The sequence below is a fragment of the Nocardioides massiliensis genome (genome assembly GCF_030811215.1).
GTDB classification, from domain to species: Bacteria; Actinomycetota; Actinomycetes; order Propionibacteriales; family Nocardioidaceae; genus Nocardioides_A; species Nocardioides_A massiliensis.
This window is the reverse complement of the sequence record NZ_JAUSQM010000001.1, coordinates 334,602-1,241,036: the sequence shown is the minus strand read 5'-3', so window position 1 is coordinate 1,241,036 and position 906,435 is coordinate 334,602. Positions and strand designations below refer to the sequence as shown.

Below are 906,435 nucleotides of genomic sequence, written 5' to 3'. Positions count from 1 at the left end.
ACCATCGGCATCGGCACCTTGCCCTGGCTGCGGAAGTGCAGCTTGGCGACCTGGCTGACGATCTGGTCGTAGGCGGGGTAGACGAACCCGTCGAACTGGATCTCGCAGACGGGGCGGTAGCCGCGCATCGCCATGCCGACCGCGGTGCCGAGGATGCCGGACTCCGCGAGCGGTGAGTCGATCACCCGGTCCTCCCCGAAGTCCTTCTGCAGACCGTCGGTGATGCGGAAGACACCGCCGAGCCGGCCGACGTCCTCCCCCATCACCAGGACCTTCGGGTCGTCCTCCATCGCGGCGCGCAGGCCGGCGTTGAGCGCCTTCGCGAGCGTCATCTTCGTCGTGGTGGTCATCGTCCGGCCTCCTCGAAGGAGCCGAGGTAGGCCGCGAACTCGTCGCGCTGGGCTGCGAGCTCAGGGGTCTGCTCGGCGTAGACGAGGTCGAAGATGCCGCGTGGATCCGGATCGGCCAACGCCCGGACCCCGGCGCGCAGGTGCTCGCCCATCCGGGCCGCCTCGGCCTCGACGTCGGCGAAGAAGCCCTCGTCGGCGAGGCCGTTGCGGACGAGGTAGACGCGCACCCGCTCGATCGGGTCCTTGAGCTTCCACCGCTCGAGGTCGTCGTTGTGCCGGTAGCGCGTCGGGTCGTCGGTCGTGGTGTGGGCGCCCATCCGGTAGGTGTAGGCCTCGATGAGCGTCGGACCCTGGCCCTCGCGCGCCCGCTGCAGCGCCGCCTGCGTCACGGCGTACGTCGCGAGCACGTCGTTGCCGTCGACCCGCACGCCGGGGAAGCCGAAGCCCAAAGCCCTTTGATAGAGCGGGATCCGCGACTGTCGCTCGATCGGCTCCGAGATCGCCCACTGGTTGTTCTGGCAGAAGAACACCACCGGGGTGTTGTAGGACGCGGCGAAGATGAAGGCCTCGTTGACGTCGCCCTGGCTGCTGGCCCCGTCGCCGAAGTAGGCGATCACGCCGGTGTCGCGGTCGTCGTCACCCGTGCCGACGGCTCCGTCGCGCTGCACCCCCATCGCGTAGCCGACCGCGTGCAGGGTCTGCGCGCCGATGACGATCGTGTAGAGGCCGAAGTTGTGGGCCGCCGGGTCCCACCGGCCGTGGTCGACACCGCGGAAGAGACCGAGGAGGTCCAGCGGGTCGAGACCGCGGCAGTAGGCGACGCCGTGCTCGCGGTAGGTCGGGAAGACGAAGTCCTGCGCGCGCAAGGCGCGTCCGGAGCCGATCTGCGCGGCCTCCTGACCGAGCAGCTGGGCCCAGATGCCGAGCTCACCGTGGCGCTGGAGGGCGGTGGCCTCGGTGTCGATGCGCCGCGTGACCACCATGTCGCGGTAGAAGCCGCGGATGGTCTCGGCCTCCTGCTCCGGGCTGCCGAGGTCGAGCGCGATGCCGGGGTGCTCGACCCGCTCGCCCTCCGGCGTCAGCAGCTGGACCAGCTCGGGTCCGCCTCCGTGCCAGGCGGCTTGAGAGGCGTGGAAAACGTCGGGGACGGAAGTCATGCTGCTCTCCCTGCAGTCCGGGGCCGGGAGCAGGGTCGCCGCCGCCGGCCGAGGGGGTGTGCCCCTGGACTTGTGACCCGGGACACACGGTGCGTCTACCGTACCCAGAGGTCCCGGCCGCGGGAAATCGGGTACGCCGCGGCGTGGCCGGCGCCGGCACGGGGTAGGACGTGCGCCGTGACCGCGCCTCAGGGAAGCCCCGCCAGCTCAGCCGGCTCCGACCGTAGGGTCTCGGCCAGCATCCGGATCGCCGCGGCGCCGGCGACCGTCTTCGCCATCGTCTCCGATCCCGAGCAGCACCCGCGGATCGACGGGTCGGGCTCGGTGCGCAGCCTGATCGAGACCGCCGGGCCGATCACCGCGAAGGGCCAGACGTTCTCGGTGAACATGAAGATGTTCGGCCTGCCCTACAAGATCACCAACACCGTCGTCGAGTTCGAGCCCGACGCGCTGGTCGCGTGGCGGCACTTCGGCGGTCACCGCTGGCGCTACGCCATCGCGCCCACCCCCGACGGGTGCGAGGTCACCGAGACCTTCGACTACTCGATGTATCCGATGCCGGGGCGCAAGCTCATCGAGCTGGCCGGCTTCCCCGCCCGCAACGGCAGGGGCATCGAGCAGACCCTCCAGCGGCTCAAGCAGGCGGCCGAGGCGGACGCACGTTAGCGCCGGTCAGCTGGGGTCGGGCGCGAGCTCGGGTTGTGGGGCCGGCGCCGTGGCGGTCTCCCCCGGCCCCTTGCGGGTCCACACGAAGATCGCCCCCGCGACGCAGATGCCGGTGCCGACCGCGAACGGCAGCCAGTCGTTGATGCCATACAACGCCGAGCCACCCAGCGGGCCGATCATGAAGGTCGAGCCGGTGACGGTCTGCACGAGCCCGGCCACCCGCCCCTGCTCGGCAGGACCGACGAGCAGCGTCGGCGCCGAGACATAGCCGGGGCCGACCGTGCCCATGCCGACGGCGAGCACTGCCATGCAGGCGGTGACGAGCACCAAGGTGTCGGCCACCATGAGGCCGGCGGCGCCGAGGGCGACCAGCGGGATGCCGCTGCGCAGCATCCGCCACGGCGGCCAGCCCAGGCGCGGGACGACGAACGCCTGCATGGTCACCATGACTAGGCCGACGACGGTCGAGACGAGCCCGGTCATCCGGACGGCGTCGGCGCCCTCGTAGCCCAGCCGGTCCTGCACGACGAAGCCGACACATACCACGACCAGCCCGAGGGTCAGGAACGAGCCGAACCCGCCGAGCATGACCGGCCACAGCCGCGGGTCCCAGGGACGCAACGGCTTCGACGGCGCGGCCGCCTCCGCCTGCTCGGCCTCGGCGGCTGCCGCGGCACGCGCCCGCCGGCTCGGCCCCTTGGGGAGGAGGACCGCCACCGCGACCAGGGCGAAGGCGATGACGGCCGGCGCCGCCCACACCGGTCCGAGGAAGCCGGCGAACGCCAGCACGAACCCGCTCGCGGGGCCGAGGGCCTGCGCGAGCCCCTGGACCGCGCCGATCTGCGCGAGCCCCTTGACGCGCTCCTGGGTCGTCGAGGTGTTGGCCGCGACCCAGGCCATCGCGGCGGTCGGGACGGCTCCCATGGCGACACCGAACAGCAGCGAGCGCGTGCCGATCATCAGCGCCATGCCGAGCTCGCCAGAGATCACGCCGCTCACCGCGAGCTGGCACACGATCGCGAAGCCGGTCATCCCGACCAGGCCGAGACTCAGTCCGCTCAACAGGACGGTGCGGTGGCCGACCCGGTCGACGGCACGCCCCCAGGGGCTGCTGGTCAGCGTGAACATCACGGCCGCACTGGTCATCAGCAGGCCGAGGGACCACTCGGGGAGCTCGAGGTCACGCGCGAGCGGGGCGAGGACCGGGACGATCGCCTGCTGAGCCGCCATGACCACGAGCACCGCACCGGCCAGGACCGGCATCGGGTTGTGAGCGCGGGCAGCGGCGGACACGGATCTCCTCTCGGTCTCCCCTGCGTCGAGTCGCTCGGCGTACCCGCACAAGTAGTGGGAAGTTACAAGCGTAACGGCACCCTCAGGCCGTTGCCGACGTGTTCCGCGTCACGAGCGACGGGCGCAGGCTCAGGCCGCGAGCTTCTCGCGCCCGTGCGGCTCGTGCCAGCTCGCCAGGTCGGGTCCCTTCGGGATGACCTGCGTGGGGTTGATGTCGGTGTGGACCACGTAGTAGTGGGCCTTGATCTGGTCGAAGTCGATCGTGTCGCCGAAGCCGGGAGTCTGGAAGAGGTCGCGCGCGTAGGCCCACAGAGCCGGCATCTCGATCAGCTTGTTGCGGTTGCACTTGAAGTGACCGTGGTAGACGGGGTCGAAGCGGGCCAGGGTGGTGAAGAGGCGGACGTCGGCCTCGGTGATGGCATCGCCCATCAGGTAGCGCCGATCCGTGAGCCGCTCCTCGAGCCAGTCGAGCGCGGCGAAGAGCCGGTCGTAGGCCTGGTCGTAGGCCGCCTGGGTGCCGGCGAAGCCGCAGCGGTAGACGCCGTTGTTGACCTCGGTGAAGATCCGCTGCATGACCTCCTCCATCTCCTCGCGCACGTCGTCGGGCCAGAGGTTCGGCGCGTCGGGGCGGTGGTGGTCGCGCCACTCGAAGAAGAAGTCTTGCGTGATCTGCGGGAAGTTGTTGGTCACGACCTGCCCGCTCGGGACATCGACCATCGCCGGCACCGTGATGCCGCGCTCGTAGTCGGGGATCCGCGCGAAGTAGGCCTCCTGCAGGCGCTCGATGCCGAGCACCGGGTCCACGCCGCCGGGGTCGAGGTCGAAGGTCCAGCTGCGCTGGTCGTGGACCGGCCCGGCCAGGCCCATCGAGATGACGTCCTCGAGACCGAGCAGCTGGCGCACGATGATCGCGCGGTTGGCCCACGGGCACGCCCGCGCGGCGATCAACCGGTAGCGGCCGGGCTCGACCGGCCACGTCGCGGAGTCACGCGTGATCCGGTCGGCGATGTAGTTCATGTCGCGGTTGAACTCGGGCTCGACGTAACTGCCCTTGCCGCCATCGTTGTTCATGATTCAACTATGCCCTACGCGAGGGAGTCGACCCAGGCGCGGTGCAGGTCGGCGTACCGCCCGTCGTCCGCGGCGACCAGATCGGCCGGCGTGCCGTCCTCGATGACGCGACCGTGCTCGAGGACGAGCACCCGGTCGGCGATCTCGACCGTGGAGAGCCGGTGGGCGATGATCACCGCGGTGCGCCCGGCGAGGACGGTGCGCAGCGCCTCCTGCACCAGCCGCTCCGAGGGGATGTCGAGCGACGACGTCGCCTCGTCGAGGATGAGGACCGCCGGGTCGGCGAGGAAGGCCCGGGCGAAGGCGATCAGCTGGCGCTGGCCGGCGGAGAGCCGGCCGCCCTGGTTGGCGACGCGGGTGGCGTAACCGCGGGGCATCGCGCGGATCAGCTCGTCGGCGCCGACCGCCCGCGCGGCCTCCTCGACCTCGGCCGGGCTCGCGTCGGGACGGCCGAAGCGGATGTTGTCGGAGATGGTGCCGGAGAAGAGGTAGTTCTCCTGGGTCACCATCACGACCGCGCGCCGCAGGTCGTCCTCGGCGAGGTCGCGCAGGTCGACGCCGTCGAGCAGCACGCGACCGCCGGTCGGGTCGTAGAACCGGGCCAGGAGCTTCGCGATCGTCGTCTTGCCCGCGCCGGTCGTGCCGACCAGCGCGACGGTCTGGCCGGCCGGGATCGTGAGGTCGAGACCCGGGATGACCGGGGCGTCCTCGACGTACGCGAACTGGGTGTCCTCGAACCGGAGCTCGCCCGGCGTGCGACCGGGCTGCAGCGCGACGGGGTGGGTCGGCTCCGGCACCGACGGCTCCTCCGCCAGGACGGTGGACACCTTCTCCAGCGCCGCGGATGCGCTCTGGAAGGTGTTGTAGAACTGCGAGATCTCCATCATCGGCTCGAAGAACTGGCGCAGGTAGAGCAGGAACGCCGCCAGCACGCCGACCGTGACCTCGCCCTCGAAGGCGAGGTAGCCGCCGTAGAGCAGCACCACGCCGATGGTGAGGTTGCCGACCAGCTTGATGCCGGGCATGAACCACACGATCAGCCGGAACGCCTTGAGGTTGGCGACCCGGTTGTCCTCGTTGAGCTCGGCGAACAGCTCGGCGTTGCGGGGCTCGCGGCGGAAGGCCTGGACGGCGCGGACGCCGCCGAGGGTCTCGACGAAGTGCACGATGACGCCGGCGATCGTCTCCCGCGTCTGGCGGTAGGCGCGGGCGGATGCGAGGCGGAACCAGTTGGTCAGCAAGGCCAGGAACGGCAGGCACAGCAACGCGACGAGGCCGAGCTCGACGTCGAGCACGAGCAGCAGGACGGTCGTGCCGAGCAGGGTGAACACGGCCGAGACGAGACCGTCGAACCCGGTCTCGAGCATCTCGTTGATCGCGTCCATGTCGGAGGTCTGTCGCGAGATCGCCCGGCCGGATGTGTAGTCGTCGTGGAAGCTCGGGCTGAGCGCACCGAAGTGGCGGAAGGTACGCCGGCGCAGCTCGACGAGCACACCCTGTCCGATCCGGCCCGACATCCGCAGGAACATCTGCCGGGTCACGGCCTGCAGGACGGTGGCCGCGAGGACGGCGGCGACCACGGCGTACAACACGCTCGAGTCGCCGGACTCGGTGATCGGCGGGATGCCGGAGTCGATGCCGACCTTGACCAGGTAGGGGATCGCGAGGCGGGCGGCGTTCTCGACGATCACGATGGCCAGGACCAACAACAGCAGCGACCGGTAGGGGCGCAGCAGGTCGCCGAGCAGCGCGCGCGAGGCACGGGCGAGGCGACCGACCTCGACCTTGTCGGGGTCGGTCTGGTCGAGGCGGCCGCGCCAGTCGGCGCTGGGCGGCGTGGACACCGGGGCGCTCATCGGGCGGCTCCGGCCAGGGCGTCGTCGGAGGTGAGCAGGGCGCGGTACGCCGGCACCTCGGCAAGCAGCTCGCGGTGCTGGCCGACGTGGGTGATCCGGCCCTCCTGCAGCAGGGCGACCTTGTCGGCGAGCAGCACGGTGGAGGCGCGGTGGGCGACGACGATGCCGGTGGCGTCGGCGAGGACGCGGCGCAGCGCCTCCTCGACCAGTGCCTCCGTGTGGACGTCGAGGGCCGACAGGGTGTCATCGAGCACGAGGATGCGCGGCTTGGCGACGACCGCGCGGGCCAGCGCGAGCCGTTGGCGCTGACCGCCCGACAGGCTCATGCCCTGCTCGCCGATGCGGGTGTCGAGCCCGAACGGCAGGTCGTGGACGAACCCGGCCTGGGCGACCTCGATCGCCTCAAGCACCTCGGCCTCGCTTGCGTCAGGACGCCCGAGGGTGAGGTTCTCCCGCGCGCTCATCGAGAACAGCACCGGCTCCTCGAACGCCGTCGCGACCAGGGAGCGCAGGTGGGGGAGCCGCAGCTCGCGGACGTCGACGCCGTCGATCGTGATGCGACCGGCGGTCACGTCGTACAACCGCGGCACGAGGGCCGTGAGCGCGGTCTTGCCCGAGCCGGTCGACCCGACCACAGCGACGGTCTCGCCGGGCGCGACGTCGAGGTCGACACCGCGCAGGATCGCGGGCTCCTCCGGCGACTGGTCGGGGAAGCGGAACTCCACGCCCTCGAAGCGCAGGTGGCCGCGCGGGTCGGCGATCTCCGCCTCACCGCCGACGATCGCCGGCTCGGTGTCGAAGATCTCCCAGACGCGGGCCGAGGCGGTCATGGCCTCCTGCGCCATCGCCAGGATCACCCCGAGCACCGTGACCGGCCAGACCAGCGACAGCATCAGCGTCACGAAGGCCACGAGGGTGCCGTAGGTGATCTCGCCCTCGCCGACGGCGCGCGCGCCGAGCAGCAGCACGACGACCACGGCGAGGTTGGGGATGACCCCGAGGAAGGACCAGAACCGCGCGGAGATGCGCACCTTCTCCAGCGAGGTGGCATACAGCTTGCCGGCGGCCCGGTCGAAGCCCTCGGCGGCGTACGACGCGCGCCCGAAGGACCGGATGACCCGGTAGCCGACGGCCGCCTCCTCGACCAGGGTGGCGACGTCGCCCTGCTCGTCCTGCACCTGGCGGGTGACGACGGTGTAGGCCTTCTCGAAGCGCATCGACAGCCACACGATCGGGACCGCGGAGGCGGCGACCACGAGACCGAGCGGCCAGTACATGTTGAGCAGCAGGATCGTGACGGTGATGAGCTGCAGGATGTTGACGACCAGGAAGATCGCGCCGAAGCCGGCGAACATCCGGATCGCGGTGAGGTCGGTGGTGACGCGCGAGAGCAGCTGCCCGGACTGCCACTTGGCGTGGAACGCCATCGGGAGCTCCTGCAACCGGTCGTAGAGGTCACGGCGCAGCGAGCGCTCGATGTCGAAGATCGCTGCCGACTGCACCCACCGGCGGAACCAGATGAAGGCCGCCTCGAGTACGCCGAGCACGATCGCCAACGCGCCGAGCCACCACAGCCCGTCGCGGTCGCCGTCGGCGATGGGACCGTCGATCAGCTCGCGGATCACCAACGGGATGCTCAGCGAGAGCCCGATCGCGATGCCGGCAGCCAGCAGGCTGAGCACCATCGCGGTGAGATGGGGACGCACATAGGCACGCAGTCGCCACAGTGCCTTCGCGCTCGCCGGCGGTGGCCGGAGCGGGTCGGGCTCGGTGTGGAGCTGCGATTCAGTGCGGGTGGGCTGGTGAGCCGTGGCCGACATGAGTCGCGGGGGTCCCCTCGCTTGGTGTGTGCAACGAGGTTACGTGGCGCGTCCGACAACCCACGAACCGTTTTCGGGTCGGCTCCGTCACCCCCGCCAGACCCCGGCTGCTCCGACCTGCTGTCGTTCTGATGCTGGTGCTGCTAAAGTCGCTGCATGGGCGTGGCGGTGACGGTGCGCGACGTGCCGCGCGAGGTGCGCGATGAGCTGGCGGCACGCGCGGCACGGTCCGGGATGTCCCTGCAGGAGTACGTGCGGCGCCTGCTCGTCCAGAGTGCCGAACGGCCGGCGGTCGACGACCTCATCGCTCGTGCTCGGTCCCGCGTCGTGGCGACCGACGTGCGCGTCGACGCCGCCTCGATCCTCGCCGCCCGCGACGCAGACCGCCGATGAGGCCGCGCGTCGTGTGCGACGCGTCGGCGGTGGCAGCTGTCCTGCTGGACGCCGGCCCTGACGGGCGATGGGCCACCGACGCCCTCACGGGCGCCGACCTCGCGGCGCCGAGCCTGCTCGCGTTCGAGACGGCCAACATCATCCGCCGCCACGAGCTCGCCGTGCTCATCACGGCCGACCAAGCCGCGCAGGCGCACTCCGACCTCATGGAGCTGGCGATCGAGCAATGGCCCTACGAACTCCTCGCGACCCGGGCCTGGCAGCTACGGCCGAACCTGACGACCTACGACGCCGACTACGTCGCGCTGGCCGAGCTCATCGGCGCACCCCTCGTCACGCTCGACCGCAGGATCGAACGCGCACCGGGACTGCGGTGCCGGATCCTCACCCCGTGAGGCGGCCCGCCAGCCGTCACCAGCGCGCCGCCAGCTCCAGGAAGCGGGTGTTGGCTTCCGGCTCGCCGATCGACACCCGGACGCCGTCACCGGCGAACGGCCGCACCACCAGCCCGGCCTCGTCGGCCGCGGCGGAGAAGTCGAGCGCCCGGTCACCGAGCCCCAGCCAGACGAAGTTGCCCTGGGCGTCCGGGACGTCCCAGCCCTGCGCGACCAGCCCGGCGTACACCCGCGCCCGCTCTGCGACGAGCGCCTCGACGCGCTCGAGCAGCGCGTCCTCGGCGTCCAGCGAGGCGATCGCCGCGGCCTGTGCGACCGACGACACCCCGAACGGCAGGGCGCACGCCCGGACCGCCGCGGCGACGTCGGCATGCGCGAGGGCGTAGCCGACCCGGAAGCCCGCGAGCCCGTAGGCCTTCGCGAAGGTGCGCAGCACGACCACCCGCGGGTGCGCCCGGTGCAGCGCGACGCCGTCGACGGGGTCGGGGCTGCGCACGAACTCGCGGTAGGCCTCATCGACCACGACGAGGACGTGCTCCGGCGCGCGCGCACAGAACGCCTCGACCTCGGCGTGGGTGAGCGCGGGGCCGGTCGGGTTGTTGGGGGTGCAGAGCACGACGACCCGGGTGCGCTCGGTGATCGCCGCCGCCATCGCGTCGAGGTCGTGGCGACCGTCGGCCGTCAGCGGCACCGGCACGGCGCTGGCGCCGGTCACGGCGACGGCGATCGGGTAGGCCTCGAAGGACCGCCAGGCGAAGACGACCTCGTCGCCGGTCTCGCAGTAGGCCTGCAGCAGGTGGTAGAGCACGGCCACCGACCCCGTGCCGGCGGCGAGGCTCTCGGGCGCGACGCCGAGCCGGTCGGCGAGGGCGGCGTACAGCTCGGTGCAGCCCATGTCGGGGTAGCGGTTCATCCGCTCGACGGCCCGCGTGGCGGCCTCGACGACGCCGGGCAGCGGCGGGTACGGGTTCTCGTTGGAGCTGAGCTTGTAAGTCGTCAGGCCCGGCCGCGGGGTGGGCGGCCGACCAGGGACGTACGGCGGCAGCGCGGTCACCGCTGCGCGCGGGGTGGGGAGGTGGGTCATTGCGGCACCCTAGTCGCGCGGGGGCGCCGTGAGCGTCTCCTCGGGACCGGCGTAGGGGACCATCCCGGCCTCGATGCGGGTGCGCAGTTCGCGCACGGCCGCGGGCACGTCCTCGAACGTGATGCCGTCGAGCTGGTTGGGCGAGAACCGCCACCATCGGAGCTCGAGCAGCTGCTCGACGGTCGCCGTGTCGAACCGCGACCGGATCTCCCGTGCGGGCACTCCGCCCACGATCGCGTACGGCGCCACGTCGCGGGTCACGACCGCACCCGCGCCGATGACGGCCCCGTCGTGCACGGTGACACCGCGCACGATCACGACGCCGGCGCCGATCCACACGTCGTTGCCGATCGTCACCGCGCCCCGGCGGAAGTTGCCCTGGGGCGCCCGAGCGGGGACCCGCGGTGCGCACGCGTCGGCGGACGTGTGCCAGCCGAAGCGGGCGGCGTCGTACTGGAACGGCGAGGTGCTCAGCCAGTCGGTCGGGTGGTCGGGTTCGCCGATCCGGACCCCCGCGGCGATCGAGCAGTAGCGCCCAATCGAGGCGCAGTGGTCGATCGTCCCGCCGACGAAGTAGCTGAAGGCGCCGATGCGGGTCGGACCGGCGAACGTCGTGGGTGCCATGAACCGCACAGGCGCCTCCACGGTCACCTGAGAGGCTCGCTTGTGCCGCACGTTTCCCCGGCCACGGATCGTCATCCGGTCCTCCTGCACTGAGCGCCGACGCAGTCGCGCAGCGCGCGGGTGAGCTTGCGCAGCCGGCGCAGGGCGGGGCGGTACGCCGGGTCGTCGGCGACGTTGTCGAGCTCGTAGGGATCCGCACGGAGGTCGTAGAGCTCCTCACCCGTGCGCAACCGCGCGTAGTTCCACCGCTCGCCGACCCGGATGCCGCGGTAGAGCGGCCGTGCCGCCCCGAGGACCGGGTGGGCCAGGGTCGGGACCGCGCGGCCCGGCATCGGCTCGCCGCGCAGCACCGGCCGCAGGTCGATGCCGTCGACGGCCCGCCCGGGTTCGACCCCCGCCCAGGCGGCGATGGTGGTCGGCAGGTCGACGTTCGCGGCCAGGGTGGCGACCGTCCGCCCCTGCGGGACACCCGGCCCGCGGATCACGGTCGGCACCGTCTGGGAGTCGCGGTAGTGCCACAGCTTCCCCGCGAGGTTGTGCTCGCCGAGCATGGTGCCGTTGTCGGAGGTGAAGACCACGACCGTGCGGGCGAGCTGCTTGGTACGGCGCAGCACCCAGACATGCTCGCGTACCGCCTCGTCGACGGCCTGCAGCGACTCGACGCGCTGCTGGTGCGCCTCGCGGAGGGCGGCGCGGGCCTCGGGTGTCCACCGCGCACGGTCGTGGGTCGCGCGCATCGCCTTGTCGCCAGGCCGCTGCTCGAACATGTTCGGCTTGTCCGGCAGCGGCAGGTCCTCGAACAGGTCGCGGTGCCGCTGTGCCGGGACGGTGGTCATCATGTCGACCGGGTCGTCGGGCTCGATCGGGTCGCCGTGGTGCGGCGCGACGTAGTTGACGGTGAGGTACCACGGGTTCTCGTGGCGCTCGGGCGCGCTGAGCATCTCGGTGACGTTGTCGGCGAAGACGTCGGTGTTGTAGTCGGGCGTGCGGACGACCTCGCCGTTGACGCTGAGCTCGGCGGAGGGGAAGAAGTAGGTCGACCAGTCGATGCTGCCCCGCCAGTCGCTCCACCCGGGCGGCACGTAGCGGCGGGTCTCGCCGGCGCCGTACCCGTTGAGGTACTTGCCGACGAGCATGGTGTCGTAGCCGGCCTGGCGCAGCCACACCGGCAGCGTGCGCCGGTCGTCGAAGGAGGCGAAGCCGCCGCCCTCGCCCTGGATCGTGAGCGCCCCGTGGTTGTGGGCGTACTGGCCCGTCAGCAGGCTCGCGCGGGCCGGGACGCAGATCGGCGTCGGGGCGACGAGGTTGGTCATCGTCACGCCCCGGTCGGCGAGCAGCCGCTTGACGTTGGGCATGTGCTCGAGGTCGCCGGGCGCCGCGTCGTCGGTGGTGATCACCAGGAAGTTGGGGCGCTGCTCGTCCGGCCGGCGTGCTCCGGAGCCCATGCCCGGCGACACCGACGGGGCGGCGATCGAGGGCGTGGGCGAAGCGGGCCCACCGGCGCCCCTGAGGGGTTCGGCCGGACCGAGGCTGCAGCCGGTGACGCCCAGTCCCGCGGCCGCGATCAGCGCGACGGCGCTGCGCGTGCTGCGGTTCCCGCGCCGGACTGAGCCCCCCACGGCGCCGAGGGTACGGGGTCAACCGTCCCCGGCACACCGGAAGCCGAGGTTGCCCGCGGTCGCGTCACCGTGGACGCGGCAGGACGACCTCTCCCCCGGCCACGGACGGCAGGTCGCGGCCGATGACGACATCGAGCGGGTTGGTCAGGCAGCGCACGGAGCCGCCGCCCTTGTGGAACTCGCCGAGCTCGAGCAGGACGACCTCGAAGCCCCACGCCTCCAGCTGGGCGCGCACGCGCGGCGGGCACGCGGGCATGACGACGGTGCGCCCCACGACGACGGAGTTGGCGCAGAACGTCAGCGCCTCGGCCTCGTCGATCACCAGCGGCTCGGGCACGAGGTCGAGGAGCGCCTGTGCGGACGGCTCGTCGAAGGCGGCCGGGCAGACGATCGCGCGCCGGTCGTCGAGCGGACAGAAGGCGAGGTCGAGGTGATACATCGCCGGGTGGGTGATCCGCACCCCCCGCACGCGTACGCCGATCTCCGCTGCGAGCGCCTTGAGCCCGAGCTCCTCCGTGCGGGGTCCGTACCCGACGACCAACGCGTCGCCCCAGGCGAACGCGTCCCCCGCCTCGAAGCACGGCCCGACACCGTCGACGCCCACCTGGCGCACGGCGTACCCCTGCGCCGCGAACCAGGGACCGGCACTGCGGCGCTCGGCCCGGCGCTCGGCGTACCGCATGTGGCTGAGGACGACCTGCTCGGGCCGACCCGCCTCGTCGGCGAGAGCCAGGCCGAGGTTCATCGCATAGACCATGTCGGGTGAGTCCGGGCGCTGCGCCAGCACGTCGACCCGCGCGCCGAGAGCGCGTAGCACGTGGACCATCACCTGCCACTGCTCGCTCGCGCGCGCCGGGTCCGGCTGGTCGGCGGGGTCCATGAAGGGGTTGATCGCGTAGTCGATCCGGTACGCCGTCGGCTCCACCGCCAGGTACTGCCGTCCCCAGCTCAGCTCCACCAGGTCGCCCATCGCTGTCCACCTCCTCCACGGCCCGACTCGATTGTCGGACAATCTGACAAGGAGTGTGGGGCCGCGCGGCCCGGCGGTCAAGCCGGATCGCGCCGATGGCGGACACGCGCTGATGGCGGACAATGGGAGCCGTGCCGCCCCCTGCCCCGATGCGCCCACTGCCGCCGCTGCACTTGAGCGCGCCCGCCTCGACCGTCGACCGGGTCGTCGACGAGCTGCGGCGCGCGTTGTTCGCCGGGGAGATCACCGCCGGCACGCCCCTGCGCGAGCAGGCACTGACCGAGGCGATGGGGGTCTCCCGCTCGACGGTGCGCGAGGCGCTGGGGGTGCTCGTCGCCGAGGGCCTGGCCGAGCGCGAGCCGCATCGCGGGGTGCACGTCACGTCGCTGGAAGCCGATGCCGTCCACGACGTCGTGACCACCCGCCTGGTCCTCGAGTCGGCCGGTGTGCGGGCGTGGCCGGACGCCGACCCGGCGGACCAGAGCGCCGTCCGCACCGCGCTGGAGGCGTTCGTGGACGCCGCGCGCTCCTCGGACGCCGATCCCGTACGCGTCACCGCCACCCACCTCGCCCTGCACCGTTCGGTCGTCGCCCTGACCGGGTCGGCACGTCTGCTCGGCCTCGCCGACGCGGTCTATGCCGAGATCCGGCTGGCGCTGGCCAAGGTCGACCGGATGCGCCAGGACGCCGCGCAGCAGGTGTGCAACCACGAGGAGCTCGTCGCGCTGCTGGAGTCCGGTGACACCGACGCCACGTTGGCCGCGCTGCGCGTCCACCTGGAGGAGGCGGCCGAGTCGATGCTGCTCGCGCTGGAGCTCGGGGACTAGCGGCCGCAGCCGACGTCCGGCAGTCCGACGTCTGGCACGATCGACGTCGTGAACTTCCTGCTCAAGGTCCTCGCCAGCGCCGCCGGCCTCACGGTCGCCGCCTGGCTCCTCGACGGCATCACGATCACCGGCGACTCCGACAACGACCGGGTGCTGACGCTGGTCATCGTCGCGGCGATCTTCGGGATCATCGACTCCTTCGTCGCCCCGGTGATCAAGGTGCTGTCGATCCCGTTCATCATCCTGACGCTCGGACTCTTCCTGCTCGTCGTGAACGCGTTGATGCTGATGCTCACCTCGTGGGTCGCCGACCAGGTCGGCCTCGGTTTCGCCGTCGACGGCTTCTGGACCGCGGTGGTGGGCTCGGTGATCATCACCGTCGTCAGCTGGATCGCCCATCTGATCCTTCCCGACGCCCGATGAGGCGTACGCCGTACACCGTCGCGCTGGTGTGCCTGGGCAACATCTGCCGCTCGCCGATGGCCCATGTCGTGCTCGAGCGGCGCATCGCCGAGGCCGGCCTCGACGACCGGGTGCGCGTGGTCAGCGCCGGGACAGCCGAGTGGCACGTCGGCAAGGCGATGGACCCGCGGGCCGCGGCGACGCTCACCGGTGCGGGGTACGACGCGAGCCGGCACCGTGCCCGGCAGATCCACGACGCGTGGTTCACCGGGGAGGGGGACGAGGGCGACGAGCACGTCGACCTGGCCCTGGTGATGGACGAGGCCAACCACGCCGACGTGGTCTCCATGGCCGGGGTCCACGCCGAGCGGGTGCGGATGTTCCGGGAGCTGGACCCCGAAGGACCTGGCGAGGTTCCGGACCCCTATTACGGTGGCGACGAGGGATTCACCGAGGTGCTCGCGATGGTCGAGCGGTGCGCACAGGCCTGGGTCACCGAGATCGCCCGCACCCTCACCGAGCAGCACGAGTAGCAGGAGCAGAGGAAGGAGCAGCCGATGGCGCGACAGGCGACGGTGGCCCGGCGCGCCGAGGAGCTGCTCGATGTCGCCGTCGTCTCCACCCAGCCGGTCGCCGGCGGGGACATCTGCACCACGACGCGGTTGCGACTCTCCGACGGCACCCTCGCGGTGATGAAGACCAAGCCGCACGCGCCACCCACGTTCTTCCGCACCGAGGCACACGGCCTGCGCTGGCTGGCCGAGGTCGACGGGGGTGCGCCCGTCCCCGAGGTGCTCGCGGTCGAGGACGACTGCCTGCTGCTGCGCTGGATCGAGCCCGGCCGTCCCGGCGGTGACGCCGCCACGGCCTTCGGCGCGCGGCTGGCCCGCACCCACGCCGCGGGTGCTGCGGCGTACGCCGGGCCCGACGGCAGCGAGGCCGACGGCTGGATCGGCACCCTCCCGCTCCCGCAGCGGTCGGCGCCGACGTGGGCGGAGTTCTACGCCGTACGCCGGGTCCTGCCCTACCTGAAGCTGGCTCGCGACCGGCACGCCATCGAGCCCGAGCACGCCCAGGTCATCGAGGACATCGTCCGGGTGCTCCCCGACCGCGCCGGACCGTCCGAGCCGCCGGCGCGCCTGCACGGCGACCTGTGGTCGGGCAACGTGGTCTGGGCGGGCGACGGCCAGGTGTGGATGCTCGACCCCGCGGCGTACGCCGGGCACCGCGAGACCGACCTGGCGATGCTCGCGCTCTTCGGGCTGCCGCAGCTGGAGCAGGTGCTGACCGGCTACCAGGCCGAGGCGCCGCTCGCAGAGGGCTGGGAGGAGCGCGTCGGGCTGCACCAGCTCTTCCCGCTGCTCGTGCACGCGTGCATGTTCGGTGGGGGGTACGGCGCCCGCGCCGCGGCGGGCGTCGAGCACCTGCGCTGAGCTTTTTCTCAGCCTGGGCTGGCACCCTGGGAGCGTGAACGCCGACAAGTCCGCTCCGCGCCCGCACGTGCTGGTGGTCGACGACGACCGGGCCGTGCGCGAGTCGCTGCGCCGGTCGCTGGAGTTCAACGGCTACTCCGTCGCGCTCGCCTCCGACGGGGCGGAGGCGCTGGCCGCGATCGGCAAGGGGGGCCCCGACGCCCTCGTGCTCGACGTGATGATGCCGCGCCTCGACGGGCTGGAGACGACCCGGGCGCTGCGCGCAGCGGGCAACGACCTGCCGATCCTGGTGCTCACCGCGCGCGACTCGGTCGGTGACCGGGTCGAGGGTCTCGACGCCGGTGCCGACGACTACCTCACCAAGCCGTTCGCCCTCGAGGAGCTGCTGGCCCGGCTGCGGGCGCTGCTGCGCCGGGCCCGGCCCACCAGCGACGACCTGGACTCCGAGGAGCTGGTCTTCTCCGACCTGCGGCTCAACCCCGCCACGCGCGAGGTGCACCGCGGCGAGCGGCTGATCGAGCTCACCCGCACCGAGTTCACGCTGCTGGAGATGTTCCTGCGGCGCCCGCGCCGGGTGCTGGAGCGGTCGTTCATCCTCGAAGAGGTCTGGGGCTACGACTTCCCGACGACCGCCAACTCGCTCGAGGTCTACGTCGGCTACCTGCGACGCAAGACCGAGGCGGAGGGCGAGCCGCGGTTGATCCACACCGTCCGGGGGGTCGGCTACGTGCTGCGGGAGCTTGCGTGAGCGAACAGCCGTTCGCCGCCCGCGTCCGCGAGGCCACCCACTACCGGCGCTCGCTGGCCAGCCGGGTCACCATCCTCACCACCGTCGCGGTCGCGCTGACCGTCGCCGGCGTCGCGGCGTCGGCGTACTTCACCGCACGCGTCCAGATGCAGCAGTCCCTCGACGGCTCGCTGCTCAGCCGCGCCCAGCAGGCCGCCGAGTCCAACGCACTGAGCAGCCTCACCGCCCAGGAGGTGCCGTCCTGGGCGCTGGGCGCCGCCGACGTGCGCATCGCGTTCGTCGTGCCGGGACGCCGCCAGCCGGTGATCAGCGCGGAGCGGGGCGCAGCCGAGGAGCAGCTCGTCCTGGGCGACCCTGAGGTGGCGGTGGCGGTCGGCCAGAGCACCCGCTCCATCCGGACCGTGCGGACGCCCAACGGCGCCCGCTACCGCGTGGTCGCCGTACCCACCGACGGCCAGGGCGCACTGGTGCTCGCGCAGTCGCTGCGGCCCACCGAGCAGACCCTGGGCCGACTCGGGCTCGTCATGTTCCTCTTCGGCCTGCTCGGCGTGGTCGGTGCCGGCCTGACCGGGTGGGCGGTCGCGCGCAACGGCCTGCGCCCCGTGCGCCGCCTCACCGCCGCGGCCGAGGAGATCGCGCGCACCGAGAAGCTCACCCCCATCGACGTCGAGGGCAACGACGAGATCGCCCGGCTCGCGACGGCCTTCAACGCGATGCTCACCGCGCTCGCCGCGTCCCGCGACCGGCAGCGCCAGCTCGTCGGCGACGCCAGTCACGAGCTGCGGACGCCGCTGACGTCGCTGCGCACCAACATCGAGCTGCTGCGCCAGGCCGATGCCGCGGGCGGGCTCGACCACGACGCCCGCGACGAGCTGCTGGCCGACGTCGGTGCCCAGCTGACGGAGATGACGACCCTCATCGGCGACCTGGTGGAGCTGGCGCGCGACGAGCCGCTGCCGCACGCGGTCGGACCGGTCGACCTCGCCGAGGTCATCGACCAGGCCGTACGCCGCGTGCGCCTGCGCGCGCCCGGCATCGGCTTCGTCGTCGAGACGTCGTCGTGGTGGCTCACCGGGGAGCAGGCCTCCCTCGAGCGGGCGGTCACCAACCTGCTCGACAACGCCGCGAAGTGGAGCCCGCCCCTGGGGCAGGTCACCGTGACCCTGGCCGACGGCGAGCTCAGCGTCACCGACGAGGGCGACGGAATCGCCGCCGAGGACCTCCCGCACGTCTTCGACCGCTTCTACCGATCCCGGGAGTCCCGGTCGCTGCCCGGCTCCGGGCTGGGGCTGGCGATCGTGCACCAGGTCGTCACCCGGCACGGCGGGACGGTGGCGGCGACCAACGCGCCGGACGCCGGGGCACGCTTCGTCGTACGCCTTCCGGGAAGCCCGACGCCGCCCGCACCGGACCGCGCCGCGGACGATCTTTGGGAGAAGTCTGCTCCGCCGTTCAGTTCAGGCTCAGGTTCCGTGGGCACGCTGGAGTCATGACCGAGCACGACACCCCCCAGCACGACGCCTCCCGACCCGACGAGCGCGCCCACCGCTACCCCGAGACCGCAGCGGAGCAGGAGCGCACGACGGCGTTCCCCGACGGCTTCGCCTTCGCGGCGCCCGCCGCTGCACCGGCACCCGGCAAGGAGCGGGGTCGGCGTACCGGGATCGGGCTGCTGGCGGGCGCTCTCGTCCTGGGCGGGCTCGGCGGACTGGGCGGGGCGGCGGCCTACGACGCCTTGAGCGACGACCCGGAGACGCCCGCGGCCAGCCGCTCGGCGGCGCCGAGCACCAACACCGCGTCCGTCGCGCCGCTCGAGCCGCTGGGGTCGGTCCAGGACGTCGCGTCCTCGGTGCTCCCGTCGGTGGTGAAGATCAACGTGCGCGGCGGCGGCCAGGGTCCCGGAGGGGGCGCCGGGTCGGGCTCGGGGATCATCTTGTCGTCCGACGGCGAGATCCTGACCAACGAGCACGTCGTCGGTGTGGCCGAGGGCGGTGGCGCGATCACCGTCGCGTTCGACGACGGGTCCACTGCCCCGGCGACGATCGTCGGCACCGACCCGCTGACCGACACCGCGGTGATCAAGGCCGAAGGGGTCTCCGACCTGACCCCCGCGGAGCTCGGCAGCTCCGACGCGCTCCAGGTGGGCGAGCAGGTCGTCGCGGTCGGTTCGCCGTTCGGCCTCGAGGCCACCGTCACCAGCGGCATCGTCAGCGCGCTCGACCGCCCGGTCTCGGCCGGCGAGCCGGGCGGGTCGCAAGCGACGATCTATCCGGCGATCCAGACCGACGCCGCGATCAACCCCGGCAACTCCGGCGGTCCGCTGGTCAACATGGCCGGTCAGGTCGTCGGCATCAACTCCTCCATCCGGACCACGACGTCGTTCGGAGGGGAGGCCGGCTCGATCGGTCTCGGCTTCGCGATCCCGATGTCGAAGGTCGTGCCGATCGTCGAGCAGCTGCGTGCCGGCGAGACCGCGACCCACGCCCGGCTCGGGGTCACTGTCTCGGCCGCGACCGACGACAGCGGGGCGACAGTCGGCGCCGAGGTCGAGGAGGTCACCGACGGTGGCGCGGCGGACGACGCCGGCCTGCAGACCGGTGACGTCATCACTCGGGTCGACGACACCCTGATCTCCGACAGCGACGCGCTGGTCGCGATCATCCGCGGCTACCGCCCCGACGACGCGGTCACGATCACCTTCCGCCGCGGCGGCGAGGAGCAGACCGTGGACGTGACGCTCGGCTCCGACGAGGGTGAGCAGCCGCAGGCCCCGGCGCAGGGCGAGCAGGGTCAGGAGGGACCGCCACAGCAGCCCGAGCGCAAGCGGCAGCTCCCGCCGTGGCTCGACGAGTACTTCGGGAACTGACCGCCCCGGAGTCGTGTGTCCGAGGACGCGCTACAGCGCGTCACCGGGCACACGACCCAGGACGCGCAGCAGCCGCTCGGCCTTCCAGCGCGACTCGGCGTACTCCTCGACGACGTCGGAGGCCACGGTGATGCCCCCGCCGGTGCCGAGCGTCCAGGAGCCGGTGGCGTCCCGCATCCAGGAGCGGATGACGACCCCGAGGTCGGCGCGTCCGTCGCCGGCGATCCAGCCGAAGGCGCCGGCGTACACCTCCCGCGGCGTGTCCTCGACCTCGGCGATCACCTGCATCGTGCGCAGCTTGGGCGCCCCGGTCATCGACCCGGCCGGGAAGAGCGCGCGCAGGGCGGCGACGGTCGAGATGCCCTCACGCAACCGGCCGCGCACCGTCGAGACCAGCTGGTGCACCGCGGCGTAGGACTCCACCGCCATCAGCTCCGGGACGCTGACGGTGCCGGGCTCGGCGACCATCGCCACGTCGTTGCGCAGCAGGTCGACGATCATGAGGTTCTCGGCGCGGAACTTCGGGTCCGCGGCGAGCCGGCCGGCCTCCGCGGCGTCGGCCTCCGCGGTGGCGGCGCGCGGTGTGGTGCCCTTGATCGGCTTGGTCTCCAGCATGCGGTCCGCGGTGATCCGCGCGTAGCGCTCCGGTGACGCGCTGAGCAGGTGCACGCCCGCGCCGGCCACGTCGTGCTGGAGGAAGCCGGCGTACGGCGCCGGGTCGAGCGCCCGCAGCCGGAGGTAGGCCGCAAACGGGTCCTCGGTCGTGGTCGGACCGGCCACCCGGTAGGTCAGGTTGACCTCGTAGGAGTCCCCGGCGTGCAGGCGCTCCTGCACCTGCGCGAAGGCCTCGGCGTACGCCGGGGGCACCTGCGGCACCGCGGTCCGCAGCCACGGCGTCGGGGTCTGCTCCTCGTCGTCGTGCACGAGCTCGCGCACGTGGCGCGCCCGCATCCAGACGGCGTCGGGCAGTCGCCCCGGACCGGCGGGGGCGTGGCGGGCAGGCAGGTCGGGGCGGGCGGCGTACCCGAAGTAGCCGACCCAGGAGAACTCCGTGCTACGGCCGGCGTCGGCGTCGGCGCGCAGCTGCTCGTCGAGCACCCCGAAGACGTCGGTGCCGACCACCTCGCTGCGGCCGCGCCGATGCGCCCGCACCTCACCGGCGGCGGCGTCGTAGGTCAGTGACAGGTCCTCCGGCTCCAACCACCCGACCAGCGACCGGCGTACCTCTCCGGGGCGCGCGCCACCACCATCGAGCCAGAACATCCGCGGGTGCGCCCGCGCGACCTGGGCGGCGATCTCGGCCGGCGTCATGCGAGCTCCAGGAACGCCGCGATAATCCGGGCGCCGTGCTCGGTCAGGATCGACTCGGGGTGGAACTGCACGCCGTGCAGCGGTCGGGTCCGGTGGCGCACGCCCATCACCACCCGGGAGCCGTCCGGCTCCTCGGCCCACGCGCACGCCTCGACCTCGGCGGGCAGGTCGAGGGCTGCGAGCGAGTGGTAGCGCACGGCAGCGAAGCCCTGCGGCAGTCCGGCGAAGATCCCGGTGTCGTCATGGGTGATCGCGGCGACCTCGCCGTGGGCCGGACGCGCGCGGTCGACCCGCCCGCCGTACGCCGTCACCAGGCCCTGCATGCCGAGGCAGACCCCGAGCACCGGGACCCGCGCCTCCCGCAGGATCCGCTCACCGACTGCGAAGTCGTCGGCCACCGCCGGGCTGCCCGGCCCCGGCGAGAGCACCAGGTGCGTCCAGTCGCCGGCCAGCACGGCGTCGACGGCGACGGTGTCGTGCTGGACCAGGTCCGGCAGCCGGCCGGTCACCTCGGCGAGGAGGTGCAGCAGGTTGTGGGTGTAGGAGTCGTGGTGGTCGACGACCAGCACCCGCGGTTGCTCTGGGCGGTCGAGCGGGGGCGAGGCCACAACTCAGCCGAGCAGCTCCACGACCAGGTCGTGGACGAGGTCGTAGCCGCGCTCCGTGAGGATCGACTCGGCGTGGAACTGGATGCCGCGGTAGTGCGGGCCGCGCACGAGGTGGACGTCACCGCTCGCAGTGTCGATGGCGACCTGGACCCCGTCCGGCACCGCACCCTCGGCCGTCGGGTCGGGCACCCGCGCGACGAAGGTGTTGTAGAACCCGACCGCCTCCTGGCGGCCGAACAGGTCGACCTTCGACTGCGTGCCCTGGAAGACGATGTCCTTGTAGGCCAGCTCCAGACCCAGCCGGTCGCTGAGCACCTGGTGGCCCAGGCACACCGACAGGAACGGCTGATCGCCGGCGAGCAGCTGCTCGGTCGCGGCCCGGAACGCCGTGATCTTCGGGTGGTCACCGTCGCGCGGGTCGCCGGGGCCGGGGCCGACGATGACGAGGTCGGCACCGGTGAAGGAGTCCGGCGTCCAGTCCTCGTGGCGCACGACCCGCGAGCGCATGCCCATCACGGCCAGCAGGTGGCGCAGCATGTTGACGAAGTCGTCCTCGCCGTCGAGGATCACGACCTCGCGGTCCTTGAGGATCGGGTCGGGCGTGGCGTCGCCCTGGTCGGTGAGCCAGAACCCTGACAGCCGGCGGTTGCGGCTGTTGAGCGTGAGCAGGACGTCCTCGTCGTTGACCAGCTCGAGCATGTCGACGGCCGGCACCGGAGCGGGCGGCACGAGGCCGAACGCGCTGAGGATGCCGCCGGCCTTGGCGTGCGTCTCCGCGGTCTCGTACGCCGGGTCGGAGTCGCGCACGAGGGTGGCACCGGCGGTCACGGTCAGCGTGCCGTCGGGCGACACGTCGGCAGTGCGGATGACGATGGGGCTGTCGACGACCGGTTGGCCCTCGTCGTCGCGGCCGAAGATCGCCAGCGCCGCGCCGTAGTAGCCCCGCCCGACCGGCTCGTACTTCTTGATCAGCCGGCAGGCGTTCTCCACGGGCGAGCCGGTGACCGTGGCGGCATACATCGTGTCGCGCAGGACCTCGCGCACGTCGCGGTCGGTGCGCCCGGCGAGGAGGTACTCGGTGTGGATGAGGTGCGTCATCGGCTTGAGGAACGGGCCGAGCACCTGGCCACCCTCCTGGCACAGGTCGCACATCATCTTCAGCTCCTCGTCGACCACCATGAAGAGCTCGTAGATCTCCTTCTCGTCCTTCAGGAACGCGAGAAGGTCGCGCCGCAGACCGCTCCCCTGGTTGGTCGAGCGCCCCTGGTTGGTCGAGCTTGTCGAGACCCCCCGGGGGATCCGGAACGTGCCGCTGATCGGGTTCATCCGCACGTCGCCGCCGTGGACGCTGACGTGCCGCTCGGGCGAGGCACCGATCAGGTAGCGGTCGCCGGTGAAGAACAGGTAGGTCCAGTAGGCGCCACGCTCCCGCTCGAGCAGGCGGCGGTAGACGCTCAGCGCGGTCTGCGCGTCCCAGCCGGCGACGACGGCGCGGTAGTGGCGACCCACGACCAGGTTGGCGCCCTGCCCTTGGCCGATCTCGTCGTCGATGATCGCGCGCACCAGCTCGCCGTACGCCTCGTCGTCGACCTCGAACCCGCCACGGTCGGTGAACTCGATCGGCTCATCCGGCAGCGCCGCGAGCACGTCGGCGACGGTGCACTCGATCTCGGTGTCGACGTCCACGACCACCAGCGGCGTGCCGTCGTCGTGGGCCTCGAAGCCGCGCTCGGCGACCTGGCGGAACGGCACCGCGACGAGCCGGTCGCACTGCCGGTCGGCGGCGGGCACGCCCTCTTCGAGCGGGATGTCCATGATCGACTCGGCCACCCAGCGCCGACCGCCGAGCAGGCCGACGGTGTCCTTGCCGCCGATGCGCGTGGAGCGACGGATGATCGCCCACGCCGCGTGCCCCTGGATCGCCTCGATCCCAGCACGAGCACGGTCCACGGCCTCGGTCATGGACGAGAGCCTAGTGACCCCTCGCCTCCGCGCCCGCGGCGTCCCGGTGGGCGGCGACGTGCGCGGTGATCAGCGACGTCAGCGTGGCGAGCTCGCGCGAGGGGTCCAGCGGCTCGGGCACCAGCATCTGCACCATCACGAGACCGCGCAGCGTCGCCCAGACGAGGCGGGCCAGCCGGACCGACTCGGGAGCAGCGAAGAGCCCGGCACCGAGTTCCTCGAGGCGGCGCCAGTGCTCGCCGAGGTCGGCGCCGCTGCTGCGCATGCCGCGGGTGGCGATGAGGATCTCGAAGGATGCGACCGACAGCGGGTGGGCGAACGCCTCCCAGGCGGCGTCGACGACGCGCCGGACCTGGTCCGCATCGCCGGGGTCGGCGGGGCCGACCTCGGCGAGCCCGGCGACGAGCTGGTCGGTGCCGGCCTCGACGACCGCGACGAGCAGGCCCTCCCGGTTGGCGAAGTGGTACTGCACGACGCCCCAGGTCGCCCCGGCCCGCTCGAGGATCCGCGGCGTCGTCGCGGCGGCGTACCCCTCCTCGACGACGCAGCGTGCGGTCTCGTCGATGATCCGCTGTCGGGTGCGGGTCGCGCGGGCCTGGCGCGGTTGCGGCGTACGACGAGGGGTCGGCACGGGGCTCAGCCTCGCATCGGGCCCCGCATCAGGCCCTGCGCCTGGGCGAGCGGGAGGTCCTGCTGGCCGATCAGGCCGGGGGCGGCGGCGCAGACGGCGGGTACGGCGTTGACCGCGGTCGCCGCGGTGGCCACGATCCCGCCGAGGTTGGTGTCGCCACCGGGCTCGAGGTGGACGTTGACCTCGATGCCGGGGCGGCCCTCGACCAGGACGCGATGGACGCCGGGGTGGCCGGCCGGCGGGTAGGGCCAGTCGGGCGCGGCGGCCTCGGTGAGCCGGTTGACGTGCTCCATGACGATGACCGGCTCGCCTCCGACGAGGCCCTCGACGCCGAACCGGATCGCGGCGACGTGGCCGGGCTCGACGGTCATCATCGCGCAGTCGATGCGCTCGGGGGTGACCCAGGTGTCGTGGGACTCGCGCAGCTCCTCGACCTCCACGCCGAGCGCGTCGGCGAGGCCGTGCACCAGTCCGCCCCACGTCGAGGCCAGCACGCCGGGCCAGAAGAGCACGGGCGGTTCGGCGTCGGCGTGCTGGCCGAACCCGAAGGTGACGCCGGTGAACTCCGCGTCGTCGTACGTCGCGTAGTCGAAGATCTCCTGCACGGTGACCTTGTCGACCCGCTGGGAGAGCCGCATCGCGGCCAGGGGCAGGACGTCACCGGAGAAGCCGGGGTCGATGCCGGTGACGAGCATGGTGGCGCCGCCCTCGCGGCAGGCGGCCTCGAGCGGCTCGCGCAGCCAGGCCTCGCCGTGGGCGGGGTGGATGAGCCAGATCAGCGCGGTCGAGACGACGTTGGTGCCGGCGGCCAGGAAGGCGGTCAGGTCCTCGAGGACCTCGCGTGGGCGGGTCTCGCCCTGGGCGGTGTAGAGCACGCAGTCGGCGCCGAGGGCCACCAGCGCGTCGCGGTCGTCGGTGGCGACGACGCCGGTGGGTGCGTCCAGACCGCAGAGCTCAGCGGCGTCACGGCCGATCTTGGTCGGATTGCTGGCGTGCAGCCCGACGAGCTCGAGGTGCGGGCTCTCGATGATGTGGCGCAACGAGTGCTCACCGACGTGGCCGGTGGAGAACTGGACGACGCGCAGGGGCTGGGACGGGGTCTGGGTCACGGGGCGCTCCTTCAGAGCAGGTCGGTGATGGTCTTCAGGCCGGCGTCATAGAGCACGCCCTGGAGCATCCCGCCGTCCATCTCGATCGTGGTGCCGTTGATGAAGTCGGCCTTGCCGCTGCTGAGGTAGACGCACGTGCGGCCCACCTCCTCCGGCTCGCCGGCACGCTTGAGCGGGACGTCGCGGAAGTAGTCGGTCGGGTCGTGGTCGCCGAGGACGAAGCTGTTGAAGTTGTCGGTGCTCGTGGGTCCGAGCGCCAAGCAGTTGACCCGGATCTTGGGCCCCCACTCGATCGCCAGCGAGCGGGTGAGGTGGTTGAGGCCCGACTTGGCGGCGCCGTACGACACCAGCGTCGGCGACCCGACCGGGTGCCCGGCGCCGCTGGAGATGTTGATGATCGACGCGGTGCCGTCCTGCGTCAGCATCTGCCGGGCGGCGCGCAGGGAGAACCACAGCGGGCTGATGAGGTTCATCTGCACGGCGTAGGCGTGGAAGAGCGCGCTGCGGGTGAAGGCGTCGTCGCTGCGCGGGGAGCCCTGGATCTTCTGCACCAGCTCGGGCACGTCCTCCGGCGTGGGCGAGGGGACGGTGCCACCGGCGTTGTTGACCAGGATGTCGATGCGCCCGTAGGTCTCCACCACCCGCGTCACGAACGCCTCGATGCTGGCCACGTCGCCCTGGTCGCACACCCACTGCGCCGAGCGCTCCTGCCATGCGGGGTCGCCGTCGGCGGCGGGGAGTCCCGGCAGCTCGCTGCGCGAGCAGCCGACGACGGTCGCGCCGGCACGCAACAGCTCGCGCGCGATCCCGACCCCGACGCCACGACTCGTCCCCGTGACCACTGCGACCTTGCCTGCGAGGTCCATCCGTGTCCTCCTCTAACTCGTAGGCGGCTAAACATAGAGTGATCAATGTTTTTTGGGAAGGGGATCCGGCAACGGTCCCGGAGGTGGCCCCCTCCGACCGACCCCGCCAGACCCGGGCGATCCGCGGACGGCTCGTGACGTTCGGTCATGGGACGGCCGACGGCGACGAGCTCGCCGCACTGCTCACCACCGCCGACGTCGGGTACGTCGTCGACGTACGCCGGTTCCCGGGCAGTCGGCGCAACCCGACGGTGGCGCGCGACGCGCTCGAGCAGACGCTGCCGGCGGCCGGCGTGGACTACCGCTGGGAGCAGCGGCTGGGGGGTCGGCGGCGCGTGGCAGCCGAGGAGCAGGAGGTCGACCGGTGGTGGCGGGTCGAGGCGTTCCGCGCGTACGCCGCCCACACCCGCTCAGACGAGTTCGGCGAGGCGATGGCCGAGCTGCTGGTGCAGGTGCGCAAGCGCCCGGCGGCGACCGCGGTGATGTGCAGCGAGTCGCTGTGGTGGCGCTGCCACCGACGGCTGATCAGCGACGTCGCCGTGCTGGTGCACGACGTGGGTGTCGACCACCTCGGGCACGACGGGAGGCTCACGCCGCACCGGCCCGCCGACGGCGCCCGGGTCACCGAGCGGGGGCTGGTCTACGACCGCGACCCGGACTGACCGCTGAGGGTCAGCCCTCGCGCACCGCGACCATTCGCTGGGTGGCGCGGGTGTAGACGACGTAGAGCGTCGCGCGGCCGGTGCTCGACTCGGTCTCGATCTCGTCGGGCTCGACTACGACGATCGCGTCGAACTCCAGGCCCTTGGTCTCCAACCCGACGAGCACCGGGATGCGAGCGTTCGCCCCGCCCGCGGCGTCGTCGGCGTGCTCGGGCCAGCTCTCGAGCCACTCCTGGACCTGACGGCGGCGCGCGTGCGGGACCACGATCCCGACGGTGCCGGCGACCTCCGCGGCGAGCTCACCGACCGCGGCGCGCACGCCGTCGGCGAGGTCGTCGACGGTGCGCTCCTCGGGGTGCACGCCGGTCGAGCGCACCGCCTCGGGCAGGTCGGCGTCGAGGCCGACGCGGTCGGCGTAGGCGGCGGCGAACTCGTAGATCTCCGAGGAGTTGCGGTAGTTCTTCGACAGGTGGAAGGCGTGGATCGGCTTGCCCTCCAGCGCGGCGTCGCGGGCGGCCTGTGCCTCGCGCGGCTCGGGCCACGACGACTGCGCCGGGTCTCCCACGATCGTCCAGGTGGCGCGCCGGCCGCGGCGCCCGACCATCCGCCACTGCATCGGGGTCAGGTCCTGCGCCTCGTCGATCAGGACGTGGGCGTAGCCGTCGTCCTCGATCTTGTGCTGCGGCGGAGACCACCCCGGACGACCCGCCAGCTCGCGGTCGGACACGGTCGTGACCTCCTCGCGGGTCGGCGCCTCGTCCTCGTCACCGCGCGTGCCGATCAGCGACCGCTCTCCGTGCTCGACCACCGTGGGCAGGTCCCCCACGGCGTACCGGAGCTCGTCGATGAGCGCGACGTCCTCGACCGACCAGTGGGTGGCGCGCACCTCGGACCACGACTTCGTCAGGAGCGCCTGCTCGTCGGCGCTCAGGATGCCCTCGGCCACGCGGGCGCGCACCTCGGGGTCGCGCAGCCAGCCCAGCACCGTCGGGCCGTCGACCGCCGGCCACCAGGCCAGGGCGAACTCGACGAACGCGTCGTCGGAGAGCAGGTCGTCGACGAACTCGCCGTACCCACGCTCACGACCGCGCTCGCTGCGCACCTGGCGCCACAGCGCGTCCGCAAGGGCCCGCGGCACCTGGTTGATCTGCCGGTTGCGACGGCCCTTCGACAGCAATTGGCGGCGGACCGCGCCGAGCTCCTTGCCGCTGAGCTGCAGGACGTCATCGCGGTAGAACATCCGGAAGTGGCGCGGCGCGCCCGGGACGGCCTGGCGGGCGAGGCGGCGCATCAGCTCGGCCATCCGCGCCGAACCCTTGACGTCGGCGACGGCCGGCTCGTCGCGGCGCTCGGCGCGCAACCCGTCGACGACCTCGCCGAGCGAGCGCAACGCCACGGCGGTCTCGCCGAGGGAGGGCAGCACGCGCTCGATGTAGCGCATGAAGACGCCGGAGGGGCCGACGATCAGCACCCCGCCGGTCTCGTAGCGGCGGCGGTCGGTGAAGAGGAGGTACGCCGCGCGGTGCAGCGCGACGACCGTCTTGCCGGTGCCGGGTCCGCCGGAGATGGTGACGACGCCCTTGAGCGGCGCGCGGATCGCCTCGTCCTGCTCGGCCTGGATGGTGGCGACGATGGAATGCATCGACCGGTCGCGGGCCCGGGACAGCTGCGCCATGAGCGCGCCCTCGCCGAGGATCGGCAGGTCGGTCTCGACCGAGTCGTCGAGCAGCTCGTCCTCCACCCCGATGACCGTGGTGCCGGTGCTGCGCAGGACCCGTCGGCGTACGACGCCCTGGGGGGTCGCGGCCGTGGCCTGGTAGAATACCGACGCGGCGGGGGCACGCCAGTCGATGAGCAGGGTGTCGCGGGCCTCGTCGCGCAGGCCGAGCCGGCCGATGTAGCGGGGTTCGGGGTCCAGCTCGGGGTCGAGGTCGAGGCGCCCGAAGACCAGGCCCTCGTGCGCGGCGTCGAGCGTCGCGAGCCGTTTGGCCGCCTGGAAGACCATCGCGTCACGCTCGACGAGCCCACCCTCGTGGCCGAGTCGAGCCCGGTTGTGACCCTCCTGCGCGAGCTCCTGGGCGCTGCGCGCGGCGGCCTCGAGGCGGGTCTGGACCCGGTCGACGAAGCGCTGCTCGGCGGCGACCTCGCGCGCGTAGAGGTCCTCGTCGCCCTGGTTCTGCTCGGTCACTGGTCCCCTGACTCCGCTTGCTGCTGACGCTCGGCAAAACTGCGAGCAGACAACTCTATCGATCGCGGGCAGGCGGGCGTGGGTCAACCCGGATCGTCCGGATGTCGACACCCTCCACGAAGGTCCGGGTGAAGCCACCCGTCCGTTTCTCGCGTCGCGTCCACGTCATTTGATCAGGTGCCCGTCCTCTTCCCTCGACAATTCACGGCGCCTCGGCGCCTCATCTGGAGGAGATCTCGGTGCGTACCTTCACCACGTCGATCGCTGCACTCGCCCTGCCCGCCACGCTGCTACTCGCCGCCCTGCCGGCCAACGCCGCGAGCGTGACGATCAAGGACGGTGCGGGCGACGTCCGTGTCGCCACCCTGTCCGACGCCATCGACCCGAAGAAGATGCGCAATGCGCCGATGGACAAGGCGCTCAAGGACCACGACATCCTCAAGACCAAGGTCGCCCACACCCGCAAGCAGCTCGTCGTCCAGACGAAGTTCCGCAGCCTCGCCGGCGAGAAGATCGTGCAGATCAGCACGCTGGGCATCAAGACGCCGAAGCAGACCTTCGCCTACCAGTGGAGCAAGACCTCCATCAATGGCGACGACCAGGTGACGTCGATCCTCGTCAACAGCAAGGAGAAGAAGGTCGCCTGCAAGGTCGCAGTCAAGGACAACGCGAAGAAGGCCGTCCGCACGATCCGGATCCCCCGCAAGTGCCTGAAGAACCCCGCCTGGGTGCGGGTCTCGTCCACCGCCACCACCGGCACGATGAGCCACACGCGCATCGACGGCGCGCACGGCAAGAAGGTCAACGGCCTGACCAAGAAGATCGCCGTCGGCTGATCCTCGTCCGTTCGGCTCAGCCCTTGGCGCGCGAGAGGAACGCCGCCATGGCCTCGCGCGCCTCGGGCGAGCCGAACAGCCGCGCGCTCTGCGCGATGACGGTCTCGGCGTGCTGGTCGATGCCGGCCAGCAGGTCGCGGGTCAACAGCGCCTTGGTCTCCCGCAGGCCCTGGGGCGCTCCGGTCGCGAGGCTCGCCACCTGCGCGGCGACCGCGGCGTCGAGCTCATCGGTCGGTACGACGGTGGTGACCAGGCCGTAGTCGCGGGCGGCGTGGGCGTCGAACACCTCGCCGCCGAGACAGGTGAGCGCAGCGGCGCGGGAGGTCATCCGCGGCAGGACCGTCAGCGAGATGACGGCCGGGGCCAGGCCGAGCTTCACCTCGGTGAGGGCGAACGTCGCGCGCTCTGCCGCGACGACGACGTCGCTGGCAGCGACGATCCCCGTGCCGCCCGCGCGCACCGCCCCCTGCAACCGGGTCACCACCGGCTTGGGCAGGGCCAGGATGCGGCGCTGCACCTCGACGATCCCGCGCGCCCCCTCCTCCATCGGCACGCTCGACGCCTCCGACAGGTCGGCGCCGGAGCAGAACACGGACCCGGTCGCGCCCAGCTGCACCACGCGAACGCCGTCATCGTCCCCGGCCCGCTCGAGCGCGGCGAGCAGCTCGGTCACGAGCTGACGCGACAGGGCGTTGCGATTGTGCGGGGAGTCCAAGGTGATCCGGGCGAGCGGCCCCTCGACGTCGTACTGCACCAGTGCGGTCATGCGCCGATCCTCCCGCACCGGGACACTGGACGGGTGCACCGTCTCCTCGTCGTGGTCCTCGATGCCGTGGTCGTGCTCGTCTTCGCCGTGCTCGGCCGGCGCTCGCACGAGGAGGGCGGTGGGCTGACGGGCATCGGCGACACCGCGTGGCCGTTCCTCATCGGACTGCTCCTGGCCCACCTCGCTATCCGCGGCTCCGCGACCTGGCGCGCCGGGCTGCTGGTGTGGGTGTGCACGCTGGTCGTCGGGATGGTGCTGCGCCAGCTGAGCGGCGACGGTACGGCGTTCAGCTTCGTGCTGGTCGCGACCGGGTTCCTCGGCGTCGGACTCGTGGGGTGGCGGTTGCTGGCCAGACCGCTCTGCGGACTTGCGACATCTGACACCGACAGGAGGCGCTGATCGGTGCCGGATGTCGCAGGTCTCGCAGCGGTTCAGGCAAACACGTCAGTGATGTGACGTCTCGCAGGTTCTCGAGCGGTCAGAACCTGCGCGATGTCACACGCGTCCGCTCAGTAGGACTTCGGCAGTCCCAACGAGTGCATCGCGACGAAGTTCAGGATCATCTCCTTGCTGACCGGGGCGATGCGCATGACGCGGGTGGCGACGAGGAGGGCGGCGACGCCGTACTCCTGGGTGACGCCGTTGCCGCCGAGGGTCTGGACGGCGCGGTCGACGGCGTTGCAGGCGGCCTCGGCGGAGGCGTACTTCGCCATGTTGGCCGCCTCGCCAGCACCCATGTCGTCGCCGGCGTCGAGGAGCGCGGCGGCCTTCTGGGTCATCAGTCGCGCCATCTCGATCTCGATGTGGGCCTGCGCGAGGGGGTGGGCGATCGCCTGGTGGGCGCCGATCGGGGTGTCACGGAAGACGCTGCGCTCCTTGGCGTAGGCCGTGGCCTTCTCCAGCGCGAGCCGCGCGACGCCGGTGGCGAAGGAGGCGGCCATGATCCGCTCGGGGTTCAGACCGGCGAAGAGCTGGATGATGCCGGCGTCCTCGTCACCGACGAGCGCGTCGGCGGGCAGCCGCACGTCGTCGATGAAGACGGTGAACTGCTGCTCGGGGCTGACCAGCTCCATGGGGATCGGCTGGTACTCGAAGCCCGGCGCGTCGGTGGGGACGACGAACAGGCAGGGTTTGAGGTTGCCGGTCTTGTGGTCCTCGGTGCGCGCGACGACCAGCACGTGCGTGGACTCGTCGACGCCGGAGATGTAGATCTTGCGGCCCTTGAGGATCCAGTCGGTGCCGTCGCGGCGCGCGGTGGTGGTGATCCGGTGGGAGTTGGACCCGGCGTCGGGCTCGGTGATGGCGAACGCCATCGTCTCGGTGCCGTCGGCGATGCCGGGCAGCCAGCGCTGCTTCTGCTCCTCGGTGCCGAAGCGGGCGATCACGGTGCCGCAGATCGCCGGCGACACGACCATCAGCAGCATCGGGCATCCCTGCGCGGCCAGCTCCTCGCAGACCGCGGCAACGTCGCCGAGGCCACCCCCACCGCCGCCGTACTCCTCGGGCAGGTTCACACCGAGGTAGCCGTTCTTGCCGAGCGCGAGCCACAGATCGGTGGTCTTCTCCCCGGCGCGCGCCTTGCCGGTGAAGTAGTCCTGACCCCACGACTTCGCGAAGGCGCGGACCGCCTTGCGCAGCTCGGTGCGCTCCTCGGACTCGGTGAACAGGCTCATGCGGGCTCCTCGTGGGTGGGATCGACTTCGACGGCCTCGACGACGGCGAGGACGTCACCGGCGGCGACCTGCTGCCCGGCGCTGACCGGGAGCTGGCTGACGACGCCGTCGGTGGGGGCGGACACGGTGTGCTGCATCTTCATGGCCTCGAGGACCAGCACGGGGTCACCGGCACGGACCTCCTGTCCGGCCTCGACCGCGACGCGCACCACGCTGCCCGGCATGGGTGCCAGCAGGGAGCCGGCCGCGACCTGGTCGGCGGGGTCGGTGAAGCGGGGACCGACGACGAAGGCGTGGTGACCGTGCGGTCCGTCCACGTCGTAGCGCGCGCCGTCCCCGTCGGGGGCGAGCGACTCGGCGACGACGTAGGTGTGGGTGATGCCGTCGTGCACCAGCGCGACGGTAGCCGTGGCGGCTTCGACGCGTGCCGTGAGGACCTCGACCACACCTGGGTCCTCGCTGCCCTCGATCGCGACGCTCAGCAGGGTGTACGCCGGACGGCCGGCTCCCGGTCCGTGCCAGGTGACCTCGCCCGCGTCCAGCACCAGCCGGTGCGGAGCGGACAGCACGTTGCGCCACCCGGCCGGGATGCGCGGCTGCGTGCACCGGCGAGCGGCCTGCAGCTCGGTGCGGGTGACCGCGACCGCGTACGCGGCCAGCGCTGCGGCGTACGGCGGCTGGGAACGGGCAGCGGCGGGTTCGGCGAGGAACGCCGTGCTGACCTCACCGGCGAGGAACCGGTCGTCCTCGAGCACCGCGAGCAGCTGGTCGCGGTTGGTGACGACACCGTGGATGCGGGCACGCCGGAGCGCTCCGTGGAGCCGGCGGACGGCCTGCTCGCGGGTGGGCGCCCAGCTGATCAGCTTCGCCAGCATCGCGTCGTAATGCGTGCCGACCTCGTCGCCGGAGCCGAAGCCGGCGTCCAGCCGGAGGCCCGGGGCGGCGAGGGGGCCGAAGCGAACGTCGACGTCGGGCACCTCGAAGGTGTCGAGGCGACCGCTCTGCGGCTGGTAGTCGTGTGCCGGGTCCTCGGCGTAGAGCCGGACCTCGACGGCGTGGCCGTTGGTCTCGACAGGCTCGACCGACGAAGATGCGCGCGCGACCACCGGACGCCCCTCGGCCACTGCCAGCTGCGCCTCGACCAGGTCGATGCCGAAGACCGCCTCGGTGACCGGGTGCTCGACCTGCAGGCGGGTGTTCATCTCCAGGAAGTAGAAGCGTTCGGTCGCGGCGTCGTACAGGAACTCGACGGTGCCGGCGCCGCGGTAGTCGATCGCCGCGGCGGCTGCGCGCGCGGCCTCGTGCAGGGCGGTGCGCACCTCGTCGCGGATCCCCGGGGCAGGCGCCTCCTCGACCACCTTCTGGTGACGGCGCTGCAACGAGCAGTCCCGGTCCCCGAGGACCAGTACGCCGTCAGCGGTCCCGACGACCTGCACCTCGACGTGCCGGCCGCGTTCGACATACGGCTCCACGAAGACCGCTCCGTCACCGAACGCCGATGCCGCCTCGTCCCGCGCGGAATCGACCGCGGTTGACAGGGACTCGAGGTCACGGACCACGCGCATACCCCGCCCGCCTCCGCCCGCGCTGGTCTTCACCAGCACGGGCAGGTCGGCGTCGCTGAGGGCGCTCGGGTCGAGGTCGTCGAGGCACGGGACCCCGGCAGCGTTCATGAGCTGCTTGGCGGCGATCTTCGAGCCCATCTGCTCGATCGACGCAGGCGCCGGACCGACCCAGGTCAGCCCGGCGTCGATGACGGCGCGGGCGAAGTCGGCGTTCTCCGACAGGAACCCGTAGCCCGGATGGATGGCGTCCGCACCGGTACGCCGTGCGGCGTCGAGCACCAGGTCGGCGCGCAGGTAGGTCTCGGCGGGGCTGTTGCCGGGCAGGCGGACGGCGAGGTCGGCCTCGGCGACGAACGGCAGACCCGCGTCGGCGTCGGAGTGGACGGCGACGGTGCGGATCCCGAGGCGCCGGCAGGTGGCGAAGACCCGGCTGGCGATCTCGCCGCGGTTGGCGACGAGCAGCGTGCTGATCGTGGCTCGCTTGATCACGTGCGGAACACCCCGAATCGGTCGGTGCCCTCGATGGCGGTCTGGGCGATGACGGACAGGCAGATGCCCAGCACGGTGCGGGTGTCGCGCGGATCGATGACCCCGTCGTCGTAGAGCATCCCGGACAAGAAGAACGGCAGCGACTGCTCCTCGACCGACGCCTCGATGAAGGCGCGCATCTGCGCGTCGCCCTCCTCGTCGTACGCCGTCCCCTTCGCCTCGGCCGCTGCGCGGGCGACGATGGACAGGACGCCGGCGAGCTGCGCCGGGCCCATGACAGCGGACTTCGCGCTGGGCCAGGTGAAGAGGAACCGCGGGTCGTAGGCGCGTCCGTTCATGCCGTAGTTCCCCGCGCCGTACGACGCGCCCATGATCACCGTCAGGTGCGGGACGCGTGAGTTGGAGACGGCGTTGATCATCTGCGAGCCGTGCTTGATGATCCCGCCCTGCTCGTACTCGCGCCCGACCATGTAGCCGGTGGTGTTGTGCAGGAAGAGCAGCGGGGTGTCGCTCTGGTTGGCCAGCTGGATGAACTGCGTGGCCTTCTGCGCCTCCTCGCTGAACAGCACCCCCTGGGCGTTGGCGAGGATGCCGATCGGGTGGCCGTGCAGCTGCGCCCACCCGGTGACCAGGCTCGAGCCGTAGAGCGGCTTGAACTCGTCGAAGGCGACCCGGTTGGCCGGGCTCACCCCGTCACAGATCCGCGCGATCACCTCGCGCGGGTCGAACGGCTCCTTGAGGTCGCTCGGGATCAGGTCGAGCAGCTCGTCGGGGTCGGCGTCGGGTTCGGCGTAGGCCCCTTGGTGGTCGAGGGGTCTCGACGAGCTCGACCGACGGGAGGGGCGATTCAGTCGCGCCACGATCCGTCGCCCGATCCGGATGGCGTCGTGCTCGTCGACGGCGAGGTAGTCGGCCAGGCCGGAGGTGCGTGCGTGCATCTCGGCGCCGCCGAGCGACTCGTCATCCGCCTCCTCGCCGGTGGCCATCTTCACCAGCGGCGGTCCGCCGAGGAAGACCTTCGCCTGCTCCTTCACCATCACGGTGTAGTCGCTCATGCCCGGCACGTAGGCGCCGCCGGCGGTGGAGTTGCCGAAGACCAGCGCGATCGTCGGCTGCTTGCGGGCGCTGGCGCGGGTGAGGTCCCGGAAGAGCCGCCCGCCGGGGATGAAGATCTCCTTCTGGGTCGGCAGGTCCGCCCCGCCCGACTCCACCAGCGAGATCATCGGGAGGTCGTTCTCCTCCGCGATCTGGTTGGCGCGGAAGATCTTCTTCACCGTCCACGGGTTGCTCGCCCCGCCCTTGACGGTCGGGTCGTGCGCGACGATCAGGCATTGGACGCCCTCGACCACACCGATCCCGGTGACGACGCTGGCGCCGACGGTGAAGTCCGAGCCCCACCCGGCCAGTGGCGAGAGCTCGAGGAACGCGCTGCCCTCGTCGATCAGCAGCTCGATGCGCTCACGCGGGAGCAGCTTGCCGCGGGCCCGGTGACGCGCGACGCTCTTCTCGCCACCTCCGGCAACCGCCTTCGCGTGCTCGGCGTCCAGCTCCGCGAGCTTCGCGAGCATCGCCTCGCGGTTGCTCATGACGTCGCTCATGCCTCCACCACCGTCCGCATCCGCTCCAGCGTCGTACGCATGCCGCGCTCGTTGGTGCGTCCGCGCAGCCGGCCGAGCAGCAGCCAGTACGCGCGGATCGGCAGGCTCGGCTCGAGCCGGAAGTACTCCGTCACGACCGTGCCGTCACCGTCGGGCCGGAGCCGGTAGCCCCAGTTGTTGACCGTCATCGACGACGTGCCGACGGAGAACTCGAAGACCTGCTGCGGCTCACAGCGCGTCACCGTGCACGGCACCCAGTACGTCGGGCCGACGCCGTTGCGCTTGACGTGACCGGCGAAGGTGGCGCCGAGCTCGGGGCCGGTCGAGCCGCGCGTCCAGCGCGCCTCGAAGGTCTCGGGGGAGAACTCGCCGATGCGCGTGACGTCGCTGACCAGGTCCCACACCGTCTCCGGTGACGCCGCCATCCGTACCGACACCTCGCCGCCGAGCGGCCGCAGCAGGCCCATCAGGCGTATCCCAGCAGGCGTACGGCGAGGTCGTTGAGCACCTCGGTGGCGCCGCCGCCGATGCCGATGATCCGCTGGTCGCGGTAGTGCCGCTCGACCTCGGACTCGCGCATGTAGCCCATGCCGCCGTGCAGCTGGACGGCCTGGTCGACGACGAACGAGCTCGCCTCGACGGCGGCGTTCTTGGCGAGGACGGCCTCGGCGATGACGTTCTCCCCGGCAGCATGGCGACGGGCGACCTCGCGGGTGTAGGTCCGCGCGAGCTCGACCTTCTGCCGCATCTCGACCAACCTGTGGCGCACCACCTGGCGGGTGTTGAGCGGCTTGCCGAAGGTCTCGCGCTCCTTGACGTACTGCACGGTCAGCGCGAGCGCGCGGTCGGCGATGCCGTAGCCGTGCACGGCCAACCCGATCCGTTCGCTGACGAACTGCTCGGCGATCTGGTAGAAGCCGGTGTTCTCCTCGCCGACCAGGTTCTCGACCGGCACCCGCACGTCGTCGAAGGTCAGCTCCGCGGTGTCGGAGCACTGCCAGCCCATCTTGCGCAGCGGCTGGCTGACGCTGAAGCCGGGTGTGCCCTTCTCGATCACGAGCAGTGAGATGCCGCCGTGGCCCTCCCCGCCTGTGCGCACCGCGCAGGTGACGAAGTCGGAGCGCACCCCGGAGGTGATGAAGGTCTTCGCGCCGTTGACGACGTAGTGCTCGCCCTCACGGACCGCGCGGGTGCGGATGCCCGCGACGTCGGAGCCGCCGTCGGGCTCGGTGATGCCGAGCGCGCCGATCTTCTCGCCGGCCAGCGTGGGGCGCACGAACCGGTCGATCAGGTCGGGGTTGCCGCTGGCCGCGATATGCGGCAGCGCGATGCCGTGGGTGAACAGCGTCGACATCAGGCCGCTGCTGGCGCCGGCCGCGAAGAACGCCTCCTGCAGCGCGAGCATGTCGAGCCCGTCGCCACCGGAACCGCCGACCTCCTCGGCGAAACCGACGCCGAGCAGACCCTGCTTGGCTGCGGCCAGGTGCAGCTCGCGCGGCACCTCACCGTCGTCCTCCCACTGCGCCAGGTGCGGGAGGATCTCCCGCTCGACGAAGATGCGCGACGACTCCTGCAGCGCACGCTGCTCGTCGCTCCAGAAATCGGCGTGGGACTGGGTGCTCACACAAGCTCCTCGGGTACGTCGACATGACGGGCGCGCAGCCACTCCCCGACGGCTTTGGCCTGGGGGTCGAAGCGGGTCGAGGCCGCCACCCCCTGGCCCAGCAGACCGCGCAGGAGCACGTTGACGGCGCCCAGGTTGGGCAGGTCATGGACCTCGATCGCCAGCGACTCGGCCTCGGGCAACAGGCGGCGTACCTGCTCCGGCGTGATGACCTCACGCAGCCAGGCGTGCCGAGCGACGTACTGCTCCTCGCTCGACGCGTCGGCGCGCGAGACCCACAGGCCGACGTTGGCGTCGCCGCCCTTGTCGCCGGAGCGGGCGTGGACGAAGGTGCCGAGGGGGATGCGCATCGTGGGACCGGTGGTCTCGACTTCGCTCGACCGACCAAGAGGCTCGGTCTCGACTTCGCTCGACCGACTGATATGTGGATCCGCGACGACCTCCCGCCGACCGTCGCCGTGGACGACGGTGTGGGTGACGGTGTCGCGGTCGACGTACGCCGCCCGGTAGACGCCGTACGGCGAGGGCTTGGCCGGCGGGCCGGTGAGGGTGAAGCCGGGGTAGGAGCCGAGGGCCAGCGCGACGCAGGCGCCGGTGAAGGACTTCCCCACGGGCTCGGGCGAGGGGTCGAGCACGGTGCAGCGCAGGCGAGCGCTCGCAGTCTCCTGGGTGTCGGCGTCGGGGGTGTCGGTGCGGGCGAGGGTCCAGTCGACGACCGCCGGCCGAGCGTCGCCCCACGCCGCTTCGACCTGGGCCTGCACCCACTGCGCCTTGGCGTCGATGTCGAGACCGGTGAGGACGAGCTCCGCCGCGTTGCGCCACCCACCGAGCTCGTTGACGCAGACCTTGAGCTGCTCCGGGGGCGGGGCGCCGCGGACGCCGGCGATCCGGACGCGGTCCGGCCCGTCCTGGGTCAGCCGCAGCGAGGTGAGGTCGACGCTGACGTCGGGGTTGAGGTAGGTGGCGGTCTGGATCTCGTAGACCAGCTGCGCGGTGACGGTGTCGACGCTGACCAGACCCGCAGTGTCGTCCTGCTTGGTGATGACGCAGCTGCCGTCGGCGTGGACCCCGGCGACCGGGAAGCCCAGCTGGCGCGCGTCGCGGGGCAGGGCCAGGAAGCCGGAGAAGTTGCCGCCGGTGGCCTGGGTGCCGCACTCGATGACGTGCCCGGCGACGACCGCGCCCGCGAGCGCGTCGAGGTCATCGGGGGTCCAGCCGAAGTGGCTGGCGGCGGGACCGACCACCAGCGAGGCGTCGGTGACCCGACCGGTGACGACGATGTCGGCGCCCTCGTCGAGCGCAGCGGCGATCCCGAAGCCGCCCAGATAGGCGTTGGCGGTGAGCGCGCCGTCGAGGCCGAGCTCTGCTGCGCGGGGCAGCAGGTCGTCGCCCTCGACGTGGGAGATGACGGGGTCGAGTCCCAGGCCCCGCGCCACTTCCCGCAGCTTGTCGGCGAGTCCGGCGGGGTTGAGGCCGCCGGCGTTGGCGACGATGCGGACGCCGCGCTCCATCGCCGTACCCAGGGACTGCTCGACCTGGGTGACGAAGGTGCGGGCGTAGCCCAGGTCCGCGTCGCGCATGCGGTCCTTGCCGAGGATGAGCATCGTGAGCTCGGCGAGGTAGTCGCCGGTGATCACGTCGACGCCGGGGCTGCCCGCGAGCAGCTCGGCCATCGCGGAGAGCCGGTCGCCGTAGAAGCCCGAGCAGTTGCCGATGCGCAGCGGTGCGGTCATGGGGTGGCTCCGGCTGCGCGTCCGCCACCGGGCGGGCCAGCGAACGCCTGGGCGATGGTCATCCAGTGCGCGGCGTCCTCACCGGTGGCGACCAGATCGAGTTCGCTGCGGTGGCGGCGCTGGGTGACGAGCAGGCAGAAGTCGTACGCCGACCCGACGATGCGCTGCTCGGCGTCCTCGGGCCCGTAGGTCCAGGTCTCCCCGTTGGGCGCGACGAGCTCGACGCGGAACTCCTCGGCCGGCGGCTCCTGCTCGTGGACGGCGTAGGCGAAGTTGCGGGTGCGGACGCCGATGTGGACGACGTGGCGGATGCGGTCGGTCGGGCGGACCAGCAGTCCGAGGGCGTCGTACACATCGCGGGCGTGGGCCCAGGTCTCCATGAACCGGGCGCTGCCCATCGAGGTCGGGCTCATCGGCGGGCCGAACCACGGGAGCTTCTCGCCGGCGGGGTGCGCGCGCAGCGTCTCGACGAGCCGCGCGCGGCCGTCCTGCCAACGCACCATCAGCTCCTCGCGCGGGGCCTGCGCCCACTCCGCGGCGCTGGCGTCCACGAAGCCGGTCGGGTCCTCGATCGCCTGCAGTACGACGGCGTCCCAGGCCTCCTTGGCCTCGGGGCCGCTGGCAGCACCGGCGGCGAGCACGGCGACATGGTCGGTCCAGGCGAGGTGGGCGACCTGGTGGGCCACGGTCCAGCCCTCGGCGGGGGTGTCGAGGTGCCACTGCTCCTCACCGAGCCCGGCCAGGTGAGCGGCCAGCTCGTCGCCCTCGGCGACCAGATCGGTCAGGACCTGCTCGAGCGCGCTCACGGTGCCTCCAGGTGGTCGTCGAGGACGCGGGCCCAGGCGTCGAGGATGCGGGCCCGGCGGGCGGAGTCGTCGGTGAGGGTGTTGGCCAGGCCGAGGCCGCGCACCATGTCGAGGGTGCCCTGCACGAGCTCGCGGGCGCCCGGCCGGGACTCGTCGATGCCGAGCGCCTCGACGGTCAGCCGGTGGACCTCACGGCCGATGTGGCCCTCCAGCGGTCCGACCGCCTCGCGCAGCGTCTCGTCGGTGCGCGCCGCGACCCACAGCTCCAGCGCGGCCGCGAAGACCGGACCGGTGAAGTGATCGGCCAGCACCTGCAGCACCTCGCGCGTACGCCGTTGGCCACCGCGCAGCGCGCCGGCGGCCTGGGCCACCTCCGCCCCACGGACCTCGGCGAGGTGGACGACCGCCGCCAGCACCAGGTCGTTCTTCGTCGGGAAATGGTGCAGCTGCGCCCCGCGGCTCACCCCGGCGCGCTGGCTGACCAGCGTGGTCGACGTCCCGCCGTACCCCTTCTCCACCAGCAGCTCCACCGTCGCCTCGAGCAGCCGCAGCCGCATCGCGCGCGTGCGTTCCTCCTGGGGAACGCGAGTCGGGGTCGCCACGCCCCCATCCTCCGTCGGCAGCCAACAAACAGTCAAGCCTGACTTTTTTGAGGTCGGGCAGTTTCACCGCCCGACTAACGACACGCCCGCTTGCCTGTCCTGAGTAGCCGAGGGACGAGGCGTATCGAAGGGTCGAACGAAACTGCCGCCCCGAACGCCCGGTTTCGTTCGACCAGTGGTGCAGGTGGGGCGAGGTATGGATTCGCGCGCACGTCGCTGCTTCACTCGACGGATGTCGACATCCAGCATCGAGGCGGCGTTCGCCGCGATCGCGCGGGCTGACTTCCTCCCCGACGACGCGCGCGACCGAGCCGATCACGACGGTCCGCTCCCGATCGGCCACGGCCAGACGAACTCCCAGCCCCGCACGGTCGCGGCCATGCTCGAGCTGCTCGACGTACGCCGCGGGCAGCGGGTGCTCGATGTCGGTTGCGGGTCCGGGTGGACCACCGCGCTGCTGCAGCACCTGGTCGGTCCCGGTCCGCGTGTGATCGGCGTCGAGGTGGTGCCCGAGCTGGTCGACTTCGGCTGCCGCAACCTGGCTCGCGCAAGCGTCGATGCCCGCATCGAGCAGGCCGCGTCCGGCGTGCTGGGCTGGCCCGAGGAGGCGCCGTACGACCGGATCCTGGTCTCGGCGGAGCCCCGCGAGCTCCCCGAGGAACTCGTCGCGCAACTGGCACCCGGGGGACGGATGGTGATCCCGGTGGCCGGCACGATGCACACGGTCGACGCGGTGCCGGAGGGGCCAAAGGTGCGCACCCACGGTGCCTACCGGTTCGTTCCGCTGGTCTGAGCGAACGTTCCACCGGGCAAACGGGCCGCGACGCGCGATGTCAAGCTGCGTGGAGTCGTTCCAGTTCGGTTTGCGGTTCTTCTGCCTTCGGGAGGTTGATACCCACGACCTCCGATGGCGCGGGTGTGCGGGGTTGCCGCCGGAATCGTTCGGGGTGCTTCTCGTAATACGCCTGTTGGGTCTGCTCGCGTCGTGCCCAGGCGTGCCGCCAGGTGCCGTCGTGGACCTCATCCGGGGAGAACAATGCGATCCCGGAGTGCTTGTGGTTCTGGTTGTACCAGGGCACGTACCAGTCGACGTAGGCGCGCGCCTCGTCGATCGTCGCGAAGACGCCGGGGTAGTTCGGCCGGTACTTCATGGTGCGGAACTCCGACTCGGAGAACGGGTTGTCGTTGCTCACGCGCGGCCGATTGTGGGTCTGCGCGACCCCGAGGTTGTGGAGAAGGTCCTTCAATACCCCGGAGCGCATTGCAGGCCCGGAGTCGGCGTGCACCGCGTCGGGGATCCCGTGCTGGCCGAACGCGTCTTCGAACATCTCGACGGCGAGGTCGTCGACCTCGCGTTCCTCGACGCGGCAGCCGACGAGCTTGCGGGAGAAGATGTCGATGATCGAGTACGCCTTGAATGCGACACCGCGCCACGGGGTGCGCAGGTCGGTGATGTCCCACGACCACACCTGCCCAGGGCCAGTCGCTTCCAGCACCGGCGCCTCCCGTGCCGTCCGGCTGCTGCTGCCGCGCCGGGTAGGCGCGACCGGGCGGGCGGACTGATCCTCGATGTCCGCTGCGATCCGCCACCACGAGCGGCGGGAGGCGAGCATCACCCCGTCATCCCACGCGGACGCGAACGAGTGATCCACCGAGTGTCCCGCCGTCCAGCCGGCCATGATCCGGCGCGCGATCTGGGCGCGGTCGGCCTCACTGACCCGAGACGGGCACGCCCGGTCTTTGTGCGGTATCGGTTCGGCGACCTGCTCTCGCGGTTTCGACCGGTAATGCCACGTCGATCGAGCGACCCCTGCAAGTTCGAGCGCCTGCCGCTGCGACCCCATGATCGCCGTCAGCTGTCCGACGAGGTCGTTCTCGGCGTCGAGGAATCGGACGGATCGGTCGTCGGCCGGTTCACGGCGGGCTCTTGCTCGCTCATCTGATGCAAGAGCCCGATAGCTTTTCCCAGCGCCTCGTTCGTCTGCTCCAGTTCACACACTCGCGCGTTCAGCCGCGCGAGCTCTGCTTCCTGCGCTGCGCGCTCCCGGGCTCTCTGCTTCTCGATGCCGGTGCGCTTCTCCGGAGGGACGGTCACAAGGCCACCATCTCGCGGGATCAGCCCACGATCGAGATCCCCGTCGAACACCGCTGACCTCCATCGTCGGAGGCGGTCATAGGAAACTCGCTGACTCTTGAGCCAGATCGCCTTCTGCCCATGCGGCTGGATCTCGTACTGATGCACGAACTCACGGATCTGCTCCGTCGTGAACCCCGCACTGATCGACATAGCCGCCAACTCCCTCGCTGATCGTGAATGACTCACGACCAGCCTGGCGAAGAGGGCGAATCCCCGATCAGGGCCAGTTTCGGCCACGTTTGCCCGGCTGAACGGCCTCCGACGAGACTGGAGACGTGTTCCGCGACGCCACTCCTGCCGACGCCGTCGCGCTGCGCGACCTCGAACGCGCGGCCAACCTCGCCTCGCTGGGTCACGTCTTCCCGCCCGACCGCTACCCCTATCCGGCCGACGACGTGCTGGCGCGCTGGACGCTGGTGCTGCAGGAGCCGGGCGCCCGCACCCTCGTGCGCGACGGCGTGGCCGCGGTCTGCCACGACCTCGGGACGCTGCGCCACCTCGTGGTGCACCCCGACCACTGGGGCGAGGGCTGGGGCCGGCGCTGCGTCGAGGTCGCGGTCGCGGCGATGGCGGCAGCAGGTACGACGCACCCCCGGCTATGGGTGCTGACCGAGAACCACCGCGCGCGGGGGCTCTACAAGCACCTCGGCTGGCGCCCGACCGGCGTCACGCAAGAGGCCGCGTGGCCGCCGTACCCCGAGGAGCAGGAGTATCAGCTCGGCTGACCGGGCTCCGCCTGGTCGTCCTGGGCTCGGCGTGCGGCGTCGCGGATCTCGAAGACCTCCGTCGCGAACCCGCCGAGCGTGCGTGCGATGTCGCGCACGGCGCCGGTGATGATCGTCGTGACGCCGCCGACCGCGGAGGCCGTGGCCTCCACCGTCGACTGCACGGCGTCCTTGCGGATCTCGGCCTTGCTCAGGTGGTCCTTGACCATGCTGCCCTCCTGATCACTCGCGGGGAGCCGGCGACCGGGCTCAGGCAGCAGTATCGACCCGCGCAGCGTCCGGCGCACCCGGACCTTCGTCACGCTTGCCCGGCAGCGCGAGCCGGCAGATCTTCTTGGCGACGCTGAACAGCTGCTTGCCGAGGGGGCCGGTGTTGTAGTCCAGCCCGTAGCGCTCGCAGATCTCCCGCACCTCGGCGGCGACCTGCGGGTAGCGACGGGCGGGCAGGTCCGGGAAGAGGTGGTGCTCGATCTGGTGCGACAGGTTGCCGGTCATGAGGTGGAAGAGCTTGCCGCCGGTGATGTTGGCCGAGCCCAGGAGCTGGCGGAAGTACCAGTGTCCGCGCGACTCGTCCTCGCTCTCGGCCTCGGTGAACGTCTCGACGCCGGCCGGGAAGTGGCCGCAGAAGATGATGTTGAACGCCCAGATGTTGCGCACGAGGTTGGCGGTCGCGTTGCCCAGCAGGGTCGGGACGAACAGCGGACCGGTGAGCGCCGGGAACAGCACGTAGTCCTTGAGTGCCTGACGGCGGATCTTCCTCAGCAGCCCCGGGTAGAGCGGTTTGTTGTCCGCGATGCTGCGCTTGCCCGCGACGATGTTCTCGACCTCGAGGTCGTGCAGCGCCACACCCCACTCGAAGAACACCATCAGCAGGAACGCGTAGACGGGGTTGCCCAGGTAGTACGGGCGCCACTTCTGGTCCTCGTCCATCCGCAGGACGCCGTACCCGATGTCGCGGTCCTTGCCGAGGATGTTGGTGAACGTGTGGTGGATGTAGTTGTGGGAGTACTTCCACTGCTCCCCGGGGCAGACGTTGTCCCACTCATACATGCGCGAGTTCAGGCCGGGGTCGCCCATCCAGTCGTACTGGCCGTGCATGACGTTGTGGCCGATCTCCATGTTGTCGAGGATCTTGGAGACGCTCAGGGCGGCCACCGCCAGCGGCCAGGCGGGGGGCAGGTAGAACAGCGCGCGACCGGCGATCTCGAAGCCGCGCTGCGCCTTGACCACGTTGCGGATGTACGCCGCGTCCTCCTCGCCGAGCTCGGCGATGATCCGCTTGCGGATGGTGTCCATCTCCTCGCCGAACCGCTCGAGGTCGGCGGGGCTGAGGCCGTACTTGCCGGCGACGGTCGTGGGGTCGAGCTGCTGGTCGATGGCGCTCTCGGACGCGGCCGCCTTCGGGCGGGTGCCGGAGCCGGTCTGGTTGATCGGGGTGACGGTCATCGTTCGCTCCTCTGATCGGGCGATCTGTGTGGATGGCTCGTCGAACGGAACTGGGCGTTCGGGGCGGGAGTTTCGGTCGACGAGCGGGCGTGTCGTTAGTCGGGCGGCCCTTCGATATGCCTCGTCCCTCGGCTACTCAGGACAAGCGAAACTGCCGCCATGCGCGAGGCCGGGCTCACAGCTCGACGGCGCAGTCGCCGACGGGGGCGGAGACACAGATCCGGACGTCCTCGTCGGGCAGGGACGACTCCTCGCCGGTGAGGACGTTGCGGATGGTGCCCTCGCTCTTGCGGGCGGTGCAGGAGAAGCAGATGCCCATGCGGCAGCCGAACTCCGGGCGCAGGCCGGCGGCCTCGGCCTGCTCGAGCAGGGTCGCGCCGGAGTTGGCGGCCTGCTCGCCGGCGCGGGTGAAGGCGACGGTGCCACCGGCCTCGCCGGTGGCGACCGCGGGGGTCTTGAAGTACTCCACGCGCAGCCGGTCGGTGCCGGCGTACGCCGCCTGGACCTGCTCGATCAGTCCGGCGGGGCCGCAGGCGTAGGTGTCGACGTCGGGCCAGTCCGGGGCGATCCGGTCGAGCGCGGCGGGGCTGAAGAACTCTCCGCCGGCCTCGGGGTGGACCAGGTGGACGTCGACGCCGTTGTCAGCCGCCCCGAGCGCGGCGAGCTCGTCGCGGTAGATCTGGTGGGCAGGCGTCTGGGCGTAGTGCAGGAACGTGATCGCGCCGTCGTACCCGTCGCGCAGGAGCGTGCGGGTCATCGCCATCACCGGGGTGATGCCCGAGCCGCCGGACAGGAAGACCAGTCGCGACGGCAGCGGGTCGGGCAGGACGAACTCGCCGAGCGCCTGCGACAGGTGCAGGATCTGGCCGGGCCGTGCCTTCTCGACGAGGTACGACGACACGGTGCCCTCGTCGTTGGCGCGGATGGTCAGGGTGAAGCGCTCGCCGGGGCCGGACGCGGCGCTGGAGATGGTGAAGACGCGGGTGTAGCGGCGCGCGCCATCCAGCTCCAGGCCGACCTGCACGTGCTGGCCGGCCCGGTGGCCCTCCCAGGTCGAGGTCGGCTGAAGGGTGACGGTCGCGACCGGGTTGGGCGTGTGGGTCTCCCGCTCGATCGACACGACGCGGGCGCGCACCTCGCGGGCGGCCCACATCGGGTTGACGAGCTCGAGGTAGCGGTCGACGCCGTGCGGGGCGGTCAGCGCGGCGAGGGTGCGCGAGCCGAGGACGGCGCGAGCGAGGCTGCGGGTCGGAGCCAAGGGCCACCTCCTGGTGGGAGTTCAGTGAACATCTGTACACACCACGGTGCCGCGCCACCCCCGAAGGGGTCAAGGCATCCGCCCGGTGATCGTGCCCACATCGGTGCACGCCTGTGCACCGGTGTGGTGGGCGCCACGCGGCCACCCGGGTCCTACGATGGGAGCCGTGTCGGAGATGGTGCGAGGCGCTGGGGCGGAGGTCGAGGGACCCCTGACCCGGGCCGAGCGCAAGGAACGCACCCGCCAGGCGCTCCTGGACGCCGCGCTGCGGCTGTCGGCCGAGCACACGCTCGCCGCGGTCTCGCTGCGCCACATCACCCGCGAGGTCGGGATCGTGCCGACCGCGTTCTACCGGCACTTCGAGTCGGTCGAGCAGCTCGGGCTCGAGCTGGTCGATGCGTCCTTCGCCTCGCTGCGCGCGATGATCCGCGCCGTCCGCGCGGGCGACCCCGCGATCGACGCGATCGTGCGCAACTCGGTCGAGGTGCTCGTCGAGCACGTCCACGCCCAGCGTCCGCACTTCCAGTTCATCGCCCGGGAGCGGTTCGGGGGCCTCACCCCCGTGCGCGAGGCGATCGGCCACCAGCTGCAGCTGTTCGAGCGCGAGCTCGCCACCGACCTCGCCCGGCTGCCCACGATGGACACCTGGTCCAGCGACGACCTGCACGTGCTCGCCAACCTGATCGTCCACGCGATGGTCGCCACCGTCGAGCAGCTGCTCGCCACACCCGACAACCGGCGCGACCTGGAGCAGGAGATCATGCGTACGGCGCGCCGGCAGCTGCAGATGATCATCGTCGGCGCGGCGAACTGGGGCGCGCGATGAGCACGGGCCTCCCGCACGTCGCCGGTCACGAGCACCCCGACGTCGCTGGCGGTTGGCTGCGGCCAGCGGTGTTCGGCGCGATGGACGGCCTCGTCTCCAACGTCGCGCTGATCGCCGGCGTCGCCGCCGGAGCGAGCACGGCCGGCGCCGACCAGTCGCAGAGCGTGCTGCTCGCCGGGCTCGCCGGACTGTCCGCCGGGGCGCTGTCGATGGCCGCCGGCGAATACACCTCCGTCGCCAGCCAGTCCGAGGCCGCGCAGCGCGAGATCGCCCGCGAGCGCGAGGAGATCCGGCGCCATCCCGCCGAGGAGGTCGCCGAGCTCGCCGCACGGCTGGAGGTGATGGGGGTCGACACCGACCTGGCCGACCGCGTGGCCGACCAGATCCACCGCGACCCCGAGATCGCGGTCACGGTCCACGCCCGCCAGGAGCTGGGCATCTCCCCCGACGACCTCGCCTCGCCCACCGTCGCAGCGGTGTCGTCGTTCCTGTCCTTCGCCGTCGGGGCAGCCATCCCGCTGCTGCCGTGGCTCCTCGGGGTCCCGGAGCTCTGGCTGGCCGTGGCGCTGACCCTTGTCGCGCTCTTCGCCTGTGGCGCGGTCGTCGCGCAGGTGACCGTGCGCAGCTGGTGGTACGGCGGTCTGCGCCAGGCGCTGCTCGGCGGTGTCGCTGCGGCGGCGACGTACGGTCTCGGTGCCCTGGTCGGCGTGGGGCTGGGCTAGAGCTAGCCCGGATCAGGCCGTCAGGCCGGCTCCCACAACCCCATCTGGTTGCCCTCGGTGTCCTTGAAGTAGGCCGTCTTGCCGTAGTCGGCGACGTGCTGCGGGGAGAGCACGACCGTCCCACCGGCCTCCTCGATCTTCGCCAGCGCCGCCTCGATGTCGTCGACCTGGATGGTCACCATCGGCCGGTCGGTGGGCGACTCGCGGCGGAGCAGCCCGCCGTTGATCGAGCCGGGGTGGACCGGCCTGCCGTCCTCGTCGACGGGCCCCGGCTCGACGTTGACGTAGTGGCGGCCCAGGGCGTCGTGGAACCTCCAGCCGAACGCCTCGCCATAGAACGACCGCGCCCGATCGCCGTCGTCGAAGGGCACCTCGAAGTGCACGACCCGGTTGCTCATGGCCTGCACTCTAGTCACGGCGCGGAACCCTCGTCGCCCGCCCGACGATGATCAGACCATCCGGCGCAGCAGCGGCACCGGCAGCACCTTCATCACCGGACCGAGGACGGCCCACGGCCAGCCGGGGACGTAGGCCGAGCCCTTCTCCTTGAGGATCGCCTCGACCATCGCCGCGACCCCCTTCTCCGTGCCGACGATGAATGGCGCCTTGGTCCCCTCGGGGTTCATCTCGGAGTTGATGTAGCCCGGATAGAGCACGGTGAACTTGATCGGCGAGCCGTAGAGCTCCACCCGCAGCCCCTCGACCAGGCGCGCGACCGCGACCTTCGTGGCGGCGTACGTCGCGGTGGCCTTCGGCATCCCGCGCATCGCCGACATCGACGACACCATCACCAGCTGGCCGGAGTTCTGCGCGCGCAGGACCTCCATCGCCGCCTCGGTCTGGGCGAGGGCGGCGACGAAGTTGGTCATCGCGGTCTGCCGGTTGGCGTGTTGCATCCCGGTGCCGATCGGCGCACCCTTGCCGATGCCGGCGTTGAGCACGATCCGGTCGAGCCGGCCGAAGTCGGACGCGAACGCGCGGAAGACCTCGAAGACCTGCTCCTCGTCGTTGACGTCGAGCGCCCGCACCTCCACCCGGCGGCCGGGGTGTGCGGCGGCGATCTCGGCCTTCAGCTCCTCCAGGCGATCAGTACGCCGTGCGCACAGCGCGAGGTCCTCGCCCTTCGCAGCGAGCTGGCGGGCCATCTCGGCGCCGAGGCCGGAGCTGGCGCCCGTGATCAGGGTGACGGACATCGGGTTCCTTCCAGTCGTGGGGCCGAGCCCTCCCCATGGGAAGGCGTCAGACCCACGACTCGTGGGGGGGTCAGCGGTAGGTCAGCAGGTGGGCGGCGTCGCCCTCGAAGTGGCTGTGGTCGTTGTAGGTGAGCAGCGTAGGTCCGGCCTTGCCCGACAGGACCTTGGTGACCGAGGCGTTGGCGGTGACGAAGTTCAGCCGCCGCCACATCAAGGGATCCCCACCGCCGAGCAGGCGCGTGACGACCCAGGAGATCGTGCCGCCAGAGGTGAACACCACCGCCGTACGCCGCCCGCCGGCCACCGCCTCGACGGTCCGCTCCAGCGCCGCCTCGACGCGCGTGGTGAAGTCCGTGAACGTCTCGGCGTACTCGTGGTCGAACTCCCCGCCCACCCAGCGGTCGACGGCGCCGTCGAACCAGGTGCGGAAGGCGACCTCGTCGGCGAACGACTCACCCTCCGCCAGTCCCGTGGCGTGCCGCTCGAAGATGTCGCTGTGGCCGAACTCGTCCCAGTCGGTGTCGACCGTGACGTCGAGGTCCCAGCCGGAGCCGTCGAGCACGCCGTCGGCGGTCTGGGCGTGGCGGCGCAGCCCACCCCGCACGAGGTACGCCGGCTCCACCCCCCGCGCCGCGAGGGTCTCGCCGAGCGCGCGCGACTGGGCGCCGCCGAGCTCGGAGAGCTGGTCGTAGTCCGCGGCGCCCCAGGAGGCCTGACCGTGGCGGACCAGCAGGATCTGGCCCATCAGGCGCTCGACCCCTGCGCCCGCGTGGCGTTGCCGTCACCGGTGGCGATCAACCGCTCGCAGCGCGCCTGGAGCTCGTTGACGACGGTGCCGAAGACCGCGAAGGACGGGTTGGTCGTCTGCTTGTGCACGTAGCGGTAGTAGATCTGCTGCGCGATCACGGCCAGGCGGAACAGCCCGAACGCCTCGTAGAAGATCCGCTCGCCCTCGCCGACGGCCCGGCCGGTGCGCGCGGCGTAGTGGTCCCACACCTGCGCGCGGGTCAACATGCCGGGCAGGTGGGTCGGCTGACGGCGGAAGAGCTGGAACATCTCGTCGTCGTCGCCTTGCGTCCAGTAGGCCACGACCGCACCGAGATCCATGAGCGGGTCGCCGACGGTGGCCAGCTCCCAGTCGAGCAGCCCGACGACCTCGAGGTCGGGTCCGAGCACCACGTTGTCGAAGCGGTAGTCGTTGTGGATCAGGCACATCCCCGCGTCGGGCGGCTGCTCGGCGGCCAGCCACGCCGCGACCTCGGCGAAGTCGCCGACGTCGTCGGTGCGGGCGCGGGCGTAGCGGTCGGTCCAGCCGGTGACCTGGCGGGCGACGTACCCCGGTCCGCGGCCGAGGTCGGCGAGCCCGGCCGTCTCGACGTCGACGTCGTGCAGGTCGACGAGCGTGTCGATCATCCGCGTCGACAGGGTGCGCGCCTGCTCGCGCGTCAGGCTCATCCCGGCCGGCAGGTCCTGGCGCAGGATCGTGCCCTCGAGCTTCTCCATGACGTAGAACTCGGTGCCGGACTCCGCGCCGAGGATCTGCTCGCCGGTCGCGGGATCGGCGTACGCCGCCATCCGCGGCACCCGTCCGAACACCGGGCGCAGGGCCGCCTGGATGCGGTGCTCGCGGCCCATGTCGTGGGCGCTCTTGGCCTTCACGCCGCGCGGGGGTCGGCGCAGGATCAGCTGCCGGCCGCCCGGCGGCTCGCCCCAGGTGAGCTGGTAGGTCAGGTTGGACGCGCCGCCCGGGAACTGCCGGACCTCCGGCACGCCCTCCGGGAACGGCTGCGCCCAGTCGGCCGCGTGCTCGCGCAGCCAGGCGTCGACCGCCGCGGCGTCGAAGGCGTCCTCCGCGCGGACCTCGCGCGCGCCGTCCCTGTCCTCGCCCCGGTCCTCACTCACCCGCTGCCTCCTCCAGCTTGACCGCCTGCGCGCGCATCACGGCGTCGTAGCCGGCGCGGTCGCCCGTCTTCAGTCCGTACGCCAGCTGCGCACCCTCGTCGGGCAGCACGATCTCGGCGCCCTCGTCGATGCCGGCCAGCACGGCTGTGGCGACGTCGTCGGCCGAGACCGGGGAGCCCTCGACGAGGTGGCGCATCACCGTCGCCAGGGCGGCGTCGCGGCCCTGCAGGCTCTCCATCAGGTTGGTGCGGAAGTAGCCCGGGCAGACCACGGTGCACCCCACGCCGTACGCCGCCAGCTCGTGACCCAGCGTCTCCGAGAGCGCCACGACGGCTGCCTTCACCGCGTTGTAGGAGGCCATCCCTGCGGGGTGCACGAGCCCGGCCAGCGAGGCGACGTTGACGATGCGCCCCGAGCGCTGCGCCTTGAGCATCGGCGTGAACGTGCGACACCCGCGCACCATGCCGAAGAGGTTGATGTCGAAGATCCACTGCCACTCGTCGAGGTCGGCGACGTCGATGCGGCCGCCGCCGGCGACACCGGCGTTGTTGACCAGGACGTCGAGCCCGCCCCAAGTCTGCTCGACGTGGTCACGGGCGGCCTCCCAGTCGTCGCCCGAGGTGATGTCGAGCGCCAGGTCGATGCCGTCCCGGCCCGGCAGGTCGGTGGCGAGCACCTCGTCGCCGCGGGCACGGAAGGCGGTCGTCAGCGCAGCGCCGAGCCCGGACGCGGCGCCGGTGATCAGGACGCGGCTCACCTGTAGCGCCCCAGCTCGAGCCGCGCGACGACGCCGCGGTGCACCTCGTCGGGCCCGTCGGCCAGGCGCAGCGCGCGGGCGGTGGTCCACATCGCGGCGAGCGGGAAGTCGTCGCTCAGTCCGCCACCGCCGTGCAGCTGGATGGCCAGGTCGACGACCTGCTGGGCCATCGCGGGTGCGGCGACCTTGATCTGGCTGACCTCGCTGAGGGCGGCCAGTGGTCCGCCGGTGTCGAGCAGCCAGGCGGTCTTGTGCACCAGCAGCCGCACCTGCTCGATGGCGATGCGCGCCTCGGCGATCCGCTCGCGGTTGCCGCCGAGGTTGACCAGCGGCTTGCCGAACGCGGTGCGCTCGAGCCCGCGCCGGCAAGCGCGCTCGAGCGCCTCCTCGGCGAGACCGATGAGCCGCATGCAGTGGTGCACCCGTCCCGGGCCGAGCCGGCCCTGGGCGATCCCGAAGGCCTCGCCGGGGCCGACCAGCACGTTCTCGCGCGGCACCCGCACGTCGGCGAAGGACACCTCGCCGTGGCCGAACGGCTCGTCATACATCCCCATCGTGGTGAGCATCCGCTCGACCTTCACGCCCTCGGCGTCCGCGGGCACGAGCACCATCGTGTGCTGGTGGTGCCGATCGGCGTCGGGGTCCCCGGAATGGCCCATGAAGATGAAGATCTTGCAGTCGGGGTGGCCCACGCCGGTCGACCACCACTTGCGCCCGTTGATGTGCACGGAGTCACCGTCGACGACGGCCGTGGCCTCCATGTTGGTGGCATCGGAGGACGCCGTGCCGGGCTCGGTCATCGTGAACGCGCTGCGGATCCGCCCGTCCAGCAACGGCTCGAGCCACTGCGCGCGCTGCTCGGGGGTGCCGTAGCGCAGCAGCACCTCCATGTTGCCGGTGTCGGGAGCGTTGCAGTTGAAGACGTACGGCGCCAGGAACGACCGGCCGGTCTCCTCCGCGATCGGCGCGTAGTCGGCGTTGGTCAGCCCGTCGCCACCGTCGGGTCCATAGGTCTCGGCGTACTCCAACACCTTCGGCTCGTGGGAGGAGTGCGGTAGCCACAGGTTCCACAGGCCCTGCTCGCGGGCCTTCGCCTGCAGCTCGGCCAGCACCGGCAGCTGCTGCCAGGCGTCCCCGCCGCTCTCGCGGGTCTCGCGGATGGTGCGGTGGTAGTCGGCCTCGATGGGCGTGACGTGCTCGGCGATGAACGCGCGCACGCGGGCGGTGAGGTCGGCGGCGCGAGGTGAGGGCGCGAAGTCCATGCCGGGACAGTACCTGCGGACTGTGGGGACCTGTCGGCGTCCTCAGCCGGCGACGGTCGCCACGACCCGTCCCCGCACGGCCGGGTCGTCCCAGCGCCGCGCGACCCGATACAGCCGCAGCGCCCCGAAGCAGACGAAGGGTACGGCGAGCAGCACCGGCACCCACCAGTCGTCGAGGCGGGAGGTGGCGGCGAAGAGCAGGCTCACCAGGGTCGTCACCGACGCCAACCGCACGGAGTAGCCGAACATCGCCGCCGGCGGGGCCGGGGTGGCACGCGCGCTGCGCAGGTCGGCGGCGTACGGCGTGGTGACGGACCACTGCAGGGCGCGACCGGTAACCATCAGCGTGACCACGACGGTGGCGCAGACCAGCGCGGCGAGCTCGGTGGGGGCGGGCCAGCCGGCGCGCAGGCCGGCGAGGAACACGGTGACCCCGGTCGCGATGAGCAGCACCTCGGCGAGCACGATCGCCCGCGCGGCGAGCGCGACCCCGGGCCGCACCGGCAGCGTCTCGCGCCAGAACCCACCACCGCCGTCGAGGCACCACGCGTTGACCCCGAAGAGCAGCGCACCACCGGAGCCCACCAGGCCCGGCATGATGAGCAGGGTGTCCCAGCCCAACCCGCCGGCGAGCGCGGCCGCGCCCGGCAGCACGGCGAGCACCGCCACGCCGCGGCGCAGCGGCACCGAGCGCCACACCCCGGCGCGGTCGAGGCGCAGCATCATCCGCAGGTCCGCCGCCCAGGCGTGCGGGGTGGCGCGAGGCGCATAGTGGCTGGTCTCCAGCGCCGACTCCTCGCGGGTCGGCATCCGTGCGAGCCGGTGGGCCGGCACGGCGCCCAGCGCCACCAGAGCGACGAGCGCCAGGACCAGCAGGAGCAGGCCCGGCGCGTAGTCCGCCCACCGGCCGTCCCGCGCGGCGCCACCGAGCAGCGCGAGCCGGATCGTCGGCGCCTGGTCCAGCAGCGCGGTCACCCGGCCGGCGGCCACGACCAGCGACGCCAGGCCGGCGCCGGCCACCACGATCGCCAACGTCGCGAACCGGCCGTGTCGCGAGCGGCGTACGCACTCATAGGACCAGGCCAGCACCTGCGCGGCCGCGGTCGCGACCAGCACCCACAGCACGATCGGCAGCTGCACCCACAGCAGCCGGTCGGGACCCCAGGCGTACGCCGTCGCGCCCAGCACCGCCCAGGTCTGCAGCAGCCAGGCGATGTTGAGCGGGGCGAGCAGCAGGCTGCCGAGGTGGTCGGTGGTCGGGCTGACCGGGAACGTGACGCCCTCGTCGCGCAGCAGCAGCTCGCGGCCACCTCCGGCCGCCGCGGCCGAGACGATGGCGATGCCGAGGACACCGAGGTAGGCCGAGGGCAGCAGCAGGAGCAGCTCGCCGGCCCGTCCCTCCTGGCCGGCGTCGGCGACGTACGCCGGGACGATGGCGGCCGCGAGGGTGCAGCCGAGCAGGACGCCCGCCACGATCGCCATCCGGCGCCGGGCGTGACCGCGCAGCGTCGCGGCCCGGAAGCGCAGCAGCGGTCCGACGTCGGCGACGGAGCGGCGGACGCGTTCAGTCCAGGAGGGCACGGTAGGTGTGAGCACCGCGGTCCCCTTCGAGCTCCGCCGACGGCAGGCTGCCGACGATCCGGCCCCCGCGCATGACGTGGGCGTCGTCGCAGGCGAGGACCGCGAGGTCGCGCAGGTGGGTCGAGACCAGGACAGCCGCGCCCGATGCGCGCGCCTCGGCGATCACCTTGAGCGTCGCCTCCACCCCGAGCGGGTCGACCCCGTCGAACGGCTCGTCGAGCAGCAGCACGCGGGGCTGGTGGAACGCCGCGAGGACGACCGAGAGCCGCCGCCCCATCCCGTGACTGAAGCCGGCCGTGACGCGATGGGCGACGTCGCCGAGCTCGAAGACCTCGAGCAGGTCACGGGCCCGCTCCTCCCAGTCGCGCATCCGGCGCAGCCGGGCGGAGAGCTGGAGGTGCTCCCACGGCGTCGCGCGCGGGACGAGGCCGCCGACGTCGGGGCAGTAGCCCACCAGCTGCTTGACGGTCAGCGGGTCGCGGCGCTGCTCGATGCCGGCGACCAGCACCGTGCCGTCGGTGGCCGGGAACACCCCGGCCAGGACCTTCATGGTCGTCGACTTGCCCGCACCGTTGCGCCCCAGCAGGCCCACCGCGGCGCCGGGCTCGACCGCGAACCCGATCCCGCGCACGGCCTCGACCTCGCCGAACCGCACCCACAGGTCGCGGACGTCGACGGCAGGCGGTGGTGCGGGCGGGGGGAACACGGCGTACCTCGGGTCCGACGGACGGTGACCCTCCCAGTATCGGTCCCGCGGCACGGGTCCTGAGCCCCGACAACGCGATACTCCCCACCCTGAGCGCGCTCCGCGGGGGCGGAGGACGACGCTCGGGGTGGGGAGTAGGAGGCCTCAGGCGGGGAAGGACTCGCCCTTCTCCGCCATCTGCACGAGGTACGGCGTGGGCTCGAAGCGCTCGCCGTACTTCTTGGCCAGCTCCTGGGCGCGGTCGACGAAGCCCGTCAGGCCGCGGCGCCCGGAGGTGTCCTCGTAGCCGACCATGAACTGCACGGTGCCACCGGTGGGCGGCGGGTAGCCGATGCCCATGATCGCGCCGATGTTGGCCGCGGCCGACGAGGTGATGACGCCCTCCTCGAAGCACTTGGCGGTCTCGAGCGCCTCGATCGCCATGAGCCGGTCGCGCAGGTCCTCGATCGGCGGCTGCTCCTCGGCGGTCGGGAACTTGTCGGTGAGCTCCTCCCAGAAGCCGAGGCGCTTGCCGTTCTCGTCGTAGTCGTAGAAGCCGGCGCCCCGCAGGCGACCCGGACGGCCGGCCTCGATCATCGTGTCGATGATCGCGTCGGCCGGGTGGGCGACGTAGGCGTCGCCCTCGGCCTCCTGAGTGGCCTTGCGGATCTTGGCCATCAGCTCCATGTTGAGCTCATCGGAGAGCTGGAGCGTGCCGACCGGGTAGCCGGCCTGGGTGGCCGCGCGCTCGATCGTGTGCGGGCTGACGCCCTCGGCGAGCATCGCGATGCCCTCGTTGACGAAGGTGCCGATGACCCGGCTGGTGTAGAAGCCCCGGCTGTCGTTGACCACGATCGGGGTCTTCTTCAGCTGCTGCACCACGTCGATCGCCTTGGCGATGGCCTCCTCGGAGGTCTGCTCACCGCGGATGATCTCGACCAGCGGCATCTTGTCGACCGGCGAGAAGAAGTGCAGCCCGACGAAGTCAGCCGGGCGGTCGACGCCGGCCGCGAGCTCGGTGATCGGCAGGGTCGAGGTGTTGGAGCACAGCAGCGCGTCCTTGTTCACCACGTCGAGCACCTCGGCGAAGACCTTGGCCTTGAGTGCCGGGTCCTCGAAGACGGCCTCGATCACGAGGTCGCAGCCGGCGAGGTCGGCGGCGTCGGCGGTCGGGGTGATCCGCGCGAGCAGCTCCTCGCGCTTCTCGGGCGTGGACTGGCCGCGGTCGACGGCCTTGTCCATGATCTTCTGGCTGTAGGCCTTGCCCTTCTCGGCGTTCTCGACGCTGACGTCCTTGAGGACGACCTCCATGCCGGCCCGCGCGCAGGAGTACGCGATGCCCGCGCCCATCATGCCGGCGCCGAGGACGCCGACCTTCTTGGCGGTGTAGCGGTCGTAGCCCTCCGGGCGCAGCTTGGTGCCGTTGAGCGCCTGCAGGTCGAAGAAGAACGCCTGGATCATGTTCTTGGCGTTCTGGCCCGTGACCAGCTGGGTGAAGTAGCGCGACTCGATCCGCGAGGCGGTGTCGAAGTCGACCTGCGCACCCTCGACCGCGGCCGACATGATGGCGCGCGGCGCGGGGTAGTTGGCGCCCTTGAGCTGCTTGCGCAGCATCGCCGGGAACGCCGGAAGGAAGCCCGCGAGCGCGGGGGACTTCGGCGTACCACCGGGCATCTTGTAGCCCTTGCGGTCCCACGGCTGGACGCCGGCCTCCTCGTCGCCGGCCTGCGCCGCGATGTACTTCTTGGCGGCCGGGACGAGCTCGTCGGCGCTGGCGACCAGCTCGTCGACCAGACCCTTCTCCTTGGCCTTCGCGGCCTTGAACTGCTTGCCTTCGAGCAGCACGTCGAGCAGCGCGGACTGCAGGCCGAGCAGGCGGACGGTGCGGGTCACCCCGCCACCGCCGGGCAGCAGGCCGAGGGAGACCTCGGGCAGCCCGACGACGACACCGGGGCCGTCGACGGCGATGCGGTAGTTGGTCGCCAGCGCGATCTCGAAGCCGCCGCCGAGCGCCGCGCCGTTGATGCAGGACACGACGGGGACGGGCAGGCGCTCGAGGCGACGCAGCTGGGCCTTGACGGCCTCGCACATCGCGAACGCCTCCTCGGCCTGGTCGGGGCCGACCTCGAGCAGCTGCTTGAGGTTGCCACCGGCGAAGAAGGTCTTCTTGGCCGAGGTGATGATGACGCCCGCGAGGCCGTCCTCGGCCTCGAGCTTGGCGACGACCTCGTCCATCGACGTGCGGTAGAGGTCGTTCATGGTGTTGGCGCTGGCCGTCGGGTCGTCCAGGACCAGGGTGACGATGCCGTCGGAGTCCTTCTCGTAGCGGATCGCGCTCTGCGTGGTGTCGCTCATGGGTCTCTTCTCTGTCTCGAAAGTTCGTGGGGCAGCCGGCCGAAGGGCCGCCGGTGATCTCACTGGGTCTCGATGCGCTCTGCGCGGCTTCGTTCCTCAGCCGCGGTCGCTTACTCGACCACCCTCAGCGGGGCTGACGTCGTACCTCCGTCAGACCCGCTCAACAATCGTGGCGATGCCCATGCCGCCGCCGACGCAGAGCGTGGCGAGGCCGCGGCGCAGGTCGCGCCGCTCGAGCTCGTCGACGAGGGTGCCGAGGATCATCGCGCCGGTGGCGCCCAGGGGGTGACCCATGGCGATGGCGCCGCCGTTGACGTTGGTGATCTCGTCGCTGATGCCCATGTCGCGCATGAAGCGCATGGCGACCGCGGCGAACGCCTCGTTGATCTCGAACAGGTCGATGTCGCCGACCTCGAGGCCGGCCTTGGCCAGCGCCTTGCGGGCCGCGGGCGCGGGACCGGTGAGCATGATCGTCGGGTCGGCGCCGGAGACGGCGGTGGCGATGATGCGGGCGCGCGGGGTGAGGCCGTTCGCCGTGCCTGCCGCCTCGCTGCCCAGGACGACCAGCGCGGCGCCGTCGACGATGCCCGAGGAGTTGCCGGCGTGGTGGACGTGGTTGATCTTCTCCACCCAGTGGTACTTCTCGAGCGCGACGGCGTCGAAGCCGGCCTGGTCACCGATGCCGGCGAAGGACGGGTTCAGCTTCGACAGCGTCTCGACGGTCGTGCCGGGACGGATCAGCTCGTCGTGGTCGAGCACGGTCAGGCCGTTCTTGTCCTTGACCGGGATCACCGAGTTGGCGAAACGGCCGTCCTCCCACGCCGCGGCAGCGCGGACGTTGGACTGGGCGGCGTACGCGTCGACGTCCTCACGGCTCCAGCCCTCCAGGGTGGCGATCAGGTCGGCGCCGATGCCCTGCGGGACGAACCCGGCGGCGAACGCGGTGGCCGGGTCGGAGGCCCAGGCGCCGCCGTCGCTGCCCATCGGCACGCGGCTCATGGACTCCACGCCACCGGCGAGGATCAGGTCCTCGAAGCCGGAGCGGACGCGCTGCGCGGCCTGGTTGACCGCCTCGAGGCCGGAGGCGCAGAAGCGGTTGAGCTGCACACCGGCGACGGTGTCGGGGTAGCCGGCGGCGAGCGCCGCGGTCTTGGCGATGTCGCCGCCCTGGTCCCCGAGCGGGCTCACGACACCGAGCACGACGTCGTCGACGTTGTTGGGGTCGAGCCCGGGGTTGCGCTCCTTGACCGCGTCGAGGAGACCGACGACGAGGTCGACGGGCTTGACCTCGTGCAGCGATCCCTTCGCCTTGCCGATGCCACGGGGCGTGCGGAGGGCGTCGTACACGAATGCTTCAGGGGCCTGCGCCATGGAACGTCCCTACTCTCGGGGGGTTGGTGTGCCACTCGATTGTGACACCAATACTGTTAGCGTCGTCAACAGGGTCCAGGTCACATCTGTTCCCGCGACCGTCAGAGGAGCACGCCGATGAGCAGCCAGTCCCCAGCGCCGCAGGATGCGGACGAGCGGGAGCTGCTGACCCTCGAGGAGCTCACCGAGCGCGCGGCGACGAGCGTGCGCAACGTCCGCTTCTACACCTCCAAGGGACTGCTCCCGGCGCCGATCCGGCGCGGCCGGTCCGGCTACTACACCGCCGACCACCTCGCGCGGCTGGAGATGATCCGCGAGCTGCAGGTGCACGGGTTCACGCTCGCGGCGATCGAGAAGTACCTCGCCCGCCTCCCCGAGGACGCGACCCCCGAGACGATCGCGCTGCACCGCACCCTGCTCGCGCCGTGGATGCCCGACCTGCCCGAGACCGTCTCCCGCGAGGAGCTCGACCGGCGCGCCGGCCGCACGCTGAGCGACGAGGACCTCGACACCCTCGGCGCCTTCGGCATCGTCAGCCGCACCGACGACGGCCAGTTCCAGGTCGCCACCGCGCACCTGTCGGTCGGGGTCTCCATCCTCGAGCTCGGGATGCCGCTCGAGGCCGCGCTCGTGTCCCACGAGATCTTCCAGAAGTACGGCCGCGCGATGGCCGAGGAGCTCACCGAGAACTTCCGCACCCGCGCCTGGCCGGCCTACAAGGCGGCGTACGCCGAGGGCGGGGTGCCGCCCGAGCAGCTGCAGCAGATCATCGAGCGGCTCAAGCCGGTCACCGTCCAGGCGCTCGTAGCGGCGTTCGAGGGCGCCGTGGACGAGCTCAAGCGCGAGACGATCGCCAAGCGCGCGCAGTAGGGCGTACCGCCAGCCGGGCAAACGGCGTCGGATCCGGCGATTTCAGCTGGTTCTCGCTGCGTCTGCCCGGTCGACGGTCCGCTCAGACGAGCACGAACCGCACGCAGACGATCGCGGTGTCGTCGGTGACCGGGGTGCCGGTGCGCTCCCAGTAGCCGCGGTGCCCGGCGCGCCACTCCTCGAGGTCGGCGTCGCCCTCGCCCTCGGCGGCCGCGAACTCCCACGGCACGTCGGCGAAGCGCAGGACCTCGATCGCGGTGACCTCGACGGTGGCGACCCGGCGACCGTCGTCGTCCAGCAATGCGAGCCTCTCGCCGACGTGCTCGAGCGGCTCCTGCTCCTCGGCGTACTCACTCAGGAGCCCGGCGGTGGCCTGCTTGCGTCCCGCGAGCACCAGAGCGTTGAGCTCCTGCCGCAGCGCCCCGGGCGTGCCGAGCTCGAGTGCGCGCAGGCCGTCGACGACCGGCCAGGTCATGCCTGGACCGCGACCCCGTCCTCGATCAGCTTGTCGACACCGGCGATCCCCCACGCCTCGAGGGCCTCCCGGGTGTCGGTGCCGGCCTCCGGGCTGGGCGGCGAGCTCAGCGTGGCGCGGGTGCGGGAGAAGCGCGGAGCGGGCTGCGGCTGGACGACGCCGGCGTGCTCGATGAAGGTCTCGCGCGCCTTGAGGTGCGGGTGCTCGATGGCGTCGGTGAACGGCAGGATCGGCGCGACGCAGGCGTCGGTGCCGTCGAAGACCTCGGCCCACTCGGCCTGGGTGCGCGACGCGAACCGCTCGGTGAACAGCGCACGCATCTCGTCGTAGCGATCCAGCTCGAACTGCCCCGGCACGACGTCCGCGACGCCCAGCAGATCCACGAAGGTCGCGAAGAACTGCGGCTCGAGCGCGCCCACCGACATGTGCTTGCCGTCGGAGGTCTCGTAGACGTCGTAGAACGGGGTGCCGCCGTCGAGCAGGTTGGCGGCGCGCTCCTCGGTGAACTGCCCGCCGGCGAGGAAGCCCGCGGTCATGGCGTTGAGGTGGGCGGTGCCGTCGACGATCGCGGCATCGACCGTCTGGCCCTTGCCGGAGAGCTTCGCCTCCAGGAGCGCGGCCAGGATGCCGATGACGAGGTACGTCGAGCCGCCACCGAAGTCGCCGAGCAGGTTCATCGGGAAGTGCGGCCGCGCCTTGTCCTGCCCGGAGGCATAGAGCGCGCCGGTGATCGCGATGTAGTTCATGTCGTGCCCGGCCGCCTGGCTCCACGGACCGTCCTGGCCCCAGCCGGTCATGCGCCCGTAGACGATGCGGGGGTTGCGGGCCAGGCAGTCGTCGGGACCCAGACCCAGGCGCTCGGTGACGCCGGGCCGCATGCCCTCCACGACGACGTCGGCCTGCTCGACCAGCTGCAGCACGGTCTCCACGGCCTCGGGCCGCTTCAGGTCCAGCGCGACGCTGGGCCGGCCACGGTTGAGCACGTTGTGGGCGCCGCCGGCCATGAACTGCCCTCCGGGCCGCTCGACGCGGATCACGTCGGCGCCGAGGTCGGCCAGGATCATGCACGCGTGCGGGCCGGGCCCGATGCCTGCGATCTCGACGACCTTGACGCCCGCCAGCGGTCCGGTTCCCTTGCCCAGCTCGATGCTCATGGCCGACATCCTGACAGCACTGCTGTCAACGTGGCGAGGGGGCGTCCCGCACGGCGGGAGGCGCGGCACCCGCAGGCTCAGGCGGCCGACGTCCCGAAGGCGTAGCGCGCGAGCACCTCGCCGTCGGCTGCGCGCAACCAGACCTCAGCGGCGTGGCAGTGCACTGGCAACCGCTCCAGCAGGCCCTGGCGCGGACCGGGTGCCGTGGGCACGGCGAGGTGCGGCACCAGCGCGTGGCCGAAGTCGCCGAGCGGGGTCTGCTCACGGAACTGCTTGTGCAGGTGGTGGCCCAGGCGGCGAAATCCCGCTCCGGGCGCGGGCGGGACGTACTCCGTCCCGTCGGGGAAGGTGCTGAGCGTGGTGAGGGCGTAGTCGAAGCCGGCGCGGTCGCCGACGTACGCCGCCAGCTGGCGGTCGAGCGCGGCGTCGAGCTCGCCGGCCCAGCTCAGGAATCCGATCACGGCATCGCTCAGGACCGCCGCGAGCTCGGGCACGGGGACGACGAGCTGACCGGTGAGAGAAGGTGTCGGCCCGAGTGGACGACGCTCGCCGAGCTCAGCCATCGGCGCCTCGCGCCACGTCGCGGGTCTCGCAGGTGCCCTGCGCCGACAGGCTGCGCGCACCAGTGCAGGTCTTCACGCGCTCGTCGATCTCCGAGACCAACACCGCGCGGTGGTCCTCGGTGATGGTGAGCTGTCCCGGGCCCTCGACGGTGAAGAGCGCGAAGACCGCCTCCCCCTCGAGCGACTCGGTCACCAACCGGAAGGTCGCGGGCTGGCCCGTCGCCAGCGCGTTGGCAACGCACCGGTCGGAGTCCGCGAAGCCGTCGGTCGCCCCGTCCTCCGCCGCATCCCGGCGCTGGTCCAACAACCCACAGTCGATGCCGGTGACGACGAAGCCGCTGGGGGCCGCCGTGGGATCCGGGGTGGTCGGAGCGGCGCTCGACGGGCCGGCCGAGGTCCGCGCGCCGGGGGTGGGGTCCGCCTCGGGCGCACCGGAGTCGCTGCACCCACCGAGGACGCACAAGCCCACCCCGACCACTGCCACGACCACCGGTACGCCTCGCACGCGCCTCATCCTGCCCGACGCACGCGGGTCGACCGAAGTGGTTGCATGGACCCGTGCCCCGCCCCGACCCGCCGACCCCGCTGATCCACCGCGCCGCCGACCGCTTCACCACCGAGGCCGAGGGTCGGCGTACGCACCACGCCTTCTCGTTCGGAGCGCACTACGACCCGGCCAACCTGGGCTTCGGACCGCTGCTGGCCTACAACGACGACACCGTGCTGCCCGGCCACGGCTATCCCGAGCACCCCCACAGCGACGTCGAGATCGTGACCTGGGTCCTCGGCGGCGGCCTGCGGCACGAGGACAGCCGCGGCCACGGCGGACTGGTGGTCCCCGGCACGGCCCAGCGGCTGTCGGCCGGTGACGGCGTCCGGCACACCGAGACCTGCGACGCCGGCGCCAGCAGCGCCGTGCGATTCGTCCAGATGTGGCTGCGGCCCGACGAGCCCGGGGGTGAGCCGACGTACGCCGCCCACGACGCCGGCGACGCACTCGCGACCGGCGAGCTGGTGCCGGTGGCGGGTGCGGGCACCGCGGCTCCGGTGGGCACGCGAGGCGCGGTGCTGCACGCCGCCCGGCCTCGGGCCGGGGCACGCCTGCGCCTCCCCGATGCCCCGACCCTGCACGTGCACGTGGCGACCGGGGCGGTGGAGCTGGAGGGTGCCGGCCCCCTGACGGAGGGCGACACCGTCCGGTGGCCCGGTGGCGGGGGTGCGGGGGTGCGGGTCCTGCGCGACGACACCGAGCTCCTGGTCTGGACCCTGCCGTGACTCAGTCGTCGGCGTGCGCGTCGCGGTGGACCCGCAGGCCCAGCACCGAGCCGGTGAGCAGGATGAGCCCACCGACCAGCAGGACCCCCGCGACGCCGAGGGTGCCGTCGGTCCAGTCGAGCAGGATCTCCGGTACGACGACGGTCACCAGCCCGACGCCGAGGACCAGGTAGGGCCACGCCCGGAGCCGGACGTAGGCGCCGAACGCCGCCGCGGCCGCCAGCAGGCTCAGGAGGTAGCCGAGCTCGTTGGCCACCCCGAAGATCGGCCACTGCGCGCCGAGTGCCACGAGACCGCAGCCGACCACCCGACCGGCAAGCCGTTCGCGCCATACCCGCCGCTCGGCGAGGACCAGCCAGCTCACGCCGGCGAGCAGCATGACGGCGGCGAAGGCGAGCGACTCCGCGACGCCCTCGAGCTCGATGATGGTGCCGAAGAGCAGCATCGCACTGCTCTGCACCACACCCCAGACGATCACCAGCTGTCCGAGGACGCTGGGTGCCCATAGGTAGCCCAGGACGCCGAGGGCCAGCAGGGTCAGCGCGAACGCCGCACCGGGCCAGTCGCCCCAGTCCGCGCCGTCGAGCTCATCGACCAGCAGCCCCACCGCGCCCGCGGCGCTCAGCGCAGCGCCGGCGCACAGGGTGGCGCTCAGCCGGCGCCGTACGTCGTCGACACCGTGCGCGCCAGTTGCGTGAGGCGCGCGAGCGCGGCCTCGCACCAGCACGCCGCCCACGGCCAGCACGGCGGCGGCCACGCCGAGCAGGATGATCTGCGCCGTGACACTCAGCTCGTCCCAGGTCTGGAGGAAGAACAACAGCACCGCCCCGACGACGAACGCCCCGCCGACGTAGCCCGCCAGCTCGGGCAACCAGCGTCGGTCGTCCTCGCGCCGGGCGGACCCGTCGAGGACTTCCGAGACCACGTCGGCGGCAGCACCGCGGCGTACGGGATCGAGGAGGTCGGCGCGGATCAGCGCGTCGACGACCGCCCGCGAGCGGGGCGAGGTGGCGCGGTGTGCCTCGGCGGGGTCGGGCCGGGCGGTCGGTGTGCGGGTCATGGGCTCATCGTGGACCCTCGCAGGGCTTTCGCGCGTGAGGCGAAGTACCTATCTTCTGACGACTTCCGCCGATCTTCTGCTGGCAGATCTTGCTGCTGCCGGCGCTGGGTCAGCGCTCGCTGGTCAGCTCGCCGGCCGCGACCACCGCCGCGATGGCGTTGCCGGCCTCGCGCAGGGAGGCGCAGGAGCGGCCGAACGCCACCCGCGTCTGCCATCCGCCCTCGCGGTCGATGACGCGCAGCTCCACGCCCTCGGGATCGATCGTCACGATCTCGGCGGACGCGACCCGCGCGGGGTCGGTGCGCCGCAGTCCGGCGGCCAGCGCGCGCAGGTCCGCGCCGTGGTGGGCGTTGAGGTGGCGGGCGAGCTGCCAGCCGCGGGCGAGCACCTCCTGCGGTCCGGCCTCCCAGTACGCCGCCAGGTCGAGGCCGGCGGGACCGTCCTCGTCGTAGATCACCACCGCGTCGATGACCAGCTGCAGCAGGGCGGTGCGGCCGTCGCGCGCGGGGAGCCGGCGGCTGGCCGCGACCGCCGCGGTGCGCGCGTCGCCGCTGAGCAGGTCGCACGTGAGCGGCGCGAGGCTCCCGCTCAGCACGACCGAGGCCCCACTCGCGTGGCTCAGCCGCAGGCAGACCATCCGGTCCTCGCCCAGCAGCGCCGCCATCCCGGCGGGCAGCACCAGCATCGGCGCCCCGTCGAGGTCGACGTACGGGACGGCGACGGCCGTGCCAGCCACGTCGACGTGCACGTCGGTCGCCGCGGCGACGATCGTGCGGGCCCGCGCAGCGAGGTCGAGCGAGGAGAGCAGGTCGGCCATGAAGTAAGGCTAGCCTCACCTACGCGGTCTTGGCCAGAGGCCGTCTCACAGCGCCGCCCTTCCGCCCGCCCGACGACGTGCCTATCGTCGACGAGTGACTCGGACCCGCGCCCTCCCCCTCCTGCTCGCCACGGCCGTCGCGCTCGCGCTCGCCCTGGTCGCCGGTGCCCTGACCGGACCGGCCCACGCAGCGCCGCTGCCCAAGGTCCGCGGGTTCAAGGCGGCGCAGGCCGTCGGCGCCACGCCGCTCCCCCAGGGCGTGATCCAGCTGTCGTGGGGTCAGGTCCGGCGGGCGAAGAGCTACCAGGTGCGGTGGGCACGCAACGCGCAGTTCCGCCAGGCGAAGAGCCGGCTGGTCGCCACCCCGCGCACCCGTCTGCGCGGGCTCGCGATCGGCAAGAGGCACTGGATCGCCGTCCGCGCTGTGCGCGGCACGCAGCGCGGGCCGTGGTCGCGCATCATCGCCACCGTGCCGCGGGCCAAGCGCCCCGGACCCTTCCCCGCGGGCAGCGTGCGGAGCACCCCGGTCAACGGGGGTGTGCAGGTGTCGTGGGGCCGGTCGGTCAATGCCACCCGCTACCGGGTGAAGGCCGGGCCGTACGGCGGCGCCAGCAGCGTCAACAGCCGGTGGTTGCCGGCCTCCGCGCGCAGCTTCGTGGCCCGCGGGCGCGAGGTGGACCTGACCACCGCCGCCTTCGGCAACCCGCTGGTGACCAACGTCGAGGCCGGCAACGCGTTCGCCCCGAAGACCTCGCGCCGCGGTCCGCAGTGGCACACCCGGCTCCCCGGCGCCCCCGCGCCGGCAGCCGCCGGTGTCGGCGTCACCGTCGGCACCTACAACATCCTCTGCGACGGGTGCGGTGGCGCCCGCCCGTGGAGCCAGCGCAGCCGCGAGATCGCCCAGCGCATGAAGGACGCCAAGATCGACGTGGCGGTGCTGCAGGAGGTGCAGAACGACACCGGCGCAGGACAACTCTACACGCGCTTCGTCCAGACCGTGGCGCCCGTCCTCGGCGGGAGCTGGGCGCTCAACAGCGACGCCAGCTACGGCGGCGGGGTCGAGGGCAGCCGGATCCTCTACGACGCCGACAAGTTCACCCAGGTCGCCACCGGCACGCTCCGGGTCCGCAACCGTCGCGACCCCGGCCACACCAACGTGCCGTGGAGCCTGCTGCGCACCACGGCCGCGCCCCGCGTGGAGTTCCTCGTCATGTCGTTGCACCTCGGCCACGGCAAGGCTGCGACCGACCTCGACGGGCTGAGGACGCTCGGCGAGGACGTCGCCGGCCTCGACGAGCGGATCGAGACGCTGCGCAAGCGACACGCCACCGGCGGCCGGCTGCCGGCCGTGATCCTCGGCGGCGACCTCTACTCCAACCAGGCCGCCGAGCGGAAGCGTGCGGTCGGGCCGGTGCGGGCGCTGGGCGGCGCCGGATGGTGGGACAGCCGCCAGACCCGGTCGCGGACCACCGCCGGGTTCTCCTCGACCAACAAGTTCCGGGCGCAGAAGCCGCACAAGTCCGGCTTCGGGGACCGGGTCGACTACCTGTTCAGCAAGGGCATCGGCACCAAGACCCGGGCGTACGGCGTGCACCCCGAGCGCACCGCCGGGGCACCCTCGGACCACAACCTGGTCTGGGCGACCTTCGCGCTGCCGACCGGTTGACCGGAGGTCAGACCGGCGCCGGGTCCTGCTCGTCGACCTGACGGTGCACGACCTTGCTCAGGCCATAGCCGACGATGGCCGCCGCCGGGAACATGATCAGCGAGTAGACCGCCGCCGGGACGGCCAGGGTGACCGAGTCCAGGACGCTGACCGCGATCGCGATGGCCAGCGTGCCGTTGTGGACGCCGATCTCCATCGAGCTGGCCAGGGCCTGCTTGGGCTCCACCGCGAGCAGGCGGGGGACGGCGTACCCGATCCCCAGGCTGCACAGGCAGAACAGCAGCGTCACGAGGCCGACGTCAGCGAGGTAGTCGGTGACGTTCTCGCGCTCGGCTGCGATGGTCCCGGCGATCACCGCGGCGAGGACGAAGACCGAGACCAACCGCACCGGCTTGTCCATCGAGTCGGCGAACCCGGGCTTGCGCGAGCGCACCAGCATGCCGATCGCGACGGGGATCAGGACGATGGCGAAGACCTGGGCGGCCTTGTCGAACTGCAGGCCCACCTGGCCGTCGAGGTCGGGCTCGAAGTAGGCGAAGGCGAGGTTGGTGACGATCGGCAGCGTGACGACAGCGATGATCGAGTTCACCGCGGTCAGGGTGATGTTGAGCGCGACGTCACCGCGGAAGAGGTGGCTGAAGAGGTTCGCCGTCGTGCCGCCCGGCGACGCCGCGAGCAGCATCATCCCCACCGCGAGGACGGGCGAGAGGTCGAAGGCCAGCACCAGCCCGAACGCCACGACGGGCAGCAGGACCAGCTGGCAGACCAGGGCGATCAGCACGGCGCGGGGCTGACGCCCGATGCGACGGAAGTCGTCGACCGTGAGGCTCAGACCGAGCCCCAGCATCACGATGCCGAGGGCGACCGGGAGCAGCACGGTGGTGAGAGCGGAGTCCATGACAGGTCGCCTTCGCAGCCGGGGGTGAGGTGCGCCACACCCTAGGGCAGCAGCCGCCGCGGACGAGGGGATACGGCCCAGGTCATACGCTCGGAGACATGGCCACCGATGCGACCACCGGCCCCGCCGGCGACCCGACTCCCGACTCGCTCCGCTCGATCACGCTGACCCGCACCGCGCAGGGCGAGTACCGCGCCGAGAACGGCCGTGGCGCCGTCCTCGACCTCGGCACCGGCGACACCGAGCGGTTCACGCCGGTGGAGCTGCTGCTGGTGGCCATCGCCGGGTGCAGCTCCGTCGACGTCGACTTCCTGACCAGCCGCCGCACGGAGCCGGAGCGCTTCGTCGCGACCATGGAGGGCCACAAGGCCAAGGACGCCGGCGGCAACCACATGACCGGGCTGCGACTGACCTTCGACCTCGCCTTCCCCGAGGGCGAGGCCGGCGACGCGGCGCGCTCGGTGATCGACCGGGCGATCCAGCAGTCCCACGACCGGTTGTGCACGGTGAGCCGCACCGTCGAGCTCGGTACGCCGATCGAGGTGCGGGTCAGCGACTGACCGCGAGCGCCACGACCAGGTCGCGTACGAGCGCGGGATCCTCGAGCCGCTCGCCGTACAGCTCGCGCAGCTGTCCCATGCGGTAGCGCACCGTCTGCGGGTGGACGAACAGCGCCGCGGCGACGTCCTCACGCCGGCCCTGGTGCAGGAGCCAGGCCCGCAGGGTCTCCGCGAGCTTCTCGCGGGCGGCCGGACGCAGGTCGGCCAGCGGTGCCAGCACCCGCGACCGGAGGTCGGCGAGCGCCTCGGGGTCGGCGGTGAGCACCAGCTCGGCGAGGTGGTCGTCGGCATCGATGGGGCTGTCGGCGGGCTCGGGCTCGAGCAGGCTGACCCGCAGCGCCCGCTCGTACGACGCCCGCGCCGCCTCCCACGGACGGACCGGCCCGATCACCGCGCGGTGCGACCCGAGGGCGCGGCGCAGCACCGCACGTCCCGAGCCACCCTGGTCCGGGACGAGCAGGACCGTGAGGTGGTCGCGGTCCTCCAGTCCCGGGGGTGACTCGCCGGCGCGCAGGGTCGCGGGGTCCAGCCGGGCCGCGACGTCACCCACCGCCGCGACCGGGAGCACGACCGCGGTCAGGGTCTGCGGGGGCACCCAGTCCGCCCGCTCGGCCAGCTCCAGCAGCCGCTCGCTGGTCGCGCCGGCGAGAAGGCTCGCGGCCAGCTGCTCGCGACGGCGCTGGCGCATCCGTCCGGTGGTCGTGGACTCCTCGGCGTGTCCGGAGACGCTGACCGCCGAGAGCTGGTCGATGAAGTCGAAGACGAGCTCGGCGAACTTCGCCACCTCGCTGGCGGGCAGTCCGGCCTCGACGGCGATGGCGCTGAGGTCGTGCCAGGCGACGCGCGCCCCGACGCGGTAGGCCGACACCAGCGCGTCCATCGACCGGCCGCTGCGGGCCTCGCCGCGGCCGAGGGAGTGCGCGGCCTCGAAGACGGTCCCGACCCGGGCGCCGAAGCCCACGCCCTCGGCGCTGGAGGCCAGGTCGAGGAAGCCGCCGAGCGTCATCGTGACCGCGACCTCGATGTTGCGCCCCATCCGGCCACGGAAGGGCTCGGAGTACGACGGGACCTCCCGCATCACCGAGTCGATGACGCGCTCGGCCACCTCGGGCAGGCGCTCGCGCATCGCGGAGACCACCGGAGGGGGGAGTCGCAGCGCGCTGCTGCGCACGGGCCGTACGCCGGCGACGGCGGGAAAACCCTCAGGCATGAGGTCATCGTACGCCGGATCTTGTCCTGCGCGAACAAAAGCGGACCGCCAGATTCACGCTCGCCGGGCAAGTGTTCGTACGCCGTAACGGACAAACTGGAGTCATGACGTCCCCCGCTCCCACGCTGCGCGCCGTCGGGCCCGCGCGTGCGGACGCAGCCACTCCCTGGGGCCGGCTGCGCCGCGAGGTCGGTGCCACGCTGAGCAAGGCCGCCGAGGTCCTGGCGACGCCGCTGGTGCCGGCCGACTACCTCGACGTGTTCGCCCCGCTGCGCAAGGGTGCCGACCTGCGCGCCCGGGTGGTCGCCGTCGAGCCCGAGACCGCGGACGCCGCCACCCTGGTGCTGCGGCCCGGTGCGGACTGGGCCGGCCACGTGCCGGGGCAGTACATCCGCCTCGGCGTCGACGTCGATGGCGTACGCCAGTGGCGCGCCTACTCGCTGACCCACGGCCCCCGGGCCGACGGGCTGATCAGCGTCACGGTCAAGGCCGTGGCCGACGGCGTCGTCAGCCCCTACCTCGTGCACCGGCTGCGCCCCGGCGTGCTGGTGCACCTCGAGCAGGCCAGCGGCGAGTTCGTGCTGCCCGCGCCCGGGACGCCGAAGCACCCGACAAAGCTGTTGTGCGTCACCGCCGGCTCCGGCATCACGCCGGTCATCGGGATGCTGCGCAACCTCTACCCGTCCACCGACGCCGGCGTCGTGCGCACCACGCGCGGCACGACGTACGACATCACCGTCGTGCACCTCGCCCCCAGCGCGCCCGACACGATCTTCGCCCGCGACCTGCAGGCCCTCGCCGACGCCGGCGTCATCCGGCTCGTGAGCAGGTACGACGACGTCCACGGCATCTTCGACGTCGCCCAGCTGGCCGAGCTCGTCCCCGACCTGGCCGAGCGCAGCACGCTCGCCTGCGGCCCGGGCGGCCTGCTCGACGCCCTCGCGGCCCACCACGAGAGCGCCGGCCTGCCGCTCAGCACCGAGCAGTTCCGTCCCACCACCGTCGTGGCGGGCGAGGGCGGCACGGTCGCCTTCTCCCGCACCGGCGCCGAGGTCGACGCCGACGGCGCGCAGAGCCTGCTCGACGCCGGCGAGTCGGCCGGTGTCCTCATGCCCAGCGGATGCCGCATGGGCGTCTGCTTCGGCTGCGTCGTCCCCCTGCGCTCCGGCGCCGTCCGCGACCTGCGCAACGGCGCCCTCACCACCGCCGTCCCCGGCGAGACCGGCCCCGAGGGCATTCCCATCCAGACCTGCATCACCGCTGCGGCTGGTGCATGTGAGATCGACGTCTAGGAGTCCCCATGACCGTCATCACCAAGCAGCCCGTCAACCCCACGGCTCACCTCACCCCTGAGGACATCGAGGCGATCGGCTACGAGCTCGACGCCATCCGCCAGGAGGTGCTCGACACCCGCGGCGAGCGGGACGCGGCCTACATCCGCAAGGTCGTCGACGTGCAGCGCAAGCTCGAGCTCGGCAGCCGCGCCGTGCTGCTCGGCAGCTCCTTCGCGCCCGCGTGGATCCTCGGCACGATCGGCCTGTCGGTCGCCAAGATCCTCGAGAACATGGAGATCGGCCACAACGTCATGCACGGCCAGTGGGACTGGATGCGTGACCCGAAGATCCACTCGACCACCTGGGAGTGGGACAACGCCTCGACCGCCGAGGGCTGGAAGCACAGCCACAACGAGGTGCACCACACCTACACCAACATCGTCGGCAAGGACAACGACCTCGGCTACGGCATCATGCGCGTCGACGAGGACCAGCGCTGGTACCCGATGTACCTCGGCCAGCCGCTGTGGAACTTCGTCAACGCCTGCTTCTTCGAGTACGGCATCGCGGCCTACGACCTCGAGCTGGGCCGCAACCTGCGCCTGCCCAAGGAGAAGCGCTCGCCCGACTTCACGCGACGCGCGAAGAACACCCTGGCCAAGATCCGCCGCCAGGCCACGAAGGACTACGTCGCCCACCCGCTGCTGTCGCTGCCGACCGGTTCGTTCCTGCCGACCCTGGCCGCCAACCTCACCGCCAACCTCGTGCGCAACCTGTGGACGCACTCGGTGATCATGTGCGGCCACTTCCCCGAGGGCGTGGAGACGTTCGAGAAGGCAGCGATCCCGGAGAAGGAGACCCGGGGCGAGTGGTACCTGCGCCAGATGCTCGGCTCGGCCAACATCTCCGGCTCGAAGCTGACCCACATCATGACCGGCAACCTCTCCCACCAGATCGAGCACCACCTCTTCCCGGACCTGCCCAGCAACCGGTACGCCGAGGTGGCGCCGAAGGTGAAGGCACTGTTCGAGAAGTACGACCTCAACTACCACGAGGCCCCGCTGCCGCAGCAGGTCTACTCCGCCTGGCACAAGGTCGTGCGGCTGTCGCTGCCCAACGGCTGGCTGGCCACGACCAACCGCAAGAACCTCCCCGCGCAGCTCAAGCTGCTCTACGCGATGAGCACGAAGGGCGCCCGCGTACGCCGTGCGGCCCAGGCGCGCCTGGAGCAGCAGGCGCGCCGACAGGCCGCTGAGCAGGCCTCCCCGCAAGCGGCCTGAACACCCCGGACGCGATTGTTAGGGTCCCCCCGAGAGCACTACTCGGGGGGATCTTGCATGGGGCACACACGCGTCACCGGTCGCCTGGCTGCCGGCGTCCTCAGCATCCTGCTGCTGGCCGTGGCCGGGTGCAGCAGCGACCCGGACCCGACCCCGGGCGACGCCGCGGACCCGGGGAGCCCGTCGGCGTCCGCGGACCCGTCGCTGGCCGGCAACCCCGAGGACCGCTTCGCGGCCCTGCTCGAGGAGCACCGCGAGGTCGACCACGACCCCGGCGAGGAGCCCAGCGGTGACGAGGCGTACGCCGCCGCGATGGCCGAGCACGCCGCCGACCTCTCCGACTGCGGCCTGACGCCCAACACCACCGCCGAGGACTGCGAGCGGCCCGACTCCCTGGGCGAGGACCTGGAGGAGACCATCAACATCCAGCTCCTCCTGGACGCCTCGGGCTCCATGGCCGACCCGGCGCGCGGCGGCACCAAGATGCAGGTGGCCCAGCGGGTGCTACGCGACTTCGTGGCGACCCTGCCGGAGAACGCCAACGTCTCGCTGCGGGTCTTCGGCCACGTCGGCACCGGCAGCGGCGCCGACAAGGCGCGCTCGTGCGCCGCTACCGAGCGCCGGGTGCCGTTCGTGCCGGCGACGTCGCCGCGGTTGCGGCGCGGGATCGGCTCGGTGCGTCCGGCCGGGTGGACGCCGTTGGCGACCGCCATGGACGAGGCGCGCAAGGACCTCGACCGCGTCGGGTCCGAGGCCTCGAGCAACTTCGTCTACGTGCTCTCCGACGGCATCGAGACCTGCGAGGGCGACCCGGTGTCCGCCGCGCGCCGGCTCTCCACCGCCGGGGTCGGGGTCGACGTCAACATCGTCGGCTTCGACGTCGACCGCGACGCGGCCCGCCAGCTCGAGCGGGCAGCGAAGGCGGCGGGCGGCTCCTACACCGACGCCCAGCAGGCCGACGACCTCGAGGACGCGTTCAGCTCCTACGACTGGGCGGCGTGGACGCGCTACTACAACTGTCGCTCCGGCACCGCCATCCGCAACTACAACACCGAGGCCGGCACGGCGATCCGCAACTCCAACTGCATCACCGGCGCCGTGATCCGCGAGGCCAACACGATCACCGGCGAGGCGATCCGTCGCTCCAACGAGATCTCGGGCGGAGCGATCCGGGAGTACAACGCGATCAGCGCCGCGCTGCGGTCCGGTGACGACGATCCGGAGCTGCACGCCCAGGTGCAGGAGCTGGCGCGCGAACGCCGCGATGCCCTCCTGGCCACCGCACGCGAGATCCGCGACCACGTCGTCGACGAGGCGCGGGAGCGGCGCGACACCTTGGTGCAGGCGGCTCGCCAGGCCCGCGACGGGCTGGTGGCGCAGGCGCTCGAGGAACGCGACGCCGTGCTGGCCGAGGCGCAGGCCGCGCGCGACGCCGCACGACCCTGACCGCTTGAGGCGAATTCGCCCGTTTCGCCTCACCGCGGCGCCGCCGCGGCCGATAGTGGGGCGTGCGCTCCTTGATCCGCCCGCTCCAGGTCCTCGTCCTGTGGATGGTGACCGTCCTCCTCGTGCTGCCGGCGACGGAGGGGACGGTGGTCAGGACCGCCCCCGCCACCGGTACGGCGGACTCGGCGGACGTGGCGACGATGAGTGCGCGGACTGCTGCCTCGGGTCCGACGCAGCTGGGCCCGAAGCGCCGCTGGGTGACCAGCGACGGCACCGCCCGGTTCCGGCACCGTGGCGCCGTGGTGCGGCCGGCGGGTCTCACCGCGCTGCCGCCGCGGGTGCGGATGCGGTCGTGGATCGTCGTCGACAGTGCGACCGGTGAGGTGCTCGGCCACAAGCTGGCCAACCAGCGGCTGCCGGTCGCCTCGCTGACCAAGCTGCTCACGGCGATCACCGCGCTCGACCGGGTGCCGGCGCGTCCCGTCACCAAGGTCCCGCGGTGGGCGGCTCGCCAGACGTGCTCGTGCGCCGGCATCAAGCCCGGTCGTCGCTACGACCGCCGCTCGCTGCTGACCGGCGCACTCCTCACCTCGGGCAACGACGCCGCCGAGGCACTCGCCGCAGCGGATCCGGCCGGGCGCTGGGCGTTCTACGACGCGATGAACGCAGCCGCGTTCGCGCTGGGTGCGACCCGGACCCACGTCGCCAACGCCTCCGGTCTCACCGTGCCCGGCGCGCACTCGACGGCGGCCGACATGGCGCGCGTGCTCGACGCGGCGATGGCCCGCCCGGCCCTGGCCCGACTGCTCGGCACGCGCGGGTCGGGGGTCGTGCGCAACGGGGCCGGCAAGGCCCACCGGGTGCAGCAGAAGACGCACTACGTGCAGACCTACGCCGGCGCCGCCGGGAAGTCGGGGTACACCTCAGCGTCCCTGAACACCCTCGCGGTGCGCACCACCATCGCCGTACCCGATGGGGCGGGTGGTGTGGTGGAGCGGACGGTCGACGTCGTGACCCTGGGTGCGCCCGGTGGCTACTCGACCACCGGGACGCGGGCGCTGGCGACCTGGGCGGCCACCTGGCGCGACCAGCTGCTGCCCGTGGGCCGGCTGCCGCGCGCCGCCGTCTCGCCGTAGCGCACCCGGTCGGGAGCGGGGGGTCGGACTGACTACAGTCCGACTCGTTTGTCCGCCTGCGAAGGAGCCAGCCGTGCACCTGTCCGACACGTCCGCCATCGTCACCGGTGGGGCCTCCGGCCTCGGCGCCGCCACGGCTGCCCGGCTGGCCGCCGACGGGGCGCGGGTCTTCGCCTTCGACCTGGCCGGCGCGATCGACCAGGCGGCTGCGGTCGACGGTGTCACCTACCTGCCCGTCGACGTGACCGACCCCGCGCAGGTGCGCGACGCGGTCAAGGTCGCCGCGGAGGGTGGCCCGCTGCGCAGCGTCGTCAACTGCGCCGGCATCGGACCGGCCAGCCGGATCCTCAGCAAGAAGGGCGTCCACGACCTCGAGCTCTACGCCAAGACGATCCAGGTCAACCTGATCGGCTCGTTCAACGTGCTGGCGCTCGCGGCCGAGCAGATCGCCGAGACCGAGCCGCTGGAGCACAATGTCCGCGGCGCGGTCGTCAACACCGCCTCGGTCGCGGCCTTCGAGGGCCAGGTCGGCCAGGCGGCGTACTCCTCCTCCAAGGGCGGCATCGTCGGCCTGAACCTCCCGGCCGCCCGCGACCTCGGCCAGTACGGCATCCGGGTCAACACGATCGCCCCCGGCATCGTCGAGACCCCGATGCTCGCCTCGGTCTCGGAGGACTTCCGCGCGGGCCTCGCCGCCGGCGTGCCGTTCCCCCAGCGCCTCGGGCGCCCGGAGGAGTACGCCGACCTCGCGCACTTCCTGCTCACCCACGACTACATCAACGGTGAGGTCATCCGGATGGACGGTGCGCTGCGGATGGCGCCGCGCTGACCTCACCCCGCCCGTACGATCGCGGGGTGAGCAGACCCCGGAGCGCGGCTGTGGTCGGTGCGCTGCTGAGCGCGGCGCTGCTGCTGCCGACGTCGGGATCCACGGCCCGAGCCGCGGCGGCGACCTCCGAACGTCCCACCGCCACCACGGCGACCACCGCCGTCGTCAGCACGGCACAGCGGGTCGACGTGCGCCGCACCCGACCGCTGTACGCCGACCCCACCAGCGCCGCGGCGCGGGCGGCCAAGCGCGACAAGCGGTTCCGCCCGCTCGCCACGGCGCCGCAGGCGAAGTGGCTGCTCGACTCCCACGGCACAGGCGTCGGGAAGGTCGCACGCGACTACGTCGCCGCCGCCACGCAAGCCGGGCGTACGCCGATCGTGGCGCTCTACGCGATCCCGGCCCGCGACTGCGGCTCGCACTCCAGCGGCGGCCTCACCCCGCGCCAGTACCGCGCCTGGGTCCGGCGCGTCGCCACGCCCCTGCGCGGCGCCCGCGCGATCGCGATCGTCGAGCCGGATGCGGTGGCCATGCTCGACGCCTGCGCCGGCCAGGGACCCCGCCCGGCGCTGCTCCGGTACGCCGTCGACCGCCTGCGCTCCGCGGGCGCGTGGGTCTATCTGGACGGTGGCCACAGCAGCTGGATCTCGCCGGCCACGATGGCCGAGCGCCTCAAGCGCTCCGGCATCGCGAACGCCCGCGGGTTCATCACCAACGTCGCCAACTTCCAGCGCACCGCCGACGAGGACGCCTACGCCCGTGCGGTGCGCGCGGAGCTGGCCGCGCTCGGCGTCCGCAAGGTCCGCTACGCGATCGAGACCGCGCGCAACGGTGCCGGCCCCTCCGTCGAGGGCGTGTGCAACCCCCGCTCGGCCCGCGTCGGGCAGCGGCCGCGGATCCGGCTCACCGGTGCGCGCGACGGCTACCTGTGGGTCAAGCGCCCCGGGGAGTCCGACGGCGAGTGCGGTCGGGGCGACCCGCCGGCCGGCCAGTGGTGGCCCCGCGCAGCCCTGCGGCTACTCGGACGGTGACCGGCCTCGCCGTACGCAGTCCTCAGTCGCCGAGCGCCCGCGCTGCTCAGTCGCCGAGCGCCCGCTCGATGTCGGCGGCGATCTTCGCCGGCGCGGTCGTGGGGCTGTAGCGCTTGAGCACGCGCCCGTCGCGCCCGACGAGGAACTTGGTGAAGTTCCACTTGATCGCATCGCCCAGCAGCCCGCCCTGCTCGGAGCGCAGCCACGCGAACAGCGGGTGCGCCTCGGAGCCGTTGACGTCGACCTTCGCGAACATCGGGAAGCTGACGCCGTAGTTACGCTGGCAGAACTCCCCGATCTCGTCGCTGTCGCCCGGCTCCTGGTGGGCGAACTGGTTGCACGGGAAGCCGAGCACCGAGAAGCCGCGGTCCCGGTAGGTCTGCCACAGCTCCTCCAACCCCGTGAACTGCGGCGTGAGACCACACTTCGAGGCGGTGTTGACGACCAGCACGACCTGGCCGCGATAGGCCGCCAGGTCCTGAGGGGTGCCGTCGAGGGAGATCGCGCTGAAGTCGCCGAGGGTCGTCATGGGCCGATTCTCCTGGGTGTGCTGAGGGGGCGCGGCGGTTATGCTGCGTTCGTCGAGCGTCGCACGGGGGCGGCGCCACTGACACGCACGGGGGACCCATGGGCGGCAATCTGGTGGTGAACGGCGTCGAGCTCGAGGAGAGCTACGGCAAGCTCACCTGGCTGAAGTCGGAGTTCGACTCGATCGAGTCGCGCAACTCCGACACACGCGGGATCTGGGGCAACGACAAGCTCCGCGACGCGATGCACGAGTTCGCGACGAACATGAAGCATCACCGCAAGGAGCTCTCGCAGAAGATCGAGGACACCCGCAAGAAGATCGAGACCTCCCAGGAGGCCTTCGAGGAGGCCGACACCAAGCTGCGGTCGGAGCTGGAGAAGAACACCTCCGACAACCCCGACCACGGGAGCGATTCCTGATGGGGCGCCCCGGGGACTGGAGCGTCCTGGGCTACGGCAGCGACCCGATCGACGCTGACGTCGACGAGTTCGTCGCGGAGGCCACGCACTACGAGCTGATGGCCGACGCCATCACCTCGCAGATCGCGACATTGCGCCACCTGTCCAACAGTGGTGAGGGGGAGTACGCCGACGCGTTGCGCTCGTCGTGCGACGACCTCGCCGACAACCTCGAGAAGGCCGAGGGCCGGTTCCGCACGGTCGCCGACGAGCTCAACGACCTCGTGCCCAAGCTCGAGGAGGCCCTCGACGAGACCTGGCAGGCGCGCATCCAGGCCCAGAACGCCCAGGACGACATGGACACGGCCGTCAACCAGGGCCACCGGCCCGGCATCCCGGCCTCGACGCGCGCCGACGAGGAGCTGCCCTCGGGCAAGGACCCCGCAGCTCTCGAGAACGACTACGACAACGCCGTCACCGCCCGGACGCAGGCCCGCACCCGCGCCCAGAACGCCGTGACGGCCTGGGACACCGCGGCCGAGGCGGCGGCCTCGCGGATCCGCAAGGCCGCCGACGACGACCTGAAGGACGGCCGGTTCGAGGGGTTCAAGGCGTGGGTCAAGGCCAACGCCGACCTGTTGCGTGAGATCTCGAAGTGGCTCGGGCGGATCGTCCTCGTGCTCACCATCATCGTCCTGATCGTCGGCAGCGGCGGCGCCGCGTTCATCCTTCTGGTTGCCGCGAGCGTGGCGCTGCTGGCCGTCGACACGGTGCTCGCCATCGCGGGCGAGGGTTCGTGGACCGACGTGGCGTTCAGCGCACTCGGCGTCCTGACCCTCGGGACCGGCGGTCTCTTGGCGCGCATGGCTCGCTCGGGACGGGCGGTCACCGCTGCACGCGCCGGACGCGCCCAGGGGTTCCGCTCCGGGATGCAGACGCTGCGCAACGCCTTCAACAATCCGGGACTGCGCGGCGGCTTCACCAACCTGCGCAATGTGTTCCGGCCCTCGACCTACCTCAACGCCTTGGACGACGCGGGTCGGGTGTCCCAGGCGATCCGGAGTGCGCCGATCAATCCGGGGTCGATGTGGCGCGGGCGCAACCTCATCTCGGGGCGCGACGCGCTCACGCTCTCCGACGACCTGGCCGACCTCGCCCAGTTCGCCCGACCGGGCCTCCAACATCGGTTGGGTGTCTGGTCGTCGTTGCGGCACACCGAGATCGCGACCGGTGCGACCTACTTCGACGGCGCGCTCGACGAGTTGCAGAACCTCGGCATCGACCCGTTCGGGATCGATCGGCGTACGACGCGGGAGGTCAGCTCCTTGTGACCGCGACCGTTCCGCGCCTCGACCTCGACCTCGACGGACTGCCCTGGCTGATCGGGCCGACCGAGCACAGACCTGCCGAGCAGTGGGTCGCCGAGGCACACCCCGTCCTGCTCCGGCTGCTCCAACTGGAGGACGGCGAGGAGGCCGCCAGGCTGAGCACCTACGTGCGACGGGTGTTGGAGCGCGTCTCGGACACCTCCGGAGCCGCCCTCCCCTACCGCCTGCTGCGGTGGGAGGACGTCGCAGCACGCCCGCTGGTGGCGTCGTTCGGTCTCAGCGAGCCGGGTGACGAGGACGCGTACGCCGACTTCCTGGGCGCCTACGAGATGCGGCCCGTCGAGCCGGCGGTCGTCGAGGAGCTCGGCACGGCCGGGGGCGGCCCCCGCATCCGCCGCGCCCTCTCCTACAGCCAGCCCGACGAGCACCTGTTCGTGGAGCTGCGCTACCTCATCGAACCTGCGGACACCGACGTCGTCGTGCTGCTCACCGCAGGCTCCCGTGATCCCGCCGACCTGGTAGCGGTGCAGGACGAGCTCGATGAGCTCGCCACCCGGATGCGGGTGCGGTCATGACGACGTACTCCCTCGTCCTGCCCTTCCCGTGGAAGCGTCTGCCCGTCGAGGACCCGGCCGAGGCGCATGCAGCCGCGCGGGCGTTCGCCCGCCACGCGACACGCCTCGCCCCGCCGGACGTCGCGCCGGACGAGCGCACCCGTGTCGTCGTCGAGCTGGAAGGCAGGCTCCGCGGCTGGCTCGACCAGCTCCGCGACAGCGGCACCGTCGACCTCTACCTCCCCGCAGCACCGCTCGGCGGAGTCTCCCTCAACGCGAGCTTCGTCGTGGCGTCGGTGATCCCCAACGCGACCGCGGATGCGAGCTGGGTCGGTCCCGTCCACCAGGCACTGCGCGCGGAGGGTGCGACCGAGGTGCTCATCGACGGGCACGCCTGGACCCGCACCGACGAGACCATCCGCAGCGACGGGGAGGTCCTCATCGAAGCCGGCCTTCCGGCGCGGAGGATCAGCTACACCACGGCGGTGCCCGGCGACGAGCGGCGCTGGGCGATGGTGACCGCGACGGTGATCGGCGACGGCGACCCCACGAGTGACCAGACCGGTCTGGTCGTGGAGCTCTTCGACGCGATCATGTCCACCTGGAGGTGGGACGCTGTGCCCGTGGAGACGCACGACCGCGACGACGCTGGCGACGCGCACCCCGTCGAGACCTCGAGCTGATGCGCGCACACCCCGCCGAGGACGACGCGCTGGTCGCAGGGCCCGACACGTTGCGGGTCGACCTGCATCCGGCCGGGCAGCCGTGGTTCGTCGGTCCGACCCCGGAACTCGACGAGGAAGCCTGGTTCAAGCGGGCCCGCAAGCTCGTCAGCAGCCGCGTCACGAACACAGCGGCCCTGCCCTTCGCTCTCGAGCAGCCCTACATCGCAGCCGTGGTGGAGCGGGTCGGCACCGTCCTCCCGGGCGAGCCCCGCCACCGGTTGCTGCGGTGGCTGGACCTCGCCGAGAACCCGGTCATCATGGAGGTCACGGCGTGGGCGCGCGGGGCCGAGGCCGACCTGCGCACCCGCCTCCTCGGCCGGCAGCGGCCGGCCGAGGAGGACCGCAGCGACCGTGGCGGCACTGTCGTGCTGCGGCTTCACCGGGTGCCGCCCGTCCAGGATCCGCGCATGCGCGAGGAGTGGGTCGAGCTGCGCTTCCTCGTCGACCACGGGCATCCCGACGGCGTCATCGTCGCGTCGGTCGCGGTTCCGCGTGCGCGTCTGGACGCCCTCCTGCCCGAGATCGAGGCGATCCTCCTCGCTGCCCGGGTCCGGCGTACGACCGATCCGCTCGAGGCACAGGTACGGCGCGCGCAGCGACTGCGCCCGGTCGGCCACGCCCGGGTGACGGGTTGGTTCGTCGCCATCGTGGCGATACTGGCGCTCTGTGTCCCCTACGGGCTCGCTCTGTCCGGGCCGCTCGAGGCGGACTGGACCGAGACCTTGGAGGTCCGTCCGATCGCGCAGGCCCGTGCGATTGCCGGCTGGTTGCTGACCCTCGCGCTGGTGGCTCACCTCGTGAGTCTGGTCCGCGACCGTCACCTGGTCGCCGAGCCAGGCGATCGCGACTTCGCCACCTACATCGTCGCCGGCGTGGCGCCCGGCCTCATCGCCGGCGCGATAGGGCATGTCGGGGCGCTGGCAGCCTCGCTCGTCCTCACCGGAGCCGTGCTCGCGCTCCGGCTGCGTGCCTGGCGCACGGCACGGCCCGACGTCCTCGTCCGCACCGCTTGGGTGGGGACGTTCGCGCTCGGTGCCCTGCACCGTTGGGCGCTGCTCGAGATGCCGATGACCCGGGCCGGATGGACCCTCGGCCTCGACGCGCCGGAGGCGGAACGCGAACGGTGGGCGGCCGAGCACACCCTGCCCGTGCTGGAGGTCGCCTCCCTGGTGCTGCTGAACGCCGTGACCCTGGTGGCCGTCTTCCTGGCGTGGCGCTTCCTTCCCCTCGTCCGCACGCGCTTCGTGCCCATCGCAGTCCTCCTCGTCGTGCCCTGGCTGCTGTGGTTCCAGGCGTGGGCGGCGGTCCTCGTCGTTCCGCTCGCCCTCATCGCGCTCGTCCGCCGGCGCGAGCCCGCGGAGTCGTCGGGCAACCCGTTCCTCGACGTCCACCGCTGAGGCGCGGCGCCGGCGTCGTAGGCGATTCACCCGCACGCGCGGCGGGTAGAACACCAGGGCTCGAAAGGAGCCCTGTCGTGATCGAGTCCGCTCCGATCCTCACCCTGGTCCCGCCGCTGCTCGCGATCGTCCTGGTGATCGCCACGCGCAAGGTCCTGCTCAGCCTCGGCCTCGGCGTCGTGTCCGCGGCCTTCCTGACCGCCGACCTCGATCCGCTCGAGACCGCACGCCTCGTGCTCACCTCGTTCACCGACATCTTCTGGGTCGACGGCGCGGTCAACACCGACTACGTGTTCATCCTCGTCTTCACGATCCTGCTCGGCGTGATCGCGGCGTTCATCATGATGTCGGGTGGGACGCGCGCCTTCGGCGACTGGGCCGCGCAGCGGATCCGCACCCGCCGTGGGTCCCTTCTCCTTCCCACCGTCCTGGGCGTCGTCATCTTCATCGACGACTACTTCAACGCCCTCGCCGTCGGTCAGGTCAGCCGCCCGCTGACCGACAAGCACCGCGTCTCCCGCGCGAAGCTGACCTACGTGGTCGACTCCACGTCCGCGCCGGTCGCGGTGCTGATGCCGTTCTCGAGCTGGGGTGCCTACATCCTCGGCGTCATCGGACCGATCGTCGCCGCGTCCGCGCTGAGCATGAGCGCCGTGCAGGCGATGTTCAGCACCGCGGCGCTCAACTACTACGCATGGGCAGCCCTGCTCAGCGTCGTCCTGACCGTGGTCCTCACGATCGACTTCGGCCCGATGCGCGCGGAGGAGCGCCGCGCGCTCGTCGAGGGTGACGTCCACGGCGACGACGCCGACATCCCGGGCCAGCTCTCCGAGGACCTGCCGATCCACCGGCACGGTGCCGCCAACGCGCTGGTCGTCCCGTTCGTCCTGCTGGTCATCGGCGTGCTGGGCGGGATCACCTGGACCGGGTACGCCGCCTCAGGGTCCTGGTCGGTGATCGACATCCTGGCCGAGGCCGATGTCGGGATCGCCCTGGTCGCGGGTGGTCTCCTGGGACTGGCGGGCGCGCTCTACTACTACGTCCGCGACACCGCGGAGAACCCCAAGTTCGGCCGCGGCACGTTCGGCCGGGGCTGGGTCGAGGGCGCGAGGTCCATGTGGCCGGCGATCAGCATCCTGCTGCTGGCGTGGATGCTGGGCGGACTGGTCGAGCAGCTCGGCACCGGCGACTATCTCGGCGGCCTGGTCGAGGACGCTCCGTTCGACACGGCGTGGCTGGTGCCGGTGATGTTCCTCGTGGCAGCCGGCATGGCGTTCGCGACCGGCACGTCATGGGGCTCGTTCGGACTGCTGCTCCCGATCGCCGGCGGCATCATGAACTCCGTTGACGCGCCCGAGCTGCTGCTGCCGGCGTTCGGTGCGGTGCTCGCCGGGGCCGTCGCGGGCGACCACGCCTCCCCCATCTCGGACACCTCGATCCTCTCGGCCACCGGTGCCGGGTGTGATGTCGTCATCCACGTCGTCACCCAGCTGCCGTACGCCGTCCTCGCCGCGCTCGCCGCGGGTGTCGGCTACGTCGCCTTCGCCCTCACCTCGAGCGGCACCCTCGGGCTGGTGCTGACGCTGGCGGTCACCGCGGGGCTCGCGCTCGGTGTCCGCGCCGTACGCCCTCCCGTCACCTCCGAGGACGATGCCGTGGCCGACGCCGGCGAACACGCCGACGACCCCGCTGCGAGCCCCGCCCCCTGACCAGACCCGGACCCCAGGAGAGCCATGCCCGACACCCCGCTGCCCGACGATGCCCGCGCCTTCCTGGAGAAGCCCAACCCGTGCACGGTGACCACGCTGCGCTCCGACGGCACACCGGTGTCGGTCGCGACGTGGTACCTGCTCGAGGGTGACCGCATCCTGCTCAACATGGACGAGGGCAGGGTGCGTCTCAAGCACCTCGAGCGCGACCCGCGCGTGAGCCTGACGATCCTCGACAACGACAACTGGTACACCCATCTCAGCGTCATCGGCCGCGTCGTCGAGATGCGGCCCGACCCGGACCTGGCCGACATCGACCGGCTCTCGCACCACTACCGCGACCAGCCCTACCCGGTGCGCGACCGGGGCCGGGTCAGCGCGTGGGTCGAGGTCGACCGGTGGCACGGCTGGGGTGCCATGAAGGACTGAGGTCCAGCACCGGCCAGTCGCCCAGGTCGCGCAGCAGCTGCCGGTCGTGGGTGGCGACGACCACCGCGGCCGCCGTACGCCGCAACCCGTCCGTCAGGTCGTCCACGAGGGCCGCGGCCAGGTGGTTGGTCGGTTCGTCGAGCACCACGAGGTGGGGGCGGGTGGCCAGCATGGCCGTGAGCGCCCGGCGGCGCCGCTCGCCCGCCGAGCCCCCGTCGCGTGCGGCCGTCTCCTGCGGCAACCAGCCGATGCGCACGCCCTCGCCCCTCCGGTGGGTTCCGGCGCTCGGCTCCAGCGCGCCGACCAGCAGCTGCAGCAGGGTCGACTTCCCGGCACCGTTCGGTCCGCGCACGACGAGTCGCGCACCGCCCGTCACGATCAGGTCGACCGGGCGGGCGAGCCGGTCGGCATACGTCGCGGAGGTTAGGCGCACGAGCAGCCCCTCGCGCGCCGGGAGCACGGGCACGGTCAGACGAGGGGGTGGCGGTGGGGCGGTGACGGCGTGCTGCTCCAGGGCCTCCTGGCGTCGTTGCACCGAGCGCACCGCCCCCGGAGCCCGGGTCGCGCGCTGGTGCCGCGGGGTGCCCTTGTCCGGCCGCCATCCGGTGACCAGCCGGCCCCGCGCTGCGTCGAGGTCCGCGCTCAGCCGTTGGTGTTCGGTGACCTGGCGCCGGTGCTCGTCCTCCCACTGCTGCAGCGCAGCCTCCTTGCCGGTGCGGTAGCCGGCGTACCCGCCGCCATAGATCCGGGGGCGGCCGTCGACGCTCGGGTCGAGGTCGACGAACCGCTCCGCGATATCCGCCAGCAGCGCCCGGTCGTGGCTGACCAGCACCAGACCGGCCCGGGTCGTGCGCAGCTCGCGGGTGAGGAACGCCAACCCGTGCGCATCGAGATGGTTGGTGGGCTCGTCGAGCAGGAGGAAGTCGTGGCCCGCGCCGAGCAGGGCGGCCAGGCGCACGCGGTGGCGCTGCCCGACCGACAGCGTGTCGAGCTCGCGGGCCCGGTCGGTGACGGTGCCCAGCGCGTCGAGGGCGACGTCGACCCGACGGTCGGCGTCCCACGCGTCGAGGCGGGTCGCGCGGGTGAGGGCGTCGTCGTACGCCGCCGCGGCGCCGGGCTCCTCGGCCGCGAGTGCTGCGGTCGCCGTGTCGAGGTAGGCCAGCGCGCGGCGGACAGCCACCAGCTCGAGGTCGACCAGGTCGCCGACGGTGCGGTGGGTGCTGGTATCGATCTCCTGGGCGGCGACGCCGAGCGTGCCGGTGCGGCGTACCTCCCCGGCGTCTGGGAGGCGGGTCCCGGCGAGGACCTCGAGCAGGGTGGACTTGCCGCGGCCGTTGGCGCCGACCACGGCGAGGCGATCGGCGGGGTTGACGGTGAGGTCGAGCTCGCGCAGCACCTGGCGTGCACCGCGGTGGACGTGGATGCCCGTGGCGACGAGCTGGGCCGGGCGGGGGGTCGGGTCGGACATGGGGTCTCCTCGGCGCACGCGGACGCGCGAGGCCGATCCAGCGTGTGCCCGATCGCAGGGACGGGTGCACAGTGCCCACGCAGGGCGACGCCCGCCCGAGCACGCGGCCGCGACCCAAGGGGCCAGCAGCTCACGCGACGCTCGAGGGCGGGCGCGCCGGATCAGAGGAAGAAGTAGTGCACGAGACCACGGTAGGCCGGTCCACCAGGGACGACAACCGGTTAATCGTCGGCGAGCAGCGCGCGCACGCGCGGGACGACCTCGGTGCCGTAGAGCTCGATGCCCCGCATCAGGTCGGCGTGCGGCTGCGGTCCGTTGGCGTACTTGAGGTCGAAGCGCGAGAGCCCCAGGGCGCGCACGGTCGCCGCGATCTTCGCCGCGACGGTGTCGGGCGAGCCGACGAAGAGCGCGCCGTGGTCGGCCTCGGCCTCGAACTGGTCGCGGGTCACCGGGCCCCACCCGCGCTCGCCGCCGATGCGGTCCCGGTTGGCCTTGAAGTGGGGATAGAGCAGCTCGCGCGCCTCGGCATCGGTGGCCGCGACGTAGCCCGGGGCGTGGACGCCGACGGGCAGCTCCGGCGTACCGAACTCGGCGAGCGCACGCCGGTAGAGGTCCGCGAACGGGACGAACCGCTCGGGGGAGCCGCCGATGATCGCCAGCTGCAGCGGGAGGCCGTAGCGCGCGGCGCGCACCACCGACTCCGGCGAGCCGCCGACGCCGACCCAGATCGGGATGGGTCCGTGCTCGGGGCGCGGGTGGGTCTGCGCGTGCTGCAGGGGCGGGCGGATGGTGCCCTGCCACGAGACCGGTCCGTCGGCCTGGAGCGCGACGAGCAGGTCGAGCTTCTCGGCGAAGAGCACCTCGTAGTCGGCGAGGTCGAGGCCATAGAGCGGGAACGACTCGGTGAAGGACCCGCGACCGACGGTGACCTCGGCGCGGCCGGGCGCGAGCGCGTCGAGGGTGGCGAACCGCTCCTGGACCCGCACGGGGTCATCGGAGCTGAGCACGGTGACGCCGGTGCCGAGCCGGATGCGCTCGGTCTGGGCGGCGATGGCCGCGAGCAGGACGTCGGGCTGGGACACGGCGTAGTCGTCGCGGTGGTGCTCGCCGATGTTGAAGACGTCGACGCCGACGCGGTCGGCCAGCACCCCCTGCGCGACGACGTCGCGGATGACCTGGGCGGGGTGGACCGGGCGACCGTCGCCGTCGACGGTGACGTCGCCGAAGGTGTCCAGCCCGAGCTCGACCTCGCTGGGACGCTCGACCGGGCGGGGTCCGGACGGGGTGGCGGTGCTCATGGCCCTCCTCAGATAGTTGAAGCCAAAACTACCTGGTGGACTCCAACCGTGCGAGGGCGGCGGCCTCGGTGGCCGGGTCGGGGACGGCGCCGGCCATGGTGAGCACCTGCCGCAACGGCATGGAGGCGACCATCGCGAGCAGGGACTCGTCGAGCTCGGGCATCGCGACGTCGTCACCGATCGCTGAGGAGAACAGACCGAGCATCACGTCCATCGCACCCGGGCGCTCGAGCCACTCGCCCATCGGTGAGTCGAGCGTCAGCGGGCCCAGGACGCGGGGCACGTCGAGCTCGAGCTCGACGCTCATCGGCAGGGCACGCGACGAGGACCCGACCTCGACCCGGAACGCGCCGGGCTCGACCGCCCACTGTCCGGCCGTGGCGTCCCAGAAGGCGAAGGCACGCTCGTCGAGTGCGATCTCGACCCGCTCCGACTCCCCGGGCGCGAGCCGGACCTTGGCGAAGCCGACCAGCTCGCGCACCGGACGGTCGACCGAGGCGGCCAGGTCGGACAGGTAGACCTGGACGACCTCGGACCCCTCGCGCTCGCCGGTGTTGGTCACCGTCACCGAGACGGTCGCGGCCGCCACGGTCGGGTCGGGCACGGCGACCGTGAGGTCGGCGTACGCCCAGGTCGTGTAGCCCAGGCCGTGACCGAAGGGGTGCGCGACCGCGCGTTCGACCCGGTCGTACCACCGGTAGCCGACATAGACGCGCTCGCCGTAGTGCACGTGCGTGGCCGTGCCCGGGAAGTTGACGTACGCCGGGGTGTCGGTCAGCGCGAGTGGGACGGTCTCCGCCAGCCGCCCACCGGGCTCACGGACTCCGAACAGCACGTCGGCGATCGCCCCACCCACTGCCTGCCCGCCGAGCCACGTCTCGAGCACGGCGTTGGCGTGCTGCTCGACCGGTGCGGTGAGCACCGCACCCCCATTGCCGAGGACGACGACCACGCGCGGGTTGACCGCAGCCACCGCCGCGAGCAGCGCGAGCTGGTCGGCCGGCAGGTCGAGGTGTGTGCGATCGAAGCCCTCGGACTCCTCGGCCGCGGGCAGGCCGAGGAAGAGGACGACCGTGTCGGACGCCTCGGCGAGCGCGACGGCGGCGCCGACGTCCGAGCCGTCGTCGTGGCACACCTGCGTCCCGCCCCCGCGGGCGGCGAGAAGCGTTTCGATCTCGACGACGGGGTCGTCGACACGTGGCGGGTTGATGTGGGAGCTACCGGCGCCCTGGTAGCGCGGCGTGCGGGCGAACGGGCCGATGAGCGCGAGTCTCTGGGCGGCACTCGGGTCGAGCGGGAGGATCCCGTCGTTGGTCAGAAGCACCGCGGAGTCGGCAGCGGCGCGGCGGGCGAGCGCGTGGTGGGCGTCGAAATCAACCGTCACCTCACCAGCGGCGGCGCGGGCCGCGGCCGCCCGCTGCACCAGCGCCACGACCGCGGCCGCGGCGCGGTCCAGCTCGGTCTCGGCGAGCGTGCCGTCGGCCAGTGCCGCGAGCAGCCGCTCGGCGCTGGCGCCGGCGGTGCCGGGCATCTCGAGGTCAAGGCCCGCGGCGGCGGAAGCCGCCGGGTCCGTGACCGCGCCCCAGTCGGAGACGACCGCGCCGCTGAAGCCCCACTCCTCGCGCAGCACCGCGGTGAGCAGCCACGGGTGGTGAGCGGTCGGCGTGCCGTTGAGCGCGTTGTAGGCGCACATCACCGTGGCGACGCCAGCCTCGACGACCGTCTCGAAGGCGGGCAGGTAGATCTCGCGCAGGGTGCGTTCGTCGACCTCCGCGCTGACCCGCATCCGGTTGGTCTCCTGGTTGTTGGCCGCGAAGTGCTTCACGCAGGCGGCCACGCCGTTGTCCTGCAGGCCGCGCACCCAGGCTGCGCCCAGCGCGCCGGACAGCCGCGGGTCCTCGGAGAAGTACTCGAAGTTCCGGCCGCACAACGGGTGCCGCTTGATGTTGACGCCGGGGCCGAGCAGGACGTCGACCCCCAGCGCGCGCGCCTCGACTGCCAGGGCCGCACCGATCTCGCTCAACAGGGCCGGATCCCACGACGAACCGGTCGCGGCAGCGGTCGGGAACGCGGTGGCAGGGAGCGCGTCGTTGATGCCGAGGTGGTCGGCGTCGCCGGCCTGGCGACGTACGCCATGAGGGCCGTCGGTGAGCACCACCGGTGCGATGCCGGCGTGCTCGACCCCCACGGTCTCCCAGAACGACGCCCCGCTGAGCAGCGCGACCTTCTCGTCGGTCGTCAGCGTCGCGACGACCTCGGCGGCCGCGGCCAGGTCCTCGGGGCGCGGGACGACCCGGCTCAACCGCTCATCCCGGTGTCGACCAGTCGTCCGCACTCGAAGGACCCCTTGGAGACCTGCTGCCACTTGCCGCTCTTGAACTGGATGATCTTCGCGCACGCGGTCGTGGTCTTGGTGCCGACGGCTTGTTTCACGTGCAACCCGTTGCCGTCCCACTCCTTGACCCGGCCCAGCGCCTTGACCAGCTCGGCGCGGCTGAGATTCCCGCCGAGCTTGGTGGCCTCCTCGACGAAGAGCCGCGCCGCCGACCACGCGTAGAGGCCGTAGCCGGTGGGGATCGCGCCGGGCGAGACCTGGTTGAGCCACTGGCGGTAGAGGTTCATCTCCGGCAGCTTGAGGTTGTCGTACATCTCCCACGACAGGTAGGCGTAGGTGCCCTCGGCGACGTCGCCGGCCTGCTGGACGTAGCGCTCGTCGTAGACGGTGCCGTCCTGGAGGAAGACGTCGGGCTTGAAGCTCTGCTGCTTCATCGCCTGCTGGAGCTTGACGGTGTTCTGGTAGTTGCCGATGTAGACGACGAGACGGATGCCTTGGCTCTTCATCTTCTGCACGTAGGGCGCGTAGTTGAACTCCGCGACGTCGATGCCCTGGATGTAGGGCACCTTCCACCCGGCCTTGATGAAGGCGGCGCGCTGGCTCTCGGCGTTGCCCTTGGCGGCACCGGCGTTGATGTAGAGCACCGCCGCCTTCTGGGTCGCGGCCTTGTGGGTCCGCAGGAAGTAGTTGGGCATCGCCGTGCCGACGAGGTTCGGGGAGACCGGCTGTGCGGAGAAGCAGGTCTTGCAGTTGCCGCGCTCGGTGGTGACGCTGGTCGAGCGGATGTCGGGCAGCCCGCACTTCTCGGCCACCGCGGCGCCGCCGGCGTCGAAGGCCGACATCGAGCCGACGACCGCGAACGTCTCCTGGCACGCGCGCGTGTAGGCCTGCTGATCGGCACCGGCATCGGCCCGACTGTCGAGCTGGAGGATCTCGAGCTTGCGGCCGCAGAGCTTGTTGGTGGCGTTGAAGTACGCCGCGTAGGCCCGCGCGCCCTCGCGCGCGGACTGGAAGATGCCCGGCACCGGTCCGGAGACGTCGGCGGCGTTGCCCAGGAGGATGCGCTCGTCGTTGATGCCGGTCTGGTTCTTGAACCCCTCGCAGCTGGCCGCCTTCAGGCCGCCGGTCGCGGAGTTCTCGCCCTTGCCGCCGGGTGCCGCGGGTGCGTCCGACCCGGAGCCGCCGGAGCCGCTCGAACCGGTGTCATTCACCGGTGCGGTGCCGGGTGCTGCGCCGGAGCCGCCGTCCGCGACCGGGACGTCGCCCGGAGCGCCATCACCCGAGGCTGCGTCCGGCGCGGTCCCGGGGATGCCGGGCAGCCCGCCGGCCTCGATCGACGTACCCCCTTGCGTGCCGGCGGTGGTGCGCCCGATCACGTCACCTGGAGCCAGCTGCGACCCACACGCGGCAAGCGTCGTGGTGGCCACGACGACCACCGCGACCAGCCGTGCCCTGCGCACTTTCGTGCTCCGCCGCGCTTCCCGGAACGAGAACATGTTCCACTCAACGAGGTCGGCGGGGAAAGGGCACGCCCGCGGGCGCGCACGCTGGCGGCGTGGTCAGCCGAGCGCGGGGTGTCCGAAGAGGCCGGGGAGGCCGCCGGTGTGCATGAGCACCGTCTTGGCGCCGGGGCGGATCAGGCCCGAGCGGACGCCCGCGACCAGGCCGGCGGCGGCCCGGCCGACGTACGTGACGTCGAGGAGCACGCCCTCAGTCCGCGCGACCAGCTCGACCGCCTCCCGCACGGTCGGGACGAGCGCCCCGTAACCCTCACCGACGTGGTCGTGGTCCAGGCGCAGCGAGGCGGGCTCGAGTCCACGGCCCATCTCGGCGAGCAGGCCGGCGACCGTCGCGCGGGGGTCCGCGACGGCGCCGGTGTCCACGCCCAGCACCTTGGTCGGGCCGAGCTGGCGCACCAGCCCGGCCATCGTGCCGCCCGAGCCGACGGCGACCACGACGTGGGAGAGGTCGGGCAGTTGCTCCTCGAGCTCGCGTGCGGCCGCGACGTACCCCTCCGCGGTCGTGGGGCTGGTGCCGCCGTACGGGACGAGGTACGGCGTGCGCCCGCTCTGCCGCAACTCGGCGACGACCTCGTCGGCACGCGCCGACAGCCCCGCGCCGAGGTCGGAGCCCTCGAGCTCGCCGGCCCACACGACGTGGGCGCCGAGGAGCTCGTCGAGGAGGAGGTTGCCGCGGCGATCCGCGGGTTCGTCGCCCGCCAGGACCAGGACCGCATTCAGACCGGCGCGAGCGGCAACGGCAGCGGTGAGTCGGGCGTGGTTGCTCTGCGCGGCGCCGGTGGTCACGAGGATGTCGGCGCCCACCTTGCGGGCTTCTGCCAGCGACACCTCCAGCTTGCGCAGCTTGTTGCCGCCGCCGCCGAGGCCCGCGAGGTCGTCACGCTTGAGCCAGACCTGGTCCGGGGAGAGGCCGAGCGCCTGGGACAGGCGAGGTGCCGGCTCGAGCGGGGTGGGGGTCAGCACGAGTGGTCGGCCGGCCTCGACCTGCGGCGGCTGGTCGCGCGGGGGGTCGACGTACGACGGGTCGGCGGTCGCCATGGCGCCTCCTGGGGTCGGGGGCCCGGCGACGCTCCGCGCCGGGACACGGACACCGACCTCGGTACCCGGCGATCGCGAAGCCATGCCGGGGCACCGTCCGGTCTCGCGTGGTCGTTAGCCTGCCAGGCATGAGGCTGTCGATCGTCGACCTGGGGACCGTCGCACCGGGTACGACGGAGACCGACGCCCTCGCCGACGCGCTGGAGACAGCTCGGCACGCCGAGCGCCTCGGCTTCCACCGGATCTGGTTCGCCGAGCACCACCTCAGCCGCTCCGGGGCCTCGCACCATCCCGAGCTGCTGATCGCGGCGGCCGCGATGGTGACCGAGCGCATCCGCCTCGGCTCCGGAGCGGTGCTCATGAACCACTACAGCCCGTTCAAGGTCGCAGAGATGTTCCAGCAGCTGGAGGCCCTCGCGCCCAGGCGCATCGACCTCGGCATGGGTCGCGCCACCGCGGGCCCGGTCCTCGACCTTGCGCTGCAGCAGAACCGCGAGCACCCCGCCCGCGCCGACCACGGCCAACAGGTGCTGGAGACGCTCGCCTGGTTGCACGATGGCTTCCCCGACGACCACCCCTTCGCCGGGCACCCGCTCATGCCGAGCGTGCCCGGGGTCCCGCAGACCTGGCTGCTCGGGTCGAGCCCCAGCGGCTCGCACCTCGCCGGCGGCCTCGGCATCGGCATCGGCTACACGTTCGCCGGCTTCATCAACCCGCAGGGCGCGGCACCCGCGCTCCGCAACTACCGCGAGGTGTTCCGGCCGCGCTTCGCGCTCGAGTCGCCGCGCGCGATCCTCGCGGTGAACGTGACGGTCGGCGAGACCGAGCCGGACGCACAACGGCTGGTCTGCTCGCCCAAGGGCTTCTACTCGCGCCTCATGCGCGCCGGCCGTGGCGCCGGTTCGGTCATGGTCCCGGCACCCGACGAGGTCGCCGACGAGCTCAGCGCGAACGAGCGCGAGGAGCCGACCACGATCGTCGACGGCCGTTGGCCGCGGTTCGTCGCCGGCACCCCGGCCCAGGTGCGCGCGACGTTGGAGCAGATGGTCGAGGAGTCCGGTGCGGACGAGGTGATGGTGCAGGACCTGATCGCCGACCCCGTCGACCGCCGGCGATCCCACGAGCTGCTGGCCGAGGCCTTCGCACTCTGAGCGACTGCGGGTCCTGTGCGTAGTCGAGCCGGTGTTGGTCGAGTGCCGGACGAGGCGCCAGCCGAGCGCGGGGCTCGTGTTGGTGGTCGAGTGCCGGGCGAGGCGCTAGCCGAGCGCGGGCTGGTGTTGGTGGTCGAGTGCCGGACGAGGCGCCAGCCGAGACCGGCGTATCGAGACCACAACCGGGACTTTCCCTGTCAACCACCCGTCTCGATACACCCCTCACTTCGTTCGGGGCACTCGACGAACCTTCACGGTGCGCGCCGCCACGGGGATGGTCGAGTGCCGGACGAGGCGCCAGCCGAGACCGGCGTATCGAGACCACAACCGAGATCTTCGCTGTCAACCACCCGTCTCGATACACCCCTCACTCCGTTCGGGGCACTCGACGAACCAGGACGGCCGAGGAGGGTGCGTGCCGCGATGTCGGTGGTCGAGTGCCGGACGAGGCGCCAGCCGAGACCGGCGTATCGAGACCACAACCGAGACTTTCCCTGTCAACCACCCGTCTCGATACACCCCTCACTCCGTTCGGGGCACTCGACGAACCAGGACGGCCGAGGAGGGTGCGTGCCGCGATGTCGGTGGTCGAGTGCCGGACGAGGCGCCAGCCGAGACCGGCGTATCGAGACCACAACCGGGACTTTCCCTGTCAACCACCCGTCTCGATACACCCCTCACTTCGTTCGGGGCACTCGACGAACCAGGACGGCCGAGGAGGGTGCGTGCCGCGATGTCGGTGGTCGAGTGCCGGACGAGGCGCTAGCCGAGACCGGTGTATCGAGACCACGACCGCATCGCTGCGGGACTTTCGCTGTCAACTGCGGCCGTCTCGTGGTCTCGATACACCGCTCACTTCGTTCGCGGCACTCGACCAACCCGGTGACCGGTGTATCGAGGCCAGGGTGACTGTCGGCGCCGCCTGTTTCACTAAGACCATGCTCGATCGAGGCGACCTGGAGAACTTCGGCAAGGCCGAAGCCTGGGAAACGCTGCGCTCGAACCGCGCCACGCGCGACCGCCTCGACGTCGACGACCTGCTCATCGCCGACCACCTCGCGGGCCTGTACGAAGCCGGCACGTTGGCGAAGGCCACGAAAGCGTTTCGTCACGACCCCGAGCGCATGGTCGCCCTGGCGGGCGAGGGCGCACCGATCCTGAGTGAGTACGCCGCCGGTGAGCTCTCCGGCCACCTCCGGATCCCGTTGCAGTCCGCGCGCCAGTTGCTGGGGGACGCGATCGAGATCGCCCACCGCCTCCCGCGCCTGTGGCAGCAGATGGTCGAGGGGAAGACCGAAGCCTGGCGCGTCCGGGCCGTGGCCAAGGAAACCCGCAAGCTGTCCTTCGAGGCCGCGTCGTGGGTGGATGCGCAGCTGACGCATCGGTTGCAGAAGCGCAAGCCCAACAACGCCGCCCCCGAACTGGTCGACGAGGCGATCCGCCGGTTCGACACCGAGCTCTTCGCGAAGCGCGAAGAACGTCGCCAGGACGGCCGCGGAGTCTGGCTCGACCCCGACACGTGCCAAGGCCTGTTGCGTGGGGTGCACATGAACCTCGACGCCCCCGACGCCGAGCTGCTCGATCGGACCCTCGACACCATCGCCGCAGGGTTGAAGGCCGCCGGCGACACCGACGACCACCAAGCCCGTCGCGCCAAGGCCGTCGGGACGCTGCTCGACCCGCAACTGGCGATGGACTTCCTCAACGGCACCCTGCCCGACACCAGTTCGGGCGGGACCACGAAGACGAAGTCGCCAGGCACAACGACCCGAGTCGCGAACATCTACATCCACTGCTCACTGGCAGACCTCGCGATCATGACCAGCGCCGGCGTCGACCACGGTGCGAGCATCGAGAAGCTCGGACCCATCACGCTGGCCCGGATGGGCGAGTGGTTGACCCGTCCGGGTGGTGTCGGATCCGGACGCATCGTCCTGCGTCCGGTGATCGACACCAACACCGACCAAGCCGTGGATCAGCACGATCCACCGGCGTGGATGCGCGAGGCGATGATCCTGCGCGACGAGGTCTGCGTGTTCCCCGGCTGCACCACCACCGCCCGAGCCTGCGATGCCGACCACATCGAGCCCTACGTCCCGCTCGAGGACGGCGGCCCACCCGGCCAGACGTCACTGGCGAACCTGGCTCCGCTCTGCCGTTCGCATCACCGGCTCAAGACCCACATGGGGTGGACCTACCAACGCCGCCGCGACGGGACCTATGCGTGGCGTGACCGGTGGGGTCGACCCGTCCGAGACGATCACGACCTCGTCCAATCAGATGCTCGTGATCTCGACCCTTCGACAAGCTCAGGACATCGCTCCGCTCGATCGACAAGAGAGCCGTCTCGATCGAGCGATCCCGCGACGCACTCGATCGTCGAGCTCTACCTCCACGACTTCCTCATCGAGTACGTCGCCGGCCCCGGCGGCACCGACCCGCCCACCTAACGACCCCGCCCCGACGCCCGCGCGGTCTCGACAAGCTCGATCAACGATGAGCAGCTCGACCAACGATGACCCGCGCGGGCGCACCGGCATGCCCGGAACCGGTGTGGACACCGGAACTCCCTAGACGACGGCCGAGAACCCGGTCACCATGTCGACATGGACCCGATCTACCGCGACGACGACGAAGCGCCGACCGCCGGCTGGACGGCCGTGCCCGGCCAGCGCTCGGCCGACGGCGCGGCCCCGGCGTTCACGCTGGAGGTCGACGGGCAGGTCTTCGCGCTGCGCCCTGACGCCCGCGGCGGGATGGGGTACGACTGGCTCACGGGCCCGAACGCGGGGTATGGCTTCGGGTTGTCCCCGGCGGCGGGGCTGACCACCGAGCAGCACGTCGGCCACATCCGGGACTTCCTGGCCGAGGTCGACCCGGCGACCGGCTACCTCGCCGACGCTGACGGCGACTGAGCCGCCCCGGGCTCAGCCTCCACGCCCGCACCCTCATCCCAGCCCGTTGGCCTCGGTCCAGGCCGGCCGGCTCGGTGACCGCAACCAGGCGGTGAAGAAGTCATCGAGGTCGGTCCCGGCGACGTCCTCGGCCAGGGCGACGAAGTCCGCCGTCGAGGCGCTGCCGCCGCCCCGCTCGGCCGCCCAGGAGCGCACGAGCCCCCAGAACTTCTCCTCGCCGATGCGGTTGCGCAGCGCCTGCAGTGTCATCGCACCCCGGACATAGACGGCCGCGTGGAACATCCGTCCCGGACCCGGGTCACCGATCCGCACGCGCCACGCAGCCCGGTCGGGCCCGACCCGGCGCCAGGTCCGTCGCAGCCAGGCATCGGCGGACGCACCAGCGCGGGTCTCGGCCCACCGCAGCTCCATGAAGGTCGCGAACCCCTCGTTGAGCCAGATGTCGGACCAGTCGGCCACGGTGACGTGGTTGCCGAACCACTGATGCGCGATCTCGTGCACCAGGAGCGACGTCGGGATCCCCCCGGCGCCGTACGTCGGACGCGTCTGGTTCTCCAGCGCGAAGCCGGTCTCCAGCGCGCTCGCGACACCGCCGGTGGCGGCGTACGGGTAGGGACCGACCTGCTTCTCGACCCATCGCGTGATGGCGGCGCTGCGACTCAGCTGGCGCACCGCCCGCCGTTGGGCGCGTGCCGGCAGCCGCCGCGACACCGCCACCACCTGGTGCAGCCCGCGGACTCGGCTGGTGCGCACGTCGAAGCGACCGACGGCGAAGAAGGCGAGGTACGGCGCCATCGGCTCGGCCGCTCGCCAGCGCCAGACGGTCGTGTGGCGACGCACGCGCTTGCCGATCAGCCGTCCGTTGGAGATCGCCTGCTGTCCGCGGGGTACGACGACGGTGACGTCCATCCGGGCACGGTCGCGCGGGTGGTCGTTGGCGGGGAACCACCAGGCGGCGATCTGCGGCTGGCCCATCGCCACTGCCTCGTGCCGGTCGGCCTGCCAGGGCCGCTCGCCGCGCCACCCGAGGCGACCAGGGCGCCCGGCGTACCGCACCACGACGCGGAAGGTCTCACCCGCCGCGATCGGCCGCTGCGGGACGACCCGCAGCTCGCGGCCGGTGGGCTTGCCGAAGCTCGCGGGCCGGCCGTCGACCGTGACGCTGCGCGGACGCAGCCGGAGGTCCAGGTGGAACCGCGCGAGCCGCTGCTCGGCGCGGGCCGTGACCACTGCGCGGCCGGCGAGCTCCTTGCGGGCCGTGCGGTAGTGGATCCGCACCCGGTAGCGCTGGACGTCGTACCCGCGGTTGCCGTCGGCGGGGAAGTAGGAGTCGCCGCCGTGACCGGGTCCGGACACCCGTGCCCGGGCCTCGGCGACAGCGGTGGTCGAGGGCGTCGCCCCGGCCAGCAGACCGAAGGCAGTCATCGCCACGACCGGGAGGAGGATCTTCCGAGAGAGGTGCACAGGCCCAGTGTTACCGGACCGGGCCTACGGCAGCTCCCCCGTCAGCCGCCCGTGCCGCTCGGCACTCGAGGGGTTGAGACCCGTGATCTCCACCGTGGTGCCCCGCCGGGCGTACTTCGTCGTGATGGCATCCAGCGAAGCGACCGTCGAGGCGTCCCAGATGTGAGAGTCGGAGAGGTCGATGACCACCTGGGCGGGGTCCTCGGCGTACGCGAACTGCGTGTAGAGGTCGTTGCTGGAGGCGAAGAACAGCGCGCCGGTCACCCGGTAGACCGCCACCGGGTTGCCGTCGCGATCGACGGTGACCTCGCGGTGCGTCTCGGTGAGGTGGGCGACCCGGCGGGCGAACAGCGTCATCGCCACCACCACGCCGACCCCCACTCCGATGGCGAGGTTCTCCGTCACCACGGTGACGACGACGGTGGACGCCATCACGATCGTCTCCGACTTCGGCATCCGCCGCAGGGTCGCGGGAGCCACGCTGTGCCAGTCGAAGGTCGCGACGGACACCATGATCATCACCGCGACCAACGCCGCCATGGGGATCAGCGCGACGACGTCACCGAAGCCCACGACGAGAATCAGCAGGAACAGGCCGGCCAGGAAGGTCGAGATCCGGGTGCGAGCCCCGGAGACCTTCACGTTGATCATCGTCTGACCGATCATCGCGCAGCCACCCATGCCGCCGAAGAATCCGGTGATGACGTTGGCGGCGCCCTGGCCCCACGCCTCACGGGACTTGTCGGAGTGGGTGTCGGTGATGTCGTCGACGAGCTTGGCCGTGAGCAGCGACTCGAGCAGGCCGACGAGCGCCATGGACACGGCGTACGGCGCGATGATCTGCAGGGTCTCGAGGGTCCACGGCACGTCGGGGACGAACAACGACGGCAGGCTGTCGGGCAGCTCGCCCTCGTCACCCACGTCGGGCACGCTGAACCCGCCGACGAGTGTGAACGCGGTGAGCAGGACGATCGCCACCAGCGGCGCCGGGACCACGGTGGTCAGTCGCGGCCACATCACGATGATCGCCAGACCGACGGCCACCATCGGGTAGACGAGTGCGGGTACGTCGACCAGGTGCGGGATCTGTGCGAGGAAGATGAGGATCGCCAGCGCGTTGACGAAGCCGACCATCACCGAGCGGGGGATGAACCGCATCAGCTTCGCCACCCCGGCCAGGCCGAGGACGATCTGGATCAAGCCACCCAGAAGCACCGTGGCGATCAGGTAGTCCATCCCGTGCTCGCGCACGACCGGTGCGATGACGAGCGCGATCGCGCCGGTGGCCGCCGAGATCATCGCCGGACGGCCGCCGAGGAAGGCGATCGAGACCGCCATCGTGAACGACGCGAACAGGCCGACGCGCGGGTCCACCCCGGCGATGATCGAGAACGAGATCGCCTCGGGGATCAGGGCCAGCGCAACGACCAGGCCGGCCAGCACCTCGGTGCGCAGCAGGCGGGGTGAGCGGAGTGCCTCACGGACCGTCGGCGTCCGCGGCTCGGCCGGAGGGGCGGAGGAAGGCGCGGGGGTGCTCACGGAGTCAAGACGGTACGCGATCGTGCACTTCGCCCGTGTCACACGGTCGCGCCTGGGACGATCTGCGCATGGTGCCCTCCCGCCTGTCCTGGTCGCTATTCACCGCGAGCCTGGTGCTCAACGTGCAGTACGCCGCCCTCGCGACCGTCGTCGTACCCGCGCTCCTCGCCCGCGCCGACGAGGCCTCGAAGGAGACCGCGCTGGCGGTGGTGATGACGCTGTCGTCGTTGGTGACGCTCGTGGTGCACCCGCTGGTCGGTGCCTGGTCGGACCGGTCGCGATCGCGGTGGGGCCGGCGTACGCCGTGGATCGCGCTCGGGGCGGTGGCGTCGGCGATCGCGATCGCCGGGCTCGGGCAGGCCGCAACCGTCGTCGCGGTCGGGCTGGGCTGGCTGCTCGTGCAGCCGCTGCTCAACGTCGTCGAAGCGCCGCTCGACGCGGTGCTGGCCGACCGCGTGCCGGAGTCCGGGCGGCCCCGGGTGTCGGCGTACTACGGTGCCGGTGCGGCGCTGGGGCTCGCGGTCGGCGCGATGGTCGCCGGGGTGCTGATCAACCGGATCTCCCTGCTCACTACGGTCCTGGCCGGCGTGCTCGTCGTGACGATGATCGGGTTCGTCGTCGTCAACCGCGACCGCACCGAGGCGCCCGCGCGGGCGTCGCTGTCATGGCGGCACGCCTGGGGGGACCGGGACTTCCGGCTGGTCTTCGTCGCGCGCCTCGCGCTGGTGCTGGGCAACCAGCTGGTCCTGGGCTACCTGCTCTACGTCGTGATGGACCGCACCGGTCGCGACGTCGACGACGCCGGCAGCCTCGTGACAGTCCTCGTCGGGGTGCACATCCTGTCCATCGTGGTCGGCGCCGCCATCGCTGCCCGGGTCGTGCGGGGTCGGCGGGTGCCGGCGGTCATCGCTGCGACCGTCGTCGTCGCGTGCGGCCTCGCCCTCCCGATCGTCGTGCCGGGCGTGGCCGGGATCGCGGCGTACGCCGTGGTGTCGGGGGTCGGGCGCGGGGTCTACCTGACGGCCGACCTGGCCTTGATGCTCGACGTGCTGCCCTCGAGCGCCGACCACGGCCGCGACCTGGGCGTGCTCGGCCTGGCAACGATCCTGCCGCAATCGGTCGCGCCGGCCGTGGCAGGCGCGCTGCTCGCGGCGACGGGCAACACCTACACGGCGCTGTTCGTGGTCGCCTTGGTGCTCGTGCTCGCGTCGATCCCCGTCATCAGCCGGGTGCAGGTCGGTCCCGCGACACCGCGGGAGGGAGCGGCCATGATGGACCGATGACCGACCTCGTCGACGCGTTGACCCGGTGGGAGTCCTCCGGTGGGCACTGGCGGGTGCTCACCGACGCCGACACGACGATCACCGTCGGCCTCTACACCTGCGACGGTGGCGAGGAGATGGAGCGGGTCACGGGCGAGCCGGACCCCGCCGTACGGGCGTTCCTCGCTGGGCGCACGCGCAGCGACGGGTGAGCCCGGCTCGGGCGGATCACCCGGTGGTCGTCACCAGGACAGCTCGATCTCCAGCTCGTTCTCCTCGCCGATCTCGACCTCGACCGAGAGCTCGACCTCGTCGGGCACGTCGACGGTGATGCGGTGGCCGTTGCGCTCGAACTCGACGGAGTTGTGGCGCGCGAGCGCGTCGGCCAGGGCGTGCAGCCGCTTGGCCGCCTCCTCGCGCGAGACGCGCTGGGTCTGGTCGAGCTCGAACAGCTCCATGGGTGCTCCCTGGGATCAGTGGGGGATCAGTGGGTCGGGAGGTCGAACCTAGCCGCCCGGTCCACGAGCAGCGACGGGACGCCGGTGGCGAGGTCGCCGAACTGCGCGAGCTCGGCCGATGGGAGAAGCATCAGCGGGCTGCGCATGCCGTGGGTCTCGACCAGCGCCGCGGCGGTCGACACGGCTTCGTCGGCTTCGTGGTCCCGCCCGGTGCGCCGCATGACCACAGCCGTCAACGTCGCGCAGACGAGCTCCTCGCCCGGGGTCTTGGATCGAACCGTGCCCAGCGTCGCGGCAGCGAGGGTGTCGTCGCCGGTCCAGAGTGCGACCCGGGCAGCTTGGAGGACCATTCGTGCCGCACGGCCCCCGGACACGCACCGGCGCGCGCCGGTGTGGTCGCCGGTGGCGAGCAGCAGGAGGCTCTCGGTGACGTTGAGACGCGACCGGACGGACTCCGGCGTGCTCCACCGTCCGGAACGCTGACGGCGCAGCACCTGGAAGCGCTCGAGGGCGGCCTCGGGCGGCCCGGCGTACAGGTCAACGAGTGCCTGCAGGTGGGCGAGCAACGGCCAGTGCTCAATCGTGTCGATGATCGGCCAGATGGACACGATCTTCTCGGCCGCGTCGGCGAAGTCGCAGCGCTCGATCGCCAGATGCGCCTGGGCGACGCGCAGCAGGCTGCCGGGGTACTCGTCGAGCTCGTGGTCCGGCCAGGTGTGCTCGGTCGCCTGGGCGACGCGTCCGGTCGCGGTGGTGATGTCACCGCGGAGGGCGGCACTGGTCGCACGTGCACCGAGCACGGCCAGGTGTTGCGAGCTACGCCGCGTCACCGCGGCCGCGCGCTCGAGCAACCGGTCCGCGTCGGGGTACACGTCGCCGTACAACAGACTGATGGCGGTGTGCAGCAGCAGGTCGGCCTCGAGCTCGCTGAGCGTCGCGCGCTCGCGGGGCGAGAGGTCGCCGAGCAGGGCGGCGGCCTTCTGCGCGGTTGCGACCCCACCGTCGGCCAGTCCGCTGACGCGCAGCGCGACGCTCTCGACCACGCGAAACAGCGCGCGCTCCGCCGAGCCCGGCGGCTTCAGTCGGGCGCCGGCGACGGACAGACCGAGCAGCTCGACGGCCCGCAGTCGGTGCTCGCGGCGGGCGTTGAGCACGATCGCCAACGCGAAGGCGGCGACCGGGTGACGCCCGAGGCGGACGGCCGAGACCGGCATCAGGAGTGAGGCGATCATGCGGCCGTGGTTGCGGAGCAACGGGATCCCGCCCTGGCGGATCGCGGCGTCGACGAGCGCGAGCCGGTCCGCGCGGGCGGCCTCGACGAACGCCGCCAGGCTGGCGCCGCGGGTGAGGAAGTGCTCGGCGGCGTGGAGGCGCAACTGCCGGTCCTGGTCGGGGTCCGCGCTCCTGGCGGCGCGGGTCGCCTCGCGCACCGGGGGCACGAACGTGAAGACCTGCCGGTCACGGTCCGCCCAGTAGCCCAGACCCGCGCGCTCGGCGTCGGCGAGGACCTCCGGCGACGCCCCGAGGTGGGCGACCAGGTCGGGGGTGAGGTGGTCGGTCACGACGAGCCCATGGTGCTCGGGAGGCAGTGCCCGCTGCGTGCCGACGGCGGCGAGGACGGCTGGCAGCTCCTGCGCGCTGACCTTGCCGGCTCCGGCAACAATCACGATGCTCGCGGGATGGCCCGCGGTGAGAGCCACGGCGGCAGTCCGATCGAACGGGGAGTCGACGGCGTCGAGCAACGCGAGGGTCTCGTGCACCGTCATCGGGGGGAGGTCGAGCGCCTCGAGGGTCCAGCCGTCCGGGACGGTCGCGACGGTGTGGGCGGCGATCCGCACGCAGAGGTCAGGGTCGTCCTGCAGGCGCGCGTCGAGTTCCTCCCAGAGGCTGGCTGGTTGGTGCTCGGCGTCGTCGACGATCACGGTCGTGGCGTCGCCCGGGACCGTCCCGTCCGTGACCCACGCCGTATCCGGCCGGTCCGCAGCCCATGCCGCGAGCAGACTCGTGCGCCCACTCCCCTGCGGCCCCACGAGGACAAGCACGCGGACGTCGTCCGACAGCCGGGCGAGCAGCCCGGGCCGGTCGACCCACGGTCGTGGAGGGCGTGGCGACATGAGCGTCAGGGTATGCACTCACGGCGCCACGGCGCGCCGTTCCGCGGAAGGTGGTCGATCACGATGGCTGATGGTCCTGAGCGGACCCCCGACGGCAGGTACGTCGTGATCGACGGCCGGCGGTGGCGCGCCACCGACCCGGCCATCCCGGAGGACCGCCGCGCCGAGCTCACCCGCATCCTCATGGCCTGGCGGCGCGACGTACGCCGGACCAAGGGAACCGACGACGAGGCCCGCTCGCGCGCTGGCGTCCAGGCGGCCAAGGTCGCGCTCGGTGAGCGGGGTACGCCGTGGTGGGAGCAGAGCGACGAGGAGCGGCAGGCGCGGTGGAGTGCGCAGGTGCCGAAGCCGGAGGAGTCGTGACGGTCCAGCGGCCCGCCGCTACGGTGCGATGGTGACGAGCAGGGTGCGTGACGGACGACGGGTGGCGATGCTGCTCGCCGTCCCCGGCCTGCTGGTCGTGGCACTTCTGGTCCCGACGTTCGTGATCGCGGGCCTGTGGGATCCGGCTTTCTTCGTCGGCGGGATCGTCGCCGTGGGTGCCGTGGCGATCCCGGTGGCCGTCGTCGGCGTACGGCGCAGGGCATCGGCTCCGCACGCCCGCAGGGGCGATGCTTGGAGCGAGCCCGACCCGCGTCCGTTCGGCGCTCTCGGCCTGGGGTTGGCGATCCTCAGCGCACTCCTGGCGCCGACGTACTTCTTCAGCGCGTACGCGTACCTGGCCGCAGCGCTGGCCATCACGCTCGGCCTCATGGCCCGGGGCATCCCGCGAATCCGCGCGATCGGCACCGCCGCCGTGATCCTTGCGGTCGTGGCGACCGTCGTGGCCACAGTGGCCCTCGTCGTGTTCTAGCTCCGAGCTCAGCGTGCCGGCTCGTCGGCGCAGGCCTCGAAGCCGTCCATCGCGTAGAACCGGCCGAACTTCTCGATGCGCAGAGCGGCGACCGCCGTGCCGTCCTCGCGGAGAACCCACGCAGTGTGCTCATCGGCCGACAGGGCGTAATCGGTGCCCCACCCGAACGCTTGCGCCATGCCGCTGGACAGCGTTCTCTCCACGGCTTGTGCCGGCGTGGTCGCCTCGTGCGGCTCCTCGGACCTGAACGGGGGCGACATGACGTTCCGCTGGTTCGACGTGCATGTGAGGTCCCGCGGAATCGTTGAGACCCCGAATGTCGAGGATTCCGGTGCCGGGGCCGCCGTGGGGTCAGCGGCTTCAGCACACCCGCCGATCAGTTGTTGGGCGACATGTACCTGACAGTGGTCACGTCAACTGATGTCAGTGCTGACACGTTTATGTTGTTCCTCCACAGGCATCGGCCGGTGCTGCCATGACTGAGGTACCGGCGAACCTGGGGATTCAGGCCGCGGCCGACTGCTACGCCGGTGTTGCGCATTCGGGAGGTCAGTGAACAGCAGCCCTGTTTCAAGTTCGGCGTCGGGGGCCCGCCGACCGGTTCGGTCTCACACACCTTGCCGGTGCGATTAGCGCAGGCGTCGCATGATTGCCCAGCCGGTCTCGACGCTCGCGGCTACGGCGAGGCCGAACACTAGGAGCGCGATGAACCCGCGAACGTTGGTGCTGAGTGGGTACTCCAGGTTGGGCGCGGAGAACCCGAACGCGCTAGCGCTGTGATGCCACCAAGTCCGACCGCTAGCAGCACTGCATGCCCGGCGCAGCAACAACCATCGCGAGGGCTCCGAGAGCGGCGGGCCGGGCCGGGTCAGGCACAGCAGGAGGTGGGTAGTTCGTTACGGAACAGTCCGGCGGCGATCCGCAGGCTCTCGGCCATGGTCAGGTACGGAGCCCAGGTCTCGGCGAGGTCGTCGACGGTCATCTGCGCCTTGATCGCGTAGGTAGCGGCGAGCATGATCTCTCCTGCTCCGTCGGCGACTGCGTGGACGCCCAGGACCTTGCCGGTGCTAGCGTCGGCGACGAGTTTCAACGCGCCACGGGTGTCGCGGTTCACCAGCGCCCTGGGGACGTCTTCCAAGGCCAGGATGCGGCAGGCGCATTCGTGGCCTTGCTTGAGTGCTTCTTCCTCGGTGAGTCCGGCGGAGGCCAACTGTGGCCGGGTGAACATCACCGATGGCAGACCGGTGTAGTCAACGGTCTGGGGGGCGTTGTGTCCGAGCGCGTTGGCTGCGGCGACTCGTCCGGAGTCGGCGGCGACGTACACGTACTGCGGGGTGCCCGCTACGTCGCCTGCCGCGTACACACGCGGGTTTGACGTGGCCTGGTGTTTATCGATCACGACGAAGCCCCGCTCGTCGGTGTCGACTCCGGCTGCCGCCAGGTCCAAGGCGGACGTGTCGGAGTGTCTGCCGGTCGCCACCAGCAGCCGCTCGGCGCTGACTTCCTCCCCGGACGCGGTCATCACCCTGACGCCGCCGTCCTCGGCGGCCTCGACACCGGTTGCGTGTTCGGCGAGCACGGTGATGCCGTCATCGGCGAACACCCCGGCCATCACCTGCCGCAACTCCGGCTCCGCATGCGGGGCCAATCGTCCGACCACGGTTACGCGAGCACCGAGGTGGGCGAACAGTTGCGCCTGCTCCATCCCGACGTAGCCGCCGCCAATGACCGCGAGCGACTCGGGCACCTCGGATAGTTCCATCGCCGTGGTCGACGTCAGGTAGTCCACATCCTCGATCCCGGCGATGCCACGGACCGTGGGCTGCGAGCCGGTCGCAATCACGTAGGCACGTGCCCTCAGCGGCTTCCCGTCGACCTCCAACGTGTCCTTGTCGGTGAACCGAGCCTCACCGGAGATCACCGGGAACCCCCACGCGTCGGCGACCTCGGCGTACTTGTGCTGCTTGAGCCGGTCGATCAACTCAGCCTTCTGCGCCACAAGCGCTCCGAGGTCAACCGCAGCGGCGGAGGTGGGGACGCCGTCGAACGGGTTCGCCAGTGCACCGTGCCGGGTCCCGGCAGCAGCCAGCAGGGTCTTCGACGGAACGCAGCCGACGTTCACACATGTCCCGCCCAGAGCGCCGCGTTCGACGAGCACCACCTTGGCGTCTGCCTTGCGGGCTGCGATCCCTGCCGCCATCGCGGCTCCTCCCGACCCGATGACGGCCAAGTCAACGTCGTACTCCGCGCTCATCTGCATCTCCTTCGGTTGGTGTTCGCCTGTTCGTTCATCCACCATGGACGTTCCAGCGCACTAGAAGGTCAAGTCGTCAGAGCGGAGATCGGCATGCGCATCGGAGAACTGGCATCCCTCGCCGGGACCACGACGAAGACGCTGCGCTTCTACGAGGACAGCGGCCTGCTGCCGCCCGCTGAACGCACCGCCAGCGGATACAGGGATTACGGCGACGACGCCATCGCCCGGCTCGACTTCATCCGGCGTGGCCGCGCGGCCGGGCTCACACTGGCGGAGATTCGCAAGGTGCTCGACATCCGGGACGCCGGGACCGCTCCCTGTCGTCACGTCGCCGAACTCCTCGACGACCGCCTCACCACCCTCGACCAGCAGATCGCCGACCTGCACGCGCTCCGCGCAAACGTCGCCCAACTACGAGCCGACGCCACGCATGCCAATCCGGCCGAGTGTCAACCCGAAGATGTATGCCGCTACCTGTGAACCGGTTGACCGGCATGTTCACGGGTAGCCCGAACCTCCGCGACACGCCGCGTAGCCGGTGCCGTTGGTCCCATCGTCGGTCATGACTGGCGTGCTTTGACGGCGGCGTGGGCGACGGCGAGCGGAATGCGTTCTTGTTCGATGCGGCGGTGTCCGGTGTGGGCAGCGTCGAGGACCCGTTCGTAGACGGCTCGCTCGTCCGGGGTGAGGCACGGCAGCGCCTTCGGCACACCGGGTCGGAGGGGCTGGTTGTTCTTGTCGGTGTTGGTGCCGAACGGTTCGTAGGTCTCGTAGGTGTCGGGGTCCATGAGGATGCTGGTGACGGGTACTCCGTCGGCGCGCCACCCGTTGAGGATTTCGTAGCCGTGGGCGTCGATGTCGCCCCAATAGTAGAGGTGCGGTGCGCTGGTGAGCCAGGGGAACGCGGCGGCGGTCTTGCCTCCGAACCCGTCGCCTTCGACGGCGATGCCGCCGGGGATGGGCGGGAAATGGATGGCAGTGTCCTTGTTCTCGGAGATCACCACGACCTGCGGTGGGTAGGCCGGGGCGAATGCGTCGTCGACGGTGGCGGAGTCGTGGACCCGTCCGCCTGCGGCCCGGTGGTCGGGGTCGAGGTAGGTGAAGTGGATGCGTGGCGGGTGTTCGGGGAGGAGTCCGAGGGTCTCTCGTCCGGTGAGGGTGAGGAGGAGTGAGCGGTGGCTCTTGAGCCATTTGGCGTGGACGCCGGGGATGGGGACCTGTCGTGGGGTGGGGCCCGTGGCGTCGTTGCGGCTAAACCAGTCGGCGACGGTGAGAAGTAGCCCGAAGTCGGTCTCGGTGTACCGGTCGACGGCTCGGAGCACTTTGCTGGGATTGACCAGGTCAGGGTGACGTTGGCGGAGTGTTGTGAGGCGGTGGGTGGCACGTTCCAGTCGGGTGGGCCAGTCTTCTCCGGCGAGGCGGGCAGCCGCGTCGATGGTGGTGATGGTTAGGCCGACGGGGAGGTCCTGGGTGGTGGAGTAGACGCGTTTTGGTTCGGTGTGGAGTGTGGTGGCGGGGTGTTTCCGCGCCCAGTCAGCCCAGGTGCGGCGCAGCGGCTGGTAGGTGTCTTGCCATTCTGCTTCGAGGACGCTTTTGGAGTCCGTGCCGAGGGGGAACCGGTGTGGCCACGCGGGTTGGCCTGCGAGGTGGTCGGCCCAGGTGTTGTCCAACCGCCGCCTGATGTCGGCGAGGACCGCCTCTGGGGTCTTCATCCGGTGACCTCGGAGCCCGCAGCCCTGGTAGCGGCGGGCTTGCTGGTGGGTTGGACCGGCTTAACGTAGGAGATGCCCTTGTCGCTCTTGGACATGTAGAGAATCTGCTCGGCGTGGGGTTCGAGGGCGGTGAACTGTCCGTACGGGGCACCGATGATGAGTTGGAACCCGAGCCCCTTCCACGCGTCGACGGCTCGCCCGGCGAACTCGCTGTCGGCCTTCACGAATCCTTCATCGAGGAAGACGGGAGCGAACCGGGGCCGGGTGTTGGTGTCGTCGCCCAACTGGAACCGCAGCGCTGCTCCAACGATGAACGCGACGAGTTCCTGGGTTTCGCCGCCGGACTTGCCGCCGAGGGCGGCGTAGGTGGACCGGTCGACCTTGGTGATGGGGTCGTAGGCGACGGCGGTGATTTCGATGTGGCGGTTTACGTCGAGGAAGTAGTCGCGGTCGCGAGTGGACTTCCCGGTGGTGTCCTTGCGGATGGCGGACATGAACTTGCGGAGTCGTTTGAACCAGTTCTGAATCTGCTCGTCGGTGAAGTCGTCGGCGTTGACGCGGGACAGGATGCGCAGTTCCTTCTTGAACTTCACGATGTCGTCGCGGTGCAGTTCGCGCAGGTCGATGCGGAGCCGGTCGCGGTGGGCACCGAAGGGAAGTCGTTCGAGGATGGTGTTGACCGGGTCGAGCCGTTGGCGGATTTCTTCGATGGCCATGCTGAATGCGCCAGCGAGCGGCACGAGGTCTTGCCCGGACCAGTCGGTGAGGCGCTTGGACCATTCGGCGCGGCGGTCGGCGAGACCTCGGGCCATGATGTCGTCATAGATGCGGCGGAACGTGTCGTAGTTCTCCACCGACTCGGACAGGTTGGGTTCTTCCCACCGGTCCAGGTAGCGACGGAAGGTGGCTTCGAGGGCGCGGGTCTTGTCGTTGACCTTGTCGTTTGCGCCCTTGAGTTGGTCACCGAGGCGGGTCTTGAGCCTGGCCCAGCCGCCGTGGCGGAACTCGTGAAGGTCGCCTTCGTTGGCGACTTGGCGGTATTCGGTGTCGAGGTAGTCGACTTGATGGTCGGTGAGCACGACTTGCTGGGCGCGGTCGATGCGTTCGATTTCGCGGCCGACCTGGTCCTTGCGGGCCATGACCTCGCTGGTGGTGTCCGCAATGGCGGTGAGTTTCTCCTCCGCCATCCGCATGTCGCCGGTGACCTCCTTGAGCGCGGAGACGATGCGCCCCTGCTCTTCCTTGAGGGCGCGCAGGTCATCGTCGTCGTCCAGGATGCGGTCGCGCTGCTGGGTTAGGTCGTTGATGCGTGCGCTGATGCCGTCTTCGTCGATGAGCGCCCAGTCGGTGGCGACGATGTGCTCGTGGGCGGACTTGTCGGCGAGCAGCGCGTTCGACTGCTGGGTGAGCGCTCGTTCTTGCTTGCCGAGGTCGCCGATGATGGCGTCGAGGTCGCGGATGCGGTCGTCGATTTCGCGGAGTCGGTCGGCGTTGGAGAACCCGATGACGTAGGGGGCGTTGTTGGAGCCGTGTGCACCTGAGCGGCCCCGCCGGGTTTGCCCGTTCACGGTGACGCGCTGCCCGTGCCCGGAGAGTTCGTCGGGGGTGTTCACGCACAGAGCGTCGGTGTTGTCGTCGGTGAGCCGGTCGAGGACCCAGTTGGTGAACGGGGTGTCCTTGTAGTCCAGTTTCCCGGAGATGTAGCGGGCGTCGAGATTCTCGGCCTGGAAGTCGGACAGGTCGACGCCTTGGAAGTTGACACGTGCCGGGATGTCGGCCTGGTCGACGGCGCGGGAGAACCGGTCGAGGTGGTTGGCGTCGACGAGCATGACTCGGGCGATGCCGAACAGGGTTGTTTCGATGGCCTTGCGCCACCGCTGCTCACCGTCGCGTACGTCGATGAGTTCACCGACGAACGGGAGGTCTTCGGGGCGCATCCCGGCAGCCTGCGCCATCGCCAGCCTCGCGACGTGGAGGCGGTGGTCCATGCGGCCTTTGCGGTCCTTGAGGGACTCTCGCTCGGTCACGAGGTCGTCCTTCTCGGTCATGGGTGCGGCGACCTGCCGATTCAGCAGCGCCTTCTGCCGGTCCAGGTCGTCGAGGGTGGTTTGGAAGTCGTCGAGGAACGCCTTCGAGGTCGCTTGGGCGGTGGTGAAGTCGGCTTCGGTGTCGATAGTCAGGTTGAGCCGGGCGGTGGCACGGTCGAAGGTGTCGCGGCGGATGCGTGCAGCGTTCTGGTCGAGGCCGAGCCGGTCGATGTCGGCGTCGAGCCGGGCGATGGTGCCGTGTGACTCGTTCTCGGTGAGGTCGGCTTCCACGTTGGCTTTGCTGATGTTGAGGTCGGCCTCCCGCTGCTGCGCGGTCCGCTTGGCCTTCTCGAAGGTTTCGCGCTCGGCACGAAGGTTGTCCTCGGCGGCTTCGAGGAGCCGGTCTTCGGTGGTGAGTTTCCACAACCCGAACGGGGTGTCCCCCTGGGAGTATCCGAGTCCGAACGTGTCGATGAGGCGGACCTTCTTCCGTGCGGCCTCCCGTTCCTCCCACAGGTCGGGGATGGGCGCTAGGACTTCGGCCTTCTTTGCCTCGGACTCCATGGCCTCGTAGGCGTCTTCGAGGTCCTTGAAGTGCTCGACGGCGGCGTCGGCTGCCGCGTAGGTGCCGGGTTGTTCGAGGACGAGTTTCTTGTACAGGTCGTCCACGGTGGGAATCTGGTGACCGGCTTGGATGCGGGCCAGCAGCCGGAGTGCCTTGGCTCCGTCGCCGTGGGGGCCGATGCCGAGGCGGGTGCAGAACGCTTGCGCGAACGCGGTGTAGGAATCGTGCATCTTGAGGTTCGCGAACCGGCCTTCGACGGCGCGCTTGTCGAACTTGCCTGCCGCCAGGGGTTCGAGGTCGGGCAGGTGGATGGTGCCCTCGATGGTGCACATCTTGCGGACCAGGTCGCTGTCCTTGGTGGCGGAGCGGGGCACGTAGTAGAGGCGGGCGACCGTGTACCGGCGGTCGTGGTCGTCGATGAAGGTGACCGCGAGTGCACCCCAGGTGGCTGAGTCGCGTCCTCGTAGCACTTGGTCTTCGAGTTCCCCGGCGGCGCTGCGGTTGGTGTCCATCTTGCCGCGCAGGTAGGAAACGAGGCTGCGTTGTTCGGAGCCGCGTGCCCTGCCGATGGTGGCGTCGTTGGAGGCCCCGTTGAAGGGGGTGCCCGAATCCATCAGGAGCGCAATGTAGGCGTCGAGGAGGGTCGACTTGCCGGTGCCGGATGCGCCGGAGAGCAGGGTGACGGTGGGTGCGAACTCGACGACGGTGTGGTTGTGGAAGCCGCCCCAGGCGAGCAGTTGGAGTTTCTCGACCTTCCATTGGGTGGTGCCTTCGGTGGCCCCTGGGAGGTAGAGGAGCGCGTCTTGGGTGGTGGTCATGACAGGGCCTCATCGGTGTCGCGGTCAGTGTCGAGGTCCCCGGCATGGTCGGTGGACTCGTCGGACGGGGTGCCGTTCTGGGACATGAGCCACTCGAACAATTCATGGAGCCGGGGCAGCGGCAGGAGCACCGCGATGACCGGGGAGACCCGGAGCCGGTCGCTGTCGTTGGTCTTGCGCAGGACCTTCGCTTTGATGAGGTTGTCGACGGCATTGTTGGCCTTGGCGGCGTCACCGGACCGGTTGGTGGCGTGGGCCGGGCGGAACGAGGCCACGTGGGTGAGCATCTCGTCGCGGTCCACGGTCACGTCCTCATGGCCCGAGGCGCGCTCGCTTTGGAAGCGCATCCGCAGGAACGCCAGCAGGATGGTCTCTTCGCGGGTGTAGGCGATGTCGTGCAGGAGGGTGGGAAACTCTCGCGCGCCGCCGTCGGTGGCTGCCTGCCGCTTGAACGCCACCTCGTGCTGCAGGTCGAGGTGCAGGTCGAGGAACATGTCGTTGAGCCGTGACTTGAACGGCTCGGGGTCTTCGCGGATGACCCGCCACTCCACTGGGTTGTCGATGGCGGAGACGAACCTGTTCTTAAGCAGGCAGACGAACGCGCGGCGCTGCGGCAAGGAGAGTCCGCCGGAGTCGTCGGGGAAGAGCGCGAGAGTCGATTCCTGTGCCTCGTCGGCGTCGGTGAAGTCGTCGTCGAGGTCGGGGAAGACGTCGTCGGTGTCGTGGGTGAAGTCGTCGAGGTCGTCGCCGTTGAAGTCAGTCATGGGGTGGTTCCTTCACCTTCAAGGTCTGCGGCGGGGTCGTCGAGGTCCGCGAGACGGGCGAGAGCGTTGGCCTCGTCGGTAGTGAGCGGTACGGCGGGGACAAGGAAGTGGCGAAGTTCTCCGTTGGGCCGGATGGCTTCGAAGACCTCCGTGTCTGCAACCTGGTCGAGGGCGTTCACGCGGGAGGCCAGATGCAGCAGCCCGAGGATTTCCACGGGACGGCGCAGGTCGTCGGGCAGGGCATGGAACAGGTCGCCGATGGTCTCGGAATCGCCGCTGTTGAGGGCTCCGACGAGCGCGGCCCGGAGGTCGTCGAGCGAGGGGCCGCCCTGCATGCGGAGTTCCTCCACGGTCGGCGGCTCGGGGACGTCATCCTCGATGTCTTCGAGCGGAGGCGGTGGTGCGGCGGAGGCGGGGTCCCAGAGCCGTTCGCGGAGGTGCCCGACCTTCATGGTGGGCGGCAAGAGTTCCACGGGGACCGTGGCTCGCGGACCGGCAGACTCCATCCACTTGGCCAGTTCCCGGTTGATGCCACGCAGCACCCGGTCGAGTTCGCGTTCGTGGAGCACGTCGTTGTTGACGATGTGCTCTTTCAAGGTGGCGGTGAGGCGTCGGCGCTGCGCGAGCACGTCCTTGGTGCCTTGCCGGATGATGGCCTCCGCGCCCCGGAGTTCGGCCATGTCGGAGGAAACGAGCGCAGCGGAGGCGGGGTGGTCCATCAGGACCTGCACGTTGGTGCGCAGTTGCAGAAGCATGTCATCGTCGCGCAGCAAAACGAACGCCCCGTCGAAGGCCCGCCCTTCGGCGGTGTCCTTCACCAGGGTGTCCTGCTTGTGCAGGTACTCGTCGAGCACGTCGGTGACAGGTCGCTCTTCCTCGCGGAAGTCTCGGAGAATCTTGCGGTGCATGTCGAGCACGGACTCTTCGACCCGCTTGAAGTCCGACGGCAACTGCCCGATGAGGTCGATGAGGTTGGCGTAACCGTCGAGCATCCGGTCGTCGGAGGCCAGCATGACCTCTCCCCCGTTGGCGAGCCGGTCACGCTCGACTTCAAGTTCGCGAATCTGAGCGTTGAGCCGGTCCACACGCGCCTGCGCGTCCGGTGAGGCTTCGAGCGCCCACCGGCGCACCGTGTCCAAGATGGTGGTCAGCCGCGATTCGGACACCAGCACCCGGTCCCGGGACAGGGTTGCCACCAAGTCGAGCGCCTCCAGCGCAGAGGACGTGAGCGAGTACACCAGCGCGCCGTCGGCGTCGTTGTCGCGAAACAGCCACTGGTCGTTGACCCAGGTGTTGCACAGCGCTCGCCCGTTCTGCACCGGCGGCACGTCCAGCCCTTCGCGAAGCAGTTCGCTCAGGTAGGTGTCGACTTGGGCGTGGAGGCGGTCGGCGGGCACGCTGCGCCGGTCGCGTGAGAACGCGGCCCGGAACACGGCGACGCGGAACGCTGCCCACTTGCCGTCGAGTAGGCGCAGCGTCGGCTTCTCGAAGGCTTCGGTCACCCTGGCGATTTCGCCCACGATGTCGCTCATGCTCACCCCCGTTCACCTGCCGACGACTCGTCCACGGCAGGTTAAGCCGTCGCACCGACAGGTCGGGGTGATTCGGAGACGGAGGGTGCCCGACCGGTGCTAGGGGCCGGGGTGCAGGCTCCGCCTCGGTGGCGGACGAGCGTGGCCCGAGCCGCCTGCAACAGCGGCTCGGGCTCACGTGGTCGGCCGTGTCTGGGTCGAGGAGCCTGTCAATACTCCTCGCATCCGAACCATCCCGGCCAGCCTCAGTATGTGCGTGGACATGAGGTGGCCGCCACCGTTGCGCACGGGCTCTACGGTCGGCGGCTGGTGCTCCGACCGTGTCGTCTAGTGCCCGTATACGTCGCCGAAAGACGCTTCGGTGTGGCTGCGCTGACTCTTGACCTATTGGTTGCCGCCCGAGCGGTGGCGGGCAGGATGAGGTCAACATCGGCGCGAGCAGAATCATGCCTGCGACCGCCGACAGTGCGCTGTACTCCTCCTCCGTTGACTGGAAAATGTTGTGCAACATGTTGCGCAAGACGCTCCGGTAGCCGATACTGGACGTGTCTCACGACCACCACGACCCGAGAGGAGTCCGGCATGGATGTCACCCGCCTCAGCGGTCTCACGGATGCCAAGAGCCTCAAGCCGCGAGGCCGCTTCGTCGCGGCCGGAACGGATAAGCGGGTCTCGGCCAGCACGTTGCATCAGAAGACTCGCCCGACGCTGGACATGCTCCGCACCAGCGAAGCGGTCGCGGTCACCCATTACAACGAGGTCGAGGGTTATCTGGTGGCCCCAGACCGCTATGACGGTCTGGTTGAGAATGCGACGCGCGCTGCTGAGCGGGAGAACGAACTGCGCGCAACGCTGCCGATGCTGTTGGCTGCCGCACGCACTGGTGTTGCCATCCCGTCGGAGACGTTGGAGCGCGTGATGCCGGGTCACGGGAGTGACGACTGGCGCGCCATCGCCGAGTTTGCAGCCACCTTCCCGGTGCGCCTGTCGGCGGGCGAGCACGGCGAGCACATCACGCGTGCTCGTTTGTCGGCCCACGCTGGACCCATCGAAGAGTCTGGGAACGACGACGACCTCAATCTCGACTGATGGCGGAGGGTTCTCAGCGCGACGCCATCATCACCGATGCGTGGTACCCCCGCCCAAGCGACTATTGGGTGCCTGCCGATGAGGCCGAGCAGCCCGGGGCCTGGCCGTACAGGTTCGGCGACCTATTCAATGCCCCACCGGTCGACGAGCATGGAGTGCCCCTGACGGACAAGCAGGGTGAGCCGTGGCACGCCGTCATGGTGGCCTCTCCCAGTTGCGAAATGGTCTCGAAGGCTCGCGACAACGACAGCATCGAGGTGGTCCGAGTGCTGCGGCTCGACACCCAGGACCCCAAGGCTCAAGCCGCGATTGTGGCGGGTTGGCAGGAGAAGGGGGAGCGTGTCACGGTCGCGTTTGCGCACACCGTGTTCCTCGCCCCGGTACCGAGGCACGGCACCCACGCCGAGCCCATGTTCGCTCATCTCAAGAGCACCCGCCGCGTCCCACTGGCTTCACTGCGGGAGGCCGGTCGCGTCGCGGCGTTGACCCACGAGGCTCGGGTCTGCGTCATTCGTCGCGACCTGTACTACCGATACCGGTGGCTGGTGCCGATGAGCGATGTCGCAGAGGCGGAGCGGGTCCGTATCAGCAACGACCCCTTCTTCACGCCTCCGCGACCCGACTGGGCACCGCTGGACCCCGACGCCTGACCAGCATCTGCCCCGCATACGCCTCGTCAACCCCTAGCCTCAGGCGCTGTGACCACACCGACTGCGCCCCGAGCAAACCGGAACGTGTCGGGACCACAGAAGTGGTGTCGGCTCGTCCCACGTCGGGACTTGCTATTTCACCGGCACACCAAGCAGCGACGCCGACTAACTACGACGGTGTAACTACTAGATGTAGTGGTCACCTTACCGGCCGACACCGACAAAGTGCCGCGCTCGTCCTCAGGACCCCTCGTCGGTAGCCCAACGAACGATGCTTCGCAGGGTCGCCCCCGGCGAGCCCAGGCGCGCGCATCTCAGCGAACGGTTGTCGACCAGTCCCCTGTGGAGAAACGACAAGCGATGTCACTACTGACACCTCATGTCGTTTGTCCACAGGGCTACTGACACGTCGTGTCGCGTCACTGACAAGAAGGTGTCGCCGTCCTACTGACATCGGGTGTCGCGACCACTGACATCAAGGTGTCGCGTCTCATCAGTGCGCCATGTCGACGAACCGCGAGTAGTGGCCCTGGAACGCCACGACGACGTCGCGGGTCGGACCGTTGCGGTGCTTCGCCACGATCAAATCGGCCTCGCCGGGGCGGGTCGACTCCTTCTCGTAGGCGTCCTCGCGGTGGAGCAGGATCACGACGTCCGCATCTTGTTCGATACTGCCCGATTCGCGAAGATCCGACAGCATCGGGCGCTTGTCGGAACGCTGCTCCGCCCCACGGTTGAGCTGCGACAGCGCGATGACCGGGATCTCGAGCTCCTTGGCCAACAGCTTGATCTGACGCGAGAACTCCGAGACCTCCAGCTGGCGCGACTCGACCTTCTTGCCCGAGCTCATCAGCTGCAGGTAGTCGATGACAACGAGCTGCAGGTTGTGGCGCTGCTTGAGCCGCCGGGCCTTGGAGCGGATCTCCATCATCGTGAGGTTGGGGCTGTCGTCGATGAACAGCGGCGCCGAGGAGACCTCGCCCATCTTGCGGGCGAGCTTGGCCCAGTCGTCGTCGTTCATGTCGCCGTTGCGCATGACGTTGAGCGGGATCTTCGCCTCGGCCGACAGCAGACGCATCGTGATCTCGTTGCGCGTCATCTCCAGGCTGAAGATCGCCGCGGTCATGCCGTGGTGAATGGACGCCGACCGGCAAAAGTCGAGTGCAAGGGTTGACTTGCCCATAGCGGGACGCGCCGCGATGATCACCATCTGCCCGGGGTGCAGGCCGTTGGTGAGCTCGTCGAGGTCGGCGAAGCCGGTGGGGACGCCGACCAGCTGGCCGTCGCGGTTGGAGATGGCCTCGATCTCGTCGAGGGTGCCCTCCATGATCTCGGCCAGGGGCGCGTAGTCCTCGTTGGCGCGCTTGTCGGTGACCCGGTAGACGGCCTCCTGGGCGCGGTCGACGACGTCGTCGACCTGGCCCTCCCCGGCGTACCCCATCTGCGCGATCGAGGTGCCGGCGTCGACGAGCCGGCGCAGGATCGCCTTCTCGCGGACGATCTCGGCGTAGTAGCCGGCGTTGGCCGCGATCGGCACGGAGGCCGAGAGCGTGTGGAGGTAGGGCGCACCGCCCACCCGCTGCAGCTCGCCGCGGCGCTGCAGCTCGGCGGCGACTGTCACCGGGTCGGCCGGCTCGCCACGGCCGTAGAGGTCGAGGATCGCGTCGTAGATGACCTCGTGGGCCGGCCGGTAGAAGTCCGTGCCGCGGATCGCCTCGACCACGTCGGCGATGGCGTCCTTGCTCAGCAGCATCGACCCCAGGACGGACTGCTCTGCCACGTTGTCCTGAGGAGGCATCCGGTCGCCACCGGAGGGCGCGTAGTCCTCCTCGGGCTCGAAGTTGCTGCGCGCGAACTCGGCCACACTCACAGTTGATGCCCTCCACTTCACCACCCCCGCGACCCGCGGCGCGGGCGCGTCGATCACCACCAGATCTCGGCCAGACCTGCCAGATCCTGCGGGGGTGACGCTAGGTGCGGGCACCGACAACGCCGGTGCCAGGTCCACGACGAACCGTGACCGTACGGCGCCGGACAGCCTCGGCACCACTCAGTTGTCCACAGGCACCTGGGGATAACTGGGGACAGCCTGTGCAACCCGCCGACGAACGTGTGCACAGCCTGTTGACCCCGCTGGGGAGAACTTTTTCACTGAACCGCGAAACATGCCGCTGACCTGCACAAACGCCGATGTTCGGGTGTGGAACGCAGAAACTCCCGGGCGTGTTTCGTCCACCTTCTCGTCACCGGCGTGTCACCGGTATCCATGTCGACAAAGCGTCCCGGCGTCGAACCCGTGGAGGACTATCCACAAAAGGGGCCGAGTTCTGCACAGCCTGTAACCGCCGCACCCAGCCGGCCGCAATGATCCGATCGGGCCATCTCCGCGGCCACCGGACCGGCCCGGTCGGACCCCCTGGTGCCCCCGGTCGGGGGCGGGTCCACCATGGGGCGGTGCGCCGTCCTGCCAATCGCGAGCTCGACCGGGAGATCCGCCGGTTGGCCGTCCCGGCGTTCCTGGCGCTGATCGCCGAGCCGCTCTACCTGCTCGCCGACGCCGCCATCATCGGCCACCTCGGCACCCCCCAGCTGGCCGGGCTCGGCATCGCCGGCGCGATCCTCCAGACCGTCGTCGGCCTGTGCGTGTTCCTCGCCTACGGCACCACCGCCGCGGTGGCGCGCCTCCTGGGTGCCGGCGACCTCCGCGCGGCCCTGAGCCAGGGGATGGACGGCATCTGGCTCGCGGCGGTGATCGGCGTCCTCGCAACCGCCCTCGGTCTGGTCCTGCTCGGCCCCCTGGTGACCGCCTTCGTGGCCGACGCCGCCACCGCCGCCCACGCGATCGACTACCTCGCCTGGGCTCTGTGGGGCATCGTGCCGCTCCTGGTCGTCCTCGCTGGCACGGGGATCCTGCGCGGGCTGCAGGACACGCGTACGCCGCTCTACGTCGCCGTCGGCGGCAACGCCCTCAACGTCGTGCTCAGCCTCGCCCTCGTGCACGGCGCCGGGTTGGGCATCGCGGGCGCGGCGATCGGCACCGTCGTCGCCCAGAGCCTCTCCGCCCTCGGGCTCCTCGTCGTCGTCGTCCGCGCCGCGCGCCGTGAGGGCGCCCGGCTGGCTCCGGTCCCGCTCGGCATCCTGCGGGCCGGGCGCGCCGGCGTACCCCTGCTCGTGCGCACCCTCACACTGCGCGCCTCACTCCTGCTCACCACCGTCGTCGCCACCGGCGCAGGTACGACGTCCCTGGCCGCGCATCAGCTCGCGATGACCCTGTGGGGCTTCCTCGCCTTCGCCCTGGACGCCATCGCGATCGCCGCCCAAGCGCTGACGGGCCGGTCGCTGGGAGCCGGCGAGATCGAGCAGACCCGGCGGATCACCGCCAGGATGGTGCGGTGGGGCTGGTTGAGCGGCATCGTCACCGGTGTCGGCCTCGCCGCGCTCTCCCCGGTCCTCGGACCACTCTTCACCGGTGACACCGCGGTGCACGAGGCGCTCGTGCCGGCCCTGCTGATCGCCGCAGCCGGACAACCGCTCGCCGGGATCGTCTTCGTCCTCGACGGCGTCCTCATCGGCGCCGGTGACGGTCGCTACCTCGCCTGGGGCGGGCTCGTCGTGCTCGCGGTCTTCGCGCCGTTCGCCTGGTGGAGCCCGCACTTCCCCGGACCGGCCCTCGTCGGGTTGTGGGTCGCGTTCGTCGGGGTCTTCATGACCGGGCGTGCCGTGGTCCTCGTCCACCGCTCCCGCGGGGACCGGTGGTTGCTGGTCGGCGCGACCCGCTGAGCCGTACCGCCCATGCCCGGGCTCTATGCTCAGCCCCCATGACGCCCCTGCAGCAGATCGCGCTGGGGCTCGTCGTCATCGTCCTCACCGCGCCCGTGGGCGAGATCGACCTGCTGCTCGACCCCGTCGGGTGGCTGCTGGTCCTGGGTGGCGTCGCGCGCCTGCGCACCGGCGCACCTCGTCCGTTGCCCCGCAGCGGGTTGGTCACGCTCGCCGCGGTCGTGGCGGCCCTCGCCTCGGTCGTCCTGGCCGTCCCCGTCATGGTGCGCGACGCCTCGCCGGCCCAGCTGGCACCGCTCGTCGTGTGGCAGCCGCTCTTCTGCGCCGCGCTCAGCGCCAGCCTGGGCGGGCTGGCCCCCGCGGCCTCGCCCTGGTCGCGGCGCCTGCGCTGGCTGGCCTACGCCTTCTGTGTCGTGGCCGCGCTCCCGTTGGTGGTGCTGGCCGACGTCGAGGAGGCGTACGGCGCCGTGGCGTTCGCCGGCGCCGTCGCGATGCTGGTCCTCATCGTGGTGCTCTTCGTCCTCCACCGCGCGCCCTGGGTCCACCGCGCGCCGGCCACCCCGACCGCGAGCCGGCCGTGACCGCCGTGGTCGACACCCCCGCGACGTCTGTGGGCAGCACGCGCATGCGCCGCGGGCTGCTGTGCGCCGGCATCGGCCTGCTGATGCTGACGGTGCGCCTGCCCTGGGCCGGCGGCGACCTCACCCCCGACCTCGTCGCGCTCGTGCTGCTCGTCCTCGCCGGCCGCGCCCTGGGCACACCCGTGCTCACCGTCGCGGCGGCACTCGCCGTACCCCTGGAGGTCGTCGGGTACGGCGGGCTGCTCGCCGTCGTGCACGACGACGGCTACGGATGGTGGTACGCGACCGCCGCGGCGTCGTGGGTGCTCGAGGCGGTGATCACGCTGTGCGTGCTCGCCGCCGTGCTGCGGGACCCCCGGGTCGGCCGGTGGCGCGCGCCGACGCTGGCTCTCGCTGCGGCGTACGCCGTCGGGGTGCTCACCGCCGCGGGGCTGCTCGGCGCCGGCGACGTGGGCGGCTACGCCGCCGGCAGCGGCCTGGCCCTCCTCACGCCGCTCATCGACCTGGGCCAGCTGGTCGTGGCTGTGACGGCGATCGCCCTGGCCGGGAACACCGAAGGGCGCCCCCGCCGGTAGCGGGAGCGCCCTTCGTGGACGTGCTGGTGATGCGCGTGCGTCAGGCGGAGACGACGTTGAGCTGGACGGTGGCCGCCACCTCGTCGTGGACCCGGACGGTCACCTGGTGCGAGCCCAGGGACTTGATCGGGTTGCCGAGCACGATGGTGCGCTTGTCGATGTCGGTGCCGCCGGCCTTGATCGCCTCGGCGATGTCGGCCGGGGTGACCGCACCGAAGAGCCGACCGCCCTCGCCCGCGCGGACGCGGACGCTGACGACGCCGTTCTCGAGCTGCGCCTTGACCTGCTTGGCGTGGTCCTGGTCACGGACCGCGCGGGCCTGCCGAGCCGACTTGATCGAGTCGACGGTCTTCTGGCCGCCCTTGGTCCACCGCGTGGCGAAACCGCGCGGGAGCAGGTAGTTGCGGCCGTAGCCGTCCTTGACCTCGACGACGTCGCCGGGGCTACCGAGGCCGTCGACCTCCTGGGTGAGGATGAGCTTCATGCGTCAGTCCCCTCTCAGTTCCGGCCGGAGGCGCTGTAGGGCAGCAGCGCCATCTCGCGGGCGTTCTTGATCGCGATGGCGATCTTGCGCTGCTCCTGGACGGAGACGCCGGTGACCCGACGCGCGCGGATCTTGCCGCGGTCGGAGATGAACTTCCGCAGGAGTGCGGTGTCCTTGTAGTCGATCGTGGTGATCTTCGCAGCCTTAAGAGGATTCATCTTCTTCTTCGGCTTGCGAACGACTGGCTTCGCCATGGTGCTCTCTTTCGTGTTCGTTCCCGCTCACGGCACGCGCTGCGTGCCGAGCGGGGGATGCGGCCCTCGCGGACCGACGTGGGATCAGAAGGGGGGCTCGTCGCCGCCCGCGGGCCCACTGGCCCACGGGTCGTTGCCGCCACCCTGGGGGGCGCCACCCTGGCCGCCGTACCCGCCGCCACCCGACGGCGCGCCGCCGGTGGCCCACGGGTCGTTGCCGCCCTGGGGTCCACCCTGCTGGCCGCCGCCGAACCCGCCGCCGCCCTGCGGGGCGCCGCCGAAGCCACCGCCCCCACCGCCGGAGCGGTTGGCCTTGGTGACCTTGGCGGTGGCGTACTTCAGCGAGGGTCCGACCTCGTCGACCTCGATCTCGAAGACCGTGCGCTTCTCGCCCTCACGGGTCTCGTAGCTCCGGGACCGCAACCGGCCCTGGACGACGACCCGCATGCCCCGCTGGAGGGACTCGGCGACGTTCTCCGCCATCTGCCGCCAGGCGTTGCAGGTGAGGAAGAGCGCGTCGCCGTCCTTCCACTCGTTCGCCTGTCGGTCGAACGTGCGGGGAGTGGACGCGATGCGGAAGTTGGCCACAGCCGCCCCCGAAGGGGTGAACCGCAGCTCGGGGTCGTCGACGAGGTTGCCGACGACGGTGATGACGGTCTCGCCTGCCATGTGGAGGCCTTTCGGGTCGCGAGCGGAAGAGAGTCGATCGAGACGTTAGAGACTCGGACCGACACTCGCCAGGGGTGCAGCTTGCTCTGTGCACGGAACTCCGGGGAGCCCGCGCGGCAGATCAGCTGGCGTCGACGCGCATGACCTTCGTGCGGATGACCGTCTCGTTCAGGCCGAGCTGGCGGTCGAGCTCCTTGACCGAGGCGGGCTCGGCCTTGAGGTCGATGACGGCGTAGACGGCCTCGGACTTCTTGTTGATCTCGTAGGCCAGGCGCCGCTTGCCCCACACGTCGACGTTCTCGACGGTTCCGCCATCGTTGCGGATGACGTTCAGATAGGTGTCAAGCGAAGGCGCGACGGTGCGCTCGTCGGTCTCGGGGTCGAGCATGACCATGACTTCGTATGCACGCAAAGCGATCTCCACCTCCTTCGGACTCAGGCGGTCACGGCGTTTCCGTGACAGGAGGGCGTTGCGTCCGGGACAGGTCCCGGGTGGTCCGCGCAGCGGCACCGTGTCGGACGGGCATGCGCAGGACCGCGCAAGACTACCAGCGGGCCGGGGTGCAGCCGAAATCGTCGCGCGGCCTAGCCTGGGAGCCATGAGCGCCACGACGAGCCTGCGCATCGGAGCCCACGTCGACCAGACCGACCCGGTCGCGGAGGCCGAGGCCCGCGGCGCCGATCTGGTGCAGATCTTCCTGGGCGACCCGCAGGGCTACAAGGGTCCCGAGGTGCGGTACGCCGACGGCGCGGACGCGCTGCGGGAGCGGCTGGCTGCGGCCGGGGTGGACCTCTATGTCCACGCGCCCTACATCATCAACGTCGCCACCACCAACAACCGGATCCGGATCCCCAGCCGCAAGCTGCTGCAGCAGCACGTGGACGCCGCGGCCGCGCTCGGCGCCAAGGGCCTGATCGTCCACGGCGGCCACGTCAACAAGGCCGACGACCCCGCCCAGGGCTTCGACAACTGGCGCAAGGCCATCGAGGCGACCGACCTCAAGCTCCCGCTGCTGATCGAGAACACCGCCGGCGGCGACAACGCCATGACCCGCTACCTCGAGCGGATCGAGGGCGTGTGGGCCGCGATCTCGCAGGCCGACGGGTTCGACAACGTCGGCTTCTGCCTCGACACCTGCCACGCCCACGCCGGCGGCAACGGGCTCGCCGACGTCGTCGACCGGGTCCGGGCGATCACCGGGCGCATCGACCTCGTGCACGCCAACGACTCGCGCGACGCCTTCGACTCCGGCGCCGACCGGCACGCCAACTTCGGGGCCGGCCAGATCGATCCCGACGCGCTCGCGGCCGTGGTGCGGCAGGCCGGAGCACCGGTGGTCTGCGAGACCCCGGGTGGTCCCGACGAGCACCGCGCGGACTTCGCCTGGCTGCGGGAGCGGCTCTGAGCGTCCCGGCAGCCCCGCGATCGCACCGCGGCTAAGGTCGACCCCCGTGACCGCCCCCCGCCTCGCCCTCGCCCCCATCAGTCCCGAGGAGCACCTCGCCTTCCTCGAGGACCGGGCCGCCGCGGGCGGTGAGGTGAGCTTCCTCCAGACCCCGGCCTGGGCCCGCGTCAAGAGCGAGTGGAAGGCCGAGTCGCTCGGCTGGGCCGCGGTCTCCCCCGAGGGCGGCACCCGGCTCGTCGGCGCCGCGCTCGTCCTCTACCGCCAGCTGCCGAAGGTCAAGCGCTACCTCGCCTACCTGCCCGAGGGCCCGGTCATCGACTGGGAGAGCGACGACCTCGGCGCCTGGCTCGCGCCGTTGGCCGCGCACCTCAAGAAGCAGGGCGCCTTCGGCATCCGCATGGGCCCTCCGGTCGTCGTACGCCGTTGGGACGCCGCCGCCGTCAAGGCCGGCATCGCCGACGACGCCGTACGCCGCCTGGGCGATCTGCCGCCCACGGAGCGCAGCCAGACCGGCGCGCGGGTGGTCTCCCAGCTGCGCGAGCTCGGCTGGCGACCGCAGGCGGTCGAGGGCGGCTTCGCCGCCGGCCAGCCGCAGTTCAACTTCGTCGTCCCGCTCACCGACGCCGACGGCACCGCCCTCACCGAGGAGCTGGTGCTCAAGGGCATGAACCAGCAGTGGCGGCGCAACATCAAGAAGGCCGACAAGGCCGGGGTCGAGGTGACGGCGTACGACGGGGACGCGGTGGTCTCGACAAGCTCGACCGACCGGGGTGACGTGCTCGCCGCGTTCCACGACCTCTACGTCCACACCGCCCAGCGCGACGGCTTCACCCCGCGGCCGCTGACCTACTTCCGCACGATGGCCGCAGCGCTCGGCAGTGAGGACGCGGACCGGTTCCGCCTCTACCTCGCCCACCACGAGGGCGACCTGGTCGCGGCGACCATCGCGATCCGGGTCGGGCAGCGGGTCTGGTACTCCTACGGCGCCTCCTCCACCGAGAAGCGGGACGTCCGCGGGTCCAATGCCGCGCAGTGGCAGATGATCCGCGACGCGATCGCCGCCGGGGCGCGGGTCTACGACCTGCGCGGCATCACCGACACGCTCGCCGAGGGCGACGCGCAGCTGGGGCTCATCCAGTTCAAGGTCGGCACCGGTGGCGAGGCGATCGAGTACGCCGGGGAGTGGGACCTCCCGCTCAACCGTGCGCTCTACGCCGCCTTCGACCTCTACATGAAGCGGCGGTGAGGAGGTGCTCAGCCTCTACGTCGACGGTGAGCGCTGGCGTTCCCACCTGCGCACGACCTACGACGCGCTGCCCGGGATCGTCCCGGTCGCGAAGGGCAACGGCTACGGCTTCGGGCTGGGTCGGCTCGCGCGCCGCGCCGGCTGGCTCGGTGCGGACACGCTGGCGGTCGGCACCTACGGGGAGCTGGCCGAGGTCTCGTCGCGCTTCGACGGCGACCTGCTCGTGCTCACGCCGTGGCGGCCGTTCGTCGACGAGCAGTACGGCGACGCCGTCCGCGACCGGCGGGTGATCCACACCGTCGGCCGGCTGGAGGACCTGCAGGCGCTGATGGCGCGCGGCGACCGTCCGCGGGTCGTCCTGGAACGACTCACGTCGATGCTGCGCCACGGCCTGAGCGCACGCGACCTGCGCACCGCCGTCGCCGCCTGGGCCGAGCACGGCGGATGCCGGCTCGAGGGCGTGAGCCTGCACCTGCCGCTGGCGCAGGGCTCGCACCTGAGCGAGGTCGAGCGGCTGATGACCGACGTCGTCGCCGCCGGCATGCCGGCCAAGCGCGTCTGGGTCTCGCACCTCGACGACACCGAGCTGGCCGCGCTGCGGGCGGCGTACCCCGACTTCGAGATCCGGCCCCGCGTCGGCACCCGGCTGTGGCTCGGCGACCGCGACGCGCTGAGCGTCCGCGCGACCGTGCTCGACGCCCACGCCGTCGAGCGCGGCGACGAGTACGGCTACCGCGGGCGTACGGCGCCGCGCAACGGCACCATCCTGGTCGTCTCCGGCGGCACCGCGCACGGCATCGGCCTCGAGGCCCCGACCGGCCCGAGCGACCTGCGCTCGCGCGCGGCGTCGCTGGCGAAGGGCGGGCTCGACGCGGCGGGGTTCGTGCGCTCGCCGTACCTCATCGACTCCAAGCAGCGGCTCTTCGCCGAGCCGCCGCACATGCAGGCCTCGATGCTCTTCCTGCCCGCCGGGTCGCGGGTGCCGGACATCGGCGAGGAGGTCGACGTGCGGGTGCGGTTCACCGCCACCAGCTTCGACCGGACCGTCGTCAGCTGACGTGAGTTGAGTACTTCTGCCCTGCCGCATTGATTTCGTGGGCCCCAAGGTGGAGCCATGGAGCTCTCCCCGACCGGTGACGACCGGAAACGCCACTCGCTCGCCGTCACCGCCCTGACGGTCCTCGCCCACGTGATGCTGGTGGTGCTGGCACTCGACCGGGCCGCCGGCGTCGTGCTGCTCGACGCGCAGACGTCGAGCTGGGGCGTGGAGTACGTCGACACCGGCTTCTGGAACGCCGCCTGGCTGCTGGTGCCGCTCGCCGGCGTGGCGGCCGCCCTTTGGGTCTGGGGCGGCGTCCTGACGGTGGTGCTCGCCGTGGCCGCCCACACCGTGGCCGCGACGACCACGATCCAGCGCTACCACGCAGACGACTGGGGCAGCGGGTTGGAGGAGCTGAGCTACTTCTGGCCGCTGGGCCACCTGGTGCTCGGCGTGATCGTCGTCGCGGTCGGCGCGATCATCGGCCGTGCCCACCGGCGCTCGCGGGCGCGACTGGATGCAGCGGGTCGTCGGTGAGCCCGTCGCGACGCACCGGGTCGTGCCAGGGTCGCAGCACGTCGCGGACGACCACCGCCCCGAGGTAGACCTGGGCGGCGATCCGGACCACGATCGCCAGGGCGTACGCCGCGTCCGGCGCCCCGCTGGTCGCGGCCGCGGTCCACCCGCCCAGGTGCAGCCACACCATCGCGAAGTAGAAGACCTCACCGGCCTGCCAGACGGCCAGGTCGCGCACCCGCGGACGGGCGAGCACGGCCAGCGGAAGCAGCCACAGCACGTACTGCGGCGAGTAGACCTTGTTGATCAGCAGGAAGCCGAGCACGACGAGGAACGCCAGCTGCGCGACCCGCGGCGTCCGCGGCGCCACGAGCCCGAGCAGCAGCACCAGCAGGCACACGCCGGCGAAGAAGATCCACGACACGTTGTTGACGACCGCGGTCGAGGCCTCTGCCCCCATCGTCGACAACGCCAGCCAGACCGACCCGAGGTCCCCGGCGCGGTCGGAGTTGAAGCGCCAGAAGACCAGCCACTCGTCCCAGCCGGTCAGCGCCACGGGCACGTTGAGCGCCAACCAGCTGAGCACCGCCGCGACCAGGGTCCGGGCGCACCGGCCCAGCTCGCGCCGGCGCAGGCACACCACGAGGAACGCACCGAGCAGGAACAACGGGTAGAGCTTCACCGCGACGCCGACCCCGACCGCGACACCCGCCAGCCACGGCCGGTCGCGCGCCCACGCCCACAGCGCCGCGGCGACCGTGAGCAGCGCCCAGGCATCCCAGTTGATCAGCAGGGTCAGCACGAGCACCGGTGAGCAGACGACCAGCGCCGCATCCCACGGCCGCGTGGGCTGGGCACGCACGAGGAGGTACGCCGCCGCGAGGACCGCAAGACCCAGGGCGATCGCGTTCAGCGCGACGAAGAGCGCCAGCTCGCCGTGACCCGCGCCCACGGCACCCCACAGGTCTTCGACCGGGAGGAAGGACCGCGCCTCGAGGTCGGCGCCCGCGAGCCGGTGGGTCAGCGCGGCCAGCAGCCAGACCAGCACCGCGATGCCGACGGGGTACTCCATCCCGGGGTAGCGGCCGTCGGTCGCGGCGTAGGGCCAGACCCCCTCGGCGTACCCCCGGCCCGTGTAGAGGTAGCCGATGTCGGAGTAGCACATCCGCGCGTAGCGCAGCGATCCTCCGCCCCAGCCCGCCGCGACGCAGGGTGCTTTCTGCAGCATCGCCAGCACGACCGCGACGACGCCCAGCGCGAGCACCACCCGGACGGGGCTCCACCACCGGTGCCCCGCGGCGTGCCGGCCGCTCGGTCCGCCGACGCCCTCGCTCCACGCCCGCAGTGCCGGGTCCTCGTGGGTCGGCCGGACGCGGGACGTGGGCAGGGCGGTCACCTCCGTCGAGTCAGTGGCGCGGGTCAGGCCGCGCGGCGACCGCGTCCCGACGGCGTACGGCGTCCGCCGGTGCCGCCGGACCCCTGTCCGGGGGGACGACCCGCGGTGGACCCGTCGGTCGGCTCACCGGTGGGCTCGCCGGTCGGCTCGGGGTCGGGCTCGCACGGTCGCAACGGCCCGCCGCAGTTGTCGGTCGGCCCCGTGGTGGGCTCGTCGGTGGGTGTCGGCTCCTGCGTGGGCGTCGGCTCCCGGGTGGGGGTCGGCGTCCGGCTCGGCCGCGGCTTCTTCGTGGGCTCGGTCTCCTCGGTCTCCTCCGGCTGCGCGGGTGCCGGGGCGGGCGCGACCGGAACCGGCGCGTGACCGTCGCTGGGCGGGTCGCCGTCGACGAAGACCGGGGGCGGGAAGTCCTCGAACGGCTTGTCCTCGTGCCAGGCATCCATCGCCGCCTTGAACGTGCGCGCGGGGTAGGACCCGCCGAAGAACTCGGGCATGTAGCCCTCGAGCTGCTCGTTGCCCTTGCCCCGGACATACATCACCGCGGTCGACAGCTGCGGGGTGTAGCCGATGAACCACGACGAGGAGACCTCGCCCTTGGCGTTGGTCGCGGTGCCGGTCTTGCCCGCGGTCGCGCGGCCGCCGGCGAGCTGGGCGTTGCGACCCGAGCCGGCGGTGACGACCTGCTGCAGCGCGTACGACGTGTCGGCGGCCAGGTCGGTGTCGAGCACCCGCTTGTTGCGCTTGGGCGCGCTGTATTCCACGTCGCCGCGGCGGTTCTCGACCCGCTCGATCACGTGCCAGCGTCCACCGACGCCACCGTTGGCGACGATGCCGTAGGCGTTGGCCATCGAGATCGGGCTGGCGATCGAGGAGCCCAGCGCCACGCCGATGTTGTCGTCGATGGAGCCCTTGGGCAGGCCGAAGGACTCGGCGAGCTTCACGATCGACTGCGGACCGTCGTCCATCGCCATCGTCAGGTCGATGAAGGCGGTGTTGATCGAGTCGGCGGTCGCCCGGATCAGGTCGACGCGGCCGTAGGAGCGGGTCCCCTGGTTGTTGATGGGCCGCTCGGCCCCCGGGACGGTGTAGCCGGAGTTGCCGTCGAAGGTGTCGCGCAGGCTGAAGCCCTGGCGCAGGCCCTCCATCAGCGCGAACACCTTGAACGTCGAGCCCGGCTGACCGCCGGCCGCCGCCCAGTTGATCTCGCTGCGCAGGAAGTCCTGGCCGCCGTACATCCCGCGCAGGGCACCGGTGCTCGGCTCGACGGAGGCGACCGCGACGTGCAGCTCGGGCAGGCCCTCGGGCTTGTTGTCGCGCACCGCCTCGCGGGCTGCTCGCATCGCGTCGCGGGTGAAGGTCGTGGTGACGCGCAGGCCCTGGGTGTCGATCTGCTCCTCGGTGAAGCCCTGGCGCACCAGCTGCTGGCGCACGAAGCGCATCATGTGGCCCTTCTGCCCGGCGAACCGGTTGGAGGCCTTCTGGCGCGGGAACTTCGGCAGCCGCTCGGCGGCCTCGTCGGCGTCGCTCTGGCTGACCTGCTCCAGCTCGACCATCCCGTCGAGCACGTAGCGGTAGCGACGCTCCAGCCGATCGCGCGCGGTGTCGCCGTTGGCGGGGTCGAGCCGGTTGGGCTGGTTGACGATCGAGGCGAGCGCAGCGGACTGGCGCAGGTTGAGGTCGGCGGCGTCGACGCCGAAGTACGCCTTCGCCGCGGCCTGGACGCCGTAGGCCCCGCGGCCGAAGTAGATGGTGTTGAGGTAGCCCTCGAGGATCTCGGACTTGTCCTTCTGCCGGTGCACCTTCAAGGAGAGGAACGCCTCCTTGATCTTGCGCGACCAGGTGCGGTCCTGGGTCAGGTAGAGGACCTTGACGTACTGCTGCGTGATAGTGGACGCGCCCTGCGTGGAGTCGCTGGTGGCGTTGGAGAACGCCGCGCGCACGATGCCTCGGGGGTCGAGGCCCTGGTTGGACCAGAAGGTGCGGTCCTCAGCAGCGATCATCGCGTCCTGCATGTGCTCGGGCACCCGCGACAGCGGGATGCTGACGCGGTTCTGCACGGCGAAGCGCCCGATCTCGGTCTTGCCGTCGGCGTAGTAGACGAACGTCGTCTGCGCCTCGAAGTCCTCGTTGGGGTCGGGGATCTCCACGGCGGCGTACACGTAGGCGAACGCGCCCGCGCCCAGGACGAACAGTCCGAGGAGGGTGAGCAGCAGGCCGCGGACGATCCTCGCCCGTCGGCTACGCTCCTTCTTCGGCTTGCCGTTGCGCTTGGTCGCCGGGGCGTTGTTCTTGCCCGCCTTCGCCGGCGTGCTCGTGGCAGCCCGACGCCCACCCCTGGGCGCCGACCGCTTCCCGTGGTCGCTCACGAGGTTCGAGGGTACGGGATCCGACCGCGGACGACGGTCCTCCCGTGGCGCGACTCACCTGCACCGCCGACGCGCTCGTGTGGCGGTTCGATATATCGATGCGATAGATTCGCCCGCTAGGTCGTCCCGCAGGCCGTCGCCGTACTCCCGTCCCGCCCTCCCAAGTCACACCCGTGAGGAGACCCGTGGCCCGTCGTGGTGAGTCACTCGAGCTCGCAGTCCTCGGACTGCTGCACGAGGTCCCCATGCACGGCTACGAGCTGCGCAAGCGGCTCAACCTCATGCTCGGGTGGGGCCGGGTCCTGTCGTACGGCACGCTCTATCCGGCGCTGAAGAAGCTGCTGCGCGCCGGGCTCATCGCCGAGACTCCCGTCCCGGGTGGTGCCGCTGCCGTCGTGAGCCGGCGTCAGCGCATCGTCTACGAGATCACCGACGCCGGGGAGCAGCACTTCAAGGAGCTGGTCAACGAGGTCGGACCGTCGGCCTGGGAGGACGGCTCGTTCGACGTACGCTTCGCGTTCTTCTCGCGCACCGACCTGTCCAGCCGGCTGCGGATCCTCGAGGGTCGCCGGTCGCGGCTGCAGGAGCGGCTCGACCGCGTGCAGGCCCAGATCGACCGGACCCAGCGCGACGTCGACCGGTACGCCGTGGAGCTCCAACGCCACGGGTTGGAGTCGGTGCAGCGGGAGGTGAGCTGGCTCTCGGAGCTCATCGCCGCGGAGCACGCCCGCCAGCTTGCCCCTGAAGGCCCGCAACAGCAGGCCGACCAGACCAGTCAGTCCACCAAGCCCACCGCAACACAGGAGTAGAGGAGAGCCCTATGGGTTCGGTACGAGTAGGGATCGTCGGAGTCGGCAACTGCGCCACCTCCTTGGTCCAGGGTGTCGAGTACTACAAGGACGCCGACCCCGACGGCACGGTCCCCGGGCTCATGCACGTCGTGTTCGGTGACTACCACGTGCGTGACGTCGAGTTCGTCGCCGCGTTCGACGTCGACGCCAAGAAGGTCGGCTTCGACCTCTCGGATGCGATCAACAACTCCGAGAACAACACCATCCGCATCTGCGACGTCCCGCCGACCGGCGTGACCGTGCAGCGCGGGCCCACCCTCGACGGTCTGGGCAAGTACTACCTCGAGACCATCGAGGAGGCCGACGCGCCGGCCGTGGACGTGGTCCAGGCGCTCAAGGACGCGCAGGTCGACGTGCTGGTGTCCTACCTCCCGGTGGGTTCGGAGGAGGCCGACAAGTTCTACGCGCAGTGCGCGATCGACGCGGGTGTCGCGTTCGTCAACGCCCTGCCCGTCTTCATCGCCTCCGACCCGGAGTGGGCGAAGAAGTTCGAGGACGCCGGCGTCCCGATCGTCGGTGACGACATCAAGTCGCAGGTCGGTGCCACCATCACCCACCGCGTGATGGCGAAGCTGTTCGAGGACCGCGGCGTCGCGCTGGACCGCACCTACCAGCTCAACGTCGGCGGCAACATGGACTTCAAGAACATGCTCGAGCGCGACCGCCTGGAGTCCAAGAAGGTCTCGAAGACCCAGGCCGTGACGTCGAACCTCACCGGCTCGCTCGGCGGCAAGACCGCCGACGACCGCAACGTGCACATCGGCCCGTCGGACTACGTCGCCTGGCTCGACGACCGCAAGTGGGCCTACGTGCGCCTCGAGGGTCGCGCGTTCGGTGACGTCCCGCTGAACCTGGAGTACAAGCTCGAGGTCTGGGACTCCCCGAACTCCGCCGGCATCATCATCGACGCCGTCCGCGCGGCGAAGATCGCCAAGGACCGCGGCATCGGCGGTCCGATCCTGTCCGCCTCGGCCTACCTCATGAAGTCGCCGCCGGTCCAGATGCAGGACGACCTCGGTCGCGCCGAGTTGGAGAAGTTCATTAAGGGCGAGGTGTGAGCGCGAGGCACGAGCGCACACCCTCTGGCCCGAAGGTTGAGTAAGCCCCGCGGCTGAGGAACGAAGCCGCGACGGGCGCACCGAAACCAGGCGCAGCCTGAGCCCGCCGTACGCCGCTTCATGCGCACTGCCGAGCGCCCGTCCCCTCTGTGGGGGCGGGCGCTCGGCGCTCTTCGCGCCCCCCGGGGCCGGATACAGTGAGCGCATGTCCGACCCCGCGCCCGACGCCCCGGCTCCCTGGGGCGGTGCGGTGACCGCCGAGGCGGAGCGGACGCCGGTCCCGCCGCTCCCCCCGCCGGGCTGGTACGCCGACCCCAGCGACGACTTCGAGGTCCGCTGGTGGAGCGGGTCGGTGTGGACCGACCACGTCTCGACCCAGGGCTACACCGGCCTCTCCCCGCTGGTCCTCGACCCCGTGCCCGCCGAGGAGACGACCGTCTGGTGGGGCCCCGAGCCGCGGATCCGGTTCACCACCGAGCGCGCCTACCTGCTCCACCCGGGACCCGACGGCTGGCAGGAGCTGGTCGTGCCGTGGCGCGCGGTCCGCGCCGCGTGGTGGCAGCCGACCGCCCACACCACGAGCCCGACCCCGAGTCCTGCGGGACCGCTCGTGCACGTCGGCCTGCAGCTCGACCAGGCCGGACTGCCCGACCAGGTCTGGATCCCCGCGCTCCCCGACGGCGCGCGGGTCGCGGCGGTCGCCCGCATGTGGGCCCGCCGGCACCAGCGGTGAGCCCCGCACTCCCCGTCCGCCCGCCCGTCCGCGCTCCTCGCACCGGCCTCGGTCAGCTGCTGCACCTGCTCGGCGGGAGCGGCTTCCGGCGGCTCTTCGCCGTCCGCGTCACCAGCCAGTTCTCCGACGGCGTCTTCCAGGTCGCGCTGGCTTCTTATGTCGTCTTCGCCCCCGAGCGCGCGCCCTCGGCCTGGGGGATCGCCGCTGCCCTGGCCGTCGTGCTGCTGCCGTTCAGCGTGCTCGGTCCGTTCGTGGGCGTGCTGCTCGACCGGTGGTCGCGCCGCCAGGTGCTCGTGTGGGCCAACCTCGTGCGCGTCCCGATGCTGCTCGCGCTCGCCGCCTGCTTCGTGGCGGGCGTCGACGGTCCGGGCCTGTTCGTCCTGATCCTCGCCTGCCTGTCGGTCAACCGGTTCCTGCTCGCGGGGCTCTCCGCAGCGCTCCCCCACGTCGTCGATGCCGACGAGCTGGTGTGGGCCAACGCCGTCACCCCCACCTCCGGGACAGGCGCCTTCGTGCTCGGTGCTGCGGCAGGGGCCGCCGTACGCCCGGTCGGGGAGGTGGTGCTGCCGGGCGTCGGCGACGCCGGCGACGTCGTGGCGGTGCTGGTCGCGACGCTCGGGTACGTCGCCGCGGCCCTCGTCGCGGCCGGGTTCGCCCGATCCGCGTTGGGCCCGGACTTCGACCCCGCCCGTCCGGCCGTGCGCGCCGCGGTGCGCAACGTCGTCGACGGGCTCGTGGCGGGGTTGCGCCACCTCGGCGCACGCCGGGACGCGGCGTACGCCCTGGCCACGATCGGCGCGCACCGGTTCTGCTACGGCCTCACCACCGTCGGCCTGATCCTGCTCTACCGCGAGCACTTCCACCCCGGCGACACCGACGCCGCCCTCGCAGGGTTGGCGACGACCGTCGTGGTCGCGGGAGCGGGCTTCGTGACCGCCGCGGTGATCACGCCGATGGTGACGCCGCGGCTCGGCCGGCACCGGTGGGTCCTGCTGCTCCTCGTGCTCGCCGCGGTCGTCCAGCTCTTCCCGAGCGCGCTCTACACCCAGCCGGCGGTCCTCGTGGCGGCGTACCTGCTCGGGGTCGTCAGCCAGGGCGTGAAGATCTGCGTCGACACCCTCGTCCAGTCGGGCGTCGACGACGCCTTCCGCGGGCGGGTGTTCGCGTTGTACGACGTCATCTTCAACGCCGCCTTCGTGGCCGCGGCTGCCGCCGCCGCGCTGGTCCTGCCCGCCGACGGGCGGTCGGTGCCGGTGCTGGTGGCGTGCGCGCTGGGCTACCTCGTGACGGCGGTGGCGTTCGCCCGGCTCACACGGCGTACCCCCGCGGACGTGGCGCTCAGCGCTCCGCGTCGGCCTTGATCGCCGCGAGGGTCTGCGCCATGCCCGCCTGCAGCTCGGCGGTGAAGGTCTCGGTGCCGCCGAGAACCCGCTTCGTGAGCGTCGTGGAGAGCTTCGAGATGCCCTGGGGCGCCTCACGCCGTTGGGTGATGCGCGTGCCGGTCGCGGTCGGCTCGAGCTCGAAGCTCCAGACGGTGTAGTTCTCCTTCACCCGGAAGGCGAACTCGCGGTCCTCGACGAACCGGACGATCTTCGCCTGCGTCGGCCAGAACAGCGGCCCGCGCCGGTTGATGTTGACGAAGGTCGCACCCTGCTTCGGCACACCGCCGCGCAGGAACGTCTTCACGACCTGCGGGCTCCAGCGGGTCATGTGGCGCGGGTCGGCGAGCAGCTGCCAGACCGTGCTCGGCGGCGCCGCGACCTCGATGGTGGCCTCGAGCTCGGGGGTGGCGGTCTGCGTCATGGAGGGCTCCTGCGTGCGGGCGGCGTACGGCGTACTGGCGGGTAGGAACGTGCGTACGCTCCCATCCCCGCGCGACCGTGTCGAGAGGTCGGCGTCAGGCGGGACGTCACGCGCGTCACACTGCCCGCTGCTCCCACCACGCGAGGAGGGCGGCGCGGGCCTCGTCGGCGGACTTCGGGCCCTCCTCGATGCGCAGGTCGAGGAGGAACTGGTAGGCCTGGCCGACCTCGCGGCCGGGGCCGATGCCGAGGATCTCCATGATCTGGTTGCCGTCGAGGTCGGGGCGCAGGGAGGCGAGCTCCTCGGCCTCCGAGAGCCGCTCGATGCGGGCCTCGAGGTCGTCATAGGTACGCCGCAGGCGCTCGGCCTTGCGCCGGTTGCGGGTGGTGCAGTCGGCGCGGGTGAGGACGTGGAGGCGCTCGAGCTGGTCGCCGGCGTCGCGGACGTAGCGGCGCACGGCGGAGTCGGTCCACTCGCCGGTGCCGTAGCCGTGGAAGCGCAGGTGCAGCTCGACGAGCTTGGCGACCGCGTCGATCTCGTCGCCGGAGAACCGCAGTGCCTTCATCCGCTTGCGGGTGATCTTCGCGCCGACCACGTCGTGGTGGTGGAACGTCACCGTGCCGTCGTCGAGGAAGCGGCGGGTGCGGGGCTTGCCGACGTCGTGCATGAGCGCGGCGAAGCGGGCGACGAAGTCGGGGCCGTCGCCGAGGCGGTGCTCGAGGTCGATGGCCTGCTCGAGCACCGTCAGGGTGTGCTCGTAGACGTCCTTGTGCCGGTGGTGCTCGTCGCGCTCCAGTGCCAGCGCGGGCAGCTCGGGCAGGACGTGGTCGGCCAGGCCGGTGTCGACGAGCAGCGCCAGCCCCCGACGGGGGTACGGCGCACACACGAGCTTCACCAGCTCGTCGCGCACGCGCTCGGCCGAGACGATCGAGATCCGCTCGGCCATCGCGGTCATCGCGGTGACGACCTCGGGGGCAACGTCGAAGCCGAGCTGCGCGGCGAAGCGCGCCGCGCGCATCATCCGCAGCGGGTCGTCGGTGAAGGAGTCCTCGGGCGTGCCGGGGGTGCGCAGCACCTGCTGCACGAGGTCGACGACTCCGCCGAACGGATCCTCCACCTCCCGCCCGGGCAGCCGGACCGCCATCGCGTTCACGGTGAAGTCGCGCCGGCCGAGGTCGCCCTCGAGGCTGTCGCCGAAGTCGACCTCGGGCTTGCGCGAGGACGGGTCGTAGGACTCCGAGCGGTAGGTCGTCACCTCGACCACCCAGTCACCGCGGCGCGCACCGATCGTGCCGAACGCCCGCCCCATGTCCCAGGTCGCACCGCCGGCGAACTTCTTCAGCAACCGCTCGGTGACGTCGGGACGGGCGGAGGTCGTGAAGTCGAGGTCGTGGTGGGACCGACCGAGCATCGCGTCGCGCACGGGTCCGCCGACCAGGGCGAGCTCCTCCCCGGCCTCGGCGAAGAGCCCACCCAGCTCGTCGAGCACGTCACCCATCGCGTCGAGCGTCGCGGCGACGCGACCAGGCACGTCGGCGACGCGGACGACGGCCGGGCTGGGGGTCGGCCCGGGGGCAGGGCTGGGGGTCGGCACGGCCGACGAGTCTAGACGCGCCCCGGGGCGTGCCCGACGGCCGAGGCGGACCTCTACCCTGGGCGCCGTGACCTTCCGTGCCGCGCACCGCTTGCTCGCGCTCGCGCTCGGTGCCGTGCTCGGGGGTACGACGCTGCTCACCGCCCCCGCCGCGCACCCCGCGCCGGGCAGCGCCCAGTCGGATGCGGTCCGGGTCGCCCAGGAGTCCGACGAGACCCCCGACCCCGAACCCGAAGCCGATGCGCTGACGGTCCGGATCGACTCCCTCACTCCCAGCGCCGTGCCCCGCCGCGGACGGGTGACGGTCACCGGCACGGTGACCAACACCTCCGAGGAGCTCTGGCAGAACCTCCAGGCGTCGCTCGTGGTCTCCCCCGAGCCGCTGCGCACCCGCGCCGCGCTCGCCGAGGCGGCCGCCAGCGACCCCGACCTCGTCATCGGCCGACGCCTGCTCGACGACGGACAGTTCGTCAACGTCGGCACCCTGGCCGCCGGCGCCACGGCCCCCTTCCGCCTGAGCATCCCGCGCCGCGAGCTGCCGATCAGTGGCGCACCGGGCGTCTACTGGCTCTCGGTCCACGTGCTCGGCACCGACACCGACGGCAACCGTGACGACATCGCCGACGGCCGGGCCCGGACCTTCCTGCCCCTGGTCCCGGCGGCCCCGCGGACCGAACGGACCCCCGTCACGACCTCCCTCGTGGTGCCGTTGCGCGAGCAGGTGCTGCGACGCGCCGGCGGCACCATCGCCGAGACCGCCTCCTGGGACGAGCTGCTCGACGACGACGGACGGCTGGCCCGCCTGCTCGAGTTCGCCGAGGCGACCGCTCCCGCACCGCTCACCTGGCTCGTCGACCCCGCGGTCCTCGACGCGGTGGCCCGGCTGGCGGCGAACAACCCCGGCTTCGACACCGGCCCGAGCGAGGAGACGCCGTCGGGCGGCACCGGCGGTCCCGACCCCAGCCCGAGCACGCCGACCGACGAGACCGGCAGCGGCAACGGCGGCGAGGCTGGCGCCGACGGCACCGCGCCCCGGACCCCCGACCCCGAGACGGTCAGGCGCGCCGAGCTCGCCGGGACCTGGCTCGAGCGCTTCCGCGAGGCCGTCGCCGACGTACCTCTCCTGACCCTGCCGTACGCCGACCCCGACGTCGCGGCCGCATGGCGCCACGGACGCCTCGACCTCGTCGCCGACGCGGTCGCCCAGAGCGGCATCGCGCTGGCCGACCTCGGCTTCCGTGCGGCCCCGGTGACCGTCGCCCCGCTCGACGGTCTCCTGCCCGGCCAGGCGCTCGGACCGCTCGGCGACCTGCTCGCGGAGACCGCCGAGGACGCGACGGTCCTGCTCTCCGACGCCGCTGCACCCGAGGCGACCTCGAGCACCATCCGCGCCGCCGACCACCGCGTCGTCCTCAGCGACGCCGCTGCCGGCAGCGGCGGTCCGGCACCGGGCGACCCCCACGACTCCCTCGCGATCCGGCAACGGGTCCTCGCCGAGGCCGCGCTGCGGGTCGAGGGCGTCGGCACCGACCAGCCGCCGAGCGACGCGACGCCGGAGGAGGCCGCGGCCGTCGGCGGCACCGGCCGACCGCTCGTCGTGCAGCTGCCCGACGACTGGGACCCCGGCACGGGCGACGCGGGCGACTTCCTGGGCGGGCTCGACGTCGACTGGCTCGACCTCTCGGCATTGCGCACCGCGGTCACTGACCGGGGACGCGACGAGGACTACCCGACCGACCTGGCCTACCCCCGCTCCGCGCGGCGCGCCGAGCTGCCGGCGCGCAACCTGGAGACCGCCGCCGACCTGCGCGAGGCCGGGCGCACCCTGGCATCACTGCTCATGCTCAACGACACGGTCGACACCGAGATCGACCGCGCCGCGCTCAGCGCGGCCTCGGCGCAGGCGCGCGAGCTGCCCACCACCCCGGTCAGCCTGGCGCGGGCCACCGCCGCGACGGTCGGCGAGCTGCTCGACAGCATCCGGGTCGAGGGCCCGGAGTTCGTCACGATGTCCAGCGGCGAAGGCCACTTCGCCGTGACCGTCGTCAACGACCTCGACGAGCCGGTCCGTGTGGCCGTGCTCTCGACGACCGACGACGACGAGCTCACGATCAGCGCACCCGCCCCGCTCGAGCTCACCGGGGGCGCGCGGGTCTCGCTGCGCCTGGGGGCGCGGTCATCGGGCTTCGGCGTCAGCGAGGTGCGCCTGACGCCGGCGACCGCCGACGGTTCCCTGCTGCCCAACACCACCACGATCAACGTCCGTCGCAGCCAGGTCGGAGTCGTGATCTGGGTCGTGATGGGTCTCGGTGCCGCTGTGCTCGTCGTCGCCCTCGTGGTCCGGGTCGTGCGCCGTCGGCGCGAGGCCGAGCCGGATCCGGAGCCGTCCGCGTGAGCGACGACGCCGCCCGGGAGCGCAGCAGCATCCTCGCCTCGAGCGCCGTGATGGCCGCGGGCACCGTCGTCTCCCGGATCAGCGGCTTCGTCCGGGCGGCGCTGCTGGCCGCGGCACTCGGCGCGTTCCTGCACGCCGAGCTGTTCACGATCGCCAACACGATCCCGAACATGCTCTACATCCTGCTCGCCGGCGGCGTCTTCAACGCCGTCCTCGTGCCCCAGCTGGTCCGCGCCATCGAGCGGGGACCGGAGAGCGGAGAGCGCTACACCAACCTCGTCATCACGGTCGCCGGCCTGTTCCTCGCCGGCGTCACGGCGCTGCTCGTGCTGTGCGCGCCGTGGATCATGCAGGTGCTGCTCAGCGACCAGTTCTTCGAGCCGGCGTACGCCGAGCACCGCGAGTCGATCATCAACCTCGCGCGCTACTGCCTGCCGCAGGTCTTCTTCTACGGGATGTTCACGCTGGTCGGCCAGGTGCTCAACGCCCGCGGGGTGTTCGGCCCGATGATGTGGGCGCCGATCGCCAACAACGTCGTCTCGATGGCGGTGCTGGGCGGCTACCTGTGGGTCTTCGGCCCGACCTCCGACGTCAACGCGGCGTACTCCTCCTCCCAGGAGCTCGTCCTCGGCCTCGGCTCGACGTTCGGCATCGTGGTCCAGCTGGCGGTGCTGGTGCCGTTCCTGCGCGCGGCCGGGGTGCGCTACCGCCCCCGCTTCGACGTCCGCGGCTCCGGCCTGGGACACACCGCCCGGCTGGCCGGCTGGACGATCGGCTTCGTCATCGTCAACCAGATCGCCTACACGGTCGTGGTCCGGGTGGCGTCGTCCGGAGCCGCCGCCGGCGCCGTGGCCGAGACCGGCACGGGCTACACCGTCTACTCCCAGACGTTCCTGCTGATGATCCTCCCGCACTCGGTGGCCACGGTCTCGCTGGCGACCGCGATGCTCCCGCGCCTGTCACGCCTCGCCAACGCCGGTGACCGCCGCGGGCTCGGGAGGGAGGTCGCCTCGACCCTGCGGATCGCGCTGACCCTCATCGCCCCGGCAGCGGCCGCCCTCGGCCTGGTCGCCCTGCCGGTCAGCGAGCTGGTCTTCGGGTACGGCGCGGCCGCCGACAGCGCCGACGCCTACGCGCCATCCCTCGCGCTGTTCGGACCCGGGCTGTTGTTCTTCACCATCCACTACCTGATGCTGCGCGGCTTCTACGCGATGGAGCAGACGCGCACGGTCTTCTGGATCCAGTGCATCGTCGCGGTCGTCAACATCGCCGCCGCGGTCGGCTACACCCGCGGGATCGACCCCATCGACACCGCGCCGCGCCTCGTGCTGGCCTATGCCAGCGCCTACCTGGCCGGGGCGATCGTCTCCTTCGCCGTCCTGCGTCGTCGTACGACGACCGACGGTGTCCCGGGCCTGGCGCTGCGCCCGCTCGGCGTCTTCGCCGCGCGCATCGCCGCCGCGCTGGTGCCGGCGGTGCTCGCGGCGGCCGGCGTGATGATCGGCCTCGAACGCCTGCTCGACGACACCACGTGGGCCGACAGCAAGTTCGCGGCGATCGCCGTCCTGGCCGCCACCATCGGTGTCGAGCTGGTCGTCTACCTCGTCGTGGCCCGCGCGCTGCGCGTTGCCGAGGTGCAGGAGATGACCGCGCTGGTCGCGCGACGCCTTCCCGGCCGGTCTCGCCGCTGAGGGACCTACCATGGCTCCACGACACCGAAGCCGACGAGCTGGGGAGGGCAGTGCCAGGTGGCCGATGACGCACCGCCGCGACCTGGGGACCCGTGGGGCCACGGTGCCGTGCTGGCGCGTCGCTACCGGCTCGAGGACCTGCTCACCGACCACGACGGCGCGCGGTTCTGGCGGGCGTCGGACCAGATCCTCGCCCGCGACGTGGCAGTCCACGTCCTGTCCGCCGACGACCCCCGCGCCCGACCGGTCATCGCCGCCGCCCGTGCCTCGGCCGCCGTCTCCGACAGTCGCTTCCTGCGCGTCTTCGACGCCGACATCGTCGGCGACGTCGCCTATGCGGTCGTCGAGTGGGGATCGGGGATGTCCCTCGACCTGTTGATCGCGGAGGCGCCGCTGCCGCCGCGCCGCGCGGCGTGGCTGGTCAAGCAGGTCGCCGAGGCGATCAGCGCAGCGCACGCACACGGCGTCGCGCACGGCCGGCTGATCCCCGAGAACGTCCTCGTCACCGAGACCGGCTCGGTCAAGCTGATCGGGTCGGTGATCGACGCCGTCCTGGCGCAGCCGCGCGAGCCCTGGGGCCCTCAGGGCGCCGCACTGGGCGACCACGAGTCCGACGTGGTCAACCTGGCCGCCCTGCTCTACGTCTCGCTCACCGGCCGGTGGCCCGGCACGTCCGGCTCGGCGCTGCCGCCCGCCCCGGCCGAGCAGGGACGCCTGCTGCGTCCGCGCCAGGTCCGCGCCGGTGTCCCGCGCCCCCTCGACGCGCTGTGCCAGCGCGCCCTGCAGCCCGAGGCGGATCCGCAGGGGTACGCCGTGGAGACGGCCCACGAGATCGCGGCCGCCCTCAGCGACTTCGTCGGCGACCCCACCGGTCTGCACCAGCCCGAGCGCGCGTGGACCGCGCCCGCCGTGCCTGTGGCCGACCTGTCCCCGGCAGGGACCGAGGACCCGGAGGCGACCCAGGCGGGCGCCCCGATGTTCTTCGACGACGACACCCGGGTCGGGTGGGACGGCCGATCGGACGCAGCCGCGGACGGGGGCGCGGACGGGGACGGCGACGCTCCGACGCTCGGCGACACCCGGCGGACGCCGCCGCCCCCGCCACCGCCACTGCCCGAGCCGGAGCCGCGACCTCTCTTCAGCCCGGACGCGCCCCGGCGGCCGCAGCCGGTCTCCGGCTTCTCGACCTCCACCGGGACGGGGACCGGCACCGGATCCGGGGTGAGCCCCGACGGCTTCTGGCGCTGGGACGACCCCGGGGCCGACGACACCGCCCACGGAGGCTCCACGACACCGGGCCGCGGGTGGCTGCGGGTCGCCGCCACCGTCGGCGTCCTCGCGCTGCTCGTCGTCGCCGTCGTCGTCGCGTTCACCCTCGGTCAGCGCGGTGGCGGCACGCCCCGCGCCGACTCGGGGGAATCGCCGACCGAGAGCCCGTCGGCCACCGGTGCACCGCTCGACGTGGTGGCCGTGCAGGACCTCGACCCGCCCCCGGCCGGCAACGGCGAGGAGAACGCCGAGCTGGTGGGCAATGTCGTCGACGGCGACCCCGGCACCACCTGGATCACCAAGGAGTACTTCGACCAGTTCCCGGCGCTCAAGCCGGGCGTCGGGCTGGTCCTGGACCTCGGTGAGGTGCAGGACGTCGGGTCCCTGGGGATCCGCTTCGTCGGCGCCCCCACGTCGGTGTCGATCTATGCCGCGACCGAGGAGCCGTCGTCCGTCGACGGACTCGAGGAGGTCGCCTCCGGGACCTATGACGAGGCCGCCCGGATCCAGCTCGACGAGACCGTCTCCGCGCGCTACGTCGTCGTGTGGCTGACCGCGCTGCCCTCCAGCGGCTCCCGGTTCCGCGGCGAGATCGCCGAGATCGTGGTCCGCGGGTGAGCCCTCCGGCCGCCCGGTCCACCCGGGACGCCGAGCAAGATCCGCGCGACGACCCGCGCGACGACCGCGCGCTGCTGGCCGCCCACCTGACCGGGGACACCGACGCCTTCGGCGTGCTCTTCGCCCGCCATCGCGCCCGGCTCTGGGCGGTCGCCCTGCGCACCCTCGGCAACCCCGACGACGCGGCCGACGCCCTGCAGGATGCGCTGATCTCGGCCTATCGCCGCGCCGGCTCCTACCGCGGCGACGCCGCCGTCACGACCTGGCTGCACCGCGTCGTGGTCAACGCGTGCCTGGACCGCGTACGCCGTGAGCAGGTGCGCCACGCCGACCCCCTTCCCGACGACCTCGACGCCGGCGGCGCCGCCCACGTACGGGGCACCGTCGGCGGCCCCGACGCGGCCTGGGGCGACCCCGTCGCCGCCGCCGAGACCGACGAGCGCCGCCGCCTCGTGCTCGACGCGCTGGCCCGACTCCCGGTCGACCAGCGGGTCGCGCTGGTCCTCGTCGACATCGAGGGTCGCAGCGTGCAGGAGGCCGCGACGATCCTCGACGTCGCCACCGGGACGGTGAAGAGCCGGTGCTCGCGCGGGCGGTCCCGGCTCGCGGCGCTGCTGCAACCGGTGCTGGGGAACCCCGATCCGCCACCGGACGTCCGATCCCCGGACAGCGACATCACGACAGGAGGTGAGCAGCATGCGTGACCGACCCGAGGACCACGACGCCGTGCGTGCGCTGCTCGGTGACCTGCCCACCCCGCCGCTGCCGGCCGAGGTGAGCGCGCGGCTGGACGGCGTACTCGCGGACCTCGCCGCAGAGGAGCGTGACCCGACCGTCGTGGCGCTGGCGCCCCGCGACACCACCCGCCGGCGGCGCTGGGGCGCCGTGCTGGCCGCCGCCACGGTCGCGAGTGTCGTGGGGCTCGGCGCCGTGCAGGTCCTCGGCTCGGGTGCGGACTCGGACTCCGCGACCACCGCTGCCGGCACCACAGCCGGCTCGGAGGCCGAATCGGACGGCGCCGGGCGATCCGGCGGGTCCGAGCTCTCGTCCGCGGGTCCGCAGGCGCTGACCGACGACAGCGAGGACCTCGCCCGCGGTGACGGGCTTCGCGTCCCGATGAACGCCGCCTCGGCGTACGCCGTCCCCGCCCTGCGCACCGCCACCTTCGCCGTCACCGCCCCCGGCACGGTGACGGTGCTGGAGGCACAGCTGGAGCGGCGGGACGGCCCGGCCGCCGACGCCCCCGAGCCGGAGCTCACCACCAGCCGGACGAGCGGTGCCTGTCCCGTGCCGGACCTGGCCGACGGTGACCGTGCCTGGCGGGTGCGGCTCGACCGACGCCCCGGCGTACTCGTCGCCCGCCTCCCCGGCACCCGGGGCGCGGGTGCCGACGAGCGGGTCCTCGAAGCCTGGCAGTGCCGGGAGCTGGCGCGCGACGCGAGCGTGGCGCCGCGGGCGAGCGTGATCGCGCCCGCATGACCCGAGACACGCTCGGCGTGGGAATGCCCTCTGCCTAGGATCGGTTGAGGCCCGTAAGCCCCCCAACCCGCAGGAGTCCCGCATGAGCGACCACCCGTCCGACATCCGCGACGTCATCGTCGTGGGCTCCGGCCCGGCCGGATACACCGCCGCCATCTACGCGGCGCGGGCGGCCCTCTCCCCCCTGGTCTTCGAGGGCTCGGTCACGGCCGGCGGTGCGCTGATGAACACCACCGAGGTGGAGAACTTCCCCGGGTTCCGCGACGGCATCCAGGGCCCCGCGCTGATGGACGAGATGCGCGCGCAGGCCGAGCGGTTCGGTGCCGAGCTGGTCTCCGACGACGTCATCGAGGTCGACCTGACCGGACCGGTCAAGACCGTCCGCACCGCCGAGGGCTCCTTCGCGGCGCGCGCGGTGATCCTGGCCACGGGCTCGGGCTACCGCAAGCTCGGTCTCCCGGACGAGGAGCGGCTGTCCGGCCACGGCGTGAGCTGGTGCGCCACCTGCGACGGCTTCTTCTTCCGCGAGCAGCACATCGCCGTCGTCGGGGGCGGAGACTCGGCGGTCGAGGAGGCGACCTTCCTGTCGCGCTTCGGCTCCAAGGTCACCCTGATCGTGCGCCGCGACGAGCTGCGGGCCTCCAAGATCATGGCCCAGCGCGCCTTCGACGACCCGAAGATCGAGATCGCCTGGAACTCGGCCGTCGACACCATCCACGGCGAGGACAAGCTCACCGGCCTCACCCTGGTCGACACCGTGACCGGCGAGAAGCGCGAGCTCGACGCCACCGGGCTGTTCATCGCGATCGGCCACGACCCGCGCTCGGAGCTGCTGACCGGACAGGTCGACCTCGACGCCGAGGGCTACGTCCTCGTCGACCACCCCACGACCCGCACCAACGTGCCGGGCGTCTTCGCCTGCGGCGACCTCGTCGACCACCGCTACCGCCAGGCGATCACCGCCGCCGGCACCGGGTGCGCAGCCGCGCTCGACGCCGAGCGCTACCTCGCCGACCTCGCCCAGGCGGGCGGCAACGGCGCCCCGGACGCCGCGAGCGTCGCGGCGACCGCCCTGATCACCGAGAACGCGCTCTCCTGAGCCGTCCTCCCCGAATCCCTGCACCACCGATCGAGAGGAAACCCCGTGGCTGACATCCAGGCCGTCACCGACGCCGACTTCGAGAGCACCGTGCTCAAGTCCGACAAGCCCGTCCTCGTGGACTTCTGGGCCGAGTGGTGCGGACCGTGCCGCCAGGTCGCCCCGATCCTCGAGGAGCTCAACGCCGAGCACGGCGAGAAGCTGACGTTCGTGAAGATGAACGTCGACGAGAACCCCGCCACCCCGGCGTCGTACCGCGTCACCGGCATCCCGACGCTCAACGTCTACTCCGGTGGCGAGCTCGTCAAGCAGATCGTGGGCGCCAAGCCCAAGGCTGCACTGGCCAAGGAGCTGGCCGACTACCTGTGAGCCGTCGGCTCACTCCTGTCGTGGCTGTCTACGCCCTCGGAGACCGGGGTCCCGCCGTGCGCCAGATCGCGCACCTGCTGCGGAACCTCGGTCTCTTGGCGTCCCCGGACGGCCCCGACGAGCCGGCAGACGTCTTCGACGAGGCGCTCGACCGCGCGGTGCGCGCCTTCCAGCAGGATCGCGGGCTCCTGGTCGACGGCATCGTCGGTCCGCACACCTACCGCCGCCTCGACGAGGCACGCTGGCAGCTCGGCGACCGGGTGCTGACCTACCGCTCCGGCCAGCCGCTGGCGGGCGACGACGTGCTGGCGCTGCAGCGCCGCGTCCTCGAGCTGGGCTTCGACGTCGGGCGGGTCGACGGCGTCTTCGGTGCCCAGACCGAGCGCGCCGTCCGGGAGTTCCAGCGCAACATCGGCGTCCCCGACGACGGCACGTGCGGGCCCGCCACCCTGCGGGCCCTGCGCCGGCTCAACCCGTTGGTCAGCGGCGGCGCCCCCAACACGCTGCGCACCGAGGCGCGGATCCGCGAGGCCGGGCCCCAGCTGGCCGGCAAGGTCGTCGTGATCGACCCGGCCGACCACGCCTGGGGTGGCACCCTCGGTGCTGCCCAGGTCCGTGCCGCCGACGACGCCGTGCTCGACCTGGCCCGGCGGGTCGAGGGTCGCCTGGTCCCGCTCGGGGTCCAGGCCCACCTCACCCGGGGCGCCGAGCCGACCGGGACCGCGCGCGGAGGCCGTCGCGCCGGCGGCAACGAGGGCTTCGCCGAGAGCGACCGGGCGGCGTTCGCCAACCGCGTGCGTGCCGACCTGACGGTGACGCTGCACATCGACGACTCGTCCCACCCCGAGGCGTCCGGGGTCGCGACGTACTTCTACGGCATCGAGGGGCACGGCGCCTGGTCGGCCGCTGGTGAGCGCTTCGCCGGCCTGGTCCAGCGCGAGATCGTCGCGCGCACCGACCTCCTCGACCTGCGCACCCACCCCAAGACCTGGGACGTCCTGCGGCGTACGACGATGCCCGCGGTCCGCATCGACCTCGGCTACATCACGAACCCGTCCGACGCCGCACGCCTGGCCGACCCCGCCTTCCGCGACGTGGTCGCCGAGGCCATCACGGTGGCCGTCCAGCGGTTCTACCTCAGCCCCGAGACCGACGCGCGCACCGGGATGATGAGTCTCGGTCAGCTGCGCGAAGCACTGGAGCGGCTCGACCGCTGAGCCTCCGGCACGGCCGCCGGTCGTCCGCGGATGCCGGCCACCCGGCCCCAGGCGTGCACCGCGCCGTCGCGCCACGCCGGCAGCGCCCGCAGGTCGACGCGCACGCGCGGACGGACCGGGTGCGGACGGACCACGGTGAAGCCGAGCTCGCGCCACTGGCCGACGTCTCCCTCGCACGGGTCCGCTCGGCCGGCCCAGGCCTCCACCGCCTGCACCCGGCTCCCGTCGGGACCACCGCGCATGCCCGAGACGCCGGCGCGCAGCAGCATCCGCCCGACCGCCGCGTCGCGCGGCTCACCCGTGCGCAGCCCGAGGACGACCCACGCGTCGGGGCTCGGCTCCCCGGGGATCCACGCGCAGCGCGCGGCGAAGGTCGGTGCCGCCAGCACGACGAGCGGGGCGTACGGGTCCAGGTGGTCGGACTCGGCGCCGGTCGCGACGTACGCCGCCGCCTCGTGCGCATCGATCGCCGCGAGCAGCGTGGTGTGGTCCAAGGCGGCCAGCCCGCAGGCGGGGCCACACGGGTCGAGCCGCTCGAGGTCCGCGGCCCGCAACGGGCGCGTGCGCAGGCTCCCGGCCCTCGACGAGCCCGGTTGAGGAGTCCTACGGCGGGGTCGGCCCACGCATTCATCGTAGATCCGCCTACCCTGGGAAGGTGAACCGCGACGTCCAGCACGGCAGCTCCACCCGGCTCGACCAGTACGTCGATCGCTACGCCGCGCGCACCCGAGGGATGACCGCATCCGAGATCCGCGCGCTGTTCTCCGTCGCGTCGCGACCCGAGGTGGTCTCGCTCGCTGGCGGGATGCCCAACATCTCCGGCCTGCCGCTCGACGTCGTCGGCGACGCGCTGGGCGACCTCGTGCAGGAGCAGGGCACGGTGGCGATGCAGTACGGCTCCGGCCAGGGCGTGCCGGAGCTGCGTGAGCAGATCTGCTCGGTGATGGCGCTCGAGGGCATCGAGGCGCATCCCGACGACGTGGTCGTCACGGTCGGCTCCCAGCAGGCGGTCGACCTGGTCACCCGGATCTTCTGCGATCCCGGCGACGTGGTGATCTGCGAGGCTCCGTCGTACGTCGGCGCGCTCGGCGTCTTCCGCGCCTACGAGTGCGACATCGTCCACGCCGAGATGGACGCCGACGGTCTGGTGCCCGAGGCGCTGCGCCAGGCCATCATGGCGACGAAGGCCGCGGGCAAGACCATCAAGTTCCTCTACACGATCCCGAACTACCACAACCCCGCCGGCGTCAGCATGAGCCCGGAGCGACGCCCCGAGATCCTCGAGATCTGCCGCGAGGCCGACATCCTCGTGCTCGAGGACAACCCCTACGGGCTGCTCGGCTTCGACCGCGAGCCCTACCGCGCGCTGCGCGCCGACGAGTCCGAGGGCGTCATCTACCTCGGGTCGTTCTCGAAGACGTTCGCGCCGGGCTTCCGGGTCGGCTGGGCGCTGGCCCCGCACGCCGTGCGCGAGAAGCTGGTGCTGGCGCAGGAGTCGGCGACCCTGTGCCCCCCGCAGTTCTCCCAGATGGCGGTGTCGGCCTACCTGTCCCGCCACGACTGGCAGGGACAGATCAAGCAGTTCCGGGAGATGTATCGCGAGCGCCGCGACGCGATGGTCGAGGCACTCAGCGACCTGATGCCCGCCGCATGCCAGTGGAACGTGCCCGACGGCGGCTTCTACGTCTGGCTGACGCTCCCGCCCGGCATCGACGCGAAGCTGATGCTGCCGCGGGCCGTCACAGCGCGGGTCGCCTACGTGCCGGGCACGGCGTTCTTCGCCGACGGCTTCGGCAGCTCGAGCATGCGGTTGTCCTACTGCTACCCCGACCCCGACCGGATCCGGGAGGGCGTACGCCGTCTCGCCGGTGTGCTCGAGGCTGAGATGGAGCTGCGCGAGACCTTCGGCGCGGTGACCGACCCGACCGGCGGCCGTGGGCTGCCGGCCCGCAGCGACTACGAGTCGCCCTCGACCGACCTCACCTGAGCCCCAGCCCCTTCCTCGACCGGCGACCGACCGCCAGGAGTCCGCGATGACCGCCACCCCCGACGCCGTACCCGACCCGACCAGCACCCCGGCACCCGCGCTCGCGGGCCGGGTCGTCGTCCTGGCCGGCGGGCTGTCCCACGAGCGGGACGTCTCGCTGCGCTCGGGGCGTCGGGTCGCCGAGGCGATGCGGGCCATCGGTGTGGAGGTCGAGGAGCGCGACGTCGACGCCTCGCTGCTGCCCGCGCTCGCCGAGCACCCGCCGGCCTGCGTGGTGCCGCTGCTGCACGGCGAGTCCGGTGAGGACGGTGCGATCCGCGAGGTGCTGGAGCTGCTCGACCTGCCCTACGTCGGGTCCCGACCCGCTGCGTGCCGGGTGGCCTTCGACAAGCCCGTCGCCAAGTCGGTCGTCGCCCGCGCCGGGTTGAACGTCCCTCCCGGCGTCGCGCTCCCGCACGAGACGTTCCGCGAGCTCGGCGCCACTGCGGTCATGGACGCCCTCGTACGCCGCCTGGGCCTGCCCCTGATGGTGAAGCCCGCCAAGGGCGGCTCAGCGCTCGGGGCATCGGTCGTGCACGACGCCGCCGAGCTTCCCGGAGCGATGGTGAGCGCGTTCGCCTACGGCACCACCGCGCTCGTGGAGCGCTTCATCCCAGGCATGGAGGTCGCGGTCGCGGTGGTCGACGACGGCGGCGCACCCTGGGCACTGCCCGCGGTCGGCATCGAGCCCGACGGCGGGGTCTACGACTACACGGCGCGCTACACCGCCGGCAGCACGAAGTTCAGCGTTCCGGCGAAGCTCGACGACGACGTGGCGGCGGCGTGCGCCCAGGCCGCCCTCACCGCCCACACGGCGCTCGGACTGCGCGACGTCTCGCGCTCGGACCTGATCATCGACGCCGACGGCACCGTGTGGTTCCTCGAGGTCAACGTCGCTCCCGGACTCACCGAGACCTCCACGGTGCCGCTCGCGGCGCAGGCGGCCGGCCTCGACCTGGGCGAGGTCGTCGCCCGGCTGGCGCGGCGCGCGGTGGATCGCTGTCAGACTGGCCCCAGCTGACCTGCTCCACCACACTTCCCGCCGAGGACGTCCCATGCCGCTCGATCTGCCGTACCGCGCCACCATCCTGACCGGTCTCGCCTGGTTCAAGGCGATGGACTTCCGCTTCCAGATCAGCGGGCAGGAGAACGTGCCGCGCACGGGCGGTGCAGTGCTCGCGATCAACCACATCTCCTACCTCGACTTCATCATGGCGGGGTACGGCGCCCACCCGTCGCGTCGGCTGGTGCGGTTCATGGCCAAGCGCGAGACCTTCGACCACCCCGTGTCGGGCCCGCTCATGCGGTCCTACCACCACATCTCGGTCGACCGGTCCGAGGGCGTGGCCTCCTACCGCAACGCGGTGGACTACCTGCGTCGCGGCGAGGTCGTGGGGGTGTTCCCGGAGGCGACCATCTCGCGCTCCTTCGAGATCAAGGACCTCAAGTCCGGCGCCGTCCGTCTGGCTGCGGAGGCCGAGGTGCCGCTGATCCCGCTGATCCTGTGGGGCTCGCAGCGCATCATGACCAAGGACCACCCCAAGGACTTCAGCCGCGGCAAGACCATCGCGGTCACTGTCGGTGACCCGCTGCACCCCACCGGGGAGAACGCCGTGGCCGAGACCGCCGAGCTGAAGGCGACGATGGCGCGGCTCCTCGACGACACGATCGCGGCCTACCCGGCGCAGGAGCAGCCGCCGGGATCCTGGTGGCTGCCCGCTCGGCTGGGGGGATCGGCGCCGACGCCGGAGCAGGCGAAGGAGCTCGACGCCGCCGAGCTGCGGGAACGCGCGGCGAAGCGCGCCGCCAAGCGCACGAAGTAGCGCCGCGGCTCGGCCCGGCAGAGCGCCGCTCGGTCGATTAGACCTTTTGTCGACTTATTGCTAAGTCACTTAATCGGTCTAGCGACTTGTGGAGAGGTCGCTAGATCGGCCGGTCCGTGCGGTTGCGCGGGTCGAGGATGTCGATGATGCGCTGGAGGTCAGCCATCGAGGCGAACTCGACGGTGATCTTCCCCTTGCGCTTGCCGAGGTCGACCTTCACGCGGGTCTCCAACCGATCGGAGAGCCGGTCGGCGATCTCCGTCAGGCCGGGTGCGGTGGGCCGAGCCCGACGCACCGACCCGGTCGCGCCGGACCCGGCGTCCCCGACGGCGACGATCTCCTCCAGACCGCGCACGGAGATGCCCTCCGCCACGACCCGAGCCGCGAGGCGGTCCTGGATGTCGGCGTCCTCGACGGCAAGCAGCGCGCGCGCGTGGCCGGCCGACAGCACCCCGGCGGCGACGCGGCGCTGCACGGCCGGGGAGAGGCGGAGCAGCCGCAGCGTGTTGGAGATCTGCGGGCGGCTGCGGCCGATGCGTTGGGCCAGCTCGTCGTGCGTGCACCCGAAGTCGTCGAGGAGCTGCTGGTAGGCGGCCGCCTCCTCGAGCGCGTTGAGCTGGGAGCGGTGGAGGTTCTCCAGCAGCGCGTCGCGCAGCATGTCGTCGTCGCCGGTCTCGCGCACGATGGCCGGGATCGTCTCCAGGCCGGCCTCCTGGGTCGCACGCCAGCGCCGCTCACCCATGATGAGCTCGTAGGGGTGGTCCTCCCCCTCGATCGGCCGCACGACGACCGGCTGCAGGAGACCGATCTCGCGCACCGAGTGCACCAGCTCGGCCATCGCGTCCTCGTCGAAGACCTGGCGCGGCTGGCGCGGGTTGGGCCGGATGTCGGCGACGGGGAGCTCGGCGAAGTACGCGCCGATCGTCGTCGCCGGCACGGCGGGCGACGGACCGGCACCAGGGGCGCCGTCCGGCGCGCCGGCGGCGGGGTCCGGTGTCTCGTCCCGTACGTCTGGGCTGGGCGAGACCGGGGCCGGCTCGGGTGCCGTGGGGATGAGGGAGCCCAGTCCGCGGCCGAGACCGCGTCGGGCCGGCTTGTTCGTCATGACGTCTCCCCACTCTCGCTGTCTGCCGTATTGGAAGGAGCCACGTCCTTGTGCACCATCTCGCGCGCCGCCTCCCAGTAGCTGAGCGCTCCGGGCGACCCCGGGTCGTAGGTCATCACCGTCTGGGCATAGCTCGGCGCCTCGGAGACCCGCACCGAGCGGGGGATCACCGTCTTGAGCACCTGGTCCCCGAAGTGCGACCGCACCTCGTCGCCCACGCCCGCCGCGAGCCGCGTACGGCCGTCGTACATCGTCAGCAGGATCGTGGAGATCCGCAGGTGCGGGTTGAGGTGGGCCTTGACCATGTCGACAGTCTCGATCAGCTGGCCGAGCCCCTCGAGGGCGTAGTACTCCGCCTGGATCGGGATCAGCATCTCCTCTCCGGCGACGAGGGCGTTCAAGGTGAGCAGACCGAGCGAGGGCGGGCAGTCGATGAGGACGAAGTCGAAGCGCTCGTCCGCTGGGACCTGGTCAAGGTAGGCGGCGATTGCCTTGCGCAGCCGTGACTCCCGAGCGACGAGGCTCACCAGCTCGATCTCGGCGCCGGCAAGGTCGATCGTGGCGGGTGCGACGTACAGGTCCGGGATCTCCGCGCACGGTTGCACGATCTCGGTCAGCGGGCGCTCCTCGATCACGGCGTCGTAGATCGACGGCGTGCCGCGGCGGTGCTCGATGCCGAGGGCGGTCGAGGCGTTGCCCTGTGGGTCGAGGTCGATGACGAGCACGCGCAATCCCTGCTGGGCGAGCGCAGCACCCATGTTCACCGTGGTTGTCGTTTTGCCGACGCCGCCCTTCTGGTTGGCGACCACCATCGTGCGCGTCCGGTTCGGGCGCGGCAGCGGCGCCCGGGTACGCAGCCCCTTGCGGACCAGGAGCTCCTGCTCGACCGATCGCGCCAGGGGCGTGCTGGCATCCCCGAGACCGGCGCCGTGGCCCGCGTAGTCAGCCGCGGTGCGGACCCCGGGGCCGGGTGCCGGGTGCGGACCGAACTGACGTGCGTCCAGCTCGTTGCGCTGACGTTCCACCTGGGACTCCCTGCCTTGCTCACCGGATTGCGGTCGGACGTGCCCGCCGCTCTCGACCCTCGCACCGCCGGCGGGGCCGGGGCACCGGAGGAGTGTTTCACGTGAAACGGCCCGCTCCCAACCGGTAGCGGCGCCCACACGACGTCTGTGGATGCGCCTGGGGAGAACTCGCGAAACCCCGCGTGGTCCGGGGAATCTGCCTGTGGATGAATCGGGCAACCGGGTCGTCCGCGGCATATCCCCTCGACGGCGTCGACCGGGTGTCGGGGGACTCAGCGCCCGGAGCGCACGACGCGGATCGCCCGCACCGTGGGAACGCCCTCGCTGCCACCCAGCTCCACGACCTCGACCGCCTCTGCGGCAATCCGGTGCTTGCGCAGCTCCTTCAGGGACCCGGCGATCTCCTCTTCGGCCGAGGACCCCTTGAGCGCAAGCACACAGCCACCCGGTGCGACCAGCGGCCAGGACCATCCGAGCAGGCGACCCAGCGGGGCGAGTGCGCGGGAGGTGACCACGTCGAACGTGCGCGCACCGTGCAGTTCCTCCGCACGGCCGCGCACCACCTCGACGTTGGCGAGCCCAAGGTCGTCGACCACTTCCTGAAGGAACACGGTGCGGCGCAAGAGTGGCTCGACGAGGGTCACGGAGAGGTCGGGTCGCGCCAACGCCAGGACCAGCCCCGGGAGGCCGGCACCACTCCCGAGGTCGGCGACCGTCGCGTCGCGCCTGATCGCCTCGCCCAGCGGCGCACAGTTCAGCACGTGCCGCTCCCACAGGCGCGGGACCTCGCGGGGACCGAGGAGCCCGCGCACCGTGCCGGCGCCGGCAAGCCATTCGACGTACCGCTCGGCCAACGGAAGCCGGTCAGCAAACACCCCCCGTGCCGCGAACGGCACGGGGGGCGTTTCACGTGAAACGTCGTCGGACACGGTCAGTCCGCCGGCAGGATCACCACGTGCCGGCGGCGGTCGGTGCCCTCGGACTCCGACCGCAGCCCCGCGGCCGCGACGGCGTCGTGAACGACCTTCCGCTCGAAGGGCGACATCGGCTCGAGGTGAACGGGCTCACCCGACTCCCGCACCGCGGCAACCTGCTCCGCCGCCAGCGCCTCCAGGGTCGACCGCCGGTTGGCCCGATAGCCGGAGATGTCGAGCATCAGCCGCGAACGCTCGCCGGTCTCGCGGTAGACAGCGAGCCGGGTGAGCTCCTGCAGTGCTTCGAGCACCTCGCCTTCCCGACCGACGAGGTGCGTGAGGTCCGCGCCCACGATCGAGACCAGCGCGCGGTCGCCCTCGACGTCCATGTCCAGGTCGCCGTCGAGGTCGGCGATGTCCAGGAGCTCCTCGAGGTAGTCGGCGGCGATGTCGCCCTCGTTCTCGAGGCGCTCGATCTTCGCCGACCGGTTCTCCACCGGCCCGCCCGCGTCAGGTGCCCCGGCGTCCGCCGTCCCGGGCTCCACGGTCTCGGTCTCGTTCACGTCTGCTTCTCCTGTCGCTCGTCGGCGCCACCGCCGGCTGTCTCGCCTCGCGCTCGTGCGCGTGCGCGGCCGAAGCCGCGCGGGGTCTACTTCTTCTTGCCGCCGCCGGACTTGCGCTGGCTGCGCGGCGCCTTCTTCGGCTGGACGCGTGCGGGACGCGGCGCCTCCTCGACCGCGGTGGCCACCTCGCCGGCCGCCGTGCCAGCTGCGCCCGGTGCGATGCCCTTGCGTGCCGCCTTCGCGGCGTCGCGGTCGGCCTTCGCCTTCGCCGCCGGCGTACCCGGAGCGGGGTTGCGGCGGATGACGTAGAACTGCTGGGCCATGGTCCACAGGTTCGACGTGGTCCAGTACAGGAGGACACCGATGGGGAACGCGACGCCGCCGACGGCGAAGACCAGCGGGAGGATGTAGAGCAGCATCTTCTGCTGCTGGGCGTACGGACCGGTCATGGCGTCGGCCGGCATGTTCTTGCTCATCAGCTGGCGCTGGGTCAGGAACGTCGTGGCCGTCATCGCCACCACCAGTACCGCCGCGAGCAGCATGACCGTGACATCACCGTCGGCACGCAGGAAGGTGTCAGCGATCCGGCCGCCGAACAGCGTGGCCTCACCGAACTGCGTCGCCTGCTCCTGGCTCAAGATGCCCTTCGGACGGCCGTTGGCCGCCTCGTTGAGGAGCCGGAACAGCGCGAGGAAGATCGGCATCTGCAGCAGGATCGGCAGACAGGACGCGAACGGGTTCGTGCCCGTGTCCTTGTAGAGCTTCATCGTCTCCTGGGCGAGACGCTCCCGGTCGTGCTTGTACTTGTTCTGCAGCTCCTTGACCCGCGGCTGCAGCAGCTGCATGTTGCGCGAGCTCTTGATCTGCTTGACGAACAGCGGGATCAGCGCGGCGCGGATCACCAGCGTCAACCCGACGATCGACAGTGCCCAGGACGCACCACCGGCCGGATCCATCACGTTGCTCAGCAGGTTGTGGAACCCGACCAGCACCACCGAGGTGATCCAGTACAGCGGCGTGATGATGAAGCTGCCGATGGAAACGAAGAAGTCGATCACTCAGGCTCCTGTGCGCAGAGGGTCGGTGTGCCGCGCGGTCCGCGCGGGAGGAACGGGGTCGTAGCCACCGGCGGCCCAGGGATGGCAACGCGCCAGTCGGCGGACGGCGAGCCAGCTGCCCCGTCCCGCGCCGTGGTGCGTCACGGCGTCGAGGGCGTACGCCGAGCAGCTCGGGTGGTAGCGACAGACCTGGCCGTACAGCGGGCTGATCAGCAGCCGGTAGAGCCGCAGCAGTCCGATCAGCACCCAGCGGACGGGGTTGTAGACCCGGATGGTCTCCCGGAGTCCGGGACGCTCGCTGCTCACGCTCCGGCCCCGGCGCGGTCGCGACCGGACATCCGGTCCAGCGCCCGGTCGAGGTCGCGGCCCAGCGCCAGCGAGGAGGCGCCCGCGGCAGATGGCAGGGCTCGAACGGCGACGACCGCCCCCGCAGGGAGGCGGTCGAGACGCTCGGCGACCAAGGCCCGCAGCCGGCGCTTCACCCGGTTGCGGTCGACGGCCGTGCCGACCGCCTTACTCACCACGAAGCCCACCTGGGCGTCCGCACCGTCGGCGGGCTGATCCGCCGGCGGCTCCCACAGGTGCACGACCAGCGTGCGGGCAGGCGAACGCCGCCCCCGGCGTACGGCGAGCGCGAACCCTCGCCCGGAGGTCAAGCGGTGCGCGCGCGGCAGCACGAGCGCCGGGGTCAGACAGCCAGGCGGTTGCGGCCCTTGCGGCGGCGCGAGGACAGGATCGCCCGGCCGGCGCGGGTGCGCATGCGCAGACGGAAGCCGTGCGTCTTGTGACGGCGACGGTTGTTCGGCTGGTACGTACGCTTGCTCACAGGTATCTCCGATGCATCGAGCGGGTGCAGGTCTGCGGGGAGCCGGGTCGCGCAGGGCGCGCGTTCGACTACCACCGCGCGGCCAGCGCCCGCTCAGGGAAGTGGACATGCGGCACCGGTCGACACCGGTCCGACCGCCCAACGGTACGCGGGGCCGGGGAAGCCGGTCAAACCGGCCTACCACGTCGGGGCGCGCCTGCTCGGACGACACGCATCCCTGCCCGGTCACCGAGTTGTCCACAGCCTGGGTCCGACCACGGCGCGGGACCACCCGCGCCTGTGGACAACTTGTTGCTGCTGACAGGATCGCCTTGTTAGCGTCGCGGCTTCCCGACCGGACCTCTGCATGCACATCTTGTGGACAAACGTGTGGAAGCACCGCGACGGCCGGCAGCATCGTCGGCCGGACGGCGCTGGCAGATCGGGCACCAGCTGCAGCACCGACCAAAGGGGACCTCCGTGGGCACCGAGCAGGCACAGGGCGCGTCTCCTGAGGGACGACCGGACCTCGCCACGGTCTGGACCTCGCTGATCGGGGACCTCCCCGCAGCCCAGCGCGGGTGGTTCGCGAACTCCCAGCCGGTCACCCTGCACGAGGGCACCGCCATCGTGGCCGTCCCCAACGACTTCACCCGCAACCAGCTCGAGGGGCGGTTGCGCACCCGGTTGGAGGACGCGCTCACCGAGGCGTTCGGCCAGCGCATCCGGCTCGCGGTCACCGTCGACCAGCAGCTCGACACGTCCGTGGTGTTCGCCGGCCAGGACCCGCACGCCACCCGTGAGCCGACCGATCCCGGGTTCGATGGGGGATTCGAGAGTCGACCTACCGACTTGTCGACAAATGGACTTAGCAACGAGTTCGGGGGCGTGGAGCACAGCGGGCCCGCCGGCGGCGCCCCCGGATTCGACACCGGCTTCGGCGGCGAGGCGCACGCCCAGCTGGGCTCCTCGCAGTACGACGGCAGCGGCCAGGCCGCCCACCACGCGTTCGACCCGGCGCCGCACGGCGGTCAGTCCCGACCCGGCAGCGCCATGGAGACCCGCCTCAACCCCAAGTACACCTTCGAGACCTTCGTCATCGGCTCGTCCAACCGCTTCGCCCACGCCGCGGCCGTCGCCGTGGCCGAGGCACCCGGCAAGGCCTACAACCCACTGCTCGTCTACGGCGACTCCGGACTCGGCAAGACCCACCTGCTGCACGCGATCGGCCACTATGTCCGCAGCCTCTTCGGCGGAGCCCGCGTGCGCTACGTGTCGTCGGAGGAGTTCACCAACGAGTTCATCAACGCCATCCGCGACGACAAGGTCCCCGGCTTCCAGCGCCGCTACCGCGAGGTCGACGTCCTGCTGATCGACGACATCCAGTTCCTGGAGGGGAAGATCCAGACCCAGGAGGAGTTCTTCCACACCTTCAACACCCTCCACAACGCCAACAAGCAGATCGTCATCAGCTCCGACCGTGCGCCGAAGCGCCTCGAGGCGCTCGAGGACCGGCTCCGCAACCGCTTCGAGTGGGGACTGCTCACCGACGTCCAGCCACCGGACCTCGAGACCCGGATCGCGATCCTGCGGAAGAAGGCCGCCACCGAGCGCATGACCGCGCCGCCGGACGTGCTGGAGTTCATCGCCTCGAAGATCCAGACCAACATCCGCGAGCTCGAGGGTGCGCTGATCCGCGTCACGGCCTTCGCGAGCCTCAACCGCCAACCGGTCGACCTCACCCTCGCCGAGATCGTGCTCAAGGACCTCATCCCCGAGGGCGGGGAGCCGGAGATCACCGCGGCGCTGATCATCGCGCAGACCAGCGCCTACTTCGCGCTGTCGATCGACGACCTGTGCGGATCCAGCCGCAGCCGGGTGCTGGTCACGGCCCGCCAGATCGCGATGTATCTGTGCCGCGAGCTCACCGACCTGTCGCTGCCGAAGATCGGGCAGCAGTTCGGCGGGCGTGACCACACGACCGTCATGCACGCGGACAAGAAGATCCGCCAGCTGCTCGCCGAGCGCCGCAGCGTCTACAACCAGGTCACCGAGCTCACCAACCGGATCAAGCAGCAGGCCCGCCAGGGCTGACCACGCGGGTTCAGCGCCGGATCCGGCTGTCCCGGGCTGTCGACAACCCTGTGGACAACTGCCAGAAATCGTCCGCGGACCTGGGGGCGGGGCACCTCGACCCGGGGACGGACCGCCCGTCGTCCCCGGACCACGCCACTTCTCCCCAGGCCATCCCCAGGCACACGGGACGACCAAACCCGGGCTGACCTGCATAAAGAAGAGTTGTCCACAGTTTCCACCGTGCCTATGACGAAGACGAGTCTTCACGGATCCGGACGAGAGTCCACAACCTGCCGGCCGCCGATCTGTGGACGCCCGGTCGGCGCACCGTCGCCCAGCACGACAAGTTCGGCCCGACGTTCCCCTCGGACGCCGCGACGTGGCAGGATGCGGCTCCCCGCCCGGTGTGCAAGCCAGGCGGGGCACTCGTGTCATGCGCAAGCCGACCCGTGCTCGGGACGGCGTACGCCAACCCACCACCCGACTCACCACCCGACCCGTCGTGGAGGTCTGCTGTGAAGTTCACCGTCGAGCGCGACCTGCTCGCTGACGCGGTCGCGTGGGCCGCGCGCAGCCTGCCGGTGCGGCCGAGCGTGCCCGTTCTCGCCGGTCTGCTCATCGAGGCCGGTGACATCGACGGCACCGAGGGCCTGCGCCTGTCGACGTTCGACTACGAGACCTCCGCCCGCGCCGTGCTCAACGCCCACGTCAGCGGCGAGGGTCGCGCCCTGGTCTCGGGGCGGCTGCTGGCCGACATCTGCCGCAGCCTGCCCAACAAGCCGGTCGAGTTCACGATCGAGGGCAGCAAGGTCTCGCTCACCTGCGGCTCGGCCCGCTTCAGCCTGCAGACGCTGCCCGTCGACGACTACCCGACGCTGCCGCCGATGCCGACGGCCAGCGGCACGGTCAGTGCCGACCTCTTCGCCCACGCCGTCGCCCAGGCCGTGACCGCGGCCGGCCGCGACGACATGCTGCCGGTGCTCACCGGCGTGCGCCTCGAGATCGACGGCTCCTCGATCGCGCTGCTCGCCACCGACCGGTTCCGCCTCGCTCACCGCGAGCTCACGTGGAACCCGATGACCCCCGACGTCACGGCCGCCGCCCTGGTCCCGGCGAAGGTGCTCGCCGACACCGCGAAGTCGTTGGCGTCCGGCTCCGAGATCAGCATCGCCCTGTCGGCAACCGGCAGCGGCGAGGGCATCATCGGCTTCGAGGGCCAGGCCGGTGGCGGCGTACGCCGGACCACGACCCGGCTGCTCGACGGCGAGTTCCCGAAGGTGCGCAGCCTGTTCCCCGCCGAGCACCTCACCGTCGCCCGCGTCGACAAGGCCGCGCTGGTGGAGTCGGTCAAGCGCGTCGCGCTCGTCGCCGAGCGCAACACCGCCGTGCAGCTCGCCTTCGCCGACGGGTCACTCACCCTCGACGCGGGCAGCGGCGATGAGGCGCAGGCCACCGAGCTCATCGAGGCCAGCGTCAACGGCGGCGACATCACCACCGGCTTCAACCCGCAGTACCTCCTCGACGGCCTCACCGCGCTCGAGGCGCCGGTGGTCGAGCTCGCCTTCACCCAGGCGTCGAAGCCGGTGGTCCTCTCCGGTGCCGACTCCATCGACGGGGACGCCACGACCGACTTCCGCTACCTGTTGATGCCCCGTCGCCTGCTCTCCTGACCGCACCGCCGCTAGCCTCGGGCCCATGGAACTCGGACTCGTGGGCCTCGGCAAGATGGGCGGCAACATGCGCGAGCGGCTGCGCCGCGGTGGACACACCGTGGTCGGCTTCGACCGCGACCCGGACATCTCCGACGTCGCCAGCCTCGAGGAGATGGTCGAGCAGCTGTCCGCGCCTCGCGTCGTGTGGGTGATGGTGCCGGCCGGAGAGGTGACGCACGCGGTCATCCGCGACCTCGGTGAGCTGCTCGCGGAGGGCGACATCGTCATCGACGGCGGCAACTCGCGCTGGACCGACGACGAGCAGCACGCCGCGGAGCTCGCCGAGCGCAACATCGGCTTCGTCGACTGCGGCGTCTCCGGTGGCGTATGGGGCTTGGAGAACGGCTACGCCCTCATGGCCGGTGGGTCGAAGGAGGACATCGCGGTCGTCCAGCCGATCTTCGACACCCTCAAGCCTCCCGGCGAGTTCGGGTGGGTCCACGCCGGCAGCGTCGGCGCCGGTCACCTGTCGAAGATGGTCCACAACGGCATCGAGTACGCCATCATGCAGGCCTACGCCGAGGGCTACGAGCTGCTCGAAGCGGTCGACGCGGTCGACAATGTCACCGAGGTCTTCCGCTCCTGGCGTGAGGGCACCGTCATCCGCTCCTGGTTGCTCGACCTGCTGGTCGCCGCGCTCGACGAGACGCCCCACCTCGAAGGCATCCGGGGGTACGCCGAGGACTCCGGTGAGGGCCGCTGGACCGTGGAGGCCGCCATCCAGCACGCCGTACCCGCTCCCGCGATCGCGGCGTCGTTGTTCGCGCGGTTCTCCTCGCGCCAGGACAACAGCCCGTCGATGAAGGCGGTCGCGGCGATGCGCAACCAGTTCGGCGGGCACGCCATGCGCACCGACGCGCCGCCCACGACCGACGACACCCACGACTGAGCGCGACCACACCAAGGCTGGCCCACCCATGCACGTCGCGTCGCTCTTCCTGCACGACTTCCGGTCCTACCCGGAGGTGCACCTGACCCTCGAGCCGGGTCCGTGCGCGTTCGTGGGCCGCAACGGGCACGGCAAGACCAACCTGGTCGAGGCGATCGACTACCTGTCGCGGCTGTCGTCACACCGGGTCGCCTCCGACGCCCCGCTCGTGCGGGCCGGAGCGCAGCGCGCGGTGATCCAGGCCGAGGTCGTGCGCGAGGGGCGCACCGCGCTGCTCGAGGTGGAGATCCATCCCGGCTCCGCCAACAAGGCGCGCATCAACCGCTCGGTGCTCCCCCGCGCCCGGGAGCTGGTCGGGTTGGTGCGCACGGTCGTCTTCTCCCCGGAGGACCTCGCGCTGGTCAAGGGCGATCCGGGTGATCGGCGGCGGTTCCTGGACGACCTGCTGGTGCTGCGGGCGCCGCGGTACGCCGGGGTGCGCAGCGACTACGACCGGGTGCTGCGCCAGCGCAACACCCTGCTCAAGACCGCCGGTGGCGCTCGGCGGGGCGCGGGCTCACGAACCGAGGGGGCGCTGGCCACCCTCGACGTCTGGGACTCCCATCTGGCACGCGCCGGTGCGGAGATCCTGCACGGACGCCTGACCCTGCTCGACGCGCTCGCGCCGTTCGTGGGCAAGGCCTACGAGCTCATCGCGCGCGGGGCCCGTCACGACGACGCCACCCTCGGCTACCGCACAGCGCTGGCCGTGCCCGGCCACGAGGGACCTGACCCGGTGCCGCCGGGCCCGGTCCCGGCGCGCGCGGACCTCGAGCAGGCCCTGCTCGACGCGCTCGCCGAGCGGCGCAAGGACGAGCTCGACCGTGGGGTCACGCTCGTGGGCCCGCACCGCGACGACCTCGTGCTCAACCTCGGCCCGCTGCCGGCGAAGGGGTACGCCAGTCACGGGGAGTCCTGGTCCTACGCGCTGGCGCTGCGGCTCGCGTCGTACGACCTGCTGCGCACCGAGGGCGATGACCCGATCCTCGTGCTCGACGATGTCTTCGCCGAGCTCGACAGCATCCGTCGCGACCAGCTCGCCGAGCGCGTCGCCGACGCCGAGCAGGTGCTCGTCACCGCGGCGGTCGACGGGGACGTCCCCCCCGGGCTGTCCGGGACCCGGTTCCGCGTCGCCGACGGGACGGTGACCCGTGAGTGACGAGGTGGAGCTGCCGGCGCCCGGCGGCACCGCACCCGACTCCGACGCACCGTCAGCCGACGTCCCCAAGCCCGAAGGACTCGACCTGGCACGCAGCATCGCGCGCGGGCTCGCCGGCTCGACCCCGAAGCGCCGTACGCCGAACCCGAGGCGGCGCCGCTGGACCGGCGCGCCGGGCGCGAGCGGCGCTGGTCCCGACGAGCGCGACCCCCAGACCGTCGACTCCACCATCGGGCGGTTGATTGCCGAGCAGGGCTGGACCGCCGATGTCCGCGTCCACGGCGTCTTCACCCGCTGGGACGCGATCGTCGGGCGGGAGGTCGCCCAGCACTGCCGGCCCGAGTCGTTCCGGCCCGGGGATCCCTCGGCCACCGACCCCCGCGAGCGCACCGGACGGCTGGTGGTCCGCACCGACTCCACGGCGTGGGCGACCCAGGTCCGGCTGCTCGCACCCACCGTCCTGCGCCGGCTCAACGAGGAGCTCGGCGACGGCACGATCGGCTTCATCGAGGTGGAGGGACCGCGCGGTCCGACGTGGCGCAAGGGCAGTCGTCGCGTCCGCGGGGGGCGGGGTCCGCGGGACACGTACGGCTGAGTCGACCCCGCCCGGCGGTTTGCGCCCGGATCGACCCGGTCGACGTGGGGGGCATCAGGCGCGCCCCTCCGAAGCCTCCTCGGGAGCCTTGCAGCGGCTCTGACGGCCCCCCTGGCACAAACGGACCCCCACTGCGGGGTGTGGATAGCCGCTCAGAGGCTCTCAGCGGGCTATACTCGCCCGTGGTCGTCCTGACGGGGGCACGCGTCGGTGATTCCGGGCCGAGGACGACCTTCGTTGTGTCTGGTGTACGCCCAACCGCCTCATCGCCCGCTCGCCGCGCCCCCGCGCGCGATCCGGAGCGGTGAGCACCGAGTGACGAGAGGCCGCCCGTGGTCCCTGACGAGCCGAACCCGAACCCGAGCGTCACTCCACCCGACCCCTCCGACCCCGAGGACGTGGCCGCCGCGGCGGCCGCCCTCGCGCCCGCGGGCGAGGGGCATGCGGTCGAGAAGGGTGCCTACGACGCCTCGGCGATCCAGGTGCTCGAAGGTCTCGAGGCGGTCCGCAAGCGCCCGGGCATGTACATCGGCTCCACGGGCGAGCGCGGCCTGCACCACCTCGTGTGGGAGGTCGTCGACAACTCCGTCGACGAGGCGTTGGCCGGCTACTGCGACAAAGTCGTCGTCAGCGTGCTGCCCGACGGCGGCATCGAGGTCGTCGACAACGGTCGCGGCATCCCCGTCGACGTACCCCCCGGCCAGGAGCTCCCGGCCGTCACGGTCGTGCTCACCGTCCTGCACGCCGGCGGCAAGTTCGGCGGCGGTGGCTACAAGGTCTCCGGTGGTCTGCACGGCGTCGGCGTCTCGGTCGTCAACGCGCTGAGCAAGCGGCTCGAGGTCGACATCAAGCGCGACGGCTACCGCTGGACGCAGTCCTTCACGTACGGCGTCCCCGACGGCCCGCTCGAGCGGCACGAGGAGACCAGCGAGACCGGGACGACCACCCGGTTCTGGGCCTCCGACGACATCTTCGAGACGACCCGCTACTCCTTCGAGACGATCGTCAACCGGTTCCGCGAGATGGCGTTCCTCAACAAGGGCCTCGAGATCGTCGTCCGCGACCTGCGCCCCGACGCCGTGCAGATCGCCGAGGCGGAGGCAGCCGAGCCGGTCGAGGGCGACGACGGCCTCGACGAGGCCGCCATGCCCGACATCGCGAGCGACACGGCCGAGCAGCCGGACGCGGAGCCGGGATCGGGCAAGGTCCTCGAGCGGCGCTTCCGCTACGACCGCGGGCTGGTCGACTTCGTCGAGCACCTCAACCGCTCCAAGGCGCCCGCCAACCCGACGGTCATCAACTTCGAGGCCGAGCAGCCCGAGGTCGGGATGAGCCTGGAGCTGGCGATGCAGTGGAACACCACCTACAACGCCTCGGTCCACACCTTCGCCAACACGATCAACACCCACGAGGGGGGCACCCACGAGGAGGGCTTCCGCTCGGCGCTGACCACCCAGGTCAACCACTGGGGTGAGCAGTGGGGCCTGATCAAGAAGCGTGAGGACCGGGTCTCCGGCGACGACATCCGTGAGGGCTTGACCGCGATCATCTCGATCAAGCTCGGCGAGCCGCAGTTCGAGGGTCAGACCAAGACCAAGCTCGGCAACACCGAGGCGCGCAGCTTCGTCCAGAAGGTCGTCAACGACCAGCTCGGCGAGTGGTTCGAGAAGAACCCCGCCGAGGGCAAGGACATCCTGCGCAAGTCCCAGGCCGCTGCGTCGGCGCGCATCGCCGCGCGCAAGGCGCGCGAGCTGGCCCGCAGCCGCAAGGGTCTGCTCGGCGGTGGCGGTCTCCCCGGCAAGCTGGCCGACTGCCAGTCGACCAACCCCGCCGAGTGCGAGGTCTTCATCGTGGAGGGTGACTCCGCGGGTGGTTCGGCCAAGCAGGGCCGCGACCCGCGCGTCCAGGCGATCCTCCCGATCCGCGGCAAGATCCTCAATGTCGAGAAGGCCCGCATCGACCGGGTCCTGGCCAACGCCGAGGTGCAGGCGATCATCTCTGCTCTCGGCACCGGCATCCAGGAGGACTTCGACATCGACAAGCTGCGCTACCACAAGGTGGTGCTGATGGCTGACGCCGACGTCGACGGCCACCACATCAACACCTTGCTGCTGACGCTGCTGTTCCGGTTCATGCAGCCCCTCATCGAGCAGGGCTACGTCTACATGGCCCAGCCGCCGCTCTACCGACTGCGGTGGAACAAGCCCCACGAGCACGAGTTCGTCTACTCCGACGCCGAGCGCGATGCCCTGACGCGGGCCGGCATCGAGGCCGGCAAGAAGCTGCCCAAGGAGAACGCCGTCCAGCGCTACAAGGGTCTCGGCGAGATGAACGCCGACGAGCTGTGGGAGACCACGATGGACCCCAGCCAGCGGCTGCTGCTCCAGGTCACCCTCGACGACGCGGCCCAGGCCGACGAGATCTTCTCGGTGCTCATGGGTGAGGACGTCGCCCAGCGACGCTCCTTCATCCAGCGCAACGCAAAAGACGTCCGCTTCCTCGACATCTGATGCGTCTCGATACACCGCTCGCAGGCTCGCGGCACTCGACCAACGATGCGATTCGGTGGTCGAGTGCCGGTTGAGGCGCTAGCCGAGAACGGTGTATCGAGACCCTCCGCTCCGCTCCAGAAACTCCACTGATCCCCACACGGTCAGGAAGAAGACATGACTGAGACCCCCACCGACGGCACGGGCCCTGGCGGCCGCATCGAACCCGTCGAGCTGCAGACCTCCATGCAGCGCGCCTACATCGACTACGCGATGGCCGTGATCGTCGGGCGCGCCCTGCCCGACGTCCGCGACGGCCTCAAGCCGGTGCACCGGAGGGTGCTCTACGCGATGTTCGACGGTGGCTACCGCCCCGACCGCGGGTTCTCCAAGTGCAGCCGCGTCGTCGGCGACGTGATGGGTCAGTACCACCCGCACGGTGACTCCGCGATCTACGACACCCTCGTACGCCTCGCGCAGCCGTGGGTGATGCGCGCACCGCTGGTCAACGGGCAGGGCAACTTCGGCTCGCCCGGCAACGACCCCGCCGCCGCCATGCGCTACACCGAGTGCCGCATGGCGCCGCTGGCGCTGGAGATGGTGCGCGACATCGACGAGGACACCGTCGACTTCCAGGCCAACTACGACGGCCGCGGACAGGAGCCGACGATCCTGCCCAGCAGGTTCCCCAACCTCCTGGTCAACGGCTCGGCCGGCATCGCGGTCGGTATGGCCACCAACATCCCTCCCCACAACCTGCGCGAGGTCGCCGACGCCGCCCGATGGGCGCTCGAGCACCCCGACGCCACGCGGGAGGAGCTGCAGGACGCCGTCATCGAGCGGGTCAAGGGACCCGACTTCCCCAACGGCGCGCTCATCGTCGGCCGCCAGGGCATCGAGCAGGCCTACCGCACCGGGCGCGGGTCGGTCGCTCAGCGCGCCGTCATCGACATCGACGAGGACAGCCGCGGACGCACCCAGCTGGTCATCAGGGAGCTGCCGTACCTCGTCAACCCCGACAACCTGGCGCTGAAGATCGCCGAGCTCGCCGACTCGGGTCGCGTGCAGGGCATCGCCGACGTCAAGGACAACACGTCCTCGCGCACCGGGCAGCAGCTCGTCGTGGTCCTCAAGCGGGACGCGGTCGCGCGGGTGGTGCTCAACAACCTGCTCAAGCACACCGAGCTGCAGACGAACTTCAGCGCCAACATGCTGGCCCTGGTCGACGGGGTGCCGCGCACGCTGACGATCGACCAGTTCATCAGCCACTGGGTGACCCACCAGATCGAGGTCATCCAGCGCCGGACGCGCTACCGGCTGCGCAAGGCCGAGGAGGACGCCCACCTGCAGCGTGGACTCGTCATGGCGCTCGACGCGTTGGACGAGGTGATCGCGCTGATCCGGCGCTCGCCCGACGTCGAGCAGGCCAAGACGGGCCTGATGGAGCTCCTCGGCGTCGACGAGATCCAGGCCGACCACATCCTCACGATGCAGCTGCGCCGGCTGGCGGCGTTGGAGCGGCAGAAGATCATCGACCGCCTCGCCGAGCTCGAGCGGATCATCGCGGACCTCGAGGACATCCTCGCGCGTCCGGAGCGGCAGCGGCAGATCGTGATCGACGAGCTCAACGAGATCGTCGAGAAGCACGGCAACGACCGGCGTTCGCAGATCATCGCCGCCGACGGTGACCTGTCGATGGAGGACCTGATCCCCGACGAGGAGCTGGTCGTCTCGATCACCCGAGGGGGGTACGCCAAGCGGACCCGCGCCGATCTCTACCGGACCCAGAAGCGGGGCGGCAAGGGCGTACGCGGGGCGACGCTCAAGGGCGACGACGTGGTCGAGCACTTCATCGCGACCTCCAATCATCACTGGTTGCTGTTCTTCACCACGGCCGGCCGGGTCTACCGGACGAAGGCCTACAACCTTCCGGAGGCCTCGCGCGACGCCAAGGGCGGACACGTCGCCGGGTTGTTGTCGTTCCAGCCCGACGAGCAGATCGCCCAGGTGCTGGCGATCCGGGACTACGACCAGGCGCCGTACCTCGTGCTCGGCACGCGCAGTGGCTTGGTGAAGAAGACTCGCCTCGCCGACTACAACTCACCGAGGCAGGCCGGCGTCATCGCGATCAACTTCCGCGACGAGGACGACGAGCTGATCGGTGCGGAGCTCGTCGACGCCGAGGACGACATCTTGCTGGTCTCCCGCAAGGGTCAGTCGGTGCGCTTCCGCGCGGACGACTCCCAGCTGCGACCGATGGGTCGCGCCACGAGCGGTGTGACGGGCATGAAGTTCCGCGACGGCGACGCGCTGCTGTCGCTCTCGGTGATCACGGCGTCGCAGGTCGCCGCCGAGGAGGCCGCTGCCCAGGAGGCCGCGGCCGAGGGCGCGTCCACGGAGCCGGGCGACCTGCCCGGTGTCCGCGAGCAGTACGTCTTCACCATGACCGACGGTGGGTACGCCAAGCGCACGCCGATCGGTGAGTACCGCCTGCAGTCGCGCGGTGGCATCGGCATCAAGGCGATGAAGCTCGCCAACGAGGACCGTGGCTCGCTGGTCGGTGCATTCATCGTCGAGGAGGGTGACGAGATCCTCTCGATCACCGCCCAGGGCCAGGTCGTGCGCAGCCCGATCAACGAGGACTTCCGGGTCACCGGTCGTTCGACCATGGGTGTGCGGTTCGTGAACCTCAAGAAGAACGACTCCGTCGCGGTCGTCGCGCGCAGCCCCGAGCGGGTGCTCGCCGACGACGAGGAGGAGGTTGAGGGGAACGCCGAGGGTGCTGAGGTGAGCACTGAGGTGGGCGCTGAGGTAGGCGCCGACGTGGACGCGGGTGCCACAATCGGGCAGGTCGCCGACGACGAGGAGTCCTGATGTCCGACCGGACACCCTTCCACGAGCAGGTGCGCGCTGCGCTCGAGGCCGACCGGCCGGACGGCGGGCCCGCCCGGTCGTCGGAGTCGGCCACGACCTCGACGAGCCGCTCGAGCGGCAAGTCGGCAGGCCCGGCGAAACAGCCGCAGAACCGGGCCGAGGCCCCGCAGGCGGCGCGGTCCAGTGCCGCCGGCCAGTCGGCGCCGCGACGGCCGTCGGCGGCCAAGGGCAGCACGCGCTCGGCCCGCCTGCGGTTGACCCGGGTCGACCCGTGGTCGGTCATGAAGACCGCGTTCCTGCTCTCGATCGCCCTCGGCGTCGTCACCGTCGTCTCGGTCGCGATCGTCTGGGGCGTGCTGGGCGCAGCCGGGGTCTGGGATTCGATCAACACGAGCATCCAGCAGGTCGTGGGCGACTCCGGCACGTCGTTCGACGTCGAGGACTACCTCGGCACCGGACGGGTGCTCGGCTTCACCATGCTCGTGGCCGTCGCCGACGTCATCCTGCTGACCGCGATCGCCACGCTGGGGGCCTTCCTCTACAACCTGTCCGCCGCACTGCTGGGCGGCCTCGAGGTCACCCTGGCCGAGGACGAGCGCTGAGACGAGGCTCCCACGGGGTCGATTTCGACCCTGCCACCACCGTGCGGTAATCTTCCGCGTCGGTGCTTGCACCACCCGCACCACCCCGGGCCTATAGCTCAGTCGGTTAGAGCGCTTCCCTGATAAGGAAGAGGTCACAGGTTCAACTCCTGTTAGGCCCACTCACCCCCCGGAAAGGTCGGCCCCGTGAAGAAGATCCTGCTCCTCGCCATCGCCGCGGGTGCCGCGGTCGCACTGGGCAAGAAGGCCCAGGCCCAGAAGTCCGAGCAGGCGCTCTGGGCAGAGGCGACCGACAGCGTCACCGCAGACAACCAGACCGCGGGTCACTGACACCGACCCACACCTGAGCCGGCGCAGCCGGCTCACGCGGGGCCTTGGCGCAATTGGTAGCGCACCTGCTTTGCAAGCAGGGGGTTAGGGGTTCGAGTCCCCTAGGCTCCACCACCAGGGGTTGATCAGCCGACTGCCTTGAACTCCTCGAAGCGCGCTGATAGCCGCCCCCGATCCGGCTGGTCACGGGGTGAAGCGCCCCAGGTTTGATGCCGCATCCTTTTGAGTTGGAAGGATGCAAGCCATGCCGAAGAAGATTGATCCCGCGGTCAAGGAGCGGTGCGTTCGGCAGGTGCTGGAGCACTTGCCGGAGTACCCGTCGCTGACCGCGGCCGCCGAGTCCGTTGCCCGACGCGAGGGGCTGGGCAAGGAGACCGTCCGCCGGTGGGTCGTCCAGGCTCAGATCGACGGCGGGCAGCGCCAGGGCGCGACCAGCGAGGAGCTGGCTGAGATCAAGGAGCTGAAGGCCAAGGTCCGCCGGCTCGAGGAGGACAACGAGATCCTCCGACGGGCCTCAATTTTCTTCGCGGGGGAACTCGACCCCCGCAACCGCTGATCGTCGCGTTCATCGACGAGATGCGCACCGAAGGCCACGCGGTCGAGTCGATCTGTCGGGTCCTGCGTGAGCAGGGCTGCCAGATCGCCGCGCGGACCTACCGCGACTGGGCACGCACCAACCGACCCGTTGCCGCCCGCACGGTCACCGACGCCAGCGTCACCAACCTGGTCCGTGACCTGGCCTGGACGGTCAACCACGAGGGCGTACGGCGGATGACCCCGGAGGGTTTGTACGGGCGTCGCAAGATGACCGCGCTCGTCCAGCGCACCAGCCCCGACGCGTCGCCCGGCGCGGTGGACCGGGCGATGAGATCCCTGTCCCTGCAAGGGATCCGACGCTCCAAGGGCATCCGGACCACCATCCCTGCCAAGGACGGCAAACGGGCCGGCGACCTCCTTGATCGGGACTTCACCGCCCCCGCACCGAACCGGACCTGGGTCATGGACTTCACCTACGTCCGCACCTGGGCGGGGTTCGTCTACGTCGCGCTCATCCTCGACGTGTTCGCTCAGAAGATCGTTGCTTGGAACGTCGCACCGACCAAGGCCGTCGAGCTGGTCGACGTCCCGCTGCGGATGGCACTGTGGCAACGCGACCGCGAAGGCCACCCTGTGGTGCCCGGTGAGCTCATTGGTCACGCCGACGCCGGGTCGCAATACACATCGATCGCGTTCACTGAGCACCTCGCCGAGGAAGGGATCCGGCCCTCGATCGGGTCTGTTGCCGATGCCTACGACAACGCCCTGATGGAGTGCGTGATCGGGCTGTACAAGACCGAGTGCGTCCGCACAACGGTCTTCCACGCCGGCCCCTACCGGAGCCTCGGAGACGTCGAGTACGCCACCGCTGGATGGGTCGATTGGTACAACAACCGACGCCTGCATGGCTCTCTTGGGATGATGACCCCAGTGGAGTTCGAGCAAGCCCACTACGCGGCCCTCAACCGAGAGCCGCAACCCGCATAGGAGCGGCGGAGAACCTGGGGCGCTTCAGGGACGCACCGGAAGCCACAGCGGCCGCTGGTCCATCTCTTGTAAGCCGTACTTCAGCATCGGTCCGTCGACTTCGTTGAGGACCCCTGTGTTGATGTGCGCCACGTAGTCGGGAGAGATCCCGAGAATCTTCTCGTCGTACGCGGCACTAGCGCAGTACCAGGACTACCGCAGCGAGGTTCGCGAGCGCGATTGACGCAAGCAAGAGGTAGATGATCTCAGTGACGCTGATCTTTCGGTCGCTGCCGCTCAATTTCGAGGTCGTGTCGACTCGGAGGTTGGGTGCAATCGCCAACTGCTCCTCCACGCGACGCATTCGGTCGCGAGCCTTGCGGTAGTACTGGTGTTGAACCTTATGAACGAGTCCGGTCATCACGCAGGCCAGGATGCCGAGGCAGAAGACAACCACCGACAGCCTCCCCGACGAGTTCGCTAGTGCTACACCAGCCGCGAGTATTCCCGCATTGAACGCGAGCAGATACTGCACGCGGCTCCAGTTGAACTGCGCCTGGAAGCGATATTCGTCGACGGCAATGCGGTAGATCTCGCCGTCGCTGTTGCTTGCCTCCACGGAAGTCATCGTCTCTCACGATAGGGCGACCGGTCGATGCATGTCTGTGGGCGCGCGCAGAGGGGGTTCCGCGCTAGCGCAATATCGGAGCTGCGCCCGGACTCGCTCCTGGTTGCCTGGGGTCCGTCCGTCCCGTGCGGCACGTCGGCGCTTATCTGCGTCGGTAGAACCTGAAGCTGCCGTCGGGATGTCGCTCGTGGTCGAACGCGGGGTCGTGAACGATGTGGTGGTGGTGGCTGCAGAGCGCGACGCCGTCCTTGACCGACGTCTTGCCGCCCTCGCTCCACGGGACCAGGTGGTGGATCTCGCACCAGGTGGCGGGGATGTCGCAGCCGTCGGCGCGACACGTCTTGTCGCGGAGGCGGATGGCTTTGCGCATCGCGGGGGTGTGCAGGCGGCTGGCGCGCCCGAGGTCGAGGATCTCGCCGGCTTGGCCGAGGACTGCGGGGATGATCTGTGCTTGGCAGGCCAGGCGGCGGGCGTGCTCGGGGGTGATATGGGTGTCGTCGCCGTCGGGGTCGAACCCGAGCCCGGCTTTGCCGAGCCCCTCACGCAGCTCGTGGAGGGTGATGGTGACGACGACGGTGGTGGCGTCTCCGCCGTGATCGGGGATGCGGGTGGGGTCGAGGCGTTCGAGGAGGTCGCGGAAAGCGAGTGCCATGAGGCGGGGGCGGGGGATGAGTTTGCCGTCGGCGGCGGCTGCTTGTTTGCGGGGTTGGGCGAAGGCGTTGAGGATGGTCTCGAGGCGGTGGGCGACGTCGTCACCGATCACCCCGGTGAGGCGGGTGGTGCCGTCGCCGAGGGATCGCCAGGACAGGCGTTGGGTTTTGTTGGCGTGGGCTTCGGCGTCGCGTAGGCGGCGTTCGTCGCGGGCTTGGGTGCCTTCGGGGTCGAGGTGTTCGAGGATGCGGCGCCCGAGGATGCGCAGCTCGCGGGGTCCGAACTTGGTGGCGTGGTCGATCAGGGTGTGTTCGGCGCGCTGCACCAGTTCGGGGTCGAGGTCGTCGTTGCCCTCGACGAGCTCGTCGAGGGCGCGGGCGATGACGCGGACCTGGTCGAGGTTCACTGCGCCGGCGGTGAAGGCGTCGGTGAGGTGGTGCCAGCGGGTGTCGAGGGCGCTGGCGAGTTTGTCGTCGAGGCGGGCGTTGCGGCGTTCGAGGCGTTGGTCGCGGGCCAGCCAGGATCCGGCGTCCTTGTCGCCGGATTCCTCGGCCAGGTCGGCGGAGAGGGCGAGGACCTGCAGCTTCATCGCGGTCACGCGGGCTTCGGCGCGGGCCAGGTCGCGCAGGACCTGCTTCTTGGCCTCGGGCGGTAGTGCCCAGGCTTGGGCGACCCCGACCTGGTCGAGTGCGGCGTGCAGCACGGCGAGGCTGTCGGTGATGGGGTGTTGACTGTTCATCACGGGGGCCTCCCTTCGCGCAGCGTGATGATCGATGAACTGATCTACGCGGCGACGCCGGGGGCCCATCCACGCTCTCGGGTGGGGCAATTACTAACCGTGGTGCGTCTGTCCGTCCGGTTTCGACCAGCGCTGGATGCGAGGCCTCGTCGCCGGTACGGCGTACCACTAACCGTATACCAGTTCGAACACGCTGACAACCCCTGACGGTGAGGTTCTTGCGGCGTTCTTGCGCAAATCCGGACCTTCGGAGACTCCCCACCTTGAGCGCCATCGGCGAGGCTGTACTGATCTTCCCCAGATCCCGGAGGCACCAGTGATGGCAGCCGTGTTGCGCGACGAGAGCACGCTCCCTGCGTTCGATCCCGCGGTGCTTGCCGCGCTCGTCGACGCGCTGCAGGACCCGAGCGCGACCGAGCGCTTCGCCCGGGCGTACCTCTTCATGCTGCCGCGGCGGGTCGAGCGCATCCAGGCCGCGGTGAGCGGGGACGACGCCGTCGCGGCGATGGACGCGGTCCTCAGCCTGAAGGTGTCCTCCGCGACCGTGGGTGCCCGTCAGCTCCAGGCGCTGGCCGCTGACCTCGAGGACCACTTGCGCGAGCACGTCGCCGTCGCGGCCTGCGAGCTCGCGTCCCGTCTGACGGCAGCGGCCGAGCGCGTTCGAACCGACCTCGAGCGCCACCTCGGACAGGTCGCCTGACCCGCGGCGCGCCGGCGCTCACTCCATCCGGTAGCCCACACCGCGCACGGTGTGGATCAACCGCTGACCGTCGCTGGCCGCGGCGAGCTTGCGACGCAGGTTGCCGATGTGGACCTCGACGAGGTGGGTGTCGCTGGTCCACTCGTCGCCCCAGACCGAGCGCAGCAGCGCCTCGCGGCTCCAGACCCGAGCCGGCGTCCGCATCAGCTCGGCGAGCAGGTCGAACTCCGTGCGGGTCAGCTCGAGCTCCTGACCGTCGACCTGGACCCGACGGCCGTCGACGTCGACCCGCAGGATGCCGTGCTCGAGGACGTCCTGCTCCGGCTCGCTGGCCACGACGGCTCGCCGGGGGCGGCGGAACATCGCGTTGACGCGCGCCTTGAGCTCGCGCGGGGAGAACGGCTTGGACAGGAAGTCGTCGGCCCCGGTTTCGAGGCCGATCAGCTTGTCGACCTCCTCGTCGCGCGCGGTCACCATCATCAGATAGGCGTCGCTGAACTCGCGGATTCGCCGGCACACCTCGATGCCGTCGAGCCCGGGCAGGCCGAGGTCGAGCGTGATCAGGTCGGGATCGAGGTCGCGCGCCGCGGTCACGGCCTCCCGGCCGTCACCGACCTGACTGACCGTGAAGCCCTGGGCCTCGAGCGAGAAGACGATGAGCTCCCGGATGTCGGCATCGTCCTCCACGACCAGCGCACGGCGGTCATGGTCAGGGCTGAGGCTCATGTCCGTCATCTTGCCAGAGCACTGGTGCCATCACGGTTTCACGCGCGCGAGCGCAGCGAACTCCTTGGCATCGTGCGCGCAGAACATCGTCACCGCGGGGCTCGCACCCGTCCCGTGGGTCGCGTGCAGCGCGCGCAGGCACTCCTGGTTCTCGTGGCGCAGCTTCCCCGACACCTGCATCGCCGTCTGCAGCACGCGGATGCCCCGCGGGGCTCGGCGCGGGTCGGTCTTCTCCTCGGTGGCGAAGTAGGCATCGCCGGCGTGCAACAGCCACCCACCCCCGGGGCGACGTACGCCGATCCCGGCGTGGCCACGGGTGTGGCCGGCGAGCGGGACCATCACGATGTCATCGGTGTCTGGCAGCACGGGCACGGCGGTCAGGCCGTACCAGTCGATGCCGGTGTCGGCACGGTGCTCGACCCAGTGCGGACCGTGGGCCCACTGTGCGCGGCGGTAGCGGTTCTTCTCGGCTGGCGTCCGGCGGGCGCGCGCCGCGGCGAGCTCGTCGTCGCGCACGTGGATCCGCGCGGTCGGGAAGTCGGAGATGCCGCCGGCGTGGTCGAGGTCGAGGTGGGTCACGACGACGTCGGTCACGTCGCGCGGGTCGTGACCGAGCGCGCGCACCTGCGCCGCTGCGGTCTGTCGCTCGTCCAGACGCGCGCCGGCCACGCGAACGAACGCAGGCCCGAGCCGGCCCCGGGGGTCGGCGACGTCGGCGCTCCCGAATCCGGTGTCGACCAGCACCAGCCCGTCGCTGCGCTCGAGGAGCAGGCAGTGCGCCACCAGCCGCTCCGGCAGCACCCGTCCGGCCAGCAGCGGGACCATGGTGCCGCAGTCGAGATGGTGGACGCGCGCGATCATCGCGCCAGACTAGGGTGCGGGCCGCCCATCGTGCGTTCGCTCGAACCGGGGCTCGACCGCGTGTCGCGCAGGTCACGCCGTACCGTGGAGAGGTGGCCCCCGACCCGTTCGCCGAGGACGTCTCCCCGCTTCGCGCGCTGGTGACGCCACGGATGTTGGGGGTCCATGTGATCGGCGTCCTGGCGGTCTCGATCGCGCTGATCGCCGGCGTCTGGCAGTACGACGCCTGGGCCCAGCGCCGCGAGGCCGAGGCCCGCGACCTGTCCCAGTCCGAGCCGGTAGCCCTGCTGGCGGTGATGGACGGCGACGACCCGTTCCCGGGCCAGGACCTCGGACGACCGGTCGAGCTCACCGGTCAGTGGCGTACCGGTGAGACGTTCTTCGTCGCCGACCGCGACGATCCGCGCCAGGACCCGTCCGCCGAGGCTGTCACCGCACCCGACGTCGGCTGGTGGGTGGTGACCCCGGTCTCGGTCGACGGCACCGACTCCGCCATCCCGGTGGTGCGCGGCTGGGTCGACGCGCCGACCGACCCCGCTCCCCCCGCGGACGGCACGCGAGTCGACGTCGTCGGTTGGCTGCAGCCGTCGGAGGGCAGCGGGATCGTCGACGAGGACCCGCACGACGACGTCCTGCCCGAGCTGCGGATCGCCTCGCTGACGCAGCGGGTGGGCATCGACCTGTTCAGCGGGTACGTCGTGGCGCGCGAGGTCGACGGCGCCGAGCTGACTGACACCGACAGCCCCGTCGCGGTCGGCCCCAGCGACCTGCCGGAGGTCGGTGTCTTCACCGCCCTGCGCAACCTGCTCTACGCGATCGAGTGGTGGGTGTTCGCCGCGTTCGCCGCGTTCATCTGGTGGCGCTTCGGGCGCGACGAGGTGGTCGCTGCCCGCGAACTGGCCGAGCAGGGCAGTGCAGACGGTGACGACCCGGGTGACGAGGAGAGCGACGCCACACGGCGTTCACCGAACCGGCCGGTAGGTTCGACGTCGTGAGAGGTGCGTTGCTGCGGTACCAGGTCATGTCCGCGATCGTCGGAGTCCTGCTGATCATCCTGTGCCTGATCGGGCTCCCCCTGCACTACGGACACCTGCTGCACCCGGACCTCTTCCCCGAGGGCGGCCAGGCCAACGAGCTCGGCGACTGGATCAGCGCGACCCTCGGCGTGGCCCACGGCTGGCTCTACATGGTCTTCCTCTTCACCGCCTTCGACCTCGCCCGCCGGGCGCGGTTCGAGATGGGCTTCACGGTGGTGACGCTGATCTGCGGGACCGTGCCGATCCTGTCGTTCTGGTCGGAGCGGCGTGCCACGAGGCGCGTGCGTGAGGAGTACGCCGCCGAGCTCGTCGGCTGACCGGCCGCTGTCGCGCGGCCGGTCGCCGGCGAGCGTCCGGCCTCAGCCCTTCGACCCGCTGGGGCCGGAGTCCTCGATCTCCACCGAGGCGGCGGGGTTGTCGGGGTCCGTCGCCGGGTGCGGTGCCTCGACGGCGTCGGCGAGGGCCTCGTCCGGCGTGGCGGCGGCCGTGTCGTTGCCGGAGTCGGTCGGCGGCGCGGGGGCTGCGGGCGACGTGGTCACCGGAGCCGCCGGCGTGGGCTGGTAGGAGCTCTCCCAGGCCTGCGAGCCCTGGCCGGTCAGCTTGCGGACGGCGGCGAACGCGATCCCGCCGAGACCGAGCAGGAGCAGGATCTTGCGCTTGCGGCCCTTCTTCTTGGGCGCGGGAGCCTCGACCTCGCCCTTCAGCGCGGCAGCCGTGGCCGCACCACGACGCATGGCCTCTTCGCGGTAGTCCGCGGTGGCCTCGTCGGCCGCAGCCGCGGCGGCGGTCAGCACCGGCAACACCTCGGCGTGCCACTTGCCCTTGGCCTCGGCGACGTACGGCGCTGCCTTGTCGCGCGCGCCGGCGACGAAGGGGGCCGTCTTCTCGCGCGCGTCGGCGAGGGCGGGGGCCGCCTTCTCCCGGGCCTCAGCCAGCGCCGGCCCGGCCTTGGCGACGGCCGTCTCGACGTGCGGAGCCAGCTGGTCCTTCAGGTCGGCGGCGCGGTCACGGAGGTCCTTGGACCAGTGCTTCATGGGGAGTCCTCTCTGGGGCGTCGGGTCGTGCGCTCGGACGAGCGGCGCACCGTGGTGCGCCTAGCGACGATGATGCCCGTCCGCCGCGCTCGAGCAAACCCCTGCGTGGCAGGATCGACACGACCAGATTCCCATGCCAGACCCGACGCGAGAGGCGGCCATGTCCGACCTGAAGGCGACCCTCAAGACCAACCGCGGCGACATCGTGCTCAACCTGCTGCCCCACCACGCTCCGGCGACCGTGAAGAACTTCGTCGGGCTGGCGCAGGGGACCCAGGAGTACGCCGACCCGGAGACGGGCCAGAAGACCACCGGCAAGTTCTACGACGGTCTCGGCTTCCACCGCGTGATCGACGGCTTCATGATCCAGGGCGGGTGCCCGCTCGGCACCGGCACCGGTGGCCCGGGCTACCAGTTCAAGGACGAGTTCCACCCCGAGCTGCAGTTCGACCGTCCCTACCTGCTGGCCATGGCCAACGCCGGCCCGGGCACCAACGGCTCCCAGTTCTTCATCACCGTCGGCGCCACCCCGTGGCTCAACAACAAGCACACGATCTTCGGCGAGGTGGCCGACCAGGCCAGCCGTGACGTCGTCGACGCGATCGCCACCACCCCGGTCGGTGCGATGGACCGTCCGAAGGACGCCGTCGTCATCGAGTCCGTCGAGGTGGAGGGCAGCTGAGCTGAGCACGCCCCCACCGGCGGGCCCCCCCGCCGGCTCGCAGCCCGGACCCGCGCAGTCCACCTGCGCGTTCCACCCCGACCGACCGGCGGGCATCCGCTGTCAGCGGTGTGAGCGGACGATCTGTCCGGACTGCATGAACCCTGCCTCCGTGGGGTTCCAGTGCCCGTCGTGCGTCCGGGAGGGCGCGCGCAGCGTGCGCGCCCCCCGTACGCCGTACGGAGGCGCGATCTCGGCTCGCCCCGGCCTGACCTCGCAGGTGCTGATCGCCCTCAACGTCGGGGTGTGGCTGCTCATCACCGCCACCGGCGCGTCCGCGAGCGCCTGGGTCGACCGGCTCGGCCTCATCCCGGCCGGGCGGTGCGAGCCCGTCGGCGGCGGTGGCTACTACCCCGGCATCGGCGAGGTCGTCTGTGGCCGCGGCGGAGGGGTGTGGATCGACGGGGTGGGCAGCGGTGCCGTCTGGCAGCTGCTCACCAGCGCGTTCAGCCACGTCGATGTCTGGCACGTCGGGTTCAACATGCTCGCGCTGTGGTTCCTCGGCCCCCAGCTGGAGTCGGTGCTCGGCCGAGCCCGGTTCCTCGCGCTCTACGTCCTCTCCGCGCTCGCGGGCAGCGCCGCCGTGCTGTGGCTCTCGGACCCGGCGAGCGTGACGATCGGCGCCTCGGGAGCGGTCTTCGGCCTCATCGGCGCGCTGCTCGTCGTCGGCTGGAAGGTCGGCGGAGACCTGCGCCCCCTGCTGGTGTGGCTGGCGATCAACGTCGTCATCACCGTCGGCGGGCGCGACTTCATCTCCTGGCAGGGCCACCTCGGCGGCTTCGTCGGCGGCGTCCTGGTCGCGGCCGTGCTGGTGCTGGCGCCGCGCGAGCAGCGGGCGCGCTGGCAGGCGCTGGGCCTCGGCGTCCTCACCCTCCTGGTGATCGCCGCCCTCACCGCCGGCACGCTCCTGGTCACTCCCTGACCAAGCGGACGGGTAGTTGTCCACAGGGGTTATCCCCAGTGTGGAGAACTTACATCGATGTCATTCCCGGCGCGCAGGCCTCACGGGCGGCGTCGCAGGAGCCGTACGCACGGGGTCCTACCCCGGTGCGACGGGTGGCATTCCCGCGTCACTCCCACTTCGTGGCGCGTCACTCCCACTTCGTGGCGAAGACGAACCCGACCGCCATGAAGGCGATGCCGGCGAGCAGGTTGTACTGCTCGAGGTTGCGCAGCACCGGGATGGTGTTGTCCGGACCGGCGATGTAGTAGACGCAGATCCAGACCAGCCCGATGAGGAAGCACCCGAGCATGCCGACGATGACGCCGCGACCGCGGCCCAGCGGGGTGGTGGGGTGCGCCGCCACGATGAGCCCGAGGAAGATCACGCCCAGCCCGATCATGAAGTTCCAGCGACCCAGGTCGCCCATCCACGTCAGCTGCTGTCCGTCCTGGGCGACGTTGATGTAGACGGCCATCCACGCGATGCCGGCCGCCACGAGCGCGAACGCAAGGACGGTCCGGACGATCGACGTCGAGGTGCCGGGGGGCGCCGGCTTGGTACGGGGAGCGTCGGCCACGGAAAGGTCTCCTAGCGAAGGATGCGGGTGGGCGTGCGGGTCGCGTGCGGGCGCACGTGGCCTACGGGGCCGTCGGATAGCGTAGTCGTGGTCCACGCGTGCCTCTCACGTCCCTACCGGAAGGTCCAGCTGTGTCGGGTCCCGCCTCGGTGCGCCGCGAACGCTGGCGGCGGCGCCTCGCCGACGCCTGGGCGCGCCGCCGGACCACCCGCGGTGAGCGCTCGCTGACCTGGCGGCTGGCGACGCCGGCGGTCTTCGCGGGGGCCGGCGTGCTCGCCGTCACCAGTGCGATCAGTGCCGACGGCATCGACCTGCGCGCGGAGCGGTACGGCGACCTCGAGTCGCTGGCACGCCAGCAGACCCGTCAGGTGCAGTCGCTGCAGCAGCGGGCGAGTGAGCTGCGCACCGAGGTCGAGGAGCTCACCGCCGGCGTCGAGGACAGTCGCCTCGACGAGCTCGAGGAGCAGATCGACCTGCTGCGCGGGCCCGCGGGGCTGGAGGCCGTGACCGGGTCGGGGGTCACCGTGACCCTCGACGACGCTCCGTCCTCGGCGCGCGACCTGATCGACGGCACCACGGTGACCCTCGACGACCTCGTCATCCACCAGCAGGACATCCAGGCGGTCGTCAACGCCCTGTGGGAGGGCGGCGCCGAGGCCATGACCATCCAGGGCCAGCGCATCGTGTCCACCACCGGGATCAAGTGCGTCGGCAACGTCGTGATCCTGCACGGCATCCAGTACGCCCCGCCGTACGAGATCTCCGCGATCGGCGACACCGAGACCCTGCTGGGCAGCCTCAGCACCAACCCCTACATCACGACCTTCCGCGAGTACGTCGACCGCTACCAGCTCGGCTACAGCGTGGCCGTCGAGGGATCGCTGGACATGGCGGCCTACGACGGGAGCACGGAGATGAGCTACGCCCGGCCGGTGGGGTCGCGGCCGGTCGTCCTCGACGAGGACCTGTAGCTCTAGCCCTCGTCCTCCTGACCCGGCGGGGTCGTGGGTGGGCCGCCTGTGGGCAGGTCCGTCGGATCGTCCGTCGGCTCCGGCTCCGGGTCCGGTTCCGGCTCGGGCTCGGGCTCGGGTGGCACGTAGCGGGAGACGGTCAGCACGATCTGCTGGTCGGAGCGGACGGGCTGACCACCGGACGGCGTCTGCCGCAGCACGGTGCCGATCTGGTCCTCGGACACCTCGCTGGTGTCCTCGACGATCTCGATTCTCTCGAAACCGGCCTCGTTGAGGATCCGTCGGGCGTTCTCCTCGCTCTCACCGGTCACGTCGGGCAGCTCGTTGGGGCCCTCGGAGATGAGGACGACCACCTCCGACTCGTAGGGGACCTGCTGACCGGCTGCCGGATCCGTCTCGAAGACCCGGCCTCTCTCGGCATCGTTGGGCCGGTACTGGACGTCGGCCTGGAGCCCTTCCCTCTCGAGCTCGGCGCGGGCCTCGTCCTCGGTGAGCCCGAACAGGTTGGGGACGGACACATCGGCGGCGCCCAGGGAGATCACCAGGTCGACCTCGGTCTCGAGCGGCACGGTCTCGCCGCCCTCGGGGTCTTGGCTGATCACCTGGCCGCGGGGCACCTCCGTGGAGTTCTGCCGTTCGACCTCTCCGAGCACGAGCCCCTCGGTCTGGCGGATCTCGCGCAATGCCTGCGAGCGTTCGAGTCCCGTGACGTCGGGGACGCTCACGGTGTCGGGCTCGTTGTCCATGAGCCGCGGGATGAAGACGGCGGCCAGGATCGCCAGGATCAACAGCACGACACCGAGCACGACCCACGGCCACTTCTTGCGCTCGTCCTCGGCGGCAGGGAGAGCGGTCATGGTGCCCGTGCCGGCGGCCGTCATCGCGGCCGCGGCACCGGCCGGCAGCACGCTGGTCGCGTCGTCGGCCGGGGGCGGGGGTGCGGTGGCCTGCACCGGGAGCCCGGCGAGGTAGCGGTCGATGTCGGCCTTCATGGCCGCGGCGCTCTGGTAGCGGTCCTCGACCCGCTTCGCGAGCGCCTTCATGGTGATCGCGTCGAGCTCGGGGGGCAGGTCCTCGTCGTGGGTCGACGGCGGCGCGGCCTGCTCGCGTACGTGCTGGTAGGCCACGGCCACCGGGCTCTCGCCGACGAACGGCGGGCGTCCGGTGAGCAGCTCGTAGAGCAGGCAGCCGGTGGAGTAGACGTCGGAGCGGGAGTCGACGGTCTCGCCGCGCGCCTGCTCGGGCGAGAGGTACTGCGCCGTCCCCACGACCGCGGCGGTCTGGGTCATCGTCGAGGAGGCGTCGGAGATCGCCCGGGCGATGCCGAAGTCCATCACCTTGACGTCGCCGGCCGGGGTCAGCATGACGTTGCCGGGCTTGATGTCGCGGTGGATGATCCCCGCGCGGTGGCTGTAGTCGAGCGCCGACAGGACGCCGGAGGTGATCTCCAGGGCCCGCTCGGGCAGGATCTTGCGTCCCTCGCGCAGGATGTCGCGCAGGGTGCGGCCCGCGACGTACTCCATGACGATGTAGGGCTGGGCGACGTCGGTGCCGTCGGTCGACAGCTCCTCGCCGGTGTCGTAGACCGCGACGATTGCGGGGTGGTTGAGCGACGCGGCCGACTGGGCTTCGCGACGGAACCGCGCCTGGAAGGTCTGGTCGCTGGCGAGATCGGTGCGCAGCCGCTTGATGGCGACGACCCGGCCCAACCGGGTGTCGTTGCCCTTGCGGACCTCCGCCATCCCACCGCGGCCCAGGAGCTCGCCGAGCTCGTAGCGCCCGCCGACGCGGTGGCCCCCGCCGTTACCGGTGCCGTTGCCTGCGTCCTGGCTCATCCGCCGTGCCTGCCTTCTGCTTGGGGAGTCTCGGAAACGTACGTCGTCACTGGAGCACCGCCTCCATGACCGCCTTGGCGATCGGGGCGGCGAGCCGGCCGCCGGCGATGTCGGTGCGCGCCACCCCGGCGTCCTCGATCATCACCGCGACCGCGACCTGGGGGTCGTCGGCGGGTGCGAAGGAGACGAACCACGCGAGCGGGTTCTGGTCGGTGCCGCGCTGCGCGGTGCCGGTCTTGCCGGCGACCTCCACGCCCGGGATCTGCGCCGGCGTACCCGTGCCGGAGTCGACGGTCGCGACCATCATCTGGGTCAGTGCCCGGGCGTTGGCCGGCGTCATCGCATCCGTGCGCAGCGCGGTGGGCTCGGTCTTGTCGAGCACCTCGAGGTCGGGCGAGGTCACCTCGTCGACGAGGTACGGCGTCATCACGGTGCCGCCGTTGGCGATGCCGGCCGCGACCATCGCGATCTGCAGCGGGCTGGCCTGCACGCTCTGCTGACCGATGGCGGCGTACGCGACCAGGGGGCCGTCGGTGTTGCCCTCGCCGACCGGGAACCGGCTGGCCGCAACGGACGGCAGGTCGCTGAAGGGCCGCTCGCCGAACCCGAACGCCTCGGCCTGCTCGGCGATCGCCTCGGGGCCCAGCTCCAGACCGAGTGCGCCGAAGGACACGTTGCACGAGACCTTGAGGGCCTGGGTGAGGCTGATGGAGTTGCCGCCGCAGTTCCCCCCGCCGTCGTTGGGGAGATCGCGGTCGGTCTCCGGGAGGTCGAGAGTGAAGCCGCCGCGCACCGTCGAGTCCGGGTCGTAGCCGTTCGCCAGCGCCGCGGCGGCCGTGACGAGCTTGAAGGTCGAGCCCGGGGAGAACGTCTCCTGCGCGGCGCGGTTGGACATCGGCCGGGTCGGGTTGTCGCTGAGGCGCTCCCACGCTTCCTGCACGGAGCGGAAGTCGTGGGCGGCGAGCCGGTTCGGGTCGTACGACGGCGAGGTGGCCATCGCCAGGATCTTCCCGGTCGCCGGCTCGAGCGCCACGACGGCACCCTTCGCGTCGCCACCCAGGGCGGCGAGGCCGTCCCAGGCGGCGTTCTGCGCGGCCGGACGCAGCGTCAGGGACACGCTGCCGCCCGCCGGCTGCTGGTTGCCCAGCAGGTCGATCACCCGGTTGACGAAGAGCCGCGCGTCGGAGCCGGAGAGGATCTCGTTCTGCGTCTGCTCGATCCCGGAGCGGCCGTAGATGTAGGAGTAGTAGCCGGTGATGGGGGCGTACTTCTGCGGCTGCGGGTAGGTGCGCTGGAACTCGTACTCGTTGTCGCTCGGCTCGCTCTCCGCGATGGCCCGGCCGTTGACCAGGATCGCGCCGCGCTCCCGGGAGAACTCCGCGTCGCGCACGCGCTTGTTGTCCGCGCGGGTGTTGAGCTCGTCGGCCTGCCAGTACTGCAGGTACGTCGCGTTGAGCAGCAGCGCGAGGAACAGCACGCCACACGCCACCGCCATCCGCCGGATCGGCTGGTTCATCGCATCCTCACCACCTGGGTGGCGTCGTCGCCGCTGTCGTCCCCCGGACCGTGCGTGCCGAAGTCCGGCAGCGGGCGACGGGCCTGGTCGGAGATCCGCAGCAAGAGCGCGATGATCACCCAGTTGGCGACCAGGGACGAACCGCCGTACGAGAGGAAGGGCGTGGTGAGGCCGGTCAGCGGGATGAGCTTGGTGACCCCGCCGATGATGACGAACACCTGCAGGGCGAGCACGAGCGCCAGGCCGCTGGCGACCAGCTTGCCGAAGGCGTCGCGGCAGACGAGTGCCGTGCGCAGGCCGCGCTCGACGACGAGCGCGTAGAGCAGGATGATCGCGATCACCCCGGTCAGCCCGAGCTCCTCGCCCAGCGCGGCGACGATGAAGTCGGACTCCCGCACCGGTGTCTGCATCGGGTCGCCCAGGCCCCAGCCGCGGCCGACGAGACCACCCCAGGCCATGCCGTACATCGCCTGGATGACCTGGTAGCCGGAGTCGTAGCCGAACGGGTCCAGCCAGACCAGCACCCGGGTGCGGACGTGGCCGAAGAGCTGATAGGCGAGCGCGGCGCCGCCGAGGAACATCAGCGCGCCGACGACGATCCACCCGGGTCGCTCGGTGGCGATGTAGAGCATCACGAGGAAGAGGCCGAAGAACAGCAGGCTCGAGCCGAGGTCGCGCTGGAAGACCAGGATGCCGAGGCTGATCAGCCACATGCCGAGGATCGGCCCGAGGTCACGCCCACGTGGCAGGTCGATGAACAGCAACCGCCTCCCGGCGAGCGCCAGGGCGTCGCGGTGGAGCACGAGGTATCCGGCGAACGCGATGACCAGGAGGACCTTGGCGACCTCGCCGGGCTGGAAGCTGAAGCCCGCGACGCTGATCCAGATGCGCGCGCCGCGGATCTCGGTGCCGATGCCGGGCATCAGCGGAAGGAGCAGCAGCACGATCGCCGCGAGCCCGCTGGTGTAGGTGAAGGCCTGCAGTCGCCGGTGGTCCTGGAGGGTGAGCAGCACGACGATGAACAGCACGACGCCGACCGTCATCCAGGTCAGCTGCTGCGCGGCCAGCGAGCCGCCGTTGGCCTGGTCGATGCGGTAGATCATCGCCAGGCCGAGGCCGTTGAGCGCGCTCACGATCGGCAGCAGGACCGGATCGGCGTACGGCGCGGTCCATCGGATCACGAGGTGGCAGGCCAGGACCAGCGCGGCCAGCCAGCCGCCGTACCCGATGATGTCGGCCGGGACCTCCCCGTCGACGCCGAGCCCGACGGCGGCGTACCCCCCGACACCCACGGCCAGGCTCATGAGCAGCAGTACGAGCTCGGCGCCGCGGCGGCGGCGGTGGATGAAGCCGGAGCGGGCGGCCGCGCGGGACATCGGCGGGGCGCTCACGGGGCCTCCTCGCCGCAGGGGTCGTCGAGGGCGTCGGCGGTCGGGCTGGGCGAGCTGGTCGTCGTCGGCGCTGAGGGGCTGGTGGTGCCGGGCGTGCGGCGACCGGGGCGCGCGGTCGGTCCGGTGGTGGGACCTTCACCCGGGCGGGCGGTCGGGTCCGGGCTGGGTCCGTCGGTGGGCGCGTCCGTCGGCTCGGGCTCGCACTCGATGACAAGCTGCTCGAGCCGCGTGACGATCGCGCGGGCGTCGTCGAGGTCGCTCGCATCGATGCCGGCGCGAACCTGGCGGGCGCGGTACTCCGGGAGCCGGTCCACGCGCACGTCGGTGGCCTCGTGGACCGAGGCGAGCTCGACACCGGGGACGTCTGCCGAGACGCCGCGGAAGATCGCGACGTCGTCACCGTCGGCGGCGACGAAGTACTGCCGCTGCGTCCAGTCGTAGCCGATCTTCAGACCACCGGCGACCAGCGCCACGAGCAGAGCGAGGAGGGCCAGCCGGCCGAGCCAGGCCCAGCGCCGCGGCGGCCGCGGGGCGTAGCGCAGCTCCTCGGGGTCGAGGTCCTCGGCGGGCTCGGCGCGGCGACCGAGGAACGGCAGGCCCCGCCCGGTGGCGGCCTCCGAGCCCGGCACCGGCTCGAGCTCGCCCGTGTCGCCGGCGCGGTGGCCGCGGAACAGCCCGCGGGGCGCCTTGGTGCGGGGCAGGTCGGCAGCAGCGCCCACCAGCATGGCGCCGGTGCTGGCCGCGGCGCTCGTGTCCGGGGCGGGCCCCGCGTCATGAGGGGCGTCGGTCTCGACCACGTCGGCGACGACCGCGGTGACGTTGTCGGAGCTGCCGGCCTCCAGCGAGGCGCGCACCAGCTCCACGGCGGCGAAGTCGGGAGTGCCGGTGCCGAGGATGTCGGCGAGCCGGGCCCGGTCGAGCACCCCGGAGCAGCCGTCGGAGCAGAGCATGAGCCGGTCGCCCGCGGTGACCTCGACATAGAACAGGTCCGGGTCGGTCTCGTGCACGGCGTCGACGGCGCGCAGGATGAGGTTGCGGTGCGGGTGGGTGCGCGCCTCGTCCTCGGTGATGCGGCCCTCGTCGATCAGGCTCTGGACGAACGTGTGGTCGGTGGTGAGCTGGCTGACCTCACCGTCGCGGAAGAGGTAGGCCCGGCTGTCGCCGAGGTGTCCGATGACGACGCGCTCGCCGTCGAAGAGCGCCGCCGTGATCGTGGTGCTGGTGCCCTCGAGCTCGGGGTCGCCCTCGACCAGCTCGGCGATCTTGTCGTGGGCGCGGTGGAAGCCGCCGGCCATCGCCTCGAGCAGGTCCTCCCCGGCCGGGCGGGCGATGCGGCGCAGCGCCTGGACCGCGGTCGAGCTCGCCAGGTCGCCGCGCACGGCGCCGCCGACCCCGTCGGCGACGACGAGGAGGTAGTCGCTGGCCAGGCCGGAGTCCTGGTTGTCCTTGCGGACGCGTCCGACGTCGGAGAGGGCGGCGTACCGCAGGGTCAGCACCACGCGGTCACTTCCTCAGCTCGAGGATCGTCTTCCCGATCCGCACCTGGCTGCCGAGGTTGAGGGTGGCGGGCTGGGTCAGACGCTGGGTGCCGAGGTAGGTGCCGTTGGTGGAGCCGAGGTCCTCGACGAACCACGCGTCGCCCGAGGCGGCGATGCGGGCGTGGCGGGTCGAGACGTAGTCGTCGTCGAGCCGGATCGCCGCGTCGCTCCCCCGGCCGATCAGCAGCGGTGCGTCGTCGAGGGAGATCGACTCCCCCGCGTTGGCGCCCTCGACGATGTGGACGTGGGTGGGCGCGCCCCGGCGGCGTACGGGCTTGGTGCGCGTCTTGGCCGCCGCCTTGGCGGCCCGGCGCTCGGCGCGGGTGCTGTGCTCGACGCGGGCGCCGAACATGTCGGAGCGGATGACCGACAGCGCGGAGAGCACGAAGATCCACAGGATCGCCAGGTAGGCGAAGCGGATCAGCATCAAGGTGAGCTCAGACATGGGACCGCCCCCCGGAGGTGCGGCCGGGACTGCGGACGGCGCGCACGGTCATGGTGGTGTTGCCGACCTTGACGTGGGAGCCGTCGCTGAGGCGCGCGTGCTGTGTGCGCTCCCCGTCGACGACCATGCCGTTGGTCGACCCGAGGTCGATCGCCGACAGGTGCGGCATCCCCCCGGCCTGGTCGTGCTCGACGCGGATCTCCACGTGCCGGCGCGACACCCCGGGGTCGGCGACGCGCAGGTCCGCCTCGGTGCCGCGGCCGATGACGAGTCCCGGCGGCTGGAGCGGGTGGCGTACGCCGTTGACCTCGAGGAAGGCGACGGCACTCTGCACCGAGGTCTCGCTCGCCGCGCCGGCGGTCGGCGTCACCGACGCCAGCGCCTGGCTGCGCACCCGGAACCGGCCGGTCGTGAGGTCCTCGGAGGACTCGAAGGTGATGTGCACCGGTCCGGTGAAGACATAGGAGTGCTCCTCGGCGTGGTCGTGGAGCATGTCGGTGAGCTCGCGAGCCAACGTCGAGCCGTAGGGCTGCAGCCGCTCCGAGTCGGCCGGCGACAGCTCCACGTGGAACTGGTTGGGCGCCAGCCGCCGGTCGCGCGACAGGATCTGCGCGGAGTTGTCGACCTCGCGCTGCAACGACGCCGCGATCTCGACCGGCTCGACGGCCGATCGGAAGGTGCGGGCGAAGGCACCCGAGATCATCTGCTCGAGGCGGTTCTCGAAGCGCTGCAGCCGGCCCATCGTCCTCCTCCCGGTCGATCGTGCAGGTCGCGGTCGTGTGGGTACGTCGTGGGGTGTCAGGCAGGCGGAAGGTCCGGCCGGGGCGGCCGGATCTCCTCGGACGGTCTACCCATCCGATCCGGCATCGTATCGGCCGGGTCCTCGCGGGGCTGGTCGCGACCGTCGCCGAGCCCCGCGCAGCCTGGCAGGTCGAGGGCGCCGACGGGGGGATTTCGTTGCCCGGGCACCGGTGGGATACCCTTCACAGGCTTCTCGCGCGAGTGGCGGAATAGGCAGACGCGCACGGTTCAGGTCCGTGTGCCCGAAAGGGCGTGGGGGTTCAACTCCCCCCTCGCGCACAGTGAGACAGCAACGAAGCCCCAGGTCATCGACCTGGGGCTTCGTGCGTGGCGGGGTGCGGAGCCAGTTGCCTCGAAACAGCCGAACGCCCCGCCGACGGATCGACGGGGCGTTCGCGGGGAGCTGGCTCAGGCGTTCTTGATGGCCGAGATCTCGAACTCCAGGGTGACCTTGTCGCTGACCAGGACGCCGCCGGCCTCGAGCGGGGCGTTCCACTCGACGCCGAACTCCTTGCGGCTGATGACGACGCTGCCCTCGAAGCCGACGCGCTCGTTGCCGAACGGGTCGACAGCCGCGCCCTCGTAGTCGAAGGGGATCGTGACGGACTTGGTGACGCCGCGGACGGTGAGGTCGCCGGTGATCTCGACGCTGGCGTCGCCCGTCTTCGTCACGCCGGTCGACACGAACGTGATGGTCGGGTACTCCTCCGGCGACAGGAAGTCGTTGCTGCGCAGGTGGCCGTCGCGCTGCTCGTTGCGGGTGTCGATGCTCGCGGACTGGATGGTCACGTTGACCGAGGACTTCGACAGGTCGTCGCCGTCGATGGTGGCGGTGCCGTCGAACTCGTTGAACGCGCCGCGGACCTTGGTCACCATCGCGTGGCGGGCGACGAACCCGAGGCGGCTGTGGCCGGCGTCGAGGGTGTAGGTGCCGGTCAGGTCGGTGAGGGTCTTCGTCATCAGGGATCTCCTTGAGTCAGTGTGGTGTGGAAGTCGGGGAAGCACCACCGGTTTGGTGACGCATCACGTACATACTGCCGGAACATGCGTGACGTGTCAACTATTCCGCTACACTGGTTTCATGACCGAGACCCCGTGGCTGACCGAGGAGCAGTTGTCCGTGTGGCGTGCCTGGCTGGCACTCAACGCGCAGCTGCCCGCCGCACTGCACCGTCAGCTCCAGGGCGACTCCGGGCTGTCACTGCCGGACTTCGAGGTGCTGGTCCATCTCACCGACACCCCCGAGGAGCGGCTCCGGGTCACCGACCTCGCGCGCGCCCTCGACTGGGACCGTAGCCGGGTCTCGCACCACATCAAACGCATGGAACGCCGTGGCCTCATCGGCCGTGAGGAATGCAGCTCCGATGGCCGGGGTGCGTTCGTCGTCCTCTCCGACACCGGGCGTACGGCGATCCGGGAGGCGGCGCCGGGCCACGCGCGACTCGTGCGGGAGCTGATCTTCGACCACCTCACCGCCGACGAGCTCGCTGCGCTCGCCTCGATCACCACCAAGGTGCTCGAGCGCCTCGATCCTGCGGCCGCGCCGGCCTGCAGCGTCGTCGCCGGTCCGACCTCCGCGGACTGAGTCACCCCGAGCCGCACCGCCGTGAGCCGCACCGCCGAGGGGTGAGCAGCCAGCGACGGCGGACAAATTGGTCCAAGATGCTGCGCAGGCGCCGTACGAAGGCCGATCCTGGCGCTCGGGAGGGACCAACCATGCGGATGCCGGAGTCGGACGCGGCTCGCCTGTTCGGCCTGCTCGGGCTGACGTCGGTCTTCGGCGTGGTCGCGGTCGTCTCTACCCCCAGTGCGGGCACCGCGATCGGCATCTGGCCGATCGTCGGAGCGACCGCCGCCTTCATCTTCACCGGCCGGCCGGCCTGGCCGCTGCTGACCGTGCTGGTGGGCCTCATCGGCTTCGCCACCCTGTGGGTGGACCGACCGGCAGGGGCCGCGGCGGGACTCGGCGTCGGTCTCGCGCTCCAGGCCGCGGTGACGTGGCGGGTGTGGTGCCGGGGAGAGCGACGGGTGATCCCGAGCCTGCTCACCAACGGTGACCTGAGTCGGCTGTTGACGGCGGTCGTCGCGGGCGCCGCCGTCATGGCGATCTGCGCGGCACTGACGAGCGCCGTGACGGGGTGGGGAGAGCCACGGCGTCTGGCCCTCGCCGCCGCGACCGCCGGGCTGGCCTCGCAGCTGGTGCTCCTGCCCCTGCTCGCGCGGCTGGGCACGCGGACTCCCGCAGCGGGTCGGGGGGAGCTGGCCGCTCAGTGGGTCAACATCGTCGTGCTCGCCCCGTTCCTCTTCTTCAACCATGCGGCTTCGGTGACGCTGATCCTCATCCTGCCGACGCTCATGTGGGGCGCATTGCGCAGCCACGCGTACCAGGCGTTCGCCCAGCTCGTGGTGGTCGCCGGCGTCGCCGTGACCCTGACGACGGCGGGGATCGGTCCGCTCACCGGTCCTGGATTCGGGCGCTTCGGTCCTGACTCGCGGGGAATCCTCCTCGCGGTCTTCGTCGGGACGTGCGCCCTGGTGGTCCTGACGCTCGTCGTCAGCGTCGGGGAGCAAGCGGAGCAGCAGCGCCAGCTCGCCGCCGAGCGCGACCGGGTCGAGCGCATCGTCCATGGGACCTCCGGCGTGGCGATCATCGGCACCGACCTCGACCTCAACATCACGCTGTTCAACCCCGGTGCCGAGCGGCTCTACGGCTATCGCGCCGCCGAGGTGCTGGGTGGGCCGGTGTCGGTGCTCTCCTCCCACCTCCGCTCCGACCGGGAGGTGGAGCGCGAGGACGACCCGGCGGCGCTGACCGCCGGTCCCCGCGTCCTGCGCATCCGCCGCCGCGACGGCGCGATCCGCCAGCACCTGCTGGTCGTCAGCCCGGTGCGCGATGACCGGGGCGTCGAGATCGGCTACGTCACCACGGCCGAGGACATCACCGAACGCATCGAGACCGAGGAGCGGCTGCGGGAGGCCCTCGAGGCCGAGCGGGCCGCGAGCGAGCGGCTCCGCGAGGTCGACCAGGCCAAGGACACGTTCGTCTCCAACGTCAGCCACGAGCTGCGGACGCCGATCACCAGCATCCTCGGCTACACCGAGTTGCTGGCGGAGGGCGCCTATGGCGACCTCACCAAGGACCAGACCGACGCCGTACGCCGGATCGCCCGCAACAGCAACCGCCTGTTGTCGCTGATCGCCGACCTCCTGACCCTGTCGCGCATCCAGGAGAGTGGGGTCGGCCTGGCCGACCGCGAGCTCGACCTCGTGGAGGTCGTGAGTGCAGCGATGGCCCTGGTCGGGGTCGCGTACGAGCGCCGGGACCTGGACGTCTCCGTGGACCTCCCGCCGACCCCGATGCCCTACCGCGGCGACCGCGAGCAACTGGAGCGCGTGGTCCTCAACCTGCTCAGCAACGCGGTGAAGTTCACCCCCGACGGCGGACGCGTGACGGTGCGGCTCGCGGACGACGGCGCACACGCGGTCCTCGAGGTCACCGACACCGGCATCGGGATCCCGGCCGACGAGCTGGAGCAACTGTTCGAGCGGTTCTTCCGCTCGACGCTGTCGCAGCACAACGAGATCCCGGGCACGGGCCTCGGACTGCCGATCACCCGCACGATCGTCGAGCGGCACGGGGGACGGATCGAGGTGGACTCCGAGGTCGGTCGCGGGACGACGGTCCGGGTGCGGCTGCCGGCGCGCCACTCCGACGGCCCCACGCCGCGGACCGATCCGGTCCGGATCGCCCCGTAGGAAAGACCCATGGGACTGCGTTGGTACTCCACCGTCATCAACTGTCGTGACCCGCGTGCGCTGGCGCACTGGTGGGCCGAGACGCTCGGTTGGCAGATCGTCCACGAGGCCGACGACGAGTGCGTCGTCGTGCCGGCCCACCTCGACGTCGAGGACCTGCGGCGCGTGCCGTGGGCGGAGATGCCGCAGGGGCTGGTCTTCGTGCCGGTCCCCGAGGACAAGGCCGGCCTCAACCGCCTGCACCTCGACCTCGCCTGCCACCTCGCCGACGACCGGGACGCGCTCATCGCCGGGCTGGTGGAGCGCGGGGCGTCGTACGCCGACGTGGGGCAGGGCCACGACGTCACCCGGACCGTGCTCCGCGACCCGGAGGGCAACGAGTTCTGCGTGCTGTCGGCGCGGGAGTTCTGAACGCCCCGACAGACCTGGCGTCAGGTGGGCAGCTCCCCCACACCGTGCCTCCGGCCGTCGTCGGAGTAGTCGCGCATGACTCGCTCGACCACGGCGTGACCCCAGCGGTCGAGGCGCTGCGTGCCCCATGGCGTGCGCCCGAGGACCTGGTAGCGCCACACGTTGAGCGGCACGACGTAGGCCATCGCCCACGGCGGGCGGATCGGCAGACCGAGGTCGCGCATCGACTCGCGGCCGAGGAAGACCGTCAGCATGCTCAGCGTGCGCTCGACCTTGAACCGTCCGTGCGGGAGCCCGCGCAGCACCTCGATGATGGAGCGGCTGAGCTCTGCGCCCGCCGGCGTGACGTCGGCCTGCGCGCGCAGCACGTGGTAGTTGATTCGGTGCCGCTCCCGCTCGGAGTCGACCAGCCACTCCTCGTCGACGCCGAGCAGCCAACCGACGTACTTCCACAGGTGCATGACCGCACGCGAGTCGGCCTTGGAGACCGGGACCCCGAGGCCGCGTACGCCGATGAGCACGACCGCGTCGAAGAGCCCGAGGGTCGCGGCCTGGTCGGTCTGGTTGACCGGCAGGCCCCACTGCGCTGAGTCCCAGCGCTCGGAGCGCTCGAAGGAGGCGTTGACCAGAGCGTGCATCGCGCGCACGTGGACGGTGAGCCGCCACGCCTCGGCGTACGGCTCGAGCCCGCCCGGGATCGACAGCGAGGTGGTCCAGGTCTGGGTCTCGGCGAGCCGGCGCTTGGTGGTCTGGCCGGTGAGGCCCCCGGTGGCGACGAGCAGGTCGGCCGGTCCGCCGAAGCGGTAGCCACCGATGAGGGAGAGCTGCAGCAGCACGTCGGCGGCATTCTGCCCGAAGCGGTGGTAGGCCCGCTGCCCCTGCGCGAGCAGGTCCCAGTCGACCCAGTCGGGGGTCGCCTCGACGGCGGCGAAGAAGTCCACGAGGGCGGGGGCGGGGTCCTCGACCGCCGCTACTCCCCCGGCCAGCGCGGTGCGGAAGTCGGCCATGGAGACCCGGCCGGGCTCCCCGGCTCGCAACTTCATCGCGTCCGCGAGCCGCGCGCCGAGCTCGTCGCGCTCGCCGAAGCCCTGGCCGATCCGGGTCATCAGCCCCTCGTCGAGCTCGCGAACCCCCGCGACCACCCGCAGCGTGCGGCCGATCCGGGCAGCACGCTCCTCGCCGGCGCGGAAGCGGGCCGGGGGGCTGGAGGGGGCTCCCGGCGTCGCCGCCTCGGGGGAGGCAGTGGGGTCGGCTGACGGGGTGGTCGCGGGGGCGGTCGCGGTGACCGTGGAGGGAGTGGTCATGCGACCAGTCTGACGCGAGCAATCACTCGCATACAATTCGCGTCGTGCCCTCCTCTCCCTCGCGGCCCACGCGTGCAGCAGCCCCCACCCCGTCCCCCGCCCCCGTGCGCAAGGTCCCGCAGCAGGAGCGCTCGCGACTGATGGTCGCCCGGCTGGTCGAGGCCGGGCGGCAGGTGCTGCACCGTGATGGCTACGAGGGGTTCACGACCAACCGCGTCGCGCAGGAGGCGGGGGTCAGCCCGGGCTCGCTCTACCAGTACTTCTCCGACAAGGGCGCGATCATCGCGGCGATCATCGCCCGCTGGTCCGACGAGGTGGAGGAGCGCGCGACCACCGGCCTGGCCGCCCGGCTCGGCGAGGAGGGTCCGGCGATGGTGCGTGCCGTCGCGGACGCGTTGCTGGAGGCGCTCGAGACCAGCCCGGAGCTGCTGCGGGTGGTGATGGAGGAGCTGCCACCCAGCCAGCACCGCCCACGACTGGTCTCCTTCGAGCGCCGCGTCATCGACCTGGTCACCGCCTACCTCGCCGCCCGCCCCGGCGCGCTGGGACCCGAGCGCAGCGCGGCCCGGATCGCCTGGGTCCTGGTGATGGCGGTCGAGAACCTCAGCGTGCGTTTCGTCCTCGACGCCCCCGCGCTGTCACGCGACGAGTTCCTCGACGAGGTGACCGCGCTGTGTCTCGGCTATCTGGATCCGACGGGAGCGACGAGCCCCTAGGTTGACCTCAGTGTCAGGGTGATGGCCGCCGCTACCTGCGGCTGGTTGGATCCTGAGCATCCGGTGTCTGGCTCATAGGTTGCCTGCCGACGTCGTGTCTGGCGTGCATGGGTTTTGCCGGCACCGGGTGTGAAGGAGCCGGCCGGCGTGACTTGATAGGAGCGTGGCATCGCCCCCACTGAGATGTGTCCGCCGACCGGCCCAACCGTCCTGTCACTCGCAGTGAGAAGGAGGCAACCACCATGGTTGTTGTTGGTTCGGATGTGCACAAGCGGACGCACACGTTCGTCGCGGTCGACGAGGGCGGCCGCAAGGTCGGGGAGCTCACCGTCAAGGCCGTGAGCAAAGGGCACGACAAGGCGATCTGCTGGGCCCGGGAGCGGTTCGGGAACGAGTTGACGTGGGCGATCGAGGACTGCCGTCACCTCTCGGCACGACTCGAGCTGGATTTGTTGGAGGCCGGCGAGCAGGTGGTGCGGGTGCCTGCGAAGTTGATGGCCGAGCAGCGCCGCACCGCCCGCACCCGGGGTAAGTCGGACCCGATCGACGCGCTCGCGGTCGCCCGTGCCGCACTGCGCGAGCCCGACCTGCCGATCGCCAGCCACGACGAGGAGTCGCGGGAGCTGAAGCTGCTGGTGGATCGGCGTGAGGACCTGGTCGGTGAGCGGACCCGGATGATGAACCGGCTGCGTTGGCACCTGCACCGCATCGCCCCCGGCGACCCTGCCGGCAATCCTGCGTCGAAGGCGCTGAAGCGGGCCAAGACCCGTCGGCAGTTGGCCGCATGGCTGGCTGGCCAGGCGGGGATCGACGCCCGGCTGGCCCGCGACATTCTCGCCGACATCGACCGGGTCACCCCGGTCATCGATGACCTGGAACGCGAGATCACAGCCTTGGTGAAGACCCGGGCGCCCGAACTGGTCCAACTGCCCGGCTGTGCAGCGCTGACCGCGGCCAAGATCCTCGGGGAGACCGCCGGGATCGACCGGTTCGCCAGCGACGCCAAGTACGCCATGCACGCCGGTGTCGCCCCGATCCCTGTCTGGTCCGGACGCACCAGAGGCAGGGTCCGCCACAACAAGTCCGGCAACCGACAGCTCAACGCGGCACTCCACCGCATCGCCGTCACCCAGATACGTCTCGGTGGCCTCGGCCGCGCCTACTACGACAAGCGGCTGGCCGCCGGAGACTCCAAGACCGAGGCACTGCGTTGCCTCAAGAGACGACTCGCCCGAGTCGTCTTCCAGACCCTGAAGAACAACCCCTCGAGCGACGTGGCGGCTGGACTCGCCACAGCCGCTTGACATAGGAGAAACCCATGCGTGCCGTCAGCTGCCACCGTGGAGAGCTCAGCGTCGTCGACGTCTCGGAGCCGCGTCCGGACAAGGGCCAGATCCTGCTCGAGGTGACCCGGGCCGGGATCTGCGGCTCCGACCTGCACGCGCGCCACCACGCCGACGAGGTGGCCGACGGGGTCGCGCAGCTGGGCTACCCGCACCTCATGCGCAGCGACCAGCACGTCGTGATGGGCCACGAGTTCACCGGCACGATCCTCGAGTACGGCCCCGGCACGCGGCGCAAGTGGCCGCTCGGCACGCCCGTCGTCGCGCTGCCGATGTTGCGCACCGCCGAGGGCGTGCAGCTGACCGGGCTGACGACCAAGGCCCCGGGCGGGTACGCCGAACGCGTCCTGGTCAGCGAGGCGCTCACCCTCCCGGTCCCCGACAACGTCTCCCCCACCCTGGCCGCACTGACCGAACCACTCGCGGTGGCTCGCCACGCCGTACGCCGGGGGGAGGTGGGCAAGCGCGACGTCGCGATCGTGATCGGCTGCGGCCCGATCGGGCTGGCGGTCATCCTCATGCTCAAGGCGCAGGGCGTGCGCACCGTCGTCGCCAGCGACTTCTCCCCCGCCCGTCGGGCGCTGGCGACCGAGTGCGGGGCCGACGTGGTCGTCGATCCGGCGGCGGAGTCGCCGTGGGAGGCGTACGGCGGTCGGCGTACGCACTTCACGACCGCGCCGGCGTTGTTCGACTTCGCCCTCGACAGCACCCAGGCGCTGCGCCGCGTCCCCGGCCTGCCGTGGTGGAAGGTGATGGCGCTGGCCGAGCGACTCGGGCAGGCACCGCGCGGACCGGTCGTCTTCGAGTGCGTCGGGGTGCCGGGGATGATCGACCACGTCGTCGCGGCGGCGCCGATGCGCTCACGGATCGTCGTGGTCGGCGTCTGCATGGGCCCCGACACGATCCGCCCGACGATGGCGATCAACAAGGAGGCCGAGCTCCGGTTCGTCTTCGCCTACGACCCCGCGGAGTTCCGCGACACGCTGCACCTCGTGGCCGACGGGCGCATCGACCCGTCCCCGCTCGTGACCGGCACCGTGGGCCTCGACGGCGTGGCCGCGGCGTTCGAGGTGCTCGGCGACCCCGAGCAGCACGCCAAGATCCTGGTGGACCCCGCGAGCGACGTCAGCGTGCCCCCGCCAGCGCGAGCGCCGAGGACGTCATGAACCGGCGTACGTCGTCGCCGGTGATGCGCGAGACCGTCGGCACGCCGGGCTGGGCCTCCCCCACGAGCATCCCGATGCGGGCGAGCTGGAGCGCGCCGAGCGCCGAGGCATACATGTAGTTGGCCAGCAGCGTGGAGTCCTCCACGTCGAAGTCACCGCTGGCGGCGCCGTCGTCGAGAGTGGTGATCACCGAGCGCAGGCAGGCCGAGAGCCCGCGGCCGAGCCGAAACAGCGCGGCCTCGCTGAGCTGCTCCTCGAGCTCGCTGCCCTGCAACCGCATCAGCGCCTGCGCGCAGTCGACGAAGGCGGGGAACTCCAGGCCGTAGTCGACGAACGCGGCGACGACGGCGGCGAGCCGCTCGCGAGCGGGTACGTCGGAGCGAGCGGCGGCCTCGAGACGCGCCTGCAGCTCGGCGAGGTAGCCCTCGACCGTGAGGGCGAACAGCTCGTCCTTGCCGGAGAAGTGCCGGTAGATGATCGCCCGGTTGATCCCGACCTCACGGGCGATGTCCTCGATCTGCACGTCACCGACGCCGGTGGAGTCGAACAGGCTCCGCGTCGCCGCGAGGATCTGCTGCTCGCGGACGCGCCGGCGAGCCGCGGCACTCGTGCGGGCGGGGCGTGGGGACGGTTCGGGGGTGGTGCGGTCTCCGGTGGTGCGGTCGGACATGGTCCGAAGGGTAGTGCAACTGCGTGTCACACAGGCGTGACACAGGTGACACAACGAGTCCGCGGCTGCGGGGGTCCTACGCTGCCGGGATGGACCAGCACGCCGTACCCCCGTCCGCTGTCGTCACCGCCTGGCACCGACTCGTCGCGGTGGGGCGCGAGGACCGCGAGGCGGCGTACGCCCTGCTCGACGCCCTGCTCGCGCCCGACGTGGTGTTCCGCTCCCCCGCCGTGCACACGCCGCAGGAGGGCAAGCAGGTGACCACGGCGTACCTGCGCGCGGCGCTGGTCGTGCTGGGCCCGGAGCTGACCTATGTCCGGGAGTGGTACGCCGGCAACTCCGCCGTGCTGGAGTTCACGACCACGGTCGGGGGCAAGCAGGTGCACGGGATCGACATGATCACCTGGGACGCGGAGGACCGCATCGTCGACTTCACCGTGATGGTGCGCCCGCAGCAGGGGCTCGCCGCCGTGATCGAGGCGATGGGTGCGGAGCTGATGCGCGGCGCGTGAGCCGGCTCCGAGCGTCGCGACCGCTCACTCGCCGGTGACGTCGACCCGCACCGGCTCCTGCGTCGAGGGGTCTTCCCCGACCTCGATCGGGCCGGGCTCCGACAGCAGACCGTCGGGGTCGTGCACCTCGACCTCGCGCCCCTCGAGCACCAGGCGGCGGATGGCCTCGTGCAGCATGCGCCGACCGACCTTGCGGATCTCGTGGACGCGGGTGAGGTCGATGACGATCCGGTTGTGCTCGGGCGGGTCCTCGTCGATGGTGCGGATCACTCGCTCCATCCCGACGAAGTTGATCGAGCCCTGCAGCTCGTAGCGCCAGGCGTGGCCGTCGTCGCCGGTGAGCATCGATCGCGCGGGCGCCGGCACCTCCATCAGGTGCATCCCCATGTCGTGGGAGAGCTTGCGGAACATCTTCACGCCGCGCACCGAGGTGCCGTGGTCGTCCAGGCGCGGGCTCACGGTCGCGACCCCGACCTGCCCCGGGAGTGAGCCGATGATCCCGCCCGAGACGCCGCTCTTGGCCGGGATGCCGATGGTCGAGAGCCAGTCGCCGGCGGCGTCGTACATCCCGCACGTCGTCATGACGCTGAGCACCTGACGGGCGACGGCGTGCGGGATGACGCGCTCACCCGTCACCGGCTGGACGCCGCCGTGGGCCAGGGTCGCGGCCATGAGGGCGAGGTCGCAGACCGTGACGCGGACGGCGCACTGGCGCACGTAGCCGCGCACGACCGCGCGCGGGTCGCCGGTGATGTTCTCGTGACTGCGGAGCATGTAGGCGATCGCGTGGTTGCGATGCGCCGAGGACACCTCGGCCTCGTAGATCTCCTCGTCGACCTCGAGCTCGCGGCCCGCGAACCGGCTCAGTGCGTCGAGCACCTGCGCGTTGCGCTTGTCCTCGGTGATGCCGGGCTCGCCGACCATCTGGTGGGTCGTGAGGGCACCGGCGTTGATCATCGGGTTGAGCGGCCGGCCGGTCCCCGACTCCAGCGAGAGCTCGTGGAAGGCCTCACCGGAGGGCTCGACCCCGACGCGCTCGAGGACCTTGTCGATGCCGTGCTGGGCTAGCGCCACCGCGTAGACGAACGGCTTGGAGATCGACTGGATCGTGAACTCGAGGTCGGCGTCGCCGACGGCGTACACCGTGCCGTCGACCGTGCTCAGCGCGAGTGCGCCCACGTTGGGCTCGACCGCCGCCAGAGGGGGGATGTAGTCGGCCAGGCGCCCGGAGCGGTCGTCGGCAGTGCTCTGGACGACCTCGTCGAGGTAGTCGGGGATCGGCGACTTCATGCCGCCAGCGTGGCATCCGGCTCCACACCGGCATCGGCGAGCGGCTCGGCTTCGTCGAGCTTCACCGCGACGACACCGGCGACGATCAGTGCCCCGCCGACGAGCTGGATCCACGACGGGAGCTCGCCGAGCAGCAGCCAGGCGAAGAGCACGGCGAAGAGCACCTCGGTGAGGCCGACGAAGGAGGCGACCTTGGAGCCCAGGGCACGCGCGGCGGCGATGCCCACGGCGTACGCCACAGCGGCGGCCACGACCGCGAGCGCGAGGACGGCCGTCCACCACGGCACGGCGCGACCGGCGAAGGCGACGTCGTCGGTGCTCATCGTCATCGGCAGGACGCCGACCGCGCCGGCCAGGAGCAGGGCGATTGCGCCTACCGCGAGGCCGAAGGTCGCCAGCACCAGCGGCGGCAGGCCGTTGGTCTCGCGGGCGGAGAGGATGAAGTACGCCGCCAGGCCGACGGCGGCCAGCAGGCCCCAGCCGACGCCGATCGGGTCCACTCCCGTGGCGCTCGTGAGGTCGAGGATGAGCGCGAGACCGAGCAGGGAGAGCGCGACACCGGTCAGCGTGAGCCGGCGTGGGCGGCGTCCGTGGCGCAGCCAGAGCCAGCCGACGACGAGGACCAGGCCGAGGTACTCCAGCATGAGTGCGACGCCGACCTCGAGGCGCTGCACCGCGTTGAAGTAGGCCCACTGGCACCCGGCGATGGGGATGACGCCGTACACCGCGATGAGCCCGGCGTGGCTGCGCAGCAGGTGCCACCGGCCACGCAGCGAGAGCAGGGCGGGGACCAGCAGGACGAGCGCGCCGACGCCGACGCGCGCCGCCACGGTGGCACCGGAGCTCCAGCCGGCCTCGAGCAACGGCTTGGCCAGGGTGCCAGAGGTGCCGAAGGCGGCGGCGGTGATGAGGGCGAGCAGGAGTCCCCCGGGTGCGCGGCGGGCGGCCTGCAGGGTCTCGGCGTCCGGTGCGGTGCTCACGGGTGCCTCCGTCCGGTGTCCTCTGTCGGCGTCATGAGTGAAGTGATACAACGGTGATGACGCTAGACCTCCGACCCGTCAGGAGTCAACGTGGCTTTCACCCATGACGCGCAGGCGTCCCTGCGGTGTGCGGTCGACCTGGCCAACAGCGGGCTGGACGAGGAGGCGCTGGGCACCCTCGAGGCCCTCGACGCGTTCTGCGCCAAGTGGGACGTGACCGGGCGGCGCGACCACACCGCGGCCGAGCTGGCCGAGGTGCAGGCGCTGCGCCCCCGGCTCGTGCGGATGTGGCACCTGGCTGCCGCGGGCGACGAGACGGCGTTCGTCGGGGAGGTCAACGTGCTGCTGCGCGAGAGCGAGGCACTCCCCCAGCTGGTCACCCACGACGGCTGGGACTGGCACATCCACGCCCACCGCCCCGACGCGCCGCTCGCCCGCCGGCTGACGGTCGAGGCCGCGATGGCCTTCGTCGACGTGGTGCGTGCCGGTGAGCTCGACCGGTTCTCGATCTGCGCCGCCGACGACTGCGACGCGGTCGTCATCGACCTGTCGCGCAACCGGTCGCGCAAGTTCTGCGAGGCCGGCTGCGGCAACCGGATCGCGGCCCAGGCCTACCGGGCGCGCAAGGGATGAGCGGCGTGCGGGTGCTGGTGACCGGGTTCGCGCCGTTCGGGGGCGCCGCGACGAATCCCTCGGGGGACGCCGTACGCCGCCTGGCTGCGCAGTGGGATGAGCAGTGGGACGGGCCCGAGCGGCTGGTGACCGACGTGCTCCCGGTGACCTTCTCCGGCGCTGCGCCCCGGCTGCGCGCGCTGCTCGACGAGCACCGGCCGGCGGCCGTCCTCGCCGTCGGGCTGGCGGAGGGACGCGAGGCCGTCACGCCCGAGCGGGTCGCGGTCAACCTCGCCGATGCCCGCATCCCCGACAACGCGGGGGCTCAACCCCTCGACGAGCCGGTCGAGCCCGAGGGCCCGGCTGCCTACTTCGCCACCGCCCCGGTCAAGCACCTCGCCGCTGCCCTGCTCGCGGCCGGCATCCCCGCCGCGGTCTCCCACACCGCCGGCACCTTCGTCTGCAACCACGTCTTCTACGCCGCCCTGCACCACCTGCACCGCACCGGCCGCCCCCACGTGCCGGCGACCTTCGTCCACGTCCCCACCACCGACGTCGTCGCCCTCGACGACCAGGCCACCGCGCTCCGCATCGCCGTACGCACCCTGCTCGAGCCGCCCGCCGCGCCGTCCCCTCCCGGCGGTGCTGTGCACTGACCGGCGAATTCGCTACACATGTAGCGAAGTTTTCTCTTCGTACACGTTCCAGCCGGCGTGTCGCGCAAGAACGTCTACGAGGTGTGGCGCGTGGGACCAGGACCGGCGCGGTCCGCGGATGGGCGAAAAGCACTTGCCGCCGCCCGGTCGGCGGGTCGACGCTGCCGGGATGAACGCGATGATCCACGCGCGCGGCCTGGTGCAGACCTTCACCACCCGGCAGGGCAAGACCAAGAAGGAGGTCCGCGCCGTCGACGGGGTCGACCTCGACGTGGCTGACGGCGAGGTCGTGGGGTTCCTCGGGCCCAACGGCGCCGGCAAGACAACGACGCTGCGGATGCTGACCACCCTGCTGCGGCCGACCGCCGGCGAGGCCACCGTGGCGGGGTACGACGTGGTGCGCGAGGCCCGCGAGGTGCGGCGCTCGATCGGCTACGTCTCGCAGGCTGGTGGCGCGTTCTCGGCCGCGCGGGCGGGTGACGAGGTCGTCGACCACGGGATGCTCTACGGTCTGTCGCGCCGCGAGGCGACCCAGCGCGGACAGCAGCTCTTCGAGCAGCTCGACCTGCCGGGCCTGTGGACCCGGATGCCGCGGACGATGTCGGGTGGGCAGAAGCGCCGCCTCGACATCGCGATGGGCCTCATCCACGAGCCCCGCCTGGTCTTCCTCGACGAGCCGACCACCGGACTCGACCCGCAGGCCCGGGCGAACCTGTGGGACCACATCGCCGGGCTGCGCGAGCGCCGCGGTGCGACGGTCTTCCTCACCACGCACTACCTCGACGAGGCCGATGCGTTGTCGGACCGCATTGTGATCATCGACGCTGGACGGATCGTCGCCGCCGACACCTCGGCCAACCTCAAGGCACAGGTGGCCGGCGACCTGGTCGACCTCGAGATCGCCGACCCCGCGCGCGTCGGCGACGCCGCCGAACGGCTCGGCGCCCTGCTCGCCGTCAACGGCGGGGCACGCGACGCCGTACAGGTCGACGGACAGCACGTCCGCGGCCGGGTCCCGCGCGCCGGCGGCGAGGTGCCCGGCCTGCTGCGCGACCTCGACCGGCTCGGGATCGACCTGGCCTCCATCGAGGTCCAGCGCCCCACCCTCGACGACGTCTTCCTCGCGCTGACCGGTCGGTCCCTACGCGACGCCGAGGCCGAGGCCGACGCAGACCCGGACCCCGACGACGTACCTCCCGTCCCCGCCGACGCCGCACCCGCAGGAGCACCCCGATGACGACCACCCTCACCACCCCCAGGCCGGACACGCCGCTCGTCGTCGAGCGCGGCCCGGTCGCGTCGTTCGTCCGCGACGCCGTGATCGTCTTCCGCCGCCAGCTGCGGATGAACCTGCGCAACCCCGCCTGGGTGATCATCGGCGTGCTCCAGCCGGTGCTCTACCTGCTGTTGTTCGGGCCGCTCCTCGAGCCGCTCGTGGCGGAGTTCGGGTTCGCGAACGCCTACACGTTCTTCGTGCCCGGCATGCTCGTGCAGCTGGGACTGTTCGGCGCGTTCTTCGCGGGCTTCGGCCTGATCGCCGAGTGGCGCGAGGGCGTCGTCGAGGCCGAGCGCGTGACCCCCGCCAACCGTACGGCGCTGCTCGTCGGTCGGTTGATGCGTGACGAGCTGCAGCTGTTGGTCCAGGCCCTCATCCTCGTCGCCCTCGGCTTCGCGATGGGCATGCGGGCTCCGGTCCACGGGGTGGTGCTCGGTGTCGCCCTGACGATGCTCATCGGTGGTGCCTGCGCCGCGGCCTCCAACGCGCTGGCGCTGACGACCAAGAGCGAGGACGTCATGGCGCCGATGATCAACATGATCATGATGCCGGTCCTGCTGCTGTCGGGGATCCTGCTGCCGATGACGCTGGGCGCGCAGTGGCTCCAGACCATCGCGGACGTCATGCCGACCAAACACGTGGTGGACGCGGTGCGGACGTCGTTCGCCGGGGAGTTCGCCGGGTCGATGCTGTTCTGGGGCGTCGGCTGGACGCTGGTGCTCTTCGTGCTCGCCGTCTGGTGGGGCACTGCGACGTTCCGGCGCGAGAACTCCTGAGCGGGCGGCGACATGGACGCGCACCTTCTACCGTGTAACTATGACCCAGGCCACACCCACGATGCCCACCGTCGCCCACGCCACGATGGCCGAGCTCTTCTTGACCCGGGCCGAGGACGACACCTCCGGTCTGCTCTTCGAGGACGAGCGCTGGAGCTGGCGTGAGGTGATCGCCGAGGGAGCTCGACGCGCCGGGGTGCTGCGCGGGCTCCGTCCCGCGGACGGCCGCCCCTGGCACGTCGGGGTCCTGCTCGAGAACGTGCCCGAGTACCTCTTCCTCGTGGTCGGCGCGGCGCTGAGCGGCGCCACCGTCGTCGGCATCAACCCGACCCGGCGCGGAGCCGAGCTCGCGGCCGACATCCGCACGACCGACTGCGCGGTGCTGCTCGCCGACGAGGCGTACGTCGACCTGCTCGACGACGTCGACACCGACGCACGGGTCCTCCGCACCGACCGCACCGAGTACGCCGACCTGCTGGCCGCGCACGCGGGCGCCGTACCCGAGGCCTCTCCCGCAGCGCTCGACCCCACCACGACGCTGCTGCTGCTGTTCACCTCCGGCTCCACCGGAGCGCCCAAGGCGGTGGTCTGCTCGACCGGACGGTGGGCCTTCATCTGCCAGGTGAACCCGATCGAGTTCACCTCCGACGACGTGGCCTACAACGCGATGCCGCTGTTCCACGGCAACGCGCTGATGAGTGCCTGGGGGCCGTGCATCACCCACGGCGCGACGTTCGCGTTGAGGCGCAGGTTCTCGGCGTCGGGGTTCCTGCCCGACATCCAGCGGTTCGGCGCGACCTTCTTCAACTACGTCGGGCGTTCGCTGGCCTACGTGCTCGCCCAACCCGAGCGGGCCGACGAGGCCGACAACCGACTGCGGTTCGGCTTCGGCACGGAAGCCTCGGCGCGGGACCGGGCGGAGTTCCAGCGGCGCTTCGGCACGACGGTCTTCGAGTCCTACGGCTCCTCGGAGGGGACCTGCTACATCATCAACGGTCCCGACACCCCCGACGGTGCGCTCGGCAAGCCCCAGGTGGGGCACGTGCCGGAGATCGTCGGTGAGGACGGCGAGGTCTGCCCGCCCGCGCGCTTCGACGAGCACGGCGTCCTGCTCAACCCCGAGGAGGCGATCGGCGAGATCGTGTCCCGCGGTGCCGCGGCGCGGTTCGAGGGCTACTACAACAACCCCGCAGCCAGCGCGGAGAAGCTGCGCGACGGCGACTTCTGGACCGGCGACCTGGGCTATCGCGACGAGGAGGGGTTCTTCTACTTCGCCGGGCGGACGAGCGACTGGCTGCGTGTGGACTCCGAGAACTTCGCGGCGGCGCCGATCGAGCGGATCATCGCGCGCCACCGCGATGTCGCGGTCGTGGCGGTCTATCCCGTGCCCGACGCCCAGACCGGCGATCAGGTGATGGCGGCGCTGCAGCTGGTCGCCGAGGCCCCGGCGTTCGATCCCGATGCGTTCGCCCGGTTCCTGGCCGCCCAGCCGGACCTCGGCACCAAATGGGCTCCCCGGCTCGTGCGCATCACCCCCGACCTGCCGACCACCGCGACCAACAAGGTCGACAAGCCGGCCCTGCGCCGTGAGCACTGGGGTTCGCCCGACCCGGTCTGGGAGTGGCGCGACGGACGCTACGTCGAGATCGACGACGAACGCCGGGCCGCGCTGCACGCCGAGCTGGCCGAGCACGGGCGCGGCCACCTGCTCGGTCACTGATCTCCGGCGGCACGGCCTCGACACCGACCCCTTGCCAACCCGCTTTACAAACCCTATGGTTTTGTAAACGGCGAGCGAGGTGGAGGTCACCATGACGCAGGCAGCTGGGGAACAGATCGCGAACTCGACGGTGCCGCAGGGATCGACGGAGCGCTGGCGGGACCCGAAGCGCTACCTGTGGCTGATCGGCCTGGTCGTGCCGTCGCTGGCTTTCGTCGCGTTCGGGATGTATGCCCTCACCGGCTCGGGGCTGTGGTTCTGGATCGGGCCGGTGGTGATCCTCGTGGTCGTCCCGGCCATCGACCTGGTGGCCGGACTCGACCGGTCCAACCCGCCCGACGACATGATCGAGGCGCTGGAGAACGACCGCTACTACCGCTGGGTGACCTACCTCTTCCTGCCCATCCAGTACGCCGGCTTCCTCGCGGCAGCGTGGTTCTTCGTCCACGGTGACCTGGACTGGTTCTCCAAGATCGGCCTGGCGATCTCGATCGGCTGCATCGGTGGCATCGGCATCAACACCGCCCACGAGCTCGGCCACAAGAAGGAGAGCCACGAGCGCTGGCTGTCGAAGATCGCGCTGGCGCAGAGCTTCTACGGCCACTTCTACATCGAGCACAACCGCGGCCACCACGTGCGCGTCGCGACGCCCGAGGACCCGGCCAGCAGCCGCCTCGGTGAGAGCTTCTACGCCTTCTGGCCGCGCACGGTGTGGGGCTCGCTGAAGAGTGCGTGGCACCTGGAGAAGAAGCGCTACGCCCGCCGCAAGCAGCACCCCTTCCATCCCGGCAACGACGTGCTCAACGCCTGGGTGATGTCGGCGGTGCTGTGGGGCGCGCTGATCGCGGTGCTGGGCTGGCAGGTCATCCCGTTCCTGCTCATCCAAGCGGTCATCGGCTTCTCGCTGCTGGAGATCGTCAACTACATGGAGCACTACGGCATGCTCCGCCAGAAGGTCGGGCGCGAGGGCCGGATGCGCTACGAGCGCGTCGACCCCAGCCACAGCTGGAACTCCAACAACATCGCGACCAACGTGCTGCTCTACCACCTGCAGCGCCACAGCGACCACCACGCCAACCCGACCCGGCGCTACCAGACGCTGCGTGACTTCGAGGAGTCGCCGGTCTTGCCGACCGGGTACGCCGGGATGATCGTGCTGGCGCTGTTCCCGCCGCTGTGGCGCAGGGTGATGGACAAGCGGGTGCTGGCCCACTTCGACGGTGACGTCACCCGCGCCAACATCCAGCCGTCCAAGCGCGCGAGGATCCTGCGCCGCTACCCCGCGCCGGAGGCCCCCGCCACCGAGGTCGTCGGCGAGGACACCGCGGTCGAGGTCGACGAGGTGCTGGCGGCGCGCTGTCCCAACTGCGACTACGTCTACGAGGTCGCCGCCGGCGACGAGCGCGAGGGCTTCGCGGCCGGTACGGCGTGGAGGGACATCCCCGCCGACTGGTGCTGCCCGGACTGCGGGGTGCGGGAGAAGGTCGACTTCGTCGCCTTCGACCCCGACCACGTCGCCGGACGCACGGACGCGGTGGCCTGATGCGCATCACGGTCGACCGGGAGCGTTGCGAGGGCCTGGGAATGTGCGAGTCGATGGCGCCGGACCACTTCGAGGTGATCGAGGACGACGACGGCAACGAGACCGTGGACATCCTCGTGCCCGAGCCCGACGCGAGCGACCGCGACCTGGTCCAGTCCGCGGTCCAGTCGTGCCCGGTGCTCGCCCTGACGTTCACCGGCTGACCGCGCCGTACCTCCCCGCACGAGCACGTCCCTACGATGGTCGGCATGGCCGATGGCGGAGCAGGGGGAGCGACGGCGACCAGCACCTCGCCGCGTGGCGTGTCGACCCGCGATGCCCTGCTCGACCGGGCCGCCGAGGTCACCTGCGGGCCGGGGTGGAGCACGATCACCATGGCGAAGCTCGCCGACTCGGCGGGGGTGAGCCGGCAGACCGTCTACAACGAGTTCGGCTCCAAGAGCGGCCTCGCCGAGGCCCTCGTCATGCGCGAGCTGCGCCGGTTCCTCGCCGTCGTCGAGGCCGAGCTGGCCTCGGGCGACGACGTGGTCGACGCGATCCGCCGTACGACGGTCGCGGTGCTGCGCCTCGCGGCGGACAACCCGCTGCTGCACGCGGTGCTGTCGGCCTCGCACGGCGCCGGCAACGACCTGCTGCCGCTGCTGACCAGCCACTCCGCGGGTCTGATCGACACCGCGTCGACCGTGGTCGCCGAGCACCTCGAGCGGTTCGCGCTCGGGTTGCCCGAGGAGCAGGTCGCGGCCAGCATCGACGGCATCGTGCGGCTCGTGCTCAGCCACGTGATGCAGCCGGGAGGGACGCCGACCGAGACGGCCGACCAGGTCGCCTGGCTGGTGAGTCGGGTCCTGGCCGACTGACCCGGGCTGCACGGGGCCGACATCACAACGGGCCCCGCGCCTGGAGGACGCGGAGCCCGCTGCGTGATTCACCCACCTCGGCGTGAACCGAGCTCGGGGGTCAGGCGGTCAGAGGCAGCTCACTGCGTGGGCGGCATCAGGACGGTGTCGATGAGGTAGACGGTCGCGTTGGCCGTGCTCACGCCGCCGCAGATGACCGAGGCGTCGTTGATCATCAGGCTGTCGGCCTCGCCGGTCACCTCGACATCGGCGCCCTGGACGGTGGTCTGGGTCGTGCCGGCGAGGTCCTCGGGAGCGATGCGGCCCGGGACGACGTGGTAGGTCAGCACCGTGCTGAGCGTCTCGGCGCCCTCGGGGGTGCCGAGCGTCTCGACGGTCTCCTGGGGCAGCTTGGCGAACGCGTCGTCGACCGGCGCGAAGACCGTGAACTCGTCGCCGTTGAGGGTGTCGACCAGGTCGACCTCGGGGTTCAGCTGGCCCGAGACCGCCGCGGTGAGGGTGGTCAGCAGGGGGTTGTTGGACGCGGCGACCGCGACCGGGTCCTGCGACATGCCCTCGACCGAGCCGGCGCCGTCCGGCACCTGCTCGGCGTAGCCGGCGCAGCCGGGGCCGACCAGGCCGGCGGCCGGGTCCATCGAGTCGGAAGCCATGGAGTCGTCGGACTCCTCGGGGGACTCGCTCATCTCGGAGGTCTCCGGGGAGGCGGTGCTGTCGTCGGCGGTGTCGTCGGAGCCGCAGGCCGCGGTGAGGGAGAGGGCGGCAATGGCGGCAACGGCCAGGGTGGACTTGCGGAGAGTGCGCATCGAGCTTCCTTTCGTCGGTGCCCCGGTCCCGCGGTGGGTGATCGAGAGGTGGAGCGCCGAGGCGGTGGGGAGGGGTGGTGTGGTGCTCCGGTGTGACGTGGGGGGTTCGACCCCCGGTCCGCAGCGGATTGGTCCGATTGCGGAATTCTTTGGAGAGAACCTCGACAAGATGCCGAGAAGTGTGCGAAGGCGGGGTCAGTCCTCGACCGTGACCCGCACGGAGTGCCAGCCGGACGAGCCGTCCGGGGCCACCGGGGCGCGTTCCTCGACCTGGACGTTGCCGTCCGTGTCGGTGCAGCGCACGACGAGGGTGTGGCCGCCCGGCTCGCCGGCGTCCCAGGTGTGGCGCCACTGGCGCCAGGTGTGCGGGGTGTCGGCGGTGCCGAGCTCGGCGACCTCCCAGTCACCGTGGTCGACCCGCACCTCGACCCGGGCCACCCCGGTCGGCTGCGCCCATGCCACCCCGGCGACGGTGACCGGCCCCCGGCGTACGCGGGCGAAGGAGCGGGGGACGTCGATGCGCGCCGACAGCTTGATCGGGGCTTCCTCGGCATAGCCCCGGGGTGTCCAGTACGCCTCGAAGTCGGCGAACCGGGTGACTTCGAGGTCGACGAGCCACTTCGTCGCCCCGACGTAGCCGTAGAGCCCCGGTGTGATCATCCGGACGGGGAAGCCGTGGTCGAGCGGGAGCGGCTCACCGTTCATGCCGACGACGATGAGCGCCTCACGGTCGTCGGTCAGCGCCTCGAGCGGGGTCCCGATCGTCATGTCGTCGGCGCTCGTCGACTTGACCGCGTCGGCGCCGGCCTGCACGCCGGCCATCGCCAGCAGGTCCTTGGTGCGTACGCCGAGCCAGGTCGCGGTGCCGACGAGCTCGCCGCCGACCGGGTTGGAGACGCAGGTCATCGTGACCCGGCGCTCGACGAGCGGCATCGCGAGCAGGTCCTCGAAGGTCAGCTCGATGTCGGAGTCGACCATCCCGTGGATCCGCAGCGACCAGGTGTCCAGCGGCACCTTCGGCACCTGCAGGGCGGTGTCGACGCGGTAGAAGTCGGCGTTGGGGGTGACGTACGGCGTGATGCCGTCGACGTCGAGCACGGTGCCGCGCGGAATCGGCCCGGCCCCGTCGGAGGCGGCCGGGAGTTCGAGCGCAGCCCGGTCGCTCGCGGCGGCACCCCCGATCGCCCGGCTCGCCAGCCCGCCGCCGGCCGCCGCTGCACTGACAGCGGCCGCGGCGGCCAGGAAGCGGCGCCGGTCGAAGTCCCTGCCCTCGGGTGGCGTGCCCTCCGGTCGTGTGCCTGAGGACGCGCCATCGCGCGTCGTGGGCCGCACGACCCGGGAGCCGAGCAGGTGGAGCAGCCCCAGGAGCGCGGCCAGCCCGGCGAGCAGCATCACGGCCACCGGGACCAGACGGACGGCAATGCCGGCCGACGCCGCGCGGTCGGCCACCGTGGCCGCACCCGCAACGACGACGAGGACGACGAACGCACCCGCCGCGACCCGCGGCCGGTGTACGCCGAGGGCACCGGCGAGCGCCGCGAGCACCGCGACCGTGACGACCATCCCGCCGAGCAGGACGGCCTTGTCGGCGCTGCCGAAGGTCTCGATCGCGAAGTCCTTGAGCGGCGGGGGCGTCCAGTCCACGAACCGGTTCCCGACCGCGAGCAGGGGCGAGGTCACGCCGGGCAGCAGGGCGGCAACGAGCTCGGCGGCAGCGATCCCGAGCGCTGCGGCGAGCAGACCGGAGAGGGCACCGAGCAACGTCTTCATGGCTGGGGGTTCGCAGCCGATGAGGTGGTGGACGGGTGTGCACTCCGGCAGTGGTCGCCGTCACTTCCCGGCCGATCGAGCGTTATCGTGAAGGAGGCGGTGTGGACGTCCCTCCCGCGCACACCGCACTCCCGCCGACAGCGTGCCGCGCACGCGTCGCCGGCCCCTGTGCACGACCCGACCGCCCCTGCCAGGAGTACCGATGAGGCCTGCCCCGCGCCCCCGGCTGCTGCGCGCGCTGCTCGTGGCCGCGGGAGCCGTCCTGGTCAGTGCGTGCGGCGTCGGCATGCCACCGGGCGCGCCGGGCACGCCCGCCGGCGCGCCCTCGCTCGCCGGGGGTACGCCGACCGGCACCCAGTCGGCGGTGGTGGAGGCCGACGGCTTCACGCTGCACCAGGTCGCCGACCCGGGCCCGCTCGAGGACTCGCTGCTGTCGGCCGACCTGCTCGTCTACAGCAACCGCGCACTGACGAAGGAGGAGCGCGGCCGCATCAGCCGCACCAAGGGCGTCACCGACGCGCTGCCGATGGCGCTCGCCCAGGTCGCGGTCGACGGGCGCACCATCCACGTCGCGGCCGCCGACCCGGGGAAGTACCGCCGCTACACGCTGCCCAACGCCGCCCGGCTCGACGACATCTGGAAGCGCGTCGCCGGCGGCGAGATCGCGGTCGAGCCGGAGCTGGGCAAGCAGCTGCAGCAGGGCGACGGCGGGATGTCGCTCGGCAACTCCGACACGGCTCCGCGCCTGCACATCGGCGCGTTGGCGTCGATGGTGCCGCAGGTCCACGCGGTGATGAACCCGGCCTGGGGCAGGCAGCTCGGCATGGCCGAGAACGCCGCCCTGCTCTCCACCGGCACGAACTCCCCGCAGGTCGTCGCCGACGCGCTGCGCAAGGCGCTCGGGGGAAGCGTGTCGGTCCAGATCCTCGGGCCTGACCTCGATATCACCGCGACCCAGACGGCGTACCTCACCGGGGGGTCGGTCGCCGCCGCGGTCGGCTCGTTCACCTACACCCCGCGCGCTGACGGCACCATCGCCGTGGACCCGGCCTGGGTCAGCGCCAACATCCGCACCGAGACGGTCCCGATCCTCGGCACGGTCACCTGCCACAAGGCGATGCTCCCGCAGATGCGCGCGGCCCTGCAGGAGATCGTCGAGCGCGGTCTGGCCGACAAGATCTACCCCGACCAGTACGCCGGCTGCTTCTACCCGCGCTTCATCGCCCGCGACCCCGCGCAGGGCCTGTCGCTGCACAGCTGGGGCATCGCCTTCGACATCAACGTCGCCGGCAACCAGCGCGGCGTGCCCGGCGAGATCGACCGCACGGTCGTGCAGATCTTCAAGAAGTGGGGCTTCGCCTGGGGTGGCGACTGGTCCTACACCGACCCCATGCACTTCGAGATGGCCGCGGTGGTCGAGCCGCGCTGAGGGCGGCAGTTTCACCGCCCGTCTAACGAAACTGCCCGACACGCCGGGCAGTTTCGGTCGACGAGCGGGCGTGTCGTGGCTCGGGCGGTGAAACTGCCTAGGCTCACCCGCATGCGAGCTGTGCAGGTGGTCGAGCTGGGTGGGCCGGAAGCGATCGTCGTCAACGACGTCGCCGAGCCGGAGGCGGAGGGCCCCTTCGGGCCACAGGTGCTGGTAGAGGTGCACGCGGTCGGCGTGAGTTTCCCCGACCTGCTGCTGTCGCGCGGGGAGTACCAGCTCAAGCCCGAGCCGCCGTTCACCCTCGGCGTCGACGTGGCCGGCGTGGTCCGGTCGGCGCCCGAGGGCAGCGGCCTCGAGCCCGGGCAGCGGGTCGCCGCCGTCGGTGGGTACGGCGGAGCCAGCGAGGTCGCCGCGTTCGGCACCGACAGCGTCTTCGCCCTGCCGGACCGGCTCAGCTTCGACCAGGGCGCGGCGCTGCCGATGAACTATCTGACCGCGCAGTTCGCGCTGGCCACCCGGGGCCACCTGCAGGCCGGGGAGACCGTCCTGGTCCACGGCGCCGCCGGTGGCGTCGGCACCGCGACGATCCAGGTCGCGAAGGGGTACGGCGCGCGCACGATCGCGGTCACCTCGACCCAGGAGAAGGCGGCGTACGCCAAGGCGGCCGGTGCCGACGAGGCCGTGCTGGTCGAGGGGTTCAAGGACGCGGTCAAGGAGCTGACCGACGGCCGTGGCGTCGACGTCGTGATGGACGTCGTCGGGGGCGACCTGATGACCGACTCGCTGCGTTCGCTCGCCCCGCTGGGCCGGGTGCTGGTCGTCGGGTTCACGCAGGGCGCGATCCCGCAGGTCAAGGTCAACCGGCTGCTGCTCAACAACACCGACGTCCGCGGCGTCGGCTGGGGTGCCTACGCCATGGTCCGTCCCGGCTTCATGCACGACCAGTGGGCCGAGCTGGTGCCGATGATGGAGCGCGGCGTCATCGACCCGCCGGTGGGTGCGACGTACGCCCTCGAGGACTTCGGCCAGGCGCTGCTCGACATGGACGCCCGCAAGGCGCTCGGGAAGCTCGTCGTCCACGTTCGCTGAGCAGCCGGAACGGGCACGGTCACCTCATGAGCGAACGCGCAGAGGTCACCGTCCAGGACAACCCCGAGAAGTCCCGCTACGAGGCCGTCGACGAGTCCGGTGTCGTCGCGGGCTACACCGAGTACCACCCCGACGGCGACGACGTGCTGGTCTTCCCGCACACCGTCGTCGAGGACGCCTTCGAGGGCCGCGGCGTCGGCTCCTCCCTCGTGCGGGGAGCGCTCGACCAGGTGCGCGAGCAGGGCAAGCGGGTGCGCGCCGAGTGCGAGTTCGTCAAGGGCTACATCGACAAGCACGAGGAGTACGCCGACCTGCTGGCGTGACCCGTAGGCTCGGGAGCGTGACGATTCTCGATGACGCCCGCCCGGGCATGGACCTCGCCATACGCCCCCAGGACGACCTCTTCGGCCACGTCAACGGCACGTGGCTGGCCGAGACGGAGATCCCCTCCGACCGGTCCAGCTGGGGACCGTTCGTGATGCTCGCGGACGCCGCAGAGCAGCACGTGCGCACCATCATCGAGGAGTGCGCGGGCTCAGGCGGCGACGGAGGCTCCGAGGGCGACGTCCGCCGCAAGATCGGTGACCTCTTCGCCTCGTTCATGGACGAGGACCGGATCGAGGAGCTGGGTGCGGAGCCGATCCTGCCGCTGCTGGCGGAGGTCGAGAAGCTCGGCGACCTGCGGGAGCTCGCGGCGTACCTCGGCAGGCACGAGCGCACCGGCGGCTCGGGGCTGTTCGGCACCTACATCGACACCGACGCCAAGGACTCCGACCGCTACATCGTCAACCTCGTCCAGGGCGGGCTCAGCCTGCCCGACGAGAGCCACTACCGCGACGAGAAGTTCGCCGAGACCCGCGCGAAGTACGTCGACTACCTGACCCGCATGTTCAAGCTCGTCGGCCGCGCCGAGCCCGCTGCCGACGCTGCGACCGTCGTCCGCGTGGAGACCCGCCTGGCGCAGGGCCACTGGGAGCGCGCCGAGACCCGCGACGTCCAGAAGACCTACAACCTGCGCACCCTGGCCGAGGTCGAGCAGCTGTGCCCCAGCTTCGACTGGCGCGGCTGGGTCGCCGCGCTCGGGGGCGACGAGACGACGCTGGCGGAGTGCACCGTGCGCCAGCCGTCGTACTTCGAGCACCTCGAGAGCGTGCTGGGCGAGCTGACCCTGGACGAGCTGCGGGTGTGGCTGACGGCGCGGGTCGTGCGCAACGCCGCGGCGTACCTCTCGACCGAGTTCGTCGAGACCAACTTCGACTTCTACGGCCGCACCCTGGCCGGCACCCCCGAGCTGCGCGCCCGGTGGAAGCGCGGCGTCGCTCTCGTGGAGTCCGCGCTCGGTGAGGCCGTCGGTGAGCTGTACGTCGAGCGGCACTTCCCGCCGCGGTCCAAGGAGCTGATGGATGCCCTCGTCGACAACCTGCTCGAGGCCTACCGCCGCTCCATCACCGACCTGGACTGGATGAGCGAGGAGACCAAGCAGCGCGCGTTCGAGAAGCTCGCGACCTTCCGCCCCAAGATCGGCTACCCGGAGAAGTTCCGTGACTACTCCGCGCTCGAGGTCCGCGCCGACGATCTGATCGCCAACGTGCGCGCGTCGGCTGCCTTCGAGACCGACCGCGAGCTGCGCAAGATCGGCAGCCCCGTCGACCGCGACGAGTGGTTCATGCTCCCGCAGACGGTCAACGCCTACTACAACCCCGGCACCAACGAGATCTGCTTCCCCGCCGGGATCCTGCAGAAGCCGTTCTTCGACCCCGACGCCGACCCGGCCGAGAACTACGGCGGCATCGGTGCGGTCATCGGCCACGAGATCGGCCACGGCTTCGACGACCAGGGTGCGCAGTACGACGGCGCGGGCAACCTCAACGACTGGTGGACGCCCGAGGACAAGGAGCGCTTCGGCGAGCGGTCGGCGATGCTCATCGAGCAGTACGACGGTCTCGAGCCGCGCAACCTGCCCGGCGAGCGGGTCAACGGCTCGTTGACCGTGGGGGAAAACATCGGCGACCTCGGCGGCGTCACGATCGCGCTCAAGGCCTACCGGATCTCGCTGGAGTCGACCCCGGAGCACCTGCCGGACGGACCGGAGCGCGACGGTGAGACCGGCGTGCAGCGGCTCTTCCTCAACTGGGCCTACGTCTGGCGCACGAAGCGGCGCGAGGAACTCGACCGGCAGTACCTCACCATCGACCCGCACAGCCCGCCGGAGTTCCGCGCCAACATCGTGCGCAACCTCGACGAGTTCCACGCCGCCTTCGGCACCGAGCCCGGCGACGGGCTGTGGCTCGACCCCGAGGAGCGGGTGAGGATCTGGTGATGGGGTAGACCTGCGGGCATGAGCCTCTGGTCCCGCGCCGCCACCGTGTCCACTGCCGCTGTGGGCGGCCTGGCGACCTACGACCTCCTGCAACGCCAGCACGCGATCCTGCGCAACTACCCGGTCGTCGGGCACCTGCGCTACGTGCTGGAGCGGTTCGGCCCCGAGCTGCGGCAGTACATCGTCATCGACAACGACTCCGAACGACCCTTCAGCCGCGACCAGCGCCGCTGGATCTACGCCAGCGCGAAGCTGGAGAACAACTACTTCGGGTTCGGCACCGACAACGACGTCGAGCACCTCGAGGGCTACCCGATCATCAAGCACCGCACGTTCATCGGTGAGGGACCCGACCCGGATCCGCATGTGGGCGAGCACACCAATGTCCCCAGTGTGAAGGTGATGGGCGAGGCACGTGGGCGAGCCAAGGCGTTCCGTCCGCGGTCGATCGTCAACGTGTCGGGCATGAGCTACGGCTCGCTGTCGCGCCAGGCGATCACCGCACTCAACCGTGGCGCGGCGATGGCGCACTGCCTGCACAACACCGGGGAGGGCGGGTTGTCGCCGTACCACCGCGAGGGCGGCGACCTGGTCTTCCAGATCGGTACGGCGTACTTCGGCTGCCGCGACTCCCAGGGCCGCTTCGACATCGAGCGACTCAAGGACCTGGTCGCGTCCGCTCCGGTCAAGGCGATCGAGGTCAAGCTCAGCCAGGGCGCGAAGCCCGGGCTGGGCGGGCACCTGCCGGGGGCTAAGGTCACGCCCGAGATCGCGGAGGTGCGCGGCATCCCGGTGGGGGAGGACTGCATCAGTCCCGCGCGGCACGCGGAGTTCACCAACACCGACTCGATGCTCGACTGGATCGAGATGATCGCCGCCGAGACCGGGCTGCCCGTCGGGATCAAGTCGGCCGTCGGCGACCAGCTGTTCTGGCAGATGCTGGTCGAGCACATGGCCGACGGTCAGCGCGGGGTCGACTTCGTGACCGTCGACGGCGGCGAGGGCGGGACGGGTGCCGCACCCCTGGTCTTCACCGACTCGGTGGCACTGCCGTTCCGGGTCGGGTTCGCGCGGGTGTACGCCGAGTTCGCCCGCGCCGGGCTCGCCGACAAGGTCACCTTCATCGGTGCCGGCAAGCTGGGCCTGCCCGACAACGCGGCGGTCGCGATGGCACTCGGTGCCGACCTGCTCAACGTCGCGCGCGAGCCGATGTTTGCCGTGGGGTGCATCCAGGCGCAGAAGTGTCACACCGGCGGGTGCCCCACCGGGGTGGCGACGCAGAACGAGTGGCTCGCGCGCGGGCTCGACGTCGAGTCGAAGTCCGAGCGGGTGGCCAACTACGTGGGCACCCTGCGCCGCGACCTGCTGAAGCTCGCCGGCAGCTGCGGCCTGACCCATCCGGGTCTGATCACCCCCGACGACATCGAGCTGATGCACGGCAACTACTCGGGTCGCCCGCTACGCGACGTCTACGGCTACGAAGCACAGTGGCGGGTACCGACGCCTGCGCAGCGGGCCGCGATCGACGAGCTGATGCTCGGCGCGCCCGACGACGACCCGGCACCGCCCTCGCGCGACGCGGAGCGGTAGCCGGTCGGCGTCGCGCAGCTCACACGCGCTGGGCGCCGACCCGCTCGAGGAACGCCAACTCGACGGCCAGCACGTTGTCGTGGTCGGTGCCGCCGGCGTACACGTCGTAGTGGCCCCCGCGGCTGCGGTAGAGCTCGCCACGGGGAGCGCGAGCGGCCGCGCGCACGGCAGGCGCGGTCGGCGCCATCGTGTCGTCCTCGGCGACCACCAGCAACATCGGGCACTGCGCCCGGCCGGCACGGCGTACGGGCCGGCTGAACGTGACGTCGAGCAGACTGCGGGCGGTGATCCGGTTGGGCCACGGGCTGCCGTCGATCGGCGCCAGCCGCTCCTGGCCGAGGAGCGCGTCCTCGGTCGCGATGACGCCGAACTCGCCCTCGCCGACGATCAGCGGGAGGTAGCGGGGCTCGGCTCCGCGGGTGGCTCCGACTCTGTCGAGCAGTGCCTGTCGCATCAGGCGCAGACCGCGTGCCGGCGGGACGTTCAGCAGCCCAGCAAGGCCGTCGACCAGCGGGCACTGTGCGATCGCGCCGGCGAGGTAGGGCTCGCTGGCGGCCAGCTCGACCACGTGCATGCCGGCGAACGACGTGCCCCAGACGAACACCCGCTCGGGGTCGACCCCCTCCGCCGTACGCGCGTGCTGCAACACCGTGCGGTAGTCGGCCAGCTGTGCCGGCACCGAGAGCACCTCACGCGGCTCGCCCCCCGAGGCGCCCCAGTGCCGGTAGTCGAACACGAAGCAGGTGTGGCCGGCAGCCGCGAACGCGCGCGCGAAGGGGTCGAGTCCAGCGGCCTTCACTCCACCGATGCCGTGAGCCATCACCACCGCGGGCGCGGGGGTCATGGCGCCGCCACGAGCGGCAGCGCGGTAGACCCACATGTCGATCAGGGCCCCGTCCGCGCCCTGGATACGCTGCGAGCTGCGGTCTGCGGCGGTCGTCATCCTCTTACGTTACGGTGAGTAAACTATGTCGGTCAACGGGTTGGGTCGGCCCCGTGACACCCGGGTGGACCGCGCCCTACTGAGTGCCACGTGCGAACTGTTGGCCGAGGGGGGATACGCCGCCACGACGATCGAGGCGATCGCCCGGCGCGCCGGCACGACGAAGCCGACGCTCTACCGCCGCTACCGCAGTCGGGTGGAGCTGGTCGTCGAGGCGCTCGTCGACCGGTTCGGGGATGACCCGACGCACGACACCGGCACGTTGCGCGGTGACCTGGAGGACCTGCAGCGCCACCAGGTCGCGCTCTTCACCGACCCCGTCCTCGGAGGGGCGGTCGCCGGGCTCCTCGAGGAGCTCCGAGCGGACGGCGACTCCGCCGAGGTGTTCGTGAGCCGGTTCCTGGCGCCGCGGCGCGCGGCCACCGCCCTGATCCTCGCGCGAGCGGCGGGGCGCGGGGAGATCGAGCCCTGTGCGGACTCGGAGTGGGTCTGCGACCTCATCACGGGACCGTTGCTGATGCGAGCGCTGCTCCCCGGTCTGCCGCCACTGGACGAGCGGGTCGTGGAGCAGAGCGTCCGCTCAGCGCTCGCCGCCCTTGGTCGGGACGGCGAGCCCTGAGCGGACGCGGTGCAGCAGCCGCTGCAGGGTGTCGTGCGTGCGGTCAGTGCATGAGCACCGGCGGAGCGGCACCCTCGGCATCGGTCTCCTCCGAGCGCTTGCGCGGGAGGAAGAACGCCGGGACGAGGACGAGCGCGGCAAGGACCGTGGCCAGCACGAACGCACCACCGAAGGCCTCGGCAGCCTGGGACAGTCCGGCTGCGATCGCGTCCGGACCGAGCTGCGCGGCGAGCTCCGGGTTGAGCTGCGAGGCGACCGCGGGGCCGGCGAGCTCACGGCTCTGGAAGCCGTTGGTGAGCACGACGGTGAACAGCGCCGTGCCGATCGAGGCGGCCACCTGCTGGGTGATGTTCATCAGCGTCGAGCCACGGGCGATGTCCTGGTCCTTCAGCGTCCGCAGGGCCGCGGTCATGATGGGCATCATCGTGCCGCCCATGCCCAGACCCATGACGAACAAGGCGCCGAGCAGGAACGGGTAGGACGTGGTGGCGTCCAGCGTGCTGAACATGCCCAGTCCGACCGTGATGGTCGCGATGCCGGCCATGACGATCCGTCCGGGACCGATCCGGTCGACGAGCATGCCGGCGATCGGCATGGTGACCATCGCGCCGATGCCCTGCGGGGCCAGGAGCAGTCCCGCGTTCAAGGTGGACTCGCCACGGACCTGCAGGAAGTACGACGGGAACAGCAGCCCGGCACCGAAGAACGCGATCGCGAACATCATCATCGAGATCACCGCGACCGTCAGCGTCGGGTTGGTGAAGAGCCTCAGGTCGACCAACGGGTGCTCGATCCGCCCGCGCAGGGTGCGCAAGACGAACGCAGCGACCAGCAGCAGACCGCCGATGGCAGGGCCGAGCACCTCGATGTCGGCTGCGGTGCCGGTCTCGGGGATCATCGAGACGCCGTACAGGAAGGCCGCCAGGCCCGGGGAGAGCAGCAGCATGCCGATGAAGTCGAAGGACTCCGACGGCGACGGCGCGTCCTTGGGCAGGACCTTCCACGCGTAGACCAGCCCGATGATGCCGATCGGCAGGTTGATCAGGAAGACCCAGTGCCACGAGGCGATGTCGATCAGCCAACCGCCGAGGATGGGACCGAAGATCGGGCCGAGCAGCATCGGGATGCCGAGCACGGCCATGACGCGGCCGATCCGCTGCGGACCGGCCGCCCGGGTCATGATCGTCATGCCCAGCGGCATCAGCATGCCGCCACCGAGGCCCTGGATCACCCGGAAGGCGACCAGCGACTGGACGTCCCACGCGGCCGCGCACAGCAGCGAGGCGAGGGTGAACAGCAAGACGGCGAGCATGTAGAGCCGCTTGGTGCCGAACCGGTCGGCGGCCCAGCCGGTCAGCGGGATCACCGCGGCCAGCGCCAGGGTGTAGCCGGTCATGGTCCACGCGGCCTGGGCCGGGGTGGCGTTGAAGTCCGACTGGAAGGTCGGTTGCGCGACCGAGACGACCGTGATGTCGAGGATCGACATGATCGCGCCGAGCACGACGACACCGGCGACGAGCAGGACGTTCTTGTCGAGCTTGTCGGAGTCAGCCGGTGTCGGCACCGGAGGTGGGGAGGTGGCGGTCATGCGGGGTCGTCCTGTCTGATGAAGGGGCGGAGTGCGGCGACGAGGGCGGCCCGGTCCTCGTCGGTGTGGTCGGCCAAGAAGCTGGTCGTGCTGGCCCGGTGGCAGTCGACCTTCAGGTCGACGAGCTCACGGCCCTTGGCGGTCAGCTCGACGAGCTTGACCCGGCGGTCCTCGGGGTCCTCGTGACGCTCGACGAGGTCCAGGCGCACCAGCCGGTCGACGTTGCGTCCGGCGCTGGGCAGGGTCAGCCCCAGCAGCTGGGCGATCTGGCCGATCGGCATCGGATGGGCGGTGTGCTCGAGGACCATCAGCGTCCTGGCCTGGTTGAACGTCAGGTCGATCTCGACGAACGCCTCGATCCAGGGGTCACGACCGGGAGCGAAGGCGTTGCGGATGAACGCCTCCACTGCCGTCGTCGTCTCCTCGGGCGTGGGCACCGGGGAATGCTAACGGGGTCGCAACTATTGCGCGTAGCGAATTAACTGTGAGCCTGCTCACCCCGGTCCCACACCACACTCCCCTACGTGAGCGTTGTCGGCAGGCGCGCGCCACGACCCTCACGGAGGGGAGTGTGGTCAGTTGACGATGCGCTCGATCGCCTCGACGACGGCCGGGTCGTCGGGGGTCGTGGTGGGGGAGAAGCGCGCGACGACGGTGCCGTCGGCGGTGACGAGGAACTTCTCGAAGTTCCACTGCACGTCGCCGGGCTCGGTCGACTTCTTGAAGCCGCCCTCGTCGGCGTACGGCGCCTCGGTCAGCGTCGCGTAGATCGGGTGCCGGCCCTCGCCGTTGACCTCCACCTTCTCGGTCATCGGGAAGCTCACGCCGTACGACGTCGAGCAGAACGTCTCGATCTCCTCGGCCGAGCCGGGCTCCTGCTCACCGAACTGGTTGCAGGGCACGCCGATGACGGTGAGGCCCTCGACGCGGCTGTGCAGGTCCTCGAGCGCGCTGTATTGCGGGGTCAGGCCGCACTGCGAGGCGACGTTGACGATGAGCGCCGGCTTGCCACCGGTGAGGTCGCCGAGGGTGGCGGGGGTGCCGTCGAGGCGGGCGATCGGGGTGTCGAGGAGTGTCATAGCCGCAGCGTACGGTCATCGCCGTGAGCTTCGTTCCGGTCTCCGGCCCCGCCCGGCTGCTGCGCGCGCAGCCCCCGCGCACCAGCGAGGTGGAGTTCACCGCCGCGTCCGCCCACGGGACTGCGCGGGGTGACGGCCGGGTGGTCCGGCTGCCGATCAGCGCCGCGCTGCCGGTGCTCACCCGCGCCCACCGCCGCGACGACGTCCACCCCAGCGTCGCGCTGCTCGGCCAGGGCGCACTGCTTGCGCTGCGCTACGTCGCCGACGGCCGGGTCGAGCCGGCAGGGGCGCAGGCGTGGCGGGTCGGGCCGCTCGACGCCGACGAGGGTGAGCGCATCCGGATGCTCGCCGCCGCACGCACCTACGACGGACTCGACGCCGAGGCCGCCGAGGAGCTCGTGCGCTTCCTCCTCGACGCCGTCGCCGACACGATGCCGCGCGGGGCCCCGTCTGCCGTACGCCGACCGCTGGCGCGCACGCGCCGGCGGGTCGACTCCGGTGAGACGCCCCGCGTCCACCAGGTCGCCCTGACGCTGCGCATCGAGGCCGACGACGAGGACCTGCTCGAGGGGCGGGTGCGGGTCGTGCCCCAGATCCACGACGCGGGCGACCACACCGTGGTCGCCGAGGCAGCGCTGCTGTGGGTGGGAGAGGCGCCGGCGTTCAGCAGCCAGGCGCGCATCGACGCCGCGACCCGGCTGCGCAAGGCGGCCCAGGTGTGGGCACCGCTGCAGCGCCTGCTCGACCTGCGCGTGCCCGACCAGATCGAGCTCGAGCCCGACGAGGTCGCCGACCTGCTGGACTCGGGGCTCGCGGCTTTGCGCGAGCTCGGGGTCGACGTGCTCTGGCCGCGCACGCTGCGCCGCGACCTGACCGCCGAGGTCGTCGTCGAGCGCCGCTCCGGGCCGGACGACGCCCCGCTCCAGGAGGGGCTGTTCGGGGCCGGCGCGCTGTTCGCCTTCGACTGGCGGCTGGCCATCGGCGACGACCCGCTGACCGACGACGAGCTGGCCGTCTTGCGCGAGGCGACCACGCCGATCGTCAAGCTGCGCGACAACTGGATCGTCATCGACCCCGAGACGGCCCGGCGCGCGCGCAAGCGGCTCGCCGGCCGCAGCCGCGGCGTACCGGCCGGACCGGCGCTGGCCGCCGCCCTCACCGGCGTGGCCGAGATCGACGGTGCGGAGATCACCGTCCACCCGGGCGCCAGCCTCGAGCGTGACCGGGCACGGTTGCTGGCGGCGAGCAGCCGGGAGCCGGTCGCGGTCCCGGCCGGGCTGCAGGCCCAGCTGCGCGACTACCAACGTCAGGGGCTCACCTGGCTCGCCGAGCTGACGTCGTTGGGCGTAGGCGCCTGCCTGGCCGACGACATGGGTCTGGGCAAGACGATCACCCTCATCGCGCTCCACCTGCATCGTCACGAGGTCGCCACGGACGAGTCAGCCGGGCCCACGCTGGTGGTCTGTCCCGCCTCGCTGCTCGGCAACTGGGAGGCCGAGATCCGGCGCTTCGCGCCCGGCGTCCCGGTGCGCCGGTTCCACGGCACGCGGCGCTCGCTCGAGCTGGAGCTGTCGGTCGGCGCCGACCCCGGCTTCGTGCTCACGACCTACGGCACCGTGCGCAACGACACCGCGACCCTCGGCGCGGTGCGCTGGGGCCTGGTCGTGGCCGACGAGGCGCAGCACATCAAGAACGCGCGGTCCGCCACCGCCCGGGCGCTGCGGGAGATCGACTCCGCGGCCCGCGTGGCGCTCACCGGCACGCCGGTGGAGAACGAGCTCACCGAGCTGTGGGCGATCCTCGACTGGTGTACGCCCGGTCTGCTCGGCTCGCGGCAGGCGTTTCGCCGGGTGTGGGCGGCGCCGATCGAGCTGGGCCAGGAGCCGAGCAAGGCGCGGCAGTTCGCCGACCTGGTCAGCCCGTTCCTGCTGCGCCGGCGCAAGAGCGACCCCGGCATCGCGCCGGAGCTGCCGCCGAAGACCGAGACCGACCACCCGGTGCGCCTCACCCGTGAGCAGACGGTGCTCTACGACACGCTGGTCAAGGAGTCGATGCGACGCATCGAGCAGGCCGACGAGCATGCCCGCCGCGGGCTGGTCCTGGCGCTGTTGACCGGGTTGAAGCAGATCTGCAATCACCCCGCCCACTACCTCAAGCAGGCCGCGGCCGCGCGCACCGGCCGGTTCGCCGGGCGCTCGGAGAAGGTCGACCTCGTCGACGACCTGCTCGACTCCGTGCTGGCCGAGGGCGGCGCCGCGCTGCTGTTCACGCAGTACGTCGCGATGGCCGACCTGCTCTCCGACCACCTCACCAAGCGCGGTATCCCGAGCCAGCTGCTGCACGGCGGCACGCCGGTCCCGCAGCGCGAGCAGATGGTCGCGCGGTTCCAGGCCGGCGAGGTGCCGGTCTTCCTGCTCTCGCTGAAGGCCGGCGGCACCGGCCTCAACCTCACCCGCGCCGACCACGTCATCCACATCGACCGGTGGTGGAACCCGGCCGTGGAGGAGCAGGCCACCGACCGTGCCTACCGGATCGGGCAGACCAAGCCGGTGCAGGTCCACCGGATCATCACCGAGGGCACCGTCGAGCAGCGGATCGCCGAGCTGCTGCGGCAGAAGCGAGCGCTCGCCGACGCGGTGCTGTCGTCGGGCGAGGCGGCGCTCACCGAGCTCAGCGACGACGAGCTCCACGACCTGGTGGCGTTGCGGGACCGGCCGTGAGCCCAGCCGACCCCACCCTGGTCCACGACCGCTTCGGGCCCCGGCGCGGCGCCGTGCGCGCCACCACCTGGTGGGGCCGGGCGTGGGTGCGGGCGGCCGAGGAGGCGGCGTACGACGAGCGCGACGCCAAGCAGGGACGCACGATCGCCCGGTCGGGCAAGGTCGGCGCGATTGGGGTCGAGCCGGGAGCCGCGTCCGCGGTGGTCGAGGACACCACCGGCGCCCACGCCGTGCGCGTGGGACTCGAGCAGCTGCGCGCGGGCGACTGGGAGGCGTTCCTCGACGAGCTCGCCGCCCGCGCCGGGCACGCGGCGGCGCTGTTGGCCGGGGAGCTGCCGCACGAGCTGATGGAGGAGGTCGAGGCCGCGGGCGTCGAGGTGCTGCCCTACGGCTCGGAGCTGGAGTGCGTCTGTCCCTGTGAGTCCTGGGTGCAACCATGCCGGCATGCCCTGGCGGTGATCTACCAGCTCGGGTGGTGGGTCGACGAGGACCCGTTCGTGCTGCTGCACCTGCGCGGGCGCTCGCGCGCGGAGGTGCTGGCCGGGCTCAACGACCGCTACGACGCGCGCGAGGAGGTGGTCGTCGAGGACGACGATCCGGACGACCGCGCTGACCCGGGCATCGCCGAGGCCGTCCGGGATGCCGCCGAGAGGGCCAGGATGCTGCTCGGGCTGGCCGAGCACGCGCCGACCGGTGACGGTCTGGCCGACGCCGCCGTCGCGGCCTACGACGTCGCGGCTGCGGCGCTGGTCAGTCCGGTCGGTCGCTGACGTCCAGCGCCCGCAGCGCCATCCCCTCGAGCTCCGCACGCATCTGCTCGGTCGGCAGGTAGCTGCTGCGTGGCGTCGAGTTGAGCAGGTTGAAGACCGCGTGCGCCCGGGCCAGTGCGGTCTTGCGGTCGAGCCGCGGGTGGACTCCCCGCTGGGCGGCGACCAACAGGTCGACGTACTCACGCTGGAGCGCCCGCACCTGCTCGCGCGCCTCGTCCGGCAACGACGACCAGTCGCGGTCCTGGACGACGATGAGTGCCCGCTCGCGCAGCGCGAAGTCGGCGTGCCAGGCGACCAGCGCGCGCACCCCCTCGGCCGGCCGATCGGCCGCTCCTGCCCGCTCCCTCCCGACCCGCAGGAGCTCCTCGCTGATCGCGATCAGCATCTCGGCCAGCATCGCGTCCTTGGAGGCGAAGTGGCGATAGATCGCCGGCCCCGACACTCCGGCTGCGCGGCCGATGTCGTTGACCGACACCCCGTGGAACCCGCGGTGCGCGAACAGGTCCGCCGCCACCCGCAGCAGCTCGTCGCGCCGGGTCAGGGTCTCGCTCACCCGGCTCAGGCTAGTGGAGCGTGAACGAGCGCTAACCGACGTGCCCGCGCAGGGCGCGCCCCAGCGGTTCCACTTCGGCGACGGTGTTGTGGACGTGGAAGCTCAACCGGAGTCGCCCGACCCGTTGCGCCGCGACGACCCGGTGCTCGGCGAGGACGGCGGGGACGGAGGCATCGGCGGTGAGCGCGAGGATCGCGGAGCCGGGCGCCTCGAGCTCGGCCGCGGCACAGAAGGCCTCCGCCACCTCGAGGGCGTGGGAGTGCAGTGCTGCGTCCCCAATGCCGACCAGGAACTCCACCGACGTCCGGGTCCCCACCCAGGCGAACCACGCCGGGGAGACGTCGAAGCGTCGGGCGTCGTCGGCCAACCGGAAGGGGAGGCCGTAGATGCTCAGCCAGGGGTCGGCGCCGGCGTACCACGACGCAGCCAGCGGCCGGAGTCGCTCGACCAGATCGGGCCGCACCGTGAGGAACGCTGTGCCGCGTGGGCAGAGCAGCCACTTGTAGCCACCGCCCACCGTGACGGCGTACCGCGACGCGTCCACGGGCAGCCACCCCGCGGACTGGGTCAGGTCGACCAGCAGCTCCGTCCCGTGGCGTGAGCAGGCCGCCTGGATCGCGTCGAGGTCGGCGATCCGGCCGTCGGCGGACTGCACCGCGGCCACCGCCACCCACGCGGTGTCGGGTCCGACCCGCTCGGCCAGCTCGTCGAGCGGCACCTCGACGACGCGCACCCCACGGCCGGCGTGTGCGGCGAACGGGAAGCTCACGCTGGTGAACTCTCCCTCCGCCACCAGCACCTCCGCCCCATCCGCGACCGACGCGGCGACCAGTCCCACCAGCGGGGCCACCTGGTGCCCGATCGCGACCTGCTCGACCGGCACGCGGGCCAGCTCGGCGTAGGCCGCCCGCGCCGCGGCGATGGTCGCGTCGTAGTGCGGTGGCTCGGCGGTCCCGGCGGCCCAGGCGGCGTGTGCCTCGGTCAGCGCCTGCTGGGTCACCCGCGGCGGCAACCCCATCGAGGCGGTGTTGAGGTAGAGCGTCTCGGGAGTGAACTCCTCGGCGTACGGCCAGCCAGTGCTCATCCGCCGACCCTAGCGACCCCTGGACGCGCAGGTTAACGATCATTAACATGGGCGGCGCGCGGGGCCACCGGGTCTCGACTTCGCTCGACCGACGGGAGACAGCGTGAGAGAACTCGTCGACGACCTGCACGCCCGGTTGGCCGTGGTGCGCGAGGGGGGACCCGAGGCGGCCCGCGCGAAGCACCTCTCCCGCGGCAAGCTGCTGGCGCGTGAGCGGGTCGACCGGCTGCTCGACCCGGGCAGCCCGTTCCTGGAGCTCGCACCGCTGGCGGCGACGGGGATGTACGGCGAGCCAGGTGCCCCCGATGCCGTCCCCAGTGCCGGCGTGGTCGCCGGCATCGGCCGGGTCAACGGCCGGCTGTGCATGATCGTCGCCAACGACGCGACGGTGAAGGGCGGCACCTACTACCCGATCACGGTCAAGAAGCACCTGCGCGCACAGACCGTCGCTCGCGAGAACCGGCTCCCGTGCATCTACCTCGTCGACTCCGGCGGCGCGTTCCTGCCGATGCAGGACGAGGTCTTCCCCGACCGCGAGCACTTCGGCCGGATCTTCTTCAACCAGGCCCAGATGTCGGCTGCCGGGATCCCGCAGATCGCGGCGGTCATGGGCTCGTGCACCGCGGGTGGCGCCTATGTGCCCGCGATGAGCGACGAGACGGTCATCGTCAAGGAGCAGGGCACGATCTTCCTCGGCGGTCCGCCGCTGGTGAAGGCCGCGACCGGCGAGGTCGTCACGGCCGAGGAGCTCGGCGGCGGCGACGTGCACGCCCGCACCTCCGGCGTGGTCGACCACCTCGCCGACGACGACGACCACGCGCTGGCGATCGTGCGCTCGATCGTGGCCACCTGTGAGCGGGGGTCTCGACAAGCTCGACCGGCGGAAGGGGCCGCCCCAGCGCCGTACCCCACCGAGGACCCCGTCCTCGATCCCGAGGAGCTGCTCGACGTCGTCCCGGTCGAGTCCCGGACGCCGTACGACGTGCGCGAGGTGATCCGCCGGATCGTCGACGCCAGCCGCTTCCACGAGTTCAAGCAGCTGTACGGCGAGACCCTGGTCTGCGGGTTCGCGCGCATCCACGGCCACCCGGTCGGGATCGTCGCCAACAACGGCATCCTGTTCTCGGAGTCCTCCCTCAAGGGCGCGCACTTCATCGAGCTGTGCAACCAGCGCGGCGTGCCGATCGTGTTCCTGCAGAACATCACCGGCTTCATGGTGGGGCGCGAGTACGAGAACCGCGGCATCGCCCGCGACGGCGCCAAGCTCGTCACCGCCGTCGCCAGCAGCGTCGTCCCGAAGTTCACCGTCGTCATCGGCGGGTCCTACGGCGCCGGCAACTACGGCATGTGCGGGCGCGCCTACGACCCGCGTTTCTTGTGGATGTGGCCCAACGCCAAGATCTCCGTGATGGGTGGGGAGCAGGCCGCCTCCGTCCTCGCCACCGTGCGCCGCGACGGCATCGAGCGCCGCGGTGACACCTGGAGCGCGGACGACGAGGAGGCGTTCAAGGCGCCGATCCGCGAGCAGTACGAGGCCCAGGGGTCGGCGTACTACTCCACCGCCCGCCTCTGGGACGACGGTGTCATCGACCCGCGTGACACCCGCCGCGTGCTCGGCCTCGCGCTCGAGGTCGCCGCCTCCGACCCGACACCCACCCCGATGCCGGACTTCGGCGTCTTCCGGATGTGAGCTCACAGTGATCTGCGACGAAGGAGCAGAGCGCGTGGTGAGCTCAGGTCGAGCAAGCCCCGCGACCGCCCTTCGATACAACGGCTCCTCCGTCGCCGTCACTCAGGAACCGGAACGAGGTCGCGACGGGCGGGTCGAGGCATCGATGAGAAGGAGATGGACATGACGATCCGTACCGTCCTCATCGCCAACCGCGGGGAGATCGCCCTCCGGGTGATCCGCACCTGCCGTCGCCTCGGACTGACCACGGTCGCGATCCACACCGACCTCGACGCCGCCGCGCCGCACGTGCGCGAGGCCGACCTCGCCGTCGGCGTCGCGAGCTACCTCGACGTCGACGCCGTGGTCGCCGCCGCGCGGGAGTCCGGGGCTGACGCGGTCCACCCCGGCTACGGCTTCCTGTCCGAGCGGGCAGCGTTCGCGCGGGCGCTCGAGGACGCGGGCATCCGCCTCGTCGGCCCGAGTGCCGCGGTGATGGACGCGATGGGCCGCAAGGACGCCGCGCGGGAGATCGCCGAGAAGGCCGGGGTGCCGGTGGTGCCGGCGTGGGGGGTCTCGACAAGCTCGACCACCCAAGGGAGCGCTGACCACCTGGAGTTCCCCGTGCTCGTCAAGGCCGCGGCCGGGGGCGGGGGCAAGGGCATGCGGGTGGTCCGCAGCGCGGAGGAGTACGCCGACGCGGTGGCCGCGGCTGCGCGGGAGGCCGAGCACGCCTTCGGTGACGCGACGCTGCTGGTGGAGAAGTACGTCGAGCGCGGGCGCCACATCGAGGTGCAGGTGCTCGGCGACGACCACGGCAACGTCGTCCACCTCTTCGAGCGCGACTGCTCGACCCAGCGCCGTCATCAGAAGGTGCTCGAGGAGGCGCCCGCGCCCACCATCACCGAGGCGACGCGCGCGGAGGTCACCGGCGCTGCCGTCGCCCTGGCCCGCGAGGTGGGCTACTCCGGCGCCGGCACGGTCGAGTTCCTGCTCGACGAGGCGACCGGTGCGGCGTACTTCCTGGAGATGAACACCCGCCTCCAGGTCGAGCATCCCGTCACCGAGCTCGCGGTGACGGTCGCCGGGGCGCACCCCGACCTGGTCGAGTTGCAGCTGCGGGTCGCCGCGGGCGAGCCGCTCGACTTCAGCCAGGACGACATCCGGCTCGTGGGGCACGCCATCGAGGCGCGGGTCTATGCGGAGGACGCGTACGGCGGGTTCCTGCCGCAGGCCGGCCGGGCGGGGTTCGTGCACTGGCCGGAGGGTGTCGGCGTCCGCGTCGACGCTGCGCTCGAGCCCGGCGGCGTCGTGAGCACGGCCTACGACCCGATGCTGGGCAAGGTGATCGCCGCCGGCGCCGATCGTGAGCAGGCACGCCGCCGGCTGGTCGCGGCGCTCGACGACACCGCCGTCCTCGGCCTGACCACCAACACCGGGTTCCTCCGCGAGCTGGTCGCGAGCGAGGAGTTCACGGGGGCGGCGATCGACACGGCGTGGCTGGACCGCACCGAGCTGTTCGCCCCGTCCCACGACGGCCCCGACCTCGCCGCGGCGTACGCCGAGCTGCTCCACCACGAGGAGTCAACCGCCGGCACGGCTTGGCAGGCGGACGGGTGGCGCGCGAGCGGCGGTCGCGGTCCGGGCTACCTGCCGGACCTGGGCGGTCGCGCCGACCGCACCGGGCCGCGCGCGGCCGTCGTCAACGGCGTGCGGGTCGTCGAGGTCGCCCGCACCGACCATGCCGACGGGGTCGTGCGGCTCGTGCTGCGCGCGGACCCCCGCTACGCCGGCACCCCCGACCACGTCGCCTGGGTGCAGCGCCGCCAGGACCGGGTCGAGGTGGTCGACAACGGCCAGCGCACGGTGATCGCCCGCCCTGACCCGTTCACCGTCGCCCTTGCCGACCCCGGCGCCGGCTCGATCACCGCCCCGATGCCCGGCACGGTGCTCGACCTCACCGTCGCCGTGGGCGACACCGTCACCGCCGGGCAGCGCCTCGGCGCGATGGAGGCGATGAAGATGGAGCTCGCGCTGACGGCGCCCTTCGACGGCACCGTGGTGGCGGTCGGCGCGACCGCCGGCGAGCAGGTCGCGTTGGGCACCGTGCTCATCGAGGTGGAGGAGCAGACCGCATGACCGGAGTGCTGCGCAGGCCCGCGACCCACCCCGCGCCCGCCGTGGGGACCGATGCCGAGGTGACGATCTGGGAGGTCGGCCCGCGCGACGGCCTGCAGAACGAAGCGGGCGTGATCCCGACCGCGACGAAGGTGGAGTTCGTGCAACGCCTGGTCGCCGCCGGTCTGCCGATCGTCGAGGCGACCAGCTTCGTCCACCCGAAGTGGGTGCCGCAGCTGGCCGACGCCGCCGACCTGCTCACCGCCCTCGCGGCCGACGACGCGCTCGGGGAGACCGCGCGCGACCTCCCGGTGCTCGTGCCCAACGAGCGGGGCCTCGACCGGGCGATCGAGCTGGGGTGTCGCCACGTCGCGATCTTCGCCAGCGCCACCGAGACCTTCGCCCGACGCAACCTCAACCGGTCCTTCGAGGACCAGTTCGCGATGTTCGCCCCCACCGTCACTCGGGCCCGCGAGGCCGGGATGCGCGTGCGCGGCTACCTCTCCATGTGCTTCGGCGATCCGTGGGAGGGCGAGGTGCCGCTGCGCCAGGTGGTGGAGTCCGGCGTACGCCTGCTCGAGCTCGGGTGCGACCAGCTCAGCCTCGGCGACACGATCGGCGTCGGGACGCCGGGCCACGTCCGCGCGCTGCTGGCGGCGTACGCCGACGCCGGCGTCGGCACGGACCAGCTCGCGCTGCACTTCCACGACACCTACGGCCAGGCGCTGACCAACACGTACGCCGCACTCGAGGCGGGGGCGCGCACCTTCGACGCGAGCGCGGGCGGGCTCGGGGGTTGTCCGTACGCCGAGTCGGCCACCGGCAACCTCGCGACCGAGGACCTGGTCTGGATGCTCGAGGGACTCGGGGTCCGCACCGGCGTCGACCTCGACGCCCTCATCACCACCAGTGCGTGGATGGCCGGGGAGCTCGGTCGCCCGAGCGCATCCCGGGTGGTGCGGGCGCGCGGCTGACCGCATCGGTGCCGGTGGCACCAGGAGCGCCGCGCCTCGGGGCGTCGGGCACAATGCCGATATGAGCCGCGCCGTCTACCTCCACGTGGGTGCGCCGCGGACCGGGTCGTCCTACCTCCACCGCCGGCTGGCCGCCAACCGCGAGTCGCTGGCCGCGCACGGCGTGCAGGTCCCCGTGCCCGAGGGCCAGGCGGCCGCTGCCTTCGACCTGGTCGGTCGCCGCTACGGCTCCGTCGACGTGTCGGGGCAGTGGGATCAGCTGGTCAAGGCCACGAACCGGGTCGACGGCACCGCGGTGATCAGCTACGACGTGCTCGCCGGGGCGCGCAGCGCGGAGGCGCAGCGCGCGCTGGACGCCTTCCGCAAGAGGGACCTGCACGTGGTGTACGTCGTGCGCGACCTCGCGCGCCAGCTGCCGGCGGAGTGGCAGGAGAGCCTGAAGCGGGGGCGCAGCTGGACCTACGCGCGCTTCCTCGACCGCATGGTCGAGCGCCGTGGCGGAGCCGCTCGGCAGTTCTGGCGCAGCCAGGACATCTCCGACGTGCTGCGGCGCTGGACGTCGGGTCTGGAGCCGGACCACGTGCACGTCATCGTCGCCCCGGCCGGGGAGCCCACGCGTGAGCAGCGCTGGGACCTCTACTGCGCCGCGCTCGGCATCGATCCGGCGTGGGCCCCGGTCGACGTCGGCGAGGTGCCCGCTCCGCTGTCGATCACCGAGGCCGGCGCCCTGCGGGCGGTCAACCAGCGGCTGCAGCAGGTCGAGCACGACGCGATGACGCGCCGCCAGCTCATCCGCACGGCGCTCGACAACCGGCACCGCTCGCCCGGCGCCGGCGGCGGGCCCGACGACCGGATCACCCTGCGCCCCGACCTGATCGCCTGGGCGGCCGGGATCACCGAGGAGTGGGTCGACTGGCTGACCGGGTCCGGCGTGCAGGTGGTGGGGCGCGTGGAGGACCTGTGGTCGCCTCTCCCCGACCCCGACACGACGTGGGCCGACCCGGACGAGCCCGACCCGGCGGCCGTCGCGACCACCGCCCTCGACCTGCTCGCCACCATGACCGTCCAGGCCGCCCGCCGCCTCCCGCCCGGCCAGCCGACCGCCTTCGCCCGCGCTGCCCGTCTGCTGCGCGGCGCCGGCTGAGGAGCGCCCGATGACCGCACCTTCCGAGTCAGACCGCCCCCTCGACCACCCCGCGGCCGTGCGTGCGTGGGCCGCCCACCTCGCCGCCGGCGGCACGACGCCGTGGCGGGCCTGGCGGACCGAGCAGGCCGGGAGCGCTCCCACCGGCCATCAGGGGGTCATGTCGTCCGACGAGCGCGACCTCCCGGGGGCCGCTCAGCTCGAGGCCGTACGCCGGCTCGCCGAGCGCCGCGCAGCCACGCAGGGCGCCGCGCTCGAGGAGTCCCGGTTCGCGGTGCTCGCCGATCGCGTCCTCGCCACGCCGGGCCCCGGCCGCGGACTGCCGCACCTGCCGGTCGTCGCCCTCGACCCTGCCACCGGGGAGGCGCAGGCGCGCTCTGACGCGATCGGCGCGCGGCCGGCCGACCCCGCACGGGTCCCGATCGAGGAACTGCTGCGCGTGCTGACCGGGGTCCTCCCGGACCTGCTCGTGCGCGCCGCCCCCCACCTCCCCGGCCCGCAACCGGCCCCTCGCGCGGCGATGGGGACACCCCGCCGTACCCGGGGCACGGTCGTCCGCTTCCGCATCGCCGGTCCGCCCGCGGCATCGGCCGCCGTGCGCGCCGCCCTGCTCGCCGCCGGTCACCGCGAGGGGGGCCCCGAGTCCCAGGTGGTCATCGTGGGCCTGCCGGTCGAGGCGATGCTCGCCGAGGCGTGGGGGATCCGGGTCGCGCGGGGCTCATCGATCCGCTGGCACCACTTCCTCAGCAAGTGGACCGCCGACCGGTTGCTGGTCTCGGTCAACCTCCCGGCCCTCGCCCGTCACCACGCGACGCCGGCCAAGCGTGACCTGCGGACCCGGATCGCCGGTGCCCTCACGCGCACCCCCCCGACCCCGCCGCCCCTCGTCGTCCTCGCCCCCAGCGTGGAGAAGCTCCTGCCGCGCGTCGCGGAGGCCCTCGGCTTGCCCGACCTGCCCCCCGCCCCCCAGCAACCCAGCGGGATCGACGCGGAGTCCGCCGACCTGCTGCGGCGCGTCCACCGCATCGCCGGCGTCTCGCTGTCGCCGGAGCGGTGCGAGAGCGCCACCGCGGCGGGGGTCGCCCTGCTCGGCCGTCCCGGGGAGCGCCCGCAGCTGGCGGCCCCGGGCGGGTTCGAGGACCGGATCGGACGGCTCGCCCGGTCGCTGGCCGAGGAGCTCGGCGCCGACGCGGCCGCCGGTCGTTACGCTGTCGCCGGCGACCCGGCGCTGCTGGCCACACCCGCGGCGGTCCGGTCCGCCCCTGATCTCGGGGTCGTCCTGGACCGCGGGCTGGACCTCGTCCTGGCCGCGGCCGCTGCCGTGCCGGAGGAGCGCTCGTGACCGACCGCGTGATCATCCACGTCGGTGCCCCCAAGACCGGCACGTCGTTCGTGCAGAGCGTGCTCTTCGACCACCGCTTCGCGCTCGCCACCGAGGGTCTGCGCTACCCCGGCGACCGCTTCGACGCGCACTTCCTCGCGGCCCTCGACCTCCTGCAGCTGCCGTGGGGCGGGCTGGAGAAGGAGGCCGTCGGCGCCTGGGACCGCCTGGTCGAGGAGGTACGTCGCCCCGGCGCCCTCGCCGTGATCAGCCACGAGATCCTCGCGATCGCCACCCGCGCGCAGGTGGCGCGAGCGATGGCGTCGTTCGGGGACGCCGAGGTGCACGTCGTCTACTCCGCGCGCGACCTGGTCCGCCAGATCCCCGCCGAGTGGCAGGAGAACGTCAAGCACCGCCGCCGCGTCTCCTACGCCAAGTTCCTCGCCAAGATCCAGGACCCCGAGCGCAGCTCCCGGCTGGCGTCGTGGTTCTGGGGGGTGCAGGAGGTCCCCGACGTGCTGGCCCGGTGGGGCGACACCCTGCCGCCCGAGCGGGTCCACCTCGTCACGGTGCCGCGGCCCGGCGCTCCTCGCGAGCTGTTGTGGGAGCGGTTCGCCGGCATCCTGGGGATCGACGCCGAGCGCTACCGGCCCGAGCGCAGCCGGGTCAACGCCTCTCTCGGCGTGCCGGAGTCCGCGCTGATCCGCCGCCTCAACGTCCACGCCATCGACCGGATCCCACCGGAGGACTACCGCCCGCTCGTGCGTGAGCTGCTCGTCCACCAGACGCTGTCGCAGCGCACCGACTCCGCGCGCCTGGCGCTGCCCCCCGACGTCCACGCCTGGGCCACGGAGCTGTCGGAGACGTGGATCGAGGCGTTGGGCAAGCGGGGGTACGACGTCATCGGCGACCTCGCCGAGCTCCGCCCGGACCCCCCGACCGGTGACTTCGTCGACCCCGACGCCCCCGACGAGGCGCAGGTCGCCGAGGCGGGCGTCGAGGCGCTCGCCGTCGCGGTCGAGGAGGCCGTGCGGCTGCGCGGGGTCGAGCGCGACCTGCGCCACGAGGTCGACCGCCTGCACGCCGAGCTGCAGGCGGCGTACCTGCGCCCGACCTATCGGGTGCGCGAGAAGTTCGTCGAGTTCGCCGCGCGCAACCGCGCGGCGGCGTGGGTCTACGGGATCTACCGGCGCGCGCGCGGCAACAGCTCGCGCGAGGCGTAGCGCCCCACCTGCCAGGTCGCCAACGCGTCCGTGCCGGCGCCGACCACGCCGCCCACGACCGGCACCCGTCGTCCGACGGTGCTGGCCACGCGCTTGCCGGCGAGGCGGGTGATCAGCTCCGCGGTCACCTCGCCCGCCAGGGTCTCCTCGAGCGCCGGGTCGTGGCGCGGCGCGGTCGCCAGGGCCATCGGCGGGGCGGGGATGCGCTGCTTCTTCACCAGGGACTTCACCGCGTCCTCCCCGATCAGGCAGGTGAGGACGGCGTTGCGCACCCGGCCGTCGTCGACGTCGTAGCCGCGCACGTGCGCGATCGCGGCGATCATCCGCGACTGGATGACGGTGAGGCCCACGAGGTTGACCGGGATCGAGACCACCGCGGTGACCAAACCACCGATGTTGGTCGCGAACCCCTGCGCGCCGGCGTACTGCATGTGCTTCCTGATCAAATCGAGGATCGCCCGGTCGGCGTTGCCGTCGTTGTCGTGCAGCGCCTTCTCCGCCGCGGCGCGCGCACCGGTCAGCGGACCGACGCCCCGGATGGCGCGGTCGAGCGCCTCGTAGATGAACGACTCGGTGATGCCCGGCACCAAGCGGTGCGCCTGGGGGAAGGCGCGCCGGCCGAGCTGTCGTCCCACGACCCCGGCCACCCCGTGACTCTTCGGCATGGGGCCAAGCGTAGGCACGTACGGCGAACCCGGGGTGTGGTGTGCGGCACGCGTCAGGCTCCGCCTGCCACGATGAGGGCGTGCCCGTCGAACCTCCCGCCACCGCCTGGGTCTTCCCCGACCCGGAGACCGCGTGGGACGACGACCTCGTCGGGCGGGGGGCCGACCTCGAGCCGGGCACCGTCCTGGCGGCGTACCGCAGCGGGTTGTTCCCCATGCCGGGTGGCCGCGGCGGACCGATGCTGTGGTGGTCGCCGGTCTGTCGCGGCGTGCTGCCGCTCGACGGGCTGCGGGCGAGCCGCTCGTTGCGCCAGGCCTGCAAACGCTTCGAGATCCGGGTCGACACCGCCTTCGGCGAGGTGATCGCCGCGTGCGCCGACCCCGATCGCGACGGTGGGTGGATCGACGACGACGTCATCGCCGCCTACACCTGCCTGCACGAGCTCGGCTGGGCGCACTCGGTCGAGGCGTGGCAGGACGGCGAGCTGGTGGGCGGGTTGTACGGCGTAGCGATCGGCGGGCTGTTCGCCGGGGAGTCGATGTTCCACCGGGTCCGCGACGCCTCCAAGGTCGCCCTGGTGGCCCTCGTGGAGATGCTCGGCGACGAGCACGTGGGCCAGCGGCTGCTCGACGTGCAGTGGCAGACCCCCCACCTCGCCAGTCTGGGCGTCGTCGAGATCGACCGAGCCGACTACCTGCGCCGGCTCGAGAACGCGCTGACCCTCCCGCTGCCGGCGGTGTTCGACTACTGACGACCCGGACCCCCGGGACCAAAGCCCCTCGCCCGGGACCGTGCCGCCGCCGATGCTGGAGTCATGACGAGGAAGCTGTGGACGGTCGCGGTCGTGGTCCTGCTGGTGGCGCTGGGCGCCTGCGCGGGCGAGCAGACGGAGCGGACCGGTGACGAGCAGACGGCGTCGCTGCTGAGTGTCCACGGCCTCGACGGCATGGACGGCGCCGCGATGGTCGACCACCTCGACCGACTGGTCGGTGACGCGCGCCCGGCGGACCTGACCGCCTCGGTGCGAGCCGACGAGCTGCTGCTGTCCGCCGGTGATGAGGAGGTCGCCGTACCTCTGCCCGAGGACCGGTTCTACGTCGCGGTCGCGCCCTACGCCGACAGCACCCACGAGTGCTTCTACCACTCGCTGACCACCTGCCAGGGTGAGCTGGCCGACGCGCGGGTCCACGTGCGGGTGGTCGAGGACGGCACCGGTGAGGTGCTGCTCGACGAGGACGTCACGACCTTCGGCAACGGCTTCGCCGGGCTCTGGCTGCCGCGCGACATCCGCGGCACGCTGCAGGTGACCCACGAGGGACGCACCGGCGAGGTCGCGATCAGCACCGACGCGGAGGCGCCGACCTGTGTGACCACGCTCCAGGTCGCCTGAGCCCGGCTGGGCCGCCGCTACTTGAGGAACCTCGAGGTGCGCCGGTCCGCCAGCGGCTTGCCGCCGGTCTGGCAGGTGGCGCAGTACTGCAGCGACGAGTCGGCGAACGACACCTCGCGCACGACGTCGCCGCAGACCGGGCAGGTCTCGCCGGTGCGGCCGTGCACCGCCATGTGAGCCTTCTTCTCGCCCTTGAGGTCCGCGGCGCCGTGGCCCACAGAGCGGCGTACGGCGTCGCCGAGGGTGGAGCGGATGGCGTCGTACAGCACCTGGCGGGCCTCGTCGTCGAGGCCGGAAGCCGGGGCGAAGGGCGACATCCGCGCGACGTGCAGGATCTCGTCGGAGTAGGCGTTGCCGATGCCGGCGATCGTGCCCTGCTGACGCAGGACGCCCTTGAGCTGCGCCCGGCCGGCGGCGTCGAGGATCGCGCTGAGGGTCGCAGGCGTGAAGTCGTCCGACAGCGGGTCGGGTCCGAGCCGGGCGATGCCCTCGACGTCGGCGGGGGAGCGGACGACATACATCGCCAGGCTCTTGCGGGTGCCGGCCTCGGTGATGTCGAGCCCGGAGCCGTCGTCGAGCACGATCCGGGCGGCGAGCGGTGACTTGTTCGACGGCTTCGGCGGGACCTTCGGCACCTCGTCGCGCCACCGGATCCAGCCGGCGCGCGCCAGGTGGAGCACGAGGTGGACACCACCGGCCTCGATGTCGAGGAACTTGCCGTGCCGGTGCACGCCGTCGACGAACGCGCCGTGGACCGCCTGCAGCGGCGGGTCGAAGGTCTTCAGCGCGCTGAACGTCGCGAGGTCGACCCGCGCGATCGCCCGCCCGTCAAGCCGACCCCGCAGGTCGACGACGAGCGCCTCCACCTCAGGCAGCTCCGGCACACCGGTGAGTCTAGGTCGCCACGGCCAGCACCGGCGTCCCGGAGAGCGGGAGGTTTCGTCGTCCCGACCGGTGCGGTGGTGGCAGCGTGCGGCACACACCAGCGAGCGATGGAGATGATGTTGTCCGACACCTTGCAGAAGATCCTGCGCAGCCGCCTGGAGCAGGACACCCCCGCCCTGCTCTACGGCGACCGGTCGTGGACCTGGCGTGAGCACCTCGCCGAGGCCACGACCCTCGCCAACGGGATCATCCGCACCGTCGAGCCGGTGACCGAGGGCGAGCGCCTCCACGTGGGGACGCTGCTGGGCAACACCCCCGACATGGCCCGCGCGCTCGCCGCCGCCGGACTCGGCGGGTTCGTGCTGTGCTGCATCAACGACACCCGGCGCGGCGCGGGCCTGGCCTCTGACGTACGCCGCTCGAACTGCGCACTGCTCCTCACCGACGCCGAGCACCGGCCGCTGCTCGACGGGCTCGACCTCGGCGACACCCGCGTCATCGAGGTCGGCACCGACGAGCACGCGGCGCTGCTCGCCCGGGGTGAGGGGGAGCTGCAGCCGCTGAAGGAGATCGACCCGTTCGACACCTTCGCGCTGGTCTTCACCTCCGGCACCTCGGGTGACCCGAAGGCCGTGCAGATGAACAGCTTCATGCTGATCATGGGGCCGAGCATGCTCGTGGAGAGGTTCGGCCTGACTCCGGCGGACGTCTGCTACGTCTCGATGCCGATGTTCCACTCCAACGGCCTGATGGCCGGCTGGGCGGTGGCCCTGAGCGCCGGGGCCGCGATGGCCGTGGCCACGTTCAGCGCGTCGCGCTTCCTGGCCGACGTGCGCCACTACGGCGCGACGTACATGAACTACGTCGGCACCCCGCTCGCCTACATCCTCGCCACGCCCGAGCAGCCCGACGACGCCGACACCCCGCTGCGGGCCGCGTTCGGCAACGAGGCCCGCGACCGCGACATCGAGGAGTTCGGCCGCCGGTTCGGGTGCGAGGTGTACGACGCCTTCGGCTCCACCGAGGGGGCGATCATCATCACCCGCGTCGATGGCACCCCGCGGGGGTCGATCGGGCAGCCCTACGAAGGGGTCGCGGTCTACAACTCCGAGACGATCGAGGAGTGCCCGCGCGCGGAGTTCGACGACAACGGCGCCCTGCTCAACCCGGACGAGGCCATCGGCGAGCTGGTCAACACCCAGGGTGCCGGGTGGTTCCGCGGCTACTACAACAACGAGGCCGCGGACGCGGAGCGCATGCGACACGGGATGTACTGGAGCGGCGACCTCGCCTACCGCGACGCCGACGGCTTCGTCTATCTCGCCGGCCGCACCGCCGACTGGATGCGCGTGCAGGGGGAGAACCTCGCCGCGGCGCCGATCGAGCGGGTGCTCATGCGGTTGCCCGCCCTGAACCGGGTCGCGGTCTACGCGGTGCGCGGCGAGCAGGTCGGCGACGAGGTGATGGCCGCGATGGTCCTCAACGACGGCGCCTCGCTCACGCCCGAGGAGCTCGAGGACTTCCTCGCCCAGCAGCCCGACCTGTCGCCCAAGGCGTGGCCGCGCTACGTCCGCCTGGAGGACGAGCTGCCCATCACCGCGACCAACAAGATCCTCAAGCGGCAGCTGGTCTCCGAGGGGGCGCGCACCGACGGTGGCCGGCTCTGGATGCGCGAGGAGCGGGGGACGACGTACGCCGTGTGCTGACGCGGGGCAGCCGGTCGGTCGCGACACGCCGCTAGGTCTCGCTACGTCAATCTAGGGAAGTTCCTAGAGTCCGGAATATCGTCCGATCGTGGACCCGATCCGGAACCCCTACGCCCCAGGCGCCGGCCAGCGCCCGCCCGAGCTGGCCGGTCGCGACCGCGAGCTCGAGCAGTTCGAGGTCACGCTCGAGCGGGTCGCCGCCGGGCGACCCGAGCGGTCGATGGTGCTGTCCGGGCTGCGCGGCGTCGGCAAGACGGTGCTGCTCAACGCCCTGCGCGGCCAGGCGGTGCAGCGGGCGTGGGGGACCGGGAAGATCGAGGCGCGCCCCGACCAGTCGCTGCGCATCCCGATCGCCCAGGCCGTCCACGCGGCGATCCGGGAGCTCGGTCACCGCCACCGCGACCCCGACCACGTCGACGCCGTCGCCGGCGTGCTGGTCGCGTTCGCCCAGCAGACGCCGCTGGAGGAGCGCAAGAAGGTGCGCTGGCGTCCGCCCGTCGACGTCACCGCGGCCCGCGGCCGGGCGGACTCCGGCGACCTCGAGCTCGACCTGCTCGAGCTCTTCACCGACACCGCCGAGCTCGCCGGCGACCTCGGGGTCGGCATCGCACTGTTCATCGACGAGATGCAGGACGTCGCGCCTGCCGAGCTCGCGGCGCTCTGCGGTGCCTGTCACGAGATCAGCCAGCAGGGTGCGCCGCTGCTCGTCGTCGGCGCGGGGCTCCCGCACCTGCCCGTCGCGCTGGCGGCCGCGAAGTCGTACGCCGAGCGGCTCTTCCGCTACGTCACGGTCGACCGGCTCCCACGGCCGATGGCCGACCGTGCGCTCACCGTGCCTGCCGCGACCGAGGGCGTGCAGATCACTCCCGAGGCGCTCGACGAGCTCTACCGGCTGACCGACGGCTACCCCTACTTCGTGCAGGCCTACGGCAAGGTCACCTGGGACGCCGCGCTCGAGGACCCGATCACCGTCGACGACGTCCACGCCGCCGCCCCGGAGGCCGAGGCGGAGCTCGCCGTCGGGTTCTTCGGCGCCCGCTACGACCGCGCCACCCCGGCCGAGCGCGACTACATGGCCGCCATGGCCGACCTCGGCGGCGGCACCGACGCGCCGTACGACGGCCCGGTCGCCACCGCCGCGATCGCCACGACCCTCGGCCGCAAGCCGCAGTCGCTCTCACCCGCCCGCGACGGGCTGATCAAGAAGGGACTCGTCTACTCCGCCGAGCGCGGCACCGTCGCCTTCACCGTCCCCCACTTCGGGAAGTTCCTCCGGGCACAGCGCTGAGGCGGCAGCGAAATCACTACACGTGTAGTGAACTCACCGCTGTGTAGGCGTTCCAGTCGGCGTGTCGCGTAAGTTCGCTACACGTGTAGCGAAACCTGTGGCGGGTGTGACTCGCGCCGGGGGTCAGGCGGGGGCGATGCCGTTGTCGGCGGCGAAGCGTTGGAGCCCGTCGAGCTTCTGGTCGAGGGTGACGTCGCGGCCGTGGTAGTAGGCCCACGGCATGGTGAGGAGGGCGGTGACGCCGGCCTCCGCGGCGGCGGCGAACTGCTCGGGGAGGAAGGCGTCGGCGAGCGAGGCGAGGACGGTCAGCGGTTCGTCGGCGCGACCAGCCTCGGCGCGCAGCTCTCGGATCCGGCCGATGCCCGCGACGACCTGCTCGGTGGTGAGCAGGTCGGCGATCCACCCGTCGTTGCGGGCCGCGCGTCGGTACGCCGCCTCGCTCCACCCGCCGGCGTACACCGGGATCGGCGGCGGGGTCGGCTCCATCTCCAGCTTGGGGGTGGGGAAGTGCTCGCCGTCGTGCTCGGTCCAGCCCGGGGACCACAGCTTGCGCAGCAGCGTGATCATCTCGTCGGTGCGGGCGCCGCGCTGGGCGAACGGCGCGCCGAGCAGGGCGAACTCGTCCTTGCTCCAGCCGACCCCCACGCCGAGCGCGACCCGGCCACCGCCGATCACGGCGGCGGTGCTGATGGCCTTCGCGACGGAGTAGGGGTCGCGCAGGGCCGCGACATACACCGAGGTCACGAACCGCAGTCGCGTCGTCCGCGCGGCCATCGCCCCGATCAGCACCCACGGGTCGGGCCAGGGCGTGAACTCCGGCCAGCGCCGCGAGCCGTCCTCGGTGTAGGGGTACGGCGTCGACAGCGTGTGCAGGTTGACGACGTGGTCCGGCACGCCCATCCCGGTGTAGCCGAGCTCCTCGGCGGCCTCGGCCAGCACGAGGCAGTCGGCGAGGTCGGTGAACGCCGTGGCGACGTAGAACTCCACGCAGGTCTCCAGACGGTGGGAGCGGGTCGGTGCGGGCCGACGTGCAGAGCGCACGGTCCGACCCGCGGGCACGTTAACCCGCTCCCGGCGTACGCGATGCCAGAATGGGCGGATGGCCGCAGCGTTGAGCCGCCGGGGCGCGAGTGCGCCCGGGTCGCGCCGACCGCAGGTGGTCGCGCACCGCGGCTCCAGCCACGTCAAGGCCGAGCACACCCTCGGCGCCTACCTCGCCGCCCTCGACGAGGGTGCCGAGGGGCTGGAGTGCGACGTGCGGCTCACCGCCGACGGCCACCTGGTCTGCGTGCACGACCGCGACCTGCGGCGTACGGCGCAGCAGCGCGGCGTGGTGTCGACGATGCGTCTGGCCGATCTCGACGACCTCGACTTCGCCCAGTGGAAGAACCCGTGGGCCGACCTCGACGACGAGGCACCGGAGATCGACGAGAGCCACCACAAGGTGCTGACCCTGCGCAAGCTGATGGAGACGGTCGCCGACTACGACCGACGGGTGGAGCTGGCGATCGAGACCAAGCACCCCACCCGGTACGCCGGACTCGTCGAGCGCCGCCTGGTCGAGCTGCTCGCGGAGTTCGGGTGGGCCGGCAAGGACGCGCCGGTGCGCGTCATGAGCTTCTCCTGGCTGGCGATGACCCGGGTACGCCGCCTCGCGCCCGACGTCGAGGTGGTGTTCCTGCTCGACAAGGCCTACGCGTGGCGGTTCAGCGCAGCGATCCGCGAGCAGGACTGGATCGCCGGGCCGGGCATCGAGCTGTTGCGCGAGCAACCGCGCCTGGCACGACGGATGGCCAGGGACGGACTGCGCATGCACGTCTGGACCGTCAACACCGCCGAGGACCTCGACCTCTGCCGTTCGCTGGGCGTGGAGGCCGTGATCACCGACCGGCCCCGGCTGGCGCTCGAGCACTACGGGGTGGCCCAGGACGAGCGGCCGCCGGCGTGAGGTCCACCACATCGGCCGCGACCCGTGAGATCCTGCCTACGGCTGGCGGGCGCACGGAGTTTCATGCCTGCAGGGGCCGGGAACCTTCCCAGTGCGCTCGACTCTTCCCCCCGGACCCGACATCGACAAGGAGGCTGTGATGGGTACCGCCACCCGCGCTGTCACGCCGGTGTCGATGCAACTCCCCTTCGCACCCGCCGCGGTGTCGGAGGCCCGACGCGCCCTGCGGTCGTGGCTCAAGGACGCCGACGTCGATGACGACTTCGCCTACGACGCACGACTGATCATCTCCGAGCTCGTCGGCAACGCCGTGCGGCACGCGGAGCCCCTGCCCGGTGACGTCCTCACCGTGGCGTGGGAGATCAACCGCCGGGGACTCCAGATCTCGGTCACCGACGGTGGTACCGCCGACCGCGTGCGCAGCCGCCCGCGGCGTGTCCCGGCAGCCCCGACCGACACCAGCGGGCGTGGGATGGCGATCGTCGAGACGCTCGCGGCTCGCTGGTGGACCGAGCGCGGCAGCACCCGCACCACGGTGCACGCGGTCGTCCCGATCGACTGAACCCACCCCACGGCGGCTAACGTTCCGCCTCATGGGCAAGAAGTCGCGCGTCAAGTCCCGAGTCGCCGCTCCCGCCGCCGAGGCTGAGGTCGGCCCCCGCCAGCCCTGCCCGTGCGGGTCGGGTCGGCGCTACAAGGCGTGCCACGGCTCGCAGGACGGGCCGCCGCCGGCGTTCGCCCGTCGCCCGTTCGAGGGGATGCCCGGGGAGTGCGACGTCGTCGCCCTGCGCGAGCTGGTCCCGTCGGCGACCGCCGAGCTGACCGTCCCGTCGGCCGGTGACCGCAGGGTCCTGCTCACCACGCTCAACCCCGGTGCCGCTCCGGCGCTGGTGCGCCAGGACGGCACGATCTGGCTGGGTCTGCAGGTCCAGCACGCGTACGGCGACCCGAGCCGTGACCTCGCCGCGGTGCTGAACCGGGCGCTCGAGGCCGAGCCCGGCAGCGCGGTCGGCATCACCCAGGCGCCGGCGGCCGACGCGCCGCGCCTGCAGGACCTGGTCAGCCAGGACGCACTCGCCGTGACCGTGCATGACGGGTTCGGCTGGTGGGTGGCCGACCTCGACGACGCCGACGGCAGTCTCGCTGCCGCACTGGAGCAGGCCAACGCCGCAGCCACCCCGACCCTGCGCCTCGCGCAGGTCGAGGCGGCGTACTGGACGGACGTGGGCAGCAAGGAGCACCTGCGCTGGGCGATGCCGCACGACGAGGACGCGCTCCTCGACGCCCTGGCCCGGCTGCACGCCGCGGACCGGACGCGGCTGGTGGAAGGCTCCCGGCTGGTCGGGATGTTCCGCGCCCACGGACTCCTGGTCCCCGTGTGGGACCTCGAGGTCGGCACCGGTGCGGATGCGCTCGAGGACCCGGCGGCCGACTTCGCCTCGGCGCTCGAGGAGGCACTCGCGGTCACCGAGCCGTTGTCCCAGGAGGAGCGCGCGGCGCGTTCGGGCCTGGCCAACCGCCAGCTCACCATCCGCTGAGCAGACCCGCCGTTGTCCGGCTTGCCCGGACCCGCTAGTTTTCCCTTCAACCCGGCCGTTGTCGCATCCCCCGTCGACAGCGGCCGGGCCCTTTCATCCCTGAGGGTCCCGGGCGATCGGGCACGACATGCACCGCGGTCCGCCCCGGCCCGAGCCCACCTCGGACCCGGCGATCCGGATGACCTCGATGCCGGCCTCCTCGAGCCGGGCGTTGGTCTCGATGTTGCGCTCGTAGGCGATCGCCACGCGGGGGGCGACTGCGAGCGTGTTGTTGCCGTCGTCCCACTGCTCGCGCTCGGCGGTGACCGGGTCGAGGCCGGTGTCGATCAGGTGCATGGCGTCGATCTCGGCGGCCCGGGCGGCCGCGACGAGGAAGGGCTCGGGCGCCGCGATCGCGAGGGGTGCCTCGGGGTCGTCGGGGTGGGCCGTGACGGCGTACGCCGTGAGGCTGTCGGCGATGTTGGGATACATCACGATCTTGTCGACGTCGACCATCGTGCAGATCGTGTCCAGGTGCATCGTGGCGCGCTCCTGGGCGATCGGGACCGCGAGCACCGTGTGGGCCAGGTCGTCGGCGAGGACCCGGCGCGCGAGCCGCTCGACCCCGGCGGGGGTGGTGCGCTCGCCGACGCCGACAGCGATGACGCCCGGCGCCATGAGCAGCACGTCGCCGCCCTCGAGGTGCTCGCGCTCCCACCCGTGGATGCGCGGGGTGCCGGCGAAGCGCGGATGCCGCGAGTAGATCAGGTCCGTCAGCTGCGTCTCCCGCTCGCGGGCCGGCATCGCCAGCGAGGTGACGGCCACCCGGTCGCGGATCCAGACGCTGGAGTCCCGGGTGAACAGCAGGTTGGGCAGCGGGTCGACGAGGAAGTCGTCGTCGGCCAGCAGGCTGGTGACCAGGCCGTGTCCGCCGCGCACCTCGTCGTTGCGGATGCCGGCCGTCAGCACGAGTGCCAGCTCCTGCGGCGTGTGGTCGTGCAGCGCCGCGACCAGGTAGGTCCGCAGCGTCTCGCCCAGCCGCAGGCTCGCGGTCACCTCCGCGATCGCGTGCTCACGGGCCTCCGCCGACGCGAGCGTCTCCACCAGCAGGTCGACGAGATAGACGACCTCGACGCCCCGGTCGGTCAACGCCGCCGCGAACGCGTCGTGCTCCTCCTGCGCCCGCCCGACCCACGGGATCCCGTCGAAGAGCAGCTTGTCGTTGTTGCGCGGGGTCAGCCGTTGCAGCTCCGGACCGGGACGGTGCAGCAGGACCGTGCGCAACCGCCCGACCTCGCTGTCCACGCCGTACGCCGGAGGGGTCTGCTCACTGCGGTCACTCATGCACGCACAGTAGTGCGCGCCTCCCTGTCAGATCCGGCGACGAACCCGCGCGTCAGGTGCGGCGGCCCTTGCGGAAGTAGGCGATCGGTCCGACGACGTTGATGCCGATGACGGCCGCCCACACCGGCTTCGGTCCGTTGACCTGGGAGGCGGGGCGGCGGGCGAGGTCGCGCCAGGCGGTCACCGCGAGCGCGACCTGGACGACTCCGACGACCGAGACAGCCGTGCGCTGGACGGGGCTCAGGTCCTTCCACTGACGACGTGCGGCCACGACGGACCTCTCTCTCGCGTGATGGGTGCCGCGGGCGGAGGGCGGACCGTGACGGTCGGGCCACGCGGCGTGGGTGGCGGGAGCCTACTGCTCCTGGCGGAACGGCGAGGCGGGATAGACGCCCATGATCGTCACGTCGGTGGTGAAGAACTGCAGCTCTTCCAGCGCCCGCGCGACAGGGGGGTGGTCGGGGTGGCCGTCCACCTCGGCGAGGAACTGGGTGCCGGTGAACTTGCCGTCGACCATGTAGGACTCGAGCTTGGTCATGTTGACGCCGTTGGTCGCGAAGCCACCCAGCGCCTTGTAGAGCGCGGCCGGGATGTTGCGGACGTTGAACAGGAACGTCGTCACCACCGCCGGCTCGTCGGGCGACGCGGTGACGGGCTCGGGGGAGAGGACCACGAACCGGGTCGTGTTGTGGTCCTCGTCCTCGACGTCCGTCGCCAGCACCTGCAGCCCGTAGATCTCCGCGGCCATGGGCGGGGAGATCGCGGCCTGGGTCGGGTCGGCGGCCTCGGCGACCTCGCGCGCGGCGCCGGCCGTGTCGCCGGAGATGACGGGGCTCAGGCCGTGCTCACGGATGAACCGGCGGCACTGGCCCAGCGCGTGCACGTGGCTGTGCACGGTGCGGATCGTCGACAGGTCGGCGCCCGCCGGCCCCATCACGTGGAACCGGATCCGCCAGAAGTGCTCGGCGACGATGTGCAGGCCCGACCCGGGCAGGAAGTGGTGCACGTCGGCGACCCTGCCCGCGATCGAGTTGTCGATCGGGATCATCGCCAGGTCGGCGTCGCCACCGCTCACCGCCGCGAAGGCGTCCTCGAACGACGCGCAGGGCACCGCCTCGTGATCGGGGTAGTGCTCCTGGCAGACCGCGTGGGAGTTCGCGCCGGGCTCGCCCTGATAGGCGATGCGAGGACGGCTCCCCTGGTCGATCGAGCGGCTCCCCTGGTCGATCGAGCTTGTCGAGATCACCGGCTCAGTCTAGGGACGGCGCCGACGCGCCTCCCGGCGCGTGCCACCCGGGCCGGCCGGCCGCGTGACCTACGGTGACCTGCGTGAACGAGTCGCTCCTGGTCGTGGTGTCGCTGTGCTCCCTGGTCCTGGCCGTCGTCGCCCTCGTGGTGGCGCTGACCGTGTCACGGCGTACGGCGAAGCGGGGTGCCGGCGACGACACCGACGCCGTGCCGGCCGACGTGCAGGGGCTGCGGCAGGAGGTCTCGGCGCTGCGGGTGGAGGTCTCCGACGCGCTGCGCCACCTCTCGGTCGTGCGCTACGACGCGTTCGGCGACATGGGCGGACACCTGTCGTGGTCGGTCGCGCTGCTCGACGATGCCGGCAGCGGCATCGTGCTGACCTCGATCCACGGTCGCAGCGAGGCGCGCACCTACGCCAAGAACGTCGCGAACTGGACCAGCGACGCCGTGCTGTCGCCGGAGGAGCAGGAGGCGATCAGCGCCGCGCGCCCCCGCTGATGCCCGGTTTCTTCGTAGGCTCAGCGCCATGCGTCTGCTCCGTCCGGTGGCTGTGTGGATCGGCAGCCTCCCGTGGCTCTCACGCCACACCGCCCTGATCGTCCGGGTCGACAAGACCATCCAGCGGCTCACCCGGGGCCGGTTCACGCTGCTCTCGCTCGGCGGCATCCCGGAGCTGTTCCTCACCGTCCGCGGCCGCAAGTCCGGCATCCCGCGCACCACCCCGCTGCTGTGCGCCCCCACGAGTGACGGCTGGCTGGTCGCCGGCTCCAACTGGGGCCAGCCCAAGCCGCCGGTGTGGTCGCTCAACCTCGAGGCGGCCGGTGAGGCCGAGGTGCACTTCCGGGGTCGGACGTACGTCGTGGCGGCCCGTCGCGCGGAGGGCGCCGAGCGGGCGCGGCACTGGGCGACGCTGCGCACGGTCTGGCCGAACTACGCGCTCTATGAGGCGCGCACCGACCGCGAGATTCCGGTGTACGTCCTCACCCGCCGCCCCTGACGCGCGCCGGCGCCGGCGGTCAGCGGGGGACGCGGACCAGCAGCCGGCCGTGGATGCACTCCGCCTCCAGCTCACGGCCGGGACCGATCGAGTCGCCGTCGAGCTGGCGGGGGGTGTCGGTGGCGGCGACGATGCGCACCGTCCGGCCCCGCATCCGCGTGATCGTCTCGTCGGTGCGCTTCTGGCGGCTCAGGATCCGCACGGCCAGCGGGATCCACGACAGGAACCGCCGCGGGTGCAGCAGCACAACGTCGAGCTGGCCGTCGTCCACGGCGGCATCGGGGATGAGCGGCATGCCCGCCTGCAGGAACCCGACGTTGCCGACGACGACCGTGCGGGCGCGGTGGCGGGTGGGCTCACCGTCGTCGACGGTGACCTCGAGGCGCACGGCGGGGAACATCAGCGACTTCAGCCCCGACAGGACGTAGGCCAGCCAGCCGACCCGCTTCTTGATGTCCTCGTTGACGCCCTCCATGATCGCGGCGTCGAAGCCCATGCCGGCCATCACGAGGAAGTGGTCGTCGCCGATCCCGTCGCCGCGCACCGACACCAGGTCGATCGCCCGGTCCTGGCCATTGAGACCCACGTCGATCGCGGCCCGCAAGAACAGCGGGATGTCCAGGTTGCGGGCCAGCAGGTTGCCGGTGCCGGCGGGGATGATCCCGACGGGGATGCCGGTGCCGGCGAGCTCGGCGCAGACCGTGCGCACGGTGCCGTCACCCCCGCAGACCAAGACGAGGTCGGCGCCGGCCACCGCGGCGTCCTCAGCCATCGAGGCGCCCGGGTCCTCGATGGTGGTGAGGTACCACTCCGGCTCGCTCCAGCCGGACTCCTCGGCCAGCGTGGCCACGAGCGTCCGGAACGCCGCCTCGTCCTCGACCTTGATCGGGTTGAGGATCACCGCCAGCCGGCGCTCACCGGGGAAGACCACCGGCAGCGGGACCGCCTTCGCCGCGGTCGAGCGAGGGAGCGGGTCGAAGACCAGCAGCCCCGCCAGGACGAGCAGCACGCCGAGCGCCCAGCCCGTGACCACGTCGGAGAAGTTGTGCACCCCGAGGAAGATCCGGTCCATCCCGACCACCACCGCCAGGACGACGTACGCCGTGATGAGCGTGCGCCGCGCGGAGCGGCGCCGCACCAACATCTGGGTGAGCACGGTCGCCACGCCCATGGCGGCCGCGATCGAGGTCGCGTGGCCGGAGGGGAACGAGAAGCTGTCGAGCACGCGGATCGGCTCGTCCCAGGCGGGCCGGTCGCGGCGCACGAGGTTCTTCATGACGTAGACGACCACCGACGACGCCAGCATCACCGCGCCGCTCCAGGCCGCGGCGCGCGGATGACCACGCGTGGCCAGGGCCACGACCAGCACCACGGTCGCCACGGTCATCGGCACGGTCCCGAACGCGAAGTCGATCGCCCGGAACACCTCGGTCAGCACGCGGCTGTCGGCGGTCCACGAGAACGGCTCGGTCGCGACCGTGCTGTCGAGGCGCAGCAGCGGGCTCCAGCTCGCCGCGACCAGCGCGGTGAGGACCGCGACGATCGTCGCCAGACCGAGCGTCCACGGCAGGAGCGTTCGGCGTCGGCGGGCACGTTCGTCGGTCGCGAGCATCTGTCGAAGTATGCCGGGGGCTTTCGCCGCCCGTCATGATCGGGTCATGACCTCCACCTCCCCCGACCACCGTCCCTGGCACCGGCCCCTGGGCGACTCCGGACTGCGCGTCTCGGTCGTCGGCCTGGGGTGCAACAACCTCGGCCGCGAGGGCACAGCCACCGCCACCCAGGCCGGCACCGACGCGGTCGTCCACGCCGCGATCGACGCCGGGATCACCCTCTTCGACGTCGCCGACACCTACGGTGCCCCGCAGCGGGGCCTGAGCGAGGAGCTGCTCGGCAAGGCGCTCGCCGGTCGCCGCGACGATGTGGTCGTCGCCACGAAGTTCGGGATGGACATGGAGGGTGCCAACGGTCCCGACTGGGGCGCGCGGGGATCGCGGCGCTACGTCGTCCGGGCGGTCGAGGCCTCCCTGCGCCGCCTCGGCACCGACTGGATCGACCTCTACCAGCTCCACGTCCCCGACCCCGGTACGCCGATCGACGAGACCCTCGCCGCGCTCGACGACCTCGTCACCGCCGGCAAGGTGCGCTACGTCGGTCACTCCAACTTCGCCGGCTGGCAGCTCGCCGAGGCCGAGCTGCTCGCCCGCGAGCTCGGCACGCAGCGGTTCGTGTCCAGCCAGATCGAGTACAGCCTGCTCAAGCGCGGAGCCGAGCGCGAGCAGATCCCTGCTGCCGAGCACTTCGGCGTGGGCACGCTGCCGTTCTTCCCGCTCGCCAGTGGCCTGCTCACCGGCAAGTACGCCGACGGCAGGGCCCCGGAGGGCAGCCGGCTCGCGGCGCGCCCGCACCTGCTGGAGGCCGCCGACTGGGACCAGCTGGCGGCGTACTCCCGGTTCGCCGCGGAGCGCGACCTGACCGAGGTGCAGGTCGCCTTCTCGTGGCTGGCCTCCCGCCCGACCGTCGGCAGCGTGATCGCCGGGGCGACCACCCCCGAGCAGGTGCGCACCAACGCCGCTGCCGTGTGCTGGACACCGAGCGAGGACGACGAGGCGGAGCTGGACGTGATCTTCCCGGGTCCGTGACTCCTGCGCCGCGCGGATAGCCTGAGCCCATGATCGACCCGCGCCTGCTCCGTGAGGATCCCGACCTGCTCCGCGCTGCCCAGACCAAGCGCGGCCTGTCCGCGTCCGTGGTCGACGAGGCGCTCGCGGCCGACGAGGCGCGGCGCCGCTCGATCAGCGCCTTCGAAGAGCTGCGCGCCGAGCAGAAGGGGCTGGGCAAGCAGGTCGCCCAGGCTCAGGGAGAGGAGAAGGCCGCGCTCCTGGAGCGCACCAAGGCGCTGTCGGCCGAGGTGAAGGCCGCCGAGGCCGCCCAGCACGAGGCCGAGGAGACCTACCGGCGCATCCTCAGCACGATCCCCAACCCGGCCGCCGAGGCCGCCCCAGCGGGCGGCGAGGACGACTTCGTCCTCCTCGAGGAGCGCGGCACCAAGCGCGACTTCGCCGCCGAGGGGTTCGAGCCGCGCGACCACCTCGAGCTCGGCCGGATGCTCGGCGCCATCGACGTCGAGCGCGGCGCGAAGGTGTCGGGCAGCCGGTTCTACTACCTCACCGGCCCCGGCGCCGACCTCGAGCTGGCGCTGGTCAACATGGCGATGGACCAGGCGCGGGCGGCCGGTTTCACCGCGATGATCCCCCCGACCCTGGTCAAGCCGCGCGCGATGGAGGGCACGGGCTTCCTCGGCCAGGCTGCCGACGACGTCTACCGCATCGAGGGCCAGGACACCTACCTCGTCGGCACCTCGGAGGTGCCGCTGGCGGCGTACCACTCCGACGAGATCCTGGACGCCGGGTCGTTGCCGCGCCGCTACGTCGCGTTCAGCCCCTGCTACCGCAAGGAGGCAGGCTCGCACGGCAAGGACACCCGGGGGATCTTCCGGGTCCACTGGTTCGACAAGGTGGAGATGTTCTCCTACACGACGCTCGAGGAGTCCGAGGCCGAGCACCAGCGGCTGCTCGCCCAGGAGCTGGAGTGGCTCGACAAGCTCGAGCTCGCCTACCGCGTGATCGACGTGGCCGCCGGCGACCTCGGGCTCTCGGCACAGCGCAAGTTCGACTGCGAGGCGTGGATCCCCAGCCAGGGCAAGTACCGCGAGCTCACCTCGACCTCCAACTGCACCGACTTCCAGTCCCGCCGCCTCGACATCCGCACCCGCGGCGAGCACGGCACGACGCCGGTGGCCACGCTCAACGGCACGCTCGTGGCGATCCCGCGCGCCATCGTCGCGATCCTCGAGACCCACCAGCAGGCCGACGGCTCCGTGCGCATCCCGGCCGCCCTCCAGCCCTACCTGCAGGGTCGGACCGTCCTGGAGCCGGTGACCGGGTGAGCGCAGCCAAGCGGCCGGTCCCCGACACCTGGCAGCCGAAGCTCGTCGCGCTCGACATCGACGGCACCCTGCTGCGCTGGGTCGACGGCACCGGCATCGTCCACGAGGAGCTGTCGCCCGCGGTCTTCGAGGCCGTACGCCGCGCCGAGGACGCGGGCGCCCACATCGTGCTCGCCAGCGGGCGCTCGGTCGACGCGATGACCCCCGTGGCCGACCTGCTGGAGCTGCACGGACACGGCGAGCGGGTGTGGATCGTGGCCTCCAACGGGGCGGTGATCACCCGCTACCCGCCCGTCGAGGTCGTGCATGAGGAGACCTTCGACGCCCGGGCCGCGGTCGCCGCCGTGCTCACCGAGTTCCCGAACGCGCTGGTCGCGGTGGAGGAGCGCGGGGTCGGCTACCGGGTCAACAAGGAGTTCCCGTACGGCGAGCTCAACGGTGAGCTGATCGAGACCGCCATCGAGGAGCTCGTGGCCGAGCCGGTGAGTCGCGTGATCATCCGCGACCCCACGGCGACGGTCGACGACTTCCTGGAGCTCGGCTCCAAGCTCGGCCTGCACGGCATCGACTACGTCGTGGGCTGGACGGCCTGGCTCGACCTCGCACCCATCGGCGTCTCCAAGGCCTTCGGGCTGGACCACGTCTGCCGCGAGCTCGGGGTGGACGCCGGCGACGTCCTCGCGATCGGCGACGGCCGCAACGACCTGGAGATGCTGGAGTGGGCCGGTCGCGGGGTCGCGATGGGCCAGGCGGTCGACGTCGTGCACGCCGCCGCCGACCACACCACCGGCAGCGTCGACGAGGACGGCGCCGCTCAGGAGATCAACCGCTGGTTCTGACCGGGCCGTGCCGCACGCCGCGCTCCGCGCCGTGCTCGGCGCTCGGCCAGACGAGGTAGCGGTAGGCCAGGTAGTTGGCGGCGATACCGACGGCGACGCCGCCGAGCTTGGCCGCCGCCAGCGGCAGCGGATCGACCAGTGCCGCGATCACCAAGGGCTGCAGGACCCACATCGCCGTACCCGTCGCGAGGACGAAGCGCCACGCCTGCGCCCAGGTGAGCCGGCCGGCGCCGAACGTGTAGCGGCCGTTGAGCACGAAGCTGCAGGCCATCCCGCAGCTGACCGAGACCAGGTTGGCGAGCACGAGGCCCAGGTGCGGGTGCAGCAGCAGGAAGAGCCCGACGTCGAGCGCGGTGTTGAGGACCCCGACGATCGCGAAGCGGGTCGCCGTACGCCGGTGGCTCACCCGCTCGCGCTCCGCCGGTCGGGTTGCGCGAAGGCGTCCCGCGTCGACTGCGGCGTGCCGGCACTGGTCGCGGTGAGGGCGAGTGCGTAGCGCGGCCGGTCCTGCACCTCGCCGTACACCCGGCCCAGGTAACTGCCGATGACGCCCATCATCACCAGCTGCAGACCGCCCAGGAAGAACATGCCGACCCCGAGGAACGCCCACCCGGGGACCGCCTGGTCGGAGGCGAACAACCGCACGGCGAGGACGTAGACGCCGGCGAGCAGGCTGAGCGCCGAGATGAGGTAGCCCAGACGGGAGATCAGCCGCAGTGGCGTGCTGGAGAAGGTCGCGATCCCGCTCGCGGCCAGCGCGAACATGGCCCGCAGCGGGTACTTGCTCTCCCCTGCGCGGCGGGCGTCGCGGTCGAAGAGCACCGCCTCCTGGCGGAAGCCGGCGTGCGCGACGATGCCGCGCAGGAAGGGGTCCTTCTCCCGGTAGCGCACCACCTCGGCCACGACGCGGCGGTCCATCAACCGGAAGTCACCGGTGTCACGAGGGATCGGGGTGGAGGACAACCGGTCGAGCAGCCAGTAGAAGCCGGCGGCCGTGGCGCGCTTGAACAGCGTGTCGTCGCGGGTGCGGCGCTGGGCGTAGACGACGTCGACACCGCCTTCCCACGCCGCGATCATCTCCAGGCTGACGACCGGCGGGTCCTGCAGGTCGGTGTCGAGGACGATGACGGCGTCGGCGTGGACGGCGTGCTCGAGCCCGGCCACGACGGCGATCTGGTGGCCGCGGTTGGCGGCGAGCGACAGCACCGTCACCCGGTGGTCACGTCGGCGCAGCGCGAGCAGCTGCTCCAGGGAGGTGTCCCGGCTGCCGTCGTCGACGTAGACGAACTCGAAGTCCAGGTCGGGACGGTGCTCCGTGGTGCGCAGCAGCTCGGCGTGGAACTCCTCGAGCACCGCGGCCTCGTTGTAGACCGGCAGCACGTAGCTCACGCGGCGGCGCCGGCCGACGTGCCGCTCGGCACCGGCGGACTTCGGCGTGGACGGAGTGTGCATGCGGGTTCCCTTCACCAACTGCCTTCATCGGCTGCCTTCATCGGGCGAGCACCAGCAGGGTGCCCACGACGAGCGTGCCGAACACGGCCACGGCGATCTCGGCTCCTCGCAGGACCCCGGGCAGCCGGCCGCCGCCGACCGGAGTATCCGACATCGGGGACGGCCGGAGCAGCAGGAGCGCCAGCAGCGCGAAGACGGGTGCGGCGGTGGTCCAGTAGCGGGGGCCGGCGATGTGCACGAACGGCTGGCTCAGCAGGGCGAGGGCGGACAGCTTGGCGCACACGGCGAGCAGGTGGGCCGACGTCGTCCGTCGTCGGGGGACCAGCAGCGACACCAGTGCCGCCAGCAGGAACGGGAAGAACAGCACGCCTGTGCCCACGACGATCCCAGCGTGCACGACGTCGGAGGTGCCGGGCGCGCGCAGGTACGTCGCGAAGCGCGCGGGGGAGAGGGCGTAACGGCCGGCGTTCTCGGTCACGTCGCGCGCGTAGCTGCGAGGGGTGACCTCCGCGCGGGCGTACGCCGACATCTGCTGCTGGACCTCCACCTCGCTGAGCCCCGTCGCCCGCGCGACCTCCCGCGAGTAGCGCAGCGGGCTGAACCACAGCGTGCTGCCTGGGTCGCAGGGTCCGAAGCACACCCGGTCGCGGTCGCCGAAGGTGTTGGCCATGACCGTCGACACCGACGTGGTCGTGATCACCCGGTCGCCCAGGACCGCGCTGGCACTCAGCGACCACGGGAGCAGCAGGCCACCGAAGACCGCGCTGGCGACGCCGGCTGCGACGACTGCTCGGCGCCGCGCCGCGTCGCGTAGCAGCACGACCACCGCGACGGCCAGCAGCACCCCGAGCAGGCCGACGAGCACGGCGACGCTCGAGCGGGCGTAGACGCACGCGATCGCCACCGCGCCGATCGCCAGTCCCTGCCGGATGCTGGGGGCCCGTCCGGCGACCGCCCCGAGCAGCACGGGATGGACCAGCGTGAGGAAGAGCAGCAGGAGCACGCCGGCGGTCTGGTCACCCCAGGCACCGAACGTGAAGACCGACCAGGTCGGCACCAGTCCCGGGAAGACCATCAGGACGAGCGTGGCGCGGCGTCCCCAGACCCGGTCGACCCGGCGCAGCACCGCGAGGAACAGCACGGTGCCGACGACGCCGAGGAAGCCCCGGATCGCCCAGACCGGCGCATCGGGCACCAGGACGAACAGCGGCGTCAGCACCAGCGACATCCCGGGCATGAACCAGCCGCTGGCGACGACGTTGCGCTCGAGCTCGACGACGTCGGGTGTCGTGAAGGAGCCCAGGTCGCGCAGGAGGTTCGACAGCGCCCGGGCCCCATCGACGTACGCCGCCTCGTCCCCGATCAGGGGTGCGTGGGCGACCTGCGCGTAGACGACGACCTTGATCAGCAGGTGCGCGGCGACGAGCACGCCGACGGCACCGCCGAGACGGGAGACCCAGTTCACGGTGGCCACGCCTCCCAGTCCGGCGGGAACTGCTTGGTCGCGTAGGGCTGGTCGCACGCGGGACCGGTCCCGACCTCGGCCGGGGACAGCGGCGGGAGGCGCAGCCGGACCTCGCCGCGCACCACGGTGCCGGGCGCCACGTCGTACGGCGTCACCTCCGCGCCCACGGGCCCGGTCGGGAACGTCGCGGCGAGGGCCGCGCGGACATCGTCGGCGTCGGCCTCGAGGTAGTGCAGCGTCAGCAGCCGGTGCGCCGGTGTGGACCCGTCGGCGGGGACGTCGTCATCGGTCCGGACGACGTGGGCGAAGGGCAGCGTGGCGTCGCCGGGCAACGGCCGGCAGCCGGTGGTCAGCGCGGCGGGCGGCAGCGTGGGGCGATAGCTCCCCGTCGGCTCCGCCCGGTCGAGGGTCCCGCCCACGACCGCGAGCACGGGCAGGGCGAGCGCGCAGGCGCTCACGACGAGCCGACGTCCCCCCTTCGCAGCCACGTCGCCCCTCCTGCCCCGACGCCGACCGATCTATCCCGCCCGATCTACGCCGCGGTCGCGCGCAAGTGCTTTCGCAGTGTGGACGCTCTCGTGTCCTCAGGCCCCACCGCCTAACGTCGAGTGCAGTAGTTGACTTTGCCCCCTCGGCGACGAGGGGCCGATCCTGAGGACCACAGATGACCCGACGCCCCGAGACCCTCGCGGTGCACGCCGGCCAGGAGGAGGCCGACCCGGCCACCAACTCCCGCGCGGTGCCGATCTACCAGACCACCTCCTACGTCTTCAACGACACCGAGCACGCGGCCAACCTGTTCTCGCTCGCGGAGCCGGGCAACATCTACACCCGGATCATGAACCCGACCCAGTCGGTCTTCGAGGAGCGCATCGCGCAGCTCGAGGGCGGCGTGGGTGCCCTCGCCACCGCCTCCGGCTCGGCCGCGACGACGTACGCCGTGCTCAACCTGACCTACGCCGGCGACAACATCGTCGCCCTGTCGACGCTGTACGGCGGCACCTACGCACTGTTCGCGCACACGCTGCCGCAGTTCGGCATCGAGGTCCGCTTCGTCGACCCCGACAAGCCCGAGGACCTGGCCAAGCACGTCGACGACAAGACCAAGCTGGTCTTCGCCGAGACCCTCGGCAACCCGCGGATCAACGTCGTCGACATCCGCGCCTGGGCCGACTCCGCGCACGCGCAGGGCCTGCCGCTGATCGTCGACAACACCGCGCCGACGCCGTACCTCGCCCGGGTCTTCGACCACGGCGCCGACGTCGTCGTGCACGCCGCGACGAAGTACATCGGCGGCCACGGCACCTCGATCGGTGGCGTCATCGTCGACTCCGGCAACTTCGACTGGGCCGCGCACTCCGAGCGCTTCCCCGGCCTGACCCAGCCCGACGCCGCCTACCACGGCGCGGTCTGGACCGAGGCGGTCGGCAACCTGGCCTACATCATCCGCGCCCGCACGGTGCTGCTGCGCAACACCGGTGCCGCGATCGCCCCGCTCAACTCGTGGCTGTTCCTCCAGGGCCTCGAGACCCTGCACCTGCGCATGGAGCGGCACAGCGAGAACGCGCTGAAGGTCGCGCAGTTCCTCGAGGCCCACGACGACGTCTCCTGGGTGAGCTACCCGGGTCTGGAGTCGAGCCCCTACAAGGCCGTCGCCGACCGGATCTTCACCGGCAACGGGTACGGCGGGCTGGTCAGCTTCGGCGTGAAGGCCGGCCGCGAGGGCGGGCGGAAGTTCGTCGAGAGCCTGGAGCTGTTCAGCCACCTGGCCAACATCGGTGACGCCAAGTCGCTGGCGATCCACAACGCCACGACGACGCACTCCCAGCTCACCCCGGAGGAGCTCGAGAACGCCGGCGTCCCCGAGGACCTCGTGCGCCTCTCGATCGGCATCGAGCACGTCGACGACATCATCGCCGACCTCGAGCAGGCCCTGGCCGCCTCGCGCGGCTGACCAGCCGCAGGTGAGATGCGGCGAGGGCACCCTCGCCGCCCGGCCTAGGGTGGTTGACCGTGAGCGACCTGGGCTTCGTCGAGACGCAGCGGGTCGTCCTCGGGACCGAGGACGACCCGCTGACGCTCGCGTGCGGGCGCCGGCTGACCCACGTCGAGGTCGCCTACGAGACGTACGGCGAGCTGTCGCCCGACCGCGACAACGCGATCTTCGTCTGCCACGCGTTGACGGGTGACGCGCACGCGGCCGGCCACCACGGCGACCCGGCGCGGCGCGGTTGGTGGGACAACCTCATCGGGCCCGGCAAGGCGCTCGACACCGACCGGTTCTTCGTCATCTCGCCCAACATCCTCGGTGGGTGCCAGGGCACGACCGGGCCACTGTCGATCGACCCCGCGACCGGGGCGCCGTACGGCCTGGACTTCCCGCTGCTGCAGATGAGCGACTTCGTCGCGGTGCACCAGCGGCTCCTCGCGCACCTCGGCATCGAGCGGCTGCTCGCGGCGGTGGGTGGCTCGCTGGGTGGCATGCAGGTGCTGCAGTGGATGGTCGACGCCCCCGAGCAGGTCGCCAACGGCGTGATGGTGGCCAGCTCCTCGCGCCTCACGGCCCAGAACATCGCCTTCTCCGCCGTGGGCCGCGAGGCGATCATGCGCGACCCCAACTTCCACGACGGCCGCTACTTCGAGCTCGAGGGCCCCGCGGCGCGCGGCCCGAAGATCGGGCTGGCGATCGCGCGGATGATGGCGCACATCACCTACCTGTCCGAGGAGGCGATGACCGAGAAGTTCGGGCGCCGACTGCAGGACAAGACCGCTGACGTCCACCGCATGGGCTTCGGCGTCGACTTCGAGGTCGAGAGCTACCTCAACCACCAGGGCAACACGTTCCTCGACCGGTTCGACGCGCTGAGCTACCTCTACCTCACGCGTGTCATGGACTACTTCGACGCGTTCGCCGACCCCGACGCGGCCGCGCGCATCGCCGCCGCCCGTAGTCGGGCGCTGGTGATCTCGTTCGACACCGACTGGCGCTTCGACACCAGCCACTCGCTGCGCGTGCTGCGCACCCTCGAGCGCGCCGGCGTCCCCGTGACCTTCCGTGAGATCCGCTCGGCCTGGGGACACGACTCCTTCCTGCTGCAGCCGCCCGGCTACCACGAGACCGTCGCGGCCTTCCTCGACCACGCCCACGAGGTGTGCTCGTGATGCGCCCCGACCTGACGATCCTGGCCGGGCTCATCCCCGACGGGTCGCGCGTGCTCGACCTCGGGTGCGGTGAGGGCCAGCTGCTCGCCCACCTCGAGACCCGCGGCTGCACCATCCAGGGCGTCGAGATCGACGGTGACGCCGTCCTGCGGGCGGTCCGCCGCGGGGTCCCGGTCATCGAGGCCGACATCGAGGGCGAGCTGAGCACGTTCGCCGACCAGTCGTACGACGTCGTGGTGCTCTCGCAGACGCTGCAGGCGATGGTCAACCCGGCCCACGTGCTGCTGGAGCTGCGGCGCGTGGGTGCCCGCGGCGTCGTCTCGGTGCCGAACTTCGGGCTCTGGCGCAACCGGCTCGCGCTGCTGCGCGGCCGGATGCCGGTCTCCGCGACGATCCCGCACGCGTGGTACGAGACCCCCAACATCCACCTGTCCACGCTCGTCGACCTGCAGGCGCTGCTCGACGAGGTCGGGCTGGTGGTCGAGAAGCGGATCCTGCTCGGCGAGGACGCCGCGCCGCTGCGCTCCCCGATCGCGGCCAACCTGCGTGCCGCCGCCGCGATCTACCTGGTGCGGTAGGGGGCGGCTGGGCTGGAGGGGGAGACTGGGGACGTGTACAAGCTCGTCGCCACCGACCTCGACGGGACGCTGCTCGACTCCCGCGGCGAGGTCAGCCCCCGCACCCGTGAGGTGATCTCCGCCCTCGAGGAGCGCGGCATCGTCGTGGTCTTCGTGACCGGCCGGCCGCTGCGCTGGATGGAGACGCTCTGGGAGCACGTCGGCGACCACGGTCTGGCGGTGTGCTCCAACGGCGGCATCGTCTACGACGTCCGCACCCACCGCGTCGTGCGCTCGCGCACCATCCCGCGCACGACGGGGCTCGAGGTCGCGGACCGACTACGCAGCGAGCTGCCGGGGACGGCGTACGCACTCGAGCGGCTGGACGGGATCGCCGTCGAGGAGCAGTTCGGGCTGCGGTTCCCCCGACCCTCCGACCTGCGAATCGGCCCGCTGGAGGACTACTTCGAGGATGACGCGGTGGTGAAGCTGCTCGCCAAGCACGACGCGCACGACCCGGAGCCCTACTGGCATCGGGTCGAGGAGCTCGTCGGTGACCTCGTGACCACGACCTGGTCGTCGGTCGGGACGCTGGTGGAGATGAGCGCCGAGCAGGTCACGAAGGCGACCACGCTGGCCCAGGTGTGCCTCGATCGCGGGATCGCGCCGGAGGAGGTCGTCGCGTTCGGCGACATGCCCAACGACCTGGCCATGCTGAGCTGGGCGGGGCGGTCCTACGCGATGGCGAACGCCCACGCCCAGGTGCGCGCCGCAGCCGACCACGTCGCCCCGCCACACGACCAGGACGGGGTGGCGCAGGCGCTCGAGGAGCTGTTCGCCCTGTGAGGAGGGGTGCGATGCGGTGGCAACCGCCGGGACGCGGGCGGCGTCTCACCAGCATGAGCCTCCTGGTACGTCTGGTCGCGCGCCTCTGCCTCGTGGCGTCCTTCGCCCTCGCACCCCTGCTGCTGGTGGCCGCACCGGCGCACGCCTGCTCGTGCGCGCAGGTCGCGCCGGAGGAGCATCGGGAGCGCGCCGACGTCGTCGTGGTCGGTGAGCTGCTCGACGTCGAGCACGGCAACCGTCAGACCCTGTTGCAGGTCGGGGTGGAGGGTGTGGAGAAGGGCGAGTCCGGCCGGGTGCTGCGCCTGCTCACGGCAGGTGACGGGGCTGCGTGCGGACTGGACTTCGTCACGGTCGGCGAGCGGTACCGCTTCTACGCCACCGAGAACGCCGAGGGGATCCTCGAGGCCGGACTGTGCGGAGGCACGACGGGCATCGGGACGACCCCGGTCGACCCCGAGGTCGCGAAGCCACCGACGGCGACGGGCGAGCGGGCCTACGAGAGCTTCGCGGAGTTCAGCGCCGACAGCGCGCGGCCGCGCCTGCCCGCCTCGGGCAACCGTCTCGGTCTCGCCGAGGGCGCCGCGATGGTCGCGGCCGCGACCCTGGGTGCCGGCGCCTTCGCGTGGTGGCTGCGGCGCCGCCGGACGCGGAACGGCTAGAGGTAGAGCCCGCCGCCGCGGCGCCCGTCGGGCTCGCCGCCGCCGGCCTGCTCGGCCCCGGGCTGCCCGGGAGCCTGGGGTGTCATCCCGCCGGGCAGCGCGCGCCGCATCTGCTCGAGCTGCGCACGGGCGGCCATCTGCTGGGCATAGATCGCGGTCTGGATGCCGTGGAACAGGCCCTCGAGCCATCCGACCAGCTGCGCCTGCGCGATCCGCAGCTCCGCGTCGGACGGGGTCTCCTCCGCGAACGGCAGCGAGAGCCGCTGCAGCTCCTCGACCAGCTCGGGTGCGAGACCGGCCTCGAGTTCCTTGATGGAGGACTGGTGGATCTCCTTCAGGCGCTGCCGGCTGGCGTCGTCGAGGGGCGCGGCCTTCACCTCCTCGAGGAGCTGGCGGATCATGCTGCCGATGCGCATGACCTTGGCGGGCTGCTCGACGAGGTCGGTCACGTGGGTCTCGCCCTCGTCGCCGCCCTCCCCGTCAGCCGCGCTCTGCCCGCCCGCGATCGACATCCCGTCGGGGCCGATGACCATCACGCGGGGCTCGTCGGAGTTCTCGCTCATGACTCCAGCCTAGGTGTGGGGGCCTAGGTCGTGAGGACGACCTTCCCGACGTGCACCGAGTCCTCCAGCATGGTGTGCGCCTCGCGCACCTGCTCCAGCGGCAGCGTCGCGTGGACGATCGGGCGGACCTTCCCGTCGGCGACCAGGGGCCACACGTGCTCGACGAGCGCGGCGCAGATCGCGCCCTTCTCCGCGACGGGCCGCGACCGCAGGGAGGTGGCGATCACCGCGCCGCGCTTGCCGAGCAGCTTGCCCAGGTCGAGCTCGCCCTTGGTGCCGCCCTGCATGCCGATGACGACCAGGCGGCCCTCGGTGGCGAGTGCGTCGACGTTGCGCCCGAGGTACTTCGCGCCCATGTTGTCGAGGATGACGTCGGCGCCCCCGTGCTCGCGCACGACCTCCACGAAGTCCTCGTCGCGGTAGTTGATCGCCAGCTCCGCGCCCAGCTCCGTGCAGACCGCGAGCTTCTCGGCAGAGCCAGCGGTGGCCGCCACGCGCGCGCCGTACGCCGTCGCGAGCTGGATCGCCATCGTGCCGATGCCACCGGCGCCACCGTGGACGAGGAAGAGCTCACCGGGCTGCAGCCCGGCGACCATGAAGACGTTGGACCACACGGTCGCCGCGACCTCGGGCAGGGCCGCGGCGGTGACGAGGTCGATGCCCGCAGGCACCGGCATGAGCTGCTCGGCCGGCACCACGACGCCGGTGGCGTAGCCGCCACCGGCCAGCAGCGCGCACGCCTGGTCGCCCACCGACCATCCCTCGACGCCGTCGCCGACCGCAGCGACCGTGCCCGAGCACTCGAGCCCGAGGACGTCGGACGCGCCGGGCGGCGGGGGATAGAACCCGCGCCGCTGCAGCAGGTCGGCGCGGTTCACCGCGGTCGCTGCCACGTCAAGCAGGACCTCGCCGGGTCCGGGCTCGAGGTCGGGCAGGTCGCTCAGCGTGAGGGCCTCGGGCCCTCCGGGCTCGGGTACGACGACAGCGCGCATGCCTCGACCCTAGCCAGCGCTCACGGCGGCTCGGGGTCCTCACCCAGGGCCGTGGCCAGGTCGGCGTCGGGCGGGTCGTCGGGGCCGAGGTCGGCCGGGTCGTCGGCGTCGTCAGCGGCCGGCCGGTCCCACCGCTCCGCCAACGCGGTGACGCGCTCGGCCAGCTCCTCGATCTGTCGCGACGACAACCCGCGCGCCCCGGCGGCGTACCCGAGGAGGTACGACGTGACCGGCGCCGCCGGACGCTCGACCCCGTGGGCGCAGACCCGCGCCAGGTCGAGCACGAGGCCCTCGTCGATCTCGTGGTCGAGGTCGAGCACGTCGCAGACCTCGTCGATCCAGTCGTGGAGGTTCACCCGGCCAGCCTCATACGTCCGGGTCGTCGGGCGCAACCCGCTGTCGCAGCTCGCGTAGGTCCTCCCAGGTGTCGACGTCGGCGGCCTCGTGGGCCCGCGCCGGCACCTCGACCAGCCGCAGCCCGAAGAGCAGCCGGCGCATCGCCAAGCCGTACGTCGACTCCCGGCCCGCCGGCACCGCGGAGAGCAGCGACGCCGCGCGGTAGGCGGCGCACAGCGGCTGGCGTCGCCCGCCCGCGTCGACGAGGAGCACCCCGTCGGCGCCGGGGTCCGCGTCGAGTGCCTGCAGCAGCCGGTCGATCGTCGCGGTCGTCACCATCGGCATGTCGACGGCGAGGGCGACGACCCGGTCCGGCAGGCTGCCCCGCAGCCGCTCCAGGGTCGCGATGCCGGCGACCAGGCCGGCAGCCGGACCTCCCCCCGGAGGGTCCTCCCGGGTGAACAGCACCGGCCGGTGCGTCCGGACCTCCGGGCCGACGACGACCACGTCCTCGACCGGCGGCGTCAGCACGTCGAGCACCCGGTCGAGCAGCGTGCGGCCACCGATCTCCAGCGCGTGCTTGTCGACCCCGCCGAGCCGGACCGCACCGCCGCCGGCGAGCACCACCGCGGCGACCCGCGCCGGCTGGTCGCCGGCGACCTGCGGCAGACCGGCGCCGCGTGGCTCGACGGGATCCATCGCGCCAGTCTTGCATCGCCGGTTGGATCATGGGCGTGCCGTGGCACGCTGGCCGACATGGCCGCCGCCCCGCTGCTCCGCGTCACCTTGCTCCAGTGCGCCTCGTCGTTGGACCCGGAGGAGAACCTCGCCGCCCTGGCCGCGGTCGACCGGGCGGCACGGCGCTCGCCCGCGCCGCACCTCGTGGTGCTCCCGGAGGCGTTCGCCCGGGACTTCGGCTCGCCCGGCTCGGACGTCTCCGCCCACGCCCAGGACCTCGACGGTCCGTTCGTCCAGCGCCTGGCGGCCCTGGCGGACCAGCATGGCTTCGGGGTGGTCGGCGGCATGTTCGAGCGCTCCGCCGACCCCGAGCGTCCGTGGAACACGCTCGTGCTCGCCCAGCCGGGCCGGGTCGACCACTACCGCAAGATCCACCTCTACGACTCCTTCGGCTACCGCGAGTCCGACCGGCTCAGCCCCGGTGAGATCGCCCCGGTCGTCGTGGACGTCCCGGGCTCCGACGGCACGACCTTCAAGGTCGGACTGATGACCTGCTACGACCTGCGGTTCCCCGAGCTCGCGCGGGCCCTCGTCGACGCCGGGGCCGAGGTGCTCGTCGTCCCGGCCGCCTGGGTCGCCGGTGACCGGAAGGTCCACCACTGGCGCACCCTCGCCGTGGCCCGGGCGATCGAGAACACGGTCTTCGTCGCGGCGGTCGGCCAGCCCGCGCCGCGCTACACCGGGCACTCGCTGGTCGTCTCGCCGCTCGGTGACGTGCTGGGCGAGGTGGGGGACGCCGACGGCCTCACGGTCACCGTCGACCTGCGCCGCGACGTGCTCGAGGAGGCCAGGGCCCAGAACCCGTCGCTGGCCAACCGGCGCATGTGAGGCGGGCCGCGCTCGCTATCCTCGCCGCGTGGTGACGGCGGACCGGAGGCAAGGTCGTCGGCGGGCCGACCCGCCGCCGCGCCGCCGCCGACTCCCGGAGTCGCCGCCGCCCCCGCCTCGCAGCGCGCGCACGTGGACGTGGACGTGGGGCACGCTGCTCGTGGTCGCCGCGCTGGCCGTGCTGCTGCTGGGTCGTACCGACGTGCTCCCCCTGGTCGCCCAGCGCGGTGCCGCGGTCGTCCTGACGACGCTGTACGGCGTGGCGCTGGCGGTCCGCACGGGTGGTCGCCCGGTGATCAGCGGGGCACTGTGCCTGGTGCTCGGCGTGGCCGGGGTCGCCCTGGCCGAGCCGATCCTGTTGTCCGGGCTGGTGGTGCTCACCGGAGTGGTCTCCGCCGTGCTCGGCGTCATGCTGACCTTGCCGGCGGCGACCTTCCCCGGGGTCGTGCGGGAGGTCCTCGTCGCCGTGGTCGTGGCGGCGGCCGGAGCGCTCGCCATCGAGGGGTACGCCGCGGAGGTCTCGCGCGAGCGGCTCGCCTACGTCGTCCTCGCGCTGTCGCTGGCGGGGGCGCTGCTGCTGGTGTTCCGGCTGGGCGCGGGTCTGCACGGCCTGGGCCGGCGTGGGTCGGTGATCCTCGCTGCCGGGCTCGGAGCGGTGACGGTGACCCTCGCCTACACCGAGGCGTTGCGGCGGTGGGCCTCGCCGGGGCTGCTCGGGGCCTTCGAGTCGTTCGTGGCGCAGGTCGACGCGACGCTCGGCGGGGTCCCGCAGCCGCTCGCGATCCTGCTCGGCTTCCCCGCCCTGGCGTGGGGAGTCTCCATGCGCGCGCGTCGTCGCCAAGGCTGGTGGGTGTGCGCTTTCGGGGTCGCGGCCACCGGACCGCTGGCGGTCGCCCTCGCCTCGGTCGGCCTCGTCACCGCCGGCTTCAGCCTGCTCTACAGCCTGCTCGCCGGGCTCGTGGTCGGGTACGGCGTCATCCGGCTCGACCAGTTCCTCACTGGCCCCCGGGGCCGGCGTGCCCGCCAGCTCGAGGCCGCCTCCGCCCACCGCCCCGAGCCCCGCCGTACGGCCCCGGTGCTGTGAGTCGAGCACGAACGCGCGAGTAACCGGCCCGGCGGTCTAGCGTCACGCGCATGGGACGCGAGCAGCAGGTGGAGATCGCCGCCGAGATGGTGGCCAACGTGATGTCGGTGAGCGTGGCCGCCGGAGCGCAGGTCGAGGCGGGCGACATCGTGGTGCTGCTGGAGTCCATGAAGATGGAGATCCCCGTGCTCGCCGAGCGCGCCGGCCGGGTCAGCGCCGTCAAGGTCGAGGCCGGCGACGTCGTCCAGGAGGGTGACGCGCTCGTGGTGCTCGACGTCGACTGACGCTCCCGCCGCGTAGACTGCACGCCGTCGTCGGCTGGTGCCGACGGCGAGGAGGGGTGCCGGAGCGGCCGATCGGAACCGCCTTGAAAGCGGTCGTGGGGAGACCCACCGCGGGTTCGAATCCCGCCCCCTCTGCCCATTGTGATGTCTCAGGACATCGCGGACGGCCGAACCCACGCCATTTGGGTTCGGCCGTCCTTCATTTTCAGCTCGATGTGTTCGGGCGTGGGATCGGTTGGTAGCGCTTGGTGGTGTCGAGGACCAGTTGGCGGAGTAGTTCGCCGGTGGCGGCGTCGATGATGCGGATGTTGAGGTCCTGGACGAGGACGATCACGCGGGTTCGGGCGTGGGTTCGCCCGATGCCGATGGAGTAGAGCCGTCCGCTGTGGCGCAGGGTGATCTTGCCGGTCTTGTCGATGCGGTCGCGGCGGACCCGGTCGTGGGTGTCATCGGCGCGAGCGTGTTGCTCAGGGGTTGCTTTGGGGCGGCTGGTGTAGATGGTCGCGGGGGTGGCGCGGTGCGGTAGCGACCGGTGCGGTCGGTGGTGGTTGTAGGTCTCGACGAAGCGGTCCAGCAGTGCCTGGAGCTCTTCGACGGTGCTCGGTTGGACCGGTTGGGCGCGTAGCCACTTCTTCAGCGTCTGCTGGAACCGTTCGACCTTGCCGCAGGTAGTCGGGTGGTTCGGGGTGGAGTTGATCTGCCGCACGCCCAGACGCCGCAGCTCGTGCTCGAAGCCGTTGCGTCCGCCCTTGCCGCCGGACAGGCGGGTGGTGAACACCATGCCGTTATCGGTGAGGGTGGAGGCCGGGATCCCGTAGATGGTCACGCTCGCGCGGAAGGTGGTGAGCACGATGGTGCCGGTGACCCGGACGTGTGCGGTGACCGAGAGCGCGAAGCGGGAGCAGTCATCGAGCCAGCTCAAGATCTCGGTGTCCGCACCGGGGTGACCGTCGGGGCGGGTGAGGCGGTAGTGGGTGAAGTCGGACTGCCAACGCTCGTTGGGCATAGCAGCTTCGAACCGGATGTAGGAGGACTTCGGGCGTTTCTTCGGCTCCGGGACCACCAGGCCGCGAGCGGTCAGGTGTCGGGAGATCGTCGTGCGAGCGATCTCGACGCCGTGGTGGTGTTCCAGGTGCCACTTGATGGTGTCTGGGCCGCAGTCGAGCCCGGTGGTAGCGAGTTTCTCGCGGAGCTCGACGATGAGCTCCACCACCTCTTCCGCAGTGGCGTTCGCGATGTTCTTGGGTCGGCGCGAGCGCGGTTCGAAGACCGCCTCGCCCTCGGTGCGATAGCGGGCCAGCAGCTCGTAGAGCCAGGACCGTGAGATGCCGTACTCGGCGGCGACCTCGTGGACAGGACGGTTCTGGATCACCACAGCGGTGATCACCAGTCTGGTTTTCGACATGGCCGGAGCGTTGAGCCGGCTCAGCACTCAGTCCGGCATGTCGTGAGACATCAGTCCGGCATGTCTTGAGACATCAGTCCGGGATGTCCTGGACCAACACACCGCCCCCTCTGCCCATGGAGCTTGGCGACCGAGCAGGGTTCTAGGCTCCCATCATGCTCGCCACCACCCGCCACGATGCCGTCTCCCTGCTGACACTGCAGCGCCCCGAGCGCCGCAACGCGATCAACCTCGAGCTCGCCCAGGCGCTGCTCGCCGCGGCGCAGAGCGAGGTCGACGCCGGCGCCCGGGTCCTCGTCGTCACCGGCGAGGGCACGTCCTTCTGCTCCGGTGCCGACCTGACCGGGGTGTACGGCGACGCGTTCCTCGACGCGCTCTACGGGATGCTGCACGGGCTGACCCGGCTTCCCGTCCCGGTGGTCGCGGCCGTCAACGGACCCGCGATCGGTGCCGGCACCCAGCTGGCGCTCGCCTGCGACCTGCGCGTGGCCGACGAGAAGGCGTTGTTCGGCGTACCGACCGCTCGCAACGGCATGGCCGTCGATGCCTGGACGATGCGCACGCTGCAGACCGTCGCCGGCGGTGGCCTCGCGCGCCGGCTGATGCTCGCCGCCGAGACCGTCGACCGCGACGAGGCCGTGCGCTACGGGCTGGTCGACCGGACCGGCGACCTGGACGCCGCGCTGGCCTGGGCGCAGGAGATCGCGACGCTGGCGCCGCTCACGCTGGCGCACAACAAGCTCGTGCTCAACGGCGGCGGCGAGGAGGAGGTCGCCCGGACCTTCGCCGCGTGCTGGGAGAGCGAGGACGTGCAGGAGGCCGCGGCCGCCCGCGCCGAGAAGCGCCCGCCGATCTTCCGCGGGCGCTGACTGCAGCTGCGCCGGTGGCCCCGCACGGGCCGGTGAGGGCGCGGGGGACAATGGAGGCGTGACCGACGCCGACGACACCACCACCGCCGCGGACCGCCCGCCCGGGCGGATCGACTACCGCCTCTCCCAGCCGCTCGCGCTGCGGTTGATGGGCGGCTTCCTGGCAGTGATCGGGGGCGCGGTCTTCGTGGTGACCCTGCTGGTGGGTGTGCTGAGCCTCCCGATCGTGGTGCTCGGCGTCAGCGTGGTGCTCGCGGTCGTGCTGGTCTTCGTGGTCGGCGCGCTGCTGACCCGGCGCACCTGGATGGTCCGGCTCGACGCCGCCGGCTACCGCGTTCGCTACGTCCGCGGCGTCGGCCGCGCCCAGGCCCGCTGGGCCGACGTCGAGGACGCCGTCGTCACGAAGGTCGCCGGCGAACCGTGTGTGGTGCTGCGGCTGCGTGCCGGCGGCACGACCACGATCCCGGTGCGGGTGCTCGGCGGGGACCCGGAGGAGTTCGTCCGCGAGCTGCGTCAGCGCCTCGACCACGGGCGCGGCTACAAGCGCCTGCGCTGACTCTCCTGCGCTGATTCGCCTGCGCCCGCAACGCTGACGCGCCAGGATGGGCGCGTGATGCGCTTCGAGGGACGTCGTGTGCTGGTGACCGGTGCGGGCTCGGGGATCGGGCAGGCCTGCGTGCTGCGGATGCTCGCCGAGGGCGGGCAGGTCGTCGGTGCCGACGTCAGTCCGGAGGGGCTCGCCCACACCGAGAAGCGCGCGGCCGAGCAGGACGCGTCCGGGCCGGGCCGACTGACGACGCTCGAGGTCGACGTCGCCGACGAGGGCTCGGTCGTGGCCGGTGTGCGGTCGGCGGTCGCCACGCTCGGTGGCCTCGACGCCGTCGTCAACGCCGCCGGCATCCTGCGCTCCTCCCACACGCACGAGACCTCGCTTGCCGACTTCGAGCGGGTGCTGCGGGTCAACCTGGTCGGCACCTTCCTGGTCATCCGCGAGGCGATCCCCGCCCTGCTCGACGGGACCGAGCCCGCGGTCGTCAACTTCAGCTCGACCTCGGCGGCGTTCGCCCACCCCTACATGGCGGCGTACTCCGCCAGCAAGGGCGGGATCCAGGCGATGACGCACGCGCTGGCGTCGGAGTACGCCAAGCGCGGGGTGCGGTTCACGTCCGTCCAGCCGGGCTCGATCTCCTCCGGCATGACCGAGGGCCTCGGCGAGAGCGGGCAGAACGCCGGCCCTGGTCTCCCCGACGATGCCGACTTCGACCTCTTCAGCGGGCTGCTGCCCAAGCTGCCCGGCGGTTTCGTCGGACCGGAGAAGGTCGCGGGGGTGGTCGCGATGCTGGCCAGCGCCGACGGGTCGTTCATCACCGGCACCGAGATCCGCATCGACGGCGGCACCCACTTCTAGCCCGATTCGCCCCGTCCCCGGCCGCCCCGGTAGCCTGTCCTCGCTCGGGAGGTGTCGCCTAGTCCGGTCTATGGCGCCCGCCTGCTAAGCGGGTTTGGGGCTACAACCCCATCGAGGGTTCAAATCCCTCCACCTCCGCAGCATCCGAACCCCCGCCGGTCCGCCGGCGGGGGTTCGCGCATTCCCCCGCCCGCGCGGCGATGTTAACGTTCGTTAACCCGCCCCGCCGCGTCCCGGAGGTCCGCCATGTCCGGCCTGCTCAGCGCCGACCTGCCCGAGGAGTACCTCGAGCTCGCCCGCACGGTGCGCGCCTTCGCCACCGAGGTCGTGGCGCCCGTGGCCCACCACCACGACCAGACCCACACGTTCCCCTACGAGGTGGTCGCGCAGATGGGGGAGATGGGGCTGTTCGGACTGCCGTTCCCCGAGGAGCACGGCGGGATGGGCGGCGACTACCTCGCGTTGTGCGTCGCGCTCGAGGAGCTGGGCCGCGTCGACCAGAGCGTCGCGATCACCCTCGAGGCGGGGGTGTCGCTGGGCGCGATGCCGGTCTTCCGGTTCGGCACTGACGAGCAGAAGCAGCGCTGGCTTCCCGACCTGACCGCAGGCCGCGCCCTCGGCGCGTTCGGGCTCACCGAGCCCGGCGCCGGCACCGACGCCGGCGGCACGCGCACGACCGCGGTCCGCGACGGCGACGAGTGGGTCATCAACGGCTCCAAGCAGTTCATCACCAACTCCGGCACCGACATCACCACCCTCATCACCGTCACCGCGGTCACGAGCGAGCTCGACGGCAAGCGCCGGATCTCCTCGATCCTCGTCCCGGCCGACACCCCCGGGGTGCTGGTCGAGCCGGCGTACGACAAGGTCGGTTGGAACGCCTCCGACACGCACCCGTTGACGTTCACCGACGTGCGGGTGCCGGTCGAGAACCTCCTCGGCGAGGAGGGCCGCGGCTACGCCAACTTCCTGCGCATCCTGGACGAGGGCCGGATCGCGATCGCCGCGTTGGCGGTTGGTGCTGCGCAGGGATGCGTCGACGAGAGCATCCGGTACGCCGGGGAGCGCGAGGCCTTCGGGCGGCCGATCGGTGCCAACCAGGCCGTCGCGTTCCGCATCGCCCGCATGGAGGCACGCGCGCACACCGCGCGGCTCGCCTACCTCGACGCCGCGCGGCTGCTGCTGGCCGGCAAGCCGTTCAAGAAGCAGGCCGCCATCGCGAAGATGGTCGCGAGCGAGGCCGCGATGGACAACGCCCGCGACGCGACGCAGGTGTTCGGTGGCTACGGCTTCATGAACGAGTTCACCGTCGCCCGCCACTACCGCGACTCGAAGATCCTCGAGATCGGCGAGGGCACCACCGAAGTGCAGCTCATGCTGATCGCGCGCGAGCTCGGGCTGCCCGGCTGAACCAGCTCTGCTGAGCGGGGTCCGGCTCAGTCCGTGTGTTCGGCTGCGAGCGCCACGGTCAGCAGCACGACGGCGTCCTCGGTGGCCTCGAGGTCGTGGCGCTGCGGCGGGATGATCGCGTGGTCGCCGGCGCTGCCGGTCCACGTGCCGGCGTCGCCGGCGTGGAGGACCACGGTGCCCTGCAGCACCTGCAGCGTCGCCTCACCCGGGCTCTCGTGCTCGCCGAGCCGCTTGCCGGCGGCGAGCGCGATGAGGGTCTGGCGCAACGAGTGCTCGCGCCCGCCGTACACCGTCACCGCGCTCCGACCTGCCGACGAGGACCGGGCCTTCTCGAGGTGCTCGGAGACGAGGGTGGGCAGGTGGGTGGCGGTGGTCATCGACGGCTCCTCAGGTCGGGACGGGTCGGGGGGTCACTACCCTCACCCTGCACCCTGGAACCAGCCGAGCGCGACGGTGGGCACCTGGAGGTCGAGCGGCACCCAGTCCTGGACGACGATTTGGCCGGTGGTGCGGAAGTTGACCGGCTGCAGGCCCACCGGACGACCGTCGCGGTAGGTGAGCAGGGTGAGCTGCGCCTCGCGGCGCAGCTTGCTGCCGAGTGCCAGGGCGTACGCCGCCCCGCCGGTCGTGCCGTTGGTGTAGGAGTAGCCGCGGCGACCGTCCTCGGACTCGACCAGGTCCGGGCCCTCCTGCACGTGCACGTGCCCGCCGATCACCAGGTCGACGCAACCGGCCTCGAGGGCGCCGTTGCCGAGGTTGGCGTCGTGGACGACGAGAGTGCTGATGCGGTCGGAGCTCTCATCAGCGGCGCAGACGTCCTCGGTGAGCTGTTCGCGCTGTTCGTCGAAGCTGATGCCGGGCTCGGCGCGCCAGTTGCCCAGCCCGCTGCTGCGGGGGTCGGGCACTCCGAGGATGCGCAGGTCGTCCTCGACCTCCACGACGTCGCCACGCAGGACGTGGAAGCCGAGGGACTCGAAGTGCTCGGGCACGAAGTCGCCGTTGTCGTGGTTGCCGAGCGCCACGTACCGGTGCTCCCAGTCGTCGAACGCCGTGGCGAGGGACTCCAGGCTGAACGCCTCCCACGATCCGCCGACCGAGGTGTCGTCCCCGAGGTCGAAGAGGATCGTCGCGCCGGCGGCGTCGCCCACCGCCCGGGCCACCGGGTCCATGCCGACGTTGTCGTGGCGGTCGCTCACGATGAGCGCGACGGTCTCGTCCTCGGCCGGCTCCCGCAGCTGGTCGGCGATGTCGGGCACGGCGTCGACGATGCGCCCGTAGAAGTCGAGGCTGTTGCGGTAGGTGTCCAGCGCGCTGGTGATCAACGACCGGGTCCCCGCGGTCAGCAGGTCGGCGTCGAGCTGCAACGGAGCGACCTCCTCGGGGACCGGCACGCCGGCGGGGACGACCTCGGCGACCGGCACCCACCGCGACACCCCGACGGCGGGGGGTCCGCCCTGCCACGGACGCAGGCCGACGACCACGAGCCCTGCGACCAGGACCACCACGAGCGCCGTACGCCGCCAGCCGACGCGCAGCAGCTCGCGACGGCGCCGGCGGCCGACCAGCATCCACAGCGCGGGGAACGCCAGGCCGATGAGGGCGCCGTTGAGCGCCGCCTCACCCGCCAGCTCCGTGATCGCGGTGCGCACGCGCTCGATCTGTCCCTCCGGCTGGCTGGCGATCACGGCGTACCGCTCGATCAGTTCGTCGTAGCTCTCCGCCGTCGTCCGTCCGAGTGCGAGCTGGGCACCCACCGTGCCCTCGAGCGGGTAGCGCAGCCCGGGCAGGTAGGGCCCGAGCTCGATCGAGGCGTACCCGTCGAGCGTCGGGCGAACGGTCGTCTCGTGGCCGAACAACACCGTCGTCGTGCTCGAGTTGAGGAACACGAGCAGCGCGGCGGCGATGCTGACGACCAGCCACCCGACCACGTGCACAACACTGCGCCGCGCGGTCCGGGCGAGCAGACGAACGGGCTCGGCGGTCACTGGTCTCCTTCGACGCGGGGCACGGTCCTGGTCCTGCGGGGTGCAGGTTTGTGCAGGAGTCGGCGCGGGCACCAGCCCACCCCATCCCTGCACGAACCTGCACTGCACAGTCCTGACCAGCGCCGTCGCTGGTCTTCTGAGCCGGAGTCGCCGACACTACAAGTGAGCCGGGGCTCCACCTGTCGTCGCCCAACCTGCCCCACGCTCGGGGCTCGCACACCACCTGACGAGGGAACGATGTCCACTTTCACCAGCACCACCGCTCGGCTCGCCCGCCGCGCCCGCGTCGCAGCCGCCGGTGCCGCCGCAGCCGTCCTGGTCCTCGGTCTCGGTGCCGGAGCGGGTGCCGCCGTCCAGGCCTCGACTCCCACCGCACCGGTCACCAAGCCGGCGAAGCCGACCAAGCCCGGCACCGTGCAGCCGTTGCGCGACACCGGGTGGGACTTCACCGCCCCCGGGTTCCGCCCGACCGACACCGGCTGGGACTTCAACTGACCTCGTCGGGCCCGTCGTTGCGTCCCTCGTTCCGCATGGCGTAGCCCAGCTGGAACCGCGTCTGCACGCCGTACTCCTCCTTGAGCGCGGCGATGTAGCCCGCGTAGGTCCGGGTGCTGACGCCGATGCGCTTGGCGCTGGCCGGGTCGGAGTGGCCCTCGACCAGCATCCGGATCGTGATGGCGCGGACGTCCTCGGCGATGTCGCGCGCCATCGCGGCGTCGCGGGTTGTGTAGGGCCGCGCCCGCTCCCAGGCCCGCTCGAAGACGTCGGTCAGGTAGGCGACGAGGGCGGGCTGGTGCGTCGCGACGGCGACGTGGTTGCCCTCCGCGCCCGGGATGATCGCCAGCTCGCGGTCGACGACGATGAGCCGGTTGAAGAACTCGTCGAGGGTGCGCACCTCACCCCCGTGGGCGGAGACGGCCTGCACGTAGTCGCGGGTGGCGGTGCTCCGGCGCGCCGAGTGCTGGTAGAGCGTGCGCATCTGCACGCCGCGCTCGAGAGCCTTGATGTCCCGCGCCGCGGCGACGGCCAGGGTGGCCGCCGACCGTCCGCCCGAGGGCTGGGCGGTGAGCAGCTCCTTGCGGGCGTCGGCCACGATCGCTTGGAGATAGCGGTTGATGTTGGCGTAGCCGCGGATCTCGGTGACCGCCTGGTCGCCGACCTGCGGCGCTCGGCGGTAGGTCTGGCCGAGCTCGCCGAAGACCTCGGCCCACCGCGCCGACTCGGCCAGCAGCTCGGCGCCCTGCTGCCCGAGCGGGACGACCACCCGGGACTGGATGCTGCTGGGGTCGACGGGGTGGAACAGCTTGGGGTCGTCGCGCTGGGTCAGCAGACCCAGGTCGATGAGCAGGTCGACCGCAGCCCGCTCGGTGGTGTCGGCGGGGAAGGTCGAGGAGTCGACGGTCAGCGAGCCGACCTCGACGGCGCGGGTGTAGAGCTCGGCCGCAGCCGTCTCGAGGAGCTGGCGTTGCTCCGGACCGTAGCTGCCCTGACTCGGGTTCACCGCGCCTCCTCCCGCACGCCGGTCAGCGTATCGGGAGGAGACGCGGGCCTCAGCCCTCGAGGCGGGCGCGCAACCCGTCGAGCTCGGTCCAGAGCACGCCGGGCAGGTCGTCGCCGAACTTGTCGAACCACTCCTGGATCTGCGGCAGCTCGGCCTTCCACTCCTCCGCGTCGACCTCGAGGCACTTCGCCAGGTCGGCCGCGGACATGTCGAGCCCGTCGGTGTCGAGCGACTCCGGCGTCGGCACGTGGCCGATCGGGGTCTCGACCGCGGCCGCCTGGCCGTCGATCCGCTCGACGACCCACTTCAGCACGCGGCTGTTCTCACCGAAGCCGGGCCAGACGAAGTTGCCGTCGTCGTCGCGGCGGAACCAGTTGACGTAGAAGATCTTCGGCAGCTTGGCCGCGTCGTTCTCCTTGCCGACCGTGATCCAGTGGTTGAAGTAGTCACCGGCGTTGTAGCCGATGAACGGCAGCATCGCCATCGGGTCGCGGCGCACGACGCCGACCTGGCCGACCGCGGCGGCGGTGGTCTCCGACGACAGCGTCGCGCCGAGGAACGTGCCGTGGGTCCAGTCGCGCGCCTCGAAGACCAGGGGGATGGTGTCGCGGCGCCGGCCGCCGAAGAGGATCGCGTCGATGGGTACGCCGCGCGGGTCGTCGTACTCCGCAGCGAGGATGTCGCACTGCTTGATGGGGGTGCAGTAGCGCGAGTTCGGGTGGCTGGAGAGCTCGGTGGAGTCGGGCGTCCAGGGCTCGCCCTTCCAGGACGTGGCCCGGGCCGGCGGGTTCTCCAGGCCCTCCCACCACACGTCGCCGTCCTCGGTGAGCGCGACGTTGGTGAAGACCGAGTTGCCCTTGGCGATGGTGCGCATCGCGTTCGGGTTGGTGTGCTCGTTGGTGCCGGGGGCGACGCCGAAGAACCCGTACTCCGGGTTGACCGCCCACAGCCGGCCGTCCTCGCCGACCCGCATCCAGGCGATGTCGTCGCCGAGGGTCTCGACCTTCCAACCCGGGATCGTGGGCTGGAGCATCGCGAGGTTGGTCTTGCCACACGCGCTGGGGAACGCCGCGGCGACGTACTTCACGACGCCCTCGGGGCTGGTGAGCTTGAGGATCAGCATGTGCTCGGCGAGCCAGCCCTCGTCGCGGGCCATCACCGAGGCGATGCGCAGCGCGTAGCACTTCTTGCCGAGCAGGGCGTTGCCGCCGTAGCCGGAACCGAAGGACCAGATCATCCGCTCCTCGGGGAACTGGACGATGTACTTCGTCTCGTTGCACGGCCAGGCGACGTCGTCCTCACCCTCGGCGAGCGGGTGGCCGACGGAGTGCAGGGCGGGGACCCAGGAGAACTCGGTGCCGGCGGCCTCGAGCTCCTCCATCTTGCGCAGCACGTGCGAGCCCATGCGGGCCATGACGCGCATCGAGGCGACGACGTAGGCGGAGTCGGTGATCTCCACGCCGAACATCGGGTGCTCGGCCTCGAGGTGACCCATCACGAACGGCACGACATACATCGTGCGGCCCTTCATGCAGCCGGCGTACAGCCCCCGCATGAGCTCCTTCATCGCGTCGGGGTCCATCCAGTTGTTGGTCGGACCCGCGTCGCGCTCGTCGCGCGAGCAGATGTAGGTGCGGTCCTCCACGCGGGCGACGTCGATCGGGTCGGACGCGGCGTAGAAGGAGTTGGGCTTCTTCGACTCGTCGAGCCGGATGAAGGTGCCGGTGCCGACGAGGAAGTCGGTGAGCTGCACCCACTCCTCGTCGCTTCCGGTGCACCAGTGGATGTCGTCGGGCTGGGTCAGCTCTGCGACCTCGGTGACCCAGTCGAGGATGCCCTGGTGGGTCGTGCCCTGCTGAGCGGCTGCGGCAGTCATGCCTGATAGGTCCCTCTCGCGCTTCGCGGCCGCCCTCGAGAGGGGCCGGCCGGCCGCCGAGCGTATCGGCGGAATGGTCGTTGGGTGATGCGTCCCGGCGTCGGTGCGGGGAACCGCCAGTATCACTGCGCCGATTCGGCGCTGACCATTGGATCGATCAAGGGTCGGGTGCGGGGTGATCCGCGTCTCATGCCACCCCAGCAGGGCGCAGTCTCAGGACGTCTCGCCGAGCTCGTCGAGCAGGTCGCGCGAGTTGGCCAGCGTGCTGCCCAGGATCCGTCGGCCGGTGCTGAGCAGGTCGGCGACGTCCGGGGTGGCGAGGGCATAGCGCACCGTGGACGCCTCGCGGTGCGAGGAGACCAGGCCTGCGCGGCGGAGCACCGCCAGCTGCTGCGAGAGCGTGGACGGCTCCAGGCCGAGGATCTCCAGCATCTCGCGCACCGTGGTCGGGCCGCGCTGCAGGATCTCGAGCACCCGGATCCGCGTGGGGTGACCCAGGGTGCGGAACAGCTCAGCCTTGGCCTCATAGAGCGGCACGCTGGTGGGCATCAGGGTCCTTGTCGGCGGGGAGCGCGGCGGGGTCTCACTCGTGGGGTCACAGGTTCATCAATCCTTCAAGCCATGTACGGTAGCCCATCATGCGGGATTCCGGGCACGCTCGATGCACGGCACGGGTCCGCAGGGTAGGCATGACCCGCAGCTGCACCCGACCGCACGCACCCCACAGGCAGGACCTCCGAAAGGCATGAGCGACATGGTGGATGTCGAGAAGGCACTCGACGAAGCAGGACTGACCAACTCGTACGTGCGGGACTACGTCGTGCACTGGGCCGGCGTCACCCGCCCGGACCGCATCGAGGTGGTCGGCGCGGCCGACGACGCGCGGCTGGTCGAGGAGGCCCTGGCGGCTGGCGAGCTGCTCCCGGCGGGGGAGGGGCTCTACTACTCCCGCAGCTACCACAAGGACACCGCGCGCTCCGAGGAGCGCACGATCGTGGCGACCAACGACCCCTCGGACAAGGGCGTCTACAACAACTGGAAGCCGGCTGAAGAGATGAAGCCGAAGCTCATCGAGCTGATGACCGGCGCGTCCGAGGGCAAGACGATGTATGTCATCCCCTACCTCATGTCGCCCAAGGGTGCGCCGCTCGAGCGGTTCGCCGCCGGTGTCGAGCTCACCGACAACCGCAACGTCGTGCTCCAGATGATCCGGATGTCGCGCGTCGGGGTCGAATACATCAACGACCTGGGTGACTCCTTCGTCAAGGCCGTGCACGTCACCGGCGACCTGGAGAACCTCGGTCAGGGCACCCCTGACGACAAGCGCTACTTCGTGACCGTCGCCGACGAGCGCACGATCCTGCACTTCGGCTCGTCGTACGGCGGCAACGCGCTGCTCGGCAAGATCGCCCACGGCCTGCGCCAGGGGGCGTACGACGGCTGGAAGAACGGCTTCCTGGTCGAGCAGTTCATGCTGCTCGGGATCACCGACAAGCAGACCGGCAAGAAGTACAACATCTGCGGCGGCTTCCCCTCGGCCTCGGGCAAGACCAACCTCGCGATGACGCTCGCGCCCGACGCGCTCGGCGACCGCTACCACGTGGAGTTCTACGGCGACGACATCGCCTGGATCTGGGTCGACGACAGCGGCACGCTGCGCGGCTTCAACCCCGAGAACGGCGTCTTCGGCGTCGCCAAGGACACCAACGAGAAGACCAACCCCACCGCGCTCGACTCGATCGTGCCCGGCACCGGGGCCATCTTCACCAACGTGGCCTACAACGAGAAGACGCACGAGGTGTGGTGGGAGGGTCGCGGCGAGAAGCCGACCGACCTCGACGGCTGGCTGGACTGGAAGGGCGAGCCCATCGCCGAGCGGTCGGCCGAGGACGCCGACGCTCCCTGGGCGCACCCCAACAGCCGCTTCACCACGACGCTGGCCAACGTGCCCAACGTCGCCGAGGACTTCGAGGACCCGGCCGGTGTCGAGATCCACGGCGTGATCTTCGGTGGCCGCACGAGCGACCGCGAGCCGCTGATCCGCGCGATCGACGACATCGCCGAGGGTGTGTACGACGGCCTGACGCTTGGCGCCGAGGCGACGTTCGCGGCCGACGGCCTCGACGGCCAGCTGCGCTACGACCCGATGTCGATGCGGCCGTTCATGTCCTACCCCGAGGGTGCGTACGCCGCCCACTGGCTCAAGGTGATCGGTGCCGCGAAGAACAAGCCGGTCTTCGCCCACGTCAACTGGTTCCAGAAGGGCGACGACGGCCGCTTCCTGTGGCCGGGCTACCGCGAGAACCTCCGCCCGCTGGTGTGGCTCATGCAGTACCGCGCCGGTGAGGTCCAGGGTCGGCGTACCCCGGTCGGCGTGCTGCCGCTGAAGGACGAGCTGCTGCTCGAGGGTCTCGAGATCCGTCCCGACGATCTCGACACCGTCCTCAGCATCGACGTCCCGCGCTGGCAGCAGGAGATCGGCTTCCGCGAGGAGCACCTCCAGCAGTTCGACGGGCTGCCGGAGGAGATCTGGGAGGCCCACCGCCGCGTGGCCGCCGCCCTGGAGGCCGAGGCCGCGCAGTAAACCACCCGAGCCGAGGCTCGGCCGTCTCCCCGGACGGGGCGATTTCGCCCCGCACCCGGGGAGACGGTAGAGTCCTCCAGGTCCCAGCACGCACAGCCGAGTTCGGGACGGGCGCCTGTAGCTCAACGGATAGAGCATCTGACTACGGATCAGAAGGTTTGGGGTTCGAATCCCTACAGGCGCGCAGGACGAGGAGCCGCAGGTCAGCACCGCTGACCTGCGGCTTCGTCATTTCGTGACGCCAGGGGGCTCCGCCCGGGCCCGTCCTTACGGCCCACGGTGGGCACGGCGTGATCCGTAGCCTGTGAACAGGTTGTGCGCGAGGAATCGACGGTGGGGCGGCAGCAGGACGCCGACGAGAGACCGGTATGTTCCAGCCAGCCAGTCGTGCTCCTGATGCCAGGAGTCAGGGAATCCGGTGTGAATCCGGAACTGACGCGCAGCGGTGAGGGGACGGGTGGGACGAGCCGACGACGGCAGCCACTGGGGCACACGTGCCCTGGGAAGGCGTCCACACCCGGATGATCCGAGTCCGAAGACCTGCTGGCCCTGACGACACCCGTCGTCGGGTCAAGGTGGGTCTCGCGTACGGACCCTGACTCCGAGCAAGGTGAGCATCGCGGTGAACCGGGTCCGACCAGACCGTTGTCCTGGCGCGCTGCGCCCCTGGCCCGCTTCAGACGGATTGTTGGCGCGCCTGCGTCTGCCGGGCGGCCGTCTGCAGGCGGACTCCCTGACGGCGGTCATCCGATTCGCCGAACGGTACGGCGACGGCCGGGTGCGGGTGACCACCCGCAGCAATCTTCAGGTGCGCGGATTGCCCGCAGCGCCGGGCACGGAGCGCCTGGCCGACGACGTCCTCGCGGACCTGGAACGGACGGGGCTCCTGCCCAGCCGCGCCCACGACCTCGCGCGGAACGTGATGGCCTCGCCGCAAACGGGCCTGGCGGGCGGCCGTGCGGACGTGCGACCCGTGGTGGCGGCTCTCGACGCTGCGATCTGCGCGGACCCGGCCCTCGCAGGCCTGCCGGGTCGCTTCCTGTTCGTTCTCGACGACGGCCGAGGCGACCTGCTCGAGCGCAGCTGTGACCTCGGCTTGGTAGCCCTCGACGCGCATCGCGCACAGGTGCGGGTCGGTGCGGGATGGGGGCCGGTCGTGCCACTCGCGGCGGCGCCCGCCGCGCTGGTCACGCTCGCCCGCGAGTTCCTCTCACGGCGCGGCAGCGGCCCCGCGGCGGCCTGGCACGTCACCGAGCTCGATCACCCGCTCACCGATGCCCATCCACCTGACCAGCGACTTCCGTCGCCGGCACCCCCACTGCCGTACGGCGAAGTTCCCGGTGGGTTCCACCAACGCGTCCCCGATGGGGGCCTCGACCGGGCCGCCGTGAGCCGGCTCACCGACGCACCCGTCCTCATCGTCACGCCGTGGCGCGGCGTCCTGATCCCCGAGGAGACCTGATGACCTTCGAGACCGACCTCCGTCCACCCCGACGGCACTACGAGTACGTCGGCCGCGGCGCAGCGATCTACCGAGACTCCTTCGCCACGATCCGTCGTGAGGCCGACCTATCCTCGGTGCCTGCGGAGGCCGAGCGGCTGGCGGTACGCATGATCCACGGAAGCGGCCAGGTCGACCTGACCGACGACCTCCTCATCGATCCACGTCTCGTCCCCCGTGCCCGGGCGGCTCTGGAGGCTGGGGCACCGATCCTGTGCGACGCCACGATGGTCGTGCGCGGTGTGACGCGCAGCCGTCTGCCGGTGGACAACGACGTGCTCTGCCTGCTGGAGGACCCGCGTGTGCCAGATCTGGCCGACCGGTGGGGTACGACGAGGTCCGCTGCCGCGGTGTCGTTGTGGGAGCCCCGCCTCGAGGGTGCGGTCGTCGCGATCGGGAACGCTCCGACAGCCCTCTTCCACCTGTTGGAGATGCTGGTCGACGGCGCCCCGCGCCCGGCCGCGATCGTCGGCTGCCCCGTCGGCTTCATCGGAGCCGCTGAGTCCAAGCAGGCACTGGCCGACCTGGCCACCGACCACGGCATCGACATCCCGTTCGTCACCGTGCGCGGTCGACGCGGCGGGTCAGCGATGACCTCCTCCGCGCTCAACGCCATCGCCCAGGAGGAGGAATGAGCACCGGCCGGTTCTACGGCGTCGGAGTCGGTCCGGGCGACCCGGAGTTGATCACCCTGAAGGCGGCACGCCTGATTGCAGCCGCCGACGTGGTGGCTTACCACGCAGCCGCCGGTAAATCCTCCAACGCCCGTCGCATCGCCGCTGATCTGGTGCCGACCGGCGTGATCGAGGAAGAGCTGACCTATCCGGTCACCACAGGGACGACCGACCACCCCGGTGGGTACGAGGGGGCGCTGGCCGACTTCTACCAGCAGGCAGCAGCCCGCCTGGCCGCACATCTTGACGCGGGCCGCGACGTGGTGCTGCTGGCCGAGGGCGACCCGTTGTTCTACGGCTCCTACATGTATATGCACGACCGGCTCTCGGCGACCTACCCGACCGAGATCGTCGCCGGTGTCCCGGCGTTCCTCGCCGCAACCGCCACGACGGCCTCCCCGCTCGTGCGGCAGACCGACGTCCTGACGGTGCTGCCCGGCACACTTCCCGAGCCCGAACTCGCTCGCCGGCTCGCCGACACCGATGGCGCCGTCATCATGAAGCTCGGCCGGACCTTTCCCGCCGTACGCCGCGCACTCGTCGCTGCGGGGCGGCTCGAGCACGCGCTGTACGTCGAGCGTGCCTCCATGCCGGAGGAGCACTGGCGTCCCGTGGCCGAGGTCGACGAAGGCCGAGTGCCGTACTTCTCGCTCGTCGTGGTGCCCGGCGACACCCTCCACGGTCCTCGCTCCCGCGACGGATCCGCCGCGCCCGCCCGTCCGGGACGCGCGGACGAGACGACGCGCGGAGCCGAGCTCCTCGTCGTCGGCCTGGGGCCGGGCCCCGAGGAATGGCTGACGCCCGAGGCGACATCTGCGCTGGCAGAGGTCGACCACGTCGTCGGCTACGCGCCGTACGTGGCGCGCGTGCCCCAGCGGGCCGGCCTCACGCGACATGCCTCGGGCAACACCGTGGAGGTCGACCGGGCTCGGCACGCACTGGACCTGGCCCGTCGGGGTGATCGGGTCGCGGTCGTCTCCGGGGGAGATGCCGGCGTGTTTGGAATGGCCGCCGCCGTCTTCGAGGCCGCCGAGGACGCGGTGTATGACGGGGTCGCGATCCGGGTGCTGCCGGGAGTCAGCGCCGTCCAGGCCGTCGCCGCACGAGCAGGTGCGCCGATCGGCGCCGACTTCGCGGTGCTCAGCCTCTCCGACCGGCTCAAGCCGTGGTCGGTGGTCGAGCGTCGATTGCGTGCCATCGCCGAGGCCGATCTGGTGCTGGCGATCTACAACCCCGCCTCACGCAGCCGCACCGAGCAAGTCGGCATCGCCCGCAGTGTGCTGCTCGAGCACCGCCGGCCGGAGACGGTCGTGGTGGTCGGGCGCGATGTCGGACGGGCCGAGGAGTCGTTGACGCTCACCACCCTCGGCGAGCTCGACCCCGCCTCCATCGACATGAAGTGCCTGCTGATCGTGGGCTCTTCGAGCACGCGCGTCTCGCCCGCGGGCGTCTGGACCCCGAGGTACGTGCGATGACGGTCCACTTCGTCGGCGCCGGTCCCGGCGCCGCCGACCTGCTCACGGTGCGGGCGACGCGTCTGCTGGCCGAGGCCGAGGTGGTGCTCTACCCCGGCACGTACCTCGACTCCGAGGTGTTGGCGCACTGCAGCGCACGGGCCCGGCTGGTCGACACCCAGAGCCTCGACCTCGAGGCGATCACGAGGACGATCGTCGAGGCCGACCGCGACGGTCGCCGCGTCGTGCGGCTGACGTCGGGAGACCCGTCGCTCTACTCCGCGCTGCACGAGCAGACCCGCCGACTCGACGAGGCCGGCGTCTCCTGGCAGGTCTGCCCGGGCGTCCCGGCGTACGCCGCCGCGGCGGCGCTGGTCGGGCGCGAGCTCACGGTCCCGCACGTCGCACAGTCAGTCGTGCTGACCCGCACGCAGGCACGGTCCACACCGATGGGCGAGGGGGAGCGGCTCACTGACTTCGCCGCCACCGGCGCGACCTTGGTGCTCCACCTGGCGATTATCCGAACGCGGTCACTGATCGAGGAGCTGGCGCCCGTCGTCGGTGTCGACTGCCCGGTCATCGTTGTCCACCGCGCGAGCCAACCGCAGGAGCAGGTGCTGCGCGGCACCGTCGCCGACATCGCCGACCAGGTCGAGGAGGCAGGTCTGCGGCAGGCTGCAGTGATCCTCGTCGGGCGAGCCCTCGCGCGGGACGGGGGCGAGTCGTTCCTCTACAGCGCTGATCGACCCCGCAGCGGGGGCCAGAGCTGAGGGAGGGTCAGCGGGTCAGCGCCCACTGCGTCACCGTGCGCGCGGGCGTCCACCCGGTGAAGTTGCCCACGGGGGCAACGGACTCGACCGCGATCCGGGTCAGCTCGCCGCCGTGTGTGCGATAGGACTCGGCCAGGAGGGCTTCGGTCTCCAGGGTCACGCCGTGCACGACGAGCCGGCCTCCAAGTGCCAAGGCCGCGAGGCAGGTGTCGAGGACTCCGGGCCGGGTGGCGCCACCGCCGATGAAGACCGCATCCGGGCGCGGCAGGTGGGCCAGCGCGTCGGGCGCGTGCCCCTCGACGACGACGAGGTCGGGCACGCCTAGCCGAGCGGCGTTGTGGGCGATCCGCGCTGCCCGGTCGGGATCGGACTCGACGGCCGTGGTGTGGCAGGTGGGGTGAGCGCGCATCCACTCGATGCCGACCGAGCCGGCGCCGGCGCCGACGTCCCACAGGTGTTGCCCCGGTGCCGGCCGGAGCCGCGCCAGTGCGGAGGCGCGAAGGTCACGCTTGGTCAGCTGTCCGTCGTGGTCGAAGGCGTCGTCCGGGAGTCCGGCGACCCACGTCGAGTGCCAGTCGCTGATCGACGCCGGGATCTCGACGGCGAGGACGTGCAGGGGTGGCACGTCCGCGGCGGGGACGGCAACCCACTCCCGTGCCGTACGACGTGCTCGCGTCTCGTGTGCCGAGCCGAGATCGCCCAGCAGGGTGACCGCCACATCTCCGCAACCGGCCCCGACCAGGAGCGCCCCGACGATCGCGGGGGTCTCGGCGCCGGAGGTGAGCAACAGGATCCGACGCCCGGGAGCGATCTCGCGCACCAAGCGCGACTCGTGCCGACCGACGAGACCGACAACGACGGACTCCTCGGCCGACCACCCCATCCGGGCCCGCGCCAGCGCTGCGGAGGAGATGCTCGGGATGATGCGGACCGCAGCGGCCCCGAGCGCCCGAACCAGGGTGGTGCCGATCCCGGAGACCATCGGGTCGCCGGAGGCTAACGCGACGGTCCGGCGACCACGCACGCGTTCGAGCAGCGACGGAAGGTGCTCGGCCAACGGTGTGGGCCACGCGAGGCGCTCTTGTCCCGGCATGACGGGGACCGCGGCCAGGTGGCGGCGCCCCCCGAGCACCACCTCGGCGTCCCGCACGAGAGCCTCGGCCGCGCCGTCGAGGCTGCCGTCGGCGCCGATCCCGATCACGGTCAGTGCGGCATCGGACGGGGGGTCTGCGATGTCGGGCACGGACGGGACGCTATCGTCCTGTTCTGCGTGAGGTGCCCCTGCGGCCCAACCATCGCCCAGCGGTGGGGACGGACTACGGGGAGAATCTGGGAAGCCGGTGAGATTCCGGCACAGGCCCGCTGCGGTGAACCAAGCACTCCCTACAGGAGTGACTCGGCAAGTCCGAAGACCGGCCTCGCGTTGCCACATCCAACGGCCTTGCGAGCGGGAGCCTCACGTGCCAACGATCTACCCCTTTTCTGCCGTCGTCTCGTCCGGTGAGGACCACCTCGGGCTGGCGCTGCTGTTGACGGCGATCAGCCCGTCGATCGGCGGAGTTCTCGTCCGCGGTGACAAGGGCACGGCGAAGTCGACGGCGGTGCGCGGCCTCGCGGAGATCTTGCCGTGGATCGAGGTGTACGACGGGGACCGCTACTCGATCGACCCGCGGGACCTGGGGACCACCTCGCCGGACGGGCCCTTCACCTCCGGGCAGGTGACCCGCCCGGTGCGTCTGGTCGAGCTGCCCGTCGGCGCCACCGAGGACCGGTTGCTGGGCTCGCTGCACCTGGAGAAGGCACTCACGGCAGGGGCTGTGGAGTTCGAGCCCGGTTTGCTCGCCCGTGCGCATCGCGGCGTGCTCTATGTCGATGAGGTCAATCTGCTGCACGACCACCTGGTCGACCTGCTGCTCGACGCGGCGGCGACCGGAACCGTCACCATCGAGCGTGACGGCGTCTCATTGAGTCACGCGGCCCGGTTCGCCTTGATCGGCACCATGAATCCGGAGGAGGGCGAGCTGCGCCCGCAGCTGCTCGACCGGTTCGGTCTCACCGTCCAGGTCTCTGCACCCCGTGATCCGGCCCTGCGTGTCGAGGTCGTGCGGAGGCGGCTGGCCTTCGATGAGGATCCGACGGGTTTCGTGGAGCGGTACGCCGACGAGCAGCAGGACCTCACCCGCCGAATCGCCACGGCCCGAGACCTCGTCGGCAGCGTGCGGGTGAGCGAGGCGGCGATGCTGAAGATCGCCGAAGTCTGTGCCGCTTTCGAGGTCGACGGCCTCCGTGCCGACATCGTCACCACCCGCGCAGCGATCGCCCACGCCGCCTGGGCCGGTCGCGACCGCGTCACCCGGGCCGACATCCGGGTCGCCGCGCTGCTCGCGCTTCCGCACCGTCGCCGCCGCAACCCCTTCGACGCCCCCGGCCTCGACGAGGACCTACTCGACCGGATCCTCGGTGACGACGAGCTACCCGACCCGCCACCCGAGCCGGATGCGGGCCCACCCGTCGACCCGGCCGACCCGGCAGACCCGGCCGATCCGGACGTCGAGGCGCCGGCGCCCTCGCCGGACGGGGGACCGGACTCCCGCGACGCCGGGTCCGACGCCCCGGGGCCCGGGACGGAGGCCACCGACGACGCGCCCGCCGAGGAGTCGCCCAGCGACACGACCCCCCAGGCTCCGCGTACCGGACCAGGGACATCCCTGTCGGCGCCGGCCCCGGCCGGCACGCCGTACCGACCTCGGCTGTTCACCGTCGACGGCACCGGCGAAGGCGCGCCGGGTCGCCGCAGCCGCGCTCTGGGAGCCAGTGGTCGGCGCATCGGCAGCAGCCGCGGCCGTGGCTCGCTGCACCTGGTTGAGACGCTGCGCGCGGCAGCGGAGCGGCAGGCCGTGCGGGGCACGGGTCTCCTCGACGGGCGTCTCCGTCTGGATCCCTCCGACCTGCGCACCGCAGTCCGCGAGGGTCGCGAAGCCAACCTGTTGATGTTCTGTGTCGACGCCTCGGGGTCGATGGCTGCTCGCAGGCGGATGGAGCAGGTCAAGGCTGCTGTCCTCTCCCTGCTCACCGACGCCTACCGGCGGCGGGATCGCGTGGCGATGGTGGCATTCCGCGGAACCAGTGCCGATGTGGTGCTGCCTCCGACCGGCTCGGTCGAGGTCGCAGCCGCGCGGTTGGCGGAGCTGGCCACCGGCGGTCGCACCCCTCTCGCTGAAGGTCTGTTGGCCGCCAGCGAGGTGCTGCGCCGTGAGCGGTTGCGCGACCCCCGAGTCCGGCCCCTCCTCGTCGTGGTCACCGACGGCCGGGCGACCGCAGGTGCCGACGCCGTTGCCCGCTCTCGTGCGGTGGCCGATCACCTCGCACGCCTCGCGGTCCCGTCCGTCGTCGTCGACTGCGAACAGGGACCGCTGCGGCTCGGGCTCGCGACGTCCCTCGCCGCGCACCTGCGTGCGGAGCACGTGCCCATGGCCCAGGTCAGTGCCGACGGGCTCGTCGACGTCGTGACGGGCCGGGTGGCGTGAACAGCCTGGCGCCGCTCGCGCCCGGCTGCGTGGCCCTCGTCGGAGGCGGTCCCGGAGACGCCGGGCTCATGACGGTGGCCGGCCGCGCGGCGATCGAGCAGGCCGACGTCCTGCTGGTCGACCACCTGGCGCCCTCCGGTGCGCTCGCGTGGGCCGGCTCCGCGGCCGAAGTGATCGACGTCAGCAAGCTGCCGCGCGGCGCCTTCACCTCCCAGGAGCGGATCAACGAGCTCCTCGTCGAGCATGCCCGGGGCGGGCGGCGGGTTGTTCGGCTCAAGGGCGGCGACAGCTTCGTGTTCGGCCGTGGCATGGAGGAGGTGCTCGCCTGCGCTGAGGCGGGCGTCCCCACCCGCGTCATCCCGGGCGTCACCTCCGCGGTCGCGGTCCCGGCCCTCGCCGGCATCCCGGTCACGCACCGCGGTGTCGTACACGGCTTCAGCGTCATCTCCGGCCACGTGCCGCCCGACGATCCCACCTGCGGTCTCGACTATGGCGCGCTCGTCGGCTCCGGGACCAGTCTGGTGGTGCTGATGGGTGTGGCCAACCTGTCGGCGATCGCTGATGAGCTTCTCGTCCACGGTCTGCCCGCGGACACGCCGGCTGCGGTGGTGGCGCGCGGTGGCCACCCGGATCAGGAGGTCCGCGCTGCGTCCCTGGACCGGATCGCCGCTGCTGCAACCGGGATCGAGCCGCCCGCGGTGACCGTGATCGGCGAGGTCGCACGGTTCGCCGTACCCACCCTTGCCCCCTTCCACCCCGCTCTGCTCGAGGAGACCCGCTGATGCCCAAGGGACAGCCGCTCACCATCCCCGACGACGGACTCACCACCCGCCAGCGTCGCAACCGGCCGCTGCTGATGGTCCACACCGGTGAGGGCAAGGGGAAGTCCACCGCCGCCTTCGGGCTGGCGCTGCGCGGGTGGAACCAGGGCTGGAACACCGGGGTCTTCCAGTTCGTGAAGTCGGCCAAGTGGCGCATCGGGGAGCAGACCGTCCTGGAGCGTCTCGGTGAGCTGCACGCCGAGACCGGCGAGGGCGGCCCCGTCGAGTGGCACAAGATGGGCGCCGGCTGGTCGTGGTCGAAGAAGCAGGGTGACGAGGAGGACCACGCGCGCGCCGCAGCGGAGGGCTGGCAGGAGATCAAGCGTCGGCTGGCGGCCGAGGCTCACGACTTGTACGTGCTGGACGAGTTCACCTATCCCATCGCCTGGGGATGGGTCGACGCCGACGATGTCGCGCAGACGTTGCGGGACCGGCCCGGACGTCAGCACGTGGTGGTCACCGGGCGCCGCGCCGCGCCCGCGCTGCTCGACGTCGCCGACCTCGTCACCGACATGACCAAGGTCAAGCACCCGATGGACACCGGACAGAAGGGCCAACGGGGGATCGAGTGGTGACGCTGCCCCGGTTGGTTGTCGCAGCCCCGTCCACGGGACAGGGCAAGACCACGATCGCGACCGGCCTGATGGGTGCCCTGCGCGCGCGGGGCCTCACGGTGTCCGGGCACAAGGTCGGCCCTGACTACATCGACCCCGGGTACCACTCCATCGCCACCGGCCGGCCCGGCCGCAACCTCGACCCGCACCTGGTGGGCGAGGACCTGGTGGCGCCGTTGCTGCGGCACGGTGCCCACGGCGCGGACATCGCGGTCATCGAGGGCGTCATGGGCCTGCATGACGGGCGCCTGGGCACCGACGGCTTCGCCTCCACCGCCCACGTCGCCCGGCTCACGAGGAGCCCGGTGGTACTCGTCGTCGACATCGCCCGGATGTCCAGGTCGATCGGCGCCGTGGTCGCAGGGATGGCGGCGTACGACCCCTCGATCGACGTGGTCGGCGTGATCCTCAACCGCGCCGGTTCGGCCCGGAACGTCGCCGAGGTCGAGCGGTCCGTCCGGTTGCCGGTGCTGGGAGTCGTGCCCCCCGATGATTCCCTGTCCTCGCCCTCACGCCACCTTGGACTCGTCCCGGCGGCGGAGCGCGACGGGATCGAGCGCCTCGTCGAGCGGCTGAGTGACCACGTCGCCGCCCACGTCGATCTCGAGGCGATCCTCCAGGTGGCGCGCGCGGCTCCGGATCTGGACGTCGACCCCTGGGATCCCGCCGCCCAGGTGCGCGTCGTCGGCGGCGAGCCGGTCGTCGCAGTCGCAGGCGGTCGCGCTTTCACCTTCGAGTACGCCGAGACCACCGAGCTGCTCCAGGCTGCCGGGTGCCGGGTGGTCCGTTTCGATCCGCTGCGCGACCGGTCGCTCCCGGGCGGCACGCGCGCTCTCTACCTCGGGGGCGGGTTCCCCGAGCTCTATCTGCGACAGCTGGCCGGCAATCGCTCCCTGGTCCGGGAGATCCGCGAGGCCGTCACGGCGGGCCTGCCGACGGTCGCCGAGTGTGCCGGGCTCCTCTATCTGCTCGATGCCGTCGATGGCGCCGCGATGACGGGCGTGCTGTCGGCCAGCGCGGTCATGAGCGAGCGGCTGACGTTGCGCTACCCGCTCGCCCGCGCCGCAGGAGACAATCTCCTCACCCGCGCGGGTGAGGAGGTCACTGCCCATGAGTTCCATCGCACGGCGCTGACGGGTCCCGTGCGCGGCCACGCCTCGGCGTGGGAGGTCGACGGTGAGTTGGTCGGCGTCGCTTCGCCGACCCTGCACGCGTCGTACCTCCACGTCCACTGGGCCGGTCACCCGCACCTCGCGGACCGGTTCGCGCAGGCCGTCGCCGCTGCCTCCCCGGTGGCGTCATGTCACCAGCCTGGCGCGGTCGTGCCCGCCGACGGCGTCGAAGCGTTGCCCGAGCTGCCCCTGCTGCACCACGGCGACCGAGAGGTGGGTGCCGGCCTGGTCGACTTCGCGGTCAACGTCCATTCCGAGTCCCGGCCACCGTGGCTGGAGGAGGCGCTCGCCGCCGGGGTCCGGGCGTCGACGGCCTACCCGGATCCCACCTCCGCGCGTGCGGCGGTCGCCCGCCGCTACGCGCGTCGCGCCGACGAGGTACTGCTGACCGCCGGTGCGTCCGAGGCGTTCGAGCTGGTGGTCCGGCTCAAGGCGTGGCGCCGTCCCGTCGTCATCCATCCGCAGTTCACCGAGCCCCACGCCGCCCTCGAGCGCGCCGGTCACCAGGTCACCTCTGTCCTCCTGCGCGCGGAGGAGGGTTTCCGCCTGGACCCGGAGCAGGTCCCCGAGGACGCCGACCTGGTCTTCATCGGCAACCCGACCAACCCCACGGGCGTCCTCCACCGGTCGGACGCCATCGAGCGTCTGCGCCGCCCCAAACGCCTGGTCGTCGTGGACGAGGCGTTCATGGACACGGTGGCTGGCGAGCGCGAGTCACTGGCGCACGACCGACGACGCGGCCTGCTCGTGGTGCGAAGCCTGACCAAGCACTGGTCGATCCCAGGCATCCGAGCGGGCTACGTGCTCGGCAACGGACGCACGATCGCGGGGCTCGCCGCGCGGCAGGTGCCGTGGTCGGTCTCCACACCGGCGATCCACGCGACCGTCGCATGCCTCACGCCGAGGGCGGTCGCCGAGGCGGGGGAGCGGGCGCTCCGGATCGCGGAGTGGCGTGCGGTCCTGGTGACCCGTCTTCGCGAGCGCGGTGTGGAGGTGCTCGACTCCGAGTCGTCCTTCGTCCTGGCACGGCTGGGACCGGGCACCCGCGAGGCCCTCCGTCGCCGGGGCGTGGCGGTGCGCCGGGCGGACACGTTCCCCGGACTGGATCCCTCGTGGGCCCGCATCGCGGTGCGGCCACCTGGGACGTGCGCGGAGCTCTATGACGCGCTCGACGCGGTGCGCGCCCTCGCACCCGCGTGAGCAGTGGCCGCGCTCGCGCCCTGGGACTGCTCGCCGGGTTCGTCGCCGACCGGCGCTTCGGCGATCCGCGCCGCGGGCATCCGGTCGCCCTGTTCGGACGCCTCGCCACGCGACTCGAGGAGCGCACGTATGCCGACTGTCGAGGAGCTGGTGTCACGCACGCCCTCGTCCTCACCGGCGCGTGTGCCGCACTCGGCATCGCGGTCGAGCGGTTGGTGCGCGAACGCCCCGCGCTGCAGGCCGCCGCCACGGCGCTCGCGACCTGGACGGTACTCGGAGGGCGCAGCCTGGAGCGCGAGGCGCTGGCCGTGCACGCGTTGCTCGCCCGCGGCGACCTGCCCGGTGCGCGGCAGCGACTGACCCACCTCGTCGGCCGCGACACGTCCCGGCTGTCAGCCGATGAGGTCGCTCGAGCTGTGGTCGAGTCCGTCGCCGAGAACACCTCCGATGCCGTCACGACGCCGCTGTGGTGGGGCGCGGTCGCCGGGGTCCCCGGCCTCCTCGGCCACCGGGCCGCCAACACCCTCGACTCGATGGTCGGGCACCGCAACCGGCGCTACCAGCGGTTCGGGTGGGCCTCGGCCCGGCTGGACGACCTGCTCGGCCTGCCGGGGGCGCGCTACGGCGGGCTGGGGGTGCTGGTCGCCGCCCCGACGCGTGCCTCCGGCGCGTGGCGCGCCTGGCGGCGAGACGCCCGCCAACACCCGAGCCCCAACGCCGGTGTCGTCGAGGCTGCCTTCGCCGGCGCCCTCGGCGTACGGCTCGGAGGAGCCAACACGTACGGCGAGCGGGTCGAGGCGCGCGCGGCCATGGGCGATGGGGCGTGGGTCGGGCCGGCGCACATCCCTGCGGCCACGGACCTGGCTCGTCGAGTCGGGGTGATGGCGCTCGTCGGAGCGGTCGTCGTGCTGGAACTGCGTGGGCGCCGCCGCCAGGCCGGACCGGGGTTCTCAGCCGCGCCGACGGGGGAGTCGTAGCCGGGGCACCGGCCGGCCCGCGACGAGGTGCTCGGACACGATCTCCGCGGCGCCGTCCTCATCGACCTTGCCGTACCAGACGTCATCGGGTTGCACGGAGACCACCGGCGCTTGATTGCACGGGAACTGGCAGCCGGTCTGGGTGAGCAGCACGTCGTCATCATCGAGTCCTGCGTCCATCATCGCCACCACGAGGGCGCGTGCCGATCCCTCGGCCCCAGCCGCCGTGCAGCGGGGGCCTCGACAGACGAACACCTGACGCGTGTGGCCGGGAACGTCCTGCCATGCGGGTGAGGTCAGCCCAGGACCCCCGTCGGTGACGTCGCGCGCGGTGCGGACGAGCTGGTGCCACTGTGCAGGGTCGTCGAGGTACGACGTCGCCGTCGCCACTCGCGGTGCCGGGTCGCCATGGGTGCGCCACCAGTCCGCCGCGATCCGTCGCAGCCACGACACACCGGGCCCGCCCGACCCGCCCGAGACCCCCACGAGGATGACGCGGTGGGTCCCGGCGGCGGCGTATCGGTCCAGGACCGCCCCGAGGGACGGGGCTGCGAGCTGGAGGAAGGCGAGGTCGGCACCGAGGTCTGCCGCCAATGAGCGCAGCGCGGGCAACCGGGCGGCATCGGTGGGGGAGGTCCCGACCAGCACGTGGACGGTGGACGTGGCGGTGGCGGTCATCAGACCTCCTGGGAGGGACCGTCCCACACGACATGGGGGCGGAGGAGTCGGGGATGGGAGCTGACGGTTCCGACGACGCCGTACACCTCCTGGAGGAGCGTGGCGTCCAGGGTCGTGATCACCGGGCCGTCGGCGTGCACGCGTCCATGGCGCAGCACGACGACGTCGTCGCAGTACGCCGCGGCGAGCTCCAGGTCGTGCAAGGCTGCGACGACGGTGAGCCCGAGCTCGCGGGCCAGGCAGAGGAAGCGCAGCTGCTGGCCGAGGTCGAGGTGGTTGGTCGGCTCGTCGAGGAGGAGCACCTGGGGCTCTTGGGCGAGGGTGCGGGCGAGGTGGGCGCGCTGTCGTTCGCCCCCGGACAGGCTGCCCCAACCCCGGTCGGCCAGATCGGCGAGCCCGACGAGCTCCAACGCGCGCGCCACGACGGCCTCGCCGTCGGGATCGTTCCCGCTGCCGCCGAATCGCCCGCAGTGGGGGAGTCGGCCGAGGCCGACGACGTGCCGCACGGAGAGATCGGAGGTGGTGGTCGCGTGCTGCTCGACCAGGGCCACGGTCCGTGCTCGGGCGCGGTGACCGAGATCGGTGAGCACACGGCCGCCGACGCGCACGATCCCCTCGTCGGGGGTCCGCAGCCCCGCCAGGACGTGCAGCAGTGTGGTCTTGCCCGATCCGTTCGGACCCAGCAGACCGGTGACCCGACCACCGTGAGCGAGGAGGTCGACCCGGTCCAAGATGGTGCGGTCGGAGAGGCGGACGGTGAGGCCGGTGGCGAGCACGTCGGGGGTCTCGCCGTGGGCGCACAGCTTGCGATGGGTCATGCGCGGGACCTCCTGGCGAGCAGCCAGACGAGCGCAGGTACACCGATCAGCGCCGTCAGGGCACCGATCGGCACTTCTTGGCGAGGGACGATGGACCGGGCCGCCGTGTCGGCCCAGAGCAGGAGTACGCCACCGGCCAGCGCGGCCGCCGGCAGCACGGCCCGATGCCGGTGTCCGACCACCGGCCGCACCAGGTGAGGGACGACCAGGCCGACGAACCCGATGACGCCAGCGAAGGCGACCGACGCGGCCGTGACCAGCGCCGTACCGATCATCAGCGACCACCGGGTCGCCGTGACGGGAATGCCCAGCGATCGTGCCGAGGTCTCCCCGAACGTGAAGGCGTCGAGCCGTTGCGCGTATGCCAGGAACCAGACCAAGGCGATCGCCGCGACGGAGAGCAGGAAGGTGGCGCTGTCCCAGCGCAGGCCGGCGAGTGAGCCCAGGGTCCAGCTCAGCACCCGACGGGCGGCGTCCCCCTCACCGCGCATCAGGGTGACGATGGAGGTGTAGGCGCCACACAGGTGAGCCACGGCTACCCCGGCGAGGATGGTGCGGTGGGGGCTCAACGCCGTCACGCCGCCGCCGAGCGAGGCGATGAGCAACACCGTCGCCAAGGCAACCAGCGCACCGATGAAGGCCGCGATCGGCAGCAGGGTGTGTGCAGCGAGGCCGACGGTGCCGGCGCCGAGAACGATGACGGTCACGGCGCCGACCGAGGCGCCGCTGGAGACGCCGAGCAGGAAGGGGTCGGCGAGGTCGTTGCGCGTCAGGGCCTGGAGGACGGCACCGCAGACGGCCAACACCGCGCCGACGGCAAGTGCACCGAGGACGCGAGGCATCCGCAGCTGCCAGATGAGCTGGTCCTCGAGCACCGTGACGTCCGCGCCACCGAGTCCGGCCCGCCGCAGCACGACCGCGACGACGCGGTCGAGTGGGACGTCTGCGGAGCCGGCTGCCAACGCGACCGCGGCACTGATCATCACGACCAGTGCCGCGACCGCGACAAGGAGGCCCCAGCTGGCAGCGCGCCGTACCGGCGCCACCATCAACGAGCCAGGCCGAGCTCGGTGATCTGGTCGGCGACGGCGTCGGCCCCGTCGACCATGCGCACGCCGGGAGTAGCCTCGGAATAGGCGACCGTGACCAGGGCGCCCTGCTTGACGGCCGTCAGGTTCTGCAGGACCGGGTCCTTCTCGAGGAACGTGCGCTTCTCGGCCGCAGTGGACCAGCTGGCGTCGGCCAGCACGATCACGTCGGGATCGGCGGCGACCACGTCCTCCCAGCTGGCCTCGCCCCAGCCTCGTTCGATGCTGCCGAAGATGTTCTCGGCGCCGACAGCGTCGAGGATCACCTGCGGGCCGCCTGCGCCCCCTCCGACCAGGGGGGTCTTGTCGCCGGAGTCGAACCACAGCGCCTTCAACCCGGCGCCGGGAGCTGATTCCTGGACCGCGGCGAGGGTCTGCTTCTGCTCGTCGATGAGCGTGCTCGCACGCTCTGGTGCACCGAGCAGGGCGGCGACGTCCGTGAGCTCGTGCCACACCGCGTCGAACGTGGGGTCGGGACGGTGGTCCTCCTCGGCGCAGCCAAACGGCGACAGGTACGACGCGGCGCCGAGGTCGGCGAGTGCCGGGCGATCCCCAGCCACCTCCCGGTCGAACGCCGACGCGTAGGAGGCGTAGACCAGGTCGGGCTTCGCCTCGAGGATCGCCTCGTGTGTCGGGTATTCCTCGGCGAGCACCGGCACGGCGGCGTACGCGTCGGCCCACCGTTGCGAGACGGCGTCGTCGAGGTAGGCGGTGCCGGCGAGACGATCGTCCAGGCCCAGGGCCAGGACCACCTCGGTGGCCCCCTGGTTCAAGGTGATGACGCGCTCAGGCGCGTTGTCGACGACGACCTCGTGCCCACAGTTGGTGAGCGTGACCGGGAAGGCCTCCGAAGGGGCTGCCGGCGTGCTCTCGGCCTCGGGCGCGCCAGCGCACGCGGTCAGCAGAGCGCCGGCGAGCAACAGGGCGCAGGGAAAAACGGTACGGCGGACCATGGTGAGTTCTCCAAACCCTCGTGGATGTGAACGCGCCGTGGCCGGTCTCCTGGCTCGCGCATCAACGCCCCACGACCGGCCTTCCCAGGCTCGCACCCAGTGGCCCCGACCCGATCGGGTCGGTGAGGTCGCACAACTCCGCGCTCACAGTGGCGAGGGCCGCGCCGGCATTGAACCGGCTTCCCGTGCACCACGGCGATCGAACGGTATCAACTGACAGCCCTGCGCAGGCTCGCGGTCCAGATGGAGCACATCAGGCCTGCGCCCGGACCCAGGCGCGCGCGGCCCCGGCGTCGCTGACGACCTCGATGCCTGGCTCCGGTGCGGGTCGATCGACGACGACGACCGGGATCGCGAGCTCAGCGGCCGCGGCCATCTTCGGCCACGTGTAGGAGCCCCCGGAGTTCTTGGTCACGAGCACGTCGGCGCGATGCGTCGTCATGAGGGCGCGATCGCCGTCCAGCGTGTAGGGGCCGCGGCTCGTGCGGAGCTCCCACGTCGGCGGTAGGGCAACGTCCGGGACGTCGACCACGCGCGCCAGCACTGCCCTGTGTCGCAACGCAGGCACGAACCGGCTCAGCTCCTGTCGGCCGACGGTGAGGAACGGACGACGGCCGAGCAGAGCGGCCAGGGCCGCGGCCTCGGCGTGGTCGGCGGCCCGGTGCCACGTGGGGTCGATCGGCCAGGCTGGTCGTTCCAGCCGCAGCAGCGGAACGTTCTCGGCAGCGCACGCCGCGGCGGCGTTGGCCGACATCCCGAGCGCGAACGGATGAGTGGCATCGACGACCACGTCGTACGCCGCCAGCGCCGCCCGGAGCCCGGCCACACCTCCGAAGCCGCCGACGCGCACCTTGCCCACCGGAAGTCGTGGACGTGCGACCCGGCCGGCGAGCGAGGACTCCACGTCGACGCCGTCCGCGACCAGCCGGGCTGCCAAGTCGCGGGCCTCCGCGGTCCCGCCAAGCAAGAGCACCCTCATCGGTGCACCAGTTCCGCGCCCAGCACCGGCAGGTCCGCCGGGGCGCCGTCGCGGGCGAGCCCCAGGAGCGAGGCCACGTCGAGGTGCTCCTCGACCAGGTCGGCCAGGAGCTCCAGCCGCCGCTCGCGCGCCTCGGGGAACGACGCCCCCGACGGCGCGAGTCCCAGGGTGCGGCGGAGCAGCTCGCTGCGGAACTCGTCGGACTCGAGACTGCCGTGCCACAGCGTGCCGTAGACGCTTCCCTGCTGGGCTCCCCCGAGAAACTCGTCGGTGCCCGCCTCTCGTGTGACCTCGCCGTGATGGATCTCGTAGCCGGCCACGGTGGTGTCCCACAGGCGGGTCGTCGGCAGGGTCAGCACCTTGTCGGCGCGAAACCTGGTGTGCACGGGCAGGATCCCGAGACCCTCGACGTCGATCCCCGCAGGACCTTCGACCCCGTCGGGATCCTTGATGCGCCGCCCCAGCATCTGGAACCCACCGCACACACCGAGCAGCGGCTTGCCGGCTGCGACGTGTGCGATCAGCGCGCGGTCCAGACCGCGACGGCGCAACCAGCGCAGGTCGGCGATGGTGGCACGGGTGCCGGGCAACACCACGAGGTCGGCGTCGGCGACCTCGCGCGGGTCGGACACGAAGACGACATCGAGGGCGGGCTCGAGACCCAGCGCGTCCACATCGGTGAAGTTGCTGATCCGGGGCAGCCGGATCACCGCCACCCGGCGACGGCCCTCACGACGGTCGCGGCGGCCCTCCAGGTCGAGGGCATCCTCGGAGTCCAACCACAGGTCGGGATGCCACGGTAGGACGCCGTGTACGGGGCGGCCGGTGCGCCGGGTCAGCTCGTCGAGCCCCGGACGGAGCAGGTCGAGGTCACCACGGAACTTGTTGACCACGAAACCCGCTACCAAGCGTTGGTCGGCGGGTTCGAGCAGCGCGAGGGTGCCGAGCATGGAAGCGAAGACACCGCCCCGGTCGATGTCGCCGACGACGACCACCGGCAGATCGGCGTGGCGAGCGAGCCCCATGTTGACGTAGTCACTGGCCCGCAGGTTGACCTCTGCCGGGCTTCCGGCGCCCTCGGCGATGATCATGTCGAAGCGAGCCGCAAGGTCGTCGTACGCCGCGTGGGCGGCGGAGGCCAGGTGTCGCCGACCGGTCGCGAAGTCGGTGGCGCTGACCTCACCGGCGGGGCGTCCCAGCAACACCACGTGGCTGCGCCGATCGGAACCCGGCTTGAGGAGCACCGGGTTCATCGCGGGCTCTGGCGTGACCCGCGCCGCCCGGGCCTGGATCCACTGGGCGCGTCCGATCTCCGCGGTGGTGCCGTCGGGGTTGCGGCACACCATGGAGTTGTTCGACATGTTCTGGGCCTTGTACGGCGCGACGTGGACCCCGCGGCGGGCCAGGGCCCGGCACAGCCCCGTGGTGACGATCGATTTGCCGGCGTCGGAGGTGGTGCCGGCGACGAGGAGGCCGGTCACCGCTCGCCACCCGGTGGGCGCAGCAGGAAGGAGTCCATCACCCACCCCGCCTCGGCCTTGGCCGCCGCCCGTGCCGCGACGATCTCGGGCAGTACGTCGACCACGCGCCCGGCGAGCAGTCGTTCGCTGGGCGCGCCGAGGTTGGCTCCCCACCAGATCCGCCAGCGTGGGTGTGCCTCGAGGGCGTCGAAGGTGGCCGACGAGCACAGCATCGCCACGATGGAGCGTTGGCCGGACACGATGGCCTCGCGCAGGTGCCGAGCGGGGGTGACGTGCACCGGCTCGCCGACCTCGTGCAGCACGATGCGGTGCCGCGCTGCGAGCAGGCTCGGGGCGCTGATACCCGCGACCGCGGTCCAGGTCAGCGTCGGGAGGACCGCGGCGACCTGCTGGACCAGGCGCAGCGTCGAGTCGTAGAGGCTCGGGTCGCCCCAGACGAGGAAGGCCGCGCCACCGTCGCGCGACCGGAGGACGTCGGCAACGGCGTCGACGCGCGCGCGGTGCCAGGCACGCACGGCAGCGGGGTAGTCGACGGGGTCGGCCCGGTCGCGCTCCGGGTCGTCGATCTCCACCAGGTCGAGACCGAAGAGACCGCAGATCTCGCGGCGCACTGCCAACAGCGGATCGTCGGGGCCTTTGCGGAAGGCGATGACGTAGTCGGTGCCGCCGAGGGCGGCCCGGGCCTCGTCGGTCAGGTGCTGCGGTCCCATCCCGAAACCGACCACGACCAGTCGACTCACGCGGGCGGGTCCCCGTCGTTTGCGAGGTCGTCCTGAAGGTCGTCCTCGAGGTCGCCCTCGACCTCCAGGTAGACCTTCTGCAGCGACGCGAGGGTCTCCGGGTCCGGCTCGGCCCACAGCCCGCGCTCGGCAGCCTCGTGCAGCCGCTCCACGATCCCGCGCAGCGCCCAGGGGTTCGACGTGCGCAGGAAGGCCTGGTTGGTCTCGTCGAGCACGTACGACGCGGCCAGCGACTCATACATCCAGTCGTGCACGACCCCGGTGGTCGCGTCGAAGCCGAAGAGGTAGTCGACGGTCGCGGCGAGCTCGAAGGCGCCCTTGTAGCCGTGGCGCTGCATCGCCGCGATCCACCGCGGATTGACCACCCGGGCACGGAACACCCGGTTGGTCTCCTCCTGCAGGGTCCGGGTGCGCACGGCGTCGGGGGAGGTGGAGTCGCCCACGTAGGCCTTGGGGTCGGCCCCGGTCAGCGCGCGCACGGTGGCGACCATCCCGCCGTGGTACTGGAAGTAGTCGTCGGAATCCGCAATGTCGTGCTCGGTGCTGTCGACATTCTTGGCCGCGACCTTGATCCGCCGGTATGCCGTTCGCATGTCGTCGGCGGCCGGTGTGCCGTCCAGGCCCCGGCCGTAGGCGAACCCACCCCACGCGGTGTAGACCTCGGCGAGGTCCTGGTCATCGCGCCAGGCGCCTGACTCGACGACCTGCAGGATGCCGGCGCCGTACGACCCGGGCTTGGAACCGAAGATGCGCATCGTGGCGCGCCGCTCGTCCCCGTGCTCGGCGAGGTCGGCCCGAGCATGCGCCCGCACGAAGTTCAGCTCGTCGGGCTCGTCCAGGTCCGCGACCAGCTGCACGGCGTCGTCGAGCATCGCCACCACGTGCGGGAACGCGTCGCGGAAGAACCCGGAGATGCGCACCGTGACGTCGATGCGCGGCCGACCGAGCTCGTCGAGGCCGACGACCTCCAGCCGGTTGACCCGTCGCGACATCTCGTCCCACTCCGGGCGCACACCCAGCAGCGCGAGGACCTCGGCGATGTCGTCCCCGGCCGTGCGCATCGCGCTGGTTCCCCACACCGAGAGACCGACCGACGTCGGATATTCCCCGGTCTCGTCGAGATAGCGCTGCAGCAGCGAGTCGGCCATCGCCTGGCCGGTCTGCCAGGCCAACCGGGACGGGACGGCGCGTGGGTCGACGGTGTAGAAGTTGCGCCCGGTCGGCAGCACGTTGACCAGGCCGCGCAGCGGCGATCCGGACGGGCCGGCCGGGACGAAGCCACCGTCCAGGGCGTGCAGCAGCCGGTCCATCTCGTCGGTGGTGGCGGCGAGGCGGGGGACCACCTCGGTAGCGGCGAAGCGCAGCGCGGCCCGGACATGCGCATCGGGATGGAGCTGGTCCACTGCTCCCGGGTCCCATCCCGCCTCGGCCAGGGCCGTGACCAGTGCGCGTGCCTGCGCCTCGAACGCGTCGACCTCGGTGGTCGAGGCGTCGTCGGTCAGGCCGAGTGCCGCGCGCAGGCCGGGCACCGCGTTGCCGACACCGCCCCACACCTGGGCGGCACGCAGGACGGCGAGCACGAGGTTGACCAGGGCGTCGCCCGTGGGTGACTGTCCGAGCACATGCAGGCCGTCACGGATCTGGACGTCCTTGATCTCGCACAGCCATCCGTCGACGTGGAGGAGGAAGTCGTCGAACTCCTCGTCGGCCGGTCGCTCCTCCAGGCCCAGGTCGCGGTGCAGTTCCGCAGCGCGCATCAGTGACCAGATCTCGCCGCGGATGGCGGGCAGTTTCCCCGGGTCCATCGCGGCGATGTTGCCGTACTCGTCGAGGAGCTGCTCCAGTCGAGCGATGTCGCCGTAGGTCTCGGCGCGGGCCATCGGCGGGACGAGGTGATCGACGATCGTGGCGTGTGCTCGGCGCTTGGCCTGCGCGCCCTCGCCCGGGTCGTTGACGAGGAACGGGTAGAACAACGGCAGGCTTCCGAGCACCGCGTCGGTGCCGCACGCGGCGGACAGGGCGGCGTTCTTGCCGGGCAACCACTCCAGCGACCCGTGCTTGCCGATGTGCACGATGGCGTGTGCGCCGAAGCCACCGTCGGCCGGCGCAGCCTCCAGCCATCGGTACGCCGCGAGGTAATGGTGGGTGGGCGCGAGGTCCGGGTCGTGGTAGATCGCCACCGGGTTCTCCCCGAAACCGCGCGGCGGCTGGATCATCAGGACGACGTTGCCCGCCACGAGCGTGGCCAGGACGATCTCACCGGCATCGTTGACGAAGAGCCGGCCGGGAGCTTCGCCCCACGCCTCGGTCATCGCCCGGCGCAACGCCGTCGGAAGGTCCCTGGTCCACTGCACGTAGCGCTCGGTCGGGATGCGCACGTGGGCCTCGGTGAGCTGGCCCGAGGTCAACCACTCCTCGTCCTGACCGCCGGCCGCGATCAGCGCGTGGATGAGCGCGTCGCCAGCGGCGGTGTCGTCGTCGAGATCGAGGCCGGGGACGGCGCCGGGGCCCCCGAGGTCATAGCCGGCGTCACGCAAGCGCCGCAGCAGCCGGATCGTCGAGACAGGTGTGTCCAGCCCGACGGCGTTGCCGATGCGGGAGTGCTTGGTGGGATAGGCCGAGAGGACCAGCGCGACCCGCTTCTCGGCGTTCGGGACGTGACGCAGGCAGGCATGGTTGACGGCGATCGTCGCCACCCGTCGGCAGCGCTCGGGGTCGGCGACGTAGTGGGGGAGTCCGTCGGGGTCGACCTCCTTGAAGGAGAACGGCGCGGTGATGATCCGCCCGTCGAACTCCGGGATCGCGATCTGGTTGGCGGAGTCCAGCGGCGTGACACCGTCGTCGCTGGCCTCCCAGTCGGCCTTGCTGCTGGTCAAGCACAGTCCCTGTAGCACCGGGATGTCGAGCGCGGCGATCCGCTCGACATCCCAGGTCTCGTCGTCACCACCGGCGCTGACCGAGGCCGGCACACTGCCACCGGCCGCAAGCACGGTCACGACCAGTGCGTCGAGCGTTCCCAGCGCGTCGAAGAGGTCATCGGGTGCGCTCCGCAGGGAGCCGGCGAAGATCGGCACACCCACGGCGCGGCCGGTCGCGTCCACGGCGTCGGCGAGAGCATGGGCGAAGGCGGTGTTCCCGCTCGCCTCGTGGGCGCGGTAGTACAGGACACCGACGCGCGAGAGTCGCTCATCGGTCGCTGCGGCGGGTCGATCGGCATATCCCCACGCGGGGAGGGCAGAGGGCGGGTCGAAGCCCTCACCGGTCAACAGAACCGTGTCGGAGAGGAACGCGTGGAGCTGGCGCAGGTTGGCCGGTCCACCCTCGGCGAGGTAGCGGTGCGCCTCGGCCGCGATGCCGATCGGCACGGAGGAGAGCTCCATCAGCTCGGCGCTCGGCTGCTGCTCGCCCCCCAGGATGACCACCGGCGTGCCGGCGGCACGCACCTCGGCGAGCCCGGGCCAGAGGTCCTGAGGTGAGCCGAGAAGGCGCACCACCACCAGGCCGGAGCCGGTGGTGCACGCAACGAGGTCGGAGTCGGTGGTGCGCGCGGGGTTGGCGAGGCGGTAGTCCGCGCCGCTCGCCCGCGCGGAGAGCAGGTCGGTGTCTGACGTCGAGAGCAGGCAGATGCGCGTGGACGCGGCCATGGCCGGGTTCCTCCTCCGGGGTTCTCGCCCCGTCAAGTGGTCGGATACGACCCACGGCGAGTGTCTGGCTGGCGACCTGAGGTCGCATCACAGTGGCGGAACCGCCCCGGAGTCTCACCGGGTTCCTGCGCAGCGGGCGTCTTCGCAGCCTACGGGAGGATGCACCGCGTGAGGCAGCCGGTGTATATCGTCCGTCACGGCCAGTCGGAGTGGAACGTCGCCGGACGGACCCAGGGGCAGACGCCCTACCCGGTGCTGACTCGCCGGGGGCGAGCGCAGTCGGAGGATGCGGGCCGATGCTTGCAGCGTGCGCTTGCGGAGCAGGTGTCGGACGTCCGCCTCCACACGAGTGACCTGGCCCGCGCGACCGGGACGGCGAGCATCATCGGGGCCATCCTCGGCTGCGCCCCCCGGGTCGACGGCCGGCTGCGTGAGCGACACTTCGGCGTGCGCCAAGGGTGTCGGCACTCGGTGACGACCCGAATCCTCCGCGTCCCAGGTGCAGGCCCCTTCCTCGGGGTCGAGCGCGCCAGCGCGGTGATCGCGCGGTTGCGGACTCTGCTGGACGAACTGGACCCATCGGTCCCGCACATCCTCGTCACCCACGGGGAGGTGATCCGGTTGCTCACAGACCCCGCGCAATCCACGGTCGCTGCGAACGGGTCGGTCCTCATCCTGCCGCGGACTCCAAGCGCGCAATGATCTCGATCTAGACTCGTGTGGTGAGGTTCGGGTATCCGCAGCCCAATGTCGCCCAGTTGCGGCTCGGCCTACACCTGCTGGTGCTGGCACTGGCTGTGGTGGTGTTGCTCCGGGCGCTCGTGCTCGATGAGGATCGCGCCTGGGCGACCAGTCTGTTGGTCGGTGTGTTCCTCGTGGCCTATGTGGTCCGCACCCGTCTGGCCTCGGAGGGGCTCCGCCTTGTCGTCCTTGGCCCGTTGGGACTGCTGCACGGACAGGTGACATCTGATCTGTGGTGCTGAGGAGCACTGCTGGAAGGATGTTTGCTGTGCCGAAGCCCTATCCCAAGGAGTTCCGTGATGACGTGGTCCGTGTCGCGAGGAACCGTGAGCCGGGAGTTCATCTCAAGCAGATCGCTGCCGACTTCGGCATCAGCGAGTCGTGCCTGACGAACTGGATGAAGTCCGCCGATGTCGAGGATGGGGTGAAGCCTGGAACGACACCTGCTGAGAACGCTGAGAACCGCGAGCTGCGCAAGCGGCTGCGGCTGCTGGAGCAGGAGAACGAAGTCCTGCGTCGAGCAGCCGCGTATCTGTCGCAGGCCAATCTTCCGGGAAAATGACGCTTCTATGCCTCGCGTCAAGCCATCGCGGTCTGGAGTTCGCGGAAGATCGCGCGGCACACGTATCGCTTGAGGCAGCGGCGGATCTCGCGGTTGGAGCGGCCTTCAGCACGTCGACGGGCGACGTAGTCGCGAGTGGTTTCGTCGTAGCTCATCCGCGTGCGGACGATGACATCGAATGCTCGGTTGAGTTGGCGATCGCCTGAGCGGGACAGGCGATGACGATCGGTGTTGCCCGACGAAGCGGGGACCGGTGCAATGCCGCCGAGTGCCGCGAACGCTGCTTCTGAGCGGACCCGGCCGTGATGGGAGTAGGCGCAGATGATGATCGCCGCGGTGACGGGTCCGACGCCTGGCTGGGCCTGAAGGCCGGGAGCGAGGGTCTCTGCAAGCAGGTGAAGCTCGCGGTGGTTCTGCTTCAAGAGATCGCCTTGCTCGACGACGGAACAGGCCAGACGACGAGCCTCGCGCCGAGCGATTGCCGACGGGTCGTGCTGTGCGGCGGCGCGGCTGATCCGCCATGTCGCGATCGTGCGGACCTGCGCGTCGGTCAGGGGCTTGCGCGCATCTATCCCCAAGTCGACGCTGCGCAGCAACGCGAGGAGGGCGTTGCGGTTCGCGGTGCGCTGCTGATCGAGGATCGATCGCGAGGCGAGCAGCACCCGCAGCGCAGTGCGCTGGCCGGCTTGTCGGGGCTTGGCTAGGCGATCGAACTCGCGACCGAGGACCGCTCGCGCTGCGGCTTCGGCATCGAGCGAGTCAGACTTGCCACTGTGAGCATGCGTGCTCCGGGCAGCGGGGCGTACCTCGGCGACGTCGAAACCGGCCTCGCTCAGGGCAGCGGTGATGCCTGCCCCGTAGGACGAGGTGCCCTCGACCGCAGCGAGGACGCTTCCGCTGGTTCGGCGAACGATCCAAGCGATCGCTCGTGCGTTGCCGGCCTTGGTGGTGGGGAAGGTCGCGCCGTCGATGACCGCTCCGGTCGCGGCGGCGATAAGGCAGTAGGTGTGGGTGCGGGCGTGGGTGTCGATGCCGACGACGTGCTCGAACAGTTGGGCAACGATGGTCAACGGAACTCCTGACTCGAAGGGGTGGAGACGTTCCGGCTCAAGCCCGTGGGTCGCTCAGAGTCACATCTGTAATGAGTCACGACCACGATGCAGCCGGTGGTCGGACAGGCTTCTAATCAAGGCATCTGCGCGTGAGGGCCGAACCTCGGCCGGCGTGCGGACATGTCATTTTCAAGACACCACCACTGGGTAGTGGGTCGGATATACCGCGAGTCACGCGCGCAGGCCGAGGTCAGCCTTCCAGCCAGCCACGGGCCAGCCAGCACCCATTACAGATGTACCCGCTCGTCCGCGAGCTGGCTGTCGACGGGATCCCCGTCACGGTGACGTGCCGGGTGCTCAAGATCGCTCGCCAGCCCTACTATCGGTGGCTCAGCGCGCCGGTCACCGACGCCGAGCTGGTCATGGCCTACCGCGCCAACGCTTTGTTCGACGCCCACAAGGATGACCCCGAGTTCGGCTACCGCTTCCTGGGCGACGAGGCGGCCACCGCGGGCGAGGCGATGGCGGAGCGGACCGCGTGGCGGATCTGCTCGCAGCTGGGTTGGTGGTCGGTGTTCGGCAAGCCCAAGCGCGGCAAGGCGAAGAAGCCCGGCCCGCCGGTCCACGACGACCTGTGCGCCGTGGTCGACAAGCACGGCGTCATCCGCCACGAGTTCAAGGCCGATGCCCCGAACGAGCTGTGGATCGGCGACATCAAATGCCGACGTCGGCATTTGAAGTCGGCGGATTCAACCGGTGGGCGCAAGAAGCTCTGCGAGCTTCTCTGATGGTGTCAGATAGCCCAGCGTCTTGCGTGGACGTCCGTTGAGGCTGTCCTGGATCGCGTCAAGCTCCTCGCGGCTGACGACGCTCAGGTCACTGCCCTTGGGGAGGTACTGGCGCAGCAGACCGTTGGTGTTCTCGTTGCTCCCGCGCTGCCAGGGCGAGTGGGGATCGCAGAAGTAGATCGGAATGCCCGTGGCGGTGGTGAACGCGGCGTGCTTGGACATCTCTGCGCCTTGGTCCCAGGTGATCGTCCGGGCCAACGACGACGGCAACGCTGTGATGGCCTTGCGCATCGCTGCCTCGACCTGCTCGGCGCTCTTGCCTTCAGGCAGGTGTAGCAGCAGAACCATCCGGGTGCTCCGCTCAACGAGCGTGCCGACGGCGCTGCGACTGCCTTCGCCGAGGATGAGGTCGCCTTCCCAGTGTCCTGGAACAGCGCGGTCGTCGGCTTCTGCGGGGCGCTCGCTGAGCATCACCATGCCGGGGATGCGGCCGCGGCCGTCGGTGGTTCCGCGAGGCTTGCGTGTAGCTCGTCCGGACCGCAGGCACCGCGCCAGCTCACGGCGCAGCTCGCCTCGGCCTTGCACGAACAGCGACTGATAGATCGTCTCGTGGCTCACCCGCATCTCCGGATCATCGGCGTGATCCAAACGTAGGCGCGCCGCGATCTCCTCGGGCGACCACAGTTGCTCCAGCCGACTGGCGACCTCCTCGAGCAGTCGACCCGACGCGAGCTTGAACGGCTTCGGTCGGCGAGCTTGTTCGCGGGCGCGTTCGTGCGCATGCCAGGCCGAGTAGCCACAGCGCCCGCCGCCACGCTTCACCTCACGGCTGACGGTCGACACCGCACGGCCCAGTTGCTCGGCGATCGCAGTGAAGGTGTCGCCACGATTGATTCCCAGCAGGATCTGCTCGCGCTCGTCGATCGTCAGGCAGCCCGGGCGTGGTTCCCAGCCGAACGGCTTGGCGTCGACGTGCCTGCCGGTCCGGGCCATGATGCCGACCATCGGCGCACTGCAGCCGATCTCCTTGGCGATGTCGACCAGCCGCCAACCCTTCGCGTGAAGCCTGAGCGCGAGCTGCTTCTGCTCCCGGCTGAGATGACCGTGTTTGCCCTGCATCCGGATCCTCCTGTGATCAGTGACTGCCTAATCTCACAGGACCCGTTGCGCTGACCGGTTGAATCCGCCGTCCTATGCCGACCTTGGAACTATGCCGACCACTTCAGCGGTCGCGCAGGTCAACGGCTGTGCTGAGGTTCGGAAGGTCGGCATAGTCGCGTAGTCGTGGTCACGCTTTCAGACACGGGGTGCCTGTCTGGAGGTGTGGTTGATGACGAAGAGATCGCTGACGGCCCGGGCGTATCCGGATCGGGTTCCTCGGGTTCCGGTGGGCCCGTTGGCGCCGACGGTGCTGGGCGAGTGTTCGGCCTGGTTGAGCTTTAAGCCCGGATCCACCGATGGCCATGGCGCTGAGCGCCTGATCCGGTTCGTCTGGTCATGAGGAGCCGCGGGCATGTCGATGTGCCGGACCTCGTTGTCCGGTGTCGTCCACTTGGTCCTCGGTTCGCGCAGCGGCGGGCTGCTGGGTGGTCAGGCTGCGAGGCTTGGCGGCGGGTCGTTGACTCGGTCGAACAGTGCCGTCCAGGCGCTCTCCCAGGGCCAGGCATGGGGCAGGTGCAGGGTGATCCGGCGTGCTGAGGTCGCGACCCTTGCCGGCACGATGATCAGCTTGCGACGGAGCGTGGCGGTGGTGGCCTTCGCCAACTCCCGATCGGTCAGGCTCGCGGCGGCTCGGGTGAGGTTGAACGCGATGACGGCGAGCACCAGCCAGGCGGCGTTCGCGGTGAACACCCCCGACGGCAGGTGTGCCAGCGCGGCGCCTTTGAGGTCAGCATGGACTTGTTCGATGACCGCGTGATGGCGGTGCATCTTGTCGGCGGCGACGGTGTCCAGCACGTCGGCGTCGGTGGTGGTGAAGAAGGCGTGGAAGCGCCAGGTGTCGAACAAGGTGTCCTGGCCGGCTGCCTTGTTCTTCTCGGCGTTGAAGTCCGGGATGCGACGGACTACGAGCCGGCCCGGGACGTGGTCGGACTTCTTCTGCGCAGCGAACGCGGTGAAGTCGATCTCGGCGACCTCGGCTCGCGAGATCCAGCGGCCACTCGGCTCGTCGAAGATGGCGTCGGTGTATTCGATGGTGGTCCACGCATCGTCGGCGATCGCTTCGATCGCCGCCTTGATGCGTTTGTCCATCCGCACCGTCACCGACACCGCGGCCCCACCAGCGATCGCGGCGTGGACTGGTCTGCGACCGTAGAACGCCGAGTCCATCCGCACCAGGATCGGCCGGTTCTTCCCGAGCAGCCGTCGGGCGGTTCGCACCGCGTCGCCGACCAGACGCTTCGCGCCGCGTGGTGACCCGGTCGAACCCTTGCGCAGACGCTGGGCCACGACCACCGGGGCCCCACCGGGGACGGTGAGGGTGGCAAGCAGCGCGTTGAGCCCACGGACCCCGGAATAGCCGAACCCTGCGCCCTGCTTGGCATAGCCATGGACCTCGATGATCGTGTCGTCGACATCGACCAACGCGTACCCGCGATCCACCTCGAGGTCGGTGTCGGTGTCGCTGGCTGCGGGGTCTGCCGATGCGCCGAGCAAACCGGTGAGGCCGCCCAGTGCGATCAGGAACCGCGAAGCGATCGCGTCGAGCTGGCGGACGTGCCCGAAGGTGAACGCCCGAAGGAACGAACCCAACGTCGAGGGCGCATACGCCCGGGTGAACAGCCGCCCCATTCCGCCATGACGCAGCAGCGCCATGTCATCGATGCTGTCCGCGCCGGCGACCATCCCGCCGACCAGCGAGGTGACCTTCAACCCAGCGTTCGCGCCTTTGTCCGTCGGCACGCTCAGGTGCTCATCTGCCAGGTCACGCAGGCCGGCGGACTCGGCCAACGCGAGCGCCGGCACCAGGCCTGCGGCCGACACGAGATTCGGGTCATCGAAGACCGCCGACGTCGATCGAAGCGTGTGAGAGAGTTTCACCTCAGAGATGCCCTTGCTCTTGGTGTGAATCGTTGCCTCAAGAACTCCGATTCTCCCGCCCAGCAAGGGCATTCTCGTTCTACGCCACGCTCACCGCCCAAGTTCATCGGTGGATCCGGGTTAAGGGTTACTCCCCGGGCTCGGCGGCCGGGGTGCTGAACGCGCTGGGGCGACTCAGCTTGTGGATGCGAACGGTTGGCGCCGGGGTCGAGGACATCGACGAGGAGCTCCTCGCCAGGTTCGTGGCCGAGGAGCGCGCAAGGGACGTCGTCTGCGTCACCGCGATGAGGACCCGAGGGACGGTGCGCCGGTTCCTGGTTGCGAGCGGCTACCTGGACGCTGTCGTGGTCGGGGACAGTCACCCGACGCCGGCTGCGGCTGCAGTGGCGCAGTGGCGTGGTTGGATGCGCGACCAAGGCGGCCTGAGCGAGCAGACCATCGCGGCCCGCGTCCATTACGCAGCCGGCCTCCTGAACGCGCTGACCACTGACGCCGGGGCCCTGGAATGGCGTCGGCTTGAAGTCTCGATGGTGAACGCCTACGTCGCCGAGCGTGGACGTGGCTACGGAGCCGTCGCACGGGCGCACATCGTGACCGCTGTCCGGTGCCTACTGCGGTGGGCGCTGAGCACCGGTCGCATCGACCGGGACCTTGCCCCTGGCATCCTCAAGCCCCCAGGGACGAAGCGTTCCTTGCCACGTGGCGTGAGCGCCGACCAGGTCGCTGCACTTCTGGGAGCGTGCGATCTGGCCACGGCGATCGGGACCAGGGACCGGGCGCTCGTCTTGGTCCTGGTGAGGCTGGGCCTGCGCGCTGGTGAGGCAGCGGGCTTGAGGCTCAACGACATCGACTGGGCCACCGGCCAGGTCAAAGTCACCGGCAAGGGTCGCGAGCACGTGCTCCCGCTCCCGGTCGACGTGGGCCAGGCGTTGGAGGCGTGGCTGCGACACCGGCCACCTGCCCTGGACAGGGCGGTGTTCGTGCGGATGAACGCGCCTCGCCAGGTGATGACGACCTCGGGGATCTCTGGCGTGATCGCCCGGCTGTCGGGTCTGGCGGGGATCGACCCGATCTACGCGCACCGGCTCAGGCATACCGCCGCGATGAGCGTGCTGGCCTCGGGCGGGTCCCTGACCGAAGCGAAGGAGCTGCTGGGCCACGTCCACGCCGCCACCACGATGGCCTATGCGAAAGTCGACCTCGCCTCGCTGCGTGAGCTGGTCGTGCCGTTCGGACAGGTCCCGCGATGACGACCGCGACGAGGCCGGCGACGCTGCGCGAGTGGCTGGACGAGTACCTTGCGACGCGACGGGCCCTGGGGTTCCAGCTCGACGACGTCGAACGGCAGGTCGGCCTGTTTCTCGCCTGGCTCGAGGCCCGCGGCCAGACACAGACCTTCACCATCGACGACGCCGTTGTGTGGGCGCGGCTCAACCCCGACGCGCACCCGTCTTGGTGGGCCACCCGGCTGTCGCTGGTCCGCCGCTTCGCCAACCACCTCAACGCCAGCGGCGTCGACGTCCCGGCGATCCCCAGCGGTTTGCTGCCAGCCAGGAAGCCGCGGGCGGTTCCCTTCATCTATAGCCAAGACGACATCGACGCCTTGCTCACCGCCTGCGACACGACGTTCACCGACGAGCGGATCGCCGCGACCGTGCGCACCGCTATCGGGCTGCTCACCGCGACGGGGCTGCGGATCGGCGAGGCCCTGCGCCTGCGTGTCGACGACATCGACGCCGCCCACGACCTGCTGGTGATCCAGGCAGCGAAGTCAGCACAACGGCTGGTCCCGATCCACCCGACGACCACGGTCGCCCTGCTGCAATACATCGCGCTGCCTGCCCGAACGGCCACCCATCCCGACCCCCCCGGCCCGGTCTTCGTGACCGCCAACGGGACCGGCTACGCCTACGGGCCGTTCCAGGCGCGGTTCAAACGGGTTCGCGAGGCCGCCGGGCTCACCCCGCGCGGAAGGGCACGCCCCCGCCTGCACGACCTGAGGCACACCTTCGCCACCGCGCACATGACCACCGCCTACGCCCACCACGGCGACCCCGAACGAGTGCTCACGCTGCTGGCCACCTGGCTGGGGCACTCCGACGCCGCCCACACCTACTGGTATCTGACCGCGACCGGGGAGCTCATGGCCCGTGCCGCCGGCCTGCTCGAGCACGACCCCGAAGGAGCCCCGTCATGAACACCCTGGCCACCAGCCTGCAGACCTACTTCACCACCTTCGCCCACGATCAGCGCGACTTGTCCGCCCACACCATCGCCTCCTACCGCGACACCTGGCGGCTGCTGCTCAAGCACCTGGCCTCCACGTTGGGGATCCCCGCGGACTCCCTCGACTTCGACGCCATCACCGCCGCCAACGTGTCCGGCTTCCTCGACCAACTCGAGCACGAGCGCGGCAACGCGGCCAGGACCCGCAACGCGCGGCTGACCGCGATTCGTTCCGTGCTCGGCCGAGCCCTTCCGGACTGTCCCGAACACGCCGCCACCATCACCCAGGTCCTCGCTATCCCACCCAAACGAACCGTGCGGCCCGTCATCGAGTTCCTCACCGCCACCGAGGTCGACGCACTACTCGCCGCGCCCGACCCCACCACCTGGACCGGGCGCCGCGACCATGCCCTGCTGACCCTCACCGTCCAGACCGGGCTTCGGATCAGCGAGATCCGTTCGCTGACCCGTGCCGACATCCACCTCGGCACAGGCCCCCACGTCGCCTGCACCGGCAAGGGACGACGCCAACGCATCACCCCACTGACCCGAGCAACCGTGGACATCATGAAGGCCTACCTCGCCGAACGAGCCACACGTCCCGGCACGGCCCTGTTCTGCGGTCCCCAAGGATGGCCACTGTCACGTGACGCCCTCGAGCACCGCCTCGCCAAGCACCTCGCCACCGCCACGACCACATGCCCGAACCTGGCCGGCAAACACGTCACGATGCACACCCTGAGGCACACCGCAGCGATGAACCTCCTCACCGCCGGAGTCGACGTCTCGGTCATCGCGCTCTGGCTCGGACACGCCGACACCCACAGCACCGACGCCTACCTGCACGCCGACATGGCCATCAAGCAGGCCGCCATCGACCGAACGAGACCACCCGACATCAAGCCCGGGACCTACAAGCCCGAACCCGACATCCTGGCCTGGCTCACCGCGCTGTGACTATGCCGACCTCTCAACACCGAAAACCAGACCCCCACACGCCATCACCGACAACATCGGCATAGTTCGAACGTCGGCATAGGACATCACCGAACATCGGACGAGCGAGGGCAAGCTCTACCTGTGTGCATTCAAGGACGCCTACTCGAACCGGATCGTGGGCTACTCCATCGACTCCAGGATGAAGTCCAGACTCGCCGTCAAGGCGCTGAACAACGCCGTCGCCAGGCGCGGCGACGTGGCCGGCTGCGTGGTTCACACGGACAGAGGATCGCAATTTCGAAGCAGGAAGTTCGTCCACGCCCTCAACCGCCACGGCATGGTCGGTTCGATGGGTCGCGTCGGTGCCGCGGGTGACAACGCGGCCATGGAGAGCTTCTTCGCGCTGCTCCAAAAGAACGTACTGAACCGACGTTCCTGGGCCACCCGTGAGGAACTCCGGATCGCGATCGTGACCTGGATCGAACGCACCTACCACCGACGCCGCCGACAGGCCGGACTCGGACGATTGACCCCCATCGAGTTCGAGACCATCATGACCACGCCAGCCACTCAGGCTGCGTGACCCAACCTGTCACCTGTTCGTGCAGCAGTCCCTTCACCAGCCCCACCCTGCTGTCGAACGTGTGGGTGTGTCCGGCGCCGTGTCGTGTCCACGGGACCTGTCGCACTTTCGGTCCGTGGACCGTGCAGTTCACGCGTGGCGCGTCGGGCTCGAGGAACAAGCGAACGGTGCCCATGTCGAGCGCACGGCACCGGCGCCGTCCCTCGCCACGGTCGTACCAAGGGGCCCCTGACTCCGCAGCTTCCACATCACCCGCGACCAGGTTGCCGTGGTCGGACATGGGCCACGACGATCTCTGCCTCGTCGTCGAACTCGACGTCCACGATCACGGTGTTCTCGACGCCCAACAGGGCGCGCCATACGCTGGCGTTTCGCATGCCGTTCTCCGCTCTGCAGCTCCTGACCTTCGACAAGCCAGAACTAGGCCGGGAGCGGCGTGTGACCCTTCAGGCGCGATCAGGGACCAACGGATCAATCAGGAGAGCCTAATTTATTGACATGCCACCACGGTGGCCTGTTTACTTTTATCGTACGTGGCCGCGTCAGGGTCGTGGAAGGTTCACGTTGCATCCTGCGACCTTCCGCTGCTGTGCGACCGGGCAACTGAGAGGAGCTGATAACTGTGGCAGTCGTGCGAGCGGACCTCGATACCTGCCTCGGGTACGCGAACTGTGTCGTGGGCGCGGATGACTACTTCGACGTCGACGATGACGGTGTCGTGGTCCTGTTGCGGGTTGACGTGCCCGAGAACAACCGTGCGCGCGTAGAGGAAGCTGTCCGCAGCTGCCCGGTGTCCGCACTCATACTGGAGGACGAGTGAGTCGCACCGTTATCGTGGGTTCCTCCGTCGGCGGGGTGCGCACGGCACAGTCACTGCGGTCGGAAGGGTACGAGGGCGAGATTGTCCTCGTCGGCGAGGAACCTGAGCTGCCGTACGACAAACCGCCGCTGTCCAAGGGGCTCCTTGTGGGCACCGCCACCGCCGAGTCGGTCCGGCTGCTCACGCAGGAGGCCGCTGAGCGTGACTGTATCCGGTTGGTCCTCGGTCACCGAGCCACCCGTCTCGACGTCGCCGCTCATCGCGTCGAGCTCGAGGGACTCGACCCATTGTCTTACGACCAGGTCGTCATCGCCACGGGAGCCCGGGCGCGGCCATCGCCATGGGGGGAGCGCTCCGGTATCCACGTGATGCGTACGCTCCAGGACGCCCAGCTGCTGAGGCAGGACCTGGTGGCCGGTGGCCATATCGTCGTGGTGGGCGGCGGGTTCATCGGCGCCGAGGTGGCGTCGAGCGCCCGCATGCTCGGCCTCGAGGTCACCATGGTCGACCCGCTTCCGGTGCCGATGAGCCGGGTGTTCAACCCCGAAATCGGCAAATGGTTCGCTGCGCTGCATGAGCGGCATGGCGTGCGATCCGTTTTCGACGTCGGGGTGGAAGCCATCGACGGCGAGCGGGGGGACTTCACCGTACGCCTCACCGACGGCTCGTCGGTCTCCGCCGCGGTGGTCGTCATCGGTATCGGAGCAGAGCCGAACGATGCCTGGCTCAGATCTTCCGGACTCGTCGTCGACAACGGGCTGGTCTGCGACGAGTACTGCCGAGCAGTCGATGTCCACAATGTGTACGGCGTCGGTGACGTCGCCCGGTGGTTCCACCCGACGTACCGCACCGAAGTTCGCGTGGAGCACTGGACGAACGCCGTCGATCAGGCAGTGTGCGTGGCTCACAACATCGTGCATCCGGAAGATGCCCGCTCGTACGCCCCCCTGGAGTACGTATGGAGCGATCAGCATGACTGGAAGATCCAGGTCGTGGGCCGCACGGCAGGCGGCAGCACCGAGCACGTCATGATCGGTGACCCGGCCGCTGACAACCGGTTTGCTGTTCTCTACACCCCCGACGGGACGACGATGTCCGGCGCTGCGGTCGTCAACTGGCCGCGCGCACTAGTCCTATGTCGCAAGGGGCTGCGGGACGGGACGACCCTTGCCGAGGTGCGTCAGTCCATCTCGGTCGCGGCTGCCAAGCAACGCTAGCCTCGACGTTCCCTCGTAACTGAAGCGCCTTACAGGCGCTTTAGCCGCCGTCGCCCGGGCTTGTTGCCGCCCTCGACGTCGGCGGTCTTCATCCAGTTCGTCAACACGACTCGGAGATCCCGAAGTCGGCAGCGATCTGCTTCAGGTGGACACCCGGCTCAAGGTTCCTCGCGGCGCGGTCGACGTCGTCGCGGAACTCCTTGGGATACGGCTTCGGCACAGTGCACATCCTTCTAGCGGCGCCCTTCGGCACCACAGATCAGATGTCACCGGTCTGTGCAGGAGACCCCTCCGATGCCGGTGTGGGGTCGGTGGTGATTGTAGAAGTGAAGCCAGTCGAGGTAGGTCGCTGCGCGGGCCTCGTCTGAGGCATAGGCCTGGGCGTATGCCCACTCCGTGTTCAGGCTGCGGTTGAAGCGCTCGGACCCTGACCCGCTAGCCCGGACACCTGATCTATAGCGATGATCGCTGCAGGAAGGAGTCCGACAGATGCCTGCACCACATCCGCCAGAGTTCCGACGCAGGGCGATCGAGCTGGCCCCCCAGCCGGGAGCATCGGTTCGCCAGGTCGCGCGGGACCTCGGTAACAGCGAGTCCGGCTTGCGCCGCTGGATGGCCCAAGACGACGTCGACGCCGGTCGCAAGGAAGGACTCTCGAGCGACGAGCGCGAAGAGCTGGTCCGGCTGCGTCGGGACAACCGGCGACAGCAGATGGAGATCGAGATCCTCAAGCGCGCGAGCGCCTACTTCGCTCAGGAGAACGTGCTCCCAAAGTAGGGTTCCGGCTGGTCCGAGAGCTCGCCGCTGACGGCTTCGACGTCGCGGTGGCCTGCCGGATGCTCAAGGTGTCACGCTCGGGTTACTACGAGTGGCGCGACCGGCCACCGTCACAGCGCGATCTCGCCGACGCCTATTTGGCGAACACGATCGTCGACATCCACCGCGAATCCCGCTACTCCTACGGGGCGCCGCGGGTGCACGCCGAGCTCCGGCTCGGACTGGGCGTTCGGGTCGGCCGCAAGCGGGTCGCCAGGCTGCTGCGGATCACCGGGCGCCGCGGAATCAGCCACCGCAACAAGCGACGCGGCCACCGTCCTGCTGAGGCGGTCCACCAGGACCTGGTGCAACGCAAGTTCACGGCCGCTGGACCGGACCTGCTGTGGTGCACCGACATCACCGAGCGCCCCACCGCTGCCGGGAAGGTCTACTGCTGCGCGGTGCTCGATGTGTTCACCCGGCAGGTGGTGGGCTGGTCGATCGCCGACCACATGCGCTCCGAGCTGGTCGTCGACGCCCTGCAGATGGCCACCTGGCGACGCCGTCCAGAACCCGGCACCATCGTTCACGCCGATAGGGGCAGCCAAGGCGGATTCAACCGGTCGTCGCAACACCCCGTGATGGAGGTGTTCAGTGATTCGTCGTCAGCAAGCAGCCGACCGTGCGATTCGTCCGAAGCTCAGGTCGCCCGGTCATCCGAAGTATCAGCGTCATGTCGAGGTGGCGTTCTGGGAGCAGATCGCCAAGGGCCTTCTTCCCGAGGAAGCCGCGGGAGTTGCCGGCGTGGCGCCCGCGGTCGGTGCACGCTGGTTCCACAACGCTGGCGGCATGCCCCCTTTCGATCTGAAGTTCCAACCCTCGGGCCGGTATCTGTCTTTCGCTGAACGCGAGGAGATCGCGTTGCTCAAGGCGCAAGGCCAGGGCGTGCGCGGGATCGCTCGAGCGATCGGACGCGACCCCGGCACGGTGTCGCGAGAGCTGCGCCGCAACGCTGCCACTCGCGGCGGGAAACTCGACTACCGGGCATCGGTGGCGCAGTGGAAAGCCGACATGGCGGCCAAGCGGCCCAAGGTCGCGAAGCTGGTCGCCAACCCGCGACTGCACGCCTACGTCCAAGAACGCCTCTCCGGGCAGATCCAGATGCCCGACGGCACGGTCATCGCCGGCCCACAGCCGCCGAAGTTCACCGGACGCAACAAACCGCACCGCAAAGACCGGGCCTGGTCGTTGGCGTGGAGCCCGGAGCAGATCAGCAACCGTCTCAAGATCGACTTCGCTGATGATGAGTCCATGCGCATCAGTCACGAGGCGATCTACCAATCGCTCTACATCCAAAGCCGTGGCGCGCTCAAGCGTGAGCTCGTGTGGTGCCTGCGCACCGGCCGTGCACTACGCGCGCCACGGGAACGCTCACGGCGCAAGACCTGGGCGCACGTCACTCCCGAGACGCTCATCAGCGAACGGCCTGCCGAGGTCGAGGACCGCGCTGTCTCCGGCCACTGGGAAGGCGATCTGGTGATCGGATTGGAGCGCTCCGCGATTGGCACGGTCGTCGAACGCACCACGAGATTCACCATGCTCATCCACCTGCCCCGCGAGGAGGGCTACCGGCACAAGCAGACTCCGAAGAACGGTCCCGCGCTCGCCGGCTACGGCGCGATCACGATGAAGAACGCACTGGCGAACACGATGTCCACGCTGCCGGCACAACTAGCCAGGTCGTTGACCTGGGACCGCGGCAAGGAGATGTCGGCTCACGCCCAGTTCAAGGTCGAGACCGGCATCCCGGTGTTCTTCGCCGACCCACAATCACCGTGGCAACGCGGCACGAACGAGAACACCAACGGACTGCTGCGCCAGTACTTCCCCAAGGGAACCGACCTGTCACGCTGGTCGGCCGAAGAGATCGAAGCCGTCGCTCACGCACTGAACACCAGACCACGCAAGACCCTCGGTTGGAAGACACCTGCCGAGGCGTTCAACGAGCATCTATTGTTGGTCCAACAAGCTGGTGTTGCATCCACCGGTTGAACCCGGTCAGTACGCATCGGAGCAGATCACCACGTATGCGGCCGAGAACGGCATCACTAGATCGATGGGCTACACCGGGATCTGCTGGGACAACGCGATGGCCGAGTCGTTCTTCGCCACGCTGAAGACCGAGTTCTACTACCGCCGTGTCTGGCCCACGAAGGCCGGAGCCAGCCAGGCCGTCGGGGCCTGGATCGAGGACCGCTACAACCGGCGTCGACGGCACTCCTCGATCGGGCAGGGCAGCCCCGTGGCCTTCGAGATGCAACACTGCAACCAGACCGCGGCAGCACCTCAAGCCGCATAACCCTGTGTCCACCGTCCGGGGTCAAGGCCATGGCGACCTGTCGACCCGCTCCGGGCGGCCGGCTCGCGGCGGCAACCAGACGCCGCCGAGCGTTGTCACGCGACCAGCCCGTCACCTCGACAACCTGATCCAGAACCCGGCCCTTGTCCTTCTTCGAAGCCTTCGAATACGCCTTGGCGTACTTGGTGGTGACCTCGGCACGAGACGTCATCGACAACTCACTCCTCATGCCCGAACACGCTCACCGTTTCGCGGGCATTCCTACGTGAGGCACGGGCAGCGTTTCGCGGGCGGTTTTCGTGAGTCTCGTCGAACCGTTGACATCCAACTCGAGTGAAGTGTGTAATGTTTGGAGTCCATCGCGTATGCGAGGTCCATCCACCCTGGAGGTCAAAAGTGCGACGTAGTCAACATCAAGGTCGTCGGAACAGCTGGCGGCGTAGCGCATCAATCGTCGGGGTGGGCCTGCTGGCGTCGGTCGCCCTTGCAGCGTGCTCGGACGATTCCGGTGCTTCCAACGGGGAGCTTGACGAGGTGAGCGTCACGGTGTCGCACTGGCCCACCAGTGGCTACTCGGCCACGTACATGGTCGGCCAGGAGAAGGGGTTCTTCGAGGAGGAGGGAATCGCCCTCGAGGGAATCGTGCCCGGAGCGGGCGGTGGAACCACAGTTCGGAGCATTACAAGCGGCGACCTCGACTTCGGCGAGGTGTCAACCACTGGGCTCGTTCAAGCCACTATGGCTGGTGCGCCGTTGGTCGGGATCGCGACGTCGGCGGGCAGCATCGCGGACCTGGTTTGGGTGGCCAAAGAGGACTCCTCCTTTGATTCATTCGAGGACTTCTGTGGAGACGGCGTCTGGGGTATCACAGCTCCCGGATCCAACTCCGAGGCCCTGACTGCGCTGATGGCGCAAGAGGCCGGCATGAGGCCCGACTGCGTGAACACGGTCGCCACCGGTGACCTGGCCGCCGGCCTCGTTCTCGTCCGGAGCGGGGAGGTCGACGCCTCGATCCTTACAGAGCCTCTGCTGACCACCGAGCTCGCTAAGGGTGACCTCAAGCCGGTCGCGGAAGCTGTCGAGTACCTGCCGAACTTCATTCAGGTCGTGACAGTCGCCAGCCAGAAGATCATCGACGAGGACCCAGAACTCGTGCAGCGCTTTGTCAACGCGCTCGGCGCGTCACAGGACTTCATCCGAGAGAACCCTGAAGAGGCGGGTGCCATCTTCGCCGAGGAGGCTGGCGTAGACGAGGAGACGGGTGTCGAAATCATGACCCGGCTGGCCGCTGACGAGAGATTCTTCACTCAGGAACTGACCGTCGAAGGACTGACCAGCACGATCAACGGAATGGAGGTGCTCGGCCACTACGACGGCGACCCGATCGCTTGGGATCAGCTGATCGACCAGCAGTTCCTGCCCGAGGAGTCGCGAATCGACCTGAGCGAGCTCCCAGGATACGAGGGGTAGGCATCATGACCAGAAGCGAACACATTCTTGACCTGCAAGCGGTCACGAAAGAATACCCGCTCAAAGACGGCAATCTCGTCGCACTGCGAGATATCGATCTAAAGGTCGACCGCGGACAGGTCGTCTCCGTACTCGGGCCCAGCGGCTGCGGCAAGACCACGCTGCTCGAAGTGGTGGCTGGACTCCTGCCGGTAACTCGCGGGCAGGTCCTCCTTCAGGGTGAGCCCATGACGAGCCCAAGCCCCAAGGTGGGCATCGTCTTCCAACAAGATTCGACCCTGCCATGGCGCAGCGTACTCAGCAACATCGCTTTCGGTATGGAGATGACGGGTGTCCCGCGCGCACAGGCCAACCGTCGAGCTCAGGACATGCTCGACCTGGTGGGCCTGTCTGAATTCGGGCACGTACACCCACACCAACTGTCTGGCGGTATGCGTCAGCGCGTCGCGGTTGCTCGCGTGCTGGCTCTCGAGCCAGAGCTAATCGTAATGGACGAACCCTTCGGGGCCCTTGACGAGCAGACTCGGTTGCACCTCGGTCTCGAGCTGCTCGACCTGGTCACCCGGGTGGGAACCACCATTCTGTTGGTGACACACAGCATCCAGGAAGCTGCCTTATTGTCGGACCGTGTCGTAGTGCTTAGCGCCCGACCGGGTGAGATCCAAGAGAGCTTCGACGTGCCGCTCTCGAAGCCACGAACGCTCGCCACGCTCGCCAGTGCCGACTACGCCCGCATCACGCACACGCTGTGGACATGCCTCATGAGCCTGGAAGGCGTGCGGGTGAGCGATGACGTTGCGTCTGCGTCGGGGTGACCATGAATAGACGACGCCTAATCCTCTTAACGAGGACGATTATGCTGGTGGCGATCTTCGTGGTCTATGAGGCGCTCGCGCGGACCGTACTTGATCCTTTTTCGTGGGTGCCTGCGACGACCACCCTGGTGCGGGCAGGGGAACTCGTGGCCGACCCGGTCTTTTTCCTCGACACGATCTGGAAGACCGTAAGCATCATACTCTTGAGCACCATTTTGGCGATCGTGTCGGGGCTTGTCATGGGGACGGTGCTTTGGCGCTTTCCTCGGGCCTATGCCACCGCAAACCCATACCTCACGCTCTACTACTCGATTCCGGCGTTCGCGTTCTATCCGGTGCTACTCAGTCTCGTCGGGGCGGGGCCCCTCTCGCTTATTCTGCTGGCGTCGCTGCTGGGCTTCGCCGCGATGACAGCGAACGTGGTGATCGGTTTGCGTAAGACGGCCCCGATTCATGTGCGGCTTGGGCGCTCGCTGCGCCTGGGTCAGTTCCGCATGCTGCGGCGGATCTACTTCCCCTCAGCGGTACCACAGATCCTCGTCGGGGTCAGGTTAGCGATCGCATACGCAATCATTGGGGTGGTAGGTGGAGAGTTCTTGACCGGGACAAGTGGCCTCGGCTACTACATCCAGTTTTCATACAACTCCTACCAGCTGGTCGAGACCTATGCGGGTATCACGATCGTCGTGGTCACGGCGCTGGTCCTCAACGGCCTTATGTATGCGTTATCGAAGGCGACTTTTGCGATGGAGACGGTGGGATCATGAGCCAGACACACTTGAGTCGGGCTGGTTCAGCTGGTCGGAGATTGCTGCCTCGTCGCAAGCGGCCGGCTTCTCTCGCGTGGGGCCATCTCGCGCTTGTCGCCGCACTGCTGATCGGCTGGCAGATCCTCTACGTCGTTGTGGGAGAGAATGTATTCGCGTCTCCGGCCGAGACAGGAACGGCGTTCGTCTCAAACCTGCCCGACTGGTATCCGGACCTTCGCAGCACCCTAACGGTGCTAGTCATCGCGATGATTGCGACCGCCGTGCTAGGGGTGCTCATCGGGTTTCTTGTCGGGCTCAGCGAGTTCTGGACCGAGGTACTGCGTCCGATCTTGCTCACGATCTATGCCATCCCAAAGATAGCCATCTACCCGATCTTCCTGTTGGTCTTCAAAATCGGGTTCTCGACGCTGGTTCTGTTTTCGATCTTCCATGGGATCATCCCCGTGATACTGCTGGTAATGGAGGGAACTCGAGGCATTCCGGCCATCCAGATTAAGCTGGCTCGTGTGTACAACTTGTCGTTCTTGCAGAAGTGTCGCTACATTCTTCTGCCGTCGCTCGCGCCTGTAGTCGCGGAGGCCGTAAGGATGGGTGCGAGCCTCACCTTCCTGGGCCTCGTAGTCGCTGAGATGTTCGGATCCAGCAGCGGCCTCGGGAACCGGCTGGTCGCTTACCTCAACCTCAACCAGACCGAGAACATCCTGTCGGTGTTCATCCTGATCTCGCTGGTGGGCATCGTTTTGTCGGTGCTGCTCCTGCATTGGGAACGCTCTGTGCAGCGTCGAAGCGGGCTCGTGCCCGATAGCGGGCTGGCGGGGCCCAAACCGTGACTTCCGCAGGGTCCGCGCATGTAAAGAGTCAACCTCGAACAAGGAGATGCTTCGTATGGGTCTGCCCATCGATCTGGCCTGCTGGAACTATGACCGTACTCGCGCGCTCGTCGACGGTCGCGTCGCTGTCGAGGGGGTGGATCTGAACTACATCGCTATGGAGATGCCGGAGAGCTTCCACCGAATGTTGCGGCACGCCGAGTTCCACGTGTCCGAGATGAGTTTCGCGTGGTACCTAGGTTCCGTCTTCGCCGAGCGCCGTCACATGGTGGCCATTCCGGTGTTTCCCTCGCGCATGTTCCGCCACTCGGGAATCTACGTGAATTCCAAGAGCGGCATAACTGATCCGGCCGATCTCGTGGGGAAGCGCATCGGTGTCCCGGAGTACCAGCAGACTGCGGGCGTGTGGATCCGTGGCATGCTGGCAGATGACTACGGGGTCCCGATCGACTCGGTGAGCTACCACCAGGGCGGGTTAACGGAGCCTGGTCGAGTCGAAAGCGCACTGAGGCGTCCTGAAGGCATCGAGCTAACGCCTATCGGGCCGCAGGACACGCTCTCGGACATGCTGGAACGCGGGGAGATCGACGCCCTCTACACCGCTCATGCGCCCGTCGGCTTCGAAGCCGGCTCGTCGCACGTCGAGCGGCTGTTTCCCGACTACCGGCGCGAGGAGCAGGCGTACTACCAGCGGACCGGAATCTTCCCGATCATGCACACCGTGGTGATCCGGATGGATGTACTCGAGGCACACCCGTGGTTGGCAAGGTCTCTTATGAAGGCTTTTGAGGAAGCTAAGGCGTACGCGTTGGCCGACCTGTTCGAGCCAGCGGCAGCCAAGTGCAGCCTGCCATGGCTGGTCGCGGAGGCGGAGGCGACTGAAGACGCGTTCGGGACCCGGGACTTCTGGCCGTACGGCGTGGAGCAGAACCGCCATGTGATCGAGACATTCGTTCGTTATACGCACGAGCAGGGGCTGGTCCCTGAGCGGCCCTCGGTCGAGGATCTGTTCCCGCGGTCGACCATGGACATCGCCCGCATCTGATTTTTCCAGCATCGCTGTCGTGAACGCAGAATACATCGAGGAGAGGCCCACCATGGATAACCAGAAGACGTGCCCTTACAGCGGCGCCGCCGTGTCTGACCCGGGGGAGATCCCGTCGTTGACCGGCTACCGGGAGGTCGAGGAGGTCTTCCGGTCGCCGAAGATGGCGCCGTTCCTCCACGACGGCACCGAGGAGTTCCGAGGGGGGACCGTTCGTCAGATCGACGGACCCGTGCATCGCACCAGGCGGCGGATGATGGGCCGTCTCCTGCGCGGCGAGGGCGACGTGCGTTTTCGCCGGGAGGTGTTGATGCCGACGATCGAGCGCAATCTCCAGCGGGTGCTGGAAGCGCCGACCGATGACCTGCCGTCCACCGACATGGTGCTGTTCACGCGAGTGGCCTTTTTCCAGCTGGTGTCGGCTCTGATAGGGCTCGACGGGGTGGACACCACCGAGGACGCCGAGGAACTGCGCCAGTTCGCTGAGCCGATCCAGGTGGCTATGCGCTCCTGGTACATGGGGGGTGACCGGACAGCGGTGATGGCCCGCGGCATCGAGGTCCGCGAGCAGTTCCGTGAGAAGTACTTCGAGCCTGCCCTTGAGCGGCGAGTGGCGCTGGTTCAGTCCGCGACGACGCCGGAGGACGAGGCGGCACTGCCAAACGACTTCCTCACCTTGGTCGCACGTGGCCTCGACCCGGACTGGACGGCCGACCAAGCGCTCGCGCTGAGGGAGGCCGTGACGGACTTCATCAACGCCGGCACCTTCTCCAGCTCCTTCACCCTGGTGCATGCGCTCGACGAGTGCCTCACCTGGGCTGAGGAGCACCCGGACGAGCGCGAACGCCTCCTCGACGAACAGTTCCTCGCTAAAGCGGTGGCCGAGGCGCTGCGGTTGCACCCGATCGTCCCGCTCTTCTACCGCACTGCGGTCGAGCCCGTGACCCTGGCCTCGGGTCGTGAGTTCCGGGCCGGTGAGCACGTGTGCATGGAGATCGGCCCGGCCAACCGCGATCCCGAGGTGTTCGGACCCGACGCCGACTCCTTCGTCCCGGGCCGGGAGGTCCCAACTGGCGTCTACCCCTACGGTGTCGCCTTCGGGATTGGCCGGCACATGTGCTTCGGCCAGCCCGTGATCCTCGGAAGCGATGGAGTCACTGGCAGCCACGTGCAGATCCTCAAGGCGATGTTCTCGGCCGGCGTCCGCCGCGATCCCGCCAACCCGCCGCGCATGAACGACCAGTTCGGACGCATGGACGCGCTCTGGGACGTTTACCCAGTCCAGTTTGGATCCGGCAGCACCAGGGGAGGCTCAGATGACGATGCACCGCCTGCCGTCGGCCTCTGACCTCGCCCCCGGCCAGCTACGCCGGGTGGAGGTTGCCGGACGGGCGATCTGCCTGGCACGGACCCAGGACGGCGGGCTCTTCGCTATCGACGACACCTGCACCCACGAGGAGGAGACACTCAGCGAAGGGGAGTTGATGGGCTGCGAACTGGAGTGCCCCTTTCACTTCGCCCGCTTTGACCTCAGAACCGGCGAGGCCGTGGCGTTACCCGCCACGGAGCCGGTTCGGACATACCGGGTCGAGGTCGATGGTGATGATGTCCTGATCGAAGAGCCCCCCTTGCAGAGCACAGAGGGAGCATCCGGCACCGAGGGAGTATCCGAGGAGACGAAGAGCGGTTCCCGGTGAGCAGGCAAGTGCCGCCCAGCTTCAGGTCCGGGCGCCCGCCCCAGTGCTGTGTGACGCCGCCCGGATCCAGTCCGGGACCGGCTCGGACATCGCGCCGGAACCGTCCTGGACGGCCCAAACGTGGGTGACCTCGCCGGTGGCCACCGGCCGCCCCGCATGCTCAAAGTCGTGGCGCACGACGTAGCTAGAACGACCGTGGCGCACGACGCGGCTGTCGACGTCAACGACGTCCCCCAGGCCCACCGGCGAGAGGTAGCTGCACTGCGCATCCACGACCGGCGTCCCTCGACCGCCCGCGAGGATCGCGCGCAACGGGTGTCCCAGGTCGTCGAGGAGCCGCGAGTACGCCATGTCCATCCACCGGAAGTAACTGGCGAAGTGGATCTGGACAATGTCCACATCGATCATAGCGACCTCGAAGCACGTCCTCGTCACGTGGCTGCTTGCCATACTGACCTCCGCAATTGCGGCCACGGCAGACAGGTGGCCGGTGGATGAGCATGTGGTTGGAGCCGAATGTACTACAGGCGACTCGACTGGTGAGTCTAGGGTGAGTAATCCAACGGCCCCGGTGGGCTCGACCCGCAAGCGTGAGCTTCGCATGCTGCTTCTTGTCGGGCTCGTGGCGATCAACTTGCGTAGTGTCATCGCAGCGCCCGCCCCTCTTCTTACCCAAATGCGCGGCGACCTCGGGCTCTCTGAAGCGTCGATGGGTGCGCTCGTCTCGTTGCCCGTGCTCTGTTTCGCGCTCGCGGCGCCGCTCGCGGGTGTGTTGGTCAGGTACGTCGGAGCGCAGCGGGCCCTGTTGGCCGGGCTCGTCGTGGTCGTCGTGGCGACGGCCGCCCGCCCGATGGGCTCGGTAGCACTCCTGATCGCGGGAACGCTGCTCGTGGGTGTCGGGGTGACCGTGGGAAACGTCGTCATGCCTGCTCTGGTCAAGCGCGACCTGCCGCACCGCGCTCCGGCCGGGACCTCCATCTTCACCGCTGGGATGTGCATCGGCGCAGCTGCGGCTGCCGGACTGACACCGCTGCTGGCGCAGACGACGGGCTGGAGGCTGGCGCTGGCGTCGTGGGCATTACCGGCCGCGGTGGCCGCGGCGGCCTGGGTGCTGGTGCTGGGGGCGCCATCGGACACGGAGCTGCGGGCGTCCCTGCCGCCGCCCGGCCCGCATCGCCGACTGGCCGCGCACCCGCTCGCCTGGGCGGTGGCGATCTTCCTGGGCGCGCAGTCGTGGTCGTACTTCTCTTTGACGACGTGGTTACCGACGTATCTCACCCAGGAGGCAGCAACTAGCGTGACCACGAGTGGTCTAGCGTTGTCATTGTACCAAGTGCTCGGCATCGCGGGGAGCATCGCGGTGGCGCCTCTCGTTCGCCGCTGGGGCAGCCAAGTACCGCTGACGGTCGGAGTGTCCTTGTGCTGGGGGGCGACCACGCTCGGTTTGGTTGCCGTCCCTGCGATGTGGCCGCTATGGACGGTTCTCGGTGGGGTGACCCATGGTGCCGGAATCACCGTGGCGATGATCTTGGTCGTCCTGCGGGCCGAGTCGGCGCGATCCGTGGAGTCGCTGTCGAGCATGGCCCAGTTGATCGGCTACGGAGTCGGGGCGATCGGACCGTTTGCCGTGGGGGCTGTCCTCGGGCTAACCGGTTCGTGGACGTGGTCTTTGTCACTAGTGATCGCGGCTTCCGTCGTGATGCTGTTGGCCGGGTTTGTCGCCGGACGTTCCGTGACGGTAGAAAGTGCGCGTCGCTGAAGCACTCGAGATCGTTCCAGCAAATCCTGGGGCACGTTGCTCGGTGCTTGCCGGTATAGGTAAGGAAGCGTGACCATGATCGCCGAGGCGAATCCCGTGCACGACCGGGCCAAGTTGCTCAAGCCCCAGGAGCTCATTGTGACGCTCGTGGGCGAGTACGTCGAGCCGGGGGCTGCCGTGTGGTCGGGTGGGCTCGTCCGGATCATGGAGGACCTGGGGTTCTCCACTGCAGGGGCCCGGGTTGCTCTCAATCGGGTGGTCACGCGCGGGCTGTTTCACACCGCCAAGCGGGGCCGGTACGTCTTCTACTCCGCCACCCCGCGCCTGAGCGCCCTGCTTGCCGAGGGGCACCGGCAGACGTTCTGGTTCCGTTATCCCGCCCAGGCTTGGGAGGGGCAGTGGACGATGGTCTGGTACGCCATTCCCGAGGAGCAGTTGCTGGCCCGGCGACGGCTCAGCCGACGGCTCAGCTTCCTGGGGTTCGCTGCGCTGCACGATGGCACCTGGGTGGTGCCGTACGACCGGTCTGACGAGACGGGGGTGGTCGTCGACGAGCTCGATGTCAGCGGCTATGTCGTGGTCTTCGTTGGTGCCGCCCCGAAGTGGCTGCCCACGTCGGCGGTGCTGGCACACGCGTGGAACCTCGACGAGGTAGCCCGCCATTACACCGCGGTGGTGGAGGAGTTCGGCCGCTACGCCACGTCAGACGGGCGGAACGGTCTGCCCCCGAGGGAGGCTTTCCGGATCCGCACCTTGCTCATCGAGGCCATGCGGCAGGTGGCGCCCCTCGATCCGAAGATCCCCGACTCAGAACTCGACCGGGAGTGGGACCGCAGCCGGGCCATCGACATCTTCGAGGAGGTCAACGCCAGCCTTCGTCCGGCGGCACAAGCGTACTTCGCCAGTCTGGTGGATCCGCATAACCGGAGCCGACCGTGAGCTAACGATAGCGGTCGGACACGGTCGTTTCGGTTCCCGGTCACCCAACAGTTGACTCATGAATGGAGTCGTATGTAATCTGTGGGGGTGCCTCTCTACTACGACGATCTCGAGCCGGGACAGGTCTTCACGTTGCCGGCCAGGACGGTCACCGAGACAGATCTGGTGAACTTCGCGATGCTGTCTGGGGACTGGAACCCGATTCACACCGATCAGGAGTTCACCAAGGGGACCATTTACGGGCGCCCAGTCGTGTACGGCCTCTTCGGCGTCGTGATGATGACGGGCTTGCTCGACAGAAGCGGGCTGTTCTCCGGGTCGGCGATGGCGATGCTCGACATCACCGACTGGCGGTTCGAGAAACCGGTGTTTGTGGGGGACACGTTGCATGCGACGGTGGAGATCGCTGGCAAGAGGTTGACCAGCGGGGGAGACCGCGGGATCGTCGACCGGCTCTTCCGGATCATCAACCAGCGCGGCGAGGTGGTACAGACCGGCCACATCGGGCTCCTGATCCGATGCGGACCTCAGTCGGCGGAGAACGTGTCATGAGCCTGCTGGCCGGCAAGGTCGCGCTCGTGACCGGCGCCGCGCAAGGGATCGGTCGGGCCACCGCCGAGTGCCTCGCCGAGTCGGGCGCTATGGTGCTGGTTGCCGACATCGACGGCGAGGCGGCGCAGGCCGCTGCCGACGCCATCAACGTCGCGCACGCCGCAGACACAGCCCTAGGACTGGCCGTGGATGTCCGGTCCCCGGTCGATGCCGAAGCCGCTGTGGGTGCCGCCGTCGAGCAGTGGGGGAGCCTGGACGTCGTCGTCAACAACGCCGGCATCACCCGCGACGCCACCTTGCGCCACATGACCCTGGAGGCGTGGCAGGCTGTGTTCGAGGTCAACCTTCACGGGATGATGTTGGTCACCCAGGCGGCCGCCGCGGTCATGCGCGAGCAGGGCAGCGGCTCGATTGTCAATATCTCGTCCATTTCCGGCAAGGTCGGCCTCGTCGGACAGACCAACTACTCGGCGGCCAAGGCCGGTGTCGTGGGGTTCACCAAGGCCGCCGCCAAGGAACTCGCGCACCGTGGCGTTCGCGTCAATTCAGTCCAGCCCGGCCTCGTCGACACACCAATGACGTCGGGGCTGCGCGACGACATTCTTCAGCAGAAGCTCGCCGAGGTCCCCCTCGGTCGCGCCGCTGACCCCCGCGAGGTCGCAACCGTCGTGCTGTTCCTCGCCAGCGATCTGTCCAGCTATATGACCGGTGCCGTACTCGAGGTCACCGGTGGGAGGTTCATGTGAGAGTCCCCAGTTCCGACATGACTCGTGCGGAGACCGCGCGGGGCATCTCCTATGTCCGCCGGGGTTGTGGTCGACCGGTGTTGCTCCTGCACGGGTGGTGCCTCGACGGTTCGCTGTGGGCCTACGAGGAGGAGCTGCTCGTCAACGACCACGAGGTTGTGATCCCCGATCTGCCGGGCTTCGGTCGGTCAGATGCGGTGGCCGAGCCTTACGACATGGCCACCCATGTCGACGCGGTTGCCGAGCTGCTGGAAGAACTGGACCTGACTGACGTGCTGATTGTGGGCTTCGCCTTCGGCGCAGCCGTGGGCCTGAGTCTCGCGGCCCGGGACGACTCTCGCATCGCGGGCATCGTGGCGGTCGGTGTCCCGAGCTCCACCGTGTTCCCGGCCGAGCGGATGGCAAAGTCCATACGACGCGACTGGCCGGACTTCGCTCGCCGGTCGGCGGCCGTGCTCTGTCGGCAGCCGCAGAGCGAGGCGACGTTGGCCTGGATTGAACGGACGTTCGGCCAGACGCCTCTGCGGTCGGCACTGCAGGGCGTCAGCGTGCTGGGAGAGTTCGCCCCCGAGCCGGTGTGTTCTGCAGTCGACGTGCCGGTCCTGTTCGCGCACGGCGAGGATGACGATGTCATCCCTGTAGACGTCGCCCGTGCCTGCGCCGAGGCAGCCCCACGAGGTGAGCTCGAAGTGCTCCCTGACTGTGGACATCTCGTCGTCCTGGACCAACGAGGCCCGCTGCACGAGGCAGTGCTGCGCTTCGAGCGGAACCTCAACACGGCGGGTGCCCGATGAACGCGAGCGTGGCCGTTGTCGGCCTGGGCATGACCCGCTTCGGGCGGTTCCCTGACCGCTCCCTAAAGGACCTCGGGGGCGAGGCGGTGCGCGCGGCACTGGCCGACGCGCACCTGGAGACTGAGGACATTGAGATGGCGTTCGTCGCCAACGCTATGGCCTCGATCATCACCGGTCAGGTCAGTGCCGTGGGCCAGACCGTGCTGCGGGCGAACGGGTTCTCTGGGATCCCTGTCTACAACATCGACAACGCCTGCGCAGGTTCGTCCAGCGCTCTCAACCTTGCGGTGCACGCCGTTCGCGCAGGTGCCGCGAAGACGGTGCTCGTGCTGGGCGTGGAGAAGCTGGTCGGCAGCAGCCGGGAGGCGACATACATGGCGCTGAACGGTGCTGCGGACATCGATTTCGTGGCCGGCGCCGGCATCGACGCCTCACGCGAGAGTGTGTTCGTATCGGCCGTCTATCCTCCGCGGCTACGAGCGTACGCCGACGCCCACGGGCTGTCGGGCGACGTGCTCGCCGCAATCGCGGTCAAGAACCGCAGACACGCTGGCCTCAACCCGATGGCCCAGTACACCGACCCGGTGACCGTCGAGGACGTGCTGACCTCCAAGGTCATCGCCGATCCGATCACCGCGTTCATGTGCGCTCCGATCAGCGACGGTGCCTCTGCCGTGGTCGTCACCTCGGCAGCTTCAGTGCGCCCGGAGCACAAGCCGGTCTGGATCCGCGGTTCCGTGGTGGGCATGGCCAGCGCGGAAGGACCGGGTGCGGCGATCCGCGAGGTGGCTACGCGGGCATATACGGAGGCGGGGATTACACCGGGACAGGTCGATGTCGCCGAGGTTCATGACTCCGTCTCGTTCAACGAGCTCCTTGCCTATGAAGAGCTGGGGTTCTGCGAGCGGGGAACCGGTGATCGATTGGTCGCCGAGGAGGTCACGTCGCTCGGGGGCCGACTGCCGGTCAACACCAGCGGTGGCCTCGAGTCGCGAGGGCATCCCGTCGCCGCCACCGGCCTCGCGCAGGTGATCGAGCTGGGGCACCAGATCCGTGGCGAGGCAGGCGATCGACAGGTCCCAGATGTACGCATCGGCCTGGCGGAGAGTGCCGGCGGTTTCGCGGGCGGCGATACGGCCGCCGTCGCGGTGACCGTGCTCGGAAGCGACCCGAGCGATGACTGAACGCCCCCTTCTGGAGGAGACCGACATGGAACCAGAACAAAGTCCGGTCCTCGGACGGGGTCCTTCCGATCCAGGCCGTCTCTTCGACGTGGCCATCGTGGGGATGGGCCCGGTGGGCGCGATACTCGCCGGCCTACTGGGCCGCCGCGGGATCGACGTGATCGTGCTGGAGCGCGACCTGGAGGTCTTTCCGCTTCCCCGCGCGGCACACATCGATCACACCGGCCTGCGGGCGGTCCAGGAACTTGGATGCCTGGCAGAGTTGCTCCCCTCCACGATCCCCAACCCCGGGATCGAGTTCCTCGCCGCCGACGGTGACGTGTTGATGCGGCTCCCCGGCGACCAGCCGACATGGTCCGGAGTGCCGACGAGCGTGTACTTCCACCAACCCGGCTTCGACCGTGCGCTGCGAGCGGCCGTCACGGCGCTGCCCAACGTGGACGTCCACCTCGAGGCTGAGGTCGTGGACGTCGCGCAGCAGCTCGACTGGGTCACCCTCCGGGCAGCCAAGCGAGGGAACGGGTCCCCTGTCGAGGTCAACGCCCGCTACGTCGTCGGCTGCGACGGCGCCACCAGTCCCGTCCGCGAGATGCTCGACCTGGCACTCGAGGACCTGGGATTTCACGAGCAGTGGCTCGTCGTGGACCTCTTGCTGGGCGAGGACCACGCAGGCCTGCCTCCGCAGGCTGTGTACGTGTGTGACCCCGCGCGCCCGCACGTGATCATCCCGATGCCGGGTCGGCGGCACCGGATCGAGTTTATGCTCCTTCCCGGTGAGGAAGCGGCTACGATGCAGCGCCCCGAGCGTGTGGACGAGGTGCTGCGCAAGCTCATCGGTGACCAGCCGGTCACCGTCGAACGTGCGGCGGTGTACACCTTCCACGGCCTCATCGCGGAGAAGTGGCGTTCTGGCCGGATCCTGCTCGCTGGGGACGCGGCGCACCAGATGCCGCCTTTTCTCGGGCAGGGCATGTGCTCGGGGTTCCGGGATGCCACCAACCTGGCATGGAAGCTACACCGAGTCCTCGAGGGCGCTCCCGAGGCGCTCCTCGACACCTATCAGACGGAGCGCAGCCCCCACGTACGAGAGGTCGTGAAGCGCGCCATCGACTACGGTGCCATCGTAGGCACGATCGACCCGCAGGCGGCGCAGGAGCGTGACGCCGCGATTCGATCAGATCACCGGTCACTGCTGTTCGGACTGCCCCCGCTGCTGCCGGGGCCACTGGTGCTGGAGGGCGGGGGCGGCCTGTTCGGTCAGCCTCCCGTTGCCGGCGTGCCCCTCGACGACGCGGTGGGCCAGCGGTTCCTCGTACTCGCCCGGGACGACACGGCACTCGGCTCCACCGGCGCCTGGTGGAAGGAGGTCGTCGGCGCATGGGTCACGACGGTTGCAGACCTCCCGGACCCGGACCCCTCCCTGGTTGAATGGCTCGATGCCCAGGGAGCCGACGTGGCCATACTCCGGCCCGACCGCTACGTCCTCGGGGCGGCCCCGGGATCTCTCGACCAGTTCACCGCCCAGGTCCGCGATCTACTCGGAGAAGATACGGAGCCAGACCAGGTGGCGACCACGAGCTCAAGGATGTCGCGATGAAAGACACCTACCCCGACTCCACCATCCCGGCACACTGCCTGGTCCCACCCGGCGAACAGCCGGAGTACACCCACTCGGACGACCCGCGCGTGGACGATTGGTCCAGCACCGGATGGGCACTGAGCGATGCGCAGGTCGAGGCCGGTCATGGCGACGCGGTTGCATTGGTCCACGCCGAGTCCGGACGCTCCTACAGCTATCGCGAGGTGGCCGACCTGAGCACCCGGCTCGCGGAGGGTCTTGTTCACCGCGGCGTGCAGACCGGCGACCGCATCGCCTTCCGGGGCCCGAACGTGCCCGAGCTCATCATCGGCATGCTGGCCGCCTGGAAGGCCGGAGCGGTCGTCGTTCCGACGCCTGTGCAGTCGCGTCCAGACGAGCTGCGCTTCTTCGTCGAGGACACCGGCGCACGCCTGCTGGTAGTGGTCGGTGGTTCCGAGATCATCGCCGGCGCCGCCGAGGCCGTCGCGGGGACCGATGTTGAGGAGGTCCTCGTGTTTCGGGAGACCCCTGTTGAAGACCCTTCCCACCGCGACCTGCGGTCGCTGCGCCAGGAGCCGGACGCGGAGGCGGTGTCCCTGCCCCGGACCCCGAGCGACGGCGTCGCCGTCATCTGGCACACCGGAGGCACAACCGGTCAACCGAAGGGCTGTTACCACACTCACCGGCGGTTCCTGCTGGGCGGCTACGCTCTCGCGGAGGTCACCGGCGCCGGTCCCGGCCAGCGGTGGGCTGCTGCAGCACCAGCCGGCCACGCGCTCGGCTTCATCTACCACACCAACTTCACACTGCTGCACGGCGCAACCGCCGTGCTCATCGAAGAATTCCGAGACCCACGGCGAATCGTGGAGGCCATCAACGACTACGAGATCAACGTCTTCACCGCGATCACCGCCACGTGGGTCCGGATGGCAGACGTGCTCGACGAGAGGTCCATGGAGCTGCCCTCGTTGCACCGGGCATACGCGATGTGGCAGTCGGCGTCGGCAACGGACGTACGCCGCCGCTGGCTTGAACGTGGCCTTGAGCTGATCAACAACTACGGCAGCACCGCCTTCGCGACCTGGCCACTGACCCCACGACACGGTGAAGTCTTCCCGCCGGGTTCCCTCGGCCGCGCACTCCCCGGCTACGAGGTCAGAGTCGTGCGTCAGACCGAGGGCCGTGTCGAACCCATCGAGTCCGGGCCGGGGCAGATGGCGGTCCGGGGTCTCACCGGCCTGACCTACTGGAACCGCCCGGAGCTGCAACGCCGCGACGTCATCGACGGGTGGTCTCTGTGTGACGACCTGATCGAGTTCGACGACACCGGCAACGCGACATACCTGGGTCGCACCGACTACCTGATCAGCACCGCGGGCTACAAGGTCGCCCCGACGGAGGTAGAACTGACACTCGGAGACCATCCGGCCGTCCGTGAGGTCGCCGTCGTGGGTGCGCCAGACCCGCTACGGCAGGAGATCGTGGTGGCGTTCGTCTCGGTACAGGACGGGGCGACGGCCGACGACGCCCTCGCCTCCGAGCTGCAGTCCTTCGTCCGGGACCGGCTCTCGCCGTACAAGTACCCGCGACAGATCCACTTCGTGCCCGAGTTGCCCCGTGACGCCGTTGGCAAGATCCGAGGCAAGGTCCTCAAGACCTGGGCCTCCGGCGCGGGCGACGCGGCGCCGATGCCGACCATGGAGGGCCCCACCTCCACCCCCGATCACCTGGAAGGAACTCGTTGAACACCGACACCACGCCGCTGGAGGTTCACCGTGAACACGGATACGAGCGTTGGACGCTGACGAACGCGCCGGTCAACGCACTGTCCCCGGACCTACTGACCGCCCTCGATGCCCAGCTCAGTACCACCCAAGCCGACGACTCCGTGGCGGCCGTCGTTTTGACCAGCGGGTTGTCGGTGTTCTCGGCCGGTGCCGACGCCACCTGGATGGCCCAACAGGCGCAACAACTAGGCATCGATGGGCTCATCGAGGAATTCGTCCGCACCATGGACCGATTCCGAGCACTGTGCGAACGGATGCGGCGTAGTCCGGTGCTGTTCATTGCTGCCCTCAACGGACATACCCTGGCTGGTGGCCTGGAACTGGCCGTGGCCTGCGATCTCCGGTACGCCGCCGACAACGACAGGATCAAGATCGGGGTGCCGGAGATGGATCTCTTCGGCGCCATGCCCAGCGGCGGCGGCGGCGTACAGTTCCTCACTCGGCTGCTTAAGCCGAGCCAGGCGCTGCACTTCGTGCTGGACGCGAAGCCGGTTTCTCCTCAAGAGGCGTACGCGATCGGGCTGGTAGACCGTATGGCGAATCCTGATGAGCTGCTTGCGGACGCCGAGTCGTTCGCAGCGGCGGTGGCCGCCAAGGCGGGCCGAACGGGTGTGTCGGCGGCCAAGCGCGCAATACTGACCGGCGCTGAGCTGCCGATATACGAAGCACTCGAGTTCGACCGTGCGCTGCACTGGGACGCGCTGCGCAGGGGGAACTTCGCTCGCGGGGTCCAGTCGTTCGTCGACCAGTTCGCCTCGCGCGGAAGTGGTCGCTGATGCCCGCCCTGCGCGAACCCGTGGTGGTGGACGTCTTGCGGACCCCGGTGGGGCGTGCGCATAAGGGCGCGTTGAAGGATATGCGTCCCGACGATCTCGGTGCCGGAGTCCTGCGCGACCTGCTCGACCGGCACCCAGAGGTGAATGACGCCGACGTCGCGGACGTCATCACAGGTTGCGGCTTTCCCTGGGGTGAGCAGGGTTACAACGTCGGCCGGAACATTGCGCTCTTGGCTGGCCTGCCCCACAGTGTGCCGGGACAGACAGTGACGAGGCTGTGTGGCTCGTCGCTGCAGGCACTTCGGTCGGCGGGCCATGCCGTCGCCGTGGGCGAGAGTGAGGTGGTCGCGGTCGTGGGGGTTGAGTCTGTTTCCCGGGTGGGACACGGTCATCACCTCGCTCAGCGGCACCCGCTGCTCGATCCCGACGCCGACGGTGAGACGATCGGTGCGGTCTTCACGCCGATGGGGGTCACGGCCGAGAACGTTGCTGATGACCATCGTGTCAGCCGCGAGGAGATGGACCGTTTCGCCCAGCGCTCCCAGGAGCGCGCGGTTGCGGCGCAGGCCGGAGGTTTCACTGGTCGCGAAATTGCACCAGTAACGACTCCTGACGGACAGGTGGTGGGAGCGGACGAGGGCCCGCGACCCAACTCGAGCCTCGACTCCTTGGCCCAGTTGCAGCCGATCTTCCGCGAGGGCGGCCGGGTAACCGCCGGCAACTCATGCCCGCTGAATGACGGTGCAGCGGCCGCGCTGGTCATGGAAGCTGGGCGGGCCCGCGAACTGGGCTTAGCGCCCCGCGCCCGAATCCTCGGCTCGGCAGTTTCTGCCGTCGACCCATCCCGCATGGGTATCGGTCCCATCGAGGCGATCCGTCGGCTGCTGCGAGATGCTGGGCTGACCATGAGTGACATCGATGTATTCGAGATCAACGAGGCCTTTGCCGCACAAGTCATCCCTGTCTGTCGGGAGGTTGGGATTGACCCGTTCGACGACCGCGTTAATCCCTTCGGTGGTGCTATCGCCCTCGGCCACCCGTTCGGAATGACCGGGCTGCGGATCCTGTCGACGATGCTGAACGCGTTGGAGTCCCGCGACGGCACCCTGGCTATCGAGTCCATGTGTGTCGGCGGTGGCCAGGGTCAGGCGATGCTCATCGAACGAATCGGGTAAAGGCCGTACACCCGCTGAGGCATGCGGGTTAACCGCAGAGCCGCGGTATTGCGAAGCGGAAATGCGCGCATCCGCAGGTAGCGATTGGGGAATGTGATGGCCAGCGCCTCCGGTGCAACCTCCAGTCGTGATGCGATCGCGAACGTGGCTGCGGCGGTGTTGTTCTGCTTCAGCCTGGCTGTAACGAGTCTCGCCGTACCCCTGCTTGCAGTCGGTGTCGGGTACGGGCTCGGCGAGGTGGGCCTCCTGCTCGCAATCTCGGCGATCTCCCAGATGGTGGTGCGGCTGTTCATCGGCAGGCTGATGCGCAAGATTGCCGAGAGGATTCTCATCATCGCCGGCGCGGCCATGCTGTCGGCTTCCTGCGCAGTACTGGCGTTGTCTGCCGACTGGTACGTCTTCCTCGCCTCTCAACTTCTGCAGGGTGCTGCGCGGGCCTTGTTCTGGACCGGCGCTCACACTCACGCTGCCCGTACGGCGAGCTCGCCGGTGCGGGTCCTAGCGGCGATCACGCTTGCTTCTGGAATCAGCTACATAGCGGGCCCGTTACTGGCTGGCCTGTTGATGCGCTGGTCCGTGGAGGTGGCCCTCTTAGTCGCCGCGGCTACGGCCGCATTCACGACGGTTCCTGGCTTCTTCCTGACTCGCCTTGCGCCCTTCCCGCCGAAGGTTGAGGAAGGGTCTGGTCAGTACATTTGGCGCCGACCCGGCGTTCGAGACGCGTGCTGGATGGCGGGCAGCGCCGGCGCCTGGCGAGGAATCATCAGTTCGTACGTTCCAGTGGTTCTCGATCAGGCACGGCAGTCCTCCACAACGATTGGCGTGCTTGTCTCGATCGCCAACGCGGCCTTTGTCGGCGGCGGTGCTCTGGCGGCCTGGGTAACGAATCCGACGAGACGTTCGCTACTCATCTCCGCGATCCTCGGTGCCGGCACCGGAATCGCCCTTGTCTATCCCGCCGCGGGCAGCGTCGTGCTCTGTGCCGCAGCCCTCGCCATGTCCGGTCTCGCAGCTGGCTGGCTGGAAACGCTCTGGCCCGCACTGGCAAATCAATCCGTACAGACCAGTGCCGCCGGCGACGCCATCGCCTCGGCCGGTACGTTCCGCGCAGCCGCAATGTTCGCCGCCCCTCTGGGGACCGCTGCCTTGCTCACCGTCCTGCCCCTCGGAGCCTCCCTCGTCACAATCGGCATGCTCATGGCAATTCCGAGCTCGACGGTCGGCAGCGCTACCAGACCGATTTCCCAGTCTAGGACCGAAGGTGACATCCAAGGCGATCGGTAACCCCACAAATTAGCCTGATGGGGAATTGAATCGCCTGTAAGTGTTCGTGGTGGCGGGGCCTGGGGCTGGCTGGCAGGGTTAGCGCCGGTCACTCGGCGTCTGCTGTGACTCCTGAATCGTCTGACCTGACTCGTGCCACCTGATCGCTGATCGCTGGTCTCGTCTGTGTTTGTGCAGGTCAGGCGGTTGCGGACGGCGTGATTGACACACCCCGGGGCTCGATAGCCTCCGCTGGTGGTGTTCGTGCGGAAGGCGCAGGGGCGCTCGGGCAGCACGAAGGTCCAGCTTGCTGAACGCCGCGACGGACGCGACGTGGTCCTCGAGCACGTCGGCACGGCACGCACCGACGCCGAGCTGGCGGCGCTCCTGGCCCAAGCACGCCGACGTCTACACGAGGGTCAGGAGGCTCTCGACCTCGACGGTGTCGGGCTCGAAGATGAGGGCGTGCCGCAACGCCCTGGCCTGATCACCAGCAAGCGCTCCGCGCTGCTGTGGCAGGTCCTGACCGAGGCATACTCCAGGCTCGGGTTCGACGTCATCGATGACGACGCGTTCGCCCAGCTCGTGCTGGCGCGGATCGTCGAGCCGACCTCGAAGGCCGACTCGGTGCGCGTGTTGAACGAGATCGGCGTCGCGCCAGCGTCGTTGCGCACGATGTTCCGTGCGCTGCAACGCGCCCAGCAACTTGATTACCGGGGCCAGATCGCAGACGCCTGCTTCACCCACGCCCTGGCCAGTGGGGACGTGTCGCTGGTGCTCTACGACGTCACCACGCTCTACTTCGAAGCCGAGAACGAGGACGAGCTCCGCAAGGTCGGCTACTCCAAGGAACGCCGCGTCGACCCCCAGATCGTCGTCGGGCTGTTGGTGGATCGACGCGGGTTCCCCCTCGAGATCGGCTGCTTCGAGGGCAACAAAGCCGAGACCACCACGATCATCCCGATCGTCAAACAGTTCGCGCAGCGCCACGGCATCGCGGACATGGTCGTGGTCGCCGACGCCGGGATGTTGTCTGCGGGCAACCTGCGCGAGCTCGATCAGGCGGGCCTGCGGTTCATCGTCGGGTCCCGGGTGACCAAGGCCCCCAAGGATCTGGAGTCGCACTTCCGTTGGCACGGCAACGCTTTCACCGACGCCCAGGTCATCGACACCATCACCCCGCGCGATCAGCGCGGCACCGCGGTGAGGACCAGCGACCCGCATCGACGCGCCGAACCCGTGTGGGATCCGAAGGTGCATGCCAAGTCGTGGCGAGCGGTGTGGGCGTACTCGGCCAAGCGAGCAGCGCGGGACAACAAGACGCTGACGTTGCAGGAGAGCAAGGCCCGTGCCGTCGTCGCCGGCGAGAAGGCCGCCCGGACCCCGCGGTTCGTCAAGACCCGCAACGGCGCCACCGAGCTCGACGAGACCTCACTGGCCAGAGCACGTGACCTCGTCGGGCTCAAGGGCTACGTCACCAACATCGAGGCCACCCTCATGCCAGCGAGCGAGGTGACCGCGAACTACCACGACCTGTGGCACGTCGAGCAGTCCTTCCGGATGTCCAAGACCGACCTCGCAGCACGACCGATGTTCCACCACACCCGCGACGCGATCGAGGCCCACCTCACCATCGTGTTCGCAGCCCTCGCGATCGCACGCGACCTGCAGAACCTCACCGGACTGAGCATCAAGAAGATCGTCCAGACCCTGCGACCGATCCAGCAGATCAGCGTGCAGATCGCCGGCCACGAACACATCGCCGCCGACCCGATCACCCCGGCCGCCGAGACGATCCTCGACGCGCTCGGCATCGACGCTCAGTGACACACCCCGGTGGCACGAGTCAGGCGGATCAGAAGGTTTGGGGTTCGAATCCCTACAGGCGCGCAGGACCCACCGGAAGCCGCAGATCGATCACGATCTACGGCTTTCGCCGTTCCAGGGGCTCATGCGGGCCCCGCGGCTCAGCGCCGGGAGACCTCCGGCAGCCGGGCCCCGGCGAACACCCCGGCGAGTCCCATCGCGGCCAGGAAGACCAGTGCCCAGGAGACGCCGGCGACCGCCAGCAGCGAGCTGATCGCGCCCACCACGAGCAGCACCAATCCCATGACGGAGTTCGCCACGGCGACGTACGTCGTGCGCCGGTCGCCCTCGGCCATGTCGACGACGTAGGTCTTGCGGCCGACGCGGACCCCGGTGTGCATGAGCGTGAGCGTGAAGTAGACAGCGACGAAGAACAGGTTGCCCCACCACCGCGCGCCGTCGAAGCCCGGAAGCGCGACCACAGCGACCGTGGTCAGCGCGACGGCTGCCGCGATCCCGGCGCCGACGCTCATGAGCCTCCGGCTGGAGCGGTCGGCCGCGCGGCCGAACGCCCGGCCACCAAGGAGCTGCGCGAGACCGGCGGCGACCACGAACCCACCGAGTCCGGCGAGGCTGTCGGTGCCCGACTGCAGTGACAGCGTCACCACGAACGGCGGGCTCAGCGCCGACACGAGCAGCAGGCTGCGCACCGTGACGAAGTGGCGGAACGTCTTGTCGTCGTGCAGCAGGTGGCGGGCCTGGGCGAACCATCCGTCGGTGGGACCGGTCTCCTCCGCGGCAGCGCGCGGGCGAGGCTCGCCGTCGGGTTCCCGCACCGTCGCGTAGACCGCGGCAACGAGGACCCACAGCACGGCGCCGGCCGCGAGCAACCAGGCGAGCTGACCTGCGGTGAGGTCGTCCCCACCGAGGAGCCGGATCGCCACGCCCAGCGTCACGGCAACCAGACCGGCAGCGGTCGTCGCCAGCCCGGTGATCTGCCCGCGCTCGCCCTTCGGCACCGTCCGGCCATGCACGTCCTTCGACGCGATCGAGCACAGGCACCGGCCGAGGGCGAACACCGCGAGGGCGGCGACGATGACCACTCCGGCGGTGAGGCCGGCACCGAGCGCGGCCGTCGCCGCCATGACCGCGACGCCCGCTGCCTGCACCAGGGCGCCCGTCACGAAGACCCACTTGCGTCGGCGTACCCGCAGGACGAGCGGCGTCAGCAACGCCTGCGGCAGCATCGAGCCCGACTCGCGGATGGGCACGAGGACGCCGGTGAGCGCCGCGGGCACGCCGAGGACGGCGAACAACCAGGGCAGCACGGTCGAGGCGTTGACGCTCTGGTCACCCGAAGACTGCAGGGCGTTGGCGCCCACCAGGCGCAGGCCGTTGCCCGGCACTCGGCGGCGTACGTCGGGTGGGAGCTCGGCCTCCGCCTCGTGGTCGCGCTGCACCAGGACGGAGTAGAGCCGTGCGGTCGTGCTCACGGCGACGACGCTAGCGCCGGCCACGTGGTCTCGATACACCGCTCACTCCGTTCGCGGCACTCGACCAACCCGGTGGTCGAGTGCCGGTCGAGGCGCTAGCCGACCAACCCGGTGGTCGAGTGCCGGACGAGGCGCTAGCCGAGACCGGTGTATCGAGGCCAGGGTGACTGTCGGTGCCGCCTGTTTCACTAAGACCATGCTCGATCGAGGCGACCTGGAGAACTTCGGCAAGGCCGAAGCCTGGGAAACGCTGCGCTCGAACCGCGCCACGCGCGACCGCCTCGACGTCGACGACCTGCTCATCGCCAACCACTTGGCCGGCCTCTACGAAGGCAACCAGATCGTCGCTGATCACGCCGCGTTCAAGCACGAGCCGGAGCGGATGGTGGCCCTGGCGGGTGAGGGCGCACCGATCGTCAGCGAGTACGCCGCCAGCGAGCTCTCCGGTCACCTGCGGATGCCCCTGCAGTCCGCCCGCCAGCTGCTGGGGGACGCGATCGAGATCGCCCACCGCCTCCCGCGCCTGTGGCAGCACATGGTCGAGGGGAAGACCGAGGCCTGGCGGGTCCGGGCGGTCGCCAAGGAGACCCGCAGGCTGAGTTCTGAGGCGGCGTCGTGGGTGGATGTGCAGCTCGTGCATGTCGCGCAGAAGCGCAAGCCCAACAACGCCGCCCCGCAGCTGGTCGACGAGGCGATCAAGCGTTTCGACACCGAGCTGTTCGCCAAGCGCGAGCAGCGCCGCCAGGACGGCCGCGGCGTGTGGCTCGACCCCGACACCTGCCAAGGCCTGTTGCGTGGGGTGCACATGAACCTCGACGCACCCGACGCCGAACTGCTCGACCAGACCCTCGACACCATCGCCGCAGGGCTGAAAGCTGCCGGCGACACCGACGACCACCAAGCACGCCGCGCCAAAGCCGTCGGGACGCTACTCGACCCGCAGCTCGCGATGGACTTCCTCAACGGCACCCTCCCCGACACCAACCCAACAACCACCAAGGCGTCGGGGACGCCGAGCCGGGTCGCGAACGTCTACGTCCACTGCTCACTGGCGGACCTCGCAGTCATGACCAGCGCCGGCGTCGACCACGGCGCGAGCATCGAGAAGCTCGGCCCCATCACCCTGACCCGGCTCAGCGAATGGTTGACCCGTCCGGGTGGTGTCGGGTCAGGACGGATCAACGTCCGGCCGGTGATCGACACCAACACCGACCAAGCGATCGACCAACACGACCCACCGCAGTGGATGCGCGAAGCGATGATCCTGCGCGACGAGGTCTGCGTGTTCCCCGGCTGCACCACCACCGCCCGGGCCTGCGATGCGGACCACATCGATCCCTACGTCCCCCTCGATGAGGGCGGCCCACCCGGCCAGACCCATCTGGGAAATCTGGCTCCGCTCTGCCGTTCACATCACCGGCTCAAGACCCACATGGGCTGGACCTACCAACGCCGAACCGACGGCACCTATGAGTGGTTCGACCGGTGGGGACGACCCGTCAGGGACAGCCACGACCTCGTCCAATCCGATACTCGTGATCTCGACCTCGCGACGCACTCGATCGTCGAGTTCTACCTCCGCGACTTCCTGATCGAGTACGCCGGCCCCGGCGGCACCGACCCGCCCACCTAACGACCCCGCCCTGACGCCCGCGCGGTCCGAATGCGAGAGGACCCCGCGCGGGCGTACCGGCATGCCCGGGTGCGCCCGCGCGGGGGGTTGGACCCTGCGCGACCGGGTACGGACGCCTACGGACCGCCCGACGACGACGTACATGAGGTGAGTGGCGCGATGAAGGCAGTGACCTGGCAGGGCAAGCGCGACATGCGGGTCGAGGAGGTGCCCGATCCGCGGATCGAGGCTCCCGACGACGTCATCATCAAGGTGACCTCGACCGGCCTGTGCGGCTCCGACCTCCACCTCTACGAGGTGCTCGGCGCCTTCATGACCCCCGGTGACATCGTCGGGCACGAGCCGATGGGCATCGTCGAGGAGGTAGGGCCCGAGGTACGCACCTTGAAGCCCGGTGACCGGGTCGTGGTGCCGTTCAATGTCAGCTGCGGTGACTGCTGGACCTGCAACCGAGGGATGCACAGTCAGTGCGAGACCACGCAGAACCGTGACCAGGGCACGGGCGCGACCCTCTTCGGCTACAGCAAGCTCTACGGGCAGATGCCGGGCGGCCAAGCGGAGTGCCTTCGCGTCCCGTTCGGCGACCGGCTCCCGATGAAGGTGCCGGCAGGTCCGCCCGACGATCGCTTCCTCTACCTCTCCGACGTGATGCCGACCGCCTGGCAGGGGCTGCAGTACGCCAACGCCGACCCCGGCAGCACGATCTTGATCCTCGGGGCCGGACCGATCGGTGACATGGCGGCGCGGATGGCGATGCATGAGGGCCACCGCGCGATCGTCGTCGACCGCCTCCCCGACCGGCTCTCCCGGGTGGCCGCCCGCGGAGCCGAGACCATCGACTTCTCCGACAAGTCCGCCACCGTCGGCGAGAAGGTCCGTGACCTCACCGACGGCCGCGGCGCCGACGCGGTCATCGAGGCCGTCGGGCTGGAGGCGCACGGCTCGCCGATCGCCGAGGGCATGCACAAGTTCATCGGGCTGCTTCCCGACGCCATCGCCGAGCCGATGATGAAGAAGGCCGGCATCGACCGGATGGCTGCGCTCTACACCGGAATCGACGCCGTACGCCGTGGGGGAACGGTCTCGATCCTCGGCGTCTATGGCGGTGCGATGGACCCGATGCCGCTGATGCAGATGTTCGACAAGCAGATCGCGCTCCGCATGGGCCAGGCCAACGTCCGGTCCTGGACCGAGGACCTCATGCCCCTGGTGACCGACGGCGACCCGTTGGGTGTGGACGACTTCGCCACCCACCACCTGCCGCTCGAGCAGGCGCCGGAGGCCTACGCCGAGTTCCAGGAGAAGGCGGACGGCGTGATCAAGGTGGTCTTCCAGCCCTGAGTGCTCGCTGGCCGGCGTTCGTTTTCGCCTGCCGGCTCCGGGACGGTGGTGTTGGATGCCGTCATGGAGCCGGTGGGCGAGATCGACCGGCGGTCGTTGATGCTGGCGGGCGCCGCGACCGCGGGCGGGCTCGTCCTCGAGAGCCTGACGCCTGCGGCCGCTGCGCCGGTGCCGCGTCGCCCCAACATCGTGTGGTTCCGCAGCGAGGACAACGGCGTTGACTTCGTCGGGTGCTACGGCAACCCGCTGGCGCGCACGCCGACGATCGACAAGTTGGCCCGTGAGGGCGTCCGGTTCGACCTGCACTTCGCGACGTCACCCGTGTGTGCGCCGACGAAGTTGGCGACCCTGACCGGGATGCACGCCGAGTCGCTCGGGCCGGGTCATCACATGCGTGCAGACGCGCGCACGCCGCCGTTCGTGCGCGGGTTCGCGACGTACCTGCGGCGGGCCGGCTACTGGTGCAGTGAGCAGGGACTTCCCGGAGCGAACCCGGATCGCAACACCACCTCGACCCGGACGGGATACCACGACGCCTCCGGTGACTGGCGCAATCGCCCGGCCGGCAAGCCGTTCTTCGTCCTGCGCGGCTCGCAGACCACGCACGAGACACAAGCCGCCTTTCCCTACCCCGGCCGGACGAACCCGGCGAAGGTGCGACTGCCGGTGTACCACCCCGACGACCCCGTGCTCCGCCTCGGGCGCGCGCACTACTTCGACCGGGTCGCGGCCATGGACGGAGAGCTCGCCGGCCTGCTGCGCCGGCTGGAGGACGACAACCTGCTGGCGAACACCATCGTGATCTACAGCGCCGACCACGGCGGGGTGCTGCCGCGCAGCAAGCGGTACTGCTACGACAGCGGTCTGCGCGCACCGCTGGTGATGTGGTTCCCGCCGCGGTGGCGGCACCTGGCGCCGGTGGCCCCGGGTTCGGTCTACCGCGCGCCGACGAGCAGCGTGGACGCCCCGGCCGCCATCCTGTCCCTCGCGGGGGTCCGCCGGCCCGCGCACTTCCAGGGCAAGCCGTTCGCGGGCACTACGGTCAGCAGACGCGCGTACGCCTTCAGCGGTCGCGGTCGCATGGATGAACAGCTCGACATGGTCCGCACGGTGCGGGGCCGCCGCTACCGCTACATCCGGAATTATCGCCCTCACCTGACCTACGCCCAGCACCACCAATTCATGTGGTTGCAGCACCCCGACGAGGTCGTCAACCTGGCCGGGCGCCCCGAGCACCGCGCCACGCTGCGCAGGATGCGGCGGGTGCTGCGCAGGCACGTCCTCGCCACCCACGACAACGGCTTCATCCCCGAGGGCATGGCGGCAGAGGGGTACGCCGCGAGCCGGCGTCGAGGCGCCTTCCCGATCCGCCGCGTCGTCGAGGTCGCGGACCTGGCCTCCGAGGGCAGGGCTCGTCATCAGAGCCCGATCGTCCGCTACTGGGGCGCGATGGGCTGCTCGGTGCTGGGAGAGCGCGCTGCGGGAGCGGTGCCGCTGCTGCGGCGGGCGGCCACGTCCGACCCCTCGCCGTGGGTGCGCGCGCAAGCGGCGGACGCGCTGGCACGCGCAGGACGGACGGACGCGGCGGTTCCCGTGCTGGAGAAGTTGTGCCGTCCCGGCAATCCTGGCCCGGTGCGACTCGAAGCGATCTGGTCACTGGCGCGGGCGGGGACGGCCGCCCTGCCGGCGCTCCCGACGTTGTTGGTGACGGCCACCGACCTCGACAACGTCGGCAGGTACGCCGTACGGGTCGTCTCCGGCACCTACGTCCCGTTGCCATGAGCGCCTGTTGCAGCCCCGGCCGGCCCGGCGCGGACCCGCCGGCGCGTCCGAGCGGCGGGCGCCGACAGTCGAGAGCGCGTGGCCTGGTCGCCGTGCCGGGCGGCCGTGCGCTGCTCGGCTACGAGGGACCGCTCGCCAACCCCGGCGAGGGGGAGGGGCCGACCCGGGAGGTCGAGCTCGGTGCGTTCCGGATCGGGGCGACCACCGTCACCAACCAGCAGTTCGCCACCTTCGTGAAGGCGACGGGCTACACCACCCTCGCCGAGCGGGAGGGATGGTCCTTCGTCTTCCACCTGCAGGTGCGCGAGCCCGCTGCGGTGCGGGGAGCGGTGGAGGCAGCGCCGTGGTGGCTGGCCACGGACGGCGCGAGCTGGCGCCAGCCCGAGGGTCCGGGCAGCGACGCGTTCCAGCTGCCCCAGCACCCTGTCGTACACATCTCGGCCCACGACGCCGAGGCCTACGCGGAGTGGGCAGGCGTGCGGTTGCCGACCGAGGACGAGTGGGAGTACGCCGCGCGTGGCGGGTTGCATGGCGCGGTGTTTCCCTGGGGCGACGAGCACCCACACCAAAGCCGAGCGGCGCGCTGCCACATCTGGCACGGCGAGTTCCCGCACCAGCACCTCGACGGCACCGTCGGTCCGAAGCCCGTCAAGAGCTTTGCCCCCAATGGCTACGGGCTGTATCAGGCGGTCGGCAACGTCTGGGAGTGGACCGCTGACGCGTGGTCGGTCCCCCACGCCGGGACCGACCCGGAGCAGCGGGTGCGGCGCGGAGGGTCGTACCTGTGCCACGACTCCTACTGCAACCGCTACCGCGTCGCTGCCCGCGACCACAGTGCACCGGGCGACACCACGAGCAACGTCGGGTTCCGCGTCGCTGCCGACTGACGCGCGGCAGTCAGCGCGCGTAGCCGCCCTCCGGCGGCACCATCTCCGCCCTGACTCCGAGGAGCCGGACAGGCCGGTCGTCCTCGAGCCGGCAGAAGAGGTCGTACGCCGTCGCCGCGATCGCGGCGACGGCGTACGTCGGCTCCGGCAGCTTGCGCACGCGGGTGGAGGTGAAGAACGGCGCGAACCGCACCTTGAGGTGCACCCGCGCACACGGGCGGCCCTCGGCGCGGATGTCGGCGACCACGCGCTCGGCCAGCTCCGTCAGCGCGGACTCCACGGCCTCGGGGCTGGTGAGGTCCTGCTGATAGGTGGTTTCGCGACCGTGGGCGCGTGGCACCCACGGCGTCGGATCGACCGTACGCCGACCCCCGCCGGTGCCGAGGTCGTGCACATGCTGCCCCGTGCGCGGTCCGAACACCGCCACGAGGTCCGCCGGAGCTGTGGCCGCGAGCTGTGCCACCGTGGTGATGCCGATGCCCTCCAGCTTCTCAGCCGTCCGCGGTCCGATGCCCCACAGCGCGCGCGGAGGCTCCGTGCCCAGCACGGACAGCCAGTTCTCGGCGGTCAGCACGAAGACCCCGCGCGGTTTGCCGCGGTCGGTGGCGTTCTTCGCGCGGACGGTGGTGTCGCCCACGCCGATCGAGCAGTGCAGGCCGGTTGCCTCGAGCACGGCGGCGCGGATCGCGTGCGCCTCGGCGACCGGGTCGTCGGTCTCGATCCCGACGAACGCCTCGTCCCAGCCCAGCACCTCGAGCACCGCGCCCGTGTGTGCGCGCAGGACCGCCATGACGTCCGCCGACGCGGCGTCGTACGTCGGCTTGTCGACGGGGAGGAAGACCGCGTCCGGGCAACGCCGCGCGGCGACCCGCAGCGGCATCCCGGACCGGACGCCGAACTCGCGCGCCTCGTACGACGCCGTCGACACGACGCCCCGCTCAGTCGGGTCACCCCGGCCGCCCACCACGACCGGCAACCCGGCGAGCTCGGGACGGCGCAACACCTCGACCGCGGCCAGGAACTGGTCGAGGTCGACGTGGAGCACCCACTGCGCCATGGCCCCATGCTGCCCGCGGCAATGCCGGGCGACGCCCACCCGGAGGTCTAGGGTCGGCACGTGAGCACGGGGCAGGCGGGAGGCAAGCTCCCCGATGACGACATCGGGACGCTCGTGCAGACCCGCCGGGCGCGCAACCTGCGCCGGCTCGGCCTGGCGCTGCTCGTCGCCGTCGTCGTGCTCGCGCTGACGGGGTTCCTCGGGCCACGGGAGCGCACCACCAGCGCACGCCTCGACACGGGCCTGGGAGTATCCGTGACCCACCCGACCATCGTGCGCCCCGGCATGGAGATCGACGTGCTCCTCGAGGTCGAGGTGCCGGGCGTCGCCGAGGAGGTGAGGGTCGTCGTCGACCAGGACCTGTTCGAGCGGATCGGCATCGAGCTCGCCGTACCCGAGCCCCTCGAGCAGTCCGCCCTCGACGGACGGGTGCGGATGGTCTTCGACCTGGGCGACACCGACCGGCCGACGCTGCTCCTGACCGGGCGGATCCCGACCCAGGCCCCGGTGGGGCGGGTGCGGACGAGGATCCACGTCAGTGCGGGCGACGAGGACACCGCAGCGCCCGTCGAGCTCACGATGTGGGTGCTGCCGTGATCATCGTGCTGCAGGCCGCGGTCGTCTTCGTCCTGCTGTGGTTCGTGGTCCGCGTCGTCGGCAAGCGCGAGCTCAGCCAGATGTCGGCCTTCGACCTCGTGCTCCTCGTCGTCATCGGCGACCTGATCGCCGAGGGCGTGATCAGCGAGGACACGTCCGTGACCGGCGCCGTGATCGCCGTGGCGACCTTCGCCCTCCTCACCGTCGGCCTGTCGTGGCTGGCGTGGCGCTTCCCGCGAGCCGAGAAGGCCCTCGAGGGCGTCCCGACCCTGCTCATCAAGAACGGCGTCGTGCTCGAGGAGGCACTCAACCTGGAGCGCGTCACCATCACCGACCTGCACGAGGCCGCCCGGCAGGAGGGCATCCGCGACCTCGACGACGTCGAGTGGGCCGTGCTCGAGCAGGACGGCACCTTCTCGTTCTTCGAGCGCGACTCCTGAACGGGTGCTGGGTACGGTCGAGCGCGTGACCATCACCACCGGCGCGGACGCGCACACCGGCTATCCGGACGAGGTCGTGCTGCTCGGCGAGGACGGGACGCCGACGGGCGAGACGCGGGCGCGGTCCGAGGTCCACACCACCAGCACGCCGCTGCACCTGGCCTTCTCGTGCCATCTGCTCGACCCCGCCGGCCGGGTGCTGGTCACGCGGCGAGCGCTGACCAAGCGCACCTGGCCGGGTGTCTGGACGGGTTCGTTCTGCGGTCACCCGCGGCCGGGGGAGTCGACGGAGGACGCCGTACGCCGGCACGCGCGTCACGAGCTGGGCATCGCCCGCGTCGACGACCTCACGCCGCTCCTCCCGGACTTCCGCTACCGCGCCGTCGACGACTCCGGGGTGGTGGAGAACGAGGTGTGTCCGGTGTTCAGCGCCCGCACCACCGAGACCCCGCGGCCCCACCCCGACGAGGTCGCGGCCATGGCGTGGGTCGAGCTCGACGACCTCATCGGCCTCATCGAGCGCACGCCGTGGGCGGTCAGTCCCTGGCTGGTCATGCAGGTCGACGGCCTGCGCCGCCTGCGCGCCGCCGCTTGACGGAGGACGCGGCTCAGCGGCGCTCGACCAGCAGGCTCTGGGCGACCTGACCGATCGGACCGTCGGGCTCGTGGAGCACCGAGGAGCCCATGCCGACCCCGTCGGCCCCGATGGTGGACTCGGCGCTGACGCCGAACCACGGGCCGCGGGGTACGTCGTGCAGGTGCACGGTCAGCTCGGTGTTGAGGAAGCTGAACCGCACGGGGTCCAGCCGTGCCCCGACGCCGTTGGTGACGTCGGCGATCATCACGACCTGCTCGAGCGGGCTGGTCTCCTCGCCGGCGACCAGCGGCTGCTCGAGGCGCACCCACGCCATCGACGTACCGCCCTCGGGCCCACCGCCGAACGGACGCGTCACGCGCCAGCTGATTGCGCTGACGAACCCGGTGATGTCCCACACCTCCGGCAGGGCGTGCTCGGCCGACGCCGTGTCCGTGACGTCGGGGAACGCCTCCGTGGGCGCGACGCGATGCGCGACGTCCGCCGTCGGCTGGGTCGCCTGCCGCCAGGCGCGTGCCTCGGCGACCGGTCGCCAGGAGCCGTCGTCCTGCCGCGCCTCCAGCGTCGCGCCGAGCAGCTCGATCCGCCGACCGGGGCGCAGCACCCGCGCGCCGACACGCACGTCCGCGGTCGGCACGGCGCCGAGCAGGTCGACGCCGATCTTCGTCAGCCGCGTGTCCGAGCGCGGGGCGAGTCGGTCCATCGCCCGCGCCAGCAGACCGGCGGGCGGTCCGCCGTGTTGGACGCCCGGCCCCCAGGGGCTGCCGACGTGCCGGGTGGGGGAGAGGACGTCGTACGTCGTGCCGGGCTCCTGCTCGGTGCCGAGGAGGACGTAGCAGCCTTCGGGGGTCGCGGTGGTCACCGGACCCTTCTATCCCACGCTGTCCTCGGCCCCGTCCTCGACCTCCGCGATGTGGATCACGGCGTCGCCGGAGTTGACCAGCGGCGCCTCGGTGCGGCCGACCACGATCCCGTCGCGGTCGGCGTGGACGAGGCGCACCCGCTTGCCGAAGGAGTCGAAGAGCCCGCCGAGCCGTTGACCCTTCTCGACCCGCTCACCGAGCCCGGCCTCGAGGTGGAGCACGCCGGTGCCGCGGGCCCGCACCCAGCCGCTGCGCCAGGACACCGCGCTGCGTGGCGGCGGCTCGTCGGCGAGCGGCTCGGTCATGCCGAGCGCCGCCAGCACGCGGCGTACGCCCCGGACTCCGGCCTCGATCGCCCACGGGTCCATCCGCCAGGCCTCGCCGCCCTCGTAGAGCAGCACCGTCGCGCCCTGCTCGCGCGCGGCCGAGCGCAGCGACCCGTCGCGCAGCCGCGCGTGCAGCATCACGGGGGCGCCGAAGGCGGCGGCCAGCTCGCGGGTCCGCGGGTCCTCGAGGTCGGCGCGGACCTGGGGGAGGTTGGTGCGCCGGTCGGAGCCGGTGTGCAGGTCGATGCCGACCTCGCACTTGCTGACCACCTCGGTCATGAGCAGGTGGGCGATGCGTCCGGCGAGCGAGCCCCGCGCCGAGCCTGGGAACGAGCGGTTGAGGTCGCGGCGGTCGGGCAGATAGCGGTCGCCGGTCATGAAGCCCAGCACGTTGACCACGGGTACGGCGATGAGGGTCCCGCGCAGCACGCGGGCATCGAGATCCGCCAGCACCTGCCGCACGACCTCCACCCCGACCGCCTCGTCGCCGTGGATGGCGGCGTTGATCCACACGGTCGGGCCGTCCTCGCGTCCGTGCACGACCCGCACGGGCAGGTCGACCTCGGCGCCGGTGACCAGCCGGGTGATCGGCAGCGACAGCGACTGGGTGCGCCCTGCGCGGACCCGGACGGGACCGATCTCGAACGACTCGCGGGCCACGCTCAGCGCCCCCGGTTGCGCCGGCGCAGGGCCAGCGGCGGTCGCGGTCCGAGGTAGGAGCGCGCGGGGTCGACGACGTACCCCTGGCGCAGCGCCTCGCGCCCGACCAGCATCCGGAAGCCCATCTCGTCGCGGCGGCTCAACGTCACCTCGGCGAGCACCTCGTGGCCGACGAGGGCGAGCCGGATCGGCACGACGTAACGCTCCTCGGTGTGCCCCGACGACGAGCGGACCTCGCGGACGTCGAGCACCGGACAGCTCACCTCCACGGCGTCGTCGTCGATGGCCTGCCATGGATGCACCCAGAACCTCACCCACCGTGCGCCCTCGCGCTCGATCTCCTCGAGGTCGAAGGCGTGCATCGACGACGTGCGCGCGCCGGTGTCGAGCTTGGCCTTGATCCAGTCGACGCCGAGCTCGGGAAGGCTGACCCATTCGCGCCAGCCGGCGAGGGTGTAGGAAGGTTCTGCTTGCACGTCCCTGCTCCTGTTGGCCTTGCTCCTCTGGAGAATCATGAAGCTGGCGATCTTGTCGCGTGCCCCGCGTTCGTACAGTACGCAGCGGCTGCGCACCGCTGCCCTGGATCGGGGCCATCGGGTCAAGGTGCTCAACACCCTGCGGTTCGGCATCGACCTGTCGGGTGAGGAGCCGGACCTGCAGTTCCGCGGCAAGCAGCTGTCGCACTACGACGCGATCCTGCCGCGGATCGGCAACTCGATCACGTACTTCGGCACCGCGGTCGTGCGGCAGTTCGAGCAGATGGACGTCTACACGCCCAACACGTCGTGGGGGATCACCAACTCCCGCGACAAGCTGCGCGCCACCCAGATCCTGTCGCGGCACAACATCGGCATGCCGGCGACGACCTTCGTGCGCGACCGCGCCGACGTGATCCCCGCGATCGAGCGGGTGGGCGGCGCCCCGGTCGTCATCAAGCTGCTCGAGGGCACCCAGGGGATCGGCGTCATCCTCGCGCCGGAGCTGAAGGTCGCCGAGGCGATCATCGAGACCCTGCACAGCACGCGGCAGAACGTGCTGATCCAGCGCTTCGTCGCCGAGTCCAAGGGCCGCGACATCCGCGCGCTCGTCGTGGGTGACCGGGTGGTCGCCGCGATGCGCCGGGTGGCCCAGGGCGACGAGTTCCGCTCCAACGTGCACCGCGGAGGCAGCGTCGAGGCGGTCAAGCTCGAGCCGGCGTTCGAGCGCGCGGCCGTGCGCGCCGCGCAGATCATGGGCCTGCGGGTGGCCGGTGTCGACATGCTCGAGGGCAACGACGGGCCGCTGGTGATGGAGGTCAACTCCTCGCCCGGGCTCGAGGGCATCGAGACCGCCACCGGCCTCGACGTCGCCGGCGCGATCATCGACTACATCGACAACCAGGTCGCCTTCCCCGAGATCGACGTGCGCCAGCGGCTGACGGTCTCGACGGGGTACGGCGTCGCGGAGATCGCGGTGCTCGAAGGTTCGGACCTGGTCGGCAAGTCCCTGGGCGACTCGGGTCTGCGCGAGCGCGACATCACCGCACTCACCCTGCACCGCGGCGTCACCGTGATCCCCAACCCCAACGCCCACCACGTGCTGGAGGCCGGCGACCGGCTGCTGTGCTTCGGCAAGCTGGAGGAGATGCGCTCGATGATCCCCAGCCGGCGCCGGCGCACGCGTCGGGTCAAGAAGCTGCCCGCCGAGCCGATCCACGACCTGCCCGCGGCCGAGGACGCCGGGTGATCCCCGAGATCACCGCGCCGGTGGCGCTGCTCGACGAGCGCGGACGGCTCAACCGTGCGGCCGTGGGCTGGACGCGCACGCCGCTGCACGACACCAGTGGAGTAGCGCGGCGTCGCGGCTGGCGCCCGCCGGTGGCGTGGGGGCGCAACAAGCGTTGGGAGTACTGGGCGGTCATCACGCCCACCCACGTCGTCGCGCTCGTCGTCTCGAGCATCGACTACGCCGCGGTGCACGGCATCTTCTGCCTCGACCGCCGCACCGGGGCGCAGATCGCCCACGACGCGATCGGGGTCCTGGGCGGCTCGGCTCGGCTGCCCGGGTCGCTCGGCGGCGGTCCGGCCCGCGGCCGGACCCGGGCGGTGCGTACGGAGGTCGAGGAGACCCCCGACGGCACCCGACTGCGTGCGGAGGGTGCTCGGGTGAGCCTCGACGTCGTGGTGCCCCGCCCTGCCGACCACGAGGCGATGGGTGTCGTCGTGCCATGGAGCGACCGGCTGGTGCAATACACCGTCAAGGACGTCGGGCGTACGGCGTACGGGCGCCTCATCGTGGACGGTGAGGAGGTCGCGGTCAGCGAGGCCGACTCCTGGGCGGTCCACGACCACGGCCGGGGCCGTTGGCCCTACGACATCGCCTGGAACTGGGGCGCCGGCGGCGGGCGGGTCGACGGCCGGGTGATCGGGGTGCAGCTCGGCGCCCGGTGGACGGCCGGCACGGGCTCGACGGAGAACGCGTTGTATGTCGACGGGCGGCTGACGAAGATCCACCACGAGCTCGACTGGCGCTACACGCCCGGCGACTGGCTGGCTGCGTGGGAGGTGCGGGGCGAAGGCGTCGAGCTGACCTTCACCCCCGAGCACCTGCGCCGGGCCGTCACCGACCTCACGGTGTTCTTCTCCAAGACCCACCAGGTGTTCGGCACCTGGGCCGGCCGGGTCCGCGACGCCGACGGCGCATGGGTCGAGGTGCGCGAGGTCTACGGGTTCGCCGAGGACGTCCACAACCGCTGGTGACGACGCACGCGGCGGGTCAGGAGCCGCGGCGGGCGAGCCAGCGCCGGACGGGCACCGGCTCGCGCTCGGCGTAGCCCACCGGCAGGTGCACGTCGCCGGCGGCGGTGGAGTAGAAGATCTCCCAGGCGTGGAACCCGAAGTAGGTCCGCGGCCGCTCCTGCATCACCTGCGCGAGGTGCGTCACCGCGCGCACATAACGGACGTCGTTGTTGTAGGAGTACAACGCCCGCGACCTGCCGCCAGGCCGCGTGAACCCGCGGGCGCGCAGGTAGCGCGCGGCCGCGGCGATCGCGTCCCGTGGCTCGTCGATGTCGCCGCGACCGTAGTGGCGCCAGGTCTCCGGGATGAACTGCATCGGGCCCCGCGCGCCGGCGACGGAGGTGCCGCGGATGCGTCCCATGCCGGTCTCGACCAGGTTGATCGCGGCGAGGTACTCCCACTCCACACCGAAGCGCCGCTCCGCCCGGCGGTAGAGCCGCCGCAGCTCCCGCGCCGACAGCGGCTCGGCGACCTGCCAGGCCGGGAGCCGCTTGTTGGGCCGGTAGCCGCGCTGCATCGAGAGGAACTCGCGGCGCGAGGCGAGGTTCTTGCGCGCCGACGAGCGGTGGACGCGGGGGAGCGCCCGCAGGACGGCGGCGTCCCAACGCGGCCGCTGGGCCACCGCGCGGTAGACGACCTGCTGGACGCGGCCGGCGGCGGCGAGCAGCTCGGGCGGCGTCCGCGGATCGTCGATGGTGCGTTCGGCCACGGCCAGCGCGGTGGCCGCGCCCTGCGGCGTACGGGGTGGGGCGGGGGGTGCGTCGAGCGCCTTGCGGAGGACGGCGGGTGCCGGCGGGTCCGCCACGGCAGTGCTCGGCGCACTGCTCGGGGAGGTGGCCGGCGGCGCATGGCTGGAAGCGGCGTCGGGCTGGTCGCCCGTCGTGCATCCACCAAGGGCGAGGGCGAGGGCGAGGGTGCTGAACAGGCCTACAACGGGGCGGGAACGTCCCATGCGACCAGCCTAGGAGGTGCGCGGTCGCACCATCATCTCCTCGATCCGGGTGTGCAGGTCCCGGGTGCTGAAGGGCTTGCGCAGGTAGGCGTCGGCGCCGTGGTCGAGGCAGCGCTGGATGAGCTGCTCGTCGGTCCGGGCCGACAGCATGAGCAAATACGCGTCGCTGACCGCGCGGAAGCGCCGGCACAGCTCCTCGCCGTCGACGGTCGGCACCCCGACGTCGAGGGTGACCAGGTCGGGCGAGAGCACCGCGAACGCCTCGAGCGCGTCGCCACCGTCGTGGACGACCTCGGTGCGGTAGCCGCGGGCGGCAAACAGGGTGTGCAGCAGATGCGCGATGTCGCGGTCGTCCTCGACCACCAGCACGCGCAGCGGCTGGGAACCGCGGGCAGGAGGCGGAGGTGGGGCACCGGCGGCGGACATGGTGCAAGCCTGCCCGTCAATGCTCAGGCGTCGCAGCGGATTGGTCGGACGGGTCCCGCGGATTGGCGCCAGATTCGCTCAAGATGGGCCGGCTGGGAATAGATACCCCCTGGGGGTACCTTGAACCTGATGCGGCGTCCGGACGAGGTGCCGACCGACCCACGAGGAGACGAGAGCTATGAGCGCGACCACGACCTACGACGTCACCGGGATGACCTGCGGGCACTGCGAGGCCGCCGTGCGCGAGGAGGTCGGCCAGCTGCCCGGCGTGACCGGCGTCGAGGTCAGCGCCGAGACCGGTGTCCTGACGATCGCGAGCGACGCCCCCCTCGACGACGCGGCCGTGGTGGCCGCCGTCGACGAGGCCGGGTACGCCGCCGTCCGCCGCTCGTGAGCGCCCGCGCGCGGCTGGCGACGTTCTTCGCCGGTCTGATCGCCCTCTTCGGTGTCTCGTACGCCGTCGCGGGGGCGGTCGTGCCCGACGACGCGGTCGACCGCTGGCAGGAGCGGGTCGAGCCGGCGGGCGACGACGAGGAGTCGATGGACCATGACTGAGATCGAGCTCGAGATCGGCGGGATGACCTGTGCCGCCTGCGCCGCGCGCGTGGAGAAGAAGCTCAACCGTGTCGACGGCGTCACCGCGAGCGTCAACTACGCCACCGAGAAGGCCCACGTGACCGGCGCCGGTCCGCTGGACCCCGCGGCGCTGATCGCCGTGGTCGAGCAGACCGGCTACACGGCCGCGCTGCCCCGCGCGGGTGAGGAGGCAGAGGCGCGCCAGGACGCGGAGCTCGCCACGCTGACCCGCCGCCTGGTGCTGGCGGGGGCGTTCGCCGTACCGATCATCGCCCTGGCGATGGTGCCGGTCCTGCAGTTCCCGGGCTGGCAGTGGATCTCGCTCGTGCTGGCGCTGCCGGTCGTGCTCTGGGCGGGATGGCCGTTCCACCGCGCCGCGTGGGTCAACCTGCGCCACGCCGCGGCCACCATGGACACCCTGATCTCGGTCGGCACCCTCGCTGCACTGTCGTGGTCGGTCTACGCCCTGGTCTTCGGCGCCGCGGGTGAGATCGGGATGCGCCACGCCTTCGAGCTGACGGTCGAGCCGACCGACGGGGCCTCGGCGATCTACCTCGAGGTCGCGGCGGGCGTGATCGCCTTCGTGCTGGCCGGACGGTGGTTCGAGAAGCGCTCGAAGCGACGGGCGGGTGCGGCCCTGCGCGCGCTGCTCGACCTGGGAGCCAAGGACGTCGCCGTCCTGCGCCCGGGGCTCGACGGCCCGGTCGAGCAGACCGTGCCGATCTCCGCCCTGGTGGCCGGGGATGAGTTCGTCGTACGCCCGGGGGAGAAGATCGCCACCGACGGCGTCGTCGTCGCCGGTCGGTCCGCGATCGACGAGAGCATGCTCACCGGCGAGTCGGTGCCCGTCGAGGTCGCGGAGGGCTCCGCGGTGGTCGGCGCGACGGTCAACTCCGGTGGCCGGCTCGTCGTCCGGGCGACCCGCGTCGGCGGCGACACCCAGCTCGCCCAGATGGCCCGGCTGGTCGAGGCCGCGCAGTCCGGCAAGGCCGACGTGCAGCGGCTCGCCGACCGGATCTCCGGGGTGTTCGTGCCGATCGCCATCGCGATCGCCGTCGCCACCGCGGGTGCCTGGCTCGGAGCCGGCTTCCCCGCGAGCGCCGCCTTCACCGCCGCCGTCGCGGTCCTCATCATCGCCTGCCCCTGCGCGCTCGGCCTGGCGACACCCACGGCGCTGCTCGTCGGCACCGGCCGCGGCGCCCAGCTCGGCGTGCTCATCAAGGGTCCCGAGATGCTGGAGTCGACCCGGCGCATCGACACGGTCGTGCTCGACAAGACCGGCACGGTGACCACGGGCCGCATGGCCCTGGTCGACGCCCAGCCCTTGGCCGGCACCGAGCGCGAGGAGCTGTTGCGGTACGCCGGAGCGCTCGAGGACGCCTCGGAGCACCCCATCGCCCGCGCCATCGCGACCGGTGCCCGCGCGGAGCTCGGCTCGCTGCCCGGCGTCGAGGACTTCGCCAACACCGAGGGGCTCGGCGTGGAGGGCGTCGTCGACGGGCGCCGGGTCGTGGCCGGCCGGCCCGCGCACCTCGCCCAGCGCGGGTGGTCCGTGCCGGCCGAGCTCGACGCGCTCGTCGCCGAAGCCGGCGAGCAGGCCCGCACGGCGATCGCCGTCGGCTGGGACGGGGCCGCGCGCGGTGTGCTCGTCGTTGCCGACGAGGTGAAGCCGACCAGCCGCGACGCCGTACGCCGCCTCCGCGAGCTCGGGCTCACCCCGGTCCTGCTCACCGGTGACCAGGCAGGTGTCGCGCGGCAGGTGGCCGCGGAGGTGGGCATCGAGCAGGTGCACGCCGAGGTGCTGCCGGCCGAGAAGGTCGACGTCGTGCGCGCGCTGCAGGACGCGGGCCGGGTCGTCGCGATGGTGGGCGACGGTGTCAACGACGCGCCCGCACTCGTGCAGGCCGACCTCGGGCTGGCGATGGGCACCGGCACCGACGTCGCCATCGAGGCGGCCGACATCACGCTCGTGCGCGCCGACCTGGCGGCCGTGGTCGACGCCGTCCGGCTCTCTCGCCGCACGCTCGGCACGATCAAGTCGAACCTGTTCTGGGCGTTCGCCTACAACACCGCCGCCATCCCCCTGGCCGCGCTGGGGCTGCTCAACCCGATGCTCGCCGGCGCCGCGATGGCGGTCTCGAGCGCGTTCGTGGTGAGCAACAGCCTGCGGTTGCGCCGCTTCCGCGCCGCCGAACTCGAGGAGAGTGCCCGATGACCGACGCGCCCGCCCCGCCGCACGGCTACACCCCCGACAAGGCGCGCTACCTCGCCCGTCTGCGCCGCATCGAGGGTCAGGCGCGCGGCATCCACCGGATGGTCGAGGAGGACACCTACTGCATCGACGTCCTCACCCAGATCTCCGCGATCACCCGCGCCCTCGAAGGGGTCGCGGTCGGGCTCCTGGAGGACCATCTGCGCCACTGCGTCGTCGACGCCGCCCGTGCCGGCGGCGACGAGGCCGAGGAGAAGCTGCAGGAGGCGGTCGCCGCCATCTCCCGGCTCGTCCGCTCCTGACGCTCAGGCCTTCCCGAACCGTGCGGCGTGCAGGGCCCGCACCTGCGCTGCGAGCTCCGGCACCGGTCCCGTCACCCGTACGCCGGGCGCGACGTCGGTGATCGGCAGGGCCGCCACGGGCGCCGGCGGGACACCCCAGTCCGCCAGCCACCCGGCCAGCTGCGCGGAGGAGGCGGCATACACGATCCGGCCCAGTCCCACCCATCCGTGCGCGGCGGCGCACATGGGGCAGTGCTCGCCGGAGGTGTAGACGGTCGCCGTGGCCCGCTCCTCGGGCGTCAGGTGCGCGGCCGACCACCGGGCGATGGCGAGCTCGGGGTGTTGCGTCGCATCACCACCCTTGACCCGGTTGCGGTCGGCGAACAGCTCGGTCCCCTCGACGCCGACCAGCACCGATCCGAACGGCTCGTCGCCGTCGGCGAGGGCCTCGGCGGCCAGGGCGATGCAACGCGCCAGGTGGCGCAGGTCGTCGGTGCTTACGTCACTGTCCATCGAGGCAGGCTACGCAGGAGCGTCCGGAGCGCTACCGTCACGCCGTGACCTCGATCCGCCGTACCCTGCGCCGCCACAACCGGGCGGCCGCGTTCGGCGCGCGGATCCTCGGGTCGCCGGACCAGTCGGCGAAGGTCCTGCGCATCCGGGTCCAGCTGCTGCTGACGGTCCTGTTGATCACCACCCACGTCATCGGCGCCGGGCTGGTCGTCATCATCACCGGCTTCGTCGTGCCGACGCCCGCCGCCAACAAGGCGACGGTGCTCTCGCTGGCGATCGGCGTGCCCGTCTACGTCGGCCTGGCCGTGCTGATCGGTGCGGTCGTCTTCGGCGCGCTCGCGCTGCGCGCGACCGCCTGGATCATCGAGGACCGCAGCCCCACCGAGGAGGAACGGCGCAAGACACTGCTCATCCCGCGCCGGCTCACGGCCGGCCAGGGGTTGCTGTGGGCCGGTGGGTGGGTGGTCTTCACGACGCTCGCGCTGGTCTATCAGCCCGACCGGACGATCTCGACCGCCATCACGCTGGCGATCTCGGGCGTCGTGGTCTGCGCTATCGGCTACCTCTTCAGCGAGTTCGCGCTGCGCCCGGTCGCCGCCCGGGCGCTCGAGGGCAAGGCCGTCCGGCGGCTGCGGGGCGCGGGCGTCGGTGGACGGATGGTGCTGTTCTGGCTCCTGGGCACCGCCGCACCGGTCATCGGTCTCTTCCTCGCGGGGCTGCTCGCGATCGTGCAGGACGACTACACGCTGACCCGGCTCGCCGTGGTCGTCCTCGTCGTGGCCGCGGTCGTGCTGGTCTTCGGCCTGTTCGTCACGGTGCTCAACGCCCGCGCCGTCGTCGCGCCGGTGATGTCGGTGCGCCGCGCCCTCCAACGCGTCGAGGAGGGCGACCTCGACGTGACGGTGCCCGTCTATGACGGCACCGAACTCGGCCTGCTGCAGGCCGGCTTCAACCGGATGGTCGAGGGGCTGCGCGAGCGCGAGCACCTGCGCGACATGTTCGGCCGCCACGTCGGACGCGAGGTGGCGGAGGCCGCCGCGGCGGCCGAGGTCGAGCTGGGCGGCGAGTCCCGGGTCGCGTCGGTGCTCTTCGTCGACCTCGCCGGCTCGACCGGGTTCACCCAACGGCGTACGCCGACCGAGGTCGTCGCCATGCTCAACCGGTTCTTCGGCGTCGTGGTCGACGAGGTCGACGCCCGCGGCGGGTTCGTCAACAAGTTCATCGGCGACGCCGTGCTCGCGATCTTCGGTGCGCCGGTCGAGCGCCCGGGCCACGCCGCCTCCGCGCTCGCGACGGCGCGCGCGATCGCCGTACGCCTGGCCGAGGAGGTGCCGGAGATCGGCGTCGGCATCGGCGTTGCGACCGGCGAGGTGGTCGCCGGCAACGTCGGCCACCAGGAGCGCTTCGAATACACGGTCGTCGGTGACGCCGTGAACTCCGCGGCGCGCCTGACCGACCTGGCCAAGAAGGTCGACGGATGTGTGCTCGCGGCCTGGACCTCGGTGGAGCAGGCCGGCGAGGAGGAAGCGGCGCACTGGGTGCGCGGCGAGCCCGTCACCTTGCGCGGACGCAGCGAGCCGACCGTCGTCGCCACCGTGCGCCCGTAGGGTGGCTCGGTGAGCGCTGACGCCTCCGGAGGGGAGGCCGCTGCCGGGTCGCCCGTGTGGTGGCGGCGCCGGCGTTGGCAGGTGACGATCGGCATCTTCGTCACGCTCCTGCTCGTCACCGGGCTCGGCGCCTACGCCCTCGTTCGGCACCTCAACGCCAACATCACCCGCGCGGACTACGACGCCCAGCTCACCGACCGGCCGACCAACGAGGTCGAGGACGGACCGCGCCTGCCGCTCGACATCCTGGTGATGGGCTCCGACAGCCGCGAGGGCGACAACGCGATCGACGAGGAGGCCGCCGACTCCGAGCGCGCCGACGTCACGATCCTCATGCACCTCTCGGCAGACCGGCGGCGGGCGTACGGCGTCTCGCTGCCGCGCGACGGGCTCGTGGACCGCCCCGACTGCACCCTGGCCGACGGCACGGTCGTGCCCGGCGAGACGCAGGTGATGTTCAACGAGGCCTACGAGGTCGGTGGGGCGGCCTGCCTGATCCAGACGGTCGAGCAGCTCACCGGGGTGCGTATCGAGCACCACGTCGAGATCGACTTCACCGGCTTCAAGCGCATGGTCGACGCGATCGGTGGGGTCGAGGTCTGCATCCCGTTCGCGGTCAACGACCCCGACAAGGGGATCTTCCTCGACGCCGGCGTGCAGAAGCTCGACGGCGATCAGTCGCTCGACTACGTGCGCGAGCGGCAGAACCTCTCCCGCACCGGCGACATCGGGCGGATGCGGCGCCAGCAGGCGTTCGTCGCGTCGATGGCCGCGCAGGTCGTGTCGGCCGACATGCTGCTGCAACCCCACCGACTGCTGAGCTTCCTCGACGCCGCCACCGCGTCGCTCACGATCGACCCCGGTCTCGGCGGCGTCTGGGACCTCACCCAGCTCGCGCGCCAGTTCGCCGGCATCGGGTTGGACAACATCGAGTTCGTGACCGTGCCGTTCGTCGAGTCGACGACCCAGCCGGGACGGCTGGAGTGGACCCCCGAGGCCGAGGGGCTGTGGGAGCGGATCCGCGCCGACGAGCCCCTGGGTCCGTACGCCGAGGGCGCCATCCGGGCCGCGGACCAGCCGGGCAGCGGGGGTGGACCGAAGGGTCCGGGCGGTCCCGGCCCGAGCACCGAGCCGGACGCACCGGACGACCAGCTCGAGGCGACACCCGACGGCCTGTGTAGGTGAATCTGCAACGAATCCTCAAGGTTTCCGCACACGCTGGTCCGCGGCCCTCGGACCGTGGCATGCTTCAGATGTCGGCGGAGACCCGAGACTCCACCGGCATCGCGGTCCGCGTCGCCTCCCCCGTCGGCGCGGACCGCTTCCAATTTCCCCCGGATGTCTCCTCCGGCGGTGCGTGACCTCTCGCCGGTCCGCCTCGTTGTCCCGTCCAGCGCCACCTCGCGTGGCGTCACTCGGATGACATGGAGGACACGCATGGAGCTCGTCGAGACGTCGGTCCCGCTGCTGACGCGGCGGAGTCGGTCGTTGGTCGTGCGCCACGGCGATGCTGGTCTGCTCCGTCCCCTCGAGCCGGGCGAGCGGGTGGTCGTGCGCGACCCCGCCACCGACGACTACTGGGCGGCCACGGTCGCCGACCGCGACCCCGGGTCGCAGGCGACCGAAGCCGTCTACCGCATCGAGCTCGAAGTGCGCATGCCCGAGGAGCAGGCGCTCGAGCGGGTCGGCGAGGTCGCCGGACACGCGACGCTCTTCCGCGAGGAGGCCGTCGGCATGCAGGACCTCCTCGACCTGCTCGGCGCGGTGCGCGGCCGGCGCCGGGCGGCCGACGCCGCGCTGTCGTCGCTGGCCGCGGTGCGCCGCAGCCTCTGACCGTCAGGCCCCGGCGACGTCGCTGCGGACCGCGACAGCGGTGGCGCCCAGCAACGGCATCTCCACCCGGAACGTCGTCCCGACGTCGGTCTGTGACTCCACCGCGATGGTGCCACCGTGCGCCTCGACGATCCGGTGCACGATCGAGAGCCCCAGGCCGGTGCCCTGGATGGCGCGCTCCTGGGCGTTGGCGCTGCGGAAGAACCGGGTGAACAGCTGCCCGAGGTCGGCCTCGGGGATGCCGATGCCGGTGTCGGACACGACGAGCCGCGCGTGCTCCGCCCCGGGCTCGACCGTGAGCCGACAGGTGACCGCCCCGCCGTCCTCGGTGAACTTCACCGCGTTGTTGACCAGGTTGAGGATCACCCGCTCGAGCTGGAGCCGGTCGCCGGTCACCAGGACGCTCGTCGCGGGCAGGTCGAACTCCACCGCCACGTCCCGGCTCTCGAAGAGCGGTCGCAGGCTGTCCTGAGCGGTGACGACCACCTCGCGCAGGTCCAGGGTCGTCCGCTCGAGCGCGAACGAGCCGGCCTCCATGCGCGAGAGCGTGAGCAGGTCCTCGACCAGGGTGGTCAGCCGCTCCGCGTTGCGCCGCACGATGTCGAGCAGCCGGTCCTGCTCGGGGGCGACCTCGCCGCCCATCCCCTCCTGCAGCATCTCGGTGTAGCCCACGATCGAGGTCAGCGGCGTACGCAGCTCGTGGCTGACCGTGGAGATGAAGTCGTCCTTGGCCTGGTCGAGCAGGCGCATGTTCTCGACGACCTCGCGCTCCTTGCGCAGGGCGCTCTCCAGCAGCTCGTTCTGCTCGCGCAGCTCGGTGACGTCGCGCCCGACGATGAGGTAGCCGATCTGCTCGCCCAGGGAGTCGCGCACCCGGTTCACGGCCAGGGCCACGATCCGCCGGTCGCCGTCGCGGGTGAGGAACGTCCAGTCCGTGTAGGAGTCCGCGTCGTCGGCGAGCCGGCGCAGCAGCTCCTCCATGCGGTCGGCGCTCGCGTTCCGCGTCTCCAGCTCGACATCGTCGAGGAACCGGGCCGGGGTCGCGACGCCCAGCACCTCGGCCGCCGTGATCCCGAGCAGCTCCTCTGCCCCGCGGTTGAAGACCGTGATGACCGCGTCCAGGTCGGTGCCGATGATGGCCGTCGCCGACGCCGCCTCCAGCAGGTGGGACACCAGCTGCCGGGTGGTGCGCTCCCCGGTCACGTCGAGCCCGGTCAGTACGGCGTGGGTGGGGGTGCCGCGGTCATCGCGCAGGTAGGAGCAGGACCAGACGACCTGTCGTCTGCCGCCGCTGCGGGTCGCGAGGCTGCCCTCGTGGGCGGACGGCACGCCGGTCGGGGTCGTGAACCAGGACCGCACGGTCTGCTGCTCCTCGGGCGGCACCAGGCTCGACCAGACGGGCTCTCCGATGACCTCCGTCTCCGCGAAACCGGTCGCGGTCTCCGCGGCCCGGTTCATGCCGACCACGAGGCCGTCGACTCCGACGACGAGGATCAGGCTGGCCGTCGTGCTGAGGATCGCGGCGCTGAAGTCACGCTCCGTGCGCAGGTCGAGGGCCGCCTCGTGCGTCGCGGTCACGTCGACCATCTGCGCGACGAAGACACCGTCGGAGGCGCCGCCGCTCAGGACCGAGAGAGCCACCTGCACGCGTCGACGCCGGTCGACCAGGTCGACCTCCTCGGTCCATCCCGACCGCAGGCCGATCTCCATCTCGGCGACGACCTGCGAGAGGTCGTCCGTGGCGATCATCGCCGCCCAGTCCTGACCCAGGAGCTCGGGTTTCGTGCCGCCGAGGATCTCCGCGGCGGTGGCATTGAGGTCCAAGATGGCCAGCGGCGTGCGCCCGCTGGTGGTCGGCTCCCGGCGCATCATCAGCATGCCGGTGAGCGACTCGCGGAACGAGCGGCGGAACAGCTCCTCGCTCTCGCTGATCCGCCGGTTGAGCTCCTGGCGCTGGTCGACGACCACCGCGAGGGGCAGGACGATGACGGCTGCGGCGATCAGGAACGCCTGGATCAGCACGAGATGCTCGTGCAGGTCCTCCGTGCGGTCGAGGAGGATCACGTCGATGCGCAGGAGCGACGCTGCGAGGACCGCCAACGCCAGCTGCTGGTAGGCCATCGAGCGCACCCCGACCCGCAGCGCGCCCCAGACGAGCAACGGGAAGAGCGCGAACGACAGCCGGTAGGGCTGGCTGGGGGCGAAGACGACGGCGGTGGCGCCCAGGGTCAACGCCCACTGCAGGGCGGTCTCGCGGTGCCGCCAGGCCACCGGGGCGAGTCCGTCCAGGAAGCCGAGCGGCGCGACCAGCAGGATCCCGGAGGCGTGGGTCAGCAGGTACGGCGCCACGTCCCACAACGAGGCGCCCTCGGTGACGAACGCGGTGAGCGCGGCGACGACGAAGCCCGCGCCGACGCCGGCCGCCGTGCCCCACAACAGCCGGACGAGGTCGGTGGGACGGGCCAGGCTGAGGGGTCGAGGTGCGGTGCGCGACCGCAGCACCGCGATCACCACGGCGGCCTCGACGACGGCCGCGATCCCGAACCCGGCCGCAGTGTCGAGGCCGCGGCCGCCGGTGAGGTTCGCGGCCGCGACCGCCACGCCGGCCAGGGCGAGCATCGCGCTCCACTGAGGGCCGCGGCGCAGCGTGACCAGGGCGAGGATCGTCACTCCGCTGGCCGGCCACCAGGCAGCGACCGTGGTGGCGGGCGTGAGCCGGATCGACAGCACGGCCAGCACGAAGACCCCGATCGCCGCGACGGGGACGACGTACCACCGCTGCGTCCCCGGGTGCGTGCCGACCATGGGCTCCATCGTCGTGCATCCCTGGCGCTTCGCGCCATGATTCGGCACACTCGGCGGTTGTGGACCCCTCCCGCTCCGCCCGAGCCAGCCGCTCCTCCGCCGCCTCGGTCGAGGTGCTCGGCCGCGAGGTGAGCCTGCCCGTCCAGGTCCGTCGCGCCGAGGCCTTCACCGCGATGTACGCCGTCCCGCACGACCGCACCCAGCGGCTGATCGCCGACTCGGGGCTACGGGCACTGCCGGTCCTGCCAGGGCGGGCGATGGTCGGCCTGGTGTTCGTGAAGTACGTCGACAACGACCTCGGTCCCTACGACGAGCTCGGCGTCGCGGTGCTGGTGGCGCGTCACGACGCCGCGCTGCCGGTGACCGCGCGGCCGCGGGACGCGTGGCGGGCGCTGCGCTCGGGTGCCGCCGGCGTGCTGATCCACGAGCTGCCGGTGGATGGGGAGTTCACGTGCGCGGCCGGGCGCGGGATCTGGGGCTTCCCGAAGCAGGTCGGGACCTTCGTCACCGACCTCACCGGGTCGCGGAGGACGACCCGCGTCGACCTCGACGGTCGCCGCGTCTGCGAGTTCGGCGTCGGCCGGGGACTCCCGCTGCCGGCGCCGGGTCTCGGCCTCGCGCTCACGGCGTACTCCCACCTCGACGGGGTCACCCGCGCGACGACCTGGGAGATGAACCCCACCGGGGTGCGCAGCCGCCCCGGCGGCGCGCGGCTGCGGCTCGGTGACCACCCGATCGCGCGCGACCTGGCCGGGCTCGGCCTGCCCAAGCGGGCGCTGTTCAGCACCACGATCGCCAACCTGGCGATGACGTTCGGCCCGGCCCAAGCAGTCTGAGTCAGGCGGGCTCGGAGAGTCCGATCAGCACGTGCGGCAGGACCTCGCTCGCGGCGGTCGTGGAGTCGAGGACACCAGCCTTGTGGTGGTCGTTGGCCATGCCGTGCAGGAACAGCGCGACGACCGTCTCGCAGAGATGTCCGATGGGCACCACCGGACGCCGGCCGATCTTCGCCAGTCCGGAGGCGACGATCTCCTCGATCTCCCCGCGCAGTCCGGCGTGCATCGTCGCGAACGCCTCCCGGGTGCGCTCGGAGCGCATCGCCTGCACCGTGAACTCCTGCTGGAGCAGGAACCACGACTGGTCCTCGGGCATGAGCCCGCGCAGCACGAGCCCGAGCGACTCCGCCGACCAGTCCTCGTCGAGGTGCTGGACCAGCGCGCGGGCGTTGTCGAGCAGCTGGCGCGCCTGGAGCTCGACGACGGCGTGGAAGAGCTCCTCGATGCTGGAGAAGTTGGAGTAGAACGCCCCGCGGCTGAACCCTGCCGCCGTGGTGAGCTCGTCGACGGTCACGCCGTTCGCGCCCTTCTGGGCGAAGACCGTCGCCGCCGCCTCGAGGAGCCGCTGACGGGTGTTGACGCGGCTGCGGGTCGTGCGTGCGGTCGCGGCCGTGGAGCCAGGCACCTGGGGGTTCACCGCCTCGGAGGGGTCGGAAAGGGGGTTCGTCGGGTTCGTCGGGTTTGTCGGCCGCTGTGACCGAGGTGACGCGCCCGCAGGATACGCCGACGCATTCAATACACTAGTGTATCGGCATGTCGACCGCCCTCTACCGACTCGGTCATCTCGTCGCGCGCCGGGCCGGCCGGGTGCTGGTCGCGTGGGTCGTGGTCCTGGGAGTGCTGGGCGGCGCCGCACTTGTCGGCGGGGGCCAGCTCACCGACGACCTGAGCATTCCCGGCACCGAGAGCCAGGCGGGGATCGACGTGCTGGGCGACCGTTTCCCCGAGCTCGCCGGCACCTCCGGCCAGGTGCTCTTCTCCGTCGGCGAGGGCGAGCGTGTCGCCGACCACCGCGCGGAGATCGGCCGGATCGTCGCGCAGCTGGGCGACCTCGAGCTCGTGCGGGTCGCGACCGACCCGTTCGACGACGGACCTCAGGCCGCGGCGCAGGCGGTCTCCGACGACGGGCGGCACGCGCTGTCGCAGGTGCAGCTCGCGATCGGCCTCGAGCAGGTCGACGACGCGGTCCTCGACGCGCTCGAGCAGGCCGCCACCGACGTGCCGGAGGACTCCGCCCTCCGGGTCGACCTCGGCGGTCAGGTCTTCGCGGAGACCTCGACGCCGCTGTCGTGGACCGAGGCGGTCGGCGTCGGCGTCGCGCTGCTGGTGCTGGCGCTGACCCTCGGGTCGCTGCTCGCAGCAGGCATCCCGATCGTCACCGCCGTCCTGGGCGTCGGGGTGGCGATGGCGGGGCTCCTGATCGTCAGCGCCTTCACCACCATCAACACCACGACGCCGACGCTCGCGCTGATGATCGGACTGGCGGTCGGCATCGACTACGCGCTGTTCATCGTCTCCCGCCATCGCTCGCAGCTGCGCAGCGGCATGGGGGTCGCGGAGTCGGTCGCCCGGTCGCTCGCGACCGCCGGGAGCGCGGTCATCTTCGCCGGCGTCACCGTGGTGATCGCGTTGTGCGGGCTGGTCGCGGCGCGGATCCCGTTCCTCACCGTCATGGGCTTCGCAGCCGCCGGCGCCGTGACCGTCGCTGTGCTCATCGCCCTCACCGCGACCCCCGCCATCCTCGCGCTGGCCGGCGAGCGCCTGCGTCCGCGTCCCCGCCGTACGTCCCATCCGGCGCCGGCCGAGCCCGCACCCGCGGCGCGCCGCTGGGTCGCCCTGGTGACGGCCCGGCCCGTGTGGACCCTCGTGGTCGGGGTGGTCGCACTCGGTGCGCTCGCGCTCCCGGCGCAGAGCCTGGCGCTGGCGCTGCCCGACAACGGCACCGCCGCGCCCGACGCTCCGGAGCGCGTCACCTACGACCGGGTCTCGGAGGCGTTCGGCCCGGGGTTCAACAGCCCGCTGTTGGTGACCGTGGACATCATCCGCACGCTGGACCCGATCGGGGTGATGGAGGACCTCGCCGCCGACCTGGGCGAGCTCGACGGCGTCGACGTGGTCGCGCTGGCGACGCCCAACCGCACCGCCGACCTCGGCATCGTCCAGATCGTGCCGGAGACCGGGCAGACCGACCCGGCCACCGCCGAGCTCGTGCGGGAGATCCGTCGGGTGGCCCCCGAGCTGGAGCAGGCCTACGACGTCACCGACCTGCGGGTCACCGGCCACACCGCCGTCACGATCGACATCTCCGACCGGCTCAGCGCCGCCCTCGTGCCGTTCGGCATCGTGGTCGTGGGGCTGTCACTGGTCCTGCTGACCATCGTGTTCCGCTCGATCGCCGTCCCCATCAAGGCGACGGTCGGCTACCTGCTCTCGGTGGCCGCGTCGTTCGGCGCGGTCGCGCTGGTCTTCGAGCACGGCTTCCTCGCCGAGCTGCTCAACGTCACCCGCACCGGACCGGTCGTGTCGTTCCTGCCGATCATCCTCATGGGCGTGCTGTTCGGCCTGGCGATGGACTACGAGGTGTTCCTCGTCTCCCGGATGCGCGAGGAGTACGTGCACGGCGGTGACGCGCGCGCCGCCGTCGCCGACGGGTTCGCGGCCAACGCCCGCGTGGTCGGGGCCGCCGCGATCATCATGATCGCCGTCTTCGCCTCGTTCGTCCCGCATGCCGACGCGGCGGTGAAGCCGATCGCCCTCGGCCTGGCGGTCGGGGTGTTCGTCGACGCGTTCGTGGTGCGGATGAGCCTGGTGCCGGCCGTGCTCACGATGCTGGGCGACCGGGCCTGGCGGCTCCCGCGCTGGCTCGACCGCCGGCTGCCGGTGCTCGACGTGGAGGGCACAGGCGTCGAGGTGCACGTCGCCCATCAGGAGTGGGTCGAGGAGCACGGTGCCGTTGCCGTGCGGACCGAGGACCTCGAGATCCGCGACGAGCGCGACCGCGTCGTGGTGTCCGGTGTCCACCACCTCGTGCGTCCCGGCGAGCTCACGGTCGTGGTCGGTGCGGAGCGCTGGCGCCGCCGGGCGCTGCTCGCGGCGTACGCCGGGCGGCTCCCCATCGCCGACGGCACCCTCGTCGTGGGCGACCGGGTGCTCCCCGGCGAGGCCGCCGCGGTCCGGCGGACGGCGACCTACTTCGCGCAGTTCCCCGCACGCCACGCCCTGCTCGCCTGGGCCGAGGAGGCGGGCCCCGGCGCGCTGCTGCTCGTCGACGGGCTCGACGCCGACGCCGACGCCGCGGTGCGCGCCGATCGGTGGGAGCTGCTGGCCCGCATCGCCGCCCTCGGGGTGAGCGTCGTGACCGCCGCACAGGACCCGCCGCCCGGCGCCCGGCGCCCGGTGCTCGACCTGGGGGCGTTCGTCTCCGCTCCCTCCCCGACCCCGACCGAGGAGTCGTCATGGTCCCCCGTTGGCTGACCCGCGTCCTGATCGGCACGCTCGCCGTGCCGGCCCTCTTCGCCGGACTGGTGCTGTGGTCCTTCGGCGACCGGGACGCCGCGACCGAGCGGATCCCGGCCGCGGTCGTCAACCTCGATGAGCCGGTCACCCAGGGCAAGGGCACGAACGCCCAGACGGTGTACGCCGGACGTCTCCTGGCCGCCGAGCTCACCTCGCCCGCGCAGGAGGAGGACCGCAGCCTGGGCTGGGAGCTGGCCGACGCCGACGACGCGCTGACCGGGTTGCAGGAGGGCCGCTACTTCGCGGTCGTCACCATCCCGGAGGACTTCTCCCGCACGCTGGCGGGCATCGCGGGGCGGGACCCGTCGGCCGCCGAGATCACGGTCCGCAGCAACGACGCCGCCAGTCCCGTGGTGGCGCAGGTGAGCGACCAGATCGGCACGATCGCTTCGGCCCGCCTGGGCCGGTTCATCACGGCGCGCTACCTCGAGGGCGTCTTCACCCAGACCGCGACCGTCGGCAAGCAGCTCGGGAAGGCCGCCGGTGCGGCCGGTCAGCTCGCCGATGGGGCGGGCCAGCTCGGCGCCGGGGTGGCGCAGGCCGGGCAGGGCGCCGCCGAGCTCGCGGATGGCCTCGGCGAGCTCGACGCCGGGGCCGCGCAGCTGGCCGGCGGGGCGACGGAGCTGTCGTCGGGCGCGCAGGAGCTCGCCGGGGGCCTGCGTCAGCTCGACACCGGTGCCAGTGAGCTGGCGGCCGGATCGCGGGAGCTGGCGCAGCGCACCCGCACCTTGCCGGGTCAGGCGCAGCAGCTCGCCGACGGTGCCGGCCAGCTCGCCGAGGGCGTCGTCGTCTACGCCGACCTCGTCGCCGACTGGGCGCAGGCCTGCCGCACCCGACCGTTGCTCGCGCTGCAGGCGCCCCGGCTGTGCACGATCGCGCGGGCGGCCGCCGGCTCCGGTGGTGCGCAGGCGGCGGAGCTCGCCAGCGGTGCCGAGCAGCTCGCCGACGGCACGCAGGAGCTGGCCGCGGCGGCGCCCGAGCTGCGCGCGGGGATCCAGCAGCTCGCCGGGGGCGCCCGGCAGCTGGCCGGTGCCACGGGTGAGGCCGCCACCGGTGCCACGCAGCTCGCGGGCGGTGCCCGGCAGCTGGCGGACGGCACGGCGGAGCTCGCCACCGGCGCGAGCGTCGCCGGGGACGGGGCCCGTGCGCTGGCCACCGGAGCGGGTCAGCTCAATGACGGCACCGGTCAGCTCCGCGACGGCGCCCAGCAGCTGGCGACCGGCCTCACGGAGGGTGCCGAGCAGGTGCCCTCGCAGGACCCGTCGGAAGCCGGCGACATGGCCGAGGTCGTCAGCCAACCGGTGCGCAGCACCAACCAGCGGGTCGGTGACCCGGTGGACCTGCAGACCTCGCTCACCCCGGCCGCCGTGGCGCTCGCGCTGTGGATCGGCGCGTTCGTCACGTTCCTCGTGCGCCCCGCACTGCCCCAGGCCCTCGCCGAGCGCGCTGGGCCGGCGTACCGCGTGGTGCTGGGTGGTCTGCGACCGGCGTGGCTGCTCGGGCTGGGTCAGGCACTGCTCGTGGTCGTGGCCACGGTGTGGCTGGCCGGCTCTCCTGCCGGCCTGAGCGGCTGGCTGGGACTGGTCGCGGCGCTCGCGCTCGGGGGTGCGGTCTTCGCGGCCGTCGCCCAGGCGTTCGTGGCCGTCTCGGGTCCGCGCCGCGGGTGGATCGCGCTGATCGTGTTCACCGCACTCCAGGTGGTGACCCTCGGCGGGCTGGTCCCGATCCAGACCGCACCGGCGCCGCTGGCCGCACTCGACGGACTGCTGCCGGTCTCGGCGCTGGCGCGCGTGGTCACCCCCGTGCTCGTGCCGGACGCGCCGGCCTCGGCCGCCGGTGCCGTGGTGGTGCTGCTGGTCTGGGCAGGCGCCGCCGGTGCCGTGAGCGTGCTGGCCGCCCGTCGGCGCCAGCAGGTCCGGGTGGCCGACCTACGCCGTGACCTGGAGCCCGCCCGCACCTGAGCCACCGCAAGGTTCGCGCAAGTTCCGGACGGAAACCTTGTCCTGCGCCGTCGCCCGGCCGATCCTCTCCCTGACACCGTTGCGGACCGGAGTCCCAGAGGCGCGCGGGTGCGGTCGTGGAGGGCGACCGTACCCGCGCTTCGCATCGCGCGGGTATCGGGTGAGGGAGGAGCGGGCGATGGAGCACCGCACGGCACTGGTCGTCGAGGACGACGCGGACGTCGGCGAGCTCGTCGGCAGCGTGCTGGCCCAGGTCGGGTTCGACGTCCGGGTGGCCGGTGACGGCGAGTCGGCCCTGCGGTCCTTCGACGAGCACGAGCCCGACCTGGTCACTTTGGACCTCAACCTGCCCGGCTTCGACGGGATCGAGCTGTGCCGCCGGATCCGCCGGCACAGCAGCGCCTACATGATCATGCTGACCGCGCGCGCCGAGGAGGCCGACCGGTTGATGGGCCTCGAGGTCGGGGCCGACGACTACATGACCAAGCCGTTCTCCACCCGCGAGCTGCGGGCCCGCGTCTCCGCGCTCTACCGACGGCCTCCGGTGCTCGAGGGTCTCGAGCGCTCCCGCGCCGATCGCGACGGCGTGATCGAGGGTGGCGGCGGGCTCGTCGTGCACGCGACGCGTCGCGACGCCCGGATCGACGGCACCGTCCTCCCGCTGACCCGCACCGAGTTCGACCTGTTGCACTGGCTCGCCCGCCACGGCGGGGTGGTCCAGGACCGCGCCACGCTGGTCCGCGAGATCTGGCACGGCGAGGAGTCCCCGGGGCACCTCGTCGACGTCCACGTCGCCAACCTGCGGCGCAAGCTGCGCGCCCACGCCCCCGCAGCGAACTGGATCCGCACCGTGCGCGGCATCGGCTACCGCTTCGACCCCGTGGGCTCCTAGCGCAGGCCCGGCCTGACCCGGCCTGCAAGGCTGGGGGCATGCGCATGTTCGTGGCCGTCCAGCCGCCGCTCGCCGCGGTGGAGGACCTCGCGGAGTTCTGGGAGCCCCGGCGTACGGCGACACGGGCCGGCAGCGGGTTGCGGTGGAGCGACCCGGAGCAGTGGCACTACACGCTGGCGTTCCTGCCGGCCGTCCCGGACCGGGTGGTCGACGACCTCGTCGAGGCCCTCGATGCCGCGGCGGCTCGGCGTACCTCCTTCCGGATGCGGGTCGCCGGGGGAGGCGCCTTCCCCGGGGTGGCCGACGCCAAGGTGGTGTGGGCCGGCGCCGAGACCGACGAGCGCGGGGTGACCGAGCTGGATCGGCTCGCCGCCGGGGTGCGGGCGGGCGCCGCGCACGTCGGAGCGGCGCCGGACGGGGGCCGGTTGCGCCCCCACCTGACCCTCGGCCGACTCGCCCGGGCGCGCGACGTCGTCGCCTGGGTGCGGGTGCTCGACACCTACCGCGGACCGTGGTGGGACGTCGACGAGGTGGCCCTCGTCGCCTCCCACCTGGGGGAGGGCCCGCGGCGCCGGCCGCGCTACGAGGTCGTGCGCCGTGCGGTGCTGGCGGCGGGTCCCGAGCGCGGCGACCGATAGGGTCAGCTCGCAAGCAGCCGATGTGCCCAGGGAGGCACCGTGACCTACCTACTCCGTGTGGAGCTGCCCGACGTCCCCGGATCCTTGGGCCGGGTGGCGTCCGCGATCGGTGAGGCGGGCGGCGACATCGGGGCGATCGAGATCGTCGAGCGGCGCGATGGCTTCGCGGTCGACGACGTGCTGCTCGACCTGGCGCCCGGTCAGATGCCCGACTCGGTCGTGTCGGCCTGCGGCAGCCTCGACGGCGTGTCGGTCATGTGGATCTCGCGCTACGCCGCCGGCGGGAACCTCTTCCTCGACCTCGAGGCGGTCGAGCAGCTCACGACCGATCCGAAGGCAGCCCTGGACTCGTTGGTCGACCTGCTGCCGCTGACCTTCCGCGCCGACTGGGGCATGCGCGTGCGCCGCACCGGTGACGGGGTCGAGCACGTCCACCGCACCTCCGCCGCGCCGGAGGCCGCCGACGGCGCCGCCGACGCGTGGTTCCCCCTCGAGCGGGCCGAGCGGCTGGAGATCCCCGAGGGGTGGGAGCGCTGGACCTCGACCGTCGTGGCCGGTGCGCCCCTGGGCTCGCCCGACGACATCGTGATCTTCGGTCGCCGCGGCGGCCCCGAGGTGCTGGAGTCGGAGATCGCCCGGCTGGGTCACCTCGCGGCGCTGGCGCACTCGATCGCCACCCGCGACTGAGCCGGGTCAGCCGGCGCGGGGGCAGCCCGAGGCGGCCGGACGGAAGGTGCCGAGCTCGCGCACGTCGAAGCCGTCGGCATAGCTGCGGATGTTGGGCAGGTCCGCAGACGTGACCGGCGTGGTGCGCACCGGGAAGTGGCGAAGGACCCGTCCGCGCAGGCGTACGCCGGCCCGGGTCGCGCGCCGCAGCAGGGGAGAGGGGCGCGGGTAGGCGAAGGCGTCGAGCAGCGGGTCGTCCATGAGCGCCAGGGTGGAGCGGCGCGCGACGTCCTGGGGCAGCAGGTGCAGCGGCGAGAAGGTCGTGGCCAGGTCGAGGGTCGCGTCCGCCACCGCACGAGCCCCCGCGTCGTACGCGAAGTGGGCCACCTCGTAGGCGTCGAGGAGCTCGCAGAAGCCCTGCCAGGTGTCGGGCGCGTCGCGGATGCCCATGTGGCGCGCGAGGTCGCGGTAGTAGTGGACCGTCGCCTGCCGCTCATGCTCGGTGAACCGGCGCCAGCCGTAGGCGTCGACCCACCGCAGCGGCACCACGACGAACGTCGCCAGCACGTAGCGCATGTCGTCGTTGCTGATGTCGTACATCGCGTGCATCTGGTTCATCCGCCTCAACGCGGCCCGGCCGTCGGTGCCGTCGAGGCCGTCGGTGAGCATCGCGTCGAGCAGCAGCGCGGTGTCGTCGTAGCGCTTCTGGGTGCGCTCGGTGAACTCGCCGGTCTCGAAGAGCAGCCTGCCGACCGAGGGGACGGCGTAGGTCCGGAACAGCGCGAGCGAGAGCGCCTGGTTCATGTCCCAGGGGAACTCCAGCGTCACGAGGATCCGGTAGACCTCGCGGGCGTCGTCGTGCGGGTGGAGGGCGGCGATCTGCGCGGCTCGCTGGTCGCGGTGCATGACAGTGATGCTGTCATCGTCACGCGGCCCTGTAAACGGGTCAGTCAGTGGGCGTGAGGACGACGACGGGGATCTGGCGGTCGGTCTTCTGCTGGTAGTCGGCGTACGGCGGGAAGGCCGCCACCGCCCGCTCCCACCAGGCCTCACGCTCCGCGCCCTCGACCTCGCGGGCGGTGTAGGTCGTGCGCACCGGCCCGTCCTGGAGCTCGACCGTGGGGTTGGCGACGAGGTTGGGGTACCACTGCGGGTGCGTCGGGGCGCCGCCCTGCGAGGCGATGACGGCGTACTCGCCCTCGTGCTCGACCCGCATCAACCGGGTCTGGCGCAGCGGGTGAGTGCCATGCCGGGATCCTGCCCACTGCGGGCGGGTCGATAGCCTCCGATCATGCCGCAGTCCGACACGCAGGTCTCCGAGACGTTCGACCCCGACGCCTGGCGCCCGGTCCCGGGGTTCGACGACCTCACCGACATCACCTACCACCGCGCGGTCGAGCACGGCACCGTGCGCATCGCCTTCGACCGCCCGGAGGTGCTCAACGCGTTCCGCCCGCACACGGTGGACGAGCTGCTGCGCACCTTCGAGCACGCGCGGACGACGTCCGACGTCGGGTGCGTCCTGCTCACCGGCAACGGGCCGAGCAAGAAGCACGACAAGTGGGCGTTCTGCACCGGTGGTGACCAGCGGATCCGCGGCAGGGCCGGCTACGAATACCACGACGGCACCGGCACCGACCGTGCCGACGAGCGCACCACCGCCGACATGGCCCGCCTGGGGCGTCTGCACATCCTCGAGGTGCAGCGGCTGATCCGGTTCATGCCCAAGGTGGTCATCGCGGTGGTCAACGGCTGGGCTGCCGGCGGCGGTCACAGCCTGCACGTCGTCTCCGACCTCACGCTCGCCTCCCGCGAGCACGCGCGCTTCAAGCAGACCGACGCCGACGTCGGCTCCTTCGACGGCGGCTTCGGCTCGGCCTACCTCGCGCGCCAGGTCGGCCAGAAGTTCGCCCGCGAGATCTTCTTCCTGGGCGACGAGTACTCCGCCGAGGACGCCCACCGCATGGGCATGGTCAACAAGGTCGTCGACCACGCCGACCTCGAGGCCGAGGCGCTGGAGTGGGGCCGCAAGATCAACGGCAAGTCCCCGACCGCCCAGCGGATGCTGAAGTACTCCTTCAACCTCATCGACGACGGCCTGGTCGGCCAGCAGCTCTTCGCCGGCGAGACCACCCGCCTGGCCTACATGACCGACGAGGCCCAGGAGGGCCGCGACCAGTTCGTCGAGAAGCGCGACCCCGACTGGTCGCCGTACCCCTGGTACTACTGACATCCGCGGCAGTTTCACCGCCCGACTAACGACACGCCCGCTCGTCGAACGAAACTGACGCCCCCGGCGCCCGGTTTCGGTCGACGAGTGGTGCGGATGGGGCACGCGAGATCACCGTTCAGCCCGGCGCGTCCCCCGCCGCGGCGTACTCCGCATCGGTGATCAACCGCGACCGGATGAGGAACCGCACCCCCTCGGGCGCCTCCAGCGAGAACCCCGCCCCCCGGCCCGTGACCACGTCGATGGTGAGGTGGGTGTGCTGCCAATAGGCGAACTGCGCCTTCGACATCCACACCGGCACCGGCCGGTCGAGACCGACGTCGAGGTCGCCGAGGTGTACGTCGGCGTCACCGAGCCGGAACTCCCCGTCGGGGTAGCACATCGGCGACGACCCGTCGCAGCACCCGCCGGACTGATGAAACATGACCGGGCCGTGCGTCGCGGTGAGGCGGCGGATCAGCTCCGCCGCCTCACCGGTGACCGCGACGCGTTGCATCAGAAGAACCCGAGCTTGTCCGGGCTGTAGGAGACCAGCAGGTTCTTGGTCTGCTGGTAGTGGTCGAGCATCATCTTGTGGTTCTCGCGGCCGATGCCCGACTGCTTGTAGCCGCCGAAGGCCGCGTGCGCGGGGTAGGCGTGGTAGCAGTTCGTCCAGACCCGCCCGGCCTGGATCGCCTTCCCGGCGCGGAACATCCGCGACCCGTCACGCGTCCAGAGCCCGGCGCCCAAGCCGTAGAGCGTGTCGTTGGCGATCTTGAGCGCGTCGGCCTCGTCGTCGAACGACGTCAGCGCGAGCACCGGACCGAAGATCTCCTCCTGGAAGATCCGCATCGCGTTGTCGCCCTCGAAGACCGTGGGCTGCACGTAGAACCCCTCGGCCAGGTCGCCGTCGAGCACCATCCGCTCACCGCCGGTGAGGACCTTCGCGCCCTCCTGCTTGCCGATGTCGAGGTAGGACAGGATCTTCTCGAGCTGGTCGCTGCTGGCCTGGGCGCCCATCATCGTCTCGACGTCGAGCGGGTTGCCCTGCTTGATCGCCTTCACCCGCTCGATCGCGTCGGGCACGAAGTCGGCATACATCGACCGCTGCACAAGCGCCCGCGACGGGCAGGTGCAGACCTCGCCCTGGTTGAGCGCGAACATCGCGAAGCCCTCGAGCGCCTTGTCGTAGAACGCGTCGTTCTGCGCCGCCACGTCGTCGAAGAAGATGTTGGGGCTCTTGCCGCCGAGCTCGAGGGTGACCGGGATGATGTTCTCCGAGGCGTACTGCATGATCAGCCGCCCGGTCGTGGTCTCCCCGGTGAAGGCGATCTTGCGGATGCGCGGGTTGCTGGCCAGCGGCTTGCCCGCCTCCACGCCGAACCCGTTCACGACGTTGAGTACGCCGGGGGGCAGCAGGTCCCCGACCAGTTCGGCCAGCTTGAGGATCGACCAGGGTGTCTGCTCGGCCGGCTTCAGCACGACCGCGTTCCCGGCGGCCAGGGCCGGTGCGAGCTTCCACACCGCCATGAGGATCGGGAAGTTCCACGGGATGATCTGCCCGACCACGCCCAGCGGCTCGTGGAAGTGGTAGGCGATCGTGGTCTCGTCGACCTCGGAGATGCCGCCCTCCTGGGCGCGCAGGGCGCCGGCGAAGTAGCGGAAGTGGTCGATGGCCAAGGGCATGTCGGCGTTGAGCGTCTCGCGGACGGCCTTGCCGTTCTCCCAGGTCTCGAGCACGGCGAGGTCCTCGAGGTTGGCCTCCATGCGGTCGGCGATCTTGAGCAGGACGTTGGCCCGCTCGGTGGTCGACGTGCTCCCCCAGCCGGGCGCGGCGTTCCACGCGGCGTCGATCGCCGCCTCGATGTCCTCGGCCGTGCCTCGGCCGACCTCGGTGAACGGCTTGCCGTTGACCGGGGAGACGTTCTCGAAGTAGCCACCCTTGATCGGGTCGACCCACTCGCCACCGATGTAGTGGCCGTAGCGGCTCTTGACCTCGATGGACGAGCCCTCGGTGCCGGGTGCGGGATACACGGTCATGTCTGCTCCAACGGGAAGTGACGGGATGTGACGCCCGTCACCGTAGGGACGCCGAGGTTGCAACCACGTTGCGCCGACCCGCCGCCCGGTCTCCCGCCTCAGCCCAGCTCGCGGTCGAGGCGCGCGATCTGGGTCTCGACCAGCACGCGCATGGGCGAGTCGGCCGAGGTCGCGGCCCGCTGCGCGAGCCAGGCCTCGTAGTCGTCGCTGCCCCACCCCGACCGCGTCCAGCTCGACAGCAGGTCGGTCTCGCCACTGCGCAGGACGCCGGCCCGCACGGCGGAGTGCAGCTGCTCGCGCAGCCGGACGACGCCGGGCGCGGTCGACCGCGGGAGGAGCGGACCGCGGTAGGCGCGCAGGGCGTGCCGGACGTCGCCCGCGGCGAGGTGCGCCTCCAAGCCCAGCCAGTCGCCGGACACCGTCGCGGCCAAGCGGTAGGGGCGCGACGCGAGCAGCTCGTCGCCGAGCAGGTGGCGCAGCCGGTTGAGCTCGGCCCGCAGGGTCGAGGACGTCGCGTCGTTCTCGTAGACGAGGATCGCCAGCTCGTCGCCGGAGAGGCCGCGGGGGGCGGCGGCGAGCAGCAGCACGATCTCGCTGTGCCGGGGCGAGAGTCGCAGGTCGTGGCGGTGGCCGCGCCCGTCGTCGATGGCGAGCAGGGCGTCGTTGCGGCCGAGTGTCTCCAGCACGAGGTGGAAGCCGCTGTGCGTCGGTGCGGGTGGCTCGACGCGCAGCGCGAGATCGCGCGCGAGCTCGGCCTCGGCCATCCGCGCGGCGGCGCGCACCATCGCCATCGTCTGGGGGATCGCGATGTCGTCGTTGCCGGTGATGTCGAGGACGCCGAGCAGCGCGGAGGAGGTGGGGTCGTGGATCGGCGTCGCGACGCAGCTCCACTGCTTCACGGACTGCCGGAAGTGCTCGCTGCGCCGGATCTGGGCGGGCTGGTCGAGGCGGAGAGCGAGCCCGGGCGCGTTGGTGCCGGCGAGCCGCTCGTCCCAGTTCGACCCCTCGACGAACCCGATGGACTCGGCGCGACGCAACGTCGACGGCGAGCCGCACACCCAGAGCAGCTGGCCCTCCGCGTCGCTGACCGCCATCAACGCGTCGGTGTCGCGTGCTGCCTGGCCGAGGACGTCGTCGAGCAGCGGGAAGACGCGAGCGAGCGGGTGCGCCTGGCGCCGGTCCTGCAGTGAGGACTCGTCGAGGGTGATGGGCACGTCGACCTGGCCCGCGTCCACACCGGACGCGGCAGAGAGGTGCCAGGAGTCGGCAACCTGGGCGCGCAGGCCCTCGGGGTCCATGTGACCCAGTACACACCGCGGCCGGTGAGCGGGCCAGTCGCAAGTCTCCGGGTGCCTGGCGCGGTCGGGCGGGTCGCGCGGATACTGACGCGATGGAGGCGCTGGACTTCACCCTCGTCGGACCGGTGGTCGAGTGGCGCGGTCCCGCGCCGTTCTACTTCGTTCGGCTCGACGAGGAGGACTCCGACGACATCAAGGTCGCGGCGCAGGGCATCGAGTACTGGGGCCAGGTGCCGGTGATCGTGCGCATCGATGAGATCGAGTTCACCACCGCGCTCTTCCCGAAGGACGGTCGCTACCTGGTTCCGCTCAAGGACGCCGTACGCCGCCCGCTCGGCCTCGAGGTCGACGCCGACGTGGAGCTCGAGCTCAGCGTGGGGAGGCGCTGAGCCGGGAACCCTCCTGCCGTGCCCGACCTCGACGACGACCTGCGCACGACCATCCTCGACCTGCTCGACCAGCGTGCCGCCGGCGCGACGATCTGCCCGTCGGAGGCGGCCCGCGCGGTCCACGCGGCGCGGGGTGGCGAGGGTGACGGATGGCGCGAGCTGATGGAGCCGGCGCGGGCGGCGGCAGGCGGGCTGGTCACCGAGGGCCGGGTGGAGATCACCCAGGGTGGCGAGGTGGTCGACCTCGCCCGTGTGAAGGGGCCGATCCGGATCCGCCGCATCGGCTGACCGCCACGCCGTACGATCATCTCGTGCCTGCCACCGCCTCCCTGCGTGCGCGTCCCGCGCTGCTCTGGGTGTTGTCCGCGGTGGTCGGTGTGCTCGCCCCGGCGCTCGCGTTCGGAGCGACCGAGAGCCCCACGGCCATCGCCGTCGGCCTGGTCGCGGCGGCCATGGCCGCCGTCCTGGTCGAGCGAGGAGTCCTCGCCGCCCCGACCTGCACCGCGCGTACGGCGCACCCGCGCGCCCGGCGCCGTGCCCCGGCGTACCTCCCGGCCCGCGTCACCGACGTCCCCCGCCACCCGCTCCAGCCCCGGGCGCCCGGCCTGGTCTGAGGCTCGTCCCGGCGCTTCGTGCCCGGTCGACGAGCAGACGACCCCCGTCCGCCCGACCCCAGGAGCTCCCATGTCCATCCTCGACCCGTTCACCCATGCCCTCGCCGCCGTGCTCGCCGCGGCGCACACCGTCGCCACCAACGTTGGTCTCGCCCCGGACGCGGGCCTGACCTGGGTGCTGTGCATCGCCGCGCTCGTCGTCGGTGTCCGCCTCCTCCTGCTGCCGCTGGTCGTGCACGGCGTACGCGCCGCCCACACCAGCGCCCGCATGCGACCCCACCTCAAGGCCCTCGCCGATCGGCACCGCACGGCACTCGATGCCCGCGACCCCGAAACGATGCGGGTGTTCATGGAGCAGCGCCGAGCGCTGGCCCGCGAGCACGGCGCCTCTCGACTCGGCTGCCTGCCGCTGCTGCTCCAGCTGCCGGTGTGGATCGGGCTGTTCCACCTGATCTCCGACGCGGCGGCGGGCACGACCACCGGCGCGATGGATGCGAGCCTGGTCGCTTCGCTCGGCGCGGCGACGATCGCCGGCGTACCCCTGGCGGACCGCGGGTACGCCGGCGCCGGTCCCGGGCACCTGATGGTCGTGGCCGGCCTGGCGCTCACCGCGGCGCTGCTGTCGTGCGTCACCCAGCGGTTCTTCGTGCTGCCCACCACGGTGCTCGCCGACGTCCCGGAGGCGATGGCCCAGGTGCAGCGGATGCTGCCGGGTCTCTCGGCCGCCGGCGTCCTCGTCGCCGGCGGCTTCGTGCCGGTCGCGCTGCTCGCGTACTGGGTGTGCAACAACGCCTGGACGTTGGCGCAGTCGGCGGTGGTGTGGCGCTGGTTCCCGACCCCGGGCTCCCCGGCCGCCCTCCGCGTGACCCCGACCTGATCTCGGGGTCGCGTCAGGGGAGCATCCAGGGGTCCGCCGGAAGCGGGGGAGGCCTCGTCCGCGGTTGGCTGGACGCCATGATCATCCTCGAGTCCCTCACCAAGAGGTACGGCGCCGTCACGGCCGTCGACGACGTGTCCTTCACCGCCGCGCCCGGGCGGGTCACGGGCTTCCTCGGCCCCAACGGCGCGGGCAAGTCCACCAGCCTGCGGATGGTGGCCGGGCTGACCCCGCCGACCAGCGGTACGACGCGGGTGCTGGGGCGCCGGTTCACCGACCTGCCCAACCCCGGCCGCGAGGTGGGGGTGCTGTTGGACGCCTCGGCCCAGCACGCCGGCCGGACCGGCCGCGAGATCCTCCGCATCGCCGCCGCGACGATGGGGCTACCGCGGACCCGGGTCGATGCGATGCTGGACCTGGTCAGCCTCACGCCGAAGGAGGCCGACCGTCGCCTGCGCGACTACTCCCTGGGCATGCGCCAGCGGCTCGGCATCGCCTCCGCCCTCATCGGCGACCCCGAGGTGCTGATCCTCGACGAGCCCGCCAACGGCCTCGACCCCGCCGGCATCCGGTGGATGCGCGACCTGTTGCGCGGGTTCGCCGACCAGGGCGGCACGGTGCTGCTCTCCTCCCATCTGCTGCACGAGATCGAGGTCGTGGCCGACGACATCGTCGTCATCGGCAACGGCCGGATCGTCGCCAGTGGCACCAAGGACGAGCTGCTCGCCAACGGACGCACCTTCGTCCGCTCCGACGACCTCGCCGCTCTCGCGACCGCGCTCGAGCGGGCTGGTCTGGAGGCAGTCGTCTCCGACGGCGCCGTTGTCACCGACGCCGACCCCGCGACCGCCGGACGCACGGCGCACGCCGCCGGGGTCGCCGTCACCGAGCTGCGCGCCGCCGACGGCGGGGGCCTGGAGGAGATGTTCCTCCAGCTCACCGCGGTCAGCCAGCGCGACCAGCACCTCGCCCCCGAAGGGACCGCAGCATGAGCACTGCCGCCACCACCACCCAGCCCGGTCCGGCCACCCGGCGTGCGGCCGTGACCGCGACCCGCCGTACGCCCGCACCCATCCCGTTCTCTCGGCTGGTGCGGGTCGAGCTGCAGAAGATGTTCGACACCCGCGCCGGCTTCTGGCTGTGCACGAGCATCGTCATCGTCGCGGTGCTCGCCCAGGTGGCGATCACCGCATTCGGTCCGGAGTCGGCGATCACCTTCGAGTCCTACGCCACCGCGATGGGCGCACCGTTGTCCATCATCCTGCCGCTCATCGCGATCCTCTCCGTGACCAGCGAGTGGAGCCAGCGCGGGGGACTGGTCACGTTCACCCTGGTGCCGCACCGCGGCCGGGTGATCACCGCCAAGGGTGTCGCCGCACTCGTCGTGGGCCTGCTCGCGTCGGTGGTGTCCATTGCGATCGGCGCGCTGGGCTACCTCGCCGGCTCGACGATCGCCGGCGTCGACCGCAGCTGGGACCTCTCCGTCACCTCGACGCTGCTGACCGGTCTCGCTCTGACGATCGCGCTCGGCATGGGCTTCGTGCTGGGGCTGCTGTTCCGCAGCTCGCCCGGGGCGATCGTCGGCTACTTCGTCTACACCGCGCTGCTGCCGGCGCTCTTCGGCACCCTGGCCGGCTTCCAGCAGTGGTTCGCCGACGCCCAACCGTGGGTCGATCTCAACTACGCCTCGATGTCGCTCTACGACTCGGTCCCCGATGCCGAGGGCTGGCTGCAGCTGGCCTCCGCTGCAGGGATCTGGCTGGTGCTCCCGCTGGTGGTGGGCGCCTGGCTCCTGCGCCGCTCCGAGATCAAGTAGCCGCCCGGGGCGTCAGTGGCGCAGACCGTCCCCGACGTGGTGCAGGTGGCGCAGTGCAGCGGCGTACGACGCCAGGGCCGAGCACTCGACGTACGGGATCCCGCGCTCGGCGCAGAACCGGCGCACGACCGGCTGGGCGTGGCGCAGGTTGGCGCGCGGCATGCTCGGGAACAGGTGGTGCTCGATCTGGTAGTTCAGTCCTCCGAGCGCGGCGTCGGTGAAGGGCCCGCCGTGCACGTTGCGGGAGGTGAGCACCTGGCGGAGCAACGGGTCGGCCGCCTGCTCGGCGTCGAGCACCGGCATCCCCTTGTGGTTCGGGGCGAACGAGCACCCCAGGTAGAGACCCTGCAGGCCCTTGTGGACCGCGATGAAGACCAGGGCCTGGGGCCAGCTGAGGGTGAGGAACAGCAAGGCGAAGTAGCCGATGAAGTGCGCCGCGAGCAGGGCGGTCTCGACGCCGCGCCAGCGGATCCCCGGCCTGCGCAGGGCGAGGAAGCTCGAGATGTGCAGGTTGAGCGCCTCGAGGAGCAGCAGCGGGAAGAACAGCGCCGCTTGGTGCCGGGTCCACCACGCGGCAACGCCCTGGCGGGGGTCGGCCTGGCTCGGGGCCCAGACGAAGACCCCGGCGCGGACGTCGGGGTCGGACTCCAGGTCGTTGGGATGGGCGTGGTGAGCGTTGTGCTTGGCCACCCACCAGCCATAGCTGAGTCCGCTGAACAGGTTGCCGGCCACGACGCCGAGCGCCCGGCTGTGGACCGCGTTGCGGCTGACCTGCCGGTGACCGATGTCGTGGCCCAAGAAGCCGCTCTGGGTCGTGAGGACTGCGAGCACCGGGGCGAGCAGCAGCAGCCACCACGAGTGCGAGAACGCGACCATCAGCACGACGGATCCCGCCAGAACCAGCAGCATGACGCCGGCGTGCAGGGCATACGGGCCGGGGCGCTTCTGCATCAATCCGAGCTCGCGGATCTCGCGGGCCAGCTCGCCGTACCCACCTCGGAGCGGGGCGGGAAGGGTGGAGGGAGCGGGGGACGGAGCGGCCACGGAGCCACCGCCTAGCGGTTGCTGCCCCTCAGGTCCGTGAGTGGCCCGAGTGGTTGCAGGTCATGATCCTATGCGCGAGTGACGAACTCGACTCCCCACCGGATCAAGCGGGGTCGTCGGGCTCGCCGCTGTCGCTCGAGGAGCCTGCCGCCGCGAAGGCCGCGCCGCCGCCGATCCCGAGCGCGACTCCCACACCCAGCATCGCCCAGTTGTCGAGCACCAGCGCGAGGGTGACGCCCAGCAGCGGCCCGAAGATGATGCCGTAGGTGAACCGGTCCATGTCGAATCCGTCGCCCGACTTGTTGTCGTCCCCCATGCCCGTCAGCCTGCCACCCGAGCGGTGAGCACCAGGGCACCTGCGTGCGCGGGCAGCTCCAGCCCCCCGCCGGTGAGCCGTACGCCGTCCCCGGTGGTGAACGCCAGCTCGGGGTCGTCCCCCAGGTCGACGCGTGCCCCGGCGTCGCCGGTGTTGACCGCGATCAGCACGTCGGGGCCCGGCACGGTGGAGCGCCGGCGCAGCAAGAAGAGGCCGGTGTCCTCGTCTGCGGTGGCCTCGAGGTTGGCGAAGTGCGGGTCGGTCAGCGCCGGGATGGTCCGCCGCAGCTCGGCGAGCTCGCGGTAGCGAGCCAGGACCCGCGCGCCGCGACCACCGTCGGCCTCCGCCCAGTCCAGCTTCGAGGCTTCGAACGTCGCCGGGTCCTGGGGGTCGAGCACCTCGTCGGGGTCCCAGCCCATCCGCTCGAACTCCTTGATCCGCCCCTCCGCGGTGGCCTTGCCGAGATCCGGCTCCGGGTGGGAGGTGAAGAACGCGAACGGCGTGGAGGCGGCGTACTCCTCGCCCATGAACAGCATCGGCGTGAACGGCCCCGCGAGCGTCAGCAGCGCGGCGCACCCGAGCTGGTGCTCGTCGAGGTGCTCGGTGAGCCGGTCGCCGCGCGCGCGGTTGCCGATCTGGTCGTGGTTCTGGTTGCTCACCACGAGCCGCCAGGTCGGCATGCGGTCCCGGTCGATCGGCACGCCGTGGTCGCGCCCGCGGAACGAGGAGTAGGTCCCGGCGTGGAAGAACCCCTCGTTGCACACCTTCGCCAGCGCCGACAACGGCGCGAAGTCCTCGTAGTAGCCGGTTGTCTCGCCGCTCAGCGCCACGTGCACCGCGTGGTGGAAGTCGTCGCTCCACTGCGCGTCGAGGCCATAGCCGCCACCTTCGCGCGGCGTGACGAGCTTGGTGTCGTTGAGGTCGGACTCCGCGATGAGGGTCAGCGGACGCCCCAGGTGCGCCGAGAGCGCTGCGGTCTCGATCGCCATCTCCTCCAGGAGGTGGACCTCGGAGGAGTCGTCGAGAGCGTGCACCGCGTCGAGCCGGAGCGCGTCGACGTGGAAGTCGCGGAACCACATCCGCACGTTGTCGAGGATCAGCCGGCGCACCTCGTCGCTGCCGTCGGTGTCGAGGTTGACCAGGTCACCCCAGGTGTTCGCACCGCTCTTGAGGTACGGCCCGAACTCCGGAAGGTAGTTCCCCGAGGGACCGAGGTGGTTGTAGACGACGTCCTGCACCACCCCGAGGCCGGCGGCGTGGCAGGCGTCGACGAAGCGTTGGTACGCCGCCGGGCCGCCGTACGGCTCGTGGACGCAGTTCCACAGGACCCCGTCGTAGCCCCAGTTCCAGACCCCGTTGACCGCGTTGACCGGCATGACCTCGACGAGGTCGACGCCGAGCGAGACCAGGTGGGGCAGCTTGGCGATCGCCGCGTCGAGCGTGCCCTCGGGCGTGAACGTGCCGATGTGCAGCTCATAGATCACCGACCCGGCGAGCTGCCGACCCCGCCAGTCGCCGTCGGTCCAGTCGTGCGCGGCGAGGTCGAAGGTGCGCGACAGTCCGTGCACGCCGTCGGGCTGGCGCAGCGAGCGCGGGTCCGGGAGGGCGTCGACGGGGTCACCGGGATCTTCGGCGTCCCCGACCAGGAAGCCGTAGCTGGTCTCGCCCTCGTCGACGACCGCCATGGCGGGCGTCCACCAGCCGTCGGGCTGTCGGGTCATCTCGACGACCTCGTACGACGCAGCATCCCCGTCGCCGGTGTCGTCACGAAGCACCAGGCGGACACGTTCGGGCCGCGGTGCCCAGACGTCGAAGGGGCCGCGGCCGGGGTGGGTGGTCAACGGGACTCCTCGGAGGGGTCGGTCGGGAGGTCGGAACGGGTGAGCAGCGCGACGGGGAGGTCGTCGAGCAGCTCGGCGAGGCGGAGCGCGCCGGAGAGTCCGTCGCGTCCGCTGACCTCGTCGCGCCAGGTGCCCGCGGGAAGCCGAAGCACCGTGTCACCCCAGCCACCGCGAGCGGCGAGGCCGACGGGCATCCGGGTGACGACCGTGACCGCGCCGCCGCGGTCGAAGGCGAGGGCGTGCGGAGCCGCCTCACCTTCGGGGGCGAGGGGCGCGTAGGACTCGAACAGCTCGGGGCGCTCGCGCCGTGCGCGCAGCGCCGCGTGGACGACGGCGAGCTTCGCGATGCCCGGGTCGGAGGGGCCCAGGGTGAGGGTCGGGCGGGCCCCGTCGCGGATCGCGGCGAGCAGCTCGGCGCGGTGGTCGAGGTCCACGGGGCGGCGGTTGTCGGGGTCGACGAGGCTCTGCTCCCACAGCTCGCTGCCCTGGTAGACGTCGGGCACGCCCGGCACCGTGAGCGTCAGCAGCTTGGCCGACAGCGCGTTGACCCAGCCCGGGCCGGCGGTCCGCTCGACGACCTCGCGCACCACCCGCGCGACGGCCGGGTCGTCGAAGGCCGCGTCGACGGCGCGGTGCACGGCCGCCTCGTAGTCGGCGTCCGGCGCCGTCCACGTCGTGCGATCGCCCGCCTCGCGCATCGCCTTCTCCGCATAGCCGTGCAACCGCGCGCGCCAGGTGGCCGGGTCGGCGTCGTCGGCGGGCCACGCACCGACGACCGCCTGCCACAGCAGGTTGCCGAAGCCGGGGTCGGGCACGGGCGCGAGGGCCAGCAGCCGATCGAGCGCGTGCTCCCAGAACTCCGGCACCTCGGCGAGCACGGTGATCCGCGCCCGGACGTCCTCGCCGCGCTTGGTGTCGTGGGTGGACGATGCCGACATCGCGTGCGGCCAGCTGTGCAGGCGCGCGGCCATCGTGGCGTGGAAGTGCGTCGGGTCGATCGCGAACACCGACGGGTCGCCACCCACCTCGGTGAGCGAGCTGAGCCGGGAGGTGCGGTAGAAGGCGCAGTCCTCGACTCCCTTGGCCATCACCATGCCGCTGGTCTGCTGGAAGCGCAGTGCGGCGGGGTGCTCGGGGTCGCCGAGCACGCGCGCGACCACGTCCATCGCGGCCGACTCGAGGTGCTGCGTGTGGATCCGCGCCCGCTCCAGTGCCTCGTGGAGGTGCGCGTGCCCTTCCGGGAGGTAGGAGCGATAGACGGGGAAGGCCGCGAGCACGTGGGCGACCGCCTCCTCCAGCTCCCCCTCCGGCACGGTGTGGGCGCCTGCGGCCTCGACCGCGCGGATCTCCCGCACGATCCGGCGTACCTCCGAGCGCAGGATGCCGTCGGCGACCTCGAGCTTGCGAGCGAAGACGTTGGACTCCCAGTCGAGCTCCCCGCCGCGCAGACGGGTCTCGAGCGCGGTCAGCGGCTCCACGCCGCCCGGATCCACCAGCACCCGGTCGACGAGCGCCATGACGTCGTACCCGGTCGTTCCCTCGGTCGCCCACGAGACCGGCAGCTCCTCGCCGGTCTCGAGGATCTTCTCCACGAGCACGTAGGCATCGCCCGTGAGCTCGGCGAGGTCGCGCAGGTAGCCCGCGGGGTCGCGCAGGCCGTCGGGGTGGTCGACCCGGAGCCCGTCGACGAGGCCCTCGGCGAACCAGCGCTCGATCTCGACGTGCGTGTCGGCGAAGACCTGCGGGTCCTCCACGCGCACGGCGGCGAGGGTGTTCACCGCGAAGAACCGCCGGTAGTTGAGACCGTCGTCGGCGACCTTCCAGTGCACGAGCTCGTAGTGCTGCGCGGCGAGGACTTCTTGGTGGTCGAGCTTGTCGAGACTCCCGGGGGCCAGCGGGAACCGGTTGTCGTGGTAGCGGACCTCGCCGGCGTCGACGTCGACCTGGACGGCGTCGAAGTCGTCGTCGCCGATGACCGGGATCCGGATCTTGCCGCCGCCGAACTCCCAGTCGACGTCGAAGGCCTTCGCGTACGCCGACTGCTGGCCGTGCTTCAGCAGGTCCCACCACCACGCGTTCTCGGCGGGCGTGGCGACGCCGACGTGGTTGGGCACGATGTCGACCAGCACGCCCATCCCGCGCTTGTGTGCCTCCGCGGCGACGGCGTCCAGGCCGGCCTCCCCGCCTCGGGCGGCATCGACGTGGTCGTGCGCCACGACGTCGTACCCGTGGTCGCTCCCGGGCTCCGACGGGAGGATCGGGGAGAGGTAGACCCAATCGATCCCGAGGTCGTTGAGGTAGTCCATCCGCCTTGCGACTGTGGGCAGGTCCTGCGTGGCGTTGACCTGGAAGCGGTAGGTGCTGGTCGGCACGCGGGGGGCGCGCTCGCGACGCGTCACTGCTCGTCCCTCGCCGCCAGGGCCTCGATCGAGGCCTCGACGGAGCCGTCGGCGACCGCTTCGGGCGCGCGATGCTCGCGCAGCACCAGCAGGCTGCGCTCGGCCAGTGTCAGCCGCGTGCCGGCGTCGTACGTCTCCTCCTCCGCACTGCCGCCGGTGTCGACGGCGACGTCCCAGCGTGGTGCGTGCGCCGTCGGCAGGGTGATCTCGGTGGGGCCGTCGGCGTTGAAGTAGAGCAGGAAGTCGTCGTCGGTGACCCGCTCGCCCCGGGGGTCGCGACCGCCGATGCGGTCGCCGTCGAGGTAGGCGCCGAGCGCCTTGGACTCGGTCTCCCAGTCGTCGTCACCCATCTCCTCGCCGTCGTGGCGCAGCCACACCAGCGAGTTCTCCGTGAGGAAGCGACGGCGCCGGAAGGTCGGGTGCTCGGCGCGCAACCGGGACACGGCGGCGGTGAACTCGATCAGCGGCTCGTCGGCGGCCTCCCAGTCGACCCAGCTCAGCTCGTTGTCCTGGGCGTAGGTGTTGTTGTTGCCCTGCTGCGTGCGCCCCATCTCGTCACCGTGGAGCAGCATCGGCACGCCCTGGCTCAGCAGGAGCGTCGCGATGAAGTTGCGCTGCGACCGGGCTCGGGCGCGCAGGATCTCGGGGTCGTCGGTGGGCCCCTCGACGCCGTGGTTCCACGACCGGTTGTGGCTCTCGCCGTCGTTGCCGTCCTCGCCGTTGGCCTCGTTGTGCTTCTCGTCGTACGACACGAGATCGGCCAGCGTGAACCCGTCGTGCGCGGTGACGAAGTTGATGCTGGCCACGGGCCGCCGGCCGGTGTGCTCGTAGAGGTCCGAGGACCCGGCCACGCGCGTGGCGAACTCGCCGAGCGCCGGCTCGCCGCGCCAGAAGTCGCGCACGGTGTCGCGGTAGGCGCCGTTCCACTCCGTCCACTGCGGCGGGAAGCCCCCGACCTGGTAGCCGCCGGGCCCGACGTCCCACGGCTCGGCGATCAGCTTCACCTGGCTGACGACCGGGTCCTGCTGCACGAGCTCGAAGAACGTCGCCAGACGGTCGACGTCGTAGAACTCCCGCGCCAGCGTCGAGGCGAGGTCGAAGCGGAAGCCGTCGACGTGCATCTCGGTCACCCAGTAGCGCAGCGAGTCCATGATCAGCTGCAGCGAATGCGGGTGGCGGACGTTGAGGGTGTTGCCGGTGCCGGTGTAGTCCATGTAGTACTGCAGGTCGTCCTCGACCAACCGGTAGTACGCCGGGTTGTCGATGCCCTTGAAGCTCAGCGTCGGGCCGAGGTGGTTGCCCTCCGCGGTGTGGTTGTAGACCACGTCGAGGATCACCTCGATGCCCTCGTCGTGCATCGCCTTCACCATCGCCTTGAACTCCTGCACCTGCCCGCCGGCCTCCTCGCTGGCGGCGTACGACGAGTGCGGCGCGAGGAAGCCGATGGTGTTGTAGCCCCAGTAGTTGCGCATCCCCTTCTCGAGCAGGTGGTGGTCCTGCACGAACTGGTGGACCGGCATCAGCTCGATCGCGGTCACGCCGAGCCGCTTGAGGTGGGCGAGGACCGCGGGGTGGTGCAGGCCGCTGTAGGTGCCGCGCAGCTCCTCGGGAACGTCGGGGTGCAGCTGGGTGAGGCCCTTGACGTGGGCCTCGTAGATGAACGACTCGTGGTACGGCGTGCGCGGCGGCCGGTCGCCCTGCCAGTCGAAGTACGGGTTGATGACGACGCTGTGCATCATGTGCGGCGCGGAGTCGGCGTCGTTGCGCTGCTCGGGGTCGTCGAAGTCGTAGCCGAACAGCGACGGGTCCCAGTCGATCTCGCCGCTGGTGGCCTTGGCGTAGGGGTCGAGCAGCAGCTTCGCGGGGTTGCACCGCAGGCCGTTGGCCGGGTCCCAGGGGCCGTGGACGCGGTAGCCGTAGCGCTGGCCCGGCCCGACGCCGGGCAGGTAGCAGTGCCAGACGTAGGCATCGACCTCGACCAGGTCGACGCAGGTCTCGGTGGTGCCGCCCTCGCCGTCGTCGTCGATCAGGCACAGCTGCACGCGCTCGGCGACCTCGCTGAAGAGGGCGAAGTTGGTGCCACTGCCGTCGTAGGTCGCACCCAGGGGGTAGGGGGTGCCGGGCCAGGTCTCCACGCAGGTCTCCGTCGCAGTGTCGGGGGCGCCGTTCGGGCGCAGGTCTTGGATCGATCCAGGTGGTCGACCCCTCCTGTACCCCACAGACCCGTCTCTCACCCCGCCCACCGATGGTTCCCCGGCACGGCCAGACGTCGGTGAGAATGGTGTCTCGCCGAACCGGAGGCCCTCGTGAGCGCGCATCTGTCCGTCGCCAGCCCCGCCGACGTGGCCGAGGCCGCGCAGGTGGTCGCGGAGGCGTTTCGCGACGACCCCGTGCTGCACGGGCTCGTCCCCGGGGAGCGCGACCGACTGCGCCGCCTGCAGCTGTTGATGCGGGCGACCCTGGCGACCGGACCGCTGCACACCGGCGCGATCGACCTCGCTCGCCTCGAGCCGACGGGCCCGATCGTGGGCGTCGCGGCGTGGGAGGCTCCGCGCGGCACCGGTGGGCCGGTGCCGTGGGGGGCGCGGGTGCGGGCGCTGCCGCTGATGCTGCGAGCGGTCGGCCTGCGGCACCTGTCGGAGGTACGACGGACCAGCGCGACGTTCGCAGCGGCGCGTCCGGACGAGCCGCACTGGTACCTGGACGACATCGTCGTCGCCGACGCTGCTCAGGGTCGCGGGGTCGGCTCCGCCTTGCTTCGCCACGGGCTGGCTCGCGTCGACGGGAGCGGCTCGCCGGCGTACCTCGAAGCGACCAGCGACGACAGCCGCCGGCTCTACGAGCGCTTCGGGTTCGTCGCCGGTGTGCGCCTCGAGGTGCCCGGTTCGCCGTACGCGATGGTGCGCCCGGGCAGGGACGCCCCGACGGACTAGCGGCCGGTGGCGGAGAAGTGCTGGTAGTCCTTCAACGAGCGGTAGTCCCCGCCCCACCCCCAGCCGATCGCGCGGAACGCCGCGACCACCGGGCCGTCGGCGTGGACCATGCCCGGGGCCCGGCGGCTGCGGTCGACGTACGCCGCGGCGCGCTCGGGCAGCACGACGAGACCCGCGTCGGTCTCGCGGACGTAGGGGTTGTGGAACGGGTTGATGTCGACCGCGCGGCCGTAGGCGTGCTCGCTCCACGACGTCTGCCCGCGCACGGGCCGGCAGTTGAACGCCGTGGTGTTGTTGCCGTCGCCGGTCGGCGGGAGCGTCTGCTCGCGCTTGGTCGTCACCCGCATCTCCTCGAGCGGGAAGTCGGCGGCGAACAGCGCGCCGAAGACCTCGACGAGGTCGTCGGCGACGTCGGAGGCGACCAGCAGCTCGCCGGTGTGGCGCTCGCCGTCGAACCCCCGGAAGGCGACCCGCACCCACGCGAGCTCGTCCGCGCCGATCGGGCAGGCCGGGTCCCAGGTCGAGCGCCGCAGCACGCGTTGCGGCGCCGGGTCCACGACGCGCGAGGCGAAGCCGTCACCCGGCAGCGGTGCGACGGTGTCGGGCAGGGTGAACCGGCGGTTGCGCAGCTCGCGCGGCGTACGCCGCACCTCGCCGAAGCCCGTGGCCGCGCGCGGCAGGACCCGGGTGCCGAGCCAGTCCGGGGGCACCGTGCCCGGCGCGGGCTGCGCGGTCGGGCTCTCCGGCACGGGGGCCGTGGGCTGGACGGTCGGATCCGGGGTGGGCGTGGGGGCCGAGGTCGGCGTCGACGCCGACGGCGGAGTCGGTGCAGTCCCGGTGCAACCGGTGATCAGGACGGCCAGTCCGAGCGCCGCGGCGGCGGCTGCTCGGCGCACGCTCGGCTGCACTGTCGCCTGCGCCATCGGCAGTGATGTCGCCCGCGAACTCACCCGGTCAGCCTAGGAACATGAGAAAGGGCACCCAGCTCGATCGACATGGACCACGATGAGCCCATGAGGCGTCTTCTGGGGGTGGTGTTGCTCGCCGTGGTGCTCGCGCCCGTGGCGGGCTGCTCCCTCGAGGCCGGTCCCGAGCCGGGCGTCGCCCCCGACGTCCTGGCCGAGCAGGTGAGCGTCTCTCTAGCGGAGACGGTCGGGCGCGCGCCGGACGACGTCGAGTGCCCCGACCGGCTCGCCGCCCGCGTGGGTGCGGAGGTGCGCTGCACGCTGCGCGACGGTGAGACGGCGTACGGCGTGACGGTCCGGGCCACGGCGGTCGACGGCGACGACGTCCGCTTCGACATCCAGGTGGACCAGGACCCGCTGCCCTGACCGGTCAGCCGCGCGGGTCGACGCGCAGGATCGCGCCGGCACGCTGCGCGAGCGTCTCCTCCGGCACCCAGGTCGGCGCGGAGCAGACCAGCAGCACGTCCAGGTCGTCCCCGCCGACCGCGACGGCGTACGGCGTGGGGACGGGCACGCTGCGGACGTCCGCCCCGTCGGCGCTGACGTGGAGCACCTCGTTGGTGAACGGCGAGGCGACCCAGATGCTGCCGTCGCCGGCGAGCGCGATGCCGTCGGGCATGATCCCCTCGTCGAACTCGACGAGGGTGCGTCGCTCGGACAGTGCCCCGTCGTCGCCGATGGTGAAGGCGGTGAGCCGCCCGGGCACCGAGCGGGTCTCGGCGACGACGAGCGTGCGCCCCTCGTCGGTGACGACCATGCCGTTGGCGAACATCATGTCGGTTGCTGCCGCGGTGACCGTGCCGTCGGGCTGGACCAGTGCCAGCGCGGCCGGGAAGGGCGGGGCCGGAGGCACGCTCGCGTCGCCGTAGTTGCCGACGTAGGCGCGGCCCTGGGCGTCGACGACCATGTCGTTGAGGGTGTGGGTGGCCACCGACGAGACGTCGGCGTGCTCGACGAGCGTGCCGTCGGGCTCGCGGCGCAGGACGCGCGACGTGTGGCCGTCGGCGACGAGCAGGCGGCCGTCCGGCAGGAAGCCGAGGCCGCTGGGGTGGCCGTCGTACTCCGCGACGACCTCGGAGCTGCCCGTGTGGATGTCGAGACGCACGACCTGGCCCGCGTGGATGTCGCTGAACCACAGCGCGCCGTCGTGCCAGCGCGGGCACTCGGGGAAGGCGTAGCCGGTGCTCACGACCGTCGGGTCAGCGGTGTCCACGGGGTCCTCCTGGGCGGGGCGGGGTCGGGGGTGGCCGTCGGCAGGTGCGGAGAGCTCACGATGCCACGCCGCGGTCCTCATGGACGCTCAGGTCCCGGTCCCCTACGTTCGATGCGTGAGGATCGCCGTGCTGAAGGAGACCCGCGAGGGCGAGACCCGGGTGGCGCTCGTCCCGGAGCTCGTCGGTCGGCTGACCGCGCTCGGGTACGCCGTGGCCGTGGAGCCCGGTGCGGGGGTGGGGGCGCTGCACGCCGACGAGGAGTACGCCGCTGCCGGTGCGGTGGTGGACGCCGATGCGGTCGAGGGTGCGGAGGTCGTGGTCTCGGTGCAGCCGCCGCCCATCGACGTCGTACGCCGGCTCGCGCCCGGCACGAGCACGATCTCGTTCCTGCCGTCCCTGCAGGAGACCGGCCTGGTCGCCGACCTGCGCGACAGCGGCGTCACGGCGTACGCGATGGAGCTCGTGCCGCGCATCTCGCGCGCCCAGGCGATGGACGCGCTGTCGTCGCAGGCACTGGTCGCGGGCTATCGGTGCGCGATCGTGGCGGCTGGCCTGTTGCGACGGTTCTTCCCGCTCAACATGACCGCCGCTGGCACCGTCCCCCCGGCGGAGGTCGTCGTCCTCGGTGCGGGCGTGGCCGGCCTGCAGGCGATCGCGACCTCCAAGCGTCTGGGCGCGGTCGTCAAGGCGTACGACGTGCGCGCCGCCTCCGCCGAGGAGATCCGCTCGATGGGCGCCCAGGCGATCGACCTCGGCCTCGAGGCGCTCGAGGGCGCTGGCGGTTACGCGCGGGAGATGACCGAGGAGCGCGCCACGCGCCAGCGCGAGCTGCTCACGCCGTACGTCGCCGCGGCCGACGCGCTGATCACGACCGCCGCGGTCCCCGGCAGGCAAGCGCCGGTGCTGGTCACCCGCGAGATGGTCGAGCAGATGAGGCCCGGATCGGTGGTCGTCGACCTCGCCGCGGAGTCCGGGGGCAACGTCGAGGGGTCGGTGCCCGGCCAGGTCGTGCGGATCGGTGCCGCGCAGGTGTGGGGCGGCTCCGGTGTGCCGGCGCAGATGCCCGGGCCGGCATCGAGGCTCTACGCGCAGAACGTCGTCAACCTCGTCGCCCTGATGACCCGGGCGGGTGAGGGGGAGCAGCCGCCTGCGTTCGCCCCCGACTTCGCCGACGAGATCATCGCCGGCGCCTGCGTCACCCACGAGGGCGTCGTGCGCCACGAGCCCACCCGCACCGCGCTCGAAGGAGGAGCTCCGTGAGCGAGCCCATCGTCTGGCTGACGATCTTCGTCCTCAGCGTCTTCGTCGGCATCGAGGTGATCGCGAAGGTCTCCTCGACGTTGCACACCCCGCTGATGTCCGGCGCCAACGCCATCCACGGCGTGATCCTGCTCGGCGCGATCATCGTGACCGGGACCTCCGATCACTGGTTCGCCGTCACCATCGGGCTGCTCGCGGTCGTCCTCGCCGCGATCAACATGGTCGGTGGGTTCGTCGTGACCGACCGGATGCTGCAGATGTTCAGCGTCAAGCGCCCGGCCGCGCGCCCCGCCTCACGCCCAGATGAGGGGGCGGGCGAGCGATGACCCCGACCTGGGTCCAGTTGGCCTACCTGGCCTGCGCGGTCTGCTTCATCCTCGCGCTGAAGGGACTCGCCGGCCCGCGCACCGCCCGCAGCGGCAACCTGCTCGGGGCCGCTGCGGCCGTCGTCGCCTGCGTGATCCCGTTCCTCTACCTCGAGCTCGACCACGTCCCGCTGATCCTGGTGGCGATCGCGGTCGGTACGGCGATCGGGGCCGTCGGGGCCCGGCGCGTCCAGATGACGCAGATGCCGCAGATGGTGGCGCTGTTCAACGGCGTCGGGGGTGGCGCCGCGGCGCTCGTGGCGCTCCTCGAGCTCGAGCACATGGTCGGTGTCACCGACACGCTCGGGGTCGACCCCTACAACTGGTTCGTCTACGCCGCGACCGCGTTCACGATCGTCGTCGGCGCGGTGTCGTTCGCCGGCTCGGCGGTCACCTTCGCCAAGCTCCAGGACCTGATGAGCTCGCGCCCGGTGGTCTTCCGCGGGCTCCCGGTCGCGTTCGCGGCGGCCCTGCTGGCCGCCGTGGTGTGGTCGGTGCTGACCGTGACCTCCGCGGCGCTGTGGATCGGGGTCGTGCTCGCGGTGCTGGGCCTGGCGATCGGCGTACTCCTCGTGCTGCCGGTGGGTGGCGCCGACGTCCCGATCGTGATCTCCCTGCTCAACGCGTTCACCGGCCTGACGGTGGCGGCCGGCGGCTACGTCCTCGGCAACACGGTGCTGCTGGTGGCCGGCACGCTCGTGGGTGCGGCCGGCACCTTCCTCACGCTGTTGATGGCGCGGGCGATGGGGCGCTCGGTCGCCAACATCCTGTTCGGGGCGCTGAAGGGCGGCTCGACGCTCGGGGCGGGAGAGGCCTCCGACCGGCCGGTGCGCTCCGCCGGCCCGGAGGACGTGGCGATCCTGCTCGGCTACGCCGCGAAGGTGATCATCGTGCCGGGCTACGGTCTGGCGGTCGCCCAGGCGCAGCACACCCTGCGCGAGCTGGTCGAGGTGCTCGGCGCCCGCGGCACCGCGGTCGACTACGCCATCCACCCGGTCGCGGGTCGGATGCCCGGGCACATGAACGTGCTGCTCGCCGAGGCGCAGGTGCCCTATGAGCAGCTCAAGGAGATGGACGACATCAACGGCGAGTTCAAGCAGACCGACGTCGTGCTCGTCGTCGGTGCCAACGACGTCGTGAACCCGGCCGCCAAGACCACGCCGGCCGCGCCGATCTATGGGATGCCGATCCTCGACGCCGACGAGGCGCGCCAGATCGTCTTCCTGAAGCGCTCGATGCGCCCCGGCTTCGCCGGCATCGAGAACGAGCTGCTCTTCGACCCCAAGACCACTCTGCTCTTCGGCGACGCGAAGGACTCGCTGGGCAAGCTGCTCGCCGCCGTCAAGGCGCTGTGATCCGCCGTCGCCGGTTTTGCGACATCCAGCACCACGGGACGCCCGCGAGCGATGTCAGATGTCGCAATTCGTGCGGGGCTACTGCGCCAGACCGTAGAGCCGGTCGCCGGCGTCGCCGAGGCCGGGGACGATGTAGCCGTGCTCGTTGAGCTTCTCGTCGATGGCCGCGGTCACCACGGTCACGGGTACGGCGATGTCGGCCAGCAGTGCCTCGACGCGCTCGCAGCCCTCCGGCGCGGCGAGGAGCGTGATGGCGGTGATGTGGTCGGCGCCGCGGTCGACGAGGAACTTGATCGCGGCCGCGAGCGTGCCGCCGGTGGCCAGCATCGGGTCCAGCACGTAGCACTGCCGCCCGGAGAGGTCCTCCGGGAGCCGCTCGGCGTACGTCGAGGCCTCCAGCGTCTCCTCGTTGCGGACCATGCCGAGGAAGCCGACCTCGGCGGTCGGGAGCAGCCGCATCATCCCGTCGAGCATGCCGAGCCCGGCGCGCAGGATGGGTACGACGAGGGGCCGCGGGGTCGAGAGCTTGACTCCGTCGGCGGGACTGACGGGGGTCTCGACGCGGACCGGGTCGACGCGGACGTCGCGCGTGGCCTCGTAGGCCAGCAGGGTCACCAGCTCGTCGGTGAGCCGACGGAAGGTCGGGGAATCGGTCGAGGAGTCCCGCAAGGTGGTGAGCTTGTGGGAGACGAGCGGGTGGTCGACGACGTGGGTGCGCATGGCCACAAACTATCGCCCTTCCCGCGGGCTGTCGGATCTGTCATCCTCGTCAACGTCCGCTCGTCCCTGCTTGTGGTCGCACCGGAGGTGCCCAGATGTCGGAGCAGCTGTCCGAGGGGACGAGCGAGCAGCCAGACACGCCCGCCGGCGCGACCGTCGAGGGTGTCGACTTCGCGGTCCTCGCCTACCGCGAGGAGGGCACGTGGCAGCTCGAGGAGCTGGACGACGACGTGCTCGACGACGTCGAGGACATCGCCGACGAGCTCAGCCGCTGGCCCGGTGACCTGGGTGCGATCGCGCTGATCTCCGTCGACGAGGACTTCGCCGTCCTGGTGCGTGCGGTCGGCGACGACGTCACCGCGCTGGTCAGCGACGTCACGGCTGCGACCGTGTGGCCGCTGGCCCGCTCGGTCGTCGAGCTGCTCGACCTGCCGGTGCCCGATGACGACGACGAGCCGGTGCCCGGCGGCGACCCCGGGCTGCTCGCCGACCTGGGACTTCCCGCCATGACCCTCGCCGCGCTGCTCGACGACGAGGACCTCTACCCCGACGAGTTCCTGAGCGCCGTCGCCGACAAGCTCGGGTTCGGCGAGCCCTTCGACGAGTTCGTCGGGCTGACCGACCGCTGACGTGAACCCCCTGCACGAGCGCTGGGCCGACCCGATGGACCTGGCACTGGCCGAGGCGCGCGCCGCGCTGGCCACCGACGACGTACCCGTCGGCGCGGTCGTCCTCGACCCCACCGGCACGGTTGTCGCTACCGGCCGCAACCACCGCGAGGCCGACGCGGACCCGACCGGTCACGCCGAGCTGCAGGCCCTGCGCGCCGCCGCCCGCGCCCGCGGCGAGTGGCGCCTCGACGATCACACCCTCGTCGTCACCCTCGAGCCCTGCACCATGTGCGCCGGCGCCATCGTCCAGGCCCGCGTCGCCCGCGTGGTCTTCGGTGCGTACGACGACAAGGCGGGTGCGGTCGGCTCGTTGTGGGACGTCGTCCGCGACCGGCGCCTGCACCACCGGCCCGAGGTCGTGGCCGGCGTCGGCGCCGACGAGTGCGCCGCCCTGCTGCTCGACTTCTTCGGCGACCGACGCTGAGGCTCCGCTCGTCGAGTGCCACCGAGGGACGAGGCGGTGGCTCTGCTCGTCGAGTGCCGCCGAGGGACGAGGCGGTGTATCGAGACGCCGCCCGATTGGGACCGACCTCGCGGGTTCTAGTAACGTTCCCCGCGGTGGCGTGTCCGAGCGGCCTAAGGAGAACGCCTCGAAAGCGTTTGTGGGTGCAAGCCCACCGAGGGTTCAAATCCCTCCGCCACCGCGTATAGGGGCGCACGCCCGCCGTTGAGAGTCAAATCCCGCGGCGGGCGTGCGTTTTTTGTGCCCCGGGGTCAAATTGCGTTGCGTGTCCCGTTGCGTGTCGCTGGAGCGGTTTTCGTCGTATGGTCCATCCATGGCACGCGCGAACGGTGAGGGCTCTGTTTACAGGGTCCGCAAGCCCGACGGCCGTGAGGTGTGGCGGTGCGCAGAAACCTTGGGCCGCGACCCCCACACGGGGCGGCTCATCCGCGTGGTAGGGGAGGGGCCTACCGAGGCCCTGGCCCGGGAGCGGTTGTATAGGAACCGCCTGCGGCGCGAGGTCGCCACAGGGCAGGTCTCCCAGCGAGCACTCCGTGAGGAGGACGGGGTAGTCACGCTTGACCAGTGGTTCCACCTGTGGTTGGAGCAGCGTGACGTGCGTTCAAGCACCAAGGCCGAGTATCGGACCCGCTACCGCCTCCACATCGCCCCCTACTTCGGTGCCATCCCGTTGCGCCTCATCACCCCTGTCATGGTCCAGGACTGGGCCTACGGGACCCTCCCAAAGAAGACGAAGCCTGACGGCACGCCCCTCCTGCGGGAGACAGCCGTGCGGAGTGTCTTCGTCATCCTCTCCACCATGCTGGGGGACGCCGCGCGGCTCAGGCGGATAGAGGACAACCCCTGTGACCAGGTGAAGACGCCCAAGCGCTCTCCCGCCAATGAGGAGCGCAAGAACACCATCAGGGCCACCAAGAATTGGGTCCCCCACCACCTCGTGAAGCACCTGGAGGGCCATCAGGACGAGGCCCGGTGGCTGCTGGCCCTGTTCGCGCTCCGCCAGTCAGAAGTCCTGGGCATGACCCTGAACCAGCTCAAGTGGAAGAGCCCTAAGAAGGACTCGTTCCTCGTCATCGACAAGCAGCTCGCTCGCCACGTGAGGCTCCATGGATGTGGCACGGACCCCCGCACGGGTGCCTACCTCTGTGGGGAGCAAAGCGACCGTTGCCCGCAGGGCTATGGGGAGAGTGGCCTCTACCTGAGCCGGGACCTCAAGACGGAGAAGAGTAGGCGGGCTATCCCCATCGTCGAGCCCCTCTACTCCGCGTTGAGGCGGCAGGAGAAGTGGGTCCGCGAGGTCGTCCATAAGTCGCCGGACTACGACCCCTTACCGGGCATGGAGGACCTGCTGTTCCCCCAGGCCAATGGGCGGCCCCGTAGGCACCAGAACGACCGGCGTGCCTTCAGCAAGCTCTTGGACGAGGCCAAGGTCCCTGACCGTCTTCGCGTCCACGACGCCCGCCACCTCGCCATCAGCATGATGATGAGCGGGAAGCTCGGTGTGGTCCCTTCCCAGCAGGGAATCCTCATGTGGACGGGGTGGAGCCCGACCACCTACGCGCGCATGCTGGAGACCTACAGCGCACAGGGCGCGGACATTCTGCTCGAACCCCTTACGGCCTTCGGTGTGAACCTCACGGAGCGGCGGGACGCCAAGAAGAAGCCGAAGAAGGGTGCGGAGCCGGCCGAGGTGGTGCCCAGTTCGACGGACCCCCTGACGGCCGAAGAGTTGAAGGTCCTCCAATCGCTCGTTTCGCGCCTGAGCGCCGCGGGTGCGGTGGTGGCGGAGGAGGAGTAGCGGGAGTCCTCACGAGCCGGTTGACGGGGCGGAGTAGCCGCATAGCATCGCCAGGTTTTGCCAATTCGCCCCCGTCCCGCGCCCGTTGCTGCTTTGCTTCGCGGCACGCGCTCACCCCGTAGGAGTTCTCATGTCCACTCTCGCCCGTCGCGTCCTCGCGCCCCTCACCGCGGTCCTGCTGGCCGTAGGCCTGCTCGCCGGCGGCCTCACCGCCCCGGCCGTTGCGTCCCCAGCCCTCGGTGACACCGCGGCCTCATTCAAGATGACGGTGAAGGTCCAGCCCAAGAAGAAGCGGGTCGTGGCAGGCGCCGAAAAGCTCACCGACTTCCAGACCATGGCGCTCATGTATAAGCCCAAGGCGAAGGGCAAGTGGCGCGTGGTGGCCAAGAGGAAGGGCAGGCCCGACCTGACCCGTGTCCGGCTGGTCCACAAGGACGCCAAGAAGGGTTTCTACCGCCTGCGTCTCACGGGAGACTTCTTCATCTGCGGCTCTAACAGCTGCGGCCCCGAAAAGCGAGTCTTCGTCTCCAAGACCGTGCGCCTCAAGTAGGCATCGCACCCAAGAGGCCGCACCACAGTGGTGCGGCCTCTTCGCGTGAGAGCGGTGCGTGCGGTCCGGGGGTGATGCGCAGGGGACGGCTGGTGCTGCGGTAGGAGCGGGTGGTGGCGCTCCCGCGTCGGTTCGTATCGACGTCGAGGGCGATGTGAGAGACCGCAGTCCACTGCGTCCCCTCAGGACCGCTCTGCGAGGTCCCCAGCGTGGTCCCCGTCATGCTCCGCCACCCCCACCAAGGGCACGCCCCGGCGCAGGTAGAGGGGGAGGGCCGACACTGCCACGAGTGCGAAGAACCCGGCGAGGAGCTTGTCGCCGATGGACGTCATCAAGTTGGAGAAGCCGACCGCGACCAGGAAGTGGTCCACGGTCTCGCTTACCAACTGCGTGATGACATCGTGCCCGGGCCTCAGGTCCGGCCCGACGAAGGCCACGAGGATGGGGATGGCCACGAGGGCGCAGACCGCCGCGGTAAGCAGGTTCAGCCCGAAGAAGCGTAGGAAGGTCGCGCCCATGCGCCACCGCCGCACGCCGTAGCCCCACACGAGCGCTCCCGCCGCATTCACGAGCGCGAAGGGCAGGCTTATCCACCCGCTGCCGATGACGCCGATGACGTTTGTGGCGACGCCCACGGCCGCACCGCGCCAGGGGCCGAGAGCGATGGCGGCGACGGCTGTGCCCACCATGTCGAGGTGTAGGGGCAGGCGGAAGAAGTCCACGAACTCCCGGCCCGCGAGGTTCAGGGCCAGGCACGCGAGCAGGAGCAAGAGGACCGCGCGCGTGTGCGTCGCGGTGGGGGTGGAGGGCTCAGGGGCGGGCGGCGCTGGGACTTGGGAGTCGGATGGCGCGTCCACGGGCGGGGGCTCCACCGCTGGGCCAGCCCGCCACCGCTCCACGACTCCCGGGTCCTCACCCAAGGCCTCCACTATCTCCCTGACGAGGCCGAGGTTGATGCGAGCGCGCCCCTTGGTGAAGGCGAAGTGAACCGTCGAGCGGGCCACGCGGGCGGAGTGTTCGGCTTGTCCCTGCGCCATGCGTTGTGCCTGGATGCGGCGGGCTATCTCCTGGAAGGAGGGCTGCCCCTGCCGTTCGCGGAGGGCCTGAAGCTCGGTGACGAGGTGGTCCCACGGTCCTGCGGGTTGCTGCGGGTCGGGCGGCTTCACCTGCGTCAACAGTCTGTCCTTCCCGAGCGTGGTTCTCCCCTCGACCGGAAGCCTAAGAGCGTTCAGCGGTTAGCGCTGGCGTTTGGGGGACCAAGCGCGGTGGAGCCGGGACAGTCCAGGGTTGTCCAGGCTTGTCCAGGGTCCGCCGAAGCGGTGGCAAGGCCTTGTCAGACGGCCGAAGACTCCTGCTAACAGCAACCACAGCACATTCCAGGAAAGGGGTCACTGACCATGACGATGACTGAGCCTGAGGCCGCTGCCGCGCCCGAGGATGACCGCACAACCGTCCTGCAGCCCGCCCACAAGCTCTTCCAACGGGAGGACGGCTTCGGTCCGTATCTCTCCGTCAAGGACCACGGCGTCTTCGCGCCCAAGCTCAACGACATGCCGAAGGACTATCCCGACCAGGTTCGTCAGGCCATGCTCAAAGCAGCGTTGGAGAACGCGCCCGAGCCGGAGAAGCCAGAGACGTGGAGCGACGCCCTAGTCGACCAGGCGCTTGCCTTCTATGCGTCGAGCGAGATGAGGGCTAAGGAGGCGCCAGAAGCGCGCAAGGCTGCGGCCCGCTGGCTGCTCGACCAGGACCCGAAAGAGCCCACGGCTGAAGAGGTACAGAGATTCAAGACGAACGACCTCTTCCTTGCCCACGCGCACCGCGTCAAGGAGCGCGTGGGCGTAGTGAGCCTGTCCATTCTTGCGGGCTGGGCTTATGAGGAGGACAAGAATGGCGACCTCAAGAAGTCGTATGTCCGTAAGGAAGTCGTCAAGGCCATTAGGAACTACGAGGATGCTCGCAAGGCTGCGAAGGCTGCGAAGGACGCAGCGGACGCGGCGGCGGAAACAACCGAATAGGGCTCACGACAGCGAGCAATCAGGTGGCTACGCAGCTTCTCCAACACGAGGACGCTGAGGACTTCGAAAGGGTCTACGACGGCTTCGTGTTCGGTGATAGGCCCGAGTGGTGGGCTCGACCGGAATGTGTTTGGGTGTTCCGGAGTATCGGGTCGAGCCCACCAGGCGGCTTCTGGGCCGCAGACTTGGACAAGGCCGTTGACCTCCTTTGGGCCTACCACTACGACATCCCCGACCTGACGGTGGAACCCGAGTGGAAAGCCACGCCGCTAGAGGACCGTTGGAGGGCCGGCGAGAAGCACTGGGGACCTTGGCGGACCGAACGGGACCGCCTCTCACGCCCGGGGCAGGTGCGCGGCTTCCGGGAGCAGCTTTTCCGTCACCTCCCGCGCCGCCCGCAGGAGGGAGTCTTCAAGTTCAGAGCTCTCCCAGCCACCGTCATGGCGCTGGACCGCTATGAAGCGGTCCGCGTAGCTCGACAAAGGGTGGCCGACGAGGAGGAACAGGCAAGCAGATGGTGGGCGGAGCTTCGAGGGGTCCTAGTCGCTTACCTTGCCGTCGTAAATAAGGACGCGAACGACTCACTGTTCGCCCTGCTCGTCGACGGCCCCGCCGGCCCCTGCCGCCTTCAGGTCCCGAAGGCAGAGGTCAAGCGGCTCGTCGCAGACACCCCCCTTGCGCTGCCTATCCGCGAGGCCTACGCCATGGTGGAAGCACAAGGCTACAAGCCGTGGTCGGGTCGGCCTGACAAGAAGGGGAGCAAGTTCCTTCGACCCCTGGGGTGGTCAAGCCTTAGGCCGGCTCGGCAGGAGGAGCTGCGAAGCGCTCCCCTTAAACAAGGTCCGGCGGAAGCCCGCCTTACAGCGCTCTATGTCGCCTACCTCCAGACGCGCGACCAGGTCAAGGGACTAAGTAGCGCGGCCGACATGCTCGTCGCCGAGGTGGCCGAAGCGCATGTAGACCGCTACGAGGACGACCGTGCCCTTGCCCTGGCAGTGTTTGAACCCGCCAGCGCCTACTTCCTCGGGGTGAGTCTCGAAGAGGCCCGCAAGGCAGCTTCCCGCACTGGGGTGACGCCCTATGCCCTACTCGACCTCGTTCGCTTGCAAGGAAGCAGTCATGAGTAAGCGCGGAAAGAGGCTCAACAGGGAGCGTCGTGCGGCCTACGAACGGCAGGCCCCTCTTGGCGCAGACCGGGTCCACGAAGAGGTTGCCGAGGTGCTGGACATCCTGCTGGCGCAGAAGCGTGAGGGTCTAGAGCGTGGCGAAACTGAGCCGTTCAAGCGTTGGCTTGCAGAGTTGGAAGCGGCGAGCGCCATCAGTCGCCACGTTGTCATTCCCGGTCACGGCACCTACAGCTCCCGGGTTGTGGCGGAGGTCGTGCGGGAACTCCGTCTTTAGCCATCCACTCTCACCACTGAAGCCAGTGTCCTCGCGCGAGGGGCACTGGCTTCGTGGGTTGTAGGGGAGCCTCAGGCCTCCCGCTTGGCCTGGTCGACCATGTCGATGAAGGACTCCAGGGCCTTCATAACCGCGTTGCGCTTAGCGACGGCAGTCTCGCGGTCGCGGGAGAAGAGGGGCCGCTTCTTCTCCGCGTCTTGGACGACGGTGGACACCTCCGCTCGGACGCGGGAGAACAGGCGTGACATCTCGTTGCGGTCGAAGGCCTCGGCCTCACCGTTGGTAGCAGGGGTGGCGCTCTTGGCGCCCTTCTCGGTAGCAGCAGTGTTCGTCATGGTTGGAACCATGAATGGCTACTAGAGCCAGTCAACCCGCTAGCGGAAAAGACTTTGCGAGGCGGCGCCACCCAGGGATAAGAGGTGGCGCCGCCCCGCAGTTGGGGTCGGGCTTAGTGGCCCACGGCCCTCGCGAACTCCACGCCGTAATAGAAGGGCGAGGTGTGCCGGGGCTGGTGCGTCCACTGACCGCGGGCGTCGAGTGAGACGCCATAGGGAACCGTGCGGTCGAGCGTGTTCTCGGTGCCGGAACCCGTGGCCTCCTCCCAACGCTCCTGGTCAGCGGGCACGCGGGTCCTCCCGGCCTCGTTACTAGAGACGACCTGCCCCCGCACACGCGCGCCCACAGTGTTGCGTCGGTAGGAGGGGTTGCCCGCCGCGTTGAAGCCCAAGGCCTCGCTCGGGACGACGGTGGCCACGCGGGCCTCGAAGTCCCACTTCACGGTGAGGACCTGCGGCTTGCCCGAGTCGCTTGCCCACAGGCCCTCAACGAAGAGGTCCTTGTAGCAGCCGGGGCTAATGGCTACTCCGTTAGCGGAGTGTTGTTCGAGCGTCCACTGTCGAAGCGTGGGGGCGGGACCGTCGCCACCCCCGAAGAGCTTTGACCCCAACTCTCCGGTGCGGCAGTCACGCCCACGGATAGAGAAGAGGTCCACGGTCGGCGTACCCGCACCCCAGCGGGTGGCGGTGAAGGCCATAGGCCCATTGCCCTCGTAGCGCACCCACCCCTCAGTGGTGGGCGTGTAGTAAGCCGTGGGCAGGTGGTGTGCCTCACCGTCGCGGGGGAACACGGAGTGGCCGCGCACGGACTCGCTCGCGGGCTCCTCCGTGGCGGGGTTGCTCCTCGTGCCGTTGTAGGAGCACACCTTGTCGTAGAAGCCGCGCTCGGAAGTCGGCCCGCTCTCGCCCCAGGGGCCACCACCGGGCGTTGTGTAGGAGCGCGACACCGCGGTGCCAGCGAGGTGTGTGCCGGTGAACTGCGGGTCGTTGGTGGTGCGCTCGTCGATGCTGCGGGCGCCCACCTCGGCGTCGAAGCCCGCGCCGTTGCAGTGCGTCACTAGCACTTGGAAACCCTGCTCGAAGCGCTGTGACCCCACCTCGAAAGAGGACTCGCCGCTCACCATGTCTTCCTCGGGGCGGTTCGCATACTCCCAAGGGGTGTAGCGGACGTTGGTGGCCAGGATGTTCGCCCGGTTGTCGCGGTAGAACTCCGTAATCCTCTGCCGCCGCATGAGCCTGTTCCGCACGCCGTGGCGGGTGATGCGCACGTCCTGCACGGCCTGCTCGACGCTGATGAGCCGCCCGTCCGCGAGGACCTGCTCGTTGGAAGCAGTGAGGTCGACCGACCCCGCCTCAGTGTCCTGGCTACGAGCCGCAGCCGCCTCAAGTGCAGTGAACTCCTCGTCGGTGAAGGTCGTGTCCTCGGTGCAGCCACCGTCGCGCTGTCCGCAGAGGTCGTCCAACAGTTCACCCAGGGGTGTCTTCACGAGTTCCTGCTGTGTCTCGAAGCTGCCACGCCCCACGCCCGCGGGTGAGTTGTCCTCGACGGTGACGACCCGGTGGATGGGCGCCTCGATGACCTCGCTCGTGGGGTGCGTCTCCTCCCGAATCTCGTCCTCATAGAGGTATTCCCACTCGCGCTCGTCGTCGGTGGGAGGGCAGCTCATTACGCGGTCTCGCTGGTCGCGGAAGGAAGGGTCCGGGTGGATAGGAGGGAGGTGGGGCAGCATGGCGGGGTTCCCGTGGCGGTCCTGCCCGTAATACTCGCAGGCGTAAGAGTCGAGGAAGCCCGGAATCATGAGGACCTCGATGGGGTGCCAGTCCTTGTCTCCGTAGACGACGTCCAGCACCACGAGGCCGCGGTGGAGCCCGTAGACATAGGCCTCGCCGTAGCCTTCCTCGTCCGCGCGGTCAATCTCGGAGTGGATGTACTCGCGCATCTTGCCCACCGTGGCCACGCTGCCGAAGTTGCGGCGGGAGTGGTGGCCGTCGCCGCGAATGGCAGGGCCCGGGTTCATTGGGCCTCCCGTGTCGCCCTGGCCGATGGCCCAGTCGTGGGTATTCCAGCGCGCCCACTCCAGGCCGCCGTTCTCGTCCTCCAAGTGGATGGCGAAGACCCACTTGGAGGCGTCAGAAATCCCGTTGCGCTTGAACCGTGCGCCCAGCTCGGGGTCATACTCGGGATAGCCCAGGTAGTCCCACGTGCCCTGTCGGCTGAGGTCGGTATCGATGTAGTTCGTCATGTTGTCGTAGAAGCCGTAGATGATGTCGCTCCTCATCCCCATGTAGCGGTCCTGCTCTTCGTCCTCATAGATGCCACCGGCGCAGTAGTGACCAACTTGGGCCCACTGACCCATCGTCATGCGCCAGTCACTCTTGCCGCAGGCGTCGTAGAGCTGGTACTTGAGCGTGTCAGCGAATGTCTCGATGTAGGGACCATTGCTACCGCGGTTGTAGGCCTTGAGGAGTTCGTTCGAGTGGACGCTCTCCCAGCTCGCACCTCCGGGTAGGGGCACGCGGGCGCCGATGTGGCCCGTGTATTGCCAACGGTCATAGTTGTGCCGGTCGCCCGAGGTGGTCCAGCGGTATCCGAACTCACCCTCCTGTTTGGGAGCGAGGCGGCTGCTCGATGTCAGCCAGTTGGTGTTGCCAGTGAAGCCTGCTTCGTTGCCGCCCTGGCCTACGCGCGCCCAGTTGTTCGTGGGGCCGCCAACGGTCATGCTGCTCTTGAATACCTCTCGCCACCGTTCCTGCTGGTGCAGGGGCCAGGCGTCGGTGACGAAGCGGTCGTCGTCCAGGTAGTAACCATGGTGGTCAGGCACACCTTCTGGGTTATCGGGGTTGGCGGTGGCTGGCGTGGGTGTCAACGCCAGGAGGGGCGCGGCGAGGAGGAGGGCGGTCAGTCCCCCCAGGGCGCGGCGCATTCTGCGTCTCTTGGTCATGGGAAGTCCCTTGGGAAGTGGATGTCGGTTGGGTTCTAAGAGCGAAGCTCTTAGGGGGACTATCAGCGCGCGCCGGGGAGTGGCTCTCACAAGACGGGGGCGGCACACCACCGCGGTATGCCGCCCCTCAACCTCAACCATTTTCCTCAACCGGAGGACGCGATTCCCATCGCGTCGCCACTATCAGAACGGCGAGCCTGCTGGCTCTGCGGCTACTCCGCACGGCCCCACGAGAACGCAGTAACCCGCAGGAAGTGGGCTCTCATGCTGTAGCCGTCGGGCTCTATCCGTTGGTGGGTATGGGATAGAGCCCGACGGCTCAGGACGGTGAGTTTCTAAGTGAGGGGATGCCTAGAGTCCGCGGAAGTCGGCCCGTAGCGCCGCGACCTCACGCGCGTCAGCGAGGGCGGCGTGTGCGTCGGGGTGTTGCTTGCGGAACCACGCCTTCCCCAACAGCCACGCGGTGTATCGCCGGTCCTCTGCCACCTCGAGGTAGGGGTCTCCCTCGTACTTTCCGAAGGGCATGAGTGCTTGCGTGATGGTTCCCACCTCGCCCGCCTGAGCGGCATAGGCGTAGGCCGCGTCAGACTGCGTGCGGTAGTGCGGATGGGCTGAACAGTCGGGGAGGACGCATGGGTGGGGTATGCCGGTCTTGGGGTTGAAGTAGAAGAGCATGGGGCCGAAGCCTCCTAACGCTCGCCAGGGGCAAGCCTTTCTGTGGGTGGGGTTGTAGGGGTGGGTCAGAACGCGGGCTCGTCCTCGAGGTCGAACAACTCCTCGGCGTCGAACTCTGGGGTGTCCTCGTCCTCGAGAGTTGTGTGGGTCCTGTCCACCGACTCCTTTACGAGGGCCGTGAGCTCACGGTCGTCGTCGTACTCATTGCGGAAGCGGACTCCCAAGATGTGCGCGGGCTGCTTACCGGCGATGCGTGCCTCTCCGTCCGGTCCCTGCCAGGTCGACTGGTGGACGTTCTTCGCGACGGTGGCCTTTGAGTTGTAGACGAGGTTGCCTTTTGTGAAGAAGTTGCTGGTCTCGAAGCGCTCTAGGAAGAGCTTGGCGCCCCACGCGGGGTAGCCGTTGTTGCGGAGCCAGAGGTTAAAGCTGTCGCGCAGGTCCATGCTGAGGGCGAAGGAGGACGGGTCGGCCACGAGCGTCTCTTCACTCCAAGCCATGATGTGGTCGCTCCGCTTGCGCCATACGTTGGATGCCTCTCTGACGGAGGCGGGCAGGTGGGACTCCAGGTCGCGGTCCGCATACCACCGCTTCGCGCCCTCGATACGCCACGCAAGACACGCGGTGATGGTGTCTGGGTCCGTGGACGCATACTTCTTGACCTTCTTGTCTGCCAGCTTGTGGGTGGGCTCGGTGATGTCGTCGGCGGTCGCCTGGTAGGTGTAGGGAAAGCGCACAACCAACAGTCGGCGCCAGGTGCCGTGGTCGGTTTCAGACACGTTGGGTAGGCGGTTACAGGACACCCAGAGCGTCGCCTGAACCTCGAAGGTCTCGTAGTCGCGATACATGCCGCGAGCAGTGAGATTCTTGGTGCCGACGAGCTTCTTGATTGCCTTCACGTCGAGGTTCCGCTCGTCTGGCAGCTCCTCGACTAGCGCCTGGCGCACGCCCTTGAACTCGATGAGGCCGAAGTCTTCGCTGTGCCCCGTCTTGCGCATGAGCGTGGACTGCGGCGGCTCGTCCCCGTACGTTCCGGCGCTGGCGGCGAGGATGTCGAGGAAGGTGCTCTTGCCGTTTGACCCATCGCCGAACAGGAACAGGCACACATCGCTCGCGGACTGGTGCCCGGTGAGGGTCTGGCCGGTCATTACCTGGAGCCAGTCGTGGGCGTCGGAGGGGAGAGCATCCAGCACCTTCCCCCAGTAGGCGCTCTTGACCGCTGGGTCGTAGGGATAGGGCGTGCGCTTCGTCATCAACAGCTCGCGGTCGAAGGGCCGCAGCGTGCCGGTGCGGAGGTCCACAACGCCGTTTGCGACAACAAGCAGGTCCTTGTGGGTGTCGAGCTTCGCGGAGGAGACAAGGAGGTGGAGCTTGCCCATGTAGATGGTGTTGTCCGCGGTGGACTTGTTCAGGCAGCGTTCCGCAAGACGGGTAATGGCGTCCTTGTTGCAGAGGACTGCGGAGTTGTACTCCTTGCGGAGCCAGTGAGCGGCGTCCTCCCGGACGCTCGACTCCTTGACCTGAACCCACACGCCCTCGTCTTCGTCGTAACGGAGCCACTGGGATGACTCCATGACGTAGAGGAGGTTCCCGTTCTTGGACGATGCCCAGCGCTCTCCAAGCGGTAGGTCGAGGTAGTACTCCTTGGTGAACTGCTGGAACTCCATGTTCCCGCTACTCCCGACCTCCATTGGGCTAGTGGCGGAGTCGGGACGGATGCGGGGAACGTAGGCCTGCGCACCCTCATTGGCTGCGCGCTCGACGGTTGCGGCGATTTCTGACGCAGTGAGCCCGTTGGCGAGCCCCGCTCGACTTAGGTCTGCGATAACGCGGGCGATGGGCGCGCCTGCCTTTGCCGCACCGTAGGCCTCCCGGTTCAAGGTGTCGTTGCGCTGACCTGATGGGGAAGTTGCCACTGCGTAGTAGGCGGACTCCAAGGCCTTGCGGGCGTAGTTGTCCGGGAAGTCGTCCAGTGGTTCATGGGGTGGCTGGGTCGGGGTGTTCGCGGGCTTCGCGGTGAGGAGGTCGAGCAGCCATGCCGGGAGGTCGCTGATGACCTCCTCGCGCACCACCTCGTAAGCAGCCTCCAACCCCGCGGTGGTCTTGATGGTTGAGTTGGGACCGACCACGTAGCCACCCTTGCCTCGCACATCGATGCCGGGGCCGAGCTTTCCAGCGCTGTTGCGGACCTGGACGCCCTCGGGAGCGCGGTAATACAGGTGGAGTCCGCCGTTGGGGGTGGAGACGGTGAAGGTGTCTCCGATGGCGCCGCCGTGGGCGTCCAGGAGTGCCCGCCATGAGTCGAGCCCATTGGCGTCCTCTTCGTGGCAGTCGAGGTCAACTACGACCAGGCCTGACCTGCCACAGTCCACGCCATAACCCTGGGTGCCAGTGGGGAGGGGATCACTGAACTGCCGCCACTTGACGGCGGGGGTCTTGGCCAGGCGTGCAAGTGGGAATACCACTGCCTCAGCGAGTGCGGGTGGGATTAGTACCGTGTTCTTCGACATTTTCTATCCTCTAGTATCGGTGTTGTATCGGTACTATCGGAATGAGATGTAAAGCTCAGCTATAGAGAATTTCTCCTTAAATAGAGATTGGCACTCTGTTTCGATACCGCCGATACGGCCATGGCAGAAACCGCGGCGTAGCGCGGTTAGAGCTGCATCGGCGCAGACTTCGCGCGAAGCTAGTAGTCACGCCCACCCGAGGGTTGGGACGTTGGAGCAAGTGAGCACACAAAAGCCGCTGTGAGCGGGGATAGAAGGGTGTCGAAGCCCGTACCTCGCGCTCACAGCGGCTATGGGGACTATCGCTACGCCGGACCCCAGTAGGGACGCCACTCATAAAGCGACCGGCGCGAAGTGGAGGAGCTCGGGTGGACAAGACCCTTTACTCACACTTCGCGCCGGTCGGAAGAAGTCGAGGAATCACTCTCGACGGCACGGGTTCCACTATCGGAGCGTGAACGCGGCCTCGCTCCTGCGAGCGGTCCGAGCTAATGCTGACGAGCCCGTGGGGTGCGCGACCTACGCCCGGAGCCCGCCTAGCCGCAGTGAGTCTGCGGTCCTCAGAGTGAGAGTTCCGCTGTCCTGAGTGGTCGGGCTAGGGCCGAAGAGAGCTAACGGCTGTAGCCCGATGCTCCGCAGTGGCTAGCCATAAAGGTCCCGGAACCGTCAGGGCTGCGGGACCGCGCAGGGTGAACGGTCAATGGTGAGTGAGCTCCGTCCTGAGCAAGTAGGTATGCCGCTCTCATAGAAGAAGCCCCACACCGGCTCATGCGGGCCGGTATGGGGCTACTCCCTAAGGTGCAACTAACTATCGGAGTGGGCTCAGTCCAGCTCGCCCTTCTGCGCCATCTGTAGGAGTTCCGGGACGGACAGGCCGCTCTCGTCAAAGGGCACCTTGAACTTCTTCAGATACTTCAGCTTGAGGGCCTCAATAATGGCGGGGTCGAGTTCCTTAGCGGGCTTCTTCTCCCGCTGCGGCTCGTCCTCGTTGTTGCGCAGGGCCTTGGTGCTGCCGAAGTAGTGGCAGGTGTTGGTGACGGGGTTCGTGGCGAACCCAGCCTCGTCCGGCTCGACGCCCAATCGCTCCGCGTTGGCGACAGCAATCTCGTCCGCATACTTCTCCTGGACGAAGAGGTAGGACCCGCGGTAGCTCCGGGGCATGGCATCGAGCTCCACGGGCTGCCCCTCCTTGTAGAGGGTGAACATCGTCGTGGGGTCAAAGCCGCTCTTCGTGGAGCACCTGCCGCAGCTTCGCACCGACCTGGGCGCGCTCCCGAAGAGGTGCTTGTCGCCACACCCCTCACACTGAATCTTGTAGGGGTGGGCTGCCTCCCGCTCCTCAGCAGTGGCAGTAGCGCAGGCCTCGGGGGTGGCGCCCAGTCGTCGCGCGACCTCCTTCCACGCCGGACCGTGCCCAGCGAGCGAGCCCGCGACAGCGTGGGCTACCTCGTGACGGATGGTGTCCTCAGCCTGCTCGCGGGAGCCGTGTTGAAGCCAGCGACGCGAGAGGTGAATCGCATAAGGGATGGTCTCGAAGTGGATGCTCCCGAAGCGCCTCACTTGCCTGAAGACGCACTTGCCGAGCGAGTTGGTGCTGTTGGTGAACTTGACCTTCACATCAGCCAACCCGTGCTCTGCGAGGAGTTGCTTCGTCAGCGCCCGGGCCTCCGCCTCCCCCATGGGCTGCACTTGCTGGTCCGATGCCGCGGCTGCGTCGTAGGCGTCGAAGGCCTCTTCCTCAGTATCGAAGTGCTCGCCTCCGAGAGGGCAGGCCCGCTTCGTGGCGTTACAGGGTGCGGGGCCGTCTTTGGCTAGATGGAACTTCACTGTCGTGCTCATGTCGGCCTCCTCAGACCCGGTGCTTGTTCTTCTGCCACCAGGCCATGAGTTCGCCCACGCTGCCGGTGAAGGGCTCTCCCTCTAGCTTGAGGTAGTTCTTCTTGATGGCCTCGATGACCTCCGGGGGCAACTCCTTAGGCGTCTTCCCGAGCGTGCTGAACCCGTGCCTGGTGGCCTCCATGGCCCGCATGGCGTGGACGGCTTCCTTCTGAATGCTCCTGACGCTTGCGCGGGGTCGACCGCCCGGGTGGTGGCTGGGGTCCGTGCTGAGCTTGGCCATGGCCTCGATGGTTTTGAACTGTGCGTGGTTGCGGACGGTGGGGTCCGTGCGGGCCTGCTTGACCAGGCTCCGTGCCTCGAGGACGACCTTGCGGCGCGCGTCCCACCAGTGGTTGGCCTCGGCCGCGGACATGGTGCTGGGGTCCTTGTCCAGGAACTCCTCTGCCCACTCCACCGGCATGTCCTTTAGGGCACTGAGGTCCTCGGCCGGGGTAGGTGCAGGCGTCTCGTTCAGCTTCGCAACGAGTCCTTCCTGGTCCGCCTCCGCCATGGGGCCGAGTCGCTCCGCGAGGTCGCCACGAGCCAGCGTGCTGTGTTGCCACACATCGCCGTTCTTGGCGCTCCACTTAATCTCCATTGCGGGCCGTCCGTCAGGGTGCAGGAAGGGCACAACCGCCTCTACTGACCGACCGTCTCGAATCGCGTCATCGTCAGCCAGCCAGCGCTGGGCGTCCTCGACGGTTGCTTTCTGCTCAGCAAGCGCCTCGACGCCGCTCGCGCTAGCTTCTGCTTCGAGTGCGGGCATGAGCGTGTCGTCACGGTCGTAGTTGTCGAAGTCGTAGGCGTCGAAGGCGTCCTCCTCCGTGTCGAAGTGCTCGCCTCCAAGGGGGCAGGCGCGGTCGTTCGCGTTACAGGGGGCGGGGCCGTTCTTGCCCAAGTGGAATCGGGTCATGGTGTCTCTCCTGGTCGGGGATGGTGGAGAGCACTATCAGCGGGCGTGCCAGCTCATGGCGTAGCCATGAGCTGTCGCGAGGTGAGGGTCCGCAGTGAGCGCAGCCCTAAGCGGTTTTCCGCATGGCGACCGCGCATTCCCACGCCCGTCCGGCGCGTGCGTCGGTAGCGCCGTTAGGGGGTCGCGGCCATAGCTGTTTTGCTAGAAAGCGGCAGAGTCGATGGGTTGTAAAGGCTGAGGACCAGCACACTGTGGCGAGACAGTGTGCCGGTCCTCGGTGGTCAGTATGCCCATGAAAGAGCTAGCCGTGTGCCGGTCCTAAACAACTGTGCGCCGGTCACCAGTGAGAGGTGTGACCGGCGCACAGCAAGGGGGTCAGAGACGGGGACGCTTGCTCTTCGTCCAGGGCGACGGCAGTAGCCGGTCCTTCATCTTCTCCTCGTAGGCGAGGCGCAACTCCTGGGGGTCAGCGGAGTGGAGCCGCTCGGGGCACTCGGCGTCTCTACAGGGCACGGGCTGCCCAAGACGGAAGCTGATGTGGAAGCGGTCAACGGGGTTCATGTGGACTCCTAGGTGTGAGCGTTGGTCGAGGGGCACTATCAGCGCCGCTGGCATGTGGTGGATGTGAGCGGAGCTAAAGACAAGAGGCCCCGACCGGTCGGTCGGGGCCTCTCAGGGGGAGGGAGTGGTAGCGACTAACGGGAGTGGTCAGTCGTCCCTCAGGGATCAGTCCTCGTCCGTGTTGCCGTAGCGCTCCTGGTAGCCACCGTCCTTGGTGAAGGAGTTGTCGTCCGATGCGCTGCCCTGGGAGCCATCGCAGCTCCCCACCGTGTTGGTGTAGGTGTTGCTGGACTCGATGCACTTACCAGCGTCCACGCCCTTGTTCATGATGGCCGTACCGAGCCACACCACGACGAGGATGGCGACGATGACGAAGCCCGCGATGAGGATGACTGTCTGTACGACATCACCGGAGTCGAGGTTGCCGTCGTGTTTGCGGGCCTCGAGGCGCGCCTTGAGTGAGTTGAGCATGTGGATCTCCTTGAGCGAAAGTCGCCACCTCCCAGTGAGGCGGCGAGTTAGCTATCGGAGTGAGCTGGCGTAGGTGCGCTGGCTCGACTTAGCGCGCTTAGCGCCGTTGATGCTGTGCCGCAGTACTCCGCAGCAGGAGCCGCTCGGACTGGTGGACGGGTGAACCCACGCGAACGCGCTAAAGCCCTGTGAGGCCGTGAGTACTGCGCGCCTGCCCATGCCGTGGGGGGTGGGACAGGGGAAAGCCCCCACCCGCAGTTCGTGACCAAACGCTCGCGGGCGGGGGCCCTGAAGGAGACCCCGGGCAGGAAAAACGCCCTGGACACGAGAACCACTATCGGCGTCGTCGTGAGGCGCCCGCTTGCGAACGGTGCTGTTGCCGTTCGTGTGCGTAGGCACGGCTCGCCCTGGCCAGAACTTGAGCGTATGCGCCGAGATGGATGGGATCATGGCGGCTGGAGAGAGAGGGGACACGTGGCGAATCCGGAGTTCATGCTGGCCGACTTGCGAGAGAAGTACGAGGCGCTACCCGACTCGCCGCGATTCGCTCGCCTCTACGACGAGTCCGAGTGGGGTCACATGTTCGCTGTCCTCCACCGGCGCCTGAACGACCACTTCAGCGACATCAACGGTCGCGCGAAGACCACCCGTCACTACTGGGCCGACAACAGCCGTGACCTGCTCGCCCTGATGGATGAGATCGAGAAGGACCTCCACCTGTTGAGGCGGGCTGGCGTCGAGGCGGAGTTGGACCGCTCCTACCAAGACGCGCTCGACCGGTGTCGGCCATGGCTCACCCCAAGCGGGGGTAGTCCAGTGCCGGAGGACTTCGAGCCCATCAAGGTGGTCGAGTACGAGCCCGTCTTCACCTCCGGATCGACCAGCGTAAAACTCGAAAAGCAACAGACCCCTGTCGAGATGAAGATGGTCGGCAGCGGGTCCTACGCCCACGTGTACTCCTACGTCGACCCCGATTACGGCATCAAGTTCGCCGTGAAGCGAGCGAAGAAGGACCTCGACGAGCGAGACCTGGGACGCTTCAAGCAAGAGTTCGAGGTCCTCAAGGGCCTGAGTTTTCCGTACGTGGTGCAGGTCTACCAGTACAACGAGGCGCGGAACGAGTACCGGATGGAGTACTGCGACACCACGCTGCGCGCATACATCGGTCGGAGGAACGCAGCGCTCTCCTTCACCGCTCGTAAGCGCATCGCCCTTCAGTTCCTCTACGGCATCAACTACCTGCATCACCGGGAGCTGCTGCACCGCGACATCAGTCTTCAGAACATCCTGGTCAAGGAGTTCGACGTCGGCGCCGTCCTGGTCAAGCTCTCGGACTTTGGTCTCGTGAAGGACCCCGCGAAGGACTTCACCCTGACCCAGACCGAGATGAAGGGGACGCTCCGCGACCCCATGCTGACGAACTTCAAGGACTACAAGGTCGTGAACGAGATGTACCCCATCGGTTGGGTGCTCGGCTACATCTTCACCGGCCGGGAAGGCCTGCAGCCGCGGGGTGATGCGGTGGGCGACATCATCCAAAAGTGCGCGATCCTCGATCTGGGCGCGCGCTACCAGACCGTCGCCGACCTCATCGCGGACGTAGAGAGGCTGGAGGCGCCCACGGTGCAGACGACGGCGTAGCGCTGGAACGCGCCACGGTGACAACGCCTGTTGACACGACAGGGACTCTCACGACGCGGCCCTCCACGCCAGCACCACACGGCCCCTGGAACTCGGTGGTCGCGGCACGCCCATGCTCGAAAAAAAAGAAACACCCCGCGACTGTGGGACTGAGGGGTGTGCGGTCGACTGCTCCACCCCCTCCGCCGCCCTTGTTCCACTGGCGCGTCGGCTTCGCCTCCGCGCTCGTGAGGTGAAGGGCTCCTGTTACATACCGGCAAGCCCAAGTGTCGGAGAGCCCCAAGTGGCCCTGTGAGCGGGTTGCCCGAAGGGCTTCCGGTAGTTCCAAGTGGACCCGGGTCACGAAGTGGTCCGGTCCACAGCGGGTGTGCGCCGGGCTCCTGGCCGCACTCCCGCCATCGGGTCGTCGAGCTCACTCGGGGTGGGAAGCCACGGGCAGTGAAGCGGAGCGAGCCGGACCCTAGTGGCGACCGCACGGAGTGAGGGGTGGCGACCCAGGCCCTAGACCGTCCCAGCCCCCAGCTGGGTGGGCTTGGGCAAAGTGCCGACTGACGGAAGGTGCTTTTTGTTCCGGCAGGGCGGTTGCTTCTTGCTTTCCCCCTTTTCGCCCTACGCCACTGGCAGGCCCCACCTAAGCGCTACGCCCCGCCCCACCTATAAGCCATGCCATTACCGACCTCCAACTGATAGTGCGCCCCGAGGGATTTTCGGCTGAAAGTCCCCGCTCACCACGCAGCTACCAGCATTGGAGACCCCATGACCAAGCCTTCCATCCCGCGGCTCAGCATCCCGAGACCGCCCGGCGCGACCCCACCTAAGACCGAGGCTCCGAAGACCCCGGCGACGCCGCCACGGGCGCAGCCCACCGCGCCCGTGGCGGCCATGCCTACCCCACCTAAGACCACCATCAACACTCCGCCCTCGGCGGCTCCGAGACTGCGCCTGCCAGCAGCTCCGGAGGTGAAAGCGTCGCCCCCAGCAGCAACGGAAGAGGTCGTGGCGGCGCCGCCTACCCCACCTAAGACCACCATGGGAGAGCCGCGAGTAGAGCAGTGTGAGGAGGCCACTCCCTCGCCTGTCAGGGAGGAAGCGGCGGCGCCGGTCATCACCCCCGCGTCCGAAGGGGTGGAGGCGCAGCCCGCCCGCCAGCGCCGCAAGCATCGCCGCGCCAGCCGCTTCCGCATGGGGGAGGAGCACCTCGCCGCACTGTTGTGGACGGACAAGGCGCGCTACACCAGCGTCGAGCAAGTGGCCGTCTACCTCGAAAGCGACACCCGTAGTACGGCGAAGCTCCTCGGCCGGTTGGAGGCGCAAGGGTTCATGGGGAAGAAGAGTTACGGGGGCTTCCCCACGGCCTACTTCCTCACTAGCGCTGCTAAGGACCTGCTGGACGCATCGACTAAAGCGGTGGACGAGGCGTCCGGTCCCGGCGCCATCCGCCACACCATTGAGGTGGGCTGGGTCATGCTCACGGCGCTCAGGGGGGAGGGGCCAGTGCGCTCAGTTGCCAAGGAGGCACTCGGCAGGGAGGTGGAGTTGTCGGACTTCCTCAGTGAGAGCGAGGTCGTACGGGCCGCTAACAAGCGACTGGGGGAGCAGCTCACCGACCTGGAGCGACTGGCTCGCAAGGCTGCAAGCAAGGCCTTCACAGCGAAGTGGGAGGGGTGGGAGGCCATCGCCAGCGAGGCTCGGTTCGCCAAGCCCGAGGACGAGGCCGACGACTCCAAGCTCTGGTTGTGGGGCGCCTACGGCGCTCGCACCCATCCCCACTTCCCCGACCTGGTACTTCGCCTGCCGCGAGACCCGGCCACTGGGCAGGCCCGCAGCATCGCTTTCGAGGTCGAGCGCAGCGTCAAGCCCGCGAGCGTGGACAGCATCCTCAAGGCCTACGAGGGTCAACTTGCTGCCGCTGGTGGTGAGGACGAACAGCGCGCTCGATACCTCACCGCGCTCTGGCTCGCGGGAGACGACCGCGTCGAACAGGCGGTGAGGGCACGCCTGGGGGACGACCCCCGCGGCCACAAGGTCCTCTCCCTACGGCAGACCACCGACTGGAAGCGCACGCTCCTGGCTGGCTTGGAGACAGAAGCAGAGGAGCGTAGGGCGGCTAATGCTGCCGCTCGCGCACAGGGAGCAGTCCACATTACGACCGCCCGGCGCATCACCCCATGCCGTTGTGGCGTCGAGTGCCGCGCACGCTACGGACGCTTCCCCACGGAGCAGGCCGCGCGAGAGTTGCTGGAGGAGCTGGCATGAGCAAGCCCACCCCCATGACTCCCGAGGCCTTCGAGGCCATCAGGGCCGACCACCAAGCAGCACTGGAAGCCGTTCGCCGCCTGGCCCACGAGCACGGTAAGGACTCGGAGAGTGACCAAGCCCAAGCGTTGTGGACGGCGGTCGAGCGGGTCCTACTCGGCGCGGTCGCGGAGCACCAACGCCTCATCTCCATGAGCCTGCCCTCCGAGGTCACGGACCTGTGGCGCGACCACTGTGACGCCCTGGAGGACCGCTATGGGTACGGAGCGCTCATCGCCATACAACGCGCGTGGGGTCCTCCTGGTTGACCCCGGTGCGTATCGCTCGGAGAGAGGCCCGCTGGCATGACGCTGGTGGGCCTCTTTTGCGTGGTTAGAGCGGTTAGAGACCTATCCCGAAGCACTGTCAGGACTGTCTGGACGCCCACTCCGATAGTTAACGACGACCAACGCTCAGGCGGGTGAACTCCCGCCAAAACACTAGGAGATTCCCATGATTCGCATCTTCACCTTCTTCATGTTCGCCCCCCTCGCCCTGTCGCTCTTCGGTGCCTTCGAGGACGGCGCGGGCCTCGCCACCATCGCCACCAACATCACTGAGGTGGTCGGCATCGACGCGGGCCACGCCTTTGACCTCGGTGGCGGTCGCACGCTCGAAGACGCCTTCAACAGCAACGTCTTCAGCTACACCGGCCCCAAGTTCTGACCACCCGCCCACCACGACTCCCGAGGACGTTCCCATGACTGACGCCAGGCTCGACCACTCGCTCACCAACACCTACGACGCTCGCCGCCGTGCTGCCACTGACCCCCACGAAGAGTTGCTCGCGGCCTACGAGTCCCTCCTGCACCTCCGCGCCGCGCAGATTCGGGAGTCGGCCCGGGCCTATGAGGCAGAGCTCCACGCCCACTACGAACTCGACCCCACCATGGCCGAAGCCTTCAAGCGCCGCGAGGCCGACCACCGCGATGTGGCACGGAAACTAGAGGGCCTCGCCAACGACGCACTCGACTCCTACCTGCGGCTCCGCGCCGTCGTGGACGGCAACAACGCGGACGACGCCCTGCCCACCCCGAGCGTGTAAGCCCGCCATGAGCAACCGTCACGACGCCCGTGGGGGCGGCGAGCCTGCGCTCCCGCGCGAGCCGGCGCAACCAACGGCGGTGGCAGTGGCCTCTGATAGCCCACTCACCTACCACCGAGAGGACTCCTCCATGACGACCACACCCACCACGACCCCTCCTGAATGGGTGAGCATCGCCCAAGCTGCTCGCGAGTTCGACCTTGACTCCTCGACCCTGCGCCGCCTCCTCCGCCTCGAACAGGTGGAGGTCCTTCACCTCCCCCGGAGTTACCGCGTGCGGCGCGCCGATGTCTCCCGCATCCTCAAGGAAAGGACGAGGCCTATGGAAGGTGACTAGCGGCTGAACCGGACTCCCAGCCGGGGAAGCCCACACAACTGAACAGCCGCTCTGGCCTTGTACGGAGCGGTGCCGAAGTACAACTGCATAGCCACCCGCGTCCCATACCTAGCCCATGGGACGCGGAGTGGTGAGAGAAGCATCCTGAGCGGTCACGCTAGAGCCCATAACCCGTAACGGTCGTAGCTGCGGGTCTCGCGGTAGGAGGGCGTCAGTCCGTTGGAAACCGCAATGCTGTGGGGTTGCGCGACTCAACCGCGAAGCCAACAGGCTCGCCGTCTGGAGCGGGCGTGCGGTCTGCCAAACCCTCACCTACGACTGATAAGCCCGCGACACTGGCTCCATGCTGCCCGACCTCCTACGCCCCGGCCTCGCCGTCGTCTTCTGCGGCACCGCCGTCGCCACTGCCTCCGCCGCGCGCGGCCACTACTACAGCGGCCCCGGCAACAAGTTTTGGCAACTACTCCATGAAGCGGGGTTCACCCCCATACTCCTCTGCCCCGAAGACGACGCGAGCCTACTCGACCACGGCGTCGGCCTCACCGACCTCGTGAAGGGAGTGGCGCAAAGCCATGACGCGGGCCTGGACTACAGCGGGACCTCCTCCGTCGCGGCGCACATCGTGGCCGCTTCCCCGGCGTGGGTGGCGTTCAACGGCCTCACCGCGGGGCGCGCCGCCGCCACGCAACTGGGCCTCGCGCGCAAGAAGGAAGTGGCGCTGGGGGAGCAACCCTGGGGCATCGGCGCGAGCCGAGTCTTCGTCCTCCCAAGTAGCAGTGGCGCCAACGCGGGCATGCCCTACACCGAGAAGCTCAAATGGTGGCGCGAGTTGTATGAGCGTGCGAGCACTGACTCCTGATGGGCTGCGGCGTTCTCCCACGGGACGCGCGCGGCGAACCTAGGGTTGGGTGATGGACGGACGGCCGACCCTCGCGGAGCACGGTGTGGCCACGGACGCCCTCCGAAGCCTCATGGCGACGGGCTTCGCGACATTCCAGTCGCGTCGTGATGCGCAGCCCGCTATCGCTTCGCTCGGCATCGAAGACTCGCCCACCACCCTGGTGCCGAAGCCCAAGGCGACGTCTGATCCCTGGAGCCACTCCGACCTCTACGGCTATGGCGCCTTCCCATGGCATACGGACGGGGCTGTGGCCACGACACCACCTCGGTGGATGGTCCTGGAGTGTGAACGGCTGGAGAGGGCTTCCCACACAGAGCTTCTTGACCTCCCTGCCGAGCTTCTCGACCGTCTGCGGCGCCTCCCCATGCGCGTGCGCGACCGGAACGGGAGAGTTCGCTTCCTCTCCGCCTACAGGGTGGTCAATGGCGTGCGCTGTCTGCGGTGGGACCCGCGCGTCTGCGTCGTCAAGGACACGGAGCTGTCCCACCTCATCGGCCAGCAACCGCCCACCGTCCTGTGCGAGTGGGCAGCGGGACGCGTTGTCATCGTGGACAACTGGCGTCTTCTCCACAGAAGGCCCGCCGTCGACCCCGGCGCCGCCCGGACTCTTCTACGCACTTATGTGAGGACGCACTGATGTGGGACTACGAGGACATGCTCGGCAAAGCACGGGCCTACTTCGTTCGCGCCGCCGAGCATGAGCAGACGGACGATGATGAGTTCGTCATCTGGCACCTGCTGGGGTTGGAGTTCCTCTTGCGCGCACCGCTCGCCAAGATTCATCCGAGCCTGCTCGCGGCACCGGAAGGCGACAGCCTGCTCGCTGCGAACGGCCTGCCGAGCAAGAAGGAACCCATGTCGGTGCCGACTCACACCGTACTGAGCCGGCTAACTCAGATCGTCCCTGGCTTCATCGAGGACCGAGTTGAGGAGTCAAAGCTCCTTATGGGGTTTCGTAACGCGGAACTTCACACCGCGGAAGCGACCGCGGCGAACCTGTCAAACGACGTCTGGCTACCAAAGCTATTGCGAGTCGCCAACGTGATTTGCGACCACCTGGACCTGCCGGTGGACGATGTCCTGGCGGACGATGTGGTCGAACTCGCTCGTCAGCTCGTGGACCAGGAGGACAAGAAGCTTGCCCATGAGGTTGTGAAGAAGATTGAGTTCGCAACGGCCTTCCTCGCTGGCTTGAGTGAGGAAGAGCGCCAAGCAAGGACCCCGGCGACTCCAACGGGCTGGGGTAGCTACACCCACAGCATTCAGTGTCCTGCCTGTACGACGCTCAACGCCATAACGCTGCAGTTCGTGCGGAATGCTGCTGAGCATCTCCGGTCGGATGGCGCGGGCTGGGAACGCCAAGTCGTGTATGTGGCTACTGGATACTCCTGCCCCGTCTGCTCACTACAGCTCAACACCACGGCAGAAGTGGTGGCTGCGGGGCTGCCTCAACAGTTCATAGATGAGGAGTTCGAAGAGTTCGAGGACCGTTACATGAGCGCCCTGGTGGACGACGACTACGGCAACGACTGACCCTGGAAGCCCCGCAGGAAGTCCTCGCCGAACTCCCGCGCACGCTCCACTCCGCCGCGGGCACGGCGCCCCAGGTCCTCGCCTGGGGTAACGGCAAGCTCGTCCGCATCTTCCGCGGGAGGGGCCTCGAGGTAGACGGTGCGCACGGGAGGGGCAGGCGGCGCCACCTCGACCACGGGCTTGGACTCCCGAAGCCATAGCCATGCGGTGAGGACGACGACCGCTGTGGCCGCGAGGACGCTTAGCCCTCGCACCGAGCGCCACACCGGGACGGGGGTGCGGTCCATCGCGGGGACGCTCACCTCAGACACCACACTCTCCGAAGGTGCGCGGCGACCAGTAGAGGTCACGCTCCGCGAAGGCGGGGTAGGGGACGCTGAGGCGCAGACCTGCTAGCTCATGGAGGCTCACGTAACCCCACTCAGGCATGCCGAGCCCCAGGTCGCACCACCCGAACATCACCCACGACGCGGGGTCCGCCTCGGCGATAAGCCACTGGGCGCTCGACCCCGCGAAGTAGCGGAGGTGGATGACCTTCTGCGCGAAGGGCTTTCCATCGGTGGCGTAGAGGCGCGGCATGGCCACCAACTCCTCAGGGGTGGGCACGAGGGAGTGGCCTCGCGCCTCATCGTGCTCGTGTAGGTCGGTCACAGGAGAACTCCTTGGGCTGAACAGTCGGAACAAAGGACGGGGGTGCGGGAGGGGACTCGCCGCCCGCCCACCCAGCAGGTCACCGCGTGAACGGGGTTCCGGCACTCGGCGCAGGGGAAGACGGAGGCCACGCCGTGAGGTCCCGAACAGTCCGGGCCGTGCTCGCAGGCGGTCACGGGGTCGGCACCCGCTCGATGTGCTGCCAGTGGAGGTCTCGCACATCGCCATCGCTGAGGCGCACTTGGTAGTAGGTGCCGGTGAAGCCGACGACCTCGCCTCGACTTCCCTCCCACTCCGCAAGAGCGGCGTTCCAGGCACTAGCTCCGTGCCGGACCACAACCTCATCGCCCACCTCAGGAAGGTGGGGGTGGCCGTGGCGCTTGGGGGTCGGGCGCTCCTCACCCTCGACCACGAGGCGCTGCCCGTAACCGGTGCCGAGCCGTCCCTCGGTGTGTGTGGAGAAGTGGCGCAGGCACAAGTAGGCCCAAGCGCCCTGCCGGGTGCGGGCGTCGTAGACAGCCGACGTCCGTTGCCCGTAGGACTGGCACAGGTCACAGTCGGGACGCGACTCGACGCGAGCGGTGGTACTCATCGGCTCAGTCCCTCGCTGCCATGCGTCGGACGCCCCGCCAGGTGAGGTGCTCCTCGCAGGTGTGGGCAACCGTGCCGTTCTTCAGGGAGACGGCGTGGACGGCCGGGGTGTCCCGGCGGAACTTCACCGAGCAGACGACGCAGGGGTTCGGCATCACTGGACCTCCACCCAGCGGGCGCAGGTGCGGAGCAGGTCGTCGTAGCTGCCGCTCATCGCTTCGTCGTTGAACTGCTGGACCTCAGCGGCGCTTACGCCATGGGACTTGAGCGCCCTTGCAACGCGGCCAAGAACAGCGAAGGCGTTGCCGTCGTGGCCAGACAGTTGGACGGTTAGGTCGGGGTAACGGGGAGTGTTCATGGTTGGAACCATGACGGGAGCTACTAGCCAGTCAACCCATAGAAAAAGGGGAGTCGGGAGACTCCGAAGAAGTCCCGACTCCCCTTAGAACTAGGGCTTATCAGCCATACCAGTAGGGGTCCGAGTCCTCGCGGTTTAGGCGGGCGATGTAGTCGCTGCTTTCGAGGCGGTTGTACCCCGTCGAGTCGCTTCGGCTCTGCCTCTTCTGCTTCCTGGCCGGTCGCTTCAGGCTCTCCGGCACGGGGCCGGGGTTGTTCAGGTCTCTACCGCACTTCAGGCAGGGGAACGGACCGTCCCCGTTGCCCCAGTAAGACTCGCCGAAGACGTAGTGGCCGTTGATGACACTCCAACACATAGGGGTTCTCCTCTTCTGAGCGCTTGGTCGCTGTGGGGACTATCAGCGAGCGCTCGGGAGAGCCATGCCCAACCCGTTCGGTAGTGGGCACGGGCCGCGGGGCCACTCCTGCCTCAGCGAAACCCCCTCCAGGCGGGGGTGCTCACGGGTGCTCACACAGGCGGCCCAACGGGCCTGCTCGCTCCGATAGTTAACGCAACCCACAACGCAAGGAGGCCCACATGGCCAAGTTCCACATCAACGCGACAGGAGAGCCGGGACCCTGTACCGCCACGGTCCGCGGCTGCCCCTATGGAGGCGAGGACAAGCACTTCGCCACAGAGGAGGCGGCGTACGACGCCATCGACGCTCGGGAGAACCGCGTCCGCTACTTCGAGCAGGACTGGTACCGCAACAACAGCGCCCTCTCGACCGGGAGCGACCTCACTGCCTCGCTCGACACCTGGATGTCTAGCGAAGTGGAGAACAGCGACCTCAACGAGCAGGAAGAAAGCGACCTCGCTCAACGCCTGGTGGAGTCCGGACCCGAAGGCGACTGGGAGGAGGTCACCGATACCTACCTCCGCGACGCCCGCGGCTGAGGTGAACGCCCCGCTTCGGCGGGGGCAACGCGCCCACCCTTCCCCGCACGAGCGGGGGTAACCAACCCAACCACCTCACCCGAGGAGAAACCCATGACCACATCCGACCCCGCGCTACGCCGCTACAGACGCATCCTCAAGCGCGCCCACGCCATCGCCGAGAAGAACGCGGGCCGAAAGGTGCGCAACGAGAACTACTGGATAGAGCCCGGCGACGGCGACCCGCACCGCCTGCGCATCCGCTACGCCCTCCCCAACAGCCCGCAGACCTTGACCGCCACGGAGCCCCTCGAGGTAAGCGAGGACGACCTCGACGCGCTTTACCACTTCACCGCCGCGCCCTGGCGCCACCGCACCCTTTGACCCCAACCCCAACCGCTTCCAGAAGGGAGCACCAACCACAGGAGAACCGCCATGTTCACACGCACCGCACTGACTGACATCGCCCACGACTACCTACGCGAACACCCCGCGCCGAGCCGGGAGCGCTACATCTGCGAGAACTACCTCGCCCAGCCCCACAACCCCCAACTCTTCGACCTCATGGCCTACGAGGTCGCTCCGACAGTGGCGCTAGAGCGCCTAGGGGCGTGAGCGCCATGCTTTGCCACTCATGCCGCAAGCCCAAGGTGGACGCCACGGGCAAGGCCAACCACGACCACGACGCGGCACAGGGCTACTTCGGCTACTCCATCTGCGCCCTATGGGACCTCGACCCCCAAGAACTAGCGGAGGCCATGGTGGACGACTTCGCGCGCGGCCTCACCGACCCGCCACTCACCGAAGGAGCCCTCCTGTGAAGTACGGATACTTGCGCGTGAGCACCGGGGAGCAGAGCCTCGACCAGCAGGAGAGCCAACTCCGACGCCTGGGCGTGGAGGTGTTCGTGCGCGAGAAGGTCAGTGGCCGACGCAAGCCCCGCCCACAACTCGAAGCCATGCTGGGGGAGTTGAGGACCGGCGACGAACTCCACATCACCAAGCTCGACCGCCTCGGGCGCGACATCACGGAGCTTCACGGGCTCGCTCGCACCCTGGAGGACAAGGGCGTGGCTCTCGTTATCGGGGGACAACGCCACGACCCCCACGACCCCACGGGCAAGCTCTTCTTCGGCATGCTCGCGCTCTTCGCGGAGTTCGAGGCCGACCTCGTGGCGGCCCGCACCCGCGAGCGCCTCGCTGAACTGCGAGCGCAGGGGAAGGCCACGGGCAAGCCCCGCGTCCTCAGTGACCGGCAGGCTTCGGCACTCCTCAACGCCCATGAGGCCGGCGAGAGCATTGCAGCCTTGACCCATCGGCTGGGCGTCTCGCGTAGCACGGTGCGGAGGACCCTTGACCGCGAACGGGTACGAAGGGCGCTACGGGACTCTCCTGGACTGCGGCGCCAGGTGCGGGAGCTAGAGGCGGAGCGGGAGAAGGCGCTCCGGGACCTCGACAAGGCCATGGCTGAGCGGGGTGATGACGATGCTGCGCAGAAGTGACCCCCATGCGCCCGCCACGGAGAAGCAGGTGCGGGAGGCGTCCACGCTCTTGGGGTCTCTCGCGGTGAAGGGGCGGCTCCACCACCTCGGCTGGACGACCCGCACCTACGTCAGTACCTCCCTGACGACCACCCACCACGTCAACTCGGCGCGCCTCGCAGAACTCACACAGGAGGAGGCGAGCCACCTCATTAAGCGCCTACGGAAACTGAACAAGCGCTACCGCTAGACACCCCCGTACCCCCTCCCAGCGGCCCGCCGGTCCCCCTTCCGGCGGGCCGTTTCCTATGTGGTCCGCCCACGCCCATAGGCGCATGGGCAGGACGCAGTGAGAGCGGGATAGGGCGGGCTACAGCGGAGGGGCGTGGGAATGTGTCGGCCCACGCTCACGCCACTGGTGCCGCAGTGGGTGAGTGGCGGCTAACGCTTGCCCTTGCTCCGGTTGTCGAAGAGGCACAGCATTTGGCAGTTCTCCGCGACCGTCTTCCCGCCCTCGTGCCACGGGGTGATGTGGTCGGCCTCCATGTCCTCGATGGCGAAGTGCTCTCCACACTTGACGCAGATGCCCTTCTGGCGCTCGTAGGCCTCGCGCTTCTGCTTGTCGTCAAAGGCACGCAGACTGAGGTGGCGCTCCTGCCCGTCGAGGAGGTAGGAGAAGATGCCGGACTTCTTCTTGACCTCCTCGTCCTCCATTAGCTCGGCCACTTGGGCGTCGAGCTTGGCGGGGTCGAGGGGCTTGTCGTTGAACTGGTTGTAGAGCTCTCCCCACGGCACGCCCTTCATCTCCCGGCGGTAGGTGGGATAGATGGCCCTTGCCCAGTCAATGACGCCGCGGAAGTAGTTCCACAGTTGGACGGCATTGGGGTCGTGCTGGTGCTTGGCCATGTAGGCCTCAACCTGGTCGCCACTAATCCACTTGATAGCGGTCTCGAGGTACTTCTGGCGGAGGTAGTCGCCCATGAGGTAGTCCCCGCCGACCTTGCTCGCGGGGCAACCACGCTTGCTGAAGTAGCGCTTGGCGTCAGTGATGTAGGGACCGGCGTAGACGGCGTTCCGCAACTCCTGGTTGGAGAGGGGCTCGCCCACGATGTTGATGGTCCTGAACCAGTCGAGCTTGTCGCTTGGTGAGCCGGTGCAGAAGTAAACGGTCAACTCGTAGTCGAGGATGCGCTTCTTCTCGTCCTCCTGGAGGTTGTGGAAGTAGCGCTGCTGAAAGGAGAAGTCGCCCTTGACGTACTGGCAGATGCTGATGGTGCGTTGCTGTCCGTCCATGACCTCAAAGGTGCGGGTGTCCCCGTCCTGGAGGTCGTCGCGCACCACCCAGTACATGACGTTGAGCGGGAAACCCTTGGTCAGCGTGTCGATGACCGCGTCGCGCTGCTTGTCCTTGTAGACGAACTCGCGCTGGTAGGGCGGACGGATGTCCAGTTGCCCGCCGTAGCCCACTACGCCCTGCTCGTCGTTGTCCTCATAGCCCTCTGTTAGCTCGCGGACGGTGATGTGCTTGAGCGTTATCTCCATTAGAGCCTCTTGTTCCGAATGAGGATGCGCGCGTACTTCTGTTCGTAGTAGGTGCCATCGACCTCGTAGTAGGTCTTTCCAGCGGGGGGCTGGTCGACCACCACCGCGGGGCCGTCGTTCAGTTTCGAGACCACCGTGCGTGCGCCGTTCGCGCTGACCTGAGTTTGTGCTGGATAGGTCTTCGTCGGGTTCCCGAGGGGCGCCTTGCGAGCCCCAGGATCTCGAACTGCTCAGGGTTGTGCTTCTGGAGGAAAGTAATCGGGACGCCCATAGTGCCTGAGTAGTCCGTAGGGATGTCCTCGGTTCGGGATACCTCGATGGCGTCGTAGTTGTCGTAGCGCGGGTAGAGCGTCGGGTCGAAGCTCTTGTAGAGGATGAGGTCCTCGTGGCGCTTCCTGATGTCGAGGTTCGTGAACCAGCAGGCGTTCCCCATGCTCCGCCACTTCTGCCCGTTCTCGTCCACCCAGTAGCGGGTCTCGCGGGCCTCGTAGTAGTCGGGCACGCGGAACTCCATGTGACCGTTGTTGTGCCCGAGCCACAGCTTGTTGGCTTGTATGAGTGGGAAAATCTCTTTGTAGGTGATGGCGTTGTGGTTCCCGATGACGATGAACTTCTTGTCGTGCTCCACCAACTGAGCGAGGTACTCACGAAATAGGCTGAACGGTGGGTTGGTAACCACGATGTCGGCCTGCTTGAGGAGGTCGATGGCCTCCCTGCTGCGGAAGTCCCCGTCTCCCTTGAGGGGCCTTATGCCTATCTCGTCTGGGTCGGGGACGCTGTTGCCGTTCTTGTCACCCTCGTACTGGAGGTAGACGGCTTCCTCGGAGTCGTTCTGGCTGAAGAGGTCCGCGTTCTGGCTCTTGTAGCAGGTAGCGATGAGCTTCTTGAGCCCGAGGGGTTCGAAGTTGTACGAGAAGTAGTGGAAGAAGTTGGAGACCCTGGGGTCGTCACAGTTGAGGTAGACCGTCTTGCCAGCGAAGTGGTGGCGGTAGTGCTTGAGCTCTTTTTCGATGTCAGTGAGCTGGGTGTAAAACTCGTCCTGTTTCGCGGTCTTGGCTGCTCGCAGGTGGTGGCGCTTCTGCTCGACGGTCAAGGTTCTCTCTCCGTTGCGGGGGTGCGTCAACCCTACGCGGACGCGCGGACACGGGTAGGGACTTCGGCCTCGGCAGGGTCCGCCGCGGTGAACGGTCCGCGGGCCGAAAAACGGCCTCCGTTGCGTGTCGCGTTGCGTGTCGTAGCGGGTTGAGCGGGCCCAAAACCCATCGTGACCTGCATGTTTACAAGTAGAGGTTGAAAACCCTCCGCCACCGCCACATCGAGATCGGCCCCTGAACTGCGCAGACGCGGTCCGGGGGCCGATCCTCGTTCCTGGTCGTTTGCCGAGGAGCCCGCGGCGGGAACCCTCGGGCATGGACACCAACGAGATCATCGTGCTGGTCGTCGTCATCGTCGTGGTGCTTGCCCTGATCGGGTTCGCGCTCGCGGCAGCACGACGCAAGCGGGCGGAGCAGAAGCGGGAGCAAGCACACGAGCTCCGGCAGCAGGCGGGGCTGAAGGCCGAGGAGGTCCTCGACCGGGAGCGGCACGCGCAACAGACCGGAGCCGAGGCGCAGCAGGCACGGGCGCGCGCACAGGCCGCGGCTGCGGAGGCCGAGCGGCGCGAGGCGGAGGCGGCGCGGATCGCCCGTGACGCCGACGCGCGCCGTGCGGAGCTCGGCTCGACGCTGGAGGAGGCCGAGCGCCTCGACCCGGACGCCGGCAAGGACGCGCGCCTCGACGAGCGCCCGGTCGACCATCACGAGGGGCCCGTCGACGGGGACGCTCACGCGGAGCGCCCTGCCACGCAGGCTGACGACCTCCCGCCCGAGAACGGTCGGCACCGCGCCTGAGCGTCTGTAAGGAAGGTTCCCGTGAGTGTCGTGGGGCCTCGGGTCAGCTGGCTGGTCGTAGTTCGACCTCGAGGCCGAGTGCGCGTAGTTGTTTGAGGGCTCGTCGTTTGATCTGGTCGGGGTGGCTGAGCTGGTAGTGATCAGCGCCGAGATCGCGATAGGCGACGTCGTCGGTGAGCATGTGCCAGACCGAGGTCAGGATGGAACGCTCGATCGCGACGATGGCCCGTAGGCGTCCGCGGCGGGCAGCGATGCGGCGATAGCGGGCGGCCAGGTAGGTGTTCTTGCTTTTGGACGCAGCGAGCGCTGCGCTTCCGAGCGCGCCTTTGAGGTAGGAGTCCCCGGGGCGAGTCGTGCCCTGTTTCTTGCGGCCTGCGGACTCGTTCTGGCCCGGCGCGACCCCCGCCCAGGCCGCTAGGTGTGCTGGGGAGGGGAAGTTGCTCATGTCGCCGCCGGTCTCGGCGATGATCACATCGGCCACGATCACCGAGACCCCGGGAATGGTGATCAGCAGGTCGCGGAGATGCCGAAAGGGTTCGATCATCACCTCGATCCGCTCATCGAGGGTGGCGATGGCTTGGTCGTGTTGTTCGATGCGGTCCAGGTGCAGACCGATCATGAACGCGTCGTGATCGCTGAACCGGCCGGTGAGGGCGTCGATGAGCTGGTCTCGCTTGGCGCGCATCGTGCCCAAAGCCAGGTCCGCCAGGACCTCGGGATCACGCTCACCAGCCACGAGGGCTTTGAGCATCCGACGGGCCGAGACACCGTTGAGGTTCGAGGCCACGACCGAGAGCTTGATCCCGGGTGATTCCAGCCGCTTCTCCAACCGGGTGGTCTCACGGACCCGCTCACGGGCGATGATCGTGCGAGTCCGGGTGAGGTCACGAAGTTGTCGAACCTGCGGCGGGGGCACGAACGAAGCACGCACCAGACCGTGCGCGGCCAGGTCGGCCAACCACACAGCATCGGAGACGTCACTCTTGCGACCCGGGATGTTCTTGACGTGGCCGGCGTTGGCCAAGATCAACTCGAACCCGGCGTCCTCGAGCAGGTAGTAGTAGGGCTTCCAGTAGTCGCTGGTGGACTCCATCAGCACGCAACTGACCTGCTCGGCGATCAGGTACTGGCGCAGATCCAAGATCTCGCGAGTCATCGATCCCCAGTCGCTGACCTCGGTGCTCGTGGCGCGAGCACCCGAACCCTGGACACGCACGCACACTTTCGCGCTCTTCTTGCCGATATCGATCCCGGCGCAACGCGAGTGAATGACTTCCATGACATCCCCTAGGACCCGGCGCCGACAACGCCACCAACGCCAGCAATGCCAGTGGCGCTGTCGAGCAGTGATGTGGACAGGCGTGTGCCGCGGGGAGGGCCAGAGGTCAGACGAAGTCTGTAAGACGTGCTCGATGGCGACAATCCGCGGTTCCCGCGGAGACCCTCCGCGCCAAGCTCGATAACAGGCTCCGCCCCGCCCTGCAGGGTCGAGGCAGTGGCGCTAGAGACAAACGGCTGCGGACCGCGACACACCCCCCAGTGTGATCCTCAGCAGTACTCAGCGGAAGACCCCCGCCGACCGGCCCCAACCCCCGCGGAACCTTCCCCCCACGCATCGGTGAGCGAAGCCACCAAAGAGCTCGATACACCCCCTCGTTCCTCGGGGGCACTCGACGACCGTGGGTCGGGGCACTCGACGACCGGAGGCCCTACTCCAGCTCGTCGACCTCGTGCTCGATCCGCTCCTCCGCTTCACGGCTGGCGCGGGCGGGGATGGCGAGCGCGACCAGCGCCGCCAGGATCGCCACGCCGGCGCCGATGAGGAGCGCGACACGGAAGCCGGTCTCGCTCGGGACGGCGACACCGCCGAAGTCGACGGTGAGCTGGATGAGCACCGCGGCCATCACGGCCGAGGCGAACGTCGTCCCGACCGAGCGCATGAGCGAGTTGACGCTGTTGGCCGATCCGGTCTCCGAGAGCGGCACGGAGCCCATGATCAGGGCGGGCAGGGCGCCGTACGCCAACCCGACCCCGGCACTGGCGACGCCGTTGGTGACGGCGAGGCCCCACGGCGAGCCCATCAGCAGTACGGCGAGGGCGTACCCCGCCGCGATCACGGCCGATCCGACCGCCAGGGTGATCCGGGGACTGGTGAGCCGCGAGAGGCGGGCTCCGAACGGGGAGACGATGGTCATCACCAGTCCGCCGGGGAGCATCCACAGCCCCATCGCGACCATGCTCTGCCCCAGGCCGTAGCCGGTCTCGACCGGCAGCTGCAACAGCTGCGGCACGACCAGCGTCTGGGCGAACATCGCGAACCCCAGCACGAGACCGGCGACGTTGGTGAGCAGCACGACCGGACGTGCGGTCACGCGCAGGTCGACCAGCGGGTGGTCGGAGCCGAGCTCGAAGCGCCCCCAGATCAGCAGCACCACCACCGCGGCGACCAGGCAGCCGAGGGTGGGTGCGCTGGTCCATCCCCACTCGCCGCCCTGGGAGATCCCGAGCAGCAGACAGACCAGACCGGTCCCGAGTCCGAGTGCGCCGACGACGTCGAACCGTCCGCGCGCCCCCACAGGCGCGGCAGGGACCAGCACGAGGATCAGGACGCCGACGAGGATCGCGAGCACGGTCGCTCCCCAGAAGAGCAGGTGCCAGTCGCCGTACTCCGCAACGGCAGCAGCGGTGGGCAGCCCGAGGCCGCCGCCGATTCCCATGGCCGCGCTCATGACGGCGATCGAGGGTCCGAGCCGGTCGGCGGGGACGACGTCGCGCATCGCCGCGATGCCGAGCGGCACGAGCCCCATGCCGACCCCCTGGAGCCCGCGCCCGACGATCATCGGCGCCGCGGTCTCGCTGAGCGCGCAGACGGCCGAGCCGATCGCCAGCACGACGGTGCAACCGAGCATCACCCGGCGCTTGCCGTAGAGGTCGCCGAGCCGCCCGCTGACGGGCGTGGCGACAGCCGCGGTCAGGAGGGTGGCGGTGACGACCCACGAGGCCGTGGCTGACGAGGTGTCCAGCAGGCGGGGGAGGTCACCGAGGAGCGGCACCACCAGCGTCTGCATGAGCGCCGCGGTGATGCCGGCCAGGACGAGGACGACGACGACGGCGTTGGGGTTTGCCGCACGCACCGTGCGCGAGCCCGACGCCGCGGTCTCGTCGAGCACGGAGGTCACGAACCTGCAAGATACAGACGTTGCGGGCCCGAGGGGCGGAGTTGGCTCAGCGACCGGGCACCAGGCGGCGGACGCGCCGGTGCGCGACTGCCGCCCGAGCGGCGTTCATCCCGCACGCGCCGTGCACCCCACCACCGGGGTGGGCGGAGGCGGAGCCGAGGTAGAGACCGGCGATCGGGCTCTCCGTGCGGCCCCACCCGGGGACCGGGCGGAAGACCAGCTGCTGGTGGAGCTGGGAGGTGCCGCCGTTGAGACCGCCGCCGATCAGGTTGGCGTTGCGCGCCTCCATCTCTCGAGGGCCCAGGACGCGGCGAGCCACGACACGCGAGCCGAAGCCCGGGGCCAGCCGCTCGATCCGCGCCTGCATCCGGTCGGCGAAGCGCTCGCACTCGTCGCTGTCCCACCTGCCCGTGACCGGGTCGTCGCCGAGATCGCGATCGACCTGCTGCGGGACGTGGGTGTAGGCCCACAGCGACTCCGTGCCTGCGGGGGAGCGGGTCGGGTCGCTGGTCGTCATCTGCCCGGCCAGCATGAACGGCTGCGGGGGGATCGTGCGGGCGTTGACGTGGTGCAGGGCGTCGGCGGCCTCCTCGACGGAGTCGGCGACGTGGAAGGTCCCGGGCGCGTACGGCGGCTCGACCTGCCACGGCACCGGGCCGTCGAGCGCCCAGTCGACCTTGACGGTGCCGGGGTCCATCTCGAAGGAGCCCATCGCCCGCAGCGTCCGCGCGGGGAGGTCCTCGGCCGGGACCAGCCCGCCGTAGAGCTGCGGGGCCGTGACGTCGGCGACCACCGCATGGCGTACGGCGTACCGCTCACCGTCAGTCGTGCGTACGCCGACCGCCCGACCGCCGGCGACCTCGATCCGGGCCACCTCGGCGTTGCACCGGATCTCGCCGCCCAGGGACCGCACCCGGCTCGCCATCGCCTGGGTGAGCATGCCCGCACCACCCTCCGGCACCGGGTAGCCCACCGTCTGCCCGAGCATCGTCAGCAGGATGCCCATCAGGCCCGACCCCGGGGATCCGAGCGGGATGTCGGCGTGCCCGGCGTTGCCGGCGAGCAGGAGCCGTGGCGCGGCCCCGCCGAAGCGGAGGCGACCGAAGTCCGCCACCGGCGTGAGCAGGTCCTTCACAAACTGCAGGCCGCCCACCGAGCGCAGCTTCGTCAGCGCGGAGATGCCCGGCCGCACGGGCGGGAACGGCGTGAGCAGGGCGGCGATGAGCGTGTCGCCGATGCGATCCCACGTCGCGCACAGCTCCAGCCATGCGTCGCCGTCACCGGGATGCTGGGCATCCATCAGGGAGGCGGTCACGTCCCGGTCGCGGTGGAGCATCGCCCACTGGCCGTCGGGCAGCGGATGACCGAGCACGCCGGGCGCGTGCCGCCATCGCAGGCCGTGCTCCTCCAACCGGAACGACTGGATGGTCGGGGAGCCCGCTGCCAACGGGTAGAAGGCGCTGAACGTGTCGTGCACGTAGTCGGGGTGGACCTCCCGGTCGCTGCGCACCGCGCCCCCGACGTCGGGCTGCGCCTCGAGCACGAGCACGGACCAGCCGCGGTCGAGCAGATGGTTGGCGGCGACGAGGCCGTTGGGACCGGCCCCGACGACGACCGCGTCGTACGTCGTGGTCATCGGCTCAGACTCCCAGGTGGGTGAGCAGGTTGCGAGCGATGCCGATGATGGCGTTGCCCTGGTCGCCGTGGACCTGGTTGCCGTCTGGTTGCGACTCCAGCACGTTGCCGGTGTGGGGGTCCACGGGCCGGGTCCGGTCGATCGCGCCGTGCTGGAAGAAGGGCCCGATGATGGCGTCGTACACCATCGGCAGCGCGGTCGCGCCGATCCGGATGACCTGGTTGGACAGCAGCAGCTGCGAGGGGCGGGGCAGGTCGCTGCTGATCCGCGCGAGGATCTGGGCGGCCACCCGCTCCGGGCTGGCGGTCGGTGGCGGGGGTCGGCCCTCGAAGCCGTCGTAGTTGGCCGCCTGCTGGTAGATCGGGGTGTCGACGCCACCGGGGGCGACGTAGGAGATCCGGACTCCGCGCTTGTCGGCGTTCTCCAGCTTCAGCTGCCGGGCGAGGGCGTGCACGCCCCACTTGCTCAGGACGTACGGCGTCATGCCTGGCACCGTGATGTGGCCGACGACCGAGCCGACCAGCGTGAGGGTGCCGGCGTCCTGGTGACGCAGCACGGGGATGACGTGACGCGCGACGTTGACCGAGCCGATCAGGTTGGTGCGCAGTACGCCGTCGAAGACCTCGGGAGGCACGTCCTCGACCCGGCCGTAGGCGACCACGCCGGCGCAGTTGACGAAGGCGTCGATCCGGTCGTGCTGGTCGAGAACGGCGGTGACGAGGGCGCGTACGGCGGCGTCGTCCCCGACGTCGGTGGGGACCACGAGCGTCGAGGCCGCACCCGCCTCGGCACACTCCTGCTCCGCGAGTGCGAGCGCGTCGGCGCCGCGAGCGGCCAGGACGACGTGGGCCCCGGCGGCAGCGGCGGCGACGACCGTCGCGCGTCCGATGCCGCTCGACGCGCCGGTCACGACGATGACCTCGCCTGGTCGTGGATGGCTCATGGGGGTGTCCTACCCGTCGTGCATCGAGCCAACCGGTGGCGGTGTGGCTCTACGCTCGGCCCATGGACGTACGGGGGGCACGACCAGGAGGCCGTGCCGGTTCGCGGGTGTCGGTCGCGCTGGTCGCCTTGGTCGCGGTAGTGACAGCGGGCTGTTCGGGCGAGGAGGAGCCGGCACCCCCGGAATCCGCCGGGCCGTCCGTGGTCGCGGCGTTCTGCGACCACGCGTTCGACGGCGCGCTCGACGTGGACGCAGCGCGCCCACACGGCCAGCAGGTCACCACGGAGCTGAGGACCGAGGGACGCCCGCAGACCGACTTCTCCGGCGAGCCGGGGATCGGGGTCAACGGAGAGGCGCTCTGCGTCCGCGGTCACTTCGAGCTCTCCACGCCGCGCTGGCGGGTCGTCGACATCCGCTACGCCGTCGAGCTGGTGAGCCCGGATCCGAGGAACCCGCTGATCCCGCACACCTACGAGCTGCGACAGGTCGAGGACTACAACGTCCTCATCGCGCCCGAGACGCCGTGCGGCGACGTGACGTGGACCTACCGGCTGCGCGGACCCGGTGGCGCCACCGAGACCTGGACCGGCACGTCGCGCCACGGCCTCGACTGTCCTGCCTGACGCCCGCTTCCGCTGACCGGGACCGGGACGCGCAGCGGCGGCACCGGTTGGGAGGTTGCGGCGGTGACCGACACGAGCCTCGCCGCCCCGACCACCCTCGAGGTGTCGGTGACCCTGCCGCCCGACGCCCCGCTCCGCGACGTGGCAGCGCTGGCGCGGCGGGCCGAGCGGCTCGGCGTCGACACCGTGCAGGTCGCCGAGACCATGCACGACCCGTTCGTGGTCAGCACGCTGGTCCTGGAGCACACGGCGCGGCTGCGCGTGCGGACCAGCATGGTCGTCGCCTTCGCCCGCAGCCCGATGCTCACGGCGTACGCCGCCTGGGACCTCGCCCGCTTCTCCGACGGCCGCTTCGACCTCGGCCTGGCCACGCAGGTGCGCGGCAACATCGTCGACCGCTACTCCGCCACCTGGGTCGACCCGGTCGGTCAGCTGCGGGACTACGTGGCGTCGGTGCGGGCGATCTTCGCGGCGTTCCAGGGCCTGCGCCCGCTGGAGCACGAAGGCCCGCACTACGCCTTCCGGCGGCTGCAGCCGTACTTCAGCCCCGGCCCTCTCGACGTGCCCGCGCCGCGGCTCTGGACCGGTGGGGTCGGGCCGGCCATGTGTGCGCTCGCCGGGGAGGTCGCCGACGGGTTCGTCGCACACCCGACCGCCTCCCACCCCCGCGTGCTGACCGACCTGCTCGCCCCCGACCTCGAGCGCGGTGCGGCCCGGTCGGGGCGCAACCGCGAGGGGCTGCAGGTCGTCGCCAACGTACGTCCGTTCGTCGGGCGCACTGACGCCGAGGTGGACGCCGCCCGGGACGCCGGACGGCAGGAGGCGGCCTTCCTCTACGCCACGCCGGCCTACCGCCGACAGCTCGACCTGTTGGGGTACGGCGATCTCGGCGAGCGGCTGAGCGCGATGGCCGCGGCGAAGCAGTGGGACGGCCTCTCCGACGTCCTCACCGATGAGGTCGTCGCGGACCTGGTGGTCCACGCGACGTACGCCGAGCTGCCCGCGGTGCTTGCCGAGCGGTACGCCGGCCGGTGCGCCGGGGTGAACCTGGCTCTCCCTGCCGATGCCGCTGACGACGACGCCTTCGCCGCCGCGATCGCCGCGATCCGGCAGCTGCCCTCCGGGGCGCCGTTCAGGCCGGCAGGGCCCTGAGGATCCCGTCGAGGAGGCGACGCAGGTCGGAGGCGTCCTCGGCGGTGAGGTCGAGGCGCTCCCAGAGCCGGCCGGGCACCTCGGCGACGCGGTCCTGCAGGGCGCGCCCGGTGTTGGTCAGCACCACCCGCACCCGGCGCTCGTCGGCGGGGTCGCGCTCCCGGTGGACGTGACCCGCAGCCTCCAGGCGCTTCATCACCGGCGTGAGCGTGCCGGAGTCCAGGCGCAGGCGGCGTCCGACCTCCCCGATGGTCAGCGGCTCGTCCGCGCTCCACAGCGTGAGCAGGCAGAGGTACTGCGGGTAGGTGAGCCCGACCTCGTCGAGGAGGTCGGCGTACTGCCCGGTCACGGCGCGTGCGGCGGCGTAGAGCGGGAAGCAGAGCTGGGCGTCGAGGTCGAGCTGCGGGTGGGCGGACGGCATCGCCCCACGGTACCGCTTGCGTCATTCAATCGCGCACAATATGTTTGCGCACATGACAAAAACGCTCTATACCGCCACCGCCGTTGCCACCGGGGACGGCCGCAACGGCCACATCCAGAGCAGCGACCAGGTCCTCGACCTCGACGTCCGCATGCCCACCGAGCTCGGAGGACCGGGCGGGGCCACCAACCCCGAGCAGCTCTTCGCCGCCGGGTACGCCGCGTGCTTCCACTCCGCCCTGCGCCTGGTCGCCAAGGGCCAGGGCGCCGATGTCGAGGAGTCCGAGGTCGTCGCCGACGTGTCCCTGCTGCCGACCGAGGCCGGGGGCTTCCAGCTCGCGGTCGGGCTCGAGGTGACCCTGCCCCGCGTCGAGCGCGAGGCCGCCGAGCGGCTCGTCGAGCAGGCCCACCAGGTCTGCCCGTACTCCAACGCCACCCGTGGCAACGTCGAGGTCACCCTCACCGTCGCGTGAGTGCGTAGGCTCACGCAGGTGAGCACCGTGCCGCCACCCGAGAAGCTGTTCGCCAGCCCCGCCGACGCCGCCGAGCGGCTGGAGGGCGTGGGCTACCTCACCGACGCGGCGACGGCCACGACCGTCTATCTCGCCGCCGCCCTCGGCAAGCCGCTGCTGCTCGAGGGCCCGGCGGGCGTCGGCAAGACCGAGCTGGCGAAGGCGGTCGCCGCCGCGACGGAGTCCGCCTTGGTCCGGCTGCAGTGCTACGAGGGTCTCGACGAGGCACGCGCGCTGTATGAGTGGAACTACAAGAAGCAGCTGCTGCGCATCCAGGCCGGCGCCGGGGACGGGGCCCAGGAGTGGGACGCCGTCCACGACGACATCTTCACCGAGGAGTTCCTCCTCACCCGTCCGCTGCTGACCGCGATCCGGCGGAGCGAGCCGACCGTGCTGCTGATCGACGAGGTCGACAAGACCGACGTCGAGGTCGAGGGCCTGCTGCTCGAGGTGCTCAGCGACTTCCAGGTCACCATCCCCGAGATGGGGACCGTCTCCGCCGTACGCCGCCCCTTCGTCGTGCTCACCTCCAACGCCACGCGCGAGCTGTCGGAGGCGATCAAGCGGCGCTGCCTCTACCTACACCTCGACTACCCCGACGCCGAGCGCGAGCTGGCGATCATCACCTCGCGTGTGCCGGAGATCCGGGCGGCGCTGGCCGAGGAGCTCGTGCGGCTGGTCGCCACCCTGCGCGGGCTGGAGCTGAAGAAGTCGCCGTCGATCGCGGAGTCCGTCGACTGGGCCGAGACCCTGATCGCGCTGGGCACGCAGGACCTTGACGCCGACGCGATCCGCCAGACCCTCGGAGTCGTCCTCAAGCACGCCTCCGATCACGACCGGGTGATCCGCGAGCTGAAGCTCGACCGGGTCTGACCATGGGTCTGGTCGAGCGCCACGTCGACTTCGTCGAGGCGTTGCGGCGTGCCGGGATGCCGGTCTCGCTGGCCGAGGACCTCGACGCCGTGCGCGCCGTGACGGCCGTGGGGCTGGCCGACCGTGAGGCGCTGCGGGCGGCGTACGCCGCGACGGTGGTGAAGCGACCCATGCACCGCGCCGCCTTCGACACCCTCTTCGACCTGTGGTTCCCGGCCGTGAGCGGCGGACCCCGGATCCCCGATGCGCGGGACGAGGAGGCGCAGGACGGTGGGCGCGGCCCCGACGCGCCACCGGCCGGCGTACCCGACGACGGCGCCGCGCTCGGCAACTTCCGCGACCGGCTGGCGGAGCAGCTGGAGCAGGGCAGTGAAGCCGACCTCGCGGCTCTCGCGGCCGAGGCGGTGGGGCGGTTCGGGCCGGTGCGCGGCCGCGGACCCGGTCAGCAGGCCTGGTCGGCCTACACCGTGATGTCGCGCGTCCAGCCCGAGCAGCTGGTCGAGCAGCTGCTGCAGGCCCTGATCGCCCAGCCGGGCGAGAGCCTCGACGCCGTCGTCCGCGAGCGGGCGATGCGCACGGCCGCGCGGCGGTTCACCGAGCTCGTCGAGGCGGAGGTGCGCCGCCTGACCGCGGAGGAGCGCGGCGAGGAGCACGTCGCCAAGCACAGCGTGCGCCCGAGCATCGAGCAGATCGACTTCCTGCGAGCGCGCCGCGCCGACCTCGACGCGATGCGCCGTGAGATCTACCCGCTCGCCCGGCGGCTCGCCACGCGCCTGGCGCGCGAGCACCACAGCACCCGTCGCGGATCGCTGGACTTCCGCCGCACCGTGCGGGCCTCGGTCGGCACCGGTGGCGTCCCGGTCGTCACCCACCACCGACCGCGCCGTCCCCACAAGCCCGAGCTGGTCGTGCTCTGCGACGTGTCGGGCTCGGTGGCGCCGTTCGCCCAGTTCACGCTCGGGCTGGTCTTCGCGCTGCGCGAACAGTTCACCAAGGTGCGGGCGTTCACCTTCGTCGACGACGTCACCGAGGTCACCGACGTGTTCCGGCCCGGCGGCGACCTCGCCGAGACGATGACCGAGCTGTCCGCGCGAGCGAGGTACGCCGCGCTGTGGGGGCGTACGTCGTACGGCCGGGCGTTCACGAAGTTCGTGGAGAAGTACCCCGACGCCATCGGTCCGCGCACGTCCCTGCTCGTCCTGGGCGACGCCCGCAGCAACTACGGCGACCTCGGGCTCCCGCACCTGCGGACCATGGTCGGCGCGGCCAAGCACGCGTGGCTGATCAACCCCGAGGCGAAGACGATGTGGGACACCGGCGACTCCGCGGTCAGCGCGTTCGCCGAGATCCTCCAGGTCGCGGAGTGTCGGAACCTCGCGCAGCTGAGCGAGTTCGTGCACGAGCTGACATAGTCGGGGTCTGGGGCGGAGCCCCAGCGGGGGCACTCGGGGGCGGAGCCCCCGAGCGTGCGGTAACCTCCGCCCAGAGCCCTCGTTGGTCATGAGAACGCGTTCTCGACCTGGGAGGTCCCTCCGTGTCCCGCGCCCTCGTCCGACTGCTGGTCCCTGCTCTGGCCACAGCCCTCGCCGCCGTGCTGGCCGTGAGCGGGTCCATCGCCCCCGCGCAGGCCGCGCCGACGTACCAGAAGGGGGAGAAGGGGACGCAGCCGTTCGTCTTCGTCGGCAACAACTGGGCGGGCACCGCCGACGTCCTGCGGCCGGGGTCGTTCCGTCGGGTCGCACGGATCAACATCGTCCCCGACCGGGCCGAGCGGATGCGCGAGATCATGTTCAACCCCGTGCGCCTGGGCTTCTTCCTGGGTGTGCGGATCCTGATCGGTGAGGGCAACGACCAGTTCGTCGACGACATGTACACCAGCAACGACGGCCGGCTCCTGGTCGTGTCGCGGCCGAGCTTCGCCGACGTGGTGGCGATCAGCCTGCGCACCAAGAAGATCGTGTGGCGCTTCCCCGTGGCCGGTCAGCGCTCGGACCACATGGCGGTGTCGCCCGACGGCAAGCACGTCGCGGTGTCGGCGTCCACCGGCAACGTGGTCCACATCCTCGACATCAAGACCGGCAAGGAGGTACGCCGCCTCCCGTCGGGTGACTCCCCGCACGAGAACATCTACTCCCGCGACGGCAAGCGGCTCTTCCACGCCAGCATCGGCTACGTCTACACCCCGCTCGACCACGCCGGTGCACTGCTCGACTCGACCAAGGGCGAGCGGGTCTTCCAGATCTTCGACACCCGCACCGGCAAGCCGGTCGAGATCATCCCGGTCAAGCAGAAGCTGCGTGAGGCGGGCCTGGGCCACCTGTCGTCGGCCGTCCGCCCGATGACGCTGTCGCCCGACGAGCGGTTCATCTACTTCCAGGTGTCGTTCTTCCACGGGTTCCTCGAGTACGACCGCACGAAGCAGAAGATCACCCGGGTCAAGAAGCTGCCCAACCGGGTCAAGCACCTGCCGCGCGAGCTCTACCTGCTCGACTCCGCCCACCACGGCATCGCGCTCAACCCGGCAGGCAAGCGGTTCTGCGTCGCCGGCACGATGTCGGACTACGTCGCGATCGTCGGCCGCAAGAAGCTGCGCACGCTGAAGACCCACGTCAACGCCGGCGGCAAGCCCTACTGGGTCACCCCGAGCGCCGACGGCAAGTTCTGCTACATCTCCTGGTCCGGCACCGACGAGGTCTCCAAGATCTCCTACCGCACCGGCGAGATCGTCAAGACCACCAAGGTCGGCAACCACCCGCAGCGTGTGCGCAACGGCTTCATCCGCAAGAACCTCGTCGCCGGCCTGCGCGGCTGACCCCGGACGTCATACGTCCGGCGAGCTATAGGTCGCCGGGCGTATGACGTCAGCGGATGCGGCCGAGCGGGGTGATCTTCATGTAGTCGTGGCCGCGGACGTGGAAGTTGACGCTCACGGTCAGGTCCTTGCCGCGCGCCGGCGCCTTCACGAACCGCCGGCTGCCGTCCTTGAGGTGCTTGCGGAAGTACGCCGTGCGGGGGACCTCCAGCCAGGTGTCACACATCGTGCCGCGAGCGTCGGCATCGAGCGCGGGGCGCCCCGGCCAGGTGACCTCGAAGCCGAAACCGCAGCTCGGACGGCCCTGCGCGTCCTGGGCGCCGACCGCGCGGAGCTTGGCGCCGACCCGCGCCCGCCCGGAGATGCGACCGAAGGATCGGATGTGCGGCGCCATCGCCTGGGCGGGCGACTTCTTGAAGGCGGCGTTCAGGGGGCGCTTGGCGTCGTACTCCGGCGCCCAGAAGAGGCCCTTGTGCCGGCGGTAGCCGCCGTTGCAGCCCAGCCGGAACCCGGACCCGCCGTCGGTGATCGTCCACCGCAGGGTCTTGCGTCCCTTGCTCCGCAGCGAGATCTCCCAGCGGGCGAAGGGTCCGCCCTTGGGCGGAAGGTTGAGCGACAGGCCCGCGCGGGTGCGCCACGGCTCTCTGCCCACCTTGGCCGAGGTCTGCGAGGCGTAGGTCTGGTAGGCGACCCGGCCCTTGCAGTCGATCAGGCGACCGCGCAGCACGCTGTGGAACGGCAGGGGGTAGTCGCGCTCGGGGTGAACGAGGTCCAGGCTGAGGAAGTGCGAGTCGTCGTTGAAGACCGAGTGGTCCAGCTCGATCCGCCCGAACCAGTACTCCTGCTCGAACTGCTCGTACTCCGCCGTCGGCGCCGCTGCTGCCGGCGCGGAGAAGGACGTCATGCTCAACGCGGTGGCGACGAGCGCGAGCGCGGTGAGCAGGGCAGGGAGGGTGCGCTTCACGGAGGCCACCTGGGGGTGCGGGAGTCGGGCTTGGTGATTATGGCGACCCCGGCCACGACGTCATGCGTTTTCCGCGCTATTGCAGCAAAGACGTATGACGTCAGCGGCCGGAGCGGGGCAGCCAGCCGTCGAGCCGCTCCAGCGCCGCGGTGATCTCCGTGGCGCTGCCGGCGAACGACATCCGCACGAACCGGTTGCCGACGGCCGTGTCGAAGTCGATGCCCGGAGCGGTGGCGACGCCGGTCTCGGCCAGCAGCCGGCGCGACCATGCCATCGAGTCGTCGGTGAGGTGGCCGATGTCGGCGTACACGTAGAACGCCCCGTCGGCGGGCGCGAGCCGGTCGATGCCGAGGCGCGGCAGCCCGTCGAGGAGCAGCGCGCGGTTGGTCGCGTAGCGCGCGACGTGGGCGTCGCACTCGGCGTACGACGCCTCGTCGAAGGCGGCCAGTGCGGCGTGCTGCGACAGCACCGGCGGGCAGATCGTGAAGTTGCCGGTGAGCACGTCGACCGGGCGGCGCAGGTCCTCGGGCACGAGCATCCACCCGATGCGCCAGCCGGTCATGGAGAAGTACTTCGAGAACGAGCAGAACACGACGCCGGTGCGCGACGTCTGCCAGGCGGTGGCCCGCGCCGGTCCAGTCGCCGCGCTCGCGGGCGTCTCGGCGTACTCGATGCCGTGGTAGATCTCGTCGCTGATCAGCCGGACCCCACGCTCCTCGCACCACCGTGCCAGGGCAGCGAGCTCGTCGGGGCGCAACATCGTGCCGGTGGGGTTGGCGGGGCTCGCCACGACCAGTCCGTCGAGCGGCTCGTCGAGGTCCTCGAGCTGCGCGACGGTGGGCTGGAAGCGGGTCTCCGGACCGCAGTCGAGCTCGATGACCTCGCAGCCCAGGGCGGTCAGCACGTTGCGGTAGCAGGGGTAGCCCGGCCGGGCGATCCCCACGCGGGCTCCCACCTCGAACGCCGCGAGGAACGCGAGCAGGAAGCCGCCGGAGGAACCGGTCGTCACGACGACCTCGTCGGCGGAGACCTCGATGCCGTAGGTGCGGCGGTGGTGCTCGGCGATCGCCTGGCGCAGCTCCGGCAGGCCGGTGGCGACGGTGTAGCCCAACAGCGACTCGTCCAGCGCTCGCTTCGCCGCCTCCCGCACGGGCGTCGGCGCCGGCGTCGACGGCTGGCCCGCGACCAGGTTGAGGACGTCGCCGTGGGTGCGCCCGCGCTCCCCGGCCGCCGCGAGCAGGTCCATCACGTGGAACGGGGGTACGTCGGCGCGGCTGGCCGCCGCGAAGCGCTGAGCGTCTGCGGAACTCATGGGGCCACTGTGCCCCACGCCCTGGCGGTGCCGGTCAGGGCGTCGTCAGCGCGTACGACGAGCCGCCGCGGCAGCGCCGGCACGACGGCCGAAGTACGAGCCCTCGCCGAGCTGGGTGCCCGACGCGTAGCCCTGGGCGTCCTGGGCGAGGTTGGACGCGCACGACCCCGCGGCGTACAGGCCCGGCACCAGCGAGTCGTCCTCACGCCGCACCTGCCCGTCGACGGTGACCGCCAGCCCACCGATCGTGAAGCCGGCGTAGAACGCCTTGCCCAGCGACAGGTCGAAGGCGCCCCACGGCCCGGCGTCCTGCGGTGCCAGCCAGTCGGGGTGCTTGTGGAAGTCGGGGTCCTCGCCGCGGGCCGCGTGCTCGTTGTAGCGCTCCAGCGTGCGCTGCAGGGAGCCCTCGGGCAGCTCGAGGCCCGCCTCCATCTCGGCCACCGACTCCCAGCCGTCGATGAACGGGGTGAGCGGGAACTTCGGGTGCTCGATGTGCTCGGAGTCCACGATGAGGTACGCCGCGGCGTCCGGCTGGTCGAGCACGAAGCCGGACGTGCGCGAGTGGTAGGAGTCCTCGGCCACGAACCGCTCGCCACGCTTGTTGACGATGATGCCCTTGAGCAACGAGCTGGGCGGATAGAACGCGACCGTCACGAACGCCTGGTCCATGTGCTTGGTGGCACCGCCCACCGAGCGGCCCATCCGGATGCCGAGGCCGTCGTCGTACGTCGAGCCCAGCGTGAACGGCTTCTCGGCCAGCTGGGGCGTGTGCGCGGCGACCATGTCGGGGTTCATCACGAACCCGCCGGCAGCGAGCACCACGGCGCCGGCCCGGATGTAGCCGGTCTCCTTGAAGCGCTTCCAGCGCACGCCGACCACCGCCCCGTCGCCGTCGGGGGAGTCGTCGACGACCAGGGCGACCGCACCGGTCTCGTAGCGGATCTCCGCGCCCAGGTCGCCGCACCGCTTGACCAGCAGGTCGATGACCATGGCCGCGCCCTCGGTGTCGCCGGGCACGGGCACCTTGTGGCCGCGCGGTGCCGGCACAGCCTGCTCACGGAACGGCCAGACCTTCTCGTTGCCGGTGAACATCAACCCTTCGGTGCCGGGCTGGATGACCGCCTTCTCGGGGTAGTAGCTGCGCTCGAACGCGAAGCCGAGCGCCTCCAACCACCCGAAGTGCTCCACCGAGTCCTGGCAGTAGGCGCGGATCTTGTCGGGCTCGGGGTCCCGCGACACCGCGGTGAGGTACTTCGCCATCTCCTCCGGCGAGTCCTCGTGGCCCGTCGCGACCTGCACCGGCGTACCCCCGCCGAGGTAGAAGTGCCCGCCCGCCATCGAGGTGGTGCCGCCCGCGACCGCCGCACGCTCGAGGACGAGCACGTTCGCCCCGTCCGAGGCCGCCTGGACCGCTGCACACCCACCGGCGATGCCGAAGCCGACGACGAGCACGTCCACCTCATCGGTGAACGACTCCACGGCGGACAGCGGGACGGTCTCGGGGATCGCACACCCGGAGGCGGTGTCCGCACCGGACGTGACAGAGGTCTCAGGCATGCGCGGAGGGTACGGCTGGGAGCGGAACTAGAACAAGTTCTCGTTTCGCGGGTCGGGCAGCCGGGTGCGCCGCGTCAGGCGCAGGTCTCCTCGTCGGGCTCGACCTTGATGGCACGCGGGGCGCGCGCCAGCTGGTTCCAGTTGTTGCCGACCATCACCGTCAACCCGGGGCCAATACCGTCACGGACCACGATCGGCGTACGTCGTCCCAGGTGGCGCGCGAGCAGCTGCGCGGCCGGGTCCTCCTCGCTCGCCGCCCACACCTGGGCGCGTGCGACGTCGGTCCCCTCGGGGGCGTTGCCGAGCGCGCCGGGGCGGAACCCGCGGCTCTCCAGTGCCGTCAGGACGCGGCCGGCCTGGCCGGACCGGTTGCCGGCGTTGTAGACGCTCACCGTGATGTCGCGGGTGCGGACGCGGCGACCCTCGACCGTGCTCGGCGTGCAGGTGGGGGCGACGAAGGCGGGGTTGGCCGGGCCGTCGTCGGCCGGGTCGGGGAAGAGCGCGTTCCAACCCCACACCGCCGCGAGCACGAGGATCAGCGAGAGCACGGTCAGGGTGGTCGCCGAGACGGCGGTGCGCCGGTGCACGCCTCAGCCCTCCACGACGTGGACGCGGGCGTGCAGGACGGTGCGCTGCTGCAGGGCGGCGCGCAGCGCGCGGTGGAGCCCGTCCTCGAGGTAGAGGTCGTCACGCCACTGCACGACGTGGGCGAAGAGGTCGCCGAAGAAGGTGGAGTCCTCGTCGAGCAGCGCGGCGAGCTGCAGCGTGTCCTTGGTGGTGACGAGCTCGTCGAGGCGCACGGCGCGCGGCGGCACCTCGGCCCACTCCCGGGGCGTGAGCCCGTGGTCGGGGTAGGGCCGGCCGTCGCCGACGCGCTTGAAGATCACGCTGCCCGAGCATAGTGGCCACACTCTCGGCCCCTTCCTGGCCAGCGGGCCGCACCCTTGACCGGCCGCGCGGGCGCCCCCTAGCGTCCGGCCAACGAGAACGCGTTCTAGTTCCGCGTTCGGTGCGGAGGAGTGCCCATGACCGACCAGTCCGACGTCGCCCGGCTGCTGGCCGAGGAAGCCGACCGGCGCGCGATCTGCGAGCTGAAGTACCGCTACCTGCGCTGCCTCGACACGAAGGACTGGGACGGCTTCGCCGCCTGCTTCGTCCCCGACGCGACCGGGGCGTACGCCGGGGGGCTCGACTTCACCGACCGCGACGGCATCGTCACCTTCATGCGCGACAACATGGGCCCGGGCCTGATCTCCCTGCACCAGGTGCACCACCCCGAGATCACCCTGCACCTCGACGGCGACCCCGACCGGGCCGGCGCGACGTGGTACCTCGAGGACCGCGTGCTCGTGCCCGCCTTCGACTACGTGCTCGAGGGCGCGGCCTTCTATGACGACCGCTACGTGCGCACCTCCGACGGGTGGCGCATCGCCCACACCGGCTATCGGCGCACCTTCGAGCTCAGCTACTCGACCAAGGACATCCCCAGCTGGAAGCTCAAGCTCGGGACGGCGTACGACGGCCGCGCGGCGATCTGAGTGGGCGGCACCCCGCGGTTGGCCTTCGCGCTCTGGCCCGCCGAGACGTCGTACGCCGACTGGCTCCGCACGGACGCCGCCGAGGCACTCAAAGCCCTGCGGTTGAGCGGGATCTGCGTCAACCTCGACGACGATCACGTCGCGGCGGCACAGCTGCGCCTGAGCACGTTCGAGACGCCGCCGAGTGCGTTCGTCTTCGCCGACCTGGTCGAGGGTGCGACCTCCGATGTCGGTGCGGACGCTCTTGCGGTGCTGAGGAGGCGCGCGCCCCGGGTGGAGGGCTGGCGGGTCGAGACGGTGGTGCCGCTCGCGCCGGTGGCCGGCCGCGCAGGGGAGCGCGATCCCGGCCTCGTCAACGTCGCCCTGATCCGCCGCCGTCCCGACATCGACGACGACGCGTTCGTCCAGCGCTGGCTGGGCGACCACACCGCGGTCGCGCTGGAGACCCAGGACACGAGTGGCTACGTGCAGAACCGGGTCGTCTCGGGGCTCGAGGCGACCACCCCGGAGCTAGCCGCGATCGTCGAGGAGACCTTCCGCGAGGAGGGCATGACCGACCTGCACGCGTTCTATGGCAGCGGCGGCGACGACGCCGAGTTGGGCCGGCGGATGACGGTGCTGATGGAGAGCGTCGGGCGCTTCGCCGACGACCGCATCGACGTCGTCCCGACCAGCCGATATCGGGTTCTGGCCTCGCTGCCTCTAGTGTGGGCGGGTCCTGAACGACCTTTCTTGCACCACAGCCCAGGAGGCACTGGATGAACAAGCGCGAACTCGCCGCCGCCGTCGCCGACGCGCACGACCTCGACAACAGCACCGCCACCGCGGTCGTCGAGACCGTCTTCAACACCATCGCGGAGCGCGTGGCTGCTGACGACGCCGTGACCGTCGCCGGCTTCGGCACCTTCGAGCGTCGCCACCGCGCTGCCCGCACCGGCCGCAACCCGCAGACCGGCGAGGAGATCCAGATCGCCGAGACCTACACCCCCGGGTTCAAGGCGGCCACCGCGCTCAAGCGCACCGTCGCCGGCAACTGACGCGACAGAACGAGCGGGGGCCGGCGGTGCCGGCACTCTGGCAGAGTGGGTCCGGGCGGCACGTTCGCCCGGACCCACCGTCATCTGCAGCCGGGGTGGGTTCGCACCATGGAGCACAGGAGGGATCGGTGGCCGTCAGTCGGGTCGACGCCGCGCCGCGCGACACGCGCCAGCGCCGGGCGGTCGCGGGTGTGCTCGCGACCACCGACGAGTTCCGCAGCGCCCAGGACATCCACCAGCTGCTGCGCGACGCCGGTGAGACGGTCGGCCTGGCCACCGTCTATCGCGCGTTGCAGGCGATGGCCGACGCGGGGGAGGTCGACGTGGTCCGCGCCGAGGGCGGCGAGGCCCGCTACCGCCGGTGCGAGACCGCGCACCATCACCATCACCTGATCTGCCGCTCCTGCGGTGCCACCGTCGAGGTCGACGGTCCGGCGTTCGAGAAGTGGGCCGACGCCGTCGCCCGCGAGCACGGCTACGCCGACGTCATCCACACCCTCGAGCTGACCGGCACCTGCGCCGACTGCCGCTGACCCCTCCGCCGGTCGAGCGCTTTTCTGGCGGTCGAGCGAAGCGGTGTCCTGAGCGGAGTCGAAGGGTCGAGACCTCAGAGCGACCGGATCGTCGCGTCGGCGCCCTTGTCGAGGGAGCGCGCGATGATCATCCGCTGGATCTGGTTGGTGCCCTCGAAGATCTGCATCACCTTCGCCTCGCGCATGTAGCGCTCGACCGGGAAGTCGCGGGTGTAGCCGTAGCCGCCGAGCACCTGGACGGCGTCGGTGGTCACCTTCATGGCGTTGTCGGTCGCGACCAGCTTGGCGATGGACGCCTCCCGGCTGAACGGCAGGCCGGCGTCCTTGAGCCGCGCCGCGTGCAGGGTCATGGCGCGCGCCGTCTGCACGGCGGCTTCGGCGTCGGCGAGCACGAAGCCCAGCCCCTGGTGGTCGATGATCCGCTTGCCGAACGCCTCGCGCTCCTGGGCATAGGCCAGCGCCGCGTCGATCGCGCCCTGGGCCAGGCCGGTGGCGACGGCCGCGATGCCGAGCCGCCCGGAGTCCAGCGCCGCCAGCGCGATGCGCAGGCCCTGCCCCTCCTCGCCGATGCGGCGCTCGACCGGCACGCGGACGCCGTCGAAACGCATCGTCGCGGTGGTCGAGCCCATCAGCCCCATCTTCCGCTCGGCGGGGTCGGCCGAGAGCCCCTCGGCGTCGGCCGGCACGAGGAAGCAGGAGATGCCGCCGCCCTTGGTCTCTGAGCTCGTCGCGGGGTCGGACGTCCGCGCCATCACCGTGTAGAAGTCAGCCTCGCCGCCGTGGGTCACCCACGCCTTCGCGCCGGTGAGCACGTAGTCGTCGCCCTCGCGCACCGCCTTGGTGCGCATCGCCGCCGGGTCGGAGCCGGCGTGCGCCTCCGAGAGGCAGTAGGCGCCGAGCACCGAGCCGCCGAGCATCTCCGGCAGCCATCGCTCCTGCTGCTCCGGGGTGCCGTAGTTGGCCAGGGCGAAGCACGACAGCGCGTGCACCGACGTACCCACACCGACGCTCGACCAGGCGCTGCCGATCTCCTCCAACACCTGCAGGTAGACCTCGTAGGGCTGGCCGCCGCCGCCTTGGGCCTCGGGGTAGGGCAGCCCGAGCAGGTCAGCCTCGCCGAGGAGGGCGAAGACGTCGCGCGGGAACGCCGCGTGCTCCTCCGCCTCGGCGGCGCGCGGTGCGAGCTGCTCGCGCACGATCTGGCGCACCAGACGCAGCAGCTCGGCGGATTCCTCGGTGGGCAGGACGCGGGAAGCAGGCATGTCGCGATTATCCCGACCGACGGAAGGGGATAGGTTGGGTCCTGCACACACCAAATCGGGGGATTTCCGGTCGTGCCGCCGCTCGGGCGCCAGACGCGCGACGACGACGCGACCGCACCCCATGTACTCATGAGGAGTCAGCATGCGGGTCCTGTCAAAGATCACCACAGCCGCGGTCACCGCGGTGGCGCTGGTGGTGCCGACCTCCGTCGTCGCCGCGGGTGCCGCCGGCGCTGCGGACACCGGCGCGAGCGCGACGTTCGAGGCCGCGGCGGTCAAGATCGGCCTGAAGCGCTCGGCCAAGGGGTCGCACCACGGTGCGCCCGGCGTGAAGGTCACCGCCGTCGTCCGCAACAACGGCAAGGCCGCCAAGGGCAAGGTCGCCTTCTTCGTCAAGAAGAAGCGGATGAAGGTCGTCCGGCTCAAGAAGGGCAAGGCCGTCTACCGCCTGCCGTCGTCGCTCAAGCCGGGCAAGTACCTCGTCCGGGCCAAGTTCGGCAACAAGATCGCCAAGACCCGCGTCGCGGTCTACAACTCCGCGCTCACGGTCAACCAGACGAAGTTCACGATCTCGAAGTCGATGAGCTACTCCGAGCTGCCGACGCTGTTCGGCACGGTGAAGTACAAGGGCAAGAAGGCCAACGTCGGCTGGGTCGACATCTACCAGGGCGGCCGCAACAAGGGCGGCAGCTCGTCGAAGTGGTATGTCACGATGACCAGCGCCAGCAAGGGCAAGTACGACTTCGGCAACCGGTTCGCCTCGAAGGTGCAGGAGAAGAAGCCCGGCACCTACAAGTTCAAGGCGTTCTACACGCCGAACGCGTCGTTCGGTGACTACGTCCACTCGTCGTGGATCACGGTGAAGGTCACCCAGTGACCCGCTGACTTCCCGGCCGAGGCCCCCGCGTGCACCCGCACCCGGGGGCCTCGGTGCGTGTGGGCCCCCGTGCGTAGGAGCCTTGTGCGTGTGGGCTGGGAGCAGGAGGGAACACCCTGGGGAGTGACCACCGCATCGGCCGAGCCGCTGGCTCCCCACGTCCTCGTCGTCTTCGGCGCCACCGGCGACCTCGCTGCTCGCAAGCTCTTCCCGGGCCTCTACCGGCTGGCCGCGGCCGGGCGGTTGCCCGCGGCGTACGCCGTGATCGGCAGCGGGCGCAACTCGCCCGGCACCGACGCGGAGTTCCGGGACCAGGTGCGTGCCGGGCTCGAGGAGACCGTCGACGACCTGGACCGAGACGTGCTCGAGGAACTGCTGGGACGGATCGGCTTCTGCGCCTCCCAGGCCGACGACGGGTCCGACCTGGCCGCGGCGGTGCGCAGCGCGGAGCAGGAGCTGGGCGACGACGTACGCCGCCTGCTCTACCTCTCCGTGCCCCCGTCGGCCCTGCGGTCGATGGTGGAGATGATCGGCCGCGAGGGCCTCGCCGAGCGGGCCCGGCTCGTGGTCGAGAAGCCGTTCGGGCTCGATCTGGAGTCCAGCCGGGAGCTCGACGCGACCGTGCGCGAGGTTGTCGAGGAGGACCAGGTCTTCCGCATCGACCACTTCCTGGGCAAGGAGGCCGTGCAGAACATCCTCGCGCTGCGCTTCGCCAACGGGTTCTTCGAGCCCGCCTGGGGACGCCACCACGTCGAACGGGTCGAGATCGACGTCCCGGAGGAGATCGGGATCGAGGGGCGCGGGTCCTTCTACGAGTCCACCGGCGCCCTGCGCGACATGGTCTCCACGCACCTGCTCCAGCTGCTCGGGCACGTCGCGCTCGAGGATCCGGGCGCGTTCTCCGAGGAGGCGATCCGGGACGCGCGCGCCGCGGTCTATGACGACCTGCGCCCGATCGACCCGGGCCGGGTGGTGCTGGGGCAGTACGTCGGCTACCGCGACGAGGACGGGGTCGACGACGACTCGGAGGTCGAGACCTTCGTCGCGCTGGAGGCGTTCGTCGACAACGACCGCTGGCGCGGCGTGCCGTTCTATCTGCGCACCGGCAAGGCGATGGCCGCCACACACCGGCAGATCACGGTGCGGTTCCGTGAGCCCGAGTCGCCGATGTTCGCCCCCGAGGACCGGCCCTGCCCCAACGACCTCGTGCTCGACCTGGCCGACGAGCCGCTCATCGAGCTCGAGCTGCGCGGCAAGCGCCCCGGCCCCGACATGGCGCTCGCCACCGCGACCATGCGCCTCGACCTGGCCGAGGAGGTCCCCGAGGCCGAGGGGCTGGAGGCCTACGAGCGGCTGCTGCTCGACGTCCTGCGCGGCGACCACACGCTGTTCGCCCGCTCCGACGAGATCGAGCGGCTGTGGGAGGTCTGCCAGCCGGTCCTCGACGATCGCCCCAACGTCCATCCCTACCCCCGCGGCTCCTGGGGCCCCCAGCCCGCCCTCGACCTCCCCGACGGCGGCTGGCGGGTGGGGTGACGGGCTGATTCACCGCCCGAGTACCGAAACGCCCGCTCGTCGACCGAAATGGACCCCTCCCGCGGGCTGTTTCGGTCGACGAGGGTGCCTCGAGTGAGCGCAGACCGGCGAACATGTCGCCGCCGCCTCAGCTGCCGACCGGCCGTCCGAGGGTGACGTAGGCGAAGCCCAGGCCGTGCCGATACCCGCGCAGCCATCGCTCGCGGTGCTCGTCGTACGCCCGTCGGCGCTCGGCCACCTCGTCCGGCTCAGCCCCCGGTGCACCCGCGACCAACCACTCGCCCACGTCGGCGAGGTAGCCCGACTCGAAGGTGTCCCACTCGTCGGCGTTGGCCCGCTCGACCCACAGCGGGACGAACCCCGCCGCGACGCCGCGATCCACCAGCCCTGCGAGGTCCGGCAGCTGCCGGACGTCGTCCCACACCAGCGTCTCGTCGACCGGTCCGGTCGGCTCCCAGAACCCCTCGCCGAGCACCACCCGTCCATCCGGCCGCACCAGCTCCCACAGCGCCGCGAGGGCCGCGGGGAGGTCGGCGCCGAGCGCGTGGCTCGACCCGATGCACAGCACCACGTCGGCAGGCTCCAGTGACGCGACGAGGTCGTCGGCCGGCCCCTCCACCAGCCGTACGGCGACGCCCCGCTCCGCCGCGGCCGCCCGTCCGCGGGCGAGCAGCGCGCCGTCGGAGTCCAGGCCGACGGCCTCGACCCCCGGCGCCCGTGCCGCGAGCCGGATCAGCAGCTCGGCCCACCCGCAGCCGATGTCGACCACCCGCGTCGGCCGCGTGGCCGCCAGCCGCGAGACCAGCGCGTCGGCCCGCGCCGTGGACATCGGGGCGTTGAATGCCAGGTGGGCGTACCGGGTCGGCCCGGCCGGGCTCGAGGACGACATGGGCGCGAGGCTAGGCCCGGGGGAGCGGCGCGTCAGGTGGGTTTCCCTACGCTTTGGCCCATGAGCGTCATCCTTCTGGCCGGTGGCGTCGCCGGACTCGTGCTCCTGGTCGTCGGCGGCGAGCTGTTGGTGCGGGGCGGCAGCGCGTTGGGCGTACGCCTCGGGCTCTCGCCGCTCGTCGTCGGCCTGACGATCGTCGCCTTCGCCACGTCGGCCCCGGAGCTAGCGGTCTCGGTCGGCGCGGCGCTGCGGGACGCGCCCGGCCTGGCGGTCGGCAACGTGGTCGGCAGCAACATCGTCAACGTCCTGCTGGTGCTCGGCCTCGCGGCCGTGATCCTGCCGGTGGCGGCGACCTCGTCGCTGATCCGCATCGACGTCCCCGTGCTCGTCGCGATGTCGGTGTTGTTCCTCGTGCTCGCCCTCGACGGCTCGATCAGCACCGTCGACGGAATGCTCCTCCTCGCTGTCCTCGTCCTCCACACCGCGTGGTCGGTGTGGTCCAGTCGGCGCCAGACCCGCGCACCGGCCGTCGGCCCCGACGCGGTGGCGGGATCCGACGTCGTCCCCGCCGAGCCCCGCCTCGGTGTGCCCATGGCCGTGCTGGTCATCGCCCTCGGCATCGCCGCGTTGCTCGGCGGGGCCGAGCTCGTCGTCGCCGCCGCCCGCGAGGTCGCGACGGCCTTCGGGCTCAGCGACCTGGTGGTCGGATTGACGGTCGTGGCGATCGGCACCTCGCTGCCCGAGCTCGCGACCTCCGTCATCGCCGCCATCCGCGGCGAGCGCGAGATCGCGATCGGCAACGTCGTCGGCAGCGGCATCTTCAACATCGGCGCCGTGATGGGGCTGACCGCGATCATCGCGCCGTCGCGGGTGCCCGTCGACCCGGCCGCCGTGAACTTCGACCTCCCCGTGATGGTGCTTGTCGCGGTCGTCCTGCTGCCCCTGGTCTTCACCGGCTTCGAGGTCGCCCGGTGGGAGGGCGTGCTGCTGGTGGCCTACTTCGCGGCGTACGTCGGCTACGTCCTCCTCGACGCCACCGGCCATGACGCGCTGCCGGTGCTGAGCGGGACGCTGCTGTGGTTCGCCCTGCCGCTGACCCTGCTGCTCCTCGTCGCGACCACCTCGTACGAGGTGGGTCGCCGCCGCGAGCGCGCCGCCGCGCGCGGCTGAGCGAGCCCGGACGTGCGACGAGGCCGGCCGCGGATCGCGACCGGCCTCGACTCGGCGGAGGTAGGGGGATTCGAACCCCCGAGGGCGTTAACCCAACCCGCTTTCCAAGCGAGCGCCATAGGCCACTAGGCGATACCTCCGCCGCAGAGGTTACCGGTGGCCGTCGTGCCCGAGAAATCTGGTGCGGGTTTCGGCCCCCCGCGGGCCGCATGCGCGCGCCGTACGCCCCGCTTCGACAACCGCTGGACCCGCTGCCTAGACTCGGGGCAACCCCCCGTGCGGCGGCATCTCGCCCAACTCCCCCAGGGTCGGAAGACAGCAAGGGTAAGTGAGCTCTGTCGGGTGCGCGGGGGGCCTTCTTATGCCCGCGTCAGCCCACGTGCCAGTACTTCCGGATCAGCTCGGCACGGGCGCTGTCGCTCTTGGCGGCCTTCTTCGCCAGGGTGCCGTCGGTGTTGGCGCGCAGGTCCTCGAGCACGGCGTCGATGAGCTCGCCCGGGAAGACCCCGTCGGCCTCGAACATGTCCCGCGCCTCGTCGAGGGCGTCGGCCGACGCCGCGCTGGATGACGGCAGCTGCGCGAAGTCGTCGTGGTCGTCGGCGTTCCACCGCGCAGCCCGCTCGAGGCTGTCGGGGTCGGTGAGGCCGTGGCGGGCCGCGACCGCCATCCCGGCCAGCAGCAGGTGTACGTCGGCGGAGCCGTCCGCCAGGCGCAGCTCGACCGTCTGCGGGCCGACGTCGGGCACGGGCACGGGCTCGGCGTGGTGGGGATTGGCGTGGGCGACCATCCGCGGCAGGACCCCGCCACCCCACGCCAACGGCACCCGCACCAGCCCGGTGCGGTCGGTCGCGGCCCAGGACACGCCCTCGGGTGACTCGGAGCCCTCGGCGAACCGGAGGTAGGACGTGGGCACGGTGTTGCCGAACGCGGTCAGGGCAGGCGCCGCCTCGAGCAGGCCCGCGATCAGCCGTCGCCCGGTGTCGGTCAGCTCGCCCTCGTCGTCGACGAGGGCGTTGACCCCGTCCCGGACCAGCCGGGCGTGGACGTGCAGCCCGCTGCCCGCCCCGCTGGAACTCACCGTCGGTGCGAACGTCACCTCCACTCCGTGGCGGTCGGCGACCTCCCGGACGACCCACTTGGCGATCACCAGCGCGTCCGCGGCCTCCTCGACCGGGACCGGCCAGAACTCGATCTCGTGCTGCACCAGCTGCCGGTCGTCCTCGCGGATGTTGCCGACCTCGCCGTGGGCGTACTTCAGCGCCAGCCCCATCGACGACAGGTGGCCGAGCACCTCCTCGCGCAGTTGTTGGCCCTTCGAGAACGGCGCGGACTCCTGGTAGCCGCGCTCCTCCTCCACGGCGAAGCGCTCGTCGAGATCCTCGACGAGGTAATACTCCAGCTCGCCGAACACCTCCAGCGTCATGCCGGTCTGCTCGTGCAGCACCTCAGCGGCAGTGCGGACGATCTGCTCGCGGGCGTGCGGCAGCGGCTCGCCGTCGGCGCCGTAGAACGCGCACAGCACGTCCAGGGACCGTCGCTCGCCGAACGGGTTCACGAACGCGGTGCGATGACGGGGTACGACGTACACGTCACTGTCCTCGGTCCCCGTGCCGGGGAACACGCTCGAGCCGTCGACCCGCTCGCCGTACGTCAGCACCTCGCGCAGGTGCGCGCGCGAGTTGATCGGGAAGGCGATGGTCTTGAGCCGCCCGTCGCCACCGACGTAGCGCAAGTTGACCTGGCGCAACCCGAGCTCCTCCACCGCGTGCTCGAGGTCTGTGACGGTGAACTCCGCGGTCGGCTTGCCGAGCAGGCGGACCAGGGCGTGGGGCTCGAGCGCGTCAGCGGTCATGCCCGTCCTTACCCCGCCGTGGGGTCGCTCTCACCGCTCTTCTGGACCGGCGTACGGCGGGGTGCCCCGTTGTCGGCGGTCCTGGTTACTGTTCACGTGTGGACGCCCCCCTCGCCCTCTACCGCCGCTACCGGCCCGAGACGTTCGCCGAGGTCATCGGTCAAGATCACGTCACCGGGCCGCTGCGTGCTGCGCTGGCGAACAACCGCGTCAACCACGCTTATCTCTTCTCCGGCCCGCGTGGGTGTGGCAAGACCACCAGCGCGCGGATCCTGGCGCGCGCGCTCAACTGCGAGCAGGGTCCGACGCCGGAGCCGTGCGGCCAGTGCCGCTCTTGCCAGGACCTCGCGCGCGGCGGGCCCGGCTCGATCGACGTCATCGAGATCGACGCCGCCAGCCACGGTGGTGTCGACGACGCCCGCGACCTGCGCGAGCGGGCGTTCTTCGCGCCGGTGTCGAGCCGCTACAAGGTCTACATCATCGACGAGGCCCACATGGTCACGACGCAGGGCTTCAACGCCCTGCTCAAGCTCGTCGAGGAGCCCCCGGAGCACCTCAAGTTCATCTTCGCCACGACCGAGCCCGAGAAGGTCATCGGCACGATCCGCTCGCGCACCCACCACTACCCGTTCCGGCTGATCGCGCCGCGGACCCTCTCGGCCTACCTCTCCGAGCTGTGTGCCGCCGAGCAGGTCGCCATCGAGCCGGCCGCGCTGCCGCTGGTCGTCCGCGCCGGCGGGGGCTCGGCGCGCGACACCCTCTCCGTGCTCGACCAGCTGATGGGCGGTGCGGGCCCCGAGGGGGTCACCTACGACCTGGCGACCGCGTTGCTCGGCTACACCCCCGACAGCCTGCTCGACGAGGTCGTCGACGCCTTCGCCGCCGGTGACGGCGCCTCGGTCTTCGCGGTCGTCGACAAGGTGATCGAGACCGGCCAGGATCCCCGCCGCTTCACCGAGGACCTGCTGCGCCGCCTGCGCGATCTCGTGATCATCGCCGCGGTCCCCGACGCCCCGGCCACGGGTCTCATCGACGTGCCGGAGGACGCCGCCGAGCGGCTCGTCGCCCAGGCCGCCCGCTTCGGCCGCGCCGACCTCAGCCGCTCCGCCGACCTGGTCGCCACCGGGCTCACCGAGATGCGCGGGGCCACCGCGCCGCGGCTGCTGCTCGAGCTCATCTGCGCCCGGGTCCTGCTGCCCGGCGCCGACGACTCGACCGACGGGATCCTCGCGCGCCTCGACCGCATCGAGCGGCGCATGAGCATCGAGGGCACCCCGACCGCCGCGCAGCCCACGCCCCCACCGTCGTACGCCGCAGAGGTCCCGGTCGCACCGCGCCCCGCTCCCACGCCGGTCACCCCGGCCGCGGAGCCTACGCAGGAAGCGTCGCCCGCCCCTGCCCCCGCGCCCACCCGTCAGGCCGGGGCGCCCCCCGCCGCACCGGCCGCTGCACCGCCGGCCGCACCGGCGGCCGCGGCCGAGTCGTCCGCCTGGCCCGAGCCGACCGCGACGCCCACCGCGCCCGCGACGCAGGAGCACGTCGCGGAGCCGGCTGCCCAGCCCGCGACGCCTGCCGAGCCGACCCCGCCGGCAGACCCACCGGCCGCCGACGACAGCGCGACCGTGACGACCGGCTTCGGGCTGGCCGACGTCCGTCGGCTGTGGCCGGCGATCCTCGACGCGGTGAAGCTCAAGCGGCGCTTCACCTGGATCCTGCTCAGCCAGAACGCCCAGGTCGTCGCCGTCGACGAGCAGACGCTGACCATCGCGTTGCTCAACGCCGGCGCGCGCGACTCGTTCCTGTCCAGCGGCAGCGAGCAGATCCTGCGCCAGGCAGCGGTCGACGTGATCGGGCGCGAGTGGCGGGTCGACGCCATCGTCGACCCCGCCGTGCAGCCCGGGGCCGATCCCGCGAGCGAGCCGCGCATCACCCGGCCCGCGACGGCCACGCCCCCCACCGCCGGCCCCCCTGCTGCCGCGCCGTCCGCGCCGGCAACCACCCCGGCCGGCGTGCCGGACGCCGCCGCGTCCCCCGCGGCGGGTGGCGGCCCCGTTAGCGCGGCGCCGCCTCCGGCCCCGACACCCGGCGAGGGGAGCACACCGACCCCGGCGCCGCCGGCTCCGGAGGTCCAGCTCAACCGCCCGACCGACCCCGAGGCCGTCGCCCGCGCCCGGGAGGCGATCCAAGCCACCCGCAACGGTCCCACCGGTCAGGCGGGACCCACCGGGCCCTCCGACGACGACGTCCACCCCGACGACCCCGACGCCGAGGACCAGGGGCTGGCCGGCGCCGAGCTCCTGCAGCGCACCCTCGGCGCCGTCGTCATCGAGGAGATCCCGCATGACTGAGCGCCCCGGCCACACCCCAACCACGCCCCCGACCAGTCCAGGAGACCCGCGATGACCAACCCCTTCGGTGAGGGCGGCTTCGACATGAACAGCCTCCTCCAGCAGGCCCAGGCCATGCAGGAGCAGCTGGTGTCGGCCCAGCAGCAGCTCGAGCACGAGCGCGTCGAGGGCACGGTCGGCTCGGTCACGGTGACGGTCACCGGCACCGGCGAGCTCGCGGGCGTCCAGATCGACGCCGGCTACCACGATGCCCACGACGAGGAGAGCCTCGCCGACCTCGGCGACATGATCGTCGCCGCCTACCGCGTCGCCCGTACCCAGGCGGAGTCCATCGCCCAACAGGCGATGAACCCCCTCGCCGGCCTCGGTGACGCGCTCGGGGGCGGTGACCTCGGAGCACTCTTCGGCGGCGGTGACGCCGGCCAGAGTGGCGACGCCCGCCCCGCCGGTTTCAGCCTCCCGGCGCGCGACGACGCCGAGACCGACTCCGCCGACGAGCACGCCGACGAGCAGCGACCCGGCGGTAGCCAGGGTGTATGAGGGGATCGTCCAGGACCTGATCGACGAGCTCGGTCGGCTCCCGGGCGTCGGGCCCAAGAGTGCCCAGCGCATCGCCTTCCACGTGCTGCAGGCCGATCCGGCCGACGTACGCCGCCTCGCCTCGGTCTTGACCGAGGTCAAGGACAAGGTCCGCTTCTGCGTGGTCTGCGGCAACGTTGCGGAGGAGGAGCAGTGCCGGATCTGCCGCGACCCGCGCCGCGACCCGACGGTGCTGTGCGTGGTCGAGGAGTCCAAGGACGTCGTCGCGGTCGAGCGCACGCGGGAGTTCCGCGGCCGCTACCACGTCCTCGGCGGCGCGATCAGCCCCATCGAGGGCATCGGACCCGACCAGCTGCGCATCAAGGAGCTGCTCCAGCGGCTCTCCGACGGCCAGATCACCGAGATCATCCTGGCCACCGATCCCAACCTCGAGGGCGAGGCGACCGCGACCTACCTGACGCGGCTCCTCAAGGACCTGGGCTTGCGCTTGACGCGGTTGGCGAGTGGACTGCCCGTAGGTGGCGACCTCGAGTACGCCGACGAGGTCACCTTGGGTCGGGCCTTCGAAGGGAGACGCAGTGTCGACGACTGAGCACCTGCCCGCGACGGACGAGGTCCACCCGCCCGCCGAGCCGGGCGTCACCAGCGACGTCGAGGATTTCGCCCAGCAGATCGCCGACCAGGTCGAGAGCTTCCTGCTCGCCCTGCAGGCGATCGCCCGCGGCGAGGCCGGCGGTCGCGCGATCGGCCTGCTCCTCCTCGAGGTCAGCCAGGTCCTCCTGGCGGGCGCGCGGCTGGGGGTGCAGACCGACTTCGAGCCGGTCGAGCAGTTCCAGCCCGACGCCGGGCCCGACCCCGATCTCGACGAGATGCGGCTGCGCCTGGCCACGCTGCTCGACGGCGTCGACGACTACACCGAGGTCTTCGACCCCTACGTCCACCCGCCCGAGCTGGTCTCCTCCCGGCTCTCCGACGACCTCTCCAGCGTGGCCGCCGCCCTGGCCCACGGTCTGCGTCACTTCCGCGCCGGCCGCATCAGCGAGGCCCTGTGGTGGTGGCAGTTCTCCTACGTCTCCTCGTGGGGCGGCGAGGCCAGCGGCGCGCTGCGTGCGCTGCAGTCGGTGGTCGCCCACGACCGGCTCGACATCGACCTCGAAGGCGAGTCCGAGCAGGTCGCGGCGGCCGAGCAGATGCTCGAGTCCTGACGCCGTTGTGACCGGTGCCACGCGGGGGTGTCCAGCCCGCGTCGGCGCTCCGGGCACGCCCGACGTACGCCCGTAGAATCGCAGGCGTTCGCAGCCTTTCTCGCACGTCAGGAGCACCCGTGGGTGTCGTGGTCCAGAAGTACGGCGGCTCGTCGGTCGCCGACGCCGAGGGCGTCAAGCGCGTCGCGCAGCGGATCGTCGACGCCAAGAAGGCCGGCAACCAGGTCGTCGTGGTCGTCTCTGCGATGGGGGACACGACCGATGAGCTGATCGACCTCGCCGAGCAGGTCTCGCCGCTCCCCCCGGGCCGGGAGATGGACATGCTGCTGACCGCCGGCGAGCGGATCTCGATGGCGCTGCTCGCCATGGCGGTGGGCAACCTCGGCCACGAGGCGCGCTCGTTCACCGGCAGCCAGGCCGGCGTCATCACCGACGCCGCCCACGGCAAGGCCAAGATCATCGACGTCACGCCGGGCCGGATCCAGACCGCGCTCGACGAGGGCGCGATCGCGATCGTGGCCGGGTTCCAGGGTGTCAGCCAGACGAGCAAGGACATCACCACGCTCGGCCGCGGTGGCTCCGACACGACCGCCGTCGCCCTCGCCGCGGCGCTGAAGGCCGACGTCTGCGAGATCTACAGCGACGTCGACGGCGTCTTCACCGCCGACCCCCGGATCGTCCCGACCGCCCGCAAGCGCGACCGCATCTCCTACGAGGAGATGCTGGAGATGGCCGCGTGCGGCGCGAAGATCCTGCACCTGCGGTGCGTCGAGTACGCCCGCCGCTACGACATGCCCATCCACGTCCGCTCGTCCTTCTCCCTCAAGGACGGCACGTGGATCACCGACCAGCGAGACGGAGACGAGACGATGGAGCAAGCGATCATCGCCGGGGTCGCACACGACCGCAGCGAAGCCAAGATCACCGTGGTCGGGGTGCCCGACAAGGTCGGGGAGGCGGCGCGCATCTTCGAGGCTCTGGCGGACGCCCAGATCAACATCGACATGATCGTGCAGAACATCTCCGCCGCCGACACGAACCTCACCGACATCTCCTTCACCGTCCCGCACGCCGACGGCCAGGCCGCGATGGCGGCGCTGACCCGGATCCAGGACACCGTCGGCTTCTCGTCGCTGCAGTACGACGACCAGATCGGCAAGGTCTCGCTCATCGGTGCCGGCATGCGCTCCCACCCGGGCGTGACCGCGAAGTTCTTCACCAGCCTCGCCGAGGCCGGGGTCAACATCTCGATGATCTCCACCTCCGAGATCCGCATCTCCGTGGTGGTCGACGAGGCCCAGGTCGACGACGCCGTCGCGGCCACCCACAAGGCGTTCGACCTCGACGCCGACGACGTCGAGGCAGTCGTGTACGGCGGGACCGGCCGATGACCCTTCGACAAGCTCAGGGCAAGCCCCGACGCCCCGTGCGCCTCGGCATCGTCGGTGCCACCGGCCAGGTCGGTGTCGCGATGCGCCAGATCCTGCTCGAGCGCGAGTTCCCGATCGAGGAGATCCGGTTCTTCGCCTCGGCCCGCTCGGCCGGCACCGTGCTGGAGTTCGGCGACCGTCAGGTCACGGTGGAGGACGCGGCGACCGCCGACCCCAGCGGGCTGGACATCGCGCTGTTCTCGGCCGGTGCCACCACGTCGCGGGCGCAGGCTGCGCGCTTCGCCGATGCCGGTGTCGTCGTGGTCGACAACTCCAGCGCCTTCCGCAAGGACCCCGACATCCCGCTGGTCGTCTCCGAGGTCAACCCCGACGCGATCGACCTCGCGTTCACCGGCGAGAAGCAACGCATCATCGCCAACCCCAACTGCACCACCATGGCCGCGATGCCGGTGCTCAAGCCGCTGCACGACGAGGCGGGCCTCGTGCGGCTGATCGCCTCGACCTACCAGGCCGTCTCCGGCTCCGGCGTCGCCGGCGTGTCCGAGCTGTCGGGTCAGGTCGCGACCGCAGGCGAGAAGGCCACCGAGCTGGCCTACGACGGCACGGCCGTCGACCTGGGCGAGCCGGGTGTCTACCGGCGCCCCATCGCCTACAACGTCGTGCCGTTCGCGGGCAGCCTGGTCGACGACGGGCTCAACGAGACCGACGAGGAGCAGAAGCTGCGCAACGAGTCGCGCAAGATCCTCGGCATCCCCGAGCTGCGCGTCTCCGGCATCTGCGTGCGCGTCCCGGTCTTCACCGGCCACTCGCTCGCGATCAACGCGGAGTTCGCCTCCGCGCTGCCGGTCGAGCGGGCCGTCGAGCTGCTCAAGGACGCCCCCGGCGTCGAGCTCGCCGAGATCCCGACGCCGCTGCAGGCGGCCGGCACCGACCCGTCCTACGTCGGCCGCATCCGCCAGGACGAGGGCGTCGACGGTCAGCGGGGTCTGGCGTTGTTCATCTCCAACGACAACCTGCGCAAGGGTGCCGCGCTCAACACCGTGCAGATCGCGGAGCTGCTGGCCGCGCGCCTGTAGCGGCGCGCCGCCACGGGGTCACGGGGTGTCCCGCGCTCAGCGGTGGCCGAACACCACCGCCCAGTAGAGGTCGCCGTTCTGGGCACGCGCCCGCGCGACCCCGACCATGCGGTAGCTGGGCTCCAGGATGTTGGCGCGGTGGCCGGGGCTGCGCATCCAGGCCCGGTGCACGCCGGCGGGCATGCGGTAGCCCTGCGCGACGTTCTCCCCGACCATCCGGAGGTTGCACCGCTTCAGGACCGGGCGCAGCGGCTGGTGGAACATCCGCTGCTGGTTGGCCTGACGCTGCGCCTGCACGCGCGCGGTTCGCTTCAGGCACGGCGCCTGCCGTAGCCGTACGAGGTCGGCGTTGGCGCGGGCCTGGTTGTGCCAGGCGAGGGTACGACGCTCGGCCTGGGCCTGCGTGAGGTCGGCCTGCGCGATCGTCGGCGTCAGCGAGGCAGCCATGAGCACCAGCGGGGCGAGACAACGACGGGCAAGACGGGACGTCAGCACGGGGTCCTCTCGGGTCGACGATGTCGGACCCGATGAGGTACCCGATCGACACCCACGGACACGGGTTTTGTCCGAAATGTCCGATTGTCAGCCCTGCTCGGCCTGCTCCCGCAGCCGGTCCAACCGCCGCTCCCAGCCGGCGGCGATCGCCTCGAGGTCGCGCGCCGCCGCGCTGAGAGCAGCGCCGAGTGCCTGGAAGCGCAGCTCGCGGCCGACCTGCTCGGACCTCACCAGTCCCGCCGCCTCGAGCACGCCGAGGTGGCGGGCGATGGCCTGCCGGGTCACGGGGAGCTCGGCGGCGAGGGCGGAGGCGGACGCGGGTGCAGCCCCGAGGCGGGCGAGGATCTCCCAGCGGGTCTCGTCGGCCAGTGCCGCCAGCACCTGGGTGCGGGTCGGCGTGGCAGAGGTGGCTGACTCAGCCGACACTGAGTGCGCCCCCGCCGGCTTCGAGGTGCTCCTGGGCGAGCCGGAGCTCGGTCTCCCAGCCGTCGACGTTCTCGTCGTAGACCGCGCGGCGCTTGCGCGCGTCTCCCGGCAGGGTGGCGAAGCCGCTCTCGACTACCCGCAGCTCCACTCCGCCGTCGTACGGCGTGAGGGTGAACTCGACGAGGGTGGAGGCGCCGCCGGGGTCCGCGGCGTCGGCCAGCCACCGGAAGGCGGCGTACGTCGGCGGCTCGAGCGCCATGGTGCGGAAGACGAACGGGCCGTGGACGGGGTCGTGCACCGTCGTCAGGTCGCCGTCGCGCTCCAGGCGGTGCGCGGTGAGGGCGTCGACATTGGCGAACCAACCGGGCTCGCTGACCAGCGCCCAGACGCGCTCGACAGGCGCGGCGATCCGGACGGACTGCTCGATGGTGTCGGGGACGTCGAGCTCGAGGAGCTCCGTCTGGGCCGGTATCGGGGAGCCGGCGCGGTCGGGGGCTGCGGTCATCGGGGGTGTCCTCTCGGCGGCGGTCCACCGGGTGCGAACCAAGTGCAACACCAATGTTGCACATACAGCCCGGGAAGCGCAACCGCAGAGTTGCAGGTCGCCCTAGGTCGTCTCCTCCGCGAAGGAGGACGTCAGCCACCACGCGCCGAGGAACGCGATCGCGCTGAGCGCCGGGATCACCGCGAACATCCAGGCCGAGAACAGCACGTCGACCAGGAACAGCTGACTGATCACACCCACCAGTGCGACGCCGAGGATGCTCGTGCTGCCCGGGCGGGAGACCTCCCACACCGTCAGCAGCACGGCGCCCAGCAGCACCATCACCACGACGATCGCGAGCAGCAGGAAGAATCCCGGACCGCCGCAGGAGGCGGTGCCCTTCAGTTCCGAGCAGCCCTTCAGGCCTGCGAACGTCAGTGCGGCTCCGAGCAGGCCGACCACGATGCCGGCGACGATGGCCGCGACACGTCCGGTGAGCATCGGCAGCAGGTCGACCCGCTGACGCCACGGCTCCGGCTCGCGCTCGTCGCCGTCCCGGCCGTTGCCGGTTGGTGCCGGCACGGGAGCCGGTTCGGTGATGTCGCTGGGCGGGGGCTCCACCGGGTCGGGGTCGGTCGGCTCGGCGCGGGGCGCCGCCTCCCTGACGGCTGCGGGCTCGGCGGGCGGCGCGGTCGAAGCGGCTACCTCGTCCTCGCTCGGCGGGAGCGGCGGCACGAATCCCGGGATCGGTCCGGAGTCGAGAGCGGGGCCGGTCTCCCACGCCGCGGGCGAGCTGTCGTCGGGCCTGGTCGCGTCGTCGGGCGCGGGCATCCCGCTCGGGACGTCGACAGGTGCGCCGGGAACCACGTCGGGTGCCGCATCGGCCGGCGCGCCGACGGGTGGCGGTTCGGGCGGTGCCGGTGGGGTTGGCGCGGTCTCGGTGCGCGGCGAGCGCTTCTTGCGGCGCCCGAAGGGCCGCGACAGCGAGAGCTTGTCCTCGACGTCGTCGCTCGGGTCGGCCATGGGGGGAGTCTGCCAGAGCAGGGTCGACCGGAGGCGCCGTCGCACACGTCACAGCCGGGCGGGTCGTTGCGGCCTACGCTGGAAGGCGCGACGTCGATGCGCGCCGTGTCGAGGGAGGAGGCCCAGTGGGTGCAGGTCACGGCCACGGTCACCTGACCGGGAGTCCGAGCTCCCACGCCGGCGGGCGACACCGCCGACGGCTGGCGATCTCGTTCGTCCTGGTCGCTGCCTTCTTCGTGGTCGAACTCGTCGCCGGGCTGTGGTCCGGCTCGCTCGCCCTGATCTCCGACGCCGGGCACATGGCCGCTGACGTGGTGGCGCTCGGGGCGGCGTTGATCGCCACCAAGATCGCCACCCGCCCCGACCACACCGGCCGGCGTACCTATGGCTCCTACCGCGCCGAGGTGTTCGCCTCGGGCCTGGCGGTCCTGCTGATGCTGGGGGTGTCGGCGTACGTCGTCATCGCCGCGGTCGGGCGCATCGGGGCCGACGTGAGCATCGAGGTCGGACCGGTCCTGGTCGTCGGCGTGCTCGGTCTCCTGGTGAACCTGATCGCGCTGCTGCTCCTCCGGGCCGGCGCGCGCGAGTCGCTCAACGTCAAGGGCGCCTACTACGAGGTGCTGGCCGACACCGCGGGCAGCGTCGGCGTCCTCGTGGCGGGCGGGCTCGTCCTGCTCACCGACATGGTCGTGTGGGACACCCTCGTCGCGCTCGCCATCGGCGTCTTCGTCGCCGTGCGCGCGGTGGTCCTTGGTCGCCAGGTGCTCGCCGTGCTCGGCCAGCACGTCCCGGCCGACCTCGACGTCGAGCGCCTGACCGCCGAGCTCGTTGCCCTGCCCGGCGTCGCCGACGTCCACGACCTGCACGTGTGGACGCTGACCTCGGGCATGCACGTCGCCACCGCTCACCTCGTGCTGGACGAGGATCCGGCCACCGACAGCCACGGCGTCCTGGTTGCGGCTCAGCGTGTGCTGCGCCAGGGCCACGGCATCGAGCACGCGACCCTCCAGGTGGAGGAGCGCCCGACGACCGACTGCCACGAGGTCACCTGGTAGCGACTGGCGCCGGATGCGAAACACCCGGATCTGCGCGTGCAGATCCGGGTGTCCGATTTGTCGGGCTGACAGGATTTGAACCTGCGGCCTCCTCGTCCCGAACGAGGCGCGCTACCAAGCTGCGCCACAGCCCGATCAGCCTGCGTGAACAGGCCGCGGGCGAGTCTATACGAGCCGGTACGGCCGACTGAAATCGCCCTCGACGGAGGGCTGGTGCGTCCCACACGAGGATCCCAGTCACCTGGTGACTGCGATCTTCGAGCAGGACGCAGTCAGCGCGCGACGAGCGTGAGCAGGGTGGCTTCCGGCCGGCAGCAGAACCGGATCGGGACGTACGGCGAGGTGCCGAGTCCGGCGGAGACGTGCATCCACGCGCCGGCCGGGTCGTCGGGCGGGGAGTCGGCCGGGTGCCGGTGCAGACCCTTGGCGCGGGCGCGATCGAGGTCGCAGTTGGTGACGATCGCGCGCGACCTCGGCAGGCACAGCTGACCGCCGTGGGTGTGGCCGGCGATCAGCAGGTCGTAGCCGTCGCGGGTGAACTGGTCGAGGACGCGGAGGTACGGCGCGTGCGCCACGCCGATACGCAGGTCCGCCTTGGCTGGCGCGGGACCGGCGACAGCGGCGAGGTCGTCGTACCCGAGGTGGGGGTCGTCGACCCCGGCGAACGCGATCTCGGTCTCGCCGATGCGCAGCCGGTCGTGGCGGTTGGTGAGGTCGCGCCAGCCGCGGGCGGTGAACCCCGCGACGAGGTCGGGCCAGGGCAGCTTCGGGGACGTCGTGTGGCGCTGGCCGTCGTCGGGGAGCAGGTACTTCACCGGGTTGCGCCCGGTCGGGGCGAAGTAGTCGTTGGAACCCAGGACGAAGACACCGGGGGAGTCGAGGAGGCCGTCGAGCGCTTCGAGGACGGGGCCGACGGCGTCGCGGTGGGCGAGGAAGTCGCCGGTGCCGATGACCAGGTCGGGCTTCGTGCTCGCGAGGTCACGCAACCACGCGCGCTTGCGCCCCTGCGCGGGAGTCAGGTGCAGGTCGCTGAGGTGCAGCACGCGCAGCGGCTTCGCACCCGGGGGAAGCACGGGGACCTCCGCCTCGCGGAGGACGAACGCGCGCACCTCCCACCCTGCGCCGTACGCCGCACACCCCAGCCCCACGGCCGCCGCGGCAACTCCCGCCCGCACGACCGCGCGGAGCGGGCCGCGGGCGGAATCGGGGGCCGGGCTCATGGCGTCAGGCTGCCACAATGCATCCATGAGCAATCTCAAGGACCGCCTGCGCACCGACTTGACCGCATCGATCAAGGCGCGCGACGAGCTGCGGTCCTCGACCCTGCGGATGGTGCTCACGGCGATCACCAACGCCGAGGTCGCCGGCAAGACCCAGCGCGAGCTCACCGACGAGGACGTCGTGACCGTGCTCAGCAGCGAGGCCAAGAAGCGGCGCGAGGCCGCCGTCGCGTTCGAGGAGGGCGGGCGCACCGAGGCGGCCGCCAAGGAGCGGGCCGAGGCCGAGATCCTCGCCGACTACCTGCCCGAGCAGCTCTCCGAGGACGAGGTCCGAGCGCTCATCTCCGAGACCATCGAGTCCACCGGTGCCGCCGCCGACGGCATGCGCGCGATGGGCAAGGTCATGGGCGCGCTGCAGCCGAAGGTGAAGGGCCGCGCCGACGGCGCGTTCGTCGCGGCGGAGGTCAAGCGCCAGCTCGCCGGCTGAGTCGGGTCTGCGACGCGGGTCAGTCGTCCCCGCCGCGACCGCGGCCGCGTCCCGGGTTGTCGCCACCCCGGCCGCGTCCGCGACCGGGTCCGGCGTTGTCGCCCCCGCCGCGACCATCACCGGCTTCGTCACCACCGTCGCCGTCGTCGTCCCCATCCCCGTCGTCAGAGGGCGGGGGGAGCGGCGGTACGCCGTTGGAGGGGTAGATGACGACGGTGCTGCCGGTGCCGATGGTGGCGCCGCTGCCGGGCGAGGTGTAGGCGACGGTGCCCGACGGATAGTTCGAGTTGACCGGCGAGCTCACGCGGGGGAAGAAGCCCGCGTCCTCGAGCACCCGGCGTGCCTCGTCGACGCTGAGCCCGCCGACGGACGGGACGGCGTCCTGCTGGCCCTGGACGATCGCCGCGCCGGGGGCCACGAAGTCCTGCACGGGGAGGACTGCGATGGCCTCCCGCATCGCGGAGGCCCACATGGGTGCGGCGTAACCCGAACCGGAGACGCCGTAGATGGTGCGCCCGTTGACGACCGTGCCGTTGAGCGAGGAGGGCTGGCCGAGCTGGTTGGCTCCGGCGATCACAGCTGCCGTCGACATGTTCGGTGTGTAGCCGACGAACCAGACGGCGCGGTTGTCGTTGGTCGTCCCCGTCTTGCCTGCCGATGGACGCCCCAGGGCGGAGCCATAGGCGAAACCGCCGGGCTCCAGCAGGCCGCGCAGGATGTCGTTGACGGCGTCGGCGGTGCTGCGCGGCATCACCCGCTCACAATCGGGGCGGTAGTCCTTGAAGAGGGCGCCGGTCGCGTCGCGGATCTCCGCGATCGGGGTGTTGGCGCACGCCACACCGCGAGCCGCGAACGTCGCGTAGGCGCCGGCCATCTCCAACGGGCTCACGTCGGCGACGCCGAGGGCGAACGACGGGACCATCTCGCGCGCGGGGTCGTTGAGCGCGACGCCCATCTTCTGGGCGAGCTCGTAGGGCTCGCACAGCCCGGTGCGCTGGGTGAGTTCGGCGAAGAACGTGTTCACCGACTTCTGGGTGCCGGAGTACATGTCGAACGTCCCGGCACCCGTCGTCGAGTTGCGCGGCTCCCAGATCTGGGTGCCCTGGTAGGGGCCGTCGCAGGTCTCGTAGTCGCTGACCGGGTAGTAGCCCTGCGCCGGGACAGACAGCTGGGTGCCGAGCGACATGCCGTTCTTGATGGCGGTGGCCAGCACGAAGACCTTGAACGTCGAGCCCGGCTGGAAGCCGTTGGCGTCGCCGTACTCCGAGTCGACCACATAGTTGAGGAAGCTCTGGCCCTTGCTGCGGTCACGCCCCATCGGCCGCGACTGCGCCAGGGCGCGGACCGCGCCGGTGCCGGGCTCGACCATCGCGAGGGCACCGACGGCCTGGTCGGTCGGCTGGACGTTGGCGGCCGCGGCCTCGTCGGCGCCGCGCTGCATGCGCAGGTCGACGGTGGTCTTGATCGTCAGGCCCCCGCGGTCGATGAGCTGCTCGCGCTCCTCGCGCGTCTCGCCCAGCGACTCGTCGGCCAGCAGGTAGCGCCGGGCGTAGTCACAGAAGAACGGCGCGGCGGAGAAGATGCAGCCGTTGCGGGTCTGGCGCGGCTTGAGGCCGAGGTTGCGCGAGATCGCCTTCTGCGCCTGCTCGTCGGTGACGATGCCCAGCTGGGCCATCCGGCGGAGCACGACGTCGCGGCGGTCGCGGGCCGCCTCCCGGTTGCGGGTGGGGTCGAAGCGTGACGGGTTCTGCACGAGGCCGGCGAGCAACGCGGCCTCGCGCAGCTTCAGCTTGTTGGCGGGTTTGGAGAAGTAGCGGTACGACGCCGCCTGGATGCCCTCGGCCCCGGCGCCGAAGTAGGCGAGGTTGAGGTAGCGCTCCAAGATCCAGTCCTTGGAGTACTTCTCCTCGAAGCCGATGGCGTACTGCAGCTCCTTGATCTTGCGGGCGTAGGTCTCCTCCGTGGCCGCGCGGCGCTCCTCGGCCGTCTCGGCCTGGGCGACCAGCGTCAGCTTCACCATCTGCTGGGTGATCGAGGAGCCACCCTGCACGACGTCGTCGCTGGCCTGGTTGGTGAGGAACGCGCGCAGCGTGCCCTTGATGTCGAGCGCGCCGTGCTCGTAGAAGCGGTCGTCCTCGATCGCCACGATCGCCTCGCGCATGATCGGCGCGACCTTGTCGAGGGAGATGTTGACGCGGTTCTCGTCGTAGAACGTCGCCAGCAGCTTGCCCTCGGAGTCGAGCACCCGGGTGCGCTCGGGCAGCGGCTCCGCCTCCAGCTCGGCCGGCAGGTTGTCGATCTGGCGCGCCACCGTGCGCGCGCTCAGGCCGGCCACGCCGGCGAACGGGAGGGCCAGACCGGCGACGAGGACCCCCAGTGCGGCCGCAACCGCGACCATCACCCCCAGGTGGGAGAGGATGGCCGACGCGGGGAGACGGTCACGACGCATGCGCTCCAGAGTACGGGAGCGCCATGGGTCGTTGGTCACCCTCGTCTAGTCATATGTGACTACGTGATCGTGCTCCGGTTGTGTCTGGTCTCACACTGCCGCGGTTCTTTACCTTGAACTCAGACATTTCGACTCGGCGGGTCCGCATCGGGGCGGATCCCTCTCCCGGCGAGGGGACCTCAAGCATGACGTGGAACGACGACTGGGCGTCCGAGGCGGCCTGCAAGCAGGCAGGGCCTGATGACCTGTTCGTGCGGGGTGCGGAGCAGAACCGCGCCAAGCTCCGGTGCGGCACCTGCATCGTGCGGGCCGAGTGCCTCGCCGAAGCGCTCGACAACCAGATCGAGTGGGGCGTGTGGGGCGGCATGACCGAGCGCGAGCGGCGGGCGCTGCTGCGCCGCCGGCCCAACGTCACCTCGTGGCGCGGCCTGCTCGAGGCCGCCAAGGCCGATCATGTCGCTGCGGAGCTGCCCGAGATCGTCCGCAGCGCCTGACCCGGCCGGCACCAGTCCGGTCGGCCGGGTCAGCCTGACGGGTCAGGGGCCGGCGAGCAGGTCCCCGACCTGCCGCAGGCCGTCGAGGTCGTGGACGTCGGTGGCCAGCGCGGGGACGACGGCGGTCGCGACCTCCGGGTGCGCGGCGCTGAACCGGCTGCGGACGTGCAGCTCGCGGCGTACGAGCTGCAGGCGCTCGGCGAGCAGCCGCAGCAGACCGGCGGTCACCGGTGCCGGGGCGGACTCCTCCAGGCGCTCCGCGGCGGCGAGCGCCTGCTCGGCCGAGAGGGTGGCACCCTCCGGCGCGAGGCTGGCGCGGTTGACGACCAGTCCCGCCAGCGGCATGTCCTCCTCGGTGAGCCGCTCGACGAAGTACGCCGCCTCGCGCAGCGCGTCCGGCTCCGGCGCGGCGACGACGACGAACGCCGTACCGTCCGCCTGGAGCAGCTCGAAGGTCTTCTGCGCGCGCTGGCGGAAGCCGCCGAAGAGCGTGTCGAAGGCGGCGACGAAGGTCTGCATGTCGCGCAGCACCTGCGCGCCGATGATCTTGGTGACGGCGTTGGTGACGATGCTGAAGCCGGCGGTCATCAGCCGCGCCGGACCCTTCGCCGGCGCGAGCAGGATCCGGATGAACCGTCCGTCGAGGAACGACGAGAGCCGCTCGGGGGCGTCGAGGAAGTCCAGCGCCGAACGCGACGGCGGGGTGTCGACGACGATCAGGTCCCAGCGGCCGGTGCGCCGGGCGTCCTGGTGGAGCTGGCCGAGCTTCTCCATCGCCATGTATTCCTGCGTGCCCGCGAACGAGCTCGACAGCGCGATATAGAAGGGGTTCTGCAGGATCTGCTGGGCCTTCTCGGGGCTGGCCTGGGACTCGACGACCTCGTCGAAGGTCCGCTTCATGTCGAGCATCATCGCGTCGAGCGAGCCGCCCCCCTGGTCGGTCGAGCTCGTCGAGACCCCCGGCACCGGACGCGGCACGTTGTCGAGCGCCTCGATCCCCATCGACTGCGCGAGCCGACGGGCGGGGTCGATGGTGAGCACGACGACCTTGCGCCCCTGCTCGGCCGCGCGCAGGGCGAGCGCGGCGGCGGTGGTCGTCTTGCCGACGCCGCCGGAGCCGCAGCAGACGATGATCTGAGTGCTGCGGTCGCCCAGGAGCGCGTCGACGTCGAGCGCGGGGACGTCGTGGGGGTCGGGGCTGGCCAGCGGCCCGACCCGCGGGTTGCTCTGCCGGGTCATGCCATCGCCTGCTCGCGCAGCCGGGCGGCCAGCTCGTAGAGGCCGCCGAGGTCGATGCCGTCGGCCAGGCGCGGCAGCTCATAGGTGGGTACGCCGATCTCGGCCACCAGCTCGCGCTGGGTGTCCTCGAGGCGCCGGCGCTCGGCGTGGTCGCGACCCTCGGCGAGGAGCGCCTCGACCAGGGCGTCGTCGGTGGGCAGACCCGCCTGCTCGAGGTCCGCGCGCACGGTGGTCGCGGGAAGTGCACCGGCCAGCGCCGCCTCGCGAGCCGAGGCGTCCAGGGCCTGGGGCCGGGTCAGGTTGACGACCACGCCGCCGACCGGCAGGCCGATCGAGCGCAGCTCGGCGATGCCGTCGCTGGTCTCCTGCACAGGCATCTCCTCCAGCACCGTCACCAGGTGGATGGCGGTCCGCTCCGAGCGCAGCAGCGTCATCACCGTGTCGGCCTGGTTCTTGATCGGACCGACCTTGGCGAGCCCGGCCAGCTCGTCGTTGACGTTGAGGAACTGCGCGATCCGGCCGGTCGGGGGCGCGTCGAGCACGACGGCGTCGTAGTGCCGGGCGTTCTTGGTGCGTCGGTTGCGGTTGACCGCCTCGTAGACCTTGCCGGTCAGCAGGACGTCGCGGACGCCCGGGGCGATCGTCGTGGCGAAGTCCACGACGCCGAACTTGTCGAGCGCCTTGCCGGCGCGGCCGAGGCGGTAGTACATCGCGAGGTACTCCAGCAGCGCGGACTCCGGGTCGATCGCCAGCGCGAACACCTCGCCGCCGGCCGTGCCGTCACTGCCGTGGCCGCTCGCCAGGGGGCGCTCCTCGTAGGGCAGCGGTGCGACGTCGAACATCCGCGCGATGCCCTGGCGGCCCTCGACCTCGCACAGCAGCACCTGCTTGCCGTGGGAGGCGAGCGCAAGGGCCAGCGCGGCAGCCACGGTGGACTTCCCCGTGCCGCCCTTGCCGGTGACGATGTGGAGGTCCACGTCTGGCCAGTCGCTCACGCCGTGAAGCGTAGTGGGACCGGTCCAGACCCGCTGTCGGTCTAGCGTCCCGCGGTGCGCAGCCGCCGGCCGAGCTCGTGGGCCTCGCGCAGCAGCAGCGGACCGAGCTCGCGGCGACGGGCGGGATCGAAGCGGCGCTCCACGCCGGTGAGGCTCAGCGCCCAGCGCGGACGCTCCTCGGCGTCGAAGACCGCGGAGCCCATGCCCCAGCTGCCCTCGACCAGCAGTCCGGGGTTGAGGGCGTAGCCGTCGCGCCGGGTCCGGCGTACGCGTCGGCGCACCTCCTCGGGGGCGTGGCTCTCGCCGTACGCCGTCAGGTCGGTGCGGGCCAGGAACTCGGTGATCTCGTCGTCGGGAAGGTAGGCGAGCATCGCCAGCCCCGCCGAAGCGACGCCGAGCGGGAACCGGATGCCGACGTGGAGGACGTGGGAGCGCAGCGGGAAGCTGCCGTCCTCGCGCAGCAGGCAGACGGTCTCCTCCCCGCGCAGGGCCGAGAAGAAGGCGCTCTCGCCGGTCGCCTCGGCCAGTCGGCGTACGACGGGCCCGGCGTGGTCGGTGACGTCGTAGCGCGGCTGGGCGGCGGCGCCGAGCAGGTAGAGCTCGGGTCCGAGCAGCCAGCGACCCGTGGCCTGCGCACGGTCGACCAGACCCTCGGCTTGCAGGGCGGTCAGCAACCGGTGGGCGGTCGGGCGGGCCAGGCCGGTGGCGCGTCCGACCTCGGCGGTGGTGCGGCCGTCCGGCTCCGCCGCCGAGACCGCGCGTAGGACGGCCGCCGTGCGGCCGACGGCGTGTGCGGGCGGAGTGGGGGACACGTCGCTCAGCGTACGCCGCGTTCACCCAGTGAACGCGCGCCAGCGACGGTGGTCGGCCGGTGACCGGTTCGTTGACGCCGTGCCGGCGGGCTCCTTCAATGCAGGCATGGACAAGACAGTGGCGAGCGCGGCCGAGGCCGTCGCCGACATCCCCGACGGCGTGACCCTGGCGGTGGGCGGGTTCGGGCTGTGCGGCATCCCCTCGGTCCTCATCCGGGCACTGCTCGACCAGGGGACCCGGGACCTGGAGGTCGTCTCCAACAACGCCGGCGTCGACGACTGGGGACTGGGGCTGTTGCTGGGCGCCGGTCGGCTGCGGCGCGTCGTGGCGTCGTACGTCGGGGAGAACAAGGAGTTCGCCCGGCAGTACCTCGCCGGCGAGCTCGAGGTCGAGCTGACCCCGCAGGGCACGCTGGCGGAGCGGATGCGCGCCGGCGGCGTCGGCGTACCGGCGTTCTTCACCGCGACCGGTGTCGGCACGCAGGTGGCCGAGGGCGGCCTGCCGTGGAGGTACGACGCCGGCAACGTGGTCGTCGCCTCGCCCGCCAAGGAGACCCGCACCTTCGCGACCGCCGAGGGCGACAAGGAGTTCGTGCTCGAGCAGGCGATCGTCGCCGACTTCGGGCTCGTGCGGGCGTGGAAGGGCGACCGGCACGGCAACCTCGTCTTCCGCAAGGCCTCGCGCAACTTCAACCCGCTCGCCGCCATGTGTGGCCGCGTCACCGTCGCCGAGGTCGAGGAGCTGGTCGAGCCCGGCGAGCTGGATCCCGACGAGGTGCACCTGCCGGGGGTGTTCGTCCACCGGGTCGTCGCGCTGACGCCGGAGCAGGCTGCGGAGAAGCGGATCGAGAAGAAGACCACACGGGGGGCTCCGCCCCCCGTGGACCCCCCGAAAACCCCCAGCGGGTCGAGCGAGGCAGGAGCCTGACATGGCCTGGACCCGGGAGCAGATGGCCGCGCGTGCGGCGAGCGAGCTGAGCGACGGCTCCTACGTCAACCTCGGCATCGGCCTGCCGACGCTGGTGCCCAACTACGTCCCCGACGACGTGGAGCTGGTGCTGCAGAGCGAGAACGGCATCCTCGGCGTCGGTGCGTACCCCACCGAGGACGCGGTCGACCCCGACCTGATCAACGCCGGCAAGGAGACGGTGACGGTGCGCCGCGGGGCGTCGTACTTCGACTCCGCCCTGAGCTTCGGGATGATCCGCGGCGGCAAGATCGACGCCGCCATCCTCGGCGCGATGCAGGTCAGCCGCGCCGGCGACATCGCCAACTGGATGATCCCCGGCAAGATGGTCAAGGGGATGGGTGGGGCGATGGACCTCGTCCACGGCGCGAAGCGGGTGATCGTGCTGATGGAGCACGTCGCCAAGGACGGGTCGTTCAAGATCGTCGAGGAGTGCTCGCTGCCCTACACCGGTCGCGGCGTCGTGCAGCGCATCATCACCGACCTGGCCGTCATCGACGTGACGCCGGACGGACTGCAGCTGGTCGAGTGCGCTCCCGGCGTCAGCGAGGACGAGGTGCGGGAGAAGACGGAGCCCCCGCTGGGATGAGCGCCAGTTTGGTCTCGACGGGTGGGGGCACGCTCCGTCCGTGAACACCACCGACTCCCCTCCGGCCGGCTGGCGTAGCTACATCACCGCGCCGCGCGTCTTCGTGCCCGCAGCAGTGCTGCTGATCGTCTTCGTGCTGGTCGCGGCCGTCTTCCCAGGCCCGATGGGCGACGCGCTCACCGCCGCCAACACCACCGTCGTGACCCAGCTCGGCTGGTGGTACGTCCTGGTCGTCACCGGCTTCGTCGGCTTCTCCCTCTGGCTGGCGCTGTCGCCGATGGGTGGCATCACGCTCGGCAAGGACGACGAGGAGCCGGAGTTCGGTCTGCGCTCGTGGTTCTCGATGCTCTTCGCCGCCGGCATGGGCATCGGACTCGTCTTCTGGGGCGTCGCCGAGCCGCTCAACCACTTCGCCGCCCCGCCTCCGGGCGTGGGAGGCGAGCCCTCGGCGCTGGCGCGCAACGCCTTCGACGTCACCTTCTTGCACTGGGGTCTGCACGCCTGGGCGATCTATGTCGTCGTCGGTCTCGCGATCGCGTACGCCGTCCACCGCCGCGGCCGGCCGGTGTCGATCCGGTGGGCGCTCGAGCCGCTGCTCGGCGACCGCGTCAAGGGCTGGGTCGGCGACGTCATCGACGTCGTGGCCATCGTCGGCACGCTCTTCGGGATCGCGACCTCCCTGGGCTTCGGCGTGAGCCAGATCGGCGCGGGCCTGGACTTCCTCGGCGTCGTGGGGGAGGTGGGCAACATCCTGCTCATCACCCTGGTCGTGTGCATCTCGGCGATCGCGCTGGTCTCGGTGCTCAGCGGTCTCGACAAGGGGATCAAGATCCTCTCCAACCTCAACATGACGGTCGCTGCCGCGCTCCTGCTCCTCGTCCTGGTGCTCGGTCCCACCGTCTTCCTGCTCAGCGACCTCGTGCAGCAGATCGGCTCCTATCTGCAGAACTTCCTGCGGCTGTCGTTCACGACGTACTCGTTCCAGGGAGAGGCCGGTCAGGACTGGTTGGGTGCCTGGACGACCTACTACTGGGGCTGGTGGATGAGCTGGGCGCCGTTCGTCGGCATCTTCATCGCGCGCATCTCCCGGGGCCGGACCGTGCGGGAGTTCATCTTCGGGGTGCTGCTCGTCCCGACCCTGGTCACGATCATCTGGTTCGCGATCATGGGCGGGTCCGGCATCTGGCACGAGATGTTCGGCGACGGCGGCATCGTCGACGCCGACGGAGCGGTGAGCACCGACCTGGCGCTGTTCCAGATGCTCGACAACCTTCCGATGGGCACGGTCCTGAGCGTCATGGCGATCTTCTTGATCGTCGTCTTCTTCGTGACCAGCTCCGACTCCGGCTCCTTCGTCGTCGACATGCTCGCGTCCGGCGGCAGCATGAACCCGCCGAAGGTGACCCGGGCGTTCTGGGCGGTCCTCGAGGGAGCCGTGGCCGCCGTGCTGCTCGTCGCGGGCGGGCTGGAAGCCCTGCAGGTGATGGCCATCCTCGTCGCCGCGCCGTTCAGCGTCATCATGGTGCTCATCGCGATCAGCACCGCCAAGGCGTTGCTCGCCGAGAACCGGCGCTATCGCCGCATCCAGCGGCGGAAGCTCGTGCAGGACGTCGCCGACGAGGTCGCCGACAACGACGACCCCCCGCCGCCGCGCCCGCCCTTCCGCGCCGGCTCGGCGTCGCGGCCGCCGGGTTAGTCGGCGACGAGGCCGGCCGCGGGGGCGGTCGCCGCGGCCTTGCGCGCCGGCAGCACCGACGCGGCCAGCCCGGCGATCCCGGCCGCGACCACCACCAGCGCGAGCTGGCCGACGGGCACGACGACGGCGATGGAGTCGACCATGTCCTGGGTGAGGGTGCGCACCCCGACCCAGCCGTAGAAGGTCCCGATCAGCACGCCCGCGGCGCCCGCGACGCCTGTGAGCAGCGCCGCCTCCCCGGCCAGGGTCGCCCGGAGCTGACGCCGGGTCAGGCCGAGCGCCCGCAGCAGCGCGTTCTCCCGCGTGCGCTCGAGCACCGACAGGCCCAGCGTGTTGGCGATGCCGAACAACGCGATCAGCACCGAGGCACCGAGCAGCCCCAAGGTGGCCCCGAGGACGATGTCGAGCTGCAGCGTCACCCAGGCCCGGTCCTCCACCTCGCTGGTGAGGTCGGCGCCAGCACTGCGGGCGACCGCGGTGAGCTCCTCGGTCAGCTCGGCGGCATCGGCGTCGTCGGCCGCGTCGACCCACAGCGCCCGGGGACTGGCCGCCGGCGCGATGGCGCGCAGGTCGTCGGGGTGCAGCAGGAGCGCGGCCCCGGCCCCTCGGCCCAGCTCGACACGCACGTCGATCACGCCCTCCGGACCCCGCACCCGGACCTGCTGGCCGACCGGGACGCCGTCGGCGAACACCCCACCGCCCACGGCCGCGGCGCCGCGCGCCGGACGCATCGTCGGCTCCGCTCCGGTGGCCAGCACCGCAGCGGCGGCCTCGTCGACGCCGAGCGCCACGGCCTCGAACCCGTCGACGGTGACTGCCGCTCCGGGCAGGGTCGCGACCGCGTCGACACCGTCGAGCGCCGCCACCCGGTCGGCGTACCCCGTCAGGTCGGTCGTGGTGTCCGTCGCGAGCACGACCGCGTCCAACGGCTTGTCGCGGTCGAGCTCAGACTCCATCGTCGTCCGGACGCTGGCCATGCCGACGACGATCGCCGAAATCAGCGTCGTGCCGACGAGCAGCGCCGCGGTGGAGGTCGCCGTACGCCGCGGGTTGCGCACGGCGTTGGCAGAGGCCAGCCGCAGGGCCGGTCCGCCCAAGCGGCCGACCAGGCCCGAGCTGAGCCGGATCAGTCCGGGCACGAGGATCGGCAGCAGCACGAGCACGGCCAGCGCGCCCACGGCGCCGCCCGCCAGCATCGCCGGGAGTGAGCCGGTGGTGACCGCGGCGATCAGACCCGCGAGACCGGCGGCGGCGAGCACGCCGCCCCCGACCAGGCGGGTGCGGCGTACGCGGGGCTCCTCCTCGGCGAGCTCCGCCGGGGCGAGCGCGGCCATCGGCGTGGTCCGCGAGGCCCGCCGCAACGGGAGCACGGTGGCCACCAGGGTGGTGGCGGTGCCCAGGAGCGCGGCTCCGCCGGCCCACAGGGGGGACAGCGAGACCGCGCCGAGAGCCAGGTCGTCGGCAAACAGGGCGATGGTGGGTACGGCGAGCTGGGCGAGCAGCGCGCCCGCCGCGACACCGACGGCCGAGGCCAGGACCCCCAGGCCGAGGGCCTCGGTGCGCAGCGACCGGCGCAGCTGGCGACCGGTGGCGCCGACGCACCGCAGCAACGCCAGCTCGCGGGTGCGCTGGGCCAGCATGATCGCGAAGGTGTTGGAGATGACCAGCCCGGCGACGAAGAACGCGACGGCCGCGAACAGCGTGCCCAGCACGGAGATCACGTCGACGCCGTTGTTGAAGCGCACCAACACCTCGTCGACGCGGGACTCCCGGTCGGTGAGCTCGGAGTCGGGCGCAGCCTGCGCCACGGCGCCGAGCGTGGCGTCGTCGACCCCGCGGAGCCGGACCTCCTGCACGAAGGTCTCGGACTCCCACGTCTGCAGCGCCGACCAGTCGACGTACGCCGGCGCGGTCGCGAGCATCCCCGTGCTGCGGACCAGGCCGCTGACGGTCAGCTCACGCGCGGTGTCCCCGTCGCCCAGGACGACCGTGTCGCCCACGCCGACGCTCGCGCGTTCGGCGGGTCCCTGCTCGAGCACGACCTCGGCCGGTCCGTCGGGGAACGCCCCGCTCACGATCTGCTGCCAGCGCAGCGCCGGGTCGTCGGGCACGACACCGACGCTGAAGTAGTCCTGCACCTGCACGCCGCTGGCCGCGGCGGTGACGTATGCCGAGGCGACGACGGTCGCGGTGCCGGTGCCGTCCGCGACGGCGGTCAGCGCTCGGTCGGCCTCCGCAGCGCTCGGTTCGACCAGGACGTGCTCGGTCCCGGCGTACTCCGCGTCGAGGTCGGACTGGATCCCGGCGCGCGCGGAGGAGGCCAGTGCGTCGACGAGCACGACGAAGGCGACGCCGATGGCGATCGCCAGGGCGGCGGCGACGTAGCGGCGGGCGTACTGCCGCACCGACGCCAGGGCGACGGTCCGCATCTCAGGCCTCCCGTCGCAGGGCGCGCAGTAGGGCGTCGCGGCCGGGCTCGACGAGGTGGTCGGCGACCTTGCCGTCGGCGAGCAGAAGGACGTCGTCGGCGTACGCCGCGGCGTCGACCTCGTGGGTGACCATGACGACCGTGTGGCCGAGCTCGCGCACGCTGCGCCGCAGGTAGCCGAGGATCTCGGCGGAGGAGGTGCTGTCGAGGTTGCCGGTCGGCTCGTCGGCGAAGATCACGCTCGGGTCGGTCACCAGGGCACGGGCGATCGCGACCCGCTGCTGCTGGCCGCCGGAGAGTTCTGAAGGCCGGTGGTTGAGCCGGTCTCGGATGCCCAGCACGTCGACGATCTCGTCGAAACGCGCGCGGTCGGGGCGTCGGCCGGCGAGCTCGAACGGCAGCAGGACGTTCTGCTCGGCGGTGAGCATCGGCAGCAGGTTGAACGACTGGAAGACGAAGCCGAGGTGGTCGCGACGGAAGCGGGTCAGCGCGTCGTCGTCGAGCGTGCCGATCTCGGCGCCGGCGATCCGCACCGAGCCCGACGTGGGGTTGTCCAGGCCGGCGAGGCAGTGCAGCAGCGTGGACTTGCCCGAGCCCGACGGGCCCATCACCGCGGTGAAGCGGCCCACCGCCAGGTCGAGGTCGACGCCGTCGAGGGCGTGGACGATGCTCGCGCCCCGACCGTAGGTGCGGGTCAGGTCGCGGGCGAGAACGGCGGGTGGTGCGGGGTGGTCGGGGGAGGCGGCGTGCGGAGAAGGGGACGCGGTCCTGGTCGCGGGCGTGGTCATGGTGGCGACGCTAGGAGCGCGCGCGCCGCGAATCGTCGGTCCACGGGTGGGTCCTGGGGTGCGACCTGGGTCGTACGGCGGGGGCGGCGTACGACCGTGGTCGTAGGGTCGCGAGACCTACTCCCCGGGACTGACCAGCCCGGTCTCGTAGGCCAGCACCACGAGCTGCACCCGATCGCGGGAGCCGGTCTTGGCCAGGACGCGGCCGACGTGGGTCTTCACCGTCGCCTCGGCCACGACGAGATCCTCGGCGATCTCGGTGTTGGAGCGGCCGCGGCCGACGAGCACCAGCACCTCGCGTTCGCGCTCGGTGAGGGCGGTGAGCCGGTCGTGGGCTGAAGCGGAGGCGGAGAGGCCCGCAGTTGCCGGGTCGGGGAGGCTCTCGGCGAAGTGGGCCAGCAGCCGGCGGGTGACCCGCGGCGACACCACCGCGTCGCCCGCGTGCACCGACCGGATCGCAGTGAGCAGCTCGGGCGGGGTGGCGTCCTTGAGCAGGAACGCCGACGCGCCCGCGCGGATGGCGGCGAAGGCGTACTCGTCGAGGTCGAAGGTCGTCAGCACGATCACCCGCGGCAGCTCCCCGCGAGCAGTGAGCTCGGCGGTCGCCTGGACGCCGTCGAGGCGCGGCATCCGGACGTCCATCAGCACCACGTCGGTGCCGGTCACCGCCAGTCGCTGGAGGGCTTCGTTGCCGTCCCCGGCCTCGCCGACGACCGTCATGTCGTCCTGGCTCTCGATGAGCATCCGGAAGCCGGCGCGCACCATGTGCTGGTCGTCGACGAGGAAGACCCGGATCACGTGCGGTCCCCTCCCGTTGCCGACACCGTGCTCATCGGCGCCAGCGGGATCCTGGCACGCACCCGCCACCCACCGCCGGGGGCGGGTCCGGCCGTCACCTCGCCGCCGAGTGCCGCGACGCGCTCGCGCATCCCGCGCAGGCCCTGGCCCTCACCGTCGTCGCTCACCGCGGTGGCCGCGCCCCTGCCGTCGTCGTGGACCTCGACCACGATCGCCGTACCTTCGTCGGCGACCCGCACCTCCACCCGGCCGGCCGCGGCGTGCTTGCGCACGTTGGTGAGCGACTCCTGGACGGTGCGATAGACGGCCAGGCCGACGCCGGGGGAGACCTCGGGCAGGGGGTCGGGGAGCGTGGCGTCCACGTGCAGACCCTCGACGGTGGCGAGGAGCTCGTCCAGGTCACCGAGGGTCGGCTGCGGACGCAGCTGCGCGGACGCGCCGGCGGTCGCGTCGAGCGGCTCCCCGGTGCGCAGGAGCCCGAGCAGGCCGCGCATCTGGGTCAGGGACTCGCGCGCGGTCGCGGCGATAGTGCCCAGGGTGCGGGTGGCGACCTCGGGATCGCGCGCGGCGGCGTACCTCGCGCCGTCAGCCTGCACGACGATCACCGACAGCCCGTGGGCGACGACGTCGTGCATCTCGCGGGCGATCCGCGCCCGCTCGTCCGCGGCGGCGAGCTCGATGCGCTGCTGGGCGTCGGCGCGCAGCTGGGCGTGGCCGCGTTCGAGCTGGTCGATGTAGGCACGGCGCACGCGCGCGAGCGTGCCGAGCGCCCAGCAGGCGACGACGATGACGGCGATGAGGGTCGCGTTGGCCCAGAAGGTGCTGTCGAGCACGTCCGGGTCGGCAGACCAGCTCCAGTCGTACGCCGCGACCGCCGCTGCGCAGATCCCGACCGCGAGCGCGAGGTGGCCGTGCCACGCGCGGCCGAACCGCGCTGCGCTGTAGACGGCGATCGGGAAGGCGACCTGTCCCCAGACCGGCTCGTCGATCAGGGGCACCTGGAGCGCGGAGGCGGCGGCGACGGTGAGGAACGCGGGGAGGGGGTGGGTACGCCGGACGAGGAGCGGGGCGATCTGGGCTGCAGACAGCAGGACGTGCAGCGGGTCCAAGCGAGCGACCACCATCGCCGCGACCCCGAGCAGCAGCACGCCGGTGAGCGCGAGGTCCCAGAGATGGGCGGCGCGCGGGGAGAGGCGTCGTGGTCGCCGGCCCGGGAGCTCGGGCAGTGGATCGATGGGCGCGACCGTCACGACGAGGACCCGAGGACGGCCGCGACGACGCGCGGCCAGGCGGCGCTGTCCGGGGTGATCACGCCGAAGTGGCCGCCGGGTGCGCGCACGAGCTCGATCCAGGGGCGTCGCGCGACGAGCCCCTCGGAGTTGGCCAGCGGGACGATGTCGTCGTCCTCGCCGTGGACGACGACCACCGCACTCCTGGGACGGTCGCCCATCCGCAGCGCCGGGTCCGCGGCGGCGTACCGCTCGGGGTGGTCCTCGGGTCGCCCGCCGAGCAGTGCCTGCACGGCGCCGTCGCCGAGGCCTGCGTCGTACGCCGCCTGCAGGTCGCCGACCGGAGCGAGCCCGACGACCCGGTCGATGACGGGGCGTCCGGCGCCGGCCTGGTTGGCGAGCCAGAGCGCGAGGTGGCCGCCGGCGGAGTGGCCGGCAACGGTAAGGCTGGTCGGCCGGACGCCGGCCCCGGCGAGGAGGTTGGGGACGACGGCGTAGGCGGCGTCGACGTCGTCGAAGGTGTGCGGCCAGCCCCCGGCGAGGCGCCCGACGCCGCCGACGCGGCGGTACTCCGGGGTGAGCACGACGGCCCCGGCATCAGCGAAGGCGCGGGCCATCGGCCGGGTGTGGGTGCGGTCGTAGGCCACGCGCCAGAAGCCGCCGTGGATGAGGAGGACGACCGGGGCCGGTGGCGTCGCTGCCGCGTCGCGGGACCCGGCAGCGCGCAGGGCCGGCGGCAGGTGCACGTCCACGAGCGCGTCGTCGTGATCGGCGTACCGCAGGGTGAGGTCGGGGTCCACACCGGCGAACCTAATCGGTCGGGCCGAGTAGGGTCGCGGGCATGACCAAGTGGGAGTACCTGACCGCGCCCGTGCTCGTGCACGCGACCAAGCAGATCCTCGACAACTTCGGTGAGGACGGCTGGGAGCTCGTGCAGATCGTGCCGGGCATGAACCCCGAGAACCTGGTCGCCTACTTCAAGCGACCCAAGAGCGCATGACCGGCCCGGCGCTGACCCCCGAGGAGCGGCTCGCCGACCTCGGCCTGCAGATCCCGGCCGTGGCCGCGCCGGTGGCGGCGTACGTCCCCGCGGTGCGCTCGGGCTCGCACGTCTTCACCTCCGGTCAGCTGCCCATGGTCGACGGCCAGCTCATCCGCACCGGCAAGGTCGGCGGCGAGGTGTCGGCCGAGGAGGCCTACGACTGCGCCCGGCAGTGCGCCCTCAACGCGATCGCCGCGGTGCACGCCGAGATCGGTGAGCTGTCGCGGGTGAAGCGGATCGTCAAGGTCGTCGTCTTCGTCGCCTCCACCCCCGACTTCACCGGGCAGCCGCAGGTCGCCAACGGCGTCTCGGAGCTGCTGGGCGAGGTGTTCGCCGAGGTGGGCGCGCACGCGCGCTCGGCGGTGGGCGTCGCGGTCCTGCCGCTCGACGCGCCGGTCGAGGTCGAGCTGATGGTCGAGGTCTGAGCGTGCGCATCCCGCTTCCTCCGGTGCCGTTGCCCGCGCACCTGCTCGAGGTCGCGCGTGAGTACGACGACGGGCGGCGTACGCCGGTCGAGCCGCGCGACGCCGCGACCGTGGTGCTGCTGCGTCCGGGCCCCGAAGGCCCCGAGGCCTACCTGCTGCGGCGCCAGGTCTCGATGGACTTCGCCGCCGGGATGGCGGTCTTCCCGGGCGGTGGCGTCGACAAGCGCGACTTCGACGCCGCGGTCGCGTGGGCCGGTCCGTCGCCGCAGCAGTGGGCGGCGCGGCTCGGCTGCGATGAGGAGACCGCGCGGGCGCTGGTGTGCGCGGCCGTGCGGGAGACGTTCGAGGAGTCCGGGGTGCTGCTGGCCGGCACCGCCGACGAGGTCGTCGCCGACACCACCGGTGAGGACTGGGAGGCCGACCGGCACGCGCTGGAGTCGCGCGAGCTGGCGATGACCGAGTTCCTCCACCGCCGCGGGCTTGTGCTGCGCACCGACCTGCTGGAGGTGTGGGACGCCTGGCTCACACCGGTCTTCGAGCCCAAGCGCTACCGCACCTGGTTCTTCGTCGCGCGGCTGCCCGAGGGCCAGCGCACCCGCGACGTGTCGCGGGAGTCGTCGGAGGTGACGTGGCTCCCGGCTGCGGTGGCCGCCGAGCAGGCCGACGCCGGCACGCTGGCGATGCTGCCGCCGACGTACCTCACCTGCCTCGACATCAGCCAGTACGCCGACCCCGACGCGGCCTTCGCCGAGGCCCGGCAGCGGACGGCGTCGATGTTCACCCCGAGCGTCGAGGCGCTGGGGGACGGTTGGACGCTGTCGATGCCGGACCGGCTGCGGCCGCTGGTCGCCGAGCGCCGGCGCGGGCCGGGGAGCCCGGTGTGACGGACCCGGCGGCGACCTGGAGCGGGGGGTCGTTCGGCGAACGCGCGCAGTGCGTGCTCGCGCCCAACCCCAACATCATGACCCTCGACGGCACCAACACCTGGGTGCTGCGCGAGCCCGATGCCCGCCGGTCGATCGTCGTCGACCCCGGCCCGGAGATCCTCAGCCACCTGGATGCGGTCGCCGAGACTGCAGGCGAGGTCGCCGCCGTGCTCCTCACCCACCACCACCACGACCACTCCGAGGCGGCCCGCTCCTTCGCCGAGCGGATGGGCTGTGGGGTGCGCGCGCTGGACCCGGCGTACCGGCTGGGCTCGGAGGGTCTGTACGACGGTGACGTCGTCGCGGTCGAGGGGCTGGAGGTGCACGTCGTCGGCACGCCCGGTCACACGGCCGACTCGCTGTCGTTCATGGTGCCGGCCGAGCGTGCGGTGCTGACCGGCGACACCGTGCTCGGCCGCGGCACGACGGTGGTCGCCCACCCCGACGGCCAGCTCGGCGCCTACCTCGACTCCCTCGACCGGCTGCACGCGCTGGCCGAGGCACAGGAGGCCACCGCGATCTGGCCCGGCCACGGCCCGGTGATCACCGATGCGCTGGCCGCGCTCGACTACTACCGCAGCCACCGCCAGCAGCGCCTCGAGCAAGTGCGCGAAGCTGTGAATTCCCTGGGAGTGCGGGCGAGCGAGGCCGACGCGCGTACCGTGGTGGAGACGGTGTATGCCGACGTCGACCCCGTGCTGTGGGGCGCCGCCGAGCTCAGCGTCCGCGCCCAGCTGGAGTTCCTCGCGCAAGGAGAGCGTCGATGAGTGGCACCACGACCGACTACGACTCGGCCCCTGACTCGGAGTTCGAGTCGGAGCTGGCCCACGACGACCCCTACGCCGACCCCGCCGACGACGTCGTGCGCACCGAGCCGAGCAAAGCACTCGTGTGGCTCCTGGCGATCGGCGCACTGATCGGTCTGGTCGCCTCGGCCACGCTGCTGATCGAGCGGATCATGCTCGCCGAGGACCCGGGCTACGTCCCGTCCTGCTCGCTCAACCCGGTGCTCTCGTGCGGGTCGGTGATGGTGACCGACCAGGCCGCGCTGTTCGGCTTCCCCAACCCGATCCTCGGCGTCGCGGGCTTCCCGCTCGTCCTGGCCTCCGCCATGGCGATGCTCGCCGGCGGCAGGCTGGCGCGGTGGTACTGGCTCGGCCTGCAGCTCGGCGTCACCGCCGGCATGGTGTTCATCAGCTGGCTGGCCTACCAGAGCATCTACACCATCGACGCGCTGTGCCCCTACTGCATGGTGGTGTGGGCCGTCGTCATCCCGATGTTCTGGTACACCACCCTGCACAACCTGCGCGCCGGGCACCTCGGCGCGGGCCTCGCCCGCAGCGGCCTCACCCGCACCCTGCGCGACTACCACCTGCTCGGCCCGGTGCTGATCTACGTCGTCATCATCGGCGCCATCGCCATCCGGTTCTGGGACTACTGGTCGACCCTGCTGTGAGTTGGAGGGTGGGGGCAGTTTCACCGCCCGACTAACGACACGCCCGCTCGTCGAACGTTTCTCCCCGGCTGAACGCCCGGTTTCGTTCGACGAATGGTGCCCGTGGGGCGCGAGTGGTGCCGCACGTGGGGCGTGAAGGGCAGCCGACCGCACCCCCCTACGGCGTACGGCGGTGGGGGTTGCTCGCCGCGGCATCGGCCCGTGCGGGTGAGCTCGTCGGCCGGGCGAGGCGGCGTACGCCGATCACACCGGCCCCAGACGTCACACTCGTCGAACGAAACCGGGCGTCGGAGGCGTCAGTTTCGTTCGACCAGCGGGCGTGTCGCGGCACGGGCGGTGAAACTGCCCCCCGCCAGCGTTGCTCAGCGGGCGCGGCGCCCCAGGCGCTCGAGGTCCATGATGACCACGGAGCGGGGCTCGAGGCGGATCCAGCCGCGGGAGGCGAAGTCGGCCAGGGCCTTGTTGACCGTCTCGCGGGAGGCGCCGACCAGCTGGGCGAGCTCCTCCTGGGTGAGGTCGTGGTGGACGTGGGTGCCGTCGTCGGCGGTGCGGCCGAAGCGCTCGGCGAGGTCGATGAGGGCCTTGGCGACGCGACCGGGGACGTCGGAGAAGACCAGGTCGGCGACGACGTCGTTGGCCTTGCGCAGCCGGCCGGCGAGCTGGGTCAGCAGGCCGCGGGCGACGGCGGGGCGGCCGTCGAGCCAGCGGGTGAGGTCCTCGTGGGAGAGCGAGGAGAAGGCGGCGTCGGTGACGGCGGTGACGGTGGCCGAGCGCGGGCCGGGGTCGAACAGCGACAGCTCGCCGAACATCTGCCCGGGGCCGAGGATGGCGAGGAGGTTCTCCCGCCCGTCGGCGGAGGTGCGACCGAGCTTCACCTTGCCCTCGAGGACGACGTAGGCCTTGTCGCCGGAGTCACCCTCGCGGAACAACACCTCGCCACGTCGCAACCGGGACTCGGTCATGGAGGCGCGCAGCGCAGCCGCCGCCTCGTCGTCGAGCGCGTTGAACAGCGGGGCCTGGCGGAGTACGTCGTCCACGTCACACATCCTCTCTTCTGGCGCTGACTCTAGCGGAGCCTGGGTGACATTCCGCCCACCTTGCGTGCCAGTGGGAGGAACGGGCGCGAGCGCGGGGGAACGTAGGCTGCGACCGTGGCTCGTCCTGCCCCCGCATCGCCCGAACGCCCCGACACGGCGCTGGTCCGGCGCGCGCGCAAGATCAACCGCGTGCTCGCCGAGACCTATCCCGACGCGCATTGCGAGCTCGACTTCGCGAACGCCTTCGAGCTGCTCGTCGTCACGGTGCTGTCGGCCCAGACCACCGACAAGCGGGTCAACGCGGTGCGTCCGGCGCTGTTCGCCGCCTACCCCGACGCCGTCGCCATGGCCGGCGCCGAGCGCGAGCACCTCGAGCAGCTCATCCAGCCGACCGGGTTCTTCCGCGCCAAGACCGAGTCGCTGCTCAAGCTGTCGCAGGCCCTCGTGGAGAAGTACGACGGCCAGGTGCCGGCACGGCTCGAGGACCTCGTCACCCTGCCCGGAGTGGGCCGCAAGACCGCCAACGTCGTGCTGGGCAACGCCTTCGACGTCCCCGGCATCACCGTCGACACCCACTTCGGCCGGCTCGTGCGCCGCTTCGGCTGGACCGACGAGACCGACCCGGTCAAGGTCGAGCACGCGATCGGCGCGCTGTTCCCCAAGCGCGACTGGACGATGCTCAGCCACCGGCTGATCTGGCACGGTCGCCGTCGCTGCCACGCGCGCAACCCCGCCTGTGGCGCCTGTCCGGTCGCGCGCTGGTGCCCGTCGTACGGCGAGGGCCCCACCGACCCCGAGAAGGCGGAGAAGCTCGTGCGCACCGAGGGACGGGCCTGAGGACCCGGTAGGCCCGGCAACCCGGTCGGGCCACTCACCTAGGCTGGAGCGGTGCACCCTGCCCCGTCCGACACGCCTGCGCGCCGGTCGTCGCCGTGGTTCAGCGCGCTGCTGCTGGCGGTGCTCGTCGGCGGTGTCGGCGGCCTCGTCGTCTGGGGGCTGACCGGCGTGCCGTCGGGCACCCCCACCACGAGTGAGCTGCTCAGCGAGTCGGAGTCCGGGTCCGGCGGCGCCGGGTTCGGGCCGAGCCGGATCGTGGTCGACACCCCGCAGCTGCGCCGTGCCAAGGAGCGCGCCGGCATCGAGGCGTGCGCGCCCGGCCCGGCCGAGTCCGCGGCCGAGGACGGGCTGCCGTCACTGGTCCTGCCCTGCCTCGGTGGGGGTGAGGCGGTCGACGTCGGCACCCTGCGCGGGCCGATGGTGATCAACCTCTGGGCCGAGTGGTGCCCGCCGTGCGCGCGCGAGCTGCCGATCTATGCCGACTTCCACGACCAGCACGGCGACCGCGTGCCCGTGCTCGGCATCGACTGGAGCGACCCGCAGCCGGTGGCAGCGATCGAGATGCTGGAGAAGTACGACGCGACGTACCCCCAGCTCGCCGACACCGACCTCGCCCTCGGCAGCGCGCTGCGGGTGCGCGCCATCCCGATGCTGGTGATGATCGACGCTGATGGCGCGATCACCTACTCCCAGGGCATCGAGATCACCAGCCTCGAGCAGCTCGAGGACCTCGTGCGTGAGCACCTGGGGGTCGCGCTGTGAGGGCCGCGACGCCGCACCACGAGTTGCCGGACTGGCTCATCCCGGTGCGCGAAGCGCTCGACACCATCACCGGTCACGACCTGACCCGTTTCCTGCCCCCGCCGGATGCCGACCCGCGCCGCAGTGCGGTCCTCATGCTCTTCGGGGAGTGCGACTCCGGTCCCGACCTGCTGCTGACCGAGCGGGCCCACCACATGCGTTCCCACCCCGGCCAGGTCTCCTTCCCGGGGGGCGCCATGGACCCCACCGACCTCGACCTCCTCCACACGGCGTTGCGCGAGGCCGAGGAGGAGGTCGGCGTCGATCCTGCCGGCGTCGAGGTGGTCGGACTCCTGCCCGAGCTGTGGATCCCGCCGAGCAACCACGCGGTCACGCCCGTCATCGGCTGGTGGCGCGAGGAGTGTCCCGTGGCGGTCGTCGATCCCGACGAGGTCCACGCCGTGCTGCGGGTCCCGGTGGCGGAGCTGCTCGACCCGGCTCACCGCATCCGAGTGCGCCACCCCTCGGGCTGGCTCGGGCCGGGCTTCCTCATCGGTGACGACAAGGACCTCATCCTCTGGGGTTTCACCGCGGGCCTGATCGCGCGGCTGTTCGACTACGTCGGCATGACGCGCCCGTGGGAGGACAGCGCCGCCGTCCACGACCTGCCGCCTCATATGCTCGCCGTGCCCGAGGGCGCTGCCGAGCGCATCCGCCGGGCCGAGGCCCTGCTGCGGGAGGAGAGGCCGTGAACGCACTCGACTGGATCCTGGTCGTAGTCGTGCTGGCCTATGCGTTGTCCGGCTACTGGCAGGGGTTCATCTCGGGCGCGTTCGCCACCGCCGGCCTGCTCCTGGGCGGTCTCCTCGGCATCTGGCTGGCGCCGCAGCTGCTCGGCTCCGCGGCCCCTGCCGTGTGGGTCTCGCTCGGTGCGCTGTTCGTCGTGCTCGTGTGCGCCTCGGTCGGTCAGGCGATCCTGCAGTACGCCGGGGGCCGGTTGCGCGACAAGGTCACCTGGCAGCCCGCGCGGGCCCTCGACGCCGTCGGCGGCGCGGCGCTCAGCGCGGTGGCCGTGCTCCTCGTCTCCTGGGCCCTCGGCGTGGCCGTCAGCGGCTCCCGGATCCCCACCGTCACCCCGCTCGTGCGCTCTTCTGCGGTGCTCGCCCAGGTCGACGAGGTCGTCCCGGCTCCCGTCCACCGTGGGCTGCAGGCCTTCAACGACGTCGTCGGCTCGAGCTTCTTCCCGCGCTACCTCGAGCCGTTCGCGCCGGAGCGGATCGTCGACGTCGGCCCGCCGCCCGGCCGGATCGGTCGCCAGCCAGGCGTGCAGGCCGCCGAGCAGAGCGTGCTCAAGATCCGCGGGCAGAACAGCTGCGGGCGCGGGGTCGAGGGCACCGGCTTCCTGTACTCCCCCGACCGGCTGATGACCAACGCCCACGTCGTCGCCGGGGTCAGCGACCCGGTCGTCACCGTCGGTGACGAGGAGCTCGACGCGACGGTCGTCCACTACGACCCGGCCATCGACGTCGCGGTGCTGGCCGTCGACGGCGTACGCCGCCCCTTCCTCAGCTTCGAGCGCACCGCGGAGGCCCGCCAGCCCGCTGCGGTGCTCGGCTATCCCAACGACGGTCCCTACAACGTCCAGTCCGCCCGGATCCGCGGCGAGCAGCGGCTGCGGTCACCCGACATCTACGGCAACGGCGTGGTCGTGCGCGAGGTCTACTCCCTGCGTGGGCTGGTCCGCCCCGGCAACTCCGGCGGTCCGCTGGTCAACCGCCGCGGCGACGTCGTCGGCGTCATCTTCGCCGCGTCGGTGAGCGATCCCGACACCGGCTACGCCCTGACCGCCGAGCAGGTCGCCTCGGCAGCGGCCAACGGCCTCGGCAACGACAGCCCCGTCAGCACCCAGGGATGTGCCTGAGCGTCCCCAGCCACTCCAGCAGCAGGTCGGTGACCTCAGCCGGGGCCTCCTCGGGCAGGAAGTGCCCGCTGGCAGGGACGGTGCGGACGTCGTACGCCCCCGTGACGCCGGCCGGGGTGCGTGGGCGGCGCGGCGGGGTGACGACCGGGTCGCGTCCGCCGTACACCTCCAGCACCGGGACGGCGACCTCCGCGCGCATCGCCGCGGAGAACGCCCGCCCGTCGGCACGCAGTCGCGACCGCAGCAGCCAGCGGTGGTACTCCAGTGCGCAGTGCGCGGAGGGCCAGACGGAGAAGGCGCTCTGGTACGCCGACAGCTCCTCGGGCGACGGGAACGTCGTGCCCGACCAGGCCAGGAGGTGCTCGGCGAGCATGCCGCTCGCGGGGTCGGCGAGCCGGCGCTCGGGGACCACCGGCACCTGCATGCGCAGCAGGTGCCGCAGGGCACGACGGCCGCCGCGAGTGCGCAATCGACGCATCAGCGTCGCGGGGTGAGGCGCGGCGAGCGCCGCGAGGCCCGCCACCTGCTCCGGGTGCTGCAACGCCGTCGCCCAGGCGACGTACCCGCCCCACCCGTGCCCGACCAGCGTCGCGCGCGAGGCGCCCAGCGCTCCGATGACGCCGTCGACGTCGGCGGCGAGGGTCTGGGGGTCGTAGCCGTTGGGGGTCTTGTCGGACCCGCCGTACCCGCGCAGGTCGAGCGCGGCGGTCCGGTAGCCGGCTGCGGCGAGCGCGGGAAGCTGGTGGCGCCAGGCCCACCACAGCTGGGGGAACCCGTGCAGCAGCACGACCAGGGGTGCCTCGCCGAGCGGGTCACCGGCCGGCTCGCTGAGGGCGACGTGGAAGCGTGCGCCGTTGGCGGCGACCCGGCGGTGCGTCCACGGCCCGGACAGGTCCACGGGGTCCACGCGTGCTCCCGGGGCCGCTGGGGTGGTGTGGCGACGACTCAGGCCGCGGTGCCGCGCTTGGTCAGCGCGAGCTTGGTCTCCTGCGCCTGGTGGATGGCGCGCTCCGGAGCCCTCACCTTCTTGACCTTCTTGATGCCGAGCAGCACCAGCGTGGCGATCAGCAGGGCGTAGACGCCGAAGACGATCAGGTAGCACCACGCGAGGTGCAGCCCGGTCATGCTGAGGAAGTGCGCGCCTGCGATCGAGAGGAAGATGATCGAGAGGAGGCCGAGGAACGCGGCGACGGCGAAGAAGGCGACGCCGATGCCGCCGGCCGTGGCGCTCACCTTCAGCTCGGACTTCGCCAGGGCGATCTCGTGCTGCACCAGGGTGGAGATGTCGCGCGTGGCGTCGGCGACCAGCCGCCCGATGGTCGGGTCCTCGGTGGACGCGACGGTCGGGGTGGGTTCTGCGGCAGTCATGAAGCGGCCTCTCGTTCGAAGTCGGAGCCGAGCCTAGCGGCGATGCGCCCTGCGATGCTCCGCGCGCCATCGGCCCGGTGTCTCGGACCCTGCGATGGTGCCCCAGCACGGCGGGCGTTAAGCCACGTGGGCGCGCGCCCCCCACTCAGTGCCCCCACTCAGTGCCCCCACTCAGTGCCACTGCTCAGTGTGCGTCGCGATGGAGCTCGGCGGCAGCGTGGGTGACCGGCAGGGGAAGCGTCAGCTCGAAGAGGGAGAGCAACGACGGCTCCCCGTCGACGAACGGCTCGTAGACCGCCAGTGTCGGCTCCGGTCCGCACAGCACCGCTACGACCAGCTCGTCCAGCTGGAGGTCGGCCGGGCGTTGGGACACCTGGAGCTGCGCCAACCACTCCTGGCTGCGGGTGCCTCCGGTCTCGTTCCACGTCAGCAGGGCCCGCCCTGCGCGGTCGTGGAGCGAGACGACGGTGACGTCGTCCTCGACAGCCGTGTGGGCGGCGGTGATGATCCCGTCGGTCGTGGTGGCCGTCATCGAGGGCTCGCGGGGACGGTGAGCAGGTTGGACATGGACGCTCCTGACAGGGAAGGGTCATCGACCGCCGACCAGACTTCCCGGCACACCACGGGTCACCGTAACCCACGCAGTCCGGGTGCTCAGGGACGACGGCTATGATGCTCTGCGGTGCGCCGGGAAGACTGGTCGGCAGCTCTGCCACCGACTCCGAAGGCCGGTATCTCGTGACCCTGCTCTGGATCGTCGTCGCCGCAGCGACGGTCGTCCTGCTGGCCGTGCCCGTGGCTGGCTGGCTCGGTGCGCGCGCCGGGATCGTCCTCGGCGCGGCCCTGGGTGCGCTCGGGGTGACGACCGGGGTGCTGGCCGCCCGCGCCGACGACGTGCTGGTGTCCGAGGTCGCCTGGATGCCGTCCCTCGACGTTGCCTTCGCGCTGCGGCTCGACGGGCTCTCGCTGCTCTTCGCGCTCGTGGTGCTGCTGATCGGTGCGGTCGTGCTGATCTACTCGGCGACGTACCTCCCCGCCCACGACCGTGGCGGCGCGGCGCAGTTCTACGTGCTGATGACCTTCTTCGCCGCGGCGATGCTGGTGCTGGTCGTGGCCGACGACCTGGTCGTGATGTTCGTGGCGTGGGAGCTCACGACGCTCTGCTCCTACCTGCTCATCCTGCGCTCGGGGCCCCAGGCGGGCCCGCCCGCGACCCGGACCTTCCTCGTCACCTTCATGGGTGGGCTGTGCCTCCTGGCCGCGGTCGTGCTCATCATCGTGACCACCGGTACGACGAGCCTGAGCGCAGCGCTCGCCTCGCCCGCGTGGGCGGAGGACCCGGGCTTCGCCACCGGCGCCGCCGTGCTGGTCGCGGTCGCGGCACTGACGAAGTCGGCGCAGTTCCCGTTCCACGCCTGGTTGCCCGACGCCATGGTCGCCCCGGCGCCGGTCAGCGCCTACCTGCACGCGGCGGCCATGGTGAAGGCCGGCATCTTCCTGCTCATGCGCTTCGCGCCGGCCGCGTCGCACAGCGACGTGTGGGGGCCGATGCTCATCACCCTGGGACTGATCACCGCGGTCATGGGCGCGGTGTTCGCCCTGCAACGCACCGACCTCAAGGAGCTGCTGGCCTACTCCACCGTGAGTCAGCTCGGGCTCCTCGTCACCGCGGTCGGGGTCGGTACGCCGCTCGCGCTGCGGGCCGCCGCGGTCCACGTCGTCGCCCATGCGCTGTTCAAGTCGTCGGGGTTCATGCTGGTCGGCCTGCTGGAGAAGCGCGCTGGCAGCCGGGATATTCGCGAGATCGGCGGGTTGGCGCGCACCATGCCGTGGACGACCGCCGCAGCCGCGCTGGCCGCCGCCAGCATGGCCGGTGCACCGCCGCTGATCGGCTTCGTCTCCAAGGAGCAGTTGCTCGAGACCGTCATCGACGCGCCGAGCGGGTCGGCCTGGTTGATGACGCTGGTGCTGGCGGCCGGGGCAGTGCTGACGGTCGCCTACAGCGCCCGGCTGGTGATCGGCCTCGTCACCGGCGCCCCGGGAGAGGTCGCCCCTCTCGCCGGCACGCGGCCGATGACCGCCATGGTCCACCTGACCGCCCTCGCGGGTCTGGTGCTGGGCCCGGGTGTCGTGCTCGTCGACCCGTGGGTGCGGGACGCGCAGCAGGCCACCGTCGGAGGAGCGCACTACCCGCTGGCGCTGTGGCACGGCGTCAACGCCCCGCTCGTCGTCTCCCTGGTCGTGCTCGCGCTGGGTGGCGTCCTCGCCTGGCAGCGGGCCCGGGTCGACCGCCTGATCGAGGGCCGCTCCCTGCTGCCCTGGACCGGGGTCGGGGTCGTGGCGCGCGTGCAGGGCGCCACGGTCGCAGCCGGCCGCGGGGTGGGCGCGTTGAGCCGCAGCGACGCGCCTGCGGCGTATCTCGCCGTCCCGCTCACCGTCCTGGCAGGGCTCGGGGTCGCCGCGCTCCTCACCGGCGCCGTACCCGTGCCGGGGGGTGACGTCGTCGTCCTGGACGTGGCGCTGATGCTCCTGATCGCCTTCGGCACCGCCGCGGTCATCCGCGCCCGCAGCCGACTCGGCGCGGTCGTCGCCGCCGGCGTCGTGGGCTTCACCGTCGGCGTCTTCTTCCTCTCGCTCGGTGCGGTCGACGTGGCGCTGACGCAGCTCCTGGTCGAGATCCTCACCGTCGTCGTGCTGGTGTTCGTGCTCGCGCGACTCCCGCGCGGCTTCCGGGCCGCCTCGCTCCCGCGGCGCCGGGGCGCAGGTGTCGTCGCCGTCCTCGCGGGCGTCGCGGCCACCCTCGCGACGCTCGCGTTCACCGGACGACGGCCGCTGTCGCCCGCAGGGGAGTACTACATCACCACCACCCAGCAGGAGACCGGCGCCGACAACGTCGTCAACAGCATCCTGGTGGACTTCCGTGCGCTGGACACCCTCGGCGAGCTCGTCGTGCTCGCCGTCGCGGCCCTGTCGATCCTGGCGTTGGTCCGCGCGCGTCCGGTGGCTCGCCCGCGCACCGTCAGCCAGCCCGTCCGCGCCGGGGTCGTGCCCGACAGCCGCGGCGAGACCGCCTGGGACGATCTCGCCGAGCCCGGTGCCAACGCACTGTTCATCGCGGTGCTCGCCCGGGTCGGGATCCCGGTCATGCTCCTCGGCTCGGTCTACCTCCTGCTGCGCGGGCACAACGCCCCCGGCGGCGGGTTCATCGGGGCTCTCGTCGGTGCGTCCGCGTTCGCGCTCGCCTATCTGGCCGCGCCCAGCGACGAGCAGGGCCGGCCCCGGCTGCCCTACCTGCGGGTCGCGGGAGCCGGCATCGTGGTGGCGGTGCTCACGGGCTTCCTCGGCTTCCTCGACGGCTCGTTCCTGCGCCCGCTGGACGGCTACGTGCTCGGGATCCACGTCACGACCGCTCTGATCTTCGACGTCGGCGTCTACCTCGGCGTCCTCGGTGTCATCCTCGCGGCGTTGGGTCTGCTGGGGGCACCACCGGACACACCCGACGACTACGACGGGGTGATCGAGGACGACGACCTCCGCGCCTTCGCCGAGGACGTCCCCGAGGGTCGCCACCTGCGACCGCGTCCCCCCGCCCCGCCCATCTCCATCGGCCCGCTCCACCCCGCCCGCGCCCCGCGCCGGATCCCGAGGCGGACGAAGGAGGCGCAGCGATGATCGTGCTCGCCCTGACCATCGGCGTCCTCGTCGCCGGTGCCGCGTACCTCGTGCTGCAGCGCGAGATGGTGCGCATCGCGCTCGGCTTCCTGCTGCTCAGCCACGCGGTGAACCTGATGATCATCACCGCGGGCGGGCCCGAGCGGCGCGGCGAGGCGCTGGGGTCGATCCTCGATCCGGCCTCGACCGCCGACCCGCTCCCCGCCGCGTTCGTGCTCACCGCCATCGTGATCGCATTCGCGATCACGATCTACCTGCTCGTGCTCGCCGTGGCCGGGCGCGAGGGGGACGACGTCACCGACGACCTGGTCGACGAGCCGGTCGATCCGCCGGGCCCGGACCCGACCCCCGAGGAGGTGCGCGATGCCCGCACCGAACGCTGAGTCCGCCCTGCCCCTGCTGGTCGCGATCCCGTTGCTCGTCGCGGGCCTGGTGGCCGCCGCGCGGGGCACCTCCCTGATCGCGCGGTCACTGGTCGTGGCGGTCCTGGTCGGCCAGATAACCGTCGCTGCCGTCCTCCTCGGCGCCACCGCCGAGGGCGAGGTGCTGGCCCACGGGGTGGCCGGCTGGCCGGCGGGCATCGCGATCCCGTTCGTCGTCGACACGCTCACGGCGCTCATGTTGCTCGGCACGAGCTTCGTGACCCTGGTCTGCGTGGCCTTCGCGATGGCCAGCGGCGTCGGTGCCCGCCCGCTGTTCCCCGCCCTCGTCCTGGTGCTCGTCGCCGGTGTCAACGGAGCGCTCCTCACCGCCGACCTGTTCAACCTGTTCGTCTTCGTCGAGGTGATGCTGCTCCCGTCGTACGGCCTGCTGGTGCTGGCCCGGCGCGGACGCGGCACCGCCCGCTCGGTCGTCGGCTCGCGGATCTACGTCACGGTCAACCTCTTCGTCTCGACCGTCTTCCTCGCCGGCGTGGCGCTGGTCTACGGCACGGCCGGCACGGTCAACCTGGCCGAGCTCGCCGGTGCGGGCCGCGAGTCCGGGTGGACCGCGGCTGCCCTGGCGATCTGCCTGTTCGCGCTGTCGATGAAGGCCGGCGCCGTCCCGGCGTACGGCTGGCTGACGCGCAGCTACCCGACCACCGCCCCGGCGGTGACGGCGTTGTTCTCCGCGTTGCACACCAAGGTCGCGATCTACGCCGTCTACCGCATCTACGCGGTCGCCTTCGACGGCGACACCCGCTTCCTGTGGGTCGGCGTCGCGGTCTTCAGCGTGACCATGGTGATCGGTGTCCTGGGCGCTGCGGGCGCGGACACGATGCGGGCGATCCTGGCCTACAACATGGTGCGCGGGACGGGGTTCATCCTGCTGGGCGTGGCGCTGTTCAGCGTCGCGGGCCTCGGCGCCGGCATCTACTACCTCCTGCATCACATGGTGGTGACCGCCTCGCTCCTCCTGGCCGTGGGCGCGGTCGAGGTCCGCTACGGCACCGGACGCCTCGGTGGGGTGGTCGGCGTCGCGCGACGAGAGCCGCTGCTCGCGGCGGCGTTCGCCGTCGGCGCGCTGTCGCTGGCGGGGCTGCCACCGTTCTCGGGCTTCGTGGCCAAGCTGGCCATCGTGATGGCGGCCCTCGACGCCGGTCAGGTCGTGGCGGCCGTCGTGGTGCTCGCGGTCAGCCTGGTGACCCTGCTGTCGGTGGTGCGGATCTGGAACGGTGTCTTCGCCAACGGCGGACCGGAGCCCGAGACGGCCGGGCAGACCGGCGTCGAGGCCCTCCCCGCGCCCGAGATCGGCGGGGGCACAGCGGTGCTCACCGCGCCGAAGCAGGCGCAGGCGTCGCCCCGGGTGGGCGCCGCGCTCACCGTTCCCGCCGTCATCCTGGCACTGACCAGCCTGGTGATGGGCCTGGGTGCCGAGGGCCTGCTGGCGTTGACCGGCGTCGCTGCCGAGGGCCTGGCGGACCCGTCGGCGTACGTGGAGGCGGTGTTGCGATGAGCGCGTGGAGTCTTCCGTGGCGGTTCGTCCGCTTCCTCGTCTGGTACGCCGGTCAGATCGTCACGTCGTCGCTGGCCGTCCTCAGCGACGTCCTGACCACCGGTCACCGCTCGACGCCCCGGGTCGTGCGGATGCCGCTGCAGAGCATCCGAGACGGGCACGCCGCGTTGATCGGGATGCTGATCACGCTCACGCCGGGGACCCTGACGATCGGGGTGGTCCACGATGCCGAGGGCGAGCGCCAGTTGCTGGTGCACTCGATGTACCACCCCGACGCGGCGAGCGCCGTCCGCGACCTGGTGGACATGGAGACCCGGATGCTGCGGGGGACGACCCTGACCGGCAGCCCCCGCTCCCAGGAAGGCGAGCAGCGATGATCGGACTGGAGATCGCGATGGTCGGGGTCGGGATCACGATCCTGATCGCCGGCTACCGGATCGTCCGGGGACCGAGTGATGCGGACCGGGCGGTCGGGGCCGACCTGCTGGCGTTCTCGATCATCGCGATGATCGCGTTGGTCGGCGTGCGCGCCGGCAGCGGCGGCGTCTTCGACCTGGTGCTCGTGGGCACCGTGGTGGCGTTCCTGTCCGCCCTGGGACTGGCCAGGCTGCTGAACAGGGGGGCGAGATGAACTGGGTCGACGTGACCGGCCAGGCGCTGTGCGTGCTCGGCTCGGTGGTCTTCCTGGCCGCCGGCATCGGGGCGCTGCGCCTGCCCGACCCCTACACCCGCGCCTCGGCCGTCGCCACCGCCGCCGGGGTCGGGGTGGCTCTCGTGGTGGCCGGCGGAGCGCTGGTCCACCCGGGCTGGGACGCGACCGTCCGCGCGATCATCGCGATCGTCTTCCAGCTCGCCACGTCCGCCGTCGGCGGCATGGCGATCGCCCGCGCCGCCGTGCTCTCGCGGCACAAGTTCAGCCCCGAGACCGACGACTCGGTCCTCGAGGAGGGCTGAGTCGTCGGCTCGAAGCCGGTGAGCGACCTCAGTCCTCCTTGGTGCCGGACATCCCCTGCTGGATCAGGTCCATCACCGAGGAGTCGGCGAGGGTGGTGACGTCGCCGACCTGACGGTTCTCGGCGACGTCGCGCAACAGCCGGCGCATGATCTTGCCCGAGCGGGTCTTGGGCAGCTCGGGGACGATCATCACCTGACGCGGCTTGGCGATCGCACCGATCTCCTTGGCCACGTGGGTGCGCAGGTCCTCGACGATGTCGACGCCGCCGTCGCCCGCCTCCTCGCGCAGGATGACGAAGGCGCAGACCGCCTGGCCTGTGGTGTCGTCGGTGGCTCCCACGACGGCCGCCTCGGCAACCTTCGGGTGGGAGACCAGCGCCGACTCGATCTCGGTGGTCGACAGCCGGTGGCCGGAGACGTTCATGACGTCGTCGACGCGGCCGAGCACCCAGATGTGGCCGTCGTCGTCCTTCTTCGCACCGTCACCGGCGAAGTAGTAGCCCTGCTCGGCGAAACGCGACCAATAGGTGTCCTTGAACCGCTCGTCGTCGCCCCAGATCGTGCGCAGCATGCCCGGCCACGGCTTCGTGATGACGAGCAGGCCACCTTCGCCGTCGGCCACCGACTGCCCGCGGTCGTCGACCACGTCGGCTGAGATGCCGGGGAAGGCGACCATGGCCGACCCGGGCTTGGCCGCGGTGACGCCGGGCAGCGGGGTGATCATGTGGGCGCCGGTCTCGGTCTGCCACCAGGTGTCGACGACCGGGGTGCGACCGCCGCCGATCACCTCGCGGTACCAGACATAGGCCTCGGGGTTGATCGGCTCGCCGACCGAGCCGAGGATCCGCAGGCTGGAGAGGTCGTACTCGTCGGGGATCTCGCGACCCCACTTCATGAAGGTGCGGATCGCGGTGGGGGCGGTGTAGAAGATCGTCACCTTGTGCTCGGCGATGATCTCCCACCAGCGACCCTTGTGCGGGCTGTCGGGGGTGCCCTCGTAGAGCACCTGCGTCGCGCCCATCGCGGTCGGGCCGTAGACGGCGTACGAGTGCCCGGTCACCCAGCCGACGTCGGCGGTGCACCAGTAGACGTCCTCGGGCTTGTGGTCGAAGGTCGCCCAGAAGGTGTACGCCGACTGCACGAGGTAGCCGCCGGAGGTGTGGAGGATCCCCTTGGGCTTGCCGGTGGTGCCGGAGGTGTACATGACGTAGAGCGGGTGCTCGGCGTCGAAGTCCTGCGGGGTGTGCTCCGGCGAGGCGCCGGCGACGACGTCGTCCCACCAGACGTCGCGTCCCTCGGTCCAGTCGACGTCCTCGCCGGTGCGGCGTACGACCAGCACGTTGCGGACCCCGGAGACCTTGCCGAGCGCCTCGTCGACGGCGGGCTTGAGGGCCGAGGGCTTGCCGCGGCGGTAGCCGCCGTCGGCGGTGATGACGATCTCGGCGCCGCAGTCGTCGATCCGGCTGGCGAGCGCGTCGGAGGAGAAGCCGCCGAAGACGACCGTGTGCGGCGCACCCAGACGGGCGCAGGCCAGCATCGCGACGACGGTCTCCAGGATCATCGGCATGTAGATCGCGACCCGGTCACCGGTCTTGACCCCGAGGTCGACCAGGGCATTGGCCGCCTGGCACACCTCGTCCTTGAGCTCGGCGTAGGTGATCGTGCGGGTGTCACCGGGCTCGCCGACGAAGTGGAAGGCGACCTTGTCGCCGTTGCCCGTCAGCACGTGTCGATCGACGCAGTTGTAGGCGACGTTGAGCTTGCCGTCGGCGAACCACTTCGCGAACGGCGGGTCCGACCAGTCGAGCACCTGGGTGAACGGCGTGCCCCAGTGCAGCTTCTGCGCCGCCTCCGCCCAGAACGCCTCCGGGTCGGCCGTCGCGCGCTCGTAGTCCTCGGCGCGGACGTTGGCCTGGGCCGCGAGGTCGGCCGGAGGCTCGAAGGTGCGGTTCTCCTGCAGGAGGTTGGACAGCTTCTCGTCGCTCACAGGCGTTCCTCTCCACGGTGCGTCAAGGTTCTGTGTGTCTGGGCTCACTGTAGGGCGGGGCCCCACGGTGGTCCCGGGCGGATCGGCCGAGCGGTGGGTACGCCGCGACGAGCGGACTCGAGGGTGTCGGCGGGCGGGCCCCGTGAGCCTTTGTGAGGCTGTGAGGACAAGTTGACCCCGGCGTGACGCCGGGGCACCGCCGGCGAAACGACGGTTGCCGAGCATCGGGTCATCCCCTTCGCACAGGAGAAGCGATGACCACGAGCCCGACCCTCCCCGGCCGCGCGGCGACGGCCGCGTCTGCTGCGACCGCAGCCCCTGCCGTGCCGGACCCGGCACGACGTACGGGCCGGTGGATCGACGACTGGCGCCCCGAGGACCCCGAGTTCTGGGAGCGGACCGGTCGGCAGGTGGCCCGGCGCAACCTGGCCTGGTCGATCTTCGCCGAGCACCTCGGGTTCTCCGCCTGGCTGATCTGGAGCGTCTCCTCGGCGTTCCTGCTGGCCCAGGGGTTCGACTTCAGCGCCCAGCAGCTCTTCGTGCTGGTGGCCGTCCCCAACCTGGTGGGCTCGCTGCTGCGGCTGCCCTACACGCTCGCCGTGCCGCGGTTCGGCGGGCGCAACTGGACCGCGGTCAGCGCGGCGCTGCTGCTGGTGCCGACACTGCTCTTCGCGGTGGCCGTGCAGAACCCGGACACGCCGTTCTGGGTCTTCTGCGTGATCGCGGCGACGGCCGGGTTCGGCGGGGGCAACTTCGCCTCCTCGATGGCCAACATCAACTTCTTCTACCCCTCGGCCAAGAAGGGCGCGGCCCTGGGGCTCAACGCCGCGGGCGGCAACCTCGGGGTCTCACTCATCCAGCTGCTGCTGCCCGTCATCGTCGGCGGCGCCGGGATCTTCGGGCTGGTGCGGGCCAGCGAGGGCGGGGTCCACCTGGAGCGGGCGGCGTACGTCTATGCGGGGCTGGCCGTGGTGGCGACCTTCGCGGCGTGGCGGTGGATGGACAACCTCGGCACGGCGGTGTCGCGTCCGCGCGAGCAGCTGCGCGTCGTACGCCGGCCCCACACGTGGGTGATGTCGCTGCTCTACGTCGGCACGTTCGGCTCGTTCATCGGCTACTCCGCGGCGATGCCGCTGCTCATCAAGCTGAACTTCTGGGTGCCCGACCCGGCGCCGCTCGGCACCGGCATCTACTTCGCCTACTACGCCTTCCTGGGTGCCGGCGTCGGCTCGCTGACCCGCCCGTTCGGCGGCTGGCTCGCCGACCGGCTGGGTGGCGCCCGCGTGACGCTCGCCGCCTTCGCCGGCCTGATCGTCGCGACCTTGGCCGTGCTCATCACCCTCGTGCAGCTGACCCCGAACCCCGGCCAGGACCCGACCATCGCGACCGAGAACCAGGCCGTCTTCCCGTGGTTCCTCGGCGCCTTCCTCGTGGTCTTCGCCTGCGCCGGCATCGGCAACGGGTCGACCTACAAGATGATCCCGTCGATCTGGCGGGCGGAGGTCGAGCGGACGACGACGGCCGGGACCCCGGAGCGGGAGGCCGCCCTCGTGGCCGCCACCAAGGAGTCGTCGGCGGGCCTGGGTGTCATCGGCGCGGTGGGGGCGATCGGCGGCTTCCTCATCCCGCTCGCGTTCGCGGCGCCGTGGGTCGCCGACCCCCGCAACGCGACGCAGGGCGCCTTCGTTGTCTTCACGGCGTTCTACGCGATCTGTGCCGTGGTCACCTGGACGTTCTACGTCCGCGGTCGCGCCCTCGGCGCGTCGACCCCGAGCCTGGCCGGGAAGCGGATCTGAGTGGCGACGTCGAGTGTGCAGACCCACTGCCCCTACTGCTCGCTGCAGTGCGGCATGCGCCTGGTCCGCGACGGGCGGTCCCTCGAGGTCGCGGCGTGGGAGGAGTTCCCGGTCAACGACGGCGCGCTGTGCCGCAAGGGGTGGACCGCCACCGGCCTGCGCGGGCACCGCGAACGGCTGACCACGCCGCTGCTGCGCGAGACCCGGGCCGACGGCAGCCGCGGCGAGCTGCGCCCCGCGAGCTGGGACGAGGCGCTCGACGTCATCGCCACGCACCTGGTCGCGCTCCGCGCCGCCCACGGCCCGGACGCGGTCGGGGTCTTCGGTGGCGGGGGGCTGACCAACGAGAAGGCCTACCAGCTCGGCAAGCTCGCGCGGGTCGCGCTCGGCACCAGCCAGATCGACTACAACGGCCGGTGGTGCATGTCGTCGGCCGCTTCGGCGGCCAGCCGCGCGCTCGGCATCGACCGTGGTCTGCCGTTCCCGCTCGCCGACGTCGAGGACGCCGACGTCGTCGTGCTCGCCGGCTCCAATCTCGCCGAGACGATGCCGCCGGCCGCCCGCCACCTGGACAGGTTGCGTCAGCGCGGTGGCACGGTGGTCGTGGTCGACCCGCGCCGGACCGCGACGGCCGACCGGGCCGACCTGGTCCTCCAACCGGTGCCGGGCACCGACCTGGCGCTCGCCTTGGGGGTCCTCCATCTGCTCGTCGGCATGGGCGCAGTGGACGAGGAGTACGTCGCCGCGCGCACCACCGGCTTCGAGGCCGTACGCCGCTCCGTGGCGCCGTGGTGGCCCGAGCGCGTCGAGCGGGTCACCGGTGTCGAGGCGGCGCAGGTGCGGGCGCTGGCCGACCTGCTGGGCGGCACCACCCGCCGCGGGGGACGCGTCATGGTGCTCACCGCCCGCGGGGTCGAGCAGCACTCGCAGGGCTCCGACACCGTCCTGGCCTGGATCAACGTCGCCCTCGCCCTCGGCCAGGCCGGCCGACACGGCGCCGGGTGGGGCTGCCTCACCGGTCAGGGCAACGGCCAGGGCGGACGCGAGCACGGCCAGAAGGCCGACCAGCTGCCCGGCTACCGGATGATCGACGACCCCGAGGCCCGCGACCACGTCGCCCGGGTCTGGGGTGTGGACCCCGCCTCGCTGCCGGGCAAGGGCCGCTCGGCGTACGAGCTGCTGGACGCCCTGGGCACCGCCGACGGGCCGCGAGCGCTGCTGGTCTTCGGCTCCAACATCGTCGTCTCCGCGCCCCACGCCACCCACGTCGCACGCCGGCTCGCGGACCTCGACCTGCTGGTCGTGGCCGACCTGGTGCTGTCGGAGACAGCCGCCATCGCCGATGTCGTGCTCCCCGTGACCCAGTGGGCCGAGGAGACCGGCACGATGACCAACCTCGAGGGCCGGGTGATCCTGCGCCAGGCGGCGGTGGCCCCGCCGCAGGGCGTGCGGACCGACCTCGAGGTGATCGCGGCGATCGCGGCCGCGACTGGTTCCCCGGTGGAGTTCGCCACCGACCCCGAGGAGGTCTTCGCCGAGCTCGCGCGGGCGTCGGCCGGTGGCAAGGCCGACTACGCCGGCATCGACTACGCCCGGATCCGCGCCGAGCACGGCGTCTTCTGGCCCTGCCCGGAGCGCGGACACCCGGGGACCCCGCGGCTGTTCGCCGACGCGTTCGGCCACCCGGACGGCCGCGCCCGGTTCCTGGTGACCGACTACCGCGGCGCCGCGGAGCTGCCGGACGCGGAGTACCCGCTGCACCTGACGACCGGGCGCGTGCTTGGTCAGTACCAGTCCGGCGCCCAGACCCGCCGCATCAAGGACCTGCCCGACGCCGGCCCGTTCGTCGAGCTGCATCCCATGCTGGCCCGTCGGCTCGGCACGACCGACGGTGAGCCGGTCACCGTGCGCACCCGCCGCGGGAGCATGCGTGCGCCGGCCCGGGTCGTCGACACGATCCGCCCCGACACCGTGTTCGTGCCGTTCCACTGGGTCGGCGCCAACCGGCTCACCAACGCCGCGCTGGACCCCGCCAGCCGGATGCCGGAGTTCAAGGTCTGCGCCGCGGAGGTGACGGCGTGAGTTGCCCTGTGTCAACCTCCGCGCCGTCAGGCGGCGATTTGGTGGTGTTCGTTGAGGACGCGTTGGAAGGCTCGGTGCTGGCTAGGGTCGTAGGTGGCCCGGTCTTGCCAGCAGCGCCAGATGATGTCGACCCAGGCGCGGGCGAGGATCCGGACGGCGTGGGGGTGGTCGTGGTTGCGTGCCCTGGCGCGGTTGTAGAGGTCGGCGGCCCACGGGTTGGCGTGTCGGGAGTCAGCGGCGAAGTCACACAGGGCGTCGCGGAGTTCTTTGTCGCATCCCCACCGGAAGGTGACGGCTTTGACCTTGCCGGACTGCCGCGTCGAGGGCGCGACGCCGGCCAGACAGGCCAGGGAGTCGGCGGTGGGGAACCTGCCGCGGGCGTCCCCGATCTCGGCGAGCAGTCGCGCGGCGCGCACGGTCCCGGAGCGAGGCAGCGAGGTCACGACGTGCGCGTCGGGGTGGACGTCGAGTTGCTCAGCGATCGAGTCCGCGAGCGTGGCGATCTGGGTGTTCAAGCTCCGCAGGACCGCGACGAACGCGAGCGTGGTTGCGGCATGGGGGCCGGTTTCAGCACCGGTGGTGCCGCGGGGCGCAGCGAGCAGCCGTTGGTGCAACACGGCAGGGTCGGTGCGCCCGGAGTAGGCGAGCTTCTTCAGCCATGCTGCGAGCCGGTCGGCGGTGAGCCAGTCGGCTTTGGTCTGGGTGGGGAACCGTTCCAGGAAGGACAGGCTGATCGCGGAGTCCAGGTGGGCGAACAGGTCCACGATGCCGGGGAACACGACCTGCAGGTGCGCGCGGAGCTGGTTGGCTGCCGCGACGCGGTGCGCGACCAGGTCCCGACGAGCACGCACGCTGGAGCGCAGCGCTTGGGTGGCCGGGGTCGATCTGGTCAGCGGGGTCAGGCGACGGCGGTCGGTGCGGACCACATCTGCCAGGACGTAGGCGTCGAACCGGTCGTCCTTGTTGCCGGCCGAGCCGTAGCGCGAGCGGAGGTTCTTGACCTGGTTGGGGCTGATCACCAGCACGGTCAGCTCGGTGGCAAGCAAGGCATCGATGACGGGCCCGTCGCCGCGTTCGATGCCGATCTCGACGACCTCAGCTGCCAACAGACGTCGTACGAGTCGTTTGAGGCCGGCAGCGGTGTGCTCGACGGTGAACCGGTCAAGCACCTCGCCGTCGGGGTCCAGGATGCACACGACGTGGTCGTCCTTGGCCCAGTCCAGACCGGCGCACACTCGTGGTCGGGTCGCTTCAGGGGTCACACTCATGGTCAGTTCCTCGCTGTTGGAGCAGTGAGAGAACACCCGGTGGTCCCGGGACCCTGCAGCCGGTCGCTCACTGATCGGCGCTCATCGGCGCATAGCCCTGTAGCCGGTCGGCGGGTCCTGGGCCACCGGACCTCGCAGAACTCACGCTGGACCTCGAAGGTCGAGCGACCGTGGCGATGGTCCGGTGGGGACCAGGGGTGTACCGGCAACCCATCTGAAGCCACCGACCTGAGGAAGGTAATCCAGTGAGCGGGCGCCGCGTCGTGGTGGTCGGTCACGGCATGGTCGCGGTGCGGCTCGTCGAGCTGCTGGTCGCCGGCGGCTGGATCGACGACGGCGGCAGCGTCGTCGTGGTGGGCGAGGAGGCCGGGCCGGCGTACAACCGGATCCTGCTCTCCGCCGTGCTCGAGGGCACCCACGACGGTGACGCCCTCGCACTGCGCGAGCCCGGCTGGTATGCCGAGCACGGCATCGAGCTGCGCACCGGCGTCCGGGTGCACGGCGTCGACCGCGTGGCCCGCGAGGTCGAGCTGCAGGACGGGAGCCGGGTGGGCTACGACCACCTGGTCCTCGCGACCGGCGCCGTCGCGACGCTCCCGCCGATCCGCGGACTCGTCCTCGAGGACGGCCGGCTCGACCCGCGCGTGCACGCCTTCCGCAGCCTGGCCGACTGCCGCCGGCTGCGCGCCGCGCTCACCGACGCAGCCGAGCCCGTACGCCGCGCGGTGGTGATCGGTGGCGGGCTGCTCGGTCTGCAGGTGGCGCGGGCGCTGGGCGCCCACAGCGTCGTCACCGAGGTCGTGGAGGGTGGTGAGCACCTGCTCTCCCGCCAGCTCGGTCCGGCCGGGGGTGGCGTGCTGGCCCGCGACCTCGCCCGCCTCGGCACGCCCGTCTACACCGGTGCCCGCGCCGTACGCCTGGTGCCGGCACCGGACGCCGAGCACGCCCTCGGGGTGCGCCTCGACAACGGCCACGTGCTGTCGACCGACCTCGTCGTGCTGACCGCGGGCAGCCGGCCGTCGACCCGCCTCGCGCGCCGCTGCGGTCTGGAGGTACGCCGTGGGGTCGTCGTCGACGACCACCTGACCTCCGTGACCGACCCGGCGGTCCACGCCATCGGTGACTGCGCCGAGCACCGCGACCGGGTCGCGGGCTTCGTCGCACCCGGCTGGGAGCAGGCGGAGGTGCTGGCGGCGCGGCTGCTCGGCGCCGACGTGACGTACGACGGCGTGCGCGAGGTCGCGCGCCTGCGTGCCACCGACCTCGACGTCGCGGTGCTCGGCGATCCCGAGCGTGCCACCGGCGAGGTGGTCGAGGTGACCAACCCGCTCGCCGGGTCGCACCGCAAGCTCGTCGTCCGCGACGGCCGGATCGTGGCGGCCGCACTCGTCGGCGACACCTCGCGGGTCGGCCTGCTCACGCAGTACGTCGACCGCGGCACCGTCCTCGGTCCCCGCGAGCCCGGCGAGCTGCTGCTGCCCGACCCGACGACCACCGCTGCGGGCCCCGCCGCCCTCCCCGACGACGTGGAGGTGTGTGCGTGCGCCGGCGTCAGTGCCGGCGCGATCCGCGCGTGCGGCTCGCTCGCCCGCGCCCGCGAGACCACCCGTGCCACCACCGGCTGCGGCGGGTGCGCCGCCACCGTGCGCGCGCTGCTGGCCGCCGCGTCCCCCGACGCCTCCCCTGATGCCCCGCCCCACCCCTCCCGAGAAAGGACCCTGCGATGAGTCCCACCCCCACCGGTCGCCGTCCCCGGATCATCGTCGTCGGCCACGGCATGGTCGGTCACCGCTTCGTCCAGGCCGCCATCGAGCGCGGGCTGGTGGAGACCCATGACGTCCTCGTGCTCGGCGAGGAGGCCCGCCCGGCCTACGACCGGGTCGCTCTCACCTCCTTCTTCGAGGTGGGCGCCGAGGCGCTGTCCCTGCTCCCCGAGGGCGCGTACGACGACCCGCGGGTGCAGCTGCGCACCGGCGTGTGCGTCACCGCCATCGACCCGGAGACGCGGAGGCTGCGGCTGTCCGACGCGACCGAAGAGACGTACGACGAGCTGGTGCTGGCCACCGGTGCGGCGCCGTTCGTGCCACCCGTGCCTGGCAGGGACCTGGACGGTTGCTTCGTCTATCGCACGATCGAGGACCTCGAGGCGATCCGCGACGCCGCCGGTCGGGGGCGACCGGACGGCAGTGGCCCCGCGCGCGGGGTGGTGATCGGGGGCGGGCTGCTGGGGCTCGAGGCGGCGAACGCGCTGCACCAGCTCGGCGTGGAGGCGCACGTGGTGGAGATGGCGCCGCGGCTGATGCCGGTGCAGCTCGACGACGCCGGGGGCACGACGCTGGTGCGTCACGTCGAGGCCCTCGGCGTGCAGGTGCACACCGGGGTCGCCACGACGGAGGTCCTGGGTGACGCGCCGGCCACGGAGGGGGGCCGCGTCACCGGGCTCGGGCTCCGCGACGCCGAACCGCTCGACGCCGAGATCGTCGTCTTCTCCGCCGGCATCCGTCCGCGCGACGCGCTGGCCCGCGACGCCGGCCTGGCGACCGCGGAGCGCGGCGGCGTGCTGGTCGACGAGCAGTGCCGCAGCAGCGACCCGCACGTCTGGGCGGTGGGGGAGTGCGCGGCCCCCGGCGGGCGGATGTACGGCCTCGTCGCCCCGGGCTACGCGATGGCCGAGATCGTCGTCGACGCGCTGCTCGGGGGCGCCGGCGCCTTCACCGGTGCGGACATGTCGACGAAGCTCAAGCTGCTCGGCGTCGACGTGGCCTCCTTCGGCGACGCGTTCGCGACCACCCCGGGTTCGCTCGAGCTGGTCTTCGCCGACGCGGTCGGCGGCCTCTACAAGAAGCTGGTGGTGGGGCCCGCCGGGCCCGACGCCGACGGTGCACCGCGCGACGGCTACGTGCTGCTGGGCGGGATCCTCGTCGGGGACGCGTCGGCGTACGGCGTGCTGCGGCCCCTGGTCTCCAGCGGCATGCTGCTTCCCGACAACCCCGAGGAGCTGATCCTCCCCGCCTCCCGCGGCGCGCTCGAGCTCGGCCTGCCCGACGACGCGGTCGTCTGCTCGTGCAACAACGTCTCCAAGGCCACGATCCTCACGGCGCTCACCGACGGGTCCGACGACGCGGGGCCGTGTGAGGACGTGGCGGCCGTGAAGCGGTGCACCAAGGCGGGCAGCACCTGCGGCTCGTGCGTCGGCACCGTGAAGACGGTCGTCGAGGAGTACTTCGCCGCTGTCGGACGCGAGGTCGACCGGTCGCTGTGCGAGCACTTCGCGCTCACCCGCCAGGAGCTGTTCGACGTGGTGGCCGTGCACGGCTACCGCAGCTTCGACGACGTGGTCGCCGCCCACGGCACGGGGCGCGGATGCGACGTGTGCAAGCCGACGGTCGCGTCGATCCTGGCCAGCCAGCTGAACGGGCACGTGCTGGCCCCGGAGACCGGTGCGCTGCAGGACACCAACGACGCCTACCTGGCCAACATCCAGCGCAACGGCACCTACTCGGTGGTGCCGCGCATCCCGGGCGGGGAGATCACCCCCGATGGACTGATCGTCATCGGCGAGGTCGCCCGCGACTTCGGGCTCTACACCAAGATCACCGGCGGGCAGCGCATCGACCTGTTCGGTGCCCGGATGGAGGAGCTGCCCGCGATCTGGCGCCGGCTGGTCGACGCCGGGTTCGAGTCCGGCCACGCCTACGGCAAGTCGCTGCGCACCGTGAAGTCGTGCGTGGGCTCGACGTGGTGCCGCTACGGCGTGCAGGACTCGGTGCAGCTCGCGATCGACCTCGAGCTGCGCTACCGCGGCCTGCGCTCACCCCACAAGCTCAAGGGCGGGGTGTCGGGCTGCGCCCGGGAGTGCGCCGAGGCGCGCGGCAAGGACTTCGGCGTCATCGCGACCGAGAAGGGGTGGAACCTGTACGTCGGCGGCAACGGCGGGGCCACCCCGCGGCACGCCGAGCTGCTGGTTGCCGACGTCGACACCGCGACGCTCGTGCGCTACCTCGACCGGTTCCTCATGTACTACGTCCGCACCGCCGACCGGCTGCAGCGCACCGCCCCGTGGATCGAGAGCCTCGACGGCGGGCTGGAGCGGGTGCGCGAGGTCGTCGTCGACGACGCGCTCGGCCTCGGCCAGGAGCTGGAGGAGGCCATGGCGCGCCACGTCGCGGGCTACTTCGACGAGTGGGCCGCCACCCTGGAGGACCCGGAGAAGCTGGCGCGCTTCGTGTCCTTCGTCAACGCCCCGCAGACACCGGACCCCGACATCACCTTCACGACCGAGCGCGGCCAGATCCGACCGGCCGCGCCGAGCGAGCCGGTCGACCTCGGCGCCGCCATCCCGGTGGGGGCCCCGCGGTGAGGCACACCGCGCCCGCGCAGGAGTGGGTGCCGGTCTGCGCCCTCGAGGACCTCGACCGTGAGCGTGGGGCCGCCGCACTCGTGCACGGTCGCGCCGTGGCGGTGTTCCGTACCCACGACGACCAGGTCTTCGTCCTCGACAACCGGTGCCCCTACGCGCGGGCGTCGGTGCTGGCACGTGGCATCGTGGGCACCCGCAAGGACACCTGGTTCGTGGCCTCGCCGATGCTCAAGCAGCCCTTCGACCTGCGCACGGGCGTGTGCCTCGACGACCCGACGGTGCGCGTCGCGACGTACGCCGTCCGGGTGGTCGAGGGCCGCGTCGAGGTCGGTGGGCGGCTCCCGTGAGCGTGGCGGAGCCGGCGGCCGGGCGGATGGTCGGGCAGATGGTCGGGCTGGGAGGCGCCGACGACGGTGAGGAGGTCGACGTGGAGCAGACCCGCACGCTCGCGGGCTTCCGCATCGGCGTCACGGCCGCGCGCAAGGTCGAGGAGCAGCGCGCGCTGCTGCACCGGCGCGGGGCGACCACCGAGTGGGCGCCCGCATTGTCGACCGAGCCCAACCAGGTCGACGACGCCGACCTGCGCACCGCGACCGCCGAGGTGCTGGCCCGCCCCGTCGACCTGTTCCTCGCCACCACCGGCATCGGGATGCGGGCATGGTTCGACGCGGCCGCCGCGTGGGGCGAGCTCGACCGGCTGCTCGCCCACCTCGCCACGGCCGAGATCGTCGCGCGCGGACCCAAGAGCGTCGGCGCCCTGCGGCGCCACGGCCTGCGGGAGCTGTGGAGCCCGCCGTCGGAGTGCTTCGACGACGTGCTCGACCACCTGCGCGGCCGGGACCTCAGCGGCACGCGGATCGTCGTGCAGGAGCACGGGCAGTCCCTGTCGATGGTCGCCCACGCACTGCGACGTCAGGGCGCGGATGTCACGACGGTCACCGTCTACCGGGTGCGCGCCGCAGAGGACCCGGGGCCGATGTTCCGGATGGTCGACCTCATCGCCGACCGCGAGCTCGACGCCGTCACCTTCACCTCCGCCCCGGCGGTCGCCGCGCTCATGGAGGCGGCCGCTTCGGTCGGACGCCGTGACGACGTGATCTCCGCGTTCCAGGCCGACGTCGTGGCGACCTGCGTCGGCCCGGTCACCTCGGCCGCGTTCGAGCTGTGGGGGGTGCCGACGATCGAACCCGAGCGCTCCCGGCTCGGGGCGATGGTCCGGCTGCTCGAGATCGAGCTCCCGTCGCGCCGCGACGGTCTCAGCGTCGAGGTCGCCGGACGCGTCCTGCTGCTGCACGGCGACGTGGTGCTGCTCGACGGCATCGAGGTCGGGCTCAGCCCCGGACCGTTCGCGGTCCTCCAGCGCCTGCTCGTGAACCCCGGCCACGTGGTCTCCCGCTCCGACCTGCTCGCCGCGCTGCCCCGCGGCAACGCCTCCTCCGAGCACGCCGTCGAGATGGCCGTCGCCCGGCTGCGCGCCGCGCTGGGGACGCGGACCGTGGAGACGGTCGTGAAACGCGGCTACCGCCTGGCGGTCGGCGGATGAACGGCCCGCCGATCGTGCTCGCCGCCCACGGCACCCGACACGCACCGGGGAACGCGGTGGCCGCCGACCTCGCGGCGCTCGTCGCGGCGCGGTCCGGGCGCCCGGCCCGGGCGGCGTACCTCGAGCTGGCGGCGCCGCTGCTCGACGACGTCCTTGCGTCCGCACCCGACGGCACCGTCGTCGTGCCGTTGCTGCTCTCCGGGGGCATCCACCTGCGCCACGACCTGCCGCATGCGGTAGCACAGGCGGACGGACGGGCGCGGCTCGCCGCGGCGTTGGGTCCTGACCGGCGCCTGGCTCGCGTGCAGGCCGCACGGCTGGACGCGGTGGGCGCGCGCCGCGGGGATCCGGTCGTGCTGCTCGCCGCCGGCAGCACCGATCCGTGTGTCGACGCCGACCTGGCCCGTGCCGCCGAGCTTCTCGCGCAGGAGTGGGACGCGCCCGTCGCGGTGGCCTCCCTGTCCGGTCGTGGGCCGCGACTGGCCGAGGTGGCGCGCCCCGGCATGCCGGTGGCGACCTATCTGCTCGCCGAGGGGCACTTCGCCCGGCGTGCTCGGGCCGAGGCACGAGCAGTGGACGCGGGACCGGTGACACAGGTGCTGGGGCCGGACCCGTTGGTCGCCGAGCTCGCGCTCGCCCGTGCGGCGGCGCTCCCGGCGCTGCTCGCGGTCGGCTGAGGCTCGAGCGTCAGCCCTCAGCCCCGGTCGAGCGGCACGGCCTCCGGGGTGTGCAACCGCACCAGGAACCGCCGTACGCCGACGGGGCGGCGCCGCGGTGTCAGCAGCGAGACCACGATCATCGTGAGGAACGCCGCCGGCACCGTCCAGGCGGCGGGCTGGGCCAGCAGTGCGTCGGCCCAGCCGGTGCGCTCGGTGCCGGCCAGGGTGTCGACCACGGCGATGCCGGACAGCACGCCTCCGACCCCGAGCCCCGCGAGCGCACCGGCGTCGGTGAGACGGGGCCACCAGATCCCCAGGATCAGCAGCGGGCAGAAGGTCGAGGCAGCGACGGCGAAGGCCAGGCCCACGGCGCGCGCCACGCTGACCCCCGAGGTCATCAGGGCCAGCATGAGCGGCACCGCCACCCCCATCAGGGCGGCGGCGCGGAACGCCGTGACCCCGGCGAGCCGCCGGCCGGTGATCTCCTGGCTGAGCACGCCTGCCACGGCGATCGTCAGGCCCGACGAGGTGGACAGGAACGCTGCGAACGCGCCGGCCGTCGTCAGGGCGGAGAGCAGCTCGCCGCCGTACCCGGCGATCATCCGCGCGGGCAGCTCGAGCACGACCGTGTCGCTGGCGCCGGCGCCGACCAGGTCGGGTGCGTAGACCCGGCCGAGGGCGCCGTACACCGGCGGCAGCACATAGAAGAGCCCGAGCAGTCCCAGCACCACCAGCGTCGTACGCCGTGCGGCGCGGCCGTCGGGGTTGGTGTAGAAGCGCACGACCACGTGCGGCAGGCCCATGGTGCCGAGGAAGGTCGCCATGATGAGCGAGTAGGTCGTGTAGAGGACGTACGGCTGGTCCGAGACCATCGGCAGCGCCCAGAGGTCGCCGACCACGGCACCGCCGACGGCGGCCCCCGCAGTCGCCGGCGAGGTGGCGCCGTCGCCGATCCAGATCAGCAGCAGGAAGAACGCGGGGACGAGCAGCGCGGTGAGCTTGAGCCAGTACTGGAACGCCTGCACGAAGGTCACCGAGCGCATGCCGCCGGTGAAGACGTTGACCACGACCACGGTGGCGACCAGAACGCCGCCGAGCCAAGACGGCGCGCCGGTGATCGTGCGCAGCGCCAGCCCGGCGCCCTGGAACTGCGGCATCAGGTAGAGCCACCCGATCGCGACCACCAGCACCGACGACACGATCCGGACCGGGCGCGACTCCAGCCGGGTCTCGGCGAAGTCCGGCAGCGTGTAGGCACCGGAGCGGCGCAGCGGCGCGGCCACCAGCACGAGCAGGACGAGGTAGCCGGCCGTCCAGCCGACCGGGTACCACAGCATCTCGGCGCCGTAGGCGAGCACGAGGCCGGCGACGCCCAGGAACGAGGCGGCCGAGAGGTACTCCCCGCCGATGGCCGAGGCGTTGAGCCGCGGGCGCACGGTCCGGGAGGCGACGAAGAAGTCGCTGGTCGTCCGTGAGAACCGCAGGCCCCAGGTGCCGATCGCCAGCGTCGCCAGGACGACCGTCGTGACGGCGACGACGGCCAGCCCGGTGCTCATGGGTCAGTGCTCACTGCTGGGTGCTCACGAACGCTCGACGACGTCGGCGAAGGCCTGCTCGTTGCGCTCCGCGGCGCGGACGTAGAGCCAGCCCAGGACCACCAGCACGGGGTAGATGCCGAACGCGAGCATCACCCAGGGCAGCGGCATGCCCAGCACGAGGATGTCGTTGAGGCCGGGGAACTGGAGGAACACCAGCGGCAGCGCGCCGACGGTCACGGTGAGCGCCACCAGCACGATGACGGCGAGCCGGAGCTGGGCCCGCAGCAGGGAGGTCATGTAGACCTCGCCGACGAGGGACTGCCGGTCGATCTCCGCCACCCCCGTACGCCGTGGGGGTCGCGGTCGGCGCGCCCGTGGGGAGGTCACGCGCACCCGCGCGGGAGGGTGGTCGGGGTTCATCGCTCGGCGCGCGGCCGCGCCCGCCGGATGAGCAGGTCGCGCAGCTCGCGGGTGTGCCGGCGGCTCACCGCGAGCTCCTGGTCGCCGACCACGACGGTGCAGCGCCCGCTGTCCATGCGGACCTCACTGATGTGCGAGAGCGCCACCAGCAACGAGCGGTGGATCCGCACGAACCCGGACGCCGCCCACTCCTCCTCGAGCGACGACAGCGGGACCCGCACCAGGTGGCTGCCGGAGGCCGTGTGCAAGCGCGCGTAGTCGCCCTGCGCCTCGACGTAGCGCACGTCTGCGCGCGACACGAAGCGCGTCACCCCGCCGAGCTCCACCGCGATCGTGTCGTCGACGTCCGGGGCTGAGGTGTCGCGGGTGTCGATGATCCGGCGCACCGCCTCGGCCAGCCGCTCGGGACGCACGGGTTTGAGCACGTAGTCGACGACGTCGAGCTCGAAGGCGTCGACGGCGTGCTCGTCGTACGCCGTCACAAAGACGACCGGGGGCGGGTGCTTGAACTGCGCGAGCACGCGGGCGAGGTCGAGCCCCGTCAGCCCGGGCATACGGATGTCGGAGAAGACCCCGTCGACCGTGCCCTCCTGGAGGATCCGCAGCGCCTCGGCGGCGGAGTCGGTCGCGCGCACGGCCCCCACGCGGGGATCGAGACCGAGGAGGTAGCTGAGCTCGTCGAGGGCGTGCCGCTCGTCGTCGACCACCAGGACGCGCAGCCGCGCCGCGGCGTCCGGGGCGGCGCTCGGGACGGGGCTCGGGACAGGGCTCATGGGTGCACTCCGGGGGAGAACTTCGGCACGTGCACGATAACCCTCGTGCCGGCTCCCGGGGCGGTCTCCACGACGAGGCCGTAGTCGTCGCCGAAGGCGACCCGCAGCCGCTCGTCGACGTTGGCGAGTCCGACCGAGCCGCTCTCCAGCGCCCCGGCCAACGCCTGCCGGATGCGCTCGGGGTCCTCGCCGGTGCCGTCGTCCTCGACCGTGATCACGCAGTCGCGGTCGTAGTCCTCCGCGGTGATGGTGATGGTGCCGGTGCCGGCCTTCTGCTCGAACCCGTGGCGTACGGCGTTCTCCACCAGCGGCTGCAGGCACAGGAACGGCACGGTCACCGGGAGCACCTCCGGCGCGACCCGCAGCGTCACCTGCAGCCGCTCGCCGAAGCGCGCCTTCTCCAGCAGCAGGTAGCGCTCGATCGACTTCAGCTCCTCGGCCAGCGTCGTGAACTGGCCGTGCTCGCGGAAGGAGTAGCGGGTGAAGTCGGCGAACTCCAGCAGCAGGTCGCGGGCCCGCTCGGGATCGGTGCGGACGAACGACGCGATCGCCGACAGGGAGTTGTAGATGAAGTGCGGGCTGATCTGCGCGCGCAGGGCACGCACCTCGGCCTCGATCAGCCGGGTCCGCGACGCGTCGAGCTCGGCGAGCTCCAGCTGGCCGGAGACCCAGCGACCCACCTCGGTGGTGGCGCGCACCAGCCCGGCGGAGGCACGCGGGGCGAACACCTGCAGCGTCCCGACCGGCACCTCGTCGGCGACCAGGGGGACGACGATCGCCTGGCGCACGACGCACCCGGGGTCGTCGCAGGTGATGGTGCGGCGCTCGACGACGGCAGGGCCGCCGGCCTCGTCGGCGTGGGCGATGAGCGCCGCCGTCTGGGGGGCGTGGTGCTGGGCCTTGCCGTCCCAGGCCAGAAGGTCGGCGGTGTCCGTCAGCGCGACGGCGGGCGCGCCGAGCAGCGAGCGCAGGTGACGGATGCTGCGCTCCGCGGTGGAGCGCGTGAGCCCGTCGCGCAGCGGTGGTGCGGCGAGGGACGCGGTGTGCAGCGTCCGGAAGGTGGCGCGGTCGGACTCCGAGCCGAGCTGACTACGTCCGAACAGACTGCGTCCGAACAGACCCATGGCGCTCGCCCCGTCCCGTCAGCGGAAGTCGATCAGCAGGGCGTCGGTGCCGAGCGGGTCGGCGCCGGCGTCGTCGGGCTCCGGGCCGGTGTCGAGGACCGTCGCGCGGTAGGAGTGCGTCAGGTAGGGCAGCAGCATCCCGTCGGGGCCGCGGCCGTACTCGTCGTAGAGCGCGTCCGCGCGGTCGAGGATCTCCGCGCGCTGCTCCTCCGACGCCAGCGAGACCACGGAGTTCGAGGAGACCAGCGCGGCCAGCGACGTGCGGTCGAGGGGGTGCCAGAACCGGAACGCCGCCGTCTCGACCTCGCCGAACAGCTCGGAGGCCGTGAGCGCCGCCACCGGCTCCGGGGGCACCTCGGCCGGTGACCCGATCAGCTCGCGCAGGCGGCGTACCCAGGGGATGCGGGTGTCCATGATGTTCCACGCCCAGGCCAGCACTCCGCCCGGACGCAGCACGCGCGCGGCCTCGGCCAGGACGCGCTCGTGGTCGAACCAGTGCGCCGCCTGGGCGGCGACCACGACGTCGACGCTGCGGTTCGCGACCGGCAGCTGCTCGGCGGCCGCCTGTGCGGTGGCGAGCCCGGTTGGTGGGGCGGCGTGCTGCTCGCGCAGCCGGCGCAGCATCTTCGCGTCGGGCTCGGTGGCGAGCACCTCGTGCCCGCGTCCGACGAGGCGTTCGGTGAGCTTGCCGGTGCCGGCGCCGAGTTCGAGCACGCGCGCCGGGCGGTCGCCGACCAGCCACCCGACGGCGTCGTCGGGATAGGACGGGCGGGCCCGGTCGTAGTCCGCGGCCACGGCTCCGAACGAACGGGCGTAGCGGCCCCGCTCGGGGGTGCGGGAGGGGTGGACGTCGGCCATCGGCGCGAGGCTACCCGATGTGGCACCGATAGCCTGGCGCCCGTGACCGGTCCCGCCAGCGCCGCCTCTTCCCCCGCCGACTCGCGCTCGGACCCGTTGGGGGCGCTGCTGCGTCTCGACGGTGTTCCCTCGGCGTACGCCGGCTGTCGCGACGGCATCGACGCACTGCTGCGCGACCGCGGTCTGCGACGCACGCGACCCGAGCAGACGGGGGAGTCGCTGCTCGTCGGCGCCCACGCCAGCGCCGTGCTCGAGGGGTCGGGCTCGTCGCTGGAGCAGGCGCGCGACGGCGCTGCCGACGACGTCGCCCGCGCCGCCGTACGGGTCAGCGCCGAGCTGCTCGGCCTCGCGCCGCTGCTCGACACCGCACCCCTGCAGGCCTTCGCCCGCATCCACACCCTCGCCGGCGCCGGCGACCTGCCCGACGAGCGGCTCGGACGCCCGCGCGACGCCGACGCTGCCGGCGCGCTCACCACGCTCGCGCGCGCCCTCACCGGCCCGACCGAGGCGCCCGCGCTGCTGGTCGCCGCCGTCGTGCACGCCGAGATCGCCACCGGCGCACCCTTCGGCTCCCACAACGGCATCGTCGCCCGCGCCGCCGAGCGCCTGGTCCTGGTCGCCCGTGGCGTCGACCCCACCTCCGTGATCGTCCCCGAGGCCGGCCACCTGCGCCTGCGCCCGGCGTACGAGTCCAACCTGCGCGGCTACCGCGACGGCGGGCAGGCCGGCGTGCACGCCTGGCTGCTCTACGCCGTCGAGGCCTACACCGCCGGCGTCGAGGCCTCCCCCCTGCGCGGTTGAGCGGCGCGGCAGTTTCACTCGTCCTGAGTAGCCGAGGGACGAGGCATATCGAAGGGCCGCCCGACTAACGACACGCCCGCTTGCCTGTCCTGAGTAGCCGAGGGACGAGGCGTATCGAAGGGTCGAACGAAACTGCCGCCCCGAACGCCCGGTTTCGTTCGACGAGGGGTGCAGATGGTGCAGGTGCGATCGGCGCGGGATCCGCACGCGCCGTCCCAGAACGCAGCGAAGGAGCGCCGCACTGCTTGAGTTGCGACGCTCCTTGCTGACACATGAGACCTGGCTACCAAGCGTGCACTGTCTCCATAAGTCGCCGCGGGACAAGCCCGAGGACGACGCCCTCAACGAAGGGAGATCGCCGCGTGGGTACCTGGCTCATGTGTACGTCTGTTGAGTTCTGAGTCCTTTGTACGCCGGGCTCCCGGGGTTCGCAAGACTTGACTTCCCTGCCCCACTCTGCTGTTGACAGAACCGTCGTCGTTGTGGCCCCGAACGATCAGAACCCAAGCGCCACGGGGGTTTTCGGTACGTCGTGAGCTCGGTCAGGCGCCGTCGACGCGGCGCCGCGATCCCCACCAGAGCGCGCCGCCCAGCGCCGCACCACCGAGCGCGAGCGCGGTGAGCGTCGGCTTGGTGGGCGGCAGGGGGACGCGGGGACGCAGCGCGACCGGGCGCGAGAAGACCAGGATCGGCCAGCCCCGCTCGGTCGCCACCTTGCGCAGGTCGCGGTCGGGGTTGACGGCGTGCGGGTGACCGACCGCCTCCAGCATGGGCACGTCGGTGATGGAGTCGCTGTAGGCGTAGCACTGCGCGAGGTCGTAGCCGTGCTGCTCGGCGAGCTCGCGGATCGCGACCGCCTTCTGCTCCCCGTAAGCGTAGTAGCTGATCTCACCGGTGTACTTGCCGTCGACGATCTCCATCTGCGTGGCCACGACGGTGTCGGCGCCGAGCAGCTCGCCGATCGGCTCGACCACGTCGGCGCCCGACGTCGACACGATCACGATGTCGCGACCGGCCAGGCCGTGCTCCTCGATCAGCGAGACCGCCTCGTCGTACACCAGCGGCTCGACGACGTTGTGCAGCGTGTCGGCGACGATCTCGCGCACGGTCGCGACGTCCCACCCGGCGGTGAGCTCGGACATGAAGGAGCGCAGCTTCTCCATCTGGTCGTGGTCGGCGCCCCCGACGAGATAGACGAACTGGGCGTACGCCGAGCGCAGCATCGCGCCGCGGGAGATCAGTCCGCCGGCCTGGAACGGCTTGCTGAACGCGAGCGTGCTCGACTTCGCGATGATGGTCTTGTCGAGGTCGAAGAATGCCGCGGTCGCACGGGCCATGGCTCCACGATAGGGCCACGCGGCGTGCGCCACCGACCGGCGTGACCGTCCGCCGTCCCCAACCGGTGCCAGGGGCGGTGTCGTCCCCAGCCGGACTCGCGGGTCCGGCGGGAGGTCGGGCGAGCCCGCAGGGTGCGGTCATGAGCGTCTCCCGGCACCCGGACCCCGACCCGGCACCCCACGCGAGCGTCCCTGTCCTGCTGGTGACGGCCGATCCCGAGCTGCGTGCGGCCGTCCAGCGCCTCGCCGCGGCAGCCGGTGTCGGGGTGGAGGTCTCCGACTCCGCTGGTACGCCGTCCACCTGGCGCGAGGCCGCCCTGGTCCTGGTCGGGTCCGACGTGGCGGCGGTGGTCGCCGACGGCGCCTGGCCGGCGCGCTCCGACCTGCTGGTGGTGACCCGGCACCGTGACGGGCCCGACCCGGGGTTGTTCCGCGCCGCGCTCGCTGCTGGTGCCCGCGGTGTCGTGGTGCTGCCCGACGACGACGGCGCCCTGGTCGAGCTCCTCACCGACGCCGCCGACCGGCCCGCCGGCGTCGGGCCGCGAGGCCGTGTCATCGGCGTCGTCGCCGGCAGCGGGGGAGCCGGAGCCACCACCGTGGCAGCCGCCGTCAGCGAGGCGGCAGCGCGCGAGGGCGCGTGCCTCGCGATCGACCTCGATCCGTGGAGCGGCGGTCTGGACCGGGTGCTGGGACTCGAGCGCGAGGACGGCCTGCGCTGGGACGGGTTGCAGGGGATCCGTGGCCGACTCGGTGCCGGCGCGTTGCATGATGCGGTGCCGCGCCGTGAGCAGCTCGGCGTCCTCGCCTGGGGTCCGCCGTCCGGGCTCGCCACCCTCGACGCGCAACGAGCCGGCCCCGACGTCGCGACCGTCCGCACGGTCCTTGCCGCAGCCGTGCGCGGCCACCACCACGTCGTCATCGACCTGCCGCGCACGACCTCCCCCGCCGTCCTCGAGGCTGCCGGCCGGTGTGACCTGGTGGTCGTCGTGGGCGGGCGCACGGTCGCCGCCGCTGCGGCGACCCATCGCGTGGCCACGGTCTTCGGACTGCATGCCCGTGAGCTCGCCCTGGTCACGCGCGGACGCAGTCGGGGCCTGCGGGCGGAGGAGATCGCGGCGGCGCTCGGGGTGCCCCTGATCGCCGACCTGCCCGAGCTGCGACGGCTGCCCGAGGTGGTCGATCTCGGTGGCGGTGCGCTACGGGCCGGCGGCCGGCTGCTCGAGCGGGTGGCGCGTGCGGTCCTCGAGCGGGCGCACGCCTCGTGGGCCGCGCAGGCGGCGTGATGCGCGCCGATCGCGAGGGCGGAAGCGCGGTCGCGGAGCTCGTCGAGACGGTGCGGGCGCGGCTGGCCCGCGAAGGCAGCGGCCTGAGCCCGGCCCGGGTCGCCGCCGCCCTGCGCGAGTCCGGCGATCCGGTGGGCGACGCGACGGTGCTGGCCGTCCACGACGCGCTGACCCGCGACGTCACCGGCGCCGGGGTGCTCGAGCCACTGCTGCGCACGCCGGGCGTCACCGACGTCCTCGTCAACGGTCCCGACGAGGTCTACCTCGACCGCGGACGAGGACTGGAGCGCTCCGAGGTGCGCCTCAGCGACGACGCGGCCGTCCGACGGCTGGCCCAGCGGCTCGCCGCCGCGGGCGGACGACGTCTCGACGATGCCACGCCGTACGTCGACGTACGCCTGCAGGACGGCACGCGGTTCCACGCCGTCCTGGCACCGCTGGCCCGTCCCGGCACGACGCTCTCGCTGCGGGTTCCCCGCAACCGGGTCTTCACCCTCGACGAGCTCGTGGCCAGCGGGACGCTGCCACCGGCCGGCGCGCGGGTCCTGCGGCTGCTCGTCGGGTCACGGCGGGCCTTCCTCGTCAGCGGGGGCACGGGCACCGGGAAGACGACACTGCTGTCCGCGCTGCTCTCGGTCGCCGATCCTGCAGAGCGCCTGGTGCTGGTCGAGGACGCCAGCGAGCTGCGTCCCGACCACCCGCACGTGGTGGGCCTCGAGGCGCGTCCGGCCAACCTCGAGGGCGCCGGGCAGGTCACCGTCCAGGACCTGGTCCGCCAGGCGCTGCGGATGCGCCCGGACCGCCTCGTCGTCGGCGAGGTCCGGGGCGCCGAGGTGACCGACATGCTCGCCGCGATGAACACCGGTCACGAGGGCGGGTGCGGGACGGTCCACGCCAACTCGGCGGCCGACGTGCCGGTACGCATCGAGGGTCTCGCGCTGGCGGCGGGATGGGGCCGCGACGCCGCCCACAGCCAGCTCGCCTCGGCGCTCGACGTCGTGGTCCACCTGGGGCGCGGGCGCGACGGCGTACGCCGGGTGCAGGAGGTGGGCGTCGTCCGGCGTACCCCTGACGGGTGGGTGCAGGTGGTGCCGGCCGTGAGCTTCCGGGCGGATGGCGAGGTCGTGGCCGGTGTCGGTGCCGACGAGCTCGCCTCGCTCCTGGAGGGTGCTGCGCCATGAGCCCGGTCGCGGCCCTCGCCGTCGTCCTCCTGGTGGTGGGCGTGCTGCTCGCGCTCCCGGCATCCGCGACCGGACGGGCCCGGCAGGTGCTGCCCCGCCCGGCGGCGAGGAGGCGGAAGCCCGTGCGGGTGCTGCTCCCGACAGTGGTCGTCGTCGGGGCGGTCGTCCTCGTCACCGACCTCGCGACCACGTTGCTCGTGCTCGTCGTGACCGGCGTCGCCCTCGGGGTGCGCACGCTCGTCACGATGACCCGTCAGCGCCGGCTCGCCGAGCAGACCACCGTGCGGGTCATCGAGGCGTGCACGACGATCGCCGGTGACCTGGCCGCGGGAAGGCCGGCGCGGGACGCGCTACGCCAAGCCGCGCGCGAGTGGCCGGAGCTGGCCCCGGTGGCGGCCGCAGAGGAGCTCGGCGCGGACGTCCCCGCGGCACTGCGGGTCACCGCGCGCTCGCCGGGTGCCGACGGTCTGCGCGTGGTGGCTGCGGCGTGGGAGGTGTCCTCGCGCTCGGGAGCCGGGCTCGCCGACACGTTGCACGAGCTCGCCAGCACGCTGCGCGCCGACCGGTCGACCGCGCTGGTCGTGGCCTCGGAGCTGTCGTCGGCACGGGCGACCGCGCGGCTGATGGCGGTGCTGCCGGTGCTGGTCCTGGGCCTGGGCACCGGCATCGGTGGTGACCCCTGGGGCTTTCTGCTGCAGACCGTGCCGGGACTCCTCTGTCTCGGGGTCGGTCTGGGGTTCGCCTTCCTCGGGGTGGCCTGGATCGAGCGGCTCGCGCGGACCGTCCCGTGACGGCCCTCCTCGTCGCCGGCGTCCTGGCGGTGGGTACGGCGCTGCTCGTGCCGGCGCCCGGGCGCCTGTCCGTCGCGGCGCTGTCCGGTCTGCCCCTGCCCGGGCGACCTCTGTCCGCGAGCGGACCCGGCCCGGGCGGGTCCGTCATCGCGGGCGGTGTCAAGGCACGCGCCGACGAGGACCGGTTGCACCGCACCGCACCGTGGTGGGCCTGTGGCGGTGGTGCCGGGGTCTACCTGCTCATCGGCGGAGTGCTCGGGCTGATGGCGGGCGTCACCGTCGCCGTCGCGCTGACCCGGATGATCCGGGCGGCGGAGCTGCCGTCGGCCCGGCGGCGGCGTGAGGAGCTCGCTGCTGCCCTGCCCGCGGTCGTCGACCTGGTCGCGGCCGGGCTGGCCGCCGGGGCCGCCCCGGATCGGGCGATCGACCAGGTCGGGCGCGCCTGGGGCGGCACGGTCGAGGAGGACCTCGTCGTCCTGGGTCGCCGGCTCGTCCTGGGGGCCGACCCCGTGGAGGTGTGGCGCGACCTGAGTGCCGACCCGCACTGGGCGCCGCTGGGGCGAGCCCTGACCCGGGCCACGGAGTCCGGCGCCTCGCTTGCGCCTGCCCTGCGCGACCTCGCCCAGGACCTGCGGCGTACGCGTCGTGCCGAGGCGGAGGGGCGGGCCCGCAGCGTCAGCACGCGCGCGGCCGCACCCCTGGGGCTGTGCATGCTCCCCGCCTTCGTCCTGGTCGGCGTGATCCCCATGATCGTCGCCGGGCTCGGCGCCGCCGGACTGACCGAGCTCTTCGGGGGCGGTCGCTGACCCGACTGCACCCGGGCAGTCCGAGCGCACTGGTCTCGTCGGGACGAATGTCAAGGATCCTTGACACCTAGTGTCAAGGATCCTTAACATCGCGGTCATGGGTCCTCGTGCCTCCGGCCGCACCGCCGCCGCCGAGCGGCACAACGCCGTCCGGCGCCACCGGCGTGATCACGGCCTGTCACAGGCGGCACTGGCCGAGGGCGTCGGGGTGAGTCGGCAGACGGTGATCGCGATCGAGCAGGGCGACTACGCGCCCTCGGTCTATCTCGCCCTGCGGTTGGCGCGGGCGCTGGGGACGAGCGTCGAGGTGCTCTTCGGCGACGAGACGGACGAGACAGGGGAGCAGTGATGGCACGGAGCACGGCGTCGGGCAAGGGATCGACCAGGTCGGCGTTCGACAGGTTCGCCGACCGGTTGATGGACGTCGACCGGGCGTACGGCGACGAGCGCGAGCGTGCGGTCCTCATGGAGGCGAACGCCTTCGGTCTGAGCATCGGCATCTTCGCCGCGCTCTTCGCCGCGCTGGTGCTGGCCGTCGTCGGTCAGCTGCTCGCACCGTTGCTGTTCGTGATGCTGGCGATCCTCCCAGCGAGCGCAGCCGGGCTCTACGCGCGGCGCCGTCAGGTCGACGCCGTCGAGCTGGCGGAGCGGACCGGTGCACGCTCCACGCAGGTGGCGACCGTGGTCATCGGGTTGCTGGTGGTGCTGGTCTTCGCCGCGATGGCGGTGACGGTGTATGCCGACGGCCCGCTGGTCGCCGCGCCGACGCAGCGACCGAGCGAAGGGGTCTGGGGTGGCATGGTCCAGGGCGGCGTGGTCGGCGGGATGCTGGGCGGCCTGGCAACCGCGGTCGGTGGACTCGTGACCATCGCCAAGGCGCGGCGCGCGGTCGGCTGAGCGCGAGCCGCCACTCCAGCGTCGGCGGCGCGGCAGCCGGACGGCGGACCGGGCGGGCCGTCGCCGGTCCCCAGGCAGAGCTCCGAGCGGGTTCGTCCCCAGCGGACGGCTGAGGCGACACGGGGCAGGCGCAACCGGACGAAGGTCGGTGCATCAACACGACACCGACCCGTCCGGCCCGCGAGCTCGTGGGCGGACGGTCCGACACGAGGAGTACGTCATGACCCACGCACCCGTCGCCCGCAACCGCCGGCTCGGCACCGGCATCCTCGCTGCCCACGCGGGCCGCACCGCTCGAGCCCGCTCGGAGCGGGGATCGGCCACGGCCGAGTACGCCGTCGCGACCGCCGGCGCCGTCGGCTTCGCCGGTGTGCTGATCAAGTTCCTCACCAGCGAGGGCGGCCAGGCGCTGCTCAAGATGATCTTCGACCTGGTGATGGGCCTGATCAAGTCGTTCTTCTGAGCGTCCCGCGCGCTCGATGCGCGCGGCCCCGTTCACACTGCGTGCCGGTGCCGGTGGGTGAGGCCCGCCGGCACCGGCCTCCAGCGCTTCGTCCCACGACCCGCGGCGCACGGCGCCACGACTGGAGGCCCGGTGAGACCCGACATCCCGTTCGTCCGCTCCCGACTGCCGCGCACCGGCCGGGGAGCGCGCGGCAGTGTCACTGCCGAGGCGGCGATGGTGCTGCCGGTCCTGGTGCTGGTCACGTTGGCACTCGTGTGGCTCTCCGGGTTGGTGCTGACCCAGGTGCGCCTCGTCGACTCCGCCCGCGAGACCGCGCGCGCCATCGCGCGTGACGACCCGGTCGAGGCGGCCTGGGCGCAGGGTCGGCGCGTCGCGCCGGAGGGCGCGCGATTCGAGCTCGACACCCGCGACGGGCTCGTCGCGGTCACCGTGCGGGCCCAGCCGTCGGTGCCGAGGTTCCTGCAGTTCCTCCCGCGCCCGACCCTGGCCGCCGAGGCGGTCACGGCGGCCGAGGCCTCCGGTGGTCCCGGATGACGACGCTCGCCCTGCCCCGGTCGGGGTCGCCCGCGCGTACGTCACCCGTGGCGCCCGAGCGCGGAGCAGCCACCGTCTATGCGGTCGTGCTGGTCGCCGTGCTGACGGTGACGGTGCTGGCGATCACCGTGCTCGCGGGCGTCTTCGTCGTACGCCGGCAGATGGAGTCCGCGGCCGACCTCGCAGCGCTCGCCGGCGCGGAGGCGCTCCAGCAGGGTCGCGATCCCTGCGTTGTCGCTGCTCAGGTCGCCGAGCGCAACCGCGCCTCGCTGATGGAGTGCGCACAGTCGGACCGGGACGTGCTCATCCGCGTCGCCCACCACGGCGAGGGCCTGGTGGGGCGCTTCGCGATCCCCGCCCACGCGCGGGCGGGGCCGGCCGGCTGACCGCCGGTCCGCAGCCCGTCCAGCCGGTGGTTCACACCGGCGGGCGGCGCCCCTCCTCCGGGGCGCCGGGCTCCTCGCCCGGCAGGGGACGGCGGTGCTCGCCGCCCGGCTCCGTGGCCGTCGTGCGCTCCGCCGTGGTCGGGCTGCTCGTGGTGCCGGTGGCGCCACCGGCGTCGCCGGTGCGTCCCTCGCGGGCGTGCAGTCGCGCGAGCTCCTTGCGGTCCCGGCGCAGCTGCAGCTGGCTGCGGGTGCCGCGCTGCACCAGCGCCAGCCCGGTCACCAGCACCAGGAGCGTCGCGGCGCCCATCAAGAACACGCCCAACGGGGTCGTCTGCACGTCGAACAACGTCAGGTCGAAGGTGATCGAGGCGTTGTTGGCGCCGAAGAGCACGGTCAAGACGACCAGGGCCGCCACGATGATGAGGATCAAGCCGAGTGCGAGCACGCCGAGCTCCTTTGCGCAGGCCCGCGGTGGAACGCGGGAGGGGTCGGGCGTGTCATACCCCGACCGGCGCGTGCTCCAACAACACGTCGAGGACCGCGAGCGCGGCGGCCTTGTCGAGCGGGTGGTTGCCGTTGCCGCACTTGGGCGACTGCACACACGACGGGCACCCGTCGGGACAGCCGCACTGCGCGATCGCCTCCCGGGTCGCGCGCAGCCACGCCGGCGCGACGGCGTAGCCGCGCTCCGCGAACCCGGCGCCCCCGGGGTGACCGTCGTGGACGAACACCGTCGTCATGGCGGTGTCGGGGTGCAGGGCCGTCGAGACGCCGCCGATGTCCCACCGGTCGCAGGTCGCGAACAGGGGCAGCAGCCCGATCGCGGCGTGCTCCGCGGCGTGGACCGCGCCCGGCAGCTCGACCGCCGAGATGCCCGCCTCGGCGACGACCTCGTCGGGCAGGCACCACCACACCGCCGTGGTCTCGAGCTCGCGAGGCGGGAGGTCGAGCGGGTTCTCGGCGAGCACGGCACCCGAGGCGATGTCGCGCACGAGGTAGGCCACCACCTGCGAGGTGACCCGCACCCGGCCGGTCGCGACCGTGGCCGCTCCCCAGCGCACCTGCTCGTGGACGTCGAGGATGGTGATGTCGGTGACCTCACGGGCCGTGGTGGTGTGGGTCGGCTCGTCACGGTGCATGACCGCAACGCCGTCGGCCAGGTCGAGCTCGTCGACCACCCAGCTCTCGCCGGCGTGCAGATAGACCGCGCCCGGGTGGGCCTGGGCGTGCGCCGCGGCGCCCGACACCGTCCCGACCACCCGGCCGGTCCCACTCTCGAGCAGCCGGACCTCCGCGCCACCTGAGGACCGGATGTCGGCGAGGTCGCAGGCGCGCTGGCGATCGGTCCAGTACCACCCCGGGCGCTTCGCCAGGTCGCGCCAGCGCAGCAGTCCGGCCCCGGCCAGCGCCTCGACCGCGTCGTGCGCGGTGGGGCCGTAGGCCGCGACGTCGGCGGGCGTCAGCGGCACCTCCTGCGCGGCGGCGCACAGGTGTGGGCCGACGACGTAGGGGTTCTCCACGTCGAAGACCGTCGCCTCGACGGGGGCGCCGAGGAGGGCGTCGGGGTGGCCGAGGAGGTAGGTGTCGAGCGGGTCGTCGCGGCCCACGAAGACACCGAGGGCCTGTTGCCCTCCCCGCCCCGCCCGCCCGACCTGCTGCCAGAACGCGGCGCGCGTGCCGGGATAGCCGGTCACGAGCACGGCGTCGAGACCGGACACGTCGATGCCGAGCTCCAGGGCGTTGGTCGCCGCCAGGCCCAGCAGGTCGCCCGAGCGCAGGCGCTGCTCGAGCGCGCGCCGCTCCTCCGGCAGGTAGCCGCCCCGGTAGGCCGCCACCCGGCCGCGCAGCACCGGGTCGACCTCGGCGAGCGCGCGCTGCGCGGACAGGGCGATGGTCTCGACGCCGCGCCGGGACCGGGAGAAGGCCAGGGTGCGGACCCCGTCGACCACCAGGTCGGTGAGGACGTCGGCGGCCTCGGCGCCGGCCGGGCGGCGTACGGGGGCGCCGTTCTCGCCGAGGCCCGGCGTGAGGGGCGGCTCCCACATCGCCAGGGTGAGCGGACCGCGGGGCGAGCCGTCGTCGGTGACGGCGAGGACCGGGGCGCCGACCAGCCGCGACGCCGACGTCGCGGGCTCGGCCACGGTGGCCGAGGCCAGCACGAAGGTCGGGTCGGAGCCGTAGAGGCGACAGATCCGCCGTAGGCGCCGCAGCACGTGGGCGACGTGGGCGCCGAAGACGCCGCGGTAGTGGTGGCACTCGTCGACCACGACGTAGCGCAGCATCCCGAGGAACCTCGCCCACGACTCGTGCCCGGGCAGCAGCGAGCGGTGCAGCATGTCGGGGTTGGTCAGCAGGAACTCGCCGTGGTCGCGGGCCCAGGTGCGTGCCTCGCGCGGGGTGTCGCCGTCGTACGTCGTCGCGGCCAACGCGGGCACGTCGAGGGCGAGCAGGGCGGCGAGCTGATCCTGGGCCAGGGCCTTGGTGGGCGCGATGTAGAGCACGCCGGCGCCGCGGCGGTTGCGCGCCCGCCGGGCCTCGAGCACGGCCGTGAGCGCGGGGACCTGGTAGGCGAGCGACTTCCCCGACGCCGTACCCGTCGACAGGACGACGTGCCGGCCGGCGTGGGCGTGCTCCATGGCCTCGGCCTGGTGGATCCAGGGCGTCTGCACCCCGCAGGCGGCGTACGCCGTGCGCAACGTCGGCGGCACCCAGGCGGGCCAGTCGGTGGCGCGCGCCGCACGCGGCGGCAGCACCCGGCGGTGGACGACGCGGTCCCCGGCGCGGGCGAGCACGCGCTCGCCCACCGTCCCGGACGGGACGGCCGCGAGAGCAGAGGATCCGGGCACCGATCCAGTGTGACAAAGCGCGCCGACAGGGGGTTGCGCGAACCTCCGGTGGAGCCGTGTGGGCCGACGGTGCAATGATGGGGCCGCCTGCCCCCCAACGGGAGCGACCAGACACGGAGGAGTAGAGAGTGGACCTGTCACTCGACGCCCGCGAGAGCGAAGGCCGCACCATCCTCGAAGTGGGTGGTGAGATCGACGTCTACACCGCGCCCAAGCTGCGGGATGCCATCAGCGACCTCGTCGCCGAGGGCAAGTACCACCTCGTCGTCGACATGGAGAAGGTCGACTTCCTCGACTCGACCGGCCTCGGCGTCCTGGTGGGCGGACTGAAGAAGGTCCGTGGCCACGAGGGCACGATGCAGCTGATCTGCACCCAGGAGCGGCTGCTCAAGATCTTCCGGATCACCGGCCTGGCCAAGGTCTTCACGATCCACGACAGCCAGGAGTCGGCACTCGCTGCTGAGTGAGCCCGCCTGATTGAGCCTGTCTGACTGAGCTCGGGGTCCTTGTGACCTCCTGCTGAGGCTCTCGACGCTGCACCACGTCGTCGCACGCCCGCGATCCTGGGCGAGCGGCGGCGCGCTTCGGCGTCCGCTGTGTGACACGCGTCACCCACAGTGCTTCCGTTCCCCGCACGGGCGTGAGAGTGTGCGGCCCGGTGGAGTAACCCACATCACACAGTCGAGTGCGGGCGCTCCGCCCCGGGCACACGCCCGGGGAGCCAGGGACGGGGTCCATCCACGCTGCAGGCGGGTGAGTCGCCGTTCGGCACTCGGCGCGGGCACGAGGAGGACCATTTGAACGGGTTCCACGGCCACGTCCTGGCTGCCAGCAGCACGGACGTCGACCTGACCGGCGGCAATCTCACCCTCGTGGTGGTCGTGGGGGTGATCGCCCTCGTGGCGGTCGCCATGGCCATCCGGTTCCGGGCGGAGGTCCTCGCCGCTCCGGACGGCACCGAGAGCATGAAGGCCATCGGCCTCGCGGTCCAGGAGGGCGCTGCGGCCTACCTGGCTCGCCAGTTCCGCACGCTCGGCGTGTTCGCCGTCATCGCCTTCCTGTTCCTCCTCGTCCTGCCGGCCGACGACACGTCGGTCCGGATCGGTCGCTCCCTGTTCTTCCTCGTCGGTGCGGGCTTCTCCGCCGCCATCGGCTACCTCGGCATGTGGCTCGCCGTCCGCGCCAACGTCCGCGTGGCGGCCGCTGCGCGCGACGAGGGTCGCGACCCGGCGATGCGGGTCGCGTTCCGCACCGGTGGCGTGGTCGGCATGGCCACCGTCGGCCTGGGTCTGCTCGGGGCCGCGGTCGTCGTCATCATCTACAGGAGCGACGCGCCCACGGTCCTCGAGGGCTTCGGCTTCGGCGCCGCCCTGCTGGCGATGTTCATGCGCGTCGGCGGTGGCATCTTCACCAAGGCCGCCGACGTCGGCGCCGACCTGGTCGGCAAGGTCGAGAACAACATCCCCGAGGACGACCCGCGCAACGCCGCGACGATCGCCGACAACGTCGGTGACAACGTGGGCGACTGCGCCGGCATGGCCGCGGACCTCTTCGAGTCGTACGCCGTGACCCTCGTCGCCGCGCTGATCCTCGGCAAGGTCGCCTTCGGCGCCGAGGGTCTGGTGTTCCCGCTGATCGTCCCGGCGATCGGTGCGCTCACCGCGATCCTCGGCATCTACCTGTGCCGCCCCCGCGTCGGGGAGAACGGCCTGACCACCATCAACCGCGCCTTCTACATCTCCGCCGCGGTCTCGGCGGTGGCGTGCTCGATCGCGGCGTTCGTCTACCTGCCGACCGACTTCGACGGGCTGACCGACCTGCCCGAGGGCGGCTCGTTGATCGAGTCGGTGATCGGGGTGGGGTCGGCTGGTCTCGACGGCAACCCGGCGCTCATCGCCACCCTGTCGGTGCTCATCGGCATCGTGCTCGCGGCGGCGATCCTCGCCCTCACCGGCTACTACACCGGCACCGAGAACCGGCCCACCCAGGACGTCGGCAAGACGTCACTGACGGGGCCGGCCACCGTGATCCTCTCGGGCATGTCGCTCGGTCTGGAGTCGGCGGTCTACACCGCGCTCGTGATCGGCGCCGCGGTCTTCGGCGCGTTCCTCGTCGGCGGGGCATCGGTGACGGTGGCGCTCTTCGCGGTGGCGCTGGCCGGCTGTGGTCTGCTCACCACCGTCGGCGTCATCGTCGCGATGGACACCTTCGGGCCCGTCTCCGACAACGCCCAGGGCATCGCGGAGATGTCCGGCGACGTCGACGGTGAGGCGGCGGCGATCCTCACCGAGCTCGACGCGGTCGGCAACACCACCAAGGCGATCACCAAGGGCATCGCCATCGCGACCGCCGTGCTCGCCGCGACGGCGCTGTTCGGCGCCTTCAGCGACGCGATCGTGGGTGCCTCCCAGGACCTGGAGGGCATGCAGGACGCCGACCTGGGCAGCAACGAGCTGCTCGCGCTGTTCGGCGTCCTCAACGTCGCCGACCCCGCCAACCTGGTGGGTCTGCTCATCGGCGCCGCGACGGTCTTCCTCTTCTCCGGCTTGCTGATCAGCGCCGTCGGTCGCGCCGCCGGCGCCGTGGTCTTCGAGGTGCGCCGCCAGTTCCGCGACATCCCCGGGATCATGGAGGGCACCGGGCGTCCGGAGTACGGCAAGGTCGTCGACATCTGCACGCGGGACTCGCTGCGGGAGCTGGCCACGCCCGGTCTGCTGGCGATCCTCACCCCGATCGCGGTCGGCTTCGGCCTCGGCCCGGGCCCGCTGGGCGCCTTCCTCGCCGGCTCGATCGGCGCGGGCACCCTGATGGCGGTCTTCCTCGCCAACTCCGGCGGTGCGTGGGACAACGCCAAGAAGCTGGTCGAGGACGGCCACCACGGCGGCAAGGGCTCCCAGGCCCACGAGGCCACGATCATCGGCGACACCGTCGGCGACCCGTTCAAGGACACCGCCGGCCCGGCCATCAACCCGCTGCTCAAGGTGATGAACCTGGTCGCGCTGCTCGTGGCCGCGGCCGTGGTGCAGATGACCTACGGCGAGGACTCCAACACCTCGCTGCGGATCGTCATCGCGCTCGTCTGCGTCGCGATCATCGCCGCCGCGATCGTCATCTCGAAGCGGCGCAGCGTGGTCATCGGCGACGACGCGCCTCCCGCCGCCCCCGGGGACCACAGGGAGCCGACGCCCACCGCCCCCACCCTCTGACGAACCGCTACAGGGTGCCAGTTTCGCTACACGTGTAGTGAAACTGGCACCTTGTACACGTTCCCGTCGGCGTGTCGCGCAAGTTCGTGTACACAGTCCGGCCGTCGACCCGGCCTGGACCGGGGTACGACGTACGCTCGCGGCCGTGCTTCCTCCGATCCTCACCGACCCGCTGACCGACGACGTGCTGACGGCGCTGCGCGCCCGCCTGGCCGAGGTCGGCTACACCGTCGACGGCATCACGGAGCAGCTGGGCGAGCGGGCGTACGCCGCCCTGCAGCGCAACGAGACGACCCCGGGACTGCTCGCCGGCCCGGGTGGCGCGGCGGGCACGCTCGCGCAGCTGTGGCTCATGCAGCGACCGGTCTCCCACACCGACGCCGGCGAAGCCCTCGGCACCCTGCTGGCCCCGCTGATCGAGGCGGGGATCGTCGCCGACGAGGGCGACCGGGTCCGGGCGCTGGTCGACCTGCGGCCCTACGCCGCGAGCGAAGGCGAGGACACCCGCGACCTGTGGGTCCTCTCCGACCTCACGCCCGGCCTGGACGGCATCGCGACCACCGTCGCCGCCGACCACGTGCTCGGCATCAGCCCGGCCTCGACCTCCCTGGTCCACCAGGCCGTCCGGACGCCGGTCGGGGCCGCGCTCGACCTCGGCACCGGGTGCGGCGTCCAGGCGCTGCACTTGGCCGCCCACGCCCAGCGGGTCGTCGCCACCGACGTCACCGCCCGGTCGCTGGCGCTGGCTGGGCTCACCGCGCGGCTCAACGCCGTCGAGGTGGACCTGCGCGACGGCGGGTTCTTCGCGCCGGTCGCCGGTGAGCGCTTCGACCTCGTCCTGACCAACCCGCCGTTCGTGATCAGCCCCCCGACCGACGCCGCCGACCTGCTCATCTACCGCGACTCCGGCATGCCGGGCGACGGCGCGGTCGAGCGGATCGTGCGGGAGGTGTCGGCCTACCTCAACCCCGGCGGGTGGTGCCAGGTCCTGGCCAACTGGGAGCTGCCGTCGGACCGCGCGTGGGAGGAGCGGATCGCGTCCTGGATCGAGGACACGGGGCTCTCCGCCTGGGTCGTGCAGCGCGAGGTTCTCGACCCGGCCCAGTACGTCGAGCTGTGGCTCAAGGACTCCGGGCACCACCCCAGCACCGGTGGCGACGTGGCCGACTACGAGCGCCGGTACGCCGCGTGGCTCGCATGGCTCGACCAGCGCGGGGTGGCCGGGGTCGGGTTCGGGTGGATCAACCTGCGCCGACCGGCCGGGGGCGAGCCCGTCGTACGCCGCATCGAGCAGTGGCACCACGACGTCGAACAGCCCATCGGTCCCGAGGTCGAGGCCTGGCACGGTCGCGCCACCTGGCTCGCGGCGACGACCGACGCGGACCTGCGCGCCGCGCACCTGGTGCGCCGCGAGGACGTCGTCCAGGAGACCCACGGCGCGCCGGGGGCCGGCGACCCGTCGACGATCGTGCTGCGCCAGCAGCGCGCGATGCGCCGAGCGCGCACCGTCGACACCGTGCTCACCGGTCTGGTCGGTGCGTGCGACGGCGAGCTCAGCGTCGACCAGGTCCTGGCTGCACTGGCCCACCTGCTCGAGCGCGACGTCGAGGGCGTGCTCGCGGCGTACCTCCCGCAGGTGCGCGAGCTGGTCGAGGAGGGCTACCTGGAGCCTTCCGGCGGGGACCTCCACGGCGAGGCGCTACCGTGAGGACGCCCGGGCCCCTGGTCCGGCGTACGGCGGACCGGTCGGTCCCCGCGGTGATCTGAGGGAGCAGAGGACAGCAGTGGCGAGCAAGAGCGCCGCCAAGGGCGGCAAGAAGCTGGTGATCGTGGAGTCGCCGACGAAGGCGAACAAGATCGGCGGCTTCCTCGGCGACGAGTACGTCGTCGAGTCCTCCATCGGCCACATCCGCGACCTCCCGCAGAGCGCGGCCGACATCCCGGCCAAGATCAAGGACCAGAGCTGGGCGCGGCTCGGGGTCGACGTCGACAACGGCTTCGCGCCGGTCTACGTCGTCTCGCGCGACAAGAAGCCCCACATGGCCAAGCTCAAGAGCCTGCTCAAGGACGCCTCCGAGCTCTACCTCGCCACCGATGAGGACCGCGAGGGCGAGGCCATCGCCTGGCACCTGCTCGACGAGCTCAAGCCGAAGGTGCCCGTGCACCGGATGGTCTTCCACGAGATCACCGAGCCGGCGATCCGGCACGCGGTCGAGAACCCGCGCCAGATCGACGACGACCTCGTCGAGGCCCAGGAGGCGCGGCGCATCGTCGACCGGCTCTACGGCTACGAGGTCTCCCCGGTGCTGTGGAAGAAGGTCATGTCCGGCCTCTCCGCCGGCCGGGTCCAGTCGGTGGCGACCCGCCTGGTCGTGGCGCGTGAGCGCGAGCGGATCGCCTTCCGGGTGGCGTCGTACTGGGACATTGAGGGCTCCTTCGACGCCGGTAGCGGCCACGAGCAACGGATCTTCCCCGCGAAGCTGCACTCCGTCGACGGCTCCCGGGTCGCGACCGGCTCGAGCTTCACCGCCCAGGGCGAGCTGAAGGGCTCGGCCAAGGGCGAGGTCGTCCACCTCGAGCGCGCCCGCGCCGAGGCCCTGACCCAGGCGCTGTCCGACACCGCCTTCGAGGTCCGCTCGGTCGAGTCCAAGCCCTACTCGCGCAAGCCCTACGCGCCGTTCCGGACGACGACGTTGCAGCAGGAGGCCTCCCGCAAGCTCGGGTTCAGCGCCTCGCGCACGATGCAGACCGCGCAGCGGCTCTACGAGAACGGCTTCATCACCTACATGCGTACCGACTCGGTCACGCTGTCGACGTCGGCCGTTGCCGCCGCGCGTGACCAGGTGCGTGAGCTGTACGGCGCGGAGTACCTCCCCGACGCCCCCCGCACCTATGCCTCCAAGGTCAAGAACGCCCAGGAGGCCCACGAGGCCATCCGGCCCGCCGGCGAGCAGTTCCAGACGCCCGCGCAGACCCGGCTCTCGGGCGACGAGTTCCGCCTCTACGAGCTGATCTGGATGCGCACCGTCGCCTCCCAGATGAAGGACGCCCAGGGCCGCTCGGTGTCCATCCGCCTCGGCGGGCAGGCGGCGTCCGGTGAGGACTGCGTGTTCGCCGCCTCGGGGCGTGTCATCACCTTCCACGGGTTCCTCAAGGCGTACGTCGAGAGCACCGACGAGCCGGGTGCCGACGCCGACGACCGCGAGTCGCGGCTGCCCAACGTCGCCGAGGGCGACACGGTCAACGCCGCGGCGCTCAAGGCGGCCTGGCACGAGACCAAGCCGCCGGCGCGCTACACCGAGGCGACCCTGATCCGGGAGCTGGAGGAGCGCGAGATCGGGCGCCCCTCGACGTACGCCTCGATCATCGGCACCATCCTGGCCCGCGGCTACGTCTACAAGAAGGGCACTGCGCTGGTGCCCGCGTGGATCGCGTTCTCGGTCACGCGCCTGCTGGAGGAGCACTTCCCGCGTCTGGTGTCGTACGAGTTCACCGCCCAGATGGAGGCCGCGCTCGACGAGATCGCGGCCGGCCGGCGTGACCGCAACACCGAGCTGGCGGAGTTCTACTTCGGCAGCGGCGACGTCGAGGGCCTCAAGCGGCTGGTCACCGAGCTCGGTGAGATCGACGCCAAGGAGCTGGCGACCTTCGCTGTCGGCGATCCCGACAGCGGCATCCACCTGCGCGTCGGACGCTATGGACCGTACGTCGAGGGCCCCGGCGACGACGGGACGGCGTACGCCAAGCGGGCGAACGTGCCCGAGGACCTGCCTCCCGACGAGCTGACCGTCGAGAAGGCCGTCGAGCTGCTCGCCAACCCGGCGGGCGAGGAGACCCAGCTCGGCAACCACCCCGACACCGGGCTGCCGGTCGTGGCCAAGAACGGCCGTTACGGTCCCTACGTCACCGAGGTGCTCCCCGAGGACGCGCCGAAGTCGGCCAAGCCCCGCACGAGCTCGCTGTTCAAGTCGATGTCGCTGGAGACCGTCACGCTCGAGGACGCGGTGAAGCTGTTGAGCCTGCCGCGGGTCGTCGGCGTCGACCCGGAGTCCGGGGACGAGATCACCGCCCAGAACGGTCGCTACGGCCCGTACCTCAAGAAGGGCACCGACTCCCGCTCGATCGACACCGAGGAGAAGCTGCTCACGATCACGCTGGAGGAGGCGCTGGCGATCTACGCCCAGCCCAAGCAGCGCGGACGGGCGGCGGCGTCGGCACCGTTGAAGGAGCTCGGCAACGACCCGGTCTCCGGGCAGCCGGTCGTCGTCAAGGACGGCCGCTTCGGCGCCTACGTCACCGACGGTGAATACAACGCCACCCTGCGCAAGGACGACTCCATCGAGGAGGTCACCCTCGAGCGGGCGGCGGAGCTGCTGGCGGAGCGCCGGGCCAAGGGCCCGGCCAAGAAGGGCGGCAAGAAGTCCGCGAAGAAGACGACAAAGAAGACGACGAAGAAGGCCGCGAAGAAGGCGACGAAGTCGGCCGCCAAGAAGTCCACCACCACGAAGGCGGCCAAGAAGGGCTGAGCCCTAGAGTGACCCCGTGACCGAGATCAGCGCTGCCTCGACGCACTCGCTGACCGCGGTCCTCAAGTACCGCGACTTCCGCAACCTGTGGATCGGCCTGGGCCTCTCGAGCCTCGGCGACTGGATCGGGCTGCTCGCGCTCACCGCCCTCGCCAACCAGCAGTCCGGGGAGCTGGCCGCTGTCCTCGGCGGAGCCGACGAGTACGCCCTGGCCAACTTCGCGATCGCCGGAGTGCTCCTCATGCGGGTGCTGCCGGCGCTGGTGATGGGGCCCATCGCGGGCTGGTTCGCCGACCGCCTCGACCGCCGGACGGTGCTCATCTGGGGCGACTACGTCCGCGCGGCCCTCTTCTTGTCCATCCCGCTGGTCGGCAGCCTGTGGTGGGTCTTCGTCGCGACCGTGCTGATCGAGATGGTCAGCCTCGTCTGGGGCCCGGCGAAGGACGCGACCGTGCCCAACCTCGTGCCGCGTGCGCGCCTCGAGGCGGCCAACCAGATCAGCCTCGCGACGACGTACGGCTCCGCGCTCCCGGCCGCGCTGCTGTTCACCGCGCTGACGCTCAGCAGCCAGTTCTACGACTACGCGTTCGGGTGGCTGGCCCCCGACCCCGTGGACTTCGCGCTGCTGTTCAACGCGGTCTCGTTCTTCGTCTCCGGCATCGTCATCGCACGCCTGCGCGACATCCCACGTGGGCCGGCCGGAGGGGAGACCGGCGAGAGCCCCCTGAAGGTCGTCGTCGACGGCTGGAAGTACGTCGGCGGCACGCCGCTGGTGCGGGGCCTCGTCGTCGGCATCATCGGTGCGTTCGCCGCCGGCGGCGTGGTCATCGCGCTGGCGCGCACGTTCGTCGCTGACCTCGGTGGTGGCGATCCGGCGTACGGCGTGCTCTTCGCGGCGGTCTTCCTCGGTCTCGGCCTCGGCATGTGGCGCGGCACGCGGCTGTTGCAGGGACTCTCGCGCCGGCGGTTGTTCGGCGTCGCGCTGACGACCGCCGGGCTGCTGCTGTTCCCGCTCGCGGCCCTGCAGAGCCTCGAGGTCGTCACGGCGGTCACAGTGCTGGTCGGCTTCGCCGCCGGCGTCGCGTGGATCACCGGCAACACGATGCTCGGTCTCGAGGTCCCCGACGAGATCCGCGGCCGCACCTTCGCCTTCGTCGGGTCCATGATCCGTCTGGCGCTGTCGGTGGTGCTGGCCATGGCCCCGCTCGTGGCCGGGCTGATCGGGGCGCACAGCATCCAGCTGCCCAACACCGACCGCGTGCTGGTCTACAACGGCGCGGCATGGACACTGTTGATCGCGGCCGTCCTGATGACCGTTGTCGGTGTCATCTCCTACCGTCAGATGGATGATCGCTCCGGAGTCCCTTTGCGCACCGACCTGAGGCGCGCCTTCGGCGGCAGCCCTGGGCTCTTCTCCGCCACGGGCGTCTTCCTCGCGCTCGAGGGCGGCGAGGGCGGCGGCAAGTCGACGCAGGCCGAGTGGCTGTGCCGCTGGCTGGAGGAGGAGGGGTACGCCGTGGTCCTCACCCGGCAGCCGGGCGGCACGGAGGTCGGGCGACGGTTGCGCGAGATCGTGCTGTCGCTCGAGACCGGCGACCTGTCCGACCGCACGGAGACGCTGTTGTATGCCGCCGACAAGGCCGAGCACGTCGACACCGTGATCGCCCCCGCCCTGGCCCGCAGCGAGGTCGTGATCACCGACCGCTACGTCGACTCGACGCTGGCCTACCAGGGCGCCGGCCGTGCCCTGCCGCAGGCCGAGATCGAGAAGGTCGCCCGCTGGGCGACCCGCGACCTGCGGCCCCACCTCACCATCGTGCTCGACGTCGACCCCGCCGAGGGGATGTCCCGGTTCGAGGGGCGCGACCGGATCGAGAGCGAGTCGCTGGAGTTCCACGAGCGGGTGCGCCAGGCGTTCCTCCACATGGCGGCCGCCAAGCCGGAGCACTACGTCGTGATCGATGCCCGCCGACCGGTCGAGGAGGTGAGCGAGGAGATCCGCCGCCGGGTCGAGCCGCTCCTGCTCCAGGCCACGCGCTCCGGCCAGGTCGAGGCGAGCGACGATGCCTGACGTCTGGTCCTCACTGGTCGGGCAGTCCGCGCTCGTCGACCTGCTCAGCCGTGCCGCCGGCGGACACCAGATGTCCCACGCCTGGCTGTTCACCGGGCCGCCCGGCTCGGGGCGCTCCAACGCCGCCGTCGCCTTCGCGGCCGCGCTGCAGTGCCCGAGCGGGGGATGTGGTGAGTGCCATGAGTGCCACACGGTCCTCGCCGGGTCCCACGCCGACGTGACCGTCACCCGCACCGAGAAGCTCTCCATCGGCGTCGACGAGGTGCGCGAGCTCGTGCGCCACTCCGCCCTCGCCCCGGTGGGCAGGCGTTGGCAGATCATGATCGTCGAGGACGCCGACCGGCTCACCGAGCAGGCCGCCAACGCGCTGCTGAAGTCGATCGAGGAGCCGACCGACCGCACCGTCTGGCTGTTGTGCGCGCCGACGGTCGAGGACGTCCTGCCGACGATCCGCTCGCGGTGCCGCCTCGTCGTGCTGTCGACGCCGAGCCCGGCGGAGGTCGCGCAGTACCTCGTCGACCGCGACGGCGTCGAGCCGGCGCTGGCGGCGTACGCCGCGCGGGCGAGCCAGGGCCACATCGGCCGCGCGCGCGGTCTGGCACGCGACGAGGACGCGCGCGTACGCCGCAACCGGATCGTCGCCCTGCCCGCACGGCTGACCTCGATGGGGGCGTGCCTGCGCGCTGCCACCGAGATCGTGGACGTGTCGAAGGCGGAGGCCGACGCGATCACCACCGTGCTCGACGCCAAGGAGAAGTCCGACCTCGACGAGGTGCACGGCGTGGTCGACCGCGGTCGTCGGCCACGCTCCTACGCGCCGGCGCTGCGCGATCTTGAGAAGGCGCAGAAGACGCGGGCGAAGCGACGCCAGCTCGACGTCATCGACCGGGCCCTGATGGACCTCGTGTCGGTCTACCGCGACGTGATCGCCGTGGCCACGGGCGCGCCGGGCCAGCTGGTCAACGAGGAGCTGCGCGACGACATCGCCGAGCTGGCACGCCGCTCGTCGCCGGAGCAGCACCTCCATCGCATCGACGCGATCTTCACCGCCCGTGAGCAGCTGCTGGAGTTCAACGTTCCCCCGCAGCTGGCGCTGGAGTCGATGATGATGGGCCTGCGGGTCTGAGGCAGCCCCCTTCGACCTGGGGGAGCGGTCACTGGCCGATGTTGATCAGCCAGACGACGCCGAACCGGTCGCGGCACTGCCCGAAGACGTCGCCCCACATCTGCTGCTCGAGCGGGACGTGCACCTCGCCGTCGCCGCTGGCGACGGTCTCGCCGGGGAGCCGGTCGGACACCATCAGCTGCATCCCGTCGTGGGTGCGGAGGAAGCCGTGCATGACCAGGCCGGCGTGCTCGCCCTCCTCGCCGGCGTCGCCGTAGGTCATGATCTGCGGGGAGCCGCCGAAGAGCGCGGCGTACTGCTCGGGGGCGGGTCGTGCGGCGCCAGCGAGGTGGACGTACGGGTTGAGTGTGATGGCCATGAGCGCTCCGGGGCCGAGAGTGGCGGGACTTCCGACAGGTTCTCGACGCCTGACCCCTCCATTTCACGTCGGAACCCTCTTCGCCAGGCTGGTCGTGAGTCATTCACGATCAGCGAGGGAGTTGGCGGCTATGTCGATCAGTGCGGGGTTCACGACGGAGCAGATCCGTGAGTTCGTGCATCAGTACGAGATCCAGCCGCATGGGCAGAAGGCGATCTGGCTCAAGAGTCAGCGAGTTTCCTATGACCGCCTCCGACGATGGAGGTCAGCGGTGTTCGACGGGGATCTCGATCGTGGGCTGATCCCGCGAGATGGTGGCCTTGTGACCGTCCCTCCGGAGAAGCGCACCGGCATCGAGAAGCAGAGAGCCCGGGAGCGCGCAGCGCAGGAAGCAGAGCTCGCGCGGCTGAACGCGCGAGTGTGTGAACTGGAGCAGACGAACGAGGCGCTGGGAAAAGCTATCGGGCTCTTGCATCAGATGAGCGAGCAAGAGCCCGCCGTGAACCGGCCGACGACCGATCCGTCCGATTCCTCGACGCCGAGAACGACCTCGTCGGACAGCTGACGGCGATCATGGGGTCGCAGCGGCAGGCGCTCGAACTTGCAGGGGTCGCTCGATCGACGTGGCATTACCGGTCGAAACCGCGAGAGCAGGTCGCCGAACCGATACCGCACAAAGACCGGGCGTGCCCGTCTCGGGTCAGTGAGGCCGACCGCGCCCAGATCGCGCGCCGGATCATGGCCGGCTGGACGGCGGGACACTCGGTGGATCACTCGTTCGCGTCCGCGTGGGATGACGGGGTGATGCTCGCCTCCCGCCGCTCGTGGTGGCGGATCGCAGCGGACATCGAGGATCAGTCCGCCCGCCCGGTCGCGCCTACCCGGCGCGGCAGCAGCAGCCGGACGGCACGGGAGGCGCCGGTGCTGGAAGCGACTGGCCCTGGGCAGGTGTGGTCGTGGGACATCACCGACCTGCGCACCCCGTGGCGCGGTGTCGCATTCAAGGCGTACTCGATCATCGACATCTTCTCCCGCAAGCTCGTCGGCTGCCGCGTCGAGGAACGCGAGGTCGACGACCTCGCCGTCGAGATGTTCGAAGACGCGTTCGGCCAGCACGGGATCCCCGACGCGGTGCACGCCGACTCCGGGCCTGCAATGCGCTCCGGGGTATTGAAGGACCTTCTCCACAACCTCGGGGTCGCGCAGACCCACAATCGGCCGCGCGTGAGCAACGACAACCCGTTCTCCGAGTCGGAGTTCCGCACCATGAAGTACCGGCCGAACTACCCCGGCGTCTTCGCGACGATCGACGAGGCGCGCGCCTACGTCGACTGGTACGTGCCCTGGTACAACCAGAACCACAAGCACTCCGGGATCGCATTGTTCTCCCCGGATGAGGTCCACGACGGCACCTGGCGGCACGCCTGGGCACGACGCGAGCAGACCCAACAGGCGTATTACGAGAAGCACCCCGAACGATTCCGGCGGCAACCCCGCACACCCGCGCCATCGGAGGTCGTGGGTATCAACCTCCCGAAGGCAGAAGAACCGCAAACCGAACTGGAACGACTCCACGCAGCTTGACATCGCGCGGAAGCGCCGAAGTCGCCACAGATGTGGCGAATTGTGAGGCCAGCGGGGCGGGTGGGACGTACCAGGCCCTGTGGAGGCAGGGGGAGGCGGTCACGGGGTGGTGCCTAGGCTGACCGGGTGATCAAGCACCGTCGTTGGATTGTCGCCGCCCTTGCCGTGCTCGTGGTGGTGGGGTTGGTCGGCGCGACCATCGTGCCCGCGCTGTTGTCCGCGCGGGGGAGCTCCGACGACGCACCGAGCTACACCCTCGACCCGGTGGCGCTCGAGCCCGTGCCCGGTCTGCCCACGCCCCCTGCGCTGGCCGAGTTCTACGACCAGGAGCTGGCGTGGGAGGCGTGCGGGGAGCACGAGTGCGCGACCTACGAGGTGCCGCTCGACTACGCGAAGCCGAAGGGCCGCACCATCGAGATCGCCGTCCTGAAGGTCGCAGCGGTCGAGCCGGACGACCGGATCGGCTCCCTGGTGGTCAACCCGGGTGGCCCCGGTGCGAGCGGCGTGGAGTTCGCGGTGCTGTCGAGCGCGATCCTCGGCGACGAGGTGCTGCGGGCGTACGACGTTGTCGGGTTCGACCCGCGTGGTGTCGGGCAGAGTGCTCCGATCGACTGCGTCGACGACGAGACGCTGGACGCCTACATCGCCCTCGACCCGCTGCCCGACAGCCCCGAGGAGCAGCAGGAGGCCGAGCGCCTGGCCAAGGAGTTCGCCGAGGGCTGCCTCGCCAACGACCCGCAGCTGCTGCGCCATGTCTCCACCGAGGAGGCGGCGCGCGACGTCGACATCCTGCGCGCGGCGCTGGGGGAGGACCAGCTGACCTGGTACGGCGCCTCCTACGGCACGCACCTCGGTGCGCAGTACGCCGACCTGTTCCCCGAGCGGGTCGGCCGCATGGTGCTCGACGGCGCCACCGACCCGACGGCCGGCGTACGCGAGACGAGCCTGGCGCAGGCCAAGGGGTTCGAGACCGCCCTGCGGGCCTACGTCGACAACTGCGTCAGCTCCGGCAACTGCTTCCTCGGCGACTCCGTCGACGAGGGGGTCGCGACGATCGTGGACCTGATGGAGGGTCTCGACGAGGAGCCGCTGGCTGTCGGGGACCGTGAGCTCGGCTTCGGCAACGGCTTCTACGGCCTGATCGCTCCGCTCTACAACCAGGGCTACTGGACCTACCTCAACCTCGCCCTGCGCAGCCTGCAGAGCGGCGACGGTGAGCTGCTGCTGGCGCTCGCCGACTCCTACGCGATGCGGGGCCCCGAGGGCTACCTGAGCAACCTCATGGAGGCGATCGGGGCGATCAACTGCCTCGACGACGGGTCGTTCGTGCCGTTCGAGGAGGTCGAGCAGGAGTACGCCGCCTTCGAGGAGGTCTCGCCCACGTTCGGTCGCATCTTCGCCGCCGGCATGGCCGGGTGTGAGGACTGGCCGGTGCGCGGCGACGGGCCGTCCGGGCCGTTCACGGCCGAGGGCGCCGCCCCGCTGCTGGTCACCGGCACCACCCGCGACCCCGCGACCCCGATGGAATGGGCCGAGTCGCTCGCCTCCCAGCTCAGCTCGGCGGTGCTGATCCGCCGCGACGGCGACGGGCACACGGCGTACGGCAAGGGCAACGCCTGCGTCGACGGTGCGATCGAGGGCTACCTCGTCGAGGGCGTCGTGCCCGAGGGTCCGCTGGACTGCTGACCGGGCTGGCCCGACTGCCCCGACTGCCCCGACTGCCCCGACTGTCAGCGGCGCTGCTTGCGGCGCGGCATCGCGATGTCGGCCTCGTCGATGACCGTCCGGATGCGGGCCGTCGCGAGCTCGATCATCAGCCGCGTGGCCGGTGAGAGAGCCGCTCCCGCGCGGTGGACGATCGCGAGCGAGTCGAACTGGCGGGGTCGCAGGGAGGTCCAGCCCGCCTGCGGCGCGAGTCGCGGCAGCAGCTGCATGGCAGCACCCTTGGGGATCACCGAGTCCGCAAGGCCCATGCCGACCAGCTCGACCGCGGTCTCGACGTCCTCGACCTCGATCCGGGTCACCGGGTTGAGACCGGTCTCGTGCAGCATCTGCCGCAGGATGGTCCGGGTGGAGTCGGTCGCGCGCCAGGTGGTCTCGGACATCACCAGTGAGGCGCGCGCCAGCCGCTGGGGCGTGACCGGTGATGCGGTGCGCTCGGGGTCGGCGGAGACGTAGACCAGCTCGTCGTGACAGACCGGCGTGACCTCCATGCCCTCGCTCTGCACCGACGCGATCGCGATCATCGCCGCTTCGATCCGTCCGCGCCTGATCTCCTCCTCCACGTCGGTGGAGTTCTGACCGACCAGCTCCACGCGTACGCCGGGATGGCGAGCCAGTACGTCGGCGACCAGGCCTGCACCGGCATACAGCCGCGCGGTGCCGAACATGCCGAACCGGATGGTGCCGGTCTCCAGCGAGCTCACGCTGCGCACGGCCTGCCGGGCGTCCTCGGCGGCGGCGAGGGTCCGCTCGGCGTGCGGTCGCAGCGCGTCCGCGACCGCCGTCGGCGTGACGCCGCGCCCGACTCGCTGGAACAGCTGGGCGTCGAGGCTCTTCTCCAGGGCGCGGATCTGCTCGGAGATCGAGGGCTGGGCATAACCGAGCTCCTCCGCGGCGGCGGTGAGCGACCCGAGCTCATAGGTCACGAGGAAGCAGCGCAACTGGTGCAGGGAGAGCATGTGACCCAGGTTACTTCAAGCTCAAGGATCAGCCTTGATCAGCCGCAGGGAAGAGAGGCTACCCCTATCAGTTGCAGCTTGGATAATAGAAATGTCAGCCTGATCGATTCGAACCGAGGGAGGTCACCTCATGTTTGCTCACCACTGCACCGCGTGCGACCGCCGGATGCTCATCTTCCCCGGCCAGATCCTGAGCGTGCGCGAGCACGAGGACGGCCTCGCCTACCAGCTGGAGTGCTGGTGCGGCGCGGAGCAGACGATGATCGAGCCTCTCCTGTCCGAGGCTCCCGTCGAGCGTTCCGCGGCCGATCGCCGCGACGCCGCCCGCGTCGCCTGAGCCGATTGTCCTCGCGGCGGGGGAGTCCGATATCCTTCCTCGGTCGTCAGCGGTGAACGCCGCCGGCGTGCGCCGCCTTAGCTCAGTCGGCAGAGCATCTCACTCGTAATGAGAAGGTCGTCGGTTCGATTCCGACAGGCGGCTCCGCCTCCCAGCCCGACCCCCGTAGGGGTCGGGCTGGGTGCTTTTCGCGGGCACTCCTGAGGATCAGCGGGTGGGTGTCGACGCGCATCCGATGCACGTGCGCGCGGTGGGCCGCGCCTCGAGACGTCCCTCACCGATGGGCCCACCGCACGACTCGCAGGTGCCGTAGGCGCCAGAGCCGACCCGATCGAGCGCGGCGTCGATCTCCGCCAGGGTGCCGCGCGCCTGCTTGATCAATGCGCCCGTCTGCGAGCGCTCGAAGGCGATCGTGGCGCCCTCGGGGTCGTGCTCGTCGTCGGCGTTGCTGTCGCGCGAGGCGGCCACGACGGCGTCGAAGTCGGCCGTGAGCTCGCGCAACCGGCGGGTCACGGTCGCACGCTCCTGCTCGAGCCGGGCCACAGGCGACTGCGGCTCGCTCACGGGGAGCCGACCCACTCGTCGGTGCCGTCGCTGAAGCGCTGGTGCTTCCAGATCGGTACCTCCGCCTTGAGCGTGTCGATCAACGCCCGGCTGGCGGCGAACGAGGACTCGCGGTGCGCCGAGGTGGTGGCCACCACCACCGCGAGGTCACCGATCGCCAGGTCGCCGACCCGATGGATGGCCGCGAGCCCGGTGACGTCGTACTCCGTTGCCACGCGTTCGCACACGTCGCGCAGCCGGTCGAGCGCGGACGGGTGGGCCGAGTAGGACAGCGCGTCGACCCCCTGCCCGCCGTCGTGGTCGCGGACGCGTCCGACGAAGAGCACCAGCCCGCCGGCAGTCGGGTCCTCCAGGCTCGCCAGCACGTCCGCCACCGACAGCGGCTCCTCGGAGATCCCCACGAGACGTACGGCGTCGCTCATGGCTCGAATCTAGGGCATGTCGGAGAACCTTTGGGCCTGCTGCGCGCCGCCCATCACGCACGCCGGCGGCGTTGCCACTCACTCGACGGGCTAACGCCCGCCTTCGCTCGGGCGCCTTGCCGGCGCACGCGCTGGACGACGCTCGCAACGGCCACGGTTTCCCGACACGCCCTGGCCACACCCTGCGAGCCGCGGTCACGGCTGGGGGATGCTGGGGCCATGCGACTGACCGAGCACGAGCTGACCGAGGCGCTCCACGGCGCCGCGAAGTCGGTGGCCGCGAGCCGGCCTGGCCTGTTCAAGCGGAAGGCCGACCCCGAGCAGGTCTGGCGGGAGATGGACCGCTACCGCCGCTACCAGCTGCTGCAGGGTATCGGCGACCAGGTGCTGCCCGTGCTCGCCGCGCTGCCCGACGTGCCGGTTGCGATCGGCGAGCGCCCCCAGGTGTCCGACGCGCAGATCAAAGAGGTTGTCGAGCAGGTCGGTTCCGAGGGCGTCGGGACCGGCAAGGTGCGGCGCGCGGCGGAGGTGCTCGCCCGGGTGGCTCTGGTCAAGGTCGCCCTCGCCCACGTGCCCCCGCGCAGCGAGTTCGACGAGCGCAACGACGAGGCGGACGGGGGGCCGAACACCTACTAGAACGCGTTACAGTTTCGTCGCGCGGCGCCGACCTCACGGCGCCGACGAGCCGACGAGGAGACATCGTGCGCAGGATCAGTGGACGCGTTGCCGTGGTGACGGGAGCTGGCAGTGGAATCGGCCGGGAGGTCGCCCGCCAGCTGGCGGAGCGCGGCGCGCACGTGGCGCTCGTCGACGTCCGGCCCGAAGGCATCGAGGAGACTGCTGACCTCGTACGTCGCGCCGGCACCCGCGCCTCGACCCACGTGGCCGACGTCCGTGACGCCGACCGGATGCTGGCGCTGGCCGAGGAGGTCGTCCAGGAGCACGGCGCCTGCCACATCCTGGTCAACAACGCCGGTGTCACTTCGGCCGGAGCCTTCGAGGACGAGTCCCTCGAGGACCTGCGCTGGATCGTCGGGGTCAACCTGTGGGGCGTGGTGCACGGTTGCCACGCGTTCCTCCCGCTCCTGCGTCAGCAGGACGAGGCGCACATCGTCAACGTCTCCAGCATGGTCGGCCTGCTCGGGCTGCCGCACAACGCGGCGTACGCGCTGACCAAGGGCGCCGTCCGCTCGTTCTCGGAGTCCCTGCGCGGGGAGCTGGGCACCACCCAGGTCGGCGTCACGACCGTCTTCCCCGGCGCGCATCGCACCGGGATCACCGAGACCGCCCGCGGCAGCAGTGCAGCACTCCTGGCCGAGCTGGGTCGCTCGAAGTTCGCCCCGCTCGCGATGCGCTCGCCGGCGGGTCTGGCCCGGCGCATCGTCCGCGGCATCGAGAAGGACCAGGCCCGGGTCGTGGCTGGTCCGGATGCGCGCGCCGTCGACATCCTGGCGCGGGTGGCGCCAGGGCGGACAGGACCGTTGGGCCGGCTCACGGGACGCGCTGCCACGCGCAGCTGAGGCGTCCTGACGACGACGAACCCCCGTGGACCAGCGGTCCACGGGGGTTCCTCGACACGAGCAGGTCAGCGAAGCCGCACGACGTAGCGTCGCGTCACGGTGCGCGGCTGACCACCCGCGGGCGTGTAGCGGATCTTGACCCGCACCGGCATCTTGGCGACCTTCTTGCCGTTGCGCTGGGCGCGGACGTAGCGGTTCTGCAGCTGCTTGATCCCCTGCGGGGTCAGGCGGATGGCCACGCGGCGCACGCCTCGCTTCGACACCGACACCCGGTTGGTGCGCACCGGGAACTTCTTCTGCGCTCGCGCCACCTGGACGACGCCCGGACCCGGAACCCGGACGGCGACGCTCAGCGCGCCCTTCTTCGGGAATGCCTTGGCCTTGTGTGCGACGGCGAAGCTGTTGGAAGGGGCCGGGGGTGCCGCGGGCTTCGGCGGGACCGCGATCGTCGAGTTCATGCTGCGGGCGTCGGCGAGCTTCAGCGGCTGCGGAGCGCGGGCGATGGCGGCGCTCACCGACTTGGGCAGCCCCCAGCGGAGGGGCTCGTCGAAGTAGTTCCAGTGGTGGCCGCCACCCTGGCGGATGCGCGCCTCGTAGGGGACGCCTGCGAGGTTGAGCGAGGCGAGGAACTTCCGGTGGCCGTTCCAGAGCAGCTGCTCGGTCCAAGGGCTGTGCACCAGTGCGCCGGTCTCAGGGCTGTTCTGGTCGAGGTAGCCCGTGCCAGTGGCGATGAAGAGCGCGACGTTGTTCTCCTTGAACTTGCGCGCCTGCGCGGTCGGGTTGTGCGCCCGCCAGGTGCCGTGGTCCAAGATCGGGCTGCCCCAGACCCGGTTGAGGTCCGGCTTGCTCGCACCCAGGAGCTCACCCAAAGGAGACAGCACCGGCGGCAGGCCGTTGAGGATCATGTCGGAGTTGTCGACCGAGCCGGAGATGCTCAGGACCGACTGAGCGAAGCCCTTGTGGCGGGCGGCGTAGTTCAGGGCCCCGAGGGCACCCATCGAGGCGCCCACCAGGACGCGGGCCCCCTGGGCGGTGCGGAAGTGCTGATCGATGAAGGCGGGCAGGACCTTCGTGTGGAAGGTCTCCCACTGGAAGCTGCCGTCCTTCCAGTCCGAGAACATCCCGGCCTCGTCGTTCATGCCGCCCTCGGGCATCACCAAGATGGCGTCGGTGGCGCTGGCGATCGGGACCAGGCCGGTCGCCTCGGACCACCGGACGTAGGGGCTCTTCGCCCCGTTGTAGACGTAGACGACCGGGTAGGCGCGGTTGCGGTTCTCCGGGGCGTGGTAGCCCGCCGGGACGATGACTCGGGACATGTTGCCCGCGCCGCCGTCGGAGGTCCGGATGTTGATCGAGTCCGGCACCGGCACCGCGACGTCGTAGCACCGGCCCGGCGGGCAGGACCCGACGCTGCCGGGGCCGGGCGCGATGGTCGCTGGGCGATATCCGCTGTCCATCGACGGCACTGCCAGCGCCTCGCCGTAGGCCGTCAGGCCGCTCAGGACGGACCCGTCGGAGGACACCTCGGTGTAGGTGTCCTGCGTGGTGGTGTTGGCCGCGGCGGGCTGATGCATCCCCGCAACCACCAACAGGGCCGCGAGGAATCCGGTCAGGGAGCGGAGCAGGAAGCGCGATGTCGTCACGCCGGAGACAACGAGGACGTGCGGCCAAGGTCACGTCTCACTAGCCTCGGCTCGTGGTTGTAGCGGCGCGACGCGCGCAGGATGGGTTCGTCGCGACGTTCGGGCGCCGACCGGAGGTCGTCGCCGACGCGCCCGGTCGCGTCAACCTCATCGGCGAGCACGTGGACTACCTCGGCGGGCCGGTCCTGCCGGTGCCGCTGCACCTGCGGACGGCGGTGGCCCTTGCCCGCCGGGACGACGATCGGGTTGTGCTGCGCAGCGTCCAGGCCGAGCAGACCTGGCAGGGCACGAGTCGAGACCTGAGGCCCGGGACGCTGCAGGGGTGGGCGGCGTACGTCGGCGGCGTGCTGTGGGCACTCGCCGAGGACGGCTGGGAGGTGCCCGGTCTCGACGTCCTGGTCGACGGGGACGTCCCGCTGGGCGCGGGTCTGTCGAGCTCGGCCGCGGTCGAGTGCGCGACCGCGGTGGCGGTGGCAGGCCTGCTCGGGGTCGGGCTCACGGATCCGGTACGCCGCCGCCTGATCGCCGCATGCGTGCGCGCGGAGCGCGACGTCGCCGGTGCGCCGACCGGCGGGATGGACCAGACCGTCGCGCTGCTCGCCGCGCCGGGGTCCGCCCTGCTGATCGACTTCGGCACCGACCCGCCCCGCACCCAGGAAGTGCCACTGGCCCTGGCCGACGCCGGACTCGCGCTGCTGGTCACCGACACCGGTGTCCGCCACCGTCTGGCGGACGGCGCGTACGCCGCGCGGCGCCGGGAGGCGGAGGCAGCGGCCGCCGCCCTCGGAGTCGATCTGCTGGCTTCGGCCACGCCGGACGCGGTCGCCGCGCTCGCCGACCCGATCAACCGCCGGCGTGCGCGGCACGCGGTCACCGAGGTCGCTCGGGTCCGCGACGTGGTTGCCGCGCTGCGGGACCGTGACTGGGTGGCGGTCGGCGACGCGCTTGCCGCCTCCCACCGCTCGCTGCGCGACGACTACCAGGTCAGCTGTCCCGAGCTCGACGTCGCGGTGGATGCCTCCCAGGAGGCGGGTGCGCTCGGGGCGCGGATGACCGGTGGGGGCTTCGGCGGGTCGACGGTGGCGCTCGTGGCGACCGACCGGCTCCCCGTCGTCGCCCGAGCGATCGAGGACGCGTACGCCGCCAGGGGCTGGGGTACCCCCCGGCATCACCGCATCGGGCCCGGCTCTCCCGCCCGGCTCGTAGACTAACTGCTGTCTCAACACTTCTCGGGAGAACCATGTCGAAGCCCCGCTCCTCTGCCCGCCTACCTCTCTGGATCGCGGCGCTGTGCAGCCTCGCGGTCGCCGTCCCCGGCACCGCCGTCGCCGCCGGCGCGACGGCGCCGGACTCGGCCGAGACCACCGCCGTCCGCACCGCCGACTTCCGCACCGCCGACCTCACCACCGCCGACGGCGCCGCACCGGCGGCGAAGCTCGGTCCGCGCCAGGTCGGCACCCGCTACCCCGGCAAGGTCGGGGTCGGCCGCTGGCACACGCCCGTCTTCGGCGCCTACAAGCAGAACCCCACCAACCCGCTTGCCGGACGCACCATGGGTGTCTACATGGGCCCGCAGGACCAGGTGTGGGAGCCGTTCACGAAGACGCGAGGGCAGCAGCGCACGCTGTTGGGCAAGATCGCGCTGCGTCCTCGGACCAAGTGGTTCGGCGCATGGATCCGTCCCAATCAGATCGCCGCCTCGGTCCGTCGCCACATCGAGAACGCCCAGGAAGGTGACCCGTCGGTCCTGGTGCAGATGACGGCCTTCGCGCTCCAGCCGTGGTACACCGAGGCCTGCAACCGTGCGCCCAACAAGGCGGAGCAGCAGTACTACAAGCGCTGGATCCGGGGCTTCGCCCGCGGCGTCGGCAACACCCCCACGGCCATCATCCTCCAGCCCGACCTGCCGTTCGTGCTGTGTAGCCCGCGTCCGCGGGTCCCCTACCACCTGGTGACCTACGCGGCGAAGGAGTTGTCGAAGCGGCCCAACGCGGCCGTCTACATCGACGTCGGCGCCTCCGACTGGCCGAAGAACCAGCCCCGCCTGGCGGCCAACATCCTCAAGCGTGCAGGCGTCAAGCACGTGCGCGGGTTCGCCCTCAACGCCACGCACTACGCGCCCACGGCGTGGGACGTCCGCCACGGGACGAAGGTCGTCAAGGCGCTGAACCGGATGGGGATCCGCAACAAGAAGTTCGTGGTGAACACCTCCTCCAACGGCAAGGGCTTCGACTTCGGCAACGCGCGCGGACCGCACGAGGACCACGCCAACGTGTGCCGCACCAAGCGCGCCAAGCACTGCGTGACGCTCGGCATCCCGCCGACCACGGCGGTCGCGCACGCCAAGTGGCGCCTGCCGCGCGACGTCCGGGTCAAGGCACGCAAGCACACCGACGCCTATCTCTGGTTCGGTCGCCCGTGGCTCTACATGCAGAACGACCCCTTCCAGATGCAGCGCGCGCTGCAGCTCGCCCGCACCAGCCCTTGGTGAGTCGGTGGACGCGCGATCCCCTCAGGTCCGCGACCTAGGCTGAAAGCGTGCTTCCCCACCTCTCGGCCCACTTCGCCTCCGCCCTGCCCGAGCTCACGGCTCCGTGGCAGGCGGAGGCGACGCCCGAGCCGCGGTTGCTCGTGCTCAACGAGCCACTGGCCGCGGAGCTCGGCCTCGACGCCGACGCGCTGCGGACCCCGGAGGGGGTCGGGCTGCTGACCGGGGTCGCGCCGCCCCCGGACGCGCATCCCGTCGCCCAGGTCTATTCCGGCCACCAGTTCGGCGGGTACGCACCACGCCTCGGCGACGGTCGCGCCCTCCTGCTCGGTGAGCTGACCCACCCCGACGGCTCGTGGCGCGACCTGCACCTGAAGGGATCGGGGCGTACGCCGTTCTCCCGCGGCGGCGACGGGCTCGCAGCGGTCGGCCCGATGCTGCGCGAGTACGTCATCAGCGAGGCGATGCACGCCCTGGGGATCCCGACGACCGGGTCCCTGGCCGTCGTCGCGACCGGCCGCGACGTGCAGCGCGAGGCCATGCTCCCCGGCGCCGTGCTCGCCCGGGTCGCACGCAGTCACCTGCGGGTCGGCACCTTCCAGTACGTCGCCGCCAACGGCGAGCGGGAGCTGTTGGAACGCCTGGTCGACCACGCCATCGAGCGGCACCACCCACGCGCCCGTGAGGCAGCCAACCCGGCAGTCGGTCTGCTGGAGGGCGTCGTCACCGTTCAGGCGGCGTTGGTCGCGCGCTGGATGCTGGTCGGGTTCGTCCACGGGGTGATGAACACCGACAACATGACGATCTCGGGGGAGTCGATCGACTACGGGCCGTGCGCGTTCATGGACGCCTTCGACCCCGCCACGGTCTTCAGCTCGATCGACCACGGCGGGCGCTACGCCTACGGCAACCAGCCGCCCGTGGCGGAGTGGAACCTCTCCCGCTTCGCCGAGACCCTGCTTCCGCTCATCGACGACGACCAGGACAAGGCGGTCGAGACCGCCGTCGAGGTACTGCAGGGCTTCCGCACCCAGTACGCCGCCGCCTGGGTCGCCGGCATGCGCGAGAAGCTCGGCATCCCGGCCGACGCTCCGCAGGACCTCGCACACCCGCTCGTCGACGACCTGCTGCCGCTGCTGAAGGACAACGGACTCGACTTCACCTCGTTCTTCCGGCACCTGGCGTCGGCCGCGCGGGGCGACGCCGAGCCGGTCCGGGGAATGGTGCTCGACCTCGCCGGCATCGATGCCTGGCTCGCGCGGTGGCGGGCGCTCGGTCCCGACGCCGACGCGATGGACGCGGTCAACCCCGTCTACGTCCCGCGCAACCATCGCGTCGAGGAAGCGTTGGCAGCCGCCACCGCCGGTGACCTCGGACCGGTCGAGCAGCTGGTCGACGTCATCCGCAGCCCCTTCGTCGAACGACCAGGTCTCGAGGCGTACGCCGAGCCCGCGCCGGGCGGCCACCCGGGCTACCAGACCTTCTGCGGCACCTGAGCCGGAGCACCCGGGTCGGAATATCGGCGCTCGCCGGGGCGCTGTCCCGTCATGGCCGCCACCGCTGACCTGCCGCTGTCCGTCCTCGACTTCGTCGGGATCGAGCACGGCGAGCCGGCGAGCGAGGCGATCGCCGGGGCGGTCGAGATCGCCCGGGCCGTCGAGGACGCCGGCTACCGGCGCTACTGGGTCTCCGAGCACCACAACATGGAGAACCTCGCCTGCAGCGCCCCCGAGATCCTGCTCGCCCACCTCGGCGCGAAGACCGACCGCATCCGGGTCGGCGCCGCCGGGATCATGCTGCCCAACCACGCCCCCTTCAAGGTGGCGGAGGTCTTCCGCACCCTGTTGGCGATGTATCCGGGCCGCATCGACCTCGGCCTCGGTCGCGCGCCCGGCACCGACCCGCTCACCGCCCACGTGCTGCGCCGCGGCGCCCAGACCGACGTCGCGAGGGAGTTCCCGGGCCAGGTCGCCGAGCTCCTGGCCTTCCTCGGCGCCGGACCCGCGTTCCCCGACGGTCACCCCTACCGCCAGCTGGTGGCCGCTCCGGTGGTCGAGGACCGCCCGGAGGTCTTCATGCTCGGCTCGAGCCCCTACGGACCGCAGTTCGCCGCGGTCAACGGTCTGGCTGCGGTCTTCGCCCACCACCAGAGCCCCGACCTGGCCGTCGACCTGCTGCGCCACTACCGCCGCGACTTCGCGCCCGCGACCCCCGACGCCCGCCCCTGGTCGGCGATGTCGGTGCTGGCCTTCGCCTCCGACGACGAGGACGCCGTGCTGGAGTTCGAGGCCGCCTGGGCGTTGACGATGCGCAACCTCAGCCGCAACCGCCGTACGCCGTTGCGCCCGGAGGAGGTCACCGCCTTCGCCCGATCCGCGGAGTTCCTCCGGCACCGCCGGCCGCAGGACCCGCGCGCCGCGACCGGTCCGGCCAAGGAGGTCGTCGCGCGCCTGGCGGACCTCAAGGAGCAGGCGGAGGCCGACGAGATCGTCGTGGTGACGCCCAGCCTGGACCGCGAGCGCCGGATCGCCAGCTACCGCGCGATCGCCGAGGCCTGGCCGAGCGGCGCATAATCACCGCCTCCTCGGTTGACACGTGTCAAGGTGTCCTCCGACGAGAGGAGCGCGGGTGCGCGAGCAGGGCAGGGGACGGGTACGGCGCGGGGTGCGCCGCGCGGCGATCGTGATGTTGAGCCTGGCGTTGATCGCCCTGGGCGCGTACGCCGCTCTGCCCAAGGGGCCGCGCGACCCGATGGACTACACCAGCCCGAAGGGGCGCGAACGCCCCCTGGCCACCGGGACCGAGCACGCGGTCGTGGCGGGTACGCCGTGGGCGGCCGAGGCGATGCGCGAGGTGCTGGAGGACGGTGGCAACGCGGCGGATGCCGCGGTCGCCGGTCTGCTGGCGCTCAACGTCACCTTCGGCGAGGCGGCGAGCTTTCCGGGTGTCGCGCCGATGCTGGTGCGCGACGGTGCCACCGGGCAGGTGCGCAGCTACACCGGCGCCGGGACGGCGCCGGCCGCGGCGACGCTCGAGCGGTTCCGCGACCGCGGCTGGGAGACCGTGCCGGAGATGGACATCTGGGCACAGCTGCTCCCCGCTTCGCCCGACGTGCTCGTCGCTCTGCTCGAGGAGCACGGCTCGAAGACCTTCGCCGAGCTGGCCGCCCCCGCCGTACGTCTCGCGCGCGAGGGGTTCCCCGTGCACGAGGTGATGGCCTACAACCTCGACTTCTCCCTGATCGAGCGGATCGGCTTCGGCTTCCTCCTGCCGACCAACGCCGAGGAGTTCACCAAGGGCGAGTGGTGGCGACCGATCCACGTCGGGGACCGGTTCACCCGGCCGCTTCTGGCCGACACCCTCCAGGGTCTCGCCGATGCCGAGACGGCCGTCCTGGCAGACGGTGGCGGCCGGATCGATGGGTTGCGCGCCGTGCGCGACCACTTCTACGAAGGACCGATCGCCGAGGCGATCCTCGCGCTGCACGCCGACGAGGGTGGCCTGTTCACGGCCGAGGACCTCGCCGGCTATGCGGGCGAGTGGGAGGAACCGCTGACCGCCGACTTCCGCGGCCACACGATCCACACCAACCGCACGTGGACGCAAGGCATCGTCGTCCCGATGGTGCTGCAAGTCCTGGAGGAGATCGACCTCGCGGCGATGGGCCACAACAGTGCCGACTACGTCCACACGGTGCTGCAGGCGATCGACCTCGTCATGGCCGACCGGGAGGCCTACGTCGCCGACGAGACCTTCGTCGACGTACCCGTTGCCGAGCTGCTGTCGGACGAGCACGCCGCTCGCCGTCGCGCACAGATCCGGGAGACGGCGTACGACGGGATGCCCTCGGAGGGCGAGCTGGACTCGGCCCAGCGCGTCCCGGGGGTGCACGCCCCGACGCCGCTGGTCGGCAAGGACACCACGCACCTCGCCGTGGTGGACGCCGACGGCAACGCCGTCACCATCACTCCGAGCGACTTCCCGCTGACGCCGATGGTGCCCGGCACCGGGCTGAACCTCGGCAACCGCATGAACCAGTTCCGGCTCGACCCGGCCAGTCCCAACCGCCTGGAGCCCGGGAAGCGGCCGCGCATCACCCCGCACGCGGTGATGGTCGACGAGGCCGACGGCGGCCGGATCACGGTCGGCACACCCGGTGGGGACGTGCAGACGCAGACCAACGTGCAGGTGCTGCTCAACGTCCTCGTCTTCGGCATGGATCCGCAGGAGGCGGTGCAGGCGCCGCGGTTCCGGTCGTTGAACTTCCCGAGCTCGTTCGCCCCCCACGAGGTCGAGCCGCGCACGATCGAGCTGGAGGGATCGTTGTACGACGACGTCCACGCCGCGCTCGAGAAGCGCGGCTACACGGTGCGGCGGCTCGACCGGTGGGACCACGAGCTCGGCGGCGTGGGCATGGTGCGCACCCGTCCCGACGGGCGGATCGAGGTGGGCGCGGACCCGCACGAGAGCACCACCGGCTCCGCCCGATGACCGGTCAGTCCTGCGGCGCGTACTCCGCGATCAGCATCGCGAGGTCGTCGTCGAGGGTGCCCTCGGTCTGGGTCTGCAGCGAGGCGAACCCGGCGTCCAGTGCGTCGGCGAAGGGGGCAGCCCCCATCGCGGCCAGGACCTGGTGCGGGTCCACGAACGCCCGGGTCGGTGTCCGGGCCTCGATCAGACCGTCGGTGAACATCACCAGCCGGTCGTACGCCGCGAGCCGGCCGTGGGCGATCGTCGGGTCGACACCCAGCCCCAGCGGGGGGTCGTAGTCCAAGACGAGCTCGCTCGCGCGGCCCTGGGACAGCACCACCGGGGCCGGGTGGCCGCACGAGACCGCGCTGAAGGAACCGTCGTGGGTGATCTCCACGAGGCAGGCGGTGACGAAGTCCTCGGTGCTGGCGAGGTAGGGGCGCATGCCGCGGTCGATCTCGCGCGCGAGCTGGGCGAGGTCGACCGCATCGGTCGCCGCGGCGCGGAACTCGCCGCGCACGATCGTGGCGGTGCGCACGGCGTTGAGGCCCTTGCCCCGGACGTCGCCGATGAGCAGGCGGGTGCGTTCGGCGCTGCTGACGACCTCGAACAGGTCGCCACCGATCTGCGCGGCGGCAGCGGCGCCCCGGTAGCGGGCGGCCAGGCGCAGGGGTCCGACCCGCTCCGGCGGCGTGGCCAAGATGGCCTCCTGCGCCGCCTCCGCGACCTCGGTCATGCTGGCGAGGCGTTCGGACTGGTCCTGGAAGGTCACCGCGGTCTCGAGCGCCCGCGCCGCCAGCGCGGCGAGCTGGTCGAGAAACGCCACGTCCTCGGCGGCGTACGTGCGTCCGGACTCGGCCTGCACGAGGGTGACCGCGCCGATGACGCCGGCCCGGCCGATCAGGGGCACCACCATCGCGCTGCGCATCCCGAACTGCTGCAGCAGGCGCAGGTGATCCCGGCTGGTCGCGGCGGTGCGCAGCAGCTCGGCGGGGATGAAGGGGAACAGCTCGCTGCGACCCGTCGCCATGACGCCGCGCACGCCGAACGGCGCGTCGGCGTCGGGACGGAGGACGGCGTCGACGAGGTCGTTGCCCCACCGGGTGCGCGCGGGGTCGGAGTGGCGCAGGGCGACCACCTCGAGCGCCTGGTCGCGCTCGAGGGTCACCGCGCACCAGTCCGCGAACCGTGGGACGAGTAGACGGACGACCTCTTCGACGGTGGTGTTGACGTCGAGGCTGCGGGTGAGGGTGGCGGAGGCCTCGTGCAGCAGCTGCATGCGGTGGCCGGCGAGGTCCTCGCGCTCGAGCTCGGCGGCGCGGTGCAGGGCCTCGCCGAGTGCTCCGGAGATCGAGAGCAAGAACGCGTCCTGCGACCGGGGCACACCGGCACCCGGGGGGAAGGACATCGTCAGCACGCCCTCCACGACACCCGCCTTCATGAGCGGCAGCACGTGGACGGACCGGCGGCCGCGCACGCGGCCGTCGGAGCGCTGCACGAGGTCGGGGAAGTGAGTCCGCAGCTTCTCATCGTCGCGCACGTGCAGCGGGATCCCGGTCGCTGCGACCTGCGCCTTGGGGTGGTCGGAGCCGGGGACGACCTCGAGCGTGGGCTCCTTGCCGTACCACGCAAGCGGGCGCAGCGCCTTGTCCTGGTCGAGGATGTGCACCCGGATCTGGTCGGCACCGATGGTCTCCGCGGCCTTGCCCACGAACGCCTGGCTGACCGCCTTGACGGTCCTCGCGCCGATCAGCTCGCCGGCGAGCGAGTCGATCAGCTCCTGGATCATCGTGGTCATGCTCAGCAGCCGGTTGCGCAGGTCGTGACCGACTGCGGAGACACTCACCGCGGTGCTCGCGATGATGACGTTGGCGACCACGCGCAGCACCCAGTCCTCGGTGCCGAAGGTGTCGTGCCACAGCCCCGAGCTGCCCCCGATGACCACGGCCAGCACAGCCACGATCGCCGTACGGCGCGGGGGAGCTGCCGTGGCCGTGACGACCGCGCCGGCGGCGTAGGTGCCGCTGAGGAAGACCCCGGTGAGCAGGTCGAGGAACACGAGCACGGTGAGCAGCAGCAGGCCGGCGGCGGTGACGGCGTCGGACGGGCGGATCCCGCGACCCCCGAGAATCTCCACCCTTGCCGCCTCCGTGCCGCTCCGGGCCCCGGGCTCCGTGCCGGGGGTCGATGCGAAGACTAACGATCCGGGGTCCCGTCGGTGCGGGGAGTGTCGATCTGCTCGAGGAGCGAGGGTCCGTACCAGGTCAGCAGGCGGCCGCTCACCAATCGCGTCGGCGTTGCGAAGGCCTCCGGGCCGTCGTCGGCGCTGAAGACGTAGGGCTCGTCGGGGAGCAGGACCAGGTCCGGCCGACGGGCCTCGATGTCGGCCGGCGTGAGGGTGGGATAGCGCGCGACATCGGCGAAGACGTTCTCCCAGCCCATGCGGCGCAGCAGATCGGAGGTGAACGTGTCACCACCGACGACCATCCAGGGATCGCGCCAGATCGGGACGGCGACGCGGGCGGTCACGGGCGGGAGGGGGCCGCACCACCGCTCCTCGACCTCGTCGAGCCACGCCGGACGCGCCCAGCCGAGGGCGCCGAGCAGGCGCCCGATCGAGGCCGTCGCGTCAGGCACGGTGTCGATCTCGGTGACCCAGACCCGGACACCGGAGTCCCGCAGCCGCGTGACGTCCAGCTCGCGGTTCTCCTCCTTGTTGGCGACCACGATGTCGGGGGCGAGGTCGCGGATCGCCGCGAGGTCGGGGTTCTTCGTCCCGCGCACGCGGACGACGTCGAGGTCGGCGGGGTGGGTGCACCACTGCGTCGCCCCCACCACCGCCTCCGGGCGTACGGCGGCGAGGGTCTCCGTCAGCGACGGGACCAAGGACACCACCCGCGTGGCCGGGGACGGGCCGGCGTACGGGTGCCCGAGGTCGTCGGCCCAGGTCGTCACGGGACGGGCGAGGTCACCGCAGCGCGAGCGCGCCGGACAGCGCCGGCTGCCACGGGAGCTGGGCGTGCTCGGCGATGCGCGCGTCCATCGCCGCTGCCACGTCGGCGGGCCAGGGTGCCGTCTTGCGCTCCTCGACCAGGACGTGGAGGAAGATCTCCTCGATCACGCAGGCCAGCCGTTCGTGGGTGTCGTCGAGGACGTAGATCACCGTGTGGGCGGCGCGCTCGGCGCGACCGAGCAGCCGGACCCGCACCGACATCCGGTCACCGGTGCGCAGCCCGTGGAGGTAGGTGATGTGGTGCTCGGCCGACAGGCAGGCCCGCCCCTCCTTGACCGGCCAGTTCCACGCGATCCCGAGCTCGTCGAGGGAGTCGTCGAGTCCCTCGCTGCCGATGCCGAGGTAGTGGCGCACGTTGAGGTAGCCGTTGGCATCCTCGAACGGGGTCGGGACCGGCTGCTCGGCGTAGGCAGGGAGGCTGGCGAGGTCTGCGTAGGACGGGTGCGTGCTCATGAGCGTCGACCCTAGTCGCCGCTAGTCGTCGGCGGGCAGGGCCGTGGGGTCCGGCGCCGCCTCGTCCTCGAGGAAGCGCCCGCCGATCGGCTCGGAGTGCCAGTCGAGCAGCTTCCACCCGGTCGCGGGGTCGCCCTCGACGGTGATCAGCCCGGTGTTCTCCAGTCGCTCGCGGGCCTCGGGGTGGTCCTCCGCCCCGTCGACGCGCCGCGAGACCCAGGTGCGGATCGCCGCGCCGTGGCTGACCAGCAGCACGGTGCGCGTGGCGCGTTCCCACGCGCCCGTGACGATCCGCTCGACGGCGGCGTCGTACCTGCTCAGGAACTCGTGGCCGTTCTCCCCGCCGGGCATCCGGTGGTCGAGGTCGTCGGAGATCCACGCACCCACGGTGCCGATGTAGCCGGCCACGGCGTCGTGGTCGTTGCGCATCTCGAACTCGCCGGCCCGGATCTCCTCGAGCCCGCCGGTGACCGCAGGGTCGAGCGACCGCGCGGTCGCCAGGGGCTGCGCGGTCTGGTGCGTCCGCACCAGCCGGGAGACGTGCAGGCCGGTCAGGTCCTGGTCGGCGAGGGCCCGCACGGCGGCCGCGGCCTGGGCCTTGCCGAGGTCGGTGAGGTCGTGGCCGGGCTCGCCGGTGTCGAGCGCACCGGTCACGTTGCTGTGTGTCTGGCCGTGGCGCAGGAGCAGGAGGCGGACGGGGCGGTTCATGCTGCCATCATCCCCGACGCCGCCGCCGGACCCCGTGGGACGTCATACGCCCGCGGGGCTATAGCTCCACAGGCGTATGACGTCCGGGGGGTCAGACGTTGCGCCGGTACTGTCCCCCGACCTCGAAGAACGCCTCGGTGACCTGACCGAGCGTGCAGACCCGCGCCGCCTCCATGAGGACCGCGAAGACGTTCTCGCCCGAGGCGGCTGCCTCCTTCAGGCGGGCGAGTGCCTCGGTGGCCTCGTCGCGGTGGGTCTCGGCGTACTCCCGGACCCGGCGCAGCTGCGACTCCTTCTCGGCGTCGGTGGCCCGCGCGAGCTCCACCTTCACAGGGGTGCCCTCGTCGGAACCCGGGTTACGGAAGGTGTTGACGCCGATGATCGGCAGTGAGCCGTCGTGCTTGCGGTGCTCGTAGAGCATCGACTCGTCCTGGATCCGGCCACGCTGGTAGCCGGTCTCCATCGCACCCAGCACGCCGCCGCGCTCGCTGATCCGGTCGAACTCCGCGAGCACGGCCGCCTCGACCAGGTCGGTGAGCTCGTCGATGATGAACGCGCCCTGGAGCGGGTTCTCGTTCATCGCGAGGCCCCACTCGCGGTTGATGATCAGCTGGATGGCCAGCGCGCGGCGCACCGACTCCTCCGTCGGGGTCGTGACGGCCTCGTCGTAGGCGTTGGTGTGCAGGCTGTTGGCGTTGTCGTAGAGCGCGATCAGCGCCTGCAGGGTGGTGCGGATGTCGTTGAACGCCATCTCCTGCGCGTGCAGCGAGCGACCCGACGTCTGGACGTGGTACTTCAGCTTCTGCGAGCGCTCGTTGGCGCCGTACTTCTCCTTCATCGTGATGGCCCAGATACGGCGCGCGACCCGGCCGATGACGGAGTACTCGGGGTCCATGCCGTTGGAGAAGAAGAACGACAGGTTCGGCGCGAAGTCGTCGATGTCCATGCCGCGCGCGAGGTAGGCCTCGACGTAGGTGAAGCCGTTGGCGAGGGTGAAGGCCAGCTGGCTGATGGGGTTCGCCCCGGCCTCGGCGATGTGGTAGCCGGAGATGGACACGGAGTAGAAGTTGCGCACCCCGTTCTCGATGAACCACTCCTGGATGTCGGCCATGCAGCGCAGCGAGAACTCGGTGGAGAACAGGCAGGTGTTCTGACCCTGGTCCTCCTTCAGGATGTCGGCCTGCACCGTGCCACGCACCTGCGACACCGCGTGGGCGGCCAGGATCGCGCGCTCCTCCTCCGACGGCTCGCGGCCCTCGCGCTCGGTGAAGGCGTCGACCTGCTGGTCGATGACGGTGTTGAGGAAGAACGCCAGCACCGTCGGAGCCGGACCGTTGATCGTCATGGACACGCTGGTCGTGGGGGCGACGAGGTCGAAGCCGTCGTACAACGCCTTCATGTCGTCGAGGGTGGCGACGGAGACGCCGGAGGTGCCGACCTTGCCGTAGATGTCGGGGCGCTCGTCGGGGTCGCGACCGTAGAGCGTGACGGAGTCGAACGCGGTGGAGAGCCGCGTCGCCGGCTGGCCCTCGGACAGCAGCTTGAAGCGGCGGTTGGTACGGAACGGGTCGCCCTCGCCGGCGAACATCCGTGCCGGGTCCTCGTTGTCGCGCTTGAACGGGAACACGCCACCGGTGAAGGGGAACTTGCCGGGGAGGTTCTCGCGGCGCCAGAAGCGCACGAGCTCGCCGTGGTCCTCGAAGCGGGGGAGCGCGACGCGCGGGATCTTGTTGCCCGACAGCGACTCACGCGTCAGCTGGGTGACGAGCTCCTTGTCGCGCACACGCACGACCTGCTCGTCGCCGGAGTACGACGCGACGACCGCGGGCCACTCCGCGAGCGCGTCGGCGACCTCGACGTCGAGCTCGCGCTCGGCACGCTCGAGGAGGGTCTCCACCTCGTTGGTCGAGTGCCCGCCGACGGAGGAGGCGGGTTGCTGGGTGGTCGAGTGCCCGCCGACGGAGGAGGCGGGTTGCTGGGTGGTCGAGTGCCCGCCGACGGAGGAGGCGGGTGTATCGAGGCCACGGAGCTCCTCGGCCACCGCCCGCAGCCGTTGCACGCGCCGCGCCGCGGCCACCAGCTCCTCGGTGCGGGCGTGGTAGCCGCGGACCGTCTCGGTGATCTCCGACAGGTAGCGCACCCGCTCCGGCGGGACGACCTGCCGGATGCCCGAGGAGTGGCGTACGTCGACCGGCGTCAGGGCCCCGTCGTCGAGCCCGAGGCCGTGCTGGGTGAGCAGGCCGCGCAGGTGCCCGAAGAGTGCGGTGACGCCGTCGTCGTTGAAGGTCGCGGCGGAGGTGCCGAAGACGGGCATGTCTTCGGGCTGTTGGCCGAACGCCTCGCGGTTGCGGACGAGCTGGCGACCGACGTCGCGCAGGGCGTCCTTGGCGCCGCGGCGCTCGAACTTGTTGATCGCCACGACGTCGGCGAAGTCGAGCATGTCGATCTTCTCCAGCTGCGACGAGGCGCCGTACTCCGGCGTCATGACATAGAGCGAGGTGTCGACGAACGGCACGATCGCCGCGTCACCCTGGCCGATGCCCGGGGTCTCGACGACCACGAGGTCGAAGCCGGAGGCCTTGAGCACGGTGATCACGTCGGTGAGCTGCGCGGGGATCTCGTGCGCTCCGCGCGTGGCGACGCTGCGGAAGTAGACCCGGTCGCCGTCGAGCGCGTTCATCCGGATCCGGTCACCCAGCAGGGCGCCGCCACCCTTGCGGCGGGTGGGGTCGACCGCGACCACGGCGATGCGCAGCTTGTCCTGCTGGTCGACGCGGAAGCGGCGCACCAGCTCGTCGGTGAGCGACGACTTGCCCGACCCGCCCGTGCCGGTGATGCCGAGGACCGGCACGGTGTGCCGCGCGGCGGCGTCGCTGAGCGCTGCCTGCAACGCCGGGTCCAGGCGGCCCTGCTCGGCGGCGCTGAGCGCACGCGCGATCGCCGTACGCTCGCCGGCGAGGACCTGCTCGGCGCTCGGCGTACGCCCGTCGAGGACGTCGTAGTCGAGGTCGGCGACGACCGAGTTGATCATCCCCGGCAGACCCATGCGCTGGCCGTCCTCGGGGGAGAAGATGGTGACGCCCGCCTTGCGCAGCCGGTCGATCTCCTCGTGCACGATCACGCCGCCGCCCCCGCCCACGACGCGGATGTGCCCGGCGCCCTGCGCCCGCAGGGACTCGACGAGGTACTCGAAGTACTCGACGTGCCCGCCCTGGTAGGACGACACGGCGACCCCGTTGGCGTCCTCCTCGATCGCGGCGTCGACGACCTCCTGCACCGAGCGGTTGTGCCCGAGGTGGATGACCTCGCAGCCCTGGCTCTGGAAGATCCGCCGCATGATGTTGATCGAGGCGTCGTGGCCGTCGAACAGGCTCGAGGCGGTGACCAGGCGGACCGGGTGCGTGGGGACGTGCAGCGAGCTCATGGGTGGCCTTCCGCGAAGTTGCTTTGACGTCAGATAGTTTGACGTCCAATCAATTTCAGAATACGCCTCTCGCCCCGCCTTGTGAAGCGTCACTCCCCTACGTGAGCGTCGCCACACGAGCGTGGCGGGGACGCTCACGTAGGGGAGTGTGCGGGGGCGGGGTCAGTTGACGGGGTCGCCGGCCGCGGCGCGCAGCCGGGTCAGCGCGGCGGTGAGCGCGTCGACCTCGGCGGCCGCGAGGCCGGGCTGGGCGAAGACGGTCTCGTTGAGGCCCACCGTGGCCTTCTCGACGACCTCGCGTCCGGCGGGGGTGATGGCGGCCAGGACGAGGCGCCGGTCCTCCTCGCCGCGGGTGCGCGTGACGAACCCCTGGGCCTCGAGCCGGGTCACGGCGCTGGTGACGCTGGCGGGGTGGACCTGCAGCAGGGAGCCCACCCGGGCCATCGGCAGCTCCTGGCGCGAGGAGAAGGCGAGCAGCCGCAGCACCTCATAACGAGCGAACGTCAGATCGTGCGGCCGCAACACGGCGTCGATGCGGGCCTGCAGGAGCTGGTGCACGCGGACCAGCGACGTCACCATCGCCATGCCGTCGGCGGCATCGGTCCAGCCGTGGGCGACCCACTGCCGGTGGGCCTCACGGATCGGGTCACGGGTCACGGGATCACCGTAGGGCAGGACTAGAAAGTGCCGGCGCTGGGCAGACCCCGTGTCAGCGCCGTCCGGGTGGACCTCACCGGGACGTCAACCGAAGGAACAGGAGCCCCCATGAACACCCGCACCATTGCGATCGCTGCGTTCATCATCGCCATCGTCATCTTGCTGATCATCCTGCTTTGATCGCTGCGCGACCGAGCTCGCGAGGGCGCGTCGTGGCGATCAGGTCGAGTAGGCAAACCCAGGCCTGAGCGTGCGAAGGGTTGGGGTCGCCGTATCGAGACCTCAGTGACCGGACGGTGACCTTGAGCCCGGAGGGCTCCACACGCAACACGCAACAGGGGCGCGACCACCGGTCGCGCCCCTGGTGCGTGTGAGGACCGCTCAGCTGAGCGGTCCTCGACTCACTTCATGAGGTAGCAGGCCTCGGTGAACTCGTAGCCCTCCGCGGTCGGACCCGTGTAGGACTCGACGGTCACCGACGCCCCGGTGGAGGCGCTCTCGTCGGGGGTGAAGAAGTTGGTCGCCCGGACGACCGCCTCGTTCGGGTCGCCGGCGTAGTTGCCCGACCCCTCCGGCAGCGAGCCCTCGCTGTCGACCTCGGTCATCGACGTCGCGGCCTCGAGCACGCCGGCGCGGGTGAGGTCGTCGTTGTCGAGTGCTCCTTCGAGTGCCGCCTTCATGACGTACTGGCTGCTGAACCCGATCGCGTAGTAGTCGTTGGGCTGCGCGTCGCCGGCCGCCTCGCGCATGGCCTCGCGGCCGGGGCTGTCGGCGTCGTACGACGGGAACGGGTTGGACCAGGTGTAGGCCGCCTTCAACGCCTCGCCGGCCGGGGACTGCAGCAGCGCCGCGTTCCACGTCGGGATGGCGCCGATGAACCGGCCCTCGAACCCGTTCTGCAGCGCGCCCCCGACGACGGCCGCCAGCTCGAGCGGCGTGGTGCCCATGATGACCAGGTCGGCACCCGAGCGCAGGACGCCGGCGACCGCGGCCGCTTGCTGGTCGGCGCCCACCGTGGTCTCGATCGCCGTGAAGTCGACGCCGCGCTCCTCGGCGGCGATCCGCGCTCCGACCATGACGTCGTCGCCGTAGTCACCGGGCAGGTGGACCGCGGCGACGCTGGTGGCACCGAGCTCGTCGATGCCGTAGTCGACGGCGTTCATGCCCTCCGCGCAGTACGGCGCACCCAGCTCGAGCACGCGGTCCTCGAAGATCCAGTTCGACCCGAGGGTGGCGGGCATGGCCACGAGCTCCTCGGCCTCGGAGTCGCGCATCATCGCCTCGGTGGCCGCGGTGCCGAGCGAGCCGGACAGCGCCAGGACTTCGCCGCTGATCTCGTTCCACGCCTGGGCGTGCCGGTCGGGGTTGTACTCGTTGTCCTTGAGGTGGGTGGTGACGTCGACCTCGTAGTCGCCGATCCCGCCGTCCTCGTTGACCATCCTCCAGAAGGCCTCGGCGCCGTCCTGCAGCGGGATGCCGATGGCGGAGAACGGACCGGTGAGGTCGGTGATGGCGCCGAGGTAGATGCAGCCCTTGCTGTCGTCGATGGCGTCGGGGCATGGCTCGCTGGACACGCCGGGACCCGTTGCGGTGTCGCCGTCGTCGCTGCTCCCGCTGTCCCGGCCGCAACCGGCGAGGACGAGGGCGGAGGCGACGGCCAGGACGGCCAGCCTGCGCAGAGGTGTGTTCACGGTGGGTGGTTCCTTTCATCCATGCCCCGTTCAGGTGAACGGGTCAAGTCGGGGGGTGGGCGGGCGGCGAGAAGTCAGTAGGAGAAGGGGAATCCCTTCCAGTAGGTGCGGATCCGCATCCAGATGCCGTAGAGGCCGCGGGGCTCGAAGAGCAGGAACGCGATGATGAGCACGCCGTACATCGCGATCTCGAGCTCGAAGATGTTGGGGCTCTCGCGCGCCGAGGAGGAGATGAACGGCAGCAGGTGCGGCACCTCGGCGGCGATCTGGGGGAGCAGCGCGATCAGCAGTGCGCCCATGATCGAACCCGAGATGGTCGCGACGCCGCCGATGAGCACCATCGCGATGAACTGCACCGACAGCAACAACCCGAACTGCTCGGCGCTGACGTGCCCGTTGAGGACGAAGAGCAGCGAGCCGCACACACCCGCGTAGAAGGACGAGATGACGAAGGCGATCTGTTTGTAGCGCGACAGCTCCACCCCCATCACGCCGGCTGCGATGTCGCGGTCGCGGACGGCGGAGAACGCTCGCCCGACCTTGGAGCGGGCGATGTTGCGCGCGAGCAGGGCGAAGATGATGAGGACGACCAGGAAGAACCAGAACAGCTTCTGCTCGTCGCTGTAGGCGCCGTTGCGCGTCAGGTCGATGCCGAACAGGATCGGTGTCGCAGCGTCCCGGCCGACCTGCGCTCCACCGGACATGCTGCGCCACTCGAGGAAGAAGTACTGGCCGATGAAGACCAGCCCGAGGGTGACGACCGCGAGGTAGAGCCCACGCAGGCGGGTGGCCAGGGGCGCGACGAGGAACCCGGCGATCGCGGCGACCGCGCCGGCCGCAGGGATCCAGATCAGCGGGTTGGTGATGCCGAAGCCGAGGTAGCGCCCGTCCGGATCGCCCGACAGCACGGCGGCGGTGTAGGCGCCCAGCCCGACGAAGAAGGCGTGACCGAGCGAGACCTGCCCGGCGTATCCGGTGAGCAGGTTCAGCCCGATCGCGCCGATCGCGAGGACCAGCCCGCCCCCGAGGACGGCGAGCATGTCGTCCTCGAGGCCGAGCGGGAGGTACGCCGCGATCGCGATGATCGCCAGCACGCCGAGCTGCTTGCCGCGGGTGTTGAGCAGCGACATCTCCTGGCCGTAGCTCGTGTAGAGCTCGGTCCGGCCACGTGCGCGGCGGGGACGGCGGGGCTTGCGATCGGCGACGGGCGGTTCCTGGATCGTCGTCATACGCGCTCGACCTCCTTCGTGCCGAAGAGCCCGTGTGGTCGCACGAGCAGGACCAGCAGCATCAGGACGTACGGCGCGATCGAGCCGGTGTTGGTGCCGAGGAAGGGAAACCAGGTCGAGTGATAGGTGCGGACGACGGCCTCGACCAGGCCGATGATCAGCCCGCCGAGGACAGCTCCGCCGAGGGAGTCGAGTCCGCCGAGGATGATCACCGGTAGCGCGACCAGCGCCAGCATCCACAGGCTCCGGTCGATGACGTTGCCGCTGGCGGCGAAGACCCCGGCCACGGCCGCCAGGGCGCCGGCGAGGCCCCAGGAGACCGCGAAGACGGTGCCGATGCTCACGCCCTGGGCCATTGCGGCCTCCTGGTCCAGCGCAGCGGCGCGCATGGCCAGGCCGATCCGCGTGTAGCGGAAGAAGGCGAAGAGCAGGGTCACGATGATCGCGGCCGCAAGGATCGCGGCGATGTGGCGCTCCTGGAAGCGGACGCCGCCGATCGTGATGGCCTCCAGGCCCCAGGGGTCACCGATCGAGCGCGGGTCCACCCCCACGAAGGAGCCGGCGACCACGCGCACGACGATGTCGACGCCGATCGTGATGATCGCGATCACGAACACCGCCTTGCCGACCATCGGTCGAATTGCGACCCGTTCGACGATCAGGGCCACGGCCGCGATCGCGATGACGCCCAGCAGCGCGCCGACCCAGAAGCCGAAGCGCGGTGAGAGGTAGCTGACGAGGATCGCGCCGGCCATCATGAACGCCGGCTGGGCGAAGCTGATCACCTGCATCGACTTGTAGATGATGACGAAGCCGAGGGCGAGCAGCGCGTAGACGGCCCCGTTGCCCAGGCCGACGCCGCCGGCGGTGAGGAACTCGTTCATCGGCCGCCTCCGCTCGCACCCGCAGCAGCGGGCTGCTCGCCGTACATCTCGGCGACGAGGTGGTGGAAGGCCTTGTCGACGGCCGAGCGCTTGACCTTCTGGGTGGCGGTGAGCTCGCCGTCCTCGTGGTCGAGCTCCTTGGGCAGCATGCGGAAGTCCTTGATCTGCTCGACCGGGTTGTGCTTGGCATTGACGTCGTCGACCACGCGCTGGAGGAACTTGCGCACCTCCGGCTTCTCGGCGAGGTCGCGGTAGGTCGTGAACGCCAGCCCCTGGCGCTGCGCCCACTCACCGACGGTGTCGAGCTCGATGCCGATCAGTGCAGTGAGGTATTTGCGGCGGTCGCCGATGACCACGGCCTCCTTGACGTAGGGGGAGGCCTTGAGCGCGTTCTCGATCTCCGACGGCGCGACGTTCTTGCCGCCGGCGGTGATGATGATGTCCTTCATCCGGTCGGTGACACGGATGTGCGTGCCCTCGACCCACTCGCCGACGTCGCCGGTGTGGAGCCAGCCCTCGGCGTCGACGGTCCGGGCGGTCGCCTCCTCGTCGCGCCAGTAGCCGGCGAAGTTCGAGGCGTGCCGCGTGAGGATCTCGCCGGTCTCGGGATGCAACATCAGCTCGGTGCCGTCGAGCGGCTCGCCGACGGTGCCGAGGCGCACGCGACCGGGCCGGTTGGCGGTGGCGATGGCGGTGTTCTCGGTCATCCCGTAGACCTCGTGCACCCGGACACCGACGCCCATGAAGAACTGCAGGACGTCCGGCGCGATCGGCGCTGCGCCCGAGGCGGCGTACCTGACCTTGCCAAGGCCGAGGCGCTGGCGGAAGGCACGGAAGAACAGCACCCAGCCGAGGGCGGCGCGGATCCGGGTGCCGGGGGTGTGGGCCCCGCCGTTCGCGGCGAGAGTGGCGCCGAGCCGCTCGGCCTCGCGGAGCCAGAACCGGCCGTAGGCGCGCTTGGCCCGGCTCGCCGAGTCCACCTTGATGCGCGCGGTCGCCAGCAGCTTCTCCCAGATGCGGGGGACGGCGAACAGCAACGAGGGCTGGATCTCACGCAGGTTGGCCGGGACGGTGTCGATCGACTCGGCGAAGTTGACCTGGGTGCCGGTGGCGGTGTTGTACCAAGTCGTGAAGAACCGCTCGGCGACGTGGCACAACGGCAGGTAGGACAAGGTGAGGTCCTTCTCCGTGGCCTGCGGCGAGATCAGCTGTTCGTTCTCGATGGCCGTCTCGATCGCGAACTCCACGTTGCGGTGGGTCAGCATCGCCCCCTTGGGCGGACCGGTCGTGCCGGAGGTGTAGACGAGCGTGATCACGTCGTCCTCCTCGGCCGCAGCCATCCGCTCCTCGACGGCACCGGGGTGCTCGCGCCGGTGCTGCTCGCCCAGCGCGAGCAGGTCCTCCCACGCGAGCAGGCCGGGGAGGTCGTAGCGCCCGCGGATGCCGCGGGGCTCGCGGTAGACCACTGTGCGGACCTCGGGGCACTCGGCGCGCACGTCGAGGAACTTGTCGAGCTGCTCCTGGTCTTCGGCGAAGTGCACCGTGGCGCCGCTGTGGGCCAGGAGGTAGGCGACCTCGGCCGCCGGGTTCGTGGGGTAGAGCCCGACGGTGATGCCGCGTACGGCGACGGTGGCGAGGTCGAGGACGACCCATTCCGGGCGGTTCTCGCTGTGGATCGACACCCGGTCGCCGGGCTCGACACCCAGCGCGAGCAGGGCGTGACCGGTGGTGACGATGGTGTCCCAGTAGTCCGACCAGGTGATCTCCTGCCACACGCCGAGGTCCTTGTGGCGCAGCGCGATCCCGTCGGGGTTGCTCGCCGCGCGATCGCGGACTCGGGTCACGAGGGTGGTTCTCATGCGCGCACCTCCGTCCCGGACGCCTCGGCGGTGGGGTCGGGTGTGGTGTCGAGGTCGCCGCCCAGGTAGGCGCGGATCACGTCGGGGTGCTGCTGCACCTGTGTGGGCGTCCCGGTGGTGATCGGGGTGCCGAAGTCGACGACGAGGATGCGGTCGGCGAGGTCCATGACGAGTCCCATGTCGTGCTCGACCATGATGATCGGGATGTGGAGGTCCTCGCGGATGTCGAGGATGAAGCGCGCCATGTCCTCGGTCTCCTCGAGGTTCATGCCCGCCACCGGCTCGTCGAGCAGCAGCAGCTTGGGGTCCATCGCGAGAGCGCGCCCGAGCTCGACGCGCTTCTGGACGCCGTACGGCAGCAGACCCACCGGCATGCGGCGCCACTGCTCGAGCTCGAGGAAGTCGATGATGTCCTCCACGACGCGGCGGTGACGCAGCTCCTCCTTGCGCGCGCGGCCCACCCACGCGAGCGCCGAGAACACGCCGTACCCGATGTGCTGGTGTCGGCCGAGCATGAGGTTGTCCAGGACGGTGAGGTTCGCGAAGAGCTCGATGTTCTGGAACGTGCGGGCCATCCCGAGCCGGGCGATCGCCGGCGGTGCCATGCTGAGGATGTCGGTGCCGTGCAGGGAGACCCGTCCCTGCTGTGGCCGGTAGACCCCGGACAGCACGTTGAACACGCTGGTCTTGCCGGCGCCGTTGGGGCCGATGATCGCGAACAGCTCGTCGGGGTCGACGTGGAAGCTGACGCCGTTGATCGCTCGGACCTGTCCGAAGGCCAGGTGGACGTCGTCGAAGCGGAGGACCGGGTCCGCCGCGTGCTTCGGCTGCTGGGTCACGAGGCCCACCGCTTCCGGCGCTTGTAGTGCTTGACATCGCGGAACGAGGTGCGCCCACCCTCGGCGTCGTCGCCGTGCAGGCCGAGGTAGAACTCCCGGACGTCGTCGTCGGCGAGGAGCTCCGCGGCAGGGCGGTCCATGACGACCCGACCGGTCTCCATCACGTAGCCGTGGTGGGCGATCTGCAGCGCCATCGTGGCGTTCTGCTCGACGAGGAGCACCGCGGTGCCCTGGTTGTTGATCTCGACGATGATGTCGCGGATCTGGGCGACGACGAGCGGCGCGAGGCCCAGGCTGGGCTCGTCGAGCAGGAGGTAGCGGGGACCGCTCATGAGCGCGCGACCGATCGCGAGCATCTGCTGCTCTCCGCCGGAGAGGTAGCCGGCCGTCCCGTCCTTGCGCTCGACGAGCCGGGGGAAGAGGTCGTAGACGCGCGTGAGGTTGGCCTTGGTCTCCCGGGGTGCGGCGTGCGCCCCGACCCGGAGGTTCTCCTCGACGGTGAGCTCCTTGAAGATCCGCCGCCCCTCCAGCACGTGCTTGATGCCGCGCTTGGTCATGGCAGCGGGACGCAGGTGGCCGACCGGCTTGCCGTCGAGCGTGACCCCGCCCTTGCGGATCACGCCGTCGTGGACGTCGAGGAGGCCCGACAGGGCCCGCAGGACCGTCGACTTCCCGGCACCGTTGGCACCCAGGAGCGCGACGATCTTCTGGTCCGGGACCTCCAGCGACACTCCCCTCAGGGCAAGGACGACGTCGTCATAGACGACCTCGAGGTTGGCGACCGCCAGCACTAACCCTCCCGAACTCGATGTCGTGACCCGTCGCGCAGCAGCGAACCGGCGCGAGGTGTGACGCAGATTACACAGCCCCGGGAGGGCCAGTGCTCGAACGCGCGAACGTGACCAACCTGAGACCTACGGCGGGCTCCGGGAGCGGGACTGCGTAACCCGGCGTCGGTCGAGGCGGTTGTCGTCACCAACTACCTGCCCGAGGAGAACTGTGTCCCTGCGTACCGCCCTCGTCCCTGTGATCGGTGCCGCGATCGGCACCGTGCTGGTCAGCTCGCTGCTCGTCGCCCCGCCCGTCTCCGCCGCGCCCGCGGTGAGCGTCGCCAACCGCTGTATCGACAGTGCCCCCGAGCCCGGCTCGAAGCGACCGGTGAAGATCTGCTTCACCGTCTTCAAGCCCGCCGGGGCCTCGGCGAAGCGGCCGGTGCCGGTGCTCCTCGAGGGCCACGGCTGGGCCGGCAAGCGGCAGACCAGTCCGGCTGCCGTGAAGCGATGGACGGACGCGGGCTACGGCGTCGTCTCGATCGACCAGCGCGGGTTCGGCCAGAGCGGTGGTCTCTCGCACGTGATGCACCCGGCGTACGAGGGCAAGGACCTGCGCCGGATCGTCAACACGATCGCGCGCTACCGATGGGTCCAGAAGGACGGGCCGCGCGACCCGCGCATGGGGACGATCGGCGGCTCGTACGGCGGCGGCTACCAGTTCCTCGCCGCATTCGAGCTCCTGCGGGCCCGGGGGAAGCCGGTGATCGACGCCATGGCGCCGCAGATCACCTGGCACGACCTCAACCGCAGCCTCGCGCCGAACGGCGTGGTGCGGACCCTGTGGGCTGCCGTGCTGGTGGGTGCGGGCCTGCCCTCGAACGCGCTCCCGCCCCACATCTACAAGGGCCTGGTCGAGGGTCTTGCAACCGGTACGTGGCCGCAGGGACAGCTGCCACTGATGGAGGACCTGCGGCCGTTCTTCACGCGCAACGGACCGTCCTGGCACGTGCGCCAGGGCCGCAAGCTCGACATCCCGATGCTCCTCGGCCAGGGCACGACCGACGGACTGTTCAACCTGCAGGAGGGCCTGCGCAACTGGCGCACGGTGCTGACCAGGCGGGCGCGTCAACAGAGCGTCTTCGTCGGCTACAACGGCGGGCACGTGCTGCCGGCGTTGTTCCCCGCCGGCGTCAACGTCACCTCCGACCCGTGCAGCAAGCGGCTCGGCGGCGGTGACTTCGACGACCTGACGCTGCGGTTCTTCGACCACGTCCTCAAGGGCAAGGGGCGCCCGGTCGCCGGTCGCGGCAAGGTCCACATCGGCACGGCGACCGGGCAGTGCCTGACCTCGCCCTCGGGCGGCAAGCCGACCCGGACCGTCAAGGCCGCCCGGATCGTGACGCCGACCGCAGTCGGCCTCCCCGTCTCGGTGCCGATCGCCAAGGGCCCGATCAAGGTCGCGGGCTCGGTCAACCTCGACGCGAAGGTCACCTCCCTGGGCCTCGACGGACGGACCTTCCTCGGCCTCGCCGTCGGCCGCACGCCGTTGGACGCCAAGCTGGTGCAGAACAACACCATGCCGCTGCGCCAGGGCACCCCCGTCTCCGGCGTACGCCGCACGGTGGAGCTGCCAGCAGTCGGGGTCTCCGTGCCGAAGGGGCAGAACCTCTACCTGATGGCGACCGCCCTCCACGACACTTCCATCGCGATGGGCTCCCGGCTCCCCGGCGTCATGGCGCTCGACGACATCCGGGTCCACCTGCCGGTCGTCCGGTAGTCCGGCAGTACGGGTGAGCCTTCAGGCCTGGTCGGCGGCCCAGGTCCAGGCGTAGTCGGGGTCCTCGCTGGCCCAGCCGGCCTCGCCGATCTCGAGGGGGCGGAAGGTATCGACCATGACGGCCGACTCCTCGAAGCGCTCGGCGCCGAGGGAGGCCTCGATCGCGGACGGCTGGGGGCCGTGGGCGATGCCGCCGGGGTGGAGGGAGATCGAGCCGAGGCCGATGCCGGAGCCCTTGCGGGCCTCGTAGTCGCCACCGACGTAGAACATCACCTCGTCGCTGTCGACGTTGGAGTGGTAGTAGGGCACGGGGACGGCGAGCTCGTGGTAGTCGACCTTGCGCGGCAGGAAGTTGCAGACCACGAAGTTGTGGGCCTCGAAGACCTGATGGACCGGCGGCGGCTGGTGGAGCTTGCCGGTGATCGGCATGAAGTCGTCGGTGTGGAAGGTGTAGGGATACAGGCACCCGTCCCAGCCGACGACGTCGAGCGGGTGGGTGGCATAGGTGAGCCGGGTGCCGAGCACGCCGCTCGCGCCCGGCCCGCGGTGCTTGACCAGCACCTCCACCTGCTCGCCCTCGCACACCTTCGGCTCGGCCGGCCCGTGCAGGTCGCGTTCGCAGTAGGGCGCGTGCTCGAGGAACTGGCCGTGCGTGGACAGGTAGCGCTTCGGCGGTCCGATGTGGGAGCTCGCCTCGATCGCGTAGAGCAGGCTCGGCTGGTCGGGGATCCAGCGATGCGTGGTCGCGCGGGGGATGACGACGTAGCAGCCCGCGGTGTAGGAGATCGCCCCGAAGACGGTCTCCACCGTGCCGGCGCCCGACTCGACGTACACGCACTCGTCGCCGATGGCGTTGCGATAGTACGGCGAGGGGACGGTGGCCATCCCGTAGGAGATCCGCACGTCGGCGTTGCCGAGGACGAGCCGCCGGTGCTCCACGGCGTTGACGTCGTCGGGCGGGAGGGACGCCGTGAGGCTGTGCAGGCGCAGGTGCCGCGGCTTGAGCGGGTGGTTGGGCCGCGTCGCCAGGTCGGGCAGCTCCCACGGCTCGCTGGCGACGATCGCCGACGGCACGCCGCGGTGGTAGAGCAGCGAGGAGTCGGAGGAGAACCCCTCCTCGCCCATCAGCTCCTCGTAGTAGAGCCGCCCCTCGGGGGTGCGGAACTGGGTGTGGCGGTGCCGTGGGACGGCGCCGACCTGGCGGTAGTAGGGCACCTCTCCTCCTCTGGATCCGACGCACCGACCGTACGCTGAGCCGATGACGTGGGTCGAGGGAGCTGAGGGGTCCGGGTACGACGTCGACCACCTGCCGCTGGGGGTCGTCGAGCTGCCCGACCTGGCCGATCGCGACGGGCACCAGGTCGCGACCCGGATCGGCGAGCACGTGCTGACCCTGACCTCCCTCGCCGCGGCCGTCACCACGCCGGACGAGGTCCAGCCCGCGCTGGCCTGCCGCGACCTCGGCACGCTGCTGGCGGCCGGCCCGGCCACGTGGGCGGCGCTGCGCGAATGGCTGACGGGCCTGCTCACCGACGACACCCACCGCGACGCCGTCGCGCCACACCTGCACGCCGTGGCCGACACCCGCTCCCTCCTGCCCTTCGCCGTGGCCGACTTCGTCGACTTCTACTGCTCCGAGCACCACGCCCGCCGGGTCGGGGAGATCATGCGCCCCGACGGCGAGCCGCTGCTGCCGAACTGGCGCCACCTTCCGGTCGGCTACCACGGCCGGGCCGGCACGGTGGTCGTCTCCGGCACCCCCGTACGCCGACCGTACGGCCAGCGCCGCACGTCGCAGCCCGACGGCGAGGGCCGCAGCGCGGAGTACGCACCCAGCCGACGGTTGGACCTGGAGGCAGAGCTCGGCTTCGTCGTCGGCCCGCCGACCGCGCCGGGCACCCGCCTGCGCCCGGACCAGCTCGCCGATCACGTCTTCGGGGTGGTCGCGCTCAACGACTGGTCCGCGCGCGACATCCAGGGCTGGGAGTACGCCCCGCTCGGGCCCTTCCTGGGCAAGGCGTTCGCGACGTCGATCGCGGGCTGGGTGACGCCGCTGGCGGCGCTCGAGGCGGCGCGCGTCCCCCTCCCCGACCAGCAGCCCCCGCCGTTGCCGCACCTGGCCGTTAACGGTCCCGGCGGCTACGACGTCGCCGTCGAACTCCGGATCAACGGCGAGGTGGTGAGCCGTCCGGCGTACGCCACGACCTACTGGGGACCCGGCCAGATGCTCGTGCACCTCACCTCCGGCGGTCTCCCGCTGCGCTCGGGCGACCTGTTCGGCTCCGGCACGATCAGCGGTCCCGGTGACGACGAGCGGGGATGTCTGCTCGAGCTGACGCACGGGGGTCGCCAGCCCGTGCGAGTGGGGGACGTCGAGCGCACGTTCCTCGAGGACGGGGACGAGGTCACCATCGCGATGACGGCTCCTGGCACCCTGCCGGGGTCGTGGTTGCAGCTCGCCGAGGTCACCGGGACGGTCCTGCCGGCCGACGGCTGAGGTTCCCCGGCCTGGTCCGACTGCGGCTTTTCGTTCCGCGGGCATGCGCTGCGCCCTAGCGTGCCAAGCGTGGCGACGCCCCCTGCGCCCGACGCACTCGCGGACTCCGTCCTCACCGCGCGCTATCGCGATGGGTACGACGATGCTGCCGCGGTGCTGTTCGCCCGCCACCACCCCGCCGCCCTGCGCGTGGCGCGCGCACTCGTGCCGGAGGTCCGCGCCGAGGACCTCGCGTCGGAGGCGTTCACCACGGTCCTGGACGCGCTGCGCAGGGGTGAGGGACCGAGCGAGGCGTTCCGTCCGTACCTCGTCACGACCGTCCGCGAGCTGCACCCCGACCTGCACGCCGACCTTCGCCACGATGGTGCCGCCGTCCCGCCCGCCGACCCCGAGCAGCACGTCGAGGCGGCAGTCCTCGCGCGCGCTTTCGCGTCCCTTCCCGAACGCTGGCAGGTGGCGCTCTGGCACACCTGCCTGCAGGACGAGAGCGACGAGTCGGTCTCGACGCTGCTCGGCCTCGACGGTCCCGCCGTCGCCGCTCTGGCCCACCGGGCCCGCGCCGGGCTCCGCCGGGCCTACGTCGGCGAGCACCGAGCCGTGGTGCACGGCCAGGACTGCACCCGCGCCCGAGAGCTGCTGCCGGCGTACGTCGAGCGGCGCACCCGCTCCGACCGTCAACTGGAGGGCCACCTCGAGCAGTGCCGTGACTGCGGCGGGATCTACCTGGGGCTGCGCAACCTGCGTGCCGACCTCGGGACGGTGCTGGCGCCGGCGCTGCTCGGCGGCGCGGCGGGTGCGCTGCACGCAGCCGGAACGTCGGATCCCGACGAGCCCCTGCTCGTCGCCAGCGAGGCCGGTCCACCGCCGACGGTGCCTGCCGGTCCGCCGCCTGCGGTCGCTGGTGTCACCGGTGCTACCCGCGGGACGGGTGGAGGCGGACCACCGGGGTGGCTCGTGCCGGCTGCGTCGGCAGCAGCCGTCGTGGTGGTCATCGGCATGGTGCTGGGCATCGTCGCGGTCACCAACGGTCGGGCGCCGGCCACGGACCGTGAGCCGACCTCGCCGGTCCCGGCCGCGCCCTCGGCCACCCCCTCGGCATCAGCGCCCGCCGCCGGCCCGACGAGCGCGGACGCGTCACCCCGGCGCAAGAAGCGCCGCGCACGCCCGGCGCAGGACCCGACAACTGCGGACGAGCCGTCCACGACACCGGCGCTCCCCGGCACTCCGGCCGCGCCCGGTCCCACGAGCGCGACCACGCCACCGGGAGCCACCCCGGGATCCACGCCGGGAACCCCACCGGCTGTGAGTCCCACGCCGCGCCCCTCCACCGGCCCCTCGGGCGGGCCGCCGGTCCGTCCCACTCCCTCGCCCACGCGCACCCCGACCCGTTCGCCCAGTGACGGTCCGACCACACCTGGTCCGACGGCCCCCAGCCCCACCCCGACCCCCACCCCGACTCCCACGCCCATCGACCCGGACCCGTCGCCCGACCCCGACCCGGGCGGGACCGGCCCCTCGGACCCCGGCGACGCCTGAGGGCCCGCGGCGGAAGCCCGCGCCACGAACGAGAACGCGTTACAGTTCCGCGGTGTCCACCGACGTGTTCTCGCCGGGCCGCCTGGGCCCGCTCACCCTCCGCAACCGCACGATCAAGGCCGCGACCTTCGAGGCCCGCTCGCCCGGCGGGCTGGTCAGCCCCGACCTGATCGACTACCACGTGGCGGTGGCGGAGGGCGGCGTCGGGATGACGACCGTCGCCTATCTCGCCGTCTCGCCCGAGGGGCGCACCGACCGTGCCGCGATCCACCTGCGCGAGGAGGCGCTGCCCGGCCTGGTCCGGCTCACCGATGCCGTCCACGCCGCCGGGGCGCTGGTCTCCGGTCAGCTCGGCCACGCCGGGCCCGTGGGCAACGGCCGCTCCAACGGTGCGCACGCCATCGCGGCATCGCGCATGCCGAGCCCGCTGTCGATGCAGTTCATCCGCTCGGCGACCGAGCGCGACCTGACGCGGGTGACCAAGGACTTCGTCGCCGCCGCCCGCCTGGGTGTCCGCGCTGGCCTCGACTGTCTCGAGCTGCACTTCGGCCACAACTACCTGGTCTCCAGCTTCCTGTCCCCGGTGCTCAACCGGCGCACTGACCGGTGGGGCGGCAGCCTGGAGAACCGCGCGCGGCTCGCCCGGCAGGTCGCCCGGGCTGTGCGCGACGAGGTCGGCGATGAGGTCGCGCTCATCGCGAAGTACGGCATGAAGGACGGCGCGCCCGGTGGCTTCAACCTCCCCGAGAGCGTCGAGGTCGCGCGGATGCTCGAGGCCGACGGGAACCTCGATGCCCTGCAGCTGACCGCGGGCAGCTCGCTGCTGAACCCGATGTACCTCTTCCGCGGCGAGGCGCCGGTCGAGGAGTTCCGCCGGGTGATGCCGCCGCTGGTGCGCGTGGGGATGAAGTACGTCGGCGCGAAGTTCATGAAGTCCTACCCCTACGAGGACGCCTACCTCCTGCCGCAGGCGCGGGAGTTCCGTACGGCGCTCGAGATGCCGCTCATCCTGCTCGGGGGCATCTCGACGCGTGCGTCGATGGACCTGGCGATGGAGGAGGGCTTCGCGTTCGTCGGCATGGCGCGCGCGCTGCTGCGCGAACCGGACCTGCTGCGGCGGATGCAGGAGGGCGAGACCGCCCAGAGTGCCTGCATCCACTGCAACCGGTGCATGCCGTCGATCTACTCCTACACCCACTGCTGGCTCTCGGAGCACCCCGCGACGGGTCCGCGGATCCCCCTCGCCGCAAACTAGAACCTGTTACATTCCGCCGATGGGAATCCTGGACTCCTTCCGTGTCGACGATCGCGTCGCGGTGGTCACCGGCGCCGGCCGCGGCATCGGTGCGGCCACCGCCGTGGCGCTCGCCGAGGCCGGTGCCGACGTGGTCATCAGCGCCCGGCATGCCAACCAGCTGGAGAAGGTCGCCGAACAGGTGCGCGCGACCGGACGCCGGGCCCACGTCGTCCCGGCCGACCTCAGCGACCTCGACGCCGCGGCGGGGCTCGCCGACGCCGCGGTCGAGGCCTTCGGTCGCCTCGACATCATCGTCAACAACGTCGGGGGCAGCATCCCGAACGCCTTGATGGACACCGACCCCGCCTACCTCGCTGACGCGTTCCACTTCAACGTCAACACCGCGCACGCGCTCACCCGCGCCGCCGTACCCCACCTGCTGAAGGACGGCGGTGGATCGGTCGTCAACATCTCCTCGGTGATCGGCCGGGTCGCCGGTCGCGGCTACCTCGCCTACGGCACGGCCAAGGCCGCGCTGAGCCACTACACGAAGCTCGCCGCCACCGACCTCGCACCGCTGGTACGGGTCAACGCGGTCGGAGTGGGCTCGGTGCTGACGTCCGCGCTCGAGTACGTCGCCTCGGACGAGAAGATCATGGGGCAGATGGAGTCCAGCACCCCGCTCGGCCGGGTGGGCCGGCCCGAGGAGATCGCCGCGGCGGTGCTCTACCTCAGCTCGCCCGCGGGGGCGTACCTCACCGGCAAGATCCTGGAGGTCGACGGCGGGTTGCAAGTGCCGAACCTCGATCTCGGTCTGCCGGACCTGACGCCCGACGCCTGACCGGGCCTGGGAGAGTAGTTGGCATGAGCAACGAAGCGGCGACCACCGGCTACCAGTCGACCGGCTCGGGGGAGTGGACCGAGCCCGGCGCCTACGAGGTGGCACCGGGCGTCCACCGGATCCCGCTGCCGCTGCCGATGGACGGCCTGCGCGCGGTCAACGTCTACGTGCTCGCCTCCGACGAGGGGCTCACGCTGGTCGACGGCGGGTGGGCGATCGAGGAGGCCCGCACGCTGCTGGAGTCCTCGCTCGCCTCGATCGGCTTCAGCGTCCGTGACATCCGCCGGTTCCTGGTCACCCACGTGCACCGCGACCACTACACCCAGGCCGCGGTGATCGGCAAGGAGTTCGGCGCCGAGGTCAGCCTCGGCATCGGGGACAAGCCGACGCTCGACCTCATGCACGACGCCACGCTCGACCGCGACCCGACGCTGGACCAACTGGTGCGCGCCGGCGCGCGGAGCATCGCCGAGGAGTGGGCGAAGTTCGGCGACGAGGACGGTCCCGACCTCGACCTGTGGGGCTACCCCGACGTGTGGCTCGAGGCCGACCACGACATCGAGCTGCCCGACCGGGCGCTGCGCGCGGTCTCCACGCCGGGCCACACCCAGGGCCATTTCGTGTTCGCCGACGAGACCGCCGGGGTGCTGTTCTCCGGTGACCACGTGCTGCCCACCATCACGCCGTCGGTCGGGTTCGAGCCCGTCTACGCCCCGCAGCCGCTGCGCGACTTCATGGCGTCGCTGCAGAAGGTCCGCGCGATGCCCGACCTGACGCTCCTGCCCGCTCACGGCCCCGTGGGGATGAGCTCGCACCAGCGCGTCGAGGAGCTCTTGGCCTTCCACGAGGAACGGCTGGTGCAGTCGCGCGACGCGGTCGCCGGCGGTGCGCGCACGGCGTACGACGTGGCCGGTGAGCTCACCTGGACCAAGCGCGGGCGGCACTTCTCCGAGCTCGACGTCTTCAACGGCGCGCTTGCCAGCATGGAGACCCTCGCCCACCTGGAGCTGCTCGCCCTGCGCGGCGACCTGCGGCGCACCGACGACGGCGAGACGCTCAGCTTCACCCTGCCGGACTGATCAGGGGGCCGCGAGCTCCTGGCGCATCGGGACGTGCGGGATGCCGTCCTCGAGGAACTCGGGTCCCACGATGTCGAACCCCAGGGCGGCGTACCAGTCGGAGAGGTGGGACTGCGCGTCCAGCACGACCGAACGCACGCCCGTCTCCCGCAGCGCACCGAGGGTGTCGCGCATCAGCGTCGCGGCCAACCCGCGTCCCCGGTGAGCCGGGGCAGTGACGACGCGACCGATGCGCGCCTCGTGCGGGTCGGGAGTGGCGAGCACGCGCAGGTACGCCGCCACCGGCGCCTCACCGTCGGCGTCGCCCGGCACCCACCAATGCTGCGTCGTCGGCTCCGCGTCACGCCCGTCGAGCTCCGGGTACGCGCACTCCTGCTCGACGACGAAGACGTCGACTCGCAACCGCCAGATCGCGTACGCCGTCAGCGGGTCGAGGTCGGCGAAGGCGGCGGTGCGGACGTTCACGCCGCGCAGCGTGTCACACCATCGCCACTGCACGACGGGATACGTGAGACACGCTGATCCCGACGATCGACGTGCGAGACGTATCCCGTTCGACCCGTGGGCCCGGCTGCTCGCGCGTCCGCGCGCGGACTATCGTGGTCGGCGAACGACAGGGGAGCGCCATCCAGGGCGCTGAGAGTGCGGAACAGGCCGCAGACCCTCGAACCTGACGCGGTTAGCACCGTCGTAGGGAGTCGAGCTCAACCCCTCCCACCCAAGGGAGACCACGCATGCGTGCGACCGAACGACCAACCCGCAAGCACCTTCTCGCCCTCACGGCGGCGGCCACAGCGACTCTGCTGGCGGCCTGCTCGACCGGGGGCGGCGACGACCAGGCGGCGGAGGAGACGGACACCGTCGTCCTCGTCACCCACAGCTCCTTCAACGTGCCCGACGAGGTGCTGGCGGCGTTCACCGACCAGCACGGCTACACCGTCGACGTCCAGGCCGCCGGCGACGCCGGCGAGCTGACCAACCGGCTGGTGCTGACGAAGAACTCGCCGCTCGGCGACGCTGTCTTCGGCATCGACAACACCTTCGCGAGCCGCGTCGTCGACGAGCAGATCCTCGCCGAGCACACCCCCGAGACCCTCCCGCAGGGCGCGGAGCGCTACGTCCTCGACGACGCGGACGCGGCAGCACGACTCACCCCGATCGACCAGGGCGACGTGTGCGTCAACATCGACGACACCTGGTTCGCCGACAACGACGTCGCGCCCCCGGCCACCCTCGAGGACCTGACGAAGCCGGCGTACGAGGGGCTCTTCGTCACCCCCGGTGCGGCGACGTCCTCGCCGGGCCTGGCCTTCCTGCTCGCCACGATCGCGGAGTACGGCGAGGACGGCTGGCAGGACTACTGGGAGCGGTTGATGGACAACGGCACGAAGCTCACCTCCGGATGGACCGACGCCTACACCGTCGACTTCACCGCCGGCGGCGGTGACGGCGACCGGCCGATCGTGCTCAGCTACGCGTCATCCCCGCCGTTCACCGTCCCCGAGGGTGGCGACGAGCCGACCACCAGCGCGCTGCTCGACACCTGCTTCCGTCAGGTGGAGTACGCCGGTGTGATCGAGGGTGCGGCGAACCCCGAGGGCGCGCAGGCCTTGGTCGACTTCCTCGTGGGGGAGGAGTTCCAGGCGTCGCTGGCGGAGAACATGTATGTCTTCCCCGTCAGCGAGGAGGTCGAGCTGCCCGAGGAGTGGGCGCGCTTCGCCGGGGTCGCGGAGGACCCCTACGACCTCGACCCGGCCCTGATCGCCGAGAACCGCGACACCTGGCTGCAGCAGTGGGGCGAGGTCGTCACCCGCTGATGCCCCTCGCGCCGCGTCGCCCGAGGCGCACTACCCTGCCGGTCGTGCGTCTCGCGGCGGCCGGACTCCCGCTGGCCGTGCTGGCGGTGTTCTTCGTGCTGCCCGTCGGCGGCATGCTCGCGCGCGGGTTCGTCGTCGACGGCGCGTTCGACCCCGGTGGTGTCCTACAGGTGCTGACCCGCCCGCGGGTGCACCGGGTGCTGGGGTTCACCCTCTTCAGCGCGGGGGCGGCGACGGTGCTTGCCGTGCTGCTCGGGGTGCCGGCGGCGTACGCCCTGTCCCGGCTGCGGTTCCCGGGCGTGCGGCTGCTCCGGGCGGTGGTCGTCGTGCCGTTCGTGCTGCCCACCGTGGTCGTCGGGGTCGCCTTCCGGCAGCTGTTCGCGTCGGCGGGACTGCTCGGCGGCCTCGGACTCGAGGGCACGCCGGCGGCGATCGTGCTGGCGCTGGTGTTCTTCAACATCGCCGTCGTCGTGCGCACCGTCGGGGCGCAGTGGGAGGGCCTCGACCCGCGCCGGGAGGAGGCCGCCGCCGCCCTCGGCGCGCGACCGTCGCAGGTGTGGTGGACGGTCACGCTGCCGGCGCTGCGCCCGGCGATCGTCTCGGCGGCGAGCGTGGTCTTCCTCTTCTGCGCTACCGCGTTCGGCGTCGTGCTCACCCTGGGCGGCCTGCGCTACTCGACCGTCGAGACCGAGATCTACCTGCTCACCACGAGCTTCCTCGACCTGCAGGCTGCGGCAGCGCTGTCACTGCTGCAGATCCTCGCGGTGGTCGGTCTCCTCCTGCTGGCCCACCGTGCCCGCGCCGGTGAGGTCGGACTTGCCCGCGTACGCCGACCCCGCAGGCGCCCGCGGCGCCGGGACGTCCCGGCGTTGCTGGTGCTCACCGGGGTCGTCGCGCTCGTCGTGACGCCGGTCGCCACGCTGATCGGACGCTCCCTGCGCACCTCCGACGGGTGGGGTCTCGACCACTACCGGGCGCTGGCCGCCGGTCCCCAGGACGGTGGGTCGAACGCGCTGCGGGTGCCGGTCACCGACGCGATCGAGAACTCGCTGCGGATCGCGGTCGACGCGACCGTGATCGCGATCGTGCTGGGCCTGCTCGTCGCGCTCGTGACGACCCGTCCCGCTCCGCCGGGCGGGGTCGCCCGGCGCGTGGTCTCCTGGGTCGACGGGGCGTTCATGCTCCCGCTCGGGGTCTCCGCGGTGACGCTGGGCTTCGGCTTCCTCATCACCCTCGATCGACCACCGTTGGACCTGCGCAGCTCCGCGCTGCTCGTGCCGATCGCCCAGGCCATGGTCGCGCTGCCGCTGGTCGTCCGCGTGCTGTCGCCGGTGCTGTCGTCCATCGACGACCGGCAGCGCCAGGTCGCCGCGACCCTGGGGGCCGGGCCGCTGCGGGTGATCCGCGACGTCGATCTCGCGCTGGTCTGGCGTCCGCTGCTGGCCGCCGTGGGCTTCGCCTTCGCCGTCTCGCTGGGGGAGTTCGGGGCGACCAGCTTCCTCTCCCGGGCCGACCGGCCCACCCTGCCGGTGGTGATCTTCCAGCTGATCTCGCGACCGGGCCTCGACAACGCCGCGATGGCGATGGCGGCCGCCGTCGTCCTCGGCACCCTGACGGTCGCCGTGATGGCGCTCGTCGAGCTCCTGCAACGATCGCGGCGAAGCGGAGGATGGATCGGATGATGCTCCAGATCGAGGACCTGCGGGTCCGGTTCCCCGCAACCGATGGTGGACCCCCGGTCGACGCGGTGGCCGACGTCGACCTCGCCCTGCCGCGCGGGGAGGTGCTCGCGGTGCTCGGGCCGTCGGGGTGCGGCAAGTCCACGATGCTGCGCGCCGTCGCCGGCCTCGAGCCGGTCGCGCAGGGACGGATCCTGCTCGCGGGGGAGGATGTCGCCGGCGTCGCGACCCACCGTCGCGGCTGCGCGCTGATGTTCCAGGACGGCCAGTTGTTCGACCACCGCGACGTCGCCGCCAACGTCGGCTACGCGCTGCGCCTGCGCCGGCGGCCCCGGCGCGAGATCCGGGACCGCGTGGCCGAGCTGCTCACGCTCGTCGGGCTCGAGGGATACGGCGACCGCGCCCCGGCCACCCTGTCGGGCGGGGAGCGCCAGCGCGTCGCGCTCGCCCGGGCGCTCGCGACCGAGCCGCGGCTGCTGCTGCTCGACGAGCCGCTCTCCGCCCTCGACCGCAGCCTGCGCGAGAGCCTGGCCGCCGAGCTGCGCCGGATCCTGGTCGCCGCAGGCACCACCGCGGTGTGGGTCACCCACGACCACGAGGAGGCGTTCACCGTCGCCGACCGGCTGGCGGTGATGCGCGCGGGCCGGGTCGTCCAGCACGGGGCACCCGCCGACGTGTGGCGCCACCCGGCCGACCCGGAGGTCGCGCTCTTCCTCGGCTACGCGACCGTGCTGGACCACGAGGCGGCGGCGACCGTCCACCACGAGCTCGGCTCGACCGGGTCCGACGTACGCCGTCCGGTGGCGGTGCGGCGCTCCGCCCTGCGCATCGATCCCGACGGTCCACTGCACGGCACGGTGCTCACGGTCCGGGCGTCGCCCGAGGTGGTGCGGGTGCGGGCCGACGTCGACGGCATCGGGGAGATCGACGCGGTCGCGGGACGCGGGTACGCCGCTGCCCCGGGCGCCCGGGTGCGACTCGCCGTCGACCGGGACCGGCTCGCTGTCCTCCCGGAGCCGGCAACACCCTAGAATCCCCCGGGTGACACGGCGCGCGTACGGACTCCTGATCGGCATCGCCGTTCTCACCGGGGGCCTGGCCGTCGTGGTGGGGGCGAGCCTGGGGCAGCCGCTGCGGGACCCTGAAGGGTTCCTCGGCCCGACCTGGCTGCGGATCCCGCTGCTGCTGCTCGGCGCGTTCCTCGTCGACCTGCTGCCGATCGCGCTGTGGCGGGCGAAGTTCCGCATGGGCGCCGTGCCGGCGCAGATCAAGCAGCGGTGGGCCGAGCACTGGACCCGTGACCGGCTCCAGCTGGTCGTGGTCGGGTTGGTCTTCTTCTACATCACCTACGTCGGCTACCGGAACCTGAAGTCCTACCTGCCGTTCATCCGCGGCGACATCCAGGACTACGCGCTGCGCGACTTCGACCACCTGTTGTTCTTCGGTCACGACCCCGGCGTGCTGATGCAGCAGGTGATCGGGTTCGAGTGGGTCGCGCACTTCCTGTCGTTCATCTACCTGGCCTACCTCCCCCTGGTGCCGCTGACCCTGACCGCGTGGCTGGTCTGGTCGCGCAACCTGAGCTTCGGCTACTGGTTCGTCACCGCCAACGCGCTGTGCTGGGCGTTGGGCACGGCGACCTACTACATGATCCCGTCGCTGGGGCCGATCTTCCATTTCCCGTGGCTGTTCGTCGACCTGCCCGAGACGGGGGTGACCGCGTTGCAGGAAGCGCTCGCCCGAGGGCGGGAGAACGTGCGGTTCAACCCCTTGAGCGAGTCCGTGCAGAGTGTCGCCGGGTTCGCCTCGTTGCACACCGGGATCACCCTCGTGGTGGCACTGGTCGGCCAATACACCCTGCGCAACCGGCTGTTGAAGTTCCTGTGCTGGGCGTTCTTCGCGATCACCGTGGTCTCGACGATCTACTTCGGCTGGCACTACGTCGCCGACGTCATCGGCGGCGTCGTGATCGCGGTGCTGTCGGTCTACCTCGGCGGGCTGGCGACCGGGCAGAAGTTCGACCGGCGGGGACGGTCCTCGCACCCCACGACCACGACCGACGCGGTTCCTGTCGACGCCGAGCGCTGACGCTCCGTCCTGGGGACCGCCGTCAGCGGCGGGTCTGCTGGCGGGTCCAGGTGGCGGCCTGCAGCTGGACGACCCGCACCAGGCGGTCGAGCCCGAGGTTGATGTCGAGCAGGTGGGTGCCCGTGCCGGGGATGACCTGGCGCGGCGCCTGCGACCCCGGCCGTGCGGCGTAGCGCAGCACGTTGCTGCCGTTGACGGTGCGGCAGGTGCCGGCGTACTTGTCGGCCAGGCGCACCCAGGTCGTCGGCGCCGTGGGCTCCCCGCCGGGCAGGGCGCGGCTCAGCGACCACTGCACGCCCCCGCCGGGGAAGCGACCGCTGGGCAGGACGATCGAGAAGGCCCCCTTCGTGCCGGCGACGACGGCGGGGTCGACGCAGGCGACCTGCTCGTTCACCGCGGGTTGGCGCCCCAGCGCCCAGCCCGAGAAGTCGGTGCGGGTGTTGCCGAACAACGACACCCACGGGGGGTCCGTGGCATAGCTGGAGTACGCCACGACGCAGCCGGCCTGGGCGCGCTTGGTGCACAGCGGCACGTGGGTGAAGTCGCCGCCGGTGGTGCGGCCGGTGCGGGTCGTGACGTTGCCACCGACGAGGAGGGCGCCGACCAGCCGCTTGCGCACGGCCGGGCGGGTCTCGATCTCCTCGCGCAGCAGCCGGCGCAGCATCAAGGTGCCCTGGGAGTGCCCGATCAGGACGAAGCCGCGCTTGGTGTCGACCCGGGAGAGGAAGCTCGTCCAGGCGCTGCGGATGTCGCTGTAGGCCGTCTCCGCGGTCATGGTCGCCAGCAGCCCTCCGGTCGCGGAGATCTGGCGGTAGAGCGGGGCGAAGACGCGGCACTGCGAGGAGAAGCGGGCGGCCTGGTAGCGCGCGATCGCCTGGACCTCGGGTGCCGCGGTCGGGGAGGCGTTCGGGCTCCACTGGTTGGTGACGGTCGGATAGACGTAGAAGCAGTCGACCGGCCGCTTGGCCGGGCGCGGCCGCGCCGGCGTCTGGACCCGGTCGGGCTTGCCGCGGGTGCGCACGGTGGTGTCGAGCGGGATCGAGCAGGGGTCCGCCCGCCCCGGCCAGCACAGCCAGCTGACGGTGGTCGCGCTCATGGGCTCGGCATCCTGGCCGGTCTCCTGACCCCGGACGACGTCCTGCGCCACCGAGCTGTCGAGCTGGCAGGCCGTCGCGACCAGGACCAGTGCCCCGGTGGCCACGACCGCCCGCAGCCCGCGCTCATGCAGGCGTCGCAGGAACGGGCGTCGGAGGGGACGCGGGGAGCTCATGTTGAGGACAAACTAGCCCGATCCGCCCGGGTTACGGCTCGTCGCCGAGATCACCGCCGGGACGCGTTTGTCGCTGCGACGGATGCGGGGACAGTGCAGCCATGACGAACCAGGGCTACCAGTCCCCCCAGGTCGACGTCGCGGCGCTGACCCGCGTGCTCGACGGCCCGTACGCCGAGGTGCGCCAGACCGTGCGGGACGGTCTCGTGAAGCACGCCGGGCTGCTCGACGAGGCGCTCGAGCTCGACCGTGCGGCGTACCGGCAACGCGTGCTGGAGGTCGTGCTCGAGATGGCCGAGGCCGGCCACACGGGCCTCGGGTTCCCGAAGGAGTACGGCGGCGGCGGCGACATCGGGGCCTCCATCGCGGCCTTCGAGACCCTCGGGCTCGGCGACCTGTCGGTGATGACCAAGGTCGGTGTCCAGTTCGGGCTCTTCGGCGGCGCGATCCTGCATCTGGGCAGCAAGGTCCACCACGACGCCTACCTCGACGACCTCATCAGCGGCCGGCTGCTCGGATGCTTCGCGATGACCGAGACCGGTCACGGGTCCAACGTGCAGGCGCTCGGCACCGAGGCGCGCTACGACGTCAAGACCGGCGAGTTCGTCATCCACACCCCCGACGACGCCGCGCGCAAGGACTACATCGGCAACGCGGCGCTGCATGCCCGCGCGGCCGTCGTCTTCGCCCAGCTGGTGATCGACGGCGAGTCCGAGGGCGTCCATGCCTTCGTCGTCCCCCTGCGGGACGAGGAGGGCGCCACCCTCCCCGGCGTACGCATCGAGGACTGCGGACCCAAGATCGGCCTCAACGGCGTCGACAACGGCCGCATCTGGTTCGACAACGTCCGGGTGCCGCGCACCGCGCTGCTCAACCGGTACGCCGACGTGAGCGAGACCGGCGAGTACTCCTCGGCGATCGAGAACCGCGGACGCCGGTTCTTCACCACGCTCGGCACCCTCGTCCAGGGCCGCGTCTCGGTCGGCGGCGCGGGGATCAACGCGTCCAAGGTCGCGATCACGATCGCGGTGAAGTACGCCCTCCAGCGCCGACAGTTCGCCGCGACCGACCCCGACACCGAGGAGCTGCTGCTCGACTACGGGATGCACCAGCGGCGCCTCTTCCCGCTGCTCGCACGCACCTACGCCCTGCACTTCGCCCAGGAGGTGCTGGCGGCCGATCTGCACCGGGTCTCGAGCAACCCCGACGCGGCCGACGACGAGCGCCGCGCGCTCGAGTCGCGTGCCGCCGGCACCAAGGCGCTCGGCACCTGGCATGCGAGCGAGACCATCCAGGAGTGTCGCGAGGCATGCGGCGGCGCCGGCTACCTGTCCGCCAACCGGTTCGACGCCCTGCGCGCCGACACCGACGTCTTCACGACGTTCGAGGGTGACAACCACGTCCTGCTGCAGCTGGTCGCCAAGGGTCTGCTGACCGACTACTCCAGCGAGTTCGAGGACCTCGACCAGTTCGGGATGATGCGGTTCGTCGCCGGCGTGGCCGTGGAGACCGTCATCGAGCGGACCAACGTGCACAAGCTGCTCGAACGGATCCGCGACGTGCTGCCCGGCGGCGACGACGCGTGGGATGCGGACGCCGGTTTGCTCGACCCCGACTACCACCTGATGATGCTGCGCTGGCGCGAGGAGCACATGCTCGCCGGCGTCGCGCGCCGGCTCAAGCGCGGGATGGACGACGGGATGAACCCCGGCGAGGTGTTCAGCCGTTGCCAGGACCACGTCATCGGGGCGGCCCGGGCCCACGTCGAGCGCCTGGTGCTGGAGGCCTTCGTCGACAAGATCGCGACGCTGGAGGACGGCCCCAACAAGGCGGCGCTCAACCTCCTGTGCGACCTCTACGCGCTCAGCGTGATCGAGGGCGACCGTGCGTGGTGGATGGAGCACGGCCGCCTCACCACCCAGCGCGCCAAGGCGATCACCGCCGAGATCGGCTCGCTGTGCCGCAAGCTGCGTCCGATCGCCGACGACCTGGTCGACGCGCTCGGCGTACCCCCGGAGCTGCGCCGCACCGAGATGCTCGACGGCTGAACGCGCCGCTCACACACGACACTCCCCTCCGTGAGCGTCGTGCCGGGGTGGTCCCGGACGCCGCTCGCGGAGGGGAGTGACGGAGGTGGGGGCTCAGTGCCCGTTGGTCTTCGCGCGCTCGAAGGAGGCCTTGACCTCGGCCTCGGCCTCGGCGCGGCCGACCCACTCGGCGCCTTCGACGGACTTGCCGGGCTCGAGGTCCTTGTAGACCTCGAAGAAGTGCTGGATCTCGAGCCGGTCGAACTTCGAGACGTGCGCGATGTCGCGCAGGTGCTCCAGGCGCGGGTCCTGCGAGGGCACGCAGAGCACCTTGTCGTCGCCGCCGGCCTCGTCGGTCATGCGGAACATGCCGATGGCGCGGCAGCGGATGAGGCAGCCGGGGAACGTCGGCGCCTGGAGGATGACCAGCGCGTCGAGCGGGTCGCCGTCGAGGCCGAGGGTGTCCTCGATGAAGCCGTAGTCAGCGGGGTACTGCGTCGAGGTGAACAGCGTCCGGTCCAGCCGGATGCGCCCCGACTCGTGGTCGACCTCGTACTTGTTGCGCTGTCCCTTGGGGATCTCCACCAAGACGTCGAATTCCACGATCGATCCTCCGCTCGTCGGTCGGCGGCTCTCGCTGACCTGTGTCACGCCTGCCACGACGCTGCCGCACTCCGCGCGGGCGTCGTCGGCGGCTAGTCTCCCGCACGGCACCGCAGAGCACGCAACCGGAAGGGGTCCGAGTGGGGCGACGTGACGAACGCCACTCCGGGCGTCCGCGCTGGCGGGTGCTGCCGGCGGTGCTCGTGCTGCTGCTCCTGGCCTCGGCCGTCGCGGCCGACGAGCTCGAGGCGGGCCCGCGCTGGCTCGGCTGGGACTGGTCGGGTCCGGTCGACCAGCCCGCGGCCGTCGACCCCCCACCAGGGCTGGACCTGCCGGCGCTGCGCCCGGCGCCCGTCGTCCTCGCCGGCTCGCCCCTCGGTGGCGCGCCGGTGCCCGACCTCGACGAGGCCGCGATCGCGCAGGTCGTCGCGCCGTACCTCGACCGCGACGACCTCGGACGGCGACTGACGGTCGCCGTGGCGGCGCTGGGCTCCGCCGAGCCGGCGTACGTCACCGGCGCGGAGCGGGTCACGCCGGCCTCGACCACCAAGCTGCTCACCGCGACGGCCGTGCTGTCCGCCCTGGGTCCCGACCACACCTTCCGTACGACGGTGCGGGGCGTGCCGGGCACGCCGCGGATCGTCCTGGTGGGTGGGGGCGACCCGTTCCTGGCGCGTGAGCAGTCGGAGGCGGATGCCCCTCCGGCGTACCCCGCGCGCGCCGACCTGCGCACCCTGGCCACCGCGACTGCGTCGGCGCTGCGGGCGGCGGGCCGGACGCGGGTGCGCCTGGACTATGACGCGACGCTCTTCACCGGCGATCGGGTCAACCCGGCCTGGCCGGCCAGCTACGGCCCCGATGACGTGGTCGCCCCGATCAGTGCCCTCTGGGTCGACGGTGGCCGCCCCGACGAGGGCGACGGCCGGGTCGACGACCCGCCCCGGGTGGCGGCCGAGGAGTTCGCCGACGCGCTGCGCGCTGTCGGGATCCGGGTCGCCCCGCGGGTCCGGGAGCGCGCCGCGCCTGCCGAGGCCACCGAGCTGGCCGAGGTCAGCTCTGCGCCGCTGGAGCAGATCGTCGAGCGGGCTCTGGACGTCAGTGACAACGAGACGACCGAGGTCCTCGGCCACCACGTCGCCCTCGCCCGCAACACCGAAGCGACCTTCGAGGGCGCCGCTGCCGCCGTGGTCGCCACCCTCGGCGAGCTGGGTGTCGACGCGAGCGGTGACACGCTGCGCGACAGCAGCGGGTTGTCGCGCGAGAACCTCATCTCGCCCGAGACGCTCCTCGGCGTCCTCGCCGTCGCTGCCGAGCGCCCCGAGCTGCGCGCCGTGCTCGGCGGGCTGCCGGTCGCCGGGTTCACCGGCTCCCTCGCCCTCCGCTTCGACACCGGTGACCCCGCCGGCCTGGGCCAGGTCCGCGCGAAGACCGGCACCCTCACGGGCGTCCACGGGCTCGCCGGCGTGGTCACCGAGGCAGGCGGCACCCCCCTCGCGTTCGTCGTCCTCGCCGACCGCGTCCGCGCCCCCGGTGGCATCGGCTCCGGCGGCATCGAGCAGGCCGTCGCCCGCCAGCGCATCGACGAGCTCGCCGCCGACCTCGCCGCCTGCCGCTGCAGCAGGTGAACCAATCGGCAAATTCACTACACGTGTAGTGAATTTGCGCGACACGCCGACGAATTCGTGTACAGAGTTCCAGTATCACTACACATGTAGCGATTCTTGGGGCGCGTGGGACTGCCGTACGGCGTGGGGGTGGCTCGTAGGTTGGGGGCATGACTGCCTCCGACATGGTCGACTGGGACCTCGCCATCAAGATCGGCTCGCGCGTGGCGGGTGAGGGGCCGACGGTGAGCCGGCAGGAGGCTGCGGATGTCGTGGCCGAGCTGCGCGACGGTGCGGCGCGCTCGACGTCGCTGGTCGGGGACTTCACGGGGCTGCATGCTCCGGCGGGTACGGCGCCGGTGCTCGTGGTCGACCGGCCGGGGTGGATCACCGCCAACGTCGAGGCGTTCGGGCGGATCACCGAGCCGTTGATGCGCAAGATGGAGGACCGGCGCGGACCGGCGACCGGGATGACGAAGGCGGTCGGCTCGCGCGTGACCGCGATGGAGGTCGGGGGACTCCTCGGCTTCCTCGGCGGCAAGGTGCTGGGTCAGTTCGACCCGTTCGCCGAGCCGCACGGGCGGCTGCTGCTCGTCGCGCCCAACATCGTCAACGTCGAGCGCGAGCTCGAGGTCGACCCGTCGGACTTCCGCCTGTGGGTGTGCCTGCACGAGGAGACGCACCGGGTGCAGTTCACCGCGGTGCCGTGGATGCGTGACCACCTGCACGGCGAGGTCGCCGCTCTCGCCGACGCCGTCGACGTCGACCCCTCCGAGCTCGTCTCCACCATCCTCGAGCGCGCCGGCGACCTGTTGCGCGGCAACAGCGACGTCAGTCTCGTCGACCTGTTCGCCGGTCCCGAGCAGCGCGCGGTGATCGACCGTGTCACCGGCGTGATGTCGCTGCTGGAGGGCCACGCCGACGTCGTGATGGACGAGGCCGGCCCCGAGGTCATCGGCTCGCTGCGGGAGATCCGGCGCAAGTTCAACCGTCGGCGCAAGGGCGTCGGGATGCTCGACAAGGTGTTGCGCCGCCTCCTCGGCATCGACCAGAAGATGGCGCAGTACCGCAACGGCGCGTCCTTCGTCACCGGTGTCGTCGACAAGGTCGGCTTCGACGGCTTCAACGCGGTGTGGGCCGAGCCGGCCAACCTTCCCAGCAAGGACGAGATCGGCGACCCGGACGCCTGGGTGCGCCGGGTCCACGGCTGACCGACGCGATGGCTCTCGACCCCGCGCGTGCCGCGGTCCGGGCCGGCGTACGCCGTGTGCTGGACGAGGCTGCGCTCGAACCGGGTACGCCGGTCGTGGTCGCCTGCTCCGGGGGAGCAGACTCACTCGCCCTGCTGGCGGCGACGGTCTTCGAGTCCCGTGCCCACGGCTCCGGTCGTGGACTGCACGTCGTCGCGGCCACCGTCGACCACGGTCTCCAGGACGGCTCGGCCGAGCTGGCCGAACGGGTGGTCGCCCAAGCCGCCGGGCTCGGCGCTGACGAGACGGTGGCGGCCCGCGTGAGCGTGCACTCCGAGGGGCAGGGCGTCGAGGCCGCCGCTCGGGAGGCGCGCTACGACGTGCTCGCCCAGGTCGCGCAGCGGTGGTCTGCGCCGCTGGTGCTGCTGGGCCACACGCGCGACGACCAGGCCGAGACGGTCCTGCTCGGGCTCACCCGCGGCTCGGGCGCCCGGTCGCTGGCGGGCATGCGCCGCGGCTTCGACGTCTTCGCGCGGCCCCTGCTCGACGTGACCCGCGCCCAGACCGAGGCCGCCTGTCGCGCCGAGGGTCTCGACTACTGGGAGGACCCCCACAACACCGACCAGCGGTTCACCCGCGCACGCGTCCGCCACCGCGTCCTGCCCATCCTCGAGGCCGAGCTCGGCCCCGGCGTCGCCGCCGCGCTGGCCCGCACCGCCGACCAGCTCACCGAGGACGCCCAGGCCCTCGACGCGTACGCCGACGCCGCCTTCCGCGCCGCGGCGACCGACGAACCTGCGGGTGCGGTCGGCGTACGCCTCGACGGGCTCGCGGGCCTGCCGACCGCGGTCCGCACGCGGGTCTTGCGCCGGGCGGCGCTCGCCGCCGGCTGCCCCGGCGCGGAGCTGTTCCGGGTCCACGTCCAGGCGTTGGATCGGCTGGCGGCCGACCCCGACCGGGCGGCGAAGCAGGTGCAGCTGCCCGGTCGCGTCACGGCTCGTTGCGGGCGGGACTCGCTGACGTTCGTCACGACCCCTGTGGGAGGCTGAGCGCATGGACGCCTCCCATGTCGACGGAGACCTCGTCAACGTTCTCTTCAGCGAGGACGACATCCAGCAACGCCTCGCCGAGATGGCCGCCCAGATCGAGGCCGACTACGAGGGCAAGGACATCCTGCTCGTCGGCGTCCTCAAGGGCGCGATCATGGTGATGGCGGACCTGTCGCGGGCGTTCTCCCGGCACGTCGAGATCGACTGGATGGCGGTCTCGTCGTATGGCTCGGGCACCAAGTCGTCGGGCGTCGTCCGCATCCTCAAGGACCTCGACACCGACATCTCCGGGCGCCACGTGCTGATCGTCGAGGACATCATCGACACCGGCCTCACGCTGTCGTGGCTGGTCTCCAACCTCAGCTCGCGCAAGCCGGCGTCGGTCGAGATCGCCACTCTGCTGCGCAAGCCCGACGCCCTGCAGATGAGCGTCGACGTGAAGTACGTTGGCTGGGACATCCCCAACGAGTTCGTCATCGGCTACGGGCTCGACTACTCCGAGCGCTACCGCAACCTGCGCTGCATCGGCACCCTCGCGCCGCACGTCTACTCCTGAACCGTTCCTGTCACCGCCCCGCGGGACCTCTTGGGGCCATCCTGAGAGACTGTCGACGTGAAGCGCATTTTCAAGGGACCGTGGGTCTGGATCGCGATCGCCGTCCTCGGCGTCCTGCTCGCCTTCCAGTTCCTGGCGAACGCCGGCGGGTACGACGAGATCGACACCTCCGAGATGTACGAGCACCTCACCTCCGACCGGGTCGAGGAGATCACCTTCGTCGACGGTGACCAGGAGATGCGCGCCACCTTGAAGGCCGAGGGTGACGAGGAGGGCCGCCAGGTCGTCGCCGCCTGGGTCCAGGGCCAGCAGCGCGACTTCCTCAACGCCGCGCGCGAGGGCGTCGAGAGTGGCCAGATCGAGAAGGCCAACTCCGAGAACCCGCGCCCGAGCTTCTTCGGGTCGCTGCTCGCGACGCTGCTGCCGTTCGCGCTGATCGTGCTGATCTTCATCTTCCTGCTCAACCAGATGCAGGGCGGTGGCGGCCGGGTGATGCAGTTCGCCAAGTCCAAGGCGAAGCTGATCACCAAGGACATGCCGAAGACCACCTTCGCCGACGTCGCCGGCGCCCAGGAGGCGATCGAGGAGCTCGGTGAGATCAAGGAGTTCCTCTCCGAGCCCGCGAAGTTCCAGGCCGTGGGCGCCAAGATCCCCAAGGGCGTGCTGCTCTACGGCCCGCCCGGGACCGGCAAGACGCTGCTGGCCCGCGCTGTGGCCGGCGAGGCCGGGGTGCCGTTCTACTCCATCTCCGGCTCCGACTTCGTCGAGATGTTCGTCGGTGTCGGTGCCTCCCGGGTGCGCGACCTGTTCGAGCAGGCCAAGGAGAACGCCCCGGCCATCGTCTTCATCGACGAGATCGACGCCGTCGGGCGTCACCGCGGGGCCGGCATGGGCGGCGGCCACGACGAGCGCGAGCAGACCCTCAACCAGCTGCTGGTGGAGATGGACGGCTTCGACGTGCGCGGCGGGGTCATCCTGATCGCGGCCACCAACCGTCCCGACGTGCTCGACCCGGCGCTGCTGCGTCCGGGCCGCTTCGACCGCCAGATCGCCGTGGAGGCCCCCGATCTCGCCGGGCGCACCAAGATCCTCGAGGTCCACGCCCGCGGCAAGCCGATGTCGCCGGAGATCGACCTGGCCAACGTCGCCCGCCGTACCCCCGGCTTCACCGGTGCCGACCTGGCCAACGTCCTCAATGAGGCGGCGCTCCTCACCGCGCGGTCCAACGCCAAGGTGATCGACGCCGAGGCACTCGACGAGGCGATCGACCGGGTCATCGCCGGTCCGCAGAAGCGCACGCGGTTGATGAACGAGAAGGAGAAGCTCATCACCGCCTACCACGAGGGCGGACACGCCCTGGTGGCCGCGGCGCTGCCGGGCACCGACCCGGTCCACAAGGTGACGATCCTGCCGCGCGGGCGCGCGCTCGGCTACACGATGGTGCTGCCCGACGAGGACAAGTACTCCCAGACCCGCGCCGAGATGCTCGACAAGCTCGCCTACATGCTCGGGGGACGTGCGGCGGAGGAGATGGTCTTCCACGACCCCACCACCGGTGCCGGCAACGACATCGAGAAGGCGACCTCGCTGGCGCGCGCGATGGTGACGCAGTACGGCATGACCGAGCGGCTGGGGGCGATCAAGCTCGGCGACAGCAACTCCGAGCCGTTCCTCGGCCGGGACCTCGGGCACTCGCGGAACTACTCCGAGGACGTCGCCGCGATCGTCGACGAGGAGACCAAGAAGCTCCTCGCCACAGCCCACCAGGAGGCCTTCGACATCCTCGAGGAGAACCGCGACGTCCTCGACGCCCTGGTGTTGGCGCTGCTGGACCGCGAGACGCTCGACAAGGCCGAGATCGCGGAGATCTTCGAGCCGCTGCGCCGGCGACCGACGCGCCCGGCCTGGACCGGCTCGCCGCACCGCAACCCGTCCGACATCCCGCCGGTGGAGATCCCGCAGGAGATCCGCGACCGCGCCGCGGCCAACGGTGCTCCGTCGGCCGCGAGCGGCGAGGGTGGCGTCATCCTCACGCCTCCGGGGTCGGGAGGCGACGTGCACGGCGACCCGGGGGTCGGCACGTGAGCCCGAAGGACCAGCCCGAAGACCGACCGCAGGACCAGGGCGGGGTCGACCCCATCCGGCACGACCCGCCCCCGGTCGTCCCGGACTTCGACCACGACCGCGCGGCCGCGGCCATCCGGGAGCTGCTGATCGCCGTCGGCGAGGACCCCGACCGCGAGGGGCTGCGGGAGACACCCAACCGGGTCGCCCGGGCGTACGCCGAGCTGCTCGGGGGCATGCACCAGAGCGCGGAGGACGTGCTCACGACGACGTTCGACATCGGTCACGACGAGCTGATCCTCGTGCGCGACATCGAGCTGTGGTCGATGTGCGAGCACCACCTCGTGCCGTTCACCGGCGTCGCCCACATCGGCTACATCCCCAACACCGAGGGTCGGATCACCGGGCTCTCCAAGCTGGCCCGGCTCGTCGACGTCTACGCCAAGCGGCCCCAGGTCCAGGAGCGGCTGACCACCCAGGTGGCGGACTCCCTGATGCGGATCCTCGAGGCCCGCGGTGCGATCGTCGTGATCGAGGCCGAGCACCTGTGCATGACCATGCGGGGGGTGCGCAAGCCGGGCGCCAAGACCATCACCTCCGCCGTACGCGGCATCATGCACAACGCCACCACGCGCTCCGAGGTGATGGCACTCATCAACGCCCGCTGAGGGGGACCATGAACAAGGTGCTGGTCGCCGGTGGCGCCGGCTACCTCGGCCCGATCGTCGCGAAGGCGCTCGAGCGGGCCGGGCACGTGCCCGTCATCCTCGACTCCCTCGTCACCGGCCGGGCGGAGTTCGTCGGCGACCGGGCGTTCTACCGCGGCGACATCGCCGACCGGGACCTGCTCGCCCGGATCGTCCGCGAGCACCCCGAGATCACCTCGACGGTGCACATGGCCGCCCTCGTCAGCGTCCCGGAGTCGGTCGAGAAGCCGGCGACGTACTACCGGGAGAACGTCGCCAAGTCGCTGGTGCTGTTCGAGACCCTCGCGGAGCTCGGGCGCCCCGACGTCGTCTTCAGCTCCTCGGCGTCGGTCTACGGCTTCGACCCGGCCTTCGAGGTGCGGGAGGACTCTGCCGTCGCGCCGCTGTCGCCGTACGCCCGCACCAAGCTGATGATGGAGCAGATCCTGTGCGACCTGGCCGCCGCCGGGCGGGTCCGCGCGGTCATCCTGCGCTACTTCAACCCCATCGGGGCCGACCCCGACCTGGAGACCGGCGCACACGCGGTCGAGCCCTCCCACGTGCTGGGTCGGCTGATCAGCGCCGCGACCGGGGACGGCACGTTCACGATCACCGGCACCGACTATCCGACGCGCGACGGCACGGGCCTGCGCGACTACATCCACACGTGGGACCTGGCACGCGCCCACGCGGCCGCGGTCGGCCGCTTCGAGGAGGCCGTGCGAGCCGGCGACCAGGGCAGTGCGGTCTTCAACCTCGGCACCGGTGACGGGGTGACCGTCCGCGAGCTGGTCGCCGCCTTCACCTCGGCCTTCGGCGCGGAGGTCCGCACGACCGAGGGCCCGCGCCGTCCCGGCGACGCCGCCGGCGCCTTCGCCAACGTCGACCGCGCCCGGGAGGTGCTGGGCTGGGAGGCGGAGCTGACGCTCGAGGACGGCATCCGCTCCGCACTGGCATGGATGCAGCACCGGCCGACCGTGCTCGGGTACTGAGCCCGTGACCGCCGCGCCGCGCCGCCACCCGTGCATCAGCCGGGTGCCCACCCGCGACCACCCGCTGGTGATGGGCGTCGTCAACGTCACCCCCGACTCCTTCTCCGACGGCGGCCGGTGGGCGGAGCCGGCGACCGCGGTCGAGCACGGACGCCGGCTCCGCGCCCAGGGCGCCGACATCCTCGACGTCGGCGGCGAGTCGACCCGCCCCGGCGCCACGCGACCGGTCGTGGCCGAGGAGCTCGACCGGGTCGTCCCGGTCATCGAGCAGCTCGCCGCGGAGGGCGCCTGCGTCTCCGTCGACACGATGCGCGCCGAGGTCGCCGACGCCGCGCTGGCTGCCGGCGCGGTCATCGTCAACGACGTCTCCGGTGGCCTGGCCGACCCCGAGATCCTCGCGGTCACCGCTGCGCACGACGCCGGGTACGTCGCCATGCACTGGCGCGCCCACGCCGCGACGATGGCGAACCACGCGACGTACGACGACGTGGTGGCCGAGGTTCGCGACGAGCTGGCCGCGCGGCTCGACGACGCGCTCGCGGCCGGCATCGCGGCCGACCGGGTCGTGCTCGACCCCGGCATCGGCTTCGCGAAGACGGCCGCCCACAACTGGGCCCTGCTCGGGGCCCTGCCCGAGCTCGCCGCCCTCGGGCGGCCCCTGCTGCTCGGCGTGAGCCGCAAGGCGTTCCTCGGTGCGGCGCTCGCGGACGAGCACGGCACCCCGCGTCCGGTCGACCAGCGCGACGACGCCACCACGGCCCTGTCCGCGCTCGCCGCGGCCGCCGGGGTGTGGTGCGTGCGGGTCCACGAGGTGGCCGCGAGCCGGGACGCCGTACGCGTGGGTGCGCGCTGGCGCGAGGCGCAGGACGCCGCGACGGGCCCCGCCCGGTGACGAGCCCACCGGACCCGCCGCCCGGCCCTACGGACGCTGCAGAGGAGCGGGCGATCCGCGCTGCCCACGCCGCCTTCTACGCGGCGTTCGAGACCGGCGACCTGGACGCCATGAACGAGCTGTGGGTCGAGGACGACTCCGCGCTGTGCGTGCACCCTGGCACGACGCCGGTCCAGGGCGTTTCGGCGGTACGCCGTGCGTGGGCGGTGATCATGGCGACCACGCCCTACATCCAGTTCATCCTCACCGACATCGACGTGCGGGTGCGGGGCGAGGTGGCCTACGTGACGTGCGTGGAGAACGTGCTCGCGGGCGACCACGACGACCCCGATCTGCGCTCGGGCCTGGCCATCGCGACGCATGTGATGCTGCGCACCGTGGAGGGTTGGCGGTTGTGGGTGCGCCACGCCAGCCCGGTAGTGTCGGAGACCGATCATGAGAACTGAGCCGAACGCCCCCGCTGCCGCCGCCGAGGCCCGAGACCGCCTGGCGGTGCGCGGCATCGAGTGCTTCGGCCACCACGGGGTGTTCGACTTCGAGCGGGCCGACGGCCAGCGGTTCGTGATCGACCTCGTCCTGGGGCTCGACACCTCCGCGGCCGCGGCCAGCGACGACTTGCAGGACACCGTCGACTACGGGAGCCTCGTGGACGAGGTGCGGCGCGGGGTCGAGAGCGACCCGGTCGACCTGATCGAGACCCTGGCCGAGCGACTCGCGCGGACCTGCCTCGCAGACCCGCGGGTCGACTGGTGCGAGGTGACCGTGCACAAGCCGGATGCCCCCCTCCGAGGCCGCGTCGCCGACGTAGCCCTGACCATCACCCGGAGCCGACGTGACTGAGACGCCCAATCCCAACATCGTGGACGCCGACACCATCACCGGCGAGATGCACCCGATCCGCCGCGTCGTGCTCTCCCTGGGCTCCAACCTGGGCTCCCGCACCGACAACCTCCAGGGCGCCGTCAACTCCCTCGCCGACACCCCCGACGTGTGGGTCACCGCCGTCTCCCCGGTCTACGAGACCCAGCCCGTCGACGCCCCGCCCGGATCCGGTCCGTTCCTCAACGCCGTCGTCCTGGCCGACACCACGCTCTCGGCGCGCACCCTGCTCGACCGGTGCCTGGCTGTCGAGGACGCCTTCGGCCGCGAGCGGGTCGAGGCCAACGGTCCGCGCACCCTCGACGTCGACCTCATCGTCGTCGGTGACCGGCGCTCCGCCACCGACGAGCTGACGCTCCCGCACCCCAAGGCCGCCGAGCGCGCGTTCGTACTGAAGCCGTGGTTCGACCTCGAGCCCGACGCCGAGCTCCTCGACGCCGGCCCGATCTCGGAGCTGCTCGCCAAGATCGGTGTCGACGGGCTCACCCTCAAAGAGGACATCGAGCTCACCCTCCAGTGAGGGAGGGCCACACCTATCCCGACCCCGAACCGCCACGCCCGGGGCCGGGACGGATGCGCCCGACCGGCTGGCGACCGCTCGTCGTCGTCGCCGTCGTCGGCGCGCTGCTGGGCTTCGCCGTACGCCCGGTGGCGCAGTGGCTCGGCGAGACCGCCCCGACCGTCGGCCTCCTGCAGGTCGGCGCGTTGTACTTCCTCGCCGCGGTGCTCGCTGCCCTGGCCTGGCAGACCTGGCGCACGCTGCACCGCCAGGGCGGCACCCTCGAGCCGCACCGGGCGGTCAACCGGCTGTTGGTCGCCAAGAGCTGTGCGCTGGTCGGGGCGCTGGCCGGCGGTGCGTACGGCGGGTACGCCGCGGCGTTCCTCGATCGCTTCGACGTCCTGCTGGGCCGGGAGCGGGTGGTGAACTCGACCGCGGGGGTGGTCGCGTGTGCCCTGGTCGTCACGGCCGCGCTGGTGCTGGAGCGTGCGTGTCGGACCCGGGGCGACGCCTCCGGCGACCTACCCTGAGCACATGGCCTCTTCCCCCCGCACCACGGCCCGGATGACCCCCGCGCAACGTCGTCGGCAGCGCAGCGTGCGCCTGACCGTCGCCTCCGCCCTCATCGCCGTCGCCGCCGTCCTCACGGTGGTCGCGGTCGGCACCCAGTCCGTCGTCTGGCTCAACGTCGCCGCGATCGGCGCGGTCGTGCTCGGCGGTGTCGCCGCTCGGATCGTGTATGCCGAGCTGGTCGTGGCCCGTCGCGCCCACCAGGCCGACCGCACCGCGCAGGCGAAGGCCTACCGCGCCATCACCGAGCAGCGCGTCGCCGAGCAGCAGGAGTTCGCCGGCGTCATGACCGAGCGCCTCGCCTCGTCGGTGCGCACCGTGCGCGAGCTCGAGAGCACGCTGGTCCTCGCCGAGCGCCGCGTCGCCGAGTCCGAGCAGAAGGCCAGCACCGCCCAGCGGCGGGCCAACGCCGCCGAGGGCGCGGTCTCCGAGCTGCGCGAGGCGCTCGAGGCCCGCGTCGCCGAGCTCGCCGCCAAGGCCGACGAGGTCCGTGCGCACGCCGAGCAGTACGCCGACGAGTTCGCTGGCACCGAGGAGGCGGCGCTGTACGCGCAGCAGGCCGAGACGATCGTCGACCTGCTGGCGTGGGACGAGCGCACCCGCGGCGCCGTCACCACCCCCGCCGTACGCAAGCACGCCTGACCCCAGGGGTTCCACCTTGTAGCCGTTCTTGCGCGACACGCCGACTGGAACGTCTACAAGGAAGCAAATTCGCTACACGTGTAGTGAATTTGCTGCCGACCCACCTGTCGGAGGTCAGGGGCGGACGGGGACGTCCTTGTGCCAGGACTCGGTGACGTACTTCGTCCGCCACCCCAGCGCCTGGTAGAGCTCGTGGGCGCCGGTGGGGGAGTCGGCGTCGACCTCGAGGCCCACGCGGTTGCGGCCGCGCTCGGCGGCGTCGGCGATGATCGTGCGCAGCAGCGCCTTGGCGACGCCGCGGCCGCGGGCGTTCTCGAGCACGCCGATGTAGGCCACGAAGCTGCCGTCGGGGGTGTCGTCGGGACCCGTCAGCCAGGTGCCGACGAGCGCGCCGGCGGGCTCCGGAGCGCCGCCCTCGTCGCCGCCCTCACCGTCGACGATCTCGGCGATCCACCAGTGGTCCCAGCGATGGCCGGGGTCCTCGCGGAGCCGGTGGACGAACTCGTCGAAGGACTCCTCGTAGGAGTTGAAGTGGTCGGCGAACGCGGCCTCGAGGACGTCGTGGACGGTGTGCAGGTCGGCCGCCTCAGGCATGGTGCCGGACTCGTAGCCGCCCTCGCGCCGCACCCGGCGTACGACGACGCCCCGGTCGCCGGGGGTCGGGGCGAGCTCCCGGTCCTCGGGCACCACGGGGCGGACCATCTGCCACCAGCTGCGGACCTTGGCGTACCCGGCGTCGGCCAGCCACTGCTGGTGGCGGGGGTCGTCGGCGAAGGCGGTCGCATCGATCTGTTGGACGGGTACGCCGCGGCTCTCGCCGACGGCGCGGGCCTGGGCATCGCACCACTCCAGCAGCACCCGGGCGCACCGGTCGGCCTCGCGCGGCGGGAGCTCCCGGTCGACGGCGAGAGTGGTGAGCATGCGACCGGCCGCGCGGTCGTGGGCGCTGGCCCAGCCGCGGGCGACGCCGTCGGCGTCGCGGATGAGCAGGTTCTCGTGGGTGCGCACGCCCGAGACCGCGACGAGCACGTCGTCCTCCGACGAGCTGGCCCAGCCGCGCCCGCGCGTCTCGTGGCGCCGCAGCAGCGAGGTGAGGTCCTCGACGTCGTCCTCGCTGGGCCGGTAGACCTGCCAGCCGTCGGGCAGGTCGGGTCCGTCGAGCGCCTCGTGCGGCTCGCTCTCGAACCGGTTGTCGTCCTCGGGGAGGCCGAGCGCGGGGGTGGGGTCGGGGTGCTTCGCCAGGGTCACGGGTCGGTCATTCCCGGACGGGGGCTGTTCGATGCTCACAGGGTGCTCGACTCCGGTCGGGGACGGTCGGTCTCACCCGCGCCGGTCAACCGGTCCTGGTGTCGCTCTCGGCAGCCACCGACTCCCGCAGCGCCCGGTGCACCCCGTTGGGGCTGAGGACGCCGACGAAGGACGGACCGTCGGTCACGCCCACCATCGGGCGGTCACTGGTCATCATCAGCGCGAGCGCCTCCTCCAGGGAGGCGGTCACCTCGAGGGTACCGCCGAGCTCGGACCCGCGGACGCCGTCCAACGGTTCGAGATGGTCACGGTTGATCGGGGTGACGGCCAACCGTCGCAGCCCGCGTCCCGCCCCGACGAACTCGGCGACGAAGTCGTCCGCCGGCTGGCCCAGCACCCGCGCCGGGGTGTCGTACTGCGCCAGCCGCCCGCCCTCGGCGAGGACGGCGACCCGGTCACCGAGCCTCACCGCCTCGTCGATGTCATGGGTGACGAGCACGACCGTCTTGCCGAGGCGCTGCTGCAGCGCACGGAACTCGTCCTGCAGCCGGCCGCGGACGACGGGGTCGACGGCACCGAACGGCTCGTCCATCAGCAGCACGGGCGGATCCGCGGCGAGAGCGCGGGCGACCCCCACGCGCTGCTGCTGACCACCCGAGAGCTGGTGGGGGTAGCGATCGGCGTACGACGCGGGGTCGAGGCCGACGAGGTGCAGCAGCTCCTCGGCACGCTTTCGCGTACGCCGCCTGTCCCACCCGAGCAGCGAGGGGACGGTCGCGACGTTGGCGCCGATGGTCTGGTGGGGGAAGAGCCCGACCTGCTGGATGACGTAGCCGATCCGTCGGCGCAGCTCCACCGGGTCGTCGCGGGTGGCGTCGCGCCCGTCGATCTCGATCGTGCCGCTCGTGGGCTCGATCAGCCGGTTGACCATCTTCAGCGTCGTGGACTTGCCGCACCCGGACGGGCCGACGAGACAGATCAGCTCGCCGCGGGCGACGTCGAGATCGAGTTCCTGCACTGCCACCGTGCCGTCGGCGTACGTCTTGCTGAGACCGCGCAACCGGATCATCACGTCCGGCGCTGGGCTACCGTCCATGCCGTGACCCTACTGGCGCCGGTGAGCCAAGCAGCGGCGCAACCGTCCTGCTACAGCCGGGTCGTCAACGAGTGGTTCTGCCTCGACTACCTGCGCGATCGCCACGACGAGCTGCTCGACGCCTCGGTGCAGCACCTCACGATCACCGTGGCCGCCGTGCTCGCCGGGCTCGTACTGGCGTTGCCGCTGGCCCTGCTCGCGCGCCGCTTCGCCCGCCTCGAGGGCGCGGTCCTCGGACTGTCGACGGCGCTCTACACCGTGCCGTCGCTCGCGCTGTTCCCGCTGCTCGTGCCGTTCACCGGCCTCAGCCCGCTCACCGTGGTGATCGGGCTGGCGCTCTACTCGCTGACCGTCCTGGTCCGCAACGCCCTCGAGGGCCTGCGCGCCGTCCCCGACGAGGTACGCGAGTCGGCCGCCGGGCTTGGCTACTCGCCGCTGCGGATGCTCACGCGGATCGAGCTGCCGCTGGCGCTGCCCGTCCTCATGGCCGGCCTGCGCGTCGCGACGGTCTCCACCGTCGCGCTGACCACGGTCGGGGCGATCGTCGCGTACGGCGGCCTCGGCAACCTGCTGGCGAGCGGGGTGCAGCAGGACTTCAAGGCACAGGTGCTGGCCGCCAGCCTGCTGTGCGTCGTGCTCGCGGTGGTGCTCGACCTGCTGCTGCTCCTCGTGCAGCGGATGCTGACCCCCTGGACCCGGACGGTGACGGCATGAGGCTGCTCGCCGACGCCTGGGCCTACCTCGCCGATGCCGCCCACTGGACCGGGACCGGGGGCATGCTCGAGCTGCTCGTCCAGCAGCTGCTGCTGACGGTCACCGCGCTGGCGTTGGCCCTGGCGATCGGTCTGCCGATCGCGCTGTGGCTGGGCCACCTCGGTCGAGGTGGGTTCCTCGCCATCAACATCTCCAACGTCGGCCGCGCGGTCCCGACCTTCGCCGTGCTCGTCCTGCTCAGCGTCGGCCCGATCGGTTCGGCGCAGCTCGGGCCCTACGGCAGAGCGGGCCTCGCCACGCTGATCGCGCTCACGCTCTTCGCCCTGCCACCCATCATCACCAACGCGTACGTCGCCGTACGCGAGGTGCCGCCCGAGATCCGCGAGGCCGCCCGCGGGATGGGCATGCGTGGCGGGCAGGTGTTCCGTCGCGTCGAGGGGCCGCTGGCACTGCCGCTCGTCGTCGCCGGGATCCGGCTCGCGCTGGTCCAGGTGTGGGCGACGGCGACGATCGCCGCCCTCGTGGCCGGCCCTGGTCTGGGGCGGGTGATCACTGACGGCTTCTACCGCAGCAACTACGCCAAGGGCCTCGCCGGCGCGCTCGTCGTGGCGGCGGTGGCGCTCGTCCTCGAGCTGTGCGCAGCCGCTCTCCAGCGCTACGCCGACCCGCTCTCGAGGGGCAGCCGACGTGCCGTTCGCAGCCGCCCGGGTGGCGCCGATCGTCCTGCTAACGTCTCGACCTGACCGCCGGCCGACCGGCCCCCTCACGCGGAAGGCGACCGTGATGCGCCCTGTCCTCTCCCGTCCCCTTCGAGGTGCCCACCGTGGACGCCGGCTCCGCCGGGCCGCCGTGGGGCTCGCCGCAGCGGGTGCGTTGGTGCTGAGCGGGTGCGCCGGTGACGACCTCGCCGACGACGGCGACGCCTCCGCCTCGGACGGTGGTCCGGTGCGGATCGTCAGCCAGGGCTTCGCCTCGGCCACGATCGTCACCTGGGCCTACGCGGCGGTGCTCGAGGGCGCCGGCTACGAGCCGGACGTGCAGTTCGTCGAGGCCCGCGACGCCTACATGGCCGGCAACGAGTTCCCGAAGGCGATCGACATCGTCCCCGAGTACGTCGGTGCCATCGCCAACTTCCTCACCATCCGCGCCGACGGACCGGATGCCGAGCCACTGACCGAGGCCGACCCGGCGGCGATGGCAGACGCGGTCGCGCCGCTCCTCGAGGAGGCCGGCATCACGCTCCTCGAGCCGTCCGAGGCCACCGACGCCAACGCCTACTTCGTCACCGAGGAGTTCGCCCAGGCCAACGACGTCGCGACGCTCTCCGACCTCGGCGCGCTCGGCGAGCCGGTCGTGCTCGCTGCGGCGCCCGACTGCGAGGGGCGCGCGGACTGTGCCGCCGGCCTCAGCGCCAGCTATGGCATCGACATCACCGAGGTGCTGCCCCTCGGCTTCGCCTCCCCGCAGACCTACGAGGCCGTGCTCGACGGCGAGGCCCAGCTCGGTCAGACCAGCACCATCGACGGGTCCCTGGAGTCGCAGGGCCTCGTGCTGCTCGAGGACGACCTGGAGATCCAGCCCGCGCAGAACCTCGTCCCCGCCGTGAGCACCGAGTTCCTCGACGCCCACCCCGACGTCGCCGACGTGCTCGAGGAGCTCATGGCGACGCTGACGTCGGAGGACCTCACCGACCTCACCGCCCGGGTCACGGTCGACCGCGAGCGGGCCGAGGACGTCGCCCGTTCCTACGTCCGGGACAAGGGGCTGATCTGAACCCGCTCGATCGGCCCGGCTTCCGGCGTACGGTATGTCGTCCCCGGAAGGGGGCGGCGCGCTGATGTCGTGGCGCGACCGGTTCCGCGGCCGGCGATCCGGCCGGCCCGACCGTCCAGCACGCGGTTCCGACCTCGCCCGGGCTGGGCTGAGCGTCGTCGTCCCCGTCCGAGCCGACCGCACCCGGCATCTGGTGGAGTGCCTGCGTTCGCTGGCGGACCCCGGCGACGCACCCGCCGAGGTCCTGCTCGCGCCGTACGGCGACGACCCGGTCCCGGTCCCCGGTGGTGACCCGACCGGGACGGCGCCCTTCCGCGTCCTGGACCCGGTCGGCACCCTGACGCAGGCGTACGCCGCCGGTCTCGCCGCTGCCGGGGGCGCCGCGATCGGGTTCCTCGCCCCGACCGACACCGCCCTGCCCGGCTACGCCGCGCTCGCCACGTCCGCGCTCGGTCTCGGCCCGAGTGGCACAACCGACGCCGCGGATGGCACCGAGGTGCCCACCCATGCCTGGACCCCCAGCGCCCGACGCGGCGGCCCGCTGGCCGAGGTGGCCGCCGCACCGCCGCGGCTGGCCGACGCGGTGTTGCGCACGGCGGCCCTCCGGGAGCTCGGGTGGCCGGCCGACGACGCCCCCGATGACCCGGGACTCGTGCTGCTCGCCCACCTTGATGCCCGCGCTGCAGACCCGGCGGTGGCCGTCGGGTCGGAGGCACACCCCGCGTGGGCGTCCTGGGAGGACCGTGACCACGCGCTCGGCTTCGGGTTCGAGCCCGACCTGGCCGCGGAGCTCGATCCCTGGCTGACGACGGCCGAGGCCGCTTTCGCGACCGTCGCCGACACGGCGCCGGTGACCCGCGCAACGTGGGGTGCTCGCCTGCTCGCCGGTCTCGACGTCTTCCTCGCCCAGGTGGAGGAGCTCGACGATGCGCAGTGGCAGCGGTTGCGCGCCGCTGCGATGACCTGGGCCGCGGCGATGGACGAGCCGGCGGACTTCGCCCGCGCCGCCTCGCACCCCGACCAACCCGAGACCGGCCCCGCCCCTCATCCAGCCGAACGCCTGGGGGTCTGGGCCCGGGCCGCTCTGCACCTGGTGCGCGACGATGACCGCGACACCCTCGCCGAGCTCGTCGACCAGCGCGACCAGCGGCCCGAGGACCTGCGTACCTCCCTGGCTGCTGGCCCCGCCGGCGGCACCGTCCTGGCGCAGCTGCCGGGCGGCGACGCCGTGCTGACTCGCGCCGAGACCCCCGCCTGGGCGTCGCTGCGCCGCCTGACCTGGCAGGAGCCCACTGCGTCCCGTCCCGGCGGTCTGGTCCTGGCGCTGGCCACCGGCATCCGGCACCTCGACCTTGCCGAGCACCCGCCGGAGGTCGAGGTCGCCCTCGTCGCGTCCGGGACGTCATACGCCTCCGGGATGATAGCTCCGGAAGCGCATGACGTCCGGGGTCACGTCACGCGCCACGTCCTGCCGAGCGTGCCCGCGCCCGCGCCCGGGCGGCTGCGCTACGTCGACCAGCGGCCGGGCGGACGCACCGCCCTGGTGCCGGTGGAGCTGCTGACCACGCTCGACGGGGAGTACGCCGTGGAGGTCACCGTCCGCGCGGGCGGCATCGTGCGCACGACGGGTGTCACCGAGGCGGAGCTGCGTGGGTCGGCGGGCGAGCCGGTGCTGGCCGGGCACGCGGGCCGGACCCTGCGCGCGGCGTACGCCCCCGCCACCGGCGTCCGCGTCGAGGTCACCGCCGGTAGCCCCGACCCCCAGCCGGGACCGGCGTCGGGGGCCCTGGGCGACGTCCGGCTCGAGGGCACCACCCTCGTCGTCACCGGCCAGGGCGCGGCCCACCACGGTCGCTCCCTGGAGCTGGCCGGCGCCGGCCGCGTGGTCGGGCTCGACACGACCTGGGACGGCGACGCGTTCCGGGCCGTCACCGACCTGCACCATCCGTGGGTCGGTGGGGGAGTCCGCCTCCTGCCGTCCGCGGCGTACCGCCTGCGCTGGGCCGGTGCCGCCACCGCCGCCGACCGGGTCGCGCCGCCTGCCCCCGCGCTGCTCGCCGACCTGCCCCGCCAGCTGGATCACCCCCGCGCCCGGCTGGAGGTGCGGCGCGCACCCAACACCACCACCGCGGTCGCGATCGGTCCACCCCTGGGCGACGACGAGCGCGGCCCGTTCGCCCAGCAGCAGCTCATCGACACCTACCGGCGCGCCGACGACCGCGGCATCGCCCTCGACCGCGACCTCGTCTACTTCCAGTCGTTCACCGGTGCCTCCCCGACCGACAGCCCGGCCGCGATCCACGCGGAGCTGCGCCGCCGCGCGCCGCACCTGCGCACCGTCTGGGGCGTCGCGGACGGGTCGGTCCCCGCCCCCGAGGGCGCCGAGGCCGTGGTGATCCGCTCCGCCGCGTGGTACGACGTGCTCGCCCGCGCCGGACACCTCGTCACCAACATCGAGGTCGAGCCGTGGTTCCGGCTGCGCGCCGGTCAGCGGCTGTTGCAGACCTTCCATGGCTACCCGTCGAAGGCGATGGGGCTGGACTTCTGGCGGGCCAAGCACATGCCGGCGGGCAAGATCCGCCGCAAGCTCGCCCGCAGCCGCGAGACCTGGAGCGCGATCCTCACCCCGGCGCCGGAGATGAACCGCCACTACCGCGAGCAGTACGCCTACGACGGGCCGATCATCGACGTCGGCTATCCGCGCGACGACGCGCTGCTGGCGCCGGACGCGGCCGCCCGGCGGGCCGCCGCCCGCGCCGTGCTCGGGCTGCGCCCCGACCAGGTCGCCGTCCTGCACGCCCCGACCTGGCGCGACGACTCCGCGCGCAACTTCCGGGTGGCGGACGGCGCCGGCGTCCTCGACCCGGCCCGGTTGGCGGCCGACCTGGGAGCGTCGTACGTCGTCCTCCAGCGCGCCCACCGCTTCCACCCGGAGGCCACCGGACGCGGCGAGCGGGTGATCGACGTCAGCGAGCACCCCGAGATCAACGACCTGATCCTCGCCTCCGACGCCGGGGTGTTCGACTACTCCTCGCTGCGCTTCGACTACGCGTTGACCGGCAAGCCGATGGTGTTCTGCGTGCCCGACCTCGACAACTACACCCACGACGCCCGCGGCTTCCTGTTCCCCTACTCCGAGTCCACCCCCGGCCCGCTGTGCGCCGAGCACGACGAGGTCGTCGCGGCCCTGCGCGACCTCGACGGACTGCGGGCGACGTACGCCGCGGAGCTGGCGGCGTTCACCGAGCGCTTCCACCCGATCCGCGACGGACGGGCATCGGCCCGGGTCGTCGACGCCTTCTTCGGCGACCTGCTCGGCGGCTGAACGCGACGCGCCGGCGCAGTCGCCGGCTCGGCGGCCGGCTCAGTCGGTGAAGAACGCGTCGATGACGCGCTCGGTGGCGTGCCCGTCGTGCAGCTTGTTGAACTCCGCGTTGAAGGTCGCGATCTCTGCGCCGTACTGCGCCTGCAGCCCCGGCACGTCCGCGAGCGCCGCTGCGACCTCGTCCGTGCTGGTCGCCCACGGACCCGGCGCGGTGCCGGCGTAGGGGAACAACGGCGGGCGTTGGGCGAAGTAGCTCTCGACGTCGGGGACGAAGTAGACCGCCGGTCGCCCGGTCAGCGCCCAGTCGAACCGCAGCGACGAGTAGTCCAGCACGGCGACGTCGGCGGCGACGGTCAGCTCGTTGATCTCGGGGTAGTCGGTGACGTCGACGACCTGCGGGATCGACAGCACCCGGTCGAGCTCGCGCTGGTTGTTGTTGTGGCCACGCAGCAGGATCGTGACCCGCGGACCCAGCTGTGCGGTCAGCGCGGTCAGGTCGAGCTCGTCGAAGAGCTTGGCCGCATAGGTGCGGGTGGTCAGGTGATCGCGGTAGGTCGGTGCGTAGAGCACCACGGTCGTCGCGGGGTCGACACCGAGCCGGGCGAGCACGTCGCTGCGGACCCGGTCGCGGTCGGCGTTGACGATGAAGTCGCTACGCGGATAGCCCGTCGCCAGGACCCGGCCGGCGTAGTCGTACTCGTTGCGGTAGAAGTCCGCTGCGCGCTCGCTCGGGACGACGATGGCGTCGTACTCCGCGTTGCGGCGTGCGAGCTCCTGCGCGATCCGCTCCGGGCCCCAACCCTTGCCGGCCCAGAACGAGCGACCCATCGACTTGAACGGGTAGCCGTGGAAGGTCTGCAGGTAGCACTGGTGGGGCCGCTTCGTGAAGAACCCCGGGAAGTCGATGTTGTTGCACAGGTAGCGCGCCGAGCCGAGGATGTCGTGCCACTCGCGCGAGCCGATCACGATCGGGACCGAGCCCTCCGGCACCGCGGTGGCGTGGTCGCGCACGCCCCAGTAGCGGACGAGGTCCGGACGGCGTACGGCGAGGGCGCGGTCCAGCGCCGCCTGGCTGTCGGTCGCGAACTCGCCGAGGTAGCACTGGAAGAGGACGGCGTCGCGCGGTTCGAGGTCGGCGGTGCGGTGGTGCTGGCGCAGCCGGTGCTGCTTGGCGGCACCCTCCTCGTCGGCGCGCAGGGGGACCCGCACCTCGTGGACGAGCTCCCCGTTGGGGCGGACGCCGTAGCGCAGCGACAACCGATCGTCGCGCACCCGTCGGGGGAGCGTCCCGGCGAGCCGCGGTCCTGCGTGGGCGTGCACGGCGGAACCGTCGACGGCGTCGAGGCACAGCACGTAGCGGCCCACAGGTGCCGGCAGGCGCGGACCGCCCAGGACCGCGTGGTCGCGGTCGAGCACGAGCCGCGCGGTGTCCGGTCCGAGCTCGCTGTGGTCGAGGAGACGCAGGGTCACCGGTCCGGCGACCAGGCGGGCCGAGGCCAGGTCGACCCCGGCGTGGCGGATCGTGACCTGGAAGCCCTCGGCCGTCAGCTCGGCCGCGAGCACCTCGCACCGGGGTGTGTCGGTGGTCAGCCGCAGGGCGCCGGCCGGGCTCGTCGTCCAGGCGAGGGTGCCCGCGCCCCACTGCCCGCCGCCGGGCCAGGAGCCGTCGTCGCTGTCGGTGCCGGGCGCCGGGCGCAGCGGGAGGCGAGCCCCGTCCACGAGCGCCCGCACCTTCCAGCGGCGCGCGTGCTCGCCGACGGGGAGGGTGAGCGCGAAGGTCCCGTCGGGCTGCGGCGTACCCGTGATCTTGTGGTCGCCGGCGGTGGCCACCACGGCAGTGACCCGAGGTGCGGCCGCGCCGCTCAGGGTGCCGCGGAGGGTGTCGCCGTCGACGCTGAGCGCGGTGACGACCAGGTCGACCGCCTCCACCACGACGCCGAGACCGTGGGTGAAGTCGATGCCGGGGGTGACCAGGTGGACGTCGGAGCCGGTCTCCTCGGGGCCGAAGGCGCGCGCCCTCGGCACCGCCGCCGAGGATGCGCGCACGCGGGTGTGGATGGCGCCGGTGCGGACCACGCCGTCGACCTCCACCCGCACCCGGAGCGCCCAGGTCCCCGGTGCGAGGTCGCCGACCGTGGACCGGACGGTGAAGTAGGCGCCGTCGTAGGCAGCGTTCAGGTGGGGGCTCCACCGCGTGGGGGCGGGGTCGATCGACTGGCGGGGCTCGAGCGGGCGCCGCTCGCCGGTGGTGACCTCCTCCCACCACAGCTGGAGGTCGGGCATCCGGTCGGACAGGTCGATGCTGCGTGGCATCGCCCAGCCGGTGAGCTCGAGCTGGCCGTCGGGGAGCCAGGTGATGCGCCGGACGACGCCCTCGAACCCGGTCTCGTAGGTGCTCAGCTCCTGGATCCGCGCGGGCACCTCGTCGAGGAAGGTGGCATCGGCCGGCACGGACGGGAGCACGCGACCGTCGCGCACGACGGTGGGTGGGAGGGTGCCGTTGAGCCGGAAGAACCCGTCGGCGGCGGCCAGGTCGTCCCACCGCGACTGTCCGATCAGCCACCCACGGAGCTTCTGCACGAAGCGCACCTCGGCGAGTGCCGCGTCGCTGGCCCGGGAGAAGAAGGTGCGGTAGGCCGCCGACAGCACGTTGCGATACATCTCCGCACCGGCCAGGGCGTGCGAGATGAACGCCGGGAAGTCGACCTCGATGGCGCGCGCGACCCAGGCGTCGTACACCACCTCGCTGGCCTCCGCGACCAGCATCTCGTAGGCCTCCTCCTTGACCGCGATCCGGTCCAGGAGGTTCTCCAGGTTGTGCTTCTGCTGCCCGGTGGAGGTGCGGTCCTCGCGGATCCGCCAGTTGTAGGTGACCTTGGCCAGGATGTCGAAGCGCTCGGCGCGGACGTACGCCGCGAGCATCGGGACGTGGTCCTCGTAGGCGATGTGCCCACGGAAGCCGCCGATGGCCTCCCGCCAGAAGGCGGCGCGGAACATCCGGTTGCAGGCGATGATGTCCTGCATCGCTGCGGGGAACTCGTCGATCGTGGTGCCGAGCCGGTCGGCCAGGTGCACCGTCCGGGCCCATCCCGTGGGGTGGAAGCGGTCGTTGCTGAAGCGGCGGGCCGACCCGACGACGAAGTCCGACCCGGTCTGGCGCAGCGTCTTGACCATCGTCGCGTACGCCGCCGGCGGCACGGTGTCGTCGGAGTCGAGGAAGGTCAGGAACTCGCCGCGGGCGATGTCGACGCCGGTGTTGCGGGCGATGCCCTGTCCGGCGTTGACCTGGGTGAGGACGCGCACGCGCGGGTCGCGGGCCTCGTAGGCGCGCAGGATCTCCAGCGACTCGTCGGTCGAGCCGTCGTCGACGGCGATGATCTCCAGGTTGCGCAGGGTCTGGCCCAACGCGGAGTCGAGGCAGGCGGGGAGATACTCCGCGACGTTGTAGACCGGGATGACGACACTCAGCACCGGCCGCTTGCCCCGCGGCTGTGCGGGGGTGTCAGCGACTGCGGTGGCGGCGCGGCCGCGCGCGAGGACGGCACGCCGGACCCTGCCGGCGACCCGGCGTACCCGCGGTGGCGTGCGCTCGATGAGACGACCTCCTGGTCGACGCCGGGCGGCGCCCGGCGTGGTCTGCGACATGAGAACCCCCGAACTGTCCGACGAGGCAGTCTAGGGCCGCCCCACCTCAGTCGTCGGCACCGCTCAACGGGTCGACGCGCCGCAGGTCGACCACGTGTCCGGTCTGCTTGCTCAGCAGCGTGTCGAGGGACGCGCGGGCCACCTCGCGCGACTCCAGCAGCGACTCGGGCGGCTCCTCACCGAAGGCCTTGGTGCGCATCGGGGTCGCCGTCCGCTCCGGGTTGACGCAGTTGACCCGCACCCCGTGCGCGCTCCACTCGTCGGCCAGCGCCTGGGTCAGGTTGACGACGGCCGCCTTCGCCGAGGAGTAGAGGCTGTAGCCGCCCCGGCCGCGGGTGTAGGAGCTGGAGGTGAACAGCAGCAGGCTCCCTCCGCTGTCGCGCAACGGCGCGAAGAACTCCTGGGCGATGAACACCGGGGCGAGGTAGTTGACCTCGGTGACGGCATAGACGGTCTCCTCCGAGGTCTGCTGCAGCTCGTCGCGGTGCAGGATCCCGGCGGTGTTGACCACGAAGTCGATCCGGCCCTCGGCGGCGAGGACCTGCTCGCGGACCGCCCGTAGGTCGGCCCGGCGCTCCACGTGGGTGCCGGTCGCGCTGCGGCTGAACGCGTGCACCCGGGCGCCGTACGACGTTGCCAGCTCGGCGATGTCGGCGCCGATGCCGTAGCTGCCGCCGAAGACGACCACGACCTTGTCGGCGAGGGCGGCGGCGTACTCCTCGGGCGTGCGGTTCTGCAGGAGGTTGCGGCTGGTCAGCTGGAAGAGCTTGTCGGCGATGTAGACGTCGATCGGCTCGGTGACCTTCATGTTGGACTCGTCGCCGTGGACGACCCAGATCGGGGTGTCGGGCGTGTAGCGCAGCACGACGGTGCAGTCGTCGGTCGCCTCGAAGTCCGGGTCCTGCGCGGCGAGCGCGTAGGCGCGCTTGATCGCTCCGAGGTGGAAGGCCTGGGGGGTCTGTCCGCGGCGCAGCATCGCCCGCGGCGGCACGGCCCGGATGGTGTTGTCGGCGTCGACCTCGACGATCGTGTCGGCCGAGGGGATCGCCACGTCGACCGCGGCGTGGGTGTCCAGCGCCTCGAAGCAGTCGGTGAGGATGCGTCCCGTCACGAGCGGGCGCACTGCGTCGTGGAAGAGCACCTTCGTCTCGGCCGGGCGGTCGCCGATCGCCTCCAGCGCGCGCATCGTGGTGCCGCTGCGCGTGTCGGCGCCGGGCAGCACCGTCGTGACCTTGTCGTAGCCGCCGGCCTTGACGATGGCATGGACCGCGTCGAGGTGGCCCTCGGCCATCAGCACGATGATCTCGTCGACGTCAGGGTGCTCGTCGAAGACCGCCAGGGTGTGCTCGAGGATCGTGCGACCGGCGATCTTGATGAGCTGCTTGGGGATGTCCAGCCCGACCCGGGTCCCGACGCCGCCCGCCAGGACGACCGCGATGTTGTGCGTCACGGGCCGTGAGGCTACCTGCTCCGGCTTCGGTGGTTACGATCTGCGACGGTCAGCCGTCGCCGATCTCCGGGAGCAGCGCGTGAGTGGTGTGGCGTCGGTCCCGACGCGCTCGACGCCCGCACAACCGGCCCCGGGCACCTCGGGACGCGTCCGCGCCGACATCCAGGGTCTGCGCGCAGTCGCGGTCAGCCTCGTCCTGCTCTACCACCTGTGGCCGCTGCGCCTGACCGGCGGCTACGTCGGGGTCGATGTCTTCTTCGTGATCTCCGGGTTCCTCATCACCGCGCACCTGCTCGCCGCCCCGCCCGCGGGCTTGCGCGACCTCCTGGTCTTCTGGTCACGCCGCGTACGCCGCCTGCTCCCGGCGTCGCTGCTTGTGCTGGCGTGCACGGCCGCGGCGACCTGGGCGTTCGCCCCGCAGACCCAGTGGGGCAACGTCGCCGACCAGGTTCGCGCCGCCGCGCTCTACTACGTCAACTGGGCGCTGGCGTCGGACTCCGTGGACTACCTGGCCGCGGAGAACGCCCCCTCGCCGGTCCAGCACTTCTGGTCGCTGTCGGTGGAGGAGCAGTTCTACCTGGGCTGGCCGATCGTGGTGGCGCTGCTGTTCGCGCTGGCCGCGGTCGTACGCCGCCGCGGACCTGCCGCGCGCCCGGTGGTCATCGCCGGGCTCGGCGTGGTGGTCGCCGCCTCGCTGTCCTGGTCGGTCTGGCTCACGCACGTCTCGCCGGCGTCGGCGTACTTCAACACCTTCACCCGGATCTGGGAGCTCGGTGCCGGCGGCCTGCTGGCGGCGGCGCTCTCGCAGCGGGCGTTCGGTCGCCAGGTCGGCGAGCATGAGGGGCTCCCGCTCCCGGACGGCGTCCGCACGGTTCTGTCCTGGGCCGGGTTCGCCGCGATGGCGGTCGCGGCCGTGGTCTACACCTCGGCCACACCCTTCCCGGGCTGGACCGCCGCCCTGCCGGTGCTCGGAGCGGTGCTCGTCCTCGCGGCCGACGCGCCGCAGCGAGGACTCTCGCCGACGCGCGTCCTGGGCACCCGACCGGTGCAGTGGCTCGGCGACGTGTCCTACTCCGTCTACCTGTGGCACTGGCCGCTGATCGTGCTCGTCCCGTTGGTCACCGACCGACCCCTCGAGCGGCTCGACAAGCTCCTGATCCTCGCGGCCACGCTGGTGCTCGCCGGGCTCACGAAGGCCCACGTGGAGGACCGGTTCCGCACGCCCCGGTGGGGCCGGCCGCTGGTGAAGCCCTACGCCCTGGGTGTCGCCGGGATGGCGGTGGTCGTGGCGCTCGCGCTCGCCCTCGGCGCGGCGTTCACCCAGGCACAGGAGGATGCCGAGCGCCAGCTCGCCGAGCGCATCGGGTCCGGGGACCCGTGCTTCGGGGCGGCGGCGCTGGACCGCGACGACTGCGCGCCGGTGCCCGGCGACGAGATCGTCCCGGCTCCGGCGCGGGCGCTGGAGGACAAGTCCGATGCCTACGGCCGCGGTTGCTGGGAGTACGTCCCGTTCGGCGGGATGCGCACCTGTGCCTTCGGCGTACGCCGTTCCGAGACCACCGTCGCGCTGGTCGGCAACTCCCACGCCGGGCAGTGGTTGCCTGCGCTGCAGGAGCTCGCCCGGGCCGAGCGGTTCCGGATCGAGACCTACCTGGCCTCGGAGTGCACGCCCTCGACGACCCCGGTCGAGTTCGACACGGTCGCGGACGCCGACGGCTGCCTGGGCTGGGCGCAGCGGGTGCAGCAGGCGCTCCTCGACGATCCGCCCGACCTGCTCGTGCTCTCGGCCCGCAACGGGCGGGCCGCCCGCGGACTGGCCTACGACGACAGCCTGGAGCGGTGGCGCGTCGGCTACACCGAGTTCCTCGCGCCGCTTGTCGACGCGGGCGTCCGGGTGCTCACCATCCACGACACCCCGTTCCCGGCCTCGACCGTGGGGTCGATCCCGGACTGTCTGGCGGCCAACCTCGACGACCTGACCGCCTGCGACGGCAGGGCGCGTGACTGGGTGCCGCCGGACCCGCTGGTCGAGGCGACGGAGTCGTTCGAGCGGCGTACGGCGCGCACCGTCGACCTCACCGACCGGTTCTGCCGACGGGGCACGTGCCCGGCCGTGATCGGCGGCGTGGTGGTCTACTTCGACGGGTCGCACGTCACCGCCACCTACAACGCCACCGTGGCGCCGTACCTGCGCTCCGCACTGCTGACCGCACTCGACCGATGAGCGCGCCCGGCTCCGCCGGCACCGGGGGCGCGCGCCGCGCAGCGGTCGGCCGTAGCCTGACGGCGTGAGTGAGCTGTTCGCCCCGCCGGGCACGTCCTGGACACCGGTGTCCCCCCGCCTGACGTCGGCGCGCCGGGTGGGGATGGTGCTGTTCCACATCCCGCTGCTGGTCGTGCTGGCCGTGCTTGCGGCACTCGAGGTCCTCCTTCCACGCTGGGTGTTCGTGGTCGCCGCGGTGCTGGTGCTGGCCGTGGTGGTCGTGCGCTGGTTCGTCATCGCGGTGCAGACCCGGCGCTGGGGGTACGCCGAGCGCGAGGAGGACCTCTACATCCGTAGCGGTGCACTCTTCCGCCAGCTCGTCGCGGTGCCCTACGGCCGCATGCAGTACGTCGACGTCTCCTCGGGCCCGATCGACCGGCACTTCGGCGTCGCGACCGTCAGCCTGCACACCGCCGCGCCGGGCACCAGTGCCGTGATCCCCGGTGTGCCCGCCGACGAGGCCGCCCGACTGCGCGACCGGCTCACCGAGCTCGGCGAGAGCCAGGGCTCGGGGCTGTGAAGCCGCTGGCCGACGGGTTCCGCCGGGTCTCGCCGCTGACGCCGCTGGTCCGCGGGTTCGTGGTCCTGGTCGCGGCCGCCCTGGCGACCTGGCGCGACATCATCGGCGGCCGGCTGGGGTTCGTCGCGCTCGCGCTCGGCGCCGTGCTCCTCATCGGGGTGGGCATCGGCGCTGCGTCGTGGCTGCTGACGAAGTACCGCATCGACACCACCGAGCTGCGCATCGACACCGGGATCGTCAACCGGCAGTCGCGCCGCGTGCGGCTCGACCGGATCCAGGGTGTCGACATCGTGCAGCCGTTCGTGGCCAGGCTGTTCCGCCTGGCCGAGATCCGCGTCGACACCGCCGGCGGCGACAGCGAGGGCAAGCTGGCGTTCCTGCCGCTCGCCGAGGCGGAGGAGGTCCGCCGCACGCTGCTGCAGCGCCGCGACGCCGCCCGCGCCGAGCGCGCGGCCGACGCGAGTGACGATGCAGCGGACGGCTCGGTCGCCGCAGTCGGCGCAGGTCCGGTCGACGTGCCGGCGGTGGACGAGCCCGAGCCGCAGGTCCTCCACCGGGTGCCGCTGGGCCGGTTGGTCGCCGCCTCGCTGCTGTCGGGCGAGATGGTCGCGCTCGTGGTCGGCCTGGCCGGGGTCGCGGTCGCGATGCTGCTCAGCGGCCAGGTCTGGGCCGTCCTCGGGGTCGCCGGGCCGGCCGGGGGCGCTGTGGCGCTGGTGATGTTCAACCGCGTCAGCGGCAACTACGGCTTCACCGTGGCCGGCACCGTCTCCGGGCTGCAGGTGCGCCGGGGCCTGTTCGACCTCAACGTGCAGACCCTCGCCCTGCACCGGGTCCAGGGGGTCGTCGTCAGCGAGCCGTGGCTGTGGCGGCGGATGGGCTGGGCACGGCTCGACGTCTCCGTCGCGGGCGCGAAGGTCACCCTGGACAGCTCCGACAGCTCGCCGACCACGCTGCACCCGGTCGGGCCGCGCGAGGAGATCCACTGGCTGGCCCGCACCGTCCTTGGCGGTCTCGACCCCGCCCGGGTGCCGCTGCGCCCCGCACCCACCGCCGCCCGATGGCTGGCGCCGCTGCAGGGCCGCTGGCTCGCGGTCGGTGCCGACGCCTCCCTGGTGGTGAGTCGGCACGGGTTGCTGACCCGACGCCACCACGTGGCGCCGCACCGCCGCGTCCAGTCGGTGCGGATCACCCAGAACCCGCTCCAGCGCCGGCTCGACCTCGCCACCGTCCACGTCGACAGCCCGCCCGGTCCGGTGTCGGTGCGGGCGCTGCATCGCACGGGCGTCGACGCGCGCTCGTTCGCCGACTACGAGGTCGCGACCTCCCGCTGGGCGCGGTCGGCCGCGCCCGCCGTACCGACCCCGGCGGCGACCGACCTAGGCTCGGCCCATGACCGCACCAGCGACCCCGGAGCCCACTCCCGACCAGGTCCGTGAGGCCGTCACCGCCGTCCTGCCCGACGTGCGCCGCCACCTCGAGGACCTCGTCCGCATCCCGTCGGTGAGCGCCGACCCCGCGCGTGCGGACGACGTACGCCGCTCTGCGGAGGCCACCGCGGACCTCTTCCGCGCCGAGGGCTTCGACGACGTGCGGATCACGTCCGTGGAGGGCGGCGCACCGGCGGTGATCGCCCGGATCCCCGCCCCTGCTGGGGCGCGCACGGTGCTGCTCTACGCCCACCATGACGTGCAGCCCACCGGCGACCCGGCGGAGTGGGAGTCCGACCCGTTCGAGCCGACCGAGCGCGGCGAGCGGCTCTATGGGCGCGGCGCGGCCGACGACAAGGCCGGGATCGCCGCCCACCTGGCCGCGGTCAAGGCGCTGCGCCGGCTCACCCCCGACGGGACGCTGCCGGTGGGGGTGACGGTCTTCGTGGAGGGCGAGGAGGAGATCGGCTCGCCGACCCTCGGCGCCTTCCTCGCCGAGCACCACGACCTGCTGGCGGCCGACGTCATCGTCATCGCCGACTCCACCAACTGGGAGATCGGCGTCCCGGCGCTCACCACGACGCTGCGCGGCAACGTCGACCTGGTGGTCGAGGTGAGCACGCTCGCCCACGGTGTCCACTCGGGCATGTGGGGCGGGCTCGTGCCCGACGCGCTGATGGCGCTGACGCGCCTGCTCGCGAGCCTGCACGACGACGACGGGTCCGTCGCGGTCGAGGGTCTCGTCAGCGGTCCGGCGAGCGACCTGGACTACCCGGAGTCGCGCATCCGCGAGGAGTCGTCGGTCCTCGACCCGGTCGCGCTCATCGGGCGCGGCTCGGCGGTCGAGCGGCTGTGGACCCAGCCCTCGATCACCGTCGTCGGCATCGACACCACCCGCATCGCCGACGCCAGCAACACCCTGATCCCGCGGGCGCGGGCCAAGGTCTCGCTGCGGCTGGCTCCCGGCGACACCGCCGACAACGGTCTCGCGGCGCTGATCCGGCACCTCGAGACCCACGTGCCGTGGGGCGCGCAGCTGCAGATCACCACCGGACGCGAGGCGGGGGAGCCGGGCGTCATCGACGCCGAGGGGCCGGTGTACGACGCCGCCCGGGACGCCTTCGCGCTGGCGTGGGACGGCGTACGCCCGGTCGACATCGGCGTCGGGGGCTCGATCCCGTTCATCGCCGCGTTCCAACAGGCGTTCCCGGACGCCGCGGTCCTCGTGACCGGCGTGGAGGACCCCGACACCCGCGCCCACGGCGCCAACGAGGGCCTCCACCTGGCGGAGTTCGCCCGGGTCTGCCTGGCGGAGGCGCTGTTGCTGCAGTCGCTGTAGCGGGTCGCTTGGTTTCGGGTGTGACGCCTGCCCCTCTTGCCGCGGGGAGGGAGCCCCACCAGGGCTCGCGGTGCCGACGACGGCGCGCGGGCCGCGACCGACTCGGAGGCCGCCCGTGACCGCTCCCCACCCGATCGTGCCGCCCGCCGGCCCTGCGGAGGGCGTCGGGATGCCCGGCACCGACCGCCGCCGGTTCCTCGGGTACGTCGTCGCCGGGGCGACGCTGATCACCGCGGCCGACTTGGCCCTCGGCATGCCGGGCGCCCAGTCCACGGTGACCGCACCGCAGCCGGCGGAGCTCTACGACCTCAACGACCTGCTCACCCATGCCGCCCTGGCGACCTCGAACCTCATCGCGATCCAGATCCATGACGACGGGACCGCGTCGTTCGCGCTGCCGCGCATGGAGGTCGGGCAGGGGATCACCACCTCGACGGCGATGATCATCGCCGAGGAGCTCGACATCGACGTCGCGCAGGTCCGGGTGTCGCTGGCCGACGCGCGACCCGAGCTGGTGTTCAACCAGCTGACCGGCGGGTCCAACACCACCATCTCGACGTTCACCCCGATCCGGGTCGCCGCCGCCATCGCCAAGGGAGCCCTGCTCGACGCGGCCGCGCGTTTGCTCGGCGACAACCTCGACCAGGTCCGGATCAAGGGCGAGGGGATCATCGAGGGGCTGACGGGCTCGATCACCTACGCCGAGCTCGCCCGCGAGGCCGCCAGCGACACCACGCGCCAGGTCGGCGTGCTGCTGAAGCGGCCGGAGAAGTTCACGGTGATCGGGACCCCGCAGAACCGCATCGACGCCCGTGCGGCGGTCACCGGGCAGAAGCAGTTCGCGATGGACCTCGAAGTCCCCGGGGCGCTGCCGACGATGGTCTGTCGCCCGCCCACGCTCAACGGCAGACCGATGGCCCTGCGCAACCGCGACGCCGTGCTGACGATGCCGGGCGTCACCCACGTCGCCGAGGTGCCGACCGGGTACGCCGTGCGCGCCGAGACCTTCGGGCAGTGCATCGACGCCGTCCGGGCCATGGACGTCGAGTGGCAGGACGGGCCGCTTGTGCAGCAGTCCGACGGCGACGTGCGCGGTCACCTGCGCGCCGCGCAGCTGCCGTTCGTCGTACCTCCGCTCGGGAAGACGGTCGAGCACGAGTTCACCTTCTGGTTCCGCGGCAACTCCGCACTGGAGCCGAACTGCGCGATCGCCGACGTGCGGAAGGACTCGGCGGAGATCTGGGGCGGGTTGAAGTCGCCGGTCGTGGCGCAGGAACAGATCGCGTTGACAGTCGGACTGCCGATCGACAAGGTGCGCGTGCATGTCGTCCAGGGCGGTGGGTCGTTCGGCCGCAAGCTGTTCTTCGACGCGGCGCTCGAGGCCGCGCAGATCTCGCGCGCGATGGGCGCGCCGGTCAAGCTCATGTGGCACCGAGCCGACGACGCCCGCCAGGGTCGGACCCACCCGATGGTGGTGTCGAAGGTGCGGGCGTCCTACTCCGGCAAGCAGGTCAACACCTTCGAGCAGCGCAACTGCAGCGTCCGCACCGACTTCACCCATGGCCTGGGCGAGATCATCACGCGGTTTGCGGCGCAGCTGCCGGTCGCCGGCAACTATGCGTTCGCGCAGACGGTCTTCCTGCTCACCCAGGAGCTCGGCTACAACTTCGGCGTCGTCGACCAGCTGCTCAGCGAGGTCGACCTGCCGTTCAACACCGGCAGCATGCGCAACATCTACTCGCCAGACACGCGCTGCGCGGTCGAGCTGACCGTCGACGACCTGGCGCGCCGGATGGGGGAGGATCCCTACGCGTTCCGGTTGCGCACCGCGCGCTCACCGCGCACCAAGGCGGTGCTGGAGGCCGTGGGGGAGGCGGCCGAGTGGGGCAAGCCGATGCCGGCCGGGACCGCCCAGGGCGTTGCGATCCACAAGGAATACAAGGGAGTCACCGCCTGCGTCGTGGAGATCGACTGCCGCCCCGATACCGTGAATCGGCGGATCCGCAACGCGGTGACCGGACCCCGGGTGACCCGGGCGACCTTCGCCGTGGACGCCGGGCTGGTGGTCAACCCGCGCGGGCTGGAGGCGCAGATGCAGGGCGGCGTCATGGATGGCATCGCCCTCGCCCTGACCTCGAGCCTGCACTTCCGCCAGGGCCGGTTCCTCGAGGCCAGCTGGGACAACTACTTCTACACGCGGCACTGGAACGCCCCGCCCGAGATGCAGGTGGTCATCGTCGACAACGACGTCACCCAGCCCGGTGGCGCCGGGGAGGCCGGGGTGGCCGCGAGCTTCGCGGCGGTGGCCTGCGCCTACTGGCGTGCGACCGGTGGCCCGATGCCGACCAGCTTCCCGATCAACCACCAGACGCTGTCGTTCGAGCCCAAGCCGTTCGTCCCGCCCGTCCCGGCCTCGCCGACCGACGGCCGCGACCACACCTACTGACCACCACCGAGCGAGCACAGGAGCCCCCATGTCGACAGTCCCCACCGTCACGCACACCTTCCTCGTCAACGGCCGCCGCGTGCAGGTCGACTCCGAGTCCGACGTCCGCCTGCTGTGGGTCCTGCGCGACCGGCTCGGCATCACCGGACCGAAGTACGGCTGCGGCATCAACGTCTGCAAGGCCTGCACCTCCCATCTCAACGGCCGCGCCTTCAACCCCTGCGCGGTCCGCGTCGGCGACCTCGGTCCCGACGACGAGGTCACCACGATCGAGGGACTCCCGGACGCCCCCGACGCCGGTGGCGCCGAGGACCCCGACCTGCACCCGATGCAGGAGGCTTGGATCGCCCAGGACGTCGCCCAGTGCGGCTACTGCCAGCCGGGCCAGATCATGGCCGCGGTCGCCAAGGTCCGCGCCGCCCGCCGCGAGGGCCGCGACATCACCGACGCCGACATCGACGAGATCCGCAACATCTGCCGCTGCGGCACCTACTTCCGCATCCGCGAGGCCATCAAGGACGGCGCCCGCCGGATGTGAACGGCCCCGGGCAGTTTCACCGCCCGTCGAACGACACGCCCGCTCGTCGTACGAAACTGCCCGGCGTGTCGGGCAGGAACGTTAGTCGGGCGGTGAAACTGCCACCCCTCCTCCGTCTACACTGCAGGTGTGCCTAGCGATGCGCGCCGCCGTGGCGGCGATGGCCACCTGTCCCACGACCTCGACCCCACCGACCGCAGTCCGCAGGACGCCTGCGGCGTGTTCGGCGTCTGGGCGCCCGGTGAGGACGTCGCCAAGCTCACCTACTACGGCATCTACGCCCTGCAGCACCGCGGGCAGGAGTCGGCCGGCATCGCCGTCGGCAACGGCCGCCAGATCCTCGTCTACAAGGACATGGGCCTGGTGTCGCAGGTGTTCGACGAGGCGACGCTGGAGTCGCTCAAGGGGCACGTCGCGATCGGGCACGCGCGCTACTCCACGACCGGCGCCAGCACCTGGCACAACGCCCAGCCGACCTTCCGGCCGACCTCCACCGGCTCGATCGCGCTGGCCCACAACGGCAACCTGACCAACACCGGCGATCTGGCCGACCTGGTCGCCGACCTCCCGCTGTCGGCTGGCGAGCTCGACATCCCGCGCCGGGGGGTGGAGGAGTCGACCAACGACACCAGCCTCGTCACCGCGCTGCTGGCCCACGACCGCGACGGCGCCACGCTCGAGGAGCGCGCGCTCGAGGTCCTCCCGCAGGTCCGCGGGGCCTTCTCGTTCGTCTGGATGGACGAGACCGCGTTGTACGCCGCACGCGACCCGCAGGGCGTCCGGCCGCTCGTGATCGGCCGGCTCGAGCGGGGATGGGTCATCGCCTCGGAGACCGCAGCGCTCGACATCGTCGGCGCCTCGTTCATCCGCGAGGTCGAGCCGGGCGAGCTGGTGGTGGTCGACGCGGACGGCCTGCGCACGCAACGGTTCGCCGAGGCGAAGCCGAAGCACTGCCTCTTCGAGTTCGTCTACCTCGCCCGGCCCGACACGTTGATGAACGACCGGCGCGTGCACAGCGTCCGCGTCGAGATCGGCCGGCGCCTGGCCCGGGAGTTCCCCGCCGACGCCGACCTGGTGATGCCGGTGCCCGAGTCGGGCACCCCCGCCGCAATCGGGTACGCCGAGGAGTCCGGCATCCCCTACGGCACCGGCCTGGTGAAGAACTCCTACGTCGGGCGTACCTTCATCCAGCCCTCGCAGACGATCCGCCAGCTCGGCATCCGGCTCAAGCTCAACCCGCTGCGCGACGTGATCGACGGCAAGCGGCTGGTGGTCGTCGACGACTCGATCGTCCGGGGCAACACCCAGCGCGCCCTGGTGCGGATGCTGCGCGAGGCCGGCGCCCGTGAGGTGCACGTGCGGATCTCGTCGCCGCCGGTGAAGTGGCCGTGCTTCTACGGCATCGACTTCGCGACCCGCGCCGAGCTGATCGCGACCGGCCTCGCCGTCGACGAGATCTGCCGCTCGATCGACGCCGACTCGCTGGCCTACATCTCCCTGGAGGAGCTCACCGAGGCCACCACCGTCCCCGCGGCGAAGCTGTGCCGTGCGTGCTTCGACGGCGAGTACCCGATCCCGCTGCCCGAGGAGCGCCACCTCGACAAGTACCGCCTCGAGGTCCGCGACGAGTCCGCCCACAACGGCTCGCTGCGCACCGACGTCGACGGCCTGATCTCCTCGCTCACCGGCGGCGGGGCCACCGACGCCCTCGACCGTCCCTGACCGGCCGACCAAGCCGACGAACGCGCCGCCGACCCGTGCTGTCCGACCCTGACCTGTGGAGCCGTTGCCGATGACCGACCAGAACGCGCCCGGCGCGACGTACGAAGCCGCCGGCGTCAACATCGAGGCCGGTGACCGCGCCGTCGAGCTGATCAAGGTCTGGGTCGACAAGGCGCGCCGTCCCGAGATGGTGGGGGGCATCGGCGGCTTCGCCGGGTTGTTCGACGTCTCGGCGCTCAAGAGCTATGACCGTCCGCTGCTGGCGACGTCGGCCGACGGTGTCGGCACCAAGGTCGCGATCGCGCAGGCGATGGACAAGCACGACACCATCGGCTTCGACCTCGTCGGGATGCTCGTCGACGACCTCGTCGTGTGCGGCGCGGAGCCGTTGTTCCTCACTGACTACATCGCCACGGGCCGTGTGGTTCCCGAGCGCATCGCGCAGATCGTCAAGGGCATCGCCGAGGCCTGCGTGGTGGCCGGGTGCGCGCTGCTCGGGGGGGAGACCGCCGAGCATCCTGGCCTGCTGGGGCCCGACGAGTACGACGTCGCGGGCTCGACCACCGGGGTGGTCGAGGCCAGCCAGCTGCTGGGGCCGGGCCGGGTTCGTCCGGGTGACGCGATCGTGGCGATGGCCGCCTCCGGCCTGCACTCCAACGGCTACTCGCTGGTGCGCCATGTCCTCCTCAACGAGGCCGGCTGGGAGCTCGACCGCGACGTCGCCGAACTCGGCCGGACCCTCGGTGAGGAGCTGCTCGAGCCGACCCGGATCTATGCCAAGGACTGCCTCGAGCTCGCCCGCGCCACCGAGGTCCGCGTGATGTCCCACGTGACCGGGGGTGGGCTGGCGGCCAACCTCGCCCGGGTCATGCCCGAGGAGCTCGCCGCCACGATCGACCGGTCGACCTGGCAGCGCCCGCCGGTCTTCGAGCTCGTGCGCGAGGTCGGCAACGTCGCCGAGCCCGACCTGGAGAAGACCCTCAACTGCGGCGTGGGCATGGTCGCGGTCGTTGCCGCGGAGGACGCCGACCGCGCGGCCGCGCTGCTCACCGCACGCGGCGTCGAGTCCTGGGTCTGCGGCGAGGTCTCGTCCGCCGGCGCCGACCGGGCGCCCGGCTCGGTCACCCTGGTGGGCGCGCACCGCAGCTGACCGACCGCGTTCGAGGGCCCCGGTGTCGGCCGGGGCCACGCCCTGGGCTCCCCGCGTGCGGGATCGCCCACCGACCAGGTACGGTTGAGCCAGGACGAATTCGATGAGGAGTCCGGTCGCGCGGTGAGCCGCGACGCCGGCCAAGTGTGCGAGGGGGTCGGACCCATGGGGCGCGGCCGAGCGAAGGCTAAGCAGACCAAGGTGGCGCGCGAGCTGAAGTACCGCTCTCACGAGACGGATCTCAGTGCGCTCGCCCAGGAGCTGCAGCATGGGAAGGTGCGCTCCGAGGAGCGCGACACCGACGAGCGTGATCCCTGGTCGGACGACGCCGACCGGCGCGACTGACCCCGCGCACATCACGGCAGGGGCGGATGTCCGCCCCACCACGCTCAGCACGCGACGCCCGACACCACCGTGCAGGCGGTGACGGGCGTCGCGTCGTGCTGAGAACGTGCGCGACCCTGCGGGCCGTCGAGGTGTGGCGCCGACCGCCTGACCCGGCTCGCGCCAGGCGGTTCAGGTCGGGTCAGACCTGGTCGTCCGCCGCCCGCTGCTCGGGGATCATCCCGGCGAGCAGCTCGCGCACCTCGGACTCGCGGTAGCGCCGATGCCCGCCGAGGGTGCGGATCGAGCTGAGCTTGCCCGCCTTCGCCCAGCGGGTGACCGTCTTGGGGTCGACGCGGAACATGGCCGCGACCTCGGCCGGGGTCAGCAGCGGCTCGGACTCCACCGGTCGCATGCTCATGCGGTCCTCCTCGTGTCACGCCAGGCACCCGCCCGGCTGCGACGAGTGTGGCACTGTCCACTGATAGGCACAGCCCGAATCGCCAACTTGGTGACGGGTGTGACGCAGCGAGCCCTTTGGGACGGGATGACCCGTTTTCTTCTAGGGTGGATGTGGCCGACGCCACACCCTGGGCGCGGCTGCCGATCCGCACCCGCCCACCCCGCGGGCTGACCCGAAAGGTCGTCACATGACCACGACACCCACCCTGACGCGCTGCGCCGACCCTTCCACCAGGGCGTCCGGCTCCGGCGTCTTCGACCTGGCCGCCGCGCACGAGCAGCTGACCTTCTGCGTCGACGAGGCCACAGGCCTGCGCGCGATCGTCGCGATCCACTCCACCGCGCTCGGTCCCGCGCTCGGTGGCACCCGGTTCTTCCCGTACGCCGACGAGCAGGCGGCGATCGCCGACGTCTGCGACCTCGCGCGCGGCATGACCCTCAAGGCAGCGCTCGCCGGTCTGGACCTCGGCGGCGGCAAGGCCGTCATCCTCGGTGACCCGCGCGCACTCAAGTCCGAGGCACTGCTGCGCGCCTACGGCCGGTTCGTCGAGTCGCTGGGTGGGCGCTACTACACCGCCTGCGACGTCGGCACCACGAGCGCCGATATGGACCTGGTCGGCCGGGAGACCGGGTTCGTCACCGGTCGCACGGTGGAGGCCGGCGGGTGCGGGGACTCCTCGGTGCTGACGGCGTACGGCGTCTTCCAGGGGATGCGCGCCGCGGCCGAGGCCACCTGGGGCACCCCGAGCCTCGACGGGCGCACGGTCGGCGTCGCCGGGGTCGGCAAGGTCGGCTCGCACCTCGTCGGCCACCTGGTCGGCGACGGCGCGCGGGTCGTGGTCGCCGACGTGGCGCCCGAAGCAACGGCCGCGGTCGTGGCCGCGCACCCCGAGGTGCAGGTCGTCGCCAGCACGGCCGAGCTGGTCGCGTCGCCGCTCGACGTCTACGCACCCTGCGCCCTCGGGCACGCCCTCACCGACGACGTGGTGGACGCATTGTCGGCCCAGGTCGTGTGCGGCGCCGCCAACAACCAGCTGGCCCGACCGGGCATCGACCAGCGGTTGCACGAGCGCGGGATCCGCTACGCACCCGACTTCTGCGTCAACGCGGGCGGGCTGATCCAGGTCGCCGACGAGCTGCGCGGCTTCTCGTTCGAGCGCGCGAAGCAGCGCGTCACGGGCATCTTCGCAACCACCCAGCAGGTCTTCGCGCTCGCCGAGCAGGAGCGCACCACCCCGGCGCACGCCGCCGACCTGCTCGCCGAGGAGCGGATCCGGGCGTTGGGCGGCTGCGGGGGATCTGGCTGCCGCGTTGAACCCGGACCCGGAGGCCCGGCGGCTGCCAGACTGCGTCCATGACGAGCGCCGAGCGTCCTGACGACCCCGCCACCGCACTGCCGGTCTCGGTGGCGCGCCGCGGGCCGGTGACGATCGTGCAGATCGACCGGCCCGCGGTGCGCAACGCGGTCGACCGAGCGACCGCCGAGGCGCTGCACGAGGCGTTCGTCGCGTTCGACGCCGACCCCGACGCGCGGGTCGCCGTCCTCACCGGTGCCGGCGGCACCTTCTGCGCCGGCGCCGACCTGCACGCGGTTGCCGACGGGCGCGGCAACCGGGTCGCGCCCGATGGCCCCGGCCCGTTGGGCTGCACGCGGCTCCGGCTGTCCAAGCCCGTGGTGGCGGCGATCGAGGGGTACGCCGTCGCGGGCGGCCTCGAGCTGGCGCTGTGGTCCGACCTGCGGGTCGTCGCCGACGACGCGATCCTGGGCGTGTTCTGCCGACGCTTCGGCGTACCCCTGATCGACGGCGGGACCGTGCGGCTGCCGCGGCTGATCGGCCAGTCGCGGGCCCTGGACCTGATCCTCACCGGTCGCGAGGTCCGGGCCGACGAGGCGCTCGCCATCGGCCTGGCCAACCGGGTCGTGGCGTCGGGCACGGCGCTCGACGCCGCGATCGCTCTCGCCGAGGACCTCGCCGCGCTCCCACAGACCTGTCTGCGCCACGACCGGCTCGCGGTGCTCGAGCAGTGGGGGCTGTCCGAGCAGGACGCGCTGGCGGTCGAGCACGCCCATGGCGTCGTGTCCCTCTCTGACGACGGGCCGGAAGGCGCCATCGCGGGTGCGTCCCGGTTCCGCGACGGCGCCGGTCGGCACGGCGAGCCCGACCCGGTGTGAACTCGGCCGTCTGGGCACGGATCAGTCCCGCGCCAGCTCCGCAGCGAGCATCCGCGCCAACATGGCGCGGGCCTCGGGCTCGTCCACCTGGCCGACGAGGAGCCGGTGCACTGCCATGCCCTGCAGGGTCGCGTGCAGCAGCCGGAAGGTACGCCGCACCGTGGTGCGGTCAGCCGTGGGGAACAGCGCCGCCCAGTGCGCCTCCTGCTGCTCGAGCGCCGCGAGCAGGACGGCGCCGGGGACGAGCTGGTCCTCCTGGCCGAGCGCGAGTGTCAGCTGCAACGACATGAGCTCACGCTCGGGCGTGAGGTAGGCCCCGAGCACCTCGAGGAACGCGTCCACACGGGCGGCCGGGGCGAGGTCGGCGGGCACGGTGGAGGCCGCCAGGTGTGCGGCGAGATCGGCGGAGAACTGCGTGAAGACCTCCCGCAGCAGCTGACGACGATCGCCGAAGTGGTGCTGGAGGACTCCGCCGGTGACGCCGGCGGCGGAGGCGACCCGGCGCCAGGTGACCGCGGCGTACCCCTCGTGGGCGAGCAGCTCCGCGGTCGCGTCCAGCACCCGTCGTCGCGTCGCCGCACCCCGGGCGGTGGGCGCAGACGAGCTGGAGGAACCGACCATCACCCAACCATATCGTTCGCTATGGTGAGTCGGTGACCACCGACGTGCAGACCGGCGCCCCCGAGCCCACCCTCGAGCAGCTCACCTGCGAGGACCTCGAACGCGAGATCGCGTTGTACGAGCCGCTCACCGACGCCGTCCGCGCGCTGATCGACGCCTCGGTGCGGACCGAGGTCGACGCCGAGGTCGTCCGCGACGTCACCCGCGTGCTGCAGGAGCAGGCCAGTCGGCTGCGCGAGCGTCAGACCCCCGGCGCGTACGGCGTGCGCTGGACGAGCCTGGGCGGTCGACGGGCGTGGGGCAACGCCGTGGTCGGTCGCCGCAACCCGATCGCGCCCCCACTGCGGCTGCAGGTGGGTGACGACGGTTCGGTGTCGGCGGAGTTCCACCTGGGTGCGGCGTACGAGGGCCCGAACCACCTGACCCACGGCGGGATCGCGGCGCTCGTCCTCGACCAGGTGCTGGGTGCCGCGGCCGAGGTCGCGGGCGCGCCGGGGATGACGGGGACGCTGACGCTGCGCTACGTCCGGGCGACGCCGCTGGGTGACCTGCGGGTCGAGGCCAAGGCCGTCGAGACCGTCGGCGTGAAGACGATCGTGCGCGGGACCCTGTCGGGACCCGACGGCCCGTGCGTCGAGGCCGAGGGGATCTTCCTGCTGCCGGCGGCGGTGCGCGCCTACTTCGAGGAGCACAGCCGCGCCATCGGCTACGACCCCACGACCTACCCCGAGCTCTGACCCGCGCCCGGGGGTGTCAGCGCCGACACCCACCGGGTAGGCGGAGGGCATGGAGAGGGAGACGGGCGCCGGGGGGCGGGCCCGGCATCGGTGGCGGAGCCTGGTCGCGGCAGCGCGCCGACCCGACGTGCAGACCGAGCTGGTCCAGATCGTCAAGACGGTGGTGGCCACCGTGCTCGCCTTCTGGCTGGCGACGGACGTCTTCGACCTCGCCCAGGCGTTCCTCGCCGCCTGGGTCGCGCTGCTGACCGTCCATGCCACCGTCTACCGCACCTTCTGGCGGGGGGCGCAGTCCGTCATCGCCGCCGGGGTCGGCATCCTCGTGTCGTTCGGCGCGGTCCAGCTGCTCGGCATCGGCATGCTCTCCCTGGCCGTCGCGGTCCTCGCCGGGTTGCTGATCGCGAAGACCCCGCTGATCCGGCAGGAGGGCGTCACAGTCGCCACGACGGCGGTCTTCGTCATCACCGCGGGCTCGGCCGACCAGGAGGTGCTCCTCCTCCATCGCTTCCTCGACACCGCTATCGGGGTGGCGGTGGGGCTGCTGGTGAACGTCGTGATCCGCCCGCCCCTCGACGACCGGGTCGCCGAGGGGGCGATCGACGAGGCGTTGGCGTCGTTGAGCGACCTGCTCAGGCGCATCGGCGACGACTTCGAGCGGCCGGTCTCGATGGAGGAGGTCGGCAGGTGGCTGGAGGAGACCCGCGCGATCGACGCCGCGGTCGACCGGGCGGAGGGTCAGCTGTCGTTCGCCCGCGAGAGCCAGTGGGCCAATCCCCGTCGGCGGCGATCGCCCTGGACGATCGACGTCGACCTCGGAGCCCAGCTGCTCGACCGGCTCGAGGACGGCGTTGCCCACGTGCGCGCGATCGCGCGCGCCGTGGCCGAGGCGGTCGAGCGCGAGCAGGAGTGGGACGCCGAGTTCCGCCGCCGGTGGACCGCACTGGTGGTCGAGGTCGGTGCCTGGGTCGCGGAGCCCGACGCGGCGACGGAGCCGCTGCTCGAGGAGATCGGCGAGCTGACCCGCGCGTTGTCGGGTGATGCCCTCCCCGAGCTGCACTGGCCGGTGTACGGCGCGCTGCTGACCGCGCTCGGCAACGTGGTCGGCATCCTCGGCGAGATCAAGGTACGCCGCGACCAGCTCGCGGCACCGTGACCCTTCGCAGCGAGGAGGGCTCAGGCGGATGCAACCGGCCGCTGACTCACGGCGTCTTGGTGGTGCAGCCGGACGGACCGGCTGCACCGTCCGAGAAAGAACCCGCCATGTCTCCTCGCCTCCCCACCCCTCGTCTCGCCCGTGTCCTCGCCGGCGCCGTCGCCCTCGGTGCGCTCTCGCCAGTCGCCCTCACCCTCGCGCCCGCCCACGCCTGCGCCTGCCCGGACGAGGGCATCGCCGTCCTCGCGCCGAGCAGGACCGTCTCCTCCGGGGAGCAGTTCCGCGTCAAGGGCGTGTGGATCCAGTCCGGCAAGCCGGCTGCCGGTCGCACCGTCAAGGTCCAGGCCCGCCGCGACGGCCGCTGGCACACCCTCAAGGGCGCGGTCGTGACCGCCCGCGCGAACGGCGAGTTCGGCGTGCGCCTCGTGCTGCAGCAGAAGGGCGTCCGCGTGCTGCGCGTGCTCGGCGTCGTGCCGGACGGCCCGGACGTGAAGGACCGCTTCCGCGTCACCGTCGGGTGAGCGCACCAGGGCCCGGGATCCCCGGGACGTCGTAGCTGCCGCGGAAATACACCAGCGGTCCGGCGTCCTGGGGGGTCTCGAGCTCGCGGACGGCCCCGATCACCACGTGGTGGTCGCCGGCGGTGTGGACGTCGTCGATCTCGCAGTGCACCCGCGACAGCACCCCGGGCAGGCTCGGCGTCTGCCACCGCGACATCGACCAGGCGAGGCCGTCGTAGCGCCGTCCGTCGCGCGAGCCGAAGCGCGAGCACAGGTCCCTCTGCTCGGCGCTGAGGACGTTGGCGGTGAAGCGGCCCGCGCGACGTACCCGCGCCCACGACCGCCCGCCGCGGTCGGCGCAGAAGAGCACCAACGGCGGATCCAGAGAGACCGATGCGAAGGACTGGCAGGCGAACCCCACCGGCTCCCCGTCGTCCACCGCGGTGATGACCACGACGCCCGTCGCGAAGCGACCGAGGGCGGCACGCATGGCCGACGCGGTGACGGGGGCACTGACCGCAGAGGCGGTCGGGGAGGCTCCGGGCACGAGGTCGACGTCGGCGGTGGCAGTCACTCCAGGACCGTAGGCGCGGGGTCGGTCGGGTGCGGCGAGGTGGTCCCAGCCATCGAGACCGCTCACGAGGGGGGTCGCACCGGCCTCCCTACGGTGCCGTCATGACCGCGATCACACACGAGGACACCCTGCGCGAGCTCGACGTCGCCGGCCGGACGCTGCGCTACCACGAGGCCGGGGACGGCCCGCCGCTGCTGATGCTGCACGGCTCGGGACCGGGGGTGACCGGCTGGCGCAACTTCGCGGGCAACCTCGAGCTCTTCTCCCAGCACTTCCGCTGTCTGGTGCTGGAGTTCCCCGGGTTCGGCGTCAGCGACGCCACCGACCAGCACCCCATGGCTGCGGCGCTGCCCGCGGTCCCGGCGTTCCTCGACGCCCTCGACCTGGACCAGGTGGCGGTGATCGGGAACTCGATGGGCGGCATCGTCGGTGCGCGCTTCGCGATCGAGCAGCCCGAGCGGGTGAGCCGGCTCGTCACGGTGGGCGGCCTCGGCCGCAGCATCTTCTCGCCGTCTCCGGGTGAGGGCATCCGGCTGCTGATCGACTTCACCGAGGACCCCACGCGCGAGAAGCTCGTGCGCTGGCTGCACTCCATGGTCTACGACCCTGCGATCGTCACCGAGGAGATGATCGAGGAGCGCTGGGCCCAAGCCACCGACCCGGAGACGCTCGCCGCCGCCCGCCGGATGTATGGCCGCGGGGTGCTCGAGGGCGCCGCCCGGGCGGCCGAGGCGTCGCCCGAGGCGCCGTACTGGGCCCTGCTGCACCGGATCAAGGCGCGCACCCTGATCACCTGGGGACGCGACGACCGGGTGAGCCCGCTCGACATGAGCCTCGTGCCGATGCGCACGATCCGCGACGTCGAGCTGCACGTGTTCCCCAACTGTGGGCACTGGGCGATGATCGAGCAGAAGGCCGCCTGGGAGAGCACCGTTCTCGCCTTCCTCACCCGCCGGGACTGAGCCCCGCCGGCTGAGCCCCACGGCTCGTCGGCCCCGTCCCCTCCCTCGCTCCAACCCTCGTTCCGGCCAGTCCCGGTCATCAGGACTGGCCGGCACGACGCTCCTCGCCTCCTGCACGGTGTGACCGCGTTCACGTGTCGGATCGTGACGAGGCGAAGGAGTCGAGATGGCAGCAACGGTCATGGAGCTGATCGAGGAGCGGGCGGAGGAGATCGCCCGGCTCGGACCGGTCAACGAGTCGCTCGGCCGGCTGGATGACCGGGCAGCCGAGCTGCTGCGGGAGATCGGCGTGGTGCGGATGCTGCAGCCGCGCGCCCACGGCGGCCTCGAGACCACCCTCGTGGAGTTCGCGGAGGCCGTGATGCGCCTCGCCTCTTTGGACGGCTCGACCGGCTGGGTCGCGGGCATCGTGGGCGTGCACCCGTGGGAGCTGGGCATCTGCGACCCCCAGGCGCAGAAGGAGGTGTGGGGCGAGGACCCGGACACCTGGCTCGCGTCGCCGTACGCCCCCATGGGCGTGATCACGCCCGTCGACGGTGGCTACCGGTTCAGCGGTCACTGGCAGTTCTCGTCGGGCACCGACCACTGCCAGTGGTTGTTCCTCGGCGCCTTCCTCGGCGACGAGAACGGTGCGCCGGTGGTGCCGCGGGAGTCGTACCACGTGATCATCCCGCGCGCGGACTACGAGATCGTCGACGACAGCTGGAACGTCGTGGGATTGTCCGGCACGGGGAGCAAGGACGTCATCGTCAAGGACGCCTTCGTCCCGGCCCACCGGGTCGTGACCGCCGCGTCGATGATGGACGGCTCCGCTGCGAAGTCCGCCGACCTCGACTACACCGTCAGCCGGGTGCCGTTCAGCACCGCGTTCCCGCTGGGCATCACCTCGGCCGTCGTCGGCATGGCGGAGGGTGCGCTCGCCGCGAGCATGGACTACCAGCGCAGCCGCGTGCAGATCACCGGCACCCAGGTGCGCGACGACCCCTACGTGCTGAGCACGCTGGGCGCAGCGGCCGAGGAGATCAAGGCCGCGCGCGTCTCCCTGCTGGAGAACGCCCGCCGCTTCGAGGAGCTCGCCGCCGCCGGGCACGAGTTCACCCTCGCCGAGCGCGCCGCGAGCCGGCGTACGCAGGTCGCCGCCGCGTGGCGGGCCGTGCGTGCCATGAACGAGATCGTCGTGCGCTCCGGCGGCAACGGACTGCGCCTGGACAACCCCATCCAGCGGTTCTGGCGCGACGCCCACATGGGTCTCGTCCACGCCGTGCACGTGCCGGGGACCGTCTTCCACGCCGCGATGCTCACCGACCTCGGCTTCACACCCGAGCCCGGACCGCTGCTCACCTTGATCTGATGGAGAGGACCACCATGAATCGTCAGCCCCCTGTCATCCGTTCGCTCGGCTACCTGCGTGTGCAGACCGCCGACGTCCCCCGCTGGCGGGACCTGACGGTCGACGCGCTCGGGATGCAGGAGACCACCGGACCCCACGCCGATGGGCTCTACCTGCGGGTGGACGAGCGCGAGGCCCGCCTCGTCGTCCTCCCGGGCAGCGACGACCGCGTCCTCGGCGTCGGCTGGGAGGTCCGTGACCAGTACGGCCTCGCCGAGGTCGAGCGCACGGTCGAGGCCGCTGGGATCAGCGTCCGCCGGCTCTCGCTCGAGGAGTGCGAGGAGCGGCGCATCGAGGCCGCGATCGGGTTCACCGACCCCGCGGGCACGCCGGTGGAGGTGTTCTTCGGCCCGGTCCTCGACCACAGCCCGCTGCGCACCGCGCACGGCCAGCGGTTCGTCACCGGCGAGCAGGGTCTCGGTCACATCGTCCTCCCGACACCGCGGCAGCAGGAGACGGTCGACTTCTACTGCGACGTGCTCGGCTTCCTTCCGCGCGGGGCGATGAAGCTCGGTGGTCCGGGGGCGGAGGGCCCGCCGCGGCGGATCCGGTTCCTCGGCATCAACCAGCGTCACCACACGCTCGCCGTGTGCCCCGCGCCGCACGCTGACCCCCCGGGGATGGTGCACCTGATGGTCGAGGTCGACAGCCTCGATGCCGTGGGTCGTGCCCTCGACAAGGTCAACGCCGCGGGGTTCTCGCTGTCGTCGACGCTCGGCCGGCACACCAACGACAAGATGGTCAGCTTCTACGTCCGCGCCCCCGGCGGGTGGGACATCGAGTACGGCACCGAGGGCATGCGGGTCGACGAGACCTACTACACGGCCGAGGAGATCACGGCCGACAGCTACTGGGGCCACGACTGGTCGGGCTCCGAGCCGCTCGCGGCCTTCTCGATGAAGGCCTGATCGCCACGTCCCGGTGATCGGGACCGCCCCTCCTGGCCGCCGGTCCGGCGGTCAGGATCCCTGCGCACGCACTGCTGTGTGACGCGTGTTACGCCCCCCAAGCTCGGGTGGGACTCACTGAGGAGAAGCAATGAATCGGTTCAAGGTCCTCGCCGCGGCGGGATGTCTGGCGCTGGTCGCGGCGTGCTCGGGCTCCGGCTCCGACGCCCCGACCGACGCGGCGGACGACGCTGCGGTCGACACGTCGGCGGTGCTGCGGTACGCCGCCTCGGCAGGTGTCACGTCGTTCGACCCCCACAAGACCCGCTCGCAGTCCGACTTCGTCCTGCTCAACCTGGTCTACGACCGGTTGGTCCACCAGGACGTCGACGGCCGCGCCGTCCCCGGCCTCGCCGAGTCGTGGGAGTTCTCCGACGACATGACGAAGCTGACCTTCACCCTGCGCGAGGGGCTCACCTTCGGTGACGGCTCGCCGCTCGACGCCGAGGCCGTCAAAGCCAACATCGACCGTGCGCGCGAGCCCGACTCGGTCTCCTCCACGCAGCTGCTCGCCATCGCCGAGGTCACCGCGGTCGACGAGCGGACCGTCGAGCTCACGCTCAACGAGCCGGGTGTGCACCTGGTCCTGATCTTCTCCGACCTCGCCGGCATGATCGTCAACCCCGCGGCGTTCGCCGACGCGGAGTCCCTCGCCACGCAGCCGGACGGCCTCGGGCGCTTCACCCTCACCTCGCAGGAGCCGGGCTCGAAGTACGTCCTGGCCGCCACGGAGGACTACTGGGACGAGGACGCCCTCAAGCTGGCCGGCATGGAGGTCAGCGTCCAGCTCGACCCGCAGACCAACATCAACGCGCTCGGCTCGGGTCAGTTCGAGTGCATCCTGGTCTCGCCGGCGATGATCGAGCCGGCCAAGCAGGTGCCCGACGCGCAGGTCAAGGCGCGCACGGTGCTGACGCAGACCGTCTTCTACCCGAACCAGACCAAGAGCGAGTTCGGTGACCCGCGGGTGCGCCGCGCGCTCAACCTCGCCATCGACCGGGAGGCCGTCCTGCAGGCCGCCCAGGAGGGCATGGGTGAGGCCGCCAAGGGTCTGTTCCCCGAGGACTACTACGTGCCCAACGAGCCCGTGGCGGACCTCGTGACCCACGACCCGGACGCGGCGCGCGCCCTGCTCGCCGACGCCGGGCTCGCCGACGGGTTCGAGTTCACCGCGCTGACCCTGAGCATCCCGCAGTTCGTGACCACGGCCGAGGTCATCAAGGACCAGCTCGCCGAGGTCGGCGTCACGATGAACATCAAGGCGCTCCCGCCGGCCGACATGGGCGTGAACTTCCTGCGCGGCGAGGGCGACGCGTCCATCACCGGGTGGACCGGTCGACCGGACCCGACGATGCTCTTCGCGGCGTACTTCGACGACGCCTCGCCGCTCAACGTCTCCAAGGCCGAGCCCGCGGGCTTCGCCGAGGCGCTCGAGGCAGCGAACGCGATCGAGGACGAGGCCGAGCGCGGCGAGGCCCTGGCCGAGGTGCAGCGGATCGTGCTCGAGGACGGCGGCGTCGTGCCGCTGACCTTCAACGACGTCGGCACCGCGTGCAACAACTCGGTCGTGGGCTACGAGCCGACCGTCGTCGGCATCAGCGAGTTCCGCGGCGTCGGCATCACCAAGTGAGAATGAGGATCTGACGATGAGCAGGGGTACGGCCACGCTTCGCCGCGTGCTCCCGATGGTGGGTCGCCGACTGGCACTGGTCGTGCCCCTGCTCGCCATCGTCACCTTGGTCGCCTTCAGCCTGGTCTTCCTGATCCCCGGTGACCCGGCGGAGAAGGTGGCGGGCGAGGGGGCGACCGTCGCTCAGGTCGAGGCGGTCCGGGTCGACCTCGGCCTGGACCGCCCGGTCTGGGAGCAGTTCGGGTCCTTCCTCCTGGGTCTCGCCCAGGGCGACCTGGGCACCAGCTACACCTTCAAGACCCCCGTGCTGGACATGATCCTCGCGCGGATGCCGGTGACTGTGTCGCTGACGGTCGTCGCGCTCGCGATCGCGCTGCTCATCGGGATCCCGGCCGGCGTCCTCGCGGGCCGCCGGGCCGGGCGCTGGGAGGACCGGGCCGTCACGGTGGGGAGCACCATCGGGCTCGCGACGCCGAACTACGTCCTCGGTCTGCTGCTGGCCATGTTCTTCGGCGTGCAGCTCGGGTGGTTGCCGGCCGCGGGCTACACCCCGCTCGCCGAGGGCTGGTGGGCGTGGTTGAGCCACCTGCTGCTCCCCGGCCTCGCACTGGGCCTCGTCGCGGCGGCGGAGATCGCCCGTCAGCTGCGGGCGTCCCTGGCCAGCGTGCTGCAGCAGGACTACGTGCGGACCGCCCTGGCCAAGGGCATGTCGTCGCGGACGATCGTGTGGAAGCACGCGCTGAAGAACGCCCTGATGCCCGTCGTCACCGTCTTCGGCATCCAGGTGGGCTACCTGCTGGGCGGCACGGCGGTGATCGAGACGGTCTTCGGCATCCAGGGCCTCGGCGACTTCGCCGTCCGCGCCGTGCTCGCCGGCGACCTGCCCGCCATCCAGGGGATGGTCGTCGTCACCGTCGGCGTGACCGTCCTCGCCAGCCTCGCGGTCGACCTGACCTACGGCTACCTCAACCCCCGAGGGGAGATGCAGTGACCTCCGGTCTGACTCCCGAGCCGGTGACCCGCGCCGTCGACGCGGTCGAGGCAGCAGGTGCTGCGCCGGCCGGTCCTTCGAAGGCGCGCCGTAGCTCCCGGTCGCCGCGACGCGAGTTCCTGCGCCGTGTCGCCCGTCCGTGGGTGAACCGCTTCGCCCTGGCGGTGCTGCTCCTCTGGGCCTTCGTGGCGCTCCTGGCGCCGTGGCTCGCCCCGGTCGACCCCATCGCCCAGGACCTGACGGCGCGCCGGCTGCCCCCGCTGTCCGACGGACACCTGCTGGGCACCGACAGCCTCGGCCGCGACACGCTCTCCCGCCTGATGTACGGCGCTCGCGTGGCCGCGCAGGCCGCGCTGACCTCGGTCGCGGTGGGCCTGCTGTTCGGTGTCCCGCCCGGCCTGGTCGCCGGACTGCTGCGCGGCTGGTGGGACGCCGTCCTGTCCCGCGTGGCCGACGCGCTGCTGAGCTTCCCGCCGCTGCTGCTCGCGCTCGCGATCGTGGGTGTCATGGGTCCCAACCTGACCAACGCGATGCTGGCCATCGGTGTGGTCTTCGTGCCGCGCTTCTACCGCGTCACCCGCGCCGCCACCCTCGCGATCCGCGAGGAGACCTACATCGAGGCGTCGCGCAGCATCGGCACGCCGACCTCGTGGGTGCTGCGCCACCACGTCGTCCCCAACGTCGTCTCGCCGCTGGCCGTGCAGATCAGTCTGGCGCTCGGCTTCGCGATCCTCGCCGAGTCGTCGCTCAGCTTCCTCGGTCTCGGCGTCCAGCCACCCGCCGCGAGCTGGGGGAGCATGCTTGCCGAGGGTCGCGCGGCGTGGTTCTACACGTCCTGGCCGGTCATCGTCCCGGCCGTCACGATCGTCACCTGCGTCCTGGCCTGCAACGTGCTCGGCGACGGCATCGCCGACTCCGTGGGCCGCGACGCCGGGAAGGGACGCTGAGCCATGGGCGAGACCTTGCTGTCGGTCAAGGACCTCAGCGTCGAGTTCCGGGTGGGAGGCTCCTGGACCCCGGTCGTGACCGACGTGTCCTTCGACGTCGCCCGCGGGCAGGTCGTCGGGCTGGTCGGTGAGTCCGGGTCCGGCAAGTCGGTGTCCTGCTTCTCCGTCCTGCGCCTGCTCGACCAGCGCGTCGGCCGGGTCGCCCGAGGCAGCATCGAGTTCAAGGGCCGCGACCTGGTCACCCTCGACGACCGGGCACTGTCCGACGTACGCGGCAACGAGATCGGGATGATCTTCCAGGAGCCGATGACCAGCCTCAACCCGGCGTTCACGGTCGGGATGCAGATCGCCGAGGTGGTCCGCCGGCACCGGGGCGGCTCCCGCAGCGCCGCCCGCCAGCGGGCGGTCGAGGTGCTCGACATGGTCGGGATCCCCAGGGCCGCGCAACGCATCCACCAGTACCCGCACGAGTTCTCCGGCGGCATGCGCCAGCGCGTCATGATCGCGATGGCGCTCGCTGTCGAGCCCGACCTGCTGATCGCCGACGAGCCGACGACCGCGCTGGACGTGACGATCCAGGCGCAGATCCTCGACCTGCTGCGGGAGTTCGCCGCCGACCTGGGCATGGGCGTCGCCCTGGTGACCCACGACCTGGGTGTGGTCGCCGACATCTGCGACGACGTCGTGGTCATGTATGCCGGCCAGGTGGTCGAGCACGCCGAGTGCTTCGACCTGTTCGCACGTCCCCGCCACCCCTACACGGCGGCACTGATGGGCTCGATGCCCCAGGTCGACGGCCGGGGCGGCGAGACCGTGATCCCTGGTCATCCGCCGTTGCCGACGGAGTATCCGGCCGGATGCCGGTTCGCGCCCCGGTGCGCCCATGTGCGCCCGGCCTGCGAGGCGGCGCCGATCCCGCTGCTGCCCACCGTCACCGGGTCGAGCCGCTGCATCCGCGTGGACGAGCTCGCCCTGACCCCCTCGAGGCCCGCAGCGGAGGTGGCCCCGTGAGCACGTCGCAGCCCCTGCTCCAGGTCCGTGGACTGACCGTCGGCTACGGCCGCCGTCTGGGCCGCTCGTCCCCGGTCGTGCGCGGCATCGACCTCGACGTCCAGCGCGGCGAGGTGCTGGCGATCGTCGGGGAGTCGGGCTCGGGCAAGTCGACCGCCGTGCGCGGCATCGCTCAGCTGCTGCCGGCGACGGCCGGGACCGTCCGGTTCGACGGCCAGGACCTCACGAGCCTCTCGCGCCGCGAGCTCCGGGCGAAGCGCCGGGACCTGCAGATGATCTTCCAGGACCCCTACTCCTCGCTCGACCCCGCGATGCGGATCCTCGACTCCGTCGGCGAGCCGTTGCGGGTCCACACCTCGATGGACGCCCGCGAGCGGCGTACGACGGTGGTGGAGATGCTGCAGGCAGTGGGCCTGCGGGAGGAGCACGCCGACCGCTACCCGCAGGAGTTCTCCGGTGGTCAGCGCCAGCGCATCGCGATCGCCCGGGCCCTGATCCTGCGCCCGCAGCTGCTGATCGCCGACGAGGCCGTGAGCGCGCTCGACGTCTCCACGCAGAACCAGGTCCTGCGCCTGCTCGAGGACCTCATCGCCGAGCTCGGCATCGCGTGCCTGTTCATCACCCACGACCTCGGTGTGGTGCGCGACATCGCCGACCGGGTCGCGGTGATGTATCTCGGCACCGTGGTGGAGGTCGGACCCACCGACGAGGTCTTCGCCCGGCCCCAGCACCCCTACACCCAGGCACTGCTGTCGGCCGCGCTGATCGCCGATCCGGTCGTCCAACGGCAGCGGCGGCGTACGAAGCTGGAGGGCGACCTGCCGGACCCCACCAACCCGCCGGCCGGGTGCCTGTTCCACACCCGTTGTCCGCTCGTCGTGGACCGCTGCCGCACCGAGGTGCCCCTGCAGCGGCGCTCCGGTGGCGCAGACGTGGCCTGCCACCTCGTCGAGCCCGACCCCGACGCGGACCACGACCCCGCAGACCCCGAGACCCAGGAGACGTCCGCATGAGCGAGACCACCGAGCGCGCCAGCCTCGAGGACCGGATCACCCGCCTCGAAGCCATCGAGGCGATCAAGGTGCTCAAGCACCGCTACCTGCGGGCCTGCGACGCCAAGGAGCCGGACGTGTTCCGTGACTGCTTCGTCGCGAAGGGCGCGTTCGTCGACTACGGACCGCGCGTGGGGCGCTTCGACGACGCCGACGGCATCGCGGAGGTCTTCCGCAACGTCGCGCTGCGCGAGGTGGACGGCGGCTACACGATCTTCGACATGCACCACGCGATGCATCCGGAGATCGTGGTGGAGAGTGCGACGACGGCGCGCGGGCAGTGGTCGCTGCGGTTCCGTCAGGTCGACACGGTCGAGCGGGTCGAGCGGTTGAGCGCGATCGAGTACGACGACCGGTATGAGGTCGAGGGTGGGCAGTGGCGCATCCGCTCGTGCCAGGTGCGCGTCCTGTGGTCGATGATCCGCCCGCTCGGGGACGAGGTCCAGATCGTCGACGGGTTCCACCAGTGAGCCGCTCGGGGGAGGGCCGCGTCGCACTCGTGACCGGCGGGAGCAAGGGCGTCGGGCAGGGCATCGCGGTCGGACTCGCGGAGGCCGGATGGACGGTGCACGTCTCGGGGCGCGACCACGACCGCCTGGCCGCGACCGTCGAGCGCGTCGAGGCCGCCGGCAGCAGTGGCCGCGCGTGGGTGTGTGAGCACACCGACGACGAGCAGGTGCAGAGCCTGGTCGACGGGGTGCACGCGGAGGCGGGACGACTCGACCTGTTGGTCAACAACGTCTGGGCCGGGCCGCGCATGAACCACGCCCAGCCCGAGAAGTTCTGGGACCGGCCGTTGTCGGACTGGGAGCCGCTCATGGACATCGGCCTGCGCGCGCACTACGTCGCGACCCACCGGGCCGTCCCGCTGATGCTCGCGGCGGGCCGGGGGTTGATCGTCAACATCACCTCCGTCGGCACGCGGGCCTACCTGCACTCGACGCTCTACGGGATGAGCAAGGCCGCCCTGGACAAGCTCACCCACGACGCCGCCGTCGAGCTCAAGGGCACCGACGTCACCGTGATCTCCCTGTGGCCCGGGCTCGTCCGCACCGAGCAGCTGCTGGCGAGCGGTGTCACGGACATCGCCGGCGTCCCGGTGAGTGACGCGGAGACGCCGGAGCTGCAGGGCCGGGTGCTCGCCGCGGTCGCCGCCGACCCCGACGTCGCCCGGCACGCAGGAGGCGTGCTCATCACGGCCGAGGCGGCGCAGGAGTACGGCGTCGTCGAGCCCGACGGCGGGCGGCCGGTGTCGCCACGCGCGATGTTCGGAGGGCCGGTCTTCCCGCCCGTGTGAGGTGCCGTTGCCCTCAGTGGGAACGGCCGCTCGGGTGACGCCAGTCACTGCTAGCGTCCCGTCGACTGAGCGCCCCTGTGCGCGCAGCCGAGATGGAGGTCGGTGTGACGAACGCGCCCGTGGTGGAGAAGGAGGCGGCAGGCGTGCCGCCGTCGATGGTCGACCGGATGACGCGCATCCTCGATGCGTTCGACTCGACCCACCAGCGGCTGCCGCTGGAGGAGGTCGTACGCCGCTGCGGGCTGCCGCGCTCGACGACGCACCGGATCCTCACCCGGCTGGTCGAGCTCTCCTGGCTCGACCACACCGCTACCGGCTACGCACTCGGCGGACGGGCACGCATGGGCGGCGGCACCGACGCCGCGGTCCACGAGGACGTCCGACGCGCCGCTTCGCCGTGGCTGTCCGAGCTGCAGCTCACGACCGGCCTCGTCGTCCACCTCGCCGTCCTCGACGGCGACCACGTGCGCTACCTCGACAAGCTGGGCGGACGCTTCGCGCGCACGGTGCCGTCGAAGGTGGGGGAGCGGATGCGGGCGCACTGCACCGCGCTCGGCAAGGCGATGCTGGCCTGGCTGCCCGCCGAGGAGGTCGACCTCTACATCGGACCGGCGCCGCAGCGACACACCCAGCGCACCATCGGCTCGCGCGACGTGCTGCACCAGGAGCTGCGGCGGGTGCGCGAGCGCCGCGGCATCGCGTTCGAGCGCGGCGAGTGCGTGCCCGACATCGCCTGCGTCGCCTCCGCGGTGCGCGGCCACGACGGTCCGATCGCGGCCGTGTCGGTGACCGGCGACCTGCGCGCGCCGCTGGAGCGGCTCGTCCCTCCGCTCGTGCAGGCCACCACCGAGATCGGCCGGGCCCTGCGGGGTGACCCCGTGCAGGCGCCCCGCCCCGAGCCCGCCCCGGCCGAGACCTGGTCCGCCGACGCCCTCGGCCGCATGATGGCCATCGGTGCGGGCGGCGACTGGCTCTGAGTGATGCGCCACGGCATCTCCCTGTTCACCTCTGACCGAGGCATCCGTCCGGCCCGCGCCGCGGTGGCCGCCGAGGAGCGGGGGTTCAGCACCTTCTACGTGCCGGAGCACACCCACATCCCCGCGCGCCGCGAGGCCGCACACCCGGCGACGGGAGGGGCGGCACTGCCGGACGACCGCTACCGGCGCACATTGGACCCGTGGGTGGCGCTGGCAACGGCGGCGGAGGTGACGACGACGATCGAGCTGTCGACGTCGGTGGCCCTGCCGGTCGAGTCGGACCCCATCACCCTGGCGAAGACGATCGCCTCGGTCGACTTCCTCTCCGGTGGGCGGGTCAGCCTGGGCGCGGGGTTCGGTTGGAACCTCGACGAGCTCGCCGACCACGGCGTTGACCCGCGGCGGCGACGGGCCGTGCTGGCCGACTACCTCGCGGCGATGCGCGCGCTGTGGACCCAGGAGGTGGCGTCGTACGACGGCGAGTTCGTCCGCTTCGACGACTGCTGGGCGTGGCCGAAGCCGGTCACACCGATCGCGGTGTTCGTGGGCGCTCAGGCCGGTCCCCGCACCTTCGCCTGGATCGCGCAGCACGCCGACGGGTGGGTCAGCACGCCGCTCGACGACGACCTCCCGACGCGGGTCGCGCAGCTGCGGGAGGCGTGGGCTGCGGCCGGACGCCCCGGCACCCCCGGGATCCGCGCACACTCGCCGACCCTCGACGTGCTCGACGGCTGGCGTGAGGCCGGGATCGAGGACGTGGTCTGGTCGCTGCCGGACGCCGACGAGTCCGACGTGCTCCGCCACCTCGACCGCTTGGCCCGCGATCTCGAGCTCGCCCCTCCCGCCCAGCGGAACTCCTGAGGCCGTGACCCGGCGGCGTGCCATGCTCCCGCCATGACCCACGAGGTGCTGGGAGCGGTGCGCGATCTGCGCCCCACCTTCGCTGCGCGGGTCGAGGAGACCGAGGCCGCTCGCCGGTTGAGCGAGGAGTCCGTGCGCGACCTCGTCGACGCCGGGGTCCTGCGCATGCTGCAGCCCACGGCGTACGGCGGTCGCGAGGACCACCCGGTCCGGTTCTACGAGGTGGTCCGCGAGCTCGCCGGGGCCTGCGGCTCGACCGGGTGGGTCGCCTCGGTGCTCGGCGTCCACCCGTGGCACCTCGGCTGCTTCCCCGAGCGCGCCCAGGAGGACGTCTGGGGCGAGGACCCCGACACGATCCTGGCCTCGTCGTACGCCCCGGTCGGTCGGATGACCCCGGTCGACGGCGGCTACCGGCTGTCCGGGCACTGGCGCTTCTCGTCCGGCTGCGACCACGCGGCGTGGGTGCTGCTCGGCGCCATGGTGGTCGGGCGCGAGGGGCTCCCGCTGGACTTCATCACGACCTTGGTCCCGGCATCGGACTTCCAGGTCGTCGACGTCTGGGACGCCGTCGGGCTGCGCGGCACCGGAAGCAACGACGTCGTCGTCGAAGACGCGTTCGTCCCGCAGCACCGCACGCTGCGCAACTACGAGATGGGCCAGCTCAAGGTGCCCGGGCAGCGGGTCAACAAGGGTCCGCTCTACCGGTTGCCGTTCGGCGCGATCTTCACCTCGGCCGTCGCCGCTCCCGTCGTCGGCTCGGTGGCCGGCGGGCTCGACGCCTTCGTGCATGCGATGCGGGACCGCAACCGACTGAGCCTGGGCGGGGGCTACTTCGTCGAGGACCAGTTCGCCCAGGTCGCAGTCGCCCGTGCGTCCTCCGACGTGGACGCCGCGATCCTGCAGACCGACCACAACATCGCTGCCATGTATGACCTGGCCCGGGACCGCGCCGAAATCCCGATGGACCTGCGCCTGCGCACGCGCCGGGACCAGGTGCGCGCGACCGAGCGTGCGCTGTCGGCGGTCGAGGTCGTCTTCAAGATCGCCGGCGCCACGTCCCTGCGCCGCGGCAACCCGATCGAGCGGGCATGGCGCGACGCCCACGCCGGCAGCGTCCACGTGGCCAACGACGTCGAGCGGACCCTCTCGTTGTATGGCAAGGGACGGTTCGGGCTGACGGTCGAGGACAACCTCGTGTGACGCAGCCGGGTTGCTGATTCGGCACCTACCGGGGCACTCCAGTGCCTACGATGTCGTGCGGCCCGACCGGGCCGGGCGAGTCTTGGAGGGCTGGGAGATGGGGCGCGTGCTCCGAGGGGCGGCGGCCGCAGCGGCGGTCATCGCGGTGACGATGTCAGGGTCGAGCGTCGCGGCGTCCGCGCAGGACGTGGCGCAGGACGTGTCGCTGGCTGAGGAGTCGCCGAGCGGCGTCGCGTGGATCTACCCGGTCCCGCTGGACGCGGCGGGCGGGTCCCAGGACGCGTGGCGCAAGCTCCAGCGTCCGCGGCACCGGATGAACTTCCCGCTGAGCACCACCAGTCGCTACGAGGTCCGCAAGGCGACGTGGCGCAACTGGGGCGGACGCCGGGTCAAGGCCCGCGGCAAGGTGCGGCTGTGCTGGTCGAGCTGCACCGAGTGGCGCCCCGGCGTGATCGTGCTGGCCGGGCGGCGCACCATCGAGTGTCCGGCCGGCGAGCAGCAGCGCTACACCCGGTTCCGGGTGCGCGGGTTCGAGGGGCTGAGCCCCGCCGGCGTCTACCGCTCGCGCGCCACCTGCTGATCCGGGACTCACGGGCGCGGCGGCACTCAGGTGCCGTAGCCGCCGTCGACGTCGAGCTTCTGCCCGGAGATGAAGTTCGCCTTCGGCGAGGCCAGGAAGCAGACCGCCTCGGCGATGTCCTGCGCGGTCCCGAAGCGGCGTAGCGGGATGTTCTGCCGGGTCACCTCCAGTGCACGCTCGTCGAGCTCGCCGGAGCTGATCAGCCGCTCGGCCATCCCGTCGGTGAGCATGCCCGGACCGACGCAGTTGACGCGGACGCCGAAGCGCCCCTCCTCCGCCGCGAAGGCGTAGACGAGCTGCTCGACCGCGCCCTTCGGCCCCGACGACAGCCCGTCGCGCACAGGGAACCGGGAGGTGGCCGCCGTGGTGACCGCGACGATGTTGCCCTGCGTGCGCCGCAGCGCCGGCAAGCAGGCGTGGACGACGGCGAAGAACCCGGCGGCGTCGGCATTCAGCTGCTCGGCGAACTGTGCCGGCGCGACCCGCGAGAGGTGCACCATCGGGACGTGCGGTCCGGCCGCGTGCACGACGACGTCGAGACGCTCCCACTCCTGCTCCACCGCCTCGACGACGATGCGCGGTGCGTCCAGGTCCGCGAGGTCGAGCCGGTGGGCGGACGTGCGGGCTCCGCGGGCCTGCAGGCGCTCGATCAGGGCGGCCGGCTCGCGCGAGCGGTAGGTGACCGCGACGTCGTGGTCGTCCGCGAGCTGCTCGGCGATCGCGGCACCGATGCCACCGGAGGCTCCCACGACGAGGGCGACGGGACGGGTCATCACTGGGCTCCTGGGGTACGGCGACCGGAACGCGGGACGCTAGCAGTCACGCGGCCCGCCGGGGCCTGCGTTCCCGCTCGCGCCCGGGTGTGGGCGCCGTCGCACCAGCAGGAATGTGCTACTTCGTCTCGCGCCCACTACCGTCGTTGTGTGAGCAACGAGCCTGACCCGACCCCGACCTTCTCCGATCTCGGACTGGAGCAAGCCGTCCTGCGGTCTCTGTCGGACGTCGGCTACGAGACCCCCTCGGCCATCCAGGCCGCCACGATCCCCGTGCTGCTGGAGGGTCGCGACGTCGTCGGCCTGGCCCAGACCGGCACCGGCAAGACGGCCGCGTTCGCCCTGCCGATTCTCAGCCGCCTCGACGTACGCCAGAAGACGCCGCAGGCGCTGGTGCTCGCGCCGACGCGCGAGCTCGCCCTGCAGGTGTGCGAGGCGTTCGAGCGCTACTCCGCCCACGTGAAGGGCGTCCGCGTCCTGCCCGTCTATGGCGGCCAGGGGTACGGCGTGCAGCTGAGCGCGCTCGCGCGTGGCGTCCACGTCGTGGTCGGCACGCCGGGGCGGGTCATGGACCACCTCGAGAAGGGCACGCTCGACCTGTCGGAGCTGCGCTTCCTCGTGCTCGACGAGGCCGACGAGATGCTCAACATGGGCTTCGCCGAGGACGTGGAGACGATCCTCGCCGACACCCCGGACGACAAGCAGGTCGCGCTCTTCTCCGCGACGATGCCGGCGCAGATCCGTCGGCTGTCGAAGAAGTACCTCACCGACCCGGCCGAGATCACCGTCAAGGCCACCAGCAAGTCCTCGTCGGCGATCACGCAGCGCTACCTGACGGTGTCGTACCCGCAGAAGGTCGACGCGCTGACCCGGATCCTCGAGGTCGAGAACTTCGAGGCGATGATCGTCTTCGTCCGCACCAAGAACGAGACCGAGACACTCGCCGAGAAGCTGCGGGCGCGGGGCTACTCCGCCGCGGCGATCAGCGGTGACGTCGCGCAGGTGCAGCGTGAGCGCACGGTCAACCAGCTGAAGGCGGGCAAGCTCGACATCCTCGTCGCCACCGACGTGGCGGCCCGTGGGCTCGACGTCGACCGGATCAGCCACGTCGTCAACTACGACATCCCGACCGACACCGAGTCCTACGTCCACCGCATCGGCCGCACCGGCCGCGCCGGGCGTACCGGTGACGCGATCTCGTTCATCACCCCGCGCGAGCGCTATCTCCTCAAGCACATCGAGAAGGCGACCCGTCAGCCGCTGACGCAGATGCAGCTGCCGACCGTCGACGACGTCAACAGCACGCGGCTGGCGCGCTTCGACGACCAGATCACCGCAGCGCTGTCGTCGGAGCAGTTCAGCTTCTTCCGCGACGTGGTCACGCACTACCTCAAGGAGCACGACGTCCCCGAGCTCGACGTCGCCGCCGCTCTCGCGGTGGTGCTGCAGGGCGACAAGCCGCTGCTGCTCGAGCCCGAGCCGCCGGCGCCTCCGCGTGAGCGCGGGGAGCGCCCCGACCGCGGCAACCGCCCGGACCGGGGTCCCCGGTCGGACGGCCCGCGTCGCGACCGCGGTGACGATCGTCGCCGGGGGCCGTCGGTCCCGATGGCGACGTACCGGATCAACGTCGGCAAGCGCCACAAGGTCGAGCCGCGCCAGATCGTGGGCGCGATCGCCAACGAGGGCGGCCTGGGGCGCAACGACTTCGGCCACATCTCGATCGGCCCGGACTACTCGCTGGTCGAGCTGCCGGCGGACCTGCCCAACCACGTGTGGAAGGCGCTGTCGAGCACGCGGATCTCGGGCAAGCTCATCGAGCTGCAGACCGACGACAGTGGTCCGGTGCGCCGTGCGCCGCGCTCCGATGGGCCTGCGGGTGGGAAGAAGCCGCGGCACAAGAACCGCGACTGACACCTGACGGCGCTATGCCCGCTCCCTGTGTCGTCGCCGTCAGCCGGGACGAGAGGCACCGGTTCAGCAAGGTGCCGCGTGAGGCGATCACGCTCGTCGAGGACTTCGGCGTCGTCGGCGACGCGCACGCCGGCGCGACGGTGCAGCACCGCTCCCGCAAGCGGTGGACGCCCGACATGCCGAACCTGCGCCAGGTGCACCTGCTGCCGTCGGAGTTGTTCGAGGTGACCCGCGAGCTGGGCTACGAGCTGGGCCCCGGCGACCTCGGCGAGAACGTCCTGACCGCCGGGCTCGACCTGCACGCGCTGCCGCGCGACACCCGGCTCGAGCTGGGGGGCGCGGTCGTGCGGGTCACGGGTCTGCGCAACCCGTGCGTGCAGATCAACCGGTTCCGCGAGGGATTGATGAAGGCCGTGCTGTTCACCGTCGACGGGGAGCCGACTGCTGAGCCCGTGCGCGGCAACGACCGGCGCGTCGTGCGGCGTGCGGGGGTGATGGCCGTGGTCGAACGAGGTGGCGAGGTCGTCCCGGGCACCCCGATCACAGTGCGGCTGCCGGAGGGGGAGCAGCTCCCGCTGCAGCCGGTGTGACGGGCCCGGTCGTTCAGTCCCCGGGGAGCTGGGTGCGTCCGCGCCAGGCATCCCACGACTCGGGCGCCTTGCCGTCGCGCAGCTGATGCCGGATCTCGCCGGCGATCCACGAGCGCAACCCAGCCACCTGCGGGGTCGTGGGCGTCGTCAGCAGACGCTCCTCCCGGCACAGGTCGTCGGCTGCTCGCACGGCCTCGCCGATCGCGCCGAGGCCGTCGACCACCTCGGTCGGAAGGACGAGGTCGACGTCGATCATGTCCGCCCCGTCCGCTGCCGCGGCTTGTGCCGTCAGCCGCCCGACGCCGCGCGCGTGCGCGGAGCCGGTGAGCAGTGCCTGTAGCTGGTCGACGATGGCGCGCGAGCGCGCGTTGCGCCGGTCGGTCGCCAGCAGCTGCAGCTCACGCACCAGCGCATCGAGGTGCTCATCGGCGCGCATCGCGAGCGCGACCGGACATCCCAGCAGGCGCACCGTGCCCCAGCCCTCGGGGAGGTCGCCGGCCGGCGCGGCCGATCCCTGCACGGGGCCCGCCGGTGAGTCCGGCAGCCGGATCGCCCGCTCAGCCGCGCCCTCCTCGAGCCGGGCCCACACCCGCTTGCCGCTGGGCGTCCGCTCGACGCCCCACTCGGCGAGCACCGCGACGATCCCCAGTCCCCGTCCGGTCGTCGTGGTCTCGTCGTCGGCCTCGCCGGCGTCGTACGGCAGGCGCGGCGCCACGGCCTCCGGGGGCACATCGCCCTCGTCGGCGAGCGTGATCGTCACGGCGTCCGCGTCGAGCCGGACCGAGAGCTCCATGAACGTGCCGCCGCTGTGCAGAGCGGCGTTGGTGGCCAGCTCCGCCGCGCAGAGCTCGGCGTCGTCGATCAGCGAGCTGCCGCGCGCCTTGAGGGCGTCGCGCACGAAGCGGCGTACGGCGGGCACGCTGGCAGGCTCGGCGGCGAACCGGGCGCGCAGGATGCGGCCGCGGGCGTACGGCGCGTAGGGGTCGACGGCGTCGGGGACGCGGCCCGGCGCCGCATCGGCAGGGCGGGGCTGGTCCTGGGGGTGCAGGCGTACGGCGACGAGCGCGACGTCGTCCTCGCGCAGGCTCGGCACCATGCGGCTCAGCAGCCGGTCGCAGAGCTCGTCGAGGGGCAGGTCCTCGTTGGCCAGGCGGGTGAGCTCGCGCTGCAACCGCGTGAGGCCGTGGTCGATGGGCTCGCCGCGGCGCTCGACCAGGCCGTCGGTGAACAGCAGCACCGTGCTGTCGCGCTCCACGACGACCTCGTGCTCGGTGCGCTCGACCTGCGGGCCGATGCCGAGGAGCAGGTCGGGCTCGGCGGCGGCGCCGAGCAGCCGCACGGTCCCGTCAGGGGCCAGCAGGGCGGGCGGCGGGTGGCCGGCGTTGGACCAGCGCAGGCGGGTGACGCCCGCGGCGAGCTCGTCGGGCGTCTGCTCGATCCGCGCGACGACAGCGGTGGCGGTCGTCTCGACCTGCAGGGTCTCCAACGCCCGGTCGACGCCTTGGAGCAGCGCGGCGGGTCCGAGTCCGCTGTGCACGGCGATCCCGCGCAGCATGCTGCGCACCTGGCCCATGGCGGCCGCGGCCGCAGTGTCGTGACCGACCACGTCCCCGATCACCAGGACGGTCGCGCCCTCGGCCTGCATGAAGGCGTCGTGCCAGTCCCCACCGACCTGGGCGGTCTCAGCAGCCGCCTCGTAGCGGACCGCGATCTCGAGGTGGTCCGGTTGCGGGGGAGCGGTGAGCATGCTGCGCTGGAGGCCCGCGGCGAGCTCGCGCTGCTCGGCGAAGAGCCGCGTGTTGTCGAGCGCGAGCCCGGCGCGCTGTGCGAGCTCGAGGAGGGTCTCCACCTCGTCCTCGCCGAACGCTCCGCGGTCCGTGTCACGGAAGATGGTCAGCAGACCGACCACCCGGTCACGTCCCCACAGAGGGATGACCACGGCGTGCTCGGGACGGAGCTGACCGACGATCGACCTGGCCTCGTCGGTGAAGAGCTCGCTCAGCACCTCCGTCGCCCGGTCGGTGATCAACGGCTGGTGGGCGGCGAGCACCGCCGGCAGGAAGGAGGTGTCGGCGAGCTGGTCGAGACGGATCTCGGCGAACCGTGCCACCAGGTCCCGCCGGTCGTCGACGGCGTGCCACGCGCCCACGTCGCGCAGGGCAGGAAGTCTGCCCTCGTGGCCGGGGTCGTGCACGAGGGTGGCGACACACCAGTCACCGAGCGCCGGGACGACGATCGACCCCACGGCCGCCATCGCCTCGCCCATCTCGAGGGTGTCGGTCAACCGCTCCGACAGCTCCACCATCAAGGCGTTGCGGCGGGCGGCGAGAGCGACCTGCTCCTGGGCGCGGTGGCGCTCGGTCACCTCCACGAAGTAGACGGCGATCCCGTCCGGATTGGGCCAGGCGCGGACCTCGAACCACGCGTCGAGCGGTGCCGGGTAGTAGGCGTCGAAGGCGACCGGCTCGCCCGACTCGGCGCACAGCCGGTAGTAACGCTCGAAGTCGCTGCCCGTGGACGCAGGGAACTCGTCCCAGATGACCGCGCCGACCAGCTCGTCCCGCGACCTCCCGAGCAGGCGCTCCCCCTGCTCGTTGAGGTAGGTGAAGCGCCACTGGGGGTCGAGCCCGAAGAACGCCGTCGGCATCGACTCCAGGACGCGCGCGACGCGGGCCTCGCCGTCCTGCTCCGCGGTGGTGTCGTACGCCGCGCCCAGCAGGCGTACGGCGAGGCCGTCCTCGCTCGGGACGGCACGGCCTCGTGCGGTGATCCAGCGGGTGCTGCCGTCGGGGCGGAGGATGCGGTACTCGATGGCGAGCTCGCCACACTCGGCGACCACCGCGTCCAGAGCCGCTGCCACGCGGGCGCGGTCCTCTGGATGCACCGACTCCTCGAACGCCTCGATCGAGCCCCCGAAGGTGCCCTCGTCGAGACCGAACAGGCGGTGCAGGCGGGCGTCCCAGTGCAGCTCGCCGGAGACGAGGTCCCAGTCGAAGGCGCCTACGCCCGCGGCGTCGGTGGCCAGGCGCCAGGCCAGCTCACGCGCCTCGGCCTCGAGCAGAGGCATGGGGAGCTCACGCTCCTCGTCGGGGGACCCGCCGTGCCGAACAGTCACTCCACCCTCTTCTCCTGAAGGCGGTGAACCGTGGGCTCCAGCTCCCGCGCTGCGGATTCTAGCCCGCCCCTTGCGGGCCGGATGTTCGGTGCCGGGGTGGGTACGTCGGGAGCGTCAGCGAATCTAAGGAGTGAGATCCATGGCTCAGATCCAGAAGTCCATCGACGTGGACGTGCCCGTGTCCACCGCCTACAACCAGTGGACGCAGTTCGAGTCGTTCCCGCAGTTCATGTCCGGCGTCGAGTCGATCACCCAGGTCGACGACACGCGTCTGCACTGGGTGACCGACATCGCCGGCGTCGAGCGGGAGTTCGATGCCGAGATCTCCGAGCAGCACCCCGACGAGCGGATCGCATGGCACAGCGTGAACGGTGAGGCCAAGCACGCCGGCGTGGTCACCTTCCACCGGCTCGACGACGCGAAGACGCGCGTGATGGTGCAGATCGACTGGGAGCCCTCCGGCATCGCCGAGAAGGTGGGCTCGGCCATCAACGTCGACGGCCGTCAGGTCACCAAGGACCTCGAGCGGTTCAAGGAGCTGATCGAGAGTCGTGGCAACGAGTCCGGCGCGTGGCGCGGGGACGTGCCTGCGGGTTCCTGACCTGTGCCTGATCGCCACGAAGGCCCCGTCGAGAACGACGGGGCCTTCGCTATTGCTCGTGGGCAGGGGCGGGGTCGAACCGCCGACCTTCCACTTTTCAGGTGCCGTCCTGGACTCTCGCAGGCATCCGTCGGCGTCCGGTTCACGCTCACGGCTGACCTCGCGGGCGATTTCGAACGACTGCGGACGGCGCCGAACTGCAACTGGAACTGCAACTGACCCGTTATGCGGATCCCGGCGTCGGTGATGGCATGGGGACCTTATCGGCGATCCGCTGCGAGGGCTCGGCGGCGTCCCCTTCGCGGCGGAGTGACGCGCTCCCTGAGTCCCTACAAAGGGTTCGTCGTCCTGTCCTGCCCAGGATGTCCTGGAGGGTGTCGACGTTGAAGCGGATCTATAAGGAGTGTCGGCGCCCACCAGTATGGTGCCGGTTCCAGCCGCGAGTGGTGCGGCAAGAAGGAGAGGGTCACACCGTGCCGAGTGCAATGAACAAGCAACAGCGGCTGAGGAACACCGCCGAAGGACTCATGGCGGCGCTCGTCGAATGCGGTTTCCGAGGGCCGGTGCGATGGAGCAACCTCGATTGGGAATTGCCGTTCATGCAGGCCTGGGACCGGTGGGCGCCGGCCTCTCGGTCGCCGAGTGACTTCCCCAAGTTCGAGGTTGGCGGCTACCGAACGTCATCGGAGCCGCGCGAGATGTTGTGGCAACTCAAGCGAACCTCGCCATTCGAGGACGGCTGGAATCGAGTGTTGACCGAGCGGCCGCACGGGTTGACTCCTCGCGAGTACCTGGACATCTGGGTGAAAGGCGCTACCCCGGACGAGTGGGTCGGGCTCGCGCAAGCCTTCCTACGCCCCATGCGAGAGCGCGGGCGGGCGTAGTGAGTCTTGTTGGAGTGCAAATCACGCGCCGGCACAACGGCGGAAGGAAAGACGCCAGGACGCGTAGGCTCTTGGTCGGAGTTCGCGCATTCCGGCCAGTTCTGCATCGTGAGTGGCGTAGTTTCGCGCCGATACCACTCATCACGGACCGTCTGAGGAGTTTGACGTGACTCGCTTGTTCGTCTACTTCCTCGGCCTCCTGGTTTCCACCGTTGCGATGCTGAGGTCGGATCCAGATGGCGGAGCCTTCGCCGTCGCCAGCGGTTTCGCGATCGGCTTCGCCATACCGCTTCTGGACGCGGTCCTCGTCCATTCGCGTTTTCTCAGGATCGTCTGGTACTCCATCCGAACTTGGCGAAGCCGTGTCCGAATCTCGGCGTCTTACCTCTATCGAATTCGAGTTGATGGCGATTACCTACTTATGAAGGGGCAGCGGTTCGACCAGTGCCAACCGGTCGGAGGCGTTTACAAAACCCACTCATCGTCATCGGGCCGACGCAACGACATGAAGATCCTCGACGACAACCTGCTGGTCCCAGACGAGGTCAGCGAGGGCGACCTGCGGGTTCGCGTGCCGGGTAGGAACCTCCTGTCATTCGTCCGTTGGTTCGAGGAAGAGCAGGGCCGAGAGACCGACGGATGGCGCGAGTTCTATGAGGAACTGATCGCTCCTGGCATCCTGCCCCGCGAGGTATTCCCATACATCAAGTACGACCGGGTCGAACGTATCTATCATCCGTTGAGGTACAGCCCGTGGGCCAAGAGCCAGGAGTTGTTGATAGCTGACGTCTTGGAACTCATTCCAACGCCGGATCAGCTTGTCCAGTTGCGCCAGTTGAAGACGCGTTCCGATGCTCGAATCCTGTGGGCTACCGAGGACCAGGTTCGACGCTTGGGAGCTACAGACGGCGTAGCTAACCAGACGACCCGGATAGCGGAGACGGCAGTGTGGACGATTTGACGTGTCCCTCTGAGGACATCGTGCAACGCGTGGTTACCGAGTTACGTGAACTTCCTCGGGGGGTCAGAAATTGAGTCAGTCCAGTGACTTCAATGCATTTCTGACAGACAAGGTCAATTTAAACCAGACCAGGTTGAACCTGCTCTCTCAGCGCGTGACCGCCATTGAGAACTGCCTGACGAGCGACGAGGTCTTTGGCGAGTACGTAACCGAGCTGATCCCGCAGGGCTCCTTCGGTCACGGGACCATCATCAAGCCAGTCGGAAACAAGGACTTCGACGCAGACGTCCTGGTCCCGATGGACGAGGTCCCCGGCTGGGTCGCGAAGGACTACGTGCAGAAGCTGTACGAGGTCTTCGGGCGCAGCATGACGTACAAGACGATGCGCTCGCGAAAGAAGCGCTGCGTTACCATCGACTACGCGGGAGACTTCCACATCGACGTCGTTCCTTTCGTCACCCGGTACGGCTCCACCTACGTGACGAACAGAAACACTGATGAGTATGAACTCGCTGCCCCAGACGACTTCACGGAGTGGTTCGAGGAGAAGAACCGCATAACCAACGGCAACCTCGTCAAGGCCGTGCGGCTTCTCAAGTACCTGCGCGACCACAAGCGCCGCTACACGATCCCGTCCGTCACCCTGACCGCTGCGCTCGCTCATCACGTCAGCGAGACAGCCAAGATCGTCGACCCGGGCGCCTACAAGAACGTTGCGAACACGCTGCGGACTCTGTCGGAGGAGTTTGCGGCCCACATCGCGAACTACCCGACCAGTGCGCCGTGCATCAAGGACCCCGGTACCGGACGAGACCTCACCGACCGTTGGGAGGACCACAACTACCGCACCTTCCGGACTCGGTTTACGTCCTACGCGGGGGCGATTATCGATGCATGTGAAGAGACGGACTACAGCAAAGCAGTAGAGATCTGGCGCGACCTGTTCGGGCCCGACTTCGGCACAGTCACTGAATCGGCGAGCCTCACGGCCGCCATCTCGAAGGCGCTTACTCCGGCCTCGGAGCGCTTCTTGGACAGGGATTTCAACATCCCGGAAGTCATTAACCCGGCCTACCGCGTGAAGACCGTGGGCTACGTGGTCCCCAGGAAGGGTTTCCGGGACGGGCCGTTGCCGAAGCGAGGGGACCGCGTCGGCAAACACCGGAGCCTAAAGTTCAAGATCGAAGGATCGAACATCCCCGAGCCGTACGACGTCTACTGGAAGATTCGCAACTACGGCGCAGAGGCCGAACAGGCTGACTCGCTACGGGGTGACATTCACAGGGACGATGGCTCACGGATGTGGACCGAGCGGACTTCCTACATCGGGCACCACTACGTCGAAGCCATGATCGTTAGAAACGGCGTCTGCGTCGCGAAGAGCCGTCAAGATGTAATCGTCATCTGAGTACGAGGAGCAGAACAGATCCGTAGGCGCCGTCGGTGCCTCGGGTCACGTTGATGTGCGGCGCTTTCCGAACTCAGGTCATTCTGGGCGGAATGACGCAGCCAATGCCGACGTGTCGGTAGGCCCAGGATGTGGGCGGCGAACTGCAAGGACCTGCAGTACTCAGATCGCTCGGTCGCGCAGCGCGTCGTACGTCCCAGCGAGGTAGTTAACGAGCATCAGTCTGAAGTCTGGGTGCGAGAAGAACATGTCGAAGAGATGGTCGTTCTTGCCTTGGCGGTCGAGGACGAACTTGTCGATCTTCTCGGCGAGCACCAGCTCGTACTGAGACCGGTCGTTGTGGAGCGCGACCGTCTTCATGTCCTCGTCCTCCATAACGACCGTCCACTGCTGATCGACCCAGACCTTGTCGGCCTCACCGAGGTCGGCGCCGTACTTGTCGTTCATCGAGGCGATGAGCGCGGACAGCTTGTCGAGGACAGGCTCGGCCTGCTTCCCTCTTCCTTCACCGGGCAGCGCAACGCCAGGCTCGTCTGCCGCGCTCAGCTTGATCGCTTCCTCGGACGTCACCGCCATCCGCAAATGAGTGAGTTGCACGGACTTGCTCAGCTGCGGCATCGGGTCAGCGTCGCCGGTGGGGAGGTCGGCGAGCAGCAGCTTGCCGTAGAGGAACAGCTCTTCCAGGTCAGGATCGGGCCACGGCATGACCTGCGCGACGAAGGCATACGCACGCACGAAGTGGTTCAGCTTGCCGCGGAACTCCTCGGCGGCATCCTCGTCGAACACGGTGAAGCGGCCGACCGCCGGACCGACGTTGGCGTAGATGACCGACTGCTGCGCAGGGTCATCCGACAACAGTGCTGAGACTGCGGCAGACATCTCCGGTTGTGACAGGACCCCGGCGGTGCGGAGATCGTGCTCCATCGCGTAGAGCACGTTCGGGTCCGTCGGCGCGGCGAACGACTCCTCGTAGAACGGCTCGAAGGCCTGCTGGATCTCCTCAGCCGTGTTGGCGAAGTCGAGCACGAACGTGTCCTGCTTGCCCGGGTGCGTCCGGTTGAGCCGCGACAGCGTCTGCACTGCCTTCACACCGGCAAGCTTCTTGTCGACGTACATCGTGTGCAACAACGGCTCGTCGAAGCCGGTCTGGTACTTCTCCGCCACCACGAGCACCTGATAGTCGTCCTCGCGGAACCGCTTTGGCAGCTGCGACTCGGGGAACCCGTTCATCATGGGTTCGGTGTAGGCGATCTCGGGAGCATCCGGATCGGTCACGGTGCCGGAGAATGCCACCAGCGCGCGGATGTCCTCATAGCCCTTGCGCTTGATGTAGGCATCGATCGCCTGCTTGGTCCGTACGGCGTGCAGCCGCGACCGGGTTACGACCATCGCCTGGGCGGCGCCGTCGATCTTCCCGGCGGTCTTTTGACGGAAGTTCTCGACGATCACCTCCGCCTTCTGCTCGAGCTGATAGGGGTGCAGCGAGACGAAGCGGGCCAGCGCGGCTTTCGCCTTCGAGGCATCCATCTCCGGGTCGTGGCGCGGCTCGGCGTTGGCGAGCTTGTAGTAGGTCGAGTACGTCGTGTAGTTCGCCAGCACGTCGAGGATGAATTCCTCGTCGATGGCTTGACGCATCGAGTAGGTGTGAAACGGCCGCTTCTGCCCGGTCTCATCGAGTTGACCGAACGTCTCTAGCGTCTTCGGCTTCGGGGTGGCGGTGAACGCGAAGAACGACAGGTTCTTCTGGCGCCCGCGCTGGCGGGCGCTCTCAACGAGCAGGTCGTTTGCTTCGTCCGCTGCCTCTGCTTCGGCCTCGGACGCCTCCGCCTCGTCGAGTGAGCCGAGCACCTTCTTCAACTTCTTCACGGCGTCACCGGTGGTTGACGAGTGGGCCTCGTCGACGATTACCGCGAACCGGCGTCCGACGACGTCCTTCCCTTCGCCCGCTGCCGCTTCTTCCGCGGCGACCTGCGCGACCACGGGGAACTTCTGGAGGGTCGTGATGATGATCCGTGCGGCGTTGCCCTCCAGCGCTTCCTTCAACTGACTGGAGTGCTGGTCAACCCGCACGATCGTGCCCGGCGTGTGGTCCAGGCCGGCGACAGTGTCCTGCAACTGCCGGTCCAACACGCGCCGGTCCGTGATCACCACGACCTTGTCGAAGATCGGCTGGTCATCGGCGCCATGCAGGCGCGACAGCGAGTGGGCGCTCCACGCGATCGTGTTGGACTTCCCCGAGCCGGCCGAGTGCTGGATCAGCCGGTCGACGCCCGGGCCGTCGGCGTATGTCGCCGCTAGGATCGAACGCACTGCATGCCACTGGTGGAACCGCGGGAACAGGATGCGACCGTCCTCGGCGTGGACGAAGTTGGCGATAAGGTCCAGCCAGGCGTCGCCCTGCCAGACGTCCTCCCAGAGGTACGACGTCTGGTAGCGCTGCCCATTGGTCGGCACCGGCGGGTTCCCTGCTGCGCCCGGGCGGCCAGGCCCGGCAGCACCCTGGTTGAACGGCAAGAACACCGTATCCGCGGCAGCGAGGCGTGTCGTCATCGCGACGCGATGCGGGTCGACCGCGAAGTGGACAAGCATCCTGCGGCTGAAGATCGTGTCGTGCGGGTTGCGGTCGTTGCGGTACTGCTCCATCGCGTGCTCGATGGTCTGGTGGGTCAGCGGATTCTTCAGCTCCGCGCTCGCGACCGGAATGCCGTTGACGACCAGGGCGAGGTCGAGGGAGTCCTGTGGGTTGGACTCGGAATGGTGCAACTGGCGTACGACGCCAAGTCGGTTCGCCTCGTAGCGCTCCGCCAGCTCAGGCGTCAGGTTGTTGGCCGGCTTGAACCAGCACATCCGAACAGTGACGCCGGAGTCCTTCACCGTTCCCCGCAGCACACTGATGGTGCCTCGATGGTCCAGCGCGTCCGCGACGACCTTCAGAAACTTCTCCCGTGCTTGGCCCTCTCCGCCGTGGCGGGTGACGAGCTGTTGCCATGCCTTCGGTTGGCTCGCCTCGACGAACGCGATCACCTCGTTCCCGAACAGACCCGATTTGCGGTCGTAGGTCGTGGGTGCGACTTGGTGCCAGCCGTGGCCGAGCAGGTGCGCCTCGACGTTGGACTCGAACGCCGCCTCGTTGGTGTTGGTCATAAAGTCACCCTGGGATCCCGCTGCCTGCAGTCGTCACGTCCAGGTCGCCCGTCACCGCCGCGGTGATGAGGGAAGTCTTGTACTCGGCGAGGAGATCGATGGAGTGCCGCAACGCATCGACTGCGGACGAATGCCGATCCCACTCGGCAATAAGCTTTGTTGAGATCTCGTGGCGCATGCGGCGGTCGACGGCAGGCACATTGAGGTTTTTAACCTGGTCGAGTCCCATCCCGATCTTGGTCCCGCCGTAGGCGTGCAGCAGGTATTGGTCGTGGGCATGCGCCGTCTGCAATGTCCAGGCGACCCAGTCCGCGTCCGCTGGGTCTTGAGGGCGCAAACGTGCCACGTGCTGTGAGAATGTCCCTTCACCAGCTCGCCAGACAGCCTCCTCACCGAAGGCGGCGGTGATGCTGAGCAATACGTCACCGGCAAAAGAGTCGCACGCTCGGCTTCGGCGTTGTTGGGCACCGCGACCTGGGCAAGGTTCCGTCGACGCAGTTCGATGCCGAGCGGAGAAAGATTGCCGATGCGGACCAACGGGGTACCCGCCTCGGCAACTAGGCTCCCCCAGCCCCGTGGCCCGCTCGTGACTGACGTCAAGAGATGCTTGAGGGGCATGGTCGACTCCGTAACCCAGACTGTCGCCTGCAGCAAAGAGCGAAACAACTCCTCGCCGAGCACGACCTGTTTGCGACGTTCCTCGATGATTTGGTCGATCCGCGCGACGCGGTCATCCAGGAAGTCTGCGATGCGCCGCTGCGTGCTCCGCTCGGGTGCCACAATCGAGATGCTCAATAGGTCGCTCGCGTTGATTGCGGGGTAGCTAACGCCGACACTCCGAGAAACTACCTCGCCAACAAAGGGTTCCGCCCGACAGGCGTATGCCAAAAATCGGCCGTCAACCTTTCCCGGCGCCAACACGGCGAAGCCCGTGCTGAAGACCAAGGGGTCAGCGGCGTGTGGTACCTCCGCGATCGCGCGGAGGTATGTCCGAACAGTCGAGACCACCGTGTCGCCTGGCTTTGCGATTCTGCGAGCGCGACTCGGTGCCTCGCTGAACCTGATAAGGGCTTCTGGGATCACGACCTCGCCGGTTGCGGTCACTTGAGAGATGTCGATGTATCGAAACTTGAAATCAGGGTCGGTACTTTCCGGCAGGACGGATTCGTTCAGCGCGACCAAGTAGCGAAGGGGAGTGGTGTTCACAGCCCCACCTGCCGCATCCATTCCTGGATCTTGGATTCACATCGCCTCGAGCAGGTGCTGCGCGTCGATGATCCCACCGACGAGATCGGCGCAGCCTGGGCCGTGAAGGAACGCCTGCGGCTGCTGCTGGCGTGCACCGACCTCGACGCAGCCGATCACGCCCGCGGGATGCTCGGGCTGGCCGTGCTCGGCGCGGACATGGACGAGACCTGGCGGCTGTGGGAGACCGTCAGCGCCTGGTGGGACGAGATCGAGACCTTCATCGTCATCCGCGTCACCAACGCCCGCACCGAAGCCGCGAACACCTCGATCAAGCAGATCAAGCGCACCGGACGCGGCTACCGCAATCCAGCGCACTACCAGAGCCGTATCCTGCTACGCAGCGCTCGGCGAACCCGCCGACGCCGCACCTTGATTCAGCAGGCCACCACGTTCAACTGCGGATAGCCGGTTTAGCGGCTCTTCTTACTTGAGGTGGGGGCTGGTGAGTCCGCCGCCGATGAGCAGCATGCGTAGTCGGTAGTTGTCGCGGTTGCGGAACCCGCGGGCGACGCGGCGGTGCAGCTCGATCAGTCCGTTGACCGCTTCGGTGCCGCCGTTGTTCGAGCGGCCAGTGTCGAAGTAGGCCAGGAACGCGGTGCGCCAGCGCTTCAGGGTGCGGCCCAGCCGGGCGATCTCCGGGACGGGGCAGGTCGGGAACGTCTCGATGATCTTGGTGGCGATCTTCTTGCCCTCGGCGGTGTCGCGGTGGCGGTAGGCCGAGCGCAACTGTTGGGCGCAGGACCAGGCGAGGTAGACCTGCAGGTGGGCCTCGTTGGCGGCGATCGCGTTCTCGAAGCGGGTCCACTGCTTGTCGGTGAGCTTCTCGGCCCCGGCGCGAAGAAGCTTCGAGATGCCGTAGAGCGGGTCGCCCTTGCGACCACGGTGGCCCAGGGTCTCTTGCTGGACCCGGCGCCGGCACTCATCGACCGCGTTGGTGCCGAGCTTGACGATGTGGAAGGCGTCGAGGACCGCGACGGCGTCTTGGAGCTTGTCGTCGATCGCCGTCTTGTAGCCCTGGAACGGGTCCAAGGCGGCGACCTTCACGCCCGCCCGGAAGCCCTCGCCACGTTCGTCGAGCCAGTCGGCGTAGGCCTTCCCCGACCGGCCCGGGACCAGGTCCAGCAGCCTGGCGCGGACGCGTCCTTGCTGGTCACGGGTCAGATCGACCATCCCGGTCAGCTCTTTCGGTCCCCGGCCGCCGTCGGTGATGGGCTTGGTGGAGACGTGGTGCCAGATGTGCTCATCGACCCCGAGGGTGGCGACGTCGGCGAAGCGATCCTCATCGGCGGCCATCTGTTCGAGCAGCGGCTTGATCGAGCGCCACACGGTGCGCCACGTCGTGCCGAGCTGGCGAGCCAGACCGGCCACGGACGCGTGCTCACGACGCAGCTGGGCGATGGCCCATCAACACGCCCGCGTGGTCAGCAGCGCACGCGGAGCGGCGAGCTGTGCGTGCTGCTCGGTGAACCCCCCGACCTCGCAGGTGGGCTCGGCGCAGCGCCAGGTGCGCTTGCGCCAGATCAGCTGGACCGGGCGGCCGAAGCAGGGCACGTCGACCAGGACCACGTCGCGGCGACCGCGGCTGTGGGTGATGACTCCGCAGACCCGGCAGCCCATCGGCGAGGGTGCGGACTCCACCACGACACGCAGCCGCTCACCGCGCTCGGCGACCTCGAGGACGTGGAAGCCCTCGAGCCCGACGAGCAGATCACAGCGCTGGCAGTAGGAGGGATCAGGACATGAACGCGCGCGGGAACACGCCGTAGGCTCGGACACCGTCGAGGCCTTCCGGTTGGGCAGCTTGGTCGCTCCCGATCTTGGAAGGCCTCGACCCCTTCTCGCCCTCAGCTCACCGCCGCGAGTCGCTCACACCCACCGCAGGTACGAAGAGCCGGTTTAGCTGGCGGTCACGGCCGCAGTTGAGACGGTGGCGGATCGTGTTGTCCGAGGGCGAGGGAATCGGCGGTCCCTGCGATCTGCGCGGAAGCTCTCCGGTCCAGGATAGGGCCATACGGTCATCACCATCGCCACGGTGATCTCCCCGACTCCATGCAGTTCGGGCAGTTCGGATGTTTCAACCCCTGACAGGGAGGCCGCGTTGGCACGGGTATCAGCCAGTTCGATTATAAAGCGCCAGAGCCCACTTGGTCAGTTCTGATCCTAGAGTTGGTGAGGCAGGCGGTGCAGTCATACCGCTTCGCCCTCCGAAGCTGGTGGCGGCCGCCAACAGACGGCGAGCATCGAAATGCTCGCCGCGATCCCGCTTAGCGCCGCGCTCAGGGCCCACCAGCCCCCGCTCAGGTCCAAAGCGAGCGCGTTGTCCACCGACCATCGTCCCGGGCCGAGCGTCGCGAGCGCGACTGCCGCGGCAGCGACTAGGAGCACGTACTCATACCCGTCGCGGAAGATGAAGAAGCCGTTCGTGCGGTGGACGGTGAAAAACGCCGTGGCCATGATGCCGACGGCCACGGCTGCAGCGACCGACGTGAATGCACCCGCGATGAACGCGAACCCTACTGCGATCTCCGCGTAACTGGACAAGGCTGCCTGCAGGCGTGGTGGCTGCAGTCCGATGGACCTGAACCAGCCCGTGGTGCCGTCGAGCCCGCCCGGCCCGAACCCGTGGTTCCAGCCGTGGGCGACGAAGACGGTACCCACAGTGAAGCGCAGCAGCAGCGCCGCGAGGTCGTGGTCCATGTTAAAGACGCTCCGAAATTGGTTCGCGGATGGATTAGAGCCGCGGAGGGCCTGATGAGAGAGTGCAAGGGCAGGTGGCGACTTGTCAGCAAGTCCAGTCAACGAACTCGATCAGGGTCCCGTCGAGCTCATTGGGATCGACGACGATCTTGCTACCCCCGTGCGCCGACTCGTCATCGACGATCTCGTGGCGGGTGCCCCGTTCCGAGAGATTCGCGGAGGTGGCGTCGAGGCCGTTAACCAGGATGCGGGTAGCGTAGGGTCCAGGACCCCAAGTGTGGATGTACTTTCCGACCGCACAGTTCCAACGCAGCGGTTGGATCAGATCGATAGTCGCGCTGTGCTCGACCCGGAAGCCGAGTTGGGCGCGCCGGAAGCCTTCCTTCTCGAAGATCTCTGTCGGCCCCATGGGCTCCCAGTCGAGGTTCTCAGAGAGTTGGCGCAGGACCGTATCGAGGTCGTGCACGAGGAACGTTCGAGCCTGAATCCGGATCATCGCTCCTTCTTCAGGTGCGGCCGGCGCAGGCGCTGGTGAATCCCAGATCGATGCGGGCAACTGAAGGGGGTCGGCCGCGTGGAACTCGAACATCAGACCGCCGTCGACGACGGGACGGTAGCGCGGTTCAGTCGGTGTCAAGCCGACCCACACGCGTTCGAAAGGGAGGACGTCGTCGACCGGTGCAACGCGGAACGGCAATCCTCGGGAAGCCAAGCGCTCGAGCAGTACTTCCATGGCGTTGTGTGCGATTGTCAGCGAGTGCGTCTTCATCGGCCGGTGGACGCCTTGGAACTCCGCGAGGCTGCGGAGGTGTTCGCCAAAGAGCGGGTCGACTGCCGCGGGGACCTCCCAATGATGTTGCGGCTCCAGCCTGGTCGGCGCCTCGGCGAGCGACTTATTCACGCGCAGGAAATGCGCAATGTAGTTGTGCGTCCGGTTGTCGCTGGAGTTCATGGTCTCCGGAGCCTGGCGCCACCGTGGGTGTGAGTGAACACCGAGCTTGTTGACCAACAGGTCGGCATGGCGATCAGGGTCCTCGACCATCATGTCCGCCGCGATGAGCAAGTCGTACATGCTTCTCCAATCCCAAACGCGCTAAGTGATACGTTAAAGACAGATGGTACAGATAGCGAAAGAGATGTTACATGGAGTATCGAGTTCTCGGTGCCAGTGGCGTGCGCGTAAGCGCACTGGGGCTCGGTGGGATGGGCTTCGGCAGGTGGGCCAACTCAAACGCTGGCGACTGCGCCGCCATCATTCGCGCCGCAATCGACGCGGGAATCAACCTGATCGACACAGCCGATGTTTACAGCCATGGCGAGTCCGAGCAGTTCATTGGCCGCGCCATCGAGGGGCGGCGTGACGGCGTCGTTCTCGCCACGAAGTTTCACCACTCGATGGGTCCCGACGTGAACATGCAAGGCAACTCTCGGCGTTGGATCACCCGCGCCGTTGAGGACAGCCTGCGCCGTCTCGGGACCGACTGGATCGACCTCTACCAAGTACACCGACCTGACCCCGGGACCGACATCGCCGAGACCCTAGAGGCGCTCACTGATCTCGTCCGAGCTGGGAAGATTCGGATGTTCGGGTGCTCGACGTTCCGTCCGCACGAGATCATCGAGGCGCAATGGGCGGCCCGGGAGCGCCAGACCGGACGCCTCGTCTCTGAGCAGCCGCCCTACTCTCTGCTCGCGAGAGGTATTGAGGCCGACCTCCTACCGGTGTGTGCGGAGCAGAAGATGGGTGCGATTACCTGGAGCCCACTTGCCGGTGGATGGCTCTCTGGGCACTTTGTACCTGAAGGCGGCACGGACGCGGCGCAGATCCATCGGCGGCGGCGGAACGCGAGCCGATTCGACCCCGCGGAGGCCAGCAATCAGCAGAAGCTGGCGGCACTGGACCAATTCCACTCCCTCGCCGCCGACTCGGGAATTCCTCTGCCGCATCTCGCAGTGGCATTCGCGAAGAACCATCCAGCTGTCTCCTCGGTGCTGCTCGGTCCCAGATCAATGGAGCAACTCACCAGCCTGCTTCCGGCCGCTGACACGATGCTCACGCCTGATGTGCTGGACGCCGTCGACGACATCGTGTCGCCGGGGACCACGATCAACCCGGCGGACGCAGGCTGGGGGGCGAATGCTGCACTTAGGCTGGCACGGCGACGGCGCTGACTATTGCGGTCTCCTGGGCGGCCTGTTGAGCTGCACGTCACTGATCTCGCACTCAGGGGAGGAAGCCGCGCTCCGGCCCTTCGGAAGATGTCAAGCAGTCTGAGACACGTTTCGTCACGCGGTCTGTATGAGGGCCTCCGGTGATGGCTGGTTGATCCAAGCAGCCGTTGGCAGTCTCGGTGCCTGGGGTCGACGGTTGCCGAACCGTTCGGGATGAGTCGCGTGCGCGGCATCGAGGGTGGCCTGGCGTTGGGCGCGGATCTCGGTGGCGGTGCCGTGGTGCACCGACGCGGGGGTGTGCAGGCCGATGCCGGAATGGCGGTGTTCGTGGTTGTAGTAGCCGAAGAACGCCTCGCAGAACGCTCTCGCGTCCGCCAAGGATCCGAAGGCTTCGGGGAAGACGGGTGCGTACTTCAGCGTTTTGAACGCGGCTTCGCTGAACGGGTTGTCGTTGCTGACTCGTGGTCGGGAGTGGCTGCGGTCGACGCCCAGGTCGAGCAGCAACTGAGCCACGGGCTTGGAGGTCATCGAGGTGCCCCGGTCGGCGTGGATAGCTTCGGGGATCCCTTGGACGCCCATGGCGTGTTCGAGCATGGTCTTGGCGATCTCGGAGTCCTCGCCGTTCTGGACGGTCCAGGCCACGACGTAGCGGGAGTAGATGTCGAGCACCACGTAGAGCTGGAACCAGATCCCGCGGCCGGGACCGCGCAGCTTGGTGATGTCCCACGACCAGACCTGACCGGGGCCGGTGGCCAGCAGTTCGGGCTTCTTGCGCGCCGGATGGGTGGCCTGACGGCGCCGCTCACCGGCCGCGCCATGGGCGCGCAGGATCCGGTGCATCGTGGACATTGAGCACAGATAGGTGCCCTCATCGAGCAGCGTGGCCCAGGTCTGCGCCACCGACTTGTCGACGAACCTCTCGCTAGTCAACACCGCCAACACCTCGGCTCGTTCGGCCAGCGTGAGCGCGTTCGGCGGCGCCGGTCGCGTCGGCTTCGGAGCCGGTCCGTGCACGACCGGCTGTTTGGCCCGGTAGTGGCTGCCCCGGGCTCGCCCGAGCAGGTCGCACGCCTTCTTGGTCGAGGTGTGCTCGGCGAGGTCGTCGACGACCGCGTTGATCACCGTTGCGGCGGCTTCGGCGTGCCCGTGCTCTCGGAGAGCGTCTCCAAGAGCGCGTGCGCTTTTCCCACGATGTCCAACGCAGCCTTCGTCCGGGCGAGCTCAGCCTCGGCCTTCTCCGCGCGCGCTCGCAGCTGCTCGAGCTCCCGATCACGGCGATCTCTGGTCTTCGGACCCAGCGCCGTGGTCGCGCCAGCCGCAGCGGCCTTACGCCACTCCACGATGTGGGAGGAGTACAGGCCCTCGCGGCGCAAGATCGCCCCACGGTCACCGCGGTCGGCGGCGTCGTACTCGGCCAAGATCGCGGCCTTGTACTCGGCAGTGAACGTGCGGCGCTTGGGACGCTCAGCTCGTGGGGTCACCACCCCATCATCGAACGAGCCGGCGTCGGTCAACGTCATGGTCATCAGGTGTCTCGCTTCTCGCCCCGTGCAGGGAAGGAACTCAGTAGCGGTGTCTCACCTCAGCCTGACGCACAGGGCTTCGCCATCTTCGCGCCGCGCCATTCAAGGATGGATGACGATCTTGCCGAACTGGGCTCCGACGCCATGCGGCGAAACGCTGTTGGCGCCTCGTCGAGCGGGTAGACGGAGTCGACCCTTGGGCGCCTGACTCGTGCCACCGGGGTGTGTCACTGAGGATCGATGCCGAGTGCGGTGAGGATCGTCTCGGCGACGGGGGTGATCGGGTCGGCGGCGATGTGTTCGTGGCCGGCGATCTGCACGCGGATCTGCTGGATCGGTCGCAGGGTCTGGACGATCTTCTTGATGCTCAGTCCGGTGAGGTTCTGCAGGTCGCGTGCGATCGCGAGGGCTGCGAACACGATGGTGAGGTGGGCCTCGATCGCGTCGCGGGTGTGGTGGAACATCGGTCGTGCTGCGAGGTCGGTCTTGGACATCCGGAAGGACTGCTCGACGTGCCAGAGGTCGTGGTAGCTCGCGATCACCTCGCTCGCTGGCATGAGGGTGGCCTCGATGTTGGTGACGTAACCCTTGAGCCCGACGAGGTCACGTGCTCTGGCCAGTGAGGTCTCGTCGAGTTCGGTGGCGCCGTTGCGGGTCTTGACGAACCGCGGCGTCCGGGCGGTCTTCTCGCCGGCGACGACGGCACGGGCCTTGTTCTCTGCAACGTCAGCGTCTTGTTGTCCCGGGCGGCTCGCTTGGCCGAGTACGCCCACACCGCTCGCCACGACTTGGCATGCACCTTCGGATCCCAGACGGGGTTCGGCGCGTCGATGCGGGTCGCTGGACTTCGCCGCGGTGCCGCGCTGATCGCGCGGGGTGATGGTGTCGATGACCTGGGCGTCGGTGAACGCGTTCCCGTGCCAGCGGAAGTGGGACTCCAGGTCCTTGGGGGCTTTGGTCACTCGGGAGCCGACGATGAACCGCAGCCCGGCGTCGTCGAGCTCGCGCAGGTTGCCCGCGGACAACATCCCGGCGTCGGCGACCACGACCATGTCTGCGATGCCGTGGCGCTGCGCGAACTGCTTGACGATCGGGATGATCGTGGTGGTCTCGGCTTTGTTGCCCTCGAAGCAGCCGATCTCGAGGGGGAACCCGCGTCGATCCACCAACAGGCCGACGACGATCTGGGGGTCGACGCGGCGTTCCTTGGAGTAGCCGACCTTGCGGAGCTCGTCTTCGTTCTCGGCTTCGAAGTAGAGGGTGGTGACGTCGTAGAGCACCAGCGACACGTCCCCGGCGGCCAGGGCGTGGGTGAAGCAGGCGCCTGCGATCTGGCCTCGGTAGTCGCGTTGCTGGGCGCGTTGCAGCGCACGGAACATCGTGCGCAGCGACGCTGGCGCGACGCCGATCTCGTTCAGCACGCGCACCGAGTCGGCCTTCGAGGTCGGCTCGACGATCCGCGCCAGCACGAGCTGGGCGAACGCATCGTCATCGATGACGTCGAAACCGAGCCTGGAGTATGCCTCGGTCAGGACCTGCCACAGCAGCGCGGAGCGCTTGCTGGTGATCAGGCCAGGGCGTTGCGGCACGCCCTCATCTTCGAGCCCGACACCGTCGAGGTCGAGAGCCTCCTGACCGTCGTACAGACGCCTGCGTGCTTGCGCCAGGAGCGCCGCCAGCTCGGCGTCGGTGCGAGCCGTGCCGACGTGCTCGAGGACCACGTCGCGCCCGTCGCGGCGTTCAGCGAGCTGGACCTTCGTGCTGCCCGAGCGCCCTTGCGCCTTCCGCACGAGCACCACCAGCGGAGGCTATCGAGCCCCGGGGTGTGTCAATCACGGCGTCCGCAAGCCCCTGACCTGCACAAACACCGACGACATCAGCGATCTCCGCTCAAGTGGCACGAGTCAGGTCAGGGGAGGAAGCCGCGCTCCGGCCCTTCGCCATCTTCGCGCCGCGCCATTCAAGGATGGATGACGATCTTGCCGAACTGGGCTCCGACCGCCATGCGGCGAAACGCTGTTGGCGCCTCGTCGAGCGGGTAGACGGAGTCGACCCTTGGGCGCACACCGGTTCGCACAAGGAAACGGAGCAGGTCCCCCAACTCGCGGCGGCTCCCCAAGGTCGATCCCAACACCGTCAGCTGCCGGCGATAGATCTCCCTCAAGTCCGTCGGGACGGCTGACCCGCCGGTCGCGCCGGCAACCACTACGACGCCTTCTGCCGCGACCGACGTAAGGCTGTGCTCCCACGTCGGGGCGCCGACAACCTCAATGACGACGTCGGGACGCCACGGGAGACGAGACCCGGTCGGCAGCGCGACGCTTGCGCCGAGTTCGAGGGCTTGTTCCCGCTTGGTCCCGTCGCGGCTCGTTACCGCCACCTCGGCACCCGCTGCGCTTGCTAGCAACAGGGCTGCGGTTGGGACGCCTCCGCCAGCACCCTGGATCAACACTCGCTGTCCCGGCCTGACCTTCGCCTTAGTGAAGAGCATGCGGTAGGCCGTCAGGAAGGCCGTAGGCAGGCAGGCCGCCTCATCGAAGGATATTTCGTCCGGTAGCGCGACGAGGTTGGCGACTGGCACGGCGATCCGCTGGGCCAGAGTGCCGTCGAATCTGTCGGACAACAATGACGACCCGGGGGCGAGGGTCTCGTCGATGCCATGCATCGGGTCGGCGATCACGGCATGGATCAGCACGCGCCTGCCCTCGCCATCGAGTCCCGACCCATCGGATCCCAGCACGGTGGGAAACCGAGCGCCGATACCGCTCATCCCGCGCAGGTTGAAAAGGTCATGGTGGTTGATACTCGCCGCCTTGACGTCGATGACCTCCCACCCCTCAGCGGCTTGGGGATCCCGATAGTCATCGTCGACCCTAAGACATGACAGCGGATCCTCCGTGTTGGTTCCGACTGCCGTTACTGCTTTCATGGCGATTCCTTTCTGCAAGGTTCTAGGTGGACGTTCAGCTACGCCGCAGGCGAGCACCCCGAATATGGCACGCACGGCGGGCGGAGGCTCTACTTGCGTTCCGCGGGAAGGCTGAGTCAGCGCGACTGAAGCAGCGCCACGATCGCAGTCTGAGCCCCCGGAGTCCGCATAGCGTCTGGAAGGCTCGCAGGTGATTCATCCGGCTTCACGCCGCTTCGGCGTGGGCCTCCCTTATCCAGTTCGTCGGGCACGGCTCGCTGATTCCGAAGTCGACAGCGATCTTCTTCAGCAACTGGTCGGGCTCACTGATCTGCGCGACACGGACTACGTCGTCGCGGAACTCCTTGGATTAGGCTTCGGCCCAGTGTGCATCCTCTGCATCAGCGCCTCATGGCGCCACAACCGGCCTGCACAACAAGCTCTCCAATATCGGGCGCAACAGGGGCCTCAACGGTGTCCATAAAGCGGCGGCGGGCCGTCTCGCAGTTGTCAAGCGTGGCCGCGAGCGTTTTTGCAACCTCGTCGAGGAGCGTGTCGAGAGGAAGCTGGCCGTCGAGTTCCGCCCACCGCGACATCGCGGTTATCCGAGCGCTCGCTGTCAGCGACGCAGCCAGACGCATCGCCAACGACCCGGGCGGTTGGCCCGAGATTTCACCGAACAGTTCCGCGAGGGTTTCGATGTCCTCCTGCCTTCCGCGGGCCATCGCAATCTCCAATCCCATGTCGAGATTGATGACCTTCAGGCGCGTAACCACGTCGACTTGGTAGCCCGCAGCCATCGTGGCATAGGCCCTGAAGAGGGATGCAACGGCAACGGCGAGCCCTTGAGTCTTGTCGATGTGGGGCGCCAGCTCGGCCAGGCGTTCTGGTGACAGCCAGCGACGGGTCAGCACTTCCTCCTTGCCGCTGAAGTGGCGATAGAAGGTGGCGGTGGACGTGCCTGCGGCGCTGGCGATGTCGTCGACGGTGACCGACTCGTAGCCGCGGTCGACGACCAGCTGCCAACCGGCGTCGCGCACGGCTTGGCGCAACGCGGCCTTGCGTTGCTCGCGACGGCCTGGCGAGTGTTCTGTCATCAATGCACCAAGGCCAGCTGGATCCGCGCATCGACTGCGTGGATACCCGTGTTGTCGAAACGGTCGGTTTGGGTTGCCGCGATGGCGATCGGAAGCGATCTGGATCGGTGGTCGCTGCACTGGCGACGGCAGTCCTCGCCTGAGTGGTCATCCATCCAGCGCAGTACTTCGCCTTCATCCCAATTGAGTGTGCCGCTCAACTGCTCCTGCGCGTCGGGGATTCTGCCGTGGGCGTGCAGCGCACGCCAGGCGCGTCCGGTCATTCCCGTGAGTGCGCCGCACATGGGCGCGGAGATGTGGTGCCCGTGGCAGTTGGGCGATGGTGGCCCAAAGCGCAACCACTGGGCGAGGGTCTGGCGGTCGACTCCGGCCAGCCGTGCGATCCGGGTCGACGCGCCGCGGCGCCGGTGGGCGGCAGATGTGGCGACGGTGCGTTGAATGAGGCGGGACTCGGCGGAATTCACATCCTCGCTCGACGCGAGAGTCTCGAGCAGGGAAAACCCGCAGACACCGAGCCAGGCGTCGGCAAGAAGCCGGTCGGTCGTGGCGGGGTGGGATAACACTGTCGCTGTGAGTTGTCGTGCCTCGTCGTACAAGTTCCGGCCGGTGCTCAGCAGGCTTCCGCTCACCTCGCGCAGCCAGGCCGCGCCGCTGGCTGCGTCCACAACACTTGTCGCTGGATGGTTGGCCAGCATTGGCGCGGAGGTCGAGATGTCTAACCCTGCATGCGCGACTGTTGCCACCATCGTCGCAACAAGGACGCGGGCATCCGCTCCGGTGCCGACCAAGGCGTCAGCGCGGGCAGCCGAGATGGCAACGCCGGTCTCGGCGGCTTCCCAGCAAGCCGGCCGTTCGGGCAGCCTGTGCAGCCCCGCTCGATTGATAGCCGCATCCTGGGCTCGGAGGAGAAATGTTCCAAGCGTGCCGGTCACCGCCGGAACGAGCCCGTCGATACCGCGCACCGACCGCAAGGACATTCCTGGCCTCCTGCACCCGTTCTGTAAGGTGAGAGACGTCTCTCACATCGGTGAAGTCTGTGGCATACGCGGTCGATCGTCAAGGATTTTGAGAGATGTCTTTCATAATTTGGATCATGCATGAAGGTCCACGGCCTCAACATCGCGCTCGTTATGGGAACGCTGGATCGCAAGCCGTCAGGACCTACCCCGTGCTTCTGGAGCAGGATGGCGTCGTTGCGCAGCAGCGTGTCGATGAGCGGGCCGACAGAGTTGTCGACCAGGCCTATGTAGAGGGTCTCGACGAGGTCGGCTGAGAATGACAAGCCCATTTGGCCCCACTGTGCTGCTTTGATTTGGCCCCACCCTCCGGGTTGATGCGTTGGTTCCCGGGTTGGCCTCGGGGTCAGGTTGAAGCGCCCCAGGTTTGATGCCGCATCCTTTTGAGTTGGAAGGATGCAAGCCATGCCGAAGAAGATTGATCCCGCGGTCAAGGAGCGGTGCGTTCGGCAGGTGCTGGAGCACTTGCCGGAGTACCCGTCGCTGACCGCGGCCGCCGAGTCCGTTGCCCGACGCGAGGGGCTGGGCAAGGAGACCGTCCGCCGGTGGGTCGTCCAGGCTCAGATCGACGGCGGGCAGCGCCAGGGCGCGACCAGCGAGGAGCTGGCTGAGATCAAGGAGCTGAAGGCCAAGGTCCGCCGGCTCGAGGAGGACAACGAGATCCTCCGACGGGCCTCAATTTTCTTCGCGGGGGAACTCGACCCCCGCAACCGCTGATCGTCGCGTTCATCGACGAGATGCGCACCGAAGGCCACGCGGTCGAGTCGATCTGTCGGGTCCTGCGTGAGCAGGGCTGCCAGATCGCCGCGCGGACCTACCGCGACTGGGCACGCACCAACCGACCCGTTGCCGCCCGCACGGTCACCGACGCCAGCGTCACCAACCTGGTCCGTGACCTGGCCTGGACGGTCAACCACGAGGGCGTACGGCGGATGACCCCGGAGGGTTTGTACGGGCGTCGCAAGATGACCGCGCTCGTCCAGCGCACCAGCCCCGACGCGTCGCCCGGCGCGGTGGACCGGGCGATGAGATCCCTGTCCCTGCAAGGGATCCGACGCTCCAAGGGCATCCGGACCACCATCCCTGCCAAGGACGGCAAACGGGCCGGCGACCTCCTTGATCGGGACTTCACCGCCCCCGCACCGAACCGGACCTGGGTCATGGACTTCACCTACGTCCGCACCTGGGCGGGGTTCGTCTACGTCGCGCTCATCCTCGACGTGTTCGCTCAGAAGATCGTTGCTTGGAACGTCGCACCGACCAAGGCCGTCGAGCTGGTCGACGTCCCGCTGCGGATGGCACTGTGGCAACGCGACCGCGAAGGCCACCCTGTGGTGCCCGGTGAGCTCATTGGTCACGCCGACGCCGGGTCGCAATACACATCGATCGCGTTCACTGAGCACCTCGCCGAGGAAGGGATCCGGCCCTCGATCGGGTCTGTTGCCGATGCCTACGACAACGCCCTGATGGAGTGCGTGATCGGGCTGTACAAGACCGAGTGCGTCCGCACAACGGTCTTCCACGCCGGCCCCTACCGGAGCCTCGGAGACGTCGAGTACGCCACCGCTGGATGGGTCGATTGGTACAACAACCGACGCCTGCATGGCTCTCTTGGGATGATGACCCCAGTGGAGTTCGAGCAAGCCCACTACGCGGCCCTCAACCGAGAGCCGCAACCCGCATAGGAGCGGCGGAGAACCTGGGGCGCTTCAGGTGGTGGCGGGCTCCTTCCTGGCTCGGGTGGTGGCGTTGAGTCGGTAGGAGGCGCTGCCGGTCTGGATGATGTGGGCGTTGAAGGTGAGTCGGTCGACAACGGCGGCGGCCAGGCGGGCGTCGGTGAAGGTGGCGCCACCCGGCGAATGGGGCGTTGGACACGCGATCGAGGCTCGTTCTTTGCGGGCAGTGATGATCTGGAACAGCAGCTCAGCGCCGCGGGGATCGAGGTGGACGTAGCCAAGTTCGTCGAGGCAGAGCAGGTCGAGTCGGGCGTAGCGACCGACGACGCGGGAGAGCTCTTTGTCGTCGCCGGCCTCGATGAGTTCGTTGACCAGCGCTGCGGTGGTCACGTAGCGGACGCGGCGTCCTTGTTCGGCCGCGGCGGTGCCCAGGGCGATGAGCAGGTGGGTCTTGGCCGGTGCCGGAGTCGCCGAGCAGCACCAGCGGTTCGCCCTTGTCGATCCAGCCACCCGATGCCAGGTGCGCCAGGGTCGCTGGGGGAAGGTCGGGCAGCGCTCGGGTGTCGAAGTCGGTGAGTCGCTTGGTGCGGGGGAACTTGGCTTCCTTGACCCGGCGGATCTGGCGCCGGGCGTCGCGTTCGTCGCACTCGGCCAGGAGGACTTCGGCCAGGAACGCCTTGTGAGACAAGTGAACCGCCTGTAAGTCTTCGTGGTGGCTGGCCTGGGGCTGGCTGGCAGGGTTAGCGCCGGTCACTCGGTGCTCGTTGTGACTCCTGAATCGCCTGACCCCGCAGGGGTGTCATGCCCGGGATCTGTCCAGCGGGTACTGGGTGCCGGCGCCGACCCTGGCCCACAACGATGGCTTGATCAGAAGCAATGCCCGAGCGTGTCAAGCTTTCTGTGTAAGCGACCGGCGTTCTTTACTTTCGGGTGATGGTCACAGGTAGGGGTTGATGCGCTCGGGATAGGCGATCGCGAGCTGCGCGAGCGCTTGCTTCCAGTTCGTCACGACCTGGCCCTGGACGAGGCGTCCGGCGGCTTTCCGTTCGCCGGCGGGCTTGCCCTTCTCCTTGGCGCGGTCGCGGGCCCTTTTGTCCTCGATTTTGCAGATCGCCAACCACAGCAGCTTCACGACCGCGTCGTCGTTGGGGAAGTGTCCGCGGTTCTTGGTGACCTTCCTGAGCTGGTAGTTCAGGCTCTCGATCGAGTTGGTGGTGTAGATGACCCGACGCAGCTGGGGCGGGAAGCCCAGGAACGGTGTGAACCGCTCCCAGGCGGCCTCCCACGTCGCGACCGCGTGGGGATACTTCTTGCCCCAGTTTGAGTCGGCGAAGGCGTCCAGCTGGATCCTGGCGGCCTCGGCGTTGGCTGCGGGTGTAGACCGGCTTCAACGCCGCCGCGACGGCCTTGCGGTCGCCGTAGCCGACGAACCGCATCGCGGCGCGGATCAGGTGCACCACACACGTCTGCACGGTCGCGTTGGTCCAGGTCGCCTCGATCGCCTCTGGGAGGCCGGTGAGGCCGTCGCAGCACACGATGAGCACGTCGCGGATCCCGCGATTGGCCAGGTCGGCGCAGACTCCGGCCCAGAACTTCGCGCCCTCGGTCTGCTGCAGCCAGATGCCCAGGACGTGCTTGATCCCGTCGATGTCGACGCCGACGGCGATGTGGGCGGCCTTGTTGATCACGTGCGCGCCGTCGCGGACCTTCACGACGATCGCGTCGAGGTAGATCACCGGATAGAGCGCATCGAGGGGGCGTTGTTGCCAGGTGAGGATCTCCTCGGCGACCTCGTCGGTGATGTTGGAGATTGTCTCGTGCGACAGCTCGGTGCCCAGCGTGGCCTCGAGGTGGTAGCCGATGTCGCGCACCGTCATCCCGCCGGCATAGAGGCTGATGATCATCTCGTCCAGCCCCCCGAGGCGACGGCTGCCCTTGGGCACCAGCCGCGGCACGAAGGTGCACTCGCGATCGCGCGGGATTGCCAGGTCGACGTCGCCGACCTGGGTGGCGACCGTCTTCGGGGTGGTGCCGTTGCGGGAGTTGGAGAACGCCGAGGCATCCGGGGCGCCCTTCTCGTAGCCCAGATGGTCGGCCAGCTCGACCTGCAGCCCGCGTTCGAGGGTGGTCTTGATCAGCTCGGGGATGAACCCGCCGTCGCCGGTCAGGTCGATCTCGCCGGCATCGATCTTGGCGAACAGCCCGTCCAGAGCGCCCGAGGCGGCCAGCTCCGCTGCTGCTGCACGCGCTGGACCCTCGGCCCGAGCGGCACGCCTGGCTGCCAGCTTCGACGGCTTCTCGGTCACGTTCGCCTCATCAGTCTCAGTGGTCACAACGGTCATGATCGTCCTTTCTCAGGACCGACCGCTTACACAGACCATCTGACACCCCCGCATGCCCACCACCGGGATTGCCTTCTCTGCGGTGTGGCTCATTACAGGCCCGCCTCGTCGTGACTTCTCACCCGGGCTGACGCCGGCAACGACGTCCAACCCGATCAGTGAGGAGAACATCGCATGTCCAGTTTGCACGCCACCGTGGCCGACTTCTACCGCTACGTCGTCGGGGTCGACACGCATGCCGCGACCCACAGCTACGCCATCATCGCCGCACCTAACGGGGCGTTGATCGATCAGGCTTCCTTCCCGACCGCGCCCGCGGGCCTGCGGCGGGCTCGGGACTGGATCGGTCGGCGCACCGATGGTGATCTCGACGGTGTGCTGATCTCGGCCGAAGGCACCGGCTCCTACGGCGCTGTGCTCGGCGACGTCCTTGCCGACGCCGGCTACCGCGTCGTCGAGGCACCCATGCCGCGCCGCGATCGTGGCCGTGGCAAGACCGACGCGCTCGATGCCGTGCTGGCTGCCCGTTCGACGCTCGTGGTGGGACTGTCGGAGTTGCGTGATCGCCGCGCCGGTGAGGTGCACGCCGCCCTGCAGGTGCTCTGCGGTGCTCGAGACCAGCTCAACGCAGATCGGCTGCGGTGCATCAACATGCTCACTGCACTGCTGCGTGCTCACGACTTGGGGCTGGATGCTCGCCGTGCTCTCACGTCACAGCAGATCGCCACCGTTGCCGGCTGGCGCCGACGCGAGGAGTCGCTGGGCGCCGGGACCGCTCGCGCCGAAGCGGTCCGGCTTGCCAAACGGGTCGTCGTTCTCGATGAGGAGCTCGCCTCGAACCGCGCCGCGATCACAGCGCTCGTCGACGCACAGGCCCCGGAGCTGCTCGACTTGCCAGGGGTCGGCGCGATCACCGCTGCGGTTGTGCTGACGGTGTGGTCGCACCCGGGACGGATCCGCAGCGAAGCGGCCTTCGCCCAGATCGCAGGCACGTGCCCAATCCCGGCCTCGTCCGGCAACACCGTGCGACATCGCCTCAACCGCGGAGGAGACCGTCGGTTGAACAGGGCCTTGAACACCATCGTCTTGACGCGCATGCGCACCGATCCCGTGACCCGCGCCTACATCGAGCGTCGGCTGGCCGAGGGCAAGACCACCAAGGAGATCCGCCGCTGCCTCATGCGCTACGTCGGGCGCCAGATCTTCCGAACGTTGGCGGCTGCCCACCCAGCCCCCGACGTCCTGGTCTCAGCGGCTTGACACGACATAGAAGCATCCCGGCATGTCCGGAGAGCTGATTCGTTGGAAGGATCACTCTTATGGCACGTTGTCAAGGGCCAGTAGGAACTGCCCAGTGGCGGTCATGCGACCTGCCCGCTGACAGTCACGAGATCTGCCCGGTGGTGGCCATGGGATCTGCCCAGGAGGGACTGGTGGCCACCACCGACCAGGGTGCTCAGGCCAACGGGTTCACCCCCCGGACCGGAGAGTGCTTGGGTGAGCCGGACGGAGTCGCCGCTGGTCTGGCAGACGTGGGCGTGGTGCAGCAACCGGTCGACGGTGGCGGTGGCCAGCGTCTTGGGCATGAGCTCGTCGAACCCGGCGGGGTGCAGGTTCGAGGAGATCGCGATCGAGCGTTTCTCGTAGGCGGCGTCGACGAGCCGGTAGAGCCCTTCGGCTGCATCGACGGCGACCGGTAGGAGCCCGATGTCGTCGACGATGACGAGGTCGGCGCGTAGGACGCGGGCGATGGCCTTGGTGACGGTGTCGTCGACGCGGTGCCGGCGGAGCAGCACGCCGAGGTCTTCGAGGCTGAACCACGCGACCTTCATGCCCTGTTCGACGGCTTGGTGGCCGAGCGCTTCGAGCAGGAACGTCTTCCCGGTCCCCGAGGGGCCGCAGACGACGAGATTCTCGCGGCGGTGGACCCATTCCAGGGTGCGTAGCGCTTGCTGGGTCGGCGCGGGGATCGAGGACACCGCGGGGTCCCACGCCTCGAACGTCTTCCCGGTCGGGAACCCGGCCGCCGCCCTGCGGGTGGCCAGTGCGGAGCGTTCCCGGCCGGCGACCTCCTCGGCGAACAGCGCTTTGAGGACCTCGGCGGGTTCCCAGCGTTGGGCTTTCGCGGTCGCCACGACCTCGGGTGCGTGGCGACGAATGTGCGGCAGCCGCAGCCGACGCAACAGGTCTTCGAGTTCGACTGGCAACGGCGGCGCGGTCTTCATGCGAGGACCTCATCGGCCCTGCTGGAGGTGGTGTCTTGGCCCAGTCGTGCCCAGGCGCTGGTGCCCTGGGTCAGCGAGGCCTCCTCGCCGGCCCCGAGCATGCCGCGTTCTCCGGTCCTCGGTGCTCGAGCGTGGTGGTCGAGGATCGAGGACAGGTCGGCCTCGGCGAACCGGCCATGGACCGCGGCGTGACCCAGTGCCCAGTCGACCTCGACCGGATCGAACAGCTTCGCCAGCGCGAGCGCTTCGTCCATCTTCACCCGCATCCGTGGCGTGCCCGCAGCAGCGGCCTCGACCAGCCACAACCTCGCGCCCTCGCCCAAGTCGAGGAACTCGGCCTCCGCAGCGTTCTTCGCCCGCGGCCGCCGATCCAATGGTCCCTGTGGTTGGGGCGGGAAGTGGGCGTCCTCGATCTTCGGTGTCCCGGGCGTGGCCCGACGGTGGCGCGCGACCTCGACCGGCCCCTCGGGGCCGACGTGGACGATAACGACCTGCTCGTCGACGCCGACACCCTGGACGCGGACCCAGACCGTCTGACCGAGCAGGGTGTGTGGGACCGAGTACTGGCAGGACTCGAACGTCACCATCGGCGTGTTGACCGGCACCACCCGAGTGGTGCCGAACGCGACCGTGTGCGGCGTCGAAGGGACCGGGTGCAGCCGGAGCCGTTCCTCGGCGAGCATCTCGGTCGGCACCCGCTTCGTGACCCGATGCGGGCGGGTGTTGACCTTCTCGCAGAACGCCTCGCAGGCCGCTTCGAGCTCAGCGAACGAGGCGTAGGACTCGCGCAGGTTGGTGTCGGTCGGCACCAGGTCGGCCTTACTGATCTTCACGACGCCTCGGTGCCACCCTTCGACGCTGGATCGGGTCCGTCGCCGTAGTCGTACTGCAGCCACATCCCCGGCTCGGTGACCCACGGCCGGTGCACCCGCACCCGCCCGGCCCGGTAGGACTTCTTCACCTTCGCGACCGCACGGCGCGTGGTGCGCTCTGAACCCTTGTAGCCGAGCGCGACGAGCTTCTCGTGAGCCACATCGGCACGGACCTTTCCGTGGCTGCGTTCGACCCACTCCTCGACCTTCGCGAGGTAGTCGTCGATCAGCTGCGGCCTCGTGGCCGCCTTGTCCAACTCGCCGCCGGCGGCACGCCGCTCGACGTAGTGCTTCACGGTGTGGTGTGAGCAGCCGGCCAGCTCGCCGGCATCACGCAACGACCCGGTCAGGTCGTAGGCATCCAAGATTTCCATGATCTCCTCGGCAGACTTCACATGTCCCTCCTCAGGGCGACGGGCGCTTCAGCACCGCCGATCGCACCTGAGGAGGGGCCTCAACCGGGGGAACCGGCGAGGTAGACGACGTCGTGTCGGGCAGATCCCATGACCGTCAGCGGGCAGTTCTCATGTCCGCCAGCGGGCAATTTCGTGGCCGTCTCCGGGCAGTTTCTCGTGGCCGCCGACAGCACGTCCCTCGAAGTGCCCGACCGAGCTGCGTGAGCGCGCGGTGCGGATGGTGATGGAGTCCCGGCAGGACCATCCGCATGAGTCCGCGGCGATCCGGTCGGTCGCAGCGAAGCTGGGCATCACCTCTACTGAATCCCTGCGCAAGTGGCTGCGCCAGGCTGAGATCGACGGCGGTGTCCGTCAGGGCAAGACCAGCGAGGAGATCGCTGAGATCAAGGCGCTGAAGAAAGAGAACGCCGAGCTTCGGCGGGCCAACGAGATGGCGGATTCAACCGGTCAGCGCAACGGGTCCTGTGAGATGAGGCAGTTACTGATCACAGGAGGATCCGGATGCAGGGCAAGCACGGGCATCTCAGCCGGGAGCAGAAACAACTCGCGCTCAGGCTTCACGCGAAGGGCTGGCGGCTGGTCGACATCGCCAAGGAGATCGGCTGCAGTGCGCCGATGGTCGGCATCATGGCCCGCACCGGCAGACACGTCGACGCCACGCCGTTCGGCTGGCAACCACGCCAGGGCTGCCTGACGATCGACGAGCGCGAGCAGATCCTGCTGGGAATCAACCGTGGCGACACCTTCACCGCGATCGCCGAGCAACTGGGGCGTGCGGTGTCGACCGTCAGCCGTGAGGTGAAGCGCGGCGGCGGGCGCTGTGGCTACTCGGCCTGGCATGCGCACGAACGCGCCCGGGAGCAAGCTCGCCGACCGAAGCCATTCAAGCTCGCTTCGGGTCGACTGCTCGAGGAGGTCACCAGCCGGCTCGAGCAACTGTGGTCGCCCGAGGAGATCGCGGCGCGCCTACGGTTGGATCACGCCGATGATCCGGAGATGCGGGTGAGTCACGAGACGATCTACCAGTCGCTGTTCGTGCAAGGGCGAGGCGAGCTGCGCCGTGAGCTGGCGCGGTGCCTGCGGTCCGGACGACCTGAGTTGGGTCAAACCGGTTAGTGCCTTGGAGTCGTGCCCTTTAGGGCGTTGAGGAGCGCGGTCTCGTCGGGGTCGAGCGCGGGCGGGATGGTGGTGATGACGCCGTTGATCTCGACGGTCGCCGAGCGCAGTGGCTTGAGGGTGCGGAGCACGCGGCGCAGCGAGAGCCCTGTGCGGTTCTGCACCGTCCGGGAGAGCGCCAGGGCGGTGAACACGATGGTCAGGTGCGCCTCGATCGCATCCCTGGTGCGAGCGAACATCGGCCGGGCGCGGAGGTCGGTCTTGGACATCCGGAACGACTGCTCGACGTGCCAGAGGTCGTGGTAGCTGGCGATCACTTCCCCAGCGGGCATGAGACCGGCGTTGATGTTGGTGACGTAGCCCTTGAGGCCGACCAGTCGCCGCGCTCGTGTGAGCGCGGCTTCGTCGAGAGCCTTGGTGCCTTTGGTGGTCTTGACGAACCGCGGTGTCCGCGCGGTCCTCTGGCCGGCCACCACGGCTTTGGCGCGGTCCTCCTGCAACGTGAGGGTCTTGTTGTCCCGCGCAGCGCGCTTGGCTGAGTAGGCCCACACTGCTCGCCACGACCCCGGATGTGCTTTGGGGTCCCAGACGGGTTCGGCCTTGCGGTGGATGTCGTTCTCGATGCTGCGACGCGTCTTCGAGGTGATGGTGTCGATGACCTGGCCGTCGGCGAAGACGTCGCCGTGCCAGCGGAAGTGGGACTCCAGATCACCCGGTGCCTTGGTGACCCTGGAGCCGACGATGAACCGCAGCCCGGCCTCGTCCAGCGCCGTCAGGTTCGATGCCGACAGCATCCCGGCGTCCGCCACCACGACCATGTCAGCCAGGCCGTGACGGTCCTGGAAGGCCTTGATGATCGGGATGATCGTGGCGGTCTCGGCTTTGTTGCCCTCGAAGCAGCCGATCTCGAGCGGGAACCCGCGTCGTCGGTCGACCAGCAGCCCGACCACGATTTGCGGATCGACCCGGCGCTCCTTGCCAGTAGCCGACCTTGCGCAGCGCGTCCTCGTTCTCGGCCTCGAAGTAGAGCGTGGTCACGTCATAGAGCACCAAGCTGACATCGCTAGCGGTGACAGCGTGGTCGAAGCAGGCCTTCGCGATCTGCTCGCGGTAAGCGCCGTCCTGACAGCGGCGCAGGGTGCGTTTGCGGGTCGACAAGCTCGCCGAGACCCGGCCCACCTCAGCCAGCACCCGGTCGATGTCGAGCAGACTGGTCGGCTCCACGACCCGAGCGATGACCAGGTTGATGGCGCTCAGGTGAATCTCCCCAGTTCTGCTCACTGAATTTCCCCACCCTGTGGCACCCACCGGAAGCAGGTGGGGCTCCTTCGAAGATGGCGGTCTCTGACCACACGCCGTCTACCGAAGGAGCCCTCGCTTCCCATGCTGACACGGGAGGAAGACATCGACGCGCACGCGTTGCGCCGGCAGGGTTGGACGATCGCCGCGATCGCCCGGCACTTGGGCCGTGACCGCAAGACCATCCGCGCCTATCTGAACAACGAACGCGTTGCCGGGGTGCGCAAGCCCGCTGGCGAGGACCGGTTCGAGCCGTTCGTCGACTACGTCCGCGCACGCCTGGCCGAGGATCCGCATCTGTGGGCGGTGACGTTGTTCGACGAGGTCGTCGCGCTCGGCTATGCCCAGTCGTATCCGACGTTCACCCGCCAGATCCGCACCAGGAACCTGCGCCCGCACTGCGAACCCTGCTCAGCGACGAAGGGCCGCCCGGCGGCGGTGATCGAGCATCCGGCCGGGGAGGAGACCCAGTGGGACTGGGTCGAGCTCCCGGACCCGCCGGCCTCGTGGGGGTGGGGCAAGACCGCCCTCCTGCTCGTGGGGGCGTTAGCTCATTCGGGGCGCTGGCGCGGCCACCTCGCGCCGGCGCAGGATCAGGCCCAGCTCGTCGACGGTCTCGACAAGACCACCCGGAAGCTGGGCGGGCTGACCCGCAAGTGGCGTTTCGATCGGATGGCCACGGTTTGTCACCCCGAGACCGGTCGAGTGACGGCGACGTTCGCTGCGGTTGCCAAGTACTACGGCGTCCAGGTCGCGATCTGTCCACCGCGGCGCGGGAACCGCAAGGGCGTGGTGGAGAAGTCCAACCACACCGCGGCGCAACGCTGGTGGCGCACCCTGGGCGACGACGTCAGTGTCGAACAAGCCCAAGCCTCGCTGGACAAGTGGTGCGCCACCCGCGGTGACGCGCGGCTGCGGGCGACCGGGCATGGTGGCAAGGCCAGCGTGCTCACGATCGCTCAACGCGAGCCCTTGGCGCCGGTGCCGTCCACGCCGTTCCCGGCCACGATCACCGAAGACCGAACGGTGTCGGCTCAGGCGCTGGTCGTCTGGCGCGGCAACTTCTACTCCGTGCCACCCGAGCTGGCCCACGCCCAGGTCACCGTCTCCCAGCGGCTCGGCGAACCGCATGTCGACATCGCAACGGCCAGCGGCATCGTCATCGCTCGCCACGAGCTCGCCCCGACCGGGGCCGGGGTGATGGTCCGCGACCACGGCCATGTCATCGCCCTCGAGCAGCACATCCTGGCAGGACACGACACCTCCCGGCCGCACCGCAAGAAGGAACGCATCCCACCCGGCCCCGCAGCACTCGCTGCCGCCGAGCAACTACGCGCCCGCGACCAACGCGACAGCCACGTCCGCAACACCGGCGATGTCGTGATCGATCTCGGTGCCTATGACCGAGCAGCACAAGGAAGGAACACCCTCTCGTGACCACCCCAATCAGCACCGACCTCCTAGCCGCCCCGATGACGGGCCCGCAGAGCAGCCTCTATCAGCAGCTGCGCGGTCATCTCGCTGCGTTGAAGCTCACCGCAGCAGCTGAGCACCTGCCCGGCGTGCTTGCCCAAGCTGAAGCCGAGCAGTGGTCGACCACCGCTACGTTGGAGCATCTGCTGGCCCGTGAGGTCGAGGCCACCGAGGCCCGCAAGCTCGCCGGACGGTTGCGGTTCGCCTCGCTGCCGACACCCGCGACGTTGGCCGACTTCGACTTCGATGCCGCTTCTGGTGTCGACCGCAAACTCGTCGAGGAGCTCGCGACCTGCCGCTATCTCGAGACCGCCACCAACGTGCTCATGATCGGACCACCCGGTGTCGGGAAGACCCACCTCGCAGTCGGCCTCGGCAGGGCTGCTGCCGAGGCCGGCTACCGGGTCTACTTCACCACCGCCGCCCGACCTCGCCGCCCGCTGCCACCGCGCGGCGATCGAGGGCCGCTGGTCCACCACCATGCGGTTCTTCGCCGGACCCACCCTGCTCATCATCGACGAACTCGGCTACCTCCCACTGCCCGGCGAAGCAGCCTCCGCGCTGTTCCAGGTCGTCTCCCAGCGCTACCTCAAGACCAGCATCATCTTGACCACCAACCGCGGCGTCGCCTCCTGGGGCGAGGTCCTCGGCGACACCACCGTCGCCGCCGCCATGCTCGACCGCCTCCTGCACCGCTCCGTCGTGCTCAACCTCGACGGCGAGTCCTACCGACTACGCGACCACCACGCCAAGAACGACACCCTCCGCCACGCCACCACCGGCACACGCCGACCACTACAGTGACCACCGCCCAGGGTGGGGAACTCCGACGAGCATCACTGGGGAATTTCGGCGAGCGCCATCAAGGTCGCGGAAGACCTCGTCACCGACGATGTCGAAGCCGAGGCTGGAGTAGACCTCGGCAAGCGCCTCATACAGCAGTCCAGACGACGTCTTGAGGACCCGCGAGCGCGGCACCACCTGGGGTGACGGCCGATCGGCGGCTGTGTGAGCGAACAACCCTGCCGGCGCCGGTGGCGGAGCCATCGTCGTCTTGGCCAATACCGGCGTGAGGCCCAGGTCCAGGGTGCCTTGACGGTCATCGGCGAGCAGGCGCTGAGCTTCCTCCAGAAGCAGGCCCAACTCGGCTTCGTCGCGCGCCGATCCGACGTGCCGCACGATGCGGCGCCGACCGTCGACGGACTCCGCGATCTGCACCGCTGTGGCCCCCGAGGCCGTGCGAACCCGCCCAACCCACGCCACCGCACGCTCCTGCCGACCCGAATTAGTGCCTTGGAGCGACACTAACTCGGCGCATCACTGCAGGTCAGCGCGATCCGACCCTCGAAAGACTGTTCAGGTGACCCAACTCAGGTGCGGTCCGGACGAGCTGCGCGAAAACCTCGCGGAACCGCCGACGGTCGCGGCCGCATCCCCGGCATGGTGATGCTCAGCGAGCGCCCCGCAGAAGCCGACGACCGCGCTGTTCCTGGGCACTGGGAAGGCGACCTCATCCTCGGCCAGGGCAGCCGCAGCGCGGTCGGCACACTCGTCGAGCGCTCGACGCGGATGACCCTGCTGCTGCACCTCCCCGACGGCAAGAGCGCCGAGCAGGTCGAGGCAGCGATGCGCGCCGCGATCAGCAAGCTCCCGTCCTCACTGGCGCGCACGATCACCTGGGACCAAGGCGCAGAGATGTCCAAGCACGCCGCGTTCACCACCGCCACGGGCATTCCGATCTACTTCTGCGATCCCCACTCGCCCTGGCAGCGCGGGAGCAACGAGAACACCAACGGTCTGCTGCGCCAGTACCTCCCCAAGGGCAGTGACCTGAGCGTCGTCAGCCGCGAGGAGTTAGACGCGATCCAGGACAGCCTCAACGGACGTCCACGCAAGACGCTGGGCTATCTGACACCATCAGAGAAGCTCGCAGAGTTCCTTACGCCCACCGGTTGAATCCGCCTGTCCATACGTTCCCTCGCGCTTTTCAATGGAGGTCCCCTGCGTGGCGGTGGTCGGCTGGCTAGAACTGCCACCGTCACCACGCAGGGCCTCAACAACTCTAACGAGACGACGAAGAGTGGGGACATTCTATTTGGCCACGACTGGGGACCGCTACCTGGCCACCAGTGGGGACTTTCCACGGCCACGGACACCCATCGGCCCTGGTCATCTGGTCGGAACTGCTGAGCGACTTCGGCCGATCCGCCCGCCGCGATAGCGACGACCAATCCTCACGGCGGCGGCACTGCCTGGAGCCGCAGAGGAATCCGGTACGGACTGGCGGGCCACCGCTAATCGGAGAGTCGGGTCTCGGCGTGATTCACCAGCACTGCCGCCACATCAAGCGTGGTGGATCCGGTTGTCAGTTGGCGTGTCGCTTGCTGGATTCTCTCGCAGACGAGCCGAGGCTCAGCAGACCCTCCAGCGACGCTGTCACTTCCTCGGCGGTGCTTGACTTGTTGGGAGGTAAGCAGGTGAGCGAAATGCCGCAGTGAACGACGATGCGAGCGATCTGTTCCTCACTCACCGTGCCGTTCTGCACCTGTTCGGCCTGGGTTAGAGCAGGGTGTAGGCATTCTTGCATCAACGCAACGAGAGCATCGAACCGTGCGGACATGCGTTCTAGGACGACCCCGGGCTCCGTACGCACAAGCAAAGCCAAAGCAGGGAACTCCTCCTGGTGCTGAACGATCGCTGCGCCCACGACCTCCAGCCGGTCGGCTGGTTCGGGGCGCTCAGCGATCGCGGTCGTCAGACGATCTCGGAAGCTGGTCTCGAGCCGCTCCTCGACGGCAGCGATCACGTCTTCCTTATCCGCAAAGTAGCGATACAGCGTGCCGCGCGAGACGCCGGACTCGGTGCACACGTCGGTCATGGAAAACTTGTATCGCCCTCGCCGGGCAAGCGCGATGAGCGCACCGTCGACGATGCGCTCCCAGGTCTGTACGGAACCCTTGCTCACGCAGCAGACAGTAGCGCAATGTTGTTCATTCTGTAACAAGCGTCGCTGATGCCGTTGTGCCCCAGGTGTTGCTGAGCTGGCCCAGTCCCTCGATATCGAGTGTGACGGTGTCGCCGGATTCCGGATAGCGCCCGACTTCAAGGCCCGATCCGCCGCCGACAGTGCCCGTTCCGATGACGTCACCGACGTGCAAGCCCTCCGCCTGGCTGATGTGGCTGAGGATCTCGCCGACGGAGAAGTGGATGGACGTCGTGAGGCCGGAGCTCCACTCCTCCCCATTGACGAAAGCGCGCATGATGCGGTCTTCGTGCGGATCCCACTCGTCGGGTGTCACCAGTGCCGGTCCGAGGATATTCGTGCCGTCGAGGTCCTTGGACTTTGCTGGCCCCAAGCCCACCGACATCTCGCGGAATTGGACGCTGCGCAGCGACACGTCGTTGAAGACTAGGTAGCCCGCGATGTGGTCGAGTGCGGTGACGGCGTCAAGGTCCCGGCCCGTTTTACCGATGACTGCGGCATATTCCAACTCGTAGTCGCACTTCCTCGCGCCTGCGGGCAGGGGCACATCTGTTCGGTCGCCGATCACGGAGGCTGGATTGCCCTTGTAGTACGTCGGGGAGTCGTACCACCGAGGCGGGATCTGGCCGCGGGTCGAGTTGTGAAGGTGCAGCTCGTAGGCCGAGCAGTCGCGCAGGCTCGTGGGGCGAGGAAGAGGTGACAGGAGCCGTACGTCACTGCGGGCGTGCACGAGGACTGCGTCGTCGTCACCGGTGCGGGTGCCCGGTTCATCCGAGGACAGTGACTGCAGCGCGGCCGCGACTGCTTCGCGGCCGAGCGGGCCGTTGGCGAGAAGTTGGATGAGGTCGTTTGGCACCATGGCGTCTGCGATGGCTGTTGCGCGATTCGGGCCGACCTTCTCCGAGAGCATGGAGCGATAGGCAAGGTTAAGGTCGATGATGTCGCCGGCAAGGGTCAAGCAGCCCACCCGTGTCGAGGCTCCCAGAGGAGTCGAAACCACGAATGTTACGTAACGCATGGATCCTCCAAGTTCGTCCGGTGGTCTTGAAGAGCGCCGTCACTGAACAGAATTGACGGTATCTGTATCGAGTGTAGCCGGGCTGGGCGCAGGGGCCGGGTGCAGGGGCCGCGCGCAGCAGCTCTCTTTCCGCCGAGCCGCTGGCCATGAGGCGCCGCTTGGGCGGCGAGGCGCACCTTCGGTGCCAGTTCCCAGCCGGAGCTTGCTCGCGTCGAATTAGACAAAGTATGCGGTACGTGTACTATGTGATCCACAATGTGACAGCGAGGGAAAAGGTCTTTTGTGATGGGTGTGGCCAGCAAGCCGGGGGTCAGGCTGCAGAGCGTGGTGTCCGAGGTTCAAGTCGTCGTGGTGCGCCCAGTTGCTGGATGTATTGAGCTCACCTGTGGCGGAGCGCCGATGGTCGTCGCTGGAGAGGCTGCGCCCGCAGGGGGTGGCGTGGATGCCTCGGCAGAGTCGGTCCAACTGGGCAAGCGCTACTTCGATGAGAATACCGGGCTAGAGGTGCTGTGCTCCAAGGGTGGAGCTGGTCCGCTGATGGTCGACGGCCGCCTTCTACAGGTGCGCGGGGCCAAAGCCCTGCCTTCATCAGATTAGGTCAACTCAGTGGATCTCAACCTCCTTCTCGACATGGTTGCTGAAGGCATTCCTGACCGGGCAGTGCTCGGAACGCGCGATGCGCCGATTACGGCCGCCGAACTCCAGCGTCGGGCGGCGAATGGTGCGGCAGCGCTTCGCGAGCGTGCCGCTGGCCACCTTGTCTACATCGGCATCAGCGACGAGTGGTTCTCGGTGTCGCTGTTCGCAGCGAGCGCAGCCGGTGTTCCGTTCGTGCCGCTGAACTTCCGGCTCGCCACCGAGCAACTCGCCTCGCTAGTGGCTGAAAACGACGCTGCTTTTGTCGTCGCGGAAAGCGACGTCCTCCGAGCGATCGGCGCCGACCCGGGTCGATCCGCCACCCGCGAAGGATGGGCGAACATTGTCCGTGCCGCAGGCACCGCGGAGCGGACGGTGCCGAACAACCCCGATTCGGTGGCTTTGCTCCTCTACACGAGCGGCACGACGGCTGCACCAAAGGCAGCGGTCCTGCGCCACCGGCACCTGACGTCATACGTCTTCTCGAACGTTGACTTCGGAGCCGCCGGCCCGGAGGACTGCGCCCTTGTCGCCGTTCCGCCATACCACATCGCGGGCGTCGCCAACACGGTGACGAACTTGTACGCCGGCCGGCGGGTGGTGCAACTGCGGCAGTTCACTCCGGCAGGGTGGTTGGAGTGCGTCTCCCGTGAGGGCATCACTCAGGCCATGGTTGTTCCGACGATGCTCGCCCGGATCGTGGCCCACTTGGAGGCGACCGGCGATCCGGTTCCGGCGACCCTACGTTCCATCGCATACGGCGGAGCCGCGATGCCTGCCCGCGTGATCGAGAAGGCGCTTGAACTGTTCCCCGACACCGACTTTGTCAACGCGTACGGTCTCACAGAAACCAGCTCCACCATTGCGGTCCTCGGTCCACAGGACCACCGTGCTGCGATGTCCAGTGACGACCCGGCCGTCCGCGCGCGACTCAACTCGACGGGACGACTGGTTGATGGTCTCGAAGCCGAGGTCCGCGACTCCGAAGGGAGAGTCCTGCCGCCGGGCCAACGCGGGCTGTTGTTCGTCCGAGGCGATCAGGTGTCGGGCGAGTACCGGGGCCGGGGCGTTGTGCCCGCTGGCGACTGGTTCGCGACCCGGGATCTCGCGAGCATCGATGCCGACGGCTACTTGTTCATTCATGGCCGCTCCGATGACACGATCATTCGAGGTGGCGAGAATGTCGCCCCGTCGGAGATCGAGCAGGTTCTGGAGCAGCATCCGACCGTCGCTGAAGCAGCTGTGGTTGGTGTCCCCGACGAAGAATGGGGCCAGCGGATCGCCGCTGCAGTCGTCGCGCGGCCCGGGCAGGCACCCGATCCCGCTGAGTTGCGGGACTGGGTCCGCGCGGCTCTGCGAGGATCGAAGACGCCAGATCAGGTCCTCGTCGTCCACGACCTTCCGCGCACCGACACCGGAAAGGTCGTGCGCCGCGCGCTTGTCCCGCAGTTCGTCGCCGAACCGGAATCCCTGCGCGGGGCCGTGCCCATCAGCGCACAATCGACGGAGCCTGTGTCGCAACGATGACGGGTTCTCGCTCGCCGATGCTTGCCCGAAGTCTTCATCACATCCGACAACGCGTGAGAGGGGACGTGGCGTGACGACGACGACTGGCGTTGCAATCGATGCCGGTGCCCGGATCGATCGCTCAACCACTCGCTGGCGGGACCACAAGGACCACCGAGTTGCGCTTATTGTCCGTCAGCCTGAACGGGCGGCTGGATCCGTTGGGTCGCTGGCCGCCGCCGACGGGCAAGCGCTCCGGGAGCGCATCACGGTTACTTGCAGATGCGGCGACGTAGGGAAGGTGGTCCAGTGAGCCGAGATTCGGTCGTCATCGTCGACGCTGTCCGATCCCCGATTGGTCGTGGTCGTCTCTCCCGCGGGGACAGGCCAGGCGGTTCGCTCTCATCCCTGCACCCAGTGGATTTGCTTGCGCAGGTTCTAGTGGGACTCGTCGGTCGAACTGGGGTCGACCCTTCAATCGTCGATGATGTCTTGATCGGGTGCGTGAGCCAGGCTTCAGAGCAGGCCTTCACGCCGGCCCGACTGGCATGGTTGGCGGCCGGGATGCCCGATCACGTGCCGGGGGTGACGATCGACAGACGGTGCGGTTCGGGCCAGCAGGCCGTTGAGTTCGCTGCGCACGGGATCCTGGCCGGCGCCTATGACGTCGTCATCGCTGGTGGGGTCGAATCCATGAGTCGGGTCCCGATGGGGTCAGCTCGGCTAGGTGCCGACGTCTTCGGGGAGGGAGTCCAGACTCGCTATGCCCCGGGCCTGATTGGGCAGGGCGTCGCGGCAGAATTGGTTGCCCAGCGTTACGGCATCACCCGCCGGGACATGGATGATTACGCCGTTCGTTCGCACGCCCGGGCGAAGTCGGCGAGTTCGGTGATGGCTGGTGAGATCGTGTCCGTCATCGTGCCTGATGGCGACGGGCCGCGTCGCAAGGTCACCGAGGACGAGGTGATCCGACCAGAAACCACGGCGGACTCTTTGTCCCGTCTGAAGCCGGCCTTCGCCGATGACCCGGCCGCTGAGCGGTATCCCGACCTTGAGTGGGGAGTAACGGCCGGCAACTCGTCGCAGATTTCTGATGGTGCGGCTGTGCTTCTCTTGATGAGTGAGCAGAAGGCAGAGCATCTTGGGCTGCGGCCGCGGGCAAGGATTCTTTCTACGGCGGTGGTCGGGTCGGATCCGCTTCTGATGTTGACGGGTCCGATTCCCGCCACTGAGAAAGCATTGGCTCGCGCTGGCCTCGCGCTGGCCGACATCGATCACGTCGAGGTTAACGAAGCCTTCGCGAGCGTGCCCCTGGCGTGGCAGCGGCACTTCAAGGCCGACGGAGATCGCGTCAATCCTTCGGGCGGCGCGATCGCTCTCGGGCACCCGCTGGGTGCGTCCGGTGCTCGGCTATTGACCACGATGCTCGGCGCGCTCGAAGCATCCGGCGGCCGTTACGGGTTGCAGACCATGTGCGAGAACGGCGGCATGGCCAATGCGTTGGTCATCGAACGGCTCTGAGCACACCGATATCCACCTTCTCGACACGGAGTCATCCCGATGATGCAACGCACCCTATTCACCGAGGATCACGAGGCATTTCGGGAGACCGTCCGCAGGTTCCTCCAGGCCAGGGCCGTGCCCGCCTATGAGGACTGGGAGGCAACCGGACACCCGGACCGGGATTTCTGGCTCGAGGCTGGCGCGCTGGGCCTGCTCGGGATGCAGATCCCCGAGGAGTACGGCGGTGGCGGTGCTTCGTCGTTCCTCTACAACGTCGTCCTCACCGAGGAGGCGCAGCGTGCCGGACTTGCGCTGGGCGGTCTGCGGGTGCACACCGACATCTGTATGCCCTACTTCCTTGAGCTCGCCAACGCCGAGCAGAAGACACGATGGTTGCCGCGGCTGGCGACCGGAGAGGCGATCGCCGCCTTGGCGATGAGCGAGCCCGGTGCGGGCTCGGACGTCAAGGCAATGACCACCCGCGCTGTCCGCGAGGGCGACCACTACATCGTTAACGGCGCAAAGACCTTCATCACGAACGGTCGCACGGCAGACCTGCTCATCGTCGCGGTTAAGACCGATCCTGAGGCAGGGCGCAGGGGAATCTCGCTGCTCGTCGTGGACGCCGCCAGCGCCGGTTTCGAGCGCGGACGCAGGTTGGAAAAGCTCGGCCTGAAGTCTCAAGACCTCGGTGAGTTGAGCTTCACCGACATGCGCGTCCCGGTGGCGAACCTGCTCGGCGGGGAGGGGGAGGGTTTCGCCCAGCTCACGCGCAATCTTGCCCAGGAGCGGTTGTCAATCGCGGTCAACAGCCAGGCGGCTGCGTCACGGGTGCTGGAAATGACGGTCGAGTACGTCTCGGAGCGCAAGGCGTTCGGAACGACGGTCGGCTCCTTCCAGAACACCAAGTTCGAGCTGGCGGCGTGTGCCACCGACATCGAGGCAGGACAGTCGATACTTGACCGGGCCCTCCTCGCCCATGAGTCCGGCGACCTCGGGCCTGCTGACGCTGCCAAGGTGAAACTTTTCTGCACCGAGCTCCAGGGCCGTGTCGTCGATCGCTGCCTTCAACTGTACGGCGGCTACGGTTACATGCTCGAGTACCCCATCGCCAAGGCCTACGCCGACGCGCGGGTCACTCGTATCTATGCGGGGTCTAGCGAGATCATGAAGACAATCATTGCCAAGGACCTCGGCCTCTGACCCGACCGGGTGATGCTGAAACGTGAACCGGGGGCCGCCACGATCGTGGCGGCCCCCGGTTCACACACGGGTCGTCAGCTGGTGTGGGGGACGATCTCGATCAGGGCCCCGTCCAGTTCGTCCGGATCAATCCGGATCAGTTCACCGCCGGCAGAGCCGAGGGAGTGACGGGTGAATCGGGTCCCGCGTTCCGTGAGGTCCTGCGCCTTGGCGTCGAGGTCGATCGCCGATAGCCGGATGTAGTACGGCCCGGGGCCCCAGTTGTAGAGGTAGCGGCTCTCGTCGGTGGCCCACTTGGTCGGCTCAATGAGGTCGAGAGTGCCGCTGTGGCCGAGGCTGAAGCCCATGCGGGCACGGCGGAGCCCTTCTTCGGGGAACTCCTCGATGGTCGTGGGCGACCATTCCAGGTTTTCGCTGAGCAATGCGAGGATCGCGTCCAGGTCACGGACCAGGAAGCCCCGGGCCACGACCCGGACCAGGTCAGCCGGCTGCGGGTCGCGCGGCTCAGGCGCCGGCACGTCGTACGTCGACTCAGGCAGCTGCAGTGGGCCCGCCGCCATGATCTCGATGCACAATCCGCCGTCGACATCGGGTCGGTAGCGCGGGTCTTCGGGCAGGCAACCGAGCCAGATCCGGTCGAAGGGCATCTCGGGGGTGAGGCGTGCGACCCGGAAGGGCACGCGTCGCTCGTGCAGTCGCTGCACCATGGCTTCGAGGTCCTCGGTGATCAGGACCGTGGCGTGGGTCTTGATCGGCCGGGAGACGCCCTGGAACTCCTCGAGGCTATGCAGGTAGACCGGGAACATCGGATCGCCCTCGTTCGGTGCATCGAGGTGTCCTTGGGGCTCGAGCCGGGTGGGTGCAACGGCGAGCGACTTGTGGGTGCGCAGGAAGTGCGCGACGTACGGATGCCCAGGGAACGCCTGGCGCCAGTTCGCGTGACCCTGAGCGCCGACCTTCTGGACCAGGAGATCGGCCATCCGGTCGGCGTCCTTGACCATCAGGTCGCCGCTGAGCAGCATCGTGAAGGGAGAACTCATCACAAGATCCTTCCGGTTCGGGCATCTACGAAATTGCGTCGGGTCCGGAGGCGCTCAAGGGTGGCCCCGGCGATGTCGTCCGTTGCAGTTAGTGGCCCTTCTCGTGGCCGGCCGACTCCGCCTCCGACGAGGGTGGTTTCACTCATGTGTTGCTCCCGATCGGACGCGGATCAGATTGGCTCGCAGTAGACTCATGATTCATATACTGTCATATTTGTGCAGGCCGAGTGCGTGCTTCGGAATGGTAGAGAGGCTGGGACGATGAAGATCGCGGTCATTGGTGCCGGAACGATGGGAAGCGGTATTGCGCAACTGGTCGCTACGGCGGGTCATGAAGCGGCTCTGGTCGACATCAGCGCAGAGCAATTGGAAAGCGGGACAACCGCGATCGAGAAGAGTCTCAGCCGGCTGGTGAAAAAGGGAACGTTGGGCGAGGCCCAGTCCGACGCTGTTCGCCAGCGCGTGGCGGTGAGCACCTCGGTGGCCGAGGCGGTGACCGAGGTCGATGTCGTTATCGAGTCCGTCGTCGAGGTGCTGGAGGTCAAGCAGGCGGTCTTCGTAGAGGTCGTTGCCCACGCGCCGGATGATGTGCTGCTCGGGACAAACACCAGCCAGTTGTCCATCACTGCGATCGGTTCGGCCATTCCGGAACACGCGTCGCGGCTGGTGGGGCTTCACTTCTTCAACCCGCCGGTGTTGATGCGTCTGGTCGAGGTGGTTGCAGGTCTTGAGTCGAGCGAGAAGGCCATCGAGCGAGCCATCGCGTTGGGTGAGTCCCTAGGCAAAGAGACGGTGCTCTGCCGCAAGGATAGTCCCGGATTTCTTACCTCCCGGATCTCTGCCTTGGTTCGTCTTGAGTGCTTGCGGATGTTGGAGGAAGGGGTCGCCAGTGCTGAGGACATAGACAAGGCGCTCAAGGTCGGCTTCAACTGGCCGATGGGTCCACTGGAGCTCGGCGACTTCAACGGCCTGGACACCTATCTGCACATCCTCGGCTCGCTCGAACAGACGCTGGGGGAGCGGTTCAAACCAACTGTCACGCTGCGCAACCTGGTTGCAGCGGGACGCCTCGGTCGCAAGACCGGTCAGGGCATCTACTCCTACCCGTCCTGAGGGGCGGGAGCAAGATGGGAAACCGGCGCGCGGCCCCGGCGACCTTCTCGCCATCCTCGAATGACGGAGTCTTCGATGATCAGCAACGCTAAAATTCTCATCACAGGGGCAACCGGACTGCTCGCCCGTCCCGTGGCCGAAATTCTCGCCCGCGAGAACGAGGTGTGGTGTCTCGCCCGGTTCAGCGATCCTGCGGTGCGGGCGTCCCTATCGGCCGCCGGGATCACGACGCATGTGTGGGATATGGCCGGCCCCGACCTTGGCAACCTCCCCGACGACTTCACGCATGTCCTTAGTTCAGCCGTTCATAGGGAGGTCGATGACTGCGACAAGGCCATTGAGGTCAACTGCACGGCCGCTGGCCGGCTGATGACGCACTGCCGGAACGCTCAGGCATACCTCCATGTTTCGAACAGCAGCATCTACCAGCGGGCCGCCCCCGATCACGCCCATCGTGAGACCGATCCTCTTGATGGCGCGGGTGGCTACCGGCCGGCATACACGGTCAGCAAGCTCGCGACAGAGGGAGCTGTCCGCGCCTTTGCCAACGTGCTGGGCTTGCCGACCACGATCGCACGGATGAACGTGGCGTACGGGCCTACGGGCTGGGGTGGCGTCCCGATCCAAGATCTGGCGATCATGCTGCGCGGTGAGTCGGTCAAGGTTCCGGAAGATTACGACAACTGGTGCATGCCGATCCACACCGCCGACATCGCACGCCAAGTCCCGTTGCTCTGGGAGGTGGCCAGCACGCCTGCCACGGTCGTGAACTGGGGCGGCGACGACATGGTGACCCATCGCGAGATGATGGAACACGTCTCCGCGATCACGGGAGTCCCCATCACGTTTGCTCCGGGCCCCTCGCCACGAGAGACCTACGGTTTTGACAACACCCGGCGAATCGAGCTGGTCGGTCGGTGCGAGATCTCTTGGCGAGACGGGGTCCGCGACACAGTGGCCCATTTCCACCCGGAGTTGATCGCTCCTCACACGCGGACCAACAGCTTGGCTGCTGAGCCCGTGTCACGGAGCGATCAGAGGCGCTGACCTCGCCGAGCCCTTACCCCGTCGGAGTCAGCGGCCCCGAAAGTTGCCCGGCTGTCTCTCGCTGAAGGACCGCTGGGCCTCGGCGTAGTCCTCCAAGGCCGAGACGATGCCGAAGTGCGAGGACACCATGTCGTAGTGGGTGCGCAGGTCGATGGATTCGGCGGAGCGCACCAGCCGCTTGATCATCGAGATTTGGATCGGTGGCGCGGCGGCGATCCGTCCGGCGAGGGCCATGGCTTCGTCGAGGACCGTTTCGTCGGCGTATACATGGTTGACGAGGCCGAGTCGCAGCGCCTCTTCGGCGCCGACTGCGTCGCCGGTCATCAAGAGCTCCATGGCCTTCGCGGTACCAACGAGGCGGGGGAGCAGCCACGCGCCGCCGTCGCCAGGGACCAGCCCGACCTTGATGTAACCCTCAATCAGCCGGATCGACCGGCCAGCCACCCGCATGTCACACAGGAGAGCCATGTCGAGGCCGGCGCCGACAGCGGCGCCGCGCATGGCTGCAATCACCGGCTTGTCGAGGTCGGCGAGGGCGATTGCTACTTGGTGCACTCGGTCGGTCAGCATCGACTTGCGGCCCATGGGAGTGTCATCAACTTCAGCCAGCGCAGCAAGATCGACGCCGGCGCAGAACGAGTCGCCTGCGCCGGCCACAACCACGGCACGCACGCTGTCATCCCGCGCAGCCTCGCGAAGGGCGGCCGCCCACGCGTCGACCATGTCGAGCGTAAAGGCATTCTTCTTGTCGGGCCGGTTGAGCGTTATGGTCGCGATTCTGTCGCCGGTTGCGTAGGCAAGGTCGCTCATCGGATTCCTGTCAGTAATGGCCACAAGCCGGTTGAACCCGCGTCGGTCGCAGCGCTGGCAACTGCGGCGGACCACTCCGCTTCGCTGCCCCACTCTGAGCGCCACGACCACAGTCGCGTGGTGTGGTGGTGGAGCGGGTGTTCCTCAGTCATGCCGAGTGCGGCGTGGATCTGGTGGGCGATCGCGGCGCCGGTACTCGCTGCCTGCGCACTGCGTACCTTTGCGGCCGCGACCAGTAGCGCCGTGTGCTGCTCCGAGAAGCCGTGCTGCAGGGCCGCGCGGACGGCCTGGTCGACCGCGGCCCCCGCAGCTGCGGATTCCGCTACCAAGTGCGCGAGCTGGTGCTGAACCGCCTGAAAAGCGGAGAGAGGGCGTCCGAACTGTTCGCGCTCACCGGCATAGACGAGTGTGCGGTCACGGACCCGGACTAATGCTCCCGCCGTGAGCGCGGCTCGACTGAGTGCGCCGCGAAGACGTAGTTCGTCAATGGTTCCCGCCGGGAGGGGATGGACGGCTGCTACCGGGCCATGGGCTGTGATGGTGTCGCGCGGTTCCTGGGCCAGGCTTCGCCCTTCGACGCGTTCGTGGTCCTTCGCCCCGAATACGACGAGCAATTCAGCATCGGCCACGTCGCGAGCGGTCGCGACGATGGTCGCTCCGGGCGCTGTGGGCACGCGATAGACAGTCCCACGGACTTGCCAAGCCCCGTCTTCGCGGGTCGCGACGAGATCGGATCGACCGGTCGTCACGGGACCCTCCGGTTGCACCCGGCCCGCAACCTCGAGCAACCAACCAGCCAGCAACGATGTCTCGGCGAGGGGACCGGGTGCGGCGTTCTCACCGATGACGCGGAGTACCTCGGTGGCGGCTAGCAGGCCCCCGCCGTGGCCACCGCCCGACTCGGCGAGTCCAAGCCGGGTGACTCCTACCTTGTCGAGCGCCTTCCAGACCTCGTGGGCAGTGGTCGTTGGATCGGCGAGGCGCTCTGGCGTGCACACGTTGGCGAGGACGGCTTCCGCCATCGAGGCGAGGGAATGTAAATCGTCCGCGGTCAGTTCATCCAGCCCGCTGCATTGACTGGCGTTCATACTGTCGGTGGTCATCGGACTCCCATTCCTCGCGCAATCACGCCGCGCAGGATCTCGTTCGTGCCACCGCGAATGGTGAAGCCCGGCGCATGAAGGATGGCCTGCGCCAAGATGTGGGCAAGTTGATCGTTCGACCCAAGATCGGGCTCTTCGTCGAGCACGGTTCGGGCCACGTTGACGACGTCGCCCTCGAAGGTGGTTCCAAGATCCTTCACGAGTGCTGCTTGGACCTCCATCAACTGCCCGGCCGCGAGGCCGATGGCGACGTTAAGCGACATCTCGCGAAGGGCGGTCAGCCGTGCGAGCAGTGCGCCCAGTTCAATGCGACCGCGGCCGTCGTCGCGTCGCGCAACCGAGTCGGTCAGCAGCATCAGCAAGGGGTACGTCGAAAGGAGCCGCTCCGGGCCGCTGCGTTCGTAAGCCAATTCGGAGGTGACCTGCCGCCACCCGTCGCCGATCTGGCCGAGCACCCGGCTGTCGGGCACGAAGACATCGGCGAGCACCACTTCGTTGAAGTGATGCTCGCCGCTGATCAAGTTGATCGGATTGATGGTGACGCCCGTGGACGTGAGGTCCACGATGAACTGAGAAAGCCCGGCGTGGCGATGCTTCGGGTCGAGTGGACTGGTGCGGGCGAGCACGATGAACGCATTTGCATGGTGCGCCCCGCTGGTCCAGACTTTGGTGCCGCTCAACATCCAGCCACCCTCGACCTGCGTCCCGCGAGTCCGCACGGATGCAAGGTCCGAACCGGAGTCGGGTTCGCTCATGCCGATACCGAAGTAGATTTCGCCACGGGCAATGCCGGGCAGGTAGGCGTGTCTGAGTTCCTCGTTGCCGTAGCGCAGGATCGATGGGGCGGTCTGACGATCGGCAATCCAGTGGGCGGCGACCGGTGCGCTCGCTGCCAACAGTTCCTCGGTCACGGCGAACCGCTCAATCGCGCTTCGCCCGTGGCCGCCGTACTCGACCGGAAGGGTCATGCCTAGCCAGCCGCGCTCGCCGAGTCGTCGACTGAAGGACTCGTCCCATCCAGCCAACCAGGCATCCGCTCTCGGCGCGTAGCGTCCTGCCGCCAACTCCTCAGCGAGGAAGGCGCGGACCTCCAGTCGAAGTGCGTGGGTGCGCTCGATGGCTTCCTCGAATGCGGCGGGCCGCAGGACACCGCTGGTGGCACCGCCGGTCGCGGTGCCGCTCACCGCCCCCTCCAAACAGGTGGTCGCTTCTCTGCGAAGGCGCGCGCGCCCTCTTGCGCGTCATTCGACGCTCGGACCGGCGCCGCTATTTCTTCCTGTCGGCGGTAGGCCTCGTCAAACTCGAGGGTGCGGGACTTCGCAACGATCTGCTTCGTCGCGGCTACCGCTAGGGGCGCGTTCCCCGCAATGGCGTGAGCCAGTTCGAGCGCCATGCTGCGCACCTGGTCTGAGGGCACCAGCCGGTTCACCAGACCGAGTTCGAGTGCGCGGCTCGCGGCAAGCGGTTCGCCGATAAGCAACATTTCCATCGCGACATGGTGGGGCAGCCGCTGGGAGAGTCTGATAGCACCTCCACCTGCGGCGATGAGTCCGCGCTTGACTTCGGGCAGGGCGAAGCGTGCCTCGGAACCGGACACGATCAGGTCGCAGGCGAGGGCAATCTCAAAGCCACCTCCGAGCACGTGGCCGTCGACGGCCGCCACCACCGGCTTGCGCGGGGGACGACCCACGATGCCGAGACCACCACGAGATCTTGTGATCGGCCGCTCCCCGGTCTCTGCGAAGGCCTTCAGGTCCATGCCGGAACTGAAGAATCCGCCGGCGCCGGTGAGCACGCCGGCGTGCAAAGTCGGATCGTCGTCCAGTTCGTCTAACGCCGCAGCGAGGGCATTGGCTGTGGGCAGATCGATGGCGTTGCGGCGGTGGGGTCGATTGATCGTCATGACCAACAGGCCGTCCGCGCGATCGATGAGCAGGTCGGAAACCACGGTCGTGTCACTCATGAATGCTCACGGCCCCTCGGTACAGACTCGAAGCCCCGGCGGGTGCAAGCCCTCAAGCTCGCAAAGCTTCTCGACGAGGGCTGCGCATCGGGCGTGGACGCGACGCAAGCTGTGGTTCACCTCTACGCGCATAGTTATCTCCCACAATCGGCAACAATGCATATCGACTATAACTGTTCGATCTGTCTCGGCGCTCCCCGGGTCGTTGTGCGCGCCGCCGGCTTCTGGACTGGCGCAGCGCCGCACATCGGCTCTGGTGGCACCGCGCCGGGTTCGCGCCACGGTGCCGGCCCCGAGGGAAGGGGCTGGTCGGGCTCGCCCGGGCAACTCGAAGATACAGATATAAAAGTATCTGTACAAACTGTTCTAGTTCCCGTAGATTCAGGACCGGAGCTTCTCCGAAGGTCGATGACAGACACTGAACACTGGAAGAGGGAGAGTTGATGCGCATTTCTCGTCTGAGCCAAGGGGTGGCGGTCTTCGCTGCAGGGCTCATGCTGGCCGCTTGCTCGGGGTCACAGAGTTCCAGCCCTTCAAACGCAGGTGACGATGGCGCGGTCGACCCGGCCGGAGTCCTCAAGATCGGATATACGACCTACGCGTCACAACTCGACCCGCACAAGGAGACGCCGCCGGATAGGACGTTCCTGCACGTGATCTACGACAGATTGTTCGCCTTGAACTCGGACTGGACTGTCCAGCCGATGCTCGCGGAATCGTGGGAGTTCTCCACGGACGGCCTTGAGTTGACGATCAAGTTGCGGACGGACGCCGAGTTCCATGACGGCGCACCTGTCAATGCGGAGGCGGTGAAGTTCTCCCTTGAGCGTGGCCAGACCCTGACTGGCTCGACGGTTGCCAACCTGCTCAGCAACATCTCCGAGGTCGAGGTAGTCGATGACTCGACAGTAAGCTTGACGCTGGCCGAACCGGACAGTGCGTTGCCGAACCGTCTTGCCACGATGGCTGGTGCGGTCATCAACCCGGCTATTGCTGAGACGCGCGAGATTGGCCTCGATCCCGCGGGGGCAGGGTCCGGCCCGTATGAGGTGACCGAGTTCAAGCCAAGCGAGAGTGCCACGTTCAAGTCTGTCGAGAATCACTGGCAGGAGGGTGCGGGGCAGCTGGCTGAGCTGCAGATCATCGGAATTCCCGAATCGCAGACTCGCATGGCAGCACTGCAGTCCGGCGCTGTCGACGTTATAACCATCAAGCAGGATCAGATGGTTGAGGCGCAGGCCTTGGAGGACTCCGGTAGTCATGTGTTGCGCATGTACGACTCACCTCTTCATTACGCTCTGATGCTGCGCTCTGATCGATCGGAGTTTGCGAATCCCGAGGTACGCCACGCGCTGTCCTACGCGATCGATCGCGAGGCGATCTCCGAGCAATTGCTCGACGGTGAGTGCACAGCGACGGCGCAACCTTGGCCGAAGGGAATGATTGGGCACGATGATGCTCTGGATTCCGTCTACGAGTACGACCCTGAGAAAGCCGAGCAGCTGTTGGCCGATGCTGGCCTAGCCGGTGGCTTCAAGTTCGAGGCGGTCGTCAACACCGGTCTGTCCCCTCAGCAGGAAATCGCCCAGGTGGTGCAGACCCAGTTGGCCGACGTAGGCGTGGAGATGGAGATTGCTCCCGTGCAGTCGACCGAAGCAACCGTGCAATTCCGCAACAATGATCGTGACGCCTACCTGCACGTGATCAACGGAGAGTCGGATCCGAGCCTGACGATCGCAAACAACCTGCTCGGGGTCTACAACCTCGCCAGTGGGGACGCAGCCGACAAGCTCAGGGACCTAGCTGTCAAGGGTGTGGACCCGGCCCTGGACGCGGCCGCTCGCGATGCGAACTATCGAGAGATCTCCAGCCTCTTCTCAGATGAGCAATGGTACCTGCCCATCTGTTTCCAGCCGACGATGTATCTGTTCCCTACGGATGCTGTTGGTGACGAGGACTTCTCGCTCGCATGGACGGGCATGTTCGACGCCCGGTTCCTCGCGCGTGCCACTGCGGACTGAGCCACTCCGGGCCAATCCGGGCTCGGGGAGGGGCCATCGCTTCCCTCCCCGGGTCGGGACGTCATCGCGTGCGTGCCCAGAGCTCAGCAAGGAGTTAAGTTGCCAAAGCCTCACGCTGGAAAAGTCGCGTTCATCACTGGAGGCGCACAAGGACTCGGCCGCGCTTTCGGTGCGGCGCTGGCAGGTGAAGGCGCCATCGCGGTACTTGCCGACATCGATGTGCATGCCGCGCAGGTCGCCGCAGAGCAACTCCAGGCAGAAGGGCTTAATGTCCTGGCCGTCGGGTGCGACGTCGCCGACGAGTCAAGTGTCGACGCCGCCGTCGCGAGCGCTGTGTCCCAAGCGGGGGGCATAGACATCTTGGTTAACAACGCCGGCATGCACCTCGCGCGATACAACAGGCCCTTCTCCGCGCAGCCACGCGCGGACGTAAGGGCGATGTTCGACGTAAACGTCATCGGCGCCGTCAACTGCACCCTGGCCTGCGCGACGTCGATGCGCACACGTGGCGGTGGCTCCATCGTCAACATCTCGTCGATGGGTAGCTACCCGTCTACCAGTCCCTACGGCGTGTCAAAGTTGGCCGTTCGTGGTGTCACCATCGCATTCGCACACGAGTTGGCGGATGCCGGAATCCGTTGCAATGCCATCGCTCCCGGGCTGGTGGCGACCGAGGCAGCCGTGGCAGATCTCGCTGCATCGTTCGTCGACGAGATCGTCAACGAGCGTCAGCTCATTCATCGGTTGGGGGCGGTCGACGACATTGTCAACATGCTCCTGTTCCTGTGCTCGGACGAGGCGAGCTTCATCACGGGTGAGACCTACCGGGTGAGCGGTGGCGCCACCCTTTCGATCTGACCAGCGCAAGTAGAAATCAGGTACTCCAATGGCCGTCGAACATGTCACGGATCAGGCAGTGGGTTTGGCAACGAGACAAGTCATCGACACCCACAGCCACTGGCGCCCGCCTGGCTATGTCGAGCTCATGCTTGCGGCGGCTGAACGCGATCCGGAGTTTCGCCGCCGATTCTCGCTGTCCGTGCGCTCGGCCGCCGAGGCACGTCGAAAGGCGCCCGAGGAGTCTCTCGCCGAGAAGATCGCCGATCTCGACATGGGCGGTGTCGACGTCGCGCTGATCTCGCTTCCGCCGCCCGGTGCAAACTTTGTGCATCAGCAGATCTCAGAGCGGGTCGCCAGCGAGATGAATGACGCACTGGCGGATACCGCGGCTCGCAGCAACGGTCGGATCAGGGCGCTGATTTCGCTGCCGCTCCCAGCAGTCGCGGCGTCACTCGCGGAACTCGACCGGTTCGGCGGTGATCCGGGTGTCGCCGGCGTGCAGCTGATCTCGAATATCGGTTCACGCGATGTCGCGCCGGACCGGAGCGAAGAGGTGCTTGCTCGGGCTGCTGAACTCGGTCTGCCGGTCGTCCTTCATCCCGCGGTGGAGTCGGGCGTCGAGACTCTTGACGATTGGATGCTCGATGCGAGTCTCTCGCCGGTGGTCACCAGTAGTTTGGCCGCGGCGCGACTGGTGCTGTCCGGAGTCCTGGATCGGGTACCTGACCTCAATGTCGTCGTTCCGCACCTGGGCGGCGTTCTTCCGTATCTCACTCAGCGGTTCGTCGACTTCGGCACTGGGTCGGCCGAACATGACCTGGTCTATTACTTGCGGCACCGACTTTTCGTGGACACATGTTCATACCATCCGCCTGCCATGCGGTGCGCCATCGCCACCCTGGGAGCGGACCGTCTCGTGTTGGGCAGCGATCACCCTTCGCGTGGTGCGGTCGGGCGAGCCGTAGCGGACGTCCGGGGACATTTCGAGACGGACCAGGAAGCTTCTGCAGTGCTCGGTGGTACGGCGGCTACCCTCTTCCGCCTTGCCGTGAGTGAGCCTCATCGCCACGGAGTGGACTATGGCTGACGACATTCAGCTGGAAGTCAACGGTGTGACGCGAATGGTTCGCGTCACACCGAATACGGTCTTGCTGCAGGTGCTCCGCAACTATCTGGGGCTGACGGGCACCAAGTTCGGTTGTGGGCTCGAACAATGCCGTGCCTGCGTGGTCCTGGTCGACGGTCGCGCGGTGCCGTCATGCTCGACCGCCGTTAACGCATTCGTCGACAAGCAGATCGTCACAGTGGAGGGACTTTCCGAAGGACCAGATCTGCATTCGGTTCAGCGAGCGTTCATTGCCGAAGGGGCGGCGCAGTGCGGCTATTGCACGCCTGGAATGATTATCGCCTCGGTTGCTCTGCTCAACGAGGTCGATCAACCGACCGAGGCCCAGATCCGTGCTGCCCTCGAGCCACACCTGTGCCGCTGTGGTTCTCATCCGCGAATCATTAGGGCCGTCCAGCGGGCTGCTCGTGACCGGGCGCAACCATGACGGAGCAACGAGCAGGGGTCACGCTGCCCACAAGCCTCGCGCGGCAGCCAAATTTGGACAATTGGGTGCGGATCGACACGGCCGACACGGTCACGATCTTCACCGGCAAAGTGGAACTCGGCCAAGGCATCCTCGCCGCCATCGCCCGGATCGCAGCGGAGGAGCTCGACGTGCGCGTTGAGCGGGTGCGCGTTGAGCCCGCCGACACCGCCCACAGCCCGGAGGAGGGGTACACCGCAGGCAGCATGTCCGTCGTCGAGAGTGGCGCAGCGGTTCGACAGGCCGCTGCGGAGGTGCGCGGGTGGCTTCTGTCCTTGGCCAGCGCGGAACTGGGCGAGTCCGTCGAGGCGCTGGACGTCCGTGACGGCACGGTCGTCAGTCAGCTGACGGGGGCCACCACCACCTACTGGGACCTGATGGGTGGCCGACGGTTAGAGCGTACGGCGGATGGTCGCTTGGCTCCGAAGGGGGCCGATGTACATCGGATCGTCGGCAGAACTGACGCTCCTCGTGCCGACCTCGTCGGTCTGGTCACGGGAGGCACCCGATTCGTGAACGATCTTAGACACGTTGGTCAGGTCTTCGGGCGAGTGGTTCGTCCGCCGAGTCCGGGCGCCAGACTCCTCGAGTGCAGCACCGAAACGGCTCGGAACCTGCCCGGCATCCTCACCGTGGTCCGCCGGGGAAGCTTCCTAGGAGTGGTTGCCGAGCAGGAGGAACAGGCAATCACGGGAGCCGAGGCGCTGCGTCGGTCTACCCGGTGGGCGGAGAGTGAGACTCTGCCAGCAGACGTTGAGACGAAAGCTTGGCTGCGCCAGCAGGAGAGCCAGGCCTTCCCCGTGGTCGACGGGATGGCACTCGACGCGCCTGTTCCCGAGGAACCATACGAGTGGACGCACGTCGCTTCGTACTCGCGGCCTTTCGTCATGCATGGCTCGATCGGCCCCGCGGCGGCGATGGCGCTGTGGGAGGACGAGCATCTAGTGGTCTGGTCCAACAGCCAGGGGATCTTCGCCTTGAGGACGGCGGTGGCGGCGGTGCTCGAAATCCCTGTGGAACGAGTTCGTGTCCGTCACGTCGTGGGTTCCGGCTGTTACGGCCACGACGGCACCGACGACGCTGCACTAGACGCGTCCCTTCTGGCCATGGCTGTGCCGGGACGGCCGGTTCTCCTGCAGTGGTCGCGTTCCGACGAACACCAGTGGGAGCCCTATGGTCCTCCGGCCCTGGTCGAGCTGGCAGCAGTGCTCGACGAGTCTGGGAAAATTGTGCGATGGAGCCACCACGCCTGGGGGACCACCCATGTCATGAGGCCCATGGTTCGTGGGGGCCCCAATCTGTTGGCTGGCTGCCATCTCGATCCGCCGACGCCCCTTGACCCGCCCCGCCCCTTCCTCGGTGCCGAGGTCGGAATTCATCGCAACGCGGACCCGATCTACAGGTTCGACGAAAAGGTGATCGTCAAGCACTTCGTGCCACAGACGCCGTTGCGTACGTCGTCAATGCGAGCGTTGGGTGCGCATGCGAATGTCTTCGCAATCGAGTCATTCATGGATGAGCTTGCTGCGGGGCTGCATGTGTCACCGATCGATTTTCGACTTCGTCATCTTGACGACCTGCGAGCTCGTGCCGTCCTGGAAGCCGCCGCGAACGCCGCCGAATGGGATGGTGAGCCAACTGCAGAGTACGGAGTGGGCTCAGGGGTTGGACTTGCGCGCTACAAGAACAGCTCAGGATATGCCGCTGTGGTAGTCCACCTGCACGTTGACGACGAGGCCGCAAAGCCCGTCGTTGACAGGGTTGTGATCGCGGCCGATTGTGGCGAGGTCGTTGATCCCAATGGGCTCATCAATCAACTCGAAGGCGGCGCCCTCCAGTCCATGAGCTGGACGATGAAGGAGTCCGTCAAGTTCGATCGCACCAGGGTGACGAGTGTCGACTGGGACTCTTATCCGATCGTACGATTTACCGACGTTCCGGCGTTCACGACCGTGCTTCTGGATCATCCTGGCAAACCCTTCTTGGGAGCCGGAGAGATTGTGTCGGGGCCGACAGCCGCCGCGATAGCAAATGCGCTGTTCGATGCGACGGGCTTCCGGGTCCGGGACATGCCGTTGAGCGCAGACCAACTGCGACGGATCGCAGAGACGGAAGACTCGAGCTGGAGAGGGGCTAGAAGAATCTCCGACACATGATACAAAAGATACTAAAAGTGCATGATCTGTGTACCATGGAGCGCAGAGTTGTTGCCGGCAGTCGCGCCGCACTGAATCTCGTCGCGAGGGCGACGGCAGAGAGGGACCGATAAATGCGCATCACCACCAGGGCTCCGTCTCTGCCTCGGGCGACAGGCGGCATGGGCCGCCTAATGCTGCGTTCGGCTGGACTCCGGGTGCTTGGAGCCATACCGCTGTTGCTGATGATTTCGATGCTGATCTTCGCCCTCATGGATCTGTCTCCCGGGGACGCCGCGGAGCGACTGGCGGGCGAGAGCGCGACGCCAGCGCAGATCGAGGCGGTTCGTGCCGAGCTCGGTCTGGACGGATCCTTGCCCACGCGCTATCTCGACTGGGTGGGCGGAGTGCTCCGTGGGGACTTCGGTACCAGTCTGGGTACGAACCAGCAGGTAACGGACATGTTGGTGACGCGGCTGCCGGTGACCTTGTCGTTGCTGGCTGTGTCGATGGTGGTCGCGATTGGCGTCGGGTTGTTAGCCGGTCTGTTGGCTGCGTTGAACCCGGGACGTTGGCCTGACCGTCTGGTGACTCTCCTGTCCTCCGTACTGCTAGCAGCGCCGCCCTTCTGGATCGGCCTCCTCCTGGTCCTGGTTTTCGCGCTGAATATGGGTGTGCTTCCCGCGGTGGGGTACGTACGGTTCTCCGAAGATCCGGGAGAGTGGCTGAGACACCTTCTCCTCCCGGCCATCGCGATGGCGGGCATTCCGGCCGCAGAGATGGCTCGCCAACTCCGTGGTTCGCTGCTGGACGTCATGGCCACCGACTACATGCTGGCCACGCGGGCGAAGGGGTTGGGCGCCTTCTCTGTGATCGGCAAGCATGGCTTGCGTAATGCTTCGATCCCCGTGGTCACCGTCCTGGGTGTTCGCATCAGCCAAGCGGTCGGCAGCACTGTGGTCGTCGAGCAGGTGTTCAACATTCATGGAATCGGTTCGTTGGCGGTGCGATCTGTGCTCCAGGGCGACATCCCGGTGCTGCTTGGCATCACCTTGCTCACAACGGTCATGGTCGTCGTCGTGAATCTATTGGTCGATCTGAGTTACCCGATCCTTAGCCCGAAGATGAGAGCAGCGGCATGAGTATTGCGAACCGTCAAAGCGTCAGCGCAGCCGAACCGGTGACGTACGAACGCCCCTCCACCTGGCGACGTCTTCGGCGTGACTGGTGGTCGATGGTGGCGCTCACCGTACTCATGGCATTGGCGCTGGTGTCGATTCTGGCGCCTTGGGTGGCGCCGTACGATCCGGCCCAGCAGGACTTGCTTCGCCGACTGGAGGGGCCGAGCGGCAGCCACTGGCTCGGCACTGACGAGTTCGGCCGTGATCAGTTGAGCCGACTCATCTACGGGTCACGTCTCTCCATCCTTGCCTCGCTGGAGGCTGTTGGTGTCGCGATGGCGCTGGGCATACCGCTGGGTCTCATTGGGGGGTACGTCCGCGGCCGCGTGGACGCGGTCCTTAGTTGGTTCAACGATGGCATGATGGCTGTGCCGACCTTGGTGCTGGCGCTGACCATCGTCGCGGCGCTCGGCCCTGGACTCAGCAACGCGATGATTGCCGTGGGTCTCACCTTGGCGCCTCGTTTCTACCGCGTCGCGCGTGCCTCGACGGCGGAGGTGCGCGAATCGCCGTTCATCGAGGCGAGCCGCTCCATCGGCTGCGGGACGCAGCGGATCATGTGGCATCACGTGCTGCCTAATGCCGCTTCGCCGATCATCGTGCAGGTCTCGGTGATGCTCGGAATGGCGATCCTGGCCGAGGCCAGCATTAGCTTCCTTGGCATTGGTGCCCGTCCGCCGGACGCGAGTTGGGGAACGTTGATCCAGACCGGATCCCGTTTCATGACGACCGCACCAACGCTCCTGATTGCCCCTGGCGTCGCGATGCTTGTGACGGTTCTCGCGCTGCAAACGTTGGGCGACGGACTACGCGATGCGCTGGGAGTGCGTCGAAACACTGGGAAGGCAGGCAAATGAGCGAACCGGAAAGCCGGCTCCTCGAGGTCGACGGCTTGAGCGTCTCGTTCGGCAAGGGCGCCGACGAGGTCACCGTGGTGAAGGACGTGAGCTTCGTGCTGCACGCTGGCGAGACGCTGGGATTGGTTGGTGAATCCGGGTCCGGGAAGTCGGTCACCTCGTTGGCCGTGATGGGCCTCGTCGGGCATCAGGGCGGCCGTGTGAGCGCCGGATCGATTCGTCTGGACGGCACGGATGTCACTGGCCTCAGCGCGCGTCAGTGGCGGAGGGTGCATGGCGAAAAGATCGGCATGGTCTTCCAGCAGCCGATTCGGAGTCTCGACCCCTCATTCACGGTCGGTGAACAGATCGCCGAATCGGTACGCCGACACCGCGGGTCCTCCAGGTCCGAAGCACGGCAGGTCGCCGTGGACATGCTGGCTCGGGTCAAGATCAGGGACCCCGAACGACGTGCATCGGAATACCCGCACACCTTCTCCGGCGGCATGGCTCAGCGGGTCATGATCGCCATGGCACTGGCGTGCTCTCCGAAGGTGCTCATCGCTGACGAACCGACGACGGCCCTGGACGTTACCGTGCAGTCCGCGATCTTGGATCTGCTGGTTGAGTTGCAGCACGATCTCGGCATCGGAATCGTGTTCATTTCGCACGACCTGGGCGTTGTGGCGGAGATCAGCGATCGAGTGGCGGTGATGTACGCAGGTGAGGTCGTCGAGACGGCAACCACGAGCGAGCTGCTGACATCTCCAAAGCATCCGTACTCGCTGAGTTTGTTGAGATCGATTCCGCGGATTGGGCAGGGGCGGCGCCTCGTGGCGATCCCGGGTCGGGTGCCGCCGATGGACAGCATGCCCGAAGGCTGCCGTTTTCATCCCCGTTGCTCGCTCGCGGTCGAGTCCGTGTGCTGCCGCGATGATGTCCCGCTGTTGGCCTTGCCCGGCGGGCGGCACTCTCGCTGCAATCGTGTCGAGGCTCTTGAGAAGGAGGTGGCTAAGCTGTGAACCTTCTGGAAGTCAAGGGACTCGTTAAGGATTTCAAAGGGCGCACGGGAATTCTCCACCGGGCAGTTGATGATGTGAGTTTCACGCTCGAAGCCGGAAAGACGCTTGCGCTTGTCGGTGAGTCAGGGGCCGGAAAGTCGACCACTGGACGGTTAATTCTTCGTCTGATCGAGCCGGATGCTGGGACCGTCGTCTTCGACGGCGTTGATGTACGGGCACTCGACCGCAAGCGGCTGACGGCGCAACGGCGGTACATGCAAATGATCTTCCAAGATCCATTCGGATGTCTGGATCCACGGATCTCTGTCGGCGAATCCATCGCGGAGCCACTCTTCGTGCACTTCAAGACGCCACGCGACGAACGGATGGAGCGTGCTGCTGAACTTCTCGAGCGCGTCGGCCTCGGAAGTTCCCACATGGCGCGTTACCCGGCCCAGCTCTCCGGCGGTCAACTGCAGCGCATCTCCATCGCGCGAGCGTTAACGTTGGAGCCCAAGCTGATCGTGTGCGACGAGCCTGTGGCTGCGCTCGACATGTCCATCCGCGCCCAAGTGCTCAACCTGCTGACCGATCTTCAAGAGGACCTGGGCCTGGCCTACCTATTCGTCACTCATGACATGTCACTCGTGCAGGTCATCGCGGACGACGTGGCCGTCATGCGCAGCGGACGACTCGTGGAGAACCGCCCGGTCGAGGAACTGTTCGCCGATCCGCAGGAGGACTACACGCGCCAGCTCCTCGCAGCTATTCCGCGCGCTGAAGCCGGCCGTCGACGCCGTCATGTCCGTTGAGGCCGCCTCAGCCCGGCAGCGGATTGGTTGACATCGCGACCCTCGAGTGGTGGCTGCGGGCCACAGGCGTCGGCGTTGGCCCGGTGACCGCCGTCGAGCTCGTGTCTGGAGGCACGCAGAACATCCTGCTGGCCTTCACTCTGGACGGTCACCGGCGGGTGCTGCGTCGGCCTCCTGTGAACAAGCGCCCGGAGAGCGACCAAGTGGCGCGGCGCGAGGCGCGGATCGTCACAGCACTCGGATCCACCGACGTGCCTCACCCACGTCTGCTTGCATCCTGCGCGGGGACTGACGTCCTCGGTGCCGCCTTCCATGTAGCCGAATATGTCGACGGATTCTCCTTGTGGGGTCCCGTGCCGGAGCCGTGGTCCAGCGACCCGTCGTGGGTGCAGATGGCCGGCCTGGACACCGTCGACGCGTTTGCGGCATTGGCTCGTGTCGACCCGGAAGCCTTCGGGCTGGGCGACTTTGTGAGACCAGGCCCATGGGCGGCGCGTCAGCCGGACCGCTGGCTGCGCCAACTCTCGTCGTACGACGAGTTGGACGGCGGAACTGATGAGGCCGAGCGCCTGCCTGGGGCTGCTGCTGCCCATGCGTGGTTGGTAGCCAACATTCCGAGCACAGAACGACTCGGTCTGCTGCACGGCGATGCTCATCTTGGCAACGTGTTAGTGCGACGAGACGGGACGGGGGTGGTGCTTGTCGACTGGGAGTTGGCCACGGTCGGGGATCCTCTGCTCGACCTGGCCCAACTCCTTGCGACCTGGCCTGTCGAAGGATCGCCCTATTTTGAGCGGGTACAAGTGGCTGGCCTGCCCGACGTCGAAGAGGTTGTGGCCCGGTGGGCCACCGCGAGCGGTCGACCGATAGATGATCTTGCGTGGTACCGGGTGCTAGCCGCCTACCGACTGGCAGTACTGCTGGAGGGCACGCATGCACGGGCGCGCGCCGGCCTGGTTCCGTTGTCTACCGGCCGCACCCTGCATCAACGCGCCTGCGGCCTGCTTGCCGCGGTGACCTACAACCCCTGGAGTGCCGATGTGGGCCTTTGAAACAGAGCCTGGCTACCAGGCCCAATTGGACTGGGCTGATGAGTTCGTCCGCACCCAGGTCGAACCACTCGACCTCACACAAGGCAGCCCGTTCGATCCTTCCAACCGGCGGGTCCGCGACTACGTCCGAGTCTTGCAGGACGAGGTTCGGGCCCAAGGGCTGTGGGCCTGCCACCTGGGGCCCGAACTCGGGGGGCAGGGATATGGGCAGATGCGGCTCGCGCTGTTGAACGAGGTGATTGGTCGCTCTGTTTGGGCTCCGCTCGTCTTTGGCTGCCAGGCACCGGACTCCGGCAACGCCGAGATCCTTGCGCGTTTTGGGACCGCAGAGCAAAAGAAGCGTTTCCTCGAGCCGCTCCTCAACGGCCAGGTCTGCTCTACCTACGCCATGACCGAACCTCACGCCGGCGCGGACCCAACCCTGTTCACGACAACGGCTGTGCGGGACGGCGATTGGTGGGTGATCAACGGAGAGAAGTGGTTCGCGACCAACGCGCGCTACGCGGCTTTCCTGATCGTGATGTGCGTGACCGACCCCGATGCAGACGCACCTCATCGGCGAATGTCAATGTTTCTCGTGCCAGCGGGAACTCCTGGCGTGGAATTGGTTCGCAGCGTCGGAGTCGGCACCGACAAGCCCGGCGAGGGGACGCACGGCTACCTGCGTTTCCATGACGTGCGGGTTGCCTCCGACGCGATGCTGGGTGAGCAGGGCGCCGCTTTTGCCGTCGCCCAGACGCGGCTCGGTGGCGGCCGCATCCATCACGCCATGCGTACCATCAGCCAGGTCCGTGCCGCCCTCGACGCGATGTGCGAACGGGCGGTAGCACGGACCACGCGCGGTGGGTCGCTCGCCGATCTCGGCGTGGTGCAGCAGCAGGTGGCCGACAGTTGGACCGAGATCGAGCAGTTTCGACTGTTGGTGCTGCGCACGGCCTGGTTGATCGACAAACACCAAGACTATCGAAAGGTTCGCGGCGACATCGCCGCCGTGAAGGCCCTGATGCCCGGTGTGTTCAGCAGGGTTGTGCAGCGAGCGATGCACCTTCATGGTGCGCTTGGGGTGTCCGAGGAGATGCCTTTCGTGGAGTGGATGGGACGCGCGGAGGTGCTGGGGATTGCCGACGGGCCGACGGAGGTGCACCAGCAGACGCTCGCCCGGGTGTTGCTGAGGAGCTATGAAGCGCCTGAGGGAATCTGGCCGTCTGCCCACATTCCGACGCGCCGTGAGGCTGCGCTGACAGCGCTTGAGGGCCTGTTGGATCCAGAGGTAACGGGAGCATGAGCATCAGACCATTGGTAGGCAAGGTCGCGCTCGTCACTGGCGGCACCCGGGGGCTCGGTCGGCAGATCGCCGCGGGCCTCGCCACCCGGGGAGCGACGGTCATCGTTGCCGGCCGCGACGGAGACCGCTCGGTCGAGGCTGCGGCCGCCGTAGCCCGCGAGACGGGTGGCGCCGCGTTCGGAATGGCGTGCCACGTCGGTCGATGGGTGGAGTGTGACGCCTTAGTCGAGAGGGTCATCGCTGATCACAGGCGCTTGGACATCCTGGTCAACAACGCGGGCATGTCACCGCTCTACGACAGCCTTGAGGCGGTCACTGAGGAGTACTTCGACAAGGTGATTGCCGTCAACCTCAAGGGCCCGTTCCGGTTGAGCGTCAATGCCTCGAATGCCATGGTTGAGGGCGGCGCGATCGTCAACATCAGCAGCATCGCCGCTGTCCGCCCTTATGCCCACCAAATCCCGTACGCGCTCGCCAAAGCCGGGCTGAACACGCTCACAGTCGCGATGGCCCACGCCTGCGGTCCTAAGGTCCGGGTTAACGCGGTGATGGCCGGGCCGTTCCTGACCGATGCCAGTGCTGGGTGGGACATGGGCGCGTTCAGCGAGCGAGCGGAACGCGAGATCCCTTTGCGCCGTGCCGGGGCACCCGAGGAGATCGTCGGTGCGGTGGCCTACCTGGTCGGTCCCGACAGTGGTTACACGACGGGTGCTGTACTCAAGGTCGATGGGGGGGAGGCGTGGTCGCCCTCATGAGCGCGCATCTCAGTCTCCCCCTCACGCCACAGCTGGCTGAGCGCGGCGCCACTACCTGGATCCGATCCGCATGCCGTCTCGGTCTGAGGGACGGCCGCTTCCTCAGCGAGGACGATGTCTTGGCGGCGAAGATCGACGGACTCGGCGTCCTGCACGATGTCGCGACCGCGGACGGACGGCTGGGTTGATGATGGGAGCAGGATCGATGGGAGCAGGATCGATGGGCGCAGGACTGATGCGGGCGGCGGTGGTAAGACGACGTGGGGGGCCGGAGGTCATCACGATCGAGGAAATTCCGGCACCAAAGCTCAAGTCCGGCGCCGTCCGGGTAGCGGTGGCTGCGGCGGCGCTCAACTTCCCTGATCTATTGATCATGGCGGGCACTTACCAAGCGACGGTAGAACTGCCCTACGTGCCCGGCTGTGAGTTTTCCGGTCGAGTGCTCGACGTCGCCGACGACGTCACCACTATTGCCGTAGGGGACGTGGTGTTCGGCCTGGCCACCCATGGGGCGCTCGCCGACCAGATCGTGATCGACGCCTGCCGAGTGACCGCCGTGCCGAACGACGGTGTGGAACCGCGATCGCTGGCGGCCTACAGCGTCACCTACACGACGTCGTATCATGCGCTGCGCACTTTCGCCGACCTGAAACCTGGGGAGTGGCTCGCGGTGCTGGGGAGCGCGGGGGGTGTGGGCCTGGCTGCTGTGGACATCGCTCGAGCACTCGGGGCACGGCCGATCGCAATTGCCCGCGGGCAAGACCGGTTGGCACAGTGCATGGACGCAGGAGCCGAGGCAACTATCGACTACTCCAGCGAGGACGTGAAGGTCCGATTGAAGGAGATCACGGGTGCCGGCGTCGACGTCGTCATTGATCCGGTCGGCGGCCCCAGCGCGGAGCAGGCCTTGCGCGCGATGCGATGGGGTGGGCGGTACGTCGTCGTCGGCTTCGCCTCCGGAGACATCCCGCGGATCCCGCTCAATCTTGTACTGCTCAAGGGCGTGCACCTGATGGGTTTCGAGAATCGTACGGTGCTGCAGCACCTGCCGGACACGGCCCCTGCGCATCGCCGCGAGATTCTCGAGCGCTATCTGGCAGGAGAGGTGCGACCGCGCATCGGCTCTGTGCATACGCTGGACGACGTTGCCGCAGGACTGGAATCTATTGCTGCGCGCCGGATCGTCGGAAAGGTGGTTGTCGATGTGGATCTGTCTGTGCTATCGCCCTGATGCTTCGGGACGTGGGTCAGAAACTCAGCCAGCGGGGTTCGCGTAACTCGAAGAACGCAGCGACTCCCTCCCGCATGTTGGGAGAGTCGAGGACAGCGGCCCTTGCTTGTGCGGTGACTTCCCAGCCTCGCCGCTCGGCTTCCGCGAGACTCGCCCGTTGTGCGTGCAGCGTTGCGGACACTGACGTTGGCGACGACTGACAGATGAGGTCGGCGATCTCGAGAGCTGTCGTACATGCCCTGCCGTCCGGGGTAACTCGGTTGACGAAGCCGAGTTCATGAGCTCTTGCCGCCGTCAGGTGCGCACCCGTGATCAGCATCTCCGTGGCCACATTCGCCGGGAGCCGTTGCGCCGCACGGAAAAGCGCACCGCTCGTCGCGACCACACCTCGTCGGCTCTCGGGCAATGAGAACTGCGTGCTCGTCCCCGCCACCACGAGGTCACAGGCCAACGCGATCTCGAAGCCGCCGCCCACCGCCTTGCCTTCGACGGCGGCGATCAGCGGGGTCGATCGATCGCGTCGGATCACGCCATACTCACCGCCTCGCGGCTGCGGCTGCGGCGGGGTGGCCAGATCTGTGCCGGCAGAGAAGACGGAACCATCGCCGGTGATCACGCCCGCCCATAGATCGGGATCGTCATCGAGTCGGTCCAGCGCCGCTTCGATCCCCTCGGCGAGGTCGGCGTTGATCGCGTTGCGCTTGTCGGGACGCTTGAGGGTGACGAGGAGGACGTGGCCGCGAACCTCCTGGGTGACGTTCATCCGCGGTCAAGCCGGCTGGTTGACTGGCAGCGACACGTGCCGACTTGGTGCAACTCGATCATATTGCCGGTGGGGTCGTAGGTGAAGAGTTGCAGGTCTTCGTTGCGCCCGACCCTCCAATAGGTCTGACTGAGGCGTTCCAGCTCTGCACGTGCCTCTGCGATATCCGGGACGCCGAATGCGACGTGCTGGACGAAAGGATCCCGGTCAGACGTCCGGGCATATTCTGAGGTCCCCTCGACGGAGAACAGGTGAACTTGCGCCGTGTCAACGTCCATCCAGAACAGGGGGATCCCGGGAATCTCGCGGGCCCCGGGATCCGGGTGAATGCCGAGCACCTCGCTGAAGAACGACTCCGTTGCGTCCTCGGTGCCGGGCCGGATCCGCAACGCAACGTGGTGGAGCTCGAGTCCTTGGAGTGCCATGGGGTCCCTTTCGTTGTGCTCGGGTGATGGTGAGTAGTGCTGTCAGGTTGTGAGCAGTAGGCAGCCGCCGTGCGGTCCGCCTCCTGCGGCGGCCAACGCCACCTCGGCGCCCTGAACCTGCCGGGCGCCCGCCTCGCCTCGTAGTTGCGCGCAGGCCTCGTAGAGATGACCCCAGCCGTGGAGGCGACCCGCTGAGAGCTGGCCACCGCTGGTGTTGAGGGGGAGTTGGCCGTCCACCGCGATGTTCTTGCCACCCTCCACGAACGCTGGTGCTTCGCCGTACTCACAAAAGCCCAGCGACTCCAGCCACACGATCGTGAGGAAAGTGAACCCGTCGTAGAGTTGGGCCGTGTCCACGTCAGCTGGCTTGAGGTCGGTCCGGTTCCACAGGTGGCGGGCCGCGTCCTGAGCTGCCATCTGATGCGGGTGGCGCCACTGGTCCCACTCGGGCCGGTTCGATATCGCCGACCCGATGGCTTCGATCCGGATCGAAGTGGGTGCGTCAGCCGCGGTCTCGGCGGCCGAAACCACGAGCGCCACGGAGCCATCGGCAGGCAGGTCGCAGTCGAGGAGGCAGAAAGGATCGCTGATCATCCGGGCGGACAGATAGTCATCGATGGTGATGTGATCCCGGAGGATGGCCGCCGGGTTGTCGGCGGCGTAGCGCCGCTGGCTCACTGAGAGCCAGCCCACCTGATCGCGACGAGCACCGGTCTCCATGGCGTAGCGGCGGTAGTTCATGGCCAACCAGTTGGCGGCGGACAGCGCTCCAAATGGCCGGAGCCAATGCAGATAGCCGGTGACACCTCCGGCGTCACCTCCGTCGGTGCGCAGCCGCCGCCCGACTCCCTGGGCAGTCGATTCCTCGGTGGTTCGGTAAACCAGTACGTGGCGGGCTAAGCCCGTGGAGACAGCCATAGCGGCAGCCATCACGGGCGTGAACTGAGCCGGCCCCTCCTGGCAGGCCAGATGCCATTTTAGGTCCAGGTCGAGGGCGCTCTTGGTCCTCCACGGGCTTGGGCCGTTGAACCCAGGAGCCGCAGCATACTCCCCGGGCCACGCGACGAGCCCGTCGATGTCGGCCATCTTCAGGCCGGCGTCGGCCACTGCGGTGCGGGCGGCTTGCACAGTGAGATCGAGACCTGACCGCCCGAGATGGCGGCCAATATCAGAGCGGCCGATGCCGGTGATCACGGCGTCATGCTCAAACTTACTACTCATCGATTCTCACCGCCTTTCAATGGCTCAAAGAAGGGCAGGTAGATGTCGCCATGCTGTTCGAAGACCACGGTGACCCGCTGACCGATGTGGACCTCTTCGGGCTCACAGTTGACGACACGGGTTGTCAGCTGCAGGCCCTCCTGCTCGTCGAGTTCGACGATCGCTACGACGTACGGCGGAGGCAGACTCGGCAGGAAAGGCTGGCGGTTGATCGTGAAACTGAAGACTGTTCCCCGGCCACTGACGGCCATGGGGACGGGGACGTACTCGCCGGCGGGGCCACAGTCGGGACGTGGCGGATGAATCCAGGTGTGAGTCTCCGGGCACTGCTGGATCCGTAGCACGGCGTCAGCTCCCGACGTCCAGAAGAAGTCCGACTCGGGGGTGAGCCGAGGCAGGGGGGGCGTGGGTGTCGCGGCAGCTGAGGGGGATGCTGTGGTCATTCGTCACCTCTATCAGTTGTTGACGCGGAACAACCATTGCATCGTATGATACAAGTATAACATTATATGTGCGATATGCATGAGACTGAAACTGCGACCGCGCTCAACGACCGGAGGACATAGATGACGACGAACGTGCTGGATGGTGTACGCATCGTTGAAGTAGCGATGTGGACCTTCGTTCCCACGGCGGGCGCGGTGCTCGCCGAATGGGGCGCAGACGTTGTCAAGATCGAGCACCCGGTCACCGGTGACGCGCAACGCGGCCTGATCAATTCGAAGTTTCTTCCCCAGGAGGCCGGCGGGGTCAACTACATGATGGAGGTCCCCAACCGCGGCAAGCGGAGCTTCGGCCTCGACCTCGCCAGCGACGAGGGCAAGGAGCTGCTTTACGAGCTCTGCAAGACCGCAGACGTTTTCCTCACGAACTTCTTGCCCGACGCCCGTCAGAAACTCGGCATCGAGCTCGAGGACATCCGTAAGCACAATCCCAAAATTATCTACGCGCGCGGTCACGGCGCAGGCGTGCGGGGGCCGGACGCGCACCGGGGTGGCTTCGACTCCTCGTCGTACTGGGCTCGCGGCGGGATCGGCTACACGGTGAGCCCGCCCGGGGAGTATCCCGTGCGGATGCGCTCGGCCTTCGGGGATGTGATGGGAGGGTTGACGATCGCGGGCGGGCTCGCCGCCGCGCTCTTTCGTCGCGAGCGCACTGGCGAGCCGTCGGTCGTCGATGTGTCGTTGCTCAACCTCGCGATGTGGAACATCTCGGTCGACATGGCCTCGGCTGGCCTGTTTCCCGACAAGGACGTCTATCGCTACGACCCCGAAGCGATGATCAACCCGACGGTGGGCATGTATGCCACCAAGGACGGTCGGCACCTCAACCTCACTATGCTCCAGTCTGATCGGTACTGGACTGAGCTCGTGACCGCGATGGGCAGGCCCGACTTGATCGCAGATCCGCGGTTCGAAAGCCACGAACTTCGGGAGAAAAACGCTCTTGAGTGCACCCAAGAACTCAAGGATGTGTTCTTGTCGAAGACGGTCGACGAGTGGCGCGAGGTTCTCGCCGACATCGAGGGAGTCTGGTCGCCACTGCAGACGCCGCAGGAAGTCCACGTGGACCCGCAGGCTATCGCGAATGGTTACCTGCCTGTCCTCGACACAGCTAGTGGCGGCAAACTTGCAGTTGTTGCCAACCCGGTGCAGTTCGACGAGGAGCCTGCCTCTCCGGTCGCTGCGCCAGAGTTGGGTCAACACACTGAAGAGATTCTGCTCGGGATGGGTCGCGACTGGGGCCAGATCATTGAACTGAAGGATCGCGGTGTCATCACCTGATCGGGGGCAGCGGATCACGCGGCGAGTGGATCCCGCTGGTGACGCTACGCTCGAAAGGATCTACGAACAGGTCGCTCGGGAAGCAGGCGGGGTTCCCCGCCTGTACCAGGCGCTGGCAGCGGCGCCGCCCCTGCTTCAGGGCTGGATCGACTTCGCGTGGGCACTGCGCGCTGACGCGAAGGCTCCTCGTGGGTTGCGGGAGCTGGCGATCCTGCGCTGCGCGCAACTAGGCGGCAGCGACTACGTGTGGCGCAGCCATGTGCGCCTCGCCACCAGTGCCGGCGTCACCGACGAGCAGCTGGATGCTCTCGCGAGCGGTGACCCTGGAGTGTTCAGTTCGCTCGAGCGCGCGGTTCTACGCATTGTCGATGAGTTGGTCGGCGGCGTCGTGGCGGACGCGACCTGGCAGGCGCTCTCAGCCGAGCTGGGCGAGGAAATGATGGTCGAAATGGTGCTCACCATCAGCTGGTATGCCCATGTGACCCGCGTCGTCAGCGCCCTGGGTGTCCCACTCGAGGCACACCACGGCAAAGTCGCGCGGGTGCCGGGGATTCCCCCGCGGGGTGACTAGGTGCGCGGTCCTGGTGACCGCTGGGAGCTCGGGCGTTTCGGTCGACTCGCTGCTGGCGGACCGGCTCGGGTGATACGTTGTAAACAATATATGTCTGAAGTGATCGGAGTGCCGGTGATGTCCGAACCGAAGACCACGGCGTTGATGCATGTCGCGCCCCTTCGAGATCTGCCCGATGGAACGTCCTACTTGCGCGTCGATGAAGTCGGGGGTGGGACAATGTGGATTCAGAATCCCGCCGGTGCGAGCGGGGAGTTCGATGTACCGGTAGCGCTCGACAGGATTGCGGCCGAGCGTGCCCTGGATGCGGTGGGTCGCCCGATTGCTGTGATCATCCGGCGCCTGCGCCATTCCTTTGACTGCGCGGTCCTCGGCGCGTCACTCGCTGGCCCCCGTCGGGTGGCGATCTCGCTCGGTGGTGCCCTGGAACTGTCCCGTCGCGGCGTTCACTGCGTGTTGCGCTGTGAGGCCACGACGCTTGCCGAAGCGAGTTGAGGCGAATGCCCGCGATCCGACCTTTGTCGCTGGACGAGATGCCTGCCGAACTCGGTGCCGAGATCAATGGACGACTTGCTGCGCGCACGCTGAGCAGTACGCTGCCCGTCCAGATCTGGGCGCGACGGCCCGAGGCCGCAACGGCCTGGGTCCGCCTGTTGGCCACCCTGAACGAGGGGGCGATCCTGGACGAGCGACTGCGCGAACTGGTGCGTCTGCGTATCGCATCCTTTACTCAATGCCGAACCTGTCAGATCGGACGCAAGAGCGACACTGTCAGTGAACAGGACATCGCCTGCCTCTCGTCCGATGACGAGTCGTTCACCCCGCGCGAGCAGGTAGCGCTGCGCTACGCAGACAACTTCAGTGCAGACTGGTTCGCCGTCGACGACGCGACCTACCGGGAGCTCGCTGAGCACTTCACGGTCGAGGAGATCGTGGAACTGCAAATGTTCAGCGCGATGATGCTTGCCGGCGGGCGTCTGGCGCTAGTCCAGCGTGCGTGGGTCGACGACGAGGTTGAGCCGGTCCTCGGGGTCTGAGGATCCAGCCGCTCGGTATCAGCTCATCCGCAATGGACCCTGATCGATGGTCACCGCGGCGACCCCGAGGTCCAGGCCGAGTGCCTCAGCCGCCGCCCGCACAGCGCCGAAGTCTTTGGCGAGGTACGGCGTGACGCGCTCGAACATAGCGTCCGGCGAGCCATAGGTTTGCATACGGGTGATGAACTCGCTCGCTCCGCTGCTTGCGCTCACCGTCTGGAGGAGCAGGGACCGGTCCAAGCCTAGGTCATGTCCGAGTCGGAGCGCATCTGCTGCCAGCTGTGCGTGCGCCGCAAAGAGGAGGTTGTTCACCAACTTCGTCTTCAGGGCCGATCCGCGCGCACCAGTGCGGATGATGGTAGAGGCATAGCACTCAAGGTGGGGGATGAGGCGTTCTGCTGCCGTGTCATTGCCGCCGAGCATGATGGTCAGCTGTGCTGCTCGTACGTCGTTAGCGGTACCGCTGAAGCTGGCGTCGACGACGTCGATACCTCCGAGAGCACCCGCGTCGGCAATGTCGTCGAGGGTCTGCGGCAAGCCGGTGGTGTGGCTCGCGAGCAGCGTTCCAGGTCGCATGTGGGCTAGCGCACCCTCGGGGCTGAGGGCGACCGACCGAAGTTGTGCGTCGTCGTACACGCATACGATGGCGATGTCTGCTGGACGCACCGTCTCGGCGATGGAGTCGGTGACGGTCGCACCGAGGGCGGCGTAGGTATCGTGCACTTCGGAACGTCGAGCGAGCAGTCGAACCGGGCGGCCGGCCGCCAGAAGCCGTTCGACCATCGGGCCGCCGATCTGGCCGGCACCGATGAATCCGATGGTCACGGTGCTTCCCGGCCAGCCTCGAACTGGTCACCGAAGAACTGCTTCTCGTTGAACGCGCTGTCGCGGGCCTCCCTGTGTCGTTTGAAGGCAGCTTCAAGCGCCGCGACTCGCTCCTGAGAGATGGTGGTGTCGTCGCCACTCCTCTCGGCCGCGCTGAGCCGGCTCTTCTCGAGCAAGATCTCCTCCCGGAGGCGGTCCTCGGCGACGCCATAAGTGAGGAGATCGTGATCCTCTTCCTCCTCGGAAGGGGGGCCTTGCGGAACAGCGCTGTTGCTCGGTGTCGTCATTGCCGACCTCGATCTCTCCCCAAGGGTTCCCCTCGGCTAGCACATTAGATACAGTAGATGTTCTATTCATACATCACGGAGGGTGGACGTGCCACTACAGGACTACATGAAAATCGTGTCGGTTGACGATCACGTCATCGAGCACCCGCGGGTATGGCAGGACCGCCTTCCGGCGAAGTATCAGGCTTCCGGCCCGCAGATCATCACCACCGCAGAGGGGAACCACACCTGGAAATATGAAGGCCAGTTGTTCCCCTACATCGGGGTCAACGCGGTCGCGGGCAGGGAGCCGAAAGACTTCGGTATGGAGCCGGTCCGCTACCAGGACATGATCCCTGGTTGCTACGAGCCGGACGCGCGCGTCAAGGACATGGACCTCGACGGAGTCCATGCCGCCCTCTGTTTCCCGTCGTTCCCGGGCTTCGGCGGCGGCGTATTTCACCGTGCCAAGGACAAGGAGCTCGCCGAGCTGTGCATCAAGGCGTGGAACGACTGGCACATTGACGAGTGGTGTGGTGCCCACCCGGACCGGTTGATTCCGCTCGGGATCCTGCCAGTCTGGGATATCGACGCGACGGTCAAGGAGGTGGAGCGGCTGGCGGACAAGGGCTGCCGCACGATCAGCTTCCCCGACAATCCAATCCCGCTCGGGCTGCCGGGGTTCCACGACGACTACTGGGGTCCGCTCTGGGACGTCTGCGAAGAGACCGACATGCCGGTCAGTCTCCACTTCGGCTCTGGTGGCTTCGTGCCAGGTTTTCCGTTCAGTACCGCGACCGGCACGACTGGGCGGTCTGCGGAGGCGGCCAAGACGACTGAGGTGCCGTACGCCGTCGCTATCACCCTCTTCTCCAGCAACCTCATGTGGTCGTCGGTGGAGTTGCTCTTCTCCGGCCAGTTGCAGAAGCATCCCAAGTTGCAATTTATCCTCGCCGAGGGTGGCATCGGCTGGTTGCCGTACGTCCTCGAGCGCGCGGACTACACGTGGGAGCGGCACCGTTGGTACCAGGACATCGACCGCAATACCCGCCCCTCGGACCTCTTCTACGAGCACTTCTGGGGCTGCTTTATCGATGACGTCCACGGCATAAAGAACCTTGGGGACAAGCCGGGCGAGATCCGCGCGGACCGTGTGATGCTCGAAATCGACTATCCGCACTCGGATTCCAACTGGCCCAACAGCCGCAAGCGTGCGGCCGAGACACTGGTAGACCTGCCCGACGAGGACTGCCACAAGATCACTGAACTCAACGCGCGGAAGATCCTGCGGTTCGACGCTTGAGCAATGCGGCGGCATCCTCGTCGCCCGTCGGGGCACATCGCCTCCTGATCCTTACTTTGATGATGCTGGCTGCGGTCAGTCCGCTGGTCAGCAGCCTCGGTGCTCCTTTGGTGCCGCAGATAGCGGATCTCTTCGAGGTCTCGCTGTCTGCGGCCCAGTGGACGCTCACCGGGCCGCTCCTCTTCGGCGCGGTCAGTGCTCCCTTGATCGGTCGCATCGGTGAGGGGCCAGCACGCCGCGGAATCATCATCGCCGTACTTGTGGTCGTGCTGGCCGGCACAATCCTTGCGACTGTGCCGCTCGGCTTCGGAGCATTCCTGGTCGGGCGGATCGCTCAAGGCGCGGGATTCGGCTTGCTGCCGATGGCCATGGCTATCGCGCGCGATGTGCTTCCTTGGGATCGTCGTGATGCGACGATCGCTTCGATCTCGATCTCTGCGACAGTGGCGGCGGGTGTCGGATTCCCGCTGTCCACGACGCTGGCTTCGATCAGTGGCGTGCACGGTGCCCACCTCTTTGGCGTGTTGGCAGTTGCCGCCATCGTCGTGCTCGCGGCACGAACCATCCCGACCCACCACGGGCCCCGTCGTTCCGTCGATATGTGCGAAGCGTTGTTGTTAGGCTTGGGGTCAACCGCCGTACTACTTGCCGTGACGCAGGGAAACAGTTGGAACTGGACCTCGCTCGAGGTCTTGGTGTCCAGTACCGGCGGTCTGGTGCTGTTGCTTGCCTGGGGCTGGCGATCACTGCGGTTGCCGGCTCCGATGATCGACTTGCGGCTCGCGCGGACGCGGTCTGTGCTGGGCGCTCACATGACCGCGTTGCTTGCCGGCGCCTCGATGTATGCAGTTCTCGTGGTCGCGACAATCGCCGTCCAAGCGAGCACCGACACCGGTGGCCTAGGGCTCGACGTTTTTGTCTCGGGTTTGTTGATGCTGCCCTACTCGCTTGCCGGGTGGGTCGGAGGAGTGCTCGCGGCACGCTCTGGTTGGCCAGCCGAGCGAATTTTACCGATTGGGTGCGCCTGGTTCACTGTGGCCACGCTCACCCTCGGGGTCGCTTCGGGCTCGGTGTGGGGAGTGGCAGTGGCGATGGCCGCTGCGGGGCTTGGTGGTGGATGCGCCTTTGCTGCGCTCCCGGTCGTTGTCGTGAACCACGTGCCAGGCACGGCCACAGCCAGTGTGCTGAGCGCCAACCACGTGGTCCGGGCGCTCGGTTTTGCGATCGGGAGTGCTATGGCCGTCGTCCTGATTGAGTTGTTCTCCCCGGGGTCTGCTGCAATGTCGGCGGATGGTGTGAAGACCGCCGCACTGGTCATGGCCGCCTGCGGGCTCGTCGGCGTGGTCGTTTCCGGACTGATGCTGCGACCGCACCCACCCGGATCGCGGCCCCATGCTGCCTGACCCGGGTGCCGGGAAGGGTCTGGACACACCAGCGGCACGCTCATGCGCACCCACGGCCCCCGCCCTGTGCGTCAGGCTCCGTAAGTGTCAATCGTCGACTCAGCGTCTGTGGGTGAACTGGCCCTGCACCATGGTTGCGACCACGCGCCCCGCTTGCGGGTCGGCGAGCACCGTTGCAAGAGGCGCATCGAGCAGGCACAGATCCGCGGACGCGCCGGGTGTCACCGTCCGGACCGCCCCGCCCGGGTCGTGGGAGGCGGTAAGGTAGCCGCGCAACGCCAGAGCGGCTGGCACCCGCTCGTCCGGGGACAGCCTGGTTCCACCGGACGTGGTCCGGGTCGTCGCCGCGCGAATGACCGTCCAGGGATCAAGCGGACCGTAGGGATGGTCGCTGCTCGCCACCACAGGGATTCCCTCGGCCAGTAACGACGCAAAGGGATAGAGCCAGGACAGCTCGGGCTCGGCGATCTCTTGGAGGTACTCGTCGCCGCGCGCATATACGAATCCCGGCTGGGTCACTACCGCGACGCCGAGCGTCCGCAGGTCGGAGCGCATCGACGGCGGGACCACGGAGGCGTGCTCGATGCGGTCCTGTGGGTGTGAGCCGAGTTTGGCCAGGGTGGCCAGAGTGAGTGCCAGGCTCTCGGCACCGACACAGTGCACCGCGACACCACGGTTCGCCGACCGGGCGGCTCTTACGAGCTCACTGAGAGCGTCGGCGGACGGGAGGTCGTGATCTCGTAGATGCAGCTTGACAGGGCCTGAGCGCAGGGGCGGAGGGGGACCAAGCGATCCGAGCACCGTGAGGTGGGCCGGAAGGACTCTGGCGGTGACCGTCCCGCGCAAATAGGCCACGGCGCTGTCGCTAAGGTCGGGGGTTGCGTCGGTGATGCCCGTGATGCCGTACGAAGCGAGGCTCCGGCCCAGGAAGGCTAGGTCGGGCCACGCAGCATCGGGCAGGCGTTTGCGCAATCGGCTGTCGTAGCGCCAAAGGCGTCCGTCGGCGCGTCCGTGTTCGTCGCGGCTCACATCGGGGTCGGCATCGTTCGCGACACCGGTCGCCGCCAGCGCGGCCGAGTTGAGGATCCACAATGCGCCACCGCGGTGCTGAACGCGGACAAGGCGGTCCGGGCAGATCCGGTCGAGGAGATCGCGATCGAGCGGACCAGCGACACTCTCGTGGTAGCCGACGCCACGCACCCAAGTGCCGGGCGGACCGGCTGCGCGCAACGCTGCTCCGAGCTCCTCGGCGTCGGCTACTGCGTTTGGCCCACAGCCGACTGAGCTGTGGGCCGCAGCAGCCGCGAGAAGATGCAAGTGGTGGTCGTGCAGGCCGGGAAGTAGGGCTCCACCGCTGCCTTCGAGGACGGTCACCCCCCGCGACCGAGGTACCGTGCGGACAGGCCCCAGGGCGACAACTCGATCGCCACGCACCTGCACATTGACCCGGCGTCCGTCGACCTCGACGTCGCGCAGCACGATCATTGCATCCACCTGTCGCTGTCGGCGCCCAGGGGGCGCGCGGTGCCTCCTGGCACACGCCCACGCGGTGCCCGGATGGCATGCAGGCCGCTCTTCGATTCGACCCACCATCTGCCGTTGCGCTCGATGAACGTGTGGTCGGCCACCGGTCCGCTCACGCTGCGACACACAGCATCCATGGAAACATCGATCATGCGAGCCTGGGCGGCAAGCAGCAGCTTCGCTGCAGCAGCAGCTGATGCGAGGCCCGTCAGCGAGTCGGCAAGTGCGTCGCCGACTGGAAGCAGATCAGGACCGTCGATCCGCGCCAACCCGGAATGGACTGCTACGTCATCGCCATACCCCACAGCCACGGCATTGCGGCCTTGAGCCGTGATTGAGAGCCATGAAGTGCCCTCAGCCACGAGTTCAGCGGCGACCAAGCCGGCACGCGCAAGTCCGGCTGGGCGGGAGGATTCCAATATCAGGTCGGCGCGGCTGGCTACCTCTCGCAGGTTGGCACGATCGCGCGGTTCACTCAGGTCGACCGCCACGCTGTCGTGGCCATAGTGCAGGAGATCGAAGAAGTCACCGGGGCCATTGCGCGCGCCGTCGGGTCGGTGGACCGCTTCGACCTTGACCACCTGGCACCCGATGAGTCCGAGCAGGTGAGCGCACAGCGGGCCGGCCCATAGGGCAGTGAAGTCAAGAACCAGCGGCCGTTCGACGACGGTCCGAGCGCCACCAGGTAGCCCGACCAGCACGGCCGGCCGTTCGGGCGAGGAGGCAGCCGCGGCGCGGCCGCGGTGGCGTAGCGAATGGGGCAGTCCCAGGAGGCGAAGTCGTTCTCCGGCCTCTGTGGTTGACTGCTGCCTGGCCCAGCGGGCGACCCAAGGCCACGCTGCCGTAGCTGTATCGGGTGGCGGAAAATCATCAGCGAGAAGTGCGGGGACGAGTTCACGATCGGAGGCTCGTCCCAAGGAGATGCCCACCCATCCGTCCCGTGTCACGAACGTGCGAAACCCACCACCGCACGACGACGGCCCGGACCGGGTCAGGCCCAGGAGCGCGGCGCGTTCGCCGAGCAGTGCTGCGTCCGGAAGGTCAGGGCCCGAATGGCCACGCTTCGCGCCGGCCAGACGTATCAAGTCGATCCATCGCTGTGCGGCGCCGGCTGGATCGCCCGGTGCCATGAGTGGAGGGCCGGCCGGCCGCCCGCTGATCGCCATGGCGCCGCTGGCAGCCCAAGCGGCAACCGGATCGTGCGAGGCAAAGACCAGGGCGGCCGGTGAACCGTCAAACGACGGCATCGACCAACCCCCAATTCAAGGCTGTTGCGGCGTCAATCTTGGCACCGGTCAGCGCGAGATACGCGGTCCGCCACCGACCGATGCGCGCTGGGATGCTCACCGTGCCCCCTGCTCCGGGTACCAGCCCCAGGCCGAGCTCGGGCAGGGCGAATGATGCGTCGGAGGAGGCCTCGATGTGAACTGCGAACGCCGGTATCTCGATGCCGGCACCGATGCATGCGCCGTGTACGCGGAACCTGGCTTTGTCGCGCAGCTCATGCACCGCGAGTCCCGCATGCCCGACCATCCGCACATGGTGCGCGGTCACGGGATCCGGGGTGGTGCCGAACTCGTCGAGATCTCCGCCGCTGCAGAAAGCAGGACCGGCGCCGTCAATGAGCACATCGGTCACAGAGGCATCGATGCGAGCGATCGCCAGTCCGTCCAACAGTGCGTTGCGCAACGACCGCCCAAAAGCATTGCGCCGTTCGGGCCGATTCAAGCGCAGGTGAAGCCGTGTGCCGTCTCGGCTCATGAGAACAGGTGTGGTGGCCTCCGCGAGCGACCGAATTGGCGTCGCTGCACGCCATTGCGCAAACTCGGGTCCGGCGAGCAGCATCGAGTATGCGAAGGATTCAGCCGTGACCCCCCAGCGTAGTGAAGAACTTGCGGTCAGTTCTAGGAGGTCCGCCAGCACCAGCGCAGCACGCGGGGCGCCAGCCACCAATTTGGAAAGAGCCGAGAGGTTGTCCGGGTTGCCGGCGCATTGGAGGTTGGGTGCGGAGCACAGCGTGGTCATCAGTCGTGCCAGCAACGGTTCGACGTGCGGAGCGGGAGCCTCTGTGGCGAGACCCACCAACAGGGCCCGTGCGGCTGGTCGAGCGGCGTCGAGGACGCCCGTCGCGACCTCGATGTCTCTCGGCCGTGCCCCGTCAAGGTCAACTATCACCAGCGGGTCCGGGTGGCATAGGTCAATCTGGTCGCGCAGAACGACGCTGGCATCGGCAGGCTGTAAGCAGTGGTGCCCATCTCTAGCGAGCTGGGCGACCGTGATCACGCGCACCTGTCCTCCCTTCCTATGGTGCCGCAGGCGACACCGGTCAATGCTACGACGAATGAACCAGGTGTGAGCGTGCTTTCCGGGACGGCGACCATCGCCCGTGCGACGCGCGAGGTTGCGAGCCTGGAGCGCGCCGAGCCAATGGCCCCGGTGCCGTAGGCGACCCGGTCGAGCCGGTGTGCGCGGAGCGCGCGGCGACTTGATCGGTGCCGTGCGCTCCGCTCAGGCGCTGTGGGTGACGGCTACCGAGACCAGTGGCGCGCTCACCAGCGTCGGGTGCGCAGCGCGGCGGCTGCCGCCTCCGTCGTCGGCGCCAGCACGGCGGGCACTCCGTGGTGCGTAGCGGTAGGACGGGTGATGCTCAGCCGATTTCGTCGATGAGCTTTCGCCTGAGCTAGTCCCGGACCGTGGCGCGTAAGTCGTGCTCCGCGTACGAATGGGGCTTAGCGCACGACGAGTCCATGCTCGAGAAGTTCCCAGACCAAGTCGACGCTCTCGTGGATGTGCATCGTCGGGTCGAAGCCGCGCCCAGCGCTGAGGTAGGCAGTCTGAGTGTGCCAGTTCGCCGATTCGCCCCTGTCTTGACCGATCGTCGCGCGTCCTGGCCGGCAAGGAAGCTCACGTCGGAAACCGGTCCGACCACCGACTCGCGCTGGCGCTCACGGCGTTCGTATGACCCGTGGCTGGCTGGCGGACGGAACTAACGAACTCGATGTCAGACTGGACCAGCTGCTCGTGGCGGCCGCCACTTCGCACCAGACACCAGCGCTGCCGTAATAGCTGCAACTGCAACTGCAACTGCAACTGCAACTGAAACTGCAACTGGCCACCCAAGCCGAAGGCCCCCGCCGGAACCCGGTGGGGGCCTTCGCGCAGGTCAGCGACCTGCGTTGCTCGTGGGCAGGGGCGGGGTCGAACCGCCGACCTTCCACTTTTCAGGCGGACGCTCGTACCAACTGAGCTACCTGCCCGAGCGGGAGGAACGATACCGCAAGGCGTGAAGTGAGCCGAACTGGTGGGGGTTCGGCTGCGTGGGGCGGCGTCTCGATACACCCCTCACTTCGTTCGGGGCACTCGACGAGCAAGGGGTCTCGACTTCGTTCGGGGCACTCGACGAGCAAGGGGTCTCGGCTTCGTTCGGGGCACTCGACGAGCAAGGGGTCTCGACTTCGTTCGGGGCACTCGACGGACGAGGGAGTCTCGACTTCGCCCGACCGACGATTACGCGCGGTAGAGCTGGCGGGCGGCTACCGCGGCGAGGACGCCACCGCCGAGGACGAGGACGAGGCCGGGGCCGGGGAGCCAGCCGGCGGTGCCGACCAGCGAGAGCAGGTGGATCACCTGCCAGACGGGCAGGGCGATCGCCGCGACCGCCATGATCGCGGCCTGGACCGCCCCAACCCGGCGCAGCGGGATGATCGCGCCGGCGATGCCGAGCAGCGCGGCGTAGAACGTCCACACCCCGGCCCCGCGGGCGCCGGAGATGTTGCCGGCCGCGGTCGACACCCAGGGCATGAACGACCCGAAGAGCACGAGGAGGGACGCCGCGACGAGCCGACCGCGGCCGGGCACCCGGGTGCGGACACGGGCAGTCGGTGTGGCGGTGGAGGTCATGGCACGACTGTGACCCCGGACGTGACCCGCGGCACAGGGGCCGTCGAGCGCTGTCGGACGAGCGGTCGGTCTGCTGCGACGAGCGGTCAAGGGGCGAAACCGTTCGCCGCGCCAGCGCTACCGCTCGGCGCTGGCGGTGACCTGTGTCACAGATTCGTCTTGACCCTCTCTCGCCGGTCTTGGTTCTCTCGCAGCGCTGGTGCGCCGACCTGGCGACCTCGGGAACGACCGGAAGGAAACCCTTCATGGACGAAAATCAGCGCCGGGCCTACTGGCGCCGCAACCTCAGGCTCATGGCCGTGTTGCTGACGATCTGGGCGGCGGTGTCCTTCGGCGCCGGCATCTGGTTCGTGAAGCCCCTGAACAACATCGTGATCCTCGACTTCCCGCTCGGCTTCTGGTTCGCCCAGCAGGGTTCGATCCTGACCTTCCTCGCCCTCATCGCCGTCTACGTGTGGCGGATGGACCGTCTCGACAAGGAGTTCGGCGTCGACGAGCTCGAGGAGGAAGGGGTGCACCACCCATGAGCGAGATCCAAGTCTGGACACTGGTCTTCGCCGGCCTGTCGTTCGCGCTCTACATCTACATCGCCTACGCGAGCCGGGTGAAGGACACCGCCGGCTTCTACGTCGCCGGCGGTGGCATCCCGGCCCCGGCCAACGGTGCCGCGATCGCGGCCGACTGGATGAGCGCAGCGTCGTTCATCTCGATGGCCGGCATCATCGCCCTGTCGACCAACGGCTACGACGGCTCGGTCTACCTCATGGGGTGGACCGGCGGCTACGTCCTGCTGGCGCTGCTGCTGGCGCCGTACCTGCGCAAGTTCGGCAAGTACACGATCCCCGACTTCGTGGGGGACCGGTACTCCGAGACCGCCCGCATGGTCGCGGTGGTCTGCACCGTGGTCATCTCGTTCGTGTACGTCGCCGGCCAGATGTCGGGCACCGGGCTCGTGTTCGCCCGGTTCCTCAACGTGAACGCCACGACCGGCGTCATCATCGGCATGGTCATCGTGTTCTTCTACGCCGTCCTCGGCGGCATGAAGGGCATCACCTGGACGCAGGTTGCGCAGTACAGCGTGCTCATCGTCGCCTATCTGATCCCGGCGGTGGCGATCTCGACGGAGCTGACCAGCATCCCGGTCCCGCAGATCGGGTTCGGGCAGATCCTCGCCGAGCTCGACGGGCTCCAGCGCGACCTCGGGTTCGCGGAGTACACCGCGGCGTTCACCAACATGAACATGCTCAACGTCACGCTGATGACGGCGACGCTGATGTTCGGCACGGCAGGTCTGCCGCACGTGATCGTGCGGTTCTACACCGCGAAGAACGTCCGAGCGGCCCGGTTCTCGGCGCTGTGGGCGCTCTTCTTCATCGCCCTGCTCTACACCACGGCCCCGTCGATCGCAGCCTTCAGCAAGCTCAACATCCTCCAGGACGTCTCCGGTGCCGCCGTCGACAACCTGCCGGGCTGGGCACAGACGTGGGCCGACGTCGACCTGATCACGGTGGACGACCTCAACGGCGACGGGGTCATCGACTACGGGGCCGATGCGGCCAACGAGCTGGTGATCAACAACGACATCCTGGTCCTCGCCGCTCCGGAGATTGCCGGCCTGCCGGCGCCGATCATCGGCTTGGTCGCCGCGGGTGCGCTGGCTGCCGCCCTGTCCACGGCATCGGGTCTGCTGCTGGTGATCTCCTCGTCCATCGCCAACGACGTCTACTACAAGCGGATCAACCCGCAGGCGACAGAGGCGCGTCAGCTGATGGTGGGCCGGATCGCGATGGCCGCGGCCATCGTGGTGGCGGGCTACCTGGGCATCAACCCGCCCGGATTCGTGGCACAAGTCGTCGCCCTGGCCTTCGGCATAGCCTGTGCCAGCTTCTTCCCGGTGCTCGTGCTGGGCATCTTCTGGAAGAAGTGCACCGCCATGGGGGCCACGGCCGGGATGCTGACCGGCTTGGTCGTGACGCTCGCCTACATGCTGTGGACGATCGACATCTACGGCAACAGCGAAGGGATCTTCGGCATCGCCGAGACCAGCTTCGGGGTCGTCGGGATGGCGCTGAACTTCCTGGTGACGATCGTGGTCTCCCAGTTCACGCCGAAGCCGTCTCCGGTCATGCAGGAGCTGGTGGAGGAGATCCGCTACCCCGGACGCACCAAGCTCATCGAGGCGCACGCCAAGGGTGAGCTTCCGCCCGACGTGCACTGATCGCCTGCACCCACTACGCAGGAGGCCCGGACCCACAGGTCCGGGCCTCCTCCGCGTTCGTACGACGTACGGCGGTCGGTCGCCGGGTCAGCCGGCGCGCTGCAGGCGCTGGGTGGTCTGCTGGACCGCCCGGGCCAGCAGCGGTGCGAACTTCTCGACCGGTGCGTGCCGACCGGGCAGCCCGACCGAGATCGCGCCGATGGGGCCGTGCGGACCGATGACGGCCGCACCGATCCCGCGCAGGTCCCAGGGCATGTCATCGGTGGTGACGGCGAAGCCACGGCGTCGCCGGATGCCGTTGAGCCGGTCGTGCAGCACTCCGCTGGCGCGCCCGCCGGTCAGCAGCTGGTCGACCCGCTCGGGCGACAGACTCGCCAGCATCGCGCGGCCGCACACGGCGGTCTCGGCGGGGTAGCGGGTGCCGACGGTGGTGGGGATCGTGGAGGTTCGTACCCCACCGATCTTGTCGACCATCTCGATCTGGCCGCGGTCGAGGATCGCCAGGTGGACCACGGCCGAGGTCGCTGCGTGCAGCTCGTGGAGCGGGTCGGCAGCGGCGGAGCGCAACGGCAGGTGCCCCTCGACCCGGCGTCCGACCTGGCGCATCCGCGGCCCGAGCGCGTAGCCGCGCTCGTCGTGCTCGAGCCACTCCAGCTCCACCAGCTGGGTCAGGGTGCGGGCGGCCGTGGAGCGCGGCAGGCCGGAGAGCGCGGCGATCTCGTCGAGACGCAGGTGGTCCGGCCCGGCGACGAACAGGTCGACGATCTGGGTCAGCTTGGCGATCACCCCGGGCTGGGGAGCGGCTCCTCGCGAGGGCGTGTCCCCGAGACGTGCGGCACTCATCCGATCCCTCCTGGTCCCGTGTCCGACATCGGTGATGTCCAACTCAGCTGTACCGAGTGTGACACGCACCACGGGCCTGAGGATGCTCTGGTCTCATGGCACTCCACATCGCTGATCTGTTCGAGCACACCGTCGACGTCGTCCCGGACCGGACCGCCCTGATCGTCGGCGACCACCGCTCGACGTACGCCGAGCTCGACGCGGCGGCGAACCGCTTCGCCCACCACCTCCGCGCCGCCGGCATCCAGCCCAACGAGCACGTCGGGCTGATGGCGCGCAACATCCCCGAGCACGTCGCGGCGATGCTCGGCTGCTTCAAGGCGCGCGTGGTCCCCATCAACATCAACTACCGCTACGTGCGCGGTGAGCTCGACTACCTGGTCGACAACTCCGAGATGGTCGCCCTGATCCACGAGGCGCAGTACTCGACCGTCCTCGACGAGGTCGTGCCCAAGCACCGGCGGCTGCGCCACCAGCTGGTGATCGAGGACGGCACCGGCCTGCGACCCACGGCGTACGACGCGGGGGAGTGGGACGCCGCAGTGGCCGCCCAGCCCGAGACCCGCGACTTCGGCGAGCGCAGCCCCGACGACGTCTTCATCGTCTACACCGGCGGCACCACCGGCTATCCCAAGGGCGTCATGTGGCGCCACGAGGACGTCTGGCGCACCCTCGGCGGCGGGATCGACTTCGTCACCAAGCTGCCGCTGGCCGAGCACGACCAGTCCGCCGGCGCGGCCGACCTCGACCCGCTGACCTGCCTGCAGCTCGGCCCGATCATGCACGCCAACGGCCAGTGGGGGATGCTCCTGCGCTTCTTCACCGGGCACACCAACGTGCTGTTGCCGAAGTTCGATGCCGACACCGTGTGGCGCACCGTGGAGCAGGAGCGCGTCAACACCATCTCGCTGATCGGCGACGCGATGGCGCGCCCGCTGATCGAGGCCTACGAGTCCGGGTCATACGACGCCTCCACGCTGACGACGATCACCAGCGCGGCGGCGATCTTCTCCGCGGAGGTCAAGGAGCGCTGGCTCACCGCCCTGCCCGGCGTGCTCGTCATGGACATCATCGGCTCGTCGGAGACCGGCATGACCGGCAACGGCCGGATCGAGAAGGACACCCTCGCCGACAAGGGCAGCCTGGTCGCCGTCGGTCCGGAGACGGTCGTGCTCGACGACGAGGACCGCGTGCTCGACCTGGAGACCAACGTCGGTGCGATCGGCCGGATGGCGCGCGGCGGCAGCATCCCGCTGGGCTACTTCGGCGACCCGGAGAAGACCGCGCGCACCTTCCGCGTCATCGACGGGGTGCGGTACGCCGTCCCGGGCGACTTCGTCCAGATCGAGCCCGGCAACAAGCTCACCCTGCTCGGCCGCGGGTCCAACTGCATCAACACCGGAGGCGAGAAGGTCTACCCCGAGGAGGTCGAGGTCGCGCTCAAGTCGCACCCCGACGTCTACGACACCCTCGTGATCGGGCTGCCGGACCCGACGTACGGCCAGCAGGTCGCCGCCCTGGTGCAGACCCGCGACGGGGCTGAGCTCGACGCCGACGACGTCCGGCGCCACCTGCGCACCCGGCTGTCGGGCTACAAGATCCCGCGCACGCTCCAGCAGGTCCCCCAGATCCCCCGCCATGTGACCGGCAAGGCGGACTACAAGACGGCGCACGAGATGTCCGCATCCGTGGCCGCTTCTCGAGAGAGTGAGGTCGCACGATGACCGCCATGACCACGACCCGCACCCGGCGCCGTTTCACGGCGCTGGCTGCCCTCGCCCTGTCGGCCGGCCTGCTGGCCGGGTGTGCCGACAACGGCGGAGGCGGCTCGGACGACGCCGAGGGTCCCACCGCCGACCGGGGCGGCAGCATGTTCGCCATCGGCTTCGTGGGCGACCAGCTCGACGGCGAGCCCACGGACGGCGGGCAGCTGTCGATCTCGACCTTCGGCGAGGTGCGCAGCATGGACCCGGTCGACCTCATCGCCAACGGTCTCTCCGGCGGCAGTGAGCTGGCCGCGATCTACGACGTGCTCTTGCGCTACGACCCCGAGACGGCGGAGTACGAGCCGTACGTCGCCGAGTCCCTCGAGCCCAACGACGACTCGACCGTGTGGACCATGACGCTGCGCGAGGGCGTCAACTTCTCCGACGGTACGCCGCTGGATGCCGCCGCCGTGGTCGGCAGCATCGAGCGCTACCTCGCCGACGAGGGCGGCCAGGCGTCGCTGTGGACGAGCAAGGTCGCGAAGACCGAGGCCACCGACGAGCGCACCGTCACGTTCACGCTCAGCGAGCCGTGGGTCGACTTCGAGTACATGCTCGCCACCGCACCCGGCATGATCATGGCGCCCGCGGCGTACGCCGGGGCCGAGTTCACCCCCATCGGCGCCGGTCCGTTCACGTTCGGCCACTACCGGCCCAGCGAGGAGCTGCTGCTCGAGGCCAACCCCGACTACTGGGGTGGCGAGCCGCCGCTCGACGAGCTGCGCTTCCACAACGTGCAGACCGCCGAGGGCACCTTCGACGTCGTCCGGTCCGGCAGCTCCGACGTCGGCGTCGTCCGCGAGCCGAGCATCACCAAGGAGGCGATCGACGAGGGCTTCGGCGGTGCGATGAACGTCGTCAGCATGGGCTTCGGTCTGATCGTCAACAATCGCGAGGACTCCGCGACCGGTGACGTGCGGGTGCGTCAGGCGATCGCGCACGCGATCGACCCCGAGGGCATCTACGCCCGCACCTACAACGGGGTGGGCCTCCCAGGCACCGAGATGTTCCCCGACGAGTCGCAGTGGGGCGGCGCCCCGGGGCCGGAGATCGACCTCGACAAGGCCAAGCAGCTCGTGGAGGAGGCCAAGGCCGACGGGTTCGACGGCAAGGTCGGCTACCTCGGCATCCAGGTCGTCTCGCAGAACACCGGCCTGGGGCTGGAGGCGATGCTGGGGCAGATCGGCATCGAGCTCGAGCCGGAGTACGTCGCCGGGTCGGCCGACATGATCCAGCGGGTCTTCGCCGAGCGCAGCTTCGACCTTGCCGGCTGGTCGTTCGGCACGCCCGACGCGGCAGTCTTCCCCGAGCTCTACGAGAACTTCCACAGCGAGTCGCGCTCCAACGCGGCGGGCTACGCCTCGGAGACGATGGACGGGCTGCTCGAGGAGCTCGGCGCGGCCGAGTCCGAGGACGAGCAGCAGGACCTGATCAACCAGATCCAGGAGGAGTGGAACGCCACCATCCCCTCGATCGTGCTGGGTGCGCAGCCGGAGTTCGTGATGTGGGGCGAGCACGTCGGTGGCGTCGTGCCGCACGTCGACTCGATGATGCTCTACCACCAGGCGTGGAGCGAGAAGTGAGCGCAACCAGGAGGGCCGAGGAGCGCTCGTTCGTCCGCGTCGACCGGCCGGTCGACGGGGTCGCGGTCGTGACGCTGGACCGGCCGGACCGGATGAACGCGATGGCGTTCGATGTGATGGTCCCGTTCCAGCAGCAGCTCGCCGAGCTCGGCCGCGACAACGCCGTCCGCGCGATCGTGATCACCGGGGAGGGCCGCGCATTCTGCGCCGGCGCCGACCAGAAGTCGGCCGGGCGGCCGCCGTACGCCGACGGCCTGCGCCGTCCCGGGTATGCCCTGCGGTCGCTGGAGGTGCTGGAGGAGGTCATCGCCACGATGCGCCGCCTGCACCAGCCGGTGATCGCCGCCGTCAACGGCGCGGCCGTCGGCGGCGGGCTCTGCCTGGCGCTGGCCTGCGACGTGCGGATCGCCTCCGAGGCGGCGTACTTCCGCGCGGCCGGTATCAACAACGGTCTCACCGCCAGTGAGCTCGGCCTGAGCTACCTGCTGCCGCGGGCGGTCGGGTCCAGCCACGCCGCCGACATGATGTTCACCGGTCGCGACGTGGGTGCGGAGGAGGCGGCCCGGATCGGGCTCGTCTCGCGGCTCGCGGATCCCGTGGTCGAGGAAGCCGTCGCGGTCGGCGAGCGGATCGCGAGCCTGTCGCAGCCCGGCATCGAGATGACCAAGCGGTCGCTGCACGCCGGCATCGCGGCCGGGTCGCTGGAGAGCTACATGCCGATCGAGGGGATCGGCCAGCTCTACCTGCGGCTGCTGACCGACAACTTCGAGGAGGCGACGCGGGCCCGCAAGGAGGGGCGACCCGCGCAGTTCCGCGACGACCTGCCCTGAACGACCTGCCCTGAGACAACCTGCCCTGGGGCGTCAGGCGCAGGACACGCAACAGGCCCGGACCATGACGGTCCGGGCCTGTTCGCGTTGGCGACCCCGACGGGACTCGAACCCGCGACCTCCGCCGTGACAGGGCGGCGCGCTAACCAACTGCGCCACGGGGCCTCGTTGCTTGCTGGATGACCAGCGGCGAAACTCTAACCCACGACCCGCCCATCGCACGAATCGGGTCCGGCGGGGATGTCGATGTCGACGATTTCGGATTCGATGGACAGCAGCACCTTGCGCGCGCGGGCCCGTCCGGTGCGCGCGTCGTACGCCGTGAACACGTAGCGTCCGGTGAGCGGCAGCTGGAAGGTGTAGCGCCCCTGCTCGTCGCAGTGGGTCGACCCGACCTGGCTCCCGGCGGCCTCGCTCATCGCCACAAGAGCACCCGGCGCCGGCACGCCGTCGGAGGTGACGGTGCCGGAGACGGTGAGCTCGTCGGTGAGCGTGAGGTCCTGCTCGACCTCCCCGCCGGCGAAGTCGATGACGGTGGCGGCCGGTGCCCACCCGACGGTGTTGGCGATGACGACGTAGGTGCCCGGCCCCGGCAGGACCGCGGAGTACTGCCCCGCATTGTCGGCGCGGCTCCAGTCCAGCTGCTCGCCGCGCGTGTCCAGCACCGAGACGAGGACCATCCCGCGGGCGTTGTTGTCGGGCCGGGCGAGCCGGACGCGTCCCCGGATGACCGCCTCCTGCTTGGTCCGGCCCTGGGTGCGGGCCAGTTCGCGCTCGTGGTGGGTCCGCCGGTCTGTGGGGATGAGGGCGGAGATGCCTGCGCACACCACCGACGCGACGGCGCCGAGGAGCAGCACGAGCCGGAACGCGTCGCCCGACGCGAGGCTGACCCCGTCCACCTGGACCTGGTGCGTGGCCAGGATCGCCGCGACGAGGGTGCTGGCCAGGGAGGTGCCGATCGAGCGGACGAGCGAGTTGAGCCCGTTGGCCGAGGCGGTCTCGGTGAGGGGCACCGACGACATGATCAGCGTCGGCATCGCGGCGAACGCCAGGGCGGTGCCGACTCCCACGGCGGTCGACCCGATCACCACGGCCGTGACGGTGTCGGCGTAGAAGATCCGGCCGACGTAGGCGACCGCCATCAGCGCCGACCCGCTCAGCAGCACGACCCGGCCGCCCCAGCGTGTCAGCATCCGTCCCGAGATCGGCGACACCACGACCATGGCCAGCCCGGAGGGGACCATCGCGAGACCCGCGGCGGTGACGCTCAGCCCGAACCCGGCACCGGCCGGCTGCTGGAGGACCTGGACGGTCACCAGCATGTTCACGAACATCGCCATCCCGGCGAAGATCGAGGCGATGTTGGTCATCAGCACCGGCCGGCGGGCGCTGGTGCGCAGGTCCACCATCGGCTGGTTGACCCGCAGCTCGAGGGGGGCCCAGGCCGCGAGGAGCACGACGGCAGCAGCGAAGAGTCCGAGGACGGGTGGCTCGCTCCAGCCCCAGGCGCTGCCCTTGGAGATCGGCAGCAGCAGGCACACCAGCGCTGCCGAGAGCAGCACGGCACCGGCGACGTCGAAGCGGCCCGGCGTCCGCACCGGAGACTCCTCGATCACCACCAGCAGCGCCACGATCAGCGCCACGCCGGTGACGGCGCTGAACCAGAAGATCGAGTGCCAGCCCAGCCAGTCGGTGAGCACCCCCGCGAGCGGCAGGCCGAGCGCCGACCCGATCCCCATCGTGGCGCTCATCAACGCCACCGCGGTCCCGACGCGCTCGGGGGGAAGCTCGTCGCGCAGGATGCTGATGCCCACCGCGATGAGGGACGCACCGAAGCCCTGCAGCGCGCGGCCGACGAGCATCGTGACGAACGAGACCTCGAGCGCGCAGATGAGCGACCCGAGCACCATCGCCGACAGTGCGACGATCAACATCCGCCGCTTGCCGTACATGTCGGCCATGCGCGCGATCACCGGCGTGCTCACCGCCGCGGTCAGCAGGGTGACGGTCACCAGCCAGGAGGCGTCGGCGGTGGAGACGCCGAGCAGGTCAGGGAACTCGGGGAGGAGGGGGATCGCGAGGGTGAACTGCAGGGCCGAGGCCATGCCGCACAGCGACAGGACCAGGAGCGTCACCCAGGAGGGCACGGCCTGCCGCATCAGTCCCCCTCGAACGAAGCCCGCCCACTCCTGGTGTCGCACCCCCGACCGGATTCGAACCGGCGCTACCGCCGTGAAAGGGCGGGGTCCTGGGCCGCTAGACGACGGGGGCCAGCGCCGGTGGCGAGCACCAGCGCACGGGGAGTCTACCCTCGGACGCGTGGTCGAGATGAGCCGGGAGCGCTTCGAGGAGCTGGTGAGCGACGCGCTCGACGGCGTACCCGTGGAGCTCACCCGGCTGATGGACAACGTGGTGGTGCTGGTCGAGGACGAGCCGCCGGAGCACGAGCCGTCGGACCTGCTGGGTCTGTACGACGGGGTGGCGCTGACCGAGCGGGACAGCAACTACACGTTCCGCGAGCCCGACCGGATCTTCATCTTCCGCAACCCGACCCTGGCGATGTGTGGCGACGAGGCCGAGGTCGTGGCCGAGGTGCGGATCACCGTCGTGCACGAGATCGCCCACCACTTCGGTATCGACGACGAGGCCCTGCACGCCCTGGGCTACGCCTGAGCCGCAGGGCGCACCGAGCCGTTGCTCAGGCGGAGCGGGCGGCGCCCCGCCACGGGGACGCCTCGCGGCCCGCAGCCTGCTGCACGAACTGGTCGGCGTACCACACGACCAGCTCGACGTGCTCCTCCAACGGCGCGGAGGCCAGCAGGTTCTGCTCGTGGCAGAACCGCACCGCCTCGCGCAGCAGGCCGGCGAGGCGCGGCATGTCGTGGACGCTCGTCACCGGGACCTCGTAGGTCAGGTCGGCGGTCGTCTGCCCTGCCTCGATCGCAGCCTCGAGCTTGGCGTGGCCGGTGCTGTGGAGCCGGTGACCGTCGACGGTGCGGGCGAGCTCGGTGAGCTCGGTGGCCAGCGGATAGTCGTCGGGGTGGGTGATGGCGAGCAGGCGGAGCTCGCGGCGCAGCTCGGTGTACATCGCGCGGAAGTGCGCCCACTCCTGGACCGGGAAGTTGAGCAGCCGCACCGCGATCCGCTCGCCGGCGACCTCGGGCTCGGTGGCGAAGGTGTCCTCGTTGACGACGTGGTGGCCCACCACCGGCTCGCCGTCGGGCTCCGCGGAGGTCGGCTCGAACCACACGAGCTTGCCGGTCGAGTCGACGACGGATCCCCAGGCGCGGGAGAACAGCGCCACCAGGTCCAGTCCGCGCCCGCCGTTGCCGAGCTGGTCCTCACCGCCGGTGGCGCCAGCCGAGGCGGGCAGCGAGGACGAGCAGTCCAGCACCTCGATGCGCGGGTGGTCGCGGGTGCCGCGCAACCGGAGCCGCACGGGTGGCTCAGCGTGCAGCAGGGCGTTGGTGACCAGCTCCGACACGCCCAGCTCCGCCGACTCCGCGAGGTCGTCGCGCCCGAGGCGTGCGAGCAGCTCGATCACCCAGGCACGCGCCGTCCGCGCAGCGCTCGGGTCAGGATCGAGTTCGAGCTGTTGGGACAGGGGCACGAAGGGGTCCTCAGGCGGGGGGCAGGCGTCGCTCGAGCATTCTTTCCCGTACGGCGACCGGCTCACACCCGAGGGGTCGGACTGGACCGAGGGGCGAACGGGAGAGGGTAGTCACGACTTCAACCAACGGGGGGATTGTGCTTCAGCAAGGCGTTCTCGGCAACCTCGCTGAGTGCCGGATGGATCCAGAACTGGCCTCGGGCGAACTCCCGCGCCGGGATCTTGAAGGTCAGCGCGGTGATCAGCGGCTGGATGACGGTGGTCGCGTCCAGCCCCAGCAGGTGTGCCCCCAGCAGGTGTCCGGAGTCGGGGTCGAGCAGCAGCTTCGCAAACCCCACGGTGTCCTCGGTCGCCCACCCGTAGGCGGTGTCGCCGTACTGCTGGCGCGCGATCACGTGGGGCACGCCCTGCGCCCGTGCCTGGGCCTCGGTCAGGCCGACGGTGGCGATCTGCGGCCGGGTGAAGATGCCCGCGGGGACGTGCTCGTGGTCGCGCTCCCACAGGTCCTCGGGATGCAACAGGTTGTGCTGCACGACGCGCGCCTCGTGGTTGGCGAGGTGCTTGAGCTGGAAGGAGTTCGCGACGTCCCCGAGCGCCCAGACACCCGGTGCGCTCGTGCGCTGGTGGCGGTCGGTGACCACGACCCCCGCGGCGTCGACGTCGACCCCGCCCGCTGCGAGGTCGAGCAGGTCGGAGTTGGGCCGCCGGCCGGTGGCGACCAGCAGCAGGTCGGCCTCGACCGTGCCGGGGTCACCAGGACCACTCAGCTCCAGGCGTACGCCGCCGTCCGCCGTGACCGCTGCGTGGGTGACCCGCGCGGGCGAGCGTACGTCCCAGGTCCGGCGTGCGTGCTCGGTGAACGTCGCGGACAGGTCCTCGTCGAGCGAGCCCAGGAGCTGCTCGGAGCGGTTGATGATGGTGACCTGGCTGCCGAAGGAGCCGAAGACGTGAGCGAACTCGGCCGCGACGACCCCGCCGCCGAGGATCGCCAGCCGCGCGGGGACCTCGTCGATGCGCATGATCGTGTCGCTGGTGTGGACGGGGACGTCCTCGACGCCCGGCACCGGCGGGACCACCGCGCGGCTGCCGGCCGCGAGCACGACCTGGTCGGCGGTGATGGTCTCCTCGCCGCCGTCGTTCAGCGCGATCCTCAGCTCGCGGTCGCCGACGAAGCGGGCCGTGCCCTCGAAGAGCGTGGTGCCCGGCAGTCCCGCGGCGCGGTACTCGCGTCCGTTCGCGGAGATGGCGTCGATCCGGCCGAAGACCCGGTCGCGGATGTCGCGCCAGCGGACGCCCTCGAGACGCAGGTCGATCCCGAGCCGCCCGGACTCGCCGACCGAGGCCGCCAGGTCGGCGGGGTGGACGAACATCTTGGTCGGGATGCAGCCCACGTTGAGGCAGGTGCCGCCGAAGACCCCCCGCTCCACGATCGCCGTGCGCAGGTGGGAGAAGGAGGAGTCGATCAGGGAGTTCCCCGAACCGCTGCCGATGACGACGACGTCGAAGTGGGTCACGCTGGCCATCCTGCCCTGGCGTGACCAAGTCAACGGTCTCCGGGAGGCATACCTGGGGTCCGGAGGCGGAACAATCACCGGTGGCCCCGGGTTCCCCCGGCGTTGGCTGTCCGCCCCCTCTGTCTGCCCCTCCGTCTTCGAGGTGAGTCCATGAGCGTCGACCAGGTCGACGACCCCGGCACGAGCACGTCGCCCACACCCCTCGGCGCCGAGACCCACCGCGTGGTGGTCGTCGGCTCCGGGTTCGGCGGTCTGTTCGGCACCAAGGCGCTGCGACGTGCCGACGTCGAGGTGACGATGGTCGCCAAGACCACCCACCACCTCTTCCAGCCGCTGCTCTACCAGGTGGCGACGGGGATCCTGTCCGAGGGCGAGATCGCCCCGCCGACCCGGGAGATCCTGGCCAAGCAGCGCAACGCCCGGGTCATCCTCGGCGAGGTGACCCACATCGACCTCGACCGCCGCACCGTCACCTCGCAGGTCCTCGGGCGCGAGACGGTCACGCCGTACGACACGTTGCTGGTGGCCGCCGGCGCCGGACAGTCCTACTTCGGCAACGACCACTTCGCGGAGTTCGCGCCGGGCATGAAGAGCATCGACGACGCCCTCGAGCTGCGCGGACGGATCTTCGGCGCGTTCGAGCTGGCCGAGATCGCCGAGACCGAGGAGGAGGTCGAGCGGCTGCTGACCTTCGTGGTCGTCGGCGCGGGCCCCACCGGTGTGGAGATGGCAGGACAGATCGCCGAGCTCGCCCACCGCACGCTCAAGCGCGACTTCCGCCGCATCAACACCCGGCACGCCCGGGTGATCCTCGTCGACGCCGCGCCGCAGGTGCTGCCGCCGTTCGGCGAGAAGCTCGGCCGCAAGACCAAGGAGGACCTCGAGGGCCTCGGTGTCGAGGTCCAGCTCGGCGCCATGGTGGTCGAGGTCGACGAGCGCGGCCTCGAGGTCCAGGACAAGGACGGGCGGCGGCGCCGCATCGACGCCGTGACCAAGGTGTGGGCCGCCGGCGTCCAGGCCAGCCCCCTGGCGAAGCAGCTGGCCGAGCAGTCGGGCGCTCCGCTCGACCGGGCCGGCCGCGTCGGCGTCAACCCCGACCTCACCCTGCCCGGGCACCCCGAGGTGTTCGTCGTGGGCGACATGATCTCGCTCAACAACCTCCCGGGCGTCGCGCAGGTCGCGATCCAGGGCGCGAAGTACGCCGCCAAGGAGATCGACAACCGGCTCAAGGGCAAGGCCCCGCAGGAGCCGTTCCGCTACTTCGACAAGGGCAGCATGGCGACGATCTCCCGCTTCCGGGCCGTCGCGCTGATCGGCAAGGTGCGGCTCACCGGGTTCGTCGCCTGGCTGATGTGGCTGGCGGTCCACCTCGTCTACATCACCGGGTTCAAGAGCCGCGTCACGGCGCTGCTGCGGTGGGCGGTCAGCTTCATCGGCCGCGGTCGCTCCGAGCGGACCACCACCGAGCAGCAGATCTTCGCCCGCACAGCGCTCAACCGGCTCGAGGGCGGGACGGCCGGGCTCGTCTCCGCGCCGGGGGAGTGGAACGACCAGCGCTCCGAGCTCGCCGCCCAGCGCCGCGCCACCCTCGAGGAGCAGGCCTCCGAGGAGGTGCGGCTCACCGACACCGGCGTCCGCGGCGCCCGGGTCGGCGACTGACGCAAACGACGCGGCAGTTTCACCGCCCGAGCCACGACACGCCCGCTGGTCGAACGAAACTGCCGCCCCCGACGCCCGGTTTTGTACGACGAGTGGTGCTGCTGTGGCCAGAGTGAGGCTCAGTCTCCCGGCGTCCCGGGCGCGTCGCCGGCGCCGGTGCGCTGGTAGCGCGCCTTCGTCTCCTCGTCCACCAGCTCACGCGCCCAACGCGGCAGGATGAACAGACCCTCGCAGGTCACCGTCGCTTGACCCTCGGCGTCGCGCATCTCGCCCTTGACCCAGGTCTTGTAGCCCTCGCGGCGGTCGACCCACGCCTCCACCGACAGCGGTCCCAGCGGGGTGGGGCGCTCGTAGCGCAGGTTCAGCTGACCGGTCATGCCCGGGGTGCCGCCGGCCGCGGCCGCCTCGCCGGCGATCTGGTCGAGGATCAGTGCGGTCACGCCGCCGTGGACGAGCCCGGGGGGCCCTTCGTACGCCGCCCCGAGCGCGAAGTGCGACCAGGCCCGCCCGGCGGGGTCGCGCTCGACCTCGAGCGGCGGAGCCACGGCGTTGCGCTTGCCGACCACCGCGTTGCCGTAGTTGCGGAACGTGCCGCCGCTGGTGAGTGAGACGCCGTACGACCCCGGCAGCTGGGACGTCCGGAGCCGGGCCACGAGCGCATCGAGCTCCCCGCGCACGGCGTCGAGCTCCTCGGCGCCGACCTGCGTACGGATCGTCGCGTCGACGAGCTGGCGCGCGGCGTCGGTCAGGGCCACCTGCGAGGCGAGGAATCGCTCGTGCTCGGCCTCATCGACGTCGACGACGACGTACTGGTCTGCATCCACTCCGCGACCCTAACGGTCGCGGCGGACTTCAGCGTCCGCGCGTGAGGCGCGCCACGAACGCCGCGCCGTCCTCGGGGAGGCGTCCATGCTGCTCGGCGACCTCGGCCCACTTCAACGCCATGTTCGCGAACTTCATCGGGTTGTAGACGTCCTCCTCGCGTGCCCACAGCCCGTCGCCGCCGTACGTGAGGATCGTCAGGTTCGACTCCTCGTGGACGCTGCCGTCGCCCGGATCGGGCATCAGGTTGCGCACCTCGCAGATGACCCGTGCGGTCGGCTCGTCGATCACCGACCAGGCCATCGGGAAGCCGGTCATGACGTTGCCCGGGAAAGCACCCATGGTGCGGGTCACCCAGGCGTGGATCTCGTCGCGTCCGGTGAACTCGCCGTAGGCGTGCTCGGAGTAGGTCGCGTCCTCGGTGAACATCGCGGAGAAGTGGCCCCAGTCGCCGGTGTCGGCGGCACGCTGCCCGGCTTCCTGGTAGCCGCGCAGCGCGTCCTCGAGCTCGGCGCGGTCCCAGGTGGCGCCCGCTGGTCGCGGTGTGAAGGTCGTCACAGAAGCAACCTAGTCCACGCTTGGTGGATTCGCCCCGGGAGCAGATAATTCGTCGCAGTCGCGCGTCAGTCGGCGTCGGCCACCACACCCCGAGGGAGCCTCATGCAGAAGTCATTCCCTGGCCGGGTCGGTCTGCGCCGCACCGCAGCCGTCGCCGCGCTGGGTCTCGCCGCCACGCTCACGGGAGTGGTCCTTCCCGGACCGGCCGTGTCGGCACCGGACGAGCGGTGCCCGGAGGTCTTCCCGCTCGCCGACGTCGCGAAGGGTGACGCGATCGAGGGCCTCACCGTCACCTCCGGCACCGTCCCGACCGGCTTCACCGGCACCATCAAGGGTGTCCTCGAGGACGGCATCGCCCCCGACGTCGACATGATCATGGCGGACCTGGAGTCGCCCGAGCTCGACCGCGTCGGCGGGATCTGGGAGGGCATGTCCGGCTCGCCGGTCTATGCCGAGGACGGCCGCCTCATCGGCGCCGTCGCCTACGGCCTGTCCTACGGCCCCTCGAAGGTCGCCGGCATCACGCCCGCGTCCGCGATGTATGCCCTCCGCTCGAAGACCGGAGCCCCCGCAGCGCCCGCGGCCAAGGTCGCGATCCCACGCCGGCAGCAGGCCGCCCTCGCGAGCACGGGGGTCAGCGCACGTCAGGTCCGTGGCGGGTTCAGCGCGCTGCCGCTGCCCTACGGCGTGTCGGGTCTCGGTGCGAAGCGGCTGAGCAAGGCCGCCGACGCCTTCGACTTCGCCGCCGACCGGGTGTTCGCCGCCGGTGCGGCCCCGCTCGCCGAGCGGGCACCCGCGGTCCGTCCCGTGGCAGGCGGCAACATCGCCGCGTCACTGTCCTACGGCGACGTCTCCATGGTCGGCACGGGCACCGTCACCGCAGTCTGCGGCGAGGAGGTCATCGGCTTCGGCCACCCCATGAACTTCAGTGGTCCGACCACGTTGACGATGCACAACGCCGACGCGATCTACATCCAGGAGGACAGCACCGGCGCGCCGTTCAAGGTCGCCAACCCCTCCGCCCCGATCGGGACGATCAACCAGGACCGGCTCGCCGGCATCCTCGGCCCCATCGGCTCGATCCCGGCGACCACCCCGATCACCTCGACCGTCGCGATGCGTGACGGCAGTGGGTCGCGCATCGGCGAGACGCGGGCGACCTACCTGCCCGCGATGGGCGACATCGCCGCGAGCCACCTCATGGCCAACCTCGACCGCGTGTACGACGGATGGCGGGCGGGCTCCGCTGAGGCCGGCTGGACGATCCGGGGCACGCGGTCCAACGGGACGCCGTGGACCTACTCCTTCGCCGACCACTGGACCGACCGCGCCGACATCACCTTCCTGCCGTCCGTCACGCTCTACGAGCACGCCGAGACCCTGCGCACCGCGCTCGGCACCAAGGGCACCATCGACGCCATCACGATCGACGCCAAGTTGAGCGAGGAGCTGCGCACCTGGTCGATCGTCGAGGTCGAGGCCGAGGTTCGGCGGGCCGGTACGTGGGTCCCGCTGCAGGCCCGCAAGAAGATCAAGGCCCGCGCCGGCGCGGTGCTGCGGGTGCGGGCGACGCTCGCGTCCGTCGACAACAACCTCGGGCGCAAGGTCGTGCGGATGACGGTCCGGGTCCCGGCCAAGGCCAAGGGCGCCGAAGGCACGCTGGTGGTGGCCACGGCCGGGGTGGCCCCGCTGGCGGAGCGCGTGCAGGGGTCGGGCGTCGACCGGGCGATCGCCCGGCTGCAGCGCTCCCCGCGCCAGTCGGACCTGGTCGCCGCCGTCGTCGCGACACCGCGACGCACCGAGCTGGTCAACCGCACTGTCGCGCCGCAGAACGCCAAGATCACCGGTGGCAAGCGGATCCGGGTGCAGATCCTGCGCTGAGCGTCAGGCGGGTACGTCGGGGGCGAGCGCGCGCACCGCGGCGCTCGCCCGCCGGTGGGCGGCATCGAGGGCGTCGACCTCGGCGGCGAACTCCGTGCGTCCGGCACGGGCCGCGTGCTCGATGCGACCGGCGATCTCGCCGAGCTCGCGCAGGCCGAGATTGAGGGCGTTGCCCTTCAACAGGTGGGCGGCGGCCGCGATCGCCTCGGCGTCCCCGGACTCCACTGCCTCCCGCACCTGCTGGGGGTAGGTGTCGCCGCGGTCGAGGAAGGCGCGCGCAATCATCGCGACGTACGACGTCTCGCCGGGCTCGTCGAGCTCGCGGAGCTCAGCGACGCGCGCGGCGTCGAGGACCGGCGGGCGGTCGGGTGCGGAGAGCGCGCGGTCGGGCACGGGGCGGCCCTCGGGGGGCGAGGCGGCGCCGTCGCGCCCCACCCAGCGGGCCAGGACCTGCTGGAGCCGACGGAAGTCAACGGGCTTGGTGAGGAAGTCGTCCATGCCGGCCTCGAGGGCGCGCTCGCGGTCGCCCTCGATCGCACCCGCCGTCATCGCGATGATGGGGACGCGGGTCCCGGGAGCCTCGGATGCGCGGATCATCCGGGTGGCCTCGTAGCCGTCGAGGTTCGGCATCTGCACGTCCATGGCGATGGCGTCGAAGCCGCCCTGCGTCGCGAGCTCGAATCCCTCGAGACCGTCGCCGGCGACGACGGTCTCGACGCCCAACCGGTGCAACCCGCCGACCGCGACCATCTGGTTGAGCTCGTTGTCCTCGACGATGAGGACCCGGGTGCCGGGTGGGATCTCGTCGGAGGCGGCCTCCCGGCCCGCGTCGAGCGGCTCGTCGGTGGACGCCTCGGCGAAGTGCGCGGTGAACCAGAAGGTGCTGCCCTGGTGGCGGACCGACTCCAGCCCGACCTCGCCGTCCATCGCGGCCACGAGCTGCCGGGAGATCGCCAGGCCGAGACCGGTGCCCCCGAAGGTGCCGCTGGTGGTCCGGTCGGCCTGGGTGAAGGGCTCGAAGAGCGCCGCCTGGGCGGAGGGCTCGATGCCGATGCCGGTGTCGCGCACCTCGAACCTCAGGCAGTGCCTGCCGTCGGGGCGGGGCGCGCCGTCGCGCCGTACGTGCACCGCGACGCTGCCCTCGTGGGTGAAGCGGACGGCGTTCGACACGAGGTTGCTCACGACCTGGCCGAGCCGGTAGCCGTCGCCGCGCAGGACCGTGGGTACGTCGGGCTCGGTTTGGGCGGTGAGGGTGATGCCCTTCGCGGTGGCACCGGGTCCGAAGATCGCCAGCACCCGGTCGAGGACCTGCTCGATCGAGAACGTCTCGGTCGACAGCTCGAGCTTGCCGGCCTCGATCTTGGAGAAGTCGAGGATGTCGTCGATGATCCGCAGCAGCGCCTGACCGGCGCCCTGGACGCCCTCGGCGAGCCGCCGCTGCTCTGCGTCCAGCCGGGTCTGCAGTAGCAGGTCGTTGAGGCCGACCACACCGTTCATCGGCGTACGGATCTCGTGGCTCATCGTCGCCAGGAACTCCGACTTCTGCCGCGAGGCCGCCATCGCGTCGTCGCGCGCCTGGGACAGCTCGACGATCAACCGCTCGCGCTCGGCCACCCGGGCAAGCTGTGCCGAGATCTGGGCGACCATGTCGGCGATCATCGAGTGCCGCAGGAAGGGGTCGAGGGCGGTCAGCACGATGATCGTGATGATCTCGCCGTCGAGCAGCACCGGGAAGGCGATGAGCGGGCGGTCGTGCACGCTCTCGTCCCACACGAGCTCGCGCACCTCCGCGGCCTTGCGCGCGATGCGTAGCTCCTGCTCGACCTGGGCGGGAGTGAGCGCGGCGTCCTCGGCCGCGTCGGTGTCCTGGACGTACGCCGGCCGCACGCCGTACGGCGCCTCGGGGTCGGGCTCGAAAGCGCGGGCGCGGTACCAGTCCTCGTAGTCGGTGATCGCGAGCTTGGAGATCACCAGGACGTCCTCGAGCGTCTCGGCCTGGTTGGACGCGCTGGTCAGCGCCTGCAGGAGGGTGTTCTGGCGCAGGGAGTCGCGCAGCGCGTCCTCGGTCTCGCGCTCAACCGTCTGGTCCTGGACCGTGCCGCGCACGACGGCGATTCGACCCTCGGCGTCGCGCTCGAAGAGGCCGCGTCCCCGCAGCCACACGACGTCGGTGGGGTCGCCGGTGTTCAGTCGCCCGTTCCAGGCGACGTGCGTCTCGGCGCTGCCCCCGGCGAAGCCGCGCACCGACGCGTTCACGACGTCGCGGTCGCGGGGATCGATCAGCTCGAGGAAGCCCGCCCAGTCGGCCGGAGGGCGGCCCTGCGGGAGCCGGAAGATCCGGTACAGCTCCTCCGACCACTGCGCGTGCCCTTCCAGCGGACGCCACACGAAGTCGCCGATCTTGCCGATGCGCTGGGCCTCGGCCAGCTGCGCCCGGCTGTGGCTGACCTCGTCGAGCAGCTCGCGCTGCGCGGTGCTGTCGGTGATGCGATGCAGATAGAGGGGTGCCGCGTCCTCGGTGTTGAGCCTGGACTCGGCGAGCGTGACCCAGACCCGGCCGCCGTCACCGCGGAGGAAGCAACACTCGACCTCGCTCTGGTTGAGGCGTCCGGCCCGCACCTCGGCGATGTGCTCGGCGAACTGCCGCTGACCCGCGGTGTCGAGGTAGTCGCTCATCGGCGTCCCCACCATGGCGGCGGGATCGCGGCCGAGGATCTCGCCGAGGCGTGCGCTGGCGAAGCGGGTGACGCCGTCGGCATCGATGACCCAGAAACCGTCGGTGGAGCTCTCGACGATCTGCAGGTACAAGTCGTCCGCGTGGTCCATCGCCCCACCTCCCCTCGCCTCGTTCCCACACTATCGGCGTGGCAGACCTGGGGAGGCGAGTCAGGCGGTTCGGTGGGAGCAGTTGCGTGCGGTCCGGGCAATCGGCGCCACAGGGTCACCGCACGGCGATGGCGTCGATCTCGACCACGAGTGCTGGATGGCCGAGCTTGACCACCTGGGAGAGGACGCCGGGCGGGCTCACGCCTGCGGCGGTGAACTCACGCTCGAACACGTCGGCGGCCTCGACCCGGAACCGGTCGACGTCGAGGACGTGGGTGTTGAGCTGCACGACGTCGGCGAGACTCATCCCGGCGGCACGCAGGACGGTCTTGACGTTGGCGAGGGAGAGCTCGGTCTGAGCGCGCAGGTCCCCAGGGTGTTGCGGTTCCCCCTCGTCGGACATGGCTGTCTGGCCGGACACGAAGAGCCACGAGGTCGGGGACTGAACCAGCACGCCCTGGTCGTCGGCGTAGTGCCAGGAGAACGGGTTGACGCTTGTCTTACCACTCACAAGATTGCCTCTCAGGCTCGGTGGTTGCGGGTTCCATGGCACGCTAGAACCTCAACAATGGTTGAGATCAAGGGGAGGTTGCGTCATGCCGGCAGCTCCGATGCTCACGCCGGGGGAGGTGTCCATGCGGGCCGGGATAGCGATCTCCGCGCTGCATTTCTATGAACGCCAGGGTCTGATCTCGAGCATCCGAACGGCTGGCAACCAGCGGCGCTATCCCAGGGACGTGTTGCGTCGACTGGCGTTCGTGCGGGTCGCGCAACGCGTCGGCATTCCGTTGGTACGCGTCCGGGAGGAGCTGGAGCGCTTGCCTGGCGGCCGTACGCCCAGCCGTCGCGACTGGCAGCGGCTCTCTGGGGCCTGGCGCACTGAACTCGAGGACCGGATCAGGCACTTGGAGCAGCTGCGCGATGACTTCACCAGTTGCATCGGCTGCGGGTGTCTGTCCCTGCGTCAGTGCGCCCTTGCGAACCCCGGAGATGCGCTGGGGCGGGAGGGGGCCGGCGCGCGAAGGCTCCTCGGTCCGCTGCAAACGGATCAGCGGTGAGGGCCGCCGGGTGCAGGGAGCGCAGCGGGCGAACGCCATGCGGCGGGTGAGCGTCCCACGTCAGGTCACCGGGTGGGCCCCGTGGGACTCGAACCCACAACCCGCGGATTAAAAGTCCGCTGCTCTGCCAATTGAGCTAGAGGCCCGGTGTGCGAAGGCTGCTCGCGGAGGATCAGTGGGAGGACTCGCCGAGCGGCACTCGTACGGCGGGAGCCTAACGGGACGCTCGGTGCCGGCATGCGTGGAGGTCAGCGGCCGTGCCGGACGGTTGAGCGCCCTATTTGCGTGGGTTCGTTACGTTGGCGGAGGTTCAAACCTCCCGCGAGGGCCACCGGACGCGCGCGGGGGTCACTTCCCGCCGGGTGGTGCCTGGACCGCCGCGACTCCCGTGATGAGTCGCAGGCCATCGGCCGCGATGTCGCGGCTCCCTGTCGAGCTCATTGAGGTGTTCTTCCATGTTCCGCCACCAGGTACGACGCGGTCTCGTCGTCGTCGCCACCACCGTGACCGCCACGGCGACAGCGCTCGCCCTCGCTCCAGCGAGTGCTGCTGACAGCGCAGAGGACAGCACGACCGCGCCCCCGGCGCCAGCTGTCGAGTCCCGCGACGGGTCCACCGACGCCGACGCCCTGGTGTCCACTCCGGCTGCGAAGCCCGCCAAGCGGGTGCGGCTGCGCGTCGGGACGCGCGACGTACGCATCGTCCACACCAACCGCGTCTGGGCCACCCGCGTGCTGCGCGAGGCGGGTGTGCAGGTGCGCGACGCCGACCTCGTGCGCGTCCACCGCAACGGCACGGTGGTCCGCGAGCGCGACAAGCGGCGGGTGCGCGACGGCGACACGATCCGGGTCGTGCGCGTCAGCACGCGCACCCGTGTGAGGCAGCACCGCATCGCACCCGGCACCGTGCGCGTGAAGACGGCGCAGCTGCGTCCCGGTGTCCGCAAGGTGGCGCGCCCCGGTCGCCCGGGCGTGCGACGCGTGAAGGTCACCGTCAAGATGCACAACGCCACGGTGGTGCAGAAGAAGCGGACCGGGAAGGTGGTGCGGCGCCCGAAGCCGCGTCGCGTCCTGGTGGGCACGGCTGCTCGGTCCGTGCCGGGCGCCGACCGGTTGAACTGGCGTGCGCTCGCGCACTGCGAGTCCTCGGGCAACCCGCGCGCGGTGAACCCGGCCGGCTACCACGGCCTCTACCAGTTCGACCTCAGCACCTGGCGGTCCGTCGGGGGCCGAGGCGTCCCGTCTCGCGTTGCTCCCGCCGAGCAGACCTACCGCGCGAAGCTGCTCTACAAGCAGCGCGGCCGGCAGCCCTGGCCGCACTGCGGTCGCTACCTGTAGTCCCAAGGCGGGGTCGCGCCGGCGGACTCGCCCTACCCTGAGTTTATGGGCGCCCGTACCAGAGCCCGGACGGCAGACCGTGACCGGGCGATCGACATCATCAACGCGGCGTACGCCGACGGCCAGCTCGGCGAGATCGTGCGCGAGAACCGCATCGAGGCCGCGCTGCAGGCCACGACGCTGGGCCAGCTGCGAGCGCTGACCCAGGACCTGCAGCACCCCGGGCAGAGCGGGCCGGCGCAGCCGGCCGCTGCCGCGCGCGGCAAGTCCCCGCGGCCGGTCCGCCGGGACACCACACCGCTCCCGCTCCGGGCCAAGCTGTTCTTGGGCGGCTGCGCGGCGGTGCTGGTGGTCGCGACGATCAGTGGAGTGCTGGCCGACCGTGCGGACGAGCCGTCCGCCGGCGCCCCGATCAGCTTCACGATCAGCACCAGCTCGCTGCACGGGGTCCGGGACGCCTACGAGGAGCAGTTCGCCACTACCGAGACCTACCGGCTGACGTTCTCACCCGAGGCCGTGGTCGCCTACGTGCCCACCGACGACGGTCGCGAGCGCTACGAGGAGTGGCGGTGGAACGACGGCGACGAGGAGGGTCGCTTCCGGCAGGTCGTGGAGGCACGGACGGCGCAGGGCCGGTTTGCCCGGGTCGACCTGGCCGACGTCGACATCGATCGGATCGAGGCCAACATGCGCCGTGCCGAGGCCGAGGTCGGCGTGGAGGATCCCGAGGAAGTCAGCGTCTGGATCGAGCACCCGAGCTACGAGGACCAGGCGGTGGTGCGCATCCAGGTCGTCAACGCCTACGACGAGCTCGGCTACCTCTTCACCGATCTCGCCGGTGAGGTGCTGCGGGTCCAGCGGTTCGGGGAGGAGTGAGCGACGCGCCCGCCCGCACCTGCGTCATCACGGCGGCCAGCGCCGCGTCGGCCGCGTCCCGGTCGGTGTCGGCGTACGTCGAGGTGGTGGCCATGATCTCGTCGGCGCCGGTCCGCTCGAGCAGTACGTGCAGCTGCTGGGCGACCTGGTCGGCAGTGCCGTAGACGGCGTTGGCGAGCCAGGCTTCGATGCGCTCGCGCTGGCGCGGCGTGGGGGAGTGCGCCAGGACGGTGTCGATCGACTCCAGCGGGGCGAACGCGCCCGTCTCCCGCGAGCGCACCATCGCCCAGGCCTCGGGAAGCAGGAGCTCGCGGGCACGGTCGGCGCTCTCCGCGACCATGATGTCGGCGCTGGCGACGACGTAGGCGCCGTCGCCCGCTGCTTCGCGGTAGCGCTGCAGGGCGTCGGGGTCGTGCAGGAGCGGCCCGCCGACGACGGCTGGAAGTCCTGCGCTGGCGGCGAAGTCGAGACCGCGCTGCATCGCCAGGACGAAGACCGGTGGGGGTACGTCGACCGCGGGTCGCGCGGTGATCGGTCCGGTGCCTGCCAGGAAGGCGCGCAGCTCCGCGAGGTCGTCGCCGAACCGGTCGGCGGCCGACGAGCCGGCCCGCAGCGCGCGGCGTACTGCCGGCGTGAAGCCCAGGGACCGCCCGACCCCGAGGTCGACCCGGCCGGGGTGGAGCCCCTCGAGCATGAGGAACTGCTCGGCGACCACCAGCGGCGCGTGGTTGGGCAGCATCACGCCGCCACTGCCGATGCGGATCCGGTCCGTGGCCGCACCGACCGCCGCGAGCAGCACGCCCGGACTGCCGCTGGCGACGCCGGGCACGCCGTGGTGCTCCGCCACCCAGAACCGGTCGTAGCCGAGCCTCTCGACGTTGCGTGCCCGGGCGACCGTGCGGTGCAGCGCGGCCGAGTCGGGCTCGCCGGCACGCGTGCGGGTGCGGTCGAGCAGGGACAGGCGCACGGTAGTCATCACCAGGGCGAACGCCCCGACGGCGCGCGATCATCCACGCCCCGCTTGGCCGGCCTCAGGGGCGGCGACCTGCGAGCCGCTGCTCCTCGGCCTTGCGGGCCATCGCCCGGTAGTGCTCCAGGACCTCCGTGAACCCCTGCGGGTCGACGACGCGTCGCGTCACGACGTACGGCGAGAGCCGGTGGCGGTGGATGACCACGCGCCAGTCGCGCGACCCGGGGGTGCCCTCGACGTCGATGCGGGTCGCGGGGTTGCGCAGGTCGAAGGTGTAGCGGCTGATGCCGTCCTCGATCTCGAGGATGCCGCCGCGGACGGCGACCTGACGGTGCGGGGTGGTTGTGAGTCCCCACCAGAACGCCAGGGCGAGCGCCGTGAGTGCGCCGGCGATGCCGATGTCGGTCCCGACCTGGCTCTCCGCTGCCCGCCAGATCGCGAAGCCGGCCGCGACCGCCGAGGCCAGCAGGAGGACCGTGAGGAGCAGGCGGGGACCGCGCGGCGTACGGAACTCCACCACCTGCGGCACCGGCTGGCGGGGAGGGGTGGCGGGCGCGCTCGCCCCCGCAGACCGCGCGGCCGCGACCGCGGGCTCGGGCATGGGTTCGGGCTCGGGCATGGGTTCGGGCTCCGGCTCCGGCTCGGGCTCCGGGTCTGGCTGGCGGACGAACGCCGCCGAGTCCCACCGTGGGCTCTCGGCGGGTACGGACGCGAGGGGCTCCGGCTCCAGGACTGGCTCCGGGGCCGGTTCGGGCTCGGGGTCCGGCTCTGGCTCTGGCTCGGGTTCGGGCTCGGGGTCCGGCTCCGGCTCGGGCTCCGGCTCCGGCTCGGGCTCGGGCTCGGGTTCGGGCTCGGGGTCCGGCTCGGGTTCCGGTTCGGGTTCCGGTTCGGGTTCGGGGTCCGGCTCGGGCTCGGGTTCGGGTTCCGGTTCGGGCTCCGGCTCGAGTGCTGCCTCCACCTCGGAGGCGAGCAGCTTCTTGTAGAAGGCGTCGGGGTCCTCCGCGACGGTCCGCGGGGCGAAGATGTCGCGTTCGGGCAGCGGGGGCGCGGTCGGCCCCGGCAAGGATTCGGGCGCGGGCTGCGGCTCTGCGGCGGGCTCGGGCTGGGGGACCGGGAGGTCGAGGTCGAGGGTCTCAGGCTGCGGCTGTGCCGGGCGGCGCCGGCGGCGCAGGCGCGACTGCTTGGCGCGCGACTTGCCGATGACGGGAAGCGGGGGGATGTACGGCTCGCCGGTGCCGCGCACAGGCGGGGCGACAGGTGGGCTGACTGGTGGGGGCGCCGGTGTGGAGTCAGCCGGCGCGCGGTCCTCGTCCTCGGTCGGCGCGCCGCCCGCCGGGGCAGCTGCATCGGTGTCGAGCGACTCGTAGAACGAGGCGAAGTCGAAGCTGCCCTGGGCGCTGAGCCGTTCGCGGCTCTGGCTCACGACCTCGTCGGCGGAGCGTTCAGGGCGCGACGGGGCAGCGGCCGGCTGGTCGGCGTGCTCGAGCGCGTCATCGACCACGGCGTCAGCGGAGTCGTCGGCCGCACCGTCTGGCGGTGCGTCTGCCGGCGAACCACCGTCGTGGTCACGCGCGCGGGACAACCACGCGTCGAGGAAGTCGGAGTCGGCTTCCCCGCCGGTACGGTGAGGCTCCGTACCTCCGGGATCGGACACTGTTCCCTCCCACGGTCACCGGCAGGCCGGTCCCCGCTTTCGGTCTGGGCTGTCAACTGGGCTTGGCGCACCCTCACGCTAGCGACGCGGGGGGTTGCGCACACCCAGAATCGGCCGGAATCCTCCCAACGTGCGCGATCCTGCCGATCCGAGTGACGCGTGGGGCGAAGGTCGCCGTACGCGAGACGAAGCCGGAGCTGAGGCGATGACCACCCTGCGGCCCGCCGTCCCGACGGCGTACGAGCGACACGTGCTGAACCGTGTCGGTTGGGGCTTCTCGCGCGCGACGTACACCGACCTGCGGCGCGCCGGGGGAGCCGACGCATGGCTGAAGCAGCAGCTGGAGCCCACCCGGATTCGAGAGAACGCGCGCGCCCAGGCCATCGCCACGACCTGGTTCCCGGACCTCAAGCACGGGGCCGAGCAGCGGTGGAAGAACCAGACGCGCGAGCAGAAGGGCGGCTGGGAGTATGCCCTGGACCTGTCCAACCAGTCCCTGCTGCGGCGCATCTACACCCGTCGCCAGCTGCTCGAGGCGATGGTGGACTTCTGGTCCGACCACCTGCACGTGCCCGGCGGCCACGACACGGCGTGGCTGTTCCGCTCCGACTACGACGAGCTCCTGCGCCGGCATGCACTGGGACGCTTCGACGACCTCCTGGTGGCCGCGACGCTGCACCCGGCGATGATCCTGCACCTCGACACCTGGACTTCCACGCGCCGCAGCCCGAACGAGAACCACGGACGCGAGCTGCTCGAGCTGCACACGGTGGGGCGTGCCGCCGGCTACACCGAGGCCATGGTGAAGGACTCCGCGCGGATCCTGTCCGGCTACACGATCGACGCGTGGAAGACCTGGCAGCCCAGCTATGACCCGAAGCGGCACGCCACCGGTCCGGTGCACGTCCTCGGGTTCCACCACGACAACGCCGCCGCCGACGGGCGTCCCGTCGCCGGGGCCTACCTGCGCCACCTCGCCCATCACCCCGCCACCGCTCGCCGCATCGCCCACAAGCTCGCGGTCCGCTTCGTCTCCGACAAGCCGAGCGCCGCCCTGGTCGACCAGCTCACCCAGACCTTCCGGTCCTCCGGCACCGACATCCGCGCCACGATGCAGGTCCTGTTCGCCAGCCGGGAGTTCAAGCGGTCGGCGGGCGCGAAGGTGCGCACCCCCGACGAGGACGTCGTCGCCACCTGCCGTGCCCTCGCGATCCGGGTGCGCCCGCCGCGCCGGTCGGAGTCGTTCGCGCGGTCGCTCACCTATGTCCAGGGCGGGCTGCAGCTCTATGACTGGCCGCGTCCCGACGGTCCTCCCGACACCGCGGAGGCGTGGTCGTCGGTGACGCGGATGTTCGCCTCCTACCGGATGCACTGGAACATCGCCGCCGGCTGGTGGCCCACCCTCGACGTGACGCTCCGCCCCTCGGCGTACTGGCTCCCCAAGCGTGGCTTGCCCAAGAGAGGCATCACGATGGCCGTGTACGTCGACCGGGTGTGCCGGCTGCTGCTGGGCCGCGCCTCCACTCCGCACGACCGCAAGGTGGTCGCACAGGCCACCGGCGTCCCGCTCAAGACCCGCATCACCCCCGACCACGCCGTCGCGCGCTGGGACCAGGTGCGGGTGCTCGGTGCCCTCCTCGACTCGCCAGGACACATGACGCGATGACCGACCGCGAGCCCACGACGGGCACCCCCAGCACATCCGGCGCGTGCAGCGACTGCACGGACCTCGGGCGCACCACCCTGCACCGACGCCAGTTCCTCTCCCGCACTGCGGCTGTGGGCGCCGGCGCGGTCGCGACGTCGCTGTTCGGCGACACCGTGCGACAGGCCGCGTTCGGTGCCGAACCGGGCGGCAACGTCCTGGTCGTCATCAGCCTGCGGGGCGGGCTCGACGGCCTCGGCCTGGTCGTGCCGTACGGCGACCCGGGGCTCGCGCAGGCGCGGCCCAACATCATGCTGCCGAAGGAGTCGCTGCTCGCGCGGGACGAGCTCTTCGGGCTGCACCCGGCGATGCGCCCGCTGACCTGGGCCTGGGATGCGGGTGAGCTGGCGGCCGTCCACGCCGTCGGCATGCCGGCTCCCAACCGGTCGCACTTCTCGGCGATGGAGGAGATCGAGGACGCCGACCCCACCTCCAGCGTCCGGCGGGGCTGGATCAACCGGATGGCGGGTCTCAACGCCTTCGCCGACCCGCTCGAGGTCGTGCACCTCGGCTCGTCGGTCGCGCCCACGATCGTCTCGGGCACGGCGCCCCACGTCGCCGCTCCCCGGCTCTCCGACGTCGGGCTGATCGGCGCCGACGGCTCGGCGACCACGCGCCGGATGCGCCAGCTCCGCACGGCGTGGGCCGGGGCGAAAGGGCCGCTGGCCACCGCCGCGCGAGCCGCCCTCGACACCACCCAGCGCGCCTCGTCGGTGGCCGCGACCACCTACAAGCCGCGCAACGGGGTCACCTATCCCACCGCATGGCCGGGTCGCGACTTCGCCGACGCGCTCCAGGACACCGCCCAGCTCATCCGCTCCGACCTCGGTACCGAGATCGTCTCCATCGACTTCGGGTCCTGGGACATGCACGCCGACTACGGCAACGCCGACGGTGGCGCGATGACGACGATGGTGCACGCGTTCGCCAGCGGGCTCGACGCCTTCCTCCGCGACCTCGGCGGGCTCCGCTCACGGGTCACCGTCGTGACCATCAGCGAGTTCGGACGCCGCCTCGGGGAGAACGGCAACCGGGGTCTCGACCACGGCTGGGGCAACGTCATGCTCCTGGCCGGCGCCGGGGTGCGTGGCGGGCGCTACCACGGCCGGTGGCCCGGTCTCGGCCCGTCGGCGCTGACCGAGGGCGACCTCGCGGTGACCACCGACTACCGCGACGTCCTCGCCGAGGTGCTGCAGCGGCGCTTCCCGCAGCGCTCGGTCGGCAAGGTGTTCCCCGGGCTGCGGCACACCCCGGTCGGGGTCATGCGCGCCTGAGCCGCGACCACCCGGCAGGCGGCCCGGGCGGGCGACCTGGGCGCCGTCGCGCGGGGTGCGAGGATGGTCGATCGTGACCACGCCGTACGCCGCACCCGGCCCCCGCGCCACCGTGCGCCACTGGATCGCCGGGGCCCGCCCCCGCACCCTGCCCGCCGCCGTCGCGCCGGTGCTCGCCGGGACCGCGATCGCGCTGCACGAGGACTCCTTCGTCGCCGGCAAGGCGCTGCTCGCCCTGGGGCTGGCGCTGGCGCTGCAGATCGGCGTCAACTACGCCAACGACTACTCCGACGGCATCCGCGGCACCGACGCCGACCGGGTCGGCCCGCTGCGCCTGGTGGGCTCGGGTCTGGCGTCCCCGCGCGCGGTCAAGCTCGCTGCCTTCACCGCCCTCGGCGTCGGCGCCGTGTTCGGCCTGGTCCTGGCCGCCCTCACCGCCTGGTGGCTGGTCGCGATCGGAGCCGTGTGCCTGCTGGCCGCGTGGGGCTACACCGGCGGCAGCTCGCCGTACGGCTATCGCGGGCTGGGCGAGGTCATGGTCTTCGTGTTCTTCGGCCTCGTCGCGGTCGTCGGCACGACGTACGTCCAGGTCGAGGGCACCGACGGGCTCGGTGCGGCCGTCCTCGCCGGCGTCGGCATCGGCGCGCTGGCCTGCGCGATCCTCGTCGCCAACAACCTGCGCGACATCCCCAGCGACCGCGAGGTCGGCAAGCGCACCCTCGCCGTCGTCCTCGGCGACCCCCGCACCCGCCTGCTGTACGCCGGGCTGGTCGCCGTCTCCGTCGTCTCCCTGGTCGCCATCGCGGCTCTCACGTCCTGGTGGGCGCTGCTCGCTGCCGTCGCGGTGCTGCCCCTCGTGCCGGCGCTGCGCACCGTGCTCGGCGGCGCCGAAGGGCGCGGGCTCATCCCCGTCATCCAGCAGACCGGTCTCGCTGAGCTGGTCTATGGGCTCGGGCTGCTCGTGGGTGCTGGGATGATCGGCCGGTGAGCGACCTCGACGAGACCGTGTCCTTCTTCCACGCACCGTTGGCGGACGGCTCCCTGCCCCCGACCGCGACGGCCAAGAGTCTGTGGAACGACGACCAGCTGCACGGCGTGGCGGTCGGCGGCGCGATGGGTCGCGCGGCGGAGCACGAGATCCGGGCCCGTGGTCGCGACGACCTGCGCCCGGCGCGGGTCACTGTCGACCTGTTCCGACCCGCGCGCGTGCGGCCGTGCCACACGCGCGTCGAGGTCGTCCGGGAGAGCCCGCGGCTGCTGCTGCTCGACGTCGTGCTGGAGCAGGACGGCGACGGCGCCGAGGACGGCGCCGGCGAGCGCGTGGCCGTGGCGCGGGCGTCGGTGCTGGCGCTCAAGGCCACGGAGAACGCACCGGGCGAGGTGTGGATGCCTGACGTCGGACCCGAGGTCCCGGCGACCGAGGACGTGCCGCCGAGTGAGGACGTGCGCCCGCCGTTCTTCTGGTCGGAGTCGGTCGGCTGGAGCCACGACTTCACGGCGTACCTCAACGCCGAGCGCAAGCAGCTGTGGCAGACGGTGCCGGCGGTCGTCGCGGGTGAGCGGCCCTCGCCGTTCGTCGCAGCCGCCGCCGTCGCGGACTCGACCAGCATGGTGACCAACTGGGGCACCGGCGGGGTGGAATACATCAACACCGACTACTCCCTGACGCTGGCGCGCCTGCCCGTCGGTCGTGAGATCGGGCTGTCGGCCACCGATCGCGTCGTCGCCGACGGCATCTCCGTCGGCACCGTGGTGCTCTACGACCGCGCGGGCCGGATCGGGTCGTGCACGGTGACCGCGCTGGCCAACGCCCGGCGCGCCGTCGACTTCCGCGGCACGACGTTCACCCGCGAGGGGATGGAGACGGCGCCGGGCGTCTAACCGCCCGGGACGTCATACGTCCGAGGACCCATAGCGCCGAGAACGTACGACGTCGGGCGGGGTGGGTCAGTCCACGTCCTCGCGCGCCTTGCGCTCGTCGAACTTCTGCGCGGCCCGGTTGGCCCGCTCCTCGATGCGTACGGCGAACTGCTCGCGCGGGCCGCGCAGCAGCGGGAACGACAGGATCGACGACAGCACGACGGCGGCCAGCAGCGGCCAGAAGCGCGGGATGTGGTCGACGCCGTTGACGAGCATGTAGACCGCGATGATCAGCGAGTAGCACCCGACGAAGAGGGCGAGGCGGAGCAGGGTGTACACGGCGAACGGCTTCACCCCTCCAGGGTAGACGCTCACCGGGCTGCGCCCGAGTCGGGGAGAGTGCATCCGCCTGTGCCGGGACTTGTGACAGCGCCTACCCTGGGTACGTGGGCAAGTTCCTCTTGGTCGTCGTCGCGTTCGCGGCTCTGGTCTACCTGCTGTTCTGGTGGCTGGAGCGTCGTCGCGTGCGCGGACAGGGCGGATCCGGTGGGCGTACGGCGGGCCCGGGCCGCCCCCGCGGCCCCCAGAAGCCGCCGCGCATCCAGGGGCCGGACGACGACCCCGACTTCCTCCGGCGGCTCGAGCAGCAACGCCGTCGCGACGCCCGCCGACGCGCGCAGGGTGAGGGGCCTGCCGAGGGCGACAACGCCCCCGGCTCGGTCTGACGCACGTCGTGATCCCGCCGGAGCCGAGTCTGCGTCCGGTGGCCGGTTCGGCCGCCGCTGTCGTGGCGCTCCTCGACCCCTGGTTGGCCGAGGACGCCCCTGAGCCGTTGCAGATCGCCACGTCCGGATCGACCGGGCAGCCCAAGCGGGTCGCGCTCTCGCGCGCGGCCGTCGAAGCCTCCGCCGAGGCCACGCACGCCTACCTCGGTGGTCCTGGGCAGTGGCTGCTGAGCGTGCCGGTCGCCTACATCGCCGGGGTGCAGGTGCTGGTGCGCTCGTTGCTCGCGGGGCACCGGCCCGTGCTGGGGGAGGCCCACCCCGACCTGGCCACCGCGATCGCGGCGATGACCGGTGAGCGCCGTTACGCCTCGCTCGTCCCCACGCAGCTCGTGCGCGCGCTGGACGACCAGCGCGACCGCACAGCCCTGGCCTCCCTCGACGCGGTCCTCCTCGGCGGCGCCCGACTCGACCCGACCGTGCGCCGCAGTGCGGAGGCCGCCGGCATCGGTGTGGTGGAGACCTACGGCATGAGCGAGACCGCGGGCGGTTGTGTGTATGACGGCCGGCCACTGCCGGGCGTCGACGTCCGGGTCGACGCCGACGGACGCGTCTGGCTGTGCGGACCGATGCTCGCCGACGGCTACGTCGACGAGCCCGGGCGGACCGCGGAGGCGTTCGTCGACGGCTGGTTCCGCACCGACGACCTCGGTGAGCTCGACCGCGACGAGCGCGGCGTCCGGCTGCGGTTGCTGGGCCGCGCCGACGACGTCGTCAACAGCGGTGGCGTGAAGGTCGCCGCAGCGGCGGTCGCCCAGCGGCTGCGCGCCCACCCGCGGGTCGCGGCGGCCGAGGTGGTCGGCGTACCCGATCCGGAGTGGGGGGAGCGCGTGGTCGCGCACGTCGTCGGTGACCTCGACCTCGACGAGGCCCGCGACTGGGTCGCCGCCGAGCACCCGCGCACGTGGGCCCCCACCGTCCTGCGCCGCCATGACGCCCTGCCCCTGCTCGACAACGGCAAGGTCGACCGGATGCGCCTGCGGGCCGAGGCATGAGCGGTCCGGAGGCGGCGTACGACGTCTTCGTCTGGTCGCTGCCGATGCGGGCGCGCTTCCGTGGCATCGACGTGCGTGAGGGCGTGCTGCTGCGCGGCGCCGACGGCTGGGGCGAGTGGAGCCCGTTCCTCGACTACGACGCGACCGTCAGCGAGTCGTGGCTGCGCTGCGCGGAGGAGGCCGCCTCCGGGAGCTGGCCGACCCCGGTGCGCGACCGGATCCCCGTCAACGTCACGGTCCCCGCGGTCGGTCCCGAGCGTGCCGCGGAGATCGTCCGCGTCCGCCCGGGCTTCCGGACAGCGAAGGTCAAGGTCGCCGAGCCGGGGCAGAGCCTCGCCGACGACGAGCAGCGGGTGGCGGCCGTCCGCGATGCCCTCGGCCCCGGCGGCTCGGTGCGCGTCGACGCCAACGGCGGCTGGTCGGTCGACGAGGCCGTCACCGCGATCGCGGTGCTCGACCGGGCGGCCGGGGGACTGGAGTACGTCGAGCAGCCCTGCGCATCGGTGGAGGACCTCGCCGCCGTACGCCGCCGGGTCGACGTGCCGATCGCCGCCGACGAGTCCATCCGCCGTGCTGCCGACCCCTACCGCGTGCGTGACCTCGAGGCCGCCGACATCGCGGTGATCAAGGTCCAGCCACTGGGCGGGGTCGCCGCCTGCCTGCGGATCGCCGAGGACATCGGGCTGCCGGTCGTCGTCAGCTCCGCGCTCGAGACGTCGGTCGGGCTCGCTGCCGGTGTCGCCCTCGCCGCTGCGCTGCCGGAGCTGCCCTACGCCTGCGGGCTCGGCACCACCACCCTGCTCGACGGGGACGTGGTCGCCGACCCGCTCACCCCCGACGACGGGATGCTCCCCGTACGCCGCCCCGTCCCCGACCTCGGCCTGTTGGAGGCCCACCGCGCCAGCCCGGAGCGGTGGGCGGCGTGGGCGGCGCGGCTCGCCGAGGCCCGGCGCGTGCGGGCCGTGCGCGGCGTACGGCAGGATCCAGCCCCGTGACCGACGCCCCGCGCAACGCCTCGACCGCCCTCGCGCGCACCCTGGTCGACGCGCTCGTGCGCAACGGCATCGGCGACGTCGTGCTCGCCCCCGGCTCGCGCAGCGCCCCGCTGGCCTTCGCCGTCCACGACGCCGCGCTCGCGGGTCGGCTGCGGCTGCACACCCGCATCGACGAGCGCACCGCTGGCTTCCTCGCCCTCGGCATCGCCAAGACCTCGCGCGCACCCGTGGCGGTGGTGACCACCTCCGGCACGGCGACGGCCGAGCTGCATCCGGCGGTGCTCGAGGCCGACGCCGCCGGGGTGCCGCTGCTGCTGTTGACCGCCGACCGGCCCGCTGCCATGCGCGGCACCCAGGCCAACCAGACCACCGACCAGGTCGAGCTCTACGGCACCGCGGCCAGGTGGGCGCTCGACGTACCCCCCGGACGGCCCGGCACATACGAGCAGACGCAGGTCGACGACTGGCGCGACCTGGTCGCCCGCGCGGTCAAGGTCGCGTCCGGGTCCGACGGCCCGCCCGGTCCGGTGCAGCTCAACCTCCAGCTGGCCGAGCCGCTGGTGCCCGGCGTCGACGACGGCTGGTCCACGCCGTTGGTCCCGCCGGCCCCACAGCCGGTCGATGCCGGTGGTGTCGGACCCGTCGGGATCGAGCTGCTGCGCGCGGGCCCGCGCACCGTGGTCGTGGCCGGTGACGACGCCGGCCCGCCGGCGCGGATCCTCGCCGAGCAGGCGGGTTGGCCGCTGCTGGCCGAGCCCAGCAGTGGTGCGCGCACCGGCACCCATGCCATCCGCACCTACCGGCTGCTGCTCGCCGAGCCCGAGCTCGGCGGTCGCATCGAGCGGGTCGTCGTCTTCGGGCACCCCACGCTCTCGCGCCCGGTCACCCGGCTGATCTCGCGCGAGGACGTCGAGGTCGTCGCGGTGCGCAACGCCACCGGCTACACCGACCCGGGGCGCCAGGTCTCGCGCGTCTTCGACGCCGTCACCGGTGAGCCGGGTGGCGACCCCGACTGGCTGGAGCGGTGGCGGGCGCGCGACGCCGAGGTCTCCGCAGCACTCGACCGCCTCGTGCACGAGCAGGCCGGCGACACGCTCAGCCCCCACCAGGTGGCCGCTGCGGTCAGCGCCGCCGTACCCGCCGGCGGCTTGCTCTTCGTCGGCTCCTCCAACCCCGTGCGCGACCTCGACATCATGGCGCGGCCCGCGCCGGTGGGGGAGCGGCGGCTCGTCCTGGCCAACCGCGGACTGGCCGGCATCGACGGGGTCGTGTCGTCGGCGATCGGTGCGGCGCTGGGCCGGGCGCGCACCTCGCGCGCGCTCGCGCTGATGGGCGACCTGACGTTCGTCCACGACGCCACCGCGCTGGTGATCGGGCCCCACGAGGAGCGCCCCGACCTGACGATCGTGGTGGTCAACGACGACGGCGGCAGCATCTTCTCCTCGCTCGAGCAGGGTGGGGTGGAGTACGCCGACTCCTTCGAGCGGCTCTTCGGCACCCCGCACGGCACTGACCTGGGTGCCCTGTGTGCGGCGACCCGCACCCCGCACTGGCGGGTCGAGTCGCTGGCCGAGCTCGAGCACGCGCTGTCCTCGCCTGGTGGTGGCATCGAGGTGGTCGAGGTCAGGTGCAGCCGTGACGGACGGCGCGCGCTCGATGAGCTGATCCGGGGCCTGGTCGCGGGCGACTGAGCCGCGAGCGGCTGGGCTGTCGGACGGCCGCTACGGTCGGAGCATGCGGATCACGAAGTTCGGTCACTCCTGCGTCCGGCTCGAGGCCGGCGGCTCCACCGTCGTGCTGGATCCCGGCGGGTTCACCGACCCCGAGGCGGTCGACGGTGCCGACGCCGTGCTGGTCACCCACGAGCACTTCGACCACGTCGAGGTCGAGCGGCTGCGCCGCGCCGACGCCGACATCTGGACCCACGCGGGCCTGGTCGAGCAGCTGCGCGCCGACGCACCCGACCTCGCTGACCGGCTGCACGTCGTCGAGACCGGGAGCCCGTCGGGTGCCGAGCTCACCGTCGCCGGCTTCACCGTGCGCCCCATCGGCGAGTGGCACGCCGTCATCCACGACGAGATCCCGCGCGTGCACAACGTCGGCTATGTCCTCACCGCCGACGGCACCAGCGCCTACCACCCCGGCGACGCGCTGACCGAGGCCGACGTGCCGGTCGACGTGCTGCTGCTGCCCGCCACCGCGCCGTGGAGCAAGGTGGCGGAGACCATCGACTTCGCCCGCGCTGTCGGCGCCCCGCTCACCGTGCCGATCCACGAGGCGATCTTCAGCGAACCCGGCCGCGGCGTCATCGACACCCACCTGCAGCGGTTCCTCGGCGAGCGGGAGCTGGACTACCGCCGGGTCGAGGTCGGTCAGGACGTCTGAGGGCCGCGCAACCGGTTCAGCTCGGTGAGGACCGCGTCGAGGTAGACGTCGACCTCGTCCATGTCGTAGCCGGCGCGGAACCGCCGCGGGGTGAACCGCACGTCGCGCACCGTCGCGGCCGTCAGGTCGCCGTGGGGGATGCATGGGGACAGCACACCATCGCGCGCGGGCAGCCGGGAGCTATTCGCAGGACCCACCGGCGGCGGCGACCAGGCGGCGTACGGCGTCGAGGGTGGCGGGCCCGTGCACGAGGTCGGCGTCGTTGTGGCCCAGTCCGTCCAGCTCCGTCCGGCGTACGGCGAGTCCGGCCGCCTCCGCGGCGTCGGCGACCTCGCGCGACTGGGAGGGCGGCACGATCCCGTCGGCGGTACCGAGCACCACCGCGACCGGTGTCTCGGGCGCCTGCTCGCCCAGCTGCCGGACGGCGGCGAGGACGTCGTAGTCGTCGCGCAGCACCGGCCCGGCCGGGATGCCGTAGTTCGCTCGCGCCATCGCGCCCAACGACGTGAAGGGGGAGCGCAGCAGCAGCGCGGCGGGAGGGTGCTCCGCGGCGAGGTCGGCCGCGACCGCTGCGCCGAGGCTCTCCCCGAAGAGCACCAGCCGCTCCGGGGGTACGCCGGCCTCGTCGAGCAGGAAGTCGCGCGCAGCCCTGGCGTCCTGCCGGGTGCCGTCCTCCGACGGCCGCCCGGGGTTGCCGCCGTACCCCCGGTAGTCGAGCGCCAGCACCCCCAGGCCGAGCTCCGCCAGTCCGCTGACCAGCGGCATCCGGCTCGCCCGGTTGCCGCCGTTGCCCGGCGTCACCAGCACCGTGTAGCCGCACGCCGGGTCCGCCCCGACGTACGACGCCCGCAGCTCGAGCCCGTCGCTCGTGCGCAGCGTGACGTCGCGCCCCTCCACCCCGCTGCCGGCCAGCAGGTCCGCCGTCGGCGGCACCTCGGTCCGGTCGGGGAAGTAGACCAGCGACCGCTGTCCGAACCACACGGCCGCGGCACCCAGCAGCACGACGACGACCCCGCCCACCACCCAGCGCATGCCTCCAGCGAAGCACAGTGCGGGTCCGGGATTCGCGCAGAAACCGGTCACTCACAGCAAGGATCGCCGATCCCGCGGGTGGCGGCTGACCAGTTTTCTCCACCCGGTGACAGTCATCCACAGAGCGACGAACGAGACCCCACGGCGACCCGTGTTCGGCCGATGCTTGGCGGGTGGACGCGCGTGCCGGGTGGGTCAGGAGCCGCAATTGGCGACGGGTGACGCGCGGCGCCTATGCGCCGGCAGGAACTGACTGGCTCGCCGACCTCGCAGCCTGGCGCCTGGTGCTTCCCGAGGGTGCGGCCTTCACCCACCTGACGGCTGCACGGGTGCGCGGTTGGTGGACGTTGCCGTATCTGACGGTGCCGGTCGTCTTCGCCCAAGTGCCACCCGGAGGAGGGCGCAACCGCAGGTCGGGAGTGCGGGTGATCCGGACAGAGCCGGTGGAGCCGCCCGACGTGATCGCTGGCGTGCCGGTCGCATCCGCGATCGACATCCTCCTCGCGTGCGCCCGGGACCTCGGCGCGCTGGACCTCGGCATCATCATCGAGGGCGCTGTGCACGCCGGTGAGGACCTCGGGGCGCTTCGCGCGGCCGCGCAGGTCCACCGCCGCGGTGGACCCGCTCTGCGACGAGCCCTACTGCGCGCTGATGGACGCTCGGAGTCCGCCTGGGAGACGGCTCTGCGATTCCTGCACCAGGCGATCGACGTGCCGGTCGTGCCACAGCACGTCGTCGAGCACGAGGGGGACTTCGTCGCCCGCGCGGACTTGTGGATCCCGGGGACGAGGACCCTCCAGGAGTACGACGGCGCAGTGCATCGCACCGTCGAGCAGCAGCGCGATGACCTCAGTCGGGCGCGGCGGCTCAGCCGAGCAGGCTGGACGCGCAACGGCTACACCGCCCGGGAGGTCGTGCGCCAACCCGGGACCGTCATGCGCGACGCGGACCGGGCGCTGGGTCGCAGGAGTGCCGCCGGACGGCTGGACCCGTGGTGGGACCTCCTCCGCAGGTCGGCACTCACCCCCGCCGGGCGCGCTCAACTGACGAACCAGTGGACGCCGGCCAGGAAAATGGGTCAGTAACCACGCTGAAGCCGCGGCCGATCTGTTGCCGATGACCAGTTTCTGCCCCGGTCCAGTTCAGCCCGAGGTGAGCGCATCCCGCACCGGCACGAACTTCGCCTGCGCCTCGGCGAGCTCCGAGGCCGGGTCGGAGTCGGCGACGATGCCGCAGCCGGCGAAGAGCCGCACGGTGCGCCGGTCCTCGCCGACCTCGGCGGAGCGCAGGGCGATCCCCCACTCGCCGTCGCCGTCGGCGTCGAGCCAGCCGACGGGGCCGGCGTAGCGCCCCCGGTCCATGCCCTCGATCTGGGTGATGAGCGCCTGGGCGACCGGCGTCGGGGTGCCGCCGACGGCCGCGGAGGGGTGCAGCGCGGCAGCGAGCTCGAGGGCGCTGACCGGGTCGGTGTCGGGGACGACGCCCGCCACGTCGCTGGCGAGGTGCATGACGTTGGGCAGGTGCAGCACGAACGGCGCCTCGGGCACGTTCATCGAGGTGCAGTGGGGCGCGAGTGCGTCGGCGACGGAGCGGACGGCGTACTCGTGCTCCTCGAGGTCCTTCGACGAGCGCGCGAGCGTGGCGGCCAACGCGAGGTCGCGCTCGTCGTTGCCGGTACGCCGGATGGTCCCGGCCAGCACGCGCGAGGTGATCAGCCCGCGCTCGCGGCGCACCAGCATCTCGGGGGTGGCGCCGAACATGCCGCCGACGTGGAAGGTCCAGCACATGGGGTACTGCTCGGCCAGGCGCTGCAGCGGCCACCGGACGTCGACGTCGGTCGTCGAGGTGGCGAGCAGGTCCCGGGCGAGGACGACCTTCTCGAGCTCGCCGGAGCTGATCCGGCCGACGGCCTCGGCGACCACGCCCTGCCAGCGTTCGCCGTCGAGGTGAGCGTCGGCGAAGACGACGTCGGTCGGCGGCTGGGGGGAGGCCGTCGCCGCGAGCGCCGGGGGAGGCAGGAGCTCGCCGCGGCTGATGGTGGTGATCCACGTGGTGTCGCCCTTGCGGCCGACGACCACCTCCGGCACGGTCAGGACCGAGTCGCCGGGCTCGTCGGCGAAGGCGAAGCTGCCGAAGGCGACCAGGCCGCTGCCGGGCAGCCGCACCTCGTCACGCACGACTGCCGCGCCGACCAGGTCGGCCCACCAGGCCGAGGCGTCCGCGAACCGGTCGGCGCCGGTGCTGCGCAGCTGTGCGGCGCATCCCCAGCCGACCAGGCCCTCGCCGCGGCGTACCCACGCCAGGGGCTCCTCGCGCGGCAGCAGGTCCAGCAGGGGACCGGGGTCCGCGACGGCGACGGTGCGTACGACGAGCTGGCCCAGGGCCTCGCGGGGGCCATCGGGTCGGGGTTCGTCCGCCGCGACCGGGGGGAGTCGGTCGACGTCGCTGGTGCCGGTGCTCATCGGCGTCGAGCGTACGGCGCACTGTCACATCACGTCGCACCGGCTGGGGCGGTCCAGCCCGGCCCGACGCGCACCGATGGGCCGCTGCTCGTAGGGTTCAGGGGTGACCCGCGCCTCCCTGGACAAGCAGCCGCACGAGGTCGTCGCGATGTTCGACGACGTGGCCCGCCGCTACGACATCACCAACGACGTCCTCTCGCTGGGTCAGGACCGTCGGTGGCGCAAGGCGGTCATCGACGCGGTCGACCCGTCGTACGGCGAGCGGGTGCTGGACCTGGCCGCCGGGACCGGCACCTCGAGCCTGCCGTTCACCGACCGCGGCGCGTACGTCGTGCCGTGCGACTTCTCCCAGGGGATGCTGCGCGTCGGCAAGCGGGCCCGTCCCCAGCTGCCGTACGTCGCGGGCGACGGCACCCGGCTGCCGTTCCCCGACGCGACCTTCGACGCGGTGACGATCTCCTTCGGGCTGCGCAACATCGTGGACCCGCTCGCCGGCCTGGCCGAGATGCGGCGTGTCACCAAGCCCGGTGGCCGGCTGGTGGTGTGCGAGTTCAGCACACCGACCTGGGCGCCGTTCCGGGTCGTCTACCTGGAGTACCTCATGAAGGCGCTGCCCGCAGTGGCGCGCGCGGTCTCCTCCAGCCCCGACGCCTACGTCTACCTCGCCGAGTCGATCCGCGCCTGGCCCGACCAGCGGGGGCTCGCCGACCGGATCGCCGACGCCGGCTGGCACTCCGTGCGTTGGCGCAACCTCTCCGGCGGCATCGTGGCGCTCCACCACGCCACCGCCTGAAGCGGCTGCGTCCCTCGTCACAACCGGCGACCGTCCGCGTGATCCAGCGTGCCCCCGGCCGACCCATTTAGACAACACTCTCGTTGCGTTAAACGCCCAGGTCAGAGGCGGGTTTCGGGCCCCACCCCGGGAGTCGCGCGCGGTCGGTCTCGTGTCTAGACTGTCGCCGCGAGACGTAAGTGAAACCGTTCACAACCTCACGACCCGACCGTCGTACGCCGCTCCGGAGCCTCTCCGCCGTGCCCCGTCCCCCGGTCGGAGGTCGTTGACAAGGAGTCGAAGGAATGGAGCTCTACACTCCGGTCCTGGCTTTGGCGGCTATTGCCGCGGCGTTCGCTGTCGGTTCGGTGCTGATGACCGCGGTCGTCGGCCCGAAGCGCTACAACCGCGTGCGCCTGGACTCCTACGAGTGCGGCATCGAGCCGACGCCCCAGCCCTACGGCGGTGGGCGGTTCCCGGTGAAGTACTACACCGTGGCGATGACGTTCATCATCTTCGACGTCGAGATCATGTTCCTCGTCCCGTGGGCGGTCTACTTCGACGAGTTGGCGTGGTTCGGCCTCATCGCCGTCGTCCTCTTCCTCTTCAACATCACCGCCGCCTATGCGTACGAATGGCGACGCGGCGGCCTCGATTGGGATTGAGAGCCTGACATGGGTATCGAAGAGAAGCTCCCCAGCGGAGTCCTGCTGACCACCGTCGAGGGGGTCGCGGGCTACTTCCGCAAGGCCTCGTTCTGGCCGGCCACCTTCGGTCTGGCGTGCTGCGCCATCGAGATGATGACCTCCGGCGCCCCGCGCTGGGACACCGGTCGGTTCGGCATGGAGGTCTTCCGCGCCTCCCCGCGTCAGGCCGACCTGATGATCGTGGCGGGCCGCGTGAGCCAGAAGATGGCCCCCGTCCTGCGCCAGATCTACGACCAGATGGCCGAGCCCAAGTGGGTGCTCGCCATGGGCGTGTGCGCCAGCTCCGGCGGCATGTTCAACAACTACGCGATCGTCCAGGGCGTCGACCACGTCGTCCCGGTCGACATGTACCTCCCCGGCTGCCCGCCGCGCCCGGAGATGCTCATCGACGCGATCCTCAAGCTCCACGACCAGGTGCAGCACACCAAGCTCGGCGCCAACCGGCAGGCCCAGATCCGCGAGCTCGAGGCCGAGGGCCTGGTCGCGCTGCCCACCTCGGAGCAGAAGGGACTGCTGCGGTGACCGAGAACGACGCAACGGACAAGATGCCGGAGAACCTCCCGGTCGACCCGGAGGCGCTGCGCACCCAGTCGCTGGCCACCCGCAAGGGGATGTTCGGCGCCCAGGGCACCGGTGACACCTCCGGGTACGGCGGACTGGTCAAGCCGGTCACGATGCCGGCCGGCGCACCCCGTCCGTGGGGCGGCTGGTTCGACGAGGTCGCCGACACCCTGGAGGCGCGGCTGCGCGACGCCGGCGTCGAGCGCGCCGTCGAGCGGATCGTCGTCGACCGCGGTGAGATCACCTTCCACATCCGGCGCGAGGACCTCCCGGTGGTCGCGCGGACGCTGCGTGACGACGAGGGGCTGCGCTTCGAGTTCTGCGCCGGCGTGAGCGGCGTGCACTACCCCGACGATGCGGGGCGCGAGCTGCACGCGGTCTACCACCTGCTGTCGATGACCCACAACCGCCGGATCCGGCTCGAGGTCACCTGCCCCGACGCCGACCCGCACATCCCGTCGGTGGTCGACACCTACCCGACCAACGACTGGCACGAGCGCGAGACCTACGACTTCTTCGGGATCATCTTCGACGGTCACCCCGCACTCACCCGCATCGAGATGCCCGACGACTGGCCGGGCCACCCGCAGCGCAAGGACTACCCCCTGGGCGGGATCCCCGTCGAATACAAGGGGGCCCAGATCCCGCCGCCCGACACCCGGAGGGCCTACAACTGATGGTCTCGACAAGCTCGACCAACAATATGAGCGACCCCTACGGCACCTTCGAGGCCGGCGCGGCCGACACCTCGTCGGGCCGGGTCTTCACCGTCACCGGTCAGGACTGGGACTCCGTCGTCCAGGGCGTGGCCGACGAGGGCGACGAGCGCATCGTCGTCAACATGGGCCCGCAGCACCCGTCGACCCACGGCGTGCTCCGTCTGATCCTCGAGCTGGAGGGGGAGACGGTCACCGAGGCCCGCTGCGGCATCGGCTACCTCCACACCGGCATCGAGAAGAACATGGAGTACCGCACCTGGGTCCAGGGCGTCACGTTCTGCACCCGGATGGACTACCTGTCCCCGCTGTTCAACGAGGCGACGTACTGCTTCGGTGTCGAGCGGCTCCTGGGCATCGAGGACGACATCCCCGAGAAGGCCCAGGTCATGCGGGTCCTGCTCATGGAGCTCAACCGCATCTCCTCCCACCTCGTCGCGATCGCGACCGGTGGCATGGAGCTCGGCGCGCTGACCGTCATGACGATCGGCTTCCGTGAGCGCGAGCTGGTGCTCGACCTGTTCGAGCTGATCACCGGCCTGCGCATGAACCACGCGTTCATCCGCCCCGGTGGCGTGGCGCAGGACCTCCCGCCCGGTGCGTTGGAGGAGATCCGCGACTTCATCGCCCTGATGAAGAAGCGCCTGCCGGAGTACGCCGCCCTGTGCAACGCCAACCCGATCTTCCGGGCGCGCCTCGACGGTGTCGGTCACATGGACCTCTCCGCGTGTATGGCGCTCGGCATCACCGGACCGGTGCTGCGCTCGACCGGGCTCCCGTGGGACCTGCGCAAGTCCGAGCCGTACTCCGGCTACGAGGACTATGACTTCGAGGTCCAGACCTGGGACACCGCCGATGCCTACGGCCGGTTCCGCATCCGGCTCAACGAGATGGACGAGTCGCTGAAGATCGTCCAGCAGTGCGTCGACCGGCTCGCCGGCCTCGAGGGCGCGCCGGTGATGATCGGCGACAAGAAGATTGCCTGGCCCAGCCAGCTGGCCATCGGCAGCGACGGCATGGGCAACAGCCTCGACCACATCCGCCACATCATGGGTGAGTCGATGGAGGCCCTGATCCATCACTTCAAGCTGGTGACCGAGGGGTTCCGGGTGCCGCCCGGGCAGGCCTACGTCCCGGTCGAGTCGCCGCGCGGCGAGCTGGGCGCCCACGTCGTCTCCGACGGCGGCACGCGTCCCTACCGCGCGCACTTCCGCGACCCGTCCTTCACCAACCTCCAGGCCACCAGCATGATGTCCGAGGGCGGCATGGTGGCCGACGTCGTCGTGGCGATCGCCTCGATCGACCCGGTCATGGGAGGAGTCGACCGATGAGCACGCCCCAGTCAGCCCCGCAGTCCACGCCGGCCTCGCAGCAGCGTCCCGCGCCCGACGGTGCGTCGACGGCAGCCGAGGCCACCGCGCTGCTCCCCGAGCAGACGATGGCCGAGCTGCGCGAGATCGCCGCGCGCTACCCGCACGCCCGCTCCGGCCTGCTCCCGATGCTGCACCTCGTGCAGAGCGTCGAGGGGCGGATCACCCCGGCCGGCATCGAGGCGTGCGCGCAGGTGCTCGGCATCTCCGCCGCCGACGTGTCCGGCGTGGCGACGTTCTACACGATGTACAAGCGCCGCCCGGTCGGCGACTACCACGTCGGCGTCTGCACCAACACGCTGTGTGCGGTCATGGGCGGCGACACGATCTTCGAGCGGCTCAAGGACCACCTCGACGTCGGCAACGACGAGACCACCGAGGACGGCAAGATCACCCTCGAGCACCTCGAGTGCAACGCGGCGTGCGACTTCGCGCCGGTGATGATGGTCAACTGGGAGTTCTTCGACAACATGACGCCGGAGACGGCCGTCGAGGTCGTCGACGACCTGCGCAACGGCGTCAACGTGCACTCCACGCGCGGTCCCAAGGTGGTCACCTGGCGCGAGGCCGAGCGCGTCCTCGCCGGCTTCCCCGACGGCCTCGCCGACGACGGCCCCGCCGCGGGCCCGGCGTCGCTGGCCGGCCTGGAGATCGCCAAGGAGCAGGGCTGGTCCGCCCCGGAGGGCGCGGCCGGCGCGGCGACCGGTGCGGCCGTCAGCGCCGGTGACGCCGACACCCGGCGCGCCGGGTCCGAGGCAGAGGTCGCCGCGTCGCCGGTCGACGTCGAGCACCCGGACGAGCCCGCCCAGCAGCCGGCCGACGAGGTCGGGAAGGGGGATGACGCGCAGTGAGCGAGCACGCAGACACCACGGGCACCGGGACGGGAGTCGACACCCTGACGCCGGTCCTGTCGGCGCACTGGGACCAGCCGCGGGCCTGGACGCTCGATGCCTACGAGGACACCGGGGGGTACGGCGCCCTGAAGCAGGCGCTCGGTGCGACCCCGGACTCGATCATCGAGCTGGTGAAGGAGTCCGGCCTCCGCGGTCGCGGCGGCGCGGGGTTCCCCACCGGCATGAAGTGGGGCTTCATCCCGCAGGACAGCCCGAAGCCGAAGTACCTCGTCGTCAATGCCGACGAGTCGGAGCCGGGCACCTGCAAGGACATCCCGCTGATGATGGCCAGCCCCCACACCCTGGTCGAGGGCGTGGCCATCGCGGCGTACGCCATCCGCGCCAACACCGCGTTCATCTACGTGCGCGGTGAGGTCCTGCATGTGATCCGCCGGTTGCAGAAGGCGGTCCAGGAGGCCTACCTGGCCGGCCACCTCGGCAAGAACATCCACGGCTCGGGCTACGACCTCGACGTCATCGTCCACGCCGGTGCGGGTGCCTACATCTGCGGCGAGGAGACGGCACTGCTCGACTCGCTCGAGGGTCGCCGCGGCCAACCGCGCCTGCGTCCGCCGTTCCCGGCCGTGGCGGGTCTGTACGCCGCCCCGACGGTGATCAACAACGTCGAGTCCATCGCGTCGGTCCCGGCGATCGTGCGCAACGGCGCCGACTGGTTCGGCACGATGGGCACGGAGAAGTCGGCCGGCATGACGCTCTACTCCCTGTCGGGTCACGTGAAGCGGCCCGGGCAGTACGAGGCCCCGCTCGGCATCACCCTGCGTGAGCTGCTCGACCTGTCGGGCGGCATGCGCGAGGGCTCGGAGCTGAAGTTCTGGACGCCGGGGGGCTCCTCCACCCCGATCCTGACTGCCGAGCACCTCGACGTCCCCCTCGACTACGAGGGGGTCAGCGGAGCCGGCTCGATGCTCGGCACCAAGGCGCTGCAGATCTTCGACCAGACCACCTCGGTCGTGCGCTGCGTCCTGCGCTGGACGGAGTTCTACAAGCACGAGTCCTGCGGCAAGTGCACCCCGTGCCGTGAGGGCACGTGGTGGCTGGTGCAGGTGCTGCAGCGGATCGAGCGCGGCCAGGGCCAGGAGGGCGACATCGAGCTGCTCCTGGACCAGTGCGACAACATCCTCGGCCGGGCGTTCTGCGCCCTCGGTGACGGTGCGACCAGCCCGATCACCTCGGCCATCCAGTACTTCCGTGAGGAGTTCGAGGCGGGCATGCACACCCCTGCGTGGGAGCTGTTCCCCTACCGGGCCTCCGCCCTGTTCACGTCGGAGGTGTCCGCGTGAGCGCCGGAGAGGTCGAGAAGACCGACCTGGTCAGCCTGACCATCGACGGCGTCGAGGTCAGCGTCCCCAAGGACACCCTGGTGATCCGCGCCGCCGAGCAGATCGGCGTCCAGATCCCACGGTTCTGCGACCACCCACTGCTCGCGCCCGTCGGGGCGTGCCGCCAGTGCCTGGTCGAGGTCCCCGACGCCGGCAACGGCCGCGGCTTCCCCAAGCCGCAGGCGTCGTGCACCCTGCAGGTCGCCGACGGCATGGTCGTCGAGACCCAGGCGACGAACGCGGTCGCCGACAAGGCCCAGCAGGGGATCATGGAGTTCCTGCTGATCAACCACCCGCTCGACTGCCCGGTCTGCGACAAGGGCGGCGAGTGCCCCCTGCAGAACCAGGCGATGTCCAACGGGCGGGGCGAGAGCCGCTACGTCGAGGCGAAGCGCACCTACCCCAAGCCGATCAACATCTCCGCCCAGGTCCTGCTCGACCGCGAGCGCTGCGTGCTCTGCGCACGCTGCACCCGCTTCTCCGAGCAGATCGCCGGCGACCCGTTCATCGCCCTGATCGAGCGCGGTGCCCTGCAGCAGGTGGGCATCTACGAGCAGGAGCCGTTCGAGTCCTACTTCTCGGGCAACACGATCCAGATCTGCCCCGTGGGTGCGCTCACCTCAGCGGCGTACCGCTTCCGGGCGCGTCCCTTCGACCTGGTCTCCACCCCGGGGGTCGCCGAGCACGACGCGTGCGGCTCGGCCATCCGGATCGACCACCGCCGCGGCAAGGTGATGCGCCGCCTCTCCGGTGACGACCCCGAGGTCAACGAGGAGTGGATCACCGACAAGGACCGCTTCGCGTTCCGCGCCTCCCAGCAGCCCGACCGCCTCACCCACCCGATGGTGCGCGACGAGGAGACCGGCGAGCTGCGGGCGGCCTCGTGGCCTGAGGCGTTCGCCGTCGCGGCTCGCGGCCTGGCTGCCGCCGGCGCCACCGGCGTTCTGACCGGCGGTCGGCTGACTGCCGAGGACGCCTACGCCTACGCGAAGTTCGCCCGCGTCGCCCTCGGCACCAACGACGTGGACTTCCGCGCCCGGCCGCTGAGCGCAGAGGAGGAGGGCTTCCTGGCCGAGCACATCGTGCTCACGGGCCCCGACGACACCGTCAGCTTCTCCGCGCTCGAGCGGGCGACCACGGTGGTGCTCGCGGGCTTCGAGCCCGAGGACGAGGCCGGTGCGGTGTTCCTGCGGCTGCGCAAGGCCGGCGGCAAGGGCACCCGCGTCTTCTCCCTGGCGCCCTACACCTCCCGCGGCCTGGCCAAGATGCACGGCACCCTGCTGCCGACCACACCCGGTGACGAGGCCGCTGCACTGGCCGCCCTGGCCGAGAACGGCGAGGTCGCCCTCGACGCCGGTGGCGTGATTCTCGTCGGTGAGCGCCTGGCGACCGTGCCGGGTGCGCTCACCGCCGCCGCGGACCTCGCGCGTACGACGGGCGCCAAGCTGGCGTGGATCCCGCGTCGTGCCGGTGACCGCGGTGCGGTCGAGGCCGGCTGCCTGCCGACCCTGCTGGCCGGTGGCCGTCCGGTCGCCGAGGCGCAGGCCCGCGTCGACCTCGCCGCCGCGTGGGGCGTCGAGGCGCTGCCGGAGCAGCCCGGGCGCGACACCGACACGATCCTCGCGGCAGCAGCGCGCGGCGAGCTCGGCGGACTGGTCGTCGGTGGCGTCGAGATCGACGACCTCGCCGAGCCCGGCATCGCCCGCGAGGCGCTCGACGCCGTCGGCTTCCTGGTCGCCCTGGAGGTCCGCGAGACCGCGGTGACCCGCGCCGCCGACGTGGTCTTCCCGGTGGCGCCGGTGACCGACAAGGCCGGCACCTTCGTGAACTGGGAGGGTCGTGTGCGGCCCTTCGAGCAGGTCTTCTCCAACCCCGGCTCGCTGCCCGACCTGCGGGTCCTCGCCGGGATCGCCGAGGAGCTCGGCCGCCCGCTGGGCTTCCGCACCGTGGAGCAGGTCCGTGAGGACATCTACCAGATCGGTCCGTGGGACGGCCCGCGCGCGAGTGCGCCGCGCGTCGACCCCGTGCCGGTCAAGCTGGCCGAGGACGAGTACGCCCTGGCCTCCTGGCGGCAGATGCTCGACGACGGCCTGCTCCAGGACGGCGACGAGCACCTGCGCGCGACCGCGCGCAAGCCGGCCGTGCTCGTCTCGGCGCACACGCTGGCCGAGATCGGCGCCGCCGAGGGCGACCTCGTGGTCGTCCGCAGCGAGCGCGGCGCGGTCACGCTGCCCGTCCGGGTGGCCGACCTCGCGGACCGGACGGTGTGGGCCCCGGCCAACACCGGCGGCACCGCTGTCCACACCACGCTCGGACCGGCCGGCACCCCGGTCCGTGTCGAGAGGAGCGCGCGATGAACGGACTGACTGCCTTCGGGCAGGACCCCGTCTGGCTGGTCATCGTCAAGGCCGTGCTGGTCTTCGTCTTCCTGGTGGTGCTCACGCTGTTCAACATCTGGTACGAGCGCCGGCTCGTCGCCAGGATGCAGCACCGCGTCGGTCCCAACGTCAACGGTCCGTTCGGTCTGCTCCAGTCGCTCGCCGACGGCGTGAAGCTGGCGCTGAAGGAGGACATCATCCCCAAGGCCGCCGACCGGGTGGTCTTCCTGGTCGCGCCGGTGCTGGCGGTGATCCCGGCCTTCCTGACGTTCGCGGTCATCCCGTTCGGCCCCGTCGTCGACGTGCCGTTCACCGACATCAGTACGCCGCTGCAGCTGACCGACATGCCGGTCGCCGTGCTCTACATCCTGGCGATCGCCTCGATCGGGATCTACGGCATCGTGCTCGGCGGCTGGGCCTCGGGATCGACGTACCCGCTCCTCGGTGGTCTGCGCTCGTCGGCGCAGATGATCTCCTACGAGGTCGCGATGGGCCTGGCGCTCGTGGGTGTCTTCATCTACGCCGGCTCGATGTCCACCTCCGAGATCGTCGCCGCGCAGGAGCGCCTGTGGTTCGGGCTGATCCTGATCCCGTCGTTCGTGATGTATGTGATCGCGATGGTCGGCGAGACCAACCGCGCCCCCTTCGACCTCCCCGAGGCCGAGGGCGAGCTGGTCGGTGGCTTCCACACCGAGTACTCCTCGCTGAAGTTCGCGCTGTTCTTCCTCGCCGAATACATCAACATGGCGACCGTCTCCGCGGTGGCGACGACGCTGTTCCTCGGCGGATGGCGCGCTCCGTGGCCGCTGTCGCTGTGGGAGGGCGCCAACGAGGGCTACTGGCCGTTCCTGTGGTTCCTCATCAAGGTCATCGGCTTCATCTCGCTGTTCGTCTGGCTGCGCGGCACCCTGCCGCGGTTGCGCTACGACCAGTTCATGAACTTCGGCTGGAAGGTGCTCATCCCGGCCGGCCTGGCCTGGATCGTCGCGATCGCCGTCATCCGGATGATCAGCCTCGAGGGCGGCTTCGACCGCCGCTGGCTGCTCGCCGCTGGAGCGGTGCTCGCCGTGATGCTGGTGCTGATGCTCTTCCTCGGCGGTGACGACGAGGACGAGGTCGCACCCGCCGAACCCGAACCGTTCGACGCCTTCGCCGGCGGCTACCCCGTGCCGCCGCTCCCGGGCCAGACCCTGTCCGCGACGTCCGCTGCGCGGACCGGCGCGGAAACCACCTCGCAGAGTGCGGAGGAGACCCACTGATGGCTGGATCAGGACTCAAGGAGCAGTTCTGGGACCCGATCGCCGGCTTCGGCGTGACGTTCCGGACGATGTTCCGCAAGCCCGTCACCGTCCAGTACCCGTTCGACAAGCGACCCACCGCGCCCCGCTTCCACGGACGTCACCAGCTCAACCGCTGGCCCGACGGACTCGAGAAGTGCATCGGCTGCGAGCTGTGCGCCTGGGCGTGCCCGGCTGACGCGATCTACGTCGAGGGTGCCTCCAACACCGAGGACGAGCGGTTCTCACCCGGGGAGCGCTACGGCCGCGTCTACCAGATCAACTACCTGCGCTGCATCCTGTGCGGGCTGTGCATCGAGGCGTGCCCGACCCGCGCGCTGACCATGACCAACGAGTACGAGCTCGCCGACGACAACCGCGAGGACCTCATCTACGAGAAGTCCGACCTGTTGGCGCCGCTGCTGCCCGGGATGGAGCAGCCCCCGCACCCGATGCTGCTCGGGTCCGACGAGGGCGACTACTACCGCGGCGAGTTCAGCCCGCAGCCGCGCGACACCACCGCCGAGCAGCCGGGAGGTGCGCAGTGATCGCGTTCTGGATCCTCGCGCCGATCATGGTCGTGGCGGCCCTGGGCATCCTGTTCTCCCGCAAGGCGGTCCACGCCGCCCTGCTGCTGGCGGTCGTGATGATCAGCCTGGCGGTGCTCTACGCGGTGCAGGACGCGCCGTTCCTCTTCGTGGTGCAGATCATCGTCTACACCGGCGCGATCCTGATGCTGTTCCTCTTCGTCGTCATGCTCATCGGTGTCGACGCCTCCGACTCCATCGTGGAGACGATCCCGGGCCAGCGTTTCCTCGGGATCGCGCTCGGCCTGGCCTTCGGCCTCCTGCTCGTCCTCGGGATCTCGCAGGTCTCGGTCGAGGTGGCCGGACTCAACGAGGCCAACGCCGACGGCAACGTCGAGGGCCTCGCCGCGCTGCTCTTCTCGAAGTACGTCTTCGCCTTCCAGGCCACCGCGGCGCTGCTCATCACCGCCGCGCTCGGCGCGATGGTGCTCGCGCACCGCGAGCGGCTGACGCCGAAGGCCGGCCAGGCCGAGCTGGCGCGACGCCGGATGGCGGACTACGCCGAGCACGGCAAGCACCTCGGGCCGCTCCCGGCCCCCGGTGTCTACGCCCGGCACAACTCGGTCGACACCCCGGCTCTGCTGCCCGACGGCTCGATCGCAGAGGCCTCCATCTCGCGCACCCTCGCCGCGCGCGGTGTCATCGGCTCGGCTGCGCCGGCCGCCGACATCGACGAGGTCACCCGCCAGATCGGCTCCGGGGCCGATGTCGACGACGACCACCACGCCAGCCACGAGGGCGGGACCGGACAGGACGGTGACCACGCATGAGCGCCACTCCCTTCATCGCGCTCTCGGCGATCCTGTTCACGATCGGCTGCGTCGGCGTGCTCACGCGCCGCAACGCGATCGTCGTGTTCATGAGCGTGGAGCTGATGCTCAACGCGACGAACCTGGCCCTGATCACCTTCGCGCGCGTCCACGGCAACCTCGACGGGCAGGTGGCCGCCTTCTTCGTGATGGTGGTCGCCGCTGCCGAGGTCGTGGTCGGCCTGGCGATCATCATGACGATCTTCCGCACTCGTCGCTCGGCCTCGGTCGACGACGCGAGCCTGCTGAAGTACTGACGACGAGGACGGACGAGGACTCGTGACGACGATGACCAACCTGCTCTGGGCTGCCGACGGCAGCCACGGCGGCGGCGTACCCCCGGTGGTGGAGCCGATCGCGGCCGACGGGGTCTTCTCCCTGCTGTGGCTGATCATCGCGCTGCCCGCCCTGGGCGCCGCGGTGCTGCTGCTCCTGGGTCGGCGTACCGACGGCTGGGGTCACTACCTCGGCACCGCGACGGTCGCCGGATCCTTCGTGATCAGCCTGATCGCGTTCTTCTCGCTGCTCGGGCGCGACGAGGCGGAGCGCTCGGTCGGACAGCACCTGTGGACCTGGTTCGAGGTCGGCATCGGTGAGCGCGTCTTCAGCGCCGACCTCGCGCTGCTCTTCGACCCGCTGTCCTCGCTGTTCCTCCTGCTGATCACCGGTGTCGGCACGCTGATCCACATCTACTCGATCGGCTACATGGAGCACGACGAGCGGCGCCGGCGGTTCTTCGGCTACCTCAACCTCTTCATCGCCGCGATGCTGGTGCTGGTGCTCTCCGACAGCTACCTCGGCATCTTCCTCGGCTGGGAGGGCGTCGGCCTGGCGTCGTACCTCCTCATCGGCTTCTGGCAGCACAAGCCGTCCGCGGCTGCTGCCGCCAAGAAGGCCTTCGTGGTCAACCGCGTCGGTGACGTCGGCATGGTCCTGGCGATGTCGCTGATCATCGCGACCTTCGGCAGCACCGCGTTCTCCGCCGTCTCCGCGCAGGCCGGGGAGGCGGGGGAGGGCACCCTCACGGCGATCGGGCTCCTGCTGCTGCTCGGTGCCTGCGGCAAGTCCGCCCAGGTCCCGCTGCAGTCCTGGCTCCTCGACGCGATGGAGGGCCCGACCCCGGTCTCGGCGCTCATCCACGCCGCGACGATGGTCACTGCCGGCGTCTATCTCGTGGTCCGCTCGAACTTCATCTACGAGTACGCCACCGCGGCGCAGACCGCGGTCGTCGTCGTCGGTGCGGTCACGCTGCTGGCCGGTGCCTGGATCGGCTGCGCCAAGGACGACATCAAGAAGGCGCTCGCCGGGTCGACGATGAGCCAGATCGGCTACATGATGCTGGCCGCCGGCCTCGGCGTCGCCGGTTACGCGTTCGCGATCTTCCACCTCATCACCCACGGCTTCTTCAAGGCCAACATGTTCCTCGGTGCCGGCTCGGTGATGCACGCGATGGACGACGAGGTCGACATGCGCCGCTACGGCGCGCTGCAGAAGATGCTGCCGGTCACCTTCTTGACCTTCGCCATGGGCTACCTGGCGATCATCGGGTTCCCCGGCTTCTCCGGGTTCTGGTCCAAGGACAAGATCATCGAGACGGCGTTCGCCGAGAACTGGATCGTGGGTGCCGCAGCGCTGCTCGGCGCCGGGGTCACCGCGTTCTACATGACGCGCCTGATGTTGATGACCTTCTTCACCGAGAAGCGGTGGCAGAAGGACGTCCACCCGCACGAGTCGCCCAAGGTGATGACGATCCCGCTGATCGTCCTCGCGGCGCTCTCGGTCCTCGGTGGCGCGCTGCTGCTGGGCAACTGGATCGTCGACTGGCTCAGCCCGGTCGTCGGCGTCGCCGAGCACCACGACTTCCCGATCCCGGTCCTCCTCATGACCGCGATCGTCACGGCCGTGGTCGCGGTGGGCGTGGCCGCCGCCTGGTTCCTCGTCGGGAAGAAGCCGGTCGAGCGGGAGGCCCCGGCGAACGTCTCGGTCTTCACCAAGGCCGGGCGCGCCGACCTCTACGGCGACGCGATCAACGAGGCGCTGCTCATGCGCCCCGGTCAGCAGCTGACGCAGGGCCTGGTCACCTTCGACCACACGGTCGTCGACGGGGCCGTGCGGGGCACCGGCGGGTTGTTCGCCGGCCTGTCCAACCTGCTGCGCAAGACCCAGAACGGCTACGTCCGCAGCTACGCGGCCTCGCTCCTCGCGGGTGCCTTCCTGGTCGTGGCGGTGCTCCTGGTGGTGACGATCGCATGAGCGTCCCCCGCTGCAACGTCGTGACTCGTCGGATTGGAGAACTCTGGTGAACGGCACCTGGCTGACCGTCTTGATGGCGGTCCCGCTGGTGGGTGCGGCCGTGCTGGCCGTGCTGCCACGCCGCATCGACGGGAACCTCGCCAAGCAGGTCGCGCTCGGCGTGAGCCTGGTGACCCTGGTCCTGGGCGCGGTCCTGGCGTTCTCCTTCGAGCCGGGCGGGGGCTACCAGTTCACCGTCGAGGTCGACTGGATCTCCGCCTTCGGCGCGCACTTCGCCCTGGGGCTCGACGGGATCGGCCTGGCGCTGGTCCTGATGACCGTGATCCTCGCCCCGGTGGTCATCCTGGCGTCGTGGAACGACGCCGACCCGGTCGATGCCGCCGTCGCGCCCGGCCGCTCGCCGCGCTGGAGCACCCACTCGTTCTTCGCCTGGGTGCTCGCACTCGAGGGGTTGGCGATCGGCGTCTTCGCCGCCACCGACGTGTTCCTCTTCTACGTCCTCTTCGAGGCGACGCTGATCCCGATCTACTTCCTGATCGGTGGCTTCGGCGGACCCGAGCGCGCCAAGGCCGCGCTCAAGTTCCTGATCTACTCGCTGGCCGGCGGGCTGATCATGCTCGCCTCGGTGGTCGGGCTCTACGTCGTCTCCGCCGACTCGAGCTTCGGCCCGACGTACCTGCTGTCGGAGCTGCAGCAGGTCGACATCGCCACCGACGTGGGGCGCTGGCTGTTCCTCGGCTTCTTCATCGCGTTCGCGATCAAGGCGCCGATGTTCCCGGTCCACACGTGGTTGCCCGACGCGGCCGCCCAGGGCACGCCCGGCACCTCGGTGCTGCTGGTCAGCATCCTGGACAAGATCGGCACGTTCGGCATGATCCGGTTCTGCCTGACCCTCTTCCCCGAGGCGTCGGAGTGGGCCACCCCGGTCGTGGTGGTGCTGGCACTGATCAGCATCGTGTACGGCGCCCTGATGGCGATCGGCCAGGACAACATCCCGCGCCTGATCGCGTTCACCTCGGTGTCGCACTTCGGCTTCATCGTGCTCGGCATCTTCGTGATGAACAGCTACGGCGGCTCCGGTGCGACGCTCTACATGTTCAACCACGGGCTCTCCACGGCCGCGCTGTTCCTCGTCACCGGCTATCTGATCAAGCGTCGCGGGTCGGCGCAGATCAGCGACTTCGGTGGCGTCGAGAAGGTGGCCCCGATCCTGGCCGGCATCCTGCTGTTCGCCGGACTCTCCTCGCTCGGCCTGCCCGGCCTGTCGCCGTTCGTGTCGGAGTTCCTCGTGATCGTGGGCTCGTGGCAGTACGCCATCTGGGTCGCGGTCATCGCCGTCACCGGCATCATCTGGGCGGCGCTCTACATCCTGCTGATGTACCAGCGGACCATGACCGGGCCGACCAGGCCCGAGGTGGCCGGGATGAGCGACCTGAAGGTGCGCGAGATCGTCGCGCTGGCGCCCGTCCTGGTGCTCATCCTCGGCCTCGGCCTGTTCCCGAAGCCGCTGCTGGACGTCATCAACCCTGCCGTCGAGGACACCTTGGTCTTCGTCGACGGCGCCAGCGTCGAACCGGTGGCCACGGCCGTCGACGACGCCACTGCTGAGGAGGGCGACAACTGATGAACGGTGCGGAGTTCACGGCGCCGAGCGTCGAGTACAGCCTCATCCTGCCGCTGCTGATCGTCTTCGGTGCGGCGGTCGTGAGCGTGCTCGTGGAGGCGTTCGCCCCCCGCCGGCTGCGCTACATCGTCCAGACCGTGCTCACGCTGGCGGCGTACGCCGCTGCCCTCGGCGCCACCATCTGGGTCGGTCTCGGCCTCGACGAGCGCGCCGAGGGGCTGGCGCTGGGCGCTATCGCCGTCGAGGGCGCGATCGCGGTCGACGGACCCTCGGTCTTCCTGTGGGGCCTGATCCTCGTCCTCGCGCTGATCTCGGCGCTGCTCTTCGCCGAGCGGCGCCTGGAGAACGGCGTCACCGCGTTCGCGGGCCAGGCGGCGGCGCTGCCCGGCACCGAGGCCGAGCGCGAGGCGTCCAGCCGGGGCCTGGAGCACACCGAGGTCTACCCGCTGATGCTCTTCGCGGTCAGCGGCATGATGCTCTTCCCGGCGGCCAACGACCTGCTGACGATGTTCGTCGCGCTCGAGGTGCTCTCGCTGCCGCTCTACCTGCTGTGTGGGCTGGCGCGTCGTCGTCGCCTGCTGTCGCAGGAGGCCGCGCTGAAGTACTTCATGCTCGGTGCGTTCAGCTCCGGCTTCTTCGTCTACGGCATCGCGCTCGTCTACGGCTACGCCGGCTCCATGCAGTTCGCGCAGATCAGCGCCGCGGTCACCGGCCGCATCGGCGCCGACGCGCTGCTGCTCGGCGGCATCGGTCTCATCTCGGTCGGCCTGCTGTTCAAGGTCGGCGCGGCGCCGTTCCACGCGTGGACCCCCGACGTCTACCAGGGCGCGCCCACGGCCGTCACCGCGTTCATGGCGGCGTGCACCAAGGTCGCCGCGTTCGGCGCGTTGCTGCGGCTGTTCTACGTCGCCTTCGGTGGGGCGCGGGTCGACTGGACCCCGATGATCTGGGTCGTCGCCGGTCTGACGATGGTGATCGGGTCGGTGCTCGCGCTGACGCAGACCGACATCAAGCGCCTGCTCGCCTACTCCTCGATCGCCCACGCGGGCTTCCTGCTCGTCGGCTTCGTCGGCGCCCAGCAGCTCGGTGCGCTCGCTCCCGGCCAGCTGTCGTCGCTCGAGGCGGTGCTGTTCTACCTCGTCACCTACGGCTTCATGACGATCGGCGCGTTCGCCGTCGTCACGGTCGTGCGCGACAGCGGTGGCGAGGCGACAGCGCTCGACCGCTGGGCGGGTCTCGGCAAGGAGTCCCCGCTGCTCGCGGGCGTCTTCGCGGTCTTCCTGCTCGGCATGGCGGGCATCCCGCTGACCAGCGGCTTCGTCGGCAAGTGGGCGGTCTTCAGCACCGCGCTCGCGGCCGGCGCCTGGCCGCTGGTCATCGGCGCGGTCCTCATGAGCGCGGTCGCGGCGTACTTCTACATCCGCGTCATCGTGCTCATGTATTTCGCCGACCCCATCGGTGACGGACCCACCGTCGCGAGGCCCAGTGTGCTCACGACTATCGTGATCGGCGTCGGCTTCGCCGCGACGGTCGCGCTCGGCATCGTGCCGGGGCCGGTGCTCGACCTCGCCGCGTCCGCCGGCGAGTTCATCCGCTGACCACGCGCCCCCTGCCGGGCGGGCTCGACCAGGAGTGAAAGCAGACGTGACCGCGACCCCGCCCGACCTTGCGCTGCCGATCGTCGACAGCGCCCTGGCGGCCCGACTGCGGGAGCGGCTGGCCGAGGTCGAGGCGGCACTCGAGCAGCACGTCGTCAGCGAGGCGCCGTTCGTCACCGAGGCCGCGCAGCACCTGCTGCAGGCCGGGGGGAAGCGGTTCCGTCCACTGCTGGTGCTGCTCGCGGCGGAGACCGGCGACCCGTCCAGCCCCGACCTCGTCACGGCGGCCTGCGTGGTCGAGCTGACCCACCTGGCCTCGCTCTACCACGACGACGTCATGGACGAGGCCGAGCTGCGCCGCGGTGCGGCCTCGGCCAACGCCCGTTGGGACAACCTGGTCGCGATCCTCACCGGCGACTGGTTGTTCGGTAAGTCCTCCGAGCTCACCGCCGACCTCGGCGCCGACGCCGTCCGCATTCAGGCGCAGACGTTCAACCGCCTCGTCGAGGGTCAGATCCTCGAGACCCTCGGGCCCCGCGACGGCGACCCGCTGGAGCACTACCTGCGGGTCGTCGCTGGCAAGACCGGCTCCTTGATCGCGACGTCCGCGCTGTATGGCGCCCGGTTCGCCGGCGCGTCGGAGGAGGTCGTCGAGGCGCTGACGGCGTACGGCGAGAAGGTCGGCGTCGCCTTCCAGCTCTCCGACGACATCCTCGACGTCATGAGTGAGTCCGACGAGTCCGGCAAGACCCCCGGCACCGACCTGCGCGAGGGCGTCGCGACGCTGCCCGTCCTGCTCGCCCGCCGCTCCGGTGGCCCGGAGGACGACCGGCTCAAGGAGCTGCTCGCCGGCGACCTCAGCGACGACGCCCGCCACGCCGAGACCCTCGCCCTGCTCCGCGCCCACCCCGCCATCGGCGAGGCCCGCGACTACGTCATCCGCCTCGCCCGCGAGGCGCAGGACCTCCTCGGCGTACTCCCCGAAGGCCCCGCCCGCCAGGCCCTCCACGACTTCGCCGAGGTCGTCGCCACCCGCACGGCGTAGTCACACGGGCCACACTGCCGGCGGCGTACGCCGTACTCAGGCCGCCGACGAAGCGAGGGCACCGAGGCGCAGCTGGCGGCGGTGATTGCGCCAGGCGTCGACGGTGAAGACCACGAGCGCGGTCCAGACGAGCACGAAGCCAGCGAGGCGTGACAGCGGCAGCGCCTCGGAGAAGACCAGCACGCCGATGAGGAACTGCAGGGTCGGCGCGATGTACTGCAGCAACCCCATCGTCGTCAGGGTCACGCGCGTCGCGGCGCCGCCGAAGCAGAGCAGCGGCAGGGCGGTCAGCAGGCCGCTGCCGACCAGGAGCAACATCGTGCCCGGTCCCATGTCGAGGTACGACGCCTCACCGATCGCGCCCAACCAGATCAAGTACGTCACGGCGACCGGCAGGATCACCAGCGTCTCGTAGGCCAGGCTCTCGACCGCACCCACATTTGCCTGCTTCTTCAGCAGACCGTAGAAGCCGAACGAGAGCGCGAGCGCCACCCCGACCCACGGCAGGCGCCCGTAGTCGATCGCCAGCACCACGACGGCCAGGACGGCCAGTCCGGTCGCTGCCCACTGGGTCCGGCGCAGCCGCTCGCGGAGCACCACGACCCCGAGCAGGACACTCACCAAGGGGGTGATGAAGTAGCCCAGCGAGATCTCGAGGACGCGTCCGTTGTTGACTCCCCAGATGAACACGAACCAGTTGACGGAGATCAGCACAGCGGCGAGCGTGAGGAGTCGCCGCAGGCGTCGGTCGCGGACCAGGGCGCGGAACCTCTCCAGCTTCCGCAGGCCCAGCACCAGCACGACCATCACGAGCAGGGAGAACGTCACCCGGGCTGCGAGCAGCTCCAGCGCGCCGGTCTCCTCGAGCAGGCGCCAATAGAGCGGGAAGAAGCCCCACATCGCGTAGGCCGCGACGCCGAACAGCAGACCACGTCGCGTTTCTGGCACGCGCGGATCGTACGCCGCAGCCAGCGTCGGTCCGCTCCCGGTCCGGCGCCGGTCCCGCACCGGGTCAGGGTCAGCCGACGTGATCGACCGTCGACTGGATCTCGCTGACGCGCAGCGGCAAGGGCTGGCTCGTCGCGGTCACCTGCCCGGGGATCGTGGTCGGTGAGCCACCCGGCAGCGTGAAGGTCACGCTGTAGGTGACGGTGGCAGTCACGTCGACGCTGCCGCCGCGCCGGTAGGCGTGCTCGACCGCGTCGGGATGACCCACTGCCGCACCGGCAAGGCCGAGGCCGGTCCCCGTTTGTCCGTCGCCGAAGTCCCACGAGACCGCGGTCGGCGTGAACGCCACCGCGATGGCCTGACCCAGCACCGTCAGGGTCACGGTCTGCTCGCCGGTGTCGGCGAAGAAGTTGGTCGGCACGTTGACGTAGGTCCGCGTCCCCGGGTCCGAACCGATGACCGGGGGTGGCGCGGCGGTGCGGGCGACGTCGACGACGTCCTCCTCCGTCACCACGGGCTCCTGCACCCCGGGCTCGACCTCGTCGGCGCCGCGGCACACCATGCGGTCGAAGGTCCACGACGACATCGGCTCGCCCGACGGACTCATCAGGCGCGTATAGACGCGGTAGCGGATGCGGTGCTCGTCGCCGGGGCAGGTGTTGACCGCTCCCGTGCACAAGGCGTCGGTGGGGTTGCTCGGACCGTTGACCGGGCAGGCGACCACGTAGACCTCCTGGGTCCACGGCTGCGGGGGCTGGTTGCTTCCGGGGTCGGACACGTTGTCGTTCGGCGGCGTGGGGCGGCCACCGTGCTGGCCGCCCTTGTCCTCGTCGCGGATGACGACCTCGTTGTCGCCGATGTCGGCGTTCGGGTCTGCGCTGCCGGGTGAGGCCGTCAGCCAGAGGATGCCGAGTGCGAGCGCCGGGGCGAGGAGTGCGCGTCGCTGCCGCAGGCGGGTGGAGCGCGCGGGTGTCGCCGGCGTGCCCCTCATCCCTCCTCGCCGTCCTCGGCGTAGCGGTAGTTGAACAGCTGCCATGCTCCGTCGACCCACTTGATCCCCATCTCCATCACGCGCGGGGTGGCGGGGTACTCCTCGACGGGCTCGCCCGAGGCGTCGTACTCCGTGATCGCGGGGCGCTCGAAGGGCGCGATGACGATCCAGGTGCCCTCCCCGCGGCCGCGCTCGGCGACCTGGACGTCGAAGACCCGAGGCGGCTCGGCGAAGGTCTGGCGTTCTCCTGCGTCCTCGGCCTCCTCGAGGGCCTGTGCCAGCTGCTGGCAGGTCGTGCAGTCGCCAGCGACATCGAGCGCGCGGATCGCCTCGTGACCGTTCTGGGCGGCAGCGTGCATCACGGTCTCGACGACGTACGTCGCGAACCGGATCGCACCTGCCGGGCTGCGCTCGTCGGCCGGCCGGCTCGGTGCCTCGGCCAGCACCTCGGCGTTCGGGACCTCGACGGTCGAGGGTGCGGCGGTGGGCTCGGCCGACGGCGCCGGCTCCTCTGCGGAAGAGCAGGCGGTGAGCAGTGCCAGCGACACCGCGCCGGTCAGAACGGCACCTCGGACTCGTCCGTGCCTGCGTCCGGTCATGCGAAAGACCCCCGTCTGTCGAAACATCAGGGTCCACTGTAGGAGGGTCTCGCCGATGCGTGAAGTCGAGCGCACCGGGCTGGCGAGCCCGCGGATGCGCACGGGGTACGCTGCCGCAACCAGTCAGTACCAAGAAACGGGGGAATGCACAGTGCGTATCACCAAGTTCTTCGCCGGCGCCGTCACCATCGGTCTGCTCGGCTTGCCGGTCGTCACCGCGAGCAGCGCGGCTGCCGAGGGCCCGGCGCCGACGGTGATCGAGACACGAGTCGCCGAGACGGGCTTCTCGCGCTATCTCGAGGCCTACAAGAAGCCCACCTCGATCCGCGGTCAGAAGCTGAGCCTTCAGGCGCGGTTCGAGGCGAAGAATCCGACCACCGGAGACTGGGAGCCGTTGCCGTTCGCAGCCGACTACGTCGTCGAGCGCCGACTGGCCGGTCAGAAGGGTTACACGACGATCGACTCGGGCACCACGCGCGGCCCCATCTACGGCAAGCAGCACAACGTGGTGCGCAACGCCCTCTACCGCGTGCGGATCACCGGTGGGAGCGCCACCATCGGCGGCACTCCCGCCACCTTCGCGCCCTCGGCGGGCACCCAGAAGCTTCAGGTGATGCGCAAGTTCGCCACGAAGATCAACCGCAACCGGCTGATCCTCTCCGGGCGGATCGTGCCCAAGCACGCGCGCAAGGTCGTCCACATCCAGCGCAAGAACTGCGACAAGGGCTGCAAGTGGAAGCCCTTCACCAAGATCCGGACGAACGCGAAGAGCCGGTTCTCGATCAAGCTGCCCGCGCGCAACGGCAAGCGGACCTACTTCCGCGCCGTCGTGGCGAAGAACAAGCACTTCGTGAAGTCGTTCTCCGACACGTACTACACGATCCGCTTCTGATCCACGTCGACCGCAGCACGACGACCCCGGCTCCTCGAGCCGGGGTCGTCGGCGTTCGGGGCTCGAGGATGATGACGGCATGGAGATCTGGATCAACCCCGCCTGCAGCAAGTGCCGCACCGCGGTGGATGCCCTGGACGAGGCCGGCGTGACCTACACGGAGCGCCGCTACCTCGAGGACCCGCCGAGCGCCGCGGAGATCGCGGGCGTCCTCGAGCGGCTCGGACTGGAGCCCTGGGACATCGCGCGGAGCGGTGAGCCCATCGCGGCCGAGATCGGTCTTGGCGACTACGGGCGTACGCCGGCCGACCGGGACCGCTGGCTCGCCGCGCTCGCCGCCCACCCGGTCCTCATCCAGCGACCGATCATCACCGCCGACGACGGGACGACGGTGGTGGGTCGCGACGCAGAGTCGTTGCAACGGGTGCTGGGCGAGGACCACCGGTGAACGCGTCCACCCCCGACCTGACGGGCCAGGTCGCGCTGGTCACCGGCGCGTCGTCCGGCCTGGGTCGGCACTTCGCGAAGACCCTCGCAGCCGCCGGCGCGAGCGTCGCGGCCTGCAGTCGGCGTACGGACCGGCTGGCGTCCCTGGTCGCCGAGATCGAGGACGCCGGCGGCCGGGCGATCGCCGTACCCCTCGACGTGCGTGACGCCGACGCCATCGCCGCAGCCGTCGAGACCGCCCAGGAGGAGCTCGGGCTCGTCACGATCCTGGTCAACAACGCCGGAGTCCCCGACGCGCAGCTTGCCCACAAGATGGACGCCGACTTCGTCGACACGGTCATCGCCACCAACCTCCGCGGCCCCTGGTTGCTGGCGACGGAGGTCGCCCGCCGGCTGCTCGCCGCGAAGGCCCCCGGACGCATCGTCAACGTGTCGTCGATGGCAGGCTTCTACACCGCCGGCTCGGGCGCGGCGCTCTATGCCACCACGAAGGCCGCGCTCAACCGGATGACCGAGGCGCTGGCCGTCGAGTGGGCCTCGCGCCACATCAACGTCAACGCGATCGCCCCAGGCACCTTCCGCTCCGAGATGACCGATGCGATGTTCGAGCGCGTCGGCGACCTGACCGAGACGTTCCCGCGCAAGCGCGTGGGGGACGCCTCCCAGCTGGAGAGCACGCTGCTCTACCTGTGTGACCCCGCCTCGGATTGCGTCACCGGCACCGTCATCAAGGTCGACGACGGGCAGCTGCCGCGCTGAGCCGGACGGCGTACGCCGCTCAACGATGTCGTCAGCTGCCACCAGCTGACAGCAGACGACATCGCTGACGCGGTTGGCTCAGTTGCCGCGGCGCGCCCGGGCCGCGGTGCGCGCGCGCTCGCCGGCGTTGAGCACGACCTTGCGGATCCGCACCGCGTCGGGGGTGACCTCGACGCACTCGTCCTCGCGGCAGAACTCCAGGCACTGCTCGAGGCTCAGCTTGCGCGGCGGAATGAGCTTCTCGAAGTTGTCGGACGTCGAGGAGCGGATGTTGGTCTGCTGCTTCTCCTTGGTGATGTTGACGTCCATGTCGTCATCACGGGAGTTCTCGCCGATGATCATGCCCTCGTAGACCTCGGTCGTGGGCTCGACGAACATCGTCCCGCGCTCCTGCAGGTTCGTCATGGCGTACGCCGTGGCGGCACCCGCGCGGTCGGCAACCAGCGACCCGTTGTTGCGCGAGCGGATCTCGCCGGCCCACGGCTCGTACTTCTCGAACACGTGGTGCGCGATGCCGGTGCCGCGTGTCTCGGTGAGGAACTGCGTGCGGAAGCCGATCAGGCCGCGCGCCGGGACCAGGAACTCCATGCGCACCCAACCGGTGCCGTGGTTGGTCATCTGCTCCATGCGGCCCTTGCGGGCGGCGAGCAGCTGGGTGATCGCGCCGAGGTACTCCTCCGGGGCGTCGATCGTCAGCCGCTCCACGGGCTCGTGGCGCTTGCCGTCGATCTCACGCGTGACGACCTGCGGCTTGCCGACGGTCAGCTCGTAGCCCTCGCGACGCATCTGCTCGACGAGGATCGCCAGCGCCAGCTCGCCACGGCCCTGGACCTCCCACGCGTCGGGACGCTCGGTCGGCAGGATTCGCAGCGAGACGTTGCCGACGAGCTCCTTGTCGAGGCGGTCCTTGACCAGGCGGGCCGTGACCTTGGCACCCTTGACGCGCCCGGCGAGCGGCGAGGTGTTGGTGCCGATCACCATGGAGATCGCCGGCTCGTCGACCGTGATGAGCGGCAGCGCGACCGGGTTCTCCGGGTCGGCGAGGGTCTCACCGATCATGATGTCGGGGATGCCGGCGATGGCGACGATGTCGCCGGGGCCGGCCGACTCGCCCGGCACCCGCTCGAGGGCTTGGGTGACGAGCAGCTCGGTGATGCGGACGTTGCTGACCGTGCCGTCGCGCTTCATCCACGCGACGGTCTGGCCCTTGCGCAGCGTGCCCTCGTGGACGCGCACGAGCGCGAGCCGGCCCAGGAAGGGGCTGGCGTCGAGGTTGGTGACGTGCGCCTGCAGCGGCGCCCCCTCGGCGTACGTCGGCGCGGGGATGGTGTCGAGGATGGTCTTGAACAGCGGCTCGAGGTCCGGGGAGTCGGGCAGCTCGCCGTCACCCGGCTGCTCGACCGAGGCCCGGCCGGCCTTGCCGGAGGCGTAGACCACCGGGAAGTCGAGGGCGTCCTGGCCGTGGGACTCATCCAACAGGTCCATGAACAGCTCGTAGGCCTCGTCGACGACCTCGCTGATGCGGGCGTCGGCGCGGTCGGTCTTGTTGACGACCAGGACCACCGGCATCTGCGCGTTCAGCGCCTTGCGCAGCACGAAGCGCGTCTGCGGCAGCGGGCCCTCGCTGGCGTCGACGAGCAGCACGATGCCGTCGACCATCGACAACCCGCGCTCGACCTCGCCGCCGAAGTCGGCGTGGCCGGGGGTGTCGATGATGTTGATCGTCATCCCGCCCTCGGGCGCATGCGCACCGGTGTAGCGCACCGCGGTGTTCTTCGCCAGGATCGTGATGCCCTTCTCGCGCTCGAGGTCGCCGGAGTCCATCACCCGTTCGGCCACACCCTCCGCCTCGTGGGCGCTGAACGCCCCGGCGTGGTGCAGCATCGCGTCGACGAGCGTCGTCTTGCCGTGGTCGACGTGGGCGACGATCGCGACGTTGCGGAGGTCGGAGCGGACGGTGCGGTTCGAGGGCATGCGCGTCTTTCGATCGGGGCCGGCCCGCAAACACGAGCCGAGTGATTCTACGGGCCCGAGCACCCAGGCTCCGAATCGACGAGTCGTCCCCGCCGGGCCAGCCGCGGCGCTAGCCTCGCCTGCGTGTCCTTCCCCGTCCTGACCGTCTGCCTCGGCAACGTCTGTCGCTCGCCCCAGGCCGAGCTCCTGCTCGCCGCCCGGCTGCGCGAGCGCGGGGTCGAGCCGGAGGTCAGCAGCGCGGGGGCGCGCGCTCTGGTCGGGCGATCCGTCGACCCCTCCTCGGCCGCCGAGCTCGACGCCCGCGGCGTCGCTCACGACACCTTCGCCGCTCGCCAGCTGACCCCGGCGTTGGTCCAGCCCGCCGCCCTGGTGCTGACGGCGACCCGGGACCTGCGGTCGCGGGTGCTGGAGGAGGTGCCGGGCGCCCTACGGCGTACCTTCACCCTGCGGGAGTTCGCCGCGCACTGCGAGCGGCTGGTCGCGGCCGAGGGATCGCCGTACGCCGACCCGCGCGAGCTGGTCGCGCAGGCGGCCGCGCAGCGCGGCAGCGTGGTCCTCGAGGACCCCGACATCCCCGACCCCATCGGGCGATCGGAGCAGACGCACGCGCTCGTCGCCACGCTGATCGACGACGCGGTCACGACCATCGCGTCCGCGCTGGTGCGCGCCGGCCTGCGGTAGCCGCTCGTCGGCCCGGTCCGGCGTCAGCGCAGACGCGGCCGCACGTGCATCCCCACCTCGGGGTCGACGACGACCTCCTGGGTGGCGGGGATCGCACCCTGCGGCCCGGCGATCTCGAGCTCGGCGTCGACCGGCACGTTGCGCTTGAGCAGCGCCAGGCCGATGGGCCCGAGCTCGTGGTGGCGCGAGCTGGTGCCGATGGTGCCGACGACGCGGGAGTCGGGTCCGGCGTCGCTGACCCGGATCTCGGCGCCCAGCGGCGGCAGCATCGGGTCGGACCCGTCGAGGTGCAGCAGCGTGAGCCGCCGCGGCGGACGGCCGAGGGTGTGCACGCGCGCGACGGTCTCCTGGCCGCGGTAGCACCCCTTGTCCAGGTGTACGGCGGAGCCGATCCAGCCCGCCTCGTTGGGGATCGTGCGCTCGTCGGTGTCGAGGCCAAGGCGTGCCTCGCCGCGCTCGATGCGCAGCGCCTCGAACGCCCACAGCCCACAGGCGGGGCCGGCCGCAGCGGCGTACGCCTCGAGCTCCGCGCGCGGCACGAAGTCGTAGCCGGAGTAGGGCTCCTCGCTCACCTTCGCGGGGCGCCAGGCGACGGCGAGCTCGCCGCTCAGGTCGGCGATCTCAACGCGGCTCATGAAGACCATCCGCTCCAGCCAGGCGATGAGGTCGCCGACGCGTCCGGGCTCGACGTGGGCGGTGAACGACTCGCCGTCGTCGACGCCGTAGATCGCGTGCTCGACGTGGCCCTGCGGGGACAGGATCAGCGTCGCCGTGGGCCGTCCGGGCTGCAGATCGGTGAGGTGCTGGCTGGTGAGCGAGTGCAGCCAGGTCAGCCGGTCCGGTCCGCTGATGCGCACCACGCCGCGGTGGGAGAGATCGACGAACCCCTCGCGCGCGACGAGGGTGCGCTGCTCGGTGGTGAAGGAGCCGTAGTGCGCCGCCACCGGTGCGTCGATGCCGTCCCCGGCGACCGCGCCGGGCAGACCCAGCAGCGGACTGCGCGTCGGACCAGAGGTGCTGCCGTCGTACGCCATGTCCTCATCGTCCCACGAGCGGCAAACCGCGAGGACGGCCCTCGAGGGGGCCCGCCGGTGGCCGCTCAACGTTTGGGCACGGGGCTCGTTGCCCACCCTGGGAGACATGCGCGTCCTCGTCACCGGAGCCACGGGCTTCGTCGGTCAACGGCTGTGCCCTGCGCTCGAGGAGGCGGGTCACGAGGTGATCGCGATGACCCGTCACCCCGACACCTACAACGGTCCGGGGACCGCGCGTTTCGGTGACGTCCACGATCCCAACACGCTGCCCGAGGCGCTGGCGGGGTGCGACGCCGCCTACTACCTCGTCCACTCCCTCGACCGTGCCGACTTCGAGCGTCTCGACCGCGACGCGTCGAAGGGCTTTGCCCACGCCGCGTCGTCGGCCGGCCTGCAGCAGGTCGTCTATCTCGGCGGTCTCGGTGACGACGACGACGACCTGTCGGCCCACCTGCGCAGCAGGCGCGAGGTCGAGCGCAACCTCGCCTCGACCGGAGTGCCCGTGACCGTGCTGCGTGCCGGGATCATCGTGGGCCACGGCGGCATCTCCTGGGAGATGACCCGCGAGCTCGTGAAGAACCTGCCCGCGATGATCACGCCGCGCTGGGTCAACACGCGGACGCAGCCGATCGCGTTGGCCGACGTCATCCGCTACCTGGCCGGGGTGCTCGGACACCCCGATGCGGAAGGCCGGGTCTACGAGATCGGCGGCCCCGAGGTGCTGCGCTACCGCACGATGATCGAGCGGTTGGCCGAGATCCAGGGCAAGCGCCTGCCGGTGCTGCCGGTGCCGTTCCTGAGCCCGGGGGTGTCGGGGTGGTGGCTGGGCCTGGTCACCTCGGTCGACGCCCAGACCGGGAGGTCCCTGGTCAGCTCGATGACCAACGAGGTCGTCGTCCGCGACGACGCGATCCGCTCCGTCGTCGAGTTCGAGCCGATGACCTACGCCGAGGCGGTACGGCTGGCGCTCGCCGAGCGGGTGGCCGCGCAGGACGGACAGGCGCGATGAGCCGGCCCAGCTTGGTCCGGCGCTGGGCGCGCCGCGTCCGTCACCAGCTCCCACGGGGGCTCGCGCACCGTGCCGTCGCCGACTACGAGGAGATGCCGGAGGTCGTCCGGCGACGCCGCCAGGTGGTCGCCGGCACCACGCTGGTCGGCACGACGCTGCTCGGCGCCTCGCTGCAGAGCGAGCCGGACTCCAAGGCGTTCTACGGCCTTACCGCCGCGACGGCGGCCACCTGGGTCGGTGGGGCGCTCGCCTCCGGCCCGCTGCACCTGGGCTACATCCAGCTGCGCTCCGACAAGCTCGTGCGGCCGGTGGTCACCCCGGTCGCCACCGGCGTCGCCGCGTTCGGTGCGTTCTACGCCTGCGCCCTCGTCTCGCGCCGCATCCCGTTCCTGCGCGACGCCATCAGCTCGGTGCTGTCCTTCGCCGACGCGGGGCGGCCTCCCGCGGTCCTGGCCACGACCCTGGTCAACGGCCTCGCCGAGGAGGTCTTCTTCCGTGGGGCGCTCTATGAGGCGGCGGCGCCGACGTACCCGGTCGTCCAGTCCACCGCGACCTACACGCTCGTCACCGCGGCCACGCGCAACCCGTCGCTGATGCTGGCGGGGGCGGTCATGAGCACCCTGTTCGGCCTGCAGCGGCGCGCCACCGGCGGCATCCAGGCGCCGGTCATCACCCACGTCACCTGGTCGGCACTCATGCTGCGCTACCTCCCGCCGCTGTTCGGCAAGCGACTGGGCGGTGAGGTCGCGAACGTGACAGGCTCGTGAGCGTGAGTGGCCTTCCCGAGGGCTCGCCGAGTCCCTCCGTCCAGTCGTTGAGCCGGATGCTCGCCGGGGCGGAGCGTGTCGTCGCGTTCACCGGCGCGGGCATCAGCACCGAGTCCGGCATCCCCGACTTCCGCAGCCCGGGCGGCATCTGGACCCGCTACGACCCCCGTGACTTCACCTTCGACCGGTACGTCGCCGACCCGGAGGTCCGGGCGAACTCGTGGGCGATGCGGCGAGCGTTCTTCGCAACCCATGCGCGCCCGAACGCCGCACACCAGGCGCTGGTCGAGCTCGAGGTCGCCGGACGGCTCGCAGGCGTCGTCACCCAGAACATCGACGGCCTGCACCAGGAGGCCGGCTCCCGCCACGTCATCGAGATCCACGGCACAGCCCGCGAGATCACCTGCATCGGTGCCCTGCCGGTCGACGGTGCACCGGACGGCTGCGGGTTCACCGCGCCCCACACCTGGGCCCTCGAGCAGATCGACGCCGGTGTCGAGGACCCCCGTTGTCCAGACTGCGGTGGGCTGGTGAAGTCCGCGACGATCTCCTTCGGCCAGCAGATGCCGCTCGACGCCGTACGCCGTGCCCAGGCCGAGGTCGCCGCGTGCGACCTGCTCCTGGTCGTGGGCAGCTCGCTGCAGGTCTACCCGGCCGCCGCCCTACCCGGTGAAGCGCGTCAGCACGGCGCCCAGGTCGTCATCGTCAACGACGAGCCCACGGATCTCGATGGGCTCGCCCACCTGGTGGTCCGCGGCCGGGCCGGCGAGGTGCTCACCGCCGCCGTCGCAGGGATTGGCTCCGACACACTCGGGTAGGAGCCGGGCCATGTCTCCCCGCGTCCGCCAGATCCTCGTCCTGCTGTCCGCGATCCTCGCCGTCGTCGTCTCGACGATCGGCTCGGGCGCGTTCGGCGGGACCCCGATCGCCGAGGCTTCCGGGGGTGCACTGTCGGACGACGCCACCCTGCTGGCACCCGCCGGACCGGCCTTCAGCATCTGGTCGCTGATCTACGGCGCGTTGATCGTGCTCGCGATCGTGCAGGCGCTTCCGCGCAACCGCGACGACGACCGGCTCAACCGTGTCGCCGGCTGGACGATCCTGGCGCTGCTGCTCAACCCGGCGTGGATCCTGGTCGTGCAGGCCGGGGTGCTGTGGTTGACGGTCGCGGTGATCGCGGCGCTCGCCGCCGTGCTCATCCGGATCGCGTTGCTGCTGTCGGCCGAGCAGCCGCGCGGCGCGCAGAAGTGGTGGCACGACCTCCCCCTGGCGTTGTACGCCGGCTGGGTCATCGCGGCCACGGCCGCCAACACGGCGGCGTTCGTCGACGCCGAGATCACCGAGGTGACGGTCGCCTACGCGCTCGTGCTGCTGGTGGTCGCGACCTTCCTGTCCACCCTGGTGGCGATGGTGCAGCCCGGCGGGGCCGGCGTCGCCGCCGCCACCGCGTGGGGCGCGGCGTGGATCGCCTACGGCCGGCTCACCGGTGACCCCGAGTCCACCGTCGTCGCGGTGGCGGCCGTGATCGCCGCGGTGTGGCTCGCCGGCGTCGCCGTGCTGCGGTTGGTGCGTCCCCACATCGTCGTCAGGTCGGGAAGCCCGGCGACCTCCACCCGCTGACGCCGGACAGGCGGCGACGCGGCGTCACTCCTCGCGGTGCACCTTGTGCTGGGCGGCCTGGGCGCGCGGGCGCACCACCAGCTCGTCGATGTTGACGTGGTGGGGCAGCGCCGCCACCCAGCGAACGCACTCGGCCACGTCCTCAGCGACGAGCGGCTCGCGCACACCACGGTAGATCGCGTCGTACTTCTCCTGGTCGCCGGCGAAGCGCACCATCGAGAACTCCGGGGTCTTCACCATGCCGGGAGCGATCTCGGTGACGCGGATCGGCTCGCCGCACAGCTCCAGGCGCAGGGTCTCGGTGACGACCTGCGTGCCGTGCTTGGCGGCGGTGTAGCCCGCGCCCCCCTCGTAGGCGATCCGGCCGGCCGTCGACCCGACGTTGACCACGAGCCCGTCGCCACTCGCCCGCAGCGCCGGCAGCAGCGCCTGGGTCACCTGCAGCAGACCGATCACGTTGATCTCATACATCCACCGCCAGTCGTCGGGGTCGGCGTGCTCGATCGGGTCGTCACCGACGGCGCCGCCGGCGTTGTTGACCAGCAGGCCCAGCTCGCCGGGCAGCTCGGAGACGGCGCGCGCCAGGGCCGCGACCTGCTCGCGGTCGGTGACGTCGCAGGCCACCGCCGTACCCTCGATCTCCGCGGCGAGGGCCTCGAGCCGCTCGACCCGCCGCGCGGTGACGACCACGTGCCACCCATCCCCGGCCAGCGCACGGGCCGCGGCCTCGCCGATGCCGCTGGACGCTCCGGTGACGACGGCGACCCGGGGACCGGGACCGGCGGATGCGCTCGAGGTGGGGCCGGTGGGGGACGACTGGGGTACGGCGGACATGGGCGTCAGACTACGCAGCACAGCGGCGGGGAAGGCTCGCTCCGGTCGCTGGGGACGGCCCGATAGCCTTCGTGGCAGTCCTCGGTGCGCGCCAGGGAGGGACAGGAGGGTGCCATGACGCGACGACGTCCGGGTCTGTCGCTGCCCGCGGTACCCCCCATCGCCGTACGCCCGATCCTCCGCGGGCCCCGCCCGGTGCATGGGCGGGTGGCGATGATCAGCCTGCACACCTCCCCGCTCGACCAGCCCGGCACCGGCGACGCGGGCGGGATGAACGTCTATGTCCTCGAGCTCTCCAAGCGACTCGCCGACACCGGCCTGGCCGTCGAGATCTTCACCCGCTCGACCTCGTCGGCCCTGCCGCCCAGCGTCGAGGCCCACCCCGGGGTGCTGGTGCGCCACGTCGAGGCCGGGCCCTACTCGGGGCTGTCCAAGAGCGAGCTGCCCGGGCAGCAGTGCGTGTTCGCCCGCGAGGTGCTGCGGCAGGAGGCCCGGCACGCGCAGGGGTGGTACGACGCGGTCCACACGCACTACTGGCTCTCCGGTCAGGTCGGCGCGCTCATGCGCGACCGGTGGGGCGTGCCGCTGGTGCACTCGATGCACACGATGGCCAAGGTCAAGAACCTCGCGCTGGCCCAGGGCGACACCCCCGAGCCGCACGCGCGCGTGGTCGGGGAGCAGCAGCTCGTCGACGCCGCCGACATGCTGATCGCCAACACCGCGCGCGAGGCCGACCAGCTCACCAGCCTGTACGCCGCCGACCCCGACCGGGTCGCGGTCGTCCACCCGGGCGTCGACCTCGGGGTGTTCCGTCCGGTCGGCCAGGACGTGGCGCGCGCTGAGCTCGGGATCCCTGCCGACGCCCTCGTGCTTCTCTTCGCCGGCCGCATCCAGCCGCTCAAGGGCCCCGACGTCCTGCTGCGCGCCGTCGCCCGGCTGCTCGAGCGCCGCCCCGACCTCCGCCACAGCCTCGTGGTGCCGGTCGTCGGCGGCCCGTCCGGGTCCGGCCTCGAGCGTCCCGAGGGCCTCGTCGAGCTCGCCCGCGGGCTCGGGATCTCCGACGTGGTGCGGTTCGTGCCGCCGGTGGCCCAGCACGAGCTCGCGCGGTGGTACGCCGCCGCGACCGCTGTCTGCGTGCCGTCCTACAACGAGTCCTTCGGCCTGGTCGCCGTCGAGGCACAGGCGTGCGGCACCCCGGTCGTGGCCGCGTCGGTGGGCGGGCTGCCGACCGCGGTGGCCGACGGGCGCTCGGGACTGCTCGTCGACGGTCACGCCAGCGACGACTGGGCCCACGTCCTCGAGCAGCTGTGCACGCAACCCGCCCTGCGCTCCCGCCTCGCCGCCGGCGCGCTCGACCACGCCCGCGGCTTCAGCTGGGAGCACGCCGCCCACGCCACCCGCGCCGTCTACGCCCGCGCTGCGCAGTCCCTCGGCGCGGCGGCGATGAGCTCGTGAGCGAGCGCGAGCAGGCGCTCGAGGTCCTGCGCGACTTCCTGCGCGATGGCGACTTCGAGCACGAGCCTGCCGGTGAGTCGGCGTACTCGATCACGCTGCCGGGGGAGCGCAAGCTGCAGGTGCCGGTGCGCCTCGACGTGGGCGCCCACGCGCTGGGCGTCCACGCGTTCGTGTGTCGCCGGCCCGACGAGGAGCACGAGCGGGTCTACCGCTGGCTGCTCGAGCGCAACCTCAAGATGTATGGCGTGGCGTTCGCGCTCGACCGCCTGGGCGACATCTACCTCGACGGCCGGCTCCCGCTGTCGAGCGTCACGCCGACCGAGCTCGACCGGCTGCTCGGCGCGGTGCTGACCTACGCCGACGAGTCGTTCAACACCATCCTCGAGCTCGGGTTCGCCAGCTCCATCCGCAAGGAGTGGGAGTGGCGGACGTCGCGGGGTGAGTCGACCCGCAACCTGGAGGCGTTCCGCGGGTGGCTCGAGCGCGACGAGGAGCCTCCCCCGGGCTGAGCGGCCCCGCCTCAGGACTGGTGGCGGCGACTCAGCCGAACAGCTGCCAGAACTCCGCGAACGCCTGCTGGGTCCCCGCCGTGTCCATGCCCTGCCAGGTGAAGAGGGCGGCCGCACGGCCGCCGGCCGGATCGACGTACCCGATCGTGCCGCGGCCACCGGCCCAACCGACCAGGCCGTCGGCGCGCACCTCCACGTGGTGGCCCCATCCCGCCCCTGCCTCCAGAAGGTCGTCCGCGCCGCTGCGCTGCTCGGGGGTCAGCTGGTTGGTGCACATCTGCCGGGTGGAGGCCCGGCCGAGCACGGCGCCGCCACCGTCGCCGATCGCGGCGAGGAAGCGGAGCTGGTCCGCCACGGTCGAGACCAGCCCCGTGGCGAGGGACTCGAAGGCGACATCGGTCGGGAAGTGGGTCGCCGGCATCGCGAGGGGGCCGGTGACGTGCTCGGCGAGCAGATCGCTCACCGGCCGGCCGGTGCAGCGCGCGAGGAGGACGCCCAGCACGTCGCTGCTGGTGTGGTAGCGCCAGGTCGCACCGGGCTGGCCCGCCAGCGGGAGGCTGGCGAGCCGCCGCAGATACTCGTCCGGCGTCATCGGGGGTGCGTCCGGGCCCGGCCCGACCTGCAGCTCGTCCATCGCGGCCGCCAACGGGCCACCCTCGACGACCCAGCCGAACCCGGCCGTCATCGTGAGCAGGTGCCGCACAGTGATGGGGCGCTGCGCTGCGACGGTGTCGTCGAGCGGACCGCCGGGACGGGTGAGGACCCGCGGGTTGGCGAGCTCCGGCAGCCACTGCGCGACCGCGTCGTCGAGACCGAGCCGGCCGAGCTCGACGAGCCGGAGGGTGAGCGCACCGGCGATCGGCTTGGTGTTGGACGCGATCGCCGCGGGCTCGTCCGCCGTACGCCGCCCTCCGGCAGTCAGGTGCGTCGTCCCTGCCTCGCGGACTCCGGCTGCCCACCCCTGCAGGGCACCGTCGGCGACGAGCCGGTCGAGGCTCTCGGTCAGGTCGGCCAGTGCGGTCATCGGCCGAGGTTAGTCCCTGAGAGTGCTGACGGGCCCGGGTTCCTCGGCCTCGACCTCGGTCGCCGCAGCACTCTCGACCACGGGCGGGACGCTGCCCGGGCGGCGCCGGGCGAGCAGCACACCCGCGACGCACAGCGCGCCGCCGAGGTACGCCGCCGCGGGCGGCACCTCACTGAGCAGGACCCACGCGATGGCGATGGTCAGCACCGGCACCAGGAACGTCAGCACGGCCAGCCGGGAGGCGTCGGAGAACCGCAGCGCGTAGGCCCAGGTGGAGAACGCGATCGCGGTGGGGAACAGGCCGAGGTAGACGATCCACAGCAGCGTGGCGGCGTCGGCCTCGCGGACCGTGGTGACGAGCTCCCCGGCCCAGGGGAGGCAGACGACTGCGCCGATCAGGCAGGCCAGCCAGGTCACCTCGAGCGCGGGCAGCCGACCGACCAGCGGCTTCTCCGTGAGGATCCCGAGCGCGTACGTCGCCGCGGCCAGCAGCCCCAGCAGGACCCCGATGACGTCACCGGCGCCGTCGCGCGAGATCGCCGTCCCGATGATCGCGACGCCGCCGAGGGCGACGAGGACGCCGGTGAGGGTCCAGCGCGTGAACACCTCGCCGAGGAACACTGCGGCGAGCACCGCCACCAGCAGCGGCCCGACCTGCACCAGCATCGCGGCCGTGCCGGCGTCGATGCGTCGCTCGGACTCGTTGAGGGCGAGGTTGTAGACGCCGAACCACATCGCGCCGCACGCCAGCATGAGCGTCCACTGCGCGCGACCGCGCGGCCAGCGCTGCTTGCCCGTCGCCGGGGAGTCCTGGTCCGTGCTGGGGGCGGCGGCACCGGGGCGGCGTACGGCAAGCAGGAGGCCGAGCGCGAGCGCGGCGACCAGGAGCCGACCCAGGCTGAGCGCACCCGGACCGACGCTCTCGCCGAGGTGCCGGATCGCGACGAACGCCGAGGCCCACAGCAGCAGCGTGGTGGTCGCGGCGGCTGCCGGCAGCCACCGGCGCAGGGGGACGGGAGTGCTCACGGCCAGACGCTAGTGCCCGCGTGGGCTCCCGGTCACTTCGTTATGTGCCTTCGGGTTGCTGGGCGGGTATCCCTGTCCCATGAGCACTCACACTTCCGAAGAGTTCGAGGGCGACGAGCACAACGAGGACTTCGCGGAGAACGTCGCCAAGCCCGACGAGGAGCGCGAGGTCGGCATCGCCGATGAGGACCTGCCCGACGACGTCCGGCCCTCCGACGACAACCCGCTCGCGCAGGACCCGGAGCCGGACGTGCCCGACGCCTGAGGGGGACTAGAGCTCGAGCTTGTAGCCGAGCCCGCGGACCGTGACCAGGTAGCGCGGTTGCGCCGGCTCGGGCTCGAGCTTCGCGCGCAACCGCTTCACGTGGACGTCGAGGGTCTTGGTGTCGCCGACGTAGTCGGAGCCCCACACGCGGTCGATGAGCTGTCCGCGGGTGAGCACACGCCCGGGATTGCGCAGGAACATCTCCAGCAGCTCGAACTCCTTGAGCGGCAGGCGTACCTCCTCACCGTCGATCGTGACCTGGTGGCGCTCGACGTCCATGCGCACCGGACCGGCCTCGAGGGTCGGCGGGGCGAGGTCGGGCTCGACGCCGCGGCGCAGCACCGCCCGGATCCGAGCGACCAGCTCGCGGGGGGAGTACGGCTTGGTGACGTAGTCGTCAGCGCCGAGCTCGAGGCCGACCACCTTGTCGACCTCATCGTCCTTCGCGCTCACCATGATCACCGGGACGCTGGAGGTCTGCCGGATCTGGCGGCACACCTCGGTGCCGGGGAGGCCGGGCAGCATCAGGTCGAGGAGCACGATGTCGGCGCCGTTGCGGTCGAACTCGGTCAGGGCGTCGGGGCCGGTCGTCGCGATCGCGACATCGAAGCCCTCCTTGCGCAGCATGTAGGCGAGGGCGTCGCTGTAGCTCTCTTCATCCTCGACGACGAGAACGCGGGTCACGGGGCAGCCTCCTGCGCAGGTGCGGACTGGATCTTCGCGGGGAGCGACAGGGTGAACGTCGACCCGTGCCCCTCCTCGGACCATACGGCCACGTCGCCGCCGTGGGACGCGACGACGTGCTTGACGATGGACAGGCCCAGGCCGGTGCCGCCGGTGGAGCGGTGCCGCGCGGGGTCGACGCGGTAGAAGCGCTCGAAGATCCGGTCGATCTCGTGCGAGGGGATGCCGATGCCCTGGTCGGTGACGGCGATCTCGACGGTGCTGTCGCGGGTCGCCACCCCGACCGCCACGGTGGCGGACTCGGGGGAGTAGGTCACCGCGTTCGTCACCAGGTTCGACAGCGCGACGACGAGCTGGTCGGCGTTGCCGAGCAGCTGGACGCCGGTCTCGCCGGCGCGCAGGATCGTCACCGCGCGGGCCTCGGCGTCGGTGCTCGCGGCGTCGATGGCGCGCTCGACGACCTCGTCGACCGACACCACGCGCGGCTCATCGATCGGGTCGTCGCCCTGCAGGCGCGAGAGCTCGATGATCTGCTGCACCAGCCGGCCGAGGCGCTCGGACTCGCGGTGCATGCGTCCGGCGAACCGGTGCACGGCCTCCGGGTCGTCCGCGGCCTCCTGCACCGCCTCGGCGAGCAGCCGGATCGCGCCCACGGGGGTCTTGAGCTCGTGGGAGACGTTGGCGACGAAGTCGCGGCGTACGGACTCGACGCGGCGCTCGCGGGTGCGGTCCTCGACCAGGACCAGCACGAGCCGGGAGGTCAGCGGCGCCACCCGCGCGGTGACCGTGCGCGGCGTACCTCCTCCCGGGCGGGCGATGACGAGTTCCGTCTCCCGGATCTGGCCGTCGCGGCGTACCTCCCGGACGAGCTCGACGAGCTCGTCGACGGTCAGCTCGTCGTTGCGGACCAGCCCCAGGGCGTACGCCGGAGCAGACGCCTTCAGGACGGTGTCGGCCTCGTCGACCACCAGGGCGCTCGAGCGGAGGACCGCGAGCGTGGCGGCGACGCCGGCGGGCACCACCGGCTCCTCGACCGGGTCGGGGCCGTGCTGCTGGACCTCGCTGACCCGCCACGCGAGGACGACGCCGCCGCCGAGCACTGCGCCGAGCAGCGCGAAGAGGAGGGCTTGGGTCGTCGGGTCCACAATTCCTGATCGTACGCACGGATTCACCGGGCGTTCGGCCGTGCAGACGGGCCGTCAGCGACTGTTCATCCGACGTTCACGGATCGTCGCCGACTGTCCACCTGGAGTGCGTAGCGTGCTCGCCATGCGTGAGGCCTATACCGACCAGCTCGACTCCATCCTCGACGACCTGGTGATCATGACCCACCAGGTGAAGCGTGCCGTGTCGCGCGCGACCGTGGCGCTGCTCTCCGGCGACGCCGCGGTGGCCGAGGAGGTGATCAGCGGTGACGCCGACATCGACAGCGCCCGCGAGAAGATCGAGGAGAAGAGCTTCGAGCTGCTCGCCCTGCAGCAGCCTGTCGCCGGCGACCTCCGCCAGCTCGTGGCCGGCCTGCGGATGGTCGCCGAGCTCGAGCGGATGGGTGACCTGTCGGTCCACATCGCCAAGGTCGCGCGCCTGCGGACGCCCAACATCGCCGTGCCCGAGTCGATGGAGCCGATGTTCCGCCAGATGGCCTCGGTCGCCCAGCAGATGGTCAGCAAGGTCGCCGTCGTCATCGCCGAGCGCGACGTCGACGAGGCCGCCGAGCTCGAGCGGGCCGACGAGGAGATGGACAAGCTGCGGCGCAAGTCGTTCGCCAAGATCCTCGACGAGGACTGGGAGTACGGCGTCGAGCCGGCCATCGACATCGCCCTGCTGGGTCGCTACTACGAGCGCATCGCCGACCACGCCGTCTCCCTCGGTCGCCGGGTCGTCTTCCTCGTCACCGGCGAGCACCCCGTCTCCGAGGACTGAGCAGAACGGTCTTCGGCCGCAGTTTCACCGCCCGTGCCACGACACGCCCGCTGCGCGAACGAAACTGTCGCGCTCGGCGCCCGGTTTCGTTCGGCCAGTGGTAGGGGTGGGGCGCGAGGGATGTGCGCTCGCGGTTCCGTGTCTGCCCGGACGGGTCGGGGCGACCCGCACCCACGGCGTACGGCGGGGGTGGTGGCGCGCTGCGGGCCAGGACCTGCGGCATGCCGGAGCACCGGGCCCGGGCTACGGGACCTCGACCCGCGGGCGCCGTACCACTGGTCCCACGCGCACCACTCGTCGACCGAAACCGGGCGTTCGGCCTGGCAGTTTCGTTCGACGAGCGGGCGTGTCGGTAGTCGGGCGGTGAAACTGCCCGCCTCCTAGCCCCTAGCTCAGCGGCCCTGGCTGGCGACGGCGGCGATGGCGTCGGCGGCGGCGTCGGGGTCGAGGTACTCGCCGCCGGTGGTGAGCGGGCGCATGTCCTCACCGAGGCGGTAGACGAGCGGGATGCCGGTGGGGATGTTGAGGCCGACCACGGCCTCCTCGGACATGCCGTCGAGGTGCTTGACCAGCGCGCGCAGCGAGTTGCCGTGGGCGGCGACGCAGACCGTGTTGCCGGCGCGCAGGTCGGGGACGATCGCGTCGTACCAGTACGGCAGCATCCGCACCATCACGTCGGCCAGGCACTCGGTGCGCGGGCGCGCCTCGTCGGGGAGGTCGGCGTAGCGCGGGTCGTCGCTCTGCGCGAACTCGTCGGCGTCGTCGATCGGCGGCGGCGGGGTGTCGTAGGAGCGGCGCCAGAGCATGAACTGCTCCTCGCCGTACTCCTCCAGCGTGGCCTTCTTGTCCTTGCCCTGGAGCGCGCCGTAGTGGCGCTCGTTGAGCCGCCACGAGCGACGCACCGGCACCCAGTGCCGCTCGGAGGCGTCCAGCGCGAGCTGAGCGGTCGTGATCGCGCGCCGCAGCAGGGAGGTGTGCAGGACGTCGGGCAGGACGCCGGCCTCGGCCATCAGGCGACCTCCGCGCACGGCCTCCGCGCGGCCCTTCTCGGTCAGGGCCACGTCGACCCAGCCGGTGAAGAGGTTCGCGGCGTTCCACTCGCTCTCGCCGTGGCGGAGCAGGACCAGGGTGTAGGGCGCCTGCGCGGACATCAGGGCTCGAGCCCGCCGGTCTCGGACTCGTCCTCGGTCTCGTTGATCGGGCCCTCGTCGTCCTCGACCACGGCCTCGTCGTCCTGGCCCTCGGGCTCGGAGTCGTCACCGACGGTGGGGATCTCGACGGCGGCGAAGTCGCCGGCACGGGCGACCACGGGCACGTCCATGGTCACGGGCTCGCCGCGCTGGAACCCGATGGTCACGCGGACGATGTTGCCGGCCCGGATCCGGTCGCCGGCGACGAGCACACCGCCACCCTCGTCGAGCAGCACCAGGCCGCCCGCGGGCACCTCGACCTCGGCGGTCGGGGTGAACGACAGACCGGTGTCGGCGTCTGCGCCGCTCATGTTGGCGAGGCCGTCGGCCTCCTCGAGGTCGTTGTTGGCGAGACCGGCGATGAAGACGCCGTTGCCGTCCTCCTCGGACACGATCACCGCGTGCAGCACGTCGACCGAGCTGCTGCGGTCGTTGGTGCCCACGCCCGGCGTGTAGACCTGGTCGGTCGGGTATTCGCCGCAGGCGGCCAGGGCGGGCGCACCCAGCAGGAGCGCGGCGGCAGCGAGGGTACGGCGCCAGGTCTTCGTCACGGGGAGTTCCTCCAGGGCAGGGCGGACGTGCGGTCGAAGCCTACCGATCCCGCGCCCGCGTGGCGCACCAGGCTCAGCCCTGGATCAATCCGACGGTCATCACCGCGATCACCAACCCGGCCAGCACCAGCGCCACGAAGACGGTGGTCAGCCACAGCAGGGGCACCGCACCGATCTTCAGCGCGACGCGCAGGGGCAGGTGGCGCAGCCCCGACTGGTTGTCCTCGACCAGGTCGTTGAGGGTGGCGGCGAAGTGCAGTCCCACGCCGAGCAGCGCCGCCAGCACCACCATCGCGACAGTGGGCGGGCCGCCGTGCACACCGCCACCCCACCCGCCGTACGAGAGGAACGCGGGCAGCAGGCCGAACCCGACAGCCCAGGGGAGCCAGGAGAGCCAGGTGCGCCGCAGGAAGAGGTCGGACAACGCACCGCAGGCCAGCGACCCGAGGTACGCCGCACCGGCTGCGGTGCCGTTGGAGATCGCCAGCGGCACGACCAGCAGGACGCCGCAGGAGGCGGCGAACGCGACCGTGCCGGGGTCGATCCACCCCATCGCGATCGGCTTGCGGGGCCGGCCGAGGTCGTGGTCGCGCTGGCGGTCGAGCACGTCGTTGAACCACCCGAGCACCGCCTGGCCCGTCAGGACGGTCAGGGCGACGAGGGCCACCTCGTTGCCGCTGCGTCCCGCCAGCGCCGCAGCCGCGGCGAGGGCAGCCGCCATCGCCAGGGCGCGCACGGGGTGGGCGGTCAGGACGAGCGTGACCGCGGTGCCGCGCCGGCGGGTGTAGAGCATGGCCCGCAGTATCGACCACCGAGGGCCCCGTGGACCGTCCCGACACGGCCACGGCGGGTCGCCAGTGCTGTTCCTCTGACCCCGCCCAGCATGGTCCAGATGCTTCTGTCAAGCCCTCAATGTGCCTCTGACCTGCGCAAACGCTGTCCGCGCCGTCCAGAAGACGTGTTAGACTAGTCACCTGAAAGGGGTACTCTGCACATGACTTTTACCGTCGGTGAAACGGTCGTTTATCCAAATCACGGGGCTGCGGTCATCGAGGACATCGAGACTCGGCAGATCAAGGGGGAGGACAAGCAGTACCTCGTTCTCCGCATCGTCGCACAGCAGGACCTGGTCGTCCGGGTCCCCGCTCACAACCTCGACCTGGTCGGGGTGCGCGATGTGGTGGACAAGGAGGGCCTGGACCGCGTCTTCGACGTGCTGCGCGCTGAGCACACCGAGGAGCCGACCAACTGGTCACGCCGCTACAAGGCCAACATGGAGAAGCTGCACTCGGGCGACGTGATCAAGGTGGCCGAGGTCGTGCGCGACCTGTGGCGCCGGGAGCGTGACCGCGGACTCTCCGCCGGTGAGAAGCGGATGCTGGCCAAGGCGCGCCAGATCCTGGTCTCCGAACTGGCGCTCGCCGAGCGCACCAACGAGGACAAGGCCGAGACGATCCTCGACGAGGTTCTCGCCTCCTGATCCCTCCCGGGGGGTCTCCCCGCACCGCGTTCTGAACCGCCTTTCGACGGCCTCGACCCGCCCGGGTCGAGGCCGTCGGCATGTTCACGCCGACACAGGGCTAGCGGTAGCAAGTTAGGGATGCCTATCCTTCAGTGGTGACCGTACTCACCCAAGCGGCCCCCTGGCGGTTCTTCGACGCCCACGTCGTCGCCGTGCAGGCGCTGAGCCCCAGCTTCGTCCGCATCACGCTGCGTGGACCCGACCTGGCCGACTTCGCCGACAACGGTCTCGACCAGCGCTTCAAGCTGCTGCTCCCGGCCGCCGACGGTGGCTTCACGCACCTGCCGCGTGCGGAGGACTGGTACGCCGGGTGGCGCGCGCTGCCCGACGCTCAGCGTCCTGCGCTGCGCACCTACACGGTCCGCGCCGTGCGGCCGGAGGCCCACGAGGTCGATGTCGACATGGTGCGCCACGGTCTGACCGGCCCGGCGTCGACGTTCGCCGAGCGCGCGGCGATCGGCGATGAAGTCGTGCTGCTGGGACCGAACGCACGCTTCGACGGCCCGCACGGCGGGCTGGAGTTCCGCCCGCCCGCCGACCACCTCGGCCCCTACCTCCTGGCGGGCGACGAGACGGCCGTGCCCGCGATCGCGGTGATCCTCGAGCAGCTGCCCGAGCAGGCGTACGGCGAGGTGGTCCTCGAGGTGCCGCACGCCGAGGACCGCTTGCCGCTGGTCGCTCCGCCGCAGCTGCGGATCACGTGGGTCGCGCGGGAGGGGGCGCCGTACGGCTCCGCGCTGACCCCGGCCGTCATCGCCGCGGTCGAGGACCTCGACCTGCCGGCGCTGCTCGTCGGTCAGGACGTCGAGGAGACCGGTGCGGCTGACGACGAGGTGCTCTGGGACGTGCCGGAGGCGGCGGCGGGCGACGCCGCACCGAGCCTCTACGCCTGGCTCGCCGGCGAGGCTCGCTCGATCACCGGCCTGCGCCGCCACCTGGTCCGCGAGGTCGGCGTCGACAAGCGCGCAGTGGCGTTCATGGGCTACTGGCGCCAGGGCGTCTCCGGCTCCTGAACCCCACCGAACCCACGTCACTCCCCTACGTGAGCGTCGTGTGCGGCGTCGGCCGACGACGCTCACGTAGGGGAGTGATGGATCAGGCGGCGTACGTCGAGTCCCGCGCGGCGAGGGCGTCGCGGACCAGGTCGACGAGCGCCTCGGAGACCACGAAGTCGCGCTCGAGCGGCAGGTAGTGCCCCGCACCCGGGATGATGCTCAACCGACAGCCGGGGATCGCCTCGGCGAGGCGGGTGGCGTGCGCGGGTGGCGTCAGCAGGTCCTTGGAGCCGACCAGCACGTGGGTCGGGGTGCCGGCCAGCGCTGCCAGCGCGTCGATCCGGTCATGGCGCATCAGGTCGCGGTAGTAGCCGCACATCGACTCCGGGTGGGTGTTGATCAACCCGTTCACCGCATGGCGTACGTCGATGCGGCGCGCGCCGGGCGCGAGGAGGAACTTGCGGGCGATCAGGGTCTCGGTGACGGGGTGCCGCCGCCGCTGGCGTCGGCTCAGCATGCGGGCGCGCGCGGCCAGGATCGTCGGCAGCTGCGGGCGCAGCAGATCACCGGCTCCGGCAGGCAACCCGAGGGTCACGGTGTCGAGCTGACCGGACGAGGTCGCGACGAACGCGACGCCGCGGACCCGCCCCTCGGCACCGAAGAGCTCGGGCCGTCGGGCCGCGAGCGCCATGATCGTCATCCCGCCCAGGGAGTGGCCTGCGAGCACGAGGTCACCCGTGGGGGCGTAGGCGTCGATCAGCTCCGCAAGGTCGTCGCCGAGGCGCTCGATCCGGGTCTCGGACTCCGGCACCCGGTCGGAGCGGCCATGCCCGCGGTGGTCGTAGCGCAACACCCGGATGGCGGAGCCGAACGTGCCGCGCAGGTCGAGTGTCTGGTAGCCCCACAGGGTGTGGTCGGAGGCCCAGCAGTGCGCCAGCACCACCGTGAGCGGCGTGTCCGATCCACTGGCGGGGGGTCCCTCGAGGTGGACGTGCAGGACCCGTCCGTCGTCGGTGGTGTGCTGCACCTGTCCTCCTCGCCGCGGCGTTCGCCGCCCGTCCGGTCCATGTGACATCGACGATGTCACATGGAGGGTGGCAGGCCTGCCCAGGGTGGTGTCAAGGGCCCGGCCAGGGGTGTGTGTCACGTCGAGGTGAGAGGATGCGCGGCGTGAACGCAGCCACGGAGCGCCCCGGCGACCGTGCGGCGGGCGGCACGGCGGGTCGGGGCGACCACCTCACCGTCGACCAGCTCGCCGCCGCGGTCGGCATGACGGTGCGCAACGTCCGCGCCTATGCCTCCCGCGGTCTGCTCTCCCCGCCCCGCCTGGTCGGTCGCACCGGCTACTACGGACCCGAGCACGTCAACCGGCTCCGGCTGATCCGCGACCTGCTGGAGCGCGGCTACACCCTCGCTGCGATCGAGCAGGCGCTGGAGCGCAACCCCCAGCTCTCCGACGCCCACGTGCTCGACCTGATGAACACGCTCGCCCACCCCCTCGGCCGTCCCGAGGAGCCCGAGGACATCGACGAGAAACTGCTCACCCACCTCGCGGGCGTCGACCACGACCCGGACTTCGTCCAGTCGTTGGTCGACATCGGTCTGCTCGAGCGCGTGGGGCCGACGACGGTGCGCATGCACCGCCCCGTGCTGGTGCGCGCCGGCGCCCAGGCGCTCGCGCTGGGCATGGAGCGCGACAGCGTGCTGTCGCTGTGGGCGCAGATCTCCGAGCACCTGCACGCCGTCGCGCAGGCCGCGGTGCAGACCTACCGCGACGAGATCTGGCGCCCCTTCAGTGAGGCCGGACTCCCGGAGGAGCAGTGGCCGGCGATGCTCTCGTCCATCGAGTCGATCCTCCCGGTCGTCTCCCAGGCGGTCCTGGCGATCTTCCGTGACGAGCTCAGCAGCGTGGTCGAGGAGGCCATGGGGGAGGAGATCGCTGCGCTCGGCGGCTCCGACGAGGCGGGCGGCGAGGTCGGCACCGCATGAGCGTCCCGCCCGTCCTCCCGCGCGTCGGCGTCGGCACCGACGTCCACCGGCTCGTGCCCGGCGTCCCCATGCACCTGGCCGGGCTGCACTGGCCCGAGGAGGACCACGGCCTCGAGGGCCACTCCGATGCCGACGTCGCCGCCCACGCGCTGTGTGACGCGCTGCTGTCCGCCGCAGGTCTCGGTGACCTCGGCCAGCACTTCGGCACCGCCGAGCCGCAGTGGGCCGGCGCCAGCGGGACGGCCCTGCTCGCCGAGACCGTACGCCGTGTGCGCGCGGCCGGCTTCGTGATCGGCAACGCTGCGGTCCAGGTGATCGGCAACCGGCCCCGCCTCGGTCCGCGGCGGGACGAGGCGCAGGCGGCGCTGAGTGCCGCGGTCGGGGCACCCGTGAGCCTGAGTGCGACCACCACCGACGGCCTCGGTCTCACCGGTCGTGGGGAGGGCGTCGCCGCGATCGCGACCGCGCTGGTCGTCCCGACGGCCTGAGCCGCCGCACGGCGAGGAGTCAGTCGGTGCTGAAGTCCACCTCGTGCCACCCCGTCGCACCGTCCGGCACCACGTCACGGCGTACGGCGGTCTGGGTGTAGCCCGAGCGGTCGGTCGCGCGGACGGTGACCAGGTGGTCACCGGCGGGTGCGTCCACCTCGACACGCCACTGGACCCAGGTGTCCTCGGAGCTCGGGCCGTCGGGCACCCCGCCGAGGCGTGCCGGCACCCAGGGGCCGCCGTCGACGCTGACCTCGACCCGCTCGATCCCGGTGTGCTGCGCCCAGGCGACACCCGCGACCGTCACCTTCCCCGCGGGCAGGCGGGTGCCGGACCGCGGGACGTCGATGCGCGACATCGTCCGCACCGGGCCCTCGGGGGACCACCCGCGCTGGGTCCAGTACGCCTCGACGTCGGCGAACCGGGTCACCTCCAGGTCGACCAGCCACTTGGTCGCCGACACATAGCCGTAGAGGCCCGGCACGACCATCCGCGCCGGGAAGCCGTGCTCGAGGGGGAGGGGCTCGCCGTTCATCGCCAGCGCCACGAGGGCGTTGCGCTCGTCGGTCAGCGCCGCGAGCGGGGTCGCGCAGGTCCAGCCGTCCTCGGAGGTCTGCAGCACGGCGTCGGCGCCGGGTCGCACCCCCGCCCGGGCGAGCAGCTCGGCGACGCGGACGCCGCCCCACCACGCGTTGCCGACCAGGTCGCCCCCGACGGGGTTCGACACGCAGCACAGCGTCACCCAGGCCTGGGTGAGCTCCATGGTGGCGAGCTCGTCGAAGCCCAGCACGATCTCGCGGTCGACCATGCCGTGGATGCGCAGCTGCCACTGCTCGGGGTCGATGGTCGGGACCGCGAGGGCGGTGTCGATGCGATAGAAGTCCGCGGCACGAGTGCGCCACGGCGCCGCGCCGTCCTCACGCAGATCCTCGAGGAGGTCGGCTCCGTCGGGTATCGCCCCCGCGGTCACGGGCAGCCGCACCAGGCGTCGCGTCGCCTCGACGGTGTCACGCGCCCGGCTGATCGCGCGTCCCGCGATCCCCGCGACCGCCGTGGCGGCCGCGACCGCGCCGACCCGCGCGAGCACGGTGCGACGGGTGCTTCCGGTCCCGCTCGCGCCGTCGGGACGCGGCGCGACAGCGGGGGTACGGCGCAACGGCGCGACCAGCAGGCCCAGTGCGACCAGCCACGCACCGGCACCGGCGACCACCGGCAGGAGATCCGCGCTGCCGGCGGCCGGGCGCGCGAGGGCCGCCAGCGCGCCGAAGACGGTGACGACGCCCACCGGGAGCGCGGACCAGCCCGCGCCGTACCCGGTCAGCACCCCGGCCAGCACCCCGGCGAGCAGGACGACGGCGAGGACCCCGCCGATCAGCAGCGGCTTGTCCCAGGTGCCGACGAGGCCGATGAGGAAGTCGGCGACCGGGCCTGGGGTGCGCTCGACGACCTCCTCACTGACCGCGACGACGGGGTGGACCCGCACGTGCAGCACAGCGCGCACGAGCTCTGCCGCGGCAACCGCGGCGATGGCCGCCAGCCCGCCGAGTGCTCCGCGTGCCCAAGGACTCCTCACCTGCTCATCGTGGCCGAGTGCCCCCAGCACGGCAATCGCGGGTTCTGCCGAACTGCTTGCCGCGGTCCACAGCGTTGACCTAATGTCTGGACACATGTCCAGTCAGCTGTCCGCCGCGCCTGTCGGCCCGGTCGCCGCGGTCCCCGGCGGGGCCTCCCACACGCGCCGCGAGCTGAACCCGCGCCAGGCCGACACCGTCGCCCGGGTGCTGGTCGCCGCCCACGAGGAGCTGCGGGCGGTCGGCTACGACCAGCTGACGATCCGCTCGGTGGCGGCGCGCGCCGGCGTCGCGCCGGCGACGGCGTACACCTACTTCGGCTCCAAGAACCACCTGGTCGCCGAGCTGTTCGCGCGGCGCATCGTCGAGCACATGGCCGACTACCTCGAGGCGCGGGCCCCGGACGCGACGGCCACCCCACTCGAGCGGGTCGTCGCGCTGGTGCACGAGGTGACCGGGTTCCTCGGCTCCGAGCCCGATCTCGCCCAGGCCGTCACGCCCGCCCTTCTCGGTAGCGACCCCGATGTGCAGCACCTTCGCCTGCGCATCGGTATGGGCTGGGCGGAGTGGTTCGCCGGGGCACTGGGCCCCGACCTGCAGGCCGAGCAGCCGGACCTGCTCGACGCCCTGATGCTGCTGCTCTCCGGCGGCCTGCTGCAGAGCGGCATGGGCCTGATGACCTACGCGCAGCTCGGCGAGCGGCTCACCCGGTCCGTTCGCGTGATGATGGAGGACTCCCGATGACCGCCGGTGCGACCCACCCCGACGCGCTCGTCCTGGACCCGTACGACTACGCCTTCCAGGACGACCCCTATCCGACCTACGCCCGGCTGCGGGCCGAGGCGCCGCTCTACTACAACGCCGACCTCGACTTCTGGGCTGTCACCCGGCACGCCGACGTCGCCGCCGCGTTCCGCGACGACGCGACGTTCTCCAACCGGATGGGCGTCTCGCTGGACGCCATCGCCTGGTCGCCGCACGCCTACAAGACGATGTCGTTCCTGGCGCTCGACGGCAAGGACCAGCAGCGGCTGCGCTCGCTGGTGTCCAAGGCGTTCACGCCGCGCCGGGTCCGCGAGCTGACGCCGCAGGTGCAGGCGTTGACCGAGAAGTACTTCGGCCTCGCGTTCGCCGACGGCGTCGAGCACGACTGGATCGGCGAGGTCGCCGGCCTGCTCCCGATGGACGTCATCTCCGAGATGATGGGTGTCCCCGAGGAGGACCGGGTCGAGGTACGCCGCCTCGCCGACCTCGTCGTCCACCGCGAGGAGGGCATCCGCGACGTCCCGCCCGCGGCCATGGAGGCCTCGGTCACCCTGATGACCTACTACGCCGGCATGGTCGAGCAGCGGCGCCGCCGACCCAGTGAGGACCTCACCTCTGCCCTGCTCGAGGCGGAGAACGACGGCGACCGGCTCAGCGACGAAGAGGTCATGGCCTTCCTCTTCCTCATGGTCGTCGCCGGCAACGAGACCACCACCAAGCTCCTCGGCAACGCGCTGTTCCACCTCGCGCAGCATCCCGAGCAGCAGGCGCAGGTGCTCGCCTCACCCGACGACACCTCGCTCGTCGTGCCGTGGATCGAGGAGACGTTGCGTCACGACACCTCCAGCCAGATGCTCGCGCGGCACCTGCTCCAGGACTACGAGCTCGATGGCGTCGTGGCCCCGGCCGGCTCGCGTGCGGTGCTGGTGATCGGCTCGGCCAACCGGGACGAGGACGTGTTCACGGACCCCACGCGCTTCGACCTGCACCGGCCCAAGGAGGAGCTCGCCAAGATTCTCTCCTTCGGGGGAGGCCGGCACTTCTGCCTCGGTGCCAACCTCGCCCGTCTCGAGGCGCGCATCGTGTTGGAGGAGTTCGTCCGCCGGGTGCGCGACTACGAGGTCGACGTCGACGGCGCCCGCCGGGTGCACTCGATCAGCGTCCGCGGCTTCGCGTCCCTGCCGATCACTGTGAGGTTGCGCTGATGAGCAAGCCCGCCCGCTACGCCCAGCCCGACCGCCGTCCGGCGGTCGTCACCGGTGCCTCGTCCGGCATCGGCGCCGCCACCGCCGAGGCGCTCGCGGCGCGCGGGTTTCCCGTCGCGCTCGGCGCCCGTCGCGCCGACCGGCTCGAGGAGCTCGCGACCCGCATCCGCGACGCCGGGGGCGAGGCCGTCGCACACTCTCTCGACCTCACCGACGCCGCCTCGGTGGAGGCGTTCGCCGCCAAGGTGACGGCCGACCTCGGGGAGGTCGAGGTCGTGGTGTCCAACGCAGGCTCCTTGTCGCCCGGCCGCATCCACGAGGCCGACCCGGAGCTGTTCAGCCGGCACCTCGACCTCAACATCGTCGGCGCGCAGCGCCTGTGCCGCACCTTCCTGCCAGGCATGCTCGAGCGGCAGCGGGGCGACATCTGCTTCGTCTCCTCCGACGTGGCCGTGCGGGCGCGACCGTTCATGACGTCGTACGCCGCCGGCAAGTGGGGGTTGGAGGGCATGGTCCACGCGCTGCAGATGGAGCTCGAGGGCACCGGTGTGCGCGCCAGCCTGGTCCGACCCGGACCCACGCACAGCGAGATGGGCTCCGACTGGACCCCCGACGAGGTCGACATGGTCATCAACGGCTGGGTGAAGTTCGGCCACGCCCGACACCAGCACTTCCTCAAGCCCACCGCGCTTGCCGAGGCGATCAGCACCGTCGTGTCCGCCCCGCGCGGCGTGCACCTCAACCTCGTCGAGGTCAACCCCGAAGCCCCTGTGGAGGAACGATGAGCGACACCCAGGCGACCCTGGACGCACTGCCCGGGGTCGAGGAGATCCCCGTGGTCTCCTACGCCGTCCCCGACGACGGCACCCGTCACCTCGCCGAGCTGCGCGTCGACCCGATCGCCCTACTCGACCGGGTGCGCACCGAGTGCGGCGACATCGGGCGGTTCTTCCTCGCCGACCGGCAGGTGGTGCTGGTGTCCGGCGCGGAGGCCAACGAGCAGTTCTTCCGCGCGCCGGACTCCCTCCTCGACCAGGGAGAGGCCTATCCGTTCATGACGCCGATCTTCGGGGAGGGCGTCGTCTTCGACGCCTCGCCGGAGCAGCGCCAGGAGATGCTCAAGAACCAAGCCCTCAAGGGCGACATGATGCGCGGTCACGCGACCACGATCGAGAACGAGATCCGCCGGATGGTGGCGGACTGGGGTGACGAGGGCGAGGTCGACCTGCTCGACTTCTTCGCCGAGCTCACGATCTACACGACCTCGGCGTGCCTCATCGGCAAGCCGTTCCGCGAGGAGCTCGACAGTCGGTTCGTCGAGGCCTACCACGACCTCGAGCGCGGCACCGACGCCATTGCCTATGTCGACCCCTACATGCCCGGTGTCGAGTCGTTCGAGATCCGTGACCGCGGCCGCGAGACCCTGGTCGGCCTCGTGCAGGCGATCATCGACAAGCGCATCGCCCGCGGCAAGGTCCCGCGCGAGGAGCGCGACCTGCTCGACGTCCTCATCTCCTTGGACATGGGCGCCGACTACATCACCGGTGTCTTCATCTCGATGATGTTCGCCGGTCACCACACGACCTCCGGCACCTCGGCCTGGACGCTGATCGAGCTGATGCGCGACCCCGACTACCTTGCCGAGGTCGTCGGCGAGCTCGACGAGCTGTACGCCGACGGCTCGGAGGTCTCCTTCCAGGCACTGCGCTCGATCCCCAAGCTCGAAGCGGCGCTCAAGGAGGCCCTGCGCCTGCACCCACCGCTGATCATCCTGCTGCGGGTCGCGCAGGAGGAGCTGGAGCTCGCCGGGCACCGCATCCCCGCCGGCACGATGGTCGGGGCCAGCCCCCGGGTCTCGAACCGGATGGCGGAGTCGTTCCCCGACCCCGAGCGGTTCGACCCGACGCGCTACCTCGACGGTCGCCAGGAGGACCGGGTCAACCAGTGGACCTGGATCCCGTTCGGCGCCGGTCGGCACCGCTGCGTCGGCAACGCGTTCGCGATGATGCAGATGAAGGCGATCTTCTCGGTGGTCCTGCGCGACTTCGAGTTCGAGATGACGCAACCGTCGGAGTCCTACCGCGACGACTTCTCCAAGATGGTCATCCAGCTCGAGCAGCCGTGCCGCGTGCGCTACCGCCGCCGCGCGGGGCGCTGAGCAGGAGCCTGCGATGAGCTTCAAGGCGGTCGCCGACCTCGACCTGTGCCAGGGACACCAGATGTGCCAGGGCGAGGCGCCCGAGGTCTTCGGCTACGACGAGGAGACCGACAAGGTCGTCGTCCTCGAGGAGTTCCCCGACGAGTCCCAGCGGTCCGATGTCGAGTCGGCCGTCACCTACTGCCCAGCACTCGCGCTGGCCATCCAAGACATCACCTGAAGCCCCGACCCGAGGAAGTGAGCTGACATGTCGTTGACCCGTGCAGAGATCGAGGAGTTCTGGCAGACCTGGCTGGACGTCAACCGCGACGCCGAGCGCGGCGGCGACTGGCGCATCATGGCCGATTGGTACGCCGAGGACGCCACGTACGGCTGGATGTACACCCCCGACGAGCACTTCATGGCCGTCGGCCGCGAGCAGATCCGCGACTGGGCCATCGGCATCGAGATGGACGGCCTCGACGGCTGGCACTACGACTACCAGGTCGCGATGATCGACGAGCAGAAGTCGATGGTCGTCGGCTTCTGGAAGCAGAAGTCCGGCGTCATCAACGACGAGACCGGCCAGGAGTACGAGATCCTCGGCATCGGTGGCTCGTGGTTCGGCGTGGAGCGCCAGACCAGTGGTGCGGACGAGGGCAAGGTCAAGTTCGCCTGGCAGCGGGACTGGTTCGACCTCGGCTCCACGACGCACACGTTCATCGAGATGCTCAAGGCCAACAAGGCCCACCCCAACCTCAGCAAGCGCATGGAGGTCGCGGCCAAGCGCTGGGACGTGCCGGGCCACTACCGCTATGAGGACCTGCCGTCGCCGATCTGGCCGCCGGCCGTCGAGCGCGGTGACTACGTCACCCAGCCCTCGCCGGAGCCCGCCCCGTGAGCGGACAGGCGACCCTGCCGCCGGCAGCCCAGCAGCTCGTCGACGGCAAGCTCGGCCCGGCCTACGACGGAGCGACGTACGCCGTACGCAACCCGGCGACCGGCGAGGAGATCGGACACGTCCCCGACTCCGGTGCCGCCGACGTCGAGGCGGCGATCGCCGCGGCACGCCGGGCCTTCGACGAGACGACGTGGTCGACCGACCACGCCTTCCGCGCGCAGTGCCTGCGTCAGCTCCACCAGGCGCTGCTCGACAACGCCGAGGCGTTCAAGGCGCTGACCACCGCCGAGGTCGGCATGCCGTCGTTCATGATGGGCGCGGCAGGCTTCGACGTACCCGTCGAGGGGCTGATGTGGGTCACCGACCTGCTGGAGTCCTACGCGTTCGAGACGGACCTGGGTGTCGCGAAGCCGATGGGCATCGCGTCCCAGCGCACCGTGCGCCGCGAGGCGGTCGGCGTGGTCGCGGCGATCACGCCGTGGAACGTCCCCACCCAGATCAACCTCGCCAAGATCGGGCCGGCGCTGGCCGCCGGCTGCACGGTCGTGCTCAAGCCCGCCCCCGACACCCCGTGGCTGGCCTACGAGCTCGGCCGGCTGGTCGCCGAGCACACCGACATCCCGGCGGGCGTCTTCAACGTCGTCGCGCCGCGTGACAACACCGTCGCGGCGATGCTGACGACGGACCCACGCGTCGACATGGTCTCTTTCACCGGCTCGACCGCCACCGGCCGCGCGATCATGGCGGCCGCGGCGCCGACGCTGAAGAAGGTCTTCCTCGAGCTCGGCGGGAAGTCCGCGGCGATCGTCCTCGACGACGCCGACGTGGCTGCCGCCGCAGGTGCCGCCGCCTTCACCGCGTGCATCCACGCCGGCCAGGGGTGCGCGATCACGACGCGCCTGGTCGTGCCGCGTGAGAAGTACGACGAGGCGGTGCAGGTCGCGGCCGCGACGATGGAGTCCATCGGCGTCAAGGACCCGGCCGACCCCGGCGCCATCTGCGGTCCGGTCATCTCCCGCGCCCAGCGCGACCGGGTCGCGGACTACCTCCGCCTCGCCACCGAGGAGGGCGGCACGATCGCCACCGGGGGGTCGGTCATCGACCAGCCGGGCTACTGGGTCCAGCCGACCGTGGTCGCTGGCCTCGACAACTCCTCCCGGCTCGCGCAGGAGGAGATCTTCGGCCCGGTGCTCGTCGTCATCTCGCACGACGGTGACGACGACGCCGTCCGCATCGCCAACGACTCCGCCTACGGCCTCTCCGGGTCGGTGGAGTCAGGGGACGTCGAACGCGCCAAGGCCGTCGCCGCCCGCATCCGCACCGGCACCGTCGCCGTCAACGGCGCGGTCTGGTTCAGCCCCGACGCGCCGTTCGGCGGCTACAAGCAGTCCGGCCTCGGCCGGGAGATGGGGGTCCTCGGCTTCGAGGAGTACCTCGAGGTCAAGACGATCGCGTCGCCCGCGTGAGCCTGCGAACGCGGGCGAAGTGCGATCGGGTCGAGTAGCCGCACGACCGAGGAACGAGGTCGTGACCGGCGTATCGAGACACCGGTGACGGTCCCGCAGACCGCAACCACCACCCGTACCACCGACACCACCACCAAGGAGAGACATGGTCTCGACAAGCTCGACCGACGAGGGTCGCTCGACCGGCGTAGGTCGCCTCCAGGACAAGGTCGTCATCGTCACCGGTGCCGCGCAGGGCATCGGCGAGGCCTACGCGAAGGCGATCGCCAAGGAGGGCGCGGCGGTGGTCGTCGCGGACCTCAACACCGACTCCGGCGAGCGGGTCGCCAAGGAGATCGAGGCCGACGGCGGGCGCGCGGTCTTCGTGCGTACCGACGTCTCCGACCAGGCCTCCGCCGAGGCGGCAGCGGCCGCGGCGGTCGAGAGCTTCGGCGGCATCGACGGGCTGGTCAACAACGCAGCGATCTATGGCGACATGCAGTTCGACCTGCTGATCAGTGTCGACTGGGACTACTACCGCAGGTTCATGAGCGTCAACATGGACGGCGCGCTGGTCATGACGCGCGCGGTCTACACGCACATGCAGAAGCGTGGCGGGGGCTCCATCGTCAACCAGAGCTCGACAGCGGCCTACCTCTACTCCGGCTTCTACGGGCTGGCCAAGGTGGGCGTCAACGGTCTCACCCAGCAGCTGGCCCACGAGGTCGGCGGGATGGGCATCCGGGTCAACGCGATCGCCCCGGGGCCCACGGACACCGCCGCCACCCGCACGCAGGCGGGCGATGCCTCCAAGGAGCTGGTGAAGAACCTCGCGATCAAGCGCATGGGCCAGGTCGACGACATGGTCGGTGCCTGCCTGTTCCTGCTCTCCGACGAGGCCGCATGGGTGACCGCCCAGATCCTCGCGGTCGACGGCGGGCAGGTCTTCCGCCCGTGACGGCGCTGCGGGTCGGGTTCGTCGGGCTCGGCAACATCGGCAAGCCGATGGCGCTGCGGCTCGCGGCAGCCGACGACATCGAGCTGACCGTCTTCGACGTGGCGCCCGAACCACTCGCCGAGCTGGAGCGCGCCGGGGCGAGTGTCGCCGACAGCGTGGCGGCACTCGGCGTACGCGTGGACGTCGTGTGCGTGATGGTGCGCGACGACGCCCAGGTCCGTGACGTCCTCGGCGAGCTGCTCGGCGTGACGGGTGACGCGCAGACCGTGGTCATCCACTCGACCGTGGCGCCGACGACTGCCGAGGAGCTGGCCGACACCGCGGCCCGGCACGGGGTCAGCGTTCTCGACGCGCCTGTCTCCGGAGGTCCCATGGGGGCGGCGGACGGGACGCTGGCCATCATGGTGGGCGCCGACGACGGAGCCTTCGAGCGCGCCGCGCCGGCACTGCGGGCGATGGGGTCGAAGGTGGTCCACGCCGGACCGGTCGGCGCCGGCACGAGGTTCAAGCTTGCCCGCAACATGCTGCATTTCGTCGCCTTCACGGCCGCGACCGAGGCGCAGCGGCTCGCCGAGGCGGCGGGTCTCGACCTCAAGGCGCTCGGCGACGTGGTCCGCCACACCGACGCGATCACCGGTGGTCCGGGGGCGATCATGCACCGCGAGACCGCCGCGCCGCTCGCGCCCGACGACTTCTGGTACGGCGTCTTCGACCACGTACGGGCCCTGGGGGAGAAGGACCTCGGGTTCGCGATCGAGCTCGCCGAGCAGCTCGGCGTGGAGGTACCGCTCGCCGAGCTGGCCCTGGAGCGTCTCGCCCCCGGTCTCGGGCTGCCCCCCACCGATCCGAGCCGCACCGAAGGAGAGCACTGATGGGCAAGTTCGACGACCTTCCGGAGACCCGCCGCCGCGGCCTCGAACGCATGGAGCAGGTCTACGGCTTCGACATGACCGACGGCACCGGGGACTTCTTCCGCTACACCGCCGACCACCTGTTCGCCGACATCTGGGAGCGACCGGGCTTGTCCGACCGCGACCGGCGACTGTTGCTCATCGGTCTGTTGTCCGGCAGTGGCGGCGCCGACGTCCTGGGCATCCAGGTGCCGGCCGCGCTGGCGGCGGGAGAGCTCGACGCCGAGGAGCTGCGCGAGATCGTGATCTTCTTGTCCCACTACGCCGGCTGGCCCAACGGGGCGCGGATCAACTCGATCGTCGAGAACGCCGTCGCCCAAGCCAGCCGTCCGCCGAAGTAGGACGCCGTCGTCACGCGCGGCGGGGCCCCGGAACAGGGGTGTTTTCCGGCCTGGGTGTGAGGTTATGCTCGACGCTGTCGAAACCCGGGGTGATTCCCGGAGACCACATCGGTCGTCGGGGGACCGGAGTCAACTACCGAAAGGATCGGCACATCATGGCGAACGTGAACGTCACCTATGCAGAGATGGAGACGGCGGCCACCAAGCTCAAGGACGGGCGCACCGAGATCGACGGCGTCCTGTCGCAGCTGCAGGCTCTCGTGAAGGACCTCGTCAACGGCGGCTACGTCACCGACGCCTCGTCGAAGGCGTTCGACGCCTCCTACGAGGAGTTCAACACCGGTGTCACCAAGACCATCGAGGGTCTGGACGGCATGGGTGAGTACCTCAACCAGGCCGCCAAGGCGCTGCGCGAGACCGACGAGCAGCTGGCTTCCGCCCTCAACAAGGGCTGATCCGCCGCTTCACGCACGACACCGACGAGGTGTCCGTCCGCCCTCGGGGGTGGCCGGGCACCTCGTTCGCGTGGGGGCCGATTGGCCTGCGCGCCCGGTGGTTTGGCACGATCCAGCCAGGGGGAAAAGTCCGCGGGGGCCGAAGGCTAACTCGGGGGCTTTTGATCCTTACACTCACCTGCGGACGTGTCGTCGTGGTGGACCATGGCGATGCGGGACCGCATTCGTAGGATCAGGGGGATCGACACATGACGCAGGACGGTGCTGCCGCCACGGCAACCGGCGGCTCGACGGGGGGCTCGTCCAAGGACGACCGTCAGCGCCAGCGGGCCGCGCGCGGCATCCGCAGCCGCGCGGCAGCCAGCGGCCCGACCGATCGGCCCACCCCGCCGCGTCGCCGTCGGCCCGCGCTGGCCGCCCTCGCGGTGCTGCTCATCGTCGGCGGGGCCGCGCTCGCGGGTCTGCTGGCACTGCGGTTGGACTCCCGTGAGTACGTCCTCGTCGTGGGCCAGGACATGGCCATCGGCCAGGAGTTCACCACCGACAACCTGCTGCGCAAGCGGGTGGCCTCGGAGGGCGACATGCTGATCCGGGAGGCCGACGCCGACCAGGTTATCGGCGCCTACGCACGCAGCGCCCTGCGGGCGGGCCAGTTCCTCGACGAGACCATGGTCGACCGGAACCCGCCCGTGCCCGACGACCTGGTCCAGGTGGGCATCCCGCTGGTCTCGACCAACGTCCCGCCCGGCCTGCGCGCCGGCGACGAGGTCCGGTTGATCCGTGTGGGCGAGACCAGCGTCGCCGCAGAGCCGTTGGCCACCGGCCTGGTCACCGCCACCGACACCGCCGGGGGTGGGGACGACATCGCCGGTGGGTCGGCCGCGCGACTCGCCACCATCGTCGTGCCGGCGGACGCGGCGGACGGCGTCGTCGATGCCGCCGCCACCAACCGGCTGGGGGTCGCGCTCATCGGTCGTGGGGCCTCGCTCGAGGACGTCACGCTGACGATCCTGGAGTCGTCGTCGTGAGCCTGATCTCCTTCGTCTCGGCCAAGGGATCGCCCGGCGTCACCCGCACCGTCGCCGGGCTCGCCCGGGTCTGGCCCCGCAAGAGCGTCGTCGCCGACCTCGACCCGATCGGGGGCGACCTGACCTACGTCCTGCGCGACCCGGACGGCGAGCCGCTCGGTGAGGACCGGGGGCTGTTGTCGCTCGGTGCCGCGGTCCGCGGGGGCGCACGCTCTGCGGTCGCGGACCACGTCCAGCCGACCGCCGACGGGCTCTCCGTGCTGGTCGGCGTGGCGCGCCCGAGCCAGGTGCAGGCGCTGGGCGCCTCCTGGCCACACGTCGCCGGCTCGCTGGCGGCGTACGACGGCGACGTCTTGGTCGACTGCGGACGCGTGCACCCCGGTGCCGCGACCATGCCGGTGCTCGAGCGCTCCGACGCCGTCGTGTTCGTCCTGCGCTCCGACGTGCCCAGTGTCGCGCACCTGCGAGAGCGCCTCACCGGACTCCGCGAACCACTGCGCATCGGCGCCATCGACGGGATCCCGATCGGGTTCGTCGTCGTGGGCGACCCCAAGGAGCAGCGCGCGGCTGACGACATCGAGCGGTTGCTCGCCTCGGCCGGCATCACGGCGACCTCGCTGGGTGTCGTGGCGCACGACCCCAAGACGCTGCGCATCCTGCACACCGAGGACGGCCGCGCCGTACGCCGTTCGGTGCTGGTGCGATCGCTGGTCGACCTCGCCGGCCGCGTGGAGTCCCTGGCCGCGTCGCGCACCCTCGCCACCCAGGCGGTCGTGCGATGAGCGTCGACCAGCAGCTCCTGCGCACCCTGCGCGAGCAGGTCGCCGACACCCTGTCGCGCAAGCGGCGCGAGGACGCCGAGGCGGGTCTGCCGCCGATGAACAGCGACGACGAGCGGCAGTTCGCCCGCTCGGTCATCTCGCAGGTCCTCGAGGCCCACGCCCGGGCGGAGATCCAGGCGGGCCGCACGCCGCCGGACCACCAGAGTGAGGCCGAGCTCGCCGACGGCATCCACGCCGCGCTCTACGGAGTGGGGCGGCTGCAGCCGCTGCTCGACGACCCCGAGGTCGAGAACATCGACATCAACGGCTACGACAACGTCTTCGTCGGCTATGCCAACGGCGAGGAGCGCCGCCTGCCGCCGGTCGCCGACAGCGACGACGAGCTGGTCGAGCTGGTCCAGGTCCTGGGTGCCTACTCCGGTCTCACCAGTCGGCCGTTCGACTCCGCCAACCCGCAGCTCGACCTGCGACTGCCTGACGGCAGCCGGCTCTCGGCAGTGATGGGCGTGACCCCGCGCCCGTCCCTCTCGATCCGCCGTGCGCGCCTGAGCCGGGTCTCGCTGGACATGCTCGTCGACAGCGGGACGATGACGCCGGAGCTCGCGGCGTTCCTGTCGGCGGCGGTCGCGGCCCGCAAGAACATCATGATCGCCGGGGCCACCAACGCTGGGAAGACGACGTTGCTCCGAGCGCTCGCCAACGAGATCCCGCCGCACGAGCGCCTCATCACCGTCGAGCGGGCACTCGAGCTCGGACTGGGAGAGTTCCCCGACCTGCACCCCAACGTGGTCGCCTTCGAGGAGCGACTGCCCAACTCCGAGGGGCAGGGTGCCATCGGCATGGCCGACCTGGTGCGCCGCTCGCTGCGCATGAACCCCAGCCGGGTCATCGTCGGTGAGGTCCTCGGTGACGAGATCGTGACGATGCTCAACGCGATGAGCCAGGGCAACGACGGCTCGCTGTCGACCATTCACGCCAACTCCTCCCTCGAGGTGTTCAACCGGATCTCCACCTACGCCATCCAGTCGGTCGAGCGGTTGCCTGCCGAGGCGACGATGATGCTGATCGCCGGCGCGATCGACTTCGTCGTGTTCGTCGAGCGGCGCAACCTCTTCGCCACCGGGGGTGGGCTGCGCCGCATGATCACGTCGGTCCGTGAGGTCAACGGCGTCGACGGACGCGTGCTCTCCAGCGAGGTCTTCAAGGAGGGACCCGAGGGGTACGCCGTCGCGGCCGCCCCGGTCAGCTGTCTCGACGAGCTCGTCGCCGTCGGCTACGAGCCGGTCCACAGCGGCGCGGAGTTCTGACGTGCTGACCGTCGAGCTCGTCCTCATCGTCCTCGTCGGCGCGGGCGTCGGCGCGGCCGGTGTCCTGCTCATCTACGCCCTCCGTCCGGTCGAGGAGAAGCCGCACGCGGACGAGCCGTCGTCCTTGCTCCCGATGCTGCGCGCCGCCGGCACCCGGATCCCGATCGCGGTCGGCGTTGCGCTGCTGACCCTCGTCCTCACCCAGTGGGTCGTGCTGGCCGCCGCCATCGGTGTGCTGATCTTCTTCGCGCCCGCGCTGGTCGGGGGCGCGGCCTCGGAGAAGGCGGCGATCGCCAAGATCGAGGGCCTCGCCGCCTGGACCGAGTCCCTGCGCGACACGATCGCGGGTGCCGTCGGTCTCGAGCAGGCGATCCCCGCCACGGCGTACGCCGCCGCACCCTCGGTGGCCGGCCACCTCGGTGTCCTCGCCGACCGGTTGCGGGTCCGGACGCCGCTTCCCGTCGCGCTCCAGCGCTTCGCCGACGACCTCGACGACGCCAGCGCGGACCTGATCGTCGCCGCGCTGATCCTCAACGCCCGACTGCGTGGCCCGGGCCTGCGCGACGTGTTGTCGTCCCTCGCCGAGTCGGCTCGCGAGGAGCTGGAGATGCGTCGTCGCGTGAGCGCGAGCCGGGCCAGCACGCGCCGCAGCGTGCAGCTCGTCATCGCCATCACGGTGCTCTTCGTCTTCGGCCTGGCGATCTTCAACCGCAGCTACGTGGAGCCCTACAACACCCCCCTCGGCCAGGTCGTCCTGCTGGCCATCCTGGCGCTCTTCGCCGCCGGGTTCTTGTGGATGCGCCGGCTCTCCGCGTTCGACCTGCCCGAGCGGTTCCTGCGCTCGGCGGAGACGACGGGACAGCGCGGATGACCCCGGTCCTGCTCCTCGGCGCCGTGGCCGGCTTCGGCGTCCTGCTGCTGGTGCTGCAGTTCGACCGGGGCACGGGCACCGCTGCCGCCGAGCTCGCGCGGCTCGACTCCGCCCGAGCCCGGGCCTCCGCCACGCGGACGCTGACCAGCGGTCAGCACCGCGGCGACACCGAGTCGTTGCGGGTCCGGCGCTTCGGTGCCCGGATCTGGGCGCAGCTGGAGGCCCGTGGATGGCGTGCCCCGGCCGGCTTGCGCGCCGACCTCGCGGTGATGGGCCAGTCGATGGAGCAGTTCCTCGGCCAGACCGCGCTGGGTGCGGTCGCCGGTCTGGTCGTCCCGCCGATGCTGCTGGTGCTGATGGACGCGGTCGGACTGGGGCTCGGGAGCGCGTCCATCCCCGTGTGGGTCGCTCTCATCGGGGCGCTCGTCGGGGGCTATCTCACCCGGTCGCAGCTCGCCAGTGCGGCCAAGGAGCGGCGGCGCGACTTCCGCCACGTCGTCAGCGCCTTCCTCGACCTGGTGGCGATGAACCTCGCCGGGGGCCGCGGCGTGCCGGAGGCGCTGCAGGCGGCATCGTCGATCTCCGACGGCTGGGCCATGGTCCGGATCCGTGACACGATGGAGGCGGCCCGCCTGCAGGGTGTCACCCCGTGGGCCGCTCTCGGTGATCTCGGCTCGGACATGGCGGTGGAGGAGTTGCGTGACCTGGCAGCCGCACTCGCACTCGTCGCCGAGGACGGCGCGAAGGTCCGCGACTCGCTGTCCGCCCGTGCGGCCTCGATGCGCCAGCGGGAGCTCGCGGACGCGGAGAGCCGCGCAGCAGAGCAGTCCCAGTCGATGCTCGTCGCCCAGCTGCTGCTGGCCGTGGGCTTCCTGTTGTTCCTGATGTATCCCGCCGTCGCCAACGTGCTCGGCATCTGAGGTCCAGACCACGTCCGTCACCGACAACCAGTGCCAGTCCCTCGAGACACGGAGAGAACAATGCTCAGTTTCAGCCCCACCCACCCGGTCGGCTTCCTGATGATGCTCGCCGCGGTGCACCACGACCGCGCCCGTCGCGCGGAGCGGGGCGCGTCCGCGGTCGAGTGGGTCATCATCGCCGCGATCGTGGCCGCCATCGCCATCGCGATCGGCGCCGTCCTGCGCGGTGCGCTGACGGACAAGGCCGGCCAGATCGGCGAGGACATCGGCGGTGCCGGCGGCTGAGGCCGCACCACCGACCGACACCTGTGAGAAGGAGAGGGGACCGTGATCACCAGGGCAGCGGACCGGCGACGCCGCACCAGACGCCGTCGGGACGAAGGGGGCGCCAGCGCGATCGAGCTGGTGCTCTACATGCCCCTGCTCATGATCGCGATCCTCCTCGCGGTGCAGTTCTGTCTCACCTATCTCGGGGTCCAGGCGGCCTCGGCCGCAGCACGCGAGGGCAACCGGGTCGCCCGGGTCACCGGGTCGATCGCCGACGGCACCAACACCGCGCGCGACTACGCCCGCGACATCGGCCGAGGCGTGCTGGAGTCTCCGCAGGTCAGCGTCCAGCGCATCGGTGACGTGATGCGCACCCGGGTCTCCGGCGACGCCCCCCGGATCGTGCCTTTCCTGCCGGTCACCGGCGTCGAGGAGACCGTCGAGGGCCCGGTCGAGCAGTTCATGGAGGACACCGGATGAGCGGCCTCCTGAGACGCCGGCACGCACGCAGCCGGGACCGGGGTTCGATGGCGGTCGAGGTCGTGCTGATGATCCCGGTGTTGGTGATGTTCATGCTGCTGGTCGTCGCCGGCGGTCGCTACGTCACCGCGCGAGCCGACATCGAGGCGGTCGCCCGCGACGCGGCGCGGGCTGCGTCGTACGAACGCTCCGACAGCGCTGCCCGGATCGCCGCGGCACGCGCTGTGGACCGGGGTCTCGCCGACGCCGCTGACTGCGACCCGCCGAACTTCTCCGGCACCCGCTTCGAAGCCGGTGGGGTGGTCGTTGTGCGACTCAACTGCCGGGTACGCAACCAGGACCTGGGCCTCATCGGCCTGGGTGGGTCGCTCCCGATCTCGGCCGACTCCGCCGCGCCGCTCGAGACCTACCGGAGGACCGGATGAGCCGCCGTCCCGACGTACGCCGCGGCCGAGGAGCACGCGAGCGCGGTGCCGCCTCGGTCTTCGTCGTCGGCATGTCCATCATGCTCTTCGTCTGTGCCGGCCTCGTCGTCGATGGCGGGCTCGCCATCAACGCCCGGATGACCGTCGCCGACGACGCCGAGCAGGCGTCGCGGGTCGGCGCCGACACCATCGACCTCGACCGGCTCCGCGCCACCGGTGAGATCCGGATCGACGAGATCGGCGCCGGCAACCGCGTCCAGCAGTTCATGGCCGACCGCGGCTACTCCGGCGGCCAGTACTCCGTCACCGCGAACTTCGACAGTGTGACCGTCACCGTGCGCGACCGCGTGGACTCGATGTTCCTGCAGGTGGTCGCCATACCCGGCTTCGACGTCGAGGCGTCTGCCACCTCGTCGCCGGAGACGGACTTCTAGGGGGAATCAGATGACCGAGCAGTCCACCGACCCGACGGGCACCGCCCGGCCGGGGGAGACGACGCTGAGCCAGGCGCCCGACCCGAACCGCTTCACCGGGACGCGCAAACCGGAGGAGCGACCCGAACGCCGCTTCGGGGAGGTGATCGGCGCCGGCTTCGCGCTGCTCCTGCTCGTCGTCGGTCTGCCCGCAGCCCTCCTGGCGCTGGGCGCACCGCCGCCCATCCCGACACAGGCGCCGTCCCTGGCACAGATCGCGCGTGAGCTCAGCGCCGAGGACCTCATCACCGTCCTGGTCGCGATCGTCTGGTTGACCTGGCTCTACTTCCTCGTCTGCGTCGTGGTCGAGGTGGTCGCTGCCCTGCGCGGCGGACTCGCCCGTTCGGTTCCGTTGGCCGGCCCGTTGCAGAGTCTCGCGCGGATCCTGGTCGGTGCGCTGCTCATGACGGGCATCCTCGCCGCGCCCGCACAGGCCGCGATGGGCGACGGCGGGGCCGCTGCTTCCGCGGGTCCCGCGGTGACCGCCACGCAGGTCGCCGGCAGCGTCGGTGTCGGCGCTGTCGTCGGCACCGTGGAGGGTGCCGCGGCGGTCGACCAGGACGTCGCCGACCAGGTCGAGCAGCGTCTCGAGGGACACAAGGTCTACACCGTCAAGGCACCGCAGAACGGCTACCACGACAACCTCTGGGACATCGCCGAGCGGCACCTCGGCGACGGGCGCCGCTACACCGAGATCTTCGAGCTCAACAAGGACCGCATCCAGCCGGACGGCCGCCGCCTCGACCTGGCTCGCCTCATCCACCCCGGGTGGGAGCTGGTCATGCCGGAGGACGCCAGCGGTGTCCCGCGGTTCCACGCCCCGGTGGAGGCGCCCGCCGCGCCGCAGCCCGGCGGGGCACTCGCGGGTGCGGACGCCGGCGTCGAGGTCGGTGCGGGCGCAGGCGCCGACGCCGGCGATGCGGCCTCCGGCGAGGAAAGTGTCAGCCAGGCCGCCCAGGGTGCGGGCGGGCTGGTCGCCGCCGCCGTCCTGGGGGCGCTGCTGCTGGCGCGTCGCCGTCGACTGGGCCGTCGCCCGGAGGACGACGCCCTCGCGGCAGAGGAGCAGCTGCGGGTCTCCGCGACGCCCGAGCGGGCTTCGTGGCTCGACGTCGTGCTGCGCGACCTCGCGTTGCGCTGCCGCCAGGCACAGCTCGCACTGCCCCCGGCGTACGCCGCCATCGTCGGCGACGACGGCATCGAGCTGCGACTCGCGCCCGCTCTCTCCTCGGCGCCCGAGGGGTGGCAGGTCGCCGAGGACGGCGCGGTGTGGCGGCGTACGGCCGACCTGCCTCCGCTCGCCGCGGCGGCCACGGAGGTCGCGCCGTACCCCGGTCTGGTCAGCATCGGTGTCGACGACGACGGCCGTGACGTGCTGATCGACCTCGAGGCGGCCGGCGGCATGATCGCGCTGACCGGTGACGCCACGGTGGCGAGCCAGGTCGCGGCCTCGGTCGCGGTCCAGACCGCTACCGCTGCGTGGGCCGAGGGCATCTCCGTGACGGCCGCCGGGTTGCCCCACGGCGTGGAGGAGATCGGCGACGCGCGGCTGCGCGTCACCGACGACCTCCGCTCCGAGCTCGAGGGGTTCGAGGCCTCGATCGCCAACCTGCGTGGCGACGTCCTGTCCGGCCGGATGTCGCGCCGCGGCTTCTCCGCCTCCCAGCTGGTCGTGTGCGGGCTGGTGCCCGACGACGACGTGGCCGACCGGCTGCGACTGCTGACGGGTCGCGGTCGTCAGGCGTTCTCCGTGCTGATCGCCGGCGACCACCGCAGCGCCCGCTGGCGCCTCACGGTCGACGAGAACGGCGTCCTGGAGCTGCCGCAGCTGCAGCTCTCGGTCCACGCCAACCGGATGTCCGCGGCCGAGGTCGAGGCCGTCGCCGAGCTCTTCGGTGCCTCCCGTGAGGAGCCGGTCGACCACGGCGACCGGGTCGCGATCCCGGCACCGGCCCGTGCCCACGACGACGCCGCCTGGGCGACCGCGGAGCGGCGCGTGGGCGTCCTCGGTCCGGTCGCGGTCCAGGGCGGCGGTGTGCTCCCCGAGGAGCGCGCGGAGCTGGCCCGCGAGATGGTCGTCTTCCTCGCCATGCAGCCCGAGCCGGTGCACCCCAACGTGCTCGCCGGCGCGATCTGGCCGCGCGGTGTGACCGCCGACGTCCGCGATCGCACCGTCGAGCGCGTGCGCGCCTGGCTCGGCACGGCCGAGGACGGCACGCACTACCTGCGCGCCGACGCCGACGGCCGGCTGTCCCTGGCCGACGGTGCTGTCTGCGACTGGGACGCCGTGCGCACGCTGCTCATCTCCTCGCGTCAGGCCAGCTCGGCGCGCGACGAGGTCGAGAAGCTGCGCCGAGCCCTGCAGCTGGTCCGCGGCGAGCCGTTCGCGGCGACGCCCACCGGACGCTACGGCTGGGTGGCGCGCGAGGACCTGCCGCGGGTGATCGCCCGCGTGCTGATCGACGCGTCCCACCGGCTCGCCACGCTGCTGCTCGACGACGACCCCAACGGTGCCGTGCAGGCGGCCGAGGCCGGCCTGCGGGTGGCCCCGGGCAGCCAGCTGCTGTGGCGTGACCTCATCCGGGCGCGTCATGGTGCGACCGGCATCGCCGGCGTCCAGCAGACGCTCGACCAGATGGGCGACGGCCTGGCCGGCGTACCTCTCGAGCCCGAGACCGAGGCGCTGGTCCAGGACTTCCTCCCCGACTCCGGCACGATCGCCGCCGGCTGACCCGCCCCCGCAGACGTCATACGTTGTCTGGGCTAGAGGCCCAGAAACGTAGGACGTCCTGGACCAGCGGCTAGATTGCCCCGCATGGGCCTGGTGGGAGCGCTCGACCGCGGGCAGCGGAGGTTCCCGCCGGTGGGCCTGCCGCTGGCGGTCGTCTACAAGTTCTTCGACGATCAGGGCGCCTACCTCGCCGCGATCATCACCTACTACGCGTTCGTCGCGGTCTTCCCGCTGTTGCTCCTGGCCAGCTCGATCCTCGGGTTCCTGCTCCAGGACAACCCCGAGCTGCAACAGCAGGTGCTCGACTCCGCCTTGGCGCAGTTCCCGATCGTCGGCGACCAGCTCGGCCGGCCCGAGGGCCTCACCGGATCCACCAGCGCGGTCGTGGTCGGCTCGCTCGTCGCGCTCTACGGGTCGCTCGGCCTCGGCACCGCCGCCCAGAACGCCATGAACGTCGCATGGTCCGTGCCGCGCAACAGCCGGCCGAACCCGATCCTGCTGCGGCTGCGCAGCCTGTTCCTGCTGGTCGTCGCAGGCAGCGCGGTCCTCGGGCTGACCGCCCTGTCGATCGCCATCCGGGAGACGGGTCTGATCGGCGGTGAGGACCCGCCGGTGCCGCGGTGGGTGGTGTCGCTCGCGGCCGCCCTGGTGCTGGCCCTGGTGCTCACGCTGCTCTTCCGCGTGGCCGCCGCGCGTGACCACCCGTGGTGGTACGCCGTGCCGGGCGGGTTGTTCGTGGCGATCGGTTGGCAGGTGCTGCAGGTGGCCTCCACGACGTACGTCAACCGGGTCCTGATCGAGACCTCTGCGATGAACCAGACCTTCGGGCTCGTCCTCGGCCTGATCGGCCTGATCTTCCTCGCCGCGGTCATCGCAGTGCTCGGCATCGAGCTCAACGTGGTCGTGACCCGCCGGTTGTGGCCGCGCGCGCTGCTCACCCCGTTCACCGACGGGGTCGAGCTGACGCCTGCCGACGAGCGCGCGTACGCCAGCTATGCCAAGGCACAGCGGCACAAGGGCTTCGAGCAGGTGGTCGTGGTCTTCGACAAGGCAGGCGAGGCCGCCGACGACGACGATCCGTCCGCGTCTCGCTGAGCAGCGCCCAGACCCCGTGGATCGAGTGGAGCGGTGCCCTGAGCGGAGTCGAAGGGTCGAGATGCGGTGGATCGAGCGGAGCGGTGCCCTGAGCGGAGTCGAAGGGTCGAGATCTATGTCCGTCTGTGGAACCGGTAGGAGCCATCGGCGTGGCGGGTGTTGTCGTAGGTGGGGTCGTGGACACGGTGGTGGTGCCAGGAGCAGAGCAGGACGCCTTCGTCGAGGTCGGTCCGGCCGCCGTCGCACCAGGGGTCCCCGGCGTGGTGTGCTTCGCACCAGCGTGCGGGGATCGTGCATCCCTGGGCGGCGCAGGTGGGGTACTTCAACGCGAGTGCTTTGCGTTGGGCGGCGGAGAACAGCCGCTGGGTGCGGCCCAGGTCGAGGACCTCGCCTTCGCCGTCGAGGACGGCGGGGACGATCCCGGCGGTGCAGGCGTAGCGGCGGACCTCGGTGACCGGGATGGTGCCGTCGTCGGGGAGCAGCCCGACGCCGAGTCCGTCGCGGAGGTCGTCGAGATCGATGCGGACGATGATGGTGGTGGCCATCCCGCCGTGCTGGGGGAGCTTGTTGGGGTCGTAGGCGTCGAGGAACGCACAGAACGCCTCACCCAGCACCCGCTCGTGCGACAGCTTCGCCCCGGTGGCCTCGTCGGTGGTGGCGACGGACTCGATCCCGAAGATGCTTGTGCCGTTTGTCTTGAGGGCCTCGGTGAGTGCGGTCTCGCGGCGGGGTGCGGTGAACGCCTCCAGGTAGCCGCGCAGCCGCTTGGCGTAGTGCCGCGGGATCCGCGCGCTGATGTCGGCGGTGCCATCCCCACGGTGGCGGATCTTCATGCGAGTCTGCGCTTCGGCCTCGCGCAGCTCCTTCTCGAGCTGCTCGCGCTCGTGGTCGGCGAACCCCTCAGGATCCAGGTGGGACCACACGCAATCGGCGAGGCGGGTGAGTGCTTTGGGTCCCCACTTCTGGGCGAGCCGCGCGATGTCAAGCTGCGTGGAGTCGTTCCAGTTCGGTTTGCGGTTCTTCTGCCTTCGGGAGGTTGATACCCACGACCTCCGATGGCGCGGGTGTGCGGGGTTGCCGCCGGAATCGTTCGGGGTGCTTCTCGTAATACGCCTGTTGGGTCTGCTCGCGTCGTGCCCAGGCGTGCCGCCAGGTGCCGTCGTGGACCTCATCCGGGGAGAACAATGCGATCCCGGAGTGCTTGTGGTTCTGGTTGTACCAGGGCACGTACCAGTCGACGTAGGCGCGCGCCTCGTCGATCGTCGCGAAGACGCCGGGGTAGTTCGGCCGGTACTTCATGGTGCGGAACTCCGACTCGGAGAACGGGTTGTCGTTGCTCACGCGCGGCCGATTGTGGGTCTGCGCGACCCCGAGGTTGTGGAGAAGGTCCTTCAATACCCCGGAGCGCATTGCAGGCCCGGAGTCGGCGTGCACCGCGTCGGGGATCCCGTGCTGGCCGAACGCGTCTTCGAACATCTCGACGGCGAGGTCGTCGACCTCGCGTTCCTCGACGCGGCAGCCGACGAGCTTGCGGGAGAAGATGTCGATGATCGAGTACGCCTTGAATGCGACACCGCGCCACGGGGTGCGCAGGTCGGTGATGTCCCACGACCACACCTGCCCAGGGCCAGTCGCTTCCAGCACCGGCGCCTCCCGTGCCGTCCGGCTGCTGCTGCCGCGCCGGGTAGGCGCGACCGGGCGGGCGGACTGATCCTCGATGTCCGCTGCGATCCGCCACCACGAGCGGCGGGAGGCGAGCATCACCCCGTCATCCCACGCGGACGCGAACGAGTGATCCACCGAGTGTCCCGCCGTCCAGCCGGCCATGATCCGGCGCGCGATCTGGGCGCGGTCGGCCTCACTGACCCGAGACGGGCACGCCCGGTCTTTGTGCGGTATCGGTTCGGCGACCTGCTCTCGCGGTTTCGACCGGTAATGCCACGTCGATCGAGCGACCCCTGCAAGTTCGAGCGCCTGCCGCTGCGACCCCATGATCGCCGTCAGCTGTCCGACGAGGTCGTTCTCGGCGTCGAGGAATCGGACGGATCGGTCGTCGGCCGGTTCACGGCGGGCTCTTGCTCGCTCATCTGATGCAAGAGCCCGATAGCTTTTCCCAGCGCCTCGTTCGTCTGCTCCAGTTCACACACTCGCGCGTTCAGCCGCGCGAGCTCTGCTTCCTGCGCTGCGCGCTCCCGGGCTCTCTGCTTCTCGATGCCGGTGCGCTTCTCCGGAGGGACGGTCACAAGGCCACCATCTCGCGGGATCAGCCCACGATCGAGATCCCCGTCGAACACCGCTGACCTCCATCGTCGGAGGCGGTCATAGGAAACTCGCTGACTCTTGAGCCAGATCGCCTTCTGCCCATGCGGCTGGATCTCGTACTGATGCACGAACTCACGGATCTGCTCCGTCGTGAACCCCGCACTGATCGACATAGCCGCCAACTCCCTCGCTGATCGTGAATGACTCACGACCAGCCTGGCGAAGAGGGAGCTCGACCAAGTCGGACTCGGCCCGGCGGCGGAGCTCGCGCGAGACGGAGGGTGGTGCTTTGTCGAGGGCTTTGACGACGATCTCGGCCTGCGACATCCGGACCCGTCCGTCCCGCACGGCAGCACCCAGGTGTTGGTAGCGGACCCGGAGAGCTTCGCCCAGGTCCTGGGCACGGGCGATGCGTCCGGGGTGCTCGCGGGTGGCATCGGCGACCCAGATCGCCGTACGCCGAACAGCGGTGTCGGCAGCGACATCATCAGCAGCAGCCAACACCTCGTTGCGCAACGCCACCACCCGGTCCGCGAGCTCGGTGAGCTCGGTGAGCATGGCCTTCTTGGCCTCGGTGGTGGCGAACAACGGATCGACATCCGCGACATCGTCGAGGGCTTCGCGCACCCGGGACACGCAGGTCAGCACGGGATGCGAAGGACGCTGCGCCCCGCTCCGATCCGTGACCTGTCCACCCGAGATCTCTGCCATACCCGGACTCAACCAGACGCCACCGACATTGATGATCGCCGCAGTATCGGGGTGCCGCACGAGTACCTGCCGATGTCCAGACGTGCCGATGGGCGACGTCAGTCCTTTCGCAACCGCCGTCCGTCGACGCCCTTGTCGGTTCGAGTCAGCGTCAGCCGATCGTCGTCGGTCCAGGTGGCAAGCACCCCGTGAGCCTCTATCGATCCGTTGCCGCTCGCGACCTCGGCCCACTGCCCATCGCGACCACGGAAATAGACGTCGACGTTCAGGTCGGCGCCGTCCCCGTTCGCATCGACCAGTGCGGCAGCAGTGTCGCCGTCGACCTGTAAGTCGATCACTCGCGCATAGCGGGGATCCCACCCGCCGATCTCAATCGCAGTGCGGGCGTCGAAATCGGTCATGAAGTTCATCGTGACATCCCCGATGGGCAGGACCGCTCCACGAACCGAGAACGACCGCCGGCTGGTTCATGCCATGAAGCGTCCGCTCATGCCGATGCTCGGATGACGGAGACTGACTGTCGTGAAGCCCTACCACATCCGGTTCATGGCCGAAACCGGCTGCGCCTTCGCGCTGTGGGGAGACCCCGGAAGACCCCTCCCGCTCAACGGCGACGAGGACGCGGAGGACCTAGAGAACGTCCTGCCCATCTCTGACGACCTTCGTCTCCGCATTCTTGATTGGGCGAACCGCTACTACCGGTATGACGGAGGCGAGCGCGACCTGGACATGTGGGACTTCGACGGTCGTGGCATGCACCTAAGCCCGGATCCACCGATGAACTTGGGCGGTGAGCGTGGCGTAGAACGAGAATGCCCTTGCTGGGCGGGAGAATCGGAGTTCTTGAGGCAACGATTCACACCAAGAGCAAGGGCATCTCTGAGGTGAAACTCTCTCACACGCTTCGATCGACGTCGGCGGTCTTCGATGACCCGAATCTCGTGTCGGCCGCAGGCCTGGTGCCGGCGCTCGCGTTGGCCGAGTCCGCCGGCCTGCGTGACCTGGCAGATGAGCACCTGAGCGTGCCGACGGACAAAGGCGCGAACGCTGGGTTGAAGGTCACCTCGCTGGTCGGCGGGATGGTCGCCGGCGCGGACAGCATCGATGACATGGCGCTGCTGCGTCATGGCGGAATGGGGCGGCTGTTCACCCGGGCGTATGCGCCCTCGACGTTGGGTTCGTTCCTTCGGGCGTTCACCTTCGGGCACGTCCGCCAGCTCGACGCGATCGCTTCGCGGTTCCTGATCGCACTGGGCGGCCTCACCGGTTTGCTCGGCGCATCGGCAGACCCCGCAGCCAGCGACACCGACACCGACCTCGAGGTGGATCGCGGGTACGCGTTGGTCGATGTCGACGACACGATCATCGAGGTCCATGGCTATGCCAAGCAGGGCGCAGGGTTCGGCTATTCCGGGGTCCGTGGGCTCAACGCGCTGCTTGCCACCCTCACCGTCCCCGGTGGGGCCCCGGTGGTCGTGGCCCAGCGTCTGCGCAAGGGTTCGACCGGGTCACCACGCGGCGCGAAGCGTCTGGTCGGCGACGCGGTGCGAACCGCCCGACGGCTGCTCGGGAAGAACCGGCCGATCCTGGTGCGGATGGACTCGGCGTTCTACGGTCGCAGACCAGTCCACGCCGCGATCGCTGGTGGGGCCGCGGTGTCGGTGACGGTGCGGATGGACAAACGCATCAAGGCGGCGATCGAAGCGATCGCCGACGATGCGTGGACCACCATCGAATACACCGACGCCATCTTCGACGAGCCGAGTGGCCGCTGGATCTCGCGAGCCGAGGTCGCCGAGATCGACTTCACCGCGTTCGCTGCGCAGAAGAAGTCCGACCACGTCCCGGGCCGGCTCGTAGTCCGTCGCATCCCGGACTTCAACGCCGAGAAGAACAAGGCAGCCGGCCAGGACACCTTGTTCGACACCTGGCGCTTCCACGCCTTCTTCACCACCACCGACGCCGACGTGCTGGACACCGTCGCCGCCGACAAGATGCACCGCCATCACGCGGTCATCGAACAAGTCCATGCTGACCTCAAAGGCGCCGCGCTGGCACACCTGCCGTCGGGGGTGTTCACCGCGAACGCCGCCTGGCTGGTGCTCGCCGTCATCGCGTTCAACCTCACCCGAGCCGCCGCGAGCCTGACCGATCGGGAGTTGGCGAAGGCCACCACCGCCACGCTCCGTCGCAAGCTGATCATCGTGCCGGCAAGGGTCGCGACCTCAGCACGCCGGATCACCCTGCACCTGCCCCATGCCTGGCCCTGGGAGAGCGCCTGGACGGCACTGTTCGACCGAGTCAACGACCCGCCGCCAAGCCTCGCAGCCTGACCACCCAGCAGCCCGCCGCTGCGCGAACCGAGGACCAAGTGGACGACACCGGACAACGAGGTCCGGCACATCGACATGCCCGCGGCTCCTCATGACCAGACGAACCGGATCAGGCGCTCAGCGCCATGGCCATCGGTGGATCCGGGCTAAGCCGGGAGCTGCAGAACGAGCTCGGTTCCGCGTACCGGGTCCACTACCATTTCACGTTCGCAGGAGGACGCGACAAGTGGATGCCCCTTGTCGAGGACGCGCCCTGCCCCGGCTGGACCGCGTCCTAACGTCCGCTCATGCCGCTGAGCGCTCATGCCGAGGCCAGCGCGCGATGATGCTGTGTTGTCCTCAGGTGAAGTGGACGTGGCCGCACTTGTGGCACTCGAACAGCCGGACCCCTCCGAACTCGTCGACTTCGTCGGAGATGAGCTGCCATTCGTGGCGGCACGCGCGGTGGTGGCGGCGGTGTCGGGCGACGAGGTCGGCGCCCTCGAGGACCTTCCTAGCCATCGCGATGCATCCCTCAGGCTGTGCGCAGGTTGTCGGGGTCGGCAGCCTTGCGGATCCACGGTCCGGTGATCACGATGGCGAGTCGGATCGCGAGCCACACCAGACCTGTAACGAGGCCGAGCGCCAAAGCTGTGGCGACGGCCCAGGCAGGTCCGACGCCCGCGAGCGGGATTCCGATCACCAGGGACCCGAGCATCGTTCCGCCGGTCGCCATCGGCATCGCCACCAGTCCGACCTCGGCGCGCTGGGTGCGCGCGAGGAGGTCGGAGGTACCGCCGAGGGCCGCGAGCGACGCCACGGAGCGCTTCCGGTCGAGTAGGGACTCGACGGAGTGGACGGCGAGCGAGCCGATCACCGCGAGCAGGGCAAGCACGAGCGCGACGCCGATGAGGCCGATGGCGACCAGGTAGTACGACCGGTCGCCAGGCGCCTGTGTCTCCATGATGTCGCCGGCCATGGCTGCGGCACCGCCGGCCACGAGTCCTATGGCGCCGACGGCGGCAGCGGCCCGGCCTGCGGGACGAGGGTCCCCGGCGAGTCGGCGCGCGGCCAGCAACGCGGGGGCGGTCTTCGCCCTGCGTGCCACGCGGCGCCCGACGACGTATGCGGTCCAGGGGGCCAGGTTGATCAGGCCTAGGACGAGCAGCACGATCGCGAGCAACGGTGCGACGACGTCGAGGAACGCGGACGAGCGAAAGAGGACGAGGCTGAACACGCCGAACCCGATGCCGGCGGCAATGAGGAGCAGGCCCCACGGTCGCGGCGGACGGGACGTCGTGCGTCGCGTGATGCCCAGCGGGGAGACGATGACGCCACGGTTGGCGGCCGTTCCTACGAGGACTCCGAGCATGGTGACGACACCGATCGTGAGGAGCACGTGCCACCAGGCGGGTGCCACGGTCGTGGGCACGAACGCGAGGGTCGAGCCGTGCAGAGTCACTCCCGGCTCGCAGCAGGTGGCGTCGGTCGCGGTACCGCCGAAGGCCGCTCGCACCAGGAGGTAGACGCCGTAGCCGGCGACCGCGCCGAGGAAGGCAGGCGGGCCGACCTCGAGGCCGCCGAGTCGGCGCACGTCGCTGGGAGTCGCGCCGGCTAGGCGGAGCGCGGCGAGACGGCGTTCGCGCGCCGAGGTGCCGAGCCGCACCGCCTGGAACAGGAGCAGGAGGGCGGGCAGCGCCAACATGACCACGCCGAAGATGAAGCCGCCTCGTGTTCCGGACTCGGCGACCACGCTGTAGAGCGCCTCGTCGGGGTACGCGGGGAGCAGGAGCATCGCTTGGCCGACGAGCAGAAGGCCCGAGACGACCGCGGTGCAGGCCGCCAGCAGTACGGCGCGACCGCGACCGCCTGCGAGCGTCAGGTTCCACGCAAGGCGGATCATGCGACCACCCCGTCGACCAGCCGGACCTCGCGGTCGGCGCGGGCGGCGACACGGTTGTCGTGGGTGACCGTGACGACGGCGGCGTCGGCCTCCTTGGCGGCGTCGTAGAGGGCGATGAGCAGTGCCTCGCCGGAGACGGTGTCCAGGGCGCCGGTCGGCTCGTCGGCGAAGACGACGCGCGGGGAGGTCACGAGCGCCCGGGCGACGGCGACGCGCTGTGCCTCGCCGCCGGAGAGCTCGCCCGGTACTGCGTCCGCCAGCCCCGCGGCGTCGAGCCGCTCCAGCCAACTGCGCGCGAGGCGGTCCGCCGACGCACGGTCGTGGCGCTCGAGCATGAGGGGGAGGGCGACGTTCTGCAGAGCGGTGAGCTCGGGCACCAGCTGCCCGAACTGCAGCACGACGCCGAACTCGCGTCGGCGCAGCCGTGTTCGTGCCGCTTCGGAGAGGTCGTCGAGACGGGTGCCGGCGTACCGGATCTCGCCGGCCTCGGGGCGCAGGATGCCGGCCAGGGAGAGCAGCAGCGTGGACTTGCCGCTGCCTGACGGGCCGGTGATCGCCACCCGCTCGGCCGCAGCAACGTCGATACTGACCCCGCGCAGCGCCTCAGTGCGGCCGTACGCCTTGTGGAGGCCACGGGCCTCGATCAGTAGGTCACTCATGACAGTTCTCCCTGGTGGGTCGTGGCGGACTGGGCGATGCGGGCGGCTGCGGCCTCCAGCCAGCGCAGGTCCGCGTCGAGGTGGAAAACCGCATGGTCGATGGCGGAGCGTCCGGCAGGGTCGGTGGTCGCGTCCTGTGCGACGAGCAGCTCGCGCATGCGGTCCAGGTGGACCTCGCGCTGCCGCTCGAGATAGCCGCGCGCGTCCACGCCGAGGCGGAGGGCGGTGACCGTCTTGCGCACCAACTCGTCGGCCGGATAGGGGCCGGCCCTCTCGGCCTCGGCCAGCCAGCGTTCGAGCTCGGTGCGTCCGGCGGCCGTGAGGGCATAGACCGTGCGCTCGGGGCCGCTCTCTTGCACCGTCTCGGCGATCTCGACCAGGCCGTCGCGCTCGACCCGCTGAAGGGCTGCATAGACCTGGCCGTAGGCCAACTCCTTGGCGCCCGGGAAGCGGGCGTCGTGCTCGCGCTTGAGGTCGTAGCCATGTGCTGGCCCGGCCGCAAGAACTCCGAGGAGTACGTGGGAGATGCTCACGCGACAACTATACACACAATGCATACACTGGGTGAATAGTTCGGTCGACTCTTGAGCAAAGGCTCGATGACCCTCCCGATGATGCCGCGTTGCGGGCGCTCGGAGACGCACGCTTCTGCCGCGACCTGCTCGGTTGCGTACACGCCCCAGTGAAAGGCCGCAGCCGCGGAGCGAGCCACGCCGACGGACACGTGACGCCGGCCGGCAGGCACCGCTGCGACGGGTGCGTCAGCCGGTGATGTCGGGCAGCGCCACCTGGATCGTGCGCAGCGTGCCGTCGCCGTCGTTGACCATCGCCCGCCCGCTGGTCGCGGCGTTGCCGAGCGCGCTGCGGGGGACGCGGACGCCGATCAGCTCGCCATCGGTGATCGACTGCGGGGAGATGAGCAGGCCCTGGCGGCCCTTGAGGTCGACCTGCCAGCCGCTGAACCCGCCACCGACCTCGGCGGAGTCGCCGCCGAGGATGATCGCGCGACGGTTGTCGGCTGCGGTGCGGGCGAAGGACTTGAGGTAGTTCTTGGCCGGGATGTCCTTGAGCAGCTCGCCGTCGTCGACGACGAGCACCACGGGTCCCTCTCCCTCGTCGAGCACGGGCGCGAGCATCTCCTCCGACAGCTCGCTGTCGGTGAGCACCGCGCGGATCCCCTCGCGCCCCTCCAGCTGCCGCAGCGGTGACGGTCGGGGAGCGGCGATGACGACCTCCGCGCCGCCGCGCAGCAGTGACTCGACCGCGCACAGCAGGGCCGTGGAGCGCCCGGAACGCGACGGCCCGGCGATGATCGCCGCCGGTGTGCGCTCGAGGTCGAAGCCGACCGCGGTCAGCTCGTCGCCGCCGACGCCGACCATGGCCCACAGGCCGGGGATGGCCTCCTCGTGGCGCAGCGCCCAGGCGTCCTCGAAGGTGATCCGGTTGGGCAGAACGTCGACGCGGAACGGCCGCAGCGCACGGGGTACGTCGGCGTACTTCTCCTTCGCCGCGGCAGCAGCGGCACGCACGGCCGCAGCCTGGGCCTGGCCGGACGGGTCGGGGCCGAGCAGGGCGAACTGCAGCTCGATGGCGCTCTCGGAGCGGAAGCCGCGCCCCTCGGGGATGTCCTCGGGGAGCTTGCGCGCCTGCAGCGACATCATCGCGTAGTCGCCACGGTCCGGCAGGCGCAGACCGATCTTGTCCTCGATGAGCGAGCCCATCCGCGCGTTGACGAGCTGGCGGTCGCCGGCGATGACCAGGTGGATGCCGACCGAGGCCCCCTCACGCAGCAGCGCCTGGATCTGCTCGTGCGGCGCGCCACCGTCGAGCTCGGACAGCGACCCGAGGAAGCCCTCCCACCGGTCGAGCAGCAGCAGGATGTGCGGCAGCCGGTCGGCCGGGTCGGCCACGCTGGCGCGCAGCTCGCCGAGGTCGGCGTACCCACCCTCGGCGAGCAGCTCCTGACGGCGCGAGACCTCCGCCGAGAGCCGGCTCAGGAGCCGGGTCGCGCGGTCGGTCTGCGTGCGCTGGACGACCGCACCGCAGTGCGGCAACTCGGCCAGTGGCAACAGTGCGCCGTTGCCGCAGTCGAGGCCGTAGACGTGGACGTCGGCGGGGCTGGCCAGCGACGCCACCGACACCGCCATCGTGCGCAGCGCCTGCGACCGGCCGCTGCGCGGACCGCCGACGATCGCCAGGTGGGAGAAGGTCGCGAAGTCGATCGCGGAGTGCCGCCGCGCCTGCTCGGCCGGAAGGTCCTCCACGCCGTAGGGGAACGCAGGCAGCGCCGGCGCGACAGTCGGGGCGACCTCGGCGAGCAGATCGTCGAGCTGGACGTCGGTGGTGAGCGACGGCAGCCACGGACTGTGCTGGGCGGGCAGGCCGAGCTGGTCGTTGGCCTGCCGGATCGCGTCGACCAGCACCGTGAGGTCGGTGATCTCCGCGTCGTCGACGGCCTCGACCTTGGGCTTCGTCGGGATCGGCTGGGGGAGGCGCTGCAGCGTCAACGGCGTCATCCACGGCGGCTCCTCGGTCTTCACGACCGTGCCGGGGCGACGACCGCCCACGCGCCCGGACTGGAACGGCACCAGGGAGTTCGCACCGAGGCGGACGTAGGCACGTCCGGGCGTGCTCTTGGCGATCCGGCCGGCCTCGGGGGAGTCGATGACGTCGGTGGACTCCGAGCCGTCGGTGACGCGCAGTGCGATCCGCAGGTTGGTGTTGGCCCGGATCTCCGGGGAGACCACGCCACCGGGGCGCTGCGTCGCCAAGATGAGGTGGATCCCGAGCGAACGGCCGCGCTGGGCGACGTTGACCAGGCCGGTGACGAAGTCGGGCAGCTCGCGGGCGAGCGATGCGAACTCGTCGATGACGATGAGCAGCCGGGGCATCGCGACCAGCTCGGGTCGCTTGGCCATGAGGTCGACGTAGTCCTCGATGTCCTTGGCGCCGGCGTCGGCCAGGATGTGCTCGCGGCGCGTGAGCTCGGCCCCGAGCGAGACCAGGGCCCGCTCGACCAGGTGGGTGTCGAGGTCGGTGACCATACCGACGGTGTGGGGCAGGTCGACACAGTCCTTGAACGCCGCGCCGCCCTTGTAGTCGACGAGGACGAACGTCATGCCGTCGGGACGGTTGGACACGGCCAGCGAGGCGACGATCGACTGCAGCAGCTCCGACTTGCCGGCACCGGTCGTGCCGGCGATCAGGCCGTGCGGCCCGTCGCGGCGCATGTCGATGGCGAACGGGCCGTCGAGGGAGATGCCGATGACCGCCTCGGTCGAGCGCGGCATGACCGCCCACCGGGCCTTGATGACCTCCGGAGTCGGCGGCTCGATCTCCATGACCTCGACCAGCCGGCAGGCGTTGGGGAGCACGGAGTCGCTGTCGCCGCCGGAGATGTCGCGGACGGGGGCGAGCGCGCGCGAGACCCGGGAGAGCCACAGCTGGTCGACCTGGTCGGGCACGATCCGGTCGACCACCGTCACTCGCTGCTGGCGCAGGGTCACGCCGTCGGGCGTCTCGACGACGACGGCCGTGGCCTCCTCCGGCAGCAACCGCTCCTCGCGGTCGAGACAGATCGCCCGGATGCCGAAGGTCGGGCCCTGCTTGAGGAGGGCGACGACGCCCGGCAGCGACCGCAGCCGACGGGCGCCGTCGATGACGACGACGATGTCGGGCCCGAGCCGTCCGGGAGCACCGCTGCGCTGTCCGGCGGCCTTCTGCCGTGCGCCGAGCATCGACGACAGCTCGGCGATCCGGCGCGCACAGGTCTCGGCGTCGGTGCCGAGCGTGACGACGGTGTCCTGGCCGTTCTGCGGACGCGCGTGGGGGAGCCAGCGCAGCCAGTCCCAGGCGTCGGCGTTGTCGGTGTCGGTGAGCACGTAGACCTGGCTGTCACGCGGGCTCTGCAGCACCGCGATCTGCGCGACGAACCACGACGCGATGCGCCGGGGGAGGTCGCCACCGCCGGCGATGCCGACGACGCCACGCTCCCGCAGCGGGACTGTCACCGGGACGTCGTACGCCGTGCGGATGGTCTTGCGCTTGTGCTCGAGCTGCTCGGGGTCCTCGACGACGACCTCGGACTCCAGGTCGCCGATGCCGATGCGCAGCGAGAGGTAGTCGGGGTCGTCGGTACGCCGCTCCCACAGCCGCACCCGCGGCCCGGTCGCGATCAGCAGCGCGAGCGCGGGATCGGGCGCCTCGTTGCGGCGCGCCTGCCGCTCGTCGACGAGCGCCTGCGCGGCGTCGGCCTCGATGCTCGCCTTCTTCTCGCGGTACTCCGCCATTTGCTTGCGGTAGGTCAGCTTGCCCGTCTTGCGGCCCTGCAGCCACGAGCCGAGCATCATGATGGGCGAGAAGAAGCCCATCATGAGCATGTACCAGCGGTTGAGGATGAGCGCGAGGCTGACCGCGGCCACCATCGGCATCAGCATCACGATCCACGGCAGTCCGCCGCGGTTGTGCTCCTGCGGGACGGTCGGCAGCTTGAACTGCGTCTTGCGGTCCGGGGGGAAGAGCCGGGGCGGCCGGTTGTAGTCCACCCAGCCGGGGTCGGGGCTGTCCTCGACCGCGGCGTCGGGTCGGGTCACGGCCTCCAGCTCGAGCAGCACGGTGCCGACGGTGAGCTGGGCGCCCTGCTCCCAGGTCGCCGGCTCGTCGCTGAGGGGTTCCCGGTCGAGCGCGAGGGGGACCTCGACCGAGGGCAGCGCCTCGGCGAGCACGTCGGCGGCGCCCTCGGCCGCGCGGACCTCGACCGTCCCGTCGAGGGAGATGGTCAGCTCGACGGCCGTGGGCGGGACGCGTGGATCCTCGAGCACGACGACGCAACCCGGGTCCGAGCCGATGCTGGCCTCGCCGAACGACAGCCGGTGCACCGAGCCGGCGCCCGTGCCGGAGACCACGCGGACCTCGACCAGCCCCTCGGGCTCGTCGAGGATCGACCCGACCGGGTCGTCGAGGGAGAGCAGGGAGCCGGTCTTCAACCCCGAGTCGGCCAGCGCGACCTCGGGGTCGAGGGGCTCGCCGCGGTGATAGAGCGTGTGGCCGCTCGCTGTGCCGACCAGGCTCGGGGTCGAGCGGCGGGACGCGAGGCTGATGACGTCGGCGCCGCCTGCGACCGCGAGCTCGGGCGTCTCGGTGCCCGGGGTCGCCAGGACCCGGACCAGCTGCTCGATCACCTCCGCCACCGGGGTGGCGTCGTCGGCGTCGATCACGACGTCCTCGTGGACCCCCCAATGCGGGTCGATCACCGTCACCTCGACTCGCATGCAGTCAGGATAGGGCCCTGGGGCAGAGCGCACGGGCCGCGCGCACCGGCCGCGCGCGCTGCGGACGCCCCGGGCGTCACTAGACTCGGGCGGGTGACCCTGCGGCTCCATGACTCAGCCACCCGCGAGACCCGCGACTTCGTCCCCCGAGTGCCGGGGCGCGTCGGGGTCTACGTGTGTGGGTTGACGGTGCAGTCGTCACCCCACGTCGGCCACGTCCGGTCGGCGGTGAACTTCGACGTCCTGCGCCGCTGGCTCCTCGCGCGCGGGTACGCCGTCGACTTCATCCGCAACGTCACCGACATCGACGACAAGATCCTCGGCAAGGCGGCCGAGCGGGGGGTGGCGTGGTACGCCCACGCCGCGGAGGTCAAGCGCGAGCTCGACCGGGCGTACGACGCGTTGGCCGTGCTGCCCCCGACGTACGAGCCGCTGGCGACCGGGCACGTGCCGGAGATGCTCGAGCTGATCGCGACCCTGATCGAGCGTGGACACGCGTACGCCGCCGAGGACGGCTCGGGCGACGTCTACTTCGACGTCCGGTCGTGGCCGGCGTACGGCGAGCTCACGGGTCAGCGCGTCGAGGACATGGCCGACGCCGCCGACGCGGACCCGCGCGGCAAGCGCGACCCGCGCGACTTCGCGCTGTGGAAGGGCTGGAAGTCCGACACCGAGCCCCGCACCGCCTCGTGGCCCTCGCCCTGGGGGCGGGGCCGTCCCGGTTGGCACATCGAGTGCTCGGCGATGGCCGGCAAGTACCTCGGCGAGGCCTTCGACATCCACGGCGGCGGTCTCGACCTGCGCTTCCCCCACCACGAGAACGAGCAGGCGCAGTCGCGGGCGGCCGGCCACGACTTCGCGGCGTACTGGATGCACAACGCCTGGATCACCACCGCCGGCGAGAAGATGAGCAAGTCGCTCGGCAACTCCCTCGTCGTCTCCGACGTCCTCCAGCGGGTGCGCGCGGTGGAGCTGCGCTACTGGCTCGTGAGCGCGCACTACCGCTCCCACGTCGAGTTCTCCGAGCAGGCGCTGCTCGACGCCGCTACCGCGCTGACGCGCATCGAGCAGACGCTCCTTCGGGCCCGTACGGCGCTAGGTGCCGACGCCGAGCCGGCCGAGCGGGCACTCGCCGCCGGCGAGCACGCCTGGACCGACGGCTTCGCCGCGGCGATGGACGACGACCTGTCGACGCCGCGGGCGGTCGCGGAGGTCCAGGCGGAGGTGCGCGCGCTCAACCAGGCGCTCACCGCCGGTGACACGCCAGCCCTCGCGGAGCCATATGCGCGGGTCCGGGGGATGCTCGCGGTCCTCGGAGCCGACCCGCTCGCGCCCCACTGGGGCAACGCCGAGCACGACGACCGCCGTGGGGAGGTCCTCGACGCGCTCGTCTCCGACCTCATCGGCCAGCGCGCCCGGGCTCGCGCGGAGAAGGACTTCGCGACCGCCGACGCGGTGCGTGACCGCCTCGCCGGTCTCGGCATCGTGGTGGAGGACGGGCCGCAGGGCTCGACCTGGACCCTCACGGACTGACCCCACACCACCGACTGCACCACCGACCCCAGGGACATCACATGGCAGGCAACTCCTCACGACGCGGCGCGATCCGCAAGAGCGGCAAGGGCAACCCCACCGCCGGCTCCGGCGGGCGCGTGAAGCGCGGGCTGGAGGGCAAGGGCCCCACGCCCAAGGCCAAGGACCGGCCCTACCACAAGGCCTACAAGACCCGGGTCCAGGCGGAGAAGCGGGCCCAGCCCGGCGCCCGCAAGCCGCGCGGCGGCGACGCCGAGTGGATTGCCGGGCGGAACCCGGTCGCCGAGGCGCTGCGCGCGGGCGTGCCGGTCACGGCCGTCTATGTCGCCGACGGCACCGAGAAGGACGCCCGGGTGCGCGAGGTCTTCGCTGCGGCCGCGGAGCGCTCGGTGGCGCTGACCGAGGTCGGCCGCCACGAGCTCGACCGGCTCACCGGGGGAGCGGTCCACCAGGGCGTCGCGGCGCGGATGCCGGCTTTCGAGTACGCCCACCCCGACGACCTGCTCGACCGGGCCGCCGAGGTCGGGGAGGCGCCGCTGATCGTGGCGCTCGACTCGGTCACCGACCCGCGCAACCTCGGCGCGGTCATCCGTTCCGCGGCCGGGTTCGGTGCGCACGGCGTGGTGATCCCCGAGCGCCGCGCCGCCGGCATGACCGCCTCGGCATGGAAGTCCTCGGCCGGCGCCGCCGCCCGGATCCCCGTGGCCCAGGCCGGCAACCTGACCCGCCAGCTGAAGGCCTACCAGGACGCGGGCTGCATGGTCGTGGGCCTCGCCGCCGACGGTGACGTGGACCTGCCCGACCTCGACCTGGCGACCGGACCGCTGGTGCTCGTCGTGGGCTCGGAGGGCAAGGGGCTCTCGCGTCTGGTCGCCGAGACCTGCGACCAGCTGGTGTCGATCCCGATGAGCAACGCGGTGGAGTCGCTCAACGCCGGCGTCGCCGCTTCGGTCGCGCTCTACGAGATCTCCCGCCTGCGCGGCTGACCCTCGCCTGACCCGAGCCGCTCGCCCGGCTCACCCGCACTACCCCCCTTCACGGACGAGTCCCGCTTGGCAACTATTGCCGCGAAGTGGAACACGTTCTACTCTGGCGTTCTCTGTTAGCGCGGTCACACGTGCTGCCCTCACTCAGAGAACGAAGGGAACCCCCATGTCGGCACGCCGCTCCCTCCGCGGCTACCCGCTCGCGACCGCGATCCTCGCGGTGGCGCTCCTGCTGGCCGCCTGTGGCTCGCAGGTCGACCCGGCGACCATGGCCAACGCCGCGGGCACCTCCGGGGGCGTGGGGGGCGAGGCGCCGGGTGAGGACGGTGCCGGAGGGGACCTCCCGGGACTCCCGGGCGTGGGCGACGGAGCCGACCCCGGACCGGATGCGCCCGGACCTGACGACGACGCAGCCGCCCCGGGCGGCCCTGGGCCCGCCGACGGCCCGGACGCTCCCGGCGAGGCTCCGGACGCCGAGGGGGAGGCCGACACGCCTTCAGGCACCGGTGACAACGCGCCGTCCGGCTCGACCCGCGCGGGATCGTGCGAGGGGTTCAAGAACACCACCGGCATCACGCGCGACGTCATCAAGCTGGGCAACGCCGCCGATATCTCCGGCCCCGTGCCGGGGATCTTCCAGGGCGCCCAGGAGGGTGCCCGGGCCTACGTCGCCTACTTCAACTCCCGCTCCGACATCTGTGGGCGCAAGCTCGAGATCGTCACCGCCGACTCCCGGGCCGACAACGCCGCCAACGAGGCGGCCGCGCGGCAGTTCTGCGGCTCGGTGTTCGCGGCGGTGGGGTCGATGTCGGCCTTCGACGCCGGCGGGTCCGCGACGACGCAGAAGTGCGGACTGCCCGACCTCCGGTCGACCTCTGTCGACCCGGCGCGCAATGCGTGCACCACCTGCTTCTCGACGCAGGCGGTCAACTCCGCCCTGGTCAACCGTTCGGTGCCGCGGTGGTTCGCCCGCCAGAAGCCGGCCGCGGTCAAGCGGGCGGCGACCCTCCACGTGGGCGCCGGCGCCGCGCCCATCAACGCCAAGAGCCAGGCCGAGGCGTGGCGACGCAACGGCGTCAACGTCACCTACGAGGCGCGCATCGACGTCTCGGAGTTCAACTACGCGCCCTACGTCCAGCAGCTGAAGAACCGCGACATCACCTGGGTCCAGTACGTCGGACCGTTCCAGTTCGCGGTCCGCTTGGCGCAGGCGATGCAGCAGCAGAACTATAAGCCGGACTTCTACGTCCTCGACCTCACCGGCTACGACCCGCGCTACATCCAGTCCGGTGGTGCCGCGGTCGAGGGCACCTACGTCTGGATGCCCACCGCGCTGATCGAGCGTCCGCAGGACAACGAGGAGATGGCGCTCTACCAGGCGTGGCTGCAGCAGGTGAAGCCCGGCGCGATCCCCGACAGCTACGGCCTGTTCGCCTGGTCGGCGGCGCGGCTGTTCGCGGAGAAGGCCACCGAGCTGGGTGGTCGGCTGACCCGGCAGAGCCTGGTCCAAGCGCTCAAAGGCGTGCGCAAGTGGACCGCCAACGAGCTGCACGCTCCCCAGGACGTGGGAGGCAAGCGCACCGCGGAGTGCCAGCGGATCCTGCGGCTCGAGAAGGGCAGGTACGTCCAGGTGTCGCGCGGCGACTACCTGTGCGAGGGCCTCGTCGACACCGGCATCGGTGGATGAGCGCTCCCGGTCCTTGACCACGACCCTTCTTGACCATGACCAGCATCACCTTTGGCTAGAGCCCTCGTTGTCGTAGTGACTGCAATCACGAATGGAGTTCCCGTGCGTACCCGACTCGCCCGACTCGCCACCATCGCCGCCGCTGCGGCGCTGAGCGCGACCCTGGCCGCCTGTGGCTCCCAGCTGAGCCCCAACGAGGTGGTGAGCGCTGGCAACAGCGGTGGCGGGGGCGGCACCGGCGCCCTCACCGAAGGCACCGGTGACCCCGGACTGGACACCGGCACGGGTGCGGAGCTTCCCGGCGTCGACGACGGCGCCGGTTCGCCCGACGGTGGGGGCGGCGGGGGCGGCACCGCAGCCGCACCCGGTGCGGGTGGTGGCGCCGGTGCGGGCGGCGGTGGCGGCGCGGGCAGCTCCGGTGGCGCGAGCCAGGACAGCGGCGAGAACGCCGCCGGCGGCGGCGCGAAGGCGGCCTCGTGCGACGGGTTCAAGAACACCACCGGCATCACCGACAAGACGATCACGATCGCCAACGCCTCCGACATCTCCGGACCGGTCCCGGGACTGTTCACCTCGGCCCAGGACGGGATCCGGGCCTACATCGCCTACTTCAACTCCCAGTCCGACATCTGCGGCCGCAAGCTCGAGCTGCTCGCCCTCGACAGCCGGACCGACAACGGCGCCGACCAGCAGGCCTACGCCCGCGCCTGCCAGCAGGCGTTCGCGGCGGTCGGCAGCCAGTCGGCCTTCGACTCCGGCGGCGCCGGGACAGCCCGGAGCTGCGGCATCCCGGACATCCGCGCCACGTCGGTGACCACCGAGCGGTTCTCCTGCCCCAACTGCTACTCGGCGCAGTCGGTCAACATCAACCAGTTCCAGAACGCCGTCGCCGACTTCGTGAAGAAGACCGCTCCCGGCGCCGCGAAGAACGCCGCGTACCTCTGGGTCAAGGCCGGCGCCGGTCCGCTCAACGCGCAGAACCAGGCGAAGGCGATGACCAAGCGCGGCATGCGCTTCGTCTACCAGCAGGGCATCGACGTCTCGGAGTTCAACTACGCGCCCTTCGTGCAGCAAATGAAGAGCAAGGACGTGAAGTTCGTCCAGTTCCTCGGCGCCTACCAGCAGGCCGTCCGGCTCGCGCAGACGATGCAGCAGCAGGGCTTCAAGCCCGACATGTACCTCCTCGACCCGACCGCCTACAACCAGGCGTTCATCGAGCAGGGCGGTGCCGCCGTCGAGGGCGTGCGCGCCTTCATCAACACCGCGATGTACGACGAGATCGACTCCAACAAGGAGATGGCGCTCTACCGCACCTGGCTCAACCAGGTGAAGCCCGGCGCGGAGCCGAACTTCTTCGGCGTGTGGTCCTGGTCGGCGGCCCGGCTCTTCGTGGAGAAGTCCCTGGCGCTCGGCGGGAACCTGTCGCGCCAGTCGCTGGTCGCCTCCATGAAGGGCGTGAAGAACTGGACCGCCAACGACCTGCACTCCCCGCAGCAGGTCGGCGCCAAGCAGGTCGGCGACTGCTGGCGGTTCATCGAGATCAAGGGCGGCAAGTGGGTGCCGACCGGTGGACGGCAGTACACCTGCAACGGCATCACGAGGTTGAACTGACATGAGCTCACTGCTGTCCTTCACGATCCTCGGCATCTTCTCCGGGGCGGCGTACGCGATCGCCGCCAGCGGACTGGTGCTGACCTACACGACCACCCGGGTGTTCAACATCGCCCACGGTGCCTTCGGCATGCTGCTGTCCTTCGTCTTCTGGGACTTCAGCCAGCGCCAGGGCATGCCGGTGTGGCTCTCGTTGTTCCTGGTGCTGTTCGTGGTCGCGCCGCTGTTCGGCTTCGTCGTGCAGCGGGTGATGACCCGAGGACTGGGGGAGGCGCCGGTCAGCGTGTCGCTGGTCGTCACCGTCGGGCTCTTCGTCGGTCTCATCGGACTGGCCCAGCAGATCTGGCCGCCGGAGGCACGCACCCTGCCGTTCTTCCTGCCCGACAAGGGGATCCAGATCGGCGAGGTCTACGTCACCGCCCACCAGATGATCACGATCGCGCTGTCGGTCGTCGTGGCGGCGGGGCTCTACCTGCTCCTCAACCGCACCCGCGTCGGTACGGCGATGCGGGCCGCGGTCGACAACCCCGATCTGCTCAAGCTGTACGGCGGCAAGCCGTCGCAGGTCGCGGCGCTGTCGTGGGCGATCGGCTCCTCGCTGGCCGCACTGGCCGGCATCCTGCTCACCCCGGTCATCGGGCTCGACTACTACGAGCTCACGCTCCTGGTCATCTCCGCCTACGCGGCAGCGATGCTCGGCCGGCTCAAGAGCCTGCCGCTGACGTTCGTCGGTGCGATGGGGCTCGGACTCCTGCAGTCCTACGCGGTGGCCTACCTGCCGAGCGAGGGCGCCTTCGCCGGCGTGCGCGCGGTCGTGCCGGCATTGTTCCTCTTCGCGGTCGTGGTGATCATGCCGCAGGCCCAGCTGCGCATCGGCCAGGTCAAGGGCCTCGTGGCCGCTCCAGTCCCGACGCTGCAGCGCTCGGTGGGCTGGGGCGTCGCGCTGGTCGTCGTCATGGCCGTCGTGACCCTTACCCTGTCCGACTCCAACCTGCTGCTCGCCGGCACCGCGGCGACGTACGCCATGGTGATGCTGTCGCTCGTGCTGCTGACCGGCTACGGCGGTCACGTCTCCCTGGCGCAGTTCACCTTCGCCGGCATCGGCGCGCTGGCCTACGCCAAGCTCGACTCGCCCAACCTGCTCGGCCTGCTGATCGCGGCTGCTGTCGCCGCCATCGTCGGCGCGCTGGTGGCGCTGCCGGTGCTCCGGCTGACCGGGCTCTACCTCGCGCTGTCGACGCTCGCGTTCGGCGTGCTGATGGACAAGCTGGTCTTCCAGGCGTCCTTCGCCTTCGGCTTCAACGGCAGCCTGCCGGCCGAGCCGATGTCGGTCCTGGGCATCGCGATCACCGAGCCACGGGTCTATGTCCTGGTGATGGTCATCTTCTTCGCCCTGATGGCCGTGGCACTGCTCGCCCTGCGCCGCGGCAAGCTCGGACGGGTGCTGATCGCCATGCGCGACAGTCCCGCCGCCTGCAGCACCCTGGGACTCGACATGCGCTGGTTCCGGGTGGCGTTGTTCGGGATGTCCGCCGGCATGGCCGGCCTGGCCGGGGCGTTGTTCGCTGGTCTGCGCGGCACCATCGCGGCGACGGACTTCCAGCTGCTCGCCAGCCTGCCGCTGCTGCTCCTGGCGGTCGTGTGCGGCGTGACCTCGGCGACCGGGGCCGCGGCCGGTGGCATCTTCTTGATGCTGCTGCCGGTCCTGCAGTCCAACTACCCGGGCCTGGCTGGTCTGGCCTTCGTCATCATCGGCTTCGGTGCCGTGGCGCTGGGCCGTGACCCCAACGGCCTGGCCAACCTCGGCTTCAAGCTCGGCCGACTGGTCGGCGACCGCCTCGGTCCTCAGGTCCGTGGCTTCCTGCCCGATCTGCCTGGTGCGGGATCCGCACGCAGGTCCCGTGAGCGCACCACCGACGAGGGCTCGTACGACGACATCGCCGCCCCTCTGGCCGGCGACCCGCACAAGGAGGTGGCAGCCGGTGGCACTGCTCGAGGTTGACGACGTCGTCGTCCAGTTCGGCGGGGTGACCGCGGTCGACCACGCGGTCTTCGCGGTCGAGCCCGGCCAGATCACCGGGCTGATCGGCCCCAACGGCGCCGGCAAGACGACCTGCTTCAACGTGATCACCGGTCTGCAGAAGCCCACCAAGGGCCATGTGCGTTTCGATGGCAAGGACATCACCTCGCTGTCGGTGCACCGCCGCTCGCGCCGCGGGATGGCGCGCACCTTCCAGCGGCTCGAGGCCTTCGGCTCCCTGACCGTCCGGGAGAACGTCAAGGTCGCGCTCGACATCCACCGCGGGCTCCGCGGCCTGGTCCGGCGCAGCTCGACCGACATCGACGCGCTGCTCGAGCGGGTCGGGGTGGCGGCGTACGCCGAGGAGCGGGCCGACTCGATCCCCACGGGCGCCGCGCGCCTGCTGGAGCTGGCGCGGTGCCTGGCCGGGGAGCCGAAGCTGCTGCTGCTCGACGAGCCGTCGTCGGGTCTCGACGAGTCCGAGACCGACGCGTTCGGCGCGCTGCTCAAGGACCTGACCCGCGAGGGCAAGGCGGTCCTCATGGTCGAGCACGACATGGACCTCGTGATGGGTGTCTGCGACGACATCCACGTCCTCGACTTCGGCAAGGTGATCGCCTCGGGCAAGCCCGCCGAGATCCGTACCAACGCCGCCGTCCAGAAGGCCTACCTGGGCTACTCCGACGAGGACGAGCGCCCGTCCGAGCAGACCCGCACCGATCTCGCGCCCGTGGGCGCCGGTGCCGCCTACGCCGACCCCTACGACGAGGGGGCCACGACCGTGATCCCCGCTGTCACCGCACCGATCGATCAGGAGAACCGATGAGCATCCCCATCCTGGAGGTGTGCGGCCTGCGCGCGGCGTACGGCCGGATCGAGGTGCTGCGCGGCGTCGACCTCACGGTGCCGAAGGGCGCCGTGGTCGCGTTGCTGGGCCCCAACGGTGCCGGCAAGTCCACGCTGCTGAAGGTGGTCAGCGGCCAGATGGCGCCCACCGACGGCCACATCCACCTCGCCGGGGTCAGCATCCACGACCCCGACCCCGAGAAGCTCGCGCGGCTGGGGCTGTGCACGATCCCCGAGGGTCGCTCGGTGTTCCCCAACCTCACGGTCGAGGAGAACCTCACCCTGGTGTCGTACGCCGGAGTCCCCGCCGAGGCCGTGCTCGAGACGGCGTTCGCGTACTTCCCCAAGCTCCTGCAGCGGCGCAAGCAGCTGGCCGGCACGATGTCGGGCGGTGAGCAGCAGATGCTCGCGTTGTCGCGTGCCCTGGCCTCCGACCCCGCGCTGCTGCTGCTCGACGAGCTCTCCATGGGGCTCGCGCCGCTGATCGTCGAGGAGCTCTACGACACCGTCGCGCAGATCGCGGAGACCGGCGTGTCGATCCTGTGCATCGAGCAGTTCGCACGTACGGCGCTGCGGGTCTCCGACTACGCAGCCGTCATGACCGGGGGACGCATCGTCGCCACCGGTGAGCCCGCCGAGATCAACGAGACCATGTCCGAGGTCATCCTGGGAGGTGCGGCATGAGCCCGCGACCGTTGCCCGCAGCTGCGTCCGTCACGCGGCGCGTCCGTCGTCCCCTCACCCGTGGAGCGCTCGCGGCGACTGCCGTCGTGCTCACCTCGTGCATGCTGGCCAACCCCAGCCTCGCGGTCGAGGAGCCCGGGGCGGAGGCGCCGCCGGCGGCGGCGTTCTCCGGCTACAGCTCGGCCGCCTCGGCGAGCCCGCTGAAGATCGAGATCTACGAGCCGACCATCCCGATCCCGTCGGAGCCGCAGGCCGAGGTGATGCTCGCCTACACGCGTGCCGACACGTCCTCGGGCTCCGGCAAGTCGCGCGCGACGTGGCTGTGGCCCGGCGACGCGATCGGCGAGGGCCTGAAGACCTTCGTCGAGCAGCTCGGCCTGCCCGCCATCCTCGGCGCGGCCGGCTACCCGATCCAGACCAACGCCGAGTTCCCCGGAGGTCCGGAGTTCGAGGCCCTCGAGCCCGTGCCCGGCGTGCTGACGATGCGCTCGAGCGCCGACGGCGACCTGGTTGCGGGGCGGGTCGGGTTCACCACCGACGGTGACGTCGACAAGGCCGATGCTCCCGTGGCGTCCGGCAGCGACGAGGGTCGTTCCGGTGGTCGTGCGGGTGCCAAGGCCGGCAAGGACGCCGCGCCCGCCGACCGCGCCGCAGGCTCGGGCGGACTGCTCGGTGGCCTCCTTCCTGGCCTGGGCGGCTCGCGCTCCGGCGCGGGCGGTGGCCCGCTCGGCGACCTGTTGGGCCCCGTCACGTCCCTGCTCGGGGGCGGGGGCAGCCGAGCAGACACCAACGCCATCCCGGCGCTGCCCGGTCTGGTCGAGGTCGACGGTCTGACCTCGATCAGCCGCACGACGACCGGCGACGACCAGATCGGCACCACTGCCCGGGCGTCGTTGGGCGACGTCTCGTTGCTCGGCGGCATCGTCCAGCTCGAGGGCGTCAGCGTCGTGTCCCGCACCGTCGCCGACGGCCAGGAGGGCAAGGGCAGCGGTCGTGCGACCGTCGGCGCCCTCCGGATCGCCGGCATCGAGTTCGGTCTCGACGACAAGGGCCCCATCGTCCCCGGCGGCAACCCGGGCATCCCGGGCCTGCCCGACGACCCCCTGGAGGCGCTGAACGCGCTCGGCATCTCGTTGAAGATGCCGAAGTCGACGCGCACGGTCGACGGCACCACGGCCGAGGTGGTCACGCGCGGCATGGAGCTGACGATCGACCTGGCGATCCTGCGCCCGGTCCTGAGCCAGCTGCCGCTGCAGGACCTGCTCGACCCGATCCCGTTCCCCGAGGAGGCGGCGATCCTCAAGAGCCTGCTCGGTGCGATCCCCAACCTCGCCCCGAAGGTGGTCGTGACCCTCGGCACCGCCCGGTCGAAGACCGCCACGGTGCAGGGCATCGAGCTGCCGTCGATCGGTGACCCCGACGACCTCGACCCGGGCAGCGTCAACGGCGGCGACACCGGCACCGACCCGGGCACCGACCCGGGCGCTGGCGGCGACCTCGGTGACACGGGCTCGGGTGACCTCGGCGGCGCGCTCGGCGAGGGATCGGCCCCCGGTGACGCCGGCGGTTCCGGCGACGCCGGCACCGGTGAGCTGACCGACGCCGCCCCGATGGGGTCCGGTCTCCCCCCGCTCAACAGCATCCCCGGCGCCCTGATGTTCGGTGGTCTCGCGGCCGCGGGCGTCCTGGGCCTGTGGTTGCGCCGTCTCGGCATCGCCGCCCTCGGTGGGGCGGGCTCCTGCTCCCACGGACTCGACACCGGTCTCCCCGACCTGCGAAAGGCCTGACCCATGACCACCCAGATCCAGCCCACCGCCTCCGGGCCTGTCGGACCTGTCCACGCGATGCCCCAGGCCAGCTCCCGGCAGATGCCGGCCGGCGGCGGTGTCGCCCCGCTGCGCGACAACGGCTACCGCATGCTGCAGGTCGTGCTGTTCGTCGCGGGCGCGGTGCTGCTCCCGCTCGGCCTGGTCGTGATCGTCCTCGGCTGGTACGGCGCCGCGAACACGCCGTACGAGTACGACCAGATCTCCTACCTGGTCTCCGGTGGTCTCCTCGGACTCGGGCTGACCTTCTGCGGCGGCTTCCTCTACTTCGGCGCCTGGCTCGCCCGCCTGGCCGCCGACCAGAAGGAGGCCTCGAAGCGGCTCGCCGACACCCTGCTCGTGCTGGCCGACGTGACCTCGCGCAGCGCCGCGGGTGCCGCCGCGCCGGTGGCCCCGGCCGCCACCCGCGACCCGGGCTCGGTCCCCGTCGTCGCCGGCTCCGGCACCACCGTCCACCGTGCCGACTGCTCGCTCATCCAGCACCGCGACGATCTGCGCCCCGCGGGTCCCGACGCCCCCGGCATGACCCAGTGCCGGCTGTGCAAGCCCGACCTGGTCTGAGGAGCCCCACGGCTCACTGCGCGTCGGTGACCGCGTCCTCCACGGGGCGCTGGGCGAGCTCGGAGTCGATGTAGGAGCGCGCGGCGTCGAAGATGTCGACCTCGCGACCGGCGCGCTCCGAGAGGTACCACCGGTGCTCGAGGATCTCGTGGAAGACCTCGGCCGGCTCCAGTCGGCCGCGCAGCTCGTGCGGGATCATCGCGGTGATCGGCTCATAGACGGTGGTGAGCCAACGACCCGCGACGATGCCGCGGTCCTCGTCGCCGAGGTCGTGGTGGGCGGTGAACGACGCGAGGTCGTTGAGCAGCCGCCGCGCCTGGTTGTCCTCGACGTCCATGCCGGTGAGCCCGAGCAGCTCGCGGCGGTGATGTCCGGACTCCACCACGCGCGGCTGGATGCGCACGGTCGAGCCGTTCCAGTCGGCGACGATGTCGAGCTCGGCGACGTCGAAGCCCATGTCGTTGAGCCGGGCGACCCGCTGCTCGATGCGCCACATCTCGTCGGGGGTGAACTCCTCGGTGCCGGTGAGCTGGCCCCACAGGTCCTCGTAGCGCTCGGTGATGCGGTCCACCACCAGATGCGGGTCGACGTCGGTCGACATCAGGTCGCCGGCCTGCAGGTCGAGGATCTCGGCGAAGACGTTCTCGGTGCCGAGGGTGACGTCGTGGCGGCGCTGGCCGTCGGTGAGCTCGGGATGCAGCTCGCCGGTCTCCGCGTCGACGAGGTAGGCCGCCAGATCACCGGCGCTGCGGCGGAACAGCACGTTGGACAACGACACGTCGCCCCAGAAGAACCCGCTCAGGTGCAGCCGGGCGAGCAGCACGACGAGCGCGTCGACGAGGGTCTCGAGCAGCTCCTGGGCGTTGCGCCCGCGTGAGCCCTGCCCGAACAGCGACCGATAGGGCAGCGAGAAGCGCAGGTGCCGCGTCACCAGCGCGACCGGCAGGTCCTCGCCCTCAGGCGTACGCCGCCCGGTGACGACCGCGGCCGGCACGACCGCCGGCAGCCCCAGGCGCTGCAGGTCCCGCAGGAGGCGGTACTCCCGGAACGCGATCGGCTCCTGGGTCTCCTTGACGGCGTACACCTCACGCTCGGCCCGCACGATGCGCACGACGTGGCGCGAGATGCCCCGCGGGAGGGGTACGACGTGCGGCTCGCCCCACTCCTCGAGCGGCACGCCCCACGGCAGCCGCAGCAGGTTGGGGTCGGGGCGGTGCGCCACCACCCGCATGGCGTGGGCGGCGGACCGGTCACGCGCTCCGGTTGCCATGGCGCCCAGTCTCCCCCGGCACTACGGCGTCCACACCGCGAACGCGGGTCCCCGCGCCCGCGCCCCCGTGTCGTGGGCGCCGGTCACGAGCGTGGGAGGGGACGCAGGCAGCTCCACCGACAGCGTGGCACCCGCGCGCCACGCAGCCACCACGACGTCGCCCTCGGGGTGCTCGCGCACCCAGGCGACGGCGTCGTCCTCGATCGCGAGCCACCGCAGGCTGCCGCGCCGCAGCGCGGCGTGCTCGCGGCGCAGGGCGGACAGGGCGGCGTACAGCTCGAGGGTGGTGCGGTCCCACTCCGCGGCCCGGTCCCAGGGCATCGTGCGCCGGCTGTCCTCGCCGGTCGTGCCCTCGAAGCCGAGCTCGTCGCCGGCGAAGATCATCGGCACGCCCGGCAGTGTGAACTGCAGCCCGGCCGCGACGTGGTGGCGCTCGGCAGAGCCGGTGAGCGTGCGGATCCGCGGGCTGTCGTGCGAGGACAGGATGTTCCAGCTTGTCTGCACCGCGTCCCACCCGAACCGTGCGCCGAACGCCCGCATGGCGCCGAACGCCTCCGGTCCGCTGCGCCGCGCCGTGCCGACCGGCAGCCCGAAGCTCGGCACCGCCCGGTCGGGGTTGCGCAGCCAGGTCCAGACCGGGAACGAGAACCCGTAGTAGTTCATCGTCCCGTGCCAGCCGTCGCCGTCGAGGTCGCCGGAGGCGTCGTGGCCGTGCTCGGCGAGGACCAGCCCGTCGGGGCGTACGCCGGTGACGGTCGCCCGCAGCGCGCGGGCCACGTCGCGCGCCACATCGGTCGCTGCGCGCCGGCCGGTCATGTTGGCCACGTCGATGCGCCACCCGTCGAGGGAGTACGGCGGCTCCAGCCAGCGGCGTACGACGGCATGGAAGCGGCGGGTGAGCTCGGGATCGGTGTGGTCGAGCTTCGGCAGGGTGCGGTAGCCCTGCCAGCACTCGTAGTCGCCGTCCTCGTCGAAGAAGTAGAAGCCGCGCTCGGCCGAGCTCGGGTCGGCGAGCGCTCGCCGGAACCACTCGTGGCTGTCGCCGGTGTGGTTGCTGGTGAGGTCGCCGAGCATCCGCCAGCCGCGCGCGTGCACCGCCTCGACCAGCCGCACCAGTGCCTCGTCACCACCGAGCAGGGGGTCGATCGCGTCGAAGGTGGAGGCGTTGTAGCGGTGGTTGCTCTCGCCGGGGAACAGCGGGGTCGTGTAGACGATGTCGGCACCGACCTCGGCGATGTGGTCGAGGTGGTCGGTGATGCCGTCGAGGTCACCGCCGAAGAAGTGCAGTGGCTCGTCGGGGTGGCCGAAGACCGGCGGCTCGTCCCACGACGTCGCAGGCCGCGCCCAGGCCGGCGTGGGGCGCTCGGCGGCGCGGTCCGAGCGGGCGAACCGGTCGGGAAAGATCTGGTAGACCACGCCGTCGCGTCCCCAGTCGGGAGCCGGGGTGTGCACGGACACCACGAAGTCCTCCGCGTCCGGCACGTCGCGGGTGTGCAGTCCGCTCGCGCTGAGCCAGTGCTGCTCCTGCTGGGCTCCGGTGCCGCGCACCAGCAGGAAGCGGTAGCGCTGGACGGGGTTGCGCACCGCCAGCTCGCCCTCCCACCAGACGGCTTGGCCGTCCTCGGCGCCTCGGCGCAGCGCGACGTACGCCGGCTCACCGTCCGGCGTCGAGCGCACCCACACCCCGTCGTACGCGCCGTGGGAGGGGGCCGCGTCCCCGACCGCGTGCGGGACACGGACCCGGACGGTCACCTCGTCCCCGAGGCTGATGGCGTCCGGCCGGACGCGGTAGCCGGCGGAGCCGTCGTGGTGGGGGAGGGCACTCAGCGGGGCGGTCACCGCTCCATTGTGCGGGTGTGAGCACAGCGACACGGCAGATGGTTGTCGGGCGCAACGATCGTGGATAAAGTTGCGTCTTGCAACTACTCCGCGTTGCGCCGCCCCGATCCTGTGAAGGCCGCCTGTGCTCCGACGTACCACCACCGTTCCCGAGGTCGACTCGCCGATCGCCGGCTCCGCCGCCGTCCCCACGGAGACGGCCACCGCCGGCTCACCCGGGACCCCGGACGTGCCTGCGCCGATGACCCACCGGCAGGTCCTGCGCGTCCTCGTGGGCCTGCTGAGCGCGATGTTCGTCGCGATGCTTTCCTCGACGATCGTCTCCAACGCCCTGCCGCGGATCGTCGCCGACCTCGAGGGCACGGAGTCCGGCTTCACCTGGGTCGTGATCGCCACGATGCTCACCATGACCGCGAGCACCCCGCTGTGGGGCAAGCTTGCCGACCTGGTCAACCAGAAGCTGCTGCTGCAGGTCGCGCTGGTGCTCTTCATGCTCGGCTCCCTGGCGGCCGGCTTCGCGCCGTCGATGGGCACGCTGATCGCCGCTCGCGCCTTCCAGGGCATCGGCGTCGGTGGGCTGACGGCCCTGGTGCAGATCGTGATCGCCAGCATGGTGTCGCCGCGGGAGCGCGGGCGCTATTCCGGCTACATCGGGGCGGTCTTCGCGCTCGCCACCGTCAGCGGCCCGCTCATCGGCGGTCTGATCGTCGACACGCCGTTCCTCGGCTGGCGCTGGTGCTTCTTCGTCGGCGTGCCGATCGGCGTGGTCGCCTTCGTCGTCCTGCAGCGCACCCTGCACCTGACCCACATCAAGCGCGAGGCCAAGGTCGACTACCTCGGCGCCATCCTCGTCGCCTCCTCGGTCTCGATCCTGCTGGCCTGGGTCTCGCTCGCCGGGCACGACTTCGCCTGGTTGTCGGCCGAGACCGCGTGGATGGTCGGCGGCGGCGTGCTGCTGCTGATCGCCACCGGCATCGTCGAGGCCCGCACGGCCGACCCGATCGTGCCGCTGCGCCTCTTCGCCGACCGCACGACGGTGCTGGCCACCATCGCCTCGGTGATGATCGGCGTTGCGATGTTCGGGTCCACGGTCTATCTCTCGCAGTACTTCCAGATCGCGCGCGGCATGAGTCCGACCAAGGCCGGCATGATGTCGATCTTCATGGTCGGCGGCCTGATGGTCTCCAGCCTCGCGACCGGGCAGATCATCAGCCGCACCGGTGTGTGGAAGCGGTACCTCGTCGCGGGCGGGCTGCTGACGACCATCGGCATCGCCCTGCTGTCCTTCATCGACGCCCAGACCCCGCTGATCCTCGTGGGTCTCGCCATGCTGGTCCTGGGGCTCGGCATGGGCGCGACGATGCAGAACCTCGTCCTCGCCGTGCAGAACTCCACCGCGCTGCGCGACATGGGTGCGGTCAGCTCGCTGGTGACCTTCTTCCGGTCGATGGGTGGCAGTGTCGGCATCGCCGTCCTCGGTGCCGTCTTGGGCCACCGTGTCGCCGACGACGTCAGCGCCGGACTCGGTGCCCTGGGCGTCGAGGGCGGCGGCGAGCAGGCGCGCACGATCCCCGATCCGTCCACACTCGCCGGGCCGGTCCGCACGGTGGTGGAGAACGCGTACGCCGACGCCAGCGCCCACCTGTTCCTCATCGCGGTGCCGTTCATGGTGGTCGCCCTGGTCTGCATGGTCCTGATCCGCGAGGTGCCGCTGCGCACGACCGTCCACCGCGCCGACGAGGTGGAGGGCGCCGCGTGACGGGCCGGCCGGAGCGGTCCGAGCTGTTCGAGGTCGTGGAGCGCGAGGTCGGCGCGATCCTCGCCCGGGCCCGCACCGCGCTCCACGAGCGGGCAACGCTGGTCCACCCGGCGCTCAACGGCTCGGCGTACCTGTGCCTGATCACCCTGCGCGAGCACCCCGGCGGGTGCCCGCAGAGCCGGTTGGTCGAGCTGCTGTCCCTCGACAAGGCCGTGGTGTCGCGGGCGGTCAGCGACCTGGAGCGTCTGGGGTTCGTGGTGCGCCGTCGCGACGACCGCGACGGTCGGGTCCACCTGCTCAGCCTCACCGACGCGGCCTGGGCGCGGCTCGCGGAGGTCGCCGAGGTGCGCCGCGCGACGTTCGTCGCGAGGTTCGATGCCTGGAGCGACGACGACGTCGCGGAGTTCGCCGCGGCGCTGCGCCGCTACAACGCGGTCTTCGAGACCGGGGCCGGCACGACGAGAGCCGGCACCACGAGAGAACCTGTCGCGACATAGGGTGCCGGGGTGGAGGAGCGCCTGGAGGTTTCTCGCACCGACGCCGTCCTCGACGCCATCGCCGCCCTCGCGGTCGATGCCGACGTCGATCGGGTGCTGAGCAGGTTCGCCGGTGTCGTCGTCGACCTCGTGGGTGGCTCGAGCGGAGCCCTGACCGTCGGCGCGCATCTCGATGCCCCTGCCCGGACCTATGCCGCACCCGCCGACCCGGCTTCGACGACCGCGCGGACCTTGACGATCCCCATCTTCATCGGTGCCCGGGAGGCGGGTGCGTTGCAGGTCGGCTGCGCTGGTGACCGTACGTTCTCGGCGGAGGATCGACGCATCATCACCACCTTCGCCCAGGCAGCGGGAATGGCGATCAGCGTGGGGCGCGAGATCGCCCGCAGCGAGCGACGGCATCGTTGGCTCGCGGCCTCTGCGGTGCTCGCGACGCTGCTGCACGACCTGCACTCCGCCGAGGAGGCGATGACCGCGCTTGCCGCACACGTCCGCGCAGCCGCGGCCGCCGCGGTCGTCGCCGTGGTCGTGCTCGACGAGGGCCCGTCCGAGCCGGGTGGTCCTGTCGGTCCGGCTGGTCCGGTCACGCTGCGACCCCGGATCGTCGGTCACGACGGGCTGAGCGAGGAGGATGTCGCAGCGCTCGCCCGTGTCCTCACGCCGGCGCTGGTCGAGGCCGGTCGCGAGGGGCGCGTGCGAGCCGTCGACGCTCCGGACGGCTCCGTCGTGCTCCTCGCGCCGCTGCGGGCCGAGGTCGCTCGCGACGGACTCCTGATGGTGGGCTACCCGACCCCGCGTCGTGACCTGGACCCCGAGGAGGCCGGCATGCTGGCGGCGTTCGCGGACCACGTGTCCCTGGTGCTCGACCGGGTGCAGGCCCTTCTCGACCACCAGGAGCTCCTCCTGCTGGGCGACCGGGAGAGGATCGCGCGCGACCTGCACGACCACGTCGTCCAGCGCATCTTCGCCGTCGGGTTGCAGCTGGAGCGGGCGCGGCGTGCCGGCGACCTCGACGAGGTCCGGGATCGGCTCACCGGTGCGATGGAGGATCTCGACGGCACCATCTCCGAGATCAGGCGCACGATCTTCCACCTCGAGCGACCGCACTCCCGTTCCGTCCGGGGGGCGGTGGCCGCGGTCGTGCGGGAGTACGCGGAGGTGCTGCAATCCGTCCCGGAGCTGCGGTTCGACGGACCCGTGGACGCAGCGGTGGGCCAGGAGCTGACCGAGCACCTGGTCGCGGTCGTGCGCGAGTCGCTCTCCAACGTCGCGCGGCATGCCGGCGCCCGCGCCTGCCGGGTCGAGGTGGCCGTCGACGCCGAACGACTCCGACTGACCGTCACCGACGACGGTGTCGGCACGTCGGGGCGCCGCCGCGGCACCGGCTTGCGCAACGCCGAGCGCCGGGCCCGGGCTCTCGGCGGCACCTTCGAGGTGACCACGCCAGACGACGGGGGGACCCGACTGCAGTGGGAGGTCCCCAGCGCATTCTCCAGGGTCGACTAACGCGACGAGTCCCGCGATGTCCGCCGTGCCACCAGCATCGCCGCCTGTGTACGCCGCTCGAGTCCCAGCTTCGCCAAGATGGCAGAGACGTAGTTCTTGATGGTCTTCTCGGCCAGGAAGAGACGCTCGCCGATCTGCCGGTTCGACAACCCCTCGGCGATCAGGTCGAGGATCTTGCGCTCCTGCTCGTTGAGCCCGGCCAACGGATCCTGGTCGTTCGCTGGGCGGCTCCGCATCCGCGCCGCGACGCGCTCGACGAGCGCAGGGTCGAGCACGGAGTATCCCTGGGCTACTCGGCGCACGTTGTGAATCAGCGCCTCGCCCTGGACCTGCTTGAGGACGTAGCCGCCGGCGCCGCCCAAGATGGCGCTGTAGAGCGCCTCGTCGTCATCGAAGCTGGTGAGGATCAAGACCTGCACGCTCGGGTGCGCCGACCGGATGGACCGGCAGACCTCCACCCCGCTGCCGTCAGGCAGCCGGGCATCCACGATGGCGACGTCGGGCAGGAGCGAGGCGATCTGGGTGAGTGCCTGCGCGGCGGTGCCGGCCTCGCCGACGACCTCCAGGTCGGGCTCGGACTGGAGGAGCTCACGCAGCCCCCGGCGGACGATCTCGTGGTCGTCGAGGACAAACACACGGATCGGCGCCATAGGCGTCGTTTGTATCACCGTGCTCGTCCGACCGGGGACGCGAGTCCCGGTGCCCGGGCCTGGCTTCAGCGCAGCGTGATCCAGGTGTGCTTCGCGCGCCCGAGCACCGTGCCGTCCGTACGCCGCAGCGTGGTCGCAGTCATCGTCCGCCGTCCCTCGCGGGCGAGCACGGTGCCGACGACCACGAGTTCCGCGCCGGACTCAGGCACGGTCTCGACGACGGCGGTCATCCGCCCCAGCACCATCGGACGGTCGGCGAGGCCCAGCCGCCCTGCGGCCCATCCGCCCGGGCAGTCGAGGGCGGCCCAGACCTGGGGCAGGTCGACGTCGGCGGCCGGCCGCCAGGTCGCGGCGACGTTGTCGTCGGGCAGGCCGGCGACGGGGCCGGGGAAGATCCGCAGGCCGTCACCGACCTCGCGGTCGGGTCCGCAGGCGTAGCACCCGGGGAACGGGTGCTCGCGATGCCCGTGGTAGCCGGCCTCGGCCGCACGGGCGTCGGCGGCGGAGACGACTCCGAGCGTCGGGAGGTCGTCCTCGACGACGCGCGCCTCGCCCACGACCGCTGCCTGACGTGCGTCGGCCACCGCGTCGTCCAGGAGGCGGACGCCGCCGGCGGAGACCTCCACCGGCAGCGGGCGGTCCAGCGGAGGCGGTCGACGCAGCGTCACCTCGACCGGCACGCCTGCCGGCAGCCGTGCCGCGAGCGCGCCGGACACCCACCCGCCGTTGCCCGAGTCGTCCGGTCCGCGGAACCGTGCTGCGACCGTCAGCGTGCTCACCGTCGTACCTCCTCGTAGCGGGCCAACGCCTCGCGGCGCTCCTCGGCATGGTCCACCACCGGCGCCGGATAGCCTGCCGGGGGTCCGCCCGGGGCCGCCGACGGGTCGTGGACGTGACGGTCGTCGACGTCGGCCAGCTCCGGCACCCAGCGCCGGACGTAGCTGCCGTCGGGGTCGAACTTCTTGCCCTGGGTGGTCGGGTTGAAGACCCGGAAGTACGGCGAGGCGTCGGTGCCGGAACCAGCCGTCCACTGCCAGCCGTGCTGGTTGGAGGAGAGGTCGGCGTCGGCGAGCCAGCGCATGAAGTGCCGCGCGCCGTGCTGCCACTCGATGTGCAGGTCCTTGACCAGGAAGCTGGCGGTGATCATCCGCACCCGGTTGTGCATCCAACCCACCGCACGCAGCTGGCGCATCCCGGCGTCGACGATCGGGTAGCCCGTGCGCCCCTCGGCCCACGCCGCGAACAGCTCACCGTCGGGATCGTCGTACGCCATCGCGGCCAACTCGGACTTGTAGTAGTCGCGGGCGCTGTCGGGGCGGTGCCACAGGACGTCGGCGTAGAAGTCGCGCCAGGCCAGCTCGGTGCGGTAGGTCGCGGCGCCCTCGCTGCGCAGCCGTGCCAGGTCGGCCAGCAGGGTCCGCGGATGGATCTCGCCCCACTTGAGGTGAGGCGACATCCGCGAGGTGCCATCGACACCGGGCCGGTCGCGGTCGGTGGCGTAGTCCGCGACGCGCTCGAGGAACTCCTGCCATCGCTGGTGAGCAGCGTCCTCGCCGGCGTCCGGCAGCTCGAGACCGTCCGGTGGGGCCTCGTCGGGGAACCCGCGGCCCGTCACGCTGGCCCAGCGCGTCGAGTCCGGCGGCGCCTCGGCCGGCTCGCGCCAACCGTGGTCGTGCCAGGCGCGGGCGAAGGGCGTGAAGATTTGGTAGGGCGACCCGCTGCCCGTCTGCAGCGTCCCCGGCGCGACGGCGTACGGCGACCCCAGCCGCTCGAGGGGGATGCCATGCGTGGCCAGCGCGTCGGCGACGCGGGTGTCCCGCTCGCGGCCGTAGGGGCCGAAGTCGGAGCTGGCGTGCACCGAGGCGGCCCCGACCTCGCGCGCGACGTCGGTGACGACCTGCACCGGGTCGCCGGCGCGGACGACCAGCCGGCCGCCGCGGTCCTGCAGGGCAGCGTCGAGGGCGCGCAGCGACGCCGACAGGTAGGCGCGACGGGTGCGGCCGGCCGGACCCCACAGGCTCGGGTCCACGACGAAGAGCGGCACCACGCCGTCGTCCCCTGCGGCGGCGGCCGCCGCTGCGAGCAGCGCGGGGTTGTCCTGCAGGCGCAGGTCGCGGCGGAACCAGAACACCGACGGGGCCATCCCTGCACTCTGCCAGGTGCCCCCGATTGGCCCCGATGGGCCACAATGGCCAGGTGAGCGACCTGATCGACACCACCGAGATGTATCTCCGCACCATCTACGAGCTCATCGAGGAGGGGATCGTCCCGCTGCGCGCCCGCATCGCCGAGCGCCTGCACCAGAGCGGCCCCACCGTGAGCCAGACCGTGGCGCGGATGGAGCGCGACGGACTCGTCACGGTCGAGGGCAACCGCCACCTGGAGCTGACCGAGGAGGGCCACCGCATCGCCACCCGCGTCATGCGCAAGCACCGCCTCGCGGAGCGGTTGCTCACCGACGTGATCGGCCTCGACTGGGAGCTCGTCCACGCCGAGGCGTGTCGCTGGGAGCACGTGATGTCGGAGACGGTGGAGCGCCGGCTGCTCGAGCTGCTGGGGCACCCCACCGAGTCGCCCTACGGCAACCCGATCCCCGGCCTCGACGAGCTCGGCGACACGACCGTGCCCGAGGACTTCATGGACGGGGTCGAGCCGCTCACCCGCGTCGCCACGACCGACGGCACCCGCGTGCAGGTGCGTCGGATCAGCGAGGAGATGCAGAAGGACGAGCTGCTCATGGGAGCCCTCCGCCGGGTCGGCGCACTCCCCGACAAGGTCGTCACCGTCTCCACCGCCCCCGAGGGCGTGCTCGTCGGCAGCGGTGGAGAGACCGCCGAGATCCTCCCCGAGGCCTCCGACCACATCTTCGTCAAGCGCCTCTGAGGGCAGCAGACGCGGGACGGTCAGGTGGTGTTCTTGGCACTGCCGCGGCCGGCGAAAAAGGCGCGGACCAGCCCGATGACGAAGAGCGCGGCCGCGATGATCAGCAGCCACTTCACCGCCTCGACGACCAGACCGATCACGCCGAGGATGATCGCGACGACGATGAGGGCGATGACCCAACCCATGGCTGCAGCTCCGTTCGTGAGGTGACAGGGTCCCCGCCCCTGCCCGAACCGGCGCAGGCGGAAACCCGGCGGGTGCCGGCCCCGGGCCGCGGCCTCAGGCGGTGGCCGGGAACTTCACGCCGGTGTTGGCGTGGCAGCGGTAGCCGAACGGGTTCTTGGCGAGGTACTGCTGGTGGGCGTCCTCCGCGTAGTAGTACGTCGGCGCCGGCTTGATCTCGGTCGTGATCTCCCCGAGGTCGCGTCGGGCGAGCTCGTCGCCGTACACCCGCGTCAGCTCGCGCGCGGCAGCGTCCTGGGCCTCGGAGAGGGTGTAGAGCGCGGAGCGGTACTGCGTGCCGACGTCGTTGCCCTGCCGCATCCCCTGGGTGGGGTCGTGGACCTCGAAGAACGTCTTGACCAGGTCGGCATAGGCGACCCGGGTCGGGTCGAAGACCACGCGCACGGCCTCGGTGTGGCCGGTGCGGCCGGAGCAGACCTCGTCGTACGACGGGTGCGGGGTGTGGCCGCCGGCGTAGCCGACCGAGGTCGACCAGACGCCCGGGGTCTGCCAGTAGATCTCCTCCGCGCCCCAGAAGCAGCCGAGTCCGAAGACGGCGACCTCGAAGCCCGCCGGGATGTTGGTCTCGTCGGTGACCACCGGCGTCTTCAGCACGACGTGCTCGTCGCGCAGGTTGAACCAGCGCTCGGTGCGGCCCGGCAGCGCTTCCTCCGGGGTGGGGAGGGTGGACTTGTTGCGGTTGAACAGCACGGCGATCTCCTGGTCGGGCGGGGATGTCCATCGTCTCCAACCACGGCAAGTCGGGGCTGATTCCCTCCGGCCGTAGGCTCGGAGCCATGAGCGAGCAGGTCAGCGCCGACAGCGCAGCCCAGAAGTCCGGCTTCGAGACCCGGGCGATCCACGCCGGCCAGGAGGCCGACCCGACGACCGGGGCGGTCACCATCCCGATCTACGCCACCAGCACCTACAAGCAGGACGGCGTCGGTGGGATGCGCGGAGGCTATGAGTACTCCCGTACGGCGAACCCCACCCGCACCGCGCTGGAGGAGTGTCTCGCTGCGTTGGAGGAGGGGGAGCGGGGCTTCGCGTTCGCCAGCGGCCTGGCGGCCGAGGACACCCTGCTGCGCGCGGTCTGCCGCCCCGGTGACCACGTGGTCATCCCCGGCGACGCGTACGGCGGCACCTATCGGCTCTTCGCGAAGGTCGCCGAGCCGTGGGGGCTCGACTACACGCCGGCCAAGAGCGAGGACCTCGACGCCGTCCGCGCAGCGATCCGCCCGGGCAGGACGAAGATCGTCTGGGTCGAGACGCCGACCAACCCGCTGCTCACCATCGGTGACATCGAGGCGCTCGCCGGCATCGCCCACGACGCGGGCGCGCTGCTCGTGGTCGACAACACCTTCGCCTCGCCGTACCTCCAGCAGCCGCTGACGCTCGGTGCCGACGTGGTCGTGCACTCGACGACGAAGTACGCCGGGGGCCACTCCGACGTCGTCGGCGGCGCGCTGATCGTCAAGGACCACGACCTCGCCGAGAACCTCGCCTTCCACCAGAACTCCATCGGCGCCGTCGCTGGTCCGTTCGACGCGTGGCTGGTGCTGCGCGGGCTGAAGACGCTGGGCGTGCGGATGGACCGGCACTGCGACAACGCCGAGGAGGTCGTCGCCTTCCTCGAGCAGCACCCCGGCGTCAGCGAGGTGATCTACCCCGGTCGCCCCGACCACCCCCAGCACGACGTCGCCACCCGGCAGATGAAGCGGTACGGCGGCATCGTGTCGTTCCGCGTCGCGGCAGGTGAGCAGGCCGCGCTCGACGTCTGTGCTCGCGCCCAGGTCTTCACGCTGGGAGAGTCGCTCGGCGGGGTGGAGTCCCTCATCGAGCACCCGGGTCGGATGACCCACGCCTCGGTGGCGGGCACCGACCTGGAGGTGCCTGGAGACCTGATCCGGCTCAGCGTCGGGATCGAGACCGTCGCGGACCTGGTCGCGGACCTCGAGCAGGCGCTCGCGCCCTACGCAAAGTAGGCGGTCGAGTTTGTCGAGACCCCTCGTCGCCTGTGTCGACTTCGGCTCGACGTTCACCAAGGCGGCGCTCGTGGAGCGCGGGACGGGGCGACTCGTCGCGACTGCCGACCACCCCACGACACTGGCGACGGACGTCCTCGACGGCTGGCGCGCCTGTCGTGACGACCTGACGGCCGCCGACCCGAGGGCAGCCGACGCGCAGGTCCTGGCCTGCTCGTCGGCGGGCGGCGGCCTGCGGATCGCGGTCGTCGGGAACGAGGCGCTCGTGACCGCCGAGGCGGGCCGGCGCGTCGCGCTGTCCAGCGGCGGCACGGTGGTCGCGGTGCTGGCCACCGCGGACACGGGCGGGCTGCGCGACCTCACCGCGCTGCGTGCGTGCGACCCCGACGTGGTGCTGCTCGTCGGGGGCACCGACGGGGGCGAGGAGGACTCGCTGCGGACCTCGGCGACGGCGCTCGCCGCGGGTGGCTGGGACCTGCCCGTCGTCGTGGCCGGCAACGCGGTCGTGCAGCCGGAGGTCGCGGCGACGCTGGCGGACGGGGGCGTCCCGCACGTGCTGGCGGCCAACGTCGTCCCGCGGATCGGGGTCCTCGCCCCCGAGCCGGCCCGCGCCACGGTGCGGGAGGTGTTCCTGCGCCACGTCATCGGCGGCAAGCAGCTGAGTGCCGATCCCGCGTTCGCGGCACTGGTGCGCGGCGCGACCCCCGACGTCGTGCTCAGCGGGGTCGAGCTCCTCGCGTCCCTCGTGGGAGACGTGGTGGTCGTCGATGTGGGCGGCGCGACCACCGACGTCCACTCCTGCGTCGAGCCCGACCCGGAGGCGCGCGACGTCGTGGCCCAGGCACGCGCCCAGCGCACGGTGGAGGGCGACCTCGGCATGCGGTGGAGCGCGCCGACGACCGTCGCGACCGACCCCGGGGCGTCCCCCGACCTGCACGCGGCCGCCCGACGGCGCCAGGCCGAGCCGGCGTACCTGCCTGGCAGTGCCGCGGACCGTGCCGACGACGAACGGATCGCCACCCTCGCCGTCACCACGGCGCTGCGGCGCCACGCCGGTCGCAGCCAGGTGGTGTACGACGAGCGCGGACGGGTTCTCGTCAGCTCGGGCCGCGACCTGCGGGAGGTGGAGCTGGTCGTCGGCTCGGGCGGTGCGCTGCGCCACGTCGACGCCGCGACGGCCAAGCGGGTGCTCGCTGCGGCCCACACCGGCGGCTCCGCGGACGGGTGGCAGCTCCCCGAGCACCCACGGGTGCTCGTCGACCATCGTTATGTCCTGGCGGCCGCGGGCCTGCTGGCGGATGACGACCCGGTGACAGCCGCTGCGTTGCTGCGGACCGAGCTCACAGGAGCGGGTACCTTGACGCAGTGGCCAAGGGGACCGGGAAGCGACTGACGGGCAGCACCGGACGACTGCGCCGTGAGCGGGAGCGGGTCGCCCAGCAGTGGTCCGAGGTCCGCGCCGAGATCCGGGCCGACCGCGACGAGCTGCCGAGGATCAAGGCCGGTCCGTCGAACTTCACCCGCGCCGAGGTGCCGTGGGCGCTCGACCTCGCCGCCGCGTGGTCGTGGCGCTTCCTCGTCATCGCCGCCGCCGGCCTGGCCATCCTGTGGACCCTCGCGCACTTCGTCGTCATCACCCTGCCCCTGGCGATCGCACTGCTCATCACCGCGCTCGTGACCCCGGCCGTCTCCCTGCAGCAGCGCGTCGGCGTGCCCCGACCGCTGGCCGCCATCACCGTGGTCCTCGCCGGGCTCGGCTTCGTCGCGCTGCTGATCACCTTCGTCAGCCAGCAGGTGATCGACGGCTTCTCCGACCTCACCGCCCAGGTCGTCGACGGGCTGGAGAAGATCCGCACCTGGTTGCGCGAAGGCCCCCTGCAGGCCAGCGACTCCCAGATCAACGACGTGATCCGCGACGTCCAGCGCACCCTCATCGACAGCAACGAGGAGATGGTCCGGCGTGCCACCGAAGTCGGCGCGACCCTCGGGCACCTGATCGCGGGACTCTTCCTGGCGTTGTTCGCGACCTACTTCTTCCTCGCCGACGGCGCGCGCATCTGGGCGTGGGCCGTGCGGCTGTTCCCCCGGGCTGCGCGCGAGCGCGCCGACTCCTCGGGCCGGGTCGCCTGGCGCTCGCTCACCCAGTTCGTGCGGGCCACCGTGCTCGTCGCCGGCGTCGACGCGATCGGCATCATGATCGTCGCCGCCATCCTCGACGTGCCGCTGGTCTCCGCCATCGGCGTGGTCGTCTTCCTCGGCGCCTTCATCCCGATCATCGGCGCCTTCCTGTCCGGGTCGGTCGCCGTGCTGGTCGCGCTGGTCGCCCAGGGGCCGGTGGTCGCGCTCCTGATGCTGCTCGGCGTGGTGGTCGTCCAGCAGATCGAGTCCCACATCCTCCAGCCGTTCCTCATGGGGCGCTTCGTCTCCGTCCATCCGCTCGGCGTGCTCCTCGCGATCGCCGCCGGTGTGCTCGTCGCCGGGGTGGCCGGGGCACTCATCGCCGTACCTCTGGTGGCCGCGATCAACGCCGTCGCCCAGCACCTGGCCGCCGACGTGGCGGTCGGAGAGGACCCGCTCGATCACTCGGTCGACGATGACGACGGAGCCGTGGGAGCCGAGGTCACGCAGTGAGCGCGTCGGCCGGGCTGGACCTCGCAGCGATCGAGCAGGCACGCGAGGCGCTGCGCGGTGTGGCCATCGAGACGCCGATGGAGGAGTCGCGCTGGCTCTCGGCGCTGGCTGGGAGCCCGGTGCTGCTCAAGTGCGAGAACCTCCAGCGCACCGGGTCGTTCAAGATCCGCGGTGCCTACCTGCGGATGGCGCGGCTGACCGACGAGGAGCGCGCCCACGGCGTGGTCGCCGCCAGTGCCGGCAACCACGCGCAGGGTGTCGCCCTCGCAGCCCGGCTGCTCGGCATCCACGCGCGGGTCTACATGCCCGTGGGCGCGCCGATCCCGAAGGAGAACGCCACCCGCGGCTACGGCGCCGAGGTCGAGTTCCACGGCGCCTCCGTCGACGAGGCGCTCGCCGCCGCCCGGGCGTACGCCGCCGACACCGGCGCCGTGCTGGTCCATCCCTACGACCACCGCGACATCGTGCTGGGCCAGGCCACCTGTGGACTGGAGATCCTCGAGCAGGCGCCCGAGGTGCGCACCGTGGTCGTCCCGACCGGCGGCGGGGGCCTCGTCGCCGGTATCGCCGCCGCGGTGAAGCTGCGCCGCCCCGACGTCCACGTGGTGGCCGTGCAGGCGGCGGGTGCTGCGGCGTACCCCGCGTCGTTGGCCGCGGGCCACCCGATCGCGGTCGAGCAGATGAGCACGATGGCCGACGGCATCGCGGTCGGTCTGCCCGGCGACGTGCCGTTCGCCGCGATCCGAGAGCACGTCGACGAGGTCGTCACCGTGGGGGAGGAGGCGCTGTCACGTGCGGTGCTCTCCACGCTCGAGCGGGCCAAGCTCGTCCTCGAGCCGGCCGGGGCCGCCGCGGTCGCCGCGCTGCTCGACGATCCGGGTCGCTGGGAGGGGCCCACGGTCGCCGTGCTCTCGGGCGGCAACATCGACCCGCTGCTGATGATGCGGGTGATCCGCCACGGCATGGCGTCCGCCGGTCGCTACCTCGGCTGCACGGTGCGGATCCCCGACGCCCCCGGTGGGCTCGCGACGCTCCTGGCGGAGCTGGCCGAGGCGCAGGCCAACGTCCTCGACGTCGTCCATGAGCGCACCTCGGCCTCGCTGCACCTCGACGAGGTCGTCGTCACGCTGCAGCTGGAGACACGAGGCCCGCAGCACGCCGAGCAGGTGCTGGCGAGACTGCGGGCCCGTGGGTACGCCGTGGCGTGAGGCTCAGCCGGTGTAGGGAACGGCGTCGACGATCTCGACCTCGAGGGTCTTGCCGTTGGGCGCGAGGTAGCTGACGGTGTCGCCCTTGCGGGCGCCGGTGATCGCCGAGCCCAGCGGGGACTGCGGCGAGTAGACGGTGAGGCCGGAGCCGGTCTCGAGCTCGCGCGAGGCGAGCAGGAACTCCTCGGTCTCGTCCTCGTCGTCCCCGACGAAGCGGTAGGTGACCTTCATGCCCGGCTCGACGACCCCGTCGTCGGCGGGGGTCTCCCCGACCTGCGCACGGCGCAGGGTGTCCTCGAGCTGCAGGATGCGGCCCTCGAGCTTGCCCTGCTCCTCGCGCGCAGCGTGGTAGCCGCCGTTCTCCTTGAGGTCGCCCTCCTCGCGCGCGGCGCTGATGCGCTCGACGATCTCGGCACGGCGGGGGCCCTTGAGCTCCTCGAGCTCGGCGACGAGCTTGTCGTAGCCGTCGCGGGTCAGCCAGATGGTTTCCGACGTCGACTGGGTCACGGGTAGCTCCTGACGTTGACGAAGCAGCGAGTCGCTGCCTGTGGTGGTGCGATCTGTGCCATCTGCGCGAGTGCGACAGACGTGCGGGCGATTGATAAAGCCCCCGGCAAGCCGGGGGCCAAGTAGCCGAGGCTACCAGCCTCACCGCCGGATCGGCTGGTCCTTCGTCCGACAGCCCACGAGGACGACGGCGGTCGCTGGGCGCTCGGTGCGGATCGCGACGGAGTAGGTGTCCTTCTCCCGCCCGCCCGGCCCGATGGTGAAGCTGGTCTCCCCGACGACGCTGCGGTCGACGGCCGACGCGCGCAGCAGGCACTCGGCCTCGACGTCGGCGTCACGGCGTTGGATCGACACGCGCGCATCAGCGGTGCGGCCGTCTCCGGTGGACCACGTGACGATGTCGGAGCGCACCTCGGGGGTGCTGTGGAAGATGACGGTCCAGGCGAGCCAGCCCAGTCCGACGACCGCGGTGACGACGGCGAACGGCACCCACGCCCGGCGTCGGGGACGACGGCCGTAGCGCTCGCGCAGCAGGGCCTCGTTGGTCGTCATGGGTCCGATTCTAGGATTGCCACATGTCCCTCAAGCCGTCCGGCCCCTCCACGGGGCTGCGCCTCATGCATGTCCACGCCCATCCCGACGACGAGTCGAGCAAGGGTGCGGCCACGACGGCGCGCTACGTCGCGGAGGGTGCCGACGTGCACGTGGTGACCTGCACCGGGGGTGAGCGCGGGTCCGTGCTGAACCCCAAGATGGACCGCCCCGACGTGTGGGAGAACATCTCCGAGATCCGGCGCGAGGAGATGGACGCCGCCCGCGAGATCCTCGGCGTCCAGCAGGACTGGCTGGGCTTCGTCGACTCCGGCTGGCCCGAGGGCGACCCGAAGCCGCCGCTGCCCGAGGGCTGCTTCGCGGCGATGGACGTCGCCGAGGCCGCCGCGCCGCTGGTGCGGTTGATCCGCGAGTTCCGCCCGCACGTCATGACGACGTACGACGAGAACGGCGGCTACCCGCACCCCGACCACATCATGTGCCACCTCATCAGCGTCGCGGCGTTCGAGGCGGCCGGCGACGGGACGGCGTACCCCGAGGCGGGCGAGCCGTGGCAGCCGTTGAAGCTCTACTACCACCACGGGTTCCACCGCGAGCGCACCCAGGCGCTGCACGACGCGATGGTCGCGCGCGGGCTGGAGTCGCCGTACGCCGAGCGGCTGGAGACCTGGAAGCCCGACCCGGTGCACGCGGCCCGGATCACCACGAAGGTGCCGTGCGCGGAGTTCTTCCCGATCCGCGACCGGGCGCTGCTCGCGCACGCCACGCAGATCGACCCTGACGGCGCGTGGTTCGCCTGCCCGCTGGACGTGCACCAGGAGGCGTGGTCGACCGAGGACTTCGAGCTGGCCCGCACCATGGTGGAGGTCGACCTGCCCGAGGACGACCTGTTCGCCGGGGTGCGCGAGCTGCTCGCCGAGGGACGTCTGCCGGCCTGACCCCGGGTCTGCCCCCTGGTCCTGCGTGGGATGATCGAGGTATGGCCCTCGACCCCGTCATCGCTCACGGTCTGCTGACGTTGCTCGCCCAGACGAGCGTTGATGTGCTCGCGTGGGTTCCGATGGACCAGGCGCAGCTCGACCCCGTCCCCGAGGACACGGAGGTCAAGGCCGGCTGGACCGCGCTGCTGCTGTGGATCGGCATGGCGGTGGCCGTGGTGGCGCTGGCGTTCAGCCTCGTGCACCGGCTGCGCAACGCGCGCGACCACTACGGCGACGTCGACGCCGACAAGGTCGCTGAGGAGCCCGACCCGCGCTTCCCGGACCGGCGGTCCGAGGGCGACTCGGGCTCCTGAGGGGGCTCACGCCTCCGGCTGCGTGTCGCCCTGCTGGGCGTTGTGCTCGGCGATCTGCGCGCGTACGTCGTCCATGTCGATCTCCTTGACGGCCGTGACGACCTGCTCGAGCGCGGCCGGGGGGAGGGCGCCGGGCTGGGAGAAGACGAGGATCCCCTCGCGGAACGCCATGAGCGTCGGGATCGAGCTGATCTCGGCCGCGGCGGCCAGCGCCTGCTCCGCCTCGGTGTCGACCTTGCCGAACACCACGTCGGTGTGGGTGGCCGACGCCGCCTCGTAGGTCGGTGCGAACTGGCGGCACGGGCCGCACCAGGACGCCCAGAAGTCGACGAGGACGATGTCGTTGTCCATGACGGTCTGCTCGAAGGTGGCTGCGGTCAGGTCGGTGGTGGCCATCTGACTACCGTAGGAGCGAGCACCGCCCCAGCCAAGGTGGACAGCCGAGGGGGCAGCCGAGGTGGACAGGACAGTGGCCGGCATCGGGCCGGCGGATCGGAGGACCCATGTGTCAGCGCGTGACCTGCTCCCGCTGCGGCAAGCCGACGTGGACGGGCTGCGGGGAGCACGTCGAGGAGGCCCTCGCCGGGGTGCCGGCCGAGGAGCGATGCACCTGCGCGCAGTGACGTCTCGCCGCTAGGTTGAGCCCAAGCCGTCCCGACGTACGAGGAGAGCCTCCCGCATGGGTGTCAACCAGCGTTCGCAGATCACCATGTCCGACGAGGAGATCGACGCGTTCGTCAGCAGCCGGCGTACGGCGATCCTGAGCACGATCGGCCCCACGGGGCACCCGCACTCCGTCGCGATGTGGTTCGCCTGGATCGACGGCACGATCTGGTTCGAGACCAAGGCCAAGGCGCAGAAGGTCAAGAACCTCCAGCGCGACCCCCGCGTGACGGTGCTCGTCGAGGACGGTCTGACCTACGACACCCTGCGCGGCGTCTCCTTCGAGGGCCGGGCCGAGGTCGTCGACGACCCCGAGGCGCTCTTCGCCGTGGGCGTCGACGTCTGGGAGCGCTACACCGGCCCCTACACCGACGACGCCAAGCCGTTCGTGGAGATGATGCTCCACAAGCGCGTCGCCGTCCGGCTCGACGTCGAGCGCGTCCGCTCCTGGGACCACCGCAAGCTCGGCCTCGACCCGATCCCGCTCGGCGGCAGCACCGCCGCGACCTACCAGCAGGGCTGATGGGTCGCTTCGCGCTCCCCGAGGAGCGCCCGCCCGGCCTGGACTCCCGCTGGACGACGCGGCTGATCAAGCTCGGGTCCCGCGCGCAGGTGAAGGCGTTCCGGCTCACCAACGGACGCATCGGATCCCACTGGCGCATCGGAGCCGGCTTCCGCAGGCCCGTGCCGACCCTGTTGCTCGAGCACCGCGGGCGCAAGTCCGGAACGCTCTTCACCACGCCGTTGCTCTACCTGGGCGACGGCGAGCGGCTGGTGGTCGTCGGCTCCCAGGGCGGGCTCCCGCAGCACCCGCAGTGGTTCCGCAACCTGCAGGCCACGCCGCGCACGCGGGTCCACCTGAAGGGGCGCCGCGACCTCGAGGTCGTCGCCCACGTCGCCGACGCGGACGAGCGCGCGCGGCTGTGGCCGAAGCTCGTCGACCTCTACGCCGACTTCGAGAAGTACGCCCGCTGGACCGACCGGGAGATCCCCGTCGTCGTGCTCACGCCGGTCACGGGAACCGGATCCTGACGGGCGACGTCGCAACGACATGCGTGCCCTACGAATTGGTCGGTGGGTGGCCGTCGGTGCCGCCGCCCTGCTGCTCGCCGGATGCGGCACGGCGGACTCGGCGTCGGTCCCCGGCCACCTGACAGCCACCGACCCGCCACCGGACCGGGACTTGCCGACGGCGGAGGGGGGTCCGGCCCTGACCTGCGGCGGGCTCACCTTCGCCGCGCTCACCCTCCGGACGGGCGGGGGTGAGATCGCCGATCTAGCCGAGCCGGTCACCGAGGCGCTCGAGGACCTGGTGCGGCGCCACCCGATGGACCGGCCGGCGGGGCTCCCCGAGCGCGACGTCTCCCTCGACGACTGGATGCTGCTGGCGACCGAGGGCGAGCGCGGCACCCGGCGGGTCGAGATCGCCACCGGTGAGTGGGGCGAGGACGGACCCGGCGCCCGGGCGATGACGGTGTCGCTCGAGGAGCGCTCCGACGGCAGCTGGCAGGTGGTCGGGTGGGGCAACTGTGCGACGCTCGGGCCCGCGTTGGACCCGAAGGTCTCTTGGGTGGAGGTGTCGGCACCCCGCGGCGGATTCGACCGCAGGTCGTCCACACTCTCGGTGTGGGTCTCAGAGCGTCAGTGCGCGAGCGCCCGCCATCCTGACCGCTTCCTGCACGAGCCGACGGTGGTCGAGACGGCTGAGTCCGTGACGATCTCCTGGACCAGCGACGACGTCTTCTCGTCAGAGCCCCCCGGCGTCGCCGTGACGTGTCCCGGCAACCCGGTGGTCCGCCGTACCGTCGCACTCGCCGAGCCGTTGGGCGACCGCGTCGTGCTCGACGGCTCGTACTGGCCCGCGCGGGAGGTCGGAGCGCCGGACTGACGTCAACGATGTCGTCTGCTGTCACCCGGTGACACCCCACGACATCGTTGTGGCCAGGGTGCTCAGCGCTGGGCGTACGTCGCGATCGACACCCCGATGTAGTGCGTGATGAAGGCCGCGATCGTCAGCGTGTGGAACACCTCGTGGAAGCCGAACCACCGCGGCGACGGGTCTGGCCGCTTCAGTCCGTAGACGATGCCGCCGAGGGTGTAGAGACCACCGCCCACGACGAGCAGGGTCAGCACCGCAGCACCCCCGCTGGCGGCGAAGTCGCCGATGAAGAAGACGGCCGCCCATCCGAGGGCGATGTAGATCGGGGTGTAGAGCCAACGCGGCGCGCCGGCCCAGAACACCCGGAAGAGCATCCCGAGGATGGCGCCGGTCCAGACCGTGACGAGCAGGATCGTGCGCTGCGGGTCGTCGAGCAGGAGGAGGGTGAACGGGGTGTAGGAGCCGGCGATCAGCAAGAAGATGTTGGCGTGGTCGAACCTGCGCAGGAACGCCCACACCTTGGGCGACCAGGTGCCGCGGTGGTAGACGGCCGACACCCCGAAGAGCAGCAGCGCGGTGCCCGCGAAGACGGCCGACCCGATGCGGGTGGTCGTGTCGGGCGACAGCACCACGAGCACGATCCCACCGGCCAGGGCGAGCGGGGCGGTGACGGCGTGCAGCCAGCCGCGGAGCTTGGGCTTGACGTCGGCGATCGCCTCGCGGACCTCACCCTTCAGCTCGTCGAATCGGGCAGCGGCGTTCACGGAGGGAATCCTAACGAGGGCACGAGAACGAACGACACGAGTACGATCGGGGATCGTGGTCGACTGGAAGAGGGGCGTACGTCGGGTCTTGTACCCGGCCTACGAGGCGCGCCTCTCCCGCAAGCTGCCGGCAGATCGGATCCCGCGCCACGTCGGGGTGATGCTGGACGGTAACCGACGCTGGGCGCGCGCGGTAGGCCGCGACTCGGCGGCGGGTCACCGTGCCGGTGCCGCCAACATCGAGCCGCTGCTCGCGTGGTGCGAGGAGGTCGGCGTCCAGGTCGTGACCCTGTGGCTGCTCTCCACCGACAACCTCAACCGTCCGCCGCGCGAGCTCGAGCCGCTGCTGGAGATCATCGAGGAGGTCGTCGATGCCTTGGCGGTGGCCGGCCGGTGGCGGCTGCATCCCGTGGGGGCGCTCGACCTGCTGCCTGACCCCACTGCCGCCCGGCTCAAGAGCGCCGCCGAGCGGACCCGCGACGTCGAGGGCATGATCGTCAACATCGCGGTCGGGTACGGCGGACGGCGCGAGATCGCCGACGCCGTACGCGCCCTCCTCGCCGAGCACGCCGAGCGCGGCACCTCCCTCGAGGAGCTGGCCACCACCCTCGACGTCGAGCACATCGCCGAGCACCTCTACACCAAGGGCCAACCGGATCCGGACCTCGTCATCCGCACCTCTGGCGAGCAGCGCCTCGGCGGCTTCCTGCTGTGGCAGAGCGCCCACAGCGAGTTCTACTTCTGCGAGGCCTACTGGCCCGACTTCCGCCGCGTCGACTTCCTGCGCGCGGTCCGGGCGTACGCCGAGCGCGAGCGCCGCTTCGGGGCCTGACCGCGCGCCCTGCTCCCTCCGACCGCTCACCGCGCGTTCACCGCGCTGTCGGGCGTGTCGCCCCGGATCGCGGCCTGCCACGGCGTACGTTCTGCCCCATGGCGGGTGGGGAAGCCCGCCGTTCGGGAGGCCCGTTCGTGACCTGTCACGACCAGCACAGCACCACCGGGAGTCTGCACTCGGACTCTCGGGCCCGGTCCCGGTCCAACGAGTAGTCGGACCGGGCAGCGGAGTGCGCGCGCCGGTCCGTGAGGGGATGCACCGCATGGCTGCACAGGAGCGCACCGCACCCGCCCCCCGGCGTACCTACGTCCTCGACACCAGCGTGCTGCTCGCCGACCCCGGCGCCTGCCGACGGTTCTGCGAACACGAGGTCGTCCTGCCGGTCGTCGTGATCACCGAGCTCGAGGGCAAGCGCGACCACCCCGAGCTGGGCTACTTCGCCCGCTCGGCGCTGCGCATGCTCGACGAGCTGCGGCAGGCCCACGGGCGTCTCGACCAGCCGGTGCCGATCACCGACGACGGCGGCACGCTGCGGGTCGAGCTCAACCACACCGACCCCGCCGCCCTGCCGTCGGGCTTCCGCCTCGGCGACAACGACACCCGCATCCTCGCGGTCGCGCGCAACCTCGCCGACGAGGGCCACCTCGTCACGCTGGTCTCGAAGGACCTGCCGTTGCGGATCAAGGCGAGCGCGGTCGGCCTCGACGCGGAGGAGTACCGCGCGGAGCTCGCCTCCGACTCCGAGGCCGGGTGGACGGGGATGGCCGAGATCGACGTCGCCGCCGCGGTCGTCGACGAGCTCTACGAGGACCAGGTCATCGACCTCGACGAGGCCCGCGAGCTGCCGTGCCACACCGGGCTGGTGCTGCTCTCCGAGCGCGGGAAGGCCCTGGGACGCGTCAAGCAGGACAAGCGCGTCCACCTGGTGCGCGGCGACCGGGAGGCCTTCGGCATCCACGGCCGCTCCGCCGAGCAGCGCGTCGCGCTGGACCTGCTGCTCGACCCGGAGGTCGGCATCGTCTCCCTCGGCGGCCGGGCGGGGACGGGCAAGTCCGCGATGGCGTTGTGCGCCGGTCTCGAAGCCGTGCTCGAGCGCCGCCAGCACAAGAAGGTGGTCGTGTTCCGGCCGCTGTTCGCGGTCGGCGGTCAGGAGCTGGGCTACCTTCCCGGCAGCGAGTCGGAGAAGATGTCGCCCTGGGCGCAGGCCGTCTTCGACACGCTCGGTGCGCTCACCTCCCCCCACGTCATCGACGAGGTGCTCGACCGCGGGATGCTCGAGGTGCTGCCCCTGACGCACATCCGCGGACGCTCGCTCCACGATGCCTACGTGATCGTGGACGAGGCGCAGTCGCTGGAGCGCAACGTGCTGCTCACGGTGCTGTCGCGCATCGGAGCCAACTCCAAGGTGGTGCTCACGCACGACGTCGCGCAGCGCGACAACCTCCGCGTGGGCCGCCACGACGGGATCGTCGCGGTCGTCGAGCGGTTGAAGGGCCATCCGCTCTTCGCCCACGTGACGCTCAACCGCTCCGAGCGCTCCCCGATCGCGGCGCTGGTGACCGAGATGCTGGAGAACCTCACCGTGTGAAGGTCCGCGCGCGGCCGAGGTGGGCGGCCGCGCGCGGCCGAGGTGTGAGCACTCGCGCTCCCGGGTAGTCGATGGCGGCAATCACAGCGGTGTGGTTGAGTGACGTGGATCACTGGGGGCGCGGTCCGAGTGGCGCCTCCGGCGGTCGAGGAGGAGGGCCCCATGCTGCGACCAGAGCGAGCGCGTCGTGCGCCACGTGGACGGCATCGATGGCGGCGGCGCGGCGCGCTCGCGCTGGCGGCGGTGGTCGGTGCGAGCACCGTCGCCGCCTGCGGCGTCCCGACCGTCGACGACCAGGGTCGCGCGATCCTGAACTGGTACATCAACCCCGACGGGCAGGAGACACTCACCGCGCTCGCGGAGGAGTGCAGCACCGACGACTACACGATCCAGATCCAGCTCCTCCCGACCAGTGCCACCGATCAGCGCACCCAGCTCGCACGCCGGCTCGCCGCGGACGACGCGACCACCAACCTCATGAGCCTCGACCCGGTCTTCGTCCCGGAGTTCGCCAACGCCGGGTGGCTGGCGCCGTTCGAGGGGGAGCGCGGGGAGAAGGCGCTCGAGGGCGTGCTCGACGGCGCGGCTGAGTCGGTGCAGTGGAACGACGAGGTCGTCGCCGCACCCCAGTGGGCCAACACCCAGGTGCTGTGGTTCCGCAAGTCCCTCGCCGAGGCCGCCGGCCTCGACATGTCGCAGCCGGTGACGTGGCAGGAGATCATCGAGGCCGCGGATGCGGAGGGGGGCACGGTCGGCGTCCAGGCCAACCGCTACGAGGCGTACGTCGTCTGGATCAACGCCCTCATCCAGGGCGCGGGCGGCAACATCCTCGACCCCGACACCGTCGAGGAGGGCCGCGACGCCAAGGTCACCCTCGACACCGACCCGGTCCGTGAGGCGGCGAAGGTGATCGAGCAGCTCACCGACTCCGACGCCACCCACGACGACTACACGACCTCCAACGAGGGCACGAGCCTCGGCCGGATGTGGCCCGGCGAAGGTCCCGGTCAGTTCATGGTGAACTGGACGTTCGTCTTCAAGAACTACGCCGACGCGGTCGGACAGCCCGGCGGCCCGCCCGACGAGCAGGCGCTGGAGGACCTCGGCTGGGCGCGCTACCCGCGCACCCTGCCCGACGAGCCGTCGAAGCCCCCGGTCGGCGGGATCGTGATCGGCGTCGGCGCCTTCACCCCCGACGTCGACCAGGCCCAGGAGGCCGCACTGTGCGTCACCAGCCCCGAGGCGCAGGCGCAGCTCGCCGTCAACGACGGTCTCATGCCGGCGCGCGAGGGTGTGTACGACGACCCCGAGCTCCAGGACGCCTACCCCTCCGACCTGCTCGAGCTCTACTCCACGAGCATCGACGAGGGCGGACCTCGACCCAAGAGCGCGTTCTACAGCCAGATCTCCAGCGCCTTGCAGTCGGTCTGGCACTCGCCCACCACGGTCAGCCCGGAGCGGACGCCTGAGGAGGCGCAGGACTTCGTGACCTCCATCCTCCGAGAGGAGTCGTTGCTGTGAGCACCACCGCAGTGCAGACCGCGACGGCGGACCCCGACGACAAGACGCCCTCGCCCCAGGCCTCCGACCGGGCACGCGCGGAGAACAAGCTCGGCCGCATGCTCGTCGCGCCAGCGATCGTGCTGATGCTGCTGGTCACGGCGTTCCCGATGCTGCGCGCGCTCTACCTGTCGCTGTTCTCCTACAGCCTCACCGCACCCGACGAGCGCGAGTTCGTCGGGGCAGCGAACTACTGGACGGCGCTCACCGACGAGCTGTTCTGGCGCGACACCGCCAACACGGTCTTCATCATGGTGGTGACCGTCGCCGTCGAGCTCGTGATCGGGTTCGCGTTCGCGATGGTGATGCACCGGGTGATCTTCGCGCGGGGGGTCATCCGCACCTCGATCCTCATCCCCTACGGCATCATCACGGTCGTCTCGGGCTTCGCCTGGCAGTTCGCGTTCTCCAACACCAACGGCTTCGTCAACGGTTGGCTGCCGTTCCTCGGTGACGGGTTCAACTGGTTCGCCCAGTACGAGTCCTCGATGATCGCGATCATGGTCTCCGAGATCTGGAAGACCACACCGTTCATGTCGCTTCTGCTGCTGGCGGGTCTGGCCAACGTCTCCGAGGACATGCTCGAAGCGGCGAAGGTCGACGGGGCGTCGTGGTGGCAGCGCCTGACCAAGGTGATCCTGCCCAACATGCGGGCCGCGATCATGGTGGCGGTCCTGTTCCGCGCCCTCGACGCCTACCGGATCTTCGACAACATCTACGTGATGACCGCCGGTGCCAACGGCACCGAGTCGATCTCGTTCCTCACCTACCGGCAGGTGATCGAGCAGTTCCAGCTCGGCATCGGCTCGGCCCTGTCGGTGCTGTTGTTCCTCTCGGTCCTGGTGGTCGCCTTCGGAATCGTGAAGCTCTTCCGCGTCGACCTCGCCCAGGCGCGACAGGAGAACTGACATGACCAAGAACCGCATCGGTCTCGTCATCGGCGTGGCACTCATCCTGATCTGGTGCCTGCTGCCGGTGGTGTGGATCATCTCGCTGTCCTTCAAGTCCCAGGCCGCGATCACCAACGGCAGCCCGGGGTTCTGGCCCCAGGCCGAGGGCTTCGCCGGGTGGCAGAACTACGTGGACGTCATCCAGGACGACCAGTTCCGCCGCGCCATCCTGAACTCGCTGGGCATCTCGTTGATCGCCACGCTGCTCTCGGTCATCCTGGCCACGCTGGCGGCGTACGCCATCGCCCGCTTGGAGTTCAAGGGCAAGAAGTTCGTGCTCACCACCGCGCTGGTCATCGCGATGTTCCCGGTGGTGTCGCTGGTCGGCCCGCTGTTCGACATGTGGCGCACGCTCGGCATCTACGACACCTGGCCCGGCCTGATCATCCCCTACATGTCCTTCACGCTGCCGCTGGCGATCTGGACCCTGTCGGCCTTCTTCCGGGAGATCCCGTGGGAGATGGAGCAGGCGGCGCAGGTCGACGGCGCCACCTCCTGGCAGGCCTTCCGCAAGGTGATCGTGCCGCTGGCGGCACCGGGTGTCTTCACCGCCGCCATCTTGACGTTCTTCTTCGCCTGGAACGACTTCGTCTTCGGCATCTCCCTCACGTCGACGGAGAACGCGCGACCGATCCCGGCAGCGCTGTCGTTCTTCGTCGGGCCCGACCCGTTCAACCGGCCGGCGTCGCTGCTGGCTGCGGGAGCCGTCGTCGCGACGATCCCGATCATCATCATCGTCCTGATTTTCCAGCGCAAGATCGTGGCCGGACTGACCTCCGGCGCCGTGAAGGGTTGATGCCACATGGCTGCCATCGAGATGAAGAACATCGTCAAGAAGTACGGCGACGGCTTCCCGGCCGTGAACGACGTGAGCATCGACATCGCGGACGGCGAGTTCGTGATCCTCGTCGGCCCCTCCGGCTGCGGCAAGTCCACGCTGCTGCGGATGATCGTCGGGCTGGAGGACATCACCTCCGGGGAGCTGATCATCGGTGGCACGAAGGTCAACGACCTCGCGCCCCGCGAGCGCAACCTGGCGATGGTGTTCCAGAACTACGCGCTCTACCCGCACCTCAGCGTCTACGAGAACATCGCCTTCCCCCTGCGTCTGGCGAAGGCGTCCGACGAGGAGGTCGACCAGAAGGTCCGCGAGGCCAGCAAGACGCTCGAGCTCGACGAGCACCTGGAGCGCAAGCCCGGCAACCTCTCCGGCGGTCAGCGCCAGCGCGTGGCGATGGGACGCGCGATCGTGCGCGACGCCCAGGCGTTCCTCTTCGACGAGCCGCTGTCCAACCTCGACGCCAAGCTGCGCGGGCAGATGCGCACCGAGATCGCCCGGCTCCAGAAGCGGCTCGGCATCACCACGGTCTACGTCACCCACGACCAGACCGAGGCGATGACGCTGGGTGACCGGGTCGCGGTGCTCAAGCGCGGGGTGCTCCAACAGCTGGCCACCCCCCGCGAGCTCTACGAGCAGCCGGTCAACCTGTTCGTCGCCGGGTTCATCGGCTCGCCCCCGATGAACTTCCTGCCGGCCACCGTCGACGGCACGTCCGTCGAGATGCCGTTCGGCACGGTGGAGATCCCGCAGGAGAAGGCCGACCTCGTCGCCGACCACGCCGGCAAGACCCTGATCGCCGGGATCCGGCCGGAGTACTTCGACGACGCGAGCGTGCTGGACGACGCGAAGCTGAGCTCCGGCTCGACCTTCCGGGCGACCGTCGAGTTCACCGAGTGGCTCGGCAGCGAGGCGTTCGCCTACCTGCCGTTCGAGGCGCCCGAGGCCGTGCAGAAGCAGCTCGAGCAGCTCGAGAAGGACCTCGACGGGGAGTCGCTGCGCACCCAGATCGTGGTGTCGCTCGACGCGGCGTCGACGGTCGCGGCCGGCGACGAGGCCGAGATCTGGGTCGACACCGCGCACCTGCACATCTTCGACCCCGAGACCGGCGACAACCTGACGCTGCAGAAGTCCGAGGAGACGCCGACCCAGGGCGGCAAGCACGCCGAGGCGCCCGCCGCGCAGTGATCTGGGTCACTTCGGATTTGTCTGGGCCGGGTCCGTCGGGGACAGTGAACGGGTCCCTGCTCTGACCCCGTCGAGACACCGAAGGTCCCCGGTTGCTGCTCCCTCCACGCTACGTCCCGCGCCACCGCGCCGAGGCGCCCGCACGTCCGCCCCGTCGGGCCGCGCGGATCGCCGTCGTCTCGTTGGCGACCCTGGGCACCGGCGGTGCGATCTCGGCCGGCGTCCTGGCCGGGTCCGGCGAGCCGGCAGGCACGTCGGCCGTGGTGGCGTCGGCGGTCAGCGACGAGGATGCCGCCACGCTGCGTGCCGAGCGCGAGCAGGTCGCTGAGCGCGCGTCGCGTGCCGGCGGTCGTGCGTCGTTGTCGGCCGAGGCGGCAGAGGGCGAGACAGCAGACGGCCAGCCAGCAGGCGGCGAGCCCGACGAGACCAAGATGCTGACGCTCGCCCCGCCGGCCGGTGGCGCTGTCACCGGCGTGGACGACCTCGCCGACGCCGACCCGCGCGAGATCGCCCAGGGCATGCTGGGGGAGTTCGGCTTCGGATCCGACCAGTGGGGATGCCTCGACCAGCTCTGGATCTCCGAGAGCGACTGGGAGGTCGACGCCGACAACCCGACGTCGTCGGCGTACGGCATCCCACAGGCGCTGACCGGCGGCACCCACGACGACCTGCCGGCCGACTACATGACCAACCCGGTCTCCCAGATCCGGTGGGGCCTGGGCTACATCCGTGACGCCTACGGCACGCCGTGCTCGGCGTGGTCGTTCAAGCAGGCCAACAACTGGTACTGAGCGGTTCCGCTCCGTCGCCACCGGCGGCCGTCCGGTCATTGGTTGATGAGACAATCGTCGCCATGACCGCGACTCCCGTGACCGCCTCGACGGCGGCGGAGGGCCAGCGTGAGGCGGTCCGGCGCGAGGCGGGCAAGGCGCCCCTCGGGCTGGTCCTGATCCTCGGCAGTCTCTCGGCCTTCGCGCCGATGGCAACGGACTTCTACCTTCCGGGCCTCCCCGCCATGGCGGCCGACCTCGACACGCGCGTGTCGCTGGTCCAGCTGACGCTGACCGTCTTCGTCATCGGACTGGCGCTCGGCCAGCTCGTTGTGGGCCCGCTCTCCGACGCCTGGGGCCGGCGGCGACCGCTGCTGACCGGTCTCGTCGTCTATGTCACCGGCTCGCTCGTGTGTGTCGCGGCGCCGACGGTGGAGGTGCTCATCGCCGGTCGTGTCATCCAGGCCCTCGGGGCGTCCGCCGCGATCGTGCTCTCCCGGGCGATCGTGCGCGACCTGTACTCCGGCACGACCATGACCCGGTTCTTCTCCACGCTCATGCTGGTCTCCGGGGCAGCGCCGGTGCTCGCGCCCGTGCTCGGCGCCCAGGTGATCGCGGTGAGTCACTGGCGCGTGGTCTTCGGCGTGCTGGTGCTGTTCGGTGTCGTCCTGCTCATCGCGGTCGCCCTCCGGCTGCCCGAGTCGCTCCCGCCCGCGCGGCGCCAGGAGGCGCGGCTCCTGGCCCATCTGCGGCGCTACGCGCACCTGCTGCGCGACCTGCGCTTCGTGGCCTACATCGCGATCGGGGGTCTGATGTTCGCCTCGCTGTTCGTCTACATCTCCTCCTCGCCCTTCGTGCTGCAGGAGGCGTACGGGTTCAGCGTCCGCGAGTTCAGCCTGGTGTTCGCGGTCAACGGCGCGGGAATCGTCACCGCCGGCCAGCTCAACCGGGTGCTCGTCGGGCGCTTCGCGAGTGAGCTCCGGCTGCTCGGTCTGGGCGTGGTGGTCGGGGTCGCGGCCGTGCTCACCGTGCTGGTTGCGGTGGTGCAGGACTGGACGGTCGCGGTCCTCGTCGCCGCACTCTTCCCGGCGGTGGCGGTCTTCGGGATGGTCGTCGCCAACGCCACCTCCCTCGCCCTCGCCGAGCACGCCGCCTCCGCCGGCGCCGCGTCGTCGCTGCAGGGGATGGTGCAGTTCCTGACCGCGGGCGTCGCCGCCGCGGTCGTCGGGCTCGCGGGCGAGGGCAGCGCCCTGGCGATGGCCCTGGGGATGACCGTCTGCATGGGCCTGGCGCTCGTGGTGCTGGTGGTCCTCGTGGCGCTCAGCGGGGGCGGGTCATCGCGGCCACGTCGAGCGCCTCGTCGAGCTGCGTCTCGGTGAGTGACCCGTCCTCGACGTACCCCATCGCGAGGACGGTCTCGCGGATGGTGCGTCCCTCCGCCAGCGCCCGCTTGGCGACCTTGGCGGCGTTCTCGTAGCCGATGTACTTGTTGAGCGGCGTGACGACCGACGGTGACGACTCGGCGTAGGTGCGCATCCGCTCGACGTCGGCGGTGATGCCCTCGATGCACCGGTCGGCGAGCACCCGCGTGCTGGTCGACAGCAGCCGGATCGACTCCAGCAGGTTGCGCGCGATCACCGGCAGCATCACGTTGAGCTCGAAGTTGCCGGCCGCGCCGCCGGCGGCGATCGCGGCGTCGTTGCCGACCACCTGCGCACACACCATCAAGGTCGCCTCGGGCAGCACGGGATTGACCTTGCCCGGCATGATGCTCGACCCGGGCTGCAGGTCGGGCAGGTGGATCTCGGCGAGGCCGGCGGTCGGACCCGACGACATCCAGCGCAGGTCGTTGCAGATCTTGGTCAGCGACACCGCGATGACCCGCAGCTGCCCGGACAGCTCCACGAGCGCGTCACGCGCGCCCTGGGCCTCGAAGTGGTTGCGCGCTTCGACGAACGGCAACCCGGTGTCGTCGGCGAGGTGGCCGATGGCCGCAGCGGCGAAGCCGTCGGGAGTGTTGATCCCGGTGCCGACCGCGGTGCCGCCCAGCGGCAGCTCGACCACGCGGGGCAGGGACGCCTCGACCCGCTCGATGCCGTAGCGGATCGCGGCGGCGTACCCGGAGAACTCCTGGCCGAGCATGACCGGGGTGGCGTCCATCAGGTGCGTGCGCCCCGCTTTGACGACCTCGGCGAACTCCTCGGCCTTCGCCTCGAGCGCGGTGGCGAGGTGGTCGAGCGCGGGGACGAGGTCGCTGGTGGTGGCCTCGGCAGCCGCGACGTGGATCGACGTCGGGAAGGTGTCGTTGCTCGACTGGCTGGCGTTGACGTGGTCGTTGGGGTGGACCTCCACCCCGGCACGCGCCGCGAGGGAGGCGAGCACCTCGTTCATGTTCATGTTGGAGCTCGTGCCGGACCCGGTCTGGAACACGTCGACCGGGAAGTGCGACTCCAGGCCGCCGGCGACGACCTGCTCGGCGGCGGCGACGATCGCGTCGGTCTGCTCGGTGGTGAGCACGCCGAGGGAGGCGTTGGCCTTGGCCGCGGCCGCCTTCACCCGGGCCATCGCCTGGATGTGGCGGTGCTCGAGACCTGCGCCGCTGATCGGGAAGTTCTCGATCGCCCGCTGGGTCTGGGCACGCCATAGTGCATCGGCCGGCACGCGGACCTCGCCCATCGAGTCGTGCTCGGTGCGGAACTCCTGCTCGTTGGTCGCCTCGCTCATGGCATCGACCGTACCCGCGCAGGATCAGGGGCGAACGATGCTCTGCACCTCGTCGACGTCGACCACCGTGCCCACCCAGGGACTCTCCAGCTGCGTGGGCAGTCCCGGCAGGTCCATCGGGTTGCCGTTGCGCTCGAAGCGCACGGTGTAGACGAGCCGCATCTGGGCGTCGTAGGTCGGTCTGCTCGCGCGGCGGTAGACGTGGCTGCACGCGTCGGACTGCGTGGTGACGAAGTCACACGTGAACGTCCCCGTCCCGTCGCCCGGGTCGACCTCGATCCGGTCGGGGGTGCCGACGGCGCGTACGCCGAGGGCGCCGGTGCCGACGATCTCGCCGGTAGTCGCGCCCTCGGCCCACCACCACGTGTCGAGGTTGACCAGCGTGCGGGTCTCGGGGTTGAACGACGCCTGGAAGGCCGGGGTGGCGAGCTGACCGAACGCCTGCGCGGCGGCCTCGGCGGGAGTCGGTCCGGGGTTGGGCTCGGTGGCCCAGTACCACTCGTCGTAGGTCGACCCGTCCTCGCGCCGGCAGGACTTGTAGGCGACGTGGGCGTCCTCCGACGGCTGCGGGACGCCTTCGAGCTCCCTGGGCTCCTGGACCGCGGCCGGGTTGTTGCCCCAGCAGGCACTCGTGCCCTCGCAGAACTCGTTGTAGGGCGACTGCGTCAGGTCGCAGGGGGGTGGTGCGGTGCCACCGGGGCGCGGCCCGCCCGGGGTCCCTGGACTGCCTGGTTCCGTGCAGACGTAGCGCAGCTCGTCCTCGCCGACATCGACCCACTCGCACACGAGGTCGGCGGACGCGCTTCCTACGGAGCCGACGGCCAGCAGTGCGGCGGCTCCGACGATGAGCATGCCGCGAAGGCGTGGGTGCGTCAGCACGTGATCTCCTCACCGGGCGCGCTCTCGACGACCAACCACGCGTCATCGTGCAGTTCGAGCCGGTTCAACCGAGGCCGGAAGCCCAGGTCGGGCGGGGCGACCGGTTCACCGTCGACCTCGGCACCCCAGGTGTCCTCGTTCATGCAGAACTCGACCTCCGCGGTGTCGCCGTCGACGGTCACCTGGGCGTCCCGGAACTCGGGCGCTCCCACGCGCACCAAGCCCATCTCCTTGTAGTCACCGACGCTCTTGAGCTGGCGTTCGACGATCGACCCGGTTGCGACGTCCTTGAACGGTTCGGGGGAGTCATCGGCGTTGTTCTCCGAAGCGACGTGCACCGTCCAGTACGCCTCCCATGCGGCCAGCACCGCTGCCTCCGCGTCGTCGGAGTCGGGCGGCGACGGCTCGGCGGAAGCGGTCGGCTGCGTGTCCAGTGCCGACTCTCCGTCACCGGAGCAGGCGACCACGAAGGCGAGGAGCAGAACCAGGAGGAGGGGGCCGAGAAGGCCGCGAAGCGGGCGCACCCGAGTGGCATCCGAGATCACAGCGGGCAGGTTACCGGGACCGGCGCGGGCTCGCACGGTGCCCGACCGCGCCTCAGACCTTCTCCGCGGAGCGGGTGCGGACGGTGAGCGCGATCGGCTTCTGGGTCTCGGCGAAGAAGTCGTTGCCCTTGTCGTCGACGACGATGAAGGCGGGGAAGTCCTCGACCTCGATCTTCCAGACCGCCTCCATGCCGAGCTCGGCGTACTCCAGCACGTCGACGGACTTGATGCAGTCCTGCGCGAGGCGGGCGGCGGGGCCACCGATGGAGCCGAGGTAGAAACCGCCGTGGGTCTGGCACGCGCGGGTGACCTGCACCGAGCGGTTGCCCTTGGCCAGCATCACCATCGAGCCGCCGGCCGCCTGGAACTGGTCGACGTAGGAGTCCATCCGGCCCGCCGTGGTCGGACCGAACGAGCCGGACGCGTAGCCCTCGGGCGTCTTGGCCGGACCGGCGTAGTACACGGGATGGTCCTTGAGGTACTGCGGCATCTCCTCGCCGGCGTCGAGGCGCTCCTTGATCTTGGCGTGCGCGATGTCGCGCGCCACGACCAGCGGCCCGGTCAGCGACAGCCGCGTCTTGACCGGGTGCTTCGACAGCTCGGCGAGGATCTCCGGCATCGGCCGGTTGAGGTCGATCCGCACGACGTCGTCGGAGCCGGAGACCTGGAGCTTCTCGTCGGTGGTGTCGGGCAGGTACTTCGCCGGGTCGCGGTCGAGCTCTTCGAGGAAGACGCCCTCGGCGGTGATCTTGGCCAGTGCCTGGCGGTCGGCCGAGCACGACACCGCGATCGCGACCGGGCAGGACGCTCCGTGGCGCGGCAGGCGGACCACGCGGACGTCGTGGCAGAAGTACTTGCCGCCGAACTGCGCACCGATGCCGAAGTTCTGCGTCAGCTCGAAGACCTGCTGCTCGAGGTCGAGGTCGCGGAAGCCGTGCCCGCTCATCGAGCCCTCGGTGGGCAGATGATCGAGGTAGTGCGCCGAGGCCAGCTTGGCGGTCTTCAGGGCGTGCTCGGCCGACGTGCCGCCCACGACCACCGCGAGGTGGTACGGCGGACACGCGGCCGTGCCGAGCGAGCGGATCTTCTCGTCGAGGAACTCCAGCATCCGCTGCGGGTTCAGGACGGCCTTCGTCTCCTGGTAGAGGAAGGACTTGTTGGCCGAGCCCCCGCCCTTGGCCATGAAGAGGAACTTGTAGGCCGGGTCCTCGGCCGCCGGGGTCGAGTAGAGCTCGATCTGCGCCGGCAGGTTGGAGCCGGTGTTCTTCTCCTCCCACATCGTCAGCGGCGCGAGTTGGGAGTAGCGCAGGTTGAGCTTGGTGTAGGCATCGTGCACACCGCGGCTGATCCACTCGGCGTCGTCGGCGCCGGTGAGCACGCCCTCGGACTTCTTGCCCATGACGATCGCCGTGCCGGTGTCCTGGCACATCGGCAGCACGCCACCGGCGGAGATGTTGACGTTCTTGAGCAGGTCGATCGCGACGAAGCGGTCGTTGCCCGAGGCCTCCGGGTCGTCGATGATCCGCCGCAGCTGCGCGAGGTGGGCCGGGCGCAGAAAGTGGGCGATGTCGTGCATCGCCTCGGCGGTGAGCATCCGCAGGACCTCCGGGTCGACCTGGAGGAACGGCCGGCCGCCCACGTCGATGGTGCGAACACCCTCGGTGGTCAGCAACCGGTAGGGCGTGGGGTCCTCGCCGATCGGGAGCAGGTCGGAGTAGCGGAACTCGGGGGCGGTGCTCATGAGAGCGGAGCGTAGTCCTCGCCCGCGGCGCCCTGATCGTTAGGCTGCTCTCATGTCCGGCCCGCTCGAACCCCATCCCGCGAACCTCCGCATCTCCGACGCGGACCGGCACGCCGTCTCCGAAGCACTGCGCGACGCGGCTGCCGAGGGCCGGATCGACCTCGAGGAGCTCGAGGAGCGGCTGGAGCAGACCTACGCCGCCAAGACGTACGGCGACCTGGTCCCGATCACCGCCGATCTGCCGGGTCCCGACGCGGTGAGCCTGCCGGTGGTCCGGCCCGGGAGCGCCCCGCGTCAGCGGGCGACCGGCTTGGAGCCCTCCTACAACTCGTCGTTCTCGATGATGGGCGAGGTCACGCGCAAGGGTGTCTGGCTGATGCCGGAGACCCACAACGCGGTCGCGATCATGGCCGGCGCGACGATCGACCTGCGCGAGGCGGTCTTCGCCGAGCGTGAGGTCGTCATCAACGCCACCTCGATCATGGCCGGCATCGACATCTACGTGAACGCCCACACCCGCGTGATCGTCGAAGGCGTCGGCATCATGGGTGACTTCTCGGAGGCCCGGGACAAGGTGCCGGCGGAGCTCACGGCCGACTCACCGACCGTGCGGGTGAAGGGCATGGCGCTGATGGGAGCGGTCACCGTCCAGCGTCGGCCGATGCCGGGCGAGAAGAAGCAGCGCCGTCTCGGGAAGCCCCGCTGAGTCTCAGGCCCGGTCCGCCGTACGCCGGATGACGTCGACGAACGTGTCGTAGAGCTCCGGCGGCAGGTCGTGGCCCATGCCCTCGATGGTCACGAGCTCGGCGTGCGGGATGGCGTGGGCCGTCGCGCGCCCGCCCGTGGGGTGGATCATCCGGTCGGACAGGCCGTGGATGACCGCGGCCGGAATGCGCAGCGAGCGCAGCTGGGAGGTGCGGTCGGACTGGGTGAGCACGGCGAGCATGTGCCGCAGCACCCCGTCGTTGTGGATCCCGCGGGCGTAGGTCTCGCGCGCCATCGCGCGGGACACCTCGGGGTCGGCGGGGAAGCCGGGCGAGCCGATCAGCCGGTCCATGCGCACCGTGCCCTCGACGTACGCCTCCTCGCCCGCCCTGCGCGGGGCGATCAGCACCGGGAGCAACCGCGGGTCCTGCCAACCGACCGTCCGGCGCCCGGTGGTCGACATGATCGAGGTCAGGCTGCGCACGCGGCGGGGGTGCTGAACGGCGACCGTCTGGGCGATCATGCCGCCCATGGAGACGCCCGCGACGTGGGCGGAGTCCCACCCGAGGTGGTCCATGAGCGCGACCGCGTCGGACGCCAGATCCCCGATGCCGTACGGCGCACGCACCCGGCGCCCCAGGAACGCCCGCACCAGCATCGCGCGGGTCACCTTCTGCGTCAGCACGGTCGAACGGCCCGTGTCGCGGTTGTCGTAGCGCACCACGTGGAAGCCGCGGTCGGCCAGCTGCTCGCACAGCTCGGCGGACCACCAGTTCATCGGGCCACCCAGCCCCATGACGAGCAGCAGCGGGTCGCCGTCCGGGTCGCCGTAGCTCTGGTAGCACAGGTCGACGCCCGTGCTCAGGGGCGCGACCAGCTCGGCGGACGCCGGGACCGGTCCGGATGCGGGGGACATGGCGTCAGCCTAGGGGGCGGGCGCAGGTCACCGAACGGTCACAGGGCGGGAGTTCTGCGCGTGATCGCGGTCACAGTTGGGTAGCGTCCGGCCATGGTGAACCCGATCGGTGCCCAGTTCCTGCCCGAAGGCTTCGCAGGCCCGCGCGGGCTGCGCGCGCTGGCGCGGGAGGGGTTCCTCGTCGAGCTCGGGCACTACGTCGCCCGTCGCCGCACCACCTCCCGCGCGCGCAAGGGCACGCCGTACGCCGGCCGGGAGGTCGCGCGTGCCGCGCAGCCGGTCGTGCTCATGCCTGGCTTCATGGCCGGTGATGCCACGCTCGCGCTGCTGGGCCGCAGCCTGCGGGAGGAGGGCTACCGGACCTACCGCGCGCAGGTGCACGCCAACGTCGGGTGCACCCGTGAGGCCGCCGACAACCTGGAGCGCCGCATCGAGGCGATCGCGCTGCGCCGCAACCGCAAGGTCGCGATCGTCGGGCACAGCCTCGGCGGGATGATCGCCCGCGGTCTCGCCGCGCGCCGCCCCGACCTCGTCAGCGGCATCGTCACCATGGGCAGCCCGATGCTCGCGCCCGCCGCCGTCCACCAGGCGCTGGCCTGGGACCTGCAGGTGTTGCTGACCCTGAGCCGCGCCGGCATCGGCGGGCTGATGCGCGCCGAGTGCGTCGCCGGCGCGTGCGCCGAAGGCAGCTTCAACGAGTCGCGGCTCGAGCTTCCCGGAGGGGTCGGCTTCACTGCGATCTATTCCAAGCGCGATGGCATCGTCGACTGGCGCGGCTGCATCGACCCGTCCGCCGAGGCCGTCGAGGTCTGGGCCAGCCACCTCGGGATGATCCTCGACCCGCGGGTCTTCGACGAGGTGTCGACCGCGCTGCGTTCGTTCGCCACCGAGGTGCCCGGCCAGATGCCGGAGCTGCCCGCCGCCCGGATCGCCTGCGCCGGCTGAGTCGCTGAGTCGTCTGAGCAGGCACGCTCAGAGCTCGTGGTGCCACGGCGGGTCCGCGCCCGCCCGCGTGACCGTCACGCGCGCCGCGGCGTCGGCGTACGCGACTAGGTCCTCCAGCTCCGTGAAGTTCCCGGGCTGGGGGAGGGCTGATGCGCCGCGACGCAGCCGCCCGGCGACGTGGGCGAGCAGCGCGGCCATGAAGGAGTCGCCGGCGCCGACGGTGTCGGCGACCTCGACCGGCGGGCCGCCCGGGAATCGGCGTACGCCGTCGCGGTCGGCGACCACGCATCCGCGCGGCCCGGCGGTGACGACGACCAACTGGGTCCGTCCGCGAAGCAGCGCTCGCGCGACGGCTTCGACCGGGTCGCCGGGGACGCCCAGCGCGCTCGCGAGGAAGGACGCGTCCTCGTCGCTGAGCTTCACGAGGTCGCAGCGTGCGGCGACCGCCTGCGTGCGCCGCCAGGCGGCGTCCGGGTCACCGACGAAGGGGGCGCGGATGTTGGGGTCGAAGCTGGTGAACGCGCCGCGCGCCACCGCCTCCTCGAGGAGTACGTCGACCCCCGCCGCGCCCGGGGCGAGGTAGGCCGCGATCGAGCCGCAGTGGAAGAGGCCGACCTTGTCGAGGTCGGCGGCGTCTCGGTCGGGGTCGGGCGCGAGCGACCAGGCGACGTCGAACGTGTAGCCGGCGACGCCGTCGGCGTCCAGGAGCACGGTCGCGGTGCTGGTCCGCCGGGCGTCATCGGCGCGGACGGTGACACCGGAGGCCCGCGCGTGCGCACGGATGCGCTCGCCGTCGGCGTCTGCCGCCAGCTCGGTCACCAGCGTGGTCGTGACCCCCAGCCGGCTCAGGCCGACCGCGACGTTGAGCGGCGAGCCGCCCGGCACCCGGTCCCGGCCGTGGGGGCCGAGGACGTCGACGAGCGCCTCACCGACGACCAGGGCGAGCGGGTCCGGCGCGGGCACCGGCATTGGCTCAGTGCTCCAGGTCGACCGCCGCGTAGGCCCGCAGCTTGGTGAGCTTGTGCTCGGAGGTGATGGTGCGGATCGTGCCGCTGCGCGAGCGCATCACGAGCGAGTGGGTGGTGGCGCCGCCGGCGTAGTAGCGCACGCCCTTGAGCAGCTCGCCGTCGGTGATGCCGGTGGCGACGAAGAAGACGTCGTCACCACTGACCAGGTCGTCGTTGGTGAGCACGTGGTCGGCGTCGAGGTTGTGGCCGGCGTCGAGCGCGCGCTGGCGCTCCTCGTCGTCGATGGGCCACAACCGGCCCTGGATGGTGCCGCCGAGCGCCTTCATGGCGCAGGCGGTGATGATCCCCTCGGGCGTGCCGCCGACGCCCATCAGCATGTCGACCCCCGTGTCGGCACGGGCCGCCATGATCGCGCCGGCGACATCGCCGTCGCTGATGAACTTGATCCGTGCGCCGGTGGCGCGGATCTCGTCGACCAGCTGCTCGTGGCGCGGGCGGTCGAGCAGGCAGACGGTGATGTCGGAGGCGCTGGAGCGGCGGGCCTTGGCGACGCGGTCGATGTTCTCCGCCACCGGCAGCCGGATGTCGACGACGTCGGCGGCCTCGGGGCCCACGACGAGCTTCTCCATGTAGAAGACGGCCGAGGGGTCATACATCGTGCCGCGCGGCGCCACGGCCATCACCGACACGGCGTTGGTCATGCCCTTGGCGGTGAGCGTCGTGCCGTCGATCGGGTCGACGGCGACGTCGCACTCCGGTCCGCTGCCGTCGCCGACGCGCTCGCCGTTGTAGAGCATCGGGGCGTCGTCCTTCTCGCCCTCGCCGATAACGACGGTGCCGTTCATCCCGACGGTCGCGATCAGCTGGCGCATGGCCTCGACTGCGACGCCGTCGGCGCCGTTCTTGTCACCGCGTCCGACCCACCGTCCGGCCGCCATCGCGGCGGCCTCGGTGACGCGCACCAGCTCGAGGGCGAGGTTGCGGTCCGGGGCGTGGGTGGGGGTGGCCAGGCCGGGGGGCGTCGTCGCGTCGTTCGTCTCGGGCGGCATGGCCGCACCCTACTGGCCGCACGCGGCGCGCTCACCCCGCGGCGTACGTCGTGACCTCGGTGGCCTTGAGCGCCGCCCACACGCGCCGACCGGGCACGAGCCCGAGGTCGGTCGCGCTCAGGGGCGTCACGTCGGCGATGAGGTCCTGCTCCTCGCCGGCCAGCGTGAGCTGGACCCGCAGCGCACCGCCGTGCGGGGCGAGCGAGCGGACCTCCACCGGCCACCGGTTGCGCATGGACCCGGCGGGCTCGTCGTGGTGCAGGGCGACGGCGGCCGGGGGGAAGGACGCCAGGGACGGTCCGCGCGGGGTCTCGACGGCGACGAGCTCGGTGCCGCCGGGCAGGACGAGCCGGTCGCCGGTGCCCTCGCCGCGGAGCACGTTGAGGCCGACCAATCGCGCGACGTGGGCGGTCTGGGGGTGACGCGACACCTCCGTGGGTGATCCCTCCTGCACGACCCGGCCTCCGTCGAGGACCAGCACGCGGGTGGCGAGGGTGAGGGCGTCGAGTGCGTCGTGGGTGACCAGGACGCACACCCCGTCGTACGCCGTGAGGTGGGCGGCGAGCTCGATGCGCAGGGCGGTGGCGACGCGCACGTCGAGGGCGGTGAGCGGCTCGTCGAGCAGCAGCACCGCTGGGCGGGGTGCGAGCGCGCGGGCGATGGCGACGCGCTGGGCCTGGCCGGCGGAGAGCTCGTGCGGGCGACGGTCGGCGAGGTCGGCGACGCCGAAGCGCTCCAGCCACGCGTGGGCCGTCGCTGCCGCGTCGCGGCGCCGGACACCGCGCGAGCGCAGCCCGAAGGCGACGTTGGCGGCGGCATCGAGGTGGGGGAAGAGCTGCTGGCCGGAGAACACCACCCCGAGATCGCGCTCCGGCACGGGTCGGTGGGTCCAGTCCTGGTCGTGGACGCGCACGCAGCCGTCGTCCAGACCGACGAGGCCGGCGAGGGCACTCAGCACGGTCGTCTTCCCCGCGCCGTTGGGGCCGATGACCGCGACGACGTCGCCGGCGTCGGCGCGCAGCCGGACATCCGTGCGGTGGCCGGGGCGCGCGACGACGACGCGGGCGTCGAGGGCGTGGCTGTCGGGGGTGCTCGTCGGTCTGCTCACCGGCCTGCTCCGAGCCAGCGGTCGCGCAGCAGGACCAGCACGGCGAGGCTGAGCGCGAGCATCACCAGGCTCAGTCCGTACGCCGCGCTCGGGTCGTCCTGGAGGCGGGTGTAGACCAGCAGCGGCATCGTCTGGGTCGCGCCGGGGAAGTTGCCGGCGAAGGTGATGGTGGCGCCGAACTCGCCGAGCGAGCGGGCCCAGGCGAGCACGGTGCCGGCAGCGATGCCGGGCAGCGCGAGGGGGAGGGTCACGCGTCGGAAGGTCGTCCACCGCCGGGCGCCCAGGGTGGCCGCCACCGCGTCGTACCGCTCGCCCTGCGTGTGCAGCGTGCCCTCGACCGCCAGGACGAAGAACGGCAGCGCCACGAACGTGTGGGCGACGACGACGGCCGCGGTGGTGAAGGGCAGGGAGACGCCGAAGGCGTCACGCAGCGGTCCGCCGAGCAGGCCGTTGCGACCGAAGCCTCCGAGCAGGGCGACACCGCCGACCACGGGCGGCAGTACGAGCGGCACGGTGAGCACGGCGCGCAGGAGCCGGCATCCACGGAACCGCCCGCGGGCCAGGAGCCAGGCCAGCGGCAGCCCCAGGAGCAGGCAGACCACCGCCGTGAGGGTCGAGGTGGTGACCGACAGGAGCAGTGCTCGGCGGACGTCGGGCTCGCCCAGCAGGGAGGAGAGGTCGCGCCACGGGCTGCGGGCGAGCAGGCCGACCATCGGCAGCACGACCACGGCCGTGCCGAGCAGGGCGGGGACCAGCAGCAGCGGGGGGATCCGCCCGAGGGCGGGAGGGACGTCGCGGCTCACGGCCGAGCCGGTCCGAACCCACGGCGCGCCAGCACCCGCTGCCCCTCGGCCGACAGGACCAGGTCCGTCCACGCGCGGGCGAGGTCGGGCTCGGGTGCCTCGGCGAGCGCCGCGATCGGGTAGTCGTTGAGCAGGCCCGCCGCGCCCGGCACCTCGAAGGTCCGCACGGCGTCGCCCGCTGCTGCCGCATCGGTGGCGTAGACCATCCCGGCGTCGGCCTCCCCGAGCAGCACCTTGGTGAGGACCGCCTTGACGTCGACCTCGAGGCTCGCGGGGTCCGACTCGATGCCGTTGACGTCGAGCAGCTCACGGCTGATCGCACCACAGGGCGCCGACTCCACGCAGACGACGTACGTCGTGCCCATGATGTCGGCGAACTCGGTGATCCCGATGTCCGCGTCGGCGGGGGTCACCAGCACCATCGCGTTGGTCGCGAAGACCTCCGCCTCGGCGGCGAGGGCGCCGGCGTCCGCGGCGGTCCGCATCGTTCGCAGGTCAGCGGTCGCGAGCACGTCGGCAGGCGCACCCTCCACTGCCTGCTGGGCCAGGGTGGCGCTGGAGTCGAGCGAGAGCCGCACGTCGACCCCGGGGTTCGCGTCCTCGAAGACCTCCGCCAGCTCGCCGAAGCTCTCGCTCAGCGAGGCGGCCGCGAGCACGACCAGGGTGCGGTCGTCGGTGCCGGACCCACCGGTGCCACCGCACCCGGTGAGCGCGGCCAGCAGGGGGGCGGCGAGCAGGGTGGCCGCCAGGACGGGCCCGCGGCGTACGGACCTCACGGGCGCTCCACCACGACGCTGGTGGACTTGACCGACGCGATCGCGACGACGCCGGGCTCCAGACCGAGCTCGTCGGCCGCCTCGGCACTCATGAGCGAGACCACGCGGTAGGGCCCGCAGGTCAGCTCGACCTGCGCCATCACGGTGTCCTTGCGGACGTCGGTCACGATGCCGCGCAGCCGGTTGCGGGCGCTCACCGACCCGCGCCGCAGGCCAGCGGCGTGGGGGTCGTCGGCGAGCTCGCGGGCGAGGCGCGCGAGGTCGGGGCCGTGCACGCTGGCCCGCCCATCGGGGCCGGGAGCGATCTCCACCCGCCCGGCCTCACCCCAGCGGCGTACGGTGTCGTCGCTCACGCCCAGCAGGTCGGCAGTCTCGGAGATGCGGTAGTACACAGGCTGAAACTACCGCATCTGCGGAAGGTATTCGGCTGCCTTGGCTCCGCGGCTGCGCTGACGCGGACCCCTGTGCGCGTCGGGCTAGGATCGCCGCCGTGAGTGCACCGCAGCCCGCTGGGCGTCCCGGCCGCTACCAACGGTCGACCCCGGCGCTGATCGGGTCGCTGATCGTGGTGCTCGCCGGCGTCGGGCTCTTCGTCGGCTTCCGCAGCCTGGTGCGCGACGACGTGCAGGTCGACCCGCGGGCGCTGAACGAGCAGGAGTACGCCGCGGTCCTTTCGGCCGCACGCGACCAGGTCCCCGCAGTCGCGCCCAACGCGCTGCCGGAGGACTGGATCACCACGAGCATGCGCTTCACGCCGGAGCCGACACCGCGCTTCCACCTCGGGATGCTGACCGACGAGCGCCGCTACGTCGGCGTCGAGCAGTCCCGGGCCGCGGTCGAGCGGATGGTCAGCACGCACGTCGACGCCGATGCGGTGCCCGGCGACGACGTCGAGGTCACCGACGGCGAGCTCGCCGGCACCTGGCAGTCGTGGACCGACGACGGCGGCGACTTCGCCCTGACCCGGACCTTCGAGGACACCACCGTCCTCGTCGTCGGCACCGCCGGCGCGGACACCATCACCGCCCTCGCCGCCTCCCTCACGACGGATTGAGTGGCGGCAGTTTCACCGCCCGACTAACGACACGCCCGCTCGTCGAACGAAACTGACGCCTCCGGCGCCCGGTTTCGTTAGTCGGGCGGTGAAACTTGTGACGGGTGGGACGTCAGTCGTCGGCGGCGTCCTCGGCGAGGACTGCGTCGAGCCGCGCGCGTGCGCCCTCGAGCCAGCGCTCGCAGATGCGCGCCAGCTCCTCCCCGCGCTCCCACAGCCGCAGCGACTCCTCGAGGTCGGTGCCGCCGGCCTCGAGCGCCCGGACCACCTCGACCAGCTCGTCGCGGGCCTGCTCGTAGCCCAGCTCGCTGGGGGACTCACTCATCGGTGCTCTCCTCGATCAGTCGGACGTCGTCGATGGTCGCGCCCAGCTCGGCGCCGGCGACCCGGATGCGGACACCCGTGCCCGGCTCGGCGTCCGCGCCGACCAGGTGGCCGTCGGCGGTGCGGACCACGGCGTACCCACGCTGCAGGGTGGCCAGCGGCGACAGCGACCGGACCCGGGCACGCTGGTGCTCGAGATCGGCGGCGCGTGCCTCGAGGCGTACGCCGAGGGCCCGGCGCCCGCGGTCGCGCAGGTCGCGCACGGCCTGTCGGCGCTCCATGAGTCCCGCCCGCGGGTCGGCGAGGACGGGTCGGCTGCGGAGATCGGCGACCGCACGCTGCTCTCGGTCGAGGCGGGTCACCACGGCGCGCCGCACCCGGTCGCGCGCCTGTCGGACGCGCGCGAGCTCCTCGACGACGTCGGGGACGACCAGCTTGGCGGCGTCGGTCGGCGTCGAGGCACGCACGTCGGCGACGAGGTCGAGCAGCGGGTTGTCCTGGTCGTGGCCGATCGCCGAGACGATCGGGGTGCGGCAGGCCGAGACCACCCGCAACAGCCCCTCGTCGGAGAACGGCAGCAGGTCCTCGACCGAGCCGCCGCCGCGGGCGATCACCAGCACGTCGACGGACGGGTCGGCGTCGAGCGCGCGGACGGCCTCGATCACCTCGGCCGCCGACCGTGGGCCCTGCATGGCGGCGTACCGCACGGCGAACTGCACCGCCGGCCAGCGGCGCCGGGCGACCTCGAGCACGTCGCGCTCCGCGGCCGACGAGGGTGCCGTGACGAGCCCCACGGTGCCGGGCAGGAACGGCAGCGGCCGCTTGCGGGCGCGGTCGAAGAGGCCCTCCGCGGCGAGCAGCTGGCGGCGCTGCTCCAACCGGGCGAGCAGGTCGCCGAGTCCGACCGTGCGGATGTCGCGCGCGGCCATCGAGAAGGTGCCGCGGTTGGGGTAGAACGACGGCTTCGCCTGGATCACGACGCTCGCGCCCTCGACCACCGGGGGGTTGAGGGCGTCGTACAACGAGCGCGGGCAGGTCACCGTCAGCGAGATGTCGGCGATCGGGTCGCGCAGGGTCATGAAGACCGTCTGCGTGCCCTGGCGGCGGTTGACCTGGGCGACCTGGCCCTCGACCCAGACGACGCCGAGTCGCTCGACCCACTGCCCGACGGCCAGGGCGATCTGGCGGACGGGGGCGGGAGCGGCGAGCGAGGTCTCGAGGGCCACGCGCGGAGCCTACGAGATGGCGCGTGGCCAGCCGCGACCTACGATGGAGTCATGACCTCCGCAGATCTCGGCATGCCGCCTGTCCTCGACCCGGTCCACGCTGACCGCGCCGTGCGGTTGGCCGCGCCCCGGGGCTACTGCGCGGGTGTCGACCGCGCGGTGATCACGGTCGAGAAGGCGCTGGAGCTGTACGGCGCACCGGTCTACGTCCGCAAGCAGATCGTCCACAACAAGCACGTCGTGGCCAACCTCGAGCAGCGCGGCGCGATCTTCGTCGAGGAGGTCGCCGAGGTGCCCGAGGGCGCGACCGTCGTCTTCTCCGCCCACGGCGTCTCACCCGAGGTGCATCGGCAGTCGGCCGAGCGCAACCTCAAGACGATCGACGCCACCTGCCCGTTGGTGACCAAGGTCCACCACGAGGCGCGCCGCTTCGCCAGCGACGACTACGACATCCTGCTCATCGGCCACGAGGGCCACGAGGAGGTCGAGGGCACCGCTGGCGAGGCCCCCGAGCACATCCAGCTCGTGCAGACCCCCGAGGACGTCGCGACCATCCAGGTGCGCGACCCCGAGCGCGTCGCCTGGCTGTCGCAGACCACGCTGTCGGTCGACGAGACCATGACGATCGTCGCCGCGATCCGCGAGCGCTTCCCTGCGCTGCTCGACCCGCCGTCCGACGACATCTGCTACGCCACCCAGAACCGTCAGCAGGCCGTCAAGACGATCGCCCCCGACGCCGACCTGGTGATCGTGGTGGGCTCGACGAACTCCTCCAACTCCGTCCGCCTCGTCGAGGTGGCCCTCGAGCAGGGCGCCAAGGCGGCGTACCTCGTCGATGACGCCGGCGAGATCGACGAGGCGTGGCTCGACGGCGTGCGCACCGTCTCGGTGAGCTCGGGCGCCTCCGTCCCCGACGACCTGGTCGACGGCGTGCTGGCCTACCTCAGCGAGCGCGGCTTCCCCGACGCCGAGGCCGTCCGCACCGCGGAGGAGTCGCTCATCTTCGCCCTTCCGCCGGAGCTGCGCCGCGACATGCGCGCCGCCGGCATCCGCTGAGCGGCCCCGATGGCGCGCTACTTCGACATCCACCCGGTCGACCCACAGCCGCGGCTGATCGGACAGGTCGTCGAGCTGCTGCGCGACGGCAGCCTCATCGCCTACCCGACCGACTCCTGCTACGCGCTGGGCATCGCGCTGGACAACCGCGACGGACTGGAGCGGATCCGCTCGATCCGCCAGCTCGACGCCAAGCACCACTTCACGCTGGTCTGCGCCGACTTCGCCCAGCTCGGGCAGTTCGTCCACGTCGACAACGCGTCGTTCCGGATGGTCAAGGCGGCCACCCCGGGGCAGTACACCTTCATCCTCCCGGCCACCGGCGAGGTGCCGAAGCGGTTGATGCACCCGAAGAAGCGCACCGTCGGCGTCCGCATCCCCGAGCACCGCGTGACCCAGGCGATCCTCAGTGAGCTCGGGGAGCCGCTGCTGTCGTCGACGCTGCTGCTGCCCGACGCCGACGAGCCGATGACCCAGGCGTGGCAGATCGACGACGAGATCGGCCACCTGCTCGACGCCGTCATCGACGGCGGTGACTGCGGGGCGGAGCCGACCACCGTGGTCGACCTCTCCGACGGCGTCCCCGAGGTCGTGCGTCAGGGCGCGGGGGACACCAGCCGCTTCGAGTGACCCTGTCGGCGTACGACGAGGGCACCCAGCGTCAGCGCGTAGCCGACGGTCAGGGCGACCGCGTGCCCGGCAAGTCCGCTCACTGTCGCCTGGACGAGGCCGTCGCCGGCATCGGCGACCGTCGCGGGCGCGAACGCGGCCAGGACGAGGCACAGCGCGAGCAGTGCCAGCGGGGGAGCGATGCCGACGACGAAGAAGTCGCCCGGCCGGGCCGCCAGCGCGGTCATCAGGCAGGTGGTGATGAAGACCAGGTCGAAGAGCATGCCGATCCGGTCGGTCAGGGTGATGTCGAGCGCAGCAACGGTCACGAGGACGGCGGCGGCGTGCGCCAGGACGCTCACGCGGCTCACCGTACGCGCGTGACCTGCGTGATCGGCGCAGGCGCGTCGAGATCTTCTGCGCTCGGGTCGAGCTCGCCGAAGCGCCGCGCGGTGACCAGGACGCGGCGCTCGTAGGACCCGATGGCGTCGTTGTAGCTCCCCACGGCCGAGCCCAGCGCGCGGCCGAGCCGCTCGAAGTGCCCGTTGAGCGTCGCGAGCCGCGCGTGCAGCGTGCTGCCGAGGGCGTGGATCTCCCGTGCGGTCTGCGCCAGCGACTCCTGGGTCCAGGCGTGCGCGACCGTGCGCAGCAGCGCGATGAGGGTCGTCGGCGTCGCGATGACGACGTTGCGCGCCGCGGCGTACTCCAGAAGTCCGTCGTCGCCCTCGAACGCGGCGGACAGGAACGACTCCCCGGGCACGAAGAGGACGACGAACTCGCACGAGTCGGGCAGCCCGCGCCAGTAGGCCTTCGCCGTGAGCTGGTCGACGTGGCGGCGCAGCTGGTGGGCGTGGCGGCGCAGGTGGGCGAGCTGCTCGTCCTCGTCGATCGCCGACGTCGCGTCGAAGAACGCGTCGAGGGGGACCTTGGCGTCGACCACGACACTGCGTCCGCCGGCGAGGTGGACCACCAGGTCAGGCCGCTGCCGGGCGCCCTCGTCGTCAGCGACGCTCACCTGCTCTGTGAAGTCGCAGTGCGCGACCATGCCGGCCAGCTCGACGGTGCGGCGCAGGTGGAGCTCACCCCAGCGGCCGCGGACCGCCGGTCGCCGCAGCGCGGTCGACAGCGTCGCCGTCTCGCGTCGGAGCAGGTCGACCTGGGCGTGCAGCTCGCCCTGCAGGCCCGCCCGCTCCCGCTCCAAGGCCTGCATCTGCGCGCTCAGCCGCTCCAGCCCCGCGTGGACGTCGGGCACACTCGCGCCCGGCGTCCGCGCGCCCCGGTGGAGACCGAGGAGGTAGCCGACCGCGGCCGCCAGCGCAGCAACCACGACCATCACCACGACCACCAACGTCACCTGTGAGATGCCCATGCAGTGATGGTGGACCCTGGCACCGACAGTGGGCGGGATCGCCGCGCTGCCCACACATGGGTTAGAACTGAGAGCATGCATCGACGCGCCCCCCTCCCGGCCCGGCTCCTCGCCCCCGCCCTCGCGCTCACCGCGGCGGTGGCGCTGGCCGCGTGCAGCGGCGATGCCGACGAGGCGCCCGACGACGACCTCGAGCCGAGCCTCGCGACCCCGAGCGGCTCGGGCGACGCCGTTCCCCTCCCGGAGGACGAGACCGACCCGTTGGCGATCGAGACCTACCAGGTCTGCCTGCCGATCGGGCCGCTCGGTCAGGACGTGCTGCTGCGCGAGGAGTACCTCGAGCCCAGCGAGGACGTCACCCTCGAGTCCGTCGACGCGGTCGGGGCGGACGGCTTCGAGCTCGTCGATGCCTGGGTCTCGGCCGCCGAGCAGGACCCGGGCGGCTTCTTCGACACGATGCCGCCCAGCGGTGAGGGGGTCCAGCCCGGCTACGCCTGGGCCGAGCGCCAGCCGGCCGTCGGCGCCGAGCTGACCGCCGATCGGGGCTACCACCTGTTCGTCCACCTGCGCCACGGCGGCTCCGGCGAGGTGGGCGGCATCCGCCTCGGCTACACCAGCGGCGGGGACAGCTTCGAGGCGGCGACCACCAACCGGTACGTCGCGGGCCGGGGCTGCTGACGGAGCCAGCCGACGTCAGTCGCCCAGCTCGACGACGACGGGCGCGTGGTCGCTGGCACCCTTGCCGGCTCGCTCCTCGCGATCGACGAACGCGCCCGTGACCCGCGCGGCCACGGCCGGCGTACCCAGCAGGAAGTCGATGCGCATGCCGCGGTTCCGCTCGAAGCGCTGCCGGTAGTAGTCCCAGTAGGTATAGGTGTCCGGCTCGGGGGTGTGCGGGCGGGCCAGGTCGGCGTACCCGGCGTCGAGGAAGGCGCGGAACGCCGCGCGCTCGGGCTCGGTGACGTGGGTGCTTGTGCGGAACTGCGTGATGTCGAAGACGTCGTCGTCGGTGGGGGCGACGTTCCAGTCGCCGGCGATGACGACCTGGGCCTCGGCGTCGGCGTCCAACCAGCTCGCGGCCTGGACACGCAGCGCGTCCAGCCAGCTGAGCTTGTAGTCCATGTGAGGGTCGCCGACCTTGCGGCCGTTGGGCACGTAGATCGACCAGAGGCGTACGCCGCCACAGGTCGCGCCGATGGCACGCGCCTCGGGCGCCACCGGGTCGCCGTACCCCGGCATCTCGGGGAACCCGGACTCGACCTCGGCCAGCCCGACGCGGGAGACGATCGCGACGCCGTTCCACTGGTTCAGGCCGTAGGTCGCGACCTCGTAGCCCAGCGCCTGCAGGCCCATCGTCGGCCACTGGTCGTCGCGGGCCTTGGTCTCCTGCAGGCAGACCACGTCGATCTCGTGACGGGTCAGGAACGCCTCGAGGCGGTCGATGCGGGAGCGGACGGAGTTGACGTTCCAGGTGGCGATGCGCACGACGGCCACCCTAGGGGCGGCCTCCGACCGCGTCGGTAGCGTCGTCGACGTGATCGTCACGTTCGACCTCTTCAGCGCTCTCACCGACAGCCGCACCGGTGCAGCCACGGTCCTGGCCGAGCTCGCCGCCGAGCGTGGCTGGCCGCAGTCCGGTGAGGAGCTGTACGAGCGCTGGGACGGGCACAACAAGGCGCTGCAGCGCAGCGCTGCGCCGCCGGCGACCTTCCACGACGTCTCCCTCGCGGCCGTACGTCGAGCGTGGTCGGAGCTCGATCACGACCCGGCGTACGCCGAGCGGGACCTGGCGCGCCTCGAGGAGTCGGTGGGGCAGTGGCCGCTGTGGCCCGATGTCGCGGCGGGCGTCACGGCCGTCGCCGCGCAGCACCGCGTCGGCTTGCTCTCCAACGTCGACGACGACCTGGCGCGGCGCACACAGGCCTATGCGCTGGTCGACCCGGAGCTCGTGCTCACGTCGCAGCGGCTCGGTGCCTACAAGCCGAGCCCGGCGATCTATCGCGCGGCGGCCGAGGCCGTGGCGCCCGGACCGCTGGTGCACGTCGCGGCGTCGGCGCGCGACGTACGCGGTGCGCTCGAGGCGGGCCTGGTGACCGTGCGGCTCGTCCGGCCCGGCCACGTCGTGGACGAGACAGGGCCGCGGCCGTCGGTCGAGGTGACCGACGCCGCGACCCTGGCAATGGCGGTGGCCCGGATCTAAGCCGGCGGGACTCGACTAATCGGCGCGACCAGCGGGCCCCAGGGATGCTCGTCCGAGTCAGAGGGTCAGACGCGGTCCTTCTTGCCGACCATGGCCTCGGCGGTGCCCACCAGCAGCACGGCGGCGACCACGGCGAGGATGAAGCCGAGGATGTTGAGCTCCCAGATGCTTCCGCTCCCGATCAGCCACGCGATCGTGCCGCCGATCAGGGATCCCACGAGGCCGAGGCCAAGGGTGGCGAGGAGGCTGAGGTGCTGCTTCCCGGGCTTGATGAGGCGCGCGAGGGCGCCGATGATGAGGCCAGCGACAAGGAATCCGATCATGGGAGGGACGCTACCCGTGCGGCCGGCTCCCCATTCCTCTCGTAGGCTTGACCCCCGTGGCTCTCACCATCGGGATCGTCGGTCTCCCCAACGCCGGCAAGTCGACCCTCTTCAACGCGCTGACCAAGAACGACGTGCTCGCGGCGAACTACCCGTTCGCGACGATCGAGCCCAACGTCGGCGTCGTCGGGGTGCCCGACCCGCGTCTGGAGAAGCTCGCCGAGATCTTCGGGTCGGCGAAGATCCTGCCCGCGACGGTGGAGTTCGTCGACATCGCCGGCATCGTGCGCGGCGCCTCGGAGGGGGAGGGCCTGGGCAACAAGTTCCTCGCCCACATCCGCGAGTCGGCTGCGATCTGCCAGGTGACCCGCGTCTTCCGCGACGAGGACGTCACCCACGTCGACGGCGAGGTCAACCCGGCCAGCGACATCTCCACGATCCAGACCGAGATGATCCTCGCCGATCTGCAGACGGTGGAGAAGGCGATCCCGCGCCTGGAGAAGGAGGCGCGGATGAAGAAGGAGTACGCCGCGCAGCTCGAGGCGGTCCGGGAGGCGAAGGAGTCCCTCGAGGCCGGTACGCCGGTCAGCGCCACCACGATCGACCGCACCCTGCTGCGCGAGCTGTCCCTGCTCACGGCGAAGCCGTACCTCTACGTCTTCAACTGTGACGCCGATGAGCTTGCCGACGAGGAGCTCAAGCAGCAGATGCGCGACCTGGTCGCCCCGAGCGAGGCGATCTTCCTCGACGCGAAGTTCGAGTCCGAGCTAGTGGAGCTGGGCGACGACGAGGAGGCGCGCGCGATGCTGGCCGAGATGGGCGTCGAGGAGCCAGGGCTCGACGTCCTCGCCCGGGTCGGCTTCGAGACCCTCGGCCTGCAGACCTACCTCACCGCCGGGCCCAAGGAGGCTCGCGCCTGGACCATCCCGCAGGGCGCCACCGCCCCGCAGGCGGCGGGCGTCATCCACACCGACTTCGAGCGCGGCTTCATCAAGGCCGAGGTCGTCTCGTT

At 70.8% G+C, this 906,435-nt stretch carries 865 protein-coding genes, 14 tRNA genes, 1 other RNA gene, 17 pseudogenes, 5 riboswitches and 2 other annotated features (2 of these 904 running past the window's edge); of the genes and pseudogenes, 531 read left to right on the top strand and 366 right to left on the bottom strand.

The genetic code is table 11. The features are described 5' to 3' along the window. Both J2S59_RS06265 and pdhA read right to left on the bottom strand, forming a co-directional pair. Nucleotides 1-350, bottom strand: partial view of an alpha-ketoacid dehydrogenase subunit beta gene (locus tag J2S59_RS06265; RefSeq protein ID WP_068119036.1) — the 5' portion only. 637 nt of this gene lie to the left of the window's left edge; 350 of the gene's 987 nt are visible here — the first part of the coding sequence; it begins with the start codon at nt 348-350; its stop codon lies off the left edge, out of view. Next, nucleotides 347-1,507: a pyruvate dehydrogenase (acetyl-transferring) E1 component subunit alpha gene (pdhA, locus tag J2S59_RS06260; protein ID WP_068119039.1), complete on the bottom strand. Its 1,161-nt coding sequence runs from the start codon at nt 1,505-1,507 to the stop codon at nt 347-349. Before pdhA ends, J2S59_RS06265 begins: the two co-directional genes overlap by 4 nt. Before the next feature lie 177 nt (nt 1,508-1,684). On the opposite strand from pdhA, the gene J2S59_RS06255 reads away from it, so the two are divergent. Further along, nucleotides 1,685-2,173 carry an SRPBCC family protein gene (locus J2S59_RS06255; RefSeq protein ID WP_181641696.1) on the top strand — a complete coding sequence of 163 codons (489 nt, stop codon included), beginning with the start codon at nt 1,685-1,687 and terminating at the stop codon, nt 2,171-2,173. A 6-nt stretch (nt 2,174-2,179) separates the two neighbouring features. Here the strand turns inward: J2S59_RS06255 and J2S59_RS06250 are convergent, their stop codons facing one another. The 4 genes from J2S59_RS06250 to J2S59_RS06235 all read right to left on the bottom strand — a co-directional run bounded on the left by J2S59_RS06250 (nt 2,180) and on the right by J2S59_RS06235 (nt 8,099). Beyond that, nucleotides 2,180-3,466 carry an MFS transporter gene (locus tag J2S59_RS06250; protein WP_068119042.1) on the bottom strand — a complete coding sequence of 429 codons (1,287 nt, stop codon included), beginning with the start codon at nt 3,464-3,466 and terminating at the stop codon, nt 2,180-2,182. A 129-nt stretch (nt 3,467-3,595) separates the two neighbouring features. Further along, nucleotides 3,596-4,537, bottom strand: a complete 942-nt coding sequence (locus tag J2S59_RS06245) for a glutathione S-transferase family protein (RefSeq protein ID WP_068119045.1) — start codon at nt 4,535-4,537, stop codon at nt 3,596-3,598. A gap of 14 nt (nt 4,538-4,551) precedes the next feature. Beyond that, entirely contained in the window at nt 4,552-6,393 is a 1,842-nt protein-coding gene (locus J2S59_RS06240) for an ABC transporter ATP-binding protein (protein ID WP_068119048.1), read from the bottom strand. After that, nucleotides 6,390-8,099, bottom strand: coding sequence for an ABC transporter ATP-binding protein (locus J2S59_RS06235; RefSeq protein ID WP_306824923.1), 1,710 nt, complete (start codon nt 8,097-8,099; stop codon nt 6,390-6,392). Before J2S59_RS06235 ends, J2S59_RS06240 begins: the two co-directional genes overlap by 4 nt. Nucleotides 8,100-8,369: 270 nt before the next feature. Here J2S59_RS06235 and J2S59_RS06230 point away from each other — a divergent pair, with 270 nt between their 5' ends. Both J2S59_RS06230 and J2S59_RS06225 read left to right on the top strand, forming a co-directional pair. Further along, entirely contained in the window at nt 8,370-8,606 is a 237-nt protein-coding gene (locus J2S59_RS06230; protein WP_068119051.1) for a FitA-like ribbon-helix-helix domain-containing protein, read from the top strand. Beyond that, on the top strand, nt 8,603-9,001 hold the full coding sequence (locus J2S59_RS06225) for a type II toxin-antitoxin system VapC family toxin (RefSeq protein ID WP_068119055.1): 399 nt from the start codon (nt 8,603-8,605) through the stop codon (nt 8,999-9,001). The genes J2S59_RS06230 and J2S59_RS06225 overlap by 4 nt, the downstream gene beginning before the upstream one ends. 16 nt (nt 9,002-9,017) lie before the next feature. On the opposite strand, the gene hisC is transcribed toward J2S59_RS06225, so the two are convergent. From hisC to J2S59_RS06205, 4 genes are all read right to left on the bottom strand, one after another. Continuing rightward, nucleotides 9,018-10,085, bottom strand: a complete 1,068-nt coding sequence (gene hisC / locus J2S59_RS06220) for a histidinol-phosphate transaminase (RefSeq protein WP_068119056.1) — start codon at nt 10,083-10,085, stop codon at nt 9,018-9,020. A 9-nt stretch (nt 10,086-10,094) separates the two neighbouring features. After that, nucleotides 10,095-10,709, bottom strand: a complete 615-nt coding sequence (locus J2S59_RS06215) for a CatB-related O-acetyltransferase (RefSeq protein ID WP_281366699.1) — start codon at nt 10,707-10,709, stop codon at nt 10,095-10,097. A gap of 71 nt (nt 10,710-10,780) precedes the next feature. After that, complete coding sequence (locus J2S59_RS06210; RefSeq protein ID WP_306824922.1) at nt 10,781-12,328, bottom strand: sulfatase family protein; 1,548 nt, start codon at nt 12,326-12,328, stop codon at nt 10,781-10,783. A gap of 64 nt (nt 12,329-12,392) precedes the next feature. Continuing rightward, the gene (locus J2S59_RS06205; RefSeq protein ID WP_068118799.1) at nt 12,393-13,298 is read right to left on the bottom strand and encodes a dimethylarginine dimethylaminohydrolase family protein; all 906 of its coding nucleotides are present in this window, start codon (nt 13,296-13,298) and stop codon (nt 12,393-12,395) included. 131 nt (nt 13,299-13,429) lie between these two features. Between J2S59_RS06205 and J2S59_RS06200 the strand changes: the two genes are divergently transcribed. From J2S59_RS06200 to J2S59_RS06170, 7 genes are read left to right on the top strand one after another with little or no spacing between them, the layout of a single operon-like run. Next, complete coding sequence (locus J2S59_RS06200) at nt 13,430-14,125, top strand: GntR family transcriptional regulator (RefSeq protein WP_246360177.1); 696 nt, start codon at nt 13,430-13,432, stop codon at nt 14,123-14,125. Nucleotides 14,126-14,173: 48 nt separating this feature from the next. Next, the gene (locus J2S59_RS06195) at nt 14,174-14,548 is read left to right on the top strand and encodes a phage holin family protein (RefSeq protein WP_220138347.1); all 375 of its coding nucleotides are present in this window, start codon (nt 14,174-14,176) and stop codon (nt 14,546-14,548) included. Further along, the gene (locus J2S59_RS06190) at nt 14,545-15,060 is read left to right on the top strand and encodes a low molecular weight protein-tyrosine-phosphatase (protein ID WP_068118810.1); all 516 of its coding nucleotides are present in this window, start codon (nt 14,545-14,547) and stop codon (nt 15,058-15,060) included. Before J2S59_RS06195 ends, J2S59_RS06190 begins: the two co-directional genes overlap by 4 nt. Before the next feature lie 24 nt (nt 15,061-15,084). Then, a complete protein-coding gene (locus J2S59_RS06185) occupies nt 15,085-15,960 on the top strand; it encodes a fructosamine kinase family protein (protein ID WP_068118814.1) in 876 nt (291 codons plus the stop codon). Between the two features lie 34 nt (nt 15,961-15,994). Next, nucleotides 15,995-16,708 (top strand): response regulator transcription factor, encoded by a 714-nt coding sequence (locus J2S59_RS06180; RefSeq protein WP_281366695.1) that lies wholly within the window; start codon nt 15,995-15,997, stop codon nt 16,706-16,708. After that, a complete protein-coding gene (locus J2S59_RS06175; RefSeq protein ID WP_181641680.1) occupies nt 16,705-18,201 on the top strand; it encodes a sensor histidine kinase in 1,497 nt (498 codons plus the stop codon). Before J2S59_RS06180 ends, J2S59_RS06175 begins: the two co-directional genes overlap by 4 nt. Then, on the top strand, nt 18,198-19,574 hold the full coding sequence (locus tag J2S59_RS06170) for a S1C family serine protease (RefSeq protein ID WP_306824921.1): 1,377 nt from the start codon (nt 18,198-18,200) through the stop codon (nt 19,572-19,574). The genes J2S59_RS06175 and J2S59_RS06170 overlap by 4 nt, the downstream gene beginning before the upstream one ends. 30 nt (nt 19,575-19,604) lie before the next feature. On the opposite strand, the gene J2S59_RS06165 is transcribed toward J2S59_RS06170, so the two are convergent. The 6 genes from J2S59_RS06165 to J2S59_RS06140 are packed head-to-tail and all read right to left on the bottom strand — an operon-like array spanning nt 19,605 to nt 26,061. Beyond that, nucleotides 19,605-20,885 (bottom strand): anthranilate synthase component I family protein, encoded by a 1,281-nt coding sequence (locus J2S59_RS06165; RefSeq protein ID WP_306824920.1) that lies wholly within the window; start codon nt 20,883-20,885, stop codon nt 19,605-19,607. After that, on the bottom strand, nt 20,882-21,493 hold the full coding sequence (locus J2S59_RS06160) for an anthranilate synthase component II (RefSeq protein ID WP_068121635.1): 612 nt from the start codon (nt 21,491-21,493) through the stop codon (nt 20,882-20,884). The genes J2S59_RS06165 and J2S59_RS06160 overlap by 4 nt, the downstream gene beginning before the upstream one ends. A gap of 3 nt (nt 21,494-21,496) precedes the next feature. Then, on the bottom strand, nt 21,497-23,455 hold the full coding sequence (locus tag J2S59_RS06155) for an anthranilate synthase family protein (protein ID WP_306824919.1): 1,959 nt from the start codon (nt 23,453-23,455) through the stop codon (nt 21,497-21,499). A gap of 10 nt (nt 23,456-23,465) precedes the next feature. Then, a complete protein-coding gene (locus J2S59_RS06150; RefSeq protein WP_068122557.1) occupies nt 23,466-24,086 on the bottom strand; it encodes a TetR/AcrR family transcriptional regulator in 621 nt (206 codons plus the stop codon). 5 nt (nt 24,087-24,091) lie between these two features. Further along, on the bottom strand, nt 24,092-25,195 hold the full coding sequence (locus J2S59_RS06145) for an NAD(P)H-dependent amine dehydrogenase family protein (RefSeq protein WP_220138535.1): 1,104 nt from the start codon (nt 25,193-25,195) through the stop codon (nt 24,092-24,094). An 11-nt stretch (nt 25,196-25,206) separates the two neighbouring features. Then, nucleotides 25,207-26,061: an SDR family NAD(P)-dependent oxidoreductase gene (locus tag J2S59_RS06140; RefSeq protein ID WP_068122554.1), complete on the bottom strand. Its 855-nt coding sequence runs from the start codon at nt 26,059-26,061 to the stop codon at nt 25,207-25,209. A gap of 83 nt (nt 26,062-26,144) precedes the next feature. On the opposite strand from J2S59_RS06140, the gene J2S59_RS06135 reads away from it, so the two are divergent. Further along, a complete protein-coding gene (locus J2S59_RS06135) occupies nt 26,145-26,723 on the top strand; it encodes a DUF488 domain-containing protein (protein ID WP_246360467.1) in 579 nt (192 codons plus the stop codon). Nucleotides 26,724-26,733: 10 nt separating this feature from the next. Here J2S59_RS06135 and J2S59_RS06130 read toward each other — a convergent pair whose 3' ends face one another. Further along, nucleotides 26,734-28,911 carry a HelD family protein gene (locus J2S59_RS06130; RefSeq protein ID WP_068122551.1) on the bottom strand — a complete coding sequence of 726 codons (2,178 nt, stop codon included), beginning with the start codon at nt 28,909-28,911 and terminating at the stop codon, nt 26,734-26,736. Between the two features lie 239 nt (nt 28,912-29,150). Between J2S59_RS06130 and J2S59_RS06125 the strand changes: the two genes are divergently transcribed. After that, nucleotides 29,151-29,747, top strand: coding sequence for a hypothetical protein (locus tag J2S59_RS06125; RefSeq protein ID WP_068122549.1), 597 nt, complete (start codon nt 29,151-29,153; stop codon nt 29,745-29,747). A gap of 16 nt (nt 29,748-29,763) precedes the next feature. Here J2S59_RS06125 and J2S59_RS06120 read toward each other — a convergent pair whose 3' ends face one another. Beyond that, nucleotides 29,764-30,513 carry an enoyl-CoA hydratase family protein gene (locus J2S59_RS06120; RefSeq protein ID WP_068122544.1) on the bottom strand — a complete coding sequence of 250 codons (750 nt, stop codon included), beginning with the start codon at nt 30,511-30,513 and terminating at the stop codon, nt 29,764-29,766. Nucleotides 30,514-30,546: 33 nt separating this feature from the next. Between J2S59_RS06120 and J2S59_RS06115 the strand changes: the two genes are divergently transcribed. Continuing rightward, nucleotides 30,547-30,912 (top strand): DUF3054 domain-containing protein, encoded by a 366-nt coding sequence (locus tag J2S59_RS06115; RefSeq protein WP_068122542.1) that lies wholly within the window; start codon nt 30,547-30,549, stop codon nt 30,910-30,912. Between the two features lie 110 nt (nt 30,913-31,022). Here the strand turns inward: J2S59_RS06115 and J2S59_RS06110 are convergent, their stop codons facing one another. Genes J2S59_RS06110 through J2S59_RS06075 form a run of 8 tightly spaced genes read right to left on the bottom strand, consistent with a single transcriptional unit; the run spans nt 31,023 to nt 40,558 of the window. Next, nucleotides 31,023-32,186 (bottom strand): acyl-CoA dehydrogenase family protein, encoded by a 1,164-nt coding sequence (locus tag J2S59_RS06110; RefSeq protein WP_068122537.1) that lies wholly within the window; start codon nt 32,184-32,186, stop codon nt 31,023-31,025. Then, complete coding sequence (locus J2S59_RS06105; protein WP_246360465.1) at nt 32,183-34,240, bottom strand: ATP-binding protein; 2,058 nt, start codon at nt 34,238-34,240, stop codon at nt 32,183-32,185. The genes J2S59_RS06110 and J2S59_RS06105 overlap by 4 nt, the downstream gene beginning before the upstream one ends. Next, nucleotides 34,237-35,838: an acyl-CoA carboxylase subunit beta gene (locus tag J2S59_RS06100; protein ID WP_068122534.1), complete on the bottom strand. Its 1,602-nt coding sequence runs from the start codon at nt 35,836-35,838 to the stop codon at nt 34,237-34,239. Before J2S59_RS06100 ends, J2S59_RS06105 begins: the two co-directional genes overlap by 4 nt. Continuing rightward, the gene (locus tag J2S59_RS06095; RefSeq protein ID WP_068122527.1) at nt 35,835-36,305 is read right to left on the bottom strand and encodes an SRPBCC family protein; all 471 of its coding nucleotides are present in this window, start codon (nt 36,303-36,305) and stop codon (nt 35,835-35,837) included. The genes J2S59_RS06100 and J2S59_RS06095 overlap by 4 nt, the downstream gene beginning before the upstream one ends. Continuing rightward, nucleotides 36,305-37,414 carry an acyl-CoA dehydrogenase family protein gene (locus J2S59_RS06090; protein ID WP_370871536.1) on the bottom strand — a complete coding sequence of 370 codons (1,110 nt, stop codon included), beginning with the start codon at nt 37,412-37,414 and terminating at the stop codon, nt 36,305-36,307. Before J2S59_RS06090 ends, J2S59_RS06095 begins: the two co-directional genes overlap by 1 nt. Before the next feature lie 44 nt (nt 37,415-37,458). After that, nucleotides 37,459-39,195: an acyclic terpene utilization AtuA family protein gene (locus J2S59_RS06085; RefSeq protein WP_306824918.1), complete on the bottom strand. Its 1,737-nt coding sequence runs from the start codon at nt 39,193-39,195 to the stop codon at nt 37,459-37,461. After that, nucleotides 39,192-40,001: a TIGR03084 family metal-binding protein gene (locus tag J2S59_RS06080; protein ID WP_306824917.1), complete on the bottom strand. Its 810-nt coding sequence runs from the start codon at nt 39,999-40,001 to the stop codon at nt 39,192-39,194. Before J2S59_RS06080 ends, J2S59_RS06085 begins: the two co-directional genes overlap by 4 nt. Continuing rightward, a complete protein-coding gene (locus tag J2S59_RS06075; RefSeq protein ID WP_068121536.1) occupies nt 39,998-40,558 on the bottom strand; it encodes a TetR/AcrR family transcriptional regulator in 561 nt (186 codons plus the stop codon). The genes J2S59_RS06080 and J2S59_RS06075 overlap by 4 nt, the downstream gene beginning before the upstream one ends. A 277-nt stretch (nt 40,559-40,835) precedes the next feature. Here J2S59_RS06075 and J2S59_RS06070 point away from each other — a divergent pair, with 277 nt between their 5' ends. Then, nucleotides 40,836-41,396, top strand: coding sequence for a protein-L-isoaspartate O-methyltransferase family protein (locus tag J2S59_RS06070; protein WP_068121540.1), 561 nt, complete (start codon nt 40,836-40,838; stop codon nt 41,394-41,396). Between the two features lie 40 nt (nt 41,397-41,436). Here J2S59_RS06070 and J2S59_RS06065 read toward each other — a convergent pair whose 3' ends face one another. Together J2S59_RS06065 and J2S59_RS06060 are read right to left on the bottom strand one after the other, a co-directional pair. Then, a complete protein-coding gene (locus J2S59_RS06065) occupies nt 41,437-42,255 on the bottom strand; it encodes a DDE-type integrase/transposase/recombinase (RefSeq protein WP_306824765.1) in 819 nt (272 codons plus the stop codon). Nucleotides 42,256-42,455: 200 nt separating this feature from the next. Continuing rightward, entirely contained in the window at nt 42,456-42,890 is a 435-nt protein-coding gene (locus J2S59_RS06060) for a hypothetical protein (protein WP_068124549.1), read from the bottom strand. A 125-nt stretch (nt 42,891-43,015) separates the two neighbouring features. Here J2S59_RS06060 and J2S59_RS06055 point away from each other — a divergent pair, with 125 nt between their 5' ends. Then, nucleotides 43,016-43,465 carry a GNAT family N-acetyltransferase gene (locus J2S59_RS06055; protein ID WP_068120347.1) on the top strand — a complete coding sequence of 150 codons (450 nt, stop codon included), beginning with the start codon at nt 43,016-43,018 and terminating at the stop codon, nt 43,463-43,465. Here J2S59_RS06055 and J2S59_RS06050 read toward each other — a convergent pair. The 3 genes from J2S59_RS06050 to J2S59_RS06040 form a co-directional block, all read right to left on the bottom strand. Then, entirely contained in the window at nt 43,453-43,674 is a 222-nt protein-coding gene (locus J2S59_RS06050) for a hypothetical protein (RefSeq protein WP_068120349.1), read from the bottom strand. The two genes, J2S59_RS06055 and J2S59_RS06050, sit on opposite strands and share 13 nt — an antisense overlap. 40 nt (nt 43,675-43,714) lie before the next feature. Next, nucleotides 43,715-44,911: a fatty acid desaturase family protein gene (locus J2S59_RS06045; protein WP_181641884.1), complete on the bottom strand. Its 1,197-nt coding sequence runs from the start codon at nt 44,909-44,911 to the stop codon at nt 43,715-43,717. Nucleotides 44,912-45,086: 175 nt separating this feature from the next. Beyond that, complete coding sequence (locus J2S59_RS06040) at nt 45,087-46,169, bottom strand: ferredoxin reductase (RefSeq protein WP_068120350.1); 1,083 nt, start codon at nt 46,167-46,169, stop codon at nt 45,087-45,089. Nucleotides 46,170-46,344: 175 nt separating this feature from the next. On the opposite strand from J2S59_RS06040, the gene J2S59_RS06035 reads away from it, so the two are divergent. Together J2S59_RS06035 and J2S59_RS06030 are read left to right on the top strand one after the other, a co-directional pair. Then, on the top strand, nt 46,345-46,995 hold the full coding sequence (locus tag J2S59_RS06035; protein WP_068120358.1) for a TetR family transcriptional regulator: 651 nt from the start codon (nt 46,345-46,347) through the stop codon (nt 46,993-46,995). Then, entirely contained in the window at nt 46,992-47,717 is a 726-nt protein-coding gene (locus J2S59_RS06030; protein WP_068120352.1) for a VIT1/CCC1 transporter family protein, read from the top strand. Before J2S59_RS06035 ends, J2S59_RS06030 begins: the two co-directional genes overlap by 4 nt. A 20-nt stretch (nt 47,718-47,737) precedes the next feature. Here J2S59_RS06030 and J2S59_RS06025 read toward each other — a convergent pair whose 3' ends face one another. From J2S59_RS06025 to J2S59_RS05980, 10 genes are all read right to left on the bottom strand, one after another. Next, entirely contained in the window at nt 47,738-48,115 is a 378-nt protein-coding gene (locus J2S59_RS06025; RefSeq protein ID WP_068120360.1) for a VOC family protein, read from the bottom strand. 51 nt (nt 48,116-48,166) lie between these two features. After that, on the bottom strand, nt 48,167-48,910 hold the full coding sequence (locus tag J2S59_RS06020) for an SDR family oxidoreductase (protein ID WP_068120355.1): 744 nt from the start codon (nt 48,908-48,910) through the stop codon (nt 48,167-48,169). 70 nt (nt 48,911-48,980) lie between these two features. Beyond that, nucleotides 48,981-49,655, bottom strand: a complete 675-nt coding sequence (locus J2S59_RS06015; protein WP_306824916.1) for a histidine phosphatase family protein — start codon at nt 49,653-49,655, stop codon at nt 48,981-48,983. Next, a complete protein-coding gene (locus J2S59_RS06010; protein WP_068123544.1) occupies nt 49,655-50,812 on the bottom strand; it encodes a phosphotransferase family protein in 1,158 nt (385 codons plus the stop codon). The genes J2S59_RS06015 and J2S59_RS06010 overlap by 1 nt, the downstream gene beginning before the upstream one ends. Beyond that, entirely contained in the window at nt 50,805-51,569 is a 765-nt protein-coding gene (locus J2S59_RS06005; protein ID WP_068123540.1) for an SDR family NAD(P)-dependent oxidoreductase, read from the bottom strand. The genes J2S59_RS06010 and J2S59_RS06005 overlap by 8 nt, the downstream gene beginning before the upstream one ends. After that, nucleotides 51,566-52,831 carry an acyl-CoA dehydrogenase family protein gene (locus tag J2S59_RS06000; protein WP_068123537.1) on the bottom strand — a complete coding sequence of 422 codons (1,266 nt, stop codon included), beginning with the start codon at nt 52,829-52,831 and terminating at the stop codon, nt 51,566-51,568. The genes J2S59_RS06005 and J2S59_RS06000 overlap by 4 nt, the downstream gene beginning before the upstream one ends. Before the next feature lie 42 nt (nt 52,832-52,873). Then, complete coding sequence (locus tag J2S59_RS05995) at nt 52,874-54,427, bottom strand: hypothetical protein (protein ID WP_306824915.1); 1,554 nt, start codon at nt 54,425-54,427, stop codon at nt 52,874-52,876. Continuing rightward, nucleotides 54,396-55,118, bottom strand: coding sequence for an ABC transporter ATP-binding protein (locus tag J2S59_RS05990; protein WP_068123532.1), 723 nt, complete (start codon nt 55,116-55,118; stop codon nt 54,396-54,398). Before J2S59_RS05990 ends, J2S59_RS05995 begins: the two co-directional genes overlap by 32 nt. A 144-nt stretch (nt 55,119-55,262) precedes the next feature. Further along, nucleotides 55,263-57,452: a 3-hydroxyacyl-CoA dehydrogenase NAD-binding domain-containing protein gene (locus tag J2S59_RS05985; protein ID WP_068123529.1), complete on the bottom strand. Its 2,190-nt coding sequence runs from the start codon at nt 57,450-57,452 to the stop codon at nt 55,263-55,265. A gap of 150 nt (nt 57,453-57,602) precedes the next feature. Beyond that, nucleotides 57,603-58,823, bottom strand: coding sequence for an acetyl-CoA C-acetyltransferase (locus J2S59_RS05980; protein ID WP_068123526.1), 1,221 nt, complete (start codon nt 58,821-58,823; stop codon nt 57,603-57,605). A 117-nt stretch (nt 58,824-58,940) separates the two neighbouring features. Here J2S59_RS05980 and J2S59_RS05975 point away from each other — a divergent pair, with 117 nt between their 5' ends. Beyond that, entirely contained in the window at nt 58,941-59,693 is a 753-nt protein-coding gene (locus tag J2S59_RS05975) for a MerR family transcriptional regulator (RefSeq protein ID WP_068123523.1), read from the top strand. Between the two features lie 82 nt (nt 59,694-59,775). On the opposite strand, the gene J2S59_RS05970 is transcribed toward J2S59_RS05975, so the two are convergent. The 4 genes from J2S59_RS05970 to J2S59_RS05955 all read right to left on the bottom strand — a co-directional run bounded on the left by J2S59_RS05970 (nt 59,776) and on the right by J2S59_RS05955 (nt 62,390). Further along, nucleotides 59,776-60,168, bottom strand: coding sequence for an ASCH domain-containing protein (locus tag J2S59_RS05970; protein ID WP_068123519.1), 393 nt, complete (start codon nt 60,166-60,168; stop codon nt 59,776-59,778). After that, on the bottom strand, nt 60,165-61,322 hold the full coding sequence (locus J2S59_RS05965) for a CaiB/BaiF CoA transferase family protein (RefSeq protein ID WP_068123516.1): 1,158 nt from the start codon (nt 61,320-61,322) through the stop codon (nt 60,165-60,167). Before J2S59_RS05965 ends, J2S59_RS05970 begins: the two co-directional genes overlap by 4 nt. 77 nt (nt 61,323-61,399) lie before the next feature. Then, a complete protein-coding gene (locus tag J2S59_RS05960) occupies nt 61,400-61,885 on the bottom strand; it encodes a hypothetical protein (RefSeq protein ID WP_068123514.1) in 486 nt (161 codons plus the stop codon). Continuing rightward, nucleotides 61,878-62,390, bottom strand: a complete 513-nt coding sequence (locus J2S59_RS05955) for a hypothetical protein (RefSeq protein ID WP_181642453.1) — start codon at nt 62,388-62,390, stop codon at nt 61,878-61,880. The genes J2S59_RS05960 and J2S59_RS05955 overlap by 8 nt, the downstream gene beginning before the upstream one ends. A gap of 53 nt (nt 62,391-62,443) precedes the next feature. Between J2S59_RS05955 and J2S59_RS05950 the strand changes: the two genes are divergently transcribed. Next, on the top strand, nt 62,444-63,160 hold the full coding sequence (locus J2S59_RS05950) for a pirin family protein (protein ID WP_220138567.1): 717 nt from the start codon (nt 62,444-62,446) through the stop codon (nt 63,158-63,160). Between the two features lies 1 nt (nt 63,161). Here the strand turns inward: J2S59_RS05950 and J2S59_RS05945 are convergent, their stop codons facing one another. Both J2S59_RS05945 and J2S59_RS05940 read right to left on the bottom strand, forming a co-directional pair. After that, nucleotides 63,162-64,220, bottom strand: a complete 1,059-nt coding sequence (locus J2S59_RS05945) for a hypothetical protein (RefSeq protein ID WP_068123508.1) — start codon at nt 64,218-64,220, stop codon at nt 63,162-63,164. Between the two features lie 109 nt (nt 64,221-64,329). After that, entirely contained in the window at nt 64,330-65,037 is a 708-nt protein-coding gene (locus tag J2S59_RS05940; RefSeq protein ID WP_068123506.1) for a DUF2470 domain-containing protein, read from the bottom strand. A gap of 94 nt (nt 65,038-65,131) precedes the next feature. Between J2S59_RS05940 and J2S59_RS05935 the strand changes: the two genes are divergently transcribed. Next, nucleotides 65,132-66,703 carry an endonuclease/exonuclease/phosphatase family protein gene (locus J2S59_RS05935; protein WP_068123503.1) on the top strand — a complete coding sequence of 524 codons (1,572 nt, stop codon included), beginning with the start codon at nt 65,132-65,134 and terminating at the stop codon, nt 66,701-66,703. A gap of 7 nt (nt 66,704-66,710) precedes the next feature. On the opposite strand, the gene J2S59_RS05930 is transcribed toward J2S59_RS05935, so the two are convergent. Then, nucleotides 66,711-67,673: a bile acid:sodium symporter family protein gene (locus J2S59_RS05930; protein WP_368668687.1), complete on the bottom strand. Its 963-nt coding sequence runs from the start codon at nt 67,671-67,673 to the stop codon at nt 66,711-66,713. A 26-nt stretch (nt 67,674-67,699) separates the two neighbouring features. Between J2S59_RS05930 and J2S59_RS05925 the strand changes: the two genes are divergently transcribed. Next, a complete protein-coding gene (locus J2S59_RS05925) occupies nt 67,700-68,161 on the top strand; it encodes an OsmC family protein (protein WP_068123499.1) in 462 nt (153 codons plus the stop codon). Here the strand turns inward: J2S59_RS05925 and J2S59_RS05920 are convergent. After that, nucleotides 68,151-69,371 carry a PucR family transcriptional regulator gene (locus tag J2S59_RS05920; protein ID WP_068123496.1) on the bottom strand — a complete coding sequence of 407 codons (1,221 nt, stop codon included), beginning with the start codon at nt 69,369-69,371 and terminating at the stop codon, nt 68,151-68,153. The genes J2S59_RS05925 and J2S59_RS05920 overlap by 11 nt on opposite strands. 104 nt (nt 69,372-69,475) lie before the next feature. Here J2S59_RS05920 and J2S59_RS05915 point away from each other — a divergent pair, with 104 nt between their 5' ends. From J2S59_RS05915 to J2S59_RS05890, 6 genes are all read left to right on the top strand, one after another. Then, the gene (locus tag J2S59_RS05915) at nt 69,476-70,663 is read left to right on the top strand and encodes a ferredoxin reductase (RefSeq protein ID WP_068123494.1); all 1,188 of its coding nucleotides are present in this window, start codon (nt 69,476-69,478) and stop codon (nt 70,661-70,663) included. A gap of 8 nt (nt 70,664-70,671) precedes the next feature. After that, the gene (locus J2S59_RS05910; RefSeq protein ID WP_068123491.1) at nt 70,672-71,925 is read left to right on the top strand and encodes a fatty acid desaturase family protein; all 1,254 of its coding nucleotides are present in this window, start codon (nt 70,672-70,674) and stop codon (nt 71,923-71,925) included. A 57-nt stretch (nt 71,926-71,982) separates the two neighbouring features. Continuing rightward, a complete protein-coding gene (locus J2S59_RS05905) occupies nt 71,983-73,371 on the top strand; it encodes a VWA domain-containing protein (protein WP_068123489.1) in 1,389 nt (462 codons plus the stop codon). Nucleotides 73,372-73,433: 62 nt separating this feature from the next. Next, a complete protein-coding gene (locus tag J2S59_RS05900) occupies nt 73,434-74,507 on the top strand; it encodes a D-alanyl-D-alanine carboxypeptidase family protein (RefSeq protein ID WP_068123486.1) in 1,074 nt (357 codons plus the stop codon). 73 nt (nt 74,508-74,580) lie between these two features. Next, entirely contained in the window at nt 74,581-75,336 is a 756-nt protein-coding gene (locus tag J2S59_RS05895) for an SDR family oxidoreductase (protein ID WP_068123484.1), read from the top strand. A 26-nt stretch (nt 75,337-75,362) separates the two neighbouring features. After that, a complete protein-coding gene (locus J2S59_RS05890) occupies nt 75,363-76,367 on the top strand; it encodes a glycoside hydrolase family 6 protein (RefSeq protein WP_181642451.1) in 1,005 nt (334 codons plus the stop codon). A gap of 46 nt (nt 76,368-76,413) precedes the next feature. Here J2S59_RS05890 and J2S59_RS05885 read toward each other — a convergent pair whose 3' ends face one another. Then, on the bottom strand, nt 76,414-76,896 hold the full coding sequence (locus J2S59_RS05885; RefSeq protein ID WP_068123478.1) for a glutathione peroxidase: 483 nt from the start codon (nt 76,894-76,896) through the stop codon (nt 76,414-76,416). A 98-nt stretch (nt 76,897-76,994) separates the two neighbouring features. Here J2S59_RS05885 and J2S59_RS05880 point away from each other — a divergent pair, with 98 nt between their 5' ends. From J2S59_RS05880 to J2S59_RS05850, 7 genes are all read left to right on the top strand, one after another. After that, nucleotides 76,995-77,315, top strand: a complete 321-nt coding sequence (locus tag J2S59_RS05880) for a hypothetical protein (RefSeq protein ID WP_068123474.1) — start codon at nt 76,995-76,997, stop codon at nt 77,313-77,315. After that, complete coding sequence (locus J2S59_RS05875) at nt 77,315-78,625, top strand: hypothetical protein (protein ID WP_068123472.1); 1,311 nt, start codon at nt 77,315-77,317, stop codon at nt 78,623-78,625. The genes J2S59_RS05880 and J2S59_RS05875 overlap by 1 nt, the downstream gene beginning before the upstream one ends. Further along, nucleotides 78,622-79,197: a hypothetical protein gene (locus tag J2S59_RS05870; RefSeq protein ID WP_068123470.1), complete on the top strand. Its 576-nt coding sequence runs from the start codon at nt 78,622-78,624 to the stop codon at nt 79,195-79,197. Before J2S59_RS05875 ends, J2S59_RS05870 begins: the two co-directional genes overlap by 4 nt. Further along, nucleotides 79,194-79,859, top strand: a complete 666-nt coding sequence (locus tag J2S59_RS05865; protein ID WP_068123466.1) for a hypothetical protein — start codon at nt 79,194-79,196, stop codon at nt 79,857-79,859. Before J2S59_RS05870 ends, J2S59_RS05865 begins: the two co-directional genes overlap by 4 nt. Beyond that, complete coding sequence (locus J2S59_RS05860; RefSeq protein ID WP_068123463.1) at nt 79,859-81,298, top strand: hypothetical protein; 1,440 nt, start codon at nt 79,859-79,861, stop codon at nt 81,296-81,298. Before J2S59_RS05865 ends, J2S59_RS05860 begins: the two co-directional genes overlap by 1 nt. Nucleotides 81,299-81,375: 77 nt before the next feature. After that, nucleotides 81,376-83,007, top strand: coding sequence for a Na+/H+ antiporter NhaC family protein (locus J2S59_RS05855; RefSeq protein ID WP_306824914.1), 1,632 nt, complete (start codon nt 81,376-81,378; stop codon nt 83,005-83,007). Between the two features lie 24 nt (nt 83,008-83,031). Beyond that, nucleotides 83,032-83,436 carry a PPOX class F420-dependent oxidoreductase gene (locus J2S59_RS05850; protein WP_068121715.1) on the top strand — a complete coding sequence of 135 codons (405 nt, stop codon included), beginning with the start codon at nt 83,032-83,034 and terminating at the stop codon, nt 83,434-83,436. On the opposite strand, the gene J2S59_RS05845 is transcribed toward J2S59_RS05850, so the two are convergent. The 5 genes from J2S59_RS05845 to J2S59_RS05825 form a co-directional block, all read right to left on the bottom strand. Then, on the bottom strand, nt 83,381-84,904 hold the full coding sequence (locus J2S59_RS05845) for an ATP-binding cassette domain-containing protein (protein ID WP_306824913.1): 1,524 nt from the start codon (nt 84,902-84,904) through the stop codon (nt 83,381-83,383). The genes J2S59_RS05850 and J2S59_RS05845 overlap by 56 nt on opposite strands. A 221-nt stretch (nt 84,905-85,125) precedes the next feature. Continuing rightward, a complete protein-coding gene (locus J2S59_RS05840) occupies nt 85,126-86,202 on the bottom strand; it encodes an LLM class flavin-dependent oxidoreductase (RefSeq protein ID WP_068123984.1) in 1,077 nt (358 codons plus the stop codon). 28 nt (nt 86,203-86,230) lie between these two features. Continuing rightward, complete coding sequence (locus J2S59_RS05835) at nt 86,231-88,504, bottom strand: glycoside hydrolase family 3 C-terminal domain-containing protein (RefSeq protein WP_246360571.1); 2,274 nt, start codon at nt 88,502-88,504, stop codon at nt 86,231-86,233. After that, nucleotides 88,501-89,997, bottom strand: a complete 1,497-nt coding sequence (locus J2S59_RS05830; RefSeq protein WP_068123986.1) for an ABC transporter substrate-binding protein — start codon at nt 89,995-89,997, stop codon at nt 88,501-88,503. The genes J2S59_RS05835 and J2S59_RS05830 overlap by 4 nt, the downstream gene beginning before the upstream one ends. A 99-nt stretch (nt 89,998-90,096) precedes the next feature. After that, nucleotides 90,097-91,095 carry a D-cysteine desulfhydrase family protein gene (locus tag J2S59_RS05825; RefSeq protein WP_181642497.1) on the bottom strand — a complete coding sequence of 333 codons (999 nt, stop codon included), beginning with the start codon at nt 91,093-91,095 and terminating at the stop codon, nt 90,097-90,099. Between the two features lie 128 nt (nt 91,096-91,223). Between J2S59_RS05825 and J2S59_RS05820 the strand changes: the two genes are divergently transcribed. The 3 genes from J2S59_RS05820 to J2S59_RS05810 all read left to right on the top strand — a co-directional run bounded on the left by J2S59_RS05820 (nt 91,224) and on the right by J2S59_RS05810 (nt 95,161). Continuing rightward, nucleotides 91,224-92,246 carry an MsnO8 family LLM class oxidoreductase gene (locus J2S59_RS05820; RefSeq protein ID WP_068123987.1) on the top strand — a complete coding sequence of 341 codons (1,023 nt, stop codon included), beginning with the start codon at nt 91,224-91,226 and terminating at the stop codon, nt 92,244-92,246. 938 nt (nt 92,247-93,184) lie between these two features. Further along, nucleotides 93,185-94,696: an HNH endonuclease signature motif containing protein gene (locus tag J2S59_RS05815; protein WP_306824912.1), complete on the top strand. Its 1,512-nt coding sequence runs from the start codon at nt 93,185-93,187 to the stop codon at nt 94,694-94,696. 156 nt (nt 94,697-94,852) lie between these two features. Continuing rightward, on the top strand, nt 94,853-95,161 hold the full coding sequence (locus J2S59_RS05810) for a hypothetical protein (RefSeq protein WP_068122275.1): 309 nt from the start codon (nt 94,853-94,855) through the stop codon (nt 95,159-95,161). Between the two features lie 33 nt (nt 95,162-95,194). Here the strand turns inward: J2S59_RS05810 and J2S59_RS05805 are convergent, their stop codons facing one another. Next, the gene (locus tag J2S59_RS05805) at nt 95,195-96,625 is read right to left on the bottom strand and encodes a M1 family metallopeptidase (RefSeq protein ID WP_306824911.1); all 1,431 of its coding nucleotides are present in this window, start codon (nt 96,623-96,625) and stop codon (nt 95,195-95,197) included. 24 nt (nt 96,626-96,649) lie between these two features. Next, on the bottom strand, nt 96,650-98,164 hold the full coding sequence (locus tag J2S59_RS05800; RefSeq protein WP_068118775.1) for a SulP family inorganic anion transporter: 1,515 nt from the start codon (nt 98,162-98,164) through the stop codon (nt 96,650-96,652). A 68-nt stretch (nt 98,165-98,232) separates the two neighbouring features. On the opposite strand from J2S59_RS05800, the gene J2S59_RS05795 reads away from it, so the two are divergent. Further along, nucleotides 98,233-99,447 carry an MFS transporter gene (locus tag J2S59_RS05795; protein ID WP_068118772.1) on the top strand — a complete coding sequence of 405 codons (1,215 nt, stop codon included), beginning with the start codon at nt 98,233-98,235 and terminating at the stop codon, nt 99,445-99,447. Next, a complete protein-coding gene (locus J2S59_RS05790; RefSeq protein WP_068118769.1) occupies nt 99,444-99,638 on the top strand; it encodes a hypothetical protein in 195 nt (64 codons plus the stop codon). The genes J2S59_RS05795 and J2S59_RS05790 overlap by 4 nt, the downstream gene beginning before the upstream one ends. Before the next feature lie 30 nt (nt 99,639-99,668). Here J2S59_RS05790 and J2S59_RS05785 read toward each other — a convergent pair whose 3' ends face one another. Continuing rightward, nucleotides 99,669-99,884: an amphi-Trp domain-containing protein gene (locus J2S59_RS05785; protein WP_068118766.1), complete on the bottom strand. Its 216-nt coding sequence runs from the start codon at nt 99,882-99,884 to the stop codon at nt 99,669-99,671. A 26-nt stretch (nt 99,885-99,910) separates the two neighbouring features. Beyond that, a complete protein-coding gene (locus J2S59_RS05780) occupies nt 99,911-101,998 on the bottom strand; it encodes a hypothetical protein (protein WP_068118763.1) in 2,088 nt (695 codons plus the stop codon). A gap of 63 nt (nt 101,999-102,061) precedes the next feature. On the opposite strand from J2S59_RS05780, the gene J2S59_RS05775 reads away from it, so the two are divergent. Beyond that, entirely contained in the window at nt 102,062-102,361 is a 300-nt protein-coding gene (locus J2S59_RS05775) for a hypothetical protein (RefSeq protein WP_068118778.1), read from the top strand. Between the two features lie 31 nt (nt 102,362-102,392). Continuing rightward, nucleotides 102,393-102,851 (top strand): hypothetical protein, encoded by a 459-nt coding sequence (locus tag J2S59_RS05770; protein WP_181641675.1) that lies wholly within the window; start codon nt 102,393-102,395, stop codon nt 102,849-102,851. An 8-nt stretch (nt 102,852-102,859) separates the two neighbouring features. Here the strand turns inward: J2S59_RS05770 and J2S59_RS05765 are convergent, their stop codons facing one another. Then, nucleotides 102,860-103,111 carry a hypothetical protein gene (locus J2S59_RS05765; RefSeq protein ID WP_068118757.1) on the bottom strand — a complete coding sequence of 84 codons (252 nt, stop codon included), beginning with the start codon at nt 103,109-103,111 and terminating at the stop codon, nt 102,860-102,862. A gap of 608 nt (nt 103,112-103,719) precedes the next feature. Beyond that, nucleotides 103,720-105,105, bottom strand: a complete 1,386-nt coding sequence (gene merA / locus J2S59_RS05760) for a mercury(II) reductase (protein ID WP_068119649.1) — start codon at nt 105,103-105,105, stop codon at nt 103,720-103,722. A 93-nt stretch (nt 105,106-105,198) separates the two neighbouring features. On the opposite strand from merA, the gene J2S59_RS05755 reads away from it, so the two are divergent. Continuing rightward, nucleotides 105,199-105,588, top strand: coding sequence for a heavy metal-responsive transcriptional regulator (locus J2S59_RS05755; protein ID WP_068119651.1), 390 nt, complete (start codon nt 105,199-105,201; stop codon nt 105,586-105,588). Between the two features lie 80 nt (nt 105,589-105,668). Here the strand turns inward: J2S59_RS05755 and J2S59_RS05750 are convergent, their stop codons facing one another. The 4 genes from J2S59_RS05750 to J2S59_RS05735 are packed head-to-tail and all read right to left on the bottom strand — an operon-like array spanning nt 105,669 to nt 112,526. Continuing rightward, nucleotides 105,669-106,820, bottom strand: a complete 1,152-nt coding sequence (locus J2S59_RS05750; RefSeq protein ID WP_181641757.1) for a Wadjet anti-phage system protein JetD domain-containing protein — start codon at nt 106,818-106,820, stop codon at nt 105,669-105,671. Beyond that, nucleotides 106,817-110,230, bottom strand: coding sequence for an ATP-binding protein (locus J2S59_RS05745; RefSeq protein ID WP_306824910.1), 3,414 nt, complete (start codon nt 110,228-110,230; stop codon nt 106,817-106,819). The genes J2S59_RS05750 and J2S59_RS05745 overlap by 4 nt, the downstream gene beginning before the upstream one ends. Beyond that, entirely contained in the window at nt 110,227-110,994 is a 768-nt protein-coding gene (locus J2S59_RS05740; protein WP_306824909.1) for a DUF4194 domain-containing protein, read from the bottom strand. Before J2S59_RS05740 ends, J2S59_RS05745 begins: the two co-directional genes overlap by 4 nt. Next, on the bottom strand, nt 110,991-112,526 hold the full coding sequence (locus J2S59_RS05735) for a DUF3375 family protein (RefSeq protein ID WP_068124789.1): 1,536 nt from the start codon (nt 112,524-112,526) through the stop codon (nt 110,991-110,993). The genes J2S59_RS05740 and J2S59_RS05735 overlap by 4 nt, the downstream gene beginning before the upstream one ends. Nucleotides 112,527-113,108: 582 nt before the next feature. Here J2S59_RS05735 and J2S59_RS05730 point away from each other — a divergent pair. Together J2S59_RS05730 and J2S59_RS05725 are read left to right on the top strand one after the other, a co-directional pair. Further along, complete coding sequence (locus J2S59_RS05730; RefSeq protein WP_068124792.1) at nt 113,109-113,615, top strand: hypothetical protein; 507 nt, start codon at nt 113,109-113,111, stop codon at nt 113,613-113,615. Further along, on the top strand, nt 113,615-114,265 hold the full coding sequence (locus tag J2S59_RS05725) for a hypothetical protein (protein WP_306824908.1): 651 nt from the start codon (nt 113,615-113,617) through the stop codon (nt 114,263-114,265). Before J2S59_RS05730 ends, J2S59_RS05725 begins: the two co-directional genes overlap by 1 nt. A 493-nt stretch (nt 114,266-114,758) precedes the next feature. Here J2S59_RS05725 and dnaB read toward each other — a convergent pair whose 3' ends face one another. After that, nucleotides 114,759-116,063 carry a replicative DNA helicase gene (gene dnaB / locus J2S59_RS05720; protein WP_181641995.1) on the bottom strand — a complete coding sequence of 435 codons (1,305 nt, stop codon included), beginning with the start codon at nt 116,061-116,063 and terminating at the stop codon, nt 114,759-114,761. 656 nt (nt 116,064-116,719) lie between these two features. Between dnaB and J2S59_RS05715 the strand changes: the two genes are divergently transcribed. The 3 genes from J2S59_RS05715 to J2S59_RS05705 are packed head-to-tail and all read left to right on the top strand — an operon-like array spanning nt 116,720 to nt 119,201. Beyond that, a complete protein-coding gene (locus J2S59_RS05715) occupies nt 116,720-118,045 on the top strand; it encodes an MATE family efflux transporter (protein WP_068121052.1) in 1,326 nt (441 codons plus the stop codon). A 38-nt stretch (nt 118,046-118,083) separates the two neighbouring features. Then, on the top strand, nt 118,084-118,626 hold the full coding sequence (locus J2S59_RS05710; RefSeq protein WP_068121055.1) for a hypothetical protein: 543 nt from the start codon (nt 118,084-118,086) through the stop codon (nt 118,624-118,626). Then, nucleotides 118,623-119,201, top strand: a complete 579-nt coding sequence (locus tag J2S59_RS05705) for a hypothetical protein (RefSeq protein WP_068121059.1) — start codon at nt 118,623-118,625, stop codon at nt 119,199-119,201. The genes J2S59_RS05710 and J2S59_RS05705 overlap by 4 nt, the downstream gene beginning before the upstream one ends. Before the next feature lie 40 nt (nt 119,202-119,241). Here J2S59_RS05705 and rplI read toward each other — a convergent pair whose 3' ends face one another. From rplI to rpsF, 4 genes are all read right to left on the bottom strand, one after another. Further along, nucleotides 119,242-119,685: a 50S ribosomal protein L9 gene (rplI, locus tag J2S59_RS05700; protein ID WP_068121063.1), complete on the bottom strand. Its 444-nt coding sequence runs from the start codon at nt 119,683-119,685 to the stop codon at nt 119,242-119,244. A 14-nt stretch (nt 119,686-119,699) separates the two neighbouring features. Further along, nucleotides 119,700-119,939, bottom strand: coding sequence for a 30S ribosomal protein S18 (gene rpsR, locus J2S59_RS05695; RefSeq protein WP_068121066.1), 240 nt, complete (start codon nt 119,937-119,939; stop codon nt 119,700-119,702). Nucleotides 119,940-120,023: 84 nt separating this feature from the next. Further along, nucleotides 120,024-120,608 (bottom strand): single-stranded DNA-binding protein, encoded by a 585-nt coding sequence (locus tag J2S59_RS05690; RefSeq protein WP_068121070.1) that lies wholly within the window; start codon nt 120,606-120,608, stop codon nt 120,024-120,026. Nucleotides 120,609-120,729: 121 nt separating this feature from the next. Further along, entirely contained in the window at nt 120,730-121,020 is a 291-nt protein-coding gene (gene rpsF / locus J2S59_RS05685; RefSeq protein WP_068121076.1) for a 30S ribosomal protein S6, read from the bottom strand. Between the two features lie 187 nt (nt 121,021-121,207). Here rpsF and J2S59_RS05680 point away from each other — a divergent pair, with 187 nt between their 5' ends. Genes J2S59_RS05680 through J2S59_RS05665 form a run of 4 tightly spaced genes read left to right on the top strand, consistent with a single transcriptional unit; the run spans nt 121,208 to nt 124,836 of the window. Continuing rightward, nucleotides 121,208-122,014: a deoxyribonuclease IV gene (locus tag J2S59_RS05680; RefSeq protein WP_068121073.1), complete on the top strand. Its 807-nt coding sequence runs from the start codon at nt 121,208-121,210 to the stop codon at nt 122,012-122,014. Between the two features lie 46 nt (nt 122,015-122,060). Continuing rightward, nucleotides 122,061-123,260, top strand: coding sequence for a lipid II:glycine glycyltransferase FemX (locus tag J2S59_RS05675; protein ID WP_306824907.1), 1,200 nt, complete (start codon nt 122,061-122,063; stop codon nt 123,258-123,260). Between the two features lie 4 nt (nt 123,261-123,264). After that, nucleotides 123,265-124,317, top strand: a complete 1,053-nt coding sequence (locus J2S59_RS05670) for an alanine racemase (protein ID WP_306824906.1) — start codon at nt 123,265-123,267, stop codon at nt 124,315-124,317. 57 nt (nt 124,318-124,374) lie between these two features. After that, nucleotides 124,375-124,836 (top strand): hypothetical protein, encoded by a 462-nt coding sequence (locus J2S59_RS05665; RefSeq protein WP_068121795.1) that lies wholly within the window; start codon nt 124,375-124,377, stop codon nt 124,834-124,836. On the opposite strand, the gene J2S59_RS05660 is transcribed toward J2S59_RS05665, so the two are convergent. Together J2S59_RS05660 and J2S59_RS05655 are read right to left on the bottom strand one after the other, a co-directional pair. Next, nucleotides 124,778-126,211 (bottom strand): glycosyltransferase family 87 protein, encoded by a 1,434-nt coding sequence (locus J2S59_RS05660; protein WP_181642093.1) that lies wholly within the window; start codon nt 126,209-126,211, stop codon nt 124,778-124,780. The genes J2S59_RS05665 and J2S59_RS05660 overlap by 59 nt on opposite strands. A gap of 23 nt (nt 126,212-126,234) precedes the next feature. Continuing rightward, a complete protein-coding gene (locus J2S59_RS05655) occupies nt 126,235-128,574 on the bottom strand; it encodes a transglycosylase domain-containing protein (protein WP_306824905.1) in 2,340 nt (779 codons plus the stop codon). 185 nt (nt 128,575-128,759) lie between these two features. Between J2S59_RS05655 and J2S59_RS05650 the strand changes: the two genes are divergently transcribed. From J2S59_RS05650 to J2S59_RS05635, 4 genes are all read left to right on the top strand, one after another. Further along, on the top strand, nt 128,760-129,383 hold the full coding sequence (locus tag J2S59_RS05650) for a PadR family transcriptional regulator (RefSeq protein WP_068120329.1): 624 nt from the start codon (nt 128,760-128,762) through the stop codon (nt 129,381-129,383). An 11-nt stretch (nt 129,384-129,394) separates the two neighbouring features. After that, nucleotides 129,395-130,483, top strand: coding sequence for an inositol-3-phosphate synthase (locus J2S59_RS05645; RefSeq protein WP_068120331.1), 1,089 nt, complete (start codon nt 129,395-129,397; stop codon nt 130,481-130,483). 205 nt (nt 130,484-130,688) lie between these two features. Further along, a complete protein-coding gene (locus J2S59_RS05640; protein WP_306824904.1) occupies nt 130,689-131,216 on the top strand; it encodes a DUF2510 domain-containing protein in 528 nt (175 codons plus the stop codon). Next, nucleotides 131,213-132,577 carry an MFS transporter gene (locus J2S59_RS05635; RefSeq protein ID WP_068124482.1) on the top strand — a complete coding sequence of 455 codons (1,365 nt, stop codon included), beginning with the start codon at nt 131,213-131,215 and terminating at the stop codon, nt 132,575-132,577. The genes J2S59_RS05640 and J2S59_RS05635 overlap by 4 nt, the downstream gene beginning before the upstream one ends. Here J2S59_RS05635 and J2S59_RS05630 read toward each other — a convergent pair. Together J2S59_RS05630 and J2S59_RS05625 are read right to left on the bottom strand one after the other, a co-directional pair. Then, on the bottom strand, nt 132,555-133,019 hold the full coding sequence (locus tag J2S59_RS05630) for an SRPBCC family protein (RefSeq protein WP_068124481.1): 465 nt from the start codon (nt 133,017-133,019) through the stop codon (nt 132,555-132,557). The genes J2S59_RS05635 and J2S59_RS05630 overlap by 23 nt on opposite strands. Before the next feature lie 115 nt (nt 133,020-133,134). Next, a complete protein-coding gene (locus tag J2S59_RS05625; RefSeq protein ID WP_306825452.1) occupies nt 133,135-134,517 on the bottom strand; it encodes a CCA tRNA nucleotidyltransferase in 1,383 nt (460 codons plus the stop codon). A gap of 163 nt (nt 134,518-134,680) precedes the next feature. Here J2S59_RS05625 and J2S59_RS05620 point away from each other — a divergent pair, with 163 nt between their 5' ends. From J2S59_RS05620 to J2S59_RS05585, 8 genes are all read left to right on the top strand, one after another. Further along, nucleotides 134,681-137,008, top strand: coding sequence for a DUF6049 family protein (locus tag J2S59_RS05620; RefSeq protein ID WP_068120190.1), 2,328 nt, complete (start codon nt 134,681-134,683; stop codon nt 137,006-137,008). Beyond that, complete coding sequence (murJ, locus tag J2S59_RS05615) at nt 137,005-138,699, top strand: murein biosynthesis integral membrane protein MurJ (protein WP_068120188.1); 1,695 nt, start codon at nt 137,005-137,007, stop codon at nt 138,697-138,699. Before J2S59_RS05620 ends, murJ begins: the two co-directional genes overlap by 4 nt. 57 nt (nt 138,700-138,756) lie before the next feature. After that, a complete protein-coding gene (locus tag J2S59_RS05610) occupies nt 138,757-140,586 on the top strand; it encodes a protein kinase family protein (RefSeq protein ID WP_306824903.1) in 1,830 nt (609 codons plus the stop codon). After that, nucleotides 140,583-141,290, top strand: a complete 708-nt coding sequence (sigM, locus tag J2S59_RS05605; protein ID WP_181641979.1) for an RNA polymerase sigma factor SigM — start codon at nt 140,583-140,585, stop codon at nt 141,288-141,290. Before J2S59_RS05610 ends, sigM begins: the two co-directional genes overlap by 4 nt. Then, a complete protein-coding gene (locus tag J2S59_RS05600) occupies nt 141,283-142,065 on the top strand; it encodes a hypothetical protein (protein WP_306824902.1) in 783 nt (260 codons plus the stop codon). Before sigM ends, J2S59_RS05600 begins: the two co-directional genes overlap by 8 nt. A gap of 82 nt (nt 142,066-142,147) precedes the next feature. Beyond that, a complete protein-coding gene (gene trxB, locus J2S59_RS05595; protein ID WP_068120080.1) occupies nt 142,148-143,164 on the top strand; it encodes a thioredoxin-disulfide reductase in 1,017 nt (338 codons plus the stop codon). Between the two features lie 45 nt (nt 143,165-143,209). Continuing rightward, nucleotides 143,210-143,533 (top strand): thioredoxin, encoded by a 324-nt coding sequence (trxA, locus tag J2S59_RS05590; protein ID WP_068120078.1) that lies wholly within the window; start codon nt 143,210-143,212, stop codon nt 143,531-143,533. 20 nt (nt 143,534-143,553) lie between these two features. Next, nucleotides 143,554-144,750 carry an N-acetylmuramoyl-L-alanine amidase gene (locus tag J2S59_RS05585; protein ID WP_068120082.1) on the top strand — a complete coding sequence of 399 codons (1,197 nt, stop codon included), beginning with the start codon at nt 143,554-143,556 and terminating at the stop codon, nt 144,748-144,750. Here J2S59_RS05585 and J2S59_RS05580 read toward each other — a convergent pair. Continuing rightward, nucleotides 144,714-145,373 carry a hypothetical protein gene (locus tag J2S59_RS05580; RefSeq protein ID WP_306824901.1) on the bottom strand — a complete coding sequence of 220 codons (660 nt, stop codon included), beginning with the start codon at nt 145,371-145,373 and terminating at the stop codon, nt 144,714-144,716. The genes J2S59_RS05585 and J2S59_RS05580 overlap by 37 nt on opposite strands. Before the next feature lie 32 nt (nt 145,374-145,405). On the opposite strand from J2S59_RS05580, the gene J2S59_RS05575 reads away from it, so the two are divergent. The 3 genes from J2S59_RS05575 to J2S59_RS05565 are packed head-to-tail and all read left to right on the top strand — an operon-like array spanning nt 145,406 to nt 148,599. After that, complete coding sequence (locus J2S59_RS05575; protein WP_068121745.1) at nt 145,406-146,737, top strand: aminotransferase-like domain-containing protein; 1,332 nt, start codon at nt 145,406-145,408, stop codon at nt 146,735-146,737. Between the two features lie 46 nt (nt 146,738-146,783). Next, nucleotides 146,784-147,797, top strand: coding sequence for a D-alanine--D-alanine ligase family protein (locus J2S59_RS05570; protein ID WP_068121748.1), 1,014 nt, complete (start codon nt 146,784-146,786; stop codon nt 147,795-147,797). Between the two features lie 34 nt (nt 147,798-147,831). Beyond that, a complete protein-coding gene (locus J2S59_RS05565; RefSeq protein ID WP_068121754.1) occupies nt 147,832-148,599 on the top strand; it encodes a lysophospholipid acyltransferase family protein in 768 nt (255 codons plus the stop codon). A gap of 100 nt (nt 148,600-148,699) precedes the next feature. On the opposite strand, the gene J2S59_RS05560 is transcribed toward J2S59_RS05565, so the two are convergent. From J2S59_RS05560 to rpmH, 8 genes are all read right to left on the bottom strand, one after another. Next, nucleotides 148,700-149,704, bottom strand: a complete 1,005-nt coding sequence (locus tag J2S59_RS05560) for a ParB/RepB/Spo0J family partition protein (protein WP_306824900.1) — start codon at nt 149,702-149,704, stop codon at nt 148,700-148,702. After that, nucleotides 149,701-150,729 carry a ParA family protein gene (locus J2S59_RS05555; protein WP_306824899.1) on the bottom strand — a complete coding sequence of 343 codons (1,029 nt, stop codon included), beginning with the start codon at nt 150,727-150,729 and terminating at the stop codon, nt 149,701-149,703. Before J2S59_RS05555 ends, J2S59_RS05560 begins: the two co-directional genes overlap by 4 nt. Before the next feature lie 272 nt (nt 150,730-151,001). Further along, complete coding sequence (gene rsmG, locus J2S59_RS05550; RefSeq protein WP_306824898.1) at nt 151,002-151,625, bottom strand: 16S rRNA (guanine(527)-N(7))-methyltransferase RsmG; 624 nt, start codon at nt 151,623-151,625, stop codon at nt 151,002-151,004. Nucleotides 151,626-151,660: 35 nt separating this feature from the next. Then, nucleotides 151,661-152,206 (bottom strand): Jag family protein, encoded by a 546-nt coding sequence (locus tag J2S59_RS05545; RefSeq protein ID WP_220138579.1) that lies wholly within the window; start codon nt 152,204-152,206, stop codon nt 151,661-151,663. 86 nt (nt 152,207-152,292) lie between these two features. Continuing rightward, complete coding sequence (gene yidC / locus J2S59_RS05540; protein WP_068123835.1) at nt 152,293-153,264, bottom strand: membrane protein insertase YidC; 972 nt, start codon at nt 153,262-153,264, stop codon at nt 152,293-152,295. Beyond that, entirely contained in the window at nt 153,265-153,570 is a 306-nt protein-coding gene (gene yidD / locus J2S59_RS05535) for a membrane protein insertion efficiency factor YidD (protein ID WP_246360557.1), read from the bottom strand. It abuts the gene before it with no gap. Further along, a complete protein-coding gene (gene rnpA, locus J2S59_RS05530; RefSeq protein WP_068123837.1) occupies nt 153,567-153,941 on the bottom strand; it encodes a ribonuclease P protein component in 375 nt (124 codons plus the stop codon). Before rnpA ends, yidD begins: the two co-directional genes overlap by 4 nt. 11 nt (nt 153,942-153,952) lie before the next feature. Next, the gene (gene rpmH / locus J2S59_RS05525; RefSeq protein ID WP_068123840.1) at nt 153,953-154,090 is read right to left on the bottom strand and encodes a 50S ribosomal protein L34; all 138 of its coding nucleotides are present in this window, start codon (nt 154,088-154,090) and stop codon (nt 153,953-153,955) included. Between the two features lie 528 nt (nt 154,091-154,618). On the opposite strand from rpmH, the gene dnaA reads away from it, so the two are divergent. The 12 genes from dnaA (at nt 154,619) to J2S59_RS05465 (ending at nt 168,358) form a co-directional block, all read left to right on the top strand. Further along, the gene (gene dnaA / locus J2S59_RS05520; protein WP_370871535.1) at nt 154,619-156,163 is read left to right on the top strand and encodes a chromosomal replication initiator protein DnaA; all 1,545 of its coding nucleotides are present in this window, start codon (nt 154,619-154,621) and stop codon (nt 156,161-156,163) included. Nucleotides 156,164-156,660: 497 nt separating this feature from the next. Then, the gene (gene dnaN / locus J2S59_RS05515; protein ID WP_068116423.1) at nt 156,661-157,815 is read left to right on the top strand and encodes a DNA polymerase III subunit beta; all 1,155 of its coding nucleotides are present in this window, start codon (nt 156,661-156,663) and stop codon (nt 157,813-157,815) included. 25 nt (nt 157,816-157,840) lie between these two features. Beyond that, nucleotides 157,841-158,746, top strand: coding sequence for a phosphogluconate dehydrogenase (NAD(+)-dependent, decarboxylating) (gene gnd / locus J2S59_RS05510; protein ID WP_068116425.1), 906 nt, complete (start codon nt 157,841-157,843; stop codon nt 158,744-158,746). A gap of 28 nt (nt 158,747-158,774) precedes the next feature. Further along, nucleotides 158,775-159,944 (top strand): DNA replication/repair protein RecF, encoded by a 1,170-nt coding sequence (recF, locus tag J2S59_RS05505; RefSeq protein WP_068116426.1) that lies wholly within the window; start codon nt 158,775-158,777, stop codon nt 159,942-159,944. Beyond that, entirely contained in the window at nt 159,937-160,539 is a 603-nt protein-coding gene (locus J2S59_RS05500; RefSeq protein ID WP_181641407.1) for a DciA family protein, read from the top strand. The genes recF and J2S59_RS05500 overlap by 8 nt, the downstream gene beginning before the upstream one ends. 332 nt (nt 160,540-160,871) lie before the next feature. Continuing rightward, nucleotides 160,872-163,049, top strand: a complete 2,178-nt coding sequence (gyrB, locus tag J2S59_RS05495) for a DNA topoisomerase (ATP-hydrolyzing) subunit B (protein ID WP_370871474.1) — start codon at nt 160,872-160,874, stop codon at nt 163,047-163,049. Between the two features lie 156 nt (nt 163,050-163,205). Next, complete coding sequence (gene gyrA / locus J2S59_RS05490; protein WP_068116428.1) at nt 163,206-165,902, top strand: DNA gyrase subunit A; 2,697 nt, start codon at nt 163,206-163,208, stop codon at nt 165,900-165,902. Continuing rightward, nucleotides 165,902-166,504 (top strand): DUF3566 domain-containing protein, encoded by a 603-nt coding sequence (locus J2S59_RS05485; protein WP_068116430.1) that lies wholly within the window; start codon nt 165,902-165,904, stop codon nt 166,502-166,504. The genes gyrA and J2S59_RS05485 overlap by 1 nt, the downstream gene beginning before the upstream one ends. An 87-nt stretch (nt 166,505-166,591) precedes the next feature. Beyond that, nucleotides 166,592-166,665, top strand: a tRNA-Ile gene (locus J2S59_RS05480). A 25-nt stretch (nt 166,666-166,690) separates the two neighbouring features. Then, a complete protein-coding gene (locus tag J2S59_RS05475; RefSeq protein WP_181641408.1) occupies nt 166,691-166,834 on the top strand; it encodes a DLW-39 family protein in 144 nt (47 codons plus the stop codon). A 38-nt stretch (nt 166,835-166,872) separates the two neighbouring features. After that, nucleotides 166,873-166,948, top strand: a tRNA-Ala gene (locus J2S59_RS05470). 130 nt (nt 166,949-167,078) lie between these two features. Beyond that, nucleotides 167,079-168,358 (top strand): IS3 family transposase gene (locus J2S59_RS05465; RefSeq protein WP_306824791.1). Its coding sequence is split into 2 segments (ribosomal slippage): nt 167,079-167,352 and nt 167,352-168,358, totalling 1,281 coding nucleotides; the frame shifts between segments, so codons are not numbered across the junction. Continuing rightward, nucleotides 167,348-167,482, top strand: a sequence feature (AL1L pseudoknot). (Overlaps the previous gene by 135 nt.) A 175-nt stretch (nt 168,359-168,533) precedes the next feature. Here the strand turns inward: J2S59_RS05465 and J2S59_RS05460 are convergent. Both J2S59_RS05460 and J2S59_RS05455 read right to left on the bottom strand, forming a co-directional pair. Then, nucleotides 168,534-168,965 (bottom strand): RipA family octameric membrane protein, encoded by a 432-nt coding sequence (locus tag J2S59_RS05460; protein ID WP_181642590.1) that lies wholly within the window; start codon nt 168,963-168,965, stop codon nt 168,534-168,536. Between the two features lie 142 nt (nt 168,966-169,107). Beyond that, nucleotides 169,108-170,355 carry an HNH endonuclease signature motif containing protein gene (locus J2S59_RS05455; protein ID WP_306824896.1) on the bottom strand — a complete coding sequence of 416 codons (1,248 nt, stop codon included), beginning with the start codon at nt 170,353-170,355 and terminating at the stop codon, nt 169,108-169,110. A 319-nt stretch (nt 170,356-170,674) separates the two neighbouring features. Here J2S59_RS05455 and J2S59_RS05450 point away from each other — a divergent pair, with 319 nt between their 5' ends. After that, complete coding sequence (locus tag J2S59_RS05450; protein ID WP_068116552.1) at nt 170,675-171,055, top strand: Hpt domain-containing protein; 381 nt, start codon at nt 170,675-170,677, stop codon at nt 171,053-171,055. Between the two features lie 18 nt (nt 171,056-171,073). Here J2S59_RS05450 and J2S59_RS05445 read toward each other — a convergent pair whose 3' ends face one another. Beyond that, on the bottom strand, nt 171,074-171,781 hold the full coding sequence (locus tag J2S59_RS05445; RefSeq protein ID WP_181641433.1) for a response regulator: 708 nt from the start codon (nt 171,779-171,781) through the stop codon (nt 171,074-171,076). 30 nt (nt 171,782-171,811) lie between these two features. Then, complete coding sequence (locus J2S59_RS05440) at nt 171,812-172,642, bottom strand: MBL fold metallo-hydrolase (RefSeq protein WP_068116550.1); 831 nt, start codon at nt 172,640-172,642, stop codon at nt 171,812-171,814. A 92-nt stretch (nt 172,643-172,734) separates the two neighbouring features. Between J2S59_RS05440 and J2S59_RS05435 the strand changes: the two genes are divergently transcribed. Then, entirely contained in the window at nt 172,735-173,637 is a 903-nt protein-coding gene (locus J2S59_RS05435) for an SURF1 family protein (RefSeq protein ID WP_068116548.1), read from the top strand. Continuing rightward, the gene (locus J2S59_RS05430) at nt 173,634-173,996 is read left to right on the top strand and encodes a DUF3817 domain-containing protein (protein WP_181641432.1); all 363 of its coding nucleotides are present in this window, start codon (nt 173,634-173,636) and stop codon (nt 173,994-173,996) included. The genes J2S59_RS05435 and J2S59_RS05430 overlap by 4 nt, the downstream gene beginning before the upstream one ends. A 42-nt stretch (nt 173,997-174,038) precedes the next feature. Here J2S59_RS05430 and J2S59_RS05425 read toward each other — a convergent pair whose 3' ends face one another. Continuing rightward, entirely contained in the window at nt 174,039-174,713 is a 675-nt protein-coding gene (locus J2S59_RS05425; RefSeq protein WP_068116544.1) for a hypothetical protein, read from the bottom strand. A 160-nt stretch (nt 174,714-174,873) separates the two neighbouring features. Here J2S59_RS05425 and J2S59_RS05420 point away from each other — a divergent pair, with 160 nt between their 5' ends. Further along, entirely contained in the window at nt 174,874-175,395 is a 522-nt protein-coding gene (locus tag J2S59_RS05420; RefSeq protein WP_068116542.1) for a peptidylprolyl isomerase, read from the top strand. A gap of 136 nt (nt 175,396-175,531) precedes the next feature. After that, nucleotides 175,532-176,356 carry a rhomboid family intramembrane serine protease gene (locus tag J2S59_RS05415; RefSeq protein WP_068116541.1) on the top strand — a complete coding sequence of 275 codons (825 nt, stop codon included), beginning with the start codon at nt 175,532-175,534 and terminating at the stop codon, nt 176,354-176,356. Between the two features lie 169 nt (nt 176,357-176,525). Here the strand turns inward: J2S59_RS05415 and J2S59_RS05410 are convergent, their stop codons facing one another. Then, entirely contained in the window at nt 176,526-176,954 is a 429-nt protein-coding gene (locus tag J2S59_RS05410) for a cell division protein CrgA (RefSeq protein WP_068116539.1), read from the bottom strand. A 131-nt stretch (nt 176,955-177,085) separates the two neighbouring features. Here J2S59_RS05410 and J2S59_RS05405 point away from each other — a divergent pair, with 131 nt between their 5' ends. Next, nucleotides 177,086-177,925, top strand: a complete 840-nt coding sequence (locus J2S59_RS05405; protein ID WP_068116537.1) for a DUF881 domain-containing protein — start codon at nt 177,086-177,088, stop codon at nt 177,923-177,925. A gap of 2 nt (nt 177,926-177,927) precedes the next feature. Here the strand turns inward: J2S59_RS05405 and pknB are convergent, their stop codons facing one another. Genes pknB through J2S59_RS05375 form a run of 6 tightly spaced genes read right to left on the bottom strand, consistent with a single transcriptional unit; the run spans nt 177,928 to nt 185,392 of the window. Continuing rightward, on the bottom strand, nt 177,928-179,760 hold the full coding sequence (gene pknB, locus J2S59_RS05400; RefSeq protein ID WP_306824895.1) for a Stk1 family PASTA domain-containing Ser/Thr kinase: 1,833 nt from the start codon (nt 179,758-179,760) through the stop codon (nt 177,928-177,930). 46 nt (nt 179,761-179,806) lie between these two features. Continuing rightward, on the bottom strand, nt 179,807-181,276 hold the full coding sequence (locus J2S59_RS05395; protein WP_068125057.1) for a peptidoglycan D,D-transpeptidase FtsI family protein: 1,470 nt from the start codon (nt 181,274-181,276) through the stop codon (nt 179,807-179,809). Continuing rightward, on the bottom strand, nt 181,273-182,652 hold the full coding sequence (locus J2S59_RS05390; RefSeq protein ID WP_068125070.1) for an FtsW/RodA/SpoVE family cell cycle protein: 1,380 nt from the start codon (nt 182,650-182,652) through the stop codon (nt 181,273-181,275). Before J2S59_RS05390 ends, J2S59_RS05395 begins: the two co-directional genes overlap by 4 nt. An 11-nt stretch (nt 182,653-182,663) precedes the next feature. Further along, nucleotides 182,664-184,166 (bottom strand): protein phosphatase 2C domain-containing protein, encoded by a 1,503-nt coding sequence (locus J2S59_RS05385; protein WP_181642665.1) that lies wholly within the window; start codon nt 184,164-184,166, stop codon nt 182,664-182,666. A gap of 4 nt (nt 184,167-184,170) precedes the next feature. After that, nucleotides 184,171-184,650: an FHA domain-containing protein FhaB/FipA gene (locus J2S59_RS05380; RefSeq protein ID WP_068125059.1), complete on the bottom strand. Its 480-nt coding sequence runs from the start codon at nt 184,648-184,650 to the stop codon at nt 184,171-184,173. Then, entirely contained in the window at nt 184,643-185,392 is a 750-nt protein-coding gene (locus J2S59_RS05375) for an FHA domain-containing protein (protein ID WP_068125063.1), read from the bottom strand. Before J2S59_RS05375 ends, J2S59_RS05380 begins: the two co-directional genes overlap by 8 nt. A 254-nt stretch (nt 185,393-185,646) precedes the next feature. Here J2S59_RS05375 and J2S59_RS05370 point away from each other — a divergent pair. After that, nucleotides 185,647-185,730: transfer RNA gene (locus J2S59_RS05370), tRNA-Leu, on the top strand. 129 nt (nt 185,731-185,859) lie between these two features. Here J2S59_RS05370 and J2S59_RS05365 read toward each other — a convergent pair. Continuing rightward, nucleotides 185,860-186,411 carry a YceI family protein gene (locus J2S59_RS05365; RefSeq protein WP_068125064.1) on the bottom strand — a complete coding sequence of 184 codons (552 nt, stop codon included), beginning with the start codon at nt 186,409-186,411 and terminating at the stop codon, nt 185,860-185,862. 121 nt (nt 186,412-186,532) lie between these two features. On the opposite strand from J2S59_RS05365, the gene J2S59_RS05360 reads away from it, so the two are divergent. From J2S59_RS05360 to J2S59_RS05350, 3 genes are all read left to right on the top strand, one after another. Next, nucleotides 186,533-187,036: a MarR family winged helix-turn-helix transcriptional regulator gene (locus J2S59_RS05360; RefSeq protein WP_068125067.1), complete on the top strand. Its 504-nt coding sequence runs from the start codon at nt 186,533-186,535 to the stop codon at nt 187,034-187,036. Nucleotides 187,037-187,167: 131 nt separating this feature from the next. Next, on the top strand, nt 187,168-189,207 hold the full coding sequence (locus tag J2S59_RS05355) for a sensor histidine kinase (RefSeq protein WP_306824894.1): 2,040 nt from the start codon (nt 187,168-187,170) through the stop codon (nt 189,205-189,207). Between the two features lie 9 nt (nt 189,208-189,216). Next, complete coding sequence (locus J2S59_RS05350) at nt 189,217-189,618, top strand: VOC family protein (RefSeq protein ID WP_068122989.1); 402 nt, start codon at nt 189,217-189,219, stop codon at nt 189,616-189,618. Nucleotides 189,619-189,638: 20 nt separating this feature from the next. On the opposite strand, the gene J2S59_RS05345 is transcribed toward J2S59_RS05350, so the two are convergent. Continuing rightward, a complete protein-coding gene (locus J2S59_RS05345; RefSeq protein WP_068122992.1) occupies nt 189,639-190,922 on the bottom strand; it encodes an oxygenase MpaB family protein in 1,284 nt (427 codons plus the stop codon). Nucleotides 190,923-190,966: 44 nt separating this feature from the next. Here J2S59_RS05345 and J2S59_RS05340 point away from each other — a divergent pair, with 44 nt between their 5' ends. The 3 genes from J2S59_RS05340 (at nt 190,967) to J2S59_RS05330 (ending at nt 194,147) form a co-directional block, all read left to right on the top strand. Continuing rightward, nucleotides 190,967-191,638: a TetR/AcrR family transcriptional regulator gene (locus tag J2S59_RS05340; RefSeq protein ID WP_246360495.1), complete on the top strand. Its 672-nt coding sequence runs from the start codon at nt 190,967-190,969 to the stop codon at nt 191,636-191,638. A gap of 242 nt (nt 191,639-191,880) precedes the next feature. Then, the gene (locus J2S59_RS05335) at nt 191,881-192,942 is read left to right on the top strand and encodes an IS110 family RNA-guided transposase (RefSeq protein WP_306824893.1); all 1,062 of its coding nucleotides are present in this window, start codon (nt 191,881-191,883) and stop codon (nt 192,940-192,942) included. 14 nt (nt 192,943-192,956) lie between these two features. After that, entirely contained in the window at nt 192,957-194,147 is a 1,191-nt protein-coding gene (locus J2S59_RS05330; RefSeq protein WP_068116777.1) for a zinc-binding dehydrogenase, read from the top strand. Here the strand turns inward: J2S59_RS05330 and J2S59_RS05325 are convergent. After that, a complete protein-coding gene (locus tag J2S59_RS05325; RefSeq protein ID WP_068116779.1) occupies nt 194,107-194,817 on the bottom strand; it encodes a TetR/AcrR family transcriptional regulator in 711 nt (236 codons plus the stop codon). The two genes, J2S59_RS05330 and J2S59_RS05325, sit on opposite strands and share 41 nt — an antisense overlap. Before the next feature lie 89 nt (nt 194,818-194,906). On the opposite strand from J2S59_RS05325, the gene J2S59_RS05320 reads away from it, so the two are divergent. Next, a complete protein-coding gene (locus J2S59_RS05320; RefSeq protein ID WP_068116781.1) occupies nt 194,907-195,329 on the top strand; it encodes a nuclear transport factor 2 family protein in 423 nt (140 codons plus the stop codon). Nucleotides 195,330-195,353: 24 nt separating this feature from the next. Here J2S59_RS05320 and J2S59_RS05315 read toward each other — a convergent pair whose 3' ends face one another. Continuing rightward, nucleotides 195,354-196,619, bottom strand: coding sequence for a glutaminase (locus J2S59_RS05315; RefSeq protein ID WP_068116783.1), 1,266 nt, complete (start codon nt 196,617-196,619; stop codon nt 195,354-195,356). Beyond that, nucleotides 196,616-197,599, bottom strand: coding sequence for an EamA family transporter (locus J2S59_RS05310; RefSeq protein WP_246360075.1), 984 nt, complete (start codon nt 197,597-197,599; stop codon nt 196,616-196,618). The genes J2S59_RS05315 and J2S59_RS05310 overlap by 4 nt, the downstream gene beginning before the upstream one ends. Nucleotides 197,600-197,689: 90 nt before the next feature. On the opposite strand from J2S59_RS05310, the gene J2S59_RS05305 reads away from it, so the two are divergent. From J2S59_RS05305 to J2S59_RS05265, 8 genes are all read left to right on the top strand, one after another. Beyond that, entirely contained in the window at nt 197,690-198,232 is a 543-nt protein-coding gene (locus tag J2S59_RS05305; RefSeq protein WP_068116784.1) for a CGNR zinc finger domain-containing protein, read from the top strand. A gap of 5 nt (nt 198,233-198,237) precedes the next feature. Further along, nucleotides 198,238-198,867: a pyroglutamyl-peptidase I gene (gene pcp, locus J2S59_RS05300; RefSeq protein ID WP_220138275.1), complete on the top strand. Its 630-nt coding sequence runs from the start codon at nt 198,238-198,240 to the stop codon at nt 198,865-198,867. Between the two features lie 169 nt (nt 198,868-199,036). Continuing rightward, nucleotides 199,037-200,104, top strand: coding sequence for an ATP-binding cassette domain-containing protein (locus J2S59_RS05295; RefSeq protein WP_442417832.1), 1,068 nt, complete (start codon nt 199,037-199,039; stop codon nt 200,102-200,104). Continuing rightward, a complete protein-coding gene (locus J2S59_RS05290) occupies nt 200,101-200,919 on the top strand; it encodes an ABC transporter permease (RefSeq protein ID WP_181641473.1) in 819 nt (272 codons plus the stop codon). Before J2S59_RS05295 ends, J2S59_RS05290 begins: the two co-directional genes overlap by 4 nt. A gap of 40 nt (nt 200,920-200,959) precedes the next feature. Further along, the gene (locus tag J2S59_RS05285; RefSeq protein WP_220138276.1) at nt 200,960-202,639 is read left to right on the top strand and encodes an AMP-binding protein; all 1,680 of its coding nucleotides are present in this window, start codon (nt 200,960-200,962) and stop codon (nt 202,637-202,639) included. Nucleotides 202,640-202,730: 91 nt separating this feature from the next. Then, entirely contained in the window at nt 202,731-204,182 is a 1,452-nt protein-coding gene (locus J2S59_RS05280; RefSeq protein WP_370871472.1) for a fatty acid desaturase, read from the top strand. Further along, a complete protein-coding gene (locus tag J2S59_RS05270; protein WP_181642151.1) occupies nt 204,182-204,385 on the top strand; it encodes a ferredoxin in 204 nt (67 codons plus the stop codon). Before J2S59_RS05280 ends, J2S59_RS05270 begins: the two co-directional genes overlap by 1 nt. A gap of 45 nt (nt 204,386-204,430) precedes the next feature. Continuing rightward, nucleotides 204,431-205,039 (top strand): TetR/AcrR family transcriptional regulator, encoded by a 609-nt coding sequence (locus J2S59_RS05265; RefSeq protein WP_181642152.1) that lies wholly within the window; start codon nt 204,431-204,433, stop codon nt 205,037-205,039. A 119-nt stretch (nt 205,040-205,158) separates the two neighbouring features. Here J2S59_RS05265 and J2S59_RS05260 read toward each other — a convergent pair whose 3' ends face one another. Continuing rightward, the gene (locus J2S59_RS05260) at nt 205,159-205,842 is read right to left on the bottom strand and encodes a fasciclin domain-containing protein (RefSeq protein ID WP_068122150.1); all 684 of its coding nucleotides are present in this window, start codon (nt 205,840-205,842) and stop codon (nt 205,159-205,161) included. Nucleotides 205,843-206,037: 195 nt separating this feature from the next. Then, a complete protein-coding gene (locus tag J2S59_RS05255; RefSeq protein WP_306824892.1) occupies nt 206,038-207,612 on the bottom strand; it encodes a molybdopterin-dependent oxidoreductase in 1,575 nt (524 codons plus the stop codon). Nucleotides 207,613-207,814: 202 nt separating this feature from the next. On the opposite strand from J2S59_RS05255, the gene J2S59_RS05250 reads away from it, so the two are divergent. The 5 genes from J2S59_RS05250 (at nt 207,815) to J2S59_RS05230 (ending at nt 214,040) form a co-directional block, all read left to right on the top strand. Next, complete coding sequence (locus J2S59_RS05250; RefSeq protein WP_068121464.1) at nt 207,815-209,041, top strand: M15 family metallopeptidase; 1,227 nt, start codon at nt 207,815-207,817, stop codon at nt 209,039-209,041. A 111-nt stretch (nt 209,042-209,152) separates the two neighbouring features. Further along, nucleotides 209,153-210,130 carry an NADPH:quinone oxidoreductase family protein gene (locus J2S59_RS05245; RefSeq protein WP_306824891.1) on the top strand — a complete coding sequence of 326 codons (978 nt, stop codon included), beginning with the start codon at nt 209,153-209,155 and terminating at the stop codon, nt 210,128-210,130. A 26-nt stretch (nt 210,131-210,156) separates the two neighbouring features. Further along, entirely contained in the window at nt 210,157-210,453 is a 297-nt protein-coding gene (locus tag J2S59_RS05240) for a GNAT family N-acetyltransferase (protein WP_068120979.1), read from the top strand. Nucleotides 210,454-210,470: 17 nt separating this feature from the next. Beyond that, entirely contained in the window at nt 210,471-212,450 is a 1,980-nt protein-coding gene (locus tag J2S59_RS05235; protein WP_068120976.1) for a M13 family metallopeptidase, read from the top strand. 18 nt (nt 212,451-212,468) lie between these two features. Further along, complete coding sequence (locus J2S59_RS05230) at nt 212,469-214,040, top strand: FMN-binding glutamate synthase family protein (protein ID WP_068120973.1); 1,572 nt, start codon at nt 212,469-212,471, stop codon at nt 214,038-214,040. A gap of 19 nt (nt 214,041-214,059) precedes the next feature. Here J2S59_RS05230 and J2S59_RS05225 read toward each other — a convergent pair whose 3' ends face one another. Next, entirely contained in the window at nt 214,060-214,983 is a 924-nt protein-coding gene (locus tag J2S59_RS05225; protein WP_068120971.1) for an alpha/beta hydrolase, read from the bottom strand. 25 nt (nt 214,984-215,008) lie between these two features. Between J2S59_RS05225 and J2S59_RS05220 the strand changes: the two genes are divergently transcribed. After that, the gene (locus tag J2S59_RS05220; protein ID WP_281366740.1) at nt 215,009-215,602 is read left to right on the top strand and encodes a TetR/AcrR family transcriptional regulator; all 594 of its coding nucleotides are present in this window, start codon (nt 215,009-215,011) and stop codon (nt 215,600-215,602) included. A gap of 43 nt (nt 215,603-215,645) precedes the next feature. Here the strand turns inward: J2S59_RS05220 and J2S59_RS05215 are convergent, their stop codons facing one another. From J2S59_RS05215 to J2S59_RS05205, 3 genes are all read right to left on the bottom strand, one after another. After that, nucleotides 215,646-217,190: a DHA2 family efflux MFS transporter permease subunit gene (locus J2S59_RS05215; RefSeq protein WP_068120969.1), complete on the bottom strand. Its 1,545-nt coding sequence runs from the start codon at nt 217,188-217,190 to the stop codon at nt 215,646-215,648. After that, on the bottom strand, nt 217,187-217,627 hold the full coding sequence (locus tag J2S59_RS05210; protein ID WP_181641981.1) for a MarR family winged helix-turn-helix transcriptional regulator: 441 nt from the start codon (nt 217,625-217,627) through the stop codon (nt 217,187-217,189). Before J2S59_RS05210 ends, J2S59_RS05215 begins: the two co-directional genes overlap by 4 nt. 138 nt (nt 217,628-217,765) lie before the next feature. Further along, entirely contained in the window at nt 217,766-218,269 is a 504-nt protein-coding gene (locus tag J2S59_RS05205; protein ID WP_068120965.1) for a glutathione peroxidase, read from the bottom strand. A 23-nt stretch (nt 218,270-218,292) separates the two neighbouring features. Between J2S59_RS05205 and J2S59_RS05200 the strand changes: the two genes are divergently transcribed. Beyond that, nucleotides 218,293-220,989, top strand: a complete 2,697-nt coding sequence (locus J2S59_RS05200; RefSeq protein WP_306824890.1) for a DEAD/DEAH box helicase — start codon at nt 218,293-218,295, stop codon at nt 220,987-220,989. After that, nucleotides 220,986-221,759, top strand: a complete 774-nt coding sequence (locus J2S59_RS05195) for an SWIM zinc finger family protein (protein WP_181641935.1) — start codon at nt 220,986-220,988, stop codon at nt 221,757-221,759. Before J2S59_RS05200 ends, J2S59_RS05195 begins: the two co-directional genes overlap by 4 nt. On the opposite strand, the gene J2S59_RS05190 is transcribed toward J2S59_RS05195, so the two are convergent. Next, entirely contained in the window at nt 221,740-222,312 is a 573-nt protein-coding gene (locus J2S59_RS05190) for a TetR/AcrR family transcriptional regulator (RefSeq protein WP_246360310.1), read from the bottom strand. The genes J2S59_RS05195 and J2S59_RS05190 overlap by 20 nt on opposite strands. A gap of 31 nt (nt 222,313-222,343) precedes the next feature. Next, nucleotides 222,344-223,396 carry an aminotransferase class V-fold PLP-dependent enzyme gene (locus tag J2S59_RS05185; RefSeq protein ID WP_306824889.1) on the bottom strand — a complete coding sequence of 351 codons (1,053 nt, stop codon included), beginning with the start codon at nt 223,394-223,396 and terminating at the stop codon, nt 222,344-222,346. A gap of 103 nt (nt 223,397-223,499) precedes the next feature. On the opposite strand from J2S59_RS05185, the gene J2S59_RS05180 reads away from it, so the two are divergent. The 6 genes from J2S59_RS05180 to J2S59_RS05155 all read left to right on the top strand — a co-directional run bounded on the left by J2S59_RS05180 (nt 223,500) and on the right by J2S59_RS05155 (nt 231,845). Continuing rightward, nucleotides 223,500-225,086, top strand: coding sequence for a carboxyl transferase domain-containing protein (locus tag J2S59_RS05180; protein WP_306824888.1), 1,587 nt, complete (start codon nt 223,500-223,502; stop codon nt 225,084-225,086). A 162-nt stretch (nt 225,087-225,248) separates the two neighbouring features. Then, nucleotides 225,249-227,204 carry an acetyl/propionyl/methylcrotonyl-CoA carboxylase subunit alpha gene (locus J2S59_RS05175; protein ID WP_306824887.1) on the top strand — a complete coding sequence of 652 codons (1,956 nt, stop codon included), beginning with the start codon at nt 225,249-225,251 and terminating at the stop codon, nt 227,202-227,204. Further along, nucleotides 227,201-228,157, top strand: a complete 957-nt coding sequence (locus J2S59_RS05170; protein WP_306824886.1) for a hydroxymethylglutaryl-CoA lyase — start codon at nt 227,201-227,203, stop codon at nt 228,155-228,157. The genes J2S59_RS05175 and J2S59_RS05170 overlap by 4 nt, the downstream gene beginning before the upstream one ends. 61 nt (nt 228,158-228,218) lie before the next feature. After that, nucleotides 228,219-229,301 carry a hypothetical protein gene (locus J2S59_RS05165; protein ID WP_068121384.1) on the top strand — a complete coding sequence of 361 codons (1,083 nt, stop codon included), beginning with the start codon at nt 228,219-228,221 and terminating at the stop codon, nt 229,299-229,301. 10 nt (nt 229,302-229,311) lie between these two features. Next, nucleotides 229,312-230,643, top strand: coding sequence for a hypothetical protein (locus tag J2S59_RS05160; RefSeq protein ID WP_306824885.1), 1,332 nt, complete (start codon nt 229,312-229,314; stop codon nt 230,641-230,643). Next, nucleotides 230,640-231,845, top strand: coding sequence for a hypothetical protein (locus J2S59_RS05155; RefSeq protein ID WP_068121738.1), 1,206 nt, complete (start codon nt 230,640-230,642; stop codon nt 231,843-231,845). The genes J2S59_RS05160 and J2S59_RS05155 overlap by 4 nt, the downstream gene beginning before the upstream one ends. On the opposite strand, the gene J2S59_RS05150 is transcribed toward J2S59_RS05155, so the two are convergent. Further along, entirely contained in the window at nt 231,806-232,510 is a 705-nt protein-coding gene (locus J2S59_RS05150; RefSeq protein ID WP_306824884.1) for an EcsC family protein, read from the bottom strand. The two genes, J2S59_RS05155 and J2S59_RS05150, sit on opposite strands and share 40 nt — an antisense overlap. Before the next feature lie 80 nt (nt 232,511-232,590). Here J2S59_RS05150 and aat point away from each other — a divergent pair, with 80 nt between their 5' ends. Both aat and J2S59_RS05140 read left to right on the top strand, forming a co-directional pair. Further along, complete coding sequence (aat, locus tag J2S59_RS05145; RefSeq protein WP_068125127.1) at nt 232,591-233,262, top strand: leucyl/phenylalanyl-tRNA--protein transferase; 672 nt, start codon at nt 232,591-232,593, stop codon at nt 233,260-233,262. A 63-nt stretch (nt 233,263-233,325) separates the two neighbouring features. Continuing rightward, on the top strand, nt 233,326-233,901 hold the full coding sequence (locus J2S59_RS05140; protein WP_068125129.1) for a CueP family metal-binding protein: 576 nt from the start codon (nt 233,326-233,328) through the stop codon (nt 233,899-233,901). A gap of 17 nt (nt 233,902-233,918) precedes the next feature. On the opposite strand, the gene J2S59_RS05135 is transcribed toward J2S59_RS05140, so the two are convergent. Further along, entirely contained in the window at nt 233,919-234,785 is an 867-nt protein-coding gene (locus J2S59_RS05135) for an Fpg/Nei family DNA glycosylase (protein ID WP_306824883.1), read from the bottom strand. A 108-nt stretch (nt 234,786-234,893) separates the two neighbouring features. On the opposite strand from J2S59_RS05135, the gene fadD1 reads away from it, so the two are divergent. After that, entirely contained in the window at nt 234,894-236,492 is a 1,599-nt protein-coding gene (gene fadD1, locus J2S59_RS05130; RefSeq protein ID WP_306824882.1) for a fatty-acid--CoA ligase FadD1, read from the top strand. An 88-nt stretch (nt 236,493-236,580) separates the two neighbouring features. Continuing rightward, a complete protein-coding gene (locus J2S59_RS05125; RefSeq protein WP_068125197.1) occupies nt 236,581-237,780 on the top strand; it encodes an ATP-binding protein in 1,200 nt (399 codons plus the stop codon). A gap of 123 nt (nt 237,781-237,903) precedes the next feature. Here J2S59_RS05125 and J2S59_RS05120 read toward each other — a convergent pair whose 3' ends face one another. Then, complete coding sequence (locus J2S59_RS05120; RefSeq protein WP_068117625.1) at nt 237,904-238,767, bottom strand: TIGR03619 family F420-dependent LLM class oxidoreductase; 864 nt, start codon at nt 238,765-238,767, stop codon at nt 237,904-237,906. A 112-nt stretch (nt 238,768-238,879) separates the two neighbouring features. On the opposite strand from J2S59_RS05120, the gene J2S59_RS05115 reads away from it, so the two are divergent. From J2S59_RS05115 to J2S59_RS05105, 3 genes are all read left to right on the top strand, one after another. Further along, nucleotides 238,880-239,728 carry a glycerophosphodiester phosphodiesterase family protein gene (locus J2S59_RS05115; protein WP_068117622.1) on the top strand — a complete coding sequence of 283 codons (849 nt, stop codon included), beginning with the start codon at nt 238,880-238,882 and terminating at the stop codon, nt 239,726-239,728. A 139-nt stretch (nt 239,729-239,867) separates the two neighbouring features. Then, a complete protein-coding gene (locus J2S59_RS05110; protein WP_068117619.1) occupies nt 239,868-240,290 on the top strand; it encodes an ATP-binding protein in 423 nt (140 codons plus the stop codon). Between the two features lie 31 nt (nt 240,291-240,321). Then, complete coding sequence (locus tag J2S59_RS05105) at nt 240,322-241,266, top strand: DUF5926 family protein (protein WP_068117616.1); 945 nt, start codon at nt 240,322-240,324, stop codon at nt 241,264-241,266. Nucleotides 241,267-241,359: 93 nt separating this feature from the next. Here J2S59_RS05105 and J2S59_RS05100 read toward each other — a convergent pair whose 3' ends face one another. From J2S59_RS05100 to J2S59_RS05090, 3 genes are all read right to left on the bottom strand, one after another. After that, complete coding sequence (locus tag J2S59_RS05100; protein WP_068117612.1) at nt 241,360-242,589, bottom strand: arginine deiminase; 1,230 nt, start codon at nt 242,587-242,589, stop codon at nt 241,360-241,362. A gap of 52 nt (nt 242,590-242,641) precedes the next feature. Next, nucleotides 242,642-242,860, bottom strand: a complete 219-nt coding sequence (locus J2S59_RS05095; RefSeq protein ID WP_068117608.1) for a PLDc N-terminal domain-containing protein — start codon at nt 242,858-242,860, stop codon at nt 242,642-242,644. A gap of 84 nt (nt 242,861-242,944) precedes the next feature. Continuing rightward, nucleotides 242,945-243,832, bottom strand: a complete 888-nt coding sequence (locus tag J2S59_RS05090) for a prephenate dehydratase (RefSeq protein ID WP_246360132.1) — start codon at nt 243,830-243,832, stop codon at nt 242,945-242,947. Between the two features lie 86 nt (nt 243,833-243,918). On the opposite strand from J2S59_RS05090, the gene J2S59_RS05085 reads away from it, so the two are divergent. Both J2S59_RS05085 and J2S59_RS05080 read left to right on the top strand, forming a co-directional pair. After that, nucleotides 243,919-244,335, top strand: coding sequence for a DUF4446 family protein (locus J2S59_RS05085; protein ID WP_246360131.1), 417 nt, complete (start codon nt 243,919-243,921; stop codon nt 244,333-244,335). Between the two features lie 28 nt (nt 244,336-244,363). Continuing rightward, entirely contained in the window at nt 244,364-244,834 is a 471-nt protein-coding gene (locus J2S59_RS05080) for a nitroreductase family deazaflavin-dependent oxidoreductase (protein WP_068117604.1), read from the top strand. A 19-nt stretch (nt 244,835-244,853) separates the two neighbouring features. Here J2S59_RS05080 and J2S59_RS05075 read toward each other — a convergent pair whose 3' ends face one another. Further along, nucleotides 244,854-246,446, bottom strand: a complete 1,593-nt coding sequence (locus tag J2S59_RS05075) for a bifunctional phosphatase PAP2/diacylglycerol kinase family protein (protein WP_306824881.1) — start codon at nt 246,444-246,446, stop codon at nt 244,854-244,856. Between the two features lie 46 nt (nt 246,447-246,492). Here J2S59_RS05075 and J2S59_RS05070 point away from each other — a divergent pair, with 46 nt between their 5' ends. Genes J2S59_RS05070 through J2S59_RS05060 form a run of 3 tightly spaced genes read left to right on the top strand, consistent with a single transcriptional unit; the run spans nt 246,493 to nt 249,622 of the window. Further along, a complete protein-coding gene (locus J2S59_RS05070) occupies nt 246,493-247,476 on the top strand; it encodes an aldo/keto reductase (RefSeq protein ID WP_068119569.1) in 984 nt (327 codons plus the stop codon). Nucleotides 247,477-247,505: 29 nt separating this feature from the next. Then, a complete protein-coding gene (gene serS, locus J2S59_RS05065; RefSeq protein ID WP_068119574.1) occupies nt 247,506-248,783 on the top strand; it encodes a serine--tRNA ligase in 1,278 nt (425 codons plus the stop codon). Beyond that, the gene (locus J2S59_RS05060; protein ID WP_068119578.1) at nt 248,780-249,622 is read left to right on the top strand and encodes an HAD family hydrolase; all 843 of its coding nucleotides are present in this window, start codon (nt 248,780-248,782) and stop codon (nt 249,620-249,622) included. Before serS ends, J2S59_RS05060 begins: the two co-directional genes overlap by 4 nt. On the opposite strand, the gene J2S59_RS05055 is transcribed toward J2S59_RS05060, so the two are convergent. Genes J2S59_RS05055 through J2S59_RS05040 form a run of 4 tightly spaced genes read right to left on the bottom strand, consistent with a single transcriptional unit; the run spans nt 249,606 to nt 253,027 of the window. Next, on the bottom strand, nt 249,606-250,028 hold the full coding sequence (locus J2S59_RS05055) for a GtrA family protein (protein WP_068119581.1): 423 nt from the start codon (nt 250,026-250,028) through the stop codon (nt 249,606-249,608). The two genes, J2S59_RS05060 and J2S59_RS05055, sit on opposite strands and share 17 nt — an antisense overlap. Beyond that, the gene (locus J2S59_RS05050; protein WP_306824880.1) at nt 250,025-251,074 is read right to left on the bottom strand and encodes a glycosyltransferase family 2 protein; all 1,050 of its coding nucleotides are present in this window, start codon (nt 251,072-251,074) and stop codon (nt 250,025-250,027) included. The genes J2S59_RS05055 and J2S59_RS05050 overlap by 4 nt, the downstream gene beginning before the upstream one ends. 37 nt (nt 251,075-251,111) lie before the next feature. Further along, nucleotides 251,112-252,539: a hypothetical protein gene (locus J2S59_RS05045; protein WP_306824879.1), complete on the bottom strand. Its 1,428-nt coding sequence runs from the start codon at nt 252,537-252,539 to the stop codon at nt 251,112-251,114. After that, nucleotides 252,536-253,027 (bottom strand): hypothetical protein, encoded by a 492-nt coding sequence (locus tag J2S59_RS05040; protein ID WP_068117537.1) that lies wholly within the window; start codon nt 253,025-253,027, stop codon nt 252,536-252,538. Before J2S59_RS05040 ends, J2S59_RS05045 begins: the two co-directional genes overlap by 4 nt. Nucleotides 253,028-253,203: 176 nt before the next feature. On the opposite strand from J2S59_RS05040, the gene J2S59_RS05035 reads away from it, so the two are divergent. From J2S59_RS05035 to J2S59_RS05015, 5 genes are read left to right on the top strand one after another with little or no spacing between them, the layout of a single operon-like run. Further along, a complete protein-coding gene (locus J2S59_RS05035; RefSeq protein ID WP_068117541.1) occupies nt 253,204-254,493 on the top strand; it encodes an O-acetylhomoserine aminocarboxypropyltransferase/cysteine synthase family protein in 1,290 nt (429 codons plus the stop codon). Between the two features lie 59 nt (nt 254,494-254,552). Then, nucleotides 254,553-255,701: a homoserine O-acetyltransferase MetX gene (gene metX / locus J2S59_RS05030; protein WP_068117544.1), complete on the top strand. Its 1,149-nt coding sequence runs from the start codon at nt 254,553-254,555 to the stop codon at nt 255,699-255,701. Next, nucleotides 255,701-256,279 (top strand): methionine biosynthesis protein MetW, encoded by a 579-nt coding sequence (gene metW / locus J2S59_RS05025; protein ID WP_068117571.1) that lies wholly within the window; start codon nt 255,701-255,703, stop codon nt 256,277-256,279. The genes metX and metW overlap by 1 nt, the downstream gene beginning before the upstream one ends. A 33-nt stretch (nt 256,280-256,312) precedes the next feature. Next, entirely contained in the window at nt 256,313-257,104 is a 792-nt protein-coding gene (locus J2S59_RS05020; protein ID WP_068117547.1) for an HAD family hydrolase, read from the top strand. Between the two features lie 11 nt (nt 257,105-257,115). Continuing rightward, nucleotides 257,116-257,763, top strand: a complete 648-nt coding sequence (locus tag J2S59_RS05015) for a hypothetical protein (protein WP_068117550.1) — start codon at nt 257,116-257,118, stop codon at nt 257,761-257,763. On the opposite strand, the gene J2S59_RS05010 is transcribed toward J2S59_RS05015, so the two are convergent. Genes J2S59_RS05010 through mobA form a run of 4 tightly spaced genes read right to left on the bottom strand, consistent with a single transcriptional unit; the run spans nt 257,760 to nt 260,353 of the window. Further along, entirely contained in the window at nt 257,760-258,326 is a 567-nt protein-coding gene (locus J2S59_RS05010) for a bacterial proteasome activator family protein (RefSeq protein ID WP_068117553.1), read from the bottom strand. The genes J2S59_RS05015 and J2S59_RS05010 overlap by 4 nt on opposite strands. Nucleotides 258,327-258,349: 23 nt before the next feature. Further along, on the bottom strand, nt 258,350-259,318 hold the full coding sequence (locus J2S59_RS05005; protein ID WP_068117557.1) for an NAD(P)H-quinone oxidoreductase: 969 nt from the start codon (nt 259,316-259,318) through the stop codon (nt 258,350-258,352). Between the two features lie 20 nt (nt 259,319-259,338). Continuing rightward, nucleotides 259,339-259,674, bottom strand: coding sequence for a DUF6457 domain-containing protein (locus J2S59_RS05000; protein ID WP_068117560.1), 336 nt, complete (start codon nt 259,672-259,674; stop codon nt 259,339-259,341). 10 nt (nt 259,675-259,684) lie between these two features. After that, entirely contained in the window at nt 259,685-260,353 is a 669-nt protein-coding gene (mobA, locus tag J2S59_RS04995) for a molybdenum cofactor guanylyltransferase (protein ID WP_181641564.1), read from the bottom strand. A gap of 57 nt (nt 260,354-260,410) precedes the next feature. On the opposite strand from mobA, the gene J2S59_RS04990 reads away from it, so the two are divergent. The 4 genes from J2S59_RS04990 to J2S59_RS04975 all read left to right on the top strand — a co-directional run bounded on the left by J2S59_RS04990 (nt 260,411) and on the right by J2S59_RS04975 (nt 262,723). Further along, nucleotides 260,411-261,220: a carbon-nitrogen hydrolase family protein gene (locus J2S59_RS04990; RefSeq protein WP_068117563.1), complete on the top strand. Its 810-nt coding sequence runs from the start codon at nt 260,411-260,413 to the stop codon at nt 261,218-261,220. 28 nt (nt 261,221-261,248) lie between these two features. Next, on the top strand, nt 261,249-262,304 hold the full coding sequence (locus J2S59_RS04985) for a hypothetical protein (protein WP_181641565.1): 1,056 nt from the start codon (nt 261,249-261,251) through the stop codon (nt 262,302-262,304). A 50-nt stretch (nt 262,305-262,354) separates the two neighbouring features. Then, nucleotides 262,355-262,588 (top strand): biotin/lipoyl-binding carrier protein, encoded by a 234-nt coding sequence (locus J2S59_RS04980; protein WP_068117568.1) that lies wholly within the window; start codon nt 262,355-262,357, stop codon nt 262,586-262,588. Between the two features lie 50 nt (nt 262,589-262,638). Beyond that, nucleotides 262,639-262,723, top strand: a tRNA-Ser gene (locus J2S59_RS04975). Between the two features lie 70 nt (nt 262,724-262,793). On the opposite strand, the gene J2S59_RS04970 is transcribed toward J2S59_RS04975, so the two are convergent. Then, nucleotides 262,794-263,993 carry an IS481 family transposase gene (locus tag J2S59_RS04970; RefSeq protein WP_306824878.1) on the bottom strand — a complete coding sequence of 400 codons (1,200 nt, stop codon included), beginning with the start codon at nt 263,991-263,993 and terminating at the stop codon, nt 262,794-262,796. A gap of 155 nt (nt 263,994-264,148) precedes the next feature. On the opposite strand from J2S59_RS04970, the gene J2S59_RS04965 reads away from it, so the two are divergent. The 5 genes from J2S59_RS04965 (at nt 264,149) to J2S59_RS04945 (ending at nt 267,680) form a co-directional block, all read left to right on the top strand. Beyond that, a complete protein-coding gene (locus J2S59_RS04965) occupies nt 264,149-264,862 on the top strand; it encodes an enoyl-CoA hydratase (RefSeq protein ID WP_068122079.1) in 714 nt (237 codons plus the stop codon). Nucleotides 264,863-264,920: 58 nt separating this feature from the next. Next, nucleotides 264,921-265,418, top strand: a complete 498-nt coding sequence (locus J2S59_RS04960) for a hypothetical protein (RefSeq protein ID WP_068122082.1) — start codon at nt 264,921-264,923, stop codon at nt 265,416-265,418. A gap of 57 nt (nt 265,419-265,475) precedes the next feature. After that, nucleotides 265,476-266,270 carry an SDR family NAD(P)-dependent oxidoreductase gene (locus J2S59_RS04955; protein WP_246360421.1) on the top strand — a complete coding sequence of 265 codons (795 nt, stop codon included), beginning with the start codon at nt 265,476-265,478 and terminating at the stop codon, nt 266,268-266,270. A 47-nt stretch (nt 266,271-266,317) separates the two neighbouring features. Then, nucleotides 266,318-266,408 (top strand) — tRNA-Ser (locus J2S59_RS04950). A 108-nt stretch (nt 266,409-266,516) separates the two neighbouring features. Continuing rightward, on the top strand, nt 266,517-267,680 hold the full coding sequence (locus J2S59_RS04945) for an acyl-CoA dehydrogenase family protein (protein WP_068125266.1): 1,164 nt from the start codon (nt 266,517-266,519) through the stop codon (nt 267,678-267,680). A 26-nt stretch (nt 267,681-267,706) separates the two neighbouring features. Here the strand turns inward: J2S59_RS04945 and J2S59_RS04940 are convergent, their stop codons facing one another. Then, on the bottom strand, nt 267,707-268,057 hold the full coding sequence (locus J2S59_RS04940) for a cupin domain-containing protein (protein WP_068125264.1): 351 nt from the start codon (nt 268,055-268,057) through the stop codon (nt 267,707-267,709). 42 nt (nt 268,058-268,099) lie between these two features. Then, entirely contained in the window at nt 268,100-269,665 is a 1,566-nt protein-coding gene (locus J2S59_RS04935; RefSeq protein WP_306824877.1) for a metallophosphoesterase, read from the bottom strand. Nucleotides 269,666-269,902: 237 nt separating this feature from the next. Here J2S59_RS04935 and J2S59_RS04930 point away from each other — a divergent pair, with 237 nt between their 5' ends. Continuing rightward, nucleotides 269,903-270,160 carry a hypothetical protein gene (locus J2S59_RS04930; protein WP_068125229.1) on the top strand — a complete coding sequence of 86 codons (258 nt, stop codon included), beginning with the start codon at nt 269,903-269,905 and terminating at the stop codon, nt 270,158-270,160. On the opposite strand, the gene J2S59_RS04925 is transcribed toward J2S59_RS04930, so the two are convergent. From J2S59_RS04925 to J2S59_RS04915, 3 genes are all read right to left on the bottom strand, one after another. After that, nucleotides 270,153-271,166 (bottom strand): TrmB family transcriptional regulator, encoded by a 1,014-nt coding sequence (locus tag J2S59_RS04925; protein ID WP_306824876.1) that lies wholly within the window; start codon nt 271,164-271,166, stop codon nt 270,153-270,155. The two genes, J2S59_RS04930 and J2S59_RS04925, sit on opposite strands and share 8 nt — an antisense overlap. 49 nt (nt 271,167-271,215) lie before the next feature. Continuing rightward, nucleotides 271,216-273,042: a phosphoenolpyruvate carboxykinase (GTP) gene (locus J2S59_RS04920; protein ID WP_068120213.1), complete on the bottom strand. Its 1,827-nt coding sequence runs from the start codon at nt 273,040-273,042 to the stop codon at nt 271,216-271,218. A 213-nt stretch (nt 273,043-273,255) separates the two neighbouring features. Beyond that, complete coding sequence (locus J2S59_RS04915; protein WP_068120211.1) at nt 273,256-273,591, bottom strand: ArsR/SmtB family transcription factor; 336 nt, start codon at nt 273,589-273,591, stop codon at nt 273,256-273,258. A gap of 196 nt (nt 273,592-273,787) precedes the next feature. On the opposite strand from J2S59_RS04915, the gene J2S59_RS04910 reads away from it, so the two are divergent. From J2S59_RS04910 to J2S59_RS04885, 6 genes are all read left to right on the top strand, one after another. Beyond that, nucleotides 273,788-275,626, top strand: a complete 1,839-nt coding sequence (locus J2S59_RS04910; RefSeq protein ID WP_246360273.1) for a phosphoenolpyruvate carboxykinase (GTP) — start codon at nt 273,788-273,790, stop codon at nt 275,624-275,626. A gap of 111 nt (nt 275,627-275,737) precedes the next feature. Further along, nucleotides 275,738-275,810, top strand: a tRNA-Arg gene (locus J2S59_RS04905). A 183-nt stretch (nt 275,811-275,993) separates the two neighbouring features. After that, nucleotides 275,994-276,188: riboswitch (cobalamin riboswitch) on the top strand. A 126-nt stretch (nt 276,189-276,314) separates the two neighbouring features. After that, nucleotides 276,315-277,088, top strand: coding sequence for a ferredoxin-like domain-containing protein (locus tag J2S59_RS04900; RefSeq protein WP_246360271.1), 774 nt, complete (start codon nt 276,315-276,317; stop codon nt 277,086-277,088). Further along, entirely contained in the window at nt 277,088-277,762 is a 675-nt protein-coding gene (locus J2S59_RS04895; RefSeq protein ID WP_068120207.1) for a precorrin-8X methylmutase, read from the top strand. The genes J2S59_RS04900 and J2S59_RS04895 overlap by 1 nt, the downstream gene beginning before the upstream one ends. After that, nucleotides 277,759-279,276: a precorrin-2 C(20)-methyltransferase gene (locus tag J2S59_RS04890; protein ID WP_306824875.1), complete on the top strand. Its 1,518-nt coding sequence runs from the start codon at nt 277,759-277,761 to the stop codon at nt 279,274-279,276. Before J2S59_RS04895 ends, J2S59_RS04890 begins: the two co-directional genes overlap by 4 nt. After that, nucleotides 279,273-280,025, top strand: coding sequence for a cobalt-precorrin-4/precorrin-4 C(11)-methyltransferase (locus J2S59_RS04885; RefSeq protein WP_068122094.1), 753 nt, complete (start codon nt 279,273-279,275; stop codon nt 280,023-280,025). The genes J2S59_RS04890 and J2S59_RS04885 overlap by 4 nt, the downstream gene beginning before the upstream one ends. Nucleotides 280,026-280,032: 7 nt before the next feature. On the opposite strand, the gene cbiE is transcribed toward J2S59_RS04885, so the two are convergent. Then, nucleotides 280,033-281,268, bottom strand: a complete 1,236-nt coding sequence (cbiE, locus tag J2S59_RS04880; RefSeq protein WP_306824874.1) for a precorrin-6y C5,15-methyltransferase (decarboxylating) subunit CbiE — start codon at nt 281,266-281,268, stop codon at nt 280,033-280,035. Nucleotides 281,269-281,281: 13 nt separating this feature from the next. Next, nucleotides 281,282-281,460: riboswitch (cobalamin riboswitch) on the top strand. Between the two features lie 25 nt (nt 281,461-281,485). Between cbiE and J2S59_RS04875 the strand changes: the two genes are divergently transcribed. From J2S59_RS04875 to J2S59_RS04855, 5 genes are read left to right on the top strand one after another with little or no spacing between them, the layout of a single operon-like run. Then, nucleotides 281,486-283,552, top strand: a complete 2,067-nt coding sequence (locus J2S59_RS04875) for a VWA domain-containing protein (RefSeq protein ID WP_306824873.1) — start codon at nt 281,486-281,488, stop codon at nt 283,550-283,552. Then, nucleotides 283,549-284,334 carry a uroporphyrinogen-III C-methyltransferase gene (gene cobA, locus J2S59_RS04870; RefSeq protein WP_068122237.1) on the top strand — a complete coding sequence of 262 codons (786 nt, stop codon included), beginning with the start codon at nt 283,549-283,551 and terminating at the stop codon, nt 284,332-284,334. The genes J2S59_RS04875 and cobA overlap by 4 nt, the downstream gene beginning before the upstream one ends. Further along, complete coding sequence (gene cobO / locus J2S59_RS04865; RefSeq protein WP_306824872.1) at nt 284,334-284,948, top strand: cob(I)yrinic acid a,c-diamide adenosyltransferase; 615 nt, start codon at nt 284,334-284,336, stop codon at nt 284,946-284,948. Before cobA ends, cobO begins: the two co-directional genes overlap by 1 nt. Further along, on the top strand, nt 284,945-287,359 hold the full coding sequence (gene cobBC / locus J2S59_RS04860; RefSeq protein ID WP_306824871.1) for a bifunctional hydrogenobyrinic acid a,c-diamide synthase/histidinol phosphate aminotransferase CobBC: 2,415 nt from the start codon (nt 284,945-284,947) through the stop codon (nt 287,357-287,359). Before cobO ends, cobBC begins: the two co-directional genes overlap by 4 nt. Continuing rightward, nucleotides 287,356-288,336: a cobalamin biosynthesis protein gene (locus J2S59_RS04855; protein ID WP_068118212.1), complete on the top strand. Its 981-nt coding sequence runs from the start codon at nt 287,356-287,358 to the stop codon at nt 288,334-288,336. The genes cobBC and J2S59_RS04855 overlap by 4 nt, the downstream gene beginning before the upstream one ends. Here the strand turns inward: J2S59_RS04855 and J2S59_RS04850 are convergent. The 5 genes from J2S59_RS04850 to J2S59_RS04830 all read right to left on the bottom strand — a co-directional run bounded on the left by J2S59_RS04850 (nt 288,310) and on the right by J2S59_RS04830 (nt 292,852). After that, entirely contained in the window at nt 288,310-289,014 is a 705-nt protein-coding gene (locus tag J2S59_RS04850) for a (2Fe-2S) ferredoxin domain-containing protein (RefSeq protein ID WP_068118218.1), read from the bottom strand. The two genes, J2S59_RS04855 and J2S59_RS04850, sit on opposite strands and share 27 nt — an antisense overlap. Then, a complete protein-coding gene (locus tag J2S59_RS04845) occupies nt 289,014-289,832 on the bottom strand; it encodes an ABC transporter ATP-binding protein (protein ID WP_306824870.1) in 819 nt (272 codons plus the stop codon). Before J2S59_RS04845 ends, J2S59_RS04850 begins: the two co-directional genes overlap by 1 nt. Then, on the bottom strand, nt 289,829-290,881 hold the full coding sequence (locus J2S59_RS04840) for a FecCD family ABC transporter permease (RefSeq protein WP_068125163.1): 1,053 nt from the start codon (nt 290,879-290,881) through the stop codon (nt 289,829-289,831). The genes J2S59_RS04845 and J2S59_RS04840 overlap by 4 nt, the downstream gene beginning before the upstream one ends. Further along, on the bottom strand, nt 290,881-291,873 hold the full coding sequence (locus J2S59_RS04835; RefSeq protein WP_068125165.1) for an ABC transporter substrate-binding protein: 993 nt from the start codon (nt 291,871-291,873) through the stop codon (nt 290,881-290,883). Before J2S59_RS04835 ends, J2S59_RS04840 begins: the two co-directional genes overlap by 1 nt. A 22-nt stretch (nt 291,874-291,895) precedes the next feature. Beyond that, nucleotides 291,896-292,083: riboswitch (cobalamin riboswitch) on the bottom strand. Nucleotides 292,084-292,126: 43 nt separating this feature from the next. Next, the gene (locus J2S59_RS04830; RefSeq protein WP_068125167.1) at nt 292,127-292,852 is read right to left on the bottom strand and encodes a cobalt-precorrin-6A reductase; all 726 of its coding nucleotides are present in this window, start codon (nt 292,850-292,852) and stop codon (nt 292,127-292,129) included. Here J2S59_RS04830 and J2S59_RS20320 point away from each other — a divergent pair. Beyond that, nucleotides 292,741-293,037 (top strand): annotated as a pseudogene (locus J2S59_RS20320) (hypothetical protein); the annotation flags it as partial. The gene J2S59_RS04830 and the pseudogene J2S59_RS20320 overlap by 112 nt on opposite strands. On the opposite strand, the pseudogene J2S59_RS04825 reads toward J2S59_RS20320, so the two are convergent. The 3 genes and pseudogenes from J2S59_RS04825 to cobN form a co-directional block, all read right to left on the bottom strand. Continuing rightward, nucleotides 292,921-294,333: pseudogene (locus J2S59_RS04825) on the bottom strand (cobyric acid synthase); the annotation flags it as partial. The pseudogenes J2S59_RS20320 and J2S59_RS04825 sit on opposite strands and share 117 nt — an antisense overlap. Next, nucleotides 294,330-295,073 carry a precorrin-6A synthase (deacetylating) gene (cobF, locus tag J2S59_RS04820; RefSeq protein ID WP_306824869.1) on the bottom strand — a complete coding sequence of 248 codons (744 nt, stop codon included), beginning with the start codon at nt 295,071-295,073 and terminating at the stop codon, nt 294,330-294,332. The pseudogene J2S59_RS04825 and the gene cobF, both read right to left, overlap by 4 nt. After that, on the bottom strand, nt 295,070-298,717 hold the full coding sequence (cobN, locus tag J2S59_RS04815) for a cobaltochelatase subunit CobN (RefSeq protein ID WP_306824868.1): 3,648 nt from the start codon (nt 298,715-298,717) through the stop codon (nt 295,070-295,072). The genes cobF and cobN overlap by 4 nt, the downstream gene beginning before the upstream one ends. Nucleotides 298,718-298,755: 38 nt before the next feature. Continuing rightward, nucleotides 298,756-298,901: riboswitch (cobalamin riboswitch) on the bottom strand. Here cobN and J2S59_RS04810 point away from each other — a divergent pair. From J2S59_RS04810 to J2S59_RS04800, 3 genes are all read left to right on the top strand, one after another. After that, a complete protein-coding gene (locus J2S59_RS04810) occupies nt 298,886-299,419 on the top strand; it encodes a histidine phosphatase family protein (protein WP_181642328.1) in 534 nt (177 codons plus the stop codon). Its footprint overlaps the riboswitch before it by 16 nt. Before the next feature lie 20 nt (nt 299,420-299,439). Continuing rightward, nucleotides 299,440-299,700 (top strand): hypothetical protein, encoded by a 261-nt coding sequence (locus tag J2S59_RS04805; RefSeq protein ID WP_181642330.1) that lies wholly within the window; start codon nt 299,440-299,442, stop codon nt 299,698-299,700. Nucleotides 299,701-299,726: 26 nt separating this feature from the next. After that, complete coding sequence (locus J2S59_RS04800) at nt 299,727-300,020, top strand: transposase (protein WP_068122852.1); 294 nt, start codon at nt 299,727-299,729, stop codon at nt 300,018-300,020. A gap of 17 nt (nt 300,021-300,037) precedes the next feature. Here J2S59_RS04800 and J2S59_RS04795 read toward each other — a convergent pair whose 3' ends face one another. Further along, complete coding sequence (locus J2S59_RS04795; protein ID WP_068122853.1) at nt 300,038-301,090, bottom strand: IS110 family RNA-guided transposase; 1,053 nt, start codon at nt 301,088-301,090, stop codon at nt 300,038-300,040. A 275-nt stretch (nt 301,091-301,365) separates the two neighbouring features. On the opposite strand from J2S59_RS04795, the gene J2S59_RS04790 reads away from it, so the two are divergent. Continuing rightward, nucleotides 301,366-301,860 (top strand): hypothetical protein, encoded by a 495-nt coding sequence (locus J2S59_RS04790; RefSeq protein WP_181642333.1) that lies wholly within the window; start codon nt 301,366-301,368, stop codon nt 301,858-301,860. Here the strand turns inward: J2S59_RS04790 and J2S59_RS04785 are convergent. Together J2S59_RS04785 and J2S59_RS04780 are read right to left on the bottom strand one after the other, a co-directional pair. Further along, complete coding sequence (locus J2S59_RS04785; protein WP_068122856.1) at nt 301,822-302,979, bottom strand: IS30 family transposase; 1,158 nt, start codon at nt 302,977-302,979, stop codon at nt 301,822-301,824. The genes J2S59_RS04790 and J2S59_RS04785 overlap by 39 nt on opposite strands. Nucleotides 302,980-303,450: 471 nt before the next feature. Continuing rightward, nucleotides 303,451-304,899, bottom strand: a complete 1,449-nt coding sequence (locus J2S59_RS04780) for an IS1380 family transposase (RefSeq protein ID WP_306824762.1) — start codon at nt 304,897-304,899, stop codon at nt 303,451-303,453. A gap of 185 nt (nt 304,900-305,084) precedes the next feature. On the opposite strand from J2S59_RS04780, the gene J2S59_RS04775 reads away from it, so the two are divergent. The 4 genes and pseudogenes from J2S59_RS04775 to J2S59_RS04760 all read left to right on the top strand — a co-directional run. After that, nucleotides 305,085-306,149 (top strand): tyrosine-type recombinase/integrase, encoded by a 1,065-nt coding sequence (locus J2S59_RS04775; RefSeq protein ID WP_181642560.1) that lies wholly within the window; start codon nt 305,085-305,087, stop codon nt 306,147-306,149. After that, nucleotides 306,146-307,096 carry a tyrosine-type recombinase/integrase gene (locus J2S59_RS04770; protein ID WP_068124431.1) on the top strand — a complete coding sequence of 317 codons (951 nt, stop codon included), beginning with the start codon at nt 306,146-306,148 and terminating at the stop codon, nt 307,094-307,096. Before J2S59_RS04775 ends, J2S59_RS04770 begins: the two co-directional genes overlap by 4 nt. Beyond that, nucleotides 307,093-308,082, top strand: a complete 990-nt coding sequence (locus J2S59_RS04765; protein WP_306824867.1) for a tyrosine-type recombinase/integrase — start codon at nt 307,093-307,095, stop codon at nt 308,080-308,082. The genes J2S59_RS04770 and J2S59_RS04765 overlap by 4 nt, the downstream gene beginning before the upstream one ends. An 82-nt stretch (nt 308,083-308,164) precedes the next feature. After that, a pseudogene (locus J2S59_RS04760) lies at nt 308,165-308,647 on the top strand (IS3 family transposase); the annotation flags it as partial. A 43-nt stretch (nt 308,648-308,690) separates the two neighbouring features. Here the strand turns inward: J2S59_RS04760 and J2S59_RS04755 are convergent. Continuing rightward, a pseudogene (locus J2S59_RS04755) lies at nt 308,691-309,024 on the bottom strand (transposase family protein); the annotation flags it as partial. Nucleotides 309,025-309,269: 245 nt separating this feature from the next. On the opposite strand from J2S59_RS04755, the gene J2S59_RS04750 reads away from it, so the two are divergent. Both J2S59_RS04750 and J2S59_RS04745 read left to right on the top strand, forming a co-directional pair. After that, nucleotides 309,270-309,467: a ferredoxin gene (locus tag J2S59_RS04750; RefSeq protein WP_068122843.1), complete on the top strand. Its 198-nt coding sequence runs from the start codon at nt 309,270-309,272 to the stop codon at nt 309,465-309,467. Further along, on the top strand, nt 309,464-310,684 hold the full coding sequence (locus J2S59_RS04745; protein WP_068122840.1) for an NAD(P)/FAD-dependent oxidoreductase: 1,221 nt from the start codon (nt 309,464-309,466) through the stop codon (nt 310,682-310,684). Before J2S59_RS04750 ends, J2S59_RS04745 begins: the two co-directional genes overlap by 4 nt. Before the next feature lie 100 nt (nt 310,685-310,784). On the opposite strand, the gene J2S59_RS20455 is transcribed toward J2S59_RS04745, so the two are convergent. Both J2S59_RS20455 and J2S59_RS04740 read right to left on the bottom strand, forming a co-directional pair. Beyond that, nucleotides 310,785-310,904 (bottom strand): transposase, encoded by a 120-nt coding sequence (locus tag J2S59_RS20455; RefSeq protein WP_497547748.1) that lies wholly within the window; start codon nt 310,902-310,904, stop codon nt 310,785-310,787. Between the two features lie 46 nt (nt 310,905-310,950). Then, a pseudogene (locus J2S59_RS04740) lies at nt 310,951-311,106 on the bottom strand (integrase core domain-containing protein); the annotation flags it as partial. Nucleotides 311,107-311,173: 67 nt separating this feature from the next. Here J2S59_RS04740 and J2S59_RS04735 point away from each other — a divergent pair. The 11 genes and pseudogenes from J2S59_RS04735 (at nt 311,174) to J2S59_RS04690 (ending at nt 320,426) form a co-directional block, all read left to right on the top strand. Further along, nucleotides 311,174-311,461 (top strand): transposase, encoded by a 288-nt coding sequence (locus J2S59_RS04735; protein ID WP_068122836.1) that lies wholly within the window; start codon nt 311,174-311,176, stop codon nt 311,459-311,461. 8 nt (nt 311,462-311,469) lie between these two features. Continuing rightward, a pseudogene (locus J2S59_RS20435) lies at nt 311,470-312,036 on the top strand (IS3 family transposase); the annotation flags it as partial. A 61-nt stretch (nt 312,037-312,097) separates the two neighbouring features. Beyond that, on the top strand, nt 312,098-313,492 hold the full coding sequence (locus J2S59_RS04730) for an IS30 family transposase (protein WP_181642322.1): 1,395 nt from the start codon (nt 312,098-312,100) through the stop codon (nt 313,490-313,492). Beyond that, a complete protein-coding gene (locus J2S59_RS04725) occupies nt 313,473-313,799 on the top strand; it encodes an integrase core domain-containing protein (protein ID WP_370871468.1) in 327 nt (108 codons plus the stop codon). Before J2S59_RS04730 ends, J2S59_RS04725 begins: the two co-directional genes overlap by 20 nt. 459 nt (nt 313,800-314,258) lie before the next feature. Next, a complete protein-coding gene (locus tag J2S59_RS04720; RefSeq protein ID WP_306824866.1) occupies nt 314,259-315,269 on the top strand; it encodes an ABC transporter substrate-binding protein in 1,011 nt (336 codons plus the stop codon). 5 nt (nt 315,270-315,274) lie between these two features. Next, a complete protein-coding gene (locus J2S59_RS04715) occupies nt 315,275-316,084 on the top strand; it encodes an ABC transporter ATP-binding protein (protein ID WP_068122654.1) in 810 nt (269 codons plus the stop codon). A gap of 47 nt (nt 316,085-316,131) precedes the next feature. Then, nucleotides 316,132-316,851 (top strand): ABC transporter permease, encoded by a 720-nt coding sequence (locus tag J2S59_RS04710; RefSeq protein WP_181642269.1) that lies wholly within the window; start codon nt 316,132-316,134, stop codon nt 316,849-316,851. Beyond that, on the top strand, nt 316,848-317,684 hold the full coding sequence (locus J2S59_RS04705) for an ABC transporter permease (RefSeq protein WP_181642267.1): 837 nt from the start codon (nt 316,848-316,850) through the stop codon (nt 317,682-317,684). The genes J2S59_RS04710 and J2S59_RS04705 overlap by 4 nt, the downstream gene beginning before the upstream one ends. Nucleotides 317,685-317,739: 55 nt before the next feature. Next, nucleotides 317,740-318,729, top strand: a complete 990-nt coding sequence (locus J2S59_RS04700) for an ABC transporter substrate-binding protein (protein ID WP_220138540.1) — start codon at nt 317,740-317,742, stop codon at nt 318,727-318,729. A 52-nt stretch (nt 318,730-318,781) separates the two neighbouring features. Further along, complete coding sequence (locus J2S59_RS04695; protein WP_306824865.1) at nt 318,782-320,077, top strand: cytochrome P450; 1,296 nt, start codon at nt 318,782-318,784, stop codon at nt 320,075-320,077. Further along, nucleotides 320,046-320,426, top strand: coding sequence for a non-heme iron oxygenase ferredoxin subunit (locus J2S59_RS04690; protein ID WP_181642440.1), 381 nt, complete (start codon nt 320,046-320,048; stop codon nt 320,424-320,426). The genes J2S59_RS04695 and J2S59_RS04690 overlap by 32 nt, the downstream gene beginning before the upstream one ends. A gap of 21 nt (nt 320,427-320,447) precedes the next feature. On the opposite strand, the gene J2S59_RS04685 is transcribed toward J2S59_RS04690, so the two are convergent. Further along, nucleotides 320,448-320,834, bottom strand: coding sequence for an acyl-CoA thioesterase (locus tag J2S59_RS04685; RefSeq protein WP_306824864.1), 387 nt, complete (start codon nt 320,832-320,834; stop codon nt 320,448-320,450). Between the two features lie 193 nt (nt 320,835-321,027). On the opposite strand from J2S59_RS04685, the gene J2S59_RS04680 reads away from it, so the two are divergent. The 12 genes from J2S59_RS04680 (at nt 321,028) to J2S59_RS04625 (ending at nt 334,807) form a co-directional block, all read left to right on the top strand. Continuing rightward, nucleotides 321,028-322,185 (top strand): MFS transporter, encoded by a 1,158-nt coding sequence (locus J2S59_RS04680; RefSeq protein WP_068123415.1) that lies wholly within the window; start codon nt 321,028-321,030, stop codon nt 322,183-322,185. A gap of 75 nt (nt 322,186-322,260) precedes the next feature. Continuing rightward, a complete protein-coding gene (locus J2S59_RS04675) occupies nt 322,261-323,124 on the top strand; it encodes a PaaX family transcriptional regulator (protein ID WP_246360526.1) in 864 nt (287 codons plus the stop codon). An 87-nt stretch (nt 323,125-323,211) separates the two neighbouring features. Then, a complete protein-coding gene (locus J2S59_RS04670) occupies nt 323,212-323,676 on the top strand; it encodes a MaoC/PaaZ C-terminal domain-containing protein (protein ID WP_306824863.1) in 465 nt (154 codons plus the stop codon). After that, entirely contained in the window at nt 323,643-324,422 is a 780-nt protein-coding gene (gene fabG, locus J2S59_RS04665; protein ID WP_306824862.1) for a 3-oxoacyl-ACP reductase FabG, read from the top strand. The genes J2S59_RS04670 and fabG overlap by 34 nt, the downstream gene beginning before the upstream one ends. Nucleotides 324,423-324,439: 17 nt before the next feature. Continuing rightward, complete coding sequence (locus J2S59_RS04660; RefSeq protein WP_306824861.1) at nt 324,440-325,216, top strand: alpha/beta fold hydrolase; 777 nt, start codon at nt 324,440-324,442, stop codon at nt 325,214-325,216. After that, a complete protein-coding gene (locus J2S59_RS04655) occupies nt 325,213-326,400 on the top strand; it encodes a thiolase family protein (protein WP_306824860.1) in 1,188 nt (395 codons plus the stop codon). The genes J2S59_RS04660 and J2S59_RS04655 overlap by 4 nt, the downstream gene beginning before the upstream one ends. Then, the gene (locus tag J2S59_RS04650) at nt 326,393-327,997 is read left to right on the top strand and encodes a bifunctional 3-(3-hydroxy-phenyl)propionate/3-hydroxycinnamic acid hydroxylase (RefSeq protein ID WP_306824859.1); all 1,605 of its coding nucleotides are present in this window, start codon (nt 326,393-326,395) and stop codon (nt 327,995-327,997) included. Before J2S59_RS04655 ends, J2S59_RS04650 begins: the two co-directional genes overlap by 8 nt. Next, nucleotides 327,994-329,724, top strand: a complete 1,731-nt coding sequence (locus J2S59_RS04645) for an acetate--CoA ligase (protein ID WP_306824858.1) — start codon at nt 327,994-327,996, stop codon at nt 329,722-329,724. Before J2S59_RS04650 ends, J2S59_RS04645 begins: the two co-directional genes overlap by 4 nt. Then, nucleotides 329,721-330,542 carry an enoyl-CoA hydratase/isomerase family protein gene (locus J2S59_RS04640; protein ID WP_068122596.1) on the top strand — a complete coding sequence of 274 codons (822 nt, stop codon included), beginning with the start codon at nt 329,721-329,723 and terminating at the stop codon, nt 330,540-330,542. The genes J2S59_RS04645 and J2S59_RS04640 overlap by 4 nt, the downstream gene beginning before the upstream one ends. After that, complete coding sequence (locus J2S59_RS04635) at nt 330,542-331,717, top strand: acetyl-CoA C-acyltransferase (RefSeq protein ID WP_438361603.1); 1,176 nt, start codon at nt 330,542-330,544, stop codon at nt 331,715-331,717. Before J2S59_RS04640 ends, J2S59_RS04635 begins: the two co-directional genes overlap by 1 nt. A gap of 96 nt (nt 331,718-331,813) precedes the next feature. Further along, nucleotides 331,814-333,001 carry an MFS transporter gene (locus J2S59_RS04630; protein ID WP_181642247.1) on the top strand — a complete coding sequence of 396 codons (1,188 nt, stop codon included), beginning with the start codon at nt 331,814-331,816 and terminating at the stop codon, nt 332,999-333,001. 234 nt (nt 333,002-333,235) lie between these two features. Beyond that, complete coding sequence (locus J2S59_RS04625) at nt 333,236-334,807, top strand: IS1634 family transposase (RefSeq protein ID WP_306824857.1); 1,572 nt, start codon at nt 333,236-333,238, stop codon at nt 334,805-334,807. 140 nt (nt 334,808-334,947) lie between these two features. Here J2S59_RS04625 and J2S59_RS04620 read toward each other — a convergent pair whose 3' ends face one another. Further along, on the bottom strand, nt 334,948-336,279 hold the full coding sequence (locus J2S59_RS04620; protein ID WP_068124426.1) for an MFS transporter: 1,332 nt from the start codon (nt 336,277-336,279) through the stop codon (nt 334,948-334,950). A gap of 196 nt (nt 336,280-336,475) precedes the next feature. Here J2S59_RS04620 and J2S59_RS04615 point away from each other — a divergent pair, with 196 nt between their 5' ends. The 4 genes from J2S59_RS04615 (at nt 336,476) to J2S59_RS04600 (ending at nt 341,922) form a co-directional block, all read left to right on the top strand. Then, nucleotides 336,476-337,912, top strand: a complete 1,437-nt coding sequence (locus tag J2S59_RS04615) for an HNH endonuclease signature motif containing protein (RefSeq protein WP_306824856.1) — start codon at nt 336,476-336,478, stop codon at nt 337,910-337,912. 159 nt (nt 337,913-338,071) lie between these two features. Further along, entirely contained in the window at nt 338,072-339,253 is a 1,182-nt protein-coding gene (locus J2S59_RS04610) for an alcohol dehydrogenase catalytic domain-containing protein (protein WP_068122929.1), read from the top strand. Nucleotides 339,254-339,316: 63 nt separating this feature from the next. After that, the gene (locus tag J2S59_RS04605; protein WP_306824855.1) at nt 339,317-341,035 is read left to right on the top strand and encodes a sulfatase-like hydrolase/transferase; all 1,719 of its coding nucleotides are present in this window, start codon (nt 339,317-339,319) and stop codon (nt 341,033-341,035) included. Continuing rightward, nucleotides 341,032-341,922, top strand: coding sequence for a formylglycine-generating enzyme family protein (locus tag J2S59_RS04600; RefSeq protein ID WP_068122196.1), 891 nt, complete (start codon nt 341,032-341,034; stop codon nt 341,920-341,922). The genes J2S59_RS04605 and J2S59_RS04600 overlap by 4 nt, the downstream gene beginning before the upstream one ends. A gap of 10 nt (nt 341,923-341,932) precedes the next feature. Here J2S59_RS04600 and J2S59_RS04595 read toward each other — a convergent pair whose 3' ends face one another. Beyond that, nucleotides 341,933-342,979: a DNA polymerase IV gene (locus J2S59_RS04595; protein ID WP_306824854.1), complete on the bottom strand. Its 1,047-nt coding sequence runs from the start codon at nt 342,977-342,979 to the stop codon at nt 341,933-341,935. 60 nt (nt 342,980-343,039) lie between these two features. Here J2S59_RS04595 and J2S59_RS04590 point away from each other — a divergent pair, with 60 nt between their 5' ends. Genes J2S59_RS04590 through idi form a run of 3 tightly spaced genes read left to right on the top strand, consistent with a single transcriptional unit; the run spans nt 343,040 to nt 344,611 of the window. Then, nucleotides 343,040-343,576 (top strand): hypothetical protein, encoded by a 537-nt coding sequence (locus J2S59_RS04590; protein WP_068119987.1) that lies wholly within the window; start codon nt 343,040-343,042, stop codon nt 343,574-343,576. Next, nucleotides 343,573-344,016 carry a DUF421 domain-containing protein gene (locus J2S59_RS04585; RefSeq protein ID WP_068119997.1) on the top strand — a complete coding sequence of 148 codons (444 nt, stop codon included), beginning with the start codon at nt 343,573-343,575 and terminating at the stop codon, nt 344,014-344,016. The genes J2S59_RS04590 and J2S59_RS04585 overlap by 4 nt, the downstream gene beginning before the upstream one ends. Nucleotides 344,017-344,041: 25 nt before the next feature. After that, nucleotides 344,042-344,611, top strand: a complete 570-nt coding sequence (gene idi / locus J2S59_RS04580) for an isopentenyl-diphosphate Delta-isomerase (RefSeq protein ID WP_246360252.1) — start codon at nt 344,042-344,044, stop codon at nt 344,609-344,611. Between the two features lie 13 nt (nt 344,612-344,624). On the opposite strand, the gene J2S59_RS04575 is transcribed toward idi, so the two are convergent. Genes J2S59_RS04575 through J2S59_RS04565 form a run of 3 tightly spaced genes read right to left on the bottom strand, consistent with a single transcriptional unit; the run spans nt 344,625 to nt 346,936 of the window. Continuing rightward, complete coding sequence (locus J2S59_RS04575; RefSeq protein WP_068119989.1) at nt 344,625-345,473, bottom strand: thioesterase family protein; 849 nt, start codon at nt 345,471-345,473, stop codon at nt 344,625-344,627. Between the two features lie 9 nt (nt 345,474-345,482). Continuing rightward, nucleotides 345,483-346,460: a succinylglutamate desuccinylase/aspartoacylase family protein gene (locus J2S59_RS04570; RefSeq protein ID WP_068119991.1), complete on the bottom strand. Its 978-nt coding sequence runs from the start codon at nt 346,458-346,460 to the stop codon at nt 345,483-345,485. Between the two features lie 2 nt (nt 346,461-346,462). Further along, nucleotides 346,463-346,936, bottom strand: coding sequence for an ATP-dependent zinc protease family protein (locus J2S59_RS04565; protein WP_246360253.1), 474 nt, complete (start codon nt 346,934-346,936; stop codon nt 346,463-346,465). Between the two features lie 37 nt (nt 346,937-346,973). Between J2S59_RS04565 and J2S59_RS04560 the strand changes: the two genes are divergently transcribed. Next, nucleotides 346,974-348,185 carry a RimK family alpha-L-glutamate ligase gene (locus J2S59_RS04560; protein ID WP_068119995.1) on the top strand — a complete coding sequence of 404 codons (1,212 nt, stop codon included), beginning with the start codon at nt 346,974-346,976 and terminating at the stop codon, nt 348,183-348,185. Further along, entirely contained in the window at nt 348,182-349,198 is a 1,017-nt protein-coding gene (locus tag J2S59_RS04555; protein ID WP_306824853.1) for a DUF2804 domain-containing protein, read from the top strand. The genes J2S59_RS04560 and J2S59_RS04555 overlap by 4 nt, the downstream gene beginning before the upstream one ends. A 16-nt stretch (nt 349,199-349,214) precedes the next feature. Here J2S59_RS04555 and J2S59_RS04550 read toward each other — a convergent pair whose 3' ends face one another. After that, entirely contained in the window at nt 349,215-350,189 is a 975-nt protein-coding gene (locus tag J2S59_RS04550) for a lytic transglycosylase domain-containing protein (protein ID WP_306824852.1), read from the bottom strand. Between the two features lie 9 nt (nt 350,190-350,198). Next, entirely contained in the window at nt 350,199-350,615 is a 417-nt protein-coding gene (locus tag J2S59_RS04545) for a response regulator transcription factor (RefSeq protein WP_181642204.1), read from the bottom strand. A 178-nt stretch (nt 350,616-350,793) separates the two neighbouring features. On the opposite strand from J2S59_RS04545, the gene J2S59_RS04540 reads away from it, so the two are divergent. From J2S59_RS04540 to J2S59_RS04525, 4 genes are read left to right on the top strand one after another with little or no spacing between them, the layout of a single operon-like run. Beyond that, entirely contained in the window at nt 350,794-351,009 is a 216-nt protein-coding gene (locus J2S59_RS04540) for a heavy-metal-associated domain-containing protein (RefSeq protein ID WP_068122330.1), read from the top strand. Further along, nucleotides 351,006-351,170: a hypothetical protein gene (locus J2S59_RS04535; RefSeq protein WP_181642205.1), complete on the top strand. Its 165-nt coding sequence runs from the start codon at nt 351,006-351,008 to the stop codon at nt 351,168-351,170. The genes J2S59_RS04540 and J2S59_RS04535 overlap by 4 nt, the downstream gene beginning before the upstream one ends. Continuing rightward, entirely contained in the window at nt 351,163-353,406 is a 2,244-nt protein-coding gene (locus tag J2S59_RS04530) for a heavy metal translocating P-type ATPase (protein ID WP_306824851.1), read from the top strand. Before J2S59_RS04535 ends, J2S59_RS04530 begins: the two co-directional genes overlap by 8 nt. Beyond that, on the top strand, nt 353,403-353,705 hold the full coding sequence (locus J2S59_RS04525; RefSeq protein ID WP_068119204.1) for a metal-sensitive transcriptional regulator: 303 nt from the start codon (nt 353,403-353,405) through the stop codon (nt 353,703-353,705). Before J2S59_RS04530 ends, J2S59_RS04525 begins: the two co-directional genes overlap by 4 nt. 3 nt (nt 353,706-353,708) lie before the next feature. On the opposite strand, the gene J2S59_RS04520 is transcribed toward J2S59_RS04525, so the two are convergent. After that, a complete protein-coding gene (locus J2S59_RS04520; RefSeq protein ID WP_068119207.1) occupies nt 353,709-354,197 on the bottom strand; it encodes a nucleoside deaminase in 489 nt (162 codons plus the stop codon). A 44-nt stretch (nt 354,198-354,241) separates the two neighbouring features. Here J2S59_RS04520 and J2S59_RS04515 point away from each other — a divergent pair, with 44 nt between their 5' ends. From J2S59_RS04515 to J2S59_RS04505, 3 genes are all read left to right on the top strand, one after another. Continuing rightward, the gene (locus tag J2S59_RS04515) at nt 354,242-355,804 is read left to right on the top strand and encodes an adenylate/guanylate cyclase domain-containing protein (RefSeq protein ID WP_306824850.1); all 1,563 of its coding nucleotides are present in this window, start codon (nt 354,242-354,244) and stop codon (nt 355,802-355,804) included. 9 nt (nt 355,805-355,813) lie between these two features. Then, a complete protein-coding gene (locus J2S59_RS04510; RefSeq protein ID WP_181641973.1) occupies nt 355,814-356,989 on the top strand; it encodes an LCP family protein in 1,176 nt (391 codons plus the stop codon). Between the two features lie 252 nt (nt 356,990-357,241). Further along, a complete protein-coding gene (locus tag J2S59_RS04505) occupies nt 357,242-357,637 on the top strand; it encodes an SH3 domain-containing protein (RefSeq protein WP_068120912.1) in 396 nt (131 codons plus the stop codon). 3 nt (nt 357,638-357,640) lie between these two features. On the opposite strand, the gene J2S59_RS04500 is transcribed toward J2S59_RS04505, so the two are convergent. Further along, nucleotides 357,641-360,442: a PAS domain S-box protein gene (locus J2S59_RS04500; protein WP_068120910.1), complete on the bottom strand. Its 2,802-nt coding sequence runs from the start codon at nt 360,440-360,442 to the stop codon at nt 357,641-357,643. Nucleotides 360,443-360,501: 59 nt separating this feature from the next. Between J2S59_RS04500 and J2S59_RS04495 the strand changes: the two genes are divergently transcribed. Then, nucleotides 360,502-361,278, top strand: coding sequence for an acetoacetate decarboxylase family protein (locus J2S59_RS04495; protein WP_220138451.1), 777 nt, complete (start codon nt 360,502-360,504; stop codon nt 361,276-361,278). A 1-nt stretch (nt 361,279) separates the two neighbouring features. Here the strand turns inward: J2S59_RS04495 and J2S59_RS04490 are convergent, their stop codons facing one another. Then, the gene (locus tag J2S59_RS04490) at nt 361,280-361,903 is read right to left on the bottom strand and encodes a TetR/AcrR family transcriptional regulator (RefSeq protein WP_181641972.1); all 624 of its coding nucleotides are present in this window, start codon (nt 361,901-361,903) and stop codon (nt 361,280-361,282) included. A 128-nt stretch (nt 361,904-362,031) separates the two neighbouring features. Here J2S59_RS04490 and J2S59_RS04485 point away from each other — a divergent pair, with 128 nt between their 5' ends. The 5 genes from J2S59_RS04485 (at nt 362,032) to J2S59_RS04465 (ending at nt 368,972) form a co-directional block, all read left to right on the top strand. After that, nucleotides 362,032-364,752: an MMPL family transporter gene (locus J2S59_RS04485; protein WP_068120906.1), complete on the top strand. Its 2,721-nt coding sequence runs from the start codon at nt 362,032-362,034 to the stop codon at nt 364,750-364,752. Next, nucleotides 364,734-366,755 carry a YhgE/Pip domain-containing protein gene (locus J2S59_RS04480; RefSeq protein ID WP_068120904.1) on the top strand — a complete coding sequence of 674 codons (2,022 nt, stop codon included), beginning with the start codon at nt 364,734-364,736 and terminating at the stop codon, nt 366,753-366,755. The genes J2S59_RS04485 and J2S59_RS04480 overlap by 19 nt, the downstream gene beginning before the upstream one ends. Before the next feature lie 178 nt (nt 366,756-366,933). Beyond that, a complete protein-coding gene (locus tag J2S59_RS04475; RefSeq protein ID WP_306824849.1) occupies nt 366,934-367,647 on the top strand; it encodes a response regulator transcription factor in 714 nt (237 codons plus the stop codon). 38 nt (nt 367,648-367,685) lie between these two features. Beyond that, on the top strand, nt 367,686-368,285 hold the full coding sequence (gene thpR, locus J2S59_RS04470; protein ID WP_068120108.1) for an RNA 2',3'-cyclic phosphodiesterase: 600 nt from the start codon (nt 367,686-367,688) through the stop codon (nt 368,283-368,285). Nucleotides 368,286-368,324: 39 nt separating this feature from the next. Next, a complete protein-coding gene (locus J2S59_RS04465) occupies nt 368,325-368,972 on the top strand; it encodes an ACT domain-containing protein (protein ID WP_068120106.1) in 648 nt (215 codons plus the stop codon). 6 nt (nt 368,973-368,978) lie between these two features. On the opposite strand, the gene J2S59_RS04460 is transcribed toward J2S59_RS04465, so the two are convergent. Together J2S59_RS04460 and J2S59_RS04455 are read right to left on the bottom strand one after the other, a co-directional pair. After that, entirely contained in the window at nt 368,979-369,857 is an 879-nt protein-coding gene (locus J2S59_RS04460; RefSeq protein ID WP_068120104.1) for an oxygenase MpaB family protein, read from the bottom strand. 40 nt (nt 369,858-369,897) lie between these two features. Beyond that, nucleotides 369,898-370,338: a nitroreductase/quinone reductase family protein gene (locus tag J2S59_RS04455; protein ID WP_281366717.1), complete on the bottom strand. Its 441-nt coding sequence runs from the start codon at nt 370,336-370,338 to the stop codon at nt 369,898-369,900. Here J2S59_RS04455 and J2S59_RS04450 point away from each other — a divergent pair. After that, nucleotides 370,243-371,181 carry a 1,4-dihydroxy-2-naphthoyl-CoA synthase gene (locus J2S59_RS04450; protein WP_068120101.1) on the top strand — a complete coding sequence of 313 codons (939 nt, stop codon included), beginning with the start codon at nt 370,243-370,245 and terminating at the stop codon, nt 371,179-371,181. The genes J2S59_RS04455 and J2S59_RS04450 overlap by 96 nt on opposite strands. Before the next feature lie 118 nt (nt 371,182-371,299). Here J2S59_RS04450 and J2S59_RS04445 read toward each other — a convergent pair whose 3' ends face one another. The 3 genes from J2S59_RS04445 to J2S59_RS04435 form a co-directional block, all read right to left on the bottom strand. Continuing rightward, a complete protein-coding gene (locus J2S59_RS04445) occupies nt 371,300-371,677 on the bottom strand; it encodes a DUF779 domain-containing protein (RefSeq protein ID WP_068120100.1) in 378 nt (125 codons plus the stop codon). After that, nucleotides 371,677-373,200 (bottom strand): acetaldehyde dehydrogenase ExaC, encoded by a 1,524-nt coding sequence (gene exaC / locus J2S59_RS04440; protein WP_068120099.1) that lies wholly within the window; start codon nt 373,198-373,200, stop codon nt 371,677-371,679. The genes J2S59_RS04445 and exaC overlap by 1 nt, the downstream gene beginning before the upstream one ends. 98 nt (nt 373,201-373,298) lie before the next feature. Continuing rightward, on the bottom strand, nt 373,299-374,498 hold the full coding sequence (locus J2S59_RS04435; RefSeq protein WP_068120096.1) for a GAF domain-containing protein: 1,200 nt from the start codon (nt 374,496-374,498) through the stop codon (nt 373,299-373,301). 92 nt (nt 374,499-374,590) lie between these two features. Between J2S59_RS04435 and J2S59_RS04430 the strand changes: the two genes are divergently transcribed. From J2S59_RS04430 to J2S59_RS04405, 6 genes are all read left to right on the top strand, one after another. Next, nucleotides 374,591-374,887, top strand: a complete 297-nt coding sequence (locus J2S59_RS04430) for a DUF1905 domain-containing protein (protein WP_181641835.1) — start codon at nt 374,591-374,593, stop codon at nt 374,885-374,887. Nucleotides 374,888-374,905: 18 nt separating this feature from the next. Next, on the top strand, nt 374,906-375,175 hold the full coding sequence (locus tag J2S59_RS04425) for a DUF3253 domain-containing protein (protein WP_068120094.1): 270 nt from the start codon (nt 374,906-374,908) through the stop codon (nt 375,173-375,175). Nucleotides 375,176-375,198: 23 nt separating this feature from the next. Beyond that, nucleotides 375,199-375,501, top strand: coding sequence for a hypothetical protein (locus J2S59_RS04420; RefSeq protein WP_068120092.1), 303 nt, complete (start codon nt 375,199-375,201; stop codon nt 375,499-375,501). A 70-nt stretch (nt 375,502-375,571) separates the two neighbouring features. Then, complete coding sequence (yidC, locus tag J2S59_RS04415; protein WP_068120090.1) at nt 375,572-376,378, top strand: membrane protein insertase YidC; 807 nt, start codon at nt 375,572-375,574, stop codon at nt 376,376-376,378. Between the two features lie 77 nt (nt 376,379-376,455). Beyond that, nucleotides 376,456-377,370 carry an ABC transporter ATP-binding protein gene (locus tag J2S59_RS04410; protein WP_181641834.1) on the top strand — a complete coding sequence of 305 codons (915 nt, stop codon included), beginning with the start codon at nt 376,456-376,458 and terminating at the stop codon, nt 377,368-377,370. Then, nucleotides 377,367-378,194, top strand: coding sequence for an ABC transporter permease (locus J2S59_RS04405; RefSeq protein WP_246360255.1), 828 nt, complete (start codon nt 377,367-377,369; stop codon nt 378,192-378,194). Before J2S59_RS04410 ends, J2S59_RS04405 begins: the two co-directional genes overlap by 4 nt. 12 nt (nt 378,195-378,206) lie before the next feature. On the opposite strand, the gene J2S59_RS04400 is transcribed toward J2S59_RS04405, so the two are convergent. From J2S59_RS04400 to glgX, 5 genes are all read right to left on the bottom strand, one after another. Continuing rightward, entirely contained in the window at nt 378,207-379,238 is a 1,032-nt protein-coding gene (locus J2S59_RS04400) for a fatty acid desaturase family protein (RefSeq protein WP_068120088.1), read from the bottom strand. 103 nt (nt 379,239-379,341) lie between these two features. Next, on the bottom strand, nt 379,342-379,554 hold the full coding sequence (locus tag J2S59_RS04395) for a hypothetical protein (RefSeq protein ID WP_068120086.1): 213 nt from the start codon (nt 379,552-379,554) through the stop codon (nt 379,342-379,344). Between the two features lie 5 nt (nt 379,555-379,559). Beyond that, complete coding sequence (treZ, locus tag J2S59_RS04390) at nt 379,560-381,395, bottom strand: malto-oligosyltrehalose trehalohydrolase (RefSeq protein ID WP_306824848.1); 1,836 nt, start codon at nt 381,393-381,395, stop codon at nt 379,560-379,562. Further along, a complete protein-coding gene (gene treY / locus J2S59_RS04385; RefSeq protein ID WP_306824847.1) occupies nt 381,392-383,794 on the bottom strand; it encodes a malto-oligosyltrehalose synthase in 2,403 nt (800 codons plus the stop codon). Before treY ends, treZ begins: the two co-directional genes overlap by 4 nt. Next, nucleotides 383,791-385,929, bottom strand: a complete 2,139-nt coding sequence (gene glgX / locus J2S59_RS04380; RefSeq protein ID WP_068117487.1) for a glycogen debranching protein GlgX — start codon at nt 385,927-385,929, stop codon at nt 383,791-383,793. The genes treY and glgX overlap by 4 nt, the downstream gene beginning before the upstream one ends. 171 nt (nt 385,930-386,100) lie before the next feature. Here glgX and J2S59_RS04375 point away from each other — a divergent pair, with 171 nt between their 5' ends. Next, on the top strand, nt 386,101-386,727 hold the full coding sequence (locus J2S59_RS04375; protein ID WP_068117484.1) for a GNAT family N-acetyltransferase: 627 nt from the start codon (nt 386,101-386,103) through the stop codon (nt 386,725-386,727). On the opposite strand, the gene J2S59_RS04370 is transcribed toward J2S59_RS04375, so the two are convergent. Beyond that, nucleotides 386,724-387,677 carry a M15 family metallopeptidase gene (locus J2S59_RS04370; RefSeq protein WP_220138299.1) on the bottom strand — a complete coding sequence of 318 codons (954 nt, stop codon included), beginning with the start codon at nt 387,675-387,677 and terminating at the stop codon, nt 386,724-386,726. The genes J2S59_RS04375 and J2S59_RS04370 overlap by 4 nt on opposite strands. Before the next feature lie 63 nt (nt 387,678-387,740). Here J2S59_RS04370 and J2S59_RS04365 point away from each other — a divergent pair, with 63 nt between their 5' ends. After that, entirely contained in the window at nt 387,741-388,058 is a 318-nt protein-coding gene (locus J2S59_RS04365) for a DUF4333 domain-containing protein (RefSeq protein ID WP_181641557.1), read from the top strand. Nucleotides 388,059-388,062: 4 nt separating this feature from the next. Here the strand turns inward: J2S59_RS04365 and J2S59_RS04360 are convergent, their stop codons facing one another. Next, the gene (locus J2S59_RS04360) at nt 388,063-388,905 is read right to left on the bottom strand and encodes an SMP-30/gluconolactonase/LRE family protein (RefSeq protein ID WP_068117474.1); all 843 of its coding nucleotides are present in this window, start codon (nt 388,903-388,905) and stop codon (nt 388,063-388,065) included. 115 nt (nt 388,906-389,020) lie between these two features. Here J2S59_RS04360 and J2S59_RS04355 point away from each other — a divergent pair, with 115 nt between their 5' ends. Genes J2S59_RS04355 through J2S59_RS04345 form a run of 3 tightly spaced genes read left to right on the top strand, consistent with a single transcriptional unit; the run spans nt 389,021 to nt 391,886 of the window. Next, complete coding sequence (locus tag J2S59_RS04355) at nt 389,021-390,166, top strand: NAD(P) transhydrogenase subunit alpha (protein ID WP_068117500.1); 1,146 nt, start codon at nt 389,021-389,023, stop codon at nt 390,164-390,166. Continuing rightward, nucleotides 390,163-390,492 (top strand): NAD(P) transhydrogenase subunit alpha part 2, encoded by a 330-nt coding sequence (locus tag J2S59_RS04350; RefSeq protein ID WP_068117473.1) that lies wholly within the window; start codon nt 390,163-390,165, stop codon nt 390,490-390,492. The genes J2S59_RS04355 and J2S59_RS04350 overlap by 4 nt, the downstream gene beginning before the upstream one ends. Continuing rightward, nucleotides 390,489-391,886, top strand: coding sequence for an NAD(P)(+) transhydrogenase (Re/Si-specific) subunit beta (locus J2S59_RS04345; protein ID WP_068117469.1), 1,398 nt, complete (start codon nt 390,489-390,491; stop codon nt 391,884-391,886). Before J2S59_RS04350 ends, J2S59_RS04345 begins: the two co-directional genes overlap by 4 nt. 78 nt (nt 391,887-391,964) lie before the next feature. On the opposite strand, the gene upp is transcribed toward J2S59_RS04345, so the two are convergent. Further along, complete coding sequence (gene upp / locus J2S59_RS04340; RefSeq protein ID WP_068117496.1) at nt 391,965-392,606, bottom strand: uracil phosphoribosyltransferase; 642 nt, start codon at nt 392,604-392,606, stop codon at nt 391,965-391,967. 95 nt (nt 392,607-392,701) lie between these two features. On the opposite strand from upp, the gene J2S59_RS04335 reads away from it, so the two are divergent. The 5 genes from J2S59_RS04335 (at nt 392,702) to J2S59_RS04315 (ending at nt 396,088) form a co-directional block, all read left to right on the top strand. Then, nucleotides 392,702-393,235 carry a tRNA adenosine deaminase-associated protein gene (locus J2S59_RS04335; RefSeq protein ID WP_181641555.1) on the top strand — a complete coding sequence of 178 codons (534 nt, stop codon included), beginning with the start codon at nt 392,702-392,704 and terminating at the stop codon, nt 393,233-393,235. Between the two features lie 34 nt (nt 393,236-393,269). Beyond that, a complete protein-coding gene (locus J2S59_RS04330; RefSeq protein ID WP_068117490.1) occupies nt 393,270-393,701 on the top strand; it encodes a nucleoside deaminase in 432 nt (143 codons plus the stop codon). 133 nt (nt 393,702-393,834) lie between these two features. After that, nucleotides 393,835-393,921 (top strand) — tRNA-Ser (locus J2S59_RS04325). Nucleotides 393,922-394,053: 132 nt separating this feature from the next. Beyond that, the gene (locus J2S59_RS04320; RefSeq protein WP_068117467.1) at nt 394,054-395,538 is read left to right on the top strand and encodes a site-specific integrase; all 1,485 of its coding nucleotides are present in this window, start codon (nt 394,054-394,056) and stop codon (nt 395,536-395,538) included. 130 nt (nt 395,539-395,668) lie between these two features. After that, nucleotides 395,669-396,088: a hypothetical protein gene (locus J2S59_RS04315; protein ID WP_068117464.1), complete on the top strand. Its 420-nt coding sequence runs from the start codon at nt 395,669-395,671 to the stop codon at nt 396,086-396,088. 182 nt (nt 396,089-396,270) lie between these two features. On the opposite strand, the gene J2S59_RS04310 is transcribed toward J2S59_RS04315, so the two are convergent. Further along, nucleotides 396,271-397,263, bottom strand: coding sequence for a hypothetical protein (locus J2S59_RS04310; RefSeq protein ID WP_306824846.1), 993 nt, complete (start codon nt 397,261-397,263; stop codon nt 396,271-396,273). Between the two features lie 222 nt (nt 397,264-397,485). On the opposite strand from J2S59_RS04310, the gene J2S59_RS04305 reads away from it, so the two are divergent. From J2S59_RS04305 to J2S59_RS04295, 3 genes are read left to right on the top strand one after another with little or no spacing between them, the layout of a single operon-like run. Beyond that, the gene (locus J2S59_RS04305) at nt 397,486-398,106 is read left to right on the top strand and encodes a hypothetical protein (RefSeq protein WP_068122064.1); all 621 of its coding nucleotides are present in this window, start codon (nt 397,486-397,488) and stop codon (nt 398,104-398,106) included. A gap of 23 nt (nt 398,107-398,129) precedes the next feature. Next, on the top strand, nt 398,130-399,233 hold the full coding sequence (locus J2S59_RS04300; RefSeq protein ID WP_068122069.1) for a hypothetical protein: 1,104 nt from the start codon (nt 398,130-398,132) through the stop codon (nt 399,231-399,233). Continuing rightward, on the top strand, nt 399,226-399,507 hold the full coding sequence (locus tag J2S59_RS04295) for a hypothetical protein (protein ID WP_068122072.1): 282 nt from the start codon (nt 399,226-399,228) through the stop codon (nt 399,505-399,507). Before J2S59_RS04300 ends, J2S59_RS04295 begins: the two co-directional genes overlap by 8 nt. 71 nt (nt 399,508-399,578) lie before the next feature. Here J2S59_RS04295 and J2S59_RS04290 read toward each other — a convergent pair whose 3' ends face one another. The 8 genes from J2S59_RS04290 to J2S59_RS04255 all read right to left on the bottom strand — a co-directional run bounded on the left by J2S59_RS04290 (nt 399,579) and on the right by J2S59_RS04255 (nt 409,789). Then, a complete protein-coding gene (locus J2S59_RS04290) occupies nt 399,579-399,842 on the bottom strand; it encodes a hypothetical protein (RefSeq protein ID WP_068122075.1) in 264 nt (87 codons plus the stop codon). Nucleotides 399,843-399,955: 113 nt separating this feature from the next. After that, on the bottom strand, nt 399,956-402,784 hold the full coding sequence (locus J2S59_RS04285) for a hypothetical protein (protein WP_306824845.1): 2,829 nt from the start codon (nt 402,782-402,784) through the stop codon (nt 399,956-399,958). 351 nt (nt 402,785-403,135) lie between these two features. Beyond that, the gene (locus J2S59_RS04280) at nt 403,136-403,459 is read right to left on the bottom strand and encodes a hypothetical protein (RefSeq protein WP_068119280.1); all 324 of its coding nucleotides are present in this window, start codon (nt 403,457-403,459) and stop codon (nt 403,136-403,138) included. Between the two features lie 65 nt (nt 403,460-403,524). Next, nucleotides 403,525-405,966 (bottom strand): phage/plasmid primase, P4 family, encoded by a 2,442-nt coding sequence (locus tag J2S59_RS04275; RefSeq protein ID WP_181641717.1) that lies wholly within the window; start codon nt 405,964-405,966, stop codon nt 403,525-403,527. A gap of 822 nt (nt 405,967-406,788) precedes the next feature. Then, the gene (locus J2S59_RS04270) at nt 406,789-407,805 is read right to left on the bottom strand and encodes a SprT-like domain-containing protein (RefSeq protein WP_306824844.1); all 1,017 of its coding nucleotides are present in this window, start codon (nt 407,803-407,805) and stop codon (nt 406,789-406,791) included. A gap of 10 nt (nt 407,806-407,815) precedes the next feature. Then, on the bottom strand, nt 407,816-408,757 hold the full coding sequence (locus J2S59_RS04265; RefSeq protein WP_306824843.1) for a hypothetical protein: 942 nt from the start codon (nt 408,755-408,757) through the stop codon (nt 407,816-407,818). Between the two features lie 375 nt (nt 408,758-409,132). Beyond that, nucleotides 409,133-409,318 carry a hypothetical protein gene (locus J2S59_RS04260; RefSeq protein ID WP_068117332.1) on the bottom strand — a complete coding sequence of 62 codons (186 nt, stop codon included), beginning with the start codon at nt 409,316-409,318 and terminating at the stop codon, nt 409,133-409,135. Nucleotides 409,319-409,483: 165 nt separating this feature from the next. Continuing rightward, nucleotides 409,484-409,789 carry a hypothetical protein gene (locus J2S59_RS04255; RefSeq protein ID WP_068117335.1) on the bottom strand — a complete coding sequence of 102 codons (306 nt, stop codon included), beginning with the start codon at nt 409,787-409,789 and terminating at the stop codon, nt 409,484-409,486. Nucleotides 409,790-410,050: 261 nt separating this feature from the next. Between J2S59_RS04255 and J2S59_RS04250 the strand changes: the two genes are divergently transcribed. The 8 genes from J2S59_RS04250 to J2S59_RS04215 all read left to right on the top strand — a co-directional run bounded on the left by J2S59_RS04250 (nt 410,051) and on the right by J2S59_RS04215 (nt 417,541). Continuing rightward, nucleotides 410,051-411,430: a protein kinase family protein gene (locus J2S59_RS04250; protein WP_246360116.1), complete on the top strand. Its 1,380-nt coding sequence runs from the start codon at nt 410,051-410,053 to the stop codon at nt 411,428-411,430. Between the two features lie 1,182 nt (nt 411,431-412,612). After that, nucleotides 412,613-413,686, top strand: a complete 1,074-nt coding sequence (locus tag J2S59_RS04245; protein ID WP_181641509.1) for a hypothetical protein — start codon at nt 412,613-412,615, stop codon at nt 413,684-413,686. Next, nucleotides 413,683-413,994 (top strand): hypothetical protein, encoded by a 312-nt coding sequence (locus J2S59_RS04240; protein WP_068117051.1) that lies wholly within the window; start codon nt 413,683-413,685, stop codon nt 413,992-413,994. The genes J2S59_RS04245 and J2S59_RS04240 overlap by 4 nt, the downstream gene beginning before the upstream one ends. A 184-nt stretch (nt 413,995-414,178) precedes the next feature. After that, nucleotides 414,179-414,391, top strand: coding sequence for a hypothetical protein (locus J2S59_RS04235; protein ID WP_068117049.1), 213 nt, complete (start codon nt 414,179-414,181; stop codon nt 414,389-414,391). A 34-nt stretch (nt 414,392-414,425) separates the two neighbouring features. Next, the gene (locus tag J2S59_RS04230) at nt 414,426-414,770 is read left to right on the top strand and encodes a hypothetical protein (protein ID WP_068117046.1); all 345 of its coding nucleotides are present in this window, start codon (nt 414,426-414,428) and stop codon (nt 414,768-414,770) included. 680 nt (nt 414,771-415,450) lie between these two features. Then, nucleotides 415,451-415,966, top strand: a complete 516-nt coding sequence (locus tag J2S59_RS04225) for a mismatch-specific DNA-glycosylase (protein WP_068117042.1) — start codon at nt 415,451-415,453, stop codon at nt 415,964-415,966. 52 nt (nt 415,967-416,018) lie between these two features. Next, nucleotides 416,019-416,645, top strand: coding sequence for a TauD/TfdA family dioxygenase (locus J2S59_RS04220; protein WP_068117034.1), 627 nt, complete (start codon nt 416,019-416,021; stop codon nt 416,643-416,645). Next, nucleotides 416,645-417,541, top strand: coding sequence for a hypothetical protein (locus tag J2S59_RS04215; RefSeq protein ID WP_068117033.1), 897 nt, complete (start codon nt 416,645-416,647; stop codon nt 417,539-417,541). Before J2S59_RS04220 ends, J2S59_RS04215 begins: the two co-directional genes overlap by 1 nt. On the opposite strand, the gene J2S59_RS04210 is transcribed toward J2S59_RS04215, so the two are convergent. From J2S59_RS04210 to J2S59_RS04190, 5 genes are all read right to left on the bottom strand, one after another. After that, a complete protein-coding gene (locus tag J2S59_RS04210; RefSeq protein WP_306824842.1) occupies nt 417,526-417,852 on the bottom strand; it encodes a hypothetical protein in 327 nt (108 codons plus the stop codon). The two genes, J2S59_RS04215 and J2S59_RS04210, sit on opposite strands and share 16 nt — an antisense overlap. Next, the gene (locus J2S59_RS04205; protein WP_068117030.1) at nt 417,845-418,192 is read right to left on the bottom strand and encodes a DUF2958 domain-containing protein; all 348 of its coding nucleotides are present in this window, start codon (nt 418,190-418,192) and stop codon (nt 417,845-417,847) included. The genes J2S59_RS04210 and J2S59_RS04205 overlap by 8 nt, the downstream gene beginning before the upstream one ends. A gap of 172 nt (nt 418,193-418,364) precedes the next feature. Next, nucleotides 418,365-418,784 (bottom strand): hypothetical protein, encoded by a 420-nt coding sequence (locus J2S59_RS04200; RefSeq protein ID WP_068117027.1) that lies wholly within the window; start codon nt 418,782-418,784, stop codon nt 418,365-418,367. 4 nt (nt 418,785-418,788) lie between these two features. Continuing rightward, complete coding sequence (locus tag J2S59_RS04195; RefSeq protein ID WP_181641508.1) at nt 418,789-418,938, bottom strand: hypothetical protein; 150 nt, start codon at nt 418,936-418,938, stop codon at nt 418,789-418,791. Further along, nucleotides 418,938-419,141 carry a hypothetical protein gene (locus J2S59_RS04190; RefSeq protein WP_220138286.1) on the bottom strand — a complete coding sequence of 68 codons (204 nt, stop codon included), beginning with the start codon at nt 419,139-419,141 and terminating at the stop codon, nt 418,938-418,940. The genes J2S59_RS04195 and J2S59_RS04190 overlap by 1 nt, the downstream gene beginning before the upstream one ends. Before the next feature lie 576 nt (nt 419,142-419,717). Here J2S59_RS04190 and J2S59_RS04185 point away from each other — a divergent pair. From J2S59_RS04185 to J2S59_RS04165, 5 genes are all read left to right on the top strand, one after another. Beyond that, nucleotides 419,718-420,077, top strand: coding sequence for a hypothetical protein (locus J2S59_RS04185; protein WP_068117020.1), 360 nt, complete (start codon nt 419,718-419,720; stop codon nt 420,075-420,077). 93 nt (nt 420,078-420,170) lie between these two features. Continuing rightward, complete coding sequence (locus tag J2S59_RS04180) at nt 420,171-420,440, top strand: hypothetical protein (RefSeq protein ID WP_068117018.1); 270 nt, start codon at nt 420,171-420,173, stop codon at nt 420,438-420,440. Between the two features lie 51 nt (nt 420,441-420,491). Continuing rightward, a complete protein-coding gene (locus tag J2S59_RS04175; protein WP_068117017.1) occupies nt 420,492-420,671 on the top strand; it encodes a hypothetical protein in 180 nt (59 codons plus the stop codon). Beyond that, on the top strand, nt 420,668-420,877 hold the full coding sequence (locus tag J2S59_RS04170) for a hypothetical protein (RefSeq protein ID WP_306824841.1): 210 nt from the start codon (nt 420,668-420,670) through the stop codon (nt 420,875-420,877). The genes J2S59_RS04175 and J2S59_RS04170 overlap by 4 nt, the downstream gene beginning before the upstream one ends. Continuing rightward, nucleotides 420,874-421,557, top strand: coding sequence for a recombinase family protein (locus J2S59_RS04165; RefSeq protein WP_068119827.1), 684 nt, complete (start codon nt 420,874-420,876; stop codon nt 421,555-421,557). The genes J2S59_RS04170 and J2S59_RS04165 overlap by 4 nt, the downstream gene beginning before the upstream one ends. Before the next feature lie 420 nt (nt 421,558-421,977). Here the strand turns inward: J2S59_RS04165 and J2S59_RS04160 are convergent, their stop codons facing one another. Then, nucleotides 421,978-423,078, bottom strand: coding sequence for an HNH endonuclease family protein (locus J2S59_RS04160; RefSeq protein ID WP_068119831.1), 1,101 nt, complete (start codon nt 423,076-423,078; stop codon nt 421,978-421,980). 118 nt (nt 423,079-423,196) lie between these two features. Beyond that, nucleotides 423,197-424,171, bottom strand: a complete 975-nt coding sequence (locus J2S59_RS04155) for an adenine-specific methyltransferase EcoRI family protein (protein WP_220138389.1) — start codon at nt 424,169-424,171, stop codon at nt 423,197-423,199. 316 nt (nt 424,172-424,487) lie between these two features. Between J2S59_RS04155 and J2S59_RS04150 the strand changes: the two genes are divergently transcribed. After that, entirely contained in the window at nt 424,488-424,967 is a 480-nt protein-coding gene (locus J2S59_RS04150; protein WP_068119833.1) for a hypothetical protein, read from the top strand. A 43-nt stretch (nt 424,968-425,010) separates the two neighbouring features. On the opposite strand, the gene J2S59_RS04145 is transcribed toward J2S59_RS04150, so the two are convergent. From J2S59_RS04145 to J2S59_RS04130, 4 genes are all read right to left on the bottom strand, one after another. Continuing rightward, nucleotides 425,011-426,246 carry an IS110 family RNA-guided transposase gene (locus tag J2S59_RS04145; RefSeq protein ID WP_306824840.1) on the bottom strand — a complete coding sequence of 412 codons (1,236 nt, stop codon included), beginning with the start codon at nt 426,244-426,246 and terminating at the stop codon, nt 425,011-425,013. 430 nt (nt 426,247-426,676) lie between these two features. Then, nucleotides 426,677-428,146 (bottom strand): MFS transporter, encoded by a 1,470-nt coding sequence (locus tag J2S59_RS04140; RefSeq protein WP_246360336.1) that lies wholly within the window; start codon nt 428,144-428,146, stop codon nt 426,677-426,679. 46 nt (nt 428,147-428,192) lie between these two features. Continuing rightward, nucleotides 428,193-429,782: a phytoene desaturase family protein gene (locus tag J2S59_RS04135; RefSeq protein WP_068121091.1), complete on the bottom strand. Its 1,590-nt coding sequence runs from the start codon at nt 429,780-429,782 to the stop codon at nt 428,193-428,195. 4 nt (nt 429,783-429,786) lie between these two features. Further along, nucleotides 429,787-430,725, bottom strand: a complete 939-nt coding sequence (locus tag J2S59_RS04130; protein ID WP_068121088.1) for an SDR family NAD(P)-dependent oxidoreductase — start codon at nt 430,723-430,725, stop codon at nt 429,787-429,789. Nucleotides 430,726-430,787: 62 nt separating this feature from the next. On the opposite strand from J2S59_RS04130, the gene J2S59_RS04125 reads away from it, so the two are divergent. Together J2S59_RS04125 and J2S59_RS04120 are read left to right on the top strand one after the other, a co-directional pair. Further along, nucleotides 430,788-431,348 carry a hypothetical protein gene (locus J2S59_RS04125; protein WP_181641996.1) on the top strand — a complete coding sequence of 187 codons (561 nt, stop codon included), beginning with the start codon at nt 430,788-430,790 and terminating at the stop codon, nt 431,346-431,348. Between the two features lie 63 nt (nt 431,349-431,411). Continuing rightward, nucleotides 431,412-432,500, top strand: a complete 1,089-nt coding sequence (locus J2S59_RS04120) for a TIGR03617 family F420-dependent LLM class oxidoreductase (protein ID WP_068121083.1) — start codon at nt 431,412-431,414, stop codon at nt 432,498-432,500. Here J2S59_RS04120 and J2S59_RS04115 read toward each other — a convergent pair. Further along, nucleotides 432,481-432,921: a MarR family winged helix-turn-helix transcriptional regulator gene (locus tag J2S59_RS04115; protein ID WP_068121081.1), complete on the bottom strand. Its 441-nt coding sequence runs from the start codon at nt 432,919-432,921 to the stop codon at nt 432,481-432,483. The genes J2S59_RS04120 and J2S59_RS04115 overlap by 20 nt on opposite strands. Nucleotides 432,922-432,973: 52 nt before the next feature. Here J2S59_RS04115 and J2S59_RS04110 point away from each other — a divergent pair, with 52 nt between their 5' ends. The 4 genes from J2S59_RS04110 to J2S59_RS04095 all read left to right on the top strand — a co-directional run bounded on the left by J2S59_RS04110 (nt 432,974) and on the right by J2S59_RS04095 (nt 437,117). Then, nucleotides 432,974-433,393 (top strand): organic hydroperoxide resistance protein, encoded by a 420-nt coding sequence (locus J2S59_RS04110; protein WP_306824839.1) that lies wholly within the window; start codon nt 432,974-432,976, stop codon nt 433,391-433,393. Nucleotides 433,394-433,411: 18 nt separating this feature from the next. Further along, nucleotides 433,412-434,305 carry an AAA family ATPase gene (locus tag J2S59_RS04105; RefSeq protein ID WP_306824838.1) on the top strand — a complete coding sequence of 298 codons (894 nt, stop codon included), beginning with the start codon at nt 433,412-433,414 and terminating at the stop codon, nt 434,303-434,305. A 2-nt stretch (nt 434,306-434,307) separates the two neighbouring features. Further along, nucleotides 434,308-435,717 (top strand): vWA domain-containing protein, encoded by a 1,410-nt coding sequence (locus J2S59_RS04100; RefSeq protein WP_306824837.1) that lies wholly within the window; start codon nt 434,308-434,310, stop codon nt 435,715-435,717. Nucleotides 435,718-435,839: 122 nt separating this feature from the next. Beyond that, nucleotides 435,840-437,117, top strand: coding sequence for a YncE family protein (locus J2S59_RS04095; protein ID WP_246360316.1), 1,278 nt, complete (start codon nt 435,840-435,842; stop codon nt 437,115-437,117). A gap of 49 nt (nt 437,118-437,166) precedes the next feature. On the opposite strand, the gene J2S59_RS04090 is transcribed toward J2S59_RS04095, so the two are convergent. From J2S59_RS04090 to J2S59_RS04070, 5 genes are all read right to left on the bottom strand, one after another. Beyond that, on the bottom strand, nt 437,167-438,081 hold the full coding sequence (locus tag J2S59_RS04090; protein ID WP_068120737.1) for a hypothetical protein: 915 nt from the start codon (nt 438,079-438,081) through the stop codon (nt 437,167-437,169). Nucleotides 438,082-438,181: 100 nt separating this feature from the next. After that, on the bottom strand, nt 438,182-439,393 hold the full coding sequence (locus tag J2S59_RS04085) for a pyridoxal phosphate-dependent aminotransferase (protein WP_068120738.1): 1,212 nt from the start codon (nt 439,391-439,393) through the stop codon (nt 438,182-438,184). A gap of 45 nt (nt 439,394-439,438) precedes the next feature. Next, nucleotides 439,439-440,950 (bottom strand): FAD-binding protein, encoded by a 1,512-nt coding sequence (locus J2S59_RS04080; protein WP_068120740.1) that lies wholly within the window; start codon nt 440,948-440,950, stop codon nt 439,439-439,441. A gap of 74 nt (nt 440,951-441,024) precedes the next feature. Next, nucleotides 441,025-441,537, bottom strand: a complete 513-nt coding sequence (locus tag J2S59_RS04075; RefSeq protein WP_068120742.1) for a LytR C-terminal domain-containing protein — start codon at nt 441,535-441,537, stop codon at nt 441,025-441,027. Nucleotides 441,538-441,540: 3 nt separating this feature from the next. Beyond that, entirely contained in the window at nt 441,541-441,837 is a 297-nt protein-coding gene (locus tag J2S59_RS04070; protein ID WP_068120744.1) for a type II toxin-antitoxin system VapB family antitoxin, read from the bottom strand. Nucleotides 441,838-441,975: 138 nt separating this feature from the next. On the opposite strand from J2S59_RS04070, the gene J2S59_RS04065 reads away from it, so the two are divergent. The 4 genes from J2S59_RS04065 to J2S59_RS04050 all read left to right on the top strand — a co-directional run bounded on the left by J2S59_RS04065 (nt 441,976) and on the right by J2S59_RS04050 (nt 444,058). After that, nucleotides 441,976-442,488 (top strand): nuclear transport factor 2 family protein, encoded by a 513-nt coding sequence (locus J2S59_RS04065; protein ID WP_068120746.1) that lies wholly within the window; start codon nt 441,976-441,978, stop codon nt 442,486-442,488. Next, the gene (locus tag J2S59_RS04060) at nt 442,489-443,250 is read left to right on the top strand and encodes an EthD domain-containing protein (RefSeq protein WP_068120749.1); all 762 of its coding nucleotides are present in this window, start codon (nt 442,489-442,491) and stop codon (nt 443,248-443,250) included. Continuing rightward, the gene (locus J2S59_RS04055) at nt 443,247-443,525 is read left to right on the top strand and encodes an HU family DNA-binding protein (RefSeq protein WP_068120751.1); all 279 of its coding nucleotides are present in this window, start codon (nt 443,247-443,249) and stop codon (nt 443,523-443,525) included. Before J2S59_RS04060 ends, J2S59_RS04055 begins: the two co-directional genes overlap by 4 nt. Before the next feature lie 128 nt (nt 443,526-443,653). Further along, a complete protein-coding gene (locus J2S59_RS04050) occupies nt 443,654-444,058 on the top strand; it encodes a Fur family transcriptional regulator (protein WP_068120753.1) in 405 nt (134 codons plus the stop codon). Between the two features lie 74 nt (nt 444,059-444,132). Here J2S59_RS04050 and J2S59_RS04045 read toward each other — a convergent pair whose 3' ends face one another. Then, nucleotides 444,133-445,320, bottom strand: coding sequence for an acyl-CoA dehydrogenase family protein (locus J2S59_RS04045; protein WP_068120755.1), 1,188 nt, complete (start codon nt 445,318-445,320; stop codon nt 444,133-444,135). A gap of 142 nt (nt 445,321-445,462) precedes the next feature. Between J2S59_RS04045 and J2S59_RS04040 the strand changes: the two genes are divergently transcribed. Together J2S59_RS04040 and zwf are read left to right on the top strand one after the other, a co-directional pair. Then, complete coding sequence (locus J2S59_RS04040; protein WP_068120757.1) at nt 445,463-446,197, top strand: hypothetical protein; 735 nt, start codon at nt 445,463-445,465, stop codon at nt 446,195-446,197. 123 nt (nt 446,198-446,320) lie between these two features. After that, on the top strand, nt 446,321-447,733 hold the full coding sequence (gene zwf, locus J2S59_RS04035; RefSeq protein ID WP_068120759.1) for a glucose-6-phosphate dehydrogenase: 1,413 nt from the start codon (nt 446,321-446,323) through the stop codon (nt 447,731-447,733). Between the two features lie 127 nt (nt 447,734-447,860). Here zwf and J2S59_RS04030 read toward each other — a convergent pair whose 3' ends face one another. Then, complete coding sequence (locus tag J2S59_RS04030) at nt 447,861-448,622, bottom strand: SAM-dependent methyltransferase (RefSeq protein ID WP_068120761.1); 762 nt, start codon at nt 448,620-448,622, stop codon at nt 447,861-447,863. Nucleotides 448,623-448,682: 60 nt separating this feature from the next. On the opposite strand from J2S59_RS04030, the gene J2S59_RS04025 reads away from it, so the two are divergent. Continuing rightward, nucleotides 448,683-449,792, top strand: a complete 1,110-nt coding sequence (locus J2S59_RS04025) for a calcium/sodium antiporter (protein WP_306824836.1) — start codon at nt 448,683-448,685, stop codon at nt 449,790-449,792. Nucleotides 449,793-449,847: 55 nt separating this feature from the next. Here the strand turns inward: J2S59_RS04025 and J2S59_RS04020 are convergent. Beyond that, nucleotides 449,848-449,932, bottom strand: a tRNA-Ser gene (locus J2S59_RS04020). 125 nt (nt 449,933-450,057) lie between these two features. Between J2S59_RS04020 and ffs the strand changes: the two genes are divergently transcribed. After that, nucleotides 450,058-450,154: signal recognition particle sRNA small type (ffs, locus tag J2S59_RS04015), an RNA gene on the top strand. Between the two features lie 8 nt (nt 450,155-450,162). Here ffs and J2S59_RS04010 read toward each other — a convergent pair. Further along, on the bottom strand, nt 450,163-451,644 hold the full coding sequence (locus J2S59_RS04010) for a glutamine synthetase beta-grasp domain-containing protein (RefSeq protein ID WP_306824835.1): 1,482 nt from the start codon (nt 451,642-451,644) through the stop codon (nt 450,163-450,165). Nucleotides 451,645-451,742: 98 nt separating this feature from the next. On the opposite strand from J2S59_RS04010, the gene J2S59_RS04005 reads away from it, so the two are divergent. The 6 genes from J2S59_RS04005 to J2S59_RS03980 all read left to right on the top strand — a co-directional run bounded on the left by J2S59_RS04005 (nt 451,743) and on the right by J2S59_RS03980 (nt 458,204). Beyond that, nucleotides 451,743-453,992: a DNA polymerase III subunit gamma and tau gene (locus J2S59_RS04005; RefSeq protein WP_306824834.1), complete on the top strand. Its 2,250-nt coding sequence runs from the start codon at nt 451,743-451,745 to the stop codon at nt 453,990-453,992. A 51-nt stretch (nt 453,993-454,043) separates the two neighbouring features. Continuing rightward, the gene (locus tag J2S59_RS04000; RefSeq protein WP_181642562.1) at nt 454,044-454,532 is read left to right on the top strand and encodes a YbaB/EbfC family nucleoid-associated protein; all 489 of its coding nucleotides are present in this window, start codon (nt 454,044-454,046) and stop codon (nt 454,530-454,532) included. Beyond that, nucleotides 454,525-455,124 carry a recombination mediator RecR gene (recR, locus tag J2S59_RS03995; RefSeq protein WP_068124434.1) on the top strand — a complete coding sequence of 200 codons (600 nt, stop codon included), beginning with the start codon at nt 454,525-454,527 and terminating at the stop codon, nt 455,122-455,124. The genes J2S59_RS04000 and recR overlap by 8 nt, the downstream gene beginning before the upstream one ends. Next, nucleotides 455,111-455,737 (top strand): DUF5063 domain-containing protein, encoded by a 627-nt coding sequence (locus tag J2S59_RS03990; RefSeq protein ID WP_246360593.1) that lies wholly within the window; start codon nt 455,111-455,113, stop codon nt 455,735-455,737. Before recR ends, J2S59_RS03990 begins: the two co-directional genes overlap by 14 nt. Nucleotides 455,738-455,856: 119 nt before the next feature. Continuing rightward, the gene (locus J2S59_RS03985) at nt 455,857-457,128 is read left to right on the top strand and encodes an aspartate kinase (protein ID WP_306824833.1); all 1,272 of its coding nucleotides are present in this window, start codon (nt 455,857-455,859) and stop codon (nt 457,126-457,128) included. Beyond that, nucleotides 457,125-458,204 (top strand): aspartate-semialdehyde dehydrogenase, encoded by a 1,080-nt coding sequence (locus tag J2S59_RS03980; RefSeq protein WP_306824832.1) that lies wholly within the window; start codon nt 457,125-457,127, stop codon nt 458,202-458,204. Before J2S59_RS03985 ends, J2S59_RS03980 begins: the two co-directional genes overlap by 4 nt. 36 nt (nt 458,205-458,240) lie before the next feature. On the opposite strand, the gene J2S59_RS03975 is transcribed toward J2S59_RS03980, so the two are convergent. The 4 genes from J2S59_RS03975 to J2S59_RS03960 form a co-directional block, all read right to left on the bottom strand. Next, entirely contained in the window at nt 458,241-458,699 is a 459-nt protein-coding gene (locus J2S59_RS03975) for a CAP domain-containing protein (RefSeq protein ID WP_220138479.1), read from the bottom strand. Between the two features lie 87 nt (nt 458,700-458,786). Continuing rightward, the gene (locus tag J2S59_RS03970) at nt 458,787-459,125 is read right to left on the bottom strand and encodes an ArsR/SmtB family transcription factor (RefSeq protein WP_306824831.1); all 339 of its coding nucleotides are present in this window, start codon (nt 459,123-459,125) and stop codon (nt 458,787-458,789) included. After that, a complete protein-coding gene (locus J2S59_RS03965) occupies nt 459,115-459,630 on the bottom strand; it encodes an SRPBCC domain-containing protein (RefSeq protein WP_181641584.1) in 516 nt (171 codons plus the stop codon). Before J2S59_RS03965 ends, J2S59_RS03970 begins: the two co-directional genes overlap by 11 nt. A gap of 102 nt (nt 459,631-459,732) precedes the next feature. Next, complete coding sequence (locus tag J2S59_RS03960) at nt 459,733-460,632, bottom strand: hypothetical protein (RefSeq protein ID WP_068117749.1); 900 nt, start codon at nt 460,630-460,632, stop codon at nt 459,733-459,735. 125 nt (nt 460,633-460,757) lie between these two features. On the opposite strand from J2S59_RS03960, the gene J2S59_RS03955 reads away from it, so the two are divergent. After that, the gene (locus J2S59_RS03955) at nt 460,758-461,687 is read left to right on the top strand and encodes a cation diffusion facilitator family transporter (protein ID WP_068117752.1); all 930 of its coding nucleotides are present in this window, start codon (nt 460,758-460,760) and stop codon (nt 461,685-461,687) included. Between the two features lie 60 nt (nt 461,688-461,747). Here the strand turns inward: J2S59_RS03955 and J2S59_RS03950 are convergent. Further along, a tRNA-Pro gene (locus J2S59_RS03950) sits at nt 461,748-461,821 on the bottom strand. Between the two features lie 138 nt (nt 461,822-461,959). Continuing rightward, a complete protein-coding gene (locus J2S59_RS03945; protein WP_246360133.1) occupies nt 461,960-462,907 on the bottom strand; it encodes a metallophosphoesterase in 948 nt (315 codons plus the stop codon). A 25-nt stretch (nt 462,908-462,932) separates the two neighbouring features. On the opposite strand from J2S59_RS03945, the gene J2S59_RS03940 reads away from it, so the two are divergent. Continuing rightward, nucleotides 462,933-463,394, top strand: coding sequence for a GatB/YqeY domain-containing protein (locus J2S59_RS03940; protein WP_068117759.1), 462 nt, complete (start codon nt 462,933-462,935; stop codon nt 463,392-463,394). A 19-nt stretch (nt 463,395-463,413) separates the two neighbouring features. On the opposite strand, the gene J2S59_RS03935 is transcribed toward J2S59_RS03940, so the two are convergent. Next, entirely contained in the window at nt 463,414-465,843 is a 2,430-nt protein-coding gene (locus J2S59_RS03935) for a transglycosylase domain-containing protein (RefSeq protein WP_306824830.1), read from the bottom strand. 185 nt (nt 465,844-466,028) lie between these two features. Here J2S59_RS03935 and J2S59_RS03930 point away from each other — a divergent pair, with 185 nt between their 5' ends. After that, the gene (locus tag J2S59_RS03930; RefSeq protein ID WP_068122343.1) at nt 466,029-466,337 is read left to right on the top strand and encodes a WhiB family transcriptional regulator; all 309 of its coding nucleotides are present in this window, start codon (nt 466,029-466,031) and stop codon (nt 466,335-466,337) included. A 42-nt stretch (nt 466,338-466,379) separates the two neighbouring features. Here J2S59_RS03930 and bagB read toward each other — a convergent pair whose 3' ends face one another. The 3 genes from bagB to J2S59_RS03915 are packed head-to-tail and all read right to left on the bottom strand — an operon-like array spanning nt 466,380 to nt 469,383. Then, a complete protein-coding gene (bagB, locus tag J2S59_RS03925) occupies nt 466,380-467,576 on the bottom strand; it encodes an ArsA family ATPase (RefSeq protein WP_306824829.1) in 1,197 nt (398 codons plus the stop codon). Continuing rightward, complete coding sequence (gene bagA / locus J2S59_RS03920) at nt 467,573-468,571, bottom strand: ATPase BagA (RefSeq protein ID WP_246360308.1); 999 nt, start codon at nt 468,569-468,571, stop codon at nt 467,573-467,575. Before bagA ends, bagB begins: the two co-directional genes overlap by 4 nt. A gap of 41 nt (nt 468,572-468,612) precedes the next feature. Next, on the bottom strand, nt 468,613-469,383 hold the full coding sequence (locus J2S59_RS03915) for an IclR family transcriptional regulator (RefSeq protein WP_068120645.1): 771 nt from the start codon (nt 469,381-469,383) through the stop codon (nt 468,613-468,615). Nucleotides 469,384-469,489: 106 nt separating this feature from the next. Between J2S59_RS03915 and J2S59_RS03910 the strand changes: the two genes are divergently transcribed. The 3 genes from J2S59_RS03910 to J2S59_RS03900 are packed head-to-tail and all read left to right on the top strand — an operon-like array spanning nt 469,490 to nt 472,635. Continuing rightward, nucleotides 469,490-470,311, top strand: a complete 822-nt coding sequence (locus J2S59_RS03910; RefSeq protein ID WP_181641933.1) for a CoA transferase subunit A — start codon at nt 469,490-469,492, stop codon at nt 470,309-470,311. A gap of 1 nt (nt 470,312) precedes the next feature. Beyond that, a complete protein-coding gene (locus J2S59_RS03905; protein ID WP_068120643.1) occupies nt 470,313-470,939 on the top strand; it encodes a CoA transferase subunit B in 627 nt (208 codons plus the stop codon). 40 nt (nt 470,940-470,979) lie between these two features. Beyond that, nucleotides 470,980-472,635, top strand: coding sequence for a BCCT family transporter (locus J2S59_RS03900; protein WP_068120641.1), 1,656 nt, complete (start codon nt 470,980-470,982; stop codon nt 472,633-472,635). Here J2S59_RS03900 and J2S59_RS03895 read toward each other — a convergent pair. The 5 genes from J2S59_RS03895 to J2S59_RS03875 form a co-directional block, all read right to left on the bottom strand. Further along, nucleotides 472,632-475,064, bottom strand: a complete 2,433-nt coding sequence (locus tag J2S59_RS03895; RefSeq protein ID WP_306824828.1) for an FtsX-like permease family protein — start codon at nt 475,062-475,064, stop codon at nt 472,632-472,634. The two genes, J2S59_RS03900 and J2S59_RS03895, sit on opposite strands and share 4 nt — an antisense overlap. 1 nt (nt 475,065) lies before the next feature. Next, complete coding sequence (locus J2S59_RS03890; protein ID WP_306824827.1) at nt 475,066-475,851, bottom strand: ABC transporter ATP-binding protein; 786 nt, start codon at nt 475,849-475,851, stop codon at nt 475,066-475,068. Between the two features lie 117 nt (nt 475,852-475,968). Continuing rightward, nucleotides 475,969-476,649: a response regulator gene (locus J2S59_RS03885; protein ID WP_220138305.1), complete on the bottom strand. Its 681-nt coding sequence runs from the start codon at nt 476,647-476,649 to the stop codon at nt 475,969-475,971. Further along, complete coding sequence (locus J2S59_RS03880; protein WP_068117631.1) at nt 476,646-477,899, bottom strand: sensor histidine kinase; 1,254 nt, start codon at nt 477,897-477,899, stop codon at nt 476,646-476,648. Before J2S59_RS03880 ends, J2S59_RS03885 begins: the two co-directional genes overlap by 4 nt. Next, nucleotides 477,896-478,678, bottom strand: coding sequence for an alpha/beta hydrolase family protein (locus J2S59_RS03875; protein ID WP_068117636.1), 783 nt, complete (start codon nt 478,676-478,678; stop codon nt 477,896-477,898). Before J2S59_RS03875 ends, J2S59_RS03880 begins: the two co-directional genes overlap by 4 nt. Before the next feature lie 41 nt (nt 478,679-478,719). Here J2S59_RS03875 and sp36 point away from each other — a divergent pair, with 41 nt between their 5' ends. From sp36 to J2S59_RS03850, 5 genes are read left to right on the top strand one after another with little or no spacing between them, the layout of a single operon-like run. Beyond that, on the top strand, nt 478,720-478,878 hold the full coding sequence (gene sp36, locus J2S59_RS03870) for a Sp36 family protein (RefSeq protein WP_181641571.1): 159 nt from the start codon (nt 478,720-478,722) through the stop codon (nt 478,876-478,878). After that, nucleotides 478,875-479,345 (top strand): RidA family protein, encoded by a 471-nt coding sequence (locus J2S59_RS03865; RefSeq protein ID WP_068117639.1) that lies wholly within the window; start codon nt 478,875-478,877, stop codon nt 479,343-479,345. Before sp36 ends, J2S59_RS03865 begins: the two co-directional genes overlap by 4 nt. 2 nt (nt 479,346-479,347) lie before the next feature. Continuing rightward, on the top strand, nt 479,348-480,229 hold the full coding sequence (locus J2S59_RS03860) for an NUDIX hydrolase (RefSeq protein WP_068117642.1): 882 nt from the start codon (nt 479,348-479,350) through the stop codon (nt 480,227-480,229). Continuing rightward, nucleotides 480,226-481,038, top strand: coding sequence for an MBL fold metallo-hydrolase (locus J2S59_RS03855; protein ID WP_068117646.1), 813 nt, complete (start codon nt 480,226-480,228; stop codon nt 481,036-481,038). Before J2S59_RS03860 ends, J2S59_RS03855 begins: the two co-directional genes overlap by 4 nt. Further along, nucleotides 481,035-481,727 carry a vitamin K epoxide reductase family protein gene (locus J2S59_RS03850; protein WP_181641572.1) on the top strand — a complete coding sequence of 231 codons (693 nt, stop codon included), beginning with the start codon at nt 481,035-481,037 and terminating at the stop codon, nt 481,725-481,727. The genes J2S59_RS03855 and J2S59_RS03850 overlap by 4 nt, the downstream gene beginning before the upstream one ends. Nucleotides 481,728-482,089: 362 nt before the next feature. On the opposite strand, the gene J2S59_RS03845 is transcribed toward J2S59_RS03850, so the two are convergent. Beyond that, entirely contained in the window at nt 482,090-482,773 is a 684-nt protein-coding gene (locus J2S59_RS03845) for a Crp/Fnr family transcriptional regulator (RefSeq protein ID WP_438361597.1), read from the bottom strand. A 105-nt stretch (nt 482,774-482,878) separates the two neighbouring features. Here J2S59_RS03845 and nth point away from each other — a divergent pair, with 105 nt between their 5' ends. Genes nth through J2S59_RS03825 form a run of 4 tightly spaced genes read left to right on the top strand, consistent with a single transcriptional unit; the run spans nt 482,879 to nt 486,263 of the window. After that, entirely contained in the window at nt 482,879-483,601 is a 723-nt protein-coding gene (nth, locus tag J2S59_RS03840) for an endonuclease III (RefSeq protein ID WP_306824826.1), read from the top strand. Nucleotides 483,602-483,652: 51 nt separating this feature from the next. Next, entirely contained in the window at nt 483,653-484,363 is a 711-nt protein-coding gene (locus tag J2S59_RS03835; protein ID WP_068118541.1) for a TlpA family protein disulfide reductase, read from the top strand. Next, nucleotides 484,360-485,094, top strand: a complete 735-nt coding sequence (locus J2S59_RS03830) for an NUDIX hydrolase (protein ID WP_181641655.1) — start codon at nt 484,360-484,362, stop codon at nt 485,092-485,094. The genes J2S59_RS03835 and J2S59_RS03830 overlap by 4 nt, the downstream gene beginning before the upstream one ends. Then, a complete protein-coding gene (locus J2S59_RS03825) occupies nt 485,091-486,263 on the top strand; it encodes a MarP family serine protease (RefSeq protein WP_068118538.1) in 1,173 nt (390 codons plus the stop codon). Before J2S59_RS03830 ends, J2S59_RS03825 begins: the two co-directional genes overlap by 4 nt. On the opposite strand, the gene J2S59_RS03820 is transcribed toward J2S59_RS03825, so the two are convergent. From J2S59_RS03820 to J2S59_RS03810, 3 genes are all read right to left on the bottom strand, one after another. Further along, a complete protein-coding gene (locus J2S59_RS03820; protein WP_306824825.1) occupies nt 486,241-487,170 on the bottom strand; it encodes an alpha/beta fold hydrolase in 930 nt (309 codons plus the stop codon). The genes J2S59_RS03825 and J2S59_RS03820 overlap by 23 nt on opposite strands. A 38-nt stretch (nt 487,171-487,208) precedes the next feature. After that, nucleotides 487,209-487,631 (bottom strand): phage holin family protein, encoded by a 423-nt coding sequence (locus J2S59_RS03815; RefSeq protein WP_068120863.1) that lies wholly within the window; start codon nt 487,629-487,631, stop codon nt 487,209-487,211. Between the two features lie 184 nt (nt 487,632-487,815). Beyond that, nucleotides 487,816-488,163 (bottom strand): hypothetical protein, encoded by a 348-nt coding sequence (locus J2S59_RS03810; protein WP_068120861.1) that lies wholly within the window; start codon nt 488,161-488,163, stop codon nt 487,816-487,818. Nucleotides 488,164-488,369: 206 nt separating this feature from the next. Between J2S59_RS03810 and J2S59_RS03805 the strand changes: the two genes are divergently transcribed. The 6 genes from J2S59_RS03805 to J2S59_RS03780 are packed head-to-tail and all read left to right on the top strand — an operon-like array spanning nt 488,370 to nt 494,192. Continuing rightward, nucleotides 488,370-491,303 carry a DUF4040 family protein gene (locus J2S59_RS03805; protein WP_306824824.1) on the top strand — a complete coding sequence of 978 codons (2,934 nt, stop codon included), beginning with the start codon at nt 488,370-488,372 and terminating at the stop codon, nt 491,301-491,303. Next, entirely contained in the window at nt 491,300-491,686 is a 387-nt protein-coding gene (locus tag J2S59_RS03800) for a sodium:proton antiporter (RefSeq protein ID WP_246360483.1), read from the top strand. Before J2S59_RS03805 ends, J2S59_RS03800 begins: the two co-directional genes overlap by 4 nt. After that, nucleotides 491,667-493,238, top strand: coding sequence for a monovalent cation/H+ antiporter subunit D family protein (locus J2S59_RS03795; protein ID WP_068122813.1), 1,572 nt, complete (start codon nt 491,667-491,669; stop codon nt 493,236-493,238). The genes J2S59_RS03800 and J2S59_RS03795 overlap by 20 nt, the downstream gene beginning before the upstream one ends. Further along, nucleotides 493,235-493,615: a Na+/H+ antiporter subunit E gene (locus tag J2S59_RS03790; protein WP_068122810.1), complete on the top strand. Its 381-nt coding sequence runs from the start codon at nt 493,235-493,237 to the stop codon at nt 493,613-493,615. Before J2S59_RS03795 ends, J2S59_RS03790 begins: the two co-directional genes overlap by 4 nt. After that, entirely contained in the window at nt 493,612-493,869 is a 258-nt protein-coding gene (locus J2S59_RS03785; RefSeq protein ID WP_068122808.1) for an MrpF/PhaF family protein, read from the top strand. Before J2S59_RS03790 ends, J2S59_RS03785 begins: the two co-directional genes overlap by 4 nt. Continuing rightward, entirely contained in the window at nt 493,866-494,192 is a 327-nt protein-coding gene (locus J2S59_RS03780) for a cation:proton antiporter (protein WP_068122804.1), read from the top strand. The genes J2S59_RS03785 and J2S59_RS03780 overlap by 4 nt, the downstream gene beginning before the upstream one ends. A 28-nt stretch (nt 494,193-494,220) precedes the next feature. On the opposite strand, the gene acs is transcribed toward J2S59_RS03780, so the two are convergent. Beyond that, nucleotides 494,221-496,179 (bottom strand): acetate--CoA ligase, encoded by a 1,959-nt coding sequence (gene acs, locus J2S59_RS03775; RefSeq protein WP_068122801.1) that lies wholly within the window; start codon nt 496,177-496,179, stop codon nt 494,221-494,223. 254 nt (nt 496,180-496,433) lie between these two features. Here acs and J2S59_RS03770 point away from each other — a divergent pair, with 254 nt between their 5' ends. Beyond that, nucleotides 496,434-497,975, top strand: a complete 1,542-nt coding sequence (locus J2S59_RS03770) for an MFS transporter (protein WP_181642306.1) — start codon at nt 496,434-496,436, stop codon at nt 497,973-497,975. Beyond that, nucleotides 497,976-500,057, top strand: coding sequence for a molybdopterin oxidoreductase family protein (locus J2S59_RS03765; protein WP_306824823.1), 2,082 nt, complete (start codon nt 497,976-497,978; stop codon nt 500,055-500,057). Nucleotides 500,058-500,083: 26 nt separating this feature from the next. On the opposite strand, the gene J2S59_RS03760 is transcribed toward J2S59_RS03765, so the two are convergent. Beyond that, nucleotides 500,084-501,325, bottom strand: coding sequence for an IS110 family RNA-guided transposase (locus tag J2S59_RS03760; RefSeq protein WP_068124533.1), 1,242 nt, complete (start codon nt 501,323-501,325; stop codon nt 500,084-500,086). A gap of 245 nt (nt 501,326-501,570) precedes the next feature. Here J2S59_RS03760 and J2S59_RS03755 point away from each other — a divergent pair, with 245 nt between their 5' ends. The 5 genes from J2S59_RS03755 to J2S59_RS03735 are packed head-to-tail and all read left to right on the top strand — an operon-like array spanning nt 501,571 to nt 507,905. Then, on the top strand, nt 501,571-503,052 hold the full coding sequence (locus tag J2S59_RS03755) for an FAD-dependent oxidoreductase (protein WP_306824822.1): 1,482 nt from the start codon (nt 501,571-501,573) through the stop codon (nt 503,050-503,052). Beyond that, nucleotides 503,049-505,685, top strand: coding sequence for a nitrite reductase large subunit NirB (gene nirB / locus J2S59_RS03750; protein ID WP_068119729.1), 2,637 nt, complete (start codon nt 503,049-503,051; stop codon nt 505,683-505,685). Before J2S59_RS03755 ends, nirB begins: the two co-directional genes overlap by 4 nt. After that, nucleotides 505,682-506,032: a nitrite reductase small subunit NirD gene (gene nirD / locus J2S59_RS03745; RefSeq protein WP_068119727.1), complete on the top strand. Its 351-nt coding sequence runs from the start codon at nt 505,682-505,684 to the stop codon at nt 506,030-506,032. Before nirB ends, nirD begins: the two co-directional genes overlap by 4 nt. Then, on the top strand, nt 506,029-507,228 hold the full coding sequence (locus tag J2S59_RS03740; protein WP_246360221.1) for a uroporphyrinogen-III synthase: 1,200 nt from the start codon (nt 506,029-506,031) through the stop codon (nt 507,226-507,228). The genes nirD and J2S59_RS03740 overlap by 4 nt, the downstream gene beginning before the upstream one ends. Continuing rightward, the gene (locus J2S59_RS03735; RefSeq protein ID WP_068119726.1) at nt 507,225-507,905 is read left to right on the top strand and encodes a sirohydrochlorin chelatase; all 681 of its coding nucleotides are present in this window, start codon (nt 507,225-507,227) and stop codon (nt 507,903-507,905) included. Before J2S59_RS03740 ends, J2S59_RS03735 begins: the two co-directional genes overlap by 4 nt. Before the next feature lie 17 nt (nt 507,906-507,922). Here J2S59_RS03735 and J2S59_RS03730 read toward each other — a convergent pair whose 3' ends face one another. From J2S59_RS03730 to J2S59_RS03710, 5 genes are read right to left on the bottom strand one after another with little or no spacing between them, the layout of a single operon-like run. Next, on the bottom strand, nt 507,923-509,443 hold the full coding sequence (locus tag J2S59_RS03730) for a sodium/solute symporter (RefSeq protein WP_306824821.1): 1,521 nt from the start codon (nt 509,441-509,443) through the stop codon (nt 507,923-507,925). A gap of 24 nt (nt 509,444-509,467) precedes the next feature. Then, nucleotides 509,468-509,812, bottom strand: a complete 345-nt coding sequence (locus tag J2S59_RS03725) for a hypothetical protein (RefSeq protein WP_306824820.1) — start codon at nt 509,810-509,812, stop codon at nt 509,468-509,470. 29 nt (nt 509,813-509,841) lie between these two features. After that, nucleotides 509,842-510,618: a LytR/AlgR family response regulator transcription factor gene (locus J2S59_RS03720; RefSeq protein WP_068116836.1), complete on the bottom strand. Its 777-nt coding sequence runs from the start codon at nt 510,616-510,618 to the stop codon at nt 509,842-509,844. Further along, entirely contained in the window at nt 510,615-511,742 is a 1,128-nt protein-coding gene (locus J2S59_RS03715; protein ID WP_068116835.1) for a sensor histidine kinase, read from the bottom strand. The genes J2S59_RS03720 and J2S59_RS03715 overlap by 4 nt, the downstream gene beginning before the upstream one ends. An 18-nt stretch (nt 511,743-511,760) precedes the next feature. Beyond that, nucleotides 511,761-512,600, bottom strand: a complete 840-nt coding sequence (locus tag J2S59_RS03710; protein ID WP_068116833.1) for a class I SAM-dependent methyltransferase — start codon at nt 512,598-512,600, stop codon at nt 511,761-511,763. A gap of 42 nt (nt 512,601-512,642) precedes the next feature. Between J2S59_RS03710 and J2S59_RS03705 the strand changes: the two genes are divergently transcribed. After that, nucleotides 512,643-513,401 (top strand): Fic family protein, encoded by a 759-nt coding sequence (locus tag J2S59_RS03705; RefSeq protein WP_246360081.1) that lies wholly within the window; start codon nt 512,643-512,645, stop codon nt 513,399-513,401. Between the two features lie 542 nt (nt 513,402-513,943). Here the strand turns inward: J2S59_RS03705 and J2S59_RS03700 are convergent. Next, nucleotides 513,944-514,738: an HAD family hydrolase gene (locus J2S59_RS03700; RefSeq protein ID WP_068116831.1), complete on the bottom strand. Its 795-nt coding sequence runs from the start codon at nt 514,736-514,738 to the stop codon at nt 513,944-513,946. Nucleotides 514,739-514,878: 140 nt separating this feature from the next. Here J2S59_RS03700 and ssd point away from each other — a divergent pair, with 140 nt between their 5' ends. The 9 genes from ssd to J2S59_RS03655 all read left to right on the top strand — a co-directional run bounded on the left by ssd (nt 514,879) and on the right by J2S59_RS03655 (nt 521,082). Then, nucleotides 514,879-516,021, top strand: a complete 1,143-nt coding sequence (gene ssd, locus J2S59_RS03695) for a septum site-determining protein Ssd (protein WP_068116830.1) — start codon at nt 514,879-514,881, stop codon at nt 516,019-516,021. Continuing rightward, a complete protein-coding gene (locus J2S59_RS03690; protein WP_068116849.1) occupies nt 516,021-517,202 on the top strand; it encodes a TadA family conjugal transfer-associated ATPase in 1,182 nt (393 codons plus the stop codon). The genes ssd and J2S59_RS03690 overlap by 1 nt, the downstream gene beginning before the upstream one ends. Next, nucleotides 517,199-517,993, top strand: a complete 795-nt coding sequence (locus J2S59_RS03685; protein ID WP_068116825.1) for a type II secretion system F family protein — start codon at nt 517,199-517,201, stop codon at nt 517,991-517,993. Before J2S59_RS03690 ends, J2S59_RS03685 begins: the two co-directional genes overlap by 4 nt. Continuing rightward, nucleotides 517,990-518,799 (top strand): type II secretion system F family protein, encoded by an 810-nt coding sequence (locus J2S59_RS03680; protein WP_068116823.1) that lies wholly within the window; start codon nt 517,990-517,992, stop codon nt 518,797-518,799. Before J2S59_RS03685 ends, J2S59_RS03680 begins: the two co-directional genes overlap by 4 nt. A gap of 97 nt (nt 518,800-518,896) precedes the next feature. Beyond that, complete coding sequence (locus J2S59_RS03675) at nt 518,897-519,148, top strand: helix-turn-helix transcriptional regulator (protein WP_068116821.1); 252 nt, start codon at nt 518,897-518,899, stop codon at nt 519,146-519,148. Then, nucleotides 519,148-519,696 carry a hypothetical protein gene (locus J2S59_RS03670; protein ID WP_068116820.1) on the top strand — a complete coding sequence of 183 codons (549 nt, stop codon included), beginning with the start codon at nt 519,148-519,150 and terminating at the stop codon, nt 519,694-519,696. The genes J2S59_RS03675 and J2S59_RS03670 overlap by 1 nt, the downstream gene beginning before the upstream one ends. 220 nt (nt 519,697-519,916) lie before the next feature. Continuing rightward, nucleotides 519,917-520,159: a DUF4244 domain-containing protein gene (locus J2S59_RS03665; RefSeq protein WP_068116819.1), complete on the top strand. Its 243-nt coding sequence runs from the start codon at nt 519,917-519,919 to the stop codon at nt 520,157-520,159. Between the two features lie 132 nt (nt 520,160-520,291). Further along, complete coding sequence (locus tag J2S59_RS03660; protein ID WP_246360080.1) at nt 520,292-520,696, top strand: TadE family type IV pilus minor pilin; 405 nt, start codon at nt 520,292-520,294, stop codon at nt 520,694-520,696. Then, nucleotides 520,693-521,082, top strand: coding sequence for an Rv3654c family TadE-like protein (locus tag J2S59_RS03655; RefSeq protein ID WP_068116818.1), 390 nt, complete (start codon nt 520,693-520,695; stop codon nt 521,080-521,082). The genes J2S59_RS03660 and J2S59_RS03655 overlap by 4 nt, the downstream gene beginning before the upstream one ends. 31 nt (nt 521,083-521,113) lie before the next feature. Here J2S59_RS03655 and J2S59_RS03650 read toward each other — a convergent pair whose 3' ends face one another. Continuing rightward, nucleotides 521,114-521,527, bottom strand: coding sequence for a LapA family protein (locus J2S59_RS03650; RefSeq protein WP_068116817.1), 414 nt, complete (start codon nt 521,525-521,527; stop codon nt 521,114-521,116). Between the two features lie 52 nt (nt 521,528-521,579). Next, nucleotides 521,580-523,928 (bottom strand): DEAD/DEAH box helicase, encoded by a 2,349-nt coding sequence (locus tag J2S59_RS03645; protein WP_181641478.1) that lies wholly within the window; start codon nt 523,926-523,928, stop codon nt 521,580-521,582. Nucleotides 523,929-524,056: 128 nt separating this feature from the next. On the opposite strand from J2S59_RS03645, the gene J2S59_RS03640 reads away from it, so the two are divergent. The 6 genes from J2S59_RS03640 (at nt 524,057) to J2S59_RS03615 (ending at nt 534,857) form a co-directional block, all read left to right on the top strand. Further along, nucleotides 524,057-524,395, top strand: a complete 339-nt coding sequence (locus J2S59_RS03640) for an STAS domain-containing protein (RefSeq protein WP_068116807.1) — start codon at nt 524,057-524,059, stop codon at nt 524,393-524,395. Between the two features lie 330 nt (nt 524,396-524,725). After that, complete coding sequence (locus J2S59_RS03635) at nt 524,726-527,134, top strand: sodium-translocating pyrophosphatase (protein ID WP_181641477.1); 2,409 nt, start codon at nt 524,726-524,728, stop codon at nt 527,132-527,134. A 145-nt stretch (nt 527,135-527,279) separates the two neighbouring features. Further along, entirely contained in the window at nt 527,280-528,842 is a 1,563-nt protein-coding gene (locus J2S59_RS03630; protein WP_246360078.1) for a DUF7059 domain-containing protein, read from the top strand. A gap of 76 nt (nt 528,843-528,918) precedes the next feature. Next, nucleotides 528,919-531,660, top strand: coding sequence for a type I DNA topoisomerase (gene topA / locus J2S59_RS03625; RefSeq protein WP_068116805.1), 2,742 nt, complete (start codon nt 528,919-528,921; stop codon nt 531,658-531,660). 16 nt (nt 531,661-531,676) lie between these two features. After that, nucleotides 531,677-533,731: a dTMP kinase gene (tmk, locus tag J2S59_RS03620; RefSeq protein ID WP_306824819.1), complete on the top strand. Its 2,055-nt coding sequence runs from the start codon at nt 531,677-531,679 to the stop codon at nt 533,729-533,731. Then, complete coding sequence (locus J2S59_RS03615) at nt 533,724-534,857, top strand: DNA polymerase III subunit delta' (RefSeq protein ID WP_068119326.1); 1,134 nt, start codon at nt 533,724-533,726, stop codon at nt 534,855-534,857. Before tmk ends, J2S59_RS03615 begins: the two co-directional genes overlap by 8 nt. Before the next feature lie 28 nt (nt 534,858-534,885). Here J2S59_RS03615 and J2S59_RS03610 read toward each other — a convergent pair whose 3' ends face one another. Further along, a complete protein-coding gene (locus J2S59_RS03610) occupies nt 534,886-535,215 on the bottom strand; it encodes a VOC family protein (protein WP_068119329.1) in 330 nt (109 codons plus the stop codon). Nucleotides 535,216-535,345: 130 nt separating this feature from the next. On the opposite strand from J2S59_RS03610, the gene J2S59_RS03605 reads away from it, so the two are divergent. The 3 genes from J2S59_RS03605 (at nt 535,346) to J2S59_RS03595 (ending at nt 538,485) form a co-directional block, all read left to right on the top strand. Continuing rightward, the gene (locus tag J2S59_RS03605) at nt 535,346-535,780 is read left to right on the top strand and encodes a hypothetical protein (RefSeq protein WP_068124549.1); all 435 of its coding nucleotides are present in this window, start codon (nt 535,346-535,348) and stop codon (nt 535,778-535,780) included. 200 nt (nt 535,781-535,980) lie between these two features. Further along, on the top strand, nt 535,981-536,799 hold the full coding sequence (locus J2S59_RS03600; protein ID WP_306824765.1) for a DDE-type integrase/transposase/recombinase: 819 nt from the start codon (nt 535,981-535,983) through the stop codon (nt 536,797-536,799). Between the two features lie 126 nt (nt 536,800-536,925). After that, a complete protein-coding gene (locus tag J2S59_RS03595) occupies nt 536,926-538,485 on the top strand; it encodes an alpha/beta hydrolase (protein ID WP_246360099.1) in 1,560 nt (519 codons plus the stop codon). Nucleotides 538,486-538,529: 44 nt separating this feature from the next. Here J2S59_RS03595 and J2S59_RS03590 read toward each other — a convergent pair whose 3' ends face one another. Then, entirely contained in the window at nt 538,530-539,480 is a 951-nt protein-coding gene (locus J2S59_RS03590) for a LysR family transcriptional regulator (RefSeq protein WP_306824818.1), read from the bottom strand. Between the two features lie 130 nt (nt 539,481-539,610). On the opposite strand from J2S59_RS03590, the gene J2S59_RS03585 reads away from it, so the two are divergent. Both J2S59_RS03585 and J2S59_RS03580 read left to right on the top strand, forming a co-directional pair. Further along, entirely contained in the window at nt 539,611-539,817 is a 207-nt protein-coding gene (locus J2S59_RS03585) for a hypothetical protein (protein WP_181642008.1), read from the top strand. 71 nt (nt 539,818-539,888) lie between these two features. Further along, nucleotides 539,889-539,961: transfer RNA gene (locus J2S59_RS03580), tRNA-Thr, on the top strand. Nucleotides 539,962-540,024: 63 nt separating this feature from the next. On the opposite strand, the gene J2S59_RS03575 is transcribed toward J2S59_RS03580, so the two are convergent. Together J2S59_RS03575 and J2S59_RS03570 are read right to left on the bottom strand one after the other, a co-directional pair. Further along, complete coding sequence (locus J2S59_RS03575; RefSeq protein WP_068121155.1) at nt 540,025-540,381, bottom strand: TraR/DksA family transcriptional regulator; 357 nt, start codon at nt 540,379-540,381, stop codon at nt 540,025-540,027. Next, nucleotides 540,378-540,803, bottom strand: coding sequence for a molybdenum cofactor biosynthesis protein MoaE (locus J2S59_RS03570; protein ID WP_068121157.1), 426 nt, complete (start codon nt 540,801-540,803; stop codon nt 540,378-540,380). Before J2S59_RS03570 ends, J2S59_RS03575 begins: the two co-directional genes overlap by 4 nt. Nucleotides 540,804-541,022: 219 nt before the next feature. Between J2S59_RS03570 and J2S59_RS03565 the strand changes: the two genes are divergently transcribed. Then, entirely contained in the window at nt 541,023-541,439 is a 417-nt protein-coding gene (locus tag J2S59_RS03565) for a hypothetical protein (protein ID WP_306824817.1), read from the top strand. 65 nt (nt 541,440-541,504) lie between these two features. Next, on the top strand, nt 541,505-542,323 hold the full coding sequence (locus tag J2S59_RS03560; RefSeq protein WP_181642569.1) for an SDR family NAD(P)-dependent oxidoreductase: 819 nt from the start codon (nt 541,505-541,507) through the stop codon (nt 542,321-542,323). A 65-nt stretch (nt 542,324-542,388) separates the two neighbouring features. Here J2S59_RS03560 and J2S59_RS03555 read toward each other — a convergent pair whose 3' ends face one another. Beyond that, the gene (locus J2S59_RS03555; RefSeq protein ID WP_306824816.1) at nt 542,389-543,966 is read right to left on the bottom strand and encodes an alpha/beta hydrolase; all 1,578 of its coding nucleotides are present in this window, start codon (nt 543,964-543,966) and stop codon (nt 542,389-542,391) included. 53 nt (nt 543,967-544,019) lie between these two features. On the opposite strand from J2S59_RS03555, the gene galK reads away from it, so the two are divergent. From galK to J2S59_RS03530, 5 genes are read left to right on the top strand one after another with little or no spacing between them, the layout of a single operon-like run. After that, a complete protein-coding gene (gene galK, locus J2S59_RS03550) occupies nt 544,020-545,177 on the top strand; it encodes a galactokinase (protein WP_068118062.1) in 1,158 nt (385 codons plus the stop codon). A gap of 29 nt (nt 545,178-545,206) precedes the next feature. Next, entirely contained in the window at nt 545,207-546,457 is a 1,251-nt protein-coding gene (locus J2S59_RS03545) for a glycoside hydrolase family 6 protein (RefSeq protein WP_068118059.1), read from the top strand. 47 nt (nt 546,458-546,504) lie between these two features. Then, the gene (locus J2S59_RS03540) at nt 546,505-547,950 is read left to right on the top strand and encodes a protein adenylyltransferase SelO (protein WP_306824815.1); all 1,446 of its coding nucleotides are present in this window, start codon (nt 546,505-546,507) and stop codon (nt 547,948-547,950) included. Nucleotides 547,951-548,001: 51 nt separating this feature from the next. After that, nucleotides 548,002-549,027: an LLM class flavin-dependent oxidoreductase gene (locus tag J2S59_RS03535; protein ID WP_068124520.1), complete on the top strand. Its 1,026-nt coding sequence runs from the start codon at nt 548,002-548,004 to the stop codon at nt 549,025-549,027. Between the two features lie 55 nt (nt 549,028-549,082). Continuing rightward, complete coding sequence (locus tag J2S59_RS03530) at nt 549,083-550,945, top strand: gamma-glutamyltransferase family protein (protein WP_306824814.1); 1,863 nt, start codon at nt 549,083-549,085, stop codon at nt 550,943-550,945. A gap of 4 nt (nt 550,946-550,949) precedes the next feature. Here the strand turns inward: J2S59_RS03530 and J2S59_RS03525 are convergent, their stop codons facing one another. From J2S59_RS03525 to J2S59_RS03500, 6 genes are all read right to left on the bottom strand, one after another. After that, nucleotides 550,950-553,061 carry a PP2C family protein-serine/threonine phosphatase gene (locus J2S59_RS03525; RefSeq protein ID WP_306824813.1) on the bottom strand — a complete coding sequence of 704 codons (2,112 nt, stop codon included), beginning with the start codon at nt 553,059-553,061 and terminating at the stop codon, nt 550,950-550,952. A gap of 59 nt (nt 553,062-553,120) precedes the next feature. Then, nucleotides 553,121-553,879, bottom strand: coding sequence for a helical backbone metal receptor (locus J2S59_RS03520; protein WP_068117243.1), 759 nt, complete (start codon nt 553,877-553,879; stop codon nt 553,121-553,123). A 13-nt stretch (nt 553,880-553,892) separates the two neighbouring features. After that, nucleotides 553,893-554,390, bottom strand: coding sequence for a thioesterase family protein (locus J2S59_RS03515; protein WP_068117240.1), 498 nt, complete (start codon nt 554,388-554,390; stop codon nt 553,893-553,895). A gap of 21 nt (nt 554,391-554,411) precedes the next feature. Then, the gene (locus tag J2S59_RS03510; protein WP_068117237.1) at nt 554,412-555,098 is read right to left on the bottom strand and encodes a histidine phosphatase family protein; all 687 of its coding nucleotides are present in this window, start codon (nt 555,096-555,098) and stop codon (nt 554,412-554,414) included. Nucleotides 555,099-555,189: 91 nt separating this feature from the next. Next, the gene (locus J2S59_RS03505) at nt 555,190-558,522 is read right to left on the bottom strand and encodes a methylmalonyl-CoA mutase family protein (protein WP_068117234.1); all 3,333 of its coding nucleotides are present in this window, start codon (nt 558,520-558,522) and stop codon (nt 555,190-555,192) included. A gap of 162 nt (nt 558,523-558,684) precedes the next feature. Further along, entirely contained in the window at nt 558,685-559,179 is a 495-nt protein-coding gene (locus J2S59_RS03500) for a MarR family winged helix-turn-helix transcriptional regulator (RefSeq protein WP_306824812.1), read from the bottom strand. A gap of 27 nt (nt 559,180-559,206) precedes the next feature. Between J2S59_RS03500 and J2S59_RS03495 the strand changes: the two genes are divergently transcribed. Further along, the gene (locus J2S59_RS03495; RefSeq protein ID WP_181641625.1) at nt 559,207-559,359 is read left to right on the top strand and encodes a hypothetical protein; all 153 of its coding nucleotides are present in this window, start codon (nt 559,207-559,209) and stop codon (nt 559,357-559,359) included. 221 nt (nt 559,360-559,580) lie between these two features. Here the strand turns inward: J2S59_RS03495 and J2S59_RS03490 are convergent, their stop codons facing one another. The 6 genes from J2S59_RS03490 to J2S59_RS03465 form a co-directional block, all read right to left on the bottom strand. After that, entirely contained in the window at nt 559,581-560,870 is a 1,290-nt protein-coding gene (locus tag J2S59_RS03490; RefSeq protein ID WP_068118233.1) for an ABC transporter substrate-binding protein, read from the bottom strand. Between the two features lie 74 nt (nt 560,871-560,944). Continuing rightward, on the bottom strand, nt 560,945-562,099 hold the full coding sequence (locus J2S59_RS03485) for a branched-chain amino acid ABC transporter permease (protein ID WP_181641624.1): 1,155 nt from the start codon (nt 562,097-562,099) through the stop codon (nt 560,945-560,947). Beyond that, nucleotides 562,096-562,983 carry a branched-chain amino acid ABC transporter permease gene (locus tag J2S59_RS03480; RefSeq protein ID WP_068118227.1) on the bottom strand — a complete coding sequence of 296 codons (888 nt, stop codon included), beginning with the start codon at nt 562,981-562,983 and terminating at the stop codon, nt 562,096-562,098. The genes J2S59_RS03485 and J2S59_RS03480 overlap by 4 nt, the downstream gene beginning before the upstream one ends. Continuing rightward, the gene (locus tag J2S59_RS03475) at nt 562,980-564,842 is read right to left on the bottom strand and encodes an AMP-dependent synthetase/ligase (RefSeq protein ID WP_068118224.1); all 1,863 of its coding nucleotides are present in this window, start codon (nt 564,840-564,842) and stop codon (nt 562,980-562,982) included. Before J2S59_RS03475 ends, J2S59_RS03480 begins: the two co-directional genes overlap by 4 nt. Then, nucleotides 564,839-565,681, bottom strand: coding sequence for an ABC transporter ATP-binding protein (locus J2S59_RS03470; protein WP_068118236.1), 843 nt, complete (start codon nt 565,679-565,681; stop codon nt 564,839-564,841). Before J2S59_RS03470 ends, J2S59_RS03475 begins: the two co-directional genes overlap by 4 nt. Continuing rightward, on the bottom strand, nt 565,678-566,472 hold the full coding sequence (locus tag J2S59_RS03465) for an ABC transporter ATP-binding protein (protein ID WP_068118223.1): 795 nt from the start codon (nt 566,470-566,472) through the stop codon (nt 565,678-565,680). Before J2S59_RS03465 ends, J2S59_RS03470 begins: the two co-directional genes overlap by 4 nt. 208 nt (nt 566,473-566,680) lie before the next feature. Between J2S59_RS03465 and J2S59_RS03460 the strand changes: the two genes are divergently transcribed. Next, on the top strand, nt 566,681-568,231 hold the full coding sequence (locus J2S59_RS03460; protein ID WP_306824811.1) for a CocE/NonD family hydrolase: 1,551 nt from the start codon (nt 566,681-566,683) through the stop codon (nt 568,229-568,231). A 21-nt stretch (nt 568,232-568,252) separates the two neighbouring features. Here J2S59_RS03460 and J2S59_RS03455 read toward each other — a convergent pair whose 3' ends face one another. Continuing rightward, a complete protein-coding gene (locus tag J2S59_RS03455; protein ID WP_068122231.1) occupies nt 568,253-569,446 on the bottom strand; it encodes a homogentisate 1,2-dioxygenase in 1,194 nt (397 codons plus the stop codon). Between the two features lie 43 nt (nt 569,447-569,489). On the opposite strand from J2S59_RS03455, the gene J2S59_RS03450 reads away from it, so the two are divergent. From J2S59_RS03450 to J2S59_RS03430, 5 genes are all read left to right on the top strand, one after another. Then, nucleotides 569,490-570,728 carry a fumarylacetoacetate hydrolase family protein gene (locus J2S59_RS03450; protein ID WP_306824810.1) on the top strand — a complete coding sequence of 413 codons (1,239 nt, stop codon included), beginning with the start codon at nt 569,490-569,492 and terminating at the stop codon, nt 570,726-570,728. Nucleotides 570,729-570,797: 69 nt separating this feature from the next. After that, nucleotides 570,798-572,264, top strand: a complete 1,467-nt coding sequence (locus J2S59_RS03445) for a sigma-70 family RNA polymerase sigma factor (protein ID WP_306824809.1) — start codon at nt 570,798-570,800, stop codon at nt 572,262-572,264. A gap of 52 nt (nt 572,265-572,316) precedes the next feature. Then, nucleotides 572,317-573,519: an NADH:flavin oxidoreductase gene (locus J2S59_RS03440; protein WP_068120382.1), complete on the top strand. Its 1,203-nt coding sequence runs from the start codon at nt 572,317-572,319 to the stop codon at nt 573,517-573,519. Between the two features lie 19 nt (nt 573,520-573,538). Next, nucleotides 573,539-574,342 carry an SDR family oxidoreductase gene (locus tag J2S59_RS03435; protein WP_068120384.1) on the top strand — a complete coding sequence of 268 codons (804 nt, stop codon included), beginning with the start codon at nt 573,539-573,541 and terminating at the stop codon, nt 574,340-574,342. Between the two features lie 23 nt (nt 574,343-574,365). Beyond that, nucleotides 574,366-575,421: an MBL fold metallo-hydrolase gene (locus tag J2S59_RS03430; protein ID WP_068120385.1), complete on the top strand. Its 1,056-nt coding sequence runs from the start codon at nt 574,366-574,368 to the stop codon at nt 575,419-575,421. Here J2S59_RS03430 and J2S59_RS03425 read toward each other — a convergent pair whose 3' ends face one another. Beyond that, nucleotides 575,422-575,886, bottom strand: coding sequence for a GNAT family N-acetyltransferase (locus tag J2S59_RS03425; protein WP_068120387.1), 465 nt, complete (start codon nt 575,884-575,886; stop codon nt 575,422-575,424). 140 nt (nt 575,887-576,026) lie between these two features. Next, nucleotides 576,027-576,135: riboswitch (TPP riboswitch) on the top strand. Between the two features lie 20 nt (nt 576,136-576,155). Here J2S59_RS03425 and J2S59_RS03420 point away from each other — a divergent pair. Genes J2S59_RS03420 through J2S59_RS03405 form a run of 4 tightly spaced genes read left to right on the top strand, consistent with a single transcriptional unit; the run spans nt 576,156 to nt 581,005 of the window. Beyond that, the gene (locus J2S59_RS03420; protein WP_306824808.1) at nt 576,156-577,238 is read left to right on the top strand and encodes a thiamine ABC transporter substrate-binding protein; all 1,083 of its coding nucleotides are present in this window, start codon (nt 576,156-576,158) and stop codon (nt 577,236-577,238) included. Nucleotides 577,239-577,282: 44 nt separating this feature from the next. Then, a complete protein-coding gene (locus J2S59_RS03415; RefSeq protein ID WP_246360115.1) occupies nt 577,283-578,920 on the top strand; it encodes an ABC transporter permease in 1,638 nt (545 codons plus the stop codon). Beyond that, a complete protein-coding gene (locus J2S59_RS03410) occupies nt 578,917-579,948 on the top strand; it encodes an ABC transporter ATP-binding protein (protein WP_068117297.1) in 1,032 nt (343 codons plus the stop codon). The genes J2S59_RS03415 and J2S59_RS03410 overlap by 4 nt, the downstream gene beginning before the upstream one ends. A 10-nt stretch (nt 579,949-579,958) precedes the next feature. After that, the gene (locus J2S59_RS03405) at nt 579,959-581,005 is read left to right on the top strand and encodes a phosphatase PAP2 family protein (protein ID WP_306824807.1); all 1,047 of its coding nucleotides are present in this window, start codon (nt 579,959-579,961) and stop codon (nt 581,003-581,005) included. 22 nt (nt 581,006-581,027) lie between these two features. Here the strand turns inward: J2S59_RS03405 and J2S59_RS03400 are convergent, their stop codons facing one another. Next, nucleotides 581,028-582,275 carry a DUF3089 domain-containing protein gene (locus tag J2S59_RS03400; protein WP_068120701.1) on the bottom strand — a complete coding sequence of 416 codons (1,248 nt, stop codon included), beginning with the start codon at nt 582,273-582,275 and terminating at the stop codon, nt 581,028-581,030. 101 nt (nt 582,276-582,376) lie between these two features. Here J2S59_RS03400 and J2S59_RS03395 point away from each other — a divergent pair, with 101 nt between their 5' ends. Then, entirely contained in the window at nt 582,377-584,323 is a 1,947-nt protein-coding gene (locus J2S59_RS03395; RefSeq protein WP_068120704.1) for an acyl-CoA dehydrogenase family protein, read from the top strand. A 93-nt stretch (nt 584,324-584,416) separates the two neighbouring features. Here J2S59_RS03395 and J2S59_RS03390 read toward each other — a convergent pair whose 3' ends face one another. After that, nucleotides 584,417-584,905, bottom strand: a complete 489-nt coding sequence (locus tag J2S59_RS03390) for an inorganic diphosphatase (protein WP_068120706.1) — start codon at nt 584,903-584,905, stop codon at nt 584,417-584,419. Nucleotides 584,906-585,045: 140 nt separating this feature from the next. Here J2S59_RS03390 and dacB point away from each other — a divergent pair, with 140 nt between their 5' ends. The 13 genes from dacB to J2S59_RS03325 all read left to right on the top strand — a co-directional run bounded on the left by dacB (nt 585,046) and on the right by J2S59_RS03325 (nt 596,528). Next, a complete protein-coding gene (gene dacB / locus J2S59_RS03385; protein ID WP_181641946.1) occupies nt 585,046-586,530 on the top strand; it encodes a D-alanyl-D-alanine carboxypeptidase/D-alanyl-D-alanine endopeptidase in 1,485 nt (494 codons plus the stop codon). A gap of 149 nt (nt 586,531-586,679) precedes the next feature. Beyond that, a complete protein-coding gene (locus J2S59_RS03380; RefSeq protein ID WP_068120710.1) occupies nt 586,680-587,720 on the top strand; it encodes an Rv3626c family coenzyme F420 biosynthesis-associated protein in 1,041 nt (346 codons plus the stop codon). Nucleotides 587,721-587,728: 8 nt separating this feature from the next. Further along, nucleotides 587,729-588,748, top strand: coding sequence for a tRNA lysidine(34) synthetase TilS (gene tilS / locus J2S59_RS03375; RefSeq protein ID WP_068120712.1), 1,020 nt, complete (start codon nt 587,729-587,731; stop codon nt 588,746-588,748). A 4-nt stretch (nt 588,749-588,752) separates the two neighbouring features. After that, the gene (gene hpt, locus J2S59_RS03370) at nt 588,753-589,304 is read left to right on the top strand and encodes a hypoxanthine phosphoribosyltransferase (protein ID WP_068120714.1); all 552 of its coding nucleotides are present in this window, start codon (nt 588,753-588,755) and stop codon (nt 589,302-589,304) included. Between the two features lie 57 nt (nt 589,305-589,361). Then, complete coding sequence (gene ftsH, locus J2S59_RS03365; protein ID WP_068120715.1) at nt 589,362-591,389, top strand: ATP-dependent zinc metalloprotease FtsH; 2,028 nt, start codon at nt 589,362-589,364, stop codon at nt 591,387-591,389. 53 nt (nt 591,390-591,442) lie between these two features. Continuing rightward, nucleotides 591,443-592,036, top strand: a complete 594-nt coding sequence (folE, locus tag J2S59_RS03360; protein WP_220138445.1) for a GTP cyclohydrolase I FolE — start codon at nt 591,443-591,445, stop codon at nt 592,034-592,036. 8 nt (nt 592,037-592,044) lie between these two features. After that, nucleotides 592,045-593,046, top strand: coding sequence for a UDP-glucose 4-epimerase GalE (gene galE, locus J2S59_RS03355; RefSeq protein ID WP_068120717.1), 1,002 nt, complete (start codon nt 592,045-592,047; stop codon nt 593,044-593,046). A 70-nt stretch (nt 593,047-593,116) separates the two neighbouring features. Further along, nucleotides 593,117-593,938 (top strand): dihydropteroate synthase, encoded by an 822-nt coding sequence (gene folP / locus J2S59_RS03350; RefSeq protein ID WP_068120721.1) that lies wholly within the window; start codon nt 593,117-593,119, stop codon nt 593,936-593,938. Next, nucleotides 593,935-594,384 carry a nuclear transport factor 2 family protein gene (locus J2S59_RS03345; protein WP_220138444.1) on the top strand — a complete coding sequence of 150 codons (450 nt, stop codon included), beginning with the start codon at nt 593,935-593,937 and terminating at the stop codon, nt 594,382-594,384. Before folP ends, J2S59_RS03345 begins: the two co-directional genes overlap by 4 nt. Beyond that, nucleotides 594,374-594,778 carry a dihydroneopterin aldolase gene (folB, locus tag J2S59_RS03340; RefSeq protein ID WP_068120718.1) on the top strand — a complete coding sequence of 135 codons (405 nt, stop codon included), beginning with the start codon at nt 594,374-594,376 and terminating at the stop codon, nt 594,776-594,778. The genes J2S59_RS03345 and folB overlap by 11 nt, the downstream gene beginning before the upstream one ends. Further along, complete coding sequence (gene folK, locus J2S59_RS03335; protein ID WP_068120719.1) at nt 594,771-595,337, top strand: 2-amino-4-hydroxy-6-hydroxymethyldihydropteridine diphosphokinase; 567 nt, start codon at nt 594,771-594,773, stop codon at nt 595,335-595,337. Before folB ends, folK begins: the two co-directional genes overlap by 8 nt. Then, nucleotides 595,334-595,846 carry a DUF3180 domain-containing protein gene (locus J2S59_RS03330; RefSeq protein ID WP_306824806.1) on the top strand — a complete coding sequence of 171 codons (513 nt, stop codon included), beginning with the start codon at nt 595,334-595,336 and terminating at the stop codon, nt 595,844-595,846. The genes folK and J2S59_RS03330 overlap by 4 nt, the downstream gene beginning before the upstream one ends. 4 nt (nt 595,847-595,850) lie before the next feature. Then, the gene (locus J2S59_RS03325; protein WP_306824805.1) at nt 595,851-596,528 is read left to right on the top strand and encodes a hypothetical protein; all 678 of its coding nucleotides are present in this window, start codon (nt 595,851-595,853) and stop codon (nt 596,526-596,528) included. Between the two features lie 114 nt (nt 596,529-596,642). On the opposite strand, the gene J2S59_RS03320 is transcribed toward J2S59_RS03325, so the two are convergent. After that, nucleotides 596,643-597,776, bottom strand: a complete 1,134-nt coding sequence (locus tag J2S59_RS03320) for a GNAT family N-acetyltransferase (RefSeq protein WP_220138271.1) — start codon at nt 597,774-597,776, stop codon at nt 596,643-596,645. 85 nt (nt 597,777-597,861) lie between these two features. Beyond that, nucleotides 597,862-598,872, bottom strand: a complete 1,011-nt coding sequence (locus tag J2S59_RS03315) for an ABC transporter ATP-binding protein (protein WP_068116717.1) — start codon at nt 598,870-598,872, stop codon at nt 597,862-597,864. A 3-nt stretch (nt 598,873-598,875) separates the two neighbouring features. On the opposite strand from J2S59_RS03315, the gene J2S59_RS03310 reads away from it, so the two are divergent. The 4 genes from J2S59_RS03310 to J2S59_RS03295 all read left to right on the top strand — a co-directional run bounded on the left by J2S59_RS03310 (nt 598,876) and on the right by J2S59_RS03295 (nt 604,684). Then, nucleotides 598,876-599,586 carry an ABC transporter permease gene (locus J2S59_RS03310; RefSeq protein ID WP_181641458.1) on the top strand — a complete coding sequence of 237 codons (711 nt, stop codon included), beginning with the start codon at nt 598,876-598,878 and terminating at the stop codon, nt 599,584-599,586. After that, entirely contained in the window at nt 599,583-600,329 is a 747-nt protein-coding gene (locus tag J2S59_RS03305) for an ABC transporter permease (RefSeq protein ID WP_068116719.1), read from the top strand. Before J2S59_RS03310 ends, J2S59_RS03305 begins: the two co-directional genes overlap by 4 nt. A 40-nt stretch (nt 600,330-600,369) precedes the next feature. After that, the gene (locus tag J2S59_RS03300) at nt 600,370-601,359 is read left to right on the top strand and encodes an ABC transporter substrate-binding protein (RefSeq protein WP_306824804.1); all 990 of its coding nucleotides are present in this window, start codon (nt 600,370-600,372) and stop codon (nt 601,357-601,359) included. 64 nt (nt 601,360-601,423) lie between these two features. Continuing rightward, nucleotides 601,424-604,684, top strand: coding sequence for a CDP-glycerol glycerophosphotransferase family protein (locus J2S59_RS03295; RefSeq protein ID WP_306824803.1), 3,261 nt, complete (start codon nt 601,424-601,426; stop codon nt 604,682-604,684). Nucleotides 604,685-604,723: 39 nt separating this feature from the next. Here the strand turns inward: J2S59_RS03295 and J2S59_RS03290 are convergent, their stop codons facing one another. Both J2S59_RS03290 and J2S59_RS03285 read right to left on the bottom strand, forming a co-directional pair. After that, nucleotides 604,724-608,329, bottom strand: coding sequence for a bifunctional glycosyltransferase/CDP-glycerol:glycerophosphate glycerophosphotransferase (locus tag J2S59_RS03290; protein WP_068124383.1), 3,606 nt, complete (start codon nt 608,327-608,329; stop codon nt 604,724-604,726). Between the two features lie 46 nt (nt 608,330-608,375). Then, the gene (locus tag J2S59_RS03285; RefSeq protein WP_220138601.1) at nt 608,376-609,779 is read right to left on the bottom strand and encodes a bifunctional cytidylyltransferase/SDR family oxidoreductase; all 1,404 of its coding nucleotides are present in this window, start codon (nt 609,777-609,779) and stop codon (nt 608,376-608,378) included. Nucleotides 609,780-609,858: 79 nt separating this feature from the next. Between J2S59_RS03285 and J2S59_RS03280 the strand changes: the two genes are divergently transcribed. From J2S59_RS03280 to J2S59_RS03240, 9 genes are all read left to right on the top strand, one after another. Further along, on the top strand, nt 609,859-612,003 hold the full coding sequence (locus J2S59_RS03280; protein ID WP_181642552.1) for an acyltransferase family protein: 2,145 nt from the start codon (nt 609,859-609,861) through the stop codon (nt 612,001-612,003). A gap of 64 nt (nt 612,004-612,067) precedes the next feature. Then, nucleotides 612,068-612,562, top strand: a complete 495-nt coding sequence (locus tag J2S59_RS03275) for a PH domain-containing protein (protein ID WP_068124387.1) — start codon at nt 612,068-612,070, stop codon at nt 612,560-612,562. After that, nucleotides 612,559-613,998, top strand: a complete 1,440-nt coding sequence (locus tag J2S59_RS03270) for a PH domain-containing protein (RefSeq protein ID WP_068124389.1) — start codon at nt 612,559-612,561, stop codon at nt 613,996-613,998. Before J2S59_RS03275 ends, J2S59_RS03270 begins: the two co-directional genes overlap by 4 nt. Further along, nucleotides 613,952-615,328: a dipeptidase gene (locus J2S59_RS03265; protein ID WP_068124391.1), complete on the top strand. Its 1,377-nt coding sequence runs from the start codon at nt 613,952-613,954 to the stop codon at nt 615,326-615,328. Before J2S59_RS03270 ends, J2S59_RS03265 begins: the two co-directional genes overlap by 47 nt. A gap of 115 nt (nt 615,329-615,443) precedes the next feature. Then, nucleotides 615,444-617,774, top strand: a complete 2,331-nt coding sequence (locus J2S59_RS03260; RefSeq protein WP_306824802.1) for a molybdopterin cofactor-binding domain-containing protein — start codon at nt 615,444-615,446, stop codon at nt 617,772-617,774. 28 nt (nt 617,775-617,802) lie between these two features. After that, entirely contained in the window at nt 617,803-618,312 is a 510-nt protein-coding gene (locus J2S59_RS03255; RefSeq protein WP_068120897.1) for a (2Fe-2S)-binding protein, read from the top strand. A gap of 129 nt (nt 618,313-618,441) precedes the next feature. Beyond that, nucleotides 618,442-620,034, top strand: a complete 1,593-nt coding sequence (gene purF / locus J2S59_RS03250; protein ID WP_306824801.1) for an amidophosphoribosyltransferase — start codon at nt 618,442-618,444, stop codon at nt 620,032-620,034. A gap of 70 nt (nt 620,035-620,104) precedes the next feature. Next, nucleotides 620,105-621,184 (top strand): phosphoribosylformylglycinamidine cyclo-ligase, encoded by a 1,080-nt coding sequence (gene purM / locus J2S59_RS03245; RefSeq protein ID WP_068121712.1) that lies wholly within the window; start codon nt 620,105-620,107, stop codon nt 621,182-621,184. Nucleotides 621,185-621,268: 84 nt separating this feature from the next. Continuing rightward, complete coding sequence (locus J2S59_RS03240; protein WP_370871456.1) at nt 621,269-621,529, top strand: DUF3073 domain-containing protein; 261 nt, start codon at nt 621,269-621,271, stop codon at nt 621,527-621,529. 181 nt (nt 621,530-621,710) lie between these two features. Here the strand turns inward: J2S59_RS03240 and J2S59_RS03235 are convergent, their stop codons facing one another. Further along, the gene (locus tag J2S59_RS03235) at nt 621,711-621,929 is read right to left on the bottom strand and encodes a BldC family transcriptional regulator (protein ID WP_068123406.1); all 219 of its coding nucleotides are present in this window, start codon (nt 621,927-621,929) and stop codon (nt 621,711-621,713) included. Between the two features lie 229 nt (nt 621,930-622,158). On the opposite strand from J2S59_RS03235, the gene J2S59_RS03230 reads away from it, so the two are divergent. Both J2S59_RS03230 and J2S59_RS03225 read left to right on the top strand, forming a co-directional pair. Further along, nucleotides 622,159-623,328, top strand: a complete 1,170-nt coding sequence (locus J2S59_RS03230) for a Glu/Leu/Phe/Val family dehydrogenase (protein WP_246360523.1) — start codon at nt 622,159-622,161, stop codon at nt 623,326-623,328. Continuing rightward, a complete protein-coding gene (locus J2S59_RS03225) occupies nt 623,325-624,143 on the top strand; it encodes a crotonase/enoyl-CoA hydratase family protein (RefSeq protein ID WP_068123402.1) in 819 nt (272 codons plus the stop codon). The genes J2S59_RS03230 and J2S59_RS03225 overlap by 4 nt, the downstream gene beginning before the upstream one ends. 21 nt (nt 624,144-624,164) lie before the next feature. Here J2S59_RS03225 and J2S59_RS03220 read toward each other — a convergent pair whose 3' ends face one another. Then, the gene (locus J2S59_RS03220) at nt 624,165-624,764 is read right to left on the bottom strand and encodes a TetR/AcrR family transcriptional regulator (protein WP_181642436.1); all 600 of its coding nucleotides are present in this window, start codon (nt 624,762-624,764) and stop codon (nt 624,165-624,167) included. A gap of 32 nt (nt 624,765-624,796) precedes the next feature. Between J2S59_RS03220 and J2S59_RS03215 the strand changes: the two genes are divergently transcribed. From J2S59_RS03215 to J2S59_RS03205, 3 genes are all read left to right on the top strand, one after another. Then, a complete protein-coding gene (locus tag J2S59_RS03215) occupies nt 624,797-625,501 on the top strand; it encodes a PaaI family thioesterase (RefSeq protein WP_068123397.1) in 705 nt (234 codons plus the stop codon). Between the two features lie 49 nt (nt 625,502-625,550). Continuing rightward, a complete protein-coding gene (locus J2S59_RS03210) occupies nt 625,551-626,654 on the top strand; it encodes an FUSC family protein (RefSeq protein ID WP_181642435.1) in 1,104 nt (367 codons plus the stop codon). 107 nt (nt 626,655-626,761) lie between these two features. Then, nucleotides 626,762-627,175 (top strand): hypothetical protein, encoded by a 414-nt coding sequence (locus tag J2S59_RS03205; RefSeq protein ID WP_068123392.1) that lies wholly within the window; start codon nt 626,762-626,764, stop codon nt 627,173-627,175. Here J2S59_RS03205 and J2S59_RS03200 read toward each other — a convergent pair. Beyond that, complete coding sequence (locus tag J2S59_RS03200) at nt 627,162-627,728, bottom strand: flavin reductase family protein (protein WP_220138562.1); 567 nt, start codon at nt 627,726-627,728, stop codon at nt 627,162-627,164. The genes J2S59_RS03205 and J2S59_RS03200 overlap by 14 nt on opposite strands. A gap of 101 nt (nt 627,729-627,829) precedes the next feature. Here J2S59_RS03200 and J2S59_RS03195 point away from each other — a divergent pair, with 101 nt between their 5' ends. From J2S59_RS03195 to J2S59_RS03130, 14 genes are all read left to right on the top strand, one after another. Continuing rightward, nucleotides 627,830-628,690 (top strand): alpha/beta fold hydrolase, encoded by an 861-nt coding sequence (locus J2S59_RS03195; RefSeq protein WP_068117736.1) that lies wholly within the window; start codon nt 627,830-627,832, stop codon nt 628,688-628,690. A gap of 166 nt (nt 628,691-628,856) precedes the next feature. Next, nucleotides 628,857-630,041, top strand: a complete 1,185-nt coding sequence (locus tag J2S59_RS03190; RefSeq protein ID WP_068117733.1) for an acyl-CoA dehydrogenase family protein — start codon at nt 628,857-628,859, stop codon at nt 630,039-630,041. Nucleotides 630,042-630,055: 14 nt separating this feature from the next. After that, nucleotides 630,056-630,988 carry a VOC family protein gene (locus J2S59_RS03185; RefSeq protein WP_068117728.1) on the top strand — a complete coding sequence of 311 codons (933 nt, stop codon included), beginning with the start codon at nt 630,056-630,058 and terminating at the stop codon, nt 630,986-630,988. A gap of 130 nt (nt 630,989-631,118) precedes the next feature. After that, nucleotides 631,119-632,657, top strand: coding sequence for an ABC transporter substrate-binding protein (locus tag J2S59_RS03180; RefSeq protein ID WP_068117723.1), 1,539 nt, complete (start codon nt 631,119-631,121; stop codon nt 632,655-632,657). Nucleotides 632,658-632,673: 16 nt separating this feature from the next. Beyond that, entirely contained in the window at nt 632,674-633,648 is a 975-nt protein-coding gene (locus J2S59_RS03175) for an ABC transporter permease (protein ID WP_220138309.1), read from the top strand. After that, entirely contained in the window at nt 633,645-634,595 is a 951-nt protein-coding gene (locus J2S59_RS03170) for an ABC transporter permease (protein ID WP_068117720.1), read from the top strand. Before J2S59_RS03175 ends, J2S59_RS03170 begins: the two co-directional genes overlap by 4 nt. Nucleotides 634,596-634,598: 3 nt before the next feature. Then, entirely contained in the window at nt 634,599-635,606 is a 1,008-nt protein-coding gene (locus tag J2S59_RS03165; protein ID WP_068117718.1) for an ABC transporter ATP-binding protein, read from the top strand. Next, a complete protein-coding gene (locus J2S59_RS03160) occupies nt 635,603-636,619 on the top strand; it encodes an ABC transporter ATP-binding protein (protein ID WP_068117715.1) in 1,017 nt (338 codons plus the stop codon). The genes J2S59_RS03165 and J2S59_RS03160 overlap by 4 nt, the downstream gene beginning before the upstream one ends. Then, the gene (locus tag J2S59_RS03155) at nt 636,616-637,128 is read left to right on the top strand and encodes a nuclear transport factor 2 family protein (protein WP_068117711.1); all 513 of its coding nucleotides are present in this window, start codon (nt 636,616-636,618) and stop codon (nt 637,126-637,128) included. Before J2S59_RS03160 ends, J2S59_RS03155 begins: the two co-directional genes overlap by 4 nt. Further along, the gene (locus J2S59_RS03150) at nt 637,125-637,955 is read left to right on the top strand and encodes an SDR family NAD(P)-dependent oxidoreductase (protein WP_068117708.1); all 831 of its coding nucleotides are present in this window, start codon (nt 637,125-637,127) and stop codon (nt 637,953-637,955) included. Before J2S59_RS03155 ends, J2S59_RS03150 begins: the two co-directional genes overlap by 4 nt. A 104-nt stretch (nt 637,956-638,059) precedes the next feature. Continuing rightward, nucleotides 638,060-638,932, top strand: a complete 873-nt coding sequence (locus J2S59_RS03145; protein WP_306824800.1) for an IclR family transcriptional regulator — start codon at nt 638,060-638,062, stop codon at nt 638,930-638,932. Nucleotides 638,933-638,935: 3 nt separating this feature from the next. Beyond that, a complete protein-coding gene (locus tag J2S59_RS03140) occupies nt 638,936-639,793 on the top strand; it encodes an LLM class F420-dependent oxidoreductase (protein WP_068122008.1) in 858 nt (285 codons plus the stop codon). Between the two features lie 33 nt (nt 639,794-639,826). Then, on the top strand, nt 639,827-640,993 hold the full coding sequence (gene hsaA / locus J2S59_RS03135; protein ID WP_068122005.1) for a 3-hydroxy-9,10-secoandrosta-1,3,5(10)-triene-9,17-dione monooxygenase oxygenase subunit: 1,167 nt from the start codon (nt 639,827-639,829) through the stop codon (nt 640,991-640,993). A 55-nt stretch (nt 640,994-641,048) separates the two neighbouring features. Next, nucleotides 641,049-641,573 carry a hypothetical protein gene (locus J2S59_RS03130; protein ID WP_306824799.1) on the top strand — a complete coding sequence of 175 codons (525 nt, stop codon included), beginning with the start codon at nt 641,049-641,051 and terminating at the stop codon, nt 641,571-641,573. A 26-nt stretch (nt 641,574-641,599) separates the two neighbouring features. On the opposite strand, the gene J2S59_RS03125 is transcribed toward J2S59_RS03130, so the two are convergent. Next, the gene (locus tag J2S59_RS03125; protein ID WP_068120858.1) at nt 641,600-642,346 is read right to left on the bottom strand and encodes an SDR family NAD(P)-dependent oxidoreductase; all 747 of its coding nucleotides are present in this window, start codon (nt 642,344-642,346) and stop codon (nt 641,600-641,602) included. Nucleotides 642,347-642,496: 150 nt separating this feature from the next. Here J2S59_RS03125 and J2S59_RS03120 point away from each other — a divergent pair, with 150 nt between their 5' ends. Together J2S59_RS03120 and J2S59_RS03115 are read left to right on the top strand one after the other, a co-directional pair. Continuing rightward, nucleotides 642,497-644,257, top strand: coding sequence for a DEAD/DEAH box helicase (locus J2S59_RS03120; RefSeq protein ID WP_068120855.1), 1,761 nt, complete (start codon nt 642,497-642,499; stop codon nt 644,255-644,257). 14 nt (nt 644,258-644,271) lie between these two features. Beyond that, nucleotides 644,272-644,847 (top strand): MOSC domain-containing protein, encoded by a 576-nt coding sequence (locus J2S59_RS03115; RefSeq protein WP_068120853.1) that lies wholly within the window; start codon nt 644,272-644,274, stop codon nt 644,845-644,847. Between the two features lie 13 nt (nt 644,848-644,860). On the opposite strand, the gene J2S59_RS03110 is transcribed toward J2S59_RS03115, so the two are convergent. Continuing rightward, nucleotides 644,861-647,914, bottom strand: a complete 3,054-nt coding sequence (locus tag J2S59_RS03110; protein ID WP_306824798.1) for a SpoIIE family protein phosphatase — start codon at nt 647,912-647,914, stop codon at nt 644,861-644,863. Nucleotides 647,915-648,101: 187 nt separating this feature from the next. Here J2S59_RS03110 and J2S59_RS03105 point away from each other — a divergent pair, with 187 nt between their 5' ends. The 4 genes from J2S59_RS03105 (at nt 648,102) to J2S59_RS03090 (ending at nt 651,816) form a co-directional block, all read left to right on the top strand. Continuing rightward, nucleotides 648,102-648,563: an SRPBCC family protein gene (locus J2S59_RS03105; RefSeq protein ID WP_068117391.1), complete on the top strand. Its 462-nt coding sequence runs from the start codon at nt 648,102-648,104 to the stop codon at nt 648,561-648,563. 485 nt (nt 648,564-649,048) lie between these two features. Then, a complete protein-coding gene (locus tag J2S59_RS03100; protein WP_068117393.1) occupies nt 649,049-649,447 on the top strand; it encodes a hypothetical protein in 399 nt (132 codons plus the stop codon). Between the two features lie 166 nt (nt 649,448-649,613). Next, a complete protein-coding gene (locus J2S59_RS03095) occupies nt 649,614-650,408 on the top strand; it encodes an SMODS-associated NUDIX domain-containing protein (RefSeq protein ID WP_068117397.1) in 795 nt (264 codons plus the stop codon). 70 nt (nt 650,409-650,478) lie between these two features. Next, nucleotides 650,479-651,816: an SMODS domain-containing nucleotidyltransferase gene (locus J2S59_RS03090; RefSeq protein ID WP_181641546.1), complete on the top strand. Its 1,338-nt coding sequence runs from the start codon at nt 650,479-650,481 to the stop codon at nt 651,814-651,816. Between the two features lie 162 nt (nt 651,817-651,978). Here the strand turns inward: J2S59_RS03090 and J2S59_RS03085 are convergent, their stop codons facing one another. The 3 genes and pseudogenes from J2S59_RS03085 to J2S59_RS20305 all read right to left on the bottom strand — a co-directional run. Further along, complete coding sequence (locus J2S59_RS03085) at nt 651,979-654,960, bottom strand: type I restriction endonuclease subunit R (RefSeq protein ID WP_306824797.1); 2,982 nt, start codon at nt 654,958-654,960, stop codon at nt 651,979-651,981. A 4-nt stretch (nt 654,961-654,964) separates the two neighbouring features. Continuing rightward, entirely contained in the window at nt 654,965-655,306 is a 342-nt protein-coding gene (locus tag J2S59_RS03080; protein WP_306824796.1) for a restriction endonuclease subunit S, read from the bottom strand. A 350-nt stretch (nt 655,307-655,656) separates the two neighbouring features. Continuing rightward, nucleotides 655,657-655,968: pseudogene (locus tag J2S59_RS20305) on the bottom strand (restriction endonuclease subunit S); the annotation flags it as partial. Between the two features lie 96 nt (nt 655,969-656,064). On the opposite strand from J2S59_RS20305, the gene J2S59_RS03075 reads away from it, so the two are divergent. Continuing rightward, nucleotides 656,065-656,613 (top strand): transposase, encoded by a 549-nt coding sequence (locus J2S59_RS03075; protein WP_246360399.1) that lies wholly within the window; start codon nt 656,065-656,067, stop codon nt 656,611-656,613. Nucleotides 656,614-656,631: 18 nt separating this feature from the next. On the opposite strand, the gene J2S59_RS03070 is transcribed toward J2S59_RS03075, so the two are convergent. The 4 genes from J2S59_RS03070 to J2S59_RS03055 all read right to left on the bottom strand — a co-directional run bounded on the left by J2S59_RS03070 (nt 656,632) and on the right by J2S59_RS03055 (nt 659,977). Beyond that, a complete protein-coding gene (locus J2S59_RS03070) occupies nt 656,632-657,606 on the bottom strand; it encodes an ISL3 family transposase (RefSeq protein WP_306825451.1) in 975 nt (324 codons plus the stop codon). Between the two features lie 6 nt (nt 657,607-657,612). Then, nucleotides 657,613-657,984: a hypothetical protein gene (locus J2S59_RS03065; protein WP_306824795.1), complete on the bottom strand. Its 372-nt coding sequence runs from the start codon at nt 657,982-657,984 to the stop codon at nt 657,613-657,615. Between the two features lie 411 nt (nt 657,985-658,395). Beyond that, nucleotides 658,396-658,905 (bottom strand): DoxX family protein, encoded by a 510-nt coding sequence (locus J2S59_RS03060; protein WP_068123370.1) that lies wholly within the window; start codon nt 658,903-658,905, stop codon nt 658,396-658,398. 85 nt (nt 658,906-658,990) lie between these two features. Continuing rightward, the gene (locus J2S59_RS03055; RefSeq protein ID WP_068123373.1) at nt 658,991-659,977 is read right to left on the bottom strand and encodes a VOC family protein; all 987 of its coding nucleotides are present in this window, start codon (nt 659,975-659,977) and stop codon (nt 658,991-658,993) included. A gap of 71 nt (nt 659,978-660,048) precedes the next feature. On the opposite strand from J2S59_RS03055, the gene J2S59_RS03050 reads away from it, so the two are divergent. Then, on the top strand, nt 660,049-661,077 hold the full coding sequence (locus tag J2S59_RS03050) for an aldo/keto reductase (RefSeq protein ID WP_068123377.1): 1,029 nt from the start codon (nt 660,049-660,051) through the stop codon (nt 661,075-661,077). A 114-nt stretch (nt 661,078-661,191) separates the two neighbouring features. Here the strand turns inward: J2S59_RS03050 and J2S59_RS03045 are convergent, their stop codons facing one another. From J2S59_RS03045 to J2S59_RS03020, 6 genes are all read right to left on the bottom strand, one after another. Continuing rightward, nucleotides 661,192-662,199 (bottom strand): IS3 family transposase, encoded by a 1,008-nt coding sequence (locus J2S59_RS03045; protein WP_068123381.1) that lies wholly within the window; start codon nt 662,197-662,199, stop codon nt 661,192-661,194. Then, complete coding sequence (locus tag J2S59_RS03040) at nt 662,196-662,603, bottom strand: transposase (RefSeq protein ID WP_181642433.1); 408 nt, start codon at nt 662,601-662,603, stop codon at nt 662,196-662,198. The genes J2S59_RS03045 and J2S59_RS03040 overlap by 4 nt, the downstream gene beginning before the upstream one ends. A 224-nt stretch (nt 662,604-662,827) precedes the next feature. Continuing rightward, a complete protein-coding gene (locus J2S59_RS03035; protein WP_306824794.1) occupies nt 662,828-664,399 on the bottom strand; it encodes an IS1634 family transposase in 1,572 nt (523 codons plus the stop codon). A 161-nt stretch (nt 664,400-664,560) separates the two neighbouring features. Continuing rightward, the gene (locus J2S59_RS03030) at nt 664,561-665,529 is read right to left on the bottom strand and encodes a zinc-binding dehydrogenase (RefSeq protein WP_306824793.1); all 969 of its coding nucleotides are present in this window, start codon (nt 665,527-665,529) and stop codon (nt 664,561-664,563) included. A gap of 380 nt (nt 665,530-665,909) precedes the next feature. Further along, a complete protein-coding gene (locus tag J2S59_RS03025; protein ID WP_068125241.1) occupies nt 665,910-666,605 on the bottom strand; it encodes a TetR/AcrR family transcriptional regulator in 696 nt (231 codons plus the stop codon). Further along, nucleotides 666,605-667,582, bottom strand: coding sequence for a hypothetical protein (locus J2S59_RS03020; protein ID WP_306824792.1), 978 nt, complete (start codon nt 667,580-667,582; stop codon nt 666,605-666,607). The genes J2S59_RS03025 and J2S59_RS03020 overlap by 1 nt, the downstream gene beginning before the upstream one ends. Before the next feature lie 444 nt (nt 667,583-668,026). Here J2S59_RS03020 and J2S59_RS03015 point away from each other — a divergent pair. Beyond that, a protein-coding gene (locus J2S59_RS03015) for an IS3 family transposase (RefSeq protein ID WP_306824791.1) occupies nt 668,027-669,306 on the top strand; the annotation gives its coding sequence in 2 pieces (ribosomal slippage) (nt 668,027-668,300 and nt 668,300-669,306; 1,281 coding nt in all). Then, nucleotides 668,296-668,430 (top strand) — a sequence feature (AL1L pseudoknot). (Overlaps the previous gene by 135 nt.) Nucleotides 669,307-669,330: 24 nt before the next feature. On the opposite strand, the gene J2S59_RS03010 is transcribed toward J2S59_RS03015, so the two are convergent. The 3 genes and pseudogenes from J2S59_RS03010 to J2S59_RS03005 all read right to left on the bottom strand — a co-directional run bounded on the left by J2S59_RS03010 (nt 669,331) and on the right by J2S59_RS03005 (nt 671,639). Then, the gene (locus J2S59_RS03010; RefSeq protein ID WP_281366789.1) at nt 669,331-669,807 is read right to left on the bottom strand and encodes an ATP-binding protein; all 477 of its coding nucleotides are present in this window, start codon (nt 669,805-669,807) and stop codon (nt 669,331-669,333) included. Between the two features lie 10 nt (nt 669,808-669,817). Beyond that, nucleotides 669,818-670,051, bottom strand: a pseudogene (locus J2S59_RS20300) (ATP-binding protein); the annotation flags it as partial. Nucleotides 670,052-670,234: 183 nt separating this feature from the next. Continuing rightward, nucleotides 670,235-671,639: pseudogene (locus J2S59_RS03005) on the bottom strand (IS256 family transposase). Between the two features lie 174 nt (nt 671,640-671,813). Between J2S59_RS03005 and J2S59_RS03000 the strand changes: the two are divergent. Then, nucleotides 671,814-672,899: an IS110 family RNA-guided transposase gene (locus J2S59_RS03000; RefSeq protein WP_068123448.1), complete on the top strand. Its 1,086-nt coding sequence runs from the start codon at nt 671,814-671,816 to the stop codon at nt 672,897-672,899. Between the two features lie 101 nt (nt 672,900-673,000). On the opposite strand, the gene istB is transcribed toward J2S59_RS03000, so the two are convergent. Next, the gene (gene istB, locus J2S59_RS02995) at nt 673,001-673,864 is read right to left on the bottom strand and encodes an IS21-like element helper ATPase IstB (protein WP_281366788.1); all 864 of its coding nucleotides are present in this window, start codon (nt 673,862-673,864) and stop codon (nt 673,001-673,003) included. 176 nt (nt 673,865-674,040) lie between these two features. Then, nucleotides 674,041-675,131 (bottom strand): annotated as a pseudogene (locus tag J2S59_RS02990) (Mu transposase domain-containing protein); the annotation flags it as partial. A gap of 148 nt (nt 675,132-675,279) precedes the next feature. Here J2S59_RS02990 and J2S59_RS20295 point away from each other — a divergent pair. Further along, nucleotides 675,280-675,570: pseudogene (locus J2S59_RS20295) on the top strand (transposase); the annotation flags it as partial. Between the two features lie 83 nt (nt 675,571-675,653). Further along, a pseudogene (locus J2S59_RS02985) lies at nt 675,654-676,244 on the top strand (transposase); the annotation flags it as partial. Between the two features lie 20 nt (nt 676,245-676,264). Here the strand turns inward: J2S59_RS02985 and J2S59_RS02980 are convergent. Further along, nucleotides 676,265-677,513, bottom strand: a pseudogene (locus J2S59_RS02980) (IS1634 family transposase); the annotation flags it as partial. A gap of 138 nt (nt 677,514-677,651) precedes the next feature. On the opposite strand from J2S59_RS02980, the gene istA reads away from it, so the two are divergent. The 3 genes and pseudogenes from istA (at nt 677,652) to J2S59_RS02965 (ending at nt 679,844) form a co-directional block, all read left to right on the top strand. Continuing rightward, entirely contained in the window at nt 677,652-679,004 is a 1,353-nt protein-coding gene (gene istA / locus J2S59_RS02975) for an IS21 family transposase (RefSeq protein WP_306824790.1), read from the top strand. A 35-nt stretch (nt 679,005-679,039) separates the two neighbouring features. After that, nucleotides 679,040-679,408: pseudogene (locus tag J2S59_RS20290) on the top strand (ATP-binding protein); the annotation flags it as partial. A gap of 112 nt (nt 679,409-679,520) precedes the next feature. Beyond that, nucleotides 679,521-679,844 carry an ATP-binding protein gene (locus tag J2S59_RS02965; protein ID WP_306824789.1) on the top strand — a complete coding sequence of 108 codons (324 nt, stop codon included), beginning with the start codon at nt 679,521-679,523 and terminating at the stop codon, nt 679,842-679,844. A gap of 18 nt (nt 679,845-679,862) precedes the next feature. Here J2S59_RS02965 and J2S59_RS02960 read toward each other — a convergent pair. Beyond that, a pseudogene (locus J2S59_RS02960) lies at nt 679,863-680,303 on the bottom strand (IS1634 family transposase); the annotation flags it as partial. Between the two features lie 111 nt (nt 680,304-680,414). Between J2S59_RS02960 and J2S59_RS02955 the strand changes: the two are divergent. Further along, nucleotides 680,415-680,996: pseudogene (locus J2S59_RS02955) on the top strand (IS30 family transposase); the annotation flags it as partial. Nucleotides 680,997-681,405: 409 nt separating this feature from the next. Here the strand turns inward: J2S59_RS02955 and J2S59_RS02950 are convergent. Further along, on the bottom strand, nt 681,406-682,005 hold the full coding sequence (locus J2S59_RS02950; protein ID WP_068122696.1) for a TetR/AcrR family transcriptional regulator: 600 nt from the start codon (nt 682,003-682,005) through the stop codon (nt 681,406-681,408). Nucleotides 682,006-682,030: 25 nt separating this feature from the next. Then, on the bottom strand, nt 682,031-682,981 hold the full coding sequence (locus J2S59_RS02945) for a fumarylacetoacetate hydrolase family protein (protein ID WP_181642279.1): 951 nt from the start codon (nt 682,979-682,981) through the stop codon (nt 682,031-682,033). 666 nt (nt 682,982-683,647) lie between these two features. Here J2S59_RS02945 and J2S59_RS02940 point away from each other — a divergent pair. The 3 genes from J2S59_RS02940 to J2S59_RS02930 all read left to right on the top strand — a co-directional run bounded on the left by J2S59_RS02940 (nt 683,648) and on the right by J2S59_RS02930 (nt 687,889). Further along, nucleotides 683,648-685,204, top strand: coding sequence for a class I adenylate-forming enzyme family protein (locus J2S59_RS02940; RefSeq protein ID WP_068122701.1), 1,557 nt, complete (start codon nt 683,648-683,650; stop codon nt 685,202-685,204). Nucleotides 685,205-685,465: 261 nt separating this feature from the next. After that, a complete protein-coding gene (locus J2S59_RS02935) occupies nt 685,466-686,704 on the top strand; it encodes a thiolase family protein (protein ID WP_068122703.1) in 1,239 nt (412 codons plus the stop codon). A 39-nt stretch (nt 686,705-686,743) separates the two neighbouring features. After that, on the top strand, nt 686,744-687,889 hold the full coding sequence (locus J2S59_RS02930; protein ID WP_306441365.1) for an acyl-CoA dehydrogenase family protein: 1,146 nt from the start codon (nt 686,744-686,746) through the stop codon (nt 687,887-687,889). 74 nt (nt 687,890-687,963) lie between these two features. Here the strand turns inward: J2S59_RS02930 and J2S59_RS02925 are convergent, their stop codons facing one another. Beyond that, nucleotides 687,964-688,929 (bottom strand): VOC family protein, encoded by a 966-nt coding sequence (locus tag J2S59_RS02925; RefSeq protein WP_068122706.1) that lies wholly within the window; start codon nt 688,927-688,929, stop codon nt 687,964-687,966. A 261-nt stretch (nt 688,930-689,190) separates the two neighbouring features. Here J2S59_RS02925 and J2S59_RS02920 point away from each other — a divergent pair, with 261 nt between their 5' ends. Further along, entirely contained in the window at nt 689,191-690,042 is an 852-nt protein-coding gene (locus J2S59_RS02920; RefSeq protein ID WP_068122746.1) for a 3-hydroxyacyl-CoA dehydrogenase family protein, read from the top strand. 75 nt (nt 690,043-690,117) lie between these two features. Beyond that, entirely contained in the window at nt 690,118-691,089 is a 972-nt protein-coding gene (locus tag J2S59_RS02915; protein WP_068122708.1) for an NAD-dependent epimerase/dehydratase family protein, read from the top strand. A 27-nt stretch (nt 691,090-691,116) separates the two neighbouring features. On the opposite strand, the gene J2S59_RS02910 is transcribed toward J2S59_RS02915, so the two are convergent. From J2S59_RS02910 to J2S59_RS02895, 4 genes are read right to left on the bottom strand one after another with little or no spacing between them, the layout of a single operon-like run. Beyond that, nucleotides 691,117-691,899, bottom strand: a complete 783-nt coding sequence (locus J2S59_RS02910; protein ID WP_068122711.1) for an enoyl-CoA hydratase/isomerase family protein — start codon at nt 691,897-691,899, stop codon at nt 691,117-691,119. Then, nucleotides 691,896-693,002, bottom strand: coding sequence for an acyl-CoA dehydrogenase family protein (locus J2S59_RS02905; RefSeq protein WP_181642282.1), 1,107 nt, complete (start codon nt 693,000-693,002; stop codon nt 691,896-691,898). Before J2S59_RS02905 ends, J2S59_RS02910 begins: the two co-directional genes overlap by 4 nt. Then, on the bottom strand, nt 692,999-694,186 hold the full coding sequence (locus J2S59_RS02900) for an acyl-CoA dehydrogenase family protein (RefSeq protein ID WP_246360476.1): 1,188 nt from the start codon (nt 694,184-694,186) through the stop codon (nt 692,999-693,001). The genes J2S59_RS02905 and J2S59_RS02900 overlap by 4 nt, the downstream gene beginning before the upstream one ends. Then, entirely contained in the window at nt 694,183-694,965 is a 783-nt protein-coding gene (locus J2S59_RS02895) for a crotonase/enoyl-CoA hydratase family protein (protein ID WP_068122717.1), read from the bottom strand. Before J2S59_RS02895 ends, J2S59_RS02900 begins: the two co-directional genes overlap by 4 nt. A gap of 443 nt (nt 694,966-695,408) precedes the next feature. Here J2S59_RS02895 and J2S59_RS02890 point away from each other — a divergent pair, with 443 nt between their 5' ends. The 13 genes from J2S59_RS02890 (at nt 695,409) to J2S59_RS02830 (ending at nt 709,706) form a co-directional block, all read left to right on the top strand. Then, nucleotides 695,409-696,986 carry an ABC transporter substrate-binding protein gene (locus tag J2S59_RS02890; RefSeq protein WP_181642285.1) on the top strand — a complete coding sequence of 526 codons (1,578 nt, stop codon included), beginning with the start codon at nt 695,409-695,411 and terminating at the stop codon, nt 696,984-696,986. A 99-nt stretch (nt 696,987-697,085) separates the two neighbouring features. Then, complete coding sequence (locus J2S59_RS02885) at nt 697,086-697,844, top strand: SDR family NAD(P)-dependent oxidoreductase (protein ID WP_220138542.1); 759 nt, start codon at nt 697,086-697,088, stop codon at nt 697,842-697,844. Nucleotides 697,845-697,872: 28 nt separating this feature from the next. After that, nucleotides 697,873-698,913 carry an amidohydrolase family protein gene (locus J2S59_RS02880; RefSeq protein WP_068122725.1) on the top strand — a complete coding sequence of 347 codons (1,041 nt, stop codon included), beginning with the start codon at nt 697,873-697,875 and terminating at the stop codon, nt 698,911-698,913. Further along, nucleotides 698,906-699,379, top strand: coding sequence for a (2Fe-2S)-binding protein (locus tag J2S59_RS02875; protein WP_181642287.1), 474 nt, complete (start codon nt 698,906-698,908; stop codon nt 699,377-699,379). Before J2S59_RS02880 ends, J2S59_RS02875 begins: the two co-directional genes overlap by 8 nt. 65 nt (nt 699,380-699,444) lie before the next feature. Then, nucleotides 699,445-701,574, top strand: coding sequence for a xanthine dehydrogenase family protein molybdopterin-binding subunit (locus J2S59_RS02870; RefSeq protein ID WP_068122728.1), 2,130 nt, complete (start codon nt 699,445-699,447; stop codon nt 701,572-701,574). 113 nt (nt 701,575-701,687) lie between these two features. Further along, a complete protein-coding gene (locus J2S59_RS02865) occupies nt 701,688-702,695 on the top strand; it encodes an ABC transporter permease (RefSeq protein ID WP_220138543.1) in 1,008 nt (335 codons plus the stop codon). Then, on the top strand, nt 702,692-703,591 hold the full coding sequence (locus tag J2S59_RS02860; RefSeq protein WP_068122732.1) for an ABC transporter permease: 900 nt from the start codon (nt 702,692-702,694) through the stop codon (nt 703,589-703,591). Before J2S59_RS02865 ends, J2S59_RS02860 begins: the two co-directional genes overlap by 4 nt. Next, the gene (locus J2S59_RS02855) at nt 703,588-704,592 is read left to right on the top strand and encodes an ABC transporter ATP-binding protein (protein ID WP_068122735.1); all 1,005 of its coding nucleotides are present in this window, start codon (nt 703,588-703,590) and stop codon (nt 704,590-704,592) included. Before J2S59_RS02860 ends, J2S59_RS02855 begins: the two co-directional genes overlap by 4 nt. After that, a complete protein-coding gene (locus tag J2S59_RS02850) occupies nt 704,589-705,383 on the top strand; it encodes an ATP-binding cassette domain-containing protein (RefSeq protein ID WP_181642289.1) in 795 nt (264 codons plus the stop codon). The genes J2S59_RS02855 and J2S59_RS02850 overlap by 4 nt, the downstream gene beginning before the upstream one ends. A gap of 83 nt (nt 705,384-705,466) precedes the next feature. Continuing rightward, nucleotides 705,467-706,435 carry a phosphotransferase family protein gene (locus J2S59_RS02845; RefSeq protein WP_306824787.1) on the top strand — a complete coding sequence of 323 codons (969 nt, stop codon included), beginning with the start codon at nt 705,467-705,469 and terminating at the stop codon, nt 706,433-706,435. Next, nucleotides 706,422-707,720 carry an acyl-CoA dehydrogenase family protein gene (locus tag J2S59_RS02840; RefSeq protein WP_068124734.1) on the top strand — a complete coding sequence of 433 codons (1,299 nt, stop codon included), beginning with the start codon at nt 706,422-706,424 and terminating at the stop codon, nt 707,718-707,720. Before J2S59_RS02845 ends, J2S59_RS02840 begins: the two co-directional genes overlap by 14 nt. Further along, on the top strand, nt 707,717-708,475 hold the full coding sequence (locus J2S59_RS02835) for an SDR family NAD(P)-dependent oxidoreductase (protein ID WP_068124736.1): 759 nt from the start codon (nt 707,717-707,719) through the stop codon (nt 708,473-708,475). The genes J2S59_RS02840 and J2S59_RS02835 overlap by 4 nt, the downstream gene beginning before the upstream one ends. Nucleotides 708,476-708,695: 220 nt before the next feature. Beyond that, nucleotides 708,696-709,706 carry an NADPH:quinone oxidoreductase family protein gene (locus J2S59_RS02830; protein WP_220138626.1) on the top strand — a complete coding sequence of 337 codons (1,011 nt, stop codon included), beginning with the start codon at nt 708,696-708,698 and terminating at the stop codon, nt 709,704-709,706. A 16-nt stretch (nt 709,707-709,722) separates the two neighbouring features. Here J2S59_RS02830 and J2S59_RS02825 read toward each other — a convergent pair whose 3' ends face one another. From J2S59_RS02825 to J2S59_RS20285, 5 genes and pseudogenes are all read right to left on the bottom strand, one after another. After that, on the bottom strand, nt 709,723-710,469 hold the full coding sequence (locus tag J2S59_RS02825; RefSeq protein ID WP_068124741.1) for an enoyl-CoA hydratase-related protein: 747 nt from the start codon (nt 710,467-710,469) through the stop codon (nt 709,723-709,725). Then, complete coding sequence (locus J2S59_RS02820) at nt 710,466-710,894, bottom strand: VOC family protein (protein ID WP_068124743.1); 429 nt, start codon at nt 710,892-710,894, stop codon at nt 710,466-710,468. The genes J2S59_RS02825 and J2S59_RS02820 overlap by 4 nt, the downstream gene beginning before the upstream one ends. 42 nt (nt 710,895-710,936) lie before the next feature. Next, nucleotides 710,937-712,088, bottom strand: a complete 1,152-nt coding sequence (locus J2S59_RS02815; RefSeq protein WP_220138627.1) for a thiolase family protein — start codon at nt 712,086-712,088, stop codon at nt 710,937-710,939. A 23-nt stretch (nt 712,089-712,111) separates the two neighbouring features. Beyond that, the gene (locus J2S59_RS02810) at nt 712,112-712,366 is read right to left on the bottom strand and encodes a Zn-ribbon domain-containing OB-fold protein (protein WP_306824786.1); all 255 of its coding nucleotides are present in this window, start codon (nt 712,364-712,366) and stop codon (nt 712,112-712,114) included. A gap of 42 nt (nt 712,367-712,408) precedes the next feature. Then, nucleotides 712,409-712,558: pseudogene (locus J2S59_RS20285) on the bottom strand (hypothetical protein); the annotation flags it as partial. 123 nt (nt 712,559-712,681) lie between these two features. Here J2S59_RS20285 and J2S59_RS02805 point away from each other — a divergent pair. The 4 genes from J2S59_RS02805 to J2S59_RS02790 all read left to right on the top strand — a co-directional run bounded on the left by J2S59_RS02805 (nt 712,682) and on the right by J2S59_RS02790 (nt 715,507). Further along, nucleotides 712,682-713,899 (top strand): CaiB/BaiF CoA transferase family protein, encoded by a 1,218-nt coding sequence (locus J2S59_RS02805; protein ID WP_068124750.1) that lies wholly within the window; start codon nt 712,682-712,684, stop codon nt 713,897-713,899. Nucleotides 713,900-713,924: 25 nt separating this feature from the next. After that, a complete protein-coding gene (locus tag J2S59_RS02800; RefSeq protein WP_068124755.1) occupies nt 713,925-714,470 on the top strand; it encodes a carboxymuconolactone decarboxylase family protein in 546 nt (181 codons plus the stop codon). A gap of 90 nt (nt 714,471-714,560) precedes the next feature. Continuing rightward, on the top strand, nt 714,561-714,965 hold the full coding sequence (locus J2S59_RS02795) for a hypothetical protein (RefSeq protein ID WP_181642610.1): 405 nt from the start codon (nt 714,561-714,563) through the stop codon (nt 714,963-714,965). A gap of 38 nt (nt 714,966-715,003) precedes the next feature. Then, on the top strand, nt 715,004-715,507 hold the full coding sequence (locus J2S59_RS02790; RefSeq protein ID WP_306824785.1) for a carboxymuconolactone decarboxylase family protein: 504 nt from the start codon (nt 715,004-715,006) through the stop codon (nt 715,505-715,507). A gap of 18 nt (nt 715,508-715,525) precedes the next feature. Here J2S59_RS02790 and J2S59_RS02785 read toward each other — a convergent pair whose 3' ends face one another. Both J2S59_RS02785 and J2S59_RS02780 read right to left on the bottom strand, forming a co-directional pair. Beyond that, nucleotides 715,526-716,332: an NAD(P)-dependent oxidoreductase gene (locus tag J2S59_RS02785; protein WP_181642611.1), complete on the bottom strand. Its 807-nt coding sequence runs from the start codon at nt 716,330-716,332 to the stop codon at nt 715,526-715,528. Next, nucleotides 716,329-716,619, bottom strand: coding sequence for a hypothetical protein (locus tag J2S59_RS02780; RefSeq protein ID WP_068124761.1), 291 nt, complete (start codon nt 716,617-716,619; stop codon nt 716,329-716,331). The genes J2S59_RS02785 and J2S59_RS02780 overlap by 4 nt, the downstream gene beginning before the upstream one ends. An 88-nt stretch (nt 716,620-716,707) precedes the next feature. Between J2S59_RS02780 and J2S59_RS02775 the strand changes: the two genes are divergently transcribed. Together J2S59_RS02775 and J2S59_RS02770 are read left to right on the top strand one after the other, a co-directional pair. Then, a complete protein-coding gene (locus J2S59_RS02775; RefSeq protein ID WP_068124762.1) occupies nt 716,708-717,901 on the top strand; it encodes an amidohydrolase family protein in 1,194 nt (397 codons plus the stop codon). 59 nt (nt 717,902-717,960) lie between these two features. Then, nucleotides 717,961-719,304, top strand: a complete 1,344-nt coding sequence (locus J2S59_RS02770; protein WP_068124764.1) for an MFS transporter — start codon at nt 717,961-717,963, stop codon at nt 719,302-719,304. 99 nt (nt 719,305-719,403) lie between these two features. Here J2S59_RS02770 and J2S59_RS02765 read toward each other — a convergent pair whose 3' ends face one another. The 5 genes from J2S59_RS02765 to J2S59_RS02745 all read right to left on the bottom strand — a co-directional run bounded on the left by J2S59_RS02765 (nt 719,404) and on the right by J2S59_RS02745 (nt 724,728). Then, a complete protein-coding gene (locus J2S59_RS02765; protein ID WP_068124765.1) occupies nt 719,404-720,789 on the bottom strand; it encodes an amidohydrolase family protein in 1,386 nt (461 codons plus the stop codon). After that, on the bottom strand, nt 720,786-721,958 hold the full coding sequence (locus J2S59_RS02760; protein WP_246360612.1) for a CoA transferase: 1,173 nt from the start codon (nt 721,956-721,958) through the stop codon (nt 720,786-720,788). Before J2S59_RS02760 ends, J2S59_RS02765 begins: the two co-directional genes overlap by 4 nt. A 103-nt stretch (nt 721,959-722,061) precedes the next feature. After that, nucleotides 722,062-723,111 carry an enoyl-CoA hydratase/isomerase family protein gene (locus J2S59_RS02755; protein ID WP_306824784.1) on the bottom strand — a complete coding sequence of 350 codons (1,050 nt, stop codon included), beginning with the start codon at nt 723,109-723,111 and terminating at the stop codon, nt 722,062-722,064. A 900-nt stretch (nt 723,112-724,011) separates the two neighbouring features. Then, nucleotides 724,012-724,085 (bottom strand) — tRNA-Phe (locus tag J2S59_RS02750). 250 nt (nt 724,086-724,335) lie between these two features. Beyond that, nucleotides 724,336-724,728 carry a hypothetical protein gene (locus tag J2S59_RS02745; protein ID WP_306824783.1) on the bottom strand — a complete coding sequence of 131 codons (393 nt, stop codon included), beginning with the start codon at nt 724,726-724,728 and terminating at the stop codon, nt 724,336-724,338. A 245-nt stretch (nt 724,729-724,973) separates the two neighbouring features. Here J2S59_RS02745 and J2S59_RS02740 point away from each other — a divergent pair, with 245 nt between their 5' ends. Further along, nucleotides 724,974-725,255 carry a DUF4212 domain-containing protein gene (locus J2S59_RS02740; protein ID WP_068118143.1) on the top strand — a complete coding sequence of 94 codons (282 nt, stop codon included), beginning with the start codon at nt 724,974-724,976 and terminating at the stop codon, nt 725,253-725,255. Further along, nucleotides 725,252-726,946 (top strand): sodium:solute symporter family protein, encoded by a 1,695-nt coding sequence (locus J2S59_RS02735; RefSeq protein WP_068118146.1) that lies wholly within the window; start codon nt 725,252-725,254, stop codon nt 726,944-726,946. The genes J2S59_RS02740 and J2S59_RS02735 overlap by 4 nt, the downstream gene beginning before the upstream one ends. A gap of 87 nt (nt 726,947-727,033) precedes the next feature. Here the strand turns inward: J2S59_RS02735 and J2S59_RS02730 are convergent, their stop codons facing one another. Then, nucleotides 727,034-727,789, bottom strand: a complete 756-nt coding sequence (locus J2S59_RS02730) for an IclR family transcriptional regulator (RefSeq protein WP_181641614.1) — start codon at nt 727,787-727,789, stop codon at nt 727,034-727,036. Between the two features lie 95 nt (nt 727,790-727,884). Here J2S59_RS02730 and J2S59_RS02725 point away from each other — a divergent pair, with 95 nt between their 5' ends. From J2S59_RS02725 to J2S59_RS02715, 3 genes are read left to right on the top strand one after another with little or no spacing between them, the layout of a single operon-like run. Continuing rightward, nucleotides 727,885-729,513: an acyl-CoA synthetase gene (locus J2S59_RS02725; RefSeq protein ID WP_068118150.1), complete on the top strand. Its 1,629-nt coding sequence runs from the start codon at nt 727,885-727,887 to the stop codon at nt 729,511-729,513. Nucleotides 729,514-729,518: 5 nt separating this feature from the next. Further along, a complete protein-coding gene (locus J2S59_RS02720) occupies nt 729,519-731,138 on the top strand; it encodes an ABC transporter substrate-binding protein (RefSeq protein ID WP_181641615.1) in 1,620 nt (539 codons plus the stop codon). Beyond that, nucleotides 731,135-731,968 (top strand): enoyl-CoA hydratase, encoded by an 834-nt coding sequence (locus tag J2S59_RS02715; protein ID WP_068118157.1) that lies wholly within the window; start codon nt 731,135-731,137, stop codon nt 731,966-731,968. Before J2S59_RS02720 ends, J2S59_RS02715 begins: the two co-directional genes overlap by 4 nt. An 88-nt stretch (nt 731,969-732,056) precedes the next feature. Here the strand turns inward: J2S59_RS02715 and J2S59_RS02710 are convergent. From J2S59_RS02710 to J2S59_RS02700, 3 genes are all read right to left on the bottom strand, one after another. Beyond that, a tRNA-Asp gene (locus J2S59_RS02710) sits at nt 732,057-732,133 on the bottom strand. 32 nt (nt 732,134-732,165) lie between these two features. Next, a complete protein-coding gene (locus J2S59_RS02705; protein WP_181641616.1) occupies nt 732,166-734,127 on the bottom strand; it encodes an MFS transporter in 1,962 nt (653 codons plus the stop codon). A gap of 39 nt (nt 734,128-734,166) precedes the next feature. Beyond that, nucleotides 734,167-734,239 (bottom strand) — tRNA-Glu (locus J2S59_RS02700). 57 nt (nt 734,240-734,296) lie between these two features. Between J2S59_RS02700 and J2S59_RS02695 the strand changes: the two genes are divergently transcribed. Continuing rightward, on the top strand, nt 734,297-734,641 hold the full coding sequence (locus tag J2S59_RS02695; RefSeq protein WP_220138327.1) for a metallopeptidase family protein: 345 nt from the start codon (nt 734,297-734,299) through the stop codon (nt 734,639-734,641). Nucleotides 734,642-734,666: 25 nt separating this feature from the next. On the opposite strand, the gene J2S59_RS02690 is transcribed toward J2S59_RS02695, so the two are convergent. Further along, a complete protein-coding gene (locus J2S59_RS02690; RefSeq protein ID WP_068118161.1) occupies nt 734,667-735,578 on the bottom strand; it encodes an ATP-binding protein in 912 nt (303 codons plus the stop codon). A 119-nt stretch (nt 735,579-735,697) separates the two neighbouring features. After that, a complete protein-coding gene (locus J2S59_RS02685) occupies nt 735,698-737,092 on the bottom strand; it encodes a mycothione reductase (protein WP_068118165.1) in 1,395 nt (464 codons plus the stop codon). A gap of 150 nt (nt 737,093-737,242) precedes the next feature. Here J2S59_RS02685 and J2S59_RS02680 point away from each other — a divergent pair, with 150 nt between their 5' ends. After that, on the top strand, nt 737,243-738,751 hold the full coding sequence (locus J2S59_RS02680) for an NAD(P)/FAD-dependent oxidoreductase (RefSeq protein ID WP_306824782.1): 1,509 nt from the start codon (nt 737,243-737,245) through the stop codon (nt 738,749-738,751). A gap of 119 nt (nt 738,752-738,870) precedes the next feature. Here the strand turns inward: J2S59_RS02680 and J2S59_RS02675 are convergent, their stop codons facing one another. Next, complete coding sequence (locus J2S59_RS02675) at nt 738,871-739,575, bottom strand: PaaI family thioesterase (RefSeq protein ID WP_181642602.1); 705 nt, start codon at nt 739,573-739,575, stop codon at nt 738,871-738,873. Nucleotides 739,576-739,603: 28 nt separating this feature from the next. Then, nucleotides 739,604-740,131: a nuclear transport factor 2 family protein gene (locus J2S59_RS02670; RefSeq protein WP_068124662.1), complete on the bottom strand. Its 528-nt coding sequence runs from the start codon at nt 740,129-740,131 to the stop codon at nt 739,604-739,606. A gap of 102 nt (nt 740,132-740,233) precedes the next feature. On the opposite strand from J2S59_RS02670, the gene J2S59_RS02665 reads away from it, so the two are divergent. Further along, complete coding sequence (locus J2S59_RS02665) at nt 740,234-742,012, top strand: SpoIVB peptidase S55 domain-containing protein (protein ID WP_068124663.1); 1,779 nt, start codon at nt 740,234-740,236, stop codon at nt 742,010-742,012. A gap of 3 nt (nt 742,013-742,015) precedes the next feature. Here the strand turns inward: J2S59_RS02665 and J2S59_RS02660 are convergent, their stop codons facing one another. Together J2S59_RS02660 and J2S59_RS02655 are read right to left on the bottom strand one after the other, a co-directional pair. After that, the gene (locus J2S59_RS02660) at nt 742,016-744,838 is read right to left on the bottom strand and encodes a PAS domain-containing hybrid sensor histidine kinase/response regulator (RefSeq protein WP_306824781.1); all 2,823 of its coding nucleotides are present in this window, start codon (nt 744,836-744,838) and stop codon (nt 742,016-742,018) included. Nucleotides 744,839-744,953: 115 nt separating this feature from the next. After that, nucleotides 744,954-745,349, bottom strand: a complete 396-nt coding sequence (locus tag J2S59_RS02655; RefSeq protein ID WP_068124499.1) for a RidA family protein — start codon at nt 745,347-745,349, stop codon at nt 744,954-744,956. A gap of 85 nt (nt 745,350-745,434) precedes the next feature. Here J2S59_RS02655 and soxR point away from each other — a divergent pair, with 85 nt between their 5' ends. Beyond that, on the top strand, nt 745,435-745,896 hold the full coding sequence (gene soxR / locus J2S59_RS02650) for a redox-sensitive transcriptional activator SoxR (RefSeq protein WP_068124497.1): 462 nt from the start codon (nt 745,435-745,437) through the stop codon (nt 745,894-745,896). A 73-nt stretch (nt 745,897-745,969) separates the two neighbouring features. On the opposite strand, the gene J2S59_RS02645 is transcribed toward soxR, so the two are convergent. Further along, nucleotides 745,970-746,042 (bottom strand) — tRNA-Lys (locus J2S59_RS02645). 309 nt (nt 746,043-746,351) lie between these two features. Between J2S59_RS02645 and J2S59_RS02640 the strand changes: the two genes are divergently transcribed. Together J2S59_RS02640 and J2S59_RS02635 are read left to right on the top strand one after the other, a co-directional pair. After that, on the top strand, nt 746,352-747,233 hold the full coding sequence (locus J2S59_RS02640) for a resuscitation-promoting factor (protein ID WP_306824780.1): 882 nt from the start codon (nt 746,352-746,354) through the stop codon (nt 747,231-747,233). A gap of 45 nt (nt 747,234-747,278) precedes the next feature. Further along, nucleotides 747,279-748,109: a DUF1707 SHOCT-like domain-containing protein gene (locus J2S59_RS02635; RefSeq protein WP_068122202.1), complete on the top strand. Its 831-nt coding sequence runs from the start codon at nt 747,279-747,281 to the stop codon at nt 748,107-748,109. Here the strand turns inward: J2S59_RS02635 and J2S59_RS02630 are convergent. After that, the gene (locus tag J2S59_RS02630) at nt 748,057-749,085 is read right to left on the bottom strand and encodes an MsnO8 family LLM class oxidoreductase (protein WP_220138510.1); all 1,029 of its coding nucleotides are present in this window, start codon (nt 749,083-749,085) and stop codon (nt 748,057-748,059) included. The genes J2S59_RS02635 and J2S59_RS02630 overlap by 53 nt on opposite strands. A gap of 55 nt (nt 749,086-749,140) precedes the next feature. Further along, a complete protein-coding gene (locus J2S59_RS02625; protein ID WP_306824779.1) occupies nt 749,141-750,733 on the bottom strand; it encodes a hypothetical protein in 1,593 nt (530 codons plus the stop codon). A 205-nt stretch (nt 750,734-750,938) separates the two neighbouring features. Between J2S59_RS02625 and J2S59_RS02620 the strand changes: the two genes are divergently transcribed. The 4 genes from J2S59_RS02620 (at nt 750,939) to J2S59_RS02605 (ending at nt 755,593) form a co-directional block, all read left to right on the top strand. Further along, nucleotides 750,939-752,399 carry a DUF1800 domain-containing protein gene (locus J2S59_RS02620; RefSeq protein ID WP_068123305.1) on the top strand — a complete coding sequence of 487 codons (1,461 nt, stop codon included), beginning with the start codon at nt 750,939-750,941 and terminating at the stop codon, nt 752,397-752,399. Next, on the top strand, nt 752,396-753,712 hold the full coding sequence (locus tag J2S59_RS02615) for a DUF1501 domain-containing protein (RefSeq protein ID WP_181642426.1): 1,317 nt from the start codon (nt 752,396-752,398) through the stop codon (nt 753,710-753,712). Before J2S59_RS02620 ends, J2S59_RS02615 begins: the two co-directional genes overlap by 4 nt. 73 nt (nt 753,713-753,785) lie before the next feature. Beyond that, a complete protein-coding gene (locus J2S59_RS02610; protein WP_246360518.1) occupies nt 753,786-754,700 on the top strand; it encodes a 1,4-dihydroxy-2-naphthoate polyprenyltransferase in 915 nt (304 codons plus the stop codon). Beyond that, nucleotides 754,697-755,593: an acyl-CoA thioesterase domain-containing protein gene (locus J2S59_RS02605; protein WP_246360516.1), complete on the top strand. Its 897-nt coding sequence runs from the start codon at nt 754,697-754,699 to the stop codon at nt 755,591-755,593. Before J2S59_RS02610 ends, J2S59_RS02605 begins: the two co-directional genes overlap by 4 nt. A 66-nt stretch (nt 755,594-755,659) precedes the next feature. Here J2S59_RS02605 and J2S59_RS02600 read toward each other — a convergent pair whose 3' ends face one another. Continuing rightward, complete coding sequence (locus J2S59_RS02600; protein ID WP_068123302.1) at nt 755,660-755,926, bottom strand: DUF4229 domain-containing protein; 267 nt, start codon at nt 755,924-755,926, stop codon at nt 755,660-755,662. Between the two features lie 92 nt (nt 755,927-756,018). Between J2S59_RS02600 and J2S59_RS02595 the strand changes: the two genes are divergently transcribed. Genes J2S59_RS02595 through J2S59_RS02575 form a run of 5 tightly spaced genes read left to right on the top strand, consistent with a single transcriptional unit; the run spans nt 756,019 to nt 760,729 of the window. Next, nucleotides 756,019-756,297, top strand: a complete 279-nt coding sequence (locus J2S59_RS02595) for a hypothetical protein (protein WP_068123300.1) — start codon at nt 756,019-756,021, stop codon at nt 756,295-756,297. A gap of 38 nt (nt 756,298-756,335) precedes the next feature. After that, nucleotides 756,336-757,349 carry an AMP-binding protein gene (locus J2S59_RS02590; protein ID WP_068123298.1) on the top strand — a complete coding sequence of 338 codons (1,014 nt, stop codon included), beginning with the start codon at nt 756,336-756,338 and terminating at the stop codon, nt 757,347-757,349. Continuing rightward, nucleotides 757,346-758,344 carry an o-succinylbenzoate synthase gene (locus tag J2S59_RS02585; RefSeq protein ID WP_068123295.1) on the top strand — a complete coding sequence of 333 codons (999 nt, stop codon included), beginning with the start codon at nt 757,346-757,348 and terminating at the stop codon, nt 758,342-758,344. Before J2S59_RS02590 ends, J2S59_RS02585 begins: the two co-directional genes overlap by 4 nt. Then, nucleotides 758,341-760,035 (top strand): 2-succinyl-5-enolpyruvyl-6-hydroxy-3-cyclohexene-1-carboxylic-acid synthase, encoded by a 1,695-nt coding sequence (gene menD, locus J2S59_RS02580; RefSeq protein ID WP_068123292.1) that lies wholly within the window; start codon nt 758,341-758,343, stop codon nt 760,033-760,035. The genes J2S59_RS02585 and menD overlap by 4 nt, the downstream gene beginning before the upstream one ends. Nucleotides 760,036-760,078: 43 nt before the next feature. Further along, nucleotides 760,079-760,729, top strand: a complete 651-nt coding sequence (locus tag J2S59_RS02575) for an MBL fold metallo-hydrolase (RefSeq protein ID WP_068123289.1) — start codon at nt 760,079-760,081, stop codon at nt 760,727-760,729. Here the strand turns inward: J2S59_RS02575 and J2S59_RS02570 are convergent. After that, complete coding sequence (locus J2S59_RS02570) at nt 760,717-760,884, bottom strand: DivIVA domain-containing protein (protein ID WP_281366783.1); 168 nt, start codon at nt 760,882-760,884, stop codon at nt 760,717-760,719. The two genes, J2S59_RS02575 and J2S59_RS02570, sit on opposite strands and share 13 nt — an antisense overlap. A 25-nt stretch (nt 760,885-760,909) precedes the next feature. Continuing rightward, a complete protein-coding gene (locus tag J2S59_RS02565; protein ID WP_068123286.1) occupies nt 760,910-761,761 on the bottom strand; it encodes an alpha/beta hydrolase in 852 nt (283 codons plus the stop codon). Between the two features lie 218 nt (nt 761,762-761,979). On the opposite strand from J2S59_RS02565, the gene J2S59_RS02560 reads away from it, so the two are divergent. Beyond that, complete coding sequence (locus J2S59_RS02560) at nt 761,980-762,846, top strand: putative endonuclease domain-containing protein (protein ID WP_306824778.1); 867 nt, start codon at nt 761,980-761,982, stop codon at nt 762,844-762,846. Nucleotides 762,847-762,903: 57 nt separating this feature from the next. On the opposite strand, the gene J2S59_RS02555 is transcribed toward J2S59_RS02560, so the two are convergent. Then, on the bottom strand, nt 762,904-764,223 hold the full coding sequence (locus J2S59_RS02555; RefSeq protein ID WP_181642424.1) for an isochorismate synthase: 1,320 nt from the start codon (nt 764,221-764,223) through the stop codon (nt 762,904-762,906). Nucleotides 764,224-764,326: 103 nt separating this feature from the next. Here J2S59_RS02555 and J2S59_RS02550 point away from each other — a divergent pair, with 103 nt between their 5' ends. The 16 genes from J2S59_RS02550 to J2S59_RS02475 all read left to right on the top strand — a co-directional run bounded on the left by J2S59_RS02550 (nt 764,327) and on the right by J2S59_RS02475 (nt 782,153). Continuing rightward, complete coding sequence (locus tag J2S59_RS02550; protein WP_068123279.1) at nt 764,327-765,016, top strand: demethylmenaquinone methyltransferase; 690 nt, start codon at nt 764,327-764,329, stop codon at nt 765,014-765,016. 284 nt (nt 765,017-765,300) lie between these two features. Next, nucleotides 765,301-765,660: an NADH-quinone oxidoreductase subunit A gene (locus J2S59_RS02545; RefSeq protein ID WP_068120412.1), complete on the top strand. Its 360-nt coding sequence runs from the start codon at nt 765,301-765,303 to the stop codon at nt 765,658-765,660. Between the two features lie 9 nt (nt 765,661-765,669). Further along, on the top strand, nt 765,670-766,224 hold the full coding sequence (locus J2S59_RS02540; RefSeq protein ID WP_068120410.1) for a NuoB/complex I 20 kDa subunit family protein: 555 nt from the start codon (nt 765,670-765,672) through the stop codon (nt 766,222-766,224). Next, nucleotides 766,221-766,940, top strand: coding sequence for an NADH-quinone oxidoreductase subunit C (locus J2S59_RS02535; RefSeq protein WP_281366727.1), 720 nt, complete (start codon nt 766,221-766,223; stop codon nt 766,938-766,940). Before J2S59_RS02540 ends, J2S59_RS02535 begins: the two co-directional genes overlap by 4 nt. Nucleotides 766,941-766,966: 26 nt before the next feature. Then, complete coding sequence (locus J2S59_RS02530; RefSeq protein ID WP_068120407.1) at nt 766,967-768,310, top strand: NADH-quinone oxidoreductase subunit D; 1,344 nt, start codon at nt 766,967-766,969, stop codon at nt 768,308-768,310. Continuing rightward, nucleotides 768,307-769,200 (top strand): NADH-quinone oxidoreductase subunit NuoE, encoded by an 894-nt coding sequence (gene nuoE, locus J2S59_RS02525; RefSeq protein WP_181641895.1) that lies wholly within the window; start codon nt 768,307-768,309, stop codon nt 769,198-769,200. The genes J2S59_RS02530 and nuoE overlap by 4 nt, the downstream gene beginning before the upstream one ends. After that, nucleotides 769,197-770,543 (top strand): NADH-quinone oxidoreductase subunit NuoF, encoded by a 1,347-nt coding sequence (gene nuoF / locus J2S59_RS02520; RefSeq protein ID WP_306824777.1) that lies wholly within the window; start codon nt 769,197-769,199, stop codon nt 770,541-770,543. The genes nuoE and nuoF overlap by 4 nt, the downstream gene beginning before the upstream one ends. Beyond that, on the top strand, nt 770,540-772,939 hold the full coding sequence (locus J2S59_RS02515) for an NADH-quinone oxidoreductase subunit G (protein ID WP_068121524.1): 2,400 nt from the start codon (nt 770,540-770,542) through the stop codon (nt 772,937-772,939). Before nuoF ends, J2S59_RS02515 begins: the two co-directional genes overlap by 4 nt. Further along, nucleotides 772,936-774,219, top strand: coding sequence for an NADH-quinone oxidoreductase subunit NuoH (gene nuoH, locus J2S59_RS02510; protein ID WP_306824776.1), 1,284 nt, complete (start codon nt 772,936-772,938; stop codon nt 774,217-774,219). The genes J2S59_RS02515 and nuoH overlap by 4 nt, the downstream gene beginning before the upstream one ends. After that, nucleotides 774,219-774,785: an NADH-quinone oxidoreductase subunit NuoI gene (gene nuoI / locus J2S59_RS02505; protein WP_068116523.1), complete on the top strand. Its 567-nt coding sequence runs from the start codon at nt 774,219-774,221 to the stop codon at nt 774,783-774,785. The genes nuoH and nuoI overlap by 1 nt, the downstream gene beginning before the upstream one ends. Before the next feature lie 26 nt (nt 774,786-774,811). After that, a complete protein-coding gene (locus J2S59_RS02500; RefSeq protein WP_068116529.1) occupies nt 774,812-775,594 on the top strand; it encodes an NADH-quinone oxidoreductase subunit J in 783 nt (260 codons plus the stop codon). Further along, nucleotides 775,591-775,890 carry an NADH-quinone oxidoreductase subunit NuoK gene (nuoK, locus tag J2S59_RS02495; RefSeq protein WP_068116521.1) on the top strand — a complete coding sequence of 100 codons (300 nt, stop codon included), beginning with the start codon at nt 775,591-775,593 and terminating at the stop codon, nt 775,888-775,890. Before J2S59_RS02500 ends, nuoK begins: the two co-directional genes overlap by 4 nt. Nucleotides 775,891-775,921: 31 nt before the next feature. Further along, a complete protein-coding gene (nuoL, locus tag J2S59_RS02490) occupies nt 775,922-777,886 on the top strand; it encodes an NADH-quinone oxidoreductase subunit L (RefSeq protein ID WP_181641428.1) in 1,965 nt (654 codons plus the stop codon). Between the two features lie 46 nt (nt 777,887-777,932). Then, nucleotides 777,933-779,510: an NADH-quinone oxidoreductase subunit M gene (locus tag J2S59_RS02485; RefSeq protein WP_181641427.1), complete on the top strand. Its 1,578-nt coding sequence runs from the start codon at nt 777,933-777,935 to the stop codon at nt 779,508-779,510. Then, entirely contained in the window at nt 779,510-781,108 is a 1,599-nt protein-coding gene (nuoN, locus tag J2S59_RS02480) for an NADH-quinone oxidoreductase subunit NuoN (protein WP_068116518.1), read from the top strand. Before J2S59_RS02485 ends, nuoN begins: the two co-directional genes overlap by 1 nt. A 46-nt stretch (nt 781,109-781,154) precedes the next feature. Beyond that, complete coding sequence (locus tag J2S59_RS02475) at nt 781,155-782,153, top strand: polyprenyl synthetase family protein (RefSeq protein ID WP_068116516.1); 999 nt, start codon at nt 781,155-781,157, stop codon at nt 782,151-782,153. 36 nt (nt 782,154-782,189) lie between these two features. Here the strand turns inward: J2S59_RS02475 and rarD are convergent, their stop codons facing one another. The 3 genes from rarD to J2S59_RS02460 form a co-directional block, all read right to left on the bottom strand. Next, nucleotides 782,190-783,101: an EamA family transporter RarD gene (gene rarD / locus J2S59_RS02470; RefSeq protein ID WP_181641425.1), complete on the bottom strand. Its 912-nt coding sequence runs from the start codon at nt 783,099-783,101 to the stop codon at nt 782,190-782,192. A 70-nt stretch (nt 783,102-783,171) separates the two neighbouring features. Beyond that, nucleotides 783,172-784,092, bottom strand: a complete 921-nt coding sequence (locus J2S59_RS02465; RefSeq protein ID WP_306824775.1) for a hypothetical protein — start codon at nt 784,090-784,092, stop codon at nt 783,172-783,174. Further along, nucleotides 784,089-784,691, bottom strand: a complete 603-nt coding sequence (locus J2S59_RS02460; RefSeq protein WP_306824774.1) for a hypothetical protein — start codon at nt 784,689-784,691, stop codon at nt 784,089-784,091. Before J2S59_RS02460 ends, J2S59_RS02465 begins: the two co-directional genes overlap by 4 nt. Nucleotides 784,692-784,842: 151 nt before the next feature. Between J2S59_RS02460 and J2S59_RS02455 the strand changes: the two genes are divergently transcribed. From J2S59_RS02455 to J2S59_RS02445, 3 genes are all read left to right on the top strand, one after another. Next, complete coding sequence (locus J2S59_RS02455; RefSeq protein WP_068119962.1) at nt 784,843-785,583, top strand: hypothetical protein; 741 nt, start codon at nt 784,843-784,845, stop codon at nt 785,581-785,583. A gap of 79 nt (nt 785,584-785,662) precedes the next feature. Further along, nucleotides 785,663-786,031 (top strand): ArsC/Spx/MgsR family protein, encoded by a 369-nt coding sequence (locus J2S59_RS02450; RefSeq protein ID WP_068119965.1) that lies wholly within the window; start codon nt 785,663-785,665, stop codon nt 786,029-786,031. Then, nucleotides 786,028-786,789, top strand: coding sequence for an SDR family NAD(P)-dependent oxidoreductase (locus tag J2S59_RS02445; RefSeq protein WP_068119967.1), 762 nt, complete (start codon nt 786,028-786,030; stop codon nt 786,787-786,789). The genes J2S59_RS02450 and J2S59_RS02445 overlap by 4 nt, the downstream gene beginning before the upstream one ends. A 78-nt stretch (nt 786,790-786,867) precedes the next feature. On the opposite strand, the gene typA is transcribed toward J2S59_RS02445, so the two are convergent. Continuing rightward, nucleotides 786,868-788,763: a translational GTPase TypA gene (gene typA / locus J2S59_RS02440; protein ID WP_068119969.1), complete on the bottom strand. Its 1,896-nt coding sequence runs from the start codon at nt 788,761-788,763 to the stop codon at nt 786,868-786,870. 123 nt (nt 788,764-788,886) lie between these two features. On the opposite strand from typA, the gene J2S59_RS02435 reads away from it, so the two are divergent. After that, nucleotides 788,887-789,444, top strand: coding sequence for an arsenate reductase/protein-tyrosine-phosphatase family protein (locus J2S59_RS02435; RefSeq protein ID WP_068119971.1), 558 nt, complete (start codon nt 788,887-788,889; stop codon nt 789,442-789,444). Between the two features lie 23 nt (nt 789,445-789,467). On the opposite strand, the gene ygfZ is transcribed toward J2S59_RS02435, so the two are convergent. Next, nucleotides 789,468-790,478: a CAF17-like 4Fe-4S cluster assembly/insertion protein YgfZ gene (gene ygfZ, locus J2S59_RS02430; RefSeq protein ID WP_068119973.1), complete on the bottom strand. Its 1,011-nt coding sequence runs from the start codon at nt 790,476-790,478 to the stop codon at nt 789,468-789,470. Between the two features lie 106 nt (nt 790,479-790,584). Between ygfZ and J2S59_RS02425 the strand changes: the two genes are divergently transcribed. From J2S59_RS02425 to J2S59_RS02410, 4 genes are read left to right on the top strand one after another with little or no spacing between them, the layout of a single operon-like run. Next, complete coding sequence (locus J2S59_RS02425; protein ID WP_068119976.1) at nt 790,585-791,487, top strand: NAD(P)H-binding protein; 903 nt, start codon at nt 790,585-790,587, stop codon at nt 791,485-791,487. Next, nucleotides 791,484-792,254, top strand: coding sequence for a CPBP family intramembrane glutamic endopeptidase (locus tag J2S59_RS02420; RefSeq protein ID WP_220138401.1), 771 nt, complete (start codon nt 791,484-791,486; stop codon nt 792,252-792,254). The genes J2S59_RS02425 and J2S59_RS02420 overlap by 4 nt, the downstream gene beginning before the upstream one ends. A 2-nt stretch (nt 792,255-792,256) precedes the next feature. Continuing rightward, nucleotides 792,257-793,072, top strand: coding sequence for an SIR2 family NAD-dependent protein deacylase (locus J2S59_RS02415; RefSeq protein WP_246360251.1), 816 nt, complete (start codon nt 792,257-792,259; stop codon nt 793,070-793,072). Between the two features lie 10 nt (nt 793,073-793,082). Next, complete coding sequence (locus J2S59_RS02410) at nt 793,083-793,874, top strand: TspO-related membrane protein (RefSeq protein ID WP_068119979.1); 792 nt, start codon at nt 793,083-793,085, stop codon at nt 793,872-793,874. 24 nt (nt 793,875-793,898) lie between these two features. Here the strand turns inward: J2S59_RS02410 and J2S59_RS02405 are convergent, their stop codons facing one another. Further along, on the bottom strand, nt 793,899-794,708 hold the full coding sequence (locus J2S59_RS02405) for an SDR family oxidoreductase (protein ID WP_306824773.1): 810 nt from the start codon (nt 794,706-794,708) through the stop codon (nt 793,899-793,901). A 114-nt stretch (nt 794,709-794,822) separates the two neighbouring features. Here J2S59_RS02405 and mshA point away from each other — a divergent pair, with 114 nt between their 5' ends. Both mshA and J2S59_RS02395 read left to right on the top strand, forming a co-directional pair. Then, the gene (gene mshA / locus J2S59_RS02400; RefSeq protein WP_181641438.1) at nt 794,823-796,163 is read left to right on the top strand and encodes a D-inositol-3-phosphate glycosyltransferase; all 1,341 of its coding nucleotides are present in this window, start codon (nt 794,823-794,825) and stop codon (nt 796,161-796,163) included. Continuing rightward, complete coding sequence (locus J2S59_RS02395) at nt 796,160-796,672, top strand: type III secretion system chaperone family protein (protein WP_068116602.1); 513 nt, start codon at nt 796,160-796,162, stop codon at nt 796,670-796,672. The genes mshA and J2S59_RS02395 overlap by 4 nt, the downstream gene beginning before the upstream one ends. 31 nt (nt 796,673-796,703) lie before the next feature. On the opposite strand, the gene J2S59_RS02390 is transcribed toward J2S59_RS02395, so the two are convergent. Together J2S59_RS02390 and J2S59_RS02385 are read right to left on the bottom strand one after the other, a co-directional pair. Beyond that, complete coding sequence (locus tag J2S59_RS02390; RefSeq protein ID WP_068116600.1) at nt 796,704-797,696, bottom strand: serine hydrolase domain-containing protein; 993 nt, start codon at nt 797,694-797,696, stop codon at nt 796,704-796,706. Nucleotides 797,697-797,705: 9 nt separating this feature from the next. Next, nucleotides 797,706-798,722 (bottom strand): DMT family transporter, encoded by a 1,017-nt coding sequence (locus tag J2S59_RS02385; protein ID WP_246360047.1) that lies wholly within the window; start codon nt 798,720-798,722, stop codon nt 797,706-797,708. Between the two features lie 79 nt (nt 798,723-798,801). Between J2S59_RS02385 and J2S59_RS02380 the strand changes: the two genes are divergently transcribed. Continuing rightward, the gene (locus tag J2S59_RS02380) at nt 798,802-798,987 is read left to right on the top strand and encodes a hypothetical protein (protein WP_068116598.1); all 186 of its coding nucleotides are present in this window, start codon (nt 798,802-798,804) and stop codon (nt 798,985-798,987) included. Nucleotides 798,988-798,993: 6 nt separating this feature from the next. Here the strand turns inward: J2S59_RS02380 and J2S59_RS02375 are convergent, their stop codons facing one another. Continuing rightward, nucleotides 798,994-799,671, bottom strand: a complete 678-nt coding sequence (locus tag J2S59_RS02375) for a winged helix-turn-helix domain-containing protein (RefSeq protein WP_068116596.1) — start codon at nt 799,669-799,671, stop codon at nt 798,994-798,996. Beyond that, entirely contained in the window at nt 799,668-800,816 is a 1,149-nt protein-coding gene (locus tag J2S59_RS02370) for a sensor histidine kinase (RefSeq protein WP_068116594.1), read from the bottom strand. Before J2S59_RS02370 ends, J2S59_RS02375 begins: the two co-directional genes overlap by 4 nt. Nucleotides 800,817-800,940: 124 nt before the next feature. Here J2S59_RS02370 and phoU point away from each other — a divergent pair, with 124 nt between their 5' ends. Next, nucleotides 800,941-801,594 carry a phosphate signaling complex protein PhoU gene (gene phoU, locus J2S59_RS02365; RefSeq protein WP_068116604.1) on the top strand — a complete coding sequence of 218 codons (654 nt, stop codon included), beginning with the start codon at nt 800,941-800,943 and terminating at the stop codon, nt 801,592-801,594. Nucleotides 801,595-801,986: 392 nt separating this feature from the next. Here phoU and J2S59_RS02360 read toward each other — a convergent pair whose 3' ends face one another. The 3 genes from J2S59_RS02360 to J2S59_RS02350 all read right to left on the bottom strand — a co-directional run bounded on the left by J2S59_RS02360 (nt 801,987) and on the right by J2S59_RS02350 (nt 804,128). After that, nucleotides 801,987-802,745 carry a phosphoglyceromutase gene (locus J2S59_RS02360; protein ID WP_068116592.1) on the bottom strand — a complete coding sequence of 253 codons (759 nt, stop codon included), beginning with the start codon at nt 802,743-802,745 and terminating at the stop codon, nt 801,987-801,989. Then, nucleotides 802,745-803,335 carry a hypothetical protein gene (locus J2S59_RS02355; protein WP_068116590.1) on the bottom strand — a complete coding sequence of 197 codons (591 nt, stop codon included), beginning with the start codon at nt 803,333-803,335 and terminating at the stop codon, nt 802,745-802,747. Before J2S59_RS02355 ends, J2S59_RS02360 begins: the two co-directional genes overlap by 1 nt. Nucleotides 803,336-803,408: 73 nt before the next feature. After that, nucleotides 803,409-804,128: a UbiA family prenyltransferase gene (locus tag J2S59_RS02350; RefSeq protein ID WP_306824772.1), complete on the bottom strand. Its 720-nt coding sequence runs from the start codon at nt 804,126-804,128 to the stop codon at nt 803,409-803,411. 201 nt (nt 804,129-804,329) lie between these two features. Between J2S59_RS02350 and J2S59_RS02345 the strand changes: the two genes are divergently transcribed. Then, the gene (locus tag J2S59_RS02345) at nt 804,330-804,815 is read left to right on the top strand and encodes a CarD family transcriptional regulator (RefSeq protein WP_068121566.1); all 486 of its coding nucleotides are present in this window, start codon (nt 804,330-804,332) and stop codon (nt 804,813-804,815) included. Nucleotides 804,816-804,952: 137 nt separating this feature from the next. Further along, nucleotides 804,953-805,870, top strand: coding sequence for a siderophore-interacting protein (locus J2S59_RS02340; protein WP_068121569.1), 918 nt, complete (start codon nt 804,953-804,955; stop codon nt 805,868-805,870). An 82-nt stretch (nt 805,871-805,952) separates the two neighbouring features. Here the strand turns inward: J2S59_RS02340 and J2S59_RS02335 are convergent, their stop codons facing one another. Beyond that, nucleotides 805,953-806,879, bottom strand: a complete 927-nt coding sequence (locus J2S59_RS02335) for an alpha/beta fold hydrolase (RefSeq protein WP_306824771.1) — start codon at nt 806,877-806,879, stop codon at nt 805,953-805,955. Nucleotides 806,880-807,022: 143 nt separating this feature from the next. Here J2S59_RS02335 and J2S59_RS02330 point away from each other — a divergent pair, with 143 nt between their 5' ends. Both J2S59_RS02330 and ispF read left to right on the top strand, forming a co-directional pair. Continuing rightward, a complete protein-coding gene (locus tag J2S59_RS02330; protein ID WP_306824770.1) occupies nt 807,023-807,841 on the top strand; it encodes a MerR family transcriptional regulator in 819 nt (272 codons plus the stop codon). Beyond that, a complete protein-coding gene (gene ispF / locus J2S59_RS02325) occupies nt 807,838-808,329 on the top strand; it encodes a 2-C-methyl-D-erythritol 2,4-cyclodiphosphate synthase (protein WP_068124507.1) in 492 nt (163 codons plus the stop codon). The genes J2S59_RS02330 and ispF overlap by 4 nt, the downstream gene beginning before the upstream one ends. A gap of 19 nt (nt 808,330-808,348) precedes the next feature. Here ispF and J2S59_RS02320 read toward each other — a convergent pair whose 3' ends face one another. After that, complete coding sequence (locus tag J2S59_RS02320) at nt 808,349-809,902, bottom strand: molybdopterin-dependent oxidoreductase (protein WP_306824769.1); 1,554 nt, start codon at nt 809,900-809,902, stop codon at nt 808,349-808,351. Between the two features lie 94 nt (nt 809,903-809,996). On the opposite strand from J2S59_RS02320, the gene J2S59_RS02315 reads away from it, so the two are divergent. The 22 genes from J2S59_RS02315 (at nt 809,997) to J2S59_RS02210 (ending at nt 829,394) form a co-directional block, all read left to right on the top strand. Then, entirely contained in the window at nt 809,997-810,644 is a 648-nt protein-coding gene (locus tag J2S59_RS02315) for a TetR/AcrR family transcriptional regulator (protein ID WP_181642649.1), read from the top strand. Then, nucleotides 810,641-811,870, top strand: coding sequence for a cytochrome P450 (locus J2S59_RS02310; RefSeq protein WP_068124983.1), 1,230 nt, complete (start codon nt 810,641-810,643; stop codon nt 811,868-811,870). The genes J2S59_RS02315 and J2S59_RS02310 overlap by 4 nt, the downstream gene beginning before the upstream one ends. Next, nucleotides 811,870-812,655: an SDR family oxidoreductase gene (locus J2S59_RS02305; protein ID WP_068124981.1), complete on the top strand. Its 786-nt coding sequence runs from the start codon at nt 811,870-811,872 to the stop codon at nt 812,653-812,655. Before J2S59_RS02310 ends, J2S59_RS02305 begins: the two co-directional genes overlap by 1 nt. Beyond that, nucleotides 812,652-814,028 carry a cytochrome P450 gene (locus tag J2S59_RS02300; protein ID WP_306824768.1) on the top strand — a complete coding sequence of 459 codons (1,377 nt, stop codon included), beginning with the start codon at nt 812,652-812,654 and terminating at the stop codon, nt 814,026-814,028. The genes J2S59_RS02305 and J2S59_RS02300 overlap by 4 nt, the downstream gene beginning before the upstream one ends. Before the next feature lie 13 nt (nt 814,029-814,041). Further along, complete coding sequence (locus J2S59_RS02295; protein ID WP_068122859.1) at nt 814,042-814,248, top strand: ferredoxin; 207 nt, start codon at nt 814,042-814,044, stop codon at nt 814,246-814,248. 27 nt (nt 814,249-814,275) lie between these two features. Then, the gene (locus J2S59_RS02290; protein WP_068122862.1) at nt 814,276-814,908 is read left to right on the top strand and encodes a hypothetical protein; all 633 of its coding nucleotides are present in this window, start codon (nt 814,276-814,278) and stop codon (nt 814,906-814,908) included. Continuing rightward, the gene (locus tag J2S59_RS02285) at nt 814,905-816,374 is read left to right on the top strand and encodes an aldehyde dehydrogenase (protein WP_068122865.1); all 1,470 of its coding nucleotides are present in this window, start codon (nt 814,905-814,907) and stop codon (nt 816,372-816,374) included. The genes J2S59_RS02290 and J2S59_RS02285 overlap by 4 nt, the downstream gene beginning before the upstream one ends. Before the next feature lie 145 nt (nt 816,375-816,519). Further along, nucleotides 816,520-817,311 (top strand): SDR family oxidoreductase, encoded by a 792-nt coding sequence (locus J2S59_RS02280; RefSeq protein WP_068122869.1) that lies wholly within the window; start codon nt 816,520-816,522, stop codon nt 817,309-817,311. Beyond that, entirely contained in the window at nt 817,308-818,183 is an 876-nt protein-coding gene (locus tag J2S59_RS02275; RefSeq protein WP_246360487.1) for an NAD(P)-dependent oxidoreductase, read from the top strand. The genes J2S59_RS02280 and J2S59_RS02275 overlap by 4 nt, the downstream gene beginning before the upstream one ends. Next, nucleotides 818,183-818,563: a carboxymuconolactone decarboxylase family protein gene (locus tag J2S59_RS02270; RefSeq protein ID WP_068122872.1), complete on the top strand. Its 381-nt coding sequence runs from the start codon at nt 818,183-818,185 to the stop codon at nt 818,561-818,563. Before J2S59_RS02275 ends, J2S59_RS02270 begins: the two co-directional genes overlap by 1 nt. A gap of 155 nt (nt 818,564-818,718) precedes the next feature. Then, nucleotides 818,719-819,018 carry a WXG100 family type VII secretion target gene (locus tag J2S59_RS02265; RefSeq protein ID WP_068122875.1) on the top strand — a complete coding sequence of 100 codons (300 nt, stop codon included), beginning with the start codon at nt 818,719-818,721 and terminating at the stop codon, nt 819,016-819,018. Between the two features lie 248 nt (nt 819,019-819,266). Next, entirely contained in the window at nt 819,267-820,046 is a 780-nt protein-coding gene (locus J2S59_RS02260) for an SAF domain-containing protein (protein ID WP_068122878.1), read from the top strand. Beyond that, nucleotides 820,043-820,828: a CpaE/TadZ family protein gene (locus J2S59_RS02255; protein WP_068122881.1), complete on the top strand. Its 786-nt coding sequence runs from the start codon at nt 820,043-820,045 to the stop codon at nt 820,826-820,828. The genes J2S59_RS02260 and J2S59_RS02255 overlap by 4 nt, the downstream gene beginning before the upstream one ends. Beyond that, complete coding sequence (locus J2S59_RS02250) at nt 820,825-822,135, top strand: TadA family conjugal transfer-associated ATPase (RefSeq protein WP_068122884.1); 1,311 nt, start codon at nt 820,825-820,827, stop codon at nt 822,133-822,135. Before J2S59_RS02255 ends, J2S59_RS02250 begins: the two co-directional genes overlap by 4 nt. A 1-nt stretch (nt 822,136) precedes the next feature. Next, nucleotides 822,137-823,006, top strand: a complete 870-nt coding sequence (locus tag J2S59_RS02245) for a type II secretion system F family protein (RefSeq protein WP_068122886.1) — start codon at nt 822,137-822,139, stop codon at nt 823,004-823,006. Then, nucleotides 823,003-823,926: a type II secretion system F family protein gene (locus J2S59_RS02240; protein WP_068122889.1), complete on the top strand. Its 924-nt coding sequence runs from the start codon at nt 823,003-823,005 to the stop codon at nt 823,924-823,926. Before J2S59_RS02245 ends, J2S59_RS02240 begins: the two co-directional genes overlap by 4 nt. A gap of 60 nt (nt 823,927-823,986) precedes the next feature. Further along, the gene (locus J2S59_RS02235; RefSeq protein ID WP_246360489.1) at nt 823,987-824,211 is read left to right on the top strand and encodes a hypothetical protein; all 225 of its coding nucleotides are present in this window, start codon (nt 823,987-823,989) and stop codon (nt 824,209-824,211) included. 42 nt (nt 824,212-824,253) lie between these two features. Next, a complete protein-coding gene (locus tag J2S59_RS02230) occupies nt 824,254-824,673 on the top strand; it encodes a TadE family protein (protein ID WP_246360491.1) in 420 nt (139 codons plus the stop codon). Further along, nucleotides 824,670-825,098 (top strand): TadE family protein, encoded by a 429-nt coding sequence (locus tag J2S59_RS02225; protein WP_068122892.1) that lies wholly within the window; start codon nt 824,670-824,672, stop codon nt 825,096-825,098. The genes J2S59_RS02230 and J2S59_RS02225 overlap by 4 nt, the downstream gene beginning before the upstream one ends. Continuing rightward, nucleotides 825,095-825,532 carry a hypothetical protein gene (locus J2S59_RS02220; protein WP_068122897.1) on the top strand — a complete coding sequence of 146 codons (438 nt, stop codon included), beginning with the start codon at nt 825,095-825,097 and terminating at the stop codon, nt 825,530-825,532. Before J2S59_RS02225 ends, J2S59_RS02220 begins: the two co-directional genes overlap by 4 nt. A 10-nt stretch (nt 825,533-825,542) precedes the next feature. Continuing rightward, complete coding sequence (locus J2S59_RS02215) at nt 825,543-828,299, top strand: AfsR/SARP family transcriptional regulator (RefSeq protein ID WP_306824767.1); 2,757 nt, start codon at nt 825,543-825,545, stop codon at nt 828,297-828,299. 84 nt (nt 828,300-828,383) lie between these two features. Continuing rightward, nucleotides 828,384-829,394, top strand: coding sequence for a YihY/virulence factor BrkB family protein (locus J2S59_RS02210; RefSeq protein WP_306824766.1), 1,011 nt, complete (start codon nt 828,384-828,386; stop codon nt 829,392-829,394). A 113-nt stretch (nt 829,395-829,507) separates the two neighbouring features. On the opposite strand, the gene J2S59_RS02205 is transcribed toward J2S59_RS02210, so the two are convergent. From J2S59_RS02205 to J2S59_RS02185, 5 genes are all read right to left on the bottom strand, one after another. After that, nucleotides 829,508-830,374 (bottom strand): HNH endonuclease signature motif containing protein, encoded by an 867-nt coding sequence (locus J2S59_RS02205; RefSeq protein ID WP_306825450.1) that lies wholly within the window; start codon nt 830,372-830,374, stop codon nt 829,508-829,510. Nucleotide 830,375: 1 nt separating this feature from the next. Further along, a complete protein-coding gene (locus J2S59_RS02200; protein ID WP_306824765.1) occupies nt 830,376-831,194 on the bottom strand; it encodes a DDE-type integrase/transposase/recombinase in 819 nt (272 codons plus the stop codon). Between the two features lie 200 nt (nt 831,195-831,394). Beyond that, nucleotides 831,395-831,829 (bottom strand): hypothetical protein, encoded by a 435-nt coding sequence (locus tag J2S59_RS02195; protein ID WP_068124549.1) that lies wholly within the window; start codon nt 831,827-831,829, stop codon nt 831,395-831,397. Further along, nucleotides 831,789-832,367, bottom strand: coding sequence for a DUF222 domain-containing protein (locus J2S59_RS02190; protein ID WP_306824764.1), 579 nt, complete (start codon nt 832,365-832,367; stop codon nt 831,789-831,791). Before J2S59_RS02190 ends, J2S59_RS02195 begins: the two co-directional genes overlap by 41 nt. Nucleotides 832,368-832,465: 98 nt before the next feature. After that, entirely contained in the window at nt 832,466-832,777 is a 312-nt protein-coding gene (locus J2S59_RS02185) for a hypothetical protein (RefSeq protein ID WP_306824763.1), read from the bottom strand. Between the two features lie 112 nt (nt 832,778-832,889). Here J2S59_RS02185 and J2S59_RS02180 point away from each other — a divergent pair, with 112 nt between their 5' ends. Further along, a complete protein-coding gene (locus J2S59_RS02180; protein ID WP_181642591.1) occupies nt 832,890-833,255 on the top strand; it encodes a hypothetical protein in 366 nt (121 codons plus the stop codon). Next, on the top strand, nt 833,252-834,700 hold the full coding sequence (locus J2S59_RS02175) for an IS1380 family transposase (protein ID WP_306824762.1): 1,449 nt from the start codon (nt 833,252-833,254) through the stop codon (nt 834,698-834,700). Before J2S59_RS02180 ends, J2S59_RS02175 begins: the two co-directional genes overlap by 4 nt. Before the next feature lie 339 nt (nt 834,701-835,039). Here the strand turns inward: J2S59_RS02175 and J2S59_RS02170 are convergent, their stop codons facing one another. The 5 genes from J2S59_RS02170 to J2S59_RS02150 form a co-directional block, all read right to left on the bottom strand. Continuing rightward, the gene (locus tag J2S59_RS02170; RefSeq protein WP_181641944.1) at nt 835,040-835,201 is read right to left on the bottom strand and encodes a hypothetical protein; all 162 of its coding nucleotides are present in this window, start codon (nt 835,199-835,201) and stop codon (nt 835,040-835,042) included. Nucleotides 835,202-835,214: 13 nt separating this feature from the next. Beyond that, the gene (locus J2S59_RS02165) at nt 835,215-836,582 is read right to left on the bottom strand and encodes an FtsX-like permease family protein (protein WP_068120692.1); all 1,368 of its coding nucleotides are present in this window, start codon (nt 836,580-836,582) and stop codon (nt 835,215-835,217) included. Next, nucleotides 836,579-837,241: an ABC transporter ATP-binding protein gene (locus J2S59_RS02160; RefSeq protein WP_068120694.1), complete on the bottom strand. Its 663-nt coding sequence runs from the start codon at nt 837,239-837,241 to the stop codon at nt 836,579-836,581. The genes J2S59_RS02165 and J2S59_RS02160 overlap by 4 nt, the downstream gene beginning before the upstream one ends. After that, nucleotides 837,238-837,774, bottom strand: coding sequence for a PadR family transcriptional regulator (locus tag J2S59_RS02155; RefSeq protein ID WP_068120695.1), 537 nt, complete (start codon nt 837,772-837,774; stop codon nt 837,238-837,240). The genes J2S59_RS02160 and J2S59_RS02155 overlap by 4 nt, the downstream gene beginning before the upstream one ends. A 228-nt stretch (nt 837,775-838,002) precedes the next feature. After that, entirely contained in the window at nt 838,003-842,511 is a 4,509-nt protein-coding gene (locus J2S59_RS02150) for an FtsK/SpoIIIE domain-containing protein (protein WP_068120697.1), read from the bottom strand. A gap of 93 nt (nt 842,512-842,604) precedes the next feature. On the opposite strand from J2S59_RS02150, the gene cysS reads away from it, so the two are divergent. From cysS to J2S59_RS02105, 9 genes are all read left to right on the top strand, one after another. Further along, nucleotides 842,605-844,044 (top strand): cysteine--tRNA ligase, encoded by a 1,440-nt coding sequence (gene cysS, locus J2S59_RS02145; protein WP_306824761.1) that lies wholly within the window; start codon nt 842,605-842,607, stop codon nt 844,042-844,044. A gap of 41 nt (nt 844,045-844,085) precedes the next feature. Then, nucleotides 844,086-845,030 carry a 23S rRNA (guanosine(2251)-2'-O)-methyltransferase RlmB gene (gene rlmB, locus J2S59_RS02140; RefSeq protein WP_068118424.1) on the top strand — a complete coding sequence of 315 codons (945 nt, stop codon included), beginning with the start codon at nt 844,086-844,088 and terminating at the stop codon, nt 845,028-845,030. Between the two features lie 166 nt (nt 845,031-845,196). Beyond that, entirely contained in the window at nt 845,197-846,717 is a 1,521-nt protein-coding gene (locus tag J2S59_RS02135; protein ID WP_068118426.1) for an ABC transporter substrate-binding protein, read from the top strand. A 102-nt stretch (nt 846,718-846,819) separates the two neighbouring features. Further along, entirely contained in the window at nt 846,820-848,328 is a 1,509-nt protein-coding gene (locus J2S59_RS02130) for an ABC transporter substrate-binding protein (RefSeq protein ID WP_068118428.1), read from the top strand. A 1-nt stretch (nt 848,329) separates the two neighbouring features. After that, nucleotides 848,330-850,330, top strand: coding sequence for a branched-chain amino acid ABC transporter permease (locus tag J2S59_RS02125; RefSeq protein WP_181641646.1), 2,001 nt, complete (start codon nt 848,330-848,332; stop codon nt 850,328-850,330). Continuing rightward, a complete protein-coding gene (locus tag J2S59_RS02120) occupies nt 850,311-851,174 on the top strand; it encodes an ABC transporter ATP-binding protein (protein ID WP_181641647.1) in 864 nt (287 codons plus the stop codon). Before J2S59_RS02125 ends, J2S59_RS02120 begins: the two co-directional genes overlap by 20 nt. Next, complete coding sequence (locus J2S59_RS02115; RefSeq protein WP_068118430.1) at nt 851,171-851,878, top strand: ABC transporter ATP-binding protein; 708 nt, start codon at nt 851,171-851,173, stop codon at nt 851,876-851,878. Before J2S59_RS02120 ends, J2S59_RS02115 begins: the two co-directional genes overlap by 4 nt. Next, nucleotides 851,875-853,665, top strand: a complete 1,791-nt coding sequence (locus J2S59_RS02110) for a choice-of-anchor P family protein (RefSeq protein ID WP_068118436.1) — start codon at nt 851,875-851,877, stop codon at nt 853,663-853,665. The genes J2S59_RS02115 and J2S59_RS02110 overlap by 4 nt, the downstream gene beginning before the upstream one ends. Nucleotides 853,666-853,668: 3 nt before the next feature. After that, nucleotides 853,669-854,265: a hypothetical protein gene (locus tag J2S59_RS02105; protein ID WP_068118438.1), complete on the top strand. Its 597-nt coding sequence runs from the start codon at nt 853,669-853,671 to the stop codon at nt 854,263-854,265. 13 nt (nt 854,266-854,278) lie between these two features. Here J2S59_RS02105 and J2S59_RS02100 read toward each other — a convergent pair whose 3' ends face one another. Together J2S59_RS02100 and J2S59_RS02095 are read right to left on the bottom strand one after the other, a co-directional pair. Next, the gene (locus tag J2S59_RS02100; protein ID WP_181641648.1) at nt 854,279-855,535 is read right to left on the bottom strand and encodes a DUF4032 domain-containing protein; all 1,257 of its coding nucleotides are present in this window, start codon (nt 855,533-855,535) and stop codon (nt 854,279-854,281) included. Nucleotides 855,536-855,556: 21 nt separating this feature from the next. After that, nucleotides 855,557-857,374, bottom strand: coding sequence for a glycoside hydrolase family 13 protein (locus J2S59_RS02095; RefSeq protein ID WP_306824760.1), 1,818 nt, complete (start codon nt 857,372-857,374; stop codon nt 855,557-855,559). Between the two features lie 124 nt (nt 857,375-857,498). On the opposite strand from J2S59_RS02095, the gene J2S59_RS02090 reads away from it, so the two are divergent. The 3 genes from J2S59_RS02090 to J2S59_RS02080 are packed head-to-tail and all read left to right on the top strand — an operon-like array spanning nt 857,499 to nt 861,136. Then, nucleotides 857,499-859,133, top strand: coding sequence for an MDR family MFS transporter (locus J2S59_RS02090; RefSeq protein ID WP_246360289.1), 1,635 nt, complete (start codon nt 857,499-857,501; stop codon nt 859,131-859,133). Then, nucleotides 859,130-859,630, top strand: coding sequence for a MarR family winged helix-turn-helix transcriptional regulator (locus J2S59_RS02085; protein WP_068120395.1), 501 nt, complete (start codon nt 859,130-859,132; stop codon nt 859,628-859,630). The genes J2S59_RS02090 and J2S59_RS02085 overlap by 4 nt, the downstream gene beginning before the upstream one ends. A 9-nt stretch (nt 859,631-859,639) precedes the next feature. Beyond that, entirely contained in the window at nt 859,640-861,136 is a 1,497-nt protein-coding gene (locus tag J2S59_RS02080) for a sensor histidine kinase (RefSeq protein ID WP_068120397.1), read from the top strand. On the opposite strand, the gene J2S59_RS02075 is transcribed toward J2S59_RS02080, so the two are convergent. The 3 genes from J2S59_RS02075 to J2S59_RS02065 all read right to left on the bottom strand — a co-directional run bounded on the left by J2S59_RS02075 (nt 861,133) and on the right by J2S59_RS02065 (nt 863,929). Beyond that, entirely contained in the window at nt 861,133-861,786 is a 654-nt protein-coding gene (locus J2S59_RS02075) for a response regulator (protein WP_068120399.1), read from the bottom strand. The two genes, J2S59_RS02080 and J2S59_RS02075, sit on opposite strands and share 4 nt — an antisense overlap. A gap of 65 nt (nt 861,787-861,851) precedes the next feature. Beyond that, complete coding sequence (locus tag J2S59_RS02070; protein ID WP_306824759.1) at nt 861,852-862,565, bottom strand: hypothetical protein; 714 nt, start codon at nt 862,563-862,565, stop codon at nt 861,852-861,854. After that, nucleotides 862,562-863,929: a cryptochrome/photolyase family protein gene (locus J2S59_RS02065; protein WP_068118497.1), complete on the bottom strand. Its 1,368-nt coding sequence runs from the start codon at nt 863,927-863,929 to the stop codon at nt 862,562-862,564. The genes J2S59_RS02070 and J2S59_RS02065 overlap by 4 nt, the downstream gene beginning before the upstream one ends. Nucleotides 863,930-863,982: 53 nt before the next feature. On the opposite strand from J2S59_RS02065, the gene J2S59_RS02060 reads away from it, so the two are divergent. Next, on the top strand, nt 863,983-864,669 hold the full coding sequence (locus J2S59_RS02060) for an iron-dependent transcriptional repressor DtxR (RefSeq protein ID WP_068118506.1): 687 nt from the start codon (nt 863,983-863,985) through the stop codon (nt 864,667-864,669). Nucleotides 864,670-864,689: 20 nt separating this feature from the next. Here J2S59_RS02060 and J2S59_RS02055 read toward each other — a convergent pair whose 3' ends face one another. Both J2S59_RS02055 and msrA read right to left on the bottom strand, forming a co-directional pair. Then, nucleotides 864,690-864,854, bottom strand: a complete 165-nt coding sequence (locus J2S59_RS02055; RefSeq protein WP_181641650.1) for a hypothetical protein — start codon at nt 864,852-864,854, stop codon at nt 864,690-864,692. A gap of 94 nt (nt 864,855-864,948) precedes the next feature. Further along, nucleotides 864,949-865,602 carry a peptide-methionine (S)-S-oxide reductase MsrA gene (gene msrA, locus J2S59_RS02050; RefSeq protein WP_068118495.1) on the bottom strand — a complete coding sequence of 218 codons (654 nt, stop codon included), beginning with the start codon at nt 865,600-865,602 and terminating at the stop codon, nt 864,949-864,951. A gap of 86 nt (nt 865,603-865,688) precedes the next feature. Between msrA and J2S59_RS02045 the strand changes: the two genes are divergently transcribed. Genes J2S59_RS02045 through ilvA form a run of 4 tightly spaced genes read left to right on the top strand, consistent with a single transcriptional unit; the run spans nt 865,689 to nt 870,715 of the window. After that, entirely contained in the window at nt 865,689-866,876 is a 1,188-nt protein-coding gene (locus J2S59_RS02045; protein WP_068118493.1) for a cystathionine gamma-synthase, read from the top strand. Nucleotides 866,877-866,886: 10 nt separating this feature from the next. After that, the gene (locus tag J2S59_RS02040) at nt 866,887-868,269 is read left to right on the top strand and encodes a glutamate mutase L (protein WP_068118491.1); all 1,383 of its coding nucleotides are present in this window, start codon (nt 866,887-866,889) and stop codon (nt 868,267-868,269) included. Next, nucleotides 868,242-869,507 carry an AI-2E family transporter gene (locus J2S59_RS02035; RefSeq protein WP_068118488.1) on the top strand — a complete coding sequence of 422 codons (1,266 nt, stop codon included), beginning with the start codon at nt 868,242-868,244 and terminating at the stop codon, nt 869,505-869,507. Before J2S59_RS02040 ends, J2S59_RS02035 begins: the two co-directional genes overlap by 28 nt. After that, nucleotides 869,504-870,715 carry a threonine ammonia-lyase gene (gene ilvA, locus J2S59_RS02030; protein WP_181641649.1) on the top strand — a complete coding sequence of 404 codons (1,212 nt, stop codon included), beginning with the start codon at nt 869,504-869,506 and terminating at the stop codon, nt 870,713-870,715. The genes J2S59_RS02035 and ilvA overlap by 4 nt, the downstream gene beginning before the upstream one ends. 3 nt (nt 870,716-870,718) lie before the next feature. On the opposite strand, the gene greA is transcribed toward ilvA, so the two are convergent. Next, nucleotides 870,719-871,222 (bottom strand): transcription elongation factor GreA, encoded by a 504-nt coding sequence (gene greA / locus J2S59_RS02025; protein WP_068118477.1) that lies wholly within the window; start codon nt 871,220-871,222, stop codon nt 870,719-870,721. A 141-nt stretch (nt 871,223-871,363) separates the two neighbouring features. Then, entirely contained in the window at nt 871,364-871,774 is a 411-nt protein-coding gene (locus J2S59_RS02020; protein ID WP_068118474.1) for a DUF4307 domain-containing protein, read from the bottom strand. A 23-nt stretch (nt 871,775-871,797) separates the two neighbouring features. Between J2S59_RS02020 and mca the strand changes: the two genes are divergently transcribed. Together mca and J2S59_RS02010 are read left to right on the top strand one after the other, a co-directional pair. After that, entirely contained in the window at nt 871,798-872,712 is a 915-nt protein-coding gene (gene mca / locus J2S59_RS02015; RefSeq protein WP_068118471.1) for a mycothiol conjugate amidase Mca, read from the top strand. 41 nt (nt 872,713-872,753) lie between these two features. After that, on the top strand, nt 872,754-873,068 hold the full coding sequence (locus J2S59_RS02010) for a hypothetical protein (protein WP_068118468.1): 315 nt from the start codon (nt 872,754-872,756) through the stop codon (nt 873,066-873,068). 6 nt (nt 873,069-873,074) lie between these two features. Here J2S59_RS02010 and trxA (J2S59_RS02005) read toward each other — a convergent pair whose 3' ends face one another. Further along, nucleotides 873,075-873,464 (bottom strand): thioredoxin, encoded by a 390-nt coding sequence (trxA, locus tag J2S59_RS02005; protein WP_068118466.1) that lies wholly within the window; start codon nt 873,462-873,464, stop codon nt 873,075-873,077. Nucleotides 873,465-873,571: 107 nt separating this feature from the next. Between trxA (J2S59_RS02005) and J2S59_RS20450 the strand changes: the two genes are divergently transcribed. From J2S59_RS20450 to J2S59_RS01990, 4 genes are read left to right on the top strand one after another with little or no spacing between them, the layout of a single operon-like run. Continuing rightward, entirely contained in the window at nt 873,572-873,691 is a 120-nt protein-coding gene (locus tag J2S59_RS20450) for a DUF8730 family Cys-rich protein (protein ID WP_497547562.1), read from the top strand. A gap of 56 nt (nt 873,692-873,747) precedes the next feature. Continuing rightward, nucleotides 873,748-874,254 carry a pyridoxamine 5'-phosphate oxidase family protein gene (locus tag J2S59_RS02000; protein WP_068118460.1) on the top strand — a complete coding sequence of 169 codons (507 nt, stop codon included), beginning with the start codon at nt 873,748-873,750 and terminating at the stop codon, nt 874,252-874,254. Beyond that, complete coding sequence (locus tag J2S59_RS01995) at nt 874,254-874,763, top strand: nitroreductase family deazaflavin-dependent oxidoreductase (RefSeq protein ID WP_068118456.1); 510 nt, start codon at nt 874,254-874,256, stop codon at nt 874,761-874,763. Before J2S59_RS02000 ends, J2S59_RS01995 begins: the two co-directional genes overlap by 1 nt. A 46-nt stretch (nt 874,764-874,809) precedes the next feature. After that, nucleotides 874,810-875,619: a hypothetical protein gene (locus tag J2S59_RS01990; RefSeq protein ID WP_068118454.1), complete on the top strand. Its 810-nt coding sequence runs from the start codon at nt 874,810-874,812 to the stop codon at nt 875,617-875,619. A 62-nt stretch (nt 875,620-875,681) separates the two neighbouring features. On the opposite strand, the gene trhA is transcribed toward J2S59_RS01990, so the two are convergent. Further along, nucleotides 875,682-876,374: a PAQR family membrane homeostasis protein TrhA gene (trhA, locus tag J2S59_RS01985; protein WP_068118448.1), complete on the bottom strand. Its 693-nt coding sequence runs from the start codon at nt 876,372-876,374 to the stop codon at nt 875,682-875,684. A gap of 55 nt (nt 876,375-876,429) precedes the next feature. Here trhA and J2S59_RS01980 point away from each other — a divergent pair, with 55 nt between their 5' ends. From J2S59_RS01980 to J2S59_RS01945, 8 genes are all read left to right on the top strand, one after another. Continuing rightward, a complete protein-coding gene (locus J2S59_RS01980) occupies nt 876,430-877,206 on the top strand; it encodes an isoprenyl transferase (protein WP_068118445.1) in 777 nt (258 codons plus the stop codon). Nucleotides 877,207-877,471: 265 nt separating this feature from the next. Beyond that, complete coding sequence (phoH2, locus tag J2S59_RS01975; RefSeq protein WP_068124847.1) at nt 877,472-878,797, top strand: RNA 5'-3' helicase PhoH2; 1,326 nt, start codon at nt 877,472-877,474, stop codon at nt 878,795-878,797. Between the two features lie 162 nt (nt 878,798-878,959). After that, nucleotides 878,960-880,318 (top strand): extracellular solute-binding protein, encoded by a 1,359-nt coding sequence (locus J2S59_RS01970; RefSeq protein ID WP_181642626.1) that lies wholly within the window; start codon nt 878,960-878,962, stop codon nt 880,316-880,318. Beyond that, on the top strand, nt 880,315-881,265 hold the full coding sequence (locus J2S59_RS01965) for a carbohydrate ABC transporter permease (protein ID WP_068124841.1): 951 nt from the start codon (nt 880,315-880,317) through the stop codon (nt 881,263-881,265). The genes J2S59_RS01970 and J2S59_RS01965 overlap by 4 nt, the downstream gene beginning before the upstream one ends. A 1-nt stretch (nt 881,266) precedes the next feature. Beyond that, on the top strand, nt 881,267-882,103 hold the full coding sequence (locus J2S59_RS01960) for a carbohydrate ABC transporter permease (RefSeq protein ID WP_068124839.1): 837 nt from the start codon (nt 881,267-881,269) through the stop codon (nt 882,101-882,103). A gap of 6 nt (nt 882,104-882,109) precedes the next feature. Beyond that, entirely contained in the window at nt 882,110-883,333 is a 1,224-nt protein-coding gene (locus tag J2S59_RS01955; protein WP_068124837.1) for an ABC transporter ATP-binding protein, read from the top strand. Nucleotides 883,334-883,425: 92 nt separating this feature from the next. Beyond that, complete coding sequence (locus tag J2S59_RS01950) at nt 883,426-884,124, top strand: aggregation-promoting factor C-terminal-like domain-containing protein (protein WP_068124836.1); 699 nt, start codon at nt 883,426-883,428, stop codon at nt 884,122-884,124. A 62-nt stretch (nt 884,125-884,186) separates the two neighbouring features. Continuing rightward, nucleotides 884,187-885,482, top strand: coding sequence for a multidrug effflux MFS transporter (locus J2S59_RS01945; RefSeq protein ID WP_181642625.1), 1,296 nt, complete (start codon nt 884,187-884,189; stop codon nt 885,480-885,482). Here J2S59_RS01945 and J2S59_RS01940 read toward each other — a convergent pair. The 4 genes from J2S59_RS01940 to J2S59_RS01925 are packed head-to-tail and all read right to left on the bottom strand — an operon-like array spanning nt 885,424 to nt 889,992. Then, nucleotides 885,424-886,827, bottom strand: coding sequence for a class II fumarate hydratase (locus tag J2S59_RS01940; RefSeq protein ID WP_068124834.1), 1,404 nt, complete (start codon nt 886,825-886,827; stop codon nt 885,424-885,426). The two genes, J2S59_RS01945 and J2S59_RS01940, sit on opposite strands and share 59 nt — an antisense overlap. Nucleotides 886,828-886,851: 24 nt before the next feature. Continuing rightward, nucleotides 886,852-887,706, bottom strand: coding sequence for a hypothetical protein (locus tag J2S59_RS01935; protein ID WP_181642624.1), 855 nt, complete (start codon nt 887,704-887,706; stop codon nt 886,852-886,854). Further along, complete coding sequence (locus J2S59_RS01930; RefSeq protein WP_181642623.1) at nt 887,700-888,251, bottom strand: hypothetical protein; 552 nt, start codon at nt 888,249-888,251, stop codon at nt 887,700-887,702. Before J2S59_RS01930 ends, J2S59_RS01935 begins: the two co-directional genes overlap by 7 nt. Before the next feature lie 52 nt (nt 888,252-888,303). Then, nucleotides 888,304-889,992 carry a fumarate hydratase gene (locus tag J2S59_RS01925; protein WP_068124828.1) on the bottom strand — a complete coding sequence of 563 codons (1,689 nt, stop codon included), beginning with the start codon at nt 889,990-889,992 and terminating at the stop codon, nt 888,304-888,306. Between the two features lie 52 nt (nt 889,993-890,044). On the opposite strand from J2S59_RS01925, the gene J2S59_RS01920 reads away from it, so the two are divergent. Next, nucleotides 890,045-890,698, top strand: a complete 654-nt coding sequence (locus tag J2S59_RS01920; RefSeq protein WP_068124826.1) for a DUF1707 SHOCT-like domain-containing protein — start codon at nt 890,045-890,047, stop codon at nt 890,696-890,698. A gap of 3 nt (nt 890,699-890,701) precedes the next feature. On the opposite strand, the gene J2S59_RS01915 is transcribed toward J2S59_RS01920, so the two are convergent. Further along, nucleotides 890,702-891,613 (bottom strand): alpha/beta fold hydrolase, encoded by a 912-nt coding sequence (locus J2S59_RS01915; protein WP_068124824.1) that lies wholly within the window; start codon nt 891,611-891,613, stop codon nt 890,702-890,704. A gap of 93 nt (nt 891,614-891,706) precedes the next feature. Here J2S59_RS01915 and J2S59_RS01910 point away from each other — a divergent pair, with 93 nt between their 5' ends. After that, a complete protein-coding gene (locus J2S59_RS01910) occupies nt 891,707-892,558 on the top strand; it encodes an alpha/beta hydrolase (RefSeq protein ID WP_068124822.1) in 852 nt (283 codons plus the stop codon). Between the two features lie 27 nt (nt 892,559-892,585). Here the strand turns inward: J2S59_RS01910 and J2S59_RS01905 are convergent, their stop codons facing one another. Genes J2S59_RS01905 through J2S59_RS01880 form a run of 6 tightly spaced genes read right to left on the bottom strand, consistent with a single transcriptional unit; the run spans nt 892,586 to nt 897,654 of the window. Beyond that, nucleotides 892,586-893,521: a carbohydrate kinase family protein gene (locus tag J2S59_RS01905; protein WP_306824758.1), complete on the bottom strand. Its 936-nt coding sequence runs from the start codon at nt 893,519-893,521 to the stop codon at nt 892,586-892,588. Between the two features lie 10 nt (nt 893,522-893,531). After that, nucleotides 893,532-894,575: a class II fructose-bisphosphatase gene (gene glpX, locus J2S59_RS01900; RefSeq protein ID WP_068121271.1), complete on the bottom strand. Its 1,044-nt coding sequence runs from the start codon at nt 894,573-894,575 to the stop codon at nt 893,532-893,534. Nucleotides 894,576-894,606: 31 nt separating this feature from the next. Continuing rightward, nucleotides 894,607-895,683, bottom strand: a complete 1,077-nt coding sequence (locus J2S59_RS01895; protein WP_068121274.1) for a sulfate/molybdate ABC transporter ATP-binding protein — start codon at nt 895,681-895,683, stop codon at nt 894,607-894,609. After that, nucleotides 895,680-896,486, bottom strand: a complete 807-nt coding sequence (locus J2S59_RS01890; RefSeq protein WP_306824757.1) for an ABC transporter permease — start codon at nt 896,484-896,486, stop codon at nt 895,680-895,682. The genes J2S59_RS01895 and J2S59_RS01890 overlap by 4 nt, the downstream gene beginning before the upstream one ends. After that, nucleotides 896,483-897,262 carry a molybdate ABC transporter substrate-binding protein gene (gene modA, locus J2S59_RS01885; RefSeq protein ID WP_181641498.1) on the bottom strand — a complete coding sequence of 260 codons (780 nt, stop codon included), beginning with the start codon at nt 897,260-897,262 and terminating at the stop codon, nt 896,483-896,485. The genes J2S59_RS01890 and modA overlap by 4 nt, the downstream gene beginning before the upstream one ends. Beyond that, a complete protein-coding gene (locus tag J2S59_RS01880) occupies nt 897,259-897,654 on the bottom strand; it encodes a TOBE domain-containing protein (RefSeq protein ID WP_068116983.1) in 396 nt (131 codons plus the stop codon). The genes modA and J2S59_RS01880 overlap by 4 nt, the downstream gene beginning before the upstream one ends. A gap of 98 nt (nt 897,655-897,752) precedes the next feature. On the opposite strand from J2S59_RS01880, the gene J2S59_RS01875 reads away from it, so the two are divergent. Continuing rightward, entirely contained in the window at nt 897,753-898,316 is a 564-nt protein-coding gene (locus J2S59_RS01875) for a DUF4245 domain-containing protein (protein WP_068116981.1), read from the top strand. Between the two features lie 112 nt (nt 898,317-898,428). Here the strand turns inward: J2S59_RS01875 and J2S59_RS01870 are convergent, their stop codons facing one another. Both J2S59_RS01870 and xseA read right to left on the bottom strand, forming a co-directional pair. Beyond that, nucleotides 898,429-898,641 carry an exodeoxyribonuclease VII small subunit gene (locus J2S59_RS01870; RefSeq protein WP_068116973.1) on the bottom strand — a complete coding sequence of 71 codons (213 nt, stop codon included), beginning with the start codon at nt 898,639-898,641 and terminating at the stop codon, nt 898,429-898,431. Continuing rightward, on the bottom strand, nt 898,634-899,866 hold the full coding sequence (gene xseA, locus J2S59_RS01865) for an exodeoxyribonuclease VII large subunit (protein WP_306824756.1): 1,233 nt from the start codon (nt 899,864-899,866) through the stop codon (nt 898,634-898,636). The genes J2S59_RS01870 and xseA overlap by 8 nt, the downstream gene beginning before the upstream one ends. Nucleotides 899,867-899,917: 51 nt before the next feature. Between xseA and J2S59_RS01860 the strand changes: the two genes are divergently transcribed. Together J2S59_RS01860 and J2S59_RS01855 are read left to right on the top strand one after the other, a co-directional pair. Beyond that, entirely contained in the window at nt 899,918-900,922 is a 1,005-nt protein-coding gene (locus J2S59_RS01860) for a 4-hydroxy-3-methylbut-2-enyl diphosphate reductase (RefSeq protein ID WP_246360204.1), read from the top strand. 9 nt (nt 900,923-900,931) lie between these two features. Continuing rightward, on the top strand, nt 900,932-901,552 hold the full coding sequence (locus tag J2S59_RS01855; protein ID WP_068119447.1) for an L-threonylcarbamoyladenylate synthase: 621 nt from the start codon (nt 900,932-900,934) through the stop codon (nt 901,550-901,552). Here the strand turns inward: J2S59_RS01855 and J2S59_RS01850 are convergent. Both J2S59_RS01850 and J2S59_RS01845 read right to left on the bottom strand, forming a co-directional pair. Continuing rightward, nucleotides 901,519-901,893, bottom strand: a complete 375-nt coding sequence (locus J2S59_RS01850) for a DUF6542 domain-containing protein (protein ID WP_181641737.1) — start codon at nt 901,891-901,893, stop codon at nt 901,519-901,521. The genes J2S59_RS01855 and J2S59_RS01850 overlap by 34 nt on opposite strands. A gap of 5 nt (nt 901,894-901,898) precedes the next feature. Further along, entirely contained in the window at nt 901,899-902,900 is a 1,002-nt protein-coding gene (locus J2S59_RS01845; RefSeq protein WP_068119442.1) for a DNA recombination protein RmuC, read from the bottom strand. Between the two features lie 75 nt (nt 902,901-902,975). On the opposite strand from J2S59_RS01845, the gene J2S59_RS01840 reads away from it, so the two are divergent. Further along, a complete protein-coding gene (locus J2S59_RS01840) occupies nt 902,976-903,578 on the top strand; it encodes a hypothetical protein (protein WP_068119438.1) in 603 nt (200 codons plus the stop codon). Nucleotides 903,579-903,593: 15 nt separating this feature from the next. Here the strand turns inward: J2S59_RS01840 and J2S59_RS01835 are convergent, their stop codons facing one another. Continuing rightward, on the bottom strand, nt 903,594-904,385 hold the full coding sequence (locus tag J2S59_RS01835; protein ID WP_068119452.1) for an exodeoxyribonuclease III: 792 nt from the start codon (nt 904,383-904,385) through the stop codon (nt 903,594-903,596). A gap of 49 nt (nt 904,386-904,434) precedes the next feature. On the opposite strand from J2S59_RS01835, the gene J2S59_RS01830 reads away from it, so the two are divergent. Continuing rightward, nucleotides 904,435-905,100, top strand: a complete 666-nt coding sequence (locus tag J2S59_RS01830; protein ID WP_220138371.1) for an HAD-IA family hydrolase — start codon at nt 904,435-904,437, stop codon at nt 905,098-905,100. Between the two features lie 65 nt (nt 905,101-905,165). Here J2S59_RS01830 and J2S59_RS01825 read toward each other — a convergent pair whose 3' ends face one another. Further along, complete coding sequence (locus tag J2S59_RS01825; RefSeq protein ID WP_068119432.1) at nt 905,166-905,423, bottom strand: GlsB/YeaQ/YmgE family stress response membrane protein; 258 nt, start codon at nt 905,421-905,423, stop codon at nt 905,166-905,168. A gap of 56 nt (nt 905,424-905,479) precedes the next feature. Between J2S59_RS01825 and ychF the strand changes: the two genes are divergently transcribed. After that, nucleotides 905,480-906,435, top strand: the 5' portion of a protein-coding gene (gene ychF, locus J2S59_RS01820; RefSeq protein WP_068119430.1) for a redox-regulated ATPase YchF. 121 nt of this gene lie beyond the right edge of the window; 956 of the gene's 1,077 nt are visible here — the first part of the coding sequence; its start codon is at nt 905,480-905,482; the stop codon falls past the right edge of the window.

Bases quoted from the DNA above. Each gene is read 5' to 3' on its own strand.
- J2S59_RS02215 (WP_306824767.1), top strand. From the start codon at position 825,543: ATGACCGAGCAGTCCACCGACCCGACGGGCACCGCCCGGCCGGGGGAG.
- J2S59_RS04200 (WP_068117027.1), bottom strand. From the start codon at position 418,784: ATGAGTACCACCGCTCGCGTCGAGTCGCGTCCCGACTGTGACCTGTGC.
- J2S59_RS02185 (WP_306824763.1), bottom strand. From the start codon at position 832,777: ATGAACTTCATGACCGATTTCGACGCCCGCACTGCGATTGAGATCGGC.
- J2S59_RS06245 (WP_068119045.1), bottom strand. From the start codon at position 4,537: ATGAACAACGATGGCGGCAAGGGCAGTTACGTCGAGCCCGAGTTCAAC.
- J2S59_RS02895 (WP_068122717.1), bottom strand. From the start codon at position 694,965: ATGAGTGACACGACCGTGGTTTCCGACCTGCTCATCGATCGCGCGGAC.
- J2S59_RS02265 (WP_068122875.1), top strand. From the start codon at position 818,719: ATGGCGAACGTGAACGTCACCTATGCAGAGATGGAGACGGCGGCCACC.
- J2S59_RS03895 (WP_306824828.1), bottom strand. From the start codon at position 475,064: ATGCGGACCGTCGCCCTGGCGTCGGTGCGGCAGTACGCCCGCCGCTAC.
- J2S59_RS01920 (WP_068124826.1), top strand. From the start codon at position 890,045: ATGTCCGGCCCGCTCGAACCCCATCCCGCGAACCTCCGCATCTCCGAC.
- J2S59_RS06230 (WP_068119051.1), top strand. From the start codon at position 8,370: ATGGGCGTGGCGGTGACGGTGCGCGACGTGCCGCGCGAGGTGCGCGAT.
- J2S59_RS05565 (WP_068121754.1), top strand. From the start codon at position 147,832: ATGCCGCTCGATCTGCCGTACCGCGCCACCATCCTGACCGGTCTCGCC.
- J2S59_RS05875 (WP_068123472.1), top strand. From the start codon at position 77,315: ATGGGGCGCCCCGGGGACTGGAGCGTCCTGGGCTACGGCAGCGACCCG.
- J2S59_RS05975 (WP_068123523.1), top strand. From the start codon at position 58,941: ATGAGCAGCCAGTCCCCAGCGCCGCAGGATGCGGACGAGCGGGAGCTG.
- J2S59_RS04305 (WP_068122064.1), top strand. From the start codon at position 397,486: ATGACGATGACTGAGCCTGAGGCCGCTGCCGCGCCCGAGGATGACCGC.
- J2S59_RS04480 (WP_068120904.1), top strand. From the start codon at position 364,734: ATGGTCCCCCGTTGGCTGACCCGCGTCCTGATCGGCACGCTCGCCGTG.
- J2S59_RS05665 (WP_068121795.1), top strand. From the start codon at position 124,375: ATGGAGCTCTCCCCGACCGGTGACGACCGGAAACGCCACTCGCTCGCC.
- J2S59_RS04295 (WP_068122072.1), top strand. From the start codon at position 399,226: ATGAGTAAGCGCGGAAAGAGGCTCAACAGGGAGCGTCGTGCGGCCTAC.
- J2S59_RS03115 (WP_068120853.1), top strand. From the start codon at position 644,272: ATGCCCGCTCCCTGTGTCGTCGCCGTCAGCCGGGACGAGAGGCACCGG.
- J2S59_RS05765 (WP_068118757.1), bottom strand. From the start codon at position 103,111: ATGTCGCCCCCGTTCAGGTCCGAGGAGCCGCACGAGGCGACCACGCCG.
- J2S59_RS06155 (WP_306824919.1), bottom strand. From the start codon at position 23,455: ATGACCGAGGCCGTGGACCGTGCTCGTGCTGGGATCGAGGCGATCCAG.
- J2S59_RS02195 (WP_068124549.1), bottom strand. From the start codon at position 831,829: ATGTCGATCAGTGCGGGGTTCACGACGGAGCAGATCCGTGAGTTCGTG.
- J2S59_RS04315 (WP_068117464.1), top strand. From the start codon at position 395,669: ATGTCCACTCTCGCCCGTCGCGTCCTCGCGCCCCTCACCGCGGTCCTG.
- J2S59_RS05255 (WP_306824892.1), bottom strand. From the start codon at position 207,612: ATGAAGACGTTGCTCGGTGCCCTCTCCGGTCTGCTCGCCGCAGCGCTC.
- J2S59_RS02305 (WP_068124981.1), top strand. From the start codon at position 811,870: ATGAGCAAGCCCGCCCGCTACGCCCAGCCCGACCGCCGTCCGGCGGTC.
- J2S59_RS02905 (WP_181642282.1), bottom strand. From the start codon at position 693,002: ATGACCACCGACAGTATGAACGCCAGTCAATGCAGCGGGCTGGATGAA.
- J2S59_RS05945 (WP_068123508.1), bottom strand. From the start codon at position 64,220: ATGACCCGCACACCGACCGCCCGGCCCGACCCCGCCGAGGCACACCGC.
- J2S59_RS04475 (WP_306824849.1), top strand. From the start codon at position 366,934: ATGGAGCACCGCACGGCACTGGTCGTCGAGGACGACGCGGACGTCGGC.
- J2S59_RS05440 (WP_068116550.1), bottom strand. From the start codon at position 172,642: ATGATCGCGCGCGTCCACCATCTCGACTGCGGCACCATGGTCCCGCTG.
- J2S59_RS03585 (WP_181642008.1), top strand. From the start codon at position 539,611: ATGTTTGCTCACCACTGCACCGCGTGCGACCGCCGGATGCTCATCTTC.
- J2S59_RS02290 (WP_068122862.1), top strand. From the start codon at position 814,276: ATGTCGTTGACCCGTGCAGAGATCGAGGAGTTCTGGCAGACCTGGCTG.
- J2S59_RS04405 (WP_246360255.1), top strand. From the start codon at position 377,367: ATGAGCACTGCCGCCACCACCACCCAGCCCGGTCCGGCCACCCGGCGT.
- J2S59_RS04270 (WP_306824844.1), bottom strand. From the start codon at position 407,805: ATGAGCACGACAGTGAAGTTCCATCTAGCCAAAGACGGCCCCGCACCC.
- J2S59_RS05350 (WP_068122989.1), top strand. From the start codon at position 189,217: ATGGGACTGCGTTGGTACTCCACCGTCATCAACTGTCGTGACCCGCGT.
- nirB (WP_068119729.1), top strand. From the start codon at position 503,049: ATGAGTCCCACCCCCACCGGTCGCCGTCCCCGGATCATCGTCGTCGGC.
- J2S59_RS05740 (WP_306824909.1), bottom strand. From the start codon at position 110,994: ATGACTGACTTCAACGGCGACGACCTCGACGACTTCACCCACGACACC.
- J2S59_RS04955 (WP_246360421.1), top strand. From the start codon at position 265,476: ATGCGCTTCGAGGGACGTCGTGTGCTGGTGACCGGTGCGGGCTCGGGG.
- J2S59_RS05205 (WP_068120965.1), bottom strand. From the start codon at position 218,269: ATGACACTCCTCGACACCCCGATCGCCCGCCTCGACGGCACCCCCGCC.
- J2S59_RS06225 (WP_068119055.1), top strand. From the start codon at position 8,603: ATGAGGCCGCGCGTCGTGTGCGACGCGTCGGCGGTGGCAGCTGTCCTG.
- J2S59_RS05785 (WP_068118766.1), bottom strand. From the start codon at position 99,884: ATGGAGCTGTTCGAGCTCGACCAGACCCAGCGCGTCTCGCGCGAGGAG.
- J2S59_RS05365 (WP_068125064.1), bottom strand. From the start codon at position 186,411: ATGACGAAGACCCTCACCGACCTGACCGGCACCTACACCCTCGACGCC.
- J2S59_RS05110 (WP_068117619.1), top strand. From the start codon at position 239,868: ATGGGTACCGCCACCCGCGCTGTCACGCCGGTGTCGATGCAACTCCCC.
- J2S59_RS05165 (WP_068121384.1), top strand. From the start codon at position 228,219: ATGAGCCGCGCCGTCTACCTCCACGTGGGTGCGCCGCGGACCGGGTCG.
- J2S59_RS04690 (WP_181642440.1), top strand. From the start codon at position 320,046: ATGACGATGCACCGCCTGCCGTCGGCCTCTGACCTCGCCCCCGGCCAG.
- J2S59_RS02720 (WP_181641615.1), top strand. From the start codon at position 729,519: ATGACCACGACCCGCACCCGGCGCCGTTTCACGGCGCTGGCTGCCCTC.
- J2S59_RS02110 (WP_068118436.1), top strand. From the start codon at position 851,875: ATGAGCCCGCGACCGTTGCCCGCAGCTGCGTCCGTCACGCGGCGCGTC.
- J2S59_RS02500 (WP_068116529.1), top strand. From the start codon at position 774,812: ATGGTCGTGGCGGCCCTGGGCATCCTGTTCTCCCGCAAGGCGGTCCAC.
- J2S59_RS01995 (WP_068118456.1), top strand. From the start codon at position 874,254: ATGGGTCGCTTCGCGCTCCCCGAGGAGCGCCCGCCCGGCCTGGACTCC.
- J2S59_RS03255 (WP_068120897.1), top strand. From the start codon at position 617,803: ATGTCGACAGTCCCCACCGTCACGCACACCTTCCTCGTCAACGGCCGC.
- J2S59_RS02585 (WP_068123295.1), top strand. From the start codon at position 757,346: ATGAGCGGTCCGGAGGCGGCGTACGACGTCTTCGTCTGGTCGCTGCCG.
- J2S59_RS04125 (WP_181641996.1), top strand. From the start codon at position 430,788: ATGGACGTACGGGGGGCACGACCAGGAGGCCGTGCCGGTTCGCGGGTG.
- J2S59_RS05240 (WP_068120979.1), top strand. From the start codon at position 210,157: ATGAGCGAACGCGCAGAGGTCACCGTCCAGGACAACCCCGAGAAGTCC.
- J2S59_RS02795 (WP_181642610.1), top strand. From the start codon at position 714,561: ATGTCTGAAGTGATCGGAGTGCCGGTGATGTCCGAACCGAAGACCACG.
- istA (WP_306824790.1), top strand. From the start codon at position 677,652: ATGCTGACACGGGAGGAAGACATCGACGCGCACGCGTTGCGCCGGCAG.
- J2S59_RS04525 (WP_068119204.1), top strand. From the start codon at position 353,403: ATGACCGACGCGCCCGCCCCGCCGCACGGCTACACCCCCGACAAGGCG.
- J2S59_RS02840 (WP_068124734.1), top strand. From the start codon at position 706,422: ATGTGGGCCTTTGAAACAGAGCCTGGCTACCAGGCCCAATTGGACTGG.
- J2S59_RS03410 (WP_068117297.1), top strand. From the start codon at position 578,917: ATGATGCTCCAGATCGAGGACCTGCGGGTCCGGTTCCCCGCAACCGAT.
- J2S59_RS05395 (WP_068125057.1), bottom strand. From the start codon at position 181,276: ATGAACCAGCCGATCCGGCGGATGGCGGTGGCGTGTGGCGTGCTGTTC.
- J2S59_RS02825 (WP_068124741.1), bottom strand. From the start codon at position 710,469: ATGAACGTCACCCAGGAGGTTCGCGGCCACGTCCTCCTCGTCACCCTC.
- J2S59_RS03910 (WP_181641933.1), top strand. From the start codon at position 469,490: ATGGACAAGACAGTGGCGAGCGCGGCCGAGGCCGTCGCCGACATCCCC.
- J2S59_RS04915 (WP_068120211.1), bottom strand. From the start codon at position 273,591: ATGCCCACCAGCGTGCCGCTCTATGAGGCCAAGGCTGAGCTGTTCCGC.
- J2S59_RS02855 (WP_068122735.1), top strand. From the start codon at position 703,588: ATGAGCGAACCGGAAAGCCGGCTCCTCGAGGTCGACGGCTTGAGCGTC.
- J2S59_RS04775 (WP_181642560.1), top strand. From the start codon at position 305,085: ATGCGAACGGTTGGCGCCGGGGTCGAGGACATCGACGAGGAGCTCCTC.
- J2S59_RS05175 (WP_306824887.1), top strand. From the start codon at position 225,249: ATGACGATCCGTACCGTCCTCATCGCCAACCGCGGGGAGATCGCCCTC.
- J2S59_RS02260 (WP_068122878.1), top strand. From the start codon at position 819,267: ATGACGCAGGACGGTGCTGCCGCCACGGCAACCGGCGGCTCGACGGGG.
- J2S59_RS02250 (WP_068122884.1), top strand. From the start codon at position 820,825: ATGAGCGTCGACCAGCAGCTCCTGCGCACCCTGCGCGAGCAGGTCGCC.
- J2S59_RS04500 (WP_068120910.1), bottom strand. From the start codon at position 360,442: ATGGTCGGCACGCACCCGGGGACGCAGCGGTGGTACGTCGTCCCCGTC.
- J2S59_RS02165 (WP_068120692.1), bottom strand. From the start codon at position 836,582: ATGATCCGCCTTGCGTGGAACCTGACGCTCGCAGGCGGTCGCGGTCGC.
- J2S59_RS04980 (WP_068117568.1), top strand. From the start codon at position 262,355: ATGGGACGCGAGCAGCAGGTGGAGATCGCCGCCGAGATGGTGGCCAAC.
- J2S59_RS05825 (WP_181642497.1), bottom strand. From the start codon at position 91,095: ATGGCGACCGCCGACCCGTCGTACGTCGACCCCCCGCGCGACCAGCCG.
- J2S59_RS05225 (WP_068120971.1), bottom strand. From the start codon at position 214,983: ATGACGACCGCCGCAGACCGCAGCTCGCAGCGTATCCAGGGCGCGGAC.
- J2S59_RS05270 (WP_181642151.1), top strand. From the start codon at position 204,182: ATGCGCATCACGGTCGACCGGGAGCGTTGCGAGGGCCTGGGAATGTGC.
- J2S59_RS04660 (WP_306824861.1), top strand. From the start codon at position 324,440: ATGACTCGTGCGGAGACCGCGCGGGGCATCTCCTATGTCCGCCGGGGT.
- J2S59_RS04560 (WP_068119995.1), top strand. From the start codon at position 346,974: ATGAAGCTGGCGATCTTGTCGCGTGCCCCGCGTTCGTACAGTACGCAG.
- J2S59_RS04700 (WP_220138540.1), top strand. From the start codon at position 317,740: ATGGGTCTGCCCATCGATCTGGCCTGCTGGAACTATGACCGTACTCGC.
- J2S59_RS03545 (WP_068118059.1), top strand. From the start codon at position 545,207: ATGTCGAAGCCCCGCTCCTCTGCCCGCCTACCTCTCTGGATCGCGGCG.
- J2S59_RS04920 (WP_068120213.1), bottom strand. From the start codon at position 273,042: ATGACTGCCGCAGCCGCTCAGCAGGGCACGACCCACCAGGGCATCCTC.
- J2S59_RS06030 (WP_068120352.1), top strand. From the start codon at position 46,992: ATGAGCACGGGCCTCCCGCACGTCGCCGGTCACGAGCACCCCGACGTC.
- J2S59_RS02890 (WP_181642285.1), top strand. From the start codon at position 695,409: ATGCGCATTTCTCGTCTGAGCCAAGGGGTGGCGGTCTTCGCTGCAGGG.
- J2S59_RS05220 (WP_281366740.1), top strand. From the start codon at position 215,009: ATGTCGGTCAACGGGTTGGGTCGGCCCCGTGACACCCGGGTGGACCGC.
- J2S59_RS04335 (WP_181641555.1), top strand. From the start codon at position 392,702: ATGTCGGAGCAGCTGTCCGAGGGGACGAGCGAGCAGCCAGACACGCCC.
- phoU (WP_068116604.1), top strand. From the start codon at position 800,941: ATGCGTGAGGCCTATACCGACCAGCTCGACTCCATCCTCGACGACCTG.
- J2S59_RS05735 (WP_068124789.1), bottom strand. From the start codon at position 112,526: ATGAGCGACATCGTGGGCGAAATCGCCAGGGTGACCGAAGCCTTCGAG.
- J2S59_RS05690 (WP_068121070.1), bottom strand. From the start codon at position 120,608: ATGGCAGGCGAGACCGTCATCACCGTCGTCGGCAACCTCGTCGACGAC.
- J2S59_RS02805 (WP_068124750.1), top strand. From the start codon at position 712,682: ATGACGACGAACGTGCTGGATGGTGTACGCATCGTTGAAGTAGCGATG.
- J2S59_RS05335 (WP_306824893.1), top strand. From the start codon at position 191,881: ATGGTTGTTGTTGGTTCGGATGTGCACAAGCGGACGCACACGTTCGTC.
- J2S59_RS02725 (WP_068118150.1), top strand. From the start codon at position 727,885: ATGGCACTCCACATCGCTGATCTGTTCGAGCACACCGTCGACGTCGTC.
- J2S59_RS03935 (WP_306824830.1), bottom strand. From the start codon at position 465,843: ATGCGTCGTGACCGTCTCCCCGCGTCGGCCATCCTCTCCCACCTGGGG.
- J2S59_RS02125 (WP_181641646.1), top strand. From the start codon at position 848,330: ATGAGCTCACTGCTGTCCTTCACGATCCTCGGCATCTTCTCCGGGGCG.
- J2S59_RS04290 (WP_068122075.1), bottom strand. From the start codon at position 399,842: ATGACGAACACTGCTGCTACCGAGAAGGGCGCCAAGAGCGCCACCCCT.
- J2S59_RS05850 (WP_068121715.1), top strand. From the start codon at position 83,032: ATGCCCGACACCCCGCTGCCCGACGATGCCCGCGCCTTCCTGGAGAAG.
- J2S59_RS06085 (WP_306824918.1), bottom strand. From the start codon at position 39,195: ATGACCGCACCGCTGCGCATCGGCAACTGCTCGGGCTTCTACGGCGAC.
- J2S59_RS04260 (WP_068117332.1), bottom strand. From the start codon at position 409,318: ATGAACCCCGTTGACCGCTTCCACATCAGCTTCCGTCTTGGGCAGCCC.
- J2S59_RS02020 (WP_068118474.1), bottom strand. From the start codon at position 871,774: ATGACGACCAACGAGGCCCTGCTGCGCGAGCGCTACGGCCGTCGTCCC.
- J2S59_RS03565 (WP_306824817.1), top strand. From the start codon at position 541,023: ATGCGACTGACCGAGCACGAGCTGACCGAGGCGCTCCACGGCGCCGCG.
- J2S59_RS02465 (WP_306824775.1), bottom strand. From the start codon at position 784,092: ATGAGGGGCACGCCGGCGACACCCGCGCGCTCCACCCGCCTGCGGCAG.
- J2S59_RS04145 (WP_306824840.1), bottom strand. From the start codon at position 426,246: ATGGAAGTCATTCACTCGCGTTGCGCCGGGATCGATATCGGCAAGAAG.
- J2S59_RS03305 (WP_068116719.1), top strand. From the start codon at position 599,583: ATGAGGCTGCTCGCCGACGCCTGGGCCTACCTCGCCGATGCCGCCCAC.
- J2S59_RS03230 (WP_246360523.1), top strand. From the start codon at position 622,159: ATGACCACGACACCCACCCTGACGCGCTGCGCCGACCCTTCCACCAGG.
- J2S59_RS05265 (WP_181642152.1), top strand. From the start codon at position 204,431: ATGGCCGATGGCGGAGCAGGGGGAGCGACGGCGACCAGCACCTCGCCG.
- J2S59_RS04365 (WP_181641557.1), top strand. From the start codon at position 387,741: ATGAGGCGTCTTCTGGGGGTGGTGTTGCTCGCCGTGGTGCTCGCGCCC.
- J2S59_RS04285 (WP_306824845.1), bottom strand. From the start codon at position 402,784: ATGACCAAGAGACGCAGAATGCGCCGCGCCCTGGGGGGACTGACCGCC.
- J2S59_RS03515 (WP_068117240.1), bottom strand. From the start codon at position 554,390: ATGAGCACGCACCCGTCCTACGCAGACCTCGCCAGCCTCCCTGCCTAC.
- J2S59_RS03210 (WP_181642435.1), top strand. From the start codon at position 625,551: ATGGAGAGGGAGACGGGCGCCGGGGGGCGGGCCCGGCATCGGTGGCGG.
- J2S59_RS03570 (WP_068121157.1), bottom strand. From the start codon at position 540,803: ATGAGCGACGCCGTACGTCTCGTGGGGATCTCCGAGGAGCCGCTGTCG.
- J2S59_RS04175 (WP_068117017.1), top strand. From the start codon at position 420,492: ATGTTCACACGCACCGCACTGACTGACATCGCCCACGACTACCTACGC.
- J2S59_RS03155 (WP_068117711.1), top strand. From the start codon at position 636,616: ATGAGCGAGACCACCGAGCGCGCCAGCCTCGAGGACCGGATCACCCGC.
- J2S59_RS04945 (WP_068125266.1), top strand. From the start codon at position 266,517: ATGTCCGGCCTGCTCAGCGCCGACCTGCCCGAGGAGTACCTCGAGCTC.
- gnd (WP_068116425.1), top strand. From the start codon at position 157,841: ATGGAACTCGGACTCGTGGGCCTCGGCAAGATGGGCGGCAACATGCGC.
- J2S59_RS06060 (WP_068124549.1), bottom strand. From the start codon at position 42,890: ATGTCGATCAGTGCGGGGTTCACGACGGAGCAGATCCGTGAGTTCGTG.
- J2S59_RS04520 (WP_068119207.1), bottom strand. From the start codon at position 354,197: ATGGACAGTGACGTAAGCACCGACGACCTGCGCCACCTGGCGCGTTGC.
- J2S59_RS03300 (WP_306824804.1), top strand. From the start codon at position 600,370: ATGCGCCCTGTCCTCTCCCGTCCCCTTCGAGGTGCCCACCGTGGACGC.
- J2S59_RS04160 (WP_068119831.1), bottom strand. From the start codon at position 423,078: ATGGAGATAACGCTCAAGCACATCACCGTCCGCGAGCTAACAGAGGGC.
- rplI (WP_068121063.1), bottom strand. From the start codon at position 119,685: ATGAAGCTCATCCTCACCCAGGAGGTCGACGGCCTCGGTAGCCCCGGC.
- J2S59_RS02240 (WP_068122889.1), top strand. From the start codon at position 823,003: ATGACCCCGGTCCTGCTCCTCGGCGCCGTGGCCGGCTTCGGCGTCCTG.
- J2S59_RS05280 (WP_370871472.1), top strand. From the start codon at position 202,731: ATGACGCAGGCAGCTGGGGAACAGATCGCGAACTCGACGGTGCCGCAG.
- purM (WP_068121712.1), top strand. From the start codon at position 620,105: ATGACCGACCAGAACGCGCCCGGCGCGACGTACGAAGCCGCCGGCGTC.
- cobN (WP_306824868.1), bottom strand. From the start codon at position 298,717: ATGGCCGCGTCCACGCGCATCTGCCTGCTCTCGACGTCAGACACCGAC.
- J2S59_RS05845 (WP_306824913.1), bottom strand. From the start codon at position 84,904: ATGTCCGACCCGACCCCCCGCCCGGCCCAGCTCGTCGCCACGGGCATC.
- J2S59_RS02530 (WP_068120407.1), top strand. From the start codon at position 766,967: ATGAGCGACCCCTACGGCACCTTCGAGGCCGGCGCGGCCGACACCTCG.
- J2S59_RS03510 (WP_068117237.1), bottom strand. From the start codon at position 555,098: ATGAACCGCCCCGTCCGCCTCCTGCTCCTGCGCCACGGCCAGACACAC.
- J2S59_RS02045 (WP_068118493.1), top strand. From the start codon at position 865,689: ATGAGCGAGCAGGTCAGCGCCGACAGCGCAGCCCAGAAGTCCGGCTTC.
- J2S59_RS02425 (WP_068119976.1), top strand. From the start codon at position 790,585: ATGCGCGTCCTCGTCACCGGAGCCACGGGCTTCGTCGGTCAACGGCTG.
- J2S59_RS03055 (WP_068123373.1), bottom strand. From the start codon at position 659,977: ATGTACGACTTGCTCATCGCGGCGGACATGATGGTCGAGGACCCTGAT.
- galE (WP_068120717.1), top strand. From the start codon at position 592,045: ATGAACAAGGTGCTGGTCGCCGGTGGCGCCGGCTACCTCGGCCCGATC.
- J2S59_RS03785 (WP_068122808.1), top strand. From the start codon at position 493,612: ATGATCGGACTGGAGATCGCGATGGTCGGGGTCGGGATCACGATCCTG.
- J2S59_RS04130 (WP_068121088.1), bottom strand. From the start codon at position 430,725: ATGAGCCATCCACGACCAGGCGAGGTCATCGTCGTGACCGGCGCGTCG.
- J2S59_RS03030 (WP_306824793.1), bottom strand. From the start codon at position 665,529: ATGAAAGCAGTAACGGCAGTCGGAACCAACACGGAGGATCCGCTGTCA.
- J2S59_RS03800 (WP_246360483.1), top strand. From the start codon at position 491,300: ATGATCGTGCTCGCCCTGACCATCGGCGTCCTCGTCGCCGGTGCCGCG.
- J2S59_RS05730 (WP_068124792.1), top strand. From the start codon at position 113,109: ATGGATGTCACCCGCCTCAGCGGTCTCACGGATGCCAAGAGCCTCAAG.
- J2S59_RS02100 (WP_181641648.1), bottom strand. From the start codon at position 855,535: ATGGCAACCGGAGCGCGTGACCGGTCCGCCGCCCACGCCATGCGGGTG.
- J2S59_RS06035 (WP_068120358.1), top strand. From the start codon at position 46,345: ATGGTGCGAGGCGCTGGGGCGGAGGTCGAGGGACCCCTGACCCGGGCC.
- J2S59_RS05100 (WP_068117612.1), bottom strand. From the start codon at position 242,589: ATGAGTGACCGCAGTGAGCAGACCCCTCCGGCGTACGGCGTGGACAGC.
- J2S59_RS05115 (WP_068117622.1), top strand. From the start codon at position 238,880: ATGGCCGCAGCGTTGAGCCGCCGGGGCGCGAGTGCGCCCGGGTCGCGC.
- J2S59_RS06205 (WP_068118799.1), bottom strand. From the start codon at position 13,298: ATGGGCGACCTGGTGGAGCTGAGCTGGGGACGGCAGTACCTGGCGGTG.
- J2S59_RS02735 (WP_068118146.1), top strand. From the start codon at position 725,252: ATGAGCGAGATCCAAGTCTGGACACTGGTCTTCGCCGGCCTGTCGTTC.
- J2S59_RS04330 (WP_068117490.1), top strand. From the start codon at position 393,270: ATGGACCTGGCACTGGCCGAGGCGCGCGCCGCGCTGGCCACCGACGAC.
- J2S59_RS02405 (WP_306824773.1), bottom strand. From the start codon at position 794,708: ATGTCCGCCGTACCCCAGTCGTCCCCCACCGGCCCCACCTCGAGCGCA.
- J2S59_RS02635 (WP_068122202.1), top strand. From the start codon at position 747,279: ATGGGCGCCCGTACCAGAGCCCGGACGGCAGACCGTGACCGGGCGATC.
- J2S59_RS05880 (WP_068123474.1), top strand. From the start codon at position 76,995: ATGGGCGGCAATCTGGTGGTGAACGGCGTCGAGCTCGAGGAGAGCTAC.
- J2S59_RS02695 (WP_220138327.1), top strand. From the start codon at position 734,297: ATGAGCCGGGAGCGCTTCGAGGAGCTGGTGAGCGACGCGCTCGACGGC.
- J2S59_RS05570 (WP_068121748.1), top strand. From the start codon at position 146,784: ATGACCGCCACCCCCGACGCCGTACCCGACCCGACCAGCACCCCGGCA.
- J2S59_RS04885 (WP_068122094.1), top strand. From the start codon at position 279,273: ATGACGGTCCACTTCGTCGGCGCCGGTCCCGGCGCCGCCGACCTGCTC.
- J2S59_RS05230 (WP_068120973.1), top strand. From the start codon at position 212,469: ATGAGCCTCTGGTCCCGCGCCGCCACCGTGTCCACTGCCGCTGTGGGC.
- J2S59_RS04910 (WP_246360273.1), top strand. From the start codon at position 273,788: ATGAGCGACATGGTGGATGTCGAGAAGGCACTCGACGAAGCAGGACTG.
- J2S59_RS02310 (WP_068124983.1), top strand. From the start codon at position 810,641: ATGACCGCCGGTGCGACCCACCCCGACGCGCTCGTCCTGGACCCGTAC.
- J2S59_RS03085 (WP_306824797.1), bottom strand. From the start codon at position 654,960: ATGACCAACACCAACGAGGCGGCGTTCGAGTCCAACGTCGAGGCGCAC.
- J2S59_RS03715 (WP_068116835.1), bottom strand. From the start codon at position 511,742: ATGGGTCTGTTCGGACGCAGTCTGTTCGGACGTAGTCAGCTCGGCTCG.
- merA (WP_068119649.1), bottom strand. From the start codon at position 105,105: ATGAGCGCGGAGTACGACGTTGACTTGGCCGTCATCGGGTCGGGAGGA.
- J2S59_RS04085 (WP_068120738.1), bottom strand. From the start codon at position 439,393: ATGAGTTCCGCAGACGCTCAGCGCTTCGCGGCGGCCAGCCGCGCCGAC.
- cobO (WP_306824872.1), top strand. From the start codon at position 284,334: ATGCCCAAGGGACAGCCGCTCACCATCCCCGACGACGGACTCACCACC.
- J2S59_RS04930 (WP_068125229.1), top strand. From the start codon at position 269,903: ATGTCCACTTTCACCAGCACCACCGCTCGGCTCGCCCGCCGCGCCCGC.
- J2S59_RS03615 (WP_068119326.1), top strand. From the start codon at position 533,724: ATGCCTGACGTCTGGTCCTCACTGGTCGGGCAGTCCGCGCTCGTCGAC.
- J2S59_RS02665 (WP_068124663.1), top strand. From the start codon at position 740,234: ATGCAGAAGTCATTCCCTGGCCGGGTCGGTCTGCGCCGCACCGCAGCC.
- J2S59_RS05355 (WP_306824894.1), top strand. From the start codon at position 187,168: ATGCGGATGCCGGAGTCGGACGCGGCTCGCCTGTTCGGCCTGCTCGGG.
- J2S59_RS02345 (WP_068121566.1), top strand. From the start codon at position 804,330: ATGACTTTTACCGTCGGTGAAACGGTCGTTTATCCAAATCACGGGGCT.
- pdhA (WP_068119039.1), bottom strand. From the start codon at position 1,507: ATGACTTCCGTCCCCGACGTTTTCCACGCCTCTCAAGCCGCCTGGCAC.
- J2S59_RS02300 (WP_306824768.1), top strand. From the start codon at position 812,652: ATGAGCGACACCCAGGCGACCCTGGACGCACTGCCCGGGGTCGAGGAG.
- J2S59_RS04990 (WP_068117563.1), top strand. From the start codon at position 260,411: ATGGCCGCCGCCCCGCTGCTCCGCGTCACCTTGCTCCAGTGCGCCTCG.
- J2S59_RS04135 (WP_068121091.1), bottom strand. From the start codon at position 429,782: ATGACCACGACGTACGACGCGGTCGTCGTCGGGGCCGGTCCCAACGGC.
- ssd (WP_068116830.1), top strand. From the start codon at position 514,879: ATGAGCGTCTCCCGGCACCCGGACCCCGACCCGGCACCCCACGCGAGC.
- exaC (WP_068120099.1), bottom strand. From the start codon at position 373,200: ATGACCGTGTATCCCGCACCCGGCACCGAGGGCTCGTCCATCGAGGTC.
- J2S59_RS02235 (WP_246360489.1), top strand. From the start codon at position 823,987: ATGCTCAGTTTCAGCCCCACCCACCCGGTCGGCTTCCTGATGATGCTC.
- J2S59_RS04100 (WP_306824837.1), top strand. From the start codon at position 434,308: ATGGGTCTGGTCGAGCGCCACGTCGACTTCGTCGAGGCGTTGCGGCGT.
- J2S59_RS05920 (WP_068123496.1), bottom strand. From the start codon at position 69,371: ATGCCTGAGGGTTTTCCCGCCGTCGCCGGCGTACGGCCCGTGCGCAGC.
- J2S59_RS05160 (WP_306824885.1), top strand. From the start codon at position 229,312: ATGACCGCACCTTCCGAGTCAGACCGCCCCCTCGACCACCCCGCGGCC.
- J2S59_RS06165 (WP_306824920.1), bottom strand. From the start codon at position 20,885: ATGACGCCGGCCGAGATCGCCGCCCAGGTCGCGCGGGCGCACCCGCGG.
- J2S59_RS05645 (WP_068120331.1), top strand. From the start codon at position 129,395: ATGGGTTCGGTACGAGTAGGGATCGTCGGAGTCGGCAACTGCGCCACC.
- J2S59_RS02935 (WP_068122703.1), top strand. From the start codon at position 685,466: ATGCGGCGACGTAGGGAAGGTGGTCCAGTGAGCCGAGATTCGGTCGTC.
- phoH2 (WP_068124847.1), top strand. From the start codon at position 877,472: ATGGCTGCACAGGAGCGCACCGCACCCGCCCCCCGGCGTACCTACGTC.
- mobA (WP_181641564.1), bottom strand. From the start codon at position 260,353: ATGGATCCCGTCGAGCCACGCGGCGCCGGTCTGCCGCAGGTCGCCGGC.
- J2S59_RS06190 (WP_068118810.1), top strand. From the start codon at position 14,545: ATGAGGCGTACGCCGTACACCGTCGCGCTGGTGTGCCTGGGCAACATC.
- J2S59_RS04705 (WP_181642267.1), top strand. From the start codon at position 316,848: ATGAGCCAGACACACTTGAGTCGGGCTGGTTCAGCTGGTCGGAGATTG.
- J2S59_RS02410 (WP_068119979.1), top strand. From the start codon at position 793,083: ATGTCTCCCCGCGTCCGCCAGATCCTCGTCCTGCTGTCCGCGATCCTC.
- J2S59_RS04245 (WP_181641509.1), top strand. From the start codon at position 412,613: ATGGGGGAGGAGCACCTCGCCGCACTGTTGTGGACGGACAAGGCGCGC.
- J2S59_RS04770 (WP_068124431.1), top strand. From the start codon at position 306,146: ATGACGACCGCGACGAGGCCGGCGACGCTGCGCGAGTGGCTGGACGAG.
- J2S59_RS04055 (WP_068120751.1), top strand. From the start codon at position 443,247: ATGAACAAGCGCGAACTCGCCGCCGCCGTCGCCGACGCGCACGACCTC.
- J2S59_RS01825 (WP_068119432.1), bottom strand. From the start codon at position 905,423: ATGATCGGATTCCTTGTCGCTGGCCTCATCATCGGCGCCCTCGCGCGC.
- J2S59_RS05980 (WP_068123526.1), bottom strand. From the start codon at position 58,823: ATGGCGCAGGCCCCTGAAGCATTCGTGTACGACGCCCTCCGCACGCCC.
- J2S59_RS04025 (WP_306824836.1), top strand. From the start codon at position 448,683: ATGAGCGTCATCCTTCTGGCCGGTGGCGTCGCCGGACTCGTGCTCCTG.
- J2S59_RS04735 (WP_068122836.1), top strand. From the start codon at position 311,174: ATGCCTGCACCACATCCGCCAGAGTTCCGACGCAGGGCGATCGAGCTG.
- J2S59_RS04265 (WP_306824843.1), bottom strand. From the start codon at position 408,757: ATGACCCGATTCCACTTGGGCAAGAACGGCCCCGCCCCCTGTAACGCG.
- J2S59_RS03265 (WP_068124391.1), top strand. From the start codon at position 613,952: ATGACCGCACCAGCGACCCCGGAGCCCACTCCCGACCAGGTCCGTGAG.
- hpt (WP_068120714.1), top strand. From the start codon at position 588,753: ATGGACGCCTCCCATGTCGACGGAGACCTCGTCAACGTTCTCTTCAGC.
- J2S59_RS05185 (WP_306824889.1), bottom strand. From the start codon at position 223,396: ATGAGCACTGGCTGGCCGTACGCCGAGGAGTTCACTCCCGAGACGCTC.
- J2S59_RS03235 (WP_068123406.1), bottom strand. From the start codon at position 621,929: ATGAGCATGCGACCGGTGGAGTCCGAGCCGCTGCTGACCCCGGCCGAG.
- J2S59_RS03165 (WP_068117718.1), top strand. From the start codon at position 634,599: ATGGGCGAGACCTTGCTGTCGGTCAAGGACCTCAGCGTCGAGTTCCGG.
- J2S59_RS02790 (WP_306824785.1), top strand. From the start codon at position 715,004: ATGCCTGCCGAACTCGGTGCCGAGATCAATGGACGACTTGCTGCGCGC.
- J2S59_RS05150 (WP_306824884.1), bottom strand. From the start codon at position 232,510: ATGCCGAAGAGTCACGGGGTGGCCGGGGTCGTGGGACGACAGCTCGGC.
- soxR (WP_068124497.1), top strand. From the start codon at position 745,435: ATGCCGGCAGCTCCGATGCTCACGCCGGGGGAGGTGTCCATGCGGGCC.
- J2S59_RS03475 (WP_068118224.1), bottom strand. From the start codon at position 564,842: ATGAGAACCACCCTCGTGACCCGAGTCCGCGATCGCGCGGCGAGCAAC.
- J2S59_RS03605 (WP_068124549.1), top strand. From the start codon at position 535,346: ATGTCGATCAGTGCGGGGTTCACGACGGAGCAGATCCGTGAGTTCGTG.
- J2S59_RS02545 (WP_068120412.1), top strand. From the start codon at position 765,301: ATGGAGCTCTACACTCCGGTCCTGGCTTTGGCGGCTATTGCCGCGGCG.
- J2S59_RS05390 (WP_068125070.1), bottom strand. From the start codon at position 182,652: ATGTCCCGCGCGGCCGCCCGCTCCGGCTTCATCCACCGCCGCCGCCGC.
- J2S59_RS04225 (WP_068117042.1), top strand. From the start codon at position 415,451: ATGCTGCCCGACCTCCTACGCCCCGGCCTCGCCGTCGTCTTCTGCGGC.
- J2S59_RS02640 (WP_306824780.1), top strand. From the start codon at position 746,352: ATGTTCCGCCACCAGGTACGACGCGGTCTCGTCGTCGTCGCCACCACC.
- J2S59_RS03205 (WP_068123392.1), top strand. From the start codon at position 626,762: ATGTCTCCTCGCCTCCCCACCCCTCGTCTCGCCCGTGTCCTCGCCGGC.
- J2S59_RS03850 (WP_181641572.1), top strand. From the start codon at position 481,035: ATGAGTGGCACCACGACCGACTACGACTCGGCCCCTGACTCGGAGTTC.
- J2S59_RS02420 (WP_220138401.1), top strand. From the start codon at position 791,484: ATGAGCCGGCCCAGCTTGGTCCGGCGCTGGGCGCGCCGCGTCCGTCAC.
- J2S59_RS02380 (WP_068116598.1), top strand. From the start codon at position 798,802: ATGAGCACTCACACTTCCGAAGAGTTCGAGGGCGACGAGCACAACGAG.
- J2S59_RS05455 (WP_306824896.1), bottom strand. From the start codon at position 170,355: ATGAACAGTCAACACCCCATCACCGACAGCCTCGCCGTGCTGCACGCC.
- J2S59_RS03315 (WP_068116717.1), bottom strand. From the start codon at position 598,872: ATGGACGGTAGCCCAGCGCCGGACGTGATGATCCGGTTGCGCGGTCTC.
- J2S59_RS04215 (WP_068117033.1), top strand. From the start codon at position 416,645: ATGTGGGACTACGAGGACATGCTCGGCAAAGCACGGGCCTACTTCGTT.
- bagB (WP_306824829.1), bottom strand. From the start codon at position 467,576: ATGACCCGGCAGAGCAACCCGCGGGTCGGGCCGCTGGCCAGCCCCGAC.
- J2S59_RS05035 (WP_068117541.1), top strand. From the start codon at position 253,204: ATGACCCGACGCCCCGAGACCCTCGCGGTGCACGCCGGCCAGGAGGAG.
- J2S59_RS04240 (WP_068117051.1), top strand. From the start codon at position 413,683: ATGAGCAAGCCCACCCCCATGACTCCCGAGGCCTTCGAGGCCATCAGG.
- J2S59_RS01970 (WP_181642626.1), top strand. From the start codon at position 878,960: ATGCTGCGACCAGAGCGAGCGCGTCGTGCGCCACGTGGACGGCATCGA.
- J2S59_RS04000 (WP_181642562.1), top strand. From the start codon at position 454,044: ATGACCAACCCCTTCGGTGAGGGCGGCTTCGACATGAACAGCCTCCTC.
- J2S59_RS04190 (WP_220138286.1), bottom strand. From the start codon at position 419,141: ATGAACACTCCCCGTTACCCCGACCTAACCGTCCAACTGTCTGGCCAC.
- J2S59_RS04180 (WP_068117018.1), top strand. From the start codon at position 420,171: ATGACCACATCCGACCCCGCGCTACGCCGCTACAGACGCATCCTCAAG.
- J2S59_RS02875 (WP_181642287.1), top strand. From the start codon at position 698,906: ATGGCTGACGACATTCAGCTGGAAGTCAACGGTGTGACGCGAATGGTT.
- J2S59_RS03100 (WP_068117393.1), top strand. From the start codon at position 649,049: ATGAACAAGCAACAGCGGCTGAGGAACACCGCCGAAGGACTCATGGCG.
- J2S59_RS04845 (WP_306824870.1), bottom strand. From the start codon at position 289,832: ATGACCCATCGCAAGCTGTGCGCCCACGGCGAGACCCCCGACGTGCTC.
- J2S59_RS04195 (WP_181641508.1), bottom strand. From the start codon at position 418,938: ATGCCGAACCCCTGCGTCGTCTGCTCGGTGAAGTTCCGCCGGGACACC.
- J2S59_RS04505 (WP_068120912.1), top strand. From the start codon at position 357,242: ATGGAGCTCGTCGAGACGTCGGTCCCGCTGCTGACGCGGCGGAGTCGG.
- J2S59_RS05420 (WP_068116542.1), top strand. From the start codon at position 174,874: ATGTCCGACCTGAAGGCGACCCTCAAGACCAACCGCGGCGACATCGTG.
- J2S59_RS04230 (WP_068117046.1), top strand. From the start codon at position 414,426: ATGACTGACGCCAGGCTCGACCACTCGCTCACCAACACCTACGACGCT.
- J2S59_RS03670 (WP_068116820.1), top strand. From the start codon at position 519,148: ATGGCACGGAGCACGGCGTCGGGCAAGGGATCGACCAGGTCGGCGTTC.
- J2S59_RS06015 (WP_306824916.1), bottom strand. From the start codon at position 49,655: ATGGGCCAGATCCTGCTGGTCCGCCACGGTCAGGCCTCCTGGGGCGCC.
- J2S59_RS02680 (WP_306824782.1), top strand. From the start codon at position 737,243: ATGAGCGTCGACCAGGTCGACGACCCCGGCACGAGCACGTCGCCCACA.
- J2S59_RS02135 (WP_068118426.1), top strand. From the start codon at position 845,197: ATGTCGGCACGCCGCTCCCTCCGCGGCTACCCGCTCGCGACCGCGATC.
- J2S59_RS02010 (WP_068118468.1), top strand. From the start codon at position 872,754: ATGGCCCTCGACCCCGTCATCGCTCACGGTCTGCTGACGTTGCTCGCC.
- J2S59_RS03025 (WP_068125241.1), bottom strand. From the start codon at position 666,605: ATGACAGAACACTCGCCAGGCCGTCGCGAGCAACGCAAGGCCGCGTTG.
- J2S59_RS05010 (WP_068117553.1), bottom strand. From the start codon at position 258,326: ATGAGCGAGAACTCCGACGAGCCCCGCGTGATGGTCATCGGCCCCGAC.
- J2S59_RS05105 (WP_068117616.1), top strand. From the start codon at position 240,322: ATGGGCAAGAAGTCGCGCGTCAAGTCCCGAGTCGCCGCTCCCGCCGCC.
- J2S59_RS03325 (WP_306824805.1), top strand. From the start codon at position 595,851: ATGGCCTCTTCCCCCCGCACCACGGCCCGGATGACCCCCGCGCAACGT.
- J2S59_RS05600 (WP_306824902.1), top strand. From the start codon at position 141,283: ATGCGTGACCGACCCGAGGACCACGACGCCGTGCGTGCGCTGCTCGGT.
- J2S59_RS03140 (WP_068122008.1), top strand. From the start codon at position 638,936: ATGCGCCACGGCATCTCCCTGTTCACCTCTGACCGAGGCATCCGTCCG.
- J2S59_RS01840 (WP_068119438.1), top strand. From the start codon at position 902,976: ATGCATCGACGCGCCCCCCTCCCGGCCCGGCTCCTCGCCCCCGCCCTC.
- folP (WP_068120721.1), top strand. From the start codon at position 593,117: ATGGGCGTCGTCAACGTCACCCCCGACTCCTTCTCCGACGGCGGCCGG.
- J2S59_RS02220 (WP_068122897.1), top strand. From the start codon at position 825,095: ATGAGCCGCCGTCCCGACGTACGCCGCGGCCGAGGAGCACGCGAGCGC.
- J2S59_RS02860 (WP_068122732.1), top strand. From the start codon at position 702,692: ATGAGTATTGCGAACCGTCAAAGCGTCAGCGCAGCCGAACCGGTGACG.
- J2S59_RS03295 (WP_306824803.1), top strand. From the start codon at position 601,424: ATGTCGTGGCGCGACCGGTTCCGCGGCCGGCGATCCGGCCGGCCCGAC.
- J2S59_RS02555 (WP_181642424.1), bottom strand. From the start codon at position 764,223: ATGAGCACCGGCACCAGCGACGTCGACCGACTCCCCCCGGTCGCGGCG.
- J2S59_RS02575 (WP_068123289.1), top strand. From the start codon at position 760,079: ATGCGGATCACGAAGTTCGGTCACTCCTGCGTCCGGCTCGAGGCCGGC.
- J2S59_RS04545 (WP_181642204.1), bottom strand. From the start codon at position 350,615: ATGTCCGCCGCCGGTGCCCCACCTCCGCCTCCTGCCCGCGGTTCCCAG.
- J2S59_RS05680 (WP_068121073.1), top strand. From the start codon at position 121,208: ATGAGCGCCACGACGAGCCTGCGCATCGGAGCCCACGTCGACCAGACC.
- J2S59_RS03795 (WP_068122813.1), top strand. From the start codon at position 491,667: ATGCCCGCACCGAACGCTGAGTCCGCCCTGCCCCTGCTGGTCGCGATC.
- recF (WP_068116426.1), top strand. From the start codon at position 158,775: ATGCACGTCGCGTCGCTCTTCCTGCACGACTTCCGGTCCTACCCGGAG.
- J2S59_RS05445 (WP_181641433.1), bottom strand. From the start codon at position 171,781: ATGAGCCTCAGCCCTGACCATGACCGCCGTGCGCTGGTCGTGGAGGAC.
- J2S59_RS05425 (WP_068116544.1), bottom strand. From the start codon at position 174,713: ATGAAGCACTGGTCCAAGGACCTCCGTGACCGCGCCGCCGACCTGAAG.
- J2S59_RS02915 (WP_068122708.1), top strand. From the start codon at position 690,118: ATGATCAGCAACGCTAAAATTCTCATCACAGGGGCAACCGGACTGCTC.
- J2S59_RS02075 (WP_068120399.1), bottom strand. From the start codon at position 861,786: ATGGCGCCGATCCGTGTGTTTGTCCTCGACGACCACGAGATCGTCCGC.
- ygfZ (WP_068119973.1), bottom strand. From the start codon at position 790,478: ATGGCGTACGACGGCAGCACCTCTGGTCCGACGCGCAGTCCGCTGCTG.
- J2S59_RS02780 (WP_068124761.1), bottom strand. From the start codon at position 716,619: ATGACGACACCGAGCAACAGCGCTGTTCCGCAAGGCCCCCCTTCCGAG.
- J2S59_RS05860 (WP_068123463.1), top strand. From the start codon at position 79,859: ATGCGCGCACACCCCGCCGAGGACGACGCGCTGGTCGCAGGGCCCGAC.
- nuoL (WP_181641428.1), top strand. From the start codon at position 775,922: ATGACCAACCTGCTCTGGGCTGCCGACGGCAGCCACGGCGGCGGCGTA.
- J2S59_RS05925 (WP_068123499.1), top strand. From the start codon at position 67,700: ATGGCCACCGATGCGACCACCGGCCCCGCCGGCGACCCGACTCCCGAC.
- J2S59_RS05710 (WP_068121055.1), top strand. From the start codon at position 118,084: ATGACGCCCCTGCAGCAGATCGCGCTGGGGCTCGTCGTCATCGTCCTC.
- J2S59_RS02460 (WP_306824774.1), bottom strand. From the start codon at position 784,691: ATGACCGGACGCAGGCACGGACGAGTCCGAGGTGCCGTTCTGACCGGC.
- J2S59_RS04280 (WP_068119280.1), bottom strand. From the start codon at position 403,459: ATGCTCTTCTACTTCAACCCCAAGACCGGCATACCCCACCCATGCGTC.
- J2S59_RS04010 (WP_306824835.1), bottom strand. From the start codon at position 451,644: ATGACCGCTGACGCGCTCGAGCCCCACGCCCTGGTCCGCCTGCTCGGC.
- J2S59_RS02390 (WP_068116600.1), bottom strand. From the start codon at position 797,696: ATGACCGCACTGGCCGACCTGACCGAGAGCCTCGACCGGCTCGTCGCC.
- J2S59_RS02630 (WP_220138510.1), bottom strand. From the start codon at position 749,085: ATGACTACCGTGCGCCTGTCCCTGCTCGACCGCACCCGCACGCGTGCC.
- hisC (WP_068119056.1), bottom strand. From the start codon at position 10,085: ATGACCCACCTCCCCACCCCGCGCGCAGCGGTGACCGCGCTGCCGCCG.
- J2S59_RS03040 (WP_181642433.1), bottom strand. From the start codon at position 662,603: ATGACCATGACGTTGACCGACGCCGGCTCGTTCGATGATGGGGTGGTG.
- J2S59_RS03790 (WP_068122810.1), top strand. From the start codon at position 493,235: ATGAGCGCGTGGAGTCTTCCGTGGCGGTTCGTCCGCTTCCTCGTCTGG.
- J2S59_RS04655 (WP_306824860.1), top strand. From the start codon at position 325,213: ATGAACGCGAGCGTGGCCGTTGTCGGCCTGGGCATGACCCGCTTCGGG.
- tilS (WP_068120712.1), top strand. From the start codon at position 587,729: ATGGCTCTCGACCCCGCGCGTGCCGCGGTCCGGGCCGGCGTACGCCGT.
- J2S59_RS02315 (WP_181642649.1), top strand. From the start codon at position 809,997: ATGTCCAGTCAGCTGTCCGCCGCGCCTGTCGGCCCGGTCGCCGCGGTC.
- J2S59_RS03175 (WP_220138309.1), top strand. From the start codon at position 632,674: ATGAGCAGGGGTACGGCCACGCTTCGCCGCGTGCTCCCGATGGTGGGT.
- J2S59_RS03395 (WP_068120704.1), top strand. From the start codon at position 582,377: ATGACGAACCAGGGCTACCAGTCCCCCCAGGTCGACGTCGCGGCGCTG.
- J2S59_RS05840 (WP_068123984.1), bottom strand. From the start codon at position 86,202: ATGAGCACCGCCACCCCGTCCGGACCCCGCCCGGTCGAGCGTCCCAGC.
- J2S59_RS04610 (WP_068122929.1), top strand. From the start codon at position 338,072: ATGAAGGCAGTGACCTGGCAGGGCAAGCGCGACATGCGGGTCGAGGAG.
- J2S59_RS04485 (WP_068120906.1), top strand. From the start codon at position 362,032: ATGTCGACCGCCCTCTACCGACTCGGTCATCTCGTCGCGCGCCGGGCC.
- J2S59_RS03485 (WP_181641624.1), bottom strand. From the start codon at position 562,099: ATGACGACGATCCAGGAACCGCCCGTCGCCGATCGCAAGCCCCGCCGT.
- J2S59_RS04840 (WP_068125163.1), bottom strand. From the start codon at position 290,881: ATGGTGGCGCCGGTACGGCGCGCTGCCAGCTGGGGCCTCCTTGTCGCG.
- J2S59_RS03815 (WP_068120863.1), bottom strand. From the start codon at position 487,631: ATGACTGCCGCAGAACCCACCCCGACCGTCGCGTCCACCGAGGACCCG.
- J2S59_RS04430 (WP_181641835.1), top strand. From the start codon at position 374,591: ATGGAGGCGCTGGACTTCACCCTCGTCGGACCGGTGGTCGAGTGGCGC.
- J2S59_RS04460 (WP_068120104.1), bottom strand. From the start codon at position 369,857: ATGCACCGCGACCAGCGAGCCGCGCAGATCGCCGCCCTCCACCCGCAC.
- J2S59_RS01925 (WP_068124828.1), bottom strand. From the start codon at position 889,992: ATGAGCACCGCCCCCGAGTTCCGCTACTCCGACCTGCTCCCGATCGGC.
- J2S59_RS05775 (WP_068118778.1), top strand. From the start codon at position 102,062: ATGGCTGATGGTCCTGAGCGGACCCCCGACGGCAGGTACGTCGTGATC.
- J2S59_RS01955 (WP_068124837.1), top strand. From the start codon at position 882,110: ATGGCTGCCATCGAGATGAAGAACATCGTCAAGAAGTACGGCGACGGC.
- J2S59_RS04695 (WP_306824865.1), top strand. From the start codon at position 318,782: ATGGATAACCAGAAGACGTGCCCTTACAGCGGCGCCGCCGTGTCTGAC.
- J2S59_RS04395 (WP_068120086.1), bottom strand. From the start codon at position 379,554: ATGGGGGACGACAACAAGTCGGGCGACGGATTCGACATGGACCGGTTC.
- J2S59_RS02350 (WP_306824772.1), bottom strand. From the start codon at position 804,128: ATGCTCTACACCCGCCGGCGCGGCACCGCGGTCACGCTCGTCCTGACC.
- J2S59_RS04040 (WP_068120757.1), top strand. From the start codon at position 445,463: ATGCGGGTCCTGTCAAAGATCACCACAGCCGCGGTCACCGCGGTGGCG.
- J2S59_RS02565 (WP_068123286.1), bottom strand. From the start codon at position 761,761: ATGCGCTGGGTGGTGGGCGGGGTCGTCGTCGTGCTGCTGGGTGCCGCG.
- J2S59_RS03125 (WP_068120858.1), bottom strand. From the start codon at position 642,346: ATGACCCGTCCCGTCGCCCTCGTCGTGGGAGCCTCCGGTGGCATCGGT.
- J2S59_RS04850 (WP_068118218.1), bottom strand. From the start codon at position 289,014: ATGACCGCCACCGCCACGTCCACCGTCCACGTGCTGGTCGGGACCTCC.
- J2S59_RS05885 (WP_068123478.1), bottom strand. From the start codon at position 76,896: ATGACGACCCTCGGCGACTTCAGCGCGATCTCCCTCGACGGCACCCCT.
- J2S59_RS02830 (WP_220138626.1), top strand. From the start codon at position 708,696: ATGGGCGCAGGACTGATGCGGGCGGCGGTGGTAAGACGACGTGGGGGG.
- J2S59_RS02190 (WP_306824764.1), bottom strand. From the start codon at position 832,367: ATGGCAGAGATCTCGGGTGGACAGGTCACGGATCGGAGCGGGGCGCAG.
- J2S59_RS04630 (WP_181642247.1), top strand. From the start codon at position 331,814: ATGGCCAGCGCCTCCGGTGCAACCTCCAGTCGTGATGCGATCGCGAAC.
- J2S59_RS04635 (WP_438361603.1), top strand. From the start codon at position 330,542: ATGCCCGCCCTGCGCGAACCCGTGGTGGTGGACGTCTTGCGGACCCCG.
- J2S59_RS05375 (WP_068125063.1), bottom strand. From the start codon at position 185,392: ATGGGCCGGCTGCAGCGCTTCGAGAACCGCCTCGAGCAGATGATCTCG.
- mshA (WP_181641438.1), top strand. From the start codon at position 794,823: ATGACGCGACGACGTCCGGGTCTGTCGCTGCCCGCGGTACCCCCCATC.
- J2S59_RS03770 (WP_181642306.1), top strand. From the start codon at position 496,434: ATGACCACGAGCCCGACCCTCCCCGGCCGCGCGGCGACGGCCGCGTCT.
- J2S59_RS05460 (WP_181642590.1), bottom strand. From the start codon at position 168,965: ATGACTTCCGTGGAGGCAAGCAACAGCGACGGCGAGATCTACCGCATT.
- J2S59_RS06020 (WP_068120355.1), bottom strand. From the start codon at position 48,910: ATGTCCGTCACCCTGATCACGGGCGCCAGCTCCGGCCTCGGCGCCGAG.
- J2S59_RS02910 (WP_068122711.1), bottom strand. From the start codon at position 691,899: ATGAGCGACCTTGCCTACGCAACCGGCGACAGAATCGCGACCATAACG.
- J2S59_RS05915 (WP_068123494.1), top strand. From the start codon at position 69,476: ATGACGTCCCCCGCTCCCACGCTGCGCGCCGTCGGGCCCGCGCGTGCG.
- J2S59_RS05330 (WP_068116777.1), top strand. From the start codon at position 192,957: ATGCGTGCCGTCAGCTGCCACCGTGGAGAGCTCAGCGTCGTCGACGTC.
- J2S59_RS03220 (WP_181642436.1), bottom strand. From the start codon at position 624,764: ATGGTCGGTTCCTCCAGCTCGTCTGCGCCCACCGCCCGGGGTGCGGCG.
- rlmB (WP_068118424.1), top strand. From the start codon at position 844,086: ATGGCAGGCAACTCCTCACGACGCGGCGCGATCCGCAAGAGCGGCAAG.
- J2S59_RS04150 (WP_068119833.1), top strand. From the start codon at position 424,488: ATGGACACCAACGAGATCATCGTGCTGGTCGTCGTCATCGTCGTGGTG.
- J2S59_RS04065 (WP_068120746.1), top strand. From the start codon at position 441,976: ATGACCGACCAGTCCGACGTCGCCCGGCTGCTGGCCGAGGAAGCCGAC.
- J2S59_RS04530 (WP_306824851.1), top strand. From the start codon at position 351,163: ATGACTGAGATCGAGCTCGAGATCGGCGGGATGACCTGTGCCGCCTGC.
- J2S59_RS03810 (WP_068120861.1), bottom strand. From the start codon at position 488,163: ATGACGGCCACCACGACCGACGGGATCATCACCGCCGCCCACACGGCT.
- J2S59_RS01870 (WP_068116973.1), bottom strand. From the start codon at position 898,641: ATGAGTGAGTCCCCCAGCGAGCTGGGCTACGAGCAGGCCCGCGACGAG.
- J2S59_RS04615 (WP_306824856.1), top strand. From the start codon at position 336,476: ATGCTCGATCGAGGCGACCTGGAGAACTTCGGCAAGGCCGAAGCCTGG.
- J2S59_RS06025 (WP_068120360.1), bottom strand. From the start codon at position 48,115: ATGAGCAACCGGGTCGTGCACTTCGAGGTGCCCTTCGACGACGGCGAT.
- J2S59_RS03480 (WP_068118227.1), bottom strand. From the start codon at position 562,983: ATGAACGAGTTCCTCACCGCCGGCGGCGTCGGCCTGGGCAACGGGGCC.
- J2S59_RS04965 (WP_068122079.1), top strand. From the start codon at position 264,149: ATGCTCGCCACCACCCGCCACGATGCCGTCTCCCTGCTGACACTGCAG.
- J2S59_RS04185 (WP_068117020.1), top strand. From the start codon at position 419,718: ATGGCCAAGTTCCACATCAACGCGACAGGAGAGCCGGGACCCTGTACC.
- J2S59_RS20450 (WP_497547562.1), top strand. From the start codon at position 873,572: ATGTGTCAGCGCGTGACCTGCTCCCGCTGCGGCAAGCCGACGTGGACG.
- J2S59_RS03960 (WP_068117749.1), bottom strand. From the start codon at position 460,632: ATGGCCGACCCGAGCGACGACGTCGAGGACAAGCTCTCGCTGTCGCGG.
- J2S59_RS04970 (WP_306824878.1), bottom strand. From the start codon at position 263,993: ATGTCGAAAACCAGACTGGTGATCACCGCTGTGGTGATCCAGAACCGT.
- fadD1 (WP_306824882.1), top strand. From the start codon at position 234,894: ATGGAGATGATGTTGTCCGACACCTTGCAGAAGATCCTGCGCAGCCGC.
- J2S59_RS02360 (WP_068116592.1), bottom strand. From the start codon at position 802,745: ATGTCCGCGCAGGCGCCCTACACCCTGGTCCTGCTCCGCCACGGCGAG.
- J2S59_RS03190 (WP_068117733.1), top strand. From the start codon at position 628,857: ATGGCAGCAACGGTCATGGAGCTGATCGAGGAGCGGGCGGAGGAGATC.
- J2S59_RS02835 (WP_068124736.1), top strand. From the start codon at position 707,717: ATGAGCATCAGACCATTGGTAGGCAAGGTCGCGCTCGTCACTGGCGGC.
- J2S59_RS06075 (WP_068121536.1), bottom strand. From the start codon at position 40,558: ATGCGGCTGCGGCTGCTCGAGGCGACGGTGGAGCTGCTGGTGGAGAAG.
- J2S59_RS05075 (WP_306824881.1), bottom strand. From the start codon at position 246,446: ATGCTCGCGACCGACGAACGTGCCCGCCGACGCCGAACGCTCCTGCCG.
- J2S59_RS02965 (WP_306824789.1), top strand. From the start codon at position 679,521: ATGCGGTTCTTCGCCGGACCCACCCTGCTCATCATCGACGAACTCGGC.
- J2S59_RS03505 (WP_068117234.1), bottom strand. From the start codon at position 558,522: ATGAGCTCGCTGCACGTCCCCACGCACCCGGTCCGCCTGGTCACCGCC.
- J2S59_RS02115 (WP_068118430.1), top strand. From the start codon at position 851,171: ATGAGCATCCCCATCCTGGAGGTGTGCGGCCTGCGCGCGGCGTACGGC.
- J2S59_RS03420 (WP_306824808.1), top strand. From the start codon at position 576,156: ATGCGTGCGACCGAACGACCAACCCGCAAGCACCTTCTCGCCCTCACG.
- J2S59_RS03940 (WP_068117759.1), top strand. From the start codon at position 462,933: ATGAGCAATCTCAAGGACCGCCTGCGCACCGACTTGACCGCATCGATC.
- J2S59_RS03590 (WP_306824818.1), bottom strand. From the start codon at position 539,480: ATGCTCTCCCTGCACCAGTTGCGCTGCTTCCTCGTGACCTATGAGCTC.
- J2S59_RS02295 (WP_068122859.1), top strand. From the start codon at position 814,042: ATGAGCTTCAAGGCGGTCGCCGACCTCGACCTGTGCCAGGGACACCAG.
- J2S59_RS03930 (WP_068122343.1), top strand. From the start codon at position 466,029: ATGACGTGGAACGACGACTGGGCGTCCGAGGCGGCCTGCAAGCAGGCA.
- J2S59_RS06120 (WP_068122544.1), bottom strand. From the start codon at position 30,513: ATGACCGCACTGGTGCAGTACGACGTCGAGGGGCCGCTCGCCCGGATC.
- J2S59_RS05215 (WP_068120969.1), bottom strand. From the start codon at position 217,190: ATGACCGCCACCTCCCCACCTCCGGTGCCGACACCGGCTGACTCCGAC.
- J2S59_RS03020 (WP_306824792.1), bottom strand. From the start codon at position 667,582: ATGTCCTTGCGGTCGGTGCGCGGTATCGACGGGCTCGTTCCGGCGGTG.
- rpsR (WP_068121066.1), bottom strand. From the start codon at position 119,939: ATGGCGAAGCCAGTCGTTCGCAAGCCGAAGAAGAAGATGAATCCTCTT.
- J2S59_RS04080 (WP_068120740.1), bottom strand. From the start codon at position 440,950: ATGCCTGAGACCTCTGTCACGTCCGGTGCGGACACCGCCTCCGGGTGT.
- J2S59_RS02225 (WP_068122892.1), top strand. From the start codon at position 824,670: ATGAGCGGCCTCCTGAGACGCCGGCACGCACGCAGCCGGGACCGGGGT.
- J2S59_RS03195 (WP_068117736.1), top strand. From the start codon at position 627,830: ATGACCGCGATCACACACGAGGACACCCTGCGCGAGCTCGACGTCGCC.
- J2S59_RS02745 (WP_306824783.1), bottom strand. From the start codon at position 724,728: ATGACCTCCACCGCCACACCGACTGCCCGTGTCCGCACCCGGGTGCCC.
- J2S59_RS06185 (WP_068118814.1), top strand. From the start codon at position 15,085: ATGGCGCGACAGGCGACGGTGGCCCGGCGCGCCGAGGAGCTGCTCGAT.
- J2S59_RS04645 (WP_306824858.1), top strand. From the start codon at position 327,994: ATGAAAGACACCTACCCCGACTCCACCATCCCGGCACACTGCCTGGTC.
- J2S59_RS03700 (WP_068116831.1), bottom strand. From the start codon at position 514,738: ATGGCCCGTGCGACCGCGGCATTCTTCGACCTCGACAAGACCATCATC.
- J2S59_RS02210 (WP_306824766.1), top strand. From the start codon at position 828,384: ATGGGCCTGGTGGGAGCGCTCGACCGCGGGCAGCGGAGGTTCCCGCCG.
- J2S59_RS04680 (WP_068123415.1), top strand. From the start codon at position 321,028: ATGCTGCTTCTTGTCGGGCTCGTGGCGATCAACTTGCGTAGTGTCATC.
- istB (WP_281366788.1), bottom strand. From the start codon at position 673,864: ATGAAGACCGCGCCGCCGTTGCCAGTCGAACTCGAAGACCTGTTGCGT.
- J2S59_RS06050 (WP_068120349.1), bottom strand. From the start codon at position 43,674: ATGGTCAAGGACCACCTGAGCAAGGCCGAGATCCGCAAGGACGCCGTG.
- J2S59_RS03685 (WP_068116825.1), top strand. From the start codon at position 517,199: ATGAGCCCGGTCGCGGCCCTCGCCGTCGTCCTCCTGGTGGTGGGCGTG.
- J2S59_RS02450 (WP_068119965.1), top strand. From the start codon at position 785,663: ATGGAGATCTGGATCAACCCCGCCTGCAGCAAGTGCCGCACCGCGGTG.
- J2S59_RS04115 (WP_068121081.1), bottom strand. From the start codon at position 432,921: ATGCCGTCCGCCCACCCGCAGCTCGACCTCGACGCCCAGCTCTGCTTC.
- J2S59_RS04435 (WP_068120096.1), bottom strand. From the start codon at position 374,498: ATGGACCCCGAGGGCCTGCGCGCCCAGGTTGCCGACTCCTGGCACCTC.
- J2S59_RS03380 (WP_068120710.1), top strand. From the start codon at position 586,680: ATGACTGCCTCCGACATGGTCGACTGGGACCTCGCCATCAAGATCGGC.
- J2S59_RS05630 (WP_068124481.1), bottom strand. From the start codon at position 133,019: ATGACGCAGACCGCCACCCCCGAGCTCGAGGCCACCATCGAGGTCGCG.
- J2S59_RS03400 (WP_068120701.1), bottom strand. From the start codon at position 582,275: ATGAGCTCCCCGCGTCCCCTCCGACGCCCGTTCCTGCGACGCCTGCAT.
- J2S59_RS06140 (WP_068122554.1), bottom strand. From the start codon at position 26,061: ATGGACCTCGCAGGCAAGGTCGCAGTGGTCACGGGGACGAGTCGTGGC.
- J2S59_RS05450 (WP_068116552.1), top strand. From the start codon at position 170,675: ATGGCAGCCGTGTTGCGCGACGAGAGCACGCTCCCTGCGTTCGATCCC.
- J2S59_RS03945 (WP_246360133.1), bottom strand. From the start codon at position 462,907: ATGAGCCCGGCCCCCGATTCCGCCCGCGGCCCGCTCCGCGCGGTCGTG.
- J2S59_RS05360 (WP_068125067.1), top strand. From the start codon at position 186,533: ATGACCGAGACCCCGTGGCTGACCGAGGAGCAGTTGTCCGTGTGGCGT.
- J2S59_RS01960 (WP_068124839.1), top strand. From the start codon at position 881,267: ATGACCAAGAACCGCATCGGTCTCGTCATCGGCGTGGCACTCATCCTG.
- J2S59_RS02810 (WP_306824786.1), bottom strand. From the start codon at position 712,366: ATGGCCGTCAGTGGCCGGGGAACAGTCTTCAGTTTCACGATCAACCGC.
- fabG (WP_306824862.1), top strand. From the start codon at position 323,643: ATGCGGACCTCAGTCGGCGGAGAACGTGTCATGAGCCTGCTGGCCGGC.
- J2S59_RS06110 (WP_068122537.1), bottom strand. From the start codon at position 32,186: ATGAGCCTGTTCACCGAGTCCGAGGAGCGCACCGAGCTGCGCAAGGCG.
- serS (WP_068119574.1), top strand. From the start codon at position 247,506: ATGATCGACCCGCGCCTGCTCCGTGAGGATCCCGACCTGCTCCGCGCT.
- J2S59_RS05485 (WP_068116430.1), top strand. From the start codon at position 165,902: ATGTCCGACCGGACACCCTTCCACGAGCAGGTGCGCGCTGCGCTCGAG.
- J2S59_RS03225 (WP_068123402.1), top strand. From the start codon at position 623,325: ATGACGAGCGCCGAGCGTCCTGACGACCCCGCCACCGCACTGCCGGTC.
- J2S59_RS05250 (WP_068121464.1), top strand. From the start codon at position 207,815: ATGAGGCCTGCCCCGCGCCCCCGGCTGCTGCGCGCGCTGCTCGTGGCC.
- J2S59_RS03690 (WP_068116849.1), top strand. From the start codon at position 516,021: ATGCGCGCCGATCGCGAGGGCGGAAGCGCGGTCGCGGAGCTCGTCGAG.
- J2S59_RS02880 (WP_068122725.1), top strand. From the start codon at position 697,873: ATGGCCGTCGAACATGTCACGGATCAGGCAGTGGGTTTGGCAACGAGA.
- J2S59_RS02730 (WP_181641614.1), bottom strand. From the start codon at position 727,789: ATGAGTGCCGCACGTCTCGGGGACACGCCCTCGCGAGGAGCCGCTCCC.
- upp (WP_068117496.1), bottom strand. From the start codon at position 392,606: ATGCGCACCCACGTCGTCGACCACCCGCTCGTCTCCCACAAGCTCACC.
- J2S59_RS04715 (WP_068122654.1), top strand. From the start codon at position 315,275: ATGACCAGAAGCGAACACATTCTTGACCTGCAAGCGGTCACGAAAGAA.
- J2S59_RS01945 (WP_181642625.1), top strand. From the start codon at position 884,187: ATGACCGCGACTCCCGTGACCGCCTCGACGGCGGCGGAGGGCCAGCGT.
- J2S59_RS05820 (WP_068123987.1), top strand. From the start codon at position 91,224: ATGAGGCTGTCGATCGTCGACCTGGGGACCGTCGCACCGGGTACGACG.
- J2S59_RS05345 (WP_068122992.1), bottom strand. From the start codon at position 190,922: ATGACCACTCCCTCCACGGTCACCGCGACCGCCCCCGCGACCACCCCG.
- J2S59_RS05745 (WP_306824910.1), bottom strand. From the start codon at position 110,230: ATGACCACCACCCAAGACGCGCTCCTCTACCTCCCAGGGGCCACCGAA.
- J2S59_RS05795 (WP_068118772.1), top strand. From the start codon at position 98,233: ATGGTGCCCTCCCGCCTGTCCTGGTCGCTATTCACCGCGAGCCTGGTG.
- J2S59_RS03450 (WP_306824810.1), top strand. From the start codon at position 569,490: ATGACGTGGGTCGAGGGAGCTGAGGGGTCCGGGTACGACGTCGACCAC.
- J2S59_RS05960 (WP_068123514.1), bottom strand. From the start codon at position 61,885: ATGGCTGAGCTCGGCGAGCGTCGTCCACTCGGGCCGACACCTTCTCTC.
- trxB (WP_068120080.1), top strand. From the start codon at position 142,148: ATGAGCGACCACCCGTCCGACATCCGCGACGTCATCGTCGTGGGCTCC.
- J2S59_RS02055 (WP_181641650.1), bottom strand. From the start codon at position 864,854: ATGGGTTGGGTCATCGCCCTCATCGTCGTCGCGATCATCCTCGGCGTG.
- J2S59_RS02820 (WP_068124743.1), bottom strand. From the start codon at position 710,894: ATGGCACTCCAAGGACTCGAGCTCCACCACGTTGCGTTGCGGATCCGG.
- J2S59_RS02065 (WP_068118497.1), bottom strand. From the start codon at position 863,929: ATGGCCCCGTCGGTGTTCTGGTTCCGCCGCGACCTGCGCCTGCAGGAC.
- J2S59_RS04895 (WP_068120207.1), top strand. From the start codon at position 277,088: ATGACCTTCGAGACCGACCTCCGTCCACCCCGACGGCACTACGAGTAC.
- thpR (WP_068120108.1), top strand. From the start codon at position 367,686: ATGCGCATGTTCGTGGCCGTCCAGCCGCCGCTCGCCGCGGTGGAGGAC.
- J2S59_RS05910 (WP_068123491.1), top strand. From the start codon at position 70,672: ATGACCGTCATCACCAAGCAGCCCGTCAACCCCACGGCTCACCTCACC.
- J2S59_RS01915 (WP_068124824.1), bottom strand. From the start codon at position 891,613: ATGTCCCCCGCATCCGGACCGGTCCCGGCGTCCGCCGAGCTGGTCGCG.
- J2S59_RS03105 (WP_068117391.1), top strand. From the start codon at position 648,102: ATGGCTCAGATCCAGAAGTCCATCGACGTGGACGTGCCCGTGTCCACC.
- J2S59_RS04940 (WP_068125264.1), bottom strand. From the start codon at position 268,057: ATGACCACCGCCACCCACCTGCCCACCCTCGTCTCCGAGCACCTCGAG.
- J2S59_RS03845 (WP_438361597.1), bottom strand. From the start codon at position 482,773: ATGTGTGACGTGGACGACGTACTCCGCCAGGCCCCGCTGTTCAACGCG.
- nuoK (WP_068116521.1), top strand. From the start codon at position 775,591: ATGAGCGCCACTCCCTTCATCGCGCTCTCGGCGATCCTGTTCACGATC.
- J2S59_RS02660 (WP_306824781.1), bottom strand. From the start codon at position 744,838: ATGGACCACGCGGACGACTTGTACCTGCAGATCGTCGAGAGCTCCACC.
- J2S59_RS05325 (WP_068116779.1), bottom strand. From the start codon at position 194,817: ATGTCCGACCGCACCACCGGAGACCGCACCACCCCCGAACCGTCCCCA.
- J2S59_RS04255 (WP_068117335.1), bottom strand. From the start codon at position 409,789: ATGCTCAACTCACTCAAGGCGCGCCTCGAGGCCCGCAAACACGACGGC.
- nuoN (WP_068116518.1), top strand. From the start codon at position 779,510: ATGAACGGTGCGGAGTTCACGGCGCCGAGCGTCGAGTACAGCCTCATC.
- ispF (WP_068124507.1), top strand. From the start codon at position 807,838: ATGAGCGTCCCGCCCGTCCTCCCGCGCGTCGGCGTCGGCACCGACGTC.
- J2S59_RS03710 (WP_068116833.1), bottom strand. From the start codon at position 512,600: ATGGCCGACGTCCACCCCTCCCGCACCCCCGAGCGGGGCCGCTACGCC.
- J2S59_RS05965 (WP_068123516.1), bottom strand. From the start codon at position 61,322: ATGAGCATCGAGCTGGGCAAGGGAACCGGACCGCTGGCGGGCGTCAAG.
- J2S59_RS03290 (WP_068124383.1), bottom strand. From the start codon at position 608,329: ATGTCGCAGACCACGCCGGGCGCCGCCCGGCGTCGACCAGGAGGTCGT.
- J2S59_RS05290 (WP_181641473.1), top strand. From the start codon at position 200,101: ATGACGACCACCCTCACCACCCCCAGGCCGGACACGCCGCTCGTCGTC.
- J2S59_RS02760 (WP_246360612.1), bottom strand. From the start codon at position 721,958: ATGGCACCGGGCGATCCAGCCGGCGCCGCACAGCGATGGATCGACTTG.
- J2S59_RS02160 (WP_068120694.1), bottom strand. From the start codon at position 837,241: ATGAGTGACCTACTGATCGAGGCCCGTGGCCTCCACAAGGCGTACGGC.
- J2S59_RS05080 (WP_068117604.1), top strand. From the start codon at position 244,364: ATGCGTCTGCTCCGTCCGGTGGCTGTGTGGATCGGCAGCCTCCCGTGG.
- J2S59_RS03000 (WP_068123448.1), top strand. From the start codon at position 671,814: ATGTCCAGTTTGCACGCCACCGTGGCCGACTTCTACCGCTACGTCGTC.
- J2S59_RS05815 (WP_306824912.1), top strand. From the start codon at position 93,185: ATGCTCGATCGAGGCGACCTGGAGAACTTCGGCAAGGCCGAAGCCTGG.
- J2S59_RS01940 (WP_068124834.1), bottom strand. From the start codon at position 886,827: ATGAGCGAGGCGACCAACGAGCAGGAGTTCCGCACCGAGCACGACTCG.
- mca (WP_068118471.1), top strand. From the start codon at position 871,798: ATGTCCCTCAAGCCGTCCGGCCCCTCCACGGGGCTGCGCCTCATGCAT.
- J2S59_RS05295 (WP_442417832.1), top strand. From the start codon at position 199,037: ATGAACGCGATGATCCACGCGCGCGGCCTGGTGCAGACCTTCACCACC.
- J2S59_RS03720 (WP_068116836.1), bottom strand. From the start codon at position 510,618: ATGAGCCCTGTCCCGAGCCCCGTCCCGAGCGCCGCCCCGGACGCCGCG.
- J2S59_RS05050 (WP_306824880.1), bottom strand. From the start codon at position 251,074: ATGCACACTCCGTCCACGCCGAAGTCCGCCGGTGCCGAGCGGCACGTC.
- J2S59_RS04835 (WP_068125165.1), bottom strand. From the start codon at position 291,873: ATGGTCCGCCGTACCGTTTTTCCCTGCGCCCTGTTGCTCGCCGGCGCT.
- J2S59_RS06240 (WP_068119048.1), bottom strand. From the start codon at position 6,393: ATGAGCGCCCCGGTGTCCACGCCGCCCAGCGCCGACTGGCGCGGCCGC.
- J2S59_RS02105 (WP_068118438.1), top strand. From the start codon at position 853,669: ATGACCACCCAGATCCAGCCCACCGCCTCCGGGCCTGTCGGACCTGTC.
- J2S59_RS04550 (WP_306824852.1), bottom strand. From the start codon at position 350,189: ATGGGACGTTCCCGCCCCGTTGTAGGCCTGTTCAGCACCCTCGCCCTC.
- J2S59_RS03610 (WP_068119329.1), bottom strand. From the start codon at position 535,215: ATGGCCATCACACTCAACCCGTACGTCCACCTCGCTGGCGCCGCACGA.
- glpX (WP_068121271.1), bottom strand. From the start codon at position 894,575: ATGCCGCCCGAGACGAACGACGCGACGACGCCCCCCGGCCTGGCCACC.
- J2S59_RS03675 (WP_068116821.1), top strand. From the start codon at position 518,897: ATGGGTCCTCGTGCCTCCGGCCGCACCGCCGCCGCCGAGCGGCACAAC.
- J2S59_RS04600 (WP_068122196.1), top strand. From the start codon at position 341,032: ATGAGCGCCTGTTGCAGCCCCGGCCGGCCCGGCGCGGACCCGCCGGCG.
- sp36 (WP_181641571.1), top strand. From the start codon at position 478,720: ATGACCAAGTGGGAGTACCTGACCGCGCCCGTGCTCGTGCACGCGACC.
- J2S59_RS04345 (WP_068117469.1), top strand. From the start codon at position 390,489: ATGACCCCGACCTGGGTCCAGTTGGCCTACCTGGCCTGCGCGGTCTGC.
- J2S59_RS01910 (WP_068124822.1), top strand. From the start codon at position 891,707: ATGGTGAACCCGATCGGTGCCCAGTTCCTGCCCGAAGGCTTCGCAGGC.
- J2S59_RS05725 (WP_306824908.1), top strand. From the start codon at position 113,615: ATGGCGGAGGGTTCTCAGCGCGACGCCATCATCACCGATGCGTGGTAC.
- J2S59_RS04765 (WP_306824867.1), top strand. From the start codon at position 307,093: ATGAACACCCTGGCCACCAGCCTGCAGACCTACTTCACCACCTTCGCC.
- J2S59_RS05140 (WP_068125129.1), top strand. From the start codon at position 233,326: ATGACGAGGAAGCTGTGGACGGTCGCGGTCGTGGTCCTGCTGGTGGCG.
- J2S59_RS03110 (WP_306824798.1), bottom strand. From the start codon at position 647,914: ATGCCTCTGCTCGAGGCCGAGGCGCGTGAGCTGGCCTGGCGCCTGGCC.
- J2S59_RS05285 (WP_220138276.1), top strand. From the start codon at position 200,960: ATGACCCAGGCCACACCCACGATGCCCACCGTCGCCCACGCCACGATG.
- J2S59_RS04030 (WP_068120761.1), bottom strand. From the start codon at position 448,622: ATGTCGTCCTCGAGCCCGGCCGGGCCGACCCGGTACGCCCACCTGGCA.
- J2S59_RS05015 (WP_068117550.1), top strand. From the start codon at position 257,116: ATGCGGTGGCAACCGCCGGGACGCGGGCGGCGTCTCACCAGCATGAGC.
- J2S59_RS02765 (WP_068124765.1), bottom strand. From the start codon at position 720,789: ATGATCGTGCTGCGCGACGTCGAGGTCGACGGACGCCGGGTCAATGTG.
- J2S59_RS04445 (WP_068120100.1), bottom strand. From the start codon at position 371,677: ATGCAACGCGTCGCGGTCACCGGTGAGGCGGCGGAGCTGATCCGCCGC.
- J2S59_RS05070 (WP_068119569.1), top strand. From the start codon at position 246,493: ATGACCTCCACCTCCCCCGACCACCGTCCCTGGCACCGGCCCCTGGGC.
- J2S59_RS05640 (WP_306824904.1), top strand. From the start codon at position 130,689: ATGTCCGACCCCGCGCCCGACGCCCCGGCTCCCTGGGGCGGTGCGGTG.
- J2S59_RS02280 (WP_068122869.1), top strand. From the start codon at position 816,520: ATGGTCTCGACAAGCTCGACCGACGAGGGTCGCTCGACCGGCGTAGGT.
- J2S59_RS05005 (WP_068117557.1), bottom strand. From the start codon at position 259,318: ATGCGCGCTGTCGTCGTACCCGAGCCCGGAGGGCCCGAGGCCCTCACG.
- J2S59_RS04595 (WP_306824854.1), bottom strand. From the start codon at position 342,979: ATGGCGCAGTGGGTGCTCCACGTCGACCTCGACCAGTTCCTGGCCGCG.
- J2S59_RS03180 (WP_068117723.1), top strand. From the start codon at position 631,119: ATGAATCGGTTCAAGGTCCTCGCCGCGGCGGGATGTCTGGCGCTGGTC.
- J2S59_RS03430 (WP_068120385.1), top strand. From the start codon at position 574,366: ATGAGCAACGAAGCGGCGACCACCGGCTACCAGTCGACCGGCTCGGGG.
- J2S59_RS05940 (WP_068123506.1), bottom strand. From the start codon at position 65,037: ATGGCCGACCTGCTCTCCTCGCTCGACCTCGCTGCGCGGGCCCGCACG.
- J2S59_RS05560 (WP_306824900.1), bottom strand. From the start codon at position 149,704: ATGACGAACAAGCCGGCCCGACGCGGTCTCGGCCGCGGACTGGGCTCC.
- J2S59_RS03535 (WP_068124520.1), top strand. From the start codon at position 548,002: ATGGCCGCCACCGCTGACCTGCCGCTGTCCGTCCTCGACTTCGTCGGG.
- J2S59_RS05970 (WP_068123519.1), bottom strand. From the start codon at position 60,168: ATGACCTGGCCGGTCGTCGACGGCCTGCGCGCACTCGAGCTCGGCACG.
- J2S59_RS03965 (WP_181641584.1), bottom strand. From the start codon at position 459,630: ATGACCGCAGCCCCCGACCGCGCCGGCTCCCCGATACCGGCCCAGACG.
- J2S59_RS01855 (WP_068119447.1), top strand. From the start codon at position 900,932: ATGGCGCGCTACTTCGACATCCACCCGGTCGACCCACAGCCGCGGCTG.
- J2S59_RS03185 (WP_068117728.1), top strand. From the start codon at position 630,056: ATGAATCGTCAGCCCCCTGTCATCCGTTCGCTCGGCTACCTGCGTGTG.
- yidC (WP_068120090.1), top strand. From the start codon at position 375,572: ATGTCCATCCTCGACCCGTTCACCCATGCCCTCGCCGCCGTGCTCGCC.
- J2S59_RS05170 (WP_306824886.1), top strand. From the start codon at position 227,201: ATGACCGGAGTGCTGCGCAGGCCCGCGACCCACCCCGCGCCCGCCGTG.
- J2S59_RS05380 (WP_068125059.1), bottom strand. From the start codon at position 184,650: ATGTCTGAGCTCACCTTGATGCTGATCCGCTTCGCCTACCTGGCGATC.
- J2S59_RS04675 (WP_246360526.1), top strand. From the start codon at position 322,261: ATGATCGCCGAGGCGAATCCCGTGCACGACCGGGCCAAGTTGCTCAAG.
- nuoE (WP_181641895.1), top strand. From the start codon at position 768,307: ATGAGCACGCCCCAGTCAGCCCCGCAGTCCACGCCGGCCTCGCAGCAG.
- pknB (WP_306824895.1), bottom strand. From the start codon at position 179,760: ATGAGCCAGGACGCAGGCAACGGCACCGGTAACGGCGGGGGCCACCGC.
- J2S59_RS06170 (WP_306824921.1), top strand. From the start codon at position 18,198: ATGACCGAGCACGACACCCCCCAGCACGACGCCTCCCGACCCGACGAG.
- J2S59_RS06095 (WP_068122527.1), bottom strand. From the start codon at position 36,305: ATGGGCCTGCTGCGGCCGCTCGGCGGCGAGGTGTCGGTACGGATGGCG.
- J2S59_RS04235 (WP_068117049.1), top strand. From the start codon at position 414,179: ATGATTCGCATCTTCACCTTCTTCATGTTCGCCCCCCTCGCCCTGTCG.
- J2S59_RS02930 (WP_306441365.1), top strand. From the start codon at position 686,744: ATGATGCAACGCACCCTATTCACCGAGGATCACGAGGCATTTCGGGAG.
- J2S59_RS06045 (WP_181641884.1), bottom strand. From the start codon at position 44,911: ATGACCGTCACCCCGATCAACCAGACCGGCTCCGGCACCCGCCCGAAG.
- gyrA (WP_068116428.1), top strand. From the start codon at position 163,206: ATGACTGAGACCCCCACCGACGGCACGGGCCCTGGCGGCCGCATCGAA.
- J2S59_RS06070 (WP_068121540.1), top strand. From the start codon at position 40,836: ATGTCGACATCCAGCATCGAGGCGGCGTTCGCCGCGATCGCGCGGGCT.
- J2S59_RS02000 (WP_068118460.1), top strand. From the start codon at position 873,748: ATGGGTGTCAACCAGCGTTCGCAGATCACCATGTCCGACGAGGAGATC.
- J2S59_RS02705 (WP_181641616.1), bottom strand. From the start codon at position 734,127: ATGCGGCAGGCCGTGCCCTCCTGGGTGACGCTCCTGGTCCTGTCGCTG.
- J2S59_RS02540 (WP_068120410.1), top strand. From the start codon at position 765,670: ATGGGTATCGAAGAGAAGCTCCCCAGCGGAGTCCTGCTGACCACCGTC.
- J2S59_RS03665 (WP_068116819.1), top strand. From the start codon at position 519,917: ATGACCCACGCACCCGTCGCCCGCAACCGCCGGCTCGGCACCGGCATC.
- J2S59_RS02925 (WP_068122706.1), bottom strand. From the start codon at position 688,929: ATGAGTTCTCCCTTCACGATGCTGCTCAGCGGCGACCTGATGGTCAAG.
- J2S59_RS02770 (WP_068124764.1), top strand. From the start codon at position 717,961: ATGATGCTGGCTGCGGTCAGTCCGCTGGTCAGCAGCCTCGGTGCTCCT.
- J2S59_RS04320 (WP_068117467.1), top strand. From the start codon at position 394,054: ATGGCACGCGCGAACGGTGAGGGCTCTGTTTACAGGGTCCGCAAGCCC.
- J2S59_RS02150 (WP_068120697.1), bottom strand. From the start codon at position 842,511: ATGCGAGTCGAGGTGACGGTGATCGACCCGCATTGGGGGGTCCACGAG.
- J2S59_RS06100 (WP_068122534.1), bottom strand. From the start codon at position 35,838: ATGAGCGACGTCATGAGCAACCGCGAGGCGATGCTCGCGAAGCTCGCG.
- J2S59_RS03735 (WP_068119726.1), top strand. From the start codon at position 507,225: ATGAACGGCCCGCCGATCGTGCTCGCCGCCCACGGCACCCGACACGCA.
- J2S59_RS04790 (WP_181642333.1), top strand. From the start codon at position 301,366: ATGTACCCGCTCGTCCGCGAGCTGGCTGTCGACGGGATCCCCGTCACG.
- J2S59_RS05985 (WP_068123529.1), bottom strand. From the start codon at position 57,452: ATGAGCGACACCACGCAGAGCGCGATCCGCTACGAGAAGGACTCCGAC.
- J2S59_RS03865 (WP_068117639.1), top strand. From the start codon at position 478,875: ATGACCGGCCCGGCGCTGACCCCCGAGGAGCGGCTCGCCGACCTCGGC.
- hsaA (WP_068122005.1), top strand. From the start codon at position 639,827: ATGACCCACGAGGTGCTGGGAGCGGTGCGCGATCTGCGCCCCACCTTC.
- J2S59_RS04410 (WP_181641834.1), top strand. From the start codon at position 376,456: ATGATCATCCTCGAGTCCCTCACCAAGAGGTACGGCGCCGTCACGGCC.
- J2S59_RS03730 (WP_306824821.1), bottom strand. From the start codon at position 509,443: ATGAGCACCGGGCTGGCCGTCGTCGCCGTCACGACGGTCGTCCTGGCG.
- J2S59_RS05320 (WP_068116781.1), top strand. From the start codon at position 194,907: ATGGACCAGCACGCCGTACCCCCGTCCGCTGTCGTCACCGCCTGGCAC.
- J2S59_RS04685 (WP_306824864.1), bottom strand. From the start codon at position 320,834: ATGATCGATGTGGACATTGTCCAGATCCACTTCGCCAGTTACTTCCGG.
- J2S59_RS05315 (WP_068116783.1), bottom strand. From the start codon at position 196,619: ATGAAGTCGCCGATCCCCGACTACCTCGACGAGGTCGTCCAGAGCACT.
- J2S59_RS02865 (WP_220138543.1), top strand. From the start codon at position 701,688: ATGCGCATCACCACCAGGGCTCCGTCTCTGCCTCGGGCGACAGGCGGC.
- J2S59_RS03905 (WP_068120643.1), top strand. From the start codon at position 470,313: ATGGCCTGGACCCGGGAGCAGATGGCCGCGCGTGCGGCGAGCGAGCTG.
- J2S59_RS05905 (WP_068123489.1), top strand. From the start codon at position 71,983: ATGGGGCACACACGCGTCACCGGTCGCCTGGCTGCCGGCGTCCTCAGC.
- J2S59_RS05750 (WP_181641757.1), bottom strand. From the start codon at position 106,820: ATGAAGACCCCAGAGGCGGTCCTCGCCGACATCAGGCGGCGGTTGGAC.
- J2S59_RS03060 (WP_068123370.1), bottom strand. From the start codon at position 658,905: ATGGACCACGACCTCGCGGCGCTGCTGCTGCGCTTCACTGTGGGTACC.
- J2S59_RS02920 (WP_068122746.1), top strand. From the start codon at position 689,191: ATGAAGATCGCGGTCATTGGTGCCGGAACGATGGGAAGCGGTATTGCG.
- J2S59_RS03780 (WP_068122804.1), top strand. From the start codon at position 493,866: ATGAACTGGGTCGACGTGACCGGCCAGGCGCTGTGCGTGCTCGGCTCG.
- typA (WP_068119969.1), bottom strand. From the start codon at position 788,763: ATGCCCTCGAACCGCACCGTCCGCTCCGACCTCCGCAACGTCGCGATC.
- J2S59_RS04605 (WP_306824855.1), top strand. From the start codon at position 339,317: ATGGAGCCGGTGGGCGAGATCGACCGGCGGTCGTTGATGCTGGCGGGC.
- J2S59_RS03760 (WP_068124533.1), bottom strand. From the start codon at position 501,325: ATGAGTGTGACCCCTGAAGCGACCCGACCACGAGTGTGCGCCGGTCTG.
- J2S59_RS05755 (WP_068119651.1), top strand. From the start codon at position 105,199: ATGCGCATCGGAGAACTGGCATCCCTCGCCGGGACCACGACGAAGACG.
- J2S59_RS04220 (WP_068117034.1), top strand. From the start codon at position 416,019: ATGGACGGACGGCCGACCCTCGCGGAGCACGGTGTGGCCACGGACGCC.
- J2S59_RS05865 (WP_068123466.1), top strand. From the start codon at position 79,194: ATGACGACGTACTCCCTCGTCCTGCCCTTCCCGTGGAAGCGTCTGCCC.
- J2S59_RS05625 (WP_306825452.1), bottom strand. From the start codon at position 134,517: ATGGGTGACGTGCTCGACGAGCTGGGTGGGCTCTTCGCCGAGGCCGGG.
- J2S59_RS04650 (WP_306824859.1), top strand. From the start codon at position 326,393: ATGACTGAACGCCCCCTTCTGGAGGAGACCGACATGGAACCAGAACAA.
- trxA (WP_068118466.1), bottom strand. From the start codon at position 873,464: ATGGCCACCACCGACCTGACCGCAGCCACCTTCGAGCAGACCGTCATG.
- J2S59_RS03050 (WP_068123377.1), top strand. From the start codon at position 660,049: ATGGAGTATCGAGTTCTCGGTGCCAGTGGCGTGCGCGTAAGCGCACTG.
- nuoI (WP_068116523.1), top strand. From the start codon at position 774,219: ATGGCTGGATCAGGACTCAAGGAGCAGTTCTGGGACCCGATCGCCGGC.
- J2S59_RS03980 (WP_306824832.1), top strand. From the start codon at position 457,125: ATGACCCTTCGACAAGCTCAGGGCAAGCCCCGACGCCCCGTGCGCCTC.
- J2S59_RS05780 (WP_068118763.1), bottom strand. From the start codon at position 101,998: ATGTCGCCACGCCCTCCACGACCGTGGGTCGACCGGCCCGGGCTGCTC.
- J2S59_RS02615 (WP_181642426.1), top strand. From the start codon at position 752,396: ATGACCGACCGCGAGCCCACGACGGGCACCCCCAGCACATCCGGCGCG.
- J2S59_RS02170 (WP_181641944.1), bottom strand. From the start codon at position 835,201: ATGGCTAGGAAGGTCCTCGAGGGCGCCGACCTCGTCGCCCGACACCGC.
- J2S59_RS04890 (WP_306824875.1), top strand. From the start codon at position 277,759: ATGAGCACCGGCCGGTTCTACGGCGTCGGAGTCGGTCCGGGCGACCCG.
- J2S59_RS02740 (WP_068118143.1), top strand. From the start codon at position 724,974: ATGGACGAAAATCAGCGCCGGGCCTACTGGCGCCGCAACCTCAGGCTC.
- J2S59_RS01860 (WP_246360204.1), top strand. From the start codon at position 899,918: ATGACCTCCGCAGATCTCGGCATGCCGCCTGTCCTCGACCCGGTCCAC.
- J2S59_RS02270 (WP_068122872.1), top strand. From the start codon at position 818,183: ATGGGCAAGTTCGACGACCTTCCGGAGACCCGCCGCCGCGGCCTCGAA.
- J2S59_RS02620 (WP_068123305.1), top strand. From the start codon at position 750,939: ATGACCACCCTGCGGCCCGCCGTCCCGACGGCGTACGAGCGACACGTG.
- J2S59_RS03890 (WP_306824827.1), bottom strand. From the start codon at position 475,851: ATGACCACGCCCGCGACCAGGACCGCGTCCCCTTCTCCGCACGCCGCC.
- J2S59_RS05810 (WP_068122275.1), top strand. From the start codon at position 94,853: ATGGACCCGATCTACCGCGACGACGACGAAGCGCCGACCGCCGGCTGG.
- dnaB (WP_181641995.1), bottom strand. From the start codon at position 116,063: ATGCCTCCTCAGGACAACGTGGCAGAGCAGTCCGTCCTGGGGTCGATG.
- J2S59_RS04110 (WP_306824839.1), top strand. From the start codon at position 432,974: ATGACAAAAACGCTCTATACCGCCACCGCCGTTGCCACCGGGGACGGC.
- J2S59_RS04830 (WP_068125167.1), bottom strand. From the start codon at position 292,852: ATGAGGGTGCTCTTGCTTGGCGGGACCGCGGAGGCCCGCGACTTGGCA.
- J2S59_RS05245 (WP_306824891.1), top strand. From the start codon at position 209,153: ATGCGAGCTGTGCAGGTGGTCGAGCTGGGTGGGCCGGAAGCGATCGTC.
- J2S59_RS04785 (WP_068122856.1), bottom strand. From the start codon at position 302,979: ATGCAGGGCAAACACGGTCATCTCAGCCGGGAGCAGAAGCAGCTCGCG.
- J2S59_RS04450 (WP_068120101.1), top strand. From the start codon at position 370,243: ATGCCGCAGTCCGACACGCAGGTCTCCGAGACGTTCGACCCCGACGCC.
- folB (WP_068120718.1), top strand. From the start codon at position 594,374: ATGAGAACTGAGCCGAACGCCCCCGCTGCCGCCGCCGAGGCCCGAGAC.
- J2S59_RS05260 (WP_068122150.1), bottom strand. From the start codon at position 205,842: ATGCGCACTCTCCGCAAGTCCACCCTGGCCGTTGCCGCCATTGCCGCC.
- J2S59_RS04045 (WP_068120755.1), bottom strand. From the start codon at position 445,320: ATGCCTGCTTCCCGCGTCCTGCCCACCGAGGAATCCGCCGAGCTGCTG.
- J2S59_RS05415 (WP_068116541.1), top strand. From the start codon at position 175,532: ATGAACCCTGCCTCCGTGGGGTTCCAGTGCCCGTCGTGCGTCCGGGAG.
- J2S59_RS04540 (WP_068122330.1), top strand. From the start codon at position 350,794: ATGAGCGCGACCACGACCTACGACGTCACCGGGATGACCTGCGGGCAC.
- J2S59_RS06000 (WP_068123537.1), bottom strand. From the start codon at position 52,831: ATGGACTTCGCGCCCTCACCTCGCGCCGCCGACCTCACCGCCCGCGTG.
- nuoH (WP_306824776.1), top strand. From the start codon at position 772,936: ATGAACGGACTGACTGCCTTCGGGCAGGACCCCGTCTGGCTGGTCATC.
- J2S59_RS06215 (WP_281366699.1), bottom strand. From the start codon at position 10,709: ATGGCACCCACGACGTTCGCCGGTCCGACCCGCATCGGCGCCTTCAGC.
- J2S59_RS04275 (WP_181641717.1), bottom strand. From the start codon at position 405,966: ATGTCGAAGAACACGGTACTAATCCCACCCGCACTCGCTGAGGCAGTG.
- metW (WP_068117571.1), top strand. From the start codon at position 255,701: ATGCGCCCCGACCTGACGATCCTGGCCGGGCTCATCCCCGACGGGTCG.
- J2S59_RS05790 (WP_068118769.1), top strand. From the start codon at position 99,444: ATGACCGACCTCGTCGACGCGTTGACCCGGTGGGAGTCCTCCGGTGGG.
- J2S59_RS03435 (WP_068120384.1), top strand. From the start codon at position 573,539: ATGGGAATCCTGGACTCCTTCCGTGTCGACGATCGCGTCGCGGTGGTC.
- J2S59_RS03655 (WP_068116818.1), top strand. From the start codon at position 520,693: ATGACGACGCTCGCCCTGCCCCGGTCGGGGTCGCCCGCGCGTACGTCA.
- J2S59_RS01845 (WP_068119442.1), bottom strand. From the start codon at position 902,900: ATGGGCATCTCACAGGTGACGTTGGTGGTCGTGGTGATGGTCGTGGTT.